Raw genomic sequence first — 903,145 nt, 5'->3', positions numbered from 1 at the left:
GCAGGGTCGTCGCTACAACTGGGCCTATGTGACCGATCCCGAGCCGCACATGAACAATCGCCGCATGGAGTGCGGTCGCGGCAAGGGCCTGGGCGGTTCCTCGCTGATCAACGGCATGTGCTACATCCGCGGCAACGCCATGGACTTCGATGGCTGGGCCCAGGCCAAGGGCCTGGAGGACTGGACCTACCTCGACTGCCTGCCGTACTTCCGCAAGGCCGAGACCCGCGACATCGGGCCGAACGATTACCACGGCGGCAACGGTCCGGTGAGCGTGACCACGCCCAAGGCCGGCAACAACCCGCTGTTCCACGCCATGGTCGAGGCCGGCGTGCAGGCGGGCTACCCGCGTACCGAAGACCTCAACGGCTACCAGCAGGAAGGCTTCGGTCCGATGGACCGTACCGTGACCCCGCAGGGCCGCCGCTCCAGCACCGCACGCGGCTACCTGGACCAGGCCCGCGAGCGTCCGAACCTGACCATCGTCACCCACGCGCTGACCGACCGCATCCTGTTCAGTGGCAAGCGCGCCGTCGGTGCGACCTATCTGCACGGCAACGACAACGACCTGAAGGAAGTCCGCGCTCGCCGCGAAGTACTGGTGTGCTCCGGCGCCATCGCCTCGCCACAGCTGCTGCAGCGTTCAGGTGTTGGCCCGTCGGCACTGCTGCGCGACCTGGGCATCGACGTGGTGCATGACCTGCCCGGCGTCGGCCAGAATCTCCAGGACCACCTGGAGATGTACCTGCAGTACGCCTGCAAGCAACCTGTCTCGCTCTACCCGGCGCTGCAATGGTGGAATCAGCCGCAGATCGGCGCGGAGTGGATGTTCCTCGGCACCGGCCTGGGTGCGAGCAACCAGTTCGAAGCCGGTGGCTTCATCCGCACCCGTCCGGAGTTCGAGTGGCCGAACATCCAGTACCACTTCCTGCCGGTGGCAATTAACTACAACGGCAGCAATGCGGTGAAGGAGCATGGCTTCCAGGCCCACGTCGGCTCCATGCGCTCTCCCAGCCGTGGCCGCATCAACGTGGTCTCTCGCGACCCGCGCAAGCACCCGAGCATCCTGTTCAACTACATGTCCACCGAGCAGGACTGGCAGGAGTTCCGCGATGGCATCCGCCTCACCCGCGAAATCATGAACCAGCCGGCACTCGATCCCTTCCGGGGCCGCGAGCTCAGCCCGGGCCTGGACAAGAAGAGCGATGCAGAACTGGATGCCTTCGTGCGCGAGCATGCGGAAACCGCCTTCCACCCCTCCTGCTCCTGCAAGATGGGCGAGGACGACATGGCGGTGGTCGACGGCCAGGGCCGTGTGCACGGCATGCAGGGGCTGCGCGTGGTCGACGCCTCGATCATGCCGCTGATCATCACCGGCAACCTCAACGCCACCACCATCATGATGGCCGAGAAGATCGCCGATAAGATCCGTGGCCGTGAGGCGCTGCCCCGCAGCACCGCTGACTACTACAAGGCCAACGGTGCTCCGGTGCGCGGAAAGCCGATGCGCTGATTCCGAAATAAAAAGACGGAGCGCGAAGACGAAAACGCCGGCGAGAGAGCCGGCGTTTTCAGTTTTCAGCCACGACGCGGAGGAACCGGACGGGTACGACCGCTGCCATCGATGGCGACGAAGACGAACACCGCTTCGGTGACCTTGCGCCACTCGCTGGACAGCGGGTCATCGCTCCACACCTCGACCAGCATGCGGATCGAGCTGCGGCCGACTTCCAGCGATTGCGTATAGAAGGAGAGCTGTGCGCCAACGGCGACCGGGACCAGGAAGGCCATGCGGTCGATGGCCACGGTGGCGACGCGGCCGCCCGCGATGCGGCTGGCCATGGCGGTACCGGCGAGATCCATCTGCGCCACCAGCCAACCACCGAAGATGTCGCCAAAGCCGTTGGTCTCGCGCGGCAGGGCGGTAATCTGCAGGGCAAGGTCACCCTGCGGGATGGGATCTTCTTGTTCGAGCTCGATCATAGGTCAGGGCCTCTTGCCCCCGGCGTACTCATGGTGAGGTTGTGGAAAAACTCTCCCAAGACACCTGCCGGTGCAAGGCCTTGGGACAGCTTTTGATCGGCCTGACAGCATTATATAGAGCAAGGCCGGCTACGACGACCGTAGGGTTTCGACTTTGCCCCGTCCACGCATGCCTGTGTCGTCAAAGCGCAATTTGCTATGGTTCGGCACCGGTGGCTCAACGTCGCCGTCATCTGCCTTGCCTGCCGAGAATAATCACAATGCCTTCTGTGAACGCTCCTGCCGCGCCCGCGTCACGTCCGTTGACCCGCAGCGACTACAAGACCCTGTCCCTGTCTGCCCTGGGCGGCGCCCTGGAGTTCTACGACTTCATCATCTTCGTCTTCTTCGCCACCGTGGTCGGCAAGCTGTTCTTCCCGGCCGACATGCCCGAGTGGCTGCGCCAACTGCAGACCTTCGGCCTGTTTGCCGCCGGTTACCTGGCCCGTCCGCTGGGCGGGGTGGTCATGGCGCACTTCGGCGACCTGCTGGGCCGCAAGAAGATGTTCACCCTGAGCATCTTCCTGATGGCGGTTCCCACGCTGATCATGGGCCTGCTGCCCACCTACGAGCAGATCGGCATCTGGGCGCCGCTGGCTCTGTTGCTGCTGCGTGTCATCCAGGGCGCCGCCATCGGTGGTGAAGTGCCGGGCGCCTGGGTCTTCGTCGCCGAGCACGTTCCGCACCGCCACGTGGGCTATGCCTGCGGCACGCTCACTTCGGGTCTGACCGCCGGCATCCTCATCGGTTCGCTGGTGGCGACGCTGATCAACAGCGTCTTCAGTGCCGAGGAGGTACGAGCCTATGCCTGGCGGATTCCGTTCCTGCTCGGCGGCATCTTTGGGCTGTTCTCCGTCTATTTGCGCCGCTGGCTGCACGAGACCCCGGTATTCGCCGAGCTGCAACTGCGCAAGCAACTGGCCGAGGAGGTACCGCTGGGTGTGGTGGTGCGCGAGCATCGTCCGGCGGTGGTGTTGTCCATGCTGCTGACCTGGGTGCTGTCGGCCGGCATCGTGGTGGTGATCCTGATGACTCCGTCGGTGCTGCAGAGCGTGTACGGTTTCGACGCGGCGACCGCCTTGAAGGCCAACAGCCTGGCCATCGTTTTCCTTAGCGTCGGCTGCATCCTGTCCGGGCGCCTGGCCGATCGCATCGGTGCCGGTCGTACCTTTATATATGGCAGCGTGCTGCTGGGTGTCGTCTCCTGGACCTTCTACACCAGTCTCAAGGCGCATCCGGACTGGCTGTTCCCGCTGTACGCGGTGACCGGCCTGTGCGTCGGTGTCATTGGCGCGGTGCCCTACGTCATGGTGAATGCCTTCCCGCCGGTAGTGCGCTTCACCGGCCTGTCCTTCTCCTACAACCTGGCCTACGCCATCTTCGGTGGCCTGACGCCCATGGTGGTTGCCCTCCTTATGAAGGAAGACCCGCTGGGCCCGGCCTACTACGTCGTGGCCCTGTGTGTGGTTGGTCTGCTGGTGGGCGCCTACCTGCTACGCCAGGAGCGCCGCTTGGTGGGGCAGGGTGTGGCGGTAAATTGATCAGTCGGACAGTTTTTTGCAGAAAGTTTAAAAAAGTCGTTGACGGGTCTTTTTAAGTCCCTATAATGCGCACCACTCCCAGCGACGAAGCGCTGAAAGAGCTTGAAAATCAAGCACTTACAAAGATTCGAAGTTGGGGGTGGTGGTCCGGCAGGTGAATCACTTGCCACTCTTCATTCGCTGCTCCGGCAGTGAGTCGAAAAGAAGATCATCGAGGTGCTTGACAGTGAGTTTGATCACTGTAGAATGCGCCTCCCGCTGGCGAGAAGGCTTCCTTCTCCGAAGCGCAAGCGGTTGAGTAGAAAAGAAAATTTTCGAAAACAACGCTTGACAAGATGAGACGCTGCTGTAGAATGCGCGCCTCGGTTGAGACGAAAGCCTTGACCAACTGCTCTTTAACAAGTCGAATCAAGCAATTCGTGTGGGTGCTTGTGATGTAAGACTGATGATCGGCTGATTATCAGCAACGCAAGTAACACTCGTGAATTCGAGAGTTTTAGCTCATTAAATTGAGCATGCGATTGCTGAGCCAAGTTTAGGGTTTTCGCAAAACCCAAGCAGTATTGAACTGAAGAGTTTGATCATGGCTCAGATTGAACGCTGGCGGCAGGCCTAACACATGCAAGTCGAGCGGATGAGTGGAGCTTGCTCCATGATTCAGCGGCGGACGGGTGAGTAATGCCTAGGAATCTGCCTGGTAGTGGGGGACAACGTTTCGAAAGGAACGCTAATACCGCATACGTCCTACGGGAGAAAGCAGGGGACCTTCGGGCCTTGCGCTATCAGATGAGCCTAGGTCGGATTAGCTAGTTGGTGGGGTAAAGGCCTACCAAGGCGACGATCCGTAACTGGTCTGAGAGGATGATCAGTCACACTGGAACTGAGACACGGTCCAGACTCCTACGGGAGGCAGCAGTGGGGAATATTGGACAATGGGCGAAAGCCTGATCCAGCCATGCCGCGTGTGTGAAGAAGGTCTTCGGATTGTAAAGCACTTTAAGTTGGGAGGAAGGGCAGTAAGTTAATACCTTGCTGTTTTGACGTTACCAACAGAATAAGCACCGGCTAACTTCGTGCCAGCAGCCGCGGTAATACGAAGGGTGCAAGCGTTAATCGGAATTACTGGGCGTAAAGCGCGCGTAGGTGGTTTGGTAAGATGGATGTGAAATCCCCGGGCTCAACCTGGGAACTGCATCCATAACTGCCTGACTAGAGTACGGTAGAGGGTGGTGGAATTTCCTGTGTAGCGGTGAAATGCGTAGATATAGGAAGGAACACCAGTGGCGAAGGCGACCACCTGGACTGATACTGACACTGAGGTGCGAAAGCGTGGGGAGCAAACAGGATTAGATACCCTGGTAGTCCACGCCGTAAACGATGTCGACTAGCCGTTGGAATCCTTGAGATTTTAGTGGCGCAGCTAACGCGATAAGTCGACCGCCTGGGGAGTACGGCCGCAAGGTTAAAACTCAAATGAATTGACGGGGGCCCGCACAAGCGGTGGAGCATGTGGTTTAATTCGAAGCAACGCGAAGAACCTTACCTGGCCTTGACATGTCCGGAACCTTGCAGAGATGCGAGGGTGCCTTCGGGAATCGGAACACAGGTGCTGCATGGCTGTCGTCAGCTCGTGTCGTGAGATGTTGGGTTAAGTCCCGTAACGAGCGCAACCCTTGTCCTTAGTTACCAGCACCTCGGGTGGGCACTCTAAGGAGACTGCCGGTGACAAACCGGAGGAAGGTGGGGATGACGTCAAGTCATCATGGCCCTTACGGCCAGGGCTACACACGTGCTACAATGGTCGGTACAGAGGGTTGCCAAGCCGCGAGGTGGAGCTAATCCCACAAAACCGATCGTAGTCCGGATCGCAGTCTGCAACTCGACTGCGTGAAGTCGGAATCGCTAGTAATCGTGAATCAGAATGTCACGGTGAATACGTTCCCGGGCCTTGTACACACCGCCCGTCACACCATGGGAGTGGGTTGCTCCAGAAGTAGCTAGTCTAACCGCAAGGGGGACGGTTACCACGGAGTGATTCATGACTGGGGTGAAGTCGTAACAAGGTAGCCGTAGGGGAACCTGCGGCTGGATCACCTCCTTAATCGAAGATCGCAGCTTCTTCATAAGCTCCCACACGAATTGCTTGATTCACTGGTTAGACGATTGGGTCTGTAGCTCAGTTGGTTAGAGCGCACCCCTGATAAGGGTGAGGTCGGCAGTTCGAATCTGCCCAGACCCACCAATTGTTGTGGTGTGCTGCTGATCCGATGGGGCCATAGCTCAGCTGGGAGAGCGCCTGCTTTGCACGCAGGAGGTCAGGAGTTCGATCCTCCTTGGCTCCACCATCTCTAAATCGTCGAAAGCTCAGACAGGAATGTTCGGTGTAACGAACCTTGCTGTCTGGTCTTTGTGCCAGAACTGTTCTTTAAAAATTTGGGTATGTGATAGAAGTAGACTGAATAATCTCTTTCACTGGTGATTATTCAAGTCAAGGTAAAATTTGCGAGTTCAAGCGCGAATTTTCGGCGAATGTCGTCTTCACGTTCGAGACAATAACCAGATTGCTTGGGGTTATATGGTCAAGTGAAGAAGCGCATACGGTGGATGCCTTGGCAGTCAGAGGCGATGAAAGACGTGGTAGCCTGCGATAAGCTTCGGGGAGTCGGCAAACAGACTTTGATCCGGAGATCTCTGAATGGGGGAACCCACCTAGGATAACCTAGGTATCTTGTACTGAATCCATAGGTGCAAGAGGCGAACCAGGGGAACTGAAACATCTAAGTACCCTGAGGAAAAGAAATCAACCGAGATTCCCTTAGTAGTGGCGAGCGAACGGGGACTAGCCCTTAAGCTTCTTTGAATCTAACAGAACGCTCTGGAAAGTGCGGCCATAGTGGGTGATAGCCCCGTATGTGAAAGGTTCTTTGAAGTGAAATCGAGTAGGACGGAGCACGAGAAACTTTGTCTGAATATGGGGGGACCATCCTCCAAGGCTAAATACTACTGACTGACCGATAGTGAACCAGTACCGTGAGGGAAAGGCGAAAAGAACCCCGGAGAGGGGAGTGAAATAGAACCTGAAACCGTATGCGTACAAGCAGTGGGAGCCTACTTTGTTAGGTGACTGCGTACCTTTTGTATAATGGGTCAGCGACTTATATTCAGTGGCGAGCTTAACCGTATAGGGAAGGCGTAGCGAAAGCGAGTCTTAATAGGGCGATTTAGTCGCTGGGTATAGACCCGAAACCGGGCGATCTATCCATGAGCAGGTTGAAGGTTAGGTAACACTGACTGGAGGACCGAACCCACTCCCGTTGAAAAGGTAGGGGATGACTTGTGGATCGGAGTGAAAGGCTAATCAAGCTCGGAGATAGCTGGTTCTCCTCGAAAGCTATTTAGGTAGCGCCTCACGTATCACTCCAGGGGGTAGAGCACTGTTTCGGCTAGGGGGTCATCCCGACTTACCAAACCGATGCAAACTCCGAATACCTGGAAGTGTCAGCGTGGGAGACACACGGCGGGTGCTAACGTCCGTCGTGAAAAGGGAAACAACCCAGACCGTCAGCTAAGGTCCCAAAGTTGTGGTTAAGTGGTAAACGATGTGGGAAGGCTTAGACAGCTAGGAGGTTGGCTTAGAAGCAGCCACCCTTTAAAGAAAGCGTAATAGCTCACTAGTCGAGTCGGCCTGCGCGGAAGATGTAACGGGGCTCAAACCACACACCGAAGCTACGGGTGCATCGCAAGATGCGCGGTAGAGGAGCGTTCTGTAAGCCTGTGAAGGTGAGTTGAGAAGCTTGCTGGAGGTATCAGAAGTGCGAATGCTGACATGAGTAACGACAATGGGTGTGAAAAACATCCACGCCGAAAGACCAAGGGTTCCTGCGCAACGTTAATCGACGCAGGGTTAGTCGGTCCCTAAGGCGAGGCTGAAGAGCGTAGTCGATGGGAAACAGGTTAATATTCCTGTACTTCTAGTTACTGCGATGGAGGGACGGAGAAGGCTAGGCCAGCTTGGCGTTGGTTGTCCAAGTTTAAGGTGGTAGGCCGAACACTTAGGCAAATCCGGGTGTTCAAGGTCGAGAGCTGATGACGAGTCGTCTTTTAGATGATGAAGTGGTTGATGCCATGCTTCCAGGAAAAGCTTCTAAGCTTCAGGTAACTAGGAACCGTACCCCAAACCGACACAGGTGGTCGGGTAGAGAATACCAAGGCGCTTGAGAGAACTCGGGTGAAGGAACTAGGCAAAATGGCACCGTAACTTCGGGAGAAGGTGCGCCGATGAGGGTGAAGCATTTACTGCGTAAGCCCATGTCGGTCGAAGATACCAGGCCGCTGCGACTGTTTATTAAAAACACAGCACTCTGCAAACACGAAAGTGGACGTATAGGGTGTGACGCCTGCCCGGTGCCGGAAGGTTAATTGATGGGGTTAGCGAAAGCGAAGCTCTTGATCGAAGCCCCGGTAAACGGCGGCCGTAACTATAACGGTCCTAAGGTAGCGAAATTCCTTGTCGGGTAAGTTCCGACCTGCACGAATGGCGTAACGATGGCGGCGCTGTCTCCACCCGAGACTCAGTGAAATTGAAATCGCTGTGAAGATGCAGTGTATCCGCGGCTAGACGGAAAGACCCCGTGAACCTTTACTGTAGCTTTGCACTGGACTTTGAGCCTGCTTGTGTAGGATAGGTGGGAGGCTTTGAAGCGTGGACGCCAGTCTGCGTGGAGCCAACCTTGAAATACCACCCTGGCATGCTTGAGGTTCTAACTCTGGTCCGTCATCCGGATCGAGGACAGTGTATGGTGGGCAGTTTGACTGGGGCGGTCTCCTCCTAAAGAGTAACGGAGGAGTACGAAGGTGCGCTCAGACCGGTCGGAAATCGGTCGCAGAGTATAAAGGCAAAAGCGCGCTTGACTGCGAGACAGACACGTCGAGCAGGTACGAAAGTAGGTCTTAGTGATCCGGTGGTTCTGTATGGAAGGGCCATCGCTCAACGGATAAAAGGTACTCCGGGGATAACAGGCTGATACCGCCCAAGAGTTCATATCGACGGCGGTGTTTGGCACCTCGATGTCGGCTCATCACATCCTGGGGCTGAAGCCGGTCCCAAGGGTATGGCTGTTCGCCATTTAAAGTGGTACGCGAGCTGGGTTTAGAACGTCGTGAGACAGTTCGGTCCCTATCTGCCGTGGACGTTTGAGATTTGAGAGGGGCTGCTCCTAGTACGAGAGGACCGGAGTGGACGAACCTCTGGTGTTCCGGTTGTCACGCCAGTGGCATTGCCGGGTAGCTATGTTCGGAATAGATAACCGCTGAAAGCATCTAAGCGGGAAACTAGCCTCAAGATGAGATCTCACTGGGAACTTGATTCCCCTGAAGGGCCGTCGAAGACTACGACGTTGATAGGTCGGGTGTGTAAGCGCTGTGAGGCGTTGAGCTAACCGATACTAATTGCCCGTGAGGCTTGACCATATAACACCCAAACAATTTGTGTGTTCGATGGTGAAGTCGACGAACCGAAAGTTCGTGTGAACCGCAAAGACTGTCACATACCCGAATCTGGATGAGCGTGTGCGAATGCCACGAGCGTCCTAAAGAATTGCTTGACGACCATAGAGCGTTGGAACCACCTGATCCCATCCCGAACTCAGCAGTGAAACGACGCATCGCCGATGGTAGTGTGGGGTTTCCCCATGTGAGAGTAGGTCATCGTCAAGCGCCTATCCCAAAGCCCCTGGTTAGCGAAAGCTGGCCGGGGGCTTTGCTTTTGCGCGCGGGAAAGTTGGGCTGGGTGCGGGTGCCTCCAACCCAACCCGAACCCGTAGTGCGTGCTGAGACGGCGGCTATCGCGGACGGAGTCCGCTCCTGCGGGTGCAATGCCCAGATCGGAGCGCATGCGACGGTGCGTGCTGTGGCGTCATTTCATCGATTATGACGGTGTGGCTGCCTGTTAAGGCTCGCGAGCAAGCTCGCTCCTACAAGGGCATACAGGGCCCTTCCACGGCTCTGGAGCACACCTTTCGCCATTTCCCCACGACTGTTTTGCCCTGCCATGCCGTTCGTGCAATCGGCTGATGGCATTTCATCCAACTGTCACATTCGCGTCATAGAGTCTTCATGCGGCCTGACGATACTGGCCCCCGTTCCATCCAACCCCATTCTCCTCAAGGAGCAAGGCATGAAACTCAAGCGTTTGATGGCGGCCCTGACCTTTGTCGCCGCGGGCGTAGGCACCGCCAGTGCGGTCGCCGCAATTGATCCGGCCCTGCCGGAATACCAAAAAGCCAGCGGTGTGTCGGGCAACCTGTCGAGCGTTGGCTCCGATACCCTGGCCAACCTGATGACCATGTGGGCCGAAGAGTACAAGCGCCTGTACCCGAACGTGAACGTGCAGATCCAGGCCGCCGGTTCCTCCACCGCGCCGCCGGCTCTGACCGAAGGCACCGCCAACCTGGGCCCAATGAGCCGCAAGATGAAGGACGTCGAGCTGCAGGCCTTCGAACAGAAGTACGGCTACAAGCCGACCGCTGTTCCGGTTGCCGTGGACGCCCTGGCGATCTTCGTGCACAAGGACAACCCCATCAAAGGCCTGACCATGCAACAGGTCGACGCCATCTTCTCCTCCACCCGTCTGTGCGGCGGCAAGTCGGAAGTGAAGACCTGGGGTGATCTGGGCCTGACCGGCGACTGGGCCAACAAGCCCGTGCAGCTGTTCGGTCGTAACTCCGTATCCGGCACCTACGGCTACTTCAAGGAAGAAGCCCTTTGCAAAGGCGACTACAAGCCGAACGTGAACGAGCAGCCGGGTTCGGCTTCCGTGGTTCAGTCGGTCAGCCAGTCCCTGAACGGCGTTGGCTACTCCGGTATCGGTTACAAGACCGCTAGCGTGAAGACCGTTGCCCTGGCCAAGAAGGAAGGCGGCGAGTTCATCGAAGACAACGAAACCAACGCCCTGAACGGTAGCTACCCGCTGTCCCGCTTCCTGTACGTCTACGTCAACAAGGCTCCGAACAAGCCGCTGAACCCGCTGGAAGCCCAGTTCCTGAAGATGGTGCTGTCCAAGACCGGCCAGCAGGTCGTGGTGAAAGACGGCTACATCCCGCTGCCGTCGAAAGTCGCCGAAAAAGCGATCAAGGACCTGGGTCTGTAATCAGCCCGCCAACCGGGCGGCCAGTGCCGCCCGGCATGGGCTGACGCCTTCCCGACCGGGCCCGCCAGCATGGCTCTGCTGGTGGGCTTTGTCGCGTCACCTCCATGTCATCTTTCTGTCACACAGAGCCGCTAGGGTGTCACTGCATGAACGACCTGGCCAACTCCCCGATGACTTCTTCTCTCCCCGAGCGGATCGATTTCAATACGCCTGCGCTGCAGCGCAAGCGCCGCATGCGTGCGCTCAAGGATCGACTCACCCGCTGGTACGTGCTGGTCGGCGGTCTCGCCGTCCTGGCTGCCATTACCCTGATTTTCTTCTACCTCGCCTATGTAGTGCTGCCGCTGTTCCGTGGCGCCACACTGGAGGCGCGCGACCCCCTGGCTCCGGCCTGGCTGAAGACGGCGCAAGCGCCGCTGCTGCTGAGCATCGAAGAGCAGAACATGGTGGGCATGCGCGTCGCCGCCAACGGCGAGGTGGTGTTCTTCGACGCGAAGAAAGGTGACGAGATGGACCGCGTCGCACTCAAGCTGCCTGCGGGCACCAGCGTGACCTCCATCGCCGAAGACCAGCCGGGTCAACCGACCGTGGCTCTGGGCCTGTCCAACGGCCAGGCGCTGGTGTTCAAGCACACCTATAAGGTCACCTACCCGGACAACAAGAAAACCATCACCCCGCAGATCAGCTACCCCTATGGCGAGACCGCGATCAACCTGGATACCCAGGGCCGCCCGCTGGAGCACGTAGCGATCGTCTCGGGTGATGAAGGCCTGCTGCTGGCCGCCTCCACTGGCAGCCAGATGCTCCTGCTCAGCCTGACCAGTCAGGAAAACATGCTGACCGGCGAGACCTCGCTGGAAGAAGAACGCATCGACCTGCCGCAGATTGCCGAGCCGGTGAAGGCGATCTACATGGACCCGCGCAAGCAGTGGCTCTATGTGATCAACGGCCGCGCGCAAGCCGACGTATTCAACCTCGGCACCCACCAGCTCAACGGCCGCTACAAGCTGCTGGATGACGCCTCCGCCGAAGTGACCGCCAGCAGCCAGCTGCTGGGAGGCATCTCGCTGATGGTCGGCGACTCCAAGGGCGGCATCGGCCAGTGGTTCATGGCCCGTGGCGAAGACGGCGAACCGCGCCTGTCCCATGTGCGCGACTTCAAGCTGGGTGACCAGCCGGTGACCGAAATTGCTCCCGAGCAGCGCCGCAAGGGCTTCCTGGCGCTCGACAAGCAGGGCAACCTCGGCATCTTCCACAGCACGGCGCATCGCACCCTGCTGGTGGAAAACGTTGCCCCGTCGGCCGGCCTGATGGCTCTGTCGCCGCGCGCTAACCGCCTGATCGTCGAGCAGGGCGGTGAACTGCGCCGCTTCAGCCTCAGCAACCCGCACCCGGAAGTGTCCTGGAGCGCGCTGTGGGGCAAGGTCTGGTACGAGAGCTACGACAAACCCAGCTACGTCTGGCAGTCCACCGCCGCGACCACTGACTTCGAGCCCAAGCTGAGCCTGTCGCCGCTGACCTTCGGCACCCTGAAGGCCGCGTTCTACGCGATGATCCTCGCAGCGCCGCTGGCCATCGCCGCCGCCGTCTACACCGCCTACTTCATGGCTCCGGGCATGCGCCGCAAGGTCAAGCCGGTCATCGAGCTGATGGAAGCGCTGCCGACCGTGATCCTCGGCTTCTTCGCCGGCCTGTTCCTCGCGCCTTACGTCGAAGGCCACCTGCCGGGCATCTTCAGTCTGCTGCTGCTTACGCCGCTGGGCATCCTGCTCGCCGGCCTGATCTGGAGCCGCCTGCCCGAACGCATCCGCCTGAGCCTGCCGGCCGGCTGGGAAGCGGCGATCCTGATCCCCGTGGTCCTCGCCACCGGCGCTTTCGCGCTGTGGATGAGCCCGCACCTGGAGACCATGTTCTTCGGCGGCGACATGCGCCTGTGGATCAGTCACGACCTGGGTATCACCTACGACCAGCGCAACGCCCTGGTAGTGGGTCTGGCCATGGGCTTCGCGGTGATCCCGAACATTTTCTCCATCGCCGAAGACGCCATCTTCAGCGTGCCCAAGAGCCTGACCTACGGCTCCCTGGCCCTGGGCGCCACGCCCTGGCAGACGCTGACCCGCGTGGTGATCCTGACCGCCAGCCCCGGCATCTTCTCCGCCCTGATGATCGGCCTGGGCCGTGCGGTGGGCGAGACCATGATCGTGCTGATGGCCACCGGCAACACCCCGGTGATGGACGTGAACATCTTCCAGGGCATGCGCACCCTTGCGGCGAACGTCGCGGTGGAAATGCCCGAGTCGGAGGTGGGCGGGACTCACTACCGTGTGCTGTTCCTCTCGGCACTGGTGCTGCTGTCCTTCACCTTCGTGATGAACACCCTGGCAGAGCTGATCCGTCAGCGCCTGCGCAAGAAATATGCGTCGCTCTAAGCGACGCCCGACGAGGCTAGTTCCGTGAAACAGAAACAGGAATCCGTCAAAGCGTGGTTTGCCAGCGGTACTCCCTGGGTGTGGATGAACGCCGGCGCGGTGTCCATCGCCGTGATCATGACCATCGGCCTGCTCGCCGTGATCGCCGTGCGCGGTCTCGGCCACTTCTGGCCGGCGGACGTGATCGAGGCGACCTACACCGTTCCCGGTGAAGCGCCCAAGACCCTGATCGGCGAAGAGGTGCAGGTCGAGCAGGTACCGCGCGAGCGTCTGCGTGGTGCCGGTCTGCCGGTGCCGGACAACGGTCCGGAGTTCATGACCCGCGAGCTGCTCAAGCTGGGCAACCGCGACCTCTACGGCAGCGACTTCTCCTGGGTGATCGGCGAGTGGCTGGGCGACAAGCGTCACCCGGCCGATCTGGTGACCCTGGAGCGCCGCGAGTGGGGCAACTTCTATGGCTATCTGCTGAACGTGAAGGAAAACGGCAAGGTGGTCGCCGAAGGTCCGGCCGCCATTGCCGAGCTGCAGACCCGTCTGAAGCGCGTCGACGAGCTCTACGCCAAGCTGTACCAGCTGGAGAAGAAGGACATCGGCGGCATCAACCACGGCCTCGAGCGCCTGCGCCTGAAAGAGCGCGGCCTGCAGCTCAACGGCAAGCTGGACGCCGCCGCCGAAGCCGATATCGCCGCCAGCCGTGCCGAGCTGAACGCCCAGTACAAGGTGCTGGAAGAGCAGCTCAATGCCCTGCACCAGGAATTCAACCGCGACAGCATCGCCATGCGCGATGCTACCGGCAAGGAAACCGAGATCACCCTGGGCAAGCTGGTGCACGCTTACCAGCCCAACGCCATGGGCATCGGCGCCAAGCTGAGCTTCTACTTCCAGAAGCTGTGGGAATTCCTCAGCGACGACCCGCGTGAAGCCAACACCGAGGGCGGCATCTTCCCGGCCATCTTCGGCACCGTGATGATGACCCTGGTAATGGCCGTGATCGTCACCCCGTTCGGTGTGATCGCCGCGGTCTACCTGCGCGAGTACGCCCGCCAGGGCCTGCTGACCCGCATCATCCGCATCGCGGTGAACAACCTCGCGGGCGTCCCGGCGATCGTCTACGGCGTGTTCGGCCTGGGCTTCTTCGTCTATGTGCTGGGTGGCTCAATCGACCGGATGTTCTTCCCCGAAGCCCTGCCGGCGCCGACCTTCGGCACGCCGGGCCTGTTCTGGGCTTCGCTGACCCTGGCGATCCTCGCCGTACCGGTGGTGATCGTGGCCACCGAGGAAGGCTTGGCGCGTATTCCGCGTGCCACCCGCGAAGGTTCCCTGGCCCTGGGCGCGACCAAGGCCGAGACCCTGTGGAAAGTGGTCCTGCCGATGGCCAGCCCGGCCATGATGACCGGCCTGATCCTCGCCGTAGCCCGTGCCGCCGGTGAAGTGGCGCCGCTGATGCTGGTGGGCGTGGTGAAGCTGGCCCCGGCGCTGCCGGTGGACGGCAACTACCCGTACGTGCACCTGGACCAGAAGATCATGCACCTGGGCTTCCACATCTATGACGTCGGTTTCCAGAGCCCGAACGTCGAGGCCGCGCGCCCGCTGGTGTACGCCACCGCGCTGCTGCTGGTGATGGTCATCGCCCTGCTGAACTTCTCGGCCATCGCCATCCGTAACCGCCTGCGCGAAAAGTACAAGGCGCTGGAAAACTGATTCTGCCGGCGGCGGGCCAGGCCCGCCGCCAAGCCTCCAAGGGAGACTGAAGATGCAACACGAAACCGCTACCCACGGCATCGACATCGGCGCGCTCGGCCGCGGCGACCGCCAGGGCATGAACCTGGAGAGCGAGACCGTCGCCCTCGAAGTACCCGGCCTGAGCCTGTTCTATGGCGAGAAGCAGGCGCTGTTCGATGTCAGCATGAACATCCCCAAGCAGCGCGTTACCGCCTTCATCGGCCCGTCCGGCTGCGGCAAGTCGACCCTGCTGCGCTGCTTCAATCGCATGAACGACCTGGTCGATGGCTGCAACGTGAAGGGCGAGATCCTTCTGGACGGCCACAACATCTTCGCCAAGAACGTGGACGTCGCCGAACTGCGCCGCCGCGTCGGCATGGTGTTCCAGAAGCCCAACCCGTTCCCCAAGAGCATCTACGAGAACGTGGTGTATGGCCTGCGCATCCAGGGCATCAACAAGAAGCGCGTGCTCGACGAAGCCGTTGAGTGGGCGCTGAAAGGCGCGGCCCTGTGGGACGAAGTGAAGGACCGCCTGCACGAGTCCGCCCTCGGCCTGTCCGGCGGTCAGCAGCAGCGTCTGGTCATCGCCCGCACCATCGCCGTGGAGCCGGAAGTCCTGCTGCTCGACGAACCCTGCTCGGCACTGGACCCGATCTCCACGCTGAAGATCGAAGAGCTGATCTACGAACTCAAATCCAAGTTCACCATCGTCATCGTGACCCACAACATGCAGCAGGCCGCGCGCGTCTCCGACTACACGGCGTTCATGTACATGGGCAAGCTGATCGAGTTCGGCGACACCGATACCCTGTTCACCAACCCGGCCAAGAAGCAGACCGAGGACTACATCACCGGTCGTTACGGCTAGTTTCGCGGTATTGCGTGCGCGGTAGAACTTCCCGGAGAACATCACAAGCCAGCGGCCCGGAGCCAGCGGCTTTCGCGGAGCGAACATGATCAACAAAGAAAGCCTGACCCACCACATCTCGCAGCAGTTCAACGCCGAGCTTGAAGATGTGCGCAGCCACCTGCTGGCCATGGGCGGTCTGGTGGAGAAGCAGGTCAACGACGCGGTCAACGCGCTGATCGACGCCGACTCGGGCCTGGCCCAGCAGGTGCGCGAGATCGACGACCAGATCAACCAGATGGAGCGCAACATCGACGAGGAATGCCTGCGCATCCTCGCCCGCCGCCAGCCGGCCGCCTCCGACCTGCGCCTGATCATCAGCATCTCCAAGTCGGTGATCGACCTCGAGCGCATCGGCGACGAAGCCTCGAAGATCGCCCGCCGCGCCATCCAGCTGTGCGAGGAAGGCGAGTCGCCGCGCGGCTACGTCGAGGTGCGCCACATCGGCAACCAGGTGCGCAAGATGGTGCAGGAGGCGCTGGATGCCTTCGCCCGCTTCGACGCAGACCTGGCGCTGTCTGTGGCGCAGTACGACAAGACCGTCGACCGCGAGTACAAGACCGCCCTGCGCGAACTGGTCACCTACATGATGGAAGACCCGCGCGCCATTTCCCGCGTGCTCAACGTCATCTGGGCCCTGCGTTCGCTGGAGCGCATCGGCGACCACGCACGCAACATCGCGGAACTGGTGATCTACCTGGTGCGCGGCACCGACGTTCGTCACCTGGGCCTGACCCGCATGAAGGAAGAAGTGCAGGGCACCGGTAACGGCAACAAGCCCGAATAAGGCTTGCGCCAGCGGCACCGACGAACCCGGCCAGGCGCCGGGTTCGTCATTTTATGGCCGACCGGTTCCGCGCCGATGGCATGTCGCCACTTAGCGAGGCTATTCTTCGCCCTATCGTTCGAAGGAGCTGCCGATGGGCAAGGTCAGTGTGCTGGTGGTGGATGACGCCCCGTTCATCCGGGATCTGGTGAAAAAGGGGCTGCGGGACCATTTCCCCGGCCTGCAGATCGAGGAGGCGGTGAACGGCCGCAAGGCGCAGCAGTTCCTCGCGCGCCAGAGCGTCGACCTGATCCTCTGCGACTGGGAGATGCCCGAGTTGTCGGGTATCGAGCTGCTGACCTGGTGCCGTGAGCAGGACGGCCTGAAGACCACGCCGTTCATCATGGTTACCAGTCGTGGCGACAAGGACAATGTGGTGCAGGCCATCCAGGCCGGCGTCTCCGACTTCATCGGCAAGCCGTTCTCCAATGACCAGTTGGTGAGCAAGGTGAAGAAGGCGCTGTCCCGCGCCGGCAAGCTCGAGGCACTGGCCGCCCAGGCGCCGCAGCGCAGCCTCGTCGGTTCCATGCCCAATGATTCGCTCAGTGCGCTGACCGGTGGCAAGGCTGATGTGGTGCGTCCGGCCCCAGCGCCACGTCCTGCTACTCCTGCTGCTACCCCGGCTGCCGCTGCGCCTGCCGCGCGTCCCGCCGCGAAGGGGCAGCAGGGCCAGTTGCGCCTGCCCCAGGCCAGCCTGCCGTGTGTGATCAAGGCCTTGAGCCTGAAGGAAGCGTTGCTGGTGGTGAAACGCGGTTCGCCGCTGCCACAGGTGCTGGAAAGCGCCGTGCTGGACCTGGAGGAAGACAGCGATGTGGCGCGGCTCAATGGCTACCTGCACGCCGTGGCAGCGCTGGAGCCCAAACCCGACAGCGAGTGGCTGCAGCTCACGTTCCGCTTCGTCGACCGCGATCCGCAGAAGCTCGACTACCTGTCGCGCCTGATCGCCCGTGGTAGCTCCCAGAAGCACTACGTGCCCGGCGCCTGATTGCGCGCCGACCGGTGGGCGGCACTGCTTCACACGCCGGCTGTCGGCAGGTCGCTCCGGGTCTGCCGCGCTGCTAGTCTTGCGGTTGTCGCCATACCTATAACCAGAGTCGACATGCTAGGGCGCAGTATCTTCCTGTGCGGTCTTTTGGCCGCATCAGGGACGGCTTCGGCCGTGACCATCTACAAGTACACCGACGCCAATGGCGTGGTCACCTACACGGACAAGGCCGTGCCGGGTGCGGCGGTGTTCGTCTTCCGCGACCGCATGGTCGAGCACCTGGAGCAGCAGGTGAAGCTTGAGACCAAGAAGCACGCCGGCGGCGAGACGCTGCAGGTGCGCAACGACCTGTACGCGCCAGTGGAAGTGGAGCTGAGCGTGACCGGTGCGCAGAACGCCATTGGCGTACCGGAGCGGCCGATCCGCTGGGTGCTGCCGCCGCGCAGCGCCATCCGCCTGGCAACGCTCACTCCGCGCGAACCCGGCAAGCCCATGCTGTACAAACCCAAGCTGCGCTATGCCTTGGGCGATCCGCGTCCGCAACCGCTGGCTTACCAGTACGCGTTGCCCTGGGTGGGCGGCCCGTTCCGCCTGACTCAGGGCGCCAATGGCCGCTACAGCCATTTTACGCCCAAGGGGCGCTACGCCATGGACATCGCCATGCCGGTGGGGACGCCCATCATCGCGGCCCGTGGCGGCATGGTGGTGAAGATCGAGAACGGCCAGGACGGGCGCGGCAAGAACCCGTCCGGCAACTTCGTGCGCATTCTGCATGACGACGGCACCATGGGGGTGTACCTGCACCTGATGCGCGGCTCGGTGCTGGTCCACGAGGGGCAGCGCGTCGCCACGGGCACCTCCCTGGCGCGCTCGGGTAACACCGGCAACAGCAGCGGCCCGCATCTGCACTTCGTGGTGCAGCGCAACGTCGGCCTGGATCTGGTATCGATTCCCTACAACTTCGCCCAGCCGGTGGACACCCTGCCGAACTTCGCGGTGGTGAAGGAAAACTGAGACGTAATCCCCTGTAGGAGCGAGCTTGCTCGCGAACCCGCCCAGCTCCGACGCTGCCGGTGAATACTGTTCGCGAGCAAGCTCGCTCCTACAATCAATGCCAGGTCTGCGGCTTTCGCTGTGCGCGAAAAAGCCGGACCGCGGAGAAGCTCCGCTCCTACGAGGGCGTACATGGCCAATAAAAAAGGCTGCCCGAGAGCAGCCTTTTTCGTCAGCAGACGATCAGTCCAGCTTCACCACCTTGGCGAGGACGATCTTCGGGCCTTTCATCTTCTTCACGATGATGCGCAGGCCTTCGGTATCGAGCACTTCCTCTTCTTCCGGCACGCGTTTGAGCGTGTCGTAGACCAGGCCGGCGAGGGTATCCGCCTCGACGTGGTCGAGGTCCAGGCTCAGCAGGCGCTCCAGCTTGAACAGCGGCGTGTCACCACGCACCAGCAGCTTGCCGGGCTGGTAGGCGACGATTCCGCGCTCGGCCTTGCGGTGTTCGTCCTGGATATCGCCGACCAGCACTTCCAGCACGTCTTCCATGGTCAGGTAGCCGATCACCTTGTGGTCGGCTTCCTCCACCAGGGCGAAGTGTGAACCGCCCTGGCGGAACTGCTCCAGCAGGCGCGCCAGCGGCATGTGCTTGGTCACCATTTCCAGCGGATGGGTCAGCTCGTCGAGGTCGAAGGACTCCGGCAGGCTCTCCAGCGTGGTCAGGGCCAGCAGCAGGTCCTTGATGTGCAGCAGGCCGATGAACTCGCCCTTGCCGCTGTCGTACACCGGGTAGCGGCTGTACTTGTGGCGGCGGATGGTGGCGAGGATGTCGTCCAGCGGCGCGCTGCGTTCCAGGTAGACCAGATCCTCGCGGGAGTTGGCCCAGTCCACGACTTCCAGTTCGCCCAGTTCCACCGCCGAGGCCAGCACGCGCATGCCCTGGTCGCTGGGGTCGTGGGCGCGGCTGGAGTGCAGGATCAGCTTGAGCTCGTCACGGCTGTAGTGATGTTCGTGGTGCGGGCCCGGTTCACCCTGGCCGGCGATCTTCAGGATGGTGTTGGCACTGGCATTGAGCAGCCAGATCGCCGGGTACATCAGCCAGTAGAACAGGTACAGCGGCACAGCGGTCCACAGCGACAGCAGCTCGGGCTTGCGGATGGCCCAGGACTTGGGCGCCAGCTCGCCGACCACGATGTGCAGGTAGGAAATGATGAAGAACGCGGTGAAGAACGACACGCCGCGGATGACTTCCTCGGAGTGCACGCCGACCGCGCCCAGCAGCGGCTCGAGCAGTTCGGCGAAGGCCGGCTCGCCGACCCAGCCCAGGCCCAGGGAGGCCAGGGTGATGCCGAGCTGGCAGGCGGAGAGGTAGGCGTCGAGCTGGTTGTGCACCTTGCGCAGGATGGTGCCCCGCCAGCCGTGCTGCTTGGCGATGGTCTCCACGCGGGTGGAGCGCAGCTTGACCATGGCGAACTCGGCGGCCACGAAGAAACCGTTGAGCACGACGAGGAAGAGAGCGAAGAGAATCAGGCCGAAATCGGCGAAGTAGGTCAGGAAGTTGCTACTAGGGGAAGGGTCCATGGTTCTGTTGGATAAGGAATGGACGGACAAGAATGCGGTTCACGGACGCCACTGGCAAGCCCGCTGATTGCAAACTCATGTGTACGAGCGCCCTCAGGCGCGACGCTCGACTTGTTGCGGCGGGAAGTGGCAGGTGAAGCTGCTGCCCTTGCCCGGCACGCTGCTGATGTCCAGAGTGCCGCGATGGCGCAGCAGCACGTGCTTGACGATGGCCAGCCCCAGGCCGGTGCCGCCGGTACTGGCGTTGCGGCTGGAGTCGACGCGGTAGAAGCGTTCGGTCAGGCGCGGCAGGTGCTTCGGATCGATGCCGATGCCGCTGTCCTGCACCGCCAGGTGTGCGCCCTGGTCGTCGGCCCACCAGCGAATGCGGATCTCGCCTTCCTCGGGGGTGTATTTCACGGCGTTGAACACCAGGTTGGAGAAGGCGCTGCGCAGCTCGGTCTCGCTGCCCTTGAGCTTCACCTTGGCGTCGGCCTCCAGGCTGATGCGGTGGTTGCGCGCGCCGGAGAGCGCCTGGGCATCGTTACGGATCGACAGCAGCAGCAGGTCAATCGCCACCGGCTTGTTGTCGCCCGGGTAGTCCGTGGCTTCCAGCTTGGCCAGCAGGAGCAGATCGTTGAGCAGGTTCTGCATGCGCCCCGCCTGCTGCTGCATCTGCTGCAGCGCGCGGGTCCAGCGCGGGTTCACGTCCTCGACGTTGTCCAGCAGCGTCTCCAGGTAGCCGGCGATCACCGTCAGCGGGGTACGCAGCTCGTGGGAGACGTTGGCGACGAAGTCCTTGCGCATCTGTTCCAGCTGATGGACGCGGGTCACGTCGCGCACCAGCATCAGGTGCTCGCCGGCCCCGTAGATGGTGATGTGGAACTGCAGGCGCAGGTTGTCGTTGATCGGCGAGGTGAGCTCCAGCGGCTCGCGGTAGTCCTCGTGGGCGAAGTATTCCTTGAAGCGCGGATGGCGGACCAGGTTGGTCACCGGCTGGCCACCGTCCTGCGGGCTCTTGAGGCCCAGCAGGCGTTCGGCGGACTGGTTCCACCACTCCAGGTTGCCGTCGCGGTCGAGCAGGATCATGCCGTCGCGCAGGGCCGCGGTGGACTCCTGCATGCGGTCGATCACTGCCTGCAGCCGGCCGCGCGCCTTCTGGTTGCGCCGCTGCAGGTGATAGATGCTGTCGAACACCTCGCCCCACAGGCCGTAGCCGTCGGGTGGGGCCTCATCGCTCTGGTGGGTCTTCAGCCACTGGTAGAGGCGCAGCAGCTGCCAGAGGGTCCAGCCGAGGTAGGCAGCCAGGGCCGCTGCCAGGGCCCAGCCCCATTGGCCGGAGATCAGTCCGACCAGCAGGCCGCCGCCGACGACTAACAACAGGTGGCGAATCAGCACGCCACTCCAGTTCTGGGTCACGAAATTCCGTTCCTTGTACCCGTCTTTGAGGGTCTGATGACGCTTCGCCGCGAGCCGCGTTGCTGCGTCATCAGACCCTCTGGGCCTGATCAGCTTTTGGTCGAGAAACGATAGCCGGTGCCGCGCACGGTCTGAACTAGATTTTCGTAGACCTCGCCCAGAGCCTTGCGCAGGCGGCGGATGTGCACGTCGACGGTACGTTCTTCCACGTAGACGTTGCCGCCCCAGACCTGGTCCAGCAGTTGGCCGCGGGTGTAGGCGCGCTCCTGGTGGGTCATGAAGAACTGCAGTAGGCGGTATTCGGTCGGGCCCATCTCGGCCGGCTTGCCGTCGATGGTCACGCGATGGCTGATCGGGTCGAGCATCAGGCCGCCGACTTCGATCGGCGTCTCGCTGTCGCCGGCGCCGGTGCGGCGCAGCACGGCTTTCAGTCGGGCCACCAGCTCGCGCGGGGAGAAGGGCTTGGTGATGTAGTCGTCGGCGCCGACTTCCAGGCCCTGGATCTTGTTGTCCTCTTCGCCCTTGGCGGTGAGCATGATGATCGGGATGCCCGAAGTCAGCTCGTCGCGCTTGAGGCGGCGGGCCAGTTCGATGCCGGAAGTGCCCGGCAGCATCCAGTCGAGCAGGATCAGGTCCGGCTTGCGGTCGACGATCACCGCGTGGGCCTGCTGGGCACTGTCGGCCTCAAGGCATTCGTAGCCGGCCATCTCCAGGGCCACGGCGATCATTTCCCGGATCGGAGCTTCGTCATCGACGATGAGGATTGTCTTGCCAACCATGCTGGTGCCTCAGGAATTTTCGTATTGCGCCGCATTAGATAACGGAATTATTTCAGGGATGTGACATGGGAATGTTAGCCGGGCCTCGTCGTAGAGCGCTCGTCTATGCTGAATCAGCGGCCGCGATTTCCGCTTGCGGCCGGCAGGCAATGCACCGGCCTGGTCGGCGGTGCGGCTGGCGCTGCGGCGCCGGCATGCCGCGATGACGGTTGCGAGTGCGTAGTCGACGTCGCCCTTGCGATAACACCCGCGCCGTTCCACCTCACCAGAGGAGACACGCGATGAAGAGGTTGCTCCCGGCCCTTGCCTTTGGGCTGGCCCTCCCGGCGATGGCCGTGCTGGCGGCCGAGCCGGCGATGGAAAAGAACGGCATGATGGTCGATGCCAAAGGCATGACGCTGTACACCTTCGACCAGGACAGCGGTGGCAAGTCGATGTGCAACGGTGGCTGCGCGCAGAACTGGCCGCCGCTGAAGGCCGCCGCCGACGCCAAGGCCATGGACGACTGGACGCTGGTCAAGCGCGATGACGGCAGCATGCAGTGGGCGTACTACGGCAAGCCGCTGTACACCTTCATTCAGGACAAGAAGCCGGGCGACATGAACGGCGAAGGGAAGATGGGCGTCTGGCACATGGCCAAGCCGCAGTAGCTCCAGCCGCTCGGTAGAGAGCTCTTGTAGGAGCGAGCTTGCTCGCGAACCCATGTCCCGTTGCCGGGGGTTCATTCGCGAGCAGGCTCGCTCCTGCGCAGGGCTGGCCTCAGCGCAGCGCGTAATCCAGTACCGTACCGAGGAAGATCGCCAGCCCCGCCCAGTGGTTGTGCAGGAAGGCCTTGAAGCATTTCATCGGCTCGCGGTCCCGGGTGGAGTGGAACTGCCAGGCGAAGCAGCCCGCCGCCACGGCCAGGCCCAGGTAGTAATACAGGTGCATCGCCAGCTTGTTGCCGGCCAGGATCAACAGCAGGAGCATCAGGCCCTGCAGGGTCAAGTTGATCGCCCGGTCGGCGTCGCCGAAGAGGATCGCCGTGGACTTCATGCCCATCTTCAGGTCGTCCTCGCGGTCGGTCATCGCGTAGTAGGTGTCGTAGGCCACAGTCCACAGCACATTGGCGAAGAACAGCAGCCAGGCCGCCGCCGGCAGCGTGCCGCCCGCCGCGGTGAAGGCCATGGGGATGCCCCAGGAGAAGGCCGCGCCCAGCACCACCTGCGGGTAGTAGGTGTAGCGCTTCATGAACGGGTAGAGCGCTGCGATCGCCGCGCCGCCGAAGGACAGCCAGATGGTCTGCGCGTTGGTGCACAGCACCAGCAGGAAGCTCAAACCCAGCAGTACGAAGAAGGTGATCCAGGCTTCGCGCACGGTGATCTTGCCGGTGGCCAGCGGGCGGGCCTTGGTGCGCTCGACGTGGCCGTCGAGCTTGCGGTCGGCAAAGTCGTTGATCACGCAGCCGGCGGCGCGCATCAGCACGGTGCCGACGACGAAGATCAGCAGGTTCTTCGCGCTGGGCACGCCGCCGCTGGCCATCCACAGCGCCCACAGGGTGGGCCACAGGAGCAGGTAGATGCCGATCGGCTTGTCCATGCGCGTCAGCTGGAGGAAGTCCCAGGCGCGGGGGTGCAGGCGGGCGAGGGGTTTGATCAGGGCGACGAACATGGCGGCCTCCGGAAACGATCCGGGGATTATACGGACTGTTCTTCCAGCCGGTGCCAGAGCGTGGGCAGGAATACTTCGGCGACCAGTACGCCGAGGCCGTCGCGGCTGAACAGCGAGCGGCGCCCCCAGGGACGCTCGACGCGCACGTCGGCGGGCAGGCAGGCGGCCGGATAGCGGCACACTTCGATGGGGCCGCGGTGGAAGGCGCGGTCGCTGAACAGCAGTTCGCCCAGGGAGCGGCTGCCGAGCAGGCGCAGGTCGAAGCCGGAGCCTTCCAGCGCGTGGTGCGCGGCGACGCTGCGGGCGAACACCCAGGGCTGGCCGTGGCCCTTGAGGTACACCTCACGAACCCAGCCCAGGCTGCCGTCGGCTACGCCCAGGGCGGTGCATTCGTCCGCGCGCATCCGGTGCCAGCCCTCGGCCAGCGGTTGCACTGCGAAGCCGCCGTCGGACAGTGCGGTCAGCCGGCGCGTCAGCGAACCCTCGTCGAACAGCCAGTCCAGAACCTGGGCGGAAGGCGCGGGATGCAACTGGGCGGCGGAGAGCCAGCGGGGCGGGTGGGACAGGGCTGCGTCGGGCACGGTGATGACTGCGGGTGACCAGGGACGCGGCAGCTTAACATGGCGGCTTTGCGCGGCCGATTGTGTTCTCTGCAAGAGTGCTTTACGCCATACCCCACCAAAGGTTTGGCCGGTCGGTCGGTACTTGCGCGCCGGCCCCATCGCCAGTACAAAGCCGGACATTGGATGCACTGACGTCCAAGCGACAAGAACACGAGGGTGAGAGCCGATGAAGAAGTGGCAGTGTGTGGTGTGTGGCCTGATCTATGACGAAACCAAGGGCTGGCCGGAAGAGGGCATCGCCGCCGGTACCCGCTGGGAAGACGTGCCGGAAGACTGGCTGTGCCCGGATTGCGGCGTGGGCAAGCTGGACTTCGAGATGATCGAAATCGGCTGATCCCATCTGGATGGATTCCCGCGACGGCGGCCTTCGGGTCGCCGTCTGCGTTTGTGGCTCCGGCAGGGCCGTGCCTGACGGCGTAAACTGGAAAAGCGCCGGGTTGGCCCAGCTGACGACCCCCGGCGGCGCTGCCGCCGTTGGCCGGTGCGCGCAAATTCGTTAGCTTCACCGGGCAATCGCAGGAGGGCTTGGCCGATGCGCAAATGGCAATGCGTAATCTGTGGCTTCATCTATGACGAGGCGCTGGGGCTGCCGGACGAGGGCATCGCGCCGGGTACCCGCTGGGAAGACATTCCCGCGGACTGGGTGTGTCCGGACTGCGGCACGGGCAAGATCGATTTCGAGATGATCGAGATCTCCTGAGAACCCATCCATGACCGGGTTGCGCGTCGGCATAACTGCGTTGGAAACGACCTCGAGATGCTCATGTACTGGAGTACATTCCGCTCCCTCGCTCGTTTCCGCCTTGTTCTGCTCCAGCTCGCCGGGTCCTGAATGGATTCTTGATGTCGGAAACCAACTTGCGACGGCCTTGACCGCCGTGGCGTCTTTACGAGGTGGAGAGAGCAATGAGTGACAACGCACCGCTGGTGATCATCGGTACGGGCCTGGCCGGCTACAACCTGGCGCGCGAGTGGCGCAAGCTCGATGGCGAGACGCCGCTGTTGCTGATCACTGCCGACGACGGCCGCTCCTACTCCAAGCCGATGCTCTCCACCGGGTTCTCCAAGGACAAGGACGCCGACGGCCTGGCCATGGCCGAACCGGGCGCCATGGCCGACCAGCTCAAGGCGCGCATCCTCACCCACACTCGCGTCACCGGTATCGATCCGGGCCACCGGCGCATCTGGATCGGCGAAGAGGAAATCCGCTACCGCGACCTGGTGCTGGCCTGGGGGGCGGACACCATTCGCGTGCCGGTGGAGGGTGACGCCCAGGACCTGATCTTCCCGATCAACGACCTGGAAGACTACGCGCGCTTCCGCAGCGCGGCGGCCGGCAAGCGCCGTGTGCTGCTACTGGGTGCCGGGCTGATCGGCTGCGAGTTCGCCAACGACCTCTCCAGTGGCGGTTTCCAGATCGAGGTGGTGGCGCCCTGCGAGCAGGTGATGCCCGGCCTGCTCCACCCAGCCGCCGCCCAGGCGGTGCAGCAAGGGCTGGAAAGCCTCGGCGTACGCTTCCACCTAGGACCGGTGCTGAATCGCCTGGTGCGCGCGGGCGATGCCCTGGAAGCGCACCTGTCCGACGGCAGCGTGATTGCCTGCGACCTGGTGGTTTCCGCCGTGGGCCTGCGTCCGCGCATCGACCTGGCCGCCGCCGCAGGGCTGGACGTCAATCGCGGCGTGATGGTCAACCGCGAGCTGCGTACCTCCCACGCCAACATCTATGCCCTGGGCGACTGCGCCGAGGTCGATGGCCTGAACCTGCTCTACGTGATGCCGCTGATGTCCTGCGCCCGTGCGCTGGCGCAGACCCTGGCGGGCAAGTCGACCACCGTGGCCTATGGCCCGATGCCGGTGACTGTGAAGACTCCGGTGTGCCCGCTGGTGGTCTCGCCGCCGCCGCGCGGCAGCGAGGGCGAATGGCAGGTGGAAGGCTCTGGCGCGGACCTCAAGGTGCTTTATCGGGATACCGCCGGTCGTTTGCTCGGTTATGCCCTGACCGGGGCGGCTGTCGGCGAAAAGCTCTCGCTTAACAAAGAGTTGCCGGCCCTGTTGGCGTAAAAGCCCTCTTTGGCGACGGTTTTACTGTGGGAATGTGCTCCAAAATTGTCAGACGATACTGGCGCGCCTGCGTGCGGCGTGCCATTCTCCCCCCGTCTGCCGCAGCCTAGAGCCTGTACGGCAAGCCTGCGGTGCCTTGGGCGCTGTTGGGAAGACAGCACGGACACAACAACAACAAACCGTCAAAGAGGCATCTATATCTATGCGTAAACCAGAACTGGCCGCCGCCATCGCCGAAAAGGCCGACCTCACCAAAGAACAAGCCAACAAGGTGCTGAATGCGCTGCTGGATGAAATCACTGGCGCGCTCAACCGCAAGGACAGCGTTACCCTTGTCGGTTTTGGTACCTTCATCCAGCGCCACCGTGGCGCCCGTACCGGCAAGAATCCGCAAACCGGCCAACCGGTAAAGATCAAAGCCAGCAACACCGTTGCCTTCAAACCCGGCAAGGCACTCAAAGACGCAGTCAACTGATCGCTCGCAGCCCGGAGCCAGAGCGGCTCCGGGTCGCCCCTCCGGTTACATAAACCCACCAAAAGATCGGATGTAGTCCCTTTTCACAGTGGCTACAATGCGCAGACTTTTGTCTCGAAAATCGAGGTTTGTGCATGAAATTTCGTCTTTTGCTGTGGTTGCTCGGGCGCATGATGGCCAAGGCCAGCCGCGAGAATCCGGCATTCCAGAAGCAACTGGAAGGCAAGGACCTGGTGTTCCAACTGCACACCCTCGACGGCAAGGTTGCCCGCCACTACATTGTCAAGGACCTGCGCGTCAGTGCCCGTCGCGGTACCCATCCGCAGCCGGCCTTCGCCCTCGGTTTCAAGGATGGCGCCTACGGCTTCGCCACCATGACCTCGAAGAACCCGCAGCTGGCGTTCATGCAGGGCATCCAGAACAAGGACATCCAGATCCAGGGCAACCCGGGCCTGGTGATCTGGTTCCAGGGACTGGTGAAGTACCTCAAGCCAAAGAAGAAAGCGGCACCGGCCAGCGATAAGAAGGCCGCCTGAGCCATTGCGCACCATGAAAAAAGGCCCCGGATGGGGCCTTTTTCATTTCAGCTGCGCTCAGTGCGGCGCGTTGAACTGGCTGGCCAGCTCGCGCAGCGCGGCTTCGGCATCCAGCACCTTGCGCACCGCGTCCTCGGCCTTGTCGCGGCTGATGTTCAGGCGCTCCAGCAGGTCCTGCGGAATGCCTGTCTCCGGGCCGCCGCCGATGCCATTGTTGCGCAGCAGTCGGGTCGCCAGGCACACCAGGTTGGCGTAGGTCGCGCAGTCGCCAGCGTAGCTGGGGTCGTGCTGGAAGCGCAGGGCGGTGTAGATCTCCTCGGGCATGTCCCAGGTGCGCATCAGCCAGGCGCCGATCTGCTCGCGGGTGATGCCCAGCAGGTGCTGCTCGACCAGGTTGTGTTCGACGTGCGGGTTCACTTCCAGGTGGCGGCAGATCAGCGAGAAATGCGGCGGGAAGATGTGCGCCAGCACCAGGTAGCCGATGCTGTGCAGCAGCCCGCCGAGGTAGGTCAGGCCGGCCTCCGGGCGCTCGGTGCGCGGGATGGCACGGGTCAGGCCCTCGATCACCGCGGCGGTGTAGATCGCCTGGTGCCAGTAGGGTGTGGCGTGCTGCGGCTGGTCCTTGGGCAGGCTCAGGGTCTTGCCCAGGGCGAGGCCCAGGGCCAGGTTGATCACCAGGTCAAAGCCCAGCACGCGGACGATGGCGTCTTCCACCGAGCGGATCTTGCCGGGGGCGGCGTAGTAGGGCGAGGCGGCCCAGCTCACCACCTGGGCGGCCAGCGCCGGGTCGGTTTCGACCACGCCGGTGATGTCGTCCACCGTGGCGTTGGGATCGACGCGCAGCTTGATGATCTTCTGTGCGGTTTCCGGCAGCGGCGGAATCTCGATGGTTTCCTCGAGACGCTGCTGGATGCGGCGGGCAGTGAAGGCCTGCACGGCCTGGGTGATTTCGGCGCGGTCGTCGTCCGGGCGGTCGAGGTTCGGCCGGATGGCCTCCAGCGGAACGCCGAAGCGTGCGGCGCTGGCCTTCTCCAGCAGGCCGCGGAAGGCCGGGGTGGCGATCTCCAGCAGGACGCCGGCGGTGCCGGATTCGATCAGCAGCTGCGGCTCCTGCAGCAGGCGGTCGTCATACAGGCAGGGCGAACTGGTCAGCGGCGGCAGCGCCGGCAGGCGGCTGAGCTGGTGTTTGCCGAGCATGCGCTCCATGCGTTCGGGCTTGACCGCCACCAGCTTGCGACCGGTCAACTCGGCCAGGCGATTGAGGTCGAGCAGTTGGCTCTGCGGGAACAACACCAGCAGCGTGCCGACGCTGTCTTCCAGCAGGCCTGCCTGGATGCGTCGAGTGCTGGACAGGGACGGGACGTCGCTGACCTCGCGATAGGCAATCCCCAGCTTGTCGAGCTGCTGCAGGATGACCTCGGGGGCCCGCGATGAGGCGGAAGTGGCGCGTGCGGCGTCGCTCATGAATGTGATCCGGTTATCAACGGCTGGGTCGGAGTATAACCAGCCAGTCAGCGTGACCGCGCAGTCAGCCGACCGGCGAGAGTGAACTGGATCACACTTGCCCGTATTGCTGGCCGTGGCGCAGCCAGCGCGCCAGCAAGGGGCTGACCGATTGCGGCCAGTGCGCCAGCAGCGCCTGCGCCGCGTCGCGCACGGCCGGCAGCAGGTCGGCGTCGCGCATCAGGTCGGCGACCTTGAATTGCAGCAGGCCTGTCTGGCGGGTGCCGAGCATTTCACCGGGGCCGCGCAGTTCCAGGTCCTTCTCGGCGATGACGAAGCCGTCGCAGGTCTCGCGCATGATCCCCAGGCGCTCGCGGCCGATCTGTGACAGCGGCGGGTGGTAGAGCAGCACGCAGTGGCTCGCCGCGCTGCCCCGGCCGACGCGGCCGCGCAGCTGGTGGAGCTGGGCCAGGCCGAGGCGCTCGGGGTTCTCGATGATCATCAGGCTGGCGTTGGGCACGTCCACGCCGACCTCGATCACGGTGGTGGCGACCAGCAGTTGCAGCATGCCTTCCTTGAAGGCTTCCATCACCACGGCCTTGTCTGCCGGCTTCATGCGCCCGTGGATCAGGCCGACGCGCAGCTCGCCCAGCGCCGAGGAGAGTTCCTCGTAGGTGGTTTCAGCCGCCTGGCAGGTCAGCTCTTCGGACTCCTCGATCAGCGTGCACACCCAGTAGGCCTGGCGGCCTTCCTGGCAGGCGGCGCGGACCCGCTCGATCACTTCGATGCGGCGGCTGTCGGCCACCAGCACGGTATTCACCGGTGTGCGGCCGGGCGGCAGCTCGTCGAGGATCGAGGTATCCAGGTCGGCGTAAGCGCTCATCGCCAGGGTCCGCGGGATGGGAGTGGCGGTCATGATCAGCTGGTGCGGGCAGAGCCGGCCGTCCACGCCCTTCTGGCGCAGGGCGAGGCGCTGCTGCACGCCGAAGCGGTGCTGTTCGTCGATGATCACCAGGGCCAGGCGCTTGAACTTCACTTCGTCCTGGAACAGCGCATGGGTGCCGACGATCATCGGTACGCCGCTGGCGATCTGCTCCAGCGCGCTGGCGCGGGCCTTGCCCTTGAGCTTGCCGGCCAGCCATGCGACCTCGATGCCCAGCGGCTGCAGCCATTTGCTGAAGTTGAGGAAGTGCTGCTCGGCGAGAATTTCGGTCGGCGCCATCAGCGCCACCTGGTAGCCGGCCTCCAGCGCCTGCAGGGCCGCAAGGGCAGCGACCACGGTCTTGCCGGCGCCCACATCACCCTGCACGAGGCGCAGCATGGGTTCGGGTTGGGCGAGGTCGTAAGCGATTTCCGCGCCGACCCGTTGCTGCGCGCCGGTGGGCTTGAAGCCGAGATTCTTCAGGTACAGCGCCGGCAGGCGCTTGGCCGGCGGCAGCTGCGGTGCCGCCTGGGAGCGCACGCTTTCGCGCAGGCGTTGCAGCGACAGCTGATGGGTCAGCAGCTCCTCGAAGGCGAGGCGGTGCTGGGCCCAGTGACGGCCTTCGGCGAGCTCTTCCAGGTCAGCGTCCGGCGGCGGCCGGTGCAGGTAGCGGATGGCTTCGTCCAGTGGGCCCAGGCGGTAGTCGCGGGCCAGCTCCGCCGGCAGCCAGTCCGGCAGACTTGAGGGCCCCAGGCGCTGCAGCGTCTGCTCGCTGAGCTGGCGCAGGCGCTGTTGGGTGAGGCCTTCGGTGGTCGGGTAGATCGGCGTCAGCGTCTGCTCCACCGGCGCGGCGACGGTATCGGTGAGCGAGCGGTATTCGGGGTGGTAAATCTCCAGACCCGAGGCGCCGGGGCGCGCTTCCCCGTAGCAGCGCAGGTGCGTGCCACGCTTGAGGTTTTCCTTCTGCGCCTGGCTGAAGTGGTAGAAGCGCAGGCTCAGGGTGCCGGTGCCGTCCTGCAGGCGCACCAGCAGGCTGCGGCGCTTGCCCATCACCACGTCAGCGCCGGAGACCACGCCTTCGACCACCGCATCCTGCCCCGGACGCAGCGCACCAATGGGCGTGATACGGGTACGGTCCTGGTAGCGCAGCGGCAGGTGGAAAAGGATGTCCTGGAGGTTCTCCAGGCCGACCTTCGCCAGCTTCTCTTCCAGCGCGGCGCCCACGCCCTTGAGCGCGGTGACCGGGACGTTCGACAGCTCGGTCATGCCGGCTCGGCTTCACCCTTGACGGTCGGCTTGGCGACCGAACACAGGCGGATCGAGTCCGCCAGCACCTCGATGGCGCGCGGCCGCGGGAAGCTGGCGCGCCAGGCGATGGCGACGGTACGGAAGGGGACCGGCGCGGTGAACGGGCGAACTTCGATCACGCCGGGCGCGTAGTGGTGGCTGTCCACGGCGGAGAACGGCAGCACCGACACGCCCAGGCCCGAGGCGACCATGTGGCGAATGGTTTCCAGCGAACTGGATTCCACCGTGGTGTGCTTGTTCTCGTCGCCCTTGCGGGTGGTCGGGCAGGCTTCCAGCACCTGGTCGCGGAAGCAGTGGCCCTCGCCGAGCAGCAACAGGCTCTTGTCGTTGAGCAGTTCGGCGTCGATGGATTTTTTCGCCGTCCAGGCGTGGTCGGCGGGCATCAGTACGTAGAACGGTTCGTCGAACAGCGGCAGGGTCAGCACGTCGGCTTCCTGGAACGGCAGGGCGATGATGATCGCGTCCAGTTCGCCGGTGCGCAGCTTGTCGCGCAGGATGTGGGTGAAGTTTTCCTCGATGTACAGCGGCATCTGCGGGGCGACCCGGTGCAGCTGCGGAATCAAGTGCGGGAACAGGTACGGGCCGATGGTGTAGATGGCACCGACCTTCAGCGGCGAGGTCAGCTGGTTCTTGCCGGCCTGGGCCAGTTCACGGATACCCTGGGCCTGCTCCAGCACCTTCTGCGCCTGTGCCACGATGCCTTCACCGACCGGGGTCAGGCGCACCGCGCTCTTGCTGCGTTCGAAGATCAGCACGCCGAGCTCGTCTTCCAGCTTCTTCACGCCCACCGACAGGGTCGGCTGGCTGACGTGGCAGCGCTCGGCGGCGCGGCCGAAATGTTGCTCCTGGGCAAGCGTGACGATGTAGCGCAGTTCGGTAAGGGTCATGGCATTGAATCCGTTGAGGTGGCCCAAGCATAGCGGCTGCACCGCCGCGAACCAACCGCGCTAAACTCCCAGACCCGATTCACGGAGCCCAGCATGAGCACGAACACCTTCCCAAGCCTGATGATCGTCGGTTGCGGCGACGTCGGCAGCCGTCTGGGACGCCAACTGGCCGCGCGCGACTGGCGCGTCCATGGTCTGCGCCGCAACATCGCCGCATTACCCTTCGAGGTGCTGCCGGTGTCCGGCGATCTGGCCCAGCTCGAATGCCCGGACACCTGGCCGGTGGGCAAGCTGGATTACCTGGTGTTCTGCGCCGCCGCGACCCAGCACGATGAAGCCGGCTACCGCGCCGCCTACGTCGAAGGCCTGCGCAACACCCTCGGCTGGCTGCGGCAGCGCGGGCAATTGCCCAGACGCCTGCTGTTCGTCTCCAGCAGTGGCGTGTACGCCCAGCGCGAGGGCGAGTGGATCGACGAGAACTCCCCGGCCGAAGCGCAGAGCTACTCCGGCAGCGTGATGCTCGAAGCCGAGCGGCTGGCGCTTCAGAGCGGTATCCCCGCCAGCGTCGTGCGCCTGACCGGCATCTACGGTCCCGGCCGCGAATGGCTGCTCAAGCAGGTGCGCGAGGGTTACCGGGTGGCCAGCGAACCGCCGCTGTATACCAACCGTATTCACGCCGAAGATGCCGCCGGCCTGCTGGCTCATCTCCTGGAGGCCGACCGCAGCGGCGTGGCGCTGGAAGACTGCTACCTCGGCGTCGACAACGATCCCGCTGCGCTGCACGAGGTGGTCGCCTGGCTGCGCGAGCAACTGGGCATCACCCACTGGTCCGCAGAGCAAGCCGTGCGCCGTGCCGGCAGCAAGCGCTGCAGCAACGCCCGCGCCCGTGCGCTGGGCTGGGAGCCGCGCTACCCGAGCTTCCGCGAAGGCTACGCGGCCATCCTGGCCGGCAAGCAGGACTGAGATGGACGCCAACCGGCTGCTGGCGCGCCCCTGGTTGCCGGGGGTGGAGTTGTTCCATGCGGACTTCTCCGGGCAGCCGTTCGGCCGCCACAGCCACGATGCCTTTGCCATCGGCGCCATCCTGCACGGCGCCGGCGGCTACCAGTGCCGCGGCGCGCACCATGTGCTGCCCGCCGGCACCCTGTCGCTGATGAACCCGGAGGAGCCGCACACCGGCAATGCCGAGTCCGAGCGGCTGGTCTACCGCATGCTCTACATCGAGGAATCGCGCCTGCTGCCGCTGCTCGGACGCAAGCAGTTGCCGCGCGGCTTCCAGACGCTCAACCCGAACGACGACGGGCAAGTGGCGGAGGCGCTGCGACGCGTGGCGACGGAGTTCGAGCGCAACGACGCGCTGGCGCTGGAAAGCGAATTGCTGGTGCTGCTGGAACTGGTTTTCGTCCGCCACGGCGGCATGCGTCCGACTGCTTCGGCTGCTCGCGACGGCAGTGTGACGGCGAAGCTGCGCGATTACCTGGAGGCGCATTACCGCGACGCGGTCAGCCTCGAAACGCTGGCCGAACTGCTGCAGCGCCATCCGCGCCATCTGATCGAAGCCTTTCGCAATACCTATGGCGTGCCGCCGCACACCTACCTGTTGCAGCGGCGCATCCGTGAGGCCAAGCGCCTGCTGGTGGCCGGCGAGAAGCCGCTGGACGTCGCGCTGGCGCTGGGCTTCTACGACCAGGCGCACTTCTCCGGCACCTTCCGCCGCTTCACCGGCGTCACTCCCGGACGCTTCCTGCGCGCCACGCGCACCTGAGTTTCTTCCAAGACTGCCCGAGGCTGGCCCTTCCAGACTGCGCGACGCCGCATTCGGGAGATCGCCATGTTCGCTGCCTTCGCGCTGGTCGCCAGCACTCACTTCGCCGCCCTGCTGTCGCCGGGGCCGGATTTCTTCCTGCTGATCCGCGCCGCGCTGTTGCGCGGGCGCCGTCATGCGGATGGCTGTGCAGCCGGAATCGCCCTGGCCAATCTGGCGAGCATGCTGCTGGTGCTGTTCGTGCTCGGGCTGCTGCCGGACGTCGCGAGCCACGGGTTGCGTGTCGTGCAACTGCTGGGCGGCATGTACTTCGTCTGGCTCGGCGCGCAGGCGCTGCTGGCGCGGCGGGAGCTGGAGATTCCCACGGAGCCTGGCCAGCAGCGGGCCGGAGGGTTTCTGCGCGGGGTACGCGAGGGCTTTCTGGCCAGCAGCCTGAATCCGAAGCTGCCGATCTTCTACACCGGGCTGTTCGGCGTGCTCGGACAGTTCCATCTGCCCGGTTGGGCACTGGGCGCCTGTGTGCTGTGGATGGGGGCGGTGGTGCTGCTGTGGGATATGTTGCTGGTGCGCCTGCTGGATCGGCCGCGCTGGCGCGGCTGGCTGAAGCGCCGGGTGACGGCGCTGGACCGGATCTGCGGCGGGTTGCTGTTGGCGCTGGGGGGATGGTTGCTGTGGAGCGGGCTGCGCTGAGTGCCTGCATAGGATCTGCTGCGCGTCGGCTGGAGGGCGTTGGAAAGTGCCCTCAGATGCTCATTTACAGCCGTAAACTCCGCTCTTCGGGCACTTTCCGCCTACTCCAGCGCTAGCTCGCGAGATCGTAAGCAGGCGCTGAGGCTGCCCGCCCGCCTGGATCAGTCGCGCTCCAGCGTCCAGACCTTGTTGCCTGGCGCGTACTGCGGCATCTCGTCGGCCTGGGCGCGGTTCACCGCTTCGAACAGCTCCAGCTTGTCGCCGTCCCGTTCGAACAGGTACTCGCGACCCTGCTGGCCCTGTTGCAGCCAGATGCTGTCGTTGTCGCCGCTCATGGCCGCGCAGTCGCCGGCCAGGCACAGCGCGTAGCGATCGGCGCCGGGCATGCCTTCGAGGCCGCCGTTGGGCAGGAACTTCACCTTGCTGCCTTGGCCCTGGCCTTCCTCGATCACCCAGGTGCCCTTGAGGTAGGCGTCGTACAGGGCGTTCTGGAAGGTGCTGCCGGCCGGGCTCTGGGCGGAGGGCTGCTGCTCGGGGCGGACGAAGCGCTGCTCGGGCCAGTTGTCGCTGCCCACCTGCACCAGCTCCTTGCCGTCCAGCTCCAGGGCCTCCTGGTTGCTGCCGTAGAAGTCGACGCGGTAATGCCTGGGGTCTTCGGCGGTCAGTTGGCCTTCGCCCAGCTCGAAGCCGTTGCTGAAGGTGGCCTGCTGGGCCTTGGTGTCCAGCTTCCACTCCAGGTTCGGGCCGTAGGCCAGCAGCGCCTCGCGCAGCTTGCCGCCCTTGCCGGCGGCGTCGATGGCGGCCTGGTTGACCCAGACGCCGGAAGGGTCGGACGGGGTGCCGGCGCAGCCGGTGAGCAGGCCGATCAGGGCGCTCAGGATCAGGGCGCGACGCATGTTTGCTCCTTGCAGACAAGAGAACGGGGCCGCTAGGGCCCCGTGGGAATTACGTACCGCTTATTCCAGGACGACGATGGCGTCCATCTCGACCTGGGCGCCCTTCGGCAGGGCGGCAACGCCGATGGCAGCGCGGGCCGGGTAGGGCTGGGTGAAGTACTTGCCCATGATCTCGTTGACCTTGGCGAAGTGCGACAGGTCGGTGAGGAAGATATTCAGCTTGGCCACGTCGTGCAGGTAACCGCCGGAGGCTTCGATCACGGCTTTCAGGTTCTCGAAGACCTGGACGGTCTGCTCTTCGAAGCCCTCGACCAGTTCCATGGTCTGCGGGTTCAGCGGGATCTGACCGGAGACATACACGGTGTTGCCAGCCTTGATCGCCTGGGAGTAGGTGCCAATGGCGGCCGGGGCTTTGTCGGTGTGGATAACGGTCTTGGTCATGTCGACTCCTTAGGGTGGGATCAGCTGCGCATGCGGGTGATGCGGATCACGCCCTTGAGCGCGCGCAGCTTCTTGATGACGCGGGCCAGGTGCACGCGGTCGTGCACGCTGACGACCAGCTGGACCACGCTGATGCGGCCATCGCGTTCGTCCATGCTGATCTTTTCGATATTGCCGTCGGCGGCGTTGACGCTGGTGGCGAGCAGGGCGATCAGGCCGCGCTGGTGCTCCAGTTCGACGCGCAGTTCGACGTTGAATTCGCCGGTGACATCCTTGGCCCAGCTGAGCTGGATGCATTTTTCCGGGTTGTGGCGAATCTCGCTGATGTTCTTGCAGCTCTCCAGGTGCACCACCATGCCCTTGCCGGCGGAAAGGTGGCCGACGATCGGGTCGCCCGGGATCGGCGTACAGCACTTGGCGTAGCTGAGCACCAGGCCCTCGGTACCGCGGATCGCCAGCGGCCCTTCGCTGCTCGGTGCGGCGGCCTCGCCTTCGCTGGACAGCAGGCGGCGCGCGACCACGTAGGCCATGCGGTTGCCCAGGCCGATCTCTTCGAGCAGGTCCTCGAAGACTTCCATGCGGTATTCGGCGAGCACGCCCTGGATGCGCTCTTGGGGAATCTTCTCCAGGTGGCTCTCGAAGCCGGCCAGGGTCTTGTTCAGCAGGCGCTCGCCAAGGTTGATCGACTCGGAGCGGCGCTGCAGTTTGAGCGCGTGGCGGATGTGCGTACGTGCCTTGCCGGTGACCACGAAGTTGAGCCAGGCCGGGTTCGGCCGGGTGCCCGGCGCGGTGACGATCTCCACTGTCGCGCCGCTCTGCAGCGGTTCGGACAGCGGCGCCAGACGACGGTTGATGCGGCAGGCGATGCAGCTGTTACCGACGTCGGTGTGCACCGCGTAGGCGAAGTCGACGGCCGTGGAGCCCTTGGGCAGCTCCATGATGCGGCCCTTGGGCGTGAAGACGTAGACCTCGTCCGGGAACAGGTCGATCTTCACGTTCTCGATGAATTCCAGCGAGTTGCCGGCGCGCTGCTGCAATTCGAGGATGCCCTTCACCCACTGGCGGGCGCGGGCATGGGTGCCCTTGGGCGACTCGTCCTCGCTGGACTTGTACAGCCAGTGCGCGGCGATCCCGTGGTTGGCCATCTCTTCCATCTCGCGGGTGCGGATCTGGATTTCGATGGGTACGCCGTGCATGCCGAACAGCGTGGTGTGCAACGACTGGTAGCCGTTGGCCTTGGGAATCGCGATGTAATCCTTGAAGCGACCGGGGAACGGCTTGTACAGGTTGTGCACGGCGCCGAGCACGCGGTAGCAGGTGTCGACCTTGTCGACGATGATGCGGAAGGCGTAGACGTCCATGATCTCGTTGAACGCCTTGCGCTTGCCGCGCATCTTCTTGTAGATGCTGAACAGGTGCTTCTCGCGGCCCAGGACCTGACCTTCCATGCCTTCGCGGGCGAGGCAGTTGACCAGCGATTCCTGGATCTTGCCGACGATCTCGCGGCGGTTGCCACGGGCCTTCTTCACCGCCTGGCGGATGCGCTCGGAGCGCATCGGGTGCATGGCCTTGAAGCCCAGGTCCTCGAATTCCACGCGCATGCTGTGCATGCCCAGCCGGTTGGCGATGGGGGCGTAGATTTCCAGGGTTTCCTTGGCGATGCGGCGGCGCTTCTCGCCCGACAGCACTTCCAGGGTGCGCATGTTGTGCAGGCGGTCGGCCAGCTTGACCAGGATCACGCGGATGTCGCGCGCCATGGCCATGGCCATCTTCTGGAAGTTCTCGGCCTGCGCCTCGGCCTTGGACTCGAAGTTCATCTGGGTCAGCTTGCTGACCCCGTCCACCAGTTCCGAGACGGTTTCGCCGAACTGCGCGGTGAGCGCTTCCTTGGCGATGCCGGTGTCCTCGATCACGTCGTGCAGCATGGCCGCCATCAGGCTCTGATGGTCCATGTGCATGTCGGCAAGGATGTTGGCGACGGCGAGCGGGTGGGTGACGTAGGCCTCGCCGCTGCGGCGGCGCTGCCCGTCATGGGCCTGCTCGGCGTAGTAGTAGGCGCGGCGGACCAGGTTGACCTGGTCCGGGCCTAGGTAACTCGACAGTCGGTCGGCGAATGCATCTATGCCCGGCATGGGATCACCCCCTGCCGAGCAGCACGTCGCGGCGCGCCTTTTCGTCGGCCCGACATAGACTTACAGGGCCTCGTTGTTGGCCTCGTCTTCGAATGCAGCGAACAGCGGCTCTTCTTCAACCACGTCCTCCTGCTGAACGATCTCAGCATCCACGAGGCCCGAGGCGATTTCGCGCAGAGCGACGACGGTGGGCTTGTCGTTTTCCCAGGCTACCTTCGGCTCCTTGCCGCCGGTGGCCAGCTGGCGAGCGCGCTTGGTGGCGAGCATGACCAGCTCGAAACGGTTATCGACGTTGTCCAGGCAGTCTTCAACGGTGACGCGGGCCATGGTGTTCCTCGTTACGAAAATGGATGCCCGGAAATACCGGGCGGACTGAATAGTCTAAAAAATCGCCAATCTTTATGGAAGAGCCTTCGCGCTTCCCGTTCAGGCCAGCAATCGTTGCAGCAGTTCGGTGTGCCGCTGCTGCTGGGCGTCCTGGCGCAGCTGGCGGGCACGGAAGATCGCCTTGAGGTCTTCCAGCGCATGGGCGAAATCGTCGTTGATCACCAGGTGATCGTACTCGACGTAGTGGCTCATCTCGCTGACGGCTTCCTGCATGCGTCGCTCGATCACGTCCTCGCTGTCCTGGCCACGGTTGGTCAGGCGCTGGCGCAGGGCTTCCTGGCTCGGCGGCAGGATGAAGATCGATTGCGCCTGGGGCATCAGCCGGCGCACCTGCTGCGCGCCCTGCCAGTCGATCTCGAGGATCAGGTCGAAACCTTCCTTCAGGGTCTTTTCCACCCAGCGCTGCGAGGTGCCGTACAGGTTGCCGAAGACTTCCGCGTGTTCCAGGAACTCGTCCCGTTCGAGCATTGCGGTGAAGGTGTCGCGACCGACGAAGTGGTAGTTCACGCCGTCCACTTCGCCCGGACGCATGCCACGGGTGGTGTGGGAGACGGAGACGCGCACGGCGGGCATGGCGTCGAGCAGCGCCTTGACCAGGCTGGTCTTGCCGGCGCCGGACGGGGCGGAAACGATGTACAGAGTGCCGGACATGGCGCTTTCCTGGAGTTGCGGTTGACGGTGGTAGCCGGGAAGTGCCCGGTTTACTCGATATTCTGGACCTGCTCGCGCATCTGCTCGATCAGAACCTTGAGGTTGACGGCGGCCTGGGTGGAGCGCGGGTCGAAGGCCTTCGACCCCAGAGTGTTGGCCTCGCGGTTGAGTTCCTGCATCAGGAAGTCCAGGCGACGGCCGGCGGCGCCGCCGGCCTTGAGCACGCGGCGTACCTCGGTGACGTGGGTGGTCAGGCGGTCGAGTTCTTCGGCGACATCGCTCTTCTGCGCCAGCAGGACCATTTCCTGTTCCAGACGCTGCGGGTCGAGTTCGGCCTTCATCTCGGTGAAGCGGTCGAGGATCTTCTGGCGCTGGTTGGCCAGCATTTCCGGTACCAGCTGGCGCAGGTTGGTCACCTCTTCCAGCATCGCGGCCAGACGCTCGTCGATGATCTTCGCCAGTTCGGCGCCTTCGCGGGCGCGGCCGGCCTTGAGGTCGTCGAGGGCCTGGTTGAACGCGGCCATGGCGGCGGCGTTGAGCGCCTGCGGATCGGCGACGTCGGCCACCAGCACGCCCGGCCAGGCCAGCACGGCCAGCGGATCGAGCGGGGCGGGTTGCTGGATCAGGCCGGCCACGGTCTCGGCGGCGGCGACCAGTTGCGCGGCACGCTCGCGGTCCACCTGCAGCGTCTTGCTGGCGTTTTCCTCGATGAAGCGCAGCGTGCATTCGACCTTGCCGCGCGACAGGCCCTGGCGCAGGGCTTCACGCACCGTGCCTTCGAGGTCGCGGAAGGCCTCGGGCAGGCGCAGGTTGGGTTCGAGGTAGCGGTGGTTGACCGAGCGCAGCTCCCAACTGAGCGTCCCATGGGTCCCGGCTCGCTCTACGCGGGCGAAGGCGGTCATGCTGTGCACCATGGGGCTACCTCTCTGGCTGTTCGTGACTGGAAATCTGACGCTTGCAGTCCGAAGAAAATGGGCCGACAGGTCGTCGGAAACCGGTAATTGTACCCCAGCGTGGCGCACAGCCGCACGCCGGCGGTGGTTGCGTCCGTCCGCTGGCCTCTATAATGGCGGTCATTCCCCCGCCAGCAACTCTGTACAGGATGCCTCCATGAACCGTCCCAGTGGCCGCGCCGCCGACCAACTGCGCCCGATCCGTATCACCCGCCATTACACCAAGCACGCCGAGGGCTCCGTGCTGGTCGAGTTCGGCGATACCAAGGTGATCTGCACCGTCAGCGCCGAATCCGGTGTGCCGCGCTTCCTCAAGGGCCAGGGCCAGGGTTGGCTGACCGCCGAATACGGCATGCTGCCGCGCTCCACTGGCGAGCGTAACCAGCGCGAAGCCTCGCGTGGCAAGCAGGGTGGCCGCACCCTGGAAATCCAGCGCCTGATCGGCCGCTCCCTGCGCGCCGCGCTGGACCTGACCAAGCTGGGCGAGAACACCCTGTACATCGACTGCGATGTGATCCAGGCCGACGGCGGCACCCGCACTGCCTCGATCACCGGCGCCACCGTGGCGCTGATCGACGCGCTGGCCGTGCTGAAGAAGCGTGGCGCGCTCAAGGGCAACCCGCTCAAGCAGATGGTCGCCGCCGTATCCGTGGGCATGTACCAGGGCGAGCCGGTGCTGGACCTGGACTACCTGGAAGACTCCGCCGCCGAGACCGACCTGAACGTGGTCATGACCGATGCCGGCGGTTTCATCGAAGTTCAGGGTACCGCGGAAGGCGTGCCCTTCCAGCCGGCTGAGCTGAATGCCATGCTGGAACTGGCGCAGCAGGGCCTGCGCGAACTGTTCGAACTGCAGCGCGCCGCACTGGCCGACTGAGCCGACTGAGCCGACTGAGCCGACGAACGGCGTACCCGCCCGATCTTCACGTGCAAGGAGTGAGAGGATGAGCGAAGAACTGCCGGTACAACACAGCGAACCGGGCCGCGAAGCCCGGCAATGGGCGATGTTCTGCCATTTCGCTGCCTTCCTGTGCCTGGTCTTTCCCTTCGGCAACCTGATCGGGCCGCTGATCGTCTGGCAGATCAAGCGTGAGTCGGACCCGTTCGTGGACCGTCAGGGCAAGGAGGCAATGAACTTCCAGATCACCGTGAGCCTGGCGATCGTGGTCAGTTGCCTGCTGATGCTGGTGGTGGTCGGCTTCTTCCTGCTGGGCCTGGTCAGCGTCGGTGCGCTGGTCCTGACCATCATTGCCGGGATCAAGGCCAATGAAGGGGTCGAGTACCGCTACCCCTTCACCTGGCGTCCGATCAAGTAACCGCCCCGCGGACATGAAAAAGCCGGCTCGGAGCCGGCTTTTTTCTGGCTGCATCGGATGCAGCGTACGAAATGGGCGTCAGATGCTGAGCGCCCAGTCGTAGTCCACGATCAGCGGCGCATGCTGGGAGAAGCGCGGCTGGCGCGGCAGCTTGGCGCTGCGCACGAAGCGGCGCAGGCCCGGGGTCAGCACCTGGTAGTCGAAGCGCCAGCCCAGGTTGAGCATCTCGGCCTGCTCGCTGTCCGGCCACCAGCTGTACTGGTCGCCTTCGCGATTGACCTCGCGCAGGGCATCGACATAGCCCATGGTGCCGAACACTTCATCCATCCAGCCACGCTCCGGCGCCATGAAGCCGGGCATCTGCTGGCATTCGCGCCAGTTCTTCACGTCCAGCTTCTGGTGCGCGACGTACAGCGAGCCGCAATAGATGTATTCGCGGCGCTTGCGGCGCTGCTTGTTCAGGTACTGGGCGAAATCGTCCATGAACTTGAACTTGTGGTTCAGGTTCTCGTCCCCTTCCTGCCCGGTAGGCAGCAGGAGAGTGGCAATACTCACCTTATCGAAATCGGCTTGCAGGTAGCGCCCGTAACGATCGGCCATCTCGAAACCCAGCCCGCTTATGACGGCCTTGGGTTGCAGACGGCTATAGATTGCGACGCCACCCTGACTGGGCACTTCGGCATCGCAGGCGTACAGGAAGTAGCCGTCCAGTTGATAGGACGGGTCATCCAGATCGAAAGCGGAGGCGCGGGTATCCTGCAAGCAGATCACGTCGGCATTCTGGGCTTGCAGCCAACTGAGCAATCCACGCTCGGCTGCAGCCTGAATACCATTCACGTTCACACTGATGATCCGCATAAATGGCCCCCAAAATCACGTGTGTGTATGATACCCGAGCTCAAACGGTTTAGCTAAATTCATACCGGCCGGTTCTCTCCTATGCAGGCATATCAACGCGATTTCATCCGCTTCGCCATCGAGCGCGGCGTACTGCGCTTCGGCGAATTCACCCTCAAATCCGGGCGCACCAGTCCCTATTTCTTCAACGCCGGCCTGTTCAACACGGGCGTGGCGCTGGCCCAGCTGGGGCGTTTCTACGCCAGCGCGGTGGTCGACAGCGGCATCTCCTTCGATGTGCTGTTCGGTCCGGCCTATAAAGGCATCCCGCTGGCGGCCGCAACCGCCATCGCCCTGGCCGAACAGCACGGCCGCGACCTGCCCTGGTGCTTCAACCGCAAGGAAGCCAAGGATCACGGCGAGGGCGGCACCCTGGTCGGCGCTCCGCTGACCGGCCGCGCGCTGATCATCGATGACGTGATCACCGCTGGCACCGCCATCCGCGAGGTCATGCAGATCATCGACGCACAGGGCGCCCAGGCGGCCGGCGTACTGATCGCGCTGAACCGCCAGGAACGCGGCAAGGGCGAGCTGTCGGCGATCCAGGAGGTCGAGCGCGACTTCTCCATCCCGGTCGTCAGCATTGTGTCGCTGGAGCAAGTGCTGGAATATCTTGCAGGTGATGCACAGCTGAAACAGCACCTGGCTGCTGTCGAGGCGTATCGCGCGCAGTACGGTATCTAACCGGAACAAGGTGTCGGGCATGGCCGAGCAGGGTGCTTTGAGGGTATTGATCGGACTTCTGGGAGCCATGCTTGCGACCCAGGCGCTGGCCGTGGAGCCCAAGGGCTCTTCGGTCGAGCTGTATCGCTACGTCGACGACAAGGGCGGGATTGTCATCGACCGCCAGGGCGTGCCGTCGGAATACATTGGCAAGGGCTACGAGGTGCTCAACGATCAGGGCCGCGTGATCCGTGTGGTACCGCCGGCGCCGACGCCCGCCGAGATCCAGCAGCGCAAGGCCGATGCCGCGCGCGCCAATTCCGACGCGCAGCTGCTGCGTCTGTACACCAGCGTGAAGGATGTGGATCTCGCCCGTGACCGCAAACTGACGGAGCTGGACGCCTTGTCCAGCGTGTCCAAGGGCAACCTGCAGGCGCTCAAGTCGCAGCATGCCACCCTGCAGGCGCGGGCCGCCGACCAGGAGCGTGCCGGCCGCCAGGTGCCGGCCGAGCTGGAGGCCCAGTTGTCCGACCTGCGCGATGAGGAAAAGCGCCTGGAGCAGGACATCAACCGCTATCAGCAACTGCGCGAACAGGCTATCGCCAGCTTTGCCGCCGACCGCGCGCGGGTGGCGCAATTGCTCGGCGCTTCCCACTGAGCCTTGCGGCTCACTGCTGCGGCGTACACCGTTCGAATTCGTTGATCTTCCCGCGCAACCAGTCCGGCAAGGGCTGGCTGGTGCGGTCCTCGCCGGCATAGGCGTAGATCAGTTCACCCAGCGTCAGCAGCTGCTCGTCGCACCAGATTCCTAGCTGGAAAGTCAGGCTGCTGCGGCCCAGGCGGCTCACTCGCACACCCAGCTCCAGCCAGTCGTCGAAGTGCGCCGGCGCCAGGTATTCCAGGGTGGTTTTCACCGCGAACAGATCGCCGCCGCCGCGCAGCAGGTCGGCTGGGTAGCTCACGCCCAGGTGGCGGTAGTACTCGGTGGTGGCGACGTCGGCGTAGGTCAGGTAGTTGCCGTTGAAGACGATCCCTTGCGGGTCGACCTCCGACCAGCGCACGCGCAGGCCGTGGAAGAAGCTGAAATCGTTGCGTGAAACGGGAGACGCGGCCATGTCAGACAAACTCCTGAAGACCTGTTCGAGGCTGGGTATTGGCGTCTGATGAGGCCTCGAACAGGCAGAAAAACACCCGCGAGGATCGCTCCTGGCGGGTGTCTTGATCAGTGGTGCTTGCGGTTGGTGATCAGGGTGCCGACGCCGCTGTCGGTGAAGATCTCCAGCAGTACGGCGTTGGGCACGCGGCCATCGATGATGTGCGCGCTGGTCACGCCGCCCTGCACCGCTTCCAGGGCACAGCGGATCTTCGGCAGCATGCCGCCGTAGATGGTGCCGTCGGCGATCAGTGCGTTGACCTGCTCGGTGGTCAGGCCGGTGAGCACCTGGCCCTGCTTGTCCATCAGGCCGGCGATGTTGGTGAGCAGCATCAGCTTCTCGGCCTTCAGCGCCTCGGCCACCTTGCCGGCCACCAGGTCAGCGTTGATGTTGTAGGACTCGCCGTTGGCGCCGACGCCGATCGGCGCGATGACCGGGATGAAGTCGCCCTGCACCAGCATGTTCAGCAGGTCGACGTTGACCCCGGTGACTTCGCCCACGTGGCCGATGTCGATGATTTCCGGCGTGGTCATTTCCGGCGTCTGGCGGGTGACGGTGAGCTTCTTCGCGCGGATCAGCTCGGCGTCCTTGCCGGTCAGGCCGATGGCGCTGCCGCCATGACGGTTGATCAGGTTGACGATGTCCTTGTTCACCTGGCCGCCGAGGACCATCTCCACCACGTCCATGGTCTGCGCGTCGGTGACGCGCATGCCATCGATGAAGTGGCTCTCGATCGACAGGCGGCTGAGCAGGTCACCGATCTGCGGCCCGCCACCATGAACCACCACCGGGTTGATGCCGACGGCTTTCATCAGCACCACGTCGCGGGCGAAGCTGTTCTTCAGCTCGTCCGTTTCCATGGCGTTGCCGCCGTACTTGATCACCAGCGTCTTGCCGACGAACCGGCGGATATAGGGCAGGGCTTCGGCAAGGACGCGGGCAACCTGGGCGGCGTCATCGCGGCTCTGGGTCATGGTGGGCTCCGGCAAATAGGTCAAAAGGGCAGGCTGAGGGCGGGGTCGACCGCTTTCAGCTGGGTGCGGAACACGTCCTTGATGCGTTCCAGTTCGTCCTGGGTGTCCGCCTCGAAGCGCAGCACCAGCACCGGCGTGGTGTTGGAGGCGCGTACCAGGCCCCAGCCTTTAGGGTAATCCACGCGCACGCCGTCGAGGGTGGTGAGGTTGGCTTCGCCCCACTGGCCGCGGGCCTGCAGCGCCTCGATCAGGGCGAACTTGCCCTCGTCGGTGACGGTGATGTTGATTTCCGGGGTGGAGATGTCCAGCGGGAAGGCGGAGAACACGCGCTCGGCGTCACGCTTGTCCTGGCTGATGATTTCCAGCAGGCGCGCGGCGCTGTAGATGCCGTCGTCGAAGCCGAACCAGCGCTCCTTGAAGAAGATGTGGCCGCTCATCTCGCCGGCGAGCAGGGCGCCGGTTTCCTTCATCTTCTTCTTGATCAGCGAGTGACCGGTCTTCCACATCACCGGACGGCCGCCGTAGCCGCTGATCAGCGAGATCAGGCGACGGGTGCATTTCACGTCGAAGATGATGTCGGCGCCTGGGTTGCGCGAGACCACGTCCTTGGCGAACAGCATCAGCAGGCGGTCCGGGTAGATGATGGTACCTTCGTTGGTCACCACGCCCACACGGTCGCCATCGCCGTCGAAGGCCAGGCCGATGTCGGCGCCGGTTTCCTTGACCTTGGCGATCAGGTCTTCCAGGTTTTCGGGCTTGCCCGGGTCCGGGTGGTGGTTGGGGAAGGTGCCGTCGACGTCGCAGTACAGCGGGATCACGGTGCAGCCCAGGGCTTCGATCAGCTGCGGGGCGATCACGCCGGCCACGCCGTTGCCGCAGTCCACCACCACTTTCAGCGGCTTGGCCACGGCGATGTCATCGCGAATCTGCTGGAAGTAGCGCGGCAGGATGTCGAGTTGCTGCACGCTGCCCACGCCGGTGGCCAGGTCGTTCTTCTCGATGCGCTCGCGCAGGGCCTGGATCTGTTCGTTGGCCAGGGTTTCGCCGGCGACGACGATCTTGAAGCCGTTGTAGTTCGGCGGGTTGTGGCTGCCGGTGAGCATCACGCCCGACTTGCCTTCCAGGACGTTGGCCGCGTAGTACAGCACCGGGGTCGGCACCATGCCGATGTCGGTGACGTTGCAGCCGCAATCGAGCAGGCCCTGGATCAGTTGCTGCACCAGCTCGGGACCGGACAGGCGGCCATCGCGGCCGACGCTGACGTTCGGTTCGCCGCGCGCCAGGCTCTCGGAGCCGATGGCTCGACCCACCCAGTAGGCGGTCTCGGCGGTCAGGGTATCGCCGACCACGCCACGGATGTCGTAGGCGCGGAAGATACTGGCGGGCAGTTGCGGGGCTTTAGGCGTGCTCATAGCGGTGGTTTGCTCCAATCCCAGGAGGTCCTGGTCTTCATCAAGTATGTCGATATCCAGAATGTCGGTGCTCTGGAATTGCGGGTCGACCAATGGCGTCTCGGTGGCAGCAGCCGGGGCGCGCGCCGGGGTGGCCACGGGGGCCGGTTGGGCGGGAGCGTCGGCGCTGCTGGCACCGGGGGTTTCGGCTTTGCGACGTGGTTGGCGGGCCAGCGCCTGAGCTACGGCCTGCAGACTTGGCAGGCTCAGCTCAGGAACTTTGGCAGTGCGTTGGCCGGCGAGTTCCTGAGCGAACTGGCCGAGGGTCTGGGCGTCCTTGTTCACACGGCGCTGCAGGCCGCTCTGCGCGAGATAGGCGCCGAGCAGCGAGCCGGCCAGGGCGAGCAGGGCGGCGAGACCGAGCAGGACGGGGGAGTAGAGCGGTGCGACCAGGGCCGGGCCTGCGGTGAAGCTGAGCTTCCAGTTCGGATTGCCGCTACTGAGCGGTTGCGCTGGAGCGTCGGCGGCCTGGCCGGACTGCAGCAGCACTTGCGCCGGCGAATTGCCGAATTGCTGGGCCAGTTGCAGTTGGCCGACATCGGCGGGCATCGATGGCAGGCCATTGAGCAGGCGTTGCAGATCGAACACCAGCAGCAGGCTGCCCTGGATCGAGTTGTCCGCGGCGCGCAGTGCGGTGGCGCTGTAGAGGAGCCAGCGCTGACCGACCTTGTAGGCCTCCGGGGCGACCACCTGGCCACTTTCGACGCGGTGCAGCATGTCCAGCACCGCGTAGTTGAGCGGGCCGGGGCGCTGGCTGTCCTGCGCGGCCTGGCCGTTGGCGTTCAGGTGGACGTCCACCAGGCCGTCCAGACGCCATTGTGCGAGGGCTTTTTCCAGCGCGGCGATGCGGGTGGGGTCATTGCTCTGCAGCGTCGGCAGCAGCTCCGGGTTGCCGGCGATGGTGCGACTGTCGGCGGCCAGCTGATTCAGCGATTGGCGCAGGGCGCCGGCCTGGTTTTCCGACCAGGCGCTGGCCAGTTGCTGGCGATGAACCTGCTCGGCACTGCCGAACAGGCTGAACCAGAGCAGGGCGCCAGCGGCGGCGACACCGGCAGCGGTGGCGCCTATCGCGGGCACCAGGGGCTTCAGATCGACCTTTGCGGCGGCGGGCGCGCGCTTGCTGGCCTTGCCTGCCGGTACGATCTCCGGCAGGTCACCTGCGTCCTTGGCGGTGCGTTGGAAAAGTTTCATGCAACGTCTCCTCGGCGATTCATCCTGAAGTGAGCGATCAGTGGCTGCCCGAATGTCCGAAACCGCCGGCGCCGCGCTGGGTTTCGTCGAAGGTTTCGACCAGCTCGAAGTGCGCCTGCACCACCGGCACCAGCACCAGTTGCGCGATGCGCTCGCCCACGGCGATGTTGAAGGCGCTCTGGCCGCGGTTCCAGCAGGAGACCATCAGCTCGCCCTGGTAGTCCGAATCGATCAGTCCGACCAGGTTACCCAGCACGATGCCGTGCTTATGGCCCAGGCCCGAGCGCGGCAGGATCATCGCGGCCAGGCCCGGATCGGCGATGTAGATCGACAGGCCGCTGGGGATCAGCACGGTCTGGCCCGGTTCGAGGACCAGGTCTTCCTTGAGCATGGCGCGCAGGTCGAGGCCGGCGGAACCCGGGGTGGCGTACTGCGGCAACGGGAATTCGTTGCCCAGGCGGGGGTCGAGGATCTTGGCTTGCAGAGAGTGCATTGAGTTCTCAGTGTCGTTTGGTGCGGTCAGCGATGAAGGCGATCAGCTGGCGGGCGATCTTGCCCTTGCTGGTCTGGGCGAACGCAGTTTCGTGCAGCCCGCGGTCGATGACCGTGATGGCGTTCTCTTCACTGTTGAAGCCGATCGACGGATTCGCCACGTCGTTGGCCACGATCAGGTCGAGATTCTTGTCCTTGAGCTTGCGCGAGGCGTACTCGAGCAGGTTCTCGGTCTCGGCGGCGAAGCCGACGCTGAACGGGCGGTCGCTGCGCTGCGCGAGGGTGGCGAGGATGTCCGGGTTGCGTACCAGCTGCAACAGCAGGCCGTCGCCTTTGGTGGGGTCTTTCTTGAGCTTCTGCGACGCGACCACTTCCGGGCGGTAGTCGGCCACGGCGGCGGCGGCGATCAGGATGTCCGCCGGCATCGCGGCCTCGCAGGCGGCGAGCATGTCGCGGGCGCTGACCACGTCGACGCGGTTGACCCGGTCGGGCGTGGGCAGGTGCACCGGACCGGTCACCAGGGTCACGCGGGCACCGGCTTCGGCCGCGGCTTCGGCCAGGGCGAAGCCCATCTTTCCGGAGCTGTGGTTGGTGATGTAGCGCACCGGGTCGATGTTTTCCTGGGTGGGGCCTGCGGTGATCAGTACGTGCTGGCCGGTCAGGTCCTTGAATTCGAAGCAGTCGGCGGCGCGTTGTGCCAGCTCTTCGGCTTCCAGCATGCGGCCGGGGCCGACATCGCCGCAGGCCTGGCTGCCGGCGGCGGGGCCGAAGAAGTGCAGACCGCGCGAGCGCAGCAGTTCGGCATTCACCTGGGTGGCCGGGTCGCGCCACATGGCCTGGTTCATGGCCGGGGCGAGGGCGATCTGCGCGTCGGTGGCGAGCACCAGGGTGGTCAGCAGGTCGTTGGCGATGCCCTGGGCCAGGCGCGCCATCAGGTCGGCGGTGGCCGGGGCGATCAGCACCAGGTCGGCCCAGCGGGCCAGCTCGATATGGCCCATGGCCGCTTCTGCTGCGGGGTCGAGCAGGTCCAGGTGCACCGGATGGCCGGACAGCGCCTGGAGGGTAAGCGGGGTGATGAACTCGCGGCCGCCCTGGGTCATCACGACACGCACCTCGGCGCCCTGATCGCGCAGGCGGCGAACCAGTTCGGCGCTCTTGTAGGCAGCGATGCCGCCGCCGACGCCCAGGACGATGCGTTTACGATAGAGCCGCTGCATAGGTCAGCCTTGATTTACGGAAATGGATGACGCGCGCTGAAGCCGGCGACGCCTCCCCAGGCCCCCGGCTGCGCGAAGCGAGGGGGGTAAGATATCACAGCGCCCGCATGGGAACAGCGGGCTGGCGTGACTGGGAGGTCTAGTGAGCATTCGTGATTGGCCCGCGGCGGAGCGCCCGCGGGAGAAACTCCTCGAACGAGGGGCGGCGAGCCTGAGCGACGCCGAGCTGTTGGCCATCTTCCTGCGTACCGGCGTGGCCGGGTGCAGCGCCGTCGACCTGGCGCGGCGGCTGCTGGGTGAGTTCGGCAGCCTGCGCGCGCTGCTGGAGGCCGATCTTGAGTCGTTCTGCAGCCACTTGGGCCTGGGCGTCGCCAAGTTTGTGCAGTTGCAGGCCGTGCTGGAAATCGCCCGGCGCCACCTCGCCGAGCAGCTTAGCCGCGACTCGGCCCTGGAAAGCCCGCAGGCGGTGCGCGATTTCCTAAAGGCGCGGCTACGCCACGAGCCCCATGAGGTGTTCGCCTGCCTGTTCATGGACAACCGGCACCGGGTGCTGAGCTTCGAGGTGCTGTTCCACGGCTCCATCGACAGCGCCAGCGTCTATCCCCGGCAGATCGTGAAGCGCGCGTTGGCGCACAATGCGGCTGCGCTGATCCTCACCCACAACCATCCCTCGGGCATCTGCGAGCCGAGCCAGTCCGACCGCCTGCTGACCCGGCGCATCATCGATGCGCTGGCGCTGATCGACGTGCGCGTGCTCGATCACTTCATCGTCGGCGATGGTGAGCCGCTGTCGATGGCCGAGTACGGTTGGCTGTAGCCCGCCGTACTCGACTCAAGTGGTCAGAAGGTGATCCTGGAGTAGTCCTGGCGGCCGAACGGGCTCACCGCATAACCCTTCACGTCCTTGCGGATGATCGCCGAGGCCGTCGGGTGGGCCAGCGGCAGCCACAGCGCCTGGTCGTGGATGATCTGCTGCGCCTGGTGATACAGCTCGCTGCGCTTGGCCTGGTCGGCCAGCGTCTTGCCCTGGCTGATCAGGCCGTCGAGCTTCTCGTCGCAGTAACGGGCGAAATTGAGCCCGGACTTGACGCTGGCGCAGGAGAATTGCGGGGTGAGGAAGTTGTCCGGGTCGCCATTGTCGCCGGCCCAGCCCATGAACAGCAGGTCATGCTCGCCGGCCTTGGCGCGGCGGATCAGCTCGCCCCATTCGATCACGCGGATTTCCGCCTGGATGCCGACCTTCGCCAGGTCCGACTGCAGCAGTTGCGCACCGGTGCTGGGGTTGGGGTTGAGCAGGCTGCCAGAGGGGCGGGTCCAGATCGTGGTCTTGAAGCCGTCCTTCAGCCCGGCCTCGGCCAGCAGGGCACGGGCCTGGTCCGGAGCGTACGGGTAGCCGGGGATGTCCTTGGCGTAGCTCCAGGTGTTCGGCGGGTAGACGCCGTCGGCGGGGGTGGCGCTGCCGGCGAAGACTGCCTGCAGGTAGCTGCGCTTGTCGAAGGCGAGGTTGATCGCCTGGCGGACCTTGGAGTTATCCAGCGGCGCATGCTGGCTGTTGATGCCGACGAAGGCGGTCATGAAGGCCGGGGTCTGCACCACCTTCAGGTCAGCGGTCTTGGCGGCCGCCTCGACGTCCACCGGCTTGGGCGACAGGGCGATCTGGCATTCGCCCTGCTTGAGTTTCTGGATGCGCACGGCGGCGTCCGGGGTGATGGCGAACACCAGGTTATCCACCGCCGGCTTGCCGCCGAAGTATTCGGCGTTGGCGGCGTAACGCACCACGGCGTCCTTCTGGAAGCGCTTGAAGACGAAGGGGCCGGTGCCGATCGGCTGGGCGTTGAGCTTCTCCGGCGTGCCGGCCTTCATCAACTGGTCGGCGTACTCGGCGGAATAAATAGAGGCGAACCCCATGCTCAGCATCGGCAGGAAGGTGGCATCCGGGTGGTTCAGGGTGAAGCGCACGTGGTGGGCGTCGACCTTCTCCACCGCTTTCACCAGGCTTGGCAGTTGCATCGACTGGGCGTGGGGGAAGCCGCTTTGCGCCACCTTGTGCCAGGGCTGCGTGGGGTCGAGCATGCGCTGGAAGCTGAACACCACGTCGTCGGCATCCAGCGCGCGGCTGGGCTTGAAGTAGTCGGTGTGATGGAACGTCACCGCGTCGCGCAGCTGGAAGTCATAGGTCAGGCCATCGGCGGAGACCGTCCAGCGCTCGGCCAGGCTCGGGACCAGTTCGCCGCGGCGGGCGTCGAAGTCCACCAGGCGGTTCATCAGCACGTCGGCCGAGGCGTTGGTGGTGGTCAGCGAGTTGTACTGGACCACATCGAAACCTTCGGGGCTGGCTTCGGTGCAGACGCTCAGCGAGGCGGCGCTGGCAAAGGCCGGGGCAATCAGCAGGGCAAGCAGGGCGAGACGCATGACGGACTCCGTGTGAGCTGGCAAGATGCCCATCCGCGAGGCTGGGCGGGTCATGCAAGGCTGATGGCAGCCTCGAAGGAGCTACCCTAGACCAAGCCGCCGCCCGTCACAACGATGACAGGCGACGAACGGCAGCAGTGCCATGCCCCACGGGGGCTGGCGTCCGCTTCCCGGAGTGGTGCTCGCCCTTGCAGCGCGAAGTGTCTTTCTGATATAAAGCTGCGCTCTTTTCTGGGGCCCTGCTCTGATCTTGCGACCCGATCGCGGCGATGTGGCAGTTAAGACCCCGGTGAAACTGAGAATCCAATTGAGTTAAGCAGCCAACCCATGCCGGGTTTGGCATGTGGTTTACAGAGGGCTGAGCCATGTCGAGAGTTTGCCAAGTGACCGGTAAGGGTCCGGTTACCGGGAACAACATTTCCCACGCACACAACAAAACCCGCCGCCGTTTCCTGCCGAACCTGCAGCACCACCGTTTCTGGGTTGAGTCCGAGAAGCGCTTCGTGCGTCTGCGCGTTTCTGCCAAAGGCATGCGTATCATCGACAAGCGTGGCATCGAGGCCGTTCTGAACGACCTGCGCGCCCGCGGCGAAAAATTCTAAGGAGCACCGTCATGCGCGAACTGATCCGTCTGGTGTCCAGCGCCGGTACCGGCCACTTCTACACCACCGACAAGAACAAGCGTACCAAGCCTGAGAAAATCGAGATCAAGAAATACGATCCGGTTGTTCGCAAGCACGTGATCTACAAGGAAGCCAAGATCAAGTAATTGATCTTCGCCCTTGTGAAGAAACCCGCCCCTCGTGGCGGGTTTTTTCTTGCCCGCAGTTTGCCCATCCGGGCGGCGGGCACAAAAAAGCCCGCCGATTGGCGGGCTTTTTCACATCTGGCCGATCAGGCCTTCTGCTCGAAGATCACGTAGACCTTGCGGCAGGGCTCCAGCACTTCCCAGGTGCCGCTGAAGCCGGCCGGAATGACGAAGCGGTCGCCCACGCGCACTGTCTTGGCGCCGCCGTCGGCGTCGCGGATCACCGACACGCCCTGGAGGATCTCGCAGTATTCGTGCTCGGTGTAGCTGACATTCCAGTGGCCCGGCTCACCTTCCCAGATGCCGACGTTGAACTGGCCGCAGGGGCTGGCGTAGTGGTTGCGCACGTTCTGCGCCGGATCGCCCTTGATGATGCGCTCGGGAGCGGGGCGGTAGTGTTCCGGGGCGGTGGTGGCCTGGGCGAAATCGACGATCTGATCGACTTTCATGACGGTCTCGATTCTTGTGTGTTGTTGGCGAGCGAGGCGCCTGCACGGTGGGCGCCGTTGGATATTCCGTTCGGTGCCGACTATGAAAGACCTTCCAGCACCGATCAGAGGGGAGTCTATGTTTAATAAAACGAACGTGACAAGGCTGTTTTGCCGTCTAGTGTAAAAAATATTGAAAATTACCGCCCTCCGGTTTAGGGTGGCGGACAGCATGCGTTTGCTCCGCCTTGCGGAATATTTGACAGCGCGCCCGCACCGGGCGCCTGGACCTTAGATAAGTACATTAATAAGAGGACACGTTGTCATGGGTACCCTCACTCGCGCCGATTGGGAAGCTCGCGCCAAGGATCTGAAGATCGAAGGCCGCGCCTTCATCAACGGTGAATACGTCGCCGCCGTCTCCGGCGACACCTTCGATTGCATCAGCCCGGTGGACGGCCGCTTCCTGACCAAGGTCGCCAGCTGTGACCTCGCCGATGCCGAACGTGCCGTGCAGGTTGCCCGTGCCGCCTTCGACTCCGGCGTGTGGTCGCGCATGGCGCCGGCCCAGCGCAAGAAGGTGATGATCCGCTTCTCCGAGCTGCTGCTTGCGAACGCCGAAGAACTCGCCCTGCTGGAAACCCTGGACATGGGCAAGCCGATCAGCGACTCGCTGAGCATCGACGTGAACAGCGCCGCCAACAGCCTGCGCTGGAGCGGTGAAGCGATCGACAAGATCTACGACGAAGTCGCCGCCACCGCCCACAACGAACTGGGTCTGGTGACCCGCGAGCCGGTGGGCGTGGTCGCTGCCATCGTGCCGTGGAACTTCCCCCTGCTGATGACCTGCTGGAAACTCGGCCCGGCGCTGTCCACCGGTAACTCGGTGATCCTCAAGCCCTCCGAGAAGTCCCCGCTGACCGGCATCCGCATCGCCCAGTTGGCCATCGAGGCCGGTATCCCGAAAGGCGTGTTCAACGTCCTGCCGGGCTTCGGCCACACCGTGGGCAAGGCCCTGGCCCTGCACATGGACGTCGACACCCTGGTGTTCACCGGTTCGACCAAGATCGCCAAGCAGCTGATGGTCTACGCCGGCGAATCGAACATGAAGCGCGTCTGGCTGGAAGCCGGCGGCAAGAGCCCGAACATCGTCTTCGCTGACGCGCCGGACCTGAAGGCCGCCGCCGAAGCCGCCGCCAGCGCCATCGCCTTCAACCAGGGCGAAGTCTGCACCGCCGGCTCCCGCCTGCTGGTGGAAAAGTCGATCAAGGCCGAGTTCGTGCCGATGGTCGTCGAAGCCATCAAGGCCTGGAAGCCGGGCAACCCGCTGGACCCGGAAACCAACGTCGGTGCGCTGGTCGACACCACCCAGATGAACAACGTGCTGAGCTACATCCAGGCGGGCCACGACGACGGCGCCAAGCTGGTGGCCGGCGGCAAGCGCACCCTGGAAGAGACCGGCGGCACCTACGTCGAGCCGACCATCTTCGACGGCGTGACCAACGCCATGCGCATCGCCCGTGAAGAGATCTTCGGCCCGGTGCTGTCGGTCATCGAGTTCACCGATGCCGAGGAAGCCGTACGCATCGCCAACGACACTCCGTACGGCCTGGCCGCTGCGGTATGGACCAGCGACCTGTCCAAGGCGCACCTGACCGCCAAGGCGCTGCGCGCCGGCAGCGTGTGGGTGAACCAGTACGACGGTGGCGACATGACCGCTCCGTTCGGTGGCTTCAAGCAGTCCGGCAACGGCCGCGACAAGTCGCTGCACGCGTTCGACAAGTACACTGAACTGAAAGCCACCTGGATCAAACTCTAAGGACGGTTCGTAGGGGCTGCGCGTCGGCCATGCTGCGTTGAGAACGAATTTTGGCTGCTCATTTACAGAAGTAAACTCCGCACCAAAATTCGCTCTCGCCTTGCCTGGCTCTAGCTCGCGCCCTCCGTGGCGAACTTGGCGATTCAAAGTTTTTAGGTCGGCCCCGCTCGGGGCCGCTCTGACAAGAGCCAAACCTGCGGCCGGGTTTCCTTTGGGAAGCCCGGCCGTTTTGCATTGCGCATCGGGCGTCTTCACTGGCCCGGAGTGCGCTCCGGATGGAACAGGAGAAAGACAATGCGTTGGGGTGCTTATTCTGCGGTCTGCCTGTCGGTCATCAGCATCGGCCTGGCCCTCGGATTGACCATGCCACTGGTATCGCTGCGCCTCGATGGATGGGGCTACGGCAGCTTCGCCATCGGCGTGATGGCGGCGACGCCCGCCGCCGGTGTGCTGCTCGGCGCCATGCTCGCCGGCCGGCTCGCGGCGCGTTTCGGTACGCCGCGGCTGATGCAGTTGTGCCTGATTTCGGGTGCCTTCTCGGTCGGCCTGCTGGCGCTGCTGCAGAGCTATCCGATCTGGCTGGTCCTGCGCCTGCTGATCGGTGTGCAACTGACCGTGGTGTTCATCCTCGGCGAGAGCTGGATCAATCAGCTGGCCGTCGAGAAATGGCGCGGTCGCCTGGTCGCCCTGTATGGCACTGGCTATGCGCTGAGCCAGCTGTCCGGTCCGGTGCTGCTGACCTTCATCGGTACCGCCGACGACCGCGGCTTCTGGTTCGCCGTGTGCCTGCTGGTCGGCGGTTCCCTGCTGTTGCTGGGTCGTGGCGGCGCGCCCAAGGTCGACCCGCACAGTGCCTCCGGGCGCGGGCTGTTCGGCTTCTGCGCCAAGCTGCCGGCGATCGCCTGGGCGGTGGTGCTGTTCGCCGGCTTCGAGGCGATGATCCTCACTCTGCTGCCGGTCTACGGCGTGCAACAGGGCTTCACCCAGGCGGTGGCGCTGGCGATGGTCAGCACGGTGGTGGTCGGCGATGCGCTGTTGCAATTGCCGATTGGCTGGCTGGCCGACCGCATCTCCCGGCAGACGCTGTTCAAGGGCTGCGGCACGGTGCTGCTGGCCAGCAGCCTGGGCATTCCGCTGCTGCTGCACAGCCCGGCGATCTGGCCAGTTCTTGTGTTGTTTGGTGCCAGTGCCGGCGGGCTGTTCACCCTGTCGCTGATTCTCATCGGCGAGCGCTACCGGGACGACGCCCTGGTGCGCGCCAATGCCCACATCGCCCAGCTCTGGGGCATCGGCTGCCTGATCGGCCCGCTGGCCACGGGCGCCGCCAGCCAGTGGATCAGCGGTCATGCGCTGCCGATGGTGATGGCGCTGGGGGCGGCGGGTTTCGTCGTGCTGGTGTCCTTCCGCGGCCTGCCGCCGGTGATGCAGGCGACCGACGCCGAGCTGCAGCAGGAGCGCTCCTAGAGCATCTTCTCCAGCCCGATGGCGCCGGCGATCCAGGCATTGAAGCGGCGCCACAGGCTGCCCGGCTCGTGGTGCCGGGTATGGCGCTCGCCGTCGCGCTCGTTGACCCAGACCAGGCGGGGCGGACTGCTGTTGCGGTCGATCTTCACCTGGTAGCTGACGTTCGGCGACATGCCGGCCAGCGCCAGGCTACGCACCTGTTCGGCGAGCTCCGGACTGTCGACGATGACCCCGACCTCGGTGTTCCACAGTACCGAGCGCGGGTCGAAATTCAGCGAGCCGACGAACACCTGCCGGCGATCGAAAACCGCCGCCTTGCTGTGCAGGCTGGCGCTGCTGGAGCCGCGCACCATCCAGGGCGCGCCGTCGATGCGCCGGTCCGGTTGGGCGCGCAGCTCGTAGAGCTTCACCCCGTGTTCCAGCAGGGCCATGCGATACGGCGCATAACCGGCATGCACGGCGGGTACGTCGGTAGCTTCCAGCGAGTTGGTCAGCAGGCGCACGCTGACGCCCTGGTCGGCGCGTCGGGTCAGATAGTCGAGCCCGGCGCGGGTGGGCACGAAGTACGCCGAGACCAGTATCAGCTCGTGAGACACCCCGTCGAACAGCGGTTCGAGCTGGGTGCTCAGCATCTGGCCGGGCCTGGGCTCGTTCTGGTTGAGCACCTTCAGCGGGTCGTCCCAGATGGCGCGGGACGGCGCCCACACCAGGTCGTCCAGCCAGTTGTCCAGGTGTGGCCGGTTGCTGTTGCGGTTGAGCCGCGCGATGTAGCCAGAGCGTTTGACCCGCGCGCGCTCCAGGTAGCGGTCGAGCCGGCGCCTCATGCGGTCCAGCTCGACCTTGTCCGGCCGGTCCCACAGGTAGTCATCGATGGGGCGGCTCAGGGCGCTGTTCCAGTACTGGTCGAAGCTCAGCCCGAGCGACTGAGCGATCGGCCCGACACCGAGCAGGTCGAGGTCGCTGAAGTTCATCTCGGCCTTGGCGTCGAAGTACTCATCCCCCAGGTTGCGGCCGCCGACGATGGCCACGCTGTCGTCCGCCAGCCACAGCTTGTTGTGCATGCGCCGGTGTTGCTCGGAGAGATTGAGCAGGCGCCCCATGTTGCGGGTGATGCCGGTGCTGCGGCCCAGGTGCAGCGGGTTGAACAGGCGGATCTGGATGTTCGGGTGGGCGGCGAGGGTGCCCAGCTCGTAGTCCCAGCCGTCGCTGCTGGTGTCGTCGATCAGCACGCGCACGCGCACGCCCCGGTCGGCGGCGTGCAGCAGCTCGCGGATCAGCGCGCGGGTGGTGAGGCCGTCGTGGACGATGTAGTACTGGATGTCGAGGCTGCGCTGGGCCTTGCGGATCAGCTCGGCGCGGGCGAGGAAGGCGTCGATGCTGGAGGCCAGCAGGTGGAATCCCGACTCACCCGGATGCGCGGCGGCGCGCTCGCGCACTGCGCTGTCCAGCGCGGTCCCTTGCGCGGGGAGGGTGTGCGACGGGGTGGGCGGCGGCGCGCTGGCGCAACCACCAAGGAGCAGCAAGGCCAGCAGCAACAGGCGTGAAAGCAAGAAAGGGTCTCCGACAGGCCGCCCGGGGCGGACTGCCGGAGATTCTAGCCGTTGCTCGCTGCAGGTGGTCAGCTGGAGAGCGCTTCCTTGAAGCGATACCAGGCCATGCCCAGTGCCAGCAGCGGCGAACGCAGCAGCTTGCCGCCGGGGAAGGTGATGTGTGGAACCTTGGCGAACAGCTCGAAACCGTTGCTGTGCTGGCCGGCGATGGCTTCGGCGAGTAGCCGGCCGGCCAGGTGCGTGGCGTTCACCCCGTGGCCGGCATAGGCCTGGGCGAAGTACACGTTGGGCTGGTCGGGCAGGCGGCCGATCTGCGGCAGGCGGTTGGCGCCGATGCCGATCATGCCGCCCCACTGGTAGTCGATGCGCACGTTGGCCAGGTGTGGGAATACCTTGAGCATCTTCGGCCGCATGTAGGCCGCGATGTCCGCCGGGTCGCGGCCCGAATAGTGGCAGGCGCCGCCGAACAGCAGGCGGTTGTCGGCCGAGAGGCGGTAGTAGTCCAGCGCCACGCGCTGGTCGCACACCGCCATGTTCTGCGGCAGCAGGGCATGGGCCTGCTCGGCGGAGAGTGGCTCGGTGGCGATCACGTAGCTGCCGGCGGGCAGCACTTTGCCGTCGAGGTAGGGGTTCAGGCCGTTCTGGTAGGCGTTGCAGGCGATCACCAGGGTCTTGGCGAGCACACTGCCACCGGCGGTGCGCACGCGCACTTCGCGGCCGTAGTCGATCGTGATCACCTTGGAGTTCTCGAACAGGCGCACGCCCAGGCTCTGCGCCACGGCAGCCTCGCCCAGGGCGAGGTTGAGGGGGTGCAGATGGCCTGAGCCCATGTCTACCATGCCGCCGACGTAGAGGTCGGAGCCGACGATGGAGCGCATTTCCTCTTTCGGGACCATGCGCAGTTCGTGGCGGTAGCCGAGGCCCTTCAGTTCATCGAAGTCTTCCTGGAAGCCTTCGACGTCGGAAGGCTTGTTGGCGAGGTCGCAGTAGCCCCAGGTCAGGTCGCAGTCGATGCCGTATTGCTCGACGCGGCGGCGGACGATTTCTACCGCTTCCAGGCCCATCAGCTTGAGTTGGCGCACGCCGTCGGCGCCAATTACCGGTTCGAACTGCTCGACGCCGTGGCCGACACCGCGGATCAGTTGCCCGCCATTACGCCCGCTGGCGCCCCAGCCGATCTGGTGGGCCTCCAGCAGCACCACCGAGAGACCGCGCTCGGCCAGCTCGATGGCGGTGTTCAGCCCGGAGAAGCCACCGCCGATGATGCACACGTCGGCCTTTTCCTCGCCGGCCAGGGGCGGCACTTCGATGCGTCGGTTGGCGCTCGCGGCATAGTAGGAAGGGGCGTGATGGTCGGTGTGCACCGGCTGGTGAACGCGGGCGTTCATGTGCGATATCCTGATTTTTGTGTTGTTAAAATTTTACGCAGGATAAACGCCGACTTCCCGCCACGCCAAGAGCTGGAGCCGTAAAAAGAGCCTGAATGTTGTAAAAGTTCGGCAGATTGCCGCGATCAGCCAGAATTCAATCCGGAATCGGCAGAGTCAGGCTTTCTTTTACCTCTTCCATGACGATGTAGCTCTTGGATTCGCGCACGTGCGGCAGCTTGAGCAGGATGTCGCCCAGCAGCTTGCGGTAGGAGGCCATTTCCGAGATGCGCGCTTTCACCAGGTAGTCGAAGTGGCCCGACACGAGGTGGCACTCCAGCACGTGGGGCAGCTTGAGCACCGAGCGGCGGAAGTCCTCGAAGGTATCGCCGGACTTGTAGTCCAGGCTGATCTCGACGAACACCAGCAGGCTGGCCTTGAGGTACTGCGGGTTGAGGCGGGCGTTGTAGCCCATGATGATCCCCTCGCGTTCCAGTCGCCGCACCCGCTCGGTGCACGGTGTGGTGGAGAGGCCGACCCGCTCGCCCAGTTCGGTGAAGGAGATGCGACCCTCCTCCTGCAGGATGCGCAGGATGTTGCGATCGATCTTGTCCAGTTCGCGGCGGCTTTGATGCTGGGTTCTCATCGGAATGACTCGGAGGTCGGCCTTGGGGGAATATCGGCAATATAGTCGGTTGCGCAGGGAATATCACTGGCAACGCTTGAACTTCCGCCGCTCGTTGGCCAGCCTGTACACCTATTACTCCCGCCGCAAGGCGCGGAGCCAGACGTTTTCCCGGAGCCTGGCATGTCGCTACCGCGCCTGCGCACTGTCCTTCTGCTGCTGTTGCTGATCCTGGCGCTGGCTGCGGGCGGCTTGTGGCTGGCCGTGCCGCGGTTGCTGGCTGGCGCCGGCGTGAGTATCGAGCAGTGGCAGGGCTTGGGTATTTCGCGCGCGGGGTTGCTGCTGGAGCACCTGGCGTTGCAGCGGCAGACCCCGGAGGGCGGGCGGATCGCGGTGCGCCTGGAGCAACTGAAACTGGGCTGGCCGCAGCATGCGGACGACCGCTGGCGGCTGGCGGAGGTCTCGGTCGAAAGCGTCGACGTGCGGCAGTGGCCGGACGCGGTGGCGACAGGGAGCGACGGTGCGCTCCCCGCGCCGGAACAACTGGCGCGCTGGCTGGCGCTGCTGCCTGGCCGTCTGGCCCTGGAGCGGGTGAGCGTCGAGCTGCCCTGTGCTCGCCAACAGCGCTGCACGCTGAACGGCAGCGCGCATTGGGAGCAACTGCAGGGTGGCGCCGCCGCCCTGGGCGGGGAGGTGCGCCAGGGCGGCCAGCAGTTGGCTTTCAACGGACTGCTGCAGCCCGGCGAGGGGCAATGGCGCCTGCAGCTGGACAGTTTTCTGGATAACCAGCCGCTGCTGTCCCTGCAGTCCAGCTGGGCACCGGCCAGCCGCCAGTTGTCCGGAACCCTGGCCAGCCCGGCCGTGCCGCCGATCCAGGCGGTGCGCAACTGGCTGGGCATTTGGCTGCCGACCCCCAACCTGCCGCTGCCGATACCCGAAGCCGGGCGCCTGCGCCTGAACTGGGACACTACCCTGGCTGGTGATGCCGCCTGGCCGGACTGGCCGGGGCTGCGTGATGGCCGGGGTAACGTCGATCTTGCCTTGCAGCTCTCCCAGCCGTGGCCGCTGCCCGGCCTGGGCAACCTGCAGGGGGACCTGCGGCTGGTCGCCAACGCCGGTGAAAAAGGTTGGCGGCCCTCGGTGGTTGGCGGCGATCTGCGCTTGTCCGATCTCTATGGCGACTGGCTGCAGGCGCTGCCGGTCGGACTTCGCCCGGCGCGCCTGACGCTGCACCTGGAGCCCGGCGTGGACGATGAAGCCGGCAGCGTGCGGGCAGATCTGCGCGCCGTGGGTGCCGCCGATCTGCGCCTGCGCTCACGTGTGGCTTTGCTGGAAGCCACGCCGTTGGCGCTGCAATTGAATGAGGCACGGCTGGAGGGCAAGGTCCCGCATCTGGAACTGGCCGGCGTGCGCGCGGACAACAGCCGCGTCGATCTGAGTTTCGATGGTCGCGTGGATGAGCAGTCGGCGACCCTGGCCTTCGCCGCCGGCCCGCAACTGCAGATCGGCAGCCTGAACGGGCCGCAAGGGCTCAGGATCAGCAAGTTCAGTGCGACCCTCGGCAAAGGTGCCTTCAACCTGGCGTACCCCGCTGACACACCGCTGGGTCTGCAACTGGCCGCGCCGCTGCAACTGGCGTTGGGCGAGCTGCGCCAGGCGCACCTCAAACCTCTGGCCTGGAACGCCAAGGGTGACCTGTCCGTCAGCCTTGATGCCCAGCAGTTCAAGGGTCAGCTGCAGAACGGCGGCGGACTTGACGCAACGGTCGACCTGACCAACGCCGCCGGCAAGGGCCTGAGCCTGGGCGCGCGTCTGCCGGAATTTTTCCTGCGCACCGGCAACCCGCTGGAAAAGTCACTGGCCGACTGGCCGCCGCTGCTCAGTCTGAACAGCGGCAAGGCGAGTCTGGACCTGAACTGGCGCCTGTCGCCGGGCAGCGCGCCGCAGAGCCTCGACCTGAACCTGCGCGGGCAGGGGCTCGAAGGCGTCTACGACCGCAGCGAAGTCCACGGGCTGGACCTGCAGGCGAAGGTCGACCTGAAAGGCTCGCAGCTGGAGCTGCAATTGCCGCAACTGAAGGTCGCTGCGCTCAACCCCGGCGTGACCCTGGGGCCGCTGTCGCTGCAGGGCAGCTACAAGGCATCGCTGAAGGCCCCGATGGCCGGCCGTGTCGATTGGCAGCAGGCGGAGCTGGCGTTGTTCAATGGTCGCGCCTGGCTACCGGCGGGCGCGGTGGATCTTTCCGCGCCGGGCCAGGGTCAGATGCTCAGGCTGGAAGGCCTGTCGCTGGAGGCAATCCTCAAGGCCTATCCCGCCGAAGGGTTGACCGGCACCGGGACCCTCGACGGCACCCTGCCGTTGCGCCTGGAGAAGGGTAAATTGAATGTTCACGGCGGGCAGGTCGCGGCGCGCGAGCCGGGTGTGTTGCAGTTCCGCTCGGAGAAGATCCGCTCGCTGGGCCAGAGCAACCCGGCCATGCAGTTGCTGGCGACCGCCATCGACGATTTCCGCTACGACAAGCTCTCCAGCACGGTGGATTATGATGACACCGGCAAGCTGCTGCTCGCCCTGAGCCTGAGCGGGAGCAACCCCGCACTGGAACAGGGCCGGCCGATCAACCTCAACGTCAACCTGGAGGAGAACGTGCCCAAGCTGCTCACCAGCCTGCAACTGAGCGACCGGGTCAGCGACACCATCCGCAAGCGCGTGCAGGAACGCCTGCGCAATGACCCGGCCGCCGCGCCATGACCGCAAGGAGAACCCCGATGCGCCTCCGCGCCTTACTTCCTTTCCTGCTCCTGGCGGGCCTCGTCCAGGGCTGCACGCCCACCGTGCAACTGGCGGCGCCCAAGGAGCCGATCAATATCAACCTCAACGTGAAGATCGAGCACGAGATCTACATCAAGGTCGACAAGGCGCTCGACGGCATCATCAACGAGAACAGCGGCCTGTTCTGAGAAGGAGCCTTTTCATGAGATTGCACCGCAAACTGGGCACCGCGCTGATCGCCCTCTGCCTCAGCCTGCCGGTCATGGCGATGAGCCTGGAGCAGGCCATGTCCGCCCTCGGTGGCGCCAAGTCCCAGGGCCTGGTCGGCGAGCAGGCCGACGGCTACCTGGGCGTCGTCAGCAACAGCGGACAGGCTGCCGACATCGCCGCGCAGATCAACGCCGCGCGCCGCGCCGAGTACCAGAAGGTCGCCAGCCAGAGCGGCGCCACGCTCAAGGACGTGGAAAGCCTGGCCGGCGAGAAGGCCATCGAGCGCACGCCGTCCGGGCAGTACGTGCAGGTCAACGGCCAGTGGGTGCGCAAGTAGGCATCCCAAGGGAATTTCCCTGCTTGTCACCGCTCGCGGCGACAAGCAGGGGGGTTGCCGGCGGAAGCAGCTAAATCGTGCTGGCTGAATCTTGTGCGAGAGAAATTCCGGCAGATTGATAGTCGTTCGATATTTCTTCCTGTTCTGGTGAAATATTCGCCAGATACTCGACCATCCGGTCTCGGGTGAAAATACCCTGATCCTGGTGGATGTCCCTCCGCTAAACCGAGTTTTGCCAGGATTTTTCGTCAAATACCGCATCGCAAACAGTGAATATCGCTGATCGGGACTTCCTATACTGCGCGCATCTACGTTCAGAATAAAAAACGTCCGTGTCCCTGACGCGGCGTGGGAGGCAAAAATGCGTGTTCTGGTGCTTGGCAGCGGTGTGATCGGTACCGCCAGTGCTTACTATCTCGCCCGTGCCGGCTTCGAAGTGGTCGTCGTCGACCGCCAGCCTGGTCCGGCCCTGGAAACCAGCTTTGCCAACGCCGGCCAGGTCTCCCCTGGCTACGCTTCGCCCTGGGCCGCCCCGGGCATCCCGCTGAAAGCCATGAAGTGGCTGATGCAGACCCACGCGCCCCTGGCTATCAAGCTGACCGGCGACCCGAGCCAGTACGCCTGGATGTGGCAGATGCTGCGCAACTGCAACGCCAAGAGCTACGCGGTGAACAAGGAGCGCATGGTGCGTCTGTCCGAGTACAGCCGCGACTGCCTCGACGAACTGCGCGCCGAGACCGGCATTTCCTACGAAGGCCGCTCCCTGGGCACCACCCAGCTGTTCCGCACCCAGGAGCAGCTCGACGCCGCCGCCAAGGACATCTCGGTCCTGGAAAGCACCGGCGTTCCCTATGAAGTGCTGGATCGCGCCGGCATCGCCCGCGTCGAGCCGGCCCTGGGCAAGGTGGCCGACAAGCTGGTCGGCGCCCTGCGCCTGCCGAACGACCAGACCGGCGACTGCCAGATGTTCACCACCAAGCTGGCTGAGATGGCCAAAGCCCTGGGCGTGGAATTCCGCTTCGGCCAGGACATCCAGCGCCTGGACTTCGCCGGCGACCGCATCAACGGCGTCTGGGTCGATGGTCAGCTGGTCACCGCCGACCGCTACGTGCTGGCACTGGGCAGCTACTCGCCGCAGATGCTCAAGCCGCTGGGCATCAACGCCCCGGTCTACCCGCTCAAGGGCTACTCGCTGACCGTGCCGATCACCAACCCGGACATGGCGCCGACCTCGACCATCCTCGACGAAACCTACAAGGTCGCGATCACCCGTTTCGACCAGCGCATCCGCGTCGGCGGCATGGCGGAAATCGCCGGCTTCGACCTGTCGCTGAACCCGCGTCGCCGCGCCACCCTGGAAATGATCACCACCGATCTGTACCCGGAAGGCGGTGACGTCAGCAAGGCCGAGTTCTGGACCGGCCTGCGCCCGGCGACCCCGGATGGCACCCCGATCGTCGGTGCCACCCGCTACCGCAACCTGTTCCTCAACACCGGCCACGGCACCCTGGGCTGGACCATGGCGTGCGGCTCGGGCCGCTACCTCGCCGACCTGATGGCGAAGAAGCGCCCGCAGATCAGCACCGAAGGTCTGGACATTTCCCGCTACGGCGATGCCTCGGAGGCCCAGAATGGCCATCCTGCGCCTGCACACTAATCAGCGGATGAGCCAGGTCGTCACCCACAACGGCACGGTGTACCTCGCCGGCCAGGTAGCGGACGATCTCTCCGTTGGCGTCGAACAGCAGACCCGCGAGGTCCTGGCCAGCATCGAGCGCCTGCTCGACGAGGCCGGCACCGACAAGTCGCGGATCCTTTCGGCAACCATCTACCTGAAGGACGTCGCGGCCGACTTCGCCGGCATGAACGGCGTCTGGGACCAGTGGGTCCCGCAGGGCTGCGCCCCGGCCCGCGCCACCGTCCAGGCGGCGCTGTGCTACCCGGAGATCCTCGTCGAGATCTCCATCGTCGCCGCACTGCCCTGATTGTTTTTTGCGTGGCCCGGCCGTAGCGCCGGGTTTTTTTCGCTCGTTTTATCCGCGTCTGTTTCAACCTAAAAAGAGAGTCTCGCCATGCGTCCCGCCCGTGCCCTGATCGATCTTGCCGCCCTGCGCCACAATTACCGTCTGGCCCGTGAAGTCAGCGGCGCCCGAGCGCTGGCGGTGGTCAAGGCCGACGCCTACGGCCATGGCGCCGTGGTCTGTGCCCGTGCCCTGGAGGGCGAGGCCGATGGTTTTGCTGTGGCCTGCATCGAGGAAGCACTGGAGCTGCGTGAAGCCGGCATCCGCGCGCCGATCCTGCTGCTGGAAGGTTTCTTCGAGGCCAGCGAGCTGGAACTGATCGACGCCCATGATTTCTGGTGCGTGGTGCACTCGGCCTGGCAGCTGGATGCCATCGAGCGCGCCCGTCCGAGCAAGCCGCTCACCGTGTGGCTGAAGATGGACTCGGGCATGCACCGCGTCGGCTTCTTCCCGCAGGACTATGCCGCCGCGCTGGCTCGCCTGAAGGCGCTGCCCCACGTGGCCAAGGTCGTGCTGATGAGTCACTTCTCCCGTGCCGACGAGCTGGATTGCCCGCGCACCGAGGAGCAGGTCGCCGCCTTCCAGGCCGTGCGCGAAGCCGCGTGCCAGGGCCATGAGGTCAGCCTGCGCAACTCTCCCGGCATCCTCGGCTGGTCCGACGTGCCCAGCGACTGGGTGCGCCCCGGCATCATGCTCTACGGCGCCACTCCGTTCGAACAGGCGCACCCGCTGGCCGATCAACTGCGCCCGGTGATGACCCTGGAATCCAAGGTCATCAGCATCCGCGAACTGCCCGCCGGCGAGCCGGTGGGCTACGGCGCGCGCTTCGTCGCCGATCGCCCGGTACGCGTCGGCGTGGTCGCCATGGGCTATGCCGACGGCTATCCGCGCCATGCGCCGGACGGCACGCCGGTGTTCATCGACGGCAAGCCCAGCCGCATCATCGGCCGCGTGTCCATGGACATGCTCACCGTTGATCTGACCGACCTGCCGCAAGCCGGCCTGGGCAGCCGCGTCGAACTCTGGGGGCCGAACGTCCCCGCCAGCCAGCTCGCCGCGCTCTGCGGCAGCATTCCCTACCAGCTGTTCTGCAACCTCAAGCGCGTGCCGCGGGTCTATAGCGGCGAGTGACGGATACCGTCCGTAAAGTTTGCGCAGGATCGACAGCCGATCTGTTGTAAATACTGAACGGTGTTGCCATGATACGTGGCACTTGGAACCCGCTCGGCTCAAGCCGTTGGCGGGTTCTGCCTTTCAGCGCCTGCCTGAACACAAGAATAAGGAGGACCCCACCCTTGGACGTCGGTGCTCGTCTGCAAGCCATCCGTAAGCTCAAAGGTTTGTCCCAGCGCGAACTCGCCAAACGGGCGGGTGTGACCAACAGCACGATCTCGATGATCGAGAAGAACAGCGTCAGCCCCTCCATCAGCTCGCTGAAGAAAGTGCTGGGTGGTATTCCGATGTCCCTGGTCGAGTTCTTCTCCCTGGACCTGGAGCAGAACAGCAACACTCCGGTGGTCTACAAGGCAGACGAACTCAGCGACCTGTCCAGTGGCTCGATCATCATGAAGCTGGTTGGCAAGGACTATCCCAGCCGCGCCATCACCCTGCTCGACGAGACCTATCCGCCGGGCTCCGACACCGGCGACGACATGTATGCCCACGAAGGCGAAGAGACCGGCGTACTGGTTGAAGGCCGTCTGGAGCTAACCGTCGGCGACGAGACTTTCGTCCTCGAACGTGGCGACAGCTACTATTTCGACAGCACCAAGCCCCACCGTTTCCGCAATCCGTTCGATGCCCCGGCGCGGCTGATCAGCGCCACCACACCGGCAAATTTTTGAACAGCCGGTAGGACCGGCCAGACCAGCTGCGACCTAATGCCGCAAGGCCCGGCAAGGCAGAGCAATTGTTTCGAGCTTGCCGGCTTTGCCGTTATACTTGCGCCCGCCCGCGCGGCCCGAGACCGTGATGACTGCTACCGCGCCCGGGTGTGATAAGCCACGATGAGGGTGAAAGGGTGAACCTGATTAAAAAAATGCTGGCAGCCCAAGCTGCCGTGCTGGCCCTGTGGGCTGTAAGCGCTCAGGCCGCGACCAACGATGACGCCATTGCCAAGCGTCTGGAACCAGTGGGGAAAGTCTGCGTGCAGGGTCAGGAATGCGCAGGCGTTGGCGCCGTGGCTTCGGCCGGTGGCGGTGGCGCTCCGCGTTCGGGCGAAGAGATCGTCGGCAAGGTCTGCACCAACTGCCACGGCAGCGGCCTGCTGGGCGCGCCGAAGATCGGCGACAAGGCCGACTGGGGCAAGCGTGCGAAGGAACAGGGTGGTATCGACGGCCTGCTGGCCAAGGCCATCTCCGGCATCAACGCCATGCCGCCGAAGGGCACCTGCGCCGACTGCTCGGATGACGAGCTGAAAGCCGCGATTCATCACATGTCCGGCCTGTAATCGCCGACCTGTGCCGAAAGAGCCGCCTCCGGGCGGCTTTTTCATGTCCGCGATTTACCGGGTGGTGTGCGGTGAGGTCGGTCTGGACTCCTGCCGTGGACGCGAGGCTGGCCGGCCGTTTTCGTAGGAGCGGAGCTTCTCCGCGATTCGCCGGTAGGCGGCCGTGCGGCGGGGAAGATTCGCGGACAAGTTCCGCTACTACGGGGAGGGCATGCCCTGATCGCATGCATGAAAAAAGGCGGGCCCTTGCGGTGCCCGCCTTTTTCATTGAGCGGTGGATCAGTCCTCGAGGAACTCGACCTTGCCGCTCGCCAGGGACTTCACCCGGGCCAGGGACTCCACGCGATAGCCTTCGCTTTCCAGCAGGGCGCGGCCTTCCTGGAAGGACTTCTCGATGACGATGCCCAGGCCCGCGATGCTGGCGCCCGCCTGCTGGATCAGGTCGATCAGCGCCTTGGCCGCGTGGCCGTTGGCGAGGAAATCATCTACTACCAGCACGTGGTCGGCGGCGGTCAGGTGCTTGGCGGAGATGGCGATGGTGCTTTCGGTCTGCTTGGTGAAGGAGAAGACCTTGGAGATCAGCAGGTCGTTCTTCAGCGTCAGCGACTGGAACTTGCGGGCGAAGATCACCGGGATGCCCAGCTCGAGGCCGGCCATGACCGCCGGGGCGATGCCCGAGGCTTCGATAGTGACGATCTTGGTGATGCCCTGGTTCTTGAAGCGTTCGGCGAACTCGTGGCCGATCTGCTTCATCAGCGCCGGGTCGATCTGGTGGTTGAGGAAGGCGTCTACCTTGAGGACCTGTTCGGAAAGAACGATGCCTTCGCTGCGAATTTTGTCTTTGAGAGTGTTCACGGGGGTGCTTCCGGAGCGGCTGCCGCTGATGAAGCGCGTAATTCTACAACGCCAGTGGGGTTCTGCGCGACGTTCCGACCAATGCAATTGCTGATCAGGTGGACAGTTTTTCGAGGGAGGGAGACTGCTGGCCATCGTAGGGCGTACAACCGTTCGCGGTTGTACGCCGATACACCGACCTCACCGCCAACTCCGTAGCGAATTTCGGAGTGCCGTGAGACCGGGGTCAGTCGGCGTATGACGCGGAGCGTCATACGCCCCACGGTGATCAGCGCTTGAGCATCGCCCGGATATCCGCCAGCGCGGAGTTGCCCTTGGCCACCTTGACCTCCACCGGCGCGTCTTCCTGGCCTTCCCAGACCAGGTCCTCCGGCGGCAGCTCGTCGAGGAAACGGCTGGGCGAGCAGTCGATGATCTCGCCGTACTGCTTGCGCTTGGCGGCGAAGGTCATGGCCAGGTTCTTCTTCGCCCGGGTGATGCCCACGTAGGCCAGGCGCCGCTCTTCCTCGATGGTGTCGGCCTCGATGCTGGAGCGGTGCGGAAGGATTTCTTCTTCTACGCCGAGAATGAACACGTAGGGGAATTCCAGGCCCTTGGACGCATGCAGGGTCATCATCTGCACGCCCTCGGCGCCTTCTTCCTCTTCCTGCTGGCGTTCCAGCATGTCGCGCAGCACCAGCTTGGCGATGGCCTGCTCGATGGTCATGTCGCCTTCTTCGTCGCGCTCCAGGGTGTTCTTCAGCGCATCGATGAGGAACCAGACGTTGCCCATGCGGAAATCGGCGACCTTGTCGCTGGACGCGTTCTGCCGCAGCCAGTTCTCGTAGTCGATATCTATCACCATGCTGCGCAGCGCGCCGATCGGGTCGTTGCCGGCGCACTGCTCGCGGACCTTGTCGATGAAGCGCTTGAAGCGTTGCAGGCGCTCGATGTAGCGGGCGTCCAGGTGTTCGGACAGGCCCAGCTCCCCGGCGGCGTTGAACATCGAGCAACCGCGCTCGGTGGCATAGTTGCCGAGCTTCTCCAGGGTCGCGGAGCCGATTTCCCGGCGCGGCACGTTGATCACGCGGAGGAAGGCGTTGTCATCGTCCGGGTTCACCAGCAGGCGGAAGTAGGACATCAGGTCCTTCACTTCCTGGCGTCCGAAAAAGCTGGTGCCGCCCGACAGACGATAGGGAATCTGGTGGTGCTGAAGTTTCAGCTCGATCAGCTTCGCCTGATAGTTGCCCCGGTAGAGGATGGCGAATTCGCTGTAGGGCCGCTGCGTCTTCAGGTGGATGGTGAGGATTTCCACGGCCACCCGCTCGGCCTCGGCTTCCTCGTTGCGGCAGCGGATCACCCGGATCGGGTCACCTTCGCCCATCTCGCTCCACAGCTGCTTCTCGAACACGTGGGGGTTGTTGGCGATGAGGATGTTCGCGCACTTCAGGATGCGGCTGGTGGAGCGGTAGTTCTGCTCCAGCATCACCACCTTCAGCGAGGGGAAGTCTTCCTTCAGCTGCATCAGGTTTTCCGGGCGCGCGCCCCGCCAGGCGTAGATCGACTGGTCGTCGTCGCCCACCACGGTGAAGTGCGCGCGCTGCTGCACCAGCATCTTCACCAGCAGGTACTGGCTGGCGTTGGTGTCCTGGTACTCGTCCACCAGCATGTAGCGCACGCGGTTGCGCCACTTATCGAGGATTTCCGGGTGCTCCTGGAACAGCTTCACCGGCTGCAGGATCAGGTCGTCGAAGTCCACCGCGTTGTAGGCTTTGAGCGTGCGCTGGTAATGCAGGTAGACCATCGCGGCGGTCTGTTCCTTGGGATTGCGCGCCTTTTCCAGCGCTTCTTCCGGAAGGATCAGGTCGTTTTTCCAGCCACCGATCAGGTTCTTGATCTCGTCCAGACCGTCATCGCCGGAATACTCCTTCTGCATGATGTCGGTCATCAGCGCCTTCACATCGCTCTCGTCGAAGATCGAGAAGCCGGGCTTGTAGCCCAGGGCCGCGTGCTCCTTGCGGATGATGTTCAGGCCCAGGTTGTGGAAGGTGGAGACGGTCAGGCCCTTGCCCTCGCCCGGGCGCAACAGGGTGCTGACGCGCTCTTTCATCTCGCGGGCGGCCTTGTTGGTGAAGGTCACGGCGACGATGTACTGGGCGCGGATGCCGCATTGCTGCACGAGGTACGCGATCTTGCGGGTGATCACGCTGGTCTTGCCGGAGCCGGCGCCGGCCAGCACCAGGAGCGGGCCGCCGACGTAGTTCACGGCCTCTTGCTGCCGGGGATTGAGTCGGGACATGAAGGGCGGGGGTCTGTAGTGGAGCGGGCGCGTATTCTAGCAGGCCGTGCCGGGCGTCGGGGTGCCGCTCGGAATAGCGGCGATCTGTGACGGGATCGTACTTCCTTATTTTGGATAAATCCGTACATGTATTAGGCTTGTGTGAGCAATACTTGAAGAAAACTCTTAAGAGTTTCTCTGAAGTCTCGTTTGTATCCGGGGAGCCGGAGGCGGCGGAGGCTTCAAAACCGGAAGGACGGGCACAGGGACGGCGCCAGGTTTCTTCCCATCGCATGACGGGGGTCGCGTGGCAGCGTCGGTCGAACCAGCGCGCCTGCTCCTGCTGGCGGAAGCGCCGCAGTGGGCCCAGCTACTTCGCGGATATCTGGCCGCGTTGGGGCAGGGCTATTCCCTGATCACAGCACCGTCCTGGCAGGCCGCCAGCAGCCTGTTCGATGAAGGCCAGGTCGGCCTGGTCCTGGCCACGCCTGGCAAGCTGCCATCCTCCCAGCAATGCCACCTGCCGATGGTCCTGCTGCTCGAACGCGAGCCCACACAGGAGCCGGTGGGCGTTGCCGACTGGCTGGCCGCGGAAAGCCTCAGCGTCGAAGTGCTACGCCGCTGCCTGCGCTACGTGCGCGAACGCGCCTCGCTGCAGAACACCCTGCAGAACCTGGCCGAACAGGATCCGCTTACCGGCATTGCCAACCGCCAGGGCTTCCAGACCCTGCTCGCCGCCCGCCTGAGCGAGTGCGGTGGCCGCGGCCTGGCGCTGGGGCACCTGGACCTGGACAACTTCCGCCACGTCAACGATGCCCTCGGTCACCAGTCCGGGGACCGGCTGATCCTGCAGGTGGTCGACCGACTCAAGGCCCAACTGGACAACGGTGATCTCATCGCCCGTCTGGGCAGTGACGAATTCGCCCTGCTGCTGGATACCCGCCACGATCCGGAGCGGGTGGAATGGGTCGCCGAACGCATCGTCGAGGTCCTCGGCGAGCCCTACCGGGTGGAGGGGGAAAGCCTGCTCTTGGGTTGCAGCCTGGGCATGGCCCACGCTCACACCGGCGATGGCGCCGACCCGTTGATGTGGCACGCGCACATCGCCATGCAGCAGGCCAAGGCCCGCCAGGGTTGCACCTTCCATGTGTTCGACGAGCGCATCAACCGTGGCGCGCGCAGCCTCGCCGATCTGGAGAGCGAACTGCGCCGCGCCTTGCGCCGCGACGAGCTGGAACTGCACTACCAGCCGCGCCTGGACCTGAAGGATGGCCACATCGTCGGCCTGGAAGCGCTGGTGCGCTGGCGTCATCCCGAACGCGGCCTGCTGATGCCGGGGGACTTCGTGCCGCTGGCGGAGGAAAGCGGGCTGATCGTGCCGCTCGGCTACTGGGTGATCTCCCGCGCCCTGCGCGACATGCAATGGCTGCGTGGGCGCGGCCTGCCGCCGCTGCACATGGCGATCAACCTGTCGTTCCGCCAGTTCCAGGACGGCCAGTTGCTGCCGACCCTGGAGCGCCTGATCCGCCTGCGCGGCGTGGATGCCCGGTGGCTGGAGTTCGAACTCACCGAAACCGCCGTGATGCGTCGCAGCGACAAGGTGCTGCAGACCATGCAGGTCCTCGGCCGGCTGGGCGTGCGCTTCTCGCTGGATGACTTCGGCACCGGCTTCTCGTCCTTCGTGCACCTCAGCAGCCTGCCGATCACCCTGCTGAAGATCGACAAGAGCTTCGTCGGCGACATGCAGGAGCGCCCGGAAAACCTGCAACTGGTGCGGGCGATGATCAACCTGGCGCATAACCTCAATCTCGAGGTGGTGGCCGAAGGCGTCGAGACCGTCGAGCAGCAGGACCAGCTGAGTCAGTTCGGCTGTGACCAGGTCCAGGGCTACGGGATCAGCCGGCCGCTGCCCCTAGCGGAGCTGGCGCGCTTCCTGGTGTTCGGCGGAACCCGCGCGCTACGCCTGCAGGACTCGATCAACAGCTAGCAAGTGCCGAGGACGCTGCCCGTCGCCTGCGGCCGCAGCAGTCGGGCGGTCTTGGCTTCGAACGCCAGGCACAGGCCGATCGCCGCACAAGCCAGCCCCGATGCCAGGCCCCACCATACGCCGCTGGGTCCCCAGCCGAGCGGGAAGGCCAGCAGCAAGGCCATCGGCACCCCGACCAGCCAGTAACCCGCCAGCCCGACCAGGAAGGTGGTGCGCGCATCTTTCAGGCCCCGGATCGCGCCCATGGCGATGCTCTGGGTGCCGTCGAACAGCTCGAACCAGGCGGCGATCGCCAGCAGGCTGACGGCCAGTTGCACCACCTCCTGGTTGGCCGGGTCGTCGTGGTCGAGGAACAGGCCGATGACCAGCTCCGGGGCCAGCCAGAACAGCGCGGCGAAGGCGAACATGCAGGCGGCGCCGAAGCCGATTCCCAGGCGTCCGGCGCGGCGCGCCTCGACCAGCCGGCCGGCGCCGTAGTGTTGGCCGATACGGAAGGTCACCGCATAGGAAATCCCCACCGGCACCATGAAGGCCACGTACACCGACTGGATGGCGATCTGGTGTGCGGCCAGCGCGGTGCTGCCGATGGCGCCCATGCACAGCGTGGCCACGGTGAACATCCCTGACTCCACCGCGTAAGTGCCGCCAATGGAAAGGCCCAGGCGCAGGGATTCGCCGATTACCTTGAAGTCCGGCCGCGACAGCCCGCGCAGCAGCGGGTAGTCGCGGTAGGCGGGGTGCCAGCGCAGGTACAGCGCGAGTATCACCGGCAGGGCGTTCATCACCACCGCGGTGACCAGGCCGATCCCTGCCAGCCCCAGGCGCGGCAGGCCGAACAGGCCCTCGATGAAGGCATAGTTCAGGGCGAAGTTGGCCAGCGCGCCGAGCACGCTGATCGCCATCACCGGGCCGGTGCGCTCGATGGCGCTGGTGAAGCCGCGCAGCACCATGAAGACCATGTAGCCGGGCAGGGCGAAGACGATGCTGCGTAGAAAACTCATCGTGCCGGCGACGGTTTCCGGCGCCTGGCCGAAGGTCAGCAGGATCGGCCCCAGGTTCCACAGCAATAGCCCCGCCAGCAGCGACAGCGCCAGGCCGATCCACAGGCCGGCCTGGGTCGCCTGGACTACTCCAGAAGAGTCCCGCGCGCCGTGGCGAATGGCGACCAGGTTGCCGGTGGCCGCCACCACGCCGACGCAGAAGGTCGAAATCAGCGCGTAGCTGGACGCGCCCAGGCCGCCGCTGGCCAGCGCCTCGCGGCCGAGCTTGCCCATCATCACGGTGTCGGTGAACACCATGGCCACATAGGCCAACTGGGCGGCGATCAGCGGGCCGGCCAGGCGCAGGATGGCGGCGAGTTCGTCACGGTACAGGCGTTTCATGAGTCAGGCTCAGTCAGCGGCGGCCCGCAGTGGGGCCTTCCGAATGGAAAGTGCCTCATTCTCTGGCGTGTGCACGGGCGGGCACAAAAGGAAAAAAACGATGCCATTCATGAGTCATACTCATGGCTGGTTGCGCCCTGGAGCCCGCGATGAACCGCCAATTGCCGCCCCTCTATGCCCTGCGCGCCTTCGAGGCCGCCGCCCGGCATGCGTCCTTCACCCGCGCCGCCGAGGAGCTGGCGATCACCCAGAGCGCCGTGAGCCGGCACATCAGGACCCTGGAAGAACACTTCGCCTGCCGCCTGTTCCAGCGCCGCGGCCGGAAGCTGGAACTGACCGAGCCGGCGCGCCTGCTGCTGCCCGGCCTGCGCGATGGCTTCGACGCACTGGAGCGCGCCTGTTCCAGCCTGCGGGCGGAGGAGGGCGTGCTGCGCCTGAAGGCGCCTTCGACCCTGACCATGCGCTGGCTGCTGTCGCGCTTGAGCAACTTCCGCATGCGCAATAGCGATATCGAGGTGCAGTTGACCAGCGCCTGGATGGACGTGGACCAGGTGGACTTCGTCAACGAGCCTTTCGACTGCGCGGTGCTACTCAGCGCCGGGCACTTCCCGCCGGACTGGGAAGGCACCCTGCTGTTCCCCGAGTGGCTGATTCCGGTGGGTTCGCCGGCGCTGCTCGACGACGGTCCGTGGGACGTCGAGCGCCTGGCCCGCGCCGAGCTGCTGCACCCAACGCCCGACCGCCGCGACTGGCGCCGCTGGCTGCAGCGCATGGACCTGAGCGAGCAGGTTTCGCTAAAGGGCGGGCAGGTTTTCGACACCCTGGAACTGGGCATAGTCGCTGCGGCGCGGGGCTATGGTGTATCCATCGGCGACCTGGTGATGGTCGCCGAAGACGCCAACCAGGGCCGGCTGGCGCTGCCCTGGCCGAGCGCGGTGGCCAGCGGCGAAAGCTACTACCTGGTCTGGCCGCGGGCGCGCCGGCAGCAGGAGCGCCTGCGCCGGTTGCGCGACTTCCTCCAGGCCGAAGTCCAGGCCATGCAGCTGCCGCCGGTCGAGCTGCTCGAATAGCGCTGCCGCGGCCAGACAAGTCCTGGCGCGGACACGATGTTCCAGGTCGGCTTCAGTAGTCGAGTTGAAACAGAGCTTTGCTAGCGTCATGGGTGGACTAGTCCAGGGAGGAGCCCGCAACGGGCTCTTTCCAACCCAAAAGACCACCTCGGGGGAACCCCATGAAGCCCATGCGTACTCTGCTCGCCAGCCTGCTTCTCGCCAGCACCGCCGTTGCCGCCACCGCTAACGCCGCCACGGAGCTCAAGCACTGGCCGGCGCCGGCCGCGAAACAGCTCGACGCCCTGATCGCCGCCAACGCCAACAAGGGCGCCTTCGCGGTCTTCGACATGGACAACACCAGCTACCGCTACGACCTGGAAGAATCGCTGCTGCCCTTCCTGGAAATGAAGGGCGTGCTGACCCGCGAGAAGCTCGATCCCTCGCTCAAGCTGATTCCGTTCAAGGACGTGAACGGCCACAAGGAGAGCCTCAACAGCTACTACTACCGGCTCTGCGAAATCGACGACATGGTCTGCTACCCCTGGGTCGCCCAGGTGTTCTCCGGCTTCACCCTCAAGGAGCTCAAGGGCTACGTCGACGAGCTGATGGCGTACGGCAAGCCGATCCCCAGCACCTACTACGAAGGCGATGCGGTCAAGCCCATCGAGATCAACCCGCCCAAGGTCTTCACCGGCCAGACCGAGCTGTACAACAAGCTGATGGAGAACGGCATCGAGGTCTACGTGATGACCGCCGCCCACGAAGAGCTGGTGCGGATGGTCGCCTCCGATCCGAAGTACGGCTACAACGTGAAGCCGGAGAACGTCATCGGCGTCACCACCTTGCTCAAGGACCGCAAGAGCGGCGAGCTGACCACTGCGCGCAAGCAGATCACCGCCGGCAAGTACGATCCCAAGGCCAACCTGGACCTGGAAGTCACCCCCTACCTGTGGACCCCGGCGACCTGGATGGCTGGCAAGCAGGCCGCGATCCTTACCTACATCGACCAGTGGAAGCGCCCGATCCTGGTCGGCGGCGACACCCCCAGCAGCGATGGCTACATGCTGTTCAACGGCACCGCCGACAACGGCATCCACCTGTGGGTCAACCGCAAGCCCAAGTACATGGACCAGCTCAACGGCATGATCAAGAAGAACGCCGAGGCCCAGGCCAAGCTGGGCCAGACGGTCACCGCCGACAAGAACTGGGTGATCGTGAAGCCCGAAGAGATCCAGTAAGCCCGAAACGAAGAGGCCGGCATTTGCCGGCCTCTTTCATTCAGCGCACCACGTGCAGGAAGTGCAGGTGGCGTTCGTACTGGTCGAGGATGTCGCTGATCACCCCGTCGCGGCCCCAGCCCATGATGTCGTAGTCCTGGCCGCCCTCCTTGAGGTGCACCTCGGCGCGGAAGTACTTGCGCGACTCGCTGGTGTCCTCGGTATCGCGCATGACGAAACTGGGAGTGGTGAAGGCGCGCGGGCGGACTTCGTAGATGAAGTCGACCTCGGTGCCATGCCCGACCTCCAGCCGCACCCGGCGGTCGTCGCCCGTCGTCACGGTGGCATCGTAGCCCTGCTTGCGCAGTTCGGCCGCGACATCTTCGCAGGCCGGGTGCGCCACCTCATCGATGAAGCGGTTGACATGGCTGCGCCGCGGGAACATGGCGATGTTGCGCAGGCGGCGCTGCCAGCCCTCGCTGCTGCGGCTGCGGGCGGGGGAGAAGCTCAGCGCCTGGTGGCGGATGCCGCGCTTGGTGGCGTCCAGGTGCAGGGCCTTGAACAGCCCCCAGATCGAGGCGAGCAGGATGATCGCGAAGGGCAGCGCACTGGCGATGGTCGCCGTCTGCAACGCTTTCAGCCCGTCGGTCAGCAGCAGGGCGATGGCCACCACGCCCATCAGCACCGACCAGAAGATGCGCTGCCACAGCGGCGAGTGGTCGTGGCCGGAGGAGGCGAGCATGTCGACCACCAGTGCGCCGGAGTCGGCCGAGGTGACGAAGAACACCACCACCATCGCCACCGCTACCAGCGAGATCAGGCTACCCAGCGGGAAGTGTTCGAGGAAGGCGAACAGCGCCACCGAGCTGTCCTGGTTCACCACGTCCGCCAGTTGGGTGAAGCCGTCCTGGAGGATCATGTGGATCGCGCTGTCGCCGAACACGGTCATCCACAGCAGGGTGAAGCCGGCAGGGACGAAGAGCACGCCGCAGACGAACTCGCGAATGGTCCGCCCGCGCGAGATGCGTGCGATGAACAGCCCGACGAAGGGCGACCACGACAACCACCAGCCCCAGTAGAGCAGGGTCCAGCCGCCGATCCAGTCGGTGGGCTGGTAGGCGTACAGGTTGAAGGTCTTGTTGACGATTTCCGAGAGGTAGGCCCCGGTGTTCTGCACGTAGGTCTGCAGCAGGAACACGGTGGGGCCGAGGACCAGCACGAAGAGCAGCAGGATGACCGCCAGCCCCAGGTTCAACTCGGAGAGGATCCGGATGCCGCGGTCGAGGCCGCTGGCGACCGAGAGGGTGGCCAGGCCGCAGGTCACGGCGATCAGGATCACCTGCACCGTCTGGTTCACCGGCCAGCCGAACAGGAAGTGCAGGCCGCTGTTGATCTGCAGCACGCCGTAGCCCAGCGAGGTCGCCACGCCGAATACCGTGCCGATGATCGCGAAGATATCCACTGCGTGGCCGATGGGGCCGTAGATACGTTCGCCGATCAGCGGGTAGAGCGCCGAGCGCAGGGTCAGCGGCAAGCCGTGGCGGAAGCTGAAGAAGGCCAGGATCAGCGCGACGATGGCGTAGATCGCCCAGGCGTGCAGGCCCCAGTGGAAGAAGGTCAGCTTCATCGCTTCGCGTGCCGCTTCCACGGTGTGCGGCTCGCCGACAGGGGGCGCGATGAAGTGCATGACGGGTTCGGCGACACCGAAGAACATCAGGCCGATGCCCATGCCGGCGGAAAACAGCATGGCGAACCAGGTGGTGTTGCGGTAGTCGGGGCGGCTGTGGTCGGGGCCGAGCCGGATGTCGCCGTAACGGCTGACGGCGAGGAAGACCACGCTGATCAGCACCAGCGCCACGGCGAGGACATAGAACCAGCTGGCGTTGCTGATGATCCATTTCTGCATCAGGCCGAACAGCGACTGGGCTTGCTCCGGCAGCAGCGTCGCGAAGGCGACGAGGGCGAGGATGAGTACGGCGGAGGTATAGAAAACCGGAGGGTTCAAGGTGCTCCGGGGGCGGGAAGGTGTCTCCATCTTGAGCTAGCTCTCCTTGTTATCGGATTGCCACCCTGAGGGCGGAAGACGCAACATTCTAGCACAAGTTGATAGCTTTATTTGATCTGAATGCTGTTAGTCGATAGCTTTTTGGTATTTCAAGGCTGATCTCGAACATTTTCGAGGTTGTGTTCAGGTTGAGTGCCAGCCGTGACTTTCCCTTGCTCAAGACCTCGGTAGAAGCAGCCTGTCGAACGGCTGTGCCGGGAGGTGACGTCAGTCGGTGCCCTTGAGCCGGCCCAGCCCATATTCCAGGCTGGCGGCGGAGAGTTCGCCCATCTGGCTGTGCCTCAGGCGCCCCTGGGCGTCGTAGAACAGCGTGGTGGGCATGCCATAGGCGCCGGTGGCCTGGCCCAGGCGGTTGCCGCTGTCGAGCAGCACTGCCGCATCGCTCAGGCCCTGGGCGCGGAGGAAGCGCTGCACGGCTTCGGCGGACTCGCCCTGGTTGACCAGCAGGAAGCGCACGTCGCTGCGTTGTTGCTGCGCGGCTTCCAGCACCGGCATTTCGCGTCGGCAGGGCGGACACCAGCTGGCCCAGAGATTGACCACCAGCGGCCGGCCATCCAGGGCGCGCAGGTCGACCGGCTGGCCACGCAGGTCCAGCACCGTCAGCGCGGGAATCTGCTGGCTGCGGTCCAGCGCCGAAACCACGGCATTGCCTCCACCCCAGACGCAGGCCCCCACCAGCGCGGCCACCGCCAGCGGCCGGCGCAGTGCGGCCTTGCGCCAGGCCAGCAGGCCACCGACCACCACCGCCGCGAGGATGCCCGGCAGGGCGAGGAAGCCGCCGTCGCGGATATCCACGATGCCCAGTGGCGTGGCGGCATACTGCTCGGCGTAGCGCGCGACGAAGGCCAGCCGCGCCACCAGCAGGCCCCCGACGAGCATGCTGAACAGCGCGCCCTCGGGGTTGGCGCCGCGTTTGCGCCCGGCCAGCCAGCCGGCGAAGAGCGCGGCGAAGAAGCCGAGGTAGAGCAGCACGTGGGGCAGGGGAATGGCCAGGGAGCCGAGGGTGAGACTGGTCAACGCGAGCGCCTTGAATCGAGAGTGCCTTGCGGAAAGGCGGAAGGTACAGCAGCCCGGCGCCGCACGGCAGCGCCAGGCTGTGGATAAATGTTTCCCGTCAGGCCGGCAGCAGTTCCTCGTCCTGCGCGCGGCGCTCGGCGGTCAGCCGCGTGGCGCAGGCGCCGACCTTGCGCACGGCGTCCTCGATCCGCGCCAGGTCGCGGCTGGAGTAGTTCATCCGGATGCAATTGCGGTACTTGCCCGAGGCGGAAAAGATGTTGCCCGCCGCCACCTGCACGTTGTCGCGGCGCAGCTCGTGGTTGAGCCGCACGCTGTCGAACTGCTCGTCCATCTCCACCCAGAGCATGAAGCCGCCACGCGGCCGGCTGGCCAGGGTGCCTTCAGGGAAGTAGCGGCCGATCCATTCGGTCATCAGGTCGCGGTGGCGCTGATACTGCGCGCGCATGCGGCGGATGTGCGGCTCGTAGTGGCCGCCGCCGACGAACTCGGCCAGGGCCATCTGCGGCTGCGGCGCGCAGGTGCCGCTGGCGATGTACTTGAAGTGCAGGATGCGGTCCAGGTAACGCCCCGGCACCACCCAGCCGGTGCGCAGGCCCGGCGCCACGGTCTTGGAGAAGGAGCTGGCCAGCAGCACGCGGTCGTCGGCGTCGAAGGATTTGATGCTGCGCGGCCGCGGGAAGGCATAGGCCAGCTCGCCATAGACATCGTCTTCCAGGATCGGCACGTCATAGCGCGCCGCCAGGCACAGCAAGGCGCGCTTGCGCGCGTCGGGCATGATGTAGCCCAACGGGTTGTTGCAGTTGGGGGTGAGCAGGATCAACTTCACCGGCCACTGCTCCATGGCCAGCTCCAGTGCCTCCAGGCTGACGCCATTGATCGGGTCGGTGGGGATTTCCAGTGCCTTGAGCCCATAGGCCTTCAGTGCCTGCATGGCGCCGTGGAAGCTCGGCGAGTCGATGGCGACAATGTCCCCCGGCTGGCAGATGGCGCGCAGGGTGATCGCCAGCGCCTCCTGGCACCCGGTGGTGATGACGATCTCACTGGGCGGCACCTGGCAGCCGGAGTCGAGCATCAGCCGGGCGATCTGCTCGCGCAGCGCCAGCGACCCCTGGATGCCTTCGTAGCCAAGGCTGTGTACGTCGGTGCGTCGAGCGGCATGCACCATGGCGCGCTGCAGCGGCTTGAGCGAGGGGCTGGTGACATCCGGCGTGCCGCGCCCGAGTTGGACGAAGTCGCTGCCGGGTGCGTAGCGCACCTGTTCCAGCACCTGGTCCCATTGCGACACGTCCACCGGCCGTTGCGCCGGCCGGGTCATCGCCGGCAGCGGCGGCAGGTGGCGGCGTTCGGGCACGAAGTAGCCGGATTTCGGCCGTGGCTCCACCAGCCCGGAGTCCTCCAGCACGCGGTAGGCCTGCTGCACCGTGCTGATGCTGACGCCGTGTTCTTCGCTCAGCGCGCGCACCGAGGGCAGGCGGTCGCCGGGGCGGTACAGCCCCTGCTCGATGCGTTCGCCGAGGGTGGCGGCGAGCTGTGCATAGCGCTTCATGACAGATCTCCCAAGCCGGTCGTGGCTGGCTGAAAGCAGTACAGATCGAACAAAAATACGCCATTCAGAGGCTTTTAGCGCCTTTCTGTATGGAGAAAATTCAGAATTGTTGAATCTGTAATGCTTTTTGCCAATTCGTCAGGCTAATCCCACATCCGGTGAACCCGAACGTGGAGGAACGACGACATGACCGGCATGAGCGATGTACGCCTGACCCTGTATCAACAGGAACTGCTGGGCCTTCCCGAGGCCCGCGTGATACCGGGTGGCCCCCGGGAAAACCGCTGGCAGCAGTTCTGGCGCCGGCTGCGCACCCGCAAGCAGCTACTGGAACTCAGCGACGAGCAACTGCGCGATATCGGCATCAGCCGCGAACAGGCGCGGCTGGAGGCGATGCGCCCGTTCTGGCGCTGCTAATGACCGGCGCGGTACTGCAGTGCTTCGGCCAGATGCGTCCGGCCGATGGCTTGCGCCTGCTGCAGGTCGGCGAGGGTGCGGGCCACCTTGAGAATCCGGTGCAGGGCGCGCAACGACAGGTTCAGGCGCTCGCCGGCCTTCTCCAGCCAGGCTTGGTCCTCAGCGCCCAGCGCACAGAATTGGTGCATCTTCTTCAGGTCGAGGAAGGCGTTCGCGCAACCTTGCCGGTCCAACTGGCGCTGGCGTGCGGCGGCGACCTGCACGGCCAGTTCGGCGCTGCTGGTGCTGGGGCCGCTGGGCGCCAGGCTGGTGCTTTCGCGGCTGACCGTCAGGTGCAGGTCGATACGGTCCAATAGCGGCCCGGACAGCTTGGCGCGGTAGCGCTGGACCTGCTCCGGCGTGCAGCGGCAGCGGCCGCTGGGGTCGCCGAGATATCCACAGGGGCAGGGGTTCATCGCCGCCACCAGTTGGAAACGCGCCGGGAAGCGCACCCGGCCGCTGGCGCGGGCGATGACGATTTCGCCGCCTTCCAGGGGCTCTCGAAGCACCTCAAGCACCTTCCTGTCGAACTCCGGAAGCTCATCGAGGAACAGCACGCCTTCGTGAGCCAGAGTGATTTCACCCGGCTGCGGGCGGCTGCCGCCACCGACCAGCGCTGGCGCTGACGCCGTATGGTGCGGTTGGCGGAAGGGCCGCTGCGGCCAGTGGGTCAGCGGCCCGCGACCGGCCACGGAATGGATCGCCGCCACCTGCAAGGCCTCGTCTTCATCCAGCGGCGGCATCAGGCCGGGCAGGCGGCTGGCCAGCAGTGTCTTGCCGGTGCCGGGCGGGCCGCTGAGCAACAGGTTGTGCGCGCCGGCTGCAGCCACCAGCAGGGCGCGCTTGGCGGCTGTCTGGCCCTGTACGTCGGCCAGGTCGGGGTAGGGCGGCGTGCTGCGCAGCAGGCCGTTCGCCTCGTAGGGCCGCAGGCGTTCCTGGCCGCTGAAGTGCGCGGCCAGCTCCAGCAGATGGCCGACCGCATAGACCGTCAGCCCACTGGCGAGGCTGGCTTCCTCGGCATTCTCCTTCGGCACCACCAGCGCCCGCCCGGCGGCGCGGGCGGCCAGGGCGGCGGGCAACACGCCCGGCACCGGACGCAGGGTGCCGGAGAGCGCCAGTTCGCCCAGGCATTCCAGGTCATCCAGGCCACCGGCATCGGCGAGCTGTCCGCTGGCGGCGAGGATGCCCAGGGCGATGGCCAGGTCGAAGCGCCCGCCATCTTTCGGCAGATCAGCCGGGGCAAGATTGAGGGTGATACGGCGGGCGGGGAAGTCGAAACCTGAGTTGAGCAGGGCGCTGCGCACGCGGTCCTTGCTCTCTTTCACCGCGCCTTCGGGCAGGCCGACCAGGGTCAGCGACGGCAGGCCGTTGGCCAGGTGCGCCTCGACGGTAACGCCGGGCGCTTCGACGCCGACCTGGGCGCGGCTGTGGACGATGGCGAGGGACATGGATCACTCCTTGATCACATGCCGCCCCGCCGGTGGGCTTATTCGGCGTGTTCGGCCGGGGCCTCGGCGGGCGGCGAGAGCTTGGCTTCCATTTCCGCGACCTTGGCTTCCAGTGCTTCGAGGCGGGCGCGGGTGCGGGCGAGTACCACCATCTGGCTGTCGAACTCGTCACGGCTGACCAGGTCGAGCTTGCTGAAGGCGCTCTGCATCAGAACCTTGAACTGGGCTTCCAGCTCGGCCTTCGGCAGGGGCGATTCGCCACCGAACAGGCGTCCGGCTTGTTGGCTGATGGCATCGAGGAAGGCTTTGGGCGGCAGCATGGTTCATGGGTTCCGGATTGAATCAGAGCGCAGTCTATCACGCAGCCGGCGCCGGCTGCGGCGCAGGGGCTTGCACGCTTTTTGAGCAGTATGCCCGCTGCATGTGCGCGCTTTCGGTGCGCCCGATGGCCACTGGCGATTGGCCAGAAGCCCCGGATTTCCAGCAAGTGGCTGAAAGCACGAGCATTTCACCGAGCTGGCAAGGTTCATGCTTTGGGGCATGCATGGCGTGCACCGATGCAGTTCCGGTGCTGCAGGCGAGGCGGTGGATTGCTTCGATCAAGGCAGTCGGAGTGCTGAGGTAGGGCGGCCGGCGCATTACAAAAGCCAGACACTGCGCTTAGACTTGTCCCCGGGTTCGTTCTTCCTGGGGCGGGTCCACCAAAACACGGGAGAGAGTTACATGAAGCTAGTCACAGCCATCATCAAGCCGTTCAAGCTGGACGACGTTCGTGAGTCGCTGTCCGAGATCGGCGTGCAGGGCATCACTGTGACCGAAGTCAAGGGCTTCGGCCGGCAGAAGGGCCACACCGAGCTGTACCGTGGCGCGGAATACGTCGTCGACTTCCTGCCTAAGGTGAAGATCGACGTCGCCATCGCCGATGACCAACTGGATCGTGTTATCGAAGCCATCACCAAGGCCGCCAACACCGGGAAAATCGGTGACGGCAAGATCTTTGTCGTAAACCTGGAACAGGCCATTCGTATCCGTACCGGCGAAACCGGCACCGACGCGATCTAAGCCAAGCCCACACCGAACCCCACGCCCCAGGAGAAACAACAATGACTCTGCGCAAATACGCAGGGCTAGGCGCCCTATTGCCCCTCGCAATGCCCGGACTGGCCCTGGCTGACGAAGCCGCGGCCCCGGTCCTGAACAGCGGTGACACCGCCTGGATGCTGATTTCCAGCGCGCTGGTGCTGCTGATGACCATCCCCGGTCTGGCCCTGTTCTACGGCGGCATGGTGCGCGCCAAGAACGTCCTGTCGATCATGATGCAGTGCTTCGCGATCACCGCGCTGATCAGCATCCTCTGGGTCGTCTACGGCTACAGCCTGGCCTTCGACACCGTCGGCATGGAAAAGGGCGTGGTCAACTTCGCCTCCTTCGTCGGTGGTCTGGACAAGGCCTTCCTCAGCGGCCTGACCAACACCGGTCTGACTTCCGCCGCCGCGCTGTTCCCCGAAAGCGTGTTCGTGATGTTCCAGATGACCTTCGCGATCATCACCCCGGCGCTGATCGTCGGTGCCTTCGCCGAGCGCATGAAGTTCTCCGCCCTGCTGATCTTCACCGCGCTGTGGTTCACCCTGGTCTACGCGCCGATCGCCCACATGGTGTGGAGCGGTGACGGCGGTCTGCTGTGGGACTGGGGCGTGCTGGACTTCGCCGGTGGCACCGTGGTGCACATCAACGCCGGTGTCGCGGGCCTGGTCGCCGCTCTGGTGATGGGCAAGCGCAAGGGCTACCCGAATGCCGCCATGGCACCGCACAACCTGGGCTACACCCTGGTCGGCGCGGCGCTGCTGTGGGTGGGCTGGTTCGGCTTCAACGCCGGTTCCGCTGCTGCCGCCAACGGTACCGCCGGCATGGCCATGCTGGTCACCCAGATCGCTACCGCTGCCGCAGCCCTGGGCTGGATGTTCGCCGAGTGGATCACCCACGGTAAGCCGAGCGCCCTGGGCATCGCTTCGGGCGTGGTTGCCGGCCTGGTCGCCGTCACCCCGGCCGCCGGTACCTGCGGCCCGATGGGTGCCATCGTGATCGGCCTGGCCGCCGGCGTGATCTGCTTCTTCGCCGCCACCAGCCTCAAGCGTGCCATCGGCTACGACGACTCCCTGGACGCCTTCGGCGTGCATGCGGTCGGCGGCATCGTCGGCGCCCTGCTCACCGGTGTGTTCGCCGCGCCTGCCCTGGGCGGCTTCGGCACCGTGACCGACATCGGCGCCCAGCTGTTCATCCAGTTCAAGGGTGTGGCCTTCACCATCGTCTACACCGCGATCGTCAGCTTCGTGATCCTCAAGGTGCTGGACCTGGTCATGGGCCTGCGCGTCAGCGAGGAAGAGGAAACCATGGGTCTGGACCTCTCCCTGCACAACGAGCGCGGCTACAACCTGTAAGGGTTCGCGCAAGTTCGACGAAGGGCGCCTACGGGCGCCCTTTGTTTTTTTGAGCATCACGCTAGAATGCGCGCGCATCACCGTTCCCGACGGAGGAGAGCCCGCCATGTGGCAGCAGAAATCCATCACCCTGCGCCCTCGTTCGCGAGGTTTCCACCTGGTCACTGACGAGGTCCTGGCCGCGTTGCCGGAGCTTGCGAAGTGCCGTGTCGGCCTGCTGCACCTGCTGTTGCAGCACACCTCGGCGTCGCTGACGGTGAACGAGAATGCCGATCCCTCGGTGCGCCGCGACTTCGAGCGATTCTTCAATCGCCTGGTGCCGCAGGGCGAGGGCGGTTACGAGCATGACTACGAAGGCCCGGACGATCTGCCGGCGCACTTCAAGGCCAGCCTGCTGGGCTGCCAGCTGACCCTGCCGATACAGGATGGCCACTTGGCAATGGGCGTCTGGCAAGGTATCTATCTCGGCGAGCACCGTGACCACGGGGGCCCGCGCAGGATACTGGCGACCTGGCAGGGCGAGCTTGTGTGAATTTTTTCCAGCTGCGTTCGTCAAAGCGCGCAGCTGGGCTATAACTAACGTGCTTTGCAGCACCACAGAGGTTGAACAATGAGCGACGAAGAACTGGAACAGGACGAGCTGGACGGCGCCGATGAGGACGATGGCGAGGAACTCGCCGCGGCTGACGATGGTGAAGCCGAAGGCAACGATGGGGATGAAGCCCCTTCTTCTTCCGGTGGCGGCAAGAAAGCCAAGGCCGCGGTAGAGGAAGAGGAACTGCCCTCGGTCGAAGCCAAGCAGAAGGAACGCGATGCCCTGGCCAAGGCGATGGAGGAATTCCTCAATCGCGGTGGCAAGGTGCAGGAGATCGAACCCAATGTGGTCGCCGATCCGCCCAAGAAGCCGGATAGCAAATACGGCAGCCGCCCTATCTGATATCTGACGCGACATGAAAAAGCCCCGCCATTCCCGAGAGGGAGTGGCGGGGCTTTTTCATGGCCGTCTGTTGAGTGTATTGCCGTCTCCTGGCCTTAGGGACGACGGGAGCACCTAGCTCAACCAATTGGGTCGCTGCCCTTGTAGGAGCAAGCTCGCTCCTACGAAGAGCCAAAGCCTCAGAGCTTCGCCAGAACTCCCGGCAGCTCGGAAAGGTTGTGGATGATCGCGCTGGGCGCCTCTTCGCCATCCCAGTCCTTGCGCCCCGGATTGAACCAGACCGCCTTCATGCCGGCGCGCCGCGCCCCGGCGATGTCGTCGCTGGGATGGTCGCCGATGTGCACGGCCTGCTCCGCCGCCACGCCACCGCGCTTGAGCGCTTCCTGGAACGGATGCGGGTCCGGCTTGCCAACCCCCAGCTCCTCTGCGCACAGGGCGAACTGGAAGTAGTCGGCCAGGCCCAGGCGGCGCACGTCGGCATTGCCGTTGGTGAGCACGCCGAGGATGAACTGGTTGGCTAGCCGCTCCAGCGTCGGATGCACCTCGGGGAACAGCGCCACCTGATGCCGCGCGTGGAGGAAGGTCTGGAAGCCGGCTTCGGCCAGGTCACCCGCCTCGGCCTGTGGATAACCGGCGTCGATCAGCGCGTGGAACAGGATGCGCCGACGCAGTTCGCTCAGGCGGTGCTTGAGCATCGGGTCCTCGCCCAGCAGGCGCGAGCGGATCGCCCACAGGTGCTCGATGGGCACCGGGCCCAGTTGTGCGGCGTTCACCGCCAGCCATTCGCGCAGGGTGGCTTCCGCGCTGTTCATCACCGGGGCGACGTCCCACAGCGTGTCATCGAGGTCGAAGGTGACCAGACGGATACTCATTCTTCAGCTCCCGGCTCGCCATCGTGCTTGCGGCGCGCCCGCGGGTGCGCCTGGTCGTAGACCGTGGCGAGGTGTTGGAAATCCAGGTGGGTGTAGATCTGCGTGGTGGCAATGTCGGCGTGGCCGAGCAACTCCTGTACGGCACGCAGGTCCTGGGACGACTCCAGCATATGGCTGGCGAAGGAGTGTCGCAGCATGTGTGGATGCAGGTGCTGGCCCAGCTCGCGCACGCCGGCTTCGCGCACTCGCAGCTGGATGGCGCGTGGGGTCAGGCGCTTGCCGCTGCGGCCGATGAACACCGCGTTGTCCTGCGGCGAGGCCAGCGCCCGCAACGGCAGCCAGGCTTCGATGGCCTGTCGCGCGGCGCGGCCCACGGGCAGTTCGCGCACCTTGTTGCCCTTGCCGTGCACGCGCACCAGGCCTTCCTTGAGGTCGAGCCACTCCAGGTCCAGGCCGACCAGCTCGGACAGGCGCAGGCCGGAGGAATAGAACAGCTCCAGCACGGCCTGGTCGCGGCGGGCGATGAAGTCGTCCTCGACACCACCGTCGAGCAGTTGTGCAGTGCGGTCGGTATCGAGGGTGCGCGGCAGCTTGCGCGCGCCCTTGGGCGCGGACAGGCCGTCGGCGGGATTGTGCCGGCAGCGGCCTTCACGAATCAGGTACTGGAACAGCCCGCGGGTGGCCGACAGCAGGCGCGCCAGGCTGCGGCTGGCGAGGCCTTGCTGGTGCAGGCGGGCGACGAACAGGCGCAGGTCCCGCACCTGAAGTGCCGGCCAGTCGCTGAGCGAGGCTTTTTCGCAGAGGGATGCCAGGCGCGTCAGGTCGCGGCGGTAACCGTCGAGCGTGTGGCTGGACACCTGGCGCTCGCTGCGCAGGTGTTCCAGGTAGGCGTCGATGTCGGCTTCAAGCTTCAAGCGTCAGCTCCAAGTACAGGCTGTCCTCTTGCAGCTTACAGCGTGAGGCGTGCCGCTGCTGTTATCGAACCGACCGCAGCGGCGTGGAAAAGCGCGGCAGGGTGCGGGCGAGGACTTCGGCGACGTAGCCGAGGAACAGGGTGCCCAGCGAACTCTTGTAGTGCTGCGGGTCGGGGCTGCCGATCGCCAGCACGCCGTGCAGGCCCTGGAAGGTCAGCGGCACCACGGCGGCGGAGCCGACCTGCTCGCGTTCGTCTTCGCAGAACAGGAAGGCCAGCTCGTGGGGGCGCAGCACGCCGCAGACGGTCTTGCCGCCCGACAGCAGGCCGCCGATGGCCTGGTGCGCCTCGGCGCTGCTCACCGAGCGGCCCACGGGCAGGTTGTTGTCGCTGAACAGGATCAGGCTGACGTAGGGCACCTGGAATTCGTGGCGCAGGCTGTCTTCCACGGTGCTGACGATGTCTTCCAGGCTGGTGGCGTCGAGCAGGTCGAGCACCAGGCGGCGGGTCTTGTCGAACAGCCGGTCGTTGTCGCGGGCCACGTCCATCAGCTGCGACAGGCGATGGCGCATCTCGATGTTTCGCTCGCGCAGCAGGCGCACCTGGCGTTCCACCAGCGACACGGCATCGCCCGGCTGGTGCGGAATGCGCATCTCCGGGATCAGCTCGTCATGGTCGACGAAGAATTCCGGGTGCCGACGAAGATAGTCGGCGACCTGGTCGGCTTCGAGGGTAACGGTGGGTTCCTGCGGAGTATCGGTCATAAGCGTCCCGGTTTATTGCCTGCGCCTGTTCATGCGGCGTTGGAAACAGGCCTTATAGACGTACCTGGCCTTCGAACACCCGCACCGCGGGCCCGGTCATCATAACGGGCTGACCCGGTCCTGCCCACTCGATGGACAACCGTCCGCCGGGAAGCTCGATCTGTACCGGCGATTGCAGCCAGCCCTGGCGGATTCCGGCGACCGCCGCCGCGCAGGCGCCGGTGCCGCAGGCGAGGGTCTCGCCGACGCCGCGCTCCCAGACGCGCAGGCGCGCCTGGTGCGGGTCGACCACCTGCAGGAAGCCGATGTTGGCCTTCTGCGGGAAGCTTTCATGGATTTCGAGTTTCGGCCCCAGCGTGCGCACCGGGGCGCTGTCCACGTCATCCACGCGCAGCACGCCGTGCGGGTTGCCCATGGAGATCGCCGCCAGCTGGTAACTCTGGCCGTCCACTTCGACGCCGTAGCTCAGCGCCTCGACGTCGGCCTGGAACGGCACCTGCTCGGGCGCCAGGCGCGGCGCGCCCATGTTCACGGTGACCTGGCCATCGTTGGTGATGGTCAGTTCGATCATCCCGCCCTTGGTTTCCACGCGGATGGTCTTCTTCACCGTCAGGCGCTTGTCGACCACGAAGCGGGCAAAGCAGCGCGCGCCGTTGCCGCACTGTTCGACCTCGGTGCCGTCGCAGTTGAAGATGCGGTAGCGGAAATCCGCCTCCGGCGTGCTCGGCGGCTCAACGATCAGCAACTGATCGAAACCGACCCCGAAATTGCGGTCGCCCCACTGTTTCACGTGGCGTGGTTGCACATGGGCGTGCTGGCTGACCAGGTCCAGGACCATGAAGTCATTGCCCAGCCCATGCATCTTGGTAAAGCGCAGAAGCATCGTCGTCTCGGCCTCAGTCCGGCAGCAGGCTTTCGCCGGCGAACAGCTCTTGTAGTGTCTCGCGGCGACGCACTTCGTGCGCGGCCGAGCCATCCACCAGCACCTCGGCGGCGCGGCCCCGGGTGTTGTAGTTGGAACTCATCACGAAACCATAGGCGCCGGCCGAACGAACGGCCAGCAGGTCACCTTCTTCCAGGGCGAGGCTGCGGTCCTTGGCGAGGAAGTCGCCGGTTTCGCAGATCGGCCCGACCAGGTCGTAGGTGCGTGCTTCGCTGTCACGGGCGACGACCGGGGTCACGTCCATCCAGGCCTGGTACAGCGCCGGGCGGATCAGGTCGTTCATCGCCGCATCGACGATGGCGAAGTCTTTGTCTTGGGTGTGTTTCAGGTACTCGACGCGGGTCAGCAGCACGCCGGCGTTGGCGGCGATGTTGCGGCCCGGCTCGAACACCAGCGCCAGCGGGCGGTTGCCCAGGCGCTCGCGCAGGGCGCGGATGTACTCGGCAGGCGCAGGCGGCGTTTCATCGCGGTAGCGCACGCCGAGGCCGCCACCCAGGTCCAGGTGGCGGATGGCGATGCCGCGCGCGGCGAGGCGATCCACCAGCGCCAGCAGGCGGTCGAGGGCGTCGAGGAAGGGTTCCAGGCTGGTCAGCTGCGAGCCGATGTGGCAATCGACGCCGATCACGTCCAGGTTCGGCAGCTGCGCGGCGCGGGCGTAGACCGCCTCGGCGGCGTCGATGGCGATGCCGAACTTGTTTTCCTTCAGGCCCGTGGCGATGTACGGGTGGGTCTGCGCGTCGACGTCCGGGTTGACCCGCAGGGACACCGGCGCCTTCACGCCCAGTTCGGCGGCAACCGCCTGCAGGCGTTCCAGCTCCACCTCGGATTCGACATTGAAGCAGTGCACGCCGACCTGCAGGGCTCGGCGCATGTCCTCGCGGGTCTTGCCGACACCGGAGAACACCACTTTCGCCGGATCGCCACCGGCGGCCAGCACGCGCTCCAGTTCGCCACGGGAGACGATGTCGAAGCCCGCGCCCAGGCGCGCCAGCACGTTCAGCACGGCGAGGTTGGAGTTGGCCTTGACCGCGAAGCACACCAGATGCGGCACGCCCGCCAGGGCGTCAGCGTAGGCGCGGTATTGCTGCGTCAGGTGCGCGCGGGAATAGACGTAGGTCGGCGTGCCGAAGCGCTCGGCGATCGCCGACAACGGCACGTCCTCCGCGAACAGTTGCCCGTCGCGGACGGAGAAGGCGTCCATGGGAGCTACCCTCAGAGACCGTAGCGGTCCTTGCTGTGTTCGCTCTTGGCCTTCTCGTCGTCCGGCAGGTACAGCGGGCCTTTCTGGCCGCAGCCGGCCAGCGCGGCGGTCAGCACGGCCAGCGCGACGAAGGGAAGCAGCAGTCGCTTCATGGCGGAATCCTTGTAATAAAGCGTCAATTGGACCGGAGTATACCGACCCCCCGCCGGCTTGCCTATTCGAGCGGGCTCCCGCCCGGCGGGGCTTGCGGGTCGCGCCGGGCGGGCAACTGGCCCTATGATGCGGGCAAAAAACGGAAAGCTCGATGGACTATCGCGATCCCCTGCCCAGTTCGGTATCGGTGGCCTACCTGCAGGGCCTCGTGGAGCATCTGCAGCGCCAGGGCGTAGAGCCTGCGCAGCTGCTGGCGACGGTGCACCTGGAGCCTTCGATCCTCGCCCAGCGCGATCAGCGCATCGCTGCCAGCGCGTACCTGGAACTGGTCGGCGCTGGCGTGCGGCTCAGCGGCGACGACAACCTCGGCCTGCACCTGGGCGAGGCGGTACGCCCGGGCTACTACGGGGTGCTGGGCTACCTGATCATGAGTTGCGCGACCCTCGCCGATGCGTTGCACCGCCAGGCTCGCTACGCCGCGCTGGTGGGCAACCTGGGGCGCGTGGAGCTGGCCGACGAACCGCCGCGCGCGGGCTGCGAAGCCCTGGTAAAGCACAGCTGGGAGCCGCTGCTGCCGCAACAGCAGCGACAGATGAGCGAGGAGACCCTGGCCGGCTGGGTCAGCTTCGGCCATTGGGTCAGCGGTGTGGACGAGGCGCCCTTCGAGGTGCGCTTCCGCCACGGCGCGCCGGCCGACACCCGCGAGCATCAGCGCATCTTCCGCTGCCCGGTGCTGTTCGATCAGCCGGACAACGCCCTGGTCTTCCCCAAACGCCTGCTGGCGCTGCCGCTGGGCCAGGCCGACGCCCAGGTGCGCAGTACCCTGGATGCCTACGCCGAGCGCCTGCTGGCGGAGATCAACAAGGGCGACAGCGTACTCGACCGCGCCCGCCTGGAGCTGGCGCGCCAGTTGCCGGAGCAGGGCGCGGACCTCGAGCGCCTGTCGCAGACGCTGGCGCTGAGCCCCCGCACGCTGCAGCGCCGTCTGCGCGATACCGGCCTGTCATTCAGCCAGCTGGTGGACGAAACCCGCCAGCAACTGGTGCTGCACTACCTGCGCGACCCGGCGCTGGACAGCGCCGACATCGCCTACCTGCTGGGCTTCAGCGAAGCCGGCTCGCTCGCCCGCGCATTCCGGCGCTGGACGGGGCAGAGTCTGGGCCAATACCGGCGTAAACTGGTGCCTTTGACCGATCCCGAGGACGATGCATGAGCACTTTGAGCGAAGCCCGCTTCCATGACCTGGTGGACGCCGTACAGGTAACGGTGGAGGACGCCTTCGACGACAGCGACCTGGACGTGGACCTGGAGAACTCCAGCGGCGTATTGACCGTGCGTTTCGAGAATGGCACCCAGCTGATCCTCAGCCGCCAGCCGGCGCTGCGCCAGCTGTGGGTGGCGGCGCGCTCCGGTGGTTTCCACTTCGACTACGACGAATCCGGCTCGCTGTGGATCTGCGACAGCACCCGCGAGCCGCTGGGCGCGCTGCTCAACCGCGCCACGCTGGAACAGGCGGGCGAGGATGTCGACTTCCCCGGAATCTGAGCCGCAGGCGAGGGTCGCCTCGCCCTGCTGCCGGCGCTGTTGCCTGGACGAGGCGGACATCTGCCTGGGCTGCGGCCGCACTCTGGGCGAGATCCTGGAGTGGAACGAGGCGGACGGCGAGCGCCGCCGGGCGATCCTGGCGGACTGTGAAAAGCGCCGAAACAACCGCTCACCCGTGGGGTGAGGGTTGGTATTGCTTATTTTCTGTGCTGTGTTAGTGTCCGGAAAAACCCCGCCTTAGGGCGGGGTTTTTCATTTTTCGAATTCCAGAACGCTTTCAGTAGTCACTAGCTTTCGATACCAGAGAACCAGGGCCCCGAGCGCGCGAGCGTCCGGGGCTCTCCTGTAAGGAGACTGCCAACCATCATGACCACGACACCCATCACCGTTACCCGGCTCGACCTGCAACGTCTGGAGCGCCTGCTCGACAGCCTGGATGAGTACGGTCCCGCTGCCGAGGCGCTGGAGGCTGAACTGGCCCGTGCCACGGTCGTCGGCCACGACGAGGTACCGCCGGGCGTGGTCACGATGAACTCCACCGTGCGCTGCCGCGAGGAAGGCAGCGGCAAGGAATACCACCTGACCCTGGTTTACCCGGCCGACGCCGGCGGCGAAGGCAGGGTATCGATCCTCGCCCCGGTGGGCACCGCGCTGCTGGGCCTGACCACCGGCCAGAGCATCGATTGGCCGGCGCCCAGCGGCAAGACCCTGAATCTGACCCTGCTGGAAGTGGAATACCAGCCCGAGGCTGCCGGCGATTTCGACCGCTGAGCGTTCAGTCTCTGAAGACCCCGCCTCCGGGCGTTTCGCGCCGCGGCCACTCAGGCCTCGGCCAACGCCCGGTTCAGAGCCAGCTCCAGGCTCTGCTTGTAACGCAGGAAATGCACCGTCTGTAGCTCGCCGCCTTCCTGCATCGCCGTCAGGTCGAGGTCGGTGATGTAGCAGGGATAGCGCTCCTGGCCGCTGCGCTGGCTGAGGATGTGCCGGGCCACCGCCTGGAACAGCCCGTCGCCGTACTCCAACTCGGAGAATTCGCGGTGGTTGCAGTACAGCGTGGTGCGGGCGCGTTGCCCGTCGCCTGGCTCGATGATCGCCTGCACGTTGTAGTACGGCATCGCTTCCAGTGCCTGCGGGGCGGTGCGCCGCTCGATCCGCTGCGCGCGCTGGTGGCCGTTGGGCAGGACCTCGTAGAAGAGTATCTCCGCGCCCACCGTGCGTTGGCCTTCGACCAGCGGCAGCAGCGCATTGCGCCGGTACTGCACCGATTGCAGGAAGCGTTGCAGCGGCAGCAGCAGGCTTTCCTCGTTGTCGTAGGCCTGACGACGGCGCCAGAGCGCATTGCGTTCGTCGAGGACGCTGATCTCGGCGGTCCCTTCGTCCAGGCGATAGAACACCTGCACGCAGTTGGCCCGGCCCAGCGGCAGGATCAGCGCCAGGTCCTCGCCTTCCAGCGCATGCCGGTCCAGTTGCAGGACGCCGTTGTCCTGCTGGGTGTCGCCCAGGTGTTCGATCAGCGCCGACATCCCTTCCACCACCCGGTGGCTGACGTCGCCCGGGGTCAGTTGCAGCAGGTGGAAGTGCTGCCGCACCTGCAGCAGGAAGCGTCCGCCGCGCCCGCTGGCGAGTTGTCCGTGGGCATCGCGGATCAGGTCTTCCACGCGCTGGGCGATGGCGACGGCGCGGTTGCGGCAGAAGCAGCGCACCAGCAGGCGCGGCGGCGGGGCGTCGCTCGGCAGGCCGTTGAGGAAGTCGCGCAGGCAGTCGAGCAGCGCGTGGGGACCGGCGAAGCGGCTGACCACCAGCTCGTTCCAGCTGTTCAGGGTGATCTGGTCGAGGGTCAGCACCAGGTTGTCGCGCACGCCGGAGTAGCCGAGGGAGTCGGTGCGCTCGGTGGTCATGTGCACGTTCATCTGGCTGTGCTGGCGCAACGGGTCGAGGCCGACGTTCACCAGGATCAGCGTCTGCGCCGGCACGCTGCTGCGCAGCAGGGCGCTTTCCGGCACGTCGGCGAGCGGCAGCGGGAAGGCCTGTTGCAGGCAGCCCAGCAGGTTCTGCAGTTCGAATTCGCTGAGGTCGCTGGCGCCCGGTTGCAGGGACAGGCGCGTGGTGGCGTCGATCACGCCATTGCGATGACTCCAGGCCAGCAGCTCCATCAGGTCGCGGGCGCGGCGCAGCGGGGCGAAGTCGGCCATTTCCTGCAGTGACAGGCTGCCGCTGAACAGCGCCCAGTACGGCGGCTTGCCGGCTTCGGCGGGCAGCTGGGCGAGGGTGAGGATGTCTTCGGCGACGTCCGGGGCGATGCCCGGGTTGATGAACTCGACCTTGCCGGCCTTGCGCTCGAAGGCGGCGTACAGGCGCCGGCCGAGCACGCTCAGGTCGCGCGGGTCGATGCCGCTGGCGGCCTGCTGCAGGCGGGCGAACTGGGAGAGGAAGCGGTAGCTGTGGGTCAGCTCGTTGACCAGCGCGCGGCGCTCCAGCAGCACCTGGCGGACCTTCCACTGGCTGCGGCTGTCGAGCAGCCCGTAGGTGCGGCTGTCCCAGTTCCACTCGGCGGACAGGCGCTCCATCAGCTTGCGCTGCCAGCTCTTGTGGCCCTGGCGTGGCGGACGGCTGAGTTTCTTGCCGACCTTCAGGTAAAGGCAGCGGCGGATCAGCTCCAGGCGCTCCCGCTCGCCGCGCGCCGAAAGGTATTCCTCCAAGCGACGGTAGAGCATCACGTAGGGGTCGAGCTCGTCCTCATCGAGCCGCCCGGCGTAGATCGCCTGCTTGTAGCGCAGGCTCAGACAGGCGCCGTTCGGGTGCTCGCTGGCGTAGACCTCGGTGAGCAGCAGCTTGAGCACCGACTTGTAGGGCGACTCGATGCCCTTGAACAGCTGCCACATGCCCGCGCCGATGAACTCGCCGGGTGGGATGCGCGCCAGGTGGCCGAGGTCGAGGACATCTTCGGCGCGGATGAAGCGTTTGCTCAGCAGCGTCTGGCAGTACTGCGCGTAACGGCCTTCTTCATAGTCCGGCACCAGCCACCACAAGGGCGTGCGCCCGCCGAGCCAGATGGCGGTGCGGTAGAACTCGTCGAGCAGCAGGTAGTGCTGGCTGGTGCCGCAGTCGTCGGAGGTCAGGCGGGCGTCGCGCGCGCCCTGGGTGAAGCGCTGCGGCTCGATGAAGAAGCAGTGCACCTCGGCGCCCTGTGTCGCGGCCCACTGTTCCAGCAGGTCGCACTTGCGGCGCAGTTCGCTCAGTTCCTGCGGGGAAAGATCGGAGGCGTGGCAGACCCACAGGTCCAGGTCGCTCTGCTCGGCCTGGGCGACGGTGCCCAGGCTGCCCATCAGGAACAGGCCGTGGATCGGCAACGGCGGGTCGCCTCGGCGCGGCTTGTAGCTGAAGGAGCGGGTCAGGCGCTGGGCTTCGGCGAGCAACTCGTCGTCCGGGACGAAGTTGGACAGGCCCGCCGGCGTTGCCGCCGACACATAGCCGGGCAGCAGCGGATGGTTCACGTCCAGCAGCAGCGGCAGCAGCTTCAGCACCAGTTGCTGGCGGGTGGACAGCGCTTCGCTGGCGCGCCGCAGGCGGCCGGCATTGACCTTCAGGAAGCGCTGGCGCAGCTGCGCCAATACCTTGCGGTCGATGCCGTCGTCGATGTCCGGGCGAATCTCGGGGGTGAGCGTCATGGCGTACTACGGCCTGGCCAACGGCGCCGCATCAGGGTGTGCGGCGCCCGGAAATTTGCCAGGTTATCGCCCGCTCATGGCGAATCTTGAGATCAGCTGCGCAGGATGCCCAGCAGGACCTGGGCATGCTCGGCGGCGTCGAGACCCAGGCTGGTCAGGTAGCCGCCGTCGGGTTTGTCGATCAGCCCCTTGGCGTGCAGGCGTTCGGCGGCCGCGACGGTGTCCCGCGAGGCGTCGTGGTGGACTTTCAATCCCGCCTGGCTGTTCTCCAGATCGAAGAGTGCCAGCAGATCCAGTTCCGCAACCATATCTTTGGTGAAAGCCATACGCGCAACTCCCAATGGTCAGTGAGGCCTCAGTTTAGTCTCAAGTCCGACCGGTTCGGCAAGCGCTCTTATGCCTCGGTACCGTCGGGCAGGGTCGGCAGCGCGCGCAGGGCCTGCTCGTACCACGCGCCGTCGAAGGCGCGGTCGTCGGCCAGCATGGCCTCGATTTCGTGGGCGAGCACCAGGGCCATCAGGTGCAGCGCATCCTCGCGCTCGTAGCCGACCAGGGTGAGCTTGTTGAACACCGCGCGGGCGGCCGGCGGGCTCTCGCTCTCGATCTGGTTTTCGATGGCCTGGATCAGGGTGTCTTCGGCGAAGGACTCTTCGCCATCGTCGTGGTCGGTCATCACGTTGCTCTCCGATGGGCTTGTGAAGCGGCGGGAAGTTGGCCAACCTGCGGGCAACTTCGGCTTGTAGAAGGACTGTCGGGCGACATGATCACCTATTACACCCTCGTCGGCGACCGCCTGGTGCGCCACAACGGCAGCGAATGCCACGGCATGCCCAAGGACACCCTGTGGATCGACCTGTTCCAGCCCACGCTGGAAGAGGAGCAGCTGTTGGAGTCGATCATCGCGGTGGATGTGCCGACCCGCGAGGAAATGGCCGAGATCGAGGACTCTTCACGTTTCTACGAGAGCAACGGCGCGCTGTATATGACCACCACCGTGGTCGGCGGCATCCGCGAGCACAAGCCGAGTACCTCGGAAGTCACCTGCGTGCTGACCCCGCACTGGCTGGTGACGGTGCGCTACACTGACCTGCTGGCCTTCCGCACATTCGAGGCGCGCACCCAGCGCGGCGGCTGCCAGGGCAAGAGCGACCAGTTGTTCGTGACCCTGATGGACAGCGTGGTGGACCGCATCGCCGACGTGCTGGAGACGGTACAGCAGCAACTCGATTCGCTGTCCAACGGCATTTTCCAGGAAGGCCAGGCCAGTGGCGGCAAGACGGACCTGCAGGGCATCGTCAAGCAGTTGGGGCGGGGCAACTCGCTGCTCTCCAAGCTCAACGAAAGCCTGCTGAGCATTAGCCGGCCGCTGTCCTACTTCCGCCAGGGCAGCAACGGCTGGATCAGCGAGGAGACCAAGCTGGGCATGAAGTCGGTGGAGCGCGACGTGCGCTCGCTGAGCGAGTACCAGTCGAAGATGTCGGCGGAGATCACCTTCCTGCTCGACTCAACCCTCGGCCTGATCAACATCGAGCAGAACAGCATCATTAAGGTGTTCTCCATCGCCGCCGTGCTGTTCCTGCCGCCGACCCTGGTGGGCACCGTGTACGGCATGAACTTCCAGCACATGCCGGAGCTGGCCTGGATGGCCGGCTACCCGATGGCGCTGGTGGCGATGGTGGTCTCGGCGATCATTCCGTACTACTGGTTCAAGTACAAAGGCTGGTTGTAAGGCGTTGATGCGGGTCAACGAGGGCCCGCGATGCGGATTGCACAGTGGAGGGCCGACCCCGTCTCACAGGAGGAGACCATGCCGCAGCCCGACGCCAACAAGCCCCTTCCCGCCAATACCCCCACCGCCGGTGGCGAGGACATCCGCGCGCAAAGCCACGGACCGGTGGCGCTGACCGTGGCCATGGCTCCGCGCGGCAGCAACGAGGACTCCACGTCCGCCGAGCTGCCCGCCGGCTACCCCTACCGCACCCGTCTGCAGCGCAAGGCCTACGAGAAGCAGAAGGCGCAGCTGCAGGTCGAACTGCTGAAGGTGCAGAGCTGGGTGAAGGAAACCGGCCAGCGCATCGTCGTGCTCTTCGAGGGTCGCGACGCCGCCGGCAAGGGCGGCACCATCAAGCGCTTCATGGAGCACTTGAACCCGCGCGGCGCCCGCGTCGTGGCGCTGGAGAAACCCAGCGACGCCGAGCGTGGGCAGTGGTACTTCCAGCGCTACGTCCAGCATTTGCCCACCGCTGGCGAGATCGTCTTCTTCGACCGCTCCTGGTACAACCGCGCCGGCGTCGAGCGGGTCATGGGCTTCTGCTCGCCGCGCCAGTACCTGGAGTTCATGCAGCAGACCCCGGAGCTGGAGCGCATGCTGGTACGCAACGGCATCCACCTGTTCAAGTTCTGGTTCTCGGTGAGCCGCGAGGAGCAACTGCGCCGCTTCGTCTCGCGCCGCGACGATCCGCTCAAGCACTGGAAGCTGTCGCCCATCGACATCCAGTCGCTGGACCGCTGGGACGAGTACACCCAGGCCAAGGAGGCGATGTTCTTCCACACCGACACCGCCGATGCGCCCTGGGTGGTGATCAAGTCTGATGACAAGAAGCGCGCGCGGCTGAACTGCCTGCGCCACTTCCTGCATTCGCTGGACTATCCCGGCAAGGACCCGAGGATCGCCCACGCCCCGGACGAGCTTCTGGTCGGCCGGGCCGCCGAGCTGGACCGTGACGAACTGGAACGCCTGGTACCGGCCCCTGTAGCGGAGCCGGTCCCGGCCTGAGTCCTTATTGCTGGCTGAGCTGCATCAACTGGCCGGACACCGCCCGGGCGTTGCGTTCGACGATGATCGGCGCCCAGGGCCGGCCGGAGGCGCTGACCACGGTGTTGCTCCTGCTGTTCATGTCCTGCAGCGCCTTGCTCAGGTACTCCCAGCGGGTGCGCAGCTTCTTGGTCGCGTCGCTGTCCGGCAGTTGCTCGATGCGCTGCGACAGCAGCGGCACCAGCACGCGCTCGTCCTGGCCCAGGTACTCCTGGGATTGTTCGCGCGCCAGTTCCAGCCCGCTCAGGTAGGCGCGGCCCAGGTACTGGGTGGCGAGGAATTCGACCCGTACCGGCAACTGCCATAGCGGAATCTGGCTGGCGTCGGCGCTGGCGGGGACGAAGCGTTCGATCTGGCTCAACAAGTCGCGCACGGCGCGGCTGAGTTCCTGGTTGTAGCGCCAGGGCAGGTCTTCTTCCTTGGGGCCGTAGGAAACGCCATTGCGTATTTGTGTAACGAAGGCGGCGTGGGCTTTTTTCAGCGCCTCATCGGATTTGGGGTAGGTCTTGACCGCCTGGTCCAGCGTGGCGAGGTCTTTCTCCAGTTGGGCGGCGTGTTCTTCCTGGAAGCCTTCGCCGCGCAGCAACAGCAGGCTGTTGATCGAGCGGCAGGTGTAGACCTGCAAGGTCTGCAGCTGCAGTTCGTCGCTGGGCAGGTTGGCCTGGGCGGTGAGAGCGAGGAGTCCGAAACAGCACAGCAGAATACCGCGAAGCACATCGAGCTTTCGGAGCATGGCGGGCGTTTCCTTGTTGTTATTGTGTGCCGCGCCAGGCGTCGGGGCGTGGGCATCTTGGCGCCAGAGTCGCAGCTACTCCAAGGCTAGCGCTGAACGGTGCCTCTGCAACCATCCAAAAGGAGGATTCGTCAGGATGCAGGCTTAGGCATGTGCGGCGTGGCGCAGGCGCTCGCGGTCGAGAATCTCGATGCCGCCATAGCTCAGGCGCAGGATGCCCTGAGCTTCCAGCTCCTTGAGGATCTGGTTGGTGGTCTGCCGCGACAGCGACAGCATGGCCGCCAATTGGTCCTGGGGCAGGTGCAGCTCGCGCTTGGCGGTGGCCGACTCGCCGTAGCCCTCGGCGATCATCAGCAGGCGCCGGGCCAGGCGCGGCGCGGCCGGCAGCAGTGACAGCTCCTCCAGCACGGCAAAGGTGATGCGCAGCTTGTGGCTCATCAGCAGGGCGAAGTCGCGCCAGTACTCCGGGTGTTGCGCCAGCAAGGCCTGCAGCGGCGCCAGGGGCACCTGCAGGAGGACGGTGGCGCCCTCGGCGTAGGCGTCGTGGGTGCGCGGCTGGCCGTCGAACAGGCAGATCTCGCCGAACCAGTTGGGCGGCTCGACCAGGGCCAGCAGCGCTTCCTTGCCGCTCTCGCCGACCACACTGACACGGATCGCGCCTTCCACCACGCAATACAGACCGCAGGGCGCATCGCCACGGGCGAACAGCCGCTGCCCGGCCGGCAGGCGGCGCACCAGGGCGGCGGCGCACAGCGCGTGGCGCAGGATTTCGGGCAGGGCCTGGAACCAGCGGCCTTCGTTGAGGCGGGGGAGGAAGGGTTTGGCGTCGGTCATGGGCTTTGTCGGCTAACTGACAGAGTGGGAAAGCGCGCAAACGCCATCATGCCAGCACCTTGCGGGAGAACAACAATGAAAACGCTCGTCGATCACCTTGCCCAATATGCCGCCTACCACCGTGACCGGCGGAATATCGTCAGCCACTTCATCGGTATTCCGATGATCGTGCTGGCCATCGCCACGCTACTCTCGCGCCCCGGCGTCGAACTGGCCGGCCTTCTGGTCTCGCCCGCCGCGCTGCTGGCGCTGGTCTCGGTGGTGTTCTACCTGCGCCTGGATCTGCGCTTCGGCGTGCTGATGGCGGCGTTGCTGGGGCTTTCGCTCTGGGGCGGGGCCGCCTTCGCCGCGGGCTCCACCGCATCCTGGCTGGCCTGGGGCATCGGCCTGTTCGTGGTCGGCTGGATCATCCAGTTCGTCGGCCACTGGTACGAAGGCCGCAAGCCGGCGTTCGTCGATGACCTCACCGGGCTGATCGTCGGCCCGCTGTTCGTCGCCGCCGAGGCGGCTTTCCTGCTGGGGCTGCGCGATGACGTGCGACATGCCGTGGAAGAGCGCGCCGGCCCCACCTGCATCCGCGAGAAGAAGGCGACCGCCTGATTCAGCTCATTCTGTGCCGCTGAGCTGGCGCAGGATGCGCGCGCTGTCGGGGTCGGCGGGGAAGAAGGTTTCCAGCGCCAGCTCCGACAGTGTCACGTCCACCGGTGTGCCGAACACCGTGATGGTGCCGATCAGGCTGCACACGCCCAGTTCGGTCTGCAACTGCACCGGAATCAGCACCATGTCGCCGCTGGCCGTCTCGTCGTAGGGCGGCGCCGGGTAGGCCGCCACTTCGTCGCGCAACGCCGCCAATGCCGGGTCGCCGCTGGCCTCGAAATCGTGCTGCAGGCGCTCCACCACGTGCGCCTTCCACGCCCCGAGATTGAGGATGCGCGGCGCCAGGCCCTTGGGGTGGAGACTCATGCGCAGCACGTTGATCGGCGGTTGCAGCAGCTCCGGATCAACGCCGATCAGGAAGATATCCACCGTACGGTTGGACGCCAGCAGGTTCCAGTGGCGGTCCACCACCATCGCCGGGTTCGGCTCGTGGGCCTTGAGCAACTGGTCGATGGCCTGTTTCGCCACGGTCAGTGCCGGGTCGTCCAGGCCTTTTTCCGAATACACCGGGGCGTAGCCGGCGGCGCTGAGCAGGCGGTTGCGTTCGCGCAGGGGAATGTCCAGCTGTTCGGCCAGATGCAGGAGCATCTCGCGGCTGGGCAGGGCGCGTCCGGTTTCGACGAAGCTCAGGTGGCGCGTGGAAATCTCCGCGTCGCAGGCGAGGTCGAGCTGGCTGAGTCGGCGGCGCTGGCGCCATTGGCGGAGCAGGGCGCCGACGGGGTGGGTTGGGCTGTTCTGGGCTGGACTGTTCATGGCATCGAACGATAGACCTTGCACTTCATTACGGCCATTACCTGGCAGGTAATCGACGCGCGGCAGGCTCGGGCGGATTCTGCAGCTACACGCCGCCAACCGGTGGCGACACTTGAAGGAGCTTCGCCATGACTCTGCTGCAACCGTCCCCGCTGCTTCGCCTTACCTTGAAGATCGACGCCCTCGCCGGTGGCGCCATGGGCCTGCTGATGGCCCTGGCCGCGCAGCCGCTCGGCGAGCTGTTTGACCTGCCTTTCGTCCTGCTGATGGTGGCGGGCATCGTGCTGTTGCCGCTGGCGCTGGTGCTCTACTGGATGAGCAACCAGCCGGCGCTGTCCCGCACCGGCGTCTGGGCGGTGATCGCGCTGAACGGCCTGTGGGTGGTGGAGAGCGTAGCCTTGCTGGTGACCGGCTATGTACAACCGACCACTCTGGGTTATGCCTTCGTCATCGGACAGGCGCTGGTGGTCCTGCTGTTCGCCGAGCTGGAGTTCTTCGGCCTGCGCCGGTCGGCTGTGCTGGCGCTGTGAATGCAACAAAAGTAGGGCGCATAACGCCCCAGCGTTATCCGCCGGACCGGAGCTGGCGGATAACCTGTTCCAGGTTATGCGCCCTACGGTGTTGTTTCGCTTCCGTTCTGGCCTTGGGTTCGCGAGCAAGCTCGCTCCTACAGGGTGCGCTCTTCGTAGGAGCGAGCTTGCTCGCGAACCGCTTTAAGCCAGCGCTTCGCGGACGAAGTCGAGCCGATCCTGGCCGAAGAACATCTCGTCGCCGACGAATATCGTCGGTGCGCCGAACATCCCGCGCTTGATCGCCGCCTCGGTATTGGCCTTCAGCGTGTCCTTCACTTCCTGCTCGGCGGTCAGCGCCAGCAGCGCCTGCGGATTGAAGCCCGCTTCGGCCAGCAACGGGCCGAGCAGCGCCGGATCGCCCAGGTTCAGCGCGTCCACCCACATGCCCTTGAACACGCAGGCCAGCAGCGCCTCGAAGCGTTCCGGCTGGCGCATCTGGATGCCGGTGGCGGCGCGCATCAGGGTGAGGGTGTTGATCGGGAAATGCGGGTTCATCTCCAGCGGCACGCCGTAGCGGCGGGCGAAGCGCAGCATGTCGATCAGGGTGTAGCGGCCCTTGGCCGGGATGGCGATGGGGGAGGCGTTGCCGGTGGCCTGGAATACGCCGCCCAGCAATACCGGACGATAGACCAGCTCGGCGCCGGTTTCGGCGCAGATCTTCGGCAGTTGGGTGTAGGCCAGATAGGAAGTCGGGCTGCCGAAGTCGAAGTAGAACTCGACGCTCTTGCTCATGAGTGGCTCTCTTTGTTGTTGTCGTTATGGGTGGATCACCAGCGCTCGATCCACGGGCGCAGATCCAGTTCGAAAGTCCAAGCATCCCTGGGTTGGGAGTGCAGATACCAATAGCTGTCGGCGATGTGCTCGGGGTCGAGGATGCCGTCCTGGTCCTTGAGCTTGTAGCGCTCGGGGAAGGTCTCGCGGATGAACTCGGTGTCGATGGCGCCGTCCACCACCACGTGGGCGACGTGCAGACCCATCGGCCCCAGCTCGCGGGCCATGCTCTGGGCCAGGGCGCGGATGCCGTGCTTGGCCCCGGCGAAGGCGGCGAAGCCCGAGGCGCCGCGCAGGCCGGCGGTGGCGCCGGTGAAGAGGATGGTGCCGCGCTGGCGCTTGACCATGCGCTTGGCCACTTCGCGGCCGGTGAGGAAGCCGGAGAAGCAGGCCATCTCCCAGATCTTGAAGTATTTGCGCGCGGTCTCTTCGAGGATGCTGCAGGGCACATTGGCGCCGATGTTGAAGACGAAGGCTTCGATGGGGCCGATGTCGCGCTCGATGGTTTCCACCAGCTCGATCACTGCCTCTTCCTTGCGCGCATCGGAGGCGAAGCCGTGGGCCTCGCCACCCTCGGCGCGGATCGCATCCACCAGCGGTTGCAGCTTGTCCGCCGAACGCCGGGTGACGCAGGCGACATAGCCTTCGCGGGCGAAGCGGCGGGCGATGGCGCCACCGGTGGCGTCGCCGGCGCCGATCACCAGTACGACTTTCTTGTTCTGCGACATCCTCGTTTTCCTCTTTGGTAAACGGTCGTTGGGTAAACGAACGTTATGCTATTCTCCGGCGGACCGTCAACACGCTTTCCGGAGTCGCCCGATGCGCTACTCAGCCACCCACAAGGAAGAAACCCGCCAGCGCCTGATCGACAGCAGCGGCGCGATTGCCAAGCAGGGCGGCTTCGCCACCACCGGCGTGGACGGGCTGATGAAGGCGGTGGGCTTGTCCGGCGGGGCGTTCTACAACCACTTCGGCTCCAAGGACGAGCTGTTCGCGGCCATCGTCGAGCGCGAGTTGCAGCAGAGCGTCGAGCGGCTTGCGGCGAAAGGCAAGGTGCTGGATCGCGCCCGTCTTGAGCGTGGGCTCAAGCGTTATCTGAATGTCGCCCATGTGCAGGACGCGGCTGCCGGTTGTGCGATTCCGGCGTTGGGGGCGGAGATCGCCCGTGCCGACGTATCCGTGCGACAGAGCGCAGAGGATGCGTTGGTGGAATTGCAGCAGGCCTGGGCCGAGGTGTTGGGTTCGCAGGAAGATGCCTGGGCGCTGCTGGCGCAGTGCGTCGGCGCACTCATGCTGGCGCGGATGGCGGCGAGCGAGAAGGTGCAGAAGGCGATCGTCGAGTCGAGTCGGGATTTCCTGTTGCGTCACCTGGACGAGAAGTCGCAGGACTCAACCGCGTAGGAGCGAGCTTGCTCGCGAACAAAACCCGCTGCAGGGCCTGGTTCGCGAGCAAGCTCGCTCCTACGAAAAGCGCCATTGCCCCGGCACGGGGCGCGATCAGATATTCGCCACCGGCTGATACGCCTTCGGCTTGAAGTACAGCGTCTCGCCACGGGCGAGGCCGGTCAGGCTGTCGTGGTCCTTCACCACTTCGGCCTCGATCAACTCGTCCTGGCCTTCCACTTTCAGCGTCACCCGGGTGATCGCACCCAGCGGACGGATGTCGCGGACTTCGGCGGCGCGGTGCTCGGCCACTTCGGAGCGTGACAGCGAGATCTCGTGCGGACGGAACAGCACGTGCTCGTCACCGCCGATGTGCAGGCGGTTGGAGTCGCCGAGGAAGTGGTAGACGAAATCGCTGGCCGGGTTCTCGTAGACCTCGCCCGGCGAGCCGATCTGCTCGATCACGCCTTTGTTCATCACCACGATGCGGTCGGCGACTTCCATCGCTTCTTCCTGGTCGTGGGTGACGAACACCGAGGTCAGGTTGATCTCCTCGTGCAGGCGCGCCAGCCAGCGGCGCAGCTCCTTGCGCACCTTGGCGTCGAGGGCGCCGAAGGGTTCGTCCAGCAGCAGAATCTTCGGCTCCACCGCCAGGGCGCGGGCCAGGGCGATACGCTGGCGCTGGCCGCCGGAGAGCTGTTCCGGGTAGCGGTCGGCCAGCCAGTCCAGCTGCACCATGTTCAGCAGTTCGTGGACTTTCTCGGCGATGCGAGATTCGCTCGGGCGTTCCTTCTTCGGCTTCATGCGCAGGCCGAAGGCGACGTTGTCGAACACCGTCATGTGGCGGAACAGCGCGTAGTGCTGGAACACGAAGCCGACGTTGCGATCGCGCACGTCGTGCTGCGAGACGTCCTCGCCGTGGAACACGATGTTGCCGGCGTCCGGGGTTTCCAGGCCGGCGATGATGCGCAGCAAGGTGGTCTTGCCGCAGCCCGACGGGCCGAGCAGGGCCACCAGTTCGCCGCTGTGGATATCCAGGTTGATGTCGTTCAGCGCCTTGAAGGCGTTGAAGTTCTTGCTGACGTTACGGATCTCGATGCTCATGGTGTGGCTCTCACTCTTCGTCAGCTTTGACTTTGGCGCGGGTCAGGCGCGATTCGCTCCACTGCTTGAGCAGCAGGATGACCAGGGCCATCAGCAGCAGCAGGGTGGCGACGCTGAAAGCGGCGACGTGGTTGTACTCGTTGTAGAGGATTTCGACGTGCAGCGGCAGGGTGTTGGTGACGCCGCGGATGTGCCCGGAGACCACCGACACGGCGCCGAACTCGCCCATGGCCCGCGCGGTGCACAGCACCACGCCGTAGATCAGGCCCCATTTGATGTTCGGCAGGGTCACGTGCCAGAACATCTGCCAGCCATTGGCGCCTAGCAGGCGCGCGGCTTCCTCTTCCTGGGTGCCCTGTTCCTGCATCAGCGGGATCAGTTCGCGGGCGACGAAGGGGAAGGTGACGAAGATGGTGGCCAGGACGATGCCGGGCACGGCGAAGACGATCTGGATGTCGTGGTCCGACAGCCACTGGCCGAAGTAGCCCTGGGCACCGAACAGCAGCACGTAGATCAGGCCGGCGATTACCGGCGAGACCGAGAACGGCAGGTCGATCAGGGTCACCAGGATGCTCTTGCCGGGGAACTCGAACTTGGTCACGCACCAAGCGGCGGCGACGCCGAACACCAGGTTCAGCGGCACCGAGATGCCCACGGCGATCAGCGTCAGCTTCAGCGCGGACAGTGCGTCGGGTTCCAGGATGGCGTCGAAGAAGGTGCCGAAACCCTGCTTCAGCGCCTCGCTCAGCACCACGAACAGCGGCAGCAGCAGGAACAGCGCGAAGGCCAGCCAGGCCAGCGCGATCAGGGCGCGGCGGCCCCAGACATTACCCCGGCGAGCAGCATTGGCAGCGGCCGCGGCGGAAAGGCTTGCGGTACTCATGGCGCGCTCCTCAAGGCGTTTCGATGCGGCGTTGCAGCAGGTTGATCAGCAGCAGCAGGACGAAGGCGACGACCAGCATCAGCACGCCGATGGCGGTGGCGCCGGTGTAGTCGTACTGGTCCAGCTTGACCATGATCAGCAGCGGCAGGATTTCGGTCTTCATCGGCATGTTGCCGGCGATGAAGATCACCGAGCCGTACTCGCCGACGCCGCGGGCGAAGGCCAGGGCGAAACCGGTCAGCCAGGCGGGGAGCAGTGCCGGCAGCAGCACGTGGCGGAATACCTGCAAAGGCTTGGCGCCCAGGCAGGCGGCAGCTTCCTCGACTTCACGCGGAATGTCCGCCAGCACCGGCTGTACCGTACGTACGACGAAGGGCAGGACCACGAAGGTCAGCGCCAGGGTGATGCCCAGCGGGGTGTAGGCGATCTTCAGGCCGATCTCGGTGGCGAAGCGGCCGACCAGGCCGTTGGGTGCGTACAGCGCCGTCAGCGCGATACCGGCCACGGCGGTGGGCAGGGCGAAGGGCAGGTCGATCATCGCGTCGATGATCTTGCGCCCCGGGAAGCGGTAGCGCACCAGCACCCAGGCCAGCAGGGTGCCGATCACGCCGTTGATCAGGGCGGCGATCAGCGCGGTGCCGAAGCTCAGCTTGAGCGCGGCGATGACGCGCGGCGCGGTGATGATGGTCCAGAACTGATCCCAGGAGAGTTGGGTCGTCTTGAGGAACATGGCCCCCAGCGGAATCAGCACCAACAGGCTGAGATACACCAGGGTGTAGCCCAGAGTCAGCCCGAAGCCGGGTATGACCGGGGAGATGCGTCGTGACATTTGCTGTCCTTTCTCTCTAACGCGTTGAGCCCCCGCCATGGGGCGGGGGTTTTTCCTTCCGCGCGAGCTGTGCACCGGCTCGCGCGGATCGGGTCGCCCGGCGCGAGGCCGGGCGGGTGGCGCATCACTGCGCCTGGTAGATCTTGTCGAAGATGCCGCCGTCGTTGAAGAACTTGGGCTGCGCGACCTTCCAGCCACCGAAGTCCTTGTCGATGGTCACCAGGTTGAGTTTCGGGAACTGGTTGGCGAACTCGGCAGCGACCTTCGCGTTACGCGGACGGTAGAAGTTCTGCGCGGCGATGCGCTGGCCTTCTTCGCTGTACAGGTACTTCAGGTATTCCTCGGCGACCTTGCGGGTGCCCTTCTTGTCGACGGTCTTGTCGACCACGGCCACCGGCGGCTCGGCCAGGATGGAAACCGACGGTACGACGATCTCGAAGTTCTCGCCGCCCTGTTCCTTCTTGGCCAGGAAGGCTTCGTTCTCCCACGCCAGCAGCACGTCGCCGATGTTGTTGTTGACGAAGGTGATGGTCGAACCGCGGGCGCCAGTGTCCAGAACCGGGACGTGCTTGTACAGGTTCTTCACGTATTCCTGGGCTTTCTCGTCGCTACCGAACTCTTTCTTCGCCCAGGCCCAGGCGGCCAGGAAGTTCCAGCGGGCGCCGCCGGAGGTTTTCGGGTTCGGGGTGATGACTTCCACGCCCTGCTTGGTCAGGTCGCCCCAGTCCTTGATGCCCTTGGGGTTGCCCTTGCGCACCAGGAACACGATGGTCGAGGTGTAGGGGGTGCTGTTATCCGGCAGGCGCGCCTGCCAGTCGGCGGGCAGCAGTTGGCCCAGCTTGTTCAGTTCGTCGATGTCGCCGGCCAGGGCCAGGGTCACCACGTCGGCCTTCAGGCCGTCGATCACGGCGCGGGCCTGCTTGCCCGAGCCACCGTGGGATTGCTGCACGGTCAGGTCGTCACCGCCCTGGGCCTTCCAGTGCTTGATGAAGGCGGCGTTGTAGGCCTGGTACAGCTCGCGGGTTGGGTCGTAGGAAACGTTCAGCAGTTGGGTGGCGGCGGAAACCGGGCCGGCAATGAGGGCGCTGGCGAGGGCGGCCAGGGCGAAACGACGGATGGACATGTGCAGCTCCTGAAAAAAATGCAGTTCTTTGTGTTTGTTTGGCAGGGTCTTTCGGAGGGCTATATCAGCCGCGCATTCGCGGCTGGCTGCTGCAGTACCGGTGGGGTAGGGCGGTCATGGCGACGCTCCGGTTGTCCAGTCATGTCACGCGTTATGAGGCGCGCCTCAGGCTCAGGCTTGCTTGCCGGGGCTCTGCTGCAGGCGGAATTTTTCCTTGCGCTCGATCTGCACGACCTGGCCGTTGTGCACGGTGATCTCGACGGCGCCGAAACGCAGGCCACGCAGGGCGCTCTGCACTTCGCGCAGGATGTTGGCTTCGTCCTGGCCGTCCAGGCTACGGAGGGTTGCGCTCATGGGTATCTGCTCCTAGTGAGTTGACCACCGGCCGTTTCACTGGCGGCGCGTGCGGTGTGAGCGCATCTTAGGCAGGAGCTGGATATTCTTAAAAATACTGTTTAAGAATTTTTATATATCAGAAAGTTTTTAGCGCCAGTTAGCTGGTCTGGCGCGGCAGTTTCGCCAGCAGGGCCTGCGCGGGCTGCGGCTTGTCGTACCAGTAGCCCTGGCCGAAGTCGCAGGCGTGGGTGAGGAGGAAAGCGGCCTGGTCGGGGCGTTCGATTCCTTCGGCGACCACCTGCAGACCCATGCTCTGGCCCAGGGCGATCACCGCGCAGGCGATGGCGGCATCCTCGGCGTCGTCGGGCAGACCGGCGACGAAGCCCTGGTCGATCTTCAGCTTGTGCACCGGCATGCGCTTCAAGCGCATCAGCGAGGAATAACCGGTGCCGAAGTCGTCGATGGCCAGGTGCACGCCCAGCAGGCGCAGCTGGCAGAGCAGCTCCAGGCCTTGGTCGAAGTTCTGCATCACCGCGCTTTCGGTGACTTCCAGTTCCAGGTAGTGGGGTTCCAGGCCGCTCTGTTCCAGCGCCAGGGCGACGCGTTCTTCGAGGCCGCCGCGCCCGAAGAGCCGGCTGGAGACGTTCACTGCGATGAAGTCCAGGGTGATGCCGGCATCGAGCCAGGCGCGCATCTGCCGACAGGCCTGGTCGAGCATCCAGGCGTCGAGCGCGGTGATCAGTCCGGTTTCCTCGGCCACGGGAATGAACTCGCTGGGCGGCACCAGGCCGCGCTGCGGATGCTGCCAGCGCACCAGCGACTCGACACCGACCATGCGCCCGCTGGCCAGGTCGTGCACCGGCTGGAAGTAGATGCGTAGTTCGTCGTGGTCCAGCGCGTGGCGCAGCGCGGCTTCCACCTGCACATGGGAGCGCGCGCGGGCGGTCAGTTCCGGGGTGTAGAAGGCGTACAGGCTGCGGCCGCTCGCCTTGGCCTGGAACAGCGCGGCGTCGGCGTGCTGCATCAGGTGGTCGACGTTGCGTGCGTCCTCGGGGAACAGGCTCACGCCGAGGCTGACGGACATGTAGATGGTCTGTCCGTCGACCGCGAAGGGCGCGTTCATCGCTTCCAGCAGGCGCTGGGCGAGGCTGCTGGCGTGCTGTTGCTGCGGGCTTTCGAGGATCACCGCGAACTCGTCGCCACCCAGCCGCGCCAGGGAGCAGCGCTCGTCGAGGCAGGCTTGCATGCGTTCGGCGATGGCCTTGAGCAACTGGTCGCCAGTGCTGTGTCCGAGGCTGTCGTTGATGTGCTTGAAGTGGTCGAGATCGATCACCAGCAGGGCGCCGCCGCCCTGTTCACGCTCGGCGCGGGCCAGGGCCTGCTCGATGCGCTCGCGCAGCAGCAGGCGGTTGGGCAGGCCGGTGAGCGGGTCGTGGTGGGCGAGGAAGTCCAGCTCATGCTGCGAGCGCTTGAGGCTGCTCAGGTCGGAAAACACCGCCACGTAGTGGGTCAGCTGGCCCTGGTCGTTGCGCACCGCGCGGATGTGCTGCCACTGCGGGTACACCTCGCCACTCTTGCGGCGGTTCCAGATTTCGCCGCTCCACACGCCGTCGCGCACCAGGGCTTCCCACATGTGCTGGTAAAAGGCGGCGTTCTGCCGGCCGGACTTGAGCAGCGACGGCTGGCCGCCGAGCACCTCTTCGGCCGTGTAGCCGGTGATGCGCGAGAACGACGGATTGGTGTGCACGATGATGCCGCGGCTGTCGGTGACCAGCAGGCCTTCCTGGGTCGCCTCGAATACCGCCGCGGCCTGGCGCAGGTGTTCCTCGTTGCTGCGCTGGCGGGTGACGTCGCGACTGATGCCTGTCATGCGCAGCGCATCGCCCGTGGCGCTGCGCTCGACCCGGCCGCGGGCGTGAATCCAGCGATAGCCGCCGTCGCTGTGGAGGATGCGATAGACGCAGTCGAGCTGTTCGCTCAGCCCATCGATGTGGTCCTGGTAGGCCGCGAGGGCTGTGTCGCGGTCGTCGGGGTGCAGGCGGTTTTCCCAGAGCAGGAAGTCGTCGCTCAGGCGCTCGCAGGGCAGGCCGATCAGGTTGGCGTAGCCTGGCGAGTAATAGACGCGCTGGGTGCGCAGGTCCCAGTCCCAGACCCCGTCCTCGACCACGTTCAGCGCGCGGCTCAGGCGATTCTCGCGGTCGGCCAGGGCGCTCACGGTCGTCTGCTGGCGGCAGAGGTGTCGGGTCAGCAGCAGGTACAACAGCAGTGCGCTGACACCCAGGAACACGTACTTCTTGGCGATCATCCAACGCAGGAGCTGGGTCGGCTCGGTGAAGACCATTTGTAACCAATGGTCACCCAGCACCATCCAGAGGGCGGCGAACACCAGGTACAGCAGGCTGATGCGAAGGGCGCTAAGTCGAGGGTTCATGCGGCGGCAAGGTGGAGATATTGGCCAGGCAGTATAAAGGATGCCCGCCGACGGTCGTTCTTATCTAAAAGACCGGATGGTTTTCCGCACCCGCTTGGTGATAATGCGAGCTGGCTTTGTCCGACAAAGTCGCTCTTTCACACCACTTCCGAGGTTCATTGTCGACCATGTGGTACAACGGTTTTCTTGACCTGTCGCCGTGGCAACTGGTGGCGGTCACCCTGGTCCTGACGCATATCACCATCGTCAGTGTCACCGTTTATTTACACCGCTATTCCGCGCACCGCGCCCTCGAACTGCACCCCGTGCTGCAACACTTCTTCCGTTTCTGGCTGTGGATGACCACGGGCATGAACACCCGCGAGTGGACCGCCATCCACCGCAAGCACCACGCCAAGTGCGAAACCGCCGACGATCCGCACAGCCCGGTGTTCAAGGGCCTGGGCACCGTCCTGCGGCGTGGCGCCGAGCTCTATCGCGAAGAGGCGAAGAACGAGGACACCCTGCGCATCTACGGCAAGAACTGCCCGGACGACTGGCTGGAGCGCAATGTCTACAGCCGCTACCCGCTGGGCGGCATCGTTCTGATGTTCCTGATCGACGTCGCCCTGTTCGGTGCCCTCGGCCTGACCGTCTGGGCCGTGCAGATGGCGTGGATTCCGGTGTGGGCCGCCGGGGTGATCAACGGCCTGGGCCATGCGGTCGGCTACCGCAACTTCGAGTGCCGCGACGCTGCCACCAACCTGGTGCCTTGGGGCATCTTGATCGGCGGTGAAGAGCTGCACAACAACCACCACACCTACCCGAACTCGGCCAAGCTGTCGGTGAAGAGGTGGGAATTCGACCTGGGCTGGGCCTGGATCAAGGTCTTCAGCTTCCTGCGCCTGGCCAAGGTGGCCCGCGTGGCGCCGATTGCCCACCGCGTCGAAGGCAAGGGCAGCCTGGACATGGATACCGCCATGGCCATCCTCAACAACCGCTTCCAGATCATGGCCCAGTACCGCAAGCTGGTGATCGGCCCGCTGGTCAAGCAGGAACTGGCCAAGGCCGACGCGTCGGTACGCCACCTGTTCCGCCGCGCCAAGCGTCTGCTGTCGCGGGAAACCAGCCTGCTGGAAGAGCGCCACCACGCGCGCATCCAGGACCTGCTGGCGCAGAGCCAGTCCCTGCAGGTGATCTACGAGAAGCGTCTGGCGCTGCAGCAGATCTGGGTGAAGACCAGCGCCAATGGCCACGACATGCTCGCCGCGATCAAGCAGTGGGTGCAGGAGGCGGAAGCCAGTGGCATCCAGTCGCTGAAGGAGTTCGCCGAGCAGCTCAAGACCTATTCGCTGCGCCCTGCCGTGTAGCCGACTCCATCGTCCTAGGACGATGTGAAGCCGGTCGCAAGAAAAGCCCGCCGTTCGGCGGGCTTTTCGTTTATTTTGCAACCGCCTGGCGTAGTTTGCGGTCATAGCCCCGGTCGATGAGCGGGAGGCGCCAATACATGGATGAACAGAACAAGATGCCTGCGGATCAGGACGAAGCCCTGCTGGCGTTGCTGCACAGCCGCGCCGAGGTACAGCGGCTGAAGGAGCGCGAACAGCTCTTCAGCGTGCTGCTTGCCAGTATCAACTCAGTCCTCTGGGCCTTCGACTGGCAAGCCCAGCGCATGGTCTATGTCAGCCCGGCCTACGAGCGCATCTTCGGCCGTTCCGCGGCGCTGTTGCTGGCGGACTACGGCGAATGGCAGAACTGCATCTATCCCGATGACCTGGACTACGCCCAGAGCAGCCTGCTGGAGGTGCTCGAACGCGGCGCCATCGAGCAGCGCGAGTACCGCATCCTGCGAGCCGACGGGCAGGTGCGCTGGCTGAGCGACAAGTGCTTCGTCAGCCAGCACAACGACGCCGGCGTGCCGCAGATGATCGTCGGTATCGCCGAGGACATCACCGACAAGAAGCACATGGAGACCGAGCTACACCGCCTGGCCACCACCGACGTGCTGACCCAGAGCAGCAACCGCCGCTACTTCTTCGACAGCGCCGAGCAGGCCTTCCTCGACTGCAAGGCGACTTCCACGCCCCTGGCCTTCCTGCTGCTGGACGTGGACGACTTCAAGAAGATCAACGATGCCTACGGCCACCAGGTGGGCGACGTGGTGTTGCAACGGATTGCCCAGAGTGGGGCGGGCGCATTGCGCCGTGGCGACCTGTTCGGCCGCATCGGTGGCGAGGAATTCGCCGTGCTGTTGCCTGGATGTAACGAGACGATGGCGCGGCAGATCGGCGAGCGCCTGCAACGGGAAGTCCAGCGCCTGCGCTTCAACGAAGCCGAGCAGGTCTTCAGCGTGACCATCAGCCAGGGGCTGACCTTGCTGCAACCGGACGATCAGAACCTGTCGGCACTTTACAGTCGCGCCGATGCGGCGCTGTATCAGGCCAAGCGCACCGGCAAGGACCGCATAGTTCAAGGATGAAACACCACTCCTCGGATCAGGTGGCGGAGCTAATACTTTTCGGCTAATACCATTGTTTCATCGTGGAGAATAACTGCCGTTGCCAGTTTGATAATGTCATTATATTGGCGGCTTAATAATCAATAAGTTACAAGTTCGCTGTTGCCTTTTGTCGGATTATTGGCGGTTCGGGACTTCGTTGATTGACATACCTCCAGCCCCCCCTCTATTACTAATCACATAGCAATATCGAATGGTGTCTGGATGAGACACCAGGGGAGTTATCTCACGAGCGGCGTGTCACGGAAGATTTGATCCATCCCCTGTCTTCCCACCACCTCCTGTCCTCAGCTCACGCACTTCCGTGGCGCTCGCCGCAACGGAAGCGAGGCTTTTTTGCTGTCGTTTCCAGATTTTCGGAGTTGGCCGAGGGGCGGTAGCTTTGCCCGGCGGAACGTAACGGCCACGGCAGGGACAAGCAGCTGATCAATCGTTGATGGAATCGGGTCATTCGAACTCGGGCGGTAGCTTTGTCTTCGAATTTTTCCAGGAGCCCGATGCGCAGCGATCTCCGCTGGTGGAGCCACTACCGTGGATGAGCGAAGAAAGCAGGGCGGCAGGTGAGGCCCCAGGGGCTTCCGAGTCAAGCGGGAACCCCATCTGGTTACGCAGGAATGCACCTCCGGCAGGTTTGCCGGAAAAGTAAGCATTAATAGTTTCAAGTCCCGGAAGAAGTTTTATACGACCTTCTGATATATCGCCAATCGTATTTATCCCTTTCTTCCAGGCTTCGCTGTTTTTGAACTTCCTGTCGAACTTCAAAAGCACCGAACGCTATTTCCCTTATCGCAGAAAGTGCAACTTCGGCGGGTTTTCGAAGTGCTTTCTCCGGCACTCGTTCGCGATGTGCCGTTCACGCATCCGTCCCCGCTCTGATCGAGCCCCTGCAGTGTGCGACGGAATTTCGGCGCGAACGCGCGCCCCTTGCCGGCCGGTCGTGCCGGCGTCACGACGAGGGCCATGTGCCCGAGCTCGCTAGGGAGTCAGGCTGATGACCGAGCAATCCTTTCGTTCCAGTTATGCCTGTGTGGTCGGTGGTGCCGGCCCAGCCGGCATGGGGTTTCTGTTCAATGCCTACAAGACCGGAGCGCTCGCCAGCCTGGCGCGCTCCGGCCTGTTGGTCGTGGATGCCGCGCTGGCGGTCGGCCGTGGCCGCCTGGGGGACTACCACATCACCGCCAACTCGGTGGGCGATGTGTTCCTCGACTGCCTGCGTGATCCGGCACTGCTGCCGATCTTTGCGCCGCTGGAACATTCGGCAGCCTTCCGCCGGCTGCGCGACGATCCCCACGGCGCGCCGATGCTCACGCAAGTGGGCGAGTTGTTGGCGCACGCCTCGACGCTGTTCATGCGCTACGTCACCCAGCACCTGGGTGTCGATGTCGCCCTGGGTACCCGCATCGAGAAGGTCACCGCCCACGGCGACGGCAGCTTCCAGCTGGCCCTGCGCAGCGGCTCCTGCTCCTGGCAGGTGGAGGCGGGCGGCCTGGTGCTCAACCTCGGCGGCCGGCAGACCCGCGAGTACCTGCACTGGAGCCTGGCCGAGCAGGACCTGCACCTGAGCGCCGACGGCCCCATCGTCTATTCCTCCGACGCGCTGCTCAGCCTGAGTCCCGCCGAACTGGTGGAACTGTTCAGCGATCGGGTGACGCCGGACAGCCATTTCACCGTGGTCGGCGGCTCCCACAGCGCCTTCTCGGTGCTCGACAACCTGGCCTGCGCCCTCGACTGTCTCGGCCTGGAACGGCTGACCCTGCTGCACCGCGCGCCGATCCGCCTGTTCTTCGAGAGTGTCGAGGAGGCGCTGGCCGCCGGTTACCAGGTGGACGAGAGCATGGATGTCTGCCCGGTGTCCGGCCGGGTCAATCGCTCCGGCGGGCTGCGCTACCGCGCCCACCAGGTGGGTACCGATGTGCTCGCCAACGGCCATGTCAGTGGTACTCGGGTGAAGGTTGAACTGCTGCGTCTGGAGGACCGCTCGCCGGCTACCCGCGAACGCCTGGAACGGTGTTGCAGCGAGCCGGGTGTGATGGTCCAGGCCATCGGTTATCAGCCCTGCCTGCCGGCAATGCGCCACGCCAACGGCGAGCCGCTGCAGGTGCGCGAGAGCAAGGGCGGGCTGGACTCTGACGCCGCCGGTTGCCTGCGCGATATCAACGGCCAGCCGATCCCCGGGCTGTACAGCTTTGGTCTCGGATCGGGGCTGGCGGCCAACCCGATGCTCGGCAGCGAGCGCTCCTTCGACAGCCGCATCTATGGCGTCTGGCAGTTCCACCACGACGCCAGCGGCAGGGTCATCGAAGCCCTTCAGGAACACCTGGCCGGCCACGCCCCGCAAGCACCCGAGCCGTCACTGGAAACCCCGCTCGACGGCACGCCTTTCGTGCTGTCCGCGCTGGGTTGAGTGGCAGAGGCACTTTTCATCCATCAGAGGGATGCGATTGTGATCAATGTGACCAAGACGTATCTGGGCGACCTGGACAAGTTCAAGCGCTACGTGGAGCAGATATACGCCACGGGCTGGCTGACCAACCACGGCCCCTTCGCCACCGCGCTAGAGGAGCGTCTGCAGGACTACCTGGGGGTGCGCAATGTGATCCTCACCTGCAATGGCACCATCGCCCTGCAGGTGGCGTACCGCGCGTTGGGCGTGACCGGTAGCGCGGTGACCACGCCGTTCAGCTTCGTCGCCACCAGCAGCACGCTGGAGTGGGAGCACATCCGCCCGCGCTTCGCCGATATCGACGCGCGCACCTGGAACCTCGATCCGCAACTGATCGAGGCGAGCCTGGCGCCGGACACCACGGCCATCGTCGCCACCCACGTGTTCGGCAACCCCTGCGCGGTGGAAGAGATCCAGGCGGTGGCCCAGCGCAATCGCTTGAAGGTGATCTACGACGGCGCCCACGCCTTCGGTTCGCGCTACCGCGACCGCTCGGTGCTGGCCTGGGGTGACCTGAGCACCCTGAGCTTCCACGCCACCAAGCTGTTCCACACCATCGAGGGCGGCGCCATCGTGACCGCCGATGACGAGCTCGCCCGGCAGATCCGCCTGCTGTGCAACTTCGGCATCGCCGGCGTGGACAAGATTACCGGCCCCGGGATCAACGCCAAGCTCAATGAGTTCTCCGCCGCCATGGGGCTGTGCCTGCTCGATGACATCGACAGCATCCTCTCCCAGCGCGAGGAAATCGCTGCCCGCTACACCGCTGCCCTGAGTGGCTACTACGACCTGCAGACCGTCCAGGCCGGCGCCCGGCAGAACAACAGCTACTACCCGATCGGCCTGCGCGACGAGGAGCAGGTGCTGCGCGTGCGCAGCGGGCTGAATGCCATCGGGGTCAACCCACGGCGCTACTTCTACCCCTCGCTGGACACCCTCGACTACCTCGCGCCGCAGCAGCCGCAAGCCATCTCGCGGGAGTTGAGCCAGCGCATTCTCTGCCTGCCGCTGTATCCGGGGCTGCCGCAGGATGTGCAGCATGCGGTGATCGAGGTGCTGCAGATGGACGTCGGCCGGGTGGCCGTGGCGGTCTGAGGAATCGGTCATGTCGGCCAAGCGCTCGCTGTCGATGATCCGCAATACCCTGCTGAACTACGTGGGGCAGGCTTATGCGATCGTCATCGGCATCCTGATCCAGCCGTTCTATCTCGGCCATCTGGGCGCCGAGGCCTATGGTCTGATCGGTTTCTTCGCGGTCCTGCAGTCCTGGCTGCTGCTGCTGGATGTCGGGCTCTCGCCAGCCCTGGTGCGGGAGGTGGCCCACGTCCGCGGTACCGAGGGCGAGTCCTATGGCCAGGCGAGCCTGCTGCGCTCCTTCGAGCTGATCCTGCTGCCGCTGACCCTGCTCAGTTCGCTGGCGGTGTATGCCGGCAGTTCCTGGATCGCCGGGCGCTGGCTGAACGTCCACGTGCTGAGCCCGGCGCTGGTGGCGCAGTGCATCAGCCTGATGGGCCTGCTGGTCGCCCTGCGCCTGTACGGCACGCTGTACCGCAGCGCGCTGCAGGGGCTGGAGCTGCACGGCTGGATCAACGGGATCAACGTCTTCATCACCACCCTGCGTTACTTCGGCGGCCTGCTGCTGGTGGTCAAGGTCAGCCAGGACCCGCTGGTGTTCTTCGAATTCCAGGTGGCGGTGTCGCTGCTCGAAACCCTGATGCTCGGCGCCAAGGCTTACCTGTGGATGGAGGTGCGGCTGTTCACGCGGTTCTGCTGGAACACGTTGCGGCCGGTGATTCCCTTCGCTCTGGGGATGAGCTTCACCTCCGGGCTGTGGATCATCCTCACCCAACTCGACAAGGTGTTGCTGTCGAGCCTGATGCCGTTGCGAGACTACGGCTATTTCTCCCTGGTGGCGCTGGTCAGCGGCGGCATCCTCAGTCTGGTCAACCCGTTGGCGCAGTCGCTGCTGCCGCGCATGACCATGCTGATCGCCGAGGGGCGTCACGATGACATGCAGCAGCTCTACCTGAAGGCGAACCGTTTCGTCTGTGTGCTGCTGCTCCCGATGGTCGCGGTGATCGCCGCTCATGGTCACGACCTGATCCTGGCCTGGAGCGGCGATCCCGAGGCCGCCAGATGGTGCCAGCCCGTACTGGTCTGGTATGTGCTCGGCGCCGGCCTGATGGCGGTGAGCAGTTTCCAGTTCTACCTGCAGTACGCCCACGGCCAGCTGCACCTGCACGTCTGGTACAGCGTGGTGTCGGCGCTGGTGAGCATTCCGCTGGTGGTGGCCAGCGCTTACCTGTACGGCGTGCTCGGCGTGGCGCTGTGCTGGTTCGGCCTGCGCCTGGCGTCCTTCCTGATCTGGCCGCCGATCGTGCATCGCCGCTTTGGCGATGACCTGCACTGGCCCTGGCTGCGCGACACCCTGCAGATCGCCGCGCTGAGCGGTGCCGGGCTGCTGCTCAGCGAACCCGTCTACGCGTTGCTGGCTCGTACCGGCGAGCGCCTGTCCCTGCTGCTGGCGCTGGCCGCCTGCGGGCTGATCACCCTGACCCTGGTGGGCGTGGGCTGCGCTGCCGCGTTGCTGCGTCTGTTCAAACCGTTCCAGAAGCCGAGTGCCTAGACATGGATATCCGCTCCGAGCTGCAGATTCTGTCCAACTGGCCGGAAGCCCCTGAACCGCTGCTGAGTATCGTGTGCCTGGCCTACAACCAGGTGAACTACATCGGTCGCACGCTGGACAGTTTCCTCGAACAGATCACCGACTTCCGCTTCGAGGTGGTGATCAACGACGACGCCTCCACCGATGGCACCGCCGAGCTGATCGCCGACTACGCCGCGCGCTACCCGCACATCATCAAGCCGATCTTCCACAAGGAAAACCAGTACTCCAAGGGCGTCTCCCACGGCATGCCGACCTTCCGCAAGGCGCGTGGCCGCTACATCGCCTATTGCGAGGGCGACGACTTCTGGACCGATCCGCACAAGCTGCAGATCCAGGTCGATTTCCTCGAGCGCCATCCGGACTACGTGATCACCTATCACGATGCCTATGTCTTCGACGAGAACGGCGTCATCAAGCCGCGGCAGCTCACCGGGCGCTTCCGCCGTGATGCCAGCCGCCGGGAACTGCAACAGGGACGTGCGATTTCCACCCTGACTGCCTGCTTCCGCAATGTCCTGGGCGAGATGCCCGAGGAGCTGCGCACCACCCGCATGGTGGACCTGTGCTGGTGGTCGCTGCTGGGGGCCTATGGCAAGGGCAAGTTCCTCGAACAGATCGGCCCGGCCGCCTACCGCCGGCACAAGGGCGGGATCTTCTCCATGCAGGCGGACCGCGTGCAGCAACGGATGACGCTGCACACCTACTACTGCCTGTCGCGCTACTACCAGCGCATCGGCGACCAGGCGCTGCACGAGTACTTCCTGGTCCAGGTCTGCCGCCTGTCGATGGCCGCGATTCCCCTGCCGCGCAAGATCGAGGCGTTCCTGCTGCTGATCGGCAATCACAGCCTGAACCTGCTCAAGCGGCTGAACCCGATCCACGCGCGCTGAGCCGCGTCACGTCACCGGAGGATGGAAGTCCATGAGTATCATGCCCCACTCGTCCCTGGAGAATGTCCAGGACACCCGAATCGACGTGGCCGGCCTGCTACGCCTGCTCTTTGACCACAAGCGAATGATCCTCATCGTCACCGGGCTGTTCGCCACCCTGGGACTGGTCTATGCGCTGATCGCCACGCCGATCTACGTCTCGGGCGCGATGATCCAGGTCGAGCAGAAGAAGAACGGCCTCAACGGCACTCCCGAGGTGATCAACCGCCCCGACTCGGTGTCCCTGGCCGCCACCGAGATCGAGCTGTTGAAATCCCGTGCGGTGCTCGGCAAGGCGGTGGAGCTGCTCAAGCTCTATATCGTTGCCAAGCCCCGGCACATGCCGCTGCTGGGCGATTACATGGCGCGGCACTTCAAGCCGACCCCGGCCCAGCCGCTGGCCTCGCCGCTGTTCGGCATGGGCGCCTTCGCCTGGGGCGGCGAGCAGATCAAGGTGTACCAGCTGGAAGTGCCCGAAGAGTATCTCGGCGAACCGCTGACCCTGGTCACCGAGAATGGCGGCGCCTATGTCCTGCTCAATGCCGACGGGGAACAGCTGCTGCGCGGCGAGGTGAACAAGACCGTCATCGAGAAGGGCTTCACCATCGAGGTGGACGCGCTGGTGGCACATCCGGGCACCGAGTTCATCCTCACCCGCAACCGCCTGCTGACCACCACCCTGGAGTATCAGAAGGCGCTCAAGGTGGTCGAGGCCGGCAAGGATTCCGGAATCATCTACATGACCCTGGAGGACCCCAACGCCGGGCAGGCCGACCTCATCCTCGACAAGATCAGCCATCTCTACGTGCTGCAGAACGTCGAGCGCAGTTCCGCCGAAGCCTCCCAGCGCCTGCAGTTCCTGCGCTCGCAGCTGCCGATGGTACGCATGGAGCTGGAGCGCGCCGAGGCCGCCTACAACGCCTACCAGACCAGCGCCAAGTCCGCCGACATCAGCGTCGAGACCCGTGGCGTGCTGGACCAGGTCGTCGGCATCGACAACCAGCTCTCCGACCTCAAGCTCAAGCGCGCCGAGTACGACCGCCTGTACGCCCCCAGTCATCCGACCTACCAGGCGCTGCTCAAGCAGGTGGCGAGCCTGGAGGCCCGCAAGCAGGCGTTGCAGGGGCGTATCCAGGCCCTGCCTTCCACCCAGCAGGAACTGCTGCGTCTCTCCCGTGACATGCGCGTTACCCAGCAGACCTATACCACCGTGCTGGACAAGGCCCAGGAGCAGGACATCCTGCGCGCCGGCACCATCGGCAACGTGCGGGTGATCGACACCGCCCAGGCTGACGTGGAAAAACCGGCCAAGCCGATGCGCAAGATCATCGTGCTGCTCGCCACCCTGCTCGGCTTCTGTGTCTCGATGGGCATCCTGTTCCTGCGCCAGGCCTTCTACCGGGGCGTGGAGAATCCCGAGGCGATCGAACAGCTCGGCCTCTCGGTGCTCGCGGCGGTGCCGTACTCCCGTCAGCAGGAGCGCCTGGAAAGGGAGCGCAAGGGGAATATCACCGCGCATGCGCCCATGCTGCTGGCCGCCGCCAATCCGGGCGACCTGGCCAACGAGGCGCTGCGCAGCCTGCGCACCAACCTGCATTTCGCCCTGCTGGAGGCACGCAACAACGTGGTGATGCTCACCAGCCCGGCGCCGGGCGCCGGCAAGTCGTTCGTCTCCTGCAACCTGGCGGCGATCATTGCCCAGTCCGGCCTGCGCACCCTGCTGATCGACGGTGACATGCGCAAGGGCTACCTGCACCGCGTGTTCGGCCTGACCCCGCGGCATGGCCTGTCCGATGCGCTGAGTTCCCGTCGCCCGCTGAGCGAGGTGATCCTGCCGACCGAGGTGTCGGACCTGGACTTCATCTCCTGTGGTTTCGCCGCGCCGAACCCGTCGGAACTGCTGATGAATGAAAGCTTCGCCCAGCTGCTGCGCGACGCTTCGGCGATGTACGACCTGGTCATCGTCGACACTCCGCCGGTGCTGGCGGTGACCGACGCGTCGCTGATCGGCCGGCTGTGCGGCATCAGCCTGCTGGTGACCCGCTTCGGCCAGAGCCCGACCAGCGAAATCGATACCGCCCGCCGCCGCCTGGGCCAGAACGGCATCCATCTGCAGGGCGCGATCCTCAATGGAGTCAGGCGCAAGGCCTCGACCGCCGCCTACGACTACGGCGCCTACGCCTACCGCTACGACAACCGCAACTGAGGCCACGACGTTCGGCACCTTTCTGCCCGGCCCGCCACTCATGACGGGCCGGGGCTGGAACCGCCGGGCAACCATCACTGCCTACGGGGCCGCCGTTCCACGGCATGCCTGGCCCCGTCCTCACTCATCGCCTGCCCCGGCGTCGAGGCATACGCATCATGAGTCACGCTGAACCCCTTCATCGCTGGTACCTGATCCAGACCAAACCACACCAGGAGCTGCGCGCCGAGGAAAACCTGACGCGTCAGGGCTTCTGCTGCTACCGGCCAGTGGTCGGGCAGGGGCCGCGCCCGCAACCCCTGTTCCCCGGCTACCTGTTCATCCACCTGGATCAGCAGCACGACAACTGGTTCCCGATTCGCTCGACCCGCGGCGTGGCGCGCATCGTCAGCTTCGGTCCGCAACCCTTGCCAGTGGCCGATGAGCTGGTGGAGGACATCCGCCAGCGTTCCCAGGCGATGCCGGAGCGCGCGTCCGGGCACTTCCAGCAGGGCCAGGTGGTGCACCTGCACTGCGCCGGCAACTGCGAGGTGGAAGCGATCTTCCTCTGCGACGACGGCGCCGAGCGGGCGCTGATCCTGCTCAACCTGTTGCAGCGCGAACAGCGCGTGCGGGTGCCGCTGAGCCAGCTCTCGGCGGCCGGCGGGGAAAAAAAGAGGGTGGGCCTGAGTGCCCGCTGAGCGACGAAGGAGACGCGCCATCATGAGTGGATCGACCGTACTGGTGACGCTGACCTATGGCGATCGCCTGGCGTACCTGGAGGAACTGCTCGCCAGGGCCTTGCGCGAGCCGGACATAGCCCGTGCGATCGTCGTCAGCAACGCCTCGGTGGCCGAACTGGACCACTTGTTCAAGCTCTGGCCCAACCGCGTCCAGGTGATCGAGCTCAGCAGCAACACTGGCTCGGCCAACGGCTATTGCGTGGGCATCGCGGCGGCGTTGAACACCGGCTGCGATTACATCTGGCTGATGGATGACGACAACGCGCCGATGCCGGGCGCCTTCCCCCTGCTCAAGCAGCGCCTGCTCGACTGCGTGGAACGCCACGGGGCGGACCAGACTGCGGTGCTGGGCTTTCGCGCGGAGCACCAGGCGGACGTCGTCGCTGGCGTGCCGAGACGCTTCATCGCGCCGCCGCGCTCCAGCTACTTCGGCTTCCACGTGCACCAACTGCCCTACAAGCTCTGGCGCCGCACGCCTTGGGGCAAGCCCCACCCGCACCCACTGGAGCCTTTGCTGGAGCTGCCATTCGCCTACTACGGCGGGCTGCTGGCGCACCGCCGGCTGATCGAGCGCATCGGCCTGCCGCGCCGCGAGCTGGTGCTCTATGCCGACGACACCGAATACACCTTTCGCATCAGCGCCTGCGGCGGCCATCTCTATCTGGTACCCGATGCCGGGCTGGATGACCTGGAGCGCTCCTGGAACCTCAAGCAGCGCACCTCCAACATCTACGAGACCTACCTGCTCGGCAGCTCGGACCTGCGCGCCTACTACGCCGCGCGCAACCAGGCCTGGTTCGACAAGAACCTGTGGGTCACCTCGCCGCTGATGTACCGCTTCAACCGCTGGGTATTCCTGCGCCTGTTGCACTTCTTCGCCCGCCGGCATGGCCGCGAAGGGCGCCTGCAACTGCTGCTGCGTGCGATCCGCGACGGCGAGTCCGGCGCACTGGGCATGAGCCGGACCTATCCGCTATGAAACTCCTGTTCCTCAACACCCTCTATGCCCCGCACATCGGCGGCGGCGCGGAGCTGATGGTGCAAGCCATGGTCGAGGGCCTGCAGGGGCGCGGCCATGCGGTGCAGGTGCTGAGCACGGGCCCCGACGCCGGCGTGCACGGCGAATTGCACAATGGCGTGCCGGTGTTGCGCGCCGGCCTGCGCAACCTCTACTGGCCGTTCGCCGGCCAGCGCCCCGGCCCGCTGCGGCGGCTCGCCTGGCATGCGCTGGACCGCTACAACCGGGGCATGCGCGATGTGCTGGCGCAGGTGCTGGCGCAGAACCGGCCGGACCTCGTGGTATGCCATAACCTGGCGGGCTGGTCGATCGCCGCCTGGGATGCGATCCGCGATGCCGGGATGCCCATCGTGCAGGTCCTGCACGACCAGTACCTCACCTGCCCGCGCGGGATGCGTTTCCACAAGGGCAAGCACTGCCAGCAGCAATGCGGCTCCTGCGCGCTGCTGCGGCGCTCCCATGCGCAGGCGTCGGCACGGGTCGACACGGTGGTCGGCGTCAGCCGCTACCAACTGTCTGCCCTGGTCGATGCGGGCTACTTCGCCCACAGCCAGCGCTATGTCATCTACAACTGCGCGCCGTTCATACCCTGGCAGGAGGCGCCGGCCGAGGTCACGCCACGCCGTCCGCTGCGTTTCGGCTTCATCGGCGCGCTCACCCCGAACAAGGGCGTGGAGTGGCTGATCGAGCAGTTCCAGAAGCAGGCGCTGGATGCTTCGCTGCTGATCGCAGGACGTGGTGAGGCGGATTATGTGAACACGCTGAAATCCCTCGCCGACCCGCAGCACGTGCACTTCGTTGGCTATCGCAATTCCTGCGGATTCTTCGCCGAGATCGACGTGGCCGTGGTGCCCAGTATCGGCACGGAATCCTTCGGCCTGGTGGCGCTGGAAGCCTGCGCCCATCACCTGCCGGTGATTGTTTCGACCCGTGGCGGCCTCGTCGAGATCGTCCGGGACGGAGTCAACGGTCTGCACTGCTCGCCGGAGCGCCCCGACTCGCTGGGCGAAGCGCTGCGCCGCCTCAGCAAGGACGCGTCGCTACGCCAGCGCCTGGCCTCCCACGCCCGCGATAGCGTGGCGTCGATGCTCAGCGTCGAGCGGATGCTCGACGAGTACGAAGCCGTCCTGAACCGCACCCTGCTCAGCCGTGGAGCCCGCCATGGATCTGCAATCGCCGTATCCACGCTTTGAGCCCTCCCGTGGCATCACTTTCGACCGCTCGCTGCTGGTTCTGTGGGTAGTGGTGGCGGTGCTGCTGGTGGAGACCTTCAACGGGGCGTTGCGCTTCTACGCCGACCAGGTCGGCCTGTCGGCGCTGGTCTACGTGCCGAAGGTGGGCTGCGTGATCGCGGTGGCCTGGGAGCTGTTCACCCGGCCGCAGCAGCGCGGCCTGTGGCTGCTGCTGATCCTGGCGGCGGCCTCGCTGATGCTCGGCCTGCTGCATGGCGCGAACTCGCTGGCCGGGGCCTTCAGCATTTTCATCTATGCGCCGCTGCTATTCGGCCTGCTCTGCGGAACCTATCTGGAGATGCACCGCAAGATGCTGGGCTGGGTCGTCTTCTTCTGCTTCGTCGCCTCGCTGGCGGGCATTGCGCTGGACATGCTCGGCAACGTGCCCTGGAAGGGATACACCTACGCCATGGCCGGTGTCGTGATCAGCGGCAACCGCGCCTGGAGCGCCTACGGACTGGACCGCATCGCCGGCTTCTCGCGGATGTCAGCGAGCCTGGCTTTCATGTTGTCGATCTTCAGCCTGTACCTGGGCTCGTTCCGCCTGTCGCTGCTGCTGCGCTGGCTGATCTACCTGGTGGCACTGGTGGGCATCGTCCTGACCACCAACAAGACCTCCGCCGTCGCCTTCGTCATCGTCCTGCTGGTGATGAACACTGCCGGGTACCGTCTGATATTCCTGCTGGCCACGCTGGTGGTGGTGTTCGGCGCGCTGGCGCTACCGCTCTACGGCTTGATCGTGGATGTCGAGCCGTACCTGGCCAGTTCCAGCAGCGACAATCTGCTCGGCTCGATGGTGGAGCGCCTGGTCCACACCTGGCCGGACCTGGTCAAGGTGATGACCTACAACGGTTGGGCCTACACCGGCGCCGGACTGGGCATGACCGGCAGCGCCTACGCGGCCTACCCGGTGTTCGGCATCGAGCAGTTGGCGGTGGCGGACAATACGCTGTTGTACCTCTGGCTGCTGTTCGGTGTCGCAGGTATTGGGCTCTACGTGCTGGCGATCCCGCTGCTGATGCGTCTGCAGCGCCAGCCGGGAAGCGAGGCCCGTGCGCTGCTGGGCATCACCTACTGCATCCTGCTGATGGGCTGGACCAGCGACGTACTGGAAGCGCAGGTGCCGAGCCTGTTCCTGGGCCTGGCCATCGGCCGTGCGTTGCGCTTGCCGGAGGAGCTGGTCACGCCGCCGGCGCCGCAGGCCTGGCGTCTGCAGGGCAAGGGCGGGCTGCTCGGCCTGCTGCTGTGTGGCGCGCTGCTGTTCGCCGGAGCAGGGCAGGCGCCCCGCGCACTGGCCAACGAGGCGCCGGTGGCCGGGTCGGTTGCGCCGGATTTCATCGTCGGCGTCAGTACCCATCAGAACAGCCGCCCGGGCAACCGCGACGGCATCAATCGCCTGGCACAACAGGCCGGCATCCAGTCGTTCCGCGACGATGCCTTCTGGTCCAGCGTCGAGCGCGAACCCAATGTGCTGTCCATCTACGACAGTTGGCGCACTCAGCTGCGCAGTACCCGCAGCCTGGGCATCAGCACCTTGCTGATCCTGGGGGTGGAGAACCAGTTCCACGGCAACGCCAAGCCCCGTGACGAGGCTTCCCGTGCCGCCTACCTGCGCTATGTGCGCTATGTGGTGCGCAGCTTCAAGGGCCAGGTGGCGATCTACGAGATCTGGAACGAATGGGATGTGGAGAACCCCACCGACAAGGCTTTCAGCGACGAGTACCTGGTTCTGGTCCGTGCCACGGCGAAGGTGATCCGCGAGGAAGACCCACAGGCCAGGATCATCGCCGGCGCCGTGACGCTGCGCGGTATCCGCGAGGGCTTCGCCGAGCGCCTGGTTGCCGGTGGCTTGCTGGACGTCACGGACGGCCTGTCGCTGCACCCGTCGGTGTACTGCGAGGGCGACCTGGCGACACCGGAAAACTGGCTGGGGTGGTTCACGGGCGTCAACCAGCAGCTCGAACGGGCCGCCGGCAAGCCGGTGCCGTTGTACTTCACCGAGTTCAGCTGGCCGGCCAACGAAGGCGGCTGCGGACTCAGCCGCGAACGCCAGGCGGCCTACCTGGCGCGTGCCTACTTCCTGCTGCGCAGCTTGCCGAACGTGAAGGGCTCCTGGTGGTACGACCTGGTGGACGACGGCATCGACCGCCGCGAGATGGAGCACAACTTCGGCCTGCTCACCGCCGACGGCAAGCCCAAGCCGGCCTACCACGCGATGACCAGCGTGGCGGCGATCATCGGGCAGTACCACTTCGCCGGCCGGGTGCCCAACGACGACCCGAACGTCTACCTGCTGCGTTTTGCCAAGGCCGGCGACGAAATCCTGGTGGCCTGGACCCTGGGCCGCGAACAGAGCCTGAAGATCACCAGCCAGCCGGGCAGCTCCGATCTCCTCTGGCGCCTGCGGGACTTCGATGGCGTCAGCGCCAATCCGGGCGAAAAGGTGCCCTGGAACTGCCCCGCGGGTGGAGGGCCGTGCCAGGCCGACATCCGTATCGACAACGCTCCGACGCTGCTGCGCAGCGCTCCGGGCTATCAGCTGTCACTGCGCTGAATACGGCGCGACGACTCGCCGAGAGGGCTTCCATGATCGTTATCAACGCGCGTTTCCTGTCCCAGGAAATCAGTGGCGTGCAGCGCTTCGCCGAGCAGATCTCGCTGTCGCTGGCGCGCTTGCGCGGCGACGTGCATTTCGTTGCGCCACCCGGCCCGCTGCAGCGGGAGGAGGTCGCCCAGCGCCTGCACGTCGAGCGCATCGGGCGCAACCACGGGCACCTGTGGGAGCAGGTCGACCTGCCGCTGTGGCTGTTGCGCAACGGACGGCCGCTACTGGTGTCGCTGTGCAATACCGCACCATTGGCCTATGGCCCGCAATTGGCGACGCACCACGACATCGCCTACGTGCGGCATCCCGAGAGCTTTTCCTGGCGCTTTCGCGCGCTGTACCGGACGTTGACCCCGCTGATGCTGCGGCGGGTGCTGGCGCTGGTCAGCGTCAGCGAGTTCTCCCGCCAGGAGATCGCCTCGCACTACCACTTTCCCAGCGAGCGCATCCACGTGATCGCCAACGCGGTGTCCTCCGCGTTCTGCCCCGGTCCCGTGGTCTCGGGCGGGCGACCCTATCTGCTGGCGGTGTCCTCGCCGGCCGCGCACAAGAACTTCGCACGGATGATCGAGGCGTTCGACCTGCTGCACGATCTGGACGTCGACCTGCATATCGTCGGCTCGGCCGCCCGTGCCTTCGTCGATTACCGCTTGCAGTCCAGCGGGCAACACGAACGCGTGCGCTGGCTGGGACGCATCGACGACCAGCAGCTGATCGAGGAGTACCGCGGCGCGGCAGCCTTCGTTTTCCCGTCGCTCTACGAAGGGTTCGGCATACCGCCGCTGGAGGCGCAGGCCTGCGGTTGCCCGGTGATCGCTGCTCGCAGTGCCTCGGTCCCCGAAGTGCTGGGCACCTCGGCGCTGTACTTCGACCCCGCCGATACCCAGGCCCTGGCTACGGCGATGCGCCGCGTGCTGCGGGATGGGAAGCTGCGCACCAGCCTGCGCAATGCCGGGTTGGAGAATGTCCTGCGCTTCTCCTGGGACCTTTCCGCCCTGCGTCTCTCCACCCTGATCGACTCCTTTCTAGCCGAACGCGCGGACTATCTGCCGCGCTTCAAACCGCTCGAGTAGCCCGGTTCCCGGCTACCGCGCCAAGGAGGCATTGCCATGAAAGGCATCATTCTCGCCGGCGGCTCCGGCACCCGCCTGCACCCCATCACCCTCGGGGTCTCCAAGCAATTGCTGCCGATCTTCGACAAGCCGATGGTGTACTACCCGCTGTCGGTGCTGATGCTCGCCGGCATCGACGAGATCCTGCTGATCTGCACCCCCGCCGACCTGCCCAACTTCCGCGCGCTGCTCGGCGACGGCGAGCAGTTCGGCCTGCACCTGCACTATGCAGTGCAGCCCTCGCCGGACGGCCTGGCCCAGGCCTTCCTGATCGGCGAGGAATTCATCGGCAGTGATTCGGTGTGCCTGGTGCTGGGCGACAACATCTTCTACGGCCAGAGCTTCACCGCGACCCTGCGCGAGGCCGCCTCGCGCGAACGCGGCGCCACCGTGTTCGGCTATCAGGTGGCCGACCCCGCGCGCTTCGGCGTGGTGGAGTTCGACGCCGCCGGCAACGTGCTTTCCATCGAGGAAAAACCCCGGGTGCCGCGCTCCAACTACGCCGTGACGGGGCTGTATTTCTACGACAACCGGGTGGTTGAAATGGCCCGGCAGATTCGCCCCTCGGCGCGCGGCGAGCTGGAAATCACCGACATCAACAACCTCTACCTCGAACTTGGCGAGTTGCGCGTGAGCCTCCTGGGGCGCGGCTTCGCCTGGCTGGACACCGGCACCCACGAATCGCTGATGGAGGCCGGTCACTTCGTCCAGACCATCGAGGCGCGGCAGGGGCTGAAGGTCGCCTGCCTGGAGGAAATCGCCTTCCAGCAGGGCTGGCTTTCCACCGAGGGCCTGGCCCTGCAGGCCGAGCGCCTGGGCAAGACCTGTTATGGCCGCTACCTGCAGCAACTGCTGCGCGATGCCCGTCCCTGAAACGTCTGGCCGATTGGCCGTGGCGGTGCGTCAGTGATCCATCTGCCGTGAGAGGCAGTGGCGCCAGGATGAGCGCCGAGTGTGGTGAGGTTTTCCATGTCCATTCGATCGAAGGGAATACTGCGGGCGAACCAGTCCCTCCTGGCGGTGGCGCACCGTTTGCTCGATCTGCTGGTCATCGTCCTTTCCGGGGCGATTCTCCTGAGTGACGGCAGCGGTATGCCGGATGCCCGCGTCTGGGTGACGGTCCTGCTGTGCGTGATGCTGTTCCACTGGCTGGGCGAGCTGAATCGGCTGTATGGCTCCTGGCGCGGCGAATCCATGTTGCGCGAGTCGCTGCTGGTCACCAGCTACTGGTCCCTGACGTTCTTCGCCGTGCTGCTGCTGGATGCGGCGCTGCGCCATGGCATCGTCATCGACGAACGCCGCTTCGCCTGGTTCGCTGGTGCACTGCTGGTGATGTGCGCTTACCGACTGCTCCTGCGCCTGCTCCTGCGCCTGGCGCGCCGGCATGGCTTCAACAGCCGCAACGTGGCCATCTACGGCACCGGGGAAGTCGGCGCGCACCTGGCCTCGACCATCCTCGACGCCCCCTGGATGGGCCTGCGCCTGGTCGGATTCTACGACGACCGCCCGCAGCAGATGGCGCTGGAAGAGCGGGTGCCGGTCATGGGCGGGCGCCTGGCGCTGATCGAGGCGGCGCGCAGCGGACAGATCGACAAGGTCTACCTGACCCTGCCGCTGTCCCGCGAGCCATTGCTCAACGAACTGATTCGCGAACTTTCCGACACCACCGTGTCGGTCTACCTGATTCCCGACCTGTTCATGTTCGACCTGCTGCACGCGCGCAGCGAGAGCATCAACGGCCTGGAAACCATCAGCATCTTCGATACCCCCATGGACGGGCCCAACGCAGTGCTCAAGCGCATCGAGGACGTGGTCCTCGCCTCGCTGATCCTGCTGCTGGTGTCGGTGCCGATGCTGCTGATTGCCGTGGCGGTGAAACTCACCTCGCGCGGCCCGGTCCTGTTCCGTCAGACCCGTTACGGGATGGATGGCCGACCGATCCGCGTGTGGAAGTTCCGCAGCATGACCGTCATGGAAGACGGGGCGCAGGTGATCCAGGCCTCGCGCAACGACTGCCGCGTCACTCGCCTTGGCGCGTTCCTGCGACGGACCTCGCTGGATGAACTGCCGCAGTTCCTCAACGTCCTGCGCGGTGACATGTCGGTGGTGGGGCCCCGGCCCCATGCGGTCGCGCACAACGAGCAGTACCGCCGTCAGGTCAGCCACTACATGCTCAGACACAAGGTCAAGCCCGGCATTACCGGGTGGGCCCAGGTCAACGGCTGGCGTGGTGAAACCGACACCCTGGAAAAGATGCAGAAACGCATTGAGTTCGACCTGGACTACATCGAGAACTGGTCCGTCTGGTGGGACCTGAAGATCGTTGGGTTGACCCTCTTCAAGGGCTTCGTCAACCACAACGCGTTCTGAGGCAGTCCCCCCTACCAACACCCTGCTTCAAGGAATGATCGCCATGAAAACTCTGTTCGTGATCGGTCTTGTTGTCGGCAGTCTGACGCTACAAGGCTGTGTATTTTCCCCCGGTCAGCACATGACGGACTCCGATATCGAGAAAGAGGCGCGGGACCAAGGCATGCGCATCACCCTCGTCCCCATCACCCCGCAGGTGCTGCAAAGCCAGGACATGGCCCGTGCCAACCAGCAGCTGCCGGCGGAGCTGCTCAACTACAAGCCGCAGCAGGGTGAATACGTGATCGGCGCAGGGGACGTGCTGCTGGTCACTGTCTGGGACCACCCGGAACTGACCAGCCCCGGCTCGACGCAGCAGATGGAGGCCAACGGTCGTGTGGTCGGTGCCGACGGCAACATGTTCTTCCCCTACGCCGGTACCGTGGCGGCGGCTGGCAAGACGCCGACCCAACTGCGGGGACAACTGGCCAGTCGACTGGCCAAGAAGGGCATTGTCGACCCGCAGGTGGACGTGACCGTGCTGCGCTATGCCAGCCAGCACATCGTGATGTCCGGGGCCTTCCAGAACGGCGGCCAGGTGGAACTGAACAATACGCCGACGACGCTGGTGCAGGCGGTGAGCAAGGCCGGCGTGGTGGCCGGCGACGCGGACCTATCGGGGCTGACCCTCAAGCGCGACGGACGTGAGTACCTGATCGACGTCGATGCGCTCAATCGCAGCGGCTCCGCCTTGAGCGGCGTCTACCTGAAGAACGGCGACCAGATCCACCTGCCTTACAACGACCGCAAGAAAGTCTACATCGTGGGTGAAGTGCACCAGCCGACCGTGGTGACCTATCGCACCACTGGCCTGAGCCTGCTGGAAGTGCTGGGCAACGCGGGGGGCCTCAGCCAGGAAACCTCCGATGCCGACGCCGTCTACGTGATCCGCGCCGGTGACCTGCAACCGGACGCCAATGGTTCCCAGAGCGCCCTCACGGCGAAGGTCTTCCACCTGGAGGCGAAGAAGCCCACGGCCTTCGCCCTGGCCCGTGATTTCGCCATGCAGCCCCAGGACGTGGTGTTCATCGGCCCGGCCAACATCACCCGGTGGAACCGCTTCATCAGCCAACTGCTGCCGTCGGCCTCCTTCATCGGCACCAGCGCTACGGTCGGTCATAAGTAACCGGGGAACGCCTTACAACGAAAGGAGAACTCGTACCTGGCAATCGGACTGGTCACAGGGGCGAGCGGCAATCCGCCTGGCGACTATCCGCCGGGCTGTACAGGGCTGTGCACGCTCTTTCGGACCAGCAGAGCTCGGCACCGTCATTCTGCGTTTTCTTGGGCATCCCCTAGCAATGCCCATAACCCGCCCGTGTTGCAGCACGGGCGGGTTTCTTTTTTTCCGCCCCTGGAAAACCACAGTCGGTCTCCTCGATCAACCGGGGTACCTCGTCAGAGGTGCAGTCCGGCAAGGTTTGGGCGTGGTATCATATATTCCATAAAGAAATTACATTGTAATAATTAATTCTTTTTTGATTTATAGAGCTTCTTTTATCGTTGCCCCCAGCGCTGTCGTGAGGACGGTTGGCAAGTGCGGTTGGGGTGGCGGTTTCCCGCCAGCAAGGGCGATGTTCGTGGCGGTTTCCCGCTTAGTGGTCTGGAGGAAAAGATTCGCTGACAAGTCTGAAAGGCAGATTTGGCGGGGAGTCGGGCAGGCAAGGCCGGTTGGCCTGGGGATTGCCTAGCCAGTGGTGCATGCCCCGCGCATCGCCACGACAACAAGACACGAGAACAGACCCATGCCGTCCCTTTCAGCTGCTGCCTTCCCGCCTGCTTGCCTGCGCATCACCCCTGCCTAGGGGAGCGTTGCATCACCACTGAATAACCGTTGCCGCGCGTGTCCGCACGTACGCGCCGTGGCTTCTGCTTGCCGTTCGGTCGGGCTCCGGGGGAGCTGGTTGTCGCGCTGAATGGCCTGTTTTCCAAGATCAATAAATGGGGAAAATCCAATGAAAAGCCGCACTCTCACGCAATCGAGCCTGGCGCTCGCCATCGCTGCCGCGGGCCTGGCCCAGTCGGCCGTCGCCGGTGGGTTCATCGAAGACAGCAAGGCCAACCTCACCCTGCGCAACTTCTATATCAACACCGACAACCGCAACGGCCCCTCCGCACCGAGCAAGCAGGAAGAGTGGGGCCAGGGCTTCCTGCTCAACTACACCTCCGGCTACACCGAAGGCACCGTGGGCGTTGGCGTCGATGCGCTGGGCCTGCTCGGGGTTCGTCTCGACAGCGGCAAGGGCACACATTACAACCCGACCAGCTCGAACTTTTCCGGGACTGTATTCCCCACCGATAGCGATGGCCGCGCGGTGGACGATTTCTCCCACCTGGGCGCCACCGGCAAGGTGAAGGTGTCCGCTACCGAGCTGCGCTACGGCACCCTGCTGCCGAAGCTGCCGGTGGTCACCTACAACGACGGCCGCCTGCTGCCGCAGACCTTCGATGGCGGCCAGGTCACCTCCAACGAGTTCAAGGACCTGACCCTGATCGGCGGCCAGTTGGAGCACATGAAGGGCCGCAGCTCCAGCAACAACGAGGGGCTGTCCATCGCCGGCGCCAACAACGCCCGCACTGGCGAGTTCGTCAACAAGTTCTACTACGGCGGCGCCGACTACAAGCTGACCAAGGACCTGACGCTGCAGTACTACTACGGCAACCTGCAGGACTTCTACAAACAGCACTTCCTCGGCCTGCAGCACAACTGGGCGATCGGCCCGGGCGTGCTGAAGTCCGACCTGCGCTACTTCAACAGCAGCGACGACGGCAAGAACGGCCACGACAAGGCGTTCTACACCAACGGCTACTACGGTAACGGCGTGACCAAGGGCGAGGTCGACAACCGCGCCTGGAGCGGCCTGTTCACCTACACCCTGAGCGGCCACAGCTTCGGCGCCGGCTACCAGCAGCTCAGCGGCGACAGCGACTTCCCGTTCATCAACAACGGTGACGGCGCCACCGCCTACCTGATCACCGACGTGCAGATCGGCAAGTTCCTGCGTGCCGGCGAGCGCACCTGGCAGGTCCGCTACGGTTACGACTTCGCCCAGGCCGGCCTGCCGGGTCTGACCTTCCAGACCCTGTACCTGCACGGCGACAATATCGACACCAAGTACGGCGACAAGAGCGAGTGGGAGCGCGACATCTCCCTGGCCTACGTGATTCCGGACGGCGCCCTCAAGGGCCTGGGCTTCACCTGGAAGAACGCTGCCCTGCGCAGTGGCCTGCCTTACGAGGGCAAGGGCACCGCGACCCAGCGTGACCAGGACGAGAACCGCCTGATCGTCAGCTACACCATCCCGCTGCTGTAAGCCTCGCCGGCTTTTGTAGGCGCAAGCTTGCTCGCGAATGCCTCGGCAGCGGGGCTTGTTCGCGAGCAAGGACCGGGCATCCCCCGCGGTCCTACAGGGATGGTCTTCCGCAAAATGAAAAGGCCGTCGCTCCTTCCGGGGCGACGGCCTTTTCAATGACCGCGAATCAGCGCTTCTGCGGCGCCGGCTGCTGCTGGGTGATGCAGTGGATGTTGCCGCCGCCCAGGAGGATCTCGCGGCCGGGCACCATTACTACTTCGTGCTCGGGGAAGATGCGCTTGAGGGTGGCTTCGGCCTCGGCGTCCGCCGGATCGTTGAAGCGCGGGGCGATGATGCCGCCGTTGACGATCAGGAAGTTGACGTAGGAACCGGCCAGGCGGATCGACGGATCGCGCGGCTGAGTGCCGATCACCAGGTCGATGCCTTCGCACTCGGCTTCGGTGGCGTGTATCGGGCCGGGGATGACGATCTTGTGCACGGTCAGCTGGCGACCCTTGGCGTCGCGGGCGCTTTCCAGCACACGCATGGCGGCTTGGCAGCGCTCGTAGTTCGGGTCGTTGACGTCGTCGGTCCAGGCCAGCAGGACTTCGCCTGGGCGTACGTAGCAGCAGAAGTTGTCCACATGGCCGTCGGTTTCGTCGTTGAACAGGCCGTCCGGCAGCCAGATCACGGTGTCGATGGCCAGATGGTCGCGCAGGTTGGCTTCGATCTCTTCGCGGCTCAGGTGTGGGTTGCGGTTGTGGTTGAGCAGGCATTCCTCGGTGGTGATCAGGGTGCCTTCGCCGTCCACATGGATCGAGCCGCCTTCGAGCACGAAGCCTTCGGTGCGGTAGCCGGTGCAGCGCTCGATGCCGAGGATCTTGCTCGCCACCTGGTCGTCGCGGTGCCAGGGGAAATACAGGCCGCCTTCCAGGCCGCCCCAGGCGTTGAAGGTCCAGTCCACGCCGCGCACTTCGCCCTTGTCGTCGATGACGAAGGTCGGGCCGGTGTCGCGCACCCAGGCGTCGTCGTTGCTGATTTCCACCACGCGGATGTTGGTCGCGTCGGCCAGTTGGGCGCGGGCGTTCTCGTACTGACCGGCGGAGACGCCGACGGTCACCGGCTCGAAGCGGGCGATGGCGCGGGCCACGGCACTGAAGGCGGCTTGCGCGGGCTTGCCGCCCAGGCGCCAGTTGTCCGGACGCTCGGGCCAGACCATCCAGGTCTGGGTATGGGGTTCCCATTCCGCCGGCATGCGGAAGCCATCGGCGCGGGGAGTGCTGGTCAGAGTGGTCATGGGGCGATCCTTGGTGAGGGCTTCGAAGGATGGGCGCAAGGCGGATACTTATCGATGAGTATCTCCGCGCTCCACCCATCCTGCGCAGTGGGTTATGTCATTCGAGAGGGCGTCGCCGTCGAGAGTCGCAAGGGGCCAGTATAGGTCGGCGGTTGCGGCGTCGCGTCGAGCTTCTCCCTAAATGGGAGAATTTATAGCCGATAAAAATCGATTTATGAAGGGCGTTTGAGAAATATTGGGCCCGTCTGTCCGGATGTTTGTCGGATAAAAATCGATTTATGGCAGTGGGGCGGGACGTTTCGGCAGGCAGGGCGGCAGGTACAGCGACAGGTAGGCATCGATCACCCGCATGCCTTCCTCGGCCAAGCGCTCGGTGATCTGCCCGTGACGCTGCACGGAAAGGGCGTAGACGCGGTCGCCCAGTTCGATGGCCAGGCTGAAGACTTCAAGGTCCTGCGGCAGCGGCGGTAGTTCGAAGTGCCGTTCGAACAGTTGGCGCATCGCGGCGCCCAGTTGCACGTCGTGCTGGCTGTCGGCCTGGGTGACCTCGGCCAGGCCGTGGCTGGCGAGGATCAGCTGGCGCGCCGCGGCGTCGCCCGCGTACACCGCCAGCGTGCGTTGCTCGACCTGGTGCGCGAGATCGCGCCAGTCGCGCAGGGCGGCGTGGTCGACGGGCTGTTCCAGGCAGGCGCGGAAGGCGGCGTGGACATCGCTGGTGAGACCCTGGAGCAGGGCCGGCACGCTGGGGAAGAAGTGGTAGACGGAGGAGGGCGGTATCTGGGCGCGCTCGGCCACCGCGTAGATCGACAGGCTCGCCGCGCCGCTCTCGGCCAGCAGCGCGCGGGCGGCGTCGAGGATCACGGCGATGCGCGCCTGGCTGCTGGCGCGGGGCTTGCGAGTGGGGGCGTGTGCGGGCATGTCGACCTCCGGAGCTGGGCGGTTATTGGACGCCAGCTCCGGGGCGCTCGGCAAGTCAGCTGCCGCCGGCGCGGAGTTTGCTCCACAGCTCGGTGATCACCGGTGCGGTCTTCTCCGGCGCGGTTTCCAGGGCGAACAGGCGGCGCTTGGTCTCCTGGTCGGGATAGAGGCCGGGCTGGGCCCGCAGGGCGGCGTCGAGGAACTGCGCGGAGTCCTTGTTGCCGTTGGGGTAGAGCGTGGCGGCGGTGATCTGCGCGGCGACCTTGGGTTGCATCAGGTAGTCGATGAACTTGTGCGCGAGGTCGGGATGTTCGGCCGAAGTCGGGATCACCAGGTTGTCGATGAACAGCACCGAGCCCTCCTGCGGCACCACGAAGCGCACCGGCTGGCCGGCGTTGGCGGCGTTCAGCGCGTCGCCGACCCAGGCCATGGCGACGCACAGCTTGCCGCTGTTGAGGTCCTGGATGTAGCGCTCACTGTCGATGTAGCGCAGGTTCGGGCGCAGTTGGGTGAGCACTTCGCCGGCGCGGCGGATCTGCGACGGGGCGCTGCGGGCGAAGTTGCGGCCCTGGTAGTTCATCAGCACCGAGAAGGCTTCGTCCGGCGCGTCCAGCAGGCTCATGCCGCAGTTCTTCAGGCGCTGGCTCTGCTGTGGGTCGAACAGCAGGCTCCAGCTGTCGGGCAGTTTGCCGCCGAAGGCCTTCTCGGCTTCCGGCTCATTGATCGCCAGGCCCACGGCGCCCCAGAGGTAGGGCACGGCGTGCTGGTTGTTCAGGTCGACCGCGGCCAGCTTGCTCAGCATTTGGCTATCCAGGTGGTCGCGGTTGGGAAGTTTGGCGAAGTCCAGGGGGCGGATCAGCTTCTTGCGGATCAGCGCCGGCAGGTCGTTGTGGGAGGGCACCGCAACGTCGATGTGCTCACCCTGCTCCAGTGCCTTGAGCAGTTCCTCGTCGGTGCTGTAGGTGTGGTATTCGACGCGAACGCCGGTGTCCTTCTCGAAGTCCTTGAGCACTTCGGGGGCGATGTAGTCGTTCCAGTTGTAGACGCGGATGACCTGGTCGGCCCATCCGGACAACGGGCACAGCAGCAACAGCAGCAAGACGTACAGGCGTGGCATTGGCGATCTCCCTGATTTGACCACATGTCAGCGGGTGCGGCCTGAGCCGCTGATGGCGCAACAGCAAAGCACGACAGACGCGACGGACGCCCGAGTGGGCGGATGGAGGCATCGCGAGCAGAAGGGAGATGCAGGTATGGGTCGCCGCGGCGCCCCTCTCGCCGTTGCGATGTTGCAGTCCCCGGGATGTGCCAGAGGCACAAAGAAACGCCGGCGCGAGGGCCGGCGTTTCGTTACCACTTATACGGTATGCAGATACCAGTTGTACTCGAGGTCGGAGATCGAATATTCGAACTCCTGCATCTCGTGCTCCTTGCACGCGACGAAGATGTCGATGTACTCGGGGCTGATGTACTTGTTCATCACATCGCTGTCGTCCAGCTCGCGCAGTGCATCGCGCAGGTTGTTCGGCAGGCTCTGTTCCAGCTGCTCGTAGGCGTTGCCTTCGATCGGCGCACCGGGCTCGACCTGGTTGGTCAGGCCGTGGTGGATGCCCGCCAGCACGGCGGACAGCAGCAGGTACGGGTTGGCGTCGGCGCCGGCGACACGGTGCTCCAGGCGAACCGCTTCCGGTGCACCGGTCGGAACGCGCAGGGCGACGGTGCGGTTGTCCAGACCCCAGCTCGGTGCGTTCGGCACGAAGAAGGCCGAACCGAAGCGGCGGTAGGAGTTAACGTTCGGGCAGAGGAAGGCCATCGACGCCGGCAGGGTCTCGAGCACACCGCCGATCGCGTGGCGCAACGCGGCGTTCTGCTCGGGATCCTCGCTGGTGAAGATGTTCTTGCCGTCCTTGTCGAGCAGTGAGACGTGGACGTGCAGACCGTTGCCAGCCTGGCCCGGGTAGGGCTTGGCCATGAAGGTCGAATCCATCTCATGGTCGTACGCGACGTTCTTGATCAGGCGCTTGAGCAGGACTGCGTAGTCGCAGGCCTTCAGGGCGTCGTCAACGTGGTGCAGGTTGACTTCGAACTGTGCCGGGGCGCTTTCCTTGACGATGGCGTCGGCCGGAATGCCCTGGGCGCGGGCGCCGTCGATGATGTCCTGCAGGCAGTCGGCGTACTCGTCGAGGTCGTCGATGGAGTAGACCTGGACCGATTGCGGACGCTTGCCGGAGATCGGCGAACGCGGCGGCTGCGGACGGCCGTTCACGTTTTCCTGGTCGATCAGGTAGAACTCGAGCTCGAAGGCCGCGACGATGGTCAGGCCGATGTCGGTGAACCTCTGCACCACCTGGCGTAGCACTTCACGGGGGTCGGCGAAGAACGGCTGGCGCTCTTCCATCTCGTGCATGGTCATCAGCAACTGCGCGGTCGGGCGCTTCTGCCAGGGTTCCATGGACAGGGTGTCAGGGATAGGGAAGCAGACGCGGTCCGCGTCGCCAATGTCCAGGCCGAGGCCAGTGCTTTCTACAGTGGAGCCGGTGATGTCGAGAGCGAAGAGAGAGGCGGGGAGGTTGATGCCCTTCTCATAGACTTTGGGCAGGCTGGTGCGTTCGATGCGCTTGCCGCGAACCACACCGTTCATATCTGCAATAAGGAGGTCGACGAACTGGACCTCGGGGTGTTCCTTCAGGAACTCACTCGCTTCTTCAAGCGAAACGGCACTCTGGGGTACCGACATGATGCAACACCTTTATTGTTAAAAATTTCAATCATTCGAGGGCTGAGGTGTGAGTCAATCCGAATTGGCAAGGGTTGTCAATGTCGCACCAAAATAGGGCGTTGCATTCGCAGTAGGCCGTTTTTGGGGCGTTACAGGTCGCTTCGGGTGAGCGGAGAGCCTTGGCTGACGGGCTGTTCAGTGGGGCGTGTTTGATTTTTTACATTCCTATTGTGTAAAAAAATGAACAAGGCTAAGCTCGGCCTCAAGCCCATAACACATACAAACACGGGTGCCCCATGTCTCGCCTGCCGCTAATCGGCGTGTCCGCCTGCCTGAAGCAGATCGGTTCGAAACCCTACCACGTCACTGGCGACAAATACCTCAGAGCTGTGATCTCCGGGGCCTCGGGCATTCCGGTGATCATTCCCTCCCTGGGCGATGCCATCGACCAGGAAGCCATGTTGGCCGCACTCGACGGCCTGCTGTTCACAGGTTCGGCGTCGAACGTCGAACCTCATCATTATAGTGGCTCCGCGAGCGAAGCCGGCACTCTTCATGATCCCGCGCGCGACAGCACCACGCTGCCGCTGATTCGCCGCGCCGTCGCGGCCGGGATTCCGGTGCTGGGCATCTGCCGCGGATTCCAGGAAATGAACGTGGCCTTCGGCGGCACGCTGCACCAGAAAGTGCACCAGGTCGAAGGCTTCATGGACCACCGCGAGCCGGCCGACCAGCCGCTCGAGGTTCAGTATGGACTGCGACACGCGGTGAGCGTGCAGCCGGGCGGCGTCTTCGCCGGTATCGGTCTACCCTCGCAGTTCCAGGTCAACTCCATTCACGGCCAGGGCGTTGAACGTCTGGCGCCCGGCCTTCGTGTAGAAGCCCTGGCGCCTGACGGGTTGGTTGAAGCCTTCTCCGTCGAAGGTGTGGACTTTGCCGTCGGTGTGCAGTGGCACCCGGAGTGGCAGGTCGAAACGAACCCCAACTATCTCGCTATCTTCCAGGCCTTCGGCAAGGCCTGCAGCAAGAGGGCGGGGAACCGTTGAGCCTGGCGTTGGTGCCCGGCTCTCAACCCCCTGAGGTCTTTATGACTAGCAAGTTAGACCAGCTCAGCAGCTGGCTGAAGGAACGCAAGATCACCGAGGTGGAATGCATGATCGCCGACCTGACCGGGATTGCCCGGGGCAAGATCGCGCCGACTGCAAAATTCCTCAATGAGAAGGGCATGCGCCTGCCGGAGAGTGTTCTCCTGCAGACCGTGACCGGTGATTACGTCGAGGACGACATCTATTACGACCTGCTGGACCCGGCCGACATCGATATGGTCTGCCGCCCGGACGAGAATGCCGTGTTCCTCGTCCCGTGGGCCATCGAGCCGACCGCGATGGTGATCCACGATACCTACGACAAGATGGGCAATCCCATCGAGCTGTCGCCGCGCAACGTGCTCAAGCGCGTGCTCCAGCTCTATTCCGACAAGGGCTGGAAGCCGATCGTCGCACCGGAGATGGAGTTCTACCTGACCAAGCGCAGCGACGACCCCGACTACCCGCTGCAGGCTCCGGTGGGTCGTTCCGGCCGCCAGGAGACCGGTCGCCAGTCCTTCTCCATCGACGCGGCGAACGAATTCGACCCGCTGTTCGAAGACATGTACGACTGGTGCGAACTGCAGGGCCTGGATCTGGACACCCTGATCCATGAAGAAGGCACCGCGCAGATGGAAATCAACTTCCGTCATGGCGATGCCCTGGACCTTGCCGACCAGATCGTGGTGTTCAAGCGCACCATGCGCGAGGCTGCGCTCAAGCACAACGTGGCGGCGACCTTCATGGCCAAGCCGATGACCGGCGAGCCGGGCAGCGCCATGCACCTGCACCAGAGCATCGTCGACCTCAAGACCGGCAAGAACATCTTCTCCAATGCTGACGGCAGCATGAGCGAGCTGTTCCTGCACCACGTCGGTGGCCTGCAGAAATTCATTCCCGAAGCCCTGCCGCTGTTTGCCCCGAACGTCAACTCGTTCCGCCGCTTCCTGCCCGATACCTCGGCGCCGGTGAACGTGGAATGGGGTGAAGAAAACCGTACCGTCGGCCTGCGCGTGCCGGACTCCAACCCGGAGAACCGTCGTGTGGAAAACCGCCTGGCCGGCGCGGATGCCAACCCCTACCTGGCCCTGGCCGCCAGCCTGCTGTGCGGTTACATCGGCATGGTCGAAGGCATCAAACCCAGTGCCCAGGTCAAGGGCCGTGGCTATGAACGGCGTAACCTGCGTCTGCCCCTGACCATCGAGGCGGCGCTGGAACGCATGGAAGGCAGCAAAACCCTGGAGAGTTACCTGGGCGACAAGTTCATTCGCGGTTACGTCGCGGTCAAGCGCGCCGAGCACGAGAACTTCAAACGGGTGATCAGCTCCTGGGAGCGCGAGTTCCTCCTGCTTTCCGTCTGATCGGCGTGGGGCCCGGAACCCCGTCCGGGCCCTGTGTTACTTAGAGAGAGGTTTTTACGAGATGACTATCCAGACCAGCGCCAAGACCCAGCATTGGCAGGCGCTCAGCCGCGAACACCACCTGGCTCCGTTCACTGACTACAAGCAGCTGAACGAGAAGGGCGCTCGCATCATCACCAAGGCCGAAGGCATCTACCTGTGGGACAGCGAGGGCAACAAGATCCTCGATGGCATGGCCGGCCTGTGGTGCGTGAACGTTGGCTACGGTCGCAAGGAACTTGCTGAAGCCGCCTACAAGCAGATGCAGGAACTGCCCTACTACAACCTGTTCTTCCAGACCGCCCACCCGCCGGCGCTGGAACTGGCCAAGGCCATCGCCGACATCGCCCCCGAAGGCATGAACCACGTGTTCTTCACCGGTTCGGGCTCCGAGTCGAACGACACCGTGCTGCGCATGGTCCGCCACTACTGGACCATCAAGGGCCAGCCGCAGAAGAAAGTGGTCATCGGTCGCTGGAACGGCTACCACGGCTCCACCGTCGCCGGCGTCAGCCTGGGCGGCATGAAGGCGCTGCACGAGCAGGGCGACCTGCCGATTCCGGGCATCGTGCACATCCCGCAGCCGTACTGGTACGGCGAGGGCGGCGACATGTCGCCGGAAGAGTTCGGCGTCTGGGCTGCCGAGCAGCTGGAGAAGAAGATTCTGGAAGTGGGCGAAGACAAGGTCGCCGCCTTCATCGCCGAGCCCATCCAGGGCGCGGGCGGCGTGATCGTTCCGCCGGAAACCTATTGGCCGAAGATCCGCGAGATCCTCGCCAAGTACGACATCCTGTTCATCGCTGACGAAGTGATCTGCGGCTTTGGCCGTACCGGCGAATGGTTCGGCAGCCAGTACTACGGCAACGCCCCGGACCTGATGCCGATCGCCAAGGGCCTGACTTCCGGCTACATCCCCATGGGCGGCGTGATCGTTCGCGATGAAATCGTCCATACCCTGAATGAGGGTGGCGAGTTCTACCACGGCTTCACTTACTCTGGTCACCCGGTTGCGGCGGCTGTCGCGCTGGAGAACATCCGCATCCTGCGGGAAGAGAAGATCGTCGAGCGAGTGAAGGCCGAAACGGCACCGTATTTGCAAAAACGCTGGCAGGAGCTGGCCGACCATCCGCTGGTGGGCGAAGCGCGTGGCGTCGGTCTGGTGGCAGCACTGGAACTGGTGAAGAACAAGAAGACTCGTGAACGCTTCGAGAAGGGCGTGGGGATGGTGTGCCGCGAGCACTGCTTCCGCAACGGCCTGATCATGCGTGCGGTCGGAGACACTATGATTATTTCGCCACCCCTGGTGATCGAAAAATCGCAGATCGACGACCTGATCACCCTGGCGCGCAAGTGCCTCGATCAAACCGCCGCAGCCGTTCTGTCTTGAGTCTTTCACCGGACCTTTGACAGACTGCGCCTGTGCGTTGGCCAGGCTCACCGGGTGGTGACGGATCGAACTGTCCACGCCACCCGGAACATCAAAAAAACAAACGGAGCTACCCGCATGTTCAACACCCTCGGCAAATCCCTGCTCGCTGTGACTCTGGCGGGCGCTGTGGCCGGTATGGCGCAGGCAGATGACAAAGTGCTGCATGTTTACAACTGGTCGGACTACATCGCACCGGACACCGTCGATAAGTTCACCAAGGAAACCGGGATCAAGGTCGTATACGACGTCTACGACAGCAACGAGGTGCTGGAAGCCAAGCTGCTGGCCGGCAAGTCGGGTTACGACATCGTGGTTCCGTCCAACTCCTTCTTCGCCAAGCAGATCAAGGCCGGTGTCTACCAGCCGCTGGATCGCTCCAAGCTGCCGAACTGGAAGAACCTGAACCCGGACATCATGAAGACCATGGAAGTCAGCGACCCGGGTAACAAGTACGGCATTCCGTACATGTGGGGCACCATCGGCATCGGCTACAACCCGGACAAGGTCAAGGCTGCGCTGGGCGACAACGCGCCGGTCGATTCCTGGGACCTGGTGTTCAAGCCGGAAAACATCCAGAAGCTCAAAGGCTGCGGCGTGAGTTTCCTCGACTCGCCGACCGAAATGCTGCCGGCCGCCCTGCACTACCTGGGCTACAAGTCGGATAGCCAGGACCCGAAAGAGCTGAAGGAAGCTGAAGCTCTGTTCCTGAAGATTCGTCCGTACATCTCCTACTTCCACTCCTCGAAGTACATTTCCGACCTCGCCAACGGCAATATCTGCGTGGCCATCGGTTACTCGGGCGACGTGTACCAGGCCAAGTCCCGCGCCGTGGAAGCCAAGAACGGTGTGAACGTCAGCTACAAGATTCCGAAGGAAGGCGCCGGTGCGTTCTTCGACACCATTGCCATCCCGAAGGATTCCGAGAACCCGGAAGCTGCGCTGAAGTGGGTCAACTTCATTCTTGAGCCGCAGATCATGGCCGAGATCTCCGACACCGTTTCCTATCCGAACGGCAACGCCGCCGCGACTCCGCTGGTGAGCGAAGAGATCCGTAACGACCCGGGTATCTACCCGCCGGAAGATGTGATGAAGAAGCTGTACGCCTTCCCGGATCTGCCGGCGAAGACCCAGCGTCTGATGACCCGCAGCTGGACCACCATCAAGTCCGGCAAGTAATCGGGAAGTCGCCGGCGCGTCCGCGCGCCGGCTGATGTACCGGGCAGGTGGCGGGGGAGTTCGCTCCCCCGTTCTCCCGGCAGGAACTCCGTAGCTTCCATCAGTGGAATGGCTGCGCAAGTCGAGGCGCTCTCGCGCACCTGAAGGCTTTGGCGCTATCCACGGAACGGCCGTCGCCGCCAACCGACAGAAGAAGTTCAAACAACGAGAGGACTAACGTGTGCGCATTCCCTTCCGCAGAACCCTGATCGCCGCAGTCTCCGTATTCGGCCTGGCCTCGTTGGCCCAGGCGGGGCAGACCGTCCATATCTACAACTGGTCGGACTACATCGGCGAGACCACCCTGGCCGATTTCGAGAAGGAAACCGGTATCAAGCCGGTGTACGACGTCTTCGACTCCAACGAAACCCTGGAAGGCAAGCTGCTGGCCGGCCGCACCGGCTATGACGTGGTCGTGCCGTCCAACCACTTCCTCGGCCGCCAGATCAAGGCGGGCGCGTTCCAGAAGCTGGACAAGAGCCAGCTGCCGAACTGGTCGAACCTTGACCCGCACCTGATGAAACAGCTCGAGGCCAATGACCCGGGCAACCTGTATGGCGTGCCGTACCTGTGGGGCACCAACGGCATCGGCTACAACGTCGACAAGGTGAAGGCCGTTCTGGGTGTCGACAAGATCGATTCGTGGGCCGTCCTGTTCGAGCCCGAGAACATGAAAAAGCTCAGCCAGTGCGGCGTCGCCTTCCTCGATTCGGGCGACGAGATGATGCCGGCTGTGCTCAAGTACCTGGGTTTGGACCCCAACAGTACCAACCCGGACGACTACAAGAAGGTGGAAGAGAAGCTGATGGCGGTGCGTCCGTACGTCACCTACTTCCATTCCTCGAAGTACATTTCCGACCTGGCCAACGGCAACATCTGCGTAGCGGCCGGTTTCTCCGGTGACGTATTCCAGGCCGCCAACCGCGCCAAGGAAGCCGGCAAGGGCGTGAACATCGCCTACGCCATTCCCAAGGAAGGCGCCAACCTGTGGTTCGACATCCTCGCCATTCCGAAGGATGCCTCCAACCCCAAGGCCGCCCATGCGTTCATCAACTACCTGCTCAAGCCCGAAGTGATCGCCAAGGTCAGCGATTACGTCGGTTACGCCAACCCGAACCCCAAGGCTGGCGATTTCATGGATGAGTCCGTGCGCAACAATCCTGAGGTGTACCCCCCCCAGGAGGTTCTCGACAAACTCTTCGTGCAGCATGAGCTGCCGCCGAAGACCCTGCGCCTAATGACCCGTTCCTGGACCAAGATCAAGTCGGGCAAGTAAACCCGGGTCCTTCCGAGTTCCATCCGTGCGGGCACGGTGCGTCGGAGCGATCTCGGAATGCCCATTTGGCGCACGTAAACTGCGCCAGCCTGTAGTTATCCAAGCATGCCCGGCCGCGGGGGCCGGGCCTCTATGATTTGGGAGTTGTGGTAATGGCAATAGCCTCCGGTGCCTACAAGAAAGCCCTCAGCGGCGACCAGAAACCTAAAGAGGTTCTGGTAAAAATCGACCGGGTCAGCAAGCAGTTCGACGAAACGTTGGCTGTGGACAGCGTGTCCCTGGATATCAAGAAGGGCGAGATCTTCGCCCTGCTCGGTGGTTCGGGTTCGGGCAAGTCGACCCTGCTGCGTATGCTGGCTGGTTTCGAGCGTCCCACTGAAGGTCGCATCTTCCTCGATGGCCAGGACATTACCGACCTGCCGCCCTATGAGCGGCCGATCAACATGATGTTCCAGTCCTACGCCCTGTTCCCCCACATGAGCGTGGCGCAGAACATCGCCTTCGGCCTCAAGCAGGACGGCCTGCCCAAGGACGAGATCGACAAGATCGTCGACGAGATGCTCAAGCTCGTGCAGATGACCCAGTACGCCAAGCGCAAGCCGCACCAGCTCTCCGGTGGCCAGCGTCAGCGTGTGGCCCTGGCCCGCTCGCTGGCCAAGCGTCCGAAGCTGCTGCTGCTCGACGAGCCGATGGGCGCCCTGGACAAGAAGCTGCGTTCGCAGATGCAGCTGGAACTGGTAGAGATCATCGAGCGCGTGGGCGTGACCTGCGTGATGGTGACCCACGACCAGGAAGAGGCCATGACCATGGCCCAGCGCATCGCCATCATGCACCTGGGTTGCATCGAGCAGATCGGCAGCCCCATGGACATCTACGAGACCCCGGCCAGCCGCCTGGTCTGCGAGTTCATCGGCAACGTCAACCTGTTCGATGGCGATATCGTGGAAGACCTGCAGGACCACGCGGTGATCGCCTGTCCGAAGCTGGAAAACCCGATCTATATCGGCCACGGCATCAGCACCCGCGCCGAGAACAAGCGCATCACCTATGCGCTGCGTCCGGAAAAGGTCATGGTCAGCGCGCAGAAGCCCGAGAACCTGGAGCACGAAGGCTGCAACTGGGCCCAGGGCACCGTCTATGACATCGCCTACCTGGGCGGCCACTCGGTGTACTACATCAAGCTGGCCTCGGGCATGATCGTGCAGGCCTTCATGGCCAACGCCGAGCGTCACGTGGCCCGCCCGACCTGGGACCAGCCCGTGTACATCAGCTGGTATGACGACAGCGGCGTGGTACTGCAAGCATGAACATTGGCGCATCGATCCTGAAACGTATGCCACGGGGGCGGCATGCCGTCATCGGCATACCGTTCTTCTGGCTGTTCCTGTTCTTCCTGCTGCCCTTCGCCATCGTGCTGAAGATCAGCCTGGCGGCCGCTGACGTGGCCATCCCGCCGTACACCGAGGTGTTCCAGTACGCCGACCAGACGTTGCAGGTGGTGATGAACCTCGGCAACTACCTGATGCTGACGGACGACCCGCTGTACATCGACGCCTATCTCGGCTCGCTGAAGATGGCGGCGATCAGTACCTTCCTCTGCCTGCTGATCGGCTACCCGATGGCCTACGCCATCGCCCGTGCCAGCAAGGAGATGCAGACCGTCCTGCTGCTGCTGATCATGATGCCGACCTGGACGGCGATCCTGATCCGCGTGTACGCCTGGATGGGCATCCTGTCCAACAACGGCCTGCTCAACGGCTTCCTGATGTGGCTGGGCGTGATCAACGAGCCGCTGACGATCCTCAACACCAACTTCGCGGTGTACATCGGCATCGTCTACTCGTACCTGCCGTTCATGGTCATGCCGCTCTACGCCAACCTGGTGAAGCACGACATGAGCCTGCTGGAAGCCGCGTCCGACCTCGGTGCGCGCAACTTCACCCGCTTCTGGAAGATCACCGTGCCGCTGTCCAAGAACGGCATCATCGCCGGCTGCATGCTGGTGTTCATCCCGGCGGTGGGCGAGTTCGTGATCCCGGAACTGCTTGGCGGCCCCGAGACGCTGATGATCGGTAAGGTGCTGTGGCAGGAATTCTTCAACAACCGTGACTGGCCGGTGGCGTCTGCCCTTGCCGTCGTGATGCTGGCGATCCTGATCGTGCCCATCATTCTCTTTAACAAGAACCAAGCTAAAGAGCTGGAGGGCAAGGTATGAACAAGCGCTGGTCGTTCTCCAACATCATGCTGGTGTTGGGCCTGCTCTTCATCTACGTGCCGATGATCATCCTGGTCATCTACTCCTTCAACGGCTCGAAACTGGTGACCGTATGGGGTGGCTGGTCGGTCAAGTGGTACGTCGGCCTGCTCGACAACCAGCAACTGATCGGTTCGGTGTTCCGCTCGCTGGAAATCGCCGTCTACACCGCGTTCTCCTCCGTGGCGCTGGGCACCCTGGCCGCCTTCGTGCTGACCCGCATCCCGCGCTTCCGTGGCCGTACGCTGTTCGGCGGCATGGTCACCGCGCCGCTGGTCATGCCCGAGGTGATCACCGGTCTGTCGCTGCTGCTGCTGTTCGTGGCCATGGCCCAGCTGATCGGCTGGCCGCAGGAGCGCGGCATCGTCACCATCTGGATCGCCCACACCAGTTTCTGCTCGTCCTACGTGGCGGTAGTGGTGTCGGCGCGCCTGCGTGAGCTGGACCTGTCGATCGAAGAAGCAGCCATGGACCTGGGCGCCAAGCCCTGGAAAGTGTTCCTGCTGATCACCATCCCGATGATCGCCCCGTCGCTGGCGGCGGGCGGCATGATGTCCTTCGCCCTGTCGCTGGACGACCTGGTTCTGGCCAGCTTCGTGTCCGGTCCTGGTTCCACCACCCTGCCGATGGAAGTGTTCTCCGCCGTGCGCCTGGGTGTGAAGCCGGAGATCAACGCCGTTGCCAGCCTGATCCTGCTGACCGTTTCGCTGTTCACCTTCTTCGCCTGGTACTTCACCCGTCAGGCCGAAGAGCGTCGCAAGCGCGCGATCCAGGAAGCCATGGAGTCCAACGCGACCGACTGGCAGCAAAAGGGTTCGACAGCCACCGCCTGACACCGTCTTGTCGGCCGGTTGCTTCCGGCGATTGTCGAACCACGGGCCACCTTCGGGTGGCCCGTGTTTTTTTGCGCGCACGTTATTCCGAAGTGTCTGGATTTCCTGGGTTTATCGGAAAAATCTGTAAGTACAAAGCCCTACTCCGGCGAAATGGCCAACTAATATTTAACTCGTTCGGTGGCGTTTACCGGCCTCCCCCGAACCAGGGCCGGCAGCGTCAGCGGCAACTTCCAGTGAAACCATTGGCACACGTGCGGGAGAGGGCGCCCAATACAACACCCCGAGTGTTATCCCTAGGGGAAATAACGCGCCAGGGAGCTTCGGCATCTCCCGCAGCACTCTCTTTCAAGCTCCAAAACAAAACCCCGCTTTCGCGGGGTTTTGTTTTTGCAGCGGTGGATCAGCGCTTCACTGGCACCAGCCTGAGCAGGCCCTGGGTGTTGGCCTTCACCTCGGCCTCCTCGAAGTGCTGGGGCAGGTACTGGCCTTCGATGTAGGCCTGCGCCTGATCGTCATAGTGCTTGTCGAAGGGCACGCCGCTCTGGCCGACCGGGTTGATGCCCAGGCTGTGGGCGGGGTCGGCGAAGTCGATCAGACGGCGGGTGGACGGGCCGTACACCACCTGCCAGGGCGCCGGGCCGACGCGGTGCGACAGGTTGTTCGGCGTCTCGTGTCCGCCGGGCGCGGCGAAGGGGCCGACATTGAAGATTCGGTCAAGCGGCTTCTGCTGTCCCAGGGGGTGGCCGTGGGTCAGGGTGTGCGCCTTGCCCCACTGCCATTGCGCCGAATCCTGGCCCAGCGTCGCGCGCAGGTGGTCCAGGCTGGCCTTCCAGGCAGCCTTGACGATATCGGTGCGGGTTTCCTTCTGCTCTGTCTTGCGGTTGTCCCACCAGGGCGAGCTGTCATCGGCCACCAGGCGCGGCAGGGCGACATCCAGCACGCGGGTCGACAGCAGGTTGTCGAAGAAGGCGTCACCCATCTCGTCGCGCATCGCGCCCTCGGCGATCTGGTACAGCAGCTGGTTGAACAGGGTGGCGGTGACCGAGTCGACCGGATGATCGCCCTGCCAGGCCGCCAGTTGCTCGACCAGCGCCTTCTCCTCGGTCGTCGAAGCCGCCTCGCGCAGCAGCGGCAGCAACGGCTTGAGGACCCGCGGCCCGTAGCCGGTGGCGGTGTCCAGTTGCAGCGCCTGGCTGTTCTGCAGGTCCCATTTCACCGAGGTGTCGGCCAGGCGTTCGTTCAGGCGCTGGCCGCGATCGGGCAGGTTGTAGTAGCCGGGGATCGGTCGGCCATTGGCCGGGACCGGCTGGAAGTTGGCGGACACGATGTAGCCGCGCGCCGGATTCTCTTCCTGCGGGTTTTCGCTGAAGGGGTAGAAGCCGCTCTTGTCGGCCTGGCCCGTGCTGCCGTCGAGTAGGAAGTAGGGCACCACCCCGTCCGGGCGCACCGGCAGTTGCGCCGAAGCCCACCAGCCGATGTCGCCACGGGCGTTGGCCCAGATCACGTTGAGGCCCGGCGAGTGGATTTTCGAGGCCGCGGCGCGGGCCTTGTCCAGGGTGTCGGCGCGGTCGAGTTGGTAGAAGGCGTCGAGGAGCGGGTTCTGGGTTTCGAGGAAGGCCCACCACATCGCCACCGGGGTCTTGCCCGAGGCAGTGCCCAGGGCATCGTTGACCAGTGGGCCGTGGGGCGAGCTGCGCAGGGTGATCTTCACCGGTGCCTGGCCCTTGACCGCGATGCTTTGCTCCTCGCTCTTCAGGTCGACCCACTGCCCCTGGTACCAGACCTGGTTGGGGTTGTCCGGATTGACCTTCTCGGCGATCAGGTCGACGTCGTCGTTCTGGAACATGGTCAGGCTCCAGCCGAACTGCTCGTTGTGCCCGAGCGAGGCGAACGGGTTGAGGGCCTGGTAGTGCCCGTAGAGCTCGAAGCCCGGGGCGCTGGTCTGGATCTCGTACCACACCGCCGGCACTGCAAAGCGGATGTGCGGGTCGCCCGCCAGCAGTGGCTTGCCGCTCCTGGTGCGGCTACCGGAGATGGCCCAGGCGTTGCTGCCCTCGAACTGCGGCAGGCCGGCCTCTTCCAGTGCCGCGTGGCTGATCCGCGCGATGGCGCTGAGGTCCTGCCAGTCGGCGGCGGCCAGCGGGCTCGGCTTGAGCACGCCCTCCGGATGCCAGGCCAGGTCGAAGACCTTAAGGTACTCCGTCCCCAGCTGGTCGCGCACGTAGGTAAGCACCGGCTCGGTGCGGAAGGCGGCGGCGAAGCTGTAGGCCATGTAGCCGACGACGCTGACCGTATCCTCGGGGGTGAACGGTCGCTTGGGGATGCCGAGGATGTCGAACTCCAGCGGGCGCGGATGGCTGTCCTGGAACTGGTTGACGCCATCCAGATAGGCCACCAGCGCCTTCCAGGCCGGGGAGTTCTTGTCCTGGCGCGCCACATAGTCGGCGGCCTTGTCGCGAATGCGCAGGCTGCGGAACATGCGGTCGGTGTCCACCAGCTTGGGCCCCAGCACCTCGGCCAGCTCGCCGCGCGACAGGCGCCGCAGCATTTCCATCTGGAACAGGCGGTCCTGGGCGTGGACGTAGCCGATGGCCCGGTACAGGTCATCCTCGCTGCCGGCCTTGATGTGCGGCACGCCGCGCTCGTCGTAGCGAACCGTGACCTCGCTGTGCAGGCCGGCCAGGGGCAGCTGTCCGTCACGTTGCGGTTGCTTGCCGTGCAGGTACCAGCCGGCACCCGCCGCGGCGGCGGCCACGACGACAGCGAGGACAGTCAAAGTGCGTTTCATGCGGCAACTCCTTGTTGTTATGCGAGGGATTCTGCAAAGGAAGGACGTTGCCGTTCATTGACCGAATGTCTCTGGGCTGGAATTCTTTGGTCAAACTGCTGTGATCGAGCAACGAGACGCCATGTCCATCCCCGAGCTGAATTTCCCGGCCACCCCCGCGCTGACCCAGTCCGCCACACTGCGGCGACTGTTGTATGAATCGCTCGCCGACCTGGGCTTCGACCCGACCGACATCTATCGCCAGGCCCTGCAGAAGGTCCGCCTGCCGGCGCCGGCCCAGAGCGGCCGCTTGGTGCATGACGACGCGCCGCTGTTCTGGAGCACGCTCGATGAGATCACCGGCGACCGCGACATCGGCCTGCACCTGGGCGAGGTGATGAAGCCGCGCCTGCTGGACGTGGTTGGCTACCTGTTGATGGCCAGCGCTGACCTGCGCGAGGCGCTGGCGAGCTTCCTGCGTTTCCAGCACATCCTTTCCGGGGGCTTCGCCGCGCAGATGCAGGAGGAGGGCGAGCAGGTACGGCTGATCCTCGACCTCAACTACCTGGGCGTGCCGAGCCTGCGCCAGCAGATGGAATGCCTGATGCTGCTGTTCCTCAAGCTGCTGGCGTTGATCACCGACGGTGAATTTCGCGTCAGCGCGATCGAGTTCCGCCATACCGCGCCGCGCCGCCTGACCGAGCATCGGCGGCTGTATGGGCTCACCCCGCTATTCGGAGAGCCACACGATGCCGTGCTGTTCGATCGTGCGTTGCTCTCGCGTCCTTCGCGCACCGCCAACCCGGACTTGCACCGCCTGCTTAGCGCCCACGCTCGCGAGCAGTTGGGGACGTTCGACGAGAATGACCTGCTCAACCGCCTGCGCTATCTGATCGGCGTGCGGCTGGGTGCTGGGGAGTGCTCGCTGCGCAGTTGCGCGGGCGAGCTGGGCGTGCGTCCTGGGCTGCTGCAGCGCAGCCTGGCGGCCAGGGCGCAGACCTTCAGGGATGTACGAGAGGAGGTGCGCCGGCAGCGTGCCGCGCAGATGCTGGATCAGGGGATGGCGATCCGCGACGTGGCTCGCGCCTGCGGCTTCGCCGAGTTGTCGCCCTTCTACCGGGCGTTCCGACGTTGGTACTCGGCGCCGCCGGAGCGCTACCGACAATGGCTGCGCGATGGCGGTGCCGAGTCCTGAGCGCGATCAGTCGGCCAGCGGAATCTCGCGGGTCACTTCGAGCAGGGCCATGGCGTCGAGCTGGTCCTCGATCTGCAGGAAGCGCAGGGCGCGGGTGGCCGAAACTTCCTTGGCGATGCGCTTGACGTACTTCTCCTTCAGGTCCTGCTTGTCGTCCTGCAGCTCCAGCACCTGCTTCTGCAGCTTGCTGGCGTCATCATTGCTGACCGCGCCGGTGTTATAGGCGCCGGCGTAGTCGATGATGATCGACAGCGTCTTCTTGCTCAGCTTGTCGGCCTCGGTACGGTAGCTGTTGTAGATCGGCCAGAACTTCTCGCCTTCCTGCGGGTTGAGCTTCATGTTCGCTTCGACGATGCGCTTGCGCTTGTAGTCGATGTCAGCGAGGCGGTTGTTGATGGCCTCCTTGTGCTGGGCCATCACCTGGCTGCTGCTGGGCGTGTCGTCCGCGTGAGCGGCCAGCGGCAGGGCGAGAACGGCACAGAAAGCGAGGGCGGAATGAAGACGCATATGAACTCCTTGGTAGCAAGTGGCCCTTCATGGGCCAGCGCTGCAAGTGTAGCCATGGATTGGTGATCGTTTCCGGTGTTGCGTCACTACTTCTTCGCGGTGCCGGTCCAGGGGCAATAGCAGCCAACCGCCAGGGTATGGGTCGCCTGTACGCGCCGGCCCTGCACCAGCGCCTCGAGGATCGGTTCGATGAAGCTGTTGCTGGAGGTGCACACCGCGCCTTCGCTGTAGGGACCGACGTAGGCGAGATTGCCCTGGGCGTCCCAGATCGCCACGGCAGGCGTGGCGGGCAGTTGTTCGGCGCCGGGCAGGGTGGGCAGCGGGCGCATGGACTTGAGGGTGTCGGGCAGTTGCCCGTGACTGCCGGCTTTCTGCACGGCGTAGAAGTCCACGCCTTGCGGGGCGAAGCGGGCGATCAGCTCGGCGAGGTGCTGCTGGTTGCCGACGTTGCACGGGCAGGCCGGGTCCCAGAAATGCACCAGGCGGATGTGCCCCGGGCCGGCCAGCTGCGCCGGCAGCATCAGGTGGTCGCCGGAGAATAGTTGCGGCTGCTGGCTGAAGGGCCGGATGTAGCGCTTCTCGTACCAGGCGTAGGTACTGAGCAGGCCGGCGAGGCAGAGGGCGGCGATCAGCCAGCCGATAAGCGTTTTGCGGCGGGTGGACATGGCATCTCTCGCGGACGGCGGCCAGTAAGATAGCCGTCAAGCTTGCCATGATGACGGCCGCGGCTGAATATCCCAGCAGCGCACCGAGCTCCCTTTCACTTCCTGCCGATAAGCGAATCGCCCATGTCTGAAGCCTTCCAGCCCGATCTGCTGCGTCCGCTCCTGCGACCACTGACCGCAGCGACGACGGAGGGTGGCATCGCCCTGTATCAGCGTTTCTACGGGCTCGACCTGAGCGGGCGCTACCCCGGCCTGCACAGCCGCCTGGGCACGTTCGAGGCGGGCGGTTATCGCATTGCCGCGCAACTCTGGCGGCCGGCGCTGGCGCGCGGCACCCTGCTGCTGCTGCATGGTTACTACGATCACATGGGTCTGTACCGCCATGTGATCGACTGGGCGGTGGGCATGGGCTTCGCGGTGCTGGCCTTCGACCTGCCGGGCCACGGCCTGTCGGAAGGCAAGGCGGCGAGCATCGGCGATTTCTCCGAGTACCAGACGGTACTGACCGGCCTGCTCGGCCAGGCCCAGGCGCTGGATCTGCCGCAGCCGTGGCATCTGTGCGGGCAGAGTACCGGTGGGGCGATCCTGCTGGACTATCTGCTCACCGGCGAGATGCGGCCGGAGCTGGGGCGAACCATCCTGCTGGCGCCGCTGGTCCGCCCGCGCGCCTGGGGCTGGTCGAAGTTGAGCTACCAGGTGTTGCGGCCCTTCGTGGATTCGATTCCGCGACGTTTCACCGAAAACTCCACCGACCCCGAATTCCTGGCTTTCCTGCGGGATCGCGATCCCCTGCAGCCGCGCACCCTGCCGACCGCCTGGGTGGGCGCGTTGGCGCGCTGGATTCCACGTATCGAGGCCGCCTCTCCGGGCGCGCAGAGTCTGCTGGTGGTGCAGGGCGACGCCGACGAGACAGTGGACTGGCGGTACAACCTGAGGGTGCTGGAGGACAAGTTCGAGAAAATCGAGTGTCTGCTGCTCACCGGCGCGCGGCACCATCTGGCGAACGAGAGCGAGGTCTTGCGCCAGCGCTACTTCGAATTTCTCAGCGAGAGATTGGGGTAGGGAGGGAGTCCGGACGAGTGGGGGTGTGTCCTTCACTCCTTGCGCCATCTTCCTCAGGCGCCACCCCCGCTACAGCGGGAGCGATTCTAGGCGGGCGGTTCCTCGGAGTGGTCCCCAGGTGCGGTAGGTAAAGTCCGATCACTGACCGTCGGATGAAACGGACAACCCGGCGCGCAGGGCGGCCAGGGCGGCACGATAGTAGGTGCGCCCGGCCGGGGACTCGCTGAACGCAGCGAACTGGCCCAGCTCGGCATCGTCCAGCCCGCGATAGACATAGAGCAAGGTGTTATCCAGATCGGCGCCGATCTGCCCCATCAGCTTCTGCCGTTGGCCGTCGAGCATGCCTTGCGCCTGGCCGGCGCCGAGCAGGCCGGGGAGCATCTGGCTGAGGCTGTCGGCGGCGACGCTGGCCAGCGCCAGGCTGACTTCCGCGCCGGCTTCGCGGGCCGGCAGCACCTTGCCCAGGCGCTGCACCAGCTGGCGCCGTGCCTCGCTGGCCTGCTGGCGCGGCAGGCCGTTGGCGTACTTGAGCAACTGGTCGCTGCGGGTGGCGAAGGTTTCGGCGGTGGCGACCTTGCGGCCCAGGGGGGATTCGAAGAAGGTCAGTGCCGGTGTGCTGTCCGGCAGGTTCTGGCGCAGGCTGGAGAGGGCGCGCTGGTCGATGTCGGCAGCGGCGAAGCGGCGGTTGCTGTTGTCCACCAGGGCCTGGTAGAGCGCCGGGGGCAAGTTGCCCTGGTAGCGCTTCTGCGCGGCGTGCAGGGCGTCATTGAAGTGTGCGCGCTGCTCGGGCCAACCGGCGGCCTGGTAGAGGCGCTGGTAATTGTCAGCCAGGGCGGGCATGCCCAGTACCAGAAGAGTGAGGGCCAGCAGTACGCGCATTGCAACTCCTTGTGGGCGGCAGGGTTCGCTCGCCGGGGGCTATTGTCGGCAAGGCTTGCCCCGCTTGTCGAGCCACTGGCGTCGGACGTTACAATGCGCCATGGATTTCGACACCGATTCTTCCCTGCTGCAGCGCATCGTCGACGACCTCGCCGACAAGGGCTGGTCGCAGCAGGACGCCTTCCTTCCCGATGCCTTGATCGCCCAATTGGCGACGGAGTGCCGTGCCCGTGATGCGTCCGGCAAGCTGGCCGCTGCTGCCATCGGCCGGGGTGAGGGGCAGGCAGTGCGCGAAGGTATCCGTGGCGACCGCATCCAGTGGATAGAACCCGGCCAGTCCGAAGCCTGCGATCTCTATCTGCGGGCGCTGGACGAGTTGCGCCGGCTGATCAATCGCTCGCTCTACCTCGGCCTGGAAGACTTCGAGGGACACTTCGCCCTCTATCCGCCGGGTGCGTTCTACCAGAAGCACCTGGACCGCTTCCGCGACGATGATCGCCGCACCCTCTCGGCGGTGTTCTACCTCAATCCCGACTGGCGGGAAGCGCAGGGCGGCGCGCTGCGGATGTACCTGCCCGACGAGCAGACGCTGGACCTGGCGCCGATCGGCGGACGGCTGGTGGTGTTCCTCTCCAGCGAGTTCCCCCACGAAGTGCTGCCGGCCAGCCATGAACGCCTGTCGCTGACCGGCTGGTTCCGCCGGCGCGGTGATTCGTCTTTCTGAGCCGTCCGGCTCAGTGTCCCCATACCTTCAGGGTCCCGCTGATGTCCTGGATATCGCGGACTTCCAGCGTGCCCAGGCGCCCGTTGCCGACATAGAGGTCGCCGATCATCCGCACGCGGATGGTCTGCGCCGGCAGGCCGCTGGCGTTGAGTTGCTGGTTGATGCTGGTGAGGTTCGGCAGCGTCAGGGCGAGCTGTTGCTTGCCGTTGGCATTCTGCACCACGTCCACCTGCAGGGTTGGTAGCTCGATGCCGAAGATCGGCAGGGTCAGTCCCAGTTGCGCGGCGCCATACGGCAAGCTGCCGCCGCGGCCGTTGGGGCAGGCACTGGCGCTCACGCAGCCGTTATCGATGGAAACGTTGCGCAACGAGACGCTGCCGCCGCCATCATTCCAGGCGGCGCTGCCGATGTGCGCCAGTACGTCGGCGCGGATGCTGATGCCGTCCTGGCCGCTGACCGCGCCGAGGCTCGCGTTGTCGAGCGCTTCGAGGGCGGCCTGGCTGACCGACAGGTGGAGCAGCGCCGCAGCGGCTGCGGACAGGGCGAACAGGCGGGACATGCTGGGGGCTCCGAGGGGAGGGGATTGGCCGATGCGTCAGTCTGGTCAGGCGACGCCCAGGCGGCCAGTGCCGGACGGCGAATCCCGCCAAAGGTTATGCCCGGTCACCGCGCCGACGGTCGGTAGAAGCCCGTGCGCCCCGACTTTTGGCGGGTGCGAAATCCTTCGAAACGGATCGCCGATGAATGTCCTGTTACCCCGCGTGACCCGATGAAATCGAGCGGCTAGTCTGTGGCATTCGATTTGGAGTGATTGGCCCATGCAGAAGGTTCTCGTCAGCCGTTGCCTGCTCGGACATCGCGTTCGCTACGACGGTGGTGCCCACGGCCCGTTCGACCTGCTGGCGCGCTGGCTGGCCCAGGGGCGCGTGGTGCCGCTGTGCCCGGAAGTGGCCGGCGGCCTGCCGACGCCGCGCGCGCCGGCGGAAATTCCCGGTGGCCAGGGCATGGCCGTGCTGGAGCGGGTCAGGCCAGTGGTCACGGTGGATGGGGAGGACGTCAGCCAGGCGTTCCTGGCGGGCGCCGATGCGGCGGTGAAGCTGGTGCGGCATCACGATATCCGCCTGGCCATACTGAAGGCGCGCAGCCCGTCCTGTGGTCACCGCGAGAACTACGACGGCAGCTTCACTGGCCGCAAGGTCGCCGGCGAGGGCGTCACAGCCGCCGCGCTCAAGCGCATGGGCGTGCTGGTGTTCAGCGAGGAAGAGCTGGACGCCGCCGCCGTCTGCCTGGCCGGGCTGGAGGCCGGAGGCTAGAGCGCTCGAAGACATTTGAAGATGCATTCTTTTTCTTGAGGGTGCGGGGGAGCCACCTATGCTTGTGGGTTCCATGCGGGTGAACAGCTGATGTTGGGCGCGTTCCCCCGAATCCCGTGAAGAAGGAGAAACCCATGAGAACCATGTTGCCTTGCCTCGGTCTCGCTGCGCTGCTCGCCGCGTCTTCCGCGATTGCCGCCGACATGCCGCGCACCCCGGCCCCGGAAGGCGCCAAGGTGTACTTCATCGAGCCGGCCGACGGCGCCACCGTCGGCAAGACCTTCACTGTCAAGTTCGGCCTCAAGGGCATGGGCGTAGCGCCCGCCGGCGTGGATTCCCCGGCTACCGGCCACCACCACCTGCTGATCGACCTGAAGGAGCAGCCGGCGATGAACATGCCGCTGCCGATGAACGACACCATCAAGCACTTCGGCAAGGGCCAGACCGAGACCGAAGTGACCTTGCCGCCGGGCAAGCACACCCTGCAACTGCTGGTGGGCGACAAGAACCACGTGCCGTTCGACCCGCCGGTGGAGTCGCAGAAGATCACTGTCAACGTGAAGTGACTCCAGAAGGCTGATGCTTTTCGTAGGAGCGAGATTGCTCGCGAACCGCTTCGTTGTGGGGTTGTTCGCGAGCAAGCTCGCTCCTACAGGGCATGTCCTGGTACCGAAACGCCCGGTATAGAAACAAAAAAAGGAGGCCCAAGGGCCTCCTTTTTTCTTACCATCTAGCGGCGCTTAGAACAGCACGCGGCTACGGATGGTGCCGTTCACGTGCTGCAGCTTCTCCAGCGCCAGGTCCGAGTACTCGGCGTCGACGTCGATCACCACGTAGCCGACCTTGTCGTTGGTCTGCAGGTACTGGCCGGAGATGTTGATGCCGTTGTCGGCGAACACCTTGTTGATCTCGCTCATCACGCCCGGGATGTTGGCGTGGATGTGCAGCAGACGGTGCTTGCCCGGGTGCGACGGCAGGGCCACTTCCGGGAAGTTGACGGAAGAAACCGAAGTACCGTTGTCGCTGTACTTGACCAGCTTCTCGGCCACTTCCAGGCCGATGTTGGCCTGGGCTTCGGCGGTGGAGCCACCGATGTGCGGGGTCAGGATCACGCGGTCCAGGCCGCGCAGCGGGCTTTCGAACTCTTCGTCGTTGGACTTGGGCTCGACCGGGAACACGTCGATGGCAGCGCCGATCAGGTGCTCGTCCTTGATCGCTTCGGCCAGGTGGTCCAGCTCGACGACGGTGCCGCGCGCGGCGTTGATCAGGATGCCGCCCTTCTTGATGGCGCGGATTTCCTTCTCGCCGATCATCCACTGGGTGGACGGCAGTTCCGGCACGTGCAGCGAGACGATGTCGGACATGCCGAGCAGCTCGTGCAGGTTGCCGATCTGCTGGGCGTTACCCAGCGGCAGCTTGGTCACGGTGTCATAGAAGAACACTTGCATGCCCAGGGCTTCGGCGAGGACCGAGAGCTGGGTGCCGATGGAGCCGTAGCCGACGATGCCCAGCTTCTTGCCGCGGATCTCGAAGGAGTTGGCCGCCGACTTGATCCAGCCGCCACGGTGGCAGGAGGCGTTCTTCTCCGGGATGCCGCGCAGCAGCAGGATGGCTTCGGCCAGCACCAGTTCGGCCACCGAACGGGTGTTGGAGTAGGGCGCGTTGAACACCGCGATGCCGCGCTCGCGGGCGGCGTCCAGGTTGACCTGGTTGGTACCGATGCAGAAACAGCCTACGGCGATCAGCTTCTTGGCGGCATCGAAGACTTCTTCGGTGAGCTGGGTGCGGGAGCGGATACCGATGAAGTGCACATCGGCGATCTTTTCCTTCAGTTCCTCGCCGGACAGCGCGCCCTTGAGGTACTCGATGTTGGAGTAGCCGGCGGCCTTGAGGGTGTCGACGGCATTCTGGTGCACGCCTTCAAGGAGAAGGAATTTGATCTTGCTCTTGTCGAGAGAAGTCTTGCTCATCTGCTTTGAACCTGTAGTCCCGGGATGTGGCGAGAAAATGAACAGCTCTGGCCGAACCGGCCGATACCACACTTGGCGCCAAGTGGCGATCTGCGTGGGGTGCGTATGCTAGCATGTTCTCCCTTTTCCTTGCCCGGTTACGACCTGAGCTGTTCTCAGGACGACCATGAATCCTTTGAGAGTTCCTCCCATGACCCGCGAAGCCCTGATCGAATCGCTCAAGCCCCTGCTGGAGCCCGGCAAGCTGCTGACTGACGCCGATTCCCTCGAGACCTACGGCAAGGACTGGACCAAGCATTTCGCCCCGGCGCCGCTGGCCATCGCCTTCCCCAGGAGCACCGAGCAGGTCCAGGCCATCGTTCGCTGGGCCAATGAGCACAAGGTCGCGCTGGTCCCCTCGGGCGGCCGCACCGGGCTTTCCGCTGCCGCCGTCGCCGCCAATGGCGAGGTGGTCGTGGCCTTCGACTACATGAACAAGATCCTCGACTTCAACGCCTTCGACCGCACCGCGGTGTGCCAGCCGGGCGTGGTGACCAAACAGCTGCAGCTGTTCGCCGAGGAAAACGGCCTGTACTACCCGGTGGACTTCGCATCCTCCGGTTCCAGCCAGATTGGCGGCAATATCGGCACCAATGCCGGCGGGATCAAGGTCATTCGCTACGGCATGACCCGCAACTGGGTGGCTGGCCTGAAGGTCGTCACCGGCAAGGGCGACCTGCTGGAGCTGAACAAGGACCTGATCAAGAACGCCACCGGCTACGACCTGCGCCAGCTGTTCATCGGCGCCGAGGGCACCCTGGGCTTCGTGGTCGAGGCCAGCATGCGCCTGGAGCGCCAGCCGAAGAACCTCACCGCGATGGTCCTGGGCACCCCGGACTTCGACTCGATCATGCCGGTGCTGCACGCCTTCCAGAGCAAGCTGGACCTGACCGCCTTCGAATTCTTCTCCGACAAGGCCCTGGCCAAGGTCATGGCCCGTGGCGACGTACCGCCGGCCTTCGAGACCGACTGCCCGTTCTACGCCCTGCTGGAATTCGAGGCGACTACCGAGGAAGTGGCCAACGAGGCGCTGGCGACTTTCGAACATTGTGTAGAGCAGGGCTGGGTGCTGGACGGCGTGATGAGCCAGAGCGAGCAGCAGTTGCAGAACCTGTGGAAGCTGCGCGAGTACATCTCCGAGACCATCTCGCACTGGACCCCGTACAAGAACGACATCTCGGTGACCGTCAGCAAGGTTCCGGCCTTCCTCAAGGACATCGACGCCATCGTCGAGGCCAACTACCCGGACTTCGAGGTCGTGTGGTTCGGCCACATCGGCGACGGCAACCTGCACCTGAATATCCTCAAGCCCGAGAACCTGACCAAGGACGAGTTCTTCGCCAAGTGCGCGACCGTCAACAAGTGGGTTTTCGAAACGGTTCAGAAATACAACGGCTCGATCTCCGCCGAGCACGGTGTGGGCATGACCAAGCGCGATTACCTGGGGTACTCTCGCTCCGAGGCTGAAATCGGCTACATGAAGGCGGTCAAGGCGGTGTTCGATCCGAACGGGATCATGAACCCCGGCAAGATCTTCGCCGAATAAGTCGAGTTATCCAGAAGGGCCGGCTCTTTGGATAGAGGGGCCGGCCCTTCGCACGTTTGCGCCACCGGGCGCGGCGCCTCGCGCGGGAGCACGGGCTCCTGGCGAGCCTCTTCCACCCACCCGTTCAGGAGTCGGTCATGAGTTACCAGCATCAGTATGTCGATGGCACCCCGATCCATTTCACCCTGGGCAAGGTGGTGTGCGTCGGCCGCAACTATGCGGAACATGCCAAGGAGCTGAACAACCCGGTGCCGACCGAGCCGCTGCTGTTCATCAAGCCCGGTTCCTGCACCGTGTCGCCGGCCGGCGGCTTCGCCATTCCCGAGGATCGCGGCGCGGTGCACTACGAAGCGGAGATCGCCGTGCTGATCGGCAAGCCGCTGTCGCGCAAGCCCAGCGCTGAAGAGGTGCTGGATGCCATCTCCGGCTACGCACCGGCGCTGGACCTGACCCTGCGCGACGTGCAGGCCAAGCTGAAGGAAAAGGGCCTGCCCTGGGAGCTGGCCAAGTCCTTCGACGGTGCCTTTGTGCTCGCGCCCTTCGTCAGCGCCGACCACTTCCCGGACCCGACCGACATTGGCATCCGCCTCACCATCGACGGTGAAGTCCGCCAGGACGGCAACAGCCGCGACATGCTCAACCCCATCGTGCCGCTGATCCAGCACATCTGCGGGCACTTCTCGCTGCAGCCGGGCGACGTGGTGTCCACCGGCACGCCGGTCGGGGTCGGGCCGCTGCAGAGCGGCAATGCCCTGGTGCTGGAACTTCCCGGCGCCAGCCGATTCGAAAGCCGCGTGCTTTAACCCGTTGTTCCGCCGAAGGCCGCCGTTTGTGCGGCCTTCGTTTGTTGCGGGATACCTCGTTCGTGCCTACCAACAAGAGTCGCCATGACCATTTCCCTGCTTCGTCCGCGCTGGCTGCTGCTGGCACTGCTGCTCCTCCTGATCGTGCTGGCCGCTCTGACCGTCCGCTTCCATTGGGACGATCGCGCCCGTCTCTGGCTGCGTGAGCAGGACACCGGTACACAGGAGCGCGCCGAGAGCGTCTGGCTGCCCGGTTACCGCGCCGTGATCCAGGCCAAGCAACTGACCGGCGGCCTGGAAGGCCAGGAAGCCTCCGATCTGGCCTATAACCCGGTGACCCGTACCCTGTTCACCGTGACCGGCAAGAAGCCGCTGCTCGCCGAGCTGTCGCTCTCCGGCGATGTGCTGCGGGTGATCCCCCTGCTGGGCATGTCCAACCCCGAGGGCGTGGCGGTGCTGGAGAACGGCAATATCGCCGTGACCGACGAGCGCAGGAATTCGCTGACCATCTTCCATGTCGACCCGCAGACCCGCGAACTGAGCACCGAGAAACTCGCCAGTTTCGACCTCGGCCCGCGCGGCAAGAAGAACAAGGGCATCGAGGGCATCGCCTGGGACCCACGCCAGCACCGCCTGGTCCTGGGGCAGGAGCGTGATCCGCTGGCGCTGTTCAGCCTGCCCAGCGACGGCGGCCCGAGCGTGAGCGGTGCCCTGCAGCCGCTGGCCGGCGACCTGTTGATGACCAACGTTTCGGCCCTGAGCATCGACCCGCGCACCGGGCATACCCTGGTGCTGTCGGCGGAATCGCACCTGCTGCTGGAACTGGACGAAAAGGGCGAACCGGTGAGCTTCATCAGCCTGCTCGGCGGCCTCAATGGCCTGCACGACCGGATTCCGCGCGCCGAGGGCGTGGCCATCGACGAGCAGGGCACCATCTACATGGTCAGCGAGCCCGACCTGTTCTACGTGTTCAAGCGCGAGGTTGCGCCGGCCAAGGCGGATTGATCCTGGCCGGGGAGGGGCGTCTGGGGCGCTTAAGTTTGGGTTAAGCCCGGATTCAGGCTGGTTTCAGCCACCGGCACTAAGCTGACCCCATCGAAAACGCCCCAGGAGGCACTTCCATGAAACTGAGTCATCTCCCCCTGATCGCTGCCGCCGGCCTGTTCTCCACCCTCACCCTGGCCGCCGGCTACACCGGTCCGGGCAGCGATGCCGCCAAGCCGGCCGCTGCCGCCCAGGTCACCACCGTCAAGCAGGCCCAGTCCGCCGCCGACGACACCCCGGCCGTGCTGGAAGGCACCATTACCAAACGCATCGGCGGTGAGCACTACGAGTTCAAGGACGCTACCGGCAGCATCCAGGTCGAGATCGACAACGACGATTGGCCGGCGGGCGCCGGGGTTTCCGAGAACACCAAGGTGCGCCTGACGGGCGAGGTCGATCACCACAAGATGAAGGCCACCGATATCGACGTGGATCGCGTCGAGATCCTGCAGTAATTCAGCGCCAATGAAAAAGCCGCGCCGGGAATCCCGGCGCGGCTTTTTCATTCTGGCGTAGGGCCCATCGTCAACGCCGAGGTCGTTGCCGAGCGAGGCGTGACCCAGGCCAAACGGCGTATAACGCGGAGCGCTTACGCCCTGCACATCAGCCGATGCTGTCGAAGCCTTGCAGCACGTTCACGGCGTTGATGCCGATCTCTTCCACCGCGTAGCCGCCCTCCATGACGAACAGGGTCGGCAGGCCGAGCTTGCCGATGGCTTCGCCCATGCGCAGGTAGTCCGGGCTGTCCAGCTTGAACTGGGAGATCGGGTCTTCCTTGAAGGTGTCTACGCCCAGCGACACGATCAGCACGTCCGGCTTGTAGGCCGAGATCTGCCGGATCGCCGCCTGCAGCGCCAGGCTCCACACCGACCAATCGCTGCCCGAGGCCAGCGGGTAGTTGAAGTTGAAGCCTTCGCCCACGCCCTGGCCCTTCTCGTCGGCGTAGCCGAGGAAGTAGGGGTACTCAAAGCGCGGGTCGCCGTGGATCGAGGTGAACAGCACGTCGGCGCGGTCGTAGAAGATGTCCTGGGTACCGTTGCCGTGGTGGTAGTCCACGTCGAGGATCGCCACGCGGCTGGCGCCCTGGTCGAGGATCGACTGGGCGGCGATGGCGGCGTTGTTGAGGAAGCAGTAGCCGCCCATGAAGTCCGCCGAGGCGTGGTGGCCCGGCGGGCGGCAGAGGGAGAACACCGAGCGCGCGCCCTTGGCCAGTTCGGCCTGGCCGGTCATGGCGACGTTCACCGAGCTGGTGATCGCCTGCCAGGTGCCGGCGGTGATCGGCGCGCCGGCATCGAAGGAGTAGTAGCCCAGGCGGCCGTCGATGCTGTCGGGCTCCTTCTGCCGCAGGCGCCTGGTGGGCCAGGCGATCGGCAGCATGTCGTGGGTCCGGCCGGTGGCCAGCCAGTCGCGCCAGGCGTGTTGCAGGAAGCGCACGAAGCCCTCGTCATGCACCCGCAGGATCGGCTCCAGCCCGAAGTCGCGCGGGGCCTGGATGTCGCCGAGTTTCACCGCCTTGACCCGGTCCAGCACCATGTCGGCGCGACTGGGCTTCTCGAAGCAAGGGGTGAACTGGCCGCCGATCAGCTCGTGCTGACCGTGGTGCAAGCGATGGTCGTCGGTGTAGATCGTCAACATCACGCGCTCCTCATGGCGCCTGGCGGCGCCTGGTTTCTGATTGTCAGGGCGTGCTCAGCATCCGGCCCGCGCGGAGCGGGTCGGCGCCGAGCACACCGTCATGCGTTTTCCTCGAAGTTCACGCTCGGTGCCTTGCGGCGGAAACCGCCGGTGTGCACCGCCAGGTAGGTGAAGCCAACGGCGAACCAGCTCAGGCCGACGATCAGGGTCAGCTGCGACAGGCTGGTCCACAGCCACAGGGTCAGGCACAGGCCGACGAAGGGGATCAGCCCGTACTTGAGCAGGTTGGCGGCGCCACGACGGCGCTCGACGCCCAGGTAGGTGCGGATCACCGCCAGGTTGACCACGGAGAAGGCCACCAGCGCGCCGAAGCTGATCATCGAGGCCAGGGTGGTCAGGTCCAGCACGATGGCCAGCAGGGAGATCGCGGAGACCACCAGGATCGCCAGCACCGGGGTCTGGAAGCGTGCGTGCAGCACGCCGAACAGGCTGCGCGGGAGGATGCCGTCACGCCCCATGGTGAAGATGATGCGCGACACCGAGGCCTGGGACGCCAGCGCCGAGCCGATGCAGCCGGCGATATAGGCGGCGGTGAAGAAGTTGGTCAGGAACTGCCCGCCGGCCTTGAGCATCACTTCGTTGGCCGCCGAATCGGCGTTCTGGAACACGCTGCCGGGGAACACCAGCTGGCTGATCACCGCCAGCAGGGTGAACATCAGGCCGGCGATCACGGTGGTGATGATGATCGCGCGCGGGATGTCGCGGCGGGCGTCACGGGTTTCCTCGGCCATGGTCGAGACCGCGTCGAAGCCCAGGAACGACAGGCACAGCACCGCGGCGCCGGCCATCAGCGGGGCGAAGCCGGGTTTGCTGCCGTCACCGACGAAGGGCAGGCTGAAGTCGATCGGCGCGCCGCCGGCCAGGCTCTTGATCGACATCACCACGAACACCACGATGAACACCAGCTGGGCGCCGACGATGATGTTGCTCATGCCGGCCACCTGGCTGATGCCGACCACGTTGAGCACGGTGACCAGGGCGATGGAGGCGACCACGAACACCCAGGCCGGGATTTCCGGGAAGGCGATGTTCATGAACAGGCCGATGAGCAGGTAGTTGATCATCGGCAGGAACAGGTAGTCGAGCAGCAGCGACCAGCCGGACAGGAAGCCGACCCCCGGACCGAAGCTCAGGCTGGTGTAGGAGTAGGCCGATCCGGAAATCGGGTACTTGCGCACCATGAAGCTGTAGGAGGCGGCGGTGAACAGCATCGCCAGCAGGGTGATCAGGTAGGCGGTGGCGGTGCGGCCGCCGGTCATCTCGGTGACCACGCCGTAGGTGGTGAACATGGTCAGCGGGACCATGTAGACCAGGCCGAAGAAGACCAGGGCGGGCAGCCCCAGTACGCGTTTCAGGCGGGCGTCGGCGGAGGCCGCGTTACCCTGGGTGGTGTGTGCAGTGCTGGCGCTGTGTTGGCTGGCCATGGGGGATTCCTCGCGATTGTTCTGGCTCTTGTATAGGGCGCGATGGGACGGCGTTCGGTGGCCGTCCGGGTTGTCGTCGGCTACGGATCAGCCGCAGCAGCGACGACGGGCGAGGAATGAAGGGCTGTGCTGCAGGGTGACGCAAAAGCTGGTCATGGGCGTTCTCGGGGACTTTGTTCTTGTGGATAACGCGCTCGCGTTCCCTTGGGATATTCCCGCACCACTGAATGTGGCGCCGGAGCTGGCCGCCTTTCCTGCCGCTCCCTGCGCGAGCGGCCCGACTCTAGCAACCGAGGTGGCCGGGCAGAACCCTGCAAAGGGTCAAAAAGGGATCGAAATGGCCAAACTGACTGTCAGGGTCACCCGGCGCGCACCGCCGCGCCGGGTGGCTTGCGGTTATTTCTTCAGCTTGGTCCACACCTTGGAGCGCAGTTGCAGCGCCTTGGGCGAGCACAGCTGGAAGGGCTTCAAGCGGTCCAGCTTGTCGGCCGGGGTGTTGATCGCCGGGTCGTCGAACAGCTCCTTCTCCATGTACTTGTCCGAGCCTGCGATGGCGTTGTTGTACTTGGCGAAGTTGGAGGCGGCGGCGATGTTTTCCGGCTGCATCATCCAGTTCAGGAAAGCGTGGGCTTCCTTGATGTTGGTGGCGTCCTTGGGAATGGCCAGGTTGTCGATGAACAGGCGGATGCCTTCCTTCGGATAGACGTAGACCAGGCTGGCGCGCTGGGCGTGGGCGCGGTGGAAGGCTCCGTTCCACTGCTGGTGCATGGAAACTTCGCCGGCGGCCATGCGCTCGATGGTGCCGTCGCTGTTGTACATCGCCAGCATCGGCTTCTGCTTGAGCAGCAGCTCCTGGATCTTCGCCGCCTCTTTCGGGTCTTCGGTGCACTCGTTGATGCCCAGGTAGTAGGACGCCGGGGCGTAAAGCTCCTCGATGGAGTTGAGCGCCACCACCTTGCCTTTCAGCTCGGCCGGCGGCTCGAAGAAGGGCTTCCAGCTTTCCTCCAGCTTGCCGCCGGGGACCTTGGCGCTGTCGTAGCTGTAGCCGGTGGTGCCCCACAGGTAGGGCACGGTGTAGTCGTGGCCCGGATCGTAGGTCAGGGTCTTGAACTTGTCTTTCAGGTTGGCCAGGTTCGGCAGCTGCGCCTTGTCGAGCTTCTGCAGCAGGTCTTCCTTGACGAAGATCTCGATGAAGCTGTCCGAGGGCACCACCACGTCATAGGCGCCGCCACCGGCCTTGAGCTTGGCCAGCAGGGTTTCGTTGCTGTCGTAGGAGTCGAGGGTGGCGTGGATGCCGGTGTCCTTTTCGAACTTCTTCAGCAGCTCCGGCGGGAAGTAGTCCGACCAGTTGGCGAAGTGCAGGGTGCCTTCGGCGTGGGCGCTGCCGGCCAGCAACAGGCTGGCGGCGACGAGCGTGCGGGCGATGGGGGTACGGCGGAATTTCATCGGTGAAGCTCCTTGCAATGTTGTTTTGTTTTGGCGGCAGGAGGTCAGCGGCGACGCTGGCCGACGTAGTACGACAACGCAACGAACGCGATGGAAATCAACAGTATTATTGAAGAAATGGCGTTGATCTTCGGGGAAATCCCCATGCGGATGGAGCTGAAGATGTACACCGGCAAGGTAGTGGCCCCGGCGCCGGCGACGAAGTAGGTGATGACGAAGTCGTCCATCGAGATGATGAACGCCAGCATCGCCCCGGAGAGGATGCCCGGCATCAGCAGCGGGAAGGTCACCTTCCAGAAGGTCTTCCAGGGCGAGGCGTAGAGGTCCGCCGCCGCTTCGGCCAGGCGCGGGTCCATGCCTTCGAGGCGGGCACGGATCGGCAGGTAGGCGAAGGGGATGCAGAACACCACGTGCGCCAGCAGGATGGTGAACAGCGACAGCTTCAGGCCGATGAAGGCGAAGAACATCAGGGTCGCCACGGCGGTGACGATCTCCGGCACCAGCAGCGGCAGGCCCAGCACGCCGCTCATCAGACCCTGGCCGCGGAAGGTCCGGCCGCGCATGCCCAGGGCGGCGAGGGTGGCCAGCGTGGTGGAGATGATCGTGGCGAGGCTGGCGACGATCAGCGAGTTCTTCGCCGCGCGGAGAATCTCCGGGTCGTCCGCCACCACCGCGTACCACTTCAGGCTGAAGCTCTCCCACAGCGTCGCCGACTGACCGCTGTTGAAGCTCAGCACCACCAGCACGAAGATCGGGACGTAGAGGAAGGCGAAGAACAGCCAGGCCGCGGGCCGTACGCCGGTGAAACGCCAGAGCGGATTGGCCGACTTCATGGATGACCTCCCGCGGTGCCCTGCTTGAAGCGCATGCTGTAGATCATCATTGCCAGCAGTACGAAGGCTAGCAGGGCAAAGGACAGCGCCGCGCCGAACGGCCAGTTGTGCGCCGTGCCGAACTGCAGCTGGATCAGGTTGCCGATCATCAGCGACTTACCGCCCCCCAGCAGCTCGGGAATGATGTAGCTGCCCAGCGAGGGGATGAACACCAGAATGCTGCCGGCGACGATGCCGGGCATGGCCAGCGGGATGATGATCCGCTTGAGCGCCTTCCAGCGGTTGGCGCCCAGGTCGAAGGCGGCTTCCACCAGGCGCCAGTCCATCTTTTCCAGGCTGGTGTAGATGGGCAGCACCATGAACGGCAGGTAGGTGTAGAGCAGGCCGATGATCACCGCGTTGTCGGTGTAGAGCAGGCCAATGGAGGCGTCGGTGAAGCCCAGCCCGTGCAGCCCCTCGTCGATCAGTCCGCCGTTGCGCAGCAGCAGGATCCAGGCGTAGACCCGCACCAGCAGGTTGGTCCAGAACGGCACCGTGACCAGGAACATCAGCAGGTTGCGCCGGCGTTCGTCCTGCAGCGCCAGGTACAGCGCGGTGGGGAAGCCGATCAGCAGGCAGCCCAGGGTGGTCAGGATCGACAGCCAGAAGGAGCGCTGGAAGATACCCAGGTAGTCGGCGTTGAACGCCAGGCTGTCGTCCAGGTCGCGCTCCCAGAGGAAGTTGATGTAGGCCTCGACGGTGTGCTGGCCCCACTTCACGCCGCCGTAGTCCCCCGGTGCCTGGATCGACACGGCGAACATGATGCCCAGCGGCAGGACGAGGAACACCACCAGCATGATCATCGCCGGGCTGGTCAGGGCCAGGCGATTGAACAGCGATTTGCGTTCCGCTTGTGCGCGCAGTGTGCTCATTCGGCCAGCACCCGGATGGCGGTGGCGGGCACGCGGACCCGTACCCGTGCGCCCGGGGCGTGGGTGGAGTGGGCGCCGTCGCGGTTCTGCTGACGTACGCGGAAGCCGCCCTGACCGGCGACGTTGAGGTGGTACACGGTGTCGGTGCCGACGTAGACGATGTTTTCCACCACGCCTTCGAGCTGCCCGTCCTGCGCGAGCTCAGTGCGCTCCGGGCGGATCGCCAGGGTGACCTTGCCCGGCAGGGTGGTCGCCGCCGGCAGCAACTGGCCGTCGGGCAGACGCACGCTGTCGCCGCTGGATTCGCCTTCGAGGAAGTTGGTCTCGCCGATGAAGTCGGCCACCAGGCGGTTGACCGGCGCTTCGTAGATTTCCGTCGGCGTGCCGATCTGCATGACCTTGCCGCGACTCATCACCGCGATGCGGTCGGACATGGTCAGGGCTTCTTCCTGGTCGTGGGTGACGAAGATGAAGGTGATGCCGGTCTCGTGCTGCAGGCGCTTGAGCTCGATCTGCATTTCCTTGCGCAGCTTGAGGTCCAGCGCGGAGAGCGATTCGTCGAGCAGCAGCACCTTGGGCCGGCTGGCCAGGGCGCGGGCCAGGGCGATGCGCTGCTGCTGGCCGCCGGAGAGCTGGTCGGCGCGGCGTGAGCCGACATCCGGCAGGCGGACCAGGTCGAGCATCTTCTGCACGGTGGCGTCGATGTCGGCGCGGCTCTTGCCCTGCATTTCCAGGCCGAAGGCGATGTTCTGGGCCACCGTCATGTGGGGGAACAGGGCGTAGCTCTGGAAGACGGTGTTGACCGGGCGGCGGAAGGGCGGGAGGCCTTCCATCGCATCGCCGTAGAGGCGGATGCTGCCGGAGGAGGGTTGTTCGAATCCGGCGATCAGTCGCAGCAAGGTAGTCTTGCCGCAGCCCGAAGGCCCGAGGAGGGTGAAGAACTCGTTGGCGCGGATTTCCAGTGACACGTCGTCCAGGGCTTTGAGGCCTTGTCCGGGTGTACCGAACTCCATGCATATCCGCTCGATGGTGATCGCGCTGGTCATGCTGGTACCATGCAGTTAAGCAGTTGTTATTGTTGAGGTTTTACGGTTTCTGAGACCGTTTCACCTAGCTGCGGATTGATAATGACCAAGCAGCCCGAGGCGCAGAACGATAGATCAGGCCAATAAGGGATAAATCAGGCCAAGTTGAAAATAGCCTCTGGAACGTGGGAATCCAGGCGTCAGAGACGTGTCGTTCGGGGGCTTTTGTAGGAGCGAGCTTGCTCGCGAACCTTGTGATTCCGACCCTGTGTGCGATGCCATCCCTGGCTGCACGCCCCGCTCCGAAGGGAGAGGGGGCCGTTCGGCGCGCGTTGCAACGCCAGATAGGTACCGTTCCCGACTCACCCCCGATACAAGCTCGGACTCGACCCGCTCCAACGCTGGAAGGCATGGCGGAAGCTGGCCGTCTCGCTGTAACCAAGCTGCTCGGCGATCAGGTAGATCGGCAGGTCGGTGTCCTTGAGCAACTGCCGCGCGCGGTCGAAGCGCACCTCGTCGAGCACCTGTTGATAACTGGTGTTCTGCTGTTGCAGATGGCGGCGCAGGGTGCGGGTGGAGCGGTGCAGGTGGCGCGCCACGGCGTCCAGGTTGGCGGTGTCCTGCAGATGGCTGGCCAGGTGTTGGCGCAATTGCTCGATCACATCGCCACGGCTACTGAGCGTCGCGCTCATGCGCAGGCATTGCTGCACGCCGTTGTGGCAGCTCACCGGGTCGGCCAGCGGCAGCAGGCGGTCCAGCAGCGCCGGGCTGAAGCACAGGGCGCTGGTTGGCGCGCCGAACTCCACCGGGCAGCCCAGGCGTTCGGTGTAGGTTGCCGCGTGCAGCGGCGGGCGGTAGGCCAGCAGCAGGCGACGCGGGCGCACCGATTCGCCGAGCAGGTCGCGGATCACCGTGAGCATCGAGGTCAGGCACAGTTCGGTATTGAACACCGTCAGTTCCGGCGCGTAGCGGTAGCCATCGGCGCTCAGGTGCACCTCATCGTCCCGTGGCACCAGGGCCAGGCGGAAGTAGGTGCCAAGCAGGTCGGGAAAGGACAGCGCCAGTTGCAGCGCGTCGCGCAGGGTGCGGCTGGCGAGCATGCTGTAGCCGAGGATGCCGTAGGCCGAGACATGCATGCGCAGGCCGAGATAGAGGCCCAGGGCCGGATCGTGGTGACAGCTCAGGGCGTTGGCGAAGACCCGCAGTTCCTGGGCGTGGGTGATCAGCTTGTGCGGGGTCAGCAGGTCCGCTTCGTCGATGCCGCTGCCCTCCAGCAGCCGCTGGCGCGGTATGCCCGCATGATGCAGCACTTCGGTGGCGAGTACCACGGTGTGCAGGGTGGCTTGCTGGCGTTGTTCGGGAAGCAGGGACACGGCCATCGGTACACCTTCGGGGATGATCGATCGGTCTTGCGCTAACCTGACTCTAGCCTGCGGGCATTTCCCCTGCCGCCTTTAAGTTTGGCTTCAGCCCAGGCTGCGAAGCTGCGCGGCCTTTCCGAGAACATCGAGTCCCCCATGCGCCGCCTGCTCAAACCCCGTCGCCTGCTTCCGCTACTGGGGCTGCTGGCCCTGGCCGCCCTGCTCGCGCTGGGCCAGAGCTTGCGCGTCTACGAGCGCATCTGGTTCAAGTTCAACGAATGGCGGCATGCGGCGCACTGGCAGGATCAGTCGATCTGGCTGCCCGGCTATCGAGTGCTGATCGAGGCGCAACCCATCGAGGGGCTGGCGGACAACGTCTCGGCGCTGACCTACGACCCGGACCGGCAGACCCTGTTCACCGTCACCAACAAGCGCAACGAGCTGATCGAGCTGTCGCTGGAGGGCGAGGTGCTGCGCAGGATCGCGCTGCACGGCTTCGGCGATACCGAGGCCATCGAGTACATCAGCCGCAACGTCTACGTGATCAGCGACGAAACCCACCAGCGGCTGCTCCGCGTCGAATTGCGCGACGACACGACGCAACTGCGCGCCGAAGACGCACAGCAGCTGGCCCTGGCGCTGGGGCGCGGCGGCAACAGCGGCTTCGAGGGGCTGGCCTACGATTCGCTGGGCAAGCGCCTGTTCGTCGCCAAGGAGCGCAATCCGGTGCATATCTATGAGGTGCGCGGCTTCCCCTACGAGCAATCGCAGGAGCCCTTCGCGGTGCACGTGGTGGAAGATCTCGAGCACAACCGCAACCTGTTCGTCCGCGACCTTTCCAGCCTGCAGTACGACGAGCGCAGTGGGCACCTGCTGGCGCTGTCCGACGAATCGCGGCTGGTGCTGGAGCTGAGCGCCGAGGGCGAGCCGATCAGCTCGCTGTCGCTGCTGCGCGGCATGAGTGGCCTGCGCCGCAGCGTGCCGCAGGCCGAGGGTATCGCCATGGATGACCAGGGCACGCTGTACCTGGTCAGCGAGCCCAACCTCTTCTATGTGTTCAGAAAGCCCATGCCAATGGAGCCACGGTAATGAAGTCGTTACAGTGCTGCTTTCCGATACGAAGTATGGCGTTTTGCCAGGATCGGCCATGAATATCTTCCAGGAAGCGCTGATCAACCGGCGCTTGAAAAAATCACTCGACAGCCACCAGTGCCGCCTGGCCGGCGGCATCAAGTCCCTGCGCGATGGCGCCCAGCTCATCCTCGAGCCGGGGGTGAAGATCGGCAAGACGAAGATCTTTTCGCCCAGGCTGGCCATCGGGGCCTACAGCGATATCGTCAGCGGCAGCGAGTTCCGCCATGTCTCGCAGATCGGCCGTTACTGCTCCATCGCTACCGCGGTGGTCATCGGCCAGGCGCGCCAGTCCCACCCCATCGACTGGCTGACCACCCATCACTTCGCCTCCAACCCCAAGCTGATCAAACGTCCGATCAAGCGCGAGCATCCCTACCACCCCGCGGTGATCGGGCACGATGTGTGGATCGGTCGCGATGTGTTGATCCTGGATGGGGTCAAGATCGGCACCGGTGCCATCATCGGTGCTCAGTCGCTGGTCAACGCCGATGTGCCGCCCTACGCCATAGTCGCCGGCACCCCGGCGCGGGTGATCCGCTATCGCTTCGAGCCCGAAGTGATCGAGGGTCTGCTGGCCAGCCACTGGTGGGAGTTGCCGCTGGATGTCCTGGGCGAACTGCCGCTGGATGATCCGCAGACCTGCCTGGCGACACTGCAAAACAGAACGCCGCCAGCGGCAGCCCATCCGCGGCGTCTGCGAATCGATTCGGAGCCCTTCCGCCTGCGGATTATTCCCGCCGTGGAAGCCGCGCAGGCTGCTTCGCTCGACGCTTCCGGCACTTAGCGAAAGAAACGAGGCGCCCCAGGGCGCCTCGCCTTGCCTCGGTCAGAACTGCCACTGCACCCCGAGCGAATAGGACGCCTGGCTGCCTTCGCTATGGGCGAAGCGCGTATTGGCCTCGGCGAACACGCCCAACTGCTCGGTGACCGCCAGCAGTGCGCCGGCCTGGGCCCGGCCGAAGTCCTTGTCCACATCGCCCAGATCGGCGACACGGGTGCGGCCATCGCCCAGGGCGGTCAGCGCGATGTCGTCCAGGCGACCGTCCGCCAGTTCCTTCACCCAGCGCACGCTGGCGTAGGGTTTCACGGCCATCCGGTTCCCCAGCGCCAGTTCGCCGCGCAGACCCCAGCCGAGGCTGGCTTCCAGCGAGTCGTAGTCCTGCTCCTCGAAGCCCAGCGCGGTGCGCAGGTCGTCGTCTTCGTCGAAGTCATCGATGCGGTAGTGCACGTAGTCCAGTCCGCCCTGCGGACCGGTCTTGATGCCGGCGATGTCGAAGTCGTAGCCGCCGTCGACGCGGGCGCCCCAGAACCAGGCGTTGGTATCGCCGTCGATGCGCTGGTCGAGCAGCACCGGCCCGCCCTTGGCCTGCAGATAGACCGCACGCTTGCTGTCGAGGTCGCTGTAGCCGGTGCTCAGCTCGCCGCCGAGCCAGGCCGGGCCGCCGTCGTTGAGCAGGCCGTAGAGCCCCAGTTGCCAGGTTTCCGCTTCCAGGCGGGCACTGTGGTCCAGGTTGTCGCGGCTGCGCTGGAAGCTCAGGCTGCCGCCGAGGGTCAGTGCTTCGCTGGCGCGGTAGTCGCCCAGCAGGTGCACGCCGGCGCGGTGCGAGCGCGGGTCGCCGGGCATGTCGAAGCCGCTTTCCGGGGTGGTCTCGCCTTCCACGCCGACCTCACCATCGAAGCTGCCCACGGTGCGCGGGCTGCCCAGCAGCGTCAGCCAGCGGCGGTCGTGCATCCGGGTCAGGGCCAGGTGCTGGCGCTGCAGCTGGTCTTCCATCTGCCGCGCCATCGCGCCGCCGGAAGCGGTGGAGGCCAGCAGGTCGGCATTGGTCAGCTCCAGCACCAGGCGCGTGAGCAGGCGCGAGAAGTCGCGCAGGCGCTGGTCGATGCGTTCCTGGCCGAAGGCGCCGGTGAGCACCTGCTCGTTGTCCAGCGCCGGGTTGTGCCAGGTGGCGCCGCCGGGGATGGCCGGGTTGTCGGTCTGCTCGTAGCCGTCCAGCTCGCCCAGTTCCCAGTTGGTCGCCTCGATGAACAGCACCGGGACGTTCAGGCCCTCGAAGCTTTCGCCGTCGCTGCAGCAGCCGGTGCCGGCGGGGTATTCCTCGTTCAGGCCGGGGTTGGTGAACAGCGGGATCTTCAGCTCCTGGGCGATGCGCAGGAGCTGGTCGCGGTAGGCGCCCAGCGCTGGATTGTCCACGCTGTTGAAGCCGGCGTGGGCGTACATCTTGTCGCCGGTGATCAGGCTGTCGAGGTTGATCATCCCCAGCAGGTTGCTGCGTTGCTCGTCGCTCAGGGAGGCGACGTAGGCTCGGGAGCCGCGCAGACCTTCCTCTTCGGCGCCGAAGCCGACCACTTCCAGGCCGTTCTCCAGCTTGATGCCGCCCAGGTTTCGGGCGATTTCGGTTAGCACCGCGGCGCCGGAACCGTTGTCGTCCAGGCCCTGCAGGGTCGGCCGGCCGTAGTAGGTGTCGTAGTGGGCGCCCAGCACCACGTACTGGCCGCTGCTGCCCGGGGCGCTGGCGATGACGTTCTGCGAGCTGCGGCTACCGGCCCAGGTGAAGTCCTGCACCTGCGTCTGGTAGCCGAAGCCCAGGCGCGACTGCATCAGCGCGGTGGCGCCGGCGAAGCTGGCGGTGCCGCGGTAACGGCCGGGGTAGTCGTTGATCAGGGTGTCGAGGGTATCCCCGGCGTAGTCCCCGTACTCGTAGGCGCTGGCATCGATCGAAAACGCGGCGCATCCCAGGCTGACCGCAACGGCTAAGGGTTTGAACACGGCACTTTCCTCTGTGTCGATTGGAATCGCATCGGTCTTGATGCGTGCGCCGGAGGAAAGCAGGATGTGCGCCGTTTCGCCGAAGATGCTTGGAAATTGACGCCTGAGTGATAGAGAGTGTCGCGTCACTGTAACAATGGTGATACACGGCCGGCCTGCTGGCCAGCCGTGTCCGGGCGGGGTTATTCGACGCTCCCCGAAAGGGGGCGCCTCAGGTTTCGTCGCTGACCGGCGCCTCGGGCGCGTAGCGCTTCACCGCGGCCACGCCGTTCTCGGCGTTGGCCTGGCTTGCGTACATCTGGCTCTGGCCGACGACCTGGCCGTTGGTGGCCTTGAGCACGAAGTAGTGCTTGCCGTTGGAGGCAGTCTTCACTTCGAAGGCGCCTTCGCGCTGGGAGTTCTTGCGTACCGACTCGATGCCGTCCTGGGCCGAGGCCTTGGCCTTGTACAGCTCGCTGGTCAGCACGATCTCGCCGTTGCTGGCGTGCAGGTTGAAGTGGAACTGGCCATCACTGGCCTTCTTGAGATGGTACTTGCCGGCCATGCCGTTTTCTCCGTGGGGTGGAAGGTATCCCCCAGCGTAGACGGCTGCGCGCGGAAAGGAGCGCCATCGGCTGGATGGCGCCCCTCGGGCTCAGACCTTGAGGGTCTTCACACCTTCGGCGGTGCCGAGCAGCAGCAGGTCGGCCGGACGCGCGGCGAACAGGCCATTGGTGACCACGCCGACGATGTTGTTGATCGCCTCTTCCAGCTGTACCGGGCTGTCGATGCGCAGGTTGTGCACGTCGAGGATGATGTTGCCGTTGTCGGTCAGCACGCCCTCGCGGTACACCGGGTCGCCGCCCAGCTTGACCAACTGGCGGGCCACGTGGCTGCGGGCCATGGGGATGACTTCCACCGGCAGCGGGAAGGCGCCGAGGATCGGTACCAGCTTGCTGGCGTCGGCGATGCAGATGAACTGCTTGGCCACCGCGGCGACGATCTTCTCGCGGGTCAGCGCGGCGCCGCCGCCCTTGATCAGTTCCAGGCGCTCGTTGGTCTCGTCGGCGCCGTCGACGTAGAACTCCAGCTCGCTGACGGTGTTCAGGTCATAGACCGGAATGCCGTGGCCCTTCAGGCGCGCGGCGGTGGCTTCGGAACTGGCCACGGCGCCGTCGAACTCGGCCTTGTGCCTAGCCAGCAGATCGATGAAGAAGTTGGCGGTGGAGCCGGTGCCCACGCCCACGATGCTCTTGCTGTCGAGGTGCGGAAGAATGTGGTCGACGGCGGCTTGGGCCACTGCCTGCTTGAGCTGATCCTGGTTCATGGCGGACTGTCTTCTGGATGGTCGGCGCGCCGGGCGCCCGGGAAGGTACGAAGGGTCGGATTATAGCGGCCGCGAGCGCCTGGGTGTTGCGCCGCCGGGCAACTGTTATGGTCAACTGCGCGCGGATTGTTCGGTGGCCCGCCCGGCGCCGGCTGGAGTAGACTCGCAACTCCTCGAAAATGCCGCCGAATGTGCCCTTCCGATGCTCGAACAATACGTCAAGAAGATCCTCACCTCGCGTGTCTACGACGTTGCCGTGGAAACGCCCCTGCAGCCCGCCCGCCAGCTCTCCGAGCGCCTGGGCAACCAGATTCTGCTCAAGCGCGAAGACCTGCAGCCGGTGTTCTCCTTCAAGATTCGCGGCGCCTACAACAAGTTGGCGCAGCTGACTCCGGAAGAACTGGCGCGCGGCGTGGTCACCGCCTCGGCGGGTAACCATGCCCAGGGCGTGGCGCTGGCGGCCCGTGAGCTGGGGATCAAGGCGACCATCGTGATGCCGCGCACCACGCCGGAGCTGAAGGTGCAGGGCGTGCGCGCCCGCGGCGGCAAGGCCGTGCTGCACGGCGATGCCTTCCCTGACGCGCTGGCGCATTCGCTGAAGCTGGTGGAAGAGAAGGGCTACGTCTACATCCACCCCTACGACGATCCGGAAGTGATCGCCGGCCAGGGCACCGTGGCGATGGAAATCCTCCGTCAGCATCCGGGCCGCCTGGACGCGATCTTCGTCCCGGTTGGCGGCGGCGGCCTGATCGCCGGCATCGCTGCCTACGTCAAATACCTGCGCCCGGACGTCAAGGTGATCGGCGTCGAGCCGGATGACTCCAACTGCCTGCAAGCCGCCATGGCCGCCGGCGAGCGCGTGGTGCTGGGGCAGGTCGGGCTGTTCGCCGACGGCGTGGCCGTGGCGCAGATCGGCCAGCACACCTTCGACCTGTGCAAGGACTACGTCGATGAAGTGATCACCGTCAGCACCGACGAGATCTGCGCGGCGATCAAGGACATCTACGACGATACCCGCTCGATCACCGAACCGGCCGGAGCGCTGGCGGTGGCGGGCATCAAGAAGTACGTGCAGCGCGAGAGCGCCAGCGGCCAGACCCTGGTGGCCATCGATTCGGGCGCCAACATCAACTTCGACCGCCTGCGCCATGTGGCCGAGCGTGCCGAACTGGGCGAGAAGCGCGAAGCGATCATCGCGGTGACCATCCCTGAGCGCCCGGGTAGCTTCAAGGCTTTCTGCGAAGCCATCGGCAAGCGCCAGATCACCGAGTTCAACTACCGCTACAACACCAACCAGGAAGCGCACATCTTCGTCGGCGTACAGACCCACCCCGACAACGACCCGCGCGAGGCGCTGGTGGAGCAGCTGCGTGGCCAGGGCTTCCCGGTGCTGGACCTGACCGACAACGAGCTGGCCAAGTTGCACATTCGCCACATGGTCGGCGGCCACTCGCCGCGGGTCAGCGGCGAGCAGGTGTTCCGCTTCGAGTTCCCCGAACGGCCGGGCGCGCTGTTCAACTTCCTCAACCGCCTGGGCGGGCGCTGGAACATCACCATGTTCCACTACCGCAACCACGGCGCGGCGGACGGTCGCGTGGTCGCTGGCCTGCAGGTGCCGGACGATGAGCAGCACCTGGTGGCCGCAGCGCTGGAAGAGATCGGCTACCCGTACTGGGATGAAAGCGACAACCCGGCCTATCGCCTGTTCCTCGGCTGACGCCGGGGAGCAGGGCCGCCGCGGCGGGTGCTAGTCTTCGCTGAACGCAGGATTGTTCACAGGAACGCATGACCATGGAAAGCTACCAGACCTTCCGAATCCTCCACGGTGTCGCGGCGGTGCTGCCGTTTCTCGCGATCATCGGCCTGGCCTGGTACGGCTGGCGCAGCTGGCGCGGTGGCGACGCGGGGAAGATCGCCACGGCGCTGCAACGTATCGGCCTGGCCGGCTGGGTGCTGGTCGCCGGCAGCATCGCCAGCCTGCCGGTCACCGGCTGGCAGATGGTGCACGGCGCGGGCCTGCCGCTGGGGCAGACCTGGCTGCTGGGCAGCGCCTGCCTGCTGATCGTCGCCACGCTGTTCTGGCTGCTGTTCACCACCCGTCTGTGGCGCATCCGTGGGCTGGCCCTGGCCGCCCAGGGCAGCGGCGAGCCGATTGCCGCTGGCGCGGCACGGCAGTGGAAGTTCGGCCTGGTGTTCTTCGTGCTCGCGCTGCTGTGCGTGATCGCCATCCTGGTGCTGATGATCAGCAAGCCGGTCTGACGCGCACTCCGTGAGCGTCTACCTGCTGCTCAAGACCCTGCACATCCTCTCTTCCACGCTGCTGTTCGGCACCGGCCTGGGCTCGGCCTACTACGCCTGGCGCGCGTGGCGCAGCGGCAGCCTGGAGGCGATCCGGGTCACCTTCCGCCACCTGGTCACCGCAGACTGGCTGTTCATCGCCACCACGGCGGTATTCCAGCCGCTGAGTGGCATGGCCATGGCGCATCTCGCCGGCTGGCCGCTGGATTCGGGCTGGCTGCTGTGGAGCCTGTTGCTGTATGTGTTTGCCGGCGCCTGCTGGCTGCCGGTGGTCTGGCTGCAGATCCGCGTGCGGGACATGGCCGAGACGGCGCACCGGGAAGGTGCGGCGCTACCGCCGCAAGCCTTTCTCTATATGCGCTGGTGGTTCGCCCTGGGGTGGCCGGCGTTTCTGGCCTTCCTGGCGATTTTCCATCTGATGGTGAACAAGACGCTCTGAGGTGGCTCAGTCGCGCAAGCTTATCACCGGCCAGCCGCGCGAGAGGGCAGTGGCGCGCAGGGTGTCGTCCGGGTCGACGGCGACCGGGTTGGCCACCCGTTCCAGCAGCGGCAGGTCGTTGCGCGAGTCGCTGTAGAAGTACGCGTCATCCAGCTTCAGGCCGGTCTCGTCGAGCCAGCGTTGCAGGCGGGTCACCTTGCCGCCCTGGAAGCAGGGCACGTCGAAGGTGCGGCCGGTGTAGAGACCGTCCTTCATCTCGCACTCGGTGGCGATCAGCGTTTCCACGCCCAGCCGCTCGGCGATGGGGCCGGTGACGAAGCGGTTGGTGGCGGTGATGATCACCAGCTTGTCGCCGGCGGCGCGGTGCTCGGCCAGCAGGGCCTCGCCCTTGGCCAGGATGATCGGCTCGATGACCTCGTCCATGAACTGGCGGTGCCAGATCGCCAGCTGTTCCAGGCTGTTGCGGCCCAGGATGGCCTGGGTAAAGGCCTGGTAGGCGAACACGTCCAGGGTGCCAGCCACATAGTCGGCGTAGAAGGCGTCGTTGCGCGCCTGGTACTCGCCAGCGTCGACCAGGCCACGCTGGCATAGCCATTCGCCCCAGCTGTGGTCGCTGTCACCGGCCAGGAGAGTGTTGTCGAGATCGAAGAGAGCCAATCGCACGTCGAATTACCAAGGGTTGCCTATGCTGAAAAGTCGCCTAGAGTAACGGCTTTTGTCGGCCCTGCACATGACGCCGCGCCTCGCGTTGCCGCTGTCACAAGCTTTGTGGAACAATGCGGGCACACGCGATTTCGAGGATGTACCGCCGTGATCGATCCCGATGGTTTTCGCCCTAATGTCGGCATCATCCTTTCCAACGATGTCGGACAAGTATTGTGGGCACGGCGTATCAACCAGGAAGCCTGGCAATTTCCCCAGGGCGGCATCAACGCCCGCGAAACCCCTGAGGAAGCGCTGTTCCGCGAATTGAATGAAGAAGTCGGCCTGGAAGAACAGGACGTACGGATTCTTGCCTGTACCCGTGGCTGGCTGCGTTACCGCCTGCCGCAACGCCTGGTGCGGACCAACAGCCAACCGCTGTGCATCGGGCAGAAACAGAAATGGTTCCTCCTGCGCCTGACCGGCGAGGAAAGCCGGGTGCGCATGGATGTGACCGGCAAACCGGAATTCGATGGCTGGCGTTGGGTCAGCTACTGGTACCCGCTGGGCCAGGTCGTGACCTTCAAGCGCGAGGTCTACCGCCGGGCCCTGAAGGAATTGGCACCGCGCCTCCTGGCGCGCGACTAGCACGCAAGTTCAAGGAGTTAGACCCCCACGCCATGCTCAACACGCTGCGTAAGATCGTCCAGGAAGTGAACTCCGCCAAGGACCTCAAGGCGGCGCTGGGCATCATCGTGCAGCGCGTGAAGGAGGCCATGGGTACCCAGGTCTGCTCGGTCTATCTGCTGGACGCCGAGACCAACCGCTTCGTGCTGATGGCTACCGAGGGCCTGAACAAGCGCTCCATCGGCAAGGTCAGCATGGCGCCGAACGAGGGCCTGGTCGGCCTGGTCGGCACCCGCGAGGAGCCGCTCAACCTCGAGAACGCCTCCGAACACCCCCGTTACCGCTACTTCGCCGAGACCGGCGAGGAACGCTACGCCTCCTTCCTCGGCGCGCCGATCATCCACCACCGCCGGGTGATGGGCGTTCTGGTGGTGCAGCAGAAGGAGAAGCGCCAGTTCGACGAAGGCGAGGAAGCCTTCCTCGTCACCATGAGCGCGCAGCTCGCCGGCGTAATCGCCCACGCGGAAGCCACCGGCTCGATCCGCGGCCTGGGCAAGCTCGGCAAGGGCATCAGCGAAGCCAAGTTCGTCGGCGTCCCCGGCGCTCCCGGCGTGGCCGTGGGCAAGGCCGTGGTGGTGCTGCCGCCGGCCGACCTGGAAGTGGTCCCGGACAAGCCCATCGACGACGTCGAGGCCGAGGTCGAGCTGTTCAAGCAGGCCCTTGAATCCGTCCGCGAGGATATGCGCAATCTCTCCAGCAAGCTGGCCACCCAGCTGCGCAAGGAAGAGCGCGCCCTGTTCGATGTCTACCTGATGATGCTCGACGACGCCTCCATCGGCCTCGAGGTCAAACGCATCATCCGCTCCGGCCAGTGGGCCCAGGGCGCCCTGCGCCAGGTGGTGATGGAGCACGTGCAGCGCTTCGAGCTGATGGACGACGCCTACCTGCGTGAGCGCGCCTCGGACGTCAAGGACATCGGCCGCCGCATCCTCGCCTACCTTCAGGAAGAGCGTCAGCAGTCGCTGACCTACCCGGACCAGACCATCATCGTCAGCGAGGAGCTGTCGCCGGCCATGCTCGGCGAGGTGCCCGAGGGCAAGCTGGTGGGCCTGGTGTCGGTGCTCGGCTCGGGCAACTCCCACGTTGCCATCCTCGCCCGCGCCATGGGTATTCCCACGGTCATGGGCGCGGTCGACCTGCCGTATTCCAAGGTCGACGGCATCGACCTGATCGTCGACGGCTACCACGGCGAGATCTACACCAACCCGTCGCCGCAGCTGGTCAAGCAGTACGGCGAAGTGGTCGCCGAAGAGAAAGAGCTGAGCAAGGGCCTTGCCGCGCTGCGCGAACTGCCCTGCGAGACGCTGGACGGCCATCGCATGCCGCTGTGGGTCAACACCGGCCTGCTGGCGGACGTGGCGCGCGCCCAGGAGCGCGGCGCCGAAGGTGTAGGCCTGTACCGCACCGAAGTGCCGTTCATGATCAACGACCGCTTCCCCAGTGAGAAGGAACAGCTCGCCATCTACCGCGAGCAGCTTTCTGCCTTCCACCCGCTGCCGGTGACCATGCGTACCCTGGACATCGGCGGCGACAAGGCGCTGTCCTACTTCCCGATCAAGGAAGACAACCCCTTCCTCGGCTGGCGCGGCATCCGCGTCACCCTCGATCACCCGGAAATCTTCCTGGTACAGACCCGCGCCATGCTCAAGGCCAGTGAAGGCCTGGACAACCTGCGCATCCTGCTGCCGATGATTTCCGGCACCCACGAACTGGAAGAGGCGCTGCACCTGATCCACCGCGCCTGGGGCGAGGTGCGCGACGAGGGCGTGGACATTCCCATGCCACCGATCGGCATGATGGTGGAGATCCCCGCGGCGGTGTACCAGACCCGCGAACTGGCGCGTCAGGTGGACTTCCTCTCGGTCGGCTCCAACGACCTGACCCAGTACCTGCTGGCGGTGGACCGCAACAACCCGCGCGTCGCCGACCTCTACGACTACCTGCACCCGGCCGTGCTGCAGGCGTTGAAGAAGGTGGTCGACGACTCCCACGCCGAAGGCAAGCCGGTGAGCATCTGCGGCGAAATGGCCGGCGATCCGGCGGCCGCCGTGCTGCTGATGGCCATGGGCTTCGATTCGTTGTCGATGAACGCCACCAACCTGCCTAAAGTGAAGTGGTTGCTGCGGCAGATGACCCTGTCCAAGTCCCGCGAGCTGCTCGGCCAGCTGATGACCTTCGACAACCCGCAGGTCATCCACAGCTCGCTGCACCTGGCGTTGCGCAACCTCGGCCTCGGCCGCGTGATCAACCCGGCGGCGACCATCCAGGCCTGACGCCGGGCCCCATGCCCTCCCGGATGCGGGAGGTACCCAGACGGTGAGGCCGGTCACCGGCCAAGGCGAAGCTTATGGATGAGCTCGACGTCAGTCCCGGCACGGACTCCCACGACAGTGCCCTGACCCTGCGCCTGGCTCTGAAGATCGTCAGCGATGGTATCTGGGACTGGCACATCCGCACCAATCACGTCAGCCGCAGCCCCGGCTGGTACAGCATGCTCGGCTACGACACGGACAGCCTGCCGGAGAACGTCGCGACCTGGCATGAGGTGATCCACCCGGACGACTTCGAGCAGGTGATGCGCGGCTTCAACGCCTATGTCGAGGGGCGCAGCGAGCAGTATGCCGAGGAATACCGCTGTCGCTGCCGCGATGGCAGCTACCTGTGGGTCAGCGATCACGGCCGCTTCGTCGAGTTCGACGAGACGGGGAAGGCGACCCGGATGATCGGCGCCCATCGCAATATCCACGAACGCAAGCTGGCCGAACTGGCCTTGCAGCAGAAGAATCTCGAATTGCAGCAGCTCAACCAGCAGCTCGAAGCGCTGGTCGAAGCGCGCACCGAGGCGTTGCGCCGGGCCAACGAGGCGCTGGTCGAGCAGGCGGCAGAGGCCCTGCGCCTCGCCGAGATCGACCCGCTGACGCAGATCGCCAACCGCCGCCGTTTCGAACAGCAGATGCATGCCGAATGGCAGCGCCTGCAGCGCCATGGCCACGCCTGCGCGCTGATGATGTTCGACCTCGATCATTTCAAGCGGGTCAACGATCGCCTGGGACATCAGACGGGCGACCGCGTACTGGTGGCGGTGGCGGACGTGGTGCGGCAGCAGTTGCGAGAGGAGGACTGCTTCGCCCGCTGGGGCGGCGAGGAGTTCATCGTGTTGCTGCCGGAAACCAGCCGCGACGCCGCGCGGGAGCTGGCCGAACGGCTGCGCTTGAGCGTTCGCCGGGCCGACGCCTCGCTACCGGTGCAGTTGACCGCCAGCTTCTCGATCACCGCGATGCATTCCGGCGAGGACCTGATGGCGCTGATGCGCCGGCTGGACGACGGGCTCTATCGCGCCAAGCAGCAGCGCGACTGCATCGTGACCTGCTAGAGGCTCAGGCGTACGTCGCCCAGGCGCGCGCCGCTGGGGCCGAAGCTGCGTTCCAGCAGTTCGCGGCGACCGTCGGCGTGAACGATCAGCGCCGTGCTGGCGCGGGTGCCGTAGTTCGCGCTGGCGATGAACACGCTCGACAACAGCTTTTCGGTGGCCAGGCCCACGCCGGTCTCGGGCAGTTCTGCGTCGCTGGCCTGGCGCTCGTCGGCCAGCAGGGCGACGAGCGATTCGGCCTCCGGTTGTTCGAGCTGTGTTTCCAGCGCTGAACGGGCGCGGAGCAGCTTGGGCCAGGGCGTATCCAGCGCGGCGTTGGACAGCCCGTGCACGCCGGGCGCCACCGCCGTCGGCGGGCCGATGCGCGGGTTGAAGTAGCAGAGCTGCCCGGCGTCGCCGACCAGCAGGTTGAAACCGCTGTAGTCGCTGGCGCGGCGCGCGACCTGCTGCAGGTATTCCAGCGGCGCCTGCTTGCCCTGCAGGAAGGCGGCGACCAGCTCGCCGCGCGAGCGCGGCCCCAGCGGCTGGCCCGGATCACGGACGTTGGTCAGCGCCGCGAAGCGGCCGCCCGGGGCGATGCCCATCCAGGTACCGCCCGCTTCCAGGTCGCGGCCCGCGTACAGGCCGGGGAAATCCTCCCATGCCGCCAGCGGCAGGGTGGGGCGGGCGTAGAACTCGTCGCGGTTGGCCGCGACGATCAGCGGCGTGGCATGGTCGGGGCGCCAGGCGAAGACGATCAGGCACATGGAGTGTTCTGCGGGCTTGTTTGCAGGGATGAGAGTAGCGGAAATCACCTGGGAGCAGGTGTCGTCTCGGGAAGAAATCCAGCCAGCTCCGAATGCTCTTGGCCAGTGAAGCGCGAGGGTTGGACATCCGACTTCGGTGGTGAAGCGGGGTCAGTTTCCGATAATCGGATGATGGCAATGAGTGATGGCATTTAAATATTAAAATAATTTCATTCTATGAGAAAAATCCAGATTTTTCGCTACATACAGCCGGTTTAACGAGAGAAAGATTGTTACATCCGCATTGCACGCGTAGGAAATGGCTTACATGGATGGAGGAAATTGGCGATTTCATTGGTAATTGTTGCTCAGGTAATTTTCGCGCCTTGAGGATTTGGCCTGCTCGTTAATAGGCTTTTCCAGAGCCTCTTCTAGCTGCGTTCTGGCTGTTGGAACTATCAGGAATAGTCAAAATACCCTCGCTTTACTTGGCTGGGGGCTTTGGACTGTTCTGACTTGGTAACGCAAGGCGCGCCCGTTGGGAGGACGGAACGCCAGTGTTACAAGGCTGCTTGCCACCCATGGATTTGGGTTTCATTTCAACGGACGAAATATCGTGGACATTGCAGAAACTGCCAGTCTGAAGGACCGCGCCAAGAAGAAACTGGAGCGCGATGCTGGCCCCCTCATCATCGATGCGCTGAACGATCCTCAGACCGTCGAGCTGATGTGCAATGGCGACGGCAAACTCTGGCTCGAGAAGCTCGGGCAGCCGATGAAGCACATCGGCGATCTTCGCCCGGCGCAGGCGGAGTCGATCATCAAGACAGTGGCGGGCTACCACGGCAAGGAAGTGACCCGCAGCAAGCCGCTTCTCGAAGGCGAGTGGCCGCTGGACGGCTCGCGCTTCGCCGGTCAGCTCCCTCCGGTGGTGCGTGCGGCCACCTTTGCCATCCGCAAGAAGGCGGTGGCGATCTACACGCTTGACCAGTATGTCGAGTCGGGGATCATGAGCCCCGTGCAGTGCGATTCGATCAAGCGCGCCATTCGCGACCACCGCAACATCCTCGTGATCGGTGGCACTGGCACCGGTAAGACCACTCTGGTCAACGCGGTCATCAACGAGATGGTCGTCGAGTTCCCCAGCGAGCGCGTTTTCATCATCGAAGACACCGGCGAGATCCAGTGCGCGGCTGCCAACTTCGTGCAGTACCACACCACCGTCGACGTGAGCATGACCCATCTGCTCAAGACTTCGCTGCGCATGCGCCCGGATCGCATCCTGGTGGGCGAGGTGCGAGGGGAGGAAGCGCTCGACCTGATAGACGCCTGGAACACCGGTCATCCCGGTGGTGCTGCAACCCTGCACGCGAACAGCGCCGCCGAAGGACTTACCCGCCTCAAATCCCTGGTTTCCCGCAACAAATCCGCTCCGGCAGAGATCGAGCCGCTGATTGGCGAGGCGGTTCACGTCGTCATTTCCATCGCCAGAACCCCAGAAGGCCGCCGCATCCAGGAGATCCTCGAGGTCTCTGGATACGAGAACGGCCGATACATCCTGCGCAACCTGTAAGGACACACTGCACATGCAAGCCAAGTCTTCTCTCTCGCGTTTCAACGCTCCGTTGTTTGGTTACCTGGCGTTCAGCTTCCTGCTGCTGGCCGTGCTGGCGATGCCGGAGCATGCTTTCGCCGCCTCCAGCGGCGGCGGCAACCTGCCGTACGAAGGCTGGCTGACCAGCCTGCGCGAATCGGTCACCGGTCCGGTGGCCTTCGCCCTGTCGATCATCGGCATCGTGGTCGCCGGGGGCGTCCTGATCTTCGGCGGCGACCTCAACGGCTTCTTCCGCACTCTGATCTTCCTGGTGCTGGTCATGGCCCTGATCGTCGGCGCGAACAACGTGATGAAGAACTTCTTCGGCACCAGCGCCGAGCTGGCTCAGCTGCCGCAGCAGAGCCAGGCACAGGGTCAGGCATAAGCTATGGCACTGCGCACGATTCCCATCCGCCGGGCCGGCAACCGGGACAACCTGTTCATGGGCGGGGATCGCGAGCTGGTGATGTTCTCCGGGTTGCTCGCGTTTGCGCTGATCTTCAGCGCCCAGGAGCTGCGAGCGACCCTGGTGGGCCTGGCGCTGTGGTTCGGCTCGCTGTTCATGCTCCGCGTGATGGCCAAGTCGGACCCGAAGATGCGCCATGTCTACCTGCGCCACCGGCGCTACAAGTCGTACTACCCGGCACGTAGCACGCCGTTCAGGGACAATCCTCCAAGTCAGGGAAGTCAATACAAATGATCGAAGGTATTGCGTATGCCATCGCAGCCCTCGGTGCCTTGCTCGTCCTGCTGCTGATCCAGCGCCTGCTGCAGGTGGATGCGGAACTCAAGCTGAAGAAGCATCGCTCGACGGAGGCCGGCCTGGCCGACCTGCTGAACCATGCGGCGATGGTCGATGACGGCGTGATCGTGGGCAAGAACGGCGCCTTCATGGCGTCGTGGCTGTACCGTGGCGACGACAACGCCAGCAGCACCGAGGAGCAGCGCGAGCTGGTGTCGCTGCGGATCAACCAGGTGCTGGCCGGCCTGGGCAATGGCTGGATGATCCATGTCGATGCGGTGCGCCGTCCGGCGCCGAACTACTCCGCCAAGGGCGTCTCGCATTTCGACGATCGCCTGACCCGGGCGATCGATGAGGAGCGCCGCTCGTTCTTCGAGTCGCTGGGGGCCCTGTACGAGGGCTACTTCGTACTGACCCTCACCTATTTCCCGCCGATGCTGGCCCAGCAGAAGTTCGTCGAGCTGATGTTCGACGATGACACGGCGCCGCCGGATGCTAAGGTGCGCACGCGTAACCTGATCGAGCAGTTCAAGCGCGATTGCCAGAGCATCGAGGGCAGCCTGTCGTCCGTGCTCAAGCTGACCCGCCTGCGCGGCAATCGCCAGGTCACCGAGGAGGGCGCGCAGATCACCCACGACGATTTCCTCAGTTGGCTGCAGTTCTGCGTGACCGGGATCAGCCAGCCGGTGCTGCTGCCGAGCAACCCCATGTACCTGGACTCCATCATCGGAGGCAAGGAGCTCTGGGGCGGGGTGGTGCCGAAGATCGGCCGCAACTTCATCCAGGTGGTGGCGGTGGAAGGTTTCCCGCTCGAATCCGCGCCCGGCATCCTTTCCGCGCTGGCGGAGCTGCCGTGCGAATACCGCTGGTCCAGTCGCTTCATCTTCATGGATACCCATGAGGCGGTTCAGCACCTGGAGAAGTACCGCAAGAAGTGGAAGCAGAAGGTCCGCGGCTTCTTCGACCAGGTGTTCAACACCAACTCCGGCAACATCGACCAGGACGCCCTGGCCATGGTGCAGGATGCCGCCGATGCCATCGCCGAGGTCAACAGCGGCCTGGTCGCCCAGGGCTACTACACCAGCGTGGTGGTGCTGATGGACGAGGATCGTGGCCGCCTGGAAGAGGCGGCCCGCAGCGTCGAGAAGGCCATCGAGCGCCTGGGCTTCGCAGCCCGCATCGAGTCGATCAACACTCTCGATGCGTACCTGGGCAGCCTGCCCGGGCATGGCGTGGAGAACGTCCGCCGTCCGCTGATCAACACGCTGAACCTGTCCGACCTGCTGCCCACCAGCAGCATCTGGACCGGCAGCGCGGATGCGCCCTGCCCGCTGTACCCGCCGCTGTCGCCGGCGCTGATGCACTGCGTGACCAGTGGCGCCACGCCGTTCCGCCTCAACCTGCACGTACGCGACCTGGGCCACACCTTCATGTTCGGCCCCACCGGCGCGGGCAAATCGACCCACCTGGCGCTGATCGCAGCTCAGTTGCGCCGCTACCAGGGCATGTCGATCTTCGCCTTCGACAAGGGGATGTCCATGTACCCGCTGGCGGCGGGGATTCGCGCCGAGAGCAACGGTCGCTCCGGGTGCCATTTCACCGTGGCGGCAGACGATGAGCGCCTGGCGTTTTGCCCGCTGCAGTTCCTCGAGACCAAGGGCGACCGCGCCTGGGCGATGGAATGGCTGGACACCGTGCTGGCGCTCAACGGCATGGAAACCACCGCTGCCCAGCGTAACGAGATCGGCCATGCGGTGATGACCATGTACCGCGACGGCTCCCGCACCCTCTCCGAGTTCTGCGTGATCGTGCAGGACGAGGCGGTCCGCGAGACGCTGCGCCAGTACACCGTGGACGGCACCATGGGCCACCTGCTCGACGCCGAGGAAGACGGCCTGGCGCTGTCGGACTTCACGGTGTTCGAGATCGAAGAACTGATGAACCTGGGCGACAAGTACGCGCTACCGGTGCTGCTCTACCTGTTCCGCCGCATCGAGTGCGCCCTCAAGGGGCAGCCAGCGGTGATCATCCTCGACGAGGCCTGGCTGATGCTCGGTCACCCGGCCTTCCGCGAGAAGATCCGCGAATGGCTCAAGGTCCTGCGCAAGGCCAATTGCCTGGTGCTGATGGCTACCCAGAGCCTGTCGGATGCGGCGAACTCCGGGATCCTCGACGTCATCGTCGAATCCACCGCGACCAAGATTTTCCTGCCCAACGTCTACGCCCGCGATGAGGACACCGCCGCCCTGTACCGCCGCATGGGCCTGAACGCCCGGCAGATCGAGATCCTCGCCACCGCGGTGCCCAAGCGCCAGTACTACTACGTGTCGGAGAGCGGCCGCCGTCTCTACGACCTGGCCCTCGGCCCGCTAGCGCTGGCCTTCGTCGGCTCCTCCGACAAGGAGTCGGTGGCCGCCATCAAGCGTCTGGAGGCCAAGTACGGCAGCGGCTGGGTGGCGGAATGGCTGGCCTCCCGAGGCCTGAGACTGAACGACTATGGAGTGGCCGCATGAGCCTCGCTGACAGCATCAAGGGACTGGTCTTCAAGCGTCCCGCCAATCCTTCCGCCAAGGCGGCGCCTCGCGGAGCCGCCCTCGACAACCCGTACCTGACCGCGCGGCGCACCTGGAACGACCACGTCGGCAGTTTGGTGACTTCCCGCCAGGCCTGGCAGGTGGTGGGCATCCTCTCGTTGATGATCGCGTTGGCCGGCGTCGGCGGCATCATCCACATCGGCAGCCAGTCGAAGTTCGTGCCCTACGTGGTGGAAGTCGACAAGCTCGGCCAGCCCATGGCCGTCGCCCCGGCCCAGGTGGCCGCCCCGGTGGACCTGCGGGTGATGAAGTCCCAGGTGGCGTCGTTCGTTTCCGATGCACGCACCGTGACCCCGGACGTGGCGCTGCTGCGCAAGTCGATCTTCCGCCTCTACGCCCTGCTGGCGCCCAACGACCCGGCAACCCAGAAGATGAACGAGTGGCTCAACGGTACCAAGGAATCGAGCCCCTTCGTGCGCGCCGCCGAAGAGACCGTCAGCGTCGACATCCGCTCGGTCATGCAGCAGACCCCGGAGACCTGGCAGGTTGACTGGGAAGAGGTCACCCGTGACCGCCAGGGCCTGCTCAAGTCCAAGGCCACCTGGCGCGCCCTGGTAACCACCTACGTTGCCGAACCCACGACCCAGACCAGTGAAGAACAAGTACGGATGAACCCGATCGGGACCTTCGTCCGTGACTTCTCCTGGTCCAAGCAACTCTGAAGGACCGACCATGAACCGTTACCTTTGCGCCATGCTCGCGGCACTCCTGCCGGCATTCGCGCAGGCCACGCCGGGAGCCAGCGAGGCCGACCTGTACTTCTCCGATGCCAATCCCATCCTGACGCCCCAGGAGCGCGCGGCGCTGTCGATTTCCCAGCGCTGGCAGCAGGCCAGCGCCACCGGCATCAAGCCCGTGGACGGTGGCGACGGCACCGCCCGCTTCATCTATGGTGCCCAGCAGCCGAGCATCGTCTGCGCGGTGCTGCAGGTGTGCGACATCGCGCTGCAGGCCGGCGAACAGGTCAACTCCATCAACCTCGGCGACACCGCGCGCTGGACCGTCGAACCGGCCATCACCGGCGTCGGCGAAAGCGAAGTCCAGCACCTGATCGTCAAGCCGATGGACGTTGGCCTGGAGACCTCCCTGGTGGTTACCACCAACCGCCGCACCTACCACATCAAGCTGCGCTCGCACCGCACCCAGTACATGCCGCAGGTGGCCTTTACCTATCCGGAAGAAGCGCTGGCCAAGTGGAACCTGATCAAGGCCCGCGAAGCCACCGAACGCAAGAAGGCGACCATCCCGGAGACCGGCGAGTACCTGGGCAACCTGAGCTTCGACTACACCCTGAGCGGCGAGACCTCCTGGAAGCCGGTGCGCGTCTACAACGACGGCAGCAAGACCATCATCCAGATGCCGCGCGCCATGGGCCAGACCGAGGCGCCGACGCTGCTGGTGGTGCGCAAGGACGGCGGCTGGTTCCGCGACGACGAGACCGTGATGGTCAACTACCGCGTCCAGGGCGACCGCTACATCGTCGACACCGTGTTCGACAAGGCGATCCTCATCGCTGGCGTGGGCAAGTCGCAGGACCGCATCACCATTCAGCGGGGTAAATGACGATGCGTGGATGGATCGCTCTCTTCGCCTGTGCCGGGCTGACCGCCTGCGCGCAAAGTCCCTACGGCAACTTCGCCGAGAACAGCACGCCGGCGATCAACCAGCAGTTGGCGACCGCCACGGTGCGCCAACTGGCCACCCTGCATCCGCCGGCCAGCACCCGCCTGCAGATCGCCCAGCAGACTTCCGACGGCTACGGTATCGCCCTGGTGCGCACGTTGCGTGCCTCGGGCTACTCGGTGCAGGAGTTCAACCCGCAGGCCAAGGCCGCGGAGCCATCTGCTCGTGCAACGTCGCCGCTGGTGGTCAATTACATCATCGATGCGCCCAAGGACAGCAATCTCTACCGCGTCACCCTGCTGGTTGGCCGGGAGTCCTTGAGCCGCGCCTACGCGGTGCAGAACGACCGGCTGCAGGCGGCTGGCGTCTGGGTGCGCAAGGAGTGACGGGCGATGAATAGCAAGAACGACGCGATGTCCCCGGATGCCTCGCCCGGCACCCTCAGCCGCAGCGCCGGCGTGCGCCGGGTCAACAACTGGCCGATGTACATCATCGGCGGCGCGGCCATGGTCTTCCTGCTGATCATGCTGCTGGTCGCCGCCGACCGCGCCGAGCAGCAGAACAAGCCGGCCGAGAAGGACGCCGAGAAGGGCGGTAACAGCAGCCTCTTCGCCGAACAGATCAAGGGTATCGACCAGGACGGGATCATTCCCAGCAAGGCCGAGCCGCCCGCCATTCCCACCCTGGACGAAAAGCCGGCGCAGCAACCGGTCGGCCTGCAGGTGGTGCGTCCGAGCAACCTCGACGCACCGCCGCTGCCGCCGCGCGAGCTGCCGCCAAACGTCGATGGCGACGAACTCGAACGTATCCGTCGCATGAAGATGCAGCAGTTCCAGGAAGCCGTGCGCGCACGCAGCACTGTGCAGGTCGATGCCCCGCGCAGCCGCGCGTCGAGCGAATCCAGCCGCGGCCCGCTCAGCCAGCAGGACGCCCTGGCGCGGATCGCCGCAGCCCGCCAACGCCTGCAGGAAGAGTCCCACAGCGACCCGACTGCCGCCTACAAGGCGCGCCTGGCCGAACTGCGCGCCGCCGGTATCGGTGGCAGCGGCGGCACGGGGGGCGGGGCGGACAGCAGCGAATCGCCGTTCCTGGTGCAGACCACGAGCGGTGCCGGCAAGGACTACAACCAGTTCGGCAACCAGGGCGGGGAAGACCGCTGGCGTCTGGGGTCGTCCGTCGAGGCGCCACGATCCCCCTACGAACTGCGCGCCGGATTCGTGATCCCGGCCACGCTGATCTCGGGGATCAACTCCGAGCTGCCGGGGCAGATCATCGCTCAGGTGTCGCAGGGCGTGTACGACACCCCCACCGGCAAGCACCTGCTGGTGCCGCAGGGATCGCGCCTGGTCGGCTCCTATTCCAGCGATGTGGCCTACGGGCAGTCGCGGGTGCTGGTGGCCTGGCAACGCATCGTCTTCCCCGATGGCAAGGCGATGGACATCGGCTCCATGCCCGGTTCCGACAGCGCCGGCTATTCGGGCCTGAACGACAAGGTCAACAACCACTACCTGCGCATCTTCGGTTCGGCCTTCCTGATGTCCGGCATCGTCGCCGGCATCAGCCTCAGCCAGGACCGCAACGAGGACAGCGACAACGATCGCACCACCGCCAGCAGCGCGATGAGCGAAGCGCTCGGCCAGCAACTGGGCCAGGTGACCGCGCAGATGATCGCGAAGAACCTCAACATCGCACCGACCATCGAAATCCGTCCGGGCTATCGCTTCAACGTGATGGTCACCAAGGACATGACGTTCTCGAAGCCCTACCAGTCCTTCGACTACTGAGACATCCCGCCAAGGAGAGCAACATGAAGCCCACGCCCTTGTTGAAACCCGCCATTGCGCTGTTGGCCGGTCTCGGATTCACCCTGCAGGTACACGCCGGCATTCCCGTGATCGATGGGGCCAACCTCACCAACAACGTGATGACGGCCGTCGAGAGCGTGGCTCAGACGCTCAAGCAGGTCGAGGAATATGCCAAGCAGGTACAGCAGTACCAGACCCAACTGGACCAGTACGAAAACATGATCCAGAACACCGCTGCGCCGGCGGCCTATATCTGGGACCAGGCCAATGCGACCATCAACAAGCTGATGGCCGCGCAGGACATGTTGAACTACTACACGAACCAGGCGGGGAGTCTGGACTCATTTCTGGATAAGTATAAGGACGTCTCCTACTACAAGAGTTCGAAGTGCTTCACGGGCGGTGGTTGCACAAGTGCTGACTGGAAGGGCATGCAGGAGTCGCAGGAGTCGGCGAACGAAGCCCAGAAGTTGGCCAACGATTCGCTATACAAGGGGATCGAACAGCAACAGGCCAGCCTCAAGTCCGACGCCAGGCGCCTTGAGCAGCTTCAGACTGCCGCTACGACCGCGGACGGCCAGGTCAAGGCCATCCAGTATGCGAACCAACTGGCCAGTCACCAATCCAACCAGCTCCTGCAGATTCGAGGCCTGTTGCTTGCTCAGCAGCAAGTGCTAGCTGCCGAAAGCTCGGCCAGGACCAACGCCCAGGCGCAGGAGCAGGCAGCCCATGCCGCGTCGTCCAAGGGTGTTGGTCCGGATGACCTTCCCAGCAACTCAATGAAGTGGTGATTCCCATGTCGAAGAAACTGACCCTGTGTGCCTTTCTGGTTTGCGCGGTCCTTGCCGGTTGTCGTGACGAAGCGGATTGCAGCAATCCGAAAAATGCGGAAGAAGCGTCCAAATGCAATGTCCAAGGCGGCTTCTCCAAGGATTCGGTCGGGCCTGACGAGTTACCCAAGCAGACGAAATCCTGGTAGTGCGATGAGAAGAGCCAATTTGCCATTGATTGTCACGGCCGCGCTGTTGGCCTTCTACTGCGCGTCCGCTTCGGCAGCCTTACCCTATTTCGACCCGGGCACTCAGCGGGGCGTACTGGATGATGTCATTCTCAGATTTAGCCAGAAGTCGTCGCTCTGGGCATCCAAGATCACGGGTTATGCAACTTGGCTCTTCTGGACGCTGGCCACCATCAGCATGGTCTGGACCTTTGGATTGATGGCACTACGCAAGGCGGACATCGGCGAGTTCTTTGCGGAGCTCGTGCGATTCATCATGTTCACAGGATTCTTCTGGTGGCTGCTGATACATGGTCCCGAATATGCGGACAGCATTATCAGGTCCTTGCGTACCATCGGTGAGAAAGCCAGCAACAACAGCGACATTTCGCCTTCCGGCATCGTCAACATTGGCTTCGTGATCTTCAAGCAGGCCATCAAGGGAACCTCCGCTTGGAGTCCGGTGGACAGTCTGGTCGGAGTGGTCCTGAGTATCCTGGTCCTGTCGGTATTGGCGCTGGTCGCGGTCAACATGCTTCTGCTGCTGATTTCCGGCTGGATTCTGATCTACGCAGGCATCTTCTTCCTCGGATTCGGGGGGGGACGATGGACATCCGATATGGCCATCAACTACTACAAGACTGTGCTTGGACTCGCGGCGCAGGTGCTCACCATGATCCTTCTGGTGGGCATTGGTCAGGATCTTCTCACCGAGTTCTACAACAAGATGACCAAGGGCACGCTCAACTTCGAAGAGCTGGGTGTGGTTCTGGTGGTGGCCATTGCATTGCTTATGCTGGTCAACAAGGTGCCAGCGCTGGTGGGAGGCATTGTCAGTGGCGGTGGAATGGCTGCCGGCGCTGGCATCGGCAGTTTTGGCGCGGGTGCTCTGGTGGGGGCGGCCAGCATGGCGGCGACGGCTGTCAGCGGAGGGGCCACGGCGCTCATGAGTGGCGCCTCCAACCTCGCGGGCGGTGCCCAATCCATGTACTCCGCATTCAAGAGCGCCCAGTCCAATGTCGCGGCAGGAACGGATATCGCGTCGCGGATGGCGGGGGTATTCGGCGATGGTGGCGGGGGTGGCAGTGGTGCTGGCGACGGTGGCGCCAGTCCTCTGGGGGCCGCGATGGGCCTCGCTAGCGCTGCATCAGGCGGCGTGGACGGTGGTGCCGCAAGCTCCGTGATGTCGGCGATGTCCTCCTCGGGTGGCCAGGATTCGGGTGGCTCTTTGGAGGGCTCGAAAGGCTCGGGTGACTCTGACAGTGGCGCCGCTGGCCCCATGGCTCAAGCGGCTGATGTGGGTGGTGGAAGTGGCGCAGGGAGTGCATCGCCCCTGGCGGGCGGTGGCCGCGTCCAGGACGTCGCCGACTCTGGCGACGGTGACCGGGCTGGCGGCCGGATTGACGGCGGATCCAATGGTGGATCGGCGTCCCCTCGCTCGCTGGGTAGCGCCGGCCGCATTGCCCTGGACATGGGCGCCAACCTAGTCTCCGGCATGGGACGCATGGCCCAGTCGCGCATTGATCGAACGCTGGGTGGACAGTTGGCCGCGGAGATATCCAATCCTGGCTCTAGCAGCAGGAGCTCGAACCTGGACACGAGTTCGGCCAGCAGCCACTTCGATCCGGCCGCCGAAGTGGCGGCCTATCGCGACAGCAAGCAGGAAAACAGTTGAACAAGGAGTGCTCATGACTATTGCAAGGATTTTCCCGGCTGCCGTGCTGGCCGCCAGTTTCGCCATCGCGCTGCCGGCCCAGGCCAAGGACCCGTGCGCCACCGTGCTGTGCATGTGGGGCAAGCTCAAGGGCGCCGGTACGGTGGAGAACTGCGACGGCCCAGTCGCCGACTACTTCGACATCGTCAAGAAGAAGAGGGGCAAGATCAAACTGAGCCAGACGGCCGATGCGCGCCAGTCCTTCCTCAACAGTTGCCCGAAGGCCGATCCCGGCGCGACCAAGGCGATCAACGACAAGTTCGGCAAGGTCATCTGAGGCGCGTCACGATGCCGTTCGTCGCTGATGTTCCGCCGCCCGCGCTGAGCGAGCCGGTTGCCTGTTCGATCATGGCGGCGGTGAAGTACGAGCTGCCGGTGAACATCGTGCTGGCCGTGGCCGGGCAGGAAAGCGGCAAGCCCGGGCAGTGGGTGCGCAACAGCAATGGCACCTATGATGTCGGCCCCATGCAGTTCAATACGGCTTACCTGCGTGAGCTGTCGCGCTATGGCATCACCCCTGAAGATGTGGAAAAGGGTGGCTGCTATTCCTATGACCTGGCCGCCTGGCGCATTCGCGGCCATGTGCGCAACGACAGTGGCGATCTCTGGACACGCGTGGCCAATTACCACTCGCGCACGCCAGCGATCAATGCACGCTACCGTCAGCTCGTCATGCGCCGTGCGGTCTACTGGGCCGATTGGCTGGATGAGCGCTTCGCCACACAGCAGGTCACGCAGCATTCGGTATTCTCCGGCGCCCCAGTTGGAGCCCCTGCGGCCACCGCTGAGGTAAAACCGCGGGCGGAGGAGGCTCCGGCACAGCGGGATACCACTCCGGCAGCGGCGCAGGCATCCACTTATGTGCCCCGGCGCCTGTTGGTGGGGAGCAATTGATGGAGCCTGTGGTCACAGGCGTCACGGAATTCATCGACGAATGCCATGAGCTCCTGCCGGGGAGCGAAATGAATAAGGGACCCGCCATAAGGTGGATGCAGGGAGAGATCGATTGAACCACCCAACCGCTGGTGCCAGCGCACCTTTCGCTGATGCGACATTACGCCGTTTCGCAGGCTTCCGCGCACGGTTGCGCCTGAGCTCGCTGATCGCCATCGTGCTGGGAGCCTGCGTGCTCCTGCCCGGCACTTCTTCTCCGCTTCACGCTAAGGAGTTTTCCATGAAAGACAATCAAGGCCAGCACCAGCCGTACACCCCGGGCATGAAGTTGCCGGAGGGTGTGTTTCCGCCCATGCAGGGATATACCCACGTGGATTTGATTGCCGCGGCCTGTGGGCGTGTCGAAGCCTTGATGAAGGCTAATGATGTTGACCCGACGCTGGCTCGCGAGTCTTTGGTCGCTCTGGCTGACCACTTGAATCGCGCCCTTGAGTCGCAGAATGCGGAATATCAGATCGCAACCTGGTATCAGAAGCCCTATGACGATCCTGCCGGGCGCACCCAGAGCGTTGCCGCGATGGCTGAAAGCTTCGGTGCCCTGGCTGTGCATGCAGCTACAGACTCGCTCAAGGGCTCGCCGTTGTTGCACAAGGATGATCAGTTCCTGCGTAGCTATATCAGCAGTGCCGGTGATGGTGTCCACGATCTGATCGTGAGCCTGAACAAGACAGGCTCCTGATGGTGTTTTTGCGGATACCGGGAGAGACCGATTGAACCGCCCAACCACCTATGCGACGGCATCACGCACCGTCATGACATTTCGACTTGTTGGGGCCTTCCGCGCGCGACCATGCCTGAGCTCGCTGATCGCCATCATGTTGGGAGCCAGCGTGCTCCTGCCCGGCACTTCTTCTCCGCTTCACGCCCAGGAGTTTTCCATGAAAGACAAACAAGGCCACTACCAACCCTACACCCCTGGCATGAAGCTGCCCGATGGCGTGTTTCCGCCCATGCAGGGGTATACCCATGCGGATCTAATCTCGGCCGCTTCTACGCGAGTTGAGGCGCTTATGAAGTCACAGGATGTTGATCCCACCCTGATGCGTGAGTCGTTGATCGCTCTGGCCTCTCATTTGAACTCGAAGTTTGAGGAAGAGGGTGTCGAGTATCAGATTTCCAGCTGGTATCAGAAGCCTTATGGCGATCCCTCTGCTCGGGCGCGTAGCGTGGAGAGGATGGGAGAAGATTTTGGCGGCGCTGCTGTAGATGGGGCGGCAGATTCATTGAGTGGCTCGCCGTTGCTGCTGAAAGGACGTGAGTTCTACAAAGCATTCATTGGAGCCGCTGGGGATGGCGTCCACGATCTGATCGTGACCTTGAACAAGCCGAACTTCTGAAGAGAGTCCGGTATGAGATTGCGCGACTGCGCAATCTTTGGCTGAGCGGTATGTCGATTCATAGGGATATGACATGAGCGGTGCATTGCGCTTCACGGTGTATTTCGACGGCACCGGTAACAACAAGGACCTGAATACACCCGAAGGTACGCAGACCAACGTCGCCCGGCTTTATGAGCTGGATACCGCTAAGGGCACCAACCTGGCACGCAATTCGGGTCATGAGCCGCAGCAGTACGATGCCCATGAGCGCTCCGGCCAATCGGAGAAGGTCTATTTCGACGGAGTTGGCAGCCAGGCCGGCATTACTCCGCGTTCCGTGTTGGAGGGTGGTACCGGGCTCGGCGGACAGGAGCGTATCAACCAGGCCTATGACGCCATCGTGGCCTTCCACAACAAGTATCCAGACCAGAAAGTCGACGTGAATATCGTTGGCTTCAGCCGTGGTGCTGCACAATCCCGCGCGCTGGCCAACGCGTTCATCGAGCGTGGTGTGCCGAAACTGGATGGCCAGGGGCAACCCACGGGAGACTTCCTGATTCCACCTGGCCAGGCTCATGTGAACAAGCTGGGCATCTTCGACACCGTGGCCTCCTACGGTAACGCGATGTCCGATACCCACCTGGGCAAGAACCTGGAGATCGGCAAGAACGTCGACTCGACCACCCATCTGGTGGCGATGAATGAGTACCGCGATACCTTCCGCCTCACCAGTGCCCTGCGCAATGACGACAACTCGCGCATCGAGGAACTGAAGTTCGCCGGTGCACACTCGCAGGTCGGCGGCGGTTACCGCAACGACGTATTGGCGGCCGGGCCGTTGGCGGTGATGTATGACCGTCTGCAGTCGGCCGGCATCGAAATGAAACCGATGCAGCAGGACGACGTGCAGCGCATCGAGCAGTACAACGAGCTGATTAAGAGCCCCGAGAAGGTCCAGGAGGCGCTGATCGATTCACGTCTGAAGGCTGGCAACGAGGCTTTCACTCGTGGTGCCGATGGTTCGCTCCAGACGGTCAACAACATGCCGTTCCCGATGGAGCGCGGTACGGTTAATGTCTTCGATCGCCAGGCTCGCCCCTTCGAGCACCAGACCAAAGGGCGGGGTGTCATCTTCGAGAACGACAACTCGCTTAGCAAAAGCGGCACTCAGAGAAATTTAGAGTCAATTGGAAACTGGTTCTCCAAGATTGGGGAACAGATTAAGGATCGAATGGCCGAGTATGTGGGGACACGAACTCGTGCTGAGCGAGCCGACGCTCGAGGACAAGATTCCTTCGATCAGGAGTTGGCAAAGTACCAACAGGCGTCTCGCCATCAAAGTGAAGAACTGGCCAAGTCATTGACAGCTTCTCGTCCAGATCAAAGTTATATCAGCGACCTCAATCTCCAGCAGGTGCCAGTCCCATCCAAGAGCGAGAAGCAACTCAAGCCCGACCCCCATGCCCAGCAACGCACCGACTCCTTCAAGTCCATGGAGGAAAAGGCGCGCTCGCTCAATCCATCGGCGAGCATCGGAGAGGCCTCGCAGAGTGGGCGCAAGGCGTTCAGCGGGCTGGTCGTGGACATGGACGACCATCACATCCTGCAGAAGATCGGCCAGAGCAATGAGTTCGTTATCCATGACCGCCGTGACTGCGACCCGAACCGTACCTACCAGGTGGGCAAGAGCACCGCGATCGTTCACGAGAAGGGTATCGACGATCTGGCGCGCAACCTGGCGCCGAAACTGGAGCAGGACGCCGGCCTGAGCAAGGCCATGCGTCGATGATCAGGGATTCCCTGCCGGCTCCCACGGCATCGGCCGTCATCGGGGCAGGCCACTGGCTGCCCCAGTTGCGACTCGCCGATGGTGCGCTGGAGGCCTTGAAGTGGCTGGCGCTGCTGCTGATGACGGGCGATCACCTGAACAAGTACCTGTTCAACGAAACCTTGCCATTGCTGTTCGAGGCCGGGCGCGTGGCCATGCCGCTTTTCGTGGTCGTACTGGCCTGCAACCTGGCGCGTCCGGTCGCAGGGGAGAAGGGGGCCTATCGTCGAACCGCGTTGCGCCTGTTCCTGTTCGGGGTGCTGGCGACGCCGCCTTTCATTGCCCTGGGCGGACTGCTGAAGGGGTGGTATCCGCTGAACATCCTCTTCACGCTGCTGCTGATTACCCTGGCGACCGCAGCCGGCGAGCGCGCGGCGGCGGGGCGGCCGCTTTACTGGGGCGTCGTGGCCGCGGTGGTCGTCCTCGGTGGGGCCTTCGTCGAGTTCTGGTGGCCGGCCGTGCTGCTGGGCTTGAGCGTAGGCTGGTACGTTCGTCGCCCTGGCCTGCCGGCCGCAGCGGGTGTTCTGCTGTCGCTTGCGGCGCTCTGTCCGCTCAATGGCAACGCCTGGGCGTTCGCCGCCGTGCCGTTGGTGATGGTCGCGACCCGCCTCACTCCGGCGGTGCCGCGCTGGCGTTGGGTGTTCTACGCCTATTACCCGCTGCACCTGCTGGCACTCTGGTTGATTCGCATTCCGATGGCCAAGGCCGGCTACCTCTTCCTGATATGAAGCATGACTCCATGGATGATTCTTCGAAGATAAAGTCGCCGTCCGGTGATGATGGCCTGGCGCTGGAAGCCCAGGCCCGGGCGCTGGCCAGCGAGCAGAGCGCGCTACTGGAGGGCAGCCCGCTGCAGGCGCGTTACAACCAGGCATTGGGCGAGTACGTGGAGCAGAAGGCCGAGCAGGCCCAGGCGCTGGAGCAGCGCCTGGAAACCCTGGTGGAGCGTCAGCAGGCTCAGTTGCAGCAGAGCCTGTCGGTGCGCCCCGGCTGGCTGGCCATGCCTTCCGCCCGCGCAGCCTGGCAGCAGAACAATGAGCGTTGCCAGGCTCGCCTGCTGGATTTGCAGAGCCGATTGGAGCGTGTGCAGGACCTGCACCATGGCATGGGGCTGTACACCCCGCACCTGGAGGAGCTGGCAGCTCGCCGATTGCGTGCCGAGCAGCCTGAGCTGGCCGAGCAGTGGAGCCTGCAGCGCCAGGCCGAGCGGGAGCTGACGGAGTCGCAGCGGCGCACTCATACCAATGAAATTGGGCGCTCGCGCACGTCCTCGCCCTGAATCCCCTATTCCACTTCGTTCACGGAGCGAACCCATGAAACACAACAATGCCGTCGGCCCGCAGGTTCGCGGGGGCGCGCGCAGTGGCGGCAGTGGCTGGCAGGCCTTGCTGGCAATCCTTTTCCTGCTGGCGGGGCTGGCGACGGCCACGCAGTACTTCGCCTACCTGTATGGCGAGCACCCGGCGCTGGGCGGCAACCTGGGCGGTGTCTACGCGCCCTGGATGATCCTTGTTTGGGCTGCAAAATGGGCGGATCAGTACCAGGACGCGCTGCTGCGGGCCGGCTCGCTCGGCGTGTTGGTCACGGCCGCCGGAATGATGGCGCTGGTGATCGTCCGCCTGATCCAGCGCAATACCGCCTCCGCCAATGCGTTCCTCCACGGCTCGGCGCGCTGGGGCGAGCGCAAGGACATCGAGAACGCCGGACTGCTGGCCGACGAGGGCGTCTATGTCGGCGCCTGGCTGGACAAGCGCAACAAGCTTCACTACCTGCGCCACAACGGTCCGGAGCACATCCTGACCTTTGCCCCGACGCGCAGCGGCAAGGGGGTCGGCCTGGTGATCCCGACCTTGCTGTCGTGGAAGCACAGCGCGGTGATCACCGACCTCAAAGGCGAACTCTGGGCCCTGACTGCCGGCTGGCGACAGCAGCACGCCGGCAACCGGGTGCTGCGCTTCGAGCCGGCCACCGCGCAGGGCTGCGTGGGCTGGAACCCTCTGGAAGAAATCCGCCTGGGCACCGAGTTTGAAGTCGGCGACGTGCAGAACCTCGCGACCCTGATCGTCGATCCGGATGGCAAGGGCCTCAACGATCACTGGCAGAAGACCTCCCAGGCCATGCTGGTCGGCTGCATCCTGCACCTGTGCTATCGCTCGCTGGACGAGGGCGGCGTGGCCAGCCTGCCGGCGCTGGATGCCATGCTGGCCGACCCTTCGCGGCCGATCGCCGAGCTCTGGCAGGAGATGACCCACTACGGCCACCTCAACGGCGAGAACCACCCGCTGGTGGGCTCCGCCGCGCGGGACATGCTCGACCGCCCAGCGGAGGAGGCCGGCTCGGTGCTGTCCACCGCCAAGTCCTACCTGTCGCTGTTCCGCGACCCGATCGTGGCGCGCAACGTCAGCCGCTCGGAGTTCAAGATCCGCGACCTGATGAACCATGACGACCCGCTGAGCCTGTTCATCATCACCCAGCCCAACGACAAGGCGCGCCTGCGCCCGCTGGTCCGGATACTGGTGAACATGATCGTGCGTCTGCTGGCGGACAAGATGGACTTCGAGAACGGCCGGCCCAAGGCGCACTACAAGCACCGGCTGCTGATGATGCTCGACGAGTTCCCCAGCCTCGGCAAGCTGGACATCATGCAAGAGTCGCTGGCCTTCGTCGCCGGCTACGGCATCAAGTGCTACCTGATCGTCCAGGACCTGTCGCAACTGCAGGAGTTCTACGGGCAGAACGAGAGCATCACCTCCAACTGCCACATCCAGAACGCCTATCCACCGAACCGGGTGGAGACGGCGGAGCACCTGTCCAAGCTCACCGGCCAGACCACCATCGTCAAGGAGCAGATCACCACCAGTGGCAGGCGTTCCAGCGCACTGCTCGGCCAGGTGTCGCGCACTCTCCAGGAAGTCCAGCGTCCGCTGCTGACCACCGACGAGGCGCTGCGCATGCCCGGTCCGCGCAAGGACAGCCAGGGCAACATCCAGGAGGCGGGCGACATGGTGGTGTATTGCGCCGGTTATCCCGCCTTCTACGGCAAGCAGCCGCTGTACTTCCAGGACCCGGTGTTCCTGGCGCGGGCCAAGGTGCCGGCGCCGCGTGAAAGCGATCGCACCATCGACCTGCGTGGGGCGGCGTCGCACGCATGAAACGACCGCTGAGTCTGGCCGCGGCGCTGGCCATCCTGGCCTTCTGCGCCTTGCCGCTGGTGCTGCTGGCCGGGGCCCGGATCAACACCACCAGCAGCTTTCCACCGGGCATCTACTGGGTGGTTGAGAAGGTGCCCGAAAAGGGCGACCTGGTACTGTTCTGCCCGCCGCAGCAGGAGATATTCCGACTGGCCCACGAGCGCGGGTACCTGAGCAGCGGGACATGCCCGGGCGGTTACATGCGCCTGCTCAAGCGCCTGGTCGCGGTATCCGGGGACGAGGTGCTCATCGCCCCGGAGGGCGTCAGCGTCAACGGCGAGCTGCAGCGGCGTAGCCAGCCGTTGCAGCGCGACCCGGCTGGTCGGAGCATGCCGCATCCGCAAGCGCAGCACTTCCGGTTGGGAAGCGGAGAGGTGCTGATGCTCTCCGATTACAGCCGGCTGTCCTTCGACGGCCGTTACTTTGGTGCGGTGCCGCAGACGCAGCTGGGCGAGGTGGTCAGGCCCTGGCTGGTCTGGAACCGGTCGCGCGACTAGCCCGGTCGTCGGTCCGGCGTCTGCCGCCGGCCGAGCATTTTGGGTACCATGGTGATTTTTCCACGAAGGTTGCCCCATGGAGTTCGTGCTCTACCTGGTGCTAGGCGCCTGTGCCGGTGTGCTGGCCGGCCTTTTCGGGGTCGGCGGCGGGCTGATCATCGTTCCGGTGCTGGTGTACAGCTTCAGCGCCCACGGTTTCTCGGCCGATGTACTGACGCAGATGGCGGTCGGCACGTCGCTGGCGACCATCATCTTCACCTCGACCAACTCGGTCCTCGAGCATCACCGCCGTGGCGCGGTGCGCTGGCGGCTATTCCTCTGGATGACCGTGGGTATCCTGGTGGGCAGTGCCTTGGGCGCGCTCACCGCCTCGAAGATCCAGGGGCACGTGCTGCAGAAGATCATCGGGGTCTTCGCCATCCTGGTGTCGATCCAGATGGCGCTGGGCCTGCAGCCCAAGGGCGGCGGCGAGCTGCCTGGGCGCGTCGGCCTGGGCGTCGCCGGTGGGGTGATCGGTTGGGCCTCGGCGATCTTCGGCATCGGCGGCGGCTCGCTGACCGTGCCTTTCCTGTCCTGGCGTGGCGTCTCCATGCAACAGGCGGTTGCGACTTCGTCCGCCTGCGGACTGCCGATTGCCATCGCCGGTGCGATATCGTTCATCGTCGTCGGCTGGCACAACGCCAAGCTGCCGGAAATGAGCGTCGGTTTCGTCTACCTGCCGGCGCTGGTGGGCATTGCCCTGGCCAGCATGTTCTTCGCGCGCATCGGGGCGCGGCTGGCGCACCGCCTGCCGGCGAAAGTCCTGAAGCGCCTGTTCGCCCTGCTGCTGTTCAGCGTGGGGCTGAGTTTCCTGATCTGATTCCTGCTAGGAGAAGCGGATGCTGCCTTATCCACAGATCGACCCGGTTGCCGTCGCGCTCGGGCCGCTGAAAATCCACTGGTACGGCCTGATGTACCTGATCGGCATCGGTGGTGCATGGCTGCTGGCGTCGCGCAAGCTCCACCAGTTCGACCCGACCTGGACCAAGGAGAAGCTCTCCGACCTGGTGTTTTGGGTGGCGTGCGGCGTGGTCCTGGGGGGACGCCTGGGCTACGTGCTGTTCTACAACCTGGACGAGTACATCGCCAATCCGACGCTGATCTTCGAGGTGTGGAAGGGCGGCATGTCGTTCCACGGCGGGCTGATCGGCGTGATGCTGGCGACCTGGTGGTTCGGCAAGCGCAACAACAAGAGCTTCTTCCAGCTGATGGACCTGATCGCGCCGCTGGTGCCGATCGGCCTGGGTGCCGGACGTATCGGCAACTTCATCAACGGCGAGCTGTGGGGCAAGGTGACCGACGTGCCGTGGGCGATGGTCTTCCCCACCGGCGGCCCGGAGCCGCGCCATCCGTCGCAGCTGTACCAGTTCGCCCTGGAAGGCGTGGCGCTGTTCGTCATCCTCTGGCTGTTCACCCGCAAGCCGCGCCCGACCGCCTCGGTCTCCGGCCTGTTCGTGCTGTGCTACGGCATCTTCCGCTTCATCGTCGAGTTCGTCCGCGTGCCGGACGCCCAGCTGGGCTACCTGGCCTGGGGCTGGCTGACCATGGGCCAGGTTCTGTGCGTGCCGATGGTCCTCGGTGGCATCGCGCTGATGGTCTGGGCCTACCGCCGTGCACCGGCGCAGCCGGCGGCGAACTGAGCTTCGCCTGAATGAAAAAGCCGCCCTCGGGCGGCTTTTTGCTTTTCGTAGGGCGTATGACGCTCCGCGTGATACGCCGATTGGCCTGGGTTTCAGCGCGCTCCGAGATCGGCCCCGGAGCCGCGACAGGGGCCTGTGTATCGGCGTACAACCGCGAACGGTTGTACGCCCTACGGCAACCCGCGCGCCTCGTCGCGCAGCCGGGGCGGCCTCACTTCTGTTCGCTCTGCGGCGTGACGCGGAGCACTTCCTCGATGGTGGTCAGCCCGGCGGCGACCTTCTGCGCGCCGGACAGGCGCAGGCTGCGCATGCCTTCCTTGAAGGCCTGGCGGCGCAGCGGGATCAGGTCGGTATCCGCGCTGATCTGCTCCTTCACGGTTTCGCTCAGCAGCATGATCTCGTAGACCCCGGCGCGGCCGCGGTAGCCGGTGTCGCGGCACTCCAGGCAGCCGACGGCGCGATGGGCGTTGGTCGGCAGCGGGGCGTTCCACGGCCGGGTCAGTTCCTGCCAGTCCGCCTCGTTCAGCTCCATCGGCTCCTTGCAGTGCGGGCAGAGGGTGCGCACCAGACGCTGGGCCATGACCCCGAGCACGGTGGCGCGGATCAGGTAGTAGGGCACGCCCAGTTCGAGCAGACGGGTGATGGCGGTGGGCGAGTCGTTGGTGTGCAGGGTGGAGAGCACCAGGTGGCCGGTGAGCGCCGCCTGGATCGCCATCTCGGCGGTCTCCAGGTCGCGGATCTCGCCGACCATGATGATGTCCGGGTCCTGGCGCAGCAGGGCGCGCACGCCGCTGGCGAAGGTCAGCTCGATGTTGTGCTGCACCTGCATCTGGTTGAACGAGGGCTCGATCATCTCGATCGGGTCCTCGATGGTGCAGACGTTCACCTCGTCGGTGGCCAGTTGCTTGAGCGTGGTGTAGAGCGTGGTGGTCTTGCCCGAGCCGGTCGGGCCGGTGACCAGGATGATGCCGTTGGGCTGGCTGGTCATGCTCTGCCAGCGGCGCAGGTCGTCCGGCGAGAAGCCGAGCTGGTCGAAGGTCTTGAGCAGCACCTCGGGGTCGAAGATACGCATCACCATCTTCTCGCCGAAGGCCGTGGGCAGCGTCGACAGGCGCAGCTCCACCTCGGCGCCGTCCGGGGTCTTGGTCTTCACCCGGCCGTCCTGCGGCTTGCGCTTCTCGGCGACGTTCATGCGGCCCAGGGATTTCAGGCGGCTGACCACCGCCATGGTGACCTGTGGCGGGAACTGGTAGACGTTGTGCAGCACGCCGTCGATGCGGAAGCGCACCGTGCCCTGTTCACGGCGCGGCTCGATGTGGATATCGCTGGCGCGCTGCTGGAAGGCGTACTGGAACAGCCAGTCGACGATGGTGACGATGTGCGCGTCGTTGGCATCGGGTTCCTGGTCCGCCGCGCCCAGGTTGAGCAACTGCTCGAAGTTGCCCACGCCGCTGATCTTCTGGTCCTTGGCGGTCGCCCCGCTGACCGATTTGGCCAGCCGGTAGAACTCCACGGTGAAGCGCTGGATGTCGGTGGGGCTGGCGACCACGCGCTTGATCGGGCGCTTGAGCACGTGGATGAGGTTGCTTTCCCAGGCCTGCACGAAGGGCTGCGCGCTGGCGATGGTGACTTCGTCCGGCGCCACGGCCACCGCGAGGATCTGGTGGCGCTGGGCGAAGGCGTAGGACATCAGCGGGGTGACTGCGGCGACGTCGATCTTCAGCGGGTCGATGCGCAGGTAGGGTTGTCCGCTGTAGTCCGCCAGCCAGTGCACCAGGGCGTCGAGGTCGAGCTTGCGCCCGCAGCGCTGGCGATCCTCGATCTGCTGCGCGGCGAGGAACTCCAGCGGGTGCTGCTGGTTGTTCACCGCGCTGCGGCGGATCGCCAGGCACTGCTCGGCGTCATCCTGGGCCACGCGGCCCTGGCTCACCAGTTCGCGCAGGATGTCGCCCAGATCGAGCAAACGGTCCTGGGCGGATGGGGCATAGGCGGACATCGGAACTCCTGTTGGTCGTGGTGAGAGCTACGGGCCGGGCACGCAGCTCGTCTGAAGCTTATTTCAAAAGCGCCTTCCACGGCTTGAGGGTCAGCACAGTATGGGCCTGGGCCGCCAGGGCATCCAGGCGACCCTCGGCGTCCGGGCCGGCCAGCAGCTCTTCCAGCTTGGCCAGCTCGCCGTACAGGCGGTCGGTTTCCGGTAGCTCCAGCACGCCGCGCGCCGGGCGCAGCCAGACCAGCATGCGCTGCAGGCGCGGCAGTTGGTCGGCGAGCACCTCGGGCAGTTGCTGGGCGCGTTGCAGCGGCATGGCCTGGGCCTCTTCGGCGAGCATGCGCAGCAGCCACTTGCCGACCGCCGCGCCGCCCAGGCGATTGGCGCGCTCGTTACGCCCGGCAGTCCAGGCCTTGGCCAACAGCCAGCTGGAGGTGCTCAGGGAGAACTGGCCCCAGCGGGTGTTGGCCAGTTCCTCGCGGAAGGCCTCCGGCATCTGCTGGCGCACGCTTTCGTCATCGCGACCCTGCTCGATGCGCGGCAGCCAGTCGGCGATCAGCGCGTCGAGGGCGGCGCGCAGCTCACGGGTGGTGGCGCGGGGCACGGCCTGACCGAGGCTGCCGAGCAGCGCACGCAGGTCCATCAGCTGGCGCAGCCAGTCTTCCAGCAGGCGCCAATGGCCGTTGAAGCGGTATTGCTCGGCCAGGCGCTGGCTGCTGCCCAGCAGCGCCCAGGCGAGCGCGGCGAAGGCGCCGTCGAGCGGGGTTTCCGCCAGCAGCTTCTGGGTGTCGGGCTGGATGCTGTAGCTGGCCGGGTCGAACAGCCGGTAGCCGCGCTCGGCCTTGCTGATGTCGCAGGGCATCAGCGGCAGGTCGGCGGCCAGCTCCAGCGCCAGTTCCAGCAGCGCGGCGGGCTCGCCCTGGCGCAGTTCCAGCTCCAGCTCGCAGATTTCCTCTTCCTGCTTGCCGGCGACCACCTTGCCCAGGTCCAGCGCGGCCTCGATGACCACCTTGGTCTTGCCGCGACCCCAGGCGATCTCGGCGCGTTGGCGGGTGAAGTCGGTGCTGAAGATCGGCTTGAGCTGCTTCTTGTCCAGGTCGGCCAGGGCAGCAGGCCAGCACTGGTCGTCGAGTTTCTTCAGGTCGAGCTTGTTCTTCTCCAGATACCAGTCCCACTCGTTGCGCTCGGACAGTCCGGCAACGCTCTGGCCGCGGGTCTTCAGGGTCTGGATGAACTGCTCGCCGTCGCGGCGCATGCGCAGGGCGACGCGGGCGCGGGCCAGCTCGCGGGTTGGCGTGTCGTAGTACTGGTTGAACAGCTCGCGGGGTTCCCAGCCGGACTTGTTGCGCTTCTTCAGTGCCGGGTGATCGCGCAGGGCGTCGAGGGTTTCGCGGCTGGCGCGCAATTTGATTTCGGTTTCTTTCTGCATGGCGATGTCCGGGTCAGGGCGGTTGCGTCCGTCTGGCGAAAAGCCTGAGGACGGGCGCGGAAAAGACGTCAAAGGTGTGCAGTTTACAGGGAGTTCGGTGTGCCTGCCGGGCGGCGCGAGGTTTTACCGCAGGCCGGCATGGTCCATAGTGGGAACAAAGCCTTTGGAGACCACCATGTCGTTGCCGCCCCTGAAACAACGCTTTGCCGAGCTGATCGCGCTGCCGTCGGTGAGCTGCACCCAGGCCGCGCTGGACCAGTCGAACCGGCCGGTGGTCGAGCGGCTGGCCGGCTGGCTCGACGAGCTGGGGTTCGCCTGCGAGCTGCAGGAAGTCTCGCCGGGCAAGTTCAACCTGATTGCCGTGCTGGGCAGCGGCCCCGGCGGGCTGGTGCTGGCTGGGCATACCGACACCGTGCCCTATGACGAAGCCTTGTGGAGCAGCGACCCGCTGCGCCTGGACGAGCGCGATGGGCGCTGGTTCGGCCTGGGCGCCTGCGACATGAAGGGTTTCTTCGCCCTGGCCATCGAAGCCGTTCTGCCCCTGCTGGACCACACCCGGAAACAGCCGCTCAAGCAACCGCTGATCCTGCTCGCCACTTGCGATGAGGAAAGCTCCATGGCCGGCGCCCGCGCGCTGGCGGCCGCCGGACAGCCGCTGGGACGGGCCGCGGTGATTGGCGAGCCGACCGGTCTCAAGCCGATCCGCCTGCACAAGGGCGTGATGATGGAACGCATCGACATCGTCGGACAGAGTGGCCATTCCTCCGACCCGAGCCTGGGCCACAGCGCGCTGGAGGCCATGCACGCCGCCATCGGCGAACTGCTGGTGCTGCGCGGCGAGTGGCAGCGCGAGTTCGCCAACCCGCAGTTCAGCGTGCCGCAGCCGACGCTCAACCTCGGCTGCATCCACGGCGGCGACAACCCCAACCGCATCTGCGGTCAATGCGCCCTGGAGTTCGACCTGCGCCCGCTGCCCGGCATGCAGCCCGAAGCCCTGCGCCAGGCCATTCGCGAGCGCCTGCGGCCGGTTGCCGAGCGCCATGCGGTGCAGCTCGACTACCGCCCGCTGTTCCCGGCCGTGCCGCCTTTCGAGGAGGCCGCCGACAGCGAGCTGGTGCGTATCGCCGAAAGTCTCACCGGACATTCGGCGGAAGCGGTAGCCTTCGGCACCGAAGCACCGTATCTTCAGCAGCTCGGCTGCCAGACCCTGGTGCTCGGCCCCGGCGACATCGCCTGCGCCCACCAGCCGGACGAGCACCTTGCCCTGGAACGTATCGAGCCAACCGTGGAATTGCTGCGCGGCCTGATCCGTCACTATTGTTTGTGAAACTTGCCTGTAGAGCGCCCGGATAACGGGCCCAACGTACCCAAGAGGAGAAACCTGTCGATGTACATGCGACGACGATAACCGCGCCGCCCTGGCCGGACCCCGGCCGCACTCGACAGCTTTCCGCCCACCCGCACGACAGGCTTTTCAAGCAATGCACGACTACGTCAACTGGCTGCGCCACGCTTCGCCCTACATCAACTCGCACCGGGACTGCACCTTCGTGGTGATGCTCCCCGGTGAAGGCGTCGAAGACCCCAACTTCGGCAATATCGTCCATGACCTGGTGCTGCTGCACAGCCTGGGCGTGCGCCTGGTACTGGTGCACGGCTCGCGCCCGCAGATCGAGGCACGCCTGGCTTCCCATGGACTGGCACCGCGCTTCCACCGTGGCCTGCGGGTCACCGACGCGCCGACCCTGGGCTGCGTGATCGACGCGGTGGGCAGCCTGCGCATCGCCATCGAAGCGCGCCTGTCCATGGACATGGCCGCCTCGCCCATGCAGGGCTCGCGCATGCGCGTGACCTCCGGCAACTTCGTCACTGCGCGTCCCATCGGTGTGGTCGATGGCATCGACTACCACCACACCGGCGAAGTCCGCCGGATCGACCGCAAGGGCATCAACCGCCAGCTCGACGAACGCAGCATCGTGCTGCTTTCGCCCCTGGGCTACTCGCCCACCGGGGAAATCTTCAACCTCGCCTGCGAGGACGTGGCCATGCGCGCGGCCATCGACCTCGGCGCGGACAAGCTGATCCTCTACGGAGCCGAACGTGGCCTGATGGACGACGCCGGCAAGCTGGTGCGCGAACTGCGCCCGCAGCAGGTGCCGGCGCATCTGGAGCGACTCGGTGCGAGCTACCAGGGCGAGCTGCTCGATGCCGCCGCCCAGGCTTGCCGGGCCGGCGTGCGGCGCAGCCACATCGTCAGTTACACCGAGGATGGTTCGCTGCTGTCCGAGCTGTTCACCCGCACCGGCAACGGCACCCTGGTGGCCCAGGAGCAATTCGAGCAGTTGCGCGAGGCGGGCATCGAGGATGTCGGCGGCCTGCTTGAGCTGATCCGCCCGCTGGAAGAACAAGGCATCCTGGTGCGCCGCTCCCGCGAAGTGCTGGAGCGCGAGATCGAGCAGTTCAGCATCGTCGAGCGCGAAGGGCTGATCATCGCCTGCGCGGCGCTCTACCCGATCGCCGATTCCGACGCCGGCGAGTTGGCGTGCCTGGCGGTGAATCCGGAATACCGCCACGGCGGACGCGGCGACGACCTGCTCGAGCGCATCGAGCAGCGCGCGCGCAACCTGGGCCTGAAAACCCTCTACGTACTCACCACCCGCACCGCTCACTGGTTCCGCGAGCGCGGCTTCCAGCCCAGCAGCGTTGAGCGCCTGCCGGCGGCGCGCGCTTCGCTGTACAACTACCAGCGCAATTCGCAGGTCTTCGAGAAGAGCCTGTAAGGCGCTTTTCGTAGGGCGCTGTGGCGCGGAAATGAAAAAGAGGCCCGAGGGCCTCTTTTTCGTTCTGCGCGGCTGTGCACTCAGATCAGACGCTGAGCAGCCCCAGGATGCTCGCCTGGTAGGCGGCGACGAAGGTGTCGAAGTCGCCCTCGGGTTGCGCTTCCAGTTCCGCCTGTTCCTGCAACGACTGGCTGGCCATATCCTCGAAGCGTGCCTGCTCCTCGGCGGACAGCGGCTGCGCGCGCAGGGTCGCGGCGTGCTGGCAGCTGTAGCGCAGGGCGAAGGCTTCGAAGCTCTCGCCGCGTTCGCGCATTTCCGCCAGCACCTTCGCCGAGGGCGTCAGGCAGGCGTCGGCAACCTTGGCGCGCTGTTCGGCCAGGCTCTGCGCGTGCAGGCTGCCACCGCGGGCGCGGTCGAGCAGTTCGATGATCGGCGCGATGGCGTCGAGCAGACCGTTCGCCCACTCCTTCATCTCCACCTGCTGGCCGCCGCGCTCCAGTTTCAGGCCGGGGCGACGGCCTTCCTTGACCACCTTGAGGAAGTTGCTGGTGGCCGCGCCGCACTCGCAGCCGCCCAGCGGCGGGCTGTCGGAGAGGGCACAGAAAAGCAGGAAGGCGTCGAGGAAGCGCGCTTCGGCGAGGTCGATGCCCAGCGGCAGGAAGGGGTTGATGTCCAGGCAGCGTGCCTCGACGTACTGCACGCCACGGGCCATCAGCGCCTGGATCGGGCGTTCGCCGGTGTAGGTGACGCGTTTGGGGCGGATGCTCGAGTAGTACTCGTTCTCGATCTGCAGGATGTTGGTGTTGAGTTGCACCCACTCGCCGTTGACCTTGGTGCCGACCTTCTCGTACGGCGCATAGGGCGTGCTGACCGCGCGGCGCAGGCTGTCGATGTAGCTGTCCAGATCGTTGTAGCAGGGCGTCAGGCCCGCCTGGGCGTTGTTCTGGTAGCCCAGGTCGCTCATGCGCAGGCTGGTGGCGTAGGGCAGGTACAGGGTGTGCTCGTCGAAGGACTCCAGGCCGTGCGGGCGGCCGCGCAGGAAGCCGGCGTCCAAGGCCGGGGAGGCGCCGAACAGGTACATCAGCAGCCAGCTGTAGCGGCGGAAGTTGCGGATCATCGCGATGTAGCGGTGCGACTGGTAGTCACGCACGCTCTTCTCGCTGCCTTCTTCCTCGTGCAGCAGTTCCCACAGCCCTTCGGGCAGGGAGAAGTTGTAGTGGATGCCGGCGATGCACTGCATGGTCTTGCCGTAACGCAGGGCCAGACCCTTGCGGTAGACGTACTTCAGGCGGCCGATGTGGGAGCTGCCGTAGCGGGCGATCGGGATGGTCTCTTCATCCGGCAGCTCGCAGGGCATCGACGGGCTCCACAGGTATTCGCCGTCGAGCTTCTGGTAGGCGAAGCGGTGGATTTCGCCCAGATCGTCCAGGGTCTGTTCGACGCTGCTGGCGGTCGGTGTGATGAACTCCAGCAGCGACTCGGAGTAGTCGGTGGTGATCTGCGGGTTGGTCAGGGCCGAGCCCAGGGCGCGCGGATGCGGGGTCAGCGCCAGCTTGCCGTGCTCGTCGACGCGCAGGCATTCGCGCTCGATACCGTGCAGGCACTGGGTGAGCAGGGACAGGTTGTCAGCATCGCCGAGCAGAGCCAGGCGGCGGGAGAGTTGGTCGCTCAAGTTGGAAGTCCTTCACACGGCAGTCGCCCCACTATGGGGGTGGACTGGGCGGTCTACAAGGGGAGAACACAACCGGCGTTGTCGCCTGGCTTGTACAGACGCAGCGCCGGCGCCCGTGATTCCGGGCTCCGGCGTCCAGCATAGGTCAGATGTCGCGGTGCCAGTTACAGCTGGGCGAAGGTGCCTTGTCCCTTGGCGACCAGCTTGTCGCCCTGGTGGATGTCGGCCTCGACCACCAGCGAGCGCCGCCCGGCGTGCAGGACCTTGGCCACACAGCGCACCTCGCCTTCGGCGACCGCACGGATGTAGTTGATCTTGCATTCCAGGGTGACGCTCGGCCGGTCGAACCCATGGGCGCTGGAGCAGGCCAGGCCCATGGTCATGTCCATCAGCGTGAAGAGTGCGCCGCCGTGCATGACGTTGCCGCGATTGCGCAGGTGCTCGGCCATCGGCAGCAGCACCTCGGCTTCGCCGTCGGCGACGCGCACCGGCTGCACGCCGATGGTTTCGCTGAAGCGGCTGATCATCAGCTCGCGGGCGGGCATCTCGCTCATGGACCTTCCTTACTTCTTCTTCAGTTGCTTGGCGTTGGCGAACAGCGAGGCCATGGCGTTGTTCGCCGGGGCCTTCTCCTGCTGGCGCGGGGCGCCACGATCGGGACGCTGGCCGCCCTGCGGACGACCGCCGCCGCGCGGACCTTCGACCTTCTCGCCGGGGGTGTCGCTCATGCGCATGGACAGGCCGACGCGGTTACGCGGGATGTCCACTTCCATGACCTTCACCTTGACGATGTCACCGGCCTTGACCACTTCGTACGGGTCCTTGACGAACTTCTCCGACAGCGCGGAGATGTGCACCAGGCCGTCCTGGTGGACGCCGATGTCGACGAAGGCGCCGAAGTTGGTGACGTTGGTCACCACGCCTTCGAGCACCATGCCGGGCTTCAGGTCCTTGAGGCTTTCGACGCCCTCCTGGAACTCGGCGGTCTTGAACTCCGGACGCGGGTCGCGGCCGGGCTTGTCGAGTTCCTTGAGGATGTCGGTGACGGTGGGCAGGCCGAACTGTTCGTCGGTGAACTTCTTCGGGTCCAGGCGCTTGAGGAAGGCCGAGTCGCCGATCAGCGAGCGCACGTCGCGGCCGGTGTCGGCGGCGATGCGCTGCACCAGCGGGTAGGTTTCCGGGTGCACCGCGGAGGCGTCCAGCGGGTTGTCGCCGTTCATCACGCGGAGGAAGCCGGCGGCCTGTTCGAAGGTCTTGTCGCCCAGGCGGCTGACCTTGCGCAGATCGTCACGGGTCTTGAAGGCGCCGTTGGCGTCGCGGTGCGCGACGATGTTCTGCGCCAGGGTGCTGTTGAGGCCGGAGATGCGCGCCAGCAGGGCGGCGGAAGCGGTGTTGACGTCCACGCCCACGGCGTTCACGCAGTCTTCCACCACCGCGTCCAGGCTGCGCGCGAGCTGCAGCTGGGACACGTCGTGCTGGTACTGGCCGACACCGATGGACTTCGGCTCGATCTTCACCAGCTCCGCCAGCGGGTCCTGCAGGCGGCGGGCGATGGAAACGGCGCCGCGCAGCGACACGTCCAGTTCCGGGAATTCCTTCGCAGCCAGCTCCGATGCGGAGTACACCGAGGCACCGGCCTCGCTGACCATGATCTTGGTGCACTTGAGCGCTGGGTATTTCTTGATCAGCTCGGCGGCCAGCTTGTCGGTCTCGCGGCTGGCGGTACCGTTGCCGATGGCGATCAGCTCCACCTGGTGTTTGGCGCACAGCGCGGCGAGCACGGCGATGGTCTGATCCCACTGGTTCTTCGGCGCGTGCGGGTAGACGGTGGCGGTGTCCAGCAGCTTGCCGGTGGCATCGACCACGGCGACCTTCACGCCGGTGCGCAGGCCCGGGTCCAGGCCCAGGGTGGCGCGCGGGCCGGCCGGGGCGGCCAGCAGCAGGTCGTGCAGGTTGCGGGCGAAGACGTTGATCGCCTCGGCGTCGGCGCCTTCGCGCAGCTCGCCCAGCAGGTCGGTTTCCAGGTGGGTGTAGAGCTTGACCTTCCAGGTCCAGCGCACCACTTCGGACAGCCACTTGTCGGCGGCGCGGCCTTGGTTACTGATGCCGAAGCGCTCGCCGATCATGGTTTCGCACGGATGCGCGGTGCCCGGCAGCTCCTCGCCGACCTTCAGGGCGACGCTCAGCACGCCTTCGTTGCGGCCGCGGAAGATCGCCAGGGCGCGGTGCGACGGGGCGTTCTTCAGCGGCTCGTCGTGCTCGAAGTAGTCGCTGAACTTGGCGCCTTCGGTTTCCTTGCCCGGCACCATGCGCGCGGTGAGGGTGGCGTTGTCCTTGAGGAAGCCGCGCAGGCGGTCCAGCAGGGTGGCGTCCTCGGCGAAGCGCTCCATGAGGATGTACTTGGCGCCTTCGAGCACGGCGCGGGTATCGGCGAAGCCTTTCTCGGCATCGACGAAGCGCGCGGCTTCGGTTTCCGGGGTCAGGGTCGGGTCGGCGAACAGCGCGTCGGCCAGCTCGCCCAGGCCGGCTTCCAGGGCGATCTGGCCCTTGGTGCGGCGCTTCTGCTTATAGGGCAGGTAAAGGTCTTCGAGGCGGGTCTTGGTGTCGGCGAGCTTGATCTCGCGGGCCAGTTCCGGGGTCAGCTTGCCCTGTTCCTCGATGCTGGCGAGGATCGCGCCACGGCGGTCTTCCAGTTCGCGCAGGTAACGCAGGCGCTCTTCGAGCATGCGCAGCTGGGTGTCGTCCAGGCTGCCGGTGACTTCTTTCCGGTAACGGGCGATGAAGGGGACGGTGGAGCCTTCATCGAGCAGGGCGACGGCAGCGGCGACTTGCTGCGGTTGAACGCGGCCGGAGGGCAGTGCGGAAAGCTCTTCGGCGATACGGGTGTTGATGCTGTCCATAAATCCACCTGACAAAACAATCGAAATACGGGGCGCCTGATCTGCTGCGCGTCGGCATAACTGCGTTGAGGGCAGCTGAAAAAATGCTCATTGACTGCAGTCAACTCCGCTTTTTCAGCTGCCCTCGCCTTGTTCTGCTCTAGCTCGCGAGATCATGAAGCAGGCTCATAACAGAGCGCCCGGACCGGAGGCCCCGGCCTTCGGACAGGCTCTGTGACAACGCCCCGCCGCAAAAGCGCCGCATTATACCCACGACAATTTCGCGGGGTGGGCGGCTGGTCGGGGAAAAATCTGCTAACAATGGACAAGCCGTGATGTGCGGCGGCTGGGCGATAATGCCCGCCGAATCAGATTCTGGGAGTCTCCATGAGCAACGCTGCCACCCTGCCGGAAGGCGAAAAGATCCTCGTGGTCGATGACGATGCGCGCCTGCGCCGTCTGCTGGAACGCTTCCTCGATGAGCAGGGTTACCGCGTCCGCGCCGTCGAGAATACCGAGCAGATGGACCGCCTGCTGGCCCGTGAGCTGTTCCAGCTGGTGGTGCTTGACCTGATGATGCCCGGCGAGGACGGACTCTCCGCGTGCAAGCGCCTGCGCGAGTCGAACAACCAGATCCCGATCATCATGCTCACCGCCAAGGGCGACGAGTCCAGCCGCATCTCCGGCCTGGAACAGGGCGCCGACGACTACCTGGCCAAGCCGTTCAACCCGCGCGAGTTGCTGGCACGGATCAAGGCCGTGCTGCGCCGCCAGGCGCCGCTGGTGCCGGGCGCGCCGGCGGGCGAGGACGAGATCGTCACCTTCGGCGACTACGAGCTGCACCTGGCCACCCGCGAGCTGAAGAAGGGCGAGGAAGTGCACATGCTCACCACCGGTGAGTTCGCCGTGCTCAAGGCCCTGGTGCAGCACGCCCGCGAGCCACTGACCCGCGACAAGCTGATGAACCTGGCCCGCGGTCGCGAGTGGGACGCCCTGGAGCGCTCCATCGACGTGCAGATTTCCCGCCTGCGCCGGCTGATCGAGCCCGATCCGTCCAAACCGCGCTACATCCAGACCGTCTGGGGCGTGGGCTATGTGTTCGTACCGGATGGTGCCGCCCGCAAGTGATGTTTCTTTGGTAGGAGCGGGCTTGCTCGCGAACCCGCCTCGGTGCGTGGGTTCATTCGCGAGCAAGCTCGCTCCTACAGTTCGTGCTTCCTGGTAACGCCCTCTTGAAAACACCCCTCTGGTTCCCGCAAAGCTTCTTCGCCCGCACCCTCTGGCTGGTGCTCATCGTCGTGCTGTTTTCCAAGGCGCTGACCCTGGTCTACCTGCTGATGAACGAGGACATGCTGGTCGACCGCCAGTACAGCCACGGCGCGGCGCTGACCGTGCGCGCCTACTGGGCGGCGGACGAGAAGTCGCGCGAGGCCATCGCCCAGTCCGCCGGGCTGAAGTGGGCGCCCCACGAGCAGGGGCAGCCGGAAGAGGTGCATTGGCCGTACACCGACATCTTCCAGCGGCAGATGCGCATGGAGCTGGGCATCGACACCGAGACACGCCTGCGCATCCACCATCCGTCGATGCTCTGGGTACGCGCGCCGACCCTGGGTGAGGGTTGGATCGGCGTTCCGCTCTACCCGCACCCGCTGCGCGGCCAGCAGATCTGGAGCGTGCTGGGCTGGTTCCTCGGCATTGGTTTGCTGTCCACGGCTGCCGCGTGGATCTTCGTGCGCCTGCTCAGCCAGCCGCTCAAGCGCCTGGTGTTCGCTTCCCGCGAGTTCGGCAAGGGCCGCAGCGTGCGCTTGCCCCTGGGGCCGGAAACGCCCAGCGAGATGGCCGAGGTATACCGCGCCTTCAACCAGATGGCCGACGACGTCGAGCAGGCCGGGCGCGAGCGCGAGCTGATGCTGGCCGGCGTGTCCCACGACCTGCGCACGCCGCTGACGCGCCTGCGCCTGTCGCTTGAGCTGATGCCCGAGAGCGATCGGGAGATGGTCGAGGACATGGTCCGCGACATCGAAGACATGGACGCCATCCTCGACCAGTTCCTCGCCTTCATCCGCGACGGCCGCGACGAGCCGGTGGAGGAGGGCGACCTGTACGGCCTGGTGTGCGAGACGGCCGATGCCTTCAACCAGACGGAAGAGCGCGTGCGCCTGTGCCTGGAGCCGCTGCCACCGTTCCGTTTCCGCCGTGTGTCGATCAAGCGCATGCTCGGCAACCTGATCGAGAACGCGCTCAATCACGGCGGCGGCAAGGTGGAAGTCGCGGCGCACGTAGCCGGTGGCGGTGCGGCGCCCTATGTGGTGCTCAGCGTGCTCGATCGCGGCGCCGGTATCGACCCGCAGGAGCTGAGCAGCATCTTCAATCCCTTCATTCGCGGCGACAAGGCGCGCGGCGGCAAGGGCACCGGCCTGGGGCTGGCCATCGTCAAGCGCATCGCCGAGCAGCACGGTGGCAGCATCGAGCTGCGCAACCGTGAAGGTGGCGGGGTGGAAGCGCGGGTCTGCCTGCCGTTGGGGCTGCTGCTGCCGCGCAACGCCCACTAATCCCAGCGCAGGGATTTGCCTTCCAGCAGCGCCCGGCGTCCGTAGGGCCAGGCGCGATTGTGCGCGCCGTGGCCGCTGGGCAGGCCGTGGTAGAGCGGAACGCCCAGGGTGGCGACGTACTCGCTGATGATCTCTTCCAGGCTATGCGCCACGCCCTTGCGCGGGCAGTCGGTGAAGCCGCCCAGGCACACCGCGCCCAGGCGTGCCCCACCGCGGCTGTTGAGCAGTTGCCAGAGGCTGCGTTCGAGGCGGTAGTAGGGCTCGCCGACGTCTTCGAGGATCAGGATCGCGCCGTCCGGCACATGCAGCGCGCCTTCGGTACCGGCCATGCAGGCCAGCGCAGTGAGGTTGCCGCCGATCAGTTCGCCCTCCACGGAGTGCTTCGGCCCTGCCAGGTGCTGCACCGCCAGCTTGCCCGGATTTCCCGCCAGCACATGGCTGACCGACGCCAGCGAAGCCAGGCGCTCGTGCTGCTCGCTGGGCGCACTGAGCGGTTGCAGGCCGAGGGCGGTGGCGACCGGCCCGTGGATCGCTGGCAGGCCATGGCGGTGGAAGGCGCTGAGCAGGATGGAGATGTCCGAGAAGCCGATCAGCGGGCGCGGCGAGGCGGCTTGCAGGCGCTTCCAGTCCAGTCGCGGAACCAGTTGCCCACAGCCGTAGCCGCCACGCAGGCACCAGACGGCGCTGACGTCCTCCAGCTCGAAGGCGGCGTGGAAATCCTCCAGGCGCTGCTGCGGCGTGCCGGCCAGGTAGCGGTAGCGCGCATCGGCGTGTTCGCCCAGGTGGTAATCCACGCCCAGCACTTCCAGCTGGCGCAGGGTCGCCTCCAGCACCTCTTCGGCGATGGCCGAGGCCGGCGCGACCAGGGCGATGCGGCCTTCGATGGGCGACCACTTGAGTTCGGCGTTGGAGCGGGGTGCGGGCATGTCTGATATCCGGTTACTGCGGGAGAACGTGTAGGAGCGAGCTTGCTCGCGAAGGGTTCAGTGGGGCAATGATGGGCTGGGCGCTTTCCGTTGGCTGGGTTGCCGTGCATTTCCTCACCCCATCCCTCTGTGAGAGGGATGGGGTGAGGGCGAGACCCAGTGCAGGGCTTAAGGGTGCTTCATGAAAGTTCGTTCCTGACATCCCTGCCGTGACTACGTGCTTCTCTGAGCCTCCTGCCAGGCCATCCGTGGCCTGGCGTTCGCCGGCGTGACGCATGCGCCACGAAAGCCCCGGCTCACCCCTTGCCCTTGGTCCGCGCCAGATGCGGCCCGCCATTTTTCTCCAGGTACTCGATGATCACCCCGGCGATGTCCTTGCCGGTGGTGGTCTCGATGCCCTCCAGCCCCGGCGAGGAATTCACTTCCATCACCAGTGGGCCATGGTGGGAGCGCAGGATGTCGACGCCGGCGACCTTCAGTCCCATGATCCGCGCGGCGCGGATGGCGGTCATGCGTTCTTCCGGGGTGATCTTGATCAGGCTGGCGCTGCCGCCACGGTGCAGGTTGGAGCGGAATTCGCCGGGCGCGGCCTGGCGCTTCATCGAGGCAATCACCTTGTCGCCCACCACGAAGCAGCGGATGTCGGCGCCGCCGGCCTCCTTGATGTATTCCTGCACCATGATGTTGTGCTTGAGCCCCATGAAGGCCTCCAGCACGGACTCGGCGGCCTTCTCCGTCTCGCAGAGCACCACGCCGATGCCTTGGGTGCCTTCCAGCAGCTTGATCACCAGCGGCGCGCCGCCGACCATCTCGATCAGGTCCGGCACGTCGTCGGGGGAGTGGGCGAAGCCTGTGATCGGCAGGCCGATGCCCTTGCGCGAGAGCAACTGCAGGGAGCGCAGCTTGTCGCGGGAGCGGGCGATGGCCACCGATTCGTTGAGCGGGAACACCCCCATCATCTCGAACTGCCGCAGCACGGCGCAGCCGTAGAAGGTCACCGATGCGCCGATACGGGGGATCACTGCGTCGAAGCCTTCCAGGGGCTGTCCGCGATAGTGGATCTGTGGTTTGTGGCTGGCGATGTTCATGTAGGCGCGGAGGGTGTCGATCACCACCATCTCATGGCCGCGTTGCTGCCCGGCCTCCACCAGCCGACGGGTGGAATACAGGCGCGGATTGCGCGACAGCACAGCAATTTTCATTGATCACCTGAAGGGGTGGAGGAAACCATGATGAGGGGTTTGTCCTGGACGTAGGTCAGGCCCGGATTGACCACCAGTTGGCCGTGGACCAGGGCCTTGGAGCCTAGCAGCACGCGGTAGCGCATGGTCTTACGGCAGGCCAGGGTGAATTCCACCGGCCAGGCGCGGTCGCCCAGGGCCAGCAGGGTGCGGATCACGTAACGGGTCTGGGCCTGGCCGTTGGAGCTCTTGATGGTCTTCATCGTCACCACCGGTGCTTCGCAGCGGTGGCGGCGCTGCACCTGGGTGCCGAGGTGGGCGACGAAGCGCACCCAGCTCTGGCCGTTGCGCTTGAACGGCACGATCTCGCTGGCATGCAGGCTGGAGGTACTGGCGCCGGTGTCGATCTTCGCGCGCAGGCCGACCATGCCCAGTTCGGGCAGGGCGATCCATTCGCGCAAACCGATTACCGACAACTGGTCGAATGTCTTCAAGGCAGGCGTCCCCGGCGTTTGCCGGCATTCTAGTCAGGCCGGTTGTGCCCCGCCAGCGGGGTGCGCGGTACACTCGCAGACCCGCATGACGAGGTTATGAAGTGAGCGAGAAAGACGACGACAAGGTCCGCCTGGACAAGTGGCTGTGGGCGGCGCGCTTCTACAAGACCCGCTCGCTGGCCAAGGAGGCCATCGAGGGTGGCAAGGTGCATTGCCGGGGCGAGCGCTGCAAGCCGGGCAAGGAGCCGAAGATCGGCGAGGAATATGTGATCCGCACCGGCTTCGACGAGCGCACCGTGGTGGTCAAGGCGCTATCGATGGTGCGTCGTGGCGCGCCGGAGGCCCAGTTGCTGTATGAGGAGACCGCCGACAGCGCGAAGCGTCGCGAGGACGCGGCCGCGATGCGCAAGGCCGGTGCGCTGGGCCTGCAGACCGACGGGCGGCCAACCAAGAAGCAGCGTCGCCAGTTGTTCAGCTTCCGCGATCAGGAGTGATCCTGGGGCGAGGGCCGAAGGCGCCTCGCCCTGATCGACGGGCCACTCAGGCCGCGACGACGCTCAGGCGGTTGAGCAGCGGGATCTTCGTAAGCAGGTTGAACAGCGGCTCGGTCCAGCGCACCAGTGCGGCGCTGACCTTGGCGGCGAACGGTGTGAAGCAGCTCCAGGCCAGGGCCACCAGCGCCATCTGCACGCCGCCGATGTAGTCGTCCTGGCCCCAGTGCGCGCCGGCCACCAGGCGCGGCAGCATGAACAGCAGCGCCAGGCCCCAGATCACCACCCACTGCAGGGCGCTGCGGGCGAACAGGGTGAGGAACAGTGCCCAGATCAGCAGCACCGAGGCGTGGTCGCCGGGGAAGCTGCGGGCAGACTCATCCTTGATCTCGAAGGCGGTGTCTTCCCAGCTCGGGAAGTACTGCTCCAGGCGCACGGCATCCGGCACAACGGTGGAGATGCTCGCGTGCTGCCAGCCGAAGTGGTGGGCGATCTTGGCGTAGAGGATGCGCACCACCACCAGTACTACGGCGGCGCAGAGGAAGCCGAAGGTGGCTGCGCGGGCTTGGGTGGCCTTGAAGATCCAGTCGCCCCGGATCAACAGGAGCAGCAGGATCACGCCGACCAGCAGGTCGAACGGGCGGGTACTGGCCACTGCCCAGGTCAGCCGCCAGGCATCATTGGTCGCCAGTGGTTCGTTCAGAAGGCTGAACAGGCTGAAGTCGAACAGGTTCATCGCCTCTCGGGCAGGCTCCCAGAGCCACAGCAGGAGCAACGCGAGCGCGAACAGGTGACAGGCGATGAAGGGCTTCCAGGACCAGGTGGCTTGGAACGGATTGGCTTTATCCATAAAATCGATTCCCCCTTACGGAACCACCCGAATGCGGGTGGGTGCTGCAAAGCGCGCTTTATAGGCCTTTGCCATCAACTTGTCATTTATTTGTGCCTATCGCAGCGTTGTGTCCAGCATGTCCCAGATCGATCAAAGTCAGCGTTTCCTGTTCGACAACACCGATGTTCGCGGTGAACTGGTGGAGCTCGACCGCAGCTACGCCGAAGTGCTGGCCAAGCACCCCTACCCGCAGCCGGTCGCCCAGCTGCTGGGGGAAATGCTAGCCGCTGCCGCGCTGCTGTGCGGCACCCTCAAGTTCGACGGCCTGCTGGTGCTGCAGGCGCGCTCCAATGGCGCGGTACCGCTGCTGATGGTGGAGTGTTCCAGCGACCGCGAAGTGCGCGGCCTGGCCCGCTACGAAGCGGACGCCATCGGCGATGCCGCCGGGCTCGCCGACCTGATGCCCCACGGCGTGCTGACCCTCACCGTCGATCCGAAGAAGGGCAAGCGCTACCAGGGCATCGTGCCGCTGGAGGGCGTGACCCTGGCCGATTGCCTGTCGACCTACTTCGCCACCTCCGAGCAGTTGCCGACCCGCTTCTGGCTCAACGCCGACAGCCGCCGCGCCCGTGGCCTGCTGCTGCAACAGCTACCGGCCGACCGCCAGCGCGACGCAGAGTCGCGGGAAGCCAGCTGGCAGCACGTCACCACCCTGGCCGACACCCTCACCGCCGAGGAGCTGTTGGGCCTGGACAACGCCACCGTGCTGCACCGCCTGTACCACGAGGACGACGTACGCCTGTTCGACCCGCAACCGCTGGTCTTCCGTTGCAGCTGCTCGCGGGAACGCTCGGCCAACGCGCTGGTCAGTCTTGGGCACGAGGACGCCGAGCGCCTGCTCGCCGAGCAGGGCGGCGAAGTCGTGATCGACTGCCAGTTCTGCAACCAGCGTTACCGTTTCGACGGTTCGGACGTTGCCCAACTGTTCTCCGGCGGTGGTAGCAAAACGCCCTCGGAAACCCGCCACTGACCGCTTCTATCCGTCCGATAGCCGCACCAATGGCGCTCTTGCCAGATCAGAGGCTGCACGAAAACAGTTCTTTTCTGGCATAATCCCGCGACTTTTTTCCGCGGTAGTGGGAATTAGAAGTCACTACGCAATGTTTGGAGGACTCGGCTTCGGCCGACGGGGACCCACATGACGCAAGCCAATAAAGCCGTTTACACCGACATCAGCGTTGCCCAACTGGTCGAAGAAGCCATTCGCCGCGGCGAAGGCGAACTCGCCGACAACGGCGCGCTGGTCGTACGTACCGGCCACCGCACCGGCCGCTCGCCTGCCGACCGTTTCATCGTCGAAGAGCCGGGCAGCAAGGATTCCATCGCCTGGGGTGCCATCAACCGTCCGTTCCCGGCTGACAAGTTCGATGCCCTGTGGGATCGTGTCGAGGCCTTCAACAACGCCCAGGACCACTTCGTTTCCCACGTCCATGTAGGTTCGGCCCACGACCACTACCTGGCCGTCAAGATGACCACCGGCACCGCCTGGCAGAACCTGTTCGGCCGTGCGCTGTTCATCGAGCCTGAGCAGTACAACCCGGCTGGCCGCGAAGAGTGGCAGGTCCTCAACGTCGCCAACTTCGAGTGCGTGCCCGAGCGTGACGGCACCAACTCCGATGGCTGCGTGATCCTCAACTTCGCCCAGAAGAAAGTGCTGATCGCCGGCATGCGCTACGCCGGTGAGATGAAGAAGGCCATGTTCGGCGTGCAGAACTACCTGCTGCCGGAAAAAGACGTGCTGCCGATGCATTGCGCCGCCAACATCGGCGAAGCCGGCGACGTCACCCTGTTCTTCGGTCTGTCGGGTACCGGCAAGACCACCCTGTCCGCTGACGAAAGCCGCTACCTGATCGGCGACGACGAGCACGGCTGGGGCGAAGGCGTCGTCTTCAACATCGAAGGCGGTTGCTATGCCAAGTGCATCGACCTGTCCGAGAAGAACGAGCCGGTGATCTGGAAAGCCATCAAGTTCGGTGCTGTGCTGGAAAACGTCGTCCTCGACGAAAACCGCACCCCGGATTACGCCGATGACAGCCTGACCCAGAACTCCCGCGCAGCCTACCCGCTGGAACACGTCGAGAAGCGTTCCGAGAAGAACCTCGGCGGCGAACCCAACGCCGTGATCTTCCTGACCTGCGACCTGACCGGCGTTCTGCCGCCCGTGTCGATCCTGAACAACGAGCAGGCGGCCTACCACTTCCTGTCCGGCTACACCGCGCTGGTGGGTTCCACCGAAATGGGTTCGGGCGGCGGCATCAAGTCGACCTTCTCCACCTGCTTCGGCGCACCCTTCTTCCCGCGTCCGGCCGGCGTCTACGCCGAGCTGTTGATCAAGCGCATCAAGGCCTTCGGCTCCAAGGTCTACCTGGTCAACACCGGCTGGACCGGTGGTGGCTACGGCGTTGGCAAGCGCTTCAACATCCCGACCACCCGTGGCGTGATCGCTGCAATCCAGAGCGGCGCTCTGGTCGGTGCCGAGACCGAGCACCTGGACATCATCAACCTGGACGTGCCCAAGGCCGTTCCGGGCGTCGAGACCGTCCTGCTCAACCCGCGCAACACCTGGGCTGACAAGGCCGCCTACGACGAAGCCGCCAAGGGCCTGGCCAGCAAGTTCATCGAGAACTTCAAGAAGTTCGACGTGAGCGACGCCATCAAGAACGCCGGCCCGCAGCTGTAAGCGAACCCGTTCTTCGAAAGAGCCGCCTTCGGGCGGCTTTTTCATTGGCGCCTGGGAACGGTCCTACGCCATTGCGCTCTTCGTAGGAGCGAGCTTGCTCGCGAACAGCCCAGCTCCGGTTCGCGAGCAAGCTCGCTCCTACAATGACGCTTTCTAGGCTGGGTGGATGCCCACGTAACGGAGTACTCCCATGCACGACACCCTCGAACGCGTCTTCGGCTTTCGCCAGTTCCGCCCCGGCCAGGAGGCGGCGGTCAGCGCCGTGCTCGCCGGGCGCTCGGCGGCGGCGATCTTTCCCACCGGCTCGGGCAAGTCGCTGTGCTACCAGTTGCCGGCGCTGCTGATGCCGCACCTGACGCTGGTGGTGTCGCCGCTGCTGGCGCTGATGCAGGACCAACTGGCCTTCCTCACCCGCCACGGCATCGCCGCCGCCAGCATCGATTCGGCGCAGAGCCGCGAGCAGACCGCGCAGACCATGGCCCGCGCGCGTAGCGGCGAGCTGAAAGTGCTGATGATTTCGGTGGAACGGCTGAAGAACGAGCGCTTCCGTAACTTCATCAGCGAGGTGCCCATTTCCCTGCTGGTGGTGGATGAAGCGCACTGCATCTCGGAATGGGGCCACAACTTTCGCCCCGATTACCTGAAGCTGCCGGACTACCAGAAGCAATTCCGCATTCCCCAGGTGCTGCTGCTCACCGCCACGGCCACGCCGGCGGTGATCGCCGACATGCGCGCCAAGTTCGCCATCAGCGAAAGCGATGTGGTCACCACCGGCTTCTACCGCGCCAACCTCGACCTGCAGGTGGAGCCCATCTCCAGCGCCGCCCGCCGGGCGCGGCTGGTGGAGTGGCTGCGGGAGCGGCCAGGCAAACCGGCCATCGTCTACGTCACCCAGCAGAAGACCGCCGAGGACATCGCCGCGTACCTGGCCGAACGCGGCATTCCCGCGTGCGCCTACCACGCCGGGATGGAGCACCCCGAGCGCGAAGGCATCCAGCGCCGCTTCATGGATGGCCAGCTGAACTGCATCGTCGCCACCATCGCCTTCGGCATGGGCATCGACAAGAGCGATATCCGCCAGGTGGTGCACTATGACCTGCCCAAGTCCCTGGAGAACTACAGCCAGGAAATCGGCCGCGCCGGGCGCGACGGCCAGCGCTCGGAATGCCTGGTGCTGGCCAACCGCGACAGCCTCAACGTGCTGGAAAACTTCGTCTACGGCGACACCCCCGAGCGCGAGGGCATCCGCAATGTGCTGGAGGACATCCGCCAGGCGCCGAATGGCCAGTGGGAGACCATGCTGGTGCCGCTGTCGGACCAGTCCAATATCCGCCAGTTGCCGCTCAAGACGCTGCTGGTGCAGTTGGAGCTACGCGGCATCATCGCGCCGCGTTTCGCCTATTTCGCCGAATATCGCTACAAACTGCTCATCGATTCCGCCGCATTGCTCGGCCATTTCGAGGGCGAGCGGCGGCAGTTCGTCGAAGCCATCCTCAACACCTCGGCGCGTGCGCGGACCTGGGCGACCCTGGATTTCGACACCCTCTACAGCCGCCATGGTGCCGAGCGCGCGCGGGTGGTGAAGGCGCTGGATTACTTCCAGGAGCGCGGTTGGGTCGAGCTGGAAAGCAAGCAGATGACCGAGGTCTACGCAGTACGCGATGCCCAGTTCGATGTGGATAAGTTGAGTGACGAGCTGCACCGCTACTTCAAGCGGCACGAGGAGAGCGAGATCGCCCGCATCGGCGCCATGCTCGACCTGCTGGCCAGCGAGGAGTGCCTGAGCTGGCGCCTGGCGCATTACTTCGGTGACGAACAGGCGCCCCGGCATTGTGGCCATTGCTCGGTGTGCGCCGGCCGCGTCGCCCATCTGCCGGAGCCACCTGCGCTGCCGCCGCTGGACGGCCAATCCCTGCACAACCGCTGCGCCGCCTTCCTGGAGAAATACCGCAGCGCGCGAGGGATGGCGCCGAGCGCCGACTGCTTGACGCGCTTCCTCTGCGGCATCAGCGTGCCGGCCTTTACCCGCATGCGCGCCCGCACCTTGCCGGGCTACGCGACGCTGGAGGATTACCCCTACGCCCGCGTGCGCAACTGGGTGCAGGCGCAGCTGTAACAGGCCAGACGCCACGCACGACTAAAGGTCGGCGTGGCGCCGCCGGGCTCCCTTGTAGGGTGTGGGGAGGCATTCCTGCCTAGACTCACAAGGGCGTCGCAAGAGGAACCCCGCATGTCCGTCGAGCACCTGGATGTACTGATCATCGGCGCCGGCCTGTCCGGCATCGGCGCCGCCTGCCATCTGCAGAAGCAGTGCCCCGGCAAGTCCTACGCCATCCTCGAAGGCCGCGAGGCCATGGGCGGCACCTGGGACCTGTTCCGCTACCCCGGCATCCGCTCCGACTCGGACATGTACACCCTGGGCTACAACTTCAAGCCCTGGACCGATCCCAAGGCCATCGCCGACGGCCCGTCGATTCTCAACTACATCCGCGAGACCGCCCGCGAGTACCGGGTCGAGGACAAGATTCGCTACCGCCACCGTGTGCTCAAGGCCGACTGGGATAGCGCCAGCGCGCGCTGGAATCTCACCGTGCAGCGCGGCGACGAGCAGGAACCGGTGCGCATGAGCGCGCAGTTCCTCTTCATGTGCACTGGCTACTACCGCTATGACGCCGGCTACACACCAGACTTCCCGGGGCGCGAGAGCTTCGCCGGGCAGGTCATCCACCCGCAGCTGTGGCCGGAAAACTTCGACTACAGCGGCAAGCGCATCGTGGTGATCGGCAGCGGCGCCACCGCCGTCACGCTGATCCCCTCGCTGACCGACAAGGCCGCCCACGTCACCATGCTGCAGCGCTCGCCGTCCTACGTGATCACGCTGCCGGCGAAGGACCCGATCTCGAATTTCCTGCGCAACTTCCTGCCGGAGAAGTGGGTGTACCGCCAGGCGCGGGCGCGCAACGTGACCATGCAGATGGTCTTCTTCATGGCATCCAAGGCGTTCCCCGGCGCGGTGCGCAAACTCATGCTCAAGCTGGCCAGCTTGCAGCTGGGCAAGGACTTCGACATGCGCCACTTCAGCCCGCGCTACAAACCGTGGGACGAGCGCGTGTGCTGCGTGCCGGATGGTGACCTGTTCAAGGCGCTGCGCCAGGGCCGGGCCTCGGTGGTGACCGACCACATCGAGCGTTTCACCGAGAAAGGCATCCTGCTCAAATCCGGGCAACTGCTCGAAGCGGACGTGATCATCACCGCCACCGGACTGGACCTGGTGATGTTCGGCGGCGCCGAGCTGGCCATCGACGGCAAGCCCTTCGACGTCACCCAGAGCATGGGCTACCGCGGCATCATGCTGCGCGACCTGCCCAACCTCGCCGCCATCGTCGGCTACACCAACGCCAGCTGGACGCTCAAGGCGGACCTCTCCAGCGAATACTTCTGCCGCCTGATCAACCACCTCGACGCCATCGGCATGCGCCAGTGCACGCCGCGCCAGAGCCATGGGCAGGTGAAGGAAGAACCCTTCCTCAACCTCAACTCCGGCTACATCCAGCGCGCCGCCGACCGCATGCCCAAGCAGGGCGACCGCACGCCGTGGAAGCTCTATCAGAACTACGCGCTGGACCTGGCCCTGCTGCGCTTCGGCAAGGTCGAGGACGGCTACCTGACGTTCACCTCGCCCCAGCAGCGCCAGGCCACGGCGGCGCCGGTGGAGGCGCTGGAGGGCTGACCCCCTCGCCGGCGCCCGCCTGCCGTGGCGGGCGCCGTTCCATCGAAGTGCTGGATAGACATTATCGATACGCCACTCTGCAACGATCCCTCCGCTCGGCTTACCATGCGCGCCATCCGCAATCATGCAGGCCAGAGGAAATTTCATGCATATCGATGACGCCATCCGCAGCCGCCGTTCCATCCGGGGTTTCGACACCTCCTACGTGATGAGCCGCGAGGAGAAGGACGAGCTGCTGCAACTGGCGCTGCTCGCGCCCACCGCCTTCAACCTGCAGCACGTGCGCCTGGTGGAAGTCAGCGACCCGCAATTGCGCGCGCACATCCGCGAAGTGGGCTGGGACCAGGCGCAGATGACCGATGCCTCGATGCTGGTGGTGGTCTGCGCCCGCACCGACAGCTGGGAAGCCAACGCCAGCCGCGTCTGGGACGGCGCCCCGGCGGAAGTGCAGAACTTCATGACCAACGCCATCGACGGCTACTACCGCGACAAGCCGCAGACCCAGCGCGACGAAACCATGCGCAGCTGCGGCCTGGTGGCCCAGACCCTGATGCTCGCCGCCCGTGGCCGCGGCCTGGACAGCGTGCCGATGGACGGCTTCGACTTCGACGCCGTGGGCCAGCTGATCAACCTGCCGGACAACCACGTCATTGGCCTGATGGTCGCCGTGGGCAAGCAGGCGGTGGAAGCCAAGCCGCGCATCGGCCGGCTGCCGGTGGAAGAGACGATCATTCGCGATCGGTTCTGATCCCCACGAAACGCGCCTCCGGGCGCGTTTTGCTTTTCGTAGGAGCGAGCTTGGGCCTGGCCACGTCACTCACTCCGGCGCCGCCTCGACGACCCGCTCGATCAACCACTGCAACGCCGTATCCCGCTCGCGCTGGGCGAGGTACACCAGCTCCAGGTCGAAATGGCCTACGTCGAACGGCAGCTCCAGCACCTGCAACGGCCGCAACTCCGAGAAATAGGCCGCCAGCCGCGTCGGCAGCACCGTCAGCAAATCCGTGGTCGCCACCAGATGCGCCGCCTGCAGGTAGTTGGGCGTGGTGTAGGCGATCTGCCGCTTCAGGCCCTGGCTGGCCAGCCACTGATCGACCATGCCCTTGGTCTGCCCGCCGGAAACCCACAGGTGCCGCTGCTGGAGAAAGGTCTGCAGATTGATTCTCCCATCGACCTGCGGATGCCCGCGCCGGGCCAGCAGGCGCAGCGTCTCGCTGGCCCAGGGGCGGCGCAGGAAGCGCGCCGGCAGCTCCTCGAAGCGCCCCAGCACCAGGTCGAGGTTGCCCTTGTCCAGCGCCTCGGCCGGCAGCGTCGGCGTCAGGTGCTGGATAGCCAGGCCGATGCCCGGCGCCGTCCTGCCCAGACTTTCGAGCAGGTGCGGCATGCACAGCGCCTCGACATAGTCGGTCAGCGCCAGGGTGAAGCGCTGGCGGCTGCGCGCCGGGTCGAAGATGTCGCCGCCGGCCAGGCTCTGGCCGATGCGCTGCAGCGCATCGCGAATCGGCGCTTCCAGCTCCAGCGCCCGGGGCGTCGGCTGCATCGCCCGGCCGACGCGCACCAGCAGCGGATCATCGAGAAGCTCGCGCAGGCGGTTCAGCGCGTTGCTCACCGCCGGCTGGCTCAGCGACAGGCGCTCCGCCGCGCGGGAGACATTGCGCTCGCGCAGCAGCGCATCCAGTACCCGCAGCAGGTTGAGGTCGAAGGTGTTCATATTCATTGAGTGAATGCCACTTATCACAACTCAAAATTTCAAAAATAGTAGCGCCTTCCCTAAGGTGAGTGGTCTTCAAACGAGCGTTTCCGGCTGACAAGAGGAACAACATGAGCCAGAACATCCGCATCGCCAGCGCCGCCGTCATCGGCGCCGGCACCATGGGCCGGGGCATTGCCATGTGCCTGGCGAACGCCGGTGTGCAGGTCCTGTGGCTGGACAATAACCCGCAGATGCTGACCCAGGCCCTCGGCGCCGTAGCCGACACCTACGCCCACAACGTGCGTCAGGGCCGCATCGACGAGGCCGAAGCCGCCCGCCGCCGCGCACGCATCTCCCAGGTTGCGAACTACGCGGCCATCCGCGAAGTGGACCTGGTGATCGAGGCGGTGTACGAAAACCTCGAACTCAAGCAGTCGATCTTCCGCGAGCTGGACGCAGCGCTGAAACCCTCGGCCATCCTGGCTTCCAACACCTCCTACCTCGACGTCGATGCCATCGCCGCAGTGACCTCGCGGCCGTCCCAGGTGCTCGGCCTGCACTTCTTCAGCCCGGCGCACATCATGAAGCTGCTGGAAATCGTGCGCGGCGCCAAGACCGCTCCCGCCGTGCTGCAAGCCGCGCTGGAGCTGGGCGAGCGCATGGGCAAGGTCAGTGTGGTAGCCGGCAACTGCCACGGCTTCATCGGCAACCGCATGCTGGAGAAGTACGTCCAGGAATCGCGCCGGCTGATCCTCGAAGGCTCGCTGCCGCACCGGGTGGACGCTGCGATCCAGGGCTTCGGCTTCGCCATGGGCCCGTTCCGCATGTTCGACGTGGTCGGCATCGACCTCGAGTGGCGCGCCCGCGAGCTGGCCGGCAAAGGCCAGGACGCGCCGACCGTGCAGGTGGACAACCGGCTGTGCGAGATGGGTCGCTTCGGCCAGAAGACCGGCAATGGCTTCTACCACTACGAACCCGGCAGCCGTCAGGCCGAGCACGATCCGAAAGTCGACGCCCTGGTGCTGCGCGAATCCGAACGCCTGGGTTACGCGCGCCGCGACATCGGCGACGAGGAAATCCTCGAGCGCTGCCTGCTGGCCCTGGTCAACGAAGGCGCGAAGATCCTCGACGAAGGCATCGCTTCCACCAGCGGCGACATCGACACCGTTTACCTCAATGGTTATGGCTTCCCCAAGGATAAGTCCGGCCCCATGGCCTGGGCCGATGCCCAGGGGCTGCAGAGCGTGCTGGCGCGCCTGCGTGACCTGGCCGGTGCCCACGGCGCGCACTGGCAGCCGGCCGCGCTGATCGAGCGCCTGGCCGTCGCCAATGGCCGCTTCGCCGACGTGAAACAGGAGTCCTTCGCATGAGTTACCAGGCACCCCTGCGCGACATGCGCTTCGTCCTCCACGAACTGTTCGACGTCAGTGCCCACTGCGAGCTGCTGGGCAACGGTCTCGACCGCGAGCTGATCGACGGCGTGCTGGAAGAGGGCGCGCGCTACACCGGCGAAGTGGTCGCGCCGCTGAACCGCAACAGCGACGAGCAGGGCGCGACCCTGCTCAATGGCGAGGTCACAACCCCGGACGGCTTCCGCGAGGCCTACCGGCAGTACTGCGACAACGGCTGGGCAAGCATGACCGGGCCGACCGAGTTCGGCGGCCAGGGCTTCCCGCAGATGGTCGCGGCGAACTTCCACGAGATGCTGATGGCCGCGTCGCTGTCCTTCCGTGTCTACTCCGGCCTGACCGAGGGCGCGGTGCTGGCGCTGTACAAGCACGGCAGCGAGGACCTGAAGCGCGACTACCTGGGCAAGATGGTCAGCGGCGTGTGGACCGGCACCATGTGCCTCACCGAACCGCAAGCCGGCACCGACCTCGCCCTGCTGCGCACCCGTGCCGAACCGCAGGCGGATGGAAGCTACCGTGTCAGCGGCAGCAAGATATTCATCAGCGGCGGCGAGCAGGACCTCTCCGAGAACATCGTCCATCTGGTGCTGGCGCGGCTGCCGGACGCACCGGCCGGGGTGAAGGGCATCAGCCTGTTCCTCGTGCCCAAGTTCATCGCCAAGGCCGACGGCACGCCGGGCGCGCGGAATTCCCTGAGCTGCGGCGCCATCGAGCACAAGATGGGCATCAAGGGCGCGTCCACCTGCGTGATGAACTTCGACGGCGCCACCGGCTGGCTGATCGGCCAGGCCAACCAGGGGCTGGCATGCATGTTCACCATGATGAACGACGCGCGCTTCCAGGTCGGCCTGCAGGGCCTGGGCATCGCCGAGCGTTCCTGCCAGGGCGCGTTGGCCTACGCCCGCGAGCGCCTGCAATCGCGCGCGCTGACCGGCCCGGCGGAGCCGTCCAAGGCCGCCGATCCGATCATCGTCCACCCGGACGTGCGGCGCATGCTGCTGACCCAGAAGACCCTCACCGAAGGCTGCCGGATGATCGCCGCGCTCTGCGCCCGCGAGCTGGACCTGGAGCACGGCCATCCCGAGGCCGAGGCGCGCAAGGCCGCGAGCAAGCGCGCGGCGCTGCTGATCCCCATCGTGAAGTCCTTCTTCACCGATGTCGGCCAGGAGGTGTCCAGCCTCGGCGTGCAGGTTTACGGCGGCCACGGCTACATCCGCGAGTGGGGCATGGAACAGCTGATGCGCGACAGCCGCATCACGCAGATCTACGAAGGTACCAACGGCATCCAGGCGCTCGACCTGATCCGCCGCAAGCTGCTGGGTGACGGTGGCGCGGAGCTCAATGCGCTGATCGGCGAGCTGGCCGCCGCCTGCGAAACCGCGGGCGCCCATGCCGAGCTTGGCGGTTTGGCGGAAACCGTCCGCCAGCGCCTGCAAGAGTGGCGGAGCCTGACCGACGACGTGATCGCCGCCTGCCAGCGCGACCCGCAGGAAATCGGCGCCACCTCGGTGGACTTCCTGCAGTACTGCTCCTACGCGCTGCTCGCGGGGCTCTGGGTTCAGGCCGCTGGCGTGGCGCAGGCGAAACTCGCCGCCGGCGAGGGCGATGCGGACTTCTACCGCGCCAAGCTCGCCAGCGCGGAGTTCTACGTCAAACGCATCCTGCCGCGCGCCAGCATGCACCGCGAGGCCCTGCTGGGCGGTGCGGACTGCCTGATGGGGTTGGACGCGGAGCACTTCGCGTTCTGATGGCTTGAGGTAAAGAAAAACGCCGCGCCGGGACCGGGGCGGCGTTTTTCTTTGAAGGTTCGGTGCTGGGCGGTCCCTCACCCCAGCCCTCTCCCAGGGGGAGAGGGGGCCGTATGTGCCGAGATGAGTCCTGCCTTCGCTGATACGCTCGGCTAACGCAGAGCTTTCAATACGTGCCGGTCGGTCCCCTCTCCCTCCGGGAGAGGGTTAGGGTGAGGGGCTCTTGATTCGCTCAAGCCCGCTCCCAAACCTCGAACGCATAGGCCGGCGTCTCGCCTTCCGCGTCATGCTCGATGCTCGACGCCAGGCGCCACTGCCCCTCGTTCACCTCGGGAAAATGCGCATCGCCCACCGGGCTCAGGCCCACGCGGGTCAGGTACAGCCGCTCGGCGCGGCCCAGGGCTTCACCGTAAAGCTGCGCCCCGCCGATCAGCATCAGTTCCTCGGCGTCCTCTTCCCTGGCCCACTGCGCGGCGCGTTCCAGCGCGGCATCGAGGCTGGTGAAGACTTCCGCGCCTTCGAGCTTCAGGCCCGTCTGGCGAGTGACCACGATGTTGAGGCGGCCCGGCAGCGGACGGCCCAGCGAATCCCAGGTCTTGCGGCCCATGATCACCGGCTTGCCCAGGGTCATGGCCTTGAAGTGCTTGAGGTCTTGCGGCAGGTGCCAGGGCAGGCGGTTGTCGACGCCGATCACGCGGTTCTCGGCAAGGGCGGCGATCATCGCCAGGGGCAGGACTTCGGACATCGTGACTCCAGTGGTGAACATCAGCGGGAACTCCCGTTGCCAGAGGATACCAGTCGCACCTCCCCGGTGGGACCGGAGGGCGGAACGCGCATGAAGAAGGTGCCGTCTTCGTTGACCTGGGTGACGCCGGTGGCCAGCACCTTGCGATAGTCCTTGAGGTTGAAGGCCAGGGTCTGGTCCGGTCGTTCGGCCTTGAGCAGCACTTGCGAGTAGGTGATGAGGATCTCGAAGATCTTCAAGTCGCCCGACTGCAGCCAGATATAGGACGGTCCCGCCTGGCGCGGCGGTTCGAAGGCCAGCGACGCGGCTCCCGGTTTGGGCACGAACTTCAGGTGCAGGCCCTCGGCGTCCAGCCAGCTGGATTCGACCCGGCCGCCAATGCCCACCAGGGGAAAGACCTGGTGGTAGTTCAGGTGCAGCACGTTGCCCTGCAACAGCGCACCGGGGCGCTCCAGCGTTACCAGCGAATCCAGGTGCAGGCCCGCCACGCTCATGGCGCCGTAGCTGGGCACGCCGAGCACCTTCACGCTGTCGGGCTGGTAGTCGAGGTTGTCGCCGTCGAGCTTCACCGTGCCGGAGAGCCGCAGCGGCAGCCAGGGGCCGACGCCCAGTGGCCGCACCTCGCCGGAGACCAGCAGGCGGTCGCCTTCGACGCTGAATTGGAAGTCGCGCAGCATGGTTTCCGGGTAGGCGAGGATGTGCTGGTTGAACAGGTTGGCGAGCTGCTCGGGGCTGAGGATCACCTCGCCCTCGGACACTTCGATGCGCATGTCCTGCGGGCGGTCGAAGTCGATCGGCTCGCCGGCCTTGAGCGGCACCAGCCAGCCCTTGAGCTGCGGGCTGTGGAAGCCGACGCCGCCCTGGAAGTACATGTCCACGTTGTTGAGCAGGATGCCCACGCCGTCCTGGCCGGAGTCGCGCAGGCCGCCGGGTCGGCTGGCCTTGAATTCCGGCGCCGGCGGCGTCTGTTGGAACCAGCCCTGGCGCAGTACGCCCAGTTCACGCTGCTGCTTGTCGATGGCGCTCTCGGCGACGGCGTTGCCGGCAAACGCCAGCAGGAGCAGGGAAGCGAGGAGGGTTCTCATAGGGCTTTCTCCTCCGGGGCCGGCGCTTTTATGGGAGATACCGCGATGTGCACCATGCCGTCCTCGCGCAGGCGGATTTCGCCGTACTGCAGCTGGCGGCGGTAGTCGTAGAGATTGAACAGCAGCGGCGCATCGGGACTGAGGCTGGTGAACAACGCGTAGGCCTTCACCAGGATGGTCCGTGCCATCTTGATGTCGCCGCCCTCGATGAACATGTAGCTCTTCGGTGCCTTGAGCTGCGGCCATTTCAGCTCGTCCAGATCGTTGCCCAGCAGCAGGTCCATGCCGCCGTCGGCCAGCGCCAGACGGCGCACGGTGAAGTCCAGGCGCGGCGGCGGGAACAAGCCGTCGAGGTCGACCAGGATGCGGTTGCCGATCAGCTGCATGTGTGCGGTGTGCAGCTGCAGCACCTCGGACATCTCGATGGACGCGGCGGTCAGTGAAGGCGTGACGTCCACACCGTCGACGAAGATCCGCTGCGGCACCAGCGCCACCTTCAGTGGCCCGGCCTGCTCGATCCCGGTGACCATCCGCAGCGGCCGCCAGCGGCCCTTGCGCAGCAGTTCGCCGTGGACTTCCTGGCCATCGGCGCGAGTGCTGAGCTTCAGGTTGCGCACGGGGGCGTTGGCGTTACGCAGCTCCTCGTTGAGCAGCGTGGCGAGGGTGGCGTCGGCGACGAAGATGTCTCCGGCCTGGATACGCGCGACCATGGACTTCGGGTCGTCCAGCATCAGCGGCGTACCGGTGCCGGCTACCGGGCTCATCTGGATCAGCATCTTGCGGATGAAGAAGCCGATGTCGTCGTGCAGGCGGAAGTCAGTCTGGCTGATCCACAGTTGCGAGGTGTTGCTGGCGGACTGCCGGGCGCTGACGCTGGCATCCAGCACGCGAGGCGGTACGGCCTGCATCAGCGGGGTGTCCGGGCCCCAGTCGGAGGGCCGCACCGGGGGCGTTTCCACGGCCGACGCGCTGGCGGCGGCGAGCAGCAGGGGCAAGGCACTGAGCAGCGAGCGCAGCATGGCGAGGCCTCATTGTTGTTTTTATAGGGGCAGCGTTATCCGCTGAGTCTGAGCCTGCCCGCTCACGCCGGGAGCCCCTCCTTGGTTTGGTTGATGCCAAGGGGTGTTACCGGCGGTGCCGGGACGTAGCGGCGAGCAGCGGTTATCCTTGCTGGCGAATACCGATTGTCGGAGACCCTGTGAGCGAGTCCCCCCTCCAATCCCTGTGGCTGTGCGAGGCCGTGCGCCTGCGCGAGGAGCAGGCCGGTCCCCTGGAAGACAGCGAAGCCAATCGCCGCGCCATCGTCGGCGGCGGCGACCTGGCCCGGCGCCTGCAAAACCGTGCGCTGCTGCTGGCCGAACGCGACGGCCAGCGTGCCGCTCTGCGTACCTGGACCCAGGGCGCGCGGCTGGCGATTTATGTCCTGCTGGCGCTGGCCCTGTTCACCGGCGGCGGCCTGGCGCTCGCAGCGCTGGGAGACGGTGTGCGCCCGGTCAACGTGTTCTGGGCCCTGGCCAGCCTGCTCGGCCTGCACCTGATTACCCTGATCGGCTGGCTTCTGGCCTTCTCCGCCAGCGGCGAGGCGGCCGGTGCGCTAGGGCGTCTGTGGCTCTGGCTGAGCGGCAAGCTGGCCCGCGATGCCCAGGCCGCGCAGCTCGCGCCGGCCCTGCTGGTGCTGCTGGACCGCCAGCGCCTCACCCGTTGGGCCCTGGGCCTGCTGGTCCACGGCCTCTGGCTGGTAGCGCTGACCAGCGCCCTGGGCGTGATGCTGGCGCTGCTGGCCACCCGGCGCTATGGCTTCGTCTGGGAGACCACCATCCTCGGCGGCGATACCTTCATCGCGCTGACCCACGGCCTCGGCGCGCTGCCCTCGCTGCTCGGCTTCCCGCAGCCGGATTCGGAACTGGTGCGCGCCAGCGGCGATGCCCTGGTGGCCAGCGAAAATGCGCGCCATGCCTGGGCCGGTTGGCTGGTCGGCATCCTGCTGGTCTACGGCGTGCTGCTGCGCGGCGCGCTTTGGCTGCTGTGCCTGTGGCGCTGGAAGCGCGGCCGCGCGCAGCTGGCGCTGGACGTTTCGCTGCCCGGCTATGCGCTGCTGCGCGAACGCCTGATGCCCGCCAGCGAGCGCCTGGGTGTGAGCGATGCGGCGCCGGATGAACTGGTCGAGCCGCTAGCGCAGGCCCCGGCGTCCACTGCCGACGGCGCACTGCTGGTCTCCATCGAACTGCTCGACCGGCCGAACTGGCCGCCGAAGCTGCCGGAAAGTATCGCCAACGCCGGCGACCTCGACGATGGCGCCCAGCGCCGCCGCCTGCTGGAACAACTCACCCGTTATCCGCCGGCACGCCTGGTGATCGCTTGCGACCCGCGCCGCTCGCCGGATCGCGGCACCCTGGCGCTGATCGCCGAACTCTCGCGCTGCGCCGCCGCTACCCGCATCTGGCTGCTGCAAGCGCCGCCGGGTGAAGCGCTGGACGCCGAGCGCCTGGGCGACTGGCACACGGCCATCGACCGCCTGCAATTACCGCACACCTCGGCGTCGCCCCTGGGCTGGCTGGAGAGCGGACATGACTGATGCGCTGAAACTGGCCGTGGTCGGCCACACCAACGTCGGCAAGACCTCGCTGCTCCGCACCCTGACCCGCGACGTGGGCTTCGGCGAAGTCTCCCATCGCCCCAGCACTACGCGGCATGTGGAAGGCGCGCGCCTGTCGGTGGACGGCGAGCCGTTGCTGGAGCTGTACGACACGCCCGGCCTGGAAGACGCCATCGCCCTGCGCGACTTCCTCGACGGCCTGGAGCGCCCGGGCGAACGCCTGGACGGCCCGGAGAAACTGCGCCGCTTCCTCGATGGCAGCGAAGCCCGCGGCCGCTTCGAACAGGAGGCCAAGGTGCTACGCCAACTGCTCGCTTCCGACGCCGGCCTCTATGTGATCGACGCCCGTGAGCCGGTACTGGCCAAGTACCGCGACGAACTGGCCGTGCTCGCCGCCTGCGCCCGGCCGCTGCTGCCGGTGCTCAACTTCGTCGCCAGCCCGCAGCACCGCGAGGAACAGTGGCGCGAGGCCTTGTCCCGTCTCGGCTTGCACGCGCTGGTGCGCTTCGACAGCGTGGCGCCGCCGCTGGATGGCGAGCGCCGCTTGTATGAAAGTCTCGCGCTCATGCTGGAGCGCGCGCGTCCGCAGCTGGACCGCCTGGTGGCCGATCACGAAGCCCAGGCCGTGGCACGCCGCGAGGCCGGTGCGCGGCTGATTGCCGAACTGCTGGTGGATGTCGCCGCCTGCCGCCAGCTGGTGCCGGCCGGCGATGCCGCCGTGCAAGCCGCCACCGAGACGCTGCGCAATCAGGTGCGCAAACGCGAAGACACCTGCGTGAAGGCGCTGCTCAGCCTCTACGCCTTCCGCAAGGACGACGCCCGCGCGGCCGACCTGCCGCTGCTGGATGGTCGCTGGGGCGATGACCTGTTCAACCCGGAAACCCTGCGCCAACTGGGCATCCGCCTGGGCGGCGGTGTCGCGGCCGGCGCGGCGGCGGGGGCGGGGATCGACCTGCTGGTGGGCGGCCTTACCTTGGGCGCGGCCACCGCGCTGGGCGCCATCGCCGGGGGAGCCTGGCAGACCGTCGGCCATTACGGGCAGCGCCTGCTGGGCAAGCTCAAGGGCAGCCGCGAGCTGTCCGTGGACGACAGCGTTCTGCGCCTGCTGGCGCTGCGTCAGCGGCAATTGCTGGCGGCGTTGCAGACGCGCGGGCATGCGGCGGTGGAGGCGATCCACCTGCAATCGCCCGAGGACAAGCAGTGGCGCGAGGGCAAGCTGCCCGAGGGGCTTCGCAAGGCGCGGGCGCATCCGGAATGGTCCAGCCTCAATGGTGGGCGGCGCAGCGAGAAGAGCGAGCGGCAGGAAGCGGTGGCGCAGTTGGCGGCGCAACTGCTGGAGCCATGACCGCGATGCCGGGGCGGTTCGCGAGCAAGCTCGCTCCTACAGGGTGTGCACGGCTCTTCGTAGGAGCGAGCTTGCTCGCGAACGCTCTTAGACGAGCGAAACCATCTCCACCTCGACCGTCCCCTCGACCACGGTCAGGATCGCCAGCGCAATCGGCAACTTGAACCGCCTCGGCCCCGCGCTTCCTGGGTTCAGATACAGCACCCCGTTGCGCACCTCGTTGAGCGGCTTGTGGGAATGCCCCGCCAGCACCACATCAATGCCCTCGGCTGCCGGATCGACGGCCAGCTGCTTGAGGTCATGGATCAGGTAAAGCCGCAGCCCACCCAGCTCCAGCAGCAGGGTTTCCGGCAGCGCTTCAGCCCAGTCGTCGGTGTCGTTGTTGCCACGCACCACGTCCAGCGGCGCCAGTTCGCGGAGCTGGTCGAGCAGTGAGGCGGGGCCGATATCGCCCAGGTGCAGGATGCGCGCGCAGCCTTGCAGCGCCGCCAGCGCTTCTGGGCGCAGCAGGCCGTGGGTGTCGGCGATGACGCCGATGCGCAGGGAAGTGGTCATGCCAGGGAGCATAAACGACGACGCCACCCGAGGGTGGCGTCGTGGCGGATCAGCCGTTGTGCGAGGCCTTGGCAGCGTCGGACTCGGGCAGGAACCAGTTCAGCAGCAGGGCACAGATGCCGCCGGTGGCGACGCCGGACTCCAGCACGTTGCGGATGGCGTGCGGCATGTGCGCGAGGAACTCGGGCACCTGCGAGATGCCCAGGCCCAGCGCCAGGCTGACGGCGATGATCAGCAGCGCGCGGCGGTCCAGGTGGGTGCCGGCGAGGATGTTGATGCCCGAGGCGGCGACGGCACCGAACATCACCATGGCCGCGCCGCCCAGCACGGGCTCCGGCACGGCCTGGATCACCCCGGCCACGCTGGGGAACAGACCCAGCACGATCAGCATCGCGGCGATCCACAGGCCGACGTGGCGGCTGGCGACGCCGGTCAGCTGGATCACGCCATTGTTCTGTGCGAACACGGAGCTCGGGAAGGTGTTGAACAGGCCGGCCAGCAGCGAGTTGGCTCCATTCACCAGCACGCCGCCCTTGATCCGCTGCATCCACAGCGGGCCTTCCACCGGCTGCCTGGAGATCTTGCTGGTGGCGGTGACGTCGCCGATGGCTTCCAGCGAGGTCACCAGGTAGATCACCAGCATCGGGATGAACAGGCTCCAGGAGAAGCCCAGGCCGAAGTGCAGCGGCACCGGCACCTGGAAGGCCGGCGCCTCGTGCATGCCGGTGAAGTCGAGGCGGCCCAGGTAGCCGGCCAGCGCGTAGCCAACGGCCAGGGCGATGACGATGGCGCCGCTGCGCATCCACACCACCGGGATGCGGTTGAGGATGACGATGATCGCCAGCACCAGCCCGGACAGCATCAGGTTCTCGCCGTTGGCGAAGGTGCCGTTGGACATGGCGGAGAAGCCGCCGCCCATGCTGATCAGGCCGACCTTGATCAGGGTGAGGCCGATCATCAGTACCACGATGCCGGTGACCAGCGGGGTGATCAGGCGCTTCACGAAGGGCAGGATGCGCGACACGCCCATCTCCACGAAGGAGCCGGCCATGACCACGCCGAAGATCGCCGCCATCACCGCTTCCACCGGCGTGCCGTTCTTCACCATCAGTGCGCCGCCGGCGATCAGCGGGCCGACGAAGTTGAAGCTGGTGCCCTGGACGATCAGCAGCCCCGCGCCGAACGGCCCGAAGCGCTTGCACTGGACGAAGGTGGCGATGCCGGAGATCACCAGCGACATCGATACGATCAGGTTGGTATCGCGCGGCGATACACCCAGCGCCTGGCAGATCAGCAGGCCGGGGGTGACGATCGGCACGATGATCGCCAGCAGGTGCTGCAGCGCGGCGAGCCAGGCGATCGGCAGGGACGGGCGGTCTTCCAGGCCGTAGACCAGATCGGGCTGATCCTTGGCGGCGGACGGGTTCTCGAAGGAGCTCATGGGGGCGGTCCGGAAAAAAGAGCGCGATTTTACTGGGCGCGGTCGGGATCGCACAGTGCCATGAGACAAGGAAGGACGAACGGGAAGGGCGCTTTCGTTCAGATTTGGAGCGGAGCGGTACTGCTGCGTCCTTCAACAGGCCGGAAAAGGGAGAAATTTCAGCAGCTTGCTGCGGAAGCATCTGAATGCGTCGGCCTGAAACGGCGACTTGAATGGAGCGAATCCGGCCCGGATTGCGGTCGCCGGATGTCCATCAACGCTGCAAAAGGATTTGATGATGAAGAACGTGCAACGCGGTTTTACCCTGATCGAACTGATGATCGTCGTGGCGATCATCGGCATCCTGGCTTCGGTTTCCCTGCCCTTGTACTCGGACTACTCCTCGCGATCACGGGCCGCAGCGGCCAAGACCGAGTTGTCTGGTGTGAAGACGGCGGTCAGTCTCTGTCTCGCCGATGCGAAGCCGAGTGAGTGTAAGGCCGGCGCGTATGGGATTCCCGAGGGGCTCGCAGAGACATCGAATATCACCGGCGGCTATTCGGTTGAGAATGGCGTCATCAAGGCGACTACCGGAGCGACCAATGCCGATGGTGATGCACTGACCATCGAGTTGACCCCCAAGAAGGACGACAAGTTGGGGAATATCGTCTGGACGGAAAGCGGAACGATCTGCAATGCGGAGCGTGGGCTCAAGCCCGGTTCCGGGGATTGTCCGAAGACGGCAAAAGGCGACTCGTAAGACGTAGCGGAGCCGCGTGATCCCTGTGGGAGCGAGCTTGCTCGCGAACAGAGCAGGTCTGTGACGCCGAGGTTGAGCGGGTTCGCGAGCAAGCTCGCTCCTACAGAAAGCAGTCCGCGGTAACGAGAAGCACCGCAACTGGAACAAAAAAGCCCGGCATTCGCCGGGCTTTTTCTTACCGCTGTGAGGCTCAGCCTTCCAGCAGCGCCTTGTTGCGCACCGCGCCCTTGTCGGCGCTGGTGGCCAACAGGGCGTAGGCCTTCAGTGCGGTACTCACTTTACGAGCACGCGGCTGAGCCGGCTTCCAGCCCTTCTTGTCCTGTTCGATGCGGCGGGCGGCCAGTTCTTCATCGCTGACCAGCAGGTTGATGCTGCGATTAGGGATGTCGATCAGCACCTTGTCGCCGTCCTGCACCAGGCCGATGGCGCCGCCAGCGGCAGCTTCCGGCGAGGCGTGGCCGATGGACAGGCCCGAGGTGCCGCCAGAGAAGCGGCCGTCGGTGAGCAGGGCGCAGGCCTTGCCCAGGCCCTTGGACTTCAGGTAGCTGGTCGGGTACAGCATTTCCTGCATGCCCGGGCCGCCTTTCGGGCCTTCGTAGCGGATGATCACGATGTCGCCCGGCTTCACTTCGTCGGCGAGGATGCCCTTCACGGCGCCGTCCTGGCTCTCGAAGATCTTCGCGCGGCCTTCGAAGACGTGGATGGATTCGTCCACGCCAGCGGTCTTCACCACGCAGCCATCCAGGGCAATGTTTCCGTACAACACGGCGAGGCCGCCTTCTTGCGAGTAGGCGTGCTCGACGCTGCGGATGCAGCCTTCGGCGCGGTCAGCGTCGAGGGTCGGCCAGCGGGTGCTCTGGCTGAACGCGACTTGGGTCGGGATACCAGCGGGGCCGGCCTTGAAGAAGGTGTGGACCTTCTCGTCCTGGGTCTGGGTGATGTCCCACTCGGCGATGGCGTCGGCCATGCTCGGGCTGTGCACGGTCGGCACGTCGGTGTGCAGCAGGCCGCCACGGGCCAGCTCGCCGAGGATGGAGAAGATACCGCCGGCGCGGTGCACGTCTTCCATGTGGTACTTCTGGATGTTCGGCGCCACCTTGCACAGCTGCGGTACCTTGCGCGACAGGCGATCGATGTCGCGCAGGTCGAAGGCGATCTCCGCCTCCTGCGCTGCGGCCAGCAGGTGCAGGATGGTGTTGGTCGAGCCGCCCATGGCGATGTCGAGGGTCATGGCGTTCTCGAACGCCTTGAAGTTGGCGATGTTGCGCGGCAGCACGCTGTCGTCGCCTTCGCCGTAGTAGCGCTGGCAGAGCTCGACGGCCAGACGGCCGGCGCGCAGGAACAGCTGCTCGCGGTCGGAGTGGGTGGCCAGGGTGGAACCGTTGCCCGGCAGGGACAGGCCCAGGGCCTCGGTCAGGCAGTTCATCGAGTTGGCGGTGAACATGCCGGAGCAGGAGCCGCAGGTCGGGCAGGCGCTGCGCTCGTACTCGGCGACCTTCTCGTCGGAGCAGGAGTCGTCGGCGGCGACGACCATGGCGTCCACCAGGTCCAGGCCGTGGTTGGCCAGCTTGGTCTTGCCGGCTTCCATCGGGCCGCCGGAGACGAACACCACCGGGATGTTCAGGCGCAGGGCGGCCATCAGCATGCCGGGGGTGATCTTGTCGCAGTTGGAGATGCACACGATGGCGTCGGCGCAGTGGGCGTTGACCATGTATTCCACGGAGTCGGCGATGATCTCGCGCGACGGCAGGGAATAGAGCATGCCGTCATGGCCCATGGCGATGCCGTCGTCCACGGCGATGGTGTTGAATTCCTTGGCCACGCCGCCGGCTTTCTCGATCTCGCGGGCGACCAACTGACCCAGGTCCTTCAGGTGCACGTGGCCGGGCACGAACTGGGTGAAGGAGTTGGCGATGGCGATGATCGGCTTCTTGAAGTCTTCGTCCTTCATCCCGGTGGCGCGCCAGAGGGCGCGGGCGCCGGCCATGTTGCGGCCGTGGGTGGAGGTTTTCGAGCGGTAATCGGGCATGACGGGTTCCTGCGCATCAGGTCACGGTGGGAGCCGATCCGGGTCTTTCGTGCGGCGGCGTGCAGCGGGTAGGGCTGGCCGGCGAGACCTTGAGCGGACTCTGATTTCGTATCGTGAGCGCGGTACGCACCGGATGCAAACAGCAGATGGCCTTGCATGGGCGAGGTCGGCGCGGGGCGTGGCGGGGTCACCGCCTGCTCGGCCGGGGCTCACAGGCCCGCCTGGGGATAGATGGCAGGAATGCCCGGATTCTACGCCGGGCCTTGCCGCCAGGGAAAGGCTGGCGGTCGGCCGCAACCTGGACTTTCGCTGCGCGGGCGTGGTCTGAATGGCCAATGACGCGTTTCCCACTCGTTCGTTGAAGGAGCAACCCCATGAAAGTCACTCGCATCGCCCTGTTCGCCGTGCTCTTCGTCGGCAGTGTGCAGGCCTCGTCGGATGAGGCCTGGCAGGCGCAGGACAAGCTGCAACGCGAGACCTGCCTGGCGCTGAGTCATCTGCAGAACAAGGAGGTGCTGGGCGCGCCGGTGCTGTTCGACGACAGCGTGGGCTATACGGCGCTGATGATTGGTGGAACCTATTCGCAGAAGCACATGAAGGGCAAACCGGGCCGCGAGCTGTGCCTGTTCGAGCGCAAGACTGGCAAGGCGGTGCTCAGCGAAGCGGATTCGCTGATGCCGATGAAATAAGGACGCGTACTCGGGATACGGTAATGGCGGATAAAGCGTTCCGCTTTATGCGCCCTCCGTCGCCGAAATAAAAACGGGGCGCTCCCGCCAGGAAGCGCCCCGTTTTCCGTGCCGCAGTGCCTCAGCCGTTGGGCAGCAGGCGGACGGTCAGGCTCTTGATGTAGCGGGTCTCGTGGATCGCCGGGTGCACCGGGTGGTCCGGGCCCTGGCCGCCGCGTTCCAGCAGCTGGATGTTGCGGTCCAGGTGGCGGGCGCTGCCGAGCAGGATATTCTGCAGGTCATCCTCGGGCAGGTGCATCGAGCAGGAGGCGCTGACCAGCACGCCGTCCTTGGACAGCAGGCGCATGGCCTGTTCGTTGAGGCGGCGGTAGGCGGCCTCGCCGTTCTTCAGGTCCTTCTTGCGCTTGATGAAGGCGGGCGGGTCGGCAACGATCACGTCGAAGCGCTCGTCGGCGGCCTTCAGCTCGCGCAGGGCCTCGAATACGTCGCCTTCGACGCAGGCGACCTTCTCGGCCACGCCGTTGAGCGCGGCGTTGCGCTCCACGCCGTCCAGGGCGAAGCCGGAAGCGTCCACGCACATCACTTCGCTGGCGCCGAAGGCCGCGGCCTGGATGCCCCAGCCGCCGATGTAGCTGAACAGGTCAAGCACGCGCTTGCCCTGCACATAAGGCTGCAGGCGTGCGCGGTTCATGCGGTGGTCGTAGAACCAGCCGGTTTTCTGGCCGGCCAGCACCGGGGCCTCGAACTTCACGCCGTTCTCTTCCAGGGCGACCCATTCCGGGACTTCGCCGTAGGCGTTCGCCACGTAGCGCTCCAGGCCTTCGGCATCACGGGCGCTGGAGTCGTTCTTCCACAGCACGGCGCTGGGCTTGAGCACTTGCAGGAGGGCGGCGAGGACATCGTCGCGGTGCTTTTCCATGGTCGCCGAGGCGAGCTGGACCACCAGCACGTCGCCGAAGCGGTCCACCACCAGGCCCGGCAGCAGGTCGGAGTCGCCGTAGACCAGGCGGTAGAAGGGCTTGTCGAAGAGGCGGTCGCGCAGGCTGAGGGCGACGTTCAGGCGGTGAACCAGCAGGGATTTGTCGAGAACGTGCTTGGTATCGCGGGAAATCAGGCGGGCGCAGATGAGATTGTTCGGGCTCATCGCGACGATACCCAGCGGCTTGCCGTTGGCCATTTCGAGGATGGCCTGTTCGCCGGCGCCGAAACCGTTCAGCGGGGTGGCGGCGACGTCCACCTCGTTGCTGTAGACCCACAGGTGGCCGGCGCGCAGGCGGCGCTCGGCGTTGGCTTTCAGACGCAGGCTGGGCAGGGTCATGGGGAAAGGCTCCGGCAAAAGAGCGCGATTATAGCGCAGCGGCACGCGCCGCCGGAGCCGGGCGCGTGCGCTTTTGGTCGATTCGGGGGTGGTCAGGCGGCGAGGGTTTCGATCAGCTGCTTGCTGAAGACCGGGATGTCGTCGGGCTTGCGGCTGCTGATCAGATGGCCGTCCTTGACCACCGGACGGTCGACCCAATGGCCGCCGGCGTTGTTGATGTCGTCCTTGAGAGAGTTCCAGCTGGTCAGGGTGCGGCCATTCACCAGTCCGGCGGAAACCAGCAGCCAGGCGCCGTGGCAGATCACCGCGATGGGCTTGCCGGCGTGGTCGGCGCGGCGCACCAGTTCCTGGGCCTTGGGCAGGCTGCGGATCTGGTCGGAGTTGATCACGCCGCCGGGCAGCAGCACGGCGTCGTATTCGTCGATGTGCGCCGTCTCGAAGGTGCCGTCCACCTTGAAGCTGTCGCCGGGCTTGTCATGGTTCCAGCCACGGACTTTGTCTTTGTTGTCGGAAAGAATACGTACCTTGGCCCCGGCCTGTTCCAGGGCATTGCGCGGGCCGGTCAGCTCCACCTGCTCGAAGCCGTCGGTAACCAGGATGGCGACAGTCTTGCCGTTGAGTGTCTGGGTCATGGCGAATCTCCCGTGTGGTCCTTTTGGGTGTAAAGATTCCGACACTGCCGCCGATGAAAGTTCAGTCTAAAACGCCGGTTCCAGAACCTTGCGCTCTGGGTAAACTGTGCGCCCCATCAACATTCATCCTGCCGCCTTCTCATGTCCCAAGAACTTTCCGCCGAACAGATCCGCCAGGCCTTGCAGGGCATCAGTGTGCCGCCGCAGCCGCAGATCATGGTCGATCTGCAGATGGAGCAGTTCATGCCCAACCCGGACCTGAAGGCGATCGCCAAGCTGATCAGCCAGGACCCGGGGCTGTCTGGCGCGCTGTTGAAGCTGGTGAACTCGCCGTTCTTCGGGCTGGCCAACCGCATCACCTCGATCCAGCGCGCGGTGAACCTGCTGGGCAGCCGTTCGGTGATCAACCTGATCAATGCGCAGTCGATCAAGGGCGAGATGAGCGACGACACCATCGTTACCCTCAACCGCTTCTGGGATACCGCGCAGGACGTGGCCATGAGCTGCCTGAACCTGGCCAAGCGCATCGGCTATGAGTCGGTGGACGAGGCTTATGCGCTGGGACTGTTCCACAACTGCGGCATTCCGCTGATGCTCAAGCGCTTCCCGCACTACATGGCGGTGCTGGAGGAGGCCTACGCCAGCGCCAGTGACGAGCGCCGGGTGGTGGACACCGAGAACCGCGTGCTGAACACCAACCATGCGGTGGTCGGCTACTTCACCGCGCGCTCCTGGCGCCTGCCAGAGCATGTCTGCGAGGCCATTGCCAACCACCACAATGCGTTGTCGATCTTCAGCGACGACAGCGCCCGCGATACCCAGCTGAAGAACCTGCTGGCGATCCTCAAGATGGCCGAGCACATCTGCGGCTCGCACCGCGTGCTGGGCAACCAGCCGGAAGACCACGAGTGGGAGAGCATCCGCGCCAAGGTGCTGGATTACGTCGGTCTGTCGGAGTACGACTTCGAGAACCTCAAGGCCAGCATTCTCGAGCTGGGTGTGGGGCAGGGAACGTACTGACTTCGTGGCATGGGGTAGGGCGTACAACCGTTCGCGGTTGTACGCCGTTATACCGCGCTTCATAGCTGGCGCCTGGGCTGAATCCGAAGTGCCTGGGACCCAGGTCAAGCGGCGCATAACGTCGAACGTTATACGCCCTACGCGCCTAGGCGATACCCATACTGTCGGGGCACGGTCTGATGGCTATCGCTGCGCTCCACGCCATCCTACGGTCCGAGCCTATCGCGTCAGAAATGAAAAAGCCGGGCATCTGCCCGGCTTTTTCGTGGAGCGGCGGCGATCAGTCGAGCATGTCGCGGAAGCGCTCGTCCTTCTTGTAGGCGATGGCCTGGCTGAAGCCCGGTACCTGTACGCCCTTGTCGCTGATCTCGATGGCCTGCTCGTCGATCATGTCGTTGCCGAAGTTGTAGATGATGTCGAAACGGCCCTGGGTCGCGGCTTCGTCGTACTGGCGGGCGGCGGCGCGGGTGGCTTCGCGGCGGGCCTGGTAGTCGGCGAAGGCGGCATCGCCATGGCGCTTGCGCAGCATCTTCTCGGTGACGGCCGGGGACAACAGCACGCCGGTGGCGTTGTTGCCGCCGAAGCCCTTGGAGTTGATGAAGCAGACTTCCAGGTCGTCGCGGCGCACATCGGTGTTGGACAGGGCGATGTGGTCCTTGAAGACGTCGTCGGCGAACTTGTCCACGGTCTTGATGCCGGGGATCACGCCGTAGCGGAAGGTGCCCAGGGCGGAGATCAGCTGGTCGGCGCTGGCAGTGGCCAGGGAGTGGCCGACGAAGGCTTTCACCGCGGTGACGGGCCATTCGCTGATGCCGAAGGCGGTGGCTACGCGGTCGAGGATTTCCGATTCGGTGACGCGGTTGGCCGGGGTGCTGGAGCCGTGGGCATGGACGAAGCTGTGTTGGCGCACGCTCTTTTCGCCGACGATCTGCGCGGCGGCGGCCACGGCCTTGGCCATGGTCAGGTAGTTGCCCGGGCCGGGGGCGGAGATGGACTTCTTGAAGCCGTCGGCATTGATGAACACGTCCGGCACCGAGCCGTGGATTTCGGCGCCCAGCTCCAGGGCCAGTTCGTCATCCATCAGCACCACGTACTGTGCGGATTCGGCCAGGGTGAAGCCGCAGTTTTCGCCGAACGGGCGGCTGGCGCGGCGGAAGTCGACACTGTCGCGGCCTTCGATGTGGCGCAGGCCTTCCTCGGTGGCCAGCGCGCCCATGGCGGCATAGCCCTCGATGATCTCGGAGGTGATCGGCGCTTCGGCGTTGCCGACGATGGCCACGCGGGCCTGGCCGGTAGTGATGACGTCGATGCCTTTCTGCAGGTTATAGAGGAAAGTGGCGCAAGCGCCGGTGATGCTGCCGGTCATGCCGACGCTGCCCAGCACGTAGGCATTGATGAAGTCGGTGGGCATGCTGTTGAAGCCCAGCGGCAGTTGCTTGGCCGACACGCGGTGGCCGCGCAGGCGCGATTGCAGCAGGCCGCCGTAACCGTTTTCGTCCAGCTGGCTCATGATGCTGCTGGAGAACACGGCGATTTCGTCGGGCTGCACCTTGTCGCAGATGGTCTGCCAGTCGATGCCGACGGAGCGCACCGCGTCGGTGGCGGCAACCACGGACATCTGCAGGCCGCGCGGGTGGAAGCGCGAGTTGTACAGTTCGCTCGGCTCGAAGCCGGTGGGCAACTGGCCGGCGGACTTCACCGGCAGCGCGCGGTAGCTGTCGACCTTGAATTCGCAGCTGTCGTGCAGGGTGACGCGGACTTCACCGCCTTCGAGTTCTTCCACCGACCAGTTGGCCGGCAGCGGCTCGGGCAGTTGCTTGCGCTGGGTGCTGAAGGTGACCGGGCTGCCGGCGGCGCCGAGGGTGATGCTCTTGTGGCAGTGGGCGGCATCGACGTCGAGGTATTGCAGCTCGATGCGGCGGATCAGGGTGGACTGGCGAATCTGATCGGCGAAGCGCTGTTCGATTTCGGCGAGGGTGAGGGTTTGGCCCTCGGCGTCGCGGTAGTGCCCGGCGTCGAACTTCACCAGCTTCATCATGACAGCGAGGCCGGCGAGGGTTTCCTGGCGAGCGGCGCTCTCCATGGATTCGAGGACGGTGCGGCGGAACCCATGGTGGAACGAGCTGCGGCCCGCAGCGTTATACCCACCAAAACCAACGATGACCGGTAGTCGAGACATCTCTCGGAAACTCCTTCAGCAAGTCCATCTTGTGCGTTCGGGCGGTAGTTGCCCAAGGCGGGGCGGCCCGATGGCACAAAGCCAGCGGTGGCTAGAGTGATTCGAATGCTTTAGCTGACGAGGATGATGACCGTCGAGTCACGCTAACGCCAGGATTTGGCGGAAGAAGACGACGAATTTCCGTACAGATGGAGCGAGGACTACGGAAGGAGGGGAGAACCGGGAGCCACGATGGGCTCCCGGGGATACTGCGGGTATTGCTCAGCGGTACTCGATGCCAGCTTTCTTGGTGCTGACGCGGGTGCCGGACTTGCCTTCGGTGATGGCCACGATGTTTTCCAGCGAGCCGATCACCGCGTCCTTGCCGGTGTTGCGGGCGAACTCGATGGCCGCCATGACCTTCGGACCCATGGAGCCTGCGGCGAAGCCTAAGCGTTCCAGTTCGTCCGGGTGGGCCTGGGCGATGGCCTTCTGGGTCGGTTTGCCCCAGTCGATGTAGGCCGCGTCCACGTCGGTGGCGATGATCAGGATGTCAGCCGACAGTTCCTGGGCCAGCAGCGAGGAGCACAGGTCCTTGTCGATCACCGCTTCGACGCCGGAGAGCTTCTTGCCGGCTTCGTCGTACATGGTCGGGATGCCGCCGCCGCCCGCACAGATGACGATGGTGCCTTTCTCCAGCAGCCACTTGACCGGGCGGATCTCGAAGATGCGCTTCGGGCGTGGGCTGGCGACCACACGACGGAACTTGTCGCCGTCGGGCGCGATGCTCCAGCCTTTCGCCTTGGCCAGGGCTTCGGCTTCTTCCTTGGAGTAGACCGGGCCGATCGGCTTGGTCGGGTTCTGGAAGGCCGGGTCCTTGGCGTCGACTTCGACCTGGGTGAGGATGGTGGCGAACGGCACTTCGAACGGCAGCAGGTTGCCCATTTCCTGTTCGATCATGTAGCCGATCATGCCTTCGGTCTCGGCGCCCAGGACGTCCAGCGGGTACGGGGAGACCTTTTCATAGGCCGCGCCCTGCAGGGCCAGAAGGCCAACCTGCGGGCCGTTGCCGTGAGCGATCACCAGTTCGTTGCCCGGAGCGACCTTGGCGATCTGCTCGGCGGCGATCTTCACGTTGGCGCGCTGGTTGTCGGCAGTCATGGGCTCGCCACGACGCAGCAGGGCGTTGCCGCCCAATGCGACGACGATACGCATATTCATTACCTCCGAAAGAGTGGAAACGCCCCCGGACCGGCGACGGCGTCGCGGTCCGGAGACGGCCCGGCATTACATGTCGGCGAGGGTCGAAACGAGGATTGCCTTGATGGTGTGCATGCGGTTTTCCGCCTGCTCGAAGGCAATGTTGTACGGGGACTCGAAGACGTCTTCGGTGACTTCGATGCCGTTCTTCAGGTTCGGGTACTGCTCGGCGATCTGCTTGCCGACCTTGGTTTCGCTGTTGTGGAAGGCGGGCAGGCAGTGCATGAACTTCACGCGCGGGTTGCCGGCGGCCTTCATCATGTCCATGTTGACCTGGTAGGGCAGCAGTTCCTTGATGCGCTCGCCCCAGGCTTCCACCGGCTCACCCATGGAGACCCACACGTCGGTGTGGATGAAGTCCACGCCCTTGACCGCGACTTTCGGGTCTTCGGTGATGGTGATGCGGGCGCCGCTTTCTTCAGCGAACTTCTTGCAGGCGGCGATGTGCTCTTCGGTCGGCCACAGTTCCTTGGGCGCGGCGATGCGTACGTCCATGCCCAGCTTGGCGCCGATCAGCAGCAGGGAGTTACCCATGTTGTTGCGGGCGTCGCCGAGGTAGGCGTAAGCGATGTCGTGCAGCGGCTTGTCGCTGTGCTCGCGCATGGTCAGCACGTCGGCCAGCATCTGGGTCGGGTGGTATTCGTCGGTCAGGCCGTTGAATACCGGTACGCCGGCGTACTTGGCCAGTTCCTCGACGATCTCCTGCTTGAAGCCACGGTATTCGATGGCGTCGTACATGCGGCCGAGCACACGGGCGGTGTCCTTCATGCTCTCTTTGTGGCCGATCTGCGAGGAGTTCGGGTCGATGTAGGTGACGTTGGCGCCCTGGTCATAGGCGGCCACTTCGAAGGCGCAACGGGTGCGGGTCGAGGTCTTTTCGAAGATCAGGGCGATGTTGTTGCCTTTGAGGTGTTGCTGCTCGGTGCCGGTGTACTTGGCGCGCTTGAGGTCGCGGGACAGGTCGAGGAGATAGCGCAGCTCGCGGGTGCTGTGGTGCATCAGGCTGAGCAGGTTACGGTTGTGCATGTTGAAAGCCATGATCTTTCTCCTTGGATGGAATTCTCGGCCTCGCCGTCGGGGTTAGCGGTTGGCGAGGTGGGCGGCCCTGTTCGGGCCGCCTGGCAGGGTGTGTGCGCTCTATTGGAATCAGTAATCGATCGGATCACGGATGATCGGGCAGGTCATGCAGTGACCGCCGCCACGGCCCCGGCCCAGTTCGCCGGCACTGATGGTGACGACTTCCACACCAGCCTTGCGCAGCAGGGTGTTGGTGTAGGTGTTGCGGTCATAGCCGACCACCACGCCCGGTTCCAGGCACACCACGTTGTTGCCGTCGTCCCACTGCTCGCGCTCGGCGGCGAAGCTGTTGCCGCCGGTTTCCACGACGCGCAGTTTCTTCAGGCCCAGCGACTCGGCGACGACGGTGATGAAGTCCTTCTCTTCGCGCTGGACGTTGATGCCGTAGGGGCTCTTCTCGTCCGGACGCAGGATGAAGGGCACGATTTCCTTGACCACTTCCGGGAAGACGGTGACCAGGTCGCGGTCGCAGAAGGTGAAGACGGTGTCCAGGTGCATGGCGGCGCGGGACTTGGGCAGACCGGCGACGATGACTTTCTCGGCAGCGCCCTTGGCGAACAGGCTCTGGGCTACCTGGCCGATGGCCTGGCGGGAGGAACGCTCACCCATGCCGATCAGGACGACGCCGTTGCCGATCGGCATCACGTCGCCACCTTCCAGGGTGGACATGCCGTGGTCCTTGTCCGGATCGCCGTACCAGATTTCGAATTCGGCGTTGGTGAATTCCGGGTGGAACTTGTAGATGGCGGTGGTCAGCAGGGTTTCCTGACGTCGCGCCGGCCAGTACATCGGGTTCAGGGTCACGCCGCCGTAGATCCAGCAGGTGGTGTCACGGGTGAACTGGGTGTTGGGCAGCGGCGGCAGCAGGAAGCTGGAGTGGCCCAGGTATTGGCGGTACATCTTCAGCGCCTTGGCGCCTTCGCTGTCGGGAATGTCGTCAGCGGCCACGCCACCGATGAGGAATTCGGCCAGCTTGCGCGGCTCCAGGCTTTCCAGCCAGCCACGCAGTTCCTGGGTCAGGCCTACGCCAACGCTGTCGTTGGTGATCTTGCGGTCGAGGATCCACTTCAGGGCCTCGGGGTTCTGGACGGTCTCGGTCAGCAGGTTGTGCATTTCGAGGACGTCGATGCCACGCTCACGCATCTTGGTGACGAAGTCGAAATGGTCGCGCTTGGCCTGGTTTACCCAGATTACGTCGTCGAACAGCAACTCGTCGCAGTTGCTCGGGGTCAGGCGTTGGTGGGCGAGTCCAGGCGAGCAGACCATCACTTTGCGCAATTTGCCAGCTTCAGAATGAACGCCAAGTTTGGTTTTTTCCGTGCTCATGAGATGTCTCCAGGAGTTACAGAGTGAGGAAGCCGTCGTAGAGGCCGTAGGCCGCAATCAGTGCGCCGATGACGACGCCTGCGAAGATCAGCTTCTCGACATTGGTGAAGATGGGTTGGCCCACTTCATGTTTCGCTTTAGCGAAGAGGATGACGCCCGGCGCGTACAGCAGCGCCGACAGCAGCAGGTATTTCAGGCCACCGGCGTAGATCAGCCAGATGGCATAGATGACCGAGATAGCCGCGATGATCAGGTCCTTGGTGCGGTCACCCGGGTCCTTGTCATAGGTCTCGCCTTTGACTGCCAGCAGCAGGGCGTAGGCCGCGGACCAGAAGTACGGGATGAGGATCATCGAGGTGGCCAGCAGCAGCATCTTGGTGTACGGGTCCATCCCGTCGGAGCTGCCCGAGGAGAAGAAGGTCACCACCAGGAAGATCTGCACGCAGATGTTGGTCAGCCACAGGGCGTTGGCCGGCACCTGGTTGGCGTTCTCCCGACGGAGGAACTCCGGCATGGTGTGGTCCTTGGCCGCGGCGAACATGATCTCGGCGCACAGCAGCACCCAGGAGAGCAGGGCACCCAGCAGGGAGATCAGCAGACCGACGCTGATCAGCACCGCACCCCAGTGACCGACGACGTGCTCCAATACCAGGGCCATCGACGGGTTCTGCAGCTTGGCCAGTTCCGGTTGGGTCATCACGCCCATGGACAGCACGTTCACCAGCACCAGCAGGAGCAGTACGGTGATGAAGCCGATCACAGTGGCCTTACCGACGTCGGAACGTTTTTCCGCACGGGAGGAGAAGATGCTCGCGCCTTCGATACCGATGAACACCCAGACGGTGACCAGCATCATGTTGCGCACCTGGTTCATCACGCTGCCCAGTTCCGGATTACTCGCGCCCCAGATGTCAGCGGTGAAGATGTCCAGCTTGAAGGCGAACAGGCAGATCAGGATGAACAGGAACAGCGGCACGATCTTGGCGACGGTCGTGATGGTGTTGATGAACGCCGCCTCCTTGATCCCGCGCAGCACCAGGAAGTGCAGGGCCCACAGCAACACCGATGCGCAGATGACTGCCGCCAGGGTGTCGCCCTTGCCGAAGATCGGGAAGAAGTAGCCCAGGGTGCTGAATAGAAGGAGGAAGTAACCGACGTTGCCGAGCCAGGCGCTGATCCAGTAGCCCCAGGCTGAGGAGAAACCCATGTAGTCGCCGAAGCCGGCCTTGGCGTAGGCGTACACACCGCCGTCGAGTTCAGGTTTGCGGTTGGCCAGGGTCTGGAAGACGAATGCCAGGGTCAGCATCCCGACCGCGGTAATGGCCCAACCGATGAGGATGGCGCCGACGTCAGCACTGGCGGCCATGTTTTGCGGGAGGGAGAAGATACCCCCGCCAATCATGGAACCGACGACCAGGGCAGTCAGCGCGCCGAGTTTTAATTTTTGGCTGCTTTCTTGCGACATTTAAGAATCTCCCTATAGGAAGTTGGAGAGTGTAGCTATTAGGCGCCGTCTGTCAGGGGCACTCCCTGATGTAGGTCAATAGCTTGCTATCCAATGTATTGAGCGGTAGTCCAGCCCCGCTCACCCCGCAGACAAGATAGAAGGAATTTTCTGATAACGCCCGATTTAGAGAGGATTTCGTGAAAATTTGATCGCGTTATTGTGACCGCTTCGTGGCAGGTCTGGGCGCGGGTCATTCAGGCAGGGGCGTGCTGGCGGCGGGCGCTGGCGTTCCGGCACGGAGGAGGCGACGTAGGGCGGCTGGAACAACCGGATACAAGTGAAGGCCCCAGGATGGGGCCAGCGTCACGCAAAAGAGGGGGGATTGGCCGGGGCAGGATCGCTGCTCCCGGCGAAGCGCCGAAGGCGCTGGATGGCATGGAGGCCGAAGGACACCGCCGGGTTCGTGGCCCGGAGGGCGTGCTGCAAGCAGGTGCAGCACGAAGCGATGCGCAAGGCGCATCGGCGAGTGAAGAGCAAGGGGTGTGCCAGTCCGCCAAGCCCCGGTTTCCGGGCTTTGCCTGGGGGAAATAGCCCGTCGAATAGGCGGATTCTTGCTCAGCCGTCGACATCGTCGGCGGGATTCCCGCCACCGGAGAAGAGCAGGCCGTGTTTGCGCAGCTTGTCGTGCAGGGTCTTGCGCGGCACCCCGAGGGCTTCGGCGAGGCTGCGCAGCGAGTTGTGCGGACGGCTCATCTCGGCGGCAATCAACGAGCGCTCGAAGGCCTCGACCTGTTCGTTCAGACCTGTGCCGGCAGAGGCCGGGCTCGTATGGGCGCCGCTCTCGTCGAGCCCGAGGTCCAGCCCCAGCGCGTAGCGTTCCGCGGCGTTCTGCAGCTCGCGGACATTGCCCGGCCAGCCGTGGGCCAACAGTTGTGCGCGTTGGGCGGAGTCGAGGGGACGCGGTGTCAGGCCATGTCGCTGTGCGCCGCGCTCGGCGAAGTGCTGGAACAATAGAAGAATATCGTCGCCGCGCTCGCGCAGCGGAGGTATGCGCAGGCTGGCGACGTTCAGGCGGTAATAAAGATCGGCGCGGAAACGACCTTCGTCAGCAGCCAGGCGCAGGTCTTCCTTGGTTGCCGCGATGATGCGGATATCCAGCGGAATGAGCTGGTTGGAGCCCAGGCGTTCTACCGTGCGCTCCTGTAGTAGGCGCAGCAGCTTGACCTGCACATCCAGGCTCATGCTTTCGATTTCGTCGAGGAACAGCGTGCCGCCATTGGCGTATTCGAATTTGCCGATGCGCCGCTTCTGCGCGCCGGTGAAGGCGCCTTGCTCATGACCGAACAGCTCGCTTTCCACCACCGACTCGGCCAGTGCGCCGGCGTTGATGGCGACGAAGGGGCCGTTGCGCCGGCTCGACAGGTCATGCAGGGCGCGGGCGACCACCTCCTTGCCGGAGCCGGTCTCACCGAGGATCAGCACGTCGGCCTGGATCGCCGACAGCGAGGCGACTTGCTGCTGCAGGCGTTGCATGGGGGCGGACTGACCGACCAGGCGGCCGCGCAATTCCTTCTGTTCGGAAAGCGCCAGGCGCAGGCTGCGGTTCTCCAGCACCAGGCGGCGCACATCGAGGGCGCGGCGCACGCTGTCGAGCAGCGCATCGCTGGGGAAGGGCTTTTCCAGGAAATCGTAGGCGCCCGAGCGCATGGCCTTGACCGCCAGCGGCACGTCGCCGTGGCCGGTGACCAGGATCACCGGCAGCTCAGCATCCTGGGCGTGCAACTGCTCCAGCAACTGCAGGCCGTCGATGCCGGGCATGCGGATATCACTGACGATCACCCCGGGCCAGTCACGCGCCTGCTGCGTATCGAGCTGGCGCGCGTCGGCCAGGGAGACGACCTTGAAGCCGGCCAGGTCGAGGGTCTGGCACAGCGCCTGGCGCAGATGCGGATCGTCGTCGATCAACAGCACTTGGGTGGTGGAATCGAAGGGCGCGGCCGAACTCATGCGCGGGTTTCCTCCTGCGGCGTCGAAGTCACGCCGGGGATGCCCGGCAACAGGTGCAATTGTACGAGAGCGCCGCCTTCGGGGTGATTCCCCAATTCCAGGTGCCCGCCTAGAGTGCGTAACAGGGTGTCGCAGATGGCGAGGCCCAGGCCGAGGCCCTTGGCGCTGGTCTTGGTGGTGAAAAAGGGTTCGCGGGCGTGGGCCAGCGCCTGCTCGGAGAAGCCGGGGCCGTTGTCGCGCAGGGACAGGATGATGCGCTCGGGTGTCTGCTCGGCGGTCAGCCAGATGCGTCGCGGTGGCGCCTTCTCAGTGAGCGCGTCGAGGGCGTTGGACAGCAGGTTGGAGAGTATCTGCCGCAACCGGGTCTCGCCGGCCTGGACCCAGATCGCCGCATCCGGCAGGTCGCGTAGCAGTTCCACGTTCATCGCCTGCCGGCGCGGCGCGACCAATGCCAGGGCATCGTTGATCGCCGGTTGCAGGGCGACGTTCTCCGGCGCGCGCCGGGCGCCACGGGCGTAGGCCTTGAGGTGGCCAATGATCGAGGCCATGCGCCCGGTCAGCTCGCCGATCTGCTGCAGGTTGCCGCGGGCGTCGTCGTAGCGCTCGTGGTCGAGCAGCACGCGGGCGTTGTCGGCATAGCTGCGGATCGCTGCCAAGGGCTGGTTGAGTTCGTGGCTGATGCTGGCTGACATGGTGCCCAGGGCGGTCAGCTTGCCGGCCTGTACGACTTCGTCCTGGGCATGCATGAGCTCGCGCTGTGCCTGCTCGCGGTTGCGGACCTCCTCCTGCAGGCGGGTGTTGGCATCTTCCAGTTCCTGGGTGCGCTCCTGAACGCGCAGCTCCAGTTCGTGCTTGGCTTGCGCTTCGAGCTCTATGCGCTCCAGGTAATGGCGGCGGCTGATGGTCAGGAGCGACAGCAACAGAAGCAGTGCGACGAGGGTGGCTGCGCCGATCAGCACGACGCTGCGCACCGGGCCGTCCACCTGAGTGCGGGGGGTGTAGATGCTGACGGTCCAGTTGGTCTCCGGCAGTTCGCGGCTCTGGCTGATCCAGCGGCGCTGGTCGATCTTCAGCGGCGCAGGGTGCAACACAGGATAAGGGATGTTCTCGGCGATTTCGCGCTGTTTGGCAGGCGACAGTTCCCGGCTGGAATGGAAGCGCCAGGCCTTGTTGGAGGACAGGATGACCACGCCGTCGCTGTCCATCACCAGCAGTTGGTCGGGCGTATTGCCCCACAGTTGCTCCATGTGTTCCAGGTCGACTTTCACCACCAGCACGCCCAGCAGCGTTTCTCCGTCTCGCACCTCGCTGGCGAAGAAGTAGCCACGGCGCTTGGAGGTGGTGCCCAGGCCGAAGAAGCGCGCCGGGCGCCCCTGCATCGCTTCCTTATAGTAAGGACGGAACGAGAAGTTGCGGCCGACGAAGCTGTCGGGCTGGTCCCAGTTGGAAGCGGCCTGGGTGATCCCGTTCGGACGCATCAGGTAGATGACGTCGGCGCCGGTACGACCGCGGATGCGGGCTAGCTCCAGGTTGGCGGCATTCTGCTGGGCCAGATTGCCGGGAGACTGCAGCGCTGCTCGCAGGGTGGGCAGCTCGCCTAGGATCGGGGGCAGGTCCTCGTAGCGGCGAAGTGTACCGAGCAGGTTGGCGACGTAGAGATCGAGGGTTTGCTGGTTTTGCTGGGCGATCTGTTCGCTGTAGTAGCGTTCGGCGAGGTGGTGCAGGGGCCAGAGCAGCGGTGCCAGCAGTAGGGTGAGGAAGGCTAAAGAGCGCCAGCGAACGATGCCTATCATGGTGATTACTCAGAGTAAGAGTGGGCTCTCTTGAGATTATTTCAGGCCTCATTCTTAGGTTCTGTGCGAAAAGTAATTTCGTAGGAGCCGGAGGGTGCATGCTGGGGGACTAAGGCAGAAATATTATTGTCGCCCTGTCGCCCTGTCGCCCTGTCGCCCTGTCGCCCTGTCGCCCTGAACAGTCTTTTTTCCCAACCAGAGGGTACTCGTGACGCAGTGAATCAATCTATTAGGTGATGAGTGTGCAAGTGCCCGATTATTTGGTCAAATGATGCCATCACCACTCAAGTCAAAAAATCAATGGTACCCAGTAGAAAAAAGGCTAGACTCTCTCAAAAGACTTGCTGGACTGTGCCTGAGTGTAGCATCTAGAGGCTCCTGTTGAGGACCAGTGACCATTAGTGCGGTTTTTTTTAGTCTCTATTTGAGAGAGGTCAGACCGAGTGGGGTAGAGGGTTCGTACATTCTTATGATCGTGTCTAAAGTTAGAGGTATCGTCTGATTGATAGCGCCGCTACGTGCAAAAAAGAGAACTTGATTTTCTCTTGGATTATTAGTAAGTGCATATTTCGAAATTTAACTATACGATGAGCTCTATTCTGCATTGCTCAGTATAGTGGCGAGATTTTATAGCGTGAAAGGTCCCTAAGCCAAATGGTAGAATTTTCCATTTGGCTTAGGGTGGGTTATTGGTTTAGGCGATATTTTTAGTTATATGATTTTGCTTGGTTGCTTTGAGTTGGTTGATAAGTTTCAGAAGATAAGAAGCGATTTAGTTCATGGCCAACCAAACTCGCTGCATAGTCAGAGATATGATCTGTGACACCATACATTAGCCGTCCTCCCTTCATGTATGGGCAAACATTCTCTTTCATGTCGCACAGTATAGGAGTTGCATCAAATACTCTTACCATGCCGGAGTGCCTTCTCTCTATCTCATTGAGCATTGCTCTATATTGCTTTGATGATGAAAGATAATTTTCTAGCGGTATATTGCAGTTTGGATTGTGGGGGCGAGTGATAGCTCTATCCAATATTTTAGAACTAGTCTTGCGATCTATGCAGTCTTCTGGGTGAGGGAGTGTGGGGTTGTCAACCAAAAGAACTACTTTTTTTTCGTGAGAGACTAGGTGGGAGACTGTATTGTCCAAACCCGCTAGCGCTAGATTATAGTGAGGACTCTCAGGGAGGTCGTCTATGGAGTAATCATTCTTCAGTTTGAAAAGTGCCCGAGTAGCTACCGCAATAACAACGGTGTCAATGTTGCTGTTGTCCGTTATGATCTCCATAGCCCTTTTTACGGGCTCCTTCTTGTAGTAGCTATAGGCTGGGTCGTCCGATAGGACTGGGAATAAAGGGCCGCTATCTCCTGTGCCAAAGAATATCCAGTCTCCATTCTTCACAGATGTTCTAAATAGTCCCTGGAATACTGCTCCAGCTTTGCTGTCGCCAATCAGCGCATATCTAGGTTCGCCTCTGGGGTCGATTACGCAGCGGAACAGAACACCATCCTCTGGTTTCAAGAAATTACACTTCCTTGCGAATTCTGGCCATCCGCCGTCATCGCCAGAGTGCTTCATGCTGTAGTTGAGTTTTGCTACTTGCCTGGAGTCAATTCCGTTTCTTTGATAGGTGTAGAGTCCGACAGCTAAAACTAATGCCATGGTAGATATTAGTGCCAGCGGAAAAATGGGCGTCTGATAGTTTCTCTGTCGAATCGGCTTTTCAATTAGAGTGTATGTGAGCCAAGCTAGAATTATTGCAGCTAAGGCAAGCCCACCACGAGCAGTAAATTCTGGTTCTCCATACAGGATTCGGGCATAGGACAGCAACGGCCAATGCCACAAATATAGTGGATAGCTAATTAGACCAAGCCATACGATAACTGGATTTGAGAGGACGGTTCGGTTCAGCCAGGCGTAACTTCCAGAGGCAATAATTAATACCGCTCCAATGGTAGGGAGTAACGCCCAAGCGCCTGGGAAGTTGTCTTCTCTTACCCAAATTACTCCAGCAGCTATGAGGGATATTCCTACAGCGCTGCAAACAGTGCGCAGCCATGTCTTGATCGTGGGGCTAAGGTCGATTTTATATTTCTTTCCATGAAATTCGGAATAAGCTAAAGATGCACCGAATAGCAACTCCCAGAACCGCGTAACCGGCCAATAAAAAGCTGTCGTAGGGTTTTCATGGGTCAAGAACATGTTCAGAGTAAAGGAGATCGCACCCAGAATTAGGGTTGTCACCAGGAGGTTTAGTCTGAGCCTCCAGGCGGCCCATAGAAGAAAGGGCCATACTATATAAAATTGCTCCTCGACTCCAAGTGACCACAAGTGAAGCAAGGGTTTAGTTGCTGCGGCATTGTCCCAATATCCATTTTCAAACCATAAGACGATGTTGGAAGAAAAGATGGAGCCGCCTGCAATATGTTTTCCGAGTTGTTTGAATTCGTCAGGTAATAGCGTGAGCCATCCAAAGAAATATACGAATGTAAATACGGTTAATAGTGCTGGAAATATGCGCTTCACGCGCCTCGAATAAAAATCTATAAGGCTGAAGGTTTTTTTCTCAAGATTCTTTATGATGATTCCAGAGATCAAAAAACCGGAGATTACAAAGAATATATCAACCCCGATGAATCCGCCTGGCATGAGCTCCGGGAATGCGTGGAATATCACAACGCACAATACCGCTACTGCGCGAAGGCCGTCAATATCAGGTCTGTACTTTAAGTGTAGAGACTCTTTGTCTTTGTTAAATATCATAATTATCCATGTATGCGATATCTAAGGCCAGAGGTTCCCAGTGCTTTCAGTATACCTAGTTGCTGGTCAAGAGGATCACTAGCCCCACAAGATACACTAAAAGTAGTGATTCAGAGTGATCATTTGGGGGCAGTGTTTCGGGGGCGCTAGTCGGTATGATCAAGGTCCATCGGGAAAGGGCTGCCACCAGGCGGCCCAATGTCTCAGTGGCACTTCTGCAGTTTTGCGGTTCTTCTTGCCAGTTCGTTTCCGTCCTGATCCCTAAAGACGAAAGTGACACCGTCAAAAACCCAAGGGCCTGTATCTTTGCTTGCTTGGGGGCCACCTTCCGTCCAAGGCTTTTCTTCGGCTGCCGGCGCCTTGATAAAGACTCTAACGGTTTTTACTTGAGTTGACTGGACGCTCCAACTGGCTGTGATCGTCCGATTTTCTTTACCGCAGCTATCAATGGGCGAAGATGATATCGCAAATGAGCTTGTATCATTGCAGCCACTGATGAGCACTGCCGAGGTGACTAGAATGAGTGCATTCTTCATTGCGAGTCACCGTTGGTAAACTTATCGAGAGTGCCTTCCATCTGCAGATAGGCGATGTTGTATATGTCTGAGGGGGCTCTGGTTGCAGACAGAGGGCTACCATTGATAGTCATTTGATTGACGATGTCGAAATAGCCGTCGTCGTGGATGTGTGCGCTACCCAGAATACTTGCCCCTAACATCCATGCACTTTTAACCGAGAAATTGTCCGAGTTGCCAGTATTGCTGATGAGAAGCCAGGGTACTTTCTGGTTGGTGGCAGTCTGCCCGTCAGTGAAACTCACGTTTTGGTAGACCTCCTGAAAGCCTGGCAAGTGGTCGCCATAGAATCCGAGAATGTAAGGCTTTCCTCGCTTGTCGAGGTACGCCTTCAGGCGCCCTAGCTCTCGGTCTGCATTTTGAATATGGTAGAGGTAGTTTTTAAGCTCGGTTTTTCCTCCTTCGCTCAGCGATTCCGGCACTGAAATGGAGTTCCAGGCGTCCTTATGCGCAACAGGGCTCTCCGAATAGCTGCCATGTGCTTCCATACTGATTGCAAAAGTGAATACAGGAGCCGATGCACTTTCCAGCTTGCTGATGATGACATCTGTCATGGACCTGTCAGACATGAACCAGCCGTCGTTCTGACTGCCCTCAGGGAAATCCTTCAGAGTAATGAATTCATTGAATCCGAAGTTCTTGAAGGTATCGTTCCTGTTCCAGAATGTGCCTGCGTTTCCATGAATTGCAGTTGTCAGATAACCATTATCTCTAAGCACCGATGCTAGCGTCGGAATCTTCTTCCCGATAAGTTGGAGATAGGGGTAATCAATTTCCGGATAGGCTGCTAAGGGGATAGCGGAGAGGACTTCGAACTCTGTTCTTAATGTGCCGCCACCAAAGGCTGGAACCTGCATGTAGCCATTTTGAGCAGATTGACGCAGCGCGACCAAATTAGGCGTGATTTTCTGTGCTTCATTCAGCTCAGTTAGAGTTGTGGGATCGAAGAAGGATTCGCTTTGTATGAGAATAATATCGGGCTTTGTGGTGTCAGCAATGGCGGGGGTACCGGAAATCTTGGCGTCTTTAATGACCGATTGCGCTGCTTCGATATTAATGTCCTTGTGTTCGTATACTTTTCGCTCGAGACTGCGATAGACCAGATTGCCAATTACTCCTGAGTGGACACTGCTTTGCTCATTGGTCCAGGCAATTCCCAAAGCCTCTTCGCTATAGAACGCTGTCAACCAGGACGCAGGTTGTGTCATTGCATAGAGGATGTAGAGGGGCAGTGTAATTCCATAAATTCGTATAAGCAGGCGACTTCGTGAAACTATGGGTTTTTCAAGGGTAAATGCGAGAATCAAAAATATTACAAGTGCGAATATGCCAATTGATAAATAGGTCTTGTCTATGTAGCCGAGGAATAGTTGAATTGTCTCGGTGTTCAAGCTGTTTATCAGCAGAAGGTCGCTGATCGAAAATACTCGAAGTAGGTGCTCAACTATGGACTTGTTTATGAGATAGAACGAAACTGTGATGGTGATCGAAAAAACTGTGGCGATGAGTATTCGGTTGAATAAAGATAGTAGAATAAGATTGATAAGGAGGAGCGGGATTGCATTGAGAATAAATCCGGAGGATATTGTGTAAGTCCCTTGCTCCAGTCCGATGGAGAATCTATCGGCCATCCATGCGATAATGGTTATAATTAAGGATGATAGTAGGATCAGAGGGAGTCTGTGCTTCATTTTCTTCTTTGTATTAGTGTTGGATGTTATGCTTCTGAGTCGGCTATTAAAGAAGTCCAATGGCTTGTGATAGGGAGTCAATTCGCTTGGCATCATGCTTTGGGAAGTCGAACCCGTAGCAGATGAGCTTTCCTACTCCAGCGGCGAATCCTGCTTCCATATCGGAAGGGTTGTCACCAATCATCAGAGACTGCTTCATATCGATGGAAAACTCCCGTTCGGCCTCCAGCAGCATTCCAGGATTGGGTTTTCGGAAAAAACTATCCTTCAAATAGTTTCCGACTCCATGCTTCGGGTGAAATGGGCAGTAGTAGGTCTTGTCAATCCGGCCGGAATTTAAGTTGAACTGAATTGAGACCCAGTCCATCAGTTCGAGGAAGTCTTCTTCCGAATAGTAGCCCCTGCCAATCCCGGCCTGATTGGTTACTATTATGACCAGATATCCACGCTCACGTGCTTTATGTACAAGCTGGAAGATATCGGGGTTGAACGTGAAGTTTTCCTTTTGGTAAACATAGCCGTAATCAACATTAATGACGCCATCCCGGTCCAGAAATAGCGCCTTATTCATGTGGTGAACTCTGAAAGCTCTGTCTGTGCTCGATTGAAGTCGGTGGGAATTCCTATATCTATGAATTTCCCCTTTGTTGTGAAGTTGACGAACTCCACTTTACCCACTTCTCTCTGCAAATAATCCGACTCAAGAGAGAATGCTTCACCAACGGGGAAGTCGTTCAGTTGAGACTTGTGGAAGATGTAGCAGCCAGCGTTAATCAGACCGTGTCCGCTTTGATTCTTCTCGGCAAAGGCAGATATGTTATTTCCGGATGTCAAGATACGCCCGTACCGTGTTGTGTCAGGGACCTCGCGAGAAACAATGATTGGCTTTCCGAAAGTGTTCCAGAGCTTCTCGGTTTCCTCGACTTCCAGATCGAGGAACGTGTCGCCATTGAAGACGTAGATATGCTCAGCGGTACAGGAGGACAGTGCTAGACGCACTGCCCCTCCGGTTCCTAAGGGCTTGTCTTCCTTGACGTAGGTCAGGCGGATTCCGGCAAAGGAGTCCCCGAAGTGATCGGAGATTATTTCGCTGAGGTGTCCTACAGACAGCACAACCCGAGTGAACCCCTTCTGCGCAAGCCGGGACAGAAGAATCTCCAGAAACGGCTTTCCACATATGGGGGCCATGGGTTTGGGCAGGTTGGGGACTACTTCGCGAAGGCGGGTACCCAACCCGCCTGCCAGTACGATTGCCTCCATCAGCGCTGGTCCTTGAATATCGCAACCTCTACGATTCCGCAGATGATATGGCCGAGAATCAAATGGCCTTCCTGGATTTTCGGGGTGCTGCCCGAAGGAACGGCGAGTACATGGTCGCACAGATCATGCATCGGACCACCCTTGTTGCCCGTGAGGCCAACGCAAGTCAGTCCCATCGATTTGGCTTGCTCCAGGGCCAGGAGGATGTTCTTCGAGCTGCCCGAGGTCGAATAGCACATAAAAACATCACCAGGTTGCCCTAACGCCTGTACTTGGCGGGCAAACAGCTTCTCGTATCCGTAATCGTTGCCGATGGCGGTGAGGATGGATGTGTCGGTAGTGAGCGCTACGGCGGGAAGGCCAGGACGATCAAAAGCGAAGCGGCTGACAAACTCGCCCGCGATATGCTGAGCGTCTGCTGCGCTTCCGCCATTGCCAGCAAGAAGCAGCTTGTTGCCTTTTCTCATGGCATTGGTGATCGAATTGGCTGCTTCCTGTACTTGAGAGAGTAGAGCAGCGTCATCCTGCATGAGACTCACAACACGTTGCGATTCTGCCAGTTGGCTTGCGATTTCATTGATCATTACAACCTCCATGCCTGAGTTCCGTGTTTTGTGAAGTGACAATTACTGATCTGCCCGCTGAAGCCGGAGAGGCAGCGGATTACGTCCATGCGGTTCTGCGGTGGTACGAAGAACATCATGAACCCGCCGCCACCGGCGCCGGACACTTTGCCAGCGCTTGCGCCAGCATCGATAGCCGAGTTGTAGATTTCGTCGATGTGGGGGTTTGAAACAGTGCGCGCAGAGCGCTTTTTGCTTTCCCAGCCCTGTTGCATGGACTCCACGATGCCATCGAAGTCACCTTTCAACAGGCACTCCTTCATTATCAGGGCCTCTCGCTTCAGTCCATGCATTGCCTCGATTGCTTGCTGCTCGCCGCTCTGAACATTACTGCTCTGATCGGCAATGATCTTTGCGGACTCACGAGATACGCCGGTATAGAAAAGCACCAATGACGCTTCTAGCTCGCAGATGACATAGTTCTTGATCCGCAGCGGATTGATGACAGCGCGGTCCTCGGCATAGAACTCCATGAAGTTGAAGCCACCAAAGGTCGCAGAATACTGGTCCTGTCGCCCCCCTTTGAGACCGCAGTCAATTCGTTCTATCCGGAACGCCAGATGAGCGATCGAGTAATCATCGAGGGGAAGATTAAGCAGTTCCGCAAAGGCGCGAATCATGACTACGACTAAAGTTGAGGACGAACCCAGGCCCGAGCCGGCAGGAGCGTCGCAGAAGGTCGTCAGCTTCATCGCGATAGGCTTGCCGCGGTTGTACTCGCGGATAATCGCGTTGTAGACGGCCTTATGCAGGTCCAGGTGGCCGTTCAAAGCGAAGCTTTCAGAGATTTCGTGCTGTTCGCTGGTGTTCTGGTCGGCGGCATGGAAGATCACGCTGGAGCTGTCGAGTGTCTCGATAACCGCGTATGCGTAACGGTCGATGGTCGCATTGAGGACATGGCCGCCAAATGTATCGCAATACGGAGAGACGTCAGTACCTCCGCCGGCAAGGCCAAGTCTAAGGGGCGCACGAGCGCGAATCAGCATGTGAACTCCTTCAGTCGTTCGGTTGGGCGTTCAATTTGTGTTTTCGTCAAAATCGGATGAGAAAAAAGATCGGCAATGGCCTGGCTGCTCTTCTCGTAGAACTCGAAATAGCGCTTACGGCTGAGCTCAGCCAGCGGCTTGAGCTGTTCAGGACGCTCGGAAAGGCTGAGCAAGTCACCGACCAGCGACACTAGGTCTTTATGCATGTGATGAGGATCGTTCGTCTCGATCCCTTTGGACCCGCACTCTGTCGTAAGCAGCGGCATGCCGTAGGCCATGGCTTGTACGGTCTTTACATTAATACCGGTCCCCATAGTCACGGGCGACAGGATGAGATCCATGTCCCTATAGAAGTCGCCGATATCTTCGACATACCCGAGCATTTTCACCCACGGGCGATTGAAAAGAGCAGCGTCCTTAGCCGGCAGTCTTTCTGCCATTTCCTTTATTTGACCTGCGATATGAATCTGGAATCGACAGCTTCCGTTAGTGTTCGACAGTCGCTGGTCGATCTTTTCAAGACAGTCTTTCACCAATGCCAGGTTGACGCGGTTGGCGCTAGCAACAATGCCAACCTTATTCAACTTGTTGAAGTCACGGTAGAGGAAGCGCGGAGCCTCGACGTGAGGAATTACAATCGATTTTTCGGAGGATGTGACTTCATTGAAGTAGCGCGACTCCTGCTCCCGTCGGGCGATGATTAAGTCGGCTCTTTGAAGATACGTGCCCTCTTCCTCGGGAGTGCAGGAGAAGAATTCAAGCGGTTGCCCGTTCTTTTTCAGCATCTCGTAACGATTCCCCATCTTGTCGTGGGTGTCGATTACTTTGAGTACATAAGAGGGAACGAACTCAAGGAGTTTTGACTGGAACACATAGGAGCAGAACACCATATCGATGTCATACTTGTCACAAAGACACCGGATCTGCTCTCCAAGCCCATCTTCATACCATCCATCGAATGGTATCGGAGCGCCGTTGGCCAGCAGCGGATTGTCATAAGGGATCACGTCGACAGAATTCCAGGCAGTCTTCATGTCCTGTAGGTCCGCTTCGGTATAGTCGTTACTCTGCAGCAGGACAAAATGGACGTTGTGCCCCATCTCCGTGAAGCGGCGCGCAAACTCCTGGATAGTCGCGCGGTTGCCATGGCTGGCAGGATGGGACGGGAACGGGCTGAAATACAGAACATTGAGCTTTCCGGTCGCCCTGCGCTCCATGGCGGAAGGCGGCAGGCTTCGTTCTGCTACGCCGGCTGCGAGCTGCCAGGAAGTGACAGGAAGGTGCTGGGATGCAAACTCTTTGCTCCACTTGTCTTTCAGGATCGCAATGTTGTGGCTTTGCAGGCCCGTGTTATGTGAAGGCGCTTGGTCTGCATAGCTCTGGTGCTCCAGATGGATGATCTCGGAGCGCGGGCAGTAAACAACCTTCAGTCCCTGGGCACGTGCTGTCATTGCGAGATCAGAGTCTTCGCAATAGGCATTCTTATAGCGCTCGTCAAAGCCCCCGTTAGCGGTCCAGAATGACTTTCTGATGAGAATGGACGCGCCGGAGATGTAATCGACTTCACGGGAGATGTTAAATACTGGAGTATGACGATTAAACCCACGGCCAACGTTATGCGCCGTGCCGTCATTGAAAAGAACGGCGCCTGCCTCTTGGATCACACCGTCGGGATACAGCAGTTTCGACCCTCCGATTGCGATTCGCTCGTCCGAGCACATTAGTTCGTAAAGAGCGGATAGCCAGTTCGGCAGAGCAATGGTGTCATTATTGAGAAGCAGAATAAATTCGCCGCTTGCGTGCTTTGCTGCATTATTACAATTTCTCAGGAAGCCGACGTTCTTCTCGGTCTTTACAACTTTAATTCCTGGGTAATAGCTGCTGGCGTTGATGGTTTCGTCAGTAGAGCCGTCGTCAGCAAGTATTATTTCATAAGGAACGAAGTGGCTGTTGGATGTTTCCAGAATCGAGTTAATGCAAGTGCTGGTCAAGTCCCATTTGTTATAAACGGGGATGATAATGGAAACAGCCGGCGATTGCCCTTGTGGCAGGGCCGGTATTGCTCGGTAGGCGCGCGATGCACAGTACTGAGAATAAAGATCCAGAGGAAGCGCCTTTGCATCACTCAATACTGCAAGCAAGGAGGCCCTATTCGCAGCATCGCTGAACAGATGGCTGATTAGATCCTGCCCGTTCTTCGAGATTTCTGACCAGAGCTTCTCATTCGTGTAGAGCTCAATCACTGCTTCTGCAAAGGGCGCTGGTTCATTTTCAATAAGTGCATGAACGCGATCACGCATATGCATGCCTTCGGCTGCGATTCCGGTGCAGATGCACGGCACGCCTGCACCCAGGGTCATCCCAACCTTACCTTTGATACCTGCGCCGAACAGGAGCGGGGCAACGCCAACGCGCATGCTCGAAAGCACCGGGTCCAGATCATCGACGAAGCCAACGACGCGAATGCCCGGCAGCGCATTTAGCTTTAGGACCTCCGGCGGTGCTTCGGCGCCAATGATATGGAATTCCACGTCTGGCAGTTTGGCGTGAACGAGCGGCCAGATATGATTGGCGAACCACTCGACTGCGCCGACATTGGGCGTGTGAGCAAATCCTCCAAGGAAGAAGATATTACGACGATGGTTAAAAGGAGCAGGGCTATCTTTCACCGGAACATAGAGTGCCGGGAACACACTGACTGGCGTCTCCGGCAGCTCCTTCTGAAGTATGGGCGCTTCCGCATCGCTGACGACGACAACGAGATCTGACTTTCGCATCATCGAAAGCTCTCGCACGCGTGTTTGCTCTGCTCGGGCGCGGGATTCGGAGCAGCCCTGCAGCGCTGCTTGTCTGGACTCGCGCAGGAAGTACAGGTCCGGGGCGTGGAAAATGACCCTGGATTGTGGGGATGCTGTGCGGGCAATATCCAGCAGCGACTCTGCAACATCCACCCTAATGAAATAGAACATCCCAAAAGAATGACCTTCAGTGCGAATATAGTGCGCCGGAGATCGGTATTGCGAGTTCGAGGTAATTACTTCCACGCCGAGAGAGGTTAGCTGCTCTTCATAAATTTCGCTTGGTGCGAAATTATTTGGGATGAATACAACTTCATACCCTAGCGCCTTGAGGTCGCTAAGTATTCCCACAGTCGCCCGCTCACCTGCCGAGACATCGGCACGAGGAATCCGGTAGTCCGCTACCAAGATCTTACGGTAATTAGGCGGATTGGAAGAGGTCACAAAGTCTTCGGACGGCGCTTCATTGTGAAGACGTGCGTAGATGCCGCGGAGACCTTCCGATGAGAGCAGGTGATATCCCTTCCGAAGCAGAGGTAATAGACCGTGATTCGCTTGGATTTTAAGTGCAAGCGTGATGCCAAAAGAGGTCAAAAGACGAATTGGGCGCGGAGCAGCCACTAGACGCGTTTTGATCATGTGTGGATTGGCAAGTACTGCTCTGAGTGACAGGGGCAAGTGTTTTGCAGATTTTATCCATGCTTGGGCCCCAGAAAACATGAAGTAGGTTGCCGGAAGTGCACAGATTGCCATGGCTATCCGTGATGGCAGGTTTATCCGAGCGGTAGGGGTTGAGATTCTTCGCAGAAGATTAGCTGTCACTCGCAGCGGCGACGCTATGCGCCATGAGCGGCTGTTTAGAATCGAGTTGATGGTATGGGTCTTTTCCTCCATGAGTTGGCGTAGAGCCGCCGAGGCCTCGCGCTCATGACGGAGTGCGCCTTCCTGATCTGCGATCTTGCATTTCAGCGAATCGATATCTTGATTAAGCAACAAGATTTTTTCGTCCCTACTGCTGATTTCCGCATCAAGCAGTCCGATCCTCTCGATATAGGTAGAAACATCTGCATGCTGTTTAGCAAGCAGTTCGGCCTGCTCGCTTAGCAGTTGGAAGTCAGCGCTCAGCTCATGGGGGTTGATCTCGTCGTCCCTGTCAAGCCTGTAGCCGTTGCGAATATCTTCCAATGAATCCAGCATCCTTGGCGAGTTTTGGTCTTGGTGTTTCTTGTCTTTCAATATGATGGCGACGAAGTCATTCCACATGCCGCCTTCGGATATCCAACCGGAAGAGTGGGTACCAATAAAAGACTCGAGTAAAGCAGGTGTATATCCATTGCGCTCTCCCCATTTAACAAGGGAGTGTCCCGCATCCGGGTAGAAGCGCCAGCTATCTGCTGGCCAGCGGTGGATGAATCCATTGCTGGGTACGTTCAGATAAAAAATACCATCCGGCTTTAGTACTCGGAGAATCTCCAGAAATACTAACCAGAAGAAATCTGAATGCTCGAAGCAGGAGCTGCAAACTACATAGTCTACGCTGTTGTTTTCAAATGGAAGTGCATACGGATCTTCCAGTATTATGTCCACTCCGTCGCCCGCTACAAAGTCGACACCAATATATTTTAGTCCTTTCGGGCATACATCTCTCAGGGAGCCGTTGACATTTTGCGAGCCAATATCTAATACGGTCTTCCCCTGCGTATTGGCGTAAGTTTGAAAGAAAGTCTTTCCATAAAACATTGCAGATTGATGCATGGGGTGCTCAGGCCATATAGGCAATAATTTACGATTCGTAAAGCCGAATATCTGTCATCGGGATTCCGATCAAGCCAGTAGACACTGGGTTGTGATGCGACTTGAATAGTATGGCGTCGTGAATCCAGTGGAGTTGGCTGTGGTTTTCCTGTGTGCCATTGGCGACCGCAACTTGAATCGTATAGTCTCCAGTGGGTAGCCAGGGCATGAAGAATTCGAACTCACCCGTGAAAGTGCTGTTTTTACTTATCGAGCAGTCATTTTCTCGAAAGCTTAGATATGTGTTGTCGCCAAAAAGTGATTGGCCCAGTCGGTCTTTTACAGAGAAGCCGATAATTGGTTTTGGAATTTGTCTCTTGGTTTCAACTTCTATGCGCAAGCATACTTTTTCACCGCCGACGGACCAGGTAAGTGGGTGGCCGCTGCTGTCAAGAAATTTGACGTCGGTTATTGTGGTGTCTTGTGTCGAGTAATCTTTGTCCGATGGGCTGAACTTGAATATCTCAAGGTCATTTCGTAGATTGCTGGAATTTATGAAGTCACTTCGCTGATCTCTCCATTGGAGAGAATTTGCTTTGACGCGATCGATTCTTTCCTTTGGAAGAATCGAAGTCGAGTTGCTCTCGTCTATGGCTTGAGCCTGGAGAAGGCTGTTGACATACTTCTCGCATACTTCTTTGGATGGGCCGTATGCGACAAGTTCGCCTTTTTCCAGCCAGATTGCCTTGTCGCAGAGGTTCATTACCGACGAGATGTCGTGACTAACAAAGAGGAGAGTATGGTTCTCTCGGAATTTTCGAATAAAGCGCATGCATTTTTGTGTGAAAAGTGCATCGCCTACTGCAAGTGCCTCGTCGATGATCAAAACATCCGCATCGACGTGTGCAACTACTGCAAAGGCCAGTCTCACAAACATACCGCTAGAGTAGTTCTTGACCGGCTGATCAATGAACTGTCCAATTTCAGCGAAGGCTTCTATTTGTTCGAAGCGAGCATCAACTTGCTCTTTGGTTAGGCCAAGGAGCATGGCATTCATGTAGACGTTTTCGCGCCCGGAGAACTCTGGGTTGAAACCAGAGCCGAGCTCAAGCAGTGCTGCTACTCGACCATTTACTTCAACGTTGCCGTGAGTAGGAGATAGTGTTCCGCACAACAGTTGAAGAAGTGTGGATTTGCCAGCCCCATTTCGCCCAATGATTCCGATCGCTTCGCCTTTGCGAAGTTGGAATGAAACATTACTGAGTGCCCAGAATTCCTGAGCGTAGTTCTTGGGTTTGCTGCCATGCAACTTCTGCAGCTTAGGGATGATCGCCTGCTTGAGCCTGTCCCGAGGACGGTTGTAAATATGAAAACACTTCGAAAGGCCTTCGGCGTTGATTGTGATTTCATTATTAGAGGACATCGGCGAAACCTCTACGAGTCTTCTGGAACCACGCGTAACCCAGCCATGCAACTAAGCAGGATATCAGCAGGTAAAATGCTAAGCCCGGCCAGTCAGGAATATTACCCCAGATCAATACTTGGCGAACCTGCTCGATGATGAATGTTAGAGGATTGGCCATCATCATCGGCTGCATATTTTCAGGCAGCGCGCTTATAGGGAAGAATACGGGAGAAAGGAAAAGCATGATGGTCGTAATAATTCCGACTGTCTGCCCAACATCTCTGAGGTAGACGCCGAGTGATGCAATGAACCAAGTCAAGCCAAGGGTAAATATAAGAAGGGGGAGAAGCACGAGAGGTGTTATTAAAACTGTCCAGTGTAGAGGCTTCCCGAGTACAAGAATCGCAGCAGTAAGAACTAGCAGGCTGATCAGGCCATGAAAGAGAGCGGCACCCACAGCTACTATTGGAAGAATTTCAAGAGGGAAAATAACCTTCTTTACATAGTTGGCATTTCCTAGAATAAGCCCTGGGGCTCGGTTGAGAGCCTCGGCAAATAGACCGTGTACAATCATCCCGGCGAACAGGATAATCGCAAAGTCCCCTTTGCTTTCAGTAGCAGAATTTCCCCAGCGAGCTTTGAATACAACCGAGAATACGAAAGTGTATACGGCAAGCATAAAAAGGGGGTTGAGAAATGACCAGAGAATTCCCATGACCGATCCTTTGTATCGGCCTATCACGTCACGCTTTGTCATTTGCGTGATTATCTGGAAATTATTCTTCACGCTGATGAGGAGAGAGAGTGGGCTGGAGGGTGTGCGTCTGCTCACGGATAAGTCTCCGCAAGTTTGAAGTTAAGGCCCGCTGCGTCCTTTGCAGAAAGGGTGGGTTCTCCGACATCTGCTAGGTGCGGCCATTCGATCCCTAAGTCCTTGTCGCGCCAGCTGATGCAGCGTTCATCGGAAGGGGAGTAGTAGTCCGTTGTCTTGTAAAGGAACTCAGCGACATCCGAGAGGACGAGGAATCCGTGGGCAAATCCTTCTGGGATCCACAGCTGCTGCTTATTTTCTGCGCTCAAAATAGCGCCAACCCATTTGCCAAAGGTTTCTGAACTTCTGCGCAGATCTACCGCGACGTCAAAAACCTCTCCGCATGTGACGCGGACGAGTTTCCCTTGAGGTGTGTTGACCTGATAGTGCAATCCCCGGAGTACTCCACAGGAGGAACAGGAGTGATTGTCCTGCACAAACTCCACGGAGCGACCGATGATCTCTTCGAATTTCTTGTGATTGAAGCTCTCATAGAAAAAGCCACGATCATCACCGAAGATATTTGGTGTCAACAGCACTACGTCAGGAATGGCTAGGCGGATAGATTTCATCAGTAGACAGTCTCGACTAGAAGGCGTTTCAGATATTGGCCGTAGCCATTCTTGGATAGTGGCTCAGCTAGCGAAAGCAGGGCTTCAGCGTCAATCCATTTCTGTCTATATGCAATCTCTTCCGGACAGGCGACCTTGAGTCCCTGCCTGTTCTCCAGGGTTGCAATGAAGTGGCTGGCTTCCAATAGAGAGTCGTGAGTACCAGTGTCTAGCCAAGCATAACCACGGCCCATGATTTCAACAGACAATTCATTCAGTTCAAGGTAAGTTTTGTTGATGTCAGTAATCTCAAGCTCTCCACGTGCGGATGGCTTGATACTCTTGGCGATCTCAATTACCCGATTGTCGTAGAAGTAGAGACCGGTTACGGCATAGTTTGACTTTGGCTTGGCGGGTTTTTCTTCTAGGCTGATGGCTTTGCCTTTTTCATCAAACTCGACCACGCCATAGCGTTCCGGATCAAGCACGTGATAGGCAAATACGCTGGCACCTATACTGCGCTGCATTGCGTTCAGCAGCAGCTCTTGGAAGTCATGGCCGTGATAGATGTTATCGCCCAGTACCAGTGCACATGGATCATTGCCAATGAACTCTGCTCCAATCAGGAATGCTTGCGCCAGTCCATCTGGTGAAGGCTGCACTGCATATTGCAGGTTCAAGCCCCACTGGTTGCCGTTGCCGAGCAATTGCTGGAAGCGCGGGGTATCTTGCGGAGTGGAAATGATCAGGATGTCGCGGATGCCTGCCAGCATCAAAGTGCTTAGCGGGTAGTAGATCATCGGCTTGTCGTAGACAGGCAGCAACTGCTTGGAAATAGCCAGGGTTGCCGGGTGTAGCCGTGTGCCGGACCCGCCGGCGAGAATGATTCCTTTACGTTTCATATAGAGCCCTGGTCCGCCAATTCTCGGATCATGCGCTGAACGTGATACTCCCAATCGGGAAGCAGGATGTCGAAAGTGCTCTGCAGCTTGGCATTGTTGAGGCGCGAGTTTGCCGGTCGCTTCGCTGGCAGGGGGTATTCGCAGGTGGTGATGGGAGCAACTTTTTCCGGTGTGGTGCGGAGTTGAACCCCGAGCCGTATAGCTTCGCTGATCACGAACTGCGCGTAGCTATGCCAGCTTGTTTCTCCACCGGCGACGAGGTGATAGGTGCCGGCAGCGCGATCATGAAGGCTGGGGTCCTGGAGGGTGCGATGTAATACTAGGCTGGTGACGTCAGCGATTAGTTCGGCACTTGTCGGCGCGCCGATCTGGTCGGCTATCACACGCAGCTCTTCTCGCTCTTTCGCCAGTCGGAGAATCGTCTTGGCAAAATTTCCGCCTCGGGCGGCGTATACCCAGCTGGTGCGGAAAATCAGGTGATGGCATTCACTTGCACGGATGGCTTCTTCACCTTCAAGCTTGGTCAGTCCGTAGACACTCAGAGGAGCGGTGGTGGCGTCCTCGCTGAATGGGGCGTCGCCACTGCCATCGAAAACGTAATCGGTGGAGTAGTGCACAAGCCAGGCGTTGATCTCACGCGCAGCCTTAGCCAGGGTTGCGACGGCTTCTGCATTGACCCTGCGGGCTGTGTTGATAGCGCTTTCAGCCTTGTCCACCGCAGTGTATGCGCCCGCATTAACGATAATGTTCGGGCGTTCATCGCGGACAAGCCGGTCTAGGCCTTCAAGGTCGCTCAGGTCTGCACGCTGTCGGTTACAGACCACCAGTTGCCCAAGTGGCGCCAGAGAGCGCTGGAGTTCCCAACCCACCTGGCCATCAGCGCCCAGGAGAACAATCTTATTCATGCGTATTGCTTGCCTACCCATTCCCGATAGCTACCGCTGGTGACGTTATTGACCCAATCCTGGTTATTCAGGTACCAGTGAACAGTCTTACGGATGCCGGTTTCGAAGGTTTCGGCAGGTCTCCAACCCAGTTCACGCTCAAGTCGAGAAGCATCGATTGCATAGCGGCGATCATGGCCCGGACGGTCCTTCACGAAAGTAATCTGAGTGCGGTAGCTCTGGCCATCAAGGCGGGGGCGCTCTTGATCCAGAATGTCGCAGAGGGTATGGACAACGTCGATATTGGCCTTTTCATTCCAACCGCCAACATTGTAAGTCTCACCAGGCTTGCCGCCCTCGAGTACTCGGCGAATGGCGCTGCAGTGATCCTTGACGTACAGCCAGTCGCGGATCTGTTGGCCATCACCGTAAATGGGGAGCGGCTTCCCGTTCAGTGCGTTGTGAATGCTCAGGGGGATCAGTTTTTCGGGAAAATGATAGGGCCCATAATTATTTGAACAATTGGTGGTGAGTACCGGAAGGCCATAGGTATGGTGGTAGGCGCGGACCAGGTGGTCGGAAGCAGCCTTGGATGCGGAATAGGGACTGTTCGGCTCGTATTTGTGGGTCTCGGTGAACGCATGGGCATGTGGCGCCAGAGACCCGTAAACCTCATCCGTGGAAACGTGTAAGAAGCGAAACTCAGCCTGTTGCTGTGCGGGCAGACTGCTCCAGTGCGCGCGGACGCTTTCCAGCAATCGGAAGGTGCCGACAATGTTGGTTTGAATGAAGTCTTCCGGGCCATGGATCGATCGATCCACGTGGGACTCGGCGGCGAAGTTGATGATGGCTCGCGGTTGGTGTTCGTTCAGTAGGCGAGACACCAAAGCATCATCACCAATGTCCCCTTGCACGAATAGATGGCGAGCATCATCGTCCAGGCTGGCCAGATTTTTTCTATTACCTGCGTATGTCAGCTTGTCGAGACTAATGACTGGCTCATCATGTGCGGCCAGCCAGTCCAGGACAAAATTGGCACCAATAAAGCCAGCGCTGCCGGTTACGAGAATGGTCATCAGGTCATAATCTCTGAAGAATGGCGGCAGCTATCAGGCCCAGATTGCCTAGCAGTGTCTGCCGATATACTCCTGATCGCAGGATCAGAATCATTCGTTTAAAAAGGTTTGATTGTCTAGCTTGAGCAAAAAGCACTAAGGCTTGTTGGCTGTCGTCATTCAGACAAGGCTGTATAGCCGTCATGGCACGGAGATTGGCGTCGTTCCACGCTTTGAACGTGCCCGCCATCATCTTGCGCAGTCGTCTCAGGCGGTCCGTAAAACTGGCGTTAGAACCAATCAGATTTTTTCCGTGCTGGCGGTAGCCGATGCTGGGCTTGGCGTCGTACTCGATGATGCCACCGCATCCAGAAACGACAAGATAGGTCCACCAGTCATGGGAAATTATCGGGTCGCTGTCCCGGGTCTTCATCAAGAGATTGCGCGTTGCGACGTTGAACAGCATGGTGTTGCCGCCGGCAATGCTCTGCACCAAAGCATTGCGGAACGTTGGCGCAGCACGGAAAAGGGGGGACAGACCGATCGGTCGGCCAGCTTCATCGATCAACTGCGTACGACTGCAGTAGAGAGCCGGCCGATTTTGGGGTATGCGTTGGCACCAGAGCATCGCCTGCTCCAGTTTATTGGGCGCCCAGACATCATCCTGGTCGCAATAAGCAAAGAAGGCAGCGTCAAGAGAGGGGCGCTTGAGCAAGGACAGGAAATTGGAGGAGAACCCGCGACGTGGTCCTTCCCAGATCACAAGACGATCTGTACCAAGCTCCTTCTGGTAAGTCCTCAGGATCTCGAGCGTTTCATCACTGGATCCGTCATCGGAGGCATGGATGACCCAGTTGCCATAGGTCTGCCCGATCAGCGAGTCGAGTTGTTCCCGGAGAAACGCGGCGCCGTTATAGGTCGACAACAGGATGGCGACCCGCGTATCACGGGCGCCTAGAGCCTTGTACTGATCCTGTGCCTCAATCGCGCTCTTGGCGATCACTGCTGTGCCCCTAGCGGTTCCATCCGCATGTTACAAGTTGGCCTGCTGGTGCGCGGGATGGCGCCAGTGCTGCTGAGCCTCGACCTGATCGCGGCAGGGTTTGGCAGAAGAGGACGTATTATATTCATGCAGCCTTCTCAGTAAACCTATGTCGTTGCTCCGGTTTTCACCATTATCGGGCGGCAGCGGCAGGTTCAGATAAAGAGCCTGTAGATTCGGTGCGAGCCTGAAGGTTCCTGGGGCAGTGCGCCATTCGTCTAAAGATTTCTCTGCAGTGCCCCAGAAACACAAAGGCCCACCAGAGGTGGGCCTTTGTGTTTGGCAATCATGGTGCCGGCACCAGGAATCGAACCCGGGACCTACTGATTACAAGTCAGTTGCTCTACCAGCTGAGCTATACCGGCAAGGAGGGCCGCCATTATAGCGGCGCCGACTGGGGTGTAAACCACTGATTTTGCAGTGTGATGCAGTGCCTGATCAGTGCCCGCCCGCCGTAGCCGCACCGGGTTTGGCGCCGAAGGGCGGCTTGGCCAGGCAGATGACCACCAGCATGGCGAGGAACAGCCAGCCCAGCAGGGTGAAGTAGTCGATGGTGGAGATCATGTAGGCCTGGCTTTCCACCATGCGCTCCAGCAGGGCGGCGCTGTGTTGGCCGGGGCCGCCGAGCTGATCGACGGTCGCTTGGGTAGCCGGATCGTATGGGCTGAGGTTTTCGGTCAGGTAGGCGTGGTGCATGGTGGCGCGGCGGTTCCACAGCCAGGTGGTCAGGGAGGCGGCGAAGCTGCCGGCCAGGGTGCGCAGGAAGGTGGCCAGGCCCGAGCCGTCGGCGATCTGGTCCGGCGGCAGGTCCGAGAGCAGGATGCTGAGGATCGGCATGAAGAAGAATGCCACGCCGAAGCCCATGAACATCTGCACCAGGGCGACGTGGGTGTAATCGACTTCGGTGGTGAAGTTGGCGCGCATGAAGCAGGTCGCGGCCATCGTCAGGAAGGCCAGGCCGGCGACCACGCGCAGGTCGAAGCTCTGTGCGTAGCGTCCGACGACCGGTGACAGGAAGATCGGCAGGACGCCGATCGGCGCCGCCGCCAGGCCCGCCCAGGTGGCGGTGTAGCCCATCTGCGTCTGCAGCCACAGCGGCAGCAGCAGGCCCATGCCGAAGAAGCCGGCGTAGCCGCCGACCAGGGCCAGGGTTCCGACGGTGAAGTTGCGGTGCACGAACAGTCGCAGATTGACGATCGGGTGACGGTCGGTCAGCTCCCAGATCACGAACACGGCCAGGGCGATCACCGCGACCACCGTGCCGCCGATGATGAAGTTGGACTCGAACCAGTCCAGATCATTGCCCTTGTCGAGCACGATCTGCAGGGCGCCGACGCCCAGCACCAGCATCGCCAGCCCCATGTAGTCCATTGGTGCGTGCTTGATCACTACCGGTCGCTCGCGTAGCTGCTGGTAAACCACCATGGCGGCGAACAGGCCGATGGGCACGTTGATGAAGAAGATCCACGGCCAGCTGTAGCTGTCGGTGATCCAGCCGCCGAGGATCGGTCCGGCGATGGGCGCGACCACCGTCACCATGGCCAGTAGCGCCAGTGCCATCCCGCGTTTGGCGGGAGGGTAGATGGAGATCAGCAGGGTCTGGGTGATCGGGTAGAGCGGCCCGGCGACGAAGCCCTGCAGGGCGCGAAAGCCCACCAGCATGCCCATCTGCTGTGCAACGCCGCAAAGGAAGGAGGCGATCACGAACAGCAGGGTGGCGGCGATGAACAGCCGTACCTCCCCGACTTTCCGGCTGAGCCAACCGGTCAGCGGCAGGGCGATGGCGTTGCTCACCGCGAAGGAGGTGATCACCCAGGTGCCCTGTTCGGAGCTGACGCCCAGGTTGCCGGAGATGGTCGGCAGCGCCACGTTGGCGATCGTGGTGTCCAGCACCTGCATGAAGGTCGCCAGCGACAGGCCGATGGTGGCCATCACCAGGCTGGGCGGGGAGAAGCTGCTGTTCTGGCTCATGGCGTCGGGGGCATCAGCGCTGCGCGGTGCGGTGGGTGGCGTCGGCCAGGTTGGCGTGGATCAGCTGTTCGATCAGTTGGTCGGCGGAGGCCAGCTGCTGCTGATAGACGTCGGTGGAGAACAGCGCTTCGCGCGGTGACTGCTGGGCCAGGGCTGGGCCGCTCTGGTCGTGCAGGTTGACGTTGACGCTCATCGACAGGCCGATGCGCAGTGGGTGCTTGGCCAGCTCGTCCGGGCTGATGCGGATGCGCACGGGTACGCGCTGGACGATCTTGATCCAGTTGCCGGTGGCGTTCTGCGCCGGCAGCAGGGAGAAGGCGCTGCCGGTGCCGACGCCGAGGCTGTCGACGGTGCCGGAGTACTTCACTTCGCTGCCATAGAGGTCGGAGCGAATTTCCACCGGTTGGCCGATGCGCATGTGCTTGAGCTGGGTTTCCTTGAAGTTGGCGTCGATCCACACCTGGTCCAGGGGAATCACCGCCATCAGCGCGGCGCCCGGCTGCACGCGCTGGCCGACCTGCACGGTGCGCTTGGCAACGTAGCCGGTGACCGGCGCGATGATCACCGCGCGGGCGTCGTCCAGGTAGGCCTGGCGCAGCTTGGCGGCCGCGGCCTTGACGTCCGGATGGGAGGCGATAACGGTGTCGTCGATCAGCGCGCGGTTGGTGTCCAGCTGTTGTTCGGCGCTGGTCAGCGAGCTGCGCGCGGTGTCCAGGGCGTCGCGGGCGTGGGCCAGTTCCTCCTGGGAAATGGCGCCGTCGTTGGCGAGATTCTGCCGGCGCTTGAAGTCCGCTTCGGCCTTGGCCAGGGCGACCTTCTTCGCCGCCACGTCGGCCTTGTAGCCGTCGACGTTGCTGAACAGACCGCGAACCTGACGCACGGTGCGCGCGAGGTTGGCTTCGGCCTGCTGCAGGGCGATGTCGGCGTCGCTCGGGTCGAACTTCACCAGTACCTGGCCTTTCTGCACCAGGTCGCCGTCATCGGCGCCGATGCTGACCACGGTGCCGGTGATCTGCGGGGTGATCTGTACGACGTTGCCGTTCACATAGGCGTCTTCGGTGTCTTCGTGCCAGCGGCCGTAAATGATCTGCCAGACCACGCTGGCAAGGCCGGCCAGTACGACGACGGCGAGCAGGATCAGCAGCCAGCGCTTGCGCTTGGGATTGCCGTTCGGGATTTCTTGAGTGGGGGTGCTCATGTCGGGTGCCTCGTTCAATGCGCGGCGGCCTCGTTCGCCTGGGCGAGCGGGGCGGGAGTGGAGGTGGTATCGGGCTGGTAGCCGCCGCCCAGGGCCTGGACGAGCTGGACCGAGAGATCGATGCGCTGGGCGTCCAGATTGGCCAGTTGGCGCTCGGCCACCAGCAACTGCTGCTGCACGCTGAGGGCATCCAGGTAGTTGCCGACGCCTTCGCCGTAGCGGCGCATGGCCAGGTCGAAGTTGGACTTGGCAATGTCCCTGGCCTCGCGCTGGTCGTCGATCTGCTGCTCCAGCGAGCGCAGCCGGCCGAGGTCGTCGGTGACTTCGCCGAGGGCGTTGACCAGGGTCTTGTTGTACTGGGCGACGGCCAGGTCATAGTCGGCGTCTTTCCCGGCGAGGTTCGCGCGCAGGCGGCCGCCGTCGAAAATCGGCAGGGAAATCGCCGGGGCGATCTGGAAGAAGCGGCTCGGCGCCTTCAGCACGTCCTCGGTATGCATCGCGGCCAGGCCGACCATCGCCCCCAGGTTGAGGTTCGGATAGAACTCGGTCTTGGCCGACTGGATGTCCTTGGCGCTCGCCTCGACGCGCCAGCGCGCGGCGACGATGTCCGGGCGGCGCCCGAGCAGTTCGGCAGGCAGGTTCGAGGGCAGCGCCAGAGCGCCAGGCTTTAGTACCTGCGGGCGCTGCAGGCTCTGCCCGCGGTCCGGGCCCTGGCCCAGCAGCACGGCCAGGGCGATGCGGTCGCTGGCGATTTCCTGTTCCGCAGCGGCCAGTTGCTGCTTGGCGCTGGCGACCTGGGTCTGCGTCTGCTGCAACTGGACTTTGCTGTCCAGGCCGGCATCCATGCGCTTCTGGCTGAGCTGGTAGAGGTGCTGCGAGCGCTCCAGCTCGTCACGGGCCAGGTCGCGGACGACGAAGGCGTGGGCCAGGTTGCTGTAGGCGCGGGCGACGTTGGTGGAGAGTGTGATCGACGCGGCCTGGCGGTCGACTTCGGCGGCGTTGGCCTGACCCAGGGCCGCTTCCCAGGCGGCGCGCTTGCCGCCCCACAGGTCCAGGTCATAGCTGAAGCTCAGCGACAGGTACTTCACTGCCGAATAACGCCCCCCCATCGGGGCGGGAAGCACGCTTTCGGGGGCGCGGATGCCGGCGTAGCTGGCGGTGCCCTTCACGCTGGGCAGGCGGTCGGCGTCCTGCGCCTGGGCGGCGGCGATGGCCTGGCGCGCGCGGGCGCTGGCGATGTCCAGGTCCGGCGTGCCGCGCAGGGCTTCGTCGATCAGGTGGTCCAGTTGCGGATCGCCCAAGCTGGTCCACCAGCGCTGGCTGGGCCAGGCGGCGGGGGACAGGGTTGTGCCATCGAGGGTAGTGCCGGCTTTCAGGCTGGCGGGGTCGGTGGCCTGGCCGCTGGGCAGCAAGCCCGAGGAGCTGACGCAGCCCGCAAGGCTCAGCGCCGCGCCAAGCATGCAGGCCGGCAGGCGGGCGATGCGCAAGGGCGTCATGCTCTGTTCTCCTGCGCCCGATCGATGGGTAGCACGCCGTGTGCATGCAGGATCTTGTCGAGCAGGCTGGTCAGGGTGTGCAGTTCTTCGCGGGAAAGACTGCCGACCAACTCGTTCATCGCCGCCGCGGCGATCTGTGGGGACTGGGCGTGCACTGCCTGGCCGGCCGCGCTGAGGTGCAGGCGTACGCTGCGCCGGTCGTTCTGGCAGGGCTGGCGGACCAGCAGGTCCTTGCGCGCCAGGCGATCGAGCATCCGCGTCATCGAGCCGCTGTCGATGGACAGTTCGCGGCACAGCTCGGCCGGAGTATTGGCGCGGTCGTGGCCGATGAAGAACAGCACCTTGAACTGGGCCGCGGTGATATCCAAGTGTGCCAGGTGCTTGTCCAGCAGGCGGTCCTTGAGGAGCGCGCTGGCCCCCAGGAGGTGGCCGATGGAGCCCTTGAAGGGAAAATCCGCGACGTCGTAGTGATTCATGGCAAGACTAATAGCTGTCTAGGCAGGGATATATTTCGAAATATTACTGCTTAGGCAGGGATTGACAAGAGGGGATTGTCGCCACGAGGGAACAATCAATTCCATGAATCGAAATTGATGTGCGTGGAGCAACAAGTTCTGTGAGGACGGGATGCGTAGCCGGGGCCTTATGCACAGTGCTCGGCGTTTTGCTGAAGAAATTGAATATTCATTGTGAGGTCCATCACGGCTTTTTCTAATCGCTTGTTTTTAAAGGATTTAAGAAAAAGTTCGGAAAATGGCCAAAGAGCCCCGGTGCCCGCTGGGCTGGGCTTGAGCGCTATTTTTCTCGGTGATTTCAACAGAGTTATCCACAGCAGCTGTGGATGGATGGCTGGAACGCCCGTCTCAGAAGCGTTCCGCGAGCAGGAGCAGATTGCGGGGGGTCATGCGGGGCTCGCAGAAGCCGCCGAGGGTGACCTTATAACCACGCTCCTGGAGAAAGAGCGCTCGATCCAGCAGTAGCCATAGCTCCAGTGGACGACGGAATAGCCCGCGCACCAGTTCCAGGTTGCGCACCACGGCCAGGCGTTTCCAGCCCTGCGCCTCCAGGTCCGACCAGTCGCGCTCGGTGGGGGATGGCAGGCCTTTCAGCGCGGCCAGGTCGCGGCAGTAGTCTGAGAACGGCTTGTCGAGCCAGGTCGGTGGGACCGAGGGGACCGGCAAGTAGTCGTCGGTCCCCCGCAGATCCCGTTGCAGCAGGTCGAAGGCCAGGCGGCGCGCCATCGAGCGGTCGCGCTGTCGGCGCACGCGCGCGCCGGCGGTGACGGTTTCGGCCAGCGGCAGGCGCAGGTCGTCTCGCGACAGCAGCAGTGTCGAGCCTTGTGCAGCGCCAGAGAGGGGCTGGTAGTTGTCGCTGTCGATACGGTTATAACAGCAGGGCGCGACGGCCAATTGGCGGCAGCCGCGCTCGCTGGCCAGTTGCAGCAGCCGAACGTGCAGGTCGCCGCAGGCGTGCAGGGCCACCGCTGTCTGCTCGCTTTCCAGGTGCTCGGCGGCATTGGCGGCAAGCACATCCTGCTGGCGGTGGGTGGCCTGCAGCTTCAGTCGATCGCTCAGGCGCTGCCCGTCCTCCACCAGGGCGGCGTCGTATTCCAGGCTGAGCAGCGGATTGCCATCGCGTGCCAGCAAACGGCCGAGATGGCCTTTTCCAGCGCACCAGTCGAGCCACTGGCGAGGTGACTGGGCGAAGCCCAGGCGGCTGGCGAATGCCTCGATCTGTTGCCACTTGCGGCCGGGCACATCGACGGTCAGGGCTGTGGGCAACTGACCGAGCGCGACTGCTGGCAATTCCCCGACGGCGGACAGCTGTGCGGCACGGGCTGCCAGTTCGGGAAAGGGTGCGGGAGCGTGCAGCTGCGCGGTGAGGTGGTGGTCCGCATCGGCCTCTTCCAGGCTGCGGCTACGCAGCCAGCCGGCCAGCTCCGGGTGTTCGCGTTCCCACGGCAGTTCGAGCACGGTGAACGGCTTCGGCCGCCAGAGCGTCTGGTGCTGCAACAGAAACTCGTCCAGCTGCAGAAAGCGCTGGAGCAGGTCGGGGCCGGTCAGGGGAGTGTCGTTCGGGGGCACGGTGCACGGCGGGCAAGATCACGGGGCGCGCAGTATAGCGGCCCCGTGCCTCGCTGGGCGTGCCGATCAGCGGCCTTGCATCATGTCGACGCGCAGCCAGTGCTCGACCAGGCGGAAGATGCGGGTCAGCAGCAGGGTGATCAGCAGATAGAACGCGCCGGCCAGGCAGAAGAACAGCATGGCCTCATAGGTGCGCGCGATGATGGTGCGGGTCATGCCCATGATGTCGAACAGGGTCACGGTGTACACCACGGCGCTGGCCTTGAGCATGAGGATCACCTCGTTGCTGTAGGCCGGCAGGGCAATGCGCGCCGCACGCGGCAGGATGATGTGGAACAGCGCCTGACGCCGCGACATGCCCAGCGCACGGGCCGCTTCCACCTCACCAAACGGGATGGCGTGGATGGCACCGCGGAGGATTTCCGCGATGTAGGCCGCGGTATGCAGGGTCATGGTCAACAGCGCGCACCAGTAGGGATCGCGCAGATAGGGCCAGAGACTGCTCTTGCGCACTGCATCGAACTGCGCGAGGCCGTAGTAGACCAGGGCCAACTGCAGCAGCAGCGGCGTACCGCGGAAGAAGAAGACGTAGGCATAGGGCACTGCGCGCACGTACCAGTGCCGCGAGGCGCGGGCGATGCCCAGCGGTATTGCCAGGCATAGGCCGGCGACCACGGCGATGGCCAGCAGCTCCAGGGTCAGTTGCACACCCAGGAGCATCTTCGGCATCCACTTGATGATCAGCTCGAAGTCGGTCATAGCTCGTTCCTCACGAAGCCACGGCCGGCGCGGCGCTCAAGGTAATGCAGGGCGGCCATCACGAAGATGGTCAGACCCAGGTAGATCAGTGCGGCCACCATGTAGAAGGTGAAGGGCTCCTTGGTCGCGTTGGATGCGACGCTGGCCTTGCGCATGATTTCGTCGAGGCTGATCAGCGAAACCAAGGCGGTGTCCTTCAGCAGGATCAGATACAGGTTGCCCAGGCCCGGCAATGCCACGCGCCACACCTGCGGCAGCACCACGCGCCAGAAGATGCGCGGAGCGGAAAGCCCCAGCGCCTGGCCGGCCTCGCGATGTCCCTTGGGGATTGCCAGCAGCGCGCCACGGAACACCTCGGTGGCATACGCGCCGAAGCACAGGCCCAGTGCACAGGTACCGGCGGCGAAGGGCGACAGGGCGAACTCGGGGTGGCCGAACAGGTCACCCAGGGCGTTCAGTCCGGTCACGGTGCCGAAGTAGATCATCAGTACCCAGAGGGTCTCGGGTACGCCACGCACCACGGTGGTGTAGAAGCCGCCGAGCATGCGCAGGAAATTGTTCTTGGACGTCTTGGCTACCGCGCCCAGCAGACCGAGGATCAGTCCGACGCAGACTGCGGAAAGCGAGAGCTTGAGCGTCATCCAGGTGCCGGCGATCAGCTGATCGCCAAAGCCGTGCAGGTCGAAAATCATGGGGAATCACGCCTGAGGGCGCGCGCCGCCCGAGTCCGGGCGGCGCGGCACGTGCATCAATAGATGCTGAAGGGGAAGTACTTTTCGTTGATCTTCTTGTAGGTACCGTCGTCGACGATTTCCTTCAGAGCGGCATTCAGCTTGTCGCGCAGCGGATCACCCTTGCGCACGGCGATGCCGATCTTGTCGTTGTCGAACACCGGCTCGCCCTTGAACTCGAAGTCCTTGCCGGCGTCGCTCTTGAGCCAGTCGTACTGCACGAACTTGTCGGCCAGTACGCCGTCGAGGCGGCCCGAGGAGAGGTCGAGGTAGGCGTTTTCCTGGGTGTCGTACAGCTTGATGGTGACGGTGTCGGACATGTTGTCCTCAAGCCAGGTACCGGCAACGGTCGCGCGCTGGGCACCGATCACCTTGCCCTTCAGGTAACCCTTGTCGGTCTTGAAGTCGGTCGACTTGGGCGCCACGAACTGCAGCTTGTTGGTGTAGTACGGGGCGGTGAAGTCCACGGCCTGCTTGCGCTCGTCGGTGATCGACATGGAAGCGACGATGAAGTCGAACTTCTTGGCGTTCAGGGCGGGGATGATGCCGTCCCAGTCGGAGGTCACGACGTCACACTCGGTCTTCATCTTGGCGCACAGGGCCTTGGCGATGTCGACGTCGAAGCCGATAACCTGGCCGCTGGCGTCGATGCCGTTGAAGGGCGGGTAGGCGCCTTCGGTACCGATGCGCAGCTTCTCCGCGGCGATGGCGTTGCCCCCGATGGCCAGAGTGGCCGCGACAGCCAGGATGATCTTCTTATAGTTGCTCATGCAGTGATGCTCCGTTAGCGGTGGCTGGACATGAATTGTTTGCAGCGTGCCGATTGCGGGTTTTCGAATACCTGCTGCGGCGGTCCCTGCTCTTCTACCAGGCCTTGGTGGAGGAACACCACCTCGCTGGAAACCTGGCGGGCAAAGTTCATTTCGTGGGTGACCAGCAGCATGGTGCGGCCTTCCTCGGCGAGCGCGCGGATCACGTTGAGTACTTCCTGGACCATTTCCGGGTCGAGTGCGGACGTCGGCTCGTCGAAGAGGATGACCTTGGGCTGCATCGCCAGGGTGCGGGCGATGGCGGCGCGCTGCTGCTGACCGCCGGAAAGCTGGGACGGGAAGCTGTGGCGCTTGTCGGCGATGCCGACCTTGGCCAGCAGCGCCTCGGCGATCTCGGTGGCTTCGGCGCGGGTCTTGCCCAGCACGCGGCGCGGGGCCTCGATGATGTTGTCGAGGATGCTCATGTGCGGCCAGAGATTGAAGTTCTGGAAGACGAAACCCAGTTCGCTGCGCAGGCGGTTGATCTGCTTGCCGTCGGCGGCGACCAGCGATCCGTCCTTGGCCTTCTTCAGCTTGAGTTCTTCACCGGCGACCAGGATCTGACCCTGGTGCGGGTTCTCCAGCAGGTTGATGCAGCGCAGGAATGTGGATTTGCCGGAACCGGAGGAGCCGAGGATGGAAATCACATCGCCGTCGCGGGCAGTCAGGGAAATGCCTTTCAGCACTTCCAGGTCACCGTAACGCTTGTGCAGATTACGGATTTCCAGTGCGGGTATGGCCTCGGCCATAGGGGGCTCCTCTATTGTTATTAGGACGCTCTCGCAGCGGGGTACTGCAGAATCGGGGCCATCCTGGCGAGGGGGAAGCTAACACGCGTCCCAGGGGGCGCCAAGCGCTCTTCTCTCGCCGTTCCTCGGGATAGCGGCAAGTTGTCGCATTGCCACAGTGTGTTGTCGCTTGGGCTGAACTCGCGGGGGGAGGGCACTGCGTCGCGGGGGCGCGATAGTGCCAGCTTCCGCTGAGGCGGAAAAGACCGGCGGCCTGGAGGCCGCCGGTCTCGATCATTGCATCAGCTGGCGCAGTTGCGGTGACGGATCGCTGATGACCTCGGCCGGCGTCACGTCATCCTCGGATTCCTGGGGCTGGCTGGCCATCAGGTTCGGGTGACCGGAGAGGCGGGGAATCGGCAGCACCTTGCCGTCAGCCAGACCTTTTGCGCCCGGCTCGCTGGCGTTGATCGGCGACTTGCGTGGTTGCGTCGTGACGTGGAAGTCGGTGATCTCGATGATGCCCTTGCCTTCGGCCAGCAGGTGGAAGGAGAACGCCTTGCGTGCCTCCTCGTTGTCGAAAGAGAAGCTGACCGCCAATGGTTCGTTGCGCTTCACCAGAGGGAATTCCGGTATCTGGATGGGGACCGGTTTCTCGAAGGAACGAGTCTTGAGCGTGACCTTGGCGCCGTTGGCGTCCATCTGGATGGCGCGAATCTTCAGGCTCACCGTGGTGCGCGAGTTGGCCGGGAACTCCAGGTACTGGGCGCCAATCAGGTTGTCGGTGTACTCATTGTCGATCTGCGGCTTCAGGCGAATGCGTTCCTTGGTCGCGAACTGGTATTCGCGGGTCGACTGGGCGTTGACCACCGACTGGTCGAGGATGTCGGCGCGGGCGGTCATCAGGCGGGCATCGCGGCCACTGAAGCGGCCTTCGAACTTGGCGCTGTCGGCGATGAATCCATCGCTCTTGTAGCGCCGGCAGACCTGCTGGAAGTCGCACTCGATGAAGGTGCTCTTGCCGTCGTGATAGCGCTGCATGCCATTGGTGAAGGAGACCATCTCCCGCCCTGTCTCGTACTCGCGGAACAGCGAGCGGCCGGCGATATCCTGCGGCGCCTTGATGGCGAAGTAATCGAGGACCGACGACTCCAGGTCCACATGGCCATAAACACCGTCCTTCACCGGTGGCAGCGCGGCCTGCTCAGGTGCGAACACCAGGTTCAGGCCCCAGGCCGAGGCGAGACGCACATTGTCGATGCCGTGGGACTCGTCGGAGGTGACGATCACCAGGGTGTCCTTGAGCACGCCCTTCTCTTCCAGACCCTTGAGGAAGGCATCCACGGCGTCATCCAGATAGGCAATGGCGGCCTGGCGCGGGGTCGGGTACTTGGCCAGGTATTCCGGGGTGGCCGAATAGGGCTGGTGGGTGCCGACGGTCAGCAGGGTGAGCATCCACGGCTGCTTCTTCTGGCGCAGCTGGCCGACGTAGTCCAGCGCACCCTCGAAGAAGGCCTTGTCGTCCATGCCCCAGGCGAATTCCAGGTACGGTTTCTTCTTGAACCAGTCGCGGCCCAGCGTCTTGTCGAAGCCCATGGCCGGCATGACCTTGTCCTTGGCCATGAAGCGCAGCCCGGCGCCCTGCAGGAAGTGGGTGCTGAAGCCGGCCTGGTGCATCTGCGCCGGCAGGCATTCGGCGGCGCGGGTCGGGTTGCCCAGCAGTTCGACGCCCTTGGGCGTGCCGTTGTCCAGCTTGCTGTAGTCGCCGCAGAGCATGGCGTAGAGGCCGCGAATGGTCTGGTGGCTGTGCACCACGTAATCCGGGGTGGTCATCGCTCGCTCGGCCCAGGTGCTGAGCTTGGGCATCATCGATTCTTCGTAGCTGCTGCTCAGCGCGGCGCGGTTGGTGGCGACATAGGCGCCGGGGATACCTTCCATGGCGATGATCAGTACGTTCTTCGCCTGGCCGCGGCCGGTCAGCAGCGGTGTGCCATTGAGGTCGTGCTGGGTCAGGCCGGTGACGTCGGGTCTGACTTCCGGCAGGTCGCGGTCGCGCCAGTCCTCGTAGGCGATTTCGCCGCCGGTGATGGCGCGGGAAACCAGTTGGTGCGGCAGGTTGAACTGCTTCCACATCTCCGCGTCGCTGGGCTGGAAGTACTGCAGGCCGAAGTGGCCGGCCAGCAGTGCGGCCGGCAGCGCATAGGCGTAGCGCGGCAGCGGCTGCTCGCGACGGCGCCAGAGCAGGGCGCAGAGCAGGATGCCGATGCCGATGGCGATCGCCAGGTGCTGGTGATTCAGGCCGCCGCCTTCGGTGGAGTTGGCGACGAAGGTGGGATCGGCGAGGAAGTGCAGGTCTTCCGGTGCGGGCATGCGGCCCACGGCGCTGACCAGCTCGGCGGTGCCTATCACCGACAGCGCCCAGACCAGCATCACCGGAATGGCGATGAACAGTCGTCGGCTGTGCAGCGCCACGACCAGCAGCGTGCCGAGCGCAAGGTCGGAGAGATAGCCCTGCGGCGTGCCCCAGCCAAGGCTGTAGCGGCCAATCAGGGGGATCAGCAGGAAAAGGGCAGACAGGGTGGCCAGGTTGCCCCGTGAATTCCACCAGCGAATGAGTGCGCGCACAGTGACTCCGCTATGAAACATCGGACTCCCGGAGGGTATCTCGCCAAAAAGGCAGGAGTCGTCCGGTTCGTCATGATTCTGAAAGAACAACGTGCTACGTGCCAGTAGACAGTGTAGATCGGCAAACATTCGACACGATTCGTGCGGCGCTGCCAGGGCGGGGAGGAACTTTTGCGGGCGGAAACGAAAAAGCCCCTGAAATCTCGCGATTTCAGGGGCTTTCGGAAGGCTTGGTGCCCAGGGACGGAATCGAACCGCCGACACGGGGATTTTCAATCCCCTGCTCTACCAACTGAGCTACCTGGGCAACGTGGCGCGCATTAAAAGGGTTTTCGGAAAGGGTGTCAAGCGTGCCGCGAAAAAATTTTTCAAATAATACCGAAACTTACGCGCTGGGCGGGACGTAGCCCTCGGCCTGCGCGTATTCCTCGCCACTGAGGAACTTGTCCATCTCTGCGGTGAGGAACTTGCGATCCTCGGCGTTCATCATGTTCAGGCGGCGCTCGTTGATCAGCATGGTCTGGTGCTTCTGCCATTCGTCCCAGGCTTTCTTCGAGACGTGCTCGTAGATGTCCTGGCCCTTGGCTCCGGGGTAGGGCGCGCGATCGAGGCCGGGCAGCTCTTCTTTGTACTTGCGGCACATCACCAGTCGGGTCATGACATTTCTCCTGCATTCAACACGTCGGCGGCTCGTTTGAGCAGCTTCTTCACCGGGGCGGCAAGGCCGAGCCGCGGCGGGGTGGCGAGGTTATACCAGAGCCAGTCGCCCTCGGCCACGGCGGGGGCTGCGTCCTCGACGCGCACCAACCAGGGCTCGATGGCCAGCTGGAAATGGCTGAAGGTGTGGGTCAGGCCGGGCAGCTCGCGGCGATCGCCCAGGCGCAGGGCGTGGCGTTGGGCCAGTGGGTCGAGGGCGGCCAGGTCGTCCAGTTCGGGGAAGCTCCACAGCCCGCCCCAGAGGCCGGTCGAAGGACGGCGGTAGAGCAGGATGTCGCCTTCGCGATTGGCCAGGATCGGCATCAGCGTGCGCTTGCGCGGCAGTTCCTTGCGCGGCTTGGGCACCGGGAAGTCGGCTTCGCGGCCCAGCAGGTGAGCGCGGCAGCCCTCGCGCAGCGGGCAGAGCAGGCAGCTGGGTTTGCTGCGAGTGCAGAGGGTGGCGCCCAGGTCCATCATCGCCTGGGTGTAGTGGTTGACCCGCGCATGCGGCGTGAAGCGCTCGGCGGCGTCCCACAGTTGCCTGGCTACCTTCGGCTCGCCCGGATAGCCGTCGCAGGCCAGGTAGCGCGCCAGCACGCGCTTGACGTTGCCGTCGAGGATCGGGGCGCGCAGGCCCATGGAAATACTGGCGATGGCGCCGGCGGTGGAGCGGCCGATGCCCGGCAGCTCGGCGAGCTGCTCGGCGTCGCGGGGGAATTCGCCGCCGTGCCGTTCCATCACTATTTTCGCGGTCTTGTGCAGGTTGCGGGCGCGGGTGTAGTAGCCCAGACCCGTCCACAGGTGCAGCACTTCGTCTTCCGGCGCGGCAGCGAGGTCCGCCACCGTCGGCAGGGCGCTCATGAAGCGGTCGAAGTAGCCCATCACGGTGGCGACCTGGGTCTGCTGCAGCATGATTTCCGAGACCCACACCCGGTAGGGCGTGATGCCCTGTTGCCAGGGCAGGTCATGGCGGCCATGGCGGTCGAACCAGTCGAGCACCGCCGAGTTGAAGCGTTCTGGGGTCATTTCTTCTTGAGCAGCCCTTTGAGTGCGTCTTTGAGCTCGGGACTGACCTTGTCGCCGAACTTCTCTTCGAGTTTTTCGTTCAGCCGTTCCCCGGCCAGTTGTCCGGCGATCTTGCCGAGGCCGTCCTTGTCCAGGCGGCAGGCCTTGGCGCCCAGTTCCAGCGGGCCGCGGCAGCGCAGCGGCCATTCGATGCCGACGTAGCGTTTGTTCACCTGGCAGGCCGGGTCGGGCATGTCGCTCTTGTCGCCTTCGATGATCACACCGACGCGGTAATCCATGCCCAGCACGCGCAGGTCGATGTCGCCGTCGCCCTTGACGGTCAGGCCGGGGATGCTCGCCTTCAGGTCCGGGTTGCTGGCCACGCCATTGCGGAAGGTCAGGTTGCCCTGTAGCTCGCGGAACGGTGTGTCCTTGCCGCCATGTTGCCCTTCGAGCGCCTTGCGGTTGAGGGTGGCGATGCCCTGGCACAGCTGCTGCTCCAGGTTGGCGTTGAGCAGCACGCCTTGGGTCAGGACGAAGTGCGCGGTGCCGTTGAGGTTGTTGATCCAGGCCTTCTGGCTGAGGCCCTGGGTGGTGATGTCGGCGTCCAGGTCGAGCAGGCCTTTCACCGGCGGCTTCTGGCCCTGGGATTCGAGCAGGCGGTCCACCGGTACGTCAGCGATGTGCTTCTGCGCCTTGAGCAGCGGCACGTCCTGGCGTACGTCGAGGCTTGCGGTGGCGTTGAACTTGCCGTCGTAGAGTTCGCCGCGCATGTCGTCGAGGTTGAGCAGGCCGTCCTGGCCGCGCAGCTTGAGGTTGGCGTTCTCGATTGGCAGCTTGTCGAGGGTCAGCTGAGCAAGCTGGAGCGCGACGTCCAGGTCGAGGGTGCGCAGTTTGGCGACCGGCAGCATGGGGGCGTCGCTCCAGGCCTGCTGGGTTGGCGCGTTGGGCAGCGGGCTGTCGCCCTGGATGGCGTTGCTGGTGGTGGCCTCGACCTCAGCCTTGCGCGCGGCGCTGGTGGCTTCCTGGGCCTTGGCAGCCTTGCCCGGCAGGTAGCGGTCGAGGTCCAGGCGGTCGCCGTTCAGCTGGGCGCGGATGGCCTGCTTGCTGAAATCGGCGATGCCGAGGTTGCCGCTGAAGTTGCTGTCGTCGAGCTTCAGCTTGATGTCACCCAGATTCAGGCTGTTGCGGGTGCCGGCCACGCGGGTGGACAGCTCCAGCTTGGTCAGGGTGTTGGCGTCGGCCATTTCCGGCAGGGTCTGGCCAATACCATTGAGGAATTCGCGCAGGTTGAACGGCGCCAGCGACAGGCCGCCATCGAACTTGGGCTCCTTGTCCAGCTCGCGGGCCTTGAGCTCGCCGAGGGCGCGCAGCTGATTGACGGTGATCTTCAGACCGTTCCACTCGGCGATCTGGGCGGCCTGGTCGAGGATCAACTGGCCCTGGGCGCTGTAGTTGGCGGTCTTGCCCTGCAGCGGATCACCGGAGACTTCGCCGGACAGCTTGGTGTCTTCCAGTTGATAGCGCTTGAGGGCGCGGTCGAAGCGCAGGTTGCCGGTCAGTTCGGTGCGGGCGCGGATCACCGGCTGGTTACTGCCCAGGTAGGCGCTGAACTTGACCGGGATGTTGCTGCCCTCGCGGATGGCGCCAGTGGTCAGCTCGATGCCCTCGGCCGTGTAGTTCTTGCCGCTCTGCGCGTCGGCGTAGTCGATGCGCGCGTTCTTCACCGTCAGGCTGTCGATGTCGAGCTTCATCGCCTGGTGCGTTTCGGCGGCGGCCGGCTTGGCCGGTTCGCTGGGCGCGGGCGCCGGCTGCGCGGTGGCGGGTGTGCCGCCGGCCGGCTGGAGGGGCTTGCCGATGTTTTCCCAGTTGCCGGCGCCGTTCTTGTCGCGGTTCAGGCTCAGGTTCAGGCCTTCGACGCGGATGTCGCTCATCTGCAGCTCCTTGCGCAGCAGCGGCAACACCCGCACCGACATGCCCAGCAGTTGCACGTCGGCGAAGGGCTGGTTAGGGGCCTGCAGGGTAGCGACGCTGGTGTCGTGCAGTTCCAGGCCCAGCCAGGGGAACAGGCTCCAGCCGATGTCGCCCTTGAGGTTCAGCTCGACGTTGGCCTTGTCGCGGGCCAGTTGGCGGATTTCGTCCTTGTAGTCGTTCGGGTTGAAGAAGTGGGTCAGCACGAAGCCAGCTGCGACGAGGAGCAACAGCAGGCCCAGGACAACGATGCCGAGGATTTTGCCGAACGCTTTCATGACGGGTCCTTGTTCAGGCGGCGGGTGGGGTAACGGAAAAGTATATCAACGTCACACCCGCGCCTCAGATGGGGGAAAAGATGCAGGAACTTCCAGGTTTGAACGGACGGTCGGCGCACGGTTCCCCGGAGTGTCGCTGCTGCCGAACCGGTCGCAGTAATGGGGCTCGCCCGGCTCAGGCTGGCAGCAGGGTAAGCCCGAGGCGTTCGGCGAAGGCCGCGGCGTCCGGTTGGTCGGCCGGCGCGCTCAAGCGCAGCGCAGCGCCTTGCAGGATGGCCAGGCGCTGGGCTTCCTCCAGCAGGCGCCGGGCCACGCCGCGTCCGCGGGTAACCTTGCGTACGCACAGGCGTGAGAGGTTCCAGGTGTCGGCGTTGCGCTCGATCCAGGCGGCGCCCAGCAGGCGGTCGTTGAAGCGGCCGGTCTGCAGCAGGCCTTCGCGCAGGCCGTGATCCACCAGCTCCTCGGCGTTGGCGAAGGGCGCCAGCAGCCAGTCCGGGGCGTCGGCGTAGATCTTCAGCAGATCCTGGCGGTCCTGGTCGCTGGGCTGGGTCAGGTGCTGGACGATGACGGGCATGGGCGATTCCTCGGTGGCGGTCCGGCAGTGTAGGGAAAAGTGCTGTCGATCGGCCAGCGCCGACCACCGCCCATAGCCGCGCCGGGCCTGGCGCGCCTATAATGCTGCCCCTTCTTATAATTACGTGCAGTGTTAGCTGTGGAGCTGGTGATGGCCGAACGCAAGGCATCCGTCGCGCGCGACACCCTGGAAACCCAGATCAAGGTTTCCATCGACCTGGATGGAACGGGCAAGGCCCGCTTCGATACCGGGGTTCCCTTCCTCGAGCACATGATGGACCAGATAGCCCGCCACGGCCTGATCGACCTGGACATCGAGTGCAAGGGCGACCTGCATATCGACGACCATCATACCGTTGAGGACATCGGCATCACCCTCGGTCAGGCCTTTGCCAAGGCCATCGGCGACAAGAAGGGCATCCGCCGCTACGGCCATGCCTACGTGCCGCTGGACGAGGCGCTGTCGCGCGTGGTCATCGACTTCTCCGGCCGCCCGGGGCTGCAGATGCACGTGCCGTTCACCCGCGCCAGCGTCGGTGGCTTCGACGTCGACCTGTTCATGGAGTTCTTCCAGGGCTTCGTCAATCACGCCCAGGTGACCCTGCACATCGACAACCTGCGCGGCCACAACACCCACCACCAGATCGAGACCGTGTTCAAGGCCTTCGGCCGCGCGCTGCGCATGGCCATCGAGCTGGACGAGCGCATGGCCGGCCAGATGCCGTCCACTAAAGGGTGCCTGTGATGCAGACGGTAGCCGTCATCGACTACGGCATGGGCAACCTGCACTCGGTGTCCAAGGCGCTGGAGCGCGTGGGTGCCGGGCGTGTGCTGGTGACCAGCGACGCCAATGTGATCCGCGAGGCCGACCGTGTGGTCTTCCCCGGCGTCGGCGCGATCCGCGACTGCATGGCTGAGATCAAGCGCCTGGGCTTCGACAGCCTGGTGCGTGAAGTCAGCCAGGACCGTCCGTTTCTCGGCATCTGTGTCGGCATGCAGGCGCTGCTGGAGCACAGCGAAGAGAACGACGGCGTCGACTGCATCGGCCTGTTCCCCGGCAAGGTGCGCTTCTTCGGCAAGGACCTGCACGAGGACGGCGAGCACCTGAAGGTGCCGCACATGGGCTGGAACGAAGTGGCGCAGAGCGTCGACCACCCGTTGTGGCACGACATCCCGAACAACGCGCGCTTCTATTTCGTGCACAGCTACTACATCGAGGCGGGCAACCCGCGCCAGGTGGTCGGTCGCGGCCATTACGGGCGTGATTTCGCTGCCGCTTTGGCTGACGGTTCGCGCTTCGCCGTGCAGTTCCACCCGGAGAAGAGCCACACCCACGGCCTGCAGCTGCTGCAGAACTTCGCCGCCTGGGACGGACGCTGGTAAGCCATGGCCCGCCAGAAGGACAAGCCCGTGATCCTCGAACTCGATGGCGCCCAGCGCCAGAGCGCGGCGCGGGCCATCCAGCGTTTTCTCGAAGACCGCTTCGAGCTGGACGTGGGCTCCTTTGAGGCCGAAGAGGCGCTGGATTTCTTCATGCGCGAGTTCGGCCCGCTGTTCTACAACAAGGCGATCTTCGACGTGCAATCTCACCTGAAAGACCGGTTCGAGAGCATCGAAAGCGACTTGTGGGCGCTCGAGAAGAGCTGACCCCGACCCCATTCATCTTTGGATTCGAGCAGGTTCAACCCATGCTGATCATCCCCGCAATCGATCTGAAAGACGGCGCCTGCGTGCGCCTGCGCCAGGGCCTGATGGAAGACGCCACGGTGTTCTCCGACGACCCGGTATCCATGGCCGCCAAATGGGTGGAGGGCGGCTGCCGTCGCCTGCACCTGGTGGACCTGAACGGCGCCTTCGAGGGCAAGCCGGTCAACGGTGAAGTGGTCACCGCCATCGCCAAGCGCTACCCGAACCTGCCGATCCAGATCGGCGGCGGCATCCGCTCGCTGGAAACCATCGAGCACTACGTGCGTGCAGGCGTCAGCTACGTGATCATCGGTACCAAGGCGGTCAAGCAGCCGGAGTTCGTCGGCGAAGCCTGCCGCGCCTTCCCGGGCAAAGTGATCGTCGGCCTCGACGCGAAGGACGGCTTCGTCGCCACCGACGGCTGGGCCGAGGTGAGCGAAGTGCAGGTGATCGACCTGGCCAAGCGCTTCGAGGCCGACGGCGTCTCCGCCATCGTCTACACGGACATCTCCAAGGACGGCATGATGCAGGGCTGCAACGTCGAAGCCACCGCCGCCCTGGCCAACGCCACGCGCATTCCGGTGATCGCTTCGGGCGGCATCCACAACCTGGGCGACATCCAGAAGCTGCTGGACGCCCGCACGCCGGGCATCGTCGGCGCCATCACTGGCCGCGCGATCTACGAAGGCACCCTGGACGTCGCCGAGGCCCAGGCACTGTGCGACGCCTTCAAGGGCTGAGCTGAACCACGGGGAACCCTGATATGGCACTGGCTAAACGCATCATCCCCTGCCTCGACGTGGACAACGGCCGCGTGGTGAAGGGCGTCAAGTTCGAGAACATCCGCGACGCCGGCGACCCGGTGGAAATCGCCCGCCGCTACGACGAGCAGGGCGCGGACGAAATCACCTTCCTCGACATCACCGCCAGCGTCGATGGCCGCGACACCACCCTGCACACCGTCGAGCGCATGGCCAGCCAGGTGTTCATCCCGCTGACCGTGGGCGGTGGCGTGCGTACCGTGCAGGACATCCGTAACCTGCTCAATGCCGGTGCGGACAAGGTCTCGATCAACACCGCCGCGGTGTTCACCCCCGAGTTCGTCGGCGAAGCCGCTGCGCGCTTTGGCTCGCAGTGCATCGTGGTCGCCATCGACGCGAAGAAAGTGTCGGGCCCCGGCGAAGTGCCGCGCTGGGAGATCTTTACCCACGGCGGCCGCAAGCCCACCGGGCTCGATGCGGTGGAGTGGGCGAAGAAGATGGAAGGCCTGGGCGCCGGTGAAATCCTGCTGACCAGCATGGACCAGGACGGTGTGAAGAGCGGCTACGACCTGGGCGTGACCCGCGCCATCAGCGAGGCGGTGAACGTTCCAGTAATCGCCTCCGGCGGCGTCGGCAACCTGCAGCACCTGGCCGACGGCATCATCGAAGGCAAGGCGGATGCGGTGCTGGCCGCCAGCATCTTCCACTTCGGCGAGTACAGCGTGCCGGAGGCCAAGGCCTATCTGGCCAGCCGCGGCATCGTCGTTCGCTGATCCCTTCCGGGCCGGGGCTCTCCCGGCCCTCGAGGGCCTGCGTCCTGTCGTCTCAGGCCCTTTCGCCACCGAATCCAGAGTGTTCGATACCGCTGGTCGAGGTGATGGCGTTTGGATGTGTGATTGCCATCTGTGTAGGGTTTCTTGGCGTCAATACTCCGAGTAAGCTCTGCGCCTTCTCAGAATTGTCCCACTCAGGAATTACCAGATGCTGAAGCGCATTCTGCTTGCATGGATTGGCTGCGGCCTGCTGCTGGCCAGCGCGGCAAAGGCGGAAACGGATGGCTCCGGCTACAGCATGGTGCTGCTGACCGAGAACTTCCCGCCGTACAACATGGCCATCAACGGCAAGAACTTCGCCCAGGAAGACAACATCGACGGGATCGCCGTCGACATCGTCAAGGAGATGTACAAGCGTGCCGGCGTCTCCTACAGCCTGACCCTGCGCTTCCCCTGGGACCGTATCTACAAGCTGGCGCTGGAGAAGCCCGGCTACGGGGTATTCGTCACGGCTCGCCTGCCGGAGCGGGAGAACCTGTTCAAGTGGGTCGGTCCGATCGGCCCGGACGACTGGGTCCTGCTGGCCAAGGGCGACAGCCAGATCACCCTGAACAACCTGGAAGAGGCCAAGAAGTACCGCGTCGGCGCCTACAAGGGCGACGCCATGGCCGAGTACCTGGCCAAGCATGGTTTCGAACCGGTGCTGGCGCTGCGCGACCAGGAGAACGCCGGCAAGCTGCAGGAAGGCCAGATCGACCTGTGGGCGAGCGGGGATCCTGCGGGGCGCTACCTGGCCAAGCAGGTGGGGATTTCCGGTCTGAAGACGGTGCTGCGTTTCAACAGCGACCAGTTGTTCCTGGCGCTGAATCGCGAGACACCGGATGAGGTGGTGCAGAAGCTGCAAGCCGCGCTGGACAAGATGCGCGCCGAAGGCTTCGTCGACGACGTGCTCAACAGTTACCTGTAACACCCGAAGGCCGGCCACTCGCCGGCCTTTGCGTTTGGCGCCGACATCCCTCGGCGCCGGTTTTGCCACGGAAGGCAGACGAGCGAAGTATTCCGTCCCCTCTGCAGGGATGCCGCAAGCCCAATAATGATAACCAAGCGAGCGGTATGACCATGCTGAAAGTCCTGATCAAGACCCTGACCCTGGGTCTGCTGTTGGGGGCCGCCACGGCCCGCGCCGAGTTGCCCGCCGATTACAAGATGGTGCTGCTCACCGAGAACTTCCCGCCTTTCAATATGGCGGTGGACGATAAGAACTTTGCCCGCGACGAAGGCATCGACGGTATCAGCGCCGATATCGTCCGCGAGATGTTCAAGCGCGCTGGCATCCAGTACAGCCTGAGCCTGCGTTTTCCCTGGGATCGACTGTACAAGCTGGCCCTGGACAAGCCCGACTATGGGCTGTTCTCCACCACTTACACCCCCGAGCGCGTACCGCTGTTCAAGTGGGTCGGGCCGATCGCCAAGACCAGCTGGGTGCTGCTGGCGCCGCAGGGCAGCTCGATCAAGGTCAAGGACCTCAAGGACGCCGCCAAGTACAAGCTCGGTGCCTACAAGAATGACGCCGTCAGCCAGAACCTGGAGAGCCAGGGCATCCCGGTGGTCAACGCGCTGCGCGATCAGGAAAACGTGAAGAAGCTGACCACCGGCGAGATCGATCTGTGGGCTACCACCGATCCGGTTGGCCGCTACCTGGCCAAGCAGGAAGGCGTATCCGGCCTGCAGACCGTGCTGCGCTTCAACGAGGCGCAGTTGTACCTGGCGATCAACAAGGACACGCCGGACGAGGTGGTGGCGAAGCTGCAGAAGGCGCTGGACGAGATGCGCGCGGATGGCTTCATCGAGCAGGCGACCAATAACTACCTGTAAGGAAGGCCGGGCGGTCGCCGCCTGGATTCCGGATGTTCGCGAGCAAGCTCGCTCCTACAGAGAGCAGCGAGCCTGCTTTTCGTAGGAGCGAGCTTGCTCGCGAACCGCATCCTCTCGTCGTTTACCGGTACGTCCCATCCCGCCCATGCCCCTGCATGGCGCGGTTGGCGCGCTCGCCGATCATCAGCGACGGCTGCACCAGCTCGAAGCCCTGTGCCTTGAGGCCGGGCAGCACCCGCCTGAGCACCGCCAGGGTCGCCGGCTTCGGGTGGCCGATCATCACTACCGTGCCTTGCTTGCGCGCCAGTTTCAGGCCGCGCTGCATCTGCTCCATCAACGCCGCTTCGCTCGGATCGTCATCCAGGAACACGTCCCGCGACAGGCTGGCGAGACCGATCTTCTGCGCCTCGGCGGCGGCCACGGTGGCGGCGCTGGTGCGGCTGTCGAGCAGGAACAGGTGACGGCGCTGCAGCTCCGCGGCCAGCCAGGCCATGGCCGGGCGGTCGGCGGTCATGCGGCTGCCTTCATGGTTGTTCAGGCCCTGGGCGTAGGGCACCCGCGCCAGCGCCGCGTCGAGCCGGCGGGCGCGTTCCTCCTGGCTCAGTTCCGGACGCCAGGCGAACTCGCCGCCGGCCGGGTCCATGGGCATGTGCAGCATCACGGTGCGCCCCAGCTTGTGCGCTTCGCGGGCCAGTTCGGCGGCGTGGGGCGTGTCGGGGATGATCGCCAGTGCGATGGCGGGGGAAAGTTCGAGCACCTGGCGATCGCGCGCCAGGTTCTGCCCGAGGTCGTCGATGACGATACTGACCAGCGGCCTGGCGCCAGCCGGTGCTGGCGGCGCCGCCACCGCCGGCTGGTACAGCAGCGCGCCAAGGCCGAGGCCGAGCAGCAGCCGGGCCCAGCGCATGGCTCAGTTGTTGCCGCGGCTGACGCTGAGCCCTTTCAGCAGGCTGAGGGCCTGGCCGAGCTGGTAGTCGCTTTCCTGCGGACGGTCTTCCGGGCGCTTGCCTGCAGCGGTGGGGCGGTCCTTGCCGCCGTTGCCGTTGGCCAGGTGACCCTGCAGGTCGGCTTCCTTGAAACCGTCGAACTCGCTCTGCTCGCGGGTGACCTTGGCGCGTTCCACCTCGATGTCCGGGGTGATGCCCTGGGCCTGGATGGAGCGGCCGTTGGGGGTGTAGTACAGCGCGGTGGTGAGCTTCAGGGCGCGGTCGTTGTTCAGCGGCAGCACGGTCTGTACCGAGCCCTTGCCGAAGCTGTCGGTACCCATGAGGATCGCGCGCTTCTGGTCCTGCAGGGCGCCGGCGACGATTTCCGCCGCCGAGGCGCTGCCGCCGTTGATCAGTACCACCAGCGGTACGGCGTCGGACGGGTCGGACGGATCGGCCGAGAAGCGTAGCTCGGAGTTCGGGATGCGGCCCTTGGTATAGACGATCAGCCCCTTGGTGAGGAAGGCGTCGGCCACTTCCACCGCCGACTGCAGCACGCCGCCGGGGTTGTTGCGCAGGTCCAGCACCACGCCCTTGAGCCGGCCGTTGTTCTCCTTGCGCAGGCTGGTCAGCGCCTTGACGGTTTCCTCGCCGGTGTTGACCTGGAACTGGGTGATGCGCAGGTAGCCGTAGCCCGGTTCGAGCATCTGGCTGCGCACGCTCTTGACCTTGATGATGGCGCGCTTGAGTTCGACGTCGAACGGCTTGCCGCCGCCGCGCACGATGGTCAGGGTGATCGGCGAGCCTGCCTTGCCGCGCATGCTGTCCACTGCCTCGTTCATCGACTGGCCCTTGGTCGGCTTGCCGTCGATCTTGACGATCAGGTCGCCCGGCTGGATGCCGGCCTTGGCCGCGGGGGTGTCGTCGATCGGCGAGATCACCTTGACGAAGCCGTCTTCGCTGCCGACCTCGATGCCCAGGCCGCCGAACTCGCCGCTGGTGCTTTCCTGCAGCTCGGCGAACTCTTCCGGGCCGAGGTAGGCCGAGTGCGGGTCGAGATTGCTGAGCATGCCCTTGATGGCGTTCTCCAGCAGGGTCTTGTCGTCCACCGGCTCGACGTAGGCGGCCTTCACCCGGTCCAGGACCTCGGCGAAGGTGCGCAGCTCATCGAGCGGCAGCGGAGCCTCCTTGCCGTTGGCCGCAGGGGCGGCTGCGGCCGGTGCGTCGGCGGCCTGTGCCGCACCGACGCCGAGCAGCAGGGCCAGGGCCAGGGTGGTGAGACGGAAAGCTTGCGACATGTTTGGGGCTCCTAAGGCGTGTTCGCCGCTTATCCCTGCGTGCGACACCAGGTAGATGGGTCCGCCGGGCGGCCCTGATGGCGAATGGCAAAATATACCGCCGGGGTGCTCTGCCCACCGCTGGCACCTACGGTCGCGATGGGGTCGCCTGCTTTGACGGTGTCGCCGGCGTCCTTCAGAAGACTTTGATTATGCCCATAAAGGCTGAGGTAGCCACCACCGTGGTCGAGAATGACCAGCAGGCCGGCGCCGCGCAGCCAGTCGGCGAACACCACGCGGCCGCCGTGTACGGCGCGTACCGTGCTGCCGGCGGAGGCGCCGATCAGCACGCCGTCCCAGGTGGCGCGGGGATCGTCGCCGCGCGGGCTGCCGAAGCGCGCCAGCACGCGGCCGTTGACCGGCCAGGGCAGTTTGCCGCGCGCGGCGTCGAAGGAACCGCCAAAGCCTGCGCCACTGGAGACCAGCGGGCCGCTGTAGTCGGCGCGGGGTTTGCTCGGGGGTTCGGGCTTTTCACCGCGTTCGGCCAGTTCGCGTTCACGTTTGGCGCGTTCGCGCTCGGCGGCCAGGGCGCGCTGGCGCGCTTCCTCGGCTTCGCGGGCCTGGCGGGCCAGGGTTTCCTCGATGGTCTTGAGGACCTTGTTCAGGTCTTCCTGGCTCTGCTCGCGGTTCTTGAGTTTGCTATTGCTGTCCTTGAGGTCGCTGTCGAGCTTGGCCAGGGCCTCCTGGCGCGCCTTGCGGGCCTCGGCCAGTTCCTGGCGGCGTGATTCCAGCGCGCTCTGCTGCTCGAGCTGCTGGTTCTTCTGCGCGGTGATGTCCTGCTCGACGGCGTTGAGCTGGCTCAGGGTCTCGTTGAACGCGCTGAGCTGATCCAGGCGGGCCTTGTTGATGTACTCGTAGTAGGTGAGGGTGCGGCTGAACTTCTCGGGATGTTCCTGGTTCAGCAGCAGCTTCAGGTATTCCTCGCGACCGCTCTGGTAGGCGGCGCGGGCCTGGATGGCGATCAGGCGCTGTTGCTCAAGGCGCGCGCCCTGGAGTTTTTTTTTCTCCGAATCGAGGCGCTGCAGCTCTTCCTCGTTCTTCTTCATCTCGTCCTGGATCTGCTGGATCTGCTTTTCCAGGTCGCCCATCTGGGTTTCCGTGGACTTGAGCTGCTTCTGCACCCCGGACTTTTCTTCCTGGATGTTCTTCAGGTTCTTTTTCAGCTCAGCGATGTCTTTCTGCGTCTGCTCCAGCTGGCGCTGGGTGTCGGCACGTTCGTCGGCACCGGCCGCAAGCGGGCTCAGGAGGCAGATCAGCAGCAGCGGGAGGAGGGCGCGAGGCATTGGGCGGCGGGAACCTGAATTCTGGGTCGGGCTAGTATGCCCGTGGCGGGCGCTAAAAAAAACGCCCCAGGCCGCATGGCGTGGGGCGTTTGCTCTGACCGACGGGAGATGGCTCACGTTCCCGTCAAATCCTCACCCTCAAAGCAGGGTGACGATCGACTTGCCGGTCATCTCTTTGGGCTGCTCCAGACCCATCAGGGTCAGCAGGGTCGGCGCCACGTCGGCCAGCACGCCACCTTCGCGGATGCTCAGCTTGCGCTTGCCGACGTAGACGAACGGCACCGGCTCGCAGGTGTGCGCGGTGTGCGCCTGGCCGGTCATGGCGTCTTCCATCTGCTCGACGTTGCCGTGGTCGGCGGTGATCAGGGCTTCGCCGCCGACCTTGTCCAGCGCCTCGACGATCCGACCGACGCAGGTATCCAGGCACTCGACGGCCTTCACTGCGGCTTCGAACACGCCGGTGTGGCCGACCATGTCGCCGTTGGCGTAGTTGACGATGATCACGTCGTAGCGCTGGTTCTCGATGGCGTCGACGATCTTGTCGGTGACTTCCGGCGCGCTCATTTCCGGCTGCAGGTCATAGGTGGCGACCTTGGGCGAGGGGATGAGGATGCGTTCTTCGCCTTCGAACGGCTCTTCGCGGCCGCCGGAGAAGAAGAAGGTTACGTGGGCGTACTTTTCGGTCTCGGCGATGCGCAGCTGGGTCTTGCCGTTCTTGGCCAGGTACTCGCCCAGGACGTTGTCCAGGGATTCGGGCTTGAACGCGCTGGGCGCCGGGATGCTCGCCGCGTACTGGGTCAGCATCACGTAGCTGGCCAGCTTCAGCTCGCGCTGGCGCGGGAATTCCTTGAAGCCCGGCTCGACGAAGGCGCGCGACAGCTCGCGGGCGCGGTCGGCGCGGAAGTTCATGAAGACCACGGCGTCGCCGTCTTCCACGCGCACCTGTGCGCCGATGCGGGTGGCCTTGACGAACTCGTCGCTCTCGCCGCGCTCATAGGCGGCATTCAGCGCGCCCACGGCGTTTTCCGCGGTGAATTCGGCGGCGCCTTCGGTGATCAGGTTGTAGGCGGCTTCGACGCGGTCCCAGCGGTTGTCGCGGTCCATGGCGAAGTAGCGGCCGATGATGCTGGCGGTGCGGCCCTTGCCGAGGCGGGCGAAGGCGTCGTCGAGCAGCTTGAGCGACGGCTCGGCGCTCTTGGGCGGCGTGTCGCGGCCGTCGAGGAAGGCGTGCAGGTAGATTTTCTCGGCGCCGCGCTGGGCGGCCAGCTCGGCCATGGCGACCAGGTGATCCTGGTGGCTGTGCACGCCGCCGTCGGACAGCAGGCCGAGGATATGCACTGCCTTGCCAGCGCCGGCGGCCTTGTCGACAGCGTCGGTCAACACCGGGTTCTGGAAGAACTCGCCGTCGCGGATGGCCTTGGTCACGCGGGTGAAGTCCTGGTACACGACGCGGCCGGCGCCCAGGTTCATGTGGCCAACCTCGGAGTTGCCCATCTGGCCGTCGGGCAGGCCGACGTCCATGCCCGAGCCGGAGATCAGGCCGTTGGGCTGGCTGGCCAGCAGACGGTCCCAGTTGGGCTTTTTGGCGGCGTAGATGGCGTTGTATTCCGGGCTATCGCTATGGCCGAAGCCGTCCAGAATGATCAGGACCAGCGGTTTGGGCGTTGCAGTCATAGGTACGGCTCTTTCCGAGAATAGGGGTCAGAAAAGGACCCACATTTTACCGATTGGTGCCGACAGACGCCATGATCCGCAGGGTGCAGCCGTCAGATACGCGCGTGTATACTGGCCGGCATTTTTACGTCTGGATGTCCTGCGCCATGTCCTCGTTCCTCCCTCGTCTGATCGAATTCGCCACCCATCACTACCTGCTGGTCGGTGCCCTGGTCGTGCTGCTGGTACTGCTGGCCCTGCATGAAATGCGCAAGGGCGGCCGCGCCCTGTCGACCCGCGAGCTGACTGCTCTGGTGAACGCCGAGCAGGCCGTGGTCCTCGATATCCGCCCGACCAAGGAGTTCTCCGCCGGCCACATCGTCGATGCGCTGAACATTCCGGCGGACAAACTGAACGCACGCCTTGCCGAGCTGGACAAGCACAAGGCCAAGACCATCATCGTGGTCGACGGCATGGGCCAGCACGCCGGCACCTGGTGCAGCGTGCTGCAGAAGGCGGGCTTCACTGCCGCCAAACTGTCCGGCGGCATCGGCAGCTGGCGTGGCGACAACCTGCCCCTGGTGAAGTGAGATGCCGTCGATCTTGATCTACACCAGCGCATGGTGCCCTTATTGCATCCGCGCCAAGGCCCTGCTGGACCGCAAGGGTGTCGCCTACGAGGAGATCTCGGTGGACGGCAAGCCGGGCGTACGCGCCGAGATGGCCAGCAAGGCCGGCCGCACCTCGGTGCCGCAGATCTGGATCGACGAAGTCCATGTCGGCGGCTGCGACGATCTCTACGCGCTGGAACGCGCGGGCAAGCTGGATACGCTGCTCACGGCGTGATCCCCAATCCTGAAACGAAGCACAAGAAGGTCCCGAAATGACTGAACAAGCCAACGGCGCAGGCCAGCAAGACGATAACAATCCGCAGTTCTCGCTGCAGCGCATCTACATCCGCGACCTCTCCTTCGAAGCGCCCAAGGCGCCGGAAATCTTCCGCCAGGAGTGGCAGCCGAGCATTTCCATGGACCTCAACACTCGCCAGAAGCAGCTCGACGGCGACTTCTACGAAGTGGTGCTGACCGTTTCGGTGACCGTGAAGAACAACGAAGAAACCGCCTTCATCGTTGAAGTGCAGCAGGCCGGTATCTTCCTGATCAAGGGTCTGGACGCTTCCAGCATGAGCCACACCCTCGGCGCCTTCTGCCCGAACATCCTCTTCCCGTACGCCCGCGAAACCCTGGACAGCCTGGTTGTCCGTGGCTCGTTCCCGGCGCTGATGCTGTCCCCGGTGAACTTCGATGCGCTGTACGCGCAGGAAATCGCCCGCATGCAGGCTTCCGGCGAGATCCCGGCGGTTCAGTGATCCTGGCCGCTGCATGACAAAGGCGCCTTCGGGCGCCTTTTTCTTTGCCTGGGATTTTCCTGGTGATCGAGATTTGATCCCGAGCGTAGGGCGAATAACGTTCGACGTTATCCGCCGATTGACCTTGGTTTCCGACACTTCTGTATTGGCCTGGGCATGGGCTTCAGGGGACTCCGGGGTGGCCATGGAGCAGCGAGCGCTTGCGGTGTATCGGCGTACAACCGCGAACGGTTGTACGCCCTACGTTCTGGTCGAAATTTGAGCAATGGTTTGCAGGCCACGCCAGATCGCGCTCTGAGGTGCTTATCCACAGGCTGTTCCGTAGGTTGCTCAAGGTTGCTGTGGGTAATGAACCGCGGGGTAGAGCGTTCAAGTTTGGTGCGTGCGCACTGGCAGGGCGCAGGGGCGGGCGCGGCGGTACCGCCCTGAAATGCCAGGCGCAGGCGCCGGCACAGTGTGTTTCGGAAAAATGCGGATATCCTGGAAGCCCCTGGTTTCACGGCTTTCAGCCATTTCAGGAAGGCGCGGGAGTCCGCTCGAAAGGTCCGGCGAGCGATCTTGGCACGCCCTCTGCAATACCCCTGACAACAGCGATTTCAGGGGCCTCGGTACAGGCAGGCTGGGGAACCCCTCTTTTACACCTCGCGGGTGCGCCGCTCGAAGCAGCGGCCGCCGCAACCGGTTTGGGGGTCCTGGTACAGGCAGGCCGGGTAAGCCCCCCTTTTATACCGGCGGCCATCCTTGTGGATGGCTTGCCCTCCGCTTCGGGGCCCCGGACCAGGCAGGCCGGGAAAACCCCGCTTTTATTCGGGCCGCACCCTGACGTTCAGGTGCCATTGGCCCTCCACCTCGGCGCCGTCCCAGGCGCCTTGCAGTCGTCGGGTCGACAGCAACGTCAGCAGCACACCTTGTCCTTGCAGCTCCAGCTTCCAGCGCACCGGCGCGTCGCCGAGCCGCAGCTGGCCTTGCTGCGCAGTGCCGTGGGCATCGATCTGCAGGGCCAGGGCGCCCTCCAGTTGGCCGGCGCGCACCGCTGGCTGGGCATTCAGCCGAACGAGCAGGCCGTCTGCCGCCGGCTCTATGGCGAGGATCTGCGGTGGCCCGTCCACCGGCGGATGCACCAGGCGGCCGATCATCAGGCCCACCAGCAGCCCCAGCACGCACAGCGAAACCCAGACCTTCAGCAACGGCCTGGGCCGCATTTGCGCCTGCGCGGGAGTAGAATGCCCGCCGTTCTCAGGCTCGGAGCGCTGCATGTTCCACGTGATCCTTTTTCAACCGGAAATCCCCCCAAACACCGGCAACATTATCAGGCTGTGCGCCAATGCGGGCTGCAGCCTGCACCTGATCGAGCCGCTGGGCTTCGAGCTGGACGACAAGCGCTTGCGCCGCGCCGGCCTGGATTATCACGAATACGCCAGCGTGCGCCGCTACGCGACCCTGGAGGAGTGCCTGGAACAGCTCGGTCATCCGCGCCTGTTCGCCTTCACCACCAAGGGCTCGCAGCCGTTCCACGAGGTGGCCTACGAGCGCGGTGACGCCTTCCTGTTCGGTCCGGAAAGCCGTGGCCTGCCGGAAGAGGTGCGCGAAGCCCTGCCGCCGGAGCAGCGCGTGCGCCTGCCGATGCGTCCGGGCTGCCGCAGCCTGAACCTGTCCAACACCGTGGCGGTGACCGTCTACGAGGCCTGGCGTCAGCACGGCTTTGCGATGGGCTGAGCGTTTTTCGATCGATCCGCGCAAAGCCGCGCCGGGCGGGGAGTACAGCGGCTTGCCCCAAGCTTATCCACAGCCGGGCGCACAGCACTTGTGGGCAAACCGGAAATTCCTGCACAGAAACCGCGCAAACCCGCAGACCGCGCGTGCTCTGGGCTGTAGCACGTTCCTTCCCCGTTCCGTTCACAGTGTTATCCACAGGTTTTGGGGGTAGATGCTGCGGGGAGGTGACGGAGCAGGCCTTCGCTCGGTAGCCGCCTTCGTAGGAGCGAGCTTGCTCGCGAACAGCATCACCGGACGGCACGGAAGTTGGGGCGTTCGCGAGCAAGCTCGCTCCTACAGGGGGCGTCGGCGGAGAACGCGTTTCGGGTAATGGCTGGGCATGAAAAAGGGGCCTTCCGGCCCCTTCGTCATCACAACACCTCAGTCGTCACCCTCATCGTCCGGGCCGTCGATCTTCATGCCCAGTTCCTTGATCTTGCGGGTCAGGGTGTTGCGCCCCCAGCCCAGCAGCACGGCGGCATCGCGGCGACGGCCGGCGGTGTGCTTGAGGGCGGTCTCGATCATGATCCGCTCGAAGGCCGGCACGGCGGTGTCCAGCAGGCTGGACTGGCCGCGTCCCAATGCCTGGTCGGCCCAATGCCGTAGCGCCTGTTCCCAGTTGGCGGCGGGCAGGTTGTCCTGCGGCTGGGTCAGCAACTCGGGCGGCAGGTCGTCGATGTGCACTTCACGGCCGGACGCCATGACGGTGATCCAGCGGCAGGTGTTCTCCAGTTGGCGCACGTTGCCCGGCCAGCCGAGGTTCCGCAGGTAGTCCTCGGTTTCCGGCTTGAGCAGCTTGGGCTCCACCGCCAGCTCCTGCGCGGCGCGGGCGAGGAAGTGACGGGCCAGCGCCGGGATGTCCTCGCGGCGGTCGGCCAGGCGCGGGATGTGGATGCGGATGACGTTCAGACGGTGGAACAGATCCTCACGGAACTTGCCTTCGCGCACCAGGTTTTCCAGGTTCTGGTGGGTGGCGGCGATGATCCGCACGTCGACCTTCACCGGGGTGTGGCCGCCGACGCGGTAGAACTCGCCGTCTGCCAGCACGCGCAGCAGGCGGGTCTGGGTGTCGGCCGGCATGTCGCCGATCTCATCGAGGAACAGGGTGCCGCCGTCGGCCTGCTCGAAGCGGCCGCGCCGCTGGTTGGCCGCGCCGGTGAAGGCGCCCTTCTCGTGGCCGAACAGCTCGGACTCCATCAGGTCCTTCGGAATCGCCGCCATGTTCAGCGCAATGAACGGCGAGGCCGCGCGCGGGCTGTGGCGGTGCAGGGCGTGGGCGACCAGTTCTTTACCGGTACCCGATTCGCCGTTGATCAGCACGGTGATGTTGGAATGGGAGAGGCGGCCGATGGCGCGGAACACCTCCTGCATCGCTGGCGCCTCGCCGATGATCTCCGGGGTGCGCGTCTGGTTGGCCGGCGTTTCCAGGCCTTGCTGTTCCTGGGCGTGCTGGTTGGCGCGCTTGACCAGCGAGACGGCCTCGTCGACGTCGAACGGCTTGGGCAGGTACTCGAAGGCACCGCCCTGGTAGGAGGCCACCGCGCTGTCCAGGTCCGAATGGGCGGTCATGATGATCACCGGCAGGCGCGGGTGCAGCTCGCGGATCTGCGCCAGCAGGTCCAGGCCGCTGGCGCCGGGCATGCGGATGTCGGAAATGATCACGTCCGGCTGCTGCCGGCCGAGGCGGCTCATCACGCTGTCGGCGCTGTCGAAGCTGACCGTGGTCATGCCTTCCTGCTGCAGGGCCTTTTCCAGTACCCAGCGGATGGAGCGGTCGTCGTCGACGATCCAGACGGTCTCAGATCGGCTCATGGTCAATGGACTCCTTGTTCCAGGGGCAGGAACAGACTGAACACGGTGTGGCCGGGGTGGCTCTCGCATTCGATCAAGCCCTGGTGCTGGCTGATGATGTTCTGGGTGATGGCCAGGCCAAGCCCGGTGCCGTCGGCACGGCCGCTGACCATGGGATAGAAGATGGTGTCCTGCAATTCGGCCGGGATGCCCGGGCCGTTGTCGATGATTTCCACCTTGCACACCAGGCGATGGCGGGTGTGGCCGATGGTGAACTGGCGCAGGGTGCGGGTACGCAGGCTGATGCGGCCCAGCTTGAGTTCGTTCTGCGAGGCGATCGCCTGCATGGCGTTGCGCACGATGTTGAGCACCGCCTGGATCATCTGCTCGCGGTCGAGCAGCAGGTCGGGGATGCTCGGGTCGTAGTCGCGCACCAGCGGAATGCTGCCCTGGGTCTCGGCCTCCACCAGGCTGCAGACGCGCTCCAGCACTTCGTGGATGTTGGTGACCGAGAGCTGCGGCAGCTTGTTCGAGCCGAGCATGCGGTCCACCAGGTTCCGCAGGCGGTCGGCCTCTTCGATGATGACGTTGGTGTAGTCCTTGAGCGACTCGTCCGGCAGCTCGCGGGACAGCAACTGCGCGGCGCCGCGAATGCCGCCCAGCGGGTTCTTGATCTCGTGGGCCAGGCCGCGCACCAGCAGCTTGGTGGTTTCCTGCTTGGACAGTTGCGCCTCTTCCTTGGTGATGCGCATCAGCCGGTCGCGCGGGTGGACTTCCAGCAGCAACAGGGTCTCGCGGCGATTGAGGATGGGCGTCACCGCGTAGTCCACGGTGATGCTCTGGCCGGTCAGCGAGGTCAGCGCCGCTTCGCGCTTGGTGAAGGGGTGCGCCTCTTCCACCGCCTGGCGCAGCGAGTGCAGCGCCTCGGGCGATTCGGTGAACAGCTCGCTGATGAACTGGCCATGGCTTCGTTGCCCGCTCACCGCCAGGAGCATCTCCGCCGCCGGGTTCATGTACTCCAGGCGCAGCTCGGCATTGAGCAGGATGACCGCCGTGGTGAGGTTGTCGAGCAACAGGCGGAGCTGGGTTTCTGTAGGCATGGCGTAAGAGATGTCCCAAGACTGTGCGGGAAAATGCAAGAAACAAACCAGACCTTGAAAGGCCGCGTATTTCGCGGCCTGACGCTGGTTGGCGCGGCGTGGACAGTCAATCCGGCCAGCGGGAGTGACCTGAAATGGGGAGAGTATAGAAAGTGGTGCAGGCCAATGCACCGATATGGTGCATTTGTGCCGGGGCGCACGCCGCCGTCAGTGGTTGGCGGCGCTGAGCGGTTGGGTGGCGTCCATGGCGGATGATTCGGCCACCGAAACGCGGAACATGTGGAAGGGCTGGTTGGGCGTCTGTTCGATGGTGCGACCCAGTGTATCGATGATCTCCACCGACAGCTGGTGCGTGCCGCGGTCGACGTTGTATAGCGGGAATACCGGGCTGCGGCCGGGCTCGCCAACCGGTTTGCCATCGAGCAGCAGGCGATACAGGTGGCCGGGTAGCAGGGCAGGGTCGCTGGTGGCGGAAACGATCAACGCGCCGTCGTTGGCGCGAATGGTGGTATCGGGTTCCGGCACGAGGATGCGCAGCAGTTGGTAAGCGGGCGGGCCCGGCGGCAGTGCCGGCGTGGCCGGTGCGTAGAGCGGTGGCGGCATGCGCACGCCGGGTTGGTTCGGCATGGCGTTGGGCGGCGCGAGCTGCAGCTTCTGCGCGTTGCCGCGCTGCGGCTGGTCGGTGAAGACGCGGTTGCCGTCCTTGTCGATGTAGGTGTAGACCTCGGCGTTGGCGGCGAAGCAGGCCAGCGCCGACAGCAGGGCCGACAGCACGAGAGTCACCCGATGACGCATGTTCAGCCGCCCGTCCTGGGAGCCACCTGGGGCCGTTGCGGGCTGTTGGTGCTGATGCGCTGCAGGGTGAAGCTTGCCGTCGCGCTGGTCTGGATCACCCGGCTGCCTTGCACGACCTCGACGGCGAGGGTGTGTTCGCCACGGTCGATGTTCTGCATGGCGATGCTGGTGGCTTGGGTCGGAGCGCCATACGGCTGGCCGTCGAGCAGTAGTTGCAACTGGTGGTCCATGGCCAGCGCCGGCTGCACCACCACCTCGACGACGAAGGTGCCGTTGTTGACGCGCAGGGCTTCGTCGTTGGGCAGGTTGCTCAGCGCCAGGATGGTGTAGGCGCTCTGGGCCTCGGCGGCGCCGTTCCCGCTGTCGGTGTTCACCGGCGCTTGCGGGGCCACGGTGTTGGTCGGGGGCAACTGCACCGGCTGCGCGCCGACATTGCTCGGCGGCTGGTTGGTGAACACCGTCTTGCCGCTGGCATCGGTGTACTTGTAGATCTGCGCACTGGCTGGCAACGCGGCGGCGAGCAGCAGGGCGGTGAGGATCAGGCGCATGGGCGATCTCCGGATGGTCATGCCAAGCCTTGCACTGCCGACGACGGCTGGCAAGTTGCCTATTGTGATTCAGCATGGCAGCTCAGAGTGTGCGCTGCCGCTCGCCGACGGACCTTTTCATATGGCTCGGTAGTCCATTGCCGGGCTGAGTCCTCTGTATGATGCCGGCGAGCGTTCCTTTATTTGCCTTGGGGTGTGCCCGTGACCGACCTGTTCCGTTCCTGTTTCCGTCAGTGCCTGCTGCTGTGCTGCCTGAGTCTCGGCCTGCTCGCAGGGCCCGCGCTGGCGGCGCTGCCGGGGCCCCTGGCGAATGTGACGGGGAGCGGCGACAAGGTCAGCGATGCGCAGTTGCAGCAGTCGCTGGACCAGGTCATCAAGACGCTGGAGAACGAGCAGCAGCGGGCCGACCTGCTGAAGAAGCTCAAGCAGTTGCGCGATGTGAGCAAGAAGAGCGCGGACGAGCAGGGCGGCGTACTGGGCCTGATCGGCGACACCTTGGGCAGCCTGGAGAAGCAGTTCGAAGGCGCCAACAGCCCGGTGCTGCGCTGGAGTTCGCTGTTCGCCCAGGCCCGCGACGAACTGGAGACCCGCATCCCGTCCTGGCAGGAATGGTCGGGGATGCTCTTCGACTTCTTCCTGGTGACCTTGCTCTGGGCCTGCGTGGCCGTGGGGCTGCGCTGGGTGGCGCGGCGCATGCAGGAGCGCTTCGGCCTGGCCAACGAACTTCCGCAGCATCCCAAGACCCGCGACCTGCTGCTGTTCGCCCTGCGCAAGCTCGGCCCCTGGCTGGTGGCGTTCCTGATCACCCTCTACCTGTCGGTGGTGCTGCCCAGCTCCCTGGGCAAGCTGCTGGCGATGGTGATGGCCTATGTGCTGGTGTGCGGCACGCTGTTCTCCGCGCTGTGCGTGATTTCCCTGTCGCTGCTCAGCGGCCCGCACCGCATGCGTGCGCTGGATATCCTGCGGCGGCGCGCCTTTCGCCCCTTGTGGCTGATCGGCAGCCTGGCGTCGCTGGGCGAGGTGATGCACGACCCGCGCGTCACCGACAGCCTCGGTCCGAGCACGGCGCTGTGCGTCGGCTCGCTAGCGAACATCTTCGCGGCGTTGTTCACCGCGCTGTTCGTCCTGCAGTTCCGCCGGCCGATCGCCCACCTGATCCGCAATCAGCCGCTGGAACGCCGCCTCAAGCGCCGAGGCCTGCACGAGCTGGTCGAGCTGGTGGGTTCGCTGTGGTTCCTGCCGGTGCTGGTGCTGGTGGGGATTTCCCTGTTCGCCACCGTGGTCACCGCCGGCGACAGTACCTATGCCCTGCGCCGCGCGTTGTTGTGCGCCCTGATCGCGGTGGTGGCGATGACCGTCAACGGCCTGATCCGCCGCGCCCACCTGCGTTCCTCGCGCCATGGCAGCCGCCGCAGCGCGCCCTATGTCGAGCAGTTGCAGAATTTCGCCTACACCTTGCTGCACATCGCCAACCTGCTGGTGTTCCTGGAGATCGGCCTGCGCGTCTGGGGCATGTCGCTGATCGCCTTCACCGAAGGCGACGGCTCGGAGATCAGCCTCAAGCTGATCAGCTTCGGCACCACCCTGCTGGTGGCCTGGCTGGTGTGGATTCTTGCCGACACGGCGGTCCAGCACAGCCTTGGCCTGGGCGGCAAGAACCGCAGCAACACCCGCGCGCTGACCATGCTGCCGCTGATCCGCAACGTGCTCTTCGTGACCATTGCGGTGATTGCGCTGATCGTCGCGCTGGCCAACATGGGCATGAACGTCACCCCGCTGCTGGCAGGCGCGGGCGTCATTGGCCTGGCCATCGGTTTCGGCGCGCAGTCGCTGGTGGCGGACCTGATCACCGGCCTGTTCATCATCATCGAGGACTCGCTGTCCATCGACGATTACGTGGATGTCGGCGGCCACCTCGGCACCGTCGAGGGCCTGACCATCCGCACCGTGCGCTTGCGCGACCTGGACGGCGTGGTGCATACCATCCCGTTCAGCGAGATCAAGAGCATCAAGAACTACTCGCGGGAGTTCGGCTACGCGATGTTCCGCTGGCCGGTGCCCGCCAGCATGCCGATCGACGATGCGGTGACACTGGTCCATGAGGTGACCCGCGACCTGCGCGGCGACCGCACCATCAGCCGCGCCATGTGGTCGGCGCTGGAGATGCAGGGTGTGGAGAGCTTTGACAACGGCCAGGCGATCCTGCGCTTCCGCCTGAAGACCGCGCCGATCCGACAGTGGGAAGTGCAGCGCGCCTTCAACCTGCGCCTGCGCCAGAAGCTGGACAAGGCTGGCCTGGAGCTGGCGATGCCGCGCCTGAACGTGCAGCTTTCACGGATGCGCACTTCGCAGCGCGACGATGACGACGGGCGTGGCGCGCCGGCGGACGGCGGGATCTGAGGTATCCGTAGGGCGTACAGCCGTTCGCGGTTGTACGCCGATTCACCGCGCCCTGTCGTCGGAGCCGTGGCCAGCCCCGGAGTGGTCTGGGGCCAAGGTCAGACGGCGTATAACGTCGAACGTTATATGCCCTACGCTCCGTGGTGCTTGCTTGTATGGCGTAGGGTAGGACCCGGTCGGAGAGTTCGTTCGCAGGCACGGCCCGGGTGTTTCCCTGGAGCCGCTGTTTTATCCGCCCATAAAAAAGGCCTCCCGAAGGAGGCCTTAATACTGACGCTATTTATAGGTATTCGTGGATCAGACGCTGTAGTACAGGTCGTATTCCAGCGGGTGCACGAAGGTGCGCACCTTGATTTCTTCTTCCGACTTCAGCTCGATGTAGGCATCGATGAACTCGTCGGTGAACACGCCGCCCTTGGTCAGGAACGCACGGCCCTTGTCGAGTTCTTCCAGCGCCTCTTTCAGGCTGCCGCAAACCTGCGGGATTTCCTTCGCCTCTTCCGGCGGCAGGTCGTACAGGTTCTTGTCAGCGGCATCGCCGGGGTGAATCTTGTTCTGGATGCCGTCCAGGCCGGCCATCAGCAGCGCGGCGAAGCACAGGTAGGGGTTGGCAGCCGGGTCCGGGAAGCGCGCTTCGATGCGGCGGGCTTTCGGGCTGGAAACGTACGGAATACGGATCGAGGCGGAACGGTTGCGGGCCGAGTAGGCCAGCATGACCGGGGCTTCGAAGCCCGGAACCAGACGCTTGTAGGAGTTGGTGGCCGGGTTGGTGAAGCCGTTCAGGGCTTTACCGTGCTTGATGATGCCGCCGATGAAGTACAGGGCGGTGTCGGACAGGCCGGCATAGCCTTCGCCAGCGAAGGTGTTCTTGCCATCCTTGGAGATGGACATGTGAACGTGCATGCCCGAGCCGTTGTCGCCGTACAGCGGCTTCGGCATGAAGGTCACGGTCTTGCCGTAGGCATCGGCAACGTTGTGGATGCAGTACTTCAGGGTCTGCACTTCGTCAGCCTTGGCAACGAGGGTGTTGAACTTCACACCGATCTCGTTCTGGCCAGCGGTGGCCACTTCGTGGTGGTGAACCTCGATGACCAGGCCCATTTCTTCCATGGCGTTACACATGGCGGTACGGATTTCGTGGTCGTGGTCGACCGGCGGTACCGGGAAGTAGCCGCCTTTCACGCCCGGACGGTGGCCCTTGTTGCCCGACTCGATGTCAGCGTCGGTGTTCCAGGAAGCCTGCTCGGAGAAGATCTTGAACATCGAGCCGGAGATGTCGGACTTGAACTTCACTTCGTCGAAGATGAAGAACTCCGGCTCCGGACCTACGAATACGGTGTCACCGATACCGGTGGACTTCAGGTATTCCTCGGCGCGCTTGGCGATGTTGCGCGGGTCGCGCTCGTAGCCTTGCATGGTGCTCGGCTCGATGATGTCGCAGACGATGATCAGGGTCGGCTCTTCGGTGAACGGATCGAGCACGGCGGTGCTGTCGTCCGGCAGCAGGATCATGTCGGAGGCTTCGATGCCTTTCCAGCCTTCGATGGAGGAGCCGTCGAACATCTTGCCGGCTTCGAAGAAGTCATCGTCCAGCGCGTCGCGGGCGGGCATGGTGACGTGCTGCTGCTTGCCTTTGGTATCGGTGAAGCGCAGGTCAACCCACTTCACGTCATGATCTTTGATCAGTTGTTGCGACTTGTACGACATGCTGTCCTCCAGGAGGGATTAGAGCTGGGAGCTTTCTGTGCCCCAGTATCGGGTGATGCCGGCCGGATAGTCCGCCAGGGCAACCTGCCTCACAAGAGAGCAAGTTGCGTGCCAGTGCCCGCAATCGTGCAGAAGCGCTGATTTCCGGGGCTTTGGCGAACGTAACCAGGAATTGCGGGGTAATTGTGCACTGTTTTAGTGCCTCGTCATGGTGCATCCGTCCATTTTGGTGCACCCAAAAGAAAGTCTCCGAATTCTGCTCAAGTCTTGAGCAATTTCGGATATAATCTTGCCCCTTTTTTTCTGTCCCATGGCAATCGCCCGGTCCGCATGAAACTCATCGTCAAGGTCTTCCAGGAAATCACCATCAAGAGCCGGCCGGTGCGCAAGCGCTTCATCCGCCAGCTGGCGAAGAACATTCGCACGGTGCTCCGCGACCTCGACCCCGAGCTGCGGGTGGAAGGCGAGTGGGACAACCTGGACGTCGAGACCCAGGTCACCGACCCGAAGGTCCTGCGCGAGATGATCGAGCGCCTGACCTGCACGCCGGGCATCGGCCACTTCCTGGAAGTGCACGAGTACCCGCTGGGCGACTTCGACGACATCCTGGAGAAGTGCAAGCTGCACTTCGGCGACAAGCTGCCGGGCAAGATCTTCTCCATGCGCTGCAAGCGCGCCGGCAAGCATCCGTTCACCTCCATCGATGTCGAGCGCTACGTCGGCGGCGGCCTGCGCCAGCAGTGCGGCGCCGCGGGCGTGTCGCTGAAGAATCCGGAAGTGCAGGTGCGGGTGGAAATCCGCTACGACCGCCTGTACGTGATCCACGCCCAGCATGAGGGTCTCGGCGGCTACCCGCTGGGCGCGCTGGAGCAGGTGCTGGTGCTGATGTCCGGTGGTTTCGACTCCACCGTGGCGGCCTACCAGATGATGCGCCGTGGCATGATCAGCCACTTCGTGTTCTTCAACCTCGGTGGCCGTGCCCATGAACTGGGCGTGATGGAAGTCGCCCACTATCTATGGGAGAAGTTCGGCCGTTCCCAGCGCGTGCTGTTCGTCAGCGTGCCCTTCGAGGAAGTGGTCGGCGAGATTCTCACCAAGGTCGACGACAGCTACATGGGCGTGACCCTCAAGCGCATGATGCTGCGCGCCGCCAGCCGCGTGGCCGAGCGCCTGGAGCTGGACGCGCTGGTGACTGGCGAGGCGATTTCCCAGGTGTCCAGCCAGACCTTGCCGAACCTCTCGGTGATCGACCGGGTGACTGACACCCTGGTGCTGCGCCCGCTGATCGTCAGCCACAAGCAGGACATCATCGACACCGCGACGAAGATCGGCACCGCCGAGTTCGCCAAGCACATGCCCGAGTACTGCGGCGTGATCTCGGTGAACCCGACCACCCAGGCCAAGCCCTACCGCGTCGACCACGAAGAAACCAAGTTCGACATGGCCGTGCTCGACCGCGCCCTGGAGCGCTCCACCCAGATGACCGTCGACCGCGTGATCGACGAGCTGGGCAAGGACCTGCCGGTGGAAATGGTCGACGAGGTGCTGCCCGGCCAGATCGTGGTCGACATCCGCCACCCGGATGCCCAGGAAGATGAACCGCTGGCGCTCGAAGGCATCGAAGTCCTGGCCATGCCGTTCTATGCCATCAACAGCAAGTTCAAGGAACTGGACCCCAACCGCCAGTACCTCCTGTACTGCGACAAGGGCGTGATGAGTCGCCTGCATGCCCACCATCTGGTCAACGAAGGGCACACCAATGTGCGTGTTTACCGTCCGCAATAAAGGCGCGGACCAACGCCGCCAGCCCGGACTGTTCGGCGGCAGCATCCGCCATCGACCACCCGACACATTCGGTGCGTAGGCTCACGCCCTGACCTTTTGCACCGCCGCGCCACGGCCCGGCCCCGCTGCCAGAGAGGCAGCCAAAGATTCACTATCGAGACTGACACTGTGATCGAAAAACTGCGCAATATCGCCATCATCGCCCACGTCGACCATGGCAAGACCACCCTCGTTGACAAGCTGCTGAAGCTGTCCGGCACCCTCGACCGCAAAGAAGCGGAAAACGAGCGCGTGATGGACTCCAACGACCAGGAAAAAGAGCGTGGCATTACCATTCTGGCGAAGAACACCGCCATCAAATGGAATGACTACAACATCAACATCGTGGACACCCCCGGCCACGCCGACTTCGGTGGCGAGGTAGAGCGCGTGATGTCCATGGTGGACTCCGTACTGCTGGTGGTCGACGCCCAGGACGGCCCCATGCCGCAGACCCGCTTCGTGACCCAGAAGGCCTTCAAGGCCGGCCTGCGTCCGATCGTGGTGGTGAACAAGATCGACCGTCCGGGCGCGCGTCCTGACTGGGTCATCGACCAGATCTTCGACCTGTTCGACAACCTGGGCGCTACCGACGAGCAACTGGACTTCCCGATCGTCTACGCCAGCGCCCTGAACGGCATCGCCGGCCTCGACCACGAGAAGATGGACGACAACATGGACGCGCTGTTCCAGGCGATCATCGACCACGTTCCGGTTCCCCAGGTCGACGTCGACGGCCCGTTCCAGATGCAGATCTCCCAGCTGGACTACAACAGCTTCCTCGGCGTGATCGGCATCGGCCGTATCGCCCGCGGCAAGGTCAAGACCAACACCCCGGTGGTCGCCATCAGCGACGACGGCACCAAGCGCAACGGCCGCATCCTGAAGATCATGGGTCACTCCGGTCTGCAGCGCGTTGAAGTCGCCGAAGCCGAAGCCGGTGACATCGTCTGCGTATCGGGTATGGACGAGCTGTTCATCTCCGACACCCTGTGCGATCCGCAGAACGTCGAAGCGCGCCCGCCGCTGACCGTCGACCAGCCGACCGTGAGCATGACCTTCCAGGTCAACGACTCGCCGTTCGCCGGCCGCGAAGGCAAGTTCGTCACCAGCCGCAACATCAAGGAGCGTCTGGACAAGGAACTGCTGCACAACGTGGCCCTGCGCGTCGAGCAAGGCGACTCCCCGGAGAAGTTCAAGGTCTCCGGCCGTGGCGAGCTGCACCTGTCGGTTCTGATCGAAACCATGCGCCGTGAAGGCTTCGAGCTGGCCGTGGGCCGCCCGGAAGTGGTAATCATCGAGAAGGCCGACGGCGAGAAGCAGGAGCCTTACGAGAACGTCACCATCGACATCGAGGAACAGCACCAGGGTCCGGTGATGGAGCAGATGGGTCTGCGCAAGGGCGACATGACCAACATGATCCCCGACGGCAAGGGCCGTATCCGCCTGGAATACGTGATCCCGGCTCGCGGCCTGATCGGCTTCCGTAACGCCTTCCTGACCATGACCTCGGGCACCGGCATCCTGACCTCCACCTTCGACCACTATGGTCCGATCAAGGCCGGCGACGTTGCTCACCGCCTGAACGGCGTGCTGGTGTCCATGGCCACCGGCACCGCGCTGACCTACTCCCTGGAAACCCTGCAGGACCGCGGCAAGCTGTTCCTGTCCCCGGGCGACGAAGTCTACGAAGGCCAGCTGGCCGGCATCCACAGCCGCGACAACGACCTGGTGATCAACCCCACCAAGGCCAAGAAGCTCGACAACATGCGCGCTTCGGGCAAGGACGAGACCATCCAGCTGACCCCGGCGCTGAAATTCACCCTGGAACAGGCCCTGGAATTCATCGACGACGACGAGCTGGTGGAAGTGACTCCGAAGTCCATCCGTCTGCGCAAGAAGATGCTGAACGAGAACGACCGCAAGCGCTACGAGCGCAGCAAGGTCTAAATCGACCAGCAACACGAAAGAGCCGGGCTTATGCCCGGCTTTTTCTTGCCCGGCATTCGGGCCCGACCGCCGCCGCTCCTTGTAGGAGCGAGCTTGCTCGCGAACCGACTCCACCGCGGGGCTTTGTGCGTGAACAGGGGCCCAGCGCCCCTCGGTCCAACGAAAAGCCACCGCCTTCGCGTGGCCGCAAGGCAGTGTCGCGACGTCTGAATGTTCAAGGCTGTGAGTGTGTAGCAGACCGGTCACGGACTCGGACCGATATACTCAGCCTCCCGGACATCGCCGTCCGGCTCGGGATGGATTCGTACAGAACTTCAAGGATTTGAAAGCATGCAATGGATTTTCATGCTGGTCGGTCTGGTCATCGGCGCCGCTGCGGGTGAGTCGATCATCGGCGCTGTACTGGGTGCGGTCGCCGGCCTCGCCCTGGGGCAAGCCGTCGCGTTGCAGGGGCTGAGGCAGGAGAACGCCGGCCTGCGTCGCGAGCTGAAAGCCTTTGGCGAGCGCTTCGAGCAGGGTACCCAGGCGCTGTATGAACGGCTGCTGCAGGTCGAGCGCCGCGCTGAGCAGACGCCGTTGTCCAGCGTCGAATTCGTCACTCCCGAGAAGCCCGAGGCTCCAGTGGAACCCGCTCCGGCAGCCGAAACGGTGCAGCCCGTTGCCGAAACCTCTGCGCCGGAGCTGGAATGGGATATCGAGCTGCCTGCCGCCGAGCCGTCGCCGGCGCCCGCTGCCGCCGCTCCCGCCGAGCCGGCCATCGAATGGTCCGAGCTGGCCCTCGAACCGCTGGAAACGTCTCAGCCTTCCCCGAGCCAATCCCAGGCGCGCGCCGAGGCGCCCCGGCCCCAGGCCGCTCCCGCCGTTCCACCGTCGCCGCCCAAGCCGCCGGCGCCGTCCTTGTTCGATCGGGCTTTCGGCGCTGCCCGCGACTGGCTGTTGGGTGGCAACACCGTGCTGCGCGTCGGCGTGGTGCTGCTGTTCCTCGGCCTGGCCTTCCTGCTGCGTTACGCCACCGAAGGCATGACCATGCCGCCCCAGGGCCCGTATATCGGCACTGCTTTCGCGGCACTGGCGCTGCTCGGCCTTGGCTGGTGGCTGCGTCAACGGCGCCCGGCCTACGCGCTGGTCCTGCAGGGCACCGGCGTCGCCGTGCTGTACCTGACGGTGTTCGCCGGTATCAAGCTGTACCCGGCCATGAACCACGGCGAGGTACTGATCGACCCGCAGGCCGGCTTCGCGTTGCTAGTGGCGGTCACCCTGTTCTCGGCGATCCTGGCCATCCTCCAGGACGCCCTCGGCCTCGCCGCCGCTGCCGCGCTGGGCGGCTTCGCCGCGCCGATCCTGGCATCCAGCGGGGGCGGTAATCACGTCGCCCTGTTCAGCTATTTCGCCCTGCTCAACGCCGGCATCCTCGCCATCGCCTGGTTCAAGGCCTGGCGCATGCTCAACCTGATCGGCTTCTTCGGTACCTTCGGCATCGGCCTGGCTTGGGGGCTGCGCTCCTACAAGCCCGAGCTGTTCGCCACCACCGAACCGTTCCTGGTCCTGTTCTTCCTCACCTATGTCGCCATCGGCCTGCTGTTCGCCCGCCGCCGCCTGCGCGAAGCCACCGGGGCGCCGGAGGATGACTCCCGTGACGCCTTGCTGCGCTGGTCGGCGCGGCAGACCGACTATGTCGATGGCACCGTGCTGTTCGGCACGCCGCTGGTGGGCTTCGGCCTGCAATACGGCGTCATCCAGCACCTGGAGTTCGGCGCGGCATTCAGTGCCCTGGCGCTGGGGCTGTTCTACATGATCCTGGCGCGCCTGCTGGCCGGGCGCACCGCCGGCCGCGCATTGCTGCTGGTGGAGACCTGTCTGGCGCTGGGCGTGGTGTTCGGCACCCTGGCCATTCCGCTGGGCCTGGACGCACGCTGGACCTCCGCTGCCTGGGCCGTGGAGGGCGCCGGTATCTACTGGCTCGGCCTGCGTCAGCAGCGGCCGCTGGCGCGCATCTTCGCGCTGCTGTTGCAGATCGGCGCGGCGCTGGCGTTCCTCGCCGACCTGCGTTCCGATCCGCTGTCGCTGCACCTGCTGGAGGGCGCGCCGCTGGGCGCACTGATGCTCGGTGTGGCGCTGCTGTTCAGCTTCTGGAACCTGCGCAATGCCAATACGCAGACGCTGCGCAGCTGGGAGCCGAACGTCCGCCCGCTGCTGGCGACCTTCGGCCTGGGCTTCCTCTACCTGATCGCGCCGCTGTGCCTGGGGGCCGACGGCACCGCGATGATCTGGGCGGTGGCGGGGCTGGCGACCTTGTTCGCCGGCCTGCGCCTGCGTTCGCGTACCTTCCTGGCCTGCGCCTTCGCGGTGCAACTGCTGGGCGGTGCGATCTTCCTCCTGCATCTGCGCGGAGCCGAGGCGGGGAGCGGTGTGCTCGGCTCGGGTTGGCGCGGACTGGTGACCGCCTCGTTGATTGGCCTCGCGCTGATTGCCGCCATGCTGATCGCCGCGCGGGATTCCCTGGTGCGCGACGACCGCCGGCTGATGCTCGGTCTGAGCGTCGTCCTGCTGCTGGGGCTGGCCTTCATCAACCTCGCCGTGCTGTTCGTGCTGCCGTGGCGCACGGCGGCCGCCGTCTGGGCCGGCAGCGGCCTGCTGATCCTCTGGCTGAGCCTGCAACTGCAGCAGCGCGCGGCCTTCGTCTTCGGCCTGGTGCTGCAGGTGATCGGTGCCGGAGCCTTCCTGCTCGGTGGCCCGGCGCTGTTCGGCGACCTGCCTAGCGAGGGGCTGAAGCCGCTGGCGCACATGGGCTTCTGGACTCCGGCGGTACTGGCGCTGGCGGCGCTGGTCGGTGCCTGGCGCCTGCATCGGGCCAGCGCGCACGAGCGTCGTCTGGCGCTGGGCGGGCTGGGCCTGGAGCAACTGTCGCAATTGCTGTTGATCTGGGGCGCCGGCTGGTGGGCGCTGACCGCGCTGTGGGAGATCGCCCGCTTCGTGCCGGCGCCGATGCGCGAGCACGTGGCGCTGCTGGTGGCCGCCGTCAGCGTGGCGCTCTGGTCGCTGCTGGCGCGCCGCGATCAATGGCGTGCGCTGGCGTTGCTGTGCCTGGCGCTGTCGCCGCTGGGCGTGGTGGCGCTGGCCAGTGCCTGGAACCTGGAATACCACCCGTTGGCGCAGCTGGGCTGGCTCGGTTGGCTGGCGCTGTTCGCGGTGCATTTCTTCGCGCTGCGCCGACTCGATGCGCTGTTGCCACGCGTGGCGGCGCGGGCGGCCCACGTGCTGGGTTGCTGGTTGATCCTCGCGGTGGCGGCGCTGGAGCTGCGTTACCTGTTCTTCGCCCTGGCCGAGCACTACAACGCCTGGCGCTGGCTGGGCTGGGCGCTGGTGCCGAGCTGCTACCTGATCCTGATGGGCGGCGTGCGGCGCCTGCCGTGGCCGGTGGCGGCCTTCGAGCGCGAATACCGGGCGATTGTCGCCGTGCCGGTAGCAGTGGCGCTGCTGGGCTGGTTCTGGCTGGTTAACCTGTTCAGCGACGGTTCGGCGGAGCCGCTGCCTTACCTGCCGCTGCTCAACCCGCTGGAGCTGGGCATGTTGATCGTGCTGGCGGCGGTGTTCCAGTGGACACGCCTGGGCCTGCCGCAACTCGGGATCGCCGAAGCGAGGCTGCGTCTGCCGGTGCAAGCCGTGCTGGGCGCCTCGCTGTTCGCACTGCTGACCATGGCGGTGTGCCGTACCGCGCATCACTGGGGCGGCGTGCCGTTCGAGGCCTTCGCCCTGCGCGAGTCGATGCTGGTGCAGGCAGGCCTGTCCATCGTCTGGGCGCTGATCGCGCTGGGTCTGATGATCGCCGGGCACCTGCGTGGTCGCCGCGATTTCTGGTTGGTCGGCGCGGCGCTGCTGGTAGTCGTGGTGGTCAAGCTGTTCCTGGTCGACCGCGCCAGCGGCGGCAGCCTGGAACGCATCATTTCCTTCATCGGCGTCGGCGTGCTGATGCTGATCGTCGGCTACTTCGCGCCGCTGCCGCCGCGCCGGCCCGCGCCCGACGAGCAACCGCAACAGGAGCAACCTTCCGCATGAAGCTCAAAGCTCTCGTCCTGCTCGCCGCAGCAGGGTTCTGCGGCGCAGCCGGCGCCGCGCCGACGCCGGCCGATTTTGCCCAGCGTGTGCCGCTGGAAACGTCCGGCAATGGCCCGTGGTACCGCGTCCAGCTGCCCATCGAGGTGCTGTTCGCAGCGCGCCATGGCGACCTGCGCGATGTGCGTATCTTCAACGCCGAAGGTGAGGCGCTGCCCTACAGCCTGCGTACCAGCGCCGCCAGCGAGAGCCGCGTGCGCAGCGAGGTGCAGGCGCGCATCTTCCCGCTGCGCGGGCAGAGCGGCAGCGCCGCCGCCGACAGCGTGAAAGTCGTGCGCAGCACCACGGGTACCATTCTGGAAATCACCCCGAACGTGCCGGCTCAGGACACGCAACCAGCCCTGCGCGGCTGGCTGCTGGAAACCGGCAGCGGTGACCTGCCGCTGGACCGCCTGCAACTGGACTGGACGGCCGCGACCGATGGCTTCCAGCGCCTGCGCATCGAGGCCAGCGACGACCTGGAGCACTGGCGTTCCCTCGGCGAAGGGCAGCTGGCGCGGCTGGACTTCAACGGCCAGCGTATCGAACAGAACGACATTGCCTTGCCCGGCGAAACGGCGCGCTACCTGCGCTTGTGGTGGGCGTCGCCGGAGCAGGCCGCGCAGTTGAACGGCGCCACCCTGAGCGGCAGCCGCAACAGCAGCGGGCCGATCCCCATGCTGTGGTCGGTACCGCTGGCGGCCAAGGCCGATGCCAACGGCGAATTCAGCTGGAGCCTGCCGCTGGCGCTGCCGGTGGAGCGGGTACGGATTCCGCTGCAACAGGCCAATACCCTGGCGCCGGTGGTGGTCTCCGGTCGCCACGACGGCAATGTGCAGTGGACGCCGCTGGCGCGTGGCGTGCTGTATCGCTTGCCGGGGGAGAGCGGCGAGATCACCCAGGAGGAACTGGAACTGCCGGGGGGCGCGGTCAGCCAATTGCGCCTGCAACCGGATACCCGGGGCGGTGGCCTGGGCGGCTCGACGGCGAACCTGAGCATTGGCGTGCGCGCCACCGAAGTCGTTTTCCTCGCCCGCGGTGGCGAGCCTTATCAACTGGCGGTCGGCAGCCCATCGGCCACTGATGGCAGCCTGCCGCTGTCCACCCTGGTGCCGGGCTTCGAGCCCAAGCGCTTGTCCACCCTGGGCGAGGCCCATCTCAAAGGCAACCTGCAGACCCCGGTGGTCGAGGCGCCGGGCGTGCAACCCAAGGCGGATGGCCGCTGGAAGCGCTACGGCCTGTGGGCCGTGCTGCTGGCCGGCGTCGGCCTGCTCGGGGTGATGGCGCTGAGCCTGTTGCGTAGCAGTCGCCCGCAAAACTGAGCAAGGTTCACGGAGATCGCCGCGAGATAGGGGGGTCGCCTGGGAAAACTCTGCTACTGTGAGGGCGTTCTGTCAGCCCAATAAAAACAAGCACGGAGTAGCAGGATGATCAGACAGGCGCTCACCCCGTTGGCGGCTGCCTGCGTATTGGCGATTGCCTCGCAGGCCTCGGCAGCCCCTTCCCCCTATTCGACCATGGTGGTGTTCGGCGACAGCCTCAGCGATTCGGGTCAGTTCCCCGACGCCGGCGGCCCGGCAGGCGCCTCCACGCGCTTCACCAACCGCACCGGCCCGAGCTATCTGGAAGGCCACGGCGAAGCCTTCGGGCCGACCGCGCCGATGATCCTCGGCGGCAAGCTGGGCGTCTCCTCGTCCGACCTCAACCCCTCGACCTCGCTGGTCGGCGGCACCCAGGACGGCAACAACTGGGCGGTGGGCGGCTACCGCACCGACCAGATCTACGACTCCATCACCGCGCCGGGTGGCTCGGTGGTCAGCGCCGGGGGCAATACCCGCACCCGCGACGGCTACCTGGTTGGGCGCCGGGCGGACCCGAACGCGCTCTACTACCTCACTGGTGGCGGCAACGACTTCCTCCAGCTGCGTATCACCAACGACCCCACCGCGCGCGCGGCGGCCGGGCGCTTGGTGGACAGTGTTGACGCGCTGCACAACGCCGGCGCGCGCTACATCATGGTCTGGTTGCTGCCCGATCTCGGTCTGGCCCCGGCCACCAACGGTACTCCGTTGCAGTCCTTCGGCACTCAGCTGTCCGGCATCTTCAACGAGGAGCTGGTCAACCAGCTCGCCGCGTCCGACGCCAATGTCATCCCGCTGAACATCCCGGGGTTGCTCAAGGAAGTCCTGGCCGACCCGGGTGCCTACGGCCTGGCTACCGGTACCAACCTGGTGGGTACCTGCTTCAGCGGCAACAATTGCCCGGAAAACCCGCTCTACGGCCGCCACAGCGCAACCCCCGATCCGACCAAGCTGATCTTCAACGACGGCGTGCACCCGACCATCGCCGGCCAACGCCTGATTGCCGACTACGCCTATTCAGTACTGGCCGCGCCCTGGGAGGCCACCATGCTGCCGGAGATGGCGCTGGGTACCTACAACGGCTTCCAGGACACGCTGCACAGCCAATGGCTGGCTGACTGGGAGAGCTGGCAGGCCACAGGTCAGTGGCGCGGCTTCATCTCCGGGGGTGGCCAGCACCTGGACTACGACGACCAGGACAGCGCCGCCAGTGGCGATGGTTTCGGCTACAACCTGACCCTGGGCGGCAGCTACCGCCTGGACGACGCCTGGCGCATCGGCGCCGCCGCCGGCTTCTACCGGCAGAAGCTGGAGGCGGGTGCCGAGGACTCCGACTACAAGCTCAACAGTTACCTGGGCAGCCTGTTCGCGCAGTACCAGCAGAACCGCTGGTGGGCCGACGCCGCGGTGACCGGCGGCTACCTCGACTACGACGAGGCCAACCGCAAGTTCGCCCTCGTTGACCGCACCGTCGAGGAGAAGGGGGACACCAACGGCAGCCTGCTGGCCTTCAGCGGCCGCCTCGGCTACGACATCGCCCAGGGCGGCGAGAACTGGCACCTGTCGCCCTTCGTCAGCGCCGACTGGGCGCGGGTGAAGGTGGACAGCTACGAAGAGGATGGCGGCAACTCCACCTCGCTGGCCTTCGACGAGCAGGATCGCTACTCCCGGCGTCTTGGCGTCGGCTTGCAGGGCAAGCTCGACCTCTCCGCCGAGACCCAGTTGTTCGGCGAGGTGGCGGTGGAGCGCGAATACGCCGATGACACCCAGAACGTCGGGATGAACTTCACCAGCCTGCCGGCCAACGACTTCACCCTGCAGGGCTACACTCCGCAGAGCCACATGCAGCGCCTGTCGCTGGGCTTCTCGCAGAAGCTGACGCCGGAGCTGTCGCTGCGTGGAGGCTATAGCGCGCACCACAGCAGCGATGACCTGGCACAGGGCGTGAACCTGGCTTTGAGTCTGGATTTCTGACGAGTCGAGAGGGCAGGGAGTCCGGCGCGCGCCGGGCCTCCCTCGCCCGTAATACCCCGCTGTTACCCCGCCAAATCCTCGTGTCGCTAGACTGCCGGTCCGTTATTCGAGGACCCGCCATGACCTTCACCACCGAACTGCAGCCCGGCGTCTGTGCCGAGCCGGAAGCCGTCACCCAGGACTACGTGTTCAACCACACCATGCTGCGGGTGAAGAGCCCGGAGCCGTCGCTGGACTTCTACACCCGCGTGCTGGGCATGCGCCTGCTGCGCCGGCTGGACTTCGAGGAAGGCCGCTTCTCCCTGTACTTCCTTGCTCACACCAAGGGACATGACGTGCCGGAGAACACCGGCGAGCGCCAGCGCTACACATTCGGCCGCGAGTCGGTGCTGGAACTGACCCACAACTGGGGCACCGAGTCCGATGACAGCCAGTACCACAACGGCAACAGCGAGCCGCGCGGCTTCGGCCATATCTGTTTCTCGGTGCCGGACATCCGCGCCGCCTGTGCGCGCTTCGAGGCGTTGGGCGTACCGTTCGTCAAGCCGCTGGAGCGCGGCATGAAGAACGTCGCTTTCATTGCCGACCCCGATGGTTACTGGGTCGAGATCGTCCAGGCCTCGCTCAACGGCGAGCTGGGACGCGGCTGAAGGCCGCAGCCGCGCTTCGGGCCGGGGAACTGCCCGTGGCTGGCGGGTTCCAAGCAATCGGCGCGACCACCGTGCAGGAGGCATCGCGCCCGATTCCACGCTAGAATGCGCCCTGATTTTTCCCCTTCTCCCCTGGAGCCTTTCATGTCCCGCGTTACCTTGAGCCGCTATCTGATCGAGCAGACCCGCAGTCACAACACCCCGGCCGACCTGCGCTTCCTCGTCGAGGTGGTGGCGCGCGCCTGCAAGGAAATCAGCCATGCCGTGTCCAAGGGAGCCCTCGGCGGCGTGCTGGGCAGCATGGGCACCGAGAACGTGCAGGGCGAAGTGCAGAAGAAGCTGGACGTGATGTCCAACGAAATCCTGCTGGAAGCCAACGAGTGGGCCGGTAACCTGGCCGGCATGGCCTCCGAGGAAATGGACCATCCCTACCAGATCCCCGGCAAGTACCCCAAAGGCGCCTACCTGCTGGTCTTCGATCCGCTGGACGGCTCCTCCAACATCGACGTCAACGTCTCGGTCGGCACCATCTTCTCCGTGCTGCGCTGCCCCCATGAGTACCTGAGCCAGAACGACAGCCTGCGCGAAGAAGCCTTCCTCCAGCCGGGCACCACCCAGGTCGCCGCCGGCTACGCCATCTACGGCCCGCAGACCATGCTGATCCTGACCCTGGGCAACGGCGTGAAGGGCTTCACCCTGGACCGCGAGCTGGGCAGCTTCGTGCTGACCCACGAGAACATCACCGTTCCCACCAGCACCGCCGAGTTCGCCATCAACATGTCCAACGAGCGTCACTGGGAAGCCCCGGTGAAGCGCTACGTCAGCGAACTGCTGGCCGGCAAGGAAGGCCCGCTGGGCAAGAACTACAACATGCGCTGGATCGCCTCCATGGTGGCCGACGTGCACCGCATCCTGACCCGCGGCGGCGTGTTCATGTACCCGCGCGACTCCCGCGAGCCGGAGAAGCCCGGCAAGCTGCGCCTGATGTACGAAGCCAACCCGATGTCCTTCATCATCGAGCAGGCCGGCGGCGCCGCCACCAACGGTTACCAGCGCATCCTCGAGATCCAGCCGGAAAACCTGCACCAGCGTGTCGCGGTGTTCCTGGGTTCCAAGGAAGAAGTCGAGCGCGCCACTGCCTACCACAAGGAAGGCTGATGGCCGCAGAGTCGCACTGGCAGGCACTGCTGGACTGGTGGTTCGGCAGCTCGCTGGATGCCAATGAGGTGGCCGCCCAGCGCAATGCGCTGTGGTTCGGCAAGAGCGCCTGCCAGGACGTGGACTCCGAGAACCGTTTCGGCGGCCTGGTGCGCCAGGCCCTGGACGGCGGCCTGGAGGACTGGGCCGAGACACCGCAGGGTTGGCTGGCGCTGATCCTGCTGCTGGACCAGTTGCCGCGCATGATCTTTCGCGACAGCCCGCGCGCCTATGCCGGTGACGCCCGCGCCCAGCAACTGGTGCGCCAGGGTCTGGAAGCCGGTTTCGACCGCCAGCTGCCGCGCATCGAGCGGGTGTTCGTCTACATCGTGCTGGAGCACGCCGAAGACCTGGCCAGCCAGGACGAGGCGGTGCGTCTGTACGAAGCGCTGCAGGCCGAAGCCAGCGACAGCGAGAAGGTCCTGTTCGCCGGTTATCTCGCCTACGCGCGCAAGCATCAGGCGGTGATCGCCCGCTTCGGTCGCTTCCCCCACCGCAACGCCATCCTCGGCCGACCGTGCAGCGGCGAGGAAACGCAGTTCCTCACGGAACCCGGCTCGCGTTTCTGACTCCAACACGGCGGCCGATTCGGCCGCCCTGTGCCAAGCTTGTTGGCATGTCCCTCAAACAATGGAGTTGTCGATGTCCTTCCGCCGCCTTGCGCTCGTCGCGTTCTGTGTCGTTCTGGCCGCTTGCAGCAAGATCAACCAGGAAAACTATTCCAAGATCAAAACCGGCATGACCAAGGCCGAGGTCGAGAGCCTGCTCGGCAAGCCGACCGAATGCTCCGGCGCGCTGGGCGTATCCAGTTGCACCTGGGGTGATGAGAAGGCATTCATCAGCATCCAGTACGCCGGTGACAAGGTGCTGCTGTTCTCCGCCCAAGGCCTGAAGTAATCGCCCAGGCAGGGCAGGCAGCCGAGGAGGAGTGAATGCGTCGATCCATCACCTGGCTGGCCTGCCTCGTTGTTCTGAGCGGTTGCGCGGGCTCCATGCAGCCGCCGCAGACTGTACAGGTCGACCTCAGGCGCTATGAGGGAACCTGGTACGAGCTGGCGCGCAAGCCGATGTTCTTCCAGCGGCAGTGCACCCAATCCGAAGCGCACTACCGCCTGCAGGACGACGCCAGCCTCGCCGTAACCAACCGATGCCTGACCAGGGACGGTGAATGGGACCAGGCCACCGGTCGCGCCGAGGCGCAGGTTCCGGGGCGAACCGACAAGCTCTGGGTGCGCTTCGATAACACCTTCTCGAAGATTTTCCCCGGTATCGCCAAGGGCGATTACTGGGTGCTCTACGTCGACGACGATTACCAGACGGCGCTGGTGGGCAACCCCAACCGCGAGTATCTCTGGCTGCTCTCGCGCAAGCCAGTGGTGCCGGATGCGACGCGGGACAAGATGCTGGAGCTGGCGCACGCGCGGGGTTATCAGACTGACGACCTGATCTGGCGGGCAGCCGATTCCACTTCAGCGGCCCAATGAAAAAACGCCCCAAGGGGCGTTTTTTTCGTGGCGGCTATTCCGGTGGTACTGCCTGTGCGGGCTGTTTGTAGGAGCGAGCTTGCTCGCGAACCAGCCCCGCTGCGGAGATTGTTCGCGAGCAAGCTCGCTCCTACAGGGGCCTGTCAGTCCAGCAGTTCGCGCAGCACGCCAGCGAACGCCTGGGTGCTTTGCTCCTCAAGAGCATGCCGGCCTTCGCGCACCCGCCATTGTCCGGCGACCATCACGTCGCGCACCTGGCGGTCGCCGCCGGCGAACAGCCAGCGGTTGAGGATGGCGTCGCCGCTGGCGGTCTGCAGGTACGGATCGCTGCCATCGAGCACCAGCAGGTCGGCACGCTTGCCGACGGCCAGTGCGCCAGTGGGTTGGCCAAGAGCCTGGGCGCCGCCGGCGAGGGCGCCGTCGAACAGGGTGCGTCCGACCATCGGCTGGTTGGCGCCATACAGGCGGTTGCGGCGCTGGTCGCGCAGGCGCTGGCCGTATTCCATCCAGCGCAGTTCCTCGACCACGCTCAGGGAGACGTGGCTGTCCGAACCGATGCCGTAGCGGCCGCCCTGGGCGAGGTAGTCCACCGCCGGGAAAATGCCGTCGCCCAGGTTCGCTTCGGTGGTCAGACACAGGCCGGCTACCGCGCCGCTGCGCGCCATCGAGGTCACTTCGTCGGCCTCGGCATGGGTGGCGTGGACCAGGCACCAGCGCTCGTCCACATCGACGTTCTCGTACAGCCACTGCAACGGGCGGCGGCCGCTCCAGGCCAGGCAGTCGTCGACTTCCTTCTGCTGCTCGGCGATGTGGATGTGCACCGGGCAGCCGGTGGAGTCGGCGCCCAGCACCTCGGCGATCTGCTGCGGAGTGACCGCGCGCAGGGAATGGAAACACAGGCCGAGGCTCTGCTGCGGCTGGGTCGCCAGGTGCGACCGCAGGCCGTCGATCAGCTTCAGGTAGCCTTCGGTGCTGTTGATGAAGCGGCGCTGGCCTACGCTTGGCGCCTGGCCACCGAAGCCGGCGTGGGAATAGAGCACCGGCAGCAAGGTCAGGCCGATGCCGGCGTCGGCCGCGGCCTGACTGACGCGCAGGGCCAGCTCCGCCGGATTGGCGTAGGGCTTGCCGTCGACGTCGTGGTGCACGTAATGGAATTCGGCGACGCCGGTGTAACCGGCCTTGAGCATCTCGATGTAGAGCTGGCGGGCGATCACCCCGACCTGTTCGGGCGACAGGCGGCCGACCAGGCGGTACATCAAGTCACGCCACGTCCAGAAACTGTCGTTGGGATTGCCGGCGACCTCCGCCAGGCCCGCCATGGCGCGCTGGAATGCGTGCGAGTGGAGGTTCGGCATGCCTGCGAGCAGCGGGCCGGCAACACGCTCGGCGCCTGCATCGCTGGCGTCCGGAGTGATCGCGGTGAACAAGCCGTCGGCATCGATCTCGAAGCGGACATTGCGCGCCCAGCCGGAGGGCAGCAGGGCGGATTCGGCGAACAGGACGGACATGCGCGGGGCCTCGCAGGGTTCTTGGAATTTGTATATACATATACAGACGTTTGCCAAGTCCGTAAACTGCGTGGCAACCCGACGGTCTGAGGACTTGTCTGCACGAGTCGAATCCGGTACATGCCGGAGTCATACCGCAGTTGCCCCGTACTGTCGCCACGACAAGGAGTTTCCCGTGCCCGCATCGCCCACGCCTACCCCGCCCGTCGAGGGTTCGTCGCTCGCCGCGCAGATGGGGGAAATTCCCGCGCCGCTGTACGCGCGGGTCAAGCAGATGATCGTCCAGCAGATCCAGTCCGGCACCTGGCCGCCTCACCACCGAGTGCCATCGGAAGCCGAACTGGTGGCGGAACTGGGTGTTAGCCGGATGACCATCAACCGCGCGCTGCGCGAGCTGACCGCCGACGGCCTGCTGGTGCGCATGCAGGGTGTGGGGACCTTCGTCGCCGAGCCCAAGGGCCAGTCGGCGCTGTTCCAGGTGCAGAACATCGCCGAGGAAATCACCGCCCGCGGGCACAAGCATCACCTGGTGGTGGTCAGCCTGGTGGAGGAGCTGGCCAGTGCCGAGCGCGCCCTGGCGCTGGATGTGCGCGAAGGCCAGCGCATCTTCCACTCGGTGATCGTGCACTACGAGAACGATATCCCGGTGCAGATCGAGGACCGCTACGTGAACGCCGCCGTGGCGCCGGATTACCTGAAGCAGGATTTCACCGGGCAGACGCCGTTCGCCTACCTCACCCAGGTCGCGCCACTGAGCGAGGGCGAGCACGTGGTCGAGGCGGTGCTGCCCAGCCCTGAGGAATGCAAGCTACTGTCCATCGACCGCCACGAGCCGTGCCTGCTGATTCGTCGGCGCACCTGGTCGGGACGCAATACCGTGACCAGCGCGCGCCTGCTCTATCCGGGGTCGCGCTACCGCCTGGAAGGACGTTTCAGCTCATGACCGATGTGAAGCTTTTGCGCGCCGCCGACTACCCGGCGATGCCCTGGAAGAACGGCGCGGGCACTACCCGTGAGATCGTCCGCGACGCTGGCGACGGGCTGGAAGGTTTCGGCTGGCGCGTGTCCATCGCCGACGTTGGCGCCCCAGGGCCTTTCTCGGCTTTCACTGGTTACCAGCGTGTCATCAGCGTCCTGGAAGGCGAGGGCATGCGCCTGAACGTAGATGGCATCGATTCCCGTGACCTGCGCGTCCTCGATGCATTCGCCTTCGATGGCGCCAGTGCGGTGGATTGCACCCTGCTGGGCGGCGCGATTCGCGACTTCAACCTGATCTATTCGCCCTCTCGCTACCGGGCACGTTTGCAGTGGCTGCGGTTGGACCGCGACGCGCACTTCTTCAGCAGCGCGTCGACGGTGCTGCTATTCAGTGCCGGCGAGGGGATTCACGCCAGCCTGAACGGCCAGGCCAGCGCCGTGCTGGGACTGCACGACACGCTGATCGCCGAAGGCGACGGTATGCTGCGCGAGTGGCGGCTGACGGTGGCGGGCAGTGCGGGTATCTGCGTGATAGAACTCGAAGCACGCTGAACAGAAAAGGGCGCCGGGAGGCGCCCTTTTTGTTGGTGGGATGTTGATCCGTAGGGCGCATGAAGCGGAACGCTTTATCCGCCGTCATGGCCGAGCGGCGGATAACGCCAAAGGCGTTATGCGCCCTACATCGTGGGTTACGAATACAACCGCTCGTAGCCAATCCAGCGGCTCATCACCCCCTCTTCGACCCAGGCCCGCGCCGCAGCGATGTCCGGGGCGAAGTAGCGGTCCTGCTCGTAATGCGGCACCTGGCTGCGGATCAGCGTGCGCACTTCCTGCAATTGCGGCGAGCTCTGCAGTGGCGCGTGGAAGTCCACGCCTTGCGCTGCGGCGAGCAGTTCGATGGCGACGACCCCGGCGCTGTTGCCGGCCATGTCCAGCAGGCGACGGGCGGCGAAGGTGGCCATGGACACGTGGTCTTCCTGGTTCGCCGAGGTCGGCAGGCTGTCCACCGAGGCCGGGTGCGCCCAGGTCTTGTTCTCCGAGGCCAGCGCCGCCGAGGTGACCTGGGCGATCATGAAGCCGGAGTTCAGGCCGCCTTCCTTGACCAGGAAGGCCGGTAGGCCGGACATCGCCGGGTCCACCAGTTGGGCGATGCGCCGCTCCGACAGTGCACCGATCTCGGAGATCGCCAGCGCCAGCACGTCCGACGCCATGGCCACCGGCTCGGCATGGAAATTACCGCCCGACAGAACGTCGCCGTCCGCGCTGAACACCAGCGGGTTGTCGGAGACGGCGTTGGCCTCGCGCAGGAACACCCCGGCGGCGAAACGCAGGTGGTCGAGGCAGGCGCCCATCACCTGCGGTTGGCAACGCAGGGAGTAGGGGTCCTGCACGCGCTTGCAGTCGATGTGCGACTGGTTGATCGGGCTGTCATGCAGCAGCTCGCGGTACAGCGTGGCAACTGCGATCTGTCCCGGCTGGCCGCGCACGGCCTGGATGCGTGCGTCGAAGGGTACGAACGAGCCTTTCAGTGCTTCCACGCTCAGGCTGCCGGCGACCACCGCCGAAATGAACAGCTTCTCCGCCGCGAACAGCCCGCGCAGCGCCAGGGCGGTGGAGACCTGGGTGCCATTGATCAGCGCCAGGCCCTCCTTCGGACCGAGGGTCAGTGGCGTGGCGCCGGCAAGGGCCAGGCCCTCCACCGCGTCGAGGATGCGTCCTTCGTGGCGGACCTGGCCGACGCCGATCAGTGCAGAGGAGAGGTGCGCCAGCGGCGCCAGGTCGCCCGAGGCGCCCACCGAGCCCTGGGACGGAATGCAAGGATAGACCCGCGCCTGGTAAAGCTTGAGCAGCGTCTCGATCACCGGCAGGCCGACGCCGGAGAAACCGCGCGCCAGGGAGCCGATCTTCAGCGCCATGATCAGCGCCACGCTGGCGTCGTCCAGCAAGGGGCCGGTGCCGGTGCAGTGGGAGAGGATCAGGTTGCGTTGCAGGGTCGCCAACTGGTCCTCGGGAATCGAGGTGCGGGCGAGCAGGCCGAAGCCGGTATTGATGCCATAGACGGTGCGCTGGTCGGCGATGATCTGGCTGACCGTCTGGGCGCTGCGCAGGATGGTCTCGCGGCACTCGTCGGCGAGCTGCAGGGCGGGTTGGTGTTGATAGATGGCGCGCAGCTGGTCGAGGTCGAACTGGCCGGGCGTCAGGAGCAGGGTTTCGGACATGTCAGCTTCCTGGAATCGGTGAAGTGTTACCGTGGTCGTATCCTGTATATACAGGTATAGCAATCGCCGTGCCATGGCCTCGGATTTGCGCCAGCCTCGGTCGGTGCTGCGTGCGGCCGTTCTCCAGTAAGTGAATGTTGCCGTCCGGGGCATTTCCAGTCCGATGGTCGTGATCTGCTGCGGGCACCGGGGGAGTGACATGCCCCACAACTTCCCTGAAGGGCTCCGGGGCTGGCACGGATGTTTCGGCTGTTGCAGTTACGGCCTTGCTCCGCCGAAACGGCTTTTTCATCGGGGCGGTAGCAGTGATCACAGGTCGGGTGATCAGCAAGATCGAAGCGGAGTGGAAGCGAATCGCCGAGCATACGGGGTAACGGCGAGTTGCTTGTCTATACAACCTGCGTTCCTTCGTAACGGGCGGTGTTACCGAATGCCACGAAAGGGTGCAGATGAGCTTCTTCCTGGTGCGTTTGCCTTCGTTCCGAAACGCCTCTCAGTCGTTCCAATCTGGCCGATCAATAAAAATAAATTCTTATAAATCAATTGGTTAAATTTTAATTTAGACGTCCTTCGATTCAGTTTGAGCAAGGTTGGCCTTTCGTTTGCTTATACTTGTACATACAAGCATAGACATGAAGATTCTGAGCGATTCGCCTGACAGCTCGGAACCTTCGAACGAACCGCCCGAAGCTGCCCCCGAGCTTCCCGAAACCGAGCTATCGAAGGAGTCTCCCGTGACCAAATTCCGTGACGTCGAAATCCGTGCACCGCGCGGCACCCAACTGAACGCCAAGAGCTGGCTGACTGAAGCGCCGCTGCGCATGCTGATGAACAACCTCGACCCGGAAGTCGCGGAGAACCCGAAGGAACTGGTGGTCTACGGCGGCATCGGCCGCGCCGCGCGCAACTGGGAGTGCTACGACAAGATCGTCGAGACCCTGAAAGCGCTGAATGAAGACGAGACCCTGCTGGTGCAATCCGGCAAGCCGGTCGGCGTGTTCAAGACCCACGCCAATGCCCCGCGCGTCCTGATCGCCAACTCCAACCTGGTGCCGCACTGGGCCAACTGGGAACACTTCAACGAACTGGACGCCAAGGGCCTGGCCATGTACGGCCAGATGACCGCCGGCTCCTGGATCTACATCGGCAGCCAGGGCATCGTCCAGGGCACCTACGAAACCTTCGTCGAGGCCGGCCGCCAGCACTACGACGGCAACCTCAAGGGCCGCTGGGTGCTCACCGCCGGCCTGGGCGGCATGGGCGGTGCTCAGCCGCTGGCCGCGACCCTGGCCGGTGCCTGCTCGCTGAACATCGAATGCCAGCAGAGCCGCATCGACTTCCGCCTCGCCAGCCGTTACGTCGACGAGCAGGCCAAGGACCTCGACGACGCCCTGGCGCGCATCGCCCAATACACCGCCGAAGGCAAGGCCATCTCCATCGCGCTGCTGGGCAACGCCGCGGAAATCCTCCCGGAACTGCTCAAGCGCGGCGTGCGCCCGGACATGGTCACCGACCAGACCTCCGCCCACGACCCGCTCAACGGCTACCTGCCGGCCGGCTGGACCTGGGAACAGTACCGCGACCGCGCGCAGACCGACCCGGCCGCCGTGGTGAAGGCCGCCAAGCAATCCATGGCCGTGCATGTCCAGGCCATGCTGGAATTCCAGAAGCAGGGCGTGCCGACCTTCGACTACGGCAACAACATTCGCCAGATGGCCAAGGAAGAGGGCGTCGCCAACGCCTTCGACTTCCCCGGCTTCGTCCCGGCCTACATCCGCCCGCTGTTCTGCCGTGGCGTCGGTCCGTTCCGCTGGGCGGCGCTGTCCGGTGATGCCGAGGACATCTACAAGACCGACGCCAAGGTCAAGGAACTGATCCCGGACGACGCCCATCTGCACAACTGGCTGGACATGGCCAAGGAGCGCATCAGCTTCCAGGGTCTGCCGGCACGCATCTGCTGGGTCGGCCTGGGCCAGCGCGCCAAGCTCGGCCTGGCGTTCAACGAAATGGTGCGCCGCGGCGAGTTGAAAGCCCCGATCGTGATCGGCCGCGACCACCTCGACTCCGGCTCGGTCTCCAGCCCGAACCGCGAGACCGAAGCCATGCGCGACGGCTCCGACGCCGTGTCCGACTGGCCGCTGCTCAACGCCCTGCTGAACACCGCCAGCGGCGCCACCTGGGTTTCGCTGCACCACGGCGGCGGCGTGGGCATGGGCTTCTCCCAGCACTCGGGCATGGTGATCGTCTGCGACGGCACCGACGAGGCCGCCGCGCGCATCGCCCGCGTACTGACCAACGACCCGGGTACCGGCGTGATGCGCCATGCCGACGCCGGCTACCAGATTGCGATTGATTGCGCCAAGGAGCAGGGCCTGAACCTGCCGATGATCACCGGCAAGTAATTCAGCAGTCCAGGACCAGGGAGGGGGCCGCCGCACGGCGTGGTGCGGCGGCCCGGTCCGTAGAGATGTACATCGACCGACAAGAATTCCCTTCGGGAGAACAATAACGATGTCCCAGGCCAGTGATAGCTCCAAACCCCTGATCGAGGTGCGCTCGATCAACTACATTCCCGAGGCCGAGCGCCACGGCAAGCTCTACAGCCAGTTCACCCTGTGGTTGGGCGCCAACCTGCAGATCACCGCCATCGTCACCGGCGCCCTGGCCGTGGTGCTGGGTGGCGACGTGTTCTGGTCGCTGATCGGCCTGCTGATCGGCCAACTGCTGGGTGGTGGCGTGATGGCGCTGCATGCGGCGCAGGGGCCGAAGCTCGGCCTGCCGCAGATGATCTCCAGCCGCGTGCAGTTCGGTGTCTACGGCGCAGCCATCCCGATCGTGCTGGTGTGCCTGATGTACCTGGGCTTCACCGCCACCGGAACGGTGCTTTCCGGCCAGGCGCTGGGCCAGCTGTTCGGCGTCAGCGACAGCGTCGGCATCCTGATGTTCGCCAGTGTCATCGTGCTGGTGACCGTGCTCGGCTACCGGGTGATCCATGTCATCGGCCGCATCGCCAGCGTCATCGGCGTGATCGCCTTCGTCTACCTGTTCAGCCGCCTGATGAGCCAGACCGACATCAGTGCGCTGTTGGAAATCCGCCACTTCAGCTGGAGCAGCTTCCTGCTCGCGGTGTCCCTGGCGGCCTCCTGGCAGATCGCCTTCGGCCCCTACGTCGCCGACTACTCGCGTTACCTGCCGAGCAAGACGTCGTCGGTGAAGACCTTCCTCGCCGTCGGCGCAGGTTCGGTGATCGGTGCGCAAGTGGCGATGATCTTCGGCGTGTTCGCTGCGGCCGGGGCCAACGGGCAATTCGCCGGCCATGAAGTGGCCTATATCGTCGGCCTGAGCGGCAGTGGCGCCGTCGCCGCGCCGCTGTACTTCAGCATCGCCTTCGGCAAGATCACCATCTCGACGCTGAACTCCTACGGCAGCTTCATGTGCATCGCCACCGTGATCAGCGGCTTCCGTGGCCACCTGGAAGTGTCGCGCCTGCAGCGGCTGGTGTTCGTCCTGCTGATCGTGGGCGCCGCGACCCTGATCGCGCTGCTCGGCCAGCACTCGTTCCTCGGCGCGTTCAAGTCGTTCATCCTCTTCCTGCTGGCCTTCTTCACCCCGTGGAGCGCGGTCAACCTGGTGGACTACTACTGCATCACCCGTGAGCACTACGACGTGCCGGCGCTGGCCGACCCCGATGGCCGCTACGGTCGCTGGAACATCCCCGGCATCAGCGTCTACGTGATCGGTGTGCTGGTGCAGCTGCCGTTCATCTCCACCAAGTTCTACACCGGCCCGCTGGTGGACGCCCTCGGTGGCGTGGATATCTCCTGGATCATCGGCCTCGTGGTTCCGGCCGTTCTCTATTACCTGGTCGCCCGGCGCGTTACGCGGGCAGTACCGGACCGGCTGATCCTGCCGGCCCGCACCTGAACAGACCGGCCGGCCGCCTGCGCAAGGAGGCGGCCCTTGCACTGCCCAACCTCATTCACGTTTAGGAGCATCAGATGAACAACACCAAGAAGACGCTGCTGGGACTGTTCCTTTCCGCCGGTCTGCTGGGCGGCACCATGGCTTCGGCCCAGGCTGCCGGCTGGTGCGAAAGTGGCAAGCCGGTGAAATTCGCCGGACTGAACTGGGAGAGCGGCATGTTGCTCACCGACGTCATGCAGATCATCCTGAAGAACGGCTACGGCTGCGAAACCGACAGCCTGCCGGGCAACTCCATCACCATGGAACAGGCCCTGGCCAACAACGACATTCAGGTCTTCGGTGAAGAGTGGATCGGCCGCAGCGACGCCTGGAACAAGGCCGCCGCCGCCAACAAGGTGGTCGGCGTGGGCGCCCCCATCGTCGGCGCCACCGAAGGCTGGTACGTGCCGCGCTTCGTGATCGAAGGCGACAAGGCGCGTGGCATCGAAGCCAAGGCACCGAACCTGAAGGCCGTGACCGACCTTGGACAGTACGCCGAGCTGTTCCGCGACCCGGAAGAGCCGGGCAAGGGCCGCTTCTACAACTGCCCGGCCGGCTGGACCTGCGAGCTGGAGAACTCCGAGATGCTGAAGAAATACGGCCTCGAGGACAAATACACCAACTTCCGTCCCGGCACCGGCCCGGCCCTGGATGCCGCCGTGCTGTCGAGCTACAAGCGCAAGGAGCCTATCCTCTTCTACTACTGGTCGCCGACGCCGCTGATGGGCCAGGCCGACCTGGTGAAGCTGGATGAACCGGGTGTGAACAAGGACGTGAAGATCCAGGTCGGTCTGTCGAAGACCTTCCACGATCAGGCGCCGGAGCTGGTGGCCGTGCTGGAGAAGGTCAATCTGCCGATCGACCTGTTGAACCAGAACCTGGCGAAGATGGCCAAGGAGAAACTCACCTCCGAGCAACTGGCCAAGTCCTTCCTCAAGGAGCACCCGGAAGTGTGGACCACCTGGGTCAGCGAGGACGCTGCGAAGAAGGTCCAGGCTGCGCTCTGACGCCGCCGAATCCGGGGGCCGCTAGCACGGTCCCCGGTGATGCCCACTCCTGACGAGTACGTGCCATGTTCCCCGAACGCTTCACCTTCTCCATCGCCGACTGGGTCAACGGTTGGGTCGATGCCCTGGTCACCAATTACGGTGACGTGTTTCGCCACATCTCCGATACCCTGCTTTGGGCCATCGTCAACCTGGAAGGCGTGCTGCGGGCCACTCCCTGGTGGCTGATGCTGGCCATCGTCGCCGGCATCGCCTGGCACGCCACCCGGCGCATCCTGCCGACCGTCGTGATCGTCGGACTGCTGTTCCTGGTGGGCGCCGTGGGTCTGTGGGACAAGCTGATGCAGACCCTCGCGCTGATGATGGTCGCGACGATCATCTCGGTGCTGATCGGCATCCCGCTGGGCATCGTTGCCGCGCGTAGCGATCGCTTTCGCGCCGTGCTGCTGCCGCTCCTGGACATCATGCAGACCATGCCCAGCTTCGTGTACCTGATCCCGGTGCTGATGCTGTTCGGCCTGGGCAAGGTACCGGCGATCTTCGCCACCGTGATCTACGCCGCACCGCCGCTGATCCGCCTGACCGACCTGGGCATCCGCCAGGTCGACCGCGAAGTGATGGAAGCCATCACCGCCTTCGGCGCCAACCGCCGCCAGCAACTGTTCGGTGTGCAGCTGCCGCTGGCGCTGCCGAGCATCATGGCCGGCATCAACCAGACCACCATGATGGCCCTGTCGATGGTGGTCATCGCCTCGATGATCGGTGCCCGCGGCCTGGGCGAGGACGTGCTGGTAGGCATCCAGACCCTCAACGTCGGCAAGGGCCTGGAAGCGGGTCTGGCCATCGTCATCCTCGCCGTGGTCATCGACCGCATCACCCAGGCTTACGGCCGCTCGCGCCACCATGAGGCCAGCAAATGAGCAAGATCCAGGTCAAGAACGTCTACAAGATCTTCGGCGCCAAGGCCGACGCTGCGCTGGGGATGATCCGCCAGGGCAAGAGCAAGGCCGAGGTGCTGGCCGCCACCGATTGCGTGGTTGGCGTCAACGATCTCTCGCTGTCCATCGAGGCCGGGGAAATCTTCGTCATCATGGGCCTGTCCGGTTCCGGCAAGTCGACCCTGGTGCGCCACTTCAACCGCCTGATCGACCCCACCAGCGGGCAGATCCTGGTGGACGGCGAAGATATCCTCACCTACGACGCCGCCGCCCTGGAGAACTTCCGTCGGCGCAAGATCAGCATGGTGTTCCAGAGCTTCGGCCTGCTGCCGCACAAGAGCGTGCTCGACAACGTCGCCTACGGCCTGAAGATCCGCGGCGAGAGCAAGGCGCTATGCCAGGAGCGTGCGCTGCACTGGATCGCCACCGTGGGCCTGAAGGGCTACGAGAAGTCCTACCCGCACCAGCTCTCCGGCGGCATGCGGCAAAGGGTTGGCCTGGCCCGCGCACTGGCCGCCGACACCGACATCATCCTCATGGACGAAGCCTTCAGCGCCCTCGACCCGCTGATCCGCGCCGACATGCAGGACCAACTGCTGGAGCTGCAGAAGACCTTGCACAAGACCATCGTCTTCATCACCCACGACCTCGATGAAGCCGTGCGCATCGGCAACCGCATCGCCATCCTCAAGGACGGCCAGCTGATCCAGGTCGGCGCGCCGACCGACATCCTGCACAAGCCCGCCGACGAGTACGTCGACCGCTTCGTCCAGCGCCGCGTCGCGGCGATCTAACGCCATTTACCGGCGGGGAAGGGGGCTTCCCCGCCTACAGGAGTTCCGCATGTCGTCCTCTTCCACCATCACCTTCGGCAACGGCCCGCTGCGCTGGCAGGACCTGGTCGCGGTGGCGCGCCACGGCGCGCGCCTGCAACTGTCGACGGCGGCCTGGGCGCGCATCGACAACGCCCACGGCATCGTCGAACGCATCGTCAGCCGGGGTGAGCGGGCCTATGGCATCAGCACTGGGCTGGGCGCGCTGTGCAACGTGGTGCTGCAGGGCGAGCAACTGGCGCAACTGTCGCGCAACACCTTGCTCAGCCATGCCTGCGGCGTGGGCGAGCCGCTGAGGGACGAGCAGACCCGCGCGATCATCGCTGCCGCCATCGGCAACTACAGCCACGGCAAGTCCGGCCTGCACCGCCGCGTGGTGGAAGCCCTGCTGGCGCTGCTCAACCACGGCATCACCCCACGCGTGCCATCCCAGGGCTCGGTGGGTTACCTGACCCACATGGCCCACGTTGGCGTGGCGCTGCTGGGTATCGGGGACGTGAGCTATCGCGGCGAAGTCGTTCCCGCGGCCCGCGCCCTGGCTGCTGAAGGCCTGGAGCCGGTGCAACTGGGCGCCAAGGACGGGCTCTGCCTGGTCAACGGCACGCCGTGCATGACCGGCCTGAGCTGCCTCGCCCTGGACGACGCGACGCGCCTGAGCCAGTGGGCCGACGTCATCGGCGCCATGAGCTTCGAAGCCCTGCGCGGGCAGATCGACGCCTTCGACGCCGAGATCATCGCGCTCAAGCCGCACCCGGGCATGCAGAAGGTCGGCGCCAACCTGCGCGCGCTGCTCGAAGGCAGCGAAGTGATCGCCGCCAGCAAGGGCATCCGCACCCAGGACGCCCTGAGCATTCGCTCCATGCCGCAGATCCATGGCGCCTGCCGCGACCAGTTGGAGCACGCGGCGAAGCAGATCGAGACCGAGCTCAATTCCGCCACCGACAACCCGCTGGTGCTGGGCACGCCGGACGACTACCGCGTGGTGTCCCAGGCCAACCCCCACGGCGAATCCGTGGCCATGGCCGCCGACCTGCTGGCGATTGCGGTGGCCGAGCTGGGCGGCGTTGCCGAGCGCCGCCTGGACCGCCTGATCAACCCGCTGGTCAGCGGTCTGCCGGCCTTCCTGGTCAGCCAGCCGGGCGTCAACTCGGGAATGATGATCGTGCAGTACGTCGCCGCCTCCCTGGCCGGCGAGAACCGCCAGCTGGCGCAACCGGCGGTGGTCGACAACTACGTCACGTCCGGCCTGCAGGAAGACCACCTGAGCTTGGGCACCAGCGCTGCGCTCAAACTAGGCCGGGCCATCGACAATACCCGACGTATCCTTGCCATCGAATACCTGCTGGCCGCCCAGGCCTTCGAATTCCTCAAGCCGCAGCGCTTCGGCGCCGGCACTGACTGCGCCTGGAGCCTGCTGCGCGAACAGGTACCGGCCTACGACAGCGACCGCTGGCTGGCGCCGGACATCGACCGCGCCACCGCGCTGCTGGCCGACCCGGCGGCGCTGCAAGGCGTCGGCGCGAGCATCGGGAGACTGCAATGAAACACCTCTGGCACCACTGTCACGCGGCGACCATGAAGGGCGGTCGCTACGCCATCATCGAGGACGCTGCGATCATCACCGAAGGTGATCGCATCGCCTGGATCGGCCCGCGCGCCGAACTGCCCGAGCGACCCGCACAGAGCACCGACCTGGGCGGCGCCTGGGTCACGCCTGGCCTCATCGACTGCCATACCCACCTGGTGTTCGGTGGTGATCGCAGCGGCGAATTCGAGCAGCGCCTGAATGGCGTCAGCTACGCCGAGATCGCCGCCGCCGGTGGCGGTATCGCCAGTACCGTACGCGCCACCCGCGAGGCCAGCGAGGACGAGCTGCTGGCCAGCGCCATCAAGCGCGCCCGCCCACTGCTGGCCGATGGCGTGACCGTGCTGGAAGTGAAATCCGGCTACGGCCTGGATCTGGAAAGCGAGCGCCGCATGCTGCGCGTGGCCCGCCGGCTGGAGCAGGAACTGCCGGTGACCGTGCGCACCACCTGCCTGTCGGCCCATGCGCTACCCCCGGAATACGCCGGCCGCGCCGATGAGTACATCGACCGTATCTGCACCCACATCCTCCCGGTACTGGCCGAGGAAGGGCTGGTGGACGCGGTGGACGCCTTCTGCGAACACCTGGCGTTCTCTCCGGCGCAGGTCGAGCGGGTGTTCCAGGCCGCCCAGCGCCTGGGCCTGCCGGTGAAACTGCACGCCGAGCAACTGTCGTCGCTGCACGGCTCCACCCTGGCCGCACGCTACGGCGCGTTGTCCGCCGACCACCTCGAATTCATGGACGAAAGCGACGCCATCGCTATGGCCGAGGCCGGCACCGTTGCGGTGCTGCTGCCGGGCGCCTTCTTCGTACTGCGCGAAACCCAGTTGCCGCCGATGGACGCCCTGCGCAAGCACGGCGTGAACATCGCCATCGCCAGCGACCTCAACCCCGGCACCTCGCCGGCGTTGTCCCTGCGCCTGATGATGAACATGGCCTGCACATCTTTCCGCCTGACGCCGGAAGAAGCGCTGGCCGGCGTCACGCTCAACGCTGCGCGCGCCCTGGGCATGGCCGACAGCCACGGCAGCCTGGAAGCGGGCAAGGTCGCCGATTTCATCGCCTGGGACATCCAGCGTCCCGCCGAACTGGCCTACTGGCTCGGCGGCGACCTGCCCAAGCGCATCATTCGTCACGGCGAAGAGCTGTGATGTTGCTCTTTGTAGGAGCGAGCTTGCTCGCGAACAGCCCCGCTGCGGAGATGGGTTCGCGAGCAAGCTTGCTCCTACGAAAAATGATTACATCTCGCTGGGTCTGGAGATAGCACCCCATGGATAACGTTCTCGAATTCAAACGCGGCCGCGTCCCCCTGCTGATCAGCATGCCGCACCCCGGCACCCGCCTGACCCCGGCGGTGGAAGCCGGTCTGGTCGACGAAGCCCGCGAACTGGCCGATACCGACTGGCACATTCCCCAGCTCTACGCCTTCGCCGAAGAGTTGGGCGCCAGCACCCTGGCTGCCGGCTACTCGCGTTACGTCATCGACCTCAACCGCCCGGCCGACGATAAGCCGCTGTACAGCACCGCCACTACCGGCCTCTACCCGGACACCCTGTTCGACGGCCGCCCGCTGTTCAAGGACGGCCAGACTCCGTCACCCGAGGAGCGTGCGCGTTACCTGGCCGAAGTCTGGACCCCTTATCACCAGACCCTGGCCGACGAGCTGGCGCGCCTGAAGGCCGAATTCGGCTACGCGCTGCTGTGGGATGCCCACTCGATCGCCTCGGTGATCCCCCACCTGTTCGACGGCAAGCTGCCGGACTTCAACATCGGCACCAACAGCGGCGCCAGCTGTGACGCGGAGCTGGCCGAGCGACTGGTAGCGGTCTGCGCCGACGCGCCTGCCTATCTCCACATCCTCAACGGCCGCTTCAAGGGCGGGCATATCACCCGCCACTATGGCCAGCCGCAGGACAACGTGCACGCGGTGCAGTTGGAGCTCGCGCAGTGCAACTACATGGATGAGCAGGCGCCCTTCGGCTACCGCGAAGACCTCGCCGCGCCCACCGCCCAGGTGCTCCGGCGCATGCTGGAAACCTTCATCGCCTGGGGTCGCGAACGCTACGGGCGCTGAGTTTACGCAGCTTCCTGCCTCGCCGGGGGTTGTCGGCGCGGCGCCGCTGGACCACGCATCCCGGCGGCGTTTCCCCGGGGCGGCAGGGGGCTGTCTTTTATTCGAAGCGGTGCTGCGCCAGTTGTCCCTCGGCATGCCGCACCAGCATCTCCAGGAGCAGCGCCTGGGTGTGTGGTGGCGTTTCGTCGGCGCGCGTAAGGGCATAGAGGGTCACCTTCACGGTGGGCGACAAGGTGCGTTGCACCGTCAGGCGCTCGTCCGCGCCCAGCGCAGTGAAGGGATCGACCAGCGCCAATCCCGTCCCGGCTTCCACCAGCGTGCGCGCCAGTGCGTAGGTCTGCACCGCGATACGCACACGCGGCGGCGGTTCGATATTCGCCAGGTGGCCTTCCAGGCGGGCGGACAGCGGATCGGAAGTGGACAGTCCGATCATCGGTTCGCCCGCCAGTTCGCCCAGTGTCAGGGGTTTGCCCAGGCGTTCCTCAGGCCAGTGCCCGCTCGGCGCCAAGGCCACCAGCGGGCCGCTGGCGATGGGCTGCGAGCGCAGGCCGGGGTGGTCGGTCTGCTGCAGGGTCAGGGCGAGGTCGAGCTCGCGCATCAGCAGGTTCTGGATCAGCTCGCGGGAATGTTGGGTGGCCAGCTCGCAACTGCTTTGCGGATAGCGGTCGGTCCATTCGCGGATCACCGGCGGCAGTAGCGACAGCGCCATGGCCGGCGTGGCGCCCACGCGCAGGCGGTTCTCCGGCTGGCCGCGCAGGCTCTGCGCCAGACGGCGCACGCCCTGCAGGCTTTCGCTGACCTTGGCCACTTCGCGCTCCAGTTCCAGCGCCTCGGGCGTTGCCTGCAGTTTTCCGCGTACGCGCAGGAACAGCGGGAAGCCCAGTTGCTGCTCGGCGTGCTGCAGCACCTTGGTCACCGCCGGTTGGGAAACGTGCAGCAACTGCGCGGCGCCGCTGACCGAGCCGGTCTCGCGGATGGCCTGGAACACTTCGATATGGCGCAGGCGCATGGGTCTCCCCCTTGTATGAATAACGAACGTGTATAACGCAAGGTTATGGGTTGCCCATCTTTATTCATTGTTCGCCGCCTGTCATCCGGCCCTAAGGTCGAGGCCTGGAATCTCTCGGGTGGTGGGGCGGAAATGGCACAGCGGGTTTGCATCATCGGCGCGGGCGTGGTCGGACTGGCCACCGCCCAGGCGCTGGTCCTCGAAGGATTCGACGTCACCGTGCTGGAGGCGCGCGATGCGGCCGGGCTGGAAACCAGCTTCGCCAACGGTGGCCAGTTGTCCTACCGCTATGTGGCGCCGCTGGCCGATGCCGGCGTACCGCAGCAGGCGCTGGGTTGGCTGCTGCGCGGGGACTCGCCGCTGCGCCTGCGCCCGCGCCTGGACCCGGCGCAGTGGCGCTGGCTGATGGAGTTCACGGCGGCCTGCCGGCGTTCGGTGAACCAGGCCAACGCCAAGCATCTGCTGCGCCTGGCGCTGTTCAGCCAGGCGACGCTGGCGCAGTGGCGAGAAATCGGTCTGGACGGCTTCGATTGGCGGCGTAACGGCAAGCTGGTGGCCTTTCGCGACGCAGGCAGCTTCCGCAGCGCTCGGCAGAACCTGTCCGATCCCTCCGCGCAGTTCGTGCTCTCGGCGCAGCAGTGCCGTGAGTTGGACCCGGCACTGGAGCGTGCGCCCTTTGTGGGTGGCATCCACACGCCGGACGAGGAGGTCGCCGATTGCTTCCTGTTCTGCCAGCGGCTGGCCGAGCGGCTTCAGGCGTCCGGGCGTTGCCGTCTGCTCTACGCCCACCCGGCTTCGCGGCTGCTCCTGCGTAATGGTGCCGTGGCGGGTGTCGAGGCGGGCGGGGAGAGCTTCGAGGCCGATCACGTCGTGCTCGCCGCCGGCTATCGCAGCGCGGCCCTGCTGCCGGGCGGGCCGCGCCTGCCGCTCTATCCGCTCAAGGGCTACAGCCTGACCGCGCCGATCCGCGCCGGCGACCGCGCGCCCGACGTGAGCCTCACCGATTACGACCGCAAGGTGGTCTATGCACGTATCGGCGATCGCCTGCGCATTGCCGCCATGGTCGATATCGTCGGCTTCGATCCGCGCCTGGAGCCCAAGCGGCTGGCGCTGATCCGCCAGCAGGCGGTGGATACCCTGCCCGACGCCTGCGACTACGGCGCCGCCATCGAATGGGCCGGCATGCGCCCGGCGACGCCCACGGGTGTGCCACTGGTGGGCGCCTGCGGGCCGCGCGGGCTTTGGCTGAATATTGGCCACGGTGCGCTCGGCTTCACCCTGGCCTGCGGCAGCGCGCAGCTCATCGCCGCACAAATCGCCGGGCGCCGCCCCGGCATCGATACCCAGGGCCTGACGCCCCAGCGTCTGGCCAGCTGATTTCGCGAATCTGGAGATTGACCATGCAACTTACCCGAATCGCCACCAACGACCGCCTCTCCGGCGCTATGGTCTTCGGCTCGCTGGTGTTCCTCTCCGGGCAGGTGCCTGCCCAAGCCACCGATATCCGGGGGCAAACCGAGGAAGTGCTGGCGAAGATCGACGCGCTGCTGGCCGAGGCCGGCACCGACAAGGCGAATATTCTCAGCGCGACCATCTACCTCAAGGACATCACGACCGACTTCGAGGCCATGAACGGCGTGTGGTCGGACTGGCTGCCAGCCGGTTGCGCACCGACCCGCACCACGGTGCAGGCCTTGCTGGCGCGGCCGCAGGTTCTGGTGGAAATCACGGTGATCGCCGCCAGGCCCTGAACCTCAACCTGACTCACAACAACAAGAAGGATCAAACCCATGAAACGATTTGCACTGGGAATGCTGGCGGCGTCCAGCCTGGTCTGCGCGCTGGCGCAGGCCGACGAGGTACTGGACGGCACGCTGAAGAAAGTCGCTGAGCGCGGCACGATAACCCTGGGTTATCGCGATGCCTCGGTGCCGTTCTCCTACCTGGGCGACAACAGTGGCCAGCCCATGGGCTACTCGGTGGACCTGGCCGGCAAGGTGGTCGAGCGCCTGAAGCAGAAGCTGGACAAACCGGACCTGAAGGTGAAGTACAACCTGGTGACCTCGCAGACGCGCATCCCGCTGGTGCAGAACGGCACCGTGGACCTGGAATGCGGCTCCACCGGCGTCACCGCGGAGCGCATGAAGCAGGTCGCCTTCTCCTACGGCTTCATCTATGTGAAGGGCCAGTTGCTGACCGCCAAGGACAGCGGCATCCACGACTTTGCCGACCTCAAGGGCAAGAACGTGGTAACCACCGCCGGCACCACCAACGAGCGCTACCTCAAGGCCTACAACGCCGAACACAACCTGGGCATGAACGTGGTCAGCGCCAAGGACCACGGCGAAGCCTTCCTCATGCTGCAGTCCGGCCGTGCGGTGGCCTTCTATATGGATGACGCCTTGCTCTACGGCGAGAAGGCCAAGGCCCGTGACCCGCACCAGTGGGTGGTGGTGGGTGAGCCGCAATCGCGGGAAATCTATGCCTGCATGGTGCGCAAGGACGATCCGCAGTTCCTCGCCCTGGTCAACCAGACGCTGGCCGATCTTTACGCCTCCGGCGAGATCAAGGGCATCTATCAGCGTTGGTTCGAGCAGCCGATCCCGCCGAAGAACCTCAACCTGGAATTCCCCATGACTGCCGAACTCCAGGCGATCATCGCCAAGCCGACCAGCGAGCCCGTGCAGTAACCCTGGTCAGCGTTGCAGGCCGAGGTGGCGGATCATCGGCTGCGCCTCGGCCAGGCGTTCCCAGACGTCGTCGAGCAATTCGGCGGGGTAGAAGGAGGGCAGGTGCGGCAGCTGCCCTCGCGGCACCCAGGCGACTTCGCGGATATCGAACTCGTCGCCACCCAGACCGTGCAGGTTGTCCAGGCTGACCCGGCCGTCCCAGGCATCGACGCGGTAGAACAGCTCCATGTGGAAGCGCCCGGCCACCGGTTCGGCGAACTCGCGCACGTACACCAGCGGGCCAACCTCCACCGCCAGCCCGGTTTCCTCCCGGCACTCGCGGCGCACCGTGTCGCGGGTGGATTCGTCCTTGTCCGACTCGAAGCCGCCGCCCGGTGGGATCCAGTACACGTCCCCGGCCACCTCGTGGCGCACCAGCAGGATGTGTTCGTCGCGCACCAGCAGGCCGGCGGCGCGAATGCGGTGTTGCAGGGGAGAAGTCATTGCCAGTCGAGCCTCGCCAGTTTCCAGTCGGAGCCTTCGCGCCACCATTCCAGTTTCACACTGTAGTGCGCGGCGCTGTCGGGGATCAGGTTCTCGGCGCCGGTGAGGGCGACCTGGGCCTGGGTGTGGCCGCGGCTGGAGTAGGTCGGGTCGAGCTGGCTGTCGCTGGAGAGGACGATCACCTTTACCTGCTGGTGGCGCAGGAACATCAGCGTCATGGTGCGCCGCGCCCAGTCGCGGTCGAACTCGCCGTTGGCGCGGAAGTCGGCATGCAGCTGATCCATCACCGCCCCGCTATTCTTGGCTTCCAGGTTGTCCTGCAATTGCTTGACGGCGGCGTCGAGTTGCACGCGAGGGTCTTCGCGACCGCAACCGGTCAACGCCACCAACAGCAATATCAGAGAAAGAAACAACTTCCGTGGCATGGCGCACTAACTCCCTTATGGGTTTTTCGCTGGCCCGAGTATCATGCCCGACACCGTGGACGCCGAAGACCTTTGATAGAGATCGCGCTACGGCAATGCGATTTTCGACAAGTCGGTGCAGGCCCTAGGATGGTTAATGGCCCGGGAGCGACCGTATGCACTGATCCAGGAGCGAGCCATGCAATCTTTGTATCCGGAAATCAAGCCTTACGCCCGCCATGAACTGGCCGTCGAGGAGCCGCACGTCCTTTATGTAGATGAAAGCGGTATGCCCGATGGATTGCCGGTTCTGTTCATCCATGGCGGCCCGGGCTCCGGGTGTGATGCCATGTCGCGCCGCTTCTTCGATCCCAACATCTACCGCATCGTCACCTTCGACCAGCGTGGCTGCGGTCGCTCCACGCCCTACGCGAGCCTGGAGAACAACACCACCTGGCACCTGGTGCAGGACATCGAGCGCATCCGCGAGCACCTGGGCATCGACAAGTGGGTGCTGTTCGGCGGCTCCTGGGGCTCGACCCTGTCACTGGCCTATGCCCAGAGCCATCCCGAGCGCGTGCTGGCGCTGATCGTGCGCGGCATCTTCCTGTGCCGCCCGCAGGAAATCCACTGGTTCTACCAGGAAGGCGCGAGCCGCCTGTTCCCCGATTACTGGGAGGACTACCTGGCCCCGATCCCGGCGGACGAGCAGGACGACCTGGTGAACGCCTTCCATCGCCGCCTGACCGGCCCCGACCAGATCGCCCAGATGCACGCCGCCCGTGCCTGGTCTACCTGGGAAGGGCGCACCGCCACGCTGCGGCCGAACCCGGCGGTGGTCGATCGTTTCTCCGACCCGCATCGCGCGCTGTCCATCGCCCGCATCGAGAACCACTACTTCGTCAACCGCGGCTTCCTGGAGCCGGACCAGCTGCTGCGCGACATGCACAAGATCGCCCACCTGCCGGGCGTGATCGTCCACGGCCGCTACGACGTGGTCTGTCCGCTGGACAATGCCTGGGCGCTGCACAAGGCCTGGCCCAACAGCGAACTGCAGATCGTCCGCGACGCCGGCCACGCGGCGAGCGAGGCGGGAATCACCGATGCGCTGGTGCGTGCGACCAATGAAATCGGCCGCCGCCTGCTGAACCTCCCGCCGGAGGCTGAATGAAGGGTTTGATCCAGCGGGTGCGTGGCGCCCGCGTCGAAGTCGAGGGTGAAGTGGTCGGTTCCATCGATCACGGCCTGCTGGTCCTGGTGGGCGTCGAGCCGCAGGACAGCGAGGAGTCGGTAAATCGTTTGTTGCACAAGCTGCTTAACTATCGAGTGTTTGGCGACGATGAAGGTAAAATGAACCTTTCGTTGAGCGATGTCGGTGGCGGTTTGTTGCTGGTTTCGCAGTTCACCCTGGCCGCGGACACCCGCAAGGGGCTTCGGCCAAGCTTTTCCAGCGCGGCGCCACCCGAAAGGGGCGCCGCGTTGTTCGATCTACTCGTGGAACAGGCACGAGCCCGTCATCCGCTGGTCGCCACGGGTCGTTTCGGCGCCAACATGCAGGTCCACCTGGTCAATGACGGGCCGGTGACCTTTCTTCTGGAGGCTTGAACGCGCGGCAGCTTGTCATAACGCCGTGGGATGATGGTTAGGGCATATGCATCTAGAACAATGCGTCTCCGGGAGTCGTAAGTACCCGTGGAAAATAACGGGGAATCATTCAGGCTCACCGGGGTCGGAATTCAATCGCCGGCAAATTGGCATCGCCTTTGCTGGCCTTATTAGTTTTGTGTTCACGGACGAGGGGGACTCGTGATTTTCCGTTCCGTTCAACAACCTCTTAGCTTCCTGCGCGTGCTGGTCGGTTCCGCTCTTGTGGCGTTGAGCACCAGCCAGGCGTGGGCTTTCAATCTTGACGACGTGGCCGAGCGCGCCAAGTCGCTGGCGGGCGAAAAGTACAGCGCACCGACCAGCAACCTGCCATCGGAATTCAGCGAAATGAAGTTCGCTGACTACCAGCAGATCCGCTTCCGCAACGAGAAGGCTTACTGGGCTGGCGACAAGACTCCCTTCAAGATCAGCTTCTATCACCAGGGCATGCATTTCGACACGCCGGTGAAGATCAACGAAGTGACCTCCACCAGCGTCAAGGAGATCAAGTACGATCCCTCGCGTTTCGACTTCGGTACGCTGAAATTCGACGCCAATGCCACCAAGGACCTGGGTTACGCCGGCTTCCGCATCCTCTATCCGATCAATTCCCCGGAAAAGCAGGACGAGATCGGCACCTTCCTGGGCGCCAGCTACTTCCGCATCATCGGCAAGGACCAGTGGTGGGGCCTGTCCGCCCGTGGCCTGGCGATGGACACCGCGCTGCCGTCCGGCGAGGAGTTCCCGCGCTTCCGCGAGTTCTGGATCGAGCATCCCAAGCCCACCGACAAGCATCTGGTGATCTTCGCCCTGCTGGATTCGCCGCGTGCCACCGGTGCGTATCGCTTCATCATCCGCCCGGGCAACGACACCGTGGTCGATGTGAAGGCGCGCGTCTTCCTGCGCGACAAGGTGTCCAAACTGGGCCTGGCGCCGCTGACCAGCATGTTCCTGTTCGGCTCCAACCAGCCGTCCGCCGAGCACAACTTCCGTCCGGAGCTGCATGACTCCACCGGCCTGCAGATCCACGCCGGCAACGACGAGTGGATCTGGCGTCCTCTGAACAACCCCAAACACCTGTCCGTCAGCGCCTACAGCGTCGAGAGCCCGAAAGGCTTTGGCCTGCTGCAGCGCGGCCGCGAGTTCTCCCGCTACGAGGACCTGGATGACCGCTACGACCTGCGCCCGTCCGCCTGGGTCGAACCGCAGGGTGACTGGGGCAAGGGCACCGTCGAGCTGGTGGAGATCCCCACTCCGGACGAAACCAACGACAATATCGTCGCCTTCTGGAACCCCGAGAAGCGTCCCGAAGCCGGCGAGCCGCTGGACTTCGCCTACCGCATGCGCTGGACCAGGGACGAAGAGGCGCTGCACGATCCGAAATCCTCCTGGGTCATGCAGACCCTGCGTTCCGTGGGTGACGTGAAGCAGAAGAACCTGATCCGCCAGCCGGACGGCAGCACCGCTCTGGTCGTCGACTTCGTCGGCCCGACCCTGAAGGCGCTGGCCGGTGATGCGCCGGTGAGCACTCAGGTAAGCACGGACGACAATGCCGAGGTCAAGGAGAACAACCTGCGCTACAACCCGGTGACCCAAGGCTGGCGTCTGACCTTGCGGATCAAGGTCAAGGATCCGAAGAAGCCGACGGAAATGCGCGCCGCGCTGGTGAATGGCGGCCAGACCATTTCCGAAACCTGGAGCTACCAGCTGCCTGCCGATGAATAACTCCACCGCTACCACCGCGCCGGTGGCCGACTACCTCGCGCACCTGCCGCTTTCGGCGGCCGAGCGTGAGCGTCTGGCCCGGGCCGGGTCCTTCAGCGAGCTGCACGAGCAGCTCGCTGGCGATGATTCCCAGAGCGACGACGTCGCGCTGGCCTCGGTCGGGGCGCGCCTGCGCCACGGCTACGGCCAGGAGCTGGACGACGCCCGGATGCTGGGTATGGACGACAACGGCCGTACCTACCTCAAGGCCGCGCCGCCGATCCAGCGCACCAAGGTCATCCCCGAACCCTGGCGCACCAACCCGCTGATTCGCGGCTGGCGTCGCCTCACCGGGCGCAGCAACCCGTCCAGACCGGTTCGCGACCTGCCCAAGGCGCGCTGGCAGCGGGTCGGCTCCTGGCGCCGTTTCATCCTGGTGCTGCTGATGCTGGGCCAGACCAGCGTCGCCACCTATTACATGAAGGGCATCCTGCCGTACCAGGGTTGGGCGTTCGTCGATCTGGAAGAGATCAACCGCCAGACCTGGCTGCAGACCCTGGAGCAGGTGCTGCCGTACCTGATCCAGTTCGGCGTGCTGACGCTGTTCGCCATCCTTTTCTGCTGGGTGTCCGCCGGCTTCTGGACCGCCCTGATGGGCTTCTGGGAACTGCTCACCGGCCGTGACCGCTACCGGATTTCCGGCAGCAGCGCCGGCAACGAGCCGATCGCCCCGGAAGCGCGTACCGCGATCGTCATGCCGATCTGCAACGAGGACGTTCCGCGGGTCTTCGCCGGCCTGCGCGCGACCTTCGAGTCGGTGGCCGCCAGCGGCGAGCTGGACCGCTTCGACTTCTTCGTGCTCAGCGACACCAACCAGCCGGACATCGCGGTGGCCGAGGAAAAGGCCTGGATCGAGCTGTGCAACGAGGCCAAGGGCTTCGGTCGCATCTTCTACCGCCGCCGCCGGCGCCGGGTGAAGCGCAAGAGCGGCAACATCGACGACTTCTGCCGTCGCTGGGGCGGCCAGTACAAGTACATGGTCGTCATGGACGCCGACAGCGTGATGAGCGGCGACTGCCTGACCAAGCTGGTGCGCCTGATGGAGGCCAACCCCGAGGCGGGCATCATCCAGACCGCGCCCAAGGCGTCGGGCATGGACACCCTATATGCGCGTATGCAGCAGTTCGCCACCCGCGTGTACGGCCCGCTGTTCACCGCCGGCCTGCACTTCTGGCAGTTGGGCGAGTCGCACTACTGGGGCCACAACGCGATCATCCGCATGAAGCCCTTCATCGAGCACTGCGCCCTGGCGCCGTTGCCGGGCAAGGGCTCCTTCGCCGGTGCGATCCTCTCCCACGACTTCGTCGAAGCCGCGCTGATGCGCCGCGCCGGCTGGGGCGTGTGGATCGCCTACGACCTGGAAGGCAGCTACGAGGAATTGCCGCCCAACCTGCTGGACGAGCTCAAGCGCGACCGCCGCTGGTGCCACGGCAACCTGATGAACTTCCGCCTGTTCCTGGTCAAGGGCATGCACCCGGTGCACCGTGCGGTGTTCCTCACCGGCGTGATGTCCTACCTGTCGGCGCCGCTGTGGTTCTTCTTCCTGGTGCTGTCCACCGCGCTGCTGGCGGTGCACCAGTTGATGGAGCCGCAGTACTTCCTCGAGCCGCGCCAGTTGTTCCCGATCTGGCCGCAGTGGCACCCGGAAAAGGCCATCGCCCTGTTCTCCACCACCCTGACCCTGCTGTTCCTGCCCAAGCTGCTCAGCGTCATGCTGATCTGGGCCAAAGGCGCCAAGGGCTACGGCGGCGTGATCAAGGTGACCCTGAGCATGCTCCTGGAGATGCTCTTCTCCGTGCTGCTCGCCCCGGTACGCATGCTCTTCCACACCCGCTTCGTGCTGGCCGCGTTCCTTGGCTGGGAAGCGCAGTGGAAGTCGCCGCAGCGTGACGACGATGACACCCCGTGGAGCGAGGCGATCCGCCGCCACGGCCTGCAGACCCTGCTGGGCCTGTGCTGGGCGCTGCTGGTGGCCTGGCTCAACCCGCGTTTCCTGTGGTGGCTGTCGCCCATCGTCGGCGCCCTGATGCTGTCGATCCCGGTCTCGGTGATCAGCAGCCGGGTCAAGCTGGGCCTGGCCTCGCGCGATGAAAAGCTGTTCCTCATCCCCGAGGAGTACGACACCCCGCGCGAACTGCGTGCTACCGACGAGTACACCTACCAGAACCGCTGGCAGGCGCTGAAGGACGGTTTCGTCCGCGCCGCCGTCGACCCGGTGCTCAACGCCCTGGCCTGCGCCATGGGTACGGCCCGCCACGGCAAGGCCGATTCCATCGAGGCGATGCGCGCCGAGCGCGTTCAGAGGGCGCTGGATGCCAGCCCCGAGCAACTGGACGGCAGCCTGCGCCTGGCGCTGCTGAGCGATCCGGTTGCGCTGTCGCGCCTGCACCTGGCGCTCTGGCAGGGCAACAAGGAACAGTGGATCGGCCAGTGGCAGCAGTCGCTGCGGGCCGATAGTCACGCACCGGCCGTGCCGCTGGCGCCGGTCGCCGAGCAGCCCCCGCTGACGCTGCCCGCTGCGCAGTCCTGACGCTCGCTCGCCCTCGTCCCGCTGCGGACGAGGGCGGCCGGCGAGTTTCCCTGTTTTCCCCGTGCGGCGCTGCTGGTACCCTGCGCCAGCTATCCAGAAAAGATTGAGATATCAGGTGCATGGGGTAGGCTTCGCACCCTTCCGATGCACAGTGCGCTGTATTGCCCGCCGTCATGGATGCGCGATTCGATTTCTGGAACAACAAGAAGACCTTTCTATTTGCTTGGGAGTTTGGGGATGAAAAAGTACCTGGCATTGCTGGTCATGGGCGTTTGCGCCCTGGTGGGCGTGGCCTCGGCGCAGGCTGGCGCCATCGATGAAGCGGCCAAGCGCGGCACCCTGCGCGTGGGCATGGACCCGACCTACATGCCGTTCGAGATGACCAACAAGCGCGGTCAGATCGTCGGCTTCGAGGTGGACCTGCTCAAGGCCATGGCCAAGGCCATGAACGTCAAGCTGGAACTGGTTTCCACCAGCTACGACGGCATCATCCCGGCCCTGCTGACCGACAAGTTCGACATGATCGGCTCGGGCATGACCCTGACCCAGGAACGCAACCTGCGCCTGAACTTCTCCGATCCCTTCATCGTGGTTGGCCAGACCCTGCTGATCCGCAAGGACCTGGAAGGCACCATCAAGTCCTACAAGGACCTGAACGATGCGAAGTACCGCATCACCTCCAAGATCGGCACCACCGGTGAGTTCGTCGCCAAGAAGCAGCTCTCCAAGGCCCAGTACCACGGCTTCGACAACGAGCCCGAAGCGGTCATGGACGTGGTCAACGGCAAGGCCGACGCCTTCATCTACGATTCGCCCTACAACGTCGTGGCCGTCAACAAGTTCGGCGCCGGCAAGCTGGTCTTCCTGGACCAGCCGTTCACCTACGAGCCGCTGGCTTTCGGCCTGAAGAAGGGCGATTACGACTCGATCAACTTCATCAACAACTTCCTCAAGCAGATCCACGAAGACGGCACCTACGATCGTCTGCATGACAAGTGGTTCAAGAGCACCGACTGGCTGAAGGACATGGAGTAATCCGCGTCTGACGCTGGTTCACCCGACGCGCAGGCCCCGGCCTGCGCGTTCGCATTTTCACGGTAGAGATTCGTGGCTAGAACGAAACGCGCAACCTGGCCCTGGCATGGGCTGACCGGCCTGATCATCCTGCTGATCGGCTTCGGGCTTTGGTACTCCACTTCGCTGATTTCCTACGAGTGGCGCTGGAATCGCGTCCCGCAGTACTTCGCCTACCAGGCGGAGGAGCCGCAGCGGGCCGAGGGCATCTCGCGGGTGGAGAAGATCGAACAGACCGGGCACGACGCGCGCGTCACCCTGCAGGGCGAGGATGGCCAGCAGCAGGTGCTGAGCGTGGCCGCCGACAGCCTGCAGTTCGCCGAGAATGACGATGTCGCCGAGGGCGATGTGGTCGGCGTGCAGCGCCATTGGGCGGCCGGGCCGTTGGCCTGGGGCCTGTGGACCACGCTGTGGATCTCCTTCATCTCCGGCGCCATCGGCCTGCTGATCGGCCTGCTGGCTGGTCTCTGCCGCCTGTCGAAGAACCCGACCCTGCACGACCTGTCGACCCTCTACGTCGAGCTGGTGCGTGGCACGCCGCTACTGGTGCAGATTTTCATCTTCTACTTCTTCATCGGCACGGTGCTGAACCTGTCCCGCGAGTTCGCGGGTGTGGCCGCGCTGGCGCTGTTCACCGGTGCCTATGTGGCCGAGATCGTCCGTGCCGGCGTGCAGTCCATCGCCCGTGGCCAGGACGAGGCGGCGCGATCCCTGGGCCTGAACGCCGCGCAGTCGATGCGCCATGTGATCCTGCCGCAGGCCTTCAAGCGCGTGCTGCCACCGCTGGCCGGGCAGTTCATCAGTCTGGTGAAGGACACCTCGCTGGTCTCGGTAATCGCCATCACCGAACTGACCAAGAGCGGCCGCGAGGCGATCACCACCTCGTTCTCCACCTTCGAAATCTGGTTCTGCGTCGCGGCGCTCTACCTTGTGATCAACCTGCCGCTGTCGCACCTGGCAGGCCGTCTGGAACGGAGGCTCGGCCAAAGTGATTGAAGTTCGTAACCTGACCAAGGTCTTCGATACCCGCGGCCAAGTCGTTCGTGCGGTCGATGACGTGACTACTGGCGTGGCCAAGGGGGAAGTGGTGGTGGTGATCGGCCCGTCCGGCTCGGGCAAGTCCACCTTCCTGCGCTGCCTGAATGGTCTGGAGGAGTTCGATTCCGGCTCGGTGAGCATCGACGGCGTCGACCTGGCCAACCCCAAGACCGACATCAATGCCTACCGCCGCGAAGTCGGCATGGTGTTCCAGCACTTCAACCTGTTCCCGCACATGACCGTGCTGGAGAACCTGTGCCTGGCGCAGAAAGTCGTGCGCAAGCGCGGCAAGGCCGAGCGTGAGGAGAAGGCCAAGGCGCTGCTGGCCAAGGTCGGCATCGGCCAGAAGGCCAACGAGTACCCCTCGCGCCTCTCCGGTGGCCAGCAGCAGCGCGTGGCCATTGCCCGTGCGCTGTGCATGGATCCGAAGGTGATGCTGTTCGACGAGCCGACCTCGGCGCTCGACCCGGAGATGGTCGGCGAGGTGCTGGATGTGATGAAAACCCTGGCCGTGGAAGGCATGACCATGGTCTGCGTCACCCACGAAATGGGATTCGCCCGCGAAGTTGCCGACCGCGTGCTGTTCTTCGATCACGGCAAGCTGCTGGAGGACGCGCCGCCCGCGCAGTTCTTCGCCCAGCCCCAGGACCCGCGTGCGCAGACTTTCCTGCGGCAGGTGCTCTGAGGTTCGGTGCCGTTGGGCAAAAAGCCGCCTTCGGGCGGCTTTTTTGTGCTTGTTCGGTGTGCGAGGGCGCGGCTCTTGTAGGAGCGAGCTTGCTCGCGAACAAGCTCCGCTGCGGACTCAGTTCGCGGGCAATCTCGCTCCTACGAAAAGCCTTCCGGTATCCAGGGAGCCCCATAACTCCCGGGCAAAAAGAAACCGCCCCGAAGGGCGGTCTCTCTAATCAGCATCAGTCGCGGTTGCGGGTCAGCAGCGCCGGACGCTCGGTCTTGCGGCGCGGTTCCAGTTCTTCCAACTGCTCGGCAGTGGGGAAGCGGTCGCTGCGGACCAGGTCGCGCTTGTTGATCACCACCGGCTGGCGGGTAGGCTTGGCGGCGCCGTACTCGCTCGGCTCGCGCAGCGGGGCATCGTTCATCCGCGAGGCCGGAGCCTTGCCGCCGCGCTTGCGCTGACCTGGCTTACCCTGGCCGTTGCCGCTCTGGCCTTGGCCCTGACCGCGACCGCTGCCATTGGGCTTCTTCGCGGCCCGGCCCTGACCTTGACCCTGGCCACGGTTCTGACCGTTGCCCTGGCCGCCGCCCTGACCACCCTGGCCGCGGGCGCGCTGTTGGCCCTGACCCTGGTTCTGGCCTTGGCCCTGTCCGCCACGGCGGCGCTGTCCGCGCGGCTGGTCCTTGTCCGGGAAGGGGCTGACGTAGTCGGCGCGGTTGCCGAAGTTGTCGAAATCGTCGTCGAGGAATTCTTCCGGGTCGCGGTCCGGATCGACCTTCGGCGCGCGCGGGGGCTTGGGCTGCTGCTGTTGGCGGCCCTGTCCCTGCTGGCGCGGCTGAGCATTGGTGTTGGACTGGGCGTCGCTGCCCTGGCCTTCACCCTTCTTCTTGCCACGTCCACCACGGCGGCGGCGCTTGCCGGCGGGCTTGTCGCCTTCAGCGGCTTCGCCGGCAGCGGGAGCGGCGGCGTTCTGCTGCTCCTCGGCCTGCGGTTGCTGGGGCTTTTCCTTGCTGCGGTCCTTGCGCTCGCCACGCTTGGCCTTGTCCTTGCGCGGCTGGCGCTGGGTGGCTTCCTTGGGTTCGGGCAGCTGGACTTCCGGCAGCACGGCGTCGGGGTCGAAGCCCTGCATATCGCCGTCGGGGATGCGCTGCTTGGTCAGGCGCTCGATGGCCTTGAGCAGCTTGTCTTCGTCCGGCGCCACCAGGGAGATGGCCTCACCGGTACGACCCGCGCGGCCGGTACGGCCGATACGGTGGACGTAGTCTTCCTCGACGTTCGGCAACTCGTAGTTGACCACGTGGGGCAGCTGGTCGATGTCCAGGCCGCGGGCGGCGATGTCGGTGGCGACCAGAATGCGCACGTCATTGGCCTTGAAGTCGGCCAGGGCTTTGGTGCGCGCGTTCTGGCTCTTGTTGCCGTGGATCGCGGCGGCCGGCAGGCCGTGCTTGGTCAGGTATTCGGCCAGGCGGTTGGCGCCGTGTTTGGTGCGGGTGAACACCAGCACCTGTTCCCAGGCGCCTACGGTCACCAGGTGCGCCAGCAGAACGCGCTTCTGTACGGCGGGAATGCGGAACACGCGCTGTTCGATGCGCTCGACGGTGGTGTTCGGCGGGGTGACCTCGATGCGCTCCGGGTTGTGCAGGAGCTTGTTGGCGAGGTCGACGATGTCTTTCGAGAAGGTCGCCGAGAACAGCAGGTTCTGGCGCTTGGGCGGCAGCTTGGCGAGGACCTTCTTCACGTCGTGGATGAAGCCCATGTCGAGCATGCGGTCGGCTTCATCGAGAACCAGGATTTCCACGTGGGACAGGTCGATGCTGCCCTGGCCGCACAGGTCGAGCAGGCGACCGGGGCAGGCGACGAGCACGTCGACGCCCTTGGAGACGGCCTGGACCTGCGGGTTCATGCCGACGCCGCCGAAGATGCAGGCGCTTTTCAGGGGCAGGTCGCGAGCGTAGACCTTGAAGCTGTCATGCACCTGGGCGGCCAGCTCGCGGGTCGGAGTCAGAACCAGGACGCGCGCCTGGCGCGGGCCGTGGCGGTGTTCGCGGTCGGGGTGACCTTCGGGGAACAGGCGCTCGAGCACCGGGAGGGCGAAGCCGCCGGTCTTGCCGGTGCCGGTCTGGGCGGCAACCATCAGGTCGCGGCCTTGCAGAACGGCGGGGATGGCGCGTTCCTGAACGGGGGTGGGGCGCGCGTAGCCGGCGGCTTCAACGGCGCCAGCCAGGGCCTCGGAGAGACCGAGGGAAGAGAAGGACATGCGGGGTTCCTGTAGGCCGGCGACCTGCCGGCTCGAGGGCGCGTGATTTCAAGCTCGGGGCGAGCGCTCAGCCGTGGGCTGGGAGCACTCCGTCCACGATACGCCGGCTTTGCGCTGGCCGGGATCGCGGACGGTAAGCCCGGAGCAATGATCCTCAGCGGGGGAGCTTGAGGTTGTTCCAGAGCGCCAGACTGGGTTCAGCCTGGTTCAGGGTGTAGAAGTGCAGACCGGGTGCGCCGCCTTCGAGGAGGCGTTCGCACATTTCGGTGATGACCTGCTCACCAAAGGCCTGGATGCTGGCGATATCGTCGCCGTAGGCTTCCAGCTGCTTGCGAATCCAGCGGGGGATTTCCGCGCCACAGGCGTCGGAGAAGCGGGCCAATTTGGTGTAGTTGGTGATCGGCATGATACCCGGTACGACCGGAATGCTGACACCAAGTTTCTCCGCACGCTCGACAAAATGGAAGTAGCTGTCGGCGTTGAAGAAGTATTGTGTGATGGCGGAGTCGGCGCCGGCTTTGACCTTGCGCACGAAATTCGCAAGATCATCCTCGAAATTGCGCGCTTGCGGGTGAACTTCCGGATAGGCGGCAACTTCGATGTGGAAATGATCGCCGGTTTCGGCGCGGATGAACTCCACCAGCTCGTTGGCGTAGCGCAGTTCGCCGCTGGCCATGCCCATGCCCGAGGGCAGGTCGCCGCGCAGGGCGACGATGCGGCGGATGCCGGCGTCCTTGTAATGGGCGAGCAGGGCGCGCAGTTCGGCCTTGGTGTCGCCAACGCAGGACAGGTGCGGGGCGGTGGGGATCTGCACTTCACCGTCGAGCTGCAGCACGGTGCTCAGGGTGCGGTCGCGGGTCGAGCCGCCGGCGCCGTAGGTGCAGGAGAAGAAGTCAGGCTTGTACGCGGCCAGCTGGCGCGCGGTGGCCATCAGTTTTTCGTGTCCGGCTTCGGTCTTGGCGGGGAAGAATTCGAAGCTGAAACGGCGTTCTTGAGACATATGGAGAAGGTTCCCTTCCCAGCGTCAAGCGTCAGCCTTCAAGCTGCAAGCCGGGCTGGCCCGGCTTGCAGCTTGTGGCGTGCAGCTTGCGGCTGCTCTTAGTAACGGTAGGTGTCCGGCTTGAACGGGCCTTCCACGGTCACGCCGATGTAGTCGGCCTGCTGCTTGGTCAGCTGGGTGACCACGCCACCGAAGCCTTTGACCATCTCCAGCGCCACTTCTTCGTCGAGCTTCTTGGGCAGCACTTCGACGGTCAGGCGCTGGGCCTTCTCGGCGGCGGAGAGGTTGGCGAACTTCTGCTCGAACAGGTGGATCTGCGCCAGCACCTGGTTGGCGAAGGAGCCGTCCATGATGCGCGACGGGTGGCCGGTGGCGTTGCCCAGGTTCACCAGGCGGCCTTCGGCCAGCAGGATCAGGTAGTCGTCGTTGTGCGGATCGAAGCCGTCCTTGCCGGTACGGTGGATCTTGTGTACCTGCGGCTTGACCTCTTCCCAGGCCCAGGTCTTGCGCATGAAGGCAGTGTCGATCTCGTTGTCGAAGTGACCGATGTTGCACACCACGGCGCGCTTCTTCAGCGCCTTGAGCATGTTGGCGTCGCAGACGTTGACGTTGCCGGTGGTGGTGACGATCAGATCGATCTTGCCCAGCAGGGCGGCATCAACGCTGGCTTCGCTGCCGTCGTTCAGGCCGTTCTTGTACGGGGAGACGACTTCGAAGCCGTCCATGCAGGCCTGCATGGCGCAGATCGGGTCGACTTCGGAGACCTTCACGATCATGCCTTCCTGACGCAGGGACTGGGCCGAGCCCTTGCCCACGTCGCCGTAGCCGATCACCAGGGCCTGCTTGCCCGACAGCAGGTGGTCGGTGCCGCGCTTGATGGCGTCGTTCAGGCTGTGACGGCAGCCGTACTTGTTGTCGTTCTTGCTCTTGGTGACCGAGTCGTTGACGTTGATCGCCGGGACTTTCAGGGTGCCGGCCTTGAGCATGTCGAGCAGGCGGTGCACACCGGTGGTGGTCTCTTCGGTGATGCCGTGGATCTTCTCCAGCATCGCCGGGTATTTCTTGTGCAGGATCTCGGTCAGGTCACCGCCGTCGTCCAGCACCATGTTGGCGTCCCACGGCTGGCCATCCTTGAGGATGGTCTGCTCGATGCACCACTCGTATTCTTCCTCGGTCTCGCCTTTCCAGGCGAACACCGGGATGCCGGCGGCGGCGATGGCGGCGGCGGCCTGGTCCTGGGTGGAGAAGATGTTGCAGGACGACCAGCGCACTTCGGCGCCCAGCGCGGTCAGGGTCTCGATGAGCACGCCAGTCTGGATGGTCATGTGGATGCAGCCCAGGATCTTCGCGCCCTTGAGCGGCAGCTGGCCGGCGTATTTGCGGCGCAGGCCCATCAGTGCCGGCATTTCGGACTCGGCGATGATCAGCTCGCGGCGGCCCCAGGCGGCCAGGGAAATGTCGGCGACTTTGTAATCGGTGAAACCGGCAGGCGTCATGACAGCGCTCATGCGTAACTCTCCATTCGTTGTCTGCGAATGGGCGCCGTTGATGCGTTTACAACACCGGATACAGTGTTGCGCGCGCGCTCCGTTCGAGCCTGACAAGTCATGGAGTGTGACCTGCTGCAGCGCCCCTCGGACGGAAGGCGGGAGCGACCGGGAAGTCGCTTGAGCGGGCGATTATAGCGGCGCCTTGGGCATCGCCCAAGTCCGGCGTGCGCCGCCGGTCTGCCAAAGGTGATCTCCGCTGGCTTTCAGCGACGGGGCCGTGAAAACCCGGCGCTGGAAGCCAGTCAGGAGATGCTCGGTAGCGGCCCGCCTGGCGGGCCGTGCAATCAGATGACGCCGCTTTCGCGCAGCTTGCCGATGGCCGCTTCGTCCAGGCCGAGCACGCCTTCGAGAATCTCCTGGGTGTGCTGGCCGAGGGTCGGCGGAGCGTTGCGGTACTCGACGGGCGTCTCGGACAGGCGGATCGGGCTGGCCACCTGCGGCACGCTGCCGGCCAGGGGGTGCGGCAGGTCCACGCGCAGGCCGCGGGCGATCACCTGCGGATCGGCGAAGACCTGCGACAGGTCGTTGATCGGGCCGCACGGCACGCTGGCCTGCTCCAGTACGGCGATCCACTCGGCGGTGGTGCGCATCACGGTGGACTGGCGGATCAGCGGGATCAGCACGTCGCGGTGCGCTACGCGGGCCTTGTTGGTGGCGAAGCGCTCGTCGGTGGCCCATTCCGGGTGGCCCGCCAGTTCGGCGAACTTGCGGAACTGCCCGTCGTTGCCGACGGTGAGGATGAAGTCGCCGTCGGCGGTGGGGAAGTCCTGGTACGGCACGATGTTCGGGTGCGCGTTGCCCAGGCGCCGCGGCGGATTGCCGGTGGTCAGGTAGTTCAGGGTCTGGTTGGCCAGGCAGGCGACCTGTACGTCCAGCAGCGCCATGTCGATGTGCTGGCCGATACCGCTGACGTCGCGGTGGGCGAGAGCGGCGAGGATCGCGGTGGACGAGTACAGGCCGGTGAGGATGTCGGTCAGCGCCACGCCGACCTTCACCGGACCGGCGCCTTCCTCGGCGTCGGAGCGGCCGGTAATGCTCATCAGGCCGCCCAGGCCCTGGATCATGAAGTCGTAGCCGGCGCGCTTGGCGTAGGGGCCGAACTGGCCGAAGCCGGTGATCGAGCAGTAGATCAGCTTCGGGTTGATCGCCTTGAGCGACTCGTAGTCCAGGCCGTAAGCCTTCAGCCCTCCGACCTTGAAGTTCTCCAGCAGGATATCGGCCTTGGTCGCCAGCTCGCGCACCAGGCGCTGGCCCTCGGGCTGGGTGAAGTCGATGGTCAGGGATTTCTTGTTGCGGTTGGCCGACAGGTAATACGCCGCTTCGCTGGTGTCGCGGCCCTCGGCGTCCTTGAGGAACGGCGGGCCCCAGGCGCGGGTGTCGTCGCCGCTGCCGGGACGCTCGATCTTGATCACTTCCGCACCGAGGTCGGCGAGGATCTGCCCGGCCCAGGGGCCGGCGAGAACGCGGGAGAGGTCGAGGACACGGATGTGCGAAAGGGCGCCGGACATGGAATCACCTGCAACGTGAAGTGGGGCGGGGAGGGCGCAGTGCGGGGACTCCACGTCCCTTCCCGGGGCCTCTCGGACGAGAGGTGGAACGTGCGCCGGCCTGCTTTTGCGAAGAGCTGGGCGGGCCGGCGCGAGGCGCTTAGAAGAACGCCTGGATGCCGGTCTGGGCGCGGCCGAGGATCAGCGCATGGACATCGTGGGTACCTTCGTAGGTGTTCACCACTTCCAGGTTGACCAGGTGGCGGGCTACGCCGAACTCGTCGGAGATGCCGTTGCCGCCGAGCATGTCGCGGGCCATGCGGGCGATGTCCAGGGCCTTGCCGCAGCTGTTGCGCTTCATGATCGAAGTGATTTCCACCGCGGCGGTGCCTTCATCCTTCATGCGGCCCAGGCGCAGGCAGCCTTGCAGGGCGAGGGTGATCTCGGTCTGCATGTCGGCCAGCTTCTTCTGGATCAGCTGGTTGGCGGCCAGCGGGCGGCCGAACTGCTTGCGGTCCAGGGTGTACTGGCGGGCGGTGTGCCAGCAGGCTTCGGCAGCGCCCAGGGCGCCCCAGGAGATGCCGTAGCGGGCGGAGTTCAGGCAGGTGAACGGGCCGCGCAGGCCGCGCACTTCGGGGAAGGCGTTTTCTTCGGGGACGAACACGTTGTTCATCACGATCTCACCGGTGATCGAGGCGCGCAGGCCGACCTTGCCGTGGATCGCCGGGGCGGACAGGCCTTCCCAGCCTTTTTCCAGGACGAAGCCACGGATCTGGCCTTCGTCATCCTTGGCCCAGACCACGAAGACGTCGGCGATCGGGCTGTTGGTGATCCACATCTTGGCGCCGGTCAGGCGGTAGCCGCCGTCGACTTTCTTGGCGCGGGTGATCATCGAGCCCGGGTCGGAACCGTGGTCAGGCTCGGTCAGGCCGAAGCAGCCGATGTATTCGCCGCTGGCCAGTTTCGGCAGGTATTTCTGCTTGGTGGCTTCGTTGCCGAATTCGTTGATCGGCACCATCACCAGGGAGGACTGCACGCTCATCATGGAGCGGTAGCCGGAGTCGATGCGCTCGACTTCACGGGCGATCAGGCCGTAGCACACGTAGTTCAGGCCGCTGCCGCCGTACTGTTCGGGGATCGTCGCGCCGAGCAGGCCGGTTTCGCCCATCTCGCGGAAGATCGCCGGGTCGGTCTGCTCGTGGCGGAAGGCTTCCAGTACGCGCGGGGCCAGCTTGTCCTGGGCGAACTGGTAGGCGCTGTCGCGCACCATGCGCTCTTCTTCGGTGAGTTGCTGATCCAGCAGCAGCGGATCTTCCCAGTTGAAGCTTGCTTTGGTGGCCATGGAGAAACCTCGGAACAGACAGTGAAGGACCCGACAAGTCTAGGCGGGTACGGTGTGGGCCATCCTAGTCAGCCGTCGGGAAGCCGGGCAACTGACTAATTCGCACGCTGTTGTGCTATTTTTTCACTCCGTCATTGCATTGCTGATGCGTGCTTATGCCTTGCCGCCTCTATTTAAGGCGTTTTGCGTGGCCCGCTCGCATCACGAGATTCCGAAGAGGCATTCGATGCGACGCAAGATCCCGACCACCGCTGCGCTGGTCGCCTTCGAATCCGCCGCCCGCCACGAAAGTTTCACCAAGGCCGCCGAGGAGCTGTCGCTGACCCAGAGCGCCATCTGTCGGCAGATCGCCGCGCTGGAAGAGTTCCTCGGCGTCGAGCTGTTCCGCCGTTCGCGGCGCGGGGTGAAGCTGACCGAGGCCGGGCTCAACTACAGCCGCCGCGTCGCTGCGCGCCTGGACGCGGTGGAGCGCGACACCCTGGCGGTGATGGGCCAACAGGGCGGTGGTGCGCTGGAGCTGGCGGTGGTACCGACCTTCGCCACCCAGTGGCTGCTGCCACGGCTCAAGGACTTCAAGCGCCTGCATCCGGACGTCACGGTCAACATGACCAACCGCACCCGGCCGTTCCTGTTCGCCGACACCGAGTTCGATGCGGCGCTGTATTTCGGCGACGGCGTGTGGTCCGGTACGGTGGCCAACTTCCTCATGCACGAGAACCCGGTACCGGTCTGCAGCCCCGAACTGCTGGGTGGGCGAACCGAGCTGTCCGCCGCACAGATCGCCGAGCTGCCGCTGATGCAGCAGACCACCCGGCCCTACGCCTGGCGTCAGTGGTTCGGTTCGCTGGGCATGAGCGTCGCCCACGACATGAGCGGCACCCGCTACGAGCTGTTCTCCATGCTGGCCCAGGCGGCCATGCACGGCATGGGCGTGGCGCTGATCCCGCCGATGCTGATCCAGCGCGAGCTGGCCGACGGGCGGCTTATCGTGCCGATGCAACATGCCTATTTGAGCGAAAATGCCTATTACCTGATGATTCCCGAACGCAAGGTGGAATCGGCGACCCTGGGCGCTTTCCGCGACTGGTTGGTGGACGAAGCTGCCCGCTACCGCGCCGAAGCCGGGCTCGGCTGAGCCAAGGCAAGGTGCCGGGTTTCGGCCGGGTCCAGACTTGCATAGCCGGCGGGGCTTTGCCCGTCATCGCGCTCACGAGGCGCAACCTCCCAAGAAGGAGCTTCCATGAATTTCCACACCCGCAAATGGGTCAAGCCTGAAGACCTCAACCCGAACGGCACCCTGTTCGGCGGCAGCCTTCTGAAATGGATCGACGAAGAAGCGGCGATCTACGCCATCGTCCAGCTGGGCAACCAGCGCGTGGTCACCAAGTTCATCTCCGAGATCAACTTCGTCAGTTCCGCGCGCCAGGGCGACATCATCGAGCTGGGCATCACCGCCACCGAGTTCGGCCGCACCTCGATCACCCTGACCTGCGAAGTGCGCAACAAGATCACCCGCAAGAGCATCCTCACGGTCGACAAGATGGTCTTCGTGAACATCGGTCCGGACGGCCAGCCGGCGCCCCACGGTCGCACCGAGATCAAGTACATCAAGGACCAGTTCAAGGACGACGCCATTCCCCAGCCCTGACGGCTGATGCGCAACGGTGATTGCCTGCGTGCCCGGAGCCAAGCCGGACTACGGCGAAACCTTTGCATTTGCATTGATTGAGTGTGAGCCTGTGCCCGCCCACGGCGGGCATGGGCCGACGCAAGCTCCCCGCCGATCCAGCAGTACTTCATTCGCCAGGAATGCAGCTGCAAAACAATGACCGGGGAGAGACCATGCACACCACCTTCGCATCCGCGCTGCGCCAACTGGCCGTGGCCACCTGTGCCAGCCTGCTGCTGGCCGGCGCCGCGCACGCCGCAGCGATCAAGGCCGACACCAAGCCCGAGGCCGGCACCTTCAAGATGGGCATGCAGCCCTGGCTGGGCTACGGCCAGTGGTATGTCGCCGAGCAGGCTGGCGCCTTCAAGGCCAATGGCCTGGAGCAGGTCGAACTGGTCAACTTCACCGAAGACAAGGACATGAACGCCGCCCTGGCCAGCGGCCAGATCGACGGCGGCAACCTTGCCACCCACACCGCCATGGCCATGGTCGCCGCCGGCCTGCCAGTGAAGATCGTCCTGCTGCTGGACCAGAGCACCAGCGCCGATGCGCTGATCGTCGATCCGTCGATCAAGACCCTGACCGACCTCAAGGGCAAGCAGGTCGCCTACGAGGAAGGCACCACCAGCGATATCCTCCTGCACAGCGCCCTGCGCAAGGCCGGCCTGACCATCGCCGACGTGCAGCCGGTGCCGATGCCCGCCGCCAACGCCGGCAGCGCGCTGATCGCCGGCCAGGTACCGGCCGCGGTGACCTACGAGCCTTACCTGTCCGCCGCCAAGCAGCAGAACCCCAAGGTCAACCTGCTGTACAAGGGCTCGGATGATCCGGGCATCATCAGCGACGTGTTCGTGGTCCGCGACGAGGTGCTCAAGGAGCGTCCCGGCCAGGTGCTGGCGCTGATCAGGAGCTGGGAAGCGGGCCTGAAGCACTACCAGGAGAAAACCGCCGAAGGCCGCGCCGCCATCGCCAAGGGTGTGGGCGCCGAGGAGTCCGAGCTGAGCACTGCCTTCGACGGCGTGCACTTCTACTCGGTGAAGGAGAACCAAGCCGAGCTGAAGGGCTCGTTCCAGAAGGGTTCCTTGGAGCACATCCAGAAAGCTGCCAGTGAGGCCGGCATCCTGCAGCAGCCGGTCACCCCGGCGCAGGCCATCGACACACGCTTCATCGAGGCACTCTGACGCTCTGATACATCGTGCGCCGGCCCCTGAGCCGGCGCGCGTCTTTCTCCGTTCGACGAGCCCGACATGAAAGCCCGTAAATCCAACCCGCTGTTCACCATCGGCAAGCCGATCGCGCAGCGTCATTTCCTGCTCATCGGCGGCGCCGTATTCGTGCTGCTGGCGCTGCTCTGGTGGCTGGCCGGCGCCAGCGGCGCGGTGCCGAAGATATTCCTGCCGGCGCCCGGCGATGTCTGGGCACGCATGCTCAAGCTGGCCGCCGACGGCACCCTCTGGGCAGACCTGAAGGTCAGCGTGTACCGCATCGCCGTGGCCTTCCTGGTGTCTTCGGCGATGTCCATCGTGATCGGCGTGTTCGCCGGCTGCTACGGCTTCTGGAAGGCCGCCACCGAGCCGCTGGTGGACTTCGTGCGCTACATGCCGGTGGTCGCCTTCGTCCCGCTGACCATCCTCTGGGCCGGCACCAGCGACTTCCAGAAATTCCTCATCATCTGGATCGGCACCTTCTTCCAGCAGGTGCTGATGGTGATGGACGCGATCAAGCGCGTGCCGGCGGACTTCGTTGGCCTGGGTCGTACCCTCGGCATGCCGGATCGCCGCATTCTCCTGAAGATCGTCCTGCCCAGTGCGCTGCCAGGCATCTGGGATGCCCTGCGGATCAGTCTCGGCTGGGCCTGGACCTGGCTGGTGCTGGCGGAGCTCGTGGCCGCGACTTCGGGCCTGGGCTACCGCATCACCGTGTCCCAGCGCTTCTTCCAGACCGACACCATCATCGGCTACATCCTCCTGCTCGGCTTCCTCGGCCTGGTCACCGACCAGGCCATGCGCGCCGGCGAGAAGGTCCTGTTCCGCTACAACCGGAGGCGCAGCTGATGGCGACTTTGGAAATCTCCGGCCTGAACAAGAGCTTCGCGGTCGGCCAGTCACGCCGTGAGGTGCTGCGCAACATCGACCTGACCCTGGCAGACAACGAGTTCGTGTCCATCGTCGGCACCTCGGGCTGCGGCAAGAGCACGCTGTTGTCCATCGCCGCTGGCCTCGAGGAATTCGACAGCGGCAGCGTGAAGGTCGACGGCGTGCCGATCACCGGGCCGGGGCTGGACCGCGGCGTAGTGTTCCAGTCCTACACCCTGCTGCCCTGGCTCACCGCCCGGCAGAACGTCGAGTTCGCCCTCAAGGCGGCCGGCCTGTCCCGCGCGCAATGCCGCGAGATCGCCGATGAGCACCTTGAACTGGTGAAGCTGACGAAGTTTGCCGACGCCTATCCGAACGAGCTGTCCGGCGGCATGAAGCAGCGCGTGGCGATTGCCCGCGCGCTGTCCTACCGGCCGAAGATCCTGCTGATGGACGAGCCTTTCGGTGCGCTGGACGCCATGACCCGTCACCAGATGCAGGAACTGCTGACGCGGATCTGGGAAACCCATCGCCTTACGGTGATGTTCGTCACCCACGATGTGGAAGAGGCGGTTTACCTGTCCGACCGCATCGTGGTGATGGGCCTGGGGCCGGGACGGATCAAGGCCACCTTCGATGTGAAGCTCGGCCGCCCGCGCCACGAGGACATGGCCGCCAGCGCCGAGTTCATCGACTTGCAGCGCCAGGTGCTGCGCTCGATCCGCGAGGAAGAACAGGGCGTCGCCGCCCTGTAATTCTCAGCGGTCGTTACCAGCGGCCGGAGGCACCGCCGCCGCCGCTGGAACCACCGCCGCCCCGAAACCCGCCGCCCCCTCCGCCGCCACCGCGACCACCTCGGCCGATGGAGCTGAGGATGCTCATCAGCAGCTGCAGCACGCCCATGGTCAGCCACATCGGCGGCAGGAAGAAGATGTACAGCACCAGCGGGATCGAGAAGGCGCCGATCATCTGCTGTTGCAGCGCCGCAGGGTTCGCCTCGCTGAGCAGCAGCACGCCGGAGGCCGCCGCACCCACTACGGCGCTGCACAGCAGGTAACGGCCCATGCTGCGCTGGCGCATCCACGACACCGGCAGCAGCATGCCCAGCAGCGGTACGCCGATCAGCAGGCCGAACATCGCCGCCAGGCGCGTGGGCGGGATTTCCTCGCTGGCCGCGGCATTGCGGTTGGAGTAGGTATCGCTGTAGTTCTCGGCAGGGCCGGTGCGCGGCAGCTCGTCATCGGTGCTGTCCGGTGCGGCAGCGTTGGCCGGAGGTTCGATCAGGGCGACCAGGCTGTTCACGCCGGCCTGGACGCCTCCTGCGAAGTCGCCTTTCTGGAAGAAGGGGACGATCTGTTCGCGAATGATCCGTCCGGCCTGCACGTCAGTGATGGTGCCTTCCAGCCCGTAGCCAACTTCGATGCGCAGCGTGCGGTCGTTCTTGGCGATCACCAGCAGCACACCATCATCCACACCTTTGCGGCCCAGCTTCCACTGCTCGAAAGCGCGTACCGCGTAATCCTCGATGCTGTCCTCGCCGGTGGAGGGAATCAGCAGCACGGCGATCTGCGCGCCGTTGCGTTGCTCCAGGCCAGCGAGCTGGCTTTCGAGCTGAGTGCGCTGGCCCGCGTCGAGGGTCTGGGTGAGGTCGGTGACGCGCGCGCTGAGCGGCGGGATGGCGACTGGCGCGGCCTGCAACAGGGCCGCCCAGCACAGCAGCAGGGCGGCCAGCAGCCCGCGCGCCAGGATCATTGTGCGGGCTGCGCCGGGGCGTTGCCGAAGTCGACTTTAGGCGCGGTAGAGATGGCGGCTTCGTTCTCCACGCTGAAGTTGGCCTTGGGCTGGTAGCCGAGCACTTTCGCGGTGATGACCTCCGGGAACTGGCGGATCAGCACGTTGTACGCCTGCACGGCTTTCACATAGCGGCCGCGGGCGACGGTGATGCGGTTCTCGGTGCCTTCGAGCTGGGTCAGCAGGTCCTTGAACAGGCCGTCGGCCTTGAGTTGCGGGTAGTTCTCGGAGACCACCAGCAGGCGTGAGAGCGCCGAGCTGAGCTCGCCCTGGGCCTGCTGGAAGCGCCTGACCGCCGCTTCGTCGCCCAACTGATCGGCATTGAGCGTGGTGCTGCCGACCTTGGCGCGGGCCTCGGTCACCTGGGTCAGCACGCTGGCTTCGTGGGCGGCGTAGCCCTTCACGGTGCTGACCAGGTTGGGCACCAGGTCGGCGCGGCGCTGGTACTGGTTGAGGACTTCCGACCAGGCGGCCTTCACCTGTTCGTCGCCGGCCTGCATGGCGTTGTAGCCGCAGCCGGAGAGCAGGGTGACGAGGATGTAGCAGGTCAGGAACTTGATCAGACGTGGCATGGCAAGGGCTCGTGCAGGCGGAAATGCCCAGTCTAGGCCAGTTCCGGCCGAGTACGCAGCGGGAAATGTCCGAAAGCGCGGGCGCTTGCCGGCGGTAGGGGCGCTCAGGGTAGAATCGATCTGGTATATACCAGGAGTCATTCCGTGCTCGCCACTACCCTGGTGCTGCTGGCCGCCCTGCTGCACGCCACCTGGAACACCCTCGTCAAATTCAGCAATGACCGCCTGCTGGTGGTCGCCTGCATGGACATGGTCGGCCTGGGCGCCGCGCTGGCCCTGCTGCCCTGGATCGCGATTCCGCCCGCCGAGGTCTGGCCCTGGCTGCTGGCCGCCGTGTCGTTGCAGCTGGTCTACCGGGTGTTGCTGATCCAGGCCTACAAGGTCGGCGACCTGGGGCTGGTCTATCCGCTGATGCGCGGCCTCTCGCCGCTGGTGGTGCTGGCGCTGACCCTGTATTTCGGCGGCGAGCACCTGACCGGCAAGCAGATCCTCGGCATCCTGCTGATCCCGCTGGGCATGCTGTTCCTGCTCAAGGGCGGCGGCGGTTCGAAGCTGCCCTGGATCGCCTATCCCACCGTGTTGCTGATGGGGCTGTGCATCGGCAGCTACACCTGGATCGACGGCAACGCGCTGAAACTCTGGCCACGTCCGCTGGACTACCTGGTCTGGCTGTCGCTGCTCTCCGGCCTGCCGTTCCCGGTGATGGCCATGGTCGGCCGCACCCGCGCTTTCGCCAAATTCTGGATCAACGACTGGAAGCTCGGTATCAGCGTCGGTCTCTGTGTCCTGCTCAGCTACGGGCTGGTGCTCTGGGCCATGCAACTGGGCTCCATCGCCGAGGCCGCGGCCCTGCGCGAGACCAGCGTGCTGCTGGTGGTACTGTTCGGCATGCGCTTCCTCAAGGAGCCCTTCGGCTTGCCGCGCCTGGCGGCGTGCAGTCTGGTGCTGGCGGGGATGCTGGTGATGAAGCTCTGATGGGTGGCTGAACGGCGGCTGAACGAAATCCAGGCGGCTGCGGCGGATAGCCGCAGCCGCTTCCCGATGCTCTGGATCATTCGGAAATCGGGGCGGATAATCCGGCGCTTCCGTGTTTCGCCGTCCTACAAGAGTTCTCCCATGAAGCTGAAGACCCTGCTCGTTCTGCTGCTCGCCGGCACGGCGCTTGCCGGTTGCCATCGCCTGGATCCCAACTCGCCGGAGGCCAAGCGCCAGGTGGTGTTCAAGGAGATGCTCAAGACCAGTGAGGACATGGGCGGCATGCTGCGCGGTCGCATCCCCTTCGATGCGGACAAGTTCCGCGCAGGCTCGACCAAGCTGGGCGAGCTGGCGGACAAGCCCTGGCAATACTTCCCCAGCACCCAGCCGCCGGCTGATCAGGTGGAAAACGAGGATACCCGCGCCAAGGCGGAAATCTGGCAGCGCCAGTTGGAGTTCCAGGCCGACGCCAAGACCTTCCAGCAGGCCGTCCGAGCCCTGGGCGAGAACACCCGCAATGCCGCGCCGACGCCCGAGGGCGTGCGCAAGGACTTCGCCGCGGTGGAAGACGCCTGCGAAGCCTGCCACAAGAAATTCCGCGCGCTCTGAGTCGATAGCGGGCGCGCCTGATTCGCGCTCGGTGCCGTGCCGTGCCGTGCCGTGCGGTTCGCGAGCAAGCTCGCTCCTACGAAAAGCACGGCGCGCCCCTGTAGGAGCGAGCTTGCTCGCGAACCCGGACCAGGGTCGGATTACCCTGCGGAGCGCTGACTGGGTCCTGCGAATATCCGGAACGTAGGGCGTGTAACGTTCAACGTTATACGCCGTTTGGCCTTGGTCCCGGAACGCTCCGAACTCAGCTCCGGAGCTGACGACGGGGCGGGGTGCAACGGCCTACAACCGCGCCCGTACGCATCACTCCTCCAGTTCGCGCTTGGCCTGCTCCAGCTCGGCGCGGGCCTCGGCCAGCTTGTTCTTGCGCTTCTCGATCTTCTGCGCATCGCCTTTGTCCATCGCCTTGCGCAGGTCCTTCTCGCGCCGGCTGACCTCCTGCTCCGCATCCAGCACCCGTTGCTTGCGCTCCTGCGTCAGGCCGGCGTCGGTGCAGTAGGTTTTCACCTTCTCCAGCGCCGTCTGCAGACCGGCGACCCGGTTGTCGTTGCCGTGGGCCTTGGCCTCTTCGAGCTGGCGTTCGATGGCGTCCTGCTTGGCGGCGCAGCCGGTCAGGGCTTCGGCAGCCAGCAGCGGCGTAGTGCAGCCGAGGGTGAGGAGGGCGGCCATCAGGACAGAGCTTCGGAACATTTTCGGATTCCTGGGTTACCAAAGACTAAGACGTTCGAATGTGACGGCTAGAGTTTGTCATGGAGTGGCGCCGCGCGTGTTGTCCTGGACCAAGGCCGACGTTCACGAAGCCCGTGGAGCGGGCGAGGAGAGACGCCATGCGTATCGCAATTCGCGTCGTGCAGGGACTCATCCTGTTGCTCGTGATGTTGCTGCTGGTGGGAGTCTGGTGGTACCTGCCGGGGGAACTGCGGCAACGACCTACGCTGAGTGGGACCAGCGAGGACTCCTCGATCCGCCTCGCTGAGCGGCGGCGCAGCTACGTGCTCTATGCGCCGCGGCAGCTCGCCGAGCGGCCGGCCTTGCTGGTGGTGCTGCACGGCTCCATGAGCAATGGCGAGCGAATGCGTCGTGACAGTGGCTATCGCTTCGATGCCCTGGCAGACCGCGAGGGCTTCCTGGTGCTCTATCCCGATGGCGTCGAGGGGCACTGGAATGACTGCCGCAAGGCCGCCACCTACAGCGCGCGTCGCCTGAATATCGATGACGTCGGTTTCCTTTCAACGATGATCGAGCGCCTGCAGCGCCAGCGTGGGGTCGATCCCGCGCGCGTCTTCATCGCCGGTTATTCCAATGGCGGGCAGATGGCGCTGCGCATGGCGGCCGAAGCCGCCGACAAGGTCGATGGCGTGGCCGCCATCGCTGCCAGTTTGCCGAGCGCGGACAACGATGCCTGTCAGCCCGCCCAGCAGCCCAAGGCAACCTTGCTGATGAATGGCACGCGCGACCCGATCAATCCCTACACAGGCGGCGTGGTGACGCTGTTCGGCTTCGGCAACCGGGGGCGAGTGCTGTCCGCGGAGGAATCCGCGCTGGCGCTGGCACGACGTAACGGCCAGAGCGGCCAGCCAACCCAGGACCGGTTGACCTCGGTCGGGCCGATCTGGACGGAGCGGCAACGCTGGAACGTGACTGGCGCGGCACCGGTGGAGCTGGTGACGGTGCACGGCGGCGGGCACTTGCTGTCACAACCGGTGTATCGCCCGCCGCGCCTGCTGGGGCTGGCGGACCCGGATCTGGACGGCCCGGCGGAGATCTGGCGGTTCTTCAGCGAACTGCCGCGCTGAGGCTCAGAGGTCGATCACCCAGCAGGGGTCGAAGCCGCTGTCCTCGCCCGGATAGGCGCCGGGGTTGGCCACCACCCGAGCCTTGCCGATGCGGTAGTCCTGGCGCTCGTGGACATGCCCGTGCACCCACAAATCGCAGCGCTCCACCAGCGATTCGAGGTTCGAGGCGAAGGCCGGCGACAGGCTGTCGCCGACATAGGGCTCGGGAATCGAACGGCCGCAGGGGGCGTGGTGGGTGACCACCACGGTGCGTCCGGCGAAGGGCTGCGCTAATTCGGCCGTCAGCCATTCGCAGGAGGCTTCGCAAAGGTCCCGGCTCATTTCCGGCGTGAACGGCTGGGTGAAATAGTCCACGCAACGGAAGTCCGGCATCAGTTGCAGCGCCTGTTCGATGGCAAGCTCCGCGCCGCGTTCGCCATAGAGCTGGAAGTCGGTCCACAGGGTTGCGCCGAGCACGCGCACATCGCCCAGCACGACGGCATCGTTCTCCAGGAAGTGGATTTCCAGCGCGCGGGCCAGGTTGCGCATGGCCTGGGTCAGCTCCGGCAGGTCGGAGTGGTAGAACTCGTGGTTGCCGGCGACATAGACGATCTCGGTATCGGGAAACGCCTCGCGCGCCCAGTGCAGCCCCTGCAGGTGCTCGTGGATGTCGCCGGCGAGGATCACCACATCGGCAGCCGCATCCGGCAGCACGCGGCCACCTGGGAAGTGTTCGTGGTGAAGGTCGGAGAGGATACGCAGGCGCATGGTCGGTCACGGAGCATCCGGGGGTGTTCATTCTGCGCGCGGCTTGCCTGGATTGCCCAGCCCTTGACTTGAGTCATGGCATGGCCAGTCATGGGATAGATCCCGCACGAAATTAAGGGATGATTCAGAGGAATCCTTCAGTTTTCGCTTGGAAAAGCAGTCTGGGAGGACCTCCATGAAACTCATCTGGATCATCCTGGCCGCCGTCGCGGCGGTCTTCGGCCTGGCTTTGCTGATCGACCCTCCGGCCACCCTGGACGTCTGGGTCGTCCGCAAGCAGGCCATCCTGTTCACCGGCGTCGCAGCCTTCGCCCTGATGTCGCTGATCATGTTGCTGGCGGTGCGCCCCGCCTGGCTGGAGCGGCCGCTGGATGGCTTGGACCGCATGTACCAGGCGCACAAGTGGGCGGGCATCCTCGCCATCGTGCTCGGTCTGCTGCACTACCTGCTGGAGCTGGGCGGGCCGCTGCTCGCGGAGTTCTTCACCAAGCCGGCCAAGGGGCCGCGGGTGGAGGCCTTCCTCGACGTCTTCCGTGGCTCGGCCAAGGACCTGGGCGAATGGTCGGCCTGGCTGCTGGCGGCCATGCTGGTGATCACGCTCTGGCAGCGCTTCCCCTACCACCTGTGGCGCTACGTGCACAAAACCCTTGCGGTCGTTTACCTGGTGCTGGCCTTCCACGCCGTGGTGCTGGCGCCGGCGGGTTACTGGGCGCAGCCGATCGGCTGGCTGGTGGCGGTCTGTGCGGCCGTGGGCAGCCTTTGCGCGCTCTGGTCGCTGAGCGGGCGGATTGGCCGCAAGCGCACCCATGAGGGTGTCGTGGTGGCGGTCGAGCGGCCCGGCGAGCGCATGCTTGAGGTCACCTGCAAGCTGCAGGGGCGCTGGCGGCATCGTGCCGGACAATTTGCCTTCCTGACTTGCGATCGCCTGGAAGGACAGCATCCCTTCACCCTGTCGTCCGCCGACCTCGGCAACGGCGAGGTGCGCTTCAGCATCAAGGCGCTGGGCGACTATACGCAGCGCTTGCAGGACAGCCTGAGGGTCGGCGACCCGGTGAAAGTGGAAGGGCCCTACGGCCGCTTCGACTTCCGCCGCGACAAGGGGGAGCGCCAGGTGTGGATTGCAGGCGGGATCGGCATCACGCCGTTCCTCGCCTGGCTGGAGTCCTTGCAGGGCAAGCCCGAGGACTGCCCGGAGGTGACGTTGCTGTACTGCGTGCGTGCCCCCTCGGACGCGATCTACGCGGGGCGCCTGCGTGACCTGTGCGGTGGGCTGCCGCGCATCGACCTGCGCATCCACTACAGCGAGAGCGAAGGTCGCCTGCAGGCGAGTGATCTCGAACTGCAGCCCGGCCCCCAGGGGCGCTGGCCGAGCGTCTGGTTCTGCGGCCCGCAGGGGCTGGCCGAACTGCTGCAGCGTGATTTGCGCCGCCAGGGCATGCCGCGCAACCGCTTCCATCAGGAAGCGTTCCGGATGCGTTGAGGCCGTCAGAAACCGGCGATGCCGACGTCATGCAGTCGTTGCCGCAGCTGCATGACGTCCGGCGCGTTGAAGAAGCTTTCCAGCTGGACGGCGCGCACCTTGCCGATGCCCGGTTGCGCCTGCCATTGCTCCGCACTGCGGGCGGCCAGGGCGGTCCAGCCCTCTCCCGGCGGCAAGGCGTCGACAGAGGGCGCACCGAGCGCACGCAACCAGGTGCTGAATGAGCGCTGGCGGGCCAGTTGGAACTGCTGGTGCAGCTTCGCCGCGCTGCGCTCGCCCAGGCCAGACACCTGCGACAGCTGATCGGGCGTCAACTCCAGCCAGTCGAGCATGCCTGGTAGCAGTTCGGCTTCGTGCAGGCGCCGCCAGGTACCCGGCCCCACGCCGGAAAGCGCGAGTCCCTGCTTGCCGCCCAGCCACTCCAGCCGAGCGAGAAATTGCTCTTCGCAGCCCGCCATTGGCTGCCAGCAGGTCAGGGCGCCGTACTGTCCGTCCGCTGGCGCTGCAACGTCACTGCGCGTGGGCGAGCGCCAGACCACGCCGTCCAGGCGCGGAATGGTCAGGCCGGCGAGGGCGATGGCAACCTGGTCGCCGGGTCGGATGTCGAGGCTGCGCCAGCGCTTCAGGGAACCGGCGCTGACGCGCTGGAGGGTGCGCCCGTCCAGCTCCACCGGTGCCAGGTGCAGCACGGGCGTCACCCGCCCGCTGCGCCCGACCTTGAATTCGACCCGGCGGACTTCGGCCAGCGCCTGTTGATGGGGGTACTTCCAGGCGACTGCCCAGCCTGGTGTCTGTGCGCTCCAGTTTCTGCCCGGCGGGCGCCGGCCCTGGCGAATGACGATGCCATCGCTGGCGAAGGGCAGTGGCTGGCGGTACCAGCGCTCGCGCCAGGCTTCGACTTCGCTGAATCCGGCGACCGGCTTCGTCAGTTCGGCGCTGTCGGAAAAGCCCAGCTGCCGTAGACGTTGCAGGCGCTCCGGCATATCCAGCGGGCCCTCCGGTAGCTCCCAGACGAACAGGCCGATCCGCTCGCCTTCGCTGCCGAACGACGTACGCGCCATCAGTCCGGCGGCTTTCCCGCGTGCGCCCAGTCCACCCTGACGTTCCTGCACGTGCTGCGATAGACGCCAGTAGAGTTCCCCTTGCAACACCAGCCGGCCGCGCTCGTCGGGCAACTGCTGGGGAATCGCGGGAATCTGTCGTGCGTTGGCCGTCCAGTCCTGCCCCGCGATGCCATTGCCACGGCTGATCGCCTGGTGCAGCCGCCCATCTTGATAGACCAGGGTGACCGCGACGCCGTCGACCTTGGGCTGCACCCATAGGTCGCTGCGGTTCGTCAGCCACCCGCGCACGGCGGCGGCATCCGGGAGCTTGTCGAGGCCGGTGTGGGCGATCGGGTGACGGGCTTCACCGGCGCTGCTGGCCAGGGGCGCATCGGCGGCCGTTGGGATCTCCGGAAAGCAGGACTGCCATTCCCGCAGCCGTTCGCGTGCCTGGTCATACAGCTCATCGGCGACGGGGGAGTTTCCCTGTCGGTGATAGGCGTCGTCCCACTGTGCCAGTTGGGTCTGCAGGGCCTGTACTTCACTGGCGGCCTGTTCGGGCGTCCATTGCGGGCAGCCGAGAGCGGTCAGTGGCAGGTAAATCGATAGGGCGAGGATCAGGCGGGGCATGGCGAGCGTCCGTGCTGCGGGGAGAGCGTCAGCCTAGAGGCCGCCCGCAGGGGACGATGCCGAGGAGCGCGTGGATTATTCGGCGCGCTGTGTCGGATGCCAGAAACGAAAAGCCCCGCCGAGGCGGGGCTTTTCCGAAGACGGACCTTACAGGCCGGCAGCGTCACGCAGGGCGGCAGCCTTGTCGGTGCGCTCCCAGGTGAAGGCGGTGAAGGTGTCGTCGCCGTAGGTCATTTCGAACGGGTTGCGGCCGAAGTGGCCATAGGCCGCGGTCGGCTGGTACATCGGGTGCAGCAGGTCGAGCATCTTGGTGATCGCGTACGGACGCAGGTCGAAGTGCTCGCGAACCAGCTGGACGATCTTCTCGTCGCTGATCTTGCCGGTGCCGAAGGTGTTGATCGAGATGGAGGTCGGCTGGGCCACGCCGATGGCGTAGGACACCTGGATCTCGCAACGCTCGGCCAGGCCTGCGGCAACGATGTTCTTGGCCACGTAGCGGCCGGCGTAGGCAGCGGAACGGTCCACCTTGGACGGGTCCTTGCCGGAGAAAGCGCCGCCGCCGTGACGGGCCATGCCGCCGTAGGAGTCGACGATGATCTTGCGGCCGGTCAGGCCGCAGTCGCCCACCGGGCCGCCGATCACGAAGTTGCCGGTCGGGTTGATGTGGAACTGGGTGTCCTTGTGCAGCAGTTCGGCCGGCAGGACGTGCTTGATGATCAGCTCCATCACGCCTTCGCGCAGGTCCTTGTAGCTGACTTCCGGGTTGTGCTGGGTGGACAGCACGATGGCGTCGATGCCGACCACCTTGCCGTTCTCGTAGCGGCAGGTGACCTGGGACTTGGCGTCCGGACGCAGCCACGGCAGCAGGCCGGACTTGCGGGCTTCGGCCTGGCGCTCCACCAGACGGTGGGAGAAGCAGATCGGCGCGGGCATCAGCACGTCGGTTTCGTTGCTGGCGTAGCCGAACATCAGGCCCTGGTCGCCGGCGCCCTGGTCTTCAGGCTTGGCGCGGTCCACGCCCTGGTTGATGTCCACCGACTGCTTGCCGATGATGTTCAGCACGCCGCAGGTGGCGCCGTCGAAGCCGACGTCGGAGCTGTTGTAGCCGATGTCGATGATGACCTTGCGCACCAGCTCTTCCAGGTCGACCCAGGCGGAGGTGGTGACTTCGCCGGCGATGATCGCGACACCGGTCTTCACCAGGGTTTCGCAGGCCACGCGGGCGTATTTGTCCTTGGCGATGATGGCGTCGAGCACCGCATCGGAAATCTGGTCCGCGATCTTGTCGGGATGGCCTTCGGAGACGGACTCAGAGGTGAAAACAGAGTATTCGCTCATCTAACGGTTCCTATCATTTACCGGTGGGTGAGGACGCTTCGCGAATCCGGTTTGGCGAAGTGCCGCACCTGGATCTGAAAGCCATTACGTAAACCGATGTACACACTTTCGCCGGGCGCGAGCCCCGCGGAATCGGCCCAACGGGCCAGGTCTTCCTGTTCGAACCCAAGCCACAGATCACCGCAGGCCTCGCGGGCCCAACTCTGGTCGTGGCTGCAGAGCTCCGTCACCAGCAGGCTGCCACCGGGCTTCACCAGGTGCGCCAGCTGCTTCAGGGCCTCCGCCGGTGCGGCGAAGTGATGCAGCACCATGTTCAGTACCACGCAGTCCGCCGCGTCATCGGCGTCCTGCAGGGCGTCGGCCAGCCGTAGCCGGACGTTGTTCAAACCTTCGCTGGCGCAGCGTTGCCGCGCCATGTCGAGCATCGCCTCGCTGTTGTCCAGCGCGGTGACCTCGTCGAAGCGCCGGGCCAGCTCGGGGAGGAATCCACCGTCGCCGGGGCCGACTTCCAGCGCCGTGGCGCCGGGGGCGAAGCTCAGTGCATCGAGCAGCGCCAGCACGCTTTCGCGGTATTGCGGCAGTCCTGCGATCAGGTCCTGCGTGGCCTGGAACTTCTCCGCGCTACGGGCGAAGTAGGTGCGGCTCACAGCGGCACGCTGGGCATGCACACCGAGGATGCGCGCACTGACGTCCTCCGGCAGCACCAGGCTGTCGACCTCGTCGAGCAGCGCGCCGTGCAGCGTGCCGCCAAGGCTGTCGGCCTGGGGCAGGGCGCGGCGATAGAAGATCGCGTTGCCTTCGCGCCGCGTGGCGACCAGCCCGGCCTGGGCCAGCACCTTCAGGTGGTGGCTCATGCCCGACTGGCGGACGCCGAAGATATGTGCAAGCTCCAGCACGCCGAACGAGTCGTTGGCCAAGGCGCGCAGCACGTTCAGCCGCAGCGGATCGCCACCAGCCTTGCACAGGGCAGCCAACTGGTCGCAGTCGTCGTGGCGGATTTCGGGCAGGCGCAGGCTCATAGGTCGCGCAGTCTAGTCGCGGGCTACAGGGTGGGCAATAGCTGTATCAAAAAGTTTTGATATTGGCGGATGAGCGGTTTTTGATCAGTTGGCCGCCCCGGCCGGCTGCTTTGCATCAGGCTTCTGCCGATCTGTCATTGCCCCGCGGGGCCTGGCTGGGCGAAAATGCTGGCCTTTTTCATCCCTTCGAACTTTCGAAGCAGCCCCCGCAGGAGATTCAGCGATGCCCAGCCGTCGTGAGCGAGCCAATGCCATCCGCGCACTGAGCATGGACGCCGTCCAGAAAGCCAACAGCGGCCATCCCGGCGCCCCCATGGGCATGGCGGATATCGCCGAAGTGCTCTGGCGCGACTACCTCAAGCACAACCCGAGCAACCCGCAGTGGGCCGACCGCGACCGCTTCGTGCTGTCCAACGGCCACGGCTCGATGCTGATCTATTCGCTGCTGCACCTGACCGGCTACGACGTCACCGTCGACGACCTGAAGAACTTCCGCCAGCTCAACTCGCGTACTCCGGGCCACCCGGAATACGGCTACACCGCCGGCGTCGAGACCACCACCGGTCCGCTGGGCCAGGGTATCGCCAACGCCGTGGGCATGGCGCTGGCCGAGAAAGTGCTGGGCGCGCAGTTCAACCGCGACGGCCACGCCATCGTCGATCACTACACCTACGCCTTCCTGGGCGACGGCTGCATGATGGAAGGTATCTCCCACGAGGTGGCTTCGCTGGCCGGCACCCTGCGCCTGAACAAGCTGATCGCCTTCTACGACGACAATGGCATCTCCATTGATGGCGAAGTCGAAGGCTGGTTCACCGACGACACCCCGAAGCGCTTCGAAGCCTACGGCTGGCAGGTGATCCGCAACGTCGACGGCCATGATGCCGACGAGATCAAGACCGCCATCGACACCGCTCGCAAAAGCGACGCCCCGACCCTGATCTGCTGCAAGACTGTGATCGGCTTCGGCTCGCCGAACAAGCAGGGCAAGGAAGAGTGCCACGGCGCTCCGCTGGGCAACGACGAAATCGCCGCCACCCGCGCCGCGCTGGGCTGGAACCACGGCCCGTTCGAAGTCCCGGCCGAGATCTACGCCGAGTGGAGCGCCAAGGAAGCCGGCGCCAGCCACGAGAACGAGTGGAACCAGCGCTTCGCCGCCTACCAGGCCGCGCATCCGGAACTGGCTGCCGAGTTCCTGCGCCGCGTCGCCGGTGAGCTGCCGGCCGATTTCGCCGAGAAGGCCGCCGCCTACGTCGCCGAAGTCGCCAGCAAGGGCGAAACCATCGCCAGCCGCAAGGCCAGCCAGAACGCGCTGAACGCCTTCGGCCCGCTGCTGCCGGAATTCCTCGGCGGTTCGGCTGACCTGGCCGGCTCCAACCTGACCCTGTGGAAGGGCTGCAAGGGCGTGAGCGCCGAAGACGCCAGCGGCAACTACATGTTCTATGGCGTGCGCGAGTTCGGCATGAGCGCCATCATGAACGGCGTGGCCCTGCACGGTGGCTTCATCCCCTACGGCGCGACCTTCCTGATCTTCATGGAATACGCCCGCAACGCCGTGCGCATGTCCGCCCTGATGAAGCAGCGCGTGCTGTACGTGTTCACCCACGACTCCATCGGTCTGGGTGAAGACGGCCCGACCCACCAGCCGATCGAGCAGCTGGCCAGCCTGCGCCTGACCCCGAACCTGGACACCTGGCGTCCGGCCGATGCCGTGGAATCCGCGGTGGCCTGGAAGTACGCCATCGAGCGCGCCGACGGTCCGTCCGCCCTGGTGTTCTCCCGCCAGAACCTGCCGCACCAGGCCCGTGACGCCGCCCAGCTGGCTGACGTGGCCCGCGGTGGTTACGTGCTCAAGGACTGCGATGGCGAGCCGGAACTGATCCTGATCGCCACCGGCTCGGAAGTCGGCCTGGCCGTGCAGGCCTTCGACAAGCTCAGCGCCGAAGGCCGCAAGGTGCGCGTGGTCTCCATGCCGTCCACCAGCGTGTTCGACCAGCAGGACGCCGGCTACAAGCAGGCCGTACTGCCGGTGCAGGTCGGTGCGCGCATCGCCATCGAAGCCGCTCATGCCGACTACTGGTACAAGTACGTGGGCCTGGAAGGCCGTGTGATCGGCATGACCACCTTCGGCGAATCGGCTCCGGCCGCCGCCCTCTTCGAGCACTTCGGCTTCACCGTCGATAACCTGCTGGAAGTGGCCGCCGAGCTGCTCGACGCCTGATCAAGGCACTTACAGGGGCGAGCCTGCTCGCCCCTGTAGCGTCCGGCTTCAAGGGATAACAATGTCCAAGCGCCCTTACCGAGTTGCCCTCAACGGCTACGGCCGTATCGGCCGCTGCGTGTTCCGTGCCCTGCACGAGCGTCGCGCCAAGGCTGATTTCTCCATCGTCGCCCTGAATGACCTGGCGGACCTGGCCAGCCTGGAATACCTGACCCGCTTCGACTCCACCCACGGCCGCTTCCCCGGCGAGGTGAGCGTGGACGACGGCTGCCTGCACATCGGCGGCGACTGCGTGAAGGTGTTCCGCGAAGCGACGCCCGAGGCCATCGACTGGCGCGCGCTGGACGTCGACCTGGTGCTGGAGTGCTCCGGCGTCTACCACACCCGTGCCGATGGCGAGCGCTTCCTGGCTGCCGGCGCGCCGCGCGTGCTGTTCTCCCAGCCCATGGCCAGCGAGACGGACATCGACGCCACGGTGGTCTTCGGCATCAACCAGCAGGGCCTGACCGGTACCGAGAAGCTGGTGTCCAACGCCTCCTGCACCACCAACTGCAGCGTGCCGCTGCTCAAGCTGCTGAACGAAGCGCTGGGCATCGAGTACGTCTCGATCACCACCATCCACTCGGCGATGAACGACCAGCCGGTGATCGACGCCTACCACCATGAAGACCTGCGCCGCACGCGCTCGGCCTTCCAGTCGGTGATTCCAGTGTCCACTGGTCTGGCGCGTGGCATCGAACGCCTGCTACCGGAACTCGCCGGGCGAATCCAGGCCAAAGCCATTCGGGTGCCGACGGTGAACGTCTCGGCCCTGGACATCACCCTGCAGGTCTCTCGCGATACCACCGCCGAGGAGATCAACCGCGTGCTGCGCCAGGCCGCCACCGAAGGCCCGCTGAAAGGCCTGCTGGCGTATACCGAGCTGCCCCACGCCAGCTGCGATTTCAACCATGACCCGCACTCGGCCATCGTCGATGGCAGCCAGACCCGCGTTTCCGGCCCCCGCCTGGTGAACGTGCTGGCCTGGTTCGATAACGAGTGGGGGTTCGCCAACCGCATGCTCGACACCGCAGGCCACTACCTGCGCGTCGCCGCTACCGAACGTTAATCAAACAGCCCCAACAGGACTGACTGTCATGACCGTGTTGAAGATGACCGACCTCGACCTCCAAGGTAAGCGCGTACTGATCCGCGAAGACCTCAACGTTCCGGTGAAGGACGGTGTGGTCAAGAGCGACGCGCGCATCCTGGCCTCGCTGCCGACCATCAAGCTGGCCCTGGAGAAGGGCGCGGCGGTGATGGTCTGCTCGCACCTGGGCCGCCCGACCGAAGGCGAATACTCCGAAGAGAACAGCCTGCAGCCGGTCGCCGACTACCTGTCCAAGGCCCTGGGCCGCGCCGTGCCGCTGGTCAGGGACTACCTGGGCGGCGTCGACGTGAAGGCCGGTGAAGTCGTGCTGTTCGAGAACGTGCGCTTCAACAAGGGCGAGAAGAAGAACGCCGACGAACTGGCGCAGAAATACGCCGCCCTGTGCGACGTGTTCGTCATGGACGCCTTCGGCACCGCCCACCGCGCCGAGGGTTCGACCCACGGCGTAGCCAAGTTCGCCAAGGTTGCCGCCGCCGGCCCGCTGCTGGCCGCCGAACTGGAAGCCCTGGGCAAGGCCCTGGGCAACCCGGCGCGCCCGATGGCTGCCATCGTCGCCGGCTCCAAGGTTTCGACCAAGCTCGACGTGCTCAACAGCCTGGCGCAGATCTGCGACCAACTGATCGTCGGTGGCGGCATCGCCAACACCTTCCTCGCCGCGGCGGGCCACAAGGTCGGCAAGTCGCTGTACGAAGCCGACCTGGTCGACACCGCCAAGGCCATCGCCGCCAAGGTCAGCGTGCCGTTGCCGGTGGACGTGGTGGTTGCCAAGGAGTTCGCCGAGACCGCCGTTGCTACCGTCAAGGACATCGCTGACGTGGCCGACGACGACATGATTCTGGACATCGGCCCGAAGACCGCCGCCCAGTTCGCCGAGCTGCTGAAGACCTCCAAGACCATCCTGTGGAACGGCCCGGTGGGGGTGTTCGAGTTCGACCAGTTCGGCGAAGGCACCAAGACCCTGGCCAAGGCGATCGCCGAAAGCCCGGCGTTCTCCATCGCCGGCGGTGGCGACACCCTGGCCGCCATCGACAAGTACGGCATTGGCGAGCAGATCTCCTACATTTCCACCGGTGGCGGCGCCTTCCTCGAATTCGTCGAGGGCAAGGTCCTGCCGGCCGTCGAAGTGCTGGAGCAGCGCGCCAAGGCCTGAGGCCTTAGCCGACGGTAGCGAATCGATCAGTCGACTCGCTCCCATCCGTACAGCGCCGCCCTCGGGTGATCGTGGGCGGCGCTGGCGTTCCTGTTGTGGGCCGGGCAAGCTGGCACATTGGATGCTCGGCGGGTATGCCGCCTGAAGGGAGAGTTGCCCGATGCTGCGTTATGTTGTCCCGGCCCTCGCGCTGTCACTGGTCGCCGGATGCTCCAGCCATCCGTCCGATGGTGCCGGCGGCAAAGAGGCCGGCTGGAATCGCTGGACCTGCGATAGCCAGGCCGAAGTCATCTGGCGTTACGTGGATGTCAGCAAGTCTGTAGTCGACCTGCGCCTGGGAGAGGATGACGTGGTTCATCACCTGGAGGAGGAACCCGGCGGTGCTGGCGCCTTCTATAGTGACGGACTGGTCGGATTCAGCATTACCGGCGAGCAGGGACTGATCTACTGGGTCGAGAGCAACGATCTCATCGGCCGAGGTTGCAAGGCGCGCTGACGCGCCGACTGTCCCGGCCGCGGCCTGGACACTTGAACACCGCCTGCCCCTGGGGCAGGCTTTTGAATAACTGAACGAGCCCGACTTCTGGGAGAAGCGAAAACCATGGCACTCATCAGCATGCGCCAAATGCTGGATCACGCCGCCGAGTTCGGCTACGGCGTTCCGGCCTTCAACGTCAACAACCTCGAGCAGATGCGCGCCATCATGGAAGCGGCCGACAAGACCGACTCCCCGGTGATCGTGCAGGCCTCCGCCGGCGCTCGCAAATACGCCGGTGCGCCCTTCCTGCGCCACCTGATCCTCGCGGCCATCGAAGAATTCCCGCATATCCCGGTGTGCATGCACCAGGACCACGGCACCAGCCCTGACGTCTGCCAGCGCTCCATCCAGCTGGGCTTCAGCTCGGTGATGATGGACGGTTCGCTGAAGGAAGACGGCAAGACCCCGGCCGACTACGAGTACAACGTCCGCGTAACCCAGCAGACCGTTGCCTTCGCCCACGCCTGCGGCGTGTCCGTTGAAGGTGAGCTGGGCTGCCTGGGCTCCCTGGAAACCGGCATGGCCGGCGAAGAAGACGGTGTTGGCGCCGAAGGCGTGCTGGACCACAGCCAGCTGCTGACCGACCCGGAAGAAGCCGCCGACTTCGTGAAGAAGACCCAGGTCGACGCCCTGGCGATTGCCATCGGCACCAGCCACGGCGCCTACAAGTTCACCAAGCCGCCGACCGGCGACATCCTTGCCATCGACCGCATCAAGGCGATCCACGCGCGCATTCCGGGCACCCACCTGGTGATGCACGGTTCGTCCTCCGTCCCGCAGGACTGGCTGGCGATCATCAACGAATTCGGCGGCGAAATTCCGGAAACCTACGGCGTTCCGGTCGAGGAAATCGTCGAAGGCATCAAGTACGGCGTGCGCAAGGTGAACATCGACACCGACCTGCGCCTGGCCTCCACTGGCGCCATCCGTCGCTTCCTGGCGAAGAACCCGAGCGAGTTCGACCCGCGCAAGTACTTCGCCAAGACCGTCGAAGCCATGCGCGACGTCTGCATTGCCCGCTACGAAGCCTTCGGCACCGCCGGCCACGCCTCCAAGATCAAGCCGATCTCCCTGGAAGGCATGTTCCAGCGCTACGCCAAGGGTGAGCTGGAAGCGAAGGTCAACTGATCCCGGCCTGCTCGCCAAGAGCCCCGCATTGCGGGGCTCTTTCGTATCCGCCAGAAGGAGATTGATGGCATGTCGATGCTGCGTGCCGGGCTCGCCGCCCTGTCGCTGGCACTGCTGGCCGGCTGTTCGCTGCGCCCGGCGCAACCTCCAGCGCCGCCACCCAAACCGCCAGTGGATCTGCCGGCGGACGCGCAGAACTGCCTGACCCACCAGGAATGCACGCTGAAGACTTCGCGCACCCTGCTGTTCGTCTTCGACTACGCCGAGGCTGGCGCTGCACTGGTGGAGAACGAGAACCGCGTGCTCAGCACGCCGGAGAAGGCGCCGAAGAAGGGCTGGCCGGCGATCCGCATCCAGTTGCCCGATCCCGATGGTGGCCGCTTCGAGTTTTCCAGCGAATGCCGGCAGAAACGTTGCCGGATCAAGGCTGCGCGCCTGCTCAGCTGCTACCGTAGTTATCTCGATGGCAAGGCCTGTCGGTTCCGCTGAGCGCTTGTGCTCGGGCCGGCAGGCTCTGGAGGCGCGATGACGGATGTACATGGCAGTGCGCGGGAGGGTTATGCCCGCGAAGCGAAAGCCTATGCCCATGGGCGCCCGGACTATCCGGAGGCGCTGGTAGGATGGCTCGGCGAGGAACTGGAGATCGGTCCGGGCAAGGAGGTGGTTGACCTTGGCGCGGGCACCGGCAAGTTCACCGCCTTGCTGCAGCGTACGGGCGCGCAGGTCACAGCGATCGAGCCGGTGGCAGCGATGCGCGAGCAACTGAGCGCGACTCTGCCTGCGGTGAGGGCGCTCAATGGCACCGCCCAGGCGATCCCCCTGGTCGCGGGGAGCCTGGATGCGCTGACCTGCGCCCAGGCCTTCCACTGGTTCGCTGATGGGCGGTCGCTGACCGAAATCCATCGGGTGCTGCGTCCGGGTGGGCGTCTCGGTCTGGTCTGGAACGTGCGTGACGAGCGGGTAGACTGGGTGGCCGAGGTGACGCGCATCGTCGAGCGCTACGAGGGCAGCACGCCACGCTTCCACACTGGCGAATGGCGTCGGGCCTTCGCTGGGGCGCGGTTCGCACCGCTGCGTCTGCGTGAGTTCAGCCACCAGCACATCGGCCCACCGGAACAGGTGATCGTCGCGCGCATCCTCTCGGTCAGTTTCATTGCCGCGTTGCCGGACGAGCAGAAGCAGCGGGTCGCCGAGCAACTGCGGGAGTTGATTGCCACCCATCCGGCCTTGAAGGATCGCGCAGAGGTGGCATTCCCCTACCGCACCGAGGCCTACAGCACCCGCGCGCTGGGCTGAGTGGGGAATAAGGTAGACTGGTGGCCGGATTTCCCGCCAGTCGCCCGCTCATGCAACCGCTCCGCTATCTCCAGGCCTACCCGCAACAGCTCCAGGACCAGGTGCGCCAGCTCATCGAGCAGGACCGCCTCGGCCAGTATCTGGAGCGCCGCTATCCCGGTCGTCATGACGTGCAGAGCGACAAGGCGCTGTATGGCTATGCCATGGACCTCAAGCAGCAGTACATGCGCACCGCGCCTGCGGTGGACAAGGTGCTCTATGACAACAAGCTGGATGTGGTGCAGCGCGCCCTCGGCCTGAATACCGCGATTTCGCGGGTGCAGGGCGGCAAGCTCAAGGCGAAGAAGGAGATCCGCGTGGCCTCGCTGTTCAAGGAGGCGGCGCCGGAGTTCCTGCAGATGATCGTGGTCCATGAACTGGCGCACCTGAAGGAGCGCGACCACAGCAAGGCCTTCTACCAGTTGTGCGAGCACATGCTGCCGGGCTACCACCAGCTTGAATTCGATTTGCGCGTCTACCTGACCTGGCGCGATCTGCTTCAGTAGTACAGGCGCGCCAGGTAGAACAGACCGAGGCACCAGGGGAGCAGCAAGGCCAGGCCCAGATAGCGCAGTGCCGTTCGCCCCGAGCCCTCTCGGCCACCCAGCCAGCCGATGCCGGCGAGCGCCAGTAGGAAAACCACCAGCCCGATCAGGACCAGCCGGTAGTGCTCCGGCGTGGGGGAGCTGGGTTCGAGTGCGACGTGGGTGAGGTGCCAGATGCAGAGCGCTCCTGCAGGCATCATCAGTGCGGCGGCAGTGACCAAGCGGCCTGGCAGGCGGAGCAGGAAGGCGATCAGCAGGCCGGCCAGTCCCGCGCAGACAATCAGCGCTGTGAACAGCTGGTCCAGATAGACGAGATCAGGGGCGGGAGCGAGGGCGCGGGGAGTGGCCAGCAGGCGTAGTAGCGGCGCCCCCAGTAGCAGCGCGATCAGGCAGAACAGCCAGCCAAGCAGGTTGCGCAGCATGTGAGCGTCCTGTTTTCGTTGCTGCGGGAAGCCCCTGACGCGCCGGATGGGGTCGGCCGTCCGGGGTTGTTCGCCGCCGCAAGTGCAGATTAATCAATGCCTTGGCGAAATGCCATGATTCTTTGAGAATCATTCTTTCAATGTAAAGGCCCCTCTTGCGAGGGGCTTTCACTTGCCTGTCAGAACAGGTCGATAGGCGCTTCTTCTTCCGCCGGCATACCGCTTCCCGGCGCGCTTCCCGGTGCCAGTTCGCTCATCGAAGGCGGCGTGTCTTCGTTCTTGAACAGCTCGAAGTAGGCGCCCGGCGTGCCCGGTGCCGCTGCGCGACCGGTAATCGGGTCGATACGCAGGCTGACCATGCCGGCGGGCTCGGGCAGCAGGTGCGACGGCTTGTCCTTCAGCGCGGCGCCCATGTAACGCATCCAGATCGGCAGGGCGACGTTGCCGCCGTATTCGGCGCGGCCGAGGCTGTCCGGCTGGTCGAACCCGACCCAGACGGTGGTCATGTAGTCGGCGTTGAAGCCGGAGAACCAGGCGTCCTTGGACTCGTTGGTGGTGCCGGTCTTGCCCGCCAGGTCATCACGCTTGAGCGCCAGGGCGCGGCGGCCGGTGCCGCGTTTGATTACGTCCTGCAGCATGCTGGTCATGATGTAGGCGGTACGGGCATCAATGATGCGCTCGGCGGCAGCCGGTTCGATGGTGGTCTTGGCCAGGCTCGGGTCGTCGTTACCCAGCTCGTTGGTTCCGCTGGGCTGAGCCGGGGCCTGGGCTTGTTCGGTTTGCGCCTCGTCATTGGGTACCCGCGGCGGATTGGCCTGGTAGACCACCTGGCCGTCGCGGCTTTCGATGCGCTCGACCACGTAGGGCGAAACCTTGAAGCCGCCATTGGCGAAGGTGCTCCAGGCGGAGGCGATTTCCAGCGGCGTCAGGGTGGCGGTGCCGAGGGCCATCGACAGGTTCGGCGGCAGCTCGTCCTTGTTGAAGCCGAAGCGGCTGATGTAGGTGCGCGCTCGCTCGACGCCCAACCCTTGGAGAATGCGGATCGACACCATGTTGCGCGACTTGTACAGCGCCTCGCGCATCGGGATCGGGCCGAGGAAGGTGTTGGTGTCGTTCTTCGGCCGCCAGACCTTGTCCAGGTACTCGTCGTAGAACACCACGGGGGCGTCGTTGATCAGCGAGGCGGCGGTGAAGCCGTTGTCCAGCGCGGCGCTGTAGATGAACGGCTTGAAGCTGGAACCGGGCTGGCGCTTGGCCTGGGTCGCGCGGTTGTAGTTGCTCTGCTCGAAGGAGAAGCCGCCGACCAGCGCCATGATCGCGCCATCCTGTGGGTTCAGCGAGACCAGCGCGCTCTGTGCAGCCGGCACCTGGCTCAGGCGCAGCGAGCCGTCGTCGCGGCGCTGCACGCGGATCACGTCGCCAGGTTGGACCACGTCGCTGGGCTGGCGAGGCATCGGGCCCATGCTGTTGTTGCTGAGATAGGGGCGTGCCCACTTCATGCCGTCCCAGCCGAGGGCTTCTTCCTTGCCATCGCGGGTCATCACCAGGGCGCCGCTCTTTTCCACCTGGACAACGATGGCCGGCTCCAGGCCGCCGAGCGGGCGTTGCTGAGCGATCGCCTGGCGCCAGGCATCACGGGTCTTGCCCGGCAGGCGGGTTTCCGGGCCGCGATAGCCATGACGTTGGTCGTATTCCTGCAGACCGTCGCGCAGCGCGGTATTGGCATCTTCCTGCAGGTCGCTGCGCACAGTGGTGTAAACGCGGTAACCCTCGGTATAGGCGTCGCCGCCGAAGCGGCCGACCAGTTCGGCGCGCGCCATTTCGGCGATGTAGGGGGCGGCCAGTTCGGGGCTCTGTACGTGATAGGAGGCTGCAATCGGCTCCTTGACCGCGGCTTCATAGCGCGGCTGATCGATGAAGCCCAGCTTGAGCATGCGCTCGAGGATCCAGTTGCGGCGTTCCAGGCTGCGTGCGGGGTTGGCCAGCGGGTTATAGCGCGACGGTGCCTTCGGCAGGCCGGCGATCATCGCCATCTGCGCCAGGCTGAGGTCCTTGATCGACTTGCCGTAATAGACCTGGGCAGCGGCCTCCACGCCGTAGGCGCGGTTGCCCAGATAGATCTTGTTGACGTACAGCTCGAGGATCTCATCTTTGGTCAGTGACCGCTCGATCTGTAATGCCAGCAATATCTCATTGATCTTTCGGGAGAAACTGCGTTCGTTGGTGAGGAAGTAGTTCTTCGCCACCTGCATGGTGATGGTGCTGCCACCCGTCTGGATGTGCCCGGTCTTCAATAATTGCGCGGCAGCACGCATCAGGCTTTTTACGTCCACGCCATAATGGTTGGCGAAGTTGTCATCCTCGGCCGATAGCAGTGCGTGGGTGAAATCCTGGGGGATTTCAGCAAAACGAATTGGCGTGCGGCGCATCTCGCCAAACTCTGCTATCAATTTGTTATCGCTGCTGTACACCCGCAACGGCATCTGCAAACGCACGTTGCGTAAGGCCTCCACGGACGGGAGGTTAGGGCTGAGGTAGAGGTAGGCGCCGCTGAAACTGAGCAGCAATCCACAGATTATGGTGACGCAGGTCCACCACAGAAACTTCAGCAGGCGCATTGGAAGGTCTTGGATTTCCAGAGAAAAGAAAGAGTTAAGCGGATGGCGCGGTAAAAAGGGAAAAGCTGATCACATTATAAGCAGTTTTTTTCCCGGCGAGCCATTTGCGCAGGTGTCAAGTCTGGTATCTAATGTGAAAAAACATAAATCGTCCGTAAGTCTCGGATGCTGATAGGAAATCAGTCGTGCTAGGGCTATTCAATAAGAAAGCGAACACGCTGCTGGGGATAGACATCAGTTCGACTTCGGTCAAACTCCTCGAACTGAGCCGCTCGGGAGGCCGCTACAAGGTAGAGGCCTACGCCGTGGAGCCGCTCCCTCCCAATGCAGTGGTAGAAAAGAACATCGCTGAGCTGGAGGGTGTCGGCCAGGCGTTGTCACGTGTGGTCGCCAAGGCGCGCACCGGCGTGAAGACGGCTGCGGTCGCGGTCGCTGGCTCGGCGGTCATCACCAAGACCATCGAGATGGATGGCGGTCTCTCGGAAGACGAGCTGGAAAACCAGCTCAAGATCGAGGCCGACCAGTACATTCCCTATCCCCTCGAAGAAGTCGCGATCGACTTTGAAGTCCAGGGCGCATCCGCACGGAACGCCGAGCGCGTTGACGTACTCCTCGCCGCCTGTCGGAAGGAAAACGTTGAAGTGCGCGAGGCGGCGCTGGCGCTGTCGGGGCTGACCGCCAAGGTCGTCGATGTCGAGGCCTACGCGCTGGAGCGAGCCTTCAGTCTGCTCGGCGATCAGTTGGGTGGCAATGCCGACGAACTCACAGTTGCGGTGGTCGACATCGGCGCCACCATGACCACGCTGAGCGTGCTGCACCACGGCCGCACCATCTATACACGCGAACAACTGTTCGGCGGGCGCCAGCTCACCGAGGAGATTCAGCGTCGCTATGGCCTGTCGGTGGAAGAAGCTGGTCTTGCCAAAAAGCAGGGCGGTCTTCCGGATGACTATGACAGCGAAGTTTTGCAACCGTTCAAGGATGCGGTCGTTCAACAGGTCTCCCGTTCGCTGCAGTTCTTCTTCGCCGCCGGTCAGTTCAACGACGTGGACTACATCCTGCTGGCAGGCGGAACGGCTTCCATTCCGGACCTGGACAGATTGATCCAGCAGAAGATCGGTACTCCGACACTCGTGGCCAACCCCTTCACCGACATGGTGCTGAGCGGAAAGGTCAATGCGGGGGCGCTGGCCAGTGACGCGCCGGCGCTGATGATTGCCTGCGGTCTGGCGATGAGGAGTTTCGACTGATGACTCGCATCAACCTATTGCCGTGGCGGGAACAGCTGCGCGAGGAGCGCAAGCAGCGCTTCCTCGTGACTCTGGGGGCGGTGCTGCTGGCCTCGGGGGCGCTGGTCTTCCTGGGTGACCAGTACTTCAATGCGGCCATCGAGAACCAGAACGCGCGCAATGATTTCCTGCGCAAGGAAATCACCGTGCTTGATGCGCGGATCAAGGAAATCAGCGAGCTGAAGACTCGCCGCCAGCAGTTGCTGGAGCGTATGAAGATCATTTCGGATCTGCAGGGCAACCGACCGATCATTGGCCGTGTGTTCGATCAGTTGGTCCGTACGTTGCCCGACGGTGTCTATTTCACCGACCTGAAGATGACCGGGAAGTCCATCGCCATCGCAGGGGCGGCCGAGTCGAACAACCGGGTGTCCAACCTGATGCGTAACCTGGATGCTTCCGAGTGGCTGAAGGCGCCGAACCTGACTGAAGTGAAGGCGGTGACCCAGGGCGCTGTGGACCAGGCGAACATCTTCCAGCTGACGGTTCAGCAGACCCAGCCCGGAGCGGAAGAGGCGGAGCAGAAGAACGTCGCGCAAGGAGCCAAGAAATGAGTCTGGCCAGTTCCCTCGAGAGCTTGCGCAAGATCGACATCAACGACCTTGACCTGAACAACCTTGGCTCCTGGCCGGCGGCGGTCAAGGTCATCGCCTGTATCCTGCTCACGGCCGTGGTACTCGCGCTTGGCTACAACTTCCATCTGAAGGACATGCAGGAACAACTGGATCGGCAGCGCGCTGAAGAGGAAACGCTCAAGCAGCAGTTTTCCTCCAAGGCATTCCAGGCGGCCAATCTGGAAGCCTACAAGACTCAGATGAAGGAAATGGAAGAGTCCTTCGGCGCCTTGCTGCGGCAGCTGCCCAGTGACACCGAAGTGCCCGGCCTGCTCGAAGACATCACCCGTACCGGCCTGGGGAGTGGTCTCGAGTTCGAGGAGATCAAGCTGCTGCCGGAAGTGACCCAGCAGTTCTATATCGAGTTGCCCATCCAGATCAGTGTCGTGGGCGGTTATCACGACCTGGCGACTTTCGTCAGTGGTGTGTCCAGCCTTCCGCGCATCGTCACCTTGCACGACTTCGAGATCAAGCCGGCCAGCGCCGACAGTACGTCCAGGCTGAGGATGACCATCCTGGCCAAGACCTATCGCTATAACGACAAGGGCACGAAGGTCAATGCCCCGAGCGCGGGAGCCAAGAAATGAGGGGGCGCCTGATCATTTGCGGTTGTCTGCTGCTGAGTTTGAACGGGTGTGGTGCTGGAGGCGACTTCAGCGATCTGCAGGCCTATATGGACGAAGTCCGCGCGCGTCCCAAGGGGGCGATCGAGCCACTGCCCAAGTTCCAGCCGTATGAAGCGTTTACCTACAGTGCCTCGGCATTGCGCAGCCCGTTCCAGCCCCCGGTCAAGATCGACCTGGCGGTGAAGCAGAAGGGCAACAAGGTGGTCAAGCCTGACGAAACCCGGGTCAAGCAGTTCCTGGAAGGCTTCAATATCGAGACCTTCGAGATGGTGGGAACCTTGTCCAGGGATAACCAGATGTTCGCTCTCGTAAAAGGTGCAGGAGGGGTGCACCGGGTGCGGATCGGCGACTATCTGGGGCGCAACGACGGCAAGATCGTTGCCATCAGCGAAGGCAAGATCGACGTGATTGAAATCGTTCCTGATGGCGAAGGGGGCTGGCTCGAGCGTCCGCGCAGCCTGACCCTCAAGGAACGCTCCTAAGGGCGGGGATGAACATGGATAACAAACTGCAGTCTGCACGACGGATTCAGACGATGAACAAAATGCTTTCCCGCCTGAGCATCTCCTTGCTCGCGGCAGTCTTTGCGCCGGCTTTGCTGGCGGCCAACCTGCAGAGCGTCGATGTGGCAGCCCTGCCGGGCGACCGGGTCGAGCTGAAACTGGGCTTCGACGGCCCGGTGGCGACGCCGCGCGGTTACACCATTGAGCAGCCGGCGCGTATCGCGCTGGATCTGCCAGGTGTGCAGAACAAGCTGGGTAGCAAGAACCGTGAGCTGGGTGTGGGTAATGCCCGCAGCCTGACGGTGGTTGAGGCGAAAGATCGCACTCGCCTGATCGTCAACCTGGCCACCCTGGTGCCTTATACCACCCGGTCGGAAGGTTCGAATCTGTACGTCGTGGTCGGTGGGGCGGGGGCTGCTTCGAGCTCCTATGCTTCTGCCGCGCCGGCTCCCGCTCCGGTTGCCAAGCCCGCTCAACCCAAGCCTTACGTTCCGGCCGGCAAGGCGATTCGCAATATCGACTTCCAGCGTGGCGAACAGGGTGAAGGCAATGTCGTGATCGACCTTTCCGATCCGACCGTCAGCCCGGATATCCAGGAGCAGGGCGGCAAGATTCGCCTGGAGTTCCCGCGTACCCAGTTGCCCGACAACCTGCGCGTGCGCCTGGATGTGAAGGATTTCGCCACGCCGGTGCAGTTCGTCAATGCTGCCGCGGCGGGCGACAAGGCCAGCATCACCATCGAGCCTACCGGCATATACGACTATCTCGTCTATCAGACCGACAACCGGATGACCGTCAGCATCAAGCCGCTGACCCAGGACGATGCCGAGAAGCGCAAGAAGGATACCTTTGCCTACACCGGCGAGAAGCTGTCGCTGAACTTCCAGGACATCGATGTACGCTCGGTGCTGCAGCTGATTGCCGACTTCACCGACCTGAACCTGGTGGCGTCCGATACCGTTCAGGGCAACATCACCCTGCGTCTGCAGAATGTGCCGTGGGATCAGGCGCTGGACCTGGTGCTGAAGACCAAGGGGCTGGACAAGCGCAAGGTGGGTAACGTTCTGCTGGTTGCGCCGGCGGAAGAGATCGCCGCGCGCGAGCGTCAGGAGCTGGAGGCGCAGAAGCAGATTTCCGAACTGGCTCCCCTGCGTCGCGAGCTGATCCAGGTGAACTACGCGAAGGCGGCTGATATTGCCAAGCTGTTCCAGTCGGTAACCGGAGTAGGTGCTCCAGGTGTTCCGGGTGCGCCGCAGGCGGCGGGCGCAGATAATCGTGGCTCGCTCACCGTTGATGATCGCACCAACGCGATCATTGCCTACCAAACTCAGGACCGCCTGGATGAGTTGCGCCGTATTGTTGCCCAACTGGATATCCCGGTTCGCCAGGTGATGATCGAGGCGCGCATCGTCGAGGCCGCTGTGGACTACAGCAAGAGCCTGGGTGTGCGCTGGGGCGGTGCGTTCAGTTCCGGCAATTGGGACTTCTACGGCAAGGATGGCGCGCGTACAGTCAGCGACGGCCAACTGTTCCTGCCGGGTACCGATACGATTGGCAACTTCAAGGCACAGGATGGCGTGGCGCCGGTGCCGTTCGTTGACATGGGCGTAGCCAACAGCACCTCGGGTATCGGCATTGGCTTCCTGAGCGATCACGCCATGCTCGACCTGCAACTGTCCGCCATGGAGAAGAGCGGTAACGGTGAAGTGGTCTCCCAGCCGAAGGTCGTCACCTCCGACAAGGAAACCGCGAAGATCCTCAAGGGCTCGGAGATCCCCTACCAGGAGGCCAGCTCCAGCGGTGCTACCTCGGTGTCCTTCAAGGAAGCCGCTCTGGCCTTGGAAGTGACCCCGCAGATCACCCCGGATAACCGCATCATCATGGAAGTGAAGGTCAACAAGGATGAGCCGGACTACGCCAACGCGCTGAACGGCGTACCGCCGATCAAGAAGAACGAGGTGAACGCCAAGGTGCTGGTCAACGATGGCGAGACCATCGTGATCGGTGGTGTGTTCTCCAACACCCAGACCAAGGCTACCGACAAGGTTCCGTTCCTGGGCGACGTTCCCTTCATTGGCCGCCTGTTCCGTCGTGACTCGGTAACTGACAGCAAGAACGAGCTGCTGGTTTTCCTTACCCCGCGGATCATGAATAATCAGGCCTTTGCAGTCGGCCGTTGATCAATGTCGTGTCCAATTTGATTCTGGTAGGCCCGATGGGGGCTGGGAAAAGCACCATCGGGCGTCTTCTCGCCAAAGAGCTTCACCTCGTTTTCAAGGATTCGGATAAAGAGATCGAGCAGCGCTGCGGAGCCAACATCCCCTGGATATTCGATGTCGAGGGCGAGGCAGGCTTCCGCGAGCGTGAGCAGTCGATGCTTGCCGAGCTATGCGCCGCCGGTGGCATGGTGATCGCCACCGGCGGCGGCGCAGTCATGCGTGACGCCAACCGCCAGATACTCAAGGCTGGCGGCCAGGTCATCTACCTGCACGCCTCGGTCGAGCAGCAGATTTCCCGAACTGCACGCGACAAGAACCGTCCGCTGCTGCAGAAGCCCAATCCGGACCAGATCCTCCGTGACCTCATGCAGCTGCGCGATCCGCTGTATCGCGAAATCGCCGATGTGATCATCGAAACCGACGAGCGGCCGCCGCGCCTCGTGGTTCTGGAGATTCTGGAGCGCTTGCGTGAGTTGGAGCGCCATTAACGGCGCTCCAATCTGCGGTATCCTAGTCCCCTTTCTTGCCTGGGGGTTTCATGCGCACACTCAATGTCGATCTGGCCGATCGCAGCTACCCGATCTACATCGGTGAGGGGCTGCTGGATGATCCGCACTACTTCGAGCCGCATATCCGCGGCCGTCAGGTAGCCATCGTCACCAACGAAACCATCGCGCCGCTGTACCTGGATCGACTGCAGAAAACCCTGGCTGGCTACAAGATCACCTCGGTCGTGCTGCCTGACGGTGAGGCCTATAAACAGTGGGAAACCCTGCAGCTGATCTTCGATGAGCTGCTCAAGGCGCGCCACGACCGCAAGACCACCCTGATCGCCCTGGGCGGCGGCGTCATCGGCGACATGACCGGCTTCGCCGCTGCCTGTTACCAGCGCGGCGTCGACTTCATCCAGGTGCCGACCACCCTGCTGTCCCAGGTGGATTCCTCGGTGGGCGGCAAGACCGGCATCAACCACCCGCTGGGCAAGAACATGATCGGCGCGTTCTACCAGCCTCAGGCCGTGGTCATCGACACCACCACCTTGCGCACACTGCCGCCACGCGAACTGTCCGCCGGTCTGGCGGAAGTCATCAAGTACGGCTTCATCTGCGACGAGCCGTTCCTGACCTGGCTGGAGGCGCACATGGATGACCTGCTGGCGCTGGAGCCGACTGCGCTGACCGAGGCCATCGAGCGCTCCTGCGCCGCCAAGGCCCGCGTGGTCGGCGCCGACGAGAAGGAAACCGGCGTCCGCGCAACCCTCAACCTCGGCCATACCTTCGGCCACGCCATCGAGACCCATATGGGTTATGGCGTCTGGTTGCACGGAGAGGCCGTGGGTGCGGGAACCGTGATGGCACTCGAGATGTCGCATCGGCTGGGATGGCTGACAAAGGCCGAGCTCGACCGCGGTATCCGTCTGCTGGCCGCGGCGAAGCTGCCGGTGGTCCCACCGCAGGAAATGAACGCCGAGCATTTTCTCGAGCACATGGCCGTCGACAAGAAAGTGCTCGATGGCCGTTTGCGTCTGGTCTTGCTCCAAGGGCTGGGGGGCGCGGTCGTGACCGCCGAATTCCCCCGTGAGATTCTGGAAGAAACACTGCGCACTGACTACCAGGCACTGGTCGGTCAGGCAGGAGAACACTGAGGTCCCATGTCCAGTTTGCATGCCGACGAGGCCTTCCTGGCCCACTACCAGTTCAGCCATGACCCGTTCGCACCGCGGGTTCCCGGCTTCAAGTTCTTCCCGGCGCAGCGCAAGCCCGTACTGGGCCAGCTGCACCACCTGGCGCGCTATAGCCACCTGCTGCTGGCCGTGACCGGCCCGCTGGGCAGCGGCAAGACGCTGCTGCGCCAGGCGCTGGTGGCCAGCACTAACAAGGACGCGGTCTCCAGCGTGGTCATCTCCGGCCGCTCGGTCACCGACGAGGCCACCCTGCTGCGCCAACTGGCCCAGGGCCTGGGCATCACCCAGACCAGCCTCGAGCCCATCCTGGCCAAGGTCGCCCAACTGGCGATCACTGGGCAGGACGTTTACCTGCTGGTGGACGATGCCGAGCAACTGCGCGATGACGCACTGGAAGTGCTGCTGCTTCTGGCTGCCGGCAACACCGAGGCGCGCCTGCACGTCTTCCTGTTCGGCGAGCCGGCGCTGCTGTCGCGTCTGGAGGTGCTGTCCGAAGGCGAGGAGCGTTTTCATGCCATTGAACTGCAGCCCTACAGCGAAGAGGAAACCCGCGAGTACCTGGCGCAGCGCCTGGAAGGTGCCGGGCAGGGCATCGAACTGATTTCCGCTGACCTGTTGGCCGACATTCACGAGCAGTCCGGCGGCTGGCCGGGAGCGATCAACCAGAGCGCTCGCGACGCCATGATCGAGGCGATGCTGGCTGACCGCGGTGGCGCTCGCAAGGCGGCTGGCCCAGGCTTCAAGCTGCCGAAAAAGCATTTGGCGATCCTGGGTGTGGTCGCCATCGGCGTCATCGCTGCCTGGTTCATGCAGGGCAAGACCAGCAAGCCAGAGTCCGCCAATAACACCGCTGCGCAAACCTCTTCCCAGCTGCCGCTGGGCGGCGCCGCCCCGCAACCGGGCGCCCAGCCGACGCCGGATGCTCAGGGTGCTGGCCCGTCTGTCGAGTTCGCCGGTTCTAATCAGCCGCTGCCGCTGCCACTGGTGGGCGAGAGCCAGCCGGTGATCCGCGAACCGATGGCCCAGGCCGGCGGCCAGGAAGATGCCGATGAAGGCGGTATGCCGTCCGCGGCCATTCCGCCGACCGTGACGACCTCCGCGCCGCCGGTAACGCCGCTGGCCAACAATGGCCCGGCTCCGCTGAACCCGGTGCCGCCGGCGCCGACCCAGTCGCAGCCAGTGGCCCAACCGACTCCGAAGCCCGCGCCGACCCAGGCCGCAGCCCCGCAACCGGTCAAACCCGCCGCCACAGCTTCGGCCAAGCCTACTCCGGCGGCCAAGCCGGCAGCGACCAAGCCCGCCACCACCGTTGCCAGCGCCAAGCCGGCCTCGGCCAGCAAACCCGCAGCGGCCACCGGCAGCGCCGGCAGCAGTAGTTGGTACCAGTCCCAGGCAGGTTCTCGCTACTCCGTGCAGGTGCTGGGCACCGGCTCGGAAGCCAGCGCCAAGGCCTTCATCAGCCAGCAGGGTGGTGGCGACTACCGCTACTTCCGCAAGAACCTGCAGGGCAAGCCGTTCTACGTCGTGACTTACGGCAGCTTCGCTGACCGCACGGCCGCACAGGCAGCGATCAAGAAGCTGCCGGCAAAGATCCAGGCTTCCAAGCCCTGGGCGCGTCCCTTCTCCAGCATCCAGCAGGACATCGCCGGGGCGCGCTGAAAGGTCGCACTGTCGTAGTAATGAAAAAGCCGAGCCCCACGCCATGGGGCTCGGCTTTTTTATTGGGTTGTTTCTTTCGCTGCATTCTTATAAAAATGCGACATCGGGTGTCGGCAGTGCGTCAAAAAAATAAGTGACGTCAGTCGCGCCGTGTGTACAATGACCTCCCTTTGCCTATCGGAAACTTGCCGCTTGAGCGAGTAGACAGGCAAAGCGCTTGATAGAGGGTCTGCTGACGTTTCGTCATGGCCAGGACCGGAACCGCCGCCACGTTGGGTAAGACGTGGCAAACGACGCGGATCGGTCATTCCAGGTGAACCAGGGGCTAGAACGGCGCTGCACGTCAGATGCGGCCCGTGCCTTTGAGGTGCGCGGGAAACAAGCCAGCAAAGGCGAAACAGGGCGATGGCGAAACGTCAGCAGACCCTGGAAATTAAAAAAGTTTTGCCGGTGAGAGTTCCCTATGAAAGCAGGTCTGTACCATCCTGAGACGTTCAAGGATAACTGCGGATTCGGCCTGATCGCCCATATGACGGGCGAGGCAAGCCATGAACTTCTGCAAACCGCCATCGAAGCACTGACCTGCATGACCCACCGAGGTGGGATCAACGCGGACGGGAAAACCGGGGACGGCTGTGGGCTGCTGATCCAGAAGCCCGACCAATTCCTGCGCGCCGTCGCCCAGGAGACCTTCGGTGTCGAGCTGCCCGCGCAGTACGCCGTGGGCATGGTCTTCTTCAACCAGGACCCGGTGAAAGCCGAAGCCGCCCGCGCGAACATGAATCGCGAGATCGAGCGTGCAGGCCTGAAACTGGTCGGCTGGCGCAAGGTGCCGATCGACACCAGCGTCCTGGGTCGCCTGGCGCTGGAGCGCCTGCCGCAGATCGAGCAGGTATTCATCGGCGGCGAAGGCCTGTCCGACCAGGAATTCGCGGTCAAGCTGTTCAGCTCCCGTCGCCGTTCTTCCGTGGCCAACGCCGAGGACGCCGATCACTACGTCTGCAGCTTCTCGCACAAGACCATCATCTATAAGGGCCTGATGATGCCGGCGGACCTCGCCGCCTTCTATCCGGACCTCTCCGATGAGCGCCTGAAGACCGCCATCTGCGTCTTCCACCAGCGCTTCTCGACCAACACCCTGCCCAAGTGGCCGCTGGCCCAGCCGTTCCGCCTGCTGGCGCACAACGGCGAGATCAACACCATCACCGGCAACCGCAACTGGGCCCAGGCCCGTCGCGGCAAGTTCACCAACGAGTGGATGCCTGACCTGGACGAGCTCGGCCCGCTGGTCAACCGCGTGGGTTCGGACTCCTCCAGCATGGACAACATGCTCGAGCTGATGGTCACCGGCGGCATGGACATGTTCCGTGGCCTGCGCATGATCATTCCGCCGGCCTGGCAGAACGTCGAGACCATGGACGCCGACCTGCGCGCGTTCTACGAATTCAACTCGCTGCACATGGAGCCGTGGGACGGCCCCGCCGGCGTCGTGCTGACCGACGGCCGCTACGCCGTCTGCCTGCTCGACCGCAACGGCCTTCGCCCGTCGCGCTGGGTTACCACCAAGAACGGCTACATCACCCTCGCCTCGGAAATCGGCGTGTGGGATTACAAGCCCGAGGACGTCATCGCCAAGGGCCGCGTCGGCCCAGGCCAGATCCTCGCGGTGGACACCGAGACCGGCCAGCTGCTGCAGACCGAGGACATCGACAATCGCCTGAAGTCGCGCCACCCGTACAAGCAGTGGCTGCGCCAGAGCGCGCTGCGCATCCAGGCCACCCTGGACGATGATCAGGGCGTTGCCAGCTACGACGGCGACCAGCTCAAGCAGTACATGAAAATGTTCCAGGTCACCTTCGAGGAGCGTGACCAAGTGCTGCGCCCGCTCGCCGAGCAGGGCCAGGAAGCGGTCGGCTCGATGGGCGACGACACCCCGATGGCGGTGCTGTCCAAGCGCATTCGCTCGCCCTACGACTACTTCCGCCAGGTCTTCGCGCAGGTTACCAACCCGCCGATCGACCCGCTGCGCGAAGCGATCGTGATGTCCCTGGAAACCTGTCTGGGCATCGAGCAGAACATCTTCGAAGAGTCCCCGCACCACGCCAATCAGGCGATCCTGACCACCCCGGTGATCTCCCCGGCCAAGTGGCGGACCCTGATGAACCTGGAGCGTCCGGGCTTCGATCGTCATCACATCGACCTGAACTACGACGAGTCCGTCGGCCTCGAAGCGGCCGTGCGCAACATCGCCGACCAAGCCGAGGAAGCCGTGCGCGCCGGCAAGGTGCTGCTGGTGCTGTCCGACCGTCACATCGCCCCCGGCAAGCTGCCGGTGCACGCGGCCCTGGCTGTCGGCGCCGTGCACCACCGCCTGGTGCAGACCGGTCTGCGCTGCGACTCCAACATCCTGGTGGAAACCGCCACCGCCCGTGACCCGCATCACTTCGCGGTGCTGGTGGGCTTCGGTGCGTCCGCGGTCTACCCGTTCCTCGCCTACGAGGTGCTGGCCGACCTGATCCGCACCGGCGAAGTGCTGGGCGACCTCTACGAGGTCTTCAAGTACTACCGCAAGGGCATCTCCAAGGGGATGCTGAAGATCCTCTCGAAGATGGGTATCTCCACCATCGCCTCCTACCGTGGCGCCCAACTGTTCGAAGCCATCGGCCTGTCCGACGAAGTCACCGGCCTGTGCTTCCCGGGCACCCCGAGCCGCATCCAGGGCGCGCGTTTCATCGACATCGAGAACGAGCAGAAGCTGCTCGCGTTCGAAGCCTGGAACAACCGTAAGCCGATCCAGCAGGGCGGCCTGCTGAAGTTCGTCTATGGCGGCGAGTACCACGCCTACAACCCGGACGTGGTGAACACCCTGCAGGCCGCCGTGCAGCAGGGCGACTACGCCAAGTTCAAGGAATACACCGCGCTGGTGGACCAGCGTCCGGTCTCCATGCTGCGCGACCTGCTCAAGGTGAAAACCTCCGAGCAGCCGCTGAGCCTGGACGAAATCGAGCCGCTGGAAGCCATCTTCAAGCGCTTCGACGCCGCCGGTATCTCCCTCGGCGCGCTGTCGCCGGAGGCCCACGAGGCTCTGGCCGAAGCCATGAACCGCCTGGGCGGCCGCTCCAACTCCGGTGAGGGTGGCGAAGACCCGGCGCGCTACGGCACGCTGAAAAGCTCGAAGATCAAGCAGGTGGCCACCGGCCGCTTCGGTGTGACCCCGGAATACCTGGTCAACGCCGAAGTCCTGCAGATCAAGGTGGCCCAGGGCGCCAAGCCCGGCGAAGGCGGCCAGCTGCCCGGCGGCAAGGTCAACGGCCTGATCGCCCGCCTGCGCTATGCCGTGCCCGGCGTGACCCTGATCTCGCCGCCGCCGCACCACGACATCTACTCCATCGAAGACCTCGCCCAGCTGATCTTCGACCTCAAGCAGGTCAACCCGCAGGCGCTGGTGTCGGTGAAGCTGGTGTCCGAACCGGGTGTAGGCACCATCGCCGCCGGCGTGGCCAAGGCCTATGCCGACCTGATCACCATCTCCGGCTACGACGGCGGTACCGGCGCCTCGCCGATCACCTCCATCAAGTACGCCGGTTCGCCGTGGGAGCTGGGCCTCGCCGAGGCGCACCAGACCCTGCGCGGCAACGACCTGCGCGGCAAGGTCCGCGTGCAGACCGACGGCGGCCTGAAGACCGGTCTGGACGTCATCAAGGCCGCGATCCTCGGCGCCGAAAGCTTCGGCTTCGGCACCGCGCCGATGATCGCCCTGGGCTGCAAGTACCTGCGCATCTGCCATCTCAACAACTGCGCCACCGGCGTCGCCACCCAGAACGACAAGCTGCGCAAGGACCACTTCATCGGCACCGTGGACATGGTGGTGAACTTCTTCACCTTCATCGCCAGCGAGACCCGTGAGTGGCTGGCCAAGCTTGGCGTGCGCAGCCTGGAAGAGCTGATCGGCCGCACCGACCTGCTGGAAATCCTGCCGGGCGAGACGCCCAAGCAGGGCAACCTCGATCTCACGCCGCTGCTGGGCAGCGACCTGATCCCGGCCGAGAAGCCGCAGTTCTGCATCGTGGAGAAGAACCCGCCGTTCGACCAAGGCCTGCTGGCCGAGAAGATGGTCGAGCTGGCCCGCGACGCCATCGCAGGCGCCAAGGGCGGCGAATACGAGCTGGACATCTGCAACTGCGACCGTTCCATTGGCGCGCGGATTTCCGGTGAGATCGCCAAGGTCCACGGCAACCAGGGCATGGCCAAGGCGCCGATCACCTTCCGCTTCAAGGGCACTGCGGGGCAGAGCTTCGGCGTATGGAACGCCGGCGGCCTGCACCTGTACCTGGAAGGTGACGCCAACGACTACGTAGGCAAGGGCATGACCGGCGGCAAGTTGGTCGTCACCCCGCCCAAGGGCAGCCCGTTCAAGTCGCAGGAGTCGGCCATCGTCGGCAACACCTGCCTGTACGGCGCCACCGGCGGCAAGCTGTTCGCCGCGGGTACCGCGGGCGAGCGTTTCGGCGTGCGCAACTCCGGTGCCCATGCCGTCGTGGAAGGCACCGGTGACCACTGCTGCGAATACATGACCGGCGGCTTCATTTGCGTACTGGGCAAGACCGGCTACAACTTCGGCTCCGGCATGACCGGTGGCTTCGCTTACGTCCTCGACATGGACAACACCTTCGTTGACCGCGTGAACCATGAACTGGTGGAAATCCAGCGCATCAGCGGCGAAGCGATGGAGGCCTACCGCAGCCACCTGCGCAAGGTCCTGGTCGAGTACGTGGCGGAAACCGCGAGTGAGTGGGGCGCACATCTGCTGGAGAACCTCGACGACTACCTGCGTCGGTTCTGGCTGGTGAAACCCAAGGCTGCAAGCCTCGGTTCCCTGCTGACCAGCACCCGTGCCAACCCGCAATAAGCGCCTGAAGTTTGATGAGGTCTGAAAATGTCTGAACGTCTGAATAACGACTTCCAGTTCATCGAAGTCGGGCGCAAGGATCCGAAGAAGAAGCTCCTGCGCCAACGCAAGCGCGAGTTCGTGGAAATCTATGACCTGTTCAAGCCGCAGCAGGCGGCCGACCAGGCCCACCGCTGCCTGGGCTGCGGCAACCCGTATTGCGAGTGGAAGTGCCCGGTGCACAACTTCATCCCCAACTGGTTGAAGCTGGTCTCCGAAGGCAACATCCTCGCCGCCGCCGAACTGTCCCACCAGACCAACACCCTGCCGGAAGTCTGCGGCCGGGTGTGCCCGCAGGACCGCCTGTGCGAAGGCGCCTGCACCCTGAACGACGGGTTCGGCGCGGTCACCATCGGTTCGGTGGAGAAGTACATCACCGACACCGCGTTCGCCATGGGCTGGCGCCCGGACATGTCCAAGGTCAAGCCCACCGGCAAGCGCGTCGCCGTGATCGGCGCGGGCCCGGCGGGCCTGGGCTGCGCCGATGTGCTGGTGCGCAACGGCGTGACTCCGGTGGTGTTCGACAAGAACCCGGAAATCGGCGGCCTGCTGACCTTCGGCATCCCCGAGTTCAAGCTGGAGAAGCAGGTGCTGTCCCGTCGCCGAGAAGTCTTCACCGGCATGGGCATCGAGTTCCGCCTGAACACCGAGATTGGCAAGGACGTGACCATGGAGCAACTGCTCGATGAGTACGATGCCGTGTTCATGGGCATGGGCACCTACACCTACATGAAAGGCGGCTTCCCCGGCGAGGACCTGCCCGGCGTGCACGATGCGCTGGACTTCCTGATCGCCAACGTGAACCGCAATCTGGGCTTCGAGAAGTCGCCGGAAGACTTTGTCGACATGAAGGGCAAGCGTGTCGTGGTGCTGGGCGGTGGCGACACCGCGATGGACTGCAACCGTACTTCGATCCGCCAGGGGGCCAAGAGCGTGACCTGCGCCTACCGTCGTGACGAAGAGAACATGCCTGGCTCGCGCAAAGAGGTGAAGAACGCCAAGGAAGAGGGCGTGAAGTTCCTCTTCAACCGCCAGCCCATCGCCATCGTCGGCGAGGACAAGGTGGAAGGCGTTAAGGTGGTCGAGACCCGTCTCGGCGAGCCGGATGCCCGTGGCCGTCGCAGCCCCGAGCCGATCCCGGGCTCCGAGGAAATCATCCCGGCCGAAGCCGTGCTGATCGCCTTCGGCTTCCGCCCGAGCCCGGCCCCGTGGTTCGACCAGCACCAGGTGGAAATCGACAGCCAGGGCCGCGTCATCGCCCCGGCCGCCGCGCAGTTCAAGCACCAGACCAGCAATCCGAAGATCTTCGCCGGTGGAGACATGGTCCGGGGTTCCGACCTGGTGGTGACCGCGATCTTCGAAGGGCGTACGGCTGCTGAAGGCATTCTGGACTACCTGGGCGTCTGATCGGGAGTTTGTAGGAGCGAGCTTGCTCGCGAACTTGCCCCGCAGCGGGGCATTCGCGAGCAAGGACTAGGCGTCCCCTCGGTCCTACGAAAAGCACTTCCAGCAGCGACCAAATGTCGCGCAAGACAAAAGGCACGGCACCCGCCGTGCCTTTTCGTTTGGGCTTTGCGAAAATGCCCGCACTTTTTTTCCGGATGCCGTTATGACTGCCCTGAAGAACGATCGCTTCCTCCGCGCCCTGCTCAAGCAGCCCGTCGATGTCACCCCCGTCTGGATGATGCGCCAGGCCGGCCGCTACCTGCCGGAATACCGCGCCACCCGCGCCAAGGCCGGTGACTTCATGAGCCTGTGCATGAACCCGCAGATGGCCTGCGAAGTGACCCTGCAGCCGCTGGACCGTTACCCGCAGCTGGATGCCGCGATCCTCTTCTCCGACATCCTCACCATCCCCGACGCCATGGGCCAGGGCCTGTACTTCGAGACCGGCGAAGGCCCGCGTTTCAAGAAGGTCGTGACCACCCAGGCCGACATCGATGCCCTGCCGATCCCCGATCCGGAGAAGGACCTGGGCTACGTGATGGACGCCGTGCGCACCATCCGCCGCGAGCTGAACGGCCGCGTGCCGCTGATCGGCTTCTCCGGCAGCCCCTGGACCCTGGCCACCTACATGGTCGAAGGCGGCTCCAGCCGTGACTTCCGCAAGACCAAGGCGATGCTCTACGACAACCCGCAGGCCCTGCACGCGCTGCTGGACAAGCTGGCGCAGTCGGTCACCAACTACCTGAACGGTCAGATCCTCGCCGGCGCCCAGGCGGTGCAGATCTTCGATTCCTGGGGCGGCGCGCTGTCGGCGGCGGCGTACCAGGAGTTCTCCCTGGCCTACATGCAGAAGATCGTCGACGGCCTGATCCGCGAACACGAAGGTCGCCGCGTGCCGGTGATCCTCTTCACCAAGGGTGGCGGCCTGTGGCTGGAATCCATGGCCAACACCGGCGCCGAAGCCCTGGGCCTGGACTGGACCTGCGACATTGGCTGCGCCCGCGCCCGCGTTGGCGACAAGGTGGCGCTGCAGGGCAACATGGACCCGGCGGTGCTGCATGCCAAGCCGGAAGCCATCCGTGCCGAAGTCGCTCGCATCCTTGGCGCCTTTGGTAACGGCAATGGGCACGTGTTCAACCTCGGCCACGGAATCACCCCGGAAGTCGATCCGGCCCATGCCGGCGCCTTCTTCGAGGCGGTGCACGAGCTGTCGGCGCAGTACCACTGAACCTGGCGCTGAACTGAAAAGCCCCGCATCTGCGGGGCTTCTTCTTTTTCGGGTCTCGGTTTGCGTGATTCGCCGGTAGGTTCTGTGGCTAAGCGGGTTCGCGAGCAAGCTCGCTCCTACACAGAGCGCACTGTACTTACCGGCTACCTGTAGGAGCGAGCTTGCTCGCGATCGGCCTGACGGCACGATATTTCACGACACAATGAAAAAGCCCCGCTCTGTAGCGGGGCTTTTTTCCCTCATGGAGCCTCAGGCCCCATCAGAGTGCATCACGCAGCATCGCCCACCAATCCGGCGGCGCTCTGGGCCTTGCGACGGTTCGACACCAGCAGGCCCGAGCAGACCACCACGACGGTCAGCAGGGTGGTGGCGACCACTTCCATGCGGTGATCCGGGCGGATCAGCATGATCGCGAGGGCGCCGACGATGAAGATGATCACCGCCCAGGTCAGCCAAGGGAACAGCCACATCTTCAGCTTCAGCTGATGGCCCTGGGCGAGCAGCTTCTTGCGCATGCGCAGTTGCGACAGGGCGATCACCAGGTACACCAGCAGGGCGATGGCGCCGGAGCTGGCCAGCAGGAAGTTGAACACTTCGGCCGGGGCCAGGTAGTTGGCGAAGGTGCACAGGAAGGCCATGGCGGTGGACAGCAGCACGGCGTACACCGGGGTGCGGCTGACGCTGGTCACCTGGGCGATCTTCGGCGCGTCGCCGCGCTTGCTCAGGGAGTACATCATGCGCGAGGCGGTGTAGAGCGCCGAGTTCAGGCAACTGGTCACCGAGACCAGCACGATGATGTCGACGATCAGCTTGGCGTACGGGATGTGCAGGTGCTCCAGCACGGTCTGGTAGGAGCCCATGCTCACCAGGCGCGGATCGTTCCACGGCACCAGGCAGACCACGATCAGGATCGACAGCAGGTAGAACAGCGCGATACGCCAGATCACCGAGTTGGTGGCGCGGGTGATCTGCTGCGCCGGGTCCTTGGACTCGGTGGCGGCGATGGTGACGATCTCCGAACCCATGAAGGAGAACATGGTGGTCAGCAGCGCGGCGAGTACGGCACCCCAGCCCTTGGGCATGAAGCCTTCGCTGGTCAGGTGGCCGATGCCGGAGACTTCGCTGTTGGGCGAGAAGCCGAAGATGGCTGCGCAGCCCAGAATCAGGAAGGCGATGATCGAGACGACCTTGATCAGCGCCAGCCAGAACTCGAACTCACCGTAGTTCTTCACACTGAACAGGTTGGTGATGGTCAGCGCGGAAGTGATCACGAAGGCCAGTACCCAGATCGGCGCGCCGGGGAACCAGGCGTGGATGATGGCCGCGGCGGCGTTGGCTTCCAGCGGGATCACCAGGACCCAGAACCACCAGTACAGCCAGCCGATGGTGAAACCGGCCCAGTGGCCGATGGCGCGGTCGGCATAGGTGGAGAAGGAGCCGCTGTCCGGCTGCGCGACGGCCATCTCGGCCAGCATGCGCATCACCAGGACCACCAGTAGGCCCGCGACCAGATAGGAAATCATGACTGCCGGACCGGCCTCGGCGATGGCATGGCCGGAACCTACGAACAGGCCGGCGCCAATGGCCCCGGCAATCGAAAGCATCGTGACGTGACGATTTTTCAGGCCCTGGGAGAGGCCGGAAGAAGGAGTACTGCTCATGCTTTACCTACAACTACAGGAGGGAATTGCGTACTGCGGGAGCCGAGGTCCGTTTCAGGATTCCAACAAGTCGTGCATTTTTCTTGACGCAAGGAACGCGCCATATTTTGTTACGACTTTAGTCGTAGAGTGGGAAGAAGTGCTACAACGCCCGCATGAAGGGCGTCGTAGGGATGCATGAAGTTATCCTTGTACGACCGTCCAGTGTCGTTTTTGGATATGTTTTGCAAGATGTGTGTAGAAATTACCCGTGTCTGGCAAGTGCGGGCAGGTCGCGCGGTAACACTGCAAGTCGGGCCAGGTGCAATGCCACCAGCAGCGCAATCACCAGCAGGCCGGCGATGAAAAGCCCCACACCGTTCCAGCCATAGTGGTGCCAGAACACCCCGCCGGCGGTGCCGGCGACGCTGGAGCCCACGTAGTAGCTGAACAGGTACAACGACGACGCCTGGCCTTTGGCTTTCAGCGCGCGGCGGCCGATCCAGCTGCTGGCTACCGAGTGCGCGCCGAAGAAGCCGAAGGTGAACACCAGCATGCCGACCAGCACCAGGGCCAGCGGTTGCAGCAGGGTGATCAGCAGGCCGCCGAGCATCAGCGCGATCATCGCCCAGAGCACCTTGCGCCGGCCCAGGCGGTCGGCCAGGGAGCCGACCCAGGCGGAGCTGTAGATGCCTGACAGGTAGACCACCGAGAGCACGCCGACCACTGCCTGGCTCAGGTGGTACGGGTCTGCCAGCAGGCGGTAGCCGATGTAGTTGAACAGGGTGACGAACGCCCCCATCAGCAGGAAGCCTACAAGGAACAGCCAGGGCAGGCCGGCATCGCGGAAGTGTCCGCGCAAGCCCTCGGCCAGTTGGCGCGGCTTGAGTGGTGCCGGGTGGAAGTTCTTCGACTCGGGCAGGATGCGCCAGAACAGCAGCGCTGCCGCCAGGGCGAGCACGCCCAGGGTGGCCAGCGCCACGTGCCAGTTCACGTAGTCCACCAGGACGCCACTGATCAACCGCCCGCTCATCCCGCCGATGGCATTGCCGCCGATATAAAGCCCCATGGACAGGCCGATGTGCTGCGGATGGATTTCCTCGGAGAGGTAGGTCATGCCCACCGCCGCCAGGCCGCTGAGCGACAGGCCGAGCAGCGCGCGCATCGCCAGGACGCCATGCCAGGTCGGCATGACTGCGCTGCCGAGGGTGAACAGGGCGGCGAGGATCAGCGAGGCGACCATGATCGACTTGCGCCCGATGGCGTCGGAAATAGGCCCGGTGACCAACAGGCCGAAGGCCATGGTGATGGTGGAGATCGATAGCACCAGGCTGCTCTGTGCCGCCGTCAGGTCGAAGGCCTTGGACAGCACCGGCATCATCGGTTGCACGCAGTAGAGCAGGGCGAAAGTGGCGAAGCCGCCGGAGAACAGCGCCAGGGAGGTGCGCATGAAGGCCGGGGTGCCTTTCTCGATATAACGCTCGATCTCTTCGACCGCGCTGACGACGCTGGCATTCGCCTGGCGCGCGGCATTGAGTAACTCGGGTTCGACTGGTTCTGGAGCCCGCAACGCAGATTGACTCACAACTCACCTCGATTCGGCTCGCGCAGGGGCGGAAAAGGCCCGTACGACGGGGATGGCGGAAGATTTTGGAGTTGTTATTGGGCTTGTGCTGGCAAGGATAAGGAGCAGTCTTTATTATTTCCAATATATTAATCGACACGTTTGATATGTATTTCGGCTCAATGGTGGTGGCATGGAATTGAGGCATCTGCGTTACTTCATTGCCGTGGCCGAAGAGCTGCACTTTGGCCGTGCCGCCGAGCAACTGGGCATCTCGCAGCCGCCCTTGAGCCAGCAGATCCAGGCGCTGGAAGAGGAGATCGGCGCGCGTCTGCTGGAGCGCACCAATCGACGGGTGGCGCTGACCGAGGCGGGGCGGCTGTTCCTGACCGAGGCGCGGCAGGTGCTGCAGCAGGTCGATCGCGCGGTGCTGCTGGCGCGCCGGGCGCACCAGGGCGAACTGGGCGAGTTGAAGATCGGTTTCACCGCCTCCGCACCCTTCACCTCGACCCTGCCGCGCAGCATCCTGGCGTTCCGCCAGGCCTACCCGGACGTTCACCTGGAACTGCAGGAGCTGAGCAGCGGCCAGGCCGTGCAGGCCCTGCTGGAGGAGCGGGTGCAGGTCGGGCTGATCCGGCCGATCGCCCTGCCGGAAACCCTGGAGGCGGTGGAGCTGTTCAGCGAGCCGCTGGTGGCGGTGCTCCGGGCCGACCACCCGCTGGCCGAGTCCAGCCTGGACGGCCTGGAGTTTGCCGCGCTGGCGGATGAGCCTTTCGTGTTCTTTCCCCGCAGCTATGGCACCGGCCTTTACAGCCAGTTGATCGCCCTGTCGCGGCAGGCCGGCTTTAGCCCGCGCATCGCCCAGGAGGCCGGCGAGGCCATGACCATCATCGGCCTGGTGGCCGCCGGGCTGGGCGTCTCCATGCTGCCGGCCTCGTTCCGTCGCACGCGGGTGGACGGTGTTGTCTACCGCACGCTGCTCGATCCGGGGGCGACCAGCTCGGTGTGGCTGGTACGTCGGCGCGACGAACGCTCGCCGCTGGCGCAGTCCTTCATCGATCTGCTGACCCGCGAAGTAGCCGCTTTGCGCGCCGACGGCTGACCGTTCGACGGAGGGCTCGCCGTTGTCATGGCCATTGCATAGAATCCGGACACTCGAATGGCTTCGGAGGCAGGCTCATGCGGCGCGTGGTGTTCAATCAGAAAGGTGGAGTGGGCAAATCGAGCATTGCCTGCAACCTGGCGGCGGTCAGTGCGGCGGAGGGGTATCGCACGCTGCTGGTGGACTTGGATGCCCAGGCCAACTCGACGCACTACCTGACCGGGCTGACCGGTGAGGACCTGCCGGTAGGAATCGCCGACTTCTTCAAGCAGACCCTCTCGTCCGGCCCCTTCAGCCGCAAGGGCAAGGTCGATATCTACGAGACGCCCTTCGACAACCTGCACGTGGTCACCGCGAGCCCGGAGCTGGCCGACCTGCAACCCAAGCTCGAGCAGAAGCACAAGATCAACAAGCTGCGCAAACTGCTGGATGAGCTGGCCGAGGACTACGACCGGATCTACCTTGACACCCCGCCGGCGCTGAACTTCTACACCGTCTCGGCGCTGATCGCCGCCGATCGCTGCCTGATTCCCTTTGACTGCGACAGCTTCTCTCGCCAGGCGCTCTACGGCCTGCTGCAGGAGATCGAGGAGCTGAAGGAGGACCACAATGAGGACCTGGAAGTCGAGGGCATCGTGGTCAACCAGTTCCAGCCGCGTGCGACCTTGCCGCAGCAGTTGCTGGATGAACTGGTGGAAGAGGAGCTGCCGGTGCTGCCGGTGTACCTGATGAGCTCGGTGAAAATGCGTGAGTCGCACCAGGCGTGCACGCCGCTGATCTTCCTCGATCCGCGACACAAGCTGACCCAGCAGTTCGTCGAGCTGCACAACCTGCTGGAAGCCTGAGCTCCCGGCAGATCAAACGCTCCCGCCCAGGGGGCGTGCCCGGCGGCGCCTCACTGCGAGATGAGAATGTCGCACGGCGGCCGACGCAGGAAGTAGCGGGTCGAACTGCCGAGCATGGCCTGCTCGATGGGGCCGCGACTGCGACTGCCGAGCACCAGCAGGTCTGGCGTCCATTCCCGCAGCGCGGTCTCCAGCGCCTGTTGGAAGTTTCCCGGTTGCACCGCACAGAGCAGTTGCGGCCCTTCGGCCGGCAACTGTGCGCGCTCATCCTGCAGTGTCTGGCGCAGCAGCGCGCGCTGGGTCTCCAGATGCTCGTCGGCGCGCCCGGTCCTGCCGGGCTGGTAGGCATTGAGCGCCAGCAGCTGCGCGCTGGTCGGCAGCAGCCGGTAGCCGGCTCGCCAGGCCTGGCAGGAGCACAGTGACAGGTCCAGTCCCGCCAGTGCGCGGGTGTAGGGTTCGGCGGATTCATCCACTGCCAGCAGAATCGGCGTGCGGCAATGACGGGCGATGCGCTCCAGAGTGGTGCCGTCGAAGCGTTCAAGAATCTGCTGGTGATGCGCACCGATCAGCAGCAGGTCGGCCTTGAGCTCCTGTGCCGCCTGGGTGACGGTGGTCGCGGCGCGGCCCTGGCGGATCAGCAACTGGTAGTCGGCAATGGCGTTGGCCGCCACGGCATCGCGCAACGCGACCTCGGCGGCCTCACGGACGGTGTCCATCATGCGGTCGGGGAAGTACTCCTCGATCACATGCAGCAAGGTGACGTGCGCGCCATGCTGGCGGGCCAGTTGGGCGGCGCGGCGTACCGCAATGTCCGCTTCCACGCTGAGGTCGTGGGCGACGAGCAGGTTCCTGTACATGGTGGCGTCCCTCTGTGATGCCACCACTGTCGCGCCATGTAGGAAATTTCACCTTGATACAGGACAACGGCCCATCGTCAGCGGCTACGCAGTTGATAGACGGCGTGGCTCTCGGCGACAACGTCGCCGTTCTCATCCTTGAGTTGCAGGTCGAGCACGAAGTCGGCCTTGCCGTTGGTGGTCGCTTCCTCGCCGATGCGCTGGATTTCGTCCTCGCTGAGCCGGGCGTCGACAGTAATGTCGCTGGCGGCGGGGCGCAGGAAGCGCAGTCCGGCTTCCTTGACGATCGGGTAGAAGCGTCGAGCGTCGAAGCTGGTCATCATGAGCACGCCGCCCGGCAGTTCGGCCACGGTGAACAGGGCGCCGGCGTACATGTTGTGGATGTGGTTCTCGTTGCCCTTGAGCGGCATACGCAGGCGCACATGGCCTGCTTCCAGCACTTCGGCCTTCAGGCCCGTGCGTTTGACGAAGGCGATGTGTTCTTCGGTGAGCTGGCGGATGAATGCTTCGGGGTAGGACATGGGCGCGCTCCGTTTCGCCTGTTTATCGTCTGCCCAAGACTAGCTGCACCGCACGGTCTGGCAATGACCGCGCGGATTGACCGGATCGCTCAGTGGATGAGGGCGTCAGATACCGTTGCGAGCCAGCCAGTCGAGCAGCTGTGGCAGCGGCATGGCGCCGCTCTGGCGCGCCACTTCCTGGCCGTTGCGCAGCAGGATCAGGCTGGGAATCGAACGGATGCCCAGGCGCGTGGAGAGGTTCGGGTTGGCATCGCTGTCCAGCTTGGCCAGACGCACTTTTCCGGACAGGCGCGCGGCCGCCTGCTCGAATACCGGCGCAAAGCTCTTGCACGGACCGCACCAGTCGGCCCAGACGTCCACCAGCAGCGGCAGGTCGCCCTTGGCCTGGGCGGCGAAGCCGGCTTCGTTCAGCTCGAAGGGGCGGTCGACGATGACCGGCGACTGGCAGCGGCCGCAGCGCGGCGCGTCGCCCAGGCGCTCGGCGGGTACGCGGTTGAGGCCGTTGCACTGCGGGCAGGGGATGATCAGGGATTCGGACATGGCGAGGCTCCAGAGGCTATGACGCCAAGGTGGAGCCTCGCGGTCCGGGTTTCAACCCTCGGCAGCCCGCAGCGCCTGGGCGAGGTCGGCGAGGATGTCGTCGATATGCTCGATGCCGATGGACAGGCGCACCATGTCGCGCGGTACGCCGGCCTTCTCCAGTTCCTCGTCGTTGAGCTGGCGGTGGGTGGTGGAGGCCGGGTGGCAGGCCAGGGACTTGGCGTCGCCGATGTTCACCAGGCGTACCACCAGCTTCAGTGCGTCGATGAAGCGCGCGCCGGCTTCCTGTCCGCCCTGGATGCCGAAGGAGAGGATCGCCGCCGGCTGGCCGCCCATGTAGCGCTGGGCCAGGGCGTGCTCGGGGTGGTCGGCGAGGCCTGCGTATTTCACCCAGTTCACCTGCGGATGTTCCTGCAGGTAGCGCGCGACTTTCAGGGCGTTGTCGCAGTGGCGCTCCATGCGCAGCGCCAGGGTTTCCAGGCCCTGCAGGATGAGGAAGGCGTTGAACGGCGACAGCGCGGCGCCGGTGTTGCGCAGCGGCACCACGCGGCAGCGGCCGATGAAGGCGGCGGGGCCGAAGGCTTCGGTGTAGGTCACGCCGTGGTAGGACGGGTCCGGGGTGTTGAGCAGCGGGAAGCGCGCCTTGTTCTCGGCCCAGGGGAAGTTGCCGGAGTCGACGACGATGCCGCCGATGCTGGTGCCGTGGCCGCCGATGTACTTGGTCAGCGAATGCACGACGATGTCCGCGCCGTGCTCGAAGGGCCGGCAGAGGATCGGCGTGGCGACGGTATTGTCGACGATCAGCGGCACGCCGTGGCGGTGCGCGGCGTCGGCCAGGGCCTGCAGGTCGACGATGTTGCCCGCCGGGTTGCCGATGGATTCGCAGAACACCGCCTTGGTGCGCTCGTCGATCAGCGCTTCGAGGGCGGCGATGTCGTCATGGGGCGCGAAGCGGGTCTGGATGCCGAAGCGCGGCAGGGTGTGGGCGAGCAGGTTGTAGGTGCCGCCGTAGAGCTTGGCCACCGAGACGATGTTGTCGCCGGCTTCGGCCACGGTCTGAATGGCGTAGGTGATGGCGGCCATGCCCGAGGCTACGGCCAGTGCACCGACCCCGCCTTCCAGCGCCGCCACGCGCTCCTCCAGCACCGCGTTGGTGGGGTTCATGATTCGGGTGTAGATGTTGCCGGCGACTTTCAGGTCGAACAGGTCGGCGCCGTGCTGGGTGTCGTCGAAGGCGTAGGAGCTGGTCTGGTAGATCGGCACGGCCACGGCCTTGGTGGTCGGGTCGGGGCTGTAGCCGGCGTGAATGGCGAGGGTTTCCAGTTTCATTGTTCGAGCATCCTTGTGGCAGAAAGGCCCGAGGATGCGAGCGGCGTCCGGCGTCGGTCAATGACCGGGAGCAATACCGCCGGGGCGCCGCTAGATCGCTTTTCGCTGAGCTTATAACCGACTCACGAGGAACAACTGATCTCCAGGTGCTTGCCCCAGTCCGGCGGACGGCGGGTGAAGGCCTCGGCACCGGGCTGCTCTTCGAATGGCTTGCTCAACACTTCATGCAGGCGGCGCACCACGCTGTAGTCGCCCTGTTCGGCGGCTGTGATGGCTTGCTGGGCGAGGTAGTTGCGCAGGACGTAGAGCGGGTTGACCGCGTGCATGCGCGCTCGCCTGTCTTCCTGGCTGCCACCTTCGCGCTCGGCGCGGGCGCGGTACTCGGCAGCCCAGGCGTCGAAGGTCGCCAGGTCGACGAAGTCCTCACGCACCACCGCCAGCGCCTGCTCCGGTGCCTGCTCGCCGAGGCGGCGGAAGAACAGCGAGTAGTCCACCGCGCCTTTCTGCATGGCCTGCAGCAGGGTTTGCACCAGTTCCAGGTCGCCGTCTTCCGCTGTGGTCAGCCCCAGGCGGCGGCGCATCAGGTCGAGGTAGTGGGCCTGGTAGAGCGGCAGGAACAGGTCCAGGGTGGCGCGCAGGTCGTCGACTTCGACGAAGGGCGTCAGCGCCTGGCCCAGCGCGGCGAGGTTCCAGTGGGCGATGGGCACCTGGTTGCTGAAGGAGTAGCGGCCCATGTCGTCGGAGTGGTTGCAGATGTGGTTGGCGTCGAAGTCGTCGAGGAAGGCGTAGGGGCCGTAGTCGAAGGTGATGCCGAGGATCGACATGTTGTCGGTGTTCATCACCCCGTGGCAGAAGCCGTAGGCCTGCCAGAGCGCGATCATCTCGGCGTTGCGTTCGACCACTTCGCGGAAGAGGGCGAGGTAGGGTTTCTCATCGCTCAGGCATTGCGGGAAGTATTCGCGCAGGACGAACTCGCCCAGGGTCTTCAGATGCTCTTCCTGCTTCGTGTAGTAGAAATACTCGAAGTGGCCGAAGCGTACGTGGCTGGGCGCCAGGCGCAGCAGCATGGCGCCGGTTTCCTTGGTCTCGCGCCATACCGTGGTGCTCGAGCCGGTGACGCATAGGGCGCGGCTGGTGGGGATGCCCAGCGCATTGAGGTATTCGCTGGCGAGGAATTCGCGGATCGAAGAGCGCAGCACTGCGCGGCCGTCGCCCATGCGTGAGTAGGGTGTCTGTCCGGCGCCCTTGAGGTGCAGGTCCCAGTGTTCGCCGGCGTCGTTCAGCACTTCGCCCAGCAGCAGGCCGCGACCATCGCCCAGGCGCGGGTTGTAGGCGCCGAACTGGTGCCCTGAGTAGACCATCGCCCGTGGCTCGGCCGCGTCCCACAGCTTGTGGCCGGCGAAGATTTCGGCGAACACCGGGTCGTCCGCTTCGCTTGGGTCGAGGTCTAGCAGCGCCATGGCCGAGGTGCTGGCGATGACCAGGCGCGGGTCGGCGATGGGGTCGGGCAGGACTTCGGTGGAAAAGACGTCGCCCAGGCGGGCGAAGCGGTTATCGAAGACGAGTTCGTCGAGCTTTTTCACTGGGTGACTCCGGATAAGTCCGAGCATTGTGCTCGGATTTATCCGGAGGCGTCCACCCTCAGGCCTTGCCGGCGTCGGGCTTGTCCTGCGCTGGCTTGAGCTGAACCGGCGTAGCAGAGGGCTGTTGGCCAATGATCAACTGGGCTTCCTGGCCTTGCAGGTTCTTCACGAACACGTCGACCTGGTTGAACGCCATGTCGATGCCTTTTTCGCGGAAGGCCAGGGCGATGCGGGTCAGGGTTTCATCCACCGCCGGGTTGCGGTCGCCCAGTTCGCGCACGTGGAAACGCAGTTCGTAGTCGAAGGTGCTGGCGCTGATGGTGGTGAAGTACAGCACCGGCTCCGGGTCGCGAAGGATGCGCGAGTTGGCGTGAGCCGCGTCGAGCATGATCTTGCGCGCCAGGGGCAGGTCGCTTTCGTAGGCCAGGCCGATCTTTATGGTGACCCGGGTCACCGTGTCGCTCAACGACCAGTTCACCAGCTGGCCGGTGATGAAGGTCTGGTTGGGGACGATGATTTCCTTGCGGTCGAAGTCGGTGATGGTGGTGGCGCGGATGCGAATCCGGCTGACGGTGCCGGACAGGCTGCCGATGGTCACCACGTCGCCGATCCGCACCGGACGCTCGAAGAGGATGATCAGGCCGGAGACGAAGTTGGAGAAGATCGCCTGCAGGCCGAAGCCCAGGCCGACCGACAGCGCGGCCACCAGCCACTGCAGCTTGTCCCAGCTCACCCCAAGGGTGGACAGCGCGCTGACGAAGCCGACGCCGCTGATGGCGTAGGAGAGCAGGGTGGTGATGGCGTAGGCGCTGCCCTGGGCCAGGGTCAGGCGCTGCAATACCAGCACCTCCAGCAGGCCGGGGAGGTTGCGCGCCAGAGCGACGGTCACTGCGGCGATCACCAGGGCCATGAGGAAGTCGCCCAGGCTGATCGGCGTGGTGGACGCCGCGTCACCGGTACCGCTGGTGTACTGGTAGAGGGTCACGTTGTCGAGGTAGGAGACCACGCTGATCAGGTCGGCCCAGACCCAGTACAGGGTGACCACGAAGCCGATCAACAGGCCCAGACGGATCAGTCGCATCGACTGTTCGTTGATCTGCTCGATGCCCAGGGTCGGCTCCTCGATCACCTCGGTGCCTTCGATGCCTTCCTTGGGCGCGTTCTGTCGGTTCTTCAGGGCGCGCTGGTAGGCCAGGCGACGGGCGGCGACGCCCATGCCGCGGACGAAGGTGGCTTCCACCACCATCCAGAACATCAGCAGGAAGAGGGTGTCGATGAGGCGGTCGGTGAGCTTGAGCGCGGTGTAGTAGTAGCCGAAGCCCACTGCCAGGAACAGCGCCACCGGCAGCACGGTGAAGCCCAGGCCGACGATCATCTTGATCATCGACGGGCGTTCGCTGGAGGGGCTGCCGAACAGCAGCTGGCCGAGTATCCAGGTCATCGCGGCATAGCCGAACAGCACGATAGCGATGCCGATCACGTCATCCGCCAGGCTGGCCGGCTGGTGCTCGGCGACCGTGACCACGGCAACCAGCGACATCACCACCAGGCCCAGTCGGCGCATCAGCTTGCCGAGGAACTGCACCTGTGGCTGGCTCCAGTGGAAGTGCCGCTCGGCGATGCCGCCCGGACGCAGGATGCGGTGTGCGGTGTAGAACACCAGCCAGACCTGGGCCATTTCCAGCAGGGCGCTGCCGAGGGTGGCGTTCTGTCCGCGGGCGTCGAGCAGCAAGGCCAGGCCGCCGATGGCCAGTGCCAGGGTGCCGGGCAACGCCAGTAGCACGGCGAGCAGCAGGGCCAGTGGGGTGTGCGCCTGGCTGTCGCGCTTGAAGTGGCCGATGTCGTCGTTCAGCGATTCCAGCTTGTCGTAGAGGAAACGGCGCTTCCACAGCAGGCCGGCGACCAGCAGGAGCAGCGGCAGGAACAGGAACGGACGGTCGATCAGGCCCTCGCCCAGCTCCTTCACGCCCGAGCCCCAGGGCACCTCGGAAAGCTGGTGATGCAACAGGACCGGGGTCATCTTGAACCACGACAGGTCCAGCGGGCGATTGCTGGGAATCCAGAACATCTGCTCGTCGAGGGTGTCGCGCAGCTTGTCGGCGGTTTCCTTGAGCTGCTTCTGGTTCAGCTGCAGGGTGATCGCCTCGTTGAGCAGCGCATTCAACTCATGGTTGAGGCGCTCCATCAGCTCCAGGCGGGTGTTGACCAGCTCGTTCAGGTCGCGGCGCAGTTGCGGGGTGATGCTTTCCTGTGGCTGCTGTGCCAGCAGGTTGTCGATGTAGATCTCGGAGCTGTTCAGCTCATCGCGCTTCTGGTTCAGTTCGAACTGGTACAGGCGCAGGTCGGCGATTTCGTCGGCCAGGTCGCGGTCGGTCCTGATCACCGGCAGGGATTGCTTCTGCTGGTAGAGGATCTTCGCCAGCAGCAGGCTGCCGCGCAGGACGTTGATCTGCTCGTCCAGCGCCTGCTCGCCCTGGGTCAGGTTGTCGAGTTGCTGCTTGGCTTCGAGGTTGCGCCGGGTCAGGGTGTTGAGGCGGTCGGTGGTGCGCAGCAGGTAGTCCGAGAGCTTGAGGTTGGTGGCGCTTTCCTGGCTGACCAGGCTGTCGGTGCCGGCGGCCTGGTCGGCGTCCTTGGACAGCGCGGCGACGGTTCTCTCAGACTGTTCGCGGCGCTTGCCGCTGATCATTGTCTGCAGTTCGAGGGTCTCCTGCTCCTCGCGACCGATGCGTTCTGCCAGCAGGTCGCGCTGACTGGAGGCGAGGTCGAGCAACAGGTTGTTGCCGGCCAGTTGCTGGCGCAGCAACTGGTTCTGCGCGGTGAGCGCGGCCTGTTCGGCCAGCAGCTCGTCGCGATGTTCGTCACCCAACGGCTTGCCGCTTTCCTTGCCGGCCTTGAGGAGTCCGGCGATTTCCAGCAGGCGGGTCTGGTTCCTGCTCAGGTCAGCCTGGGCGCGCTCGGGGCGGGTTTGCGCGGTGAGCGCCTCGCTCTTGGCGTCGGCCATCTCCTTCTGCCAGGTGGCCAGCTGGGTGGATTGTTCGTTGAGCAGCATTTCCAGTTGGACGGCGTTGTAGCCGGCGTAGCGCTGCGTGGCCGGTTTGTCGCTGCTGCCCTTGAGGCGGCTCAGGGTCTTCTGGTTCTCGCTGATCAGCCGGGGCGCATCACTCAGCCGGCCCTTGAGGTCGGCCAGTTGCTTCTCGCTGTCGCTCTTGGCCGCCAGCAGCTTAAGGGTGTTCTCAAGGCTCGCCTTGATCAGCTTGGCGTCGGCCTCCGGCAGTTTGCGCTCGGCCAGGCCGTCGAGGCTCTGCTGTACCTGGTCGGCACTGGGCGGGGTTGTGTCGGCGGCCAGCGCGGGCAGGCCGGTGAGCGAGCCGCCCAGGAGGACGACGGTGAGCAGGGTACGCAGCAGGAATGACATGGTCGCGATCAGCGGCTCGTGCGGAAAGTGGAGTGAGGTTAGTGCTGGCTGGCCGGCGCCCGCAAGCGAGCGCCGGTAGGCGGTCAGAGGAACAGACCGGGGCCGGGGCGGCCTTCGGGGAATTTGACCCCCACCTTGCGGATCTTGTTCCCGTCCAGGGCGGCGACGGTCCAGGTCAGGCCGTTCCATTCCACCTGGTCGCCGATGATCGCCTGGCCGCCGATTTCGTGGGCGATGAAGCGGCCCAGTGTCTGCTCGCCGTCCACGCCTTCCAGCTTCAGGCCATACAGCGAGGACACGGCCGAGAGCTGGGCGTCGCCTTCGAGGACGAAATCGCCGAAGAAGCGCGCACCCAGACCGCGGTCCGGCGCCTGGCTGAACAGTTTGCCCAGGGCGGGGAGGTCATGCTCGTGACCGATCACACAAAGGATATCGTCGGCCTCGAGGATGGTACTGCCGGACGGGTGCAGCAGCTGGGTGCCCCGGAACAGGGCGGCGATACGGGTGCCGTCGGGCATCTTCAGCTCGCGCAGGGCGGCGCCGATGCACCACTTTTCCTTGCTCAGGTGATAGACGAACAGCTCCCACTCACTGGTCGGGTGGACCTCCAGGCCGGCACGGGAGATCGGCGCCGGGTCCGGCGGCACAATCACCCGCAGCAGCTTGGCGGCCCAGGGCAGGCTGGTGCCTTGCACCAGCAGCGAGACCAGCACGATGAAGAAGGCCACGTTGAAGAACAGCTGCGCGTTGGGCAAGCCCGCCATCAGCGGGAACACCGCGAGAATGATCGGCACCGCGCCGCGCAGGCCGACCCAGGCGATGAAGGCCTTCTCGCGGCCATGGAAGGCGCGGAACGGAATCAGGCCGACCAGCACCGAGAGCGGGCGGGCGAAGAGGATCATCCACAGCGCCAGACCCAGCGCCGGCAGGGCGATGGGCCAGAGGTCGTGGGGTGTGACCAGCAGGCCGAGGACCAGGAACATGCCGATCTGCGCCAGCCAGGCCATGCCATCGAGCATGTGCAGGATGCCGTGACGGGAACGGATCGGCTGGTTGCCCAGCATCAGGCCGCACAGATAGATGGCAAGGATGCCGCTGCCATGCACCGCGTTGGACACGGCGAAAATCAGCAGGCCGCCGCTGATCACCAGCAGCGGGTAGAGGCCGCTGGCCAGGTGGATACGGTTGATCACCTGCAGCAGCAGCCAGCCGCCGCCCAGGCCGAGCAGCGAGCCGATGCCGAACTCGCGCAGGAAATGCCAGAGGAAGCTCCAGCTCATGCCGCTCTCGCCGTGGGCGAGCATGTCGATCAGGGTGACGGTGAGGAACACCGCCATCGGGTCGTTGCTGCCCGACTCGATTTCCAGGGTGGCGGTGACCCGTTCGTTGAGGCCTTTGCCGCCCAGCAGGGAAAACACCGCCGCGGCGTCGGTGGAACCGACGATGGCGCCGATCAGCAGGCCTTCCATCCAGCTCAGCTTGAACAGCCAGGCGGCGGCGATACCGGTCAGGCCGGCGGTGATCAGCACCCCGGCCGTGGCCAGCGATAGCGCCGGCCAGAGTGCCACACGGAAACTCGCCACCCGCGTGCGCAAACCGCCGTCGAGAAGGATCACGGCCAGCGCCAGGTTGCCCACCAGGTAGGCGATGGGATAGTTGGAGAAGCCGATGCCGCCGGGGCCGTCGGTGCCGGCGACCATGCCCACGGCGAGGAAGATGACCAGGATCGGGATGCCCAGTCGCGAGGACAGCGAGCTGACCAGGATGCTCATGCCGATCAGCACAGCAGCGATCAGGAAATAGCTGTTGATGGCCACGGCATCCAAAGTGTCGACCTCCAGGGGAGTTGGGGAGTGGCGACGCTACTCGGGGATCAGGATGCAGGCCGCATGCCAAGAGATTCTAACCTGCGGATTTGCAAGGCTGTCAAAGGTTAGTTGAGGTTCGTTCAGCGATGATTTCCGGCCAGGGCGCGGCATTGCTCCAGGCGGGGATCAGGTTGAGGGCGGACAGTGTCGCGGGTGCCCAGCGCAGCGGCTCATCGGGAACGAGCCGGGCCGCCAGGAGGCAGGCTTCCCGGTCCTGTTGCAGGGTGAGAAGTGCCTTGCGCACTTCGCCGGACGGGTCTTCCTGGCGGGGGCCACTGACGGTACGGATCTGCGCATGCCAGAGGCTCCGTGCCGAACTGCCGGCGGCGCCGCAACTGCCCAGCGGCTCCTGGTAGGAGGAGCCGAACTGGGCGTAGCCGGCATTCACCAGCGCATTGAAGTAGCGGCTCTGCGAGGCGATGGAGGGGCCGTCGCCGCCGCGCAGCACGGCCAGCCCGTCGATCATCGCCTTGTCGATGAGCTTCAGGTACTGGTCGACGTGCTCGAAGGCTTCGGCGCTGGGTTCGCTGTAGATGGGGGCGGCGCTCAGCGACTGCGTCGGGATACGCAACGGGCTTTCAGCGGGGAGTGCGTCCGCCGAGTCCGGGCTCAGCAAATGGACCATGCAGGTCAGCCCGATGACGGTGGAGAGCAGGGACAGCAGGACGTGCAGGAGGCGAGGGCGTGTCGGGGAGTGCGTGGTCATGGGCGTGACGGTCGTGAAGTTGCGCGGGCGCTATTCAACGGCAGGTCACCCAGGTTTCGCTGTAGGCTGGTTTGCTGGTGTTTGTCAGGCTTTTTGGTTGTTGATGAGGGAAAAAGGTCAGCCGGGTGCTGCTGCACCGCTCTGGACTGTGGGTAAAAAAAGCCCCGGACGTGACCGGGGCAGGAGGGGCATGCAGGACTAGAACCAGGTGTCCTGCATGGTCGAACAGGTGTCGTCGCGGGCTTCGAGCAAGGCCAGTTCGTGGTGGCAGGACGGTACTTCCCAGGTCAGGAAGTAGCGTGCGGCTTGCAGCTTGCCACGGTAGAAGTCGGTGTCGGCTGCATCGCCACGCGCCAGGCCCTCCTCGGCGCGGATCGCCTGTTCCAGCCAGCGCCAGCCGATCACCGCGTGACCGAATACCTTCAGGTACAGCGCGGAGTTGGCCAGGCCCTGGGCCACGCGGCCCTGCATCAGGTCGCCGAGCAGGCTCAGGGTGGTGGCCGACAGGCGCGCCATCAATTGCTCCAGCGGCTCGCGCAACGTGTCCAGCGACGGGTGCGCCTGGGCGCGTGCGCAGCACTGGTTGATCAGGCGGGTCAGTTGCTTGAGGCCGGCGCCGTTGTTCTGCGCGAGCTTGCGGCCCAGCAGGTCCAGCGACTGGATGCCGTGGGTGCCTTCATGAATCGGGTTCAGGCGGTTGTCGCGGTAGTACTGCTCCACCGGGTATTCACGGGTGTAGCCGTGGCCGCCGAGGATCTGGATGGCCAACTCGTTGGCCTTGAGGCAGAACTCCGAGGGCCAGGATTTGACGATCGGGGTGAGCAGGTCGAGCAGCTCGTGGGCCTGCTTGCGCTCCTCCTCGGTGGGCAGGGTCTCGCAGTCGTCCACCAGGCGCGCGGCGTACAGGCCGAGGTCGAAGGCGCCTTCGACGTAGGCTTTCTGGGTCAGCAGCATGCGCCGCACGTCGGCGTGCTCGATGATCGCCACGGGTGCCGAGGTCGGGTCCTTGGCGTCTACCGGGCGGCCCTGCGGGCGCTCGCGGGCGTATTCCAGCGAGTACAGGTAGCCGGCGTAGCCGAGCATGATGGCGCCCATGCCGACACCGATGCGCGCCTCGTTCATCATCTGGAACATGTAGGCCAGGCCGTGGTGCGGCTTGCCGACCAGATAGCCGACGCACTCGCCTTTATCGCCGAAGTTCAGCGCCGTGGAGGTGGTGCCGCGCCAGCCCATCTTGTGGAACAGCCCGGCCAGGGCCACGTCGTTGCGCGCGCCGAGGGAACCGTCGGCGTTGACCAGGAACTTCGGCACGATGAACAGGCTGATGCCTTTCACGCCGGGCGGCGCGTCCGGCAGCTTGGCCAGGACCATGTGCACGATGTTGTCCGACAGCGGGTGATCACCGCCGGAGATGAAGATCTTGTTGCCCTTGATCCGGTAGCTGCCGTCGGCAGCCGGTTCCGCGCGGGTGCGGATGTCGGCCAGGGACGAGCCGGCGTGGGGCTCGGTCAGGGCCATGGTGCCGAACCAGCGGCCCTCGATCATCGGCTGGAGGAACAGGCGCTTCTGCTCGTCGCTGCCGAAGGTCTCGATCAGGTGGCTGGCGCCCATGCTCAGCATCGGGTAGGACGAGGTGGCGATGTTGGCCGACTGGAAGTGCGCGAAGCAGGCGCGCGACAGCAGGTGCGGCAGTTGCATGCCACCCTGTTCGAAGCTGCGCGAGGCGTTCTGGAAGCCGGCCTCGTTGAAGGCGTCCACCGCCGGCTTCACCTCCGGGATCAGCACCGCGCCGCCATCGACGTACTGCGGTTCGTTCTCGTCGTTCTTGCGGTTGTGCGGGGCGAACAGCTCCTCGGCGATGCCACGGGCGGTACCCAGGGCGGCGTCGAAGGTCTCGCGGTTGTGGTCGGCGAAGCGTTCGCGCTGGGTCAGGGCCTCGGCATCGAGTACTTCGTAGAGTTCGAAAGCGAGGTTGCGGGAGCTGAGCAGGGTCTCGGACATGGATCGACCTCCGTGGGAATGGCCGCAGTCTAGTCTGGTGAATGAACCTCGCACAGAATCATCCACGAGCGTGATAAAGGGCTAAAACACCTCGACTACGGCTACACTGCGCGCCTTGAGGAGTCTGCCATCCATGAACTACCGCCATGCCTACCACGCCGGCAACCACGCCGACGTGTTCAAACACATCGCCCTGGCGCGCATCTTCGCGCTGATGGCGCGCAAGGACACGCCCTTCGCCTACCTCGACAGCCACTCGGGCGTCGGCCTGTACGACCTGCTGGGCGACGAAGCCAGCCGCACCGGCGAGTGGGAGTCGGGCATCGGCCGCCTGTGGGAGCGTGATGACCTGCCGGAGCTGGTGCTGGACTACCTGGAGGTGGTGCGCGCCCTCAATCCCGACGGCGGCCTGGAGTTCTATCCCGGTTCGCCGGAGCTGGCGCGCCGTCTGACCCGCCCGCAGGACCGCGTGCTGCTCAACGAGCTGCACCCCGAGGATGGCCGCCTGCTCAAGGCCAACATGGGCGGCGAGCGTCGCATCGCCGTGCACCAGGGCGACGGCTGGCTGCTGCCGCGAGCCTTCCTGCCGGTGTCCGAGAAGCGTGGCGTGCTGCTGATCGACCCGCCGTTCGAGCAGGGTGACGATCTGGAACGCTGCGTGGCCGCGCTGGACGAGGCCATCGGCCGCATGCGCCAGACCGTGGTCGCCATCTGGTACCCGATCAAGGATCGTCGCCAGCTCAAGCGCTTCTACCAGCGCCTGGAGAAGAGCTCGGCGCCCAAGCTGCTGCGCGCGGAGCTTTGCGTGCATCCGGCGGACACGGCCGAGCGCCTGAACGGCTCCGGCCTGGTCATCGCGAATCCGCCGTGGCCGCTGGACGAGGAGCTGCGCGGCCTGCTGCCGTGGCTGGCGGATACGCTGGCGCAGAGCGAAGGTAGCTGGCAGTTGGACTGGCTGATTGCGGAATGAAAAAAGCCCCGGCAATGCCGGGGCTTTTTTGTGGGAGCAACCATTATTCCTCTTGAAACGCTGTGCCTGCGTGTCCCCTCACCCCAGCCCTCTCCCTAAGGGAGAGGGAGCTGTCCGTGCCGGCTGACTGAGTCGTTTCCTCCTGCGCCGAACGGTCCCCTCTCCCGCTTGCGGGAGAGGGATAGGGTGAGGGGCTTTTGTTACGCCGGCAGGCACACGCCGGTGCCGCCCAGGCCGCAATAGCCGTTGGGGTTCTTCGCCAGGTACTGCTGGTGGTAGGCCTCGGCGTAGTAGAACGGCGGTACCTCGCGGATTTCCGTGGTGATCTCGCCGTAGCCCTTGGCGCTCAGCTCTTTCTGGAAGGCCGCGCGGCTGGCTTCGATGGCAGCTTTCTGCGCCTGGTCGAACCAGTAGACCGCCGAACGGTACTGGGTGCCGGTGTCGTTGCCCTGGCGCATGCCCTGGGTCGGGTCATGGGATTCCCAGAACACTTTGAGCAGCGCCTCGATGCTGGTCTCTCGCGGGTCGAAGACCACCAGCACCACTTCGCTGTGGCCGGTCAGGCCGGAGCAGACTTCATCGTAGGTCGGGTTCGGGGTCAGGCCGCCGGCATAACCCACCGCCGTCACCCACACGCCCGGCTGCTGCCAGAAACGCCGCTCGGCGCCCCAGAAGCAGCCCAGGCCCAGCACGATCTGCTGCAGGCCGGCGGGGAAGGGAGCAGTAAGCGGACGGCCATTGACGTAATGCGCTTCCGGCACTGGCATCGGGCTTTCCCGGCCCGGCAGGGCTTGGGCGGAGCTGGGCAGTTCCAGCTTGTGGGCAAGTATTTGCGAGCGCAGGGTCATGGCATTCGTCTCCTCTGAATGGGGGCGGCAATAGACTCGGGTACTCGCCGAAGATTACAGCGTTTGATTCGCTTTGCGGGATGTTTGAGCGGATTCGTGGGCATGGCTGCGGGCACGCCGCGCCAGAGCGGCTCAATTCGGGCGGCAGGGATAGCGTTGCAGGCTGGAGGAGAGATCGACGCCGGGAATCGGCCGGTCGAACAGGTAACCCTGGCCGATGTCGCAGCGGTTGCGCCGCAGGAAGGCCAGTTGGGCGGCGGTCTCGACGCCTTCGGCGACCACCTGCAGCTTGAGGTTGTGGGCCATGGCGATCACCGCCGAGGTGATCTCCATGTCGTCCTGGTTGTCGGGAATGTCCTTGATGAAGCTGCGATCGATCTTGATCACGTCGATGGGGAATTTCTTCAGGTAGCTCAGCGACGAGTAGCCGGTGCCGAAGTCGTCCATGGCCAGGGTCAGGCCGAGGTCCTTCAGGCTCTCCAGTTGCTGGCGGGTGTCATCGGTGGCGTCCAGCAGCAGGCTTTCGGTGAGTTCCAGTTCCATCTGGCCGGCGGGGATGCCTTCCTCGTGGAGGATCGCGGCGATGGAGCCGACCAGGTCGGGGTCGCTGAACTGCTTGGGTGACAGGTTGATGGCGATGTGCAGCTCGCCCAGGCCCTTGGCGGCCAGTTCGCGCACCTGTCGGCAGGCCTGGCGGATCACCCATTTGCCGATGGGGATGATCAGGCCGGTTTCCTCGGCCACGCTGATGAACTGGTCCGGGCGGATCATGCCCTTTTCCGGGTGCTGCCAGCGCAGCAGCGCTTCCAGGCCCAGCAGCTGCCCGCTGCGCAGGCACAGCTTGGGTTGGTAGTGCACCGCCAGTTCGTCCTGCACCAGCGCGCGGCGCAGGTTGCTTTCGACGAACAGCTTGTAGCTGGCCTCGGCGGTCATCGCTTCGGTGAAGGTCTGCACCTGGTGCTTGCCGTTGGCCTTGGCCTTGTGCAGCGCAAGGCCGGCGTGCTTCATCAGGGTCTGCGGGTCGTGGCCATGCTGTGGCGCGTAGGCGATACCGACGGAGCCGGTGATGCTGATCAGCTGGTTGTCGACGAACAGCGGCTTGTCGAGCACGTCGAGGATCTGTTCGGCGATCTGCTCGCCACGGCCGGCCACCGATTCTTCCAGCAGCACGGCGAATTCGTTGCTGGCGAAACGCGCCAGGGTGGTGTTGTCGCTCAGGCTGCTGCGCAGGCGCCGGGCCAGGTTGGCCAGCAGCTTGTCACCGGTCTGGTGGCCGAGGCTGTCGTTGATCCGCTTGAAATTGTCGATGTCCACCAGCAGCAGGCCCAGCGAGTGCCGGCTGCCGGCCTGCAGGCGCTCTTCCAGGGCGCTGATGAAGAAGTGCCGGTTGGCCAGCCCGGTGAGGTTGTCGCGGTAGGCGAGCTTCTCGATGTGCTGCTGGGCCAGCTTGCTCTGGGTGATGTCTTCGTAGATGCCGATGTAGTGGGTCAGCTTGCCCCGGTCGTCGTGGACCTTCGACAGCGACAGTTGGCCCCAGTAGGGCTCGAGGTTCTTGCGCCGGCTGCGGAATTCGCCTTGCCAGCTGTTCTGGGTGACCAGGGTGGAGCGCGCATCGAACAGCAGCTCGCTGAGGTTGGCCAGGGCGGGCAGTTCCGGCAGGTGGCGGCCGCGCACTTCATCGGCGCCGTACTGGGTGATGGCGGTGAAGCTGGGGTTGACGTATTCCACCAGCCCGTCGCGGTCGATCAGCAGGAAGGCGCTGGCGCTCTGCTCGACGGCGCGCTGGAACAGGTGCAGGGCGCTGGAGACGTTGCGCCGTTCGTGGTTCATCAGCACCTGGGCATACTGGTCGGCCAGTTCGCCGGCGAAGGCGATCTCGTCGCTCTGCCACATGCGCACTTCGCCGACGTGCTCCAGGCACAGCACCCCGACCACTTCGCCGCCGATGCGGATGGTGGCGTCGAGCATGGCGTTGACGCCCTGGGGGCGCAGGTAGCGCTTGGCCAATTCCTGGGTGCGCGGGTCCTGGATGGCATTGTGGGCGTCGATGGCGCGGCCGCTGTGCACCGCGTCGAGGTAGTGGGGGAAGCTGCTGGCGTCGATGTCCTGCGGCTTCTCGTACTGGTCGATGTCGCGGCGGTAGACGGTGACCGCTTCCAGACGATTGTCCGGATGCAGACGCCAGATGCCGGCGCGGGCCACGTCATAGACTTCGCAGGCGGCCTGGGCGATCAGCTGCGCGGCTTCCAGCAGCGGGTCGCTGGACAGGTAGCGGTGCCGCGCCAGGCGCACGATCAGGTTCTGCTGGGTGCGCGAGCGCACCAGGTGCTGCAGGTGTTCGTCCTGGGAACGCTGGTACATCTCCAGGGACATCTTCAGGCGCAGGTTCTGGGCTTCCAGTTCCTGCAGTCGTGGGTCCGGCGCGGCGGTCTGGGCGTCGCCCTCGTCCTGCAACAGGAAGCCGTGCAGCAGTTGCCGGCCGTGCTGCTGGAAGGCCTCGCCGACCTCCAGGATGTTCAGCGGGCCGCGCGGCGAGTGCAGGCAGTAGCGCACCTGGTAGCGACCGTCCTGCAGCAGTTGCTGCTGGACCTGCTCGTGCAGGCGATGCCGCGCCTCGGGCTCCATCAGGCTGGCGTAGGGGGCATCGAGGATGCCGCAGAGGTCCTGGGCGGGTACGCCGATCTGGCGTTCGCAGCCCGGGTCGAGGAACAGCAGGGTCCAGCTGGATTCGTTCAGGCGCTCGAAGCGCAACAGCCCGAGCCGCGAGGGGACCGGGAGTTGCGTGACAACCTCGGCCACCGAACGGCTGGCGGCATCGGGATGACTCTTCATGCGCGGTGTGATTTCCAGGTACGGGCGAGGTGCATTGCCTCGGCCGAATTCTATGGGCGTTGGCAAGATTTGCATGAGGCGTGGGGCGCTGACAAGCCAGGACTGTATCGGCCGTCACGCAGCGAAGTTGAGGCGGATGCGGGGCAGCGTCGATCGGAGTCGTGCGGACAAAAAGAAGCCCCGCCATCCGGCAGGGCTGGAGAGAACGAGCGTGGCGTGCTCGTCGAGAGGAAAGGCCGGCACGAGGCCGGCCTCTTGCAACACTTACAAGAGCAGCACTTACAGCAGCAGGGTGCGGATATCGCCCAGCAGGTCGGACAGGCGCTTGGTGTAGCGCGCGGCGGCCGCCCCGTTGATCACGCGGTGATCGTAGGACAGCGACAGCGGCAGCATCAGGCGCGGCTGGAAGGCCTTGCCGTCCCATACCGGCTGCATGGTCGCCTTGCTGACGCCCAGGATCGCCACTTCCGGCGCGTTGACGATCGGCGTGAAGCCGGTGCCGCCAATGTGGCCGAGGCTGGAGATGGTGAAGCAGGCGCCCTGCATGGCGTCGGCGGAGAGCTTCTTGGTGCGCGCTTTCTCGGCCAGTTCGGCGGCTTCGGCGGCGAGCTGCAGGAGGCTCTTCTGGTCGACGTTCTTGATCACCGGGACCAGCAGGCCATCCGGCGTGTCCACGGCGAAGCCGATGTGCACGTACTTCTTGCGGATCAGCGCCTTGCCGCTGGGGGCCAGCGAGCTGTTGAAGTCCGGCATTTCCTTGAGCAGGTGGGCACAGGCTTTCAGCAGGATCGGCAGCACGGTCAGCTTGACGCCAGCCTTCTCCGCGACGGCTTTCTGGGCCACGCGGAAGGCTTCCATCTCGGTGATGTCCGCCGAGTCGAACTGGGTCACGTGCGGCACGTTCAGCCAGCTGCGATGCAGGTTGGCGGCGCCGACCTGCATCAGGCGGGTCATCGCCACTTCTTCCACTTCGCCGAACTTGCTGAAGTCGACTTCCGGGATCGGCGGAATGCCCGCGCCACCGGTAGCGCCAGCCGGCGCGCCGGATTTGGCGCGTTGCAGTTGTTCCTTGACGAACGCCTGCACGTCTTCCTTGAGGATGCGGCCTTTCGGACCGGTGCCTTTCACTTCGGACAGCTCGACGCCGAACTCGCGGGCAACCATGCGCACGGCGGGGCCGGCGTGGACCTTGGCGCCGTCACGGCTGGGCGCGCCCACCGGAGCGACTTCCGCAGCCTTGGCAGGCGCGGCGGCAGCCGGTGCCGGAGCGGCAGCGGGGGCAGCAGCGGCCGGAGCCGGGGCAGCCGCCGGAGCAGCCGCCGCCGCCGGAGCTGCGGCGCCTGCGACCTTGAGCTTGAGGATCAGGTCGCCGGTGCCGACTTCGTCACCGATCTTGATCGACACGCTTTCCACCACGCCGGCAGCCGGCGAGGGGATTTCCATGCTGGCCTTGTCCGATTCCAGGGTGATCAGCGACTGGTCGGCCTCGACCGTGTCGCCGGCTTTCACCATGACTTCGATGACGTTGGCCTTGCCGGCGGAACCGATGTCCGGGACGTGGATGTCCTGGACGCTGGCGCCGGCGGCGGGCGCGGCAGCCGGCGCCGGGGCAGCGGCCGGAGCCTCTGCCTTCGGTGCCTCGGCAACCGGAGCCGGAGCTTCGGCCTTGGGCGCTTCGGCGGCGGCCGAACCACCTTCGACTTCCAGCTCGAGGATCTCGTCGCCTTCCTTCAGGGTGTCGCCCACCTTGACCTTCAGGCTCTTCACCACGCCGGCCTTGGGCGAGGGGATTTCCATGCTGGCCTTGTCCGACTCCAGGGTCAGCAGGCTCTGGTCGGCCTCGACGGTGTCGCCGACCTTGACCAGCAGTTCGATGACTTCACCCTGACCATTGCCGATGTCGGGTACACGAATCAGTTCGCTCATCGTGCCTCTCCTCAGCAGTCCAGCGGGTTACGTTTTTCGGGGTTGATACCGAACTTGGCGATGGCTTCCGCCACGACCTTGGGTTCGATATCGCCACGATCGGCCAGGGCTTCCAGCGCGGCCAGAACAACCCAGTGACGGTCCACTTCGAAGAAGTCGCGCAGCTTGCGGCGGCTGTCGCTGCGGCCGAAGCCGTCGGTGCCCAGCACCTTGTACTCCTTGCTCGGAACCCACTGACGGATCTGCTCGGCGTAGAGCTTCATGTAGTCGGTGGAGGCGATGACCGGGCCCTTGCGGCCGCCCAGGCACTCTTCGACGTAGCTCTGCTTGGGCTTCTGACCCGGGTGCAGGCGGTTCCAGCGCTCAACGGCCAGGCCATCACGGCGCAGTTCGTTGAAGCTCGGTACCGACCAGACGTCGGCGCCGATGCCGAAGTCGTTGCGCAGGATCTTCGCGGCTTCCTCGACTTCACGCAGGATGGTGCCCGAACCCAGCAGTTGCACGTGGTGCGCGGCGTCCTTCTTGTCCTCGTCGAGGAGGTACATACCCTTGATGATGCCTTCTTCGGCGCCCTTGGGCATGGCCGGCTGAACGTAGTTCTCGTTCATCACGGTGATGTAATAGAAGATGTCCTGCTGCTCTTCGATCATCTGGCGCGAGCCTTCGCGGATGATCACCGCCAGCTCGTAGGCGTAGGTCGGATCGTAGGTGCGGCAGTTCGGGATGGTCGCCGCCAGCAGGTGGCTGTGACCGTCTTCGTGCTGCAGGCCTTCACCGTTCAGGGTGGTACGGCCGGCGGTGCCGCCGATCAGGAAACCGTGCGCGCGGCTGTCGCCAGCGGCCCAGGCCAGGTCGCCGATACGCTGGAAGCCGAACATCGAATAGAAGATGTAGAACGGCAGCATCGGCTGGTTGTGCGTGGAGTACGAGGTACCCGCGGCGATCCAGCTGGACATGGCGCCGGCTTCGTTGATGCCTTCCTCGAGGATCTGACCTTTCTTGTCCTCGCGGTAGAACATCACCTGGTCCTTGTCCACCGGCTCGTACAGCTGGCCGACGGAGGAGTAGATGCCCAGCTGGCGGAACATGCCTTCCATACCGAAGGTACGGGCTTCGTCCGGCACGATCGGGACGATGCGCGGGCCGAGTTCCTTGTCCTTGACCAGTTGCGAGATGATCCGCACGAAGGCCATGGTGGTGGAGATTTCGCGGTCGCCCGAGCCGTCGAGGATGGCCTTGAGGGTTTCCAGCGGGGGAACCGGGACCTGGAAGCTCTTCTCGCGGCGAACCGGCATCACGCCACCCAGCGCGGCACGGCGGGAAGCCAGGTACTTGGCTTCGGCGCTGCCTTCTTCGGGGCGGTAGAACGGCAGGTTTTCCAGGTCGGCATCCTTGATCGGGATGTCGAACTTGTCGCGGAACGACTTCAGGGACTCGACGTCGACTTTCTTGACGTTGTGCGCGATGTTCTTCGCTTCGCCCGAACCGGTACCGTAGCCCTTGATGGTCTTGGCCAGGATGACGGTCGGCTGGCCCTTGTGGTTGACCGCCTGGTGGTAGGCTGCATAGACCTTGTAGGGGTCGTGGCCGCCACGGTTGAGTTTCCAGATCTCTTCGTCGGAGAGGTCCTTGACCATCTCCAGCAGCTCCGGACGCGCACCGAAGAAGTGCTCACGCACGTAGGCGCCGTCCTTGGCCTTGTAGTTCTGGTATTCGCCGTCGATGACCTCGTCCATGCGCTGCTGCAGCAGGCCGGCTTCGTCCTTGGCGAACAGCGGGTCCCAGAAGCGACCCCAGACCACCTTGTTGACGTTCCACTCGGCGCCACGGAACACGCCTTCGAGTTCCTGGATGATCTTGCCGTTGCCGCGAACCGGGCCGTCGAGGCGCTGCAGGTTGCAGTTGATGACGAAGATCAGGTTGTCCAGCTTTTCGCGGCCGGCCAGGGAGATCGCGCCCAGGGATTCGGGCTCGTCGCACTCGCCGTCGCCCATGAAGCACCAGACCTTCTGCTTGCCGGCGGGGATGAAGCCACGGCTTTCCAGGTACTTCATGAAGCGCGCCTGGTAGATCGCCTGGATCGGGCCCAGACCCATGGAGACGGTCGGGAACTGCCAGAAGTCCGGCATCAGCCAGGGGTGCGGGTAGGAGGACAGGCCGTTGCCGTCCACTTCCTGACGGAAGTTGTTCAGCTGGTCTTCGCTGATGCGGCCTTCGAGGAAGGCGCGGGCATAGACGCCGGGGGAGGCGTGGCCCTGGAAGAACACCAGGTCGCCGCCGTGTTCGTCGGTCGGGGCCTGGAAGAAGTAGTTGAAGCCAACGTCGTACAGGGTCGCGGACGAAGCGAAGGAGGAGATGTGGCCGCCCAGATCCGGGTCGTTCTTGTTGGCCTTCATCACCATCGCCAGGGCGTTCCAGCGTACCAGCGAGCGGATGCGGCGTTCCATGAACAGGTCGCCGGGCATGCGGGCTTCGTGGGTGACCGGAATGGTGTTGCGGTACGGCGTGGTGATGGCGTAGGGCAGTTGGGTACCGGTACGGGTAGCCAGTTCGCCCATGCGGGTCATCAGGTAATGGGCGCGTTCCTCACCTTCACGGTCCAGGACCGATTCCAGGGCGTCCAGCCATTCCTGGGTTTCGACGGGATCAAGGTCTTGCATGGCTTGCTCCAGGGCGGAAAGGCTTCCAGAATCGGAAGCCAGTAGATCGTTGCCGATAGCTGCGCCGGCCTCGTGGGCGACGCGGCGAATTCTTGGAAGTACACCGGGGGTGCGCCCGGCGGGTTGTAGTTTTACTACAAATCGCTGACAGATACATCCCTCTGCCAGAAAAAGTTAGTAGTAAAACTACAGGGGCGCGAAAAGACAGGAATGCCGGCGCCTCGCCGACCCCTCAGGATAGAACATGAGCCTGCCGTCCCTGGCCGCTGTGCCGGCCACCCTGAAGCCCCTCGCCGAACGGGCGGAACAGAATTTCCGCACCGCCGTTTCCCAGCTTTCTCCCGAGCAGATCGCCAGTTTCGACGGCTGGTCCGACGAGCGGCATGCCGATTTCGCCCGCGTGACCGCCGGCAGCGACTTCGTCGCCGAACAGGTCCAGCGCGATCCTGCCTTTCTATTGGAGCTGGCCGCGACCGGTGAGCTGGAGCGCGGCCTGCAGCCGGGCGAGATGCGTGCGCAACTGGAAGCGCTGTTGCACGAATGCGCCGATGAGGACGAGCTGGGCCGCCGTCTGCGCCGTTTCCGCCGGCGCCAGCAGGTGCGCATCATCTGGCGCGACCTGACCCGTCGCTGCGACCTGGCCGGCACCTGCCGCGATCTGTCCGACCTCGCCGACGCCTGCATCGACCAGGCTTACCAATGGCTGTACGCCCGCCATTGCCAGCAGTTCGGTACGCCCATCGGCAATCGTTCCGGGCTGCCGCAGCACCTGATCGTGCTGGGCATGGGCAAGCTGGGGGCGGGCGAGCTGAACCTGTCTTCGGACATCGACCTGATCTTCGGCTACCCCGAAGGCGGCGAAACCCAGGGCGCCAAGCGCGCACTGGATAACCAGGAGTTCTTCACCCGCCTGGGGCAGAAGCTGATCAAGGCGCTGGACGCCATCACCGTCGACGGTTTCGCCTTCCGCGTCGACATGCGCCTGCGGCCATACGGCTCCAGCGGCCCGCTGGTGTACAGCTTCGCTGCGCTGGAGCAGTACTACCAGGACCAGGGCCGCGACTGGGAACGCTACGCGATGATCAAGGCGCGGGTGGTCGGCGGCGACCAGGATGCCGGCCAGCGCCTGCTGGAAATGCTGCGTCCCTTCGTTTACCGCCGTTACCTGGACTTCTCCGCCATCGAAGCGCTGCGCACCATGAAGCAGCTGATCCAGCAGGAGGTCCGGCGCAAGGGCATGAGCGAGAACATCAAACTCGGCGCCGGCGGCATCCGCGAGGTGGAGTTCATCGCCCAGGCCTTCCAGCTGATCCACGGTGGCCGCGACCTCAGCCTGCAGCAGCGGCCGTTGCTGCGCGTGCTGGCGATCCTCGAAGGCCAGGGCTACCTGCCGCCGCAGGTAGTCGCCGAGCTGCGCGAGGGCTACGAATTCCTGCGCTACGCCGAGCACGCCCTGCAGGCCATCGCTGATCGGCAGACGCAGATGCTGCCGGAGGACGAGCTGGAACGCATCCGCGTGGCTTTCATCATGGGTTACGCCAACTGGTCGGCGTTCCACGACGCCATCAATCACTGGCGCGAGCGCATCGACTGGCACTTCCACCAGGTCATCGCCGACCCCGACGAAGACGAGGACGGCAAGGTCGACACCACCATCGGCGGCGAGTGGATTCCGATCTGGGAAGAGGCGGTGGACGAGGAGTCCGCCTGCCGGCAGTTCGCCGATGCCGGGTTCGCCCAGCCGGCGGCGGCCTGGAAGCGTCTGACCGACCTGCGCCACGGTGCGCAGGTGCGCGCCATGCAGCGCCTGGGTCGGGAGCGGCTGGATGCCTTCATGCCGCGCCTGCTGAACATGATCGCCGAGCGCGGTCCGGCGGACGTGCTGCTGGAGCGTACGCTGCCCCTGATCGAGGCGGTGGCCCGACGTTCGGCCTATCTGGTGCTGCTGACCGAGAACCCAGGCGCCCTGGAGCGCCTGCTGACCCTCTGCGCGGCCAGCCCTATGGTGGCCGAGCAGATCGCCAAGTTTCCCATCCTGCTCGACGAGCTGTTGAACGAAGGGCGCCTGTTCCGTCCGCCGCAGGCCGCCGAACTGGGCGCCGAGCTGCGCGAGCGGCTGATGCGCATCCCCGAGGATGACCTCGAGCAGCAGATGGAAACCCTGCGTCACTTCAAGCTGGCCCATGCCCTGCGTGTGGTGGCCTCGGAAATTGCCGGCACCCTGCCGCTGATGAAGGTCAGCGACTACCTGACCTGGCTGGCCGAGGCGATCCTCGAACAGGTGCTGGCGCTGGCCTGGGATCAACTGGTGCAGCGCCACGGACGCCCGACCCGCGTCGACGGCACGCCCTGCGATCCGGACTTCATCATCATTGGTTACGGCAAATCGGGCGGGTTGGAGCTGGGCCACGGCTCGGACCTGGACCTGGTGTTCATCCACGACGGCGACCCGCAGAGCGAGACTGACGGCGAGAAGTCCATCGATGGCGCGCAGTTCTATACGCGCCTGGGGCAGAAGATCATCCACTTCCTTACCGCGCAGACGCCGTCCGGTACGCTTTATGAGGTGGATATGCGCTTGCGCCCCAGTGGCGCTTCGGGCCTGCTGGTCAGTTCGTTGCGCGCCTTCGAGGCCTACCAGATGGGCGAAGCCTGGACCTGGGAGCACCAGGCGTTGGTGCGCGCCCGCGTGCTGGCCGGCTGCAAGCGGGTGGCCGGCGCCTTCGAGGCGATCCGCGCGAAAGTGCTGGGCCAGCAACGCGACCTGGCGGAGCTGCGCAAGGAAGTCAGCGAGATGCGCGCGAAGATGCGCGACAACCTGGGCACCCCTGGCACGGCCGCCGGCACCGCGAAAAATGCCTTCGAGGCCGCGTCGTCGTTCGATCTCAAGCAGGACGCCGGTGGTATCGTCGATATCGAATTTATGGTGCAATACGCGGCCCTGGCCTGGTCGTGGCAGCACCCGGAGCTGCTGGAGTTCACCGACAACATCCGCATTCTGGATGGCCTGGAGCGGGTTGGCCTGATGTCCGGTGAAGATGTCCTTCGCCTGCAGGACGCCTACCGGGCGTATCGTGCGGCGGCCCATCGACTGTCCCTGCAGAAGCAGCCGGGCGTCGTGAGCGGTGACCACTTCCATGCGGAGCGGCGCATGGTGATGTCGATGTGGAAGGCCTTCGAGCTGACCTGAATCGCTGCGGATTTCCCACGAAATACCCAGCCTGCGGCGGGATGACGATCGCCGCAGCGGCTTGCGCTGTCAGCGCGCATTCGCTGTGAGGAGGGCTGGGTTGGGGGTAATGAATGTTCAGGAACAGGGCGCATGATGCGATTGCGCCATGTCACAGGGAGTGACGAAATCCGCCCGGCCGGCGCGCCGGCTGGGCTAGACTGCCGGCATTCGATGCCCGGCACCCGACCGTAACGGCCCGCGCCGAACGGCTGGATGAATGGAGTACGGGGAGGCGAGAGCCTCCCCGGTCGTTTTTCGGAAAACGCATGAGAATTCTGATCGTAGGCCCCTCCTGGGTGGGCGACATGGTGATGGCGCAGACGTTGTTCCACTGCCTGAAGCAGCGCCATCCCGACTGTGTGATCGACGTGCTGGCGCCCGACTGGAGCCGGCCGATCCTCGAGCGCATGCCTGAAGTGCGCCAGGCCCTTAGCTTCCCGCTCGGCCACGGCGTGCTGGACATCGCCGCGCGCCGGCGCATCGGCAAGTCCCTCAAGGGGCAATACGACCAGGCCATCCTGCTGCCGAACTCGCTGAAGTCGGCGCTGGTGCCGTACTTCGCCGGCATCCCCAAGCGTACCGGCTGGAAGGGCGAGATGCGCTACGGCCTGCTCAACGACATCCGCACGCTCGACAAGGAGCGCTACCCGCTGATGATCGAGCGCTTCATGGCCCTGGCCTATGAGTCCGGCGCCGAGCTGTCGCAACCTTATCCACAGCCCCGCCTGTCCATCGAGGCGCAGAGTCGCGATGCCGCCCTGGCCAAGTTCGGCCTGAGCCTGGACCGCCCGGTGCTGGCGCTGTGCCCGGGCGCCGAGTTCGGCGAGGCCAAGCGCTGGCCGGCCGAGTACTACGCCAAGGTGGCCGAGGCCAAGATCCGCGCCGGCTGGCAGGTGTGGATATTCGGCTCGAAGAATGACCATCCCGGTGGCGAGGACATCCGCTCGCGGCTGATTCCCGGCCTGCGGGAGGAGTCGGTGAACCTGGCCGGCGAGACCGCCCTGGCCGAGGCCATCGACCTGATGTCCTGCGCCGGCGCCGTGGTCACCAACGATTCCGGCCTGATGCACGTGGCTGCCGCGCTGAACCGCCCGCTGGTTGCGGTCTACGGCTCCACCTCGCCGCAGTTCACCCCGCCCCTGGCCGAACATGTGGAAATCGTCCGCCTCGGCCTGGACTGCAGCCCCTGCTTCGACCGCGTGTGCCGCTTCGGCCACTACAACTGCCTGCGCGAACTCAAGCCCAGTCCAGTGCTTGAAGCGCTGGACCGTCTGGTCGCCGACCCGGTGGACGTGGAAAGCGCGGAATGAGGGTGCTGTTGATCAAGACGTCGTCCCTGGGCGACGTCATCCATACCCTGCCGGCGCTCACCGATGCCGCCCGCGCCATTCCCGGCATCCAGTTCGACTGGGTGGTCGAGGAAGGCTTCGCCGAGATTCCCGCCTGGCATCCGGCGGTGGCCCAGGTTATCCCGGTGGCGATCCGCCGCTGGCGCAAGAACCTCTGGCAGACGCTCAAGAGCGGCGAATGGAGCCGTTTCAAGCGGCGCCTGAAGGAAGTCGACTACGACCTGGTGATCGATGCCCAGGGCCTGCTCAAGAGCGCGTGGCTGACCCGCTACGTGCGCCGCCGCACCCCTGTCGCCGGGCTGAACCGCGAGTCCGCCCGTGAGCCGGCTGCCAGCCGCTTCTATCGCCGCACCTACCCGGTCGCCTGGGGCCAGCACGCCGTCGAGCGCGTGCGCCAGTTGTTCGCCCAGGCGCTGGACTACCCGCTGCCCAGCGGCACCGGCGACTACGGTCTGGACCGCAGCCGCCTGCTGGACTCGGTGGAAACCGAGCCTTACCTGGTCTTCCTGCACGGCACCACCTGGGTCACCAAGCACTGGCCCGAGGCCTACTGGCGCGAGCTGGCCGAGCGCATGGGCGAGCGCGGCTGGTCGGTGCGCCTGCCCTGGGGCAACGACGCCGAGCGCCAGCGCGCCGAGCGACTGGCCCAGGGCTTGGAAAATGCCTCGGTGCTCCCCAAATTAAGCCTCGCAGGCATGGCCAAGGTACTGGCCGGCGCTTCCGCCTGCGTGGCGGTCGACACCGGGCTCGGACACCTGGCAGCCGCGCTGGACGTGCCGACGCTCTCGCTGTTCGGCCCGACCAATCCGGGCTTGACCGGCGCCTACGGGCGTTCGCAGGTGCACCTGGCCAGCGACTGGTCTTGCGCGCCCTGTTTGCAGAAGACCTGCACCTACCAGCCGACGGCCGAAGACAAGCGCCAATTCGACCTGCGGCATGAACAGCCCCTGTGCTTCACGCGCCTCAATCCGCAGCGTGTGGCGACGCAGTTGGAGGCTCTGCTGCTGGCCCCGGAGACGCTTCGATGACCCTGGCTTTCGTCCTCTATAAATACTTCCCGTTCGGCGGGCTGCAGCGCGACTTCATGCGCATCGCCCTGGAGTGCCAGAAACGCGGCCACGCCATTCGCGTCTACACGCCGATCTGGGAGGGCGAGATTCCGCCCGGTTTCGATGTGCGCGTGGCGCCGGTGAAGGCGCTGTTCAACCATCGCCGCAACGAGAAGTTCAGCGCCTGGCTGGCCGCCGATCTCGCGCGCTCGCCGGTGGATCGGGTGATCGGCTTCAACAAGATGCCGGGTCTGGACCTCTACTACGCCGCCGACGGCTGTTTCGAGGACAAGGCGCAGACGCTGCGCAATCCGATCTACCGTCGCTGGGGCCGCTACAAGCACTTCGCCGACTACGAGCGCGCGGTGTTCGCGCCCGAGTCCAAGACCGAGATCCTGATGATTTCCGAAGTCCAGCAGCCGCTGTTCATCAAGCACTACCGCACCCCGGAAGCGCGTTTCCATCTGCTGCCGCCGGGCATCGCCCAGGATCGCCGCGCGCCGGCCAACGCCGCCGATATCCGCGCCGAGTTCCGTCGCGAGTTCAAGCTGGCCGATGACGACCTGCTGCTGGTGCAGATCGGCTCCGGCTTCAAGACCAAGGGCCTGGATCGCAGCCTGAAGGCGCTGGCCGCGTTGCCGCGTTCGCTGCGCAAGCGCACCCGGCTGATCGCCATCGGCCAGGACGACCCCAAGCCCTTCCTCCTGCAGGTGAAGGCGCTGGGGCTGTCGGACAACGTGCAGATCCTCAAGGGGCGCAGCGACATCCCGCGCTTCCTGCTGGGCGCCGACCTGCTGATCCACCCGGCGTACAACGAAAACACCGGCACCGTGCTGCTGGAAGCGGTGGTGGCGGGGCTGCCGGTGCTGGTCACCGATGTCTGCGGCTACGCCCACTACATCGACGAAGCCAAGGCCGGCCGGGTAGTGCCGTCGCCCTTCGAGCAGGACGCTTTCAACGCCATGCTCAAGGACATGCTGGAGGACGATGCCGCGCGTGCCGAATGGTCGCGCAATGGCCTGGGCTTCGCCGACACCGCCGATCTCTACAGCATGCCGCAGCATGCCGCCGACCTGATCCTGCGGGAGCGCGCATGAAGCTCGAACTGCACGAGCCGTTCAAGACCCTCTGGGTCGGCAAGGACCCCTTCACTGAGGTCGAGCGCCTGCAGGGCAAGGTCTACCGCGAGCTGGAAGGGCGCCGTACGCTGCGCACCGAAGTCGACGGGCGCGGCTACTTCGTGAAGATTCATCGTGGCATCGGCTGGGGCGAGATCGTCAAGAACCTGTTCAGCGTGAAGCTGCCGGTGCTCGGCGCGGGCCAGGAACAGCGCGCCCTGGAGCGCCTGCACCAGGCCGGCGTTGCGACCATGACCTCGGTGGCCTATGGCGAGCGCGGCGGCAACCCGGCCGCCCAGCATTCCTTCATCATCACCGAGGAGCTGGCGCCGACCACCGACCTGGAGGTCCTGTCGCTGGACTGGCGGCAGCAGCCGCCGGAGCCGCGCCTCAAACGCGCGCTGATCGCCGAAGTGGCGAAGATGGTCGGCACCATGCACCGCGCCGGGGTGAACCACCGCGACTGCTACATCTGCCATTTCCTGCTGCACACCGATCGCCCTATCAGTGCTGATGACCTGCGCCTGTCGGTGATCGACCTGCACCGCGCCCAGACCCGTGATTCCACACCGCGCCGCTGGCGCAACAAGGACCTGGCCGCGCTGTACTTCTCCGCGCTGGACATCGGCCTGACGCGCCGCGACAAACTGCGCTTCCTGCGCGATTACTTCGGTAAGACGCTGCGTGACATCCTGCGCGACGAGGCCGCGCTGCTGGCGTGGATGGAGCGCAAGGCGGCCAAGCTGTACGACCGCAAGCAACGTTATGGAGACCTGCTCTGATGGCCGGCTGGGCACTCGAAGCCGACTACCAGCACCTGGCCGCCGACTTCGGCAGCCTGGATGCCGTGTTCGCCCTCGACGGCGATCGCATCACCAAGGATGCGATGTCCGATGTCATCCGCGTGGAGCGCGCGGGTGTGCGCTACTACGTCAAGCGCTACCGCAAGCCGGGCAAGGGCTTTCGCCGCTATCTGCCGCGCCCCCGGGTCAAGGCCGAGTGGCAGAACCTCAAGCAGTTCGCCAAGTGGGGCATCCCCACGGCGCAGGTGGTGGCCCATGGTCTTGAGCGCGTGGACGGCGCCTTCGCCCGTGGCGCGATCATCACCCGCGAGCTGGTCGGCACCGAGGACCTCCACGCCCTGGCCAAGCGCAACGACCCGCGCTTGAAGGATCGCGCCTGGGTCGAGCACGTCAGCAGGCAGTTGGCGAGCTACACGCGGATCATGCATGACCACCACTTCACCCATAACGACCTGAAGTGGCGAAACATCCTGGTGGATGAAACCGGCAAGGTGTATTTCATCGATTGCCCTATCGGCGGCTACTGGGTCAGCTTCATGCTGCGCTACCGCATCACCAAGGACCTGGCGACCCTCGACAAGGTCGCCAAGCACCATCTTTCCTACACGCAGCGCCTGCAGTTCTACCTGCTGTACCGGCGTCGCGAACGATTGAACGTGTCGGACAAGAAGCGTGTCCGGCAGATCGTCCATTTCTTCGAGGGACGCGAGTGAAGGATTTCATTGCCAGCGACGATCAGGCGCTGCTCGAGCGCAACGCCCTGGCCGATTTCGATGCCCTGTGGAACCTTGAGCTGGAAGCCGTGGACGAACCCAACACCGAGCGTGGTGGCTGGAGCAGTGTCTATCGCCTGGAGCTGGACGGCACCGCCTACTATCTCAAGCGCCAGAGCAATCACCTGACCCGCAGCGTCCGCAAGCCCATGGGCGAGCCGACCTTCAGCCGCGAGTTCCGCAATATCCAGCGCTACCACCAGCTTGGCATCCCCTCGATGCAGGCGGCCTTCTTTGGCGCGCGGCAGGTCGGCGGCGAACGCCGGGCAATCCTGATGACCCGTGCCCTGGATGGCTGGCGCGACCTGGACAGCCTGCTGCAGGGCTGGTCGAACCTCTCCGCCGAGCGGCGCCAGGCCATCCTGCACGCCTGCGGCATGCTTGCCCGCCGCCTGCACGAGGCCGGGCAGATGCATGGCTGCTTCTACCCCAAGCACATTTTCCTGCGCGAGACGGACGACGCCTATGAAGCGACCCTGATCGACCTGGAGAAGACCCGTCCGCTGTGGTTCGGCCAGCGCGACCGCGTGCGCGATCTCGAACCGCTGCTGCGCCGCGCGCCGGACTGGAACGAGACTGACGTGCGCAACCTGCTGGCGGCCTATCTCGGCACCTCGGCCAGCGGCCGCGAGGTCGACGACTGGTACCGCCGCCTGGGCGCTCGCCGCAAGAAGAAGGAAGGCCGCGCATGAGGTTGTCTGCCCTGCGCGACGCCGGCCGCACCCCCGCGCTGCCGCTGCGCGTCGAGCTGGAGGATGGCGCCGGCGCCGCCGAGCTGCGCCTGGATAGCCTGCTTCGCACTCTGCCTGGACAGCGCTATGTTGGCGCGGCCAATTGGCGCGGCCGCCCGGTGCTGGCCAAGTTGCTGGTCGGCGGCAAGGCCGCGCGGCACTTCCAGCGTGAGCGCGAAGGCGTGCGCCTGCTCGCCGAGCAGGGCCTGACCACGCCGACTCTGCTGGCCGACGGCCTCAAGGACGGCGAGGGCGGCTGGCTGCTCTTCGAATTCCTGGATAACGCCCAGAGCCTCTGGGATGCCTGGCGCGCGGTGGAAGGCCAGTCGGTTCTGTCCGATGAACAGGCCGCGATCATTGCCGAAGCCCTGACCGCTATCGCTCAGATGCATGCCAAGGGCCTGTGGCAGGAGGACCTGCACCTGGACAATCTGCTGCGCCATGGCGGCAGGCTGTACCTGATCGATGGTGCTGGCATCCGTACTGAAACGCCCGGCCAGCCCTTGTCGCGCAAGCAGGTGTTGGAAAACCTCGGCGTGTTCTTTGCCCAATTACCGGCCAGCCTCGATCCGTACCTCGAAGAACTGCTGATCCACTATCTGCTGGCCAACGGCGAGCACGCGCTGCCGCTGGAAGCCCTGCAGAAGGAAATCGCCAAGGTGCGCCGCTGGCGCGTGGGCGACCTGATGAAGAAGATCGCCCGCGACTGCAGCCTGTTCAGCGTGTTCAAGGGCCCGTTCGGCCTGCGCGCGGTGCGTCGCGAGGAAGAGCCAGGCCTGCAGCCGCTGCTGGCCGATCCGGATGCTTTCATCGCCAAGGGGCACATCTACAAGACCGGCGGCGCGGCGACCGTCGCCAAGGTCGAGCTCGATGGCCGCCCGCTGGTCATCAAGCGTTACAACATCAAGAACCTGCTGCACTGGTTCAAGCGCTTCTGGCGCCCGAGTCGCGCCTGGGGCTCCTGGCGCGAGGGCAACCGCCTGGACTTCCTCGGCATCGCCACCCCGCGCCCGCTGGCGGTGCTCGAACGTCGTTGGTTCTGGCTGCGTGGCCCGGCCTTCCTGATTACCGATTACCTGGCGGGTCAGGATATAATCGACCGTTTCAAACCCTACCTGGACCAACCGGAGGGGGGCGGCCTGCCGCCGGAAACAGAGCTTGCGGCCCTGGACAGACTGTTCGCGGCGCTGGTGCGTGAGCGCATCAGCCATGGCGACCTGAAGGGGCACAACCTGTTCTGGCAGGAGCAGGGCGAAGGTGGGCAATGGTCCTTGATCGACCTCGATGCCATGCAGCGCCACTCGCGAGAAGCGAGCTTCGCCCGCGCCTATGCCCGTGACCGTGCGCGCTTCCTGCGCAACTGGCCAGAGGGCAGCGCACTGCACCAGCTGCTCGACGAACGTTTACCGCGGGTGCCCGGCACCCGCCCAGATGAAAGAGGCTAGACCCTGTGGCATTGACCATCCTCGGCCTGTCCGGCGCCGTAAGCCATGACCCTTCCGCCGCCCTGTACATCGACGGCAAGCTGGTCGCGGCCGTCGAAGAAGAGCGCTTCGTCCGCGACAAGCACGCGAAGAACCGTATGCCCTACGAGTCGGCCAAGTTCTGCCTGGAGCAGGCCGGGATCAAGCCGTCGGACGTTGACGTGGTGGCCATTCCCTTCGCCCCCATCAGCATCTTCGACAAGGCCCGCTGGCACTACGCCAAGCGCTACGCCTACGCGCCCGACCGCGCGCTGGACGCCATCCTGCTCGGCAACCGCCGCTACCACCGCTACTACAAGCGTATCCAGTGGTGCCTGCAGCAGCTGGGCTTCGACCTGAAGAAAACCAAGATCCAGCCGGTCGAACACCACCTGGCCCACGCCTCCAGCGCCTACCACTGCTCGGGCTTCAAGGAGAAGACCGCGATCCTCGGGATCGACGGCAAGGGCGAGTACGCCACCACCTTCTTCGGCTACGGCGAGAACGGCAAGATCCACAAGATCAAGGAGTTCTACGATCCGGACTCCCTGGGCGGCCTGTACGGCGCGCTGACCGAATACCTCGGCTTCGACATGCTCGACGGCGAGTTCAAGGTCATGGGCATGGCGCCCTACGGCGACGCCAGCAAGTACGATTTCTCCCGCCTGGCCAAGTTCGAGAACGGCGAGCTGATCATCAACACCGACTACGCCAACGTCATCGGCTTCCGTCGCTACAAGGAAAAGGGCAAGGGCTACTACTTCTCGCCCAAGCTGATCGAGTGGCTCGGCCCGAAGCGTGAAGGCGATATCGCCGACGATCCGTACATCCACTACGCCGCCAGCATCCAGGCACTGTTCGAGAAGCTGGCGCTGGAAATGATGGATTACTACCTGGGCGACATCATCCGCGAGACCGGCAAGATCGCCTTCGCCGGCGGCTGCGCGCTGAACGTCAAGCTCAACCAGAAGATCATCGCCCGTCCCGAGGTCAAGGAGCTGTACGTGCAGCCCGCGGCCAGCGACGCCGGCACCGCCGTTGGCGCCGCCGCGTACGTGTCCTGGGAGCGCGGCGTGCCGGTCGAGAAGATGGAGCACGTCTACCTCGGCCCGGAATACAGCAACGAAGACGTCATCGCCGCCTGCGCCCGCCACGAGGCCAAGCCGGTATGGCGCAAGATCGACAACGTGCCCGAGCTGATCGCCAAGGTACTGGTGGATGGCAACCCGGTGGCCTGGTTCCAGGGCCGCATGGAGTTCGGCCCGCGCGCCCTCGGTGGCCGCTCGATCATCGGTTGCCCGAGCGTTCCCGGCGTCGCCGACCGCATCAACGCGCAGATCAAGTTCCGCGAGCGCTGGAGGCCCTTCTGCCCGTCGATGCTGGATACCGTCGGCCCGCAGATGTTCAAGATCGACCACCCGGCGCCGTTCATGACCTTCACCTTCGAAGTCAACGAAGAGTGGAAGACCCGCGTGCCGGAAGTCGTCCATGAGGACGGCACCTCCCGCGCCCAGGTCCTCAAGCGCGAGTTCAACCCGCGCTACTACGACATGATGAAGGAGCTGGAGAAACTCACCGGAAACGGCGTGGCGCTCAACACCTCGCTGAACCGCCGTGGCGAGCCGATGATCTGCTCGCCCACCGACGCGCTGAACATGTTCTACGGGTCGGACCTGCAATACCTGATCATGCAGGACATCCTGGTGGTCAAGGATGGCGCGGCGGCCTATGACTCGCTCGGCTGAACCGCGCGTCCTGCAGTTCTGCCACGGCTATGACGGGCCCTTCCTGGATTGCGCCCGTCAATATGCCAGCCTGTTCGCCGGCACCGGCTACCGGGTCACCACGGTGTTCCTCACCGGCGCGCCCGACCCGGAAGTGGCCTCCGGCTGCGCCAGCGACGAGGTGCTGTTCCTCGACTACAGCTCGCGGGACATCCGCGGGTTGAAGCTCAAGGCGATCCGCGATCTACGCGAAATCGCCCGCTCCCGGGACTTCCGCTTCTGCATTGCGCACCGCTTCAAACCGACCTGGATCGCCATGCTCGGCACCCGGCTGCCGATCATCGGCGTGCACCACGGCTTCGGTGATTTTCAGCGCCTGGGGCGCAAGCTGTTCGCGCGCATCTTCGCCGAGCGCCTGAGTCTGCTGGGCGTCTCGAACGCGGTGCGCGACGAAATCCGCGCCTGCCTGCCTGCCTGGCCGCAGGAGCGCATCGAGACCCTCTACAACCGGGTCGACGTCGATGCGCTGCAGGTGCAGCAGGTCGACCGCTATCCTGCGCGTCAGCACCTGGGGCTGGCGGACAACGCCTGGGTGGTCGGCAACGTCGGCCGCCTGCATCCGGACAAGGACCAGGCCACCCTGCTGCGCGGCTTTGCCCAGGCACTGCCGCGCCTGCCGCACAACAGCCTGCTGGCGATTCTCGGCAAGGGCCGCCTGGAAGAAGACCTCAAGGATCTGGCTCGCGAACTGGGTATCGCCGAGCGCGTGCTGTTCCTCGGCCAGGTTCCCGATGCCAAGCGTTATTTCAAGGCGTTCGACGTGTTCGCCCTGAGCTCCGACCATGAACCGTTCGGCATGGTCCTGCTGGAGGCGATGGCTGCGGGCGTGCCGGTGATCGCGAGCGCAGGTGGCGGCGCCAGCGAAGTGGTCGAAGGCGTCGGCATCCTGTTCCCGCTGCGCGACGAGAAAGCCCTGGCCGAAGGCCTTGGACATATGGCGGCGCTCGACCGCGGCCAGCGCGAGGCCTGCGCGCAACAGATGGAGCAACGCCTGCAGACGCGCTTCTCCGACGGCGCCGTGCGTCGGGAGTTCTGGAGCTTGCCGCTGGTGAAGGCGCTCGTTGCCGGAGCCCACTAGGGGGCGCTCCGACTCCCACTTTTCCTTGGCCTTGGCGCAGCGGTCCCTGGCGACTTCATTGACGAATTTACGATTTGCATATGCTGGAACTGAAGCTAGAAAGTGGTCGACGCTGGCTGAGTGAGGGGGACATTCGTATTCCCATCGCTGAGTTCGGGGTCTGTCGCGGGCGCCACCAGGGCAGTGTGTTCCTGCTGGCTTCCGGGCCGTCCGCCGGAGAGTTTCCGCTGTCCCGCTATGCGGATTGGCCGGTCATCGCCATGAATGGCTCCATCGTTCGTTGCGCCGACCAGCAGATCAGTCCGTTCTTCTATATCTGCGATGATCCTGGTTTCGTACGTGATCGCCCGGATCTCGCTTGTCTGGGCGCGCGCAGCGCAGTAAACCTGGCCATGAGCCTGGATTGCTTCCAGGCGCTTCATCGGTATGACGCCTCCGTGTTGTCGCAGAGAACGGAGGTCATGTTGCTGGAGAGGGTCAATCGCATGCATGGCGTGGCAGTGCGTTCGGATCGCTCTTATGCATGGTCCGTCCGCAAAGATCCCGATCTGATCTGCGGGTTTTCCCTGTGGCGCAGAAAGGCCAATCGTATCGGCTTCAGCCGCGATATGAGCAAGGGCTATTTCGGCGCCCGCACCATACCCTACGCCGCGACGCAGTTGGCCTGTCACCTGGGCTTCAATCAGGTTTTCATCGTTGGAATGGATTTACACAAGAGCATCGGTCGCTTCTACGAAACAGGTGCGGCGGCCTTGCCCAGCAGCCTCGACGAGGATTTCGACGACTATATCCTGCCCAGCTTCCGGGTTGTGGCCGAGCAGGTCATGCCCCGCTATTCCCTGAAGCTCTTCAATCTGTCGCGGGACAGCCGGTTGCCGGCAAGCGTCGTACCGAAGGTCGATCCGACCGAGTTGGATGGGTTGCTCGAAGGTGAGATGGCGGCAAAGGACGGCAAGCGTATTCGAGTGAGGTCATGATGGATCTGCAGCAACTGATTGAGTGCTGGAAGTGCGAGGTCTCGAACAAGAAGAAGTCCGGCAGTCGCATCGGACTGATCAGTAACATTCTCAAGCGAGCCTACAAACATAATGTACTGCGTTATCTGCTGCAGTTCCGTCTGGCGCAGTTCCTTTATGCCAAGGGTGGAATGCGGCGCCGTTATGCGCTGCGTATGCAGCGTAAGTTGAACCGGCGCTATGCCGTGGACATCAGTGTTGCTGCGCAGATCGGTCCCGGCTTTCGCATCGCCCACCTGCCGGGGGTCGTCATCACCGGCTATGCGAAGATCGGCAGGAATTTCTTCATCCGGCAGAATTCGACCGTGGGCATCAAGACGTTGGGACGTGACCGGTACTCTCTAGTGATCGGTGACGACGTTAGTCTGGGAGCGCACAGTTGCATCATCGCCGATGAACTCGATATCGGCAGCGGTGTCACCATTGGGGCGATGTCATTCGTCAACAAGGATCTTCCTGCGGGCTGCACTTACTACAACGTCCGTCAAAGCCAAATTCTCCACGCCACACCCTGAGATGGTCGTCGCCTTGACCGAGTTGTTCAGCGTCCCCTAATCTTCGCGGCGCATTGTCCTTGTCGGCGCCCCGTTTCGTGTGTCGCGACTGGGCAGGTTGCATGGAGGCAGAGCGGCAGCCAGATCCGGCCCGGGATGTAAGCTAATTCGATTGCCCGCAATCCGGGACGTAAAGGTGAGTCTTGAAAGTTCTGTTCCTGGTCCAAAAAGAACAACGTGCGATCCTCGATCGGCTGTATGACGGTATCGCCGAGCATTGCGAGTGTGATCTGCGCTGGCTGACCAGTGACGAGCAGGCCAACCTGCGCCGTTACTTCCGCGAGCACGTGGATGTCTCGAAATACGACCGCATCCTGTTCTTCCTGCGCTTCAAGAAGGAGATGCGTCAGGCCGCCTTCATCCGCAGCGTGCCCAACCTGGTCATCCTCGAACACGACGCCTACCAGAACTACATTCCCTGCAAATACACCGGGAAGTTCAGCGCCCACTATCGCCGTCTGCCCTGGGCGCGCGTGATCAGTTCCGGCTTCATGGTCAGCGAGCGGCTGCGCCAGGAAGGTTTCGATGCGGTTTTCGTGCCCAAGGGCTACGACCAGGACCTGCTCCATGACTTGGGTCGCGAGCGCGATATCGAGCTGGCTTTCGTGGGGAGCACGGGCAGCGTTGCCTACAGTGGCCGCAAGGCGCTGCTGGACGAGCTGGGCAAGGTGGAAAACCTGCTGGTTACCAAGACGAATTCAGGCGAGGACTACCTGAACACCCTCAACCGCATTCGCTTCTTCGTCAGCGCGGATGTCGGCATGGGTGAGTACATGATCAAGAATTTCGAGGCCATGGCCTGCGGCTGTGTGTTACTGGCCTACGACCAGGGCGAGGCGGAGAACCGCGCTCTCGGCTTGCAGGATATGCACAACGTGGTGCTGTACCGCGACGTTGCCCAGCTTCGCAGCAAGCTGAAGATGCTTCGAGAGGACCCGCAACGAGTGGCTCGGATTGCCGAAGCGGGGCGGAAGCTGGCGCAGGACGGTTTCGGTTTCGGGCAGATCGGTGCTCGGATCGTCCGGGCCATGACACCTCCCCTGCGCGAGCGGCCTCAACCCGGCATGCTGGAACGCCTGCGCCTGGCGTTGAGGGTCTGACCCGTGGCTCATCCAATGGCAGCTGCCGAGGGAACTGTGGAATACCCGCTGATTTCCGTATTGGTGCCCTGTTACAACCGAGAGCGCTACATCGAAGAGACGCTGCTGAGCATTCTCGAGCAGGACTATCCGAACTTCGAGTTGATCGTGGTGGACGACGGTTCGCAGGATGCCAGCGTCGAGAGAATCCAGGCACTGCAGCAACGCTTCGACTTCCAGTTTTACCGTCAGGCCAACCAGGGTGTCAGCGCCGCGCTCAACACGGCTTTGCGCCATGCCCGCGGCGAATTGGTGGCAACGCCGGACTCCGATGACATCATGATGCCGGGGCGCTTGAGCCTTCAGGCCAACTATATGACGGATCACCCCGAGGTCGGCTGCCTCGGAGGGCGCGTCGTCTATATCGACGCTGATGGCAAGCGCCTGAAGGGCGAACAACGCAATGGCATACGCAGCTACAGTTTCGACGACCTGCTGGGGCATGCCATTGCCATCGGCGCAACGGTGGCGATGTATCGCCGTGAGGCCATCGAGCGGGTCGGGGGCTACGATCCGGAGATTCGTATCCAGGATTTCCAGATGACCCTGAAGATCGCCCACCTGGGCTATCGGGTCGAAGTTCTACCGGACGTGGTCAGCGGCTACCGTCGTCATGACGGCAACTTTTCGAAGACGGCCTACCGGCGCCAGTTCGATTACGACTGTATGACAGTCGCCCCTTACCGTGACCACCCGGCATACCTCGCGGGCATGACCTGCATCGTCAACAAGGCGCTCAAGCAGTCTGTCGTCGGGGACAAGGCTTACGCCTGGTCGCTGCTGCTGCAATTGCCGCCTTGGCGTTGGAATCGCGTCACCTGGCGGAGGATTCGCCATTTGTTGTTCAAGTTCGGGTAGGAAGAAGTTTTTCGATGAAGGATGTGATTGCGCACGCCTGGAGGGCCTGGTGCCCGCGTCTGACGCCGATGGGGGCGAGCCAGCGACGGGGTAGCCGAATCGCCGAGGCGATGCTTGGAGTCGGAGTGCTCTGGAGCATCGGTGGTGTGATGCTGACGCCGACCATGAAGTTCTACTCTCAGATGGTCATCCTGTTCGTCTACCTGCCGTCTCTGTGGCTGTGCATTGCCCGCCGACAGGAGCTTGGACATCTGCTTCGGGCCCACAAGGAAATGTGGGTGCTGCTGGCGCTGTTCGGTTGGGCGGTCCTGTCGCTGCTCTGGTCCAAGGGTGGCGGCAATCCGCTGGGCTCATTCAAGGAGGCGGCGCTGTTCATGCTGCTTATCCAGGGTTGGGTGCTCTGGGGGCGCGCGGATGAGCGGCGGTTACGCCTGGCCATGCTCTCGCTGGCACTGGTGATCGGTTTCTACAGCGTGGCTGCCCTGATCCTGAAGCCGGAATTTGGCGGCGGTCGCCTGAACGGACTTGGCGGATTCCTCGACAACCCCAATGCGGCGGCCTATTCGATCGCCTTCGTCACGGTGATGTGCGTGCCGTTACTGCCTCGCCGGGGCTGGCAGCAGTTGCCCTGGGCGATGCTGCTGGCCGTCTCGCTGATCTACGTGGTGTTGTGTGGGAGCCGAGGGGCGCTTCTGGCCCTGATGGTTACCGCGATCTTCAGCCTGAGCCTGGTGCCCGGTCGGGTCGCCAAGCTGCTGCCGTTCTTGCTGTTGTTGGGGGGGGCGATTCTCTTCGTGGTCGAACCGGGGTTGCTGGCGCGCGGCGATGCCCAGCGCTTCGATCTGCTACGCAATGCCTGGCCGCAGATCCAGGAGCACCTTTGGACGGGAGTGGGGCTGGGGGGCGATTATTCGGTAGCCAGTGCGACGATCATCTACCGCAATGGCGCGCATAATTTCCTGGTGCACACCGCCCTCCAGTACGGCGTGCCGGCACTGCTGCTGTTCCTGCTGCTGTGGGGAATGATAGGGCTTCACGCCTGGCGTTGCCGGACGCGCGCGCTGGGGCTGTCGGTGATGTTGCTCTGGGTATTCTCCAGCGTGGCCATGCAGTTCGACGTCTTCAGCCTGTGGGAGCGTACGCGCGCCATGTGGCTGATGCCCTGGGTCGTGATCCTGCTGGGACTGTGCCTGGAGCGCTGGCCGCAGGTGCGGCCGGCGGTCATGGAGCCGAGCTGAGAATCTGCTTGAGCTCCGGCAGGCTCCAGCGCACCGGGCTGCGCGCGAGGTAGGCCTTCGACAGGCTGTCGGTGTTGCCCTCCAGCAACCACTGGCGGTCGTTGGCATAACGCAGCATGTGGGCGAAGTTGCGCTTGCGCTGCAGTCGGGACAGCGCCCGGCGCTGCTTCTTCATATCGGCGAGGTCGATCAGGCCCAGCCTGCCTTCGGGCGTCTTCACCACGTTCCCCAGGTGCAGCGAGCGGAAGTACACGCCCTGATCGTGCAGGTCCGCGATCAGCGTGCCCAACTGCGCAGCGAGCTGCTGGTCGGCCTCGCCGGCGGCGATGACCTGACGCAGCGTATCGCCCGGTAGTGGCCGGTAATGCACGGCGTCGCGAGCGATATCGGCGATGCGATAGACCGCGATGATCTCGGGGCAGGGCACCGCCAGGCGTTGCAGCGTCCGGGTGTTGTCGGCGAAGCGCTGGGCGTAGGGATAGAACGCTGCCGAGGAAATCAGGCGCTTGCGCCGGAACAGTTTCAGGAAGTTGCCGTCCGCCAGCCGCAGGACCTTGTCGCCGTGCTTGTCGGCTTCCAGCACCTGGGCGCCGGCGCGCAGCGATTCGTAGGCGGGGAGGGCGAGGTCTTGCATGGCGTGGTCCTGTTCAAGAGCGGGCTATAGTAGCCCAGCCGCCGGGCAAACGAGAGCGCTGTGTTATAATCGCCGACCTTTTAAGCGTGCGATTCCTACATGGCCGGCAACGAAACCCAGGCTCCCTCCAGCCTGAAGATTTATTTCCGACTGCTTTCCTATGTACGCCCGTACATCGGGATGTTCCTGCTCAGCATCGTCGGCTTCCTGATCTTCGCCGCTACCCAGCCAATGCTGGCGGGCATCCTCAAGTACTTCGTCGACGGCCTGGCCCATCCGGACGCCAAGCTGTTCCCCAACGCGCCGCTGGCCTGGCTGCGCGACCTGCAACTGCTGTATGCGGTGCCTCTGCTGGTGGTACTGATCGCGGTCTGGCAGGGTGTCGGCTCGTTCCTGGGCAACTACTTCATCGCCAAGGTCTCCCTGGGCTTGGTGCAGGACCTGCGCATCGCACTGTTCAACAATCTGCTGACGCTGCCCAACCGCTATTTCGACAGCCACAACTCCGGGCACCTGATCTCGCGCATCACCTTCAACGTGACCATGGTCACCGGCGCTGCCACCGACGCGATCAAGGTAGTGATCCGCGAAGGCATGACCGTGGTCTTCCTGTTCCTCTCGCTGCTGTACATGAACTGGAAACTGACCCTGGTGATGCTGGCGATCCTGCCGGTCATCGCATTGATGGTGACCAGCGCCAGCCGCAAGTTCCGCAAGCAGAGCAAGAAGATCCAGGTGGCCATGGGCGACGTGACCCATGTGTCCTCCGAGACCATCCAGGGTTACCGCGTGGTTCGCAGTTTCGGTGGCGAGGCTTATGAGCGCCAGCGCTTCCAGAACGTGACTGACGAGAACACCAGCAAGAACCTGCGCATGAACAAGACCTCGGCGATCTACACGCCGATGCTGCAACTGGTGATCTACAGCGCCATGGCCGTGCTGCTGTACCTGGTGCTGCTGCTGCGCGGCGACGCTACTGTCGGCGACCTGGTGGCCTACATCTCCATGGCCGGCCTGCTGCCCAAACCGATCCGCCAGCTCTCCGAAGTCAGCTCGACCATCCAGAAGGGCGTGGCCGGCGCCGAGAGCATCTTCGAGCAGCTCGACGAGCAACCCGAAGTGGATCATGGCACCGTCGAGCGCGAGCGCGTGAACGGCCGCCTGGAAGTGAAGAACCTCAGCTTCACCTACCCGGGCACCGAGAAGCAGGTGCTCAAGGACCTGAACTTCAGCGTCGAGCCGGGCCAGATGGTGGCGCTGGTCGGCCGCTCCGGCAGCGGCAAGTCGACCCTGGCCAACCTGATTCCGCGCTTCTACGACCACAGCGACGGGCAGATCCTGCTCGATGGCGTGGACGTCGAAGACTACAAGCTGACCAACCTGCGCAAGCACATCTCGCTGGTGACCCAGCAGGTCAACCTGTTCAATGACAGCGTGCTGAACAACATCGCCTACGGCGACCTGGCCAGCAAGCCGCGCGAGGCGGTGGAAAAGGCCGCCGACGATGCCTTCGCCCGCGAGTTCATCGATCGTCTGCCTGAAGGATTCGAGACCGAAGTCGGCGAGAACGGCGTGATGCTCTCCGGCGGCCAGCGCCAGCGCCTGGCGATTGCCCGTGCGTTGCTCAAGGATGCGCCGGTGCTGATCCTCGACGAGGCCACCTCGGCGCTGGACACCGAGTCCGAGCGGCACATCCAGGCCGCCCTGGAGAAGGTCATGGAAGGCCGCACCACCCTGGTGATCGCCCACCGCCTGAGCACCATCGAGGCGGCGGACCTGATCCTGGTGATGGACCAGGGTCACATCGTCGAGCGCGGCAGCCACGACCAGCTGATCGCGCAGAATGGCTACTACGCCCGTCTGCATGCGCGACAGTTTGCCGACGAGCCGGCCGAGGCAGGTTCCAACGCCGAGCAGTCGGTTTGACGTTCCTGACATGCTGAACCGACTGCGCCTTTTCCGCGAACGCGGCTGGACGCCCATTGCGGCGGCTGATTATGCCGTCGCCTGGCAGACCTTCGGTGGCAGCGTCGCCACCCATCCCGACGTGGTCGAGCGTCTCGCCAGCCTGGCCGGTATCCCGGTGCGCTACCTTGGCTGGTTCGAGGGCGACGAACTGCGCGCCGCCGTACCGACCTGGGGGCGCAATCTGGCGCTGTCCAAGGACGTGCTCAAGCGCGAGGGCAAGAAGGCGCTGTTCGACCTGGGCAACGCCGAAATCATCCTGCCCATCGCCGAAGGCTCTCGAATCGAGCTGCGGCACCGGGTTCGCTACCTCTCCGAGCTGAACCGCGAGCAGGTCAGCGATGCCCGCGAGCAGCCCGAACAACTGGCGATGAACCGTGCGCCGGCCGATTTCTCCAAGAAGTTCCGCTACAACCAGCGCCGCGAGCAGCGCCTGCTGGAAGAGGCGGGGGGCGTGCTGCAGCCCATGAGTGAGCTGAGCCCCGAGGAGCAGGCGCGCATCTATGCCGACCTGTTCCAGCGCCGCTGGGAGTTCGAGGTGCCGGGCAAGGCGCGGCTGGCCGAAGTCTTCAGCCTGATGCGTGAATTCATGCGCGGCTCCCTGGTGCGCCTGGACGGCGAGCCGGTGGCGATCCAGATTCTCTACCGGGTCGAGGCGCCGAAATGGGTCAGCGTGGAATACATCAACGGTGGCGTCGCCCCGGAGAATCGCGACTTCAGCCCTGGCAGCGTGCTCAGCTTCGTCAACACGCAGGAGGCCTGGGCCGACGCCGAGGCGCTGGGCAAGCCGCTGCGCTATTCCTTCGGCCGCGCCGACCGCGAGTACAAGGACCGTTGGTGCCACCGCGTGCCGGTATTCCAGGTCTGATCCCGCTTTTCGTAGGAGCGAGCTTGCTCGCGAACAGCCCCGCCGCGCCGGTGGGTTCGCGAGCAAGCTCGCTCCTACAGCTCCAGCCGACTTAACGGAGAACCACCATGACCGCCCGCAAGCAGCAACTGCTCAAACAGCACCGCCGCAAGAAACGCGTGGTCCTGCTCATTGCCCTGCTGGCGCTGATCCTGCTCGGCATCTTCGCACCCTGGTGGAGCGTGCCGCTGGCCGTGATCCTCGGCTGGGTCGCCCACGAAGCCTGGTTCGCCGACCACCTGTTCTACTCGCCACGCGACGACTACCGCTACGACTTCCCGCAAGGCAGCGTGGCCTTGCCGGTCTCTCTCGGCCCGCGTGGCCTGCACCTCGCCGACGGCGCATTGCCGGCGGACGCGGAAACCCTTGTGCTGGAAGTCGAGGTCAAGGCTTCCCTGCTTGGACGCTGGCTCGACCCGCAGGTGCTGATCGAAGGCGGCGAGAGCGACCGCCAGGACTTCGAGCGTGGTGTCAGCGGCAAGCGCTACATCAACCTCTCCGGCCAGGGCGACGCCCTGCGCGCCGGCCATCTGCGCCTCCGCGGCCGTCATTGCCGCCTGGCGCAACACGCTGTGCTGCACGCCTTCCACAATCCCGATTACGCCCGCCAGCGCCTGCTGATCGTCGCGCCCCATGCCGATGACGCCGAACTGGCCGCCTTTGGCCAGTACAGCCGCTGCCCGGAGGCCTGGATCGTTACCCTGACCCAGGGCGAAATCGAGGCCGAGCACTACCAGCGCCTGGGCCTGGACAAGGCCGCCGCCGCCCGTCTGAAGGGCCGCCTGCGTATCTGGGACAGCATTGCTGCGCCGCTCTGGGGAGGTGTGCCCGCTGAGCGCTGCGTGCAACTGGGCTACTACTGCCTGCAACTGCCGGCGATGGCGGCCGAGCCCAGCCAGGCCTTCGGCTCGCGGGAATCCGGCGAAAGCGATGTGCGCAGCGCGCGTAGCTTCAACCCGCTGCAGTTGCCCGCCGACCGTGACGGCGCGCCGACCTGGTTGAACCTGGTGGCTGACCTGACCGCGCTGATCGAGCACGTCCGCCCCGACGTCATCCTCACCGCCCATCCGGAACTGGACCCCCACGCCGACCACGTCCATGCCACCCGTGCCGTGCTGGAAGCCCTCGACCGCAGCAGCTGGAAGCCGCAGAGCCTGCTGCTCTACGCCAACCACCTGCACGACAATGACCGCTGGCCGATGGGCCCGGCCGACGGCGGCATCGCCCTGCCTCCTTGTATCGAAGCATTACCAGCTGACCCGCTGTGGAGCCCGGTGCTCGATGCGGCTACTCGCATCGACAAGGCCCAGGCGCTCGCCCTGCAGCACGACCTGCAGACCCCGCTCAGCGGCAAGAAGCGCCTGCGCCGCCTGATCCAGCGCCTGCTCGCCGGGCGCCAGTGGCCGGTGACCGGCGAGGACGAATTCTTCCGCAAGGCGGTGCGCCGCCATGAGCTGTTCTGGGTTCGCAAAGTCCCCTAGCCAATACGGTGACCGCCCGGTGTCCGACGCAAGTCGCACTGGGCGGCTATGGTATTATCCGCGGCGATTTCGACCTGCGGAGTTCCCATGAAACTGACCATGCCCCGATTCGATCAGGCCCCCGTGCTGGTGGTTGGCGACGTTATGCTCGACCGCTACTGGCACGGCGCGACCTCGCGCATCTCGCCCGAGGCGCCGGTGCCCGTGGTGCGGGTCGAGCAGCATGAGGACCGTCCCGGTGGCGCCGCCAACGTCGCGCTCAACCTTGCCGCCCTCGGCGCCCCGGCCTTCCTGGTCGGCGTCACCGGCGTCGACGAAGCCGCCGACAGCCTGAGCGACAGCCTGCAGGCGGTGGGCGTGACCACCCGCTTCCAGCGCATCGCCGGTCAGCCGACCATCGTCAAGCTGCGAGTCATGAGCCGCCACCAGCAACTGCTGCGCGTGGACTTCGAGGAAGCCTTCCGCACCGACGCCGTGGCCCTCTCCGCCGACGTCGAGGCGTTGCTGGATAACGTCCGCGTGCTGGTGCTCTCCGACTACGGCAAGGGTGCGCTGAAGAACCATCAGCAACTGATCCAGGCTGCCCGCCAGCGCAACATCCCGGTGCTGGCCGATCCCAAGGGCAAGGACTTCGCCATCTACCGTGGCGCCAGCCTGATCACCCCGAACCTCTCCGAATTCGAAGCCATCGTCGGCCGCTGCGCCGACGAGGCCGAGCTGGTCGCCAAGGGCCAGCAACTGATGACCGAGCTGGAACTCGGCGCGCTGCTGGTCACCCGTGGCGAGCACGGCATGACCCTGCTGCGCCCCGGCCACAACGCCCTGCACCTGCCGGCCCGTGCCCGTGAAGTGTTCGACGTCACCGGCGCCGGCGACACCGTGATTTCCACCCTGGCCGGTGCCCTGGCTGCCGGTGAAGACCTGCCGCAAGCCGTGGCCCTGGCCAACCTGGCCGCCGGCATCGTGGTCGGCAAGCTCGGTACCGCCGCCATCAGCGCCCCGGAACTGCGCCGCGCCGTGCAGCGCGAGCAGGGCTCCGAGCGTGGCGTGCTGAGCCTCGATCAACTGCTGCTGGCTATCGAGGACGCCCGCGCTCACGGCGAGAAGATCGTCTTCACCAATGGCTGCTTCGACATCCTCCACGCCGGCCACGTGACCTACCTGGAGCAGGCCCGCGCCCAGGGCGACCGTCTGATCGTCGCGGTCAACGACGACGGTTCGGTGACCCGTCTGAAAGGCCCGGGCCGCCCGATCAACAGTGTCGACCGCCGGATGGCCGTACTGGCCGGCCTCGGCGCGGTGGACTGGGTCGTCAGCTTCGGCGAAGACACCCCCGAGCGCCTGCTGACCGAAGTCCGCCCTGACGTGCTGGTGAAGGGCGGCGACTACGGCGTGGACCAGGTGGTCGGCGCTGACATCGTCAAGGCATACGGCGGCGACGTCCGCGTGCTGGGCCTGGTGGAAAACAGCTCCACCACCGCTATCGTCGAGAAGATCCTGCACCAGGGCTGATCCCTCACTTTCTGTAGGAGCGAGCTTGCTCGCGAACAAAACCCGCTGCGGACTCGTTCGCGAGCAAGCTCGCTCCTACAGATACTCGCCTTCGCGCGGACCTCCCACTGACCGCTCTGCCAGCGACCGACGGCAAAGCGGTCATGGTTCCCCCGCCGATTCCCGGCGCATGATCGATGGCATCCACCCTCCGCGGAGCGAGATGCCATGACCACCGATGTGCAGGGCCGCGCCCTGGCCGTGCTGAACCGCGTCGCCCAGGCCGACTGGCCGGATCGCCTGAAGCTGCGCAAACCCTTCGAGAAACTGCTCTACAGCGGCAGCCGCACGGGCTTTCGCATGGTCAGCGAGCGCGCCGCCAAGCAGACCAAGACCCCGCGCAAGGTCGACCCGGATGGCCTGTTCGACCTGTCCCTGTCCGACGAGCAGCAGATGCTGGTGGAAATGCTCGAAGGTTTCGCCGTCGAAGTGCTGCGCCCCGCCGCCCACGACGCGGATGCCAAGGCCAGCCTCAGCCTGGAGCTGCTCGCCCAGGCGCAGGAGCTGGGCCTGACCCATTACGGTGTCAGCGAAGTGCATGGCGGCATGGCTGGCGAGCGCACCGCGGTGACCAACGCGCTGATCGCCGAATCCCTCGCCCAAGGCGACCTGAGTCTGGCCGCCGCGCTGCTGGTGCCGCTGTCGGCAGCCAACTGCATTCGCCGCTGGGCGTCGTCCGAGCAGCAGGCGCGCTGGTTGCCGGCCTTCGTTGCGGAAGACGCGGCGCCGCTGATTGCCATCGCGGTGACCGAGCCGCAACTGCTGGGCGATCCGCAACGCTTGTCCACCAAGGCGCGCAAGCGCGGATCGAACTACATGCTGTCCGGCGAAAAGTGCCTGGTCGTGCGCGGCGTGGATGCACAGAAATTGATAGTCGCGGCCGACGCGGGCGATGGTCCGGCGCTGTTCCTTGTCGACACCCGCGCCAAGGGTGTCGAGGTGCGTACTGAGCCTGCCATGGGCCTGAAGGCCACCGGCACGGCGCGGGTTCGCTTCAAGGGCGTGAAGGTGCCGGCCGAACAGCGGCTGGCGGCGGAGCGCTTCGACTACCAGGCCTTCCTCGACTACACCGCGCTGGCCTGGTGCGCGCTGGCCGTGGGTACCGGGCAGGCTGCGCTGGACTATGTGATCACCTACTGCAACGAGCGCGAGGCGTTCGGCGAGCCGATCAGCCATCGCCAGGGCGTGGCCTTCATGGTCGCGGACATCGCCATCGAGCTGGACGCCATGCGCCTGATGGTCTGGCGCGCCTGCGCGCTGGCCGAACGCGGCCAGGCGTTCCACCGCGAGGCCTATCTCGCGAAGCTGCTCTGCGCGGAGAAGGCCATGAAGATCGGCACTGACGCCGTGCAACTGCTCGGTGGACACGGATTCACCCAGGAACACCCAGCCGAGCGCTGGTACCGCGACCTGCGCGCGATCAGTCTGATGGCCGGCGGTCTGCATCTGTAGGAGTTATCCATGTATCTCGAAACACCGAAGAAATTCCGTACGCTGCAGAACCAGGCCCGCCAGGTGGCGGAGAACTACCTGCGACCGATCTCCCGCAAGTACGACAAGGCCGAGCACGCCTATCCCAAGGAGCTGGACCTGCTGGCCGCGCTGCTGGACGGTATGAACGCCGGCTCGCCGGACGCCGTTGGCGCCACTTCCGCCAGTAAGCGCAAGAGTGGCGCGGAGGAGGGCGTGAAGAATGGCGGCAACCTCTCCGCCTGCCTGGGTGTGATGGAAATGTGCTGGGGCGACACTGGCCTGCTGCTGGCCATGCCGCGCCAGGGATTGGGCAACGCGGCCATCGCCGCTGTGGCCAATGAAGAACAGCTCAAGCGCTTCTCCGGCACTTGGGCGGCCATGGCCATCACCGAGCCGGGCTGCGGTTCCGATTCGGCGGCTATCCGCACCACCGCCACCCGCGATGGCGATCACTACGTGCTCAATGGCGAGAAGATCTTCGTCACCTCCGGCGCCCGCGCCGACGCCGTGGTGGTCTGGGCGACCCTGGACAAGAGCCTGGGCCGCGCGGCGATCAAGTCCTTCGTGGTGGAGAAGGGCACGCCGGGCATGACCGTCACCCGCCTGGAGAAGAAACTCGGCATCAAGGCGTCGGACACGGCGTCCATCAGCTTCAGCGACTGTCGCGTGCCGGCGGCGAACCTGCTGGGCAACGCCGAGATCGACGTGCAGAAAGGCTTCGCCGGGGTGATGGAAACCTTCGACAACACCCGCCCGCTGGTGGCCGCCATGGCTATCGGCGTGGCCAAGGCCTCGCTGGATCGCACCGGCGAGCTACTGAAGAAAGCAGGGTGCCGCTTCGACTATCGCCAGCCGCTGCTGACCGCCAGCCATGCCGAGGCCACGCTGTATCGCCTGGAAGCCGAATGGGAAGCGGCGCGCCTGCTGACCCTGAAGGCCGCGTGGATGGCCGACAACCGTTTGCCCAACTCCAAGGAGGCCTCCATCGCCAAGGCCAAGGCCGGGCGCGTGGCCAACGAGGTGACGCTCAAATGCGTGGAGCTGGCGGGAGCGTTGGGTTACGGCGAGGAAGAGCTGCTGGAGAAGTGGGCGCGGGATTCGAAGATTCTCGACATCTTCGAGGGCACCCAGCAGATCCAGTTGCTGATCGTGGCGCGGCGGCTCCTGGGCAAGAGTTCGAGCCAGCTGAAGTGAGGAGGGGCGCTTTTCTGTAGGGGTGATCCGAGAGTCAGCATGGCCGGTTCAGGTCGGTGGAGTCAGGCCGTGCGCCGCCCGCTGCCGGCATTGCCGGCGGCGGGCGGCCACTGCTCCATCCATTCGCGGAATCGGATGCGCTCTTCGCGCACCAGCCAGCCGTCCTGCTCGGCGAAACTTTCCGACAGCCACAGGCCTCGGGTGCCGGCCTTGCACAGCTCGCCCTTGCTCAGGGTGTAGAGCTCGCCGGTGGGCCGGCCATGCTCCAGCGGCAGCAGGTAGAGATCCGGACGCCGACGGTCGAGGCGCGCCACCAGCGGGCCGCTTTCGAGTTTTTCGTCGACGTGGAACAGGCTGACATCGCGGGCGTCCTTGGGCAGTTCCATGCGCAGGTCATAGACCAGCTGCAGCGAGGCGGTCGGCAGGTGCACATAGGCCTGCGGACGCTCCAGCAGGCGCAGGGCGCCGGCCTGGACCGGGCGCGAGGCGCCGGACAGCGGGGTCAGGGAGAAGTGGCTGTCTTCGCGGTAGCGCAGGGCACCTTCATAGGGCGTCGGCAGCCAGGTGTCGCCGAAGCGCCCGCCGAGCCAACCGTCGGCGGTTTCCACCAGGCATTCCTCGGCCACTTCCTGGATCGCGGTGAGTAGCGGCAGGTTCAGTTCGTGCGCCGGTACGTAACCGGAAATCAGCTTGAGCACGGTGTCGCCACGGTCCAGGCGGCGCTGGCGCACCAGAATCCAGTGGTCGCGGCCCTGGAAGTTCAGGGTCAGGCGCACCGAGACCCCCAGATTCGCCAGCTCGGCGACGAAGCGCCCGCTGTCGTTGATCTGGATGGGACGGCGGCGTTCCAGCACCTGGGCGAAGTTCAGGGGCTTGCCGAGGGTCTGGTAGGCGAGGCTGTCCGTGCCGGCTTCCACCAGCAGGGGCAGGGTCTTGAAGGCGGTCGGGTCCTTGCGGGCGAGCGTACGGGGCATGTGGGCTCCTTCTCGTACAGGGCGCCGGGCGGGCCCATCAGGGCGCGCCGACGTGAACACTGACCGTCTGTGGGAACGGTCCGGCCGATCGATTTCGGGGGTCGCTGGAATGCAGACAGCCTGGCGCCGCTCCTGGCGTCATCGAAAATCCAGGGGATTTCCGGGTTTTTCCCTGAAAGGCTGGGTGATTCCGAGGTTATTGCGTGTGGATCACCGGTTGGCGACATTTTCTACGTCCCCGGTTTTTGCCGGGGAGTTTGAGCATGGCACAGGAAAAGGTAATCCACATGACCGCCGATCAGCGGTCGAGGACCTCGGCGGCGATGCTCACGTTGTGGGCGAGGTGCAGCGGATTGATGGTCCCGACGATGGCGCTGGCCACGCCCGGGTGCCCCAGCACCAGTTCGAAGCTGGCGCGCACCGGGTCGACGCCGGGGGCGAGGGCGGCATGGCCGCTGGCCAGGGCCTTCTTGATCAGGATTCCGCGAGCATGGGCCTGGGCGTGGTCGATCACGGCCTTTTCCGCCTGTTCCTTGAGGTTGTAGGTCACCATCGCGCAGTCGCCGCGTTCCAGGGCCAGCAGGCCGCCATCGACGGTCTTGCCGGAGAAGCCGAAACCACGGATCAGGCCGTCTGCCTTGAGACGCTCCAGGGTCGTGTAGACCTCGGTGCCTTGCAGGATGTCCAGATCGTTGCCGTCCGAGTGCACCAGCACCAGGTCGATGTAGTCGGTCTCCAGGCGCTTGAGGCTGCGCTCCACCGAGCGGCGGGTGTGGGCGGCGCTGAAGTCGAAGTGCGACTGGCCGTCGACGAACTCCTCGCCGGTCTTGCTGACGATCACCCATTGGTCGCGCTGGCCGCGCAGCAGCGGGCCGAGGCGTTCCTCGCTGCGGCCGTAGGCCGGCGCGGTGTCGATCAGGTTGATGCCCAGGTCGCGGGCCAGCGCGATCAGGTCGGCGGCTTCGCGGTCATCGGGAATGCGGAAGCCTTCGGGGTATTTCACGCCCTGGTCGCGGCCGAGTTTCACGGTGCCCAGACCCAGCGGCGAGACGGAGAGGCCGGTGCTGCCCAGCGGGCGGTGCAGGTGGTGCAGGGTCTTCATCCGAGCAGTTCCTCCCACACCGGACGGGCCATGGCCGGGCGCGGCAGCTCGGGCAGCGCGGCGCTCGTCTGTGGGCGGATGCCGTTCTTTTCCAGGGATTCCAGCACGCGATCGGCGAAGTTCGGCGCCAGGGCCAGCTTGGTTGGCCAGCCGACCAGCAGCGCGTCGTCTTCGGCGAGGAAGGCGCTGTCCGGGCGCAGCAGGTTGTTCTGCGCGGGCTCCGCGCGGTCCACGCGCAGGGTGGCCCAGCGCGCGGCGGAGAGGTCGATCCAGGGCACCAGCTTGTGCAGCTCGTGCTGCGCCTCGGCGATCTGCTCGGCTTCGTTGCGGGCCACGCCTGCGGCTTCGGCGATGTCGCCGCCCAGGTACCAGACCCAGTCGCCATTGCTCAGCGGATGGGTGGTGACGGTGACGCGCGGCTTCGGCCCGCCGCCCACGCAATGGGCGTACAGGGGTTTGAGGGTCGGCGCGGTGACCAGCACCATGTGCAACGGGCGGCGCTGCATCTCCGGGCGTTCCACGCCCAGCTCACGCAGCAGGGCTTCGTTGCCGGCGCCGGCGCTGAGCACCACGCGCTGGGCGCGGATCTCGCGGCTGTCCACGCGCAGGCCGACGAGCTTGTCGCCCTCGCGCAGCGCTTCGATGCGCTCGCCGGCCAGCAGGCTGTCGCCGGCCAGCTCGGCGAGGCGGGCGATCAGGCTGGGTACGTCCAGCACCAGTTCGGTGAGGCGATAGGCCTTGCCCTTGAAGGCCTTGTCCTGCAGCGCCGGCGGCAGGTCGGCGCCTTTCACCTGGGCGACGCGGCTGCGCACCGCCTTGCTGGCGAAGAAGCTGGTGAGGTTGCCGGCCAGGCCGCCGGGCGACCAGAGGTAGTGGGCGTCGGAGAGCACGCGTACGCCGCGCAGGTCCACTTCGCCGGTACCGGCCAGGCAGTCGCGCCACAGCGCCGGCATGTCGGCGATGGCTTCCGAGGCGCCGGTCAGCGCGCCATGCAGGGCGTACTTGGTGCCGCCATGGATGATCCCTTGCGAGCGCATGCTCTGCACGCCGCCCAGCGCGGTGTTCTCCACCAGCACGGTGGAGAAGCCGGCGCGCCGCAGGCGAGCGTTGAGCCAGAGACCGGCGATGCCGCCGCCGACGATGAGGATGTCGGTGCTCAGGGATTCGGACATGAAAGCGCCTCGAGGGGAAAACGAAGCGCGCAGTATAACGCTTGAGGGCGGCGGCAAACGCCCGTTGGCTCAGGCTGCTTTTGTAGGAGCGAGCTTGCCCGCGAACCAGCCACCGCAGCGGAAGGCGTTCGCGAGCAAGCTCGCCCCTACAGAATGCCGAGGGCGCCGCATCAGTGGCCCGCGTTGCCGGAGAACAACTGGATCACCACGACCCCGCTGACGATCAGCCCCATGCCTAGCAGCGCGGCGGTATCGAGTTTCTGCTGGTAGAGCACCAGGGCTGCAATGCTGACCAGCACGATGCCCAGGCCCGCCCAGATGGCGTAGGCGATGCCCACCGGGATGCTGCGTACCACGATCGTCAGCATCCAGAAGGAGATGGCGTAGCCGACGATCACCAGCAGCAGCGGCAGGGGAGTGGACAGGCCCTTCACCGACTTCAGCGAGGCGGTGGCGATGACTTCGGCGACGATGGCGATGGCGAGGTAGAGATAGCCGGGCATGACAGGTCCTCCCCTGAAGCGACGCGCCGCGGTGTGCGGCGCGTGGGTTGTGTTCGGTCTGGTGGGCATTCTAGTCATTCGGATGATGGGATAAAGTCATTACCTATCTGCTTTAAAGATAGGTTGTGGAGATAGGTCATGCAGTGGAACCTGGATCAGTTGCGACTGTTCGTCAGCGTCGCCGATCAATCTTCCTTCTCGGCGGCGGCGCGGCAGCTCAAGCGCGTGCAGTCGGCGGTGAGTTCGTCCATCGCGCTGCTGGAAAGCGACCTGGGCGTGACCCTGTTCGACCGCAGCAGCGGCCGCCAGCCCGTGCTCACCGCTGAGGGCCGGGCGCTGCTGGATGAGGCGAGGGAAGTGCTGCGCCAGTGCGAGCGGCTGGAGAGCCGTGCACTGTCGCTGGTTCGCGGCACCGAGCCGTTGCTGCGGCTGGCGCAGGACGAGGCGATGCCCTATCAGCCGGTACTCTCTGGGTTGCAGGCGCTGGCGCAGGAATTCCCCACCCTGGAGGTGCAGCTGGCCAGCGGCGCCCAGGGCGATGTGGCGCGCAAGCTGCTGGAGCGGCGCGCCGACCTGGGCCTGCTGTTCCACCATGAGGGCATGCCGGAAGCGCTGGAGCGGCAGCGGCTTGGCACCATCGAGATGGTCACGGTGTGCGGCGCCGGGCATGAACTGGCGAAGCTGGATTACGCCGACCGCCGCGAATTGGCCCGCCATCGCCAATTGCTGATGGCGCCGCAGGACAGCCATTACCCCGGCGGCGAGCAGATCAGCCCGCTGGTGTGGCGCGCCGACAGCTTCTACGCCATGGCTGAACTCCTGATGCGCGACCTCGGCTGGGCCTGGTTGCCGACCCACGTCGCCCAGTACCCGGCCTACCAACCGCTGCTGGTGGAGCTGGCCAGCGACTGGACGCCGCCGCCGCTGGTGGTGGAACTGGTCTGGCGCCGCGACGAGCCCCTGGGGCCGGCGGCGAACTGGCTGGGGGAGTGCTTCGCCAGGCATCTCGCCTCGCCGGTTTGATGCCACCCTCTTGTTGTGGGCGGGAAATGCTCTTCGTAGGAGCGAGCTTGCTCGCGAACAGGAGCCAATGGTTGCTCCGGCATCAAGCGGTTCGCGAGCAAGCTCGCTCCTACAGAAACGGCGCTCCATTCAGGATTGTGCGGCGACCAAGCCCACGAATTTGCTACTCTCCGCCGCCATGAACCGGACCCTCTATACCCTGCTGTTCCACCTGGGCCTGCCGCTGGTCGCGCTGCGCCTGTTCCTGCGTTCGCGCAAGGCGCCGGCCTATGCCCGGCGCATCGGCGAGCGCTTCGCCATCGGCCTGCCGGCGCTCAAGCCCGGCGGTATCTGGGTGCACGCGGTGTCGGTGGGCGAGAGCATCGCCGCCGCGCCGATGATCCGTGCGCTGATGCAGCGCCACCCCGGCCTGCCGATCACCGTCACCTGCATGACGCCCACCGGCTCCGAGCGCATCCACGCGATGTTCGGCGAGCAGGTGCAGCACTGCTATCTACCCTACGACCTGCCCTGGGCGGCGGCACGCTTCCTCGACTGCGCCCGCCCGGTGCTGGGCGTGATCATGGAAACCGAATTGTGGCCCAACCACATTCACCAGTGCGCCAGGCGTGGCATTCCTGTGGCGCTGGCCAATGCGCGCCTGTCCGAGCGCTCGGCGCGGGGCTATGCGCGCTTTGCCGGGCTGACCCGACCGATGCTCGAAGAGATGAGCTGGATCGCCGTGCAGACCGAGGCCGAAGCCGAGCGCTTCCGCCAGCTCGGTGCGCGCCCGGACTGCGTGAGCGTGACCGGTTCGATCAAGTTCGACCTGACCATCGATCCCGAACTGCTGGCCCGTGCCCATGAGCTGCGCGGCCAGTGGCAGGCGCAGCAGCGGCCGGTGTGGATCGCCGCCAGCACCCATGGCGGCGAAGACGAGATCGTCCTGGCCGCCCATCGCCAGTTGCTGGAGAAGCATCCGGATGCGCTGCTGATCCTGGTGCCGCGCCATCCGGAGCGCTTCAACCCGATGTTCGAGCTGTGCCAGCGCGAAGGCTTCCGCACCCAGCGGCGCTCCACCGGCGAACGGGTGGCGGCGCAGACCCAGGTATTGCTCGGCGACACCATGGGCGAGTTGCTGTTCCTCTATGCCCTGGCCGATGTCGCCTTCGTCGGCGGCAGCCTGGTGCCCAATGGCGGGCACAACCTGCTGGAGCCGGCGGCGCTGGGCAAGCCGGTGTTGTCCGGGCCGCACCTGTTCAACTTCCTGGAGATTGCCGCACAACTGCGCGAGGTCGGGGCGCTGCGCGAAGTGGCCGATGCGCCTTCGCTGGCGGTGGCTGTGGCTGCACTGTGGGACGAGCCGGCTTCTGCCGAGCGCATGGCCGAGGCCGGGCTGGGCGTGATGAAGGCCAACCAGGGGGCGCTTGAGCGTTTGCTGGATGGTCTCGGTAGGTTGATCAAGCGCTGACGGAGGCCTCGGCGTGGCGGATTTCCCTCACCCTGACCCTCTCCCAGGGGGAGAGGGGCCGTTCGAGGTTGGGCGAAACATCGAGTCAGTCGGATGCGGCTGCTTTCAAAGAAGCTCCAAGACGGAATGCCTGGCAGATCGCTCGCGCCGATCTGCTCCCTCTCCCTTCGGAGCGGGGCGCGCAGCCAGGGCTGGGGTGAGGGCAGCCTCTCGCGCCAGAGTTTTGCGGCTGCACCAGTAGGAGCGAGCTTGCTCGCGAACCTGCCTGACACGGATGCCGCTGAAAGAGCCTTCGCGAGCAAGCTCGCTCCTGCAAGGTTTGTCCTGTAGCGGGCCTCAGAACGTCGGCGGCGTGATCACCCAGATCACCACCGCATCCACATCCCCCGGGTTGCCATAACGATGCGGCTCCTGGCTGGAGTAGCTGAAGCTGTCGCCTTCGTTGAGCAGGAAGTAACGGTCCCCGACCCAGAGTTCGAAGCTGCCGCTGAGCAGGTAGCCGGCTTCCTCGCCGTCGTGGCTGTAGCTTTGCTGGCTGTAGGTGCCCGGCGGGAAGCGCGAGTGGAGGATTTCCAACTGGCGGCTGGGCTGCGGGCTGAGCAGTTCGTCGACGATGCCGTCTTCGTAATGCACGCTGGTGCGTGCGTTGCGCCGCACCACGTAGCCGGCGTCGGCCGGGTCGACCTGCACTTCGCTGGCGAAGAACCACTGGATGGTCACGCCCAGGGCGCGGGCGATGTTGAACAGCGCGGGGATCGACGGATAGGCCAGGTTGCGTTCGAGCTGGCTGATGTAGCCGGCGGTGAGGCTGCTCTGCTCGGCCAGCTCCGCCAGGGTCATGCCGCGCCGCTTGCGCAGGCCGCGAATGCGGGTGCCGAGGAACTGCGCTTCGGCGTTGGCGGGGGCGTCCTGCGGGGCTTTCTGGCTCATGCGGCGAGGGTCCTGGGGATGGGCGTCGTGGGGCATTCTAAACAATGCGCCGATTCATCGTTGCGCGCAGTTCGGCTCAAAACGCACAAGGTAGTAGAGGATGTAGCCGGAGTAGCGCAGCGTTCCTGCGTCGACCTCTTGGCTAAAGCACTCCTTGAGGGCATCTTCGTCGGCAAAACCATAGTCGGGTAGCTTCGCTTCCGCGAAGCCCGCCAGACGCCAGAAGTCGAACCCGTCGATTTCACCCTTGGCGCCAAAGTCGAAGTCCACGGCTCCGTCAGGCAGGTGCACGGCGCAGCCGTAGCCATGCTTGAAGTAGTGCACACCGTCTTTGAGTGTTCCCCGATGGGGAATGTCGAGAAATGCCCATTCGCGATTACTGGCGGGCCGAGCGATGGCCGATTGTTCGAGCAGCGCCACTGCCTGGCGTACGGCGCGCTGGTAGTCGGCGACGAGTTTGGCGAGACCTGGGTTCATGGCTTCAACGGTTGGCTGCAGAGCGGCCATTCTAGAGCGCAATCCCGGTTGATTGGCGCTGGGGACGGATTGATCCGTCCCCAGGACTCACGTGGGCTCAGATCGCCCAACCCGCCTTGAGTCCTTCGTAGATCGCCTCCTCCGCCGTGCGCGGCGCCAGGCAGTCGCCGATGCGACGCACCTCGGCCAGGTCGGCGATCTCATCGGCCAGCTCATCCACCGGCTGGTGGCCCTGGCAGAGCACCAGGGTGTCGATACCTTCCACCAGCATCGGCTCGCCGCTGGCGCTGTGCTGCAGGTAGACGGTGCTGTCGTCGACGCCATAGAGGCGGGCGTAGGTGGTGATGCTGATGCCCAGGCGATGGAGTTCGCCGGCCAGGTGGTCGCGCACGTAGAGCGGCAGGTTTTCGCCGACGTGGGTGCCGTTCACCGCCAGCTGTACCTGGTGACCGTCGCGCACCAGGCGCTCGGCGATGCCGGGGGCTATCCAGTCGGCGCGCCAGTCGGTGACCAGTACCGAGCGGCCGATCTGAACCTCGCCGCGCAACACCTGCCAGGCGTCCACCACCTGAAGATTGCCGGCTTCTTCGTAGGGCGGCCGATAGGGTTTGGCGCCGGTGGCGACGATCACCACGTCGGGGCGCTCCTGCTCGACCAGTGCTCGGTCGACGCGGGTGTTGCGACGGACTTCGACGCCGGCCAGCTGCATCTCGCGCTGCAGGTTGGTGGAGGCGCCGCCGAATTCGGCCCGGCGCGGCAGCAACTGGGCGAGGTTCACTTGTCCGCCGAGTTGCCCACTGGCTTCGCAGAGGGTCACTTCGTGGCCGCGCTGGGCCGCCACGGCGGCTGCTTTCATGCCTGCCGGTCCGCCGCCGACCACCAGCACGCGCTTGCGCTGGGCGGCTGGCTTGCGCTCGGCGTAGATCAGCTCGCGGCCGGTTTCCGGATGCTGGATGCAGGAGATCGGGTAGCCGCGGTGGAAGTGGCCGATGCATGCCTGGTTGCAGGCGATGCAGGCGCGCACGTCTTCGACGCGGCCGCTTTCGGTCTTGCTCGGCATCTGCGGATCGCAGATCAGCGCGCGGGTCATGCCGCACACGTCCGCCTGGCCGCGGGCGACGATCAGCTCGGCTTCCTGCGGCTGGTTGATGCGCCCGGTGACGAACAGCGGAATCTCCAGGCTGCGCTTGAAGTTGCCGGCCTCGTTGGCCAGGTAGGCGGCCTCGATGGCCATGGGCGGCACGATATGGATGGCGCCGCCCAGCGACGCCGAGGTGCCGGCGACGATGTGCACGTAGTCCAGTTGGCCCTGCAGCGCCTTGACGGCCTGCAGCGATTCGTCCTCCGTGAGGCCTTCCGGATCGCGCTCGTCGGCGGAAATGCGCAGGCCGATGATGAAGTCTTCGTCGGTGGCGGCGCGCACGGCGGCGATCACTTCACGAGTGAAGCGCAGGCGGGCGTCGAGGTCGCCGTTATAGCCGTCGCTGCGGCGGTTCACCCGCGGGTTGAGGAACTGCGCCGGCAGGTAGCCGTGGCTGGCGACCACCTCCACGCCATCGATACCGGCGGCGTGCAGGCGGCGCGCGGCGGTGGCGTAGCCTTCGATGATCTCGTCGATCATCGCCTGGCTCAGCTCGCGGGGCATGACGCGGAAGCGCTCGTTCGGCGAGGCGGAGGCGGAGTAGGCCACGGCCAGCAGGCCGTCGCTGGACTCCATGATCTCGCGGCCCGGGTGGAACACCTGGGACAGCACCACGGTGCCCTCGGCGTGGCACGCCTCGGCGATGCGCCGGTAGCCGGGGATGCAGGCATCGTCGGTGGCCATCAGTACGTGGGAGGTGTAGCGCGCGCTGTCATGCACGCCGGCGACCTGCAGCACGATCAGGCCGACGCCGCCCTTGGCGCGGGCGGTGTGGTAGGCCACCAGCTGGTCGTTGACCAGGTTGTCGGTGGGCATCGAGGTGTCGTGCCCGGTGGACATGATGCGGTTCTTCAGCGTCTTGCCGCGAATGCTCAAGGGGCTGAACAGGTGGGGGAACTGGCTCATCGGGCGACTCCGGATTCTTGTTGTAATTCAATGGTGGCTATCGATCGCGCGAGCTAGAGCGGAACAAGGCGGAAACCAGCGAGGCAGCGGAGTTGACTCCAGTCAATGAGCATGCCGAGCTGGTTTCCAACGCCGTTCCGCCGACGCGCAGCCGGTCGAAATATTCAGGCGTTGCGCGCCTGCCAATCCACCGGATAGAGGGCATAGAACACACGGGCCTTTTCGCCTTCGTAGGCCAGCGGAGTGCGTTCGGGGACCCAGATCACGTCGCCCGGCGAAGCTTCGATCACGCGGTCGGCCAGGCGCAGGCGGAACCTGCCTTCGAGCACCACGATCAGTTCGTCGTAGAGCACCGTCCACTCGATGGACACGCCATCGAAACACGCCAGGCCCGCGCCCATGGTCTGGCTGTCGGTTGGGCCGATCAGGCGACAGATGGCCGCGCGCTCCACCGGTTCGCCAGCGTAGGACTGGAATTGCAGGGCGGATTGCTGGAAGTGACGAACCTCGGACACGGGGGCTCTCCTGAAGTCGGGAAGGATCATTTAAGCTGAGCCTATGGAAATTTACCGCCAGTAAAAAATCAACTTGTTTTTTTAAAAGTGACTGGGTAGTTTCATTTCCAGCCCGGTTCTCCGGGCTCAACCGCGACGTACTCCACAACAACTACAAGAGGAGAGGCGCATGAACCGTTCCCCACGGCCCCCCCTCGCTTTGCGGGCCCGCCCGCTGGCTACCGATCTACCTCTGCCCTGTCTCCCTTGTACCGTGGTTTCGGCGCGCCCATCCCGCGTGCGCGTGGCCTTTTGCACCGCGCCCGTGACCTCCTACATGGGGTATGCCCAATGACTTTCCGCAAGAACCCTTTCCGCATGAGCAGGATGCATTCGCTGCTGCTCGCCCTCGGACTCTGCTGCGCTACCGCCCAGGCCAGCGAGAACATGGTGGTGGTCGGCTACGGCGGCGCCGGCCAGAAGGCCCAGGATGCGGCCTTCTTCCAGCCCTTCAGCAAGCAGTCCGGGGTCGGGGTGACCCAGAGCGAGTACAACGGCGAAATGGCCCGTATCAAGGTGATGGCCGACACCGGCCATGCCGACTGGGACGTGGTGCAGATCGAGGGCCCGGACCTGGCCCGCGGCTGTGACGAGGGGCTGTTCGTGCCGCTGGACTGGCAGCAGATCGGCGGCAAGGATCAACTGATCCCCAACGCAGCCAAGGACTGCGGTTCCGCCGCGCTGGTCTGGGGCGTGGCGATCGCCTATGACGCCGACAAGCTCAAGCCGGCGCCGCAATCCTGGACCGATTTCTGGGACGTGAAGAAATTCCCCGGCAAGCGCGGCCTGCGCAAACGCGCCATCTACAACCTGGAGTTCGCCCTGATGGCGGACGGCGTGAAACCGGCCGACGTGTACAAGGAGCTGGGCACCAAGGCCGGCGTCGATCGCGCCTTTGCCAAGCTCGACCAGATCAAGCCCTACGTGCAGTGGTGGGAAGCCGGCGCGCAGCCCGCGCAGTGGCTGGCCGCCGGTGACGTGGTGATGACCACCACCTACACCGGGCGCATCGCCGATGCCTTCAAGGGTGGACGCAACCTGCAGCTGGTCTGGCCAGGCAGCCTGTATGGCATGGATTACTGGGCGATCATCAAGGGCTCGCAGCACGTCGATGCGGCCAAGCGTTTCATCGCCTTTGCCAATCAGTCCGATGCCCAGGTGGATTATGTGAAGCACATCCCCTATGGTCCGACCAACAAGCAGGCCGCCGAGCGGCTGCCGTCGGATCTGGCAGGCTGGGTGCCGACCTCGCCGCAGAACCTGCCCCAGGGGCTGGCGATGGATGATGAGTTCTGGGTCGACCACGGCGAAGAGCTGGAAGAGCGCTTCAACGCCTGGGCCGCCCAGTGAGCGTGGCGCCGGGGAAGCGATTCCCCGGCGTTTCTCCATGAGAAGAGAGTCGTGATGAGGAGAGCACCATGACGTCGATGTCGGCGCAGGCCGTGAGCCGCGCCACCTGTCCGCCCGAGGAGTGGAAACTGCGCGAGGAGCTGGCGGCCTGCTACCGGCTGATCGCGCATTTCCGCATGAGTGACCTGATCTTCACCCATATCTCGGTGCGCATCCCCGGTCCCGAGCACCACTTCCTGATCAACCCCTACGGGCTGATGTTCGACGAGATCACCGCGTCGAGCCTGGTGAAGATCGATCTCTCCGGCCATCCGGTGGAGCCGACGCCGTACAAGGTCAACCCGGCCGGTTTCGTCATCCACAGCGCCATCCACGGCGCCCGCGAGGATGCGCAGTGCGTGCTGCACACCCACACCCGTGCCGGTTGCGCGGTGGCCGCGCAGGCCTGTGGATTGCTGCCGCTGAACCAGATGTCCATGGAGTTCTACGGGCGGCTCGGCTACCACGAATACGAAGGCATCGCCCTGTCGATGGACGAGCAGCAGCGCCTGGTGCGCGACCTGGGCGAGGAGCACATCGGCCTGATGCTGCGCAACCACGGCCTGCTGACCGTGGGCCAGACCGTGCAGCAGGCGTTTCTGCGCATGTACTACCTGGAGAAGGCCTGCGACATCCAACTGGCGGCGCAGGCCGGTGGCGAACTGGTGATTCCGTCGGAGGAGGTCTGCCGGTACACCGAGCAGCAGTTCAACGCGCCGCAGCGGCCGCTGGCCGAGGGCGAGTTGAACGATACGGATGGCAATGACCTGGCCTGGGCGGCGCTGCTGCGGTTGCTGGATCGGGTGTCGCCGGGGTATCGGGACTGAGTGGAAGCGTGCACGGTGTAACCCAATCGTAGGGCGTACAACCATTCGCGGTTGTATGCCGATACACCGTGCGTATTCCTGGCGCCACGATCAAACCCGGAGCGCCCCGACATCGCGGCTCCGAGACCAGCCCTGCGCGCTCTGCCGTCGTGGCCAAACGGCGTTTGACGTCGAACGTAATACACCCAACACCCCTGGATGTTCCGGCGTCCGTATGCGCTGCGCTGGATTGCTCCTGCGGTCCGGCCCAAAGAAAAAGCCCCGCGATGCGGGGCTTTTTTCGTGGCGCTCGGTCAGTACTTGGGACTGGACTTGAGCTGCGCCTCCGCGGCCTTGGCCAGGTCCGGCGGCAGGAAGTCCTTGTCCGGGTTGTAGTCGGGCTTGAGGTAGCTGCTCAGCGCCTCCAGGTCGCTCGGCGCCAGGGTGCCGGCGGTCTGCTTCAGGCGCAGGTTGTCGAGGATGTAGTCGTAACGGGTGTTGTTGTAGTCGCGCACCGAGTTGTACAGCGAACGCTGGGCATCCAGTACGTCGACGATGTTGCGGGTACCGACCTGGTAGCCGATCTCGGTGGCTTCCAGCGAGCTCTGGTTGGAGATGATCGCCTGGCGCCGCGCCTTCACCTGCTCTACGTCGGTGTTCACCGCGCGGTGCTGGTTGCGGGCGTTCTGCACCACCTGGCGGCGCTGGCTCTCGCGCAGTTGTTCGCTCTGGCTCAGTCGCTGGTAGGCCTCGCGGACCTGGGAGCTGGTCAGGCCGCCGCTGTAGATCGGCACGTTCAGCTGCAGGCCGATGCTGCTCTCGTCGACCCATTTGCCGTACTGCCGCTGTCCTGCATTCGCCGTGCTATTGGTGAAGCCCAGGGCGTCGTTGTCGCCCTTCTGGTACTGCGCCACGGCGTCGACGGTCGGCAGGTGGCCGGCCTTGCGCTGGCGCAGGGTCTCTTCGGCGGCGTCGACCGCATAGTTGCTGGCCTGCAGCGCCAGGTTCTGCTGCACCGAGGTATCCACCCAGGCCTTGGCATCGTTGGGCACCGGCGCGACCACCGGCATGGAGTGCAGGATGCCTTCGAGGGCGCTGTACTCACGGTTGGTCAGGGTGACCAGGGCCTGGAAGGCGTCATCCACCTGCTGTTCGGCCACCAGGCGGTTGGCCCGCGCGGTGTCGTAGCTGGCCTGGGATTCGAGCACGTCGGTCTTGTCCGACAGGCCGACGTCGAAGCGTTCGTTGGACTGGTCGAGCTGGCGCTTGAAGGCCGCTTCCTCGGCCTTGCTGGCGGCCAGGTTGTCCTGGGCGCGGAGCACGCCGAAGTAGGTCTCGGCGCTCTGCAGGATCAGCGCCTGCTGGGTCGCGGAGAATTCCAGCTGGGCCTGTTCGCTGACGTTTTCCGCTGCCTTGAGCTGGAACCAGCGGTCGGCGCGGAACAGCGGCTGGCTCAGGGTCGCCTGGAGCACCTGGCTGCTGCGGTTCAGCGTGGCGTTGGGTTCGTCCAGCGAGGTGCGGTTGCTGCCCACGTTGGCGCCGGCGTTGATCTGCGGCAGCAGGCCGGAACGCGCCTGGGGCACGGCTTCCTTGCGGGCCAGGTAGTCGGCCTGCGCTGCGGCGAGGTCGGCGTTGTTGTCGACGGCGTCTTTATAGACGCGAATAAGGTCCGTCTTGGTCGGCAGGGAAGAGGCCGCCGGAGCGGGCTGTGCGGCCCAGGCAAAGCCTGTCGAAGCGGCCACGGCGACAGCCAGGGAGAGTCTGCGCAGCATTCGTTCGTCCTAGAAAGTGATGCGAGGTGGGGCAAGGCTACGGTTGCCGCCGATGGCGGTCAAGGCACGTTCGTACGAGCCTTCCGAGGCAGGAGTGTAGCTGCCCGCAGGTGGGCGCGCGGTTTTCGGCCAGACGGCATTGGCTAATCGTTGCGCACTTGATTAGACTGCGGGCGTTCTTGTCGGGGTGCCCCATGCGAAGGGCTGAGATCGGATAGTTCCGGATCCCGTTGAACCTGATCGGGTTAAGACCCGCGTAGGGAACAAGAAGTCCGCATCCCCGGCGCCTTTCCGCCCCGGCCCCAGCCCTCCAAGGGATGCGTCCTTTAGCCGCTCGGTGCGGCTCCTTCGATCCAGGTTCTCCCCGGCAATCAACCCCAGGAGAGCCAGGATGAGCACCCAGAAAAACAACGTCACCCGCCTTGAACAGCTGGACCGCCAGTCGACCCAGCCTTTCCCGAATTCGAAAAAGGTCTACCTGACCGGCTCGCGCCCGGACATCCGTGTCCCCGTGCGGGAAATCTCCCTCGCCGACACTCCCACCGCCTTCGGCGGCGAGAAGAACGCCCCGGTGATGGTCTATGACACCTCCGGCCCGTACACCGACCCGGACGTACGCATCGACCTGCGCAAGGGCCTGCCGGACGTGCGTTCGCGCTGGATCGACGAGCGCGGCGACACCGAAATCCTCCCCGGCCTGACCTCCGAGTTCGGCCAGTCGCGCCTGGCCGACCCCAGCCTCGACGCGCTGCGCTTCGCCCACGTGCGCACCCCGCGCCGCGCCAAGGCTGGCAAGAACGTCACGCAGATGCACTACGCGCGCCAGGGCATCATCACCCCGGAGATGGAATACATCGCCATCCGCGAGAACATGAAGCTGCAGGAAGCCCGCGCCGCCGGCCTGCTGGATGCCCAGCATCCGGGCCAGAGCTTCGGTGCCAGCATCCCCAAGGAAATCACCCCCGAGTTCGTCCGTGACGAAGTGGCCCGTGGCCGCGCGATCATCCCGGCGAACATCAACCACACCGAACTGGAACCGATGATCATCGGCCGCAACTTCCTGGTGAAGATCAACGGCAACATCGGCAACAGCGCGCTGGGTTCCTCCATCGAGGAAGAAGTGGAGAAGCTCACCTGGGGCATCCGCTGGGGCGCCGATACGGTGATGGACCTTTCCACTGGCAAGCACATCCACGAGACCCGCGAGTGGATCCTGCGCAACAGCCCGGTACCCATCGGCACCGTGCCGATCTACCAGGCGCTGGAGAAGGTCAACGGCATCGCCGAGGACCTGACCTGGGAAATCTTCCGCGACACCCTGATCGAACAGGCCGAGCAGGGCGTGGACTACTTCACCATCCACGCCGGCGTGCTGCTGCGCTACGTGCCGCTGACCGCCAAGCGCGTCACCGGCATCGTCTCCCGTGGCGGCTCGATCATGGCCAAGTGGTGCCTGGCGCATCACCAGGAAAACTTCCTCTACACGCATTTCGAAGAGATCTGCGAAATCATGAAGGCCTACGACGTCAGCTTCTCGCTGGGCGATGGCCTGCGCCCCGGCTCGGTGGCCGACGCCAACGACGCCGCCCAGTTCGGTGAGCTGGAAACCCTCGGCGAGCTGACCCGCATCGCCTGGAAGCATGACGTCCAGGTGCTGATCGAAGGCCCCGGCCACGTGCCCATGCACCTGATCAAGGAGAACATGGAGAAGCAGCTGGAGTGCTGCGACGAGGCGCCGTTCTACACCCTCGGTCCGCTGACCACCGACATCGCGCCGGGCTACGACCACATCACCTCCGGCATCGGCGCGGCGATGATCGGCTGGTACGGCTGCGCCATGCTCTGCTACGTCACGCCCAAGGAACACCTGGGCCTGCCGAACAAGGATGACGTGAAGACCGGCATCATCACCTACAAGATCGCCGCCCACGCCGCCGACCTCGCCAAGGGCCATCCGGGCGCGCAGATCCGCGACAACGCGCTGTCCAAGGCGCGCTTCGAGTTCCGCTGGGAAGACCAGTTCAACCTCGGCCTGGACCCGGACACCGCCCGTGCCTTCCACGACGAGACCCTGCCCAAGGACTCGGCCAAGGTCGCGCATTTCTGCTCCATGTGCGGGCCGAAGTTCTGCTCCATGAAGATCACCCAGGAAGTCCGCGACTACGCCAAGGAGAACGGCCTCACCGATGAGCAGAAAGCCATCGAGGCCGGCTTCCAGCAGCAGTCCGCGCGCTTCAAGGAAGAAGGCTCGGTGATCTACAAGCAGGTGTGATGCCTGTGCAAGACCTGTAGGAGCGAGCTTGCTCGCGAACCGCTCAGCAACGGAGTCGCCGGCGAGCAAGGTTCGCGAGCAAGAACTAGGCGTCCCCCTCGCTCCTACGAACAGCAAACAACAAGAAGCCAACTCAACATTCGAGCCCTGCACGCATCGTGACCACCGCCACCAACTATTCCCCCACCGTCGCCGTCGACACCGCCCAGCGCGTGCTCGGCCTGCGCGATGTATTTTCCCTCTGGTTCTCCCTCGGCATCGGCCTGATGGTGCTGCAGACCGGCGCCCTGCTGGCGCCCGGCCTGGGCCTGGCCGGCGCGCTGGGCGCGATCCTGCTCGGCACCCTGGTCGGCGTGCTGCTGCTGGCCAGCGCCGGGGTGATCGGCACCGACACCGGCCTGGCGGCCATGGCCTCGCTCAAGCTGAGCCTGGGCAGCCACGGCGCCGCGCTGCCGGCGGTGCTCAACCTGCTGCAACTGGTGGGTTGGGGCGCCTTCGAGATCATCGTCATGCGTGATGCCGCCAGCCTGCTGGCGGGCCGCGCCTTCGGCGAAGGCAGTGGCTGGACCAGTCCGGCGCTCTGGACCCTGGTATTCGGGGCGCTGGCGACCCTGCTGGCGGTCAGCGGGCCGCTCGCCTTCGTCCGCCGCGTGCTGCGCCGCTGGGGCATCTGGCTTTTGATCGCCGCCTGCATCTGGCTGACCTTCGACCTGTTCAAGCGCGCCGACCTGGCCGCACTCTGGGCCAAGGCTGGTGACGGTTCGATGCCGTTCGCCGTGGGCTTCGACATCGCCATCGCCATGCCGCTGTCGTGGCTGCCGCTGATCGCCGACTACTCGCGTTTCGGCAAGCGCGCCGGGCACACCTTCGGCGGCGCCGCGCTGGGCTTCTTCATTGGCTGCTTCTGGCTGATGGGTCTGGGCGTGGCCTACACCCTGGCATTCGCCGAGGGCAGCGACGCCAACGCGCTGCTGCTGGCACTGGCCGGCGCCGGCATGGGCATCCCGCTGCTGCTGATCCTGCTGGACGAGTCGGAGAAGGCCTTTGCCGACATCCACTCGGCGGCTGTGTCCAGCGGCATCCTGCTGCCGCTGAAGGTCGAGCACCTGGCGCTGGCCATCGGCGTGATCTGCACCCTGATCGCCTGGTTCGCACCGTTGGCGCAGTACCAGAATTTCCTGCTGCTGATTGGCTCAGTGTTCGCCCCGCTGTTCGGCGTGGTGCTGGTGGACCATTTCGTCCTCCGTCGCCGCGCGCCAGCCGCCATTCCCCATGGGCTGCGCTGGGGTTCGCTGCTGGCCTGGGCCGGTGGCGTGGTGGTCTATCACCTGCTGGCGAACTACCAACCGGACCTGGGCGCGACCCTGCCGGCGCTGGTGGTGGCGGGTGTGTTGCAACTGCTGCTGGGGCGGATCGGCGCCAAGGCCTGATCGCGCTGGCGTAGGGCGTATAACCGTTCACGGTTATACGCCGATACACCGATACACCGATCTCACCATTGGTGCCGAGGCTGAACGTGGCCGCAGCCCTTGCCGGCGTCCTGCTCGACACCGGCACTGGCCTTTGGTCCAGGCCAATCGGCGTATAACGTCGAGCGTTATACGCCCTACGTCACTGGCCTCGGCGTAACGCTCCTGCTCCCGTAGGAGCAACTGTCTTCTACCGGGTTAATCCCTGCCTGCGCTTCCCCCTCACCCCAGCCCTCTCCCTCAGGGAGAGGGAGCCGTCCGTGCCGGCTGACACTACGGTTTCATCCTGCACCGAACAGTCCCCTCTCCCGCTTGCGGGAGAGGGTTAGGGTGAGGGGCCCTTGATCTTGTAGGAGCGGACCTTGTCCGCGAAATCCCGCCGGCCGCTCCGGCGGTGAGAAAAACTACTGCGCCCCGCGCCCCGGGAAGTAATACGGCTTCACGATGCCATTCAGGCGCGGATAAGGAATCTTCAGCTCCGGATGCCCGACCGAGTGCGGCGCGATGCGGTCGATGTCGTACTTGAGCGTCAGCGCGCCGAAGGTCAGGGCGAAGTGCGGCGTGGTCTGGAACGGCCAGTTCTTCGAGAAGTTCGGGTCCTGCTCATCCAGCTTGTTCTGCAGCACCCATGCCTGGTGCGCCAGGCGCGCGGTCTTCCAGAAGGCTTCCTCCTGGCCGGGCAGAAGAATGTCCGACAATGCCAACACCTTGTGCAAACGACGGTCATAATTGATGAAGGCCCGCCCCGGTTGACCGTACTCGCCGCCGGTGAAGCGATAGCTGGACAGTTCGATGATCACCAGACCGTCATGCTGTTCGCGGATCTTGGCTTGCAGGTAGCTGCTCCAGCCGGGTTGGGCACCGTCCAGGAAGCGTTTCTCGTAGACCTCGAGGCTGGCCGGCACCGCGCCGTCCGGGCTGCGCGCGAGCTCCAGCAGCTGCTGGTCGATCGCCGCGTTGAGCGCCGGCTCGTCGTCGAAGTTCAGGGTGTCCAGGTTGAACAGCGGGCACTGCTCGCCCTGACAGCCGGGCTTGAGGTGCTCGAAGGCGGTGTGACGGGCGGTGAGCGGTTCGTCCAGACCAGGCTTGAACAGGCCCTGGCAGGCCCCCAATAACAGGCAGAGGCTGCCGAGGGCAGCGAGTTTCAGAAGACGCATGGGATTCCTTGTCGTCGCGGACTTGGGCGGGTTGGACCGTCATCGCGGCCGCCAGTTCGGCGGGCAGTATGAACCAGTCCGGAGCAGGACGGCAGGGGACGCGCGCACGCTTGCGCTGCCCGCCGGGCGGTCCGAGAAAGAGGCTGCGCCGCCTCAAGCGGCGCGATAGGATGGCGCGAAGTTCAATCGATCAGTGAGTGGAACGGGATGTCGGACACGTTCAAACCAGGCCCCCAGGATGTCGAGATCCAGAAGCGCGAGCAGTGCTTCAAGGGCTTTTACAAACTCGACCGGCTGCACCTGCGGCACCGCCAGTTCGCCGGTGGCATGGGCCCCGTACTGACCCGCGAGTTGTTCGTGCGTCACGATGCCGTCTGCGTACTGCCTTACGACCCGCAGCGCGATGAAGTGGTGATGATCGAGCAGTTTCGCGTCGGGGCCATGGACGCCGGGGTCAATCCCTGGCTGCTGGAACTGGTCGCCGGCCTGATCGACAAGGACGAGGAACCGGAAGAGGTGGCCCGCCGCGAAGCGGTGGAAGAGGCCGGGCTGACCCTCGGCTCGCTCTGGCCGATCGCCCAGTACCTGCCGTCGCCCGGCGGCAGCAACGAGCTGGTGCACCTGTTCGTCGGCCGCTGCGACAGCAGCGCCGCGGCGGGCATCCATGGCCTGGCGGAAGAGGGCGAGGACATCCGTGTGCACGTGCTGCCCTTCGAAGAGGCGCTGCAGGCCGTGCGCGACGGACGCATCAACAACGCGGCGAGCATGCTCGCCCTGCAATGGCTGGCGCTGAACCGCGCCGAGGTAAGGGGGTTATGGGTGTGAATCTGTTGCGCGAGCGCTATCGCGTCGACCTGGCGGGGTTGCAGGCGACCTGCGAGGCGAACTACTTGCGCCTGATGCGCCTGTTGCCCGAAATGCGCGAGGCCCAGGTCTCGCGTCGTGTGGCGCTCAGCGAAGGCGAGCGTCTGCTCGGCGTGCTGGCGCTGGACGTGGTGGAAGCCTGCCCCTACACCACCGTGCTGCAGGTGCGCCAGGAGCTGGGCCTGCCCTGGCTGCCGGCGCCCAAGCTGGAAGTGCGGGTGTACCACGACGCGCGCATGGCCGAAGTGGTCGGCGCGGAGCAGGCCCGCCGCCTGCTGGCGATCTATCCCTATCCGAACCAGGCGATGCACCAGCCGGACGAGAAGAACCAGCTCAACCAGTTCCTCGGCGAGTGGCTGAGCCATTGCCTGTCCTGCGGCCATGAGCTGGAGCCGGTGCTGCAGCGTTGATATCGCTGTAATGGCTATTGGCCATGATATGCTGCCCGTCCGTCGTCCACCCGTCTCCCTAAATGTGATCTGTGACGCTTTCCCGGTTTGCCGGGGGGCGTGACTGTCACCATACTCATTCTCATCCGTGGACGCCCGCCTCACAGGAGAAGGCGCATTGCCTCCAGTGCCCGTACCCCCCTCCGATACCAAATCGGTCCTGCTGGTCCAGCTCTCCGACAGCCATCTGTTCGCCGAACCCGATGGTCGTCTGCTGGGCATGGACACCGCCGACAGCCTGAGCCAGGTGGTCCGCCTCGTTCGTGACGAGCAGCCGGACATCGACCTGGTGCTGGCCACGGGCGACCTGTCGCAGGATGCCAGCCTGGAGTCCTACCAGCGCTTCCGTGAGATCACCGCGCCCATCGCCGCGCCGATCCGCTGGTTCCCCGGCAACCATGACGAACTGGAGCCGATGCGCGAAGCGACGGCGGGCACCGACCTGCTCGAGCCGGTGATCGACCTCGGCGCCTGGCGCGTCGTCCTGCTCGACTCCACCATCCCGGGCGCCGTGCCGGGGCAGATGAACGATGCGCAGCTCGACCTGCTCGAACGTGCCATCCAGGCCGCGCCGGACAGGCACCTGCTGATCAGCTTCCACCACCACCCGGTGCCCATCGGCAGCCAGTGGATGGATCGCATCGGTATCCGCAATCCACAGCGGCTGTTCGCCGTGCTCGACCGCTACCCGAACGTCCGCTGCCTGCTCTGGGGGCATGTGCACCAGGAGATCGACCACATGCGCGGTGACGTGCGCCTGCTGGCATCGCCGTCCACCTGCGTACAGTTCACTCCGGGCAGCGAGGATTTCTGCGTGGACAGTCCCGCACCGGGCTATCGCTGGTTGCGCCTGCATCCCGATGGTTCGCTGGAAACGGGCGTGTCGCGGGTGACCGGCATCGACTTCGAAGTCGACTACAGCATCAAGGGCTATTGAGGGCGGGCCTCGTACCAGTCGCCATCCTCGATTCGACCCACTTGCGGCATGGCGCTTGCAGCTTGTAGCCTCCCGGCCCATGACTGCATTCCTCTATATCCACGGCTTCAACAGCTCGCCCGCCTCGCAGAAGGCGCGCCAGTTCGTGGCCGCCCTGCAGCACCTGGGGCTGGACGGTCAGGTGCGCGTTCCCGCGCTGCACCACCACCCGCGCCAGGCCATGGCGCAACTGGAGGCGGCGATCGCCGAACTCGGCCAGCCGCTGCTGATCGGCAGCTCCCTGGGCGGCTACTACGCGACCCACCTGGCCGAACGGCATGGCCTGAAGGCCGTGCTGATCAACCCGGCGGTGGCGCCGCACCGGCTGTTCGACGGCCAACTCGGCCCGCAGACCAACTATTACAGCGGCGAGACCTGGGAGCTGACGCACGATCACGTCCAGGCCCTGGCCGAGCTGGAGGTTCCGGCGCCGGTCGATGGCTCGCGCTACCAGGTGTGGCTGCAGACCGCCGACGAAACCCTCGATTACCGCGCCGCCGAGCGCTATTACCGGGCCTGTGCCCTGCGCATCGAAGCGGGCGGCGACCATGGCTTCCAGCGCTTCGTCAGCCACCTGCCGGCGCTGCTGGCCTTCGCCGGTATACCCTCCGACCGGTGGCGCGACGTAGACTTCTCGACCTTTGAACGCATTTCCTCTGATTAAGTAGGGACCCCATGGCCCAGCAGAACGCCTATAACGCAGACGCCATCGAAGTCCTCTCCGGCCTCGATCCGGTGCGCAAGCGCCCGGGCATGTACACCGACACCACCCGTCCCAACCACCTGGCCCAGGAAGTCATCGACAACAGCGTCGACGAAGCCCTGGCCGGCCACGCGAAAAGCGTGCAGGTGATCCTCCACGAGGACAACTCGCTGGAAGTGATCGACGACGGTCGTGGCATGCCGGTGGACATCCACCCCGAAGAGGGCGTGCCGGGCGTCGAACTGATCCTCACCAAGCTGCACGCCGGCGGCAAGTTCTCCAACAAGAACTACCAGTTCTCCGGCGGCCTGCACGGCGTGGGCATCTCGGTGGTGAACGCACTGTCGACCCTGGTCGAAGTGCGGGTGAAGCGCGACGGCAACGAATACCGCATGACCTTCGCCGATGGCTTCAAGTCCAGCGACCTGGAAGTCGTCGGCACTGTCGGCAAGCGCAACACCGGCACCACCGTGCGCTTCTGGCCCGACGCCAAGTACTTTGACTCGCACAAGTTCTCGGTCAGCCGCTTGAAGCACGTACTCAAAGCCAAGGCCGTACTGTGCCCCGGCCTGCTGGTGACCTTCGAGGACAAGTCCAGCGGCGAGCGCGTCGAGTGGCACTACGAAGATGGCCTGCGTTCCTACCTGGTCGACTCGGTGTCCGAGAATCTGCGCCTGCCCGACGAACCGTTCTGCGGCTCGCTGGCCGGCAACAAGGAAGCGGTGGACTGGGCCCTGCTGTGGCTGCCCGAGGGCGGCGAATCGCTGCAGGAAAGCTACGTCAACCTGATTCCCACCGCCCAGGGCGGTACTCATGTCAACGGCCTGCGCCAGGGCCTGCTGGATGCGATGCGCGAGTTCTGCGAGTTCCGCAACCTGCTGCCGCGCGGTGTGAAGCTGGCGCCGGAGGACGTCTGGGAACGCATCGCCTTTGTCCTCTCGATGAAGCTGCAGGAGCCGCAGTTCTCCGGCCAGACCAAGGAACGCCTGTCCTCCCGCGAGGCCGCCGCCTTCGTTTCCGGCGTGGTGAAAGATGCGTTCAGCCTGTGGCTCAACGCTCACCCGGAGCTGGGCCTGCAACTGGCGGAACTGGCCATCAGCAACGCTGGCCGCCGCCTCAAGGCCGGCAAGAAGGTCGAGCGCAAGAAGATCACCCAGGGCCCGGCGCTGCCCGGCAAGCTGGCTGACTGTGCGGGGCAGGACCCGATGCGCGCCGAGCTGTTCCTGGTGGAAGGTGATTCCGCCGGCGGTTCGGCCAAGCAGGCGAGGGACAAGGAATTCCAGGCGATCATGCCGCTGCGCGGGAAGATCCTGAACACCTGGGAAGTGGATGGCGGCGAAGTGCTCGCCAGCCAGGAAGTCCACGACATCGCCGTGGCCATCGGCGTCGATCCGGGCGCGGCGGACCTGACCCAGCTGCGCTACGGCAAGATCTGCATCCTCGCCGACGCCGACTCCGACGGCCTGCACATCGCTACCCTGCTGTGCGCGCTGTTCGTCCGCCACTTCCGCCCGCTGGTGGAAGCCGGCCACGTCTACGTCGCCATGCCGCCGCTGTTCCGCATCGACCTGGGCAAGGAAGTCTTCTACGCCCTGGACGAAGCCGAGCGCGACGGCATCCTCGACCGACTGGCCGCCGAGAAGCGCCGTGGCAAACCGCAGGTCACCCGATTCAAGGGCCTGGGCGAGATGAACCCGCCGCAACTGCGCGAAACCACCATGGACCCGAACACGCGTCGTCTGGTGCAACTCACCTTGGAAGACACCGAGGGCACCGTGGAAATCATGGACATGCTGCTGGCCAAGAAGCGCGCCGGCGACCGCAAGTCCTGGCTGGAAACCAAGGGTAACCTGGCGGAGGTGTTCGCCTGATGCGCTGGCTGCTGGCCGCCCTTGGCCTGTGCGCCAGCGTTGCCTCGGCCGATACCGTGCCCGCGGTGGTGCCCAACACCCTGCAGTTCGTCTCCGAGCATCCGGTGGAGGGCATGCCCAAGGGCAACCTCTCGGGGCTGGCGAGCTGCGGTGGGGAGCTGTGGACGGTGTCCGACCGCGACGACGACCGCATCTACCGCCTGCTGCCCGACGAGCAGCCCGGCAAGGCCTGGCGGGCCACCGCCGAGCCGTTCGTGTCGCCCGGCGTGCCGGACAGCGGACTGTCCTGGGGCATGCGCGCGCGGGTCAGCGCCAGCAGCCTGGTGCGCGGCGGCGCGATGGATTTCGAGGGCATCAGTTGCGATCAGGCGGGTAATCGCTATGTGGTCAGCGAAGGCTATGCGGCCGTCCTGCTGCTGCCGGTCGCCGGCGAGGCGTCCTGGCTGCCGCTGCCGCAGACCCTGCTGCGCCAGGCCCGGGCCAGCGGCCTGTTGATGAGTTTCAACGCCCTGTACGAAGGCCTGGCGATCGCTCCGGACGGCAAGCGCCTGTGGCTGGCGGCCGAGCGTCAACGCCGTGGCCTGTTGCGGGTGCGTAACGACAATGGCACCTGGAAGTGCGATGGCAACTGCGTGCTGCTCAGCGAGGGCGGCACGTCGCTGCCGCCGCCGGAGCTGGGTAGTGATCGCCCGCTGTCCATCGATTTCTCCGACCTTGCGCTGTACAAGGACAAGCTGTTCACCCTCGAACGCCTGGCGCACCAGATCTGCCGACGCGATGCCGAGACCGGTGCGCAGGAGCAGTGCTGGTCGTTCGCTGCCGGCGCCCTGGCGCCGGAGCGGCGCTATGACCTGCCCTATGGCGTGGCCGAGGCGCTGCTGATCGACGACCAGGGCGCCTGGATCGGCCTGGACAACGGCGAACACGCGCGCGCCGACGGCGATTCGCGGCCCTATGTGCTGCGCTTCGCCGCGCCGACCGGTGGCTGGCTGGGTGGCAAATGAGCGACGCGGTGCCGGGACGGCGGATGGGCAAGGTCATGATGTTCCTCGCCTGGGGGGCGGGCATCCTGCTCGCCACCCACTATTTCGGCGCCTGGGAGGATCGTCAGCACAACCCGAACTCGCAGCCGCAGTCGGTACGAGGCAATGGCTATGTGGAAGTGCGCCTGCTTGGCAATCGCGCCGGCCATTACGTGGTCGACGGCAGGATCAACGGCACGCCGGTGACCTTCATGCTCGATACCGGCGCCACCCAGGTGGCCATCCCGCAGCCGCTGGCCCGGCGCCTGGGGCTGCCATTGGGGGCGCCGATCACCCTGAACACCGCCAATGGCCGCAGCGAAGGCTGGCGTACGCGCCTGTCGCAGCTGCAGCTCGGCGACATCCGTTTGAACGACGTGTCCGCGCTGATCGCGCCGGGCATGGAAGGCGACGAGGTGCTGCTCGGCATGAGCGCCCTCAAGCAACTCGATTTCACCCAGCAGGACGGCACCCTGGTGCTGCGCCAGCAATCTTCACCGTGAGGCACGCATGAGCGAAACCCTCGATCTGAGTCTGGAGGGCGTGGAGCGCCGGTCACTGGCCGACTTCACCGAACAGGCTTACCTGAACTATTCCATGTACGTGATCATGGACCGCGCCCTGCCGCACATTGGCGACGGCCTCAAGCCCGTACAGCGGCGCATCGTCTACGCCATGAGCGAACTGGGCCTGGACGCCGACGCCAAGCACAAGAAGTCGGCGCGTACCGTCGGCGACGTGCTGGGTAAATACCACCCGCACGGCGACTCGGCCTGCTACGAAGCCATGGTGCTGATGGCGCAGCCGTTCTCCTACCGCTATCCGCTGGTGGACGGCCAGGGCAACTGGGGTGCGCCGGACGATCCCAAGTCCTTCGCCGCCATGCGTTACACCGAGGCCCGCCTGTCGCGCTACGCCGAGACCCTGCTGTCCGAGCTGGGCCAGGGCACCGCCGACTGGGTGCCGAACTTCGACGGCACCCTGGAAGAGCCGGCCGTGCTGCCGGCACGGCTTCCCAACCTCTTGTTGAATGGCACCACCGGCATCGCCGTGGGCATGGCCACCGACATTCCGCCGCACAACCTGCGTGAAGTCGCCGCTGCCTGCGTGCGCCTGCTGGATGAGCCGAATGCCACCGTCGCCGACCTGATCGAGCACGTGCCGGGCCCGGATTTCCCCACCGAGGCGGAAATCATCACCCCGCGCGCCGACCTGCAGAAGATCTACGAAACCGGCCGCGGCTCGGTGCGCATGCGCGCCGTGTACCGCGTCGAGGACGGCGACATCGTGGTCACCGCGCTGCCGCATCAGGTCTCCGGGGCCAAGGTGCTGGAGCAGATCGCCGGCCAGATGCAGGCCAAGAAGCTGCCGATGGTGGCTGACCTGCGCGACGAGTCGGACCACGAGAACCCGACCCGCATCGTCATCATCCCGCGCTCCAACCGCGTGGATGCCGAAGAGCTGATGACCCACCTGTTCGCCACCACCGACCTGGAAAGTTCGTACCGGGTGAACATGAACGTCATCGGCCTGGACGGCAAACCCCAGGTCAAGGACCTGCGCCAGGTGCTGAACGAGTGGCTGACCTACCGCACCGACACCGTGCGCCGCCGTCTGCAGTTCCGCCTGGACAAGGTCGAGAAGCGCCTGCACCTGTTGGAAGGCTTGCTGGTCGCCTTCCTCAACCTCGACGAAGTCATCCATATCATCCGCACCGAGGACCAGCCCAAGCCGGTCCTGATGCAGCGTTTCGAACTGTCTGAGCTGCAGGCCGACTACATCCTCGATACCCGCCTGCGTCAGCTGGCGCGCCTGGAAGAGATGAAGATCCGCGGCGAACAGGACGAACTGGCCAAGGAGCGCGCCAAACTGCTGGCGATCCTGGGTTCCAACGCCAAGCTGCGAAAGCTGGTGCGCGACGAGCTGATCGCCGACGCCGAAACCTACGGCGACGACCGCCGTTCGCCCATCGTCGCCCGCGCCGAAGCCCGCGCCCTGTCGGAAACCGAGCTGATGCCGACCGAACCGGTGACCGTGGTGCTGTCCGAGAAGGGCTGGGTGCGCTGCGCCAAGGGCCACGATATCGACGCCACCGGCCTGTCCTACAAGGCCGGCGACGGCTTCAAGGCGGCCGCGCCGGGCCGCTCGAACCAGTACGCGGTGTTCATCGACTCCACGGGCCGCAGCTACTCGCTGGCGGCCCACAGCCTGCCGTCGGCCCGTGGCCAGGGCGAACCGCTTACCGGTCGTCTGACGCCGCCGCCGGGTGCAACATTCGATCGTGTTCTATTGCCAGAGGACGCCGCGCTCTATGTACTGGCGTCCGACGCGGGCTACGGTTTCGTGGTGAAGGGCGAGGACATGCAGGCCAAGAACAAGGCCGGCAAGGCCCTGCTCAGCCTGCCCAATGGCGCTCAGGTGATGGCGCCGCGCCCGGTTGCGGATGTGGAGCAGGACTGGCTGGCCGCCGTCACCACCGAAGGCCGCCTGCTGCTGTTCAAGGTCTCCGACCTGCCGCAACTGGCCAAGGGCAAGGGCAACAAGATCATCAGCGTGCCGGGCGACCGCGTGGCCAGCCGCGAGGAGTACCTGACGGACCTGGCGGTTCTTCCGACGGGCGCGACTCTGGTGCTGCAGGCAGGCAAGCGGACGCTCTCCCTCAAGGGGGACGACCTGGAGCACTACAAGGGTGAACGGGGCCGCCGGGGCAATAAACTGCCGCGCGGTTTCCAGCGAGTGGACAGTCTGCTGGTAGAATCGCTGTCTCAGGATTGAAACGTGGCTTGATACATTCTGCCGCTGGAGCTGCGGCGTCGATTGAGGGATGATAGATCCTTTTGGCAATCGGCGCCGTAGCCCGTTGCCCTGAAGTTACGTGAAATGATGGAAGTAACGCCGATTCCCGGCGAATGACGGTGATTCACGATGAGCGCTCTGCGCGTCCTGGCATGTCTTTCTCTCGTCAGCCTCCTCGGGCTGGCGGGCTGCACAGTGAATCGACCGACCCAGCTGTATCAACTGGATGCAGGTGCCGCGTCGGTTCCGACCCGCGAAAATGGTGTCGCTGTGCTCCTCGGCCCGGTATCCCTGGCCGACTATCTGAAACGTGAGACCATGGTTCAACGCCAGGCTGACGGCATTCTCAGCCTGTCCACCGACGCCCGCTGGGCCGGTAGCCTGGAAACCAACGTCAGCCAGCAACTGCTGCGCCTGTTGTCGAGCCAGCTCGACAGCACCCGCCTGGCCCTGTTCCCGGAGAAGCCCGGCTTCACGCCGCAGGTACAGGTCATGCTGACCATCAGCCGCCTGGATTCCGGCCCAAAGGAGCCGGCAGTGCTGGAGGCGCGCTGGCGCCTGCTCGACCAGAAGGGTGAGCTGCGCGACAGCCGCGTATTCCGCGAAGAAGAGGAGCATTCGGGCAGTATCCAGGACCAGGTTCGGGCCCAGGGTGACCTGCTGCGCAAGCTGTCGGTCCAGTTGGCCAAGGACGTGCGTCCGGTCGCTGCCGCGGTAGCCGAGCAATCGGCAGCGCCGCTAAAGAAGCCGGCGGTAGCCAATTCCGAAAAGGCCAAGCCCAAGGAAGAGGGGCCGAAGATCCCGCTGGTGGTGCCGATCCGCACCGACGTCGAGGTCTACCGCTTCTGACTTGAAACGGCCCGGAAAACCTGGTTTTCCGGGCCGTTTCACATCCTGGCCGACTCCCGGCACGCCCCGCCCAGCTTGACATCTTCTTGACGCCCACTTTGGTATCAAAGGCGCCGTTTGCAGGTCGCGATCGCGCGGAAATCCTTCCGTAATGCGCCTGCCAGGGGCCCGGCGTGTCGTCGTCACTTCCACTTTCTCATTCCGGTCAGGCGGCTACCGTCCTGGCCTGGCAGGCGTTGTGCGTTGCGCTGGCGGCATTCGTCCTGTTCCTGCTGGGCGCCCATGGCGCCGCGGTGGTGGGCTTCGACTCGCGCTTCGTGCTGTTCGCCAAGGAAATGCTGCGCCACGGTCCCAGCGTATTCCCGACCACCTATGGCGAGCCCTATCCGGACTACCCGGCGACTTCGACCTTCCTGATCTACCTGCTGTCGCTGCCGCAGGGACGTGTCACGCTGCTCAGCGCCTGGCTGCCCACAGCCCTGGCGGCCGCCGTCATCGTCGGCCTGACCTATCGCCTGGTGGCGCCGCTTTCCCGGCGCTGGGCTGCGCTCAGCGTGTCGATGCTGTTGCTCACCCTGACCTTCCTCAGTGAGACCCGGGCGGTGTCGCTCGATCTGCAGGTGGCGGCGGTGGGGATGCTGGCCTTCTTCTTCGCGGTGCATGCCGAGCGCTACTCCGGCGTGGGTCTGCTGACACGCCTGTTGCCGCTGTTGCTCGCCGGCTTCGCGCTGCGCGGTCCGTTGGGGCTGGTGGTGCCGGCCGGCATGGTCTGCAGCCAGTTGCTGCTGGACCGCCAGTGGCGGCGCCTGCTGGGCTTTTCCCTGCCCGCGCTGCTGCTCCTGGTGGTCTGCACCATGCTGCTGCTATCGGTGGCGCGCGGCGTTGGCGGCGAGGCGTTCGCCCAGGATGTCCTGCGCATGCAGGTGACCGGCCGCCTGGACGGCAGCGCGGGCGCCAGCGATGCGCTGTATTACTTCCACAGTTCGCTGGGCAATTACGCCCTGGCGTTCCCGCTGGCGGTGCCGGCCCTGGCGCTGCTCTGGCGGCGCCGGTTCGATCCGGCGGCGCGGCTGGTCATCGGCTGCGCCCTGGCGGCGCTGGTGGTGATGGTCGGTCTGTCGCTGCCGCAGGCGAAGAAGGCCCGCTACATCGTGGCGATGGCGCCGTTGGCGGCCATTGTCGCGACCTATCCCTTCCAGGTGAACGACCGGCGCCTGGCCGTATTCCTGCGGGGTCTGATCCAGGGGTTCTGGCTGCTGCTGCCGGCGCTCCTGCTGCTGGGCATATGGTTGGGCTTGCAGCGCTTCCCGCAGGCGCTGCAACCGCTGGGTGGAAAGCTCTGGCTGTGCGTGGGCGGTCTGGCTGGTCTGCAGGTATTCGCGCTGTCCCGCCTGTTCCGTCGCGAGCGACGTGCCGAGCTGATGGCACTCAGCGCGGTGCTGGCGTTGTGGGGCAGTTACCTGCTGGTGATCGAGCCGGCACAGCGGCAGCTGTACGACAGCCGGGCGTTTTCCCAGGCGGTGGACGCCACGGTGCTCAGGGAGCCGGCGCCGCTGGTGCTCTATGGCATGGGCCGCGATGCGCAGGCGATCAAGTTCATGGTCAATCTCGATCGCGACACGCAGCCACTGTTCGCCAGCAGCCCTGAGCAGCTCGCCGCTCTGCCGGGGCCGTACTACCTGATGCTGGACGAGGAGAATGCCGACCGTCTGCGCGCCGCGTACCCGGCCCTGGGTGTGCCGCTGCTCAGCGGAAGCTTCGATTACAATCCCTACTGTCTGCTGCGCGTGAGCGACGCCAGCCTGTTTGGTGCTGCGCGATGAAGCCGCTGTTGTCCGCCCTCGGGCTCGGCGTGCTGCTGTGCGGCTGCCAGGGCTCCGACAGCTCCCAGCAAGTCGCCCACGATCAGTCCTTCTTTCGCCAGCATCCCATACCGCCATTGCAGGTGAGCCCGCCCCCGGGGAGCTTCATCCTGCCCTTGTTGCCGGATACGCAGTTCTATTCCGAGAACAATCACCGCGAACTGCGCCTGTTCCGCAGTAACCAGCGTTTCCAGGGATTGCCCTACGAGCCGGCGCTGGCCTTCTTCGCCCAGACCTGGTGGCTGGCGAAGAACGCCGAGGCGCTGCAGGTGTCGATGGTGGTGCATCTGGGCGATGTGGTGCAGAACGCCGGCACCCTGAGCCAGTGGCAGATCGCCAGCGGCGCGATGCGGGTGCTGGAGGAGGGCGGCGTGCCCTACAGCATCATGAGCGGCGACCGGGATATCCATGGCGCCGTCACGCCCGATGATCAGCGTTCGTTCCGCGACCGCTTCAAGGACCATTTCGGTCCGCAGCGCGCGGCCTGGCAGAGCACCTATGGCGGCAGCGACCCGCTCGGCCTTAGCCAGTACCACCTGTTCCGCAAGTACGGCCAGTCCTTCCTCCTGCTGGCGCTGGACTGGAGCCCGTCGAAGGCGACACTCGCCTGGGCGCAGCAGGTCATCGACGCGCATCCGCACATTCCGGTGATTCTCGCCTCGCACAACATCCTGTATGGCAAGGCCGGCAAGCCGCCGCAGCTGTCCCGCGAGGGTAGCGACAGCGGTCCGCTGCTCTGGGAGCAGTTGATCCGCCGCAACGACCAGATCTTCCTGACCGTCAGCGGGCATGTCGAAGGCTCGGCCCACGCGCGCATGCTCAACGACCAGGGCCACAGCGTGGACATGGTGATGGTCGACTACCAGGACGAGTACCTGGGCGGTAACGGGCTGCTGCAGTTGCTGGAGCTGGATTTGCGGCGCAACCGTATCGACGCCCTGTCGCTGTCACCCTGGGTGTTGTGGAAGCGGCAGTTCTATCCGCAGGCCTTCAAGGACTGCCCGTCGGATCAGGCTTTGCAAGGTTGCGACCAGTTGCTGCCGGCGCCATCGGCGGGCTGGGACAACCGTTTCCGCATCGATCTCGACTTCCGCGCGCGCTTCGCCAGCTTCCAGGGCTACACCGCGCAGTTCCCGGAAGGCGGGGCGGAAGGACCTTCGCTGTTGCAGCAGGTCCAGGCGCAGTTCGAGTCAGCCGCGCAGGCGCAGCAGGCGGCGGAGGGCGATGCCGCCAAGGGCAACGGCCAGGCAGGGTATCCAGACCCACTGCGCCTCTGACAGCAGCACCTGCGCACCGCGCGGACTGAGGAAGCGCGACAGGCCGATGGGCGACACCTCGATGGGATGCAGTGGCAGGAAATAGCGCTGGTCGTTCCAGGGCCAGAACCAGGCTACGCCCAACCCACCGTCGGTCATGGCATCGAGCACGCTGTGCGAGGCGGTGGCCAGGCCGATCCACAAGCCGGCTTTCAGCGGCCCGCAGCCGAGCCACCGAGAGGCCATGGCGCCGAGCGCACCGACCAGGGCAGCGAACAGCAGCGAGTGGCTGAAGCCGCGATGCCCCAGCGCGTCCTGATAGGCGATGCCGAGTTTGAAGGCGATGACGTCGAGGTCCGGCAGGCAACTGGCGAGCATGCCGGCCAGCAGCAGGCGCGGCGGGATCACCCGCGAGCCGAGCGCCAGGCCGACGGCCAGCGCCGGCAGGGGATGAGTGATCAGGGTGGTCATGGAGTCCGTTCCATGCGGGGCCGGGTGGCCCCGTCATCAGCTGGTGCGCAGGGCGCGCATACGCGAGAGCTGGCGCTCCAGCATCGAGGGATAGGGTTCCTTCAGCCACTCCACGCAGCAGGCATTTTCCGGGCTGGCGATGGGGCGGATGCGTGCACGTTCGCGGACTTTCTCGTCATCGCCGATGGATTTCTCCACCAGTAACAGGTTGCGGCTGTGCTGGCTGAGGGCGAGGGCGTTCTGCGCCGCCGACTCCTGCAGCAGTTCGGCCTGTTCGAGATCGGCGACGTCCTCGCCCAGCACCAGGCCCAGCTGCAGTTGCAGGGTAATGCCGCTGTCGGCTACCTCGATCTGCAAGGCGTGACCCAGGGCGCGCATCAGCTCGCCGCAGCACAGGGCGTTGGTGAGGAACTCCTCGTCCTGGTCGCGGCTGTGGAAGAGGATCAGGCTGCCGCCGTCGTTGAGGGTGTACAGCGTGCCCTTGTACAGGCGTGCGGCCTGTTCCAGGCAATCGCGGTAGCGCTCCAGCAGGTCGACCAGGCGGGCGCGCGGCAGGCGACGCAGCTGTTCCTGGGCGCCGAGTTGAACGGCGAGAACGGCACTGGTGCCGCTGGACAGCGGTTCCGGCTCGGCTTCGGGCTCGTCTTCGACGTCGGCGTCGACTTCTGCCTCGTCTTCCACCAGCGTGTCGAGCTCTTCCTCGGGGAAGTCCTCGTCGCCTGCGGGGTCGGCGGTGCGGCGAGCCGTCGGGGCGGGGAGTTCATCTTCGGAGAAGATGTTCTCGTCGAATTCGTGTTCGTCGCTGGCGCCGGCTTCTTCCAGCACGGGCTCCTTGGCGGCGGCTTTCGCCGGTGCTTTCGGGCGTGGCGCGGGAGCGGTGACCACCGGCTCGGGGGCTGGCGGCTTCTCCGGCACCAGGCGCGCTTGCAGCTGGCGGGCCAGGTCGCCGATCTCGTTCTGCAGGCCGGCGCCCGGGGCGGGGTCGTCCGGATCGCGCAGCCAGACGCGAAGCTGTAACAGTGGGGTGGAAATCTGCCGGCCCAGGCGCAGGCCGAAGGTCAGGGTGAGCAGCAGCAGGATCAGGCTGATCAGCCCCATGCTCTGCAGGCTGACGGTCATCGGCTGCTCGAACTGGTGCATGTCGAGGCTGATGCGCAGGTGGCCGGCGATCACTTCCTGGAAGGTGATGGGCGTGGAGTACAGGCCTTCGGTATCGCCCAGCAGCCCCTGCTTGGGCCGGGTGCCGGACTCGGCGAGGATGCGGTTGTCCACGCTGTAGATCGCGGCGTGGGCGACCAGCGGGTTCTTCGTCAGATTGTTGAGCAGCACGTTGAGGCTGAGGATGTCGTTGGACACCAGCAGCTCGGTGGCGGACTGCGCGGTCTGGGTGGTCAGGCTCTGGCCCAGGGCGTCAGCCTGCTGCTGCATGGCCTGCTTGAACTGCATGCCCATGACCCAGGCGTAGATCACCAGGGCAGCGGCTACCAGCAGCAGCGTGTGGATGGCGATTCGCAGGGCGATCGGCACACGGCGCTGACGCAGGGCGTGGAAAAGCAGCAGGAAGAAATTGTCGGGCTTGACGGAGGTGGGCCGGGTCACAGCGGGCTCGGTCTTCAGTAGGGCAGATACGGGCCAGTATAACGAGCCCCTCCGGAGGGGCAAAGCGCCGCAGGCCTTGTCCATGCGAACGAGGCCGGGATGGGCGGGGAATGCGCCTGCCAATCCGATCGGTGGCGGTGCCCGCCAACCGGGCGGATGCGGCGGAAAGCAGGTAGAATGTCGGCCTTTTTTACACGGCGGAGACAGCGCCTTGCGCGAAATCGTCCTGATCAATATCACCGGGGAAGATCGCCCCGGCCTCACCGCAGCCATCACCGGCGTGCTGGCCCAGGGTGGCGTGAACATCCTCGACATCGGCCAGGCGGTGATCCACGACACCCTGTCGTTCGGCATCCTGGTCGAAATTCCGGATACCGAGCAGGCCTCCTCGGTGCTCAAGGACGTGCTGTTCACGGCCTACAAGCTCGACCAGCAGGTGCGTTTCACACCGGTTTCGGAAGACGATTACCGGCAGTGGGTGGGTGGCCAGGGCAAACCGCGCCACATCGTGACCCTGCTGACCCGCCGGGTAACCGCCGAGCAACTGCAGCGCGTCAGCTCGATCACCGCCAAGTACGGTCTGAACATTGATCAGATCGACCGCCTGTCCGGGCGCATGGCGCTGGACGTGCCGGCCGACCAGGGCAAGGGCTGCGTTGAGTTCTCGGTACGCGGCGAGCCGGCCGACCCGGTGGCGCTGCGTGCGGAATTCCTCAGCGTGGCGCAGGAACTGAATGTCGATATCGCCTTCCAGCAGGATTCGGTGTTCCGCCGCAACCGCCGCCTGGCGGTGTTCGACATGGACTCCACGCTGATCGAGGCCGAGGTCATCGACGAACTGGCCAAGGCTGCCGGCGTGGGCGACAAGGTTTCCGAGATCACCGAGCGCGCCATGCGCGGCGAACTGGACTTCCGCGCCAGCTTCAAGGAGCGCCTGGCCCTGCTCAAGGGGCTGTCCGAGGACGTGCTGGAAGAGATCGGCGCTTCGCTGCGCCTGACCGAAGGCGCCGAGACGCTGTTCGCCGAGCTCAAGCGTCTGGGCTACAAGACCGCGATCCTCTCCGGCGGCTTCAGCTACTTCGCTAAGCAGCTGCAGGCCAAGCTGGGCATCGACTACGTGTTCGCCAACGAGCTGCAGATCGTCGACGGCAAGCTGACCGGCGTGGCCATCGAGCCCATCGTCGACGCCCAGCGCAAGGCTGACCTGCTGCGCGAGCTGGCGGTGAAGGAGGGGCTGCAACTGGAGCAGACCATCGCCGTGGGTGATGGCGCCAACGACCTGCCGATGCTCGGCCTGGCAGGCCTGGGCGTGGCCTTCCGCGCCAAGCCGCTGGTCAAGCAATCGGCCAAGCAGGCGATCTCCACCCTCGGGCTGGATGGCATTCTCTACCTGCTCGGATTCCGTGATCGCGAAGGGGCCGACGGCCGCTGATCGATCCGGCTGTCTACGCAAGGCAAGAAAAAGCCGCCCAATGGGCGGCTTTTTCTTGCGGGGCGAATGGCTACTCGTCCGAGGCGAAATCGTAGTCCATCGCCTGACTCGGTCCTTGCAGGTAGTGGCCCTGGATGTAGTTGGCGCCGGCCTGCCAGAGCGTCGCCAGGGCGCTGGCGGTTTCCACCATCGGCACGATGGTCAGCTTGGCCTGGGCGTGGAGGCTGGCCATCAGGGTCTTGAGGTTCTCCTGGTTCTCCGCCTTGCCCAGCTCCTGCACGTAGGAGCCATCGACCTTCACGAAGTCGACATTCATGTGCTTGAGCGTATTGAACGGGTTGAGCGCGCAACCGAACTGGCACAGGGCGATCTGGCAGTGCAGCTCGGCGAGCCCCTGGCTGAGCACCTTCGCCTGCTTGAGGTAGCTGATCGCGTCCGGTTCGCTGATCTGGATGATCAGGGCATCGGCGGGCAGGCGCGATGCCTTCAGCGCCACGTTCAGCCATGGCAGCAACTCGGCATCTTGCAGGCTGGAACTGGAAAGGTGAACGAACAGCTTGGTGTCGTGGCCCTTGGCGCGGTGTTCGGAGAGCAGCTTGATCGAGTTGAGCAGGACCCAGCGGTCGATCTTCTCGGCCAGGCCGCCCGACTTGGCGGCGGCGAGGAAGTCCGCCGGCGGTACTTCCTCGCCCTGCGGATTGAGCAGGCGCAGCAGCACTTCGTAGTGTTCGTGGGTATCGCCGCGCAGGCTGATGATCGGTTGGAACAGCAGGCGGAAGCTGTTCTGCTCCAGGGCCTGGCGGATGATCGCCAGGGTGTCGCCGCGGTTGGCGGCGGCGGCCAGTTCATCGGCCGGGTCGTAGAGCTTCAGGCCGTTGCCTTCGCTCTGCGCGATTTCGTCGGCGCTGCGGTGTGCGCGCTCGATGACGTCCTGGGCGCGGGTGGTCTTTTCGTCCAGCCCGGCAATGCCGATGGACAGGGTGACCTGGGCCGTGCGGCCGTGGATGTCGAACAGGTTGCCTTCGATCTTCTTCAGCAGGCTGGCGAACAGCGGCTTGGTCTGGTCCGGGGTGTGTCCCGGCAGCAGCACGGCGAACACGTCGTCGCTGAAACGAGCCAGCTGGGCTTCCTGGGGGAAGTGGGCGCGCAGCAGGTTGCCGAGGTCGGCAAGCAGCAGGTCGATGCTGGCGACGCCGAGGTTGAGCTGCAGCGTCTGGGCGCGGTCGAGCAGCATGTAGGCGAAGGTGGCCGGCTGGCTGGCGGTCACCGCGCGCTCCACGGCGCTGTCCATCAGATCGAGGAAGTGACCGCGGTTGTACAGGCCGGTGACCAGGTCCTGGCTGCTGACCTCGCGCAGCTTCTCTTCGAGCTGGGCGTTGTCGCTGTCGGCGCGGATCACCACCTGGATGCACGGCTCGCCGTCATAGGTGGCCGGGGAGAAGGTCATGCGCGCACTGAAGGCCTGGCCGTCCACCTTGATGCCGCTGCAGGCCAGGTCGGCGTTGTTATCGGTGGTCTGATAGCCCTTGAGGAAGTCCTTGAAGGTCGCCTGGTCGCTGCCGGCGATCAGGTCGATCATCGGCATGCCTTCCAGTTCTTCCGCGTCGTCGTAGCCGAACAGGTCGACGTAGGCGCGGTTGGCATAGATGTGCATGCCGTCGTGGACGTAGGTGATGGCGTCCACCGAGCTGTCCAGCAGCAGTTGGCAGCGCTTTTCCGTTTCCCGCAGGGCGACTTCGGCGGCGCGGCGGGCGCGGCGCTCCTCGAGGTTGGCCAGTTCGCGCTTGGCGACCAGGATCAGACGCTCGTCTTCCCCTTGCGGCAGGGCGTCCTGGGCACCCAGGGCGAGGGCCTCGGTCACCGCATCGGAGTCGTTGCCGGTGATCAGCTGGATGAACGGGATGTCCTTGGCCTGGCGGCGAATGCTGCTCAGGGCTTCGCTGGGCGCCATGGCGCTGCTGTCAGGCGCGGCGATCAGCAGATCCCAGCCCTGAGGGAGGATTTCCAGGAGGTCTTCACTGGACGTGATGCGATGGACGCGGGTGGCGCGACCGGCATTGCGGAACAGGCTGACCAGACGCTCGGCTTCGTTCTGGGAGTCTTCCAGGATCAGCAGGCGGACGGTCTTCTTTTCATTGGCCATGGATGAGGCTGCTTATACCGCACTGGACGGCAGCAAATGGGCGATGAATGGGGTTCGCCGGAATCTACAGCGACTTCCAGAGTGAGTCAAAGTCTTCCTCCCCGCGCGGGCTTGGCGCTGTGACCGGCTTATCGTTCGGTGCGGCGATGGTGTCGTGGGTCTGGTATTCGAACTGGGTGAAGCTGCCGGTCGCGGTGACCTTGCGGGTGAGGAGGGTACGACGCTCCTCGCCCTGCAGATTGATCTGCACCTTGTTGCCTTCCTGGAACGGCAGGCGCGGGGTGATCAGGGTGGCCGGTCGCGAGATCGCCGAGATTTCCGGCAGCAACAGGGCGCGCAGGTACTGGCTGCCCTGCTCGGTCTTGCGCAGCAGTTGCAGGCCGCACGGCTGGGCGAGCGGCGCGATCAGTTCGATGCCCATCTGGGTGCCGCCGCCACGGACCTGGCGAATCCAGCGCACCACTGCAATGCTCCAGCCCTGGTCCGGGGCGTCCTGGATGCCCAGCAGCTCGCCGGCCTGCAGTTGGCTGGGAATCTCCTTGGGCCAGGTCAGGCAGTAACCGCCCGGACTGTGGTTGACGATGGGCAGGGTGAAGACCGGGTACTCATCGCAGGGCGTCTCGGCGACGGTGGCGCCACTGTCGGTGGGGGTGATAGGTGTGTACTCGATTTCCTCCAGCGACATGCCGGGCTGCCATTCCTTGATCTGCCGCGCGTCGAAGGCGGTGGCCCAGGCGTCCTTCGCCTCGGCCCGGGCCTTGGTGCTGAAGTCCGGGTTCTGGCTGCGCTTGAGCACATCGTTGAAATGCTGGCGACCGGCGAGGAAGTAGTGCAGGGCGCTCATGCCGATGCACACGGTGAGCTGGCCTTGGCCGGTGGTGCGCTGGAAGGTCCGTTCGGCGATGTCGCCCCAGGCGGCGGCGAGGTGTTGCAGCAGATCGACGGAGACGCCTTCGGGCACCTTCAGGCGCGCCTGGTTGCGGTTCTCCGGGAGCAGCAGGAGATATTCCTTGATCAGGTCGACCAAAGGCTGTGGATCGATTCCCACCCCGCCCGGCAGGTCACTGTCCTTGAACAGGGTGCGGTAGCGCGGCGGGCCGTCCACCTGGGGGGCGACGACGAACAGGGTCGAAGGCGAATCGGCGCTCTGCACCCGAATCTGCGAACTCCAGCCTTCCAGGGCTTCCGCCAGGCGGGCGATGTTGTGCTGGCGCATCTGGTTGCAGCGTGCCGAGCCGAGCATCAGCGCCACCAGGTAGGCCTGCTCGATGGTCAGGCCCTGGGCGTCGCGGGCCAGGCTGTCGCGCACGCTCAGTTTCTGAAGGCCGTGCTGGCGGGCCAGCTGGTACAGCTGGTGGAGCTCCAGCCATAGCCCTTCCGGCACCGGGCAATACAACTGCGAGGAACGGATCAGCGGCCCGCACAAGGCACGAATGGCGCGCTGGATGGCGGCCGTCAGCAACGGCGCGCGCTCGCGGGAAACGCGGCTCGCCTCGCGTACGACGATCAGCTTGTAGCCGATGGCCAGGTGGTTCTGCAGGGCCTGGCAGAGGTTGGCGACCTTGCGCGGGCGCTCGTCGAGGACGATGGACTGGTTGAGGAAGTGGCGCTCCAGGTGCTGGCAGACGAACTGGACTTCCGGGCGGAACAGCTCCAGCAGCTGCAGGCGGGTCTCCACGGGCAGCTTCAACTGGTTCAGTTCGATCAGCCCCTGGTAGAGCTGGCGAGCGGTCTCGCCCAGATTGGCCTTGGGCAGGTGGTCCAGCCAGTATTTCAGCTCACGCGCGCTGGCGCTGCAGAAACTCAGGCTCTCGTGTGTCGGGGTGGGGACACGTAGAAACTGCTGGGGACTGTTGTCCATGGTTGGATCGGATTCTCCACATCTGGGCCGTTTAGCGGACCTTTCGGTCGTCACACTCGGCTTTTTCCGAACTCTAGCAGTATCCGTTGCGCATCGCAGCCCATCGCCGGATGGGTGCGCCGATGGGTCACGTGAGCGGTGTTTCGCCCTTGATCTGACGCTGCAAGGCGTCCTTGGCGGAGGCCTGCGCAGTGACGCGCAACCAGCCGTCGCCCTGCGGAATCACCGCGTGGGCGGCCCATTCGAGCAGGTCCTGGCGGCGGCAGGCACCGGTGTTTCCCTTGCCGGCACCGGCGATCACCTTGTAGACCAACTGGTCCTGGCGCGTGCGCTTGCCGGGATGGTCGTCGATCACCTGGCGCACCGCCCAGGCGTTGCCGCTCAGCGCATTGCTGTAGCACGCGCCGAGGAGGATGTCGTCCGGGCCCAGGCGTTGAGCCTGGGCATGTTCCTGGGCCAGCTGGAGAATCTTCAGCAGGTCGTCGAACTGCACGTCGATGAACGAATCCATCTTGCGTAGCGCGTGGTAGAGATCTTCCGGCGCGGGGCCTGCGGGCAGCTTCGGCGTTTCCGGCAGGCGCGCCAGCGGCGCGGGGTAGCGGCGCCAGGCGAACAGGCCGTTGAAGGCCACGGCCACGGCGAGGATCAGCACCACATTGAGCAGCACTGGGCTGAGCACGTAGTGGAAGCCCAGCGCGCTGATCGCCGGCCCGCCGGATACTGCCGCGAGGGCGGTGGCGCCGCCCGGGGGATGGATGCAGCGGGTGTAGTGCATGACCAGGATCGCCGCGCCGACAGCCAGGGCCGGGGTGAAGGCCTGGTCGGGAAAGAGCTTCTGGCAGATCACCCCGACGAAGGCCGACAGCACCTGGCCGCCGAGCACGGCCCAGGGCTGGGACAGCGCGCCATGGGGTACGGCGAACAGCAGCACGGCGCTGGCGCCCATGGAGGCGACGACCCAGATGGCCGCTTCGCTGGGCAGTACCCAGTGGGTGACGGCGTAGATGACGGCGATGCCGCACAGCGCTCCGATTGCGGAGAGCCATTTTTCAAGATGGCTGGTGGCGTTGGCACGCCAGCCCATGAGATGCAGGAAGCGTTTCATGGCAGGGAATTAGCACGATGAGGCAAAAAGCAGTGGCGGGCGGCTCGTTGGCCGCCCGCCTTATGGAAAGCGGGCGTCAGCCCTGGCGCGCGCCACCCAGGCGCTGGCCCATGCGGACCGGGCTGGTGGCCGCGAGGTTCTCGGCCCAGCTGACCTGCTCGGGTCCGAACAGCACGATGGCGGTGGAGCCCAGCTTGAAGCGGCCCAGTTCGGCGCCTTTCTCCAGGTGGATCGGCGCGCGGGCGGCTTCCCCGTAGGAGAAGGTCTTCAGCTCGCGCTTGGGCGGAGTCACCAGGCCGGCCCAGACGGTCTCGATGGAGGCGACGATCATCGCGCCCACCAGCACCACGGCCATCGGTCCACGCTCGGTGTCGAAGATGCACACCACGCGCTCGTTGCGGGCGAAGAGTTCCGGCACCTGCTCGGCGGTGAGCTGGTTCACCGAAAACAGGCGACCCGGCACGTAGACCATCTCGCGCAGGGTGCCGGCCAGCGGCATGTGCACGCGGTGGTAGTCCTTGGGCGACAGGTAGACGGTGGCGAACTCGCCGCCCATGAAGGGCGCGGCGCGCTCGGCGTCGCCGCCCAGTAGTTCCATCAGGCTGTAGCTGTGGCCCTTGGCCTGGAACACGCGGCCGTGCTCGATCGGGCCGAGCTGGCTGATGGCGCCGTCGGCGGGGCTCAGCACGCTGCCTTCACTCTCGTCCAGCGGACGGGCGCCGTCTTTCAGGGCGCGGGTGAAGAAGGCGTTGAAGTGCTCATAGGCGCGCAGGTCCTCGACCTGGGCTTCGCGCATGTCCACCTGGTAGCGGCGGGCGAACCAGGGAATCAGGCGATCCTTGAACCAGGGCGCGCGGCATTCGGCGGCGCAGCCGATCAGGCGCGACAGCAGGTGATGCGGCAGCAGGTACTGGGCGAGGATGAACAGACGATCTTTGAACGACATTCCTTAAACCTCTACAGGGGTGTCGGGGTGGTTGCCCCATTCCGACCAGGAGCCGGCGTAGCCCTTGACCCGCGGATAGCCGAGGGCCTTGGCCACCAGGTAGGTGAAGCCGGAGCGGTGGTGGGTCTGGCAGTGGGTGATCACTTCCTTGTCCGGGGTGATGCCCAGGTTCTTCAGAATCTGCGGCATATCGGTACGGATGCGCAGGGCGCGGGCCGGGTCCATGCCGGCGGTCCATTCGAAATTGACGGCGCCGGGCACGTGCCCGCCCTTGGCGGCGAGGACTTTCTGCCCGCTGTACTCGCTGGGGTTGCGCGCGTCCCAGATGGCCAGGTCGGCAGCGCCCAGGCGGCTTTGCAGGTATTCGCGGGTGGCGGTGGGCTCGTCGTGCAGGGTCAGCGGCAGCGGGCCGCCGACCGGCGCCGGGACCTCCTGACTCAGCGGCAGGCCATCGGCCAGCCAGGCGTGCAGGCCGCCGTCGACGTAGTGGTACTGGTGGTGGCCGATCACGTCCAGCAGCCAGATGAAGCGGCCGGCCCAGCCGCCGCCTTCGTCGTCGTAGACCACGTAGACGGCATCGGGGTTGTGGCCCAGCTCGCCGAACAGCGCTTCGAGGTCGGCCTTGGCCGGCAGCAGGCCGGGCGCCGGGGTGCCGCCCAGCTGGGTGCGCGCCGGGGCGACGAAGCGGGCGCCGGGGATGTGGCCTTCGGCGTAGCGCGCGGCGCTGGTCAGGTCGACCAGGATCAGTTCGGCGGCGTCGAGACGGCTGGCGAGGTCAGCCGGTTCGATCACCAGGGGCAGAGCGGAGAAGGCGGACATGTCGAGTCTCCCGGTACGGCGGATGGCCCGCCATGATGATGGAGGCGGCGTGAGCTGGCGGCCCTGGGCTGCCCATTGAGGGGCGTTAGTCTAAAGGGGACGCAAGTGTACCGGAAATCCCGGCAATCGCCGCGACTCAGGAGGCGCCGCGGGACATCTGCCGGACGGCCTGTTCGATGCACTGCGCTGTGCGGCTGAAGGCCTGGGCGTGGAGGTCGCCCAGCGGCTGGCCGTTACGGTCGACCGCCAGCAGCATGACCACCCGGCTGCCGTTGCCCAGCGAGCGCAGCAGCAGGTGTTCGCTGGGCAGCAGCGCCTTCAGAGCGCCGGGCAGCACGGCGGAAAAGTCGGCCATGTTCGCCGGGCTCAGGCGCAACTGTCCGGGCTGTTGCAGGAGCTTGCGCAGCAGCGGGCTGGCGGCGACTTCCAGCTTGAGCTCGCCGGCCTCCACCGCGAGCCCGAAGTGCCGGCGCGCCTGCAGCCAGTTGCCACCCTTGTCGGCCAGCAGGATCAGGCCGCGTTGCAGCCCGCAGGCCTGCAGCGCCGATTCGGCGCAGTCGAGCAACTGCAAGGCATTGCCGAACGGGCTGGGTGTCTGCAGCAGGCGCGCGCAATGCTGGCGCCATTGGGCGAGGGTGTCGGGTGCCTTGGCCGGCTCCTCGGGCTTCGGGCCGTTGAGCCAGCGGCGCGCATCCCAGGGCCAGAGCAGGGCTTCGGCCGGGTGCCAGAGCTGCGGCCGGGCGTGCCGGCGGGCACTCTGCGCGGCCAGGCCGTGGACGGTCTGCTGCAGTTCTTCCAGCGGCATTTGCAGGTAGAGGCTGGTCAGGCGTTGCCAACGCAGCATGTGTACGCCACCCCAGGATTGGTGGGCGGCCGTCGCCAGGCTGTTGGCCAGCAGGATGGTGTTGGCCGGGCGGGTCAGCCAGCGTTGCAGTTCCGGGTCGGCATCCAGGCGCTGTTGCTGGCCCAGTGGCTGGGTTTCGGTGTGGGCCACGTGCAGGGCGCGCACCAGCAGGCGCTTGTCATCGCTGAGTAGCGCGTAGCCCTGGGCGACCCATTCCGGCAGCCGCCAGCGCTCGGCCAGCGCTCGGCACAGCGGCAGCAGGCGGGTGCCGAGCAGCTCCTGCTCGACTTCGCTGCTGCAGCGGCCCAGGCCGTAGACCTGGCGCTGCCAGGTCTCCAGCAATTCCGGTTTAACCGTGGCCAGCGCCCACAACGGCGCCAGGGTGAACAGGCTGCCCCAGTGGATTTCCTGCCAGAGCCGCGCCAGGCGGTTGGCGAACAGGCCGCTGGCCTGCTGCATGGCGTGGCGGCTGATCAGCAGCAACTGGCTCAGTGCGCGGGGCATCTGTGCCTCGGGCAACGCCGGCAGGCGATCGAGCAATTGGGTGACGCGCGCCAGTCCCAGACGATTGAGTGCGACTTCCAGGCTTTCCGCCGGATTGTCCTGGGCGCTCTGGGCGCGGTTGGCCTCGCGCAGGATGGCCAGGGCCAGGGTCGGACAGTCCTGCAGCAGGTCGGAGATCTCGCGGATCGAGCGACGACTGTCGTTCAGCGCCCGGCGAATCTCGTCGCGGTGCTCCTGGGGGACGGGCAGCGGCAGCTCTTCCAGGAGGGAGAGCCATTCCGCGAGACGCTCTGGGGTAGGCACGGGTTTGGGCATGCGTGAGGCGCCGAACTGGTTTTTAGTGTTTTCGGCCTATAGTCTTGCCCGAAATCTCCGATAACAACAGGGAGGCGGGAATCATGCCTCTCATTCTGTTCACAGTTTCAGTCCGGTCCCCATGTCAAAAATCATCGGCATCATCGTCATCCTGGGCAGCGTACTCGGCGGATATCTGCTCTCCGGCGGCAAGATCGCGGCCATCATCCAGCCGTTCGAAGTGCTGATCATCGGCGGTGCGGCCCTGGGCGCCTTCCTCCAGGCGAACCCGGGCAGCACCTTCATGACGGTGCTCAAGAAGGCGCCGAAGATGTTCAGCAACCGCTTCACCCACACCTTCTACCTGGAGGTGCTGGGCATGCTCTACGAGGTGCTCAACAAGAGCCGCCGCGAGGGCATGATGGCGATCGAGGCGGACGTCGAGGATCCGGGCGCCAGCCCGATCTTCAGCAAGTACCCGGCGGTGCTCAAGGACGACCGCATGACCGCCTACATCTGCGATTACCTGCGCATCATGTCCTCCGGCAACATGGCGCCCCATGAGCTGGAAGGCCTGTTCGACATGGAACTGGGCAGCCTCAAGGAAGACCTGGAGCATCCCGCCCACGCGGTAACCCGTGTCGCCGACGGCCTGCCGGGCTTCGGTATCGTCGCCGCGGTGCTCGGCATCGTGATCACCATGGCGCTGCTCGGCCAGGGCAGCCAGGCCGAGATCGGCCACCACGTTGCCGCGGCGCTGGTGGGTACCTTCCTCGGTATTCTCGCCGCCTACGGTTTCGTCGGCCCGCTGTCCAACGCCCTGGAGCATGACGCCAAGGAAGAGCTGAACCTCTACGAAGCCATCAAGGCCTGCCTGGTCGCCTCCGCCTCGGGCATGCCGCCGTCGCTGGCCGTGGAGTTCGGCCGCAAGGTGCTGCTGCCGGCGCATCGTCCCAGCTTTGCGGAGCTGGAGCAGGCTGTGCGCGGTCGCTAAACGATGGATAACAACCAGCCGATCATCGTCAAGCGCGTCAAGCGCTACGCCGCCGGCCACCATGGCGGTTCCTGGAAGATCGCCTTCGCCGACTTCGCCACCGCCATGATGGCGTTCTTCCTGGTGCTCTGGCTGCTGTCCTCGGCCACGCCGGAGCAGAAGAAGGCCATCTCCGGTTACTTCCAGGACCCGATCGGTTTCACCGAGAGCGCCAGTCCCTATGTGATCGACCTGGGCGGCACGCCGACGCCGGCGCCGGACAAGACCCTGAACCCGCAGGTTCAGGCGCAGCCCGAGGCGGACGAAACCCGCGTCAGCCCGCAGGACGAGGCCAAGGTCAACCCCGAGCAGGCGGAGAACATCGCCGAGAAGCTGGAGAAGGAGCGCCTGGAGCTGTTGCTGCAGGAGCTGCAGAACAAGGTCGACGAGAACCCCACGCTCAAGCGCTTTAAGGACCAGATCCTGTTCGAGATCACCCAGGACGGCCTGCGCATCCAGATCGTCGACTCGGACAATCGGCCGATGTTCGACCTGGGCAGCGCGCGCCTGCAGCCGTACTTCGAGGACATCCTGCTGGCGCTGGCCGAGACCATCAAACAGGTGCCGAACAAGATCAGCATCAGCGGCCACACCGATGCCAAGCCGTACGCCGGCAATGGCGAGTTCGGCAACTGGGAGCTCTCCGCCAACCGCGCCAACGCCGCGCGTCGCGCGCTGGAGGCAGGCGGTTATCCGGAAGACCAGATCGCCCGCGTGGTGGGCTATGCGTCGTCGGCGCTGTTCGACCGCGACAAGCCGCTGAACCCGGTGAACCGCCGCATCGACATCATCGTCCTGACTAAGAAGGCCCAGCGCGCCATCGAAGGCCAGGACGGCGGGGCCGACAAGCCCGCCGCTGGTGCCGCTGCGCCGGTAGCACCCGCTGGTGCACCTGCCCAGCCGGCAGCCGGGCAGGGTGAGCCGTTGCCGGCGGACCAGTTGAAGCAGAAGCTCAATCTGTTCGACGACGGCGGGACGCTGAAGCTCGACGAGCTGAACAAACAGCAGTGAAGTCTGCGACGAAACGAAAAGGCCAGCTGGAAAGCTGGCCTTTTCGTTTAGTACTCGTCTTCCGGAAGGCTGGCGAGGATGTGCCGGTAGCTGGCCATCCGTTGCGGCGAGACACGCCCATCTTCCAGCGCCTTGAGCAGCGCGCAGCCCGGCTCGCGGTCGTGCTTGCAGTCGCGGAAGCGGCAGTGGCCGAGCAGGTCGTGGAATTCGATGAAGCCGGCTTCGACATCGTCGCGGCTCACATGGACCAGGCCGAATTCGCGGATACCGGGGGAGTCGATCAGGTCGCCACCGGCGGGGAAGTGGAACAACCGCGCGGTGGTGGTGGTGTGGGTGCCCTTGCCGGTGACTTCCGAGAGGTCGCCGACGCGGGTGTCGACGCCGGGCAGCAACGCGTTCACCAGGGACGACTTGCCGACCCCGGACTGGCCGACGAACACGCTGACGTGCTCGTTCAGCGCGGCGCGCAGGGAGTCCATCGCCAGGCCGTTGAAGGCCGAGACCTCCAGCAGCGGATAGCCCAGCTCGCGGTAGGTGCTCAGCAGGCTATCGATGAAGGGGGCGTTTTCCTCGTCGATCAGGTCGGCCTTGTTCAGCAGCAGCAGCGGCTTGATGCCGGCGTGCTCGGCGGCCACCAGGTAGCGGTCGATCAGGTTGGCGTGGGGTTCCGGGCGTGGGGCGAAGACGATCACGATGCGATCGACGTTGGCCGCCACCGGCTTGAGTACGCCGCGCATGTCCGGACGGCACAGCTCGGAGGTCCGCGGCAGTTGCGCGACGATCACGCCGATGCCCTGGTTGCCGGGGCGCCAGACCACCTGGTCGCCGGTCACCAGCGTCGGCAGGTTGGCGCGCAGGTGGCAGCGGAACACCTGGCCCGCGTGGTCGCCTTCCTGCGCCTCGACTTCCACCTGCACCCCGAAGTGGGCAATCACCTGGCCGGTCTGCTCCGGGCCGAGGTCGCCGCCTTCCAGTTCCTCCAGGACGCGCGATTCGCGCTTGGCCGCGCGGGCAGCGCGCTCTTCCTGGACTTTTTCGATCCGCCAGCTCTGCCGGCGGGTGAGGTGACGCTTGGCCATAGGGTATCCACAGGGAAAATCGCGCCGCAGTTTAGCATGCAGGAGTGCGCTTCCCGCTAAACTAGAGGGCTGAGCTGAGGAGCCCCATCATGCAGAACCCACAGAACCTGATCTGGATCGACCTGGAAATGACCGGTCTGGACCCGGACAAGGATGTCATCATCGAGATGGCGACCATCGTCACCGACAGCAATCTCAACATCCTCGAGGAAGGCCCGGTGATCGCGGTGCACCAGAGCGAGGCGCTGCTCGCCGGCATGGACGAGTGGAACACCCGCCAGCACGGCCAGTCCGGCCTGACCCAGCGCGTGCGCGAAAGCACCATCTCCGCCGCCGAGGCCGAAGCCATGACCCTGGCCTTCCTGGAGAAGTGGGTGCCCAAGCGCAGCTCGCCGATCTGCGGCAACAGCATCTGCCAGGACCGCCGCTTCCTCTACCGCCACATGCCGAAGCTGGAAGGCTACTTCCACTACCGCAACCTGGACGTCTCCACCCTCAAGGAACTGGCCGCGCGCTGGGCCCCGCAGGTGCGTGATGGCTTCAAGAAAGGCAACACCCACCTGGCCCTGGACGACATCCGCGAGTCCATCGCCGAGCTGCGTTACTACCGCGAGCACTTCATCAAGCTCTGACCGACGTAGTTCTGCTCTTTGTAGGAGCGAGCCTGCTCGCGAACAACCTCCGCTGCGGGGCTGTTCGCGAGCAATCTCGCTCCTACGAAAAGCCTTCGCATCAAACGTTGTGCCGGCCCAGCGCCCACTCCACATGTTCGCGCACCAGTTCCGAGGGGAACTCCCGTCGCGCCTTCAGCGCTTCGATCACCGGAATCGTGGAGGGGGCGTTGCCCAGTCCCACCGCCAGGTTCCGCAGCCAGCGTTCATAACCGGCACGCCGCAACGGTGAGCCTTCGGTGCGGCTGAGGAATTCTTCCTCCGTCCACAGGAACAGCTCCGCCAGCTCGGCGTTGTCCAGACTGTGGCGCGGTTGGAAATCGCCCTGATCGGTGGCGCGGGCGAAGCGGTTCCACGGGCAGACCATCTGGCAATCGTCGCAGCCGAAAACGCGGTTGCCGATCAGCGGGCGCAAATCTTCCGGGATCGCGCCTTTCAGCTCGATGGTCAGGTAGGAAATGCAGCGCCGCGCGTCCAGCACATAGGGTGCGACGAAGGCCGCCGTCGGGCAGATGTCCAGGCAGGCCGAACAGCGCCCGCAGTGTTCCGTACCGTGTGGCGGGTCGATCGGCAACGGCAGGTCGGTGAACAGCTCGCCGAGGAAGAAGTAGCTGCCGGCCTTGCGGTTGAGCACCAGGGTGTTCTTGCCGATCCAGCCCAGGCCGGACTGCTCGGCGATGGCCTTCTCCAGTACCGGCGCGCTGTCGACGAAGGCGCGGAAGCCGAACGGGCCGATCTTCTGCTGGATGCGTTCGGCCAGCTGCTGCAGGCGCTTGCGGATCAGCTTGTGATAGTCGCGGCCCAGGGCGTAGCGCGAGACGTAGGCCTTCTCCGGGTTGCCCAGTACCTGCGCCATGTGGGTGTCGCCGGGCAGGTAGTCCATGCGCAGCGAGATCACCCGCAGCGTGCCGGGTACCAGTTCGTCCGGCCGCCAGCGCTTGCTGCCGTGGGCGCCCATATAGTCCATCTCGCCGTGGTAGCCCGCTTCCAGCCAGCGCTGCAGGTGCGCGCCGTGCTCTGCAAGGTCGAGGCCGGCGATGCCGACCTGCTGGAAGCCGAGTTCGCGCCCCCAGTCCTTGATGGAGCGGGCGAGGTCTTCATAGTCGAGCGTCGAATCGTGCATGGGGAGCGGGAAAGCGCAGTCCGGGTAGGTATAATTCTGCCAGACCTTGCCGGCGCCGGCCCGTCCGCGCGCCAGGAGTCCGTTCGAAAACTGCTGCGCGTCGGCATGGCGGCGCTAGGAACAGGCTCCAAGGCGACACATTCCGCCGCCCGGAAAAGCGATGACTGCCCATCCCCACGACGATCTGCCCCTGAATCTTTACAGCGCGCAACAGGTGCGCGACCTCGACGCACGCCTGATCGCCGCCGGCACCCCCGGCTTCGAACTGATGCGTCGCGCCGCCCATGCCGCCTGGCGCGCCTTGCGCCGGCGCTGGCCTGATGCGGGTGAAATCACCGTGCTGGCCGGCCATGGCAACAACGCTGGCGACGGCTACCTGATCGCCGCCCTGGCCCTGCGCGCCGGCTGGCGCGTGCGGGTGCTGGCGGTGGGGGATACCTCGCGCCTGTCCGGCGACGCCGCCTCCGCCCATGGCGAGGCGCGTGCGGCGGGTGTGGATATCGAAGGCTGGAGCGATCGCTCCGAGCTGCGCGGCGTGCTGGTCGACGCCTTGCTCGGTACCGGTCTCGGTGGCACGGTGCGCGAGCCCTATGCCTCGGCCATCGCGGCGATCAACGCCAGCGGCCTGCCGGTTCTGGCGGTGGATATCCCCTCCGGCCTCAGTGCCGATACCGGCCAGGTGCTGGGTTGCGCCGTTCGCGCCGATCTGACCGTGACCTTCATCGGTCTCAAGGTGGGGCTGTTTACCGCAAGCGGGCCGGACCAGTGCGGCGAATGGGTATTCGACGGCCTGGACGCCGAGCCGGCGCTGATCCCCGATGACTGCGTTGCTCGCCGTCTCGCGCCTGCCTCCTTGCCGCGTCTGGCTGCGCGCCCGAAGGCCGCGCACAAGGGCCTGTTCGGCCATGCGCTGGTGATCGGCGGCGATACCGGAATGGGTGGCGCGGTCCTGCTGGCCGCCGAGAGCGCGCTGCGCTGCGGCGCCGGGCTGGTGTCCCTGGCTACCCGTGCAGCCCATGTGCCCGCCGCCCTGGCCCGTCGCCCGGAGCTGATGGCGCGCGGCGTTTCCTCGTCTGCCGAACTGCTGCGCCTGGCCGAGCGGGCCAGCGTGCTGGTGGTGGGGCCGGGCGTTGGCCGCGAGGCCTGGGGGCGCGTGCTGGTCAGTGCGGCGGCCAGCCTGGAGCGAACTCAGGTCTGGGATGCCGATGCCCTCAATCTGCTGGCGGAGGGCCTGGTTTCGCGCCCGTCCGGCGACTGGGTGATGACCCCGCATTCGGCCGAGGCGGCTCGACTGCTTGGCCTCTCCACCGCCGAAGTCCAGGCCGACCGGCCGAAAGCCGCCCATGCGCTGGCGCAGCGTTACCAGGCGGTTGTGGTGCTCAAGGGTGTCGGCAGCCTGGTCGCCGCTCCGGACGGGCGGCTGGCGCTGTGCAGCCACGGCCATCCGGCCATGGCGGGCGCCGGGCTGGGCGATGTGCTCTCCGGCATCCTCGGCGCGCTGCTGGCGCAGGGGCTGCCCGCTTATGATGCGGCCTGCCTGGCCGTCTGGCTCCACGCCTGCGCCGGCGAGTCGCTCGGTCCGCTGGGGCGGGGGCTGGCCGCCACCGATATGATTCCTGCCGTTCGTCAGTTGCTCGAGGAGCTCAGCCCATGCCTGAACTGAATCTGTTCGCCGAAGGCGAAGAGGCCATGTACGACCTTGGCCGCCGTATCGCCGAGGCGACCGGCGGGCGCGGGGTGATCTATCTGCACGGCGACCTGGGCGCCGGCAAGACCACGCTGTCGCGCGGTATCCTGCGGGGGCTGGGCCACGGCGGGGCGGTGAAAAGCCCCACCTTTACCCTGGTCGAGCCCTACGAGATTGGCGACATTCGTGCCTTTCACTTCGACCTGTACCGCCTGGCCGACCCGGAGGAGCTGGAGTTCCTCGGCATCCGCGACTACTTCGAGGGGGATGCCCTGTGCCTGATCGAATGGGCTGAACGGGGCACAGGCATTTTGCCAAAGGCCGACATGGACATTACCATTAGTCCCCATGCGGGCGGTCGCATGCTGCGCCTGAAGCCGCAAGGTATGCGGGGCGAAGCCTGGTGTGCCGCCCTGGCCACGGGAGCATGAGAAAAAAGATGGGTTGGGGGTTGCGCCTGCGGGCGTTGTTTACGGGGATGACTGTTTTGCTGGCAATGATTGCCGGCGAGGCTTTTGCCACCACGCAAATCAAGAGCGTCCGCATCTGGCGGGCTCCAGACAACACCCGGCTGGTGTTCGATCTTTCCGGGCCGGTGCAGCACAGCCTGTTCACGCTCAGTGCGCCCAACCGCATCGTCGTCGATATCAATGGCGCCCAGATGTCCACGGCGCTGGACAAGCTCAAGCTCAATAACACGCCGATCACCTCGGTGCGCGCCGCCCAGCGCTCGCCCACCGACCTGCGCCTGGTGCTGGACCTGAAGAACCCGGTCACACCCAAGAGCTTCGTGCTGGCGCCGAACCAGCAATACGGCAACCGCCTGGTCGTCGACCTGTACGACCAGGGCGCCGACATCGCGCCGGACGTTCCCGCCACGCCGACACCGAACGTACCCGCCGCGCCGGTCAGCCCCGTCCAGTCGGTGACCAAGATTCCTGCGCCCAGCAGCGGCGGCAAGCGCGACATCGTCATCGCCATCGACGCCGGTCATGGCGGTGAAGACCCGGGAGCCCTCGGCCCGAATGGCCTGCACGAGAAGAACATCACCCTGGCGATCGCCCGTGAACTGCAGCGCCAGATCAACCAGATGAAAGGCTTCCGCGCGGAGCTGACCCGCACTGGCGACTATTTCATCCCGCTGCGCGGGCGTACCGCCATCGCCCGCAAGAAGGGCGCCGACCTGTTCGTCTCCATTCACGCCGACGCCGCGCCCAGCCGCAGCGCCTTCGGTGCATCGGTGTTCGCCCTGTCCGATCGTGGTGCGACCTCCGAGACTGCGCGCTGGCTGGCCGACAGCGAAAACCGTTCCGACCTGATCGGCGGTGACGGCGGCGTGAACCTGGACGACAAGGACAAGATGCTCGCCGGTGTGCTGCTCGACCTGTCGATGACCGCGACCATGTCCTCCAGCCTCGACGTTGGCCACAAGGTGCTGACCAACGTCGGCCGGGTGACCTCGCTGCACAAGCGGCGCGTGGAACAGGCCGGCTTCATGGTGCTGAAGTCCCCGGACATCCCGTCGATCCTGGTGGAAACCGGTTTCATCTCCAACCCCAATGAATCGCAGAAGCTCTCCAGCGCCTCGCACCAGCAGGCCCTGGCGCGCTCCATTGCCGGCGGTGTTCGCCAGTACTTCGTGCAGACGCCACCGCCGGGCACCTACATCGCCTCGCTGCGCGATGGCGGCCAGCTCCCCACCGGCCCGCGTGAGTACGTCGTGCGCAGTGGTGACAGCCTGGCGATGGTTGCCAGTCGCTTTGATGTCAGCACGGCCTCGATCCGCAGCGCCAATTCGCTCAAGAGCGATGAGCTGAAGATCGGCCAGGTGCTGAAAATTCCGGGCACCTCCCTGGCGTCGCAGCAATGAGTGATGTGCGCCGTATCCAGCTGCTGACCCCGCGGCTGGCTAACCAGATTGCCGCTGGCGAGGTGGTCGAGCGACCCGCCTCGGTCATCAAAGAGCTGCTGGAAAACTGCCTCGACGCTGGCGCCAAGCGCATCGACGTCGAGGTCGAGCAGGGTGGTGTGAAGCTGCTGCGGGTGCGTGACGACGGCAGCGGCATTCCTGCCGAGGACCTGCCGCTGGCCCTGGCGCGCCACGCCACCAGCAAGATCCGCGAACTGGAAGACCTGGAACGGGTGATGAGCCTGGGTTTCCGTGGCGAAGCGCTGGCTTCGATCAGCTCTGTATCGCGTCTGACCCTGACGTCCCGTACCGCCGATGCCGAACAGGCCTGGCAGGTCGAGGTCGAGGGCCGCGACATGGAGTCCACCGTGAAGCCGGCGGCCCATCCGGTGGGCACCAGCATCGAAGTGCGAGACCTGTTCTTCAATACTCCCGCGCGGCGCAAGTTCCTGCGTGCCGAGAAGACCGAATTCGATCACCTGCAGGAAGTCATCAAGCGCCTGGCCCTGGCCCGCTTCGACGTGGCTTTCCACCTGCGCCACAACGGCAAGACCATCCTCTCGCTGCACGAGGCGAAGGACGAAGCGTCCCGCGCCCGCCGCGTGGGCGCCGTGTGCAGTTCCGGTTTCCTCGAGCAGGCCATGCCCATCGAGGTCGAACGAAACGGCCTGCACCTGTGGGGCTGGGTCGGCCTGCCGACCTTCTCCCGCAGCCAGCCGGACCTGCAGTACTTCTATGTGAATGGCCGCATGGTGCGCGACAAGCTGGTCGCCCACGCGGTGCGCCAGGCTTATCGCGACGTGCTGTACAACGGCCGTCATCCGACCTTCGTGCTGTTCTTCGAGGTCGATCCGTCGGTGGTGGACGTCAACGTGCACCCGACCAAGCACGAAGTGCGTTTCCGCGATAGCCGCATGGTCCACGACTTCCTCTACGGCACCCTGCACCGGGCGCTGGCCGAAGTGCGACCGGACGACCAGCTGGCGCCGCCGGGCGCCACCACCCTGACCGTGCCGCGCCCCACTGGCGCCGCCGCTGGCGAGTTCGGTCCGCAGGGCGAAATGCGCCTGTCGGAAACCGTGCTGGAAGCTCCGGCCGCCGCGCGTGCCTGGCAGCCCAGCCCGTCCTCGGGCGGCTCTGGTGGTTCGGGCGGTGGTGGCTACAGCTATTCGCAGTCGCGCCCGGAGATGCCGCCGATCCAGGAAGCCCAGGGTGCCTACAAGGCCTACTTCGCGCCGCTGCCCGACCAGCCGCCGCAGGCGCTGCCGGAAAGCAGCCAGGACGTGCCGCCGCTGGGCTACGCCCTGGCCCAGCTCAAAGGCATCTATATCCTCGCCGAGAACGCCCATGGGCTGGTTCTCGTGGACATGCATGCCGCCCACGAGCGCATCACCTACGAGCGCCTGAAGACCGCCATGGCTAGCGAAGGCCTGCGCGGCCAGCCGCTGCTGGTGCCGGAGTCCATCGCCGTCAGCGAGCGCGAGGCGGATTGCGCCGAGGAACACGGCAGTTGGTTCTCCAAACTGGGCTTCGAACTGCAGCGGCTCGGCCCGGAAACCCTGGCGATCCGCCAGATTCCGGCGCTGCTCAAGCAGGCGGAGGCCACCCAGCTGGTGCGCGATGTGCTCGCCGATCTGCTGGAGTACGGCACCAGCGACCGCATCCAGGCGCACCTCAACGAGTTGCTTGGCACCATGGCCTGCCACGGCGCCGTGCGCGCCAACCGCCGGCTGACCGTGCCGGAGATGAATGGTCTGCTGCGTGATATGGAAATCACCGAGCGCAGCGGCCAGTGCAACCACGGTCGCCCGACCTGGACGCAACTGGGGCTCGACGAACTGGACAAGCTGTTCCTGCGGGGCCGCTGATAAATCCCGTAAGGTGACGTTCAGCTTTCTGCAGTAAACTGTGCGCCAAACGATTCAGCAGCGCGCAATAACCAGCAGTACGTCATAACGAGCCCCCGATGTCCTCCCTGCCTCCCGCGATTTTCCTCATGGGCCCCACCGCCGCCGGCAAGACCGACCTGGCGCTGGAGCTGGCGCGCCTGTTGCCGGTGGAGCTGATCAGCGTGGATTCGGCGCTGATCTACCGCGATATGGACATTGGCACCGCCAAACCCTCGCGTGAGGTGCTGGCCGAGTTTCCGCACCGCCTGATCGACATCCGCGACCCCAGCGAAGCCTACTCGGCGGCGGAATTCCGCGCCGACGCCCTGGCGGCGATGGCCGAGATCACCGCAGCCGGGAAGATCCCGCTGCTGGTCGGCGGCACCATGTTGTATTTCAAGGCATTACTGGAAGGCCTGGCCGACATGCCCAGCGCCGACCCTGCGGTGCGCGCCGAACTGGAAGCCTGGGCCGAGGCCGAAGGCTGGGGCGCCCTGCACGCGGAGCTGGCGCGAGTAGACCCGGAGTCGGCCGCGCGCATCCATCCGAACGACCCGCAACGCCTCACTCGGGCACTGGAGGTGTACCGCGTAAGCGGTATGTCCATGACTGCACATCGCCAGCGCCAAGCGAGTGAAAATGCGGGTTTCGGCGCGCAAGGCGGCGGGCAATTGCCGTATACTGTCGCCCATCTGGCGATTGCGCCTCTGCAACGACAGGTACTGCACGCGCGTATCGCGCAACGATTTGACCAGATGCTGGAACAGGGCTTCATCGCCGAGGTCGAACGCCTCCGCGCAAGAAATGACTTGCATGCGGGGCTGCCTTCCATACGGGCGGTGGGTTACCGACAGGTATGGGATTACCTCGAGGGCAAACTGTCCTACGCTGAGATGGTGGAGCGCGGCGTCATCGCCACGCGGCAACTGGCGAAGCGCCAGTTCACCTGGCTGCGTAGCTGGAGCCATCTACACTGGTTGGACAGCCAGGCAAGCGACAATTTGCCGCGTGCCTTGAAATACCTTGAGGCGGTCTCCATATAGGCTCGAGACCTTAATTTCGGCCGTCTATCCTTGGGGTTCAGGACGGCGTTAAGCCAAATTCACTACTACTAAATCAGTTTTTTACCCTTACAAGGAGTGCGGCATATGTCAAAAGGGCATTCGCTACAAGACCCTTACCTCAATACCCTGCGCAAAGAACGCGTCCCGGTTTCCATCTATCTGGTCAACGGCATCAAGCTGCAGGGCCAGATCGAATCCTTCGACCAGTTCGTGATTCTGCTGAAAAACACTGTCAGCCAGATGGTCTACAAGCACGCCATCTCCACCGTTGTTCCTAGCCGTCCGGTGCGTCTGCCCAGCGGTGATCAGCCGGCCGAGCCGGGCAACGTTTGACGGGAGTCCGCCTTGTTCTTTGAGCGCCCGGGTGGTGGGGAACGGGCCATTCTGGTCCATCTGGAAGGTCAGGACCCCGAGGCGCGCGAAGACCCGCAGGAGTTCCAGGAGCTGGCACGTTCGGCGGGTGCGGAATCGGTTGCTTTCGTCAACATTTCGCGCCACCAGCCTTCAGCCAAGTACCTGATCGGCAGCGGCAAGGTCGAAGAGTTGCACGACCTCGTCCATGCCGAGAAGGTCGAGCTGATCATCTTCAATCACACCCTCACTCCGAGTCAGGAGCGCAACCTCGAGCGAGCGCTCGAATGTCGCGTGCTCGACCGGACAGGGTTGATCCTCGATATCTTCGCCCAGCGTGCGCGTACCCACGAGGGTAAGTTGCAGGTTGAGCTCGCCCAGCTCGAACACATGAGCACCCGCCTGGTGCGCGGCTGGACTCACCTTGAGCGCCAGAAGGGCGGTATCGGTCTGCGTGGCCCGGGTGAAACCCAGCTGGAAACCGACCGCCGTCTGCTGCGTGGGCGCATCCGCCAGATCAAGTCGCGCCTGGAGAAGGTTCGCAGCCAGCGTGAGCAGGCCCGTCGCGGCCGCCGTCGCGCGGAGATCCCTGCGGTATCCCTGGTCGGCTATACCAACGCCGGCAAATCCACGCTGTTCAACGCGCTGACCACTTCCGAGGTCTATGCCGCCAACCAGCTGTTCGCCACCCTCGACCCGACCTTGCGCCGCCTGGAACTGGATGACGTGGGGCCGATCGTGCTGGCGGACACCGTGGGTTTCATTCGCCACCTGCCGCACAAGCTGGTGGAGGCGTTTCGGGCTACCTTGGAAGAGTCGAGCAATGCCGACCTGTTGCTGCACGTGATCGACTCCCACGAGCCGGAGCGTGATGCGCAGATCGAGCAGGTGCTGGCGGTATTGCAGGAAATCGGCGCCAATGAGCTGCCGATGCTCGAGGTGTACAACAAGATCGACCTGCTGCCGGACATGCAGCCGATGATTCAGCGCGACGAACTCGGCAAGCCCGTCCGGGTCTGGGTGTCGGCGCGCGATTCGCTGGGGCTGGAGTTGGTGGAGGAGGCGATCGCCGAATTGCTGGGGGAGGACATGTTCGTGGGAACGCTCTGCCTTCCGCAGCGCCTGGGACGACTTCGTGCTCAGTTCTTCGAGCTGGGTGCGGTACAGTCCGAGGGGCATGACGAGCAAGGACGCGCCGTGTTGCAGGTTCGCCTGCCGCGTGTCGAGTTGAACCGCCTGGTCAGTCGCGAAGGCTGGCAGCCGGCGGAGTTCATTGCGCAACACACTTTGCAATAAAGCCTGGAACGCTGCTTTTGGCAGCGGCGGGGGCATTCGGTAGCATGGGTGGGCGCGCCGTAGGCGCGTTTTCGCGTTATCAGATGGAGAGCGCTATGGCTTGGAACGAGCCGGGTGACAACTCGAACAAGAACGATCAGGACCCTTGGGGTGGACGCCGTGGTGGCGGTCGCCAGGGCCCGCCTGATCTGGATGAAGCCTTCCGCAAGCTGCAGGACAGCCTGAACGGCATCTTCGGCAAGCCCAAGCGTGGCAGTGGCACCGGCGGTGGCGGCGGCAGGGGCGGCAGCCTGGGGCTGTTCGGCATCGGCCTGGGCATCCTCGCCGTGCTGTGGCTGTACAACGCCATTTACGTGGTGGACGAACAGGAGCAGGCGGTGATCCTGCGCTTCGGCAAGTACCACGAGACCGTGGGCCCCGGCCTGAACATCTACTTCCCGCCGATCGACAAGAAGTTCCAGGAGAACGTCACCCGCGAGCGTGCCTACAGCAAGCAGGGACAGATGCTCACCGAGGACGAGAACATCGTCGAGGTGCCGCTGACCGTGCAGTACAAGGTCAGCAACCTGCAGGACTTCGTGCTCAACGTCGACCAGCCGGAAGTCAGCCTGCAGCACGCCACCGAGAGCGCACTGCGCCACGTGGCGGGCTCCACCACCATGGACCAGATCCTCACCGAAGGCCGTGAGCAGATGGCCACCGAGGTGCGGGAGCGTCTGCAGCGTTTCATGGATACCTACAAGACCGGCATCGCCGTGACCCAGGTGAACATCCAGAGCGCCGCCGCGCCGCGCGAGGTGCAGGAAGCGTTCGACGACGTGATCCGTGCCCGCGAGGACGAGCAGCGCGAGAAGAACCAAGCCGAAGCCTACGCCAATGGTGTGGTGCCCGAGGCCCGTGGCCAGGCGCAGCGCATCATCGAGGAGGCCAACGGCTACCGCGATGAAGTGGTGTCCCGTGCCCAGGGTGAGGCGGATCGCTTCACCAAGCTGGCCAGTGAGTACCACAAGGCGCCGGAGGTCACTCGCCAGCGTCTGTACCTGGATACCATGCAGGATGTCCTCAGCCAGAGCAGCAAGGTGCTGGTCACCGGCCAGCAGGGTCAGAACAACCTGATCTACCTGCCGTTGGACAAGATGATGGACGGCCGTGGTTCGGCAACCCCGAGCAGTACGCCGAGCACGACCAGCAGCGCGCAAGACATCGGTTCGCGGGTGGCCAACGACCTGCAGCAGCGTGACATGCGTACCAGGGAGAGCCGCTGATGAGTAACAAGTCTCTGATTGCCCTGATCGCTGCCGTCGTTGCCGCGGTTGCGCTGTGGAGCACCGTCTACGTCGTCCAGCAGACCGAGCGCGCCGTGCTGCTGCGCTTCGGTCGCGTGGTCGATGCTGATGTGAAGCCGGGTCTGCACTTCAAGATTCCGTACGTCAACCAGGTGCGCAAGTTCGACGGCCGCCTGCTGACCCTGGATTCGCCGACCCAGCGCTTCCTGACGCTGGAGAAGAAGGCGGTGATGGTCGACGCCTACGCCAAGTGGCGCGTCTCCGATGCCGAGCGCTTCTACACCGCGACTTCCGGCATGAAGCAGATCGCCGACGAGCGTCTGTCTCGTCGTCTGGAGGCAGGTCTGCGTGACCAGTTCGGCAAGCGCACCCTGCACGAGGTGGTTTCCGGTGAGCGTGACGCGCTGATGGGTGACATCACCGCTTCGCTGAACCGCATGGCGCAGAAGGAGCTGGGCATCGAGGTCATCGACGTTCGCGTCAAGGCCATCGACCTGCCGAAGGAAGTGAACCGCAGCGTGTTCGAGCGCATGAGCACCGAGCGTGAGCGGGAAGCCCGCGAGCACCGCGCCAAGGGTCGCGAATTGGCCGAAGGTATCCGCGCGGATGCCGATCGTCAGCGCCGCGTGCTGCTGGCCGAAGCCTATCGCGAATCGGAAGAAACCCGTGGTGATGGCGATGCCAAGGCGGCGGCGATCTATGCCAAGGCCTACACCGCCGATCCGGAGTTCTACGCCTTCACTCGCAGCCTCAAGGCTTACCGCGAGAGCTTCGCGGACAAGAAGGACGTGCTGGTGCTCGATCCGAGCAACGACTTCTTCCGCTACCTCGAAAAAGCTAAACCGTAAGGGTCCGTCGACGCTTCGTCGTGATCGCGCCGAGCCCCGTGTTGCGAGTTGTCCGGATGCTCAATCGAGCCTCGGGCGCCGCGCAACACGGGGTTCGTCCCTTTGGGTTGCGCGTCAAATCACACCATGCGTCGTTGCGGGACTAGGCAAGGGCCGGCCATTGCCGTCGCCCCGCGTCTAGCCTGGCGTGATTTGTCGCGGCAACGCGATTCACGCCGAAACATCAACGGACCCTTGTAACTCTCCGGCGGGCGGCAGCGCCCGCCGGAGAAATCGTGTTATCATGGGTCAGCCGGGAAATCCCGGCTTTTTTGCGTCCGCTAGATTCATGTACGAGAGCCATGTGGCAGGAATTCGGCAAAGCGTTCTGTCTGTTGCTGGTGCTGGAAGGCATCCTTCCGTTCCTGTATCCGCGTGGTTGGCGCGACGCCGTGAGCGGGCTCGGTCGTTTGGGCGACCGCAGTCTGAGACTCATCGGGCTGGGCAGCATGCTGCTCGGCACCGTCCTTCTTTACTGCATTCATTGAAGTGCCGCCCGGCTGAAAGGGGAGAGGCGACATGGCAACGGTAGACCGCTGGCTGCTGCCAGATGGGATCGAAGAAGTGCTGCCACCGGAGGCGGCGCGCGTTGAAGCAGCCCGCCGTCAGGTGCTGGATCTGTTCCAGCGCTGGGGTTACGAGTTCGTCGTCACCCCGCATATCGAATACCTGGAATCCCTGCTGACCGGTGCCGGCCAGGATCTGGACCTGCGTACCTTCAAGGTCACCGACCCGGCGTCCGGCCGCCTGATGGGCTTCCGCGCGGACATCACCCCGCAGGTCGCCCGCATGGACGCCCATAGCCTGCGTCGTGAAGGCCCGAACCGCCTGTGCTACGCCGGCAGCGTGCTGCATGCCCGCCCGCGTGCGCTGGCGACCTCGCGCAGCCCGATCCAGCTGGGTGCCGAACTCTATGGCGACACCGGTTCCGCCGGTGACGTCGAAGTCATCAGCCTGATGCTCGACATGCTGGAAATGGCCCAGGTGCCGGATGTGCACATGGACCTCGGTCATGTCGGTATCTACCGTGGTCTGGCCCAGGCTGCCGGCCTGTCCGGCGAAGTCGAGCAGCTGCTGTTCGACGCCCTGCAGCGCAAGGCCGTGGACGAAGTCGCCGCGCTGACCGAGGGTCTGCCGGGCGAGCTCTCCGGCATGCTGCGTGCGCTGGCCGAGCTGTGCGGCAGCCGCGAAGTGCTGGACCAGGCGCGTGAAGTGCTTGCTGGCGCCCCGGCTCCGGTGCAGGCCGCGCTGGCCGATCTGGCCGCCATCGCCGATTCGCTGGCGTCGCGCTTCCCGCAGCTGCCGCTGTACTTCGACCTCGGCGAACTGCGCGGCTATCACTATCACACCGGCGTGGTGTTCGCCGCGTTCGTTCCCGGGGTTGGCGAGTCCATCGCCCAGGGCGGCCGTTACGACCACATCGGCGCGGACTTCGGTCGCGCGCGTCCGGCGACCGGTTTCTCCACCGACCTCAAGACCCTGGTCACTCTCGGCCGCGCCCAGCTCGACGAGCCGCGCACTGGAGTCTGGGCGCCGGCCGATGGGGCTGGCTTGTGGCAGGCGGTGCAGCAGCTGCGCCGTCAGGGCGTGCGCGTGGTGCAGGCGCTGCCCGGGCAGGATGCGGCTTCGGCTACCGAAGCGGGCTGCGACCAGCAACTGCTGGCTCGCAATGGCAATTGGCAGGTGGTCGCGCTCTGAGGCGCTCCACTTCGAGTTTTCGCCGGCCGCGGCCGGCACCGAACATCCACGATGGGGACAAGTGTTATGGGTAAGAATGTCGTAGTCCTGGGCACCCAGTGGGGTGATGAGGGCAAAGGCAAGATCGTCGACCTGCTGACTGACCAGGCTGCTGCCGTGGTGCGTTACCAGGGCGGCCACAACGCCGGTCATACCCTGGTAGTCGGCGGCGAGAAGACTGTTCTGCACCTGATTCCGTCGGGCATCCTGCGCGAAGGCGTGCAGTGCCTGATCGGCAACGGCGTGGTGCTGGCGCCCGACGCGCTGATGCGCGAGATCGCCAAGCTGGAAGAGAAGGGCGTACCGGTGCGCGAGCGCCTGCGCATCAGCCCGTCCTGCCCGCTGATCCTGTCCTTCCACGTGGCCTTGGACCAGGCGCGCGAGAAGGCCCGTGGCGACGCCAAGATCGGCACCACCGGTCGCGGCATCGGCCCGGCGTACGAAGATAAAGTGGCCCGTCGTGGCCTGCGCGTGGGCGACCTGTTCCACCGCGAGCGCTTCGCCGCCAAGCTGGGCGAGCTGCTGGACTACCACAACTTCGTCCTGCAGAACTATTACAAGGAGCCGGCCGTCGACTTCCAGAAGACCCTGGATGAGTGCATGGCCTACGCCGAAGAGCTGCGTCCGCTAATGGCTGACGTGACCTCGACCCTGCACGACCTGCGTCGCGGTGGCGAGAACATCATGTTCGAAGGCGCCCAGGGTTCTTTGCTGGACATCGACCACGGTACCTACCCGTTTGTCACCAGCTCCAACACCACCGCTGGCGGCACCGCCACCGGTTCGGGTTTCGGTCCGTTGTACCTGGATTACATCCTGGGTATCACCAAGGCCTACACCACCCGCGTGGGTTCCGGCCCGTTCCCGACCGAGCTGTTCGATGACGTCGGCGCGCACCTGGCCAAGGTTGGTCACGAGTTCGGTGCCACGACTGGTCGTGCTCGTCGTTGCGGCTGGTTCGACGCCGTCATCCTGCGTCGCGCCATCGAGATCAACAGTCTGTCCGGCCTGTGCCTGACCAAGCTGGACGTTCTCGACGGCCTGGAGACCGTGCGCATCTGCACCGGCTACAAGAACGCCGCCGGCGAACTGCTGACCGACGCACCGACCGACGCCGACAGCTACATCGGCCTGCAGCCGATCTATGAAGACCTGCCGGGTTGGAGCGAGTCCACCGTCGGTGTTCAGTCGCTGGAAGGCCTGCCGGCCAATGCGCGCGCTTACATCAAGCGCGTCGAGGAGCTGGTCGGTGCGCCCATCGACATCATCTCCACCGGCCCGGACCGCGCCGAGACCATCGTCCTGCGCCACCCGTTCGCCTGATCCGCGTGCTGTATCGCAACGGGCCGCTCATGCGGCCCGTTGTCGTTTCTGGGATATGTGTTTGTGCGGGCGAATTGAGGGGCGCGCGCTGCTGGTTGATCTGAGGTTGGGTGCGTGATTCGTTAGATGATGCGGCTGGAGAGAGTGGGGCGTTTCTGAATTGCGGAAAGCCGAAAACAAAAAAGCCGAGCAGTGCTCGGCTTTTTCGTTTGAAGATGGTGCCCAGGAGAAGACTCGAACTTCCACGGTGTTGCCACCGCTAGGACCTGAACCTAGTGCGTCTACCAATTCCGCCACCTGGGCATGCTTTTCAGCATGGGGTGCGATGATCGCTCATCGTCTTGCGGTGATGCAACCCTTGGTTGCATCGGGCGGTCTATCGTTCGGTTATCAGGGTTCCGAACCCGCCGGGATAAAGCCTGTCACTGACTGGCTCTATCCTTGAATAAGTGGTGCCCAGGAGAAGACTCGAACTTCCACGGTGTTGCCACCGCTAGGACCTGAACCTAGTGCGTCTACCAATTCCGCCACCTGGGCACTGGATGTGATGATCGCTCATCGCTTCCGTGTTACAACGTCTGTCTGACGCTGTGGGCGCGAACTATACGGAGCTAGGTTTCGCTTGTAAACCCCTGATGCGATAAAAAAATTATTCGTGCCCAAAGCTGACCGACGAGCGGATTTCGCGCTTCAATAAGCAGATGGCGAACCATCCCTATATAGATAAGGTGACCTCACTTTAATGGCCGATTGGCAAAACCTCGATCCCGAGGCCGCCCGCGAGGCGGAAAAATACGACAACCCCATTCCCAGCCGCGAACTCATTCTGGCGCATCTCGCCGAACGCGGCGCGCCCGCCACGCGGGCCCAGTTGCTCGATGAATTCGGGCTCTCCGGCGAGGAGCCGGAAGAAGCACTACGCCGCCGACTGCGCGCCATGGAGCGCGACGGCCAGCTCATCTATACCCGCCGTGGTGCCTACGCGCCGGTGGACAAGCTCGACCTGATCCTCGGCCGCATCTCCGGCCACCGCGACGGCTTCGGCTTCCTGATTCCCGATGACGGCAGCGACGACCTGTTCCTCAGCCCGACGCAGATGCGCCTGGTGTTCGACGGCGACCGTGCCCTGGCGCGAGTGTCCGGCTTCGATCGCCGTGGCCGCCGCGAAGGTGCCATTGTGGAAGTGGTCGAACGCGCCCACGAGACCATCGTCGGCCGCTACTTCGACGAGAGTGGCATCGGTACGGTGGTGGCCGACAACCCGAAGATCCAGCAGGAAGTGCTGATCCCGCCGGGCAAGGCCGGCAAGGCCAAGCACAACCAGTTCGTCCAGGTGCGTATCGATGTCTGGCCGAGCGTGCATCGCCAGGCCCAGGGCGAGGTGGTGGAAGTGCTCGGCGACTACATGGCGCCGGGCATGGAGATCGAAGTCGCCCTGCGCAGCTACGACATTCCTCACACCTGGCCCGAAGCCGTGGAGAAGGAAGCGGCCAAGCTCAAGCCCGAGGTGCTGGAGAAGGATAAGGAGAAGCGCGTCGACCTGCGCGCCCTGCCTTTCGTCACCATCGACGGCGAGGACGCCCGCGACTTCGACGACGCGGTCTACGCCGAGAAGCGCAAGGGTGGCGGCTGGAAACTGTTCGTCGCCATCGCCGACGTCTCTCATTATGTGAAGGTCGGCTCGGCCCTGGATGAGGAGGCGGCCAAGCGCGGCAACTCGGTGTACTTCCCCGAGCGCGTCATTCCGATGCTGCCGGAGATCCTCTCCAACGGCCTGTGCTCCCTGAATCCGCTGGTCGATCGCCTGGCCATGGTCTGCGAGATGAATCTCTCCAAGGCCGGCAAGATGACCGACTACCAGTTCTACGAGGCGGTCATCCATTCCCATGCGCGCCTGACCTACACCAAGGTCAGCCAGTACCTGGAAACCCCGGACAGCCCCGAAGGCCAGCGCCTGAAGGAGCAGCTCCCGGCGGTGGTGCCGCACCTGAACACGCTTTATGACCTGTACAAGGTGCTGGTCGGCGCGCGCCACGTGCGCGGGGCGATCGATTTCGAGACCCAGGAAACCCGTATCGTCTTCGGCGCGGACCGCAAGATCTCGGAAATCCGCCCGACCCAGCGTAACGATGCACACAAGCTGATCGAGGAATGCATGCTGGCGGCCAACGTCGCCACCGCCAAGTTCCTGGAGAAGCACGCCATCCCGGCGCTGTACCGCGTCCACGACGGTCCGCCGCAGGAAAAGCTGAACAACCTGCGCCAGTTCCTCGGCGAACTGGGCCTGACCCTGTATCGCGGCAAGGGCGAGCCGACACCGGCGGATTACCAGAAGCTGCTGGAATCCATCCAGGGTCGCCCGGACCTGCAACTGATCCAGACCGTGATGCTGCGTTCCCTGAGCCAGGCCGTGTACAGCCCGGAGAACAACGGCCACTTCGGCCTGAACTACGAGGCCTACACCCACTTCACCTCGCCGATTCGTCGTTACCCGGACCTGCTGACCCACCGCGCCATCCGTGGCCTGATCCGCTCCAAGGCGGCTTCGGAGCACGTACAGCGCGTCGGCGCCGCCAGCATGCCCAAGGCGCGCATCTATCCGTACGATGAGCCGCGCCTGGCACAACTGGGCGAGCAGTGCTCGATGACCGAGCGCCGTGCTGACGAGGCGACCCGCGACGTCACCAACTGGCTGAAGTGCGAGTTCATGCGCGAGCGCGTGGGCGAGACCTTCCCCGGTGTGATCACCGCGGTGACCGGTTTTGGCATCTTCGTCGAGCTGACCGACATCTATGTCGAGGGCTTGGTCCACGTTACCGCGCTGCCGGGCGACTACTACCACTTCGATGCCGTGCACCATCGCCTGAGCGGCGAGCGCACCGGTCGCAGCTTCCGCCTCGGCGATACCGTGGAAGTGGTGGTGGCGCGTGTCGACCTGGACGAGCGCAAGATCGACTTCGAGCTCTCCGACAACGTGCTGAGCGCGCCCATCGGTCGCAAGAAGCGTGGCGAGAAGGCCGAGCCGGTCGCCAAAGGCAAAGTGGCGAAGGGCAAGGCTCCCAAGGGCGCTGCAGCCAGAGAGAAGCCGGCCAAGGCTAGTCGCCAGGTGGCGGACGATCCGTTCTTCGCTCCCGACGTGGCCGTGGTGCCGTCGAGCCAGCCGCGCAAGCGCAAGGTCGGCGTGGTCCAGGCGCTGCCGTCGGTGGCTCCGGAAATGCTCGCGAAGGCCGAGGAACTGCTCGGCAATACCGACGTACGCAAGAGCCGCGAAGTGAAGAAGGCGTTGCTCGAAGAAGCCAAGGTTGGCGGCAAGAAGCCGGCTGCCGGCAAGGGCAAGTCCGCGCCCGCTGCGGGCAAGCCGCGCAATCCTTCGAAACAGAAAGCCCGGTCCGCCAAGCCGACCAAGCACCGCAAGGGCTCCTCCGCGCCCAAGGGCGGTGCGTCCGGTGGCGCTCCGGCCAGCAAGCGTAAGGCGAAGAAATGAGTCAGTGGGAAAAGGTCTACGGGGTCCATGCCGTAGAAGCGTTGCTGCGTCATCACCCCAAGCGGGTCAAGCAGCTGTGGCTGGCCGAAGGCCGGCATGATCCGCGCGTCCAGGCGCTGGTCGAGCTGGCCGGTCAGGTGCGCGTGCCGGTGGGCACGCGCGACCGCAAGGAGCTCGACGAGTGGGCTGAGGGTGTGCACCAGGGCGTGGTCGCCGAGGTCAGCCCGAGCCAGGTGTGGGGCGAGAACATGCTCGAGGAGTTGCTCGAGCGCACGCCAGGTCCGGCTCTGCTGCTCGCGCTGGACGGCGTGACCGACCCGCACAACCTCGGCGCGTGCCTGCGCACCGCCGATGCGGCGGGCGCGTTGGCGGTCATCGTGCCGAAGGACAAGTCCGCCACCCTCAATGCCACCGTGCGCAAGGTTGCCTGCGGCGCCGCCGAGGTGATCCCGCTGGTAGCGGTGACCAACCTCGCGCGGACCCTGGAGAAGCTCCAGCAGCGCGGCCTGTGGATTGTCGGCACGGCGGGCGAGGCGACCCAGATGCTCTATGAACTCGACCTCACCGGGCCGACCGTGCTTGTGATGGGCGCCGAGGGCAAGGGCATGCGCCGCCTGACCCGCGAGCACTGCGACTACCTGGCCAAACTGCCGATGCAGGGCAGCGTCAGCAGCCTAAACGTCTCGGTGGCCACCGGCGTGTGCCTGTTCGAGATCGTCCGCCAACGCCAGCTCAAGGCCGGCGCCTAAGTTCTTTTTTGTAGGAGCGAGCTTGCTCGCGAACAGTGGCGGTTCCGTGCTTGCCCGGTTCGCGAGCAAGCTAAGAACCCTTGGGCGCGGCAGCTGTACAAATAATCGTCAATTGCCTTGCGCCGCCTTCCCCCCTTCTCTAGAATGTCGGCCCTTGTCGTCCGGGCAGGCGTTTGCGCGTCCTTCCGAGCGGCAAGGTAAAAATCATTCACTCCTTGCCTGACCGCTTTGTCGGCAGGCTGCAATCCGTAAGGAGCATTTATGCGTCATTACGAAATCGTGTTCCTGGTTCACCCGGACCAGAGCGAACAAGTCGGTGGCATGGTCGAGCGTTACACCAAGGCCATCGAAGAAGACGGCGGCAAAGTCCACCGTCTGGAAGACTGGGGCCGTCGTCAGCTGGCTTACGCCATCAACAACGTGCACAAGGCTCACTACGTTCTGATGAACGTCGAGTGCACCGCCAAGGCCCTGGCAGAGCTGGAAGACAACTTCCGCTACAACGACGCCGTGATCCGTAACATGGTCATCCGTCGCGACGAAGCCGTTACCGGCCAGTCCGAAATGCTGAAGGCCGAAGAGAGCCGCAACGAGCGCCGTGAGCGCCGTGAGCGTCCCGAATCGAACGAGGGCGAGTCCGCTGACGGCGAAGATAGCCGCGACAGCGCTGACGAGTAATCCCGGACCAGTATTGAGGAGCCACACACATGGCACGTTTCTTCCGTCGTCGTAAGTTCTGCCGTTTCACCGCTGAAGGCGTGAAAGAGATCGATTACAAGGATCTCAACACCCTGAAGGCCTACGTTTCCGAAACCGGCAAGATCGTTCCGAGCCGCATCACCGGCACCAAGGCCAAGTACCAGCGTCAGCTGGCCACCGCTATCAAGCGCGCCCGCTACCTGGCCCTGCTTCCCTACACCGACAGCCACGGCCGTTGATCGGGCAGTCGACAGGGATTGATGGATAGATCGCATGCGCGCATTGGCTGAATTTGTCATGCGAGGCCGCATGCAGGCGACCCTGGTGGTCGTCGCAGCCGCGGTACTGCAGCCGTTGTTCTGGCTCGGTGCCGCAGCAGGCAGTCTGGTGCTGTTGCGCCGTGGCGCCGGCGATGCCTTTGGCATCCTGGGCTGGGCGCTGCTTCCGGCACTGGCCTGGTGGTACCTGGGTGACCCCAGCGTGAGTCTGGTTCTGGTGGGTAGTGCCGTGCTGGCGCAGGTTCTGCGCAGCAAGGTGTCCTGGAACCAGGTGATGCTGGCGAGCGTTGTGCTCGGTGCGGTGTTCGTGCTGCTGCTCAGCACGGTGTCGGCCGGGTTGGTCGCTGCTCTTGCCGATGCGTTCGGCAAGGCACTGCCGCAGATTCTGGCCGAAGCCAAGCTTTCGCCGGAACAGTTGGCCGCCCTGCAGGCGGAGATGGTTCCGACCATCACCGGCCTGATGGCAGCCTCGCTGCAGACGATCAGCCTGATGTGCCTGATGCTGGCGCGTTATTGGCAGGCAGTGCTGTACAACCCGGAAGGGTTTGGCCGCGAGTTCCGCGCACTGCGCCTGTCGCCGGGCACGGCTATCGCGCTGCTGGTCGGCGTTGTGGCACTGCCCTTCGCAGGTCCCGCGGCCACCATGCTGGCGCCGCTGTGCATGATTCCGCTGCTGTTTGCCGGAATCGCACTGGGCCACGGGCTGGTCGCGCTGAAGAAGCTTCCGGGCTTCTGGCTGGCACCGCTGTACCTGCTGGTATTCGTACTGGGCAATGTGATCTGTCTTGTCGCCGTGGTCGACAGTCTGTTTGATTTTCGCGGTCGTCTGGCGAAGCGCCAGAAAGCTGCGAACGGTGAAGGTTAAAAGTTAAGAGGTAAGACTCAAATGGAAGTCATCCTGCTGGAAAAGATCGCCAAACTGGGCAACCTGGGCGACAAGCTGAACGTAAAGGGCGGTTACGCCCGTAACTACCTGCTGCCGCAGGGCAAAGCCACCGCTGCCACCGCTGCCAACGTCGCTGCTTTCGAAGAGCGCCGCGCAGAGCTGGAAAAAGCTGCTGCTGAGAAGAAAGCCGCTGCTGAAGCCCGTGCTGCCCAACTGGCCGAACTGATCGTGACCATCGGCGCCCACGCTGGCGACGAAGGCAAGCTGTTCGGTTCGATCGGCACCCGCGACATCGCCGAAGCCGTTTCGGCTGCCGGCTACCCGCTGGAAAAGAGCGAAGTTCGCCTGCCCGACGGCGCCCTGCGCGCTGTTGGCGAATACAACATCGAAGTGCAACTGCACACCGACGTTGATGCAACCCTGCACGTGGTTGTAGTCGCCGAGTAAGCGATCCGTCGCTAGGACGATTCGCACGGCTTGCCTGTGTGAAGCTGTCCGCTAACAATGGGCACGGTGCCGATCCTCGGTCCGTGCCCTTTGTTTTTTCCGCCGTTTCACTCAACACGAAGAGCCCATGAACGACATCACCGTCCCCGAGCAATACGACCTGCAGACCGCTTCCCTCAAGGTGCCGCCGCACTCGATCGAAGCCGAACAGGCGGTGCTGGGCGGCCTGATGCTCGACAACAACGCATGGGAGCGCGTCTCCGACGCGGTGTCCGATGGCGACTTCTATCGCCATGACCATCGCCTGATCTTCCGTGCCGTCTACAAGCTCGCCGAAGGCAACCAGCCGATCGACGTGGTGACCCTCTCCGAGATGCTCGAACGCGAGGGGCAGCTGTCCCAGGTGGGTGGCCTTGCCTACCTCGCAGAGCTGGCGAAGAACACGCCCTCGGTGGCGAACATCAAGGCCTACGCGAACATCATTCGCGAGCGCGCCACCCTGCGGCAGCTGATCGGCATCAGCAGCGACATCGCCGACAGCGCCTTCAACCCGGAAGGACGCAGCGCCAACGAGGTGCTCGACGAAGCCGAGCGCAGGATCTTCGAGATCGCCGAAGCGCGGCCCAAGACCGGCGGCCCGGTGGGGATCAGCGACATCCTGGTCAAGACCATCGACCGCATCGACCACCTGTTCAACACCACCGAGGCGCTGACCGGGATTTCCACCGGCTTCACCGACCTCGATGAAAAGACCAGCGGCCTGCAGCCGGCGGACCTGGTGATCGTCGCCGGCCGTCCGTCCATGGGCAAGACCACCTTCGCCATGAACCTGGTGGAGAACGCCCTGATGCGCAGCGACAAGGCGATCCTGGTGTACTCCCTGGAAATGCCCTCCGACTCCATCGTGATGCGTATGCTCGCCTCGCTCGGCCGCATCGACCAGACCAAGGTCCGTTCCGGCAAGCTGGACGACGAGGATTGGCCGCGCCTGACTTCGGCGGTGAACCTGCTCAACGATCGCAAGCTGTTCATCGACGACACCGCCGGTATCTCACCCTCGGAAATGCGCGCGCGTACCCGCCGCCTGGCCCGCGAACACGGCGAGATCGGCCTGATCATGGTCGACTACCTGCAGCTGATGCAGATTCCCGGCTCCGCCGGCGACAACCGGACCAACGAGATTTCCGAGATTTCCCGCTCGCTCAAGGCGCTGGCGAAGGAGTTCAACTGCCCGGTTGTGGCGCTCTCCCAGCTCAACCGCTCGCTGGAACAGCGCCCCAACAAGCGCCCGGTGAACTCCGACCTGCGTGAATCCGGAGCGATCGAGCAGGACGCCGACGTGATCATGTTCGTCTACCGCGACGAGGTGTATCACCCGGAGACCGAGTTCAAGGGCGTGGCCGAAATCATCATCGGCAAGCAGCGTAACGGCCCCATCGGCACCGTGCGCGTGGCCTTCCTCGGTCGCTACAGCCGCTTCGAGAACCTCGCGCCCGGCATGTACAACTTCGAAGACGAGTGATACTGCCGCATTTCGCGTGACCGACGGGCGCCTTAAAATGGGCGCCCGTTTCGTTTCAGGACCCGCAGCCATGCGTCCGCTCGTCGCCACCGTCGATCTTTCCGCCATCCGCCACAACTATGCCCTGGCCAAGCGCTGTGCACCGGGCCGCCAGGCGTTCGCGGTGGTCAAGGCCAATGCCTACGGGCATGGCGCGCGGGAAGTGGTCAGCAGTCTGCATGGCGAGGCCGACGGCTTTGCCGTGGCCTGCCTGGAGGAGGCCGCGGAGGTGCGCGCGCTGCACGCCGATGCCCGCATCCTGCTGCTGGAAGGCTGCTTCGAGCCGAACGAGTATCTGATCGCCGCGCAACTGCGCCTGGATGTGGCCGTACAGGGGCCGGAGCAGGCCCAGGCGCTGCTCGCCGCGCAATTGCCGAGCGCGCTGAACGTCTGGATGAAGCTGGATTCGGGCATGCACCGCCTGGGCTTCTCGCCCGAGGCACTGCGCGACTGGCATCCGCGCCTGCGCCAGGCCACGCAGGTGGCCGAGCTGAACCTGATGAGCCACTTCGCCAACGCCGACCTGCGCGGCGATGAGCTGACCGAAGACCAGGTGGCCTGCTTCCTCAGCGTGCTCGACCTGGATTTCGATCAGCGTTCATTGGCCAACTCGGCAGCCGTGCTGACCATTCCCGCCGCCCACATGGACTGGATTCGCCCCGGCATCATGCTCTACGGCGCCACGCCGTTCGCCGACATCGGCGCGGCCGAGCTGGGCCTGCGCCCGGTGATGAGCCTGGAAGCGCAGTTGATCGCGGTGCGCGAGGTGCCGGTTGGGGAAAGTGTCGGTTATGGCGCCGCCTGGGTGGCGCAGCGGCCGTCGCGTATTGGTACGGTGAGCTGTGGTTACGCCGACGGCTATCCGCGCCATGCGCCGAGCGGAACACCGGTGCTGGTGGGTGGGCGGCGGGTGCCGCTGGCAGGGCGGGTGTCGATGGACATGCTGGCCGTTGACCTCACCGATCTGCCCCATGCCGCGGTCGGCGACCCGGTCGAACTGTGGGGCGCGAACCTTCCGGTGGACGAGGTGGCGAGCCACGCCGGGACCATCGGTTACGAGCTGCTGACCAAGGTCACCGCCCGCGTCCCGCGTCGCTACAGGAACTGATCAGGTACTGCTTTCCGGGGTCTTGCTGCCGTCCTGCCAGAGTTCGCTGCCTTCGCTAGTGCTGTCGTTGGCGATGGCGTAGCTCGCCCGGCCGTTGCCCTTCACGTCATACAGCGCCTGGTCGGCGGCCTTGTACAGCTTGCTGAACTGCATCGCGTGGCTGGGGTAGATGGCCACGCCGATGCTGGGGGTGACGCGCAGTTCGAGGGCGTCGAAATGCACCGGGCGCGACAACTCGTTGAGCAGGCGGGTGGCGATCTCGCGGGCATGGCCTTCGGCATCCGGGCCGGTGATCAGCGCGGCGAATTCATCGCCGCCCAGCCGCGCCACACAATCGCTGGCGCGTACGCACTGACGCAGGCGGTGCCCGACGTTCTGCAGCATGAAGTCGCCGGCATCGTGGCCATGGGTGTCGTTGATCGGCTTGAAGTGGTCGAGGTCGATCAGCATCAGCGCCAGGGTTTCGCCGTTCTGCTGGGCGCGCGCCAGCGCCTGCTCGGCGTGCTCGACCAGGAAGCGGCGGTTGGGCAGGCCGGTCAGTGGATCGTAGTGCGCCGCGTGCTGTAGCTGGGCCTCGCGCTCACGCAGCAACTGGTTGCTCTGGGTCAGCTCGGCGGTGCGTTCGGCGACGGCCTTTGCCAGGTCCTGCTGTGCGCTCTGCACCATGGAGAGGCGCGCGTTCTTTTCCCGGTTGGCCTGCTCCACGGCCTGCGCACGCTCGCGCTTGAGGCTGCGAATGCGCGAGGTGAGGGCGAAGGAGAAGAGCACCGACTCCATGGCGACGGCGATCGGGAAGATGTAGGTGGTGATCGGCTGTGGCTGTACCACCGCCAGGGCGCGCATCACCGAGATGCTCACGCTGCCGAGCACCAGGCCGAAACCGAGCAGGTACAGGAAGGCGGGCAGGGAGCCTTGACGCCAGCGGGTCAGCGCTGCGCCCAGAGCTGCCGGCACGCCGATGAGGGTGATCACCACCAGCATCCAGCTGGCGACGCCGCGCAACTGCAGCGCACCGAGGAGGATGGTGAGCAGGTACAGCCCGCAGTTCAGGTTCAACAGATGGTGCGCCCAGCGCACGTGCCGGCGGGTCTGCAGCAGGGTGATGGTGAATCGGTGCACGCACAGCCCCCACAGCGACGGCAGGGTGATGCGGTCCAGCCACCAGGGCACTGCATGTTCGGGCCAGAGGTACTTGAAGCCGTGGCCGGTCATGCCGAGGCTGAACAGTAGAGCCGCGGCGGTGGTCAGCACGTACCAGAGATAGGCGCGGTCGTGCAGGGTCAGCAGGATGAACAGGTTGTACAGCAGCAGGGCGGCGATCAGGCCGTAGACCACGCCGAGGAACAGGTTGGTGTCGGCGCGGTGGTCCTGCAGGTCGTCCAGTGACCAGACGCGCAGCGGGAAGGAGTTGCCGGCGGGGTCATAGGTGCGCAGGTAGAGCCGCAGCGGTCCGGCGCCCTCGGGCAACTGGAACACCGGGCGGCGATAGCCGCGGTCGCGGCCGACGGAGAAGGGTACCGATTCGCCGGAGAGGCGCTCGACGTAGTGCCCCTGCTCATCGGGCAGGTACAGGCGCAGGTCCTTGAGGTTGACCGCGTCCACTTCCAGCCACCAGCCGCCGGGCGGCGTCTGCCGGCGGTCGAGGTCCAGGCGCAGCCACCAGGCGCTGGAGCTCTGGCCAACGCTGGTGCGGCCGTTGGCCGGGATGAAGTCATGGCTGCGCTGCACCTCGTCGAACGGCATCCCGCCGCTGCGATCCTCGAGGAGTTCCAGGCTGCCGTTGAGCCAGGTGCCACTGGCCTTTGAATCCAGCTCGACTGCAGCGGCCTGGCCGACCAGCAATGCGAGCACCAGCATGAAAACATGACGCACGACGCGCACTCCCTGTGCCTCGGGGTATCCCGGCACCTACTGCGGATAGTGGCTGGAGTATAGCCAGATGATGGCACTGGCAGGCGACCGAACACCGGTTAAATCTGAGTTCACCGGTCGGATTTGTACACTTTTTGTGCTATATTCCGCGCCCGCGTTTTTCCGCGATACCTATTTCGAGATACCCCGGTGCCCGTGATGCAAGCCGCCAAACCGCTGTTCGACTATCCCAAGTTCTGGGCCGAGTGTTTCGGCCCGGCGCCATTCCTGCCCATGAGCAAGGAAGAGATGGATCAGCTGGGCTGGGATTCCTGCGACATCATCATCGTCACCGGGGATGCCTACGTTGATCACCCGTCGTTCGGCATGGCCATCATCGGCCGCTTGCTGGAAGCCCAGGGCTTCCGCGTCGGCATCATTGCCCAGCCTGACTGGCAGTCCAAAGACGACTTCATGAAGCTGGGCAAGCCGAACCTGTTCTTCGGCGTCGCCGCCGGCAACATGGACTCGATGATCAACCGCTACACCGCCGACCGGAAGATCCGTTCCGACGACGCCTACACCCCCGGCGGCAACGCCGGCAAGCGCCCGGACCGCGCCAGCATGGTCTACAGCCAGCGCTGCCGCGAGGCGTACAAGGGCGTGCCGATCGTCCTCGGCGGCATCGAGGCTTCGCTGCGCCGCATCGCGCACTACGACTACTGGCAGGACAAGGTCCGCCACTCGATCCTGATGGACGCCAAGGCCGACATCCTGCTGTTCGGCAACGCCGAACGCGCCGTGGTGGAAGTGGCCCAGCGCCTCGCCGCCGGCGAGTCCATCGAGTCGATCACCGACGTGCGCGGCACCGCCTTCGTGCGCCGCGACACCCCCGAGGGCTGGTTCGAGCTGGACTCCACCCGCATCGACCGTCCCGGCAAGATCGACAAGATCATCAACCCCTACGTGAACACCCAGGACACCGCCGCCTGCGCTATCGAGCAGGAAAAGGGCGAGCAGGACGACCCCAACGAAGCCAAGGTCGTCGAGTTGCTGCCGCACCCGCGCCTGGAACGCGAGCGCACGGTGATCCGCCTGCCGTCCTACGAGAAGGTCAAGAGCGACCCGGTGCTCTACGCCCACGCCAACCGCGTGCTGCACCTGGAGACCAACCCGGGCAACGCCCGCGCCATGGTCCAGCGGCACGGCGAGACCGACGTGTGGTTCAACCCGCCGCCCATCCCGCTGACCACCGAGGAGATGGACTACGTCTTCGGCCTGCAGTATGCCCGCGTGCCTCACCCCGAGTACGGCGGCGCGAAGATCCCGGCCTACGAGATGATCCGCTTCTCGGTGAACATCATGCGTGGCTGCTTCGGTGGCTGCACCTTCTGCTCCATCACCGAGCATGAAGGCCGGATCATCCAGAGCCGCTCGGAAGACTCGATCATCCGCGAGATCGAGGAAATCCGTGACCGGGTACCGGGCTTCACCGGCGTCATCTCCGATCTCGGCGGACCGACCGCGAACATGTACCGCATCGCCTGCAAGGACCCGGAGATCGAGCGTCACTGCCGCAAGCCGTCCTGCGTCTGGCCGGGCATCTGCGAGAACCTCAACACCGACCATTCCTCGCTGATCCAGCTGTACCGCCGCGCCCGCGACCTGCCGGGGGTGAAGAAGATCCTCATCGCCTCGGGCCTGCGCTACGACCTGGCCGTGGAGTCCCCGGAGTACGTCAAGGAGCTGGTGACGCACCACGTCGGCGGCTACCTGAAGATCGCCCCGGAGCACACCGAGGAAGGCCCGCTGTCGAAGATGATGAAGCCGGGCATCGGCACCTACGACGCCTTCAAGCGGATGTTCGAGAAGTTCTCCAAGGAGGCGGGCAAGGAGCAATACCTGATCCCGTACTTCATCGCCGCGCACCCGGGCACCAGCGACGAGGACATGATGAACCTCGCCCTGTGGCTCAAGCGCAACGGCTTCCGCGCCGACCAGGTGCAGGCCTTCTACCCGTCGCCCATGGCCACCGCCACGGCTATGTACCACTCGGGCAAGAACCCGCTGCGCAAGGTCACTTACAAGAGCGATGGTGTAGAGATCGTCAAGGGCGAGCGTCGTCGCCGCCTGCACAAGGCCTTCCTGCGCTATCACGATCCGAACAACTGGCCGATGTTGCGCGAGGCCCTGAAGGAAATGGGTCGTGCCGACCTGATCGGCAATGGCAAGCACCAGCTGATCCCGACGCACCAGCCCACCGGTGACGGCAGCTACCAGAGCGCGCGCCGCAAGAACTCCACCCCGGTGGGCAGCAAGAAGACCGGCAAGCCACTGCTGACCCAGCACACCGGCCTGCCGCCGCGCGCCAGCGACGGCTCCAAGCCGTGGAACAAGTCCGAGGAAGGCAAGGCCACCGGCTACGCCAAGGGCAAGAAGCGTAGCACCAAGCGCCAGCCGAACATTCCGCGCTGACGCATCGATACCCCTGCGCGTAATTCAGACAGGCCCCGCATTTGCGGGGCCTGTCTATTTCGGGGGTGGCCAACCGGTTGGAGCTCTGCAGCCCGCGAATGGCGCGGGTTTTCTGTTCTCCGGGGCTATCCATGGAAATTACTTGGCACTATAGTTCCAGAATCATAAGAACAAGACCGGAGTGCCCGCCATGCGTCTCGCCTGCTTGTCCCTGATCGCCGTCTCCGTTGCCCTGGCTGCCTGCGGCGAAGGCGACAAACCCACCGCCGCCGTTAGCGCCGATTTCCAGAAGGACCTGCAGGCGCGCTTGATCAAGGCCAAGGCCGGCGACGTCATCGACATCCCGGCGGGGACCTACCACCTCGACCGCAGCCTCAGCCTGAAGGTGGACGGCGTGACCATCCGCGGCGCCGGCATGGACAAGACCATCCTGAGCTTCAAGAACCAGAAGGCCGGCGCCGAAGGGCTGTTCGTCGACGCCTCCGACTTCACCCTGGAGAACCTCGCCATCGAGGACACCAAGGGTGACGGTCTTAAGGTCATCGGCGGCAAGAACATCGTCATCCGCAACATTCGCACCGAGTGGACCAACGGCGCTTCCACCGATAACGGCGGCTACGGCATCTACCCGGTGCAGACCGAGAACACCCTGCTCGAAGGCAACGTCGCCATCGGCGCCTCCGACTCCGGCATCTACGTCGGCCAGTCGCGCAACGTGGTGGTGCGCAACAACCGCGCCGAGCGCAACGTCGCCGGCATCGAGATCGAGAACACCATCGGCGCCGACGTCTACGACAACGTCGCCACCGACAACACCGGCGGCATCCTCGTCTTCAACATGCCCAACCTGCAGCAGCCGGGGCGCGGCACCCGCGTCTTCAACAACGACGTGCAGGGCAACAACCACGACAACTTCGGCCACAAGGGCACTCCGGTGGCCAGCGTGCCGGCGGGCTCGGGCGTGGTGGTGAACTCCAACGACGACGTGGAGATCTTCGACAACAAGATCGGCAACCACAAAACCGCCAACGTCATCATCAGCAGCTACTTCAGCACCAATTATTCGGACAAGGCCACTCAGCCGAACTTCGACCCCTATCCCGAAGGCATCTACATCCACGGCAACACCTTCGGTCCCGGCGGCGACAGCCCCGACCACATGGAGCTCAAGGCGCTGAAGGTCGCCAAGTTCGGCCTCAACGGGCGCCTGCCGGACATCCTCTGGGACGGCTACTTCAACCAGCAGAAACTGGTCGATGGCAAGCTCCCCGAGGCGCTGTCGATCTGCATCGACAACGGCAACGCCGGCATCGTCAACGTCGACGGGCCTAACGGCTACAAGAACATCAGCACCGACATGAGCGTGCACCAGTGCAAGCTCAAGCCGCTGCCGAAGATCGAGCAGGCCGGCCTCGGCGAGAAGGGCGGCAAGGCATGACCGGACACGCTTCGTTCCTGTTGTCGCTCGCCCTGGCCGTTGGACTGGCCGGGTGCGGGCAGGAGAGCAAGCCGCGCTATCAGCCCGAGGGCGACGATTACCCGGAGAAACTCAGTGGCTGGGGCATGCTGCACCTGGCGGACGGTCATCTGACGCTGGCCGCCGAGGTACTGCCCTACGACCTGAATACGCCGCTGTTCACCGACTACGCGCACAAGCTGCGCACTATCTGGATGCCGGACGGGCAGGCCGCGCAGTACGCCGAGGACCGCTTCGACTATCCCGTCGGCACCGTGCTGACCAAGACCTTCTATTACCCCAAGGACGCCCGGGGCAACCTGCTGCAGAACAGCCAGGACGACCGTGATCCCAAGGCCGGCCTGGAGCTGGACAAGGTCCGCCTGGTGGAAACCCGCGTGCTGGTGCGGCAGAAGGACGGCTGGACGGCGCTGCCCTACGTCTGGGACAAGGAGCAGCGCGAGGCGCGCCTGGAGCTGGCGGGCGACACTCAATCGCTGGAGCTCACCGGCGAAGGCAACCGGAAGGTCGCCTTCAGCTACATGGTCCCGGATGCCAACCAGTGCTCCGAATGTCACGCCGAGCAGAAGGGCGCCGGCATCGCGCCACTGGGGCCCAAGGCGCGCCACCTGAACAAGGACTTCGCCTATGCCGAAGGCAGCGACAACCAACTGCAGCACTGGCAGGCGCGCGGCTTCCTCAAGGGCCTGCCGGCGCTGGCGCAGGTGCCGCAGAATGCGCTGTGGGGCCACCCGCGCGCGGGCGAAACCCTGGAAAAACAGGCACGCAGCTACCTCGATGCCAACTGCTCGCACTGCCACAACCCGAAAGGTGCGGCGCGTACCTCCGGGCTGTACCTCGATCCGCACACGCCGGTCTCCATTGCCTACGGTGTCTGCAAACCACCGGTGGCGGCGGGCGGCGGCACCGGCGGCCGGCTGGAGGACATCCATCCCGGTAGCCCGGAGAAATCCGTGCTCAGCTACCGCGTCGGCAGCGACAAGCCCGGTGACATGATGCCCGAGCTGGGGCGCGGTCTCGTGCATCGCGAGGGGCTGGAAATGCTCAACCGCTGGATCAGCGAAATGCCCGGCGACTGCTGAGGCGGAAATGGCCCGGAGCCCGCCAGGGCTCTAGGCTGCGCACTACACCGAGCAAACTGTCGGGGCCGTGCTAGCTTTCATCAGGTCCCTTTCTCTCGCAGGTGCGCTTCCATGGAAGATACGAACATCATCAATGTGGGTACGGAGAAGATCAACGCGCTATGGGCGACGGTTTCGCAGTACGCGTTCGCCTTTGGTATCAAGATTCTCGCGGCCATCGCCTTCTGGGTGGTCGGTCGATGGCTGATCGGCATGGCCGTGAGCATGGTGGAGAAGGCGCTTTCCAGGCAGAGCGTGGACCCCACGGTGCTGCGCTACGTCGGCTCCTTCATCACGGTCACCCTGAACATCCTCCTGGTGATCGGCATCCTCGGTTACTTCGGCGTGCAGACCACCAGCATCGCCGCGCTGATCGCAGCGGCGGGCGTCGCCATCGGCATGGCCTGGTCCGGCCTGCTGGCCAACCTGGCCGCGGGCGGCTTCATCATCGTGCTGCGGCCATTCAAGGTGGGCGACTTCATCACCGCCGGTGGCGTGACTGGCACCGTGAAGGAGATCGGCCTGTTCGTTACCGCGATCAACACCCCGGACAACGTGCTGACCCTGGTGGGCAACAACAAGATTTTCGGCGACACCATCCAGAACTACAGTCACAACGCCTTCCGCCGGGTGGACCTCAAGGCCCAGTTGTCCGGCGCGGCCGATTACCAGGCGGCCGTCGCCGTGCTCAAGCAGCGCATCGCGGCGGTTCCCAACGTACTGAGCGAGCCTGCGGTGGATGTGGAAATCCTCGAGTTCAACCTGGTCGGCCCGGTGCTGGCGGTGCGTCCGTACTGCCACAACGACAACTACTGGCAGGTCTACTTCGACACCAACCGCACCATCAAGGAAGCCCTGGGCACCGACTTCCCGGCGCCGATGCCGGCGCAGACGGTGATCGTGCAGCAGACGTCGTAAGCGCCGCGAATCCCGTTTCAACCCTATCCCTTGTTATGCCGCCCCTCTGGGGCGGTTTTTTTATGTTCTCCGGCCGTTTCGTTCAGCGATGTGAACGGGTTTCCCGTACCGATTCTTCCGCTGGTTGAGATTTGTTTTTCATCCCGCACGGACGAATCGCGCTCGAACGCCATCCCAGTCTGACTGACCCGCTCAGCTTTGCCGTCGCAGGCTACGTGCATCCGGTGATTTCACCCATGTGCGAGGGACTGCCATGAAGTACGCACTCGGCTTCAGCCTGATCGAGGTGCTGGTGGCGGTCGTGCTGACCTGCATCGGGCTGCTGGGAATGGTTGCCCTGCAAGGCCGCGCGTTGCAGTACGTCCAGGACTCGGCCCAGCGCAATACGGCGGCTGCTTTGGCGAATGACCTGGTGGAGATGATTCGCCTGCGCAGTGGCGGTCAGCCGATTCCGGCGGGCTATCTCAAGACGGCCGGTGTGAGCTTCCCCGGCGCTCCTACTACCTGCGCGAACACCCCCAATGCTGCTGAGCAGCAACTGGCGTGCTGGGCCCAGCGGGCGAGCGCATTGCTGCCGGGCGCCAGGGAGCTGCTGGTCGATGAGTTTCATGTCTGTCGATCAGATGGGGAAAACCGCTGCACGGCGGCCGGGGAGGTCCTGGAGATCCAACTGGCCTGGAAGGTCAGGCCGGGGGAGTGCCTGGACTCCAATGCCGCCAATGCGGCGGAGCCGATCTGCCGCTATCGATTACGCACTCGAATCTAGGAGGTGAGCCATGGAAGGCCCGCGGTATCAGGGTGGATTGTCCCTGGTTGAGTTGATGATCGCCCTCGCGCTGAGCAGCTTCCTGATCCTGGGAATCACCCAGGTCTATCTGGACAACCAGCGCACCTATCTCTTCCAGCAAGGGCAGTTGCAGAACCAGGAGAACCGGCGCTTCGTGTCGTTGTTCCTGCAACAGGAGCTGAGCCGCGCCGGTTATCGCAGGAATCCGCTGACGCAGGACATGGAGGCGGCGTTCAGCGGCGCTTCCGGCGGCATCGTCAAGGGCTGCAGTTTTGCGCCGGGGAGGGCTGTGCAGTACCTGGGCCGGTCGGCGCTCTGTATTCGCTATCAACCACGCGACAAATCCGATCGTGACTGCCTGGGCAATCGGGCTTCCAACGCTGCGGAGCTCGCCGAGCCATACGCCAGCACCCAGCTCGTCGTCGTCGAAAAGATCTACCTGGGCAGCGCAGGTGACCTGCGCTGCGCCAGTGCCCAGGGTGATGAGGCGCTGGTGGATGGGCTGGTCGATCTGGTGTTCCAGGTGGCGGTCGCCAGCGCCGTGCAACCGAGGGAACTGGCGCGCTATATCGGTGGCGTTCCCGAGGACGGGCAGCCTGTGGTTGGGGTGGGCTACAAGGTGTTGCTGCGCAGCAGCGGCAGGAATCTTCGAGATGCCGTGAGCAAGGCAACGGCCGTTGCCGACTGGAAGTTGTTGAGCGGCACGGAAGCCAGTGCGGTGTCCGGCGACTCCGGCCAGTTGTACCAGGTCAGCCAAGGGACCGTCATGCTGAGGAATCTCATGCCATGAGGCGGCAGGGTGAGCGGTTTTCCCAGCGTGGAGCGACGTTGTTCGTAGCGCTGATCCTCCTGCTGATCATGACGATGCTGGCCTTGTCGGGCGTCCGAAGCGCCGTGGTCGAATCACGCATCGCCGGCCACTCGGCCGCGCAACAGCGCTGGTTAAATGACGCCGAAGCGGGGTTGCGCATTGCCGAGGCGCGCGTGGATGCCTACTCCGGGGCATCGCTCAATGCACTGGCCATGAGCTGTACCCCGCAGATGTGCATGCCTTACCCCGATGCCGCGCACAGCGGCGGCTATAGCGCTCCGCGCTTTGCGCAGGGCGATGAGGTTGCCACGGAGATGGCGCCCTCCAGCGGCTCCTCTGGAGCGGAGGAGCTGCCCGTCAAATGGTATGTGGCACTGATCGGCGGTGGGGCCGACTGCGTCAGTACGGAATGCACGGCGGGAGGCAAGGGCGGCACCTTCCTCTATGAGGTCAACAGTTGTGCCGGCGACTGTGCGGGCAGTGGCAGCCAGAAGCTGCGCTCGGTGTACGCCAAGCACCATGATGATTGAGCAGGGAGGCTGCCGATGAGCAGACATCGATATGGACTCCTGCTGCTGGCCGGGTTTGTGGTGGTGGAGGCCTGTGCAGTAGAGGAGACAATTCCGGCGACCGGAACTGTGCCTGCCCAGACACCGTTGTTCGTCAGCCCCTCCATGCCGCCACTGAATCTCCTGGTGGTGGGGCTGGATCAGAAGTTGTTTCTTCCCGCCTACGGCGACGCTGGCGATACCCACGGTTACGACCCGGCAACCGCTCATTTCGGCTATTTCGACTCCGGGAAGTGCTATCGGTATGCAACAGGCGAGCAGCTGTTCGTGCCGGTCGCGTTCACCGATGACAAGGTCTGCAGAAACAGCGCCGGTCGCTGGAGCGGGGACTTTCTCAACTACCTGACCACCTCGCGGGCGGACGCACTGCGCAAGGTGCTCTATGGCGGTTATCGCTCGACGGACGGCGAAGACGAGACAGTGCTGGAGCGTTCGTTCATTCCCCAGGGCGCTCTTGCCTGGGGTAGGGAATATGCCGGTACGACGGACGCCGGATTCGATCTGGCGGACTACACGCCCTTCTCTGCACCCCAGGGGGCGAATCGCACGTTGTTCGCCAATGGCAGCGCACTGGTCAATGGGACTACCTACCTGAGCGTTCTGCCCGATGTGGCCAATCTCAGTGCCTGGGACTGGATGGGGCATGGGGCGGTGGCGGCGCAGGCGCAGAACATCACCCCGAGCGACTTCGCCGTGAGAGTCAGGGTGTGTGTTCCGGGGCTGCTGGAAGGCAACTGCAAGCAGTACCCGAGCAAGCACTACAAGCCGACGGGACTGCTGCAGGCATACGGCGAAGACGACCAGATGTACTTCGGTTTGATGATGGGCACCGGCGTGCGTGATCTGCCGGGTGGTGTATTGCGCAAGGCCATCGGCTCTTTCGCTGACGAGGTCGACGCGGAAACCGGGATCTTCGGTGCGAAGGGCAAGGGTGGGGTTCGAACCAAACCGGCCATCATCTCCAGTCTTGATGGTTTGCGCGCATTGTGTGGCACGGCGATCTGCTCGGGCGGGGCGAATCCGTTGGGTAGGATCATGCTCGATGCGTTGCGCTACTTCAGCGGCGCCGCGAGCCCCGCATCCACCGACCACTCCGCGCAGTGGGGCGATCCCTACCGAGCGGATCTTGCTCACCGTTGTTCGTCGCCCTTGATTACGGTCCTCAGTGATACGAGTCCCAGTCACGACTCGCAGCTGCCGGGCAGCCCCTTCGGCTCGTTCGACCAGGCCAGTGGCAGCCTGGCGCAGCTGGATGTTTCCGCGTTGGGAATGACCCTCTGGAATCATGAGACGGGCGGCGGCATGCAGTGGGTCGCCATCGGGGAAGTCAGCAGCAGCCCTACCGACGCGGCCCCGACCGCCAAGTCGGCGAGCGGCTTCGGCAGCCTTCGCGGATTACCGGAAGAACCGGCAGGGGAAGGGACCTACAACGCCGCCAGCGTCGCCTACTTCGGCAACCTGCACCCCATCACCACGACCGGCCTGCCGGTCACGACCTTGGCCATTGCCCTCGCTTCCCCCATGCCCGGTATCCGGATTCCGGTGGGCGACGGTATGGCCACCCTGATCCCGTTCGGCAAGCTCGTATCGCCGGGCAAGCCCTCTGTGCCGGCGCAGGTGAGCGCCTTCTTCGTACAGTCGATGCACAACCTGCCGGGGCAGAAGCCGTCCGCTCAGGTGAATGGCGGGCGCCCGGAGGTGGTGTTTCGCGTGGCGTTCGAAGACGAGGCTGTCGTGCTCTACAGCGCTAGGGTCAATGCAGACAATAGGCTGAGCGTCACCTTGAAAACGGTGCGTGGCGGCACTGGCCGAGCGCTGCATCTGGGTTACACGATGGCCGGGACAACGCGGGATGGCGTCTATCTCGAAGTGTCGGGCGGCGACACGCTCAACGATCCGTTCGATACGCCAGCCGGGCACTGGGCCGGCGAGTGCGAGCCGCTCGCTGGAGCCTGCCCGGCGCTGGAGGCTGGCAGCCCGGCTCGGGAGTTTGTCCCGGACAGGTCAAAGCAGATCACTCCTCTGCAGAATCCGCTGTGGTACGCAGCCAAGTGGGGCGGGTTCGATGCGAGGCGGTCGCCCCTGCCGGTGGAGGGCGAGTGGGATTCGCGCAAGCCTGGTTCCCCGGACAACTACTTCCCGCTGGCTGATGTGCCTCGGCTGAAAGAGCAGCTGTCCCGAGCGCTCAATCCGAGCCTGCAAGCCTCTGCTGCCATGACGGCGCCCATCGTTTCGCCACAGGAGTCCGGTGGGAATGATTTCGAGCTGTACAGCACGCAACTGGAAGTCGGCACCTGGGGTGGTGATCTGATCAAGCGAGTCGTACCCAGGGCTGGCAGTTCCGGCACTCCCAGGCTGGAGTGGAAGGCCAGCGAGCGCCTGCCCCGGTGGAGCGAGCGAAGAATACTGATGGCGAATGCCAGCGGTACCGGTTTGCAGGATTTCACCTTCGAGCATCTGGCCGGTCGCCGCTTTGCCGGGGCCGACTTGCAAGACCATCTGGATGCCGCCAGCGTGAATTTCCTCAAGGGTGATACCACGCATGAGGACGTTTATCGCCAGCGTACGAGCCTGATTGGCGACATCGTCAATTCGATACCTGTCCTGGGCAATAAGGCTGCGCTGCTGGTTGGTATTGCCGAGCGGCTGGATGGCGGCAGCGGTAGTTATCGGGCGTTCGTTGCGGCACAAGATGGGCACGACGATCAGGTCTATGTCGGGGCCAATGACGGCATGCTGCATGCCTTCAATGCGAAGTCCGGGGTGGAAACCTTCGCGTATGTCCCGACCCCGGTCATCCCCAACCTTCATCTGCTCGCCGATCGCCGATACGCCAGCGAGGCGGGGCGCCATCGCTATTACGTGGATGGCTCGCCCGCCGTGTCCGACGCATATTTCAACGGTGCCTGGCATCGGGTGCTGGTCGGTGTGCTGGGCGCGGGCGGGCGCGGAGTCTTTGCCCTGGACATTACCGATCCCGGCGCCGTCTCGCTGCTGTGGGAGTTCACCGCGCAGGATGATCCCGAGCTGGGCTACACCCTCTCCGCGCCGGTGATCGCTCGCCTGCACAGCGGCCAGTGGGCGGTGCTGCTGGGCAATGGCTACGGAGGGCGTGATGGGACGGCCGGCCTGTTCCTGCTCGATATTGCCGATGGGCGCGTGCTGGCCAAACTCACCACCTCGGCAAGCGGGGCCAATGGTCTTTCGGCGGTCAGCGCAGCGGACGTGAACGGTGATGGCATTGCCGACTATGCCTATGCGGGCGATCTGCGGGGCAACCTGTGGCGGTTCGACCTGATCGATGCGGGGACCCGGGATGCCTTGGGTTCGATGTCGTCGGTGAGCGCCTCGCGCTTCGCCGTTTCCTTCGGCAACCAACCGCTTTATCACGCGACCGCCAGCGCGGCGGACCCGACCGCCCAGGCGATCACCGCCGCGCCGGCCTTCATGAAGCATCCCTCCGGCAAGGGGCTGATGGTCTACGTCGGCACGGGCCGTTACTTCACTGCCAGCGATAAGGCCTCCAGCGCGCTGCAATCGGTCTATGGCATCTGGGACCGGCAGACTGATGGCGGCGCGGCCAGGACGACTCCGCGCCTTACCCGCGCCGACCTGGTTGCGCAGACCTTCGAAAGCAAGAGCCTGGTGGGCAGCCGCAGAGTGAGCCAGAAGTCCATCGACTGGGCGCGTGACTCCGGTTGGGTGCTGGACCTTCAAGTCGGCGGCCGTTTGCAAGGCGAGCGAGTCATTGCCACACCCAAGGTGCGTGGAACCCTGCTCCAGGTCCTGACGGTGACGCCCAATGCCGATCCCTGTTCACCCGGGCTCGAGGGCAGTGCCCTGGTGCTCGGCGCGGCTTTCGGAGGGGCGACACTGTTCCCGGTGTTCGACCTGAACGGCGATGGCAAGGTGGATGACCAGGACCTGGTTGCCGGCACGGTTCCCAGCAGCGTTCCGATAGCCGCGGGAGGCGTGACCTTCAGCGGTGACTCGCTGTTCGATGCCAGTGGCAAGCAACGCAGGCTTGCTTTCGGTGAGCTCAGCGGCCGGCAGACCTGGACGCAGATGCCGGAGGCGGTGAAATGAACAGGCCTGCGGAAACGGGCGTCACCCTCGTCGAACTCATGCTGGTGGTGGCCATCGCAGCCATTCTGGCGGCAATCAGCTACCCCGCTTATCGGCAGCATGTCCTGCGCGCCAGTCGCAGCGAAGGGCAAGCGCTGTTGTTCGATGCGGCGGCACGGGAGGAGCGTTACTTCGCCCAGAACAACAGATACGTCGTGGCCACCGGTGACCTCGCCAAGCTGGGGCTGCCGCGCGTGACGGCGAAGGGGGCGGACTCCACCGGCGGCAGTTATCTGCTAACCGTCGAGTCCGGAACGGAAGCGGACGGCGGTTACCGGCTCACCGCCACGCCGCAGGACAGCCAGGCGCAGGACTTGCGTTGTGGCGCGCTCAGCCTGAATACCGTCGGGGAGCAACAATCGGCGGCGGGGGATGCCGCCGACTGTTGGCGCTGAGTACGGCTCAGGTAGGGCTGCGATCCACCCACTTGGGCGCGGCCGAAGGCGTCCAGGCCTGCAGGGCGTCGATCAGTTCTGCCGGCGAGCTGGCGCGCTGGAGCATCTCGCGGTGCTGCGGGCGGACGAAGCGCTCCTGCACCAGGTGGTCGAGGAAGGTCAGAAGGGGTTCATAGAAGCCGTTGACCTCCAGCAGACCCAGCGGCTTGCCGTGGTAACCGAGCTGGCCCCAGGTCCAGACCTCGAACAGCTCCTCCAGCGTGCCCAGGCCGCCCGGCAGCGCGATGAAGGCATCGCTCAGTTCGGCCATGCGTGCCTTGCGGGCATGCATGCCGTCCACCACTTCCAGGCGTGTCAGGCCCTTGTGGCCGATTTCCGCCTCTTTCAGGCTCTGCGGAATGATGCCGATGACTTCTCCGCCTGCCGCCAGTGCGGCGTCAGCCACCATCCCCATCAGGCCGACCGCACCGCCGCCGTAGACCAGGCGGATGCCACGTTCGGCCAGGTGACGGCCAAGGGCTTCGGCGGCTTCCTGGTAGATCGGAGTGGCGCCGGGGCTGGCGCCGCAGAACACGCAGATGGAACGCAAGGACATGGAGAGCTCCCGGACTGATCAAGGCCGCCAGGGTAGCGGCTGGAGCGGGAGCGACCAAGACCTGTGTGACGGATTTCAGTCGTGTTGACCGCCGCCGGCCGAGGCGGCCAGTGCGTAGCTGGCGAGCAGGGTTTGTAACAGGGGATGAAGTTTCATGGCGCGGACTCCAGTGGGGCCGGGGTGTGGGGTCTATGCTAGACGGGGTGCGCTGATCTGCCTCGTTGAAGAACTGGATGAGGCTGATAGACATTTCGAGGCTTGCGCCGTGGCAAATCGCCCGTGCGTTATTGACCTGAGTCAGGGGAACTCGACCGCTCATCGGGCAGTCTCCTCTTCAGGTTTCTCCGCCCAACCTGCCTAGGAGGCTTGTATGTTCCGTAAACTCGCTGCTGTATCCCTGCTCGGCCTGTTCAGTGCTCCGCTGCTGGCCGCCGAATGCTCCGTGGACATCCAGGGCAACGACCAGATGCAGTTCAGCACCAACGCCATCAGCGTCGACAAGAGCTGCAAGACCTTCACCGTCAACCTGTCCCACCCCGGCAGCCTGCCGAAGAACGTCATGGGCCATAACTGGGTGCTGACCACCGCCGCCGACATGCAGGGCGTGGTGACCGACGGCATGGCCGCCGGCCTGGACAAGAACTACATCAAGGATGGCGACACCCGCGTGATCGCTCACACCAAGATCATCGGTTCCGGCGAGAAGGACTCGGTGACCTTCGATGTGTCCAAGCTCAAGGCGGGCGATGCGTACGCCTTCTTCTGCTCCTTCCCGGGCCACTCGGCCATGATGAAGGGCACCCTGACCCTGAAGTGATCCGGACCTCGTTCCGGTACGAAAAGCCCGACTCAAGGTCGGGCTTTTCAATTCATGCAACGAAGATAGGGTGTCTCTGGTCGAATCCGCAGCGGGGGATGCCATGTATCACGGTGAACGCTTCAATGCCTGGACCCATCTGATCGGAGCCGTGGCGGCGCTGGTCGGCGGCATCAGCCTGCTGGTCGCCACCAGCCTGCTCGGCGAGCCGCTGCGCATCGTCAGCGTGGCGGTGTATGGCACTACGTTGACGATGCTTTACAGCATTTCCACGCTGTACCACAGCGTGCGCGGACGGGCGAAGGTCATCCTGCGCAAGCTCGACCACCTGTCCATCTATCTGCTGATCGCCGGCAGCTACACGCCGTTCTGCCTGGTGACGCTCAAGGGCGCCTGGGGCTGGACGCTGTTCGGCATCGTCTGGAGCATGGCGGTGATTGGCATGCTCCAGGAGATCAAGCCGCGCTCCGAGGCGCGGGTGCTGTCGATCATCATCTACGCGGTGATGGGCTGGATCGTGCTGATCGCCGTAGGCCCGCTGTATCGCGCGCTGGGCGGCGCCGGGTTCGCCTGGCTGGTAGGGGGCGGCGCCTTCTACACCATCGGCATCATCTTCTTCGCCTACGACAGCCGCTTCCGCCACTGGCATGGCATCTGGCACCTGTTCGTGATCGCCGGCAGCCTGCTGCACTTCATCGCCATCTGGCGCTACGTCATCCCGGCGCGGTGAGCCCGGCTGGCGCGGGAGGGCTCCCGCGCCATCGGCGGATCATGGGGTGGTCGGCAGGGCGCGCTTGTGGCGGGTCTTCTCGAAGGTGCGGACGATGATGTCGAAGGCTTCCTGGCTGACCTCCTCGCCATGCAGGAAGGCGTCGATTTCCTTGTAGGTCACGCCGTGGGAATGTTCGTCCGGCTTACCGGGGGCGAGGTCTTCGAGGTCGGCGGTGGGCACTTTCTCCACCAGGTTTTCCGGTGCGCCGAGGGTGCGGGCAATGGTGCGGACCTGGTTCTTCACCAGGCCGGTGAGTGGGGCGAGGTCGCAGGCGCCGTCGCCGAACTTGGTGAAGAAGCCCATCACCGCCTCGGCGGCATGATCGGTGCCGACGACGAGACCCTGGCGGGCATTGGCGATGGTGTACTGGGCGACCATGCGGACGCGCGCCTTGGTGTTGCCCAGGGCGAAGTCGCGGGTGCCTGCGGGCAGGCCCTCCAGCGCCAGGGTCTGGGCAGCCAGCGCCTGCACCGACGGGCCGATGTTCACGGTGTGGCGCTCGTCCGGGGCGATGACGTCCACCGATTCCTGGGCGTCATGCTCGTCGCCCTGCACGTTGTAGGGCAGGCGCACGGCGAGGAAGCGATAGCTCTGGTCGCCGGTCTCGGCGCGCAGGCCTTCCACCGCGCGCTGGCAGAGCATGCCGGCGGTGAGCGAGTCGACACCGCCGCTGATGCCCAGCACCAGGGTCTTCATGCCCGAGCCTTTCAGGCAGTCCTGGATGAAGCGCACGCGGCGCTGGATTTCAGCCTGGACGTTGTCCGGGCCCTTGAATGGCGGCTGGACATTCAGCTCGGTCGCGATGGCTTGCTGGGTGGCTTTCATGGATGTACCTCGATCCGGACAGTGACAGGCCAATGCCTGTTGGAATGCAGGAAAAATACCAGCGACTGCGGCGCTGGGTCGATGGTCAATTGCGCCAATCAGGACGCCGCCAGGCGAGTCTGGATCCATTCCACGAAGGCCCGCACCTTGGGCACCGCCGCGGCGTGCTCGGGGTACGCCAGGTAATAGCCGCTGCGGCTGGCCAGGCCGTGCTCCCAGGCGATCACCAGCTTGCCCTCGTCCAGTTCCTCCGCCACCAGGAAGCGCGGCAGCAGCGCCACGCCGCAACCGGCCTGCGCGGCGCGGATGCACATGTAGAAGGTGTCGAAGCGCGGACCGTGGTAGCTGTGTTCGTTGCGCTTGCCCAGGCTCTGGAACCACTCGTGCCAGGCCTCCGGGCGGGTGGCGTTCTGCAGCAGGACCAGTTCGGCCAACTGGGTCGGGTCTTTCAGCGGCTGCTCCGGCAGGATGGCCGGCGAGCACACTGGCACCATTTCCTCGCCGAACAGATGCAGGCATTCCGCGCCGGGCAGGGTGCCCGCGCCGAAGAAGAAGGCAATGTCGCAGCGCGATTGCAGCAGGTCGCTGGGTTCCAGCTCCTGGCGCAGGTCCAGGTGGATGTTCGGGTGGCGGTGGCGCCAGCCATTGAGGCGCGGGATCAGCCAGCGCGCGCCGAAGGTGGGCGGTGTCGCCACTCGCAGGACCTCAGTCTCGCCGCCGTAGGAGAGCAGGTAGTGGGTGGACATCTCCACCTGGGTGAGGATCTTGCGCACCTCCTGCAGGTACAGCTCGCCCGCCGGGGTCAACTGCAGGCGCCGGCGCACGCGGCGGAACAGCAGGTGCTGGAGCATCTCTTCCAGCTGTGCCACCTGTTTGCTGACCGCGCTCTGGGTCAGGTTCAGCTCCTCCGAGGCGCGGGTGAAGCTCAGGTGCCGGGCGACGGCCTCGAAGCATTGCAGGGCGGTCATGGACGGCAGGTGGCGTTTGCTCAGCATGGCGGGCAGTTCATGAATTTACGGAATGATGTGCATAGGAAACGTCGTTTGTTGTGCCTCGGCAAGCCGTTTATTACTGCTGGCATTCCATTAGGTCATCTGAATCACCTGATCCGAAACAAACAGGAGTCCGCATGATTTCCGCACTGCTCGAATCCCTCGGCGTCGACGCTCGCCTCTACACCGGTGGCGATCAGGTCATCCATACCCCCATCGACGGCAGCCGCCTGGGCGCGGTGCGTCTGGAAAGCGCCGCCGAGGTGGAGCAGAAGATCGGCCGCGCCGCCCATGCCTTCGAAGCCTGGCGCAAGGTGCCGGCGCCGCGTCGTGGCGAGCTGGTACGGTTGTTCGGCGAGGAGCTGCGGGCGAGCAAGGCGGCTCTGGGCGAACTGGTGTCCTGGGAGGCCGGCAAGATCACCCAGGAAGGCCTGGGTGAAGTGCAGGAGATGATCGACATCTGCGACTTCGCCGTCGGCCTGTCGCGCCAGCTCTACGGCCTGACCATCGCCTCCGAGCGCCCCGGTCACCACATGCGCGAAACCTGGCATCCGCTGGGCGTGGTCGGGGTGATCAGCGCCTTCAACTTCCCTGTCGCCGTGTGGTCGTGGAATACCGCGCTGGCGCTGGTCTGCGGCAACTCGGTGGTGTGGAAGCCGTCGGAGAAGACCCCGCTCACCGCGCTGGCCTGCCAGGCGTTGTTCGAGCGCGCGCTGAAGAAGTTCGGCGACGCACCGGCGCACCTGAGCCAGGTGGTGATCGGCGACCGCAGCGCCGGTGAGGCGCTGGTGGACGATGTCCGTGTCGCCCTGGTCAGCGCCACCGGCAGCACCCGCATGGGCCGCGAAGTAGGCCCACGCGTGGCGGCGCGCTTCGGCCGCAGCATTCTCGAACTGGGCGGCAACAACGCCATGATCCTGACCCCCAGCGCCGATCTGGACATGGCCGTGCGCGCCATCCTGTTCAGCGCCGTCGGCACCGCCGGCCAGCGTTGCACCACCCTGCGCCGGCTGATCGCGCACAAGTCGGTGAAGGACGAGATCGTCAGCCGCCTGAAGGCCGCCTATTCCAAGGTGCGTATCGGCCATCCGCTGGAAGGCAACCTGGTCGGCCCGCTGATCGACGAGCGCAGCTTCCTGGCCATGCAGGGCGCGCTGGAGCAGGCGCGCGGGGAGGGCGGCGTGGTGTTCGGCGGCGAGCGTCAACTGGCCGACCGCTACCCGAACGCCTACTACGTGTCGCCGGCCATTGCCGAAATGCCGGAGCAGAGCGACGTGGTGCGCCACGAGACCTTCGCGCCGATCCTCTATGTGGTGCCCTACGAGCACTTCGAAGAGGCGGTGGCGCTGAACAATGCCGTGCCCCAGGGCCTGTCGTCCTGCATCTTCACCACCGACCTGCGCGAGGCCGAGGCCTTCCTCTCGGCGGTGGGCAGCGACTGCGGCATCGCCAACGTCAACATCGGCCCCAGCGGCGCGGAAATCGGCGGCGCCTTCGGTGGCGAGAAGGAAACCGGCGGTGGCCGTGAGTCCGGCTCCGATGCCTGGAAGGGCTATATGCGCCGGCAGACCAACACCGTGAACTATTCGCGGGAATTGCCGCTGGCCCAGGGCATAGTCTTCGACTGAGTTTGCTCTTCGTAGGAGCGAGCTTGCTCGCGAACGGAGTCCGGTTGGGCTTCAGCGTTATGCGGTTCGCGAGCAAGCTCGCTCCTACACAAAGCCCTCGGCTCGCAGCAATAGGGGCTTGCAGTACAGAGTCATTCACAAAGGTTCGCGTAGAAGGATCGCTGGATGTCGCTTCGCCAAGAGTGTCTGTGGGAATACCTGACCCCCGAACGTCCGGAAGCTCCGATGCTGCGGGGGGATCGCAAGGTCGACGTGTGTGTCGTCGGCGCCGGGATCACCGGCCTGTCCGCCGCGCTTCATCTGCTGGAAAAGGACCAGACGGTCTGTGTGCTCGACGCCCACGCCACTGGGCATGGTGGCTCCGGGCGCAACGTCGGGCTGGTCAACGCTGGTTTGTGGATTCCCCCGGACGAGATCGAGGCGGGCATGGGCGCGGAGGTGGGCCAGCGGGTCAACCACATGCTCGGCAACGCGCCATCCCTGGTGTTCTCCCTGATAGACAAGTACGGCATCGCCTGCCAGGCGCGCCGCGAAGGCACCCTGCACATGGCGCACAACGCCCGCGGCCTGGCGGATCTACGCAGCCGCTGCGAGCAGTGGAGCCGTCGCGGGGCGCCCGTCGAGCTGCTGACCGGCGCCGAGTGCGAACAGGCCTGCGGCACCGACAAGATCGCCGGCGCGCTGCTCGACCGCCGCGCCGGCACCCTCAACCCGATGGCCTACGTCAGCGGCCTGGCCCGCGCGGTGGTGGGGCTCGGCGGCGAGCTGTACCACCATTCCCCGGTGGTCGGGCTGGTGCGCGTGGGCAACGCCTGGAACGTGATCACCCAGGGCGGCGTGGTCACCGCCGAACAGGTGGTGATCGCCTCCAGCGCGTACACCGAAGGCGAGTGGACCGAGCTGCGCCGCACCTTCTTCCCCGGCTACTACTACCAGGTCGCCTCGCGTCCGCTGGAGGGCGCCGAGGCCGCGCGCATCCTGCCGGGCGGGCAGGGCTCTTGGGATACCCGCCAGGTGCTCAGCAGCATCCGCCGCGATGCCGATGGTCGCCTGCTGCTCGGCAGCCTCGGCAAGGGCACCGGTAAGCCGGCGTGGTTCCTGAAAAGCTGGGCTGACCGCATCCAGCAGCACTACTTCCCCAAGCTGGGCAAGGTGGAATGGGAGTTCACCTGGACCGGCTGCATCGACTTCACCCCCGACCACCTCATGCGCCTGTTCGAGCCGGCGCCGGGGCTGGTCGCCATGAGCGGCTACAACGGCCGCGGCGTCACCACCGGCACGGTGGTGGGCAAGGCCTTCGCCGACTTCCTGCTGGGCGGTGACGCCAGCGTGCTGCCGATGCCGCTACGGCCGATGGAGGAGATTTCCGCCGCTGGCCTGCGTAGTCGTCTCTACGAAGCGGGCTTCTCGCTCTACCACGCCGGGCAGTGCCTGCGGGTGGTGATCTGAGCCCGGCGATGCGTGGGCGGGGGCCTCCCGCCGCGTCTGCCCCAACGTTCGCTGCACTTTGGACTAGCCTCTTACTGGTGCGTTACCCCGACGGGTCTGCACCGCGGATGTGCAGTTCGGTGACAGCGATGGTTACGGATGGGGTTGCGCCTGTGGTGGCTGGATGTGTCAGCCCACGGGAAGGAGGGTTGCGCCTTTTCGATTGAGTGGTTGCACCTTCGGTTTTCGATGGGTTGCACGTGTCTAACACTGATGCCCGCCAGCTCTGGCTGTTTTTGCTGTAGGACTTGGTTAATAACAAAAACGAATGGCACGCGGCTTGCTGTCGATAAGTCGCCAACATTAGTTCGTGCGCCATTACAAAAACCCTCAGGAGCAAAACTCCATGTCGCAGAAGATTTTCAGAAAAGGCTTTCTGGCCCTGGCGGTAACCACCGCGCTGGGCATGTCTTCCTTTGTAGAGGCTGATGTCGTTATCGGGGTCGCAGGGCCGCACACCGGGGCGAACGCCTCGTTCGGCGAACAGTACTGGCGGGGGGCTACCGAGGCCGCCAACGCGATCAACGCCGCCGGTGGCGTGAACGGGGAGAAGATCAAGCTGGTGAAGGCCGACGACGCCTGCGAGCCCAAGCAGGCCGTGGCAGTCGCCAACCGCCTGGTCGACCAGGACAAGGCCATCGCCGTGGTCGGTCACTTCTGCTCCTCCAATACCATCCCCGCCTCCGAGGTGTATGACGAGGCCGGCATCATCGCCATCACCCCCGGCTCGACCAACCCGAAGGTGACCGAGCGCGGCCTCACCGGCATGTTCCGCATGTGCGGTCGTGACGACCAGCAGGGCATCGTCGCCGGCAACTACATCGTCAACGTGCTGAAGGCCAAGAAGGTCGCGGTGATCCACGACAAGGACACCTACGGCCAGGGTCTGGCGGATGCGACCAAGGCGCAGCTGAACAAGCTGGGTGTCAAGGAAGTTCTCTACGAGGGCCTGACCCGCGGCGAGAAGGACTTCAACGCCCTGGTCACCAAGATCCGTGCCTCGGGCGCGGAAGTGGTGTTCTTCGGCGGCTTGCACCCGGAAGCCGGCCCGCTGGTACGGCAGATGCGCGAGCAGGGCCTGACTACCGTGTTCTTCTCCGATGACGGCATCGTCACCGACGAGCTGGTCACCACCGCCGGCGGCCCGCAGTACACCAAGGGCGTGCTGATGACCTTCGGTGCCGATCCGCGCCTGATCCCGGACGGCAAGGCCGTGGTGGACAAGTTCCGCGCCGGCGGCTTCGAGCCGGAAGGCTACACCCTGTATGCCTACGCCTCGGTCCAGGCGCTCGCCGCCGCCTTCAACGGCGCCGGCAAGAACGATCCCCAGGCGGCCAGCAAGTGGCTGCACACCAACCCGGTGCAAACCGTGATGGGCAAGAAGGAGTGGGACGAGAAGGGCGACCTGAAGGTCTCCGACTACGTCGTCTACCAGTGGGACGACAAGGGCAAATACCACCAGTTGGAAAAACAGAAGTAAGCGTCCGGACGCTGCCCTGGCTCCACCACGTACCGGCCGGGCCCTGCGGGGTCCGGTCGGTGACGGGCGCGCCCGAACAGCATCCATGCACCCGCTCCGACCTGCCGGCGCCGCCACGAGCGGTGCCGGCATCCCCGCAGGTCGGCGCTCGCCCGGCGACGGTCACGAGCCGTTCAGCCCGCTTGCCGCCCGCCTTCCCTGCCCTGTCTGTGTGAGTACCCAATCGTGGACGGTATCTTTCTCCAGCAAATGATCAACGGGCTGACCCTCGGGTCGGTCTACGGCCTGATCGCCATCGGCTACACGATGGTTTACGGCATCATCGGCATGATCAACTTCGCCCACGGCGAGGTGTACATGATCTCCGCCTATCTTTCGGCCATCGCCCTGGCGCTGCTGACCTTCTTCGGCCTCGAGTCCTTCCCGCTGCTGATCCTCGGCACCCTGGTCTTCACCATCTGCATCACCGGCCTGTACGGCTGGGTGATCGAGCGCATCGCCTACAAGCCACTGCGCAACTCCACGCGCCTGGCGCCGCTGATCTCGGCCATCGGCATGTCGCTGATCCTGCAGAACTACGTGCAGCTGTCCCAGGGCCCGCGCCAGCAAGGCGTGCCGACCCTGCTCGACGGCGCGCTGAAGTTCCACGTCGGCGAAGGCTTCGTGCAACTGACCTACACCAAGGTGTTCATCCTCATCGCCGCCTTCGTCGGCATGGCCGTGCTGACCTATGTGATCCAGTACACCAAGCTCGGGCGCATGTGCCGTGCCACCCAGCAGGACCGCAAGATGGCCTCGATCCTGGGGATCAACACCGACCGGGTGATCTCCTACGTGTTCGTCATCGGCGCCGCCATGGCCGCGCTGGCCGGCGTGCTGATCACCATGAACTACGGCACCTTCGACTTCTATGCCGGCTTCATCATCGGCATCAAGGCGTTCACCGCCGCGGTGCTCGGCGGCATCGGCTCGCTGCCCGGCGCCATGCTCGGCGGCCTGATCCTCGGTGTGGCCGAGGCGCAGTTCTCCGGGATGATCAACACCGACTTCAAGGATGTGTTCGCCTTCGGCCTGCTGGTGACCATCCTGATCTTCCGACCGCAAGGGCTCCTGGGTCGTCCCCAGGTATCGAAGGTGTGAGCATGATGGCCGCTACCCAGACCACCGCCGCGCCGAAGACCGCGCGCATCGATATCAAGAAGAGCCTCGTCGACACCGTGCTCGCCGGGCTGATCGCCCTGGTGGTGTTCGGTCCCATCGTCGGCGTGGTGCTCGATGGCTACAGCTTCAACCTCGAACCGGTTCGCCTGGCCTGGATGGTCGGTGCAGTCATGATCGGCCGCCTGCTGCTCAGCTTGTACCTGCAGACCCCGGCCGGCGTGCGCGTGATGGAGCGCTTCGAAACCTCCGACTCGGGCATCACCGTACTGCAGCCGGGCTACAAGACCCGTCTGCGCTGGATCGTCCCGCTGCTGATCGTCGCCGCGGTGATCTTCCCGTTCTTCGCCAGCAAGTACCTGCTCACCGTGATAATCCTCGGCTTGATCTACGTACTGCTGGGCCTGGGGTTGAACATCGTGGTCGGCCTCGCCGGGCTGCTCGACCTCGGCTATGTGGCCTTCTACGCCATCGGCGCCTACGGCCTCGCGCTGGGTTACCACTACCTCGGCCTGGGCTTCTGGACGGTGCTGCCGCTGGCGGCCATCACCGCCGCGATGGCGGGCGCGCTGCTGGGCTTCCCGGTGCTGAGGATGCACGGTGACTACCTGGCCATCGTGACCCTGGGCTTCGGCGAGATCATCCGCCTGATCCTCAACAACTGGCTGTCCTTCACCGGCGGCCCGAACGGCATGCCGGTGCCCTCGCCGACCATCTTCGGCCTGGAGTTCGGCCGCCGGGCGAAGGAGGGCGGCACGCCGATCCACGAATTCCTCGGCATCGACTACAACCAGAACCTCAAGTTCGTGTTCATCTACGCGGTGCTGTTCGTGGTGGTGCTGCTGGTGCTGTACATCAAGCACCGGCTGACCCGCATGCCGGTCGGCCGCGCCTGGGAAGCGCTGCGCGAGGACGAGATCGCCTGCCGCGCCATGGGCCTGAACCACGTGCTGGTGAAACTCTCGGCGTTCATGCTCGGCGCCTCCACCGCGGGCCTGGCGGGCGTGTTCTTCGCCAGCTACCAGGGCTTCGTCAACCCGTCGTCGTTCACCTTCTTCGAGTCGGCGCTGATCCTCGCCATCGTGGTGCTCGGTGGCATGGGCTCCACCGTGGGCGTGGTGATCGCCGCCTTCGTCCTCACCGTGGCGCCGGAGCTGCTGCGCAGCTTCGCCGACTACCGGGTGCTGCTGTTCGGCATCCTCATGGTGCTGATGATGATCTGGCGACCGCGCGGGCTGATCCGCATCAGCCGCACCGGCTTTGCCGTACGCAAGGGGGTGGCGCCATGAGCGGTGACAAGATCCTCAGCGTCGAGCACCTGATGATGCACTTCGGTGGCATCAAGGCGCTCAACGACGTCAACCTCGACGTGGAGCGCGGCTCCATCACCGCGCTGATCGGCCCCAACGGCGCGGGCAAGACCACGGTGTTCAACTGCCTGACCGGCTTCTACAAGGCCACCGGCGGCAACATCCTGCTCAACACCCAGGGCCGCACCACGGACGTGATCAAGGTGCTCGGCCAGCCCTTCCAGGCCGCCGACTTCGTCAACCCGGCGCAGTTCGGCAACCGCGTCTTCTACAAGATGTTCGGCGGCACCCACCTGGTGAACCGCGCGGGGCTGGCGCGCACCTTCCAGAACATCCGGCTGTTCCGCGAGATGTCGGTGGTGGAGAACCTGCTGGTGGCTCAGCACATGTTCGTCAACCGCAATCTCATCGCCGGCGTGCTCAACACCCCCGGCTACCGTCGCGCGGAAAGCGAGGCGCTGGACCACGCCTTCTACTGGCTGGAAGTGGTGGACCTGGTGGACTGCGCCAACCGCCTGGCCGGCGAGATGTCCTACGGGCAGCAGCGCCGCCTGGAGATCGCCCGCGCCATGTGCACCCGGCCCGAGCTGATCTGCCTCGACGAACCCGCCGCCGGCCTCAACCCGGCGGAAACCCAGGCCCTGGCGCGCATCGTCCGCTACCTGCGCGACCACCACGGCATCACCGTGCTGCTGATCGAGCACGACATGGGCATGGTGATGAACATCTCCGACCACATCATCGTGCTCGACCACGGCGTGGTCATCGCCCGTGGCGCACCGGACGAGATTCGCCACAACGACAAGGTAATCGCCGCCTATCTCGGCGCGGACGAAGAGGAGCTGGTATGACGGCGCCGATGTTGGAGTTCCGTGATGTGGATGTGTTCTACGGGCCGATCCAGGCGCTGAAGAAAGTCTCGCTGACCGTCAACGAAGGGGAAACCGTGGCGCTGATCGGCGCTAACGGCGCAGGCAAGTCCACGCTCTTGATGTCGATCTTCGGCCAGCCGCGCGCGGCTGCGGGGGGGATCTTCTACAAGGGCCAGGACATCCGCCACAAGTCGGCGCACTACGTGGCCTCCAACGGCATCGCGCAGTCGCCGGAGGGACGCCGGGTGTTCCCCGACATGACGGTGGAGGAGAACCTGTTGATGGGCACCATTCCCATCGGCATGGACCACGCCCAGGAGGACATGGAGCGCATGTTCGACCTGTTCCCGCGCCTGAAGGAGCGACGCAACCAGCGCGCCATGACCATGTCCGGCGGTGAGCAGCAGATGCTCGCCATCGCCCGTGCGTTGATGAGTCGGCCCAAGCTGCTGCTGCTCGACGAGCCCTCGCTGGGCCTGGCACCCATCGTGGTCAAGCAGATCTTCCAGACCCTGCGGGAACTGGCGAAGAGCGGCATGACCCTGTTCCTCGTGGAGCAGAACGCCAACCATGCGCTGAAGCTGTCGGACCGTGGCTACGTGATGGTCAACGGCGAGATCCGCCTGAGCGGCACCGGCGCGGAGCTGCTGGGCAACCAGGAGGTTCGCAACGCTTACCTCGGCGGGCACTGACGCCTGTTGCTCTTCGTAGGAGTGAGCTTGCTCGCGAACATCTCCGCAGCGGGGCTTGTTCGCGAGCGAGCTCGCTCCTACAGGTTATCCCCTGCTTCCTGAAGAGGAGCTTTCATGCAAGACCTCCGCTTCCTCACCAACGCCGACGTCGCCGAACGACTGAGTTATCCCCAACTGATCGAAGCCCTGCGCATCGGCCTTGCCGGCGACTGCGAAGCCCCCGTGCGAGGCTGCCATGCGCTGCCAGACAACGCTTCGCTGCTGACCATGCCCGTCTGGCGGCCGGGGCAGGACATCGGCGTCAAGCTAGTCACCGTGTTCCCCGGCAACGGCGCGAAGAACCTGCCGGCGGTGGCTGCGCTGTTCTGCCTGTTCGATGGCCAGACCGGCCGTCCGCTGGCGATGCTCGAAGCCTCCGAGCTGACCGCCCGGCGCACCGCCTGTACCTCGGCGCTGGCCGCCGACTACCTGGTGCGCCGCGATGCGCGCAGGCTGCTGATCGTCGGCAGCGGCACCCTGGCGCCGCACATGGTCCGCGCCCACTGCTCTGTGCGCGAGTACGAAGACATCGCCATCTGGGGCCGTCATGACGACAAGGTGAAGGCCCTGGTGAAGCGCCTGCAGGACGAAGGCTATCCCGTCCATGCCTGCGCCGACCTGCGCGGCGCTGTCGCGGCGGCGGACTGCATCAGCTGCGTCACCACCTCCCGCGAGCCCATCGTGCTCGGCGAATGGCTGCGCTCGGGCTGCCACCTCGACCTGGTCGGCGCCTTCCTGCCGTCCATGCGCGAAACCGACAACGAAGCCGTGCGTCGCGCGCGCATCGTGGTCGACACTCGCGAAGGCGCGCTGGAGGAGGCCGGCGACCTGCTGATTCCCATGGGCGAAGGCGTGATCGACGAAGGCGCCATCCACAGCCAGCTGTCCGACCTGCTGCAAGGGCGCGGCGCGCGCCGGGACGACAGCGAGATCACCCTGTTCAAATCCGTGGGTTATGCACTGGAAGACCTGATTGCGGCGCGGCTTCTGGTGCATTGAGGTTGTCCAGAAAATCTGTGGGCCGGCCTGTGGATAAGGTTTGGGCGAATCCTTGCAGGCCCCATTCCCAGGGGCTCCGCAAGGACCGGCTGATTTCTGCTCGATCGCCCTGAAATGCTGTATGGATGGACAGTTTCGGCTTTCCGGAAAAGTTCCCGAGAGCGCCCGGTTGTCCACGCCTGCCGTTGAAAGACTTGTGGATAACCTTGGGAAGAACTTCTCCGGCGCAGGGCTGGTGCGGGTTGCGGCGCGGCGTTCGAAATTCGTCCAGCGAAAATGCGCCGCCACGCTTGCCCACAGAATCCGTGGAGCAGCCTGTGGACAAGGTGGGAGCAAGTGCGAGCGGCCCCGCAGTGACGGGGCTTTCGGCCAGCTGTGCGGGTTTTATCCAGCGCTGCTGTAGCGCAACGGGGCGCGACTGGACTGTTATCCTGCAAGACACCGACAAGAACGCGCCCACCATGACACGCCGGCACCGACCGGCGGAACGAGGGCCAACCATGAGGATTCCCCGATGACTTCCACCCTGTTCATTACCGGCGCCACCTCCGGCTTTGGCGAGGCCTGTGCGCGCCGCTTCGCCCGCGATGGCTGGTCGCTGGTGATCACCGGCCGTCGCGAGGAGCGCCTGAACGCGCTGGCGCAGGAACTCTCGGCGCAGACCGAGGTGCTGCCGCTGGTGCTCGACGTGCGTGACCGCGCGGCGATGACCGCGGCGGTGGACAGCCTGCCGGAGAAGTTCGCCAAGCTGCGTGGCCTGATCAACAACGCCGGCCTCGCCCTGGGCGCTGACCCGGCACAGGACTGCTCCCTGGATGACTGGGACACCATGGTGGACACCAACGTCAAAGGCCTGATGTATGCCACCCGCCTGCTGCTGCCGCGCCTGATCGCCTATGGCCGCGGCGCGAGCATCCTCAACCTCGGCTCGGTGGCCGGTCACTGGCCCTATCCGGGCGGCCACGTCTACGGCGCCACCAAGGCCTTCGTCGAGCAGTTCTCCCTGAACCTGCGCTGCGACCTGCAAGGCACCGGCGTACGCGTCACTAATCTCGAACCCGGCATGTGTGAGAGCGAGTTCTCCCTGGTGCGCTTCGGTGGCGACCAGGCGAAGTACGACAAGACCTACGCCGGCGCCGAACCGATCCAGTCCGAGGACATCGCCGAGACCATCCACTGGATCATGAACCAGCCGCCGCACATCAACATCAACACGCTGGAAATCATGCCCGTGAGCCAGGCCTGGGCGGGGTTCTCGGTGCATCGTAAAGGGTGATGTATGGTCGGGTAACCGTCGCACTCAGGGGGGGCGTGCCGGGATTTCTCCCTCACCCCAGCCCTCTCCCAGAGGGAGAGGGGGCCGTCTGAGCCGGCTGACACCGAGGCTTCATCCTGCACCAAACTGTCTTCTCTCCTTCTGGGAGAGGGAGCTGTCCGTACCGGCTGACGCCGAGGTTTCAACCCGCGCCGAACGGTCCCCTCTCCCGCTTGCGGGAGAGGGTTAGGGTGAGGGGCTCTTGATCTTGTAGGAGCGTCAGCCGGCGAGCAGCCAGGCGCCGGCGCCTGCCGAGGCCAAGCCTGCGAAACGTACCAGCGGCGCCGCGGCCTGCGGCAGCAGGCGAACCAGGCCATAACCCGCCGCATGCAGCGCGGCGGTCGCGCCAACGAAGCCGGCGGCATACAGCCACGGGCTGCTCAGGTCCGGCAGTTCCAGCCCGTGCGCCACCCCGTGGGCGAGGGCGAACAGCGCCGTCGCGCCCATCGCCAGCAACAGCGGCGGACGCACCGCCAGCGCCACGCACAGGCCCAGCGCCAGTACCGAAGCGGCAATGCCGGTCTCCATGAACGGGACCTGCAGCCCCTCGAAGCCGAGCAGCCCGCCGACCAGCATGGCCGCGACGAAGGTGCACGGCAGCGCCAGTCGCGCCGCGCCATGCTGCTGCGCTGCCCAGAGGCCGACGGCGAACATCGCCAGCAAGTGATCGAGACCGGTGATGGGATGGGCGAGGCCGGCGATCAGGCCGTGGTCGCCGTGTCCGGGATGGGCGAAGGCCACCGCCGGGGTGAGGAACAGCGCGATGCTGCAGAGGGCTTTGCGCAGGCTCATGGTGTAGCTCCTTGGTCTTGTAATCGTCGGTCGTGGGGCGCGATCAGGCGGCGATCAGCAGGCCCTGGCGCTCGATGAAGGTGATGATCTCGGCCAGGCCCTGGCCGGTCTTCTGGTTGCTGAACACGAAGGGCTTGTCGCCGCGCATGCGCGTGGCGTCCTGGTCCATCACCTCCAGCGAGGCGCCCACCAGCGGGGCCAGGTCGATCTTGTTGATCACCAGCAGGTCGGACTTGCAGATGCCCGGCCCGCCCTTGCGCGGGATCTTGTCGCCGGCGGACACGTCGATCACGTACAGCGTCAGGTCCGACAGCTCGGGGCTGAAGGTCGCCGACAGGTTGTCGCCGCCGGACTCCACCAGGATCAGGTCCAGCCCGGGGAAGCGGCGGTTGAGCTGGTCCACGGCTTCCAGGTTGATCGAGGCGTCCTCGCGGATTGCCGTATGCGGGCAGCCGCCGGTTTCCACGCCGATGATCCGCTCCGGCTCCAGGGCCTCGTTGCGTACCAGGAACTGCGCATCCTCCTGGGTGTAGATGTCGTTGGTGACCACGGCGATGTTGTAGCGCTGGCGCAGGGCGCGGCACAGCGCCAGGGTCAGGGCGGTCTTGCCGGAGCCCACCGGGCCGCCGATGCCGACGCGAAGAGGTTGAGAGTTCATGGCAGTTCTCCTAGGAGCGGAACAGACGGCTGTATTGGGTTTCGTGGTTCATGCTGGCCAGCGCCAGGCCGAAGGGCGCGCCGCCCGCCGGCGGGTTGGCGAGTGCGCTGCGGCAGGCCTGGTCGAGGTCGGGGAGCAATTGCGAGGTGAGCTTCTGCGCGGCCAGTTGGCCCAGCGGCAGGGTCTTCATCAGCACCGCCAGCTGGTTCTCCAGCCAGCTCCACAGCCAGGCGCCCAGGGCTTGCTCCGGGGACAGCCCCCAGGCGCGGGCGGCCAGCGCCCAGGCGGCGGCGAAGGAGGGCTCGACTTGCGCCGCGAGCCACTGGCGCGCGGGCTGGTCCAGCTCGGGCAGGGCTTCGAGCAACTGGCCGAGGGAGAAGCCCATCTGCCGGTTCTCCAGGCCCAGCTCGCGGGTCTCGCGGCTGGCGCGGTGACGCTCGGCGGCGTCGCGCAGGGCTTCCCAGTCGGCGGCTTGCGCGGCGCGCAGCAGTTCGGCCAGTAGCGGGCCTTCGAAGCGCGCGAGGTTCAGCTGCAGTTGATCGGCAAGCCAGGTGTGGGCGGCGTCGGCGTCCTTCACCTGGCCCTGCTCGATGGCGCTTTCCAGGCCCTGGGAATAGCTGTAGCCGCCGATGGGCAGCTGCGGGCTGGCCAGGCGCAGCAGTGACCAGAGTCTTGAAAGCTCAACCATGACGGCAGGACTTCACAAGCGCAACGCACGGTGCCCTCTCCCTGAGGGAGAGGGCTGGGGTGAGGGGGATGCGCTGGCGCAAAGTCACACGCGCACACCGAACTGGTGCAGCTTCGGCGCGTAGTTGAACTCTTCCTCGCCATGGTGCGAGTGGTGATGTCCGCCGCCGTAGGCGCCGTGCTCGGGCTGGAAGGGCGCCTCGATGGCCTCCACCGTGGCGCCGAGCTGGTCGAGCATGGCCTTGAGCACATAGTCGTCGAGCAGGCGCAGCCAGCCCTCGCCGACCTGCAGCGCGACATGGCGGTTGCCCAGGTGATAGGCCGCGCGGTTCAGCTCGCGGGCATTGGCGCAGGTCACGTGGAGGAGCTTTTCCGGCGCCGCGCAGACACGCACCACGCGGCCATCGTTGGCCAGCAGGCATTCGCCATCCGCCAGCGGCGCTTGGCCGCGTTCGAGGAACAGGCCGACGTCTTCACCGGCGCTGGTGAGGCAGCGCAGGCGGCTCTTGCTGCGTGCCTCGTAGTTCAGGCGCAGTTCGGCGTCCCAGTGTTCTCGGGGTTCGGTGCGTTGGTGGATGACCAGCATGGCAGCGTCCGGCAGTAGCAATGGCGGTGCTACAGCAAGGGGCTTGCCAGTGTGGCTAGCAGTCAGGACTGGCGCGGCCTGGAGCGCTTGTCCGAACGATCAGGAATGGCGTGCGCGCCCGACGATGGTGCGCACCGTTTTCGTGCGCACCAAGGCGGGGCGATGCGGATCTTTGTAGGAGCGAGCTTGCTCGCGAACAAATTCTGCAGTGAGGCGGTTCGCGAGCAAGCTCGCTCCTACAGGTCGGGCAGGGTGCGAAGGGCGGTCTGGCTCAGGGCCTTGAGCCGATCCCCGTCCAGTGCTTGGCGCCGATCATGATGAAACGCAGCTGCTGGGTCACCTTGGCCTCGGGCGACAGGTGCGTCGGCAGCGAGTCGGCTGGCGGGTCGATCAGCTCGGGCAGGGTGGCGAACACCGTCTTCACCACCAGGTCGGCGATCACATCGATGTCCTGCGCCTGCAGGTGCGGCAGCTTGTTCAGCAGCGCGAGGTCGGCGGCGAGGTCGTCGGTGATGCGCTGGCGCAGTTCACCTACGGCCTGGCGGATCGGCAGCGAGCCGCCGTACTGCTCGCGGGCGAGGAAGAGGAACTGGGTGCGGTTGGCGCTGACCGCGTCGAGGAAGATGCGTACCGAGGCTTCGATCACACCCCCCAGCTCGAACTCGTTGCGCCGCACCACGCGCAGGGTCTGGCGGAAGGTCTCGTCGACATCCGCCACCAGTGCAAGGCCGAGCTGGTCCATGTCGGTGAAATGCCGGTAGAAACCCGCCGGTACGATCCCCGCCGTCTTCGCCACTTCCCGCAGGCTCAGGCTGCCGAAGCCGCGACCGCTGTCCATCAGGCTTCGGGCCGCATCCATCAGGGCCTGGCGGGTCTGTTGTTTCTGTTCGGCGCGGGGAGTGGACATACGGCGATGCGATCCATGGCGAGTGCAAGGGCGCAGGCACTCTAGCAAATGCCGGTCAGCGCCGGGGGAGTTCCTGTGCAAAACAGTGAACACATGTTGACTGAAATCTGCCGTGCATGCGATTTTAGTGAACATCTGTTTACTGTTCGGTGCCGTTCATGTCGATCCTCCCTTTCGCCGGTTTGCGCCTGCTCCGGCCGCTGCTCGTGCCATTGCATGCCCTGGTGCGTGGCCGGTGGCTGCGCGAGTCGGATGTCGATGCCGTGCTGCGTGTGCTCAACACCGGTTGGGCACTGGACCGGGTGTACGCTCGGGTCGAGGCGCGGCAGTGGGTGGCGGAAGACATGCTCGAACTGCGCCTGCGTCCGAACGCCCACTGGCGTGGTGCGCGGCCTGGCCAGCACGTGCAGCTGTACATCGAGCGCGGCGGCGTGCGTTGCAGCCGCAGCTACAGCCTGACCCGCATCGCCGCGGACGGCTGCCTGGAGTTCGCGGTGAAGCTGCAGCCCGGTGGCCGCGTGTCCTCCTACCTGCTGCACCAACTGGCGGTGGGCGAGGTGCTGGAGCTGGGCCGCCCGGACGGCGAGCTGAGCTGGCCTCAGGACGGGCAGGGCGTGTTGTTGCTGGCGGCGGGCAGCGGGCTGACGCCTTTGCTCGGCCTGCTGCGCGAGGCACTGGCGCGTGGCTACAACGGGCCGGTGACGCTGCTGCATTACGTTCGCGAACGCGGCCAGCGAGCGTTCGTCGCCGCGTTGGAGACGCTGGCGCGGCAGTACCCAAACCTCGAACTGCGCTGGGTCCTGAGTGGCGATGCCCTAGCTGATGGCGAGCTGCGCGGGCGTTTTCACCCCGGACATGTCGAGGGACTGGGCGACCGCCATGTGCTGGCCTGCGGCCCCGGCGGCTTCGTCGACAGCGTGCGCCAGGCGCTCGGCGCGAGTAGCCGCAGTCTTCAGGTGGAAAGCTTCAGCCCGCCGAGCTGGGACGAGGACGAGCCGGCGCGGTCGGTGAACCTGCATTTTGCCCGCAGCGCACTGGAGGTTACCGGCGACAGCCGCCGCAGCCTGCTGGAGCAGGCCGAGGCCAGCGGCCTGCGTCCGGCCCATGGCTGCCGGCAGGGCGTCTGCGCCAGCTGCACCTGCACCCTGGTCAGCGGCTGCGTGCGTGACCTGCGTAGCGGCGAGCTGTTCAGCGAACCGGGCCAGCCCATTCGTATCTGCGTCAGCGCGCCCCAGGGCGACCTGACCGTCGACCTCTGATCTCCGGAAAAATCCCCATGCGCGACGACCGCGAACTATCCGCCGCTGAGCTGGCGGCCTTCGGTGCCGAACTGGACGCCCTGCGCCAGCACACCCTGCACGCCCTGGGCGAGAGCGACGCCCGCTACATCCGCCGCATCCGCGCGGCGGTGCGCTTCTGCTGCTGGAGCGGCCGTGCGCTGCTGATGGCCGGCTGGTTCCCGCCCACCTGGCTGCTCGGCACGTTCCTGCTCGGGCTGGGCAAGATCCTGGAGAACATGGAGCTGGGCCATAACGTCATGCATGGCCAGTACGACTGGATGAACGACCCGGAATTCGCCGGACGCGCCTATGAGTGGGACATCGTCGGGCCTGCGGACTTCTGGCGGCACACGCACAACCACATCCACCACACCTACACCAACGTGCTGGGCAAGGACGACGACGTCGGCTACGGCGTGGTGCGCCTGTTCCCCGAGCAGAAGTGGAAGCCCTTCTACCGCTGGCAGCCGCTGTGGGTGGCGATCCAGGCGCTGCTGTTCCAGTACGCCGTGGCCATCCAGCACCTGCGCCTGGACAAGTACCTGAAAGGCCGCATGAGCCGGGACGAGCTGCGCCCGCTGCTGCGCCAGTTCAACGCCAAGGTGCTGCGCCAGTGGCTCAAGGATTACGCGGTGTTCCCGCTGCTGGGGCTGTTCACCGGGGCCTTCGGCGCGGTGCTGCTGGGCAACGTGATCGCCAACCTGATGCGCAACCTGTGGACCTTCACGGTGATCTTCTGCGGTCATTTCACCGAGAAGGCCGCGGTGTTCCCGCCGCAGGTGCTGGAGAACGAGACGCGCGGCCACTGGTACCTGCGCCAGTTGCGCGGGTCGAGCAACCTGGAGGGGGGGCGGTTGTTCCACATCCTCACCGGTAACCTCAGCCACCAGATCGAGCATCACCTGTTCCCCGACCTTCCGGCGCGCCGTTACGCCGAGCTGTCGCGCCAGGTGCGCGAGATCGCCGCGCGCTACGGACAGACCTACAACAGCGGCAGGCTGTCCGCGCAATTCGCCACGGTCATCAGGCGGATCTGGATCTACCGCCTGCCCAATGCCGTCGCCAGCGCCTGACGCGGATCAGGCGCGCCGGCTCTGCGGCGCGTTGATTTCCTCGCGCAGGGCGCGCAGGTCGGTGGCGTCCTGGTTGAGCTGATGAATGGCTTTGAGCAACTTCTGCCGCAACAGGTCGTCCTGGACCTGATCGACGGCCCGCATGATTTCCAGCGCCGTGGCTTCGTTGTTGGCGGCAACGGAGTCGAGGGTTTTTCGCAGGCTGCGAGTAGAGTGGTGCACGGGGATCTCCTTCAAACTGCGTGCACCCTACGACACGAATATTTCCAATAAATTTCAGTACTTAGCTATTGGGTGGGTGGTCACTTCGTCGCAGGGCGCGGTGTCAGTACAGCAGGCACAGGGCGATCAGCGGCACCAGGTTCAGCAACAGTACGCCGATCTTGTAGACCGCCATGCCGCCATAGTGCAGGGCATCGAAACGTTCGACGGATATCCTGAACCAGCGCGAGTGCAGGCGATGCAGCGGGTCGTGGGCGAAGCTGAAGGCGGCGAACCAGATCAGCAGGACTGCGTAGTTGATCAGGGTGCAGTAGAGCAGGAAGGACTTGAGGTCGGCGGGTGTCATGGCGAATCTCCAGGCGCTTTCCCATTTGGAGCCTTCTCATTTGGAGAGGCCGGGCGACCAATGGTTTCACCCTGATGGCGGCGGCGCCGGGCGCCGGTGATAATGCCCGGGTCGCCGCGATGTGATCTTTGCCGCACCGGGGCTGTCCGATATCGGGCGCTGCCCGGTTGTGCCGGCGGCGTCTTGCTAACCTTCACCCATCCTCGAATCGCCTGCCGGACTCGCCATGTTCAGCCCGCTCGTCACCTTTCCCGCACTCTATACCGCCACGCTGCTGATGCTCGCCGGCTCCGGCCTGTTCACCACCTACATGGGCCTGCGCCTGACCCAGGAAGGGGTAAGCGACCTGTGGGTCGGTGGCCTGATGGCCGCCTACTACTTCGGCCTGGTCTGCGGCGGCAAGTTCGGCCACAAGCTGATCGCCGGCTTCGGCCACATCCGTTCCTACGTGGCCTGCGCGGGCCTGGCGACGGTGATCGTGTTGATCCACGCGCTGGTCTCGCAGCTGGAGGTGTGGGTGCTGCTGCGCTTCGTGATGGGCGCGGTGATGATGAACCAGTACATGGTGATCGAAAGCTGGCTCAACGAGCAGGCCGAATCGCGCCAGCGCGGCAAGGTATTCGCCGGCTACATGGTGGCGGTGGATGCCGGGCTGGTGGTCGGCCAGGGCCTGCTGGCGCTGAGCCCGGCGCTGGATTACAAGCCGCTGCTGCTGGTCGCCATCTGCTTCTCTTCCTGCCTGATCCCGCTGGCGCTGACCCGCCGGGTGCACCCGGCCAAGCTGGTGGCGGCGCCGCTGGAGATCGGTTTCTTCTGGAAGCGCGTGCCGCAGTCGCTGGGCACCATTTTCGTCGCCGGTCTGATGGTCGGTGCCTTCTACGGCCTGGCGCCGGTGTACGCGGCGCGCAATGGCCTGGATACCTCGCAGTCGAGCCTGTTCGTCGGTATCTGCATCATCGCCGGCTTCTGCGCGCAGTGGCCGCTGGGCTGGTTGTCGGACCGGATGAACCGCAGTTGGCTGATCCGTGGCAATGCGCTGTTGCTGTGCGTGGCTTCGGTGCCGATGTGGGGGCTGGTCCAGCTGCCGTATCAACTGCTGCTGGCCAACGGTTTCGTCACCGGCATGCTGCTGTTCACCCTCTATCCGCTGGCGGTGGCGCTGGCCAACGACCACGTCGAACAGCCGCGCCGCGTGGCGCTCTCGGCGATGCTGCTGACCACCTACGGCGTCGGCGCCTGCATCGGCCCGTTGTTCGCCGGCGCGATGATGCGGCACTTCGGCCCGGGCATGTTCTACATGCTGGTGTCGGCCTATGCGCTGCTGCTGATCTTCTGGGTCCAGCCCAAGCGCGTTTCGGGTATGCACCGCGTCGACGAGGCGCCGCTGCACCATGTACCGATGCCCGATACCGTCAGCCCTATGGCTGCGGCCCTCGACCCGCGCGTCGAGGAAGTGCCGGAGGAACTGGTGGTGGAAGCGCCGCCGACCATCGGCCGTTCAGACGGTGCGCCGGACAAGCCCGAAACCGGGGCCTGACGTCCCGTTCGGCGACCGGCGGAAATAAGAAAGCCCGGCGGAGGCCGGGCTTTTCTGGCGCCTTGCGGCGTACAGCGGGATCAGGCTTTCAGGTGGGCGTCGAAGACGATATCGCCACCGGACTCGGCAACCATGTTGCTGTGCAGGCGATCGATGGTGCGCTCGGAGCCATTCTCGGCCACGCGGGCTTCATCACTCATCTGCTTGTGCAGGCGGTCGATGGTGTGCTCGGAACCGTTGTCAGCTACGCGAGCTTCATCACCCATCTGCTTGTGCAGGCGATCGATGGTGCGCTCGGAACCGTTGTCGGCCACACGGGCTTCATCACCCATCTGCTTGTGCAGGCGGTCGATGGTGTGCTCGGAACCGTTGTCAGCTACGCGAGCTTCATCACCCATCTGCTTGTGCAGGCGATCGATGGTGCGCTCGGAACCGTTGTCGGCAACGTGATCTTCAACTTTCTGCTGCTGAAGCTGGTGCTCGTGCTGGTGGGTGGCGCGCGGGCCGTTGTTCAGAATGGCCGGTGCGGCGAAGGCGGCGCTGGCGGTCATCAGGGAAGTGAGTGCAAGGCTGAGGGCGATCTGACGTTTCATTTTAGGTGGCTCCAAAGGGGGAGGAAGTTCTTGGCTACGGGTTCATTTTCCCTTCGGATTAATCGATTTAAAAACGATGCCACTTGATAGAGTGGATCAACGTTGTCGATTATTTAGGCGGCTAATTTCTACTATCGCTGCAAATGATGTAACGACGAAAAGCGCTCTAGGTCGGCGCTTTCGGGTGGTTTGAGCGGTGTTTTGAGTAGGATGCCGTTACAAAGCCGTACTGGCCTGGCATCGATGGAGCTGCTGCGGGGATCGGAACGGCATGAGAAAGCCCGGCAGTGCCGGGCTTTTCTGGCGCCTTGCGGCGTACGGCGTGGATCAGGCCTTGAGGTGGGCGTCGAAGACGATGTCGCCACCAGACTCGGCGACCATGTTGCTGTGCAGGCGGTCGATGGTCTGGCTGGAGCCGTTTTCGGCAACGCTCATCTCCTGGTGCAGACGGTCAACGGTCTGGCTCGAACCGTTCTCGGCGACCATGTTGCTGTGCAGGCGGTCGATGGTCTGGCTGGAGCCGTTTTCGGCAACGCTCATCTCCTGGTGCAGACGGTCAACGGTTTGGCTCGAACCGTTCTCGGCGACACCCAGTTGCTTGTGCAGGCGGTCGATGGTCTGGCTGGAGCCGTTTTCGGCAACGCTCATCTCCTGGTGCAGACGGTCAACGGTTTGGCTCGAACCGTTCTCGGCGACACCCAGTTGCTTGTGCAGGCGGTCGACGGTCTGGCTGGAACCGTTTTCGGCAACGCTCATCGCTTGGTGCAGACGGTCAACCGACTGGCTCGAACCGTTCTCGGCGATGCGGGCCTTGGCCGCGTCCAGTTGCTTCTGTTGTTGATCCAGGGTGCGTTCGGCGCCGTCCTGGACCAGCAGTTGAACGTGGCTGGCGTTCACGGCCGGGGATTCCTGCTGGGCGCCGGCGAAAGCGGCATTGGCAGCAAGTACGGAGAGGGCAAAGCCAAGTACGAGGGTGCGTTTCATGATTCGGCTCCAGAAAGAGTGGGGGAGTTCTTTGGACACGGGCTCAGTATCCGTTCTGGATTATCGATTTAAAAACGATGCCGGGAGATAGTCTGTATCGATGCCGATGATTGTTTATTTATCTGTTAAAAAACAAATAGTTAGTATGATTATTTGGCTTCTATCGATAGCCTTGATGGAGGTTATTGGCGTAATCATTAATATCTAATTAATGGATTAATTGGCGGTGAATTTCCCGGGAACCGCTCTGGAACGCCACTTTCGTGGCCTCAGCGATGTTTGGCGAAGAGCTCGGCACGCTCACGCTTCCGTCCCCATGCAGGGCGGTTCTATTCGCCTGATACAGGCCATTGCGTCGCCGATTGCGGGAGATTTCCCTCGTCACCGGTGGTCCAAACTCACGGACCAAGGGAGAATGCCGGCGCGGCGAGCTCCGGCGGTCGTGCTTTCATTGCAATCGATGCAGCGGGTCTGGCGCGGGGATGTCAGGCCTTTCACCGACGCGGCAACCAGGGAGTTCATGTATGACGCGCGGCCAGCGAATCTGCCTTTGGACCTTCACCGGCTTCGTCGCCCTCTTCGCGGCAGCGCTGGTGTTCATCGCCACCTTTGACTGGAATCGGGTGAAGCCGATGATCAACGAGAAGGTGACCGCCGAACTGGGGCGCCCCTTCGCCATCAACGGCGACCTGCAGGTGCTCTGGCGCACCGAGCCGGAGGAGGGCGGCTGGCGTGCCCTGGTGCCCTGGCCGCACTTCAATGCCGCCGACATCACCCTGGGCAATCCCGACTGGGCCGCCGGCAAGACTCCGCAATTCGCCCGCCTGGAGAAGGTGGAGTTCCGCCTGGCGCCGCTGCCGCTGCTCTGGCAGACCGTGAGCATCCCGCAGATCATCCTCACCCGCCCCAGCGCCGACCTGTTGCGCCTGGCCGATGGCCGCGCCACCTGGACCTTCGAACTGCCGAAGAAGGACGAGGAGGCCAATCCCGAGCCGTCGCCGTGGAAGCTGGATATCGGCGAGATAGGCTTCGACAAGGGGCGCATCACCCTCGATGACCGGAGCCTCAAGACTCGCCTGGAACTGCTGGTGGACCCGCTCGGCAAGCCGGTGCCCTTCGGCCAGTTGGCCGGCAAGGCGCTGGCCGGGACGGACGCGGCGCAGACTCAGGACTACGTGTTCGGCTGGAAGCTCAAGGGCGAGTACAAGGGGCTGCCGCTGAGCGGCTCCGGCAAGGTGGGCGGCATGCTGGCCCTGCAGGACGTCGCCAAGCCCTTCCCGGTGCAGGCGGACATCGCCGCCGGCAGCACCCGCGCCAGCGTGGTCGGCCGGCTGACCGATCCGCTGAACCTGGGGGCGCTCGACCTGCGCCTGAAGCTGGCCGGCACTAGCATGGCCAACCTGTTCCCGCTCACCGGCGTGACCCTGCCCGACACCCCGGCCTATGAAACCGACGGCCGCCTCACGGCGCAACTGAAGGACCCCGACGGCGCGACCTTCCACTATGACGATTTCAACGGCAAGGTCGGTGGCAGCGATCTCCATGGCAGTCTGTTGTTCGTCAATCGCCAGCCGCGCCCGAAGCTCTCCGGCAAGCTGCATTCCGAGCAACTGCGGATGGTCGACCTGGGCCCGCTGATCGGCGTCGACTCGAACAAGGACAAGCAGGCGCGCGGTCAGGCCACCCGCCAGCCGGCGGACAAGGTGCTGCCGGTGGAAGAGTTCCGTACCGAGCGCTGGCGCGCGATGGACGCCGACGTGGAGTTCACCGGCAAGCGCATCGCGCACAGCGACAAGCTGCCGCTCAGCGATCTCTACACCCACCTGGTGCTCAACGACGGTCTGCTCACCCTTGAGCCGCTGCGCTTCGGCGTAGCCGGCGGCACGCTGGATTCGCAGATCCGCCTGGACGGCGGCAAGACGCCCATGCAGAGCCGTGTCGAACTCAAGGCGCGCAGCTTCAAGCTCAAGCAACTGTTCCCCAGTTTCGCGCCGATGCAGACCAGCTTCGGCGAGCTCAATGGCGACGCCGCGCTCAGCGGCACCGGCAATTCCGTGGCGAGCATCCTCGGCGGCGCCAACGGGCAGATGAAGCTGCTGATGAATGACGGGCGAATCAGCAAGGGGCTGATGGAGATCGCCGGCCTCAACGTCGGCAACTACGTGGTGGCCAAGCTGTTCGGCGACGACGAGGTGAAGATCAATTGCGCCGCCGCCGACGTCGGCATCACCAAGGGCGTGGCGGAGCCGCGGGTGTTCGTGTTCGACACCGAGAACGCCATCATCAACGTGCAGGGCACCGCCAACTTCGCCAATGAGCAACTGGACCTGGACGTGATCCCCGAGAGCAAGGGCCTGCGCATCTTCTCGTTGCGCTCACCGCTCTACGTCCAGGGCACCTTCAAGAATCCCCGCGCCGGGGTGCATAGCGGTCCGCTGGTGCTGCGCGGCGCGGGCATGGTCGCGCTGGGCGTGGCGCTGACGCCAGCGGCCGCGCTGCTGGCGCTGGTGGCGCCCAGCCAGAAGGACGACAACCAGTGCGGTCCGCTGCTGCAGCAGATGAAGCAGCCGGCGAAGGCACCGGCGCCCGGCAAGCGTCAGTAGATCGGAATGTACAGGTCGGTTTCCGAGGCCGGGTTCTCCGGGCCGAGGAAGCGTTCGGTGTAGCGTTCCAGGTCGATGCCCTTGCGCGGTTCGAGGCCCAGCTGGACGAGCAGGCTGGAATAGATGGCCTGGAAGCTGTCGGCGATCCCCTGCACCGGGCCGATGTGGGTGAACACCGCGTACTTCTGCGCCGGCACCTCGAACTTCAGCATGCCCTCGGGCACCGCCGCGTCGGCTTCCACCGGCAGCGCCGCGATGTAGTGGAACTCGCCGCCCGGCAGCTGGGTGCAGACGCCATAGGCGTTGCTGTCCTGCGGGTTGGCGCGGATCTCATGCTCGCGCGGCAGGAAGCGCTGCCAGAGCTGGCCGATGCTGTCACCGGGGGCGCTGCCCCGATAGTCCATGCCCACCACGGTGAAGGCGGGCAGCTCGATGATCCTGTGTTTCATGGTGTGCGGCTCCTTGCTGAGTGTTCGCATGATAGACGGCGGCGCATCGCAGTGAATATTTCCGCGCAGGGCCGGTCCACTCTCGGTAGACCTTCGAACAAGGAGATCGTCATGTCGCGTGGAGACAAGAGCCTGTACAGCGCCAGCCAGAAACGCAAGGCGGCGCACATCGAAGAGAGCTACCGGCACCTGGGAATGAGCCGCGAGGAGGCCGAGGCGCTGGCCTGGGCCACGGTCAATCGCCAGTCCGGCGGCGGTGAGCGCAAGGGCGGTGCCGGCCAGCGCAAGAGCGAAGGGGCCAAGGCGATGGCCCGCAGTGCCTCGGCGCGGCGCGCGGCAAAGAGCCGACAGGGTGCGTCAACCAAACCCGGTGGGCGGAGCCTGGCTCCGCTGGAGGCGCTGACCCGCGAGCAGTTGCTCGAGCGCGCGAAGCGCAAGGGCATCAGTGGGCGCTGGCGCATGCGCAAGGATGAGCTGATCGAGGCCCTGCGCTGAACCATCGGCCCTCATCCTTCGGGGATGAGGGCCGGCAGGGTCAGTCGCTTTCGCGGCGCTCCAGCTCGGAGCAGGTCATGAAGCCCGAGCCGTCGACCTTGCCGCTGCTGTCGAAGCTGACGTAGAAGGCCTGCTGCTGGCCGTCCTTGGCGAGAATGTAGCTGTTGCAGTTGCCAAGGCCATTCGCGCGCCTCTGCGTGGACGACGGCGGCCCGCCGATGCGCAGCACTTGCTCCTTGGTCATGCCCTTGTCGACGTCACGCACCAGCGGCTCGTTGCGGAAGGTGATGAAGTTGACCGGATTCTGCACCTTGGTGTTGGAGGCGCATCCCGCCAACGACGCCAATACGAGCAGGGCCAGCAGTGATCGTTTATCCATGGTGCTCTCCTTGGTTTTGAAACGGCTTGGATCGAGCATCGCACTTGCACGACTTGGAGTGGCAGCGCCGGCGGGCGTTCGAGGCAACTGCCCTACTGCGCGTCTTTCAGTGCATCGTCCAGGCGTTGCTGGTTCTGCACATTGGCCTGGTCGATCTGCTGTTTGAGCTGCTGCATCTGCTGCTGGGCCTGTTGCGCCTGCTGGGCCTGAAGGCTGGCGGCGGTGGTGGCCGTCGCGGCCGTTTCGCCCAGGCCACAGGCGGTCAGTGCGCAGGACAGGCCGGTGAGGGCGGCGAGGCGGAGGAGTGACATGGTGGCTTCCAGCGTGAGGTGATAATCCTCAACGCTAGCGCAAGCTGGCGCGTGCGTCAGTGCGCCCTGGCGCAATCCGCGCTTGTCGATGGCCCCTGTCACTGATGGACGAGGGGCCGCAGGGGCGCAATTCAGCCGTAACGCTTCATCGCTTCGATGGCCAGGCCGCTGCCGATGCCGCCGAAGCGGTCGCCGTCGACGTGGCGGGCATTGGGCAGCATGGCTGCCACGCTCTGGCGCAGCGCCGGCACGCCGGACGAGCCGCCGGTGAAGAACACGGTGTCGACCCGCACCGGATCGACATCGGCGGAGTTGAGCAGCTCGGTGATGCTGCCGCGGACACGCTCCAGCAGCGGGCCGATGGCGCCTTCGAACAGCTCGCGGCTGAGCTCGGCGATCAGGCCCGGCTCGATGCGCGCGAGGTCGATGTCGCGCTGCTGGCTGTCGGAGAGTTCGATCTTGCTGGCCTCAACCTGCATCGCCAGCCAGTGGCCAGCGCGCTGCTCGATCAGTTTGAACAGGCGGTCGATGCCGGTGGCGTCGACGATGTCGTAGCGCATGTTCTGCAGCGCCAGCTGGGACTTCTGCGCGTACACCGCGTTGATGGTGTGCCAGGTGGCGAGGTTCAGGTGGTAGCTGGTGGGCATGAAGGCGTCGCTCTTCATCCGGCTGCCGTAGCCGAACAGCGGCATCACGCCCTGGATGCTCAGTTGCTTGTCGAAATCGGTACCGCCGATGTGCACGCCGCCGGTGGCGAGGATGTCGCCGTGGCGGTCGGCCACTTCGCGGCGCTCCGGCGCCAGGCGCACCAGCGAGAAGTCGGAGGTACCGCCGCCGATGTCGACGATCAGCACCAGCTCCTCGCGCTGGATGCTGCGCTCGTAGTCGAAGGCCGCGGCCAGCGGTTCGTACTGGAAGGAGACGTCCTTGAAGCCGAGCTTCCGGGCGACCGCCACCAGGGTGTCCTGGGCTTCCTGGTCGGCCTTGGGATCGTCATCGACGAAGAACACCGGACGGCCCAGCACCACGGAGTCGAACTCGCGCTCCGCCACGTTTTCGGCGCGCTTCTTCAGTTCGCCGATGAACAGGCCCAGCAGGTCCTTGAACGGCATGGCGCTGCCCAGCACGGTGGTCTCGCTTTTCAGCAGCGAGGAGCCCAGCAGGCTTTTCAGCGAGCGCATCAGGCGGCCTTCGTAGCCTTCCAGGTATTCGTGCAGGGCCAGGCGGCCGAACACCGGACGGCGCTCCTCGACATTGAAGAAGATCACCGAGGGCAGGGTGATCTTGTCGTCTTCCAGGGCGATCAGCGGTTCGGTGTCCGGGCGCCACCAGCCGACGGTGGAATTGGAGGTGCCGAAGTCGATGCCCAGGGCGCGGGCCGCAGTGGTCTGGAACATGGTGCGCGGGTGTCCGGAGAAAAAACGGCCGCGCAGTTTACGCGAGCGCAGGCGGAAAAACAGGGTCGACTGAGATTTCGGACGAACCGCGTTGCCGCGTCAAATCACGCCAGGCTGGACGCGGGACGCAGGCAATGGCATTCCCTTGGCAAGTCCCGCAACGACGCATGGCGTGATTTGACGCGCAACCCGAAGGGACGGGCCGAAATCTCAATCGACCGTCGGGTATCTGTCGGGAAACAATGGTGGCCAAGGGGCTTGGGGAGTAGCTTGTAGTTTTGCTACATTGTGATCCTGTAGTTTTCCTACAAGAGTTTTTGCCCACTGATTTTTCTTTCCCACCCCGTATAAGCAGTTGGACCCCACCATGCACAGAGCCTCCTTCCACGAATTGCGCAAGGAATTCCGCGCCTTACTGACTTCTTCCTCCTGCTACCACACCGCTTCGGTGTTCGATCCGATGTCGGCGCGCATCGCCGCGGATCTGGGGTTCGAGGTAGGCATCCTGGGCGGTTCTGTAGCTTCACTACAAGTTTTGGCAGCGCCGGACTTCGCGCTGATTACCCTCAGCGAGTTCGTCGAGCAGGCTACCCGCATCGGCCGTGTCGCCCGCCTGCCGGTGATCGCCGACGCCGACCACGGCTACGGCAACGCGCTGAATACCATGCGCACCGTGGTTGAACTGGAGCGCGCCGGCGTGGCCGCGCTGACCATCGAGGATACCCTGCTGCCGGCGCAGTTCGGCCGCAAGTCCACCGACCTGATCAGCGTGGAAGAGGGCGTGGGCAAGATCCGCGCGGCCATCGAGGCGCGCATCGACGAAGACATGGCGATCATCGCCCGCACCAATGCCGAAGTGCTGGAAGTGGACGACGTGATCCGCCGCACCCTGGCCTACCAGGCCGCCGGCGCCGATGGCATCTGCATGGTTGGCATCCGCGACTTCGACCACCTGGAGGCGATCGCCCGCCACCTCTCCGTGCCGCTGATGCTGGTGTCCTACGGCAACCCGGCGCTGCGCGACGACCAACGCCTGGCGCGCCTGGGCGTGCGCATCGTGGTGGACGGTCACGCCGCCTACTTCGCTGCGATCAAGGCCACCTACGACTGCCTGCGCGAGCAGCGCGGCGTGGACGCCTCCGACCTGACCGCGTCGGAGCTGGCGAAGAAGTACACGCTGCCCGAGGAATATCAGATCTGGGCGCGGGAATACATGGAAGTAAAAGAGTAAGCCGCCGGGCGCGCGGCATCGCCGCGCCCTTGCAATCCGTGGCCGTCGCCGGCATACCTAGCGGTATGACAGACGAACGACGGAGGTCGCCATGGCCAGTGGCTGGGCAAACGACGGCGCGGTTCAGGAACAGATCGACAGTACCATCGAGGATGCCATCGCACGGGCGCGTAGCCAGCTGCCCAAGGGCGAGAGCCTGACCCATTGCGAGGAATGCGATGCGCCCATCCCCGAGGCGCGGCGCAAGGCAATTCCCGGCGTGCACCTGTGCGTGAACTGCCAGGCCGAGCACGACAAGGCGTCGGCGGCCTACGCCGGCTACAACCGGCGGGGGAGCAAGGACAGTCAGCTGCGCTGAAGCGCTGCGGAGAAATATGAGAACGGCGCCTTCGGGCGCCGTTCTTCGTCAGGTTCGCCTCGCATGTCAGAACAGGAAGTAGCGCTGCGCCATCGGCAGCACCTGGGCCGGCTCGCACCACAGCAGTTGCCCGTCCGCGCGCACCTGGTAGTTCTGCGCATCGACCTCGATGTGCGGCAGGTAGGCGTTATGGATCAGGTCGGTCTTCTGCACGCTGCGGCAGCCCTTCACCACGCCGATGGTCTTGCGCAGGCCCAGTTCGTGATGCACGCCGAGGTCGAACGCGGCCTGGCTGATGAAGGTCAGGCTGGTGGCGTGGCGGCTGCCGGCGTAGCTGGCGAACATCGGCCGGTAGTGTACCGGTTGCGGCGTCGGGATCGACGCGTTGGCATCGCCCATCAGGCTCGCGGCGATGGCGCCGCCCTTGAGGATCAGGCTCGGCTTCACGCCGAAGAAGGCCGGGCGCCAGAGCACCAGGTCGGCCAGCTTGCCCACTTCGATGCTACCCACTTCATGGGCGACGCCGTGGGTGATCGCCGGGTTGATGGTGTACTTGGCGATGTAGCGCTTGGCGCGGAAGTTGTCGTTGCGCGCGCCGTCGCCCTCCAGCGCGCCGCGCTGCTGCTTCATCTTGTCGGCGGTCTGCCAGGTGCGCGTGATCACCTCGCCCACGCGGCCCATGGCCTGGCTGTCGGAGCTGATCATGCTGAAGGCGCCGAGGTCGTGGAGGATGTCCTCGGCGGCGATGGTCTCGCGGCGGATGCGCGACTCGGCGAAGGCCACGTCCTCGGCGATGCTCGGGTCCAGGTGGTGACAGACCATGAGCATGTCCAGGTGCTCGTCGATGGTGTTGCGGGTGAAGGGCCGGGTCGGGTTGGTCGAGCTGGGCAGCACGTTGGCGAAGCCGCAGGCCTTGATGATGTCAGGCGCGTGGCCGCCACCGGCGCCCTCGGTGTGATAGGTGTGGATGGTTCGGCCCTTGAACGCGGCGAGGGTGGTTTCGACGAAGCCGGATTCGTTGAGGGTGTCGGTGTGGATCGCCACCTGCACGTCGAGGCGGTCGGCCACGGACAGGCAGTTGTCGATGGCCGCCGGAGTGGTGCCCCAGTCCTCGTGCAGTTTCAGGCCGATGGCGCCGGCGCGTACCTGTTCCTCCAGCGGCAGCGGCAGGCTGGCGTTGCCCTTGCCGGTGAAGCCGATGTTCATCGGGAAGGCATCCGCGGCCTGGAGCATGCGCGCCATGTGCCACGGGCCGGAGGTGCAGGTAGTTGCATTGGTGCCGGTGGCCGGCCCGGTGCCGCCGCCGATCATGGTGGTGACCCCGCTCATCAGCGCCTCTTCGATCTGCTGCGGGCAGATGAAGTGGATGTGCGTGTCGATGCCGCCGGCGGTGAGGATCATGCCCTCGCCGGCGATTACTTCGGTGCTGGCGCCCAGGGCGATGGTCACGCCGGGCTGGATGTCGGGGTTGCCGGCCTTGCCGATGGCGGCGATGCGGCCGTGCTTCAAACCGACGTCGGCCTTGACGATGCCCCAGTGGTCGATGATCAGCGCGTTGGTGATCACCGTGTCGACCACCTCGGCAGCGCACAGCTGGCCCTGGCCCATGCCATCACGGATGACCTTGCCGCCGCCGAACTTCACCTCCTCGCCATAGACGGTGAAGTCCTTTTCCACTTCGATCCACAGGTTGGTATCGGCCAGGCGCACGCGGTCGCCGACGGTGGGGCCGAACATGTCGGCGTAGGCTTGTCTGCTGATCTTCATCGGGGCTCCTTGGTCGGTCCCTGCGCTGGTTTGCCCTCTCCCCAACCCTCTCCCTGAAGGGAGAGGGGGCTGATCGGTGCACTGTGCTGACTCACTGCTCGCGCTGCTTTCTCCCTCTCTCTTCAGGGAGAGGGCGGGGGAGAGGGGCTCTATGTGGCATTTAGCTCAGAGCGCGCCCATCACCCGCCCGGCAAATCCGTAAACCTTTCTCTCGCCCGCCAGCTCCACCAGCTCCACCTCGCGGCTCTGCCCTGGCTCGAAGCGCACGGCCGTGCCAGCGGGGATATTCAGCCGCATGCCGCGAGCTGCGTCGCGGTCGAACAGCAGCGCGTCGTTGGTCTCGAAGAAGTGGTAGTGCGAGCCGACCTGGATCGGCCGGTCGCCGCTGTTGGCGACCGTCAGGGCGAGTGTTCGGCGGCCGGCGTTGAGCTCGATCTCGCCGCTCTGGATGTCGTATTCGCCAGGGATCATGGGGCGCTCCGTGAGTCGAGGTTCAATTGCATGAAGGTGAGGTCCAGCCAGCGGCCGAACTTCTGGCCGACCTGGGGCATCTGCCCGGTGGTGATGAAGCCCAGGCGCTCGTGCAGGCGGATCGATGCGGTGTTGCCGCTCTCGATGGCCGCGACCATCACGTGCAGGCTCTGGGCGCGGGCGCGCTCGATCAGTGCGTGCATCAGGATCGGGCCGAGGCCCTTGCCGCGCTGGTCGGCGCGTACGTAGACCGAGTGTTCGACCGTCTCGCGGAAACCGTCGAAGGCGCGCCACGGGCCGTAGCTGGCGTAGCCCACCACCTCGCCGCCATCCTCTGCCACCAGCACCGGGAAGCCTTGCTGCGCGCGCAGTTCCAGCCAGGCGCGGCGGTTCTCCAGGTCAATGGCGACCTCGTTCCAGATGGCGGTGGTGTTGAGCACGGCGTCGTTGTAGATGTCGCGCAGACTGCCGAGGTCGGCTTGGCTGGCGTCGCGGATGAGCATGGTGGTTCCTCTATACGTAGGGCGAATGAAGCGGAACGCTTCATCCGCCATTGTCGCTGCACCCCGGTTGGATGGCGCGCGATCAGGCGATGGGCTGATGCACGGTGACCAACTTGGTGCCGTCCGGGAAAGTGGCTTCCACCTGGATCTCCGGGATCATTTCCGGCACGCCTTCCATCACCTGTTCGCGGCTCAGCAGCGTGGTGCCGTAGTGCATCAGGTCGGCGACCGTCTGGCCATCCCGCGCGCCTTCGAGCAGCGCGGCGGAGATCAGCGCCACGGCCTCCGGGTAGTTGAGTTTCACACCACGGGCGAGGCGACGTTCGGCGACCAGGCCGGCGGTGAAGATCAGCAACTTGTCTTTCTCGCGAGGAGTCAGGTCCATCTCAGGTGCTCCAGATTCTCGGGGGAACGGCCTCGCGGCCGAGCAGCGCCGGCCGCAGCCGGCGCCAGAGTTCGATGAGCCAGGCGCGGGCGTGCAGCGCCTCGACGGCGAGGCAACGGGCGACCACCAGGCCGGGCAGTTGGGTGAGGTTGCCGTGGCCCTGGCAGAGCAGGGTGCGGCAGGCTTCGAGCAGCGCCGCATCGATCTGCCCGCTGGCGATCAGCGTCGCCATCACCGGATGTCCGGCGAGACCGATGGGCGAGTCGAGCAGGCGGTCGTTGCCCTCCACGCGCTGGCGCTCGTGCCACAGGCGCTGACCGTCGCGGCGGATGTCCAGGGCGGCGGCGAAGTGGCCGTCGTCGAAGCGCTCGCCGCTGGCCGGGCGGCCGAGGGCGACCACGTCCCAGTAGAACAGCCGGGCGTCGCCTTGCAGATCGATGCCTGTAGTCAGCTCAGTCTGGGCGCCGGAGTAGACGATGGTTTCCTGCGGCAGCCATTCCAGCGTGGCGCCGGGCGCGACCCGCAGGTTCAGGCGCTGCTTCGCCGGGCACGAGGCGCGGTACCACTTGGCCGCGCCGGGGCTGGTGAGCTGCGCCCAACTGCCGGCGCCGGCATGGATGTCGAGGTCCAGCGTGTCGCCGCCGGCGATGCCGCCGGGCGGGTGCACGATGATGTGCTGGCAGACCTGCGGCCCTTCCGCGTACAGGTGCTTCTGCACCCGCAGCGGGCCCAGATGCCGCCGCGTGACCGGGCGCGTGCCGTCGCCGACGCGGGCATACGCCAACTCGAGCTCGGCGTGCCAGGCGGGGTGGAAGAGGGTGGCCGGTGCGTTCATGGGCAGCTTCGAAACGAAGGATGCTCAGGACAGAGCAAGCAGCGTGCCGGGACGCGCCAGGATAGTGCGCGGCGCCTGCCGTTGGTGCCGTTAGGTAGGCGTGACGCGGGGTGGGGCAGTGCGGGGGATTGTCCGATCGGTCAGGTATGGGCGCGCTTGCGGTGCGTCCTCGATCAATATGCACCATGACGGTGCGCCCGCTCCTACAAGAGCCGCGCCTCAGCCCAGCTGCTTGCGCATGTAGACGCGACGGAAGCCGTTCTCGACCTTGCGCGCGTATTCCTGGTAGCCGTTCTTCGCGTACAGCTCGATGTTCTCCACCATGCGCTCGTTGGTGTACAGGTACAGCGAGCTGAAGCCCAGCTGGGCGGCGGTTTCCTCGGCGTGGATCAGCAGCACGCGGCCGATGCCCTGGCCGGCGCACTCCGGCAGTACGGCGATGTTGTCGAGCAGGAAGCCTTCCTCGGTCTCGCGCATCACCAGCAGGCCGACCGGCGCGCCGTCCTGCTCGGCGATCAGTACGCGGTCCTCGGCGATGATGGCGTGGTAGTCGTCCAGCATCGGTCCCGGCTTGCGGCCGAGCCTGGGAATCCACTGGGCGTAGGCGGCTGCCACGCAGACTGCGGCGAAACCGGCGTCGTCGTTGACGGCTGGACGCAGGACGAGGGGCATGACGAACTCCGGAAAAAGCCAATACGGGGCCTGGCAGCTTGCCACCCGCCACGGTCGTTCACCAGTGACAGGTCGTCTCGGTGTGGGGCGTGGTTCGCGAGCAAGCTCGCTCCTACAGACCGGGTCTGCATACTCTTTGTAGGAGCGAGCTTGCTCGCGAACCCCGTCGGGCTAGATAGCCACCAGCCCGCGTACGCCCTCGGCTTCCATATCTGCCCCTCGGCCCTGCTGGACGATCTCGCCACGGGACATCACCAGGTACTGGTCGGCCAGTTCGGCGGCGAAATCGTAGAACTGCTCCACCAGCAGGATGGCCATGTCGCCGCGTTGGGCGAGCTTGCGGATCACCGCGCCGATCTCCTTGATCACCGACGGCTGGATGCCTTCGGTGGGCTCGTCGAGGATCAGCAAACGCGGTTGGCTGGCCAGTGCGCGGCCGATGGCCAACTGTTGCTGCTGGCCGCCGGAGAGGTCGCCGCCGCGCCGCTGTTTCATCTCCTTGAGCACCGGGAACAGTTCGTAGATGTGTTCAGGTACCGCCTTGGCTTCGTTGGCGCTGAACCGTGACAGGCCCATCAACAGGTTTTCCTCCACCGTCAGGCGCGGAAAGATTTCCCGGCCTTGCGGCACATAGGCGATGCCGGCGTGCACGCGCTGGTGCGGCTTGAAACCGGTGATCGGCTTGCCTTCCCAGCTGACCTTGCCTTCCTTGGCCGGCACCAGGCCCATCAGGCAGCGCAGCAGGGTGGTCTTGCCCACGCCGTTGCGGCCGAGCAGGCAGGTGACCTCACCGATCTTCGCGTCGAACGACAGGCCACGGAGGATGTGGCTGCCGCCGTAATACTGGTGGAGCTGGTCGACTTGCAGCATGGGTGTTTCCTTTGCATTGGGCTGCGGCGGATAACGCTGCGCGTTATGCGCCCTACGGTTGGCTACGGCGTAGGGCGAATGAAGCGCAGTGCTTCATCCGCCGACGTTCTACCGCCCTAGATAGACCTCAATGACCTGCTCGTTCGCCTGCACGTCTTCCAGCGAACCTTCGGCCAGCACATGCCCCTGGTGCAGCACGCTGACGTGGTCGGCGATGCTGCCGACGAAGCCCATGTCGTGCTCCACCACCATCAGCGAATGCTGGCCGGCGAGGGACTTGAACAGCTCGGCGGTGAACTCGGTTTCGGCGTCGGTCATGCCCGCCACCGGCTCGTCCAGCAGCAGGAGTTGCGGCTCCTGCACCAGCAGCATGCCGATCTCCAGGAACTGCTTCTGCCCGTGGGAAAGCAATCCGGCGGGGCGATTGCGCGACTCACGCAGGCGGATGGTGGTGAGCACCTCCTCGATACGGTCCTTCTGCTCGCCGGTGAGTTTCGCCTTGAGGCTCGCCCACACCGACTTGTCGGCCTTCTGCGCGAGCTCCAGGTTCTCGAACACCGAGAGCGCCTCGAACACCGTGGGCTTCTGGAACTTGCGGCCGATGCCGGCCTGGGCGATTTCCACCTCGCTCATGCGGGTGAGGTCGAGGGTTTCGCCGAAGTACGCCTTGCCGTTGTCGGGGCGGGTCTTGCCGGTGATCACGTCCATCAGCGTGGTCTTGCCCGCGCCGTTGGGGCCGATGATGCAGCGCAGCTCGCCGACACCGATGTACAGCGTGAGGTCGCGCAGGGCGCGGAAGCCATCGAAGCTGACGTTGATGTCTTCCAGGGTCAGGATGGTGCCGTGGCGCACGTCCAGCTGGCCGCTGGCGCTCGAGCCTATGCCGATGGCATCGCGGCTGGCGCCAGGGTCGCGGTTGGGATCGTAGGCCGGCTCCAGCATCAGGTGGGGGACCGCTCTCATTGCTCTTTCTCCGCGGAAATCGTCAGGAGCGCGTCGCGAGCAATCCCGACTGCAAGGCGCGCCGCGCACAGCGACGAGACAGTACGATGGGGTACGGTGAGGAGTGAGCACGGCGCAACGCCGCAGTCGGGATGCGCAGTAGCGATCATGATGATTTCCTCAGGCCGATGATGCCGCGCGGCAGGTACAGGGTGACCACGATGAACAGCGCGCCGAGGAAGAACAGCCAGTACTCGGGGAAGGCTACGGTGAACCAACTCTTCGCGCCGTTTACCACGCCAGCGCCGAGCAGCGGGCCGATCAGCGTGCCGCGCCCGCCGAGGGCGACCCACACGGCGGCTTCGATGGAGTTGGTCGGCGACATCTCGCTGGGGTTGATGATGCCCACCAGCGGCACGAACAGTGCGCCGGCCAGGCCGCAGATCACCGCGGACAATGTCCAGACGAACAGCTTGTAGCCGCGCGGGTCGTAGCCGCAGAACATCAGTCGGTTCTCCGCGTCGCGCAGGGCGGTGAGTACCCGGCCGAACTTGCTGCGCGCCAGGGCGAAGCCAATGGCCAGGCTCGCCGCCAGCAGCACGACGATGGCGATGAACAGTGCCACCCGCGTGCCCGGTGCGGTGATGGAAAAGCCCAGGATGCTGCGGAAGTTGGTGAAGCCGTTGTTGCCGCCAAAGCCCGTCTCGTTGCGGAAGAACAGCAGCATGCCGGCGAAGGTCAGCGCCTGGGTCATGATCGAGAAGTACACGCCCTTGATCCGCGAGCGGAAGGCGAAGAAGCCGAACACCAGGGCCAGCAGGCCGGGCGCCAGGACCACCAGGCACAGCGCCCAGAGGAAGTGCTGGGTGCCGGCCCAGTACCAGGGCAGCTCCGTCCAGGAGAGGAAGGTCATGAAGGCTGGCAACTGGTCGCCGGCGGCCTCGCGCATCAGGTACATGCCCATGGCGTAGCCGCCCAGGGCGAAGAACAACCCGTGGCCCAGGGACAGCAGGCCGGCGTAGCCCCAGACCAGGTCCAGCGCCAGTGCGACGATGGCGTAGCAGAGGATCTTGCCGGTGAGCGTCAGCCCGTAGGCCGACAGGTGCAGTGCGTTGCTTTCCGGCAACAGGTGCAGCAGTGGCAGGATCAGCAGCGCGATGAGCGCGGCGCCGACGATGCCCGCGGTGAGTTTCGGGCCGGCCTTCTGCGCGGCCGTGACGGTGAGCGGCTGGTTCATCGGCACGTTACCTGTAGGAGCGAGGGGGACGCCATCGTCATTGCTCGCGAACGGATTATCCGGCGACCTTGACGCTGGGCGGGTTCGCGAGCGAGCTCGCTCCTACGAAAAGCGGTCGGATTGAAGCGGGGCGTTTTCATCAATCGATGACCCTCCCTTTCAGAGCGAAGAGCCCCTGCGGTCGTTTCTGGATGAACAGGATGATCAGCGCGAGGATCAGGATCTTGCCCAGCACCGCGCCGATTTGCGGTTCGAGGATCTTGTTCGCCACGCCCAGGCCGAAGGCGGCCAGCACGCTGCCCGCGAGCTGGCCGACACCGCCGAGCACCACCACCAGGAACGAGTCGATGATGTAGCTCTGGCCCAGGTCCGGGCCGACGTTGCCGACCTGCGACAGCGCCACGCCGCCCAGGCCGGCGATGCCCGAGCCCAGGCCGAAGGCGAGCATGTCCACGCGGCCGGTGGGCACGCCGCAGCAGGCGGCCATGTTGCGGTTCTGGGTTACCGCGCGGACGTTCAGGCCCAGCCGCGTGCGGTTGAGCAGCAGCCAGGTGAGCGCCAGCACAAACAGCGCGAAGCCGATGATGACGATGCGGTTCCACGGCAGCACGAGGTTGGGCAGCACCTGGATGCCGCCGGACAGCCACGCCGGGTTGGCCACCTCGACGTTCTGCGCGCCGAACAGCACGCGCACCAGCTGGATCAGCACCAGGCTGATGCCCCAGGTGGCGAGCAGGGTTTCCAGCGGGCGGCCGTAGAGGTGGCGGATCACCGTGCGTTCCAACGCCATGCCGATGCACGCGGTGACCAGGAAGGCCACCGGCAGCGCCAGCAGCGGATACAGCTCCAGCAGGCCGGGAGCGAAACGCTGGCAGAGCAACTGCACCACATAGGTGGAATAGGCGCCGAGCATCAGCATTTCGCCGTGGGCCATGTTGATCACCCCGAGCAGGCCGTAGGTGATGGCCAGGCCCAGCGCGGCGAGCAGCAGGATCGAGCCCAGCGACAGGCCGCTGAACGCCTGGCCGAACAGGTCGCCCATCAATAGCCGGCGCTTGACCTGGCCGAGACTGGTGGCGGCGGCGGTGCGCACCGATTCGTCGGGCTCCACGGCCGGGTCGAGCAGGTTTTCCAGGCGGGTTCGCGCCTGCGGGTCGCCGGATTCGCCCAGCAGGCGCACGGCGGACAAGCGTACCGCCGGCGTCGGATCGCCCAGCTGCAGGTTGGCCAGGGCCAGTTGCAGGGCGGCTTTGACGCTGTCGTCGGATTCTTCGCCGAGGCGGTATTCGAGCAGCATGCGCTGCGCCGGGCGGGCACTTTTCTGCAATTGCCGCGCGGCCTCCAGGCGCACTGCGGCGCTGTCGGCGACCAACTGGTGGCTGGCCATGGCGGTGTTCACCAGGCCGCGCAGGCGATTGTTCAGGCGCAACTTGTCGGGCTCGCCGACCGGTGCGGCACCGCCCTCGGCGGGGTGGTACTGGTCGTCGTCACCGAGGAGGAACGCGCGGCCCTGCACATCGACGGCGAGGCGGCCGGACTGGATGGCTTCCAGCAACGGCAAGCGGTCGGCATCAGGCGCGGCGGCCCATTGTTCGAGCAGTTTGGCGCGGGCATCGTTGTCGGCGCTGGCGAAGTCCTGCGCGGGGCCGGCGAGGGCGAGCTGCGGTAGCAGCGCGGTCAGTGCGAGGGCGCAGAGGCGAAGCAGGTGGAGCAGGGCAGTGGGCATGGTGTGTTCCCTGAGAGGCGGGAGTGGGCGGATGCCCCCTCTCCCCAGCCCTCTCCCTGAAGAGAGAGGGGGTTGTCCGTGCCGCCAGATACTTCTGGCTTCATCCTGCGTCTGACTGTTTTTCTCCCGTCAGGGAGAAAACCGTCCGAGCCGGCTGATGCCTTGGCGTGATCTTGCGCCATACGGTTCCCTCTCCCTTCAGGGAGAGGGTTAGGGAGAGGGGCTCTGGCTCCCCGGAGGATCAGTTGCTGCGCACCGCGTAATCCGGCTTCTTGTCATTGCCCGGAATGAACGGGCTCCACGGCTGGGCGCGGATCGGCTCGGGGGTCTTCCAGACCACGTTGAACTGACCGTCGTCCTCGATCTCGCCGATCATCACCGGCTTGTGCAGGTGGTGGTTGGTCTTGTCCATGGTCAGGGTGAAGCCCGACGGCGCCTTGAAGGTCTGGCCGCCCATGGCCTCGCGGACCTTGTCCACGTCGGTGCTGCCGGCCTTCTGCACGGCCTGCGCCCACATGTGGATGCCGACGTAGGTGGCCTCCATCGGGTCGTTGGTCACGGCGGTGCTGTAGTTGGGCAGGTTCTTGGCCTTGGCGTAGGCCTTCCAGTCAGCGACGAACTTGGTGTTCTCCGGGTTCTTCACCGACTCGAAGTAGTTCCACGCGGCGAGGTTGCCCACCAGCGGCTTGGTGTCGATGCCGCGCAATTCTTCCTCGCCCACGGAGAAGGCCACCACCGGCACTTCGGTGGCTTCCAGGCCCTGGTTGGCCAGCTCCTTGTAGAACGGCACGTTGGAGTCGCCGTTGACGGTGGAGATCACCGCGGTCTTGCCACCGGCGGAGAACTTCTTGATGTCGGCGACAATGGTCTGGTAGTCGCTGTGGCCGAACGGGGTGTAGACCTCCTGGATATCCTTTTCGGCCACGCCCTTGCTGTGCAGGAAGGCGCGCAGGATCTTGTTGGTGGTGCGCGGGTAGACGTAGTCGGTGCCCAGCAGGAAGAAGCGCTTGGCCGCGCCGCCGTCCTCGCTCATCAGGTATTCCACCGCCGGGATGGCCTGCTGGTTCGGCGCGGCGCCGGTGTAGAAGACGTTGGGCGACATTTCCTCACCCTCGTACTGCACCGGGTAGAACAGCAGGCCGTTGAGTTCCTCGAACACCGGCAGCACCGACTTGCGCGACACGCTGGTCCAGCAGCCGAAGACCACCGCGACCTTGTCCTGGGTCAGCAGCTGGCGCGCCTTCTCGGCGAACAGCGGCCAGTTCGAGGCCGGGTCGACCACCACCGCTTCGAGCTTCTTGCCGTTCACCCCGCCCTTGGCGTTGATCTCGTCGATGGTCATCAGCGCCATGTCCTTGAGCGAGGTCTCGGAGATCGCCATGGTGCCGGACAGCGAATGCAGGATGCCGACCTTGATGGTCTCGGCGGCCTGGGAGCTGAACGGGAACAGACCGGTGAGCAGCAGGGCGCTCATGGCCAGCGTACTTTTCAACAGCGGACGACGTTTCATCGCGGCAGCCTCCTTGGCTATCCAGGGGCGGGGAGTTGCCGTTGCGGCAGCTTCCCCGGAAATGGGGCGATCCCCGGGCGGGATCGCAGCTGCCATCGCAGCATCCGTGCCAAACAGGCAAAAGCCTCGGCGCAGATGGGCTGGACGCGATTTTCTGTCGTAAGGGTGAGGTTTTTCAGTGCGCGGCTTTGGTGCGCCGAACGCGCTTTGGCGCACGGCGCTCCCCAATGGTGCGCATTACTGCGGAACGAAGTAGCCGCGCACGCCGGTCATGATGATCTGTGCCGCCAGTGCGCAGACGAACAGGCCCATCAGTCGGCTGACGATCTGCAGGCCCTGCTCGCCGAGGATCTTTTCGATCTTGTCGGAAAGGTACAACGTGATGCCCAGTGTCAGGCAGGCGAGGAAGATCGCCGCGATGGCCAGCAGCTTGTTTTCCCATTCCTGGTTCACCCCCATGACCAGGAGGGCGCCGATGGTGCCAGGGCCAACGGTGATCGGAATGGTCAGCGGGACGATGGTGACGTCCTGCTGCACGTTGTCGCTCTGCACCGCCGAGCGCCCCTGGGCCATGCTCAGCGCGGAGATGAACAGCACTGAGCCTGCGCCGATGCGGAAGGCGTCAGCGGTGATGCCGAACAGGGTGAAGATGTAGCGCCCGAACAGGTACAGCAGCACGCTGGCGATCAACGCCGCCAGGGCCACGCGCCAGGCCATGTGCTTGCGGTCGCGCGGACCGAAACCACGGCTCAGGCTGATGAAGCAGGACAGCACGAAGAAGGGGCTGTAGAGCACCAGCATCTTCAGGTACACGCTGGACAACACATGCATGGGGATACTCGTCCGGGTTGAGAGAGGTGTGGCAGGGCAAAGCATAGCGGGTGGGGCGGTGCGGGAGAAATGATCCAGCCTGGGAGTGGACGCTGTCCACGATTGGCATCGTATCGGGATCGCGGACGGAGTCCGCTCCTACGGTTGAGTCGCGTGCGAGGGGGAGGTGCTGCTTTCGTAGGAGCGGACCTTGTCCGCGAACAGCGCTTCGCTTCATGCCCAAATAACGGCAACCTGCGGTTCGCGAGCAAGCTCGCTCCTACAGGAATCCTGATACGGGAATCAGGACGGCAGTGCGTCGCTCTGCTGGCGCAGCCGGCGGTCGCGCTCGCCCACCCAGTAGGCCACCAGTTCGCGCAGTTGCGACAGCTCCACCGGCTTGGCCATATGCCCGTCCATGCCGACCAGGCGCGCGCGCTCCTTGTGTTCGCTGAGGATGTGCGCGGTGAGCGCCACCACCGGGGTGTGCGGTCGCTGCTCGTTGGCTTCCCAGGCGCGCAGGCGTTCGGTGGCGGAGAAGCCGTCGAGCACTGGCATCTCGCAGTCCATCAGCACCAGGTCGTACTGCGTGGCTTTCATTGCGGCCAGGGCTTCCTCGCCGTTGCTGGCGGTGTCCGGCTGCAGGTTGAGCTTGCTCAGCATGCCGCGGATGACCTTGGTGGAGATGCTGTTGTCCTCGGCCACCAGGATGCGGAAATCGCTCGGCGGCGTCGCGGGCTCCGGTTCGCTGGTGGTTTGCAGATAGTTGCTCACGCCACTGGGGCCGCGCCGCCCGAGTTCCTCGGCGAGGGTCGCCTTGAGGGTATAGCCCGCCACCGGCTTTGCGAGGATGCGCTTGATGCCGGCGTTGCGGGCGATGATCTTGCTCGGCGCGTTACTGATGCCAGTGAGCATGATCAGCAGGATGTCGTGGTTGAGGTTGGGGTCTTCCTGGATCTTGGTCGCCAGCTGCATGCCGGTCATGCCGGGCATGTCCTGGTCGAGCAGGACGACGTCGAAGTATTCGCGCAGGTGCGCCTTGGTACGCAGCTGGGCCAGCGCTTCCTTGCCGGATGAGACGGCGCTGACGCTCATGCCCCACGCGCTGCACTGTTGCACCACCACCTTGCGGCAGGTCTGGTTGTCGTCCACCACCAGCAGGCGCGCACCCTGCAGCGGGCTGTCGAGGTCGGCGTTGGGCTGCTGCAGCTGCTGCGGGTCCAGCGGCAGGCTCAGCCAGAGCAGGTTGCCGGCGCCTTCGGCGCCATCGCCGCTTTCGATACCGCTCTCTATTCCAAAGTCGCCGGACATCAGGCGAACCAGCTGGCGCGCGATGATCAACCCGAGGCGGCTGCTCAGGCGGGTCGCAGAGAGGAAGTCGCGGCTGTGCAGTTCGGCGGTGAGCAGTGCCTGGCGGTCTTCGTCGTCCAGCGGGCGGCCGCTGTCCTGTACGGCGATGCGCAGGCGCGGGCGGTCCGGCGGACCGTCCAGCGCGACCACCAGCAGGATTTCGCCTTCGTCGGTCTGCTTGAAGGCATTGTCCAACAGGCTCAGCACGGCCTGGCGCAGGCGCGTCGGGTCGCCGCTGACGATGCGTGGCACCTTCGGCTGTGTGAAGCTGATCAGCTCGACCCGCTGCTGCTCGGCCTTGGCGCGGAAGATCGCCAGGCAGTCCTCGATCAGCGCACCGAGGTCGAACTGCACTTCGTCCAGCTCGATCTGCCCGGACTCCAGCTTGGAGATGTCGAGGATCTCGTTGATCAGCGCCAGTAGCTCGTTGCCGGCGCTGTGGATGGTCTGCACGTAGTCGCGCTGCTTGGCCGACAGCGGCGTGCCAAGCAGCAGCTCGGTCATGCCCAGCACGCCATTCATGGGGGTGCGGATCTCGTGGCTGATCTTGGCCAGGAAGTCACCCTTGGCCTTGAGCTCGGCGACGCTGGCGGCGCGCTGGCGGCTGGCGGCGAACTGCTCTTCCTGGAGTTTGCGCTGGCGCTCGGCGAGGGCGAGGCTGAGCAGGAAGCCGACCAGCGCGCTGAGCCCGAGCAGGCCGCTGCCCAGCCATTCGGCGCGGGTCGGCAGGTAGCCCAGCAGCGAGGGCAGGCTGAGGCACCAGACCAGAACGAAGAGGCCCATGCCCGCGGCGAACAGCCGCGCCGGCTGGTAGGAGTGGGTCCAGTAGTAGAGCGCCACCGAGAGCATTCCCAGGCTGACCAGGGTGATCAGGCCGTAGACCAGGTCGCTGATGGGGAAGGCGAGCAGCAGGTGGAGCGCGGTGCTCAGCACCAGCAGGCCAGCGGTGCCGCCCAGCAGCAGCCGCTTGAGCGGCAGGCGCGGGGTGAGGCCCCTGAAGAAGCTGGCGGTGTAGCCCAGGGCGCAGAACAGCGTCAGTACCAGGCTGAGCTGGGCGGTCAGCGGTTGCCAGGACTGGTGGGTGCCATACCAGGGGCTCAAAAGGCCGAACAGGGTGAGGCAGGCCAGCAGCAGGCTGGCGTGCACTCCGGCGAGCCATAGGCCGCTGGGGACGCGGGTGTAGGCGAAACGCACGAGGTTGTAGACCAGCAGCATGGCGAGACAGCCGATCAGGATGCCGAAATGCAGCGGGCGTTGTTCGTTGTTCGGCTGGTTGGCGTCTTCGATGCTGATGTTCGGTCGCAGCGGCTGGCTGGAGGCCAGGCGCAGGTAAAGGTCGAGCGGTTCGGCGGCGTCGCGCAGCGGCAGGACCATATCGCTGCTCAGCAGCGGGCGTTGCAGCGGCGACAGGTTGCCGGCGCTCTTCTGCTCCAGCACATGCTGGCCGTGGACGATGAAGAGTTCGAAGCTGTCCAGGCTGGGGGCGAACAGGCGCAGTTGCCGCGGCGACTCGCTGACGGGCAGGCGGTAGTGCAGCCAGGTGGCGCCGGGGCCGGCGGGGGCGTGCAGGTCGTTGATGTCGAGCGGGCTGAAGAGGGTGCTGTAGCGCGGGGAGAGGATGTCCTGCACTTGCAGGCGGGCGTCGTTGTCGTGGAGCTGCGACCAGCCGGGGTCCTGGCTTGCCGCAAAGGTCGGAACACAGACCAGGGCGGCCAGCAGCAAGCTGACGAGGAGTCCTGTGGCAGTCCAGAGCCGGCGCACGGCGAAGTCCCTTCGGTAGTGAGTGGCCCGATTATAGCCAAGTGCGCAAAAGGCCGTAATCCACACGGGCACGCGGGGATGGGTTGCCGGAGACGTCACAATCGAACGCCTCCGGCAACCGGGCATCAGCCCTCGCCGCGCTCGCGGGCAATGGCGCGGTAGCCGATGTCCTTGCGGTAGAAGCAGCCGTTCCAGCGGATCTTTTCCGCCAGGCGGTAGGCCTGTTCCTGGGCCGAAGACACGCTCGGGCCGATGGCGGTGGCGCACAGCACACGGCCGCCGCTGGTGACGACCTGGCCGTCCTTCAGCGCGGTACCGGCGTGGAACACCTTGCCGTCGAGCTTGGCGGCTTCGTCCAGGCCCTCGATGACGTCACCCTTGGCGTAGTCGCCCGGGTAGCCGCCGGCGGCCAGTACGACGCCTACGGTGGGACGCGGGTCCCAGGTGGCTTCGACCTTGTCCAGCGCCTTGGCCAGGGCGGCCTCGACCAGCAGGACCAGGGAGCTTTCCAGGCGGACCATGATCGGCTGGGTTTCCGGGTCGCCGAAGCGGCAGTTGAACTCGATGACCTTCGGCGCGCCGTTCTTGTCGATCATCAGGCCGGCATACAGGAAACCGGTGTAGACGTTGCCTTCCTCGGCCATGCCGCGCACGGTCGGGTAGATCACTTCGTCCATCACCCGCTTGTGCACGTCGGCTGTCACGACCGGAGCGGGGGAGTAGGCGCCCATGCCGCCGGTGTTCGGGCCGGTGTCGGCGTCGCCGACGCGCTTGTGGTCCTGGCTGGTGGCCATGGGCAGCACGTTCTGGCCGTCGACCATGACGATGAAGCTGGCTTCCTCGCCGTCGAGGAACTCCTCGATCACCACGCGCGAACCGGCGTCACCGAAGGCATTGCCGGCGAGCATGTCGCGCACGGCTTCCTCGGCTTCGGCCAGGGTCATGGCGACGATCACGCCCTTGCCCGCGGCCAGGCCGTCGGCCTTGATCACGATGGGCGCGCCTTTCTCTTTCAGGTAGGCCAGGGCCGGCTCGACTTCGGTGAAGTTCTGGTAGTCGGCGGTGGGGATCTTGTGGCGCGCGAGGAAGTCCTTGGTGAAGGCCTTGGAGCCTTCCAGCTGCGCCGCGCCAGCGGTGGGGCCGAAGATGTCCAGGCCGCGGGAGCGGAACAGGTCGACCACGCCTTTCACCAGCGGGGCTTCGGGGCCGACGATGGTCAGCTGCACGTTCTTCGCGGCGAAGTCGGCCAGCTCTTCCAGGGCCAGCACGTCGATGGCGACGTTCTCGCACTTGGCTTCGGTAGCGGTGCCAGCGTTGCCCGGCGCGACGAAGACCTTCTGCACGCGCGAATCCTGCGCGACCTTCCAGGCCAGCGCGTGCTCGCGACCGCCGCTGCCGATGATGAGTACGTTCATTGGAAATCTCCTGAACAGTTCCGGACCTGCCGGATTCCCGGGTATCGCTTCGCTCCACCCAGGCTACGAATTCTCACGATCAGTCCGCTCTTCACAAACCGATCTCAAGGGGCGCGATGAAGCGGGTAGATGCAAGGCGCCCGAGCGTTCACCAAGCGGAGTTGCCTTCTGGCAATGAGCATTGGGGAACGCTCGGGCAACGCAGCAGATGCCTGCTTCAGCGCGTCCGATCCACCTTAATGCCTGAAGTGGCGCATGCCGGTGAACACCATCGCGATGCCGGCTTCGTCGGCGGCTGCAATCACTTCGTTGTCGCGCATCGAACCACCTGGCTGGATCACCGCGGTGATGCCGGCCTTGGCAGCGTTGTCGATGCCGTCGCGGAACGGGAAGAAGGCGTCGGAAGCCATGACCGCACCCTTCACTTCCAGGCCAGCATGCTCGGCCTTGATGGCGGCAATGCGGGCGGAGTTGACGCGGCTCATCTGCCCGGCGCCGACACCGACGGTCTGGCGGTTCTTGGCGTAGACGATGGCGTTGGACTTGACGAACTTGGCGACTTTCCAGGCGAAGATCAGGTCGTGGATTTCCTGCTCGCTCGGGGCGCGCTGGGTGACGATCTTCAGGTCATCGGCGGTGATCATGCCGATGTCGCGGCTCTGCACCAGCAGGCCGCCGTTGACGCGCTTGAAGTCCCAGCCGGCAGGGCGCTCGGCCGGCCACTCGCCGCATTCCAGCAGACGCACGTTGGCCTTAGCGGCGACGACGGCGCGGGCGGCTTCGGAAACTTTCGGGGCGATGATGACTTCGACGAACTGGCGCTCGACGATGGCCTGGGCGGTCTCGCCGTCCAGCTCGCGGTTGAAGGCGATGATGCCGCCGAAGGCCGACTCGGTGTCGGTGGCGTAGGCCAGGTCATAGGCCTTGCGGATGCCGCCTTCGTTTTCCGGGACCACGGCCACGCCGCACGGGTTGGCGTGCTTGACGATGACGCAGGCCGGCTTGACGAAGCTCTTCACGCACTCCAGCGCGGCGTCGGTGTCGGCCACGTTGTTGAACGACAGTTCCTTGCCCTGCAGCTGGACGGCGGTGGAGACGCTGGCCTCGCCGCCCTCGACGTAGAACGCCGCGCTCTGGTGCGGGTTCTCGCCGTAGCGCATGTCCTGGGCCTTGATGAACTGGCTGTTGAAGGTGCGCGGGAACTGCAGGCGGTTCTCGGTGGACAGGGTCTCGGCGTTCTGGTCGATGGTGCCCAGGTAGTTGGCAATCATGCCGTCGTAGGCGGAGGTGTGCTCGAACGCCTTGAGGGCCAGGTTGAAGCGCTGGGCGTAGGTCAGGCCGCCGTCCTTCAGGGCCGCGATGACGCCTTCGTAGTCGCTGGAGTTGACCACGATGGCGACGTCCTTGTGATTCTTCGCCGCGCTGCGGACCATGGTCGGGCCGCCGATGTCGATGTTCTCGATGGCGTCCGGCAGGGTGCAGCCCGGCTTGGCCACGGTGGCGGCGAAGGGGTAGAGGTTGACCGCGACCAGGTCGATCGGCTTGATGCCGTGCTCTTCCATCACCGCGCCGTCGATGTCGCGACGGCCGAGGATGCCGCCGTGCACTTTCGGGTGCAGGGTCTTCACGCGGCCGTCCATCATTTCCGGGAAGCCGGTGTAGTCGGCCACTTCCACGGCGGCGATACCGTTGTCCTTGAGCAGCTTGTAGGTGCCGCCGGTGGAGAGGATCTCCACGCCGAGGGCAACCAGCTCACGGGCGAAATCGACGACGCCGGTCTTGTCGGAAACGCTGATCAGCGCGCGGCGGATGGGCAGGCGGGTGGTTTGGTCGGTCATAACGGCTTCCACAAAGGCTTCGGGCTTTTCGCGTGTCAGGCGCAGGCCCTGCCGACCGATCGGTCGCGGCCCCGCGCCTGCCACCTGTCAGAGAAGGTCGTACTGCTTGAGTTTCTTGCGCAGGGTCCCGCGGTTCAGGCCCAGCAGTTCGGAGGCTTTGGTCTGGTTCCCCTTCACGTAGTTCATGACGGTTTCCAGCAGCGGCGCTTCGACTTCGCAAAGCACCATGTTGTACACGTCCGTGACCGGCTGCCCTTCGAGATGGGCGAAATAGTTGTGCAGGGCCTTTTCCACGCTGTCGCGGAGGGTCTGGCCCTCCTGCGTCGGAGTGGTCAGGTGCTGCTTAAGGTTGGTGTTGTCGCTCACGGGTGTCATTCCACTCACTAATGTCTCGGTCATCGTTGTCATGCGGCCACCCCTTCTCCGTTATTGTGGCGCTCGGCGAAGAACTGCCTGACGCTGGCGCTCTGTGCATCCGTGTCCTGCAAACGATTGAACAGGGTGCGGAACTCCGCCGCACCCGGCAGGGTGGCGAGGTACCAGCCCACGTGCTTGCGGGCAATTCGCACACCCATGTCTTCCCCATAAAACGCATGCAATGCAGCGAGGTGTTCGAGCAGGATGCTCTCCACTTCGTGCAGACTCGGCGCCGGCAATGTTTCGCCGGTGCCCAGGTAATGATCGATCTCGCGGAAGATCCAGGGCCTGCCCTGGGCGGCGCGTCCGATCAGCAGGGCGTCCACCCCGGTCAGCTCGAGCACCTGCCGTGCCTTCTGCGGCGAATCGATATCACCGTTGGCGAAGACCGGAATGGAAACCGCCTGCTTGATCGCCGCGATGGTTTCGTACTCCGCTTCGCCGGTGTAGAGTTCGGCGCGGGTCCTGCCGTGCACCGCCAGCGCCTGGATGCCCGACTGCTCGGCGATCCGCGCCACCGTCACACCGTTCTTGTTCGACCGGTCCCAGCCGGTGCGAATCTTCAGGGTGACGGGCACCTCTACCTCCGCGACCACCGCCTCGAGGATGTCGGCCACCAGCCGTTCATCCTTCATCAGCGCGGAGCCCGCGGCCTTGTTGCACACCTTCTTCGCCGGACAGCCCATGTTGATGTCGATGATCTGGGCGCCGAGCTCCACGTTGCACCGTGCGGCTTCCGCGAGCATCTGCGGGTCGCCGCCGGCGATCTGCACCGAACGCGGCTGGTCCTCGTTGTCGTGCTGCAGGCGCAGGCGCGACTTGCGGCTATTCCACAGGCGGACGTCGCTGGTGACCATTTCCGAGACCACCATGCCGGCGCCAAGGCGGCGGCACAGCTGGCGGAACGGACGATCGGTAACGCCGGCCATCGGGGCCAGGATCAGTCTGTTGGGCAGTGTGTAGGAGCCGATGCGTACCACCGACCTGAGTTCCATGGTTAATGGGGCGGGAACACCGATGCGCCGCGCGCTGTAAGACTCGCGGGAGCGTTTCGGGGCCTGCCACCGGTGCTAGCAAAAAAGGGAGGGCATGATACCCGCTCTCGATGACCGGATAAAGGCGAATTTGGATAAATTCTGAACAGCTCGCGGCTTATCACCCAAGGTAGGAAGACGAGCGGAACTGGCGCTGGGCGGCCTTTTGGGCTACTCGCCGGGTCACTCCGGCGAGTGGAAGCTCAGACTGTAGTTCACGGCCTTCGGACCCGGATCGAGGATGTCCAGGGAGATGTGGATCGGCGTCTGCGGCGGCATTTCGCTTTGCCCGGCCAGCTCGCCCGAGAGGTATTCGCTGGGCTTGAAGCGGCGGCTGGCGATCAGTTGGCCGTTCAGGTCGGCGAAGCGCATTTCCAGCAGCGGGAAGGGCTGGGAGAAGTTCGCGCGGTTGTAGATGATCGCGTCGACCACCAGGGCACCGCTGAAGTCCGGGTGGCTGCGCACCACCAGGTTGCTGCTGCGGATCTGTTCCACGTCCACCTTGGAGGGCAGGGTGCAGCCCAGTTCCGGGCAAGCCTGGGCGAACCAGGGGCGGTACTGGTCCTGGCGGGCCAGTTCCTCGAAGTGGTAGGCGATGTACTGCCCGGCGAGGGCGGCCAGCGCAAGCAGGATCAGCAGCAGCCAGAACAGGTTGCGGCCCCAGCGGCGCTTGGGTTTCTGCCAGTCCAGTTGCAGCGGTTCGTCGCTCAGGTCGTGCAGGGCGTCGTTGCGCAGCGCGGGTTCGGCGCGGCGAGCGTTGCTACCTGTGTCGACGGCAGGTTCGTCGTCGTGATCGTCTTCGATGTGCTCGGGCTCATCGTCGTCGCGGCGGGCGCTGAAGGTGGGCAGCTTTTCCTCGTCGTCCACGGCGCTGAGCGGAGCCGGTTCGATCCGGGGCTCTTCGTCCGGTTCTTCCTCGGGCTCTTCCTCAGGTTCCTTGTCGGCCACGAGGCGAGCGCTGGGGGCGGGTTCTTCCGGCTCATCGGCCGGCAGTTGACCGAGGTTGGGTTCCTGTCGGACGGCGCGATTGCCGGCAGGCTGTTCCGACTGCAGCAGGGCTTCGGCCCAGCGTTCGTCGTGCGGGTCGCGCTTCTCTTCCTGCTTGATCTGCAGGGCCTCGCTGGGGGCGGGCGCGCGATCGATGCTGAGGAATTCCTGGGACAGTTCGAACTCGTCCAGCTTGGCCAGCTCTTCGTCGAGGTTGAGGCTGTCCAGGTCCAGGTCGTCGTGGATCCACAGCGTTTCGTCCTGCTTCGCCGGCGCGGTTTCGGCCTTGGCCGGCTCGCTGGGAATCGGGGCTGGCGCCGGTGTTGCCGCTATCGAAGCGGCCGGGGCCGATACTACTGCTGGAGCTGGAGCTGGAGCTGGAGCTGGAGCTGGAGCTGGAGCTGGAGCTGGAGCTGGAGCTGGAGCTGGAGCTGGAGCTGGTTCGGGGCGCGGCTCCGGCTGGATGAGCGGTCTGGCTTCCACCTTGGGTTCGGGGGCGACGGGCTTTTCCGCGACGTCGCTGGAGTGTCGCGCCGCATGGGGGGCCAGTGGCCAACCGAGGGTGGCCGTGCCGGGGGCGGGCGACGGCTTCGGCTGTTCCGGGGTGGCGGCGGCTGGCGTGGGGGCAGGGACTGCCATGGCCGGGGCTGGCGCCGCCGGTTCCACCACGGGTTTCGGCGCCGGTACGGGCGCTGGCTCCGGCTTCGCGGGAGCGGCCGGTGGCGGAACCACGTTCGTCAGGGTCGGTGCCGCCGTCGGCTCGTCCAGCATGTTCTGCGGGGCGTTGAATACCTTCAGGCAGGTTCCACAGCGCACGTTACCGCTGGCCGCGCCCAATTGCGCCGAGTTGACGCGGAAGCGGGTCTGGCAATGGGGGCACTGTGTGATGAAGCTGTCGCTCATGCGGCGGTCCGGCGGAAAAACAAACGATTAGTCTAACCCAAGCCCCTTGCAGCGGGCAGTCAGCGGCGGCGACCCGTAATGCGGATCCAGCCTTCCTGCTCGGCGGTCGGGTCGAGGTCGAAGGCGCCGGCATAGGCCGCGCGCACTTCCTCGGCCTGCTCGGCGAGGATGCCCGAGAGGGCCAGGCGGCCACCGGACTTGACCAGTCCGGTGAGCTGCTCTGCCAATGTGACCAGCGGACCGGCCAGAATGTTCGCTACCAGGACGTCCGCTGGCTCCTTTGGCAGATCAGCGGGCAGGTAGACGGGGAATTTGGCCGGGTCGATGCCGTTGCGCGAGGCGTTGTCGCGGGAGGCTTCCAGCGCCTGCGGGTCGATGTCGGTGCCGGCAGCGCGCTCGGCGCCCAGCAGCAGCGCGGCAATGGCGAGGATGCCTGAGCCGCAGCCGAAGTCCAGCACGTACTGGCCGGCCAGCTCCTGGCTATCCAGCCACTGCAGGCAGAGCGAGGTGGTCGGGTGGGTGCCGGTGCCGAAAGCCAGGCCCGGATCGAGCAGCAGGTTCACCGCGTCCGGTTCCGGGGCGTCGTGCCAGCTGGGGACGATCCACAGGCGGCGGCCGAAACGCATCGGCTTGAAGTTGTCCATCCAGCTGCGTTCCCAGTCCTGGTCCTCGATGCGCTCGATCTGGTGCTGCGGCAGCTCGCCGCCGGTCAGCAGGGACAGGTGGGCGACCAGCGCGGTCTCGTCGGTGTCGGCCTCGAACAGCGCGAGCAGATGGGTGTGGCTCCACAGCGGGGTGGTGCCCAGGTCCGGCTCGAAGATCGGCTGGTCTTCGGCGTCCATGAAGGTCACCGATACGGCGCCGACTTCCAGCAGCGCATCTTCATAGGTTTCCGCCTGTTCCGGAGTGATGGCGAGTCGGACTTGAAGCCAGGGCATGGGGCGGTACCTCGATGGTGCTGGAAAGACAGCGGGCCGCCTGGGCGGCCCGTAGATAAAGGCGGCAAGCTTACTGCACGGCACCTTGCCATGCCAGCGTACACGGCCTGCAAAGCACAAGGGCCGCCCGGAGGCAGCCCTTGTGGTGGAGCGAGGCGGAGCGGGACAGGCTTAGTGCTTGTCCATGCCCAGCTTCTTCTCCAGGTAGTGGATGTTCACGCCACCCTTGCAGAACTCTTTGTCGCGGACCAGATCCTTGTGCAGCTCGGTATTGGTCTTGATGCCATCGACGATCAGCTCGTCCAGCGCGTTACGCATGCGCGCCATGGCTTCATCGCGGTCCTTGCCGTAGGTGATGATCTTGCCCACCAGCGAGTCGTAGTTCGGCGGTACGGCGTAGCCGCTGTACAGGTGCGAATCCACGCGCACGCCGTTGCCGCCGGGTGCGTGGAAGTGCTTCACCTTGCCGGGGCTCGGCATGAAGGTCTTCGGGTCTTCGGCGTTGATCCGGCATTCCAGCGCATGGCCACGGATGACCACGTCTTCCTGGCGGATCGACAGCTTGTTGCCCGAGGCGATGCTGAGCATCTCCTTGACGATGTCGATACCGGTGACCATCTCCGACACCGGATGCTCCACCTGCACGCGGGTGTTCATCTCGATGAAGTAGAAGCGGCCGTTCTCGTAGAGGAACTCGAAGGTGCCGGCGCCACGGTAGCCGATTTCCACGCAGGCCTGGACGCAGCGGGCCAGCACTTCGGCGCGGGCCTTCTCGTCGATGCCCGGGGCTGGGGCTTCTTCCAGCACCTTCTGGTGACGGCGCTGCAGGGAGCAGTCGCGGTCGCCCAGGTGGATGGCGTTGCCCTGGCCGTCGGAGAGGACCTGGACTTCCACGTGACGCGGGTTGGTCAGGAACTTCTCCAAGTAGACCATGGAGTTGCCGAAGGCTGCGCCCGCTTCGGTGCGGGTCAGCTTGGCGGACTTGATCAGGTCTTCCTCGTTGTGCACCACGCGCATGCCGCGACCACCACCGCCACCGGCGGCCTTGATGATCACCGGGTAGCCCACCTCGCGGGCGATCGCCAGCGCGGTTTCTTCGTCTTCGGGCAGCGGGCCGTCGGAGCCCGGTACGGTCGGAACGCCGGCTTTCTTCATGGCGTCCTTGGCGGACACCTTGTCACCCATCAGGCGGATGACGTCGGCGCTCGGGCCGATGAAGGTGAAGCCCGAGCGCTCGACCTGCTCGGCGAAGTCGGCGTTCTCGGCGAGGAAGCCATAGCCGGGGTGGATGCCCACGGCGCCGGTGACCTCGGCCGCGGCGATGATCGCCGGGATGTGCAGGTAGGACTGCGCAGCCGGGGCCGGACCGATGCAGACCGCTTCGTCGGCCAGCGACAGGTGCATCAACTCGCGGTCGGCGGTCGAGTGCACAGCCACCGTCTTGATGCCCAGCTCCTTGCACGCGCGCAGGATGCGCAGCGCGATTTCGCCGCGGTTGGCGATCAGTACTTTTTCCAACATCGCAGGTTCCCCGCGGCTTAGACGATGGTGAACAGGGGCTGGTCGAACTCGACCGGCTGGCCGTTCTCCACGAGGATCTGACTGATCACGCCGCTGGTCTCAGCCTCGATGTGGTTCATCATCTTCATGGCTTCGACGATGCACAGGATGTCGCCTTTCTTCACGCTCTGGCCGACTTCGACGAAGTTGGCGGAAGTCGGCGAGGCTGCGCGGTAGAAGGTGCCGACCATCGGCGAGCGCACGGCGTTGCCGTTGAGCGCCTGTGCAGCCGGAGCGGCTTCGGCTGCCGGGGCGGGAGCTGCGGCAGCGGCCGGAGCGGCTGCGGCAGGCGCCGGAGCGTAGGCCGGGGCGGCGGCGTAGATCGGGGCCGCAGCGCTCTTGCTGTGGCGGCTGATGCGTACGGACTCTTCGCCCTCTTTGATTTCCAGCTCGTCGATACCGGATTCTTCGAGCAGTTCGATCAGTTTCTTGACTTTACGGATGTCCATCAGTGTTCGCACTCCCAGGTGAGGTCACGGGCGTTCAAGTTGTTCAAGGGCGGATTCCAGGGCCAGGCGGTAGCCTGTGGCTCCCAGACCGCAGATCACCCCTACTGCCACGTCGGAGAAGTAGGAGTGATGCCGGAAAGGTTCACGTTTGTGCACGTTGGAAAGGTGCACTTCGATGAATGGGATGCTCACAGCGAGCAATGCGTCACGTAGGGCGACACTTGTATGCGTGAACGCGGCCGGATTGATGAGGATGAAGTCCACGCCTTCGTTGCGCGCGGCATGGATCCGGTCGATCAGTTCGTACTCGGCGTTGCTCTGCAGGTGCATCAGGTGGTGGCCGGCCTCGCGGGCGCGGCGCTCCAGGTCCTGGTTGATCTGCTCGAGGGTGACGGAGCCGTACTTGTCGGGCTCGCGGGTGCCCAGCAGGTTGAGGTTGGGCCCGTGCAGTACCAGTAAGGTCGCCATCTGGATGCTCTTGTCCTTCTCTTAGGCGGAAAAAGATAGGGCGGGACTATGCCGGAAAGCCGGCGTGACTGTCCAGTCATGCAGGTTTTGCCGTAGATGTCGGCATGTTGCCAGCCGATTACGGCAAAACCATTGCAATGGTATGGGCGGGCGGGCGTTTTCAGCCGCGCGAAGAGGCCTGGCGCAGACGTTCGGCGAGGGTGGCGGCATCCGTCTCGCCGATGATGCGCAGATCGCTCCATTCGTCGCCTTTAGCCGAGAAGAACAGCATGGCCGGCGGGCCGAACAGGTTGAAGCGGTCTAGCAGGGCGCGCTGTTCCTCGGTGCTGGCGGTCATGTCGAAGCGCAACAGGACGAAACCGGGCAGTTGCGCCTGGACTTCCGGGGTCGGCAGCACCTGGCGTTCGATGATCTTGCAGCTGATGCACCAGTCGGCGTACCAGTCCAGCAGCACCGGGCGACCGGCGGCCTGGGCGCTGGCCAGGGCGGCATCGAGCTGGGCGGGGGTGGTGATGTTCTGCCAGTCGCCGGGTGTCGAGGTCGGCGGGCCGGCGTGCAGGCCCGGCGTGCTGCGGCCCAGCGGGTGCATCGGGTCGGATTCGCCGCGCAGGGCGCCGGTCCAGGCGACCACCGCATACACCAGCAACATCAGGCCGAGCAGTTGACCGGCGCGTTGCAGCGGCTTCTTCGGACCCAGTTCGAGGGTGCCCATGGCGATGGCGACGCCGCCGGCCAGGGTGCCCCAGAGAGTCAGCGCCACCGGGCCGGAAACCAGGCGTTCGAGCATCCAGACCGCCACCGCCAGCAACATCACGCCGAAGACGTTGCGCACGCTGTTCATCCAGGCGCCGCTCTTGGGCAGCAAGGCCCCGCCGCCGACAGCGAAGATCACCAGTGGCGTGCCCATGCCCAGGCCCAGGGAGAACAGCAGCAGGCCGCCGCCCATCGCATCGCCGGTGCTGCTGATATAGAGCAGCAGCCCGGCCAGCGGAGCGGTGACGCAGGGCGACACCAGCAGGCTGGAGAGCACGCCCAGGGTCGCCGCACCGGCGATGGAGCCGCCGCGGGTGTTGTTGGCCATGTTGTCCAGGCGTTCACGGAGGAAGCCGGGCAGGCGCAGTTCGAACACGCCGAACATGGCGATGGCGAAAACCACGAAGAAGGCCGCGAAAGGCACCAGCACCCAGGGCGATTGCAGCATCGCCTGCAGGTTGAGCTTGGCGCCGAACAGGCCCATCAGGGTGCCGAGCACTGCGTAGCAGGCGGCCATCGGCAGCACGTAGGCCAGCGACAGCGCCAGTCCGCGCGCGCCGCCCGGACGGCCCCGCAGGACCACGCCGGAAAGGATCGGCAGCATCGGCAGCACGCAGGGGGTGAAGGTCAGCGCCAGGCCCAGCAGGAAGAAGATCACCAGGGCGCGGCCGAGCTTCTTGATCTTGCCCGGCTCGTGGTCGCCCAGCAGGCTGGCCAGAGGATTGTCGCTGGTGGCGGCCTTGGCTGCGCTGCCACTGGCGGAGGCGGCCGCCGCGGTGACCACGCTGGCGGCCTGACCGTCGGCGATCTGCAGGCGGGTGGTTTCCGGCGCGTAGCAGAGGCCCTTGTCGGCGCAGCCCTGGTAGCTCACCACCAGGGTGAAGGGCTTGTGCTGCGGGTTGTTCAGCGGCACATCGAGGTCGGTGATGGCGTAATAGACGACGGTGTCGCCGAAGTAATCGTCATGGTGCTGCTTGCCCGGCGGCAGCTTCACTTCGCCGACGGTCACGCCGCTGTCGGCCGCCTCGACCTTGAAGCCGAAGCGGTGCTGGTAGAGGTAGTAGCCGTCGGCATTGATGAAGCGCAGCTTCACCTGCTGGCTGTCGCTGTCCTCGACGCTCAGGCGGAAGGCTTCGGCCACCGGCAGGAAATCGCCCTTGGCGGGTTGTCCGACGGCGAAGCCGCCCTTGTCGGCGGGTTTGTCGAACAGGCCGGCGGAAGCGGGCAGGGCAACGAGGAGCAGGAGCAGGGTGAGCAGGCGGCGCATGGACATCTCACGGACTACGTAAGTGGCGGGCATGATAGCGGAAAGCTTCCGGCGCGGCCCGTGACGCCGCCGGATGAGCTGTGACAAGAGATGAGCGGGCACCCTGGACCTCGCCGCCGGGCGGGGGCTCGCTCGTCCGCTGCGTCAATCGGACGCGGGCTGGCCGAAGGCGTCCAGCAGGTCGCTGGCGAACGCCTGCTCCGCATCACCGGGGTGACGGCCGCGGTGGCGGGTCAGGCTGAAGGCCACGTCGAAGCCCAGCTCTCCGGGCAGCAGCTCGCGCAGTCGGCCCCGCTCCAGCCAGGGCGCGGCGATGTGCCTGGGCAGGTAGCCAACGTGCGCGCCGGAGAGGATGAAGGCCAGGCTGCCGTCCACCTGCTCGCTGCGTGCGCTGCTGCGGCGGGTTTGCAGCGGCTCGTCGGCGGCGATGAAGCGATAGGGGTGGTGCACCTCGTCGGCGTCGGCCAGGGCCTCGCGGCTGACCGCCGGATCATCGAAGGCCGGATGGCCGAGCCCGCAATACAGGCCTTGGGGTTCGCTGAATAGAGGCTCGTGCTCCAGCGCCGCCTGGGTGCCAGCGAAATAGCCGATGGCCAGGTGCAGGCGGTCCTGCAGCAGCAGGCGCTCCAGCTCGGCGGGTGTGGTGGTCACCAGTTCCAGCGTCACCGCCTCGTTGCGTCGGCGGAAGCGCCGCACCGCCTCGGACAGCTGCGCCAGCACCCGCTCGTCGAGGGCCTCGGACAGGCCTAGGCGCACTTCGCCGAGCAGCTTGTCGGCGACCCCGCGGGCCTCATGGCGAAAACCTTCGATGGCGATGAATAGCCGGCGAGTCGCCTGCAGCAGGTGCTCGCCCTTGGGCGTCAGGCGGAAACCGCCCTTGCCGCGCTCGCACAGGCGATAGCCCAGGCGCGTCTCCAGCTTGGCCATCTGGATGCTGATGCTCGGCTGGCTCAGCCCCAGCTCGCCTTGCGCCGCGCTGAAGCCGCCGCACTCGACCACGGTGACGAACAGGCGCAGCAGTTGCAGGTCGAGGTCGCGCAGTTGGCTGAGCATCGGCTGGTCCCAATCATTGGCTATGGATAATGCCAAAGTAATTAACTTTGTATTTTTGCAAAGTAAAGCCCCCGGCATGCTCGCCCCATAACCACAACAAATCCGAGGCGATGATCATGCGTGCGTTCTACCGGGCAGCTCTGGCGGCCCCCCTTGCGGCGTTGCTCGCGGCCATGCCCCTGCAGGCGCAGGAGCGGGTGCTCAACCTGTACAACTGGGCGGACTATGTCGGCGCCGATGCGCTCAAGCGCTTCCAGGCCGAGACCGGCATCCGCGTGAAGTACGACACCTTCGACAGCGCCGAGGTCCTCGACAGCAAGCTGATGACCGGTGCCAGCGGCTACGACGTGGTGTTCCCCGCCAGCAGCGGCCTGGCCCGGGCCATCCAGGCGAAGGCGGTGCAGCCGGTGGACGACGCGCAGCTGAAGAACTTCGCCAACCTCGACCCGGAACTGCTGGCCAAGCTCGCGGCCATCGATCCGGGCAACCGTTTCGGCGTGCCCTATACCTGGGGCACCGTGGGCCTGGCGATCAACAAGGACGCGGTGCTCAAGCGCATTCCCGGCGCCCCGCTGGACAGCCTCGACCTGCTGTTCAAGCCCGAGTACGCCAGCCGCCTGGCCGACTGCGGCATCTCGCTGATCGATTCGCCCCAGGAAGTCATCAGCGTCGCGCTGAATTACCTGGGCAAGCCGCCCTACAGCACCGACCCGGCCGACCTCGCCCAGGTCCGCGAGCTGCTGGCCAAGCTGCAGCCCAATGTGCGCTACGTCGCCAGCGGCAAGCACATCAACGACCTGGCCAACGGCACCCTCTGCGTTGCCCTGACCTATACCGGCGATGCGCTGATGGGGGCCGCGCAGGCGAAGCAGGCGAACAAGCCGTTCGAGGTGATCTACCGGATTCCCAAGGAAGGCACGCTGATCTGGTTCGACACCATGGCCATCCCGGCGGACGCGCCGCACCCGCAGGAGGCACGCGCCTTCATCGACTTCATGCTGCGCCCCGAGTCCATCGCCGAGCTGACCAACACCCTGTACTTCGCCAACGCCAACCTGAAGGCCACGCCGCTGCTCTCCGCCGAGGTGGCGGGCGATCCGGACATCTACCCGCCGGCGGCCATGCGGCAGAAATTGTTCGGCGAACAACTGCTGACTCTGAAGCAGCAGCGCGAGCGCACCCGGCTGTGGTCGGCGTTCCGCACGCGCACCTGACAAACATTGCAATACGGTCACTTCCGTAGGGCGGATAACGCGCCAGCGTTATCCGCCCTACGGAAGTGACCGTTCCAAGCAAGCGTGATCAACCGATAACAACGACGAGGACGCCATGGATCAAGCCCACGACAACGACCAGGCCATCACCCGCGACAGCCTTTATGGCACCGCTGCCGAATCCACCTACGCCGGCATCACCAGCTTCATGCGCCGCCGTTACAGCCGCGACCTGCGCGGCGTCGACCTGGTCGTGAGCGGCGTGCCGTTCGATACCGCCACCACCAACCGCCCCGGCAGCCGCTTCGGACCGCGCGCGATCCGCGCCGCCTCGGTACAGATGGCCTGGGCCCGGCACTTCCCCTGGGAGTTCGACCCCTTCGACCACCTGGCGGTGATCGACTACGGCGACTGCGCCTTCGATCACGGCGTGCCGCAGGAAACCCCGGAAGTCATCGAGGCCCACGCCGCGCGCATCCTCGATGCCGGCTGCGCGCTGCTGACCCTGGGTGGCGACCACTTCATCAGCTATCCATTGCTCAAGGCCCACGCGAAGAAGCACGGCCCGCTGTCGCTGATTCACTTCGACGCCCACAGCGACACCTGGCCGGACGAGGACTGCCAGCGCATCGACCACGGCACCATGTTCTACCACGCCGCCCGCGAAGGGCTGGTGGACCCGTCGCGCTCGGTGCAGGTCGGCCTGCGCACCACCAACGACGACGTGATGGGCTTCCAGGTGCTGGATGCCCGCGAGGTGCACCGCAATACGCCGCAGGCCATCGCCGAACGCATCCGCGCGCGGGTGGGGGACAACCCGGTGTACCTGACCTTCGACATCGACTGCCTCGACCCGGCCTTCGCCCCCGGCACCGGCACGCCGGTGTGCGGTGGATTGAGCTCGCACCAGGCGCTGGAAATCCTCCGCGCGTTGCGGGGAATCAACCTGGTGGGGATGGACGTGGTGGAAGTGGCGCCGCCCTATGACAACGCCGAGATCACCGCCCTGGCCGGCGCGACCCTGGCGATGGAGATGGTTTGCCTGTACGCGGCGCGGCACAAGCTGGGCGAGCGCTGATCGAGCCTGAGCGTAGGACGTATAACCGTTCGCGGTTATACGCCGATACACCGTCCCGACGCCCAACCGCGAGGTTGAGCCGGACGCCCGTCCGAGCCGTGGCCTGGCCAAATCCGGTGCGGATGGCGGCCACGGTCAAACGGCGTATAACGCCGAACGTTATACGCCCTACGTCACACCCGGAACGCCCGCACGGCGGTGTGCAAGGCACCGCCCAGCTCCTGCAACTGCTCGCCCTGGCTGCGGCCCTGGCCGATCAGGCGCAGGTTCTCGCTGCCCAGTGCATGAATGCGCTCGCTGTGGGAGCGAATCTCGCTGACCGCGCCGCTCTGTTGCGCGGAGCCTTCGGCGATGCGCTCGGCCATGCTGGCGATGGTGCGGATGGCTTCCACCACCTCGTCCAGCGCACCCTCGGCGGCGCCGGCCTGGCTGGCGGTGACTTCCGCGTGCTCCACCTGGCTGCGCATCGCCTCCACCGACTGCCGCGCGGCCTGTTGCAGGCGCGCGGTGAGCTGCTGGATTTCCTCGGTGGCGCCGGCGGTGCGCAGGGCCAGCGAGCGCACTTCCTCTGCCACCACGGCAAAGCCACGACCTTGCTCGCCAGCCCGAGCCGCCTCAATGGCGGCGTTGAGGGCGAGCAGGTTGGTCTGTTCGGCGATGGAGCGGATCACCCCCAGCACGTTGCCGATGGTGGCCGATTCCTCTGCCAGGTTCTCGATGGCCTGGGCGTTGCTCTGTACCTCGTCGACCAGCGCGCGCATACCGCTGAGGCTATTGCCGATCACCCGTTGCCCCTGTTCCACCGCCACCCCGGCGGCCTGGCTGGCCGAGGCCGCCTGGCTGGCGTCGCCGGCGACCTGCTGGATCGCCGCTTCCATGTGCCCCAGCGCATCGCGGATTTCCCCGGTGTCGCTGGCCTGGCGCTCGGCGCCGGCGTGCAGGCCGCCGCTGAGCTCGGCCAGGGCGCGGCTGCTGCCGGCCACTTCCTCGGCGCGTTGGTGGATGGTGCCGACCAGGGTGCCGAGGAAATCGCGCAGACGGTTCAGCGACTCCTGCAGTTCCACCAGGTCGCGGGTGCGGGTGGCGAGCGCGATGGGTTTGTTGAAGTCGCCATGGGCCCAGGTCGACAGCGCCGGCACCAGTTGACCGAGTACCCGCGCCAGGCGGCGTTGCAGGGTGTCGATGAGCAGCGCGGTGGCGAGGATCAGCGCGATCAGTGCGCCCTGGATAACGCGGACCTGTGCCTGGATCTTCGAGCGTTCCTCGCGCACCTGCGGCTCCAGCGTCGCCAGGGCCTGCTGCACGGCGCCCAGGCGCTGGGCCGTGGCGCTGGCCAGCTGCTGGCGCTGGGCGATCAGTTGGCGGGTGCGATCGAGCTCGTCGGGGTAGCGGCGCAGCACGCCGGCCAGGTCGCGCTTGAGGCCGACGCCACGGTCCTCGCTCTGCTGCTCCGCGGCGGGCTGGGTGTCCAGGCCCATCATCGCGGCGAAGTCGTCGGAGGCCGAGGCCTGCTGCTGCAGTACACCGAGCAGGGGCAGGGTGTCGATGCGCCCGGCGAGCTGGCGCAGGCTGTCGAGTTCACGCTGGATGTCCTCGGCCAGCGCCGGGTTGCCGCTTTCCACCAGCTTGGCGCGGGCGTGGGCCAGGCGGGTCAGGTGCAGGCCGGCCTGCAGCAGCGGCGCGCGGTACTCGGCAGCGGCGGGGTTCTGGCTGGCGTCTGCGTAGGCGCCGAGCTGATCCAGGGCGGCCAGCAGGTCACGCTCGGCCTGCAGCAGCAGGCCCTGCGGATCCCCCGCCAGCTTGCCGGCGGCGAGCAGTTGGTTGCCGCTGAACTGGCGTAGTTCGTCGAGGCTCGCGCCCAGCAGCTGCCCCAGGCTTTCCGGCAACTGCGGAAGCTCCGTGGCCAGTTCCTCCAGCGCCTGTTGGGCGGCCTTCTGCTTGAGTGCGTCACCGCTGCCCAGGTACGCCTGGATGTTCTGCGCCACCTTGCGCTCGAAGCCCTGGGAGAGCTCCAGGTAACGGTCCATCAAGGTGAAGGGGCGCTCCAGCGCGCGCTGCGACCACCACAGGGTGGCGCCCAGCGCGAGACATACGAGCAGGAGCAGGAAGGTGTTGAGGTTGGTCAGCAGCTTGAGGCGCATGGCAGGTCTCGACCGACAACGAAAAACGGCGAGCCCTGACCCTATTGCAGTTTCGTTACTGGCTGATGACAAGGTGCCAGTATCTGGTCGGAAAATCGCGCGGCAGAGCGCGTGACCACCTCAGTCGAATACTTCCACCCGATTGCGCCCGCCATGCTTGGCCCGGTACAGCGCCTCGTCGGCTTGCTTGGCCAGGGTCTTGATGTCCATTGCCTCGTCCAGCTCGGCGATGCCGCAACTGAAGGTACAGGTGAGATCGCCGGGTTGCGCGGGGTAGCGGATCTCGGCGAATCGCTGGCGGATTTCTTCCAGCACCCGGCGCGCGGTGTCGGCGTCGGTATCGGGCAGCACCACGGCGAATTCCTCGCCGCCGTAACGGCCGATGTGGTCGGTCTTGCGCAGGCGCTGCTTCAAGAACAGCGCCAGGCTCTTGATCACCCGGTCGCCCATGGGGTGTCCGAAGGTGTCGTTGACTCGCTTGAAGTGGTCGATGTCGAGCATCGCGAAGGTCAGCGGCCGGCCCTCGCGGCGCGCGCGGAAGCGGGCGTCGTCGAGCAGTTGCAGGGTATGGGTGTGGTTGTACAGGCCGGTAAGGCTGTCGCGCACCATCCGCGCCTGCAGGCTGCGCGCACGGGCGGCGCGGTTGCGCACGGTGGCGATCAGGTGGCGCGGTTTGATCGGCTTGGTGAGGAAGTCGTCGCCGCCTTCGCTCATGGCGTCGAGCTGCTTGTCCAGGTCGTCCTCGGCGGACAGGTAGATGATCGGCACGCTGACATAGCGCTCGTGCTGGCGGATCACCTTGGCCAGCTCCGTGCCCAGGCATTCGGGCATGTACATGTCGAGGATGATCAGGTCCGGCTGGAACTCGGCCAGCTCGGCCATCACCGACAGCGGCGCGGTGAGCGCGCGGGTGACGATGCCGGCGTTGTTCAGGACCCGTTCGGTGTGCGTAGCCTGGGCCCGGGAGTCTTCGACGATCAGCACGCGGAAGGGCTCGTAGTGCGCCACGCGGCTCAGGGTCTCGATCTTCTCCAGTACCGCGGAGGCGTCCAGCGCCCCGGTGAAGAAGTCCTGGCCGCCGGCGCGGGCGGCGGCCATGCGGGTCGGGGTATCGGTCTCGTCGTGGCTGAAGAACAGTACCGGCAGTTTCTGCCGCAGCCCGGTCTGGACTTCGTTGGCCAGCGTCAGGCCCTGGCCCGCGCCGGCGAAGTCGATCTCCATCACGATGGCCGCCGGATGCCGCTCGGCCATGGCGGCGCGGAAGGCATTGGCGCTCTCGCAGCGCTGCGCGGCCATGCCGAAGAATTCCAGCTGCTGGGCCAGGCGTTCGGCGCGCTCCTGGTCCTGCAGGGCCAGGTAGACCGGCTTGCGCAGCGGCGGCAGGCTGATCTGCTCGTACTGGTCGCCATGACGTAGCCCGGTGCGCGACAGGCGCTGCATCAGGCCGTTGAGTTCGCTGATCAGAGCGCTGGACAGGCGTCCGCGGTTGTCCTGCACGGCGCGCAGGCACTGGTCTACAGCCCGGGCCAGGTCGACGTGCTCGGACTGCCCGAAACGCTCGGCGTAGCGCTGCAGGAGCAGGCAGGCATCGGTCAGTTCGGCCATCCCGCCGGCGCTCCACTCCGAGCGCGACAGGCGCTGCCAGACTTCGAGCAGATGGCGGGCCTGGTGAATCACCCGCTGGGCGAAATGCTGCTTGAGGCGGTCGAGAGGCGGATCGTCGAGCTCGTTCATGGCGCGCTTCTTTATCTGTCCGTAGGGAGGGCGTGCGAGCGAAGTGTTTCTGCCGTGATACACGATGATGGCCCTATGCTACCAATCCTTGATGGCAATAACAGTGCCGTCGGTCAAACGACATGCGCTTTGTAATTCGCGACGTTACCGCGCACCATGCGCAGGGTGGGCTGCGCTGAGCCGCCGGGTGCGGCATGCTTGCGCGGCTGGATCGTTCCGCCGGGGCACTCCCCGGGGCGGAATCGGGTCCAACCCCCTCTTCGTTTTCGTGATGCTAAGGACTTTGCCATGTGGAACTGGAAGAAACGCGGCTCCGTGCGCGATCGCGTCGATGACTCGGTGGACGACGTGCGCGCCTACTTCGGCGGGCCCTGGCTGAGCCGCGTGCTCGGCAGTCTGCTGGGCGTCTACCTGCTGATCTGCGGTGTGGTCGGCTGGTACTGGAGCCAGGAGCCTGACCTCTTTCCCGTGCAGCAGAACGCCCAGGCCTCGGCCGAGCGCGCCGGCCGGCAGATGGTGGTCGGCTACACCACGGTGGAAACCCTCAAGGAAGTGGTGGCCACGCTGCTGAACAAGCCGGGCGGCTATCTCTCCAACGACATCTTCCCGCCGGGCCTGTGGCTGGACAACATGCCCAGCTGGGAATACGGCGCCCTGGTCCAGGTGCGCGACCTGTCCCGCGCGCTGCGCAAGGACTTTGCCCGTTCCCAGTCGCAGTCCACCGAGGACGCGGACCTGGCCCGTGCCGAGCCGCGCTTCAACTTCGACAACAAGAGCTGGGCGCTGCCGTCTTCCGAATCGGAGTACGGCGAAGGCATCAAGTCGCTGGACCGCTACCTGGCGCGATTGTCCGCGGACCCGGCCGGCGCGCAGTTCTATCCCCGCGCCGACAGCCTGAACAACTGGCTGGGTGACGTTTCCACCCGCCTGGGCTCGCTGTCCCAGCGTCTCTCGGCCAGCGTCGGCCGGGTGAAGCTCAACACCAACATCAAGCCCACCGCGCCGGTGGTGCCGGGCGAGGCGCCGCAGGTCGAGGAAGAGCTGCAGGAAACCCCCTGGCTGCAGATCGACAACGTGTTCTACGAAGCCCGTGGCCAGGCCTGGGCGCTGTCGCACATCCTGCGCGCCATCGAGGTGGACTTCGCCGACGTACTGGCGAAGAAGAACGCCACCGTCAGCGTGCGCCAGATCATCCGCGAGCTGGAGGCCGCCCAGGCGCCGCTGTGGAGCCCGATGGTGCTCAACGGCAGCGGCTTCGGCGTGCTGGCCAACCATTCGCTGGTGATGGCCAACTACATCTCCCGCGCCAACGCCGCGATCATCGATCTGCGCCAGCTGCTGGCCCAGGGTTGATGATGGACGGGATCAGCGAGAAGGAAGCCGCCCACCGGGCGGCTTCGGACGCCGAGCTGGTCGCCTGGGTCAACCGGGACGACGAGCTCAGGGGCAGCCTGCCACGCGCGGAGCTGCGCGAACGCGGGCTGATCGGCCGGGGCACCTTCATCCTGCTGTTCAATACGGCTGGCGAGCTGTGCGTGCACCGCCGCACCCTGAGCAAGGCGATCTATCCCGGCTACTGGGACCCGGCCGCGGGCGGCATGGTGCTGGCGGACGAGAGCTATGCCCAGTCCGCCGCCCGCGAGCTGGAAGAAGAGTTGGGGATTTCCGGGGTCGAGTTGCGCGAGCATGGCTCGTTCTTCTTCGACCAGCCGGACAACCGCCTGTGGTGCGCGGTGTTCTCCGCCGTGTCCGATGCGCCGCTCAGGCTGCAACCGGAAGAGGTGATGGAGGCGCGCTTCATCGACCCGCACCAGGTGCTGGCCGAAGCGAAGGCGGGTACGCCGTACTGCCCGGATTCGCTGGCGGCGTTGCGCAAGTATCTGGTGAGTTTCTGAGTCACCCGTAGGGCGTACAACCGTTCGCGGTTGTACGCCGATACTCGGTGCTCATCATCTGCGCCAAGGTCAGGCTCGGAGTGCCCTCGAACCGCGGCTCCGGGGCCCAACCCTGCGTGCGCTGAAAGCAAGGTCAAACGGCGTATAACGTCGAACGTTATACGCCCTACATCCGTGCTCCAGATTCTCCTGTAAGGCCCATGTCGCCAAACTACCGATCAATGACGCAATTCTGCTCTTAGCATTTGCCTTCAATGCTGCTAAATTGCGCGACCTTTCCGGCAGGGTCCTCCGCCGGGAATGCGCAGCCCCTGCCTGAGTGGGGCGTCGCGGTCGGCGCCAGCCGATCATTCGTTGACCTGGCCCTTAGAGGCCAATCCTGGGGAAACGCCCGGTGGTCAAGAAAGCATCCTCCCTGTCCGCCCTTGGCGGGCTCGTCTATTCCACTGATGCCGGCCGGCACTGCCCGGACTGCAATCAGCCCATTGGCGCGTGCATCTGCAAGCAGGCCGGGATTCCGGCCGGCGACGGCATCGCTCGCGTGCGTCGTGAAACCAAGGGGCGCGGCGGCAAGACCGTGACCACGGTGAGCGGCGTGCCGCTGGCGGCCGATGCGCTGAAAGACCTGGCCACCGCGCTGAAGAAGCGTTGCGGCACGGGTGGCGCGCTCAAGGACGGCGTCATCGAGATCCAGGGCGACCACGTCGACCTGTTGCTCGAAGAGCTGCAGAAGCGCGGCCTCAAGGCGAAGAAATCCGGCGGCTGAGCCGTCTCTTTCGACAGATTCTCCTCTGCAGAGAAGGGGTTCCAGGCGATGCGCAGCCCGCGCATGGCCGGCAAGCCCTTTCCCTAGATGGGAGATTTATCGGCGCGCCCTGGCGCATCGTCGGAATTTCCTAAACTTACCGCCGGAGCCGGCGGTCAACACGGCAACGTCACACCAGCCGACTAGGCTTTGACGACTCACCCGCTCGCCGGGCGGGGCGCCTGCATTCATTTCGAGACATTTGAGGAGACCACCCCGCATGGCCGCTAGACGGACCCGCAAAGACGACGGCAGCAACTGGACCGTGGCAGACAGCCGCAGCATCTACGGCATTCGCCACTGGGGCGCCGGCTATTTCGCCATCAACGACGCCGGCAATGTCGAGGTACGCCCGCAGGGCGCCAATGCCCAGCCGATCGATCTGCACGGGCTGGTCGACCAGCTGCGCGAAGCCGGCCTGTCGCTGCCGCTGCTGGTGCGTTTCCCGGACATCCTGCAGGACCGCGTGCGCAAGCTCACCGGCGCCTTCGACGCCAACATCGCGCGTCTTGAATACGGCAGCCGCTACACCGCGCTGTACCCGATCAAGGTGAACCAGCAGGAAGCGGTGGTGGAAAGCATCATCGCCACCCAGAACGTCTCCATCGGCCTGGAAGCCGGCTCCAAGCCTGAGCTGATGGCCGTGCTGGCGCTGGCGCCCAAGGGCGGCACCATCGTCTGCAACGGCTACAAGGACCGCGAGTTCATCAAGCTGGCGCTGATGGGGCAGAAACTCGGCCACAACGTGTTCATCGTGATCGAGAAGGAATCCGAGGTGCAGCTGGTGATCGAGGAAGCCGCCAACGTTGGCGTGCTGCCCCAGGTCGGCCTGCGCGTGCGCCTGTCCTCGCTGGCCTCCTCCAAGTGGGCCGATACCGGTGGCGAGAAGGCCAAGTTCGGCCTGTCCGCCGCGCAGCTGCTGTCGGTGGTCGAGCGCTTCCGCGCCGCCGGCCTGGACCAGGGCGTGCGCCTGCTGCACTTCCACATGGGCTCGCAGATCGCGAATCTCGCCGACTACCAGCACGGCTTCAAGGAAGCCATCCGCTACTACGGCGAACTGCGCGCCCTTGGCCTGCCGGTGGATCACGTGGACGTCGGCGGCGGCCTGGGCGTGGACTACGACGGCACCCATTCGCGCAACGCCAGTTCGATCAACTACGACATCGACGACTACGCCGGTGTGGTGGTGGGCATGCTCAAGGAATTCTGCGACGCCCAGGGCCTGCCGCATCCGCACATCTTCTCCGAGAGCGGCCGCGCGCTGACCGCGCATCACGCGGTGCTGATCACCCAGGTCACCGACGTCGAGCGCCACAACGACGAAGTGCCGAAGATCACCGACCTCGCCGAACAGCCGGAGATCGTCCAGTGGCTGGCCGACCTGCTCGGCCCGACCGACGCCGAGATGGTCACCGAGACCTACTGGCGCGCCACCCACTACATGAGCGACGCCGCCGCGCAGTACGCCGAGGGCAAGATCAGCCTGGCGCAGAAGGCCCTGGCCGAGCAGTGCTACTTCGCCATCTGCCGCCGTCTGCACAACCAGCTCAAGGCGCACCAGCGCTCGCACCGCCAGGTACTCGACGAGCTCAACGACAAGCTCGCCGACAAGTACATCTGCAACTTCTCGGTGTTCCAGAGCCTGCCCGACACCTGGGCCATCGGCCAGGTGCTGCCGATCCTGCCGATCCACCGCCTGGGCGAGGAGCCGACCCGCCGCGCGGTGCTGCAGGACCTGACCTGCGACTCCGACGGCAAGATCACCCAGTACGTCGACGAGCAGAGCATCGAGACCAGCATGCCGGTGCACGACGTGAAGGAAGGCGAGGACTACCTGATCGGCACCTTCCTGGTCGGCGCCTACCAGGAAATCCTCGGCGACATGCACAACCTGTTCGGCGACACCGATTCGGTGAACGTCTACCAGAACGCCGACGGCAGCTACTACCACGCCGGCATCGAGACCCACGACACCATCGAGGACATGCTGCGCTACGTGCACCTGTCGCCCGAGGAGCTGATGACCCACTACCGCGACAAGGTCGCCGGGGCCAAGCTCACCGCGCGAGAGCGTACGCAGTTCCTCGATGCGCTGCGCCTGGGGCTGACCCGGTCGGCTTACCTGTCGTCCTGACAGACTGGTAGCGCGCGTAAACGAAAGCCCCGCCTCGGCGGGGCTTTTTCTTTCTAGCCTCCCGCTCGGATGATCGACTGTAGGAGATCAAAAGCCCCTTACCCTGATCCTGGCTGCTCTGAGAGGATGCATAGGCACGGTGAAGACAGTCGCACCTACAAGGTTCCGACCTCCATCGCCTGCGCCACCCGCTCCGCCAACCGCGCCGCCATCGGCTGGTCCACCACATTGGTGAAGCTCATCACCAGCGCCGGCTCCCGCCGCGCCTCCATGCACCACGCATTGAGCGCCTGCAGGCCCAGCCCGTCGGCATGGGCGCGGGCGGCGATGGCGAGGTCGTCGCCGTCCACTGCCCCTATTAGGTTCAACCCGCCGGGCGTCTCGGCGAAGCGCAGATTCTCGCCCAGTCGAGTCTCCAGCGCCGAGCGCAGCCACTGCCGACGCTGCGCGTAGAGCGTGCGGGTGCGTTTGAGGTGGCGGGCGAAGTGGCCCTCCTGCATGAAGTCGCACAGCGTCGCCTGCAACAGTTCGGCGCAGCCGGAGGCGAACACCTGCTGGCTGCGCACGAAGCTTTCCACCAGTGCCGGCGGCACCACCAGGTAGCCCAGGCGCAGCGCCGGGTAGAGCACCTTGCTGAAGGTGCCGGTGTAGAGCACGCGGCCGGCGCGGTCGAGGCTTTTAAGCGCCGGCAGCGGGAAGCCGGCGTAACGGTATTCGCTGTCGTAGTCGTCCTCGATGACCCAGGCGTTGGCGCCAGCCGCCCAGTCCAGCAAGGCCAGACGGCGGGGCAGGCTGAGGGCGACGCCGGTGGGGCTCTGCTGCGAGGGCGTGACCAGGGCGAAGCGGGCGTCCGGCGCGCGGGCGATGCCGTCCTCCACCCGCAGGCCGTCGTCATCCACCGCCACTGCAACCGGCACACCGCCGGCGCGGCGCAACAGCTCGCGGCCACGGGGGTAGCCCGGGTCCTCGTGCCAGAAACCCTGGCCGGGTTCGAGCAGGGTGCGGCTGATCAGGTCCAGCGCGCCCTGGTAGCCGGCGCAGATGAACACCTGCGCGGGATCGCAGACGATCCCTCGGGACACCCCCAGGTAGCCGGCCACTGCCTCGCGCAGCGGGCCATAGCCGCAGGGTTCGGGATAGGCCAGGGTCGCCGCGCCCTGCTGGCGCAGGCGGCGCGCGCACAGGCGCGACCAGAGCGCGCGGGGGAAGGCGTCCAGCGCCGGCAGGCCGAGCTGCAGCGGCCTGATGGCCGGGCCATGGGCGATCACCCCGGGCAGGCTGCGTTCCACCGTGGCCGGGTCGAGCGCTACCGGCGGGGCCGGCGAGGTTCGTCCGGCGAGCTGCGGCGAGACCACCGTGCCGGCCGGTCCGCGCGCCTGCAGGTAGCCCTCGCTGGTCAGCAGCTGGTAGGCCAGCTCCACCGTGCCCCGCGCCACGCCCAGCTCGCCGGCCAGCCCGCGTACCGGCGGCACGCGCTCGCCGGGGCGCAGCGCGCCACGGGCGATGGCGTCCTTGATGCGCTCGTAGAGCTGACGGTAGATCGGCAGCGTCTGGCTGGGGTCCAGCGGCTGGCGGAAGGAATCGATGGGCGCGGTCATGGCCTGTGCAGTTCGTCGCGAAGCGGGAGGAGTGACTATGCCATGACCCGCATCAGGTCGCCCCGGCAAATGCGGTGCAGGATCAGCGTCTAGGCTGATGGGCAGTGTTGAAAAGCGGGCGCGCCGTCTCCATCTGTAAGGCACAACCCGCTTTTTCCACCTGTTCGCCTCGCTGTGCGCGCAGCGGCCTCGGCTGCCTGCGTGATCCCCTTGTGTATTCAGGCGCCGACAGGTCCAACGCATGTGAGGAGTGACCGATACCGATGGAATTCAAGGATTACTACGCGGCCCTGGGCGTGGCCCCCGACGCCGACGAGAAGGCGATCAAGACCGCCTACCGCAAGCTCGCGCGCAAGTACCACCCGGACGTCAGCAAGGAGCCGGACGCCGAGGCGCACTTCAAGGAAGTCTCCGAAGCCTATGAGGTGCTCAAGAGCCCGGAGAAGCGCGCCGAGTACGACGAGCTGCGCAAATACGGCCAGCAGGGCCCGCAGTTCGAGGCGCCGCCCGGATGGCAGCCGCGCGGTGGCTTCGATGGCCCGCCGCCGGGGCACGAGCAGGATTTCTCCGACTTCTTCGAACAGATCTTTGGCGCCCGTGCCGGAGCCGGCGCTGGTGCGCGTCAGCCGCGCGCCCACCGTGGCCAGGACGTGGAAATGGAAGTGCCGCTGTTCCTCGAGGAAGCCCTCTCCGGCGACAGCCGGCCGATCAGCTTCAGCCTGCCCAGCTACGACGAGTACGGTCGCAAGCTGCCGCCGCAGAGCAAGACGCTGAACGTGAAGATCCCGGTGGGTACCACCGACGGTGAGCGCATCCGCCTCAAAGGGCAGGGTGCGGCGGGGATCAACGGCGGGCCGGCGGGTGACCTGTACCTGGTGATCCGCCTGGTGCCGCACCCGGTGTTCGACGTCGATGGCCGCGACCTGGTCGTCACCGTGCCGGTGGCGCCCTGGGAAGCCGCGCTGGGCGCCAAGGTGGAAGTGCCAACCCTGGGCGGCCGGATCAACCTCGGCATCCCCGCGTCGAGCCAGGCCGGGCAGCGCCTGCGCATCAAAGGCAAGGGCCTGCCGAACAAGGGCAGCGCCGCGCCCGGCGATCTCTACGCCGTGCTCAAGGTGGTGATGCCGAAGAACGCCGATGAGGCGACTCGCAAACTCTGGGAGGAACTGGCGGCCAAGGCGGCCTTCGATCCCCGTGCCGATTGGGGGAAACGCGCATGACGACGACAGTGATGGTGGTGGACCTCGACGAGCTCTGCCAGTCGGTGAACCTGCCCCGCGACGTGCTCGTCGAGATCGTCGAGGTGGGCATCGTGGAACCCTGCGAGCAGCGCGGCGGCCGTTGGGTCTTCGATTACCAGGCGGTCGGCGTGGTGCGTCGCGCGGTGCGCCTGCGCCGCGAATTCGAGCTGGACTGGCCGGGCATTGCCCTGGCCCTGCGCCTGCTGGATGAGGTGGAGGAGCTGCGCGCGGAGAACCGCTACCTGCGCCAGCGCCTGGCGCGCCTGCTGGAGGACTGAGGCGGAAGTGAAGGGCGTGCGCCGGCTCGCGAGGGCCGGCGCACTGTCGTGTCAGCGCGGCTGGTTCTGCTCGATCCAGCGGGCGAAGGCGTCGATGATGCTTTGCAGGAAGGGCTGGGTTTTCTCGGACAGTTTCCCCGCCTCGTCAAAGAAGCTGCCGGCGCCGCCCAGGTAGGCCTCCGGCTGCTGCAGCACCGGCATGTTGAGGAACACCAGCGACTGGCGCAGGTGATGGTTGGCGCCGAAGCCGCCAATGGCGCCGGGCGATGCGCTGACCACCGCGCACGGCTTGCCGTTCCAGGCGCTCTTGCCATAGGGGCGCGAGCCCACGTCGATGGCGTTCTTCAGCACGCCGGGCACCGAGCGGTTGTATTCCGGGGTGACGAACAGCACCGCGTCGGCGCGGCGGATGCGTTCGCGGAAAGCCGTATAGCTGGCCGGTGGCGTGGCGCTGTCGTGTTCCTCGTTGTACAGCGGCAGGTCGCCGATCTCCACGATCTCCAGCTTCAGGCTGGCCGGCGCCAGCTGGATGAAGGCCTTGGCGATCTTGCGATTGAGGGATTCCTTGCGCAGGCTGCCGACCACGACGGCGACATCGAAGACTTGGCTCATGACGACTCCTTCAAGAACGGGTATTGAGCCGTTTGTTATAGACGATGACGGCGGTTCTGCGCGGACCTGGATCAAGACTCATGACCGCATGTCCCAGTGAGTTCGAACGATCTTGGCTCTGTGGAGTGGGGCATGGCCTGGCTAGATTGGGCCCTGTCCCGCCTGCCCGTTTCGAGGTCGATCATGTGCATGAAAGTGTTCTTCGCTGGCGCCAGCGGTGCCATCGGCAAGCGCCTGTTGCCGCTGCTGCTGGAGCGCGGTTACCAGGTGCTCGCCGTGAGCCGTTCGCCGCAGCGCGCCGCCGCGCTGGAGGCGGCGGGCGCCCGGGCGATGGTGCTGGATGTCTACGATGCTGCGGCATTGCATGAGGCAATGCGGGCCTTCCAGCCGCGCTGGGTCATTCACCAGCTCACCGACCTGCCGGCGGGCCTGGACCCGGCGCAGATGCCCGCTGCCCAGCCGCGCAATGCCCGGTTGCGCCGCGAAGGCACTGCCAACCTGGTGGCCGCCGCCCTGGCTGCCGGGGCCGAGCGCATGGTGGCGCAGAGCATCGCCTGGGCCTATGCGCCGGGCGAACTGCCGCTGCATGAGGAACAGCCGCTGGACCTTGGGGCCGACGGCAACCGCGCCATCAGCGTCGGCGGTGTGGCCGCGCTGGAAGCCGCCGTACTCGGTGCCGCGCCGATGGAAGGCATTGTGCTGCGCTACGGCCGGCTGTACGGACCGGGTACCGGCAGCGAGACGCCGGACCCGCGCCTGGCCGTGCATGTGGACGATGCCGCCCGCGCCGCGTTGCTGGCGCTGGAGTGGGGCGTACGGGGTTGCTACAACGTGGCCGAGCAGGACATCGAGGTCAGCTCGATCAAGGCTCGCCACCGCCTGGGCTGGCAGCCGGGTTTCCGTCTGCAAGGGGGGCGCCCATGAACCTCGCGCTGGGCCGTGAATCCCGTGTCGGACTGCTGCTGGTCGCCGCCGTGGCGGCCGGCGCGCTGCTCTGGCAGCCCTGGTTGCGCCCCCAGGTGCAACTGGCCGAAAACCCCGCGCACTCCCAGGCCGGCGCCCGGCCGACCACCCAGGTCAGCCGCCTGTCCTGCGAGCCGCTGGCGGAGCTGCCCGGCAAGGTCGTTACCACCTTGCGGGTGGACTTCCCACCCAACGCCCATACGCCGGCGCACCGGCACCCCGGCGCGGTGACCGCTATCGTCCTGTACGGCCAGGTGCGCTCACAGATGCAGGGCCTGCCGGCGCGGACCTACGGCCCCGGGGAAACCTGGTTCGAGCCCACTGGCGAGTTGCACCTGTTCGCCGAGAACCCCAGCGCCCGCGAGCCGGCCCGGCTGCTCGTGGTGATCGTCAGCGACGAGCACTGCGGCCCGCTGCTGATCCCCGAACCTACCCATTGAATGCTTTGCGAAAGGAGATTCGCATGACCCCGCTCACCCCCTTCAGCGCTGCTCAGCTCGACGCCAGCCTGGCCCGCCTTGGCCTGCCGGTGGAGCGCCCGGCGCCGACCCTGGCAAACCTCGATCGGCTGATCCACGCCGCGCTCCACCAGCTGCCATTCGAAAACCTCGACGTGCTGCTGGAAAAGGATGTGGACATCGATCCGCAGGCGGTCTTCGCCAAGGTGGTGGAACAGCAGCGTGGCGGCTATTGCTTCGAACTGAACAGCCTGTTCGCCCGCTTGCTGACCAGCCTCGACTACCGGGTGACGCTGCTGGTCGGACGGGTACGCTGGGGCTTGCCGGCCGATGCGCCGCTGACCCCGCAGTCGCACCTGCTGCTGCGGGTCGACCTGGACGAAGGCGTGCACCTGGTGGACATCGGCTTTGGCGGCCCGGCATCGCCCCGCGCCCTGCCGCTGCGGTTGAACGAGGAATTACCCGGCGGCTGGCGCCTGACCGGTCAGCTGGACGGCGAGCTGGAGATGGCGGCGCGCTCCAGCTCCGGCTGGCAAACGCTCTATCGCTTCACCCTGCAACCGCAGTCGTGGATCGATTACGCCATGCGCAACTGGTACACCTCGACCCATCCGCAGAGCGTGTTCCGGTTGTCCCTGCGCGTGGCCATCAGCGAGGACGGGGCGCGGCTGTCGTTGTACAACGGCCAGTTCACCCGGCGTACCGCCGCCGGTGAAGTCGAGCAGCGTGGCATCGCGGATGCGGACGCGTTGCTGGTGGTATTGCGCGAGCGTTTCCGCCTGTGGCCGACGGAGCGGGACGTGCCGGCCTTGCGCCGGCGCCTGGCGGAGCTGCTCGCGCCACAGGGGTGAGCGTCGGGGATCAGCCGATCATTCCGTAACCACGCGCCATCAGGGTGGCCAGCAGCGGCAGGATCAGCAGGGCCAGCAGCTCCAGGCGGATGGTCATGGTCACCAGCTTGCACTGGCGCGCGCTGACCTGCGGGATACGGCTGGCCTTGAGGTCGTTGCGCCAGTTGAGGAAGGTCATGGTCGGCAGGATCGACAGCAGCGCGACCAGCACGAACAGCCCGACCTTGGCGTGGAACAGGCTGTTGTGCAGGTAGTAATCGGCGCCCTTGGCGAACCACAGCACCCGCGCTGCGCCGGTCAGCAGCACTACGCCGGCGCAGGCGCCATAGGCGATGTCGATGACGATCAGGCTGCGTGCGCGCTCAAGGTCCAGCGGCAGGCGGAACAGGCGGTGCTCCAGCACCAGCAGCGCGAACAGGATGAAGATCGACAGGTAGTGCAGGTAGGCGGCAATGGCTTGGGCCATGGAACGGGTCCTTCTGATGGGGCCTTCGGTGGGGCGGGATGGATAGGCCTGCGCCGTACGGCGCAGGCGTCAGTGTCTCAGGTCTGCGCAGGCACCTGCCAGGCGTCGTGGCGCGTCAGTCGCCAGGCGTAGGCCCCGAGGATCAGTCCGCGCAGCAACATGAAGCATAGGAAAGTCAGCCACAAACCGTGGTTGCCGAAGGGTTGCAGCAGAAGGCCCAGCGGCAGGCTTGCGGCGCAGGCCAGGAGCATGGCGTTGCGCATCTCGCGGGCGCGGGTGGCGCCGATGAACAGGCCGTCCAGCAGGTAGCTCCACAGGCCGATCAGGGGTAGGCAGGCGAGGTAGGGCAGGTACTGGTCGGCGGTGGCGCGCACTTCGGGAATGTCGCTCTGCAGGGCGATGAACAGGTGCCCGCCGAAAGTGAAGAAGGCGACGAACAGGAGACTGGCGATCAGCGACCAGCCGCAGGCCACCACCAGCGAGCGGCGCAGCGCGGTGCGGTCGCGGCCGCCGATGGCGTGGCCGCACAGGGCTTCCACCGCGTGGGCGAGGCCATCCAGGGCGTAGGAGGTGACCATCAGGCCGTTGAGCAGCAGCGCGTTGGCCGCCACCGTGGCGTCGCCCAGGCGCGTGCCCTGCACGGTGAGCAGGAAGAACACACCCTGCAGAGCCAGGCTGCGGATGAAGATGTCGCGGTTGACCATCAACAGCGGCCGCCAGCTCGCCCAGGCGCGCAGACGCGTCCAGTCCGGTTGGCCGGGGTAGCGCCTGAGCGCGCCACGGGTCAGCGCCAGCCCGAGCAGGGCGCCGCTCCATTCGGCGATCACCGAGGCCCGTGCGGCACCGGCCACGCCCCATTCCAGGCCAAGCACGAACCACAGGTCGAGGGCGATGTTGATCAGGTTGGTGGTGAGCAGGATCGCCAGCGGCGCGCGGGCGTTCTGCGTGCCGAGGAACCAGCCGACCAGCGCATAGGTGGCCAGCGCCGCCGGCAGGCCGAGCAGGCGGATGTGGAAGAACTGGCGGGCCAGCGTGTCGAGCTCGGCGGATGGCCGCATCAGCGCCAGCGCCGGATCGGTCAGCGGCACCGCCAGCAGCCCGAGCAGCAGCGCCAGGCCCAGGGCGAGCAACAGGCCCTGGCCGAGAATTCGCCGCAGCGCACCGCCGTCACTGCGGCCGGCGGCCTGGGCGGCGAAGCCGGTGGTGCCCATGCGCAGGAAACCCAGTACGCCCACCAGCAGGGTATAGAGCCCGCCGCCGACGGCCACTGCACCCAACTGATGGGCGTGCGGCAGGTGGCCGATCACCGCGCTGTCCACCAGGGTGACCAGGGGCACGGAGACGTTGGAAAGGATCATCGGCGCGGCCAGCGCCCAGACGCGGCGGTGGGTTGGCTGGTGACGCCAGGCTTCGAGCAGGGGATTCATGCGGGGCTCCTGAACAGGCCCGCAGTATAGCGAGCCACCTCAGGGGCTGTAGGAGCGAGCTTGCTCGCGAACCGCATAGCACCGTGCCTTGCAGGTTCGCGAGCAAGGGCTAGGCGCCCCCTCGTTCCTACGAAGAGCAGAAAGCGCCGCGGGCGCTCAGGCGGTCTTCTTGCGGTACGCGCAGTAACCGGGGCGCGGGCCAACCTGCGGGTGGTTGCGACAGGTGTCCGGGCGCTTGGCGTAGACGGTGCACAGGCGCGTCTTGCGATCGAGGAAGTAGCAGTCGCCGTTGCTGGTGCGGGTCAGGGTGAAGATGCCGCTCTTCTGGTTGAAGCGCTCGACGACGCCTTCCTTCAGCAGGCGCTTGGCGATGTTCTTCGCCGGTTCGTCGCGCTCGAATTCGTCGACGACGCCGATGCGGATCAGGTCATTGACGTTGACTTCCGCCGGCATGGTGCAGCAGGTGGCGTTGCAGTCCTTGCACAGGCCCGAGGTGTACTTGGCCCAGGTTTCCAGGCGGTCGAGTTCGGCGTTGGCAATTAGCGGCGGTTTTCTCATGGCGGCATTCGGCAGGGTCGAGCGAGGCGCGCATCATAGTGGTCGGCGCGAAGAATTGCGCGGCCTTTCGACGAACAGGGGCTCTCAGGACGCCGAGAGGGTCGCGAGCCCGCCGTGGTCCTGCAGGTACTGGCGGAAGCTCGGGTAGCAGAGGCGGAACCAGGGCGTGAAGCGCTCCGGGTGGGCGGTCATCTCGGTTTCCAGGTCGGCCAGGGTGATGTAGCGGAAGTCGTCGGCTTCCTCGGGATCAGGCTGCGGCGGCTGGTCGTCGATGGCGCCGAACAGGTGGCCGTATTCGTGCTCGGTCATGCCGTTGGCCAGCTCCAGGCGGTAGCTGAACTCGAACAGCTTGCGCAGTGCGACCTGGACGCCCATTTCCTCGCGCAGCCGGCGCTCGGCGGCGTGCTGCACCGACTCGTCGGGGTACGGATGGCCGCAGCAGCTGTTGCTCCACAGTCCGCCGCAGTGGTACTTGCCCTGCGCGCGGCGTTGCAGCAGCAACTCGCCGGCGCTGTTGAACAGGTACACGGAGATGGCCCGGTGGCGCAGCCCCAGGTGGTGCGCCGCGTGCTTCTCCATCGTGCCGGTCGGGTTGTCGTGTTCGTCGACCAGGATCACCTGGATGTCGGTCATGGGGTTCTCCTGCGAGCGCGTCGTCCGTGGCCGTTGCCGTTCAGCTTATCAGCCCTTGCGGATCATCCAGATGCCGACGGCGATGGCGGCCATGCCGGCGATCTTCAGCCCGCTGACTGGCGCTTCCCTGAAGCCGGCCCAGCCGAAGTGGTCGAGGGTCATGGCCATGCCCAACTGGCCGGCAAGCACCAGCACCATGAACATCAACGCACCGACGCGCGGCGCGGCGAAGGCGGCGATGAAGATGAAGAACATGCCGAGGAAGCCGCCGCACCATTGCCACCAGGGCAGCTCGCGCAGGGCATTGAGGCTGGGGAACTCGCGGTTGGCCAGGGTCAGCACCAGCAGGCCCATGGTGCCGACGAAGAAGGAAATCAGCGCGGCGGCCAGCACGCTGGACACCTGCTTGGCCAACTGGCCGTTGATGCCGGCTTGCAGGGGCAGGCAGGCGCCAGCGATCAGGGGTAGTACGAACATCCACCAGGGCGGCGTGGGCATGGAATGACTCCTGGGCAATCGAAGCGAAAAGGGCAGCCGGCTAGTATGCACCAGACTGGAGCATCTCTCCGCCCGATTCCTGGAGCCGTACATGATGACTTTGCCCTCCCGCACCCTGAGCGTCCGCATCGAACGACGTTGGGGCGAGGCCTACGAGTTTCTCGCCGCACCGCAGAATTTCCCGCGCTGGGCCTCGGGGTTGTGCCATGCGATCGAGCCGCTGCAAGGCGATCTGTGGCTGGCGCAGACACCCCAGGGGCCGCTGCGGGTGCGCTTCTCGCCGCACAACGCCTTCGGCGTGCTGGACCACGCGGTGCTGCCTGAAGACAGCCCGGCGATCCACATTCCCTTGCGGCTGATCGCCAATGGCGATGGCTGCGAATTGCAGCTGACCCTGCTGCGCCAGCCGCAGATGGACGACGCTACCTTCGAGCGCGATGCGCAGTGGGTGGAGAAGGATCTGCAGGCGATCAAGGTGTTGCTGGAGTCTGCGTGATGCCGGTGCGTCCTCTGTAGGAGCGAGCTTGCTCGCGAACCCCCGGCACCGCAGCAGGCGGGAAAACTGTTCGCGAGCAAGCTCGCTCCTACGAAGAGCCGTCAAAGGCGTGCTGCCAACTCCGCGCCCTCGCGGATTGCCCGCTTGGCATCCAGCTCCCGCGCCACGTTCGCGCCGCCGATGACGTGGTAGCGCAGGTTCTGCGCCGCCAGCGTCGGCTGCAATTCCAGCAACGGCTCCTGCCCGGCGCAGATCACCACGTTGTCTACCGCCAGGCACTGCTCCCGGTCATCGATTCGCACGTGCAGGCCGTCATCATCGATGCGCCGGTACTCCACGCCGCCGAGCATGTGCACGCCGTGATGCCTGAGGTGCGCGCGGTGCACCCAGCCGCTGGTCTTGCCCAGTCCGGCGCCGGGCTGGCCGGGCGTGCGTTGCAGCAGCCAGAGCTGCCGACGCGGCGCCACCGCGAGCGGCGGGATCAGCCCGCCCGGCGTGGCGTTATCCAGGTCGATGCCCCACTGGCCCAGCCAATCGCCCAGCGGCTGCGGGCCGTCGCGCTCGGCGAGCAGGAAGCTGGCGACGTCGAAGCCAATGCCGCCGGCGCCGATCAGTGCGACCTTCTCGCCCACCGGCGCGCCACGCAGCACGTCGAGGTAGCTGAGCACCTTGGCGTGGGAGATGCCCGGAATCTGCGGCGTGCGCGGACGGATGCCGGTAGCGACAATCACCTCGTCGTACTCGCCCTGCAGTTCGCCTTGGGCGATGCGCCGGCCCAGTTGCACCTCGACGCCCAGGTCGCGCAGACGCACGGCGAAGTAGCGCAGCGTTTCGTGGAATTCCTCCTTGCCCGGCACCCGCTTGGCCAGGTTGAACTGCCCGCCGATCTCCCCGCTGGCCTCGAACAGCGTCACCCGGTGCCCGCGCTCGGCGGCCACGCAGGCGGCGGAGAGCCCGGCAGGGCCGGCGCCGATCACCGCGATGCGCTTGTGCACCCGCGCCTTGCGGTAGCGCAGCTCGGTTTCGAAAGCCGCGCGCGGGTTCACCAGGCAGCTGGCGCGGCGGTTGGCGAAGGCGTGGTCGAGGCAGGCCTGGTTGCAGGCGATGCAGGTGTTGATCGCCTCGGCGCGTCCGGCAGCGGCCTTGGCCACGAACTGCGGGTCGGCCAGCAGCGGGCGGGCCATGGAGACCAGGTCGGCGTGACCCTCGGCGAGCAGCCGCTCCGCCACGTCCGGGGTGTTGATGCGGTTACTGGCGATCACCGGCACCCGCAGCTCGCGGCGCAGTCGCGCGCTGACCTCGGCGAAGGCCGCGCGCGGCACCGAGGTGACGATGGTCGGTACTCGCGACTCGTGCCAGCCGATGCCGGTGTTGAGCAGGTCCATGCCGGCGCCTTCCAGTGCGCGGGCGACGGTGCACACGTCGTCCCAGCTGTTGCCGCCTTCCACCAGGTCCAGCAGCGACAACCGGTAGCTGATGATGAAGCGCTCGCCCAGCGCGCGGCGGATGCGCCGGACGATCTCCAGCGGCAGGCGCATGCGGTTGCCCAGGTCGCCGCCCCAGCGGTCGCGGCGCTGGTTGGTGCGCGGGCAGAGGAACTGGTTCAGCAGGTAGCCCTCGCTGCCCATGATCTCCACGCCGTCATAACCGGCTGCCTGGGCCAGCTTCGCGCAGCGGACGAAGGCGGCGAGGGTGCGCAGGATGCCGCGCTCGGAGAGTTCGCGCGGGCTGAACCAGCTGATCGGCGACTTGATCGGCGAGGCAGACACCACCAGCGGGTGATAGCCATAGCGCCCGGCGTGCAGGATCTGCAGCAGGATCTTGCCGCCCTCGCGCTGCACCGCCTGGGTCAGGCGCCGGTGCGCCGGCACCTGCAGACCACTGGTGAGGCTGCTGCCCAGCGGCAGCAGCCAGCCTTCGCGGTTGGGCGCGAATCCGCCGCTGATGATCAACCCGACGCCGCCGCGCGCCCGCTCGCGGTAGTAGGCGGCAAGCTTGCCGAAGTCCCACAGGCGGTCTTCCAGCCCGGTGTGCATCGAGCCCATCACCACGCGGTTGCGCAGCTGGGTGAAGCCCAGGTCGAGCGGGGCGAGCAGGTGAGGGTAGGGTGAGGCGGGCGTGGACATGGAAGCAACCGTGGGCATTGGAGTTCCCATCACCCTATTGGCTTGCCGTGCGTCGGTGAACGGCCCGGATGCCGTGCCGTTCGGGCATTTCGGTCAAGCCAGCGGTTGACAGCGGGCGTATCGGCCGCAGACTTTCCCTTATGGCAGGGCTTCGTGCCCCGAACGCAAGCTGAAGTGACGGGAGGACGTCATGAAAGCGATAAGAAGAAGACATGCGCGCCATTACCTGCTCGCGATTCTCATCGGGCTGGCCCTCCTGGGGCTGCATGAGTCCCTCCAGACCGACCGCCAGCAGTCCGCGTGCCGCCCAGACGGCAGCAGTCTCTCCTGCGCCTACCCCTGATGCTCCTTTGGGAGTATTGCCTCTTCCGTTCCCGGTGACGGACTGACGCGCGTCAATGCGCCGCAAACCCCCAGCGTGCATGGTCTGCCCCGCTCAAGCTGGCGCATCGGCCCGGCTTGGCTATCTTTTAAGCAGCAAGGGTCCGGCCATGTACCGGACGTACGCTGCCTGATCAGGAGACGCACGATGGATATGAACCGTCGGCAATTCTTCAAGGTTTGCGCTGTAGGCCTTGGAGGATCGAGCCTGGCGGCACTCGGGGTTGCGCCCCCGGATGCATTCGCCGACCAGGTCCGCCATTTCAAGCTTGCGCGCACCGTCGAGACCCGCAACACCTGCCCGTACTGCTCGGTGGGCTGCGGCATCCTCATGTACAGCCAAGGGGATGCGGCGAAGAACGTTGCGCAGAACATCATCCACATCGAGGGTGATTCCGATCACCCGGTCAACCGCGGCACCCTCTGCCCGAAAGGCGCGGGCCTGCTCGACTTCGTCCACAGCCCCAACCGCCTGAAGTACCCGGAAATCCGCGAGGCGGGCTCCAGCGAGTGGAAGCGCATCGGCTGGGACGAGGCGCTGGACCGCATCGCCAAGCTGATGAAGGAAGACCGCGACGCCAACTTCATCGAGAAGAACGCCCAGGGCCAGACGGTGAACCGCTGGCTGACTACCGGCTTCCTGGCCGCGTCGGCGTCTTCCAACGAAGCGGGTTACATCACCCACAAGGTGGTGCGTTCCCTGGGACTGCTGGCGTTCGATAACCAAGCGCGTGTCTGACACGGCCCGACGGTGGCAAGTCTTGCCCCGACGTTTGGCCGTGGAGCCATGACCAACCACTGGACCGACATCAAGAATGCCGATCTGGTCCTGATCATGGGCGGCAACGCTGCTGAAGCGCACCCGTGCGGCTTCAAGTGGGTGACCGAAGCCAAGGCGCACAACAAGGCGCGCCTGCTGGTGGTCGACCCGCGTTTCACCCGTTCCGCTTCGGTGGCCGACTATTACGCGCCCATCCGCACCGGCACGGACATCGCCTTCCTCGGCGGCCTGATCAACTACCTGCTGGAAAACGACAAGTACCAGAAGGAATACGTGCACAACTACACCGACGTCTCCTTCATCGTGAAGGAAGGCTTCGGTTTCGAGGACGGCCTGTTCAACGGCTACGACGCCGAGAAACGCACCTACCCGGACAAATCCTCCTGGCAGTACGAGCTGGGCGAGGACGGTTTCGCCAAGGTCGACCCGACGCTGCAGCACCCGCGTTGCGTGTTCAACCTGATGAAGCAGCACTACAGCCGCTATACGGCGGACGTGGTGAGCAACATCTGTGGCACGCCCAAGGACATGATGCTCAAGGTGTGGGAGGAGATTTCCACCACCGCAGCACCGGACAAGGTGATGACCATCATGTACGCCCTGGGCTGGACCCAGCACTCGGTGGGGGCGCAGATGATCCGCACCGGCGCGATGGTCCAGCTGCTGCTGGGCAACATCGGCATGCCCGGCGGCGGCATGAACGCGCTGCGTGGTCACTCCAACATCCAGGGGCTGACCGACCTCGGGCTGCTGTCCAACTCGCTGCCGGGCTACCTGACCTTGGCCGGCGACGCCGAGCAGGACTACAACGCCTACATCGCCAAGCGCACCGCCAAGCCGCTGCGCCCGGGCCAGCTGTCCTACTGGCAGAACTATCCCAAGTTCCACGTCAGCCTGATGAAGTCCTGGTTCGGCAAGTCGGCCACCAAGGAAAACAACTGGTGCTACGACTGGCTGCCCAAGCTGGACATGCCCGGCGCCGGCTACGACGTGCTGCGCTACTTCGACATGATGTACCAGGGCAAGGTCAACGGTTACTTCTGCCAGGGCTTCAACCCCATAGCCTCCTTCCCCAACAAGGCCAAGGTCAGCGCCGCGCTGGCCAAACTGAAGTGGATGGTGGTGATGGACCCGCTGGCCACCGAGACCTCCGAGTTCTGGCGCAATGCCGGCGAGCACAACGACGTCGACACCAAGTCCATCCAGACCACCGTATTCCGCCTGCCCACCAGCTGCTTTGCCGAGGAAGACGGCTCCATCGTCAACTCCGGCCGCTGGCTGCAATGGCACTGGAAGGGCGCCGAACCACCGGGCGAGGCGCGTACCGACATCGCGATCATGGCCGGCCTCTACCACCGTCTGCGCAATGCCTACGCCAAGGACGGCGGCAAGTTCCCCGACCCGATCCTCGGCCTGGACTGGAACTACCTGAAACCCGACGAACCCGGCCCGGACGAGCTGGCCAAGGAGTACAACGGCAAGGCCCTGGCCGACCTGGTCGACCCGGCCAACGGCATGGTCCTGGCCAAGGCCGGCGAACAGCTGCCGGGCTTCGCGCTGCTGCGCGACGACGGCAGCACCGCCAGCGGCTGCTGGATCTTCGCCGGCTCCTGGACGCAACTGGGCAACCAGATGGCCCGCCGCGACAACAGCGACCCCTACGCCATGGGCCAGACCCTCGGCTGGGCCTGGGCGTGGCCGGCCAACCGGCGCATCCTCTATAACCGCGCCTCCGCCGACCCCAGCGGCAAGCCCTGGGACCCGGTGAAGAAGCGCCTGGTGTGGTGGAACGGCAAGGCCTGGGGCGGCACCGACGTGCCCGACTACAAGGTCGACGTGGCGCCGGAAGCGGGGATGAACCCGTTCATCATGAACCCCGAAGGCGTGGCGCGGTTCTTCGCCGTCGACAAGATGGCCGAGGGTCCGTTCCCCGAGCACTACGAGCCGTTCGAGACGCCCATCGGGATCAACCCGCTGCACAAGAATCCGCAGGCCATCAGCAGTCCGGCCGCGCGGGTGTTCAAGAACGACATGGAACTGTTCGGCAAGGCCGACGAGTTCCCCTATGCCGCGACCACCTACCGGCTCACCGAACACTTCCACTTCTGGACCAAGCATTGCCGTCTGAATGCCATCGTCCAGCCGGAGCAGTTCGTCGAGATCGGCGAGGCGCTGGCCAAGGAACTCGGTATCAAGGCCGGCGACCGCGTGAAGGTCTCCTCCAATCGCGGCTACATCAAGGCGGTGGCGGTGGTGACCAAGCGCATCCGTCCGCTGCAGGTCAACGGCAAGACCGTGCACCACGTGGGCATCCCCTTGCACTGGGGCTTCTCCGGGGTGGCGCGCAACGGCTACCTGACCAACACCCTGACCCCCTTCGTGGGCGACGGGAACACGCAGACGCCGGAGTTCAAATCCTTCCTCGTCAACGTGGAAAAGGCGTGAGGTGAAACATGAGTAGCCAAGACATCTACGCCCGCTCCGCCACCACCACGCCGATGCCCTCGGTGCGGCGCGAGGAGGAAGTGGCCAAGCTGATCGACGTGTCCAAGTGCATCGGCTGCAAGGCCTGCCAGGTCGCCTGCTCGGAATGGAACGAGCTGCGCGACGAGGTGGGCCACAACCACGGCACCTACGACAACCCGATCGACCTGACGGCGGAATCCTGGACGGTCATGCGCTTCACCGAATACGAAGCGCCGGCCGGCAACCTGGAGTGGCTGATCCGCAAGGACGGCTGCATGCACTGCGCCGAGCCCGGCTGCCTGAAGGCCTGCCCGAGCCCGGGGGCGATCGTCAAATACGCCAACGGCATCGTCGACTTCAACCAGGACCACTGCATCGGCTGTGGTTACTGCATCACCGGTTGCCCGTTCAACATCCCGCGCATCTCGCAGAAGGACCACAAGGCGTACAAGTGCACCCTGTGTTCCGACCGCGTGGCGGTGGGCATGGAGCCGGCCTGCGTGAAAACCTGCCCGACCGGCGCCATCGTCTTCGGCACCAAGGAGGACATGAAGGAGCACGCCGCCGAGCGCATCGAGGACCTGAAGTCGCGCGGCTTCGAGCACGCCGGCCTGTATGACCCCGAAGGCGTGGGCGGCACCCACGTGATGTACGTGCTGCACCACAACGACCAGCCGTCGCTCTACGCCGGCCTGCCCGACAAGCCGGCGATCAGCCCGCTGGTCAGTCTGTGGAAAGGCATCACCAAACCGTTGGGCCTGCTGGCCATGGCGGGCGTGGTGCTGGCCGGGTTCTTCCACTACACCCGCACCGGTCCCAACCGGGTGGAGGAGGACGAGGAAGGCGGACCCGACCCGCAGGCGCCGGTGCACAAGGTCGATCCCGCTGTGCATGACTATGATCCGCGTACTCCACGCTGAGCCCACACGCCGAACTGCCCCCTCTCCCTTCAGGGAGAGGGTTGGGGAGAGGGCGCTTCCAAGCTCTCCCAGGAGCCCGACGAAATGAAGAAAGATATCCAGCGCTACAACGCCAACGAACGGAGCAACCACTGGATGGTGGCCATCCTGTTCTTCCTCGCCGGCCTCTCGGGGCTGGCGCTGTTCCACCCGGCCATGTTCTGGCTGACCAACCTGTTCGGCGGAGGCCCGTGGACGCGCATTCTCCACCCCTTCCTCGGGGTGGCGATGTTCCTGTTCTTCCTCGGGCTGGTGGTGCGTTTCGCCCACCACAACCTGGTGGAAAAACGCGATGTGCAATGGCTCAAGCAATGGCGCGACGTGGTCGCCAACCGCGAGGAAAACCTCCCGGAAGTCGGCCGCTACAACGCCGGGCAGAAGCTGCTGTTCTGGACCCTGCTGCTGTGCATGCTGGTGCTGCTGCTGACCGGCTTCGTCATGTGGCGGGCGTACTTCAGCCAGTGGTTCGGCATCGACATCATCCGCCTGGCGTCGCTGCTGCACGCCTTCGCAGCCTTCGTGCTCATCTGCAGCATCCTGGTGCACATCTACGCCGGCATCTGGGTGAAGGGCTCGATGGGTGCCATGCTCTACGGCTGGGTCAGCCGCGGTTGGGCGCGCAAGCACCACAATGGCTGGCTGAAGGACGTGGAGAAGGGCAAGGGCCACTGAGTGTCGACGTAACCGCCGGCTGGCACTGACTTGCCAGTCGGCACGGACAGTCCCCTCTCCCTTCAGGGAGAGGGCTAGGGAGAGGGCCCTTTCTGGCCCCGCTCCGAACCCAACAAGGAGTCCTGCGTGTCAGGCCGAATTCTCGAACCCGGGCAGATCGAAGCTGCCGCCAACATCCCTCCGCTGTTCAACCTGCCGTCTCCCGATCTCTTCACCCGCCGCGCCGCGCGCCTGCGCGAACTGGCGCCGGGCAATCCGCTGCAGGGCTACCTCGAACTGATCGCCGGTGTCTGCGACGCCCAGCAGGCGCTGCTCGATCGCAAACTGCCGCTGCCAGGGCCTGACGCCACCGCGCTGGCCCGCAGCCATGAACACCGCATGCCGCCGCTGGCCTACGAAGTGCTGGTGCGTGAAGGCGCCTGGTTGCCGCTGCTGGACGCCTTCCTCGACGCCTATGAACCCACCGCCAACCCGGCTATCGTCCAGGCGCTGAAGGCCCTGCGCGGCGCCGACGAAGGCCAGCGCAAGGCCTGGGCCCTGGGCCTGCTCAACGGCCAGTTCGACCTGCTGCCGCCAGCCCTGGTGCCCTTCCTCGGCGCCGTGCTGCAAGTCGCCTTCAGCCAGTGGTTGCTGCAACTGCCTGAGGACACCCTGGCGGAAACCGACAGCCAGACCCTCTGCCCGGCCTGCGGCGCGCCGCCGGTGGCCGGGATGATCCGCCATCAGGGCAAGCACGCCGGCCTGCGCTACCTGTCCTGCTCGCTGTGCTCCTGCGAATGGCACTACGTGCGGGTCAAATGCAGCCACTGCGCCGAGAGCAAGGGCCTGGCCTATTACTCGCTGCAGCGCGAAGGCGTCGCCAGCGACCAGGCGCCGCTCAAGGCCGAGACCTGCCCCGGCTGTCAGTCCTACCTCAAGCAGTTCTACCTGCAGCACGACAAGCATGCCGAGGCCCAGGCGGACGACCTGGCCAGCCTCGCGCTGGATATCCGTCTCGCCGAGGACGGCTACCTGCGTACCGCGCCGAACCTGCTGCTGGCGCCAGGTGGCTCCTCGTAGGGCGTACAAGGCTCCACCTTGTACGCCGTCTGGCCTCGGCATCACTGCGCTCCGGGTTCAACCCCAGTGCGGATAAGGGCCGAGGTGCATCGGCGTATAACCGCGAACGGTTATACGCCCTACACTGACTCCAGCCATCGACTCCGCATTAAGGCCCGTCCATGACCTCGGTACGCCTGCCCTCCATCGACCGCCTGCTGCGCAGCCCGGCCTGCCAGCCGCTGCAGCAGCGCTACGGCCGCGAGGCCCTGCTCAAGACCCTGCGCGATCTGCTCGACGAACTGCGCGAGCCCGCGCGCCATGGCCAACTGGCCGCTGTCGAGCTGGAAGAGTCCGTGCTCGCCGGCCGCGCCGGCGAACGCCTCGCGGCGCACCATGCCAGCCGCGTGCGCCGGGTGTTCAACCTCACCGGCACCGTGCTGCACACCAACCTCGGCCGCGCGCTGTTGCCGGAAGAAGCCATTGAAGCCATCACCCTGGCCGCGCGCTACCCGCTCAACCTCGAATTCGATCTTGCCTCCGGCAAGCGTGGCGACCGTGACGACCTCATCACCGGGCTGATCCGCGAGCTGACCGGCGCCGAAGCCGTCACCGTGGTCAACAACAACGCCGCCGCCGTCCTTCTGGCGCTCAACAGCCTGGGCGCGCGCAAGGAAGGCATCATCTCCCGCGGCGAGCTGATCGAGATTGGCGGCGCCTTCCGCATTCCCGACATCATGTCCCGCGCCGGGGTGAAGCTGGTCGAAGTCGGCACCACCAACCGCACCCACGCCAAAGACTACGAAGCCGCCATCGGCCCGCGCTCCGGCCTGCTGATGCGCGTGCACACCAGCAATTACAGCGTGCAGGGCTTCACCGCCAGCGTCGCCACCCCGCAACTGGCACAGATCGCCCACGCCCACGGCCTGCCGCTGCTGGAAGACCTCGGCAGCGGCACCCTGGTCGACCTCACCCGCTGGGGCCTGCCGAAGGAGCCGACCGTGCAGGAAGCCCTGCACGATGGCGCCGACATCGTCACCTTCAGCGGCGACAAGCTGCTCGGCGGCCCGCAGGCCGGGCTGATCCTCGGCAGCCAGTCGCTGATCGGCAAGATCAAGAAGAACCCGCTCAAGCGCGCCCTGCGCGTGGACAAGCTGACCCTCGCCGCGCTCGAAGCCGTACTCAATCTCTACCGCGATCCGGACCGACTCGCTGAACGCCTCACCAGCCTGCGCCTGCTCAGCCGCCCTCAGACCGACATACGCGCCCAGGCCCAGCGCCTGGCGCCGACCTTGGCGAGCCTGCTTGGCGAGAGCTGGAGCGTCAGCGCCGAAGACGCACTGGGCATGATCGGCAGCGGCGCCCAGCCGGTCGCCCGGCTGCCCAGCGCCGCCCTGTGCCTGCGCCCGAACCAACCCAAGCGCCAACGCGGACGTGCATTGCTCGATCTGGAAGAGCGCCTGCGCTGCCTGCCGATTCCCGTGCTTGGCCGCATCGACGACGACGCTCTCTGGCTCGACCTGCGCCAGCTCGACGACGAGCCCGGCTTCGTCGCCCAACTGCCCCTGCTGGCCGAGGGCGACGCGTGATAGTCGGAACCGCCGGACACATCGACCACGGCAAGACCTCCCTGCTGCGCGCCCTCACCGGCATCGAGGGCGACCGCCGCCCGGCCGAGCGCGAGCGCGGTATCACCATCGATCTGGGCTATGTCTACGCCGACCTTGGGGATGGCACGCTTACCGGCTTCATCGACGTGCCGGGCCATGAACGCTTCGTCCACAACATGCTCGCCGGCGCCAGCGGCATCGACCTGGTTCTGCTGGTCGTTGCCGCCGACGACGGGGTGATGCCGCAGACCCGCGAGCATCTCGCCATCGTCGAACTGTTGGGCATCCGCCGCGCCATCGTTGCGCTGAGCAAGGCCGACCGCGTACCTGCCGAACAGGTGGAACACGCTGCGCGTGAAGTGCAGGAACTGCTCGCCGAAGGACCGCTGGCCGGAGCTCCGATCTTCCCGGTCTCCAGCGTCAGCGGCGAAGGCATCGACGCCTTGCGCGAAGCGCTCAGCGAAGCCGCGCGCGAAACCTTCGAACGCGGAGCGTCGGGCGGCTTCCGCCTGGCGGTGGATCGAGCCTTCAGCGTCAGTGGCGCGGGTATCGTCGTCACCGGCACTGCCTTCGCTGGCGCGGTTAGCGTTGGCGACGAATTGCTGCTCGGCAACGGCGGACGACGCGTGCGAATTCGCGGCCTGCACGCGCAGAATCGCGAGGCACAGCAGGCCCACGCCGGACAACGCGTGGCGCTGAACATCGCTGGCGAGCGTTTGAGCCTCGAGCAGATTCATAGGGGCGACTGGCTGATCGCGCCGGAGCTGCACGCACCCACCACGCGCATCGATATCGACCTGCGCCTGCTGCCCAGCGAGACGCGGGCCTTCGTGCATTGGACGCCGGTTCATGCGCACCTTGGCGCCCAGGATGTCACGGGCCGCATCGCCCTGCTGGAAGATGAGTGCCTGCAACCGGGCGAGCGCGCTTTTGCACAACTGGTGCTGAACGCCCCCAGCCACGCCGTCCACGGCGATCGCCTGGTACTGCGCGACCAGTCGGCCCAGCGCACCCTCGGCGGTGGCCGCGTGCTCGACCCCTTCGCCCCGGCACGCAACCGCCGCAGTCCTGAACGCCTGGAGCAACTGCGCGCCTTGCAGGGCGAGAGCTTGGAAAGTGCCTTGCCGACCTTGCTGGCGCACGCCAGCAACGGGCTCGACCCGGCGCTGCTGGCGCGGCAGTTCAATCGTCCGCGCGCGACCTGGGAGCTGCCTGCCGGGTTGGTCGAGGTCGGCACCCGTCTCGGTCCGCGCCTGTTTTCGGCACAGCGCTGGAGCACCCTGCAACAGCAGGTGATCGACGCCCTGCAACGCTTCCATGAAGAAGCGCCCGACGAGCTCGGCCCCGACCGCGACCGTCTGCGCCGCTACGCCTTGCCTCAGCTGGAGCGCCCCGTCTTCATCGCCCTGCTGGAAAGCCTGCTGACGGATAAACGTATCGACAGCAGCGGCCCCTGGCTGCACCTGCCCGATCACCGCGTGCAACTGGGCGAGGCCGACGAGCGCTTGCGCGAGCGTCTCTGGCCTTTGCTGCTCGCCGGCGCCTTCGACCCACCTTGGGTGCGCGACCTGGCCCGCGAGCTTGCGGTGGAGGAGGGCGACATACGCCTGCTGCTGCGCAAGCTCGCCCGCCTGGGACAGCTGCACCAGGTGGTGAAGGACCTGTTCTACCCGGAAGAAACCCTGCGCCAACTCGCCGCCCACGCCCTTTATCTGCGTGACGACGCCGGCATCATCCGCGCCGCCGCCTTCCGCGACCGCATCGGCATCGGCCGCAAGCGCTGTATCCAGCTGCTGGAATACTTCGATCGAATCGGCTTCACGCGGCGTTTTGGCAACGAGCGGCGGATTCGGGAGGATTCGGCGCTGGCGAACACTGCGCCGGAAGGCAGCTACGGTAAGGTCCTGGAAGCCAGGATCAACGCTGACCGAGCTTGAATGGCCGCCGGAGATGGGCAGTCGAAGCGTGTTTCGTGGCTCGTAAGGCTAGGGGGATGGGCCACGAATCGAACCGGGTGAACGGCTATTCAAGCCTCCTGCGGCATCGCTGCGCTGGCGCCGTTCAAGGCAATGATGGCAACATCCAGGCTCCCGATCCGCCGCCGCCCTCCAGCGCCGGCGCCAATCCAGGGAAGGCAAGCACGCCCGGTGGCGTGGCCGGGCTTCAAACTCGGTGGGGGACGGCAGCCGTTCCTGGGTGGGTTCGACTCCCACTGCCTTCCGCCAATTCCCTTCTCTAAAGCCCACGTGGCTCTAGGCTTCCGACTCTGCCCGGGAAGACGCTTCGACGTCGGTGTCGAAGGACTTTCAGTGTGGTGCGCCCTCGCCAGCCTGCATCCAGGACGGGATATCGTTCATGCCGTGGATTACGCGCCACACATCGATGTGATCGTCTCGCTCGACGTAGAACACCAGGTAGGGATAGCGCTTGAGTGGCCAGCAATGCAGCCCCGGCAAATCCAGCTCATGGGCGTAGCGGGACGATCCACTGGCAGGGTGCCGGGCGATATGGGCGTATGCCTTTTCCAGGGCATCGATGAACCCCAGAGCAGCCTGTTCGGCATCTTCGCTGAGGTAGTAATCGACAGCCGCTTCAACGTCCTGATTGGCGAGTAGGCGTGGAATGACGGGCTTCGCCTTCATCCCCGAGCCTTACGCACCCGGGTACGGAGCGATTCGAAGTAGTCACTGTCGGCAGGTGCCGCAGGCATCGACTCCGCGCCGGCGATCAACAGGCCCCGCAGACGCTGGCGATCCTGATCCTTGCGAATCAGCTCGCGCACGTATTCGCTGCTGGTGCCATAACCGCGCTGGCTGACCTGCTCATCGACAAAGCTCTTGAGCGTATCCGGCAGGGAAATGTTCATCGTGCTCATGGGACCAGTCTCTCTGGAATGGCAAAATTTGCCAAAATATACTAGCACTGGTGCTCCCTCACCGGTATCAAGAGTGTGTCCATCATCGGGAAGTGGAATGGCTCGATCACTGGCGGCATTGGGGGCAAGTGCTTAGTTTTTTGATTCGGGCAGGATGGATCGTTTTGCCCTGTACCTTTACCCATTCACGAACTGCTCATTGAGGAGCTTTCATGAAACGACCACTTCGTCCGCTCCGCCTGCTCGCCCTTGCCGTGTTGGCGTCCGCAGTTCAGGCGCAGGAATTATCTCGCCCGAGTTCCGAGGATGCGACACGCGCTATCCTGGCCATGATGGACATTCCCGAAGTCGGTCAGGCCGACGTCAGGGTGGGTACCTGCGCCGAGCCGCTCCTGTCGGAACACGAAGGCCAGATCGCTTGTACGGTCCTGGTCAACATTGGTGCGGGCTCGTCGGAGACACAGGCGGACTTCTACCGCGAGAACGGCGAATGGGTTGCTCAGCCCAGTGAGTCGCAGAGCAAGCTGCCCTTCCCCGATCCTGCATTGAACGAGTAGGCCGGTTTACGCCTCAGCCATGTCAGCGTGGGCGCACCGGCCAACGGTCCGCTCTCGTGCTCACTGCCCCCACATCATCCGCTGCTGCTGCGCCGAGTAATCGTCGCTCTGCAGCTGGATGCGCGTGGGCTGGCGTTCGAGGTTGTCTTCGCCGAAGGATTCGCGCACGGGCGATTCGATGGCGCTGAAATGGTTGTAGTGGGGGGCGTCGGCGCAGCCGGCGAGGGTGATGCAGGCGATGGTGACCACGGAGAGCTTGAGCATGGGAGAGTCCTCCTGGAGTGAGCTTCGAGAGTCGGCCGGGAGGATTAACGGCGGATTAACGGATTGGCTGTCGCGCTCGGGTGTCGTGAGGCTATGGCGAGTTGAGCGCGCGCCCGAGAATCTGTGTGATCACCTCGCCCTTGCCGTCGGTGTAGGCCTCGCGGTCGGTGGGGAAGCGGCGCGCCAGTTCACGTTTTACTTCGGCGTACATCCGGGCGTCGTCAGGCTGGGCGCGCAGCCAGTTGCGGAATAGCAGGCGGCGCTGCGCCTCGTTCGGCTCCATGAGGTGGATGTGATGGGTGCGCCCGTTACCAAAGGGTGGCATGCCTTTGACGAAGAACATCCGCTCAGGCCTGGGGTTTTCTCGCCAATAATGGTAGCCGAGGCGTTCCAGCGGCTCGATAAGGCAGGAACGGTCGAATCCGGGGGCCGGCAGCAGAAGCATGTCGATGATCGGCTTGGCGTCCAGGCCGGACACGGCGGTACTGCCAATATGCTCGATGGTCAGGTTGGGAAGCTGCAACGCACGGCGGATTGCTTCGGCTTCCTCGGCGAAGCGCTGCGCCCAGCGTGGATCGGCGGCGACAACCTCAATGCGGTCGTCGTCGGCGTTGCTCCAGTGCTGGCCATTGAAATGGGGCGGCTGAGACGACATGAACACTCCAGTCTGTTTGACGGGGCCGCCGGCAACCCCCATGCACGTGAATCGAGTCGATGGTGGCTGCGCGACGGCCCGGCGGAATCAGTCCAGCACGTTGCTCAGGACTTCGTAGATGACGCCGGTGGCGATGGTGACCAGGAGCAGGTCGGTGCCGGCCTGCTGCCACTCGTAGCCGTCGTAGCGGGGAAGGCGGCCGATCAGGCGGCCGTCGAGTTTCTTGGCGATGCCGGGCGGGAGTGGCTTGCCGCGGGCGAGGTTCTTCCGGATACCCGGCGGCAGTGCGGCACCCGGGCTCCAGTAGTCACGGTTGTCGTCGAGGATCACGCGAACACCGCCGATATCGATCTGCGGGCCGCCTTGCCAGTTGTTGCCACCTTGTCCCTGGTAACCCTGGTTGCCGTGCTGTGCGTTCTGTTTGTGGCTGTTGCCCTTGCCGTTGCCCGGATCGGCCAGCAGCATCGGGCTGGCGCCGAGCAGAGCGAGGCCAAGGGTCGCTGTCAGCAGGATATTGAGTCTGGGCATCTCCATGTTTCCTCCGTCTTGGAATCCTGTTGTTGCTGAGCCTAGCCGTTGTTACAGCCTTTTGGCCTTGGGCGCGCTGGTACACATGTGCTTACATTTCGTCGGAAAGCTCCGAACCATTGGGCTGTAATGCAGTCCGAAGGGTATCTCAATCCCGCCCCTGGAGGCGTCTTGATCATGAAGAAAACCCTGGTTGTTGCAGCAGTCTGTGCTTTCGCTCTCGGCGCCACAGCCATGCTGCCCGCCGACCTCTCGCCGATTGGTTCGGTTTATGCCAAGGGCAATGGCGGCGGTGGCGGCAATGGTGGTGGCCACGGCGGCGGTAACGGTGGTGGCAATGGCAGTGGTCATGGCGGCGGCAACGGTGCCGGCCACAGTGGTACCAATGGTGGCGGTGATGGCGATGGAAATGGTCACGGCAATGGCAAGGGCAAAGGCGCGCTTGGCCATACCAGTGACCCGTCCGACGGTAGCTCCGGCATCCACGGCGCGAAGCGCAATGGCAAGGTCGAAGGCGTCGAACACGCCGGCAAGGCCACTCGCGACCATGGTGTGAGCGGCAATCACAACGGCAGCACCAAGAACGACAGCAAGGGCCATGGCGCGACGACCTCGTCCGTGGCTCATTCGAAGGATACCCGTGGTCTGTCCAAGGCAACGGCAATTTCCGACACCACGCCGGGCACCCACAATACCAAGGGCCTGGACAACGCTTCGGATAACTCCACCAAGAACGACCACGACGACGATTGAGTCGTCCCGCGGCCAAGGACGGCCGCTATCCCTCTCCCTTTCTTAGCGCACCGGAAAATCGAAATAGGTCGCGGGATAGGGCTCGGCTTTCAGCCGGTAATGCCACCATTCCGCGGCGTAGGGTTCGAACCCGTGGCGTAGCATGGCCTGGCGCAGCGTCTCGCGGTTGCGGGTCTGCTGCACGCTGATCAGCGGCGTGCCATGGTGGGAAATGGGGCCGAAGAAGTCGAAGCGGCTGCCCATGTCCAACTCCTCCCCCGTCTTTACCTCCACCAGCGTCAGGTCGACGGTGCTGCCGCGCGAGTGCCCGGAGTGCTGGGCGATATAGCCGTCGCGGAACAGCGCGCGCTTGTCCTGGTCCGGGTAGTAGCGGGCCTTCTGCCGGGTATCCTGCGGATCAGCGGCCCAGCGCTTGAAGGCTTCCACGGCACGCTGGGGACGATAACCATCGAAGATTTTCAGGGCCAGGCCGCTCAGGGCGAGGTCCTGTTCCACGGCGGCCAGCGCGGTGGCGGCTTCGCGGGTGACGATGATCCGCGCTGTCTGGTAGCCGTCGATGGGCTCGCCGACGAAGTTGTCGGAGGCGGCGTAGCGTACGTCGTAGCGGGCGGATTTCAGTACCTGGTCGAGGTAGACGAAGCCGGGTTGCGCCGGTTGATCGGCACGCAGTGGCAGGCAGACGATCAGCAGCAGCGGGAGCAGGAGGCGCCAGCGTTGTGCCGCACCTCCCCGGTTCACGGACGCAGGGCCTGTACCCCGTCATCTTCGGGGTCGTAGTTGTCCAGGTACATGCGCCGGGCGAAGGCATCCAGCGCGGCCTGGCCTTGCAGGAAGCGGTCGCGGACGGCGGCCCAGTCGTCCGGCTTCAGGCGCACCATCCAGCCCTCACCGTAGCAGTCCTGGTTGATCAGGCCCGGCCGGCGTACCACGGCATCATTGCTGGCGAGGATGTGGCCCGCCAGCGGGCTGCGGGCGGAGGAGGCGGCCTTGGCGAATTCGACCACGCCGAAGCTGCGGTCGCTCTCGATGTGCCAGCCGTCGCGCTTGGGGGTGAAGGCGAAGATCTGTCCGTAGAGGGCGCAGCCGTAAGCGGTCAGGCCCAGGGTAATGGCGCCGCCGGGCTCCTCGCGCAGCCAGAGGTTGTACTCGGGGGCGTACAGGCGGTCGTTAGGAAACTCCAGACCGTGCAGCTTCATTTAAGCCTCTCGTAGGGTCTGCGCTTTGTCGATGCGGCGTCAGCCGCCACTTCGAAATGCTCATTTACGTGGATTGTAAACTCCGCTTTCTCAGCGGCGTCTTCCTTGCCTCAACTTCGCTCGACGCCTCCGAAGAGGCTTAAAGGGTCAGCACCCGGTCGTATTCGAGGATCATCCGCGCCAGTTCGCCGCCGCTGGCGATCTCGTCGACTTCCTCGATCAGCCGGCTTTCGTCGATCGGTACGCCCGGCGCGCGGCACATCAACAGGCGTGCGCCGGCCTCCTTGGCCTGCTGGATGAAGTGGCTGATGGGCTCGCCACCCTCGGCGGCGTAGAGGTGGTCGGCGACGTCCTGGAAGGCCAGGCGGGTGCCTTCGCCGCTGAGGAACAGTGTCACCTGGGCGTCCATGCACGCCAGCAGGGTGGCGGTGTAGAAGGGCGCCGCGCAGCGCGCCGGGGTGCTCGGGCCGCTGCTGACGATGATCAGCACCCGCTGCCGGTCAGATGGGGTCAAGGGCTTTCTCCAGTTGTACCAGGGCGATGCGCCGGCCCTGCGGGTCGGTGCGCTCGACGATGGCCTGCGGCCTATAACCCAGCCGAGTGTAGAGCAACAGCCCGGCGGCGTTGGCGTTGAAGCAGGACACTTTCATCACCCGCGCCTTGTACTGGTCGCGGGCGAGTTTCTCCATGACCTCGATCAGGTACTGGGCCACGCCGTGCTGGCGCGCCCAGGGAGCGACCATCATGTTGCCCAGCGCGCAGTACTCGCGCGGTTGCCACTGGTAGAAGTTGGCGAACCCCGCCACGCGGCCGTCCAGCAGGGCGAGGGTGCTGCCGCGGCGCTCGGCCATGGCGGCGGCGAGTTGGCCGACGGTCAGCGGCCAGCTTGCCTTGGGGTAGCAGTAGAAGAGTTCGTCGCGATCCTGGGGAAAGCGCACCACCTCGTCGAGGTCGCCAGCGGCAGCGGGGCGGTGGGTGAGGACTGGATGTTCCACGCTCGCTCCCGGCTCAATGCGGTGGGTACTGGGCGATGACTTTCTGCACAGTCTCGCGGATCGCCGCTTCGCGTTCGGCAGGCGTGGGCGGACTGCTGCGCATGACCTGCTCGCCACTGCCGCGCCAGACCAGTTTGCCGTCCTTGCCGTCGAACAGATCGACCTGGATGGTGGCGACCTTGTAGGTGACGGTGCGGGTCTCGGCCATCGGCGGCGGGCCCCAGTAGCCACCCCAGTAGCCGTTCCAGTAGCCACCGCTGTAGGAGGTGATCTGGTCCTGGCGCTGGTCGACGATCAGGTAGGCGCGCACTTTCACGTCGCCGATGTTGCCGTTCTGGGCCTGGCGCAGACCGCGCTGATCGAACTCGTCGGCGACGGCCTGACTGATGCGCTGTTCGGTGAGGTCGCTCTTGATACGCGGATCGTCCGGGCGGTACTCGAACGAGGGTTGCGCCCAGCTCCAGGTCAGGTAGCGGGAGAAGTCGCGGGTGGTGTCGTAGTCGCGGCTGACGCTGGTGGTTTCGCACGCTGCGAGGCCCAGCACCAGGCCTAGAAACAGTGAACGGCACAGCAAACGGCGGATCATGGTGGATTACTCCTGATAGAGCTTCCATCCAAGCGCAGAGTCCGCGCAAAGGCAAGCGGCAGAGCGGTTGCGGGGGCGCCGGAGTCGTCCGGCCGGCAACCTCCCTGGCCACTGCCGGCTCAGCCCGGTGGGTAGCCGTCCATGGCCTTGCGCGCGGCTTCGCGTAGCGCGCGGGCCTGGTCGCTCTGGCTGCTGCCGTTCTCATATTCGGCGCTGCCGCTCCATACCGGTTGGTGGCTGTGGGCATCGAGCAGGGTGATATGCACCACGCTGATGGTGACCACGTAGGTGCGGACGACCGGGTAGTAACCGCCGCCGTACCACGGATCACCCCAGCCGCCGTAGTAGCCGCCACCGTAGTAGTCGGTGGTTTGCCGGGTGCGTTGCTCGCTGGAGAGCTGGGCGCTGACCACCAGGTCCGCTGACGCATTGTTCCTTGCCGGGCGCAGGCCGCGCTGGTCGAGGGCTTCGCTGACGGCATCCTGCAGCGGGCCACTGAAGCCGGTGCCGTCGGCCCAGCTCCAGGAGCGGTAATGCCCGTAGTCCATCGGCGCGGCCGGGTAGCTGCCGGGGTCGAGCCCCGGGTGGGCGGCCGAGGCCGGCGCGGGCGGCATCGGCAGTGAGGTGGCGGAGTAGGGATTCGGGCTCTGGCAGGCGGCCAGGGCGGCAAACAGCGGCAGGATCAGCAGGTAACGCGGCATGACGGACTCCCGCACGCCCGGACCGGTCGGCGTGCGCACTCGCAGACTATGCACCTAATCCTGCGGCCGGCACAGCCAGTGCAGGTAGCGGCCCAGGCCGGCGAAGGCGGGATGTCGACGGTATTGCAGTTCCATCTCAACCAGGTCCAGGGGCTCGGCCTTGTGCTGGAACTCCACCGGCATGTAGTCGTGGAACACCCGCACGCCGCTGCGTGCCTCGACACGCCAGTGCCCGTCCATGGCCGCTTCCAGCGTGCGCGGGTCGAGCGGCTCCTGCGGGGTGAGGCTCTGGCCCTCGCCGGAAAAACGGTTCTTGCGCAGCTTGCGGAAATGGCCCTTGAGCAAGTTGCGGTAGATCAGCGCATCGCGGTTGTAGAAGGCCAGGGACAGCCAGCCGTCGTTGCGGGTCAACTGGTGCAGCACGGGGAGGATGGCCAGCGGCTCGGCCAGCCACTCCAGCACGGCGTGGCAGATCACCAGGTCGTAGGGCTCGTTGAGCTGGCCGAGCAGGTCCTGCCAGGGGGCTTCGATGAAGGTCGCGGGGAGGCCGGCTTCGGCGAAGCGCTGGCGCGCGCCTTCGAGCATCGGTGCGGCGGGTTCGGCGAGGGTGACGTCATGGCCGCGCCCGGCCAGCCACAGCGACATGTGGCCCAGGCCCGCGCCGATATCCAGCACGCGCAGCGGCCGGTCCGGCAACGCTTCGGCAAGGTCGGCCTGCAGCACGGCGAGGCGGATCGCGCCCTTGGCGCCGCCGTAGATCTTCTCGGCGAAGCGCGTGGCCAGTTCGTCGAAATGACGGTCGCCGGTCTTTGGGGAGTCGCTCACTTGGCGCCCCCCTCGATGAAGCGCCGTTCGCTGTCGGCCAGCTTGGCGAGCACCGCCTGCTCCATGTCGATGCCCAGCTCCGCGCACAGCAGCAGGAGGTAGAGCACGATGTCGCCGACTTCCTGGCCGGCGTGGGCCAGTTTTTCCGGGGGCAACTGGCGGGACTCGTCCTCGCGCAGCCACTGGAAGATTTCCACCAGTTCCGCCATTTCCACGCTGGCGGCCATGGCCAGGTTCTTCGGGCTGTGGAAGCGACTCCAGTCGTTGTGATCGCGGATGGCGTGCAGGCGCGTGGTGATGGCTTCGAGATTCATATAGCTTCGAGGTTCATGCAGATGGGGCTCAACGTGAGCCCCATAGCTTCAAGCCTCGCGCATCAAACGTCCAGCGGGCTCCAGCTGCCGGCCATGTGTGGTAGCTCGTCCTTGCCGCGCAGGCTGAACTGCCCGGATGGCGCCGGTTCGCTGGCCAGCAGGTTGACGGAGGCGGGCAGCAGCACCGGCTTCTGGAAGCGTACCTCGACCCGATAGCCGGCCATCGGCAGCTGCTCGCCCAGTGCCGCCAGGCTGCGTGCCTTGTTCCACAGGCCGTGGGCGATGGCGCGGGGGAAGCCGAACAGCCTGGCGCTGGCGGCGGACAGGTGGATCGGGTTGTAGTCGCCGGCGACGCGGGCGTAGCGCCGGCCGATGTCCGCCGGGCAACTCCAGGCGTCGATCTGCTCCAGCGGCAGCTCGGCGGTTTCCTCGCGAGCCGGCGGCGTGCCGTCCAGGCGCATGCCGCGGAACAGGATGCGGCTGTCGCCTTCCCAGAGCAGGCCGAGCTGGTCGTGGAGCTGGGTGATGATGCTGAAGGTCACGCCTTTCTCGTGGGGTTGCAGGTTGTCCACCCGCACGCTGACGTTGAACGGCCCGAGCCCGCCCAGGGGCCGCAATACGCTGATACGGTTCTCCAGGTGCACCAGGCCCAGCAGCGGGAAGGGGAATCGTGCATCGGTGAGCAGCCCCATCTGCAGGCCGAAGGCCAGGATGTGCGGGTAGGTGGGCGGCAGCAGGTGGTTGTCGGGGAAGCCGCAGACCTTGCGATAGCGCTCCAGGTGCTTCGGATCGACCGTGACCGGGCAGCGCAGGCCGCGGGTCGGCAGGCTGCGGCCACGCACGCCACGGCGCAGGGCGGCGCGGATGAACAGGCCGGTGAGAGCGGGGGGAGCGGACAGGTCGAGCCAATCGCGGGACATCGGGTATCTCCTGAGGGGCAAAAGGGGCTGCTGGCGTTTCGGCGCGAGCCGCGTTGCTGCGTCAAATCACGCCAGGCTAGACGCGGGGCGACGGTAATGGCGTTCCCTTGCCTAGCCCTGCGCAAAATGCGGCGCCTTCGCGGTCGTGCCGAAACGTCAGCAGCCCCTTATCAGCTTAGCCAGTGCTCTGCATCGGGCATTGGCCGTGGTAACGCGGTGCGCGGCAGGCAAGTCAATCTGACCGTCCGATTGCTCGGAGATTTCGTTCAATGGCCTTCCTGATTCTCTTGAGGGGGGAGAGGAAAGCTGCCTAAGATGGGCCCGCCCCATGGATAACTAGAAAAAACACCATGCGTGATCTGACCGACGATGTGGCGCTGATGCGCCCGGTGATCGACGCCCTGCGCGCCAGCGGCACCGACCCCGACCGTGTACTGGCGCGCGTCGGCCTGCCCGCCGGCAGCCTGCCCGCCGGACGTTTCCCCCACAGCGCACAGAACCTGTTCTGGAAGGCCGCCGCCGAAGAGTGCGGTCAGGAACACGTCGGCCTCTATCTGGCCGGCCACCTGCCGGCGTTCCACGGCCTGCTGCTGGAATACCTGTTCCTCTCCAGCTCGACCTTCGGCGAAGGCCTGCGCCACGCCCTGCGCTACGTGCGCCTGCTCTCCGACACCCTCAACGCCCGCCTGGAAATCGAAGGCGAGCGCGCCCTGCTGTTGCTGGGGCATGCGGCCGGGACCAACCGGCATTTCCCGGAAATGCTCGCTGGCGCGGTGGTCCGCCTGTTCCACGCCCTCACCGAAGGCGACTTCAAGCCCTACGAAGTTCAGCTGATGCACGAAGCGGGCGCCCCCGCCGAGCGCTACCAGACGGTCTACGGCTGCCCGGCGGTGCTGGGTGCCGAGCGCTACGCGCTGGTGTTCGACGCCGCCGTGCTGGACAAGCCCTCGCGCCATGCCGCTCCGGAGCTGCTGCGCATGCACGAGTCGCTGGCGCGCAGGCAACTGGCGGAGGTCGAGCGCCTGGACCTGGTGCGCAAGGTGCGCGAGCTGATCGGCGTGCTGCTGGTGGACGGTGGCGCGACCCTCGAGCAGGTCGCCGCGCGCCTGGACATGCCGGCTCGCCGCCTGCGCGAGCGCCTGGCCATGGCCGGGGTGCGTTTCAATGACCTGGTCACCGACTACCGCTGCCGGCTGGCCAAGGACCTGCTGCTCAAGACCGATGAACGCATCGAGGTGATCGTCGAGCGTACCGGTTTCTCTGAGCCGAGCACCTTCTATCGCGCCTTCAAGCGCTGGGTCGGCGAGACCCCGGTGGAGTTCCGCCGCCGTGGCCGGCCGCAGACGCCGGCGGAGTGATCGAACATCTTCGAGTGGGCTGCTGAGTAGGCTTTGCGCGCTTTTTCCACCTGAGGAGTTCTTGATGCAAAGCCGAATCCGCAACGCCCTGCTGTGCGGCGCCGTGCTGTTGGGTAGCCAGCAGGCGTTGGCCGGCGAAACGGGCGACACGGCCTTTTCCCGCCTGGACCGCGATGCCAATGGCTACATCGAGGCCAGCGACATGGCGGCGATGCGCGAACGCATGTTCCGTCGGCTGGACCGTGACGCCGACGGCTTCCTAAGCCGCCAGGAACTCACCCCACCGAGCCAGAGCAACCACCCTTCGCCTGCCGCCGTGGTCTGGCCGGACAGCGATGGTGACGAGAAGATCAGCCCGGCCGAGTTCATGGCCCAGGAGCCGGCGCTGATCCTGCGCGGCGACCGCGATGGCGATCATCGGCTGAGTGCGGAGGAGTTCCAGCAGTTGATTGCGGCGCGGGGACGGTGAGTTCGGTGCCGTGATAGCTGCGCGCCTGGCCGGGACGTAGGGCGTATAACGCTCGACGTTATATGCCATCCAGCGATGGTCCCAGAGCGCTCCGGGATCGACCTTGGCGCCATCCGATCGGTCGAGGTGTATCGGCGTACAACCGCGAACGGTTGTACGCCCTACGGGATCACGCCCCCAGCAGACTCTGACCACACACCCGCAGTACCTGGCCGCTCACCGCGCCGGAACCCGGCTGGGCGAACCAGGCCACGGCTTCGGCGACGTCCTGCGGCAGGCCGCCCTGGCCCATGGAGTTCATGCGCCGGCCGGCCTCGCGGATGGTCAGCGGGATGGCGGCGGTCATCTGGGTCTCGATGAAACCCGGCGCCACCGCGTTGATGCTGATGCCCTTCTTCCCCAGCACCGGCGCCCAGGCCTGCGCCAGGCCGATCAGGCCGGCCTTGCTCACCGCGTAGTTGGTCTGCCCCATGTTGCCGGCGATGCCGCTGATGGAGGCGAGCAGCACCACGCGGCCGTCGTCGTGCAGCTTGTTGGCGTCCAGCAGCGCCTGAGTCAGCACCTGCGGGGCTTTCAGGTTCACGTCGATCACCGAGTTCCAGAACGCCTCGCTCATCTTGGCGACGGTCTTGTCGCGGGTGATGCCGGCGTTGTGCACCACGATGTCCACGCCATCGGGCAGCGCTTCCACCAGTTGCGCGCCAGCGTCGGCGGCGCAGATGTCCAGTGCCACGCCACGGCCGCCCAGGCGCGCGGCGAGGGCGTCGAGGGCGTCCTTGGCGGGCGGTACGTCCAGCAGCACTACCTCGGCGCCGTCGCGGGCGAGGGTCTCGGCAATCGCCGCGCCGATGCCACGGGCGGCGCCGGTCACCAGCGCGCGCTTGCCCACCAGCGGACGGCTCCAGTCCTGCACCTGCTTGTCGTAGGCGGACAGGCGCACCACCTGCCCGGAGACGTAGGCGCTCTTGGGCGAGAGGAAGAAGCGCAGGGCGCCTTCGAGCTGGTCCTCGGCGCCCTTGCCGACATACACCAGCTGCACGTTGCCGCCCCGGCGGATCTCCTTGCCCAGGGAGCGGCTGAAGCCTTCCAGGCTGCGCTGCACGCTGGCGGCGATGGGGTCTTTGATCGATTCCGGCGCGCGGCCCAGGATCACCACATGCGGGCACTTGTCCAGGCCCTTGAGTGCACCCTGGAAGAAGGTGCGCAGCTCGAGGGTCTGCTCGAAGCGGGTCAGGCCGCTGGCGTCGAAGACGATGGCCTTGAGCTTCGGACCGTGCTCGGCGGTCCAGCGCGGCAGGCCGTACTGGCCTTCGGCGAAGGCGAAGATCGAATCGGTCAGGCGCTCGGAAAACGCCAGCACCGCGTCGTTCAGGGTGCCCTCGCCACCGAGCAGCAGCGCCCCGTCCACTGGCCGCGTGCGCCCGGCGCTCCAGCGCTCCAGGCGGACCGGCGCGGGCAGGCCGAGGGCTCCGACCAGGCGGCGGCCGACGTTGGAGTTGGCGAAGGCGATGTAGCGATCGGTCATGGAACGGGCTCCTGCGCGGATTCTCGAAAGTGCCGACCACTCTACGCAGCGGCGTGTTCGGCGCAATTGACCGCGCTGCCCTGCGCAACGGCGGGGCGGCCAATGCGACACGAACGGCTAAGGTTAGGCTCTGTACGCAAAGTTGCCGAGCCTGGCCTTGGCCGCACTTCAACGCTCACCCTTAGGAGCCCTGCATGACCCAATTGCGCCGGGTCGCCATCGTCGGCGGCAACCGTATTCCCTTCGCCCGCTCCAACACCGTGTATTCCACGGCGAGCAACCAGGAGATGCTGACCTCCGCGCTGGACGGCCTGATCGAGCGCTACAAGCTGCACGGCGAACGCCTGGGCGAAGTGGTCGCAGGCGCCGTGCTCAAGCATTCCCGCGACTTCAACCTGACCCGCGAGTGCGTACTGGGCACGCGCCTGGCGCCGGAAACCCCGGCCTACGACATCCAGCAGGCCTGTGGCACGGGCCTTGAGGCCGCCATCCTGGTGGCCAACAAGATCGCCCTCGGGCAGATCGAGTGCGGCATCGCCGGCGGCGTGGACACCACCTCCGACGCACCCATCGGCGTCAACGAGGGGCTGCGCAAGATCCTGCTGGAGGCCAATCGCGGCAAGTCCAACGGCGAGAAGATCAAGAGCCTGCTGAAGATTCGCCCGCGCCACCTGATGCCGCACATCCCGAAGAACGGCGAGCCGCGCACCGGGCTGTCCATGGGCGAGCACTGCGAGCAGATGGCGCAGACCTGGGCCATCCCCCGCGACGAGCAGGACAAGCTCGCCTACGAGAGTCACATCAAGCTGGCCGCCGCCTATGACGAGGGCTGGCAGAATGACCTGATGACGCCGTTCCGCGGCCTGGTGCGCGACCAGAACCTGCGTCCGGACATCAACCTGGAGAAGATCGGCACCCTCAAGCCGGTGTTCGAGCGCGGTTCGCGCGGCACCCTGACGGCGGCCAACTCCACACCGCTCACCGACGGTGCTTCCGTGGTGCTGCTGGCCAGCGAGGAATGGGCGAAGGCACGTGGCCTGCCGATCCTGGCGTACTTCAAGGATGGCGAGGCGGCGGCGGTGGACTTCGTTGGTGGCCATGAAGGGCTGCTGATGGCGCCGGTCTATGCGGTACCCCGGCTGCTGGCGCGCAATGGCCTGACCCTGCAGGACTTCGACTTCTACGAGATCCACGAAGCCTTCGCCGCCCAGGTGCTCTGCACCCTCAAGGCCTGGGAAGACGCGGACTACTGCAAGGAGCGCCTGGGTCTCGATGCACCGCTGGGCTCCATCGACCGCAGCAAGCTCAACGTGAAGGGCAGCTCGCTCGCTGCCGGCCACCCGTTCGCCGCCACCGGTGGGCGCATCGTCGCCAACCTGGCCAAGCTGCTGGACGCCGCTGGCAAGGGGCGCGGGCTGATCTCGATTTGCGCCGCAGGTGGCCAAGGTGTGACCGCGATCATCGAACGGTAATCCAATACAACGGGACCGGTGTTTGCCGCTCCCACGATGTAGCAACTCCGTGACTTCAGGCGGTGCCGCGCAAGCGGCGCCGCCTTTTTTTATCCGCGTGTTTGGTGGGCGTTACCTGTAGGAGCGAGCTTGCTCGCGAACACCGGTCGGCACCGAGGCTGGGACAGTTCGCGAGCAAGCTCGCTCCTACAAAAAGCCGGCGGGCGGTGCCTTCCTGGGTCGCTTTCGTAGGAGCGGCGCTCCCCCTGCAATTCCCTTCTAGAAAACTCCCTCAACCGTCCTGCAACATCGCCGGATGCACGCGCCCGGAGAAGGGTGTGGACAGCACCAGCGAGGTCTTGCTGGTGCCGAACTGGGCCAGGCGGTCGATCAGTTCTTCCAGCTCCCGGGTACAGCTCACCGCCACCTTGAGCATCACGCAGGCCTCGCCGGTGATGCGGTAGCAATCGATGATCTGCGGGATTTCCAGCAACGGGTCGAGCATGGTCTTGCTGCGATGGTCGTTCAGACGCATCTCGATCAGGCACTGGATCGAGCGGCCCATCTTCGACAGGTCTACGCTGGCGTGGTAGCCGGTGATCACCCCGTCGGCTTCCAGGCGGGCGACGCGATCGGCCACCGCGGGAGGGGATAGGTTGATGCGCCGGGCGAGCTCCGCGAAGGACATGCGGCCGTCTTCCAGCAGGGCGGCGAGCAGGGCGCGATCGTATCTGTCCATCGGTTCAGCCTCTTTCGTTGATTCGACGGAAAGCCTTGTGAAAATCCATCGAATGAAAAGTGTTATGCCCGTATTGGCGTTGTCTGTGCCTTATATGGGGCTTGTGACCTGCATAAAATGAAGCGCTCCGCCTGCCTTGTCGAGCGCTTCCCATGACCACGATGCCCATGCCCAGAGCCCGCGTCTCCCTGACCCTGATCGCCGCGTTCTTCGCCCTGTACTTCATCTGGGGCTCGACCTACCTGGTGATCCGTATCGGCGTCGAATCCTGGCCGCCGATGCTGATGGCCGGCTGCCGCTTCATCATCGCCGGGACCCTCCTGTTCGCCTGGATGCTCTGGCGCGGCGCGCCGCTGCCGACCTTCAGGCAATGGCTGTCGGCGGGCGCCATCGGCATCCTGCTGCTCAGCTGCGGCAACGGCGGGGTGACGGTCGCCGAGCACTGGGGCGTGGCCTCGGGCGTGGCGGCGCTGGCGGTGGCCACTGTGCCGCTGTTCACCCTGGTGTTCGGGCGCTTCTTCGGCAACCGCACCACTGCGCTGGAGTGGGCCGGCATCGCCCTGGGCCTGTTCGGCATCGTGCTGCTCAACCTCGGCTCCAACCTGCAGGGCAGCCCGGCGGGCGCGGCGCTGATCCTCTTCGCGGCGGCCGCCTGGGCCTTCGGCTCGGTGTGGAGCCGGCGCCTGTCGCTGCCGGCCGGCGCCATGGCCAGCGCGGTGGAGATGCTGGTGGGCGGCGGCGTGCTGCTGCTGGGCAGCTTCCTCAGCGGTGAGCGCATGGAACAGATGCCGACTGCCGCGGGCTGGGGCGCGCTGGCTTACCTGGTGGTGTTCGGTTCGATCATCGCCTTCAGCGCCTACATGTACCTGTTGGCCAATGTGCGGCCGGCGGCGGCGACCAGCTACGCCTACGTCAACCCGGCGGTGGCGGTGATGCTCGGCGTGGTCTTCGCGGGCGAACACATCGGCCTGGCCGAGTCCCTGGCGATGGCGGTGATCATCAGCGCGGTGGTGCTGATCGGCCTGCCGCAGTGGCGACGCCAGGACGCGGCATGAGCTAAGCCCGAAAGGTTATTTCGCCCCGCCCTGCGACTTCGCTAGGGTATGGAACGGCCTCCGCAGGGAGGCCGTTTTCCTTTCTTCAGTACACCCGCGCGCCATACGCCCAGGCCACTGACCAACTCACTCGATGAGGTGTGCATGAACCTGGCGGCGACCGCTTCCCTTCCCGATCTTCCCTCTGCCCGCTGGAGCCGCGCGCTGCGCGACTCCGGCCTGCTCGACCTGTCGGTGCCGCGCGACTACGGCGGACGCGGTGCTCCTTGGGATGAGGTGCTGCAGACCCTGCGTGACCTCTCCGAGCGCGACGGCACCCTGGCCCGGCTGTTCGCCGTGCATCACCTGCAACTGGCCAGCGTGCTGTTGCTGGGCAGCCGCGAGCAGCGTGAACGTCTCTTACCCCTGAGCGTCACGCGTGACTGGCTGTGGGGCGAGGCGGTGGACCATCACGAACGTCGCCTGCTGGCGCGGGAGCATCGGCGCGGCGGCTTCCTGTTGCAAGGCGGGCGTCACGACTGCTTTGGCAGCGAGGCGGCCGACTGGCTGCTGATCTCGGCCTGGCACGCACCCAGCGAGGGCTTGCTGATCGCCGCGCTGCCGGCCGACCGCGACGGCCTGGACCGCTTCGAACCCAACGGCGGCGGACTGCTGCGCTGCCATGAAGTGCGCCTGCATCCTGAGGACATCCTGCTGCCGCCGGGCCTGCCCTGGACGCCCCGCGCGCAGCTGCGCGGCAGCCTGTCGGCGCTACTGCAGGCGAACATCGCGCTGGGCCTGGCCATGCAGGCGTGCGATGCACTGCCGACGCGAGCGGCGGCGGACGGGCTGCGGCGTTTGCTGGGGCTGGGCCTGCGCCTGTCCGAGCAGTCCGCCGTGGCCTTCGAGGCGGCGCTGGCGGCGGGCAGCGGCTTGACCTTCACCCGCAGCGCCGCGCTGGCGACCCTGGTGGCGGAAACCTCCGCCGTGGCGAAGCAGGCGGTCGAGGAGGGATTGCGCCAGGAGGGCGTGCGTGCGCGAGTGCTCGCTGGCGCGACGTGAGGCGCCTTGTATCGGCGACGGAAGCCCTTGCGAGCGCTCATAAGTTAAGAACCAAATATTATTTATTGAGAGTTTTTTATACCGTTAATCTAGCTTCTACCGGACCACCGGACACCGTTTCAACCCACCGAATCCCGTCCCGTGGTCCGTCCCCTCTCTGGAGGCCGGCACCGCCGTTACCTTCAGAGGAAACACCATGAACAAACCTCGTTTCGTACGTCGTGCCCTGGCCGGCGTCGCTGTTGCGGCCGCGCTGTTCTCCCAGAGTGCTGCGTTTGCCGACATCGTCCTGGGCTACCAGACCGGCATCGACCCGACCAAGGTCCCCCAGGCCGACGGCACCTACGAAAAAGTCATTGGCGAGAAGCTCGACTGGCGCCGCTTCAACAGTGGCCCGGAAGTGATCGCCGCCATCGCCTCGGGCGACGTGCAACTGGGCAACATCGGCTCCAGCCCGCTGGCCGCCGCCACCTCGCGCGGCCTGCCGATCGTCGCCTTCATCGTCTCCGCGCAGATCAACTCGGCCGAGGCCCTGGTGGTGCGCAACGGCAGCAAGATCGAGAAGCCCGAAGACCTGGTCGGCAAGACCATCGCCACGCCCTTCGTCTCCACCTCGCACTACAGCCTGCTGGGTGCGCTCAAGCACTGGAAGATCGACCCGGCCAAGGTGAAGATCGTCAACCTCAACCCCACCGAGATCGCCGCCGCCTGGCGTCGTGGCGACATCGACGGCGCCTTCGTCTGGTCGCCGGCCCTGGGCGAGATCAAGAAGTCCGGCAAGGTGCTGACCGACGCCGCCGAAGTCGGCCAGTGGGGCGCGCCGACCTTCGAGGTCTGGGTCGCCCGCAAGGACTTCGCCGAGAAGCACCCGGAAGTCATCGCCAAGTTCGCTCGCGTGAGCTTGGATTCCTTCGCCGACTACAACGCCCACAAGGCCCAGTGGACCGCCGACTCCGAGCAGGTGAAGAAAATCGCCAAGCTGACCGGCGCCGATCCGCAGGACGTGCCCGAGCTGCTGGCCGGTTCCGCCTTCCCCGAATCCCAGGCGCAGCTGTCGTCCGCCCTGCTGGGCGGCGGTACCGCCAAGGACATCGCCGGCACCGCCGAATTCCTCAAAGAGCAGAAGCGCGTGCCTTCGGTGCTCAAGGACTACTCGCCCTACGTCAGCGCCGACTATGTGCGCCAGGCCCAGAGCGTGCAGGTCGGCCAGCGCTGAGCAATTGCCTTTCGTAGGAGCGAGCTTGCTCGCGAACACCTGTCGGCTCCGAAGCCAGGGCGGTTCGCGAGCAAGCTCGCTCCTACAAGAGCAAACAGCGCCACGCATTTCTTCTCACCCTACGGAGGGCAGAACATGAGCCGTCTGACGGCCGAGGCGGTCAGCCTCACTTTCCAGCAGCGCGGACGCGAGCGCGTTGTGCTGCAGGACCTCACTCTCAGCCTGGCCAAGGGCGAATCCCTGGTGGTGCTCGGCCCGTCGGGCTGCGGCAAGTCCAGCCTGCTCAACGTGCTGGCAGGCTTCCAGGCACCGGACAGCGGCCGCGTGCAGATCGACGGCCGCACCCTGAGCGGCCCCGGTGGCGAACGCGGCGTGGTGTTCCAGGATGACGCACTGATGCCCTGGCTGAGCGCGCTGGACAACGTCGCCCTGGGCCTGCGCATCCGTGGAATCGGCACCGCCGAGCGCAATGCCCGCGCCCATGAAGTGCTGAAACTGGTGGGCCTGGGCGAGCATGCGGATTACCGCATCTCCCAGCTCTCCGGCGGCCAGCGGCAGCGCCTGGGCCTGGCCCGTGCACTGGCGGTGGAGCCGGATTTCCTCCTGCTCGACGAACCCTTCGGCGCCCTCGATGCGCTGACCCGCGAGCGCATGCAGGTGCTGACCCTCGACCTGTGGCGCAAGACCGGCAAGGGCCTGTTCCTGATCACCCACAGCGTCGACGAAGCACTGTTCCTGGCCACCGACCTGGTGGTGATGGACGGCCCGCCGGCGCGCATCGTCAAGCGTCTGCCGCTGGACTTCGCACGCCGCTACGCCGCGGGCGAGCCGGTGCGCTCGATCAAGTCCGACCCGGAATTCGCGCGCCTGCGCCAACTGCTGCTGGATGAGTTCCTCGAAGAACCGGAGGCCGAGCATGTCCACTGAAACCCTCGCCACCAAACTCCCGGCCGTCGCGCCGAAGTCCCGCAGCGTGCCGGGCGACTACCGCCGCTGGGCCGCTGCCGGCAGTGTCGGCGGACTCTTCGTGCTCTGGTGGCTGGCCACGCACCTGGGCTGGGTCGACACTCTGTTCCTGCCCGCGCCGGAGCAACTGCTGGAAGCCTTCCAGCGCCTGCTCGCCGAGGGCTATGTCGATGCCTCGTTGTGGCAGCACGTCGGCACCAGCCTGCTGCGCGTGCTGCTGGCGCTGGGCGCGGCGGTGCTCACGGCCATCCCGCTGGGCATCCTGATGGGCCTCAACCCGCTAGTGGGCGCGGCCTTCGATCCGCTGGTGGAGTTCTACCGCCCGGTGCCGCCGCTGGCCTACCTGCCGCTGATCGTCATCTGGTTCGGTATCGGCGAGCTGTCCAAGGTGCTGCTGATCTACCTGGCGCTGTTCGCGCCGCTGCTGATCGCCACCGCCGCCGGCGTGCGTCGCGTGGACAAGTCGCGCATCCAGGCCGTGCGCTGCCTGGGCGCCAACCGCTGGCAGGTGGTGCGCCATGTGATCCTGCCCAGCGCGTTGCCCGAAGTGCTCACCGGCCTGCGCATCGCCCTGGGCGTGGGCTGGTCGACCCTGGTCGCCGCCGAGCTGATCGCCGCCAACCGTGGCCTGGGCTTCATGGTGCAGTCCGCGGCGCAGTTCCTCGCCACCGATGTGGTGGTGCTGGGGATCCTGCTGATCGCCGCCATCGCGCTGGGCTTCGAGCTTGGGCTGCGCTGGCTGCAGAAGCGGTTTGCTTCCTGGGAGTGACTTTCTGCCGGGCGGGGTAAAAGCCCCTCTCCCTAACCCTCTCCCGCAAGCGGGAGAGGGGACTGTCCTGAGTGGCTTCGATACCTCTGCCTCATGGATGAGTCTGCGCGGCTGAAGGGGTTGACCGCCCTTTCCGAATACACCGAACAAGCCCCCTCTCCCTTCAGGGAGAGGGTTGGGGAGAGGGCGCCTTTCCCCGTGAACCTCACGAGAGAACACGAACATGACCACCCTGAGCATCGAACCTATCAGCCCAGCCCTGGGCGCCGTCGTTTCCGGCGTGCGTCTGGCCGATCCACTGGACGACGCGGCGCAGCGCCAGATCGAGCAGGCCCTGCTTGATCACCAGGTGCTGTTCTTCCGCGACCAGCCGCTGACGCCGACCCAGCAGGCGAACTTCGCCGCGCGCTTCGGCGACCTGCACATCCACCCGATCTACCCCAGCTCGCCGGAGCAGCGCGAAGTCATCGTGCTCGACACCGCCGTTACCGACGTGCGCGACAACGCCATCTGGCATACCGACGTGACCTTCCTGGAAACTCCGGCGCTCGGTGCCGTGCTGGCCGCCAAGCAGCTGCCACCCTACGGCGGCGACACCCTGTGGGCCAGCGGCATCGCGGCTTTCGAAGCGCTTTCCAAGCCGCTGCAGCGTTTGCTCGACGGCCTCACCGCGACCCACGACATCAGCAAGTCCTTCCCCCAGGAACGCTTCGGCGCCACCGATGCCGACCTCGCGCGTCTGGAGGAAGCGCGCAAGAAGAATCCGCCGCGCAGCCATCCGGTGATCCGTACCCACCCGGTCACCGGGCGCAAGGCGCTGTTCGTCAGCGACGGCTTCACCACCCGCATCAACGAGCTGGAGCCGGCGGAAAGCCGTGCCATCCTCGACCTGCTGTTCGCCCACTTCAGCCGCCCGGAGTTCACCGTGCGCTGGCGCTGGCAGGAGAACGACGTGGCCTTCTGGGACAACCGCGTGACCCAGCACTATGCGGTGGACGACTACCGCCCGCAGCGGCGGGTGATGCACCGTGCGACGATTCTGGGAGACAAACCGTTCTGACTTGAGGGGCGGCACCTGTAGGGCGGATAACCCGGAGCGGGTTATCCGCCGCCGTGGCGGATAACGCCATAGGCGTTATGCGCCCTACGGAATTTTTGTGTAGGAGCGAGCTTGCTCGCGAACCGCATAACGCCCAACCCGTCGGGGAATCCGTTCGCGAGCAAGCTCGCTCCTACAAGGCGGCAACAGCCTGGAATTTCCCGTCATCCCCATGACTTGCGGCAACAAAGCCGCACCGCAGACCGCATTGGTCGCCATTCTAGGTCGCGGCGGATGGCTCACTGTCCTACGCTTTGGCAGTTCCGCTTTATGAAGAGACTGCCTACATGCAAGAAAGGATTCCCGACGAGTCCAACCTCGCCGAGCTTACGGTTCGCGGCCTGATTCTCGGCGCGCTGATCACCGTGGTGTTCACCGCCTCCAACGTATACCTCGGCCTCAAGGTCGGCCTGACCTTCGCTTCGTCGATCCCCGCGGCGGTCATCTCGATGGCCGTGCTGCGCTACTTCTCCGGTTCCAACATCCTCGAGAACAACATGGTGCAGACCCAGGCCTCGGCGGCCGGCACCCTGTCCTCGATCATCTTCATCCTTCCGGGCCTCCTGATGATCGGCTACTGGAGCGGCTTCCCGTTCTGGCAGACCGCGGCCATCTGTTCCATCGGCGGCATCCTTGGTGTGCTCTACACCATCCCGCTGCGTCGGGTGATGGTGGTGCAAAGCAACCTGCCGTACCCCGAAGGTGTGGCGGCGGCGGAGATCCTGCGCGTCGGCAGCCATGACGAAGAAGACGAGAAGGCGGGCAAGCCGGCGAAAACCGGCGGACCGGGCCTGCGCGACATCCTCGCCGGTGGCGTGATCGCCGCCGCCTTCAGTCTGCTCAGCAGCGGCTTCAAGGTACTCGCCGAAGGCTTCAGCTTCTGGCTCACTGCAGGGCAAGCGGCGTTCCGCCTGTCCACCGGTTTCTCTCTGGCGCTGGTCGGCGCCGGCTACCTGATGGGCATCACCGCCGGTATCGCCATCCTCATCGGCGTGGTGATCGCCTGGGGCGTGGCGGTGCCGCTGCTCTCGGTGAACAGCGTGCTGGCCGCCGGGCAGAGCCTGCCGGAGCTGGCGACCAAACTGTGGAGCAGCCAGGTGCGCTTCCTCGGCGCCGGCACCATCGGCATCGCCGCGTTGTGGACCCTGGCCACCCTGTTCAAGCCCATGGTGCAGGGCGTCTGGTCGTCGCTCAGCGCCGTGCGGGGGCGTGGCGAGGTGAGTGACCTGCGTACCGAGCAGGACCTGTCCGCAAAGTGGATTGTCACCATCGCAGGCGTGCTGCTGGTGGCGCTGTTCGTGGTGTTCTCCTACTTCCTCGCGGACGCCGCACCGGACCTGCACGGCTTCGGCTTCTGGGGCCTGGTGGGGGCCTGCGTGATCTTCGCCTTCTTCTTCGGTTTCCTGATCGCTGCCGCCTGCGGCTACATGGCTGGCCTGGTGGGCTCCTCCAGCAGCCCGATCTCCGGCATCGGCATCATCGCGGTGATCCTGGTGTCGCTGCTGATTCTCGGCGTCGGCTCGCTGGAGGATGGCTTCCTGGCGATGGAAGGCGGCAAGCTCGCCATCGCCCTGGCGCTGTTCACCACCTCGGTGGTGATCGCCATCGCGGCGATCTCCAACGACAACCTGCAGGACCTGAAGACCGGCTACCTGGTCGGCGCGACCCCGTGGCGCCAGCAGGTGGCACTGATCGTCGGCTGCCTGGTGGGCGCCCTGGTGATCCCGCCGGTGCTGGAATTGCTGTTCAATGCCTACGGCTTCACTGGCGCCTTGCCGCGCGAGGGCATGGACCCGAACGCCGCGCTGGCCGCGCCGCAGGCGACGCTGATGACCGCCATCGCCAGCGGGATTTTCCACAACGCGCTGAACTGGAACATGATCCTCATCGGCGTGGCGCTGGGCATCGCGCTGATCCTGGTGGACGTGCTGCTGCGCCGCACCGGCAAGGCCAGCCTGCCGGTGCTGGCGGTGGGCCTGGGCATCTACCTGCCGCCGACCATCGGTATGACCCTGGTGGTCGGCGCGGTGCTCGCCTGGCTGCTGGAGACGGCGCTGAAGAAGCGCGCCCTGGCGGCCGGTATCAACGAAGAGAAATTCTCCGACGAGCCCAAGCGCCGTGGCGTGCTGCTGGCCTCGGGCCTGATCGTCGGCGAGAGCCTGATGGGCATCCTGCTGGCGGCCATCATCGGCACCACCGGCAAGGACGCCCCGCTGGCGCTGGTCGGCGCTTCCTTCGAAGACGCTGCGCAGTGGCTGGGCCTGGTGGTGTTCGTGGCGATCTGCGTGCTGTTCTACCGCAAGGTGCTCACCGGCACGCGCGGCTGATCCTTTGCCGTGATGCAAAAAGGCGCCCGCGGGCGCCTTTTTCATTTGGGTTTTTCGTAGGAGCGAGCTTGCTCGCGAACGGATTCACCCGCAGCTCCGATGTCGGGCGGTTCGCGAGCAAGCTCGCTCCTGGAAACGACATTTCAGCGCACCAGATGAAGGAACTGCAGGTGCCGCTCGTACTGGTCGAGCATGTCGTTGATGATCTGTTCCTTGCTGTAGCCCATCAAGTCGTAGTCCTGGCTGCCCTCGGAGAGGTGCACCTCGGCGCGGAAGTAGCGGCGGTTCTTCAGGTGCAGGCCGCCCATGCCGGCGCGGGCGAAGGAGGGCGTGAAGTAGCCGCGCATCGACACCTGGTAGAGGAACGGATGTTGCTCGCCGTGGCCGATTTCCAGGCCGATCTCCAGGTTGCTCAGGTCCAGGTCGGAATCCACCTGCAGGCCCTTCTCGCGGAACACCTCCGAAACCTCGGCAATCGCCGGGCTGACCACGTCGACCATGAAGCGATACACCTCATCGCGAGTGGGGAAGTGCACCGCCTGGGAGATGCGTCGCTTCCAGCCACCGGTCTTGCTCGAGGGCGGTGGCGCGAGCGAGTGGGTGCGTGCCCGCTGGCGCTGGGATTCGAGGTAGAAGGCCTTGTGCAGCCCCCACATCATCAGCAGCAGGATCAGCGAGAACGGCAGTGAAGTGAGCACCACTGCGGATTTGAGCGCATCGATGTTGCCGGCGAACAACAGCCCGCCAGTGACCAGCGCGGTGGCCACGCCCCAGAACACCCGCAGCCATTTCGGGCCGTCGTCGTCGGCGCTGCCGCCGTGGGCGGAGAGGGTGGAGAGCACTACGGTGCCGGAGTCGGCCGAGGTGACGAAGAACACGAAGCTGACCAGCACGGTCACGGCGATCACCACGCGGCTGCCGGGGTAGTTCTGCAGCAGTTGGTAGAGCGCCATGGAGGGTTCTTCGACGGCCACCCGGCCCAGTTCGCTGAAGCCGTGGTTGAGCACCTGGTCCAGGGCGCTGTTGCCGAAGATCGACATCCACGCCAGGGTGAAACCGAGCGGGATGAACAGCACGCCGAAGACGAATTCGCGGATGGTCCGCCCGCGCGAGATGCGCGCGATGAACAGGCCGACGAAGGGCGCCCAGGCGATCCACCAGGCCCAGTAGAACACTGTCCAGCCGCCCAGCCAGTCGCTGCCGTCCTTGCCGTAGGCGTAGAGGTCGAAGCTCTTGGTCGGCAGGCTGCCGAGGTAGTCGCCGATGTTCTGCACCAGGGTGTTGAGCAGGTGCTGGGTGGGGCCGGCGAACAGCACGAAGAGCAGCAGTGCGCAGGCCAGGACCATGTTGATGTCCGAGAGCAGGCGGATGCCCTTGTCCACCCCGGAGACGGCCACCAGGATCGCCGCACCCATCATCAGCGCGATCAGCGTCATCTGCACCGGGTGGCTGTGGGCGATGCCGAACAGGAAGTCCAGGCCGGCATTGAGCTGAAGCACGCCGAAGCCCATGTCCGCGCCCAGGCCGAACACCGTGGCGATGATGCCGAAGCAGTCCACCGCATAGCCGATGGGGCCGTTGATGCGCTTGCCGATCAGCGGGTAGAGCGCCGAGCGCAGCGCCAATGGCAGGTTGTGGCGGTAGGCGAAATAGGCCAGCGCCATCGCCACCAGGGCGAACACGCCCCAGCCGTGCAGGCCCCAGTGCAGGAACAGTAGCTGCATGGCCTGGCGTGCGGCTTCCTGGGTGCCGGCTTCGCCTTGCGGCGGCTGCTGGAAGTGGGTCAGCGGTTCGGAAACGCAGAAGAAGAACAGCGTGATGCTGATGCCCGCGGCGAAGAGCATGCCGGCCCAGGACAGGTAGCTGAATTCCGGCTCGTCGTGGTCGGCACCGAGTTTGATCTTTCCATAGCCGGAAAGCGCGGTGACCACCACGAAGATCAGGTACAGCGTCATCGCCAGCAGGTAGTACCAGCCGACGGTCCCGGCGGCCCAGGTCTGGGCGGCAAGCAGCCAGTCACCTGCGCGTTGCGGCAGGCCGAGGACGACGAGTGCGAAGAGAAGGATCAGCGCGGCCGCACCGTAGAAGACCGGTGGGTTCATGCGCATGGAGGGGCTGGGTGTTACGGACGGAGTAGGGGATTGCGGTGCAGACAAAACGGGCGGGGTCCCTCGTGTTTTTCCTTGAACAAGCATTCAATGAAAACACGATACGGCCGTCAAAGGCCAATCGGTGGGACCGATGGTCCCGCCGCCGGCCCTGTACGAGGGCCGAGCGGAGCGGGTACTGCTTTACTTGCGGCGGGCTTTCTTCGCTTGGCGAATCTCACGGCGTTCCGGGTCGACCTGCGCAGGTACGTTCAGGAAGGCGGTGGCGGCGAAAAAGCTGGCAAGAGCGGCAAAGCTGGTCACGATAGTCTCCAAAGGCTCGGGGAAATTGGGTCCCGACTGCCTGATAGCCATTTTCCCTGATATTTGTGACAAATATAAGTGAATGGTCTTTATGGTTGATATTGATCTGGTCGATGGGTCTGCCTTGCTGGTTTTTTGCAGGATAAAATCCTGAAATTGATAGCTTGCTCAGGATTCTCTGCTGTCGTCTCAAGAGGCAGCGAATCGTTTCACTGCGACCATTCGTCGCCTCAAGTGAAACGGTTCAGCGCTACGCCTCGTTCAGCAGCGTTCGCAACCGTTCGCGGACACCCGGTCGACGAAGCAGTGCCCGCAAATCGGCTTCCGTGCTGTCCGGCAGGTTCAGGTGCTCCGGCCCGATTTCCGAGCCGGGGCTGACCAGCAGGGCGAAGTGGATGACGTTCTCCAGCTCGCGGATATTGCCCGGCCAGGGGTAGCTTTCCAGCACCCGCTGGGTGTCGCTGGTGATCTGCGGCACTGGCAGCTCCAGGCGTTGCGCGTGCACGCCGAGGAAATATTCGGCCAGCGGCTGGATATCGCCGATGCGCTCGCGCAGCGGCGGCAAGGTCAGGTTGCCGTCATGCAGGTACTGCTGCAGGCCTTCGAGGAATTTTCCCGCTTTCACCGCCTGGCCCAGGTCGAGGCTGGTCGCTGCGACCAGACGCACGTCCACCGGCACTGGCTCGCGGGCGCCGACGCGCAGCACTTCGCGCTCCTGCAGCACGCGCAACAGCTTCTGTTGCAGCGACAGCGGCAGGTCGGCGATCTCGTCCAGGTACAGCGTCCCGCCATTGGCCGAGCCGAACCAGCCGGCGCGGCTGCCCACCGGACCGTTGTGCGCGCCCGGCGCGTAACCGAACAGTTCGGCCTCGGCGTAGTTGCGGCTCAGGGCGCTGCAGCTCACCGCGACGAACAGGCCGGGGCGCTCGCTGGCACGGTGGATGTGGCGGGCCAGCAGTTCCTTGCCGGTGCCCGTTTCACCGTGGATCAGCACCGGCTGCGGCAGCGGCGCCAGGCGTTCCACTTCGTCGCGCACTTCGTGGGAGCGCGGGTCAAAGAACACCAGCGCCTTGGCGCGGATGCTCAGCGGGCTCTTGTCGGCGTCGGGGAAGGTCAGCAGCGGCAGCGGCGCGTGGGGTGCGTTCATGGTGTTTCTCCTTTTGCTCCTACAGCGCGTCCAGCGCCTGCAGGAAGTCCTGGACGATGTCTTGGCTGTCCTCGATGCCCACCGAGACACGAATGGTGCCGTCGTGGATGTCCAGCGCGGTCAGGGCTTCGGCGGACAGCGCGCGGTGCGAGGTCTTGCCGGGGTGGGTGATGCTGCTCGCCACACCGGCGAGCGATGGGGCGAAGGCGGCCAGTTGCAGGTGACCGATCAGGCGGTCCACCTGGTCGAGACCGCCCTTGAGGGTGAAGCTCAACATGCCCGAATAACCTTTGCGGAACAGGCGCTGCGCCAGTGCGTGATCCGGGTGCGAGGGCAGGCCGGGGTAGTAGACGCGTTCGACCTGCGGGTGCGCTTCGAGGGCTTCGGCCAAGGCCTGGGCGTTCTGCGAATGGGCGCGCATGCGCAGGGCCAGGGTCTTGGCGCCGCGGAAGTTGAGCCAGCTCTCGAAGGGACTGGCGCTGCCGCCGGCGTTGATCTGGAAGCGCCGCGCGGCGGCGATCCACTGCGCATCGCCCACCAGCGCGCCACCCATGGCGTCGCTATGGCCGTTGAGGTATTTGGTGGTGCTGTGGACCACCAGGTCGGCGCCGTCGCGCAGCGGCTGGTAGAGCACCGGCGAGAGGAAGGTATTGTCCACCAGCAGCTTGAGCCCGTGGCGGTGGGCGAGGGCGGCCAGCGCCGGCACATCGCTCACGCGCACCAGCGGGTTGGAGGCGGTCTCGGTATAGATCAGCTTGGTGCTCGGGGTGATCGCTGCTTCCACGGCGGCCAGGTCATTGAGGTCGAGCAGGGTGGAGGCGATGCCGAAGCGCGCCAGTTCCTTCTCGATCAGGCTCTGGGTGGTGCCATACAGCTCACGGCTGGCGATCAGGTGGTCGCCGGCATTCAGCACGCCCAGCAGGGCCGCGGAAATCGCCGCCATGCCGGAGGCGGAGAACAGCGCGTCCTCGCCGTCTTCCAGCTCGCGCAGCAACTCCTCCACAGCGCTGTGGTTGGGGTTGCCGATGCGCGTGTACATGTAGTTGTCGGGGTTGCCGGCGAGGAAGTCGTCGACCTGCTCCAGGGAGTCGTAGACGAACACCGAGCTCTGGTAGATCGGCAGGCTCTTGGCGCGGGTGACCATGTGCCGGTCGGCGTCGTGCCCGGCGTGGACGGCGCGGGTGGAGGGGCCTTTGGGGGATTCGCTCATGACGAGTACCTCGAAAAGAAAAACGCCGGTGGAACCTGCCCACCGGCGTCGAAGCGGGTGCGCCGAAAGCGCGCCCAGCGTGGGAGTCGTTGCGCCCGGCAGTATGCCGGGCGGCAGATCAGAAGGCCGGCACCACGGCGCCGTTGTACTTCTTCTCGATGAAGGCTTTGACTTCCGGGCTGGTCAGGGCGGCGGAGAGTTTCTTCAGCGCATCGCTGTCCTTGTTGTCCGGACGCGCCACCAGGTAGTTCACGTAGGGCGAGTTGCGGTCTTCGAGGATCAGCGCGTCCTTCACCGGGTTGAGCTTGGCTTCCAGCGCGTAGTTGGTGTTGATCAGGTCCAGGTCGACCTGGTCCAGCACGCGCGGCAGCAGGGCCGATTCCAGTTCCTTGAACTTCAGGTGCTTGGGGTTCTCGGCGATGTCTTTCGGGGTGGCCAGGGCGTTGCTCGGGTCTTTCAGCTTGATCACGCCGGCCTTCTGCAGCAGGAGCAGCGCGCGGCCGCTGTTGCTGCCTTCGTTGGGGATGGCGACGGTGGCGCCGTCCGGCAGCTGGTCAATGGACTTGTATTTCTTCGAGTAGCCGCCGAAGGGTTCGACGTGCACGCCGGTCACGGTGACCAGGTGGGTGCCCTTGCCGGCGTTGAAGTTGTCCAGGTACGGCTTGGTCTGGAAGTAGTTGGCGTCCAGGCGCTTCTCGGCGACCTGCACGTTGGGCTGCACGTAGTCGGTGAAGACCTTGATCTGAAGGTCCACGCCCTCTTTGGCCAGGGTCGGCTTGATCAGCTCGAGGATCTCGGCGTGGGGAATCGGGGTTGCGGCGACGATCAGCTTTTCATTGGCGAAAGCCGAGGTGGTGAAGGCAGCGGCGAGGGCGGTCAGAAGCAGCAGCTTTTTCATTGCGATGTCCTTGTGGGGCAGATGACCGCTGGCGTCCGGGCCGGCCGGGATGGGGCCTTCGTACGGGCGGTGGATTCTTTTTCCGCAGCGCCAGTGGCCGCGGTTGAGGCAGAAGTTACCGGCCTTTTTTATTCCAATAAAATATTAATTTTTCATTTTGATATTCGATTTTATTCATATGGCTGCGCGCGAGCGACCTGAGACAAGCTGTCGCGCGACACCCCGCCGCGCGGCAACCCACCACGGCGGTGCGCACGGGTTGGCGGCGTAAGATCGAGTTGCTTCATTGAGCGGCATCAATGCAGATCACGGTCCATTCTGAATGGGCAGCCAAATGAAGCCGAACCGACATCAGATCGGTGGTTCGCAATACAGACTCACGCAAGAACGCCCTGCGCACGCGCAAGGCACGGTGCCCGGCCACTGACGTGGCGGGCGTCAGCCTGAAGAGGAATCGTCATGTTCGGATTAGAGGCGCTCGACCTGGCTCGGATCCAGTTCGCCTTTACCGTCTCCTTCCACATCATCTTCCCCGCCATCACCATCGGTCTCGCCAGCTATCTGGCGGTGCTCGAAGGCTTGTGGCTGAAGACGTCGGATGAGGTCTACCGCGACCTCTATCACTTCTGGTCGAAGATATTCGCCGTCAACTTCGGCATGGGCGTGGTCTCTGGCCTCGTCATGGCGTACCAGTTCGGCACCAACTGGAGCGCCTTCTCGGCCTTCGCCGGGAGCGTCACCGGCCCGCTATTGACCTATGAAGTGCTCACGGCGTTCTTCCTGGAGGCCGGCTTCCTCGGCGTCATGCTGTTCGGCTGGCACCGCGTTGGCCCGGGCCTGCATTTCTTCGCCACGGTGATGGTGGCCATCGGCACGCTGATCTCCACCTTCTGGATCCTCGCCTCCAACAGCTGGATGCAGACCCCGCAGGGCCACGAGATCGTCAACGGCGTCGTGGTGCCGGTGGACTGGGTCGCCATCATCTTCAACCCGTCCTTCCCCTATCGCCTGCTGCACATGGCGATCGCCTCGTTCGTCGCCACCGCCTTCTTCGTCGGCGCCTCGGCGGCCTGGCACCTGCTGCGTGGCCGTGACAACCCGGCGATCCGCAAGATGCTCTCGATGGCCATGTGGATGGCGCTGATCGTGGCTCCCATCCAGGCCATGGTGGGCGATGCCCACGGCCTCAACACGCTGAAGCACCAGCCGGCGAAGATCGCCGCCATCGAAGGCCACTGGGACAACAGCGAAGGCGGGCCGACCCCGCTGGTGCTGGTCGGCTGGCCGGACATGGAGCGCGAAGAAACCCGCTTCAAGATCGAAATCCCGGTGCTCGGCAGCCTGATCCTGAATCACAGCCTGACCGAACCGATCCCGGCGCTGAAGGACTTCCCGAAGGCCGACCGCCCCAACTCCACCATCATCTTCTGGTCGTTCCGCATCATGGCGGGGCTGGGCATGCTGATGATCCTGGTCGGCCTGTGGAGCGTCTGGCTGCGTCTGCGCAAGCGGCTCTATGAAAACCGTGCGTTCCTCAAGCTGGTGCTGTGGATGGGGCCGTCCGGCCTGATCGCCATCCTCGCCGGCTGGTTCACCACCGAGATCGGCCGCCAGCCGTGGGTCGTCTATGGCCTGATGCGCACCTCCGAGGCGGTGTCCAACCACAGCGTCACGCAGATGAGCCTGACCCTGGTGATGTTCGTGCTGGTGTATTTCACCCTGTTCGGCGTGGGCATCGGCTACATGATGCGTCTGGTGCGCAAGGGCCCGGTCACCCACGAAGGTCGCGAAACCAGCCATGGCGGCGCCGGCCAGAAGCGCACCCCGGCGCGGCCGCTGTCGGCTGCCGAGGACGACTTCGACGACGATGACAACGCTAGCCCGGCAGGGAGGAACTGAGCCATGGGAATCGATCTTCCGCTGATCTGGGCGATCATCATCATCTTCGGGATCATGATGTACGTCGTGATGGATGGCTTCGATCTGGGCATCGGCATGCTCTATCCGTTCTTCAAGGACGAAGGCGACCGCGACGTGATGATGAACACCGTGGCGCCGGTCTGGGACGGCAACGAGACCTGGCTGGTGCTGGGTGGTGCCGCGCTGTTCGGCGCCTTCCCGGTGGCCTATTCGGCCGTGCTCTCGGCGCTCTACCTGCCGCTGATCCTGATGCTGGTGGGGCTGATCTTCCGCGGCGTGGCCTTCGAGTTCCGCTTCAAGGCGCGGCCGAACAAGCGGCACCTGTGGGACAAGTCGTTCATCGCCGGTTCACTGGTGGCGACTTTCTTCCAGGGCGTGGCACTGGGTGCCTTCATCGAGGGCATTCCAGTGGAAAACCGTGCCTTCGCCGGTGGCGCGCTGGACTGGCTGGCGCCGTTCCCGCTGTTCTGCGGCCTTGGCCTGGTGGTCGCCTACAGCCTGCTGGGCTGCACCTGGCTGATCATGAAGACCGAGGGGCGTCTGCAGGAGCGCATGCACGACCTGGCCAAGCCGCTGGCGCTGGTGCTGCTGGCAGTGATCGGCATCGTCAGCCTGTGGACCCCGCTGGCCCACGAGGAAATCGCCCAGCGCTGGTTCAGCCTGCCCAACCTGTTCTGGTTCCTGCCGGTGCCGCTGCTGGTGCTGGTGACCCTCTACAACCTGCTGCGCTCGGTGGCCAGCAACGACCATGTGAAGCCCTTCGTGCTCACCCTGGTGCTGATCTTCCTCGGCTACAGCGGACTGGGCATCAGCCTGTGGCCGAACATCGTGCCGCCGTCGCTGTCTATCTGGGACGCCGCGGCGCCGCCGCAGAGCCAGGGCTTCATGCTGGTGGGCGCGCTGTTCATCATTCCCTTCATCCTCGGCTACACCGCGTGGAGCTACTACGTGTTCCGCGGCAAGGTGAAGCATGGCGATGGCTACCACTGAGGTGCGCGGCATGACTCACGAAGAGCAGGAGAAGGTGCCGCTGCGCAAGCGGCTCGGCTGGCTGGTGCTGATCTGGGCGCTGAGCGTGGCCGGCCTGGGCGTTGCGGCCTGGCTGATGCGCCTGTTCATGAGTGCGGCGGGGCTGGGCGCGCCGCACTGACAGATCCCATCCGGGCGCCTTCCCCCGGCGCCCGTTCCCACATCCCCCGCACGGTTTCGTGCGAGGGATTTTTTTGTCTTGGGGTTACGGGAGTGTGGTAGGAGCGAGCTTGCTCGCGAACCGAAATTGCCGGCTAACGCCAACCTGCAGCCCTGCACCGAACAGTTCCCTCTCCCTGAAGGGAGAGGGGGCGTCCGTGCCGGCTGATGCTGTCGTTCCATCCTGCGCCGATCGGTCCCCTCTCCCCTTGGAGAGGGCTAGGGTGAGGGCAATGCCTCGCACCAATGTTCGCGAGCAAGCTCGCTCCTACAGGGGCGGCGCTCGGGAGCGATCAGTGCAACTTGTCGCGTTTGGCCAGGGTAGGGAACAGCTTCATCCACGCGCCAGTGACGATCAGCGTGCCGACCCCGCCCAGCACCACCGCCGGCACGGTGCCGAACCAGTGGGCGGTGACGCCCGACTCGAACTCGCCCAGCTGGTTCGAGGCGCCGATGAACAGGCCATTCACCGCGCTGACCCGGCCGCGCATCTCGTCCGGGGTTTCCAGCTGCACGAAGGCGCCGCGGATCACCATGCTGATCATGTCCGCCGCGCCCAGCACCACCAGCACCGCCAGGGAGAACCAGAAGGACGTCGACAGGCCGAAGGCGATGGTGGTGATGCCGAACACGCCCACGGCAGTGAACATGATCCGCCCGACATTGCGCTCGATGGGGAAGCGCGCCAGCCAGAACGACATCAGCAGCGCGCCCACCGCCGGGGCTGAGCGCAGCAGGCCCAGGCCCCAGGGGCCGGTGAGCAGGATGTCCTTGGCGAACACCGGCAGCAGCGCGGTGGCGCCGCCCAGTAGCACGGCGAACAGGTCCAGGGAGATGGCGCCGAAGATGTCCGGGCGGCTGCGGATGAAGCGGATGCCGGCCAGCAACGATTCCAGCGTGGCCTTGCCCTGGACGGCGGGAGCCTGGCGCGAGGGTAGGGTCATGACCAGGGTGCAGGCGATGAAGTAGAGCACGGCGGTCGGCGTGTAGACCCAGAAGGCGCCCAGCGCGTAGAGCAGACCGCCAAGGGCGGGCGCGGCGATGGTCGCTGCCTGCATGGCTGAGGCGGAGGCGGCCACGGCGCGGGGGAACAGTGCGCTGGGCACGATGTTCGGCAGCAGCGCCTGGGTGGTCGGCATCTCGAAGGCCCGCGCGGTGCCGAGCAGGAAGGCCATCACGAAGATCATCTCGCGGGTCACGCTGTCGGTGCTGGCGCCCACCACCAGCGCCACCGCCACCAGGCCCTGGCCGATCTGGCAGATCGAGGCGATGCGCCGGCGGTCGTAGCGGTCGGCGACGTGGCCGGTGTGCAACATGAAGATCACGCGCGGGAGGAACTCCACCAGTCCTACCAGACCGAGGTCGAGCACGTTGTGGGTCAGCTGGTAGATGTGCCAGCCGATGGCCACGGTGATCATCTGGAAGGCGCTGGCGGTGCAGACGCGGGCGAGCCAGAAGGCGAGGAAGGGGCGGTGACGCAGTAGGGACGTGGCTTCGGCAGGCATGGCGGAGGCTTTCGCTGGAGGAGTCGTTAGGGGGCTAAGCAAAGGCTGCGAAGCGTAACACGATGTAGCACTTCTCCGGTTGTGCGGCGCGGAATGGGCGGGCTTGAGCGTCCGCGGCGCAGGTGGATGACAGGTCGTCCGATTGGCTGACAGCGCGACAAGTTGCCTGCTTGACTTTGCCTGGAAGGATGCAGATGGGTTAAAGTTGACGAAAGGGTCAGGTTTTACAGCAAGAACACCCTTCGGCGTCACCTTCGAAACGCCCCCCGATTGCGCACCCTTCCAGTTTTATTCAGCACCAGAAATCGACATGGGCGGGCCTTCACCGTCCAGAGGATGAACCATGTCCAACCGTGATATTTCCCGGCGTGCCTTCCTGCAGGGCGGGCTGATCGCCGGCGTCAGCGTGACGCTGGCGCCGCTTGGCAGCCGGGCTTTCGCTGCCCTGATGGAAAACTCCGTCACCGTCTCGCCCCAACAGTGGATGGGCCACGACGGCAAGGTGCGTTTCCGTAACGACGCACTGTCCAAGGTCTGCGGCAACAAGGTGTTCGCCCGTGACATCCGCTCCAAGGACATGCCCGGCTGGCCGCAGCAGCAGGGCCACGCCATGTTGCTCAAGACCATCAAGGCCGACCGCATCTTCGACGGCATCGATCTCGCCTGGCTGGGCGCCGAGCTGCAGCCTGACCGCATCGTTACCGCCGATGACCTGGACAAGGACGGCATCGTCTTCCCCGAAGCCCACGCGCCGGACCCGCTGCTGCCGCGCGGCAAGGTGCCGATGTTCATCGGCCATCCGGTGGCCATCCTGATCTGGAACGACTTCGAGCGCTTCCGTCAGGCCAAGCTGAAGATGAAGTTCAACGACAAGGCGATCCGCTACGGCGCGCAGGCTCCGCTGTATCAGGGCGATCCCTACGGCAGCTTCCGCTACGTGCGCGTCGGCGGCGCGACCTCGGCCGATCCGGACGAGTTCTCCAGCCTCAAGGACTCGATCCTCTTCCCGATGATCCGCGAGCGCAAACCGGTGTGGAACCAGCAGCCCAACCAGCACGGCGACCTCACCGAGCAGGGCCTGTTCTACGCGCAGAAGATCAAGGACCAGATCGAAAACCCGCCGGAAAACTGGCTGGTCTTCGACGAACGCTACAAGACCCCGTCCATCGAACCGGCCGCCATGGAGCCGGACAACGGCAACGGTTGGTACGACCCGGCGAGCAAGACCCTGCACTTCGTCGTCGCCACCCAGTGCCCGTTCGAGGCCGCCTACGAGACGGCGCACATGATCGCCCCGTCGCGCTTCGGTCTGGCCAAGCTGAACATGCACCCCGGCTACACCGTGGGCTACGGTTCCAAGGACCACAACATCTTCGTCTTCTACGCGGCCCTGGCTGCGCTGTATGGCAACGGCGTGCCGGTGCGCCTGGCCAATGACCGCTACGAGCAGTTCCAGAGCGGCATCAAGCGCCACCCGTTCGACATCCGCTACCAGCTCGCGGTGGACAAGAAGGACATGACCTTCAAGATCTTCCGCACCGAGATGAGTGTGGACGGCGGCGGCCGCATCAACTACAGCCCGTCCGTGGCCGCCGTGGGCGCCACCGCCGCGCAGTCGATCTACTACATGCCGCAGAACGACCTGCAGGTGACCGCCTACCATTCCCGCGCCGTCGAGGCCGGCTCCATGCGTGGCTACGGCACCCTGCAGAGCATGGCCGCCACCGAAATGATGGTGGACGAGATCGCCGGTCGCCTGGGCGTCGACGCCATCGAGCTGCGCCGCGTCAACGCGCTGAAGTCGGGCATGAAGAACACCCAGGGTGCGATCCCCGCTGGCGCCCTGCGCCTGCACGAGATCCTCGACAAGGCCGCCGCCCATGAGTGGTGGAAGACCCGCGATGCGCGCAAGAAAGAGATGGATGCCAAGGACCCGGACCACTGGTACGGCGTCGGCTTCGCCATCTGCCAGAAGGACTTCGGCACCGGTTCCGAAGCGCCCATGGCGAGCATCGAGTTCGATGCCCAGGGTAAGGTGCACATGCGCCACATCGGCATCGAGATCGGCACCGGTATGTCGACGTCCCAGGCGCTGGTGGTGGCCGACTTCCTCGGCAAGCCGGCGGACGAGATGAAGACCGCCGAAACCGAGTGGCCGGAGCTTCAGCTGCTCAGCGGCGAAGACCCCTACACCATGAGCCAGCCCACCCAGGACGAGAAGCTGCGCAACCCGCGCTGGGTCGGCAAGTACGCTTCGGCGTCGTCGGCGACCAACTCGGCTTATTACTTCAGCCACGCCACTCGCGAAGCGGCGCGTGTGCTGTTCAACCACGGCCTGTGGCCGGCGGCCCTGGAAATCTGGCGCCGCGGTCCGTTCAACGGCGCCGCCAACCCGCTGGTGGTGCGCCGCGAAGACGCCCACTGGGTCGATGGCAAGCTCACCGCCAACGGCTTGCAGCCGCTGTCGTTCGCCGAGCTGGCGCAGGTCGCCCACGAGAAGGGCCTGGTTACCGGCGCTACCGTCCACGGCTTCAACCGCTGGAGCTGGGCGGAGTGCGATTTCATCATCGACGGCGTGCGTGACCGCCTGCCCCTGGATGCCCTGGCCGTGAAATACGGCGACGGCGCGCCGGGCGTGAAGAAGGCGCAGATGAACAGCGCCGGCTTCCACCTGCTGGATCGCCAGAACGTGGCTTACCCGCCGGTGCAACTGAACAACGCCGCGGTGACCTACTACAGCCCGGTAGCGACCATCGTCGAGCTGAAGGTGAACAAGGGCAACGGTGAAGTCACCGTGCTCAACCACCACAGCTGGATCGAGTGCGGCCGCGTGCTGGTGCCGGAGCTGGTGAAAGGCCAGATCGAAGGCGGCACCGCCATGGGCATCGGCCATGCGCTGCTGGAAGACATGCCGCTGTACGAGGGTGGCCCGGGCGAGGGCGACTGGAACTTCAACCGCTACCGTCTCCCGAAGGCGAAAGACGTGGCCGTCTGGCAGCAGAGCTCGGAAATCCTTCCGCCGCTCTCGCCCAGCGACCCGTCCAAGGGCATCGCCGAAGTGGTGATGATCCCGGTGGTCGGCGCCATCGGCAACGCCGTGGCCCACGCCATCGGCAAGCGCGTCCGCGACCTGCCCATCACCCCCGCTCGTATCAAGGAGGCCCTCAATGGCTAACCGTCCGCTCAACCTGACCCTCAATGGTCAAACCGTCGGTCCGGTCGAGGTTCCCGAGGACCTGCCGATGATCGACTACCTGCACGAATACCAGAACCTCACCGGTTCGCGCCTGGGCTGCGGCCAGGGCATCTGTCACGCCTGCGTGGTGATCGTCGACAACCCCGACGGCACCAGCGAGGAAGTGCGCACCTGCATTACCGGCGCGCACTACTTCGAAGGCAAGAAGGTGCGCACCATCGAGGGCCACGCCAAGCGTGAGGAAGACGGTTCGGTGAAGGAGCTGAACCCGATCCAGCAGAAGTTCGTCGACCGCTTCGCCTTCCAGTGCAGCTACTGCGCACCGGGCTTCGTCAACGCCGCCACTGTGCTGGTGGAAAAGGCTCAGCGCCAGCCGCTGAAGAAGAGCGAGCTGGAGGCAACCATCGAGGCCAGCCTGGGCCACCACATCTGTCGCTGCACCGGGTACGTGCGTTACTACGACGCCACCCGCGAAGTGCTGACCGATCTCGGCCTGGTCAAGGAGGGCTAAGCATGCAGCGTATTCTTTCCGGCCTCGCGCTGGCTGCCGGCCTCGGCCTGGCGGTTGGCGCCCAGGCGGCAGACCAGGAGCTGATCAAGCGCGGCGAGTACGTCTCCCGCGCCGCCGACTGCATGGCCTGTCACACCGCCGAGGGCGGCGCGCCGTTCGCCGGCGGCCTGCCGATCCACTCGCCGTTCGGCACCATCTACGGCAGCAACATCACCCCGGACAAGGACTTCGGCATCGGCGGCTACAGCGCCGACGAGTTCTTCGCCGCCCTCACCGAGGGCAAGCGCAAGGACGGCGCCAACCTCTACCCGGCCATGCCCTACACCTCGTACCACCTCATCACGCGCGAGGACAGCGATGCCCTCTACGCCTACCTGATGAGCCAGACGCCGGTGCACCGCGCCGCGCCCGAAACCAGCCTGAGCTTCCCGTTCAACGTGCGCCTGGGTCTGACCGGCTGGAACATGCTGTACGGCAAGAGCGTCCAGCTGGAAAACACCGACGGCAAGAGCGACGCCTACAAGCGCGGCCAGTACCTGGTGGAAGTGCTCGGCCACTGCGGCGAGTGCCACACCCCGCGCAACCAGATCGGCGCGCTGCAGCAGGACAAGCGCCTCACCGGCGGCCTGCTCAACGGCTACAGCGCTCCGAGCCTGCTGGCCCAGGATCTGGCCGAACGCGGCTGGACCAGCGCCGATCTCACCGGCTTCCTCAAGCACGGCATGAGCCCGCAGGGCAGCATGTTCAACGAGATGTTCCCGGTGATGCACCTGAGCACCCAGCACCTGGGTGACGAGGACCTGGCCGCCATGTCCACCTACCTGCTCGGCGATCAGCCGCCGCAGGCCAAGGTGGTTCAGGCGGTTGCCCAGGACCAGCTCGGCGACAGCGCCAAGCGTGGCCGCCAGCAGTACCTCAACGTCTGTGCCGGCTGTCACGGCAATGACGGCGAGGGCAAGCCGCACATTGCCGTGGCGATGCAGGGCAACACCACCCTGCGCCTGGCCGATTCGCGCAACCTGGCCAAGGTCATCGTCGAGGGCATCCGCGAGCAGCAGTTCACCGGTTTCGAGCGCATGCAGCCGATGCCGGGCTTCGCCGACAAGCTCAGTGACGAGCAGCTCACCGACCTGATCAACTACCTGCGTCAGGCCTGGGGTGGCTTGCCGGGCGACATGGGCGTACAACAGGTCGCTCAACTCAAAGCGGAGTGAGTCGTGCAGCATCTCGATCTGCAAGTGGTCCGCCAGGCGCTCCAGTGGTCCAGCGCCGGCCAGCGCGTGTGGTTGTGCAGCGTGCTCTTCACCTACGGCTCGGCGCCCCGCGCGCCGGGCTCGCTGCTGGCGGTCAACGCCAGCGGCCAGTGGGTGGGCTCGCTGTCCGGCGGCTGCGTCGAGGATGACTTCCTCGAACGCGTCGCCGAGGGCGAGTTCAGCGAGCCGGTAGTCGTCGTGCGTTATGGCGACGGCACCGACACGCGCTCGAACATCCGCCTGCCCTGCGGCGGCATCCTCGATGTGCTGGTGGAAAACCTCGCGCCCGATTGTGAGGTCCAGGCGCACCTGCGCGAGCTGGAGTCGGCGCTGCTCGGCCAGCGCCGCCTGCTGCGTGAAGTGAGCCTGGTCGACGGCTCTCGTCGCCTGAGCGATGACCACGACCACGGCCCGCGCGTAGAGCGTGACGAAGCCAACGTGCGTCTGCGCGTTGGCGCCGCCCAGCGCCTGCTGCTGGCGGGTTATTCCAGTGTCGCGCATTTCTGCGCGGAGTTCGGCAAGGGCCTGGGCTTCGAAGTCATCCTCTGTGACCCCCGCGAGGAAGCGCTGGAGGGTGTGGTACTGGACGGCATCGAAATCCGCCGCGAACTGCCGTCGATCTTCATCGCCGATGGTGGCTGCCACGCGGATACCGCCGTGGTCGCCCTGACCCACGACCCGAAGATCGATGACCTGGCGATGCTCGAAGCCGTGCGCACCGAGGCCTTCTACATCGGCGTGATGGGCTCGCGCACCACCTCGGAGAAGCGCCGCGAACGCCTGCACCGTATCGGCGGCCTGAACGAGGCGGAGCTGGCGCGCATCCACGCGCCCATCGGTCTCAACCTGGGCAGCAAGACCCCGGCGGAAATCGCCCTGGCGGTGCTCGCCGACATCCTGCGCACCCGCAGCGGCATCGCTCGCGAGGCCCTGTGACGGTTGTCGCACTGGTCCTGGCTGCCGGCCAGGGCTCGCGCTTCGGCGCCGACAAGCGCCGTGCGACCCTGCCTGATGGCCGCTGCCTGCTGGCGCACAGCGTCGAGCGGGCCCAGGCGGTGTTCGATGAAGTGTGTGTGGTGCTGCGTGAGGGCGAGCGGGTGGAGGACTTCGGTCTGCCTGCCGGTTGCCAGGTTATCCACAGCCCGGACGCCGCGTTGGGCATGGGCCACAGTCTGGCTGCTGGTGCGGTTTCCCTGAGCGACAGCGACGCCCAGGCGGTCGCCATCCTGCTCGGCGACATGCCGTGGATCGCTCCTCAGACTCTGCGTGCGTTGAGCGAAGCAGCCAGCGCTTCGAGCATTCTTTTTCCGATTTTCGAAGGCCAGCGCGGGCACCCCGTGTTGTTCGGCCGCGAGTTCTGGCCCGCGCTGACGCAGCTCACCGGCGATGAAGGCGCGCGGACCGTTGTTCAGGCGAACCGCGATCGTTGCGTCACCCTGGAAGTCGCCGATGCGGGCGTGCTCCGTGATGTCGACACGCCGAACGCCTTGCGCTCCTGACCGGGTTCGCGACACCCGAACCCCATCCCCGTAGGGCGAATAACGCCCCAGCGTTATCCGCCGCAAAAGCCAACGGCGGATAACCTGTTCCAGGTTATGCACCCTACGAAATCAGCGCTGCGCCAGCCACTGCGCAATATGCGGCCAGATTTCCTGACTGGCATTGCGCGACAGCAGTAACCGGTTATGGCGGTAGTCCTCTCGCGCACCGGTCTCCAGTCCGAACAGCTCCAGCGCCGCATCACGCCCGCCGAACGCCTTCACCAGCGCCTCGCACCCGGCGACGGGCGCAATGAAGGTATCACCGCTGCCCGCCACGCCGAGCACCGGTAGATCGACGTCAGCAAGTCCCGCCAGATAATCGAAGCCCTCCAGCGAATCGAAGCGCCGCCGCAGGTTCCACTGGCACCACTGCCGCATCAATCGTGCGCTCTCCGCCTCCGGACCGACATTCTTTGGCCGGCTGGGCGCGACACGCCGCCAGCGCAGCATCCAGTCGAACCCCAGGATTGCCAGCCGGTGCTGCAGGCTGGCTCCGGCCGCCGTGGCCTGGGAACCGATCAGTACCGTCGAGCGCAACCGACGTTTCGCCAACTCCGGGTTGCGTGCCGCCCACATGGAGACGATCAGCCCGCCGCCGGAATGGCCGATCCAGTGCAGTGCCGTGTGTCCGCTACGCCGACTCACCGCATCGAGAATCGCCGGCACGTCCTGCTCGGCTACATCATCAAAGCTGTGGATAAAGCCGTTGCGCCCGCTGTCGCCATGCCCGCGCCAGTCGAATAGCCAGCAGGCGAAGCCACGGCTGCCAAGATAATTGGCCAGGCCCAGGCAACTGCGATGGTTGGAGAACGTGCCGTGGGTCAGCACGACCGGTACGCCGTCCGCAGGGCCTACGCGGCGCAGGGCGAGATCGACACCGTCGGCGGTACGGATCAATTCGGCTACGGCAAGCGGGGATTCCTGTACGGTCATGGCGGCATCCTGGCGGAGGGCGATCCATGCTGCTCCGGCGCGCGTGCCGGAGCAATCCCGCCAGCTTATTTGGTCGCTTTCAGCACCACGAATTTCGGATTTGCCGCCACCTGCTCGACGCCGCGGAACAGGCGTTTGAGCTTGGCGTGGTAGCCCAGGTGGCGGTTGCCGACGATCCACAGTTCGCCGCCGGTGACCAGCGCGGCGCGCGCCTGCTGGAACATGCGCCAGGCGAGGAAGTCGCCGACCACCTGCTGCTGGTGGAAGGGCGGGTTGCACAGCACCAGGTCCAGGGACTCGGCGGCCTGGCTGGCGAGGCCGTCGTCGGCATGGATATCCACAGGACGATTGCCGAAGGCGGCCTGCCAGTTTTCCCGCGCCGATTGCACGGCCATGTAGGACTCGTCCACCAGCGTCAGTTCCGCCTGCGGATTCTGCTGGGCGAAGGCGATGGCCAGCACGCCGTTGCCACAGCCCAGGTCGGCGGCGCGTACGGCATGGTGGTATTGCGGCAGGTGCGGGAGGAAGGCGCGGGTGCCGATGTCCAGGCCTTCGCGGCAGAACACGTTGGCGTGGTTGACCAGCGTCAGCGCCGGCTTGTCCAGGCGGTAGCGGGTGGGGTAGGGCGACGCCGGCGCCGGACGTTGCTCGGCAGTGGCGACCAGCAGGCGGGCCTTTTTCACCGCCAGCGAGGCCTGCATCGGGCCGATGTACTTCTCCAGCAGGTCGCCGGCGGCGCGGGGCAGGTGCTTGATCATGCCGGCGGCGACCACCTTGGTCCCCGGCGCGAGCTGGCCGTGCAGGCGGATCAGCTGTTCTTCCAGCAGCGCCAGGGTCTTGGGCACCCGCACCAGCACATGGTCGAACGGGCCTTGCGGGGTTTCGCTGGCGGGCACGAAGGTCAGCGGCGTGTCTGCCAGACCGTTGAGCTCCAGGTTGCGTTGCAGGGCGATGAAGCCCAGGTGCGAATCGCCGCTGCTGGTCACGCGCACATGGGGGGCGAGGCTGGCGGCGAGGGCACCAAAACTGTCGTTGAGCACCAGGACCCGGGTGTCTGCGCCGACGCCTTGCTCATGCAGGTGATTGAGCAGGTACTCGTCGGCCGCGTCGAACGCCTGCAGCGGGTCTTCGCGCTGTTCGGGGTGGCGGACCAGGTCGAGCTGGGCGAAGGGGCTGGCGAGGACAGGCATGGGGCTCTCGAACGGGTGTTTCGGATGGATGGCTCCGGCAACCGTCGCAGGCCGGCCGGAAACCGGAAATTATCGCCTATCCGCGAGGCTTTCGTCTGCGTTGTACGCAGGCGAGCGATGACCACAAGCCTTGCGGGTGTTTCTCGCGCCGCCAATACGGGAAAATGGGTCGGTTCTTGTGAAAGGAGCGGACGATGACCGCCAGCGAAGAGAAGTTCACCCGCCAGACCCTGCTGGACGTGCAGACGCTCACGCCGAGCCTGTTCACCCTGCGCACCACCCGCGACAGCGGCTACCGCTTCCGCGCCGGGCAGTTCGCCCGCCTGGGCGTGTACAAGGCCAGCGGCAGCATCGTCTGGCGCGCCTACTCGATGGTTTCGGCCCCCCACGATGAGTTCCTCGAATTCTTCTCCATCGTGGTGCCCGACGGCGAATTCACCAGCGAACTCAGCCGCCTGCAGGTCGGCGACCAGTTGCTGGTGGACCGCCAGGCTTTCGGCTTCCTCACCCTCGACCGCTTCCCCGACGGCCGCGATCTCTGGTTGCTGGCCACCGGCACCGGTCTTGCGCCCTTCCTGTCGATCCTGCAGGACTTCGAGGCGTGGGAGCGCTTCGAGACCATCAAGCTGGTCTACAGCGCCCGCGAAGAGAAGGAACTGGCCTACCGCGAGCTGATCGCCAGTTTCAGCGCGATGGAGCACCTGGCGGAGCACATCCACAAGCTGCAGTTCATTCCAGTGGTTACCCGCGAAAGCGTCCCCGGCTGCCTGAATGCGCGGATCACCACGCTGATCGAGAACGGTGAGCTGGAGCGCGCCGCCGGTCTGGAGCTCAGCCCGGAGCATTCGCGCGTGATGCTCTGCGGCAACCCGCAGATGATCGAGGACACCCGCGCCGTGCTGAAGGCGCGCGGCATGAGCCTGGCGCTGACCCGCAAGCCCGGGCAGATTGCGGTGGAGAATTACTGGTAGGGCTTTGTCTTCTGGGGACAGGGTTTGCTCACCCCGCCGATGCGACGGGGTGAGCCGGGGCTCAGGACGAGCGGTTGCGCTGCTCCTTGAGCAGGTCGCGGATTTCGCTCAGCAGTTCCTGGTCCTTGGTCGGCGCAGCCGGCGCGGCCTCTTCCTCGCGCTTGAAGCGGTTGATGGCCTTCACGCCCATGAAGATGGCGAAGGCGACGATCAGGAAGTCCAGGCAGGTCTGGATGAATTTGCCGTAGGCCATCACGACGGCTGGCGTATTGCCCTCGGCGGCCTTGAGGGTGATGGCCAGGTCGGAGAAGTCCACGCCACCGATCAGCAGGCCGATGGGCGGCATGATCACGTCGCCGACGAAGGACGAGACGATCTTGCCGAAGGCGGCGCCGATGATGATACCGACGGCCATGTCGACCACGTTGCCCTTGACGGCGAAGGCCTTGAACTCGCTAAGCAGACTCATGCAGGAACTCCTTGTAACAGAGGGGGACAGGTGGGCAGTTTAGCGGCCCGTCGCCACCTGATCATCCCGAATCGTTCAATGACCGGCGGTGTTGGGCGCTTTTACCGGGTGGTCTAGGCTTAACGGGCAACCCATCCATTCAAGGAGGTCCGCCATGCCGCTCGAGCATCATCCGCTGTCCCGCGAATTTCCCGACCAGAAGGCACTGATGACCCGCTTGCACGGGAAGGACGCCACCTTCACCCGCCTCGCCGCCAGTTACGAGGAGCTGGACAAGAAAATCTACGATATCGAGGATGGCCGCCAGGCGATGGACGACCTCTCGCTCAACTCACTCAAGCTGCAGCGCGTGACGCTGAAGGACGAGATTGCCGACCTGCTCAAGCGATCCGGCTGAGCTTGATCGATATCAAGGGTGTGGGTCGGAGCGAGGCGTAGGCTCCTGTCATCCTTTTCCAACTGGTGCCACCGCCATGCGTAAATCCCTCTCGTCCTCTGGCAAGTCCGTCACCAAGTCCCAACGTAACGCCGAAGTCCTCCGTGCCCAGGAGCGCCTGGTTCGCCTGAAGCTGCAATACGAGCTGCTGGACCAGCGCATCGGTCGGGTGGAGGAGGGCGTCGAGCGTCCCGACGGGACCCTGGCGTCGCTGCGCATGCGCCGCGAAAGCCTCAAGTACGATATGGAGTGTCAATATCGCCGCCTGGCGGGCTGATGCACCTGGCCCGATTGGCTATGATGCGGGCTTTGTCTTCGACGGAGTCCGCTCATGGCCAAGGCCAAGCGCATGTACGGCTGCACCGAGTGCGGCGCCACCTACCCCAAATGGGCCGGCCAATGCCCTGATTGCGGCGCCTGGAACACCCTGGTCGAGACCGTCGTCGACACCACGCCCACCGGCGGTTCCGGCAGCAGCTCCGGCCGTGGCGGCTGGGCCGGCCAGCAGGCCAACATCAAGACCCTCGCCGAAGTCAGCGTCGAAGAGATGCCGCGTTTCACCACCGCCTCGGCGGAGCTGGACCGCGTGCTCGGTGGCGGCCTGGTCGACGGCTCGGTGGTACTGATCGGCGGCGACCCCGGCATCGGCAAGTCCACCATTCTCCTGCAGACTCTCTGCAACGTCGCCGCGCGCCTGCCGGCGCTCTATGTCACCGGTGAGGAATCCCAGCAGCAGGTCGCCATGCGCGCCCGCCGCCTTGGCCTGCCGGAAGACAAGCTCAAGGTCATGACCGAGACCTGCATCGAAAGCATCATCGCCACCGCGCGCCACGAGCAGCCGAAGGTGATGGTGATCGACTCGATCCAGACCATCTTCACCGAACAGTTGCAATCGGCCCCTGGCGGCGTCGCCCAGGTGCGCGAGAGCGCGGCCCTGCTGGTGCGTTTCGCCAAGCAGAGCGGTACGGCGATCTTCCTGGTCGGCCACGTCACCAAGGAAGGCGCGCTGGCCGGCCCGCGCGTACTGGAGCACATGGTCGACACCGTGCTGTATTTCGAGGGCGAATCCGACGGCCGCCTGCGCCTGCTGCGGGCGGTGAAGAACCGCTTCGGCGCGATCAACGAGCTGGGTGTGTTCGCCATGACCGACCGTGGTCTGAAGGAAGTTTCCAACCCCTCGGCGATCTTCCTCACCCGCGCTCAGGAGTCGGTGCCCGGTAGCGTGGTCATGGCCACCTGGGAAGGCTCGCGGCCGATGCTGGTGGAGGTGCAGGCGCTGGTGGACACCAGTCACCTGGCCAACCCGCGCCGCGTGACCCTCGGCCTGGACCAGAACCGCCTGGCCATGCTGCTGGCGGTGTTGCACCGCCACGGCGGTATCCCGACCTACGACCAGGACGTGTTCCTCAACGTGGTGGGCGGGGTGAAGGTGCTGGAAACCGCATCCGACCTGGCGCTGATGGCGGCGGTGATGTCCAGTCTGCGCAACCGGCCGCTGGATCACCAGTTGCTGGTGTTCGGCGAGGTCGGCCTGTCCGGCGAGGTGCGCCCGGTGCCCAGCGGCCAGGAGCGTCTGAAGGAAGCGGCCAAGCACGGCTTCAAGCGCGCCATCGTGCCCAAGGGCAACGCGCCGAAAGAGGCGCCGGCGGGCCTGCAGGTGATCGCCGTGACGCGCCTGGAGCAGGCGCTGGATGCGTTGTTCGAATAGCGGCTTTCTTTAGGAGCGAGCTTGCTCGCGAACTCTCACCGGCGGCTCCGGTGTCAGACGGTTCGCGAGCAAGCTCGCTCCTACAAGGTTGGATCAGTGTTCGCTGAGTAGCGTCAGTTCCCGTTCCAGCAGCGATTCGTCGCCCAGGTTGAGCTCCACCAGGCGGCGCAGGTGGCTGATGGATTCCAGGTCGATGTGCTTGCAGTTGAAGCCCAGCAGACCCTCGCGCTCCCAGGCCAGCTCGGCTTCCATATAGACGTTGACGTCGAAGCCCAGGTAGATGCGCACCTGTACCGGCTCCTCGGGCACCACTGCCCAGTGTTCGGGCCGCTGCACTAGCACCCCCTGCAATGACAGGTCCAGCAGGGTGACCTTCCAGCGCTGGTCGCCCTGGCTGATTTCCGTGCCGGCATCGAAGGCAATGCGCTGGAAGCGCCGGCGCTCGGCGTGATCGTCACTCATTGTCGTGGCTCTCCGGCCGTTCTGCTTCGCCTCACTATAGACAAAGCACCGCTCATGCGTTGCACGCCATCTGCCGACCTTTCGTCCATCAGACACTTCCCGTGCGGGTTTGACAGTCCGCGGTCGCTCGCCAAAGCTCTTTGGGCGTCAATCCAATACCAATTGTGGAGTGCAGAACATGGATAAGAAGTTCGTATGCAAGGGGATCATTCTCGGGGTGCTGAGCGCCGCCAGCCTGGCAGCGCTGGCCGATGAAGCCGGACAAAGCGGTCATGGCTGCGGCTGGGGCAACATGGTCTTCGAAGGTCAGCGTGGCCTGTTCCCGCACCTGCTGGCCACCACAACCAACGGCACCTCGGGCAATGCCACCTTCGGCCTGACCTCCGGCACCAACGGTTGCGATGCCAATCAGCGCATCGGCTACGGCGGCCGCTCGATCTTCGCCATGAACGGCATGCTCGACAATATTGCCGAGAACATGGCCCAGGGCCATGGTGAGGCGCTGGACGCCTATGCGGTCCTGCTCGGCATTCCCACCGAGGATCGCGCGCACTTTGCCAAGGTCACCCAGCAGCACTTCGGTGAAATCTTCACCTCCCAGAACGCCACCGGCGAACAGGTGCTGAGCAACACCCTGGCGGTGATGAGCCGCGATCAGGTGCTGTCGCGCTACGCCAAGCAGCCGGCCTGATCTGCGTTCGACCCGAAAGCCCGCCACCCGGCGGGCTTTTCATTTGTCTGGCGCGCCGCCGGGCGGTATTTGACTTCAGGCAATAAGCGCGTAACCGCTCTAGACTAAGGTCGTATGAATGGGTCGCTGGAAAAGACTAGAATTTTTCTGCGAATTCTCGCCTTCAAACTGTCGGAAGCCTCGCTATGAACAATAACAACAACCTGCTACGTCACCTCGCATGGCTGGTGGTGGCGATAGTCGGTGCATTTGCCTTGGGAGTCGTGGCGTTGCGCCGCGGCGAAGCCATCAACGCACTATGGATCGTCGTCGCAGCGGTCGCCATTTATCTGGTCGCCTACCGCTATTACAGCCTGTTCATCGCCACCAAGGTGATGCAGCTGGATCCCAACCGGGCGACCCCAGCGGTCCTCAACAACGACGGCCTGGACTACGTCCCGACCAACAAGCACATCCTCTTCGGTCACCACTTCGCCGCCATCGCCGGCGCCGGTCCGCTGGTCGGCCCGGTACTCGCCGCGCAGATGGGCTACCTGCCCGGCACGCTCTGGCTGATCGCCGGCGTGGTGCTGGCTGGTGCCGTGCAGGACTTCATGGTGCTGTTCATCTCCAGCCGCCGTAACGGCCGCTCGCTGGGTGAACTGGTGCGCGAGGAAATGGGGCAGGTGGCGGGGACCATCGCTCTGTTCGGCGCGTTCCTGATCATGATCATCATCCTCGCGGTGCTCGCCCTGATCGTGGTGAAGGCCCTGGCCGAAAGCCCGTGGGGCATGTTCACCGTGCTGGCGACCATTCCGATCGCGATCCTCATGGGCGTGTACATGCGCTACATCCGCCCGGGCCGCATTGGCGAGATTTCCGTGGTCGGTGTGGCCCTGCTGCTGGGCTCCATCTGGCTCGGCGGCCAGGTTGCCGCCAGTCCCGAATGGGCACCGGTCTTCACCTTCCACGGCGTGCAGATCGTCTGGATGCTGATCGCCTACGGCGCCATCGCCTCGGTACTGCCGGTATGGCTGCTGCTGGCGCCGCGTGACTACCTGTCGACCTTCCTGAAGATCGGCACCATCGTCGCGCTGGCCATCGGCATCCTGATCGTCTCGCCGGAACTGAAGATGCCGGCCCTGACCCAGTTCACCGACGGCACCGGCCCGGTATGGAAGGGCGGCCTGTTCCCGTTCCTGTTCATCACCATCGCCTGTGGCGCCGTGTCCGGCTTCCACGCGCTGATCTCCTCGGGCACCACGCCCAAGCTGCTCAACCGTGAGCCCGATGCCCGCTACATCGGCTACGGCGGCATGCTGATGGAGTCCTTCGTGGCCATCATGGCGATGGTCGCCGCCTCGGTGATCGAGCCGGGTATCTACTTCGCCATGAACAGCCCGCCGGCCGTGGTCGGCGCCGACGTCAACGCCGTGGCGGCCACCGTCAGCAGCTGGGGCTTCGCCATCACACCGGACGTTCTGGCCCAGACCGCCAAGGACATCGGCGAGACCACCATCCTGGCCCGTGCCGGTGGCGCGCCGACCCTCGCCGTGGGTATCGCGCACATCCTTCACCAGGTGCTGCCGGGTGAGAACACCATGGCCTTCTGGTATCACTTCGCGATCCTGTTCGAGGCGCTGTTCATCCTCACCGCGGTAGACGCCGGTACCCGGGCCGGTCGCTTCATGCTGCAGGACCTGCTGGGCAACTTCGTCCCGGCGCTGAAGAAGACCGACTCCTGGGGGGCCAACATCGTCGGCACCGGCGGCTGCGTCGCGTTGTGGGGCTGGCTGCTGTACCAGGGCGTGGTCGATCCGCTGGGCGGCATCAACACCCTGTGGCCGCTGTTCGGCATCTCCAACCAGATGCTCGCCGGTATCGCGCTGATGCTCGCCACCGTCGTGCTGATCAAGATGAAGCGCCAGCAGTATGTCTGGGTGACCGCCTTCCCGGCCGCCTGGCTGCTGATCTGCACCAGCACCGCCGGCCTGATCAAGATCTTCGACAGCAACCCGGCCGTCGGCTTCGTCGCGCTGGGCAAGAAGTACGCTGCGGGCCTGGACGCCGGGCAGATCATCGCCCCGGCCAAGGACATCGGCCAGATGCAGGCGGTGATGATGAACGCCTACATCAACGCCGGTCTCACCGTGCTGTTCCTGCTGGTGGTGTTCAGCGTGCTGGTGTACTCCATCAAGGTCGGCGCCAGCGCCTGGACCAAGAAGGAGCGCACCGACAAGGAAGCGCCGTTCCAGCCGATTCCGGACGCGTGAGGGAGGTAGATCATGTTCAACGACCTCAGCCGCATGGGTAAGTATCTCGGGCAGGCCGCGCGCATGTTGGTCGGCATGCCCGATTACGACACCTACGTTCAGCACATGCAGAACAAGCACCCGGACAAGACTCCGATGACCTACGAGGAGTTCTTCCGCGAGCGCCAGGAGGCGCGCTACGGTGGCGGCAAGGGGAGGCCGATCCGCTGCTGCTAACGACGCGGATAGGTGTATAACGGACGGGCCGCGAGCGATCGCGGCCCGTTTTCATTTCTGATTGCCTGGATGTTCCCATGACCGATTCCGCAAGCACGCCGCAGATTCCGGTGACCGTCCTCACCGGCTTCCTCGGGGCGGGCAAGACCACCCTGCTCAAGCACATCCTCAAGGCCGAGCATGGCCTGAAGATCGCCGTGATCGAGAACGAATTCAGCGACACGCCCATCGACGCTCAGTTGCTCGGCGACGATGCGGTGCAGGTGACGACGCTGTCCAACGGCTGTGTCTGCTGCACCATCAATAGCGACCTCGAGCGTGCGCTCTACGTCCTGCTGGAGCGCCGCGACAACGGTGAGCTGGACTTCGACCGCGTGGTGATCGAGTGCACGGGGCTCGCCGACCCGGCGCCGGTGGCACAGACCTTCTTCGTCGACGAAACGCTGCGCGAGCGCTACCTGCTCGACGGCATCATCACCCTGGTGGACGCTGCCAACGCCGATCGCCACCTGCAGGAAGCCATCGCCCAGGCCCAGGTCGGTTTCGGCGACCGCATCCTGGTGAGCAAGCGCGACCTGGTTTCGCCCGAGCAATACGACGCCCTGGTGGAGCGCCTGCAGCGCATCAATCGTCGCGCCGAAATCCATCCGGTGGAGCATGGCGCCATCGAGCTGGAGCGCCTGCTCGACGTGCGCGGCTTCAACCTCAACGGCGACGTGGGCCTGCGCCCGCTGCTGCGCCCCGTGCGCCCGGCGGCGGACACCACCGACCGCATCACCACCCTGGTGCTGCGCAGCGAGCGCGCGCTGGACATCGAGCGCCTGAGCGTCTTCATGGATGACCTGCTGCAATGGCACGGCAATTCGCTGTTGCGCTACAAGGGCGTGCTGAACATTGCCGATGAGGCGCGCCGCCTGGTGTTCCAGGGTGTGCTGCGGCTCTACGGCTTCGATTGGGACACCGAATGGAAGAGCGACGAGAAGCGCGAGAGCGTGATCGTCTTCATCGGTGACAACCTGCCGGAAGAGCAGATCCGCCAGGGATTCGAAGCCATCACGGGCGGACCTGCCGCCTGAATGAAAACGCCCGGCCCGCGCCGGGCGTTTTCTTTGGTGCTCTTCGTAGGAGCGAGCTTGCTCGTGAACCGCCGCTTGTCGGGTGATGCCGACATCAGCCACCACGCCGGACAGCCCCCTCTCCCTTCAGGGAGAGGGTTGGGGAGAGGGCCAGATGCTCAGGTTGAACGCTGTCGCTCACACAGGCAGCGTACCCCCTCCCTAACCCTCCCCCTGAAGGGAGAGGGGACCGTTTGATGCAGTCGGCAGCCAGGGAGTCAGCTGGCAAGCACGGTTCGCGAGCAAGCTCGCTCCTGCAAAAAAGCCTTGGTGCGGTTCAGCCACCAATCAGATGCTTGAGCGGATGGTAATCCGCCTTCAGGTTCCCCGCCGCCTTGAGGATGGCCTGCTCGATCGCGTTCAGGTGCATGCAGGTCAATTCGATGGCCGCCGCCTGGTTGCCCGCCTCGATGTACTCGATCAGACGCAGGTGCTCGTTGCCCCGGCAGGTTTCGTGGTGCTCGTCGTCCAGGGTGGTCGCGTAGAGCGAGGCGCGTTCGATCAGCTTGCGGAAGAAGTCCAGCAGCACCGGATTGTTCAGCGCCGCCGCGAGCTTCAAGTGGAACTCGCCGAGCAGGTGGACGAATTGCGCGTGGTCATGGTCGTGGGCCGCGTCCTCCAGCGCCACGTGGTCGCGCAGGTCCTGGATGATAGCGCTGTCCGCGCGGCGGCAGAGTTCGCTGACAATGCCGATCTCGATCAGTCGCCGGGTTTCGAACAGCGAGCGGATCTCCTCGTCGCTGGGTAGTGACACCCATGCCCCCTTGTTGAGCGCGCTGGACACCAGCCCATCCGCTTCCAGATGTTTCAGCGCCGCGCGCACCGAAGTGCGGCTGACCTTGAACAATTCCGCCAGCGCCGCTTCGCCCAGCTTCATGCCCGGGCGCAGGCTGCGCTTGCTGATTGCCTCGTAAACCCCTTGGTAGACGCGTTCCACCGTGGACTCGGGGTGCTTCTCCGTCATGAGCGACTCCACCTCTTGCTTGACCCTGGAAAGGATGCCGCAAAACCGTCCGTGCAAAACCAGTTGCAGAAGAAAAATACATCAGCTATTTCTAAGTTGCATTCAAATATTGCATACAAAAACAAGAGGAATGCACCAAAATGAATCACTCGTCGTCAGTCGAGGTCCGTCGGGTCAGCAAACGCTACACCGATGATCCGAACGTCGCCCCCGCCCTCAACGAGGTCTCGGTCGATATCGCCCATAACGAGTTCTTTACCTTGCTGGGGCCGTCCGGCTGCGGCAAGACCACGCTGCTGCGCAGCATCGCCGGTTTCGAGAACGTCACCTCCGGCGACATCCTCGTCGGTGGCGAGCGGGTCAACGACCTGCCGCCCTACCGCCGCCGCATCAACACCGTGTTCCAGAGCTACGCGCTGTTCCCGCACATGTCGGTGAGCGAGAACATCGCTTTCGGCCTGGAAATGCAGGGCCTGGCACGCGGTGAGATCCCCGGCCGGGTGAAGGAAATGCTGGCGCTGGTGCAGATGGAGCACCTGGCGCGGCGCAAGCCGGCGGAGCTCTCCGGCGGCCAGCAGCAGCGCGTGGCCCTGGCTCGTGCGCTGGCGCCCAAGCCCTCGGTGCTGCTGCTGGACGAACCGCTGTCCGCGCTGGACCTGAAGCTGCGCAAGGAGATGCAGGTCGAGCTCAAGCGCGTGCAGGAAGAGGCGGGTATCACCTTCATCTTCGTCACCCACGACCAGGAAGAGGCGCTGACCCTGTCCGACCGCATCGCCGTGATGTCCCACGGCAACATCATGCAGATCGGCACACCCAACGAGATCTACGAGCGCCCGCGGCACCGCTTCGTCGCGCAGTTCATCGGCGACATCAACTTCCTCCCCGGGCAGATGCGCCAGGGCGCCTTCCACCCCAACGCCATGCCGGCGGAGATCCAATGCCAGGTGCCTGAGGGCCTCGACCAGAACAGCGTGCAACTGGCCTTCCGCCCGGAACGTTCCAAGCTGGTCGACCCCTCGCAGCCGCACCACCTGCGTGCGGTGATCGAGACGGTGATGTATGTCGGCACCGCCACGCTGTACCGCTGCCGTCTGCCCGATGCTTCGCAGATCACCCTGCGCGAGAGCAATGAAGGCGGGCGCGCCCGTGACGTCGGCGAGGCCGTGGCAGTACATCTGCCGCCCCAGGCCTGCCTGCTGATGGAGGCCTGAGCATGACGGAGTCGCCCACCACCCGCCGCCTGTTGCTGCTCAGCCCGGTGGCGCTGACGCTGCTGGGGCTGATCGCCATTCCGCTGGCGATCATGGGCTATATCAGCCTGCTGCCGCGCAACCTCTACGGCGGCGTTGACTGGCACGCCGACTGGCAGATTCAGAGCTACGTGCAACTGTTCTTCCAGGAAGACTTCGACGGCAACCTGGAGCTCAACTGGGTCTACGCCCAGGCGCTGCTGCGTTCGCTGTTCCAGGCCGGCGGCACCACGCTGCTGTGCTTCCTGTTCGGCTTCCCGGTGGCGCTGTGGATGACCAGCCTCAGCGAGCGCTCGCGCAACCTCATGGTACTGCTGATCACCATCCCGTTCTGGACCAACCTGCTGATCCGCAACTACGCCTGGCTGATCATCCTGCGCGAGCACGGCTGGATCGCCCAGACGCTCAATGCACTGTTCCCCCAGGCCGGCGGCATCACCCTGCTGTACAACGACTTCGCGGTCTGCGTGGGGCTGGTCTACAGCTTCCTGCCGTTCATGATCCTGCCGATCTACTCGACCCTGGAGAAGCTCGACTGGCGTCTGGTCGAGGCTGCCTACGACCTCGGCGCGAACCGCTGGAAGGCGTTGCGCCGCGTGATCCTGCCGCTGTCCATGCCCGGCGTGATCGCCGGCTCCCTGCTGGTGTTCGTACCGAGCCTGGGCGCCTTCATCACCCCCGCCATCCTCGGTGGCGGCAAGACGCTGATGATCGGCAACCTGATCCAGCAGCAGTTCGGCACCGCGCGCAACTGGCCGCTGGGTGGCTCGCTGTCGTTCCTGCTGCTGGCGATCATGCTGCTCGCGCTGATCGCGTTCGCCCTGTATAGCCGCCGCGCCGCCAAGGCCGTTCACCTGGGAGGAGCCAGCGCATGATCGCCCAGCACCTGAAGAAACTCCCCGGCACCCGCGAGACCAGCCTGCTGGTGCTGGCCTACCTGTACCTGCCGATCTTCGTGTTGATCGCCTACAGCTTCAACGCCAACCGTTCGGCCACGGTGTGGACCGAATTTTCCTTCGCCTGGTACGGCAAGATCGTCGCCAACCCCTCGATCCAGGCCGCCGCGTTCAACTCGCTGGTGGTGGCGGGCTTCGCCACCGTGCTGTCCACCGCGATCGCCCTGGCGGCGGCGCTGGCGACCTCGCGGCCGTTCTACGGACGTCGGGTGGTGGAGGGCGGCATCAACCTGCCGCTGATCCTGCCTGAGATCGTCATCGCAGTGGCTACCTTGCTGCTGTTCATGTCGCTGGGGATCAAGCTGGGCCTGATGACGGTGATCGTCGCCCATGTCGGCTTCTGCATTCCCTTCGCCTACCTGCCGATCCGCGCGCGCCTGAACGACCTGGACAAGAGCCTGCTGGAAGCCGCCGGCGACCTCTACGCCAGCCCCTACCAGGTGTTCCGCCGGGTGACCCTGCCGCTGCTGTGGCCGGCGGTGCTGTCCGGCGCGGTGCTGGCGTTCGTAGTCAGCCTCGACGACTTCATCATGACCTTCTTCGTCGCAGGACCCGGTTCGACGACGCTGCCGGTCTACATCTTCTCGGCCATCAAGGCCGGGGTAACACCCGAGATCAATGCGATCTCGACGCTCATGCTGGTGATTTCCATCGTCCTCGTGGTGCTGTCGTACTGGCTTGGCCAGCGCGGCAAACCGGACGCCTGATCAAGACTGCCGACCTTTCGCTCTTTCTGGAGAAAACGATGAAGTTGAATGCCCTGCGTCACGGCCTTGCCGGTTTGTCCCTCACTCTGCTGGCCGCCGGCGTCGCCCAGGCCGAGGAGCCCAAGCAGCTGTTCTTCTACAACTGGACCGACTACTACCCGGTGGAACTGTTGGCCAAGTTCGAGAAGGAGACCGGTATCAAGGTCACCATGGACGGCTACGACAGCAACGAAACCCTGCTGGCCAAGCTGCAGGCCGGCGGCGCCGCGTACGACGTGATCGTGCCGTCGCACTCGATCATGCAGACGCTGATCAACCAGAACCTGCTGCTGGAAATCGACACGCCCAAGCTAGTCAACTTCCAGTACGTGAAGCCGGCCTTCCGCGACCCGGCCTTCGACCCGGGCCGCAAGTATTCGGCGCCCTACCTGTGGGGTTCCACCGGCTTCTCCTACGACAGCGCGCGAGTGCCGGGCGGCAAGCTGGATGACTCGTGGAAGGAGTTCTTCGAGCCGCGTCCGGAGCTGCAAGGCCAGGTCGCCGCGCTGGATACCCCGAGCAGCCTGATCAACGCCGCCGCGCACTACCTGAACGTCGACGAGTGCACCGAGAGCCCGCAGGACGCCAAGAAAATCCTCGAGCTGCTGCAGAAGCAGAAGCCCTTCCTGAAGATGTACAGCTCGGACAACACCGTGGACCGCATGGCCTCCGGCGAAGTGGTGCTGATGCAGAACTGGAACGGCTCCACTGCTCGCGCCACCCTGCAGAAGAGCACCATCAAGTACGTCTACCCGCGTGAGGGTGTGGCGTCCTTCCAGGACAACTTTGCCGTGCCCAAGAGCGCCCCGCACCCAGAGAACGCCAAAGTCTTCATCAACTGGATGATGAAACCGGAGAACGCCGCCGCGGTGACCAACGCCATCGCCTATTCCAACGGCATCGAGACCGACAAGCTGCTCGACGCCAAGTGGAAGGTGATGGACGCCATCAACATGCCGCCGGAGTACGCCGAGCGCCTGCGCCTGGAAAAGGAATGCAGCAACAAGTCCCGCGAGCTGCAGGATCGCATCTGGTCCAAGCTCAAGGGCTGATGTGTTGGCCGAGCCCGATTCAGGCTCGGAACTGCTCTTCGTAGGAGCGAGCTTGCTCGCGAACCGCTCAACGCCGGTGCTGAGCCGGACTCCGGTCGCGAGCAAGCTCGCTCCTACAGGTTTCCAGCAGGGCGAGCGCTTCATCCGCCGGCGAGTTCCTCGGCGGATAACCGCAAGCGGTTATTCGCCCTACGTTTTCACAAGATCGAGGTCCCCATGACCGACAGCTACTGGCTGCGCAACATCCGCCCGCTGGGCAACCCTGCGGAAGACTTTCTCATCCGTGACGGCCGCATCGCCGAGCGCCGTCCCGCCAGCAACGCCGTGCTGCAATCCGGCGATATCGACGGCGCCGGCCAGCTCCTGTTGCCGCCGCTGGTGGAAAGCCACTGCCACCTGGACAAGACGCTCTGGGGTCAACCCTGGCGCCCCAACAGCGCCGGCCCGACGCTCAAGGACTACATCGCCAACGAGCGCCGCGTGCTGCGCGAAATCCAAGCCCCCATCGCCGCCCGCGCCGGCGCGCTGCTGGAGCAGTGCATCGCACGCGGTTCGCTGACCTTCCGCTGCCACGTGGACATCGACCCCGAGCTGGGCCTGCGCCACGTCGAAGCCATGATGGCGCTGCGCGAGAGCTACGCCGACCTGATCGACATGGAATTCGTGGTCTTCCCGCAGACCGGCCTGGTCAGTCGCCCCGGCACCGCCGAGCTCATGCGCGAAGCCCTGCAGATGGGCGTGGAAAACGTCGGTGGCCTTGACCCTTGCGGCATCGACGACGACCCCATCGCGCAGCTCGATATCGTCTTCGGCCTCGCCGTGGAATTCGGCCGTGGCGTGGACATCCACCTGCACGACAAGGGCGAGTTGGGTCTCTGGCAGATCGCCCGCATCGCCGATTACACCGAGCGCCACGGACTGCAGGGCAAGGTCATGATCAGCCACGCCTATTGCCTGGGCATGGCGCCCTGGGAGCGGGTCGAGCCGCTGGCCAGGCGACTCGCCGCGCTGAAGATTTCCCTGATGAGTTCCGCGCCGGCCGATACTCCGGTGCCGCCGTTCCTCGCGCTGCGCGAGGCGGGCGTGAACCTGTGCCTGGGCAGCGACGGCATCCGCGATGCCTGGTCGCCCATGGGCAATGGCGACATGCTCGAACGCGCCATGCTGCTCGCCTTCCGCTTCGACCTGTGCAAGGACGACGACCTCGCCGCCGCCTTTGGCGCTGCCACCGCCAACGGTGCCCGCGCGCTGGGTCGCGAGCCGGCGCGTATCGAGGTCGGTGCGGCGGCGGACTTCCTCCTGCTGCCGGTAGAAACCCTGGGTGAAGCCGTGGTCGCACGCCCGGCGCAGCGCCAGGTGTTCAAGGCCGGCAAGCTGATTGCCGAGAATGGCAAGCTGCTGGAGTCGCGTCTGTGAGTGCTCCGCGTATCGGCTTGAAAGCCAGCTTCGTCGTCGGCTTCGATGGTCGCCAACATGTGCTCTGGCGCCACGGTGAAGTGGTGTTCGAGGGTGGAAAGATCGTCTTCGTCGGGCGCGGTTTCCCCGGCGAAGTCAGTCAGTGGATCGACTACGGCCACGCGCTGATCGGCCCTGGCTTCATCGACCTCGACGCCCTCGGTGACCTCGACTCCACCGTGCTCACCCTGGACAACGGCGCCGAGTGGAACATGGGCCGCGTCTGGTCCGAAGACTACCTGTGCGCCGGGCCGACCGAGTGCTACAGCCCGGACGAGGAGCTGTTCAAGTACCGCTACGCCTTCACCCAGCTGATCCGCAACGGCATCACCACCGCCATGCCGATCACCTCCATGTACTACCGGCGCTGGGCCGAGCATTACGACGAATTCGCCGGGGTCGCCGCGCTCTCCGCCGAACTCGGCCTGCGCACCTACCTCGGCCCCTGCTACATGAGCGGCATGACCTATGCCCGCGCCGATGGCAGCCCCGCGCAGCATTGGGACGAGGCTGCCGGCCTCGCCGGTTTGCGCGAAGCCGAACGCTTCTTCCGCGACTTCGACGGCGCGCACAACGGACTGGTGCGTGGCGCGCTGTTGCCCGACCGCATCGAGACCTGCACGCCCGCGTTACTGGAACGCACCGCCGCCGTACAGCGCGAACTCAATGCGCCGCTGCGCCTGCATTGCTGCCAGTCGCGCTACGAAGTGGAACTGGTGCGCCGTCTGCGCGATACCTCGTCGCTGCAATGGCTGGACAGCTACGGCCTGCTCAACCCGCGCAGCGTGCTGCCCCACGGCATCCTGCACAGTGGCGAGCACGAACTGCAGCGCCTCGCCGACACGGGCGCGAGCCTGGTGCATTGCCCGGTGGTGTTCGCCCGTGAAGGCGACGCGCTGGATTCGTTCGGCCGTTACCGCGCACGGGGCATCAACCTCGCCATGGGTACCGACACTTTCCCGGCGGACATGTTCGACAACCTGCGCCAGGGCCTGAACATCGCGCGAGTGAAGGAGGGCAATGCCGAACACACGCGCATGCTCGATCTCTACAACGCTGCCACCCTCGGCGGCGCCCAGGCACTGGGACGCGATGACCTCGGCCGCCTGGCTCCGGGCGCTCGCGCGGACATCACCGTGTTCCGCCTCGGCGACTTCCACCAGGGGCCGTTCTTCGACCCGCTGAAAAACCTGTTCACCGCCGGTCGAGGTGACGACTGCATCGCCAGCTTCATCGACGGCCGCTGCGTGATGCAGGACCGCCAGGTGATCGGCGTCGATTACACCGACCTGCAACGCCGCGCCGATGCGCTGTTCCAGAAACAGATGCAGCACCACGCGGACCGCGCCTTCGGCAACCCGCCGTGGCGCACGCTGTTCCATTCCGCGATCCCCTTTGCCGACCCTTACAGCGCCGCCGCACCGCTGCTCGACGCGCCCGCACAGTCTGCCCACTGAAGGATCACCCCATGCTCAGCTTCGACTTCCAGCAGCTGTCCGCCCGCGAGAAATACAAGATCCTCATCGGCAGCGTGGTGCCCCGGCCCATCGCGCTGGTCACGACGATCGACCCGCAGGGTCGTGCCAACGCCGCGCCTTTCAGCTTCTTCAACGCGCTCTCTGCCGACCCGCCGATCCTCGCCCTGGGCGTGGAGAACTACAGCGACCTGAGCCCCAAGGACACCACGCTGAACATCCGCCACAACCAGGAGTTCACCGTGAACATCGTCTCCGATGCACTGGTGGAGGCGATGAACGTCTGCGCCGTGCCCTTCGAACCGGGCTTCGACGAGCTGGTGGCCGCCGGCCTCACCGCCATCCCCGGCACCCGCGTCGGCTGCCCGCGCATCGGCGAGGCGCCGGTGGCGCTGGAGTGCCGGCGGATGATGGCGCTGTCCATCGGCCAGTCGCGGGAAATCATCCTCGGTGAAGTGCTGATGGCCCACGTGCGCGACGACCTGATCGACCCGGCCACGCTGTACATCGACCAACTCGGCCTCGACGCCATCGGGCGCATGGGCGGCCATGGCTATGCGCGCACACGGGAGTATTTCGACCTGCCGACGCGTTCGCTGAAGCAGTGGACTGAAGCACCGGGTGCCGGAGAGCGGCTCTGGGCGCAGTCAGAAGAGCTGGCCTGAGCTGCTCGAACCTTTCCCGCTAGGGGCGAGCGATATCCGCGAGTGCGGATAAGGTTTGCTCCTGCGCATCAAGTGGTCTGCCGGCCATTCGGGGCTGAATTTCAGAAGCTTCTGCCTGGAATTGCCGAGCCTTCCAATTGGAGCGGCCACGCGACATCGTCAGCCTTCCCCATTTTCCCGGGGGAGCTGAGTGCCGTGACAAAGGAATCGAACTGCGACGTGCGCTGGCACGAACAGAAAGTGACCACGCAGATGCGTGCCGAGACGATGCGGCAGCGCGGCGCCTGCATCTGGTTTACCGGACTTTCCGGCGCGGGGAAGTCGACGCTGGCCAATGCGCTGGACCTGGCCTTGCATGCCGCCGGCAGGAAAACCTATCTGCTCGATGGTGACAATGTGCGCCACGGGCTCTGTCGAGACCTTGGCATGGGCGAGGCGGACCGGACGGAAAATATCCGCCGGGCGGGGGAAGTAGCCAGGCTCATGGTGGACGCAGGATTGATCGTGCTCTGCGCATTCATCTCGCCTTATCGGAGCGACCGCCAGTGCTTGCGCGAACTGTTCGAGCCGGGGCGGTTCGTCGAAGTCCACGTTGCCACGCCCTTGGCGTTTTGCGAACAACGCGACCCCAAAGGGCTCTATGGGAAGGCGCGTCAGGGACTGATCCGCGACTTCACCGGCATCGACTCGCCCTATGAGCCACCGCTCGCACCGGACCTGATGATCGATACTAGCGTCGAGCCATTGGACATTTCCATCCGACGCCTGCTTGAGCGGTGTGCATGAAGGCACAGGCTCGTCACAATGAAAACGCCCGGCATCTGCCGGGCGTTTTCGTTTCGCTCAAGCGCTTATTGCTTGTGCAGCTTCCACGCATCCCCATGGGGCGCGGTGCCCTTGTCATAGGGGCGGAACAGCGTCATGTAGGCCAGGCCCAGCGCGATCACGATACCGCCCACCAGGATGATCCCGTAGTTCAGGTACCAGGGCGCATCGGGCGTGCGCGGCCAGGACATGTTGACGATCGCGAGGACGCCATAGATCTGGGCGGCGATGTTTACCGGCCAGCCCCATTTGCCCAGGGTGAAGGCACCGCTGGGCTTCCAGCCGCGCACGCGGGCGAACAGGGCGGCGCCGACGATCATCTGGAACGACAGGTAGATGCCGATGGCCGCGAAGCTCACCACCATGGCGATGGCGTTCTGCAGGTAGAAGCCGGCGCAGACGATCATGCTGGGGATCACCCCGCAGACGATCAGCGCGGCAGTCGGTACGTGGGTGTTGGGCGACAGGCGCTTGAGCAGGCCGCTACCCATTACCATCTCGTCGCGGGCGTAGGAGTACAGCAGGCGGCTGGCGGCGGCCTGCAGGCTGAGCACGCAGGAGACGAACGAGACGATGATCACCGCCATCACCAGGCGCGCACCGGTCACGCCGAAGGCGTTGTCGAGGATGGTAGTCATCGGGTCCTTGTCGGTGCCGGAGATCACGGCTTGCATGTCCGGTACCGCGAGGATCAGTGCCAGGGCCGCGAACATCGAGGCGCCGCCGCCGATCCAGATGGTCATGCGCATGGCCTTGGGAATGCGCCGACTGGGATTCGGGGTTTCCTCGGCGACGTCACCGCAGGCCTCGAAGCCGTAGTAGAGGAACATGCCCGCCAGCGAGGCGGTGAGGAAGGCCGGCCAGTAGTTGCCATCGATGCGGATGTCGAAGGTGTTGAACAGCACCGACAGCGGTTGGTGGCGCTCGAAGATCAGCAGGTAGCCGCCGATCACCAGCGCGCCGATCAATTCGCAGAGGAAGCCGAACATGGCCACCCGGGCGAGCAGCTTGGTGCCGCTGAGGTTGAGCAGGGTGGCGATCAGGGTCAGTGCCAGCGCGACCATCGTGTTGGTGACCGGGCTGGATTCAAAGCCGAGCAGGGTGGCGATGTAGGGACCCGCACCCAGTGCCACGGCCGCGATGGTCACGCAAAGGGAGATCGAATAGATCCAGCCGACCATCCACGCCCAGCGCTTGCCCACCAGGCGTCGTGCCCAGGGATAGACGCCGCCGGAAATCGGGAACTGCGAGACCACTTCGCAGAAGATCAGGCACACCAGCATCTGGCCGATGCCCACCAGCAGGTAGGACCAGAACATCGGCGGGCCGCCGGCGGCCAGGCACAGGCCGAACAGGGTGTACACGCCGACCACCGGCGAGAGGTAGGTGAAGCCCAGGGCGAAGTTCTGCCACAGGGTCATGCTTCGTTCGAAATTGGAGGTGTATCCCAGCGCGCGGAGCTGCTCCGCGTCTCGGTCCAGGGCAATGCCTGGCTGGATCGGACTGTTCATCGTGGTTGTCCTGTTTGAGGTTTTCGCGTCGGCAGTGCAACGGAAAGCGTTGTTGTTATTGTTCGGCGCGCGGACCGTGCCGCGCGCCGTCTTCCTTCAAACCTCAGGCCCTGGTCGTTACAGCTTGATCCAGGTGGCTTTCAGCTCGGTGTACTTGTCGAAGGCGTGCAGCGACTTGTCGCGGCCGTTACCCGACTGCTTGAAACCGCCGAAGGGCGCGGTCATGTCGCCGCCGTCGTACATGTTCACCCACACGCTGCCGGCACGCAGGGCGCGGGCGGTGAGGTGGGCCTTGGAGATATCGCGGGTCCAGACCGCCGCCGCCAGGCCGTACGGGGTGTCGTTGGCGATGCGGATCGCTTCCTCGGCGTCTTCGAATTCGATGACCGAAAGCACCGGGCCGAAGATTTCCTCGCGGGCGATCTTCATCGCGTTGCTCACGCCATCGAACAGGGTCGGCTCGACGTAGGTGCCGCCGGTTTCCTCCAGTACGCGCTTGCCGCCGGTGAGAATCTTCGCGCCTTCGTCCTGGCCGGCTTGGATGTAGCCCAGCACCTGCTCCAGCTGGCGGCCATCGACCAGCGCGCCGACGTTGGTTTCCGGGTCCAGCGGGTGGCCCGCTTTCCAGCCTTTGAGCGCCTCGACCACCAGCGGAAGGAACTTCGCCTTGATCGACTTCTGCACCAGCAGACGCGAGCCGGCGGTGCACACTTCGCCCTGGTTGAAGGCAATGGCGGCGGCAGCGGCTTCGGCGGCGGCCTGCAGGTCCGGCGCATCCTCGAAGACGATGTTCGGGCTCTTGCCGCCGGCTTCCAGCCAGACGCGCTTCATGTTCGATTCGCCGGCATAGACCATCAGCTGCTTGGCGATCTTGGTGGAGCCGGTGAAGACCACGGTATCCACATCCATGTGCAGGGACAGGGCCTTGCCGACGGTGTGGCCGTAGCCCGGCAGCACGTTCAGTACGCCGGCCGGCAAGCCCGCGTCGATGGCCAGTTGGGCGATACGGATGGCGGTCAGCGGCGAGCGCTCCGACGGCTTGAGGATCACCGAGTTGCCGGTGGCCAGGGCCGGGCCGAGTTTCCAGGCGGCCATCATCAGCGGAAAGTTCCACGGCACGATGGCGGCGACCACGCCCACCGGCTCGCGGGTGACCAGGCCGAGTTGGTCATGGGAGGTGGCGGCCACTTCGTCGTAGACCTTGTCGATGGCCTCGCCACTCCAGCGCAGCGAGTCGGCGGCGCCCGGCAGGTCGACGTTCAGCGCATCGCCGATGGGCTTGCCCATGTCCAGGGTTTCCAGCAGCGCCAACTCCTCGGCGTGCTCTTCCAGCAACTGGGCGAAGCGGATCATCACGGCCTTGCGGGCAGCCGGTGCTTCCCGTGACCAGACGCCGGAGTTGAAGGTGGCGCGGGCGCTTTGTACGGCGCGTTCGGCGTCAGCGGCGTCGCAACTGGCGACCTTGGCCAGCAGGCGGCCGTCCACCGGGCTGATGCAATCGAAGGTCTCGCCGGAGGCGGCGGCAAGGTACTCGCCCTGGATGAAGGCGCGGCCCTCGATCTTCAGGGCCTTGGCGCGGGCTTCCCATTCGGCGCGGGTTGGCTGGCTCATGCGTATCGCTCCTCGTTCTTGCTGTTGTTGGCGGGGACGGCCGGCAGGTCGTCTCTGGCTAATACATTTAAAACCATATCTTATGAATTGCCGGTTGCCAATACGGGGCGAAAAATGAGCGATTGAAAGGGGTTTTCGTGCGGAAATACCTTGCTGTAAGCCCGTGAATCGATTTAAAAATATGGAGACATAGTTTTGCGCGAAGCCGCTGCTCAGCTAGCAGGTAGACTTCGTCACCAACGCCGGAACAGGAAATTTCGCGCAGGAAGCGTCCGCGCCCCTCGCACTGCTGCCTATGAACGAATTCAGGAAAGTCCGCCCCGCCACTTTCATGCGCCTGCGCCAGGAAGGGCGCACCGAGGAAGTCGCGCGCCGGCTGGTGGAAATGGTCGATCTCGGCCTGTACGCCGAAGGCGAGCAACTGCCCAGCGAAAGCGAGCTGGCCATGCAATTCGGCGTTGCCACCGTGACGTTGCGCGATGCCCTGGCGGAGCTGCGCGAACGCGGCGTGATCGAGACACGGCGCGGGCGCAATGGCGGCAGTTTCGTCTGCTCGCCGCAGCACACCTCCGAGGATGCTCTGCTCGGCCAGCTGCGCCAGATGAGTGCGCTGGAGCTACGCGACCTGGGGGACGAGCATGTGGCCATCGCCGGTGCCGCCGCGCGCCTGGCCGCCCAGCGCTCTACGTCCGACGAGCAGGCGCGCATCGCCCAATACCTCGATGCCCTCGCCAGCGCCACCACGCGACAGGAGCAACGCCGTGCCGATGCGCGTTTCCACATCGAGATCGCCGTCGCCGCCCAGTCCGTGCGCCTGACCCATGCGGAGACGCGCCTGCAGGCGGAAATCGGCGAATGGCTGTGGCTGCCGGTGGAAGGCTTCCCCGGTGCGGCGGCCATCGAGCAGGAGCACCGCGCCATTCTCGAAGCGATCAGCGCCGGCGACTCGAACCTGGCTGGCGCGTTGGCCGAAGCCCACGTCACCCGCGGCATCAAGCGGCTGATCAACCTGCGGCTGAGCCTGCTGGCCGACGACGGCTGACTGGCACAGCGCTTGCTGCTTTCCCAACGCGCCCGGACGGGCGCGCGCAACGACTCACCGAACCGATTTTGCGGGCCTCTCTGGCCCGCCCCTGAACCAGAACAACGACAAGAACAGCGAGGCCCCGGCCATGTCCAGCGAGCAACCCACGGATGAACTCCAGCGCTGTGCCCAGCGCATCGACGCTTCCATCCGTAACGTTTTCCAGCGTCTCGACGAGCTGGCCGGCGAGGTCGTGGCAATCTGGCGCGAGCTGGCCCGAGACGGCAAGCGGCCGTCTTCCCGGGACCTGGGCGCATTGCGTCCGCGCATCCAGCACGACCTCACCGATGACGGCACACGTCTGCACGGCACCGGCGTGGTGATCGAACCGGGCGAACTGGCCGACCAGGACATGTACCTGGAGTGGTGGTACCACGGCCGTGGCGACAAGGTCGTGCCCATGAGCCTGAACTTCAACCGGCGCAGCGAGAGCTTCTACAACTACCTCAACATGCCCTGGTTCTCGCGCCCGCGCGCCAGCGGCCAGCCCTCGGTGGTCGGGCCCTTCGTCGATCTCTACGGCACCGATCTGTACATCCTCGCCTTCTCCGTGCCGATCCAGGTGGACGGCCGCTTCATTGGCGTCGCCGCCGCCGACATCGCCCTACACGAATTCGAAGGCGTGCTGTTGGGCAGCCTGATGCAGATGGGCCACGAAGCCCTGGTGGTCAACGGCGAGGGCCGCGTGGTGGCCGCCAACACGGCCAACTGGTTCACCGGCGACCTTGCCCGACGCACACTGGGCCGCAATGCACAGGGCCGCGAGCAGGAGCTGGCCGAGTCCTTCTCGCACTGGGCAGTCATTGAGCGGCCGCTGAACCGCCGCCTGGCCGGTGCGGCCTGAGGCTGCCAAACGCCGCGTAAACGGCTAGGCTAGGGCGGTTCCCTCATCGACGGATGCCGCCATGAGCCAGTCGCTCGACACCCTCTCCGACTTCGAACCCTTTAGTGCAGTGGATGCCCGCGTTCTCGGGTGCCTGATCGAAAAGCAGCTCACCACGCCCGAAGCCTACCCGCTCACCCTCAACGCCCTGGTCACCGCCTGCAACCAGAAGACCAGCCGCGACCCGGTGATGAACCTCACCCCCGGCCAGGTCGGCCAATCCCTGCGCCACCTCGAAGGCCGCGAGATGACCCGCCTGGTCATGGGCAGCCGCGCCGACCGCTGGGAGCAGCGGCTGGACAAGGCGCTGGAGCTGGTCAAGCCGCAGGTCATCCTGCTTGGCCTGCTGTTCCTGCGCGGCCCGCAAACCCTCAACGAACTGCTCACCCGTAGCCAGCGCATGCACGACTTCGACGACACCGAAGAAGTCCGCCACCAACTCGAACGCCTCGCCAGCCGCGGTATGGCTGTGCAACTGGAACGCCAGAGCGGCCAGCGCGAAGACCGCTACATGCACCTGCTGGGCACGGAGGAAGACCGCCAGGCCGCCATAATCGCCAGCGGCAGCCGCGCTTCCAGCGAACGCAACGATGGCGGTGGGCACGACGAAGGCCGCCTGGTCGAGCTCGAAGCCCGCATCGCCGCCCTGGAAGAGCGCCTCGCCTTGCTGGAACTGGGCGTCTCGCAGGACTGAATCAGCTATTTCCCACTGGCCGATCGACTTTGGTCGGCCTGCCCTTCCACTAATCAAGCGTTAACATTCGCCGTCGATAGTCACCGCATTACCCGCTTCAACCCGGAGTCACCATGAGTCGCCAATTCTCCCAGGCCCAGCTGACCGCCGTGCTCAGCCAGCTTTCGGAAACCGACTTGAAGACCGTGAACGACCTGAGCGGCAATCGTGAGCGAAACCTGTTGGCCATTCGTGAACTGTTCCGCCAGGGGCTGATCAGCGGCGTGCTGATCGATGACCCATTCGGCGCCGAAGACGATGAAGGCCCGCTGCTCTGCAACGCCGAACGGCTGCGTCTGCGCAAGCCTTGTGTGGAGACGGTCGCGGAGGAACGAACCGAGCTACTGATGCCACGGCTGGGGTTCCTGACGCTCTAGGCAAATCGCGGGCAAGAAAAAAGGCGCTGGGCTTGAGGCACAGCGCCTTTTTCTTTGGATTTGGTGGAGCCGGGGGGATTTGAACCCCCGTCCGCCAGTTCTCCGCTGTCGGTTCTACATGCTTAGCCATCTCTACTGAGTTAACTCCGCGCCGCCCGAGTGGCAGGGTGCTTGGAGCGAGCTGTATAAGTTTTAGCCGTTACGCCTACAGCGAACTTGGCGGCGATCCTGTTCTATATGACAGACCTAATCGTCGGGTTTACAGGCATCCCCTAGGGTCTGCTAGCGGCACTTAGGCTGCTAGGGCGTAGTTGTCGTCGTTGGCAACTATAAAGTTGTGGCAGCTGATTTACGAGAACTGTCACCTACTCGGCATGCCCCTCGAGTTTTGTTACCGGCGTCGAATCCTAATCGGCCCCAAAACCTTTGAAGGTCGCCAACCATTCTACGGGAAAGCCGCCCCGAGGTCCAACTGGGGCGGCGCAAGTCATTGTCAGGTTAGGAATTTCAGCACAGCCTCAGCCACCGCTTCGGAGGAGGCGGGGTTCTGGCCGGTGATCAGGCCCCGGTCGACCTCTACATGGCTCTGCCAGTCGGGGCCTTTGCTGTAGCGGGCGCCGTTGGCCTTGAGCATGTCCTGGACGAGGAAGGGCACCACGTCGGTGAGGCCTACGGCTTCCTCTTCGCTGTTGGTGAAGCCGGTGACGTGTCGGCCTTGCACCAGCGGTCGGCCATCCAGCCCGCGCGGGTGGCGGAATACGGCGGGGGCGTGGCAGACGGCGGAGACGGGTTTGCCGCTGGAGTGGAAGGCTTCGATCAGCGCCACCGAGGTTCTGTCCTCGGCCAGGTCCCAGAGCGGGCCATGGCCACCGGGGTAGAAGATGGCGTCGTAGTCGTCGGCGTGTACCTCGGTCAGTTTCACGGTATTGGCCAGCGCGGCCTGCGCTTCGCTGTCCTGGCGGAAGCGGCGGGTGGCCGGGGTCTGGGCGTCTTCCTCATCGCTCTTGGGGTCGAGCGGTGGCTGGCCGCCTTTGGGCGAGGCCAGGGTCAGGGTGGCGCCGGCATCCTTGAACACGTAGTAGGGCGCGGCGAACTCCTCGAGCCAGAAGCCGGTTTTCTTGCCGGTGCTGCCGAGCTGGTCGTGGGAGGTCAGGACTACCAGGATTTTCATGCTCACTCCTTCGGCGTATCGCTGTGACGAGCGGCTGCCGCAGCAACGGCAGCCCAGACTGGTCAGTGTAGGCGGTACGCCGTACTCGTCAGCGTGACAGGGTGATGCCCAGATAGGCGGCGTATAGCACGCCGTTGAGCAGCAGCACCCAGACCGGGAACCCGTCGCGCTGGGCATTGAGGCGAAGCCAGAGGGCGGCGCCAAGGGTGATCAGCACGCCGGTGAGGACTTCTGTGCGCGGTTGCCAGGGGGTGAGCAGGATGCCGATGGCGGGCAGCAGGGTGCCCTGGAAGACCATGGCGCCGCTGATGTTGCCGAAGGCCAGGGTGTCCTTGCCGCGACGGACCCAGAGGATGCTGTTGATCTTTTCCGGCAATTCGGTGGCGATCGGGATGATCAGCAACGACAGCAGCAGTGCGGAAACTCCCAGCAGGTGCGACAGCCCCTCGACGCCGTGGATGAAGCCCTTGGCGCCCAGCACCAGCAGAGCCAGGCCTAGCAGCAATTGCAGCAGGATGGTTCCCAGGTTGGTCGGCAAGCCGATGCGAGACAGGTACATGTGGTGGTCGGCCTCGGTGCCGTGGCCGTTCTCCACCAGTTCCTGCGAGGCACGCAGCGTGAGGGTGATGTAGGCGACGTAGGTGAGCACCAGCAGCAGGCTCAAGCCAAGGCGCACCGTCAGGTATTGCGTCGGCACGAACATGGCGACGGTGGCAAGGCTGAAGGCGATCAGGAAGAAGTTCAGGTCGCGCTGCAGGCCGGTGCGCTCGGGGCGTACGCGTCCGGTCAGGCCGCGTGCGCGCAGGACGAAGCAGGCCATCAGGCAGGTGGACAAGGTTGAGAGCATCAACGGCGCGCCGAGGATGGCGCCGACGCCTACTTCCTGGTTGAGGTTAGCGTTACTGGTGCCGGCGAACAGGGCCAGCAGGGGGATCAGGGTCTCCGGCAGGGCGGTGCCGATGGCGGCGAACAGCGAGCCGGTAACGCCTTCGGAAATGCCCAGGCGCTCGCCGAGATGCTCCAGCGCGTTGGTGAAGACTTCGGCGGCAATCAGGATCACCAGCAGCATGCCGAGCAGTTCGAGGATGAAGGTCAGCATGCGTGGGGCTCCAGGATGGAGCGAGGTGCGGGATAGTGCATCACGGTGAAAACTCCCGGCCGGTTCGATACCCATGACCACGTGCTCCCCGGCTGTTTGGAGGCTGCGTGGTCAAAGGTCTTGCCGGGCAACGTATCGCTAGCGACGCCATGGCCTGAAATCTGTCTACGATCTGCTGCGCCCAGTTCTGCTCTAGCTCGCGAGATCGTCAACGGATTTGGGCCAAGTGTGTTGACGTCGCCCCCGCTCACACGAGCGGTCGGCTACTCCCCGATGACGCGCGCATTCTAGCCGATCACAAGCTTAGCTCAACCCGACCGGTCACCAGGTGTCGATCAGTGGGCGCTTCTTCCCCTGGCGAGGCGCCGGGCGCGGCACCGAGGCGAGGCCACGCAGCAGCCAGCGGCGGGTGTCGGCCGGGTCGATCACGTCGTCGATTTCCAGGTAGCTCGCCATGTTCAGTCCCTTGCCGTTGCGGTAGGCCGCGGAGACCAGCTTGTCGAACAGCCTTTGCCGCTCCTGCGCATCTTCCACTGCGGCCAGTTCCTTGGCGTAGCCGAGGCGGATCGCGCCTTCCAGCCCCATCGCGCCGAACTCGCCGCTGGGCCAGGCCACCGTGAACAGCGCCGCGTGGAAGCTGCCGGCCGCCATCGCCTGCGCGCCCAGGCCATAGCCCTTGCGCAGCACCACGGTGAAGAAGGGCACGGTCAGGCTGGCGGCGGTGACGAACATGCGCGACACGTGGCGCACGGTGGCGGTCTTTTCCGCCTCCGGGCCGACCATGAAGCCGGGGGTGTCGCACAGGGAAATGATGGGCAGGTCGAACGCGTCGCACAGCTGCATGAAGCGCGCGGCCTTGTCGCCGGCCTCGGCGTCGATGGCGCCGCCCAAGTGCATGGGGTTGTTGGCGATCAGGCCGAAGGGTTTGCCCTCGATGCGCACCAGCGCGGTGATCATCCCCGCGGCGAAGCCACGGCGCAGTTCCAGCACCGATCCGCTGTCGGCCAGTTGTTCGATGACCTGGCGGATGTCGTAGACGCGCAGGCGGTTCTCCGGCACCGCGTGGCGCAGCAGGCGCTGGTCGGCGCATTCCCAGTCGGTGGTGTCGCCCTGGAAGTAGGCGAGGTATTGGCGGGCAATGTGAGTGGCTTCGGCCTCGTCTTCCACCAGCACGTCGATCACGCCGTTGGCGCTCTGCACGTCGCTGGGGCCGACTTCCTCCGGAGCGAATTTACCCAGCCCGCCACCCTCGATCATCGCCGGGCCCGCCATGCCCAGGCTGGTGTCACGGGTGGCGATGATCACGTCGCAGCAGCCGAGGAGGGCGGCATTGCCGGCGAAGCAGCGGCCGGAGACCACGCCCACCAGCGGCACCAGTCCGGAGAGCCGCGCCAGGCCGACGAAGCTCATGTTGTCCAGGCCGGCGACGCCAACGAAATCGGTGTCACCCGGCCGCCCGCCGCCGCCTTCGGCATAGAGCACTAGCGGGATGCGCCACTGCTCGGCGAGGTGCAGCATGCGGTCGGTCTTCTTGTGGTTCATCACGCCCTGGGTGCCGGCGAACACCGTGTAGTCGTAGGCCAGCACCAGGCAGCGCGCCTTCTCGTCGCCGAACTGCGCAGCGTTGATGCTGCCCAGGCCGCTGACCAGACCGTCGGCCGGGCTGCTGGCGATCAGTTCCTCGACGCTGCGGCGCCGGCGCTGGGCGGCGATGGCCAGGGCGCCGTACTCAATGAAACTACCTTCGTCGAGCAGATCGGCGAGGTTCTCGCGGGTGGTGCGCTTGCCAGTCTTGTGGCGCTTGGCAACAGCATCCGGACGGCGCTCGTCGAGGCCGATGGCATGGCGCTCGATGACTTCGGCGAGGTCGGCGCGGATCGCGTCGAGGTCGATGGCGGCGGCGTCCTGGCTGCCCTGCGCCGCGATGTCCGCCGGTTCCACGAACAGCAGTGCATCGCCTTCGCCCAGGCTGTCGCCCGGCGTGGCGGCCAGGCTGTGGACGATGCCGCTGGCGCTGGCCTTGACCTCGAATTCCATCTTCATGGCTTCGATCACGGCGATGGTCTGGCCTTGGGCGACGGCGTCTCCGGGCATCACCTGGAGGCTGACCAGCACGCCGGTGCTGGGCGTGGTCAGCGGGATGCAGCCGGCGGGTGCTTCGCTCGCGCGCTGCTCGACTTGCGCGTGGCCGGCGTGGCTGAAGAAGCGGTGGGGATGTGCGTGTTCCTGCGCGCCGAGCAGACTGGGTAGGTGCTCTTCGATATAGCGGGTGGTCACAAGATTCTCGGCGACTTCCGGCTGGCGCAGCAGGTTGAGCAGCAGCGGAATGTTGCTCGCCACACCCTCCAGGCGGAACTCGCAGAGAGCACGATAGGCGCGCTGCACCAGCTGCGGAAAACCGGCGTTGCCGTGGACGATCAGCTTGGCCAGCAGCGAGTCATAGCCGGCGCTGTTGCGGTAGCCGGCGTAGCCATAACCATCCACACGCAGGCCGGGCCCGCTGGGTGGTTCGTAGGCGCTGATCTGGCCGCAGGCGAGTTGCGGGGTGCCGTCGCTGGCGAGGCTTTCCAGGTTGATCCGCAGTTGCAGGGCATGGCCGCGCGGCGCGGGAATCTCGGCCTGGGTCAGGCCCAGTTCGGCCAGGCTGGCGCCGGCGGCGATGCGCAGTTGCGCTTGCACGAGGTCGATGCCGGTCACCGCTTCGGTGATGGTGTGCTCTACCTGCAGGCGCGGGTTGGCTTCCATGAACACGAAGTCGCCGCTGTCCTCGTCCAGCAGGAATTCGAAGGTGCCCAGGCCGCGATAGTTCACCGCTTCGGCCAGGCGCACGGCGGCAGCGAGGATGGCGCCGCGCAGGCGCGGATGCAGGGTGGGGCTGGGGGCGATTTCCAGCAGCTTCTGGTTGCGCCGTTGCAGGGTGCAGTCGCGCTCCCACAGGTGGCTGACGCTGCGGCCGTCGCCGATCACCTGCACTTCGATGTGCCGGGCGCGCGGGATCAGGCGTTCGACGTACAGGCGGTCATCGCCGAAGGCTGCGCGGGCTTCGGCCTGGCAGCGTGCGTAGGCTTCGGCGATCTCGGCCACTGTGCGTACCGCGCGCATGCCGCGCCCACCGCCACCGGCGAGGGCCTTGATCATCATCCCGGAGCCGCTGGGCAACTCGCGGAAGAAGCGTTCGGCGTCCTCCCGCGAGGTGGCGTGGTTACTGCCAGCGGCCAGCGCCACGCCATGCGCGCTGGCCAGATCGCGGGCGTGGGCCTTGTCGCCGAAGCATTCCAGGATATCCGCCGGGGGACCGACGAAGGTCAGTCCGGCGGCTTCGCAACGGCGGGCGAAGTCGGCGTTCTCGGAGAGGAAGCCGTAGCCGGGATGCACGGCATCGCAGCCCTGGGCCAGGGCGAGGTCGATCAGTTGCTGCTGGTCGAGGTAGGCGCTGGCGCCGCGTCCGCGCAGGGGCTGCGCCTGGTCGGCCTGACGGGTGTGCAGGGAGCCGGCATCGTCTTCGGCGTAGACGGCGATACTGCGGATGCCCAGCTCGGCGGCGGCGCGGGCGATGCGGATGGCGATTTCGCCACGGTTGGCGATGAGCAGGTGCGTCAGGGGCATGGCGATTCCGGTTGTGATTCTTGTCGGTCGGCAATCACTACATCTTAGGTAGGTGCTCGGGTGGGGGAATGAACTGCTTTCTCGCGAATGGCGTGCGCTTCGTGGGGTTTATGGGCGCACGGTACCCGCGGATGCTGGTAGCACCCGGGAAGCAAGGCGGCCGGCCACTCCGGCCGGCCGCTGAGCGGGATCAGGACTTACCGCTCTGCTTGAGCAACTTCAGGGCTTTTTCGGTTTGGGCGATGCAAGCCTTGGTATTACCAGCCTGCTGGGACTGGATAGCCTTTTCCTGTAGGCGCATGGCTTGATCCTGGGTCTGGGCGGTGCCGGCATTGGACTGCACGGCAGCATCGATTTTCTGGAGATTGTCGCTGCACAGGTCGGCGGCGAAGGCCGGCGACGCCAGCAAGGCGGCGGTAATGAGCAAGGCGGTACGTTTCATGGCTGTACTCCTGGCAAATCGACCGAATTGTGGCGGACCGTTCACGCGGACCGTAAAGGGTGGACGGTCGGATTTCGCGCCAGGTTCACTCTTTTTCGCCAGTGGTTGCCGGTAGTTCGACGCACACGCCCAGGCCGGTGCCATCCAGTCCTTCGTGCAGGCTGATGCGGCCGTGGTGGATCTCCACGATGCGCTTGACGATGGGCAGGCCGAGCCCGCTGCCGGCGCTGCTGGCCACGCTGGGGCTGCGGTAGAAGCGGGTGAAGATGGCCGCTTGTTCGGCTTGCGCCACGCCGGGGCCGTTGTCGCGCACCCAGAGCAGCAACTGGTCGCCCGTGCGTTCCAGGCTCACCGCTACGCGGCCGCCTTCGGGGGTGTAGCGCAGGGCGTTGCCGACCAGGTTGGTGAGGATCAGTCCAAGCCAGACCGATACCCCCATCAGTGTGGTCCCCGGGTGGGTGTCGAGGGTGAGTTCGATCCGCCTGTCGATGGCCTGGGGAGCGAGCTCGGCGATGGTTTCTTCGGCGAGCAGGCCGAGGTCGACGCGGCGGAAGGTTTCGTGCAGTTCCTCGCCGTCGAGCCGGGCCAGCAGCAGGATCTGCTCCATCAGTGCGCTGATGCGCTCCACGCTGCGGCTGACCTGCTGCAGGCCATGGGCATGGGCTGCCGGGTCGGAAGAGCGCAGCGCCACCTGGGCGTGGGTGCGTAGGCTGGCCAGCGGTGTGCGGATTTCGTGGGCGGCGTCGCTGGTCAGGCGGCGTTCGGCCTCCATGGCCGACTGCAGGCGCTCCAGCAGCAGGTTCAGTTCTCTGACCAGACTGTGCACCTCCACCGGCGCCCGGCTCAGCGACAGCGGATGCAGGCTGTGGGCGGTACGCTGGTGGACCTGGGCGATCAGGCTGCGCAGCGGCGCCAGGCCCTGGCGAACGCCGAGCCAGACCAGTACGAGGAACAGCGGCAAGGCCAGCAGCAGCGGGAACAGCGCGCTGAACAGCAGCAGGCGCAGCGTCTTGGAGCGGTAATGCAGGTCCTCGAATACCCAGATCCGCACACCGTCCGGGCCCGCCGAGGCAATCTGCAGCACCCGCCAGTTCACGTCGCCCTGCTCCAGTCTGGAGAAGCCCAGGGGCTGCTGCTCGACGCCCGCTGGCGGTTCGGCGGTGGTAAGCAGGCGCTGCCCCTGGTACCAGATGGAGTAGCCCAGCGTGGCTTCCCGGCGTATCAGTGGCAGACCTTCGATGGCCTTGCGGCTGCGGGCGATGATGTCGCCCGGTGGCGTGGGCTGGGCATCGATGGAGTCGGCGATATCCACCAGGCTCAGGGCGGCCTGGCCGAAGTCGATCATGTCCTGGTCGTAGAGACCGTTCACCTGCTGGCGGGTCAGGTGATAGGTGAAGAAGCCGGCGACCAGCCAGCACAGCGAGATGCCGCCGATCAGCAGCAGCAACAGGCGGCGGCTGAGCGAGCCGGCGCGGCGCGGGACAGGGCTCACGGCGAGGACGGATTGTCGGGGCGGTCGATGCCGTAGCCGATACCCCGCACGGTGCGGATCAGGCCATTGCCGAGCTTGCGACGCAGGTGGTGGATGTGGACTTCGATGGCGTTGCTCTCCAGGTCGCCGTCCCAGCCGTACAGGGCCTCCACCAGGCGGGTGCGGGACAGCACCTTGCCGCGCTGTTCCAGCAGCAGGCGCAACAGTGCGTATTCGCGCGGGGCCAGTTCCACCGGCGTGCCGCAGAGGCTGACCTGGTGGGTAGCCGGGTCCAGCATCAGTTCGCCGTGCTGCAGCAGCGGCGCGGCGCGGCCGGTGCGGCGGCGGGTGAGGGCGCGGACGCGGGCGAGCAGTTCGTCGAGGTCGAAGGGTTTGGTCAGGTAATCATCGGCGCCGGCGTCGAGGCCGGCCACGCGGTCGGCGACCTTGTCGCGGGCGGTGAGAATCAGCACCGGTGTCAGGTCGCCGCGCCGGCGCAAGCTGCGCAGTACTTCCAGGCCGTCCTTGCGCGGCAGGCCGAGGTCGAGGACCAGCAGGTCGAACTCGTCGGTCTGCAGCGCCTGGTCGGCAGCCTGGCCGTCCTGGACCCAATCCACGGTGTCGCCTTCCAGGCCGAGCCCGGCGCGAATGCCGTCACCCAGCAGTTGGTCATCTTCCGCCAGCAGGATTCTCATCGGTGCCCCCTCATCGCACGGCGCCGCCGCGACTGTCCCGAGCAGGATAGCCGCAGAGGCAGTTTCGCGGCAGAGGGTCGCAGCCCTGGCTTAACGAGGCGTTAAGAGGGGAGTGAGTTTGCTCGCGAACGGACCGGCCGGCCGTGCCGGCGTCGGGCGGTTCGCGAGCAAGGGCTAGGCGCTCCCCTCGATCCTTCGAAAAGCATCCTGCGTTCTTGCGCGGGTGACGCGATCCACCAGGTAGACCACGCCGCGATAATCGATGCCGCCGTGGGCGGACAGGCCGATCTCGCAGGTGCGGCTGGTGGAGACGCCTTCCTCACAGTACTGCACGGCATCCCTGAGCGTACGCAGCGAGTGCGCATTCAGTTCCGGTGTGGTGAAGCCCTTGTCACCGGCGAAGCCGCAGCAGTGGATGCCTTCGGGGATCACCACTTCGCGGGTGCAGCGCTTGACCAGGTCGATCAGCGCCTGGCTCTCGCCCAGGTGCTGGGTGCTGCAGGTGACGTGCACGGCCACCGGCTTGTCCTGCGGCTGGAAGTCCAGGCGCTCTACCAGATGGGTGCGGATGAACTTCACCGGGTCGTAGATCTTCAGCCGGTCGTCCGCCAGCTCCTGCACCAGGCGCAGGGTGCAGGGGCTGGTGTCGCAGTAGATCGGATCGAGGCCGCCACGGCTGGCGCGCAGCAGCTCGGCGAGCAGCTCGTCGCGCTTGGCGTCGGCCTGGTCCTTGTAGCCTTTTGAGGCGAAGGGCTGGCCGCAGCAGAGGTTGTCGGCGTTGTCCGGGAAGACCACCTGGTAGCCGGCTTTTTCCAGCAACTGGCGGGTCTTGTCGATCAGTGGTACCTGCTCCTCGTCCGCCGCCGCCGGGCCCATGGCGCGGGACACGCAGGCGGTCAGGTAGACCACGCGCGGGCGGCTGTCGTCGAGCGTGCGCGGTGGTGTGGCGAGGCGAACCGGTTGCGGCATGGCTGGCGTCCACTGTGGCACGCGGCCCTCGCTCGCATTACTGATGGAGGCGCTGAGGCTGGCCAGGCGCGGCGCCCCTAGCACCCTGCGTGCACCATTGGCCGCATGCAGCATGAAGCGAGCACCTTTCATCGCCGTGGCGAAGTTGCGGGCGAGCCAGGTGGCGGTGCCGGCGTGGTGCGCTTGTCCGCCGCGCAGCTTTTTGATGAGCTCGCCGGTGTTGATGTTCACCGGGCAGCGCTGGGCACACAGACCGGTGGCGGCGCAGGTGTCGATGCCCTGGTACTGGTAGTCGCGCTCGAGCTGCGTGGTGTCGATGCCGGCGCGGCGCTTGGCCTGGATATCACGCCACATGACGATGCGCTGGCGCGGGCTGAGCGTCAGCCCCTTGGACGGGCAGACCGGTTCGCAGAAGCCGCATTCGATGCACTTGTCGACGATCTCGTCGGCGGCCGGCAGCGGCTTGAGGTTCTTCAGGTGCAGCTGCGGATCGTCGGTCAACACCACGCCGGGGTTGAGGATGCCGGTGGGGTCGAGCAGGCGCTTCAACTGCCACATAAGCTGGTAGGCGTCGTGGCCCCATTCCAGCTCGACGAAGGGCGCCATGTTGCGCCCGGTGCCGTGCTCGGCCTTGAGCGAGCCACCGTACTCCACCGCGACCAGGTGCGCGACGTCGTCCATGAAGGCCGAGTAGCGGGCGATCTGCTCCGGCGTTTCGAAGCCCTGGGTGAAGACGAAGTGCAGGTTCCCTTCCAGCGCGTGGCCGAACAGGATGGCTTCGTCGTAGCCGTGCTTGTCGAACAGCGCGATCAGGCGGTTCACGCCTTCGGCCAGTTGTTCGACGGGGAAGGTGACGTCCTCGATGATCACCGTGGTGCCGGTCTCGCGCACCGCACCGACGGCCGGGAAGGTGTCCTTGCGGATGCGCCAGAGCTGGTTGTAGACCACCGGGTCTTCGCTGAAGTCGACCTGTTTCTCCACCGGGTAATCGGCGATGGAGGCGTTGATCTGCGCGAGTTGTTCATGCAGCAGCGACTGGGTCGCGGCGCGGGATTCGATGAGCAATGCGCAGGCGCCTTCGGACAGGCTCTTCACCCACTCCGGCATGCCCTGCATGTTCTCCACCGAGCGCAGGCTGCGGCGGTCCAGCAGCTCTACGGCGGAGACCGGTTGCTGCTTGAGCACGGTTACAGCCTTGCAGCAGGTCTCCACATCGGGGAAGACGATCAGCGCGCTGGCCTTGTTCGGGTGGTCCGGCACGGTGTCGTAGGTCACCGCGCTGATGAAGCCCAGGGTGCCCTCGGAGCCGACCATCAGGTGGGTGAGGATATCCAGCGGCTCGTCGTAGTCGACCAACGCGTTCAGCGACAGGCCGGTGGTGTTCTTCAGCCGGTACTTGTGGCGAATCCTGGCGGCCAGCTCTGTGTTTGCACGAGTCTGCCGGCCCAATTCGGCGAGCTGGTCGAGCAGGGCGCCGTGGCTGTCGCGGAAGGCGGCGACGCTGTCGGGCAACTCGCTGTCCAGCAGGGTGCCGTCGGCCAGCAGCAGGCGCATGCCGGCCAGGGTGTGGTAGCTGTTCTGCGCGGTGCCGCAGCACATGCCGCTGGCGTTGTTGGCGACGATGCCGCCGATCTTGCAGGCGTTGATCGAGGCCGGGTCCGGGCCGATCTTGCGGCCGAAAGGTGCCAGCCAGGCGTTGGCCTGGGCGCCGATGACGCCGGGCTGCAGGCGAATCTGCGTACCGCCGTCGCGGATGTCGCGGCCATTCCAGTTGTCCCCCAGTACCAGCAGTACCGAGTCGCTCACGGCCTGGCCGGAGAGGCTGGTGCCGGCGGCGCGGAAGGTCACCGCGACCTGGTGGGCGTGGGCGGACTTGAGCAGGGTGGCGACTTCGTCTTCGCTTTCGACGCGGATCACCAGCTTGGGGATCAGGCGATAGAAGCTGGCGTCGGTGCCGAAGGCCAGGGTCGAGAGCGGGTCGTCGAAGCGGCGCTCGCGGGGGATCAGGTGTTCTACCGTGTCGAGGAATGCGGCAGGGAGGCTCATGGCGGCTCCAGTCATCATCGGTGAGCGTGGACCGCTGGACGGTCCATCGGTGTTCTTCTATCGAACGCGCCGAGGCACGGTCTGGCTCGCTCCTACGAAAAGAGGGCGTTTACGCGCCCAGTTCGCGCACCAGCGAGTCACGGGTGATCTCGCTGATGGACTTGGCGCCGGTGAGCACCATGGCCACGCGCATTTCCTTTTCGAACAGGTCCAGCAGGTTCTTCACGCCGGCTTCGCCGTGGGTCGCCAAAGCGTAGAGGAAGGCGCGGCCGATGAGCACGGTGTCCGCGCCCAGGGCGATCATGCGCACCACGTCCAGACCGTTGCGGATGCCGGAGTCGGCGAGAATCTTCAGGTCGCCCTTCACCGCGTCGGCGATGGCCGGCAGGGCGCGGGCGCTGGAGAGCACGCCGTCGAGCTGGCGGCCGCCGTGGTTGGAGACGACGATTCCGTCGGCGCCGAATTTCACTGCATCCTTGGCGTCCTCGGGGTCGAGGATGCCTTTGATCACCATCGGGCCGTCCCAGAAATCACGGATCCACTCCAGGTCCTTCCAGGAGATCGACGGATCGAAGTTGGCGCCCAGCCAGCCGATGTAGTCGGCCAGCCCCGTGGGGTTGCCACGGTACTTGGAGATGTTGCCCAGATCGTGCGGCTTGCCCAGCAGACCGACGTCCAGCGCCCAGGCCGGGTGAGTCATGGCCTGCCAGACACGACGCAGCGGCGCGTTCGGGCCGCTCATGCCGGAGTGGGCATCGCGGTAGCGCGCGCCGGGCACCGGCATGTCGACGGTGAACACCAGGGTGGTGACGCCGGCGGCCTTGGCACGCTCCAGGGCGTTGCGCATGAAGCCACGGTCTTTGAGCACGTAGAGCTGGAACCACATCGGTCGGTCGATGGCTGGGGCGACTTCCTCGATGGGGCAGACCGACACTGTGGACATGGTGAACGGAATGCCCTTCGCGGCCGCCGCACGGGCTGCCTGTACCTCGCCGCGCCGGGCGTACATGCCGGTCAGGCCAACCGGGGCCAAGGCCACCGGCATGCTCAGCGTCTCGTTGAACAGGCGCGTCTCCAGGCTCAGCTCGGACATGTTCTTCAGCACGCGCTGGCGCAGGGCGATGCCGGCCAGATCGTCGACGTTGTTGCGCAGCGTGCGCTCGGCGTACGCGCCGCCGTCGGCGTAGTGGAAGAGGAACGGCGGCAGCTTGCGTTGGGCGGCGGCGCGGTAGTCGGTAGAGGCAGAGATGATCATTGGACGTCTCATCAATCGTGGTCTTGTTGCGGGCGTCGTCCCCGCGAAGGCGGGGACCCAGAGAAAACTAGCTGCTCAATCCGGATTCCCACAGGCGGGAATGACGATCCAGTGCCATTTCCATTAATGCACGAGCATGCCGGTGAAGATGTACGCCTGGGCCAGGGTGATCAAACCCACCATGGCGGCGAACATCAGGCTGTGCTTGAGGGTGAAGCGGAACAGGTCCGATTCCTTGCCGACCATGCCGGTGGCGGCGCAGGCCACGGCGATGGATTGCGGCGAAATCATCTTGCCGGTCACGCCGCCGCTGGTGTTGGCGGCCACCAGCAGGGTGTCATTGACCCCGATCTGGTGCGCAGTGGTGGACTGCAGCGAGCTGAACAGCGCGTTGGACGAGGTATCCGAACCGGTCAGGAACACGCCCAGCCAACCGAGGAACGGCGAGAAGAACGGGAAGGCCGCGCCGGTGCCGGCCAGGACCAGCGCCAGGGTGGTGGACATGCCCGAGTAGTTGGTGACGAAGGCGAAGGCCAGCACCATGCCGATGGAGAGGATCGGCCATTTCAGCTCGATCAGGGTCTCCTTGAAGGTGGTCAGACCAGTTTTCGCACCGATGCGCAGGATGAACATCGAGACCACGGCGGACAGGAAGATTGCGGTGCCGGTGGCCGAGACCGGGTCCAGCTTGAACACGGCGGCGATCGGCGTCGGGTTGGCGACGATGGGGGCGGTCTTCACGACCAGCTGGTCCAGGTGCGGAATGGCGAAGTTGAATACCAGGCTGTAGAGCGTGCCGCCCGGCGCGAACATGGTCTTGAACGGCTTCAGGGTCCAGATGGTGACCAGCACGGTCAGCACCAGGAAGGGCGACCAGGCCTTGAGGATTTCGCCGAAGCTGTAGGGCGAGGGCTCGGTGTCGCGGGAGCCGTTGCCGCCCATGACCGCTGCGCCGCCAGCGGTGGCGACCACTTTACGCTCGGCTGCCGGCTGCCAGACCTTCAGGAACAGGGTCAGGGAAATCAGGCTGACCAGGGCGGAAGTGATGTCCGGCAGTTCCGGGCCGATGAAGTTGGAGGTGAAGTACTGGGTGATGGCGAAGCTGCCGCCGGCGACCAGCGCGGCGGGCCAGGTTTCCTTCACGCCCTTGAGGCCATCCATCATGAATACCAGCCAGAACGGCACGAGGATCGACAGGAACGGCAACTGGCGGCCGGTCATGGCACCGATCTTGAAGGCGTCGATGCCGGTGACCTGGCCCGCGACGATGATCGGGATGCCCAGGGCGCCGAAGGCCACCGGCGCGGTGTTGGCGATCAGGCACAGGCCGGCTGCATACAGCGGATTGAAGCCCAGGCCGACGAGCAGGGCGGCGGTGATCGCCACCGGCGCGCCGAAGCCCGCCGCGCCTTCGAGGAAGGCGCCGAAGGAGAAGCCGATCAGCAGCACCTGCAGGCGCTGGTCGCCGGTGATCGACAGCACCGAGCTGCGGATCACTTCGAACTGGCCGCTCTTGACCGTGAGTTTGTAGAGGAACACCGCCGCGACGATGATCCAGGCGATCGGCCACAGGCCATAGGCGAAACCATAACCGGCGGCGGCGATGGCCATGTCGGCGGGCATGCCGAAGGCGGCGATGGCGATGATGATCGAGAGGGCGAGGGTGATGCTGCCGGCGACGTGGCCCTTGAGGCGGAACACGGCGAGGGCGAGGAAGAAGAACACGATCGGAATGACGGCGACCAGCGCGGACAGGCCAAGGCTGCCGAGCGGGGTATAGATCTGCTGCCAGGTTTGCATCTGGTTGGCTCCCTAATTGTTTTTGGGTGGAGGGCCTTGTTGCCGGTCGGGCGATTCCGTTGCGCTTGTGGCGCGCTGGCAGGCGGTCGACTGATCGCGGCGTAGTTGTCGTGTAATCGACTTTGCGGTAAATTGGTAAGACCAATTTACAAAGCCGAGCGCTCAGGGTAAAAGCCCTGCTGTCGGCGTGTCAATTTGCTGCGATTCAACTTTTGTCGATAACGCCCGGGTGGGCGGGGTGGTCTTGTTGCCGGCTTCGGGGTTGGTCAGACTGCCGCGCTCGGCGCGCAAGTCGCGGCGCAGAGCGTTTTGCCGTGGGAGATCACGAAGATGGGATTTGGTCAGGTCAAGCAGCGCCGTCTGTCGGATGACATCGTCGAGCGGCTGGAGGCGATGATTCTCGAAGGCACCCTCAAGGCTGGCGAGCGCCTGCCGGCGGAGCGAGTGCTGGCCGAGCAGTTCGGCGTGTCGCGGCCGTCACTACGCGAGGCGATCCAGAAGCTGGGGGCCAAGGGCTTGCTGGTCAGTCGCCAGGGGGGAGGCAATTACGTCAGCGAAGGGCTGGGCTCAATGTTCAGCGATCCGCTGTTGCATCTGCTGGAGAGCAATCCGGAAGCGCAGCGCGATCTGCTGGAGTTCCGTCACACCCTGGAAGGCTCCTGCGCGTACTACGCCGCGCAGCGTGCGACCGAGGTGGATCATCAGCGCCTGAAGCAGGCTTTCGACACGCTGCAGGAGTGCTACCAGGGGCACGGCAAGGTCAGCCGGGCGGAGGAGGGAGCGGCGGACGCGGCCTTCCACCTCGCCATCGCCGAGGCCAGTCACAACGCCGTATTGCTGCACACCATCCGCGGCCTGTTCGACCTGCTCAAGCGCAACGTGGTGACCAATATCGGCGGGATGTATGCGCAGCGCGACGAGACCCGCGAGCAACTGATGCGTCAGCATCGTGAGCTCTACGAGGCGATTGTCGGCGGGCATGCGGAGGCGGCGCGGGAGATTTCCCAGCGACACATCGATTACGTGCAGGAAGTACTGGCCGAAGCCCAGGCGCAGGAAGTACGCCTGCAGCGGGCGCAACGGCGCCAGGGCGCAGTGGACGCCTGACCGGCAACGCGCCCTCGCTGAGGGAGGGCGCTGAAGGACTCAGTCGTCCTTGCCGTGGCGAATGGCGCGCTGGACCTCGCGGTTGGCGTCGCGCTCCTTCGCCGTATCGCGCTTGTCGTACTCTTTCTTGCCCTTGGCCAGTGCGATCTCGCACTTGATCAGGTGCTTCTTCCAGTACATCGACAGCGCGACGCAGGCGTAGCCTTTCTGCTGCACGGCACCGAACAGCTTGCCCAGCTCGCGCTTGTGCAGCAGCAGCTTGCGCGTGCGCACCGGGTCGGCGATGACGTGGGTGCTGGCAGTGGTCAGCGGCGTGATGTGGCTGCCCAGCAGCCAGGCTTCGCCATCCTTGAGCAGCACGTAGCTGTCCACCAGCTGCGCCTTGCCGGCGCGCAGGCTTTTCACTTCCCAGCCGGCCAGGGCGACGCCCGCCTCGAAGCGCTGCTCGATGAAGTAGTCGTGCAGAGCCTTCTTGTTCTGCGCGATGGTCCCCGAAGGGTGTTTCTTCTGTTTAGCCATAGGCCGCGCATTATAGGGAGTCGCTCGCCGCGCCGCTATCGGGACGGTGCATGCCGGCATGCAAGCTTGAGGGGGCGTGGCTAATCTCGGAGAATGCGCGCTGTTTTTTTGATCAGCGGGCGGGTAATCGCCCCATAACAAAGCGAGACGTCTATGAGCACGCATATCCAGCGTTCGGCGCTGCTGCCCTACCCGGCGAAGGCGCTGTACGACCTGGTCAATGATGTGGCGCGCTACCCGGAGTTCCTGCCCTGGTGCTCGGCTTCCACTGTGCTGGAGGAAAGCGAGGTGGCCATGCGCGCCGAGCTGACCGTGGCCAAAGGCAGCATCACCCAACGCTTCACCACGCGTAATGCGCTGGTGCCCGGCCAGAGCATCGAGATGAACCTGGAGGAAGGCCCCTTCACCCAGCTGCACGGCGTTTGGACCTTCAAGGCCCTGGGCGACAAGGCCTGCAAGATTTCCCTCGACCTGACCTTCGATTACGCCGGCGCGCTGGTGAAGGCCACCCTCGGCCCGCTGTTCACCCAGGCGGCGAACACCATGGTCGATGCCTTCTGCCAGCGCGCCAAGCAACTCCATGGCTGAAGCGGCGAGCATCGCCATCGAGGTGGTCTACGCACTGCCCGAGCGGCAAGCCCTGCTGCGTCTGAGCGTGCCCTACGGCACCCGGGTGCGCGAGGCGGTGCTGCTGTCGGGCATCGCTGCGCAGTTTCCTGATCTGGATGTGCAGAATTGCCCACTGGGGATTTTCGGCAAGGCCGTGGCCAAGCCCGATGAGCGCGTGCTGGAAGACGGGGAGCGGGTGGAGATCTATCGTCCGCTGATCGCCGATCCCAAAGAGGTTCGCAAGCAGCGCGCGGCTCGGGCCAAGGCCGCCAGGGGCTGAATGCCCCGGTCCTGAAACAGCAGGCAACAAAAAGCCCGGCATTGGCCGGGCTTTTTTGTCGGGCAGACCCTTATTGCGGGTTCTTGTCCAGCGGTTCCGGGGTCGGGACCGGCACGGTTTCCACCTGGTCCACTTCCTTCTGGATCTGCTCTTCCACGGAGCCGGGCTTGGCCGGTTCTTCCTTGGGCTGTTCGGGTTGCTGCTGGGTCGGTTCCGACGGCGTGGTGGTCGGGCCACCTTCCTTGCCGAGGATCGACTCGTCGCGGCTTACGCCGGGCATGAAGTCGCCGTTGAGGCCGATCAACTGGTCGCTGTCGCTGAAGTACAGGCTCATGCGCTCCTGCTGGCGCTGACCGCCACCGGGCTGGATGCTGTACAGGTAATCCCAGCGATTGGGATGGAAAGTGTCGACGATCAAGGGGTTACCCATGATAAACCGCACTTGGCGCCGGGTCATTCCAGGCTTCAACTGGTCTATCATGTCTTGTGTTACGACGTTGCCCTGCTGGATGTCGATCTTGTAAACCCCCGGGAAAGAGCAACCGGCGAGTGCGGCGAGTCCCAGCGCGAAGGCGAGACTGGTCAGCATGAGCTTGGCGTTTTGCATCGGGTGGTGACTTCCACTATCTTGGCTGAGCGACGAAAACCCCGATCATACCTGCATTGAGGGAAGCTGCGAAGCATCCCGCGCCGAGAAAGCACACATGGTTGAAAATAGCGAACTGCGCAAAGCCGGACTGAAGGTCACGCTGCCGCGCGTCAAGATCCTCCAGATGCTCGATTCCGCCGAGCAACGCCATATGAGCGCGGAGGATGTCTACAAAGCGCTGATGGAGGCGGGTGAGGACGTAGGTCTGGCCACTGTCTATCGCGTGCTGACCCAGTTCGAGGCCGCGGGCCTGGTGGTGCGCCACAACTTCGATGGCGGCCATGCCGTCTTCGAGCTGGCCGACAGCGGCCACCATGACCACATGGTCTGCGTCGATACCGGCGAAGTCATCGAGTTCATGGACTCGGAAATCGAAAAACGCCAGAAGGAGATCGTCAGGGAGCGCGGCTTCGAGCTCGTCGATCACAATCTGGTGCTCTACGTGCGTAAAAAGAAGTAAGCACACGCAGATGCAGAAACGGCGACCCTAGGGTCGCCGTTTTCGTTTGTGGCACGGTTCGTCGGGGGTAGGGCGTATAACGCTCCGCGTTATACGCCGATTGACTATGGTCCCGCTTCGCTCTGGTTCGACCTGGGAATGATTGGCCAAGCTCAGCCGCGAAGTCAGCGATGCGGTAGGTGTATCGACGTACAACCGCGACCGGTTGTACGCCCTACGGGTCAGCCCTGTATGGCGGAGTCCACCATCTTGCGTGCGTGGGCCAGGGATTCCTTGGTCAGGTCGACCCCGCCGAGCATGCGGGCGATTTCCTCGATGCGTTCGGCCTTTTTCAGGTTGGCCACGGCGGTGCGGGTTTCGCTGGTGTCGCGGTCCTTGTGCACGAACAGGTGCTGGTGCCCCTGTGCAGCCACCTGTGGCAGGTGGGTGACGGTCAGTACCTGGCCGCGATCGCCCAGGCGCCGCAGCAGTTGGCCGACGACTTCGGCGGTGGGGCCGCCGATGCCGACGTCCACTTCGTCGAAAACCAGGGTCGGGATGCGCGAGGTCTGCGCGGTGATCACCTGGATCGCCAGGCTGATGCGCGACAGCTCGCCGCCCGAGGCAACTTTCGCCAGGCCCTTCATGGGCTGGCCGGGGTTGGCGCTGACCAGGAACTCCAGCTGCTCCAGGCCGTTCACCTGGGGTTCGTCCGAGCTGGCTTCGCGCAGGTCGATGGCGAAGCGGCCACCGGGCATGCCCAGGCGCTGCATTTCCACTTCCACCGCCTTGGCCAGCTGCGGCGCGGCGGTTTGGCGGATGCGGCTGAGTTCTTCAGCCTTCTCCTGGTAATGACGGGCATAGGCGGCCAGTTCGTCGCCCAGGCGCTCGACGGCTTCATCATCGGCGTTCAGCGCTTCCAGCTCATCCAGCAGGCGCTGCTGCAGGTCCTGCAGTTCGTGGGGCTGTACGCGATGCTTGCGGGCCAGGCTGTAGATGGCGTCCATGCGTTCTTCCAGTTGTTGCAGGCGCATGGGATCGGCGTCGAAGTTGTCGACGAAGCGGTTCAGCTCGCCAATTGCCTCTTCCACCTGGATCTGCGCGCTGGACAGCAGGTTCACCGCTTCGCCCAGCGCCACCGGCTGGCTCGGGAAGGCAGTGAGGCGATTGAGGCTCGAAGTCAGGGCTGAAAGCACGTTGCCGGCATCGCTTTCGCTGCACATTTCCACTACTTGCCGGCACGCGGCGATCAGGCTGCCGGCGTTGCTCAGGGTCTTGTGTTCGGCTTCCAGCGTCTCCAGTTCGTTATCACCCAGGCCGAGGTTTTCCAGTTCTTCCAGCTGGTAGCTGAGCAACTGGTGGCGAGCGCGTTGCTCGTCGCCATTGCGCGACAGGCGGTCCAGCTCCTGGCGGGTCTGCTTCCAGCGCTGCGCGGCAAGGTGCACCTGGCGCGCCAGGTCCTGGCTGCCGGCGTATTCGTCGAGCAGGCGGCGGTGGGTGTCGGCCTTGAGCAGGGACTGGTGCTCGTGCTGGCTGTGGATGTCGATGAGCAGTTCGCCCAGGTGCTTGAGGTCGCCCAGAGGGCAGGGCGTGCCGTTGATATAGGCGCGGGAGCGGCCTTCGGCGGTGATCACCCGGCGCAGGATGCACGGGCCGTCCTGCTCCAGGTCGCGCTCGGCCAGCCAATCGCGGGCTTCGGCAATCGCGCTGACATCGAAGCTGGCGAGAATGTCGGTCTTGTCGGCGCCGGGGCGCACCACGCCGCTGTCGGCGCGGTCGCCCAGGGCGAGGCCGAGGGCGTCGAGCATGATCGACTTGCCGGCGCCGGTTTCGCCGGTGATCACGGTCATGCCAGCGGCGAGCTCGAGATCGAGGTGCTCGACGATGGCGTAGTTGTGCACGGACAGGTGAACCAGCATGGGCGGCGGCTCCTCAATAAGTCTGGTTATTTATACAGTATTTTTTGCCGCTGGCAATTCTCTCCTGTCGCATTGGGGTGCCCGTGAGGTCGGCGCCCTTGAAGTCGAAAAAATCCGCCCCATATAGACGGCAGAGCCGCGGACCAATGGGTTCGCTTTGTTTTCAAAGGCTTATTTTCTTTTTTAGGAGAGTGGCATGTCTGACGAACAACAGACTCGGGATTCCCAGTTCAACGAGCAGCCGGAAACCGGTGCTGCCGAGGACCTGAATGCCCGCGTGCTGGAGCTGGAAGAGCAGCTCGCCGCGGCCAAGGATCAGAGCCTGCGCGCCGTCGCCGAACTGCAGAACGTCCGCCGCCGCGCCGAGCAGGACGTGGAAAAAGCGCACAAGTTCGCCTTGGAGAAATTCGCCGGCGACCTGCTGCCGATCGTCGATACCCTCGAGCGCGCGCTGGAGATGTCGAACCCGGAAGACGAGGCGATCAAGCCGATGCGCGAAGGCATCGAGCTGACGCTGAAGATGTTCCACGACACCCTGAAGCGCTTCAATCTCGAGCCGGTCGATCCGCACGGCGAGCCGTTCAATCCCGAGCATCACCAGGCCATGGCGATGGAAGAGAGCGTGCGTCTGGAGCCGGGTAGCGTGGTCAAGGTGTTCCAGAAGGGTTACCTGCTCAACGGTCGCCTGCTGCGTCCGGCGATGGTCGTGGTCAGCAAGGCGCCCGAACAAACCCCGCCTTCGATCGACGAGAAGGCTTGAAATCCACCACCCGGTCCCCATCTGGGTAATCAACCGAGCCAAAGACCCGCAACAGGGTCAGCGCGGAATCTAATTTCTGGAGAGTGAAATATGGGCAAAATCATTGGTATCGACCTGGGGACCACCAACTCCTGTGTGTCCATCCTGGAGAACGGTAACGTCAAGGTCATCGAGAACGCCGAAGGCGCTCGTACCACCCCGTCGATCATCGGTTACGCCAACGACGGCGAAATCCTGGTCGGTCAGCCGGCCAAGCGCCAGGCCGTGACCAACCCGAAGAACACCCTGTACGCGGTGAAGCGCCTGATCGGTCGTCGCTTCGAAGAAGACGTCGTACAGAAAGACATCAAGATGGTGCCGTACGCCATCGTCAAGGCTGACAACGGCGACGCATGGGTCGAGGCCAAGGGCCAGAAGATGGCCCCGCCGCAGGTCTCCGCCGAAGTCCTGAAGAAGATGAAGAAGACCGCCGAGGATTACCTGGGCGAGCCGGTCACCGAAGCGGTCATCACCGTTCCGGCCTACTTCAACGACAGCCAGCGTCAGGCCACCAAGGACGCCGGTCGTATCGCCGGTCTGGACGTCAAGCGCATCATCAACGAGCCGACCGCGGCTGCGCTGGCCTACGGCCTGGACAAGGCCAAGGGCGACCACACCATCATCGTGTATGACCTGGGTGGCGGTACCTTCGACGTTTCCGTGATCGAAATCGCCGAAGTCGATGGCGAGCACCAGTTCGAAGTGCTGGCCACCAACGGCGACACCTTCCTGGGCGGTGAAGACTTCGACCTGCGCCTGATCGACTACCTCGTTGAAGAGTTCAAGAAAGAGTCGGGCATGGACCTGAAGGGCGACCCGTTGGCCATGCAGCGCCTGAAGGAAGCTGCCGAGAAGGCCAAGATCGAGCTGTCCTCGACCCAGCAGACCGACGTCAACCTGCCGTACGTCACCGCTGACGCCAGCGGCCCGAAACACCTGAACGTCAAGGTTTCCCGCGCCAAGCTGGAGTCCCTGGTGGAAGACCTGGTCACCCGCACCATCGAGCCGTGCCGCGTTGCGCTGAAAGACGCAGGCCTGGACGTCTCGAAGATCGACGAAGTGATCCTGGTCGGCGGCCAGACCCGTATGCCGCTGGTGCAGAAGACCGTTGCCGAGTTCTTCGGCAAGGAAGCGCGCAAGGACGTCAACCCGGACGAAGCCGTTGCCATGGGTGCTGCCATCCAGGGCGCCGTTCTGGCCGGCGACGTGAAGGACGTGCTGCTGCTCGACGTCACCCCGCTGACCCTGGGTATCGAAACCCTCGGTGGCGTGATGACCGCGCTGATCGACAAGAACACCACCATCCCGACCAAGAAGTCGCAGGTGTTCTCCACCGCCGATGACAACCAGGGCGCGGTGACCATCCACGTGCTGCAGGGCGAGCGCAAGCAAGCCGCGCAGAACAAGTCGCTGGGCAAGTTCGACCTGGCCGACATTCCGCCGGCTCCGCGCGGTGTGCCGCAGATCGAAGTGACCTTCGACATCGACGCCAACGGCATCCTGCACGTCGGCGCCAAAGACAAGGCTACCGGCAAGCAGCAGTCCATCGTGATCAAGGCTTCCTCCGGCCTGTCCGAGGACGAGATCGCGCAGATGGTGCGTGACGCCGAGGCGAACGCCGAGGAAGACCGCAAGTTCGAGGAGCTGGCCGCTGCCCGCAACCAGGGTGATGCGCTGGTCCATGCGACTCGCAAGATGGTCACCGAGGCTGGCGACAAGGCCACCGCCGAGGAGAAAGCTGCCATCGAGAAAGCGCTGGGCGAGCTGGAAGTTGCCGTGAAGGGCGACGACAAGGCCGAGATCGAAGCGAAGATGAACGCGCTGTCCCAGGCGTCCACCCCGCTGGCGCAGAAGATGTACGCCGAACAGCCGCAGCCGGGCGCTGCCGCTCAGGGCGAGGCCGCTGACGACAAGGCTGGCGACGATGTCGTCGATGCCGAGTTCGAAGAGGTCAAGGAGAACAAGTAAGCCGCGTGCTTGCTTCCGCTCCGGCGCACCGACCAGCGTGTCGGTGCGCATGAAACGTCACGCGGGGGCTTGCTCCCGCGTTGGCGTGTCTGGGGGAGAGGTTTTCAAGGTGCAAAGAATTTATGGCCAAACGTGATTTTTACGAGGTACTGGGTGTCGAGCGTGGCGCCAGCGAGTCGGACCTGAAGAAGGCCTATCGTCGGCTTGCCATGAAGTACCACCCGGACCGCAACCCCGGCGACAAGGAAGCCGAGGACAAATTCAAGGAGGCCAACGAGGCGTACGAGGTCCTGTCCGACGCCAGCAAGCGCGCGGCCTACGATCAGTACGGCCATGCCGGCGTCGACCCGCAGATGGGTGGCGGTGGCGCCGGCTTCGGTGGTGCGAGCTTCTCGGACATCTTCGGTGATGTCTTCAGCGACTTCTTCGGCGGTGGCGGCGGTCGTGGCGGCTCCCGTGGCGGCCCGGCGCGTGGCGCCGACCTGCGCTACACCCTCGACCTGGATCTGGAAGACGCGGTTCGCGGTACCACCGTGACTATCCGTGTTCCCACCCTGGTCGGCTGCAAGACCTGCAGCGGAAGCGGCGCCAAGCCCGGCACCACGCCGGTCACCTGTACCACCTGCGGCGGTATCGGCCAGGTGCGTATGCAGCAGGGCTTCTTCTCGGTCCAGCAGACCTGCCCGCGCTGTCACGGCAGCGGCAAGATGATCACCGACCCCTGTGGCTCCTGCCACGGCCAGGGGCGCGTGGAAGAACACAAGACCTTGTCGGTGAAAGTGCCGGCCGGCGTCGATACCGGTGACCGCATCCGTCTGACCGGCGAAGGCGAGGCCGGTGCCCATGGTGGCCCGGCGGGCGACCTGTACGTGGTGGTGAACGTGCGTGAGCACGACATCTTCCAGCGCGACGGCAAGCACCTGTACTGCGAAGTGCCGATCAGTTTCGCCGACGCGGCCCTGGGTGGTGAGCTGGAAGTGCCGACCCTGGATGGTCGCGTGAAGCTGAAGATTCCCGAAGGCACCCAGACCGGCAAGCTGTTCCGCCTGCGCGGCAAGGGTGTTGCCCCGGTGCGTGGTGGCGGTGCCGGCGACCTGATGTGTCGCGTCGTCGTGGAAACCCCGGTCAACCTGGACAAGCGTCAGCGCGAGTTGCTCGAAGAGTTCCGCGGCACCCTGCAGGGCAACTCTTCCCATTCGCCCAAGGCCAGTGGCTGGTTCGAGGGCATGAAGCGCTTCTTCGACGATCTATGATGCAAGGCCCTGGACGATGTGAATCGTCCGGGGCTTTCTAGCTTTGGAGCAGTTTTATATGCGACGTATAGCCGTAATGGGCGCCGCCGGGCGCATGGGCAAGACCCTGATCGAAGCGGTGCAGCAGACCAATGGCAGCGCCGGCCTGACCGCAGCGGTCGATCGTCCGGACAGCACCCTGGTGGGTGCTGATGCGGGCGAGCTGGCGGGCCTGGGGCGCATTGGCGTGCCGCTGTCGGGCGACCTGGTCAAGGTGGTCGACGAGTTCGACGTACTGATCGACTTTACCCACCCGACCGTCACCCTTAAGAACCTGGAAGTCTGCCGCAAGGCCGGCAAGGCCATGGTTATCGGCACCACCGGCTTCACCGTCGAGGAGAAGGCGCTGCTGAGTGATGCGGCCAAGGATATCCCGATCGTCTTTGCCGCCAACTACAGTGTGGGCGTGAATCTCTGCCTGAAGCTGCTCGACACCGCTGCTCGCGTGCTGGGTGATGAGGTGGACATCGAAATCATCGAGGCGCACCACCGTCACAAGGTCGATGCGCCATCCGGTACTGCGCTGCGCATGGGTGAAGTGGTCGCCAATGCGCTGGGGCGTGATCTGGAAAAAGTGGCCGTCTATGGTCGCGAAGGTCAGACCGGAGCTCGTCCGCGCGAGACCATCGGCTTCGCCACCGTGCGTGCCGGCGACGTGGTGGGCGATCACACCGTGCTGTTCGCCGCCGACGGCGAGCGCGTGGAAATCACCCACAAGGCCTCGAGCCGCATGACTTTCGCTCGTGGCGCTGTGCGTGCCGCGCAGTGGCTGGAAGGGCAGGCCAATGGCCTGTACGACATGCAGGACGTGCTTGGCCTTCGCTGAGCACCCGCTTTCGATCTGTTGCGCGTCGTCCGGGCGGCGTTGGATAGGAGCCTCGGGTGCTCATTTAGCACGTGTAAACTCCGTGCCCTCGATTCCTATCCGCCTTGCCCGACTCTAGCTCGCGAGATCGAAAGCTGACGCTGGGTGGCATAGCCGTACGTCGTGCAAAAGGTGGACCATGATGTCGCTTTTCTGTAAACTACAGCTTTAGTGTGTCCACTAAAAGCAGCGCAGCATGATCACATAAAAAGCGGGATGACTTCTTCTGATGTCATCCCGCTTTTTTACAATCTGCGCACGCCCAGCCAGGCTTGAACTACGGGAGGTCTTCTTGACTAAGCCAGCCATACTTGCACTTGCCGACGGCAGCGTTTTTCGCGGTGAAGCCATCGGCGCCGACGGCCAGACCGTCGGAGAGGTGGTGTTCAACACCGCCATGACCGGCTACCAGGAAATCCTCACCGATCCTTCCTACGCCCAACAGATCGTCACCCTGACCTACCCGCACATCGGCAACACCGGCACCACGCCGGAAGACGCCGAGTCGAACAAGGTCTGGGCCGCCGGCCTGATCATTCGCGACCTGCCGCTGCTCTCCAGCAGCTGGCGCGACAAGCAGTCCCTGCCGGACTACCTGAAAGAGAACGGTACCGTTGCCATCGCCGGCATCGATACCCGCCGCCTGACCCGCATCCTGCGCGAGAAGGGTTCGCAGAACGGCTGCATCCTGGCAGGCCCCGACGCCACCGAGGAAAAAGCCCTCGAACTGGCGCGGGGCTTCCCGGGCCTGAAAGGCATGGACCTGGCGAAAGTCGTTTCCTCCACCGAGCGCTACGAGTGGCGTTCCAGCGTGTGGAACCTGGAAACCGACAGCCATCCGGAAATCGCCGCTGCCGACCTGCCGTACCACGTGGTTGCCTACGATTTCGGCGTGAAGCTGAACATCCTGCGCATGCTGGTAGCCCGCGGCTGCCGCCTGACCGTCGTGCCGGCACAGACCCCGGCCAGCGAAGTGCTCGCCCTGAATCCGGACGGCATCTTCCTCTCCAACGGTCCTGGCGACCCCGAGCCGTGCGATTACGCCATCCAGGCTATCCGCGAGTTCCTCGACACCGAGATCCCGGTGTTCGGTATCTGCCTCGGCCACCAACTGCTGGCCCTGGCTTCCGGCGCCAAGACCCTGAAAATGGGCCACGGCCACCACGGTGCCAACCACCCGGTGCAGGACCTGGATTCGGGCGTGGTGATGATCACCAGCCAGAACCACGGTTTCGCCGTGGACGAGGCGAGCATGCCGGCCAACCTGCGCGCTACCCACAAGTCGTTGTTCGACGGCACCCTGCAGGGTATCGAGCGCACCGACAAGGTAGCCTTCAGCTTCCAGGGTCACCCGGAAGCCAGCCCTGGTCCGCACGACGTCGCTCCGCTGTTCGACCGCTTCATCGCGGCGATGGCCGAGCGCCGCTGAGTCCGGCCTGGTGCGAACTAGACGGAAGAGGTAGAAGAAGATGATGCCGACCCTGGGAATCACCGACCTCTGGACCTACGTCCTGGGTACGTTGTTCATCGTCCTGCTGCCGGGGCCGAACTCGCTGTTCGTCCTCGCCACCGCCGCCCAGCGCGGCGTGGCCTCGGGCTATCGGGCGGCGAGTGCGGTGTTCCTGGGTGATGCGATCCTGATGTTCCTGTCGGCGCTGGGTATCGCCTCGGTGCTCAAGGCCGAGCCGATGCTGTTTCTGGGTCTGAAGTACGTCGGCGCCGCCTACCTCTTCTACCTGGGGATCGGCATGCTCCGCGGTGGCTGGCAGAAGCTGCGCCACCCGCTGGAAGCGGCCGCCGCGCCGGCCAAGGAAGTGGACGTCAACCAGCCGTTCCGCAAGGCGCTGCTGCTGAGCCTGTCCAACCCCAAGGCGATCCTTTTCTTCATCTCCTTCTTCATCCAGTTCGTCGACCCGGGTTACGCCTACCCCGGCCTGTCGTTCCTGGTGCTGGGCACGATCCTCGAGATCATCAGCGCCCTGTACCTGAGTTTCCTGATTTTCTCCGGTGTGCGTCTGGCGGCCTGGTTCCGTCGGCGGCAACGGTTGGCTGCCGGCGCCTCGAGTGGCGTCGGCGCCCTGTTCGTCGGCTTTGGCGTGAAGCTGGCCAGCGCAACCCTTTCCTGAATATTGCAACGAGAGTCCCATGCCCAAGCGTACAGACATCAAGAGCATCCTGATCCTCGGCGCCGGCCCGATCGTCATCGGCCAGGCCTGCGAGTTCGACTACTCCGGCGCGCAGGCCTGCAAGGCCCTGAAGGAAGAAGGCTTCCGTGTCATCCTGGTGAACTCCAACCCGGCCACCATCATGACCGACCCGGCCATGGCCGACGCCACCTACATCGAGCCGATCAAGTGGCAGACCGTCGCCAAGATCATCGAGAAGGAGCGCCCTGACGCGCTGCTGCCGACCATGGGCGGCCAGACCGCTCTGAACTGCGCCCTGGACCTGGAGCGCCATGGCGTGCTCGAGCAGTTCGGCGTGGAAATGATCGGTGCCAACGCCGACACCATCGACAAGGCCGAAGACCGTTCGCGCTTCGACAAGGCCATGCGTGACATTGGCCTGGCCTGTCCGCGCTCGGGCATCGCCCATAGCATGGAAGAAGCCTATGGTGTGCTGGAGAAGGTCGGCTTCCCCTGCATCATCCGTCCGTCCTTCACCATGGGCGGCACCGGTGGCGGCATCGCCTACAACCGCGAAGAGTTCGAAGAAATCTGCGCCCGTGGTCTGGACCTGTCGCCGACCAACGAGCTGCTGATCGACGAATCGCTGATCGGCTGGAAGGAATACGAGATGGAGGTTGTCCGCGACAAGAAGGACAACTGCATCATCGTCTGCTCCATCGAGAACTTCGACCCGATGGGCGTGCACACCGGTGACTCCATCACCGTGGCACCGGCGCAGACCCTGACCGACAAGGAATACCAGATCATGCGCAACGCCTCCCTGGCGGTGCTGCGTGAGATCGGCGTGGAAACTGGCGGCTCGAACGTGCAGTTCGGCATCTGCCCGAACACCGGCCGCATGGTCGTGATCGAGATGAACCCGCGCGTATCGCGTTCCTCGGCGCTGGCTTCCAAGGCCACCGGCTTCCCGATCGCCAAGATCGCCGCCAAGCTGGCTGTCGGCTACACCCTCGACGAGCTGCAGAACGACATCACCGGCGGCCGCACCCCGGCGTCCTTCGAGCCGGCGATCGACTACGTCGTCACCAAGATCCCGCGTTTCGCCTTCGAGAAATTCCCGAAAGCCGACGCCCGCCTGACCACCCAGATGAAATCCGTGGGTGAAGTCATGGCCATCGGCCGCACCTTCCAGGAATCCGTGCAGAAAGCCCTGCGCGGCCTGGAAGTCGGCGCCACCGGTTTCGATCCGAAGCTGGACCTGCACGATCCGGAAGCTGAGAGCATCCTCAAGCGCGAGCTGACCGTGCCCAACGCCGACCGCATCTGGTACGTCGCCGACGCCTTCCGCGCCGGCAAGAGCATCGCCGAAGTCTTCGACCTGACTCGCATCGACGAGTGGTTCCTGGTGCAGATCGAAGACCTGGTCAAGGACGAAGAGCGCGTGAAGACCTTGGGTCTCTCCGCCATCGACCGTGACCTGATGTACAAGCTCAAGCGCAAGGGGTTCTCCGACGCTCGTCTGGCCAAGCTGCTCGGCGTGACCGAGAAGAACCTGCGCAGCCATCGCCAGAAGCTCAAGGTGCTGCCGGTGTACAAGCGCGTGGATACCTGCGCCGCCGAGTTCGCCACCGACACCGCCTACATGTACTCGACCTACGAGGAAGAGTGCGAAGCCAATCCGTCGACTCGCGACAAGATCATGATCCTGGGTGGCGGTCCGAACCGCATCGGCCAGGGCATCGAGTTCGACTACTGCTGTGTGCATGCCGCGCTGGCCATGCGTGAAGACGGTTACGAGACCATCATGGTCAACTGCAACCCTGAAACTGTCTCCACCGACTACGACACGTCCGACCGTCTGTACTTCGAGCCGGTAACCCTGGAAGACGTGCTGGAAATCGTCCGCGTCGAGCAGCCCAAGGGCGTCATCGTGCAGTACGGCGGCCAGACTCCGCTGAAACTCTGCCGCGCCCTGGAAGAGGCCGGTGTGCCGATCATCGGCACCAGCCCGGACGCCATCGACCGCGCCGAAGACCGCGAGCGCTTCCAGCAGATGGTCCAGCGCCTGAACCTGCGCCAGCCGGCCAACGCCACCGCGCGCAGCGAAGACCAGGCCCTGGAACTGTCGAAGAACATCGGCTACCCGATGGTGGTGCGCCCGTCCTACGTGCTGGGCGGCCGCGCAATGGAAATCGTCTACCAGGAAGAAGAGCTCAAGCGCTACATGCGCGAAGCCGTGAAGGTTTCCAACGACAGCCCGGTGCTGCTGGATCGCTTCCTGAACTGCGCCATCGAAGTCGACATCGATGCCGTATGCGATGGCGAGACCGTGGTGATCGGCGCGATCATGCAGCACATCGAACAGGCCGGCGTGCACTCCGGCGACTCCGCTTGCTCGCTGCCGCCGTACTCGCTGCCCGAGCACATCCAGAACGAGATCCGCGAGCAGGTCAAGAAGATGGCCCTGGAACTCGGCGTGGTCGGTCTGATGAACGTGCAGATGGCCGTGCAGGGCGAGGATATCTACGTGATCGAGGTGAACCCGCGCGCGTCCCGTACCGTGCCGTTCGTCTCCAAGTGCATCGGCGAATCCCTGGCCAAGGTCGCGGCCCGCGTCATGGCTGGCAAGTCCCTGGCCGAAGTCGGCTTCACCGAAGAGGTGATCCCGCCGTACTATAGCGTCAAGGAAGCGGTGTTCCCGTTCGCCAAGTTCCCCGGCGTCGACCCGATCCTCGGCCCAGAGATGAAATCCACTGGCGAGGTGATGGGTGTCGGCGACAGCTTCGGTGAGGCATTCGCCAAGGCCCAGCTGGGCGCCAGCGAAATCCTGCCGAATGCCGGTTGCGCCTTCATCAGCGTCCGCGATGACGACAAGCAGCAGGCCGTCCAGGTCGCTCGCGATCTGATTGCGCTGGGCTTCGAGGTTGTCGCGACTGCCGGTACCGCCAAGGGCATCGAAGCCGCCGGTCTGCCGGTGCGCCGCGTGAACAAGGTGACCGAGGGCCGTCCGCACGTGGTCGACATGATCAAGAATGACGAAGTCACCCTGATCATCAACACCACCGAAGGTCGCCAGTCCATCGCTGACTCGTACTCCATCCGTCGTAACGCCCTGCAGCACAAGATCTACTGCACCACCACCATCGCGGCGGGTCAGGCGATCTGTGAGGCGCTCAAGTTCGGTCCCGAGAAGACCGTTCGCCGACTGCAGGATCTCCATGCAGGAATCAACGCATGAGCAAATTTCCAATGACCGTCCAGGGCGCTCGCGCCCTGGAAGAAGAACTGAAACACCTGAAGACCGTTCTGCGCCCGCAGATCACCCAGGCCATCGCCGAAGCGCGTGAGCTGGGCGACCTGAAGGAAAACGCCGAGTACCACGCCGCCCGTGAACAGCAGGGCATGTCCGAGGCTCGCATCCGCGACATCGAGGCCAAGCTGTCCAACGCGCAGATCATCGACGTGACCACCATTCCGCACACTGGCAAGGTGATCTTCGGTACCACCGTGGATATCGCCAACGTCGAGACCGATGAGACCGTGACCTACCAGATCGTCGGCGACGACGAGGCTGACATCAAGAACAGCAAAATCTCGGTCAACTCGCCGATCGCCCGTGCGCTGATCGGCAAGACCGAAGGCGACGCCGTACTGGTGAAGACTCCGGGTGGCGACGTCGAGTACGAGATCGTTGAAGTCCGCCACGCCTGATCGGCAAAGTCCAAGCGCAGGCACCATCAGTTGGCTGCTGGCCCAGACATTCTGGGTCGGCGGCCTTTGGCTGCTTCAGTTCGTGATGCTGCCGGCGCTGGGCAAGATCGGCCTGGCGCCGCTGCTGGTGGATGCGGTGGCGCAGGCCCTGAAGCCGTTGCTGCTGGGTTTCGCCGGTTTCTGCGCGCTGCTCCAGGCCCTGGTGCTCTGGCAGGCGCGCGGATTCGCCGCCTTCACGCGCGAGATGCGTGGGCAGTTGTTGCTCAGCGTGCTGGTGATGACGGTGGCGTATTTCGGCGTACGCCAGGTTGCGCCTGACGCTGAGCGCTGGCTGCTGTTCAACTACCTGGTGGTGGCGCTCTGCGGGTTGCTGCTGGTGCTGCAGCCGGCGCCGGGGCGGGACGAGCGGAGTTGACGCTGCGGAGCCTTGCCGGCTCCGCGCTGCCGGGCTTGACTGTCAGAGACCGCTGTAGCGGCTGATGTTTGACAGGTTCTTGTTCGGCTTGGGATTGCGGCGATAGATCAGCGCCATCTTGCCGATGACCTGGATCAGTTCGCAGCTGCCGTTCTGGCAGAGTTCGTCGATCAGCGCGCGACGGTCGTCGCGTTCGGCGATGCGGAATTGCACCTTGATCAATTCATGATCGTTGAGCGCACGCTCAAGCTCGGCCATCACGCCTTCCGACAGACCGTTTTCAGCAACGGTCAATACGGGTTTCAGGTGATGCCCGATAGATTTGAACTGCTTTTTCTGCTCCTGAGAGAGCGCCATAATCTGACCCCTGGGAAAAAAGGCGGATATTCTACCCGAGTTTCGGTTATACCGGGATGCCGCTCAGACGAGGTAATACGTGGCCCGTTCCAAGACTAGCCATCGCTGGCTGAAAGAACATTTCGACGATCCGTACGTGAAGATGGCACAGCGCGACGGTTATCGCTCGCGCGCCAGCTACAAGCTGCTGGAAATCCAGGAGAAGGATCGCATCCTGCGTCCAGGCATGACCGTGGTCGACCTCGGCGCGGCGCCAGGCGGCTGGTCCCAGGTCACCAGCCGGGTGATCGGCGACAAGGGCATCCTGATCGCCTCGGACATCCTGCCGATGGACAGCATCCCGGATGTCACCTTCATCCAGGGTGACTTCACCGAGGACGAGGTTTTTGCCAATTTGCTCCAGGCTATCGGGGAAAATCCGGTAGACCTTGTGATTTCGGATATGGCCCCCAATATGAGTGGACTGCCCGCCGTGGACATGCCGCGCGCCATGTTCCTCTGCGAGCTGGCCCTGGATCTCTGCACTCGTGTGCTGCGTCCGGGGGGCGATTTCCTGATCAAGATTTTCCAGGGTGAGGGTTTCGACGCTTACCACAAGCAGGTTCGCGAGAACTTCGAGAAGGTGCAGATGCGTAAACCACTGTCGTCCCGCGATCGTTCGCGGGAGCAGTATCTGCTCGCACGAGGCTTTCGCGGCGCCTAGACTGGAATGATTGTGCCGGCTATTGGTCTATAGCCCGCAGCTTTTGCTTGTGCCGGCGTAAGCCGGGGTTCATAAAGGGTTACAGACGACGCCTGCCTGGGGTGGGAGTTGTGTAGTAATTTTGGCCGGAAGGAGTCTGGCCGTCGTGCGAAGCGGTTTCCAGGGCGGAGCCGGCTTCAGAGGGTAGTCAATTGAACGACATGGCAAAGAACCTGATCCTGTGGCTGATCATCGCGGCGGTACTCGTCACCGTGATGAACAACTTCTCCAGCCCGAGCGAGCCGCAGACGCTCAATTACTCGGACTTCATCCAACAGGTGAAGGACGGCAAGGTCGAGCGCGTAACCGTCGACGGTTACGTCATCACTGGCAAGCGCCAGGATGGTGACACCTTCAAGACCATCCGCCCGGCGATCCAGGACAACGGCCTGATCGGCGACCTGGTCAACAACAACGTGGTTGTCGAGGGTAAGCAGCCCGAGCAGCAGAGCATCTGGACCCAGTTGCTGGTCGCCAGCTTCCCGATCCTGGTGATCATCGCCGTCTTCATGTTCTTCATGCGGCAGATGCAGGGCGGCGGTGGCGGCCGCGGCGGCCCGATGAGCTTCGGCAAGAGCAAGGCGCGCCTGCTGTCGGAAGACCAGGTGAAGACCACCTTTGCTGACGTTGCCGGTTGCGACGAGGCCAAGGAAGAGGTCAGCGAGCTGGTGGAATTCCTTCGCGATCCGGGCAAGTTCCAGCGCCTGGGTGGCCGCATCCCGCGCGGTGTGCTGATGGTCGGCCCGCCCGGCACCGGTAAGACTCTGCTCGCCAAGGCGATCGCCGGCGAAGCCAAGGTGCCGTTCTTCACCATTTCCGGTTCGGACTTCGTGGAAATGTTCGTCGGCGTGGGCGCCTCGCGCGTTCGCGACATGTTCGACCAGGCCAAGAAGCACGCGCCCTGCATTATCTTCATCGACGAGATCGACGCCGTCGGCCGTCATCGTGGCGCCGGCCTGGGCGGCGGTCACGACGAGCGCGAACAGACCCTCAACCAGTTGCTGGTGGAGATGGACGGCTTCGAGATGAATGACGGCATCATCGTCATCGCCGCGACCAACCGTCCGGACGTACTCGACCCTGCGCTGCTGCGTCCGGGCCGCTTCGACCGCCAGGTGGTGGTCGGTCTGCCGGACATCCGTGGTCGCGAGCAGATTCTGAAAGTGCACATGCGCAAGGTCCCGCTGGGCGACAACGTCGATCCGGCCGTGATTGCGCGCGGTACCCCGGGCTTCTCCGGTGCCGACCTGGCCAACCTGGTCAACGAGGCTTCGCTGTTCGCCGCTCGCGCCAACAAGCGCATCGTCGACATGCGCGAGTTCGAGCTGGCCAAGGATAAGATCATGATGGGCGCTGAGCGCAAGACCATGGTCATGTCCGAGAAGGAGAAGAAGAACACCGCGTTCCACGAAGCCGGCCACGCTATCGTCGGCCGCCTGGTTCCGGAACACGATCCGGTCTACAAGGTTTCCATCATCCCGCGCGGCCGGGCCCTGGGCGTGACCATGTTCCTGCCGGAAGAGGATCGCTACAGCCTGTCCAAGCGTGCCCTGGAAAGCCAGATCTGCTCGCTGTTCGGTGGCCGTATCGCCGAAGAGATGACCCTGGGCTTCGAAGGCGTCACCACGGGTGCCTCCAACGACATCATGCGGGCCACCCAGCTGGCGCGGAACATGGTGACCAAGTGGGGCCTGTCGGAAAAACTCGGTCCGCTGATGTACGCGGAAGAAGAGGGTGAGGTCTTCCTCGGTCGCAGCGCCGGTAGCCAGCACGCTAACGTCTCCGGCGAGACCGCCAAGATGATCGACCAGGAAGTGCGCCGCATCATCGACGACTGCTACGGCACCGCCAAGCGTCTGCTGGAGGAGAACCGCGACAAGCTCGACATGATGGCTGACGCGCTGATGAAATATGAAACCATCGACGCCGATCAGATCGACGACATCATGGCCGGCCGCACTCCGCGCGAGCCGCGCGATTGGCAGGGCGGCAACTCCGGCTCCTCCGGCAATGCTGCTTCGCCGCGCGACGAAGGACGCCAGGAAAACCCGATTGGCGGGCCCGCTGGCGAACACTGAGAGCACTGAATGAGTTCGTTGTACCACCCGACCCGGTTGCCTTGCGGCAACCGGGTTCTTGATTTAAGTCGCCCGCACGTCATGGGCATCCTCAACGTCACCCCTGATTCCTTCTCCGACGGCGGCCGTTTCAATCGGCTGGATGTGGCGCTGCGCCATGCGGCGGAGATGGTCGAGGCGGGTGCCACGCTGATCGATGTCGGCGGTGAATCGACCCGACCGGGCGCGCGCGTCGTTTCGCCAACCGAAGAGCTGGAGCGCGTGGCGCCGGTGGTCGAGGCCATCGCTCGCGAGCTGGATGTGGTGATTTCGGTGGACACTTCGACCCCGGCGGTGATGCGCGAAACCGCGCGGCTGGGGGCTGGGTTGATCAATGACGTGCGTTCGCTGCAGCGCGATGGCGCGCTGGATGCCGCGGTCGATAGCGGTCTGCCGGTCTGCCTGATGCACATGCGCGGCGAGCCGGGGAATATGCAGGACGATCCGCGCTACCCGGACATCCTTAAGGAGGTTTTGGGCTTCCTCGAGGAGCGTATCGCGGCGTGCGAAGCGGTGGGCATTGCCCGGGAGCGGATCATCGTCGATCCCGGCTTCGGTTTTGCCAAGACTCAGAATCACAACCTCAGCCTGTTCCGGCAGATGGAGCGAGTGATGGAGTTGGGCTGCCCAATGCTGGTCGGGGTATCCCGCAAGAGCATGGTCGGTCGCGCGCTGGGCCGAGAGGTCGATGGGCGTCTCTATGGGAGCCTGGCGCTGGCAGCTCTGGCGGTGGCCAAGGGTGCCAGCATTATCCGTGTCCATGATGTCGCCGAGACCGTGGACGTGGTTCGGATGATTCACGCAGTAGAAAGTGCAAGAGAAGAGGGGATGCCCGCATGAGCAGGAAGTATTTCGGCACCGATGGTATTCGCGGCCGTGTAGGCACGCCGCCGATCACGCCGGACTTCGTGCTCAAACTGGGTTGGGCCGTCGGCATGGCGTTCCGTCAGCAGGGCAAGTGTCGTGTGCTGGTGGGCAAGGACACCCGGATTTCCGGCTACATGTTCGAATCCGCCCTGGAAGCGGGGCTGTCCGCGGCTGGCGCCGATGTGATGTTGCTTGGCCCGATGCCAACCCCGGGCATCGCTTATCTGACTCGCACCTTCCATGCCGAAGCCGGTATCGTCATCAGTGCCTCGCACAATCCGCATGACGATAACGGCATCAAGTTCTTCTCCGGTCACGGCACCAAGCTGCCCGATGAGGTCGAACTGGTTATCGAGGAACTGCTCGATACCCCAATGACCGTGGTCGAGTCGGCCCGCTTGGGGAAAGTGTCGCGCATCAACGACGCGGCGGGCCGCTACATCGAGTTCTGCAAGAGCAGTGTGCCGTCGAACACTGACTTCGCCGGGCTGCGTATCGTGGTCGATTGTGCCCATGGGGCGACCTACAAGATCGCCCCGAGCGTGTTCCGTGAGCTGGGTGCCGAGGTGTCGGTGATCGGCGTGCAACCGAACGGCTTGAACATCAATGAAAACTGCGGCTCGACCCATATGGAGGCGCTGCAGGCTGCCGTGCTGGCCGAGCAAGCCGACATAGGGATCGCCTTCGATGGCGATGGCGACCGAGTGATGATGGTGGATCACACCGGTGCGGTGGTCGATGGTGACGAGATTATCTTCCTCATCGCCCGCGACCTGCTCGATCGCGGCAAGCTGCATGGCGGCGTGGTGGGGACGTTGATGAGTAACCTGGGGCTGGAGCTGGCATTGCAGGACCTGAGCATCCCGTTCGTGCGCGCCAAGGTCGGCGACCGTTATGTGATGTCCGAATTGCAGGCGCGTAACTGGCAGTTGGGCGGCGAGAACTCCGGTCATGTCGTATGCTGCCAGCATACGACCACCGGTGATGCAATCATTGCGGCATTACAGGTGCTGATGGCGCTGAAAACGCGTGGGCAGAATCTGGCCGAGGCGCGCATGGGCATCCGCAAGTGTCCGCAGGTGCTGATCAACGTGCGCTTTGCCGGCGGTGACGTGGACCCGCTGGAACACCCTGCAGTCAAGGAGGCCTGTGCCAAGGTCACCGATGAAATGGCGGGCCGTGGCCGAGTTCTTTTGCGCAAGTCCGGTACCGAGCCGTTGGTTCGGGTGATGGTCGAGGGTGACGAAGAGACTCGGGTGCGAGCTTATGCCGAGCAGCTGGCGAAAGTCGTAACCGAGGTATGTGCTTGATTTCTCTTGTCAGTTCTAAATCTGTCGAGTAATATCTGCGCCCACTTTGCTCAGCGAGGTACAGCATGCGTCGACCCCTGGTGGCCGGTAATTGGAAAATGCACGGTACCCGCTCCAGTGTAACGGAGCTGATCAAAGGCCTGCGGCAACTGGCTCTTCCTACGGGTGTCGACGTGGCGGTGTTTCCGCCCTGTCTGTACATCAACCAGGTCAAGCATGGTCTGGAAGGTAAGGCGATTGCCGTCGGTGCGCAGAATTGCGCGGTTGAACCCATGCAGGGTGCCCTTACGGGCGAGGTCGCAGCCAGTCAGCTGGCGGATGCGAGCTGCTCCCTGGTGCTGGTTGGCCACTCCGAGCGTCGCCTGATTCTGGGTGAAAGCGATGGCGTGATCAGTCGCAAGTTTGCAGCGGTTCAGTCGTGCGGCCTGGTTCCGGTGTTGTGCGTGGGTGAGACCCGCGAGCAGCGCGAGGCGGGCAAGACTTTGGAAGTCGTCGGGCGCCAGTTGGGCTCGGTGATCGAAGATTTGGGCGTCGGGGCGTTTTCCCGCGCCGTTGTGGCTTACGAGCCGGTGTGGGCGATTGGGACGGGGCTGACAGCTTCTCCCGAGGAAGCCCAGGAAGTGCACGCGGCGATCCGTGCGCAGCTCTCGGCGGAAAACGCTGAAGTGGCCCGCGGTCTTCGTCTCCTGTACGGCGGCAGCGTCAAGGCAGCCAATGCTGTCGAGCTGTTCGGAATGCCGGATATCGATGGGGGGCTCATTGGTGGGGCCTCCCTGAATGCGGATGAGTTCGGTGCGATCTGTCGCGCCGCAGGAAGCTGAAGATGCTGGAAACAGTTGTAATCGTGATTCACCTGCTGATGGCGCTGGGTCTGGTTGTGCTGGTCCTGCTTCAGCATGGCAAGGGTGCCGACGCTGGTGCGTCGTTTGGTGCGGGTGCTTCGGCCACCGTTTTCGGTAGCCAAGGTTCTGCTACCTTCCTGAGCCGTTTTACTGCTATACTTGCTGCGGTTTTTTTCATTACTAGCTTGGGTTTAGCGTATTTTGCTAAAGAAAAAGCTGATATGATTCGTCATGCCGGCCTTCCTGATCCGGTAGTGATGGAGCAAAAGCAGGAAAAGGCTCCGGCAGCTAACGATGTGCCGGGTTCGCAAGAGCAGCAACAAGCTCCTGCGACCGGTAACAGCGATGTTCCGGCAGCTCCTGAGCAGAAGTAAGCAGGCAAGAGTTTTTGCCGAGGTGGTGGAATTGGTAGACACGCTACCTTGAGGTGGTAGTGGCCATAGGCTGTAGGGGTTCGAGTCCCCTCCTCGGTACCATATGCGAAAGGCCCGCTGTGCGGGCCTTTTCGTTCCGGAGTTTCGGTTGACCTTCAAGGGGCTCAACCGTATAATTTCGCACCAGCTTTGACGCGGGATGGAGCAGTCTGGTAGCTCGTCGGGCTCATAACCCGAAGGTCGTAGGTTCAAATCCTGCTCCCGCAACCAGTTTGGCAGAGCCCCTTTTCAGGGGCTTTTTGCTAGCTGGACAGTCCGTGCCGCCAGGTCAGGGCGGTCCTTAAGGGATGGGCGTTTCGCCCATTTTTTATTTCTACAGCATACGCGAGGCGATCAGGTGTCGAGCAAGCTAGAACAGTTGCAGGCCTTGTTGGCCCCTGTAGTAGAAGCGCTCGGCTATGAGTGCTGGGGCCTGGAGTTCATTTCCCAAGGTCGCCATTCCCTGCTTCGGGTCTATATCGACCGTCCGGAAGGCATCCTGATCGATGACTGCGAGATCGTCAGTCGTCAGGTCAGTGGCATCCTGGATGTGGAAGATCCGATCAGTGGTGAGTACACCTTGGAAGTGTCGTCGCCCGGCATGGATCGGCCTCTCTTTACGCTTGACCAGTTCGCCCGCTACGTCGGCGAACAGGTAAAGATCAAGCTGCGCACGCCCTTCGAACGGCGGCGCAATTTCCAGGGCATTCTCCGTGGTGTGGAGGAGCAGGATGTGGTGGTCCTGGTGGACGACCATGAATACCTGCTGCCGGTCGACTCGATCGACAAGGCCAACATCATTCCCCGATTTGAGTGAGCCGCCACAGCGCGGATTCCAATGGATTGAAAGGCGAGGCGTACGATGAGCAAAGAAGTACTGCTGGTTGTTGAGTCGGTATCCAACGAAAAGGGTGTACCGCCTGGCGTGATTTTCGAAGCGCTGGAACTGGCCCTGGCGACCGCGACCAAAAAGCGTTTCGAGGACGAGGTTGACCTGCGCGTGGAAATCAACCGCGCCAACGGCAACTACGAGACCTTCCGTCGCTGGACCATCGTCGAGGACGAGGACTACTCCAATCCGGCATCGGAACTGACCGTCGAAGACGTGCAGGAAGAGCACCCCGGCATGAAGGCCGGCGAGGTCATTGAAGAGAAGATCGAATCCATCGAGTTCGGCCGTATCGCCGCACAGACCGCCAAGCAGGTCATCGTGCAGAAGGTTCGCGAAGCCGAGCGCGCTCAGGTGGTCGACGCCTACCGCGAGAAGGTCAACGAGATCATTTCTGGCACCGTCAAGAAGGTCACCCGCGACAACGTGATCGTCGATCTGGGCAACAACGCCGAAGCGCTGCTCGCCCGCGACCAGATCATCCCGCGTGAAACCTTCCGCGTTGGCACACGTGTGCGTGCCCTGCTCAAGGAAATCCGCAGCGAGAACCGTGGTCCGCAACTGGTCCTGTCGCGTACCGCGCCGGAAATGCTGATCGAGCTGTTCCGCATCGAAGTACCGGAAATCGCCGAGCAACTGATCGACGTGATGGCCGCCGCCCGTGATCCGGGTTCGCGCGCCAAGATCGCCGTTCGCTCCAAGGACAAGCGTATCGACCCGCAGGGTGCCTGCATCGGTATGCGTGGTTCCCGCGTCCAGGCCGTTTCCGGCGAACTGGGCGGCGAGCGTGTGGACATCGTCCTGTGGGACGACAACCCCGCGCAGTTCGTGATCAACGCCATGGCTCCGGCCGAAGTGGCGGCGATCATCGTCGACGAAGATACCCACACCATGGATATCGCCGTTGCCGAAGATAACCTGGCACAGGCCATTGGCCGCAGTGGCCAGAACGTACGTCTGGCCAGCCAGCTCACCGGCTGGACCCTGAACGTGATGACCGAGGCCGATATCCAGGCCAAGCAGCAGGCTGAAACTGGCGACATCCTGCAACGTTTCGTCGACGAGCTGGATGTCGACGAGGAACTGGCCCAGGTGCTGGTGGAAGAAGGTTTCACCACCCTGGAAGAAATCGCCTACGTACCGATGGAAGAGATGCTCAGCATCGACGGCTTCGACGAGGACATCGTCAACGAGCTGCGCTCGCGAGCCAAGGACCGCCTGCTGACCAAAGCCATCGCCACTGAAGAGAAACTCGCCGACGCACAACCTGCCGAAGACCTGCTCAGCCTCGATGGCATGACCAAAGAGCTGGCCGTGGACCTGGCGCTGCGTGGCGTAACCACCCGTGAAGATCTTGCCGAGCAATCCATTGACGATCTGCTCGACATCGACGGCATGGACGAAGAGCGTGCCGGCAAGTTGATCATGGCCGCCCGGGCCCATTGGTTCGAGTAAGCATTCGCGGCCTGAGGAGAGAAGTGCATGACGCAAGTCACGGTGAAAGAACTGGCCAAGACGGTCGATACGCCGGTGGAGCGCCTGCTGCAGCAGATGCGCGAAGCGGGTCTGCCCCATAACAACGCCGAGCAGGTGGTGACCGACAGCGAGAAGCAAGCGCTGCTGGCCCACCTGAAGGGCAGCCATGGTGAGCGCGCGGAAGAGCCGCGCAAGATCACCCTGCAACGTAAGACCACTTCGACCTTGAAAGTCGCTGGCAGCAAGACCGTCAGCGTCGAGGTCCGCAAGAAGAAAACCTACGTCAAGCGTGACCCCGCAGAGCTCGAGGCCGAGCGTCAGCGTGAGCTGGAAGAGCAGCGCGCCGCGGAAGAGGCGGCGCGCCTGAAGGCTGAGGAAGACGCCCGTCAGCGCGCCGCCGAAGAGGAAGCTCGCCGTCAGGCCGAGGCTGCCCGTCAGGCCGCTGAAACTACTGCTGCGGTTGCCGCTCAGCCGGCTACCGCAGAAGCTCCGCGCGCCGCCGCACCGGCAGTTGCTCCGGCTGCTGCCGCTGCAGCAGCCCCGGCTCCGGCCGCGGATGACCGCAAGAAGGAAGAGCCGCGTCGTGCGCCCAAGCGCGAAGACGAGGACGAGCGCCGTGATCGCAAGCATGCCCAGCATCGCCCGTCGATCAAGGAAAAGGAAAAGACCAGCGCTCCGCGTGTCGTCCGTGCAGGCGTAGACGACGAAGACAGTTTCGGTCGTCGCGGCGGTGGTCGTGGCAAGGCCAAGCTCAAGAAGCGTAACCAGCACGGGTTCCAGAGCCCGACAGGACCGATTGTGCGCGAAGTCAGTATCGGCGAGACCATTACCGTGGCTGAGCTCGCTCAGCAGATGGCGGTCAAGGGTGCCGATGTCGTCAAGTTCATGTTCAAGATGGGCAGCCCGGTCACCATCAACCAGGTGCTCGATCAGGAAACTGCCCAACTGGTAGCCGAAGAGTTCGGCCACAAGGTCAAGCTGGTCAGCGAGAACGCGCTGGAAGAACAGCTGGCCGAGTCGCTGAAGTTCGAAGGCGAGGCCGTACCGCGTGCGCCGGTGGTGACCGTGATGGGTCACGTCGACCACGGCAAGACCTCGCTGCTCGACTACATCCGTCGTGCCAAGGTGGCGGCGGGCGAAGCCGGCGGCATCACCCAGCACATCGGCGCCTACCACGTGGAAACCGACCGCGGCATGGTCACCTTCCTCGACACCCCTGGCCACGCCGCGTTCACCGCGATGCGTGCCCGTGGTGCCCAGGCGACCGACATCGTCATCCTGGTGGTGGCGGCGGACGACGGCGTGATGCCGCAGACCCAGGAAGCCGTGCAGCACGCGAAAGCCGCTGGCGTGCCGATCGTGGTCGCGGTGAACAAGATCGACAAGCCGGACGCGAACCCGGACAACATCAAGAACGGCCTGGCCGCTCTGGATGTGATTCCGGAAGAGTGGGGTGGCGATGCTCCCTTCGTCCACGTATCCGCCAAGATGGGTACCGGCGTCGACGAACTGCTCGAAGCGGTACTGCTGCAAGCCGAAGTACTGGAACTCAAAGCCACTCCGTCGGCCCCGGGCCGTGGCGTGGTGGTTGAGTCCCGCCTGGACAAGGGCCGTGGCCCGGTAGCTACCGTGCTGGTCCAGGACGGTACCCTGCGTCAGGGTGACATGGTCCTGGTCGGCGTCAACTACGGCCGCGTCCGTGCGATGCTCGACGAGAACGGCAAGCCGATCAAGGAAGCCGGTCCGTCCATTCCGGTCGAGATCCTCGGCCTGGATGGCACTCCGGATGCCGGTGACGAGATGACCGTGGTGGCCGACGAGAAGAAGGCCCGCGAAGTCGCTCTGTTCCGTCAGGGCAAGTTCCGCGAAGTCAAACTGGCTCGCCAGCAGTCCGCCAAGCTCGAGAACATCTTCGAGAGCATGGGCCAGGACGAGAAGAAGACCCTCAACATCGTCCTCAAGGCCGACGTTCGTGGTTCTCTGGAGGCCCTGCAGGGCTCGCTGGTTGGTTTGGGCAACGACGAAGTGCAGGTTCGCGTGGTCGGCGGCGGCGTCGGTGGTATCACCGAGTCCGATGCCAACCTGGCGCTGGCCTCCAACGCGGTGCTGTTCGGCTTCAACGTCCGTGCCGACGCTGGTGCGCGCAAGATCGTCGAGTCCGAAGGCCTCGACATGCGTTACTACAACGTGATCTACGACATCATCGAAGACGTCAAGAAAGCCCTGACCGGCATGCTCGGCAGCGATGTTCGCGAGAACATCCTGGGTATCGCCGAAGTGCGTGACGTGTTCCGTTCGCCGAAGTTCGGCGCGGTCGCTGGCTGCATGGTCACCGAGGGGCTGGTGCACCGCAACCGTCCGATCCGCGTGCTGCGCGACGACGTGGTGATCTTCGAAGGCGAACTGGAATCCCTGCGTCGCTTCAAGGACGACGTCGCCGAAGTCCGTGCCGGCATGGAGTGCGGTATCGGCGTGAAGAGCTACAACGACGTTCGCGTCGGCGACAAGATCGAAGTGTTCGAGAAGGTCGAAGTCGCTCGTACTCTGTAAGGGTATTCGAGCGTGAACGCAGCGCCCGGGCCGGCTTTCCAGTCGTCCCGGGCGTTTGCCGCTTTCAGACCCGCAGTCTCAGGGCTCGGGTAAGCAGGTTAGGAAAATGGCCAAAGAGTACAGCCGTACCCAGCGTATCGGCGACCAGATGCAGCGTGAACTGGCGCTGCTGATCCAGCGTGAAATCAAGGACCCGCGTCTGGGCCTGGTGACCATCACCGGCGTCGACGTGGCCCGTGATCTGTCCCATGCCAAGGTGTTCGTCACCGTGATGGGACAGGATGACAATGCCGCGGTGGTGAAGCAGAACACCGACATCCTCAACGATGCCGCAGGCTTCCTGCGTATGCAGTTGGGCAAGGCGATGAAGCTGCGTACCGTTCCGCAATTGCACTTCAGCTATGACGCCAGCATTCGTCGCGGCGCGGAGCTGTCGGCGCTGATCGAGCGGGCGGTGGCGGAAGATCGCCGCCACGGCGGCGACTCCGAGGAGTAAGGCGTGGCCCAGGTGAAACGCATTCGCCGTGCGGTCAACGGCGTGCTGGTGCTCGACAAGCCGCGCGGCATGAGTTCCAACCAGGCCCTGCAGAAGGTGCGCTGGCTGCTCAATGCCGAAAAGGCCGGCCACACCGGCAGCCTCGATCCGCTGGCCACCGGTGTGCTGCCGCTGTGCTTCGGCGAGGCGACCAAGTTCTCCCAGTACCTGCTGGATGCCGACAAGGCCTATGAGACCGTCGCTCAGTTGGGCGTCACCACTACCACCGGCGATGCCGAGGGTGAGGTGCTCGAACAGCGCGAAGTGACCGTCGGTCGGGAAGCGGTGGAGGCCATGTTGCCGCGCTTCCGTGGCGACATAGAGCAGGTGCCGCCGATGTATTCGGCATTGAAGAAGGACGGCCAGCCGCTGTACAAGCTGGCGCGTGCAGGAGAGGTAGTGGAGCGCGAGGCGCGTTCTGTTACTATTGCGCGCTTGGATTTGCTCGCCTTCGAGTCGCCCTGTGCGACGCTGGCCGTTTCCTGCAGCAAGGGCACCTATGTTCGCACCCTGGTCGAAGACATCGGCCGCGAACTCGGGTGTGGCGCCCATGTCGCCGCCCTGCGCCGGACCCAGGCCGGGCCGTTCCAGCTGAACCAGTCGGTGACCCTGGAGGAGCTCGAGAAAGTCCATGCCGAGGGTGGCAACGAAGCCCTCGACCGCTTCCTGTTGCCGGTGGATGCCGGCCTGGAGCACTGGCCGCTGCTGCAGCTTTCCGAGCACAGCGCCTACTACTGGTTGCACGGGCAGCCGGTACGCGCTCCCGAGATGCCGAAGTTCGGCATGCTGCGGGTGCAGGATCACGAAGGTCGTTTCATCGGTATCGGTGAAGTGACTGATGACGGGCGCCTGGCGCCGCGTCGACTGATTCGGTCTTAAGGCCGAAACCGAGGGTGGCTGTCAGCAGGCACGGTCACTCCTCTTACTATGAACACAGGGAGAAGTCCCTGGCCTGTTACCTCAGAGGAAGCCCCATCATGGCACTGAGCGTCCAAGAAAAAGCCCAGATCGTTAACGAGTACAAGCAAGCTGAAGGCGACACCGGCTCCCCGGAAGTGCAGGTTGCACTGCTGTCCGCCAACATCAACAAGCTGCAGGACCACTTCAAGGCCAACGGCAAAGACCACCACTCCCGTCGTGGCCTGATCCGTATGGTTAACCAGCGTCGTAAGCTGCTGGACTACCTGAAGAGCAAGGACACCTCTCGTTACAGCGCCCTGATCGGTCGCCTGGGCCTGCGTCGCTAAGACGGCAAGCCTGAAGTGGGAAGCTGGGAGTCCGGGGTCGATGAGCGGTTCATACCGCTCATCGGCTCTGGCTCCCGGCTTTCTCGCTTTTATAGGGAATGAATTCGGGTCCGACTCCCGGCATTTCCACGATTTCCCCCAAGGCAACAAAGAGAAGGTAGAGAAACCGTGAACCCGGTAATCAAGAAATTCCAATTCGGTCAGTCGACCGTAACCCTCGAGACTGGCCGTATTGCACGCCAGGCTACCGGTGCCGTTCTGGTCACCATGGACGACGTCACCGTGCTGGTCACCGTGGTCGGCGCCAAGTCCCCGGCCGAAGGCCGCGACTTCTTCCCGCTGTCCGTGCACTACCAGGAGAAGACCTACGCTGCCGGCCGTATCCCGGGTGGCTTCTTCAAGCGTGAAGGTCGTCCCTCCGAGAAGGAAACCCTGACCTCGCGTCTGATCGACCGTCCGATCCGTCCGCTGTTCCCCGAAGGTTTCATGAACGAAGTGCAGGTTGTCTGCACCGTCGTTTCCACCAACAAGAAGTCCGATCCGGACATCGCGGCCATGATCGGCACCTCCGCCGCCCTGGCGATCTCCGGCATTCCGTTCGCCGGCCCGATCGGCGCCGCCCGCGTCGGCTTCCATCCGGAAATCGGCTACATCCTCAACCCGACCTACGAGCAGCTGCAGAGCTCCAGCCTCGACATGGTCGTGGCCGGTACCTCCGACGCCGTACTGATGGTTGAATCCGAAGCCGACGAGCTGACCGAAGACCAAATGCTGGGCGCCGTGCTGTACGCCCACGAAGAGTTCCAGGCCGTTATTCGCGCCGTCAACGAACTCGCTGCCGAAGCCGGCAAGCCGTCCTGGGACTGGAAAGCCCCGGCCGAGAACACCGTGCTGGTCAACGCCATCAAGGCCGAGCTGGGCGACGCCATCTCCCAGGCTTACACCATCACCATCAAGCAGGATCGCTACAACCGTCTGGGCGAACTGCGCGACCAGGCCGTTGCCCTGTTCGCTGGCGAAGAAGAAGGTAAGTTCCCGGCCTCCGAGGTCAAGGATGTCTTCGGCCTGCTGGAATACCGCATCGTTCGCGAGAACATCGTTACCGGCAAGCCGCGTATCGATGGCCGCGACACCCGCACCGTCCGTCCGCTGAAGATCGAAGTCGGCGTACTGGGCAAGACCCACGGTTCCGCCCTGTTCACCCGTGGTGAAACCCAGGCCCTGGTCGTTGCCACCCTCGGCACCGCCCGTGATGCGCAGCTGCTGGACACCCTGGAAGGCGAGCGCAAGGACGCCTTCATGCTGCACTACAACTTCCCGCCCTTCTCGGTGGGCGAGTGCGGCCGTATGGGCAGCCCGGGCCGTCGTGAAATCGGTCACGGCCGTCTGGCCCGTCGTGGCGTCGCTGCCATGCTGCCGACCCAGGACGAGTTCCCCTACACCATCCGTGTAGTCTCCGAGATCACCGAATCCAACGGTTCCAGCTCCATGGCTTCCGTGTGCGGCGCATCCCTCGCGCTGATGGACGCTGGTGTGCCGGTTCGCGCTCCGGTTGCCGGTATCGCCATGGGCCTGGTGAAGGAAGGTGACAAGTTCGCCGTCCTGACCGACATCCTGGGTGACGAAGACCACCTGGGCGACATGGACTTCAAGGTCGCCGGTACCGACAAGGGCGTTACCGCCCTGCAGATGGACATCAAGATCAACGGCATCACCGAAGAGATCATGGAGATCGCCCTGGGCCAGGCCCTGGAAGCTCGCCTGAACATCCTCGGCCAGATGAACCAGGTCATTGCTGCTCCGCGCGCCGAGCTGTCGGAAAACGCTCCGACCATGATCCAGATGAAGATCGACACCGACAAGATCCGCGACGTCATCGGCAAGGGCGGCGCCACCATTCGCAGCATCTGCGAAGAGACCAAGGCCTCGATCGACATCGAGGACGATGGCAGCGTGAAGATCTACGGCGAAACCAAGGAAGCTGCCGAGGCCGCCAAGCAGCGCGTCCTGGGTATTACCGCGGAAGCCGAGATCGGCAAGATCTACGTCGGCAAGGTTGAGCGCATCGTGGACTTCGGTGCCTTCGTCAACATCCTGCCGGGCAAGGATGGTCTGGTGCACATCTCGCAGATCAGCGACAAGCGCATCGACAAGGTCACCGACGTTCTGCAGGAAGGCCAGGAAGTCAAAGTCCTGGTTCTGGATGTGGACAACCGTGGCCGCATCAAGCTGTCCATCAAGGACGTTGCCGCTGCCGAAGCCTCCGGCGTCTAAGCAGTAGCGAAATGAAGAGAGGGCCCCTTGCGGGCCCTCTTTTTTTGCCTTGGAATGTGCTATTCCCCGATCTCGCTCCAAGGATGCCCCGGGATGGACAAGCAGTATTGCCACTATCACAGCGCCCAGCCTGCCACCTGGCAGTGCCTGCCGTGCGAGCGACATTACGGGGATTGTTGCGTACCGCTGAACTCCGATGCCCCGGAGTATGCGCCGGCTTGTCCGCTCTGCCGGGGTGCGCTGCGCTTTCTCGGCGCTGCCAACACCGCCCAGCCGTTCTGGGAGCGCCTGCCGCGCTTCTTCGCCTATGGCCTGCAAACTGGTCCCCTGGCCTTTGCCGCACTGCTGGCGTTGGCGTGCGTGTTCATGCCCAGCGTTCTGCTGCTCTGGCTGCTGCTGTTCGCGGTAGCGACCAAGTACCTGCACAGCGTGATTGAGGCCGCCAGTTTCGGCAGCCAGGAGGCTCCGGGCCTGGTCGAGGCGTTCCGCCTGGACAGCCTGCGGGCGTTCTTCCAGCAGTTGGCGGTATTCGTCATTGTGCTGGTGCTGCTCTGGTTGGCGGCGGACTTCCACAGCGAGGCGATCTACTGGGGCGTCAATGTCGCAATCATGCTGGCATTGCCGGCGAGCATCATCCGCCTGTCGCTGGACAAGAGCCTCGGCGCGGCGCTGAGTCCGGCCGATATCGGCCAGGTCATGAGCGCCATGGGTTGGCGTTACCTGATCCTCTGCGTGTTCCTGTTCATCCTCTGGCAGTCGCCCAGCTATGTCGGCTGGTTCCTGTCTCAGGGCTTGCCCCGGGTGGTGATGGTGCCGGTGGTGGCGCTGCTCAGCGGCTACTTCGGCGTGGTGATGTGCGCCATGATGGGGTATGCGGTGTTCCAATATCAGGGCGAGCTGGGTTATGTGGCGGCCGGCGACGAGGCCCCGGCGGGATTCGCCGCGCCGGAATGGCGTCGCCGCAAGGCGCTGGCCGAGGCCGAGATACGGGTCAAGGAAGGGCAGAGTGGCGCCGCGCTGGAGATACTGCTGGAGGCGCTGCGCGAAGGGGCGCAGGACCTCAAGCTCAATGAGCGCTATCACCAGTTGCTGTTCTCGGTGAATGCCCGCAGTGAGTGCCTGAAGCATTTGCCCCACTACCTGCCGCTGGCGGTTCGTCTCAATACGCCCTTGGCGGTGACGGCATTCCTCAATGCTCGCCAATTGCAGGCGGACTACCTGCCGGATGATCCCCTGGTGTGCGAGCGCATCGCCGAGGTGCTGCTGGAGCGGCACAAGGCGCGAGAAGCACTGAGCCTGCTGCGCAATCTGCACAAGCGCTTCCCGGATTACCCGGGAGTCCCCCGGGCCTATCTGCTGGCGGCGCGGGGTTTTTCCGAGGAGCTTGGACAGGTCGAGCCGGCTCGCCAGTTGCTCGCTTTCATTCGCCAGCGCTACCCGGCATTCGAGCAAATGAGCGAGGTCGTGCAGTTGGAGGCCGTTCTGGCCAATCTCGGCAAAAGCGCTTGAGCGCGGCGATGCAAATTGCATGGTGACGCCGGAGCGACTGTGCAATCTGCATAGCGTTTAATTTTATAACTGCCTGATTTATTTGTATTTTCATGGCTAAGCAAGGCTGGCACAGGGCTTGCGAGACTACTGATGCAACTGCCGCCAGGAGGAGGCAGCAGTCTTCACCCATCAGGAGAGACCGCCATGAAACATCGCTTCAGCAAACTGGCCCTTGCCGCCGCCACCGCAACCGCCCTCAGCTTCTCGTTCGCCAACTCGGTGTTCGCCCAGCCGACGACGCTGGCCGCGAACGATACGGTTCAGAAGACCGAGCAGGCGGTTTCCGACACCTGGATCACCAGCAAGGTGAAATCCATGCTGATCGCCAACAAGGACATCGGCGCTACGGGCATCAAGGTCGAAACCAACCAGGGTGTGGTTTCCCTTTCCGGTAACGTCAAAACTGACGCTGAACGGCAGCTGGCCATCAAGACTGCCCAGGACACCAAGGGCGTGAAGGCCGTTTCCGCCGACGGACTGAAGTCGACCGACTGAGTGTGCCGGCCGCAGCCCCGCCAGGCTCGATCTGGCGGGGCTTTTTCGTTCAGGGCGTCCGGGGGGCCAGGTGCTGCTGGTAGATGAGGATCTGCCGGGTCGGGTCGGCGTCCGGGAAGTGCTGGTGAAGGAAGTGCGTCATCTCGGCGATGGTCCGGCCGTCCTGGCGTGGATTAAGGCGCTTGGCCAACTGCAGGGTCAGTGACGGCAGCTGTTCGGGCCGTTGCCCGGACGTGGCCAGACGACGCCAGCAGCCCAGCGCACGCACCGGTTCGTCGAGTAGCAGCAGTTTGCGTAGCAGGTGAAGCTGGATGGCCGGATGGTTCAACAGCTGCGGGTCGTTCGCGCCGCTCTCGTCGGCCAGCCGGCGAACCAGAGCGTCGGTCGCCTGGCTGCGAGGCAGGGCGAACAGTTGCTTGAGCACTGTGCTCATCAGGGCACGGTCCTGGCGTGCCTTGGCGACTCCGTACAGGCGCTCGATCAATGGAAGACGGCCCGGATAGCGTTCGAGCAGTTCGTTCCCGCGTGCCGCCGACTGGTCGAGGGCGAAGCGGCCGATCTGTTCGTCGAGGCTGTTCAAGGCACGCTTGAACGGCGCGTCGGGATCTTCCTTGGCAAGATAGGCGTGATCGACTTTCAATCCACCCAGCTGGCGGGGCAGCCAGACGGCGATGAATCCCGATACCAGGCCACCGATGTGCGCGTAGTAATTGACGTGATCCGCTGCACGCAGCAGGCCAAAGAGCTCCTTGCCCAGCCATAGCGGCAATATCCACAGTGCCGGGGCGCTGAAGTAGCCGATCAGGGGCCCCAGCCAGTAGAAGAAGCGGATGCGTCGCAGCCCGTAGACGCCGATGTACATGCCCATCAACCCGGATATCGCGCCGGAGGCGCCGACTCCCGGCACCCAGGCCGGGTCCAGTGCCCACCAGAGCAGCCCCGAACACAGCCCGGAAAGCAGGTACAGGCCCAGGTACGTCCAGCGGCCCAGGGCGATCTCCAGGGCAAAGCCGAAGATGAACAGGAACACCATGTTGCCGGCCAGGTGCCAGAAGTCGCCGTGCAGGAACATCGAGCCGAACAGGCCTTCGACGGTGAAGCGCGCCGGAACGAAGCCGAAACGCAGGCTGCTCAGGCGATCCCGTGCGCTTTCCGCCTTGGCGCGGGCGGTTTGCCAGGCGGCATCCTGGCCGTAGGCCGGCAGGCTGCGCAGGTCATGGCCGAACTCCAGGTCGCTAAGGATGAGCCAGGCCAGTTGCTGGCGGGGCAGGGCCTCCACCGTCTGGCGTTGATCCGCCTTGATCCGCTCGCGGCGCTCCAGGGCGGCGCTGAACAGGGGGCGCTCGCGGCTCAGCAGGTCCTCTTCGAGATAAACCCGAACTGCCTGCTCACGCCGCTCGCCATCGCCACTCTGGTAGCCGAAGAAGATCAGGACGTTGAGCAGGATGAGCAGCAGCGTGACGACTGGAGGTTTCTTCCAGTCCAGCGGGTGTTCAGCGGGTACGATGACCATGGGCGACCGATCCTTGGCGCAAAGATGCCGCAGGCTAGCACTGGCGGGCCAGGGTGTCAGTTGCCGCCGCTGCGTTTGCTCTGGATGGTGGTCAGGCGGTTACCCTCGAAGCGCACGAAATACAGCATGCCGTTCCAGGGGCCGTAAATCCATTCCTCCACGGCCACCTCGTTGCGCTGGCCCCAGTCGCCGACGACTTCCTTGTAACCGAGGAACGAGCGGTCGACGGGCGGGCCGCAGCGATCGAGCACCTCGCTGGTGAGGTTGCCGGTGCTGATCAGCTTGCTGTTGCAGCGCAGGCTGGCGGCTTCGGACTGCCCGGCGAGCAGCAGGAGCATCAGCAGCGCCGGGCGTAGGCTCATGGATAGGGTCAATTGCGTTTGAACTCGATGCTCTTGAGCCGGTTGGCTTCGAAGGTGAGGATGTAGATCGTGCCGTTGCGCGGGCCGTAGACCCACTCCTCAATGCGGTACTCGCGATTGTCGTAACTGCCGAGGGAATAGCCGACCTCATCGCGGTGCTCAGGCGGGCCGCACTTCTGTTCGACCTCCCAGGCGCGGTCGCCCGCGTTGACCAGGGTACTGCCGCACCGCATGCTCTCGGCCTGCGCGGTAGCCGCGCAGAACAGCAGTGTGCAGACCGCAAGCGCTTTCATGGTGCGGAACCTCATTCGCTGTCCAGGTGGAGCTGAGTGGCCACGTTGCCACCATTCTCCGCCTCGCCGAGGCTTACGTCGATCAGATAGACACGGTCGTCACTGAGGCCGCCCTTGGACACCAGATAGTCCTTGATCTGCGTGGCGCGCTCCTGGCCGAGCTTACGCAGCAGCAGTTGGCTGTCACTCCAGGAGGCCAGCACCGCCTGCTCCAGCTTCACCGTGCGGTCGGCCCGGCTCAGGTCCTTCCACTCGTCCGGCGGCTGCTTCTTCAGGCGCGTGCGGTAGATCCCTTCCAACAGGGCCGGCTGCAGGTCCTCCGGTACTTCCAGCTTGCTGGCATCGCTGGGCACCTTGTCGCCGCGACGTTGCAGCATGCTGTAGTAGTTCTTGCGGTACTCCTCCTGCAGACGCTTGCGGGCCAGCAGCGGGCCGTCGCTGCTGGCCGCGCTGACACCTTCGACCTCCAGCTTGAGCGCCGGGCGCTGCTTGAGGGCATCGGCCAGCTTGTCCAGATTGGCCTGTGCGTCGGGCTCCAGCTCGCTGGAGCCGGGGGCGAACGTCACGCTGCCCAGGTCGGGCCCCTCGCCAGCGGCGAGGCCTGCGATGAATTTGAAGGGCGCCTGGACCGCGCGCAGCACCAGGTTGCGCAGGGTTTGCCAGACGATGGGCATGACGCTGAACTGCGGGTTGTTCAGATCGCCCTCCACCGGCAGCTGGATATCGATGTTGCCGTTGGCGTCCTTGAGCAGGGCTACCGCCAGCTTCACCGGCAGGTCCACGGCGTCGGGGCTGTCGACTTTCTCGCCCAGTTGCAGGTGTTCCACCAGTACCTTGTTGTCGGCTTTGAGCTTGCCCTGGGTGATCTGGTAGTGCAGGTCCAGGTTCAGCCGTCCCTTGCGGATGCGGTAGCCGGCGAACTTGCCGGAGTAGGGCGTCAGGGTAGTCAGCTCGACGCGCTTGAAGCTGGTGGCGATGTCCAGCTTCTCCAGCGGCGAGAAGGGGTTCAGGCTGCCCTTGATGGTGACCGGCGCGTACTTGTCGACCTTGCCCTTGATGTCCACCGAAGCCGGTTGCGGATTGCGGTTGTCGAGGGTGCCGATTTCCCCGCTCAGTTGCTGGATGGCGGTGGCGAAGTCCGGGCGCAGGGTCAGGTCGGCGAAGTTGGCCGAGCCGTTGTTCACCTTCACGCCGCCGATGTGGATGCCCATCGGCTTGCCGCCTGCGGAGCTTGCGCTACCGGACTTGCCGGCTGCGGCGGGGGCCGAGGCGGGTTGCGGGATGATCAGCTCGCTGACGTTGGTGGTGCGGTCTTCGTTGATGATGAAGCGAGCGTAGGGTTCTTCGAGCGAAACGCTCTGGATCGCCAGGCTGTCGCCGTGGCGGTAGGCCAGGCCGTCCAGCGTGAGCGTGGTCCATTTGACGAAGTCGCGGTCCTTGATGGTGTCCAGGGTATGCAGCTGGGTGACCTGGGCGCTGCCGTCGATGCCGAAGGCGAGTGGTTCGGTGCTCTTCAGGTCGACGTTGAGGTCGCTGGCGAGGAAGCCGCTGCGTAGCTCCAGGCGAATGAACGGATCGATGTAGGCCTGGGCGACGCGCAGGTCGATGTCGCGGGTGGCGACTTTCAGCTTGGCATTGACCGGGCTGAGGTTGACCTGGCCGCTGGCCTCGATCTGCCCGCGCTGGCCCAGGCCGGTCTTGAGTTTGAGCTGCAGGGGGGAGGTGAGCTGGCTGTCGAGGTTCTGCAGGTCCAGGTCCAGCGGGCCGACTTCCAGCGCGACCGGTTTGGCCGGCGCACGATCGGCCAGGTGGGCCTTGTAGCCACGCAGCTGGGTATCGCGCAGCACCACATGCCAGGCCTTTTCCGCTTCCGCGGCTGGAGCCGGCTTGTCAGGCGTGGTAGCCGCAGGTGCCGGGGGCTGCGTGCTTTGGGCGGTGGGCGGCGAGGTCTTCTCAGGTGCCTGGGCGGCGGTTTCTACCGGTTTGTCTGTGCTGGGAGTCGCCGCCTTGGCAGCGGTGGGCTGCTCGGTGTTCTGCGGCGGCGCCGTTTCGGTCTGGGGAGCCGGTTCCTGCGGGCGCTTGTAGGGCTTGAAGCTGGCGAACAGTTTTTGCCAGTCCAGTTGCCCGTCCTTTTCCCGCGCGGCCCAGGCTTCCAGGCCCTGGCTGCGGATCTGGCCCACCATGACCTCGCGCTTGGCCAGGTCCAGAGTGGTTTCGCCGACGTCCAGGCTGGCCAGTTTGGCCAGCGGCTTGCCGTCGGGCGATTTCAGGCTGAGTTCGCGCACGCTCACCGCCGCCTTGTCGAGCAGCAACTGGGTGCCCTGGGAGAGGTCCAGATGGTAGTCGGAGGAGACGCCGAGAATGCCGCTCTCCAGATTCAGCGGGGCGTTGTCCCGTACATAGGGCCACCAGGCTTTGAGCGGGACGCCCTGAAGCGACAGGGTGCCCTTGGAGGTCAGCGGCACCAGGCTCAGGTCGCCTTGCCAGTCGAGCTTGCCGCCGTGCGGTCCAGTGGCCACAAGGGTCATCCTGGCGCCATCTTCAGGCAGGGTACTGAGGTTGCTCAGCTCGAAACCCATCGGGTTGAAGAGGAACTCCACCGGTTCGCTCGGGCGGCGGTCCAGGAAGTGCAGGCTGCCTTCGGCGAGGCGGATGCGATCGATGCGCAAGGGGAAGGGCCGGCTGGGCTCCTCCTGCTGAGGGGCGGGCTGACTTGGCGGCAGCTTGAACAGCTGGGTCAGGTTCAACGTGCCGTTCTCGGCGAACAGCAGCTCCGTGTGAGGCGCATCCAGCTCGATGTCGGCGAGATGCACATGGCGCTTCCACAGGCTGTCGGCCTCAAGGTTGGCGTACAGGCGCTCGAAGCGCACCTGTTCTTCGCCGTCCTTGCCCAGATGCAGTCCCCACAGGGTCAGTTCGAGGCTGAACGGGTTGAGTTCGATGCGCTCAAGGCGCGCCGGAACGTTCGCATACTGGGCCAGTTGCTGGTTGACCACGCGCAGGGCGACCCCGGGAAGGATCAAGAAGCCCAACAGGCAGTAGAAGAGGAACAGCAGCAACAGTGCGCCGATTGCGCGTATCAATCCTTTGGGCATGGCGGGTGTCGTTTTCCGTCGTGACGTGCCGGTGAAGTATGGCACGGCTGAGCGTTTGCGATCACACGAATGCCCTTTCGGGCGTTGTTCGCGCGTGGATCAGTCATTGAGGTGATGGGTGCGGGCGAACTCCACCAGATCCACCACGCTCTCCAGGTTGAGCTTCTCCAGGATTCGGGTCTTGTAGGTGCTGACAGTCTTCTGGCTGAGAAAAAGCTCCTCGGCGATGTCCTTGTTGCTCATGCCGCGCACCAGACTGCGCAGGACGACCAGCTCCCGCGGGGTGAGACTGGCGACGGGGTCCGTATGGCTGGCGATGTTGAGTGACTTTTCCGGGAAGCAACGGTAGCCGGAGACCAGCATGCGCGCTGCGTTGAGGATAGCGCTGGTGTCATTGTTCTTGCTGACGAAACCGTGCGCACCGGCGGCCTCCACCTTGCTCGAATACAGCCGCTCGTCCTGGGAGCTGAGCACCAGCAGGCGGATGTTCTCGTCGAAGATGTGGATGCGCGCGAGCAGGTCCAGGCCGTCCATGCCCGGCAGGTTGAGATCGAGGATCACCAGGTCCGGACGCTCCTTGCGAACGGCATCCAGGCCTCCATGACCATCGGCGGCTTCACGGACGACTTCGAACTGCGAGTCCTGCCCGAGTAGTGAGCGGATCGCCAGACGCATCGCGGGGTGATCTTCGATCAACACGACTCGCTTCTTCATGTTTCACTCCCTGAGTGTGGCTATGTCGGCGAATTGAGCTTGAAAATAGCCCAAATGTTCAGCGTCTCACGGAAAAATCCTAGGCTTGCGGAGAAAAGCTTGCTCGGGGTCAAGGATCGATCCCCTGCCACCGAGCGCGGGAATAAAGACTTGCCGGGCAGAGGGAACTCTGCCTCTGAAGAGCCAGCTCAGCGCAGCGGAGACAATCCCATGCGCCGCCGCGCCCGGTGCAGCGAGCCATTGCGTACGGCCCAGCGCAGCAGCGGCACGCTGCGCCTGACGCTGGAGCGGATCAGTTGGCGCTGCAGGTTGCCCAGGCTCAGGTCGAGCTGGTCGGCGGCCCATTCCGGCAGCAGGTCGACGCCGGCGCGCATCATCAGCATGCCGAAGGGTTTGGCCAGGAAGCTGGGCGCCGGGGCGTTGAACAGCACGCTGACCACCTCGTGGGTGCGCTCGTCGTAACGCAGTTGCGGACGCATGCGCTGCAGGTAGGCCGCCACTTCTGCACGGGAGCGCGGCACGTCGCGCGCACCCAGACGCTCGGCGATCAGGGCGATCTCGTCGTAATAGCGGTCCTGGTCTTCGCCGGACAGGTTGGGGTTAAGGTAGCGCAGGTGCGACGCGAGGAAGCTGCTGACCTCGGCCACGTGGACCCAGGTGAGCAGGTCCGGGTCATTGGCCGAGTAGCGGGTGCCGTCGGGGAGCGTGCCCTGGACGCTGTCGTGGATGCGTCGCACGCGCTCGATGAGTTTGTCCGCGTCCGCCCGCGAACCATAGGTGGTGGCGGAGATGAACTGCCCGGTGCGGCGCAGGCGGCCGAGCATGTCGGCACGGAAGTTGGAGTGATCCCAGACGCCACCCAGCGCGCCGGGATGCAGCATCTGCAGGAGCAGGGCGGTGATGCCGCCGATCAGCATCGAACTGAAGTCGCCGTGGACTTTCCAGCAGATCGAGTCCGGGCCGAACAGACCCGGATCACCCTTGGGCGATTCGAAGTCGACCCCGCCCAGGGCGAGGCCGGTCAGGCTCAGCACCTGGCTTTCGATATGGCGGCGAACAGTTTCCATTGCGGCGAACAGGCCTCGGGGCAAGGACGGCAGGTCTGTACTTTTAACCTAACATCTTTGCGCCCGGGGCCTGAAGCAGGATCAACGATTCAGGCGGTTGTCGATCAGCCCTTGCACCACGCTGGGATCGGCCAGCGTCGAGGTGTCGCCGAGGTTCTCCAGTTCGTTGCAGGCGATCTTGCGCAGGATGCGTCGCATGATCTTGCCCGAGCGGGTCTTGGGCAGGCCCGGCGCCCACTGGATCATCTCCGGCTTGGCGAAGCTGCCGATTTCCTTGCTCACCAGCGCCAGCAGCTCCTGCTTGAGCGCGTCGCTGGGCTGGATGCCGTTCATCGGTGTGACGAAGGCGTAGATGCCCTGTCCCTTGAGGTCATGCGGATAGCCGACCACCGCGGCCTCCGCCACCGAATCGTGCAGCACCAGTGCGCTTTCCACCTCGGCGGTGCCGATACGGTGGCCGGAGACGTTGATCACGTCGTCCACGCGGCCGGTGATCCAGTAGTAGCCATCCTCGTCGCGGCGCGCGCCGTCGCCGGTGAAGTAGTAGCCGGGGTAGGGCTTGAAGTAGGTGTCGATCATCCGCTGGTGGTCGCCGTAGACGCTGCGGATCTGACTCGGCCAGCTGGCCTTGATGGCCAGTACGCCGGAGCCGGGACCGTCGATTTCCTTGCCCTGCTCATCGAGCAGAACCGGCTGTACGCCGAAGAACGGGCGGGTCGCCGAACCGGGCTTGAGCGCAGTGGCCCCGGGCAGCGGGCTGATCAGGATGCTGCCGGTTTCGGTCTGCCACCAGGTATCGACGATAGGGCAACGCGCGTCGCCGACCACGTGGTAGTACCACTCCCAGGCTTCCGGGTTGATCGGCTCGCCCACCGAGCCGAGCAGGCGCAGGCTGCTGCGTGAGGTCTTCCTGACCGGATCCTCGCCTTCGCGCATCAGGGCACGGATGGCGGTGGGGGCGGTGTAGAAGATGTTCACCTGGTGCTTGTCGATCACCTGCCAGAAGCGCGAGGCGTCCGGGTAGTTGGGCACGCCCTCGAACATCAGGGTGGTGGCGCCGTTGGCCAGCGGACCGTAGACAATGTAACTGTGCCCGGTGACCCAGCCGACGTCCGCGGTGCACCAGTAGATGTCGCCGTCGTGGTAGTCGAACACGTACTTGTGGGTCATCGCCGCGCCCAGCAGATAGCCACCGGTGGTGTGCAGCACGCCTTTGGGTTTGCCGGTGGAGCCGGATGTGTAGAGGATGAACAGCGGGTCCTCGGCGTCCATCGGTTCCGGCGCGCAGTCTTCGCTGGCGCCGCGCAGGGCCTCGTGGTACCAGATGTCGCGGCCTTCGACCCACGGGATCTCGCCCTGGGTGCGCTCGACCACCACCACGCTGGAGACCTTCGGGCAGTCCTTCAGAGCCTTTTCCACGTTCTGCTTGAGCGGGATGTACTTGCCGCCGCGTACGCCTTCGTCGGCGGTGATCACGACGCGGCAATCGGCGTCCAGGATGCGGTCGCGCAGGGCATCGGGGGAGAATCCGCCGAAGACCACCGAGTGGATGGCGCCGATCCGCGCGCAGGCCAGCATCGCGTAGGCCGCCTCGGGAATCATCGGCATGTAGATGCAAACCCGGTCGCCTTTCTCCACCCCACGGCTCTTGAGCACGTTGGCCAAGCGGCAGACATGGCTGTGCAGCTTGCGATAGGTGATCTGCGCCGATTCGGCCGGGTTATCGCCTTCCCAGATGATCGCGACCTGTTCGCCACGGGTTTCCAGGTGGCGGTCGATGCAGTTGTAGGTCACGTTGAGCTGGCCGCCCTTGAACCAACTGGCCTGGCCGCGGGTGAGGTCGCCGTGGTGGACCGAGGTCCAGGGTTTGAACCAGTCGAGGAAGGCCTTGGCCTGTTCGCCCCAGAAGGCTTCCGGGTGGTCCACCGACTGCCGGTACAGGCGCTGGTAGGCGTCGTTGTCGAGGTAGGCACGCTGGCGTACGGCCTCCGGGACGGGGTGAAGGCTGATCTCGTACATGGGGAATCCTTATTGTTGTGTGAGGCGAGATGCCCACAAGGGTGCATCCAAGGCCTGGCGGGTTCAAGGGTTGTCCATGCTGTTTCGACGCGCCTGCCGGGCGGATCGTTCAGGCGAGACGTATTCGAGCTGGGCGGCGACCAGTTGCCGGGTCGGCTCGCCATAGCGGCTGGCGATGGCGGAGAGGGTCTGCTCCAGGCCGAGCATGGCGCTGCCGGACGGCTGCGGCAGCTCCGGCTGGCCAGCACCCTCGTCAGGGAGGAACAGCAGGCCACCAGCGCTGGTGACCGGCTGCCGGGCCTTCGCTTTCACCTCGGTGCGGAAGGTGCGCGTCCAGGCATCCACGTTCAGCGCCAGGCTGACTTCGTCGAAACCCGGTTGCAGCACCACGGCGAAGGTGTCGCGGCGCCAGAACGCGAGGTAGTTGCCCGCGGCGGTCAGGTAGCCGCTGGCGCCAAGGGCGAAGTGCTGGCTGTCATGCCGTGACGACCACTCCGGCATCCCCAGTTCCTGTGCCAGCTCCATGGCCCTCGCCGTTCCAGCGATGGCCTCCACCAGCGCCAGGGAGGCGGGCAGGGCGGCGGTGACGCCGGCGGTGGTCATGAGATTGCCGTCGACCACGTAGCGGCGGTTCTCCAGCCAGAGCGCATCGGGAAAGTCGGCCAGACGCTGGCCGCGCGAATACCAGTGGCCGGTGGCGCGCCGCTGGTGCAGCAGACCGGCGTGGCCCAGCACCAGCACGCCATCGCAGACGCCGATCACGATCGCGCCCTTCGTTGCCTGCTCGCGGATGAAGCCGACCAGGGCAGGCTCTTCGCTGTCATGCACGGCGGGTACTACCACATAGTCCGCGCCTTGGGGAAAACGTTGCCTGAACTCGTCGAGGGTGGCCTGCGGCTGTATTTTCAGCGCCGGGGCCAGTTGTACCGGGCCGGATTCGGTCGCCAGCGCCTGGACCTCCGCCACAGCGGAGCGGCGCAGCACGCCGAGCGGTACCACATAATCGGCCAGTTCGGTCATGCGGTTCTGGGCTACCACGGCGATCACCGGCCGCTCTCGGCCGAAACGCGGTTGATACGGCGGTAACGACGCTTCGCCGGCCTCTGTCTGGGCCGCGACGATCAACAGGACGATGAGCAGGAAAGTGTGGGGGCGCATGGCGATCTCCAGGGCGGGACTTTCAGCTTGCCCGGAGCGAATCTGTCACTTATGACAGCAATGAGTGAATATCTGCCAATGGCCTTCCTGGAGATTGCCCGGATGAGTACTCCTCACCCTGTGCTGTTACTGGTCTTCCCCGACTTCCAGTTGCTGGACGCCACGGGGCCTGCGGACGTGTTCGCCGCGGTGGATGAACACCTTCTGCCGGTCGCGCGACCGGCTTATCGTCTGCAGGCCCTTTCACCTATCGGCGGGTTGGTGCGCTCCAGCACCGGCCTGGAACTGTCCACTTCGCCACTGCCTGAGCCGGCGGAAGCGTCGGGGTGCACGCTGCTGGTCGCCGGCGGTTACGGCGTGCAGTCGGCCATGCAGCAAGGGGAAATCGCCCGCTGGCTGGCACAGGCGGCGCCCCTGGCCGCACGTTGCGGCTCGGTGTGCACGGGCGCCTTCCTGCTGGCCCAGGCCGGGCTGCTGGACGGCCGTCCGGTGGTGACCCACTGGCGCTACACCGAGTTGTTGCAGCGGCTGTTTCCTCGCGTGCAGGTGATGCCGGACGCCCTGTTCGTACGCGACGCGCAGCTCTACAGCTCCGCCGGGGTTACCGCCGGCATGGACCTGTGCCTGAGTCTGGTGGAGGAGGATCACGGTCGCGAGCTGTCACTGAACGTTGCGCGAGGACTGGTGATGTATCTGCGCCGTCCCGGCGGACAACGCCAGTTCAGTGCGGAATTGCTGGCCCAGCAGGCTCCGCCGAACGGGCAGATGGAGCAACTGGTGGCATGGCTGCGGAAGAGGCTTGATCAGACGCTGGACGTGGACGCGATGGCCGCGCAAATGGCGATGTCGACGCGGACCCTGCACCGGCATTGCCAGGCGGAGATGGGCATGACGCCGGCCAAGCTGCTGCTGCAGTTACGTCTGGAAAAGGCCAGCAAATTGCTGGAGGGTGGAGAGTCTTCGCTCAAGCGTGTGGCGCAGCACACGGGGTTCGGCAGCGAGTACAACCTGCGGCGCGCCTTCGTGCAGGCTCTGGGGGTAACGCCCGGGGAGTACCGGCAGCGCTTTTGCCGATGAGCAGGGACGGATGCGCGGTGCGCATCCGTCCACTCTGGCCTCAACCGCGGTGGCGGCCGCGGAAGAAGTCGATCAGGCCTTGGGTGGAGGCGTCCTCGGCGGCGCTTTCCTCGCTGCCCACCAGACGGCCGTAGATCGCCTTGCCCAGCTCCTTGCCCAATTCCACGCCCCACTGGTCGAAGGCGTTGATGCCCCAGAGGATGCTCTGCACGTAGACCTTGTGCTCGTACATGGCGATCAGCGCGCCCAGGCGGCGGGCACTGATGCGCTCCATCACCAGGGTGTTGCTCGGGCGGTTGCCCGGGATCACCTTGTGCGGCGCCAGACGCTGCACCTCCGCCTCGTCCAGGCCCTTGGCGCGCAGTTCGGCCTCGGCTTCGGCGTGGCTCTTGCCGGTCATCAGGGCCTGGCTCTGCGACAGGCAGTTGGCGTAGAGCCATTGGTGATGGTCGGCCACCGGGTTGTAGCTGGACACCGGGACAATGAAGTCCGCCGGGATCAGGTGGGTGCCCTGGTGCAGCAACTGGTGGTAGGCGTGCTGGCCGTTGCAGCCCACGCCGCCCCAGATCACCGGGCCGGTGCCGGCGGAGACCGGGGTGCCGTCCTGGCGCACGCTCTTGCCGTTGGACTCCATGTCCAGCTGCTGCAGGTGGTCGGTGATGTTCCGCAGGTAGTAGTCGTAGGGCAGGATCGCGTGGCTGCGAGCGCCCCAGAAGTCGCCGTACCAGACGCCGAGCAGGCCCAGCAGGACCGGAATGTTGCGCTCGAAGGGCGCGGTGAGGAAATGCTGGTCCATGTTGTAGGCACCGGACAGCAGTTCCTTGAAGTTGTTGATCCCCACCGACATGGCGATCGGCAGACCGATGGCCGACCACAGCGAGTAGCGGCCGCCGACCCAGTCCCACATGGGGAAGACGTTTTCCGGGCGAATGCCGAAGGCGGCAGCCGCCTCCTTGTTGCTGGAAACCGCGATGAAGTGGCGGTAGAGCTCTGCTTCGTTGCCGCCCTGGGCCAGGTACCAGGCGCGGGCAGCCTGGGCGTTCTTCAGGGTCTCCAGGGTGCCGAAGGACTTCGACGAGACGATGAACAGCGTGGTCTCGGCGTTGAGCTTGGCGGTCATCTCGCGGAACTCACTGCCGTCGATGTTCGCCAGGTAATGGCAGCGCACGCCTTTCTGGGCGAACGGCAGCAGCGCCTCGGACACCAGCTGCGGGCCGAGGAAGGAGCCGCCGATGCCAATGTTCACCACGTCGGTGATCGGCTTCTCGGTGTAACCGCGCCACAGGCCGTTGTGCACGGCGGATACCAGCTCGGTCATCTGGTGCAGTACGCGGTGCACCTCGGGCATCACGTCCTTGCCATCCACCAGCACCTTGTCGCCGATGGGGCGGCGCAGCGCGGTGTGCAGTACCGGGCGGCGCTCGGAGGCGTTGATCACGTCACCACGGAACATCGATTCGATGGCCTCGCCCAGCTTGGCCTCTTCCGCGAGCTTGACCAGTAGCTCGAGGGTGTCCTGGCGGATCAGGTTCTTCGAGAAGTCGAGGAACAGGCCGCAGGCGCTGAGGGAGAAACGCTTGAAGCGCTCAGGGTCCTTGGCAAACGCCTCGCGCATCGAGAAGTTCTGTAGCTCCTGGCGATGGACGGCCAGCGCCTGCCAGCTCTTCAATTGCGTGGCATCCAGCGGAGTGAGGTGGTGTTCCATGACGTACCTTCGGGGGTGTGGCGTGCGTGTTTGAACGTTTGCTCTCGACCTTGAAAGAAGCCCGGTGGTTCCGGGCTTTTTCTGGGTCAGGCGAGCTGAACCGGGATGGCGTTGCTGGTGTGGCTGAGTTCGTTGCCGGGCGCCATGTACAGCATGCGCGGCTGGTAGCCTTCCAGCTCGGCGTCGCTGAACTGAGCGTACGCGCAGATGATCACCCGGTCACCCACCTTGGCCTTGTGGGCAGCGGCGCCGTTGACCGAAATCATTCGCGAGCCTTCCTCGCCACGGATGGCGTAGGTGGTGAAGCGTTCGCCGTTGTCGACGTTGTAGATCTGGATCTGTTCGTACTCGCGGATCCCCGCGAGATCGAGCCATTCGCCATCGATGGCGCAGGAGCCTTCGTAATCGAGCACGGCGTGGGTGACTTCGGCGCGGTGCAGTTTGGCTTTGAGCATGATGCTCTGCATGGCGTGGCTCCTCTTTTTCTGGATACGGGAGTGCGGTGCGAGTATGCCCGAGCACCGGAGACCCCTCAAGGCCGCGGCTGGCGCGGCCTTGAGGCGAGATTCCGGTAGTCGTGCGGGGGTTTAGTCGATGTGGAAGGCGAGATTGTCGATCAGGCGAGTGGTGCCGAGGAAGGCCGCCACCAGGATCACCAACTGACGATCTTCTGCCGTTGCCGGACGCAGCCCGGCCGATTCGCGGATTTCCAGGTAGTCGATGCGCAGGCCGGCCTGTTCGATCTGCTGGCGCCCTTCGGCGAGCAGCGCTGCGTAATCACGCGCACCGCCACGAACCTGCTCGGCGAGCTGTTTCAGGGTGCGGTAGAGCACCGGCGCGGTAGCGCGTTGGTCATCGTTCAGGTAGCCATTGCGCGAGGACAGCGCCAGGCCGTCCTCGGCGCGCACGGTCGGCTCGCCGAAGATCTGCACCGGCAGGTTCAGGTCGCGCACCAGCTTGCGAATCACCGCCAACTGCTGGAAGTCTTTCTCGCCGAACAACGCCATGTCCGGCTGGACCATGTTGAACAGCTTGCACACCACGGTGGCGACGCCATCGAAGTGCCCAGGACGGCTGCCGCCGCACAGGCCTTCGGAGACGCCGGTCACGTGCAGGCGGGTCTGGCCGTCCATGCCGTCGGGGTACATCTCCTCGACGGTCGGCGCGAACAGCAGGTGGCAGCCGGCGTTGAGCAATTTCTCCTGGTCGGCGGCGAGGGTGCGCGGGTACTTGTCCAGGTCTTCGCTGGGGCCGAACTGCAGCGGGTTGACGAAGATGCTGGCAACGACGAAATCGGCGCGCTGGCTGGCCTTGGTCACCAGCGCGGCGTGACCGGCGTGGAGGTTGCCCATGGTCGGGACCAGCGCGATGCGCTTGCCTTCACTGCGGGCGCGGGCCACCGCGGCACGCAGCTCGCGGACTGTTTTTACCGTGTTCATGAGGCGAATCCGTGCTCCGGGCCGGGGAAGGAGCCGTCTTTCACGGCCTTGACGTAGGCGACCATGGCCGAAGCGATATCCGGCTGGCCCTCCATGAAGTTCTTCACGAACTTCGGCGCGCGGCCGGTCAGCGACAGGCCGAGCATGTCGTGCATCACCAGCACCTGGCCGTCGGTGCCGGCACCGGCGCCGATGCCGATTACCGGGATCTTCACGGCTTCGCTGATTTCCTGGGCCAGCGCCGACGGAACGCACTCCAGCAGCAGCATGGCGGCACCGGCCTGTTCCAGGGCGATGGCGTCGGCGCGCAGCTGGCGGGCCTGGTTTTCCTGGCGGCCCTGGACCTTGAAACCGCCGAACAGGTTGACCGACTGCGGGGTCAGGCCCAGGTGCGCGCATACCGGAATGCCGAGCTGCGCCAGGCGCACGATCGGCTCGGCGAGCCAGGCGCCGCCTTCCAGCTTGACCATGTGGGCGCCGGCCTGCATGACCGTTACCGAGTCGCGCAGCAGGCGTTCCAGGGAAGTACCCGATTCGAACGGCAGGTCGGTGAGGATCAGCGAGCCCTTGTTGCCGCGCTTAACGGCGGAGGTGTGGTAGGCCATGTCCTGGATGGTGACCGGGAGCGTGCTGTCGTGTCCTTGCAGCACCATGCCCAGGGAGTCACCGATCAGCAGCACGTCGGCGCCGGCCTGGCTGGCAACGTGCGCGAAGGTGGCGTCGTAGGCGGTCAGCATTGCGATCTTCTCGCCGCTTTGCTTGAGACCTTGCAGGGTGGTCAGGGTGACATCAGGCATGAAAGTGTCCTCAGTTCTGCGCCGGGCAGGGGCAAACGGGCACCTATAGTCCGGATGGGGCGGACCGAAGTCAATTGCGGGTGTTACCGGACTGTTACGGCGTTACTGCCACTGCGCCCCACATGGGGCGCAGGATGCCTCAGGACAGCCGCTCCAGGCCGGAGAACGGACAGGCGGCCAGCAGGTCGGGCAGCGTCTTGCCGTTGGGCAGTTGCAGATTTGGGGCGAGGTCTGCCAGCGGGTAGAGCACGAAGGCGCGGGCGTGCATGTGGTAGTGCGGCACGCACAGGCGCGGTTCGTCGATCAGGCGGTCGCCGAACAGCAGGATGTCGAGGTCCAGCGTGCGCGGACCCCAGCGTTCGTCCTTGCGCACCCGGCCCTGTTCCAGTTCGATGGCTTGCAGGGCGTCGAGCAGCGCCAGCGGTTCCAGTTCGGTGTCCAGCGCCGCCACGGCATTGACGTAGCGCGGCTGCTCCGGCGGACCCAGCGGGTCGCTCGCATAGAGAGGAGAGACTCCCGCCAGCGTGGTCGCCGGCAGTTGCTGAAGGGCCTTCAGCGCCGCCTCGAGCTGCTGGCGCGGCTCGGCGAGGTTACTGCCGAGTCCAAGGTAGACACGCTCGCTCATTCGTTACCGGCGCCTTCACCGCTGTTACGCGGACCGCGACGACGGCGATTGGCACCGCCACGACGGCGCTTGCGCGGCGCGCCGCTGCTTTCTTCCTGGCTGGAGAGGTTGCGGATCATGCCGCGACGCTCGCCATCGCTGGCTTCCTGGTAGTCGGTCCACCAGTCGCCCAGGCCGCCGGTTTCCTCGCCGGCGCTCTCGCGCAGCAGGAGGAAGTCGTAGCCGGCGCGGAAGCGCGGGTTTTCCAGCAGCAGGTCGGCTTTCTTGCCCTGTCGGCGCGGCAGGCGTTCCTGCATGTCCCAGATCTCGCGGATCGGGATGGTGAAGCGCTTGGGCACCGCCGTGCGCTTGCACTGCTCGATGATCAGCTCGTGGGCGGCTTCCTGCATCGCAGGGATCGGCGGCATGCCGCGCTCCTGCAGCTTCAGCGCGCGAGCGGGCAGGGCGGGCCAGAGTAGCGCGGCGAACAGGAAGGCCGGCGTAACCGGCTTGCCCATGCGGATGCGTTCGTCGGTGTTGGCCAGCGCCTGACGCATCAGTTTGCCGGCGTACTCGGGGTCTGCTTTCAGCGCCTTGGCACTGGCCGGGAACAGTGGTGCGAACAGGTCGTACTCGGTGAGCAGCTCGAAGGTGCGCTCGGCCTTGCCGCTCAGGAACAGTTTGAGCACTTCGTCGAACAGGCGCGCCGAAGGGATTTCGTTGAGCAGGTGCGCCAGGCGGCGGATCGGCGCGGCGCTGTGCTTCTCGATCTCGAAGTCCAGCTTGGCGGCGAAGCGTACGGCGCGCAGCATGCGCACCGGGTCTTCCAGGTAACGCTGCTCCGGATCGCCGATCAGGCGCACCAGGCGGTTGCGGATGTCATGCACGCCGTGGGCGTAGTCGAGGATGCGCTCGCCGGTGACGTCGAAATACAGGGCATTGATGGTGAAGTCGCGGCGTTGCGCGTCATCTTCCAGCGTGCCGTAGACGTTGTCGCGCAGGATGCGCCCGGCTTCGTTGCGCGAGGCGTGGGCGCTGTCGGCATCGTCATCGGTCTGCGGATGATTGGCACGGAAGGTGGCGACTTCGATGATCTCGCGGCCGAAGTGGACGTGGACCAGCTTGAAGCGGCGACCGATCACCCGTGCATTGCGGAATTCCGCGCGAACCTGCTCGGGGGTTGCGCTGGTGGCGACGTCGAAGTCCTTCGGCGCAATGCCCAGCAGCGGATCGCGTACGCCGCCGCCGACGATGTAGGCCTGGTAGCCGGCCTTCTGCAGGCGTTCCACGACATTCACCGCGTTCCTGCTGAACTGATCCCGCCGCAGCGAATGCTGATGGTTGCCAATGACTTCCGGGGTAGTGCGGACGGCGCGCGGACGGCGCAGTGGGGATCGGATGGACTGGATCAGCTTTTTCAGCATGTGTGCACTATCGGGGAATGAATGTAGGGGTAGCCAGCGCAGAGCCCTGTAGCCTGGGGCTTTCGAGGGGATGTCTGCTGCCTGGAAACAAATGGCAGCAATTCCGGTGCCGTCTGCGCCGCGGCGATTCTAGCATCGTGGGGTGGGATGATGAAGAAAAGAGGAAAAAAGGACTTGCGGGGAGAAGGGGAGAGGGTGTAGCGAAAGCTACTGGGGGAGCCGAGGCTCCCCCCCAAATAGGTGCGTGCTTTGTTTTTATTATGATGCCGGGCTTGTTGTTTTTGTTTGTTGACCCGTCCCTCGAAGCCAGTTGCTTCGGGGATGCTCCCCATGAGGGGATCCAATAGCAAACGGATTGCTTTGGTCGCTGAGTAAGCGATGATCTTGCGATCCAACCAGTCCTCGTGCTGCCTTCAAGCAGTTTTATTCTTCTCTGACTGGTTGCGGGACTGATCCCGACGGCTACTCTTCTCCAAAAGAATCAGTTAGCTGCGCCTCCGCGATTTTGTTTTTGTTGTGCTGGAGTCGTTTCGTCTTGTTCTTATTTTGAGTTGTCGTGCTTGTTATTGTTGTTGTGCCAATAACAAAGCAGATGCCGTGCCAACTTTTTCAAATCCTTATTTTTCAATGGTTTGCGAGGGTTCATCCCTGAGGGGCGGGCACAAAAAAGCCGGGTTTTCGTTACCGATGAACCCGGCTTTTGTTACGGAGCATGTCCCCGGTAACAGTGTGGGGGCCTGTTACGAGTCCGCCGACGCACCCGATTTGCGGCGCGGGATACCCAGGCGCTGGCGACGTTCCCACAGGCATTTGCGGCTGATCCCCAGCTTGCGGGCCAGCTCGGTTTCGGTCATGTGATCCTGGTGTTCGAGGACGAAGTGTTGGAAGTAATCTTCCAGCGACAGGTCCTCGGTGGGCTCGTGGTTGCTGGCGTTGCCGTTGGTCGGGCGGGCGTCGAGCTCTTCCGCGAAGTCGTCTTCCAGATCGTCCAGTTCGATGTCGATGCCCAGCAGGTCGGCCGGAATCTCCAGGCCTTCGCTGAGAATCACCGCGCGCTCGATGGCGTTCTCCAGCTCGCGCACGTTACCCGGCCACGGGTAGTGGCGGATGGCCTGTTCGGCTTCGTGGGAGAAGCTCAGCACCGGGCGCCCCATCTGGGAGCACTGGCGCGCCAGGAAGGCGCGTGCGATCTCCATGACGTCCGCGCCACGCTCGCGTAGCGGCGGCAGCTTCAGCGAGATGACGTGCAGGCGGTAATAGAGGTCTTCGCGGAACTGGCCGGTCTTGGCCAGCATCTTCAGGTCGCGGTGGGTGGCGGCGATCAGGCGCACGTCGACCTTCTGCGACTGTACCGAGCCCACGCGGCGGATTTCGCCTTCCTGCAGTACGCGCAGCAGGCGCGCCTGGGCTTCCAGCGGCAGTTCGCCGATCTCGTCGAGGAACAGGGTGCCACCGTCGGCGGCTTCCACCAGACCCGCGCGGCCGGCGCTGGCGCCGGTAAACGCACCCTTCTCGTGGCCGAACAGTTCGGATTCGATCAGGGTTTCCGGGATCGCCGCGCAGTTCACCGAAATCAACGGTGCCTTGGTGCGCTTGGAAAGGTTGTGCAGGGCGCGGGCGACCAGTTCCTTGCCGGTACCGGACTCGCCCTGGATCAGTACGTTGGAATCGGTGGGAGCGACCTTGCGGATCTTGGTGTACAGCTCCTGCATCGGCGGGCAGGAGCCGATGATGCCGATTTCGCCGTCCGCCGGGGCGGTGTTACCGCTGCTACGCTCGGCCGCCTTGGCGTTACCGCGGGCTTCCGCCGGGGCGTTACGGGCTTCCTGGCGATCCTTGAGGATGCGCGCCACGGCCTGGAGCATTTCGTCGTGGTCGAAAGGCTTGGCGATGTAGTCCACCGCGCCCATCTTCATCGAGTCCACTGCCGAACGCAGGCTGGCGTAGCTGGTCATGATCAGCACCGGGGTGCCCTGGGCCAGCTTGATCAGTTCGGTGCCGGGTGCGCCGGGCAGGCGCAGGTCGCTGACGATCATGTCGAAGGTCGGGATGCTGTAACGCTCCTGGGCCTCCTGCACCGAGCCAGCCTCGCTGACCTGGTACTGGTTCCGCTCGAGCAGCCGTCGCAGGGCGGAACGGATGATGGTTTCGTCTTCGACGATGAGGATATGTGCCATGTATTCAGCTCTCTCGACGTGCTCGTTTACTGCTCGGCCGTCGGGCCAGGATGCCGCGGCAAAGTGACGCTGATGCGGGTGCCGCATTCGCGTTCGGGGTCAGCCGGGCTGTCTATGGTGATTTGCCCATAATGCTCTTCCACGATCGAATAGACCAGTGCGAGGCCCAGGCCGGTCCCCTTGCCGGGGTCCTTGGTCGTGAAGAAGGGCTCGAACAGGCGCTCGATGATCGACTTGGGAATCCCGCTGCCTTCGTCCTCGACGATCAGGTCGACGGTTTGCTCCTGAGCCTCGGTGCGTACGCGGATCGCGCCATTGGACGGCGAGGCGTCGCGGGCGTTGGAGAGCAGGTTGATCAGGACCTGGGCCAGGCGCTGGGAATCGCCTTCGACCCAGTGCGCCGGATCGCACAGGTTGAAGAACTGCACGTCGACGCTGCGCTTGTTCAGCGACAGCAGGCCGATGGCTTCCTGGGCGACGTCGGCCAGGCACACCGGCTCGGCCGCCACCTGCTTGCCGCCGGCATGAGCGAAGCTCATCAGCGACTGCACGATGCGCGACACGCGCTTGGTCTGTTCGAGGATCTGTCCGCTGATCTCGGTCAGCTCGCTGTCGCCCTCGCGTTCTTCGCGCAGGTTCTGCGCGAGGCAGGCGATGCCGGTGATCGGGTTGCCGATCTCGTGGGCGACGCCGGCGGCCAGGCGGCCGATGGAGGCCAGGCGCTCGGAGTGGATCAGCTTGTCTTCCAGGGACTGGGTCTCGGTGAGGTCTTCCACCAGCAGCACCAGGCCACTGTTACCGGGCGCGAGGGGCTCCTCGATCGCCGCCTTGTGCAGGTTCAGCCAGCGGGTCTGGCCCTCGATGGACAGGCGTTGTTTGTGCAGGTGTTCGTCCGGCGCTTCGATGAAGCCTTCCAGAAGCCCCTTCCAGGGATCCGGCAGGGCGGCCAGGCGCGAGCCGACCACGCGTTGCGCGCTGACCCCGGTGAGGTCTTCGATGGCGCGGTTCCACATGAGGATTTCCTGGTCCTTGGCCAGCGAACACACGCCCATTGGCAGATCCTGCAGGGTCTGCCGATGGTAGCGACGCAGGGTGTCCAGTTCGGCGGCCAGGCCGGTGAGCCGGGAGTGATAGTCCTCCAGGCGGCTCTCGATGAAGTGGATGTCCTCGGTAACGTAGCTTTCGCTGCTGGCTTTATAGGGCAGGAAGGTTTCCACCATGTCCTGCGCCACGCTCGGGCCCATCAGGCCGGAGAGGTTGGCTTCGATGCGATCGCGCAGGCGGCGCAGGGCATAGGGACGGCGCTCGTCGAAGGGCAGGTGCAGGTCGCGCAGGGCTTGCTCCACCTCGCGCTGGGCGGTTTTGGCGCCCAGTGGCTTGGACAACTGGCTGGCGAACTCCTGCGGGGAGACGGCGATCAGCTCGCGACGTTGCGGGCGGCGGACATTGTCCACTGCACAGGCTTCGGCGGCGCCCTTTTCCTCGTCGCTGGCCTCGGTGAACAGCGAGACCAGGGTGAACACCAGCACGTTGGCGGCCAGCGAGGCCAGCGCCGCGAGATGCCAGGTGGTGTCGTCGAGCACGTAGAGCGAATCGAACAGCGGCACGTAGATGCTCTGCAGGTTCGCCATCAGCGGGGTGAGCATGGTCATGCCCCACACCAGCATGCCGGCCACCAGGCCGGCGATGAAGCCGCGACGGTTGGCGGTCGGCCAGTAGAGCACGGCCAGCGCGCCGGGGAGGAACTGCAGGGTGGCGACGAAGGAGACTATCCCTAAGTTCGACAGGTCCTGCTCGGCGCCCAGCAGCAGGTAGAAGGCATAGCCGGCCATGATGATCGCGGCGATCAGTGCGCGGCGGGTCCACTTCAGCCAGCGGTAGATGTTGCCTTCGGCTGGCGGCTGGTAGAGCGGCAGCACCAGGTGGTTGAGCACCATGCCCGAGAGCGCCAGGGTCATCACGATGATCAGGCCGCTGGCGGCGGAGATGCCGCCGATGAAGGCGGTGAGCGCCAGGGCCGGGCTGTCCACCGAGATACCCAGGCCGAGGGTGAAGTATTCCGGGTTGGTCGAGGCGCCCAGGTGCAGGCCGGCCCAGAGGATTGGCGGCACTGCCAGGCTCATCGGCAGCAGGAACAGCGGCAGTCCCCAGCTGGCGCTGAGCAGCGCGCGCGGGTTGAGGTTCTCGGTGAAGGTCATGTGGAACATGTGCGGCATCACGATGGCCGAGGCGAAGAACACCAGCAGCAGCGTGCGCCACGGTCCCTCGGCCAGCGGCGTGTGCAGGGTGCTCAGGGCTTCCTGGTTCTGCAGCAGCCAGACTTCCAGGCCATCCGGCCCGCCGAACACGCCGTAGAGGGCGAACAGGCCGATGGCGCCCAGCGCCACCAGCTTGACCAGCGACTCGAAGGCGATCGCCATTACCAGCCCTTCATGGCGCTCACGGGTGGCGATGTGGCGCGCACCGAAGAGGATGGCGAACAGGGTGATCAGTGCGCAGAACGCCAGTGCCGCGCGGTTGGGCTCGGACTCGCGGGTGAGGATGCTGATCGAGTCGGTCACCGCCTGGATCTGCAATGCCAGCATCGGCAGCACGCCGATCAGCATGAACACCGTGGTCAGAGCGCCGGCCCAGGTGCTGCGGAAGCGGAAGGCGAACAGGTCGGCCAGCGAAGACAGCTGGTAGGCGCGGGTGATGCGCAGGATCGGGTAGAGCAGCACCGGCGCCAGCAGGAAGGCGCCGGAGACGCCCAGGTAGATCGCCAGGAAGCCGTAGCCGTACTGGTAGGCGAGGCCGACCGTGCCGTAGAAGGCCCAGGCGCTGGCGTACACACCCAGCGACAGGGTGTAGATCAACGGATGGCGCACCAGCCAGCGGGGCACGAAGCCACGCTCGGTGATCCAGGCGACACCGAAGAGAACCATCAGGTAGGAGGCGCTGATCAGGATCAGCTGGGTAAGGCTAAAGCTCGTCAGCATCGCGCTGGCTCTGCAGGATGAAGGTGACGACGATCAGGATCAGCCACAGCAGGTAGGGTCGGTACCAGGCGCCGTGGGGCTCGATCCACCAGTCCATGATGGCCGGTGAGAACAGGTAGATGCCCACGACCAGGAGCAACACCAGTCGATAGATGTACATGTCGTCTCTCTCGTTGTTCGGCGGGCAGGCTACCTGTGCGCACAGTCGCCGGCAAGCCGGCCAGCGCTTGGCAGATCTTGTAGGAGCGAGCTTGCTCGCGAACGAACCCCGCGGTGGGGACCGGGTTCGCGAGCAAGGACTCGGCGTCCCCCTCGCTCCTACGAAAAGCAGTCCGCGAAACTCAGCGTGGCGCGATGTGCGCCACGGTCAATTGTGCAGCCTTATACAAGTCTAGAGGCGCGCGTCTTCCAGCGTCAGGCTGCGGGGGATGGCGGTCGCGTCCCAGTTTGCGATGCCCCAGGCGAGCACGTCGCGTGGCGTGGCCTGCAACAGATCGGCGGGCGGATTCTGGCCCAGCGCTTTCAGGGCGCGTACCAGCAACGGAGCGGCCTGGTCGGCTTCCAGCGGCGGCGAGCGGTAGGACTTGCCCAGCTTGTGGCCATCGGGCTGGATGATCAGCGGTACGTGCAGGTAACACGGCGCGGCGATGCCGAGCAGTTCCTGCAGGTAGAGCTGGCGCGGGGTGTTGTCCAGCAGGTCGGCGCCGCGAACGATATCGGTCACGCCTTGCCAGGCATCGTCCAGCACCACGGCCAGCTGATAGGCGAACAGCCCGTCGCGGCGGCGGATGATGAAGTCGCCCACTTCGCGGCCCAGGTGCTGGCGGAACTCGCCCTGCAGGCGATCGGTGAAGCGGTATTCCAGTTCCGGCACGCGGATGCGAATGGCGATGTCGCCGTGCCAGTCGTGCTGGGCGTCGCGGCAGGTGCCGGGATAGATGCCGCCGGTGCCTTCGAGCTGCTTGCGCGAGCAGGTGCAGGCGTAGGCCAGGCCGCTGCGCAGCCATTGCTCGACCTGCGCGGCGTAGGCATCGCCGCGCTCGCTCTGGCGTTCCACCGGGCCGTCCCATTCGAAGCCGTAGCGTTCGAGGGTCTCCAGGATCGCTGCCTGGGCGCCGGGCATCTCTCGCGGCGGGTCGAGGTCTTCCATGCGCACCAGCCATTTGCCGCCCACTGCGCGCGCGTCCAGGTAGGACGCGACGGCGGCCACCAGCGAACCGAAATGCAGGTAGCCGCTGGGCGTGGGGGCGAAACGTCCGACGTAGCGGGAGGCGGGCATGAAAGCTCTCTGGAAAGAAAAGGCATAAACGAAACGGGGCGCCGCAGCGCCCCGTTCGGGATCAACCAGGCTCAGGAGCCCAGCTGCTTTTCCTTGATTTCCGCCAGGGTCTTGCAGTCGATGCACAGGGTGGCGGTGGGGCGGGCTTCCAGACGGCGGATGCCGATCTCGACGCCGCAGGAGTCGCACCAGCCATAATCGTTGTCTTCGATCAGCTGCAGGGTCTCGTCGATCTTCTTGATCAGCTTGCGCTCGCGGTCGCGGGCGCGCAGCTCGAGGCTGAACTCTTCTTCCTGGCTGGCACGGTCGGCCGGGTCCGGGAAGTTCGCCGCTTCGTCCTGCATGTGGTGCACGGTGCGGTCCACTTCTTCCATCAGCTCAACTTTCCATTTGTTGAGGATGGAGGTGAAGTGCGCGCGCATGCGATCGCTCATGTACTCCTCGCCCTTGGTTTCCTGGTAGGGCTCGAAGCCACGAATCAGTTGGCTGCTCTGTTGTTTTGCTTTGGTGGGCATGGATGACCGCCTCTCACTCTCGCTAATCCTCTCGCGGATGGTCCTTCTCCGGCACTGCCGGCCCCGCGCTCGCAAGCGGGCGAACTTACCAGAACGATAACCGCGATGCTACTCCCGGTTGTCGAGCCTGCCGTCTCCCGCACATGACCTGGCGACCTGGTCGCCGATTCGATGGCCACCGCTATCGAATTTTCTATAAACACTTGCACGATCGCCTGTTTTTCATGAACGAAACGTGCATTTTCAACCAGTAATGACCGGGTTTCGGTGGTGCCCCTGTGTCACTCGGTGGCCTGTTAGAATTCCTACCTTGTCGCAAAGTTCGGAAAACCTATGGCTACTTCCTTCAGTGCACGCAGCCGCGCCATCGAGCCCTTCCACGTCATGGCGCTGCTGGCGCGCGCCAACGAGTTGCAGGCCGCGGGCCATGACGTCATACACCTGGAAATCGGCGAGCCGGATTTCACCACCGCCGCGCCGATCATCGCCGCAGGCCAGGCCGCGCTCGCCGCAGGACATACCCGCTACACCGCCGCCCGGGGCATACCGGCGCTGCGCGAGGCCATCGCCGGCTTCTACGCCGAGCGCTATCGCCTGTCGATCGACCCGCAACGCATCCTGATTACGCCCGGTGGCTCCGGCGCGCTGCTGCTTGCCAGCAGCCTGCTGGTGGACCCGGGCAAGCACTGGCTGCTGGCCGATCCGGGCTATCCGTGCAATCGCCACTTCCTGCGCCTGGTCGAAGGCGCCGCACAGCTGGTGCCGGTGGGGCCGGAGAGCCGCTACCAGCTCACGCCCGACCTCATCGAGCGGCACTGGGATCATGACAGTGTAGGCGCTCTGGCGGCATCGCCGGCGAATCCTACGGGCACCGTGTTGCACCGGGATGAACTGGCCGCGTTGTCCTCCGCGTTGAAGGCGCGCGGCGGCCATCTGGTGGTCGATGAGATCTACCACGGCCTGACCTACGGCATGGACGCCACCAGTGTGCTGGAAGTGGATAATGATGCCTTCGTGCTCAACAGCTTCTCCAAGTATTTCGGCATGACCGGCTGGCGCCTGGGCTGGCTGGTGGCGCCGACCGACGCGGTGGGTGAGCTGGAGAAGCTGGCGCAGAACCTCTACATCAGCGCGCCGAGCATGGCCCAGCATGCCGCGCTGGCCTGCTTCGAGCCGGAAACCCTGGCGATCTTCGAGGAGCGCCGTGCCGAGTTCGCTCGTCGCCGCGACTACCTTCTGCCGGCGCTGCGGGAACTGGGCTTCAGCATCGCGGTGGAGCCGGAGGGTGCCTTCTATCTGTACGCGGATATCAGCGCCTTTGGCGGCGATGCCTATGCGTTCTGCCAGCACTTCATCGAAACCGAGCACGTCGCCTTCACCCCGGGGGTGGACTTCGGCCGCTACCAGGCCTCGCACCATGTGCGCTTCGCCTACACCCAGAGCGTCGAGCGCCTGCAGCAGGCGGTGGAGCGCATCGCCCGTGGCTTGAAGAGCTGGCGTCCCTGATGCGTTTCGAGCCGGCGCTGGAGGAGGCACGCCTGATCAAACGCTACAAGCGCTTCCTGGCAGACATCGAGACCGCCCGTGGCGAGCGTCTGACCATTCACTGCCCTAACACGGGCTCGATGCTCAACTGCATGAGCGAGGGCTGCCGGGTCTGGTTCAGCCGCTCCAGTGACCCCAAGCGCAAGCTGCCGGGCACCTGGGAGCTGGTGGAAACGCCGCAAGGGCGCCTGGCCTGCGTGAACACCGGGCGCGCCAACCGGCTGGTGGAGGAAGCGCTGCTGGCCGGCCGCGTGGCTGAGCTGACGGGCTTCGACGAGCTTCGCCGCGAGGTGGCTTATGGACAGGAGAACAGCCGCGCCGATTTCCGCCTGATGTTTGCCGGCAAGCCGGTGTACGTCGAGGTGAAGAGCGTGACCCTGGGTTTCGACGACACCAGGGTCGCCGCCTTCCCGGACGCCGTGACCCAGCGCGGCGCCAAACACCTGCGCGAGCTGGCGGCGCTGGCCCGCGAGGGCATGCGGGCCGTGCTGCTGTATGCGGTGAACCTCTCGGACATCGACGCGGTGCGCCCGGCGGCGGAGATCGACGCGGCCTATGCCGCAGCGCTGGCGGAGGCGCATAACGCCGGGGTGGAAGTGCTGGCCTATGGTGCGCAGATCGATACGCAGGAAATCCGTCTTGGCCAGCCGTTGAAGGTGTTGTTGTAGTCCGGATTCCGCTGCGAGGATCGTTCGCGAGCAAGCTCGCTCCTACAGGTCTGCGTTGCGCTGCTCTTCGTAGGAGCGAGCTTGCTCGCGAACCGGCCCAGGTAGAGTTCCCAACCTAGTCCTCTTCCTGCTCATCCAGCCAGATTCCCTGCTCATCCTCATGACAGGGCAGGGCCTCCAGCCCATCCCCCAGACACGGTCCCTGGATGCACTCCCCGGTTTCGATCAGGAACAACGCCCCATGGTGGCCGCACTGCAACAGGCGGCCACTGCTATCGAGAAAGTTCTCCGCGTCATAGCCCAGCGGGATTTCCCGGTGTGGGCAGCGGTTGCGGTAGGCGTAAAGGCGGCCTTGGCGGCGCACTATGAAGAGGTTCAGGCCGCGGGCCTTGAAGCCCCGACTCTGGCCTTCGGCCAGTTCGTGCGGGGCGCAGAGCAGGATCATCAGGTTCTCCATCCGGGGCGGGCATTATCCGCGCACGGATGGCGGCACCGGAAGAGGGTGCACATCCTTGTGCTGAAGAGGGTGAGCCGGCTGGCCGTGGCATGACGGTCGCGTAGAGTGCAGCGATCCGGTGACGGCTGTTCTCGAAGAGGGGGACGCCAGGGGATGTTCAGCCAGCCGCTTGTGCCCGGCAGTCATCGCCGCCAGGCGTGTACGGGGTCGGTTTCGTCGATGTCGTGCCGGGGCTGTGCCAGTGGCCAGAGCGGGCCGCTGTCGAAGCGATTACAGGGCCACATCATACCCTAGGCAGGGGGCTCCATGGATTGGGGGCGCTGTGTAGCGGCGGATCGAAGATGGGTGGGTGAAAACTCGGCACAGACCATAGCGGCAGACAAATCTAAATGCAAATTGTTATCAGTGGATGATTTGCTGTGGCACGGCTTCCCTGTTGCACGGCGCGACGGGTTTCCCATGAACGAGGATTTCTGCGATGCCCAAGCACCGTGCTGCTGCTCGGGCATGCCGGCGGCCACAACCTGGCCACGCTCGCGGGCTACAAGGCACTGTCCATCGAGGCGCTGGTCGCGCCCGACCCGCAAGTGGTGATACTCCATCCGACGTTCCTGGAGGGCGGTCTGGGGCCGAGCATTCCGGATGGATTGGCCAGTCTCTCCCGAGCCTTTTATCCTTCCGCGCAGGCCCTGAACTCGGAAGGTCGTCCTTGACTCGGATCGTTGTTGCTCGACCGCTGCTCCTGCTACTCGGTTTTCTTCTGCTGCTGGTTGTCTGGCTGTCGCTGGCCCTTGGCCCGGTGAGCCTGCCGTTGGGCGACACCTTGCGGGCACTGGCGCGCCTGATCGGCTTGCCGGTGTCCGCCGACGCCCTGGGGCAGGCTGAACTGATCGTCGGCCAGATCCGCCTGCCGCGTACCCTGCTGGGTGTCGCCACCGGCGGCGTGCTGGCGCTGGCTGGCGTGGCCATGCAGGGGTTGTTCCGCAATCCGCTGGCCGACCCCGGCCTGATCGGTGTTTCCAGCGGCGCGGCCCTGGGGGCGGCGATCGCCATCGTCTTCGGTGCCTCCATCGGCGGGCTGCCGGAAGCACTCGCACCTTATCTGCTGTCCGCCTGCGCTTTCGCCGGTGGCCTGCTGGTGACGGCGCTGGTCTATCGCCTGGGCCGGCACAACGGGCAGACCAGCGTGGCCACCATGTTGCTGGCGGGCATTGCGCTCACGGCGCTGGCCGGGGCGCTGATCGGGCTGTTCACCTACCTGGCTGACGACGCCACGCTGCGTACGCTGACCTTCTGGAACCTGGGCAGCCTGAACGGCGCCAGCTATCACCGGTTATGGCCGTTGCTGCTGATCACTCTGCTGGTGGCCTGCTGGTTGCCGCGTCGGGTGGATGCGCTGAATGCGCTGCTGCTGGGCGAGTCCGAAGCGCGTCATTTGGGCTTCGACGTCGAACGCCTGAAGGTCGAGCTGATCCTGTGCACCGCGCTGGGCGTCGGTGCGGCGGTGGCGGCGGCCGGCATGATCGGCTTCATCGGCCTGGTGGTGCCGCATCTGCTGCGCCTGATCGTCGGCCCCGATCACCGGATACTGCTACCGGCGTCCATGTTCGGCGGCGCCATCCTGCTGCTGCTCGCCGACCTGGTGGCACGGCTGGCGCTGGCGCCGGCGGAACTGCCGATCGGCATCGTCACCGCGCTGATCGGCGCGCCGTTCTTCCTTTACCTGCTGATACGGGGGCGCTCCTGATGCTGACGGCGGAGAACCTGCTGGTGAAGCGCGGCGCGCAGACAGTCCTGCAGGGCGTTAGCCTGGCCTTGCAGCCGGGCGAAGTGCTTGGCGTTCTGGGGCCGAACGGCGCCGGCAAAAGTACCTTGCTGGGCGCCCTCAATGGCGAGCTGCCGCTGTCCGGCGGCGCTGTGCGCCTCGATGGACGTTCGCTGGCGGATTGGCAGGGTACCGACCGGGCGCGCCGCCTGGCGGTGCTGCCGCAGTCGTCGACGCTGAATTTCGCGTTCACGGTCGAAGCGGTGGTCGGCTTCGGTCGCTTGCCCCACGACAGCGGCCGCCAGCATGACCTTGAGATCGTCGCGGCGGCGCTGGAGGCCGCGGATGCCGCTCATCTGGCCGGACGCAGCTACCTGGCGCTGTCCGGTGGAGAGCGCCAGCGCGTGCACCTGGCGCGTGTACTGGCGCAGCTGTGGCCGGGCGGTGCGGAGCAGGTGTTGCTGCTGGATGAGCCGACCTCGGCGCTCGATCCGCTGCACCAGCACACCACGCTGCAGGCGGTGAGCGAGTTCGCCAAGCGCGGCGCGGCGGTGCTGGTGATCCTGCATGACCTGAATCTGGCGGCACGTTACTGTGATCGCCTGCTGTTACTGCACCAGGGGCGGTCGCATCTGCAAGGCACACCGGAGGAGGTGCTGCGCGCCGAGCCGCTGCGCACCGTGTTCGGGCTGGACGTGCTGGTCCAGCGGCATCCCGAGCGCGATCATCCACTGATCATCGCGCGCTGAATGGAGTTCACGTGAAGTACCTGCTGATTCCTGTGCTGGCGCTGTTGGCCGCTTGCCAGAGCCACATTTCCGCGCCGCCGCTGCCGACCTGGCAGAGTCCGGAGGGGCGTGACAATGTCGAGCTGGGCGTCATTCGCGACCTGCACAGCGGCGAGCAACTCACGCCGCAACAGTTGCTCGACCGGCTGGCCTCGGCGCCGCGCGTGCTCGTGGGCGAGCAGCACGACAATCCGGACCATCACGCCCTGGAACTCTGGCTGGCGCGCGCCTTGGCTGCGCGCCGCCCGAGCGGCAGCGTGTTGATGGAGATGATCAATCCGAACCAGCAGTCACGTGTTGCCGCCGCCCAGGTGGCAGCGGCCAGGGACGAGATGCCGACGGATCTGCTCGGCGCATTGGCGTGGCAACCGGGGTGGGACTGGTCGCTCTACGGCCCATTGGTGACCTGGTTGGTGAAGCAGTCGGTGCCGCTGCTCTCGGCCAACCTGGATCGCGGCGAGATCATGCGCATCTATGCCGAGCAGCCACAGTTGAAGGGCGTGCGTTCCACGACGGATGCTGTGCGCAACAGCCTGTTGGAGGACATTCGCGAATCCCACTGCGGCCTGCTGCCGGAAAACCAGTTGCCAGCAATGCTGGCGGTGCAGCAACAGCGCGACCGGCGCATGGCGGAGCGCCTGAAGGCGGCGCCGGAGCCTGCGCTCATGATCGCTGGTGGCTTCCACGCGCGGCGCGACCTGGGCGTGCCGCTGCACCTGGAAGACCTGGGGGCGGGGCAGGGCATGCAGGTGCTGATGCTGGTCGAGGTAGGCAAGACGGTTGCGCCGGTGCAGGCGGATTACGTCTGGTACACGCCGGCGCTGCCACCGACGGACTATTGCGCGGCGCTGCGCCAGTAGCTCAGGCAGCCAATCATGGACGGGGCCTGAAGGCCCCGTTTTCGTTGGCGTTGTATTTGGCGCGGGCAAAAAAAGACCCGGCAAGGTGCCGGGTCGAAACCGTGATTAGCCTGATGAGGAGATAATCTGAAGAGCCCGACTGCATGGTCTCTCGAGCTTATCCAACTGGCCTCGCAGCCAGTGAGTTAATAATAACCATTATCAATTGAGAGTCAATGCTTTTTTCTGCCCCGTGATCGATGGCGGGATTGGGGAGGATCGTCGCCCTCGATGAAAAAAACGCAGGCAAAAAAAGACCCGGCAAGGTGCCGGGTCGAAACCGTGATTAGCCTGATGAGGAGATAATCTGAAGAGTCCGACTGCGTGGTCTCTTGAGCTTACCGTCTGGCCTCGCGACCAGATGGCTCAATAATAATCATTATCATTTGAGAGTCAACCTCCTTTCGCAAAGTTTTTCGCGCCCGCGAAAACGTTCCGCCGAAAAACGAAAAGCCCGGCACTGGGCCGGGCTTCCGCTGGGGATGCGCCTCAGCTGGCCTGTCGTTGCACGCGCAACTGGGTGACTTCCTTGTTCAGCAGGTCAATGCGTCGGGCCATGCCTTCGATCAGGCTGTGGGCGATGCGCGGGTTGCTCTGCATCAGGCCGAGGAACTGGTCCTTGGGGATGACCATCACTGTGCAGGGCTCGCTGGCGATGACCGAGGCGCTGCGTTTCTCGCGGGTGAACACCGCCATGGCGCCGAAGATCTCGTCCTTCTGCACGTCACCGACCTTCTGCCCGTCGACGAAGGCTTCCGCGTGGCCTTCGATGATGATGAACACGTGCTCGGCGTCGTCGCCCTGCTCGATCAACTGAGCGCCGGCGGCGAAATGCTGGAAGCCGGTGGCCGGGCGGATCTCTGGTTGCTTCAGGTGCGCCAGGGCGTCGGAGAGCAGGGCGGTATGGCCGATCAGGTAGTGCAGGAACAGCTCCTGGCGGTGCTCGTCGGCATGGATATGGCGGAGCACGTCGCTGCGCAAATACGGGATCAGGCACAGCGGCTCTTCGGTGACGTATCGGCAGGGCGGCAGATCGATGCCCTGGCGCAGGCCGACCAGGTCGCCCTCCTGCAGATAGAACAGCGGGCGTTCGTCCACCAGGGCATGGACCAGGCCATTCTCGATGAGAAACAGATGCTTGTCGGGCAGCTCGGCCTCGAGATCGTCGGAACGTTCGAGGCGAATCGGATCGCCGCTGGAGGCCAGGCCAGCAAGCAGTTGCACCGGAATTCCCTGCAGGCGGTTGATCAGCTCATCGGCATAGGCAGGTTGTTCACCGAGTAGGTACATGGCCGTAATTCCTTGAATGGCGGCAGTCGAGGGCGCACGAAGGGCCCTGAGACCATAAGCGGACAGGTACTTTTGCGTAAAGATTTTCCCACGGAGCTTGTGAGCTAGCTCTTGTTCCTCATGGGGAAAGTCTCAAGCTCGCCCAGGAGCGCGGCCTTGTGGGCCGGTGGAAGGTCATTCCAGTGCACGTCGAGCAGGGCCCCTTCGATGGCATACAGAAGCACCTTCGAAGCACGGAAACCACGGGCCCTGACCGCCCGGTAAGCGCCAACGGCGCCCAGCCGGCGGAGGTCGGAGGCACTGTGGATACCTACGGCATGCAGCCACTGGGCGGAGGTCTTGCCAAGATTCTTCAGGTGCAGCAGTTCGTCGTTCATCGTCGGTCCTTGCGATGCGGCACGATCAGGCATGGGGTTCGGGGCCGTGAACTGCTCATAGCGGCCGGGTATACACAAGGCAAGTGTAGCGTGGCTTTGTGATATCGCCCTGCGCGAGCGGCAGGGCGGGAAGGGGCGGGGATACGCGGGCCGGAGCTGCCTTCCTGGCGATTCCGGCCGGTGCAGGAGTCAGAGCCCCGGGAGGCGCTGGCGGATGCTGGCGACCAGGGCGTCCAGGCTGGCGGCATCCGGGGTGTCGACGCGCTTGCTGTGCTGCTGTTCTTCGTCGCTGAGCGGCTCGCGGGCGGCCTGCTGGGCCTGGACGGTCGCCAGGGTGGCGTCCGACGGGTCGTTGCCTTCGCTCTGGCGTTGGGCGAGCCAGCCGGCGATGACGCTTTCCGGCGCCTGGCAGTCGAGGATGAGGAAGGGCACGCCGGTTTCCTCGGCCATCTTCCAGGCGGCCGCACGCTGGTCGCGTTTGAGGAAGGTGGCGTCCAGCACCACCGGGTAGCCGGCGCGCAGGATGTCCGCGGCCAGGGCGTTCAGGCGCTGGTAGGTCGTCAGTGTGGCGTCGGCGGAGTAGATGCCGCTCTGGTGCTGGCCGCGTTGCTCGGCGCTTTGTTCGCCGAACAGGCGCTTGCGCTCGACGTCGGAACGCAGGCGGATGGCGCCCAGGGCTTCCACCAGGCGCAAGGCCACCTGGCTCTTGCCAACGGCGGACACGCCGACGGTCACGGCCAGGAAGCGCGACGGGATGGCACTGTAGCTTTCCGCCAGGTTGGCGTAGTTGCGGTACTGGCGCAGGGTCGCGGCCTTCTGCACGGCGTCGGTCTGGTGCGCCAGGCTGAACAGAGCGATCTTGGCGCGCACCAGGGCGCGATAGGCCTTGTAGAAGTTCAGCAGCTCCAGCGACTGGTAGTCGCCGGTGAACTCCAGGTACTGGCTGACGAAGCGCCGCGACAGGCACTTCAGGCCGCGGTCTTCAAGGTCCATGGCGAGGAAGGCGTAGTCGGCGGTGACGTCGGTGAAGCGGAACGGTTCGTTGAACTCGATGCAGTCGAACAGCACCACCTTGTCGTCGATGATGGCGGCGTTGCCCAGGTGTATGTCGCCGTGGCACTCCCGGATGAAGCCGTTGGCCTTGCGCGACTCGAACACGCCGTGCAGGCGCTCGAAACTGGACTCGGCCCAGGCTTCAAGGGCGTCGAGTTGCAGCAGATCGGCCTTGTCCGAAAGCATCGGGCGGATCTGCTCGAAGTTCTGCCGCACGGGAGCCATGCAGGCGTCCGGGGTGCCCAGCGGGTGTTCGACCGGGACCTGCGGGGTGCGCAGGTGGAAGTCGGCGATCTGCAGGGCCAGTCCGTCGATGTGCGCGGCGCCGAGTTCGCCGCGGGCCTGCACTTCGCTGAGCAGCTGGGATTGCGGGAATTCACGGCACTGGATCATGTACTCGATGGCCGGACCTTCGCCGCCCAGGCGCGGAGCACTCTCGCTACCGGTGATCGGCAGCACGTCGAGGTACAGGCCTTCGGTGAGGCGCTGGTTGAGGCGCAGCTCTTCCTCGCAGAAGTGCTTGCGCGCGGCCAGGTCGGTGAAGTCGAGGAAGCCGAAGTTGACGGGCTTCTTAATCTTGTAGACGTAGGAGCCGGTGAGCAGGACCCAGGAAATGTGGGTTTCGATGACCCGGAAGCTTTCGACCGGATGAGGGTAGAGCGCCGGGTTCTGCAGCGCAGCGATCAGAGTCTGGCTCACGTTATGTCCTTGTCTGTCTATTTTCGAGAGGCAGGCATTATGGCCGCTGGGTCTGGTGGTGCAAACCCGCGAGGCAACCATTCCGTCGCGCCGGGGTCGAAGCACGGCAGTCCCGGCGCCACCGTGCGCCAGTGCCTGGCAAGAACCCGGATACCGTCTGGAACGGTGTCTGTCCCCTGTGGATAAAGTACGTATAATGCGCCGCCATGACGCGTCCCCGATCTTCCAAATCCCGTAAAAAAAGCGGCAAATCGTCGCCTGCCATGCGCAAGTGGCTGGGCTGGGCTCTCAAGCTCGGTCTGGTCGGCATTGTGCTGCTCGCCGGTTTTGCCGTGTATCTCGATGCGGTTGTCCAGGAGAAATTCTCCGGCAAGCGCTGGACCATTCCGGCCAAGGTGTATGCCCGTCCGCTGGAACTGTTCGTCGGCCTGAAACTGGGCAAGGACGACTTCCTGCGCGAGCTGGATGCGCTGGGCTATCGCCGCGAAAACGCGGTGAACGGTCCGGGCGCTGCCTCGGTCTCCGGCAATTCGGTCGAGCTCAACACCCGCGGCTTCCAGTTCTATGAAGGCGCCGAGCCCGCCCAGCGGATTCGCGTGCGCTTCTCCGGCAACTCCATCACCGGGTTGAGCGCCGCCAATGGCGCCGACCTCGCGGTGGCGCGCATGGAGCCGCTGTTGATCGGTGGCCTCTACCCGGCACACAACGAAGACCGCATCCTGATCAAGCTCGATCAGGTGCCGCCGTACCTGATCGACACCTTGGTGGCGGTGGAAGACCGCGACTTCTGGACTCATCACGGGGTTTCGATCAAGTCGATCGCCCGTGCCGTCTGGGTCAACGCCAGCGCCGGCCAGCTGCGCCAGGGCGGCAGCACCCTGACCCAGCAGTTGGTGAAGAACTTCTTCCTGACCAACGAACGCAGCCTGTCGCGCAAGCTTACCGAAGCCATGATGGCGGTGCTGCTGGAGCTGCATTACGACAAGCGCGAAATCCTCGAGAGCTACCTGAACGAGGTGTTCCTCGGCCAAGACGGCCAGCGCTCGGTGAATGGCTTCGGTCTCGCCAGCCAGTACTTCTTCAGTCAGCCGCTGTCGGAGTTGAAACTGCCGCAGGTCGCGCTGCTGGTCGGCATGGTGAAGGGGCCCTCCTATTACAACCCGCGCCGCAATCCGGAGCGCGCGCTGGAGCGCCGCAACGTGGTGCTCGACGTGCTCGCCGAGCAGGGTGTCATCACTCCCGAAGAGGCCGCCACCGCCAAGCAGGCGCCGTTGGGCGTGACCCGTCAGGGCAGCATGGCCAACAGCTCCTACCCGGCCTTCCTCGACCTGGTGAAGCGTCAGCTGCGCGAAGACTACCGGGATGAAGACCTGACCGAAGAAGGTCTGCGCATCTTCACCAGCTTCGACCCCATCCTGCAGATGAAGGCCGAGTCCGCCGTCAGCGAGACCTTCAAGCGCCTCGACGGGCGCAAGGGTGTTGCCGAGACCGAAACCGCGATGGTCGTGACCAACCCGGAGACCGGTGAGATCCAGGCGCTGATTGGCAGCCGCGATCCGCGCTTCGCCGGCTTCAACCGTGCCATCGACGCGAAGCGGCCGATCGGTTCGCTGGTCAAGCCGGCGGTCTACCTGACCGCGCTGGAGCAGCCGAGCCAGTACACCCTGACCAGCTACATCCAGGACGAGCCGTTCCAGGTGAAGGGCAAGGATGGGCAGGTCTGGAAGCCGCAGAACTATGACCACCAGGCGCGCGGCACCATCTTCCTCTACCAGGGGCTGGCCAACTCGCTGAACCTGTCCACGGCCAAGCTCGGCCTGGACCTGGGCGTGCCGAACGTGCTGAAGACTCTGGAGCGTCTGGGCGTCACGACGGACTGGCCGGCCTTCCCATCGATGTTGCTGGGCGCCGGTGCGCTGAGCCCGATGCAGGTGGCGACCATGTACCAGACCATCGCCAGCGGCGGCTTCAACACGCCGCTGCGGAGCATTCGCAGTGTGCTGGCGTCCGATGGTCAACCGCTCAAGCGCTATCCGTTCCAGGTCCAGCAGCGCTTCGATCCGGGCGCCATCTATCTGGTGCAGAACGCCATGCAGCGCGTGATGCGCGAGGGCACCGCGCGCTCGGTCTACAACCAGCTGCCGTCCTCGCTGACCCTGGCCGGCAAGACTGGCACTACCAACGATTCCCGCGACAGCTGGTTCTCCGGTTTCGGCCAGGACCTGCTGGCGGTGGTCTGGATCGGCCGCGACGACAACGGCAAGACGCCGCTGACCGGCGCCACCGGTGCACTGCAGATCTGGACCAGCTTCATGCGCAAGGCCGATCCGCTGCCGCTGGACATGCCGATGCCGGATAATGTGGTGCAGGCCTGGGTCGATCCGCACACCGGGCAGGGCACCGATGCCAACTGCCCCGGCGCGGTGCAGATGCCTTATATTCGAGGAAGCGAACCGGCCGCTGGCGCCGGTTGCGGAATCCAGGCGCCGGCCAACGAAGTCATGGACTGGGTGCGTGGCTGGCTGAATTGATGCGAGAGGTTTGGAAGTGAGAAAAGCTTGGTTTGCGGCGTCGGCGACTCTGGCGCTTCTGTCCGGTTGTGCGACCCCGCAGCACGGGGCGATCCCGGTGCAGGACTCCGGTACCTCCGTTTCCAACTCGGAGCGCGTGGGACGCAGCGGTGGCAACTATAAGGCGCCGGTTTCCGCCAGCGCCGGCCAGAGCATTCCCCAGGGTGACTCCGGCGTTACCGTGATGATCCCGAAGGATGCGGGTGCCGCACCGATCCAGACCTTCCCGGCACAGACTGGCGCGGCGCCGATCAGCACTTCGCCGATGACGACCGCGCCGGGCAATACCAGCGCACCCTATTCGCAGCAGCCGATCTCCACCAGCGGTGGCATCACCTCCAACGGTGGCTTCCAGTCGCAGACCTACCAGCAGCCGGCGTACCAGACCCCGCCCGCGGCACCGTCCAACCAGGGCAGCACCTACAACCAGGGCGGTGCCTACAAGGCGCCGTCGGGCATTCCGTCGAGCAACACGGGCCTGGCTGCTGACGAGCAGCTCGATGGCCCGGTACTGGCGCTGCTGACTACCGCCTCGCAACAGCAGGGCGGTGGTGATCTCAATGGCGCCGCCGCCAGCCTGGAGCGCGCCCAGCGCATCGCTCCGCGCGAGCCGCAGGTGCTCTACAAGCTGGCCCAGGTTCGCCTGGCCCAGGGCGATGCCGCGCAGGCCGAGCAGGTCGCGCGCCGTGGCCTGACGCTGGCCGGAGGTCGCCCGACCCTGCAAGCCAGCCTGTGGGATCTGATCGCCAAGTGTCGTGAGCGGCAGGGTGACGCCGCCGGCGCCGCCGAAGCCCGGCAGAAAGCCAAGGTAACCCTGTGATGGATGGTCGACTGCCAGCCATAGCGGATCAGCTGCTGCTGATCGAGCAGGAGATGCGTGGCATCGGCCTGTGGGGAAGTGAGACTCCGTCGCCCGAGCGGCTCTCCAGTCACGAGCCGTTCTGCGTGGATACGCTGGCGCTGGAGGAGTGGCTGCAGTGGATCTTCCTGCCGCGGATGAAGCAGATCGTCGAGAGTGGGGCTGATCTGCCTGCTGCCTCCGGCATCCGCGAGATTGCCGAGGAGGCCTACGCCACTGAGGGGGCTCGCGTGCTGCGGCTCCTGGAAGCGCTCGGCGAGTTCGACCGGCTGATCACTGCGGGGCGCTGAGCGCTCCCGCACGGCCTCAATTGCAGTTTTCCTGGACGGCCTTTTCGTTCTCTACGATGCGCGCCTGCCGTTCTTCTTCGGTGATGCGGCGGTACTCGCCGTTCTCTTCCTTCACGCGGACGCGTGGATTGTTCTTCAGTTGAGCCACATTCTCCCGCGCCTGGCTGCAATTCTGCGCGCGCGCGGCTTCCTGCTGGGCGACGTCCTGCTTCACCTTGTCATCCACGGCTTTCTGCTTTTCATCCACGGGGGGAGTTGCCACCGGCTTGGGTGGGGGCAGCGGGAAGTTCGACTTGGGCGGGGCAGTGTTGGTGTTGACGGCCGAGGCCTTGGTGCCTTCCGGCGGCTGCGCACCGAAGTGCGTGACCCCCTGGGCGTCGACCCATTTATAGACCTGCGCGGCCATCACGGTCGGGGCCAGAGCGAGCAGCAGGCTGCCCATGAAAATCGTCCGTCGCATGAGTTGTCGATCCTTGGGGTGCGGAGTCTGTCGATAACTATAACCAAAACGCCAGCTTATTCATCCGGAGAAGTTCACATCCCGGCTTCATCCAAAAACTATATATGGCTTGACTTGCCCGCTTCGTTTCAGAAGAATCCAAGGTTCGCTGCAGTGGGCCGGCCGCAAGCTGGTTTTACTCGGCAGACAAGAGGTGCTACCCGCGCCGCAAAGTTTCACCCTGTTTCGCGTTACCTCGCGCTGGGTGGAGGCTCTCCGTAACACAAACAGGAGTGTCTCCAGGTTCTGCTCAATCGGCAGTCGACGTAGCCGGCGATTACATTCGCCCATGTCTGCCGGGCAGCCATCCAAGTCGGTCCCCCACGTTGGGGGTTTCCGTATATAGCGTTCTAGAGGTGACAACGTGGAACTTTTATCCGGCGCTGAAATGGTCGTCCGCTCGCTGCGTGACGAAGGCGTTAAGTACATCTACGGGTACCCGGGCGGTGCCCTTCTGCATATCTACGACGCTCTCTTCAAAGAGAACGAAGTAACCCACATCCTGGTTCGCCACGAGCAGGCCGCCACTCACATGGCCGACGGCTATGCGCGTGCCACCGGCAAGCCCGGCGTGGTGCTGGTGACCTCCGGTCCCGGCGCGACCAACGCCGTCACCGGCATCGCCACCGCCTACATGGACTCCATCCCGATGGTGGTGATCTCCGGCCAGGTGTCGAGCAACATGGTCGGTACCGACGCGTTCCAGGAAACCGACATGGTCGGTATTTCCCGTCCGATCGTGAAGCACAGCTTCATCATCAAGCACCCGTCGGAAATTCCGGAGGTCATCAAGAAGGCCTTCTACATCGCCCAGTCCGGCCGTCCCGGCCCGGTGGTGATCGATATTCCGAAGGACATGGGCGATCCGACCCAGAAGTTCGAATACAACTACCCGAAGAAGGTCAAGCTGCGCTCCTACAGCCCTGCGGTCCGTGGTCACTCCGGCCAGATCCGCAAGGCCGCCGAGATGCTGCTGGCCGCCAAGCGCCCGATCATCTATTCCGGTGGTGGCGTGATCATGGGTAATGCCGCCGAGCCGCTGACCGAAGTGGCGCGCATGCTCAATGTGCCGGTGACCAACACCCTGATGGGCCTGGGCGGCTATCCGGGTACCGATCGCCAGTTCGTCGGCATGCTCGGCATGCACGGCAGCTACACTGCGAACCTCGCGATGCACCACGCTGACGTGATCTTCGCCGTCGGCGCGCGCTTCGACGACCGCGTGATCAATGGCGAGACCGCTGCCAAGTTCTGCCCGAACGCCAAGATCATCCACGTCGACATCGACCCGGCTTCGATCTCCAAGACCGTCAAGGCCGACATCCCGATTGTCGGCCCGGTGGACAGCGTCCTGACCGAAATGGTCGCGATCCTCAAGGAAATCGGCGAGACCCCGAACAAGGAAGCCCAGGCTGCCTGGTGGAAGCAGATCGAAGAGTGGCGCGGTACCCGCGGCCTGTTCCCGTACAACATGGGCGACGGCAGCATCATCAAGCCGCAGACCGTGATCGAGACCCTCTGCGAAGTCACCCATGGCGATGCCTACGTGGCGTCCGACGTGGGCCAGCACCAGATGTTCGCGGCCCAGTACTACCGCTTCAACAAGCCTAATCGCTGGATCAACTCCGGCGGCCTGGGCACCATGGGCTTCGGCTTCCCGGCCGCCATGGGCGTGAAGCTGAACTTCCCTGACGCCGACGTCGCCTGCGTGACCGGTGAAGGCAGCATCCAGATGAACATCCAGGAGCTGTCCACCTGCCTGCAGTACGACCTGCCGGTGAAGATTATCAACCTGAACAACGGTGCGCTGGGCATGGTCCGCCAATGGCAGGACATGCAGTACAACAGCCGTTACTCGCACTCCTACATGGAATCGCTGCCGGACTTCGTCAAGCTGGCTGAGGCGTATGGCCACGTTGGCATGCGCATCACCGACCTGAAGGACCTGAAGCCGAAGATGGAAGAAGCCTTCGCGATGAAGAATCGCCTGGTCTTCCTCGACATCCAGGTTGATACCAGCGAGCACGTCTACCCGATGCAGATCCGCGGCGGTGCGATGCGCGACATGTGGCTGAGCAAGACGGAGCGTACCTGATCATGCGACACATCATTTCCCTGCTGCTGGAAAACGAACCCGGCGCGCTCTCCCGCGTCGTCGGCCTGTTCTCCCAGCGCAACTACAACATCGAAAGCCTGACGGTCGCCCCCACCGAGGACCCGACGCTGTCGCGCCTGACCCTGACCACCGCTGGTCAGGATGAGGTCATCGAGCAGATCACCAAGAACCTCAACAAGCTCATCGAGGTGGTAAAACTGGTGAATCTCTCGGAGAGCGCACACATCGAGCGCGAACTGATGCTGGTGAAAGTGAAGGCTACCGGCGCCCAGCGCGCCGAGGTCAAGCGCACCACCGACATCTTCCGCGGGCAGATCGTCGACGTCACCAGCAGCGTGTACACCGTGCAGCTGGCCGGCACCAGCGACAAGCTGGACAGCTTCATCCAGGCCATCGGCACCGCGTCGATCCTCGAAGTCGTCCGCAGTGGCGTCACCGGCATTGCCCGTGGCGACAAGACTCTCAGCATCTGATTTGAAATACGGCCCACGAGGCCAACTGACAGGGGAATTCCCAAATGCGCGTTTTCTACGATAAAGACTGTGACCTCTCCATCATCCAGGGCAAGAAAGTTGCCATCATCGGTTACGGTTCCCAGGGCCACGCCCACGCCTGCAACCTGAAAGATTCCGGCGTCGACGTTACCGTCGGCCTGCGTGCGGGTTCTTCCTCCGTTGCCAAGGCTCAGAACCACGGCCTGAAAGTCGCTGAAGTGGCCGAAGCCGTTGCCGCTGCTGACCTGGTCATGATCCTGACCCCGGACGAGTTCCAGGGCCGCCTGTACAAGGACGAGATCGAGCCGAACCTGAAGAAGGGCGCTACCCTGGCCTTCGCTCACGGCTTCTCCATTCACTACAACCAGGTCGTTCCGCGCGCTGACCTCGACGTGATCATGATCGCGCCGAAGGCCCCGGGCCACACCGTTCGCTCCGAGTTCGTCAAGGGCGGCGGCATCCCTGACCTGATCGCCATCTACCAGGACGCTTCGGGCAATGCCAAGAACGTCGCCCTGTCCTACGCCTGCGGCGTTGGCGGCGGCCGTACCGGCATCATCGAAACCACCTTCAAGGACGAGACCGAAACCGACCTGTTCGGCGAGCAGGCCGTTCTGTGCGGCGGTTGCGTCGAGCTGGTCAAAGCTGGTTTCGAAACCCTGGTCGAAGCCGGTTACGCTCCGGAAATGGCCTACTTCGAGTGCCTGCACGAACTGAAGCTGATCGTTGACCTCATGTTCGAAGGCGGCATCGCCAACATGAACTACTCGATCTCCAACAACGCCGAATACGGCGAGTACGTGACGGGTCCGGAAGTGATCAACGCCGAATCCCGTGCTGCCATGCGCAATGCCCTGAAGCGCATCCAGAACGGCGAATACGCCAAGATGTTCATCTCCGAAGGCGCCACCAACTACCCGTCGATGACCGCCTACCGTCGCAACAACGCTGCCCACGGCATCGAAGTTGTTGGCGAGAAGCTGCGCGCCATGATGCCGTGGATCGCTGCCAACAAGATCGTCGACAAGACCAAGAACTAAGGTCTTTTCGACAAACGAAGAAACGCGGCGCTTGCCGCGTTTTTTCGTTCTGGGGCGGTGTTCTGGTATAAAGCGGGGGCGCCGGGCAAGTCAGCGCAGTAGCGTGCCCCGGCGAATCTCAGCCTCAACGAGTTCTCAAGGAATCGTCCATGAGTGAAGGTCACGAGGAGCCGAACAAGGCTTCCGACACCGAAGAAAGTCTGTTGCCCATCGATGAGCACATCGAAGAGGGTCACGACGCCGAAGGCCGCAAGGTCCGCCATCGCGGCATTTACCTGCTGCCGAACTTGTTCACCACCGCGGCGCTGTTCACCGGCCTGTACGCCATCATCAACGCCATGAGCGGCGATTTCTCAAATGCCGCCATTGCCATCTTCGTCGCCATGGTACTCGACGGTCTCGACGGTCGTGTTGCGCGCCTGACCAACACCCAAAGCGCCTTCGGCGCCGAGTACGACTCGCTGTCCGACATGGTCGCCTTCGGCGTAGCGCCGGCACTGGTGGCGTTCGAATGGGCGCTGAGCAGCCTGGGCAAGGTTGGCTGGATGGTCGCCTTCATCTATGTGGCTGGCGCCGCGCTGCGTCTGGCGCGCTTCAACACCCAGGTGGGCAAGGCCGACAAGCGCTACTTCATCGGTCTGGCCAGCCCGGCTGCCGCGGCTCTGGTCGCTGGTACCGTATGGGCCTTCGCCGACTTCGACGTTCAGGGCGCCAAGGTGTCCCTGCTGGTTGCGCTGATGGTCGCCGCGGCCGGTATGCTGATGGTCAGCAACATCAAGTACTACAGCTTCAAGGACCTCGACCTGCGCGGCCGCGTGCCGTTCGTGGCGATCCTGGTCGTGGTGCTGGCGTTCGCCGTGGTCTTCACCGACCCGCCGCGCATCCTGTTGCTGCTGTTCCTTGCATACGCCGCCTCCGGCCCGGTGCAATACTTGCTTCAGTTGCGCCGTCGCAAGCAGCCGCCTGCCGTGTAATTTCCAGCGGGCTCCGCAGTCTACTGGCGCATACAGCCAGTCGTTGCGGAGCCCGCCATGCTGATCAAGTCTTCCCGCCGTTCCGATTGCCACGAATCGGAAGTCACACCTGAATCCCTCTACTTCTCCCGTCGCCAGTTCATGTCTGGTGCGATAGCGGCTGCCGCGCTGTCCGGATTGCCTCGTTTGAGCTTTGCCGAGGGAGGGCGTTACGCCGATGTCGAAGCAGTGCAGTCTCCCGCCTGGCTGAGCGAGAAGTTCGCCGCCACGCACTGGGATGCCGTCACGGTGAAGAATGAGGCGATCACGCCTTTCAAGGACGCGACGAACTACAACAACTTCTATGAGTTCGGCCCGGATAAAGGCGATCCTGCTGCCAATGCCGGAGCGCTGAAAACCGAACCCTGGTCGGTGGTGATCGACGGCGAGGTGAACAAGCCCGGCAAATACGCCCTGGAAGACTTCATCAAGCCGTATCAGCTGGAAGAGCGCATCTATAGATTGCGCTGCGTCGAAGCCTGGTCGATGGTCATTCCCTGGATCGGCTTCCCGATCTCCGAGTTGATCAAGCGGGTTGAGCCGACCGGCAAAGCCAAGTTCGTGCGCTTCGAGACGCTGGTGGACCGCCAGGACATGCCCGGTGTGCAGTCCAACTTTGCTCTGATCGATTGGCCCTACGTCGAGGGGCTGCGCATGGACGAGGCCATGCATCCCCTGGCCATTCTCGCGGTCGGCATGTATGGCCGGGTGCTGGCTAACCAGAACGGTGCGCCGTTGCGGTTGATCGTGCCGTGGAAATACGGCTTCAAGGGTGCCAAGTCCATCGTGCGCATCAGCTTCGTCGAGGAGCAGCCGAAGACCACCTGGCAGAGCCTCGCGCCCGACGAGTATGGCTTCTATGCCAACGTCAATCCGACTGTCGACCACCCCCGCTGGAGTCAGGCGCATGAGCGTCGCCTGCCCAGCGGACTATTCAGCCCCAATGTTCGTCCCACTCTCATGTTCAACGGCTATGCCGATGAGGTGGCCTCGCTCTATGCGGGCATGGACCTGAGGAAGGAATACTGATGCGCAATCCATTGTGGCGTGGCGGTGTGTTCATCGCTGCCTTGTTGCCGCCGCTCTATTGGCTGTACCAGGCGTGGATCTTCGCCCTTGGGCCGGACCCGGGAAAGGCTCTGGTCGACCGGCTGGGGCAGGGCGGATTGATCCTGCTGTTGATCACCTTGGCGATGACGCCGCTGCAGAAGCTCACTCGCTGGACTGGCTGGATACAGGTGCGCCGGCAACTGGGCTTGTGGTGCTTCACCTATATAGTGCTGCACCTGAGTGCCTATGCCGTCTTCATCCTCGGGCTGGACTGGGCGCAGTTGGGCGTCGAACTACGCAAGCGTCCTTATATCTTCGTCGGCGCCACCGCCTTCCTGGGCTTGCTGGCCATGGCGATCACCTCCAACCGTTACAGCATGCGCAGGTTGGGGACTGGCTGGAAGAAACTGCATCGCCTGATATATGTCATCCTCGCCATGGGGTTGTTGCATATGCTGTGGGTCGTGCGTTCGGATCTGGAGCGCTGGGCCATATATGCGGCTATCGGGTGTTTCCTGATGCTTTTGCGGTTGCCGCCAGTGGCGCGTCAATTGCCCTTGTTACGCAGTCGATTCGTGCCCAGCTGAAAATTCTTACAGAAATGTGTTGACGGGGCTTTTTAAGTCCCTATAATGCGCACCACTCCCAGCGACGAAGCGCTGAAAGAGCTTGAAAATCAAGCACTTACAAAGATTCGAAGCTGAGAGTGGTGGTCCGGCAGGTGAATCACTTGCCACTCTTCATTCGCTGCTCCGGCAGTGAGTCGAAAAGAAGATCATCGAGGTGCTTGACAGTGAGTTTGATCGCTGTAGAATGCGCCTCCCGCTGGTGAGAAGGCTTCCTTCTCCGGAGCGCAAGCGGTTGAGTAGAAAAGAAAATTTTCGAAAACAACGCTTGACAAGATGAGACGCTGCTGTAAAATGCGCGCCTCGGTTGAGACGAAAGCCTTAACCAACTGCTCTTTAACAAGTCGAATCAAGCAATTCGTGTGGGTGCTTGTGATGTAAGACTGATGATCGATTGATTATCAGCAACGCAAGTAACACTCGTGAATTCGAGAGTTTTAGCTCATTAAATTGAGCATGCGATTGCTGAGCCAAGTTTAGGGTTTTCGCAAAACCCAAGCAGTATTGAACTGAAGAGTTTGATCATGGCTCAGATTGAACGCTGGCGGCAGGCCTAACACATGCAAGTCGAGCGGATGAGTGGAGCTTGCTCCATGATTCAGCGGCGGACGGGTGAGTAATGCCTAGGAATCTGCCTGGTAGTGGGGGACAACGTTTCGAAAGGAACGCTAATACCGCATACGTCCTACGGGAGAAAGCAGGGGACCTTCGGGCCTTGCGCTATCAGATGAGCCTAGGTCGGATTAGCTAGTTGGTGGGGTAAAGGCCTACCAAGGCGACGATCCGTAACTGGTCTGAGAGGATGATCAGTCACACTGGAACTGAGACACGGTCCAGACTCCTACGGGAGGCAGCAGTGGGGAATATTGGACAATGGGCGAAAGCCTGATCCAGCCATGCCGCGTGTGTGAAGAAGGTCTTCGGATTGTAAAGCACTTTAAGTTGGGAGGAAGGGCAGTAAGTTAATACCTTGCTGTTTTGACGTTACCAACAGAATAAGCACCGGCTAACTTCGTGCCAGCAGCCGCGGTAATACGAAGGGTGCAAGCGTTAATCGGAATTACTGGGCGTAAAGCGCGCGTAGGTGGTTTGGTAAGATGGATGTGAAATCCCCGGGCTCAACCTGGGAACTGCATCCATAACTGCCTGACTAGAGTACGGTAGAGGGTGGTGGAATTTCCTGTGTAGCGGTGAAATGCGTAGATATAGGAAGGAACACCAGTGGCGAAGGCGACCACCTGGACTGATACTGACACTGAGGTGCGAAAGCGTGGGGAGCAAACAGGATTAGATACCCTGGTAGTCCACGCCGTAAACGATGTCGACTAGCCGTTGGAATCCTTGAGATTTTAGTGGCGCAGCTAACGCGATAAGTCGACCGCCTGGGGAGTACGGCCGCAAGGTTAAAACTCAAATGAATTGACGGGGGCCCGCACAAGCGGTGGAGCATGTGGTTTAATTCGAAGCAACGCGAAGAACCTTACCTGGCCTTGACATGTCCGGAACCTTGCAGAGATGCGAGGGTGCCTTCGGGAATCGGAACACAGGTGCTGCATGGCTGTCGTCAGCTCGTGTCGTGAGATGTTGGGTTAAGTCCCGTAACGAGCGCAACCCTTGTCCTTAGTTACCAGCACCTCGGGTGGGCACTCTAAGGAGACTGCCGGTGACAAACCGGAGGAAGGTGGGGATGACGTCAAGTCATCATGGCCCTTACGGCCAGGGCTACACACGTGCTACAATGGTCGGTACAGAGGGTTGCCAAGCCGCGAGGTGGAGCTAATCCCACAAAACCGATCGTAGTCCGGATCGCAGTCTGCAACTCGACTGCGTGAAGTCGGAATCGCTAGTAATCGTGAATCAGAATGTCACGGTGAATACGTTCCCGGGCCTTGTACACACCGCCCGTCACACCATGGGAGTGGGTTGCTCCAGAAGTAGCTAGTCTAACCGCAAGGGGGACGGTTACCACGGAGTGATTCATGACTGGGGTGAAGTCGTAACAAGGTAGCCGTAGGGGAACCTGCGGCTGGATCACCTCCTTAATCGAAGATCGCAGCTTCTTCATAAGCTCCCACACGAATTGCTTGATTCACTGGTTAGACGATTGGGTCTGTAGCTCAGTTGGTTAGAGCGCACCCCTGATAAGGGTGAGGTCGGCAGTTCGAATCTGCCCAGACCCACCAATTGTTGTGGTGTGCTGCTGATCCGATGGGGCCATAGCTCAGCTGGGAGAGCGCCTGCTTTGCACGCAGGAGGTCAGGAGTTCGATCCTCCTTGGCTCCACCATCTCTAAATCGTCGAAAGCTCAGACAGGAATGTTCGGTGTAACGAACCTTGCTGTCTGGTCTTTGTGCCAGAACTGTTCTTTAAAAATTTGGGTATGTGATAGAAGTAGACTGAATAATCTCTTTCACTGGTGATTATTCAAGTCAAGGTAAAATTTGCGAGTTCAAGCGCGAATTTTCGGCGAATGTCGTCTTCACGTTCGAGACTGTAACCAGATTGCTTGGGGTTATATGGTCAAGTGAAGAAGCGCATACGGTGGATGCCTTGGCAGTCAGAGGCGATGAAAGACGTGGTAGCCTGCGATAAGCTTCGGGGAGTCGGCAAACAGACTTTGATCCGGAGATCTCTGAATGGGGGAACCCACCTAGGATAACCTAGGTATCTTGTACTGAATCCATAGGTGCAAGAGGCGAACCAGGGGAACTGAAACATCTAAGTACCCTGAGGAAAAGAAATCAACCGAGATTCCCTTAGTAGTGGCGAGCGAACGGGGACTAGCCCTTAAGCTTCTTTGAATCTAACAGAACGCTCTGGAAAGTGCGGCCATAGTGGGTGATAGCCCCGTATGTGAAAGGTTCTTTGAAGTGAAATCGAGTAGGACGGAGCACGAGAAACTTTGTCTGAATATGGGGGGACCATCCTCCAAGGCTAAATACTACTGACTGACCGATAGTGAACCAGTACCGTGAGGGAAAGGCGAAAAGAACCCCGGAGAGGGGAGTGAAATAGAACCTGAAACCGTATGCGTACAAGCAGTGGGAGCCTACTTTGTTAGGTGACTGCGTACCTTTTGTATAATGGGTCAGCGACTTATATTCAGTGGCGAGCTTAACCGTATAGGGAAGGCGTAGCGAAAGCGAGTCTTAATAGGGCGATTTAGTCGCTGGGTATAGACCCGAAACCGGGCGATCTATCCATGAGCAGGTTGAAGGTTAGGTAACACTGACTGGAGGACCGAACCCACTCCCGTTGAAAAGGTAGGGGATGACTTGTGGATCGGAGTGAAAGGCTAATCAAGCTCGGAGATAGCTGGTTCTCCTCGAAAGCTATTTAGGTAGCGCCTCACGTATCACTCCAGGGGGTAGAGCACTGTTTCGGCTAGGGGGTCATCCCGACTTACCAAACCGATGCAAACTCCGAATACCTGGAAGTGTCAGCGTGGGAGACACACGGCGGGTGCTAACGTCCGTCGTGAAAAGGGAAACAACCCAGACCGTCAGCTAAGGTCCCAAAGTTGTGGTTAAGTGGTAAACGATGTGGGAAGGCTTAGACAGCTAGGAGGTTGGCTTAGAAGCAGCCACCCTTTAAAGAAAGCGTAATAGCTCACTAGTCGAGTCGGCCTGCGCGGAAGATGTAACGGGGCTCAAACCACACACCGAAGCTACGGGTGCATCGCAAGATGCGCGGTAGAGGAGCGTTCTGTAAGCCTGTGAAGGTGAGTTGAGAAGCTTGCTGGAGGTATCAGAAGTGCGAATGCTGACATGAGTAACGACAATGGGTGTGAAAAACATCCACGCCGAAAGACCAAGGGTTCCTGCGCAACGTTAATCGACGCAGGGTTAGTCGGTCCCTAAGGCGAGGCTGAAGAGCGTAGTCGATGGGAAACAGGTTAATATTCCTGTACTTCTAGTTACTGCGATGGAGGGACGGAGAAGGCTAGGCCAGCTTGGCGTTGGTTGTCCAAGTTTAAGGTGGTAGGCCGAACACTTAGGCAAATCCGGGTGTTCAAGGCCGAGAGCTGATGACGAGTCGTCTTTTAGATGATGAAGTGGTTGATGCCATGCTTCCAGGAAAAGCTTCTAAGCTTCAGGTAACTAGGAACCGTACCCCAAACCGACACAGGTGGTCGGGTAGAGAATACCAAGGCGCTTGAGAGAACTCGGGTGAAGGAACTAGGCAAAATGGCACCGTAACTTCGGGAGAAGGTGCGCCGATGAGGGTGAAGCATTTACTGCGTAAGCCCATGTCGGTCGAAGATACCAGGCCGCTGCGACTGTTTATTAAAAACACAGCACTCTGCAAACACGAAAGTGGACGTATAGGGTGTGACGCCTGCCCGGTGCCGGAAGGTTAATTGATGGGGTTAGCGAAAGCGAAGCTCTTGATCGAAGCCCCGGTAAACGGCGGCCGTAACTATAACGGTCCTAAGGTAGCGAAATTCCTTGTCGGGTAAGTTCCGACCTGCACGAATGGCGTAACGATGGCGGCGCTGTCTCCACCCGAGACTCAGTGAAATTGAAATCGCTGTGAAGATGCAGTGTATCCGCGGCTAGACGGAAAGACCCCGTGAACCTTTACTGTAGCTTTGCACTGGACTTTGAGCCTGCTTGTGTAGGATAGGTGGGAGGCTTTGAAGCGTGGACGCCAGTCTGCGTGGAGCCAACCTTGAAATACCACCCTGGCATGCTTGAGGTTCTAACTCTGGTCCGTCATCCGGATCGAGGACAGTGTATGGTGGGCAGTTTGACTGGGGCGGTCTCCTCCTAAAGAGTAACGGAGGAGTACGAAGGTGCGCTCAGACCGGTCGGAAATCGGTCGCAGAGTATAAAGGCAAAAGCGCGCTTGACTGCGAGACAGACACGTCGAGCAGGTACGAAAGTAGGTCTTAGTGATCCGGTGGTTCTGTATGGAAGGGCCATCGCTCAACGGATAAAAGGTACTCCGGGGATAACAGGCTGATACCGCCCAAGAGTTCATATCGACGGCGGTGTTTGGCACCTCGATGTCGGCTCATCACATCCTGGGGCTGAAGCCGGTCCCAAGGGTATGGCTGTTCGCCATTTAAAGTGGTACGCGAGCTGGGTTTAGAACGTCGTGAGACAGTTCGGTCCCTATCTGCCGTGGACGTTTGAGATTTGAGAGGGGCTGCTCCTAGTACGAGAGGACCGGAGTGGACGAACCTCTGGTGTTCCGGTTGTCACGCCAGTGGCATTGCCGGGTAGCTATGTTCGGAATAGATAACCGCTGAAAGCATCTAAGCGGGAAACTAGCCTCAAGATGAGATCTCACTGGGAACTTGATTCCCCTGAAGGGCCGTCGAAGACTACGACGTTGATAGGTCGGGTGTGTAAGCGCTGTGAGGCGTTGAGCTAACCGATACTAATTGCCCGTGAGGCTTGACCATATAACACCCAAACAATTTGTGTGTTCGATGGTGAAGTCGACGAACCGAAAGTTCGTGTGAACCGCAAAGACTGTCACATACCCGAATCTGGATGAGCGTGTGCGAATGCCACGAGCGTCCTAAAGAATTGCTTGACGACCATAGAGCGTTGGAACCACCTGATCCCATCCCGAACTCAGCAGTGAAACGACGCATCGCCGATGGTAGTGTGGGGTTTCCCCATGTGAGAGTAGGTCATCGTCAAGCGCCTATCCCAAAGCCCCTGGTTAGCGAAAGCTGGCCGGGGGCTTTGCTTTTGCGCGCGGGAAAGTTGGGCTGGGTGCAGCCCTCCACCCCACCCCGAACCCGTAGTGCGCGCTGAGACGGCGGCCATCGCGGACGGAGTCCGCTCCTGCGGGTGCAATGCCCTGCCTGGGGCGCTGTTCGTGAACTCTGTAGCCAACGAACTGGCCTGTGGATAGGATGGCTTTCTATCTCTGGGCAGATTGTCTGCCTGACTGCTGGGGCGTTGTCGAGTAGCGCCAGGAAGCACGGTGTGATGCCTCGGTCCCTGTTTCCTCACAAAAAATTCGCAAAGACTCGATGCTTATGCTTCGCAGCGTCGGGCGCTTGGTCTCGTCTACAATAGCGTCAACTTTTCTCTGAGTTTTTTCATGTCCGAAATCCAAGGTGACGCGCTACAGCACCTGCCGTTGGATCAACTGACCGCTTGCCATGAATGCGATCTGTTGATGCGGCGCGTGGCTGTGCCGCTAGGGCAGAAGTCGGTTTGCCCTCGATGCGGCTACGAGCTGGAAATACACCGGCCTCACATGGTGCGACGCGCATTGGCGTTGGTGCTGACGGCGTTGCTGCTCTACATACCGGCCAACTTCATGCCGATCATGCATATCACCATCCTCGGCCAGACCAGTACCGATACGGTCTGGAGCGGGGTGCAGGGTCTTTATGGGTCGAGCATGAAGGGCGTCGCCGTCCTGGTGTTCCTCTGCAGCATGGTCATCCCGCTGGCCAAGTTGCTCTGCCAGTTGTTCGTACTGCTGACCCTGCGTTTCAAGACGATGCGCGAGCAGGGCATGTTGCTGTTGCGTGGATACCAGCACCTGCGCGAATGGGGGATGCTCGAGGTTTACCTGATGGGCATCCTGGTGTCGATCGTGAAGCTGATCGGCATGGCCGAGTTGCATATCGGATTGGGGCTGGCCTGCTTCGTGGCCTTGTTGTTCACCCAGGTGTGGCTTGAGGTGACCATGCCACATCACCAGGTCTGGGGCGAGTTGTCCGGGGAGTTCGACGATGCGAGCCATTGATGCCGGTGTGCTGATCTGCGGCGAGTGCCACCAGCTCAATCGGCGCGTCGAGGACGACGAAACCACCTGCAGCCGCTGCGGTTCGGTGGTGCACGAACGTAAGCCGAACAGCCTGGCGCGGACCTGGGCGCTGCTGATCACGGCTGCCGTCCTCTATATCCCGGCCAACCTCCTGCCGATCATGACGGTCAATTTCCTGGGCAATGGCATGCCCGCGACCATCATGGAAGGGGTGATCGAGCTGATCAACGCGGATATGGTGCCGATTGCCGCGGTGGTCTTCGTTGCCAGTATCCTGGTTCCCACCTTCAAGCTGGTCGGCATCACCCTGCTGCTGTATTCGGTGCAGCGTCACCAACCCATGTCAGCCAGGCAGCGGATCATGATGTACCGCTTCATCGAGTGGATCGGGCGCTGGTCGATGCTCGATATCTTCGTCATCGCGATCCTGGTGGCTCTGGTGAATTTCGGCAATCTGGCCACTATCGAGGCAGACCTCGGTGCGGCCGCCTTCGCCAGCGTGGTGGTACTGACCATGTTGGCAGCAGTGACCTTCGATCCCCGGTTGATCTGGGATAACACGGACGCGGAAAACGACAATGAGTGATCTTCCCACCCCGAAGATGCGCAAGACCTCCAACTGGTCGGCAATCTGGATCCTGCCGCTGATCGCCCTGGCGATCGGCGCTTGGCTGGCCTGGAGGGCCTACGACCAGGCAGGGATCATGATCGATATCCGCTTTGAAAGCGGCGATGGAATCCAGATCAACAAGACCGAAGTGATCTTCAAGGGCATAGGCGTCGGCAAGGTCGTCGACCTGCACGTGAACAAGCCTGACCTGGGGGTTACCGCGTCCGTCGAGATGCGCAAGGAAGCGGGCGAATACCTGAGCAAGGAAACCCGCTTCTGGCTGGTGAAGCCGCGCGTGTCGCTGGCCGGGGTCACTGGCCTGGAAACCCTGGTGTCGGGTAACTACATCGCCATCGACCCGGTGAAAGGCGAACAGCAGAAGGAGTTCACCGCACTGAAGGAGCCGCCGCCGCTGTCCGACAGCCTGCCCGGTCTGCACCTGACACTGAAGGCCGATCGGTTGGGCTCACTGGAGCAGGGCAGCCCGATCTATTACCGGCAGATTCAGGTGGGGCAGGTGAAAAGCTATCACCTGGCGGAAGACCAGAAGACCATCGAGGTGAAGATTCACATCGAGCCGGCCTATGCCAACCTCGTGCGCAAACATACGCGCTTCTGGAACGCCAGCGGCATCACCCTGTCCGGCGACCTGAGTGGTCTCAAGCTGCGTACTGAGTCGCTGGCCTCCATCGCCGCAGGCGGTATCGCCTTTGCCACGCCGGATAACTACCCGGACAGCCCGCCGACGGATTCGACCAAACCCTTCCGCCTCTACGAAGACTACGATGCCGCCCAGGCGGGCCTGGGGGTCAAGCTCAAGGTCACCGATGTCAGCGGCCTCAACGCCGGCAGCACGCCGGTGATGTACAACGGCGTGCAGGTCGGTACCGTGAAGAGCATCGACATGGACCAGGATTTCAACGGCGCCACCGCGTCGCTGTCCATGGACCCGCGCACCGAAGACTTCCTCAATAGCGACACCGAGTTCTGGCTGGTCAAGCCGAGCATTTCCCTGGCGGGTATCACCGGCCTGGAAGCGCTGGTGAAGGGCAACTACATCAGCGTGCGCTTCGCCAAGACCGGCGAGCCGACCCGCGATTTCGTCATCCGTCCCAAGGCACCGCCGCTGAACCTGGACTCTCCGGGCCTGCACCTGGTGCTGACGACCGACAAGCTGGGCTCGTTGGAAGTGGGCACGCCGATCCTCTATCGGCAGATGAAGGTGGGTAGCGTGCAGAGCTACCAGCTGTCTCGCCGTGATCCGTCACGGATAGTCATCGGCGCCCATATTGAGCCGGAGTACGCCAAGTTGGTGAACACCTCGACGCGTTTCTGGAACGTCAGCGGGGTGACGGTCAGTGGTGGACTCGATGGGATCAAGCTGAAAAGCGAGTCGCTGCAAACCCTGATTGCCGGCGGCATCTCCTTCGATACCCCAGACCCCAAGGCGCCGCCGGTGACCAAGGTGCGTCGCTTCGCGCTGTTCGACAGCGAGGAAGTGGCCCATGCCAAGGGGCGGATGATCGAGCTGCGCGCCGATACCGCCGACGGCCTGAAGGAAGGCACCGTACTGCGCTACAAGGGCCTGGAAGTAGGGCGCGTCGAGCAGGTCGAGCTGAGCAAGGACCTGAGCGGCGTGGTCATGAAGGCGCGCCTGACTCGTGCGGAAGACCGCATCGCTCGCCAGGGCACCCGCTTCTGGGTGGTCGGACCGGAGGTCGGGCTTAACGGGGTGTCCAACCTGGGCACTATTGTCAGCGGCCAGTACATCGAAGTGCTGCCGGCCGACAAAGCGGGCCAGGCACAGACCGCCTTCAGCGTGCTGGCCAGCCAGCCGAACCGTCTGCTGGAGGGCGATGGCCTCCGCCTGACCCTCAGCGCACCCCGTCGCGGCTCGCTGAAGGTGGGGGTGCCGGTGACCTACCGCGAGGTGCAGGTGGGCAAGGTGACCTCCTTCGAACTGGGTGAGACCGCCGACCGTGTACTGATCCACATCCTGATCGAGCCGCGCTATGCACCGCTGGTGCGTACCGGCAGCCGCTTCTGGAACACCAGCGGTGTCGGTGTGGACGCGGGCCTGTTCAAGGGGGTGAAGGTGCGTACCGAATCCTTCGAGACCATCCTCGCCGGCGGCGTCGCCTTCGCCACCCCGAACAACGCCGACATGGGCTCGCCGGCCAAGCCGGGACAGACCTTCGCGCTGTTCGACGAGTCCAACGAGGAGTGGCTGGACTGGGCGCCGAAGATCCCGCTGGGCAAGGCGAACTGAGTTTCAGCAGTAGAGAAAAAGGGCCGCGAATGCGGCCCTTTTTCATTTCACGGTTGTTCGCAGGGTAGGAGCAACGCTTGTAGGGTGGCGTGGAGCGAAGCGATACCCATCAGCATTGTCGATCAGGGGCAGCATGGGTATCGCAAGCTCCACCTATCCTACGAACTGGACTTCGGTGTTATGCGATTCGCGAGCAAGCTCGCTCCTACAAGAGCAGTTCCGCGCGGAGCCCAGAAAGCAAAAGCCCCGCATTGCGGGGCTTTTGCTTTAACGCGGGGAGGGTCACGCCGGCTCGGCGCTGGCCTCCACGTCGTTGTGCGCTGCCTTCTCGGTATCCCGGCGACGGATGAACTTCCAGTCCGCCTCGTCGATGTAGATGCCGTTGGGGCCGCTGCCGCCTTCCAGGTCGATGGCTACCTGGGCCGAGACCTGCGGCTTCACGCTCGCGAGGATCGGCACGAAGCCCAGCTGCAGACTAGTCTCCAGCAGCGCCGATTGGTTGCGTTCGTCGATGTCCGCCGCTTCGTCGAGGTAGTACGGCAGACGCACGCGGCCGGCCTGTTCGCGGTCCATCAGGTGCAGCAACAGGTACATGTTGGTCAGCGCCTTGATGGTCATAGTGGTGCCGTTGGATGCCGCGCCGTCGATGTCGGTGTGCATGATCGGCTGGCCGCCCATCTTGGTGATCTCGAACGCCAGCTCGAACAGGTCCTTCAGGCCCAGCTGGTTGTTGTTCGCCGCCACCAGGCGCGACAGGTAGTCCTTGGCTTCCTCGTTCTTCGCATCCTGCTCGGCGCTTTGGGTCAGGTCGAAGACGGAGAGGTTCTCGCCTTCCTCGTACTGGCCAGCGCTGTGGATGATCTGGTCGATGTGCTTGAGCGCGTCCTTGTTCGGCGCGAGCACGATGCGGAAGCTCTGCAGGTTCGACACCTGGCGCTTGTTGATCTCGCGGTTGAACAGCGCCAACTGGTGCTCCAGGTTGTCGTAGTCGCTGCGGATGTTGCGCAGGGTACGGGCGATGTCGGTGACCGCCGCACGGCGCGCCTTGGCCAGGGTGAGAGCTTCGTCGGTGCGGTGCGCGTAGGCGTTGATCAGCAGTTGCAGGCGACGTTCCGGATCATCCTCGCTGTCGAACTTGGCCACGCCCTTCAGGCGTACCTGGGCGTACAGCGCTTCGATCTGGCCGTCCACGCGCTGCAGCGACTGCCAGGTGTCCTGATAGTCGTTGAGCAACGGCAGCAGGTTATCCATGGAGTCGTCTACCGGGTCCATGAACGGCGTGCCGAAGGGCAGGTCGGCCGGCAGCAACTGGCGGCGGCGCAGGGCGTCGTCGAGGGTGCGCTGCTTGGCTTCCAGGTCGGCCAACTGGCGGCCGATCAGTTGCAGCTTGGCGGAGAGCTGCTGGACGCGTTCGGTGAAGGCGTCGGCGGAGCGCTTGAGTTCGTCCTGGGTGGCTTCCAGTTGGGCGAGCTGTTCCAGCTTGGCCGGCTCTTCGGCGTTCAGGGTCTGGCTGCGGCGGAAGTCTTCCAGCGCCTTTTGCGCATCGAGCACGTCCTGGTACAGCTTGTCCGCCTGCGCCTTGCTGGCGTTGCGGTCGGCGGCCACGGCCTGCTGGGTCTTGAGCTGCTTGAGCTCCTTCTCCAGGCGCTCCTTCTGGTCGCGCAGGGCGGCGCGGTCGGCCAGGGCCTGCAGCGCCGGCGGCTCGATGGTGGAAAGGTCGATGGAGAGGCCGGGCACCTCGAAGCGCTCGCCCTTGAAGGCGTCGAGGATCTTCTCGACGCTGCCGACCCACTGGCCGTCCTCGTCCAGGTTCACGCCTTTCTCGCCCAGCGGCAGGCTGAACAGCGCGCCGTTGAACAGGCGCATCAGGCGCTCCACGTCCTGCTGGGAGAACTCCTCGCGCAGGCGTGCGTAGCTGTTGTTGTCGGCGTGTTCGAGCTGCTGGCGAACGCCCTTCAGGCGCTTCTCCAGGTCACGCATGCGCTCTTCCAGGTCTTCGCTGGAGAACTGCCGGGAGTGCGCCAGGGCGCCGGCTAGTTCGTCGTGGGCGTCCTTGGCGGCGAGCAACTGCTGCTCCAGCACCTTGGCATCCTCGACCAGCGCGAAGCGATTCTTCAGCACGGCCAGTTCGCCCATCCAGCGCTGGATCTCGCTGATCTCGCGCTCCAGGCGCATCAGCTCGGCGGTGCTGCCGCGCTGTTCGTTCTGCAGGCCGTCCTGCTCGCGGCGATAGTGCTCGGCCTGGATGACCAGCTCTTCCTTGCGCGCGCCGGAATAGTCTTCCCACGTGCCCAGCAGGTTATCCAGCAGCGGCGAGAGGCGGTGCATCTTGCCGCGCAGGATTTCGCGCTGCGCCACGCCGTTGGCCAGGGCCTCGACCAGCGGGCCGGCGGCGACCAGGGCCTGGTAGTCGCCTTCCATACGGCGCACGTCGCGGAAGGCTTCCTCGCAGGCGGCGATGTAATCGACGCTGCCCGAACGCAGACTGTGCTCGAAGGCATCGAGGAACAGCTGCTTGAGCTTGGCCGCGGTGATCTCGCGCATGTGCAGCAGGTTGATGAACAGCGAGCGGAAGGTCTTCAGGCTCTGTTCACTGGTGGAGCGCAGCGGGATCAGGGTCAGGTCCAGCGGGATCGAGGTGTGGCCGCCGACCAGCAGGCGACGCAGTTCGTCCGGCTTCAACTCATAGGACTTGATGCCCTCGCGCTCGAGGTTCGCGTACAGCTCGCGCAGGCGCAGGCAGGTGCCGTTCTTCTGGTAGTGCTCCAGGTCCAGCTCGCCCTGGTAGGCGAAGAACTGGTGGCCGAAGCCGCCGCCCGGGCCGCGACCACCACAACCAATGACGTGACGGCCGTGGGGCAGGTCCAGCTCGATGAGGATGTAGCTGGTGTCGGTGGCGAAGTAGAACTTGCGCGAGGCTTCCAGGCTGTACTTGCCGAAGCTCATGTCGGACATGCGCGCGAGGATCGGGAACTGCAGCGCGTTGATCGACGCCGACTTGCCGAGGTTGTTCGCGCCGTACACCGACAGCGGCTGTTCCAGTGGGAAGATGCCGAGGCTGTAGCCGGCGGTGTTGAGCAGGGCGAAGCGGCGGATGCCGTAGCGTTCCTGGGTCATGCCTGGGCCTCCATGTCGGCTTGTTCTTCGGCGATGGCGCGGGCGAGGGCGTCTTCTTCGCTCTCTTCTTCCACGATCACGGCAGCAGGTGCTTCAAGGGTGACGATGGCTTCGTCGTCAGCCGGCTCGTCGGCGTAGGACTCCAGGATCACCACCGGCTCGTCGTCCTCGTCCATCAGCGCGGGAGTGGTGAACTGCATTTCGCTGGCGTGCAGGTTGCTGGCCAGGTCGCGGTCCTGCTGGACCGACAGGCAGACGTCGAGGAAGCGGTGGATCGGCGGCAGGAAGCGGTACACGCCGTTGTCCTCGGCGGCGAAGCCGAGCTGGGTGAGGCGGCGCATGACCTTCTCTTCCAGTTCTTCCTGGGTGGTCACCTCGGCCTGCAGGAACAGGTCGCGGTATTTCTCCAGCAGCGGCGGCAGTTCGTCGCGGCCGATGCTGCCGCCATCGAGGACGGCCAGCGGGTCGCGGCCCTGGTCGGCCAGGTGCTCGACGAGGATGAAGGTGAACAGCGCCAGGCGCTGGGCGGTCTTGTTCACCTGGGCGCCGACCTGCTCGGGGACGAAGTAGTAGAAGCCGCGGGTATCGCAGACCAGCTCGTAGCCCAGGCTGCGGAACAGCGCGCGGTAGGCGTCCTGCTGGTTGGACAACTGGCTGTACAGCTCCGGGTCGCGGCGGCTGATGTGGAAGCCCTTGAACAGCTCGCGGAAGATCGGCGCGAGCTGGGTCATTTCGGTGAGATTAATCTGCATGCGATTCGCTCTTGCTGTCCTTGCCAGCGGCGGGGCTGGCGATCAGGGCGAAGGAGCACAGGCTGACGCTGTGCTGGAGAGTGTCGTATTGGGCCCGCTCGAGGCGGTCGCGCTGGAAGCGGGCATCGCGGGAGAGGCGCGAGAACCAGTAGAGCAGCTCGTCGGTGGCGCCTTCGGGCTCCTGCTCCAGCAGCCACTGCATCAGGTCCGGCAGCGGCAGCGCGGCCTGGCAGCGGTCGAGCATTTCCCGCGCGGTGCGCGGCGAGCGCTGCGGGCCGTCGCTCTTGCGATTGCCGCTGGCCTTGGGGAAATGCGCCGGCTTTGGCTGGAAGTTGGCCAGCGCGAAGACGTAGCTTTCGACCTGGGACGCGGTGCCCAGGAAGTTGCTCTGCGGCCGGGTGAACATCGGCATGGCGGCCTGGGGCACGGCGTCGATGCCCTTGCGGCGGATGACCGACAGTGCCAGGGCGGCACCGCGGGTGATCGCGTTGTGCCGACGGGCTTCCTCACGCAGCGGCAGCAGCAGTTCGCGGGCGCGGCGCAGGGTGAGTTGGGCGGTGGTCTGCATTTCCAGGATGCGCGCGTGGGTGCGCAGCAGCTGGTCGTCGTCCACCAGTTGGCCGAGGCGTGCCTGTTCGCCGAGCAGGCGCAGCAGCACCTGTTCCACGCGGCGCACGCCTTGTTCGAAGGCGCCGTCGGCGGAGACCAGCTGGATCATCGGTTCGACGTATTCGTCCCAGGTCGCCAGGACTTCCGCGTAGCGCTGGCGCAGCGGAATCTGCCGGTCCTGGGTCTTCGCCCGTTCGGCCACGGCGACCAGTGCCTGTTCGTCGTTGGCCAGCTTCTTCAGCACGTCGCGCACGCGCATGTCGAGCAGGCGCAGTTGGCGGGCCAGGTCGTTGCCGTCGCGCACCTCGAAGGCATCGCGGATATAGCCGGCCAGGCGCTCCAGATGGCGCAGGTAGGCTTCGATCTCCAGGCACAGGCCCAGGCGGTGTTCCTGGCGCAGGTAGGCGAGGAAGTCGTGGATCTGCGCGTTCAGCTCGAAGCGGTTGGGGCTCTTGGCCACCGGGACGAGGATGTCCAGGCGCACCCACTGGTCGAGCAGGGCGGTGATGTCCACCGGGGTGCTGTCGGGCAGCTGGCTGGTGAGCTGGTTGCGCAGCTCCACCAGGCTCAGGGTGCCGGCGTCGAAGCGCTCGCACAGCGGTTCGAGCAGCACCCAGTGTTCGGCGAGGGCGCGTAGTACGCGTCGTGGGTCGATCATCGGCTTGGTTGGGCCCGGAATGAACAAAGGGAGCGATTGTACTGCAAAGGGTCTGCCCTGGCCGACAGAGTGACGAAACGCGTCAGATTGCGACGAGCTCCATCGGCTCATGCGTGAAATGGATCACGGAATTTCGCCGCTAAATAGCTGAATTTTCTGGCATGTTTTCTGCCAGAGTCAGTCGACGAAGACTGATTTATCACCATGACCTACGACGCCGCACTTGCCAAAGCCCGGTGGGCCGAACTGGAGCGCCAGAACGACCTCGACTGGGATCTGGACGCCATCACCGACCGCAACGAAGCCATCGCTTTCCTGCAGCGCTTCGAGAACCGCCTGTGCATCTATTCGTCGTACGTCGAGAAGCTCTACAGCAACTACAGCTTCGTGATTCCGGAAAGCCAGGAAGGCGGCATCACCATCCTGCCGGACGAGCAGGCCTGGTTCGACACCTTCCATGACATTCCCGCCGACGCGGTCGAGCCCACCGGTATCCACATACTGCCCGGCGAGACCATGGGCTACAGCGGCCTGTACCTGAAGATTCCCGGCGAGCACCGCCTGGTGGCGTCCCGCGAGCTGCCATTCCAGGACGGGCTGAAGGTGCTGATCAACCGCTACCGGATGCGCGAGGACTCCTTCCTGCCGGTGCTGGTCAAGGGCGACCTGCGCGAATACGAGGCGCGCATGCCCTCGCTGCACCTGCACCGCCTGAACATCGCCAAGCTGCAGAGCCATTCACGCCTGAACCTGGACTCCATCAAGGGCGCCATCGCCGAGCACCTGATCGGCCTGTTCCGCCAGCGCTGATCCGGTATCTGTAACGCGGGTGTGACGATGGGTAACAACTCCTGCCAACCCCTCGCTCCGCCCGTGCAGGTTTTTCACTTCCGAAGGCACATTTTCTCGACTATGGGTCGGGCCGCCTTGGCGGCCGAATTCCTATAGTGGCATCACGGGGTCGAGCCTCCGGTCGCTGCCAAGGACCGGCCGTGCGCCGGTTGCGCGTCCCCTTCCAATAACAACAGCTCCCCATCAGAGGAGAGTGCCATGCGTCAGTCCTCCGGTCCGCTCATGCGTGCCCTTGCCTTGCTCTGCGGGGGCCTGCTGGCCTGTTCCGCCCAGGCGCGCATGCAATCGATGGATGACGACGAGCTGTCGGCGATCTCGGGGCAGGGCGCGATGCTCACCGTCGATGCCTCCACCTACCAGAACTACCAGTACACCCGGCTCAACTTCGGCGCCGACATCAGCCTGCTGACCAACATCGACCAGCTCAGCCTGGGCAACTACACCCGCACCGGCGCCACCACCGTGTCCAACCAGCCGGCCGACATCCTGATCAACAACTTCGCCCTCGGCCGGGTGGACAATGCCAACTCGCCCGATGCCAAGGTGGTGCCGTTCCAGATCCAGGATCCGTACGTCGAGTTCGCCTTCCAGACCAACAACGGCGTGCGCCAACTGGTGGGCGCACGGGTCGGCTTCGGCAAGGCGCAGGGCGACCTGTCCGGCGATATCCTGTCGATCACCGGCAACCTGCAGGGCCAGATCTACGGCCCGGCGTCCATCGCCTACGACTACTACACCCGCAACGGCTGCCCGAACCTGATCAACTGCCTGGCGCTGGCCGTGGCTGGGGATACGCCGGTCTACGCCGACGTGGTGCTGCTCAAGGCCGGCACCGGCGAGGCCACTATCAATGGCCAGCCGATCAACCGCGCCACCCAGATCGGCATCGCCAAGGGTGACTCGTTACACTCCGACTCGGGCGGTCTGGTCGCCGCACTGATCCCGACCCTGTCGACCACCAACAACTGCCAGGCGCTGGGCCTGACCACCTGCTTCGACCTGACCAACTACAAGACCATCTACATCGGCAAGCCGGGCTCCACCGATATCAACACCGGCGCCCAGGGCATCTTCTTCTCCCTGCAGAACCAGAACGTGCCCTGGCAGGACCTGGCCAATGCCGGCAAGTTCGTGAACACCCAGTCCGGCGCCTTCGCCAACTTCCCGAAGGTGGGCAATGGCGCGGATGCGGTCTATCCGATCCTGATCAACCTCTACGATGCCCTGCGCGGCCTGCCTCGCCAGTCGACCTGCATGGGCTCCCAGGCGGCGGGGTGCTGACATGAGCGCACGTGCCACACTCATCGCCTGCCTGTTCGGCTGGCTGCTCTGCCTGCCGGCCCAGGCCATGAAGGCCCTGGACGATGACCAGCTGGGAGAAGTCAGCGGCGCGGGCCTGGGCTTCTTCATCGACGGCTTCAGCTACGACCAGGCCAGCGCCTCGGCGAAGATCACCGGGGTGAAGAACAGCGCCAACCAGGATGTCCAGGTGGACATCACCGGTGCCTACATCAAGGGCGCCGGCAGCCAGCGTGGCACGCTCGACACCAAGGCGTACATGGGCACGCCCATGCATCCCTTCACCTTCGGCCCGATCAAGTACAAGGTTGGCGCCAACATCCCGGTCGGGCAGCAGGCGCTGCAGTTGATGACGCCGACCTGGACCGACCCGATCAACGACACGCACAAGTTCGGCCTCTGGTCTTACTACCAGGGCTGCCTGTTCGGCGAGGCCGGTTGCACCGACCCCACCAAGGCGACCAGCAAGATCAATAGCGAGCTCAGCGCGCTGACCACCCAGCGCAACACCCTGCTGAGCACCTATTCCAATGACATGGTCACGTTGAAGTCGGGCATCGATGCTGACATGGTCGTGGTCAACCAGCGCGAGGCCCAGGTGGATGCCGCACAGATCGTGGTGAAGAACAACTACAGCACCATGCAGAGCACATACGCCGTAGCTCCCGCGCGGGTCTGCGACAACGTGCTGGGCATCGCCTGTACCAGCAAGCCGGAGTTCGGTGCCAAGTACGACTGCTCCTTTATCGCCGGTTGCAGTACCAACACCGGGGTGAAGGCCTACAACGACTCGGTGGACGGCTACAACACCAGTACCTCCAACCTGAGCACCGCGCAGCAGAACCTCAGTGCCTCCTGGAACGTCACCCGCAATGGCGTCACCCTCAGCCAGCGCGCCAGCGATTACGACAAGTTCGTTCAGCTCTGCGGGGCGCAAAGCAGCGGCGCCACCACCTGCGTGGGCGGCACCATCACCCGCACGGGAAACAACATCGCCACGGTGAAACTGGTGGCCGACGCCATGCCCGGTTCCGCCGGCACCCGTATCCAGGGCCTGGACATCGGCATCAAGACCCGCTTCACCCTGCCCAGCGTCGCCTACAACAGCGACGGCAGCCGCGGCGCCACCACACAGCGGCAGGACTACTTCAGCATCGCCCTGGAAAACTTCACCCTCAACGGCTCCTACCTCAACCTGTGGGGCGACTCGGCCGGCCTGAAGGCCTCCATGAGCCTGCAGATGTACGCCGACAAGCTGATCATCAGTGGCTGCGAGGTCTGCTCGGACAGCGACCGCGTGGTGGCCAAGAACGTCTACTTCGACCTCAACCTGGGCGACGCCAACTACCAGCCGGCGACCCTCACCGTCGCCAGCAACGGCGACCTGGTCCTCAACGCCCCGGGCGTCACCTGGGCCAACCACACCGCCTTCTACCAGAACGTGCAGAAGAGCAATATCAGCATCGGGAACCTGAACATCGGCGGTACCGACCTTGGTTCCCAGGCTGTACGGGGCATGCGGATCGACTACCTGAACGTGCGTACCGTCAACCTGCCGCGCCAATGACATGAGGAGCATCGCCGTGAACCGCCTGCCCCGTCGATTCCTGAGTGCCTTGCTGCTGCTCGCCGCCGCTGGCGCCCACGCCGAGATGCGCAACCTGGACGACAGCGAGATGTCCGACGTCAGCGGCCAGGACGGCGTCAGCCTGAGCGTCAACTTCAACCTCGCCCCGGTGGCCAGCGACACCCGCTGCACCGGTGGTTGCGGTGCGCGCCTGGCGATCCAGCCGCTCAACAGCACCGGTTTCATCGTGCTGGACAACATCAAGGGCGCCTTCAGCTTCGATGGCATGAGCCTGGACATAGTGACCATCAACAGCGGCTTCAACGGCGACGGCGCGCTGTTCAACCGCCAGGCCATGAAGATCGGCCTGACCAATGCCAGCGCCACCAACCTGCAGTTCACCCTCGGCGGCGCCAACCAGGGCAAGGTCGCCGCCAGCGGCCTGCAGCAGACCAACCTGCTCACCTACCAGGCCACCGGCGCGATCAAGCTGACCGGTAACGTGTATGTGTTCGGCACCCAGTAACCGCTGACCGGCCTTTCCCCTCGGCGCGTTTCACGCGACAATCCCGCCTCGATGTGCCGGCCTGCTCGTGCAGGCTTCACTTACAGGTAACCGCCCCTTGATCGAAGAAGCCCGCCGCCGCGCCTACCTCGGCGCCATGCAGGTCGCCACCTGGCTGCCGCGCGTGGCGTTGCCGTTCGCCGCACCGTCGCGCCCGGAACTGCTGGAAACGCCCGCGCCAATCGTCGTCGAGAAAGCGCCGCTGGCGCCCATCGCCGAAGTCGCGCGCGAAGCCGCCCCGGTTGCAGCCGCTCCTGCTGCCGCGCCCGTGGGTGAGCCCGGCTCGATCGCCGCCCGCCTGATGCCCAAGCCTGCGTCGCCAGTCAAGGCGACGGCCCCTGTGAGCGCTGAAGAACCGGCTCCGGCGGAAGCCGAACCCGTGGTCCGCGCCCCGGTCGCGCCGCCGCCACGCTTCGCCCTGCAATTGCTGCGCGCCGGCGAGTGTGCCCTGCTGGTGGAACTGCCTACCGGCGAGCCCCTGGCCAGCCGTGACCCGGCCTACCTGTTGCTGAAGGACCTGCTGCGCGCCGCCGGCCTGCCGGAGAGCCCGCAACTGCTGGGTGAGCCGGTGCGCTGGCCGCTGTTCGCCGGCGGCAACATGGACCAGGGGCCGCAGGCCGCCCGCGAGTTCGTCCAGGGCTTCGTCGCCGCCCGCCTGGAAGACGGTGCACCCTGCCGCTTGCTGTGGCTGGTCGGCATGCCCGCCGTGCGCTACGCCGGCGAAGCGGACGAAGAGTCCCTGCTGCGCGAGCTGCAAGTCGAAGGCCTGGGTGTCGCCTGGGCCCTGCCGGGCCTCGAACGCCTGGCCGAAGAACCCTCTTTGAAAGCCGACCTGTGGCGCGCCATGCGCCGGGTTCGGCAACGCTGGATGAGTCAGACCACCGCATGAGCGATGCCGTTTCCTTCCGCCCGATGACCGAGGCGGACCTCGATGCCGTTCTCAAGATCGAATACGCCGCCTTCAGCCATCCCTGGACGCGCGGCATCTTCACCGATGCCCTGAACAGCTATGAATGCTGGGTGATGTTCGAAGGCACCCAGCAGGTCGGCCACGGCGTGATCCAGCTGATCCTCGACGAGGCGCACCTGCTCAACATCACCGTCAAGCCGGAGAACCAGGGCCGCGGCCTGGGCCTGACCCTGCTGGAGCACTTGATGAAGCGCGCCCACGAACGGGGCGCGGTGGAATGCTTCCTCGAAGTGCGCGAGTCCAACCAGCCGGCCTACCGCCTGTACGAGCGCTACGGCTTCAACGAAGTCGGCCGGCGCCGTGGCTACTACCCGGCGGTCGGTGGTCGCGAAGATGCCCTGGTGATGGCCTGCACCCTGGTCGAGTGAGCCGGGCCATCCCGTAGGGCGTACAACCGCGAACAGTTGTACGCCCTACGAATGCACAGACAATTGCTCCTACGAGAGCTGTTCCTGCCCGCGGCGAGATACACCCCGTAGGAGCGGGCCATGCCCGCGTTCGCGCGCATGGCTGTGCTGCTACAGGTCAGCTCCTGCGTAGGAGCTGACTCCGTCCGCGATACCTCCATCCCTCACCTCGACTCCCCCACAAAAACCGGGAAATTTCCTGCCCGACGGGTTTTTCCGACGACCATTCCTGACTTACCCTTAGGACCAATAACAACAAGAACATAAGGTCGCAAACATGAATCGCAGCGATGTGATCGTGGTGGGCGCCGGTATCTCGGGGCTGACCGCGGCCTGGCGTCTGGCATCGGCCGGACTACGGGTGAAAGTGCTGGAGGCCAACAAGCGCGTCGGAGGACGAACCCTCAACCATCGCTTCGCCAGCGGCGAAGTGGTCGAGGTGGGCGGCCAGTGGGTCGGCGCGACCCAGGACCGCATCCTTTCCCTGCTCGCCGAGCTGAATCTTTCAACCTTTCCGCAATGGAGCCAGGGCGACAACCTCACCCTGTTCGGCGGCCGTCTCAAACCCTATCGCGGCACCATTCCCAAGTTTCCTCCCCACGTCCTGCTGGATGTGATGCAGGCCCACGTGCGCCTGGATCGCATGGCACGGGAAGTCCCCCTGAGCGACCCCAGCCTGCACCCCAAGGCCAGCCAGTGGGACAGCCTGACCTTCGCCGAGTGGCTGCGCCGCAACCTGCGCACCTCCACCGGGCGCAAGGTCTTCGAGCTGATGAGCGGCGCCGTGTTCGCCGCCAGCCCCCATGACCTGTCGTTCCTCCACGTCCTCTTCTATATCCGCAGCGGCACCAACCTCGACACCCTGCTCGGCGTCGAAGGCGGCGCCCAGCAGGAGCGTATCCTCGGTGGCTCCCAGAGTATCTGCCAGACTCTTGCCGAGCGCCTGGGTGACGCGGTGCTCACCGGCGAGCCGATCCGCGCCGTACGGCAGAACGACCGTGGCGTCGAACTGGTCAGCGACCGTGGCGTGCACCACGCCTCGCGGGTGATCTTCGCCATCCCTCCGACACAACTGCTGCGCATCACCCAGGAACCCCTGCTGCCCAGCTGGCGCGATCAGCTCCTGCAACGCCTGCCGCAAGGCGCGGTGATCAAGTGCATGGCGCTCTACGACAAACCCTTCTGGCGCGACCGGGGCTTCTCCGGCCAGGCCACCAGCGAGGTCGGTCCGGTGCGCCTGACCTTCGACAACAGTGTCCCCGACTCGCCGCGTGGCGTGCTGCTCGGCTTCATCGAAGGCGACGAGGCGCGGCAATGGAACGCGCGGCCGGCAGGCGACCGTCGTGGCCAGGTGCTCGACTGCTTCGCCCGTTACTTCGGCGAGGCGGCGCTCAAGCCGGTGGATTACGTGGACAAATCCTGGGCCGAGGAACCCTTCGCCCGTGGCTGCTATGCCGCGTTATTCCCACCGGGACTGTGGACCAGCGGCGCCGCGCGGCTGCGCGAGCCCTACGGTCGACTGCACTTTGCCGGCACCGAAACGGCGACGCGCTGGATGGGCTATTTCGACGGGGCCGTGGAGGCCGGGGAACGCGCGGCGAGCGAAGTGCTTGGCGCGAGAGACGATCACGGGGAGGAGGATTATGTGCGACACCTTGGTATTGCGTAGCGACGGAGCCACCTGGTTCGCCAAGAACAGCGACCGCGAGCCCGCCGAACCGCAACGCCTGATCCGCCTGCCGGCCGTGCACGGCGACCGCGCGGCGACGGTGCGCACCACCTACCTGGAAATTCCCCAGACCGCCGAGCGCCATGCCGTCATCCTCAGCCAGCCGGCCTGGCTGTGGGGCGCCGAGATGGGCGTCAACGAACGCGGCGTGGCCATCGGCAACGAAGCCGTATTCACCCGCCTGACCCTGCGCGAAGGTGAGGCGCTGCTGGGCATGGACCTCCTGCGCCTGGCCCTGGAACGCGCGTCGACCGCCCGCGAGGCGCTGGCCGTCATCACCGAATTGCTGGAGCGCCACGGCCAGGGCGGACCGGCCGGCTACCGCAACAAGCGTATGCGCTACGACAACAGCTACCTCATCGCCGACCCGCAGGAGGCCTGGGTGCTGGAAACCGCCGGCCGGCTGTGGGCTGCGAAAAAGGTCGAGCGCTGGGCCATCTCCAACGCTCTGACCCTCGGCCACGACTACGACCTCGCCAGCGCCAATCTGGAGGACCATGCGTGCCGTCTGGGTTGCTGGAACGGTCGTGGCGATTTCCACTTCGCCCGCGCCTTCGACGGCCGCGTGCTGCCCTGGATCGCCGGGGCGCGGCAGCGGCGGCAGCTCAACCAGGAATTCCTCGCCCACTGTCCGGCCAAGGTCGACTGGCTGGCGCTGGTGGTCGCCCTGCGCAGCCACGGCCACCGCGGGCATAGGCTCTCGCGCCACGACAACCGCCAGGTCTGTCTGCACGCCGGCAGCTTCTGGCGGCCCTCGCAGACCACCGCCAGCCTGATCGCCCGGCTCGACGGCGGCTCGCCGCGCATGGCCGCCACCGGCACCTCGGCACCGTGCCTGTCGATGTTCCAGCCGCTGGGCTTCGAGCCCGGAGCCGGCACGGGCCTGCTCAGCCGCGAGGAGGCGGCGGTGGAAGAATCCCTCTGGTGGCGCTTCGAAACCGTGCACCAGCGCGCCCTGGCCGATCCCGGCTTCGCCGACGCCCTGCGCGCCGGCCACGGCTGGCTGGAAACCGAGTTGCTGGCCGCGTTGGACAGGCGCACGCTGGATTGGCCGCGCCTGGCCGCCGAAGCCCAGGCCTGGCACGACGCCTGGCACCAGCTGGCGCAGCAGGAGACCCTCCGCCCGCCGCGCTGGTGGCGACTGAACGCGGCCCGCTGAAAGCGCCTTGTCAGGCGCGCCCATGCTGCGTAAGGTGCGGCAGCCAACGATGAGGAGCCGACCATGAGCGATCTGCAGGAACTGTTCGACAACAACGAACGCTGGGCCGAAGCGATCAAGCGGGAAGACCCGGACTTCTTCGCCAAGCTGGCCCGGCAGCAGACCCCCGAATACCTGTGGATCGGCTGCTCCGACGCCCGCGTGCCGGCCAACGAGATCGTCGGCATGCTGCCCGGCGACCTGTTCGTCCACCGCAACGTCGCCAACGTCGTGCTGCACACCGACCTCAACTGTCTGTCGGTCATCCAGTACGCCGTCGACGTGCTCAAGGTGAAGCACATCCTGGTCACCGGCCACTACGGCTGCGGCGGCGTGCGCGCCGCCCTGCAGGACCGCCAGTTTGGCCTGATCGACGGCTGGCTGCGCACCATCCGCGACCTCGCCTACGAATTCCGCGATCATCTCGGCCAGTTCGAAAAGGAAGACGAGCGCGTCGACCGCCTCTGCGAGCTCAACGTCATCCAGCAGGTAGCCAACGTCAGCCACACCAGCATCGTCCAGAACGCCTGGCACCGTGGCCAGCCGCTCTCCGTGCACGGCTGCATCTACGGCATCAACGACGGTCGCTGGAAGAACCTCAACGTCACCGTCAGCGGCCTCGACCAACTGCCGCCGCAATACCGCCTGCGCCCGCTCGGGCAACTCTGAGCCGACCGTCCGCCCGCGCCCCTCAGCGAGGAGCGAGGGCGGATCATGAAAGGACAGACGGCGAGCGGAGGTCAGCGATGCATCGGTTGTGCGTGATACCCGGCGACGGCATCGGCCGCGAAGTGGTGCCGGTGGCGGTCCAGGTACTGCAGCGGCTGCTGCCCAACCTGCGCGTAGAAGAAGCCGAAGCCGGCTGGGGCTGCTTCGAACGGCGCGGTGTTTCGGTGCCCGACACCACCTTGGCGCGCCTGCGCGCCTGTGGCGCAGGCCTGTTCGGTGCCGTCTCCTCTCCCAGCCACCGCGTCGAAGGCTACCGCAGCGCCATCCTCACTCTGCGCCAGGAGCTGGTGCTCAGCCTCAACCTGCGCCCGGTGCGTACTCGCCCGCACGTCTCACACCACGCCGGCGTCGACCTGCTGATCCTGCGCGAGAACAGCCAAGGCCTCTACAGCGGCCGCGAACACTGGGAATCCGAAGGCGTGGCCATCGCCGAACGGGTCATCACCCGCGCTGCCTGCGACCGCCTGGCCGCCGACGCCTCGCGCATCGCCCGCCAGCGTGGCGCCCGACGCATCACCCTGGTCCACAAGGCCAACGTCCTCCCGCTCACCTGCGGCCTGTTCCGCGACACCTGCCGCGACCGCCTGGTGGAAGACGGCTGGAGCGACGTACTCGACGAACGCCTGGTCGACGTCGCCGCCCTGCAACTGGTGGAACGCCCCGAAGCCTTCGACCTGATCGTCACCACCAACCTCTTCGGCGACATCCTCTCTGACCTCGCCAGCCACTGGGGCGGCGGCCTCGGCATGGCCCCGTCGCTCAACCTCGGCGACGGCATCGCCCTCGCCGAACCCGTCCACGGCAGCGCCCCCGACATCGCCGGCACCGGCCGCGCCAACCCCCTCGCCGCCATCCTCAGCGCCGGCATGTTGCTGCGTCACCACTGGCAACTGCCCGAACTGGCCGAGCGCATCGATGCGGCGGTGGATGGCTTCCTGCGGGAGGAGGGGAGTGTGGACTTCGGTGGAGATAGCACCAAGGTGATCGGGCAGGGCGTATTGCAGCGCCTGAACTGATTGACCGACCTCGCTGGTCGCCATGATGTCCGCCGGCCACCGCACGGAACTACGCTGAAAGCACCACCTTCCCCAAGGTGCCCGGCATGTGCGGACGCTACGTCAGCCCCCGAAGAGGCCGCCATCGAACGCTACTGACACATCGGCGCCCGCCCGCCGCCGCTCTGGTTGGAAGCCTGCTACAACGTTGCCCCGGCCATGACCGTGTCCATCCTGCGCCAGGACGAAGGCGGCCAACTCGAACTGCTGCCCGCCCGCTGGGGCCTGATCCCAAACTGGTGGAGGAGTCCACCCGTCGCGCTACGCCTTCATCGCCCGCAGCGAGGAAGCCGCCTGCAAGCCTCTCTGGCGCCACGCCCTACGCAACACCCGCTGCCTGATGCCTGCACGAATGGAACGAGAAGGAGAACGTACGCAACCCCGCCGGCCGCCAGGTCCACCAGCCGTACTTCATCCACAGCCCCGCCAATCCCATCATCGTCTTCGCCGGCTTCTGGTCCCTGTGGATAAACCCCAACGGCGAGCCCGTCCTCTCCTGCGCCCTGCTGACCAGATCCGCCGCAGCGAGCCTCGAGCACATCCACCACCGCATGCCCGTGGTGCTGGCGCCGGAGAACTTTGGGGAAGTGCTCTCCACGGCCACACGCGGAGAAGCGCAGGATGACCTGATTCACCATGCACGGGAGGACTTTGCGGGGCACCGGGTGTCGTTGCGGGTATCCGTGAATTCTTCGGCGTGATGGCTGCGCAGGGTGCTTCGGGTGGGTTTGTCGTGGCGTCTGGGAGTTATATGGATGACGCCAAGGAGTTCGCGAAAGGGCGGAATATCCAGCTAGTGGATGGGGGCTCACGCGACGGTGGATTGCGGGAAATATCAGTGCGGAGAAGCAGGGACGTCTCCGAGGTAACTCTGAAGGTGACCCCGCATCACCAGCGGCACCTTCCTGTCCAATTTGTAATGCTGGGATGGTGAGGAGAATTGCGAAGCGCGGATCTAATGCAGGCGGTGATTTTTGCCGGACTCGATCACTCGCAAGGAAACCCGCTACAGCCTGCCCGCCCTGGGGCAGGAGCTGGCCGGCACGGAAGCGGTGGCTCGGGAGTTCATCGAGCTGCGCTGGCGGTGGGGACTCTAGGACGGCTTAGCAAGTTAGCTTAGAGTGCCTTTGGAGGTTATTGAAAGGCACTTTTAAGAGTGCTATTTTTTCTTGGCCAAATCGTAGAGCCGACGCTTTTTTACAACGAGCCGACTCGGTCGCTTTTCGGTGATTTCCATTTGATGAGACGCACTTGATGCGGCAGGAGTTCTTTACCCATGGCACATTCCGTTCTAGCGGATGTTGCAGCTTCTATCACTGAGCTGAAGAAGGACCCCATGGGGACCATCGAGGCCGGGCGTGGCAAGACTGTGGTGATCTTGAATCGGAACGCTCCGGCGTTCTACGCAGTGCCTCCGGATGTCTATGAGCGGATGCTGGAAGCTCTGGACGATGCCCACCTGGCCCGGCTCGTGAAGGAGCGCAGTGACGAACCTTCTCGGGAAATTTCATTGGATGAACTCTGAGCCTGCAAACGGACCCTCGCAGTACAAGCTTAGAATCAAGGACAGTGCAGAACGGGAATGGCGGAAACTGCCTGAGCCAATCCGCGCCGCCTTCAAGAAGAAGCTGGCAGAGCGCCTTGCCAACCCACGGGTGGAGAAGGACAAACTCACCGGCATGAAGGACTGCTACAAGATCAAGCTGAAGGACGTCGGCTACCGGCTCGTCTATCGAGTGGATGATGGCGAGCTGATCATCGAGGTGATTGCTGCAGGAAAGCGGGAGCGCGGAGAGGCTTACGCTGCGGCGAGGAAACGGCTCTGATCTGGGTGCCGAAGCAGGGTGTTTCCTGCAGGCAAAAGAAAAGGGGTTTAGCTTTCGCTAAACCCCTTTCGAGATATGGTGGCTACACCGGGACTTGAACCTGGGACATCAGCATTATGAATCGCATGAGAGTTACCCCGCGCTACCCCGAAGCCTTGTAAATCGGGCCTTTCAAAGGCGACAAAACCTCACTTCAACAGGCTGTTTCTGACAATTGGCCTTATGTAGTCACCCTAAAGTCTTTACGGGTACTAGCGCCTCGCGCTAGCTTCCGCGTATGGCCTCTGGCCATGAATGGACGCGTGTTTAGGAGACTGGGATGGCTCGTCGCCGCAGAGCCTCGCTCATCGAGGACCTCATAGAGATCGCCAGCCGCTTGCCCTGGTGGGTAAGCCTGCTCATTGCCGTGGGCAGTTGGCTCATTCTTCACCCTATTGCGGATAAGTCGCCGGACACCCTGAAGGGCGCGCATCAGCTGGGGCCGTTCATGGTTGGCCAGATATTCCGAACTTTTGCCTTTTTCGGCCAGTTCGTGCTGCCTGCGGTATTCGTAATCGGCGCCATCGGCTCTGTGCTTGCCAGGGCCGAACGTAGGCGGTTGCGCGCAAACGTGGCGAATGCGAGAGAGTCTGGGCAAACCATTGAAGGCATCAGCTGGCGCGAGTTTGAGCAGCTGGTGGGCGAGACCTTCCGCTGCAAGGGCTTCACCGTTATCGAAAAGGGCGGCAACGGGCCGGATGGCGGCGTCGACCTCGTATTGCACCTGGGAACGGACAAGTATCTGGTTCAGTGCAAACAGTGGAAAGCCATCAACGTTGGCGTCACGGTAATCCGCGAGTTCTTCGGTGTGATGGCTGCAGAAGGGGCTGCGGGAGGCTTTGTTGTCACTTCGGGCAGATACACCGCAGAAGCCAAGGCATTTGCTGAAGGGCGCAATATCCAGTTGGTCGACGGAGTGCTACTCAAACGTTGGATTTCCAACCGATCTACAGCGACACCTGCTGCTCCAGAGAGCAGTAATACCGACAAAGCAACTGAACTGCCCTCAGTGCCCCTTTGCCCTGTGTGTAATGAGCACATGGTTATCAGGACAGCTAAACGCGGCTCTAATATAGGTTCTGAGTTTTGGGGGTGTACTAAGTTTCCTGTTTGTCGGGGTGTTAGAAAGCTGATGTAGTCAGCAAAAATAAATCTGTCCCCTTTTCTGCTTGCATGCCGGGGGTAAAGAGAATTTAGTGGATGAATATATAATTGATTCGCTCCTGCGGTATTGCGGTATTGCGGTATTGATTAAGATTAGGTGAATTTCCTAGGGGGTAACGTGGTTAGTATTGGCTTTTTTAATAACAAGGGTGGCGTGGGTAAAACGACACTTTTGTGTAATCTGGCTGCTTCACTTTCAATTATGCATGGCAAAAAGGTTCTGGTCGTAGACGCTGATCCACAATGTAATGCTTCTGCTTACTTGCTTAGTGAGGAACAGCTGGAGAATATTTTTTTAGATGATCAATATTATAGTATTGATGCATTCTACGAGCCGATTCGGAAAGGAAGGGGATATCCTAGTGAGCTTCCAAATATTGTAAGGAGTGAAAGGTTTGGCGTTGATTTGATAGTTGGTGATCCTAAGCTGTCCATCCGTGAGGATCTTTTGGCCACTGACTGGGCAGCCACTAAGAATGGCGACCCACGAGGATTCCAAACTACCTATGCAATTAGGGAACTGCTCAGTAGGTTGGGTTCATATGATTTAGTGCTTGTTGATATGGGGCCATCATTAGGTGCTCTAAATCGTTCCATTCTTTTGGCTGTTAATTATTTTGTTATGCCTCTATCGGTCGATATATTTAGCATGATGGCCGTTGAGAATATAATTAAGTCTTTTGTGAGTTGGAAAGAGTCGCTGGAAGGGGCGATCCAAGAACATATTAAGAATGAAAAGGGGCAGCAGTTTGACATTGCTGGGGTTCCAGTTTCTTGGAATCTTGGATTCGCTGGGTACGTAATGCAACAATATCGAGCGAAGAGTAAAGGCGGGGTTCGGCAGCCTGTAGCGGCATTTGAGAAAATTATCACGAAGCAACGGGATGAATTGATCGAGCTTTGTGAGTTCTTTGGAGAGAAATCAGAAAGCTTGAATTTAGGTGAAATTCCGAGTTTGAGCAGTGTCGTTCCTCTATCGCAGCATGCTCATGCACCGATTTTTGAGCTTGCATCCAAGGATGGCGTTGTGGGTTCTCAATATACTAGGGTTTCTGAGGCGGCAGAGTTCTTCCACCGCATTGCAAAAAACTTGGCTGAGCGAGTAGGAAAATGATTGATTGGCCTACTGGGTTGGTTGAGGCAATTGCAAGAAGAAGATGTGTTGTCATGATTGGTGCCGGTGTCTCAAAGAATTCCGAAAATGCTCAGGGGAAAAGGCCTGCTGCATGGGAGGAGTTTTTGAGGAGCTGCCTCCAGCATATCGCCGGGACGGAGTATGTCGAGGAGTTGCTTGAGAGAAAGGATTATCTTACGGCTTGTGAGATCATAAAAAGCAAAATCGGTCGAGACGCTTTCATTGACATGGTGCAGGCGGAGTATCAGCGGTCTGGGTATCAACCCGCGCCAATTCATAAATCTATTTATGAATTGGATGTTTCTATAGTTGCAAGCCCGAATTTTGATTCTATCTATGACTCGTATGCGTTGGGTGTTTCGGCTGGGACTTTGGTTGTTAAAACTCATGTAAGTGAAGATATTGCGAACTATCTTCATGGCGGGAATACTCGCCTTCTATTGAAGACGCATGGTTCTGCGAATGATCCTCAGTCAATTATTTTTACTAGGAAGGATTACGCTGAGGCGAGGACAAAGTATGTTTTATTCTACGAAATTCTAAAGTCTCTGGCGCTAACTCATACATTCTTTTTTATTGGGTGTGGGATGGACGATCCTGATATAAGAATGTTGTTCGAGGATATTCAATTTGCCCATGGGCGAATGCCCTTTCATTATATGACCCTTCCCCAGGGGGAGGCTCATCAAGACCTACTGGCAATTGCCTCGGAGACAATGAGGATTAAGTTTATCCAGTACTCGCCGGAAAGTGGGCATCAGGAGTTGACTGATTCGCTGGCAGAGCTCGTGGAGCGAACAGATGAGTATCGAGGTGCTAATTTAAGTCTGTCGCAAAAGTGGTGATTTGATATCTTCTAAATTGTGGGTGGTTTCCGCCCACAACTATTTACCAATTTCTTTCTCTTAAACCTTCAGTGCACTCCCTTACGTCATCGTCGATGAGATTCCCCGATTTTATACATTCCTTCATGGGCTTTCGCACGCCTCGGTTAGCTTCCCTTTCGCGCTGAGCTTGCATCTTGAGGTTATTCCTTGCTCCTTCTGCCATTGGGCCTTTCCCGTTGGCCAGATTTTGCATGATGCTTTTCTGAACGTAATTCGCGGGGACTTCGATAATGGGTTTCATCGCCTCGGCGGCTTCGGCGAGGGCGGTTTTCTCTTCGGCGAATGCGAGGGAGGAGCTGCTTAGGAGGGCGAGGCTAGCCAGTATGGTCTTCATCTGATTCACGTCCTTGTAGTGAAAGATCAACTAAGCCCGGCAGATGGGGGCTTAGCCAGACCATATGCTCAGGGCATCTAGCGTCAATCGGAAAATACTGAAATGTGGAATGCAGTACCTATTCCCTGGTCATGCCTTTTACCGTCTAACTAGCCGTAGGAGGCTAGGGCTGTGTTTCTGCTTCATTCCTTCCTGGCGGATTTCTCTCGGGCAAACCAGCGCCTAGCAACCGTCTGAGTAATCTCTATCCCGCGTCTTGTCCGGCCAAGTTTCGATCAGCTTCGTCGTAAGCAGGGCTAATTTCTCCATTGGCTGGATCCACTCTGCCTGTGCGTAGCCATAGGGAGTACTGGGGGTAGTGCTCCGCAATGAGATCAAGCTCATTCGTACGGAGGTTTGCCCTCTTGTCGTAGCGGATGGTTTTGCACCGCTCTTCCTTTATGCCTGTGGCAAGGCCCACCTCTCGGTGCCCTATCTTAGACATAAATATACGGACCCTATCCTGCGTTGATTCCATATTGATCTAAAAAGTCAGTGTTGAATTATTCCACTCTTCGCGGGGAGTGGTAATATTCCACTTGTCTTGTGGAAATATTCCACCTTCACGGAATGTGTAGGTAGCCGCGATTATAGGGGGTTCACATGGAAGAGTCTGGAATAGTGGGGTTCACCGTTACAGGTGCGATGGAGAAGGTCACGGACTTCCGTACCGCTCCATTCTGCTCCCAGGCGGTATTCGCTCAGATGCTGGGCCTGGAGGACATCACCGAAGACGTGGTGCGCGGCTGGGTCGAAACCAAGACCGTTCCGACAGCCAAGATTGGCCGCCGCCGCGTCATCAACCTCCACAAAATCCGCCGCGACCTCGACCGGGGCAAGTCGATCTTCTGCCAAGGGGATTACGACGATGAGTAATCGCTACCTGGTTGAGATGTGCACCTTCCACGGCCCGACTCACCAGCGCCGTTGGCACCGTGTTCATCAAGGCGCTTCCCGCGCGGAATGCCAGCAGTGGGTTGATGAAGCCGTCTCCTGCTTCCCCTCCGACGCCGAAGCCCCTCGCTCCTGGAGCCTGACCCGCGAACGCGCCCTGCAGGGCTACCGAGTGCGCGGGGTGAGGGCATGAGTCATGAACCTACTCCGCGCGTATCAGGGCAAGCCGCATGCGCCGGACTGCGACTGCTCTGTCTGCTGGTCCCGTCGCGAACTGGCGAAACCCGCAGTCTCCCGGTCCACACCCTGCACCGAGTGCCGCCCTACGCGAGTCTTCACGGTCGTTACCACGATGGCGCTGGTCGCGGGAGTGTGGCGCTCGATCCACTCGACGTACCGGGTGGAACGGGGCTTTACCTGCGACAAACACACGCCCGCGCGCCGTCCGCCGCAGTACTGGCACGTTGTGTACGACAGCGGCAGGCCAACGCCCTTCGTGCCCATTCACGAATCGTTCGAGTGGGAGGGCTGAACCATGTTTGATGACGCTTTCAGTTCGCTGCTTTTCTTCTTTGGGCCCTTGGGCGTCGCGCTGATGTTCGCGACGGCGGTTGTCGCTCCCCCCAAGAAGACCGAAGAGGCCGAGCTGGCATTCCCAGATCCAGACGGCAGCCTCCGCACGATCACCGTGCTACTTCTCGCACTGGCTATCGCCTGCGCCAAGACCTCCCCGGTCAGGGGCCGCCGCACCGGCTTGTCCGAACACGCTCCATCGTTCGGTCAAACGGAGCGCCGGGCGAAGCGCACCCTTGACCGCGCTCCCCCCTGAATAGCCTTAGCTCGGGAGAGTGGGGCAGCTCCACCGCCCCGCGCTCCTGAGCCCTCGGCGGCGAGAGCGGGATGGTAAGGGCAGCGCCCTTACGACGTTGATCTTCGCTCTCCCGGCCACTCACCACCCGTAAACCCAAGGCACCACCACACCCGCTGAAAGACGGCCACCAACGCGCCCAATTTGCAGCAGCGGACCAACTCATGCCCGAAAAAGGCAAAGGAGCTTCACATGAACATGTTTGCGACCACTGGCGGCGTAGTTGAACTGTGGGTCACCAAGACCGACACCTACACCTCCACCAAGACCGGCGAAATCTACGCCAGCGTCCAGGCCATTTCCCCGATCCCCGAAGGCGCTCGTGGCAACGCCAAGGGCTTCGAGATCAGCGAATACAGCATCGAACCGACCCTGCTCGACGGCATCGTCTTCGCCGGCGCTCCGGTGCTGTGCAAGTTCGCCAGCGTCGTCCGCCCCACCCAGGACCGTTTCGGCCGCACCACCAATACCCAGTTCCTCACCGAGCTGCTGAGCGTGGGCAAAGAAGCCGCCGCGCCGACTCGTCAGCCCTCCGTGCAGCAGCCCGCCCAGCGTCCGGCACCGCAACCCACCAGCGAGAAGCCCGCCGCTGAGAAGCCCGGCGAGCAGCCGAAGAACTGACGGGAGCAGGGCGCATGAATGTGGACGGCTACCTCTTCTGTGATCGCTGCGGCGAGGCCATCGGCCACCTGTGGAACGAGCCGGTAGTCGCTCCCGCTCTGTTGCCCGAACCCACCTCCCACATCTGCCCGGACTGCCTGGAGCTGACCGAGCTGACTGACGTGGAGGACGAGTGAATGGGCGTGGTTGCCGTACAGGTTTGCACCAGCTGGGCGTCCACGGCGGACGGCCTGATGCAGTGCCAGCACCTGCAATGGCAACAGGCCTACCTGATACCGCCTGAGGCCGCTGGAGCCGTAGAAATCCTGGTCAACGGCGGGTTCTCCCTGGAAGCCTTCAGCATCGGTGTTGCGGGTGTCCTGGGAGCCTTCGTGACGGGCCTGCTGACTAGCTGGGTCGCGTCACTTCTCCGTAAAGCCAAGTAGAGAGGAAACACCATGAAAGCCATGAAACAACACATCGCCAAGTTCAACCCGCTCCGCTCCTTCCGCAACCTGTGCATCGCCGGCACCGTCACCGCCGTGAGCTCCTTCCCGGCCTGGGCGGGCAGCGTCATCGACACCTCGGCGGTGGAAAGCGCCATCACCGACGGCAAGTCCGACATGTCCAACATCGGCGGCTACATCGTCGGTGCTCTGGTCATCCTCGCAGTCGCAGGCCTGATCTACAGCATGTTGCGCAAGGCGTAACCGGTGCTGTGGTCGGTGTGGTTGGGGGCGTTCTTCGCCGGCGCCTTCATCACCGGGTACCGATGCGGCGAATTCTTCTGACGCGCTGACTGAACAGCGGAAGCCCCCACGGTGCGCCGTTGGGGGCTTTTTTCTGCCTGGAGTTCACCATGGCAAGGAAATGGTTATTCGCAGTTGTGGTATGAGCCTGTGTGGGGCAGGCCTGGGGGGTGGAGTACTACTGGAAGAATACGGACTATTCGACTCACTGGAAGACTGCGTTAGAAGCCTGCTGGAGTGGCACGCCCGGCAACAAAAAAGGCGTGTACATGTACGCCTTTCAGATAACTCGGGATGGCAAGACCGTAAAGGGGAGCTGCAAGTTTAATAGGGCCTCAGATGATGAGTTTGCAGGCACTTACACCTTTTTCCTGTACGGCGATTCCTGCCCGGTGGGCAAGCTCTGGAATGAGGAAACCTTCAGCTGCATTTGCCCTCCAGGGCAGGAGGAAGGTGCTGATGGTGCCTGTGCTGCGGCACCGTCGTGTGATGTCGGTCAGGAGCTGCTGACGCGGGGCTCCGACTCTCCCGTAGCGACCGTTTCCGGTCGTACTTATGTGCTTAGCAGCCCCCCTTCCGCCGTGTGTAGCGCTGGCTGTCAGTACATCTCTGCGTCCAGCAAGGCCGCGAGCTGTTATCTGGTAAGTGGCTCCTCCGACACGGGCTTCTGCAATTACTCGATGACCAGCGACGGCGAGCGCTGCAGCGGCGTAGAACCCTCGCCGGCTGACGTGGGCGATCCACTCAATCCCGAAGAACCACCGGAATCCCCAACCCAACCGTCAGACCCCGATGACCCCGGCTGCCCGGTGGGACAAGCATGGTCGGGCACTGATTGCACGCAAGAGCCCTCCAGTGGCGAGGCCGGGGGCGAAAGTGGTGACGGAGGCGACGACGATCCTGCGGATGAGCCGTGCGACCGGGATGGCACTTGCTGGGAGGAAGGTGACAGCGGTGGCTCGGGCAGCGGCTCAGGCAGCGGTTCCGGGAGTGGTTCCGGCAGCGGCGATGACGGTGGAAGTGACGGCATTGGTGACGGCGACGGAGACGACGACGGCGAGGGCGAATGCGACCCCAGCCAAGGCTACGTCTGCGGCGGCGGCAAAGGCCCCGAATCCAGCCTGAATGCCCCCGAGGCCGGCAGCTGGGACAAGGCCAACGAAGAGTGGGACCAGCGTCTTGAGGACGCCAAGAAAGAACTCAAGGACAAGGTGAAGGCCAACGTTGACCAGATGAAAGGCGCCTTCAACCTCCAGCTCTCGGGAGGCGCCGGCAAGCTGCCGTGCGACTCCATCACCGTCTGGGGCAAGTCCTACCGCTTCTGTGTCGCCGACTACGGCGACCAGCTCGCCAACCTCCGACTCGCGCTGCTGCTGATGGCTGCCGTCATCGCCGCGCTCATTGTTCTGAAGGAGTGAATCATGGAATGGCTCTCCGGCTTCTTCGACCAGATCATCAGCTTCTTCCAGTGGATCTGGAATTTCTTCGCCCAGGGCATCTACGACTTCGTCAAGGATGGCTTGGTCGTCGCCACCAAGGCCGCGATGGTCGGCGCGCTACAGACCTTCATCCTGCTGATCGACGTCAGCTACACCGTGGCCAGCGACCTGATCGACAGCCTCGGCGTCGGCGCCCTGGTGCAGTCGATGTACTCCGCGCTACCGGCCCCCGTCGTCTCCGCGCTCGCCTTCTTCGGTGTGCCCCAGGCCCTCAACATCATCTTCGTCGCCGCCGTGACGCGCTTCTGCATGCGCTTCGTGCCGTTCATTGGGAGGTGAGTCATGTCGATCAAGATTCACCACGGCCCCAACGGCTCCTACAAGACCTCCGGCGCGATACAGGACGATGCCGTGCCGGCCCTCAAGGAAGGCCGCGTCATCATCACCAACGTGCGTGGCTTCACCCTGGAGCGCGCCTACGAAGTCTTCCCCGATCTGCCCAATACCGCCGAGATCATCAACCTCGATCTCGAATCGCTGGCCGACCTCGAACGGATGCGTACCTGGTTCCAATGGGCACCGCGGGGCGCCTTCCTGATCTTCGACGAAACCCAGCTGCTGTTCCCCAAATCCTGGCGCGAAAAGGACCTGGAGAAGTTCGACTTCCCCGGCGGTCCCGAGGCGGCGCACGAAGCGGACCGGCCCATGGGCTGGCTCGATGCCTGGACCCGGCATCGCCACTTCAACTGGGACATCGTCCTCACCACCCCGAACATCAGCTACATCCGCGACGACATCCGCATGACCTGCGAGATGGCCTACAAGCATTCCAACCTCGCAGTCATCGGCATCCCCGGCCGCTACAAGGAGGCCCAGCATGACGCCCAGCTCAACCGACCTCCCGCCGACGGCACCATCGTCGAATACAAGCGAATCAAGAAGCAGACCTTCGCCCTCTACCAATCCACCGCCACCGGCAAGACCCAGGACACCAAGGCCGGCAAGAGTCTGCTCCGGTCGCCTAAGCTGGTTCTTCTACTGGCACTGCTGGCCGGCACTATTGGCTTTGTCAGCTATATGGGGCCTCTCAAGGTCATCGGCGGCCAGACTGCTACGCCCCCTCCCACGGCTGCTATGGCGGCTGCTCCAAACACTCCTTCCACCCCTGCTCAAACCGCTGCTGTGGCTCCTGCGGCGCGTCCTGCTGCGCCTGGGGCTGTTCCTGCTCAGCCTGTACCTGATCGGCCAGCTGATCCGCCTGCTGAGCTGAATCCGCATCCCTTCGCCGGGCGAACCATCACCATCACCGCCCACCTCTACAGCAAGAAGAAGGGCGACCAATACATGTTCGCCTTCGTCGATGCGGAGGGCCGGCGACTGGACTTGACCAGCTGGGACCTGGTCAGCGCGGGCTACGCCGTTCGCAGCAAGGGCGCCTGCATTGCAGAACTGATGTACGAGCGCTGGAAGCAGACCATCACCTGTGTCGGCGCCCCCTCACGCCCGGCGATCGGTACCGCACCGCTCACCGCAGCCACCTCTGCACCACCTGCCACCCCATCCACACCACAGCCGAAGCTCGTCGTCGTTCCGGACAGCGAATACGCCTCGCGCCCCTGGAGGAAAAGCCAATGACCCTGCATGGACTGATCAACGCCCTCGGGCTGCTCGCACTCGCCTATGCGCTCGGCTTCTTCACTGCGCTGCAAATGCTGGAGCCGGTGGCGGCGTTTCCGTTTTGAGTCGGCGAGCCGCGCCGCCGGCCGGGAGCGTAAGGCACGAGCGGTAGGCCGGCGGCGCGGCCGACGACCCTGTAACACGTCGGATAACTATCGATCACCCACCTCAATAAACCTCATTGAAGGGTAAGAAACATGAAAAAGCCGATTCACCCCCTACGCCTGATCCTCAAGGAGAACGGGGATTTTTATGAGTCGTCCGAAGGACGGATTTTTATGGACCCGGCCAGTGGCCGATTCGCGGATCTGTCAGGTGTTCGCCTGCTGCGTTGTGGCGTGGACACCGTACGGCAGCTGTACAACGGCATGATCCGCCCGGAAGTCATGGCGCTGTTCGATGAGCCGGAAGACATCGTGCAATTCGCCGGCTACAAGTGGGCCAAGGGCCGTATTGGCCGGGATTCGGGCTACCAGTACCGCCTGCAGAACGCGGATATGGGGCTGATCCTGCTGATCAAGAACCACAACGTGAAGATCGATGTGATCGGTCCTCACCTGAAAATCGAAGTCTCTCCCCATGCCCTGGATGGCGCCGATCCAAAGATCCTGCAGGGGGTGATGGACGATCTGGCCGCTGGTGTACTCGCTGCCTGCGAAGCCAACCAATGCGCCGTGCATATCGCCCTCGACGTTCAGGGTTGGACCCCGCCTGCAGACTTCGTGGATCGCATGCATTGCCGGTCCCGGCGTGTCCGCCAGATCAGCGGCATCGACCGCATCGAATACGACGGCAACGCCTCGGTGTACGGCCGGGGTGAGACTTACATGTTCGGCTCGGCCAACGGCCTGCAGATGTGCCTGTACAACAAGACGCTGCAGGCCCGGGCGACTGACAAGCTCGACTACTGTGAATCCGTGTGGGCATCCCTCAACGGCGATCCCTTCGGCGATGGCGAACCCGCCTACAACCCACTGGAAACCGTGTGGCGCATTGAGTTCCGCTTCCACCACTCCATCGTCCAGCAGTTCTCCGAAGGCTCCACGATGTCCTCTGGTGAGGTGATCGGTTGCCGTACCTACTCGGGCCTCTGCCCGCACCTGCAGGGCCTGTGGCAGTACGCCTGCGACAACTACAAGCTCCTTTCCCGGGAAGGCGTGTTCGATGCCTTCTGGTCTCTGATCAGCCTCGACACCAAGGTGCAGGTGGAAGCTGATCCGCTCATCGAGCGCACCGAGTACCGCCGCTATTACAAAACCGCACAGGGCTTCTCCGGCAAGAATTGCGAGATGTTCCTGGGCCAGTTCGCCAGCCTGATTGCACGGGAGCGCATCCCACCAAAAAAAGCGCTTGAGGTCGGGAGAACGCTTCCCTTCTGGCACGTGATCGAAGACCACTACACCGCCAAGGGTTACAGCACTCGCGACCTCGAAAAGCACGTCATTGGACTGATCAACGATCGCTACATCAGGCGGGGCTACGCGATATGACCGCACGCAAGGATGGGAAGACGTGGACGGCTGACTTCTACGAAAACGGTCGCTCCGGTCGCAGGATCCGCAAGAAAGGCTTCGCCACCAAGTCCGCCGCGATTCGCTATGAACAGGACTTCTTCGCCGTCCTGGGTGAGACCGGCCGCCCGCTGGATGATCGCCTCTCCGATCTGGTGAAGGTCTGGTACGACCTCCACGGCTGCACATTGAAGGACGGCAAACAGCGCCTGGCTCGCTGCCAAGCATTGGCTCAACGTCTCGGAAATCCGCACGCCTTTGAGTTCGACTCACTCGCGTGGGCGCGCTATCGGCAGCGCCGTCTGACCGAGGTGAAGCCGGAAACGGTCAACCACGAACAGCGTTACTTGTCAGCGATCTTCTCTGAGCTGATCCGCCTCGGTTCATGGCACAAGGCGAACCCACTGGCCAATGTCCGGCAGATTAAGACCGATCAGGTCGAACTGACCTTCCTCACCCTGGATCAGGTTGCCCAGCTCCTTGATGAGTGCAAGGCCAGCACGAACAACCATACGTACCCGGTGGCTCTCCTTTGCCTCGCAACAGGCGCTCGCTGGGAAGAGGCCGAGAGCATCGCCCGTGGGGCAGTTCATGGGGGAAAGGTCCACTACCACCGGACCAAGAACCGTCAGAGCAGATCCGTACCGATCCCGGCCGAGCTAGAGCAATTGATGTTCAAGGTGGGTATGCCTGGAACCGGCCGCCTGTTCATGTCCTGCAGGGCTGCTTTCCGCTGTGCCTATGAGCGCTGTGGATTCCAGACGCCGGGGCAACTGACCCACATCCTCCGCCATACCTTCGCTAGCCACTACATGATGGGAGGAGGGGACATTCTGACGCTGCAGCGGATCCTCGGGCACTCGTCGATCACAATGACGATGCGTTACGCGCACCTGTCGCCGGAGCATTTGGAATCAGCGATGCGGTTATCACCGATTGCTCAGTCGAGCCATGCAATTGGCACGCAGATAGCTCAAGCATGAGCTTCCTATCTCATTCCGAGGGTGCGTTATGGAGTGCCTTGAGCGTATTGGGAAGCAGTGAAATCCATTGGTCCACTCGGTTGTTTAGCGGGATGAACCTAGCTCGGAGATCATCTAGGAATTGCTCGGCTGCATCCCATTGGTCCGGCTCCTGAAGGCTGAACTTTTCACTAAATTTGTGGATCAGGAGGTTGCGGTCGTCGACTAGCGTTTTTAGCTGACGCTTGAACGCGTCGAGTTCGGCAGGTTCGAGGTGGAGAGTTATCGTCATGCGGATATGATCCGCTGGTAGCTCAAGCTCATCTTCAACGCCGTCTGTAGGGCGAATGGCTTTTCTCGTCAGTTCGCCGGCCAAAAGGCCAAGCATCGTCTTCGCGTAGCTTGAGTGCTGTGTTCGGCTGATGGTGTCTAGCTCGCCAATAGGCCCTTGTAGATCTCGTGTTGCCAGAATGGCCTTCAGCTTCCGCTCGAAATTCTGAAAGTTGAGCATCATCTTCCCGATTTTCAGGATGATGCGTTCTTGCTGCTCGCTGAGGGGCACGTTCATAGAGGTCTAACCTTCAGATCGGCTAGTGGGCGCTTCGTCTGGGGCAACCTGCTTTAGCAAAGCCTTTTCCTGGGCGGCCCAAATTTTTGGCGCCGCGTACCCTACGCCGAACGAAAGCGCCCAAATTCGTGCGAAGGTGCCTGCTTCGTCGTTCAGTGTGCCAATGAAGTACAGGCCAAAGACGAAGCCGAGCACTCCGCCTATGAATATGCGCAGGAACAGCCACATTCCCCGAATTTGCTGAAGTTCGGGAGGGGCAATTTGCATGATGCCAAGCTTGTTGGGTGGTCCGTCTAGCGTAATGGTCGCTACGGCGGCTTGAGTGAGGCTGCCAAAGATCCCGCCGAAGGTACAGGCGAGGGGGAGAAGCATCTCTTGCGGAATTCCCAACATTTGACCGTCCTTGTCATGGTGGCACATTGACCTGGACGCTATGGGAACTGAATCGGAGAAGAAAGGGAAGGGAGTGGACAGCCTGTAGTCACTTCGTAGTCACTCAGGCAAAACAAAAAGGGGTTAGCTTGCGCTAACCCCTTCTTTTATATGGTGGCTACACCGGGACTTGAACCTGGGACATCAGCATTATGAATGCTGCGCTCTAACCGACTGAGCTATGTAGCCGAGTGGCGCGCATTTTCCGCAGATCGAGGGGGGGTGTCAACCCCTTTTCTTGAATATTTTTCTGATCTATCAATCGTTTAGGCGGAAAGGCCTGATTTCGGGGATTGCCGGGCGGGGAGGGCGGCTTCCAGGACTCGGAAGGGGAATATGAGGGGCTGGGGTGTTCGCGAGCAAGCTCGCTCCTACAAGAGCGATGGGCATAAAAAAGCCCCGGAGGGTGGCCGGGGCTTTTCGAGTCTTGCTGGCGCTTAGACGTTGAAGCGGAAGTGCATCACGTCGCCGTCCTTGACGATGTAGTCCTTGCCTTCCAGGCGCCATTTGCCGGCTTCTTTCGCGCCCTGTTCGCCCTTGAATTGGATGAAGTCGTCGTAGGCGACGACTTCGGCGCGGATGAAGCCTTTTTCGAAGTCGGTGTGGATCACGCCGGCGGCCTGCGGGGCGGTGGCGCCGACGCGGACGGTCCAGGCGCGGACTTCCTTCACACCGGCGGTGAAGTAGGTCTGCAGGTGCAGCAGTTCGTAGCCGGCACGGATCACGCGGTTCAGGCCCGGCTCTTCGAGGCCGAGGGATTCGAGGAACATGTCCTTCTCTTCGCCGTCGTCCAGCTCGGCGATTTCGGCTTCGATCTTGTTGCACACCGGTACGACCATGGCGCCTTCTTCTTCGGCGATGGCGCGGACGACGTCCAGATGCGGGTTGTTCTCGAAGCCGTCTTCGGCAACGTTGGCGATGTACATGACCGGCTTGCTGGTGAGCAGGTGGAAGCCGCGGATGACGCGCTTCTCGTCATCGCCCATGTTCTTCATCAGCGAGCGGGCGGGCTTGCCTTCGGTGAAGTGGGGGATGAGCTTTTCCAGCAGGGCTTTCTGTACCAGGGCGTCCTTGTCGCCGCCCTTGGCGTTGCGCGCGACCTTCTGCAGTTGCTTCTCGCAGCTGTCGAGGTCGGCGAAGATCAGTTCGAGGTCGATGATCTCGATGTCGCGCTTGGGGTCGACGCTGTTGGAGACGTGGATGACGTTCTCGTCTTCGAAGCAGCGCACGACGTGGGCGATGGCGTCGGTCTCGCGGATGTTGGCGAGGAACTTGTTGCCCAGGCCTTCACCCTTGGACGCGCCCGCTACCAGGCCGGCGATGTCGACGAATTCCATGGTGGTAGGCAGGACGCGCTCGGGCTTGACGATCTCGGCCAGCGCATCCAGGCGTGCGTCGGGCATCGGCACGATGCCGCTGTTCGGCTCGATGGTGCAGAAGGGGAAGTTTTCCGCCGCGATGCCGGATTTGGTCAGGGCGTTGAACAGGGTGGACTTGCCGACGTTGGGCAGGCCGACGATGCCGCAGTTGAATCCCATGCTAGGTCCCTCGCGCCAGGTGGCGGAAAAGAGGTGTGATCAGGCCTTCTGGCTGTGCAGCTTCTGCATCGCGCGGGTCCAGTCCCCGTCGAGCATTTCCGGCAGCACGCCGAGGGCGGAGTCGATGCTGGTGTCGAGCAGTTCCTGTTCGGCGCGCGGGGCGCGGCCAAGAACGAAACCGGAGACCAGGCTGCTGTGCCCCGGATGGCCGATGCCAAGCCGCAGGCGATGGAAACCGTTCTGGTTGCCAAGCTGGGCGATGATGTCGCGCAGCCCGTTGTGCCCGCCGTGTCCGCCGCCCTTCTTGAGCTTGGCGACGCCGGGGGGCATGTCGAGTTCGTCGTGGGCCACCAGGATGGCTTCGACCGGAATGCGGAAGAATCCGGCGAGCGCCGCCACGGCCTGGCCGCTGCGGTTCATGTAGGTGGTGGGGATGAGCAGACGAACGTCGCGGCCCTTGTAGTTGAACTTGCCAACCAGGCCGAAGTACTTCTTGTCGAGAGACAGGTTCGCGCGTTGCGCGTCCGCCAGTCGCTCAACGAAAAGGGCCCCCGCGTTATGCCGGGTCTGGTCGTATTCAGGGCCTGGATTTCCCAGGCCAACGATCAGTTGTACGGCAGTCACGACGGGGGCCCCTTCCTTAAAGGCAATGGTGCGCGCGATTACTCGGCAGCAGCTTCGCCTTCACCTTCTTCTTTCACTACGCGGGAAGCGTGGATGTTGGCGACGGCCAGGTCGTTACCGTGGGCCAGTTGCACCAGCTCTACGCCTTTCGGCAGCTTCAGGTCGGACAGGTGAACGATCTGGCCCAGTTCTACCTTGGCCAGGTCGACTTCGATGAATTCCGGCAGGTCTTTCGGCAGGCAGGAAACTTCGACTTCGGCGATCACGTGGGAGATCTCGCCGCCACCAACCTTGACGCCAACAGCGGTGGCTTCGTTGATGAAGTGCAGCGGTACGTGAGCGGTCAGCTTCTGGCCGGCAACGACGCGCTGGAAGTCAGCGTGCATGACGAAGCCTTTGGACGGGTGACGCTGCAGGGCCTTGATCAGTACGGTTTCCTTCGCGGCACCGACGTTCAGGGTGATCACGTGGCTGAAGGCAGCCTCGTTTTCCAGCAGCTTGGCAACTTCGCGCAGTTCCAGGGTCAGGGATTGCGGGGCTTTCTCGCCACCGTAAACCACAGCCGGGATCAGGCCGGCATTACGACGCAGGCGGCGGCTCGCACCTTTCCCCAGGTCGGAACGCTCTTGAGCATTCAGTACAAAATCAACCATTTGTATATCTCCAAAATGACAAGATCGCCCGGACGCTTGCGACCAGCGTTCGGGCGATTTTGCTTTATGCCCCATCGACATGACGGGGCGCTTTACGTCAGCTCTGCTCCGCCTTAGCGGAACATGGCGCTGATCGATTCTTCATTGCTGATGCGGCGCATGGCTTCAGCGACAACCGGAGCGATGTCCAGCTGGCGGATGCGGCCACAGGCTTGTGCAGCAGCGGACAGCGGGATGGTGTTGGTCACCACCAGCTCGTCCAGTACGGAATTTTCGATGTTCTCGATGGCACGGCCGGACAGCACCGGGTGGGTGCAGTAGGCGATGACCTTGGCGGCGCCGTGCTCTTTCAGAGCCTTGGCGGCATGGCCGAGGGTGCCGGCGGTATCGACCATGTCGTCGACCAGTACGCAGGTACGGCCTTCGACATCACCGATGATGTGCATGACTTCGGACTGGTTGGCCTTCGGACGACGCTTGTCGATGATGGCCAGGTCGACGCCCAGGGACTTGGCGACGGCGCGAGCACGAACCACGCCACCGATGTCCGGGGAGACGATCATCAGGTTCTCGAAGCGCTGGTCTTCGATGTCGTCGACCAGTACGGGCGAGCCGTAGATGTTGTCGACGGGGATATCGAAGAAGCCCTGGATCTGGTCGGCGTGCAGGTCAACAGTCAGAACGCGGTTGACGCCTACGACTGTCAGCATGTCGGCAACGACTTTGGCGCTGATGGCCACGCGGGCGGAACGCGGACGGCGATCCTGACGGGCGTAACCGAAGTAGGGGATGACGGCCGTGATACGAGTCGCCGAGGAGCGGCGGAAGGCGTCAGCCATTACCACCAGTTCCATCAGGTTGTCGTTGGTCGGTGCGCAGGTCGGCTGAATCAGGAAGACGTCCTTACCACGGACGTTTTCGTTGATTTCGACGCTGATTTCGCCGTCGGAGAATTTACCGACAGAAACGTCACCGAGGGGGATGTGCAGCTGCCGTACGACACGGCGTGCCAGATCGGGGTTGGCGTTCCCCGTGAAAACCATCATTTTGGACACGCTGCGGTACCTGTGTCGGCTTGAGGGTAGGCCCGGTTGAGCCAGAAGAAAATGGCAGGGGCGGCTGGATTCGAACCAACGCATGGCAGGATCAAAACCTGCTGCCTTACCGCTTGGCGACGCCCCTGTAGCTTACAACTTGCGGAGCAATGTGTTCGTTGACGCTGTACGTATGACCCTGTGGGTTATGGCAGGGGCGGCTGGATTCGAACCAACGCATGGCAGGATCAAAACCTGCTGCCTTACCGCTTGGCGACGCCCCTGTATCGTACAACCGATTACATTGCTTTCTTCTCAGACCAGGCTTTGCAGCTTGCGGTGCAACATCGAGATGTTACGCCCCTGGGCGACAAAACTTGGCAGAGTGGCCGGAAGTTGGCGGCGAACTTTATCAGCATCGCCCTGATTTGGGAAGCTCCCAAACACACAAGCTCCGGTGCCGGTCAATCTCGCTTCGGTAAATTTACCTAGCTGGATCAGTGCGTTACGTACATCCGGGTAACGCTTCTCGACGACCGGCTGGCAGTCGTTATGACCGTCCACCCCGAGAAGGCTGCGAACTTTAATGGGCGGAGTATCCCGTGTCAACTCGGGATCGGAGAAAACTTCTGCTGTGGAGACAAAGACTTGCGGCACGACGACGAGGAACCAGGGCTCTTCCAGCTCCACCGGCGTGAGCTTCTCGCCGACGCCTTCGGCGAAGGCCGCGCGGCCACGCACGAATACCGGCACGTCGGCGCCCAGGGTCAGGCCCAGTGCGGCGAGGCGGTCTTCGTCCCAGTCGAGGTTCCACAGGTGCTTGAGGCCGAGCAGGGTGGTGGCGGCGTCGGAACTGCCGCCGCCGATACCGCCGCCCATGGGCAGGCGCTTGTCCAGCCAGATATCGGCGCCCAGCGTGCAGCCCGATTGTTCCTGCAGCCGGCGGGCGGCCTTGACGATCAGGTTGCTGTCGTGGGGAACGCCTTCGATGTCGGTGTTCAGGCGGATTTCGCCGTCCTCGCGCAGGGCGAATTGCAGTTCGTCGCCATGGTCGAGGAATTGAAAGAGGGTCTGCAGTTCGTGATAGCCGTCGGGACGGCGACCGTTGATGTGCAGGAACAGGTTGAGCTTGGCCGGGGCTGGCAGGGTCAGGCGGTCCTGCATGTCAGTGGCCCAGTTGGCGCGGCTGCCAGGTCTTCACCACCAGGGTCACGTCGAGGTCCTGGCCGTGCAGCTTCAGGCGCTCGGGCAGCCAGTAGCCGTCCTGCTCGCTGTAGCGGGTGTATTCCACTTCCCAACCGTCCTGTTCGAGTTTGGCCAGGCGGCTGTCGCCGTCGAGTGTCAGGCGGCTCTTGCTGTCCGGCGCGGGCAGGCCGCGAACCCACCAGAGCAGGTGGGACACCGGCAGTCGCCAGCCCATCTGTTGTTCCAGCAGTTCTTCCGGGGACGCGGCTTCATAGCGGCCCTGGCCTGCGACTTCCAGGGTCACCGCGCCTTCGCGCCCGGTCAGGCGCGCCGCGCCACGCCCCAGCGGGCCGGACAGGCGGATGTCGTAGTAGCCCTGGCGTTGCAGCCAGAACAGGGTACCGCTGCCGGAGTCCTTCGGTGCGCGGATGCCGACCTTGCCGTCGATCTGCCAGCCGTCGAGGGCGGTGATCTGGGTCTTGTGGGCGTTCCAGGCGGTGGCGTTGCCCTGGCCTTCCAGGGACTCGTGGGTGCCAAGGCCGGTACAGCCGGCAAGCAGGGCGAGGGCGGCGGTGCCGAGAAGGTGACGTAAACGCATAAATCAGAGGGTTCCGGAACCGGTCAGGCGCTTCATGGTGTCGCGCAGGACGGCGCTGTCGGGCTGAGCTTGCAGGGCCGCGGCCCACACTTGGCGGGCTTCGCTCTGCTTGCCCTGGGCCCAGAGCACTTCGCCCAGGTGGGCGGCGACTTCGTGGTCGGGGAAGCGTTCCAGCGCCTTGCGCAGGTAGCCTTCCGCTTCGCTGAGGTTGCCCAGGCGATAGTTGACCCAGCCCAGGCTGTCGAGGATCGCGGGGTCGTCCGGGTTCAGCGAGTGGGCCTTCTGGATCAGGTCGCGGGCCTCGCTGTAGCGGGTGGTGCGGTCGGCCAGGGTGTAGCCCAGTGCGTTGAGCGCCATGGCGTTGTCCGGCTCGCGCTGGATGATCAGGCGCAGGTCCTGCTCCATCTGCGCCAGGTCGTTGCGCTTCTCGGCCAGCATGGAGCGGGTATAGAGCAGGTTGAGATCGTCCGGGAACTGCTTGAGGCCCTGCTGGATGACGTTCCAGGCGCGGTCGACCTGATCGCGGTTGGACAGGCCCTCGGCTTCGATCAGGTACAGCTGGATGGCGTAGTCTGGCTGGCGCTCGCGGGCTTCGGCGAGGCGGCGGGAGGCTTCGTCGACGCGCTTCTGGTCGAGCAGGATTTCGGTCTGGCGCAGTTGGGCCGGAAGGAAGTCGTTGCCCGGGCCGACCTGGGCGTATTCCTTGAGCGCGGTGTCAGGCTGCTTCTGTTCCTCGGCCAGGCGACCCAGGTTGAAGTGGGCAGCGTCGACGTGGCTGTCGCGCTCGACCAGTTCCTGCAAGTAGACCTTGGCTTCCTCCCAGGCCTGGGCTTCGAGGCAGACCAGCGCCAGGGAGAAGCGCAGGTCGTCGTCATCGGGGAACTGTTCGACCAGCGCGGAAAACTCGGCCTTGGCTTCGTCCAGGCGGTTCTGCTCCACCAACAGGCGGGCGTAGGCCAGGTGCACGCGCTTGTCGTCCGGGTGCTCCTTCATGCCGTTCTTCAAGAGCGGCAGCGCTTCGTCGCTGCGCTTCATGCTTTGCAGCAGGCGCGCGCGCAGCAGCAGCGGGGCAACGTCGTGCTTGCTCGCCGAATTGTCTTCCAGCAGGTGCAGGGCTTCCTGCGGGCGGCCGTCCTGTTGCAGCAGCAGGGCCTTGCCGAACAGCAGTTGGCCGTTGTCCGGGTACTTCTTCAGCAGGCGGTCGAAGCTCTGCAGCAGACCCGCACGGGTGTCCGGGTCTGTCTCGGCGGCGGACAGCGCGAGGAAGTCGAAGTGGGTGTCGCCCTGGCCATTAAGGACTTTCTCCATGTACACCATGGATTCGTCGTACTGCCCAGTGCGCGCCAGCTGGATGGCGGCGGCGCGCTGGGCGTCGAGGTTGTCCGGCGCGGCCTTGGCCCAGATCAGCGAGGTGTCCAGGGCTTCCTGGTCGGCGCCCAGGTACTCGGCGATGCGGAAGGCGCGCTCGGCAACGCCCGGGTCCTGGGTGGCGCGGGCCTGTTCGACATAGTTGGCGAGGGCGATGTCGAAGCGGTTGCGCTGGCCGGCGAGCTCCGCGGTCAGCAGCGAAAACAGGGTCTCTTCGCTGAACGAGCCGTACTTCTGCTGCTTCTGGGCAGCGGCGGCCTTGTCCTTCTCGGCGGAAGAACCCTCCGGGGTTTTATGGGAAAGAGACTGGCAGCCGCCGAGCAGCAGCAGAGCAGTCAGCAGCGCAAGAGACTTGTTCATAGAGGAAGGACGAGGGCCTGACCTGCGAAATAGCACCCATCATGACATAAGGAATGTGGCAATCCCATGGGCAAGCACGGCATCGGGCCTTGTATACGATTTGCAGTGTGCGATCCGTCGCGGGTGGTTGTCCTTCACAAGGCTAAGTAGGACAATTGCGGGCTTTCCGATCAGCATCAGCGATTCTGCATGGCCTTCATTGCCCTCGGTATCAACCACAAGACCGCGTCCGTGGCCGTCCGCGAGCGCGTGGCTTTTACTCCCGAGCAGATGGTCGAGGCCTTGCAACTGCTCTGCCGGCTCACGTCCAGCCGCGAAGCCGCCATCCTCTCCACCTGCAACCGCAGCGAACTCTACCTGGAGATCGAACATCCGGACGCCGGTGACGTGCTGGCTTGGCTGGCCGATTACCACAATCTGAACATCGACGACCTGCGCGCCTGCGCCTACGTGCACCAGGACGACGAAGCGGTGCGCCACATGATGCGCGTCGCCGCCGGCCTGGACTCCATGGTGCTGGGCGAGCCGCAGATTCTCGGCCAGATGAAGTCCGCCTACGCCGTGGCCCGCGAGGCCGGCACCATCGGCCCTATGCTGGGCCGCCTGTTCCAGGCGACCTTCAGCACCGCTAAGACCGTGCGCACCGACACCGCCATCGGTGAGAACCCGGTGTCCGTGGCCTTCGCCGCGGTAAGCCTGGCCCGGCAGATATTCAGCGACCTGAGCCGCAGCCAAGCGCTGCTGATCGGCGCCGGCGAGACCATCACCCTGGTCGCCCGCCACCTGCACGAGCAGGGCGTGAAGCGCATCGTGGTCGCCAATCGTACCCTGGAGCGCGCCAGCCAGCTGGCCGAGCAGTTCGGCGCCCGTGCCATCCTGCTGGCGGACATGCCCGACGAACTGGTCAACAGCGACATCGTCATCAGTTCCACCGCCAGCCAGCTGCCGATCCTCGGCAAGGGCGCGGTGGAGCGTGCGCTGAAGCAGCGCCGGCACAAGCCGATGTTCATGGTCGATATCGCCGTGCCGCGCGACATCGAGCCGGAAGTCGGCGAGCTGGAAGACGTCTACCTCTATAGCGTCGACGACCTCCATGAAGTGGTTGCCGAGAACCTCAAGAGCCGCCAGGGCGCTGCCCAGGCCGCCGAGGAACTGGTCGGCGATGGCGTTCTCGAGTTCATGGCGCGCCTGCGCGAGCTGGCCGCTGTCGACGTGCTGCGTGCCTATCGCCAGCAGGCCGAGCGCCTGCGCGACGAGGAAACCCAGAAGGCCCAGCGCCTGCTGGCCAACGGTGCCGACCCGATGGAAGTCATGGCGCAGCTCGCCCGCGGTCTGACCAACAAGTTGCTGCACGCGCCCAGTGTGCAGATGAAGAAACTCTCCGCCGCGGGCCGCATCGATGCGCTGGCCGTCGCGCAGGAACTGTTCGCCCTCGAGGAGGGCACTGACAAGCGATGAAAGCGTCCCTCCTGAAAAAGCTGGATATCCTCAGTGACCGCTATGAAGAGCTGACGGCTCTGTTGGGCGATGCCGAGGTCATCAGCGACCAGACCAAGTTCCGCGCCTACTCCCGTGAATATGCGGAAGTGGAACCGGTCATCCTCGTTTTCCGCGAGTTCCGCAAGGTGCAGTCGGACCTGGAGGGCGCCCAGGCGCTGCTCAAGGACAGCGACCCGGACCTGCGCGAGATGGCCGAGGAAGAAGTCGGGCAGGCCAAGGCCGCGCTGGTCGGCCTGGAGGATCGCCTGCAGCGCATGCTGCTGCCCAAGGACCCCAACGACGGCCGCAACGTCTTCCTGGAAATCCGCGCCGGCACCGGCGGTGACGAAGCCGCGATCTTCTCCGGCGACCTGTTCCGCATGTACTCCCGCTACGCCGAGAAGCAGGGCTGGCGCGTCGAGATCATGTCCGAGAACGAAGGCGAGCACGGCGGCTTCAAGGAAGTCATCGCCCGTGTCGAGGGTGACAACGTCTACGCCAAGCTCAAGTTCGAGTCCGGCGCCCACCGCGTGCAGCGTGTGCCGGCCACCGAATCCCAGGGGCGCATCCATACCTCGGCCTGCACCGTGGCGGTGCTGCCCGAGCCGGACGAGCAGGCGGCCATCGAGATCAACCCGGCCGACCTGCGCGTGGACACCTACCGTTCCTCCGGCGCCGGCGGCCAGCACGTGAACAAGACCGACTCGGCGGTGCGCATCACGCACATCCCGTCGGGCATCGTGGTCGAGTGCCAGGAAGAGCGCTCGCAGCACAAGAACCGCGCCAAGGCCATGGCCTGGCTCGCGGCCAAGCTCAACGACCAGCAGCAGGCCGCCGCCCAGCAGGCGATCGCCAGCACGCGCAAGCTGCTGGTCGGTTCGGGTGACCGTTCCGAGCGCATCCGCACCTACAATTTCCCCCAGGGCCGGGTGACCGACCACCGCATCAACCTCACCCTCTATTCCCTGGGCGAAGTGATGGAAGGCGCGGTGGAACAGGTGATCGAGCCCCTGCTGCAGGAATTCCAGGCCGACCAGCTGGCCGCACTCGGTGACTGAGCGCGCGGGCGACTGAGAGAGCGACAGACCATGGCAACCATCATGACCCTGCTCAACGAGGCGCAATTGCCGGACTCGCCCAGCGCGCGCCTGGATGCCGAGCTGCTGCTCGCGGCCGCGCTGGGTAAGCCGCGCAGCTTCCTGCGTACCTGGCCGGAGCGTGTCGTCAGCCGTGAGGCCCACGACCTCTTCGACAGCTTCGTCGCCCGCCGCCGGGCCGGCGAGCCGGTGGCCTACATCCTGGGTCGCCAGGGCTTCTGGAGCCTGGACCTGGAAGTGGCGCCGCACACCCTGATCCCGCGCCCGGACACCGAACTGCTGGTGGAAACCGCCCTCGACCTGCTGCCGGCCACACCGGCCCGCGTGCTCGACCTGGGCACCGGCACCGGCGCCATCGCCCTGGCCCTGGCCTGTGAACGTCCGGGCTGGCAGGTGCAGGGTGTGGACCGCGTCGCCGAGGCCGTCGCACTGGCCGAGCGCAACCGCGAGCGCCTGGACCTGGCAAACGCCGCCTTCCGCGCCAGTCAGTGGTTTTCCGAGCTGGCCGGCCAGCGTTTCTCGCTGATTGTCAGCAACCCCCCCTACATTCCCAGCGCCGACCCGCACCTCGCGCAGGGCGACGTGCGTTTCGAACCGTCGAGCGCGCTGGTCTCTGGGGCGGACGGTCTGGACGACATCCGCCTGATCATCGAGCAGGCGCCTGCGCACCTGGAGAGCGGCGGCTGGCTGATGCTCGAACATGGCTTCGACCAGGCCGACGCCGTGCGCGACCTGCTGCTGACCCGTGGCTTTGCCCGCGTGGAAAGCCGCCGCGACCTCGGTGGCCACGAACGAATCAGCCTGGGGAACTGGACATGCTGAGCGATAACGAACTGCTGCGTTACAGCCGGCAGATCCTGCTGCCGCAGATCGACGTCGACGGCCAGCTGCGCCTGAAGGATAGCCGCGTGCTGATCGTCGGCCTCGGCGGCCTGGGCGCACCGGTGGCGCTGTACCTGGCCGCCGCCGGTGTCGGCGAGCTGCACCTGGCGGACTTCGACAGCGTCGACCTGACCAACCTGCAACGGCAGATTATCCACGACACCGGCAGCGTCGGCACGAGCAAGGTGGACTCCGCCATCGCCCGCCTGACCGCGATCAACCCGGACGTGAAACTGGTCGCCCATCGCCAGGCGCTGGACGCCGACTCCCTCGACTCGGCGGTGGCGGCGGTGGATCTGGTGCTGGATTGCTGCGACAACTTCGGCACCCGCGAGGCGGTCAATGCCGCCTGCGTCGCCGCGAAGAAGCCGCTGGTGAGCGGTGCGGCGATCCGTCTGGAAGGGCAGCTCTCGGTGTTTGACCCGCGCCGCGACGACAGCCCCTGCTACCACTGCCTCTACGGTCACGGCAGCGAAGCCGAACTGACCTGCAGCGAGGCCGGCGTGGTTGGCCCGCTGGTGGGCCTGGTGGGCAGCCTGCAAGCCTTGGAAGCGCTCAAGCTGCTGGCCGGGTTCGGCGAGCCGCTGGTGGGGCGCCTGTTGCTGATCGATGCGCTGGGTACGCGCTTCCGCGAGTTGCGCGTCAAGCGTGACCCGCAGTGCGCCGTGTGCGGAGTGGCGCATGGCTGATGCCGCGCCCATCGGTGTCTTCGACTCCGGCGTTGGCGGGCTCAGTGTCCTTCACGAAATCCGCGCCCGGCTGCCCAACGAATCGCTGATCTACCTTGCTGACTGCGGCCACGTCCCCTACGGCGAAAAGACCCCCGACTATATCCGCGAGCGTTGCCGCGCCATCGCGGGCTTCCTGCTGGCCCGTGGTGCCAAGGCATTGGTGCTGGCCTGCAACACCGCCACCGCTGCAGCTGCCGCTGACCTGCGCGAGCTGTACCCGCAGGTGCCGATCGTGGCCATGGAGCCGGCGGTGAAGCCGGCCGCCGAGGCGACCCGCAGCGGCGTGGTGGGTGTCCTGGCGACCACCGGCACACTCAAGAGCGCGCGCTTTGCCGCCTTGCTCGATCGTTTCGCCGGTGATGTACGGGTGATCACCCAGCCCTGTCCGGGACTGGTGGAGCGTATCGAGGCTGGCGATCTGAGTGGTCCTCAGACGCGCGAGTTGCTCGGGCGCTATGTCGAGCCGTTGCTTGCCGAAGGCTGCGACACGCTGATCCTCGGCTGCACCCACTACCCGTTCCTGCGTCCGTTGCTGCGTGAGCTGATCCCTGCAGATATCTCGCTGATCGATACCGGCGCGGCCGTGGCGCGTCAGCTGGAGCGTTTGCTCAAGGCGCGTGAGCTATTGGCGGCGAGGGCAGAGGGGCGGACGGAGTTCTGGACCAGTGGCCCGGTGGAAAACCTGGAGAAGGTCATGCCGGTGTTGTGGGGCAGCGATGAAATTGTCAGTTCCTTCAGCGGATGACAGAAAAATTACCTGCCAGCGACCATGCTCTGTCGGCCAAGTTCGAGAAGTGGTCTTATAATACCTAGCTATTCGCGGGGATTTTTCATTCAGCTTTCTCATTAAGGATGTTTCGATGAAGAAACTACTTTCGCTGGCCGCCTTGGCCGCATTGTCCCTGGGGCAGATTGTCAGCGTGCAGGCCGCCAGCCTTACTGGCGCCGTGGGTGCGACCGGTCAGGGCGATATGACCTATCGTCTGGGACTGGGCTTCGATTGGGACAAGAGCTGGTGGGAAAGCTCCGTAGGACATCTGACCGGGTACTGGGATGCGGGGTACACCTACTGGTCGGCCGGTGAGCGCGCCGGTGGCCGTCACTCGTTGTCGTTCGCCCCGGTGTTCGTCTATGAGTTCTCCGGCGAGTCGGTCAAACCCTTCGTCGAAGCCGGCATCGGCATCGCCGCCTTCACTGGCTCGGAAGTGGGCGACCAGGATCTGGGCGGCTCGGTGAACTTCGAGGATCGCCTGGGCTTCGGCATGAAATTCAACGGCGGCCAGGCCGTCGGCGTGCGCGCGATCCACTACTCCAACGCCGGCCTCAGCCAGCCCAACGAAGGCATCGAGTCCTACAGCCTCTATTTCACGCAGCCTCTGTAACAGAACGCTGACGAAAAAAGCCGGACCTTGGGTCCGGCTTTTTTGTGTCCGCTCTGCGGCTGGGCGGGTTCGCGAGCATCGGCGATGGATGCCGTCTGACCTTCGTCCCGGCGGCTCTCGTAGGAGCAACTGTCTTCTACCGGGTTAATCCCTGCCTGCGCTTCCCCCTCACCCCAGCCCTCTCCCTCAGGGAGAGGGAGCCGTCCGTGCCGGCTGACACTACGGTTTCATCCTGCACCGAACAGTCCCCTCTCCCGCTTGCGGGAGAGGGTCAGGGTGAGGGGGCCTTGATCTTGTAGGAGCAACTGTCTTTTACTCGATCCCTGTTCTCCAGCAGGTACCGTCTCGGACCATTGCATTGAGTCGCACGATCAGCACCCGCATGCAGGCCACCAGCGCAACCTTGGCACACCGGCCATTCTCGCGCAGGCGCTGGTAGCGAAGGGCGAAGTCTGGTTGATAGCGGATGACCGACCAGGTCGCCATGTACAGGATGCGTCGAATCATGCCGCGCCCGCCGCGGATACGACGTTGCCCCGACTTCTGGCCACTGTCGCTGTTGTAGGGGGCCAAGCCGACCAGGGCGGCGATCTGACGCCGGTTCAGTTGCCCCAGCTCCGGCAGGTAGGCCAATAAACCGGCGACAGTTACCGGCCCTACACCTTTGACCTGGCCCAGTTGCTGGGCTTGCTCGGCATCCACCGTCGCCATGGCGTCGGCGATTTGCTCGTCATAGCTGCGAATCCTGGCTTTCAGGGCCTGGATAGCCTCCGTCAGGCATTCGCGGACAAAGGCGTCTTTGGCCTGCTGCAAACGTCGACGCTCATCATCGCGCTGGCCAACCAGTTGCTCGCGACGCTGTACCAGCTCTCGCAGCCGCTCGCGCTCCGGTGAAAGGGGCTGGCTGGGCGCCTCTTCCAGCGTCTGGGCCAGATGCGCCAGGACGGCCGCATCGATGGGATCAGTTTTGGCTTGCTTGCCCATGGCGGTGGCAAACGCCCGCACCCGCGTAGGGTTCAGGCGAGATACCGCGTGGCCGGCGCGGGACAGGGTGTGCAGGACAGCCCGCTCATATCCACCCGTGGCTTCCAGCACGATACGGCCAGGCTTCTCCTCGGCGAAGAGCGCCACCAGTTGCTGATGCCCCACTTCGTCATTGGACACGCTCAAGCTCCTGCCTTGCGGGCGAAGCCACACGGCCAGTGAGTCCTTGGCGACATCGATACCTACCCAACACGTCATGCTCAAACCCTCGTAAACTGCACGGCGAGAGCACTCTGACTGCCCACGCTTGTGGTTCGAGGTTTGGCTCGTTCAACTGTTCGGGCTTTGGTCAGAGGACGGCGGGAGGCAGCTTGGGCTCCTACTCGTGCTGCAAACACCGCGGACCTGCAGCTTGCCTCCCGTCGCTCTCACCTTCGATCCTATCGAAGTCGGCAGACACAAGCGGACTTTGTCCGCGATCCACCTGGCACCGCAGCGCCCGGCGAAAACAATCGCGGAAGGAATCCGCTCCTCCTGAAGCATCAAGGCTGGACGGAGAGTCCCTTGAACGCCTCCAGCGCCCGCTCCCGCGTGGCGGAAAGATCGACCATCGGCTGTGGATAACCTGCCGCGCCGAACAGCCCCAGCCGTGACGGATCGTGAATCGCCCGGCCTTCCACGCCAGCCAGCTCCGGCAGCCAGCGACGGATGAAGCGGCCGTCCGGGTCGAAGCGCTCGGATTGAGAGATCGGGTTGAAGAGGCGGAAGTAGGGCACCGCATCGGTGCCGGTGGAGGCGCTCCACTGCCAGCCGCCGTTGTTCGCCGCCAGGTCGCCGTCGATCAGGTGGCGCATGAACCAGCGCTCGCCTTCGCGCCAGTCGATCAGCAGGTTCTTGGTGAGGAACATCGCCACCACCATGCGTAGGCGGTTGTGCATCCAGCCGGTGGCCAGCAGTTGGCGCATCGCCGCGTCGATGATCGGGAAGCCGGTGCGGCCCTGTTGCCAGGCTTCCAGGTCCTGTCGGTCGTGGCGCCAGTTCAGCTTCTCGGTGTCCTCGCGGAACGCGCGGTGCCGGCTTACGCGCGGGAAGCCGACCAGGATGTGTTTGTAGAACTCGCGCCAGAGCAGTTCGTTGATCCAGCTGACCGCGCCGCTGTTGCCGGTTTCGAACTCGCCGTGGTTGTTGGCCAGCGCCGCGTGCAGGCATTGGCGGGGCGAGAGGACTCCGGCGGCGAGGTGGGGCGAGAGCTGGCTGGTGCCGTCGCTGGCGGGGAAGTCGCGGCGGTCGTGGTAGCCCCCCAGGCGCTCGTCGGCGAAGGCTTCCAGGCGTTCGTGGGCTTCGGCCTCGCCGGCCGGCCAGTGACTGCGCAAATCCTCAGTGGGTGATTCGAAGCCGTCGATGCATTCGGGCAGCGGATCGCTGGCCAGTTCCAGCGGCGCCTGAGGACGCGGCGCCGGCTGCAACGAGGGAGCACCCTGGTTCAGGCGCTCGTAGCAGAGCTTGCGGAACTGGCTGTAGACCTGGAAGTAGCCGCCGCCCTTGGTGAGCAGGGTGCCGGGGGCGAAGAGCAGTTGGTCGAGGTAGCTGCGCAGTTCGACACCCTGGCCGGCCAGCTCACGCTTCACGGCGGCGTCCCGGCGGGCTTCGTGCAGGCCGTATTCCTCGTTGACGTGCACTGTCTCGATGTCATGGTGGCGGCACAGTTCGGCGATCACCCGGGGCGCGTCGTTCCAGCGATCCGCCGTGCGTACCAGCAGTGGGATATTGAGCGCGGCAAGCCCGGCGCGCAGCTCTCGCAGGTTGCGCAGCCAGAAGTCCACCTTGCAGGCGGCATCGTCGTGCTCGCGCCACTGGCCAGGGCTGAGCAGGAACAGGGCGATGACCGGCCCGCGTTCGGCGGCTGCCGCCAGGGCGGTGTTGTCACGCAGGCGCAGGTCGGTGCGCAGCCAGACGAGTTGCCGCTTCATGCCGGTTCACCGTTGAGCAGGCCGAGCTCGCGCAGGCAGTGCAGGGCGCTGACCGGGTCCTGCGCCAGGTGCAGCGGTGCCGCAACCTCGGCCAGTTGTTCCTGGTGGATGCGCGCGGCGGCCCCGGCCAGCACGCGGGGGCAGTCGACGCCGGCCAGCACGCGCGGCAGCTGAACGAGATTGAGTGTCTGGCTGGAGTAGAGCAGCACCGCTCGCGGTTTCAGGCGTTCCACCGCGAGCGCCAGTTCGCCGGGTGGCAGCGGCCAGTCGAAGACTTCCAGCGGACAGCCGGCGCTGCTGGCCAGCCAGGCGCTGAGCCAGAGTCCCGGTTCCAGCGGCAGTTCGGAATGGTTCACCAGCAGTAGTGGTGCACCGCGCTGCTGGCGGTTGTGGTGGTAGAGGCGGGTGCCGAACTTGCTGCGCAGCCAGCCGTGGAAGAACACCCGCTCCAGTTGCGCGCCGAACTGGCCCTGCCAGCGTCGCTCCAGTTGCTCCAGCAGCGGCAGCATCAGGTGTTCGCAGAGGGTGTGCGCCGGGTAGACCGCCAGGGTACCGTTGAACAGTTCGTCGAGCTGGCGCTCGCTGATCCGGCCGATGGCGCCGATGCAGTGCTGCAGCAGGTCCTCCCACGGCGAGGCGTCCGGCTCGGCGGCGGGCGGATCGGGGTTGTCCAGCAGTGCGCGGACCTTGCTCACTGCCACGCCCCGCCCCAGCCAGGTGAGGATGGCCTGGATGCGCGCGATCTGCGCCTCGGAGTACAGGCGATGGCCCTTGGGCGTGCGCTGGGGCACCACCAGTCCGTAGCGCCGTTCCCAGGCGCGCAGGGTGACCGGGTTGACCCCGGTGCGTCGTGCCACCTCGCGGATGGGCAGCCAGCCTTCGGCCAGGGCCTGGCGGTAATCGTCGTCCGTTTCGCGGTGTGGGTGGTCGGGCTTCATGGCGTTCCTGCCGGTACGTCAAATGGCATTGCGAAGGCTCAGGTCTTCGGGATGCGGTTGAAGGTAGGCCTGGGCATCGATGTAGGGATGCGGATGCCGGCGGAAGTGGTGCTTGAGCAGTGTCAGCGGAACCACCAGCGGGATCACCCCTTCGCGGTACTGGCCGATCAGCCGCTGCATCTCGGCTTTTTCCTCGGCCGGCAGGTCATGCTTGAGGTAGCCGGCCAGATGCTGCAGCACGTTGCTGTGGGTGCCACGCGTGGCGCAGGTACCCAGCGCACGCATGAAGTCGCGGAAGTAGGCCGGGGCGAAAGCGTCCAGCGGCTGGTCGGCGATCCTCGCCAGGCGCTGACCAAGCACGCTGTACTGGCGAGGGTCGTGGGCCATCAGCTGGTACTTGTAGCGCGAGTGGAAGCGAATCACCGCGTGGCGTGTCAGGCCCTGCGCGCGGAGCTTCTGCCAGGCGGCGTAGGCGAATACGCGAGTGAGGAAGTTCTCGCGGATCACCGGGTCGTTCAACCGGCCTTCCTCCTCCACCGGCAGATCCGGGCGAGCAGCACAGAAGGTTTCCGCATAGAGCCCGCGAACGCCGGGCGGGCACGCCTGGCCATCGGAACGGTAGAGCTTCACCCGCTGCAACCCGCAGGAGGGTGATTGCTGCATGAAGATGTAGCCGCAGATGTCCCGCAGCAGGCCGGCCTGCTCACGGCCGAAGTCACGCAGGGCCGCGCTGACGTCGCGGTTGCCTTCTCGCTGGATCACCGCCCTCGGGGTGTCGTAGTCACCGATCAGGCGCAGGGTCGGTCGCGGTACGCCGAGGCCGATGGCAACTTCCGGGCACACCGGAACGAAATCGAAGTGGCGGCTGAGCACGTCCAGGCACAGGCGCGAGGCCTTGTGTCCGCCGTTGTAGCGCACCGGCTCGCCCAGCAGGCAGGCGCTGATACCGAGCTGGGGACGTGGCGTGGTGTCGGACATGGTGGTAACCGATTTCTTGTACAGGTAGATATTTTTGTACAACTATCGGTTAGGATAGACCCAGGCATGTACAAGTGCAAAGGTTTGTACAAGGTTGTGCGGCGGGCAAGGGGAATCCACGGTCTTCTCCGCAAGAGGAGACCGTGGCGGGTTCAGAGGTGCTCGAGCAGACGGCGGGCAGCTTCCAGGCCGCTCAGCCAGGCGCCTTCGACACGGCCCGAGAGGCACCAGTCGCCGCAGGCGTAGATTCCCAGGTCGGCGTCGGCCAGCGCACCGAACTGGTGGGCTTCCATCGGCCGGGCATACAGCCAGCGGTGGGCGAGGGCGAAGTCCGGGGCGTGTACGGCGCAACCGATCAGCTCGGCGAAGGCGCCGCGCAGGTGCTCGATCACGCTCTCCTTGAGCAGGTCGATGTTCTGCTTGCTCCAGCTGCTGCTGGCATGCAGCACCCAGGTATCGAGCTGCCCGTCGCGACCGGGCTTGGAGCGGTTGCAGGCCAGCCAGGAAAGCGGGCCTTCATGGACGAAGCAGCCCTGCACCGGCGTCTGCAACGGCTCGGCGAAGCCCAGGGCGACGGCCCAGGTCGGCTCCATGGGGATGCTCGCTGCTGCCGCCGCCAGCTTCGGCGCACTGGCCAGCAGTGCGGCGGCCTGGGGCGCCGGGGTGGCGATCAGCACGCGGCTGTACGGACCGTGTGTCTGGCCTTCGGCGTCCTGCAGGTGCCAGTGCTGCTCGCCGCGGTAGACCTCGGTGATGCGGCAGGCGAAGGTGACGGTCTGGTCCTGCAGCAGGGCGCGGGTGATCGCGCTCATGCGTGGGGTGCCGACCCAGCGGGGTTGTTCGTCCGGCGACGGGCTCAGTTCGCCGTCGCGGTACTGGTACAGGGCCGGGTCCCATTCGGCTACCCAGCCTTGTTCGCGCCATTTCTGGATGGCGTCGAGGAAGCGTCGATCGCGGGCGGTGAAGTACTGCGCGCCGAGATCGAGGGCACCGGCTTCGGTGCGTTTGCTGGCCATGCGGCCGCCGCTGCCGTGACCCTTGTCGAACAGCTGGACTTCCTGTCCGGCGTCCCGCAGGGCGTGGGCGGCCGAGAGTCCGGCGATACCGGTGCCAATGATGGCAATGGGGGCGCTCATGACGTGCCTCGTAGGTTGTGTATTTCAGAGTAACGAGCGCGCTTGAGTTGTACAAATGGTTTGATCTGTACAATCGTGTGACTGCCAGCGCACCCGTGATCGGCAGAAATCCGATCATCGGAACCTTCCGCGTCTCATCGGTTCCTTCATGAATGAGCGCAGCCGGTTCCGGCACATACAGCGTAGACCTTCAGCGCTGTCCGGTGCAGGTGCAAGCGTCGCTGTCTCGTCCAGACTGATGGTAGGTGCGACACACTGACAAGGAGTTCGCCATGCATATTTTGTTGACCGGTGGGACCGGGCTGATCGGCCGCCGACTTTGCCGCCAATGGAGCACGGCCGGACATCGCCTGACCGTGCTCAGTCGTCAGCCGCAGCGGGTTGCCGCGTTGTGCGGCGAGCAGGTGCGCGGGATCGCCGACTTCCAGGATTACGGCGACGAACCGTTGGACGCGGTGGTCAACCTCGCCGGCGAGCCGATCGCCGACAAGCCCTGGAGCGCGGCGCGCAAGGCGCTGCTGTGGGACAGCCGGGTGGGCCTGACCGAGCGGCTGCTGGCCTGGCTGGAGTCGCGTAGCCAGCGCCCTGGTGTGCTGATCAACGGCTCGGCGGTGGGCTGGTACGGCGATGCCGGCGAGCGGCCGCTGGAGGAGAACAGCGCGGCTGCCGGCGAGGATTTCGCGAGCGAGTTGTGCCTGGCCTGGGAGCAGATCGCCCGCGAGGCCAAGGCGCTGGATATTCGCGTGGTGTTGGTACGCACCGGACTGGTACTGGCGCCCGAGGGCGGCTTCCTCAAGCGCATGCTGCCGCCATTCCGCATGGGGCTAGGGGGGCAACTGGGAGGCGGTCGGCAGTGGATGTCCTGGATTCATATCGAAGACCAGATCGCCCTCATCGATTTTCTTTTGCAGCGGGCCGACGCCGAGGGTCCTTATAATGCCTGCGCGCCGCAGCCGGTGCGCAACCGCGACTTCACCCACGAGCTGGGGCGAGCGCTGCACCGGCCGACCGTGCTGGGCGTACCCGGCTTCGCCCTGCGCCTGATGCTCGGCGAGATGTCGGTGCTGCTATTGGGTGGACAGCGGGTGGTGCCGCGCCGGCTGCTCGATGCGGGCTTCACCTTCCGCTTCCCCGAGCTGCCGGACGCCCTGGCCGACGTGCTGCGCGAGCAGCGCTGATCCGCCACGCCCTGCGGCAATGGCGACAGGCCGTGCGGCAAATCGCTGCGTGTAAACTGCGCAGCCCTACCGGGCCCGCCCGACGAGATCGTGAACCGATTCCAAGGACATTGCATGACCCAAAACGCCCTCCTGCTGGTCAACCTGGGCTCTCCGGCTTCCACCCAGGTCGAGGACGTGCGCCGCTACCTCGATCAGTTCCTCATGGACCCCTACGTGATCGACCTGCCGTGGCCTATTCGCCGCCTGCTGGTGTCGCTGGTCCTGCGCAAGCGTCCCGAGGAGTCGGCCCATGCCTATGCGTCGATCTGGTGGGACGAGGGGTCGCCGCTGATCGTGCTCAGCCGCCGCCTGCAGGAAGCGATCCGCCCCTACTGGCCGCACGGGCCGGTAGAGCTGGGTATGCGCTATGGCGAGCCGTCCATCGAGTCGGCCCTGCTGCGCCTGAGCGAGCAGGGCATCACCCGAGTGACCTTCGCGCCGCTCTACCCGCAGTTCGCCGACAGCACCACCACCACCGCCATCGAGGAGGCGCGCCGGGTCATGCGCGAGCGCGGCCTGAAGCTGGAGCTCAAGGTGCTGCCGCCGTTCTATGCCGAGGCGGAGTACCGCCAGGCGCTGGTGGACAGCGTGAAGCCCTATCTCGAACAACCCTACGACCACCTGCTGCTGAGCTTCCACGGCCTGCCCGAGTCGCACATCCGCAAGCTGGTGAAGGACCGCCGCCACGATCTCACCGCAACCAGCAGCCGTGGGATGAGCGATGAGGTGATGGCGCTCTGTTACCGCAGCCAGTGCCTGCGCACGGCGGAGGATTTCGCCGCGGGTGCGGGGCTCGAGGAAGGGCGCTGGTCGGTGTCCTTCCAGTCGCGCCTGGGGCGCAACAAGTGGATCGAGCCCTACACCGAGGCGCAGCTGGACAAGCTCGGCAAGCAGGGCGTGAAGCGCCTGCTGGTGATGTGCCCGGCCTTCGTTGCCGACTGCATCGAGACGCTGGAGGAAATCGGCCAGCGTGGCAGCGAGCAGTTCCGCGCGGCGGGTGGGGAAGAGCTGGTGCTGGTGCCCTGCCTGAACGACCAGGAGCTCTGGGCGAAGGCGCTGGCCAAGCTGTGTGAGCGGATGTCGACGGCGAGCTGAGCACAGGCTCAGCTCTTTGTAGGACCAAGGGGGGGGGGCGCCCAGCCCTTGCTCGCGAACCCGCTTAACACCGGAGCCGCCGGACAGTCTGTTCGCGAGCAAGCTCGCTCCTACAAGTGTTTCCAGCAAAACCCCTCGGCCAATCCCTGACCACCCATTCATCAGCCAACGGTCGCCGCCCGCATTCAGAGACCTGATAGTGGGCGCGCCTGGCGTCCACAGTGCCTACCCTGCGGGTTCTCCCCATCGCCATCGCCGCGTTGGCGGCGTCCAGGAGCCCGCATGCACAACAACAATAACGGCTACCCCTCCAGCTTCGTGGCATGGTCCACGGTCGCGATCCTCATGGTCGCCTACGTGCTGTCCTTCATCGACCGACAGATCCTCAACCTGCTGGTCGGCCCCATCCGTCGCGACCTGGCGATCAGCGATACGCAGATGAGCCTGCTGATGGGCCTGTCCTTCGCGCTGTTCTATACCCTCTGTGGCATCCCGCTGGGGCGCATGGCCGACAGCCGCAGCCGGCGCGGCCTGATCACCGTCGGCGTGCTGATCTGGAGCGCCATGACCGCCGCCTGCGGCCTGGCCCGGCAGTACTGGCACTTCCTGCTGTTCCGCGTCGGCGTTGGCGTGGGCGAGGCGGCGTTGTCGCCAGCAGCCTATTCGCTGATCGCCGATAGCTTCCCGTCCCACCGTCGCGCCACGGCCATCAGTGTGTATTCCATGGGGATCTACCTGGGTTCGGGCCTGGCCTTCCTGCTCGGTGGCCTGGTGATCAAGTTCGCCTCGGCCCAGGGCGACGTGCACCTGCCGATCCTCGGCGAAGTGCGCCCGTGGCAACTGATCTTCCTGCTGCTGGGGGCCGCCGGGGTACTCTTCACCCTGCTGATGCTGGCGGTGAAGGAGCCGACCCGGCGTGGCGTGGGCGCTGGCGTGGTGGTGCCGATGAGCGAGGTGGGCGCCTACCTGCGCGCCAACCGCAAGACGGTGATCTGCCATAACTTCGGCTTTGCCTGCATCTCCTTCGCCAGCTACGGCAGCGGCGCCTGGATACCGACCTTCTTCGTTCGCACCTATGGCTGGGATGCCGGCCATGTGGGTGTGGTGTACGGCAGCATCGTCGCGGTGTTCGGCTGTCTGGGCATCGTTTGCGGCGGCCGCCTGGCGGACTACTGGGCCAAGCGCGGGCGTACCGATGCGAACATGCGTGTGGGCCTGCTGGCCGCCGTCCTGGCGATTCCCTTCACCCTGGCCTACCCGCTGCTCGATAACGGCAATGCCGCGGCGGTGCTGATGGCGCCCATCGTGTTCTTCCTCGGCATGCCGTTCGGCGTCGCCCCGGCGGCGATCCAGGAAATCATGCCCAACTCCATGCGCGGCCAGGCGTCGGCCATCTACCTGTTCGTGGTAACGCTGCTCGGCCTGGGCGTCGGCCCGACCGCCATCGCCCTGGTGACCGACTATGTGTTCGCCGACGATATGTCGTTGCGCTACTCGCTGCTGATCGTCAGCCTGCTGGCGCTGACGGCGGGCGCCTTCCTGCTGGCGCGGGGGCTCAAGCCCTACCGGGCCAGCCTGGAGCACCTCAAGAGCTGGAGCGTGAAAGGAGAGCGCGCGAGCGGTGGGCTGCAACGCCAGCCGGCTTGAACTCGTCGTAGGAGCAAGCTCGTTCCTACAGTTCGGTTTCACCACTTTGGTCCGTCGTAGGGCGTACAACCGTTCGCGGTTGTACGCCGATACGCCACGACGTATCGCCAACGCCGGGAGCATGCCGGGCGTCTGAGACCACGGCTGATCGGCGTATAACGCGGAGCGTTATACGCCCTACGGTGCTGGCATCGGTATTTGCCTGGAGGAGGGTATTTCGTTGCGGGGATTTCGCGGACAAGGTCCGCTCCTATGAGAGCCGGAGCTCCCTGTAGGTGGAAAAAGCCCCGCTGATGCGGGGCTTTTTCGTTCAGTGCGCCGATGCCGGGGCGCTGCCGTCGACGGGCCTCGGGTCCTCCTTGGCCAGTAGCGTGTACACGCAGGGCAGGACGAACAGGGTGAACAGCGTGCCCACGCTCATGCCGGTGGCGATCACGATGCCAATGTCGAAGCGGCTGACCGCGCCGGCGCCGGTGGCGAGCAGCAGCGGGAGCACGCCCAGCACCATGGCGGCGGTGGTCATCAGCACCGGGCGCAGGCGGATCGCCGCGGCTTCCTCCACCGCTTCGCGCACCGACAGTCCGCGTTCGTGGCGCAGCTGGTTGGCGAACTCGACGATGAGGATGCCGTGCTTGCTGATCAACCCGATCAGCGTCACCAGGCCCACCTGGGTGTAGATGTTCAGGCTCGACAGGCCGAGGAACAGCGGCACCAGCGCGCCGCAGATCGACAGCGGCACGGTGACCATGATCACCAGGGGATCGCGGAAGCTCTCGAACTGCGCCGCCAGCACCAGGAAGATCACCGCCAGCGCCAGGGCGAAGGTGACCATCAGCGCGCTGCCTTCCTGCACGAACTGCCGAGAGGCGCCGGCGTAATCGAAGGAGAAGCCGCGCGGCGACTCTTCCTCGGCGATGCTGCGCACGGTGTCGATGGCTTCGCCCATGCTGACCATCGGCACGCCGGAGATGATCGCCGAGTTGAGCTGCTGGAACTGGTTGAGCTGGCGCGGCCGCGCGCGCTCGTGGAAGGTCACCAGAGTCGACAGGGAGATCAGCTGGCCGCTCTGACTCTTCACGTAGTAGTTGCTCAGCCAGCCCGGGTTGTCGCGGTAGGCACGCTCGACCTGGGCGATCACCTTGTAACTGCGCCCGTCGATGGTGAAGCGGTTGATCTCGCCCTCGCCCAGCAGCGCGCCCAGCGCGACACCCAGGTCCTGCATGGTTACGCCCATCTGCGCGGCCTTGGCGCGGTCGATGTCGACTGCCAGCTCCGGCTTGTCGAACGCCAGGTCCAGGTCGAGGAAGGCGAACTTGCCCGATTCCTCGGCGCGCTTCTTCACCCGCTCGACCACCTGCAGCAGCGACTGGTAGTCGCTGGCGGTGTTGATCACGAACTGGAACGGCAGGCCTTCGCCGGTGCCCGGCAGCGAGGGAAGGTTGAAGCCGAAGATCTGCAGTCCGGGGATCTTGTCCAGCTCCGCCTGTACCACCTGCAGCAGTTCCATCTGGCTGCGCTCGCGTTCGTCCCAGGGCTTGAGCAGCATGCCGCCGATGCCGGTCTGCACGCCGTTGTAGCCGTTGATCTGGAACGCCGAATAGTACTCGGGGAACTTGCGGAAGATGCCTTCGAACTCGGCCGTGTACTTGGACAGGTAGTCCAGGTTCGCGGTCTGTGGCGAGTTGGACATGATGAAGACGATGCCCTGGTCTTCCTCCGGCGCCAGTTCCTTGTGGGTGAACATCATCAGCAGCGGGATGATCGCCAGCACCAGCGCGGCGAACACCAGCACTACCGGCCGGCTGTTCAGCGTGCCGTGCAGGGTGCGCTGGTAGCGCTGCTTGAGTGCCTCGAAGATCACATCCAGGCGATGGGCGAGGCCCGTGGGGTTCGCGTCGTGACGCAGCAGGCGCGAGCACATCATCGGCGACAGTGTCAGGGCGACGATGCCGGAGATGATCACCGCACCGGCCAGGGTGAAGGCGAACTCCTTGAACAGCGCACCGGTCAGGCCGCTGAGGAAGCCGATGGGGGCGTACACCGCGGCCAGGGTGATGGTCATGGTCACCACCGGCACGGCGATCTCCCGCGCGCCTTCGATGGCGCCCTGGAAGGGCGTCTTGCCCTCCTCGATGTGGCGGTGGATGTTCTCCACCACCACGATGGCGTCGTCCACCACCAGACCGATGGCGAGCACCATGGCCAGCAGGGTCAGCAAGTTGATCGAATAACCCATCATCTGCATGAAGAACAGCACGCCGATCATCGACAGCGGGATCGTCACCACCGGGATGATCACCGAGCGCAGCGCGCCGAGGAACAGGAAGACCACCACGATGACGATCAGGATCGCCTCGCCCAGGGTCTTCACCACCTCGTCGATGGAGGCCTGGATGAAGCGCGTGGCGTCGTAGGCGATGGTTACCTTCAGGCTCGGCGGCAGCTGCTCTTCCAGCTCCGGCATCTTGGCGCGGACTTCCTTGATCACGTCCAGCGGGTTGGAGCTGGGCGTGCCCTTGATGCCGATGTACACCGAGGGGATGCCGTTGAACGAGCTGACCGCGTCGTAGCTCGCCGCGCCCAGTTCGATGCGTGCCACATCGCCCATCAGCACGCGGCGATCGCCGGCGGTTTTCAGCGGGATGGCGGCGAAGGCTTCCGGGGATTTCAGGTCGGTGGAGGCGTTCACCGAGGTGACCACCATCTCGCCCTTCACCTCGCCGGCGGCGGAGAGGAAATTGTACTGGCGCACCGCGCTGTCGATGTCTCCGGCGGTGATGCCGTAGGCGGCCATCTTCACCGGGTCCAGCCACAGGCGCATGGCGAACACCTGGTTGCCGAGGATCTCCGCCTCGGCGATGCCCGGCAGGGTGGCGAGCTTGGGCTGGATCACGCGCGACAGGTAGTCGGTGATCTGCGGGTTGTTCATCTGCTCGCTGAAGAAGCTGATGTACATCAGCGCCGAGGCGTCGGCGGCTTCCTTGTCCAGCACCGGGTCTTCGGCGTCCGGCGGCAGCTGGGTCTTCACCTCGCCGATCTTTGACAGCAGCTCGGTCACCAGACGGTCGGTGTTGGCGCCGATGTGTGCATAGATCGAGATCACCGAGTAGTTCTGCCGGCTCACCGAGGTCATGTAGTCGATGCCTTCGGCGCTGGCCAGGCTCTGCTGCAGCGGCTGGGTGATGTAGCCCTGGATGGTTTCGGCGTTGGCGCCGGCATAGAAGGTGGTGACGGTGATCAGCGCGTTTTCCATCTGCGGGTATTCGCGGATCACCAGCTTGCTGAAGGCCTGCATGCCGAGCAGGACGATCAGCAGGCTGACCACGGTCGCCAGCACGGGGCGACGGATAAATGGATCGGTGAACATAAGCTCAATCCCTGTATTCGGATTTGCTGCGCGTCGGCCATGCCGCGTTGGCGGGGTACGTCGAAATGCTCATTGGCTACAGCCAACTCCGCTTTCGCCGTACCCCGCCGCCTTGCCTGGCTCTAGCTCGCGAAATCCGTTGACTCTCGTAGTCCTCGCATGGGCGATGGCACTGCTGTCTGTTACTGCGCGTCCGGAACGATGGCCACCGGCGTGCCGCTGTCGAGCTTGAGCTGGCCGGAGGTCACAACCTGTTCGCCGGCCTTCAGGCCCTCGACGATCACCACGTTGCCTTCGCGGCGCTCGCCGGTTTTGACGTAGCGGCGCTCCACGGCGAGGGCCGGTTGGCCTTTGTCGTCGGTCTTCGCCTTGCCGTCCTTGTCCTTCTGCGGACCAACCACGTACACCGAGTTGCCGTACAGGGTGAAGGCCACGGCGGTTTCCGGTACCACGATGCGCGGCGCGCTGTCGGGCAACTGCACTTCCAGGTTGGCGAACATGCCCGGCAGCAGTTTGCCGTCGGGGTTGGCCATACTGGCGCGGACCAGCAGGTTGCGCGTCTCGTTGTCCACCCGCGGGCTGATCGCCTCGATGCGGGCCTCGAAGCTCTGTCCGGGATAGGCCGCGACCCTCACGCTGACGGCCTGGCCGGTCTTGAGCAGGGGGAAGTCCTGTTCCGGCAGGAAGAAGTCGACCAGCAGGGTGGAGAGGTCCTGCAGGGTGACGATCTCGGTGCCCGGCGAGACGTAGTCGCCCACGTCCACCCGGCGGATGCCGGCGGTGCCGTCGAAGGGTGCGAGGATGCGCTTCTTCGCCAGCGCCGCGCGCAGCTGCGCCACGGTGGCAGTGGAACGGTTCAGCTGGGCGGCGAGGCGGTCGTAGTCGCTCCTGGAAATGGCCTGGCGGTCGATCAGGTTGCGGCCGCGCTCGTATTCCACCTTGGCCAGGCCCAGGTCCGCCTCGGCGCTACGCAGGGTGGCCTGCTCGACGTCGTCATCCATCTGCAGGATGGGCTGCTCGCGCTTCACCTTGTCGCCGGAGACGAACAGGATGCTGCGCACGATGCCCGAGACTTCGGCGGTCACGGTCACGCCCTGCACGGCGCGCAGGGTGCCGATGGCCGGCAGGCGGCTCTGCCAGTCGCGCTGCACGGCGTCGGTCGCGGTGACGCTGACCGGTGGGCGTGGCGCCGAGAACATGGCGATCTGTTTCTGGATGGAGAGGTATTTCGAGCCGGCGAGCACCGCAACGATGACGGCAACTACGCCCAGCATGAGCAGCATGCGGCGCAACATCTTCCTGTTCCTTGGTACGTGCCTGGCAGCAATCCTCCGCGATTCGCTCGTCCGGTAACTGCGGGACGGCCTTCCGTTCGCGGGATGTCGATCAGGCTTCGAAGCCGATACGGGGACGCCCCATTGCGGGGCGAATTGCGCACCTTATGCCTGATCGCGTGGCGAGTCAAAGGGCGGCGATTACAAGGCGTTTCGCGAAGAAGATGATGTGATCGCGGGCAAATCCCGTTGAATGGGCGCGCGCGGTACGAAGGGAAGGGGGCCACGTCCCTGTGGCCGAAGCGGGTCAGGCGCTGAGCTTGTGGGTTACTTCGGCGAGCTCGCCGGAGAGGCCGTGCAGGTGGCGGCTGGCGCTCTGGGTGCGTACCACGTTCTCCTCGTTGGTGGCGCCTATGGCGGTGATCTCGGTGAGGTTGCGCGAGATGTCCTCGGCAACCGAGGTCTGCTCCTCGGCGGCGGTGGCGATCTGCCGGTTCATGTCGCGGATCGCCTCCACGGCCTGGGTGATGCTGCGCAGCACTTCGCCGGCCTGGGTGACGCGCTCCACACCCTGTTCGCTGCGGGTCTGGCCGCTCTCGATGGCGCGCAGGGCGTTGACCGAACCAGTCTGCACGGTGTCGATGATCTGGTGGATCTCGGCGGTGGACTCGGCGGTGCGCTGGGCCAGGGTACGTACTTCATCGGCGACCACGGCGAAACCGCGGCCGGCTTCACCGGCGCGGGCGGCCTCGATGGCGGCGTTGAGCGCCAGCAGGTTGGTCTGGTCGGCGATGCCACGGATTACTTCCAGCACCTTGCCGATGCGCCCGCTGTCGCTTTCCAGGCGGCGGATCACTTCGGCGGTATTGGCGATCTCGTTGCTCATTTCGGTGATGGTGACGATGGTGGTCTTCATCACTTCGCCGCCCTGCTGGGCGTGCTGGTCGGCATCGTCGGCGGCGCGCGCGGCGTCGGAGGCGTGGCGGGCGACTTCCTGGGCAGTGGCGGACATCTCGTGCATCGCCGTGGCCACCTGGTCGGTGCGCGAGAACTGCTCGCGGGTGCCTTCGGCCATCAGGGTGGCGATGGCGTTCAGTTCGCCGCTGGCGGTGTCCAGTTCGCTGGTGCTGTGCTTCAAGCGGTTGAAGGTATCGGCGAGGAAGTCGCGCAGGGTGTTGGCGGCGCGCGCCAGGCGGCCGAGTTCGTCGCGCCGGCTGGCGTCGACGCGCTCGCCGAAGTTGCCTTCGCTGAGCTGGGCGATGTGCTCGATCAGGCGCGCAATCGGGCCGATCAGGTTGCGATTGACCAGCCACAGGCTGAGCAGGCCCAGCACCAGGCCAGAGATCAGCAGGATCAGGCTGCCGCTGATGACGGTGCTGTGAGCACTGGCGGAAATGCTCCTGGCTTCTTCCTGGGCGTCGCGGTGCAGGCTGTCCACCAGAGCGGCCATCTGGTCGCTGGCGGCGCGGTCGATGCCCTTCACCGCGGCATCGCCGGCGCGCGGGTCGCTGCCGGCGGCGAGATAGGCGTCGCGGCCCTTGCGGTAGGCCTGGCCGAGCTGGCGGTGCTCGTCGCGCAGGCGGCTCACTTGGGACTTGAGCTGCGGGTCGGTGGCGGCGTTCTGCTCCAGGCGCTGGAGGATGTCCTGCACGGCACGCTCCTGATCCTCGAACTGGCCCCAGTATTTGTTCAGGTCGGCCGGTTGCTGGCCGCGCAGCAGGACGTTCTTCCACTCCTGCACCTGGATCTTGAAGGCGACGTTGGCCTGGTCGACCAGTTGTGAGGCCTGCAGCGGGCCGTCCAGCAGGCGCTGGTAGGCGCTGACGCTGCCGGAGAGGAAGTGGAAGCAGGCGAGGGCGATCAGCAGTACGAGCAGCAGGCTGCCGCCCAGCAGCGAAAGGATCTGGGTACGCAAGGATGTGTTGGGGGACATGGTGGAACGCCTCTTGGGACGCAAAGGGATATCGGTCAGTCCCTTGAATCGGCAACGCCCGTGCCTTCCTTAGCGCGGGCAGACGAATGGTGATCGTGCGGCGGAGCGTCTGGGACGGGCGCTCAGGCCAGGTGCAGGTGGTTGTCCCAGAATGCGGGCGGCAGTTCCAGCGGGGTGCCGGCGATGCGCTCGCCACGGCAGTCATAGACTCGGCAGCGGCCTTGCCCGGAGGTGACGACGAAGCCGTCCTTCACTGCGCCGACGCCGGCGCAATCGGGCAGCGGCGCATCCAGCCGTACTTCGCCGGTATCCAGGTCCCAGATGAAGAAGCGGTTGCCGCGCGGTGCGGTCAGCGCTACCAGTCGCAGGTCGCTGTGGATGGCGACGCTGGCGGTGTACTGGGTCATCGCCAGGCGTTGTTCGTCGTTCAGCGGGAAGGGCTGGAAGGCCTCGCCGGGGCGCTTGATGGCGAGAAGGTCGGCGTGGTCATGGCTGTCGCCCATGTACTGCTGGCCGGCGACGATGGTGCCGTCGGCGGCGATGGCCAAGTGGCGCACGCTGTTCATCTGCTGCGCCAGGGTTTCCTTGGAGATCAGCGAGCCATCGCGGCGCATCAGCACCAGGCTCGGTTCCATGGCGTCGAGGTTCATCTCCACGCGGCTTTCGGCTTCGGTGCGGATGCCGCCGTTGGCCACCACCAGGGTTTCACCGTCGGGCATCCAGGACACCTGGTGCGGGCCGAGACCGTGGGTGGAGACTTCGCCGGTGTGCGTGAGGCGCTCGCCGTCGAAACGGTACACGCCGAGCATGCCACGGCCCGGATCGGTGGTGTCGTTCTCGGTGGCGTAGAGCCACTCGCCGTCCTTGTGCCAGACGCCGTGGCCGTAGAAGTGGCGGTCGGCTTGGGAGTCGAGAGTCTGCAGCAGGCGGCCGTCGTCCAGATGGATCAGGTAGCTCTGTCGGCCCGGCCGGCGGGCGACGAACAGCGCCAGCGGCAGGCTGGGATGCTGGACGATGTCGTGGCAGCGCAGCCCCACCTGCGTGGCGAACACGCGGCTGCCATCCAGGCGATAGCCCACCGCGTAATGCTTGCCATCCGCGTCGTCACGGGCGGACAGCAGCAGGGGCTCCTTGCCCTTGCGTGACAGCGTCCAGCCGCCGAAGGTCAGGGCGCCGAGCAGCAGGCTGCCCAGGCCGAGCACGTGACGTCGCAACATGGCGTTCACCTCTTTCATTCATTCGCCTTGATCTGGCCGACGCGCAGCCGATCAATCGCCGTCGTTGGCGTTGAAGCCGAGTTGCACGCCCAGGGCCTTCGCGAGGTCGCTCTCATGCAGGCGGTGGACGGCATTGAGGCTGTCGTACAACTCGTTCAGCTGCTTGAGGCCGGCTTCGTCCTTGAGCAGGTCGCTGAGCGGCTTGTCGATCGCCTTCAGCTTGCCGTGGGTGTCGGCGTAGGCGGCGTCGATCTTGCCCGCCAGCTCTTTCTGCTCGGCCGGCAGCAGGGCGCGCAGGCCCTTGTTGTCGGTGCCGTTCCACAGCGCCTGGGCGCCGGTCAGGCTGGCATCCAGGCTTGCCAGGGAGGCGTCGCTGCGCCAGCCCTCGGCCTGGAACGGCTGCGGGATGCCCTTGCTCTGGCGGCCCAGCGGGGTGCCGAGTTTCTTCTTCAGCATGTCCAGTGCGGTGACCTGCACGCGCAGCAGTTCGGCGATGGCCTCGTGGGCATCGGCGTAACGGTCGTTGGGGAACTTGGAGAGTTGGGCGAGCATGCCGCCGTCCTGCTTCCACTGCGCCAGGATGCCTTCCGCCAGGGCCTGTTGGTGCGTGCCGATGGCTTCCAGCAGCGGGCAGTAGCGCGCCTTGGTCTCGGCGTTGGCCAAGTCGATCCTGGCGTCGAAGAGGATGTATTCGTAGGCGGTCAGGCCTTGCACCACGACGCTGGATTTATCCAGGGTCGCCGGGGTGATCGGGTTGCCGCTGCCCAGCAACTGCTCGACCTGGCGGGCGACCAGGTTCTTCTTGTCCGGCCAGAATTGCACCTGCCAGGCGCGGTTGCCCTCGGCCAGCGGGCCGACCAGCAGCGGCTGCAGCTCGGCCCAGGCCTTTTGCGCGGCCATGTAGTCGGCGCGGGCTTTGGCCAGGTCTTCCTTGCCCTGGCAGTAGGCCAGGGCGCTGGCGGCCAGGGCGCGGTCGGCGTCCACCCAGCGGCTGTAGGTCGGCAGGATCACCTGTTGGGCCAGCGTGGCGCTGGTGGTGGCCTGCGGGTCGGTGGGCGAGCAGGCACCCAGCGCGATGGCGAGGCTGGTGATCAGTAGACGGGGGCGGAACATGGTGGGCTCGGCTCCTTAGAGTGAGTTCAGGAACGCCAGCAGGGCATTGCGCTGCTCGGCGTTGAAAGTCAGTACGCGCTGCTTGGCCGCTTCGGCTTCGCCACCGTGCCAGAGCACGGCTTCGAGCAGGTTGCGGGCACGGCCGTCATGGAGGAACTGGGTATGGCCGTTGACCGTCTCGGTCAGGCCGATGCCCCACAGCGGCGGCGTGCGCCAGTCGCGTCCGCTGGCGAGAAATTCCGGGCGATTGTCCGCGAGTCCATCACCCATGTCATGCAGCAGCAAGTCGCTGTAGGGGCGGATGACCTGGTTGGCCAGTTCGGGTTCTGCGGCATTGGGGCCGGTGGTGAATTTCGGCGTGTGGCAGCTGCTGCAGCCGCTGTCGACGAACAGGCCCTTGCCGGTCAGCACCTGCGGGTCGTCGACCTTGCGCCGCGCCGGCACCGCGAGGTTGCGGGCATAGAAGGCGACCTGGTCGAAGATGTGCTGGCTGACTTCCGGCTTGCCGCCGTCGATGGCGTTGCGGCAGTCGACCTGGGCGTCGGTACAGTCGTCGGTGGGCAGCAGGTCGCTGGTCAGGCCCATGTCGCCGGAGAAGGCGTGGGCGTTCTGCTGGGCGACGTTGGGCTGACCGGCCTTCCAGCCGAAGCGGCCGAGTACGGTCTCGTGGCGCGCATCATCCCAGACCTGGTTGGCGCGGCCACGAATGCCGTCGCCGTTGCGGTCGTCCGGGTCGGCGTTGGCGAGGATGTCCTCCTCGCGGATCGATTCGAGCAGGCCCAGGCCGATCATCGGCGGGGCGATGCGTGCGGAGAACTGGGTGTTGGCCTGCATCGGGCCATAGCCGAGATTGCTGATGCGCAGGGTAGGCTTGCGCAGCTCGACCACGGTGCCGTCCTTGAAGCGCACCGGCACCGGCTCGTAGTCCACCCGTACCTTGCCTTCGGGCGCCACGCCGGGGATGGCCGAATCCTGCAGTTGGCCGCCATACACCGGCTCGGGCACCACGCCCAGGCGCTTGAGCGTGCGCGCATCTTCCGGGCCGGCCGGAATCGACAGGCGCACCAGCATGGAGACGGCGTTGACGTCATTGGGCTCTGGCGGATGGCCGCGGCCGTCCTTGATGTGGCAGTTCTGGCAGGCGTTGGTGTTGAACAGCGGGCCCAGGCCGTCACGCGCGGTGGTGGTGGACGGGGCGATCACCCAGGGGTTGCGGAAGAAGCTGTTGCCGACGCTGAAGTCCAGGCGGCGGCTCGGCGTGAGGTTGGCCGAGGGCATCGAGTAGGCGTTGCGGTCGCTCTGGCCGACCGTGGTGGCGCCGCCGGAAAGCGCTTCTCCCGGCTCGGCCACGGCGTGCCGGGAGGTCTCCGGCTTGCAGGCGGCAAGGGCGAGGACGCAAAGCATCGGTACGAGCAGAACGGCGCGGCGGTGGAGCATCGACTTCAGTTCCAAGGCTTGAAAATGCAGCTCTCCATCTTATCAGGGGAGCCAAATGCAAATCTGAGAAATTTGTATTTAAGAATCGACCTTGGCCCGCTGCGAAAATGACAAAGCCCCGCACTGCGGGGCTTTGTCGGGACCGGACCGGCACTGCGGCGTGGAGCCGCAGCACCGGAATGCCTGGATCAGAACTGGTGATCGGCGGTATCCGGCTTCAGGTCCTGCACGCCGACGGCGGCAGCAGCCTTCTCGATGGCGCCGGTCTGCTTCACCAGCGAGGCGATGGCGTCGCGGATCTTCTGCTGATCGTCCTTGGCGTCCGGAGCGATCATCTGGTCGAAGTGCACACCGTCCTTCTCGGCACGGTCGACGATGGCCTGCATCTTCGCTTCGGTACCTTCCAGGTCGGCCTTCAGCTCGCTGTCGGCCTGGGCGTTGGCCTTGGCCACCAGGTCGGACAGGCTCGGGCCTTTCACCACGCTGCCGTCTACACGCTTGTACTCGCCGGTGTAGATGTTGCGGATGCCCTTGGCATCGAAGAACAGGGTGTGGTGGGTGTCGTCGCTGAAGCAGTCGTGCTCGTCTTCGGTGGAGTTGGCTTCCAGGGCGACCTTCATGCGCTCGCCGGCCAGCTCGCCCAGGGACAGGCTGCCCAGGCCGAAGAACATCTTGCGCAGGTTGTTGTCGGCGCTGTCGGCCTCCAGCTTGGCGCGGTAGTTGTCGGCCACGCCGGCTTTCCAGTTGCCGACCATCTCTTCCATCTGGGCCACCAGCAGGTCGGTGACGGCCTTCAGGTAGGCGGCGCGACGGTCGCAGTGACCGTTGGTGCAGTCCTTGCCCTGGGCGTAGTCGGTGTACTTGCGATCACCCGCGCCCGGCTTGGTGCCGTTCAGGTCCTGGCCCCAGAGCAGGAACTCGATGGCGTGGTAGCCGGTGGCGACGTTGGCTTCGGAGCCGCCCAGTTCGTTCAGGCTCAGCAGCTTCTCGCCGGTGATTTCCTTCACGTCGATCTTGTCTTCGCCGACCTGGATCTCGGTGTTGGCGATGATGTTGGCGGTGGCGCCGGCGTTGCCTTCGGCGTGCTGGTAGTCCTTGGCGACGTAGTCGATCAGGCCTTCGTCCAGCGGCCAGGCGTTGACCGCGCCTTCCCAATCGTCGACCACGGCGTTGCCGAAGCGGAAGCCTTCGCTCTGCGAGTAGGGCTTGCGCGCGGCCAGCCACGCTTCGCGGGCGGCTTTCAGGTTGGCTTCGCTGGGCTTGGCGATCAGCGCATCGACGGCGGTCTGCAGGGCCTTGGCGGTGGTCAGGGCGTCACCGAAGGTGGCTTCGGCGATGTCGGCGTAGTTCTTCACTACGGCCTTGACCGCGGCCTCGTCGACCTTGGCTGCCGCCGGGGCGTTGCTCTGGGTGCTGGCTGCCGGGGTAGCGGCCTGGTTCGCAGGGGCTTCGGCTTTCTTGTCATCGCCACAGCCGGCGAGGGAAATGGCGATGGCGAGCAGGCTGGCAGTGGCCCAGGGCATACGTGTCATGACGGGTTCCTTTGAGGTGTAGGAGGCGCACGAGATCGAACTGCGCAAGAAAAACGGCAACATAATGCGAAAGATTTGCATTTTTGAAAAGAGTGTTCGAACGAGCTTTCTCGGAGAGTGGCCAGCAGGTCGCCAGCAGGGCGGTGGATCTCGCGTTGCGGGGGCTTTTCGCTGTTCGCAGGAGCGAGGGGGACCCTTGGTTCTTGCTCGCGAACAGCTTCGCGCCAGTGCCGCGAGGAGGGTAGGGCGTATAACGCACCGCGTTATACGCCGCTTGGCCTTGATCTCCGGACACTCCGAACTCGGCCTGGGAGCCAGCCGATGGAGTGAGGTGTAACAGCGTACAACCGCGAACGGTTGTACGCCCTACGGCATGTCAGTGCCGCTCGACCGAGCCGTTCGAACCGCCGCCGGCCACTTCGGCCAGGCGCCTGGCCTGCTTGAGGTAGAGGGTCAGTTCGCGCGCCGGCAGCGGCTTGCTGTACAGGTAGCCCTGACCCTCGTGGCAGCCCTGGGCGATGATGTAGGTCTCCTGCTCGACCGTCTCCACGCCCTCGGCGATTACCTGCATGCCCAGGCTCTTGCCCAGCTGGATGATGGCGCGAACGATGGTGGCGTCGTCGTCGTCCAGCAGCAGGTCCTGGACGAAGCTCTTGTCGATCTTGATCTTGTCCAGCGGCAGGCTCTTCAGGTAGCTCAGTGAGGAGTAGCCGGTGCCGAAGTCGTCGATGGCGATCAGGGCGCCGGCGCGGCGCAGGCTGAGCAGGTGCTGGGCGGCGGTGGAGATGTCCTCCATCAGGCCGGTCTCGGTGATCTCCAGCTCCAGCGAGCGCGGTGGCAGGCGGTGCATCTGCAACAGGTTGCTGACCACCCGCGGCAGGGCGTTGTGGCGCAGTTGCACGGTGGACAGGTTGACCGCCAGGCGCAGGTCGTCGAAACCCTGGTCGTGCCATTCGCGCAGTTGCCGGCAGGCCTGGTCGAGCACCCATTCGCCGATGCTGAAGATGCTGCCGTTCTGCTCCGCCAGGGGAATGAACAGGTCCGGCGCCACCCAGCCCTGGGCTGGGTGCTGCCAGCGCAGCAGCGCTTCGACGCCGACCACGCGGTGATCGCGGTAGTCCACCTGCGGCTGGTAGACCAGGTGCAGCTCGTTGCGCGCGAGGGCGTCGCGCAGGTCCTTCTCCAGTTCGCGGCGGCGGCGCATCTCGCTGTCGACGCTGGCGATGTAGAACTGGTAGCGGTTGCGCGAGCGGCTCTTGGCCAGGGTCATGGTCTGCTCGGCCTTCTGCAGCAGCTTCTCGGTGGTCTCGCCGTCCTCGGGGAACAGGGTGATGCCGATGGTGGCGCGCAGGTGCACCAGGTGCTGGTCCAGCTCGAAGGGGGCTTCCAGGTCGTCGAGGATCTGCTGGGCCAGCTCGGCGGCTTCGTAGGGCTGTTCGATGTCGGCCTGGACCAGGGCGAACTGGTCGCCGCCCAGCCGCGCCAGGGCGCCCAGGTGCGCGCTGCGGGTGCGCAGGCGGTCGGAGAGGGCGATCAGCAACTGGTCGCCGAACTGGTAGCTGTACTGCTCGTTGATGCCCTTGAAGTCATCCAGCCCAAGGCACAGCACAGCGACGCGCCGCTGCTGGCGCGAGGCGCTCTCGAGAATCTGGTCCAGGCGCTGCTGCAGCAGCTTTCGGTTGGGCAGGCCGGTGAGGAAGTCGTACTGGGAGATGCGCAGCAGGCTGTCTTCGGCCTCGCGGCGCAGATGTCCGTTGCGCTCGATGGAGGCGAGCAACTGGTTGGCGGTGTTGACCCACAGGCCCAGTTCGTCCGTTTCGTGGCCGTGGGGCATCGGCAGCTTGTGCTGGCTGGGGCGGTCGGGGTTGATCGCGGCGAGGTGCTCGATGATCTTCGACAGTGGCTTGGTCAGCATCCACTGGTAGACCATGAACAGCACCAGGCCCATGGCCAGGGCGCGCAGCAGGCCGGAGAGGAAGATGATCCCCGAGGTGGTGACGAAGTCCTCACCGTAGGGCGCGGTGTCGAGGGTGATCTTCAGGTCGCCGTAGTATTCGTTGGAGCCGCCGCGGCCGGCCAGGCGGATGGCGTAGTTCTGCTCGGCGCCCAGGATCGGGTCGGTCAGCCAGCGGGTGGGGGATTCCAGCAGCGGGCGGGATTTCTCCGCCAGCATGGGCTCGTCGGGATGGCCGATGGCGGCATAGCGCACGGCCTCGTGCTGGAACAGCCCTTCGAGGACCTGCATCGCCATGTCGCGGTCCAGGCTGTAGACCGCCTGGGTGGAGGGGTCGCGGACCATCGCCAGGATGCGCTGGGCGTCGTTGTATACGGCTTGCCGGGCCTTGTGTGCATCGAAAACGATCTGGGCACAGCTGAGCACAACCCCGACCACGAGGGCCGCGAGTAACACCATTCGCAGCAGCTTGAGGGAGAGGCTGTGCCGGGGGTCCAGTTTCAAGGGGCTTTCCTTGTTCATCGCCTGGGGCGAAATACTGGTCTGAGTATTGGCAATTGGCGCTATGGCGTCAAAGGGCCATCGTTGCATTTTTGACAGCCTAGACTTTTCAGGTTAGCCGACCCGCCGCTCTTGCGCGCACAGAACGAAGAAACCCGGCACAAGGCCGGGTTTCCAGGGTCACGCTGGGGGGAATCAGGCAGCGAAGTTCTTCGCTACGAAGTCCCAGTTCACCAGGTTCCAGAACGCTTCCACGTACTTCGGACGCAGGTTGCGGTAGTCGATGTAGTAGGCGTGTTCCCACACGTCGCAGGTCAGCAGCGGGGTGTCGCCGCTGGTCAGCGGGCAGCCGGCGCCGATGGTGCTGGCCAGGGCCAGGGAGCCGTCGGCCTTCTTCACCAGCCAGCCCCAGCCGGAGCCGAAGGTGCCGATGGAGGTCTTGCTGAACTCTTCCTTGAACTTGTCGAAGGAACCGAAGGCAGCGTTGATGGCGTCAGCCAGGGCGCCGGTGGGCTGGCCACCGCCGTTGGGGCTCAGGCAGTTCCAGTAGAAGGTGTGGTTCCACACCTGGGCTGCGTTGTTGAAGATGCCGCCCGAAGAGGTCTTGACGATGTCTTCCAGGCTCTTGCCTTCGAACTCGGTGCCCGGAACCAGGTTGTTCAGGTTCACGACGTAGGTGTTGTGGTGCTTGTCGTGGTGGTATTCCAGGGTTTCCGCGGAAATGTGCGGCTCAAGGGCATTCTTCGCGTAAGGCAGCGGCGGCAATTCGAAAGCCATGGTGTCTCTCCTATCTCACTCAGTCTGGGCTAGCGCGGCGAACGCGCGACCGGTACACGGGGCCGGTTGAAGTATGGGTCGCGGCATCCGGGCGTAGCTGCAATGCGTCCGCAAGGGACCAGGACAGCGCGCCAGTTGCGTCCGGAGGGCTGAGCCCGCCGGCGCCGCGAAGGTCGGATCATAGCACCCGACCTGTGGCATATCCACGCAGCATCTGTAGGGTCAAAGGCCATGCGGCAGAGGCCGCGCCGGTGCGCGCTTCTCACTATGCTCCGACCGGGATGACGGATCGTCGTTCGGACTTTTTATCGTCAGCGGGCGAATACCAGCTGCGCCGCCATGCCCAGCATCATCACCGCCACCATCAGGTCCACCAGGCGCCAGGTGGTCGGCCTCGCCAGCCAGGGAGCGAGCCAGGCGGCGCCCAGGGCCAGGGTGAAGAACCACAGCAGCGAGGCGCTGGCCGCGCCCATGGCGTAGGCACCGGGCGCCGCCTGCTGGGCGCCGAGGGAGCCGATCAGCAGCACGGTGTCGAGGTAGACATGAGGGTTGAGCAGCGTCACCGCCAGCGCTGCCATCAGCACGGTACGGCGTGAGCGCGGGCCGGTCTCTCCGGCGTCGGCCATGGCTTCGGGCGAGATGGCCCGGCGCAGCGCCTTCACGCCATACCAGGTCAGAAAGGCGACGCCGCCCCAGCGGGCGATGGCCAGCAGCGTGGGATTCTCGGCGAGGACCTTGGCCAGGCCGAACACCCCGGCGCTGACCAGGATGGCGTCGCACAGCACGCACAGTGCCGCCACCGACAGGTGGTGTTCGCGGCGCAGGCTCTGGGCGAGGACGAAGGCGTTCTGCGCGCCGATGGCGATGATCAGGCCGGCGGCGACCAGCAGGCCGTTCAGGTAGCTCTGCCACATGGCGTCAGACCTCTTCTTTTTTATCGACAGCGGGGGGATTGGCGGCGAGGGCGCGCAGCACGTCCAGCGCGCGCGGGCCGTCGGCGTGGGCGACGAACAGGTGGTCGTGGTACCAGGCGGCGATCACGTTGCAGCTGATCCCGGCCTTCGCCAGGGCGGTCGCCACGGCGGCGGTGAGGCCGACGGCCTGCAGTGCGGAATGCACTTCCAGGGTCAGCCAGGCGGCGACGTAGTCAAAGCCCAGCCCGGCCTTCTCGGCCTCGGCGCGCGACAGGATCAGTGTCAGCCCTTCGCGCTCGCGGAAGCTGCCCAGTGGCTGCAGGCCGGCGGGCATCCGGCCGTCGGGCAGGGTGCAGAAGACGTACTCGCCGTCGTTGAGTACCGGGGTCATGCCACGCAGCAGCGCGGCCAGGGAGGTTTCACCAGCCATGGGAACGTCCATCGAAGAAGGGGGATTGCTGGCGATTGTCGGGTGTTCGGTTGTATAAGAAAAACCAATGTTGCTGATATCTCATTAGGAAATCTGATCGTGTTCGACTACAAGCTGCTCGCCGCCCTGGCCGCCGTGGTGGAGCAGGGCGGCTTCGAGCGCGGCGCCCAGGTACTGGGGCTGTCGCAGTCGGCAATCTCCCAGCGCATCAAGCTGCTCGAAGCGCGGGTCGGCCAGCCGGTGCTGGTGCGGGCGGCGCGGCCACAGCCGACCGACCTGGGCCGGCGTCTGCTCAACCATGTACAGCAGGTGCGTTTGCTGGAGGGGGACCTGCAGCAGTGGGTGCCGGCGCTGGACGACGGCGCGGCGCCTGAGCGCCTGCGCCTGGCGTTGAATGCCGACAGCCTGGCGACCTGGTGGGCGAAGGCGGTGGGTGACTTCTGCAGCGAGCGTCATGTGCTGCTGGACCTGGTGGTGGAGGACCAGGAGGTCGGCCTCAAGCGCATGCGCGCCGGCGAGGTGGCCGGGTGCGTCTGCGCCAGCCCGCGCCCGGTGGCCGGAGGGCGCAGCGAAGTGCTGGGGGCGATGCGTTATCGCGGCCTCGCCAGCCCCGAGTTCGTCGCCCGGCACTTCCCAAAGGGCGTGACACCGGCGGGCCTGGTGCGTGCTCCGGCCATCGTCTATGGCCCGGACGACCAGTTGCAGCACCGTTACCTGCAGGCCCTGGGTGTCGACGGCCACTTCAGCTATCACCTGTGCCCCTCGTCGGAAGGCTTCGTGCGCATGACCAGCGGCGGCCTGGGGTGGGGCCTGGTGCCAGAACAGCAGGTAATGGGCGAACTGGAACGCGGTGAGCTGGTGGACATGCTGCCGGGCCGGGTGATCGACGTGCCGCTCTACTGGCACCACTGGCGCAACGGCGGCGAACTGCTCGCCGCCCTGACCCGGCACCTGCTGGCGAAGGCGCCGGGGCTGCTGGTGCCGATCAGCCCCGAATGACGATCCTGCTGCTGCCCGGCAGTTGCTCGATGCAGCGCGCACCGAACAGCTGCGACGGGGTGAAGTAGCCGGCGGACTCGGGCTGGGCGAGCAGGTGACGGACGGCGAACAGCACGCCGTGAATGGTCACGTCGTAGCCGTTGGCGGTTTCCAGTCGCGCGGTGCGGCGCTCGCCACGGGCATTGCGTACTTCGCCCCAGACCCAGGTGCGCAGTTTGCTGCGGGCCAGTTCGTCGGGGCCGTGGACGCGCCTTTCCACTTGTTCCTTGAGCCAGTCCTGCACGCGCTCGCGGCCCAGCAGAGGGCGAAAGCTGTCCATCAAGCGCATGCCGATGGCGGCGGCGGGCGGCACCGGAAGATAGACCTCGATGTCGCCGATGCCGGTGGAGAAGAACGCCGTCGCGACGTCGCCCCAGGGGATGGTCACGGCATGCTTGAGACCACGGCCGAAGTCGATGTCGCGGCGCTTGTAGCCCAGCGGCACGTCGCGCAGGCGCCCGGCCTCGCGCACCTTGCCGCCGAGCTTGAGGCCTTCCACCGTGGTCTTGGCGGTGCCCGGCGACAGCCCGCTGCCGCTGTCGAAGCCCAGGGCCAGGTGAGTCGCTTCCGGCATGGCCTCCTTCAGGCAGGCGGCCACGCAGTCGGTGGGGATCACGTCGAAGCCCACCCCGGGGCAGAGCGCGATGCTCGCCGCACGGGCGACCTCGTCGAGGCCGTGGGCGTGCTCGAAGACGGCAATCTCGCCGGTGATGTCCACGTAGTGCGTGCCACTGGCGATGCACGCCTCGATCACTGGCGCGGCGGTGGCGGAGAAGGGGCCGGCGCAGTTGGCGACCACCGCGACATCCGCCAGTGCGGCCTGGGTGGCGGCACTGTCGTTCAGGTCGAAGACCCGGCATTCCAGGCCGAGCGTGCTGCCCAGGGCATGCAGGCTGGCGGGGTTGCGTCCACCCAGGAGCGGCGTCAGGCCTTCGCGTTGCGCCTGCTCGGCCACCAGCCGGCCGGTGTAGCCGTTGGCGCCATAGATCATCCAGTGGGGCTTGCTCATGCTGTGCTCTCGCTGAAAAAACCGATCCCTAGAGCGTAGTTCCAATCGCCCCCTGGCAGTCACCGACCGCAAGTCGTGCAACCCTGACGCGGCCGTGCGGTCTGCAAGGACTCGTTTCTGGCGTACAAGGCCAGGGTAGTGCGGTGCGGCGACTGCTAGAGTCGCCGCATTAGAAGAACAGGAGTGGCGTGCATGAAGATTCTGGTCACCGGAGCCAGCGGGTTCATTGGCGGGCGCTTTGCCCGTTTCGCCCTGGAGCAGGGGTTGGCGGTGCGGGTGAACGGACGGCGTGCCGAGGCGTTGCAGCCATTGGTGGCGCGCGGCGCTGAGTTCATGGCAGGGGATCTGGCCGATCCGGCGCTGGTGCGTGCGCTTTGCAGCGACGTCGATGCCGTGGTGCATTGCGCCGGTGCGGTGGGCGTGTGGGGCAGCCACGACTATTTCCACCAGGCCAACGTGGTGATGACCGAGTCGGTGGTCGAGGCCTGCCTGAAGCAGAAGGTGCGGCGTCTGGTGCACCTGTCGTCGCCGTCGATCTACTTCGACGGCCAGTCCCATGTCGGCATCAATGAAGAGCAGGTGCCCAGGCGCTTCGCCAATCACTACGGCTCGACCAAGTACCAGTCGGAATTGGTGGCCCTCGGCGCCCAGGAGTTCGGCCTCGAAGTGCTGGCGCTGCGTCCGCGCTTCGTCACCGGCGCTGGCGACACCAGTATCTTCCCGCGCCTGATCGCCATGCACCGCAAGGGGCGCCTGCGGATCATCGGCCAGGGACTGAACAAGGCGGACTTCACCAGCGTGCAGAACCTCAACGACGCCCTGTTCGCCAGCCTGATGGCGGACGACGCGGCGCTCGGCCAGGCCTACAACATCAGCAACGGCCAGCCGCTGCCGCTATGGGACGTGGTCAACTACGTGATGCGCCGCCTGGAGCTGTCGCCGGTGACGCAGCACGTGCCTTATCCGTTGGCCTATACGCTGGCGCTGCTCAACGAAGGCGTGTGCAAGGTACTGCCGGGGCGCCCCGAGCCGACGATGAACCGCCTCAGCATGGCGGTGCTGGCCAAGGACTTCTCCCTGGATATCTCCCGCGCCCGCCAGTACCTCGACTATGACCCGCAAGCCAGCCTGTGGGATGCGCTGGATGAGTTCTGCGACTGGTGGAAGCTGCGCGGTGTTTGAGCGCGTTTCGTAGGAGCGGAGCTTGTCCGCAAATGGGCCCGGCGCGCGCCGATGTTCGCGGAGAAGCTCCGCTCCTAGGAGAGCACTCCTCGCCTAGCGCGGTACACGAGCACCGCCCCGCAACGGACCTGAATACTGGCGCTCACCGGCCTGCGTCGGCCGGAAGCTCGGCTCCTGCACTACGCGGGGTAGCGTCACGCCGCTCAGTTCGCCGAGCCGCAGGCCCAACAGGCGGGTTTCTTCCCGGTCGGAGCCGGCGCAGGCGTGCAGCATCCGACCGATGGCGTCGCTCTGCTGGAAGTGGATATCCAACCCCTGTTCGGCGCGCAGCCGGCGGCGCAGTTCGCGCATGCAGTCCAGGATGGCCTTGTTGAATTCGATCACCCGACGTCCTCCCCCATGAAAGGCACCCGGACGGCGCCCAGTGTCTGGGGCGGGAGCAAGCGCCATGCCACGCTGTCGCAAGGCCAATAACGCTGGGCCGCGGGGGAACTGCACCGCCCATTGCGGGGTCTTCTGTGCGCCGACCCGGTGCGTCGCGCTCCGTGATGGCACGCTGCTCATGCCTGTGCCTGAACGGATATACTGCGCGTTGCGCAGGCAACACGCCGCTTTATCCCCACAGGTTCACTCCATGCGTAACGACCAGTTCGACGAATTCGATGATGTGCCCAGTCTCTCCACCGACGCCTCCGACCGCGACGAGTTCGGTCATCACCCGCGCCGTGTGTTCGAGCCCAACGGTCGTCCGCTGCCCCAGCCGGCGAAGCGCGGCGGCAGCACCGGGGCACTGTGGGCGCTGGTCGCCGCCATGGCCATCGCCCTGGGCGGCGTGGCCTGGTGGAGCCACCAACAGCTGCTGCTGATGGAGCAGCAACTGATCGCAACGCAGGAGAGCTTCGCCAAGATCAGCGAAGAGGCCGCCGGTCGCCTGGATGACATCCGCGGCAAGTTCGTCGCCAATGAGTCCAACGGCACCAGCGACCGCGAGGCGCTGAAGCTGCAGGTCAAGCAACTGCAAGGCCGCCTGGCCGAGCAGGCCAAGGCGCAGCAGGCCTCGCTGTCGGAGTTCGACGGCGCCCAGGGCAAGCGCCTGGCGCAGCTCAATGCTGACTTCAAGGCCCAGCAGGACAGCGCCGCGCAACTGATCGCCCAGCTCGACAGCAAGCTCAAGGCGCTCTCCGACGAGCAGGCCAAGTACAAGAGCGTACAGGCCGACCTTGCCGCGGCCAGCCAGCAGATCCAGGGGCTCAACACCGAGATCGCCAACCTGAAGAAGCAAGGCAACCAGAGCCAGGCGATCAAGAGCATCCAGGACGACCTGCTGGTGCTGCGTTCCGAGGTCGATGGCCGCCAGGGCCAGGCCAGCAACGACACCAAGGAGTTCGATGTCTTCCGCATCCAGGTGATGCGCAACATCAACACCCTGCAGCAGCAGGTGCAGAACCTCCAGCAGCAGCTCAGCACGCGCTGACCTTCGGCGCTCGCGCAACCGCACAGGCCCTCGCTCCTACGGAGCGGGGGCTTTTCGTTTGTGCGATCCCTCCTTGTGGGTACTGACCGCAAGTCTTGCCGCAGATCAGTTTTCGACAGGGGGACGAGGCGAATAATGCCTGGCAAATGAGAGTCATTCCGATTCTTCCTGTCAGGCACTTTTGCCCGGAGGCATCCCATGCAACCTGTTCAAGCGCATCGCCGCTACCGCATCACGGGATACCGTCCCGGAATCGGCGCGGCTTTCCGCCAGCGTCTGTTCGCCATGGGGCTGTTGCCGGGCGCCGAGCTGCACGTGCGCCGCGTGGCGCCGCTGGGCGATCCGGTGCAGGTGGATACCCGCCAGTGCAGCCTGGTGCTGCGCCGCCGCGACCTGGCCTTTCTCGACCTCGCCCCGCAGGATTGAGCCCCCATGGATGAACTGCGCATCGGCCTGATCGGCAACCCCAATGCGGGCAAGACCACCCTGTTCAACCAGCTCACCGGCACCCGCCAGCGGGTCGGCAACTGGGCCGGCGTCACCGTGGAACGCAAGGAGGGCAGCTTCCGCACCGTGCGGCACAACGTGCGCCTGGTAGACCTGCCCGGCACCTACTCGCTGACCACGCTGTCCACCCAAGCCTCGCTGGACGAGCAGATCGCCCGGCGCTGCATCGTCGATGGCGAGGTGGACGTGCTGGTCAACGTGGTGGACGCCACCAACCTGGAACGCAACCTTTACCTCACCGTGCAGCTGCGCGAGATGGGACTGCCCTGCGTGGTCGCGTTGAACATGCTCGACATCGCCCGCAGCCAGGGCCTGAACATCGACCGCGAGGCACTTGCGCGGGAGCTGGGTTGCCCAGTGGTGCCACTGGTCTCGACCCGTGGCGAAGGCATTGACGAGCTCAAGCAGGCTATCGATGCCGTGACTGCGCAGCCACCGCTGCAGGTGCCGTATCCCGCCGCGCTGCGCAACGCCGTCACCCAACTGCTGCCCGCCGATGCGCCGCCAACGCTGGCCTGGATGGCACTGCTGGCGCTGGAGGGCGACCTGCACAGCGCCCGCCAGCTCAAGCTCGACCCGGCGAGCCTGTTGGCCGCGCGTGACGCAATCCGCTGCGCCTGCGGCGAAGACCCGGAACTGCTGCTGGTGGATGCACGCTACCGGCTGATCGGCGAACTCTGCGAGCGTGCCAGCAACCATCGACAGGCCGCCCCACATCGCCTGACCCAGGCGCTGGACCGCGTCGCGCTGAACCGCTGGCTGGGCATCCCGGTGTTCCTGTTCGTGATGTACCTGATGTTCTTCTTCGCCATTACCCTGGGCGGTGCGCTGCAGCCGATCTTCGACCAGGGCTCCTCGGCGCTGTTCATCGATGGCATCCAGTGGCTGGGCGCCCGCAGCGGCGCGCCGGACTGGCTCACCGCGCTGCTGGCCCAGGGGCTGGGCGGCGGCATCAACGCGGTGCTGCCGCTGATCCCGCAGATCGGCCTGATGTACCTGTTCCTCGCCCTGCTCGAAGACTCCGGCTACATGGCCCGCGCGGCCTTTGTCATGGACCGCCTGATGCAGGCCCTCGGCCTGCCGGGCAAATCCTTCGTGCCGCTGATTGTCGGCTTCGGCTGCAATGTGCCGTCGATCATGGGCACCCGCACCCTGGACAACCCGCGCGAGCGCCTGATGACCTCGATGATGGCCCCGTTCATGTCCTGCGGTGCGCGGCTGGCGATCTTCGCCGTGTTCGCCGCGGCCTTCTTCGGCCAGAACGGCGCGCTGGCGATCTTCTCGCTGTATCTGCTGGGCATCGTCGTGGCGGTACTCACCGGCCTGCTGCTCAAGCACACGCTGATGCGCGGCGAAGCCTCGCCCTTCGTCATGGAACTGCCGCTGTACCACGTGCCGCACCTGCGCAGCCTGCTGCTGCAGACCTGGATGCGCCTGCGCGCCTTCGTGATCCGTGCCGGCACCGTGATCATCCTGGTCAGCCTGGTGATCGGCGGGCTCAACAGCGTCACCCTCGACGGCCGCCCGGTGCAGGGCGACATCGCCGACTCGGCGCTCTCCAGCCTCAGCCACCAGGTCACGCCGCTGCTCAAACCCATGGGCGTGCACGAGGACAACTGGCAGGCCACTGTCGGCCTGGTGACCGGCGCGCTGGCCAAGGAAGTGGTGGTCGGCACGCTGAACACCCTGTACACCGCCGAACACATCCAGGGCGAGGCCTTCGATGCCGATGCGTACGATCTCTGGGGCCAACTGAAACAGGCCGGCGCGGATACGCTGGATGGCCTGCGCGATGCCTTCAGCCTCAGCGTGCTGGCCAACCCGGTGGCCGCGAGCATGGCCGACGGCGAGATGGAGGAGGGCTCCATGGGCACCTTCGCCGCCAAGTTCGGCAGCCCGCTGGCCGCCTACAGCTACCTGGTGTTCGTGCTGCTCTACGTGCCCTGCGTGGCGACCCTTGGCGCGCTGACCCGCGAAAGCGGCCGCGGCTGGATGACCTTCGCTGTGCTCTGGGGGCTGAACGTCGCGTATTCGCTGGCAACCCTCTGCTATCAGGTATTCAGCTTCGCCGAGCATCCGCAGTACAGCGCCGTGACGATCGGCGTGGTGCTGGTGTTCAACCTGGTGCTGTTCCTGATCCTGCGCTGGGTCGGTCGGCGCGGCCTGGAGCTGGACGGCGAGCGCGAATTGCACGCTGCACCGGCGGGGAGCTGCCACTGATGGCCACGGCAATCGCGGTGCGTAACCTGCTGGGTGAGATGGGCGAGGCGGATGCGCCGGCCCTGGCCCAGCGCCTCGGGGCCTCGAAGGCCCTGCTCGAAGCGCTGCTGGAGCGGCTGCTGGCGATGGGCGTGGTGGAAAAAGTTGCGCCGGAGTCGGCGGCCTGCGGGAGCTGCAAGGGTTGCGCGGAGGCGGCGCGGTGCGCGACGACGGAGTATCGGTTGGCCAGCCACAACGCTGCAGCCCCTTTACGCTGGATGACTTCGTGATCCCATCCTGCGACGAGCTCCGACACAGAACCTGACGCGCTTTTGTAGGAGCGAGCTTGCTCGCGAACCTCTCGGCACCGGGGTAGGGGGTGTTCGCGAGCAAGCTCGCTCCTACAGGTCATGCCCGCCTTTTGGCTCGCGGAAAGAAAAAGGGCGCCTTCAATCGAAGGCGCCCTTTTTACTGGCGCTGGAGCCCGCCGTTACAGGCGCGGGTAATCCAGATAGCCGACCGGGCCCTTGGCGTAGAAAGTTTCCGGGTGCGGCTCGTTCCAGGCGGCGTCTTTCTGCAGACGGGTCACCAGGTCCGGGTTGGCGATGAAGGGTACGCCGAAGGCAACCGCGTCAGCCTTGCCGCTCTCCAGCCACTGGGTGGCGGTTTCCTTGGTGAAGCGTTCGTTGGCGATGTACACGCCGCCGAAGATTTCCTTCAGCTTCGGGCCGATGCTGTCCTCGGCGGCCTTCTCGCGGGTGCAGATGAACGCCACGCCCCGCTTGCCCAGCTCGCGGGCCACGTAGCCGAAGGTGCCCAGCGGGTCGGCGTCGCCCATGTCGTGGATGTCCATGCGCGGTGACAGGTGCACGCCGACGCGGCCGGCGCCCCATACCTCGATGGCGGCGTCGGTGACTTCCAGCAGCAGGCGCGCGCGATTCTCGATGGAGCCGCCGTACTGGTCGGTGCGCTGGTTGGTGCTGCTCTGCAGGAACTGGTCGAGCAGGTAGCCATTGGCGCCGTGGATTTCCACGCCATCGAAACCGGCGGCCTTGGCGTTCTCGGCACCGATGCGGTAGGCCTCGACGATATCGGCGATCTCTTCGGTTTCCAGGGCGCGCGGGGTGACGAATTCCTTGAGCGGGCGCACCAGGCTGACGTGGCCGGCCGGCTTGAGCGCACTCGGCGCCACCGGGGTTTCACCGTTCAGGTACAGCGGGTCGGAGATGCGGCCCACGTGCCACAGCTGCAGCATGATGCGCCCGCCATTGGCGTGTACGGCCTTGGTGATGTTGCTCCAGCCACGCACCTGGTCGTCCGACCAGATGCCGGGAGTGTCGGGATAGCCCACGCCCATCGGAGTCACCGAGGTGGCCTCGCTGAGGATCAGGCCGGCGTCGGCGCGCTGGGTGTAGTACTCGGCCATCAGCGCGTTGGGCACGCGGCCTTCGTCGGCGCGGCAGCGGGTCAGCGGGGCCATGACGATGCGGTTGGGCAGTTCCAGGTCACCGATGACGATAGGGTCGAAAAGCGTGGTCATTGTGTTACTCCGGGGCGTGAGGGTGGAGGATCAATCGAGGACGGTTTGGGTCTGGTTGGGCTTGCCGCTGAACGCGATCATCACGGCGATCAGCGCGAGTACGGCGATTGCGGCGCCGGCCAGGGGCACGCGGGTCAGGCCCAGGCCGTGGTCGATGACGCTGCCGCCGACCCAGGCGCCGATGGCGTTGCCGACGTTGAAGGCGCCGATGTTCAGGGTGGCGACCAGGTTCGGCGCGGCTCCGCCAACGCGGACCACGTTGACCTGCAGGGCGGGTACCGCGGCGAAGGCGGCGGCGGCCCAGATGAACAGGGTGATCTCGGCGGGGATCAGCGAAGCGCTGGTCCAGCTCAGCACGGTGGAGACGATCGCCATGGTGGCGAACACGCCGGCCAGGGTGGTGCCCAGGCGCCAGTCGGCGAGACGGCCGCCAATGATGTTGCCCAGGGTCAGGCCGAGGCCGATCAGCACCAGGGTCCAGGTGATGCCGCGTGGGGAGACCTGGGTGACTTCACCCAGCAGCGGCGCGACGTAGGTGAACGGAGCGAAGACAGCCGCGGAGAACAGTACCGTGGTGGCCAGCGCCAGCCACAGCGGACCGTTGCGCAGCGCGGCGACTTCCTTGCGCATATCCACCGCTTCTTCGTCGTGCTTTTTCGGCAGCACGCGCCACAGGCCGATCAGCGCGACAACACCGATCAGGGTCACCGCCCAGAACGGCGAGCGCCAGCCGGCGACCTGGCCCAGTGCGGTGCCGGCCGGCACGCCGAGCACGTTGGCCAGGGTCAGGCCGGTGAACATCAGGGCCACGGCGGACGCCTTGCGGTTGGCCGGCACCAGGCTGGCGGCAACCACCGAGCCGATGCCGAAGAAGGCGCCGTGGCACAGTGCGGTGATGATCCGCGCCAGCATCAGCAGGCCGTAGTTGGCGGCCACCGCGCAGAGCAGGTTGCCGAGGATGAAGATGCCCATGAGCATCAGCAGCGCGGTCTTGCGCGGCAGGCGGGCGGTGAGCAGGGCCATGATCGGCGCGCCGATGGCGACGCTGAAGGCATAACCGCTGACCAGCCAGCCGGCGGCGGGAATGGTCACGGAGAGATCGCCCGCGACCTCGGGCAGCAAGCCCATGATCACGAATTCCGTGGTGCCGATGGCAAACGCGGACAAAGCGAGGACGAGAAGCGAAGTTGGCATGCGCCTGCTCCTGGAGAGTGGGTTGTGGTGTGGCTGGCAGTAGCCGGGTTACAGCGCTTCGCTCAGGTGGCGAACAAAGGCCTGGATGGTTTCTTCATTGCGTTTGAAGAAATTCCACTGGCCGACTTTTCGACTGGTCACCAGGCCCGCGCGCTGGAGGGTGGCCAGATGCGCGGAGACGGTGGATTGCGACAGACCGGTGCGCTGGTCGAACTTGCCGGCGCAGACGCCGATCTCGAAGGACTGGTGCTCCTGCTCGACGAAGTAGCGCTCCGGGTCCTTCAGCCAGCGCAGCATGTCACGCCGCACCGGGTGAGCCAGGGCCTTGAAGATTTCGTCGAGATCGATACCAGGATCGAGAGGGGGTTGTTCAGTCATGGGCACATCGGTATATCGCGTTGAGACGAACTATATATCGGTGAAAAACGATATGAATTCGTTTGAGGCGATAGTAATGATCGACACCCGTGATATTAGCCTTCGGCACCGTCGCCGGAGCGGACTCCGTTCGCGATGACTCCCACGCGCCGGGACAGGCGTAGGGCGTATAGCGTTCGACGTTATGCGCCGTTTGGCCATGGCAGAAGAAGCACGCCGGGCTGGGCCACGGAGCCGCGATGACGGGCACGCCGGGCTCGGCCATGGAGCCAATATCGCCCACGGCGTATCGGCGTACAACCGCGAACGGTTGTACGCCCTACGGTCGGGCATGAATCCGCGCTACTCTCTGCCCCATGAACTACCTCGCGCATCTCCATCTGGGCGGCGACCGGCCCGCCCAACTGCTCGGCAGCCTCTACGGCGACTTCGTCAAAGGCCCGCTCGCCGGCCAATGGCCTGCCGATATCGAGGCGGCCATCCGGGTGCATCGGCGCATCGACGCCTTCACCGACAGTCATCCTTTGATACAGATTGCCAAGACGCGCTTCCCGCAGGAGCGTCGGCGCATGGCGGGCGTGCTTCTCGACGTGTTCTTCGACCATTGCCTGGCCCGTGATTGGGGGCGCTTCTCCGAGGAGCCGCTGGAGCAGTTCACCCATCGGGTCTACGGTGTACTGGGCCGCACGCCCGGCTTGCCGGAGCGCCTGGCCCGCATTGCGCCGCGCATGGCCGCGCAGGACTGGCTGGGCAGTTATCGGCAGTTCGAGGTGCTGCAGGACGTGGTGTTCGGGATGTCCCGGCGCCTGTCGCGTCCGTCCCTGCTGGACGGCGCCTGGGACGAACTGGAGCGCTTGTACCTGCCGCTGAGCGCCGACTTCCGCGAGTTCTATCCGGAGCTGCAGTCCTACGTCAGGAGCCTGCCGGAATCGATGGACGGTCCGGCCTGACTTGATGTGCGTCAACCGCCTGGTGTGCCGGAGCGTGTGCAATAGACCCATCTGAAGGACGACGAGAGGAGCAGCAAGATGAAGTCGTTAATGGTCGCAACGGATTTGTCTGGCCGTTCGGAAAAGGCCCTGCACCGCGCGGCGGCACTCGCCAAGCGTTTCGCCTGTCCCTGGACCGTACTCTACGTCGTCGATGAGGACCAACCGGCCGCGCTGGTCGAGCAGGAGGCGACCCAGGTCAAGATGATGCTGGAGGCGCGTCTGGTCGAACTCACCGAGCTGGCCGGCAGCAGCCCGAAGCTGATGGTCGAGCGCGGCGATCCGAATCAGGAGATTCTCTCCGCAGCCAAGGGCCAGAACGTTGAGCTGCTGGTGATGGGCGCCCATCGCAAGAGTGTGCTGCGCGACATCTTCGTCGGCACCACGGTCGAGCGCGTGCTGCGCGCCGGCCAACTGCCGGTGCTGGTGGTCAACCAGCCGGCGAACGGCGAATACCGCGACCTGCTGCTGGCGCTGGATATTTCCCATGCCTCGGCCAACGCGGTGAATGTCGCGGGGACGCTGGGCCTGCTCGATGGTGCCGTGCGCCGTGGGGTCTACGCCTTCAGCCCGCTGGCCAAGGGCATGATGCAGTACTCCGGGGTCAGTGAGGAGCGGGTCGACGAGTTCGTCAGCACCGAGACGCGCCAGGCCGTGGATGAGCTGAAGACCTTCCTGCGCGAGGAGCGCCTGGACGATCGCATCGATGAACAACTGGTGGCCGTCGGGCTGCCGGGCAACGTGCTGCAGCGGATGGTCGACAAGCATCGGCCCGATCTGCTGGTCATGGGCACTCGGGGCATGGGCGGGATCAAGCGTGCCCTGATCGGCAGTGTTGCCGACTACGCTCTGCGCGAGCTGGATTGTGACATCCTGGTCGTGCCGCCGGAGACCGGCGGCTAGAGACTGTTTTCGGGCTTCACCGGGCGGCTCGAGGGTGCCGCCCGGCGCAGTTCGAAAGCCGTTTCGTCAGAGTGGGAACCCGCCGGCCGTAGGTTACGGCGGGCTCCACATCCCCACATCCCTTCCTGCTCTCAATCCGCTTGAATCAGGCCGCGATGGCCGGTTCTTCCTGCACGTCGCAAACCACTGCGTGGATCGCGTTGCGCGCCTGTTGCGCCAGAAGATTGCGATCCTGGTGGGCGCTGGACAGTGCCGGCAGCAGGTGGATTTCCACCACGCCCCGATCATTACCGAACAGCCGCCGCAGGTGGCTGACCAGATCATCATCGCCGATGAAGGGGGCGAGTTCGCACGCCTGGCCGTTGCGCCGGTAGCGCAGCGCCACCGGTTGCACCGGCACGCCGGCTTCTATGGCGCTGGCCATCAGGCGGCCGTGGAAGGTGCGCAGGCCCTGGCCATCGGTGGTGGTGCCTTCCGGGAAGACCAGCAGCGAACGACCGCGCGCGAGCTGGGTGGCCAGTTGCGCATTGACCATCCGGGCATCGCCCGAGCCGCGGCGGATGAACAGGGTGCCGGCTTTTTCCGCCAGCCAGCCGGCCACCGGCCACTGGCGCACTTCCGCCTTGGACAGGAAGGTCAGCGGCAACAGTGCGCCGAGCAGCGGGATATCGACCCAGGACACATGGTTGGAGACCCACAGCATCGGCTGGCTGGGCAGCTCGCCGTGCACCTTGACCTCGAAGGGCAGGGCGGCGGTGAGGCGTGCCAGGAACCAGCGGGTCAGGCGCTGGCGCAAGGGCATCCAGTCGCGGCCGGGCAGGCGTTCCAGCAGGGTGACGAAGCAGGCCAGCGCCATGCCCAGCGTCAGCACCAGCAGGAGGCGGGCGACGCGCAGCCAGGCGCGCAGGCTGCGCATCACACCGCCGCCTTGAAGTGGCGGGCGTAGCGTGGGCAGAGCTCGTCGCGCTTGAGCAGGATGAACACGTCGGCGACGCCGAAGTCCGGGTCCCAGCAGGGCTCGCCGCAGATCTTCGCGCCCAGGCGCATGTAGGCCTTGAGCAGCGGCGGCAGTTCGGCGGTGAGGTTGTCCGGCACTTCCATGGGCGGCAGCGGGGTCTTGGGCTCGGCGCGCAGGTTCTGTTGGCACAGGTAACGGTCGCGCAGGCGTTGCATCACCGCGCGGGCCTGGATGCCGCCGTCGCGCATGGGGATGCTGGCGCAGCCCATCAGGTAGCGGTAGCCGCCCTCATTGAGCACTTCGGCCAGTTCGCTCCACAGCACGGCGATGGTGCCGCCGTTGCGGTAGTCGGGGTCGACGCAGGTGCGGCCGATTTCCAGCACCGGGCCCTGCAGGTCGTCCAGGCCGTCGAGAGCGAACTCTTCCTCGCTGTAGAAGCGGCCCAGACGCTGGGCGGCGCAGTGGTCGAGCAGGCGGGTGGTGGCCACCAGCGCGCCGGTGTTCAGGTCGCGCACGCCGATGTGGGCGCAGTGACGGTCGTAGTCGTCCATGTCCAGGCCTTGGTCCGCGCCCTTGAGCTGGGCATCGAACTCGCTGCTGAACACGCGGTAACGCAGGGCCTGGGCTTCGCGCAGGGCGCGGGCGCCGCGCAGACGCACGGCCTTGAGACGGCGTTCTGCCGGGGTGTCACAGGAGAGGGCGATCTGACTCATGCGAGTGCCTCCGTGAACCGGCCATGCGGGTTGCGGCCGGTCGGCTTTGTTGTGCAAGCTCAGGCTAGGAATGAGCGGTGTCACCCCCATGACGGTGCGGTGATGCTTGTATGACAACGACGAAAGCCCTGGAGAAGGAGCGCCACGATGCCCTGGAAATGCCTGCTCGGCCCGCAGGATCGACTGCCCGCCGGAGTCCCCCTGGACGACTGGTACGCCGAGTTGCTCGAACGCGCCGGCGCCGTCGGCAGCTTCGAACTGGCAGTGCTCGGCGGACGCCTGGCGGCCACCCCGGGGCTGGCCTTTCTCGCCGGTTACCAGGCGGCCTTGCGCGCCCTGTGGCCGGCGGCGCCGCTGAGCCTGGGCGCGCTGTGCGTGACCGAGAAGAAGAGCGTGCGCCCGGCGGACCTGCAGACCCGCCTGGAGGGCCTGGTGCTGCATGGCCAGAAAGACTTCGCCACCGCCGCCGACCGCGCAGCCTGGTGGCTGGTGGCGGCGCGCGATGAGGACGAAGGCGAGGCCCCGCGCTTGGCGATGGCCGTGGTGCAGGCCGGCGCGCCCGGCGCGACGCTTGAACCGTTGCCGGCCTTGCCGTTGCTGCCGGACATCCCCCATGCCCGCCTGCTGCTCGATGGCGCCCATTGTGAGCGCCTGCCCGGGGATGGCTGGGAGACTTACAGCAAACCCTTCCGCACCCTGGAAGACACCCATGTGCTGGCGGCCCTCTGCGCCTGGCTCTACGGCCTGGCCAACGAACTGCACTGGCCGGCGGAGCTGACGCTGCGACTGGTCGGCGTACTGGCCGGTTGCGCGGAGGTGAGCCGGCAACCGGCCGGCCAGGCGGAAACCCATCTGTTGCTGGCCGGGGTGTTCAGCCAGTTCGAGGGGCTGTCCGCGGCACTGGATGCCGCGTTCGCCACGGCCGATCCGGCGCTGGCGGCAGTCTGGCAGCGCGACCGTGGCGTCCTGGCGATCGCCGGCGTGGCACGGGCCAAGCGCCTGGAAAAGGCGAGGGCGGTGTTGGGGCTTGATCCAGGTCAGTGAGTACCGGGGGCGGGCTGGTTAGCCTTTGCGGCCGTTTCTGAGGTTGTACCCAGAAATTTCCGCACGGCTACCCACTGTTTTCCGCCCACTACTCTCGACAGGAAATCCCCCCATGCGACGCGAACCCATCGTGCTGTTCGACGACGGCAAACACCAGTGCCTGTGTTTCGACGATCTGGTGAGCGGCGATGGGGTGCAGTCCAACCAATTCCTGATCGTCGACCATGGCAAGCGCCTGTTGCTCGATCCGGGCGGCGACCTTACTTACACCCCGCTGTCGCTGGAGCTGTCCAAGCTGTTCCCGTTGCAGGAACTGGACTACATCTTCGCCTCGCACCAGGACCCGGACATCATCGCCGCGCTCGACAAGTGGCTGCTGCACACCCGTGCCCAGGTCATCTGCTCCAAGCTCTGGGCACGCTTCCTGCCGCACCTGACGGCCAACTACCTGGCGGTCAGCCACGGCATCTCCACCTATGACCGGGTCATCCCGTTGCCCGACCGTGGTGAGTCCGTGCAACTGGGGCGTTGCCAGCTGAAGATGATCCCCGCGCACTTCCTGCATTCGGTGGGCAACTTCCAGGTTTATGACCCGGTGAGCAAGATCCTCTTCTCCGGCGACATGGGCGCCTCCCTGGTGGACGACGCCAGCCCCGTGCAGGACTTTGCCGCGCACCTGCCGCACATGGAAGGCTTCCACCGCCGCTACATGGCCTCCAACAAGGTCGCCCGGCTCTGGGCTTCGATGGTGCGCGGCATGGACGTCGAGATGATCGTGCCGCAGCACGGCCGGCCCTTCGTCGGCAAGGCCATGATCAGCGCCTTCCTCTACTGGATCGAAAACCTGCAGTGCGGCATGGACCTGCTGGGGCCGGAGGACTATCAGGTACCGCGCTGAGAGCCGCAGTTCTGCCAACGCGCAGCAGATCGCGAGAGTCGCTGACCGATTGCGCCAATCGTCCTTGAAGTAGGCACGATCGGCGCTTAATCCGTCATCTTCGCCGTGCTAGGGTGCGGGCCGACCCGATAACAAGAGGCCCCCTGATGCCCACCTTCCCGCGCTTTCCCTCGCGCAGGCCGCTGCTGCGTGCCCTGGCGCTCGCCAGTTGCCTGCTCGGTGGCCACGCCTTTGGCAGCGACACCTGGCCCGAGGCCGACTGGCCCCACGGCACCACGCCCAGCGGTGCCGCCGTCCAGGCCTTCGAAAGTTACGCCTTCCCCACCCGCAACAACACAACCCGCAAGGGCGTGCGCACCGACGCCGTGGTGGTGATCCGCGACGGCCAACTGATCTACGAACGCTACGCCGGCCCGACCCGCGCGCAGACGCCGCACCTGGCCTGGTCGATGAGCAAGAGCGTGATGGCCAGCGTGCTCGGCGTGGCCTTCGGCGAGGGCCGTTTCCAGCTCGACGACCCGGTGGCGAGCCACTACGCGCCGTTCGCCGCGCACCGCGATATCCACATGCGCCACCTGCTCAACTGGGCCTCGGGCCTGGCCTGGCAGGAGGACTACGAATATGCCCCGGTGCGCTCCTCGGTGGTGGCGATGCTCTACACCCGTGGCCGCGATGACATGGCGAAATTCGCCGCGGACTTCCCGCTCGATGCGATTCCGGGGCAGCGCTTCCGCTATTCCAGCGGCGACAGCAACGTGCTCTCGGCGACCCTCAAGCAGATGGTCGGCCCGCAAGCCTATGCGGACTATCCCTGGACCGCACTGTTCCAGCCCCTGGGCATCCAGTCGGCGGTGTGGGAACGCGACGCCAGCGGCACCTTCGTGGGCTCCTCCTACGCCTACATGACCGCCCGCGACATGGCCCGCATCGGCCTGCTGATGCAACGCGGCGGTCGCTGGAAGGACCGCCAGCTGTTGCCGCAGGCCTGGCTGCAGTTCGTCCTTGCGCCATTCCCCAACTACAAACCGCAGGCGGAAAAACCCGGCGAAGCGGTGCCCGGCGGCCAGTGGTGGCTGAACCGCGCGGTGGCCGGCGCTCCCGCGCCCTGGCCGAGCGCACCGGAAGACACCTTCGCCGCCCTCGGTCACTGGGGCCAGGCGCTCTACGTGATCCCGGAGGAGAAACTGGTGATCGTGCGCTACGCCGACGACCGCGACGGCAGCTACCAGCATGACGCCTTCCTCAAGCTCGCCCAGGCGGCCTTCGCCCACGGGGAGGTGCAGCCATGATCCGTCGTCATCCGGTCCTCACCGCGCTGGTCCTGCTGGTGCTCATGCTCGCCGCCACGGCCTGGCAGAACCGCGTCCACCTCGCCGCCTTCCCCGGCATCATCGGCGCCTACACCGCCAAGGAGTACTGCTCCTGCCGGTACGTTATGGGGAACTCGGCGGACTATTGCCGGGCCTATACGAAGCAGTACGTGCCGACCAGCGGATTCTTCGACGACGAAGCGCGCAAGCGGGTGACCGCCCGCGGCCTCGGCAGTACCCAGACAGCCGCCTGGCTCGGCGCGCGCGAAGGATGCCAGCTGATGCCCCAGGCAGATGAATTGCCCGATTCGGGCACCCACTGACGGGTACGTTCCACGGAGCGGGGGCGACCCGCTCTGGAGGAACGATGTCTTCTCTGAAATGCGCGCTGATGGGGGCGCTGCTGATCCTGGCCAGCCCCCTGGCACTGGCCGAGTGGCAACTGGACGGCGACACCTCGCGGATCAGCTTTGTCTCGGTCAAGCGCGGCAAGATGGCGGAGGTCCAGCGCTTCGACCAGCTTTCCGGGCAGATCGACGACAAGGGCGCGGTGCGCCTCGTCGTGTCGCTGGCCTCCATCGACAGCGGCCTGGCGCTGCGCGACGAGCGCATGCGCAACTCCTTCTTCGAGGTCGAGCGCTACCCGGACGCAACCATCACCAGCCAGCTCGACCTGAGCCTCTACGATGACCTGCAGGTGGGCCAGTCGCGGCCGGAAACCATCGACTTCAACCTCGACCTGCACGGCCAGCAGCGCAGGTTGAAAGCCGAAGTGCTGGTCAGTCGGCCCAGCGAGGAGCGTATCGAGGTGACGACCCTGGAGCCGCTGGTGCTCAAGCTGATCGACTTCGATCTGGAGGAGAAGCTTGCGCCGCTCAAGGAGGTCGCCAACCTCCCGTCGATCACCCCGGAGGTGCCGGTGTTCGCGGTGCTGGGGTTCCGCCAGGTGATCAAGCAGGCGCCGTGATGGCTTTTGTAGGAGCAACTATCTTGTCCCGGCTGAATCTGTGCCAGGGCTTTCCCCCTCACCCCAGCCCTCTCCCTCAGGGAGAGGGAGCCAGATCGTGCCGGCTGACATAGTAGTTTCATCCTGCACTGGACGGTCCCCTCTCCCCCTGGGAGAGGGTTAGGGTGAGGGCCAACCCGAGCGCAGATGCATCTCGTAGGAGCGGACTCTGTCCGCGATCAGCATCGTGCCAAGCGGTTCGCGAGCAAGCTCGCTCCTACAGGAGCTCTTCGTAGGAGTGAGCTTGCTCACGAACCCATCCAATGCCGGTATTGCCGGCTGATCGCGGATACGGGAAGTGCAATCAGACCGGTGCGCTGACCGCGAAAGAGGGCGCCTGATGCTGTACCTGAAAGCCGAACCCGCAGCTGGCGGAGGTGGCGAGGATGAGTGCGAACAGCAGGGCGGTCTTCATGGCGATTCTCCTGCGTTTCAGGATCGGGCGACTTCCAGTCTACGCCCCATCGTCCGATGTGCGCCGAAGACCAGGAAACTGCCCGCCGCGAACAGCCAGGCGCTGACGCCGCCATACCCGAGCACCCAGGCGAAGCCCTGCACCAGCGCTGCCCGTGCGCCGACGGGATCGTCGCTGCCCAACTGGCCGCTGGCGATGCTGGCGGCCAGTTGCAGACGCTCGTCGCCTGCCTCGTCCGGCAGTCCCGCGGCGACGCCCCAGAGCAGGATCAGACCCATCACTGCGATGTTGATCGCCAGGGAAATCATCCGCGCGCTCATGTCGATGCCCGAGGCCATGCCGGCGCGGGCGGCGGGTACGGCGGCGGTGGAGGTGTTGGTCACCGTGGTGTTGGTCAGCCCCAGGCCGATGCCGGCGAGCACGCAGCCCGGCAGCAGCGTCAGCCAGCTCGCGTGGTCCACCGCGCTGCCCCAGAGCATCAGGAAGAAGCCGGCGCCGATCACGAACATCCCGCCCGGAATCACCCAGCCGGGCTGGAAGCGATGGGCCAGACGCTCGGCGATCGGCGGCACCACCAGCGTCGGCAGGGTATAGGACAGGA

At 64.8% G+C, this 903,145-nt stretch carries 797 protein-coding genes, 14 tRNA genes, 6 rRNA genes, 1 other RNA gene, 4 pseudogenes and 3 riboswitches (2 of these 825 running past the window's edge); of the genes and pseudogenes, 464 read left to right on the top strand and 358 right to left on the bottom strand.

The genetic code is table 11. The features are described 5' to 3' along the window. Positions 1-1,513 carry the 3' portion of a choline dehydrogenase gene (gene betA, locus O6P39_RS26405; RefSeq protein ID WP_275609298.1) on the top strand. Its footprint begins 170 nt before the window's first position, so the window shows 1,513 of its 1,683 coding nt (coding positions 171-1,683); its start codon lies off the left edge, out of view; its stop codon occupies positions 1,511-1,513. 65 nt (positions 1,514-1,578) lie between these two features. Here the strand turns inward: betA and O6P39_RS26400 are convergent, their stop codons facing one another. After that, positions 1,579-1,983, bottom strand: coding sequence for an acyl-CoA thioesterase (locus O6P39_RS26400; protein ID WP_015479588.1), 405 nt, complete (start codon positions 1,981-1,983; stop codon positions 1,579-1,581). 260 nt (positions 1,984-2,243) lie between these two features. Between O6P39_RS26400 and O6P39_RS26395 the strand changes: the two genes are divergently transcribed. The 13 genes from O6P39_RS26395 to O6P39_RS26335 all read left to right on the top strand — a co-directional run bounded on the left by O6P39_RS26395 (position 2,244) and on the right by O6P39_RS26335 (position 18,593). Beyond that, on the top strand, positions 2,244-3,563 hold the full coding sequence (locus tag O6P39_RS26395; protein WP_275609297.1) for an MFS transporter: 1,320 nt from the start codon (positions 2,244-2,246) through the stop codon (positions 3,561-3,563). A 565-nt stretch (positions 3,564-4,128) separates the two neighbouring features. Next, positions 4,129-5,664: ribosomal RNA gene (locus O6P39_RS26390) — 16S ribosomal RNA — on the top strand. A 64-nt stretch (positions 5,665-5,728) separates the two neighbouring features. Continuing rightward, positions 5,729-5,805 (top strand) — tRNA-Ile (locus O6P39_RS26385). Positions 5,806-5,832: 27 nt separating this feature from the next. After that, a tRNA-Ala gene (locus tag O6P39_RS26380) sits at positions 5,833-5,908 on the top strand. A 232-nt stretch (positions 5,909-6,140) separates the two neighbouring features. Beyond that, positions 6,141-9,032 (top strand): 23S ribosomal RNA (locus O6P39_RS26375). A gap of 130 nt (positions 9,033-9,162) precedes the next feature. Further along, positions 9,163-9,278 (top strand): 5S ribosomal RNA (rrf, locus tag O6P39_RS26370). Together the 16S, 23S and 5S rRNA genes with 2 tRNA genes alongside form the textbook arrangement of a ribosomal RNA operon. A 460-nt stretch (positions 9,279-9,738) precedes the next feature. Beyond that, positions 9,739-10,710, top strand: a complete 972-nt coding sequence (pstS, locus tag O6P39_RS26365; RefSeq protein ID WP_243803870.1) for a phosphate ABC transporter substrate-binding protein PstS — start codon at positions 9,739-9,741, stop codon at positions 10,708-10,710. A gap of 395 nt (positions 10,711-11,105) precedes the next feature. Next, entirely contained in the window at positions 11,106-13,139 is a 2,034-nt protein-coding gene (locus O6P39_RS26360) for an ABC transporter permease subunit (protein WP_275612035.1), read from the top strand. A gap of 24 nt (positions 13,140-13,163) precedes the next feature. Then, complete coding sequence (gene pstA, locus O6P39_RS26355; protein WP_275609296.1) at positions 13,164-14,840, top strand: phosphate ABC transporter permease PstA; 1,677 nt, start codon at positions 13,164-13,166, stop codon at positions 14,838-14,840. Positions 14,841-14,892: 52 nt separating this feature from the next. Then, complete coding sequence (gene pstB / locus O6P39_RS26350; protein WP_015479583.1) at positions 14,893-15,729, top strand: phosphate ABC transporter ATP-binding protein PstB; 837 nt, start codon at positions 14,893-14,895, stop codon at positions 15,727-15,729. Positions 15,730-15,814: 85 nt separating this feature from the next. Beyond that, entirely contained in the window at positions 15,815-16,555 is a 741-nt protein-coding gene (gene phoU / locus O6P39_RS26345) for a phosphate signaling complex protein PhoU (RefSeq protein ID WP_275609295.1), read from the top strand. Between the two features lie 133 nt (positions 16,556-16,688). Continuing rightward, the gene (locus O6P39_RS26340) at positions 16,689-17,579 is read left to right on the top strand and encodes a response regulator (RefSeq protein WP_275609294.1); all 891 of its coding nucleotides are present in this window, start codon (positions 16,689-16,691) and stop codon (positions 17,577-17,579) included. Positions 17,580-17,693: 114 nt separating this feature from the next. Next, positions 17,694-18,593, top strand: a complete 900-nt coding sequence (locus O6P39_RS26335; RefSeq protein ID WP_275609293.1) for a peptidoglycan DD-metalloendopeptidase family protein — start codon at positions 17,694-17,696, stop codon at positions 18,591-18,593. Positions 18,594-18,815: 222 nt separating this feature from the next. Here the strand turns inward: O6P39_RS26335 and O6P39_RS26330 are convergent, their stop codons facing one another. From O6P39_RS26330 to phoB, 3 genes are all read right to left on the bottom strand, one after another. Then, positions 18,816-20,156 carry a hemolysin family protein gene (locus O6P39_RS26330; protein WP_275609292.1) on the bottom strand — a complete coding sequence of 447 codons (1,341 nt, stop codon included), beginning with the start codon at positions 20,154-20,156 and terminating at the stop codon, positions 18,816-18,818. Positions 20,157-20,249: 93 nt separating this feature from the next. Then, the gene (gene phoR / locus O6P39_RS26325; RefSeq protein ID WP_275609291.1) at positions 20,250-21,554 is read right to left on the bottom strand and encodes a phosphate regulon sensor histidine kinase PhoR; all 1,305 of its coding nucleotides are present in this window, start codon (positions 21,552-21,554) and stop codon (positions 20,250-20,252) included. Positions 21,555-21,643: 89 nt separating this feature from the next. After that, a complete protein-coding gene (gene phoB / locus O6P39_RS26320) occupies positions 21,644-22,333 on the bottom strand; it encodes a phosphate regulon transcriptional regulator PhoB (RefSeq protein ID WP_275609290.1) in 690 nt (229 codons plus the stop codon). A gap of 281 nt (positions 22,334-22,614) precedes the next feature. Between phoB and O6P39_RS26315 the strand changes: the two genes are divergently transcribed. Continuing rightward, positions 22,615-22,983, top strand: coding sequence for a hypothetical protein (locus tag O6P39_RS26315; RefSeq protein WP_275609289.1), 369 nt, complete (start codon positions 22,615-22,617; stop codon positions 22,981-22,983). A gap of 109 nt (positions 22,984-23,092) precedes the next feature. On the opposite strand, the gene ubiA is transcribed toward O6P39_RS26315, so the two are convergent. Together ubiA and O6P39_RS26305 are read right to left on the bottom strand one after the other, a co-directional pair. After that, entirely contained in the window at positions 23,093-23,983 is an 891-nt protein-coding gene (gene ubiA / locus O6P39_RS26310) for a 4-hydroxybenzoate octaprenyltransferase (protein ID WP_275609288.1), read from the bottom strand. A gap of 26 nt (positions 23,984-24,009) precedes the next feature. Next, complete coding sequence (locus O6P39_RS26305) at positions 24,010-24,564, bottom strand: chorismate lyase (RefSeq protein WP_275609287.1); 555 nt, start codon at positions 24,562-24,564, stop codon at positions 24,010-24,012. Between the two features lie 208 nt (positions 24,565-24,772). Here O6P39_RS26305 and O6P39_RS26300 point away from each other — a divergent pair, with 208 nt between their 5' ends. From O6P39_RS26300 to O6P39_RS26280, 5 genes are all read left to right on the top strand, one after another. Then, positions 24,773-24,940, top strand: coding sequence for a rubredoxin (locus O6P39_RS26300; protein WP_015479573.1), 168 nt, complete (start codon positions 24,773-24,775; stop codon positions 24,938-24,940). 198 nt (positions 24,941-25,138) lie between these two features. After that, on the top strand, positions 25,139-25,306 hold the full coding sequence (locus tag O6P39_RS26295) for a rubredoxin (RefSeq protein WP_275609286.1): 168 nt from the start codon (positions 25,139-25,141) through the stop codon (positions 25,304-25,306). A 206-nt stretch (positions 25,307-25,512) separates the two neighbouring features. Beyond that, entirely contained in the window at positions 25,513-26,667 is a 1,155-nt protein-coding gene (locus O6P39_RS26290; RefSeq protein WP_275609285.1) for an FAD-dependent oxidoreductase, read from the top strand. A gap of 202 nt (positions 26,668-26,869) precedes the next feature. Beyond that, positions 26,870-27,142 carry an HU family DNA-binding protein gene (locus O6P39_RS26285; protein ID WP_009614168.1) on the top strand — a complete coding sequence of 91 codons (273 nt, stop codon included), beginning with the start codon at positions 26,870-26,872 and terminating at the stop codon, positions 27,140-27,142. A gap of 134 nt (positions 27,143-27,276) precedes the next feature. Further along, complete coding sequence (locus O6P39_RS26280; RefSeq protein WP_275609284.1) at positions 27,277-27,678, top strand: helicase; 402 nt, start codon at positions 27,277-27,279, stop codon at positions 27,676-27,678. Between the two features lie 57 nt (positions 27,679-27,735). On the opposite strand, the gene O6P39_RS26275 is transcribed toward O6P39_RS26280, so the two are convergent. The 3 genes from O6P39_RS26275 to oxyR all read right to left on the bottom strand — a co-directional run bounded on the left by O6P39_RS26275 (position 27,736) and on the right by oxyR (position 32,238). Continuing rightward, positions 27,736-29,142: an aminoacyl-tRNA deacylase and HDOD domain-containing protein gene (locus O6P39_RS26275; protein WP_275609283.1), complete on the bottom strand. Its 1,407-nt coding sequence runs from the start codon at positions 29,140-29,142 to the stop codon at positions 27,736-27,738. Positions 29,143-29,233: 91 nt separating this feature from the next. Next, entirely contained in the window at positions 29,234-31,309 is a 2,076-nt protein-coding gene (gene recG, locus O6P39_RS26270; RefSeq protein WP_275609282.1) for an ATP-dependent DNA helicase RecG, read from the bottom strand. After that, positions 31,306-32,238 (bottom strand): oxidative stress transcriptional regulator OxyR, encoded by a 933-nt coding sequence (oxyR, locus tag O6P39_RS26265; protein WP_275609281.1) that lies wholly within the window; start codon positions 32,236-32,238, stop codon positions 31,306-31,308. The genes recG and oxyR overlap by 4 nt, the downstream gene beginning before the upstream one ends. Before the next feature lie 93 nt (positions 32,239-32,331). Here oxyR and O6P39_RS26260 point away from each other — a divergent pair, with 93 nt between their 5' ends. The 3 genes from O6P39_RS26260 (at position 32,332) to O6P39_RS26250 (ending at position 34,693) form a co-directional block, all read left to right on the top strand. Beyond that, a complete protein-coding gene (locus O6P39_RS26260; protein ID WP_275609280.1) occupies positions 32,332-33,201 on the top strand; it encodes an NAD-dependent epimerase/dehydratase family protein in 870 nt (289 codons plus the stop codon). Between the two features lies 1 nt (position 33,202). After that, positions 33,203-34,003 carry an AraC family transcriptional regulator gene (locus tag O6P39_RS26255; RefSeq protein WP_275609279.1) on the top strand — a complete coding sequence of 267 codons (801 nt, stop codon included), beginning with the start codon at positions 33,203-33,205 and terminating at the stop codon, positions 34,001-34,003. 66 nt (positions 34,004-34,069) lie between these two features. Beyond that, positions 34,070-34,693 carry a LysE family translocator gene (locus O6P39_RS26250; protein ID WP_275609278.1) on the top strand — a complete coding sequence of 208 codons (624 nt, stop codon included), beginning with the start codon at positions 34,070-34,072 and terminating at the stop codon, positions 34,691-34,693. 161 nt (positions 34,694-34,854) lie between these two features. Here the strand turns inward: O6P39_RS26250 and O6P39_RS26245 are convergent, their stop codons facing one another. The 6 genes from O6P39_RS26245 to O6P39_RS26220 all read right to left on the bottom strand — a co-directional run bounded on the left by O6P39_RS26245 (position 34,855) and on the right by O6P39_RS26220 (position 40,114). After that, on the bottom strand, positions 34,855-35,589 hold the full coding sequence (locus O6P39_RS26245) for a hypothetical protein (protein ID WP_275609277.1): 735 nt from the start codon (positions 35,587-35,589) through the stop codon (positions 34,855-34,857). Between the two features lie 60 nt (positions 35,590-35,649). Next, positions 35,650-36,030, bottom strand: coding sequence for a RidA family protein (locus O6P39_RS26240; protein ID WP_152227352.1), 381 nt, complete (start codon positions 36,028-36,030; stop codon positions 35,650-35,652). 20 nt (positions 36,031-36,050) lie between these two features. Next, entirely contained in the window at positions 36,051-38,162 is a 2,112-nt protein-coding gene (spoT, locus tag O6P39_RS26235; protein ID WP_275609276.1) for a bifunctional GTP diphosphokinase/guanosine-3',5'-bis pyrophosphate 3'-pyrophosphohydrolase, read from the bottom strand. Between the two features lie 60 nt (positions 38,163-38,222). Beyond that, entirely contained in the window at positions 38,223-38,489 is a 267-nt protein-coding gene (gene rpoZ, locus O6P39_RS26230) for a DNA-directed RNA polymerase subunit omega (RefSeq protein WP_043256481.1), read from the bottom strand. A 99-nt stretch (positions 38,490-38,588) separates the two neighbouring features. Next, entirely contained in the window at positions 38,589-39,200 is a 612-nt protein-coding gene (gene gmk, locus O6P39_RS26225; protein WP_275609275.1) for a guanylate kinase, read from the bottom strand. Between the two features lie 50 nt (positions 39,201-39,250). Further along, on the bottom strand, positions 39,251-40,114 hold the full coding sequence (locus O6P39_RS26220; RefSeq protein WP_275609274.1) for a YicC/YloC family endoribonuclease: 864 nt from the start codon (positions 40,112-40,114) through the stop codon (positions 39,251-39,253). A gap of 196 nt (positions 40,115-40,310) precedes the next feature. On the opposite strand from O6P39_RS26220, the gene rph reads away from it, so the two are divergent. Further along, positions 40,311-41,030 carry a ribonuclease PH gene (rph, locus tag O6P39_RS26215; protein WP_275609273.1) on the top strand — a complete coding sequence of 240 codons (720 nt, stop codon included), beginning with the start codon at positions 40,311-40,313 and terminating at the stop codon, positions 41,028-41,030. A 67-nt stretch (positions 41,031-41,097) separates the two neighbouring features. After that, complete coding sequence (locus O6P39_RS26210; RefSeq protein ID WP_275609272.1) at positions 41,098-41,469, top strand: DUF4870 domain-containing protein; 372 nt, start codon at positions 41,098-41,100, stop codon at positions 41,467-41,469. Between the two features lie 78 nt (positions 41,470-41,547). Here the strand turns inward: O6P39_RS26210 and O6P39_RS26205 are convergent, their stop codons facing one another. Further along, entirely contained in the window at positions 41,548-42,327 is a 780-nt protein-coding gene (locus O6P39_RS26205) for an exodeoxyribonuclease III (protein WP_275609271.1), read from the bottom strand. 81 nt (positions 42,328-42,408) lie between these two features. Between O6P39_RS26205 and pyrE the strand changes: the two genes are divergently transcribed. Both pyrE and O6P39_RS26195 read left to right on the top strand, forming a co-directional pair. Continuing rightward, entirely contained in the window at positions 42,409-43,050 is a 642-nt protein-coding gene (gene pyrE / locus O6P39_RS26200; RefSeq protein WP_275609270.1) for an orotate phosphoribosyltransferase, read from the top strand. A 67-nt stretch (positions 43,051-43,117) separates the two neighbouring features. Next, positions 43,118-43,687, top strand: a complete 570-nt coding sequence (locus O6P39_RS26195) for a DUF4124 domain-containing protein (RefSeq protein ID WP_275609269.1) — start codon at positions 43,118-43,120, stop codon at positions 43,685-43,687. 10 nt (positions 43,688-43,697) lie between these two features. Here the strand turns inward: O6P39_RS26195 and O6P39_RS26190 are convergent, their stop codons facing one another. From O6P39_RS26190 to coaBC, 5 genes are all read right to left on the bottom strand, one after another. Beyond that, a complete protein-coding gene (locus tag O6P39_RS26190) occupies positions 43,698-44,144 on the bottom strand; it encodes a thioesterase family protein (RefSeq protein ID WP_275609268.1) in 447 nt (148 codons plus the stop codon). Positions 44,145-44,251: 107 nt separating this feature from the next. Next, positions 44,252-45,157 (bottom strand): acetylglutamate kinase, encoded by a 906-nt coding sequence (gene argB / locus O6P39_RS26185; RefSeq protein ID WP_275609267.1) that lies wholly within the window; start codon positions 45,155-45,157, stop codon positions 44,252-44,254. A gap of 20 nt (positions 45,158-45,177) precedes the next feature. Then, a complete protein-coding gene (locus O6P39_RS26180; protein WP_275609266.1) occupies positions 45,178-47,799 on the bottom strand; it encodes a phosphomannomutase/phosphoglucomutase in 2,622 nt (873 codons plus the stop codon). A gap of 37 nt (positions 47,800-47,836) precedes the next feature. Continuing rightward, positions 47,837-48,292, bottom strand: a complete 456-nt coding sequence (gene dut, locus O6P39_RS26175) for a dUTP diphosphatase (RefSeq protein ID WP_275609265.1) — start codon at positions 48,290-48,292, stop codon at positions 47,837-47,839. A gap of 7 nt (positions 48,293-48,299) precedes the next feature. After that, positions 48,300-49,508, bottom strand: a complete 1,209-nt coding sequence (coaBC, locus tag O6P39_RS26170; RefSeq protein ID WP_275609264.1) for a bifunctional phosphopantothenoylcysteine decarboxylase/phosphopantothenate--cysteine ligase CoaBC — start codon at positions 49,506-49,508, stop codon at positions 48,300-48,302. A gap of 142 nt (positions 49,509-49,650) precedes the next feature. Between coaBC and radC the strand changes: the two genes are divergently transcribed. Further along, entirely contained in the window at positions 49,651-50,325 is a 675-nt protein-coding gene (gene radC / locus O6P39_RS26165; RefSeq protein WP_275609263.1) for a DNA repair protein RadC, read from the top strand. A 23-nt stretch (positions 50,326-50,348) separates the two neighbouring features. Here the strand turns inward: radC and O6P39_RS26160 are convergent, their stop codons facing one another. Then, a complete protein-coding gene (locus tag O6P39_RS26160) occupies positions 50,349-51,920 on the bottom strand; it encodes an ABC transporter substrate-binding protein (RefSeq protein ID WP_275609262.1) in 1,572 nt (523 codons plus the stop codon). 365 nt (positions 51,921-52,285) lie between these two features. Here O6P39_RS26160 and rpmB point away from each other — a divergent pair, with 365 nt between their 5' ends. After that, positions 52,286-52,522, top strand: a complete 237-nt coding sequence (rpmB, locus tag O6P39_RS26155; RefSeq protein WP_009614118.1) for a 50S ribosomal protein L28 — start codon at positions 52,286-52,288, stop codon at positions 52,520-52,522. Between the two features lie 11 nt (positions 52,523-52,533). After that, a complete protein-coding gene (gene rpmG, locus O6P39_RS26150; protein WP_017520721.1) occupies positions 52,534-52,689 on the top strand; it encodes a 50S ribosomal protein L33 in 156 nt (51 codons plus the stop codon). A gap of 125 nt (positions 52,690-52,814) precedes the next feature. Here rpmG and O6P39_RS26145 read toward each other — a convergent pair whose 3' ends face one another. After that, on the bottom strand, positions 52,815-53,177 hold the full coding sequence (locus O6P39_RS26145; RefSeq protein WP_152227320.1) for a cupin domain-containing protein: 363 nt from the start codon (positions 53,175-53,177) through the stop codon (positions 52,815-52,817). 304 nt (positions 53,178-53,481) lie between these two features. Between O6P39_RS26145 and O6P39_RS26140 the strand changes: the two genes are divergently transcribed. Both O6P39_RS26140 and O6P39_RS26135 read left to right on the top strand, forming a co-directional pair. After that, positions 53,482-54,975 carry an aldehyde dehydrogenase gene (locus O6P39_RS26140; RefSeq protein WP_275609261.1) on the top strand — a complete coding sequence of 498 codons (1,494 nt, stop codon included), beginning with the start codon at positions 53,482-53,484 and terminating at the stop codon, positions 54,973-54,975. A 294-nt stretch (positions 54,976-55,269) separates the two neighbouring features. Further along, positions 55,270-56,439, top strand: a complete 1,170-nt coding sequence (locus O6P39_RS26135; RefSeq protein WP_275609260.1) for an MFS transporter — start codon at positions 55,270-55,272, stop codon at positions 56,437-56,439. Here O6P39_RS26135 and O6P39_RS26130 read toward each other — a convergent pair. From O6P39_RS26130 to dadR, 3 genes are all read right to left on the bottom strand, one after another. Then, entirely contained in the window at positions 56,436-57,989 is a 1,554-nt protein-coding gene (locus tag O6P39_RS26130; RefSeq protein ID WP_275609259.1) for a phospholipase D family protein, read from the bottom strand. The two genes, O6P39_RS26135 and O6P39_RS26130, sit on opposite strands and share 4 nt — an antisense overlap. A gap of 68 nt (positions 57,990-58,057) precedes the next feature. After that, on the bottom strand, positions 58,058-59,377 hold the full coding sequence (locus O6P39_RS26125) for an FAD-binding oxidoreductase (RefSeq protein ID WP_275609258.1): 1,320 nt from the start codon (positions 59,375-59,377) through the stop codon (positions 58,058-58,060). 136 nt (positions 59,378-59,513) lie between these two features. Beyond that, the gene (gene dadR, locus O6P39_RS26120; protein WP_015479539.1) at positions 59,514-60,002 is read right to left on the bottom strand and encodes a transcriptional regulator DadR; all 489 of its coding nucleotides are present in this window, start codon (positions 60,000-60,002) and stop codon (positions 59,514-59,516) included. A 162-nt stretch (positions 60,003-60,164) separates the two neighbouring features. Between dadR and O6P39_RS26115 the strand changes: the two genes are divergently transcribed. The 8 genes from O6P39_RS26115 (at position 60,165) to O6P39_RS26080 (ending at position 67,767) form a co-directional block, all read left to right on the top strand. Beyond that, the gene (locus O6P39_RS26115) at positions 60,165-62,729 is read left to right on the top strand and encodes a YdbH domain-containing protein (protein ID WP_275609257.1); all 2,565 of its coding nucleotides are present in this window, start codon (positions 60,165-60,167) and stop codon (positions 62,727-62,729) included. Positions 62,730-62,746: 17 nt separating this feature from the next. Further along, entirely contained in the window at positions 62,747-62,938 is a 192-nt protein-coding gene (locus O6P39_RS26110; RefSeq protein ID WP_275609256.1) for a YnbE family lipoprotein, read from the top strand. A 14-nt stretch (positions 62,939-62,952) separates the two neighbouring features. Then, positions 62,953-63,297: a YdbL family protein gene (locus O6P39_RS26105; protein ID WP_275609255.1), complete on the top strand. Its 345-nt coding sequence runs from the start codon at positions 62,953-62,955 to the stop codon at positions 63,295-63,297. Between the two features lie 361 nt (positions 63,298-63,658). Beyond that, positions 63,659-64,954, top strand: a complete 1,296-nt coding sequence (gene dadA / locus O6P39_RS26100) for a D-amino acid dehydrogenase (RefSeq protein WP_275609254.1) — start codon at positions 63,659-63,661, stop codon at positions 64,952-64,954. Continuing rightward, a complete protein-coding gene (locus tag O6P39_RS26095; RefSeq protein ID WP_275609253.1) occupies positions 64,929-65,282 on the top strand; it encodes a RidA family protein in 354 nt (117 codons plus the stop codon). Before dadA ends, O6P39_RS26095 begins: the two co-directional genes overlap by 26 nt. Positions 65,283-65,369: 87 nt before the next feature. Beyond that, positions 65,370-66,449: an alanine racemase gene (gene alr, locus O6P39_RS26090; protein ID WP_275609252.1), complete on the top strand. Its 1,080-nt coding sequence runs from the start codon at positions 65,370-65,372 to the stop codon at positions 66,447-66,449. Positions 66,450-66,613: 164 nt separating this feature from the next. Continuing rightward, positions 66,614-67,162, top strand: coding sequence for a cupin domain-containing protein (locus O6P39_RS26085; protein WP_207886750.1), 549 nt, complete (start codon positions 66,614-66,616; stop codon positions 67,160-67,162). A gap of 176 nt (positions 67,163-67,338) precedes the next feature. Continuing rightward, positions 67,339-67,767 carry a cytochrome c5 family protein gene (locus O6P39_RS26080; protein ID WP_331319575.1) on the top strand — a complete coding sequence of 143 codons (429 nt, stop codon included), beginning with the start codon at positions 67,339-67,341 and terminating at the stop codon, positions 67,765-67,767. A gap of 279 nt (positions 67,768-68,046) precedes the next feature. Here the strand turns inward: O6P39_RS26080 and O6P39_RS26075 are convergent, their stop codons facing one another. Together O6P39_RS26075 and rep are read right to left on the bottom strand one after the other, a co-directional pair. Continuing rightward, the gene (locus O6P39_RS26075) at positions 68,047-68,622 is read right to left on the bottom strand and encodes a xanthine phosphoribosyltransferase (protein ID WP_275609250.1); all 576 of its coding nucleotides are present in this window, start codon (positions 68,620-68,622) and stop codon (positions 68,047-68,049) included. Between the two features lie 268 nt (positions 68,623-68,890). Continuing rightward, the gene (gene rep / locus O6P39_RS26070; protein WP_275609249.1) at positions 68,891-70,900 is read right to left on the bottom strand and encodes a DNA helicase Rep; all 2,010 of its coding nucleotides are present in this window, start codon (positions 70,898-70,900) and stop codon (positions 68,891-68,893) included. A 286-nt stretch (positions 70,901-71,186) separates the two neighbouring features. On the opposite strand from rep, the gene O6P39_RS26065 reads away from it, so the two are divergent. After that, the gene (locus O6P39_RS26065; RefSeq protein ID WP_275609248.1) at positions 71,187-72,866 is read left to right on the top strand and encodes a bifunctional diguanylate cyclase/phosphodiesterase; all 1,680 of its coding nucleotides are present in this window, start codon (positions 71,187-71,189) and stop codon (positions 72,864-72,866) included. On the opposite strand, the gene O6P39_RS26060 is transcribed toward O6P39_RS26065, so the two are convergent. Next, entirely contained in the window at positions 72,863-74,248 is a 1,386-nt protein-coding gene (locus tag O6P39_RS26060) for a NorM family multidrug efflux MATE transporter (RefSeq protein ID WP_275609247.1), read from the bottom strand. The genes O6P39_RS26065 and O6P39_RS26060 overlap by 4 nt on opposite strands. A gap of 149 nt (positions 74,249-74,397) precedes the next feature. On the opposite strand from O6P39_RS26060, the gene O6P39_RS26055 reads away from it, so the two are divergent. Next, positions 74,398-75,318, top strand: a complete 921-nt coding sequence (locus O6P39_RS26055; RefSeq protein WP_275609246.1) for a LysR substrate-binding domain-containing protein — start codon at positions 74,398-74,400, stop codon at positions 75,316-75,318. A gap of 161 nt (positions 75,319-75,479) precedes the next feature. Next, complete coding sequence (locus O6P39_RS26050) at positions 75,480-76,538, top strand: haloacid dehalogenase-like hydrolase (protein ID WP_275609245.1); 1,059 nt, start codon at positions 75,480-75,482, stop codon at positions 76,536-76,538. A 40-nt stretch (positions 76,539-76,578) separates the two neighbouring features. On the opposite strand, the gene betT (O6P39_RS26045) is transcribed toward O6P39_RS26050, so the two are convergent. The 3 genes from betT (O6P39_RS26045) to O6P39_RS26035 form a co-directional block, all read right to left on the bottom strand. Then, a complete protein-coding gene (gene betT, locus O6P39_RS26045) occupies positions 76,579-78,552 on the bottom strand; it encodes a choline BCCT transporter BetT (protein ID WP_275609244.1) in 1,974 nt (657 codons plus the stop codon). 237 nt (positions 78,553-78,789) lie between these two features. Continuing rightward, positions 78,790-79,599 carry a TlpA disulfide reductase family protein gene (locus O6P39_RS26040; protein ID WP_275609243.1) on the bottom strand — a complete coding sequence of 270 codons (810 nt, stop codon included), beginning with the start codon at positions 79,597-79,599 and terminating at the stop codon, positions 78,790-78,792. 97 nt (positions 79,600-79,696) lie between these two features. Next, positions 79,697-81,145 carry a PLP-dependent aminotransferase family protein gene (locus O6P39_RS26035; RefSeq protein WP_275609242.1) on the bottom strand — a complete coding sequence of 483 codons (1,449 nt, stop codon included), beginning with the start codon at positions 81,143-81,145 and terminating at the stop codon, positions 79,697-79,699. A gap of 186 nt (positions 81,146-81,331) precedes the next feature. Here O6P39_RS26035 and O6P39_RS26030 point away from each other — a divergent pair, with 186 nt between their 5' ends. Then, positions 81,332-81,562 carry a DUF1127 domain-containing protein gene (locus O6P39_RS26030; RefSeq protein WP_275609241.1) on the top strand — a complete coding sequence of 77 codons (231 nt, stop codon included), beginning with the start codon at positions 81,332-81,334 and terminating at the stop codon, positions 81,560-81,562. Here O6P39_RS26030 and O6P39_RS26025 read toward each other — a convergent pair. Continuing rightward, the gene (locus O6P39_RS26025) at positions 81,559-83,049 is read right to left on the bottom strand and encodes a YifB family Mg chelatase-like AAA ATPase (RefSeq protein WP_275609240.1); all 1,491 of its coding nucleotides are present in this window, start codon (positions 83,047-83,049) and stop codon (positions 81,559-81,561) included. The genes O6P39_RS26030 and O6P39_RS26025 overlap by 4 nt on opposite strands. A 38-nt stretch (positions 83,050-83,087) precedes the next feature. Further along, positions 83,088-83,369, bottom strand: a complete 282-nt coding sequence (locus O6P39_RS26020) for an accessory factor UbiK family protein (RefSeq protein WP_275609239.1) — start codon at positions 83,367-83,369, stop codon at positions 83,088-83,090. Between the two features lie 403 nt (positions 83,370-83,772). On the opposite strand from O6P39_RS26020, the gene glnK reads away from it, so the two are divergent. The 4 genes from glnK (at position 83,773) to sutA (ending at position 86,424) form a co-directional block, all read left to right on the top strand. Next, entirely contained in the window at positions 83,773-84,111 is a 339-nt protein-coding gene (gene glnK, locus O6P39_RS26015) for a P-II family nitrogen regulator (RefSeq protein WP_003457590.1), read from the top strand. Positions 84,112-84,152: 41 nt separating this feature from the next. Next, the gene (locus tag O6P39_RS26010; RefSeq protein WP_275609238.1) at positions 84,153-85,487 is read left to right on the top strand and encodes an ammonium transporter; all 1,335 of its coding nucleotides are present in this window, start codon (positions 84,153-84,155) and stop codon (positions 85,485-85,487) included. Positions 85,488-85,593: 106 nt separating this feature from the next. Then, positions 85,594-86,019: a secondary thiamine-phosphate synthase enzyme YjbQ gene (locus O6P39_RS26005; RefSeq protein WP_275609237.1), complete on the top strand. Its 426-nt coding sequence runs from the start codon at positions 85,594-85,596 to the stop codon at positions 86,017-86,019. A gap of 78 nt (positions 86,020-86,097) precedes the next feature. Continuing rightward, complete coding sequence (gene sutA, locus O6P39_RS26000) at positions 86,098-86,424, top strand: transcriptional regulator SutA (RefSeq protein WP_275609236.1); 327 nt, start codon at positions 86,098-86,100, stop codon at positions 86,422-86,424. Positions 86,425-86,603: 179 nt separating this feature from the next. Here sutA and O6P39_RS25995 read toward each other — a convergent pair whose 3' ends face one another. The 6 genes from O6P39_RS25995 to O6P39_RS25970 all read right to left on the bottom strand — a co-directional run bounded on the left by O6P39_RS25995 (position 86,604) and on the right by O6P39_RS25970 (position 91,269). Next, complete coding sequence (locus tag O6P39_RS25995) at positions 86,604-87,296, bottom strand: HAD family hydrolase (RefSeq protein ID WP_275609235.1); 693 nt, start codon at positions 87,294-87,296, stop codon at positions 86,604-86,606. Beyond that, on the bottom strand, positions 87,293-88,210 hold the full coding sequence (gene xerC, locus O6P39_RS25990) for a tyrosine recombinase XerC (protein WP_275609234.1): 918 nt from the start codon (positions 88,208-88,210) through the stop codon (positions 87,293-87,295). Before xerC ends, O6P39_RS25995 begins: the two co-directional genes overlap by 4 nt. 61 nt (positions 88,211-88,271) lie before the next feature. Continuing rightward, on the bottom strand, positions 88,272-88,973 hold the full coding sequence (locus O6P39_RS25985) for a DUF484 family protein (protein ID WP_275609233.1): 702 nt from the start codon (positions 88,971-88,973) through the stop codon (positions 88,272-88,274). Positions 88,974-89,025: 52 nt separating this feature from the next. Beyond that, on the bottom strand, positions 89,026-89,856 hold the full coding sequence (dapF, locus tag O6P39_RS25980) for a diaminopimelate epimerase (RefSeq protein ID WP_275609232.1): 831 nt from the start codon (positions 89,854-89,856) through the stop codon (positions 89,026-89,028). Positions 89,857-89,869: 13 nt separating this feature from the next. Continuing rightward, positions 89,870-91,117: a diaminopimelate decarboxylase gene (gene lysA / locus O6P39_RS25975; protein WP_275609231.1), complete on the bottom strand. Its 1,248-nt coding sequence runs from the start codon at positions 91,115-91,117 to the stop codon at positions 89,870-89,872. 11 nt (positions 91,118-91,128) lie between these two features. Then, positions 91,129-91,269: a lipoprotein gene (locus O6P39_RS25970; protein ID WP_015479508.1), complete on the bottom strand. Its 141-nt coding sequence runs from the start codon at positions 91,267-91,269 to the stop codon at positions 91,129-91,131. 152 nt (positions 91,270-91,421) lie between these two features. On the opposite strand from O6P39_RS25970, the gene O6P39_RS25965 reads away from it, so the two are divergent. The 4 genes from O6P39_RS25965 (at position 91,422) to rnk (ending at position 93,586) form a co-directional block, all read left to right on the top strand. Next, positions 91,422-92,483 carry an AraC family transcriptional regulator gene (locus O6P39_RS25965; RefSeq protein WP_275609230.1) on the top strand — a complete coding sequence of 354 codons (1,062 nt, stop codon included), beginning with the start codon at positions 91,422-91,424 and terminating at the stop codon, positions 92,481-92,483. Continuing rightward, the gene (cyaY, locus tag O6P39_RS25960) at positions 92,480-92,815 is read left to right on the top strand and encodes an iron donor protein CyaY (RefSeq protein ID WP_259758043.1); all 336 of its coding nucleotides are present in this window, start codon (positions 92,480-92,482) and stop codon (positions 92,813-92,815) included. The genes O6P39_RS25965 and cyaY overlap by 4 nt, the downstream gene beginning before the upstream one ends. Further along, positions 92,793-92,999, top strand: coding sequence for a DUF1289 domain-containing protein (locus tag O6P39_RS25955; RefSeq protein ID WP_275609229.1), 207 nt, complete (start codon positions 92,793-92,795; stop codon positions 92,997-92,999). The genes cyaY and O6P39_RS25955 overlap by 23 nt, the downstream gene beginning before the upstream one ends. Before the next feature lie 182 nt (positions 93,000-93,181). After that, a complete protein-coding gene (rnk, locus tag O6P39_RS25950; protein WP_275609228.1) occupies positions 93,182-93,586 on the top strand; it encodes a nucleoside diphosphate kinase regulator in 405 nt (134 codons plus the stop codon). 50 nt (positions 93,587-93,636) lie between these two features. Here rnk and O6P39_RS25945 read toward each other — a convergent pair whose 3' ends face one another. From O6P39_RS25945 to O6P39_RS25935, 3 genes are all read right to left on the bottom strand, one after another. Then, complete coding sequence (locus O6P39_RS25945; RefSeq protein ID WP_275609227.1) at positions 93,637-96,483, bottom strand: class I adenylate cyclase; 2,847 nt, start codon at positions 96,481-96,483, stop codon at positions 93,637-93,639. 92 nt (positions 96,484-96,575) lie between these two features. Beyond that, on the bottom strand, positions 96,576-96,809 hold the full coding sequence (locus tag O6P39_RS25940) for a TIGR02647 family protein (protein WP_207886723.1): 234 nt from the start codon (positions 96,807-96,809) through the stop codon (positions 96,576-96,578). Between the two features lie 68 nt (positions 96,810-96,877). Beyond that, positions 96,878-97,156 (bottom strand): hypothetical protein, encoded by a 279-nt coding sequence (locus O6P39_RS25935; RefSeq protein ID WP_275609226.1) that lies wholly within the window; start codon positions 97,154-97,156, stop codon positions 96,878-96,880. An 87-nt stretch (positions 97,157-97,243) separates the two neighbouring features. Here O6P39_RS25935 and O6P39_RS25930 point away from each other — a divergent pair, with 87 nt between their 5' ends. Continuing rightward, positions 97,244-98,212: a magnesium transporter CorA family protein gene (locus O6P39_RS25930; protein ID WP_275609225.1), complete on the top strand. Its 969-nt coding sequence runs from the start codon at positions 97,244-97,246 to the stop codon at positions 98,210-98,212. Positions 98,213-98,377: 165 nt separating this feature from the next. Beyond that, complete coding sequence (gene ppk2, locus O6P39_RS25925) at positions 98,378-99,259, top strand: polyphosphate kinase 2 (RefSeq protein ID WP_275612034.1); 882 nt, start codon at positions 98,378-98,380, stop codon at positions 99,257-99,259. A gap of 4 nt (positions 99,260-99,263) precedes the next feature. Here the strand turns inward: ppk2 and O6P39_RS25920 are convergent, their stop codons facing one another. Further along, complete coding sequence (locus O6P39_RS25920; RefSeq protein ID WP_275609224.1) at positions 99,264-100,031, bottom strand: hypothetical protein; 768 nt, start codon at positions 100,029-100,031, stop codon at positions 99,264-99,266. 144 nt (positions 100,032-100,175) lie between these two features. Next, complete coding sequence (locus tag O6P39_RS25915; protein WP_275609223.1) at positions 100,176-100,865, bottom strand: Crp/Fnr family transcriptional regulator; 690 nt, start codon at positions 100,863-100,865, stop codon at positions 100,176-100,178. A gap of 75 nt (positions 100,866-100,940) precedes the next feature. On the opposite strand from O6P39_RS25915, the gene O6P39_RS25910 reads away from it, so the two are divergent. After that, positions 100,941-101,465 (top strand): Mpo1-like protein, encoded by a 525-nt coding sequence (locus O6P39_RS25910; RefSeq protein ID WP_275609222.1) that lies wholly within the window; start codon positions 100,941-100,943, stop codon positions 101,463-101,465. A gap of 6 nt (positions 101,466-101,471) precedes the next feature. Here the strand turns inward: O6P39_RS25910 and O6P39_RS25905 are convergent, their stop codons facing one another. Beyond that, complete coding sequence (locus O6P39_RS25905) at positions 101,472-102,275, bottom strand: helix-turn-helix domain-containing protein (RefSeq protein ID WP_275609221.1); 804 nt, start codon at positions 102,273-102,275, stop codon at positions 101,472-101,474. Positions 102,276-102,403: 128 nt separating this feature from the next. On the opposite strand from O6P39_RS25905, the gene O6P39_RS25900 reads away from it, so the two are divergent. Further along, positions 102,404-102,805 (top strand): hypothetical protein, encoded by a 402-nt coding sequence (locus tag O6P39_RS25900; RefSeq protein ID WP_275609220.1) that lies wholly within the window; start codon positions 102,404-102,406, stop codon positions 102,803-102,805. A gap of 183 nt (positions 102,806-102,988) precedes the next feature. Here O6P39_RS25900 and O6P39_RS25895 read toward each other — a convergent pair whose 3' ends face one another. Then, a complete protein-coding gene (locus O6P39_RS25895) occupies positions 102,989-103,579 on the bottom strand; it encodes a 2-hydroxychromene-2-carboxylate isomerase (protein ID WP_275609219.1) in 591 nt (196 codons plus the stop codon). Between the two features lie 35 nt (positions 103,580-103,614). Then, entirely contained in the window at positions 103,615-104,346 is a 732-nt protein-coding gene (locus tag O6P39_RS25890) for an SDR family oxidoreductase (protein WP_275609218.1), read from the bottom strand. 91 nt (positions 104,347-104,437) lie between these two features. Here O6P39_RS25890 and O6P39_RS25885 point away from each other — a divergent pair, with 91 nt between their 5' ends. Continuing rightward, positions 104,438-105,019, top strand: coding sequence for a TetR/AcrR family transcriptional regulator (locus O6P39_RS25885; RefSeq protein WP_275609217.1), 582 nt, complete (start codon positions 104,438-104,440; stop codon positions 105,017-105,019). Positions 105,020-105,115: 96 nt separating this feature from the next. On the opposite strand, the gene O6P39_RS25880 is transcribed toward O6P39_RS25885, so the two are convergent. The 6 genes from O6P39_RS25880 to O6P39_RS25855 form a co-directional block, all read right to left on the bottom strand. Continuing rightward, entirely contained in the window at positions 105,116-106,105 is a 990-nt protein-coding gene (locus O6P39_RS25880; RefSeq protein ID WP_275609216.1) for a sulfate ABC transporter ATP-binding protein, read from the bottom strand. A gap of 10 nt (positions 106,106-106,115) precedes the next feature. Then, the gene (cysW, locus tag O6P39_RS25875) at positions 106,116-106,988 is read right to left on the bottom strand and encodes a sulfate ABC transporter permease subunit CysW (RefSeq protein ID WP_275609215.1); all 873 of its coding nucleotides are present in this window, start codon (positions 106,986-106,988) and stop codon (positions 106,116-106,118) included. Between the two features lie 10 nt (positions 106,989-106,998). After that, positions 106,999-107,817 carry a sulfate ABC transporter permease subunit CysT gene (gene cysT, locus O6P39_RS25870; protein WP_017520777.1) on the bottom strand — a complete coding sequence of 273 codons (819 nt, stop codon included), beginning with the start codon at positions 107,815-107,817 and terminating at the stop codon, positions 106,999-107,001. A 124-nt stretch (positions 107,818-107,941) separates the two neighbouring features. Continuing rightward, positions 107,942-108,940, bottom strand: a complete 999-nt coding sequence (locus O6P39_RS25865; protein WP_275609214.1) for a sulfate ABC transporter substrate-binding protein — start codon at positions 108,938-108,940, stop codon at positions 107,942-107,944. Positions 108,941-109,111: 171 nt separating this feature from the next. Further along, complete coding sequence (gene oscA / locus O6P39_RS25860) at positions 109,112-109,294, bottom strand: sulfur starvation response protein OscA (protein ID WP_275609213.1); 183 nt, start codon at positions 109,292-109,294, stop codon at positions 109,112-109,114. A 139-nt stretch (positions 109,295-109,433) separates the two neighbouring features. Continuing rightward, positions 109,434-111,707: a GGDEF and EAL domain-containing protein gene (locus O6P39_RS25855; RefSeq protein WP_275609212.1), complete on the bottom strand. Its 2,274-nt coding sequence runs from the start codon at positions 111,705-111,707 to the stop codon at positions 109,434-109,436. A 167-nt stretch (positions 111,708-111,874) separates the two neighbouring features. Here O6P39_RS25855 and desA point away from each other — a divergent pair, with 167 nt between their 5' ends. Further along, positions 111,875-113,056 carry a delta-9 fatty acid desaturase DesA gene (desA, locus tag O6P39_RS25850; RefSeq protein WP_275609211.1) on the top strand — a complete coding sequence of 394 codons (1,182 nt, stop codon included), beginning with the start codon at positions 111,875-111,877 and terminating at the stop codon, positions 113,054-113,056. A 137-nt stretch (positions 113,057-113,193) separates the two neighbouring features. Next, positions 113,194-114,165, top strand: a complete 972-nt coding sequence (locus O6P39_RS25845) for a sensor domain-containing diguanylate cyclase (protein WP_275609210.1) — start codon at positions 113,194-113,196, stop codon at positions 114,163-114,165. Between the two features lie 486 nt (positions 114,166-114,651). On the opposite strand, the gene O6P39_RS25840 is transcribed toward O6P39_RS25845, so the two are convergent. Beyond that, the gene (locus tag O6P39_RS25840; protein ID WP_275609209.1) at positions 114,652-114,972 is read right to left on the bottom strand and encodes a hypothetical protein; all 321 of its coding nucleotides are present in this window, start codon (positions 114,970-114,972) and stop codon (positions 114,652-114,654) included. Positions 114,973-115,195: 223 nt separating this feature from the next. Between O6P39_RS25840 and O6P39_RS25835 the strand changes: the two genes are divergently transcribed. From O6P39_RS25835 to O6P39_RS25770, 14 genes are all read left to right on the top strand, one after another. Further along, entirely contained in the window at positions 115,196-116,608 is a 1,413-nt protein-coding gene (locus tag O6P39_RS25835; protein ID WP_275609208.1) for a hypothetical protein, read from the top strand. 39 nt (positions 116,609-116,647) lie between these two features. After that, positions 116,648-117,742, top strand: coding sequence for a DegT/DnrJ/EryC1/StrS family aminotransferase (locus O6P39_RS25830; protein WP_275609207.1), 1,095 nt, complete (start codon positions 116,648-116,650; stop codon positions 117,740-117,742). Positions 117,743-117,752: 10 nt separating this feature from the next. Beyond that, entirely contained in the window at positions 117,753-119,273 is a 1,521-nt protein-coding gene (locus O6P39_RS25825; protein ID WP_275609206.1) for an oligosaccharide flippase family protein, read from the top strand. A gap of 2 nt (positions 119,274-119,275) precedes the next feature. Then, on the top strand, positions 119,276-120,205 hold the full coding sequence (locus O6P39_RS25820) for a glycosyltransferase (RefSeq protein WP_275609205.1): 930 nt from the start codon (positions 119,276-119,278) through the stop codon (positions 120,203-120,205). A 31-nt stretch (positions 120,206-120,236) separates the two neighbouring features. Then, positions 120,237-122,450 (top strand): polysaccharide biosynthesis tyrosine autokinase, encoded by a 2,214-nt coding sequence (locus tag O6P39_RS25815; RefSeq protein WP_275609204.1) that lies wholly within the window; start codon positions 120,237-120,239, stop codon positions 122,448-122,450. A gap of 158 nt (positions 122,451-122,608) precedes the next feature. Further along, on the top strand, positions 122,609-123,130 hold the full coding sequence (gene rfaH, locus O6P39_RS25810; RefSeq protein ID WP_275609203.1) for a transcription/translation regulatory transformer protein RfaH: 522 nt from the start codon (positions 122,609-122,611) through the stop codon (positions 123,128-123,130). A gap of 22 nt (positions 123,131-123,152) precedes the next feature. After that, positions 123,153-124,151 (top strand): glycosyltransferase, encoded by a 999-nt coding sequence (locus tag O6P39_RS25805; RefSeq protein WP_275609202.1) that lies wholly within the window; start codon positions 123,153-123,155, stop codon positions 124,149-124,151. Further along, a complete protein-coding gene (locus tag O6P39_RS25800; protein ID WP_275609201.1) occupies positions 124,148-125,383 on the top strand; it encodes a glycosyltransferase family 4 protein in 1,236 nt (411 codons plus the stop codon). Before O6P39_RS25805 ends, O6P39_RS25800 begins: the two co-directional genes overlap by 4 nt. Further along, positions 125,352-127,976: a hypothetical protein gene (locus tag O6P39_RS25795; protein WP_275609200.1), complete on the top strand. Its 2,625-nt coding sequence runs from the start codon at positions 125,352-125,354 to the stop codon at positions 127,974-127,976. Before O6P39_RS25800 ends, O6P39_RS25795 begins: the two co-directional genes overlap by 32 nt. Before the next feature lie 32 nt (positions 127,977-128,008). Next, on the top strand, positions 128,009-129,100 hold the full coding sequence (locus O6P39_RS25790; RefSeq protein WP_275609199.1) for a glycosyltransferase family 1 protein: 1,092 nt from the start codon (positions 128,009-128,011) through the stop codon (positions 129,098-129,100). 36 nt (positions 129,101-129,136) lie between these two features. Continuing rightward, positions 129,137-130,012 (top strand): glucose-1-phosphate thymidylyltransferase RfbA, encoded by an 876-nt coding sequence (rfbA, locus tag O6P39_RS25785; RefSeq protein WP_275609198.1) that lies wholly within the window; start codon positions 129,137-129,139, stop codon positions 130,010-130,012. A 96-nt stretch (positions 130,013-130,108) separates the two neighbouring features. Next, positions 130,109-131,509 (top strand): undecaprenyl-phosphate glucose phosphotransferase, encoded by a 1,401-nt coding sequence (locus O6P39_RS25780; protein WP_275609197.1) that lies wholly within the window; start codon positions 130,109-130,111, stop codon positions 131,507-131,509. 43 nt (positions 131,510-131,552) lie between these two features. Then, positions 131,553-132,674, top strand: a complete 1,122-nt coding sequence (locus O6P39_RS25775) for a polysaccharide biosynthesis/export family protein (RefSeq protein WP_275609196.1) — start codon at positions 131,553-131,555, stop codon at positions 132,672-132,674. 829 nt (positions 132,675-133,503) lie between these two features. Further along, positions 133,504-134,862, top strand: coding sequence for an OprD family porin (locus O6P39_RS25770; RefSeq protein ID WP_275609195.1), 1,359 nt, complete (start codon positions 133,504-133,506; stop codon positions 134,860-134,862). Between the two features lie 166 nt (positions 134,863-135,028). Here the strand turns inward: O6P39_RS25770 and aguA are convergent, their stop codons facing one another. From aguA to O6P39_RS25750, 4 genes are all read right to left on the bottom strand, one after another. Further along, positions 135,029-136,138, bottom strand: coding sequence for an agmatine deiminase (aguA, locus tag O6P39_RS25765; RefSeq protein ID WP_275609194.1), 1,110 nt, complete (start codon positions 136,136-136,138; stop codon positions 135,029-135,031). A 276-nt stretch (positions 136,139-136,414) separates the two neighbouring features. Next, on the bottom strand, positions 136,415-137,056 hold the full coding sequence (locus O6P39_RS25760) for a TetR/AcrR family transcriptional regulator (protein ID WP_275609193.1): 642 nt from the start codon (positions 137,054-137,056) through the stop codon (positions 136,415-136,417). A 55-nt stretch (positions 137,057-137,111) separates the two neighbouring features. Then, positions 137,112-138,173 (bottom strand): polyamine ABC transporter substrate-binding protein, encoded by a 1,062-nt coding sequence (locus tag O6P39_RS25755; RefSeq protein WP_275609192.1) that lies wholly within the window; start codon positions 138,171-138,173, stop codon positions 137,112-137,114. 240 nt (positions 138,174-138,413) lie between these two features. After that, positions 138,414-139,793: a glutamine synthetase family protein gene (locus O6P39_RS25750; protein WP_275609191.1), complete on the bottom strand. Its 1,380-nt coding sequence runs from the start codon at positions 139,791-139,793 to the stop codon at positions 138,414-138,416. A 278-nt stretch (positions 139,794-140,071) separates the two neighbouring features. On the opposite strand from O6P39_RS25750, the gene O6P39_RS25745 reads away from it, so the two are divergent. The 8 genes from O6P39_RS25745 to O6P39_RS25710 all read left to right on the top strand — a co-directional run bounded on the left by O6P39_RS25745 (position 140,072) and on the right by O6P39_RS25710 (position 149,267). Next, positions 140,072-140,821 carry a gamma-glutamyl-gamma-aminobutyrate hydrolase family protein gene (locus O6P39_RS25745; protein WP_275609190.1) on the top strand — a complete coding sequence of 250 codons (750 nt, stop codon included), beginning with the start codon at positions 140,072-140,074 and terminating at the stop codon, positions 140,819-140,821. A 41-nt stretch (positions 140,822-140,862) separates the two neighbouring features. Then, entirely contained in the window at positions 140,863-142,221 is a 1,359-nt protein-coding gene (locus tag O6P39_RS25740; RefSeq protein ID WP_275609189.1) for a glutamine synthetase family protein, read from the top strand. 61 nt (positions 142,222-142,282) lie between these two features. Next, positions 142,283-143,647: an aspartate aminotransferase family protein gene (locus O6P39_RS25735; protein WP_275609188.1), complete on the top strand. Its 1,365-nt coding sequence runs from the start codon at positions 142,283-142,285 to the stop codon at positions 143,645-143,647. 117 nt (positions 143,648-143,764) lie between these two features. Next, entirely contained in the window at positions 143,765-144,865 is a 1,101-nt protein-coding gene (locus tag O6P39_RS25730; protein ID WP_275609187.1) for a polyamine ABC transporter substrate-binding protein, read from the top strand. Positions 144,866-145,109: 244 nt separating this feature from the next. Next, a complete protein-coding gene (locus O6P39_RS25725) occupies positions 145,110-146,180 on the top strand; it encodes a polyamine ABC transporter substrate-binding protein (protein WP_275612033.1) in 1,071 nt (356 codons plus the stop codon). Between the two features lie 152 nt (positions 146,181-146,332). Next, the gene (potA, locus tag O6P39_RS25720) at positions 146,333-147,487 is read left to right on the top strand and encodes a polyamine ABC transporter ATP-binding protein (RefSeq protein ID WP_275609186.1); all 1,155 of its coding nucleotides are present in this window, start codon (positions 146,333-146,335) and stop codon (positions 147,485-147,487) included. A 26-nt stretch (positions 147,488-147,513) separates the two neighbouring features. Then, complete coding sequence (locus O6P39_RS25715) at positions 147,514-148,395, top strand: ABC transporter permease subunit (RefSeq protein WP_275612032.1); 882 nt, start codon at positions 147,514-147,516, stop codon at positions 148,393-148,395. Further along, a complete protein-coding gene (locus O6P39_RS25710; RefSeq protein WP_275609185.1) occupies positions 148,392-149,267 on the top strand; it encodes an ABC transporter permease subunit in 876 nt (291 codons plus the stop codon). The genes O6P39_RS25715 and O6P39_RS25710 overlap by 4 nt, the downstream gene beginning before the upstream one ends. A 403-nt stretch (positions 149,268-149,670) precedes the next feature. On the opposite strand, the gene O6P39_RS25705 is transcribed toward O6P39_RS25710, so the two are convergent. Next, complete coding sequence (locus O6P39_RS25705; RefSeq protein WP_275609184.1) at positions 149,671-152,058, bottom strand: penicillin acylase family protein; 2,388 nt, start codon at positions 152,056-152,058, stop codon at positions 149,671-149,673. A gap of 121 nt (positions 152,059-152,179) precedes the next feature. Between O6P39_RS25705 and O6P39_RS25700 the strand changes: the two genes are divergently transcribed. Continuing rightward, on the top strand, positions 152,180-153,232 hold the full coding sequence (locus O6P39_RS25700; RefSeq protein ID WP_275609183.1) for an AraC family transcriptional regulator: 1,053 nt from the start codon (positions 152,180-152,182) through the stop codon (positions 153,230-153,232). A gap of 6 nt (positions 153,233-153,238) precedes the next feature. Here the strand turns inward: O6P39_RS25700 and O6P39_RS25695 are convergent, their stop codons facing one another. Together O6P39_RS25695 and O6P39_RS25690 are read right to left on the bottom strand one after the other, a co-directional pair. Next, positions 153,239-153,739, bottom strand: a complete 501-nt coding sequence (locus tag O6P39_RS25695; RefSeq protein WP_275609182.1) for a transcriptional regulator — start codon at positions 153,737-153,739, stop codon at positions 153,239-153,241. Between the two features lie 86 nt (positions 153,740-153,825). Next, on the bottom strand, positions 153,826-154,404 hold the full coding sequence (locus O6P39_RS25690) for a DUF6436 domain-containing protein (protein ID WP_275609181.1): 579 nt from the start codon (positions 154,402-154,404) through the stop codon (positions 153,826-153,828). A gap of 123 nt (positions 154,405-154,527) precedes the next feature. Here O6P39_RS25690 and O6P39_RS25685 point away from each other — a divergent pair, with 123 nt between their 5' ends. Further along, positions 154,528-155,466: an alpha/beta hydrolase gene (locus tag O6P39_RS25685; protein WP_275609180.1), complete on the top strand. Its 939-nt coding sequence runs from the start codon at positions 154,528-154,530 to the stop codon at positions 155,464-155,466. Positions 155,467-155,604: 138 nt separating this feature from the next. Here the strand turns inward: O6P39_RS25685 and O6P39_RS25680 are convergent, their stop codons facing one another. After that, the gene (locus tag O6P39_RS25680) at positions 155,605-156,345 is read right to left on the bottom strand and encodes a hypothetical protein (protein ID WP_275609179.1); all 741 of its coding nucleotides are present in this window, start codon (positions 156,343-156,345) and stop codon (positions 155,605-155,607) included. 100 nt (positions 156,346-156,445) lie between these two features. On the opposite strand from O6P39_RS25680, the gene O6P39_RS25675 reads away from it, so the two are divergent. Beyond that, positions 156,446-157,069 carry a 2OG-Fe(II) oxygenase gene (locus O6P39_RS25675; protein ID WP_275609178.1) on the top strand — a complete coding sequence of 208 codons (624 nt, stop codon included), beginning with the start codon at positions 156,446-156,448 and terminating at the stop codon, positions 157,067-157,069. Between the two features lie 10 nt (positions 157,070-157,079). On the opposite strand, the gene O6P39_RS25670 is transcribed toward O6P39_RS25675, so the two are convergent. After that, positions 157,080-157,628: a DUF6160 family protein gene (locus O6P39_RS25670; protein ID WP_275609177.1), complete on the bottom strand. Its 549-nt coding sequence runs from the start codon at positions 157,626-157,628 to the stop codon at positions 157,080-157,082. 259 nt (positions 157,629-157,887) lie between these two features. Here O6P39_RS25670 and O6P39_RS25665 point away from each other — a divergent pair, with 259 nt between their 5' ends. Together O6P39_RS25665 and O6P39_RS25660 are read left to right on the top strand one after the other, a co-directional pair. After that, entirely contained in the window at positions 157,888-158,382 is a 495-nt protein-coding gene (locus O6P39_RS25665) for a DUF523 domain-containing protein (protein WP_275609176.1), read from the top strand. A 134-nt stretch (positions 158,383-158,516) separates the two neighbouring features. Then, positions 158,517-158,948, top strand: coding sequence for a DUF4399 domain-containing protein (locus O6P39_RS25660; RefSeq protein ID WP_275609175.1), 432 nt, complete (start codon positions 158,517-158,519; stop codon positions 158,946-158,948). A gap of 174 nt (positions 158,949-159,122) precedes the next feature. Here the strand turns inward: O6P39_RS25660 and serA are convergent, their stop codons facing one another. After that, a complete protein-coding gene (gene serA / locus O6P39_RS25655; RefSeq protein ID WP_275609174.1) occupies positions 159,123-160,352 on the bottom strand; it encodes a phosphoglycerate dehydrogenase in 1,230 nt (409 codons plus the stop codon). 190 nt (positions 160,353-160,542) lie between these two features. Between serA and O6P39_RS25650 the strand changes: the two genes are divergently transcribed. The 4 genes from O6P39_RS25650 to O6P39_RS25635 all read left to right on the top strand — a co-directional run bounded on the left by O6P39_RS25650 (position 160,543) and on the right by O6P39_RS25635 (position 164,239). Continuing rightward, a complete protein-coding gene (locus tag O6P39_RS25650) occupies positions 160,543-161,937 on the top strand; it encodes an FAD-binding oxidoreductase (protein ID WP_275609173.1) in 1,395 nt (464 codons plus the stop codon). Positions 161,938-162,074: 137 nt separating this feature from the next. Further along, positions 162,075-162,740 carry a fumarylacetoacetate hydrolase family protein gene (locus O6P39_RS25645; protein ID WP_275609172.1) on the top strand — a complete coding sequence of 222 codons (666 nt, stop codon included), beginning with the start codon at positions 162,075-162,077 and terminating at the stop codon, positions 162,738-162,740. Positions 162,741-162,824: 84 nt separating this feature from the next. Continuing rightward, positions 162,825-163,745: an SdiA-regulated domain-containing protein gene (locus O6P39_RS25640; protein ID WP_275609171.1), complete on the top strand. Its 921-nt coding sequence runs from the start codon at positions 162,825-162,827 to the stop codon at positions 163,743-163,745. A 116-nt stretch (positions 163,746-163,861) separates the two neighbouring features. Then, a complete protein-coding gene (locus O6P39_RS25635; RefSeq protein ID WP_275609170.1) occupies positions 163,862-164,239 on the top strand; it encodes a NirD/YgiW/YdeI family stress tolerance protein in 378 nt (125 codons plus the stop codon). A gap of 148 nt (positions 164,240-164,387) precedes the next feature. Here the strand turns inward: O6P39_RS25635 and O6P39_RS25630 are convergent, their stop codons facing one another. The 7 genes from O6P39_RS25630 to O6P39_RS25600 all read right to left on the bottom strand — a co-directional run bounded on the left by O6P39_RS25630 (position 164,388) and on the right by O6P39_RS25600 (position 172,497). Next, a complete protein-coding gene (locus O6P39_RS25630; RefSeq protein ID WP_275609169.1) occupies positions 164,388-165,419 on the bottom strand; it encodes a histone deacetylase family protein in 1,032 nt (343 codons plus the stop codon). A gap of 98 nt (positions 165,420-165,517) precedes the next feature. Further along, on the bottom strand, positions 165,518-166,903 hold the full coding sequence (locus O6P39_RS25625; RefSeq protein ID WP_275609168.1) for an APC family permease: 1,386 nt from the start codon (positions 166,901-166,903) through the stop codon (positions 165,518-165,520). Positions 166,904-167,299: 396 nt separating this feature from the next. Then, a complete protein-coding gene (locus O6P39_RS25620) occupies positions 167,300-168,349 on the bottom strand; it encodes an extracellular solute-binding protein (RefSeq protein WP_275609167.1) in 1,050 nt (349 codons plus the stop codon). Positions 168,350-168,393: 44 nt separating this feature from the next. Next, complete coding sequence (locus O6P39_RS25615; RefSeq protein ID WP_275609166.1) at positions 168,394-169,182, bottom strand: ABC transporter permease; 789 nt, start codon at positions 169,180-169,182, stop codon at positions 168,394-168,396. After that, positions 169,179-170,093: an ABC transporter permease gene (locus O6P39_RS25610; RefSeq protein ID WP_275609165.1), complete on the bottom strand. Its 915-nt coding sequence runs from the start codon at positions 170,091-170,093 to the stop codon at positions 169,179-169,181. Before O6P39_RS25610 ends, O6P39_RS25615 begins: the two co-directional genes overlap by 4 nt. Further along, a complete protein-coding gene (locus tag O6P39_RS25605; protein ID WP_275609164.1) occupies positions 170,090-171,139 on the bottom strand; it encodes an ABC transporter ATP-binding protein in 1,050 nt (349 codons plus the stop codon). Before O6P39_RS25605 ends, O6P39_RS25610 begins: the two co-directional genes overlap by 4 nt. Positions 171,140-171,480: 341 nt before the next feature. After that, positions 171,481-172,497, bottom strand: coding sequence for an AraC family transcriptional regulator (locus tag O6P39_RS25600; RefSeq protein ID WP_275609163.1), 1,017 nt, complete (start codon positions 172,495-172,497; stop codon positions 171,481-171,483). 138 nt (positions 172,498-172,635) lie between these two features. On the opposite strand from O6P39_RS25600, the gene O6P39_RS25595 reads away from it, so the two are divergent. Next, on the top strand, positions 172,636-173,568 hold the full coding sequence (locus O6P39_RS25595; RefSeq protein WP_275609162.1) for an SdiA-regulated domain-containing protein: 933 nt from the start codon (positions 172,636-172,638) through the stop codon (positions 173,566-173,568). 58 nt (positions 173,569-173,626) lie between these two features. Then, positions 173,627-174,397 carry a CatB-related O-acetyltransferase gene (locus O6P39_RS25590; RefSeq protein WP_275609161.1) on the top strand — a complete coding sequence of 257 codons (771 nt, stop codon included), beginning with the start codon at positions 173,627-173,629 and terminating at the stop codon, positions 174,395-174,397. A gap of 42 nt (positions 174,398-174,439) precedes the next feature. On the opposite strand, the gene O6P39_RS25585 is transcribed toward O6P39_RS25590, so the two are convergent. The 3 genes from O6P39_RS25585 to rpiA all read right to left on the bottom strand — a co-directional run bounded on the left by O6P39_RS25585 (position 174,440) and on the right by rpiA (position 177,689). After that, entirely contained in the window at positions 174,440-176,383 is a 1,944-nt protein-coding gene (locus O6P39_RS25585) for an autotransporter domain-containing protein (protein WP_275609160.1), read from the bottom strand. 211 nt (positions 176,384-176,594) lie between these two features. Next, on the bottom strand, positions 176,595-176,927 hold the full coding sequence (locus tag O6P39_RS25580; RefSeq protein ID WP_275609159.1) for a YegP family protein: 333 nt from the start codon (positions 176,925-176,927) through the stop codon (positions 176,595-176,597). Between the two features lie 90 nt (positions 176,928-177,017). Beyond that, on the bottom strand, positions 177,018-177,689 hold the full coding sequence (gene rpiA / locus O6P39_RS25575) for a ribose-5-phosphate isomerase RpiA (protein WP_275609158.1): 672 nt from the start codon (positions 177,687-177,689) through the stop codon (positions 177,018-177,020). Between the two features lie 202 nt (positions 177,690-177,891). On the opposite strand from rpiA, the gene ilvA reads away from it, so the two are divergent. The 3 genes from ilvA (at position 177,892) to O6P39_RS25560 (ending at position 180,426) form a co-directional block, all read left to right on the top strand. Continuing rightward, positions 177,892-179,406: a threonine ammonia-lyase, biosynthetic gene (ilvA, locus tag O6P39_RS25570; RefSeq protein WP_275609157.1), complete on the top strand. Its 1,515-nt coding sequence runs from the start codon at positions 177,892-177,894 to the stop codon at positions 179,404-179,406. Positions 179,407-179,480: 74 nt separating this feature from the next. Beyond that, positions 179,481-179,948, top strand: coding sequence for a DUF2269 domain-containing protein (locus tag O6P39_RS25565; RefSeq protein WP_275609156.1), 468 nt, complete (start codon positions 179,481-179,483; stop codon positions 179,946-179,948). Between the two features lie 10 nt (positions 179,949-179,958). Beyond that, the gene (locus O6P39_RS25560) at positions 179,959-180,426 is read left to right on the top strand and encodes a DUF2269 domain-containing protein (protein ID WP_275609155.1); all 468 of its coding nucleotides are present in this window, start codon (positions 179,959-179,961) and stop codon (positions 180,424-180,426) included. Between the two features lie 6 nt (positions 180,427-180,432). Here O6P39_RS25560 and O6P39_RS25555 read toward each other — a convergent pair whose 3' ends face one another. Beyond that, positions 180,433-181,089, bottom strand: coding sequence for an HAD family hydrolase (locus O6P39_RS25555; RefSeq protein WP_275609154.1), 657 nt, complete (start codon positions 181,087-181,089; stop codon positions 180,433-180,435). A gap of 147 nt (positions 181,090-181,236) precedes the next feature. Here O6P39_RS25555 and O6P39_RS25550 point away from each other — a divergent pair, with 147 nt between their 5' ends. From O6P39_RS25550 to O6P39_RS25540, 3 genes are all read left to right on the top strand, one after another. Next, the gene (locus O6P39_RS25550) at positions 181,237-181,716 is read left to right on the top strand and encodes an RNA pyrophosphohydrolase (RefSeq protein ID WP_152227102.1); all 480 of its coding nucleotides are present in this window, start codon (positions 181,237-181,239) and stop codon (positions 181,714-181,716) included. Positions 181,717-181,748: 32 nt separating this feature from the next. Then, positions 181,749-184,028, top strand: coding sequence for a phosphoenolpyruvate--protein phosphotransferase (gene ptsP / locus O6P39_RS25545; RefSeq protein WP_275609153.1), 2,280 nt, complete (start codon positions 181,749-181,751; stop codon positions 184,026-184,028). A 74-nt stretch (positions 184,029-184,102) separates the two neighbouring features. Continuing rightward, positions 184,103-185,128, top strand: a complete 1,026-nt coding sequence (locus tag O6P39_RS25540; protein ID WP_275609152.1) for a sensor domain-containing diguanylate cyclase — start codon at positions 184,103-184,105, stop codon at positions 185,126-185,128. On the opposite strand, the gene O6P39_RS25535 is transcribed toward O6P39_RS25540, so the two are convergent. After that, positions 185,125-185,871: an NRDE family protein gene (locus O6P39_RS25535; protein WP_275609151.1), complete on the bottom strand. Its 747-nt coding sequence runs from the start codon at positions 185,869-185,871 to the stop codon at positions 185,125-185,127. The genes O6P39_RS25540 and O6P39_RS25535 overlap by 4 nt on opposite strands. Before the next feature lie 601 nt (positions 185,872-186,472). Between O6P39_RS25535 and trbB the strand changes: the two genes are divergently transcribed. The 22 genes from trbB to lgt all read left to right on the top strand — a co-directional run bounded on the left by trbB (position 186,473) and on the right by lgt (position 206,387). Then, positions 186,473-187,423 (top strand): P-type conjugative transfer ATPase TrbB, encoded by a 951-nt coding sequence (gene trbB, locus O6P39_RS25530; RefSeq protein ID WP_331319710.1) that lies wholly within the window; start codon positions 186,473-186,475, stop codon positions 187,421-187,423. A 13-nt stretch (positions 187,424-187,436) separates the two neighbouring features. After that, positions 187,437-187,829, top strand: coding sequence for a conjugal transfer system pilin TrbC (gene trbC / locus O6P39_RS25525; RefSeq protein ID WP_275609149.1), 393 nt, complete (start codon positions 187,437-187,439; stop codon positions 187,827-187,829). Positions 187,830-187,832: 3 nt separating this feature from the next. Next, entirely contained in the window at positions 187,833-188,144 is a 312-nt protein-coding gene (locus O6P39_RS25520) for a conjugal transfer protein TrbD (RefSeq protein ID WP_096825343.1), read from the top strand. Continuing rightward, a complete protein-coding gene (locus O6P39_RS25515) occupies positions 188,141-190,699 on the top strand; it encodes a VirB4 family type IV secretion/conjugal transfer ATPase (RefSeq protein ID WP_275609148.1) in 2,559 nt (852 codons plus the stop codon). The genes O6P39_RS25520 and O6P39_RS25515 overlap by 4 nt, the downstream gene beginning before the upstream one ends. Next, on the top strand, positions 190,696-191,442 hold the full coding sequence (locus O6P39_RS25510; RefSeq protein ID WP_275609147.1) for a conjugal transfer protein TrbF: 747 nt from the start codon (positions 190,696-190,698) through the stop codon (positions 191,440-191,442). Before O6P39_RS25515 ends, O6P39_RS25510 begins: the two co-directional genes overlap by 4 nt. A gap of 10 nt (positions 191,443-191,452) precedes the next feature. Continuing rightward, the gene (trbG, locus tag O6P39_RS25505) at positions 191,453-192,343 is read left to right on the top strand and encodes a P-type conjugative transfer protein TrbG (RefSeq protein ID WP_275609146.1); all 891 of its coding nucleotides are present in this window, start codon (positions 191,453-191,455) and stop codon (positions 192,341-192,343) included. 2 nt (positions 192,344-192,345) lie between these two features. Next, positions 192,346-192,789 carry a conjugal transfer protein TrbH gene (locus tag O6P39_RS25500; RefSeq protein WP_275609145.1) on the top strand — a complete coding sequence of 148 codons (444 nt, stop codon included), beginning with the start codon at positions 192,346-192,348 and terminating at the stop codon, positions 192,787-192,789. A gap of 6 nt (positions 192,790-192,795) precedes the next feature. Then, positions 192,796-194,187, top strand: coding sequence for a TrbI/VirB10 family protein (locus O6P39_RS25495; RefSeq protein ID WP_275609144.1), 1,392 nt, complete (start codon positions 192,796-192,798; stop codon positions 194,185-194,187). Between the two features lie 23 nt (positions 194,188-194,210). Continuing rightward, entirely contained in the window at positions 194,211-194,999 is a 789-nt protein-coding gene (trbJ, locus tag O6P39_RS25490; RefSeq protein WP_275609143.1) for a P-type conjugative transfer protein TrbJ, read from the top strand. Positions 195,000-195,004: 5 nt separating this feature from the next. Next, complete coding sequence (locus tag O6P39_RS25485; protein WP_275609142.1) at positions 195,005-195,187, top strand: hypothetical protein; 183 nt, start codon at positions 195,005-195,007, stop codon at positions 195,185-195,187. Between the two features lie 4 nt (positions 195,188-195,191). After that, positions 195,192-196,880 (top strand): P-type conjugative transfer protein TrbL, encoded by a 1,689-nt coding sequence (gene trbL, locus O6P39_RS25480; protein ID WP_275609141.1) that lies wholly within the window; start codon positions 195,192-195,194, stop codon positions 196,878-196,880. 13 nt (positions 196,881-196,893) lie between these two features. Then, positions 196,894-197,196: a TrbM/KikA/MpfK family conjugal transfer protein gene (locus tag O6P39_RS25475; RefSeq protein ID WP_275609140.1), complete on the top strand. Its 303-nt coding sequence runs from the start codon at positions 196,894-196,896 to the stop codon at positions 197,194-197,196. Between the two features lie 11 nt (positions 197,197-197,207). After that, a complete protein-coding gene (locus O6P39_RS25470; protein ID WP_275609139.1) occupies positions 197,208-197,813 on the top strand; it encodes a transglycosylase SLT domain-containing protein in 606 nt (201 codons plus the stop codon). A 112-nt stretch (positions 197,814-197,925) separates the two neighbouring features. Beyond that, a complete protein-coding gene (locus tag O6P39_RS25465) occupies positions 197,926-198,552 on the top strand; it encodes a hypothetical protein (RefSeq protein ID WP_275609138.1) in 627 nt (208 codons plus the stop codon). A 199-nt stretch (positions 198,553-198,751) separates the two neighbouring features. Beyond that, a complete protein-coding gene (locus O6P39_RS25460; protein ID WP_275609137.1) occupies positions 198,752-199,210 on the top strand; it encodes a hypothetical protein in 459 nt (152 codons plus the stop codon). 73 nt (positions 199,211-199,283) lie between these two features. After that, positions 199,284-200,981, top strand: a complete 1,698-nt coding sequence (locus tag O6P39_RS25455) for a DUF2235 domain-containing protein (RefSeq protein WP_275609136.1) — start codon at positions 199,284-199,286, stop codon at positions 200,979-200,981. Beyond that, positions 200,978-201,748: a TraX family protein gene (locus tag O6P39_RS25450; RefSeq protein ID WP_275609135.1), complete on the top strand. Its 771-nt coding sequence runs from the start codon at positions 200,978-200,980 to the stop codon at positions 201,746-201,748. Before O6P39_RS25455 ends, O6P39_RS25450 begins: the two co-directional genes overlap by 4 nt. A gap of 11 nt (positions 201,749-201,759) precedes the next feature. Beyond that, on the top strand, positions 201,760-202,299 hold the full coding sequence (locus tag O6P39_RS25445) for an IncP plasmid survival protein KfrC family protein (protein ID WP_275609134.1): 540 nt from the start codon (positions 201,760-201,762) through the stop codon (positions 202,297-202,299). Between the two features lie 34 nt (positions 202,300-202,333). Continuing rightward, complete coding sequence (locus O6P39_RS25440) at positions 202,334-204,172, top strand: type IV secretory system conjugative DNA transfer family protein (RefSeq protein ID WP_275609133.1); 1,839 nt, start codon at positions 202,334-202,336, stop codon at positions 204,170-204,172. Beyond that, positions 204,169-204,708 (top strand): conjugative transfer signal peptidase TraF, encoded by a 540-nt coding sequence (traF, locus tag O6P39_RS25435; RefSeq protein WP_275609132.1) that lies wholly within the window; start codon positions 204,169-204,171, stop codon positions 204,706-204,708. Before O6P39_RS25440 ends, traF begins: the two co-directional genes overlap by 4 nt. Before the next feature lie 76 nt (positions 204,709-204,784). After that, positions 204,785-205,567 carry a sulfite exporter TauE/SafE family protein gene (locus O6P39_RS25430; protein WP_275609131.1) on the top strand — a complete coding sequence of 261 codons (783 nt, stop codon included), beginning with the start codon at positions 204,785-204,787 and terminating at the stop codon, positions 205,565-205,567. A gap of 19 nt (positions 205,568-205,586) precedes the next feature. Further along, on the top strand, positions 205,587-206,387 hold the full coding sequence (gene lgt / locus O6P39_RS25425; RefSeq protein WP_275609130.1) for a prolipoprotein diacylglyceryl transferase: 801 nt from the start codon (positions 205,587-205,589) through the stop codon (positions 206,385-206,387). A gap of 211 nt (positions 206,388-206,598) precedes the next feature. On the opposite strand, the gene O6P39_RS25420 is transcribed toward lgt, so the two are convergent. Together O6P39_RS25420 and O6P39_RS25415 are read right to left on the bottom strand one after the other, a co-directional pair. Continuing rightward, on the bottom strand, positions 206,599-208,383 hold the full coding sequence (locus tag O6P39_RS25420) for a GspE/PulE family protein (protein ID WP_275609129.1): 1,785 nt from the start codon (positions 208,381-208,383) through the stop codon (positions 206,599-206,601). Positions 208,384-208,441: 58 nt separating this feature from the next. Then, a complete protein-coding gene (locus O6P39_RS25415; protein ID WP_275609128.1) occupies positions 208,442-209,806 on the bottom strand; it encodes an inorganic triphosphatase in 1,365 nt (454 codons plus the stop codon). Positions 209,807-209,981: 175 nt separating this feature from the next. Between O6P39_RS25415 and argE the strand changes: the two genes are divergently transcribed. Further along, entirely contained in the window at positions 209,982-211,133 is a 1,152-nt protein-coding gene (gene argE, locus O6P39_RS25410; RefSeq protein ID WP_275609127.1) for an acetylornithine deacetylase, read from the top strand. Positions 211,134-211,287: 154 nt separating this feature from the next. Continuing rightward, positions 211,288-212,586 (top strand): amino-acid N-acetyltransferase, encoded by a 1,299-nt coding sequence (argA, locus tag O6P39_RS25405; protein ID WP_275609126.1) that lies wholly within the window; start codon positions 211,288-211,290, stop codon positions 212,584-212,586. Between the two features lie 85 nt (positions 212,587-212,671). Here the strand turns inward: argA and gshA are convergent, their stop codons facing one another. The 3 genes from gshA to O6P39_RS25390 form a co-directional block, all read right to left on the bottom strand. Further along, a complete protein-coding gene (gshA, locus tag O6P39_RS25400) occupies positions 212,672-214,258 on the bottom strand; it encodes a glutamate--cysteine ligase (RefSeq protein WP_275609125.1) in 1,587 nt (528 codons plus the stop codon). Positions 214,259-214,422: 164 nt separating this feature from the next. Beyond that, on the bottom strand, positions 214,423-214,812 hold the full coding sequence (locus tag O6P39_RS25395; RefSeq protein WP_275609124.1) for a PaaI family thioesterase: 390 nt from the start codon (positions 214,810-214,812) through the stop codon (positions 214,423-214,425). Positions 214,813-214,821: 9 nt separating this feature from the next. Next, the gene (locus tag O6P39_RS25390; protein WP_275609123.1) at positions 214,822-217,158 is read right to left on the bottom strand and encodes a Tex family protein; all 2,337 of its coding nucleotides are present in this window, start codon (positions 217,156-217,158) and stop codon (positions 214,822-214,824) included. A gap of 366 nt (positions 217,159-217,524) precedes the next feature. Between O6P39_RS25390 and ompR the strand changes: the two genes are divergently transcribed. Beyond that, positions 217,525-218,265 (top strand): two-component system response regulator OmpR, encoded by a 741-nt coding sequence (ompR, locus tag O6P39_RS25385; RefSeq protein ID WP_024762186.1) that lies wholly within the window; start codon positions 217,525-217,527, stop codon positions 218,263-218,265. A gap of 104 nt (positions 218,266-218,369) precedes the next feature. Beyond that, positions 218,370-219,689 carry an ATP-binding protein gene (locus O6P39_RS25380; RefSeq protein ID WP_275609122.1) on the top strand — a complete coding sequence of 440 codons (1,320 nt, stop codon included), beginning with the start codon at positions 218,370-218,372 and terminating at the stop codon, positions 219,687-219,689. Here O6P39_RS25380 and O6P39_RS25375 read toward each other — a convergent pair. From O6P39_RS25375 to O6P39_RS25365, 3 genes are all read right to left on the bottom strand, one after another. After that, on the bottom strand, positions 219,686-220,615 hold the full coding sequence (locus O6P39_RS25375; protein WP_275609121.1) for an LD-carboxypeptidase: 930 nt from the start codon (positions 220,613-220,615) through the stop codon (positions 219,686-219,688). The two genes, O6P39_RS25380 and O6P39_RS25375, sit on opposite strands and share 4 nt — an antisense overlap. Before the next feature lie 296 nt (positions 220,616-220,911). Continuing rightward, positions 220,912-221,817 carry a 30S ribosomal protein S6--L-glutamate ligase gene (gene rimK, locus O6P39_RS25370; RefSeq protein ID WP_015479406.1) on the bottom strand — a complete coding sequence of 302 codons (906 nt, stop codon included), beginning with the start codon at positions 221,815-221,817 and terminating at the stop codon, positions 220,912-220,914. Beyond that, complete coding sequence (locus O6P39_RS25365; protein ID WP_236620561.1) at positions 221,814-222,224, bottom strand: ATP-dependent zinc protease; 411 nt, start codon at positions 222,222-222,224, stop codon at positions 221,814-221,816. Before O6P39_RS25365 ends, rimK begins: the two co-directional genes overlap by 4 nt. Positions 222,225-222,391: 167 nt before the next feature. Here O6P39_RS25365 and O6P39_RS25360 point away from each other — a divergent pair, with 167 nt between their 5' ends. After that, positions 222,392-222,784, top strand: coding sequence for a S4 domain-containing protein (locus O6P39_RS25360; protein WP_275609120.1), 393 nt, complete (start codon positions 222,392-222,394; stop codon positions 222,782-222,784). A 46-nt stretch (positions 222,785-222,830) separates the two neighbouring features. On the opposite strand, the gene O6P39_RS25355 is transcribed toward O6P39_RS25360, so the two are convergent. After that, complete coding sequence (locus O6P39_RS25355) at positions 222,831-223,631, bottom strand: phosphatase PAP2 family protein (RefSeq protein WP_275609119.1); 801 nt, start codon at positions 223,629-223,631, stop codon at positions 222,831-222,833. Between the two features lie 118 nt (positions 223,632-223,749). Here O6P39_RS25355 and hslO point away from each other — a divergent pair, with 118 nt between their 5' ends. The 5 genes from hslO to O6P39_RS25330 all read left to right on the top strand — a co-directional run bounded on the left by hslO (position 223,750) and on the right by O6P39_RS25330 (position 230,831). Further along, positions 223,750-224,643 (top strand): Hsp33 family molecular chaperone HslO, encoded by an 894-nt coding sequence (gene hslO / locus O6P39_RS25350; RefSeq protein ID WP_275609118.1) that lies wholly within the window; start codon positions 223,750-223,752, stop codon positions 224,641-224,643. Positions 224,644-224,811: 168 nt separating this feature from the next. Continuing rightward, positions 224,812-226,353 carry a phosphoenolpyruvate carboxykinase gene (locus O6P39_RS25345; protein WP_275609117.1) on the top strand — a complete coding sequence of 514 codons (1,542 nt, stop codon included), beginning with the start codon at positions 224,812-224,814 and terminating at the stop codon, positions 226,351-226,353. A gap of 190 nt (positions 226,354-226,543) precedes the next feature. Next, positions 226,544-228,469 carry an ATP-dependent DNA helicase RecQ gene (locus O6P39_RS25340; protein ID WP_275609116.1) on the top strand — a complete coding sequence of 642 codons (1,926 nt, stop codon included), beginning with the start codon at positions 226,544-226,546 and terminating at the stop codon, positions 228,467-228,469. 114 nt (positions 228,470-228,583) lie between these two features. Beyond that, complete coding sequence (locus O6P39_RS25335; protein WP_275609115.1) at positions 228,584-230,083, top strand: NAD(P)/FAD-dependent oxidoreductase; 1,500 nt, start codon at positions 228,584-228,586, stop codon at positions 230,081-230,083. A 145-nt stretch (positions 230,084-230,228) separates the two neighbouring features. Beyond that, complete coding sequence (locus tag O6P39_RS25330; RefSeq protein WP_275609114.1) at positions 230,229-230,831, top strand: nitroreductase family protein; 603 nt, start codon at positions 230,229-230,231, stop codon at positions 230,829-230,831. Between the two features lie 69 nt (positions 230,832-230,900). Here the strand turns inward: O6P39_RS25330 and O6P39_RS25325 are convergent, their stop codons facing one another. Further along, entirely contained in the window at positions 230,901-231,800 is a 900-nt protein-coding gene (locus O6P39_RS25325; protein ID WP_275609113.1) for a LysR family transcriptional regulator, read from the bottom strand. Positions 231,801-231,904: 104 nt separating this feature from the next. Here O6P39_RS25325 and O6P39_RS25320 point away from each other — a divergent pair, with 104 nt between their 5' ends. Next, positions 231,905-233,146 carry a 3-hydroxyacyl-CoA dehydrogenase gene (locus O6P39_RS25320; RefSeq protein ID WP_275609112.1) on the top strand — a complete coding sequence of 414 codons (1,242 nt, stop codon included), beginning with the start codon at positions 231,905-231,907 and terminating at the stop codon, positions 233,144-233,146. Beyond that, positions 233,143-234,933, top strand: coding sequence for an acyl-CoA dehydrogenase C-terminal domain-containing protein (locus O6P39_RS25315; protein ID WP_275609111.1), 1,791 nt, complete (start codon positions 233,143-233,145; stop codon positions 234,931-234,933). Before O6P39_RS25320 ends, O6P39_RS25315 begins: the two co-directional genes overlap by 4 nt. A gap of 232 nt (positions 234,934-235,165) precedes the next feature. Here O6P39_RS25315 and O6P39_RS25310 read toward each other — a convergent pair whose 3' ends face one another. The 3 genes from O6P39_RS25310 to O6P39_RS25300 are packed head-to-tail and all read right to left on the bottom strand — an operon-like array spanning position 235,166 to position 237,782. Then, a complete protein-coding gene (locus tag O6P39_RS25310) occupies positions 235,166-235,678 on the bottom strand; it encodes a dihydrofolate reductase (protein ID WP_275609110.1) in 513 nt (170 codons plus the stop codon). A gap of 20 nt (positions 235,679-235,698) precedes the next feature. After that, positions 235,699-236,763 (bottom strand): hypothetical protein, encoded by a 1,065-nt coding sequence (locus tag O6P39_RS25305; RefSeq protein WP_275609109.1) that lies wholly within the window; start codon positions 236,761-236,763, stop codon positions 235,699-235,701. After that, positions 236,760-237,782 (bottom strand): hypothetical protein, encoded by a 1,023-nt coding sequence (locus tag O6P39_RS25300; protein WP_275609108.1) that lies wholly within the window; start codon positions 237,780-237,782, stop codon positions 236,760-236,762. The genes O6P39_RS25305 and O6P39_RS25300 overlap by 4 nt, the downstream gene beginning before the upstream one ends. A 179-nt stretch (positions 237,783-237,961) precedes the next feature. On the opposite strand from O6P39_RS25300, the gene O6P39_RS25295 reads away from it, so the two are divergent. Both O6P39_RS25295 and O6P39_RS25290 read left to right on the top strand, forming a co-directional pair. After that, the gene (locus O6P39_RS25295) at positions 237,962-239,338 is read left to right on the top strand and encodes a DUF2868 domain-containing protein (RefSeq protein ID WP_275609107.1); all 1,377 of its coding nucleotides are present in this window, start codon (positions 237,962-237,964) and stop codon (positions 239,336-239,338) included. Next, on the top strand, positions 239,331-240,704 hold the full coding sequence (locus tag O6P39_RS25290) for a GTPase/DUF3482 domain-containing protein (RefSeq protein WP_275609106.1): 1,374 nt from the start codon (positions 239,331-239,333) through the stop codon (positions 240,702-240,704). The genes O6P39_RS25295 and O6P39_RS25290 overlap by 8 nt, the downstream gene beginning before the upstream one ends. An 87-nt stretch (positions 240,705-240,791) precedes the next feature. Here O6P39_RS25290 and O6P39_RS25285 read toward each other — a convergent pair whose 3' ends face one another. Together O6P39_RS25285 and O6P39_RS25280 are read right to left on the bottom strand one after the other, a co-directional pair. After that, the gene (locus O6P39_RS25285; protein ID WP_275609105.1) at positions 240,792-241,259 is read right to left on the bottom strand and encodes a metallophosphoesterase family protein; all 468 of its coding nucleotides are present in this window, start codon (positions 241,257-241,259) and stop codon (positions 240,792-240,794) included. A gap of 49 nt (positions 241,260-241,308) precedes the next feature. After that, a complete protein-coding gene (locus tag O6P39_RS25280; protein WP_275609104.1) occupies positions 241,309-242,700 on the bottom strand; it encodes a uracil-xanthine permease family protein in 1,392 nt (463 codons plus the stop codon). A gap of 277 nt (positions 242,701-242,977) precedes the next feature. On the opposite strand from O6P39_RS25280, the gene O6P39_RS25275 reads away from it, so the two are divergent. Then, entirely contained in the window at positions 242,978-243,439 is a 462-nt protein-coding gene (locus O6P39_RS25275; protein WP_275609103.1) for a prepilin-type N-terminal cleavage/methylation domain-containing protein, read from the top strand. 190 nt (positions 243,440-243,629) lie between these two features. On the opposite strand, the gene ilvD is transcribed toward O6P39_RS25275, so the two are convergent. Then, on the bottom strand, positions 243,630-245,468 hold the full coding sequence (ilvD, locus tag O6P39_RS25270; protein ID WP_275609102.1) for a dihydroxy-acid dehydratase: 1,839 nt from the start codon (positions 245,466-245,468) through the stop codon (positions 243,630-243,632). Positions 245,469-245,842: 374 nt separating this feature from the next. Here ilvD and O6P39_RS25265 point away from each other — a divergent pair, with 374 nt between their 5' ends. Then, positions 245,843-246,157, top strand: a complete 315-nt coding sequence (locus O6P39_RS25265) for a hypothetical protein (protein WP_275609101.1) — start codon at positions 245,843-245,845, stop codon at positions 246,155-246,157. A gap of 121 nt (positions 246,158-246,278) precedes the next feature. On the opposite strand, the gene O6P39_RS25260 is transcribed toward O6P39_RS25265, so the two are convergent. Together O6P39_RS25260 and O6P39_RS25255 are read right to left on the bottom strand one after the other, a co-directional pair. Further along, entirely contained in the window at positions 246,279-247,475 is a 1,197-nt protein-coding gene (locus tag O6P39_RS25260) for a class I SAM-dependent rRNA methyltransferase (protein ID WP_275609100.1), read from the bottom strand. A gap of 92 nt (positions 247,476-247,567) precedes the next feature. Beyond that, complete coding sequence (locus O6P39_RS25255; protein ID WP_275609099.1) at positions 247,568-248,107, bottom strand: type 1 glutamine amidotransferase domain-containing protein; 540 nt, start codon at positions 248,105-248,107, stop codon at positions 247,568-247,570. A 195-nt stretch (positions 248,108-248,302) separates the two neighbouring features. Here O6P39_RS25255 and O6P39_RS25250 point away from each other — a divergent pair, with 195 nt between their 5' ends. After that, on the top strand, positions 248,303-249,127 hold the full coding sequence (locus O6P39_RS25250) for an HDOD domain-containing protein (protein WP_275612031.1): 825 nt from the start codon (positions 248,303-248,305) through the stop codon (positions 249,125-249,127). Between the two features lie 280 nt (positions 249,128-249,407). On the opposite strand, the gene O6P39_RS25245 is transcribed toward O6P39_RS25250, so the two are convergent. The 38 genes from O6P39_RS25245 to O6P39_RS25060 form a co-directional block, all read right to left on the bottom strand. After that, positions 249,408-251,306 carry a beta-ketoacyl synthase gene (locus O6P39_RS25245; RefSeq protein WP_275609098.1) on the bottom strand — a complete coding sequence of 633 codons (1,899 nt, stop codon included), beginning with the start codon at positions 251,304-251,306 and terminating at the stop codon, positions 249,408-249,410. Positions 251,307-251,567: 261 nt separating this feature from the next. Next, on the bottom strand, positions 251,568-252,500 hold the full coding sequence (gene arcC / locus O6P39_RS25240; RefSeq protein ID WP_275609097.1) for a carbamate kinase: 933 nt from the start codon (positions 252,498-252,500) through the stop codon (positions 251,568-251,570). A 72-nt stretch (positions 252,501-252,572) separates the two neighbouring features. Further along, on the bottom strand, positions 252,573-253,583 hold the full coding sequence (locus O6P39_RS25235) for an ornithine carbamoyltransferase (protein WP_275609096.1): 1,011 nt from the start codon (positions 253,581-253,583) through the stop codon (positions 252,573-252,575). A 108-nt stretch (positions 253,584-253,691) separates the two neighbouring features. Continuing rightward, positions 253,692-254,948: an arginine deiminase gene (gene arcA / locus O6P39_RS25230; protein WP_275609095.1), complete on the bottom strand. Its 1,257-nt coding sequence runs from the start codon at positions 254,946-254,948 to the stop codon at positions 253,692-253,694. Between the two features lie 16 nt (positions 254,949-254,964). Then, positions 254,965-256,413 (bottom strand): arginine-ornithine antiporter, encoded by a 1,449-nt coding sequence (gene arcD / locus O6P39_RS25225; RefSeq protein WP_275609094.1) that lies wholly within the window; start codon positions 256,411-256,413, stop codon positions 254,965-254,967. 597 nt (positions 256,414-257,010) lie between these two features. Further along, positions 257,011-258,402, bottom strand: a complete 1,392-nt coding sequence (gene dctD, locus O6P39_RS25220) for a two-component system response regulator DctD (RefSeq protein WP_275609093.1) — start codon at positions 258,400-258,402, stop codon at positions 257,011-257,013. Continuing rightward, positions 258,399-260,195, bottom strand: coding sequence for a sensor histidine kinase (locus O6P39_RS25215; RefSeq protein ID WP_275609092.1), 1,797 nt, complete (start codon positions 260,193-260,195; stop codon positions 258,399-258,401). The genes dctD and O6P39_RS25215 overlap by 4 nt, the downstream gene beginning before the upstream one ends. 707 nt (positions 260,196-260,902) lie before the next feature. Further along, positions 260,903-262,960 (bottom strand): acyltransferase family protein, encoded by a 2,058-nt coding sequence (locus tag O6P39_RS25210; protein WP_275609091.1) that lies wholly within the window; start codon positions 262,958-262,960, stop codon positions 260,903-260,905. Positions 262,961-263,163: 203 nt separating this feature from the next. After that, entirely contained in the window at positions 263,164-263,496 is a 333-nt protein-coding gene (locus tag O6P39_RS25205; RefSeq protein ID WP_275609090.1) for a hypothetical protein, read from the bottom strand. Continuing rightward, positions 263,493-265,166: an LTA synthase family protein gene (locus O6P39_RS25200; protein WP_275609089.1), complete on the bottom strand. Its 1,674-nt coding sequence runs from the start codon at positions 265,164-265,166 to the stop codon at positions 263,493-263,495. The genes O6P39_RS25205 and O6P39_RS25200 overlap by 4 nt, the downstream gene beginning before the upstream one ends. 106 nt (positions 265,167-265,272) lie before the next feature. Then, the gene (locus O6P39_RS25195; protein ID WP_275609088.1) at positions 265,273-265,797 is read right to left on the bottom strand and encodes an HAD family hydrolase; all 525 of its coding nucleotides are present in this window, start codon (positions 265,795-265,797) and stop codon (positions 265,273-265,275) included. Beyond that, the gene (locus O6P39_RS25190) at positions 265,794-266,486 is read right to left on the bottom strand and encodes a nucleotidyltransferase family protein (protein ID WP_275609087.1); all 693 of its coding nucleotides are present in this window, start codon (positions 266,484-266,486) and stop codon (positions 265,794-265,796) included. Before O6P39_RS25190 ends, O6P39_RS25195 begins: the two co-directional genes overlap by 4 nt. Next, entirely contained in the window at positions 266,486-267,070 is a 585-nt protein-coding gene (locus tag O6P39_RS25185) for a D-sedoheptulose 7-phosphate isomerase (RefSeq protein WP_275609086.1), read from the bottom strand. Before O6P39_RS25185 ends, O6P39_RS25190 begins: the two co-directional genes overlap by 1 nt. Continuing rightward, entirely contained in the window at positions 267,070-268,095 is a 1,026-nt protein-coding gene (locus tag O6P39_RS25180; protein ID WP_275609085.1) for a dehydrogenase, read from the bottom strand. Before O6P39_RS25180 ends, O6P39_RS25185 begins: the two co-directional genes overlap by 1 nt. After that, positions 268,089-272,648 (bottom strand): glycosyltransferase, encoded by a 4,560-nt coding sequence (locus tag O6P39_RS25175; protein ID WP_275609084.1) that lies wholly within the window; start codon positions 272,646-272,648, stop codon positions 268,089-268,091. The genes O6P39_RS25180 and O6P39_RS25175 overlap by 7 nt, the downstream gene beginning before the upstream one ends. Positions 272,649-272,676: 28 nt before the next feature. Then, positions 272,677-274,050, bottom strand: a complete 1,374-nt coding sequence (locus tag O6P39_RS25170) for an ABC transporter ATP-binding protein (protein ID WP_275609083.1) — start codon at positions 274,048-274,050, stop codon at positions 272,677-272,679. After that, positions 274,040-274,789 (bottom strand): ABC transporter permease, encoded by a 750-nt coding sequence (locus O6P39_RS25165; protein ID WP_345774681.1) that lies wholly within the window; start codon positions 274,787-274,789, stop codon positions 274,040-274,042. Before O6P39_RS25165 ends, O6P39_RS25170 begins: the two co-directional genes overlap by 11 nt. Before the next feature lie 71 nt (positions 274,790-274,860). Next, positions 274,861-275,415: a dTDP-4-dehydrorhamnose 3,5-epimerase gene (gene rfbC / locus O6P39_RS25160; protein ID WP_275609081.1), complete on the bottom strand. Its 555-nt coding sequence runs from the start codon at positions 275,413-275,415 to the stop codon at positions 274,861-274,863. Next, the gene (gene rfbA / locus O6P39_RS25155) at positions 275,415-276,296 is read right to left on the bottom strand and encodes a glucose-1-phosphate thymidylyltransferase RfbA (protein WP_275609080.1); all 882 of its coding nucleotides are present in this window, start codon (positions 276,294-276,296) and stop codon (positions 275,415-275,417) included. The genes rfbC and rfbA (O6P39_RS25155) overlap by 1 nt, the downstream gene beginning before the upstream one ends. Next, positions 276,293-277,201 (bottom strand): dTDP-4-dehydrorhamnose reductase, encoded by a 909-nt coding sequence (gene rfbD / locus O6P39_RS25150; RefSeq protein ID WP_275609079.1) that lies wholly within the window; start codon positions 277,199-277,201, stop codon positions 276,293-276,295. The genes rfbA (O6P39_RS25155) and rfbD overlap by 4 nt, the downstream gene beginning before the upstream one ends. Beyond that, on the bottom strand, positions 277,198-278,256 hold the full coding sequence (gene rfbB, locus O6P39_RS25145; RefSeq protein ID WP_275609078.1) for a dTDP-glucose 4,6-dehydratase: 1,059 nt from the start codon (positions 278,254-278,256) through the stop codon (positions 277,198-277,200). The genes rfbD and rfbB overlap by 4 nt, the downstream gene beginning before the upstream one ends. A gap of 4 nt (positions 278,257-278,260) precedes the next feature. Then, positions 278,261-279,238, bottom strand: coding sequence for a glycosyltransferase family 2 protein (locus O6P39_RS25140; protein ID WP_275609077.1), 978 nt, complete (start codon positions 279,236-279,238; stop codon positions 278,261-278,263). A gap of 328 nt (positions 279,239-279,566) precedes the next feature. Beyond that, a tRNA-Thr gene (locus tag O6P39_RS25135) sits at positions 279,567-279,642 on the bottom strand. Between the two features lie 73 nt (positions 279,643-279,715). After that, complete coding sequence (locus O6P39_RS25130) at positions 279,716-281,248, bottom strand: DHA2 family efflux MFS transporter permease subunit (protein ID WP_275609076.1); 1,533 nt, start codon at positions 281,246-281,248, stop codon at positions 279,716-279,718. A 13-nt stretch (positions 281,249-281,261) separates the two neighbouring features. Continuing rightward, on the bottom strand, positions 281,262-282,446 hold the full coding sequence (locus O6P39_RS25125; RefSeq protein ID WP_275609075.1) for an efflux RND transporter periplasmic adaptor subunit: 1,185 nt from the start codon (positions 282,444-282,446) through the stop codon (positions 281,262-281,264). 14 nt (positions 282,447-282,460) lie between these two features. Continuing rightward, a complete protein-coding gene (locus O6P39_RS25120) occupies positions 282,461-283,942 on the bottom strand; it encodes an efflux transporter outer membrane subunit (protein ID WP_275609074.1) in 1,482 nt (493 codons plus the stop codon). Beyond that, positions 283,939-284,418 (bottom strand): MarR family transcriptional regulator, encoded by a 480-nt coding sequence (locus tag O6P39_RS25115; protein ID WP_275609073.1) that lies wholly within the window; start codon positions 284,416-284,418, stop codon positions 283,939-283,941. The genes O6P39_RS25120 and O6P39_RS25115 overlap by 4 nt, the downstream gene beginning before the upstream one ends. Positions 284,419-284,805: 387 nt before the next feature. Continuing rightward, entirely contained in the window at positions 284,806-286,026 is a 1,221-nt protein-coding gene (locus O6P39_RS25110) for a methyltransferase (RefSeq protein WP_275609072.1), read from the bottom strand. A 66-nt stretch (positions 286,027-286,092) separates the two neighbouring features. Next, positions 286,093-286,785 carry an ABC transporter permease gene (locus tag O6P39_RS25105; protein WP_275609071.1) on the bottom strand — a complete coding sequence of 231 codons (693 nt, stop codon included), beginning with the start codon at positions 286,783-286,785 and terminating at the stop codon, positions 286,093-286,095. Then, complete coding sequence (locus O6P39_RS25100) at positions 286,782-287,477, bottom strand: ABC transporter permease (protein ID WP_275609070.1); 696 nt, start codon at positions 287,475-287,477, stop codon at positions 286,782-286,784. Before O6P39_RS25100 ends, O6P39_RS25105 begins: the two co-directional genes overlap by 4 nt. A 56-nt stretch (positions 287,478-287,533) precedes the next feature. Further along, entirely contained in the window at positions 287,534-288,286 is a 753-nt protein-coding gene (locus O6P39_RS25095; protein WP_275609069.1) for an ABC transporter substrate-binding protein, read from the bottom strand. 14 nt (positions 288,287-288,300) lie between these two features. Continuing rightward, entirely contained in the window at positions 288,301-289,074 is a 774-nt protein-coding gene (locus O6P39_RS25090) for an ABC transporter ATP-binding protein (protein WP_207886302.1), read from the bottom strand. A gap of 273 nt (positions 289,075-289,347) precedes the next feature. Continuing rightward, complete coding sequence (locus tag O6P39_RS25085) at positions 289,348-291,678, bottom strand: LTA synthase family protein (RefSeq protein WP_275609068.1); 2,331 nt, start codon at positions 291,676-291,678, stop codon at positions 289,348-289,350. 231 nt (positions 291,679-291,909) lie between these two features. Next, positions 291,910-291,985 (bottom strand) — tRNA-Phe (locus O6P39_RS25080). A gap of 78 nt (positions 291,986-292,063) precedes the next feature. Beyond that, on the bottom strand, positions 292,064-292,336 hold the full coding sequence (locus O6P39_RS25075; RefSeq protein WP_015479334.1) for an oxidative damage protection protein: 273 nt from the start codon (positions 292,334-292,336) through the stop codon (positions 292,064-292,066). Continuing rightward, entirely contained in the window at positions 292,333-293,400 is a 1,068-nt protein-coding gene (mutY, locus tag O6P39_RS25070) for an A/G-specific adenine glycosylase (RefSeq protein WP_275609067.1), read from the bottom strand. Before mutY ends, O6P39_RS25075 begins: the two co-directional genes overlap by 4 nt. Then, complete coding sequence (locus O6P39_RS25065) at positions 293,397-295,628, bottom strand: AsmA family protein (RefSeq protein ID WP_275609066.1); 2,232 nt, start codon at positions 295,626-295,628, stop codon at positions 293,397-293,399. Before O6P39_RS25065 ends, mutY begins: the two co-directional genes overlap by 4 nt. A gap of 175 nt (positions 295,629-295,803) precedes the next feature. Next, positions 295,804-296,202, bottom strand: coding sequence for an acetyl-CoA sensor PanZ family protein (locus O6P39_RS25060; RefSeq protein WP_275609065.1), 399 nt, complete (start codon positions 296,200-296,202; stop codon positions 295,804-295,806). A gap of 150 nt (positions 296,203-296,352) precedes the next feature. Between O6P39_RS25060 and hisB the strand changes: the two genes are divergently transcribed. The 7 genes from hisB to O6P39_RS25025 all read left to right on the top strand — a co-directional run bounded on the left by hisB (position 296,353) and on the right by O6P39_RS25025 (position 301,296). Continuing rightward, a complete protein-coding gene (gene hisB, locus O6P39_RS25055) occupies positions 296,353-296,946 on the top strand; it encodes an imidazoleglycerol-phosphate dehydratase HisB (RefSeq protein WP_152226950.1) in 594 nt (197 codons plus the stop codon). Then, on the top strand, positions 296,946-297,584 hold the full coding sequence (gene hisH, locus O6P39_RS25050; RefSeq protein ID WP_275609064.1) for an imidazole glycerol phosphate synthase subunit HisH: 639 nt from the start codon (positions 296,946-296,948) through the stop codon (positions 297,582-297,584). The genes hisB and hisH overlap by 1 nt, the downstream gene beginning before the upstream one ends. 3 nt (positions 297,585-297,587) lie before the next feature. Continuing rightward, on the top strand, positions 297,588-297,848 hold the full coding sequence (locus O6P39_RS25045; RefSeq protein ID WP_275609063.1) for a DUF2164 domain-containing protein: 261 nt from the start codon (positions 297,588-297,590) through the stop codon (positions 297,846-297,848). 41 nt (positions 297,849-297,889) lie between these two features. Further along, a complete protein-coding gene (gene hisA / locus O6P39_RS25040; RefSeq protein WP_043256078.1) occupies positions 297,890-298,627 on the top strand; it encodes a 1-(5-phosphoribosyl)-5-[(5-phosphoribosylamino)methylideneamino]imidazole-4-carboxamide isomerase in 738 nt (245 codons plus the stop codon). Positions 298,628-298,650: 23 nt separating this feature from the next. Next, positions 298,651-299,421, top strand: a complete 771-nt coding sequence (hisF, locus tag O6P39_RS25035; RefSeq protein WP_275609062.1) for an imidazole glycerol phosphate synthase subunit HisF — start codon at positions 298,651-298,653, stop codon at positions 299,419-299,421. 211 nt (positions 299,422-299,632) lie between these two features. Then, complete coding sequence (locus O6P39_RS25030; RefSeq protein WP_275612030.1) at positions 299,633-300,388, top strand: ABC transporter substrate-binding protein; 756 nt, start codon at positions 299,633-299,635, stop codon at positions 300,386-300,388. Positions 300,389-300,540: 152 nt separating this feature from the next. Further along, a complete protein-coding gene (locus tag O6P39_RS25025) occupies positions 300,541-301,296 on the top strand; it encodes an ABC transporter substrate-binding protein (protein WP_275612029.1) in 756 nt (251 codons plus the stop codon). Between the two features lie 121 nt (positions 301,297-301,417). On the opposite strand, the gene O6P39_RS25020 is transcribed toward O6P39_RS25025, so the two are convergent. The 4 genes from O6P39_RS25020 to gpmI all read right to left on the bottom strand — a co-directional run bounded on the left by O6P39_RS25020 (position 301,418) and on the right by gpmI (position 306,516). Then, on the bottom strand, positions 301,418-302,203 hold the full coding sequence (locus O6P39_RS25020) for a divergent polysaccharide deacetylase family protein (RefSeq protein WP_275609061.1): 786 nt from the start codon (positions 302,201-302,203) through the stop codon (positions 301,418-301,420). Positions 302,204-302,206: 3 nt separating this feature from the next. Further along, positions 302,207-303,520, bottom strand: coding sequence for a S41 family peptidase (locus O6P39_RS25015; RefSeq protein WP_275609060.1), 1,314 nt, complete (start codon positions 303,518-303,520; stop codon positions 302,207-302,209). Positions 303,521-303,549: 29 nt separating this feature from the next. Next, complete coding sequence (locus tag O6P39_RS25010) at positions 303,550-304,842, bottom strand: murein hydrolase activator EnvC (protein WP_275609059.1); 1,293 nt, start codon at positions 304,840-304,842, stop codon at positions 303,550-303,552. A gap of 138 nt (positions 304,843-304,980) precedes the next feature. After that, the gene (gene gpmI, locus O6P39_RS25005; RefSeq protein WP_275609058.1) at positions 304,981-306,516 is read right to left on the bottom strand and encodes a 2,3-bisphosphoglycerate-independent phosphoglycerate mutase; all 1,536 of its coding nucleotides are present in this window, start codon (positions 306,514-306,516) and stop codon (positions 304,981-304,983) included. 146 nt (positions 306,517-306,662) lie between these two features. Between gpmI and O6P39_RS25000 the strand changes: the two genes are divergently transcribed. From O6P39_RS25000 to secB, 3 genes are read left to right on the top strand one after another with little or no spacing between them, the layout of a single operon-like run. Next, complete coding sequence (locus O6P39_RS25000) at positions 306,663-307,085, top strand: rhodanese-like domain-containing protein (RefSeq protein ID WP_275609057.1); 423 nt, start codon at positions 306,663-306,665, stop codon at positions 307,083-307,085. 1 nt (position 307,086) lies between these two features. Further along, positions 307,087-307,341 carry a glutaredoxin 3 gene (gene grxC, locus O6P39_RS24995; RefSeq protein ID WP_275609056.1) on the top strand — a complete coding sequence of 85 codons (255 nt, stop codon included), beginning with the start codon at positions 307,087-307,089 and terminating at the stop codon, positions 307,339-307,341. A gap of 37 nt (positions 307,342-307,378) precedes the next feature. Further along, on the top strand, positions 307,379-307,864 hold the full coding sequence (gene secB, locus O6P39_RS24990) for a protein-export chaperone SecB (protein ID WP_275609055.1): 486 nt from the start codon (positions 307,379-307,381) through the stop codon (positions 307,862-307,864). Between the two features lie 803 nt (positions 307,865-308,667). Here secB and O6P39_RS24985 read toward each other — a convergent pair. After that, positions 308,668-309,120 (bottom strand): hypothetical protein, encoded by a 453-nt coding sequence (locus O6P39_RS24985; protein WP_275609054.1) that lies wholly within the window; start codon positions 309,118-309,120, stop codon positions 308,668-308,670. Here O6P39_RS24985 and trmL point away from each other — a divergent pair. Then, positions 309,119-309,580 (top strand): tRNA (uridine(34)/cytosine(34)/5-carboxymethylaminomethyluridine(34)-2'-O)-methyltransferase TrmL, encoded by a 462-nt coding sequence (gene trmL / locus O6P39_RS24980; RefSeq protein ID WP_275609053.1) that lies wholly within the window; start codon positions 309,119-309,121, stop codon positions 309,578-309,580. The genes O6P39_RS24985 and trmL overlap by 2 nt on opposite strands. 420 nt (positions 309,581-310,000) lie before the next feature. On the opposite strand, the gene ntrC is transcribed toward trmL, so the two are convergent. The 4 genes from ntrC to O6P39_RS24960 all read right to left on the bottom strand — a co-directional run bounded on the left by ntrC (position 310,001) and on the right by O6P39_RS24960 (position 313,853). Then, entirely contained in the window at positions 310,001-311,431 is a 1,431-nt protein-coding gene (ntrC, locus tag O6P39_RS24975; protein ID WP_275609052.1) for a two-component system response regulator NtrC, read from the bottom strand. 2 nt (positions 311,432-311,433) lie between these two features. Continuing rightward, positions 311,434-312,510 (bottom strand): nitrogen regulation protein NR(II), encoded by a 1,077-nt coding sequence (gene glnL / locus O6P39_RS24970; RefSeq protein ID WP_275609051.1) that lies wholly within the window; start codon positions 312,508-312,510, stop codon positions 311,434-311,436. Between the two features lie 207 nt (positions 312,511-312,717). After that, positions 312,718-313,305 carry a DUF4124 domain-containing protein gene (locus tag O6P39_RS24965; protein WP_275609050.1) on the bottom strand — a complete coding sequence of 196 codons (588 nt, stop codon included), beginning with the start codon at positions 313,303-313,305 and terminating at the stop codon, positions 312,718-312,720. 2 nt (positions 313,306-313,307) lie between these two features. After that, positions 313,308-313,853, bottom strand: coding sequence for a DUF4124 domain-containing protein (locus O6P39_RS24960; RefSeq protein ID WP_275609049.1), 546 nt, complete (start codon positions 313,851-313,853; stop codon positions 313,308-313,310). 237 nt (positions 313,854-314,090) lie between these two features. Here O6P39_RS24960 and O6P39_RS24955 point away from each other — a divergent pair, with 237 nt between their 5' ends. Continuing rightward, a complete protein-coding gene (locus O6P39_RS24955; protein ID WP_275612028.1) occupies positions 314,091-316,253 on the top strand; it encodes a mechanosensitive ion channel family protein in 2,163 nt (720 codons plus the stop codon). A gap of 297 nt (positions 316,254-316,550) precedes the next feature. On the opposite strand, the gene glnA is transcribed toward O6P39_RS24955, so the two are convergent. Then, positions 316,551-317,960 (bottom strand): glutamate--ammonia ligase, encoded by a 1,410-nt coding sequence (gene glnA / locus O6P39_RS24950; protein ID WP_207886279.1) that lies wholly within the window; start codon positions 317,958-317,960, stop codon positions 316,551-316,553. A gap of 330 nt (positions 317,961-318,290) precedes the next feature. Here glnA and thiI point away from each other — a divergent pair, with 330 nt between their 5' ends. From thiI to O6P39_RS24900, 10 genes are all read left to right on the top strand, one after another. Next, on the top strand, positions 318,291-319,745 hold the full coding sequence (thiI, locus tag O6P39_RS24945; protein WP_275609048.1) for a tRNA uracil 4-sulfurtransferase ThiI: 1,455 nt from the start codon (positions 318,291-318,293) through the stop codon (positions 319,743-319,745). Positions 319,746-319,913: 168 nt separating this feature from the next. Then, positions 319,914-321,734 carry a translational GTPase TypA gene (gene typA, locus O6P39_RS24940; RefSeq protein WP_275609047.1) on the top strand — a complete coding sequence of 607 codons (1,821 nt, stop codon included), beginning with the start codon at positions 319,914-319,916 and terminating at the stop codon, positions 321,732-321,734. Between the two features lie 330 nt (positions 321,735-322,064). Continuing rightward, the gene (locus tag O6P39_RS24935) at positions 322,065-325,790 is read left to right on the top strand and encodes a DUF2339 domain-containing protein (protein ID WP_275609046.1); all 3,726 of its coding nucleotides are present in this window, start codon (positions 322,065-322,067) and stop codon (positions 325,788-325,790) included. Next, entirely contained in the window at positions 325,787-327,148 is a 1,362-nt protein-coding gene (locus O6P39_RS24930) for a DUF3999 domain-containing protein (RefSeq protein WP_275609045.1), read from the top strand. The genes O6P39_RS24935 and O6P39_RS24930 overlap by 4 nt, the downstream gene beginning before the upstream one ends. Positions 327,149-327,253: 105 nt before the next feature. After that, positions 327,254-329,161, top strand: a complete 1,908-nt coding sequence (gene estP / locus O6P39_RS24925) for an esterase EstP (RefSeq protein ID WP_275609044.1) — start codon at positions 327,254-327,256, stop codon at positions 329,159-329,161. 119 nt (positions 329,162-329,280) lie between these two features. Continuing rightward, positions 329,281-329,811: a lactoylglutathione lyase gene (gene gloA / locus O6P39_RS24920; protein WP_275609043.1), complete on the top strand. Its 531-nt coding sequence runs from the start codon at positions 329,281-329,283 to the stop codon at positions 329,809-329,811. Positions 329,812-329,955: 144 nt separating this feature from the next. Beyond that, positions 329,956-330,969, top strand: a complete 1,014-nt coding sequence (locus tag O6P39_RS24915) for a class 1 fructose-bisphosphatase (protein WP_275609042.1) — start codon at positions 329,956-329,958, stop codon at positions 330,967-330,969. Further along, positions 330,969-331,577, top strand: coding sequence for a DUF924 family protein (locus O6P39_RS24910; RefSeq protein ID WP_275609041.1), 609 nt, complete (start codon positions 330,969-330,971; stop codon positions 331,575-331,577). Before O6P39_RS24915 ends, O6P39_RS24910 begins: the two co-directional genes overlap by 1 nt. A gap of 73 nt (positions 331,578-331,650) precedes the next feature. Then, on the top strand, positions 331,651-331,905 hold the full coding sequence (bamE, locus tag O6P39_RS24905; RefSeq protein WP_243804161.1) for an outer membrane protein assembly factor BamE: 255 nt from the start codon (positions 331,651-331,653) through the stop codon (positions 331,903-331,905). Between the two features lie 35 nt (positions 331,906-331,940). Further along, a complete protein-coding gene (locus O6P39_RS24900) occupies positions 331,941-332,492 on the top strand; it encodes a lipocalin family protein (protein ID WP_275609040.1) in 552 nt (183 codons plus the stop codon). A 143-nt stretch (positions 332,493-332,635) separates the two neighbouring features. Here O6P39_RS24900 and O6P39_RS24895 read toward each other — a convergent pair whose 3' ends face one another. Further along, positions 332,636-334,000, bottom strand: a complete 1,365-nt coding sequence (locus O6P39_RS24895) for a formimidoylglutamate deiminase (RefSeq protein ID WP_275609039.1) — start codon at positions 333,998-334,000, stop codon at positions 332,636-332,638. 232 nt (positions 334,001-334,232) lie between these two features. Between O6P39_RS24895 and hutC the strand changes: the two genes are divergently transcribed. Both hutC and O6P39_RS24885 read left to right on the top strand, forming a co-directional pair. Continuing rightward, entirely contained in the window at positions 334,233-334,943 is a 711-nt protein-coding gene (hutC, locus tag O6P39_RS24890) for a histidine utilization repressor (RefSeq protein WP_275612027.1), read from the top strand. Beyond that, entirely contained in the window at positions 334,940-335,530 is a 591-nt protein-coding gene (locus tag O6P39_RS24885; protein WP_275609038.1) for a HutD family protein, read from the top strand. Before hutC ends, O6P39_RS24885 begins: the two co-directional genes overlap by 4 nt. A 137-nt stretch (positions 335,531-335,667) precedes the next feature. Here the strand turns inward: O6P39_RS24885 and hutH (O6P39_RS24880) are convergent, their stop codons facing one another. Beyond that, positions 335,668-337,197, bottom strand: coding sequence for a histidine ammonia-lyase (gene hutH / locus O6P39_RS24880; RefSeq protein ID WP_275609037.1), 1,530 nt, complete (start codon positions 337,195-337,197; stop codon positions 335,668-335,670). A 734-nt stretch (positions 337,198-337,931) separates the two neighbouring features. Here hutH (O6P39_RS24880) and hutU point away from each other — a divergent pair. The 8 genes from hutU (at position 337,932) to hutG (ending at position 347,597) form a co-directional block, all read left to right on the top strand. Then, complete coding sequence (gene hutU, locus O6P39_RS24875; protein ID WP_275609036.1) at positions 337,932-339,599, top strand: urocanate hydratase; 1,668 nt, start codon at positions 337,932-337,934, stop codon at positions 339,597-339,599. A gap of 109 nt (positions 339,600-339,708) precedes the next feature. Continuing rightward, positions 339,709-341,121 (top strand): cytosine permease, encoded by a 1,413-nt coding sequence (locus O6P39_RS24870; RefSeq protein ID WP_275609035.1) that lies wholly within the window; start codon positions 339,709-339,711, stop codon positions 341,119-341,121. A 74-nt stretch (positions 341,122-341,195) separates the two neighbouring features. Then, the gene (locus tag O6P39_RS24865; RefSeq protein ID WP_275609034.1) at positions 341,196-342,167 is read left to right on the top strand and encodes an ABC transporter substrate-binding protein; all 972 of its coding nucleotides are present in this window, start codon (positions 341,196-341,198) and stop codon (positions 342,165-342,167) included. A 65-nt stretch (positions 342,168-342,232) separates the two neighbouring features. Continuing rightward, on the top strand, positions 342,233-343,087 hold the full coding sequence (locus tag O6P39_RS24860) for a proline/glycine betaine ABC transporter permease (protein ID WP_275609033.1): 855 nt from the start codon (positions 342,233-342,235) through the stop codon (positions 343,085-343,087). Continuing rightward, entirely contained in the window at positions 343,084-343,899 is an 816-nt protein-coding gene (locus tag O6P39_RS24855) for a glycine betaine/L-proline ABC transporter ATP-binding protein (RefSeq protein ID WP_275609032.1), read from the top strand. Before O6P39_RS24860 ends, O6P39_RS24855 begins: the two co-directional genes overlap by 4 nt. A 49-nt stretch (positions 343,900-343,948) precedes the next feature. Further along, positions 343,949-345,481: a histidine ammonia-lyase gene (hutH, locus tag O6P39_RS24850; protein ID WP_275609031.1), complete on the top strand. Its 1,533-nt coding sequence runs from the start codon at positions 343,949-343,951 to the stop codon at positions 345,479-345,481. Further along, positions 345,478-346,674, top strand: a complete 1,197-nt coding sequence (gene hutI / locus O6P39_RS24845) for an imidazolonepropionase (protein ID WP_275609030.1) — start codon at positions 345,478-345,480, stop codon at positions 346,672-346,674. The genes hutH (O6P39_RS24850) and hutI overlap by 4 nt, the downstream gene beginning before the upstream one ends. A 119-nt stretch (positions 346,675-346,793) precedes the next feature. Then, positions 346,794-347,597, top strand: a complete 804-nt coding sequence (hutG, locus tag O6P39_RS24840; protein ID WP_275609029.1) for an N-formylglutamate deformylase — start codon at positions 346,794-346,796, stop codon at positions 347,595-347,597. A gap of 97 nt (positions 347,598-347,694) precedes the next feature. Here the strand turns inward: hutG and O6P39_RS24835 are convergent, their stop codons facing one another. Continuing rightward, complete coding sequence (locus O6P39_RS24835; RefSeq protein WP_275609028.1) at positions 347,695-348,606, bottom strand: LysR substrate-binding domain-containing protein; 912 nt, start codon at positions 348,604-348,606, stop codon at positions 347,695-347,697. A 132-nt stretch (positions 348,607-348,738) separates the two neighbouring features. Here O6P39_RS24835 and O6P39_RS24830 point away from each other — a divergent pair, with 132 nt between their 5' ends. The 3 genes from O6P39_RS24830 to O6P39_RS24820 are packed head-to-tail and all read left to right on the top strand — an operon-like array spanning position 348,739 to position 351,296. Then, positions 348,739-349,983: a D-amino acid dehydrogenase gene (locus tag O6P39_RS24830; protein WP_275609027.1), complete on the top strand. Its 1,245-nt coding sequence runs from the start codon at positions 348,739-348,741 to the stop codon at positions 349,981-349,983. Positions 349,984-350,006: 23 nt separating this feature from the next. Continuing rightward, positions 350,007-350,357: a RidA family protein gene (locus O6P39_RS24825; RefSeq protein ID WP_275609026.1), complete on the top strand. Its 351-nt coding sequence runs from the start codon at positions 350,007-350,009 to the stop codon at positions 350,355-350,357. A gap of 60 nt (positions 350,358-350,417) precedes the next feature. Further along, positions 350,418-351,296, top strand: coding sequence for a transporter substrate-binding domain-containing protein (locus O6P39_RS24820; RefSeq protein WP_275612026.1), 879 nt, complete (start codon positions 350,418-350,420; stop codon positions 351,294-351,296). A gap of 6 nt (positions 351,297-351,302) precedes the next feature. Here O6P39_RS24820 and O6P39_RS24815 read toward each other — a convergent pair whose 3' ends face one another. Both O6P39_RS24815 and O6P39_RS24810 read right to left on the bottom strand, forming a co-directional pair. Beyond that, positions 351,303-351,779: an NUDIX domain-containing protein gene (locus O6P39_RS24815; RefSeq protein ID WP_275609025.1), complete on the bottom strand. Its 477-nt coding sequence runs from the start codon at positions 351,777-351,779 to the stop codon at positions 351,303-351,305. Next, complete coding sequence (locus O6P39_RS24810; protein WP_275609024.1) at positions 351,776-352,204, bottom strand: hypothetical protein; 429 nt, start codon at positions 352,202-352,204, stop codon at positions 351,776-351,778. The genes O6P39_RS24815 and O6P39_RS24810 overlap by 4 nt, the downstream gene beginning before the upstream one ends. Before the next feature lie 178 nt (positions 352,205-352,382). Between O6P39_RS24810 and pip the strand changes: the two genes are divergently transcribed. From pip to O6P39_RS24775, 7 genes are all read left to right on the top strand, one after another. Further along, positions 352,383-353,354, top strand: a complete 972-nt coding sequence (pip, locus tag O6P39_RS24805; RefSeq protein WP_275609023.1) for a prolyl aminopeptidase — start codon at positions 352,383-352,385, stop codon at positions 353,352-353,354. Then, the gene (gene dtd / locus O6P39_RS24800) at positions 353,351-353,788 is read left to right on the top strand and encodes a D-aminoacyl-tRNA deacylase (protein WP_207882060.1); all 438 of its coding nucleotides are present in this window, start codon (positions 353,351-353,353) and stop codon (positions 353,786-353,788) included. The genes pip and dtd overlap by 4 nt, the downstream gene beginning before the upstream one ends. Before the next feature lie 237 nt (positions 353,789-354,025). Beyond that, positions 354,026-355,552: a glucan biosynthesis protein G gene (locus O6P39_RS24795; protein WP_275612025.1), complete on the top strand. Its 1,527-nt coding sequence runs from the start codon at positions 354,026-354,028 to the stop codon at positions 355,550-355,552. Continuing rightward, positions 355,545-358,121, top strand: coding sequence for a glucans biosynthesis glucosyltransferase MdoH (gene mdoH / locus O6P39_RS24790; protein WP_275609022.1), 2,577 nt, complete (start codon positions 355,545-355,547; stop codon positions 358,119-358,121). Before O6P39_RS24795 ends, mdoH begins: the two co-directional genes overlap by 8 nt. 237 nt (positions 358,122-358,358) lie before the next feature. Then, positions 358,359-359,156 (top strand): transporter substrate-binding domain-containing protein, encoded by a 798-nt coding sequence (locus tag O6P39_RS24785; RefSeq protein WP_275609021.1) that lies wholly within the window; start codon positions 358,359-358,361, stop codon positions 359,154-359,156. Between the two features lie 72 nt (positions 359,157-359,228). Continuing rightward, the gene (locus tag O6P39_RS24780; RefSeq protein WP_275609020.1) at positions 359,229-360,191 is read left to right on the top strand and encodes an amino acid ABC transporter permease; all 963 of its coding nucleotides are present in this window, start codon (positions 359,229-359,231) and stop codon (positions 360,189-360,191) included. After that, positions 360,184-360,918, top strand: a complete 735-nt coding sequence (locus tag O6P39_RS24775) for an amino acid ABC transporter ATP-binding protein (RefSeq protein WP_275609019.1) — start codon at positions 360,184-360,186, stop codon at positions 360,916-360,918. The genes O6P39_RS24780 and O6P39_RS24775 overlap by 8 nt, the downstream gene beginning before the upstream one ends. Positions 360,919-361,144: 226 nt before the next feature. On the opposite strand, the gene O6P39_RS24770 is transcribed toward O6P39_RS24775, so the two are convergent. The 5 genes from O6P39_RS24770 to O6P39_RS24750 form a co-directional block, all read right to left on the bottom strand. Further along, positions 361,145-363,163 (bottom strand): DEAD/DEAH box helicase, encoded by a 2,019-nt coding sequence (locus O6P39_RS24770; RefSeq protein WP_275609018.1) that lies wholly within the window; start codon positions 363,161-363,163, stop codon positions 361,145-361,147. Positions 363,164-363,317: 154 nt separating this feature from the next. Beyond that, positions 363,318-364,163: a methylenetetrahydrofolate reductase [NAD(P)H] gene (gene metF / locus O6P39_RS24765; RefSeq protein ID WP_275609017.1), complete on the bottom strand. Its 846-nt coding sequence runs from the start codon at positions 364,161-364,163 to the stop codon at positions 363,318-363,320. A gap of 98 nt (positions 364,164-364,261) precedes the next feature. After that, positions 364,262-365,671, bottom strand: coding sequence for an adenosylhomocysteinase (ahcY, locus tag O6P39_RS24760; protein WP_275609016.1), 1,410 nt, complete (start codon positions 365,669-365,671; stop codon positions 364,262-364,264). A gap of 22 nt (positions 365,672-365,693) precedes the next feature. Next, positions 365,694-365,805: riboswitch (S-adenosyl-L-homocysteine riboswitch) on the bottom strand. A 192-nt stretch (positions 365,806-365,997) separates the two neighbouring features. Next, on the bottom strand, positions 365,998-367,221 hold the full coding sequence (locus tag O6P39_RS24755; RefSeq protein ID WP_275609015.1) for a CaiB/BaiF CoA-transferase family protein: 1,224 nt from the start codon (positions 367,219-367,221) through the stop codon (positions 365,998-366,000). A 139-nt stretch (positions 367,222-367,360) separates the two neighbouring features. Further along, positions 367,361-368,542, bottom strand: coding sequence for an acyl-CoA dehydrogenase (locus O6P39_RS24750; protein ID WP_043255976.1), 1,182 nt, complete (start codon positions 368,540-368,542; stop codon positions 367,361-367,363). A 226-nt stretch (positions 368,543-368,768) separates the two neighbouring features. On the opposite strand from O6P39_RS24750, the gene O6P39_RS24745 reads away from it, so the two are divergent. From O6P39_RS24745 to O6P39_RS24725, 5 genes are all read left to right on the top strand, one after another. After that, positions 368,769-369,677: a LysR family transcriptional regulator gene (locus O6P39_RS24745; protein ID WP_275609014.1), complete on the top strand. Its 909-nt coding sequence runs from the start codon at positions 368,769-368,771 to the stop codon at positions 369,675-369,677. 105 nt (positions 369,678-369,782) lie between these two features. After that, on the top strand, positions 369,783-370,190 hold the full coding sequence (locus O6P39_RS24740) for an acyl-CoA thioesterase (protein WP_015479269.1): 408 nt from the start codon (positions 369,783-369,785) through the stop codon (positions 370,188-370,190). Between the two features lie 194 nt (positions 370,191-370,384). Continuing rightward, complete coding sequence (locus O6P39_RS24735; protein ID WP_275609013.1) at positions 370,385-371,392, top strand: ABC transporter substrate-binding protein; 1,008 nt, start codon at positions 370,385-370,387, stop codon at positions 371,390-371,392. 66 nt (positions 371,393-371,458) lie between these two features. Beyond that, positions 371,459-372,265: an ABC transporter permease gene (locus O6P39_RS24730; RefSeq protein WP_275609012.1), complete on the top strand. Its 807-nt coding sequence runs from the start codon at positions 371,459-371,461 to the stop codon at positions 372,263-372,265. Next, a complete protein-coding gene (locus O6P39_RS24725; protein ID WP_275609011.1) occupies positions 372,265-373,041 on the top strand; it encodes an ABC transporter ATP-binding protein in 777 nt (258 codons plus the stop codon). The genes O6P39_RS24730 and O6P39_RS24725 overlap by 1 nt, the downstream gene beginning before the upstream one ends. Positions 373,042-373,054: 13 nt before the next feature. Here the strand turns inward: O6P39_RS24725 and O6P39_RS24720 are convergent, their stop codons facing one another. Together O6P39_RS24720 and O6P39_RS24715 are read right to left on the bottom strand one after the other, a co-directional pair. Then, entirely contained in the window at positions 373,055-374,038 is a 984-nt protein-coding gene (locus tag O6P39_RS24720; protein ID WP_275609010.1) for a YgcG family protein, read from the bottom strand. Further along, the gene (locus O6P39_RS24715; RefSeq protein WP_275609009.1) at positions 374,035-374,649 is read right to left on the bottom strand and encodes a LemA family protein; all 615 of its coding nucleotides are present in this window, start codon (positions 374,647-374,649) and stop codon (positions 374,035-374,037) included. The genes O6P39_RS24720 and O6P39_RS24715 overlap by 4 nt, the downstream gene beginning before the upstream one ends. 144 nt (positions 374,650-374,793) lie before the next feature. Between O6P39_RS24715 and O6P39_RS24710 the strand changes: the two genes are divergently transcribed. Both O6P39_RS24710 and O6P39_RS24705 read left to right on the top strand, forming a co-directional pair. Further along, positions 374,794-375,624: an EamA family transporter gene (locus O6P39_RS24710; protein ID WP_275609008.1), complete on the top strand. Its 831-nt coding sequence runs from the start codon at positions 374,794-374,796 to the stop codon at positions 375,622-375,624. Positions 375,625-375,765: 141 nt separating this feature from the next. Then, positions 375,766-376,233, top strand: a complete 468-nt coding sequence (locus O6P39_RS24705; protein ID WP_275609007.1) for a cytochrome c — start codon at positions 375,766-375,768, stop codon at positions 376,231-376,233. 303 nt (positions 376,234-376,536) lie between these two features. Here the strand turns inward: O6P39_RS24705 and O6P39_RS24700 are convergent, their stop codons facing one another. Beyond that, complete coding sequence (locus O6P39_RS24700; protein ID WP_275609006.1) at positions 376,537-376,923, bottom strand: DUF1090 domain-containing protein; 387 nt, start codon at positions 376,921-376,923, stop codon at positions 376,537-376,539. Between the two features lie 137 nt (positions 376,924-377,060). On the opposite strand from O6P39_RS24700, the gene O6P39_RS24695 reads away from it, so the two are divergent. Next, a complete protein-coding gene (locus O6P39_RS24695) occupies positions 377,061-378,029 on the top strand; it encodes an alpha/beta fold hydrolase (protein WP_275609005.1) in 969 nt (322 codons plus the stop codon). Positions 378,030-378,032: 3 nt separating this feature from the next. On the opposite strand, the gene O6P39_RS24690 is transcribed toward O6P39_RS24695, so the two are convergent. Next, positions 378,033-378,776, bottom strand: coding sequence for a metallophosphoesterase (locus O6P39_RS24690; RefSeq protein ID WP_275609004.1), 744 nt, complete (start codon positions 378,774-378,776; stop codon positions 378,033-378,035). 175 nt (positions 378,777-378,951) lie between these two features. Here O6P39_RS24690 and O6P39_RS24685 point away from each other — a divergent pair, with 175 nt between their 5' ends. Continuing rightward, positions 378,952-380,256 carry a ferric reductase-like transmembrane domain-containing protein gene (locus O6P39_RS24685; protein WP_275609003.1) on the top strand — a complete coding sequence of 435 codons (1,305 nt, stop codon included), beginning with the start codon at positions 378,952-378,954 and terminating at the stop codon, positions 380,254-380,256. Between the two features lie 5 nt (positions 380,257-380,261). On the opposite strand, the gene ligB is transcribed toward O6P39_RS24685, so the two are convergent. From ligB to O6P39_RS24670, 3 genes are all read right to left on the bottom strand, one after another. Beyond that, positions 380,262-381,929, bottom strand: coding sequence for an NAD-dependent DNA ligase LigB (gene ligB, locus O6P39_RS24680; RefSeq protein ID WP_275609002.1), 1,668 nt, complete (start codon positions 381,927-381,929; stop codon positions 380,262-380,264). A 147-nt stretch (positions 381,930-382,076) separates the two neighbouring features. Next, the gene (gene metK, locus O6P39_RS24675) at positions 382,077-383,267 is read right to left on the bottom strand and encodes a methionine adenosyltransferase (protein WP_275609001.1); all 1,191 of its coding nucleotides are present in this window, start codon (positions 383,265-383,267) and stop codon (positions 382,077-382,079) included. Positions 383,268-383,284: 17 nt separating this feature from the next. Next, entirely contained in the window at positions 383,285-384,286 is a 1,002-nt protein-coding gene (locus O6P39_RS24670) for a metalloregulator ArsR/SmtB family transcription factor (RefSeq protein ID WP_275609000.1), read from the bottom strand. Between the two features lie 223 nt (positions 384,287-384,509). On the opposite strand from O6P39_RS24670, the gene tkt reads away from it, so the two are divergent. The 8 genes from tkt (at position 384,510) to O6P39_RS24630 (ending at position 392,314) form a co-directional block, all read left to right on the top strand. After that, entirely contained in the window at positions 384,510-386,507 is a 1,998-nt protein-coding gene (tkt, locus tag O6P39_RS24665; protein WP_275608999.1) for a transketolase, read from the top strand. Positions 386,508-386,568: 61 nt separating this feature from the next. Then, entirely contained in the window at positions 386,569-387,615 is a 1,047-nt protein-coding gene (gene epd, locus O6P39_RS24660; RefSeq protein WP_275608998.1) for an erythrose-4-phosphate dehydrogenase, read from the top strand. Positions 387,616-387,643: 28 nt separating this feature from the next. Then, positions 387,644-388,807 carry a phosphoglycerate kinase gene (locus tag O6P39_RS24655; RefSeq protein ID WP_275608997.1) on the top strand — a complete coding sequence of 388 codons (1,164 nt, stop codon included), beginning with the start codon at positions 387,644-387,646 and terminating at the stop codon, positions 388,805-388,807. A 160-nt stretch (positions 388,808-388,967) separates the two neighbouring features. Further along, positions 388,968-389,303 (top strand): MliC family protein, encoded by a 336-nt coding sequence (locus O6P39_RS24650; protein WP_275608996.1) that lies wholly within the window; start codon positions 388,968-388,970, stop codon positions 389,301-389,303. A 105-nt stretch (positions 389,304-389,408) separates the two neighbouring features. Then, entirely contained in the window at positions 389,409-390,473 is a 1,065-nt protein-coding gene (gene fba, locus O6P39_RS24645; protein ID WP_152226796.1) for a class II fructose-bisphosphate aldolase, read from the top strand. Between the two features lie 69 nt (positions 390,474-390,542). Beyond that, entirely contained in the window at positions 390,543-390,962 is a 420-nt protein-coding gene (locus tag O6P39_RS24640) for a hypothetical protein (protein ID WP_275608995.1), read from the top strand. Between the two features lie 36 nt (positions 390,963-390,998). Next, on the top strand, positions 390,999-391,769 hold the full coding sequence (locus O6P39_RS24635; protein WP_275608994.1) for a class I SAM-dependent methyltransferase: 771 nt from the start codon (positions 390,999-391,001) through the stop codon (positions 391,767-391,769). Positions 391,770-391,819: 50 nt separating this feature from the next. Then, complete coding sequence (locus O6P39_RS24630) at positions 391,820-392,314, top strand: M48 family metallopeptidase (RefSeq protein WP_275608993.1); 495 nt, start codon at positions 391,820-391,822, stop codon at positions 392,312-392,314. Here the strand turns inward: O6P39_RS24630 and O6P39_RS24625 are convergent. Beyond that, entirely contained in the window at positions 392,308-392,775 is a 468-nt protein-coding gene (locus tag O6P39_RS24625) for a hypothetical protein (RefSeq protein ID WP_275608992.1), read from the bottom strand. The genes O6P39_RS24630 and O6P39_RS24625 overlap by 7 nt on opposite strands. Before the next feature lie 179 nt (positions 392,776-392,954). Then, positions 392,955-395,393, bottom strand: coding sequence for a penicillin-binding protein 1A (locus O6P39_RS24620; protein ID WP_275608991.1), 2,439 nt, complete (start codon positions 395,391-395,393; stop codon positions 392,955-392,957). Between the two features lie 185 nt (positions 395,394-395,578). Between O6P39_RS24620 and O6P39_RS24615 the strand changes: the two genes are divergently transcribed. From O6P39_RS24615 to hemE, 11 genes are all read left to right on the top strand, one after another. After that, entirely contained in the window at positions 395,579-396,643 is a 1,065-nt protein-coding gene (locus tag O6P39_RS24615; RefSeq protein WP_207882126.1) for a pilus assembly protein PilM, read from the top strand. Beyond that, positions 396,643-397,236, top strand: coding sequence for a type 4a pilus biogenesis protein PilN (pilN, locus tag O6P39_RS24610; protein WP_275608990.1), 594 nt, complete (start codon positions 396,643-396,645; stop codon positions 397,234-397,236). Before O6P39_RS24615 ends, pilN begins: the two co-directional genes overlap by 1 nt. Further along, positions 397,233-397,883 (top strand): type 4a pilus biogenesis protein PilO, encoded by a 651-nt coding sequence (gene pilO / locus O6P39_RS24605; RefSeq protein ID WP_275608989.1) that lies wholly within the window; start codon positions 397,233-397,235, stop codon positions 397,881-397,883. Before pilN ends, pilO begins: the two co-directional genes overlap by 4 nt. Further along, positions 397,880-398,404 (top strand): type 4a pilus biogenesis lipoprotein PilP, encoded by a 525-nt coding sequence (gene pilP, locus O6P39_RS24600; RefSeq protein ID WP_275608988.1) that lies wholly within the window; start codon positions 397,880-397,882, stop codon positions 398,402-398,404. Before pilO ends, pilP begins: the two co-directional genes overlap by 4 nt. A gap of 53 nt (positions 398,405-398,457) precedes the next feature. Next, the gene (gene pilQ, locus O6P39_RS24595; protein ID WP_275608987.1) at positions 398,458-400,605 is read left to right on the top strand and encodes a type IV pilus secretin PilQ; all 2,148 of its coding nucleotides are present in this window, start codon (positions 398,458-398,460) and stop codon (positions 400,603-400,605) included. Positions 400,606-400,613: 8 nt separating this feature from the next. Further along, entirely contained in the window at positions 400,614-401,132 is a 519-nt protein-coding gene (aroK, locus tag O6P39_RS24590) for a shikimate kinase AroK (protein WP_275608986.1), read from the top strand. Positions 401,133-401,182: 50 nt separating this feature from the next. Then, positions 401,183-402,289 (top strand): 3-dehydroquinate synthase, encoded by a 1,107-nt coding sequence (gene aroB, locus O6P39_RS24585; protein ID WP_275608985.1) that lies wholly within the window; start codon positions 401,183-401,185, stop codon positions 402,287-402,289. 6 nt (positions 402,290-402,295) lie between these two features. Continuing rightward, on the top strand, positions 402,296-403,987 hold the full coding sequence (locus O6P39_RS24580; RefSeq protein WP_275608984.1) for an AAA family ATPase: 1,692 nt from the start codon (positions 402,296-402,298) through the stop codon (positions 403,985-403,987). A gap of 463 nt (positions 403,988-404,450) precedes the next feature. Beyond that, positions 404,451-408,896 (top strand): glutamate synthase large subunit, encoded by a 4,446-nt coding sequence (gltB, locus tag O6P39_RS24575; protein WP_275608983.1) that lies wholly within the window; start codon positions 404,451-404,453, stop codon positions 408,894-408,896. Positions 408,897-408,923: 27 nt separating this feature from the next. Beyond that, a complete protein-coding gene (locus O6P39_RS24570) occupies positions 408,924-410,342 on the top strand; it encodes an FAD-dependent oxidoreductase (RefSeq protein WP_017520506.1) in 1,419 nt (472 codons plus the stop codon). A gap of 202 nt (positions 410,343-410,544) precedes the next feature. Further along, positions 410,545-411,609: a uroporphyrinogen decarboxylase gene (gene hemE / locus O6P39_RS24565; RefSeq protein ID WP_275608982.1), complete on the top strand. Its 1,065-nt coding sequence runs from the start codon at positions 410,545-410,547 to the stop codon at positions 411,607-411,609. A gap of 269 nt (positions 411,610-411,878) precedes the next feature. On the opposite strand, the gene gabP is transcribed toward hemE, so the two are convergent. Together gabP and O6P39_RS24555 are read right to left on the bottom strand one after the other, a co-directional pair. After that, positions 411,879-413,270 carry a GABA permease gene (gene gabP, locus O6P39_RS24560; RefSeq protein WP_275608981.1) on the bottom strand — a complete coding sequence of 464 codons (1,392 nt, stop codon included), beginning with the start codon at positions 413,268-413,270 and terminating at the stop codon, positions 411,879-411,881. A gap of 244 nt (positions 413,271-413,514) precedes the next feature. Next, positions 413,515-414,834, bottom strand: a complete 1,320-nt coding sequence (locus O6P39_RS24555) for an MFS transporter (RefSeq protein ID WP_275608980.1) — start codon at positions 414,832-414,834, stop codon at positions 413,515-413,517. A gap of 172 nt (positions 414,835-415,006) precedes the next feature. Between O6P39_RS24555 and O6P39_RS24550 the strand changes: the two genes are divergently transcribed. Both O6P39_RS24550 and O6P39_RS24545 read left to right on the top strand, forming a co-directional pair. Continuing rightward, a complete protein-coding gene (locus tag O6P39_RS24550; RefSeq protein ID WP_275608979.1) occupies positions 415,007-415,915 on the top strand; it encodes a LysR family transcriptional regulator in 909 nt (302 codons plus the stop codon). Between the two features lie 77 nt (positions 415,916-415,992). Continuing rightward, positions 415,993-416,760, top strand: coding sequence for a ParA family protein (locus tag O6P39_RS24545; RefSeq protein ID WP_275608978.1), 768 nt, complete (start codon positions 415,993-415,995; stop codon positions 416,758-416,760). Positions 416,761-416,810: 50 nt separating this feature from the next. Here the strand turns inward: O6P39_RS24545 and O6P39_RS24540 are convergent, their stop codons facing one another. From O6P39_RS24540 to O6P39_RS24500, 9 genes are all read right to left on the bottom strand, one after another. Next, positions 416,811-417,617 (bottom strand): universal stress protein, encoded by an 807-nt coding sequence (locus O6P39_RS24540; RefSeq protein ID WP_275608977.1) that lies wholly within the window; start codon positions 417,615-417,617, stop codon positions 416,811-416,813. A 77-nt stretch (positions 417,618-417,694) separates the two neighbouring features. Further along, complete coding sequence (locus O6P39_RS24535; protein ID WP_275608976.1) at positions 417,695-418,138, bottom strand: YiiD C-terminal domain-containing protein; 444 nt, start codon at positions 418,136-418,138, stop codon at positions 417,695-417,697. Between the two features lie 105 nt (positions 418,139-418,243). Continuing rightward, positions 418,244-418,678 (bottom strand): thioredoxin TrxC, encoded by a 435-nt coding sequence (gene trxC / locus O6P39_RS24530; RefSeq protein WP_275608975.1) that lies wholly within the window; start codon positions 418,676-418,678, stop codon positions 418,244-418,246. A gap of 51 nt (positions 418,679-418,729) precedes the next feature. After that, positions 418,730-420,007 (bottom strand): bifunctional O-acetylhomoserine aminocarboxypropyltransferase/cysteine synthase, encoded by a 1,278-nt coding sequence (locus tag O6P39_RS24525; protein WP_275608974.1) that lies wholly within the window; start codon positions 420,005-420,007, stop codon positions 418,730-418,732. Between the two features lie 122 nt (positions 420,008-420,129). Beyond that, on the bottom strand, positions 420,130-421,590 hold the full coding sequence (locus tag O6P39_RS24520) for a YdiU family protein (protein WP_275608973.1): 1,461 nt from the start codon (positions 421,588-421,590) through the stop codon (positions 420,130-420,132). 58 nt (positions 421,591-421,648) lie between these two features. Beyond that, positions 421,649-425,005 carry a mechanosensitive channel MscK gene (gene mscK, locus O6P39_RS24515; protein WP_275608972.1) on the bottom strand — a complete coding sequence of 1,119 codons (3,357 nt, stop codon included), beginning with the start codon at positions 425,003-425,005 and terminating at the stop codon, positions 421,649-421,651. A gap of 83 nt (positions 425,006-425,088) precedes the next feature. Beyond that, positions 425,089-426,831 (bottom strand): potassium/proton antiporter, encoded by a 1,743-nt coding sequence (locus O6P39_RS24510; protein WP_275608971.1) that lies wholly within the window; start codon positions 426,829-426,831, stop codon positions 425,089-425,091. Between the two features lie 100 nt (positions 426,832-426,931). Continuing rightward, complete coding sequence (locus O6P39_RS24505) at positions 426,932-427,579, bottom strand: hypothetical protein (protein WP_275608970.1); 648 nt, start codon at positions 427,577-427,579, stop codon at positions 426,932-426,934. Between the two features lie 198 nt (positions 427,580-427,777). Next, the gene (locus tag O6P39_RS24500; protein WP_275608969.1) at positions 427,778-429,580 is read right to left on the bottom strand and encodes an acyl-CoA dehydrogenase; all 1,803 of its coding nucleotides are present in this window, start codon (positions 429,578-429,580) and stop codon (positions 427,778-427,780) included. Between the two features lie 133 nt (positions 429,581-429,713). Here O6P39_RS24500 and O6P39_RS24495 point away from each other — a divergent pair, with 133 nt between their 5' ends. Beyond that, the gene (locus tag O6P39_RS24495) at positions 429,714-430,550 is read left to right on the top strand and encodes a 23S rRNA (adenine(2030)-N(6))-methyltransferase RlmJ (RefSeq protein WP_275608968.1); all 837 of its coding nucleotides are present in this window, start codon (positions 429,714-429,716) and stop codon (positions 430,548-430,550) included. Positions 430,551-430,750: 200 nt separating this feature from the next. On the opposite strand, the gene msrA is transcribed toward O6P39_RS24495, so the two are convergent. The 4 genes from msrA to aceE all read right to left on the bottom strand — a co-directional run bounded on the left by msrA (position 430,751) and on the right by aceE (position 438,816). Then, the gene (gene msrA, locus O6P39_RS24490) at positions 430,751-431,398 is read right to left on the bottom strand and encodes a peptide-methionine (S)-S-oxide reductase MsrA (RefSeq protein ID WP_275608967.1); all 648 of its coding nucleotides are present in this window, start codon (positions 431,396-431,398) and stop codon (positions 430,751-430,753) included. Between the two features lie 132 nt (positions 431,399-431,530). Further along, on the bottom strand, positions 431,531-434,230 hold the full coding sequence (locus O6P39_RS24485; RefSeq protein WP_275608966.1) for an EAL domain-containing protein: 2,700 nt from the start codon (positions 434,228-434,230) through the stop codon (positions 431,531-431,533). 279 nt (positions 434,231-434,509) lie between these two features. Next, on the bottom strand, positions 434,510-436,156 hold the full coding sequence (gene aceF / locus O6P39_RS24480) for a dihydrolipoyllysine-residue acetyltransferase (RefSeq protein ID WP_275608965.1): 1,647 nt from the start codon (positions 436,154-436,156) through the stop codon (positions 434,510-434,512). A gap of 11 nt (positions 436,157-436,167) precedes the next feature. After that, positions 436,168-438,816 (bottom strand): pyruvate dehydrogenase (acetyl-transferring), homodimeric type, encoded by a 2,649-nt coding sequence (gene aceE / locus O6P39_RS24475; protein WP_275608964.1) that lies wholly within the window; start codon positions 438,814-438,816, stop codon positions 436,168-436,170. Positions 438,817-439,060: 244 nt separating this feature from the next. Between aceE and glnE the strand changes: the two genes are divergently transcribed. The 15 genes from glnE to O6P39_RS24400 all read left to right on the top strand — a co-directional run bounded on the left by glnE (position 439,061) and on the right by O6P39_RS24400 (position 457,001). Continuing rightward, entirely contained in the window at positions 439,061-442,006 is a 2,946-nt protein-coding gene (gene glnE / locus O6P39_RS24470) for a bifunctional [glutamate--ammonia ligase]-adenylyl-L-tyrosine phosphorylase/[glutamate--ammonia-ligase] adenylyltransferase (protein ID WP_275608963.1), read from the top strand. Positions 442,007-442,314: 308 nt separating this feature from the next. Next, positions 442,315-443,358 carry a lipopolysaccharide heptosyltransferase II gene (gene waaF, locus O6P39_RS24465; RefSeq protein WP_275608962.1) on the top strand — a complete coding sequence of 348 codons (1,044 nt, stop codon included), beginning with the start codon at positions 442,315-442,317 and terminating at the stop codon, positions 443,356-443,358. Next, a complete protein-coding gene (gene waaC / locus O6P39_RS24460) occupies positions 443,355-444,425 on the top strand; it encodes a lipopolysaccharide heptosyltransferase I (protein WP_275608961.1) in 1,071 nt (356 codons plus the stop codon). Before waaF ends, waaC begins: the two co-directional genes overlap by 4 nt. Then, a complete protein-coding gene (locus tag O6P39_RS24455) occupies positions 444,422-445,543 on the top strand; it encodes a glycosyltransferase family 4 protein (RefSeq protein WP_275608960.1) in 1,122 nt (373 codons plus the stop codon). Before waaC ends, O6P39_RS24455 begins: the two co-directional genes overlap by 4 nt. Next, complete coding sequence (rfaP, locus tag O6P39_RS24450; protein WP_275608959.1) at positions 445,540-446,346, top strand: lipopolysaccharide core heptose(I) kinase RfaP; 807 nt, start codon at positions 445,540-445,542, stop codon at positions 446,344-446,346. The genes O6P39_RS24455 and rfaP overlap by 4 nt, the downstream gene beginning before the upstream one ends. Next, positions 446,346-447,080 carry a lipopolysaccharide kinase InaA family protein gene (locus O6P39_RS24445; protein WP_275608958.1) on the top strand — a complete coding sequence of 245 codons (735 nt, stop codon included), beginning with the start codon at positions 446,346-446,348 and terminating at the stop codon, positions 447,078-447,080. Before rfaP ends, O6P39_RS24445 begins: the two co-directional genes overlap by 1 nt. Then, positions 447,077-447,832, top strand: a complete 756-nt coding sequence (locus O6P39_RS24440) for a lipopolysaccharide kinase InaA family protein (protein ID WP_275608957.1) — start codon at positions 447,077-447,079, stop codon at positions 447,830-447,832. Before O6P39_RS24445 ends, O6P39_RS24440 begins: the two co-directional genes overlap by 4 nt. Continuing rightward, positions 447,829-449,316: a lipopolysaccharide kinase InaA family protein gene (locus O6P39_RS24435; RefSeq protein WP_275608956.1), complete on the top strand. Its 1,488-nt coding sequence runs from the start codon at positions 447,829-447,831 to the stop codon at positions 449,314-449,316. The genes O6P39_RS24440 and O6P39_RS24435 overlap by 4 nt, the downstream gene beginning before the upstream one ends. 5 nt (positions 449,317-449,321) lie before the next feature. Further along, a complete protein-coding gene (locus tag O6P39_RS24430) occupies positions 449,322-451,079 on the top strand; it encodes a carbamoyltransferase (protein WP_017520455.1) in 1,758 nt (585 codons plus the stop codon). Then, entirely contained in the window at positions 451,063-452,196 is a 1,134-nt protein-coding gene (locus O6P39_RS24425) for a glycosyltransferase (RefSeq protein ID WP_275608955.1), read from the top strand. The genes O6P39_RS24430 and O6P39_RS24425 overlap by 17 nt, the downstream gene beginning before the upstream one ends. Positions 452,197-452,276: 80 nt before the next feature. Continuing rightward, positions 452,277-453,173, top strand: a complete 897-nt coding sequence (locus O6P39_RS24420; protein ID WP_275608954.1) for a lipopolysaccharide core biosynthesis protein — start codon at positions 452,277-452,279, stop codon at positions 453,171-453,173. Continuing rightward, positions 453,173-453,727 carry a serine acetyltransferase gene (locus O6P39_RS24415; protein WP_275612024.1) on the top strand — a complete coding sequence of 185 codons (555 nt, stop codon included), beginning with the start codon at positions 453,173-453,175 and terminating at the stop codon, positions 453,725-453,727. The genes O6P39_RS24420 and O6P39_RS24415 overlap by 1 nt, the downstream gene beginning before the upstream one ends. Before the next feature lie 182 nt (positions 453,728-453,909). Further along, the gene (locus O6P39_RS24410) at positions 453,910-454,866 is read left to right on the top strand and encodes a glycosyltransferase (protein ID WP_275608953.1); all 957 of its coding nucleotides are present in this window, start codon (positions 453,910-453,912) and stop codon (positions 454,864-454,866) included. A gap of 15 nt (positions 454,867-454,881) precedes the next feature. Continuing rightward, entirely contained in the window at positions 454,882-455,763 is an 882-nt protein-coding gene (locus tag O6P39_RS24405) for a glycosyltransferase (protein ID WP_275608952.1), read from the top strand. A 14-nt stretch (positions 455,764-455,777) separates the two neighbouring features. Then, positions 455,778-457,001 carry an O-antigen ligase family protein gene (locus O6P39_RS24400; protein ID WP_275608951.1) on the top strand — a complete coding sequence of 408 codons (1,224 nt, stop codon included), beginning with the start codon at positions 455,778-455,780 and terminating at the stop codon, positions 456,999-457,001. On the opposite strand, the gene O6P39_RS24395 is transcribed toward O6P39_RS24400, so the two are convergent. Then, positions 456,985-457,635, bottom strand: a complete 651-nt coding sequence (locus tag O6P39_RS24395; protein ID WP_275608950.1) for a lipopolysaccharide kinase InaA family protein — start codon at positions 457,633-457,635, stop codon at positions 456,985-456,987. The genes O6P39_RS24400 and O6P39_RS24395 overlap by 17 nt on opposite strands. 99 nt (positions 457,636-457,734) lie before the next feature. Between O6P39_RS24395 and msbA the strand changes: the two genes are divergently transcribed. The 6 genes from msbA (at position 457,735) to O6P39_RS24365 (ending at position 466,206) form a co-directional block, all read left to right on the top strand. Continuing rightward, the gene (gene msbA / locus O6P39_RS24390) at positions 457,735-459,561 is read left to right on the top strand and encodes a lipid A export permease/ATP-binding protein MsbA (protein ID WP_275608949.1); all 1,827 of its coding nucleotides are present in this window, start codon (positions 457,735-457,737) and stop codon (positions 459,559-459,561) included. Between the two features lie 10 nt (positions 459,562-459,571). Then, entirely contained in the window at positions 459,572-460,468 is an 897-nt protein-coding gene (locus tag O6P39_RS24385; RefSeq protein WP_275608948.1) for a GNAT family N-acetyltransferase, read from the top strand. Positions 460,469-460,575: 107 nt separating this feature from the next. Then, positions 460,576-461,988, top strand: coding sequence for a PIG-L family deacetylase (locus O6P39_RS24380; RefSeq protein ID WP_275608947.1), 1,413 nt, complete (start codon positions 460,576-460,578; stop codon positions 461,986-461,988). A gap of 87 nt (positions 461,989-462,075) precedes the next feature. Next, entirely contained in the window at positions 462,076-463,500 is a 1,425-nt protein-coding gene (gene hldE, locus O6P39_RS24375; protein ID WP_275608946.1) for a bifunctional D-glycero-beta-D-manno-heptose-7-phosphate kinase/D-glycero-beta-D-manno-heptose 1-phosphate adenylyltransferase HldE, read from the top strand. Positions 463,501-463,707: 207 nt separating this feature from the next. Further along, positions 463,708-464,991 (top strand): acyl-CoA dehydrogenase family protein, encoded by a 1,284-nt coding sequence (locus O6P39_RS24370; protein ID WP_275608945.1) that lies wholly within the window; start codon positions 463,708-463,710, stop codon positions 464,989-464,991. 9 nt (positions 464,992-465,000) lie between these two features. Next, positions 465,001-466,206 (top strand): acyl-CoA dehydrogenase family protein, encoded by a 1,206-nt coding sequence (locus O6P39_RS24365; RefSeq protein ID WP_275608944.1) that lies wholly within the window; start codon positions 465,001-465,003, stop codon positions 466,204-466,206. A gap of 62 nt (positions 466,207-466,268) precedes the next feature. Here O6P39_RS24365 and O6P39_RS24360 read toward each other — a convergent pair whose 3' ends face one another. The 4 genes from O6P39_RS24360 to O6P39_RS24345 all read right to left on the bottom strand — a co-directional run bounded on the left by O6P39_RS24360 (position 466,269) and on the right by O6P39_RS24345 (position 469,957). Beyond that, positions 466,269-467,180 (bottom strand): metal ABC transporter ATPase, encoded by a 912-nt coding sequence (locus O6P39_RS24360; RefSeq protein ID WP_275608943.1) that lies wholly within the window; start codon positions 467,178-467,180, stop codon positions 466,269-466,271. 298 nt (positions 467,181-467,478) lie between these two features. Continuing rightward, complete coding sequence (locus O6P39_RS24355) at positions 467,479-468,282, bottom strand: aldo/keto reductase (RefSeq protein ID WP_275608942.1); 804 nt, start codon at positions 468,280-468,282, stop codon at positions 467,479-467,481. Beyond that, entirely contained in the window at positions 468,279-469,454 is a 1,176-nt protein-coding gene (locus O6P39_RS24350; RefSeq protein ID WP_275608941.1) for an FAD-dependent oxidoreductase, read from the bottom strand. Before O6P39_RS24350 ends, O6P39_RS24355 begins: the two co-directional genes overlap by 4 nt. 170 nt (positions 469,455-469,624) lie before the next feature. Beyond that, positions 469,625-469,957 carry a multidrug efflux SMR transporter gene (locus O6P39_RS24345; protein ID WP_275608940.1) on the bottom strand — a complete coding sequence of 111 codons (333 nt, stop codon included), beginning with the start codon at positions 469,955-469,957 and terminating at the stop codon, positions 469,625-469,627. A gap of 138 nt (positions 469,958-470,095) precedes the next feature. Here O6P39_RS24345 and O6P39_RS24340 point away from each other — a divergent pair, with 138 nt between their 5' ends. Together O6P39_RS24340 and waaA are read left to right on the top strand one after the other, a co-directional pair. Next, positions 470,096-470,980: a LysR family transcriptional regulator gene (locus O6P39_RS24340; protein ID WP_275608939.1), complete on the top strand. Its 885-nt coding sequence runs from the start codon at positions 470,096-470,098 to the stop codon at positions 470,978-470,980. A gap of 178 nt (positions 470,981-471,158) precedes the next feature. After that, on the top strand, positions 471,159-472,430 hold the full coding sequence (gene waaA / locus O6P39_RS24335; RefSeq protein ID WP_275608938.1) for a lipid IV(A) 3-deoxy-D-manno-octulosonic acid transferase: 1,272 nt from the start codon (positions 471,159-471,161) through the stop codon (positions 472,428-472,430). Positions 472,431-472,766: 336 nt separating this feature from the next. On the opposite strand, the gene O6P39_RS24330 is transcribed toward waaA, so the two are convergent. The 4 genes from O6P39_RS24330 to O6P39_RS24315 all read right to left on the bottom strand — a co-directional run bounded on the left by O6P39_RS24330 (position 472,767) and on the right by O6P39_RS24315 (position 476,399). Beyond that, positions 472,767-473,360 (bottom strand): cupin domain-containing protein, encoded by a 594-nt coding sequence (locus O6P39_RS24330; RefSeq protein ID WP_275608937.1) that lies wholly within the window; start codon positions 473,358-473,360, stop codon positions 472,767-472,769. A gap of 54 nt (positions 473,361-473,414) precedes the next feature. After that, on the bottom strand, positions 473,415-473,867 hold the full coding sequence (locus tag O6P39_RS24325) for a hypothetical protein (protein WP_275608936.1): 453 nt from the start codon (positions 473,865-473,867) through the stop codon (positions 473,415-473,417). 67 nt (positions 473,868-473,934) lie between these two features. Continuing rightward, entirely contained in the window at positions 473,935-475,884 is a 1,950-nt protein-coding gene (locus O6P39_RS24320; RefSeq protein ID WP_275608935.1) for an FAD-dependent oxidoreductase, read from the bottom strand. Positions 475,885-476,048: 164 nt separating this feature from the next. After that, positions 476,049-476,399: an AraC family ligand binding domain-containing protein gene (locus O6P39_RS24315; protein ID WP_275608934.1), complete on the bottom strand. Its 351-nt coding sequence runs from the start codon at positions 476,397-476,399 to the stop codon at positions 476,049-476,051. Positions 476,400-476,729: 330 nt separating this feature from the next. On the opposite strand from O6P39_RS24315, the gene O6P39_RS24310 reads away from it, so the two are divergent. Both O6P39_RS24310 and O6P39_RS24305 read left to right on the top strand, forming a co-directional pair. After that, on the top strand, positions 476,730-477,788 hold the full coding sequence (locus O6P39_RS24310; protein WP_275608933.1) for an ABC transporter substrate-binding protein: 1,059 nt from the start codon (positions 476,730-476,732) through the stop codon (positions 477,786-477,788). Between the two features lie 68 nt (positions 477,789-477,856). Next, positions 477,857-478,654 (top strand): class II aldolase/adducin family protein, encoded by a 798-nt coding sequence (locus tag O6P39_RS24305; RefSeq protein WP_275608932.1) that lies wholly within the window; start codon positions 477,857-477,859, stop codon positions 478,652-478,654. A 293-nt stretch (positions 478,655-478,947) separates the two neighbouring features. Here O6P39_RS24305 and O6P39_RS24300 read toward each other — a convergent pair whose 3' ends face one another. After that, positions 478,948-480,405 (bottom strand): TolC family outer membrane protein, encoded by a 1,458-nt coding sequence (locus O6P39_RS24300; RefSeq protein ID WP_275608931.1) that lies wholly within the window; start codon positions 480,403-480,405, stop codon positions 478,948-478,950. Between the two features lie 173 nt (positions 480,406-480,578). Next, positions 480,579-480,685, top strand: a riboswitch (TPP riboswitch). A gap of 111 nt (positions 480,686-480,796) precedes the next feature. On the opposite strand from O6P39_RS24300, the gene thiC reads away from it, so the two are divergent. Together thiC and cytX are read left to right on the top strand one after the other, a co-directional pair. Continuing rightward, positions 480,797-482,677: a phosphomethylpyrimidine synthase ThiC gene (gene thiC, locus O6P39_RS24295; protein ID WP_275608930.1), complete on the top strand. Its 1,881-nt coding sequence runs from the start codon at positions 480,797-480,799 to the stop codon at positions 482,675-482,677. A 158-nt stretch (positions 482,678-482,835) separates the two neighbouring features. Further along, the gene (cytX, locus tag O6P39_RS24290; protein ID WP_275608929.1) at positions 482,836-484,107 is read left to right on the top strand and encodes a putative hydroxymethylpyrimidine transporter CytX; all 1,272 of its coding nucleotides are present in this window, start codon (positions 482,836-482,838) and stop codon (positions 484,105-484,107) included. Positions 484,108-484,550: 443 nt separating this feature from the next. On the opposite strand, the gene O6P39_RS24285 is transcribed toward cytX, so the two are convergent. Then, positions 484,551-485,303 (bottom strand): RsiV family protein, encoded by a 753-nt coding sequence (locus tag O6P39_RS24285; RefSeq protein WP_275608928.1) that lies wholly within the window; start codon positions 485,301-485,303, stop codon positions 484,551-484,553. Positions 485,304-485,510: 207 nt separating this feature from the next. On the opposite strand from O6P39_RS24285, the gene O6P39_RS24280 reads away from it, so the two are divergent. The 11 genes from O6P39_RS24280 (at position 485,511) to O6P39_RS24230 (ending at position 497,972) form a co-directional block, all read left to right on the top strand. Continuing rightward, positions 485,511-486,128, top strand: a complete 618-nt coding sequence (locus O6P39_RS24280) for an NUDIX domain-containing protein (protein WP_275608927.1) — start codon at positions 485,511-485,513, stop codon at positions 486,126-486,128. Beyond that, positions 486,119-486,577 (top strand): DUF1249 domain-containing protein, encoded by a 459-nt coding sequence (locus O6P39_RS24275; protein WP_024764301.1) that lies wholly within the window; start codon positions 486,119-486,121, stop codon positions 486,575-486,577. Before O6P39_RS24280 ends, O6P39_RS24275 begins: the two co-directional genes overlap by 10 nt. Positions 486,578-486,734: 157 nt before the next feature. Continuing rightward, positions 486,735-487,553 carry a 3',5'-cyclic-AMP phosphodiesterase gene (gene cpdA, locus O6P39_RS24270; protein ID WP_275608926.1) on the top strand — a complete coding sequence of 273 codons (819 nt, stop codon included), beginning with the start codon at positions 486,735-486,737 and terminating at the stop codon, positions 487,551-487,553. A 79-nt stretch (positions 487,554-487,632) separates the two neighbouring features. Then, on the top strand, positions 487,633-488,256 hold the full coding sequence (locus O6P39_RS24265) for a YqiA/YcfP family alpha/beta fold hydrolase (protein WP_275608925.1): 624 nt from the start codon (positions 487,633-487,635) through the stop codon (positions 488,254-488,256). A gap of 11 nt (positions 488,257-488,267) precedes the next feature. Further along, positions 488,268-490,166 carry a DNA topoisomerase IV subunit B gene (parE, locus tag O6P39_RS24260; RefSeq protein ID WP_275608924.1) on the top strand — a complete coding sequence of 633 codons (1,899 nt, stop codon included), beginning with the start codon at positions 488,268-488,270 and terminating at the stop codon, positions 490,164-490,166. Then, positions 490,166-491,170: an esterase-like activity of phytase family protein gene (locus O6P39_RS24255; RefSeq protein WP_275608923.1), complete on the top strand. Its 1,005-nt coding sequence runs from the start codon at positions 490,166-490,168 to the stop codon at positions 491,168-491,170. The genes parE and O6P39_RS24255 overlap by 1 nt, the downstream gene beginning before the upstream one ends. Further along, positions 491,167-491,691, top strand: coding sequence for a TIGR02281 family clan AA aspartic protease (locus tag O6P39_RS24250; protein ID WP_275608922.1), 525 nt, complete (start codon positions 491,167-491,169; stop codon positions 491,689-491,691). The genes O6P39_RS24255 and O6P39_RS24250 overlap by 4 nt, the downstream gene beginning before the upstream one ends. 7 nt (positions 491,692-491,698) lie before the next feature. Then, on the top strand, positions 491,699-493,963 hold the full coding sequence (parC, locus tag O6P39_RS24245) for a DNA topoisomerase IV subunit A (RefSeq protein WP_275608921.1): 2,265 nt from the start codon (positions 491,699-491,701) through the stop codon (positions 493,961-493,963). Between the two features lie 150 nt (positions 493,964-494,113). Further along, positions 494,114-494,833 carry an ABC-type transport auxiliary lipoprotein family protein gene (locus tag O6P39_RS24240; protein ID WP_275608920.1) on the top strand — a complete coding sequence of 240 codons (720 nt, stop codon included), beginning with the start codon at positions 494,114-494,116 and terminating at the stop codon, positions 494,831-494,833. Positions 494,834-495,006: 173 nt separating this feature from the next. Beyond that, positions 495,007-496,656 (top strand): glycosyltransferase, encoded by a 1,650-nt coding sequence (locus tag O6P39_RS24235; RefSeq protein ID WP_275608919.1) that lies wholly within the window; start codon positions 495,007-495,009, stop codon positions 496,654-496,656. Then, positions 496,653-497,972: a calcineurin gene (locus O6P39_RS24230; protein ID WP_275608918.1), complete on the top strand. Its 1,320-nt coding sequence runs from the start codon at positions 496,653-496,655 to the stop codon at positions 497,970-497,972. The genes O6P39_RS24235 and O6P39_RS24230 overlap by 4 nt, the downstream gene beginning before the upstream one ends. On the opposite strand, the gene O6P39_RS24225 is transcribed toward O6P39_RS24230, so the two are convergent. Both O6P39_RS24225 and O6P39_RS24220 read right to left on the bottom strand, forming a co-directional pair. Further along, a complete protein-coding gene (locus tag O6P39_RS24225) occupies positions 497,886-498,422 on the bottom strand; it encodes a metal-dependent hydrolase (RefSeq protein ID WP_275608917.1) in 537 nt (178 codons plus the stop codon). The genes O6P39_RS24230 and O6P39_RS24225 overlap by 87 nt on opposite strands. Before the next feature lie 36 nt (positions 498,423-498,458). Continuing rightward, positions 498,459-500,021 (bottom strand): AhpA/YtjB family protein, encoded by a 1,563-nt coding sequence (locus O6P39_RS24220; RefSeq protein ID WP_275608916.1) that lies wholly within the window; start codon positions 500,019-500,021, stop codon positions 498,459-498,461. A gap of 211 nt (positions 500,022-500,232) precedes the next feature. On the opposite strand from O6P39_RS24220, the gene serB reads away from it, so the two are divergent. Further along, complete coding sequence (gene serB / locus O6P39_RS24215) at positions 500,233-501,453, top strand: phosphoserine phosphatase SerB (RefSeq protein WP_275608915.1); 1,221 nt, start codon at positions 500,233-500,235, stop codon at positions 501,451-501,453. A gap of 70 nt (positions 501,454-501,523) precedes the next feature. On the opposite strand, the gene O6P39_RS24210 is transcribed toward serB, so the two are convergent. The 6 genes from O6P39_RS24210 to O6P39_RS24185 form a co-directional block, all read right to left on the bottom strand. Continuing rightward, entirely contained in the window at positions 501,524-503,596 is a 2,073-nt protein-coding gene (locus tag O6P39_RS24210) for an EAL domain-containing protein (RefSeq protein ID WP_275608914.1), read from the bottom strand. A gap of 64 nt (positions 503,597-503,660) precedes the next feature. Further along, positions 503,661-505,457: a molecular chaperone gene (locus O6P39_RS24205; protein ID WP_275608913.1), complete on the bottom strand. Its 1,797-nt coding sequence runs from the start codon at positions 505,455-505,457 to the stop codon at positions 503,661-503,663. Positions 505,458-505,584: 127 nt separating this feature from the next. Continuing rightward, positions 505,585-506,562, bottom strand: a complete 978-nt coding sequence (locus O6P39_RS24200; RefSeq protein ID WP_275608912.1) for an HPP family protein — start codon at positions 506,560-506,562, stop codon at positions 505,585-505,587. A 76-nt stretch (positions 506,563-506,638) separates the two neighbouring features. Next, a complete protein-coding gene (gene asd / locus O6P39_RS24195; RefSeq protein ID WP_275608911.1) occupies positions 506,639-507,508 on the bottom strand; it encodes an archaetidylserine decarboxylase in 870 nt (289 codons plus the stop codon). A 3-nt stretch (positions 507,509-507,511) separates the two neighbouring features. Continuing rightward, positions 507,512-508,327 (bottom strand): thiosulfate sulfurtransferase, encoded by an 816-nt coding sequence (gene rhdA, locus O6P39_RS24190; RefSeq protein ID WP_275608910.1) that lies wholly within the window; start codon positions 508,325-508,327, stop codon positions 507,512-507,514. 136 nt (positions 508,328-508,463) lie between these two features. Next, entirely contained in the window at positions 508,464-509,990 is a 1,527-nt protein-coding gene (locus O6P39_RS24185; protein ID WP_275608909.1) for an HDOD domain-containing protein, read from the bottom strand. Between the two features lie 121 nt (positions 509,991-510,111). Here O6P39_RS24185 and motA point away from each other — a divergent pair, with 121 nt between their 5' ends. Both motA and motB read left to right on the top strand, forming a co-directional pair. Continuing rightward, positions 510,112-510,963, top strand: coding sequence for a flagellar motor stator protein MotA (gene motA / locus O6P39_RS24180; protein ID WP_275608908.1), 852 nt, complete (start codon positions 510,112-510,114; stop codon positions 510,961-510,963). Between the two features lie 3 nt (positions 510,964-510,966). Next, positions 510,967-512,013, top strand: a complete 1,047-nt coding sequence (gene motB, locus O6P39_RS24175) for a flagellar motor protein MotB (protein ID WP_275608907.1) — start codon at positions 510,967-510,969, stop codon at positions 512,011-512,013. Positions 512,014-512,060: 47 nt separating this feature from the next. Here motB and rsgA read toward each other — a convergent pair whose 3' ends face one another. Continuing rightward, on the bottom strand, positions 512,061-513,092 hold the full coding sequence (gene rsgA, locus O6P39_RS24170) for a small ribosomal subunit biogenesis GTPase RsgA (protein WP_275608906.1): 1,032 nt from the start codon (positions 513,090-513,092) through the stop codon (positions 512,061-512,063). An 89-nt stretch (positions 513,093-513,181) separates the two neighbouring features. Here rsgA and orn point away from each other — a divergent pair, with 89 nt between their 5' ends. Beyond that, positions 513,182-513,724 (top strand): oligoribonuclease, encoded by a 543-nt coding sequence (orn, locus tag O6P39_RS24165; RefSeq protein WP_275608905.1) that lies wholly within the window; start codon positions 513,182-513,184, stop codon positions 513,722-513,724. Positions 513,725-513,824: 100 nt separating this feature from the next. Here orn and queG read toward each other — a convergent pair whose 3' ends face one another. Further along, positions 513,825-514,886 (bottom strand): tRNA epoxyqueuosine(34) reductase QueG, encoded by a 1,062-nt coding sequence (queG, locus tag O6P39_RS24160; protein ID WP_275608904.1) that lies wholly within the window; start codon positions 514,884-514,886, stop codon positions 513,825-513,827. Between the two features lie 160 nt (positions 514,887-515,046). On the opposite strand from queG, the gene O6P39_RS24155 reads away from it, so the two are divergent. From O6P39_RS24155 to O6P39_RS24100, 12 genes are all read left to right on the top strand, one after another. Beyond that, entirely contained in the window at positions 515,047-516,549 is a 1,503-nt protein-coding gene (locus O6P39_RS24155) for an NAD(P)H-hydrate dehydratase (RefSeq protein ID WP_275608903.1), read from the top strand. Further along, positions 516,537-517,004 (top strand): tRNA (adenosine(37)-N6)-threonylcarbamoyltransferase complex ATPase subunit type 1 TsaE, encoded by a 468-nt coding sequence (tsaE, locus tag O6P39_RS24150; RefSeq protein WP_275608902.1) that lies wholly within the window; start codon positions 516,537-516,539, stop codon positions 517,002-517,004. The genes O6P39_RS24155 and tsaE overlap by 13 nt, the downstream gene beginning before the upstream one ends. Before the next feature lie 8 nt (positions 517,005-517,012). Continuing rightward, a complete protein-coding gene (amiB, locus tag O6P39_RS24145) occupies positions 517,013-518,443 on the top strand; it encodes an N-acetylmuramoyl-L-alanine amidase AmiB (RefSeq protein WP_275608901.1) in 1,431 nt (476 codons plus the stop codon). Then, a complete protein-coding gene (mutL, locus tag O6P39_RS24140) occupies positions 518,440-520,350 on the top strand; it encodes a DNA mismatch repair endonuclease MutL (protein WP_275608900.1) in 1,911 nt (636 codons plus the stop codon). Before amiB ends, mutL begins: the two co-directional genes overlap by 4 nt. A 98-nt stretch (positions 520,351-520,448) precedes the next feature. Next, entirely contained in the window at positions 520,449-521,414 is a 966-nt protein-coding gene (gene miaA, locus O6P39_RS24135) for a tRNA (adenosine(37)-N6)-dimethylallyltransferase MiaA (protein ID WP_275608899.1), read from the top strand. A 105-nt stretch (positions 521,415-521,519) separates the two neighbouring features. Continuing rightward, positions 521,520-521,768, top strand: a complete 249-nt coding sequence (gene hfq, locus O6P39_RS24130; RefSeq protein WP_015479145.1) for an RNA chaperone Hfq — start codon at positions 521,520-521,522, stop codon at positions 521,766-521,768. Positions 521,769-521,780: 12 nt separating this feature from the next. Next, a complete protein-coding gene (gene hflX, locus O6P39_RS24125; protein WP_275608898.1) occupies positions 521,781-523,082 on the top strand; it encodes a ribosome rescue GTPase HflX in 1,302 nt (433 codons plus the stop codon). 95 nt (positions 523,083-523,177) lie between these two features. Continuing rightward, positions 523,178-524,347: an FtsH protease activity modulator HflK gene (gene hflK, locus O6P39_RS24120; RefSeq protein ID WP_275608897.1), complete on the top strand. Its 1,170-nt coding sequence runs from the start codon at positions 523,178-523,180 to the stop codon at positions 524,345-524,347. Then, the gene (gene hflC / locus O6P39_RS24115) at positions 524,347-525,216 is read left to right on the top strand and encodes a protease modulator HflC (protein ID WP_275608896.1); all 870 of its coding nucleotides are present in this window, start codon (positions 524,347-524,349) and stop codon (positions 525,214-525,216) included. Before hflK ends, hflC begins: the two co-directional genes overlap by 1 nt. A 341-nt stretch (positions 525,217-525,557) precedes the next feature. Beyond that, positions 525,558-525,743 carry a DUF2065 domain-containing protein gene (locus O6P39_RS24110; RefSeq protein WP_037012084.1) on the top strand — a complete coding sequence of 62 codons (186 nt, stop codon included), beginning with the start codon at positions 525,558-525,560 and terminating at the stop codon, positions 525,741-525,743. 31 nt (positions 525,744-525,774) lie between these two features. Then, a complete protein-coding gene (locus O6P39_RS24105) occupies positions 525,775-526,953 on the top strand; it encodes an ATP phosphoribosyltransferase regulatory subunit (RefSeq protein WP_275608895.1) in 1,179 nt (392 codons plus the stop codon). A 66-nt stretch (positions 526,954-527,019) separates the two neighbouring features. Beyond that, the gene (locus tag O6P39_RS24100; RefSeq protein ID WP_275608894.1) at positions 527,020-528,315 is read left to right on the top strand and encodes an adenylosuccinate synthase; all 1,296 of its coding nucleotides are present in this window, start codon (positions 527,020-527,022) and stop codon (positions 528,313-528,315) included. 216 nt (positions 528,316-528,531) lie between these two features. Here O6P39_RS24100 and O6P39_RS24095 read toward each other — a convergent pair. Together O6P39_RS24095 and O6P39_RS24090 are read right to left on the bottom strand one after the other, a co-directional pair. Continuing rightward, positions 528,532-528,618: transfer RNA gene (locus O6P39_RS24095), tRNA-Leu, on the bottom strand. Between the two features lie 147 nt (positions 528,619-528,765). Further along, a tRNA-Leu gene (locus tag O6P39_RS24090) sits at positions 528,766-528,852 on the bottom strand. A gap of 205 nt (positions 528,853-529,057) precedes the next feature. Between O6P39_RS24090 and rnr the strand changes: the two genes are divergently transcribed. The 8 genes from rnr (at position 529,058) to alr (O6P39_RS24050) (ending at position 537,527) form a co-directional block, all read left to right on the top strand. Continuing rightward, positions 529,058-531,799, top strand: coding sequence for a ribonuclease R (gene rnr / locus O6P39_RS24085; RefSeq protein WP_275608893.1), 2,742 nt, complete (start codon positions 529,058-529,060; stop codon positions 531,797-531,799). After that, a complete protein-coding gene (gene rlmB / locus O6P39_RS24080; protein ID WP_275608892.1) occupies positions 531,796-532,548 on the top strand; it encodes a 23S rRNA (guanosine(2251)-2'-O)-methyltransferase RlmB in 753 nt (250 codons plus the stop codon). The genes rnr and rlmB overlap by 4 nt, the downstream gene beginning before the upstream one ends. Positions 532,549-532,809: 261 nt before the next feature. Further along, complete coding sequence (rpsF, locus tag O6P39_RS24075) at positions 532,810-533,226, top strand: 30S ribosomal protein S6 (protein WP_054906367.1); 417 nt, start codon at positions 532,810-532,812, stop codon at positions 533,224-533,226. Positions 533,227-533,255: 29 nt separating this feature from the next. Then, complete coding sequence (gene rpsR / locus O6P39_RS24070; protein WP_003095634.1) at positions 533,256-533,486, top strand: 30S ribosomal protein S18; 231 nt, start codon at positions 533,256-533,258, stop codon at positions 533,484-533,486. A 34-nt stretch (positions 533,487-533,520) separates the two neighbouring features. Beyond that, positions 533,521-534,390 carry a hypothetical protein gene (locus tag O6P39_RS24065; RefSeq protein WP_275608891.1) on the top strand — a complete coding sequence of 290 codons (870 nt, stop codon included), beginning with the start codon at positions 533,521-533,523 and terminating at the stop codon, positions 534,388-534,390. A gap of 21 nt (positions 534,391-534,411) precedes the next feature. Then, entirely contained in the window at positions 534,412-534,858 is a 447-nt protein-coding gene (rplI, locus tag O6P39_RS24060; protein WP_275608890.1) for a 50S ribosomal protein L9, read from the top strand. 127 nt (positions 534,859-534,985) lie between these two features. Continuing rightward, the gene (gene dnaB / locus O6P39_RS24055) at positions 534,986-536,380 is read left to right on the top strand and encodes a replicative DNA helicase (protein WP_275608889.1); all 1,395 of its coding nucleotides are present in this window, start codon (positions 534,986-534,988) and stop codon (positions 536,378-536,380) included. Positions 536,381-536,450: 70 nt separating this feature from the next. Next, positions 536,451-537,527, top strand: a complete 1,077-nt coding sequence (gene alr / locus O6P39_RS24050) for an alanine racemase (protein WP_275608888.1) — start codon at positions 536,451-536,453, stop codon at positions 537,525-537,527. Here the strand turns inward: alr (O6P39_RS24050) and O6P39_RS24045 are convergent, their stop codons facing one another. Beyond that, the gene (locus tag O6P39_RS24045) at positions 537,528-539,384 is read right to left on the bottom strand and encodes a GGDEF domain-containing protein (RefSeq protein WP_275612023.1); all 1,857 of its coding nucleotides are present in this window, start codon (positions 539,382-539,384) and stop codon (positions 537,528-537,530) included. Positions 539,385-539,597: 213 nt separating this feature from the next. Between O6P39_RS24045 and O6P39_RS24040 the strand changes: the two genes are divergently transcribed. The 9 genes from O6P39_RS24040 to O6P39_RS24000 all read left to right on the top strand — a co-directional run bounded on the left by O6P39_RS24040 (position 539,598) and on the right by O6P39_RS24000 (position 552,056). Further along, positions 539,598-541,853: a YgiQ family radical SAM protein gene (locus O6P39_RS24040; protein WP_275608887.1), complete on the top strand. Its 2,256-nt coding sequence runs from the start codon at positions 539,598-539,600 to the stop codon at positions 541,851-541,853. A 190-nt stretch (positions 541,854-542,043) separates the two neighbouring features. Further along, a complete protein-coding gene (locus tag O6P39_RS24035) occupies positions 542,044-543,291 on the top strand; it encodes a parallel beta-helix domain-containing protein (protein WP_275608886.1) in 1,248 nt (415 codons plus the stop codon). Continuing rightward, on the top strand, positions 543,288-544,412 hold the full coding sequence (locus O6P39_RS24030; protein WP_275608885.1) for an SO2930 family diheme c-type cytochrome: 1,125 nt from the start codon (positions 543,288-543,290) through the stop codon (positions 544,410-544,412). The genes O6P39_RS24035 and O6P39_RS24030 overlap by 4 nt, the downstream gene beginning before the upstream one ends. A gap of 111 nt (positions 544,413-544,523) precedes the next feature. After that, positions 544,524-545,369: a mechanosensitive ion channel family protein gene (locus tag O6P39_RS24025; protein WP_275608884.1), complete on the top strand. Its 846-nt coding sequence runs from the start codon at positions 544,524-544,526 to the stop codon at positions 545,367-545,369. Between the two features lie 253 nt (positions 545,370-545,622). Then, positions 545,623-546,135, top strand: coding sequence for a type IV pilus modification protein PilV (gene pilV / locus O6P39_RS24020; protein ID WP_275608883.1), 513 nt, complete (start codon positions 545,623-545,625; stop codon positions 546,133-546,135). A gap of 10 nt (positions 546,136-546,145) precedes the next feature. After that, positions 546,146-546,946, top strand: coding sequence for a prepilin-type N-terminal cleavage/methylation domain-containing protein (locus O6P39_RS24015; RefSeq protein ID WP_275608882.1), 801 nt, complete (start codon positions 546,146-546,148; stop codon positions 546,944-546,946). 38 nt (positions 546,947-546,984) lie between these two features. Next, the gene (locus O6P39_RS24010; protein WP_275608881.1) at positions 546,985-547,497 is read left to right on the top strand and encodes a PilX N-terminal domain-containing pilus assembly protein; all 513 of its coding nucleotides are present in this window, start codon (positions 546,985-546,987) and stop codon (positions 547,495-547,497) included. 15 nt (positions 547,498-547,512) lie between these two features. Next, complete coding sequence (locus O6P39_RS24005) at positions 547,513-551,622, top strand: PilC/PilY family type IV pilus protein (protein WP_275608880.1); 4,110 nt, start codon at positions 547,513-547,515, stop codon at positions 551,620-551,622. Then, a complete protein-coding gene (locus O6P39_RS24000) occupies positions 551,619-552,056 on the top strand; it encodes a type IV pilin protein (protein WP_275608879.1) in 438 nt (145 codons plus the stop codon). The genes O6P39_RS24005 and O6P39_RS24000 overlap by 4 nt, the downstream gene beginning before the upstream one ends. Before the next feature lie 7 nt (positions 552,057-552,063). On the opposite strand, the gene O6P39_RS23995 is transcribed toward O6P39_RS24000, so the two are convergent. After that, positions 552,064-552,651, bottom strand: a complete 588-nt coding sequence (locus O6P39_RS23995; protein ID WP_275608878.1) for a TIGR00730 family Rossman fold protein — start codon at positions 552,649-552,651, stop codon at positions 552,064-552,066. Between the two features lie 370 nt (positions 552,652-553,021). Here O6P39_RS23995 and azu point away from each other — a divergent pair, with 370 nt between their 5' ends. Further along, a complete protein-coding gene (gene azu / locus O6P39_RS23990; RefSeq protein WP_243804453.1) occupies positions 553,022-553,468 on the top strand; it encodes an azurin in 447 nt (148 codons plus the stop codon). Positions 553,469-553,571: 103 nt separating this feature from the next. After that, entirely contained in the window at positions 553,572-554,198 is a 627-nt protein-coding gene (locus O6P39_RS23985; RefSeq protein WP_275612022.1) for a hemolysin III family protein, read from the top strand. 39 nt (positions 554,199-554,237) lie between these two features. Here O6P39_RS23985 and nadE read toward each other — a convergent pair whose 3' ends face one another. Continuing rightward, entirely contained in the window at positions 554,238-555,065 is an 828-nt protein-coding gene (nadE, locus tag O6P39_RS23980; protein WP_275608877.1) for an ammonia-dependent NAD(+) synthetase, read from the bottom strand. Positions 555,066-555,163: 98 nt separating this feature from the next. Beyond that, positions 555,164-556,060 carry a transcriptional regulator GcvA gene (gcvA, locus tag O6P39_RS23975; protein ID WP_275608876.1) on the bottom strand — a complete coding sequence of 299 codons (897 nt, stop codon included), beginning with the start codon at positions 556,058-556,060 and terminating at the stop codon, positions 555,164-555,166. A gap of 134 nt (positions 556,061-556,194) precedes the next feature. Here gcvA and O6P39_RS23970 point away from each other — a divergent pair, with 134 nt between their 5' ends. From O6P39_RS23970 to O6P39_RS23930, 9 genes are all read left to right on the top strand, one after another. Further along, positions 556,195-557,685 carry an aldehyde dehydrogenase family protein gene (locus O6P39_RS23970; protein ID WP_275608875.1) on the top strand — a complete coding sequence of 497 codons (1,491 nt, stop codon included), beginning with the start codon at positions 556,195-556,197 and terminating at the stop codon, positions 557,683-557,685. 165 nt (positions 557,686-557,850) lie between these two features. After that, positions 557,851-559,134 (top strand): FAD-binding oxidoreductase, encoded by a 1,284-nt coding sequence (locus tag O6P39_RS23965; RefSeq protein ID WP_275608874.1) that lies wholly within the window; start codon positions 557,851-557,853, stop codon positions 559,132-559,134. Between the two features lie 385 nt (positions 559,135-559,519). Further along, positions 559,520-560,653, top strand: a complete 1,134-nt coding sequence (locus O6P39_RS23960; protein WP_275608873.1) for a branched-chain amino acid ABC transporter substrate-binding protein — start codon at positions 559,520-559,522, stop codon at positions 560,651-560,653. Between the two features lie 225 nt (positions 560,654-560,878). Further along, positions 560,879-561,793 carry a branched-chain amino acid ABC transporter permease LivH gene (locus O6P39_RS23955; RefSeq protein ID WP_275608872.1) on the top strand — a complete coding sequence of 305 codons (915 nt, stop codon included), beginning with the start codon at positions 560,879-560,881 and terminating at the stop codon, positions 561,791-561,793. 5 nt (positions 561,794-561,798) lie between these two features. Then, entirely contained in the window at positions 561,799-563,100 is a 1,302-nt protein-coding gene (gene livM / locus O6P39_RS23950) for a high-affinity branched-chain amino acid ABC transporter permease LivM (protein ID WP_275612021.1), read from the top strand. Then, entirely contained in the window at positions 563,097-563,972 is an 876-nt protein-coding gene (locus tag O6P39_RS23945; protein ID WP_275608871.1) for an ATP-binding cassette domain-containing protein, read from the top strand. Before livM ends, O6P39_RS23945 begins: the two co-directional genes overlap by 4 nt. Continuing rightward, positions 563,969-564,685, top strand: a complete 717-nt coding sequence (locus tag O6P39_RS23940; protein ID WP_275608870.1) for an ABC transporter ATP-binding protein — start codon at positions 563,969-563,971, stop codon at positions 564,683-564,685. The genes O6P39_RS23945 and O6P39_RS23940 overlap by 4 nt, the downstream gene beginning before the upstream one ends. Before the next feature lie 114 nt (positions 564,686-564,799). After that, positions 564,800-565,723, top strand: a complete 924-nt coding sequence (locus tag O6P39_RS23935; RefSeq protein ID WP_275608869.1) for an ornithine cyclodeaminase family protein — start codon at positions 564,800-564,802, stop codon at positions 565,721-565,723. Positions 565,724-566,237: 514 nt separating this feature from the next. Then, entirely contained in the window at positions 566,238-566,999 is a 762-nt protein-coding gene (locus O6P39_RS23930) for an SDR family oxidoreductase (RefSeq protein ID WP_275608868.1), read from the top strand. Between the two features lie 258 nt (positions 567,000-567,257). Here O6P39_RS23930 and O6P39_RS23925 read toward each other — a convergent pair whose 3' ends face one another. The 5 genes from O6P39_RS23925 to O6P39_RS23905 all read right to left on the bottom strand — a co-directional run bounded on the left by O6P39_RS23925 (position 567,258) and on the right by O6P39_RS23905 (position 570,668). Continuing rightward, complete coding sequence (locus O6P39_RS23925; protein WP_275608867.1) at positions 567,258-567,830, bottom strand: HupE/UreJ family protein; 573 nt, start codon at positions 567,828-567,830, stop codon at positions 567,258-567,260. Positions 567,831-567,873: 43 nt separating this feature from the next. Beyond that, complete coding sequence (ureG, locus tag O6P39_RS23920) at positions 567,874-568,488, bottom strand: urease accessory protein UreG (protein ID WP_207882376.1); 615 nt, start codon at positions 568,486-568,488, stop codon at positions 567,874-567,876. 10 nt (positions 568,489-568,498) lie between these two features. Then, on the bottom strand, positions 568,499-569,176 hold the full coding sequence (locus O6P39_RS23915; RefSeq protein WP_275608866.1) for an urease accessory protein UreF: 678 nt from the start codon (positions 569,174-569,176) through the stop codon (positions 568,499-568,501). 84 nt (positions 569,177-569,260) lie between these two features. After that, positions 569,261-569,761: an urease accessory protein UreE gene (gene ureE, locus O6P39_RS23910; RefSeq protein ID WP_275608865.1), complete on the bottom strand. Its 501-nt coding sequence runs from the start codon at positions 569,759-569,761 to the stop codon at positions 569,261-569,263. Positions 569,762-570,032: 271 nt separating this feature from the next. Then, positions 570,033-570,668 (bottom strand): TetR family transcriptional regulator, encoded by a 636-nt coding sequence (locus O6P39_RS23905; protein WP_275608864.1) that lies wholly within the window; start codon positions 570,666-570,668, stop codon positions 570,033-570,035. Between the two features lie 158 nt (positions 570,669-570,826). Between O6P39_RS23905 and O6P39_RS23900 the strand changes: the two genes are divergently transcribed. Both O6P39_RS23900 and O6P39_RS23895 read left to right on the top strand, forming a co-directional pair. Continuing rightward, positions 570,827-571,927: a ferredoxin reductase gene (locus O6P39_RS23900; protein WP_275608863.1), complete on the top strand. Its 1,101-nt coding sequence runs from the start codon at positions 570,827-570,829 to the stop codon at positions 571,925-571,927. A gap of 17 nt (positions 571,928-571,944) precedes the next feature. Then, the gene (locus O6P39_RS23895) at positions 571,945-573,021 is read left to right on the top strand and encodes a fatty acid desaturase (protein ID WP_275608862.1); all 1,077 of its coding nucleotides are present in this window, start codon (positions 571,945-571,947) and stop codon (positions 573,019-573,021) included. Between the two features lie 6 nt (positions 573,022-573,027). Here the strand turns inward: O6P39_RS23895 and O6P39_RS23890 are convergent, their stop codons facing one another. Beyond that, the gene (locus O6P39_RS23890) at positions 573,028-573,243 is read right to left on the bottom strand and encodes a hypothetical protein (protein ID WP_275608861.1); all 216 of its coding nucleotides are present in this window, start codon (positions 573,241-573,243) and stop codon (positions 573,028-573,030) included. A 103-nt stretch (positions 573,244-573,346) separates the two neighbouring features. Then, positions 573,347-573,589: a DUF6868 family protein gene (locus O6P39_RS23885; protein ID WP_275608860.1), complete on the bottom strand. Its 243-nt coding sequence runs from the start codon at positions 573,587-573,589 to the stop codon at positions 573,347-573,349. A 226-nt stretch (positions 573,590-573,815) separates the two neighbouring features. Here O6P39_RS23885 and O6P39_RS23880 point away from each other — a divergent pair, with 226 nt between their 5' ends. Beyond that, on the top strand, positions 573,816-575,126 hold the full coding sequence (locus tag O6P39_RS23880; protein WP_275608859.1) for an MFS transporter: 1,311 nt from the start codon (positions 573,816-573,818) through the stop codon (positions 575,124-575,126). 194 nt (positions 575,127-575,320) lie between these two features. On the opposite strand, the pseudogene O6P39_RS23875 reads toward O6P39_RS23880, so the two are convergent. Both O6P39_RS23875 and O6P39_RS23870 read right to left on the bottom strand, forming a co-directional pair. After that, positions 575,321-575,719: pseudogene (locus tag O6P39_RS23875) on the bottom strand (phage infection protein); the annotation flags it as partial. Between the two features lie 327 nt (positions 575,720-576,046). Next, entirely contained in the window at positions 576,047-576,703 is a 657-nt protein-coding gene (locus O6P39_RS23870) for a hypothetical protein (RefSeq protein WP_275608857.1), read from the bottom strand. Between the two features lie 524 nt (positions 576,704-577,227). On the opposite strand from O6P39_RS23870, the gene O6P39_RS23865 reads away from it, so the two are divergent. After that, positions 577,228-579,306 carry an AsmA family protein gene (locus tag O6P39_RS23865; RefSeq protein ID WP_275608856.1) on the top strand — a complete coding sequence of 693 codons (2,079 nt, stop codon included), beginning with the start codon at positions 577,228-577,230 and terminating at the stop codon, positions 579,304-579,306. Here the strand turns inward: O6P39_RS23865 and O6P39_RS23860 are convergent. After that, positions 579,300-579,755, bottom strand: coding sequence for a GyrI-like domain-containing protein (locus O6P39_RS23860; protein WP_275608855.1), 456 nt, complete (start codon positions 579,753-579,755; stop codon positions 579,300-579,302). The two genes, O6P39_RS23865 and O6P39_RS23860, sit on opposite strands and share 7 nt — an antisense overlap. Positions 579,756-579,866: 111 nt before the next feature. Between O6P39_RS23860 and O6P39_RS23855 the strand changes: the two genes are divergently transcribed. Beyond that, on the top strand, positions 579,867-580,250 hold the full coding sequence (locus O6P39_RS23855) for a Rho termination factor N-terminal domain-containing protein (RefSeq protein WP_275608854.1): 384 nt from the start codon (positions 579,867-579,869) through the stop codon (positions 580,248-580,250). Between the two features lie 40 nt (positions 580,251-580,290). Here the strand turns inward: O6P39_RS23855 and osmE are convergent, their stop codons facing one another. The 3 genes from osmE to O6P39_RS23840 all read right to left on the bottom strand — a co-directional run bounded on the left by osmE (position 580,291) and on the right by O6P39_RS23840 (position 582,337). Then, on the bottom strand, positions 580,291-580,629 hold the full coding sequence (osmE, locus tag O6P39_RS23850; RefSeq protein WP_275608853.1) for an osmotically-inducible lipoprotein OsmE: 339 nt from the start codon (positions 580,627-580,629) through the stop codon (positions 580,291-580,293). A gap of 92 nt (positions 580,630-580,721) precedes the next feature. Further along, positions 580,722-580,940: a hypothetical protein gene (locus O6P39_RS23845; RefSeq protein ID WP_275608852.1), complete on the bottom strand. Its 219-nt coding sequence runs from the start codon at positions 580,938-580,940 to the stop codon at positions 580,722-580,724. 131 nt (positions 580,941-581,071) lie between these two features. After that, on the bottom strand, positions 581,072-582,337 hold the full coding sequence (locus O6P39_RS23840) for an Hsp70 family protein (RefSeq protein ID WP_275608851.1): 1,266 nt from the start codon (positions 582,335-582,337) through the stop codon (positions 581,072-581,074). A gap of 367 nt (positions 582,338-582,704) precedes the next feature. Between O6P39_RS23840 and O6P39_RS23835 the strand changes: the two genes are divergently transcribed. Then, a complete protein-coding gene (locus O6P39_RS23835; RefSeq protein ID WP_275608850.1) occupies positions 582,705-583,568 on the top strand; it encodes an oxaloacetate decarboxylase in 864 nt (287 codons plus the stop codon). Positions 583,569-583,659: 91 nt separating this feature from the next. Beyond that, a complete protein-coding gene (locus O6P39_RS23830) occupies positions 583,660-583,926 on the top strand; it encodes a DksA/TraR family C4-type zinc finger protein (RefSeq protein WP_275608849.1) in 267 nt (88 codons plus the stop codon). 66 nt (positions 583,927-583,992) lie between these two features. Here O6P39_RS23830 and ureC read toward each other — a convergent pair whose 3' ends face one another. The 25 genes and pseudogenes from ureC to O6P39_RS23710 form a co-directional block, all read right to left on the bottom strand. Beyond that, positions 583,993-585,693, bottom strand: coding sequence for an urease subunit alpha (ureC, locus tag O6P39_RS23825; protein ID WP_275608848.1), 1,701 nt, complete (start codon positions 585,691-585,693; stop codon positions 583,993-583,995). A gap of 165 nt (positions 585,694-585,858) precedes the next feature. Next, entirely contained in the window at positions 585,859-586,164 is a 306-nt protein-coding gene (locus O6P39_RS23820) for an urease subunit beta (RefSeq protein ID WP_275608847.1), read from the bottom strand. Then, a complete protein-coding gene (locus O6P39_RS23815; RefSeq protein WP_275608846.1) occupies positions 586,161-586,667 on the bottom strand; it encodes a GNAT family N-acetyltransferase in 507 nt (168 codons plus the stop codon). Before O6P39_RS23815 ends, O6P39_RS23820 begins: the two co-directional genes overlap by 4 nt. Positions 586,668-586,749: 82 nt before the next feature. Then, positions 586,750-587,052, bottom strand: coding sequence for an urease subunit gamma (locus O6P39_RS23810; protein WP_017518207.1), 303 nt, complete (start codon positions 587,050-587,052; stop codon positions 586,750-586,752). 1 nt (position 587,053) lies between these two features. Continuing rightward, entirely contained in the window at positions 587,054-587,887 is an 834-nt protein-coding gene (locus tag O6P39_RS23805; protein ID WP_275608845.1) for an urease accessory protein UreD, read from the bottom strand. Between the two features lie 219 nt (positions 587,888-588,106). Further along, positions 588,107-588,559, bottom strand: coding sequence for a GNAT family N-acetyltransferase (locus O6P39_RS23800; protein WP_275608844.1), 453 nt, complete (start codon positions 588,557-588,559; stop codon positions 588,107-588,109). Positions 588,560-588,730: 171 nt separating this feature from the next. Further along, the gene (gene urtE / locus O6P39_RS23795; protein WP_275608843.1) at positions 588,731-589,429 is read right to left on the bottom strand and encodes an urea ABC transporter ATP-binding subunit UrtE; all 699 of its coding nucleotides are present in this window, start codon (positions 589,427-589,429) and stop codon (positions 588,731-588,733) included. Between the two features lie 108 nt (positions 589,430-589,537). Further along, positions 589,538-590,392 (bottom strand): urea ABC transporter ATP-binding protein UrtD, encoded by an 855-nt coding sequence (gene urtD / locus O6P39_RS23790; protein WP_275608842.1) that lies wholly within the window; start codon positions 590,390-590,392, stop codon positions 589,538-589,540. A 145-nt stretch (positions 590,393-590,537) separates the two neighbouring features. Next, entirely contained in the window at positions 590,538-591,608 is a 1,071-nt protein-coding gene (gene urtC / locus O6P39_RS23785) for an urea ABC transporter permease subunit UrtC (protein WP_275608841.1), read from the bottom strand. A gap of 139 nt (positions 591,609-591,747) precedes the next feature. Next, complete coding sequence (gene urtB / locus O6P39_RS23780; RefSeq protein WP_275608840.1) at positions 591,748-593,334, bottom strand: urea ABC transporter permease subunit UrtB; 1,587 nt, start codon at positions 593,332-593,334, stop codon at positions 591,748-591,750. Between the two features lie 241 nt (positions 593,335-593,575). Further along, positions 593,576-594,844, bottom strand: coding sequence for an urea ABC transporter substrate-binding protein (gene urtA, locus O6P39_RS23775; RefSeq protein WP_275608839.1), 1,269 nt, complete (start codon positions 594,842-594,844; stop codon positions 593,576-593,578). Positions 594,845-595,081: 237 nt separating this feature from the next. Continuing rightward, positions 595,082-595,675 carry a MarC family protein gene (locus tag O6P39_RS23770; protein ID WP_275608838.1) on the bottom strand — a complete coding sequence of 198 codons (594 nt, stop codon included), beginning with the start codon at positions 595,673-595,675 and terminating at the stop codon, positions 595,082-595,084. A 282-nt stretch (positions 595,676-595,957) separates the two neighbouring features. Further along, positions 595,958-598,765, bottom strand: a complete 2,808-nt coding sequence (locus tag O6P39_RS23765; RefSeq protein WP_275608837.1) for a hybrid sensor histidine kinase/response regulator — start codon at positions 598,763-598,765, stop codon at positions 595,958-595,960. A 125-nt stretch (positions 598,766-598,890) separates the two neighbouring features. Next, positions 598,891-600,180: a phosphoribosylamine--glycine ligase gene (gene purD, locus O6P39_RS23760; protein ID WP_275608836.1), complete on the bottom strand. Its 1,290-nt coding sequence runs from the start codon at positions 600,178-600,180 to the stop codon at positions 598,891-598,893. 236 nt (positions 600,181-600,416) lie between these two features. Then, positions 600,417-602,018, bottom strand: a complete 1,602-nt coding sequence (gene purH, locus O6P39_RS23755) for a bifunctional phosphoribosylaminoimidazolecarboxamide formyltransferase/IMP cyclohydrolase (protein ID WP_275608835.1) — start codon at positions 602,016-602,018, stop codon at positions 600,417-600,419. Between the two features lie 87 nt (positions 602,019-602,105). Continuing rightward, positions 602,106-602,426 (bottom strand): DNA-binding transcriptional regulator Fis, encoded by a 321-nt coding sequence (fis, locus tag O6P39_RS23750; RefSeq protein ID WP_275608834.1) that lies wholly within the window; start codon positions 602,424-602,426, stop codon positions 602,106-602,108. Continuing rightward, positions 602,423-603,430, bottom strand: a complete 1,008-nt coding sequence (gene dusB / locus O6P39_RS23745) for a tRNA dihydrouridine synthase DusB (protein ID WP_275608833.1) — start codon at positions 603,428-603,430, stop codon at positions 602,423-602,425. The genes fis and dusB overlap by 4 nt, the downstream gene beginning before the upstream one ends. A gap of 222 nt (positions 603,431-603,652) precedes the next feature. After that, positions 603,653-604,921, bottom strand: coding sequence for a DUF3426 domain-containing protein (locus tag O6P39_RS23740; protein ID WP_345774680.1), 1,269 nt, complete (start codon positions 604,919-604,921; stop codon positions 603,653-603,655). 366 nt (positions 604,922-605,287) lie between these two features. Beyond that, a pseudogene (locus O6P39_RS27365) lies at positions 605,288-605,359 on the bottom strand (MJ0042-type zinc finger domain-containing protein); the annotation flags it as partial. 59 nt (positions 605,360-605,418) lie between these two features. Beyond that, positions 605,419-606,297 carry a 50S ribosomal protein L11 methyltransferase gene (prmA, locus tag O6P39_RS23735; protein ID WP_275608831.1) on the bottom strand — a complete coding sequence of 293 codons (879 nt, stop codon included), beginning with the start codon at positions 606,295-606,297 and terminating at the stop codon, positions 605,419-605,421. 171 nt (positions 606,298-606,468) lie between these two features. Further along, entirely contained in the window at positions 606,469-607,818 is a 1,350-nt protein-coding gene (gene accC, locus O6P39_RS23730; RefSeq protein ID WP_275608830.1) for an acetyl-CoA carboxylase biotin carboxylase subunit, read from the bottom strand. A 17-nt stretch (positions 607,819-607,835) separates the two neighbouring features. Next, positions 607,836-608,306, bottom strand: a complete 471-nt coding sequence (accB, locus tag O6P39_RS23725) for an acetyl-CoA carboxylase biotin carboxyl carrier protein (RefSeq protein ID WP_275608829.1) — start codon at positions 608,304-608,306, stop codon at positions 607,836-607,838. A 24-nt stretch (positions 608,307-608,330) separates the two neighbouring features. Beyond that, entirely contained in the window at positions 608,331-608,774 is a 444-nt protein-coding gene (aroQ, locus tag O6P39_RS23720) for a type II 3-dehydroquinate dehydratase (RefSeq protein ID WP_015479055.1), read from the bottom strand. A gap of 160 nt (positions 608,775-608,934) precedes the next feature. Continuing rightward, entirely contained in the window at positions 608,935-610,794 is a 1,860-nt protein-coding gene (locus O6P39_RS23715) for a protein-disulfide reductase DsbD (protein WP_275612020.1), read from the bottom strand. A gap of 144 nt (positions 610,795-610,938) precedes the next feature. Next, on the bottom strand, positions 610,939-611,847 hold the full coding sequence (locus tag O6P39_RS23710; RefSeq protein ID WP_275608828.1) for a LysR family transcriptional regulator: 909 nt from the start codon (positions 611,845-611,847) through the stop codon (positions 610,939-610,941). A gap of 110 nt (positions 611,848-611,957) precedes the next feature. Between O6P39_RS23710 and O6P39_RS23705 the strand changes: the two genes are divergently transcribed. Beyond that, positions 611,958-613,061 carry a polyamine ABC transporter substrate-binding protein gene (locus tag O6P39_RS23705; protein WP_275608827.1) on the top strand — a complete coding sequence of 368 codons (1,104 nt, stop codon included), beginning with the start codon at positions 611,958-611,960 and terminating at the stop codon, positions 613,059-613,061. A 115-nt stretch (positions 613,062-613,176) separates the two neighbouring features. Next, positions 613,177-614,139 (top strand): agmatinase, encoded by a 963-nt coding sequence (gene speB / locus O6P39_RS23700; RefSeq protein WP_275608826.1) that lies wholly within the window; start codon positions 613,177-613,179, stop codon positions 614,137-614,139. A 173-nt stretch (positions 614,140-614,312) separates the two neighbouring features. On the opposite strand, the gene O6P39_RS23695 is transcribed toward speB, so the two are convergent. Then, on the bottom strand, positions 614,313-616,280 hold the full coding sequence (locus O6P39_RS23695) for a methyl-accepting chemotaxis protein (RefSeq protein ID WP_275608825.1): 1,968 nt from the start codon (positions 616,278-616,280) through the stop codon (positions 614,313-614,315). A 120-nt stretch (positions 616,281-616,400) separates the two neighbouring features. Continuing rightward, a complete protein-coding gene (locus O6P39_RS23690; RefSeq protein WP_275608824.1) occupies positions 616,401-618,014 on the bottom strand; it encodes a PleD family two-component system response regulator in 1,614 nt (537 codons plus the stop codon). A 288-nt stretch (positions 618,015-618,302) separates the two neighbouring features. Between O6P39_RS23690 and O6P39_RS23685 the strand changes: the two genes are divergently transcribed. From O6P39_RS23685 to speA, 4 genes are all read left to right on the top strand, one after another. Further along, positions 618,303-619,367, top strand: coding sequence for a DUF2333 family protein (locus tag O6P39_RS23685; RefSeq protein ID WP_275608823.1), 1,065 nt, complete (start codon positions 618,303-618,305; stop codon positions 619,365-619,367). Next, on the top strand, positions 619,367-619,909 hold the full coding sequence (locus tag O6P39_RS23680; RefSeq protein ID WP_275608822.1) for an NUDIX hydrolase: 543 nt from the start codon (positions 619,367-619,369) through the stop codon (positions 619,907-619,909). The genes O6P39_RS23685 and O6P39_RS23680 overlap by 1 nt, the downstream gene beginning before the upstream one ends. 394 nt (positions 619,910-620,303) lie before the next feature. Further along, positions 620,304-620,675 carry a translation initiation factor Sui1 gene (locus O6P39_RS23675; RefSeq protein WP_275608821.1) on the top strand — a complete coding sequence of 124 codons (372 nt, stop codon included), beginning with the start codon at positions 620,304-620,306 and terminating at the stop codon, positions 620,673-620,675. A gap of 259 nt (positions 620,676-620,934) precedes the next feature. Beyond that, positions 620,935-622,848, top strand: coding sequence for an arginine decarboxylase (gene speA / locus O6P39_RS23670; protein WP_275608820.1), 1,914 nt, complete (start codon positions 620,935-620,937; stop codon positions 622,846-622,848). A 155-nt stretch (positions 622,849-623,003) separates the two neighbouring features. Here the strand turns inward: speA and O6P39_RS23665 are convergent, their stop codons facing one another. Then, positions 623,004-624,446 carry a PLP-dependent aminotransferase family protein gene (locus O6P39_RS23665; RefSeq protein WP_275608819.1) on the bottom strand — a complete coding sequence of 481 codons (1,443 nt, stop codon included), beginning with the start codon at positions 624,444-624,446 and terminating at the stop codon, positions 623,004-623,006. Between the two features lie 263 nt (positions 624,447-624,709). Between O6P39_RS23665 and cbpA the strand changes: the two genes are divergently transcribed. After that, positions 624,710-625,666, top strand: a complete 957-nt coding sequence (gene cbpA, locus O6P39_RS23660) for a curved DNA-binding protein (RefSeq protein WP_275608818.1) — start codon at positions 624,710-624,712, stop codon at positions 625,664-625,666. Further along, positions 625,663-625,965 (top strand): chaperone modulator CbpM, encoded by a 303-nt coding sequence (locus O6P39_RS23655; protein WP_275608817.1) that lies wholly within the window; start codon positions 625,663-625,665, stop codon positions 625,963-625,965. Before cbpA ends, O6P39_RS23655 begins: the two co-directional genes overlap by 4 nt. A gap of 51 nt (positions 625,966-626,016) precedes the next feature. Here O6P39_RS23655 and O6P39_RS23650 read toward each other — a convergent pair whose 3' ends face one another. After that, positions 626,017-626,577: an NAD(P)H-dependent oxidoreductase gene (locus O6P39_RS23650; RefSeq protein ID WP_275608816.1), complete on the bottom strand. Its 561-nt coding sequence runs from the start codon at positions 626,575-626,577 to the stop codon at positions 626,017-626,019. A 183-nt stretch (positions 626,578-626,760) separates the two neighbouring features. On the opposite strand from O6P39_RS23650, the gene O6P39_RS23645 reads away from it, so the two are divergent. Genes O6P39_RS23645 through O6P39_RS23635 form a run of 3 tightly spaced genes read left to right on the top strand, consistent with a single transcriptional unit; the run spans position 626,761 to position 628,849 of the window. Next, positions 626,761-627,501: an NAD-dependent epimerase/dehydratase family protein gene (locus O6P39_RS23645; RefSeq protein WP_275612019.1), complete on the top strand. Its 741-nt coding sequence runs from the start codon at positions 626,761-626,763 to the stop codon at positions 627,499-627,501. Beyond that, the gene (locus tag O6P39_RS23640; protein WP_275608815.1) at positions 627,498-627,980 is read left to right on the top strand and encodes a cupin domain-containing protein; all 483 of its coding nucleotides are present in this window, start codon (positions 627,498-627,500) and stop codon (positions 627,978-627,980) included. Before O6P39_RS23645 ends, O6P39_RS23640 begins: the two co-directional genes overlap by 4 nt. Positions 627,981-628,003: 23 nt before the next feature. Next, positions 628,004-628,849 carry an arylamine N-acetyltransferase gene (locus tag O6P39_RS23635; RefSeq protein WP_275608814.1) on the top strand — a complete coding sequence of 282 codons (846 nt, stop codon included), beginning with the start codon at positions 628,004-628,006 and terminating at the stop codon, positions 628,847-628,849. A gap of 10 nt (positions 628,850-628,859) precedes the next feature. Here the strand turns inward: O6P39_RS23635 and O6P39_RS23630 are convergent, their stop codons facing one another. From O6P39_RS23630 to O6P39_RS23610, 5 genes are all read right to left on the bottom strand, one after another. After that, positions 628,860-629,315, bottom strand: coding sequence for a DUF2214 family protein (locus tag O6P39_RS23630; protein WP_275608813.1), 456 nt, complete (start codon positions 629,313-629,315; stop codon positions 628,860-628,862). A 77-nt stretch (positions 629,316-629,392) separates the two neighbouring features. Next, positions 629,393-630,742 carry an MATE family efflux transporter gene (locus O6P39_RS23625; protein ID WP_275608812.1) on the bottom strand — a complete coding sequence of 450 codons (1,350 nt, stop codon included), beginning with the start codon at positions 630,740-630,742 and terminating at the stop codon, positions 629,393-629,395. Between the two features lie 156 nt (positions 630,743-630,898). Next, positions 630,899-631,300 carry a YkgJ family cysteine cluster protein gene (locus O6P39_RS23620; RefSeq protein ID WP_275608811.1) on the bottom strand — a complete coding sequence of 134 codons (402 nt, stop codon included), beginning with the start codon at positions 631,298-631,300 and terminating at the stop codon, positions 630,899-630,901. A gap of 84 nt (positions 631,301-631,384) precedes the next feature. After that, positions 631,385-631,933, bottom strand: a complete 549-nt coding sequence (gene idi, locus O6P39_RS23615; protein WP_275608810.1) for an isopentenyl-diphosphate Delta-isomerase — start codon at positions 631,931-631,933, stop codon at positions 631,385-631,387. Between the two features lie 48 nt (positions 631,934-631,981). Further along, positions 631,982-632,431, bottom strand: coding sequence for a DMT family transporter (locus O6P39_RS23610; protein WP_275608809.1), 450 nt, complete (start codon positions 632,429-632,431; stop codon positions 631,982-631,984). Positions 632,432-632,522: 91 nt separating this feature from the next. Between O6P39_RS23610 and O6P39_RS23605 the strand changes: the two genes are divergently transcribed. Beyond that, complete coding sequence (locus tag O6P39_RS23605) at positions 632,523-632,927, top strand: SRPBCC family protein (RefSeq protein ID WP_275608808.1); 405 nt, start codon at positions 632,523-632,525, stop codon at positions 632,925-632,927. A 101-nt stretch (positions 632,928-633,028) separates the two neighbouring features. On the opposite strand, the gene O6P39_RS23600 is transcribed toward O6P39_RS23605, so the two are convergent. Beyond that, complete coding sequence (locus O6P39_RS23600) at positions 633,029-635,053, bottom strand: NADPH-dependent 2,4-dienoyl-CoA reductase (RefSeq protein ID WP_275608807.1); 2,025 nt, start codon at positions 635,051-635,053, stop codon at positions 633,029-633,031. 529 nt (positions 635,054-635,582) lie between these two features. On the opposite strand from O6P39_RS23600, the gene fdnG reads away from it, so the two are divergent. The 7 genes from fdnG to O6P39_RS23565 all read left to right on the top strand — a co-directional run bounded on the left by fdnG (position 635,583) and on the right by O6P39_RS23565 (position 645,185). Further along, on the top strand, positions 635,583-638,660 hold the full coding sequence (fdnG, locus tag O6P39_RS23595) for a formate dehydrogenase-N subunit alpha (RefSeq protein ID WP_275608806.1): 3,078 nt from the start codon (positions 635,583-635,585) through the stop codon (positions 638,658-638,660). 8 nt (positions 638,661-638,668) lie between these two features. Beyond that, complete coding sequence (gene fdxH, locus O6P39_RS23590; RefSeq protein WP_275608805.1) at positions 638,669-639,601, top strand: formate dehydrogenase subunit beta; 933 nt, start codon at positions 638,669-638,671, stop codon at positions 639,599-639,601. A gap of 84 nt (positions 639,602-639,685) precedes the next feature. After that, the gene (locus tag O6P39_RS23585; protein ID WP_275608804.1) at positions 639,686-640,312 is read left to right on the top strand and encodes a formate dehydrogenase subunit gamma; all 627 of its coding nucleotides are present in this window, start codon (positions 639,686-639,688) and stop codon (positions 640,310-640,312) included. A 126-nt stretch (positions 640,313-640,438) separates the two neighbouring features. Continuing rightward, the gene (gene fdhE, locus O6P39_RS23580; protein WP_275608803.1) at positions 640,439-641,371 is read left to right on the top strand and encodes a formate dehydrogenase accessory protein FdhE; all 933 of its coding nucleotides are present in this window, start codon (positions 640,439-640,441) and stop codon (positions 641,369-641,371) included. Between the two features lie 161 nt (positions 641,372-641,532). After that, positions 641,533-642,939 (top strand): L-seryl-tRNA(Sec) selenium transferase, encoded by a 1,407-nt coding sequence (selA, locus tag O6P39_RS23575; RefSeq protein ID WP_275608802.1) that lies wholly within the window; start codon positions 641,533-641,535, stop codon positions 642,937-642,939. Continuing rightward, positions 642,936-644,897 carry a selenocysteine-specific translation elongation factor gene (gene selB, locus O6P39_RS23570; protein WP_275608801.1) on the top strand — a complete coding sequence of 654 codons (1,962 nt, stop codon included), beginning with the start codon at positions 642,936-642,938 and terminating at the stop codon, positions 644,895-644,897. The genes selA and selB overlap by 4 nt, the downstream gene beginning before the upstream one ends. 192 nt (positions 644,898-645,089) lie before the next feature. Beyond that, positions 645,090-645,185: transfer RNA gene (locus tag O6P39_RS23565), tRNA-Sec, on the top strand. 81 nt (positions 645,186-645,266) lie between these two features. Here the strand turns inward: O6P39_RS23565 and O6P39_RS23560 are convergent. Continuing rightward, a complete protein-coding gene (locus O6P39_RS23560; RefSeq protein ID WP_275608800.1) occupies positions 645,267-645,602 on the bottom strand; it encodes a type II toxin-antitoxin system RelE/ParE family toxin in 336 nt (111 codons plus the stop codon). Next, positions 645,599-645,835 carry a type II toxin-antitoxin system ParD family antitoxin gene (locus tag O6P39_RS23555; RefSeq protein WP_015479019.1) on the bottom strand — a complete coding sequence of 79 codons (237 nt, stop codon included), beginning with the start codon at positions 645,833-645,835 and terminating at the stop codon, positions 645,599-645,601. Before O6P39_RS23555 ends, O6P39_RS23560 begins: the two co-directional genes overlap by 4 nt. A gap of 212 nt (positions 645,836-646,047) precedes the next feature. Between O6P39_RS23555 and O6P39_RS23550 the strand changes: the two genes are divergently transcribed. Next, entirely contained in the window at positions 646,048-646,392 is a 345-nt protein-coding gene (locus O6P39_RS23550) for a hypothetical protein (protein ID WP_275608799.1), read from the top strand. A 60-nt stretch (positions 646,393-646,452) separates the two neighbouring features. On the opposite strand, the gene O6P39_RS23545 is transcribed toward O6P39_RS23550, so the two are convergent. From O6P39_RS23545 to O6P39_RS23535, 3 genes are all read right to left on the bottom strand, one after another. After that, positions 646,453-646,656 (bottom strand): hypothetical protein, encoded by a 204-nt coding sequence (locus tag O6P39_RS23545; protein WP_275608798.1) that lies wholly within the window; start codon positions 646,654-646,656, stop codon positions 646,453-646,455. A gap of 91 nt (positions 646,657-646,747) precedes the next feature. Further along, a complete protein-coding gene (locus O6P39_RS23540; protein ID WP_275608797.1) occupies positions 646,748-647,311 on the bottom strand; it encodes a GrpB family protein in 564 nt (187 codons plus the stop codon). An 87-nt stretch (positions 647,312-647,398) separates the two neighbouring features. Next, positions 647,399-647,839, bottom strand: a complete 441-nt coding sequence (locus O6P39_RS23535; protein ID WP_275608796.1) for an anti-virulence regulator CigR family protein — start codon at positions 647,837-647,839, stop codon at positions 647,399-647,401. A 177-nt stretch (positions 647,840-648,016) separates the two neighbouring features. On the opposite strand from O6P39_RS23535, the gene O6P39_RS23530 reads away from it, so the two are divergent. Continuing rightward, positions 648,017-648,592, top strand: a complete 576-nt coding sequence (locus O6P39_RS23530) for a hypothetical protein (protein ID WP_275608795.1) — start codon at positions 648,017-648,019, stop codon at positions 648,590-648,592. Between the two features lie 42 nt (positions 648,593-648,634). On the opposite strand, the gene O6P39_RS23525 is transcribed toward O6P39_RS23530, so the two are convergent. The 9 genes from O6P39_RS23525 to O6P39_RS23485 form a co-directional block, all read right to left on the bottom strand. Next, complete coding sequence (locus O6P39_RS23525) at positions 648,635-649,330, bottom strand: M15 family metallopeptidase (protein ID WP_275608794.1); 696 nt, start codon at positions 649,328-649,330, stop codon at positions 648,635-648,637. After that, the gene (locus tag O6P39_RS23520) at positions 649,327-649,788 is read right to left on the bottom strand and encodes a glycine cleavage system protein H (protein WP_275608793.1); all 462 of its coding nucleotides are present in this window, start codon (positions 649,786-649,788) and stop codon (positions 649,327-649,329) included. The genes O6P39_RS23525 and O6P39_RS23520 overlap by 4 nt, the downstream gene beginning before the upstream one ends. A gap of 139 nt (positions 649,789-649,927) precedes the next feature. After that, positions 649,928-650,302: a DsrE family protein gene (locus tag O6P39_RS23515; protein ID WP_275608792.1), complete on the bottom strand. Its 375-nt coding sequence runs from the start codon at positions 650,300-650,302 to the stop codon at positions 649,928-649,930. Beyond that, positions 650,289-650,783 (bottom strand): GNAT family N-acetyltransferase, encoded by a 495-nt coding sequence (locus O6P39_RS23510; protein ID WP_275608791.1) that lies wholly within the window; start codon positions 650,781-650,783, stop codon positions 650,289-650,291. The genes O6P39_RS23515 and O6P39_RS23510 overlap by 14 nt, the downstream gene beginning before the upstream one ends. A 13-nt stretch (positions 650,784-650,796) precedes the next feature. Beyond that, the gene (locus tag O6P39_RS23505; protein WP_275608790.1) at positions 650,797-651,369 is read right to left on the bottom strand and encodes a DUF4136 domain-containing protein; all 573 of its coding nucleotides are present in this window, start codon (positions 651,367-651,369) and stop codon (positions 650,797-650,799) included. Positions 651,370-651,488: 119 nt separating this feature from the next. Then, the gene (locus O6P39_RS23500; RefSeq protein ID WP_275608789.1) at positions 651,489-652,070 is read right to left on the bottom strand and encodes a DUF4136 domain-containing protein; all 582 of its coding nucleotides are present in this window, start codon (positions 652,068-652,070) and stop codon (positions 651,489-651,491) included. Positions 652,071-652,124: 54 nt separating this feature from the next. Continuing rightward, on the bottom strand, positions 652,125-652,895 hold the full coding sequence (locus O6P39_RS23495; RefSeq protein WP_275608788.1) for a methyltransferase domain-containing protein: 771 nt from the start codon (positions 652,893-652,895) through the stop codon (positions 652,125-652,127). Next, positions 652,892-653,209 carry a nucleotide pyrophosphohydrolase gene (locus O6P39_RS23490; protein ID WP_275608787.1) on the bottom strand — a complete coding sequence of 106 codons (318 nt, stop codon included), beginning with the start codon at positions 653,207-653,209 and terminating at the stop codon, positions 652,892-652,894. Before O6P39_RS23490 ends, O6P39_RS23495 begins: the two co-directional genes overlap by 4 nt. A 62-nt stretch (positions 653,210-653,271) precedes the next feature. Beyond that, a complete protein-coding gene (locus O6P39_RS23485) occupies positions 653,272-654,129 on the bottom strand; it encodes a MaoC/PaaZ C-terminal domain-containing protein (protein WP_275608786.1) in 858 nt (285 codons plus the stop codon). Positions 654,130-654,479: 350 nt separating this feature from the next. Between O6P39_RS23485 and O6P39_RS23480 the strand changes: the two genes are divergently transcribed. Together O6P39_RS23480 and O6P39_RS23475 are read left to right on the top strand one after the other, a co-directional pair. After that, positions 654,480-655,487 (top strand): AraC family transcriptional regulator, encoded by a 1,008-nt coding sequence (locus O6P39_RS23480; RefSeq protein WP_275608785.1) that lies wholly within the window; start codon positions 654,480-654,482, stop codon positions 655,485-655,487. 64 nt (positions 655,488-655,551) lie between these two features. Continuing rightward, the gene (locus O6P39_RS23475; RefSeq protein ID WP_275608784.1) at positions 655,552-655,956 is read left to right on the top strand and encodes an EF-hand domain-containing protein; all 405 of its coding nucleotides are present in this window, start codon (positions 655,552-655,554) and stop codon (positions 655,954-655,956) included. A 169-nt stretch (positions 655,957-656,125) separates the two neighbouring features. Here O6P39_RS23475 and O6P39_RS23470 read toward each other — a convergent pair whose 3' ends face one another. Continuing rightward, a complete protein-coding gene (locus O6P39_RS23470; RefSeq protein ID WP_275608783.1) occupies positions 656,126-657,481 on the bottom strand; it encodes a 3-oxoacyl-ACP reductase in 1,356 nt (451 codons plus the stop codon). Between the two features lie 194 nt (positions 657,482-657,675). Between O6P39_RS23470 and O6P39_RS23465 the strand changes: the two genes are divergently transcribed. Beyond that, on the top strand, positions 657,676-658,953 hold the full coding sequence (locus O6P39_RS23465; RefSeq protein WP_275608782.1) for an acetyl-CoA C-acetyltransferase: 1,278 nt from the start codon (positions 657,676-657,678) through the stop codon (positions 658,951-658,953). Between the two features lie 271 nt (positions 658,954-659,224). Here O6P39_RS23465 and O6P39_RS23460 read toward each other — a convergent pair whose 3' ends face one another. After that, complete coding sequence (locus O6P39_RS23460; protein WP_275608781.1) at positions 659,225-659,671, bottom strand: Lrp/AsnC family transcriptional regulator; 447 nt, start codon at positions 659,669-659,671, stop codon at positions 659,225-659,227. Between the two features lie 167 nt (positions 659,672-659,838). Here O6P39_RS23460 and yedA point away from each other — a divergent pair, with 167 nt between their 5' ends. From yedA to O6P39_RS23425, 7 genes are all read left to right on the top strand, one after another. After that, positions 659,839-660,726, top strand: a complete 888-nt coding sequence (gene yedA / locus O6P39_RS23455; RefSeq protein WP_275612018.1) for a drug/metabolite exporter YedA — start codon at positions 659,839-659,841, stop codon at positions 660,724-660,726. Between the two features lie 144 nt (positions 660,727-660,870). Continuing rightward, entirely contained in the window at positions 660,871-661,767 is an 897-nt protein-coding gene (locus O6P39_RS23450) for an acyl-CoA dehydrogenase family protein (RefSeq protein WP_275608780.1), read from the top strand. Between the two features lie 196 nt (positions 661,768-661,963). Continuing rightward, positions 661,964-662,983, top strand: coding sequence for a taurine ABC transporter substrate-binding protein (tauA, locus tag O6P39_RS23445; protein WP_275608779.1), 1,020 nt, complete (start codon positions 661,964-661,966; stop codon positions 662,981-662,983). A gap of 135 nt (positions 662,984-663,118) precedes the next feature. Further along, positions 663,119-663,910: a taurine ABC transporter ATP-binding protein gene (locus tag O6P39_RS23440; RefSeq protein WP_275608778.1), complete on the top strand. Its 792-nt coding sequence runs from the start codon at positions 663,119-663,121 to the stop codon at positions 663,908-663,910. Continuing rightward, positions 663,900-664,718, top strand: a complete 819-nt coding sequence (locus O6P39_RS23435; protein WP_275608777.1) for an ABC transporter permease subunit — start codon at positions 663,900-663,902, stop codon at positions 664,716-664,718. Before O6P39_RS23440 ends, O6P39_RS23435 begins: the two co-directional genes overlap by 11 nt. A gap of 223 nt (positions 664,719-664,941) precedes the next feature. Further along, a complete protein-coding gene (gene tauD / locus O6P39_RS23430; RefSeq protein ID WP_275608776.1) occupies positions 664,942-665,778 on the top strand; it encodes a taurine dioxygenase in 837 nt (278 codons plus the stop codon). Positions 665,779-666,104: 326 nt separating this feature from the next. Next, on the top strand, positions 666,105-668,144 hold the full coding sequence (locus tag O6P39_RS23425) for an oligopeptide transporter, OPT family (RefSeq protein WP_275608775.1): 2,040 nt from the start codon (positions 666,105-666,107) through the stop codon (positions 668,142-668,144). 143 nt (positions 668,145-668,287) lie between these two features. Here O6P39_RS23425 and betT (O6P39_RS23420) read toward each other — a convergent pair whose 3' ends face one another. From betT (O6P39_RS23420) to O6P39_RS23405, 4 genes are all read right to left on the bottom strand, one after another. After that, a complete protein-coding gene (betT, locus tag O6P39_RS23420; protein ID WP_275612017.1) occupies positions 668,288-670,246 on the bottom strand; it encodes a choline BCCT transporter BetT in 1,959 nt (652 codons plus the stop codon). Positions 670,247-670,805: 559 nt separating this feature from the next. Then, complete coding sequence (locus O6P39_RS23415; protein ID WP_275608774.1) at positions 670,806-671,702, bottom strand: sigma-54-dependent transcriptional regulator; 897 nt, start codon at positions 671,700-671,702, stop codon at positions 670,806-670,808. Between the two features lie 19 nt (positions 671,703-671,721). Beyond that, a complete protein-coding gene (locus tag O6P39_RS23410; RefSeq protein ID WP_275608773.1) occupies positions 671,722-672,912 on the bottom strand; it encodes a PLP-dependent aspartate aminotransferase family protein in 1,191 nt (396 codons plus the stop codon). 118 nt (positions 672,913-673,030) lie between these two features. Then, positions 673,031-673,810 carry a MetQ/NlpA family ABC transporter substrate-binding protein gene (locus O6P39_RS23405; RefSeq protein ID WP_275608772.1) on the bottom strand — a complete coding sequence of 260 codons (780 nt, stop codon included), beginning with the start codon at positions 673,808-673,810 and terminating at the stop codon, positions 673,031-673,033. A gap of 459 nt (positions 673,811-674,269) precedes the next feature. On the opposite strand from O6P39_RS23405, the gene O6P39_RS23400 reads away from it, so the two are divergent. The 3 genes from O6P39_RS23400 to O6P39_RS23390 are packed head-to-tail and all read left to right on the top strand — an operon-like array spanning position 674,270 to position 676,880. Further along, positions 674,270-675,709: a cytochrome ubiquinol oxidase subunit I gene (locus O6P39_RS23400; RefSeq protein WP_275608771.1), complete on the top strand. Its 1,440-nt coding sequence runs from the start codon at positions 674,270-674,272 to the stop codon at positions 675,707-675,709. A gap of 3 nt (positions 675,710-675,712) precedes the next feature. Beyond that, the gene (cydB, locus tag O6P39_RS23395; RefSeq protein ID WP_275608770.1) at positions 675,713-676,720 is read left to right on the top strand and encodes a cytochrome d ubiquinol oxidase subunit II; all 1,008 of its coding nucleotides are present in this window, start codon (positions 675,713-675,715) and stop codon (positions 676,718-676,720) included. Positions 676,721-676,730: 10 nt separating this feature from the next. Further along, complete coding sequence (locus O6P39_RS23390) at positions 676,731-676,880, top strand: DUF2474 domain-containing protein (protein WP_275612016.1); 150 nt, start codon at positions 676,731-676,733, stop codon at positions 676,878-676,880. A gap of 331 nt (positions 676,881-677,211) precedes the next feature. Here the strand turns inward: O6P39_RS23390 and O6P39_RS23385 are convergent, their stop codons facing one another. Continuing rightward, positions 677,212-678,423, bottom strand: a complete 1,212-nt coding sequence (locus O6P39_RS23385; RefSeq protein WP_275608769.1) for an MFS transporter — start codon at positions 678,421-678,423, stop codon at positions 677,212-677,214. A 343-nt stretch (positions 678,424-678,766) separates the two neighbouring features. Here O6P39_RS23385 and O6P39_RS23380 point away from each other — a divergent pair, with 343 nt between their 5' ends. Genes O6P39_RS23380 through O6P39_RS23360 form a run of 5 tightly spaced genes read left to right on the top strand, consistent with a single transcriptional unit; the run spans position 678,767 to position 684,882 of the window. Continuing rightward, complete coding sequence (locus O6P39_RS23380) at positions 678,767-681,598, top strand: xanthine dehydrogenase family protein molybdopterin-binding subunit (protein ID WP_275608768.1); 2,832 nt, start codon at positions 678,767-678,769, stop codon at positions 681,596-681,598. After that, positions 681,591-682,130 (top strand): (2Fe-2S)-binding protein, encoded by a 540-nt coding sequence (locus O6P39_RS23375; RefSeq protein ID WP_259757479.1) that lies wholly within the window; start codon positions 681,591-681,593, stop codon positions 682,128-682,130. The genes O6P39_RS23380 and O6P39_RS23375 overlap by 8 nt, the downstream gene beginning before the upstream one ends. A gap of 2 nt (positions 682,131-682,132) precedes the next feature. Further along, complete coding sequence (locus tag O6P39_RS23370; RefSeq protein ID WP_275608767.1) at positions 682,133-683,344, top strand: cytochrome c; 1,212 nt, start codon at positions 682,133-682,135, stop codon at positions 683,342-683,344. A gap of 3 nt (positions 683,345-683,347) precedes the next feature. Continuing rightward, positions 683,348-684,319: an XdhC family protein gene (locus O6P39_RS23365; RefSeq protein ID WP_275608766.1), complete on the top strand. Its 972-nt coding sequence runs from the start codon at positions 683,348-683,350 to the stop codon at positions 684,317-684,319. Further along, complete coding sequence (locus O6P39_RS23360; RefSeq protein ID WP_275608765.1) at positions 684,316-684,882, top strand: nucleotidyltransferase family protein; 567 nt, start codon at positions 684,316-684,318, stop codon at positions 684,880-684,882. Before O6P39_RS23365 ends, O6P39_RS23360 begins: the two co-directional genes overlap by 4 nt. Before the next feature lie 111 nt (positions 684,883-684,993). On the opposite strand, the gene O6P39_RS23355 is transcribed toward O6P39_RS23360, so the two are convergent. Further along, the gene (locus O6P39_RS23355; protein ID WP_275608764.1) at positions 684,994-685,857 is read right to left on the bottom strand and encodes an alpha/beta fold hydrolase; all 864 of its coding nucleotides are present in this window, start codon (positions 685,855-685,857) and stop codon (positions 684,994-684,996) included. Positions 685,858-685,922: 65 nt separating this feature from the next. Further along, positions 685,923-687,047: a class I SAM-dependent methyltransferase gene (locus O6P39_RS23350; RefSeq protein WP_275608763.1), complete on the bottom strand. Its 1,125-nt coding sequence runs from the start codon at positions 687,045-687,047 to the stop codon at positions 685,923-685,925. 194 nt (positions 687,048-687,241) lie between these two features. On the opposite strand from O6P39_RS23350, the gene O6P39_RS23345 reads away from it, so the two are divergent. Continuing rightward, positions 687,242-688,018: a ferredoxin--NADP reductase gene (locus O6P39_RS23345; RefSeq protein WP_275608762.1), complete on the top strand. Its 777-nt coding sequence runs from the start codon at positions 687,242-687,244 to the stop codon at positions 688,016-688,018. 61 nt (positions 688,019-688,079) lie between these two features. Here O6P39_RS23345 and mscL read toward each other — a convergent pair whose 3' ends face one another. After that, on the bottom strand, positions 688,080-688,487 hold the full coding sequence (gene mscL / locus O6P39_RS23340) for a large-conductance mechanosensitive channel protein MscL (RefSeq protein WP_275608761.1): 408 nt from the start codon (positions 688,485-688,487) through the stop codon (positions 688,080-688,082). A gap of 154 nt (positions 688,488-688,641) precedes the next feature. On the opposite strand from mscL, the gene O6P39_RS23335 reads away from it, so the two are divergent. The 3 genes from O6P39_RS23335 to radA all read left to right on the top strand — a co-directional run bounded on the left by O6P39_RS23335 (position 688,642) and on the right by radA (position 690,631). Then, positions 688,642-688,884, top strand: coding sequence for a YdcH family protein (locus tag O6P39_RS23335; RefSeq protein WP_275608760.1), 243 nt, complete (start codon positions 688,642-688,644; stop codon positions 688,882-688,884). Positions 688,885-688,960: 76 nt separating this feature from the next. Then, positions 688,961-689,200: a hypothetical protein gene (locus tag O6P39_RS23330; protein ID WP_275608759.1), complete on the top strand. Its 240-nt coding sequence runs from the start codon at positions 688,961-688,963 to the stop codon at positions 689,198-689,200. Positions 689,201-689,254: 54 nt separating this feature from the next. After that, the gene (gene radA / locus O6P39_RS23325) at positions 689,255-690,631 is read left to right on the top strand and encodes a DNA repair protein RadA (protein WP_275608758.1); all 1,377 of its coding nucleotides are present in this window, start codon (positions 689,255-689,257) and stop codon (positions 690,629-690,631) included. Positions 690,632-690,724: 93 nt separating this feature from the next. Here radA and O6P39_RS23320 read toward each other — a convergent pair whose 3' ends face one another. Beyond that, a complete protein-coding gene (locus O6P39_RS23320; RefSeq protein ID WP_275608757.1) occupies positions 690,725-691,093 on the bottom strand; it encodes a PilZ domain-containing protein in 369 nt (122 codons plus the stop codon). A gap of 178 nt (positions 691,094-691,271) precedes the next feature. On the opposite strand from O6P39_RS23320, the gene O6P39_RS23315 reads away from it, so the two are divergent. From O6P39_RS23315 to yjiA, 4 genes are all read left to right on the top strand, one after another. After that, complete coding sequence (locus O6P39_RS23315; RefSeq protein WP_275608756.1) at positions 691,272-691,784, top strand: DUF3015 domain-containing protein; 513 nt, start codon at positions 691,272-691,274, stop codon at positions 691,782-691,784. Positions 691,785-691,969: 185 nt separating this feature from the next. Continuing rightward, on the top strand, positions 691,970-694,036 hold the full coding sequence (locus O6P39_RS23310; RefSeq protein WP_275608755.1) for a carbon starvation CstA family protein: 2,067 nt from the start codon (positions 691,970-691,972) through the stop codon (positions 694,034-694,036). Positions 694,037-694,048: 12 nt separating this feature from the next. Continuing rightward, on the top strand, positions 694,049-694,252 hold the full coding sequence (locus tag O6P39_RS23305; protein ID WP_015478970.1) for a YbdD/YjiX family protein: 204 nt from the start codon (positions 694,049-694,051) through the stop codon (positions 694,250-694,252). Positions 694,253-694,329: 77 nt separating this feature from the next. Beyond that, positions 694,330-695,328, top strand: a complete 999-nt coding sequence (yjiA, locus tag O6P39_RS23300) for a GTPase (protein WP_275608754.1) — start codon at positions 694,330-694,332, stop codon at positions 695,326-695,328. A 316-nt stretch (positions 695,329-695,644) separates the two neighbouring features. On the opposite strand, the gene O6P39_RS23295 is transcribed toward yjiA, so the two are convergent. Next, positions 695,645-696,331, bottom strand: coding sequence for a GntR family transcriptional regulator (locus tag O6P39_RS23295; protein ID WP_275608753.1), 687 nt, complete (start codon positions 696,329-696,331; stop codon positions 695,645-695,647). A 140-nt stretch (positions 696,332-696,471) separates the two neighbouring features. Between O6P39_RS23295 and O6P39_RS23290 the strand changes: the two genes are divergently transcribed. From O6P39_RS23290 to cysC, 8 genes are all read left to right on the top strand, one after another. Then, positions 696,472-697,542, top strand: a complete 1,071-nt coding sequence (locus tag O6P39_RS23290; RefSeq protein WP_275608752.1) for an ABC transporter ATP-binding protein — start codon at positions 696,472-696,474, stop codon at positions 697,540-697,542. Next, the gene (locus O6P39_RS23285; protein ID WP_275612015.1) at positions 697,539-698,456 is read left to right on the top strand and encodes an ABC transporter permease; all 918 of its coding nucleotides are present in this window, start codon (positions 697,539-697,541) and stop codon (positions 698,454-698,456) included. The genes O6P39_RS23290 and O6P39_RS23285 overlap by 4 nt, the downstream gene beginning before the upstream one ends. Further along, the gene (locus O6P39_RS23280; RefSeq protein ID WP_275608751.1) at positions 698,453-699,244 is read left to right on the top strand and encodes an ABC transporter permease; all 792 of its coding nucleotides are present in this window, start codon (positions 698,453-698,455) and stop codon (positions 699,242-699,244) included. The genes O6P39_RS23285 and O6P39_RS23280 overlap by 4 nt, the downstream gene beginning before the upstream one ends. Positions 699,245-699,282: 38 nt before the next feature. After that, a complete protein-coding gene (locus O6P39_RS23275) occupies positions 699,283-700,335 on the top strand; it encodes an extracellular solute-binding protein (protein ID WP_275608750.1) in 1,053 nt (350 codons plus the stop codon). Between the two features lie 216 nt (positions 700,336-700,551). Beyond that, a complete protein-coding gene (locus O6P39_RS23270) occupies positions 700,552-701,751 on the top strand; it encodes an amidohydrolase family protein (protein WP_275608749.1) in 1,200 nt (399 codons plus the stop codon). After that, on the top strand, positions 701,748-703,247 hold the full coding sequence (locus tag O6P39_RS23265) for an amidohydrolase family protein (RefSeq protein ID WP_275608748.1): 1,500 nt from the start codon (positions 701,748-701,750) through the stop codon (positions 703,245-703,247). The genes O6P39_RS23270 and O6P39_RS23265 overlap by 4 nt, the downstream gene beginning before the upstream one ends. An 11-nt stretch (positions 703,248-703,258) precedes the next feature. Next, complete coding sequence (locus tag O6P39_RS23260) at positions 703,259-703,930, top strand: flavin reductase family protein (protein WP_275608747.1); 672 nt, start codon at positions 703,259-703,261, stop codon at positions 703,928-703,930. A 252-nt stretch (positions 703,931-704,182) separates the two neighbouring features. Next, positions 704,183-704,716 carry an adenylyl-sulfate kinase gene (gene cysC / locus O6P39_RS23255; RefSeq protein ID WP_275612014.1) on the top strand — a complete coding sequence of 178 codons (534 nt, stop codon included), beginning with the start codon at positions 704,183-704,185 and terminating at the stop codon, positions 704,714-704,716. Between the two features lie 65 nt (positions 704,717-704,781). Here the strand turns inward: cysC and O6P39_RS23250 are convergent, their stop codons facing one another. Then, the gene (locus tag O6P39_RS23250) at positions 704,782-706,266 is read right to left on the bottom strand and encodes an amino acid permease (protein WP_275608746.1); all 1,485 of its coding nucleotides are present in this window, start codon (positions 706,264-706,266) and stop codon (positions 704,782-704,784) included. A 117-nt stretch (positions 706,267-706,383) separates the two neighbouring features. Beyond that, a complete protein-coding gene (locus O6P39_RS23245) occupies positions 706,384-707,877 on the bottom strand; it encodes an aldehyde dehydrogenase (RefSeq protein ID WP_275608745.1) in 1,494 nt (497 codons plus the stop codon). 295 nt (positions 707,878-708,172) lie between these two features. Here O6P39_RS23245 and O6P39_RS23240 point away from each other — a divergent pair, with 295 nt between their 5' ends. The 4 genes from O6P39_RS23240 to O6P39_RS23225 all read left to right on the top strand — a co-directional run bounded on the left by O6P39_RS23240 (position 708,173) and on the right by O6P39_RS23225 (position 710,954). Continuing rightward, positions 708,173-708,919 (top strand): FCD domain-containing protein, encoded by a 747-nt coding sequence (locus tag O6P39_RS23240; protein ID WP_275608744.1) that lies wholly within the window; start codon positions 708,173-708,175, stop codon positions 708,917-708,919. 130 nt (positions 708,920-709,049) lie between these two features. After that, positions 709,050-709,805: a cache domain-containing protein gene (locus tag O6P39_RS23235; RefSeq protein ID WP_275608743.1), complete on the top strand. Its 756-nt coding sequence runs from the start codon at positions 709,050-709,052 to the stop codon at positions 709,803-709,805. 61 nt (positions 709,806-709,866) lie between these two features. Further along, positions 709,867-710,538: a YceH family protein gene (locus tag O6P39_RS23230; RefSeq protein ID WP_275608742.1), complete on the top strand. Its 672-nt coding sequence runs from the start codon at positions 709,867-709,869 to the stop codon at positions 710,536-710,538. A gap of 113 nt (positions 710,539-710,651) precedes the next feature. Further along, positions 710,652-710,954: a hypothetical protein gene (locus O6P39_RS23225; RefSeq protein ID WP_275608741.1), complete on the top strand. Its 303-nt coding sequence runs from the start codon at positions 710,652-710,654 to the stop codon at positions 710,952-710,954. A 61-nt stretch (positions 710,955-711,015) separates the two neighbouring features. Here the strand turns inward: O6P39_RS23225 and ssrA are convergent. The 10 genes from ssrA to O6P39_RS23175 form a co-directional block, all read right to left on the bottom strand. Then, positions 711,016-711,373: a transfer-messenger RNA gene (gene ssrA / locus O6P39_RS23220) on the bottom strand. A gap of 74 nt (positions 711,374-711,447) precedes the next feature. Continuing rightward, entirely contained in the window at positions 711,448-712,125 is a 678-nt protein-coding gene (locus tag O6P39_RS23215; RefSeq protein ID WP_275608740.1) for a type 1 glutamine amidotransferase domain-containing protein, read from the bottom strand. Between the two features lie 88 nt (positions 712,126-712,213). Further along, on the bottom strand, positions 712,214-713,224 hold the full coding sequence (locus tag O6P39_RS23210; protein WP_275608739.1) for a sodium:calcium antiporter: 1,011 nt from the start codon (positions 713,222-713,224) through the stop codon (positions 712,214-712,216). Positions 713,225-713,289: 65 nt separating this feature from the next. Beyond that, positions 713,290-713,508, bottom strand: a riboswitch (yybP-ykoY riboswitch). A gap of 37 nt (positions 713,509-713,545) precedes the next feature. Then, positions 713,546-716,830 carry a carboxyl transferase domain-containing protein gene (locus O6P39_RS23205; RefSeq protein ID WP_275608738.1) on the bottom strand — a complete coding sequence of 1,095 codons (3,285 nt, stop codon included), beginning with the start codon at positions 716,828-716,830 and terminating at the stop codon, positions 713,546-713,548. A 190-nt stretch (positions 716,831-717,020) separates the two neighbouring features. Continuing rightward, positions 717,021-717,272, bottom strand: a complete 252-nt coding sequence (locus tag O6P39_RS23200) for a hypothetical protein (protein ID WP_275608737.1) — start codon at positions 717,270-717,272, stop codon at positions 717,021-717,023. Positions 717,273-717,357: 85 nt separating this feature from the next. Further along, a complete protein-coding gene (locus tag O6P39_RS23195; RefSeq protein WP_275608736.1) occupies positions 717,358-718,764 on the bottom strand; it encodes an ATP-binding protein in 1,407 nt (468 codons plus the stop codon). After that, entirely contained in the window at positions 718,761-719,438 is a 678-nt protein-coding gene (locus tag O6P39_RS23190) for a response regulator (protein WP_275608735.1), read from the bottom strand. Before O6P39_RS23190 ends, O6P39_RS23195 begins: the two co-directional genes overlap by 4 nt. Before the next feature lie 174 nt (positions 719,439-719,612). Continuing rightward, positions 719,613-722,453, bottom strand: coding sequence for an FAD-binding and (Fe-S)-binding domain-containing protein (locus O6P39_RS23185; protein ID WP_275608734.1), 2,841 nt, complete (start codon positions 722,451-722,453; stop codon positions 719,613-719,615). A gap of 109 nt (positions 722,454-722,562) precedes the next feature. Continuing rightward, positions 722,563-723,708 (bottom strand): FMN-dependent L-lactate dehydrogenase LldD, encoded by a 1,146-nt coding sequence (lldD, locus tag O6P39_RS23180; protein WP_275608733.1) that lies wholly within the window; start codon positions 723,706-723,708, stop codon positions 722,563-722,565. 123 nt (positions 723,709-723,831) lie between these two features. Continuing rightward, complete coding sequence (locus O6P39_RS23175; protein WP_275608732.1) at positions 723,832-725,508, bottom strand: lactate permease LctP family transporter; 1,677 nt, start codon at positions 725,506-725,508, stop codon at positions 723,832-723,834. A 330-nt stretch (positions 725,509-725,838) separates the two neighbouring features. On the opposite strand from O6P39_RS23175, the gene O6P39_RS23170 reads away from it, so the two are divergent. Beyond that, a complete protein-coding gene (locus tag O6P39_RS23170; protein WP_275608731.1) occupies positions 725,839-726,615 on the top strand; it encodes an FCD domain-containing protein in 777 nt (258 codons plus the stop codon). 39 nt (positions 726,616-726,654) lie between these two features. On the opposite strand, the gene smpB is transcribed toward O6P39_RS23170, so the two are convergent. After that, positions 726,655-727,134 carry an SsrA-binding protein SmpB gene (gene smpB, locus O6P39_RS23165; RefSeq protein WP_275608730.1) on the bottom strand — a complete coding sequence of 160 codons (480 nt, stop codon included), beginning with the start codon at positions 727,132-727,134 and terminating at the stop codon, positions 726,655-726,657. Positions 727,135-727,287: 153 nt separating this feature from the next. Between smpB and O6P39_RS23160 the strand changes: the two genes are divergently transcribed. Continuing rightward, on the top strand, positions 727,288-727,722 hold the full coding sequence (locus O6P39_RS23160) for a type II toxin-antitoxin system RatA family toxin (RefSeq protein WP_275608729.1): 435 nt from the start codon (positions 727,288-727,290) through the stop codon (positions 727,720-727,722). Continuing rightward, a complete protein-coding gene (locus tag O6P39_RS23155; RefSeq protein ID WP_275608728.1) occupies positions 727,715-728,023 on the top strand; it encodes an RnfH family protein in 309 nt (102 codons plus the stop codon). Before O6P39_RS23160 ends, O6P39_RS23155 begins: the two co-directional genes overlap by 8 nt. Before the next feature lie 70 nt (positions 728,024-728,093). Here the strand turns inward: O6P39_RS23155 and O6P39_RS23150 are convergent, their stop codons facing one another. Then, positions 728,094-728,630 carry an outer membrane protein assembly factor BamE gene (locus tag O6P39_RS23150; protein WP_275608727.1) on the bottom strand — a complete coding sequence of 179 codons (537 nt, stop codon included), beginning with the start codon at positions 728,628-728,630 and terminating at the stop codon, positions 728,094-728,096. A 97-nt stretch (positions 728,631-728,727) separates the two neighbouring features. On the opposite strand from O6P39_RS23150, the gene fur reads away from it, so the two are divergent. Further along, positions 728,728-729,132, top strand: a complete 405-nt coding sequence (gene fur / locus O6P39_RS23145) for a ferric iron uptake transcriptional regulator (RefSeq protein WP_015478949.1) — start codon at positions 728,728-728,730, stop codon at positions 729,130-729,132. 221 nt (positions 729,133-729,353) lie between these two features. Here fur and recN read toward each other — a convergent pair whose 3' ends face one another. Then, a complete protein-coding gene (gene recN / locus O6P39_RS23140) occupies positions 729,354-731,030 on the bottom strand; it encodes a DNA repair protein RecN (RefSeq protein ID WP_275608726.1) in 1,677 nt (558 codons plus the stop codon). A gap of 196 nt (positions 731,031-731,226) precedes the next feature. Between recN and grpE the strand changes: the two genes are divergently transcribed. The 9 genes from grpE (at position 731,227) to O6P39_RS23095 (ending at position 742,209) form a co-directional block, all read left to right on the top strand. Continuing rightward, entirely contained in the window at positions 731,227-731,790 is a 564-nt protein-coding gene (grpE, locus tag O6P39_RS23135) for a nucleotide exchange factor GrpE (protein WP_275608725.1), read from the top strand. A 90-nt stretch (positions 731,791-731,880) separates the two neighbouring features. Next, positions 731,881-733,797 carry a molecular chaperone DnaK gene (gene dnaK, locus O6P39_RS23130; RefSeq protein ID WP_275608724.1) on the top strand — a complete coding sequence of 639 codons (1,917 nt, stop codon included), beginning with the start codon at positions 731,881-731,883 and terminating at the stop codon, positions 733,795-733,797. Positions 733,798-733,919: 122 nt separating this feature from the next. Further along, positions 733,920-735,050: a molecular chaperone DnaJ gene (gene dnaJ / locus O6P39_RS23125; protein WP_275608723.1), complete on the top strand. Its 1,131-nt coding sequence runs from the start codon at positions 733,920-733,922 to the stop codon at positions 735,048-735,050. Between the two features lie 58 nt (positions 735,051-735,108). Next, a complete protein-coding gene (gene dapB / locus O6P39_RS23120) occupies positions 735,109-735,915 on the top strand; it encodes a 4-hydroxy-tetrahydrodipicolinate reductase (protein WP_275608722.1) in 807 nt (268 codons plus the stop codon). 331 nt (positions 735,916-736,246) lie between these two features. Then, positions 736,247-737,383 carry a glutamine-hydrolyzing carbamoyl-phosphate synthase small subunit gene (gene carA, locus O6P39_RS23115; protein ID WP_275608721.1) on the top strand — a complete coding sequence of 379 codons (1,137 nt, stop codon included), beginning with the start codon at positions 736,247-736,249 and terminating at the stop codon, positions 737,381-737,383. Between the two features lie 43 nt (positions 737,384-737,426). Next, a complete protein-coding gene (gene leuE, locus O6P39_RS23110) occupies positions 737,427-738,080 on the top strand; it encodes a leucine efflux protein LeuE (RefSeq protein WP_026079047.1) in 654 nt (217 codons plus the stop codon). Positions 738,081-738,099: 19 nt separating this feature from the next. Beyond that, the gene (carB, locus tag O6P39_RS23105) at positions 738,100-741,321 is read left to right on the top strand and encodes a carbamoyl-phosphate synthase large subunit (protein ID WP_275608720.1); all 3,222 of its coding nucleotides are present in this window, start codon (positions 738,100-738,102) and stop codon (positions 741,319-741,321) included. After that, positions 741,318-741,794, top strand: coding sequence for a transcription elongation factor GreA (gene greA / locus O6P39_RS23100; protein WP_275608719.1), 477 nt, complete (start codon positions 741,318-741,320; stop codon positions 741,792-741,794). The genes carB and greA overlap by 4 nt, the downstream gene beginning before the upstream one ends. Continuing rightward, entirely contained in the window at positions 741,775-742,209 is a 435-nt protein-coding gene (locus tag O6P39_RS23095) for a DUF4149 domain-containing protein (RefSeq protein WP_275608718.1), read from the top strand. Before greA ends, O6P39_RS23095 begins: the two co-directional genes overlap by 20 nt. Positions 742,210-742,251: 42 nt before the next feature. Here the strand turns inward: O6P39_RS23095 and O6P39_RS23090 are convergent, their stop codons facing one another. Continuing rightward, on the bottom strand, positions 742,252-742,566 hold the full coding sequence (locus tag O6P39_RS23090; RefSeq protein ID WP_207882711.1) for a YhbY family RNA-binding protein: 315 nt from the start codon (positions 742,564-742,566) through the stop codon (positions 742,252-742,254). A gap of 79 nt (positions 742,567-742,645) precedes the next feature. On the opposite strand from O6P39_RS23090, the gene rlmE reads away from it, so the two are divergent. From rlmE to O6P39_RS23005, 17 genes are all read left to right on the top strand, one after another. Continuing rightward, positions 742,646-743,269, top strand: a complete 624-nt coding sequence (gene rlmE / locus O6P39_RS23085; RefSeq protein WP_275608717.1) for a 23S rRNA (uridine(2552)-2'-O)-methyltransferase RlmE — start codon at positions 742,646-742,648, stop codon at positions 743,267-743,269. 200 nt (positions 743,270-743,469) lie between these two features. Continuing rightward, positions 743,470-745,386, top strand: a complete 1,917-nt coding sequence (ftsH, locus tag O6P39_RS23080) for an ATP-dependent zinc metalloprotease FtsH (protein WP_275608716.1) — start codon at positions 743,470-743,472, stop codon at positions 745,384-745,386. A gap of 9 nt (positions 745,387-745,395) precedes the next feature. Next, complete coding sequence (gene folP / locus O6P39_RS23075; RefSeq protein WP_275608715.1) at positions 745,396-746,265, top strand: dihydropteroate synthase; 870 nt, start codon at positions 745,396-745,398, stop codon at positions 746,263-746,265. Next, positions 746,262-747,602 carry a phosphoglucosamine mutase gene (gene glmM / locus O6P39_RS23070; protein WP_275608714.1) on the top strand — a complete coding sequence of 447 codons (1,341 nt, stop codon included), beginning with the start codon at positions 746,262-746,264 and terminating at the stop codon, positions 747,600-747,602. Before folP ends, glmM begins: the two co-directional genes overlap by 4 nt. 65 nt (positions 747,603-747,667) lie before the next feature. Continuing rightward, on the top strand, positions 747,668-748,423 hold the full coding sequence (tpiA, locus tag O6P39_RS23065) for a triose-phosphate isomerase (protein WP_275608713.1): 756 nt from the start codon (positions 747,668-747,670) through the stop codon (positions 748,421-748,423). Between the two features lie 2 nt (positions 748,424-748,425). Next, complete coding sequence (gene secG / locus O6P39_RS23060) at positions 748,426-748,818, top strand: preprotein translocase subunit SecG (protein ID WP_275608712.1); 393 nt, start codon at positions 748,426-748,428, stop codon at positions 748,816-748,818. Between the two features lie 16 nt (positions 748,819-748,834). Continuing rightward, a tRNA-Leu gene (locus O6P39_RS23055) sits at positions 748,835-748,920 on the top strand. 91 nt (positions 748,921-749,011) lie between these two features. Continuing rightward, positions 749,012-749,088 (top strand) — tRNA-Met (locus O6P39_RS23050). A 127-nt stretch (positions 749,089-749,215) separates the two neighbouring features. After that, positions 749,216-749,674, top strand: a complete 459-nt coding sequence (rimP, locus tag O6P39_RS23045; RefSeq protein ID WP_207882729.1) for a ribosome maturation factor RimP — start codon at positions 749,216-749,218, stop codon at positions 749,672-749,674. A 45-nt stretch (positions 749,675-749,719) separates the two neighbouring features. Beyond that, a complete protein-coding gene (nusA, locus tag O6P39_RS23040; RefSeq protein WP_015478930.1) occupies positions 749,720-751,201 on the top strand; it encodes a transcription termination factor NusA in 1,482 nt (493 codons plus the stop codon). A gap of 27 nt (positions 751,202-751,228) precedes the next feature. Further along, on the top strand, positions 751,229-753,772 hold the full coding sequence (infB, locus tag O6P39_RS23035; protein WP_275608711.1) for a translation initiation factor IF-2: 2,544 nt from the start codon (positions 751,229-751,231) through the stop codon (positions 753,770-753,772). A 106-nt stretch (positions 753,773-753,878) separates the two neighbouring features. Continuing rightward, the gene (gene rbfA, locus O6P39_RS23030) at positions 753,879-754,268 is read left to right on the top strand and encodes a 30S ribosome-binding factor RbfA (RefSeq protein ID WP_275608710.1); all 390 of its coding nucleotides are present in this window, start codon (positions 753,879-753,881) and stop codon (positions 754,266-754,268) included. A gap of 3 nt (positions 754,269-754,271) precedes the next feature. Continuing rightward, on the top strand, positions 754,272-755,186 hold the full coding sequence (gene truB / locus O6P39_RS23025) for a tRNA pseudouridine(55) synthase TruB (RefSeq protein WP_275608709.1): 915 nt from the start codon (positions 754,272-754,274) through the stop codon (positions 755,184-755,186). A gap of 98 nt (positions 755,187-755,284) precedes the next feature. After that, positions 755,285-755,554: a 30S ribosomal protein S15 gene (gene rpsO / locus O6P39_RS23020; protein ID WP_017518939.1), complete on the top strand. Its 270-nt coding sequence runs from the start codon at positions 755,285-755,287 to the stop codon at positions 755,552-755,554. A 168-nt stretch (positions 755,555-755,722) separates the two neighbouring features. Beyond that, positions 755,723-757,828: a polyribonucleotide nucleotidyltransferase gene (gene pnp / locus O6P39_RS23015; RefSeq protein WP_275608708.1), complete on the top strand. Its 2,106-nt coding sequence runs from the start codon at positions 755,723-755,725 to the stop codon at positions 757,826-757,828. Between the two features lie 93 nt (positions 757,829-757,921). Then, positions 757,922-759,337, top strand: coding sequence for a hypothetical protein (locus tag O6P39_RS23010; RefSeq protein ID WP_275608707.1), 1,416 nt, complete (start codon positions 757,922-757,924; stop codon positions 759,335-759,337). A 186-nt stretch (positions 759,338-759,523) separates the two neighbouring features. Continuing rightward, complete coding sequence (locus O6P39_RS23005; RefSeq protein WP_275608706.1) at positions 759,524-759,874, top strand: BON domain-containing protein; 351 nt, start codon at positions 759,524-759,526, stop codon at positions 759,872-759,874. A gap of 49 nt (positions 759,875-759,923) precedes the next feature. On the opposite strand, the gene O6P39_RS23000 is transcribed toward O6P39_RS23005, so the two are convergent. The 8 genes from O6P39_RS23000 to O6P39_RS22965 form a co-directional block, all read right to left on the bottom strand. Further along, positions 759,924-761,387, bottom strand: coding sequence for a rhomboid family intramembrane serine protease (locus O6P39_RS23000; RefSeq protein ID WP_275608705.1), 1,464 nt, complete (start codon positions 761,385-761,387; stop codon positions 759,924-759,926). Between the two features lie 56 nt (positions 761,388-761,443). Continuing rightward, entirely contained in the window at positions 761,444-761,749 is a 306-nt protein-coding gene (locus O6P39_RS22995; RefSeq protein WP_275608704.1) for a DUF2845 domain-containing protein, read from the bottom strand. An 8-nt stretch (positions 761,750-761,757) separates the two neighbouring features. After that, on the bottom strand, positions 761,758-762,042 hold the full coding sequence (locus O6P39_RS22990; protein WP_275608703.1) for a DUF2845 domain-containing protein: 285 nt from the start codon (positions 762,040-762,042) through the stop codon (positions 761,758-761,760). Positions 762,043-762,053: 11 nt separating this feature from the next. Continuing rightward, positions 762,054-765,137 carry a DUF748 domain-containing protein gene (locus O6P39_RS22985; RefSeq protein ID WP_275608702.1) on the bottom strand — a complete coding sequence of 1,028 codons (3,084 nt, stop codon included), beginning with the start codon at positions 765,135-765,137 and terminating at the stop codon, positions 762,054-762,056. A gap of 99 nt (positions 765,138-765,236) precedes the next feature. Then, positions 765,237-765,851: a response regulator transcription factor gene (locus tag O6P39_RS22980; RefSeq protein ID WP_275608701.1), complete on the bottom strand. Its 615-nt coding sequence runs from the start codon at positions 765,849-765,851 to the stop codon at positions 765,237-765,239. Positions 765,852-766,039: 188 nt separating this feature from the next. Beyond that, on the bottom strand, positions 766,040-766,918 hold the full coding sequence (locus O6P39_RS22975) for an oxygenase MpaB family protein (RefSeq protein WP_275608700.1): 879 nt from the start codon (positions 766,916-766,918) through the stop codon (positions 766,040-766,042). An 81-nt stretch (positions 766,919-766,999) separates the two neighbouring features. Continuing rightward, a complete protein-coding gene (gene acs, locus O6P39_RS22970; RefSeq protein WP_275608699.1) occupies positions 767,000-768,937 on the bottom strand; it encodes an acetate--CoA ligase in 1,938 nt (645 codons plus the stop codon). Between the two features lie 63 nt (positions 768,938-769,000). Continuing rightward, entirely contained in the window at positions 769,001-770,095 is a 1,095-nt protein-coding gene (locus O6P39_RS22965; protein ID WP_275608698.1) for a DJ-1/PfpI family protein, read from the bottom strand. Between the two features lie 60 nt (positions 770,096-770,155). Between O6P39_RS22965 and O6P39_RS22960 the strand changes: the two genes are divergently transcribed. Further along, entirely contained in the window at positions 770,156-771,172 is a 1,017-nt protein-coding gene (locus O6P39_RS22960; RefSeq protein ID WP_275608697.1) for a helix-turn-helix domain-containing protein, read from the top strand. 40 nt (positions 771,173-771,212) lie between these two features. On the opposite strand, the gene pgi is transcribed toward O6P39_RS22960, so the two are convergent. The 11 genes from pgi to dksA all read right to left on the bottom strand — a co-directional run bounded on the left by pgi (position 771,213) and on the right by dksA (position 784,090). Beyond that, the gene (pgi, locus tag O6P39_RS22955; protein ID WP_275608696.1) at positions 771,213-772,877 is read right to left on the bottom strand and encodes a glucose-6-phosphate isomerase; all 1,665 of its coding nucleotides are present in this window, start codon (positions 772,875-772,877) and stop codon (positions 771,213-771,215) included. Between the two features lie 86 nt (positions 772,878-772,963). Continuing rightward, positions 772,964-773,344 carry an aspartate 1-decarboxylase gene (gene panD / locus O6P39_RS22950; RefSeq protein WP_017518923.1) on the bottom strand — a complete coding sequence of 127 codons (381 nt, stop codon included), beginning with the start codon at positions 773,342-773,344 and terminating at the stop codon, positions 772,964-772,966. Between the two features lie 120 nt (positions 773,345-773,464). Continuing rightward, positions 773,465-774,316 (bottom strand): pantoate--beta-alanine ligase, encoded by an 852-nt coding sequence (gene panC, locus O6P39_RS22945; RefSeq protein ID WP_275608695.1) that lies wholly within the window; start codon positions 774,314-774,316, stop codon positions 773,465-773,467. Further along, positions 774,313-775,113 carry a 3-methyl-2-oxobutanoate hydroxymethyltransferase gene (panB, locus tag O6P39_RS22940; protein ID WP_275608694.1) on the bottom strand — a complete coding sequence of 267 codons (801 nt, stop codon included), beginning with the start codon at positions 775,111-775,113 and terminating at the stop codon, positions 774,313-774,315. The genes panC and panB overlap by 4 nt, the downstream gene beginning before the upstream one ends. Before the next feature lie 139 nt (positions 775,114-775,252). Then, positions 775,253-775,738, bottom strand: a complete 486-nt coding sequence (folK, locus tag O6P39_RS22935) for a 2-amino-4-hydroxy-6-hydroxymethyldihydropteridine diphosphokinase (protein ID WP_275608693.1) — start codon at positions 775,736-775,738, stop codon at positions 775,253-775,255. Then, positions 775,735-777,141, bottom strand: a complete 1,407-nt coding sequence (locus tag O6P39_RS22930; protein ID WP_275608692.1) for a polynucleotide adenylyltransferase PcnB — start codon at positions 777,139-777,141, stop codon at positions 775,735-775,737. Before O6P39_RS22930 ends, folK begins: the two co-directional genes overlap by 4 nt. A gap of 740 nt (positions 777,142-777,881) precedes the next feature. Then, positions 777,882-779,318, bottom strand: coding sequence for a sigma-54 dependent transcriptional regulator (locus tag O6P39_RS22925; RefSeq protein ID WP_275608691.1), 1,437 nt, complete (start codon positions 779,316-779,318; stop codon positions 777,882-777,884). A gap of 26 nt (positions 779,319-779,344) precedes the next feature. Continuing rightward, positions 779,345-782,296, bottom strand: coding sequence for a sensor histidine kinase (locus O6P39_RS22920; protein ID WP_275608690.1), 2,952 nt, complete (start codon positions 782,294-782,296; stop codon positions 779,345-779,347). Beyond that, positions 782,280-782,456 carry a hypothetical protein gene (locus O6P39_RS22915; protein WP_275608689.1) on the bottom strand — a complete coding sequence of 59 codons (177 nt, stop codon included), beginning with the start codon at positions 782,454-782,456 and terminating at the stop codon, positions 782,280-782,282. Before O6P39_RS22915 ends, O6P39_RS22920 begins: the two co-directional genes overlap by 17 nt. Before the next feature lie 231 nt (positions 782,457-782,687). After that, positions 782,688-783,575 carry a tRNA glutamyl-Q(34) synthetase GluQRS gene (gene gluQRS, locus O6P39_RS22910; protein ID WP_275608688.1) on the bottom strand — a complete coding sequence of 296 codons (888 nt, stop codon included), beginning with the start codon at positions 783,573-783,575 and terminating at the stop codon, positions 782,688-782,690. A 71-nt stretch (positions 783,576-783,646) separates the two neighbouring features. Then, a complete protein-coding gene (gene dksA, locus O6P39_RS22905; protein ID WP_015478905.1) occupies positions 783,647-784,090 on the bottom strand; it encodes an RNA polymerase-binding protein DksA in 444 nt (147 codons plus the stop codon). A 333-nt stretch (positions 784,091-784,423) separates the two neighbouring features. Between dksA and O6P39_RS22900 the strand changes: the two genes are divergently transcribed. Both O6P39_RS22900 and sfsA read left to right on the top strand, forming a co-directional pair. Then, on the top strand, positions 784,424-785,596 hold the full coding sequence (locus O6P39_RS22900; RefSeq protein WP_275608687.1) for a pyridoxal phosphate-dependent aminotransferase: 1,173 nt from the start codon (positions 784,424-784,426) through the stop codon (positions 785,594-785,596). Then, the gene (sfsA, locus tag O6P39_RS22895) at positions 785,596-786,303 is read left to right on the top strand and encodes a DNA/RNA nuclease SfsA (RefSeq protein WP_275608686.1); all 708 of its coding nucleotides are present in this window, start codon (positions 785,596-785,598) and stop codon (positions 786,301-786,303) included. The genes O6P39_RS22900 and sfsA overlap by 1 nt, the downstream gene beginning before the upstream one ends. 115 nt (positions 786,304-786,418) lie before the next feature. On the opposite strand, the gene O6P39_RS22890 is transcribed toward sfsA, so the two are convergent. Next, positions 786,419-786,748 carry a Rieske 2Fe-2S domain-containing protein gene (locus tag O6P39_RS22890; RefSeq protein ID WP_275608685.1) on the bottom strand — a complete coding sequence of 110 codons (330 nt, stop codon included), beginning with the start codon at positions 786,746-786,748 and terminating at the stop codon, positions 786,419-786,421. 518 nt (positions 786,749-787,266) lie between these two features. On the opposite strand from O6P39_RS22890, the pseudogene O6P39_RS22885 reads away from it, so the two are divergent. The 4 genes and pseudogenes from O6P39_RS22885 to O6P39_RS22870 all read left to right on the top strand — a co-directional run. Continuing rightward, a pseudogene (locus O6P39_RS22885) lies at positions 787,267-787,473 on the top strand (hemin ABC transporter substrate-binding protein); the annotation flags it as partial. A gap of 50 nt (positions 787,474-787,523) precedes the next feature. After that, positions 787,524-788,507 (top strand): iron chelate uptake ABC transporter family permease subunit, encoded by a 984-nt coding sequence (locus O6P39_RS22880; RefSeq protein ID WP_275612013.1) that lies wholly within the window; start codon positions 787,524-787,526, stop codon positions 788,505-788,507. Further along, complete coding sequence (locus tag O6P39_RS22875; RefSeq protein ID WP_275608684.1) at positions 788,507-789,274, top strand: heme ABC transporter ATP-binding protein; 768 nt, start codon at positions 788,507-788,509, stop codon at positions 789,272-789,274. The genes O6P39_RS22880 and O6P39_RS22875 overlap by 1 nt, the downstream gene beginning before the upstream one ends. An 11-nt stretch (positions 789,275-789,285) precedes the next feature. Then, positions 789,286-790,173: a ChaN family lipoprotein gene (locus O6P39_RS22870; RefSeq protein WP_275608683.1), complete on the top strand. Its 888-nt coding sequence runs from the start codon at positions 789,286-789,288 to the stop codon at positions 790,171-790,173. Positions 790,174-790,701: 528 nt separating this feature from the next. On the opposite strand, the gene O6P39_RS22865 is transcribed toward O6P39_RS22870, so the two are convergent. The 3 genes from O6P39_RS22865 to O6P39_RS22855 form a co-directional block, all read right to left on the bottom strand. Then, the gene (locus O6P39_RS22865; protein ID WP_275608682.1) at positions 790,702-791,502 is read right to left on the bottom strand and encodes a cyclic nucleotide-binding domain-containing protein; all 801 of its coding nucleotides are present in this window, start codon (positions 791,500-791,502) and stop codon (positions 790,702-790,704) included. A gap of 104 nt (positions 791,503-791,606) precedes the next feature. After that, positions 791,607-791,879, bottom strand: a complete 273-nt coding sequence (locus O6P39_RS22860) for a TfoX/Sxy family protein (RefSeq protein ID WP_207882802.1) — start codon at positions 791,877-791,879, stop codon at positions 791,607-791,609. Between the two features lie 189 nt (positions 791,880-792,068). Then, entirely contained in the window at positions 792,069-793,631 is a 1,563-nt protein-coding gene (locus tag O6P39_RS22855; RefSeq protein WP_275608681.1) for a bifunctional aminoglycoside phosphotransferase/ATP-binding protein, read from the bottom strand. A gap of 206 nt (positions 793,632-793,837) precedes the next feature. Between O6P39_RS22855 and mrcB the strand changes: the two genes are divergently transcribed. From mrcB to O6P39_RS22840, 3 genes are read left to right on the top strand one after another with little or no spacing between them, the layout of a single operon-like run. Beyond that, positions 793,838-796,162, top strand: coding sequence for a penicillin-binding protein 1B (mrcB, locus tag O6P39_RS22850; protein WP_275608680.1), 2,325 nt, complete (start codon positions 793,838-793,840; stop codon positions 796,160-796,162). 16 nt (positions 796,163-796,178) lie between these two features. After that, positions 796,179-797,021: a tetratricopeptide repeat protein gene (locus O6P39_RS22845; RefSeq protein ID WP_275608679.1), complete on the top strand. Its 843-nt coding sequence runs from the start codon at positions 796,179-796,181 to the stop codon at positions 797,019-797,021. Continuing rightward, positions 797,021-797,350: a YqcC family protein gene (locus tag O6P39_RS22840; protein ID WP_275608678.1), complete on the top strand. Its 330-nt coding sequence runs from the start codon at positions 797,021-797,023 to the stop codon at positions 797,348-797,350. Before O6P39_RS22845 ends, O6P39_RS22840 begins: the two co-directional genes overlap by 1 nt. Positions 797,351-797,366: 16 nt before the next feature. Here O6P39_RS22840 and O6P39_RS22835 read toward each other — a convergent pair whose 3' ends face one another. Beyond that, positions 797,367-797,810, bottom strand: coding sequence for a DUF4124 domain-containing protein (locus tag O6P39_RS22835; protein WP_275608677.1), 444 nt, complete (start codon positions 797,808-797,810; stop codon positions 797,367-797,369). A gap of 403 nt (positions 797,811-798,213) precedes the next feature. Between O6P39_RS22835 and O6P39_RS22830 the strand changes: the two genes are divergently transcribed. The 14 genes from O6P39_RS22830 to O6P39_RS22765 all read left to right on the top strand — a co-directional run bounded on the left by O6P39_RS22830 (position 798,214) and on the right by O6P39_RS22765 (position 813,808). Continuing rightward, a complete protein-coding gene (locus O6P39_RS22830; protein WP_275608676.1) occupies positions 798,214-799,944 on the top strand; it encodes an acetolactate synthase 3 large subunit in 1,731 nt (576 codons plus the stop codon). 2 nt (positions 799,945-799,946) lie between these two features. Further along, positions 799,947-800,438, top strand: coding sequence for an acetolactate synthase small subunit (gene ilvN, locus O6P39_RS22825; RefSeq protein ID WP_017516326.1), 492 nt, complete (start codon positions 799,947-799,949; stop codon positions 800,436-800,438). 44 nt (positions 800,439-800,482) lie between these two features. After that, complete coding sequence (ilvC, locus tag O6P39_RS22820) at positions 800,483-801,499, top strand: ketol-acid reductoisomerase (protein WP_275608675.1); 1,017 nt, start codon at positions 800,483-800,485, stop codon at positions 801,497-801,499. A gap of 149 nt (positions 801,500-801,648) precedes the next feature. Further along, positions 801,649-802,473 (top strand): CDP-diacylglycerol--serine O-phosphatidyltransferase, encoded by an 825-nt coding sequence (gene pssA / locus O6P39_RS22815; RefSeq protein ID WP_015478888.1) that lies wholly within the window; start codon positions 801,649-801,651, stop codon positions 802,471-802,473. A 57-nt stretch (positions 802,474-802,530) separates the two neighbouring features. Beyond that, a complete protein-coding gene (gene msrP, locus O6P39_RS22810) occupies positions 802,531-803,541 on the top strand; it encodes a protein-methionine-sulfoxide reductase catalytic subunit MsrP (RefSeq protein WP_275608674.1) in 1,011 nt (336 codons plus the stop codon). Beyond that, entirely contained in the window at positions 803,541-804,149 is a 609-nt protein-coding gene (gene msrQ / locus O6P39_RS22805; protein ID WP_275608673.1) for a protein-methionine-sulfoxide reductase heme-binding subunit MsrQ, read from the top strand. The genes msrP and msrQ overlap by 1 nt, the downstream gene beginning before the upstream one ends. Before the next feature lie 545 nt (positions 804,150-804,694). Then, positions 804,695-806,230: ribosomal RNA gene (locus O6P39_RS22800) — 16S ribosomal RNA — on the top strand. Between the two features lie 64 nt (positions 806,231-806,294). Then, positions 806,295-806,371: transfer RNA gene (locus tag O6P39_RS22795), tRNA-Ile, on the top strand. Positions 806,372-806,398: 27 nt separating this feature from the next. Continuing rightward, a tRNA-Ala gene (locus O6P39_RS22790) sits at positions 806,399-806,474 on the top strand. A gap of 232 nt (positions 806,475-806,706) precedes the next feature. Then, positions 806,707-809,598 (top strand): 23S ribosomal RNA (locus O6P39_RS22785). 130 nt (positions 809,599-809,728) lie between these two features. Next, positions 809,729-809,844: ribosomal RNA gene (gene rrf, locus O6P39_RS22780) — 5S ribosomal RNA — on the top strand. Between the two features lie 407 nt (positions 809,845-810,251). Further along, positions 810,252-810,908 carry a paraquat-inducible protein A gene (locus O6P39_RS22775; protein WP_275608672.1) on the top strand — a complete coding sequence of 219 codons (657 nt, stop codon included), beginning with the start codon at positions 810,252-810,254 and terminating at the stop codon, positions 810,906-810,908. Next, positions 810,895-811,515 (top strand): paraquat-inducible protein A, encoded by a 621-nt coding sequence (locus tag O6P39_RS22770; RefSeq protein WP_275608671.1) that lies wholly within the window; start codon positions 810,895-810,897, stop codon positions 811,513-811,515. The genes O6P39_RS22775 and O6P39_RS22770 overlap by 14 nt, the downstream gene beginning before the upstream one ends. Further along, complete coding sequence (locus O6P39_RS22765) at positions 811,508-813,808, top strand: MlaD family protein (RefSeq protein ID WP_275608670.1); 2,301 nt, start codon at positions 811,508-811,510, stop codon at positions 813,806-813,808. The genes O6P39_RS22770 and O6P39_RS22765 overlap by 8 nt, the downstream gene beginning before the upstream one ends. Positions 813,809-814,090: 282 nt before the next feature. Here O6P39_RS22765 and mksF read toward each other — a convergent pair whose 3' ends face one another. From mksF to mksB, 3 genes are read right to left on the bottom strand one after another with little or no spacing between them, the layout of a single operon-like run. After that, a complete protein-coding gene (gene mksF / locus O6P39_RS22760; protein ID WP_275608669.1) occupies positions 814,091-816,925 on the bottom strand; it encodes an Mks condensin complex protein MksF in 2,835 nt (944 codons plus the stop codon). Beyond that, positions 816,922-817,677 (bottom strand): Mks condensin complex protein MksE, encoded by a 756-nt coding sequence (gene mksE / locus O6P39_RS22755; RefSeq protein WP_275608668.1) that lies wholly within the window; start codon positions 817,675-817,677, stop codon positions 816,922-816,924. Before mksE ends, mksF begins: the two co-directional genes overlap by 4 nt. Then, positions 817,667-818,944, bottom strand: a complete 1,278-nt coding sequence (mksB, locus tag O6P39_RS22750; RefSeq protein WP_275608667.1) for an Mks condensin complex protein MksB — start codon at positions 818,942-818,944, stop codon at positions 817,667-817,669. The genes mksE and mksB overlap by 11 nt, the downstream gene beginning before the upstream one ends. Before the next feature lie 204 nt (positions 818,945-819,148). Between mksB and O6P39_RS22745 the strand changes: the two genes are divergently transcribed. The 17 genes from O6P39_RS22745 to O6P39_RS22665 all read left to right on the top strand — a co-directional run bounded on the left by O6P39_RS22745 (position 819,149) and on the right by O6P39_RS22665 (position 834,324). Next, positions 819,149-819,754, top strand: a complete 606-nt coding sequence (locus tag O6P39_RS22745) for a hypothetical protein (RefSeq protein WP_275608666.1) — start codon at positions 819,149-819,151, stop codon at positions 819,752-819,754. 240 nt (positions 819,755-819,994) lie between these two features. Beyond that, complete coding sequence (locus O6P39_RS22740; protein ID WP_275608665.1) at positions 819,995-821,077, top strand: hypothetical protein; 1,083 nt, start codon at positions 819,995-819,997, stop codon at positions 821,075-821,077. Between the two features lies 1 nt (position 821,078). Then, entirely contained in the window at positions 821,079-822,662 is a 1,584-nt protein-coding gene (locus O6P39_RS22735; RefSeq protein ID WP_275608664.1) for a hypothetical protein, read from the top strand. 16 nt (positions 822,663-822,678) lie between these two features. Beyond that, positions 822,679-823,188 (top strand): DUF6160 family protein, encoded by a 510-nt coding sequence (locus O6P39_RS22730; protein ID WP_275608663.1) that lies wholly within the window; start codon positions 822,679-822,681, stop codon positions 823,186-823,188. A 97-nt stretch (positions 823,189-823,285) separates the two neighbouring features. Continuing rightward, positions 823,286-824,116, top strand: a complete 831-nt coding sequence (locus tag O6P39_RS22725; protein WP_275608662.1) for an energy transducer TonB — start codon at positions 823,286-823,288, stop codon at positions 824,114-824,116. Then, complete coding sequence (gene rimI / locus O6P39_RS22720) at positions 824,113-824,565, top strand: ribosomal protein S18-alanine N-acetyltransferase (protein WP_275608661.1); 453 nt, start codon at positions 824,113-824,115, stop codon at positions 824,563-824,565. Before O6P39_RS22725 ends, rimI begins: the two co-directional genes overlap by 4 nt. 316 nt (positions 824,566-824,881) lie before the next feature. After that, entirely contained in the window at positions 824,882-826,273 is a 1,392-nt protein-coding gene (locus tag O6P39_RS22715; protein ID WP_275608660.1) for a flavin monoamine oxidase family protein, read from the top strand. Next, positions 826,248-827,492, top strand: coding sequence for a C69 family dipeptidase (locus O6P39_RS22710; RefSeq protein WP_275608659.1), 1,245 nt, complete (start codon positions 826,248-826,250; stop codon positions 827,490-827,492). The genes O6P39_RS22715 and O6P39_RS22710 overlap by 26 nt, the downstream gene beginning before the upstream one ends. Before the next feature lie 63 nt (positions 827,493-827,555). Then, a complete protein-coding gene (can, locus tag O6P39_RS22705; protein WP_275608658.1) occupies positions 827,556-828,200 on the top strand; it encodes a carbonate dehydratase in 645 nt (214 codons plus the stop codon). 77 nt (positions 828,201-828,277) lie between these two features. Then, positions 828,278-829,276: an isocitrate/isopropylmalate dehydrogenase family protein gene (locus O6P39_RS22700; RefSeq protein WP_275608657.1), complete on the top strand. Its 999-nt coding sequence runs from the start codon at positions 828,278-828,280 to the stop codon at positions 829,274-829,276. Between the two features lie 383 nt (positions 829,277-829,659). Next, entirely contained in the window at positions 829,660-830,016 is a 357-nt protein-coding gene (locus tag O6P39_RS22695) for an SOS response-associated peptidase family protein (protein WP_275612012.1), read from the top strand. A gap of 273 nt (positions 830,017-830,289) precedes the next feature. Then, positions 830,290-830,412 (top strand): hypothetical protein, encoded by a 123-nt coding sequence (locus O6P39_RS22690; protein WP_275608656.1) that lies wholly within the window; start codon positions 830,290-830,292, stop codon positions 830,410-830,412. Positions 830,413-830,591: 179 nt separating this feature from the next. Next, positions 830,592-830,840 carry a type II toxin-antitoxin system Phd/YefM family antitoxin gene (locus tag O6P39_RS22685; RefSeq protein WP_275608655.1) on the top strand — a complete coding sequence of 83 codons (249 nt, stop codon included), beginning with the start codon at positions 830,592-830,594 and terminating at the stop codon, positions 830,838-830,840. Beyond that, the gene (locus O6P39_RS22680; protein ID WP_275608654.1) at positions 830,830-831,141 is read left to right on the top strand and encodes a type II toxin-antitoxin system RelE/ParE family toxin; all 312 of its coding nucleotides are present in this window, start codon (positions 830,830-830,832) and stop codon (positions 831,139-831,141) included. The genes O6P39_RS22685 and O6P39_RS22680 overlap by 11 nt, the downstream gene beginning before the upstream one ends. Positions 831,142-831,460: 319 nt before the next feature. Beyond that, positions 831,461-832,318 (top strand): restriction endonuclease, encoded by an 858-nt coding sequence (locus O6P39_RS22675; protein ID WP_275608653.1) that lies wholly within the window; start codon positions 831,461-831,463, stop codon positions 832,316-832,318. A 144-nt stretch (positions 832,319-832,462) separates the two neighbouring features. Next, positions 832,463-833,458 (top strand): ParA family protein, encoded by a 996-nt coding sequence (locus O6P39_RS22670; RefSeq protein ID WP_275608652.1) that lies wholly within the window; start codon positions 832,463-832,465, stop codon positions 833,456-833,458. Then, positions 833,455-834,324 (top strand): SIR2 family protein, encoded by an 870-nt coding sequence (locus tag O6P39_RS22665; RefSeq protein WP_275608651.1) that lies wholly within the window; start codon positions 833,455-833,457, stop codon positions 834,322-834,324. The genes O6P39_RS22670 and O6P39_RS22665 overlap by 4 nt, the downstream gene beginning before the upstream one ends. Before the next feature lie 43 nt (positions 834,325-834,367). On the opposite strand, the gene O6P39_RS22660 is transcribed toward O6P39_RS22665, so the two are convergent. Further along, on the bottom strand, positions 834,368-834,700 hold the full coding sequence (locus O6P39_RS22660) for a hypothetical protein (protein ID WP_275608650.1): 333 nt from the start codon (positions 834,698-834,700) through the stop codon (positions 834,368-834,370). Positions 834,701-835,342: 642 nt separating this feature from the next. Between O6P39_RS22660 and O6P39_RS22655 the strand changes: the two genes are divergently transcribed. The 13 genes from O6P39_RS22655 to O6P39_RS22595 all read left to right on the top strand — a co-directional run bounded on the left by O6P39_RS22655 (position 835,343) and on the right by O6P39_RS22595 (position 843,460). Next, positions 835,343-835,615, top strand: a complete 273-nt coding sequence (locus O6P39_RS22655; protein WP_045217776.1) for a hypothetical protein — start codon at positions 835,343-835,345, stop codon at positions 835,613-835,615. After that, positions 835,608-835,826, top strand: a complete 219-nt coding sequence (locus tag O6P39_RS22650; RefSeq protein ID WP_275608649.1) for a hypothetical protein — start codon at positions 835,608-835,610, stop codon at positions 835,824-835,826. The genes O6P39_RS22655 and O6P39_RS22650 overlap by 8 nt, the downstream gene beginning before the upstream one ends. Positions 835,827-835,829: 3 nt before the next feature. Then, positions 835,830-836,165 (top strand): DUF5447 family protein, encoded by a 336-nt coding sequence (locus tag O6P39_RS22645; RefSeq protein WP_275608648.1) that lies wholly within the window; start codon positions 835,830-835,832, stop codon positions 836,163-836,165. 3 nt (positions 836,166-836,168) lie between these two features. Further along, the gene (locus O6P39_RS22640) at positions 836,169-836,462 is read left to right on the top strand and encodes a hypothetical protein (protein WP_275608647.1); all 294 of its coding nucleotides are present in this window, start codon (positions 836,169-836,171) and stop codon (positions 836,460-836,462) included. 231 nt (positions 836,463-836,693) lie between these two features. Continuing rightward, positions 836,694-837,122, top strand: coding sequence for a DNA-binding protein (locus O6P39_RS22635; RefSeq protein WP_275608646.1), 429 nt, complete (start codon positions 836,694-836,696; stop codon positions 837,120-837,122). Between the two features lie 14 nt (positions 837,123-837,136). After that, the gene (locus O6P39_RS22630; RefSeq protein WP_275608645.1) at positions 837,137-837,298 is read left to right on the top strand and encodes a hypothetical protein; all 162 of its coding nucleotides are present in this window, start codon (positions 837,137-837,139) and stop codon (positions 837,296-837,298) included. Further along, positions 837,299-837,547, top strand: a complete 249-nt coding sequence (locus tag O6P39_RS22625; RefSeq protein WP_275608644.1) for a hypothetical protein — start codon at positions 837,299-837,301, stop codon at positions 837,545-837,547. A gap of 12 nt (positions 837,548-837,559) precedes the next feature. After that, the gene (locus tag O6P39_RS22620; RefSeq protein WP_275608643.1) at positions 837,560-837,811 is read left to right on the top strand and encodes a major capsid protein; all 252 of its coding nucleotides are present in this window, start codon (positions 837,560-837,562) and stop codon (positions 837,809-837,811) included. A 209-nt stretch (positions 837,812-838,020) separates the two neighbouring features. Beyond that, a complete protein-coding gene (locus tag O6P39_RS22615; RefSeq protein WP_275608642.1) occupies positions 838,021-839,268 on the top strand; it encodes an attachment protein in 1,248 nt (415 codons plus the stop codon). A gap of 3 nt (positions 839,269-839,271) precedes the next feature. Then, positions 839,272-839,628 (top strand): DUF2523 family protein, encoded by a 357-nt coding sequence (locus O6P39_RS22610; protein ID WP_275608641.1) that lies wholly within the window; start codon positions 839,272-839,274, stop codon positions 839,626-839,628. A 3-nt stretch (positions 839,629-839,631) separates the two neighbouring features. Continuing rightward, the gene (locus O6P39_RS22605; protein ID WP_275608640.1) at positions 839,632-840,924 is read left to right on the top strand and encodes a zonular occludens toxin domain-containing protein; all 1,293 of its coding nucleotides are present in this window, start codon (positions 839,632-839,634) and stop codon (positions 840,922-840,924) included. Positions 840,925-841,163: 239 nt separating this feature from the next. After that, a complete protein-coding gene (locus O6P39_RS22600) occupies positions 841,164-842,456 on the top strand; it encodes a hypothetical protein (protein ID WP_275608639.1) in 1,293 nt (430 codons plus the stop codon). After that, positions 842,453-843,460: a tyrosine-type recombinase/integrase gene (locus O6P39_RS22595; RefSeq protein WP_275608638.1), complete on the top strand. Its 1,008-nt coding sequence runs from the start codon at positions 842,453-842,455 to the stop codon at positions 843,458-843,460. Before O6P39_RS22600 ends, O6P39_RS22595 begins: the two co-directional genes overlap by 4 nt. Positions 843,461-843,470: 10 nt before the next feature. Here O6P39_RS22595 and O6P39_RS22590 read toward each other — a convergent pair whose 3' ends face one another. The 12 genes and pseudogenes from O6P39_RS22590 to O6P39_RS22535 all read right to left on the bottom strand — a co-directional run bounded on the left by O6P39_RS22590 (position 843,471) and on the right by O6P39_RS22535 (position 851,842). Next, positions 843,471-844,007 (bottom strand): hypothetical protein, encoded by a 537-nt coding sequence (locus O6P39_RS22590; protein ID WP_275608637.1) that lies wholly within the window; start codon positions 844,005-844,007, stop codon positions 843,471-843,473. A gap of 6 nt (positions 844,008-844,013) precedes the next feature. After that, positions 844,014-844,400, bottom strand: coding sequence for a hypothetical protein (locus tag O6P39_RS22585; protein ID WP_275608636.1), 387 nt, complete (start codon positions 844,398-844,400; stop codon positions 844,014-844,016). Between the two features lie 151 nt (positions 844,401-844,551). After that, positions 844,552-844,628, bottom strand: a tRNA-Met gene (locus tag O6P39_RS22580). Between the two features lie 248 nt (positions 844,629-844,876). Further along, the gene (ychF, locus tag O6P39_RS22575) at positions 844,877-845,977 is read right to left on the bottom strand and encodes a redox-regulated ATPase YchF (protein WP_243809260.1); all 1,101 of its coding nucleotides are present in this window, start codon (positions 845,975-845,977) and stop codon (positions 844,877-844,879) included. A 39-nt stretch (positions 845,978-846,016) separates the two neighbouring features. After that, positions 846,017-846,601: an aminoacyl-tRNA hydrolase gene (gene pth, locus O6P39_RS22570; RefSeq protein WP_275608635.1), complete on the bottom strand. Its 585-nt coding sequence runs from the start codon at positions 846,599-846,601 to the stop codon at positions 846,017-846,019. Between the two features lie 38 nt (positions 846,602-846,639). After that, entirely contained in the window at positions 846,640-847,254 is a 615-nt protein-coding gene (locus tag O6P39_RS22565) for a 50S ribosomal protein L25/general stress protein Ctc (RefSeq protein ID WP_275608634.1), read from the bottom strand. Positions 847,255-847,367: 113 nt separating this feature from the next. After that, on the bottom strand, positions 847,368-848,309 hold the full coding sequence (locus tag O6P39_RS22560) for a ribose-phosphate pyrophosphokinase (protein WP_015478849.1): 942 nt from the start codon (positions 848,307-848,309) through the stop codon (positions 847,368-847,370). Between the two features lie 52 nt (positions 848,310-848,361). After that, positions 848,362-848,436: transfer RNA gene (locus O6P39_RS22555), tRNA-Gln, on the bottom strand. A 61-nt stretch (positions 848,437-848,497) separates the two neighbouring features. After that, positions 848,498-848,572 (bottom strand) — tRNA-Gln (locus tag O6P39_RS22550). Between the two features lie 31 nt (positions 848,573-848,603). Then, complete coding sequence (ispE, locus tag O6P39_RS22545) at positions 848,604-849,452, bottom strand: 4-(cytidine 5'-diphospho)-2-C-methyl-D-erythritol kinase (protein ID WP_275608633.1); 849 nt, start codon at positions 849,450-849,452, stop codon at positions 848,604-848,606. Position 849,453: 1 nt separating this feature from the next. After that, the gene (gene lolB / locus O6P39_RS22540) at positions 849,454-850,071 is read right to left on the bottom strand and encodes a lipoprotein insertase outer membrane protein LolB (RefSeq protein ID WP_275608632.1); all 618 of its coding nucleotides are present in this window, start codon (positions 850,069-850,071) and stop codon (positions 849,454-849,456) included. A 3-nt stretch (positions 850,072-850,074) separates the two neighbouring features. Continuing rightward, a pseudogene (locus O6P39_RS22535) lies at positions 850,075-851,842 on the bottom strand (tetratricopeptide repeat protein). Positions 851,843-851,988: 146 nt separating this feature from the next. Between O6P39_RS22535 and hemA the strand changes: the two are divergent. From hemA to O6P39_RS22505, 6 genes are all read left to right on the top strand, one after another. Next, positions 851,989-853,257, top strand: coding sequence for a glutamyl-tRNA reductase (gene hemA / locus O6P39_RS22530; RefSeq protein WP_275608631.1), 1,269 nt, complete (start codon positions 851,989-851,991; stop codon positions 853,255-853,257). Further along, the gene (prfA, locus tag O6P39_RS22525; protein ID WP_275608630.1) at positions 853,254-854,336 is read left to right on the top strand and encodes a peptide chain release factor 1; all 1,083 of its coding nucleotides are present in this window, start codon (positions 853,254-853,256) and stop codon (positions 854,334-854,336) included. Before hemA ends, prfA begins: the two co-directional genes overlap by 4 nt. 30 nt (positions 854,337-854,366) lie before the next feature. Further along, positions 854,367-855,197, top strand: a complete 831-nt coding sequence (gene prmC / locus O6P39_RS22520) for a peptide chain release factor N(5)-glutamine methyltransferase (protein WP_275608629.1) — start codon at positions 854,367-854,369, stop codon at positions 855,195-855,197. Continuing rightward, positions 855,191-855,946, top strand: coding sequence for a molybdopterin-synthase adenylyltransferase MoeB (locus O6P39_RS22515; RefSeq protein ID WP_275608628.1), 756 nt, complete (start codon positions 855,191-855,193; stop codon positions 855,944-855,946). Before prmC ends, O6P39_RS22515 begins: the two co-directional genes overlap by 7 nt. Next, complete coding sequence (gene murI / locus O6P39_RS22510) at positions 855,939-856,733, top strand: glutamate racemase (protein ID WP_275608627.1); 795 nt, start codon at positions 855,939-855,941, stop codon at positions 856,731-856,733. Before O6P39_RS22515 ends, murI begins: the two co-directional genes overlap by 8 nt. A 115-nt stretch (positions 856,734-856,848) precedes the next feature. After that, the gene (locus O6P39_RS22505; protein ID WP_275608626.1) at positions 856,849-857,370 is read left to right on the top strand and encodes an acyloxyacyl hydrolase; all 522 of its coding nucleotides are present in this window, start codon (positions 856,849-856,851) and stop codon (positions 857,368-857,370) included. A gap of 312 nt (positions 857,371-857,682) precedes the next feature. Here O6P39_RS22505 and O6P39_RS22500 read toward each other — a convergent pair whose 3' ends face one another. The 5 genes from O6P39_RS22500 to O6P39_RS22480 form a co-directional block, all read right to left on the bottom strand. Beyond that, positions 857,683-858,612: a transposase gene (locus O6P39_RS22500; RefSeq protein ID WP_275608156.1), complete on the bottom strand. Its 930-nt coding sequence runs from the start codon at positions 858,610-858,612 to the stop codon at positions 857,683-857,685. Between the two features lie 284 nt (positions 858,613-858,896). Next, the gene (gene phrB / locus O6P39_RS22495) at positions 858,897-860,324 is read right to left on the bottom strand and encodes a deoxyribodipyrimidine photo-lyase (protein WP_275608625.1); all 1,428 of its coding nucleotides are present in this window, start codon (positions 860,322-860,324) and stop codon (positions 858,897-858,899) included. Next, positions 860,321-861,262: a MerR family transcriptional regulator gene (locus O6P39_RS22490; RefSeq protein WP_275608624.1), complete on the bottom strand. Its 942-nt coding sequence runs from the start codon at positions 861,260-861,262 to the stop codon at positions 860,321-860,323. Before O6P39_RS22490 ends, phrB begins: the two co-directional genes overlap by 4 nt. An 18-nt stretch (positions 861,263-861,280) precedes the next feature. Further along, positions 861,281-862,240, bottom strand: coding sequence for a DUF523 and DUF1722 domain-containing protein (locus O6P39_RS22485; RefSeq protein ID WP_275608623.1), 960 nt, complete (start codon positions 862,238-862,240; stop codon positions 861,281-861,283). A 152-nt stretch (positions 862,241-862,392) separates the two neighbouring features. Further along, positions 862,393-863,376 (bottom strand): NAD(P)/FAD-dependent oxidoreductase, encoded by a 984-nt coding sequence (locus O6P39_RS22480; protein WP_275608622.1) that lies wholly within the window; start codon positions 863,374-863,376, stop codon positions 862,393-862,395. A gap of 272 nt (positions 863,377-863,648) precedes the next feature. Between O6P39_RS22480 and O6P39_RS22475 the strand changes: the two genes are divergently transcribed. From O6P39_RS22475 to O6P39_RS22465, 3 genes are all read left to right on the top strand, one after another. Next, positions 863,649-864,554, top strand: coding sequence for a TIGR01777 family oxidoreductase (locus tag O6P39_RS22475; protein WP_275608621.1), 906 nt, complete (start codon positions 863,649-863,651; stop codon positions 864,552-864,554). Positions 864,555-864,668: 114 nt separating this feature from the next. Next, entirely contained in the window at positions 864,669-865,691 is a 1,023-nt protein-coding gene (gene hemH / locus O6P39_RS22470) for a ferrochelatase (RefSeq protein WP_275608620.1), read from the top strand. A gap of 282 nt (positions 865,692-865,973) precedes the next feature. Further along, on the top strand, positions 865,974-867,338 hold the full coding sequence (locus tag O6P39_RS22465; protein ID WP_275608619.1) for an MFS transporter: 1,365 nt from the start codon (positions 865,974-865,976) through the stop codon (positions 867,336-867,338). 310 nt (positions 867,339-867,648) lie between these two features. On the opposite strand, the gene O6P39_RS22460 is transcribed toward O6P39_RS22465, so the two are convergent. The 11 genes from O6P39_RS22460 to O6P39_RS22410 all read right to left on the bottom strand — a co-directional run bounded on the left by O6P39_RS22460 (position 867,649) and on the right by O6P39_RS22410 (position 883,787). Then, entirely contained in the window at positions 867,649-870,705 is a 3,057-nt protein-coding gene (locus tag O6P39_RS22460) for a multidrug efflux RND transporter permease subunit (protein ID WP_275608618.1), read from the bottom strand. Between the two features lie 182 nt (positions 870,706-870,887). After that, positions 870,888-872,000 carry an efflux RND transporter periplasmic adaptor subunit gene (locus O6P39_RS22455; protein WP_275608617.1) on the bottom strand — a complete coding sequence of 371 codons (1,113 nt, stop codon included), beginning with the start codon at positions 871,998-872,000 and terminating at the stop codon, positions 870,888-870,890. A 286-nt stretch (positions 872,001-872,286) separates the two neighbouring features. After that, positions 872,287-873,912: a methyl-accepting chemotaxis protein gene (locus O6P39_RS22450; protein WP_275608616.1), complete on the bottom strand. Its 1,626-nt coding sequence runs from the start codon at positions 873,910-873,912 to the stop codon at positions 872,287-872,289. 122 nt (positions 873,913-874,034) lie between these two features. Continuing rightward, a complete protein-coding gene (locus tag O6P39_RS22445) occupies positions 874,035-875,129 on the bottom strand; it encodes a DUF1513 domain-containing protein (RefSeq protein ID WP_275608615.1) in 1,095 nt (364 codons plus the stop codon). A 51-nt stretch (positions 875,130-875,180) separates the two neighbouring features. Further along, complete coding sequence (locus O6P39_RS22440; protein WP_275608614.1) at positions 875,181-876,242, bottom strand: imelysin family protein; 1,062 nt, start codon at positions 876,240-876,242, stop codon at positions 875,181-875,183. 15 nt (positions 876,243-876,257) lie between these two features. Next, on the bottom strand, positions 876,258-877,646 hold the full coding sequence (locus O6P39_RS22435) for a di-heme oxidoredictase family protein (RefSeq protein WP_275612011.1): 1,389 nt from the start codon (positions 877,644-877,646) through the stop codon (positions 876,258-876,260). Between the two features lie 221 nt (positions 877,647-877,867). After that, positions 877,868-879,211 (bottom strand): imelysin family protein, encoded by a 1,344-nt coding sequence (locus tag O6P39_RS22430; protein ID WP_275608613.1) that lies wholly within the window; start codon positions 879,209-879,211, stop codon positions 877,868-877,870. Positions 879,212-879,587: 376 nt separating this feature from the next. Further along, positions 879,588-881,669, bottom strand: a complete 2,082-nt coding sequence (locus tag O6P39_RS22425; protein WP_275608612.1) for a GGDEF domain-containing phosphodiesterase — start codon at positions 881,667-881,669, stop codon at positions 879,588-879,590. A 192-nt stretch (positions 881,670-881,861) separates the two neighbouring features. Beyond that, positions 881,862-882,443 carry a superoxide dismutase [Fe] gene (sodB, locus tag O6P39_RS22420; RefSeq protein ID WP_152225940.1) on the bottom strand — a complete coding sequence of 194 codons (582 nt, stop codon included), beginning with the start codon at positions 882,441-882,443 and terminating at the stop codon, positions 881,862-881,864. 311 nt (positions 882,444-882,754) lie between these two features. Then, on the bottom strand, positions 882,755-883,357 hold the full coding sequence (locus tag O6P39_RS22415; protein WP_275608611.1) for a LysE/ArgO family amino acid transporter: 603 nt from the start codon (positions 883,355-883,357) through the stop codon (positions 882,755-882,757). Between the two features lie 4 nt (positions 883,358-883,361). Continuing rightward, complete coding sequence (locus O6P39_RS22410; RefSeq protein ID WP_275608610.1) at positions 883,362-883,787, bottom strand: ACT domain-containing protein; 426 nt, start codon at positions 883,785-883,787, stop codon at positions 883,362-883,364. 93 nt (positions 883,788-883,880) lie between these two features. Here O6P39_RS22410 and O6P39_RS22405 point away from each other — a divergent pair, with 93 nt between their 5' ends. Further along, a complete protein-coding gene (locus O6P39_RS22405; protein WP_275612010.1) occupies positions 883,881-884,786 on the top strand; it encodes a LysR family transcriptional regulator ArgP in 906 nt (301 codons plus the stop codon). Here the strand turns inward: O6P39_RS22405 and O6P39_RS22400 are convergent. Continuing rightward, positions 884,773-885,834 (bottom strand): saccharopine dehydrogenase NADP-binding domain-containing protein, encoded by a 1,062-nt coding sequence (locus O6P39_RS22400; protein WP_275608609.1) that lies wholly within the window; start codon positions 885,832-885,834, stop codon positions 884,773-884,775. The genes O6P39_RS22405 and O6P39_RS22400 overlap by 14 nt on opposite strands. 192 nt (positions 885,835-886,026) lie before the next feature. Between O6P39_RS22400 and O6P39_RS22395 the strand changes: the two genes are divergently transcribed. Beyond that, the gene (locus O6P39_RS22395; RefSeq protein ID WP_275608608.1) at positions 886,027-887,016 is read left to right on the top strand and encodes an NAD(P)-dependent oxidoreductase; all 990 of its coding nucleotides are present in this window, start codon (positions 886,027-886,029) and stop codon (positions 887,014-887,016) included. A gap of 93 nt (positions 887,017-887,109) precedes the next feature. On the opposite strand, the gene O6P39_RS22390 is transcribed toward O6P39_RS22395, so the two are convergent. Continuing rightward, positions 887,110-887,397 carry a hypothetical protein gene (locus O6P39_RS22390; protein WP_275612009.1) on the bottom strand — a complete coding sequence of 96 codons (288 nt, stop codon included), beginning with the start codon at positions 887,395-887,397 and terminating at the stop codon, positions 887,110-887,112. 253 nt (positions 887,398-887,650) lie between these two features. On the opposite strand from O6P39_RS22390, the gene O6P39_RS22385 reads away from it, so the two are divergent. From O6P39_RS22385 to O6P39_RS22370, 4 genes are all read left to right on the top strand, one after another. After that, positions 887,651-888,490 (top strand): ATPase, encoded by an 840-nt coding sequence (locus O6P39_RS22385; RefSeq protein WP_275608607.1) that lies wholly within the window; start codon positions 887,651-887,653, stop codon positions 888,488-888,490. Positions 888,491-888,688: 198 nt separating this feature from the next. Next, complete coding sequence (gene feoA, locus O6P39_RS22380) at positions 888,689-888,916, top strand: ferrous iron transporter A (protein ID WP_275608606.1); 228 nt, start codon at positions 888,689-888,691, stop codon at positions 888,914-888,916. Between the two features lie 6 nt (positions 888,917-888,922). Next, a complete protein-coding gene (gene feoB, locus O6P39_RS22375; protein WP_275608605.1) occupies positions 888,923-891,217 on the top strand; it encodes a Fe(2+) transporter permease subunit FeoB in 2,295 nt (764 codons plus the stop codon). Continuing rightward, positions 891,217-891,486 (top strand): FeoC-like transcriptional regulator, encoded by a 270-nt coding sequence (locus tag O6P39_RS22370; protein ID WP_275608604.1) that lies wholly within the window; start codon positions 891,217-891,219, stop codon positions 891,484-891,486. Before feoB ends, O6P39_RS22370 begins: the two co-directional genes overlap by 1 nt. Positions 891,487-891,686: 200 nt before the next feature. Here O6P39_RS22370 and O6P39_RS22365 read toward each other — a convergent pair whose 3' ends face one another. The 3 genes from O6P39_RS22365 to O6P39_RS22355 are packed head-to-tail and all read right to left on the bottom strand — an operon-like array spanning position 891,687 to position 894,308. Next, positions 891,687-892,736, bottom strand: a complete 1,050-nt coding sequence (locus tag O6P39_RS22365) for an alkene reductase (RefSeq protein ID WP_275608603.1) — start codon at positions 892,734-892,736, stop codon at positions 891,687-891,689. A 30-nt stretch (positions 892,737-892,766) separates the two neighbouring features. Beyond that, the gene (locus O6P39_RS22360) at positions 892,767-893,930 is read right to left on the bottom strand and encodes an MFS transporter (protein ID WP_275608602.1); all 1,164 of its coding nucleotides are present in this window, start codon (positions 893,928-893,930) and stop codon (positions 892,767-892,769) included. 48 nt (positions 893,931-893,978) lie between these two features. Then, a complete protein-coding gene (locus O6P39_RS22355) occupies positions 893,979-894,308 on the bottom strand; it encodes a helix-turn-helix transcriptional regulator (RefSeq protein ID WP_275608601.1) in 330 nt (109 codons plus the stop codon). A gap of 356 nt (positions 894,309-894,664) precedes the next feature. Here O6P39_RS22355 and O6P39_RS22350 point away from each other — a divergent pair, with 356 nt between their 5' ends. Then, positions 894,665-895,258 carry an ACP phosphodiesterase gene (locus O6P39_RS22350; protein ID WP_275608600.1) on the top strand — a complete coding sequence of 198 codons (594 nt, stop codon included), beginning with the start codon at positions 894,665-894,667 and terminating at the stop codon, positions 895,256-895,258. Between the two features lie 78 nt (positions 895,259-895,336). After that, the gene (locus O6P39_RS22345) at positions 895,337-896,200 is read left to right on the top strand and encodes a universal stress protein (protein ID WP_275608599.1); all 864 of its coding nucleotides are present in this window, start codon (positions 895,337-895,339) and stop codon (positions 896,198-896,200) included. 145 nt (positions 896,201-896,345) lie between these two features. Here the strand turns inward: O6P39_RS22345 and O6P39_RS22340 are convergent, their stop codons facing one another. Both O6P39_RS22340 and olsB read right to left on the bottom strand, forming a co-directional pair. After that, the gene (locus O6P39_RS22340) at positions 896,346-897,116 is read right to left on the bottom strand and encodes a lysophospholipid acyltransferase family protein (RefSeq protein WP_275608598.1); all 771 of its coding nucleotides are present in this window, start codon (positions 897,114-897,116) and stop codon (positions 896,346-896,348) included. Further along, on the bottom strand, positions 897,116-897,871 hold the full coding sequence (gene olsB, locus O6P39_RS22335) for an L-ornithine N(alpha)-acyltransferase (protein WP_275608597.1): 756 nt from the start codon (positions 897,869-897,871) through the stop codon (positions 897,116-897,118). Before olsB ends, O6P39_RS22340 begins: the two co-directional genes overlap by 1 nt. 147 nt (positions 897,872-898,018) lie before the next feature. Here olsB and O6P39_RS22330 point away from each other — a divergent pair, with 147 nt between their 5' ends. The 5 genes from O6P39_RS22330 to O6P39_RS22310 all read left to right on the top strand — a co-directional run bounded on the left by O6P39_RS22330 (position 898,019) and on the right by O6P39_RS22310 (position 902,090). Then, positions 898,019-898,915: an acyl-CoA dehydrogenase family protein gene (locus O6P39_RS22330; protein ID WP_275608596.1), complete on the top strand. Its 897-nt coding sequence runs from the start codon at positions 898,019-898,021 to the stop codon at positions 898,913-898,915. A gap of 112 nt (positions 898,916-899,027) precedes the next feature. Then, positions 899,028-899,813: an MBL fold metallo-hydrolase gene (locus O6P39_RS22325; protein WP_275608595.1), complete on the top strand. Its 786-nt coding sequence runs from the start codon at positions 899,028-899,030 to the stop codon at positions 899,811-899,813. Positions 899,814-899,959: 146 nt separating this feature from the next. After that, positions 899,960-901,102, top strand: coding sequence for a serine hydrolase (locus O6P39_RS22320; protein ID WP_275608594.1), 1,143 nt, complete (start codon positions 899,960-899,962; stop codon positions 901,100-901,102). Next, positions 901,099-901,446: an amidase gene (locus O6P39_RS22315; RefSeq protein ID WP_275608593.1), complete on the top strand. Its 348-nt coding sequence runs from the start codon at positions 901,099-901,101 to the stop codon at positions 901,444-901,446. The genes O6P39_RS22320 and O6P39_RS22315 overlap by 4 nt, the downstream gene beginning before the upstream one ends. Positions 901,447-901,490: 44 nt before the next feature. After that, complete coding sequence (locus O6P39_RS22310; protein WP_275608592.1) at positions 901,491-902,090, top strand: YceI family protein; 600 nt, start codon at positions 901,491-901,493, stop codon at positions 902,088-902,090. 471 nt (positions 902,091-902,561) lie between these two features. Here the strand turns inward: O6P39_RS22310 and O6P39_RS22305 are convergent, their stop codons facing one another. After that, a protein-coding gene (locus O6P39_RS22305) for an MFS transporter (protein WP_275608591.1) crosses the window boundary here: on the bottom strand, positions 902,562-903,145 show its end. It continues 916 nt past the right edge of the window; 584 of the gene's 1,500 nt are visible here — the last part of the coding sequence; its start codon lies off the right edge, out of view; it ends in the stop codon at positions 902,562-902,564.

This window comes from Pseudomonas sp. PSE14 (assembly GCF_029203285.1).
GTDB lineage: Bacteria > Pseudomonadota > Gammaproteobacteria > Pseudomonadales > Pseudomonadaceae > Pseudomonas.
This window is presented reverse-complemented; position numbering and strand designations above follow the sequence as displayed.

Excerpts from the sequence above, each read along its gene's own strand:
- O6P39_RS25010 (WP_275609059.1), bottom strand. The coding sequence starts at position 304,842 with ATGCCTCGCGCCCTCCTCCCGCTGCTGCTGATCTGCCTCCTGAGCCCG.
- gluQRS (WP_275608688.1), bottom strand. The coding sequence starts at position 783,575 with ATGCCCGCCTCCCGCTACGTCGGACGTTTCGCCCCCACGCCCAGCGGC.
- O6P39_RS25065 (WP_275609066.1), bottom strand. The coding sequence starts at position 295,628 with ATGAAAGCGTTCGGCAAAATCCTCGGCATCGTTGTCCTGGGCCTGCTG.
- O6P39_RS23945 (WP_275608871.1), top strand. The coding sequence starts at position 563,097 with ATGAGCGGTGACAAGATCCTCAGCGTCGAGCACCTGATGATGCACTTC.
- O6P39_RS25390 (WP_275609123.1), bottom strand. The coding sequence starts at position 217,158 with ATGGACAGCATCAACACCCGTATCGCCGAAGAGCTTTCCGCACTGCCC.
- thiI (WP_275609048.1), top strand. The coding sequence starts at position 318,291 with ATGAAACTCATCGTCAAGGTCTTCCAGGAAATCACCATCAAGAGCCGG.
- folP (WP_275608715.1), top strand. The coding sequence starts at position 745,396 with ATGAGTTCGTTGTACCACCCGACCCGGTTGCCTTGCGGCAACCGGGTT.
- O6P39_RS25635 (WP_275609170.1), top strand. The coding sequence starts at position 163,862 with ATGAAACTGAGTCATCTCCCCCTGATCGCTGCCGCCGGCCTGTTCTCC.
- gltB (WP_275608983.1), top strand. The coding sequence starts at position 404,451 with ATGAAAGCAGGTCTGTACCATCCTGAGACGTTCAAGGATAACTGCGGA.
- rpsO (WP_017518939.1), top strand. The coding sequence starts at position 755,285 with ATGGCACTGAGCGTCCAAGAAAAAGCCCAGATCGTTAACGAGTACAAG.
- O6P39_RS22395 (WP_275608608.1), top strand. The coding sequence starts at position 886,027 with ATGAAGATTCTGGTCACCGGAGCCAGCGGGTTCATTGGCGGGCGCTTT.
- O6P39_RS23800 (WP_275608844.1), bottom strand. The coding sequence starts at position 588,559 with ATGCCCCTCGTCCTGCGTCCAGCCGTCAACGACGACGCCGGTTTCGCC.
- O6P39_RS23450 (WP_275608780.1), top strand. The coding sequence starts at position 660,871 with ATGAACCTGGCGGCGACCGCTTCCCTTCCCGATCTTCCCTCTGCCCGC.
- O6P39_RS25895 (WP_275609219.1), bottom strand. The coding sequence starts at position 103,579 with ATGAGCAAGAGCGTCGAGTTCTACTTCGACTTCGGCAGCCCGACTTCC.
- arcC (WP_275609097.1), bottom strand. The coding sequence starts at position 252,500 with ATGCGTATCGTCGTCGCATTGGGCGGCAACGCCCTGCTGCGTCGTGGC.
- urtC (WP_275608841.1), bottom strand. The coding sequence starts at position 591,608 with ATGAACCAGCCGCTCACCGTCACGGCCGCGCAGAAGGCCGGCCCGAAA.
- ureE (WP_275608865.1), bottom strand. The coding sequence starts at position 569,761 with ATGCTGGTCATCCACCAACGCACCGAACCCCGAGAACACTGGGACGCC.
- O6P39_RS24320 (WP_275608935.1), bottom strand. The coding sequence starts at position 475,884 with ATGAGCCAGTTCCCCCACCTGTTCAGCCCCTTGAGCATTCGCGGCAAG.
- O6P39_RS24900 (WP_275609040.1), top strand. The coding sequence starts at position 331,941 with ATGCGTCGATCCATCACCTGGCTGGCCTGCCTCGTTGTTCTGAGCGGT.
- dnaB (WP_275608889.1), top strand. The coding sequence starts at position 534,986 with ATGAACGACATCACCGTCCCCGAGCAATACGACCTGCAGACCGCTTCC.
- O6P39_RS23635 (WP_275608814.1), top strand. The coding sequence starts at position 628,004 with ATGACCCCGCTCACCCCCTTCAGCGCTGCTCAGCTCGACGCCAGCCTG.
- nadE (WP_275608877.1), bottom strand. The coding sequence starts at position 555,065 with ATGAAAGCCACCCAGCAAGCCATCGCGACCGAGCTGAATGTCCAGCCG.
- potA (WP_275609186.1), top strand. The coding sequence starts at position 146,333 with ATGGCAATAGCCTCCGGTGCCTACAAGAAAGCCCTCAGCGGCGACCAG.
- O6P39_RS25805 (WP_275609202.1), top strand. The coding sequence starts at position 123,153 with ATGAGTGGATCGACCGTACTGGTGACGCTGACCTATGGCGATCGCCTG.
- betT (WP_275609244.1), bottom strand. The coding sequence starts at position 78,552 with ATGGAGACACCTTCCCGCCCCCGGAGCACCTTGAACCCTCCGGTTTTC.
- O6P39_RS23405 (WP_275608772.1), bottom strand. The coding sequence starts at position 673,810 with ATGAAAAAGCTGCTGCTTCTGACCGCCCTCGCCGCTGCCTTCACCACC.
- greA (WP_275608719.1), top strand. The coding sequence starts at position 741,318 with ATGAGCAAATTTCCAATGACCGTCCAGGGCGCTCGCGCCCTGGAAGAA.
- O6P39_RS25640 (WP_275609171.1), top strand. The coding sequence starts at position 162,825 with ATGACCATTTCCCTGCTTCGTCCGCGCTGGCTGCTGCTGGCACTGCTG.
- O6P39_RS22600 (WP_275608639.1), top strand. The coding sequence starts at position 841,164 with ATGAAAAAGCCGATTCACCCCCTACGCCTGATCCTCAAGGAGAACGGG.
- O6P39_RS23650 (WP_275608816.1), bottom strand. The coding sequence starts at position 626,577 with ATGAGCCAAGTCTTCGATGTCGCCGTCGTGGTCGGCAGCCTGCGCAAG.
- O6P39_RS23335 (WP_275608760.1), top strand. The coding sequence starts at position 688,642 with ATGCCGCTCGAGCATCATCCGCTGTCCCGCGAATTTCCCGACCAGAAG.
- O6P39_RS23970 (WP_275608875.1), top strand. The coding sequence starts at position 556,195 with ATGATTTCCGCACTGCTCGAATCCCTCGGCGTCGACGCTCGCCTCTAC.
- O6P39_RS24755 (WP_275609015.1), bottom strand. The coding sequence starts at position 367,221 with ATGTCCGGCGCCCTTTCGCACATCCGTGTCCTCGACCTCTCCCGCGTT.
- O6P39_RS23425 (WP_275608775.1), top strand. The coding sequence starts at position 666,105 with ATGCAAGAAAGGATTCCCGACGAGTCCAACCTCGCCGAGCTTACGGTT.
- O6P39_RS24740 (WP_015479269.1), top strand. The coding sequence starts at position 369,783 with ATGAATTTCCACACCCGCAAATGGGTCAAGCCTGAAGACCTCAACCCG.
- O6P39_RS24910 (WP_275609041.1), top strand. The coding sequence starts at position 330,969 with ATGGCCGCAGAGTCGCACTGGCAGGCACTGCTGGACTGGTGGTTCGGC.
- O6P39_RS23905 (WP_275608864.1), bottom strand. The coding sequence starts at position 570,668 with ATGTCCACTCCCCGCGCCGAACAGAAACAACAGACCCGCCAGGCCCTG.
- urtA (WP_275608839.1), bottom strand. The coding sequence starts at position 594,844 with ATGAAACGTCGTCCGCTGTTGAAAAGTACGCTGGCCATGAGCGCCCTG.
- O6P39_RS25705 (WP_275609184.1), bottom strand. The coding sequence starts at position 152,058 with ATGAAACGCACTTTGACTGTCCTCGCTGTCGTCGTGGCCGCCGCCGCG.
- O6P39_RS25395 (WP_275609124.1), bottom strand. The coding sequence starts at position 214,812 with ATGAGCGAGATGCCCGCCCGCGAGCTGATGATCAGCCGCTTCAGCGAA.
- O6P39_RS23895 (WP_275608862.1), top strand. The coding sequence starts at position 571,945 with ATGCGCGACGACCGCGAACTATCCGCCGCTGAGCTGGCGGCCTTCGGT.
- O6P39_RS24365 (WP_275608944.1), top strand. The coding sequence starts at position 465,001 with ATGTATCTCGAAACACCGAAGAAATTCCGTACGCTGCAGAACCAGGCC.
- radA (WP_275608758.1), top strand. The coding sequence starts at position 689,255 with ATGGCCAAGGCCAAGCGCATGTACGGCTGCACCGAGTGCGGCGCCACC.
- O6P39_RS24525 (WP_275608974.1), bottom strand. The coding sequence starts at position 420,007 with ATGAAACTGGAAACCCTCGCCATTCACGCCGGCTACAGCCCCGACCCG.
- O6P39_RS24750 (WP_043255976.1), bottom strand. The coding sequence starts at position 368,542 with ATGGCCACCAAAGCAAGCTTCAACTGGGAAGATCCGCTGCTGCTGGAT.
- aceE (WP_275608964.1), bottom strand. The coding sequence starts at position 438,816 with ATGCAAGACCTTGATCCCGTCGAAACCCAGGAATGGCTGGACGCCCTG.
- O6P39_RS23480 (WP_275608785.1), top strand. The coding sequence starts at position 654,480 with ATGCGTGATCTGACCGACGATGTGGCGCTGATGCGCCCGGTGATCGAC.
- O6P39_RS24435 (WP_275608956.1), top strand. The coding sequence starts at position 447,829 with ATGAGGTTGTCTGCCCTGCGCGACGCCGGCCGCACCCCCGCGCTGCCG.
- O6P39_RS26220 (WP_275609274.1), bottom strand. The coding sequence starts at position 40,114 with ATGGTGCACAGCATGACCGCCTTCGCCCGCGTAGAGCGAGCCGGGACC.
- O6P39_RS25825 (WP_275609206.1), top strand. The coding sequence starts at position 117,753 with ATGTCGGCCAAGCGCTCGCTGTCGATGATCCGCAATACCCTGCTGAAC.
- O6P39_RS22465 (WP_275608619.1), top strand. The coding sequence starts at position 865,974 with ATGCACAACAACAATAACGGCTACCCCTCCAGCTTCGTGGCATGGTCC.
- O6P39_RS22710 (WP_275608659.1), top strand. The coding sequence starts at position 826,248 with ATGTGCGACACCTTGGTATTGCGTAGCGACGGAGCCACCTGGTTCGCC.
- O6P39_RS26050 (WP_275609245.1), top strand. The coding sequence starts at position 75,480 with ATGAAGCCCATGCGTACTCTGCTCGCCAGCCTGCTTCTCGCCAGCACC.
- O6P39_RS24640 (WP_275608995.1), top strand. The coding sequence starts at position 390,543 with ATGTCGATGCTGCGTGCCGGGCTCGCCGCCCTGTCGCTGGCACTGCTG.
- O6P39_RS25645 (WP_275609172.1), top strand. The coding sequence starts at position 162,075 with ATGAGTTACCAGCATCAGTATGTCGATGGCACCCCGATCCATTTCACC.
- O6P39_RS25535 (WP_275609151.1), bottom strand. The coding sequence starts at position 185,871 with ATGTGCCTGATCGTCTTCGCCTGGCGCCCCGACCATGCCACGCCGCTG.
- hutH (WP_275609037.1), bottom strand. The coding sequence starts at position 337,197 with ATGTCCGAAACCCTGCTCCTGACGCCCGGCCAGTTCGACCTCGACCAG.
- O6P39_RS25445 (WP_275609134.1), top strand. The coding sequence starts at position 201,760 with ATGGATGATTCTTCGAAGATAAAGTCGCCGTCCGGTGATGATGGCCTG.
- argB (WP_275609267.1), bottom strand. The coding sequence starts at position 45,157 with ATGACCCAGAGCCGCGATGACGCCGCCCAGGTTGCCCGCGTCCTTGCC.
- O6P39_RS22630 (WP_275608645.1), top strand. The coding sequence starts at position 837,137 with ATGAATGTGGACGGCTACCTCTTCTGTGATCGCTGCGGCGAGGCCATC.
- O6P39_RS22585 (WP_275608636.1), bottom strand. The coding sequence starts at position 844,400 with ATGTTGGGAATTCCGCAAGAGATGCTTCTCCCCCTCGCCTGTACCTTC.
- waaC (WP_275608961.1), top strand. The coding sequence starts at position 443,355 with ATGAGGGTGCTGTTGATCAAGACGTCGTCCCTGGGCGACGTCATCCAT.
- O6P39_RS22765 (WP_275608670.1), top strand. The coding sequence starts at position 811,508 with ATGAGTGATCTTCCCACCCCGAAGATGCGCAAGACCTCCAACTGGTCG.
- O6P39_RS23260 (WP_275608747.1), top strand. The coding sequence starts at position 703,259 with ATGCTCAGCTTCGACTTCCAGCAGCTGTCCGCCCGCGAGAAATACAAG.
- O6P39_RS22340 (WP_275608598.1), bottom strand. The coding sequence starts at position 897,116 with ATGCGCAGCCTGCGCGCCTGGCTGCGCGTCGCCCGCCTCCTGCTGGTG.
- O6P39_RS24275 (WP_024764301.1), top strand. The coding sequence starts at position 486,119 with ATGGGTGTGAATCTGTTGCGCGAGCGCTATCGCGTCGACCTGGCGGGG.
- O6P39_RS22975 (WP_275608700.1), bottom strand. The coding sequence starts at position 766,918 with ATGGAAACTGTTCGCCGCCATATCGAAAGCCAGGTGCTGAGCCTGACC.
- rlmB (WP_275608892.1), top strand. The coding sequence starts at position 531,796 with ATGAGTCAGTGGGAAAAGGTCTACGGGGTCCATGCCGTAGAAGCGTTG.
- secG (WP_275608712.1), top strand. The coding sequence starts at position 748,426 with ATGCTGGAAACAGTTGTAATCGTGATTCACCTGCTGATGGCGCTGGGT.
- gmk (WP_275609275.1), bottom strand. The coding sequence starts at position 39,200 with ATGTCCGGCACTCTGTACATCGTTTCCGCCCCGTCCGGCGCCGGCAAG.
- O6P39_RS24445 (WP_275608958.1), top strand. The coding sequence starts at position 446,346 with ATGGCCGGCTGGGCACTCGAAGCCGACTACCAGCACCTGGCCGCCGAC.
- O6P39_RS24745 (WP_275609014.1), top strand. The coding sequence starts at position 368,769 with ATGCGACGCAAGATCCCGACCACCGCTGCGCTGGTCGCCTTCGAATCC.
- O6P39_RS25900 (WP_275609220.1), top strand. The coding sequence starts at position 102,404 with ATGACTCTGCTGCAACCGTCCCCGCTGCTTCGCCTTACCTTGAAGATC.
- trbJ (WP_275609143.1), top strand. The coding sequence starts at position 194,211 with ATGAAGCCCACGCCCTTGTTGAAACCCGCCATTGCGCTGTTGGCCGGT.
- O6P39_RS26095 (WP_275609253.1), top strand. The coding sequence starts at position 64,929 with ATGGCCATCCTGCGCCTGCACACTAATCAGCGGATGAGCCAGGTCGTC.
- O6P39_RS26340 (WP_275609294.1), top strand. The coding sequence starts at position 16,689 with ATGGGCAAGGTCAGTGTGCTGGTGGTGGATGACGCCCCGTTCATCCGG.
- O6P39_RS25515 (WP_275609148.1), top strand. The coding sequence starts at position 188,141 with ATGATCGAAGGTATTGCGTATGCCATCGCAGCCCTCGGTGCCTTGCTC.
- O6P39_RS26300 (WP_015479573.1), top strand. The coding sequence starts at position 24,773 with ATGAAGAAGTGGCAGTGTGTGGTGTGTGGCCTGATCTATGACGAAACC.
- O6P39_RS24350 (WP_275608941.1), bottom strand. The coding sequence starts at position 469,454 with ATGTCCGAATCCCTGAGCACCGACATCCTCATCGTCGGCGGCGGCATC.
- O6P39_RS25200 (WP_275609089.1), bottom strand. The coding sequence starts at position 265,166 with ATGGCCGATAGATTCTCCATCGGACTGGAGCAAGGGACTTACACAATA.
- ptsP (WP_275609153.1), top strand. The coding sequence starts at position 181,749 with ATGCTCAACACGCTGCGTAAGATCGTCCAGGAAGTGAACTCCGCCAAG.
- O6P39_RS24725 (WP_275609011.1), top strand. The coding sequence starts at position 372,265 with ATGGCGACTTTGGAAATCTCCGGCCTGAACAAGAGCTTCGCGGTCGGC.
- O6P39_RS24505 (WP_275608970.1), bottom strand. The coding sequence starts at position 427,579 with ATGACCACGCACTCCCCGACACGCCCTCGCCTCCTGCACGTCCTGCTG.
- hutG (WP_275609029.1), top strand. The coding sequence starts at position 346,794 with ATGGATAACGTTCTCGAATTCAAACGCGGCCGCGTCCCCCTGCTGATC.
- tsaE (WP_275608902.1), top strand. The coding sequence starts at position 516,537 with ATGCCTGAACTGAATCTGTTCGCCGAAGGCGAAGAGGCCATGTACGAC.
- O6P39_RS23935 (WP_275608869.1), top strand. The coding sequence starts at position 564,800 with ATGCAAGACCTCCGCTTCCTCACCAACGCCGACGTCGCCGAACGACTG.
- O6P39_RS24695 (WP_275609005.1), top strand. The coding sequence starts at position 377,061 with ATGCGTATCGCAATTCGCGTCGTGCAGGGACTCATCCTGTTGCTCGTG.
- O6P39_RS24550 (WP_275608979.1), top strand. The coding sequence starts at position 415,007 with ATGGAATTGAGGCATCTGCGTTACTTCATTGCCGTGGCCGAAGAGCTG.
- O6P39_RS26335 (WP_275609293.1), top strand. The coding sequence starts at position 17,694 with ATGCTAGGGCGCAGTATCTTCCTGTGCGGTCTTTTGGCCGCATCAGGG.
- tauA (WP_275608779.1), top strand. The coding sequence starts at position 661,964 with ATGAACAAACCTCGTTTCGTACGTCGTGCCCTGGCCGGCGTCGCTGTT.
- hisH (WP_275609064.1), top strand. The coding sequence starts at position 296,946 with ATGCAGACGGTAGCCGTCATCGACTACGGCATGGGCAACCTGCACTCG.
- O6P39_RS24965 (WP_275609050.1), bottom strand. The coding sequence starts at position 313,305 with ATGCGTCATCGGGTGACTCTCGTGCTGTCGGCCCTGCTGTCGGCGCTG.
- trbL (WP_275609141.1), top strand. The coding sequence starts at position 195,192 with ATGAGAAGAGCCAATTTGCCATTGATTGTCACGGCCGCGCTGTTGGCC.
- O6P39_RS24420 (WP_275608954.1), top strand. The coding sequence starts at position 452,277 with ATGCTGGAACTGAAGCTAGAAAGTGGTCGACGCTGGCTGAGTGAGGGG.
- grpE (WP_275608725.1), top strand. The coding sequence starts at position 731,227 with ATGTCTGACGAACAACAGACTCGGGATTCCCAGTTCAACGAGCAGCCG.
- O6P39_RS24325 (WP_275608936.1), bottom strand. The coding sequence starts at position 473,867 with ATGGCCGCTCTGCAGCCAACCGTTGAAGCCATGAACCCAGGTCTCGCC.
- O6P39_RS23845 (WP_275608852.1), bottom strand. The coding sequence starts at position 580,940 with ATGTCACTCCTCCGCCTCGCCGCCCTCACCGGCCTGTCCTGCGCACTG.
- waaF (WP_275608962.1), top strand. The coding sequence starts at position 442,315 with ATGAGAATTCTGATCGTAGGCCCCTCCTGGGTGGGCGACATGGTGATG.
- O6P39_RS23855 (WP_275608854.1), top strand. The coding sequence starts at position 579,867 with ATGTCGCGTGGAGACAAGAGCCTGTACAGCGCCAGCCAGAAACGCAAG.
- hisF (WP_275609062.1), top strand. The coding sequence starts at position 298,651 with ATGGCACTGGCTAAACGCATCATCCCCTGCCTCGACGTGGACAACGGC.
- O6P39_RS24855 (WP_275609032.1), top strand. The coding sequence starts at position 343,084 with ATGAGCAAGATCCAGGTCAAGAACGTCTACAAGATCTTCGGCGCCAAG.
- rsgA (WP_275608906.1), bottom strand. The coding sequence starts at position 513,092 with ATGGCCAAGCGTCACCTCACCCGCCGGCAGAGCTGGCGGATCGAAAAA.
- O6P39_RS25750 (WP_275609191.1), bottom strand. The coding sequence starts at position 139,793 with ATGTCGGTACCCCAGAGTGCCGTTTCGCTTGAAGAAGCGAGTGAGTTC.
- O6P39_RS23540 (WP_275608797.1), bottom strand. The coding sequence starts at position 647,311 with ATGTCGTCTCAGCCGCCCCATTTCAATGGCCAGCACTGGAGCAACGCC.
- O6P39_RS24885 (WP_275609038.1), top strand. The coding sequence starts at position 334,940 with ATGACCGATGTGAAGCTTTTGCGCGCCGCCGACTACCCGGCGATGCCC.
- dnaJ (WP_275608723.1), top strand. The coding sequence starts at position 733,920 with ATGGCCAAACGTGATTTTTACGAGGTACTGGGTGTCGAGCGTGGCGCC.
- O6P39_RS24620 (WP_275608991.1), bottom strand. The coding sequence starts at position 395,393 with ATGCGCCTGCTGAAGTTTCTGTGGTGGACCTGCGTCACCATAATCTGT.
- O6P39_RS23000 (WP_275608705.1), bottom strand. The coding sequence starts at position 761,387 with ATGGTCATCGTACCCGCTGAACACCCGCTGGACTGGAAGAAACCTCCA.
- O6P39_RS24065 (WP_275608891.1), top strand. The coding sequence starts at position 533,521 with ATGCGCGCATTGGCTGAATTTGTCATGCGAGGCCGCATGCAGGCGACC.
- O6P39_RS26295 (WP_275609286.1), top strand. The coding sequence starts at position 25,139 with ATGCGCAAATGGCAATGCGTAATCTGTGGCTTCATCTATGACGAGGCG.
- O6P39_RS25130 (WP_275609076.1), bottom strand. The coding sequence starts at position 281,248 with ATGAGCCAGAACAGCAGCTTCTCCCCGCCCAGCCTGGTGATGGCCACC.
- O6P39_RS23930 (WP_275608868.1), top strand. The coding sequence starts at position 566,238 with ATGACTTCCACCCTGTTCATTACCGGCGCCACCTCCGGCTTTGGCGAG.
- O6P39_RS25210 (WP_275609091.1), bottom strand. The coding sequence starts at position 262,960 with ATGATATTTAACAAAGACAAAGAGTCTCTACACTTAAAGTACAGACCT.
- O6P39_RS24835 (WP_275609028.1), bottom strand. The coding sequence starts at position 348,606 with ATGCGCCTGCGCCATATCGAAGTGTTCCAGGCCATCCGCGAGACCGGC.
- mksE (WP_275608668.1), bottom strand. The coding sequence starts at position 817,677 with ATGCAGATTAATCTCACCGAAATGACCCAGCTCGCGCCGATCTTCCGC.
- motA (WP_275608908.1), top strand. The coding sequence starts at position 510,112 with ATGTCAAAAATCATCGGCATCATCGTCATCCTGGGCAGCGTACTCGGC.
- mscL (WP_275608761.1), bottom strand. The coding sequence starts at position 688,487 with ATGAGTCTGCTTAGCGAGTTCAAGGCCTTCGCCGTCAAGGGCAACGTG.
- O6P39_RS23620 (WP_275608811.1), bottom strand. The coding sequence starts at position 631,300 with ATGAGAAAACCGCCGCTAATTGCCAACGCCGAACTCGACCGCCTGGAA.
- O6P39_RS23870 (WP_275608857.1), bottom strand. The coding sequence starts at position 576,703 with ATGAAACGCACCCTCGTACTTGGCTTTGCCCTCTCCGTACTTGCTGCC.
- secB (WP_275609055.1), top strand. The coding sequence starts at position 307,379 with ATGACTGAACAAGCCAACGGCGCAGGCCAGCAAGACGATAACAATCCG.
- O6P39_RS23230 (WP_275608742.1), top strand. The coding sequence starts at position 709,867 with ATGAGCCAGTCGCTCGACACCCTCTCCGACTTCGAACCCTTTAGTGCA.
- dapB (WP_275608722.1), top strand. The coding sequence starts at position 735,109 with ATGCGACGTATAGCCGTAATGGGCGCCGCCGGGCGCATGGGCAAGACC.
- O6P39_RS24040 (WP_275608887.1), top strand. The coding sequence starts at position 539,598 with ATGCAAGCCGCCAAACCGCTGTTCGACTATCCCAAGTTCTGGGCCGAG.
- O6P39_RS22865 (WP_275608682.1), bottom strand. The coding sequence starts at position 791,502 with ATGTACCTACTCGGTGAACAACCTGCCTATGCCGATGAGCTGATCAAC.
- O6P39_RS23685 (WP_275608823.1), top strand. The coding sequence starts at position 618,303 with ATGTGGAACTGGAAGAAACGCGGCTCCGTGCGCGATCGCGTCGATGAC.
- O6P39_RS25595 (WP_275609162.1), top strand. The coding sequence starts at position 172,636 with ATGCGCCGCCTGCTCAAACCCCGTCGCCTGCTTCCGCTACTGGGGCTG.
- O6P39_RS25630 (WP_275609169.1), bottom strand. The coding sequence starts at position 165,419 with ATGTTGACGATCTACACCGACGACCATCGCTTGCACCACGGTCAGCAC.
- O6P39_RS26275 (WP_275609283.1), bottom strand. The coding sequence starts at position 29,142 with ATGAGCGACGCCGCACGCGCCACTTCCGCCTCATCGCGGGCCCCCGAG.
- O6P39_RS25300 (WP_275609108.1), bottom strand. The coding sequence starts at position 237,782 with ATGCTGCGCTCGCTGCTCAGTGCCTTGCCCCTGCTGCTCGCCGCCGCC.
- O6P39_RS25695 (WP_275609182.1), bottom strand. The coding sequence starts at position 153,739 with ATGCGTCTTCATTCCGCCCTCGCTTTCTGTGCCGTTCTCGCCCTGCCG.
- O6P39_RS24715 (WP_275609009.1), bottom strand. The coding sequence starts at position 374,649 with ATGCCACGTCTGATCAAGTTCCTGACCTGCTACATCCTCGTCACCCTG.
- hflK (WP_275608897.1), top strand. The coding sequence starts at position 523,178 with ATGGCTTGGAACGAGCCGGGTGACAACTCGAACAAGAACGATCAGGAC.
- O6P39_RS24730 (WP_275609012.1), top strand. The coding sequence starts at position 371,459 with ATGAAAGCCCGTAAATCCAACCCGCTGTTCACCATCGGCAAGCCGATC.
- O6P39_RS23865 (WP_275608856.1), top strand. The coding sequence starts at position 577,228 with ATGACGCGCGGCCAGCGAATCTGCCTTTGGACCTTCACCGGCTTCGTC.
- gcvA (WP_275608876.1), bottom strand. The coding sequence starts at position 556,060 with ATGCTGAGCAAACGCCACCTGCCGTCCATGACCGCCCTGCAATGCTTC.
- hfq (WP_015479145.1), top strand. The coding sequence starts at position 521,520 with ATGTCAAAAGGGCATTCGCTACAAGACCCTTACCTCAATACCCTGCGC.
- O6P39_RS25650 (WP_275609173.1), top strand. The coding sequence starts at position 160,543 with ATGACCCGCGAAGCCCTGATCGAATCGCTCAAGCCCCTGCTGGAGCCC.
- ureC (WP_275608848.1), bottom strand. The coding sequence starts at position 585,693 with ATGAAGATCAGCAGACAAGCCTACGCCGACATGTTCGGCCCCACCGTC.
- O6P39_RS23440 (WP_275608778.1), top strand. The coding sequence starts at position 663,119 with ATGAGCCGTCTGACGGCCGAGGCGGTCAGCCTCACTTTCCAGCAGCGC.
- O6P39_RS22655 (WP_045217776.1), top strand. The coding sequence starts at position 835,343 with ATGGAAGAGTCTGGAATAGTGGGGTTCACCGTTACAGGTGCGATGGAG.
- pyrE (WP_275609270.1), top strand. The coding sequence starts at position 42,409 with ATGCAGGCATATCAACGCGATTTCATCCGCTTCGCCATCGAGCGCGGC.
- glnE (WP_275608963.1), top strand. The coding sequence starts at position 439,061 with ATGAGCCTGCCGTCCCTGGCCGCTGTGCCGGCCACCCTGAAGCCCCTC.
- phoB (WP_275609290.1), bottom strand. The coding sequence starts at position 22,333 with ATGGTTGGCAAGACAATCCTCATCGTCGATGACGAAGCTCCGATCCGG.
- waaA (WP_275608938.1), top strand. The coding sequence starts at position 471,159 with ATGAACCGGACCCTCTATACCCTGCTGTTCCACCTGGGCCTGCCGCTG.
- trbG (WP_275609146.1), top strand. The coding sequence starts at position 191,453 with ATGAACCGTTACCTTTGCGCCATGCTCGCGGCACTCCTGCCGGCATTC.
- O6P39_RS26190 (WP_275609268.1), bottom strand. The coding sequence starts at position 44,144 with ATGGCCGCGTCTCCCGTTTCACGCAACGATTTCAGCTTCTTCCACGGC.
- pstS (WP_243803870.1), top strand. The coding sequence starts at position 9,739 with ATGAAACTCAAGCGTTTGATGGCGGCCCTGACCTTTGTCGCCGCGGGC.
- O6P39_RS26395 (WP_275609297.1), top strand. The coding sequence starts at position 2,244 with ATGCCTTCTGTGAACGCTCCTGCCGCGCCCGCGTCACGTCCGTTGACC.
- O6P39_RS24820 (WP_275612026.1), top strand. The coding sequence starts at position 350,418 with ATGCTGGCGGCGTCCAGCCTGGTCTGCGCGCTGGCGCAGGCCGACGAG.
- O6P39_RS25965 (WP_275609230.1), top strand. The coding sequence starts at position 91,422 with ATGGACTATCGCGATCCCCTGCCCAGTTCGGTATCGGTGGCCTACCTG.
- O6P39_RS24285 (WP_275608928.1), bottom strand. The coding sequence starts at position 485,303 with ATGCGTCTTCTGAAACTCGCTGCCCTCGGCAGCCTCTGCCTGTTATTG.
- O6P39_RS22645 (WP_275608648.1), top strand. The coding sequence starts at position 835,830 with ATGAACCTACTCCGCGCGTATCAGGGCAAGCCGCATGCGCCGGACTGC.
- O6P39_RS25045 (WP_275609063.1), top strand. The coding sequence starts at position 297,588 with ATGGCCCGCCAGAAGGACAAGCCCGTGATCCTCGAACTCGATGGCGCC.
- O6P39_RS24400 (WP_275608951.1), top strand. The coding sequence starts at position 455,778 with ATGAAGGATGTGATTGCGCACGCCTGGAGGGCCTGGTGCCCGCGTCTG.
- olsB (WP_275608597.1), bottom strand. The coding sequence starts at position 897,871 with ATGAGTCAGATCGCCCTCTCCTGTGACACCCCGGCAGAACGCCGTCTC.
- O6P39_RS24205 (WP_275608913.1), bottom strand. The coding sequence starts at position 505,457 with ATGGACAACAGTCCCCAGCAGTTTCTACGTGTCCCCACCCCGACACAC.
- O6P39_RS24685 (WP_275609003.1), top strand. The coding sequence starts at position 378,952 with ATGAAACTCATCTGGATCATCCTGGCCGCCGTCGCGGCGGTCTTCGGC.
- O6P39_RS22505 (WP_275608626.1), top strand. The coding sequence starts at position 856,849 with ATGAAGAAACTACTTTCGCTGGCCGCCTTGGCCGCATTGTCCCTGGGG.
- O6P39_RS23995 (WP_275608878.1), bottom strand. The coding sequence starts at position 552,651 with ATGTCCTTGCGTTCCATCTGCGTGTTCTGCGGCGCCAGCCCCGGCGCC.
- O6P39_RS25685 (WP_275609180.1), top strand. The coding sequence starts at position 154,528 with ATGTCTGAAGCCTTCCAGCCCGATCTGCTGCGTCCGCTCCTGCGACCA.
- O6P39_RS22875 (WP_275608684.1), top strand. The coding sequence starts at position 788,507 with ATGCTGACGGCGGAGAACCTGCTGGTGAAGCGCGGCGCGCAGACAGTC.
- O6P39_RS22745 (WP_275608666.1), top strand. The coding sequence starts at position 819,149 with ATGACCTACGACGCCGCACTTGCCAAAGCCCGGTGGGCCGAACTGGAG.
- O6P39_RS25760 (WP_275609193.1), bottom strand. The coding sequence starts at position 137,056 with ATGCCCGCACACGCCCCCACTCGCAAGCCCCGCGCCAGCAGCCAGGCG.
- O6P39_RS25180 (WP_275609085.1), bottom strand. The coding sequence starts at position 268,095 with ATGCTGATTCGCGCTCGTGCGCCCCTTAGACTTGGCCTTGCCGGCGGA.
- O6P39_RS22990 (WP_275608703.1), bottom strand. The coding sequence starts at position 762,042 with ATGAAAGCGCTTGCGGTCTGCACACTGCTGTTCTGCGCGGCTACCGCG.
- O6P39_RS22310 (WP_275608592.1), top strand. The coding sequence starts at position 901,491 with ATGTCTTCTCTGAAATGCGCGCTGATGGGGGCGCTGCTGATCCTGGCC.
- ubiA (WP_275609288.1), bottom strand. The coding sequence starts at position 23,983 with ATGTTCGTCGCCCTGATCAAACCCCTCGCCCGCCTGCACCCCCGCGCC.
- O6P39_RS25520 (WP_096825343.1), top strand. The coding sequence starts at position 187,833 with ATGGCACTGCGCACGATTCCCATCCGCCGGGCCGGCAACCGGGACAAC.
- dctD (WP_275609093.1), bottom strand. The coding sequence starts at position 258,402 with ATGAGTTCGGCCGCGCCCTTCGATTCCACCACCCAAGTGCTGTTGATC.
- O6P39_RS25835 (WP_275609208.1), top strand. The coding sequence starts at position 115,196 with ATGACCGAGCAATCCTTTCGTTCCAGTTATGCCTGTGTGGTCGGTGGT.
- O6P39_RS25315 (WP_275609111.1), top strand. The coding sequence starts at position 233,143 with ATGAGTTACCAGGCACCCCTGCGCGACATGCGCTTCGTCCTCCACGAA.
- O6P39_RS22840 (WP_275608678.1), top strand. The coding sequence starts at position 797,021 with ATGGATGGTCGACTGCCAGCCATAGCGGATCAGCTGCTGCTGATCGAG.
- yedA (WP_275612018.1), top strand. The coding sequence starts at position 659,839 with ATGCCCAGAGCCCGCGTCTCCCTGACCCTGATCGCCGCGTTCTTCGCC.
- O6P39_RS24015 (WP_275608882.1), top strand. The coding sequence starts at position 546,146 with ATGGAAGGCCCGCGGTATCAGGGTGGATTGTCCCTGGTTGAGTTGATG.
- O6P39_RS23250 (WP_275608746.1), bottom strand. The coding sequence starts at position 706,266 with ATGAACAGTCCGATCCAGCCAGGCATTGCCCTGGACCGAGACGCGGAG.
- prfA (WP_275608630.1), top strand. The coding sequence starts at position 853,254 with ATGAAAGCGTCCCTCCTGAAAAAGCTGGATATCCTCAGTGACCGCTAT.
- murI (WP_275608627.1), top strand. The coding sequence starts at position 855,939 with ATGGCTGATGCCGCGCCCATCGGTGTCTTCGACTCCGGCGTTGGCGGG.
- gpmI (WP_275609058.1), bottom strand. The coding sequence starts at position 306,516 with ATGACTGCAACGCCCAAACCGCTGGTCCTGATCATTCTGGACGGCTTC.
- O6P39_RS23625 (WP_275608812.1), bottom strand. The coding sequence starts at position 630,742 with ATGAATCCCCTGCTCGAAGCCTGGCGTCACCAGCCAACCCACCGCCGC.
- ntrC (WP_275609052.1), bottom strand. The coding sequence starts at position 311,431 with ATGAGCCGATCTGAGACCGTCTGGATCGTCGACGACGACCGCTCCATC.
- O6P39_RS24860 (WP_275609033.1), top strand. The coding sequence starts at position 342,233 with ATGTTCCCCGAACGCTTCACCTTCTCCATCGCCGACTGGGTCAACGGT.
- O6P39_RS23475 (WP_275608784.1), top strand. The coding sequence starts at position 655,552 with ATGCAAAGCCGAATCCGCAACGCCCTGCTGTGCGGCGCCGTGCTGTTG.
- O6P39_RS23520 (WP_275608793.1), bottom strand. The coding sequence starts at position 649,788 with ATGAAGCTGCACGGTCTGGAGTTTCCTAACGACCGCCTGTACGCCCCC.
- O6P39_RS25510 (WP_275609147.1), top strand. The coding sequence starts at position 190,696 with ATGAGCCTCGCTGACAGCATCAAGGGACTGGTCTTCAAGCGTCCCGCC.
- O6P39_RS22400 (WP_275608609.1), bottom strand. The coding sequence starts at position 885,834 with ATGAGCAAGCCCCACTGGATGATCTATGGCGCCAACGGCTACACCGGC.
- O6P39_RS23235 (WP_275608743.1), top strand. The coding sequence starts at position 709,050 with ATGTCCAGCGAGCAACCCACGGATGAACTCCAGCGCTGTGCCCAGCGC.
- O6P39_RS22930 (WP_275608692.1), bottom strand. The coding sequence starts at position 777,141 with ATGCTGAAAAAGCTGATCCAGTCCATCCGATCCCCACTGCGCCGTCCG.
- O6P39_RS22860 (WP_207882802.1), bottom strand. The coding sequence starts at position 791,879 with ATGAACGACGAACTGCTGCACCTGAAGAATCTTGGCAAGACCTCCGCC.
- O6P39_RS24650 (WP_275608996.1), top strand. The coding sequence starts at position 388,968 with ATGCTGCGTTATGTTGTCCCGGCCCTCGCGCTGTCACTGGTCGCCGGA.
- dadR (WP_015479539.1), bottom strand. The coding sequence starts at position 60,002 with ATGAGAACCCAGCATCAAAGCCGCCGCGAACTGGACAAGATCGATCGC.
- rpsF (WP_054906367.1), top strand. The coding sequence starts at position 532,810 with ATGCGTCATTACGAAATCGTGTTCCTGGTTCACCCGGACCAGAGCGAA.
- parE (WP_275608924.1), top strand. The coding sequence starts at position 488,268 with ATGGCCCAGCAGAACGCCTATAACGCAGACGCCATCGAAGTCCTCTCC.
- O6P39_RS25320 (WP_275609112.1), top strand. The coding sequence starts at position 231,905 with ATGAGCCAGAACATCCGCATCGCCAGCGCCGCCGTCATCGGCGCCGGC.
- O6P39_RS26010 (WP_275609238.1), top strand. The coding sequence starts at position 84,153 with ATGACTCTGCGCAAATACGCAGGGCTAGGCGCCCTATTGCCCCTCGCA.
- cyaY (WP_259758043.1), top strand. The coding sequence starts at position 92,480 with ATGAGCACTTTGAGCGAAGCCCGCTTCCATGACCTGGTGGACGCCGTA.
- lysA (WP_275609231.1), bottom strand. The coding sequence starts at position 91,117 with ATGGACGCCTTCTCCGTCCGCGACGGGCAACTGTTCGCGGAGGACGTG.
- pstB (WP_015479583.1), top strand. The coding sequence starts at position 14,893 with ATGCAACACGAAACCGCTACCCACGGCATCGACATCGGCGCGCTCGGC.
- O6P39_RS25995 (WP_275609235.1), bottom strand. The coding sequence starts at position 87,296 with ATGAGTATCCGTCTGGTCACCTTCGACCTCGATGACACGCTGTGGGAC.
- phrB (WP_275608625.1), bottom strand. The coding sequence starts at position 860,324 with ATGAAGCGGCAACTCGTCTGGCTGCGCACCGACCTGCGCCTGCGTGAC.
- mrcB (WP_275608680.1), top strand. The coding sequence starts at position 793,838 with ATGACGCGTCCCCGATCTTCCAAATCCCGTAAAAAAAGCGGCAAATCG.
- O6P39_RS22485 (WP_275608623.1), bottom strand. The coding sequence starts at position 862,240 with ATGTCCGACACCACGCCACGTCCCCAGCTCGGTATCAGCGCCTGCCTG.
- O6P39_RS23835 (WP_275608850.1), top strand. The coding sequence starts at position 582,705 with ATGCACAGAGCCTCCTTCCACGAATTGCGCAAGGAATTCCGCGCCTTA.
- ilvD (WP_275609102.1), bottom strand. The coding sequence starts at position 245,468 with ATGCCCGATTACCGCTCGAAAACCTCCACCCACGGCCGCAACATGGCC.
- rpiA (WP_275609158.1), bottom strand. The coding sequence starts at position 177,689 with ATGAACCAGGATCAGCTCAAGCAGGCAGTGGCCCAAGCCGCCGTCGAC.
- O6P39_RS24360 (WP_275608943.1), bottom strand. The coding sequence starts at position 467,180 with ATGCCCCGTACGCTCGCCCGCAAGGACCCGACCGCCTTCAAGACCCTG.
- O6P39_RS23820 (WP_275608847.1), bottom strand. The coding sequence starts at position 586,164 with ATGATCCCTGGCGAATACGACATCCAGAGCGGCGAGATCGAGCTCAAC.
- O6P39_RS25770 (WP_275609195.1), top strand. The coding sequence starts at position 133,504 with ATGAAAAGCCGCACTCTCACGCAATCGAGCCTGGCGCTCGCCATCGCT.
- O6P39_RS23320 (WP_275608757.1), bottom strand. The coding sequence starts at position 691,093 with ATGAGTGACGATCACGCCGAGCGCCGGCGCTTCCAGCGCATTGCCTTC.
- O6P39_RS23705 (WP_275608827.1), top strand. The coding sequence starts at position 611,958 with ATGATCATGCGTGCGTTCTACCGGGCAGCTCTGGCGGCCCCCCTTGCG.
- O6P39_RS25265 (WP_275609101.1), top strand. The coding sequence starts at position 245,843 with ATGAAAGTCACTCGCATCGCCCTGTTCGCCGTGCTCTTCGTCGGCAGT.
- O6P39_RS25105 (WP_275609071.1), bottom strand. The coding sequence starts at position 286,785 with ATGACCGACTTCGAGCTGATCATCAAGTGGATGCCGAAGATGCTCCTG.
- O6P39_RS25755 (WP_275609192.1), bottom strand. The coding sequence starts at position 138,173 with ATGCCACGCCTGTACGTCTTGCTGCTGTTGCTGCTGTGCCCGTTGTCC.
- O6P39_RS23155 (WP_275608728.1), top strand. The coding sequence starts at position 727,715 with ATGGCTGAAGCGGCGAGCATCGCCATCGAGGTGGTCTACGCACTGCCC.
- O6P39_RS22640 (WP_275608647.1), top strand. The coding sequence starts at position 836,169 with ATGTTTGATGACGCTTTCAGTTCGCTGCTTTTCTTCTTTGGGCCCTTG.
- argA (WP_275609126.1), top strand. The coding sequence starts at position 211,288 with ATGCACGACTACGTCAACTGGCTGCGCCACGCTTCGCCCTACATCAAC.
- O6P39_RS22325 (WP_275608595.1), top strand. The coding sequence starts at position 899,028 with ATGCGACGCGAACCCATCGTGCTGTTCGACGACGGCAAACACCAGTGC.
- O6P39_RS25940 (WP_207886723.1), bottom strand. The coding sequence starts at position 96,809 with ATGGCTTTCACCAAAGATATGGTTGCGGAACTGGATCTGCTGGCACTC.
- O6P39_RS22920 (WP_275608690.1), bottom strand. The coding sequence starts at position 782,296 with ATGCTGACGAGCTTTAGCCTTACCCAGCTGATCCTGATCAGCGCCTCC.
- O6P39_RS22965 (WP_275608698.1), bottom strand. The coding sequence starts at position 770,095 with ATGCGCCCCCACACTTTCCTGCTCATCGTCCTGTTGATCGTCGCGGCC.
- O6P39_RS23605 (WP_275608808.1), top strand. The coding sequence starts at position 632,523 with ATGATGACTTTGCCCTCCCGCACCCTGAGCGTCCGCATCGAACGACGT.
- smpB (WP_275608730.1), bottom strand. The coding sequence starts at position 727,134 with ATGGCTAAACAGAAGAAACACCCTTCGGGGACCATCGCGCAGAACAAG.
- O6P39_RS26250 (WP_275609278.1), top strand. The coding sequence starts at position 34,070 with ATGTTCGCTGCCTTCGCGCTGGTCGCCAGCACTCACTTCGCCGCCCTG.
- O6P39_RS25255 (WP_275609099.1), bottom strand. The coding sequence starts at position 248,107 with ATGACCCAGACACTCAACGGCAAGACTGTCGCCATCCTGGTTACCGAC.
- O6P39_RS23005 (WP_275608706.1), top strand. The coding sequence starts at position 759,524 with ATGAAACATCGCTTCAGCAAACTGGCCCTTGCCGCCGCCACCGCAACC.
- O6P39_RS23815 (WP_275608846.1), bottom strand. The coding sequence starts at position 586,667 with ATGCTCATCCGCGACGCCAGCCAAGCCGACCTCGGCAGTCTGCGCGAC.
- O6P39_RS24935 (WP_275609046.1), top strand. The coding sequence starts at position 322,065 with ATGCAATGGATTTTCATGCTGGTCGGTCTGGTCATCGGCGCCGCTGCG.
- O6P39_RS25025 (WP_275612029.1), top strand. The coding sequence starts at position 300,541 with ATGCTGAAAGTCCTGATCAAGACCCTGACCCTGGGTCTGCTGTTGGGG.
- rpmB (WP_009614118.1), top strand. The coding sequence starts at position 52,286 with ATGTCGAGAGTTTGCCAAGTGACCGGTAAGGGTCCGGTTACCGGGAAC.
- O6P39_RS22605 (WP_275608640.1), top strand. The coding sequence starts at position 839,632 with ATGTCGATCAAGATTCACCACGGCCCCAACGGCTCCTACAAGACCTCC.
- fba (WP_152226796.1), top strand. The coding sequence starts at position 389,409 with ATGGCACTCATCAGCATGCGCCAAATGCTGGATCACGCCGCCGAGTTC.
- O6P39_RS23555 (WP_015479019.1), bottom strand. The coding sequence starts at position 645,835 with ATGAGCACGATGAACATTTCCCTGCCGGATACGCTCAAGAGCTTTGTC.
- accC (WP_275608830.1), bottom strand. The coding sequence starts at position 607,818 with ATGTTGGAAAAAGTACTGATCGCCAACCGCGGCGAAATCGCGCTGCGC.
- O6P39_RS22735 (WP_275608664.1), top strand. The coding sequence starts at position 821,079 with ATGAGCGCACGTGCCACACTCATCGCCTGCCTGTTCGGCTGGCTGCTC.
- O6P39_RS24385 (WP_275608948.1), top strand. The coding sequence starts at position 459,572 with ATGCTGAACCGACTGCGCCTTTTCCGCGAACGCGGCTGGACGCCCATT.
- O6P39_RS24930 (WP_275609045.1), top strand. The coding sequence starts at position 325,787 with ATGAAGCTCAAAGCTCTCGTCCTGCTCGCCGCAGCAGGGTTCTGCGGC.
- O6P39_RS25000 (WP_275609057.1), top strand. The coding sequence starts at position 306,663 with ATGTCCTCGTTCCTCCCTCGTCTGATCGAATTCGCCACCCATCACTAC.
- O6P39_RS22960 (WP_275608697.1), top strand. The coding sequence starts at position 770,156 with ATGAGTGAATATCTGCCAATGGCCTTCCTGGAGATTGCCCGGATGAGT.
- O6P39_RS24495 (WP_275608968.1), top strand. The coding sequence starts at position 429,714 with ATGAACTACCGCCATGCCTACCACGCCGGCAACCACGCCGACGTGTTC.
- O6P39_RS22565 (WP_275608634.1), bottom strand. The coding sequence starts at position 847,254 with ATGGTTGATTTTGTACTGAATGCTCAAGAGCGTTCCGACCTGGGGAAA.
- O6P39_RS23160 (WP_275608729.1), top strand. The coding sequence starts at position 727,288 with ATGAGCACGCATATCCAGCGTTCGGCGCTGCTGCCCTACCCGGCGAAG.
- O6P39_RS22320 (WP_275608594.1), top strand. The coding sequence starts at position 899,960 with ATGCCCACCTTCCCGCGCTTTCCCTCGCGCAGGCCGCTGCTGCGTGCC.
- O6P39_RS25095 (WP_275609069.1), bottom strand. The coding sequence starts at position 288,286 with ATGAGCAACTATAAGAAGATCATCCTGGCTGTCGCGGCCACTCTGGCC.
- azu (WP_243804453.1), top strand. The coding sequence starts at position 553,022 with ATGTTCCGTAAACTCGCTGCTGTATCCCTGCTCGGCCTGTTCAGTGCT.
- O6P39_RS22675 (WP_275608653.1), top strand. The coding sequence starts at position 831,461 with ATGGCTCGTCGCCGCAGAGCCTCGCTCATCGAGGACCTCATAGAGATC.
- O6P39_RS22480 (WP_275608622.1), bottom strand. The coding sequence starts at position 863,376 with ATGAGCGCCCCCATTGCCATCATTGGCACCGGTATCGCCGGACTCTCG.
- dtd (WP_207882060.1), top strand. The coding sequence starts at position 353,351 with ATGAAGGGTTTGATCCAGCGGGTGCGTGGCGCCCGCGTCGAAGTCGAG.
- O6P39_RS22635 (WP_275608646.1), top strand. The coding sequence starts at position 836,694 with ATGAACATGTTTGCGACCACTGGCGGCGTAGTTGAACTGTGGGTCACC.
- yjiA (WP_275608754.1), top strand. The coding sequence starts at position 694,330 with ATGACCGATTCCGCAAGCACGCCGCAGATTCCGGTGACCGTCCTCACC.
- O6P39_RS24030 (WP_275608885.1), top strand. The coding sequence starts at position 543,288 with ATGACCGGACACGCTTCGTTCCTGTTGTCGCTCGCCCTGGCCGTTGGA.
- rbfA (WP_275608710.1), top strand. The coding sequence starts at position 753,879 with ATGGCCAAAGAGTACAGCCGTACCCAGCGTATCGGCGACCAGATGCAG.
- rfaP (WP_275608959.1), top strand. The coding sequence starts at position 445,540 with ATGAAGCTCGAACTGCACGAGCCGTTCAAGACCCTCTGGGTCGGCAAG.
- O6P39_RS23680 (WP_275608822.1), top strand. The coding sequence starts at position 619,367 with ATGATGGACGGGATCAGCGAGAAGGAAGCCGCCCACCGGGCGGCTTCG.
- trbC (WP_275609149.1), top strand. The coding sequence starts at position 187,437 with ATGCAAGCCAAGTCTTCTCTCTCGCGTTTCAACGCTCCGTTGTTTGGT.
- O6P39_RS22450 (WP_275608616.1), bottom strand. The coding sequence starts at position 873,912 with ATGTCCCCCAACACATCCTTGCGTACCCAGATCCTTTCGCTGCTGGGC.
- O6P39_RS23190 (WP_275608735.1), bottom strand. The coding sequence starts at position 719,438 with ATGAGAATCCTGCTGGCGGAAGATGACCAACTGCTGGGTGACGGCATT.
- O6P39_RS26210 (WP_275609272.1), top strand. The coding sequence starts at position 41,098 with ATGAGCGAAGAACTGCCGGTACAACACAGCGAACCGGGCCGCGAAGCC.
- O6P39_RS25795 (WP_275609200.1), top strand. The coding sequence starts at position 125,352 with ATGGATCTGCAATCGCCGTATCCACGCTTTGAGCCCTCCCGTGGCATC.
- prmC (WP_275608629.1), top strand. The coding sequence starts at position 854,367 with ATGGCAACCATCATGACCCTGCTCAACGAGGCGCAATTGCCGGACTCG.
- O6P39_RS25195 (WP_275609088.1), bottom strand. The coding sequence starts at position 265,797 with ATGAATAAGGCGCTATTTCTGGACCGGGATGGCGTCATTAATGTTGAT.
- O6P39_RS26255 (WP_275609279.1), top strand. The coding sequence starts at position 33,203 with ATGGACGCCAACCGGCTGCTGGCGCGCCCCTGGTTGCCGGGGGTGGAG.
- O6P39_RS25985 (WP_275609233.1), bottom strand. The coding sequence starts at position 88,973 with ATGACCGATACTCCGCAGGAACCCACCGTTACCCTCGAAGCCGACCAG.
- can (WP_275608658.1), top strand. The coding sequence starts at position 827,556 with ATGAGCGATCTGCAGGAACTGTTCGACAACAACGAACGCTGGGCCGAA.
- O6P39_RS23295 (WP_275608753.1), bottom strand. The coding sequence starts at position 696,331 with ATGACGGAGAAGCACCCCGAGTCCACGGTGGAACGCGTCTACCAAGGG.
- rpsR (WP_003095634.1), top strand. The coding sequence starts at position 533,256 with ATGGCACGTTTCTTCCGTCGTCGTAAGTTCTGCCGTTTCACCGCTGAA.
- O6P39_RS26315 (WP_275609289.1), top strand. The coding sequence starts at position 22,615 with ATGAAGAGGTTGCTCCCGGCCCTTGCCTTTGGGCTGGCCCTCCCGGCG.
- urtD (WP_275608842.1), bottom strand. The coding sequence starts at position 590,392 with ATGAGAGCGGTCCCCCACCTGATGCTGGAGCCGGCCTACGATCCCAAC.
- glnK (WP_003457590.1), top strand. The coding sequence starts at position 83,773 with ATGAAGCTAGTCACAGCCATCATCAAGCCGTTCAAGCTGGACGACGTT.
- O6P39_RS23640 (WP_275608815.1), top strand. The coding sequence starts at position 627,498 with ATGAACCTCGCGCTGGGCCGTGAATCCCGTGTCGGACTGCTGCTGGTC.
- O6P39_RS26115 (WP_275609257.1), top strand. The coding sequence starts at position 60,165 with ATGTCGCTACCGCGCCTGCGCACTGTCCTTCTGCTGCTGTTGCTGATC.
- miaA (WP_275608899.1), top strand. The coding sequence starts at position 520,449 with ATGTCCTCCCTGCCTCCCGCGATTTTCCTCATGGGCCCCACCGCCGCC.
- O6P39_RS22625 (WP_275608644.1), top strand. The coding sequence starts at position 837,299 with ATGGGCGTGGTTGCCGTACAGGTTTGCACCAGCTGGGCGTCCACGGCG.
- rplI (WP_275608890.1), top strand. The coding sequence starts at position 534,412 with ATGGAAGTCATCCTGCTGGAAAAGATCGCCAAACTGGGCAACCTGGGC.
- pilO (WP_275608989.1), top strand. The coding sequence starts at position 397,233 with ATGAGTCTGGCCAGTTCCCTCGAGAGCTTGCGCAAGATCGACATCAAC.
- amiB (WP_275608901.1), top strand. The coding sequence starts at position 517,013 with ATGGGTTGGGGGTTGCGCCTGCGGGCGTTGTTTACGGGGATGACTGTT.
- O6P39_RS25090 (WP_207886302.1), bottom strand. The coding sequence starts at position 289,074 with ATGGCCGAGGCCATACCCGCACTGGAAATCCGTAATCTGCACAAGCGT.
- O6P39_RS24625 (WP_275608992.1), bottom strand. The coding sequence starts at position 392,775 with ATGCTGCGCAACCTGCTTGGCTGGCTGTTCTGCCTGATCGCGCTGCTA.
- O6P39_RS24240 (WP_275608920.1), top strand. The coding sequence starts at position 494,114 with ATGAGCGCTCTGCGCGTCCTGGCATGTCTTTCTCTCGTCAGCCTCCTC.
- O6P39_RS26140 (WP_275609261.1), top strand. The coding sequence starts at position 53,482 with ATGGGTACCCTCACTCGCGCCGATTGGGAAGCTCGCGCCAAGGATCTG.
- carB (WP_275608720.1), top strand. The coding sequence starts at position 738,100 with ATGCCCAAGCGTACAGACATCAAGAGCATCCTGATCCTCGGCGCCGGC.
- O6P39_RS22345 (WP_275608599.1), top strand. The coding sequence starts at position 895,337 with ATGAAGTCGTTAATGGTCGCAACGGATTTGTCTGGCCGTTCGGAAAAG.
- O6P39_RS23600 (WP_275608807.1), bottom strand. The coding sequence starts at position 635,053 with ATGTCCACGCCCGCCTCACCCTACCCTCACCTGCTCGCCCCGCTCGAC.
- O6P39_RS24635 (WP_275608994.1), top strand. The coding sequence starts at position 390,999 with ATGACGGATGTACATGGCAGTGCGCGGGAGGGTTATGCCCGCGAAGCG.
- O6P39_RS22360 (WP_275608602.1), bottom strand. The coding sequence starts at position 893,930 with ATGCCAACTTCGCTTCTCGTCCTCGCTTTGTCCGCGTTTGCCATCGGC.
- estP (WP_275609044.1), top strand. The coding sequence starts at position 327,254 with ATGATCAGACAGGCGCTCACCCCGTTGGCGGCTGCCTGCGTATTGGCG.
- O6P39_RS24670 (WP_275609000.1), bottom strand. The coding sequence starts at position 384,286 with ATGAGCCTGCGCCTGCCCGAAATCCGCCACGACGACTGCGACCAGTTG.
- O6P39_RS25470 (WP_275609139.1), top strand. The coding sequence starts at position 197,208 with ATGCCGTTCGTCGCTGATGTTCCGCCGCCCGCGCTGAGCGAGCCGGTT.
- O6P39_RS25910 (WP_275609222.1), top strand. The coding sequence starts at position 100,941 with ATGAAAACGCTCGTCGATCACCTTGCCCAATATGCCGCCTACCACCGT.
- betT (WP_275612017.1), bottom strand. The coding sequence starts at position 670,246 with ATGAACCCACCGGTCTTCTACGGTGCGGCCGCGCTGATCCTTCTCTTC.
- O6P39_RS23715 (WP_275612020.1), bottom strand. The coding sequence starts at position 610,794 with ATGCGCCGCCTGCTCACCCTGCTCCTGCTCCTCGTTGCCCTGCCCGCT.
- O6P39_RS25615 (WP_275609166.1), bottom strand. The coding sequence starts at position 169,182 with ATGAAGTCGGCCAATCCGCTCTGGCGTTTCACCGGCGTACGGCCCGCG.
- O6P39_RS24545 (WP_275608978.1), top strand. The coding sequence starts at position 415,993 with ATGCGGCGCGTGGTGTTCAATCAGAAAGGTGGAGTGGGCAAATCGAGC.
- O6P39_RS23960 (WP_275608873.1), top strand. The coding sequence starts at position 559,520 with ATGTCGCAGAAGATTTTCAGAAAAGGCTTTCTGGCCCTGGCGGTAACC.
- metK (WP_275609001.1), bottom strand. The coding sequence starts at position 383,267 with ATGAGCGAATACTCTGTTTTCACCTCTGAGTCCGTCTCCGAAGGCCAT.
- O6P39_RS24535 (WP_275608976.1), bottom strand. The coding sequence starts at position 418,138 with ATGTCCTACCCCGAAGCATTCATCCGCCAGCTCACCGAAGAACACATC.
- O6P39_RS25970 (WP_015479508.1), bottom strand. The coding sequence starts at position 91,269 with ATGAAGCGACTGCTGCTTCCCTTCGTCGCGCTGGCCGTGCTGACCGCC.
- phoU (WP_275609295.1), top strand. The coding sequence starts at position 15,815 with ATGATCAACAAAGAAAGCCTGACCCACCACATCTCGCAGCAGTTCAAC.
- O6P39_RS24340 (WP_275608939.1), top strand. The coding sequence starts at position 470,096 with ATGCAGTGGAACCTGGATCAGTTGCGACTGTTCGTCAGCGTCGCCGAT.
- O6P39_RS23415 (WP_275608774.1), bottom strand. The coding sequence starts at position 671,702 with ATGAACGCACCCCACGCGCCGCTGCCGCTGCTGACCTTCCCCGACGCC.
- rpoZ (WP_043256481.1), bottom strand. The coding sequence starts at position 38,489 with ATGGCCCGCGTCACCGTTGAAGACTGCCTGGACAACGTCGATAACCGT.
- speB (WP_275608826.1), top strand. The coding sequence starts at position 613,177 with ATGGATCAAGCCCACGACAACGACCAGGCCATCACCCGCGACAGCCTT.
- O6P39_RS23925 (WP_275608867.1), bottom strand. The coding sequence starts at position 567,830 with ATGAGCCTGCGCAAAGCCCTCTGCAGCATCGCGCTGTTCCTCACCCCG.
- O6P39_RS22515 (WP_275608628.1), top strand. The coding sequence starts at position 855,191 with ATGCTGAGCGATAACGAACTGCTGCGTTACAGCCGGCAGATCCTGCTG.
- O6P39_RS25930 (WP_275609225.1), top strand. The coding sequence starts at position 97,244 with ATGATCACCTATTACACCCTCGTCGGCGACCGCCTGGTGCGCCACAAC.
- O6P39_RS25285 (WP_275609105.1), bottom strand. The coding sequence starts at position 241,259 with ATGACCACTTCCCTGCGCATCGGCGTCATCGCCGACACCCACGGCCTG.
- bamE (WP_243804161.1), top strand. The coding sequence starts at position 331,651 with ATGTCCTTCCGCCGCCTTGCGCTCGTCGCGTTCTGTGTCGTTCTGGCC.
- O6P39_RS23355 (WP_275608764.1), bottom strand. The coding sequence starts at position 685,857 with ATGACCGTACAGGAATCCCCGCTTGCCGTAGCCGAATTGATCCGTACC.
- O6P39_RS24405 (WP_275608952.1), top strand. The coding sequence starts at position 454,882 with ATGGCAGCTGCCGAGGGAACTGTGGAATACCCGCTGATTTCCGTATTG.
- O6P39_RS24690 (WP_275609004.1), bottom strand. The coding sequence starts at position 378,776 with ATGCGCCTGCGTATCCTCTCCGACCTTCACCACGAACACTTCCCAGGT.
- O6P39_RS25890 (WP_275609218.1), bottom strand. The coding sequence starts at position 104,346 with ATGTCGCAGAACAAGAAAGTCGTACTGGTGATCGGCGCCGGCGACGCC.
- O6P39_RS23830 (WP_275608849.1), top strand. The coding sequence starts at position 583,660 with ATGGCCAGTGGCTGGGCAAACGACGGCGCGGTTCAGGAACAGATCGAC.
- urtE (WP_275608843.1), bottom strand. The coding sequence starts at position 589,429 with ATGCTGCAAGTCGACCAGCTCCACCAGTATTACGGCGGCAGCCACATC.
- O6P39_RS22415 (WP_275608611.1), bottom strand. The coding sequence starts at position 883,357 with ATGTGGCAGAGCTACCTGAACGGCCTGCTGGTCGCCGCCGGCCTGATC.
- rfbD (WP_275609079.1), bottom strand. The coding sequence starts at position 277,201 with ATGAATAAGATTGTTCTCCTGGGCGCTGATGGCCAGGTGGGTTGGGAA.
- O6P39_RS26240 (WP_152227352.1), bottom strand. The coding sequence starts at position 36,030 with ATGACCAAGACCGTTATCCACACCGACAAAGCCCCGGCCGCCATTGGC.
- O6P39_RS23460 (WP_275608781.1), bottom strand. The coding sequence starts at position 659,671 with ATGGACAGATACGATCGCGCCCTGCTCGCCGCCCTGCTGGAAGACGGC.
- osmE (WP_275608853.1), bottom strand. The coding sequence starts at position 580,629 with ATGGATAAACGATCACTGCTGGCCCTGCTCGTATTGGCGTCGTTGGCG.
- O6P39_RS22370 (WP_275608604.1), top strand. The coding sequence starts at position 891,217 with ATGGCCACGGCAATCGCGGTGCGTAACCTGCTGGGTGAGATGGGCGAG.
- O6P39_RS24100 (WP_275608894.1), top strand. The coding sequence starts at position 527,020 with ATGGGTAAGAATGTCGTAGTCCTGGGCACCCAGTGGGGTGATGAGGGC.
- O6P39_RS24005 (WP_275608880.1), top strand. The coding sequence starts at position 547,513 with ATGAGCAGACATCGATATGGACTCCTGCTGCTGGCCGGGTTTGTGGTG.
- O6P39_RS25915 (WP_275609223.1), bottom strand. The coding sequence starts at position 100,865 with ATGACCGACGCCAAACCCTTCCTCCCCCGCCTCAACGAAGGCCGCTGG.
- panC (WP_275608695.1), bottom strand. The coding sequence starts at position 774,316 with ATGAACACGGTAAAAACAGTCCGCGAGCTGCGTGCCGCGGTGGCCCGC.
- O6P39_RS22700 (WP_275608657.1), top strand. The coding sequence starts at position 828,278 with ATGCATCGGTTGTGCGTGATACCCGGCGACGGCATCGGCCGCGAAGTG.
- rimI (WP_275608661.1), top strand. The coding sequence starts at position 824,113 with ATGAGCGATGCCGTTTCCTTCCGCCCGATGACCGAGGCGGACCTCGAT.
- arcA (WP_275609095.1), bottom strand. The coding sequence starts at position 254,948 with ATGAGCACGGAAAAAACCAAACTTGGCGTTCATTCTGAAGCTGGCAAA.
- selA (WP_275608802.1), top strand. The coding sequence starts at position 641,533 with ATGACCTCGGTACGCCTGCCCTCCATCGACCGCCTGCTGCGCAGCCCG.
- O6P39_RS25790 (WP_275609199.1), top strand. The coding sequence starts at position 128,009 with ATGATCGTTATCAACGCGCGTTTCCTGTCCCAGGAAATCAGTGGCGTG.
- O6P39_RS25305 (WP_275609109.1), bottom strand. The coding sequence starts at position 236,763 with ATGAGAACCCTCCTCGCTTCCCTGCTCCTGCTGGCGTTTGCCGGCAAC.
- O6P39_RS24830 (WP_275609027.1), top strand. The coding sequence starts at position 348,739 with ATGGCACAGCGGGTTTGCATCATCGGCGCGGGCGTGGTCGGACTGGCC.
- O6P39_RS25845 (WP_275609210.1), top strand. The coding sequence starts at position 113,194 with ATGGATGAACAGAACAAGATGCCTGCGGATCAGGACGAAGCCCTGCTG.
- livM (WP_275612021.1), top strand. The coding sequence starts at position 561,799 with ATGGCCGCTACCCAGACCACCGCCGCGCCGAAGACCGCGCGCATCGAT.
- O6P39_RS25700 (WP_275609183.1), top strand. The coding sequence starts at position 152,180 with ATGTCCATCCCCGAGCTGAATTTCCCGGCCACCCCCGCGCTGACCCAG.
- O6P39_RS22620 (WP_275608643.1), top strand. The coding sequence starts at position 837,560 with ATGAAAGCCATGAAACAACACATCGCCAAGTTCAACCCGCTCCGCTCC.
- grxC (WP_275609056.1), top strand. The coding sequence starts at position 307,087 with ATGCCGTCGATCTTGATCTACACCAGCGCATGGTGCCCTTATTGCATC.
- purD (WP_275608836.1), bottom strand. The coding sequence starts at position 600,180 with ATGAACGTACTCATCATCGGCAGCGGCGGTCGCGAGCACGCGCTGGCC.
- O6P39_RS24300 (WP_275608931.1), bottom strand. The coding sequence starts at position 480,405 with ATGCTGCGCAGACTCTCCCTGGCTGTCGCCGTGGCCGCTTCGACAGGC.
- O6P39_RS24455 (WP_275608960.1), top strand. The coding sequence starts at position 444,422 with ATGACCCTGGCTTTCGTCCTCTATAAATACTTCCCGTTCGGCGGGCTG.
- ispE (WP_275608633.1), bottom strand. The coding sequence starts at position 849,452 with ATGCAGGACCGCCTGACCCTGCCAGCCCCGGCCAAGCTCAACCTGTTC.
- O6P39_RS22775 (WP_275608672.1), top strand. The coding sequence starts at position 810,252 with ATGTCCGAAATCCAAGGTGACGCGCTACAGCACCTGCCGTTGGATCAA.
- O6P39_RS25415 (WP_275609128.1), bottom strand. The coding sequence starts at position 209,806 with ATGCAGAAAGAAACCGAAATCAAATTGCGCGCCAGCCGCGAAACCCTC.
- O6P39_RS25475 (WP_275609140.1), top strand. The coding sequence starts at position 196,894 with ATGACTATTGCAAGGATTTTCCCGGCTGCCGTGCTGGCCGCCAGTTTC.
- queG (WP_275608904.1), bottom strand. The coding sequence starts at position 514,886 with ATGCACGATTCGACGCTCGACTATGAAGACCTCGCCCGCTCCATCAAG.
- O6P39_RS25280 (WP_275609104.1), bottom strand. The coding sequence starts at position 242,700 with ATGAGCTCCTTCGAGAACCCGTCCGCCGCCAAGGATCAGCCCGATCTG.
- O6P39_RS23470 (WP_275608783.1), bottom strand. The coding sequence starts at position 657,481 with ATGACCGATCGCTACATCGCCTTCGCCAACTCCAACGTCGGCCGCCGC.
- aroB (WP_275608985.1), top strand. The coding sequence starts at position 401,183 with ATGCGCACACTCAATGTCGATCTGGCCGATCGCAGCTACCCGATCTAC.
- argE (WP_275609127.1), top strand. The coding sequence starts at position 209,982 with ATGTCGTTGCCGCCCCTGAAACAACGCTTTGCCGAGCTGATCGCGCTG.
- hutI (WP_275609030.1), top strand. The coding sequence starts at position 345,478 with ATGAAACACCTCTGGCACCACTGTCACGCGGCGACCATGAAGGGCGGT.
- O6P39_RS25775 (WP_275609196.1), top strand. The coding sequence starts at position 131,553 with ATGAAAACTCTGTTCGTGATCGGTCTTGTTGTCGGCAGTCTGACGCTA.
- folK (WP_275608693.1), bottom strand. The coding sequence starts at position 775,738 with ATGAGCGAGCGTGTCTACCTTGGACTCGGCAGTAACCTCGCCGAGCCG.
- O6P39_RS25355 (WP_275609119.1), bottom strand. The coding sequence starts at position 223,631 with ATGGATAAAGCCAATCCGTTCCAAGCCACCTGGTCCTGGAAGCCCTTC.
- O6P39_RS23545 (WP_275608798.1), bottom strand. The coding sequence starts at position 646,656 with ATGCTCAAGCTCTCCGTGGTCACCATCGCCTGCATCACCCTCGCCGGC.
- aguA (WP_275609194.1), bottom strand. The coding sequence starts at position 136,138 with ATGACCACTCTGACCAGCACTCCCCGCGCCGATGGCTTCCGCATGCCG.
- O6P39_RS23465 (WP_275608782.1), top strand. The coding sequence starts at position 657,676 with ATGACCCAATTGCGCCGGGTCGCCATCGTCGGCGGCAACCGTATTCCC.
- O6P39_RS23880 (WP_275608859.1), top strand. The coding sequence starts at position 573,816 with ATGTTCAGCCCGCTCGTCACCTTTCCCGCACTCTATACCGCCACGCTG.
- parC (WP_275608921.1), top strand. The coding sequence starts at position 491,699 with ATGAGCGAAACCCTCGATCTGAGTCTGGAGGGCGTGGAGCGCCGGTCA.
- O6P39_RS24395 (WP_275608950.1), bottom strand. The coding sequence starts at position 457,635 with ATGCAAGACCTCGCCCTCCCCGCCTACGAATCGCTGCGCGCCGGCGCC.
- rfaH (WP_275609203.1), top strand. The coding sequence starts at position 122,609 with ATGAGTCACGCTGAACCCCTTCATCGCTGGTACCTGATCCAGACCAAA.
- O6P39_RS24370 (WP_275608945.1), top strand. The coding sequence starts at position 463,708 with ATGACCACCGATGTGCAGGGCCGCGCCCTGGCCGTGCTGAACCGCGTC.
- O6P39_RS25660 (WP_275609175.1), top strand. The coding sequence starts at position 158,517 with ATGAGAACCATGTTGCCTTGCCTCGGTCTCGCTGCGCTGCTCGCCGCG.
- O6P39_RS23985 (WP_275612022.1), top strand. The coding sequence starts at position 553,572 with ATGTATCACGGTGAACGCTTCAATGCCTGGACCCATCTGATCGGAGCC.
- rpmG (WP_017520721.1), top strand. The coding sequence starts at position 52,534 with ATGCGCGAACTGATCCGTCTGGTGTCCAGCGCCGGTACCGGCCACTTC.
- O6P39_RS24735 (WP_275609013.1), top strand. The coding sequence starts at position 370,385 with ATGCACACCACCTTCGCATCCGCGCTGCGCCAACTGGCCGTGGCCACC.
- O6P39_RS22355 (WP_275608601.1), bottom strand. The coding sequence starts at position 894,308 with ATGACTGAACAACCCCCTCTCGATCCTGGTATCGATCTCGACGAAATC.
- O6P39_RS25290 (WP_275609106.1), top strand. The coding sequence starts at position 239,331 with ATGACTGATGCGCTGAAACTGGCCGTGGTCGGCCACACCAACGTCGGC.
- O6P39_RS23225 (WP_275608741.1), top strand. The coding sequence starts at position 710,652 with ATGAGTCGCCAATTCTCCCAGGCCCAGCTGACCGCCGTGCTCAGCCAG.
- glmM (WP_275608714.1), top strand. The coding sequence starts at position 746,262 with ATGAGCAGGAAGTATTTCGGCACCGATGGTATTCGCGGCCGTGTAGGC.
- O6P39_RS26035 (WP_275609242.1), bottom strand. The coding sequence starts at position 81,145 with ATGAAGCGCTATGCACAGCTCGCCGCCACCCTCGGCGAACGCATCGAG.
- O6P39_RS25905 (WP_275609221.1), bottom strand. The coding sequence starts at position 102,275 with ATGAACAGTCCAGCCCAGAACAGCCCAACCCACCCCGTCGGCGCCCTG.
- O6P39_RS22925 (WP_275608691.1), bottom strand. The coding sequence starts at position 779,318 with ATGGCACATATCCTCATCGTCGAAGACGAAACCATCATCCGTTCCGCC.
- O6P39_RS24200 (WP_275608912.1), bottom strand. The coding sequence starts at position 506,562 with ATGAAACGCTTCCTGCATCTCATGGGCTGGCGTGCCAACGCCACCAGC.
- hemH (WP_275608620.1), top strand. The coding sequence starts at position 864,669 with ATGACCCAAAACGCCCTCCTGCTGGTCAACCTGGGCTCTCCGGCTTCC.
- rhdA (WP_275608910.1), bottom strand. The coding sequence starts at position 508,327 with ATGTCCGCCTTCTCCGCTCTGCCCCTGGTGATCGAACCGGCTGACCTC.
- O6P39_RS24230 (WP_275608918.1), top strand. The coding sequence starts at position 496,653 with ATGAAGCCGCTGTTGTCCGCCCTCGGGCTCGGCGTGCTGCTGTGCGGC.
- O6P39_RS23375 (WP_259757479.1), top strand. The coding sequence starts at position 681,591 with ATGGCTAACCGTCCGCTCAACCTGACCCTCAATGGTCAAACCGTCGGT.
- lldD (WP_275608733.1), bottom strand. The coding sequence starts at position 723,708 with ATGATCATCTCTGCCTCTACCGACTACCGCGCCGCCGCCCAACGCAAG.
- O6P39_RS22455 (WP_275608617.1), bottom strand. The coding sequence starts at position 872,000 with ATGTTGCGCCGCATGCTGCTCATGCTGGGCGTAGTTGCCGTCATCGTT.
- O6P39_RS25430 (WP_275609131.1), top strand. The coding sequence starts at position 204,785 with ATGGAGTTCGTGCTCTACCTGGTGCTAGGCGCCTGTGCCGGTGTGCTG.
- coaBC (WP_275609264.1), bottom strand. The coding sequence starts at position 49,508 with ATGCAGCGGCTCTATCGTAAACGCATCGTCCTGGGCGTCGGCGGCGGC.
- feoA (WP_275608606.1), top strand. The coding sequence starts at position 888,689 with ATGCAACCTGTTCAAGCGCATCGCCGCTACCGCATCACGGGATACCGT.
- O6P39_RS23505 (WP_275608790.1), bottom strand. The coding sequence starts at position 651,369 with ATGATCCGCCGTTTGCTGTGCCGTTCACTGTTTCTAGGCCTGGTGCTG.
- rfbA (WP_275609080.1), bottom strand. The coding sequence starts at position 276,296 with ATGAAACGTAAAGGAATCATTCTCGCCGGCGGGTCCGGCACACGGCTA.
- aceF (WP_275608965.1), bottom strand. The coding sequence starts at position 436,156 with ATGAGCGAACTGATTCGTGTACCCGACATCGGCAATGGTCAGGGTGAA.
- O6P39_RS22835 (WP_275608677.1), bottom strand. The coding sequence starts at position 797,810 with ATGCGACGGACGATTTTCATGGGCAGCCTGCTGCTCGCTCTGGCCCCG.
- O6P39_RS24155 (WP_275608903.1), top strand. The coding sequence starts at position 515,047 with ATGACTGCCCATCCCCACGACGATCTGCCCCTGAATCTTTACAGCGCG.
- O6P39_RS23275 (WP_275608750.1), top strand. The coding sequence starts at position 699,283 with ATGAAGTTGAATGCCCTGCGTCACGGCCTTGCCGGTTTGTCCCTCACT.
- O6P39_RS24210 (WP_275608914.1), bottom strand. The coding sequence starts at position 503,596 with ATGGCCAATGAAAAGAAGACCGTCCGCCTGCTGATCCTGGAAGACTCC.
- O6P39_RS25460 (WP_275609137.1), top strand. The coding sequence starts at position 198,752 with ATGAAAGACAAACAAGGCCACTACCAACCCTACACCCCTGGCATGAAG.
- O6P39_RS22680 (WP_275608654.1), top strand. The coding sequence starts at position 830,830 with ATGAACTCTGAGCCTGCAAACGGACCCTCGCAGTACAAGCTTAGAATC.
- O6P39_RS24785 (WP_275609021.1), top strand. The coding sequence starts at position 358,359 with ATGAAAAAGTACCTGGCATTGCTGGTCATGGGCGTTTGCGCCCTGGTG.
- recN (WP_275608726.1), bottom strand. The coding sequence starts at position 731,030 with ATGCTGGTTCACCTGTCCGTGCACAACTACGCCATCGTCGAGCACCTC.
- O6P39_RS23280 (WP_275608751.1), top strand. The coding sequence starts at position 698,453 with ATGATCGCCCAGCACCTGAAGAAACTCCCCGGCACCCGCGAGACCAGC.
- O6P39_RS26055 (WP_275609246.1), top strand. The coding sequence starts at position 74,398 with ATGAACCGCCAATTGCCGCCCCTCTATGCCCTGCGCGCCTTCGAGGCC.
- O6P39_RS22590 (WP_275608637.1), bottom strand. The coding sequence starts at position 844,007 with ATGAACGTGCCCCTCAGCGAGCAGCAAGAACGCATCATCCTGAAAATC.
- ychF (WP_243809260.1), bottom strand. The coding sequence starts at position 845,977 with ATGGGATTCAACTGCGGCATCGTCGGCCTGCCCAACGTCGGCAAGTCC.
- O6P39_RS23645 (WP_275612019.1), top strand. The coding sequence starts at position 626,761 with ATGTGCATGAAAGTGTTCTTCGCTGGCGCCAGCGGTGCCATCGGCAAG.
- O6P39_RS22665 (WP_275608651.1), top strand. The coding sequence starts at position 833,455 with ATGATTGATTGGCCTACTGGGTTGGTTGAGGCAATTGCAAGAAGAAGA.
- hisB (WP_152226950.1), top strand. The coding sequence starts at position 296,353 with ATGGCCGAACGCAAGGCATCCGTCGCGCGCGACACCCTGGAAACCCAG.
- O6P39_RS26260 (WP_275609280.1), top strand. The coding sequence starts at position 32,332 with ATGAGCACGAACACCTTCCCAAGCCTGATGATCGTCGGTTGCGGCGAC.
- O6P39_RS23630 (WP_275608813.1), bottom strand. The coding sequence starts at position 629,315 with ATGGCCCAAGCCATTGCCGCCTACCTGCACTACCTGTCGATCTTCATC.
- O6P39_RS25215 (WP_275609092.1), bottom strand. The coding sequence starts at position 260,195 with ATGATAGGCATCGTTCGCTGGCGCTCTTTAGCCTTCCTCACCCTACTG.
- lgt (WP_275609130.1), top strand. The coding sequence starts at position 205,587 with ATGCTGCCTTATCCACAGATCGACCCGGTTGCCGTCGCGCTCGGGCCG.
- tpiA (WP_275608713.1), top strand. The coding sequence starts at position 747,668 with ATGCGTCGACCCCTGGTGGCCGGTAATTGGAAAATGCACGGTACCCGC.
- hflC (WP_275608896.1), top strand. The coding sequence starts at position 524,347 with ATGAGTAACAAGTCTCTGATTGCCCTGATCGCTGCCGTCGTTGCCGCG.
- O6P39_RS24025 (WP_275608884.1), top strand. The coding sequence starts at position 544,524 with ATGGAAGATACGAACATCATCAATGTGGGTACGGAGAAGATCAACGCG.
- O6P39_RS24000 (WP_275608879.1), top strand. The coding sequence starts at position 551,619 with ATGAACAGGCCTGCGGAAACGGGCGTCACCCTCGTCGAACTCATGCTG.
- msbA (WP_275608949.1), top strand. The coding sequence starts at position 457,735 with ATGGCCGGCAACGAAACCCAGGCTCCCTCCAGCCTGAAGATTTATTTC.
- pilV (WP_275608883.1), top strand. The coding sequence starts at position 545,623 with ATGAAGTACGCACTCGGCTTCAGCCTGATCGAGGTGCTGGTGGCGGTC.
- O6P39_RS25205 (WP_275609090.1), bottom strand. The coding sequence starts at position 263,496 with ATGAAGAATGCACTCATTCTAGTCACCTCGGCAGTGCTCATCAGTGGC.
- alr (WP_275608888.1), top strand. The coding sequence starts at position 536,451 with ATGCGTCCGCTCGTCGCCACCGTCGATCTTTCCGCCATCCGCCACAAC.
- O6P39_RS25820 (WP_275609205.1), top strand. The coding sequence starts at position 119,276 with ATGGATATCCGCTCCGAGCTGCAGATTCTGTCCAACTGGCCGGAAGCC.
- O6P39_RS25745 (WP_275609190.1), top strand. The coding sequence starts at position 140,072 with ATGTCTCGCCTGCCGCTAATCGGCGTGTCCGCCTGCCTGAAGCAGATC.
- O6P39_RS23150 (WP_275608727.1), bottom strand. The coding sequence starts at position 728,630 with ATGCAAAACGCCAAGCTCATGCTGACCAGTCTCGCCTTCGCGCTGGGA.
- hemE (WP_275608982.1), top strand. The coding sequence starts at position 410,545 with ATGACTGCCCTGAAGAACGATCGCTTCCTCCGCGCCCTGCTCAAGCAG.
- O6P39_RS25060 (WP_275609065.1), bottom strand. The coding sequence starts at position 296,202 with ATGCCCGTCATCGTCCAGCACCTGACCCAGCCCAGCGACCAGGACCGC.
- pssA (WP_015478888.1), top strand. The coding sequence starts at position 801,649 with ATGAGTGAAGGTCACGAGGAGCCGAACAAGGCTTCCGACACCGAAGAA.
- sutA (WP_275609236.1), top strand. The coding sequence starts at position 86,098 with ATGAGCGACGAAGAACTGGAACAGGACGAGCTGGACGGCGCCGATGAG.
- glnA (WP_207886279.1), bottom strand. The coding sequence starts at position 317,960 with ATGTCGTACAAGTCGCAACAACTGATCAAAGATCATGACGTGAAGTGG.
- O6P39_RS25185 (WP_275609086.1), bottom strand. The coding sequence starts at position 267,070 with ATGATCAATGAAATCGCAAGCCAACTGGCAGAATCGCAACGTGTTGTG.
- O6P39_RS25335 (WP_275609115.1), top strand. The coding sequence starts at position 228,584 with ATGTCCGTCGAGCACCTGGATGTACTGATCATCGGCGCCGGCCTGTCC.
- O6P39_RS25715 (WP_275612032.1), top strand. The coding sequence starts at position 147,514 with ATGCCACGGGGGCGGCATGCCGTCATCGGCATACCGTTCTTCTGGCTG.
- O6P39_RS23170 (WP_275608731.1), top strand. The coding sequence starts at position 725,839 with ATGGGATTTGGTCAGGTCAAGCAGCGCCGTCTGTCGGATGACATCGTC.
- O6P39_RS23010 (WP_275608707.1), top strand. The coding sequence starts at position 757,922 with ATGGACAAGCAGTATTGCCACTATCACAGCGCCCAGCCTGCCACCTGG.
- O6P39_RS23245 (WP_275608745.1), bottom strand. The coding sequence starts at position 707,877 with ATGAGCCAGCCAACCCGCGCCGAATGGGAAGCCCGCGCCAAGGCCCTG.
- O6P39_RS25920 (WP_275609224.1), bottom strand. The coding sequence starts at position 100,031 with ATGCTCCGAAAGCTCGATGTGCTTCGCGGTATTCTGCTGTGCTGTTTC.
- ompR (WP_024762186.1), top strand. The coding sequence starts at position 217,525 with ATGAGCAACGCTGCCACCCTGCCGGAAGGCGAAAAGATCCTCGTGGTC.
- sodB (WP_152225940.1), bottom strand. The coding sequence starts at position 882,443 with ATGGCTTTCGAATTGCCGCCGCTGCCTTACGCGAAGAATGCCCTTGAG.
- O6P39_RS25125 (WP_275609075.1), bottom strand. The coding sequence starts at position 282,446 with ATGAGCACCCCCACTCAAGAAATCCCGAACGGCAATCCCAAGCGCAAG.
- O6P39_RS22915 (WP_275608689.1), bottom strand. The coding sequence starts at position 782,456 with ATGTACATCTATCGACTGGTGTTGCTCCTGGTCGTGGGCATCTACCTG.
- cydB (WP_275608770.1), top strand. The coding sequence starts at position 675,713 with ATGGGAATCGATCTTCCGCTGATCTGGGCGATCATCATCATCTTCGGG.
- O6P39_RS25880 (WP_275609216.1), bottom strand. The coding sequence starts at position 106,105 with ATGAGCATCGAGATCCGTAACGTCAGCAAGAACTTCAACGCCTTCAAG.
- O6P39_RS24425 (WP_275608955.1), top strand. The coding sequence starts at position 451,063 with ATGACTCGCTCGGCTGAACCGCGCGTCCTGCAGTTCTGCCACGGCTAT.
- O6P39_RS23530 (WP_275608795.1), top strand. The coding sequence starts at position 648,017 with ATGAAGAAAACCCTGGTTGTTGCAGCAGTCTGTGCTTTCGCTCTCGGC.
- O6P39_RS24045 (WP_275612023.1), bottom strand. The coding sequence starts at position 539,384 with ATGCTGGTGCTCGCATTGCTGGTCGGCCAGGCCGCTGCAGTCGAGCTG.
- hemA (WP_275608631.1), top strand. The coding sequence starts at position 851,989 with ATGGCCTTCATTGCCCTCGGTATCAACCACAAGACCGCGTCCGTGGCC.
- O6P39_RS25260 (WP_275609100.1), bottom strand. The coding sequence starts at position 247,475 with ATGACCCTGCCCAGCCTGCGTCTGAAAGCCAACGCCGAGCGCCGCCTG.
- dapF (WP_275609232.1), bottom strand. The coding sequence starts at position 89,856 with ATGCTTCTGCGCTTTACCAAGATGCATGGGCTGGGCAATGACTTCATG.
- O6P39_RS22660 (WP_275608650.1), bottom strand. The coding sequence starts at position 834,700 with ATGAAGACCATACTGGCTAGCCTCGCCCTCCTAAGCAGCTCCTCCCTC.
- O6P39_RS25580 (WP_275609159.1), bottom strand. The coding sequence starts at position 176,927 with ATGGCCGGCAAGTACCATCTCAAGAAGGCCAGTGATGGCCAGTTCCAC.
- dusB (WP_275608833.1), bottom strand. The coding sequence starts at position 603,430 with ATGGAACTCAGGTCGGTGGTACGCATCGGCTCCTACACACTGCCCAAC.
- O6P39_RS23350 (WP_275608763.1), bottom strand. The coding sequence starts at position 687,047 with ATGCCTGTCCTCGCCAGCCCCTTCGCCCAGCTCGACCTGGTCCGCCAC.
- O6P39_RS24580 (WP_275608984.1), top strand. The coding sequence starts at position 402,296 with ATGTCCAGTTTGCATGCCGACGAGGCCTTCCTGGCCCACTACCAGTTC.
- O6P39_RS24865 (WP_275609034.1), top strand. The coding sequence starts at position 341,196 with ATGAACAACACCAAGAAGACGCTGCTGGGACTGTTCCTTTCCGCCGGT.
- msrA (WP_275608967.1), bottom strand. The coding sequence starts at position 431,398 with ATGACCCTGCGCTCGCAAATACTTGCCCACAAGCTGGAACTGCCCAGC.
- pilN (WP_275608990.1), top strand. The coding sequence starts at position 396,643 with ATGACTCGCATCAACCTATTGCCGTGGCGGGAACAGCTGCGCGAGGAG.
- O6P39_RS23240 (WP_275608744.1), top strand. The coding sequence starts at position 708,173 with ATGAACGAATTCAGGAAAGTCCGCCCCGCCACTTTCATGCGCCTGCGC.
- dut (WP_275609265.1), bottom strand. The coding sequence starts at position 48,292 with ATGCACTCTCTGCAAGCCAAGATCCTCGACCCCCGCCTGGGCAACGAA.
- O6P39_RS23885 (WP_275608860.1), bottom strand. The coding sequence starts at position 573,589 with ATGACACCCGCCGACCTCAAGTCCTTCCTGCTCTACTGCACCCTGATC.
- O6P39_RS24705 (WP_275609007.1), top strand. The coding sequence starts at position 375,766 with ATGAAGCTGAAGACCCTGCTCGTTCTGCTGCTCGCCGGCACGGCGCTT.
- O6P39_RS23550 (WP_275608799.1), top strand. The coding sequence starts at position 646,048 with ATGAAACGACCACTTCGTCCGCTCCGCCTGCTCGCCCTTGCCGTGTTG.
- infB (WP_275608711.1), top strand. The coding sequence starts at position 751,229 with ATGACGCAAGTCACGGTGAAAGAACTGGCCAAGACGGTCGATACGCCG.
- traF (WP_275609132.1), top strand. The coding sequence starts at position 204,169 with ATGAAACGACCGCTGAGTCTGGCCGCGGCGCTGGCCATCCTGGCCTTC.
- O6P39_RS26005 (WP_275609237.1), top strand. The coding sequence starts at position 85,594 with ATGTGGCAGCAGAAATCCATCACCCTGCGCCCTCGTTCGCGAGGTTTC.
- O6P39_RS26105 (WP_275609255.1), top strand. The coding sequence starts at position 62,953 with ATGAGATTGCACCGCAAACTGGGCACCGCGCTGATCGCCCTCTGCCTC.
- O6P39_RS25310 (WP_275609110.1), bottom strand. The coding sequence starts at position 235,678 with ATGTCCGAAGTCCTGCCCCTGGCGATGATCGCCGCCCTTGCCGAGAAC.
- O6P39_RS23290 (WP_275608752.1), top strand. The coding sequence starts at position 696,472 with ATGAATCACTCGTCGTCAGTCGAGGTCCGTCGGGTCAGCAAACGCTAC.
- feoB (WP_275608605.1), top strand. The coding sequence starts at position 888,923 with ATGGATGAACTGCGCATCGGCCTGATCGGCAACCCCAATGCGGGCAAG.
- O6P39_RS22715 (WP_275608660.1), top strand. The coding sequence starts at position 824,882 with ATGAATCGCAGCGATGTGATCGTGGTGGGCGCCGGTATCTCGGGGCTG.
- speA (WP_275608820.1), top strand. The coding sequence starts at position 620,935 with ATGGCCGCTAGACGGACCCGCAAAGACGACGGCAGCAACTGGACCGTG.
- rnk (WP_275609228.1), top strand. The coding sequence starts at position 93,182 with ATGACCACGACACCCATCACCGTTACCCGGCTCGACCTGCAACGTCTG.
- O6P39_RS22445 (WP_275608615.1), bottom strand. The coding sequence starts at position 875,129 with ATGTTGCGACGTCACGTGCTCGGCCTGGGCAGCCTGCTGCTCGGCGCC.
- epd (WP_275608998.1), top strand. The coding sequence starts at position 386,569 with ATGTCCAAGCGCCCTTACCGAGTTGCCCTCAACGGCTACGGCCGTATC.
- O6P39_RS25865 (WP_275609214.1), bottom strand. The coding sequence starts at position 108,940 with ATGTCCATCCGTCGTTTCGCCCTGGCCGCCCTCGCCAGCGCCCTCATT.
- O6P39_RS24380 (WP_275608947.1), top strand. The coding sequence starts at position 460,576 with ATGACCGCCCGCAAGCAGCAACTGCTCAAACAGCACCGCCGCAAGAAA.
- O6P39_RS25165 (WP_345774681.1), bottom strand. The coding sequence starts at position 274,789 with ATGACAAAGCGTGACGTGATAGGCCGATACAAAGGATCGGTCATGGGA.
- ahcY (WP_275609016.1), bottom strand. The coding sequence starts at position 365,671 with ATGAGCGCTGTCATGACGCCTGCCGGTTTCACCGATTACAAAGTCGCC.
- O6P39_RS23400 (WP_275608771.1), top strand. The coding sequence starts at position 674,270 with ATGTTCGGATTAGAGGCGCTCGACCTGGCTCGGATCCAGTTCGCCTTT.
- O6P39_RS25780 (WP_275609197.1), top strand. The coding sequence starts at position 130,109 with ATGTCCATTCGATCGAAGGGAATACTGCGGGCGAACCAGTCCCTCCTG.
- O6P39_RS24185 (WP_275608909.1), bottom strand. The coding sequence starts at position 509,990 with ATGCCCAAACCCGTGCCTACCCCAGAGCGTCTCGCGGAATGGCTCTCC.
- O6P39_RS22350 (WP_275608600.1), top strand. The coding sequence starts at position 894,665 with ATGAACTACCTCGCGCATCTCCATCTGGGCGGCGACCGGCCCGCCCAA.
- O6P39_RS25330 (WP_275609114.1), top strand. The coding sequence starts at position 230,229 with ATGCATATCGATGACGCCATCCGCAGCCGCCGTTCCATCCGGGGTTTC.
- O6P39_RS24655 (WP_275608997.1), top strand. The coding sequence starts at position 387,644 with ATGACCGTGTTGAAGATGACCGACCTCGACCTCCAAGGTAAGCGCGTA.
- rfbA (WP_275609198.1), top strand. The coding sequence starts at position 129,137 with ATGAAAGGCATCATTCTCGCCGGCGGCTCCGGCACCCGCCTGCACCCC.
- accB (WP_275608829.1), bottom strand. The coding sequence starts at position 608,306 with ATGGACATCCGTAAAGTCAAGAAACTGATCGAACTGCTCGAAGAATCC.
- cbpA (WP_275608818.1), top strand. The coding sequence starts at position 624,710 with ATGGAATTCAAGGATTACTACGCGGCCCTGGGCGTGGCCCCCGACGCC.
- O6P39_RS23610 (WP_275608809.1), bottom strand. The coding sequence starts at position 632,431 with ATGCCCACGCCGCCCTGGTGGATGTTCGTACTACCCCTGATCGCTGGC.
- pip (WP_275609023.1), top strand. The coding sequence starts at position 352,383 with ATGCAATCTTTGTATCCGGAAATCAAGCCTTACGCCCGCCATGAACTG.
- O6P39_RS23310 (WP_275608755.1), top strand. The coding sequence starts at position 691,970 with ATGAACAATAACAACAACCTGCTACGTCACCTCGCATGGCTGGTGGTG.
- O6P39_RS26245 (WP_275609277.1), bottom strand. The coding sequence starts at position 35,589 with ATGCGTCGCGCCCTGATCCTGAGCGCCCTGATCGGCCTGCTCACCGGC.
- O6P39_RS24310 (WP_275608933.1), top strand. The coding sequence starts at position 476,730 with ATGACTTTCCGCAAGAACCCTTTCCGCATGAGCAGGATGCATTCGCTG.
- O6P39_RS22385 (WP_275608607.1), top strand. The coding sequence starts at position 887,651 with ATGCGTAACGACCAGTTCGACGAATTCGATGATGTGCCCAGTCTCTCC.
- aroQ (WP_015479055.1), bottom strand. The coding sequence starts at position 608,774 with ATGGCGACCTTACTGGTACTGCACGGGCCCAACCTCAACCTGCTGGGC.
- O6P39_RS25590 (WP_275609161.1), top strand. The coding sequence starts at position 173,627 with ATGAATATCTTCCAGGAAGCGCTGATCAACCGGCGCTTGAAAAAATCA.
- O6P39_RS25565 (WP_275609156.1), top strand. The coding sequence starts at position 179,481 with ATGGAAAGCTACCAGACCTTCCGAATCCTCCACGGTGTCGCGGCGGTG.
- O6P39_RS23940 (WP_275608870.1), top strand. The coding sequence starts at position 563,969 with ATGACGGCGCCGATGTTGGAGTTCCGTGATGTGGATGTGTTCTACGGG.
- O6P39_RS25620 (WP_275609167.1), bottom strand. The coding sequence starts at position 168,349 with ATGAAATTCCGCCGTACCCCCATCGCCCGCACGCTCGTCGCCGCCAGC.
- O6P39_RS24105 (WP_275608895.1), top strand. The coding sequence starts at position 525,775 with ATGGCAACGGTAGACCGCTGGCTGCTGCCAGATGGGATCGAAGAAGTG.
- O6P39_RS22770 (WP_275608671.1), top strand. The coding sequence starts at position 810,895 with ATGCGAGCCATTGATGCCGGTGTGCTGATCTGCGGCGAGTGCCACCAG.
- O6P39_RS22440 (WP_275608614.1), bottom strand. The coding sequence starts at position 876,242 with ATGTTCCGCCCCCGTCTACTGATCACCAGCCTCGCCATCGCGCTGGGT.
- O6P39_RS26030 (WP_275609241.1), top strand. The coding sequence starts at position 81,332 with ATGACCGGCATGAGCGATGTACGCCTGACCCTGTATCAACAGGAACTG.
- O6P39_RS26205 (WP_275609271.1), bottom strand. The coding sequence starts at position 42,327 with ATGCGGATCATCAGTGTGAACGTGAATGGTATTCAGGCTGCAGCCGAG.
- cysC (WP_275612014.1), top strand. The coding sequence starts at position 704,183 with ATGCGTGCCGAGACGATGCGGCAGCGCGGCGCCTGCATCTGGTTTACC.
- O6P39_RS24355 (WP_275608942.1), bottom strand. The coding sequence starts at position 468,282 with ATGAAGACCCTGCACCACCTGCACCGCCCGCTGGGCAGCACCGGCCTC.
- O6P39_RS24280 (WP_275608927.1), top strand. The coding sequence starts at position 485,511 with ATGTCGGACACGTTCAAACCAGGCCCCCAGGATGTCGAGATCCAGAAG.
- urtB (WP_275608840.1), bottom strand. The coding sequence starts at position 593,334 with ATGCCCACTGCCCTGCTCCACCTGCTTCGCCTCTGCGCCCTCGCACTG.
- O6P39_RS25075 (WP_015479334.1), bottom strand. The coding sequence starts at position 292,336 with ATGACCCGACTGGTGATGTGCCGCAAGTACAAAGAAGAGCTGCCCGGC.
- O6P39_RS25740 (WP_275609189.1), top strand. The coding sequence starts at position 140,863 with ATGACTAGCAAGTTAGACCAGCTCAGCAGCTGGCTGAAGGAACGCAAG.
- O6P39_RS24770 (WP_275609018.1), bottom strand. The coding sequence starts at position 363,163 with ATGTCCTTCTCTTCCCTCGGTCTCTCCGAGGCCCTGGCTGGCGCCGTT.
- mdoH (WP_275609022.1), top strand. The coding sequence starts at position 355,545 with ATGAATAACTCCACCGCTACCACCGCGCCGGTGGCCGACTACCTCGCG.
- O6P39_RS24810 (WP_275609024.1), bottom strand. The coding sequence starts at position 352,204 with ATGCCACGGAAGTTGTTTCTTTCTCTGATATTGCTGTTGGTGGCGTTG.
- trmL (WP_275609053.1), top strand. The coding sequence starts at position 309,119 with ATGTTCCACGTGATCCTTTTTCAACCGGAAATCCCCCCAAACACCGGC.
- O6P39_RS26160 (WP_275609262.1), bottom strand. The coding sequence starts at position 51,920 with ATGCGTCTCGCCCTGCTTGCCCTGCTGATTGCCCCGGCCTTTGCCAGC.
- O6P39_RS24330 (WP_275608937.1), bottom strand. The coding sequence starts at position 473,360 with ATGAGCCAGAAAGCCCCGCAGGACGCCCCCGCCAACGCCGAAGCGCAG.
- O6P39_RS25800 (WP_275609201.1), top strand. The coding sequence starts at position 124,148 with ATGAAACTCCTGTTCCTCAACACCCTCTATGCCCCGCACATCGGCGGC.
- ilvN (WP_017516326.1), top strand. The coding sequence starts at position 799,947 with ATGCGACACATCATTTCCCTGCTGCTGGAAAACGAACCCGGCGCGCTC.
- O6P39_RS22595 (WP_275608638.1), top strand. The coding sequence starts at position 842,453 with ATGACCGCACGCAAGGATGGGAAGACGTGGACGGCTGACTTCTACGAA.
- dnaK (WP_275608724.1), top strand. The coding sequence starts at position 731,881 with ATGGGCAAAATCATTGGTATCGACCTGGGGACCACCAACTCCTGTGTG.
- O6P39_RS25365 (WP_236620561.1), bottom strand. The coding sequence starts at position 222,224 with ATGGTCGGCCTGCGCGCGAAGATCGACACCGGCGCCAGTACCTCCAGC.
- O6P39_RS25015 (WP_275609060.1), bottom strand. The coding sequence starts at position 303,520 with ATGTCGCAAGCTTTCCGTCTCACCACCCTGGCCCTGGCCCTGCTGCTC.
- O6P39_RS25325 (WP_275609113.1), bottom strand. The coding sequence starts at position 231,800 with ATGAATATGAACACCTTCGACCTCAACCTGCTGCGGGTACTGGATGCG.
- O6P39_RS26280 (WP_275609284.1), top strand. The coding sequence starts at position 27,277 with ATGAAATTTCGTCTTTTGCTGTGGTTGCTCGGGCGCATGATGGCCAAG.
- oxyR (WP_275609281.1), bottom strand. The coding sequence starts at position 32,238 with ATGACCCTTACCGAACTGCGCTACATCGTCACGCTTGCCCAGGAGCAA.
- O6P39_RS23900 (WP_275608863.1), top strand. The coding sequence starts at position 570,827 with ATGTCGATCCTCCCTTTCGCCGGTTTGCGCCTGCTCCGGCCGCTGCTC.
- O6P39_RS23205 (WP_275608738.1), bottom strand. The coding sequence starts at position 716,830 with ATGCCCCTGACGCACCTGCTCATCGCCAACCGTGGCGAAATCGCCATC.
- O6P39_RS25735 (WP_275609188.1), top strand. The coding sequence starts at position 142,283 with ATGACTATCCAGACCAGCGCCAAGACCCAGCATTGGCAGGCGCTCAGC.
- O6P39_RS22980 (WP_275608701.1), bottom strand. The coding sequence starts at position 765,851 with ATGAAGAAGCGAGTCGTGTTGATCGAAGATCACCCCGCGATGCGTCTG.
- O6P39_RS25710 (WP_275609185.1), top strand. The coding sequence starts at position 148,392 with ATGAACAAGCGCTGGTCGTTCTCCAACATCATGCTGGTGTTGGGCCTG.
- O6P39_RS25420 (WP_275609129.1), bottom strand. The coding sequence starts at position 208,383 with ATGTCCGCCTATGCCCCATCCGCCCAGGACCGTTTGCTCGATCTGGGC.
- O6P39_RS22315 (WP_275608593.1), top strand. The coding sequence starts at position 901,099 with ATGATCCGTCGTCATCCGGTCCTCACCGCGCTGGTCCTGCTGGTGCTC.
- O6P39_RS23270 (WP_275608749.1), top strand. The coding sequence starts at position 700,552 with ATGACCGACAGCTACTGGCTGCGCAACATCCGCCCGCTGGGCAACCCT.
- O6P39_RS23200 (WP_275608737.1), bottom strand. The coding sequence starts at position 717,272 with ATGAAACGTACCGCCTTGCTCATTACCGCCGCCTTGCTGGCGTCGCCG.
- O6P39_RS24960 (WP_275609049.1), bottom strand. The coding sequence starts at position 313,853 with ATGCGCCTGATCCTCACCGCCCTGCTGCTCGCCGCCGCGTTGCCAGCC.
- O6P39_RS26290 (WP_275609285.1), top strand. The coding sequence starts at position 25,513 with ATGAGTGACAACGCACCGCTGGTGATCATCGGTACGGGCCTGGCCGGC.
- O6P39_RS22435 (WP_275612011.1), bottom strand. The coding sequence starts at position 877,646 with ATGCTTTGCGTCCTCGCCCTTGCCGCCTGCAAGCCGGAGACCTCCCGG.
- O6P39_RS23215 (WP_275608740.1), bottom strand. The coding sequence starts at position 712,125 with ATGAAAATCCTGGTAGTCCTGACCTCCCACGACCAGCTCGGCAGCACC.
- O6P39_RS25500 (WP_275609145.1), top strand. The coding sequence starts at position 192,346 with ATGCGTGGATGGATCGCTCTCTTCGCCTGTGCCGGGCTGACCGCCTGC.
- dadA (WP_275609254.1), top strand. The coding sequence starts at position 63,659 with ATGCGTGTTCTGGTGCTTGGCAGCGGTGTGATCGGTACCGCCAGTGCT.
- serA (WP_275609174.1), bottom strand. The coding sequence starts at position 160,352 with ATGAGCAAGACTTCTCTCGACAAGAGCAAGATCAAATTCCTTCTCCTT.
- rimK (WP_015479406.1), bottom strand. The coding sequence starts at position 221,817 with ATGAAAATTGCTGTGCTGTCGCGCAATCCGCGCCTGTATTCCACCCGT.
- rnr (WP_275608893.1), top strand. The coding sequence starts at position 529,058 with ATGGCCGATTGGCAAAACCTCGATCCCGAGGCCGCCCGCGAGGCGGAA.
- O6P39_RS26400 (WP_015479588.1), bottom strand. The coding sequence starts at position 1,983 with ATGATCGAGCTCGAACAAGAAGATCCCATCCCGCAGGGTGACCTTGCC.
- O6P39_RS22430 (WP_275608613.1), bottom strand. The coding sequence starts at position 879,211 with ATGACACGTATGCCCTGGGCCACTGCCAGCCTGCTCGCCATCGCCATT.
- gabP (WP_275608981.1), bottom strand. The coding sequence starts at position 413,270 with ATGAGCAGTACTCCTTCTTCCGGCCTCTCCCAGGGCCTGAAAAATCGT.
- prmA (WP_275608831.1), bottom strand. The coding sequence starts at position 606,297 with ATGCCCTGGCTTCAAGTCCGACTCGCCATCACTCCGGAACAGGCGGAA.
- arcD (WP_275609094.1), bottom strand. The coding sequence starts at position 256,413 with ATGTCGCAAGAAAGCAGCCAAAAATTAAAACTCGGCGCGCTGACTGCC.
- O6P39_RS22490 (WP_275608624.1), bottom strand. The coding sequence starts at position 861,262 with ATGAAGCCCGACCACCCACACCGCGAAACGGACGACGATTACCGCCAG.
- O6P39_RS25670 (WP_275609177.1), bottom strand. The coding sequence starts at position 157,628 with ATGTCCCGCCTGTTCGCCCTGTCCGCAGCCGCTGCGGCGCTGCTCCAC.
- O6P39_RS25945 (WP_275609227.1), bottom strand. The coding sequence starts at position 96,483 with ATGACGCTCACCCCCGAGATTCGCCCGGACATCGACGACGGCATCGAC.
- O6P39_RS24700 (WP_275609006.1), bottom strand. The coding sequence starts at position 376,923 with ATGTTCCGAAGCTCTGTCCTGATGGCCGCCCTCCTCACCCTCGGCTGC.
- rfbB (WP_275609078.1), bottom strand. The coding sequence starts at position 278,256 with ATGACCATTCTCGTAACCGGCAGCGCTGGCTTTATTGGTGCCAATTTT.
- O6P39_RS25605 (WP_275609164.1), bottom strand. The coding sequence starts at position 171,139 with ATGACCAGCGCGATCACCATCGAGCGGATATGCATGGAGTTCGGTACA.
- O6P39_RS22740 (WP_275608665.1), top strand. The coding sequence starts at position 819,995 with ATGCGTCAGTCCTCCGGTCCGCTCATGCGTGCCCTTGCCTTGCTCTGC.
- O6P39_RS25235 (WP_275609096.1), bottom strand. The coding sequence starts at position 253,583 with ATGGCTTTCAACATGCACAACCGTAACCTGCTCAGCCTGATGCACCAC.
- O6P39_RS25680 (WP_275609179.1), bottom strand. The coding sequence starts at position 156,345 with ATGCGCGTACTGCTGGCCCTCACTCTTCTGGTACTGGGCATGCCCGCC.
- O6P39_RS22365 (WP_275608603.1), bottom strand. The coding sequence starts at position 892,736 with ATGACCACGCTTTTCGACCCTATCGTCATCGGTGACCTGGAACTGCCC.
- cysT (WP_017520777.1), bottom strand. The coding sequence starts at position 107,817 with ATGTCACGACGCATCTCCCCGGTCATACCCGGCTTCGGGCTGACTCTG.
- O6P39_RS25665 (WP_275609176.1), top strand. The coding sequence starts at position 157,888 with ATGCAGAAGGTTCTCGTCAGCCGTTGCCTGCTCGGACATCGCGTTCGC.
- O6P39_RS25540 (WP_275609152.1), top strand. The coding sequence starts at position 184,103 with ATGGATGAGCTCGACGTCAGTCCCGGCACGGACTCCCACGACAGTGCC.
- O6P39_RS23535 (WP_275608796.1), bottom strand. The coding sequence starts at position 647,839 with ATGCCCAGACTCAATATCCTGCTGACAGCGACCCTTGGCCTCGCTCTG.
- ilvA (WP_275609157.1), top strand. The coding sequence starts at position 177,892 with ATGCTCGAACAATACGTCAAGAAGATCCTCACCTCGCGTGTCTACGAC.
- O6P39_RS25340 (WP_275609116.1), top strand. The coding sequence starts at position 226,544 with ATGCACGACACCCTCGAACGCGTCTTCGGCTTTCGCCAGTTCCGCCCC.
- trxC (WP_275608975.1), bottom strand. The coding sequence starts at position 418,678 with ATGTCCGAATCCCTGATCATCCCCTGCCCGCAGTGCAACGGCCTCAAC.
- O6P39_RS26020 (WP_275609239.1), bottom strand. The coding sequence starts at position 83,369 with ATGCTGCCGCCCAAAGCCTTCCTCGATGCCATCAGCCAACAAGCCGGA.
- O6P39_RS26125 (WP_275609258.1), bottom strand. The coding sequence starts at position 59,377 with ATGAACGCCCGCGTTCACCAGCCGGTGCACACCGACCATCACGCCCCT.
- O6P39_RS25690 (WP_275609181.1), bottom strand. The coding sequence starts at position 154,404 with ATGTCCACCCGCCGCAAAACGCTTATCGGCTGGCTGATCGCCGCCCTC.
- O6P39_RS23840 (WP_275608851.1), bottom strand. The coding sequence starts at position 582,337 with ATGTTCCAGACCACTGCGGCCCGCGCCCTGGGCATCGACTTCGGCACC.
- O6P39_RS26135 (WP_275609260.1), top strand. The coding sequence starts at position 55,270 with ATGCGTTGGGGTGCTTATTCTGCGGTCTGCCTGTCGGTCATCAGCATC.
- tkt (WP_275608999.1), top strand. The coding sequence starts at position 384,510 with ATGCCCAGCCGTCGTGAGCGAGCCAATGCCATCCGCGCACTGAGCATG.
- O6P39_RS24870 (WP_275609035.1), top strand. The coding sequence starts at position 339,709 with ATGTCCCAGGCCAGTGATAGCTCCAAACCCCTGATCGAGGTGCGCTCG.
- pgi (WP_275608696.1), bottom strand. The coding sequence starts at position 772,877 with ATGGAACACCACCTCACTCCGCTGGATGCCACGCAATTGAAGAGCTGG.
- O6P39_RS24255 (WP_275608923.1), top strand. The coding sequence starts at position 490,166 with ATGCGCTGGCTGCTGGCCGCCCTTGGCCTGTGCGCCAGCGTTGCCTCG.
- O6P39_RS24500 (WP_275608969.1), bottom strand. The coding sequence starts at position 429,580 with ATGTCCGAGACCCTGCTCAGCTCCCGCAACCTCGCTTTCGAACTCTAC.
- O6P39_RS24720 (WP_275609010.1), bottom strand. The coding sequence starts at position 374,038 with ATGATCCTGGCGCGCGGGCTGCTGGCCGCCCTGCTGCTGTGCTGGGCG.
- alr (WP_275609252.1), top strand. The coding sequence starts at position 65,370 with ATGCGTCCCGCCCGTGCCCTGATCGATCTTGCCGCCCTGCGCCACAAT.
- O6P39_RS26025 (WP_275609240.1), bottom strand. The coding sequence starts at position 83,049 with ATGTCCCTCGCCATCGTCCACAGCCGCGCCCAGGTCGGCGTCGAAGCG.
- O6P39_RS23485 (WP_275608786.1), bottom strand. The coding sequence starts at position 654,129 with ATGTCCCGCGATTGGCTCGACCTGTCCGCTCCCCCCGCTCTCACCGGC.
- recG (WP_275609282.1), bottom strand. The coding sequence starts at position 31,309 with ATGACCGAGCTGTCGAACGTCCCGGTCACCGCGCTCAAGGGCGTGGGC.
- O6P39_RS23915 (WP_275608866.1), bottom strand. The coding sequence starts at position 569,176 with ATGGTTGAGCTTTCAAGACTCTGGTCACTGCTGCGCCTGGCCAGCCCG.
- O6P39_RS24985 (WP_275609054.1), bottom strand. The coding sequence starts at position 309,120 with ATGCAGCGCTCCGAGCCTGAGAACGGCGGGCATTCTACTCCCGCGCAG.
- O6P39_RS24305 (WP_275608932.1), top strand. The coding sequence starts at position 477,857 with ATGACGTCGATGTCGGCGCAGGCCGTGAGCCGCGCCACCTGTCCGCCC.
- O6P39_RS25625 (WP_275609168.1), bottom strand. The coding sequence starts at position 166,903 with ATGGCCAGCCAACACAGCGCCAGCACTGCACACACCACCCAGGGTAAC.
- O6P39_RS26285 (WP_009614168.1), top strand. The coding sequence starts at position 26,870 with ATGCGTAAACCAGAACTGGCCGCCGCCATCGCCGAAAAGGCCGACCTC.
- hslO (WP_275609118.1), top strand. The coding sequence starts at position 223,750 with ATGTCCCAGATCGATCAAAGTCAGCGTTTCCTGTTCGACAACACCGAT.
- O6P39_RS25955 (WP_275609229.1), top strand. The coding sequence starts at position 92,793 with ATGTCGACTTCCCCGGAATCTGAGCCGCAGGCGAGGGTCGCCTCGCCC.
- O6P39_RS23690 (WP_275608824.1), bottom strand. The coding sequence starts at position 618,014 with ATGAACGAGCTCGACGATCCGCCTCTCGACCGCCTCAAGCAGCATTTC.
- O6P39_RS25275 (WP_275609103.1), top strand. The coding sequence starts at position 242,978 with ATGAAGAACGTGCAACGCGGTTTTACCCTGATCGAACTGATGATCGTC.
- O6P39_RS24630 (WP_275608993.1), top strand. The coding sequence starts at position 391,820 with ATGCAACCGCTCCGCTATCTCCAGGCCTACCCGCAACAGCTCCAGGAC.
- O6P39_RS22330 (WP_275608596.1), top strand. The coding sequence starts at position 898,019 with ATGCCCTGGAAATGCCTGCTCGGCCCGCAGGATCGACTGCCCGCCGGA.
- O6P39_RS25100 (WP_275609070.1), bottom strand. The coding sequence starts at position 287,477 with ATGATTTTCGACCTGCACGGCTTTGGCGATCAGCTGATCGCCGGCACC.
- ftsH (WP_275608716.1), top strand. The coding sequence starts at position 743,470 with ATGGCAAAGAACCTGATCCTGTGGCTGATCATCGCGGCGGTACTCGTC.
- O6P39_RS23315 (WP_275608756.1), top strand. The coding sequence starts at position 691,272 with ATGGATAAGAAGTTCGTATGCAAGGGGATCATTCTCGGGGTGCTGAGC.
- hutC (WP_275612027.1), top strand. The coding sequence starts at position 334,233 with ATGGGGGAAATTCCCGCGCCGCTGTACGCGCGGGTCAAGCAGATGATC.
- O6P39_RS24225 (WP_275608917.1), bottom strand. The coding sequence starts at position 498,422 with ATGACCACCCTGATCACTCATCCCCTGCCGGCGCTGGCCGTCGGCCTG.
- rph (WP_275609273.1), top strand. The coding sequence starts at position 40,311 with ATGAACCGTCCCAGTGGCCGCGCCGCCGACCAACTGCGCCCGATCCGT.
- O6P39_RS23500 (WP_275608789.1), bottom strand. The coding sequence starts at position 652,070 with ATGCCGCGTTACCTGCTGATCCTGCCGCTGTTTGCCGCCCTGGCCGCC.
- hldE (WP_275608946.1), top strand. The coding sequence starts at position 462,076 with ATGAAACTGACCATGCCCCGATTCGATCAGGCCCCCGTGCTGGTGGTT.
- rep (WP_275609249.1), bottom strand. The coding sequence starts at position 70,900 with ATGTCCCGACTCAATCCCCGGCAGCAAGAGGCCGTGAACTACGTCGGC.
- O6P39_RS24345 (WP_275608940.1), bottom strand. The coding sequence starts at position 469,957 with ATGCCCGGCTATCTCTACCTCGCCATCGCCATCGTCGCCGAAGTCATC.
- cysW (WP_275609215.1), bottom strand. The coding sequence starts at position 106,988 with ATGAGTACCGCAAGCCTTTCCGCCGCGGCCGCTGCCAATGCTGCTCGC.
- O6P39_RS23435 (WP_275608777.1), top strand. The coding sequence starts at position 663,900 with ATGTCCACTGAAACCCTCGCCACCAAACTCCCGGCCGTCGCGCCGAAG.
- O6P39_RS23770 (WP_275608838.1), bottom strand. The coding sequence starts at position 595,675 with ATGCATGTGTTGTCCAGCGTGTACCTGAAGATGCTGGTGCTCTACAGC.
- O6P39_RS25815 (WP_275609204.1), top strand. The coding sequence starts at position 120,237 with ATGAGTATCATGCCCCACTCGTCCCTGGAGAATGTCCAGGACACCCGA.
- fur (WP_015478949.1), top strand. The coding sequence starts at position 728,728 with ATGGTTGAAAATAGCGAACTGCGCAAAGCCGGACTGAAGGTCACGCTG.
- lolB (WP_275608632.1), bottom strand. The coding sequence starts at position 850,071 with ATGCGTTTACGTCACCTTCTCGGCACCGCCGCCCTCGCCCTGCTTGCC.
- O6P39_RS25485 (WP_275609142.1), top strand. The coding sequence starts at position 195,005 with ATGTCGAAGAAACTGACCCTGTGTGCCTTTCTGGTTTGCGCGGTCCTT.
- orn (WP_275608905.1), top strand. The coding sequence starts at position 513,182 with ATGCAGAACCCACAGAACCTGATCTGGATCGACCTGGAAATGACCGGT.
- panD (WP_017518923.1), bottom strand. The coding sequence starts at position 773,344 with ATGCAGAGCATCATGCTCAAAGCCAAACTGCACCGCGCCGAAGTCACC.
- O6P39_RS22610 (WP_275608641.1), top strand. The coding sequence starts at position 839,272 with ATGGAATGGCTCTCCGGCTTCTTCGACCAGATCATCAGCTTCTTCCAG.
- O6P39_RS24485 (WP_275608966.1), bottom strand. The coding sequence starts at position 434,230 with ATGAAGAGTCATCCCGATGCCGCCAGCCGTTCGGTGGCCGAGGTTGTC.
- O6P39_RS23490 (WP_275608787.1), bottom strand. The coding sequence starts at position 653,209 with ATGAATCTCGAAGCCATCACCACGCGCCTGCACGCCATCCGCGATCAC.
- O6P39_RS23305 (WP_015478970.1), top strand. The coding sequence starts at position 694,049 with ATGTTCAACGACCTCAGCCGCATGGGTAAGTATCTCGGGCAGGCCGCG.
- O6P39_RS23805 (WP_275608845.1), bottom strand. The coding sequence starts at position 587,887 with ATGAACGCACCGGCCACCCTCTTCCACCCCGCCTGGCACGCCGAGCTC.
- O6P39_RS23860 (WP_275608855.1), bottom strand. The coding sequence starts at position 579,755 with ATGAAACACAGGATCATCGAGCTGCCCGCCTTCACCGTGGTGGGCATG.
- O6P39_RS24825 (WP_275609026.1), top strand. The coding sequence starts at position 350,007 with ATGCAACTTACCCGAATCGCCACCAACGACCGCCTCTCCGGCGCTATG.
- panB (WP_275608694.1), bottom strand. The coding sequence starts at position 775,113 with ATGCCTGATGTCACCCTGACCACCCTGCAAGGTCTCAAGCAAAGCGGC.
- O6P39_RS26110 (WP_275609256.1), top strand. The coding sequence starts at position 62,747 with ATGCGCCTCCGCGCCTTACTTCCTTTCCTGCTCCTGGCGGGCCTCGTC.
- O6P39_RS26180 (WP_275609266.1), bottom strand. The coding sequence starts at position 47,799 with ATGAAACTTTTCCAACGCACCGCCAAGGACGCAGGTGACCTGCCGGAG.
- O6P39_RS25455 (WP_275609136.1), top strand. The coding sequence starts at position 199,284 with ATGAGCGGTGCATTGCGCTTCACGGTGTATTTCGACGGCACCGGTAAC.
- metF (WP_275609017.1), bottom strand. The coding sequence starts at position 364,163 with ATGTCTCAAGAACGCCGTTTCAGCTTCGAATTCTTCCCCGCCAAGACC.
- O6P39_RS25855 (WP_275609212.1), bottom strand. The coding sequence starts at position 111,707 with ATGAACCCTCGACTTAGCGCCCTTCGCATCAGCCTGCTGTACCTGGTG.
- O6P39_RS25190 (WP_275609087.1), bottom strand. The coding sequence starts at position 266,486 with ATGGAGGCAATCGTACTGGCAGGCGGGTTGGGTACCCGCCTTCGCGAA.
- mksB (WP_275608667.1), bottom strand. The coding sequence starts at position 818,944 with ATGATCGACCCACGACGCGTACTACGCGCCCTCGCCGAACACTGGGTG.
- O6P39_RS25375 (WP_275609121.1), bottom strand. The coding sequence starts at position 220,615 with ATGCCCGCACCCCGCTCCAACGCCGAACTCAAGTGGTCGCCCATCGAA.
- O6P39_RS24915 (WP_275609042.1), top strand. The coding sequence starts at position 329,956 with ATGTCCCGCGTTACCTTGAGCCGCTATCTGATCGAGCAGACCCGCAGT.
- ligB (WP_275609002.1), bottom strand. The coding sequence starts at position 381,929 with ATGCCCCGCCTGATCCTCGCCCTATCGATTTACCTGCCACTGACCGCT.
- O6P39_RS23210 (WP_275608739.1), bottom strand. The coding sequence starts at position 713,224 with ATGCTGACCTTCATCCTCGAACTGCTCGGCATGCTGCTGGTGATCCTG.
- O6P39_RS25610 (WP_275609165.1), bottom strand. The coding sequence starts at position 170,093 with ATGAGCACACTGCGCGCACAAGCGGAACGCAAATCGCTGTTCAATCGC.
- idi (WP_275608810.1), bottom strand. The coding sequence starts at position 631,933 with ATGACCGACATCCAGGTGATCCTGGTCGACGAACACGACAACCCGACC.
- O6P39_RS25170 (WP_275609083.1), bottom strand. The coding sequence starts at position 274,050 with ATGTCCTCTAATAATGAAATCACAATCAACGCCGAAGGCCTTTCGAAG.
- motB (WP_275608907.1), top strand. The coding sequence starts at position 510,967 with ATGGATAACAACCAGCCGATCATCGTCAAGCGCGTCAAGCGCTACGCC.
- mutY (WP_275609067.1), bottom strand. The coding sequence starts at position 293,400 with ATGACCCCAGAACGCTTCAACTCGGCGGTGCTCGACTGGTTCGACCGC.
- O6P39_RS23090 (WP_207882711.1), bottom strand. The coding sequence starts at position 742,566 with ATGGCGCTCTCTCAGGAGCAGAAAAAGCAGTTCAAATCTATCGGGCAT.
- O6P39_RS26060 (WP_275609247.1), bottom strand. The coding sequence starts at position 74,248 with ATGAAACGCCTGTACCGTGACGAACTCGCCGCCATCCTGCGCCTGGCC.
- acs (WP_275608699.1), bottom strand. The coding sequence starts at position 768,937 with ATGTACGAGATCAGCCTTCACCCCGTCCCGGAGGCCGTACGCCAGCGT.
- O6P39_RS25600 (WP_275609163.1), bottom strand. The coding sequence starts at position 172,497 with ATGGCCGTGTCCCTGCTTCCCGAACAACGCCAGCAAGCCACCCTGCAC.
- O6P39_RS25675 (WP_275609178.1), top strand. The coding sequence starts at position 156,446 with ATGGATTTCGACACCGATTCTTCCCTGCTGCAGCGCATCGTCGACGAC.
- sfsA (WP_275608686.1), top strand. The coding sequence starts at position 785,596 with ATGCGTTTCGAGCCGGCGCTGGAGGAGGCACGCCTGATCAAACGCTAC.
- O6P39_RS25495 (WP_275609144.1), top strand. The coding sequence starts at position 192,796 with ATGAATAGCAAGAACGACGCGATGTCCCCGGATGCCTCGCCCGGCACC.
- gloA (WP_275609043.1), top strand. The coding sequence starts at position 329,281 with ATGACCTTCACCACCGAACTGCAGCCCGGCGTCTGTGCCGAGCCGGAA.
- O6P39_RS22900 (WP_275608687.1), top strand. The coding sequence starts at position 784,424 with ATGGCTACTTCCTTCAGTGCACGCAGCCGCGCCATCGAGCCCTTCCAC.
- O6P39_RS22890 (WP_275608685.1), bottom strand. The coding sequence starts at position 786,748 with ATGATCCTGCTCTGCGCCCCGCACGAACTGGCCGAAGGCCAGAGTCGG.
- O6P39_RS26195 (WP_275609269.1), top strand. The coding sequence starts at position 43,118 with ATGCTTGCGACCCAGGCGCTGGCCGTGGAGCCCAAGGGCTCTTCGGTC.
- O6P39_RS22475 (WP_275608621.1), top strand. The coding sequence starts at position 863,649 with ATGCATATTTTGTTGACCGGTGGGACCGGGCTGATCGGCCGCCGACTT.
- glnL (WP_275609051.1), bottom strand. The coding sequence starts at position 312,510 with ATGCCTACAGAAACCCAGCTCCGCCTGTTGCTCGACAACCTCACCACG.
- O6P39_RS24110 (WP_037012084.1), top strand. The coding sequence starts at position 525,558 with ATGTGGCAGGAATTCGGCAAAGCGTTCTGTCTGTTGCTGGTGCTGGAA.
- O6P39_RS24895 (WP_275609039.1), bottom strand. The coding sequence starts at position 334,000 with ATGTCCGTCCTGTTCGCCGAATCCGCCCTGCTGCCCTCCGGCTGGGCG.
- O6P39_RS22460 (WP_275608618.1), bottom strand. The coding sequence starts at position 870,705 with ATGTTCACCGATCCATTTATCCGTCGCCCCGTGCTGGCGACCGTGGTC.
- O6P39_RS26330 (WP_275609292.1), bottom strand. The coding sequence starts at position 20,156 with ATGGACCCTTCCCCTAGTAGCAACTTCCTGACCTACTTCGCCGATTTC.
- O6P39_RS23710 (WP_275608828.1), bottom strand. The coding sequence starts at position 611,847 with ATGCTCAGCCAACTGCGCGACCTCGACCTGCAACTGCTGCGCCTGTTC.
- nusA (WP_015478930.1), top strand. The coding sequence starts at position 749,720 with ATGAGCAAAGAAGTACTGCTGGTTGTTGAGTCGGTATCCAACGAAAAG.
- O6P39_RS23810 (WP_017518207.1), bottom strand. The coding sequence starts at position 587,052 with ATGGACCTGACTCCTCGCGAGAAAGACAAGTTGCTGATCTTCACCGCC.
- mutL (WP_275608900.1), top strand. The coding sequence starts at position 518,440 with ATGAGTGATGTGCGCCGTATCCAGCTGCTGACCCCGCGGCTGGCTAAC.
- asd (WP_275608911.1), bottom strand. The coding sequence starts at position 507,508 with ATGTCGTTCAAAGATCGTCTGTTCATCCTCGCCCAGTACCTGCTGCCG.
- O6P39_RS24540 (WP_275608977.1), bottom strand. The coding sequence starts at position 417,617 with ATGTACAGGAACCTGCTCGTCGCCCACGACCTCAGCGTGGAAGCGGAC.
- O6P39_RS22995 (WP_275608704.1), bottom strand. The coding sequence starts at position 761,749 with ATGAGCCTACGCCCGGCGCTGCTGATGCTCCTGCTGCTCGCCGGGCAG.
- mksF (WP_275608669.1), bottom strand. The coding sequence starts at position 816,925 with ATGACCCAGGAACGCTACGGCATCCGCCGCTTCGCCCTGCTCAACACC.
- O6P39_RS23390 (WP_275612016.1), top strand. The coding sequence starts at position 676,731 with ATGACTCACGAAGAGCAGGAGAAGGTGCCGCTGCGCAAGCGGCTCGGC.
- leuE (WP_026079047.1), top strand. The coding sequence starts at position 737,427 with ATGCCGACCCTGGGAATCACCGACCTCTGGACCTACGTCCTGGGTACG.
- O6P39_RS22650 (WP_275608649.1), top strand. The coding sequence starts at position 835,608 with ATGAGTAATCGCTACCTGGTTGAGATGTGCACCTTCCACGGCCCGACT.
- O6P39_RS24570 (WP_017520506.1), top strand. The coding sequence starts at position 408,924 with ATGTCTGAACGTCTGAATAACGACTTCCAGTTCATCGAAGTCGGGCGC.
- desA (WP_275609211.1), top strand. The coding sequence starts at position 111,875 with ATGTGGTACAACGGTTTTCTTGACCTGTCGCCGTGGCAACTGGTGGCG.
- O6P39_RS25935 (WP_275609226.1), bottom strand. The coding sequence starts at position 97,156 with ATGACCGACCACGACGATGGCGAAGAGTCCTTCGCCGAAGACACCCTG.
- O6P39_RS23665 (WP_275608819.1), bottom strand. The coding sequence starts at position 624,446 with ATGACCGCGCCCATCGATTCCTTCCGCCAGCCGCTGGACCCCAGCCAG.
- dksA (WP_015478905.1), bottom strand. The coding sequence starts at position 784,090 with ATGCCCACCAAAGCAAAACAACAGAGCAGCCAACTGATTCGTGGCTTC.
- O6P39_RS25020 (WP_275609061.1), bottom strand. The coding sequence starts at position 302,203 with ATGCGCTGGGCCCGGCTGCTGCTCGGCCTCGGCCTTGGCGCGCTGCTG.
- O6P39_RS23655 (WP_275608817.1), top strand. The coding sequence starts at position 625,663 with ATGACGACGACAGTGATGGTGGTGGACCTCGACGAGCTCTGCCAGTCG.
- O6P39_RS23175 (WP_275608732.1), bottom strand. The coding sequence starts at position 725,508 with ATGCAAACCTGGCAGCAGATCTATACCCCGCTCGGCAGCCTTGGCCTG.
- O6P39_RS23965 (WP_275608874.1), top strand. The coding sequence starts at position 557,851 with ATGTCGCTTCGCCAAGAGTGTCTGTGGGAATACCTGACCCCCGAACGT.
- O6P39_RS22985 (WP_275608702.1), bottom strand. The coding sequence starts at position 765,137 with ATGCCCAAAGGATTGATACGCGCAATCGGCGCACTGTTGCTGCTGTTC.
- O6P39_RS22410 (WP_275608610.1), bottom strand. The coding sequence starts at position 883,787 with ATGGCTGGTGAAACCTCCCTGGCCGCGCTGCTGCGTGGCATGACCCCG.
- pilQ (WP_275608987.1), top strand. The coding sequence starts at position 398,458 with ATGAACAAAATGCTTTCCCGCCTGAGCATCTCCTTGCTCGCGGCAGTC.
- O6P39_RS24265 (WP_275608925.1), top strand. The coding sequence starts at position 487,633 with ATGACTGCATTCCTCTATATCCACGGCTTCAACAGCTCGCCCGCCTCG.
- O6P39_RS23410 (WP_275608773.1), bottom strand. The coding sequence starts at position 672,912 with ATGAGCGAATCCCCCAAAGGCCCCTCCACCCGCGCCGTCCACGCCGGG.
- thiC (WP_275608930.1), top strand. The coding sequence starts at position 480,797 with ATGAGCACCCAGAAAAACAACGTCACCCGCCTTGAACAGCTGGACCGC.
- O6P39_RS23370 (WP_275608767.1), top strand. The coding sequence starts at position 682,133 with ATGCAGCGTATTCTTTCCGGCCTCGCGCTGGCTGCCGGCCTCGGCCTG.
- O6P39_RS25440 (WP_275609133.1), top strand. The coding sequence starts at position 202,334 with ATGAAACACAACAATGCCGTCGGCCCGCAGGTTCGCGGGGGCGCGCGC.
- O6P39_RS25115 (WP_275609073.1), bottom strand. The coding sequence starts at position 284,418 with ATGAATCACTACGACGTCGCGGATTTTCCCTTCAAGGGCTCCATCGGC.
- O6P39_RS25245 (WP_275609098.1), bottom strand. The coding sequence starts at position 251,306 with ATGTCTCGACTACCGGTCATCGTTGGTTTTGGTGGGTATAACGCTGCG.
- pilP (WP_275608988.1), top strand. The coding sequence starts at position 397,880 with ATGAGGGGGCGCCTGATCATTTGCGGTTGTCTGCTGCTGAGTTTGAAC.
- msrP (WP_275608674.1), top strand. The coding sequence starts at position 802,531 with ATGCTGATCAAGTCTTCCCGCCGTTCCGATTGCCACGAATCGGAAGTC.
- O6P39_RS25175 (WP_275609084.1), bottom strand. The coding sequence starts at position 272,648 with ATGCATCAATCTGCAATGTTTTATGGAAAGACTTTCTTTCAAACTTAC.
- fdxH (WP_275608805.1), top strand. The coding sequence starts at position 638,669 with ATGAGTAGCCAAGACATCTACGCCCGCTCCGCCACCACCACGCCGATG.
- fis (WP_275608834.1), bottom strand. The coding sequence starts at position 602,426 with ATGACAACGATGACCGAGACATTAGTGAGTGGAATGACACCCGTGAGC.
- O6P39_RS22500 (WP_275608156.1), bottom strand. The coding sequence starts at position 858,612 with ATGACGTGTTGGGTAGGTATCGATGTCGCCAAGGACTCACTGGCCGTG.
- O6P39_RS23330 (WP_275608759.1), top strand. The coding sequence starts at position 688,961 with ATGCGTAAATCCCTCTCGTCCTCTGGCAAGTCCGTCACCAAGTCCCAA.
- O6P39_RS24415 (WP_275612024.1), top strand. The coding sequence starts at position 453,173 with ATGGATCTGCAGCAACTGATTGAGTGCTGGAAGTGCGAGGTCTCGAAC.
- O6P39_RS24035 (WP_275608886.1), top strand. The coding sequence starts at position 542,044 with ATGCGTCTCGCCTGCTTGTCCCTGATCGCCGTCTCCGTTGCCCTGGCT.
- O6P39_RS25885 (WP_275609217.1), top strand. The coding sequence starts at position 104,438 with ATGCGCTACTCAGCCACCCACAAGGAAGAAACCCGCCAGCGCCTGATC.
- mscK (WP_275608972.1), bottom strand. The coding sequence starts at position 425,005 with ATGTCATTCCTGCTGCGTACCCTGCTCACCGTCGTCCTCCTGGGCGGC.
- O6P39_RS24250 (WP_275608922.1), top strand. The coding sequence starts at position 491,167 with ATGAGCGACGCGGTGCCGGGACGGCGGATGGGCAAGGTCATGATGTTC.
- O6P39_RS25345 (WP_275609117.1), top strand. The coding sequence starts at position 224,812 with ATGACGCAAGCCAATAAAGCCGTTTACACCGACATCAGCGTTGCCCAA.
- msrQ (WP_275608673.1), top strand. The coding sequence starts at position 803,541 with ATGCGCAATCCATTGTGGCGTGGCGGTGTGTTCATCGCTGCCTTGTTG.
- ilvC (WP_275608675.1), top strand. The coding sequence starts at position 800,483 with ATGCGCGTTTTCTACGATAAAGACTGTGACCTCTCCATCATCCAGGGC.
- O6P39_RS25120 (WP_275609074.1), bottom strand. The coding sequence starts at position 283,942 with ATGACGCCCTTGCGCATCGCCCGCCTGCCGGCCTGCATGCTTGGCGCG.
- O6P39_RS23585 (WP_275608804.1), top strand. The coding sequence starts at position 639,686 with ATGAAGAAAGATATCCAGCGCTACAACGCCAACGAACGGAGCAACCAC.
- oscA (WP_275609213.1), bottom strand. The coding sequence starts at position 109,294 with ATGAGCGCAACCCTCCGTAGCCTGGACGGCCAGGACGAAGCCAACATC.
- rfbC (WP_275609081.1), bottom strand. The coding sequence starts at position 275,415 with ATGAAATCTATCCGCCTAGCCATTCCTGACGTAGTGCTGTTGACACCA.
- purH (WP_275608835.1), bottom strand. The coding sequence starts at position 602,018 with ATGACCGACCAAACCACCCGCCTGCCCATCCGCCGCGCGCTGATCAGC.
- tauD (WP_275608776.1), top strand. The coding sequence starts at position 664,942 with ATGACCACCCTGAGCATCGAACCTATCAGCCCAGCCCTGGGCGCCGTC.
- O6P39_RS23345 (WP_275608762.1), top strand. The coding sequence starts at position 687,242 with ATGACCGCCAGCGAAGAGAAGTTCACCCGCCAGACCCTGCTGGACGTG.
- O6P39_RS23385 (WP_275608769.1), bottom strand. The coding sequence starts at position 678,423 with ATGCCTGCCGAAGCCACGTCCCTACTGCGTCACCGCCCCTTCCTCGCC.
- spoT (WP_275609276.1), bottom strand. The coding sequence starts at position 38,162 with ATGCCGGGCATAGATGCATTCGCCGACCGACTGTCGAGTTACCTAGGC.
- O6P39_RS24815 (WP_275609025.1), bottom strand. The coding sequence starts at position 351,779 with ATGACTTCTCCCCTGCAACACCGCATTCGCGCCGCCGGCCTGCTGGTG.
- O6P39_RS25450 (WP_275609135.1), top strand. The coding sequence starts at position 200,978 with ATGATCAGGGATTCCCTGCCGGCTCCCACGGCATCGGCCGTCATCGGG.
- O6P39_RS23695 (WP_275608825.1), bottom strand. The coding sequence starts at position 616,280 with ATGCGCCTCAAGCTGCTGACCAACCTCAACACCTTCCTGCTCCTGCTC.
- hutH (WP_275609031.1), top strand. The coding sequence starts at position 343,949 with ATGTCGTCCTCTTCCACCATCACCTTCGGCAACGGCCCGCTGCGCTGG.
- O6P39_RS22685 (WP_275608655.1), top strand. The coding sequence starts at position 830,592 with ATGGCACATTCCGTTCTAGCGGATGTTGCAGCTTCTATCACTGAGCTG.
- O6P39_RS26145 (WP_152227320.1), bottom strand. The coding sequence starts at position 53,177 with ATGAAAGTCGATCAGATCGTCGATTTCGCCCAGGCCACCACCGCCCCG.
- O6P39_RS23560 (WP_275608800.1), bottom strand. The coding sequence starts at position 645,602 with ATGAAGGCGAAGCCCGTCATTCCACGCCTACTCGCCAATCAGGACGTT.
- hisA (WP_043256078.1), top strand. The coding sequence starts at position 297,890 with ATGCTGATCATCCCCGCAATCGATCTGAAAGACGGCGCCTGCGTGCGC.
- O6P39_RS23380 (WP_275608768.1), top strand. The coding sequence starts at position 678,767 with ATGTCCAACCGTGATATTTCCCGGCGTGCCTTCCTGCAGGGCGGGCTG.
- ureG (WP_207882376.1), bottom strand. The coding sequence starts at position 568,488 with ATGAACTCTCAACCTCTTCGCGTCGGCATCGGCGGCCCGGTGGGCTCC.
- O6P39_RS23185 (WP_275608734.1), bottom strand. The coding sequence starts at position 722,453 with ATGAGCCTCCCTGCCGCATTCCTCGACACGGTAGAACACCTGATCCCC.
- O6P39_RS25730 (WP_275609187.1), top strand. The coding sequence starts at position 143,765 with ATGTTCAACACCCTCGGCAAATCCCTGCTCGCTGTGACTCTGGCGGGC.